The following is a 922,746-nucleotide window of genomic DNA, read 5'->3' on the forward strand; positions in this document are numbered from 1 at the left end:
CAGTTCGGCCGCAACCTCACCGCGGCAGCACGTGAGGGCGAGCTGGACCCGGTCATCGGCCGCCACAAGGAGATGGAACGTGTCATGCAGGTCCTCTCCCGCCGTACCAAGAACAACCCTGTGTTGATTGGTGAGCCCGGCGTCGGTAAGACCGCCGTCGTGGAGGGCCTGGCACAGGCTATCGTGCACGGTGACGTCCCCGAGACCCTCAAGGACAAGCACCTGTACACCCTGGACCTCGGCTCCCTGGTTGCAGGTTCGCGCTACCGCGGTGACTTCGAAGAGCGCCTGAAGAAGGTCCTGAAGGAAATTCGCTCCCGCGGTGACATCATCCTGTTCATCGATGAGATCCACACCCTCGTCGGTGCAGGTGCCGCAGAGGGCGCGATTGACGCTGCCTCCATCCTCAAGCCCATGCTGGCTCGAGGCGAACTGCAGACCATCGGTGCAACCACCCTGGACGAGTACCGTAAACACATTGAGAAGGACGCGGCCCTGGAGCGCCGCTTCCAGCCGATTCAGGTTGAGGAGCCCTCTCAGGAGCTCGCCGTGCAGATTCTCAAGGGTGTGCGTGATAAGTACGAGGCACACCACCGCGTCACCATTACCGACGAGGCAATCGAGACTGCCGTGAATCTTGCGGCACGCTACATCTCTGACCGCTTCCTGCCGGATAAGGCTGTCGATCTGATTGACGAGGCGGGCGCACGTCTGCGCATCAAGCGCATGACCGCACCTCCGGAGATCAAGCTGCTCGACGAGAAGGCTGCCAAGTTGCGCCAGCAGAAGGAAGACGCCATCAACTCCCAGGATTACGAGAAGGCTGCAGGCCTGCGTGATCAGGAGCAGAAGGTCCTGGCTGAGAAGGAAGAAGCCGAGAAGGCATGGCACGAAGGTGGCGACGCATTCGGCACCGTGACCCCCGAGGTTATTTCTGAGGTTCTGGCAGCTTCCACCGGTGTTCCCGTCTACAAGATCACCGAGGAAGAGTCCAGCCGCCTGTTGACCATGGAGCAGGAGCTCCACAAGCGCGTCATCGGCCAGGAGCACGCTATCGCGGCGCTGTCCCGCGCTATCCGCCGTACCCGCGCAGGTCTGAAGGACCCGCGCCGCCCTGGTGGTTCGTTCATTTTCGCCGGCCCGACCGGTGTGGGTAAGACCGAGCTTGCTAAGGCACTTGCTGAGTTCCTGTTCGGCGATGAGGATTCGCTCATCACCCTGGATATGTCCGAGTACCAGGAGAAGCACACCGTCTCCCGTCTGTTCGGTGCGCCTCCCGGCTACGTCGGCTACGATGAGGGCGGCCAGCTGACCGAGAAGGTCCGCCGTAAGCCCTTCTCCGTGGTCCTGTTCGACGAAGTGGAGAAGGCTCACGCCGACCTGTTCAACTCGTTGCTGCAGATTCTGGAAGACGGTCGCCTGACCGACTCGCAGGGTCGCGTGGTGGACTTCAAGAACACCGTCATCATCATGACCACCAATCTGGGATCGCGTGACGTGAACCGCCGCATCCCGGTCGGTTTCCAGGCGATGGACGACGCAACCGCCGACTACGAGCGTATGCAGTCGCGTGTGATGGAGAACCTCAAGGAACACTTCCGCCCCGAGTTCCTCAACCGTGTGGACGACATCATTGTCTTCCCGCAGCTCTCCGAGTCTGAGATTCTGCAGATTGTGGACCTGTTCGTGGGTCGCCTGGCTAAGCGTCTGGCGGAGCAGGATATGTCTATTGAGCTGACCAATGCTGCGAAGGTTCTCATGGCCACTAAGGGTTACGACCCGTCCATGGGTGCTCGCCCGTTGCGCCGCGAGATGCAGCGCAACATTGAGGATGCACTCTCCGAGAAGATCCTCTTCGGTGAGATCAAGCCCGGTGAGAAAATCACCGTGGATGCTGAGGGCGAGGGCGACTCCGCGAAGTTCGTTTTCTCTTCTCAGCCGATGAAGGAGCTGGCTCTGGATTCGGTGCAGGAGCTGAACGAAGCGGACGCTCCTGCAGCTGAAGCACCTGCAACTGATATTCAGGACGAGGACTAGGCTCTGTGTAGCTAAGTTCTAGCGTACTAAACGACTGTGGGGCGGTACCGGAATTATCCGGTACCGCCCCACAGTCGTTTTCTGTCTTCTCAAGGAGAAGCTCCACTCAGGTGATTCCTAGAGCGAGATGAGCACTGTATCGCCCTGGGCGACCTCGCGTGCCAGAGAGTCCGCTAGCAGCCCCGCGTAGCAGCGCTGCAGCTGTTCGGCGGCGGGGGAGAGCGCATACAGCGCCTTGAGTGGGTGGTGCACCGCGGCGGGTGCATCCGAGGGGAACGCCAAGTCAGGCGAAGAAGCTGCAGCGGGTGAAGAGGCCGTGCTGCCAGCCGAGGCTACACCCGCACCCAGGATGAGCTCGCGATTCACCGGCTCATGCGCCGCACGCAACACCGCCATAATCGCCCCGCGCACCTGACGGTCCGTGCCGTGCCAGCTCTGGCCCTTGGGGGTGTAGTCCGCCTCCGGTTTGCCCGCCGCAACCCAGGCGCACAGATCCTCCACGGGGCAGAGCTCGCAGGTTGGGGACTTCGCCGTACAGACCAGCGCACCAAGCTCCATGGTTGCCGCATTCCACAGGCAGGAGGTGGGGGTGTCGGCGGGCATGAGTGCCTCCGCTAGGCGAGTCTCAGCCGCCGTCAACGAACGGGAGGGCAGCGCCTTGCCGGACACGGCGCGCGCATGCACGCGACGGATATTCGTATCAATGACCGTGGCGCGCAGACCAAACGCGAACACGCTAATCGCCGCCGCCGTGTAAGAACCTACGCCCGGCAGAGCCAGTAGCGCCTCATAGTCGGCGGGAACTTCACCGCTGTGCTGCTCCACAATCGCGACAGCGGTACCGTGCAGACGCTGCGCACGGCGCGGGTAACCCAGGCGGCCCCAGGCGCGCACCGCCTCCGATGCGGGCTCGGCGGCAAGGTCGGCGGGGGTGGGCCAGCGGCGCATCCACTCCTCCCACACGGGTAGCACGCGCTTGACGGGGGTCTGCTGCAGCATGAATTCGCTGACCATCACTCCCCAGGGGGTGCACTCGTCACGACGCCACGGCAAATCGCGTGCCTGGTTGAGGAACCACTGGTTGATTCGGTGGTGGAGTGCTTCGGTATTCGTGCCTTCGGGCAGGGTAGGTTCTGTGTGTGTGCGTGTGGTACGTTTGGGCTCTGAGGTCATCCGAAAAGCCTACGCCACAGGGCATATATTCCCAAAACTGCATGAATAGAGTTCACTGTGAATCTCGGGGGTAAACCCGGTATCCTTAAGGATATGTCTGAAAATGGTCCCGTTCTCCCTCCCGAAATCTACCGCCGCCGTCGCATCGTGGCGGTTATTGTTCTGCTCGCTATTATTCTGCTGCTGGTTGCCGGCGTGACCTCCATGGTCGGCATGATTATCGGCAAGAAGGACGCCACTGTAGCCTCCACCGCGACGGCTTCCGGCGCGCCCTTCCAGAGCTTCAGCGCTCGCCCCTCCGAAACTGCTTCGGCTACCCCGTCCGCTAGCGCGACTGCCTCTGCAACCGCGTCTGCGTCGGCTACTGCTTCGGCAACCCCCTCGGTGACCGTTTCTGCGGCACCCAATGCAAGCCTGACCACCGCTGCGGCAACCACCCCCGCGGCGACCCCGACTACCCCCGCACCCTCGGTGACCACTGCGGCTGTTGTTGCGGCGTGCACCGCGAACGACCTGAAGGTGACCGTCACCCCCGCGAAGCGTACCTTCGCGGCCGGCGAGCAGGTGTCCTTCCACGTGACCTACACGAACTCCTCGAAGACCCCCTGCGCTGTCGGTGGCGAGGGTGCGAACACCGGTGTGGACCTGAACATCACCTCCGGTGCGGCTCGGGTGTACACCCGTAGCCTGTGCGCGGCGACCACCCTGCCTAAGGCGGACGTGGCTGCAGGCTCTGAGGGTGCGACCGACCTGGCGTGGGACCGTAAGATCAACGTTCTGGGCTGCTCCTCCGCTTCGAATGCTCAGAAGGGTTCTTACTGGGCGACTGCTACGGTGAATGGTGTGACTTCGACTCAAGTGAACTTCGTGATTCAGTAGTTCACGTCTATAGTTTTCACCCCTGTGTGAGTGTACAAAGCCCCTTCGCTGGATATTTTCCGGCGTGGGGGCTTTAGCTTTTATATGGTTATTACTTGGAGGTGCGAGGTTTGGCGAAGCGGCGCTCGCCCAGGTACCCGAGCAGACTACCGAAAGCGGTCCACTGCAGTGCCGCCAAGAGCAGGGTGGACAGGTCGGTCACCTCAAAGGAGTTGGGGATGACCTTGAACCATAGCAGTGGCAGGTAAATCAGGAACAGGATGGGGGATGCCCACACAAAGAACGGGACGGGACGCTTGGTGCGTGAGTACGACATTGTGACCTCCTTGGGGTGCCAAGGTGCGGAGGGAACTCCGCTGTCACTGCATCATATCGTAAAACTATTTTTGAGGGATGGATAATCTGTTCCCTTAGAGATACTTCTCCAGGCTGCTCTCCGCCATGCGGGACAGCTGCTCGCGCACCGTGCGGGCACGAGCCTCACCCACACCATCCACGGCACGCAGATCCTCAAGGGACGCCGCCATCAGAGCCTGCAGGCTACCGAAGCGCTCCACCAGACGCTCAGAAATAGCGTTCGGGATGCTCGGAATGCCGGCGAGCAGGCGGAAACCGCGAGGCTGCAAAGGGAGCTCAAGGTCGGGGTTCTCGCCAAAGCCGACAGTGCGGGCAATCGTGCGCAGATCCACGATGTCCATATCGTTCAGGTTCTGAAGCGCCTCAACGCCAGCAGTCATCAGCTCGTCGTTCACCTCGGGCAGATAGTCGCGCAGAATTAGGTCGCTAGCGGTCATCTCGGGGGCGCGTAGCTCCTCCAACTGCAGGGCAATCAGGCGGCCGTGCACGCCGAGCTCCAGCACGTAGTGGCTGACCTCGCGGATAATGCGGTTCACCATCTCCATGCGCTGCAGGGTCATCGCCACATCGCCCAGGGAAACGTTCGATTCAATCTCCAGGGCAGACAGGCTGGAGAGCACAGAACGCAGGCGCTTCTTATAGCTTTCAAGGGTCTGAATCGCCTGGTTTGCGCGAGCCATCATGTACTGGCTGTCTTCAACCATGTAGCGGGTGCCGTCAACGTACACCGAAATCACGGACATCGACGCGCTTACTGAAATCACCGGGAAACCGGTCTGAATCGCCGTGCGTTCGGCGGTGCGGTGGCGGGTGCCGGACTCGTTCGTGTCAATGGAGGCGTCCGGCATGAGCTGCACGCCGGCGTGCAACAGGCGGGTGGCGTCGCGGTCGCAGATAATAGCGCCATCCATCTTCGCCAGCTCGCGCAGACGGGTTGCCGAGAACTCGGTGTCGATATTGAAACCGCCCGACGACATGGAAGATACGGTGCGGTCGGATCCGAGGACGATGAGTGCGCCCGTACGGCCACGCATGATGCGTTCCAGACCCTCGCGGAGCTCGGTGCCGGGGGCGATTCGGGCGATAGTTTTAATCAATAGGTCACTATAATTCATCTGCACAAAAAACATTGTACCCGTAAGGGTGGTTATTGAGCCAGGTCAGCGGCGGAACGGCGGGCTAAAGTGCCTTAAAAACGAATGGATATTCTCAATATTTATGTGGGAGTGTACAGGTCTAAACTATCTGCATTTAAGAGTAAAAATGTATTCTGTGGTGCCCTATTTCGCCCTGACCAAATACTGCGCACCATATCGTCCCAGACCCTAAAATAGACCCATGACCGCGCGCACGAAAAACACCAAAAACGCACCCGCCTACCGCTGCACCGAATGCGGCTGGACCACCGCCAAATGGGTAGGCCGCTGCGGCCAATGCCAAACCTGGGGCACCGTCGAAGAGGCCGCCGGGGGCACCCGCGCGCGCACTCGCGCCGCATCCAGCGTGCAGAAACCCGCCCAGCCCATCGCAGAAGTCGACTCGCGCGTAGCCGCCTACATGAGCACCGGAAACCCCGAATTCGATCGTGTGCTCGGCGGCGGACTCGTACCCGGTGCGGTCATCCTCATGGCGGGCGAACCCGGCGTGGGTAAATCCACCCTGCTGCTGGACGTCGCCGCCACCTTCGCGCGCGGCACCACCCGGAATGCGGGGCAGAATAACCCGGCACACAACACCCAGCCGCCGCGCCCGGTCCTGTACATTACCGGCGAGGAATCCGCCGCGCAGGTCAAGCTCCGCGCCGACCGCATCCGCGCCATCGCGGACACCCTCTACCTGACCAGCGAAACCGACCTCGGCACCGCCCTGGCGCATATTGAGCAGGTCACCCCCTCCCTACTGGTCATCGACTCCGTGCAGACCCTCGCCTCCGCTGAAGTTGAGGGTAGCGCCGGTGGCGTGACCCAGGTGCGTGAGGTTGCCGCCTCCGTCATTGCTGCCGCAAAGGAACGCAATATGTGCACTCTGCTCGTGGGTCACGTGACCAAGGAAGGTACCATTGCGGGTCCGCGCCTACTCGAACACCTGGTGGACGTGGTCTGCCAGTTCGAGGGCGATAAGCACTCGAATATCCGTATGCTACGCGCTATCAAGAACCGCTTCGGACCCACCGACGAGGTCGGTTGCTTCGATATGGACGAAGACGGTATCGCGCCGGTGCTGGACCCCTCCGGCATGTTCGTCTCCAGCACTCCGCACCCCGTACCCGGTACCTGCGTGACCGTCACAATGGAGGGCCGCCGACCCCTGCTCGCGGAGGTGCAGGCCCTGCTGGATCAGGCGGTGGCACCCGCCCCTCGCCGTACCGTTTCGGGTCTGGATTCGGCGCGTATTCAAATGCTATTGGCGGTGCTACAGCGCCGCGCCGGGCTGAATGTGGGCAAGCTCGACTGCTACGTTTCTACCGTGGGTGGCGCAAAGATTACCGAACCCGCCGCTGACCTGGCCTGCGTGATGGCGTTGGCTTCAGCGGCGCAGAATAAGCCGCTCCCGCGTAAGCTCGCGGTCTTTGGCGAAGTCGGTCTGGCCGGTGAGGTGCGCGCCGTGCCGGGCATCCGCCAGCGTATTGCGGAAGTGGGCCGACTGGGCTTCACGCACGTGCTGGTGCCAGCCTCCCCGGCAGGCGTAGGGGATGTACCCGAAGGTGTCACCGTACGTGAGGTAACCACCCTGGGTGAGGCGTTGGCTCTGCTCTTCCCGCAGAAATAAAACACTCTAAAAATAGCAAGAAAGGGGGCTCCCGGCTGGCGTCATGCCCTCGGGAGCCCCTCTGTGGGAAATACCGCTAAGAGCGGCTCTCCTCCTCGTTCTCATGCAGCATAATGTTGATCGAACGGGTATTCAGATTATTCGTGTGGTGGGCGTTGACCGCGCTATCGGCTGTGTCGTTAACCACCATCAGGTCGTCCACGTCAGTATCAACAATTGGGATGGCCGAGGTGCGCGGCGCATGCTGTGTGACCGCCTCGCCCAGGGGTACCAGAACATCGACAGCGTCCTTGTGTGACATGCCAGTGGCCTCCATAAAGTCGACCACAATCAGACGAAGCATCAGCACTAGCGACTCACCCTCAAAGGTTTCTACACCCATCGCACGCGGCTCAAGGGTGCCTGCGAGCTTCACCATGCGTTTGCGGGCTTCCATCATGTAGTGTTCGCGTTCGCCTTCGGTCGGGGCAGACATGCCCAAGCCGAGACTCTGCGCCGCGAGCGATAGCTCAGCCAGTGCGTCACTGAGCGAAATCTGCGCGGCGGTGCGCAGTTGCACGTGGCGAATCGTGGACGCCATACGGCGGTTGAGGACGCGATCGTTACGAATTGCCAAATCCACCGCGGCTAGGGTCTTCGACAAGCGCGCCAGCTCGCCTTTGCTTTTACGGCTATTCCAGGACAGCTCGCTCATACCCTGCGCAGTAATTAGATCGCCACGGCAGCTATCGTAGAGCGGCTGCAGAGCGCGCGCGTCGAGTAGGCTCTGGTACGCCTTGTCGTAGTTGTAGTAGCGGATTGCCTCAGAGGAAAGAGCGAAAACCTTTGCGAAAGCATCCATCAGAGTCATAGCGCGGGCACGCGGGTTCTTACGCGGATCACGCGGCATCAGATACATGGCAAGGAACGCGAAGGCACCACCGACAATGCCGTCAAAACTGCGGGTGAACGCGTCATCAGGCACCGGTAGCAGTAATACAAAACACGCCTGGAAGCTGAGCTGAATCGTAAAAATAATGCCCTTATCAATAAATCGGGCAATAATCACGGATAAGAACAGCACGACCGCCGCCTGCCAGGTGCCGTGACCAAGCAGAATCAGCAGAAGGTCACCGATAAGAATACCGAGGGTTACGCCGAAGGAAACCTCAAGGATTCGGCGGGAATGCTTAGCGCCGCTCACATAGCCTAGGGACACGAGGGCAGAAACCGCCGCGAAAATAGGCTCTTGATGGCCCAGGACGCGTTCAGAGAAAAGCCAAGCACCCATAGACGCCGCAACAATCTGCACAGACTGAAAGAAGTCTGCTTGGACTCGATGAATACCCTCACGAATGAACTGACGGGTATTCTGTTCAGTAGTGCGTAGAATCTCTGCGAAGCGTGCCATGAGCACCATCATACCGGCGTGTGTGCGGTGCACAAGGGGCTAGGACAGTGGCGGGCTCAACTATGAGAGAGTCCGCGCACTGTACCCGCTCTGGAGCCGTATTTTTTCGAGGAAACCTAGCCCCGAACCGCTACTTGAGCCTCCCGTTACACAACCTAGCTGCGGAGGCGGCGAGCCACCCTCGCTAGCAGGCCCGGCTGGGCGGGGTGTGGCTGTGCGGGTGCTTCGGAAGATGACTCAGGCTCAACGGTGACGGGGTGTGTTTCTTCGGCGCCGTGTGCACCGTGAATACCCTGCGTGCTGTGCCCGCCACTGATTGCGCGGGCATGTTCGAGCTGTCGGCGGTGCTCAGCGTCCCAGGAGTGCGCTCGGTCAGACATCGCCCACTCAAACCCCGCGGTGAGGGAGGTTTCGGTGAAGAGATCGCGGGCGGCACGGACGGTTGCACCCAGCGGCTCGGGGAGCGCCGGGACCTGCTCCACGGTGGGGAAAGGCGCGGGGGCTTCTACTTCGCCGCGAGTTTCTGCCTTGTCGCGCACTTCTGCACTAGAGGCAAGAATCTGTGCGAGCAGGTAGGCACGATCAGCCTGCAGAACCTCCACAAGTTCAGCGCGGCGCGCATCCGACGCCACCGCCGCGTGCTGCATGGCAGCGGCAACCATCAGCTCGGGAACACCACCGGCCAACATGCCTAACGGCAGTGTGAAATCACCCAGCCCGTACAGGCTCAGGGCTCCGCCCACACGCATCTGCGTGAAGGCATCCGGCACGAGAGTGAGCACGGGAATACCCGCCGCGGCGGAGAACACCGCCGGGTGGTAGCGGCTGGTCAGCGTGAACGCCGCCCCTCGGTGCACGGTAACGCTCTGGTCTGCATGCAGAATCGGCAGTAGGGTCGCCGGGGTGGAGGGGCTGAGCTGCTCAGCGATGCGCTGGTGTGCCTGAATATCGCCGCTTTCGGGGTTCTGTGGGTCGCCAAAATGGCTCAGGAATACGGGGGCGTAGCCGTGCTCTCGCCACATGCTATCGAGCAGATGCGCAATCTGCTGCGCCTGCTGTTCGGTGCACTCGTTGACGGTGACGCACACGTAGAGCTCAGGTAGCTTATCCAGTATCTGACTTGAGGAAATGCCTTTCGCATAGTGCAGGGTACGCGCCGGGGAAGCCACCAGGTAGTCGGTAGCATCGTCCACGCTCAGGCGTGCGTCAATACCCCGCTCACGGCACCAGACGAGGGAAGAATGTTCGCGCATCGTCACCGAACGGGCGGTGCGCAGCATGCGCTCCAGGATGCGGGCATCCTCGGGGCTGAGCACTGGACCCAAGGATTGGCCGGTCACATGCACAGGTACGCCAGCATGCTCGGCGGCACGCACCGCAGCGGCGCGTTCATAGAGGAGCCACCCGTAGCGAGAATTGAGATTCCCTCCGCCGGAAATAACCACCGCGTCCATAGTTGCGATAGAATCCGCAAATTCCACCATCCGCTCAACGATCTGCTCCAACGGATGCAACACCTCGGGTAGTGCCTGCACCTGCGGCAACGCCACCAGATCGGTGATGGAGGGGCGCTCCCGATCGGCGTGCAGCTGTACCAGGACGCACTCGAGCGCCGCGATGGTCAGCTCGCGTTCAGCCGGCGCCCAGGGGAAGAGGAGAAACGGCAGGTACTCGTAGGGGGTACCTACATCCTGCGCAAAGGGTTCACCAATGTAGCGCGCCGAATGCCCCATATCGCGGGTCATGAGGGTGACCGCTGTGCCGCCTTCTGCGAGGGCCTGGGCACTCGCGATGGTCATAGCTTCATCACCGACGTGGTAGGTATGCTGGCCAATATCGCCAATGACGAGCACGCGCGGTGCTGTAGATGAATGATTATTCTCTGTCATGGTTATGCGTCCTTCGCGCTGGTAGAACCAGTCTGGGTGCTACCACCAGCGCGGTGGCCCTGGGAACGAGAAGACAGAGAATAAGAAGCCAGGGAACGCTTCGCCAAGGAACGCAACGCGCGGCCCGGAGCACGCAGGTGCTTGAGAACCTTCAGGCGCTCCTCAATAGAGTGCTGGCGGGTCTCAATAACCTGCTGACGAGCCTCGATACGTCCCAGGCGGTGCTCAATTGAACGCAGAATATCCAGGGATTCGCGGGTCAGATCGTGCCCGTCAATCACGCGGCGCTCCAGGTCAGCCGCTAAATGCGCCTGGTACAGGTACGCACCCGGTCGGGCACCTGCCTGCAGATCCTCGCGGATAGCGCGGGCGCGCACCAGTGAATCGAAGCGGGCGTGATCAGCCTGACGCTTCACGCTATTCGCCTCGGCACCCTCCGCGTCGGGGCGCAGCGACCAGTACGCCAGTGGCTCATCCACCAGCAGAATATCCGCAACAGAGGCGGCACGCATGTTGAACTCCCAGTCGCCGACCACCGGCAGGGACTCGTCGTAGAAACCAACTAGCTCGTGCAGACTACGGCGGTAGAGAATACCAATCGGCACGGTACGATTCGTGCGGAACAGGAACTGTAAACCTACGCTGGGCAGGCTGTCGTGGAAAATACGCTCTTCGTACACCTCGAACTCGCCGTCGGCATTCTCGCGTTCGTACCGCTCCACAATGCGGGTGGTGCACATGAGCGCGCCGCTTTCTTCGAGCGCCGCGACAGTGCGTTCCAGGAACTCGGGCGCCCACAGGTCGTCGTCATCGTGAATCGCCACGTACTTGGAGACGGTCGCCGTCAAACCGGCGTTGGATGCCGCCTCCATGTTGCCGCCGGCGGCGGTCAGCAGCTGTACGTGACCGGAATCCAGCGGGGATTCCTCAATGACGGCGCGGGCTGCCTGCTCGTCGCCTCCATCGTTAATCACGCAGACCGTGTAGTAGGTGAAGGTCTGCTGCGCAATGTTCTCCAATGTGCGGCTCAAGAAGCGGGGACGGTCCTTCGTGCGGACCAGAATAGCTACGGTAGGGGAAGACATAACCACAATCAGTCGAGGGTGAATGGGCCCATGCTAGCCCAGGAACTCAACCCATTATGAAGGTGTGCACTGTTCAGACTCAACCCGCCGCCCGTCCACGCTGCAACAGCATGCATGCAGAGGCATGCGCCGCCCCTAAAAATTAGCTGATGGACTGTAGTGCCACCATTGCCAGCACCCCAAGCACAAAGCATGCCGGAATGGTTACTAGCCACACCAGAAGAATCTGCAGAACAATCCTGGACTTCAACGCGTTAAAACGCTGGTTCACGCCCGCACCGAGCGCCGATGCAGTCGCCAGGTGCGAGGAGGAAAACGGCACCTGCAGCAGGAAGTAGCCGAGCACCTGCACCACCGCGGTCGTGCCCTGAGCGACCGCGCCACGGAACGGGTCCAGGCGCACCATCTTGTAGGCGAAGGTGTAGCCGATGCGGCGACCACCGGTCAGCGTACCCGCACCCAGGCTGAGGGCAATAATGAGGGTGCCCAGCAGCATCCCGCCCCCGGTGAGGGCTTGAATCAGCGCCGGATTAGTGATGCGTTCGCTCAGTAGCGCCCACAGCAGCAGGTACAGGTAGCCAGTCTGCAGGCCGTGCAGCAGCGAAATCGCGGAGGCAGACACCGCCAGTACCTCGCGGGCTCGCTGATTCACGAGGCGCGGGTTGTGGCCGACCACGAGCCGGTAGAACGGCACCACCATCAGCCAGGACAGCAGAAAAATGAGCGGCGGAAGGTAGAAGAGCGGTAGCAGAGTCGCCCCAAAGATATGCGGCAGGAATGCGAGGGAACCGAACCCTTCGGCGGCGCTGTCGATCTTCGTCTGGGTCCACCAGCTCACACCGGCGAGGGCACCGATCAGCGCGTGGGTCGAGGAGGACGGAAAACGCAAAAACCAGGTGAGCACACCCCAAATAGCGCAGACCAGCAGCGCAGCAACGATGCCGTTCAGGCCTGTGATGCCCTCCGGGGCGCTTACCCACGAGGCGGAATACTCGCCGAGTAGCAGGAACGCACCGAGCACGCCGAGCACGTTGAAGAGCGCGGCAAGGTACGTGGCGGAGTGCTCGCCAAGGGCGCGGGTACGCACCGGAACAGCGACGGAGTTGGAGGCATCGTGCACACCGGTAACGTAGACCGCGGCAATGAAAGCGCAGCAGGCTAGAAGACCCAGGAGCATTAGGATTCCTGAACGATAATGCGGCCGATCTCGGCGGACACATCGCGCATAGAGTTGGAGGCGGCGGTCAGCTGCGCCAGGAAGGTGGCGTAGCGGCGGTACCGTTCGGGGGTGTAGCGTTCGGCAATGTACGCATCGTATTCTTCGGCGGTTCGTAGCGCCTGGCGGGAGATGCGCAGCATGTCCATCCAGTAGTTATCGAGGCCGCGAATATCGGCAAGTTTGGGGATGACGGCGGCTGTCAGCACCGCCTGACGCTGAATGATGTCCAGGATTGAGGTGATGTGCGTGGCGAAGCCGTCAATGCTGTGCAGAGACAGCACGTGCGCGGCGCTGGTGAGCTTCTCAACGGCGTTAGTGAGCTTGCGTGCCAGCGTATACAGGTCTTCACGCGGAATCGGCGGGGAGAAGGAGCTACGCACCTCGGTGAGGGTGCGGAATAGCAGGTTCGTGGAGTCTGCCTCGTGGGTGAGCATGCGTTCGAAGAGTTCGGGGTACTCCGCGACGGGGGAGCCGACCATTTCAGAGAGCAATGCCGCAGCCTCACCGACCTGCGCTGAAATTTCAGCGAGGGAGGCGAGGGATTCGTTGGCGTGGGGGAAAAGTCGGTGCAGCATAGTTCCCAGTCTAACCAGTATTGGACGCTGCGGGTGCGCATAGCCCGTGCGTACATCACTAGAGCCCGACCTGCAAATGTTATAGCGCCGAGCTGTTTGCGGTTGCCCGTGAGGATTTTAAGCAAAAAACGGTGGGAATCGATTTCTCGACCCCCACCGGAACGTTGAGGGATGTCGGGTTGGGAGCGCCTCTCGGCGGAAGGCCGCTCGAAGCGGCTAAAGATTTGGAGCCCGGGGCTACCTATTAGCAACCCGACATCTTGTAATTATTATCCACCCGCACCCGGTACAGAGTCAATTAGAAACAGGCTTTTAACGCCTTTGCAACCCAATGTGGAACCTGTGCCAATTTACGGCACGAACCCGCATTTTTAGGCGCCCAAACGCTGAAGAAGACTAGAATATTTTGAGGTTGGTCTGCGATTTTTCCTGCGCAGAATCAGCCTCCGAAGCCCCGTCAGCCTGCTCACCAGCCTCAACGGCGCGCAGCTGGGCGGCGACCGCCTCCAAATCGTGCGCGATCTGCTCCATCTGATGAGCCTGATACGGCAGACGAGCACGACGCTCCACCGCCTCACGCTTCACCTCGTGGCTGCCCAGAACCGCACCATCCTGCCTGGCAGAGCGCGCATAATCGGTGCGAATACCCAACGCCACCACGTGCGCAAAAGCCGCGCAACGTTCCATCGCAATGTCCATATCGCCGGTGTACAGGCCCGCCAGAATCTCATCAATAGTGCGGACCACCTCGTCGGCACTCGGCGGGTCGGGAACACCCGCCACCACGTGTGAACGGTAATCCTCCGCCATGCCCAGCTCAAAAGCACGGCTCACCCCGCGCGGCGAACGATGCACCACATCCCGCAGCCAGTACATACGCCACAGCGCACCAGGCAGGGAGTGGGCGCTCGCGTGCGACCAGAGTTCGGCGAGCATCTCAATACCGTAGTCGTCGGTGAAGCTGACAAGCCGCTCGGTCATCTGTTCGTCGGTGCCGCGTCCACGCATCAGTAGGATGCGTGCGGAGGCGTGCGCCGCCTCTTCGCGTGCGGCGGGGTCCATGCCGCCTTCGTGGCGTTCAAATTTCTTGGCGGAGTAGAGGACAGGGCGGTGGTGGGTGCGGTGTCGGGTGTGCCCGGAGGCGCTGCTTGATGCTGCGGGTGTAGACATAGGATTTTCCAGCGTACCGTTTATTAGCTGGGAGTCGGTAGTGTATAGTATTTCTATCTGCACACTTTCAGTTTTGTGTGGATAGGAGCGCCTTTAGCTCAGTCGGTAGAGCTACGGACTTTTAATCCGCAGGTCGTGGGTTCGAGCCCCACAGGGCGCACTAGCCGATCCGTCGCCTCCCGCTTCGCGGGGGTCGGCGGGTTTTTGCGTCTTCACCCTCATGTTCGGGGTTTTACCCCGTGTTGATTCCGTGTGGATGGGGCGCGTCCTGCCGGATTGGCCTGGCAGTTGTTGATTTGTGTACGTTGACCCGAAAAGATGAGGAAACCCGTGAGCGTCACCATTAAGAACTCCGAAGAAATCACGATTCTTGCCACTGGCGGCACGATCGATAAGTTCTATTCGGTGGCGGGCACCATGGATATTGGAGAGCCTGCCGCTAAGGACCTGCTGGACCGCGTTATCACCGATGTGCGTTTTCACATTCGCCCGCTGATTGGTAAGGACAGCTTGGACATGACCGATGCGGATCGTGCCGAGCTGACCGAGGTGCTGAATGCTGTCACTAACGACCAGGTGCTCATCACTCACGGTACCGACACCATGCCGGAGACCGCACGTTACTTGGTGGAGCACGCCGACCTGGGCGATAAGGTTGTGGTGCTAACCGGTGCGATGCAGCCCGCCGTGATGGCTCGTTCGGATGCCAGCTTCAACCTGGGCGCCGCTATCGCTGCCCTAAACCTGCTGGAGCCTGGCGTGTACATCAGCATGAGCGGCCGTATTTTCCCTGCGGAGAGCGTGCGTAAGGACCGTTCCCGCGGCATTTTCGAGGGCTAAATGGCTGATTCCGCTCGTACGCAGCGGGGCAAACCAGTTTCTGCCGCTGAGCTTGCGCAGGTGGTGGGTTCCTCGGATCTTGTGCCGCAGGAATATATGACTCAGACACAGCTGATGCAGTTGCAGGCCTTGGAGGAGCTGGAACAGCAAGCTGACGAGTTCTGGAATGTCGCCAGTGATTACCCGTTGCCGGCTAAGAACCTGTACCTGGTGCGTGTGCTGCTACTGGTTGTACCCTCGCTGATTATTGTTTATTACTTCATCCGTGTCACGCTTTTCCCGATTGGTGCGGTACCGCTGGTCTACCTGGTGATGCACATGTGGCTTGCCATGATTTACCGGGTGAACCGTTCAGTGAAGCTGGTGCTGCTGGCGAATGTTGCTTCCGCGGTTGCTGCTGCGGTGATGACGGCGTTTTTCATCTATGTGTTGGTGGCTCTGCACGGTCCACAGACGTTGCTGGACCGTGTGGACGTGTTCTATGCGGTGAGCCTGCTGACGGTTATGGCGTCCTTTGCTGTGGAGGTTTTATTTTCGCTGTTATATAGCGTGGTGATTCGTAGGAGTCTGCGCCGGAGCAAGCTGGAGAAGCAAGCAGGCGCTGAACAATAAAAGTTATGGTCTTGAGGAGTGGCGTTCAATCACCCCAGCGGGTGGGGTGCTCCTTTCTGCATTCACGCCTCTGAGAGGGTGATGACGAGGTAGCGAAAGACAGCGGGCAATGCTTTCCGCGACGCTCAGCTACTACTCAGAAACCCCTCAAGAACGCGTGGTGATACGGTAAGACAGAAACACGACTTGCACCTGCCAGGAGACCACTCATGGGCGCTACACACCTGAACACAGATGCTGCTTCATCCGCAGAACACCCGGATGAAGATATCAGTGTACAGACTCGCTATCAGGCGCCTATCCGCCACGCGACTCCTGCCACGCCGGAGGGGTCCGTTCCGCTGAACGTGCCGCCGGTGGTGACCGGTTCGCATCCGGTTATTTCGGCGACTTCTACCGTCATTATTCAGGAAGGTGCGAACCAGCCGATTGTGGTGCGTACGCATCCGACAGGTCCTCTACCGCCGTTCCCGGGGCAGGGGCAGGTGCCCACTTTTCTACGCACCTACACCGCTAATGAGGTGAATGATCGCAAACAGAAGCTCAAGAAGAACCTGCTGGTCCGCGCCGTTATTTTGTGCATTTTGACCCTGGTTGAGGGTCTCATTATCTCCCAGTACACGCAGCCGTTGGCGATTTGCTTTGGCTTTGTTGCGGCGCTTTACCTGGTGGTTCAGATGTGGCCGCTGATGCACCCTCCGCGTGATTCAGCGGACGCCTCCGTGTATAGCGTTTGGGCTATATGCTCCCTGACTGGGTATGTTGCGGTGGGCTTGGTACTTTCACCGATTACGTTCCTGCTGCTGATGCTTGACTGGGCTGGGGTTTCGATGGGGTTGGATCCTTTGCTGGTTCTCGTCCTTTTGGGTATGGTCTGGTTGAGTGAGATCGGTTTATCCTTGCTGACTATTTACCGCTTCAGTAACTTGCGAATTGCGATGGCGAACCGGACAGATTCTCCGTCGTTATCTAAAAGCATTTCTGCGACGGTGGATCCGTCCACTTCTTCCTAATTTTTTTGAGGCGGTGAGCCCATCGAATACCGCGCCGCCACCCACATTCACACCACGTGCTTGCTCATACATCCTCCGCACACTATCAGCCGACATTCGAAAGATTCCGCCATGTCCGCCGTTGAGCCTTCGCCGCCATTCACTCCGAACACCACGTATCTTACGAAGCCTGCTACCCCGACTCTCGTGTCTGTGGCAGGTTGGGTTTTGCTCGCTATTGCTGTGGGCTGGCTGGTGCTGATTGGGTACACGGGTTTTGTGTATGCGACGACGCAACTGTCGCACCTGTCCACCTGGCGTGCCCAGTCACTGGTGGATGCGCAGGCATACTATCCGGTGCTTTTTCTGATGGTGAGTGCGGTCAGCAACGTAGCCCTGCACGGCTTCTGCACGGTGGCGTATCTGCGTGGTTACCGTTGGGCGGCGTTGGTGCTGTCAGTAGCGTTGGCGTTGGGCGTGCTGGCTTCTTTGCTGATTATGCTGGCGGTCGCAGCTCTTTTAGGTACTCTGAATGGTGCTCCGAGCCAGGATGTTGAGCTGCTGCTCAGTAGCGCTTCGCCGCTGTACACGCTGGTATATATTGCTGTGCCGTATATGCTGGTGTGTGTTGTGGCGTTGGCGTTGGTGTGGTCGCGCCAGTCGCGTACCTATATGGAGATGCGCCGTGATTGGCGTGTGCGCCGAAGCGAGGATTACCTGATTTAGCGTTATGCTGCCGATGGTGGTGGCATACGTGAGGAAGGAAGCGCATAACAGAACGTACCCCGAAGCAGTCCTTGAATAAGAATAATCCGGAGTACACGCTTTCCGAATACAGCGTGCTGCAACCCTCCGACCAGGCTGAAAACAGCACGGTAGAGAGTAACGCCGCCTCCATAACGTTGCCCCCAGTAGTACGGTAGACAATAATGCAGCAGTGGACAACGCACCCGGCGACAGCACCCCGAGTAAGCCACGACCACCAAAAGGTTCAGAGCATGAAAGGGCGGGGATACCAGACGGTATCCCCACCTTTTCTCATCCCCGACTCAGCAGCCGAGAAGGACTCACGTATTACTCAGCAGATTCCTGCTTCGCCTTTGAACGGCCACGCAGGTACTCGATAATAACCGGCACCACAGAAACCGCCACAATAATCACAGCAATGTACTCAATGTTGTTGTGTACGAACGGGATACCGCCTAGCAGCACACCCGCCAGACCAATCAAACCAATCCACGCAACCGCGCCAACAACATTCCACAGGTGGAACTTCTTACGGTCGTACGAAGAAATACCAGCCGCAAGAGACACAAAAGTACGAACAATCGGCACGAAACGACCTAGAACCAAAGCCAAACTACCGCGCTTCTGGAAGAACTCCTCAGTAGTGTGCAGGTTCTTGGTGCTCAGAATCTTCGCGTCATCCTTGAAGATCTTACGGCCGTAACGGGCACCAATCTGGTAGCCAACCTCAGCGCCAGCAATAGCAACCAGCACCAGGACCGGGAACGCCACCCACAGGGACAGGCCCATCTGCTCATGCAGCATACCCAGAGCAAAAATCAGGGAGTCACCCGGAAGAATCGGGAAAAGAACACCGGACTCAATAAATACGATAATTGCCGAAACTACCAGAACCCATGGGCCGGTATCGAGCAGGAACTGCTCAAGGTCGAGGCCCAAGAGCGCAACCGGAAGATGCGCCAAAGCGGTGGCAAGAAAAGTCATGAAAAATCCTGAACTGTGAGTGGACCGCACGCACGGCTTGGCGGCGGAGTAACACCAGCATAGAGAGCGTACCTATGGTGAACATTGCGCAAAACTATGCGGAGGTTGTGTATTACTGGCACAATTCTACCGGCATTTACGCCGGATGTATGGGTGAGTGAGGTGTAAAATCTCCGGGCCGGCGGAACCGAAACCACAGGAGGTGATGCGGTGCTCGCACGCCTCCCTAGGTAGTGACCGTCCGCCAGGCTAGGGGATGCGGGGTGTGACATGATGGGAAGAGAGCACGGCGCGTCGCGGCGTAGCGATTGACCCAACCACCCACCGTTGGAGAGAACATGAACCCCCAGCAGCCAGCTTCCAGCCCCACCGATTCCCTACACGCTGAAGCCCGCGAAGTGTTGCGCCGCCTCACCGGTGTCGCCGATGCTGAGTTCCACGAGGGACAGTACGAGGCGATTCGAGCCCTCGTAGCCGATCGGGCCCGCACCCTCGTCGTGCAGCGTACTGGCTGGGGTAAGTCTGCGGTCTACTTCATTTCTTCCCTGCTCTTGCGTGCCCGCAGTATGGGCCCGGCTCTTATTGTCTCCCCGCTGCTTTCCCTCATGCGTGATCAGGTTGGGGCAGCATCCCGTGCGGGGGTGCGCGCCGCTATGGTGAACTCCGCGAACGTCACCGAATGGGATGAGATTCGTACCCGCCTCGAAGCTAACGAGCTCGACGTGCTCCTGGTGGGCCCCGAGCGCCTTAACAATCTGGCGTTCCGTGAGCAGTGGCTACCGTACCTGTTGCCGCGCCTGGGTCTGCTCGTTATTGATGAGGCGCACTGTATTTCTGACTGGGGCCATGACTTCCGCCCCGACTACCGTCGTATTGGTTCGCTTATTAAATCTCTGCCGGCGGGTGTGCCAGCGCTGGCGACTACCGCAACCGCGAATGACCGTGTTAGCCGCGATATTGCCGAACAGCTCAGCACGGATACCACCGTACCCGTGCATGTGCTGCGCGGTCCGCTGTCCCGCGAGTCCCTGCGCCTGGGCGTCCTGACCCTGCCCGATGAGGCGCAACGCATCGGCTGGCTGCTCACGCACCTGAGCAGCCTGCCCGGTTCGGGCATTATTTACACGCTGACTGTCTCTGCGGCAGAAGATATCGCAAACGCCCTGCGTGCCAGTGGCCACGAGGTGCTCGCCTATACCGGTAAGACTGACCCGGATGAGCGGCTGGTTGCAGAGCAGGCACTCAAGGAAAACCGGGTGAAGGCTCTTGTGGCGACAAGTGCCCTCGGTATGGGTTTTGATAAGCCGGATTTGGGTTTTGTCGTGCACCTGGGCGCGCCGTCGTCTGCGGTGAGCTACTACCAGCAGATTGGCCGCGCCGGACGAGGTGCCGTCAATGCGGATGTTCTGCTCCTGCCCGGTCGTGAAGACCGCGCCATATGGGAGTACTTTGCGAGCGCCTCTATGCCTGATGAGGAGCAAGCGCTGGCTGTTTTGGATGCCCTTGCCCAATCCCCGAAGGGGTTAAGCATTACCGCGTTGGAGGTACGTGTACAGTTGCGCCGCTCCACCCTGGAGCTTCTGCTGAAGGTGCTGGACGTTGAGGGTGCCGCCGTGAAGGAAGGCAACTATTGGCGTCGAACCTCTTCGCCGTGGCAGTACGATAGTGCCCGTTATGCGGCGGTGGTGCAGGCGCGTGTGGTGGAGCAGAACGCCATGCTCGAGTATGAACGCACTAGTCAGTGTCGTATGCTTTTCCTGGCGCAGCAACTTGATGATGCTTCCGCGACTGTTTGCGGTCGTTGTGATGTGTGTGCGGCCCCCTGGTACCCGATTGAAGTTCCCGCTGAAGCGCAGCAGGCGGCGCAGAACAGTTTCAATAGGGTGGGTGTGCCCCTGCAACCGCGCCGTATGTGGCCGAGCGGGCTGGATCAGCTGATGGGTGCGGATGCGCCGCGCGGTCGTTTGTCTAAGGACGAGCAGGCTGAATCCGGTTACGCTTTGGCGCGTCTGAGCGACATGGGGTACGGTACTCGTCTGCGTGAGCTTCTGGCGACGAATGAGCTGGGTGAGCCGGTTGATTCTGAGGTCCCTGCCGAGCTGGGTCACGCCTGCGTAAAGGTGCTTGCCGCTTGGGAGTGGTCTGAGGCGGGTCGTCCGGTGGCGGTGTTGACTCTGCCTTCGCCGGTGCGTCCTCGTTTGGCTCAGTCCCTGGGTAGGGGGCTTGCGTCGGTGGGGCGTCTGGTGGATTTGGGCCAGGTATCTTTGGTGGGGGAGCCGCGTTTCTTTGGCGGTAATAGTGCGTTCCGTTGTGCGGATGTGCTGCGCTCGTACCGGGTGCCTGTAGAGGTTCTGGACTATGTGCGTGAGCATCGGTGCCCTGTTCTACTGGTTTCTGATGCGGTGGATTCGCGGTGGGCGTTTACGGCTGTGGCGCGTGAGCTACGGTTGGCGGGTGCTTCTGCGGTGTATCCTTTCTCTTTGGCTGCCACCCACTAGCCGTGCCCATTAACCTTTATTTATTCGCCTGACGAGGTTATATGTTATATTCGGAATATTCAAAATTGACGGTCACAGACGGCTCTTCCGCTGTGCTCAGCGATATTCCCGCTCGCCCCGAACACAGTGAGTGGATGATTCGCGCCCTCGCTGAGGGCGCCGCCGCAGGTGAGCGTGGCGAGATTCCTATTGGTGCTGTAGTGGTGGATGAGCAGGGCGTCATTATCGGTTCGGCGGGCAATACCCGCGAGCGGGATCATGACCCCAGTGCCCATGCGGAGGTCAATGCGATCCGTCAGGCGGCGGTGCATCGTGGTAAGTGGCGCCTGGACGGGTGCACACTCGTGGTGACGGTTGAACCGTGCCTAATGTGTGCCGGCACGATCCTGGCCTCACGTGTTTCAATGGTGGTTTTTGGAGCCTGGGAGGAGAAGACGGGGGCTGCTGGTAGCCGTTACGATGTACTGCGTGATGGTCGGGTTGCTCCGACTCCCGAGGTGTATGCGGGGGTGTGTGCTGATGAGTGTGCGCAGCTGATGGTGGACTTCTTTAAGGAACGCCGCCCCTAACCTCCTCTAAGCCTCACCCCTAAGAATGGTTTATATAACGCGAAAAACTGTGCAGAGACTGCGTAGTTTTTCGCGTTATTTGTACGAAAAACCCCATTTCTTTGAAAAATACTTCAAAAATTTCAAAAATGACCCCTATTTTTCAAGAAAAACCCACCACATCACACATAACCGGGTCTAACATATATAGGCACTGGAGCCTTCGCCCTGTCTGCGACTGAAAATAGATACCTCGCGCACAACCTGCAGAGTGCTCCCTGAAACTGACCCGAATCATCCAACCTCTGAGGGGATTTAACCGTGTTAAGCGTTGACAATATTTGGGCAAAAGGGCGCCACACTCCGCTTTTTGACCGCACCACCTTCTCAGTGGGTGAGGGTGAAGTCATTATTGTTCAGGCGGATAGCCAGCTGGAGCGTACCTCTCTTTCATTGGCGTTGACTGGCCGCCTTCCCCTATCCGGCGGCACGATTAGCTGGAGCAAGGGCGATGATGAGACTTGTCGTATCTCCATGAAGCGTCTGCGTGCTATCAGCAGCGTGGTGGACTCTCCTGATGTGACCGCTCCTGAGCAGCATATGCGCGTGCATGATTACGTGTCGGAGATGCTTTCCTACAATCTGCCGATTTTTGGTCGTTCCCGTGCGAGCCGCTGGCTGGCTACCCACGATCTGGAGGAACTGGACGGGCTGTGGATGGATGAGATCAGCGGTGAGATGAACATCGAGCTGATGACTGCTTTGGCGAAGTATGACCCGTCTGATTTGCTGGTTTTTGATACTCCTTCCCGCCATCTGAACCACACGTACATGTGGCTTCCGTACCTGGAGGAGCTTGCCGCCGATGAGAACCACCCGCGCACGGTGGTGGCGATTGTTCCGCATATTTCTGAGTCCTGGCATGGCCCTCGTGCTGTGGTCGGCCACGGTCCTGAGGAAAATGCGCCGGCTCCCGTTGAGGGCGAGACTGAACCCTCTAATGATTCCCCCGAACATGGCGAAAAGGCTGAGAAGGAGTAAGAATGACTGTTCTGCGTGTTGCACTCGTTGAGCTGAAGCGCCTGACCAGCGGTGTTCTGCCGGTTCTGGTGCTGCTTGCGATGTCCTGTATTCCGCTGCTGTACGGTGCCCTGTACCTGTACGGCAACTGGGATGCTTACGGCAATGTGAATGGCATTGTGGGTGCTCTTGTGGTTGAGGATGAAGGTGCTAAGGATTCTGAAGGCCAGCAGGTGAATACCGGTGCTGATGTACGCCAGTCCCTGCTGGATGCTGGCACGTTTGATTGGCGTCAGGTGCAGACCCGCTCTGAGGCTGTTGAGGGTGTGGAGAACGGCACCTATGACTTTGCGATGGTGATTCCGAAGGACTTCTCCCGTAATTTGCAGAGTGCCGGTTCGTTCAAGCCTGATGCTGACGGCAAGACCGGCACTATTGACGCGCGTTCGGCAGGTATTGAGGTCATTACGAATGATGCCAATAACTATGTACTGACGAATATTGTCACGAAGGCGGGCACTTCGGTGCGCGATTCGGTGGCGGAGAAGGTCGGTAATTCTACGGCAAATTCGCTGTTGGCTAGCTTCACGACTATTCATTCGAAGATGGGTGAGGCTGCTGATGGTGCGTCGAAGGTGAATAACGGCACGGTGAAGCTGGCGGATGCGATTGTTCAGCTGAAGGATGGCACCGCCACGGTGAATGATGGTGCCGTAAAGCTGAAGGATGGTACCTCTTCCCTGGCTGATGGTCAGTCCCAGTTGTTGGAAGGCCAGAAGCAGCTGGCGGAGGGTACTGCGAAGCTTGCCGATGGTGCTTCGACTTTGGATTCGGGTGCTGCGAAGTTGGATTCGGGTGCTGCGAAGCTGGCCGATGGTGCGTCGAGTTTGAAGGGTGGATCGTCGACTTTAGCTTCGGCTGCTGCGTCTGCTTCTGATGGTGCGGCGAAGTTGAAGGACGGCTCGGCGACCCTAGCTGAAGGTACTGCGAGCTTGAAGAGCGGGTCGGCTTCGGTTGCGAAGGGTGCTAATGATTTGGCCTCTGGTATCCATCAGCTGCGTACCGGTATGGATCAGGCGGGTATTCGTGAGTTGCCGGCTGAGTTGAATGCGATGTGTATGCGCCTGCATGAGACGGATACGTCTGCCGGTAGTGGCGATTTTGGTCGTGATCTGTCGAATACTGTGGTGTCTGCGAGTGCGCAGAAGGTGCGTGCTCGGGTGACTCCGCTGGTTGAGGCGGGTACGTTGACTCAAGAACAGGCTGATCAGCTGGTGGCTGCTGTTGATTCTGAGGAGACGAAGAATGAGGTTGCTGAGCTGAATCAGAAGGCTCTGCAGTCTCATCTGGCGGCTCGTGATGATGCCGCTGCTGATGCTCTGTCGAAGGTGAGCGCGTTGAAGTCGAGCCATTGTATTTCTGATGGTTCGTCGTCGACTGCGGTGAAGGTTCAGACTTTGGTTTCTGGCGTGGATTCACTGGAATCTGGTGCTTCGTCACTGGCTGAGGGTGCTTCGTCACTGGCTGAGGGTGCTGCTCGTGTGGATGCTGGCGCGTCATCCTTGGCGTCGGGTTCGGCGAGCCTGGCTGATGGCAATTCTCAGATTGCTTCGGGTGCTTCGAGCCTTGCGAGTGGTTCTGCGACTCTGTCGGGTGGTGCTTCTGAACTGAAGGAAGGTACTGGTTCTTTGAAGAACGGTACCGCTGAGCTGAAGGATGGTAGCGGTACTTTGGCGCAGAAGGAGCAGTCTGCGGTTGAGGGTCAGCAGAAGTTGGCTGATGGTGCGAATGAGCTGAAGGATGGTGCGTCGCAGCTTTCTAACGGTACGGCGAAGCTGTCTGATGGTTCTACTCAGCTGAATGATGGTGCTTCCGAGTTGAAGGATGGTACTTCGTCGCTGGAGAGCGGCCTGGCTTCTGGTGCTAAGCAGGTTCCGAGCCTTGCGCCGACTGATCAGGCGAAGGTTGCGGATACGATGTCGAACCCTGTGACTTTGTCGCAGGAGTCGCTGGCGTCGGGCCGTAACTATGGTGAGGGCATGGGCCCGTTCTTCATGTGCTTGGCGTTGTGGATTGGCGGCTTGATGCTGGTTCAGACGTTGCGTGTGATGAATAACCGTGCGCTGGCTTCGCATGCTCCGTCGATTCGTGTGATGCTCGGTAGCTGGATGCCGTTTGGCTTGGTGGGTATTGCGCAGGCGACTTTGATGTTTGCGGTGATTAAGTTTGGTTTGGGCTTTGAGATGGCTCATCCGTGGCTGGTATGGCTGTTCCTCTGCTATGTGGCTTTGGTCTTTACTGGCTTCATTCATGGTCTGACGGTGATTTTGGGTGCGCCGGGTAAGTTGGTGGCCTTGGTCATTCTGATTCTGCAGTTGATTACTGCGGGCGGAACGATGCCGTATGAGACTCTGCCTGATTCGATTCGTTGGATGCATGATTTCTTCCCGATGGGTTATGCGGTGACGGGTACGCGTCGTCTGGCGTATGGCATTAATGAGTCGAGCCTGTGGGGCATTATGCTGGTTTTGACGCTGTGGGGTTTGGCTGGTCTGGTGTTGGGTTACCTTGGTACCCGCCGTGATCGTACGTGGTCGTTGAAGAAGCTCGCCCCGGAGATTGAGGTATAAGGCGCCTTGTTAGCTCGCGCAGCGGAATACTGTCTAATAAAATAGAGGTATATCTGCAAAAAGGGAGGGAGGACTTCTGATGTTGCAGCGCCCAGTCGCTGAAGCTTCAAGTCGTCGTCCCGGCCGTACTGCTAGAACTCAGTTGAAGTTGTTCAATGCTGCTATGGAGATTATGACCCAGAAGGGGCTTGAGTACGCCACTGTTGAAGAGGTGGCGGCCCGGGCGGGTGTTTCTAAGGGGACCGTGTATTACAATTTCGGTTCTAAGAAGACCATGGTGGATCAGCTTGTTCAGTACGGCACGCAGTTGCTGCTGAGCGATGCGCGTCGTGCGGCGTCGGTTCATTCTGATCCGCGTGAGGCGTTGCGGAGTGCTATTCGTGCCGCTTTCCAGTATCTTGAGGACCGTCCGGGTTTTACTCGGATGTGGCTTGCGGAGGCGTGGAAGGGCGCGGATGGTTGGACTGAGGCAATGAGCGATAACCGTTTGGATCTTCTGAATTATTTGGAGGAGATGACGGAGGCTGTGGCTCGCCGCTATACGGTTGATACCGCTCAGAATCCTCGTGCGATTGCGATCTCTATGTTCGGCGCGATTTATATGCTTGCTATGGATCGTGAAGTGCATCAGGCGGAGCGCAATGCTGAGGATGCAACGCGTGCTGTCATGCTAGTTGTAGATGGGTATATCCGTCATTAGGCAGACCTGTTGGGTCTGCAGATGTAGCCGGGACTTCGGTGTCGGGTGTCGAAAAGGGCACGGTGAAAGGGACCGTGAAGAGGGCGACACCCGGCTGCCGTACGCGGTTTTTCTTGCCCTCCTGTTGGGGGTGTGCTATAGTTTTCCACTGTTGGTGGTGTGTCCGAGCGGCCGAAGGTGCATCACTCGAAATGATGTTTGGTGTAAAAGCCAACGGGGGTTCAAATCCCTCCACCACCGCACCAACGAAAACCCGTCGAGATTTGTCTCGGCGGGTTTTTTGCATGTCTGGCTTGTTCTGGGGTGGCGTTGGTGAGTGTCTATATGGCGGTATTTTGCTCTGGTTTATGGGGTGTGTGCCACTTCGGGGGCTTTACCGATGATTGCTGATTTGGGGGTGGGTAGAATCGTATTATGCGTATTAAGATTCTTGACCACCCGCTGGTCTCTCATAAGATTAGTGTTCTGCGTGATAAGAACACTCCGTCCCCGATTTTCCGTCAGCTGGTTGATGAGCTGGTGACCCTTCTCGCCTATGAGGCGACTCGCGAGATCCGCGTGGAAGAGATTGAGGTTGTGACTCCGGTGGCGACCACTACCGGTGTTCGTATTGCTGATCCTAGGCCGCTGGTTGTTCCGATTCTGCGTGCTGGTTTGGGTATGCTGGAGGGTATGACTCGCATGGTTCCGACCGCTGAGGTGGGTTTCCTGGGTATGGCTCGTAATGAGGAGACCCTAGACATTGTGACGTATGCGGAGCGTCTGCCTGAGGATTTGACTGGCCGTCAGGTGTACCTGTTGGATCCGATGTTGGCTACCGGTGGCACTTTGATTGAGGCTATTAAGTTCCTGCGCAAGCGTGGTGCTGAGTCTGTGACCTGTGTATGCTTGATTGCCGCTCCTGAGGGTATTGCTGCTCTGGAGAAGGGCGTTGCTGGTATGGAGAATGTTGATCTGTTCTTGGCTGCTCGTGATGAGCGTCTGAACGAGAAAGCGTACATTATTCCGGGTCTGGGCGATGCTGGTGATCGCCTGTACGGTCTGGCTGAGTAGTCTTTCAGTATAATTCACGTGATGTGAATAGGGCGCCTCTGCATATGTATGTGTGGAGGCGCTTCGCTATGTCTTATGGGTGTTTGGGTGGTTGAGTGCCGCAGTGTGGCGGTGCGTGTCTAATGCGTCCGGGGCTTGGGCGGCGATGGTACTGCTAGGGGGTCGGCGTGGGGTTTTGAGACACCCCTGCTATTATATGACGAGGAACACAATGGAGCACTAGAGGGGTGTATTAAAACTTCAAGTATATTCACAGCCTCACATGAAAATACAGAGTGATACCAGTAGATAAAAGAAGCTGTGAATATTTATAAGGGAAAAATACTGAAAGCTTCAGGCGGTTCCTGAAACCTCCCAAAATGGGGGAAAGATATTGTACTCTTCTCATCCATAAAGATGAATCCACTATGTTGAATCCGCTTGATTTATCCGTCAAATAGGAGAAATATTAAGTAAGAGGATTGAGACTCGAACAGGTATTGGGGACTGTTTGACTCTGCGTCGCTTCCGGCGCACCCCACACCACGTACGACTGGGATCCCGTACACAGACTTTGAGAGAAGGTTGAACCATGTCAGGTGCTGTACCTGGATATGTCCACATCTCCCAGCGCGGTCGTGCCGCTAAGCGTCAGGTCGTGCAGCCCCAGCGCCCCGCTGTGCAGGCCGCAACGTTGCGTCCGATGACATTTTCAGCCAGTGATTCTGCCCATAGGCAGGCTCAGGAAAATGAGGCACGCGGCTTCGTGCTCTACGTGGGTTTGAACGAAGAACTTGCTGCCGCGAACGGCACCTCCCTGGTGCGTATCGTTCAGGATTTGCGTACTTATGCACACCATCTGGCTCCCGAGTCGGAGTCGTATGCCGCCGTGGCGTTGGCTCCGGTGAACGCTGAGGGTAGCGACCTTGAGGTGGTGCGTAACGCGTTGGGCGATCCGACCGCAATGTATATGCATCCGGAGGCAAATGCCGCCCGCGAGGCAGAGGCTACGAATAGCCACTCCTCGGGTGTATTGATTGATTTGGCGCGCCGCGAGGTGTTCCTGGACGGTGAGCCGCTCATGCTGACCTTCAAGGAATTCGAGTTGCTGGCACACCTGGTGGAGAACTCATCCCGCACCGTGGGTCGTGAGGAGCTGCTGAAGGCCCTATGGAGTTCGGGCGATGAGCATCCGCATGAGCGTACGATTGACGTGCATATCCGTCGTCTGCGTTCGAAGCTGGGTCGCCTGTCGGGTACCGTGCGTACGGTGCGCGGCCAGGGTTACCGTTTCTTTGAGCACCCCGAGGTTGTCGTCTGGGCTGCTCCGGAATACTCGATTTAGTTTTTAGCGTGCACCCCGGTGTGCTGGCGTGATGCCGGCGCGCCGGGGTTTACTTGTGCCCACCTTGTGGGTGTTAGTGCGCGTGCTGTAGCGGCGTACGGGACGTTCCGGTGCCCTCTAGCTAGAATGGGTGTATGGCTGAAAATTCTTCCAACACTGCATCTGGCTCGCACCGCCGCGAGGTTAAGCGTCTGATTATTATGCGCCATGCGGAGGCTGATTGGGGTCTGAATGATTTTGATCGTCCGCTGACGAAGCGCGGTCATGAGCAGGCTGCCGCCGCTGGTGCTTGGTTGGCTTCTCGCGGTTATATTCCGGAGCAGATTGTGTCGTCATCGGCATTGCGTACTCGACAGACGACGACTTGGGTTTCGGATGGTTTGGGGGCGAAGGCGCCTACCGCTCATTTGGATGAGGGGCTGTATGAGGTGTCTGCGTCCCGTATTATTGCGCGCATTAACAGCGTTTCGGAGAATGTCCATTCTCTGATGATGGTGTCGCATCTGCCCGGTGTGCAGGATGCAGCGCAGCGTTTGATGAGCCCGGATTCTGACCTGAATGCGTCCATGGATGTGTACTACGGTTTCCCGCCCTCTTCCATCGCGGTGTTTGAGGTGCTGGGGGAGTGGGCTCTACTTGATGGCGCGGATGCGCGCCTCGTGGACTTCAAGAGCTTCTAGGTTTCGTGCCTGAAAGGGTAAAGTAAAAGCCCCGTACCGGTTGGTACGGGGCTTTTGCGGCGGAGACGGGGGGATTTGAACCCCCGGTCGAGTTTAACCCCGACCCTTCATTAGCAGTGAAGTCCATTCGGCCGCTCTGGCACGTCTCCACGGTGCGCTCGTGAGCGCATCCCTATAAGAATATAGGCTGTTTTGCGCTTGGTCAATTTGACCCATGCTTTGGGGGATATTTCTGAGTGTGTGTTGCTCTATAGGGCGGACTATGGATTGTAGGCTTTGAGGCTTATACGCATCTTCGATAGACTGCTGCTGTCCGACCGATAAATGGAGGACGTCTCTGGCGTGTGATTTTTCCATACAGCGTTGCCAGAGTTGTCTTATGTACTCAACGAAATGAGAAATCATGTCTGAAAACCCCAACAACCCCCAGCCCCAGTTCAACCAGGACCCCCAGTTTAGCCAGCAGGCACCCCAGTTCAATCAGCAGGCTCCTTACGGTGTGCCCGTTCAGAGCCCTGAGCAGCAGGCTCAGGCGAAGAAGGCAAAGACTCTGTCGATTGTTTCTTTGGTGAGCGGTATTGTGAGCTTGTTCCTCTTTGGTTACATCCTTGGTGCTGTGGCTATTGTGACCGGCCGCCTGGCTATGAACAACCCTGAGTTGAAGAATCGCGGTATGGCTATTGCCGGTACTATTCTGGGTGCCGTCGGCATTGTGTTGCTGATTGCTCTGAGGATTCTTGTAAAGTCCTAGGGTTGAAGCTACCCACTGTAACCTCATGATTTGAGGGAGCCTGCGTGTACTCCATGTGTACGTGGGCTTTTGTGTGCCTCGTCAGTTTTCTAGTTTGTGCATTATGGTGCATATATCTCTAGAATGACGAATTTGTTTGTACCTACCTCATCGATAGGTTAGGGTGAATTAGGTTTAATGCATACCATTCACGCGAAAGAAGGACCATATGTCCCAGAATCCGCAGGACTCTAACTTCTACGACTACAACCCGGAATACGGCAACCTGAACCAGCAGAACGCTCAGAACGGCCAGTATGGCCAGCAGCAGTACCAGCAGCCTGGCCAGTACGGCCAGCCCATGATGGTCCCCGTCGGCATTGTTCAGAAGACCCCTGAACAGCTCGCGGGTGAGAAGGCTGCTCAGACCTCCATGGTGCTGGGCATTATCGGCCTGGTCTGCAACTTCATCGTCAGCTGGTGGTCGTTCGGTCTGCCCTCCTTGATCCTGGGTGTTATTGGTATCTTCAAGGCGAACGAGGCAGAGCGCTACGGCGCGGCTGCTTCGGCTGGTCGCATCATGAGCTGGATTAACGCAGTTATTGGTGGTCTGTACTTGCTTTTCCTTGGAGGTTTTGTACTGCTGGGGCTTATCGGTATTGCAGGTGCTGCTTCTTCCTCGTCCAGCCACTTTGTTGAGCTGGCTAGCACCCTGGCATTCTTCTAAAAACTTCCGCCCTCACTGGAAGGTACGTAAAGAGCCCCGTTCCTCAATGTGAGGAGCGGGGCTCTTTATGTCCACACTGGAGCAGAAGCTAAAACGCGGATGGTAAGGGATTTGAACCCTTGAGACGGGGTTACCGCCTACTGGTTTTCAAGACCAGCTCCTTCGGCCGCTCGGACAACCATCCATATGCGCCAGAGACCGGCATTTTATGGCAATACCGTGCCGCAGGGCACTACGAGATTATCTCATGAGATAAGCTTTCTGTAAATCGCGCACCAATGATGGTGCTTCCGGCAATGAGGAGGACCCATGAGAGCAATTATTGAGAACAGTCACGGTGGACCTGAGGTTCTGGCAATCAGCGAAGTCCCCACCCCCGTACCCCGATCCCACGAAGTTCTCATCCGCATTCACGCTGCTGGAATCAACCGCGCCGACGCCCTGCAACGCCGTGGATTCTACCCGCCGCCCGCCGGTGCGAGTGCGATCTACGGCCTCGAAGTGGCAGGTGTGATTGAAGCTGTTGGTGATGGCGTCTCAGTTGAGAATCGCGGAACGTCAGTCATGGCGCTACTCACTGGAGGCGGCTACGCCGACTACGTGACCGTACCAATCGACCACGTGTTGCCCGTACCCGAACAGCTGAGCTTCGCCGAAGCCGCCGGTATTCCCGAAGTCGCGGCAACTGTCTACTCGAACCTGGTGCTCACCTGCGGTATGAGCATGAACCCCGCCGAAAACCTTAAGGAAGACGGCGAACCCGCGGTGGTGCTCATTCACGGCGGCACCGGCGGTATCGGTGTGCACGCTATTCAGCTGGCGCTCGCCGCGGGTACCCGTGTGTTTGCGACCGTAAGTACCGAGGAAAAAGCAGAATATGTGCGCTCACTAGGTGCTGAACCGATCATTTATACCGAATATTCGTTCTGTGAAGTTCTGTTGGCTGAAACCGGCGGACGCGGCGCCGATTATATCCTCGATGTGGTGGGTGGGAAGTACCTGGATGATAACCTGCACACCCTAGCCGACGGTGGGTACCTGTGCATTATCGGTCTCATGGGTGGCGCTAAAGCAGAAGTTAATCTGGGTTACATGCTCACCCGCCGCCTGTCGGTGCACGCCACGAGCCTGCGCACTCGTTCGGATCAGCAGAAGGCTGAGATTCTGCGCGGTGTACGCGAACAAGTGCTGCCGTTGATTGAATCCGGCAGGGTTGGCGTGGGCCTGGATCGTATTTTCGATATGGAGGAGGCAGCTGCCGCCCACGAATACTTCGACTCGGGTCAGCATTGCGGCAAGATTGTACTGCGCATGGTCTAGAAGCCGCTGTGCTCCCCCCGGTGCCGTTTCAGGTCGGTGCCGCGGGGAGTGTCGCGTGAGAGGAGAGATGAAAATCTGGGTTCGAAATAATCAGCTGAATGCTGACAGCTCGTCACTAAAAGAGATTTAGGGTAACCTAAGTATAAGGAGGTTTGCGGATCGCTGCAGGGCCCATCGTCAGCAGCCTCCACCGACCAACAAACACGGCACACACACCACGCAGAGGAGGACATATGGGACTTAAAAGCTACCTGCAATCGCGCCGCGACGACGCCGAACTCGGCAAAGGCATCTGGCGCCGATCCCACGACCGGTTCATTCGCGGCATTGACCGCTTCCACCAGGTCCTCGAACGCCTAGCGGCAACCGATTCGTCCACCTCCATGATTGAACTCATTGTGCCGGACGCAAACGCTCTCGCCGACCTCATCCCGCGCGTGCGTGCCGTCGTTATGGAAGCGCACCGCCTCGCCCCCAGCGACGGCGATATTCCCGCCTCCCCATTCGGCACCTACTCCGACCTAAATCGCGCCCTATCCAAAGCTGGTAATGCCGTGGCCCTCTGCGCCGAAGCGCTCGCCATGGCACGCTGCTTCGGCAATTGTGCGAGTGCATGCGACCGCCAGGTGAGCGTGCACCGCCGCGTAGAAACCGTCATCCAGCACATTGAGGATGCGGAACGCCTGATTCAGCGTGCCCAGAAGGAAGCTGCTGGCGAGCTGACCTTTGATGACGGAATCCCCGTCGGCCGCACCCAACTGGTTGAGGCATAACACAGGGCCTAAATTGCGATCAACAGGTGAGTTAGTTTGATGTGCACCTCAGCAGACGATAGGCTTAAAGAAGAGGTGTAGGACACTTCTTATGCGGTTCCGTCACAATGGAGGTGGCGACACAATGCGATGGTACGCGCGGAAGAACCGCAGACTTTTTCCTGCCCCTCTACGGCACAATCCAATGTATATACAATTCACGGAAGAAGTCACACACCATGTTTGAATTCCATCGCAATGAGCGTGCGCGTCAGCTGCGCCCCAGCCTCTCACGCTCCTGGCTCCTAGTGCGCGCCAACTCAACCGAAGAAGTTTTTGAAGAGGCCTTCAAATCCGAGGCTGACTCCATCATTATCGACCTGGAAGACGGTTGCCCCGCCGAAGAGAAGGACGCAGCCCGAGAACAGGTCGTTCGTATGCTCAACTCCGGTGTGGTCGCATGGGTGCGAATCAACGCCATCACCACCGAACACTGGTGGAAGGACGTCAAGGCTCTCAAGAACGTGAAAGGTCTGCGAGGCGTCATGCTCGCCACCGCAGAGCACGCCACCGACATCGACCGCACTGCTGCCGAACTGCCCGCCGGTACCCCTATTATTGCGCTGATTGAGTCCGCACTCGGCGTGCACCATTCGGTGGATATTGCCCGCGCTATCGGTACCTTCCGCCTCGCATTCGGTGCGGGTGACTACCGCCGCGATACCGGTTCTTCCGCAACCCCCATGGCACTGGCCTACGTGCGTTCGCAGCTGGTGATTGCCTCCACTCTGGGTGGTCTTCCCGGCCCCATTGACGGCCCGACCCTCGGCGCGTACGGTGGCGACCTCTCCAAGGCATGCGGCTACGCGAACGACCACGGTATGACCGGTAAGATCACCTTGGATATCCGCCAGGCGGAGACCATCAACGCGGCGTTCTCCCCCAGCGAGATCGAGATCGAAGAAGCACACCAGATGCTAGACGTGCCCCTCGACGGCCCCCGCGACGGATCCTACCTGCCGCGTTACCTGCGTGCAAAGAAGGTCAAGGAACTCGCCAAGGTGTACGGCCTGTGGGGCAAGACCGACAGCGACTTCCAGCGTGCCTCCAAGTAAGGTGCTGGCGTAAAGTATACGCATAAAAAGCCGCGCATCCGAGCTCTGAAAGGGGAATCGGACGCGCGGCTTTTGTCTGCCTAAAACCTCACGAGGCTACAGTCTGGCGGGCTGCCGGTCAGTAGCCTAGTTGCGGGGTGATTTGCCGCCCGTCAGCGCATGAGCGCACACGTACGAAGTCACCAAAGAAATCACAATCGGTACCATGAAAGTGGTGTCATTCTCATACACGGAGCGATAGAAGAACCACACAGCCAGAGAAACGACCAGCGCCAACACATACACCAGAGTAAAACGTGTAGTCGGGCTCATTGGGCGTGCAGAGCCAGCGGAGGTGCGACCTGCCTGCGGGCGGCCCCTCTGGCGCTTAGTGGATGTGGATCGAGAAGACATGAGAATCTCCTAAAGTTCGACGGTGACATCTTCGAGAAAACAACATCTCTCAGATGCTAAAAACCGCCGCAACATACCGGAAACCGGCATGCGTTACGGCGGATGTGGAGCCTCCAGTGGGATTTGAACCCACGACCTTTTCTTTACGAGGGAAATGCTCTACCCCTGAGCTATAGAGGCGCATATGCTTCCGTTCTCAACTGCCCGAAAGCAACCGGCGAACAGTGCATACCCCGCAATAGTACCAAAAAAGGCGGGGGAGAGGCTAATTACTTTCAGCACCGGGCCCGCAGCTGAGAGCAGGCGGCAGAGCGGCTATGGTGTGCACTGCATTCACTCCGCAAACCCGCCCGAAGACAGGGAAAGTTCAGGGCAGGGGCATACAATAAAGCCTATACCCACGGCGGCCGACAGCACTTCACAGTGCACATCAACCACAGATTGATTACCCATAGGCCAGCCCGCCACCCGTAGAGAGAGGAACCCCCATGACTTCACCCCTCAACCGTCGTACCCTGCTGCTGGGCGTAGTGCCCGCCGCCGCACTGGGACTGAGCGCATGCGGTTCCAGCTCCTCCCAGTCCTCCGCATCGGCGTCTGCGAGTGGTTCGGCGAGCGCATCTGCAAGCACCGCCGCTACCTCGGCAAGCGCATCCGCGAGTGCTTCGGCATCTGCGGACCCCTCGGCTACTGCTTCGACAACCGCCGATGACGGCTACGTCGGCTACCGCCTCAATCGCGAAGTACCCGGTGCAGGCACCGCAACCCTGTACACCGACTACCAGTGCCCCTACTGCGCTAAGGCAGAACCTAAGTTTGAAGAAGCCGCCAAGAAGCTTGACGGTGTGCTGAACGTGACCGTGCGTCACATGCCGCTGAACATGCACGCCAACGCCGTACCCGCAGCGCTCGCCGTGGAGGCCGCCGAAGCGCAGGGTAAGCACGTTGAAATGGCGAACAAGCTCTTCGCCGCCCAGAACGACTGGAAGAACATCAAAGAACACGATAAGCTGCGCACCCTCTTCAATGACTACGCCAAGGAACTGGGCCTGAATACCGAAGAATTCGACAAGGCTCTGCTCGACTCCAACACCGTCAAGCCCGTTCAGCGCGACTACGAGCACGCAGTGAAGATTGGTGTGAAGGGCACCCCCACCTTCGCCGTGAACGATAAGGTCGTTGAAGGACTGGACTCCTCTTCCTCGGTGGATGACCTGGTCAGCACCTTCAAGCGTGAAGCTGGCGTGAAGTAGTGGCACATATTCAGCTCTCTGGTGGTCAGCGCGCCGAAATCCACCCCGACGGGTTCAGCGACCACGGATACGTCCTCGAAATCGGTGGCGCCGAGCAGTCCCACGTGGATGTGCAGAACCCCGACTACGTGTTCTACGAGTACCTGCGCCGCATCGCAAACACTGTGGATGTGCTTGCACCTGCCGGTGAACCCATCACTGCCGCCCACCTGGGCGCCGGTGCGCTCACCCTTGTGCGTTATATTCAGGCGACCCGCCCCGGCTCCCGCCAGATTGCCGTGGATATTGAGCCCGAGCTCATGGGCTTCGTGACGGATCGCCTGCCGCTACCCGCAGGTACCGACTGCCAGCTGGTGGTCGGTGACGCCCGCGAGCAGCTGGCAAACCTGCTCGAACTGCTGGGCGTGCCCGGCTTCGATGCGATTATCCTCGATATCTTCACCGGCATGGACGCGCCCGCCCACCTGACGAACCGCGACTTCTACCGCGAACTCAAGGACGCCCTGAGTGAGCGCGGTATGGTTGCCATCAACGTGGGTGACGATGCGGGTCTGCCCTTCTTCCAGCTGCAGGCAATCGCCATGCTGGAAGTCTTCGATCACGTGTGGTGTCTGTGCGAAAGCTCCATGATCAGCGGGCAGAACGAGGGCAACCTTGTGCTGGTTGGTACCTCCCGTAAGCTGGACGAGGACACCCAAGACCGGCTGTACGCCCTGGGCCCGCATCCGGCGGAGGTGCTCACCACCGATGAGCTGCGCGACCTGCTGGAACAACTGGCTGAGAGCTAAACCGAACATACAAAACCGTTGAGGCGGGTACCTAGCTAGGTACCCGCCTCAACGGTTTTCTCTATGAGTTTTCTATAGGGGTTTTTCTATACGCCGCGCGCCGGTGGAATTTTGGTTTTTACTCAGGTAGCGGCATGGGAACGGGGTCCTTGCCGTCACCCTTCTGTGGAGGAGAACTACCCTTCGTGGTGGTGAGCGTAATGCCTATGCTCGCGGTCATCAGCAGGAAAATCGGCACCCAACGAATCGGGCCGGTCTTCTGATTCAGCAGCGCCCAACCGGCAATCGCCGCAATAGAAGAAGCCATTCATCAGACCGAAAATGATGACGGCACGCCACTGCTCCTTCGACCAGGACAGCGTACCCGGCGGCGTTTCGCCGCCGCGGCGGGTATGTCAATGCGCCGCCAACCACACGGCGCTACCCACCACAATGGAAGCAATCGTCAGGCGGCTGACGGTAATAGCCAGCGCGCCAAACAGCGGAAAGAGCGTCATCGCGAACGTGGCACCGAATTGCAGTGACAAGCAGGATATCAACACAAATATGACGCCCAGAGCGGGGCGTTGAGATGAAGTATGCGGCATGATTCTCCTTCCTGCGTCTTCGAAGGAGGCGGTGTATCTCTTAAGGTGTACAGGTGAGGTATCGATTTGGGCGGGGGCACGAACCTGACCAGCCCAGTTAAGCAGATAAAGAGTGCACCCCCGGGCAGCACGAGATACTATTCCACTCGTTACCCGGGGGTGCTAGAAACCGTTGATACGCTCAAAATCTCAGCAGGTTAGAGGCCCTTTGTCTCACGGTCAGCCTTAATCTGGCTGGCTGATGGGAGTGTAATGGAACTGGTTGCCATCTGTGCAATATCCACTGCGTGTGCATCCACCGCACCGGGCAGGTATCGATCGGAATCCTCGAAAGTACCCTCCTCCTGCGCCTTCTTTTGCGCACGAGCGTGAGAAATTGAAATGCCGATACTCGCAGCCACCAGCAGAGCAATAGCAGCCCAACGAACCAGACCGGTCGCCTCACCAAGCATCACAATACCCACAGCCGCCGCAATTGCAGGCTCCAGGGACAGTACAACACTGTAAATGTGTGCAGGGAGCAGACGCAGGGAAGAAACCTCACCCAGCGCCGGCAGAGCAGAAGCCAGCAGACCCATCACGCAGCCAATAGCTAGCAGGTTCACATCCTGGGTAACCTTCAGCAGGTTATTGCCGCTAATCAAGAATGGGAAGGGCATAACCAGTAGGGTAGAGACAACGTTACCCATGACCATGCCACCCATGCCCGGGATGAGCGCGCCCACCTTCTCCGTCGCCAGAATATAGGCGGCACGAGAAACAGCGGTCAGGACCGAGAAAAACACGCCCATCAGGGCGAAATCTTCAGGCTTAGCCTGGGACTCGGCCGTCAGAATCGCCATGCCCGTAAAGGACAACGCAATCCACACCAGGTCCAGCTTGCGGCGCGACATAACCGTCGCCAGAACCAGCGGGCCCATGAACTCAATTGCCACCGCAATCGCCAGCGGAACCTGCTCAATCGCCACATAGAAGAACGCATTTGCACCGGTCAGGGCGATACCAAGGACAATGACCGTCATCCACTGTTGGCGGGTCCACGAACGAATCTGTGGACGGAAGAACGCCCACAGGAGGACAGAAGAAGTCAGCAGGCGCAGAGCCACCACGCCCCAGGGACCCAAATCGCCCATCAGCTGCTTGGCGAGAGCCGCACCGAACTGCGCGGAAATAATCGCGCCGGTCGCGTACGCAACACCCAGCCCCTGAGTCGCCAGGGGAGAACGCGCAGCATTGGGCGTATGGGTGGAAGAAGTCATAGCAATCCTTATTAGTTCAGAAGAGGTGTCAGTCGCTATCTGTTATCAGGCGCGACCCAAATCTCCGTGAAACAGGTCACGCACTATGCAAACAATGAATAGTGTGTAATCTACGACAATTTTACGCGCTTTAAAATCCGACGCAAATAGAGACCAAAACACCTTAACAAGCGGTCAAAAAAACACACGCCCTCGGTGAAATTTCATCCCTACACCCCACCACAGGCCCCATATTCAGGAAATATTCACCAAGCCATGATTTACTGAGAGCATGCTTGACCCGAAGAAGTCTCTATTTGATAAAGACGGTAACCCCCGTCCCGCGCTAACCACCACCCTCGACAACGTACTGCGTATGCAACGACCGCTCGCGCTGTCCATCGTCAAAAAACTGCGTGAAGCGCACCCCGACGAAACCCCCGAACAAATCCACAAGCGACTCGACCGCACCTACCTGCGTGACATCACCGCCATCGGTGGCGTCACCGGCGCATCCGCATTCGTGCCCGGCGTCGGTACCGTCACCTCCATGAGCCTGTCCGCGCTAGCAGTCGGCGGTTATCTCGAACGCACTGCACTCTACGCCCAGGCCGTCGCAGAACTGCACGGCGTGCACGTACGCGACGCCGAAACCGCCCGCTCCATGGTCATGGCAATCATGCTCGGTGAAGAAGGCTCCCAGCTCATGAATACTGTGCTGCTGCAAACTGGTAAAGCAAGCGGCGTCTCCAACAAATGGGGCATGCTGCTTGGCAACTCCTCCAGCGGCAAGATGTTCAGCGTCGAACGCACCATCCGCAACCTGTTCATCCGCCGATTCCTCGCCCGCCAGACCGGCGCACTGCTCGGCCGTGCCCTACCCTTCGGCGTGGGCGCAGTCGTTGGCGGCGGCGCAAACCTGGCGCTTGGCAAGGACGTTGTACGCAACACCCGCCGTGCTTTCGGCAATGCACCCGCGTACTTCCCCTCAGAGCTCATGATTACCCCACGTGCACCCCGTGTGCAGGATAGCTCCGAAGACACCTCAACCGGCGTGGCTGGCTACCTGCTCAAAGGCGTCAAGGACGCAGGTAAGGTAGCTGGCAAGGTCTTCACCCGCGGCAAGGATCACGATACCGAAACCGGCCGCCGCCGCATGCTCGGCCGCTAAACCCGCTGGCCAGCAGAACAAAGCAAAGACCCAGTACACTGAAGACCCCGGATCCCTAAGGGAACCGGGGTCTTCAGTTTTTAATCCTTCGCTACGGACTAAGCGTTCTTCGCGTGATCCAGCAGCTGAGCCGCAATACCGTTATAAGTGTGCGGAGTCAGAGCCGACAGACGTGCCTCAGCTTCGGGAGAGAGGCCCAACGTAGCCACGAACTCCGTCAGGCGAGCGGCATCCACGCGGTGGCCGCGAGTCAGCTCCTTCAGGCGCTCATACGGGTTCTCCATGCCGGGAACACCCGCGATAGCCTCAGCACGCATCACCATCTGGATCGCCTCAGCCAGGACTTCCCAATTCGCATCCAGATCAGCCGAAATAACCTCGGTTGCAATATCCAGACGCTCAAGACCCTTCACCACATTGGAGATAGCCAGCACCGAGTGACCAAATGCCACACCAATATTGCGCTGTGCTGAGGAGTCCGTCAGGTCACGCTGCCAACGAGAAGTCACCAGGGTCGAACCCAGCGAATCCAGCAGAGCGTTGGAGAGCTCCAGGTTAGCCTCCGCATTCTCAAAGCGAATCGGGTTCACCTTGTGCGGCATGGTCGACGAACCGGTTGCACCAGCCACCGGAATCTGGCGGAAGAAACCAATCGAAATGTAGCTCCACACATCGGTGCAGAGGTTGTGCAGCACGCGGTTGAAATGAGCGATATCCGAGTATAGCTCAGCCTGCCAGTCGTGTGACTCGATCTGGGTGGTCAGCGGGTTCCAGGTCAGGCCCAGGTGCTCCACAAAACCACGAGAAACATCCTGCCAATCAGCGTCAGGAACCGACGCATAGTGAGCAGCGTAGGTGCCGGTCGCACCATTAATCTTGCCCAGGAACTCGGTTGCAGCAACGTGCTTCACCTGGCGCTTCAGACGGTACGCGAGCACGCCCAGCTCCTTACCCAGGGTGGAGGGAGTTGCAGGCTGACCGTGAGTACGGCACAGCATCGGCACGTTGCGGCCTTCCTCAGCCAGCTTAAGCAGCACCTCAATCAGGTTCTCAGCGGCAGGAACCCACACGTTCTCAACAGCATCCTTGATGCCCAGCGCGTAGGCGAGGTTGTTAATGTCCTCGGAGGTGCAACCGAAGTGAACCAGCGGCACCAGGTGCCCCAGACCCAGACCCTCCAGACGGCGACCAATGTAGTACTCGACAGCCTTCACATCGTGAACGGTGACTGCCTCAATCTCTGCCAGCTCAGCGACAGAATCAGCATCAAAATCAGTGACAATCGCGCGCAGACCATTCTTCTGCTTACCGGTGAGCGGGGACAGGCCCGGAAGAATCGAATGCTCGCACAGGTAGATGAACCACTCAACCTCAACGTGAATGCGATCGCGGTTCAGAGCGGCCTCAGAAAGGTAGTTGGTCAGGGGTGCGGTGGCGGATGCGTAGCGTCCATCCAGAGGGCCCAGCGCAAGGTCGCCGGTGCCCAGGTCGATACGGCCAGAAGGCAAAAAGGTGTTATTGATGTGAGACATAACTCTATTTTTGCACGAATCCGCCGAAAAAAAGAGGTGGGCAGAGTACATAGACGTGATGGGCGGTTCGGTTAGTTGCAGAAATATGACAAATCGAGGTGCGGCGGAAGGGGCATTTTTCGGGTTTTGAAGGCGCAAAATGTGCGAATTTTTGAAACATGCCTGAGTTATCCACAGGTTAGCGTACTCAGCCTGCACGGTCACCGCGGCAGATTTAGCCTAAAACAAACCCGCCGCGAAAGGACACACCATGAACGCCATCGTCGACACCGCACCACCTCCCGTACTCCAACTGCCCCGGATCGAACCAACCGATATCCTCCGCGCAGCAGGACACATGGGCATCGGCACCGCAGCCGGCCACACCCTCGCCACTCAGCTCATGGCTGCCGCCGCGCTCGCCCGAGCCAAAGGCGCAGAACTCTCCCACAGGATGCGCACCGAAGCCCAAGAAATCCGCATCGCACACCAACACGCCAACGAACTCAACGGCAACCACTGGGTATCCGAAGCCGGACGCGCCTACCGGCGACAACTCCAAGAACACCGCGAAAAAGTCCGCAACCAAGCTGAACAAGCCGAAGGTGCCGCTGCCATGATTGCCGCCGCTGGTGAAGAACTCGCCAACGACCTCACTGCCAAAGCGCAGGAAATCCAAGCCGCCGCCTCCGTAGTAGATAACCTACTCGGAAAACTCGCTGATAGCGCCGCCGACCTCCTCGAAAAGCTCGACCCCGGCGAAATCATAGCCCGCTCAGGCGTACAAAAAGCCCAGTCAACGCTGAATTTGCTCATGCACGTGAACCTGCCCGACGGGCTGAGCTCGCTTATCTGAACCCACTCACCTCACCCTAGGAGATACCATGATTACCGGACCCACCGTTGCACCCATCGGTGACCTCACCGACTCCGCAGGGCCCACCGCAGGCACCATCAGCGTTGAGCTTGAAGAAATGCCCGCCATTGCCGACGGCCTCGACGCCGTCAGCCGCACCTGCGTCGACCGCACCATGCCCATTCTCGGCATCGCCGCTGAAACTCGTCTCTTTCTCGGCATCAACGGACGTGCCCAGCAGGCTGCCGCTGTATGCTCCGTCCTTGCCACAGACCTCGGTCTGAGCGCCACAAAGTTCGGCGCCACTGCAGCCGCCGTCCGTGCAGCCCACAGTTCTTACCTGCAGGTTGAAAAGACCGTCGCTGGTTGGTTCGATTCGATGGGCATTGCAAAGGGCGGTAAGCTCACCGACGGACGTAGTACCCGAGACCACCTGCGCGGACTCATTGCTGGAGAACCCGGCGAAGCTACCTACCTCTTGAAGCTCACCATTCCCGAGCTCGGGTACTTCTCGGCCTATTGGCTGTTGCCGTATTCGCCTGTCGTAGCGGGTATTATCTTCGGTGTTACTGCCTACTTTGATACCAAGTGGAATCCCGAAATTGCCCGTCAGCGTATTGCTGGCCGACTCTCTGCCGTGACAAAAATACCCCAGGGATTTATTGAAAAAGTCTTAGCAATAGGCGGAGTTGGAATCGTCGGTCCCCTCCGTGATCCGGATTCTGATAAGAAAGCACATAATGTGCGCACCACCTCAGCCGATGAGTATGGGGTTAGTGCGCATTCCGGCGAGAAAGACCGTCTCACAGTGGACGCCAGTGCTGAGCGTCTTCAGGCGGCCGCCAAGGCGCAGGACCAGGAGTTTGAACGCTCCCAACAGGACCCGACTAAGGGTGAACGTGGTGCCGTGCTCGTCACCGTTATGTACAAAGCAGGACACGAAGGGGATCCCGCATATGCCCTGTACGTCGTGAGCATTCCGGGCACTAACTTTTCTTCCTTTGGTGGATCTCCTATGGATATTCCTGGGACTCTTCGTGAAGCACTGGGTAACGATACTCTGGAGAACCCCGCCTATCAGATGGTTTTGCAAGCCCTCCGTGATGCCGGAGCACCTCAGGGTGCCCGAGTGTATATGGAAGGCTTCAGTCAGGGAGGAATGATTGCCTACAATATGGCGAATAGTACTGAAGTCGCTAAAGAGATCAACATTGTGGGTGTCTATACTCAAGCCTCCCCGCTACGAGGTCTACCGGCTAAACGCCGTGATTTTGGAGTGGACTACGTGGAAGGAGATGGAGACCCGGTTCCTGACTCTGCTCTGAGGGCGTTTGGAGGTTGGCGTCCCGATGAACGCGATACCGCAATTACGGTTTCAAATTTCAAACATGACGGAGGGGCATATAGAGAAACCTTGCAACGCGAAGGATACGGAAACCAAACTCTGGGTGCTCTCAGAGCAGAAGATTATGTGCAAGGGGAACAAAGGGTTACCTCGGGCTCCGCTATGCCAGATGGTTACACGTTTGAAGAACGTCTGAATGAGTATGGATTACGTGGGGCTAGGTACACTCAACATGCTCTTGATGCCGGGGTACAACTTAACCCTCAATTTTATTACGAGGCCGCAGACCAATATACAGATGGAGAACTGCACCGAGTAGATAGTGTAGCGCGTGGCAACGTCGAAAATACTTGGCAGAAAATTGAAGATACCGTTGCAGATGTCCAGCTGGGCATGGAGATGGCCAAGCAGAGGGCCGAGGGTCTCCAACGAGAAGCTGGAGAAACCGTACAGGCGGTTACTGGGCACATTCCCGCCGTCATTGAGGGTGTCCAAAAGACCATCCCTCATCCCGAGCCGACTCCGCAGGAAAAGCCTCAGAACCCGAAGCCTACCTGGCCCGAAACCCCTGTACTGCAGATGCCGAATTCAGGTTCCTTGCCCGCACCGAACCTTACACCTGCACAACCCGCGCTATTAGCCGCAAAGCTACTGGCCTCCACTACCGAGGCACCTGCCAACCGCGGATTTATCGTCAACGCACCGCAGGACACTCAGCCCGTCAGCCGCATGCCCATGGCACCGGCAGAGGACATCGACCCCGGATTCATCGTGCGCCCGGAAGCACAACCCGCCCTTGGGAACTTCGCACCCCGCCTCATTCAGGGCCCCCCAGATGTGGTTGAATCGCTACCTCGGATTGGTGACCTAACGGCTATGCCGCATGTGGTCGGTGGCGATAGTCAAGGCGGAGACTACGACGGTGGTGAGTCGCTCATCCCGACGCTGCCAGACCTGAAGCCTGCGCCTATGTTCCCGTCTAAGAGCATTGACCCCGGGTTCCTCGCACCAACTCCGCCCGAGAACATCGACCTCGGGTTCCGCGCCCCGGGCCCTCCTGAGGACCTGACTCCCATCGAGGAGCGTGAACCACTGATGATCTAAAAGTACCAGTCTAAAAACCCAGTCTTAAGAGCCAATCTTGACGGCTCGGTCGAGGGTGGAGGGCGAGTAGAGTAGAGCAGAAAAAGAGAAAGGGAGGCGTCTGCGGGAACGACCCCGGCGGCGCCCCCCATCTTTGCGTACAGCCTTTACATGTAGCCTTTGCGTACAGCGCTAGCGGCCACTATCTGCTACCTGCATAGCTACAGCTTGATCGCGACCTGCTCTCCAGGTGAGAAGCGTTAGCCTCCGAACCGCCCGCAGGCACATACTGGAACCATGAGCCAGTCAGCTGAACACGCCAATATCCCGGTCCGCCCCGTCTTTAGCACCCTGCCTAGCTACGCGGCAGGTAAACCGCCCACACCCGTTGAAGGCCTCACCCAGTACAAGCTCTCCTCGAACGAGAACCCGCTGGGCCCCGTGCCCGAGGTCGCGCGCGTCCTCGCAGAATTTGCGACCGCGCACCGCTACCCCGATCCGCTCTCTACCGCCCTGCGCCAGAAGCTCTCCGCACGGCTCGGTGTGGACGCTGACGACATTGTTACCGGTGCCGGAAGCCTCGGCGCGCTCAACCAAATCCTCAAAACCTTCGCCGGCGTAAATATCGACGGCGTGCAAGACGAAGTCATCTACGCCTGGCGTTCCTTTGAGGCATACCCGATCCTCGTCGGTATTATGGGTGCTCGCAGTGTGCAGGTGCCGAACCTGCCCGACGGTTCACACGACCTGGACGCCATGGTGGCAGCCATCACCGAACGCACCCGCCTGATCCTGGTCTGCACCCCCAACAACCCGACCGGCCCCGCCGTCACTGAAAGCCAGATCCGTGCGTTCCTGGCGAAGGTGCCCGCTCACATTCCCGTGGTGATTGACGAGGCGTACTTCGAGTTCTGCGCCGCCTCCACCGTGCCGGACAGTGAAGAAGCTCCGCTGAACGGCATGGACATTTACCACGACTACGAGAACGTCATCATTCTGCGCACCTTCTCCAAAGCGCAGGGTCTGGCGGGTCTGCGGGTGGGCTACTCGATATCTCACTCGCAGATTACGCAGCACCTGCGCGTGGCGGCAACCCCGTTCGCCGTGACGGCGCTGGCTGAGGCGGCGGCTATCGCCTCCATCAAGCATGAGGATGCGGTGATGGAGCGTGTTAGCCACCTGGTCTCTGAGCGTGAGCGCGTGACCACTCGACTGTGGGAGTTGGGCTATGATTTCCCGAGCACTTACGCGAACTTCGTGTGGCTATCCCTGGGGGAGTGCACGGGTGAGTTTGTGCAGCTGATGGCTGAACATGCGCTGTCGGTGCGTGCGTTCGGTACCGAGGGTGTTCGTGTGAGCATCGGTGAGGTGGAGGCGAATGACCGTTTTCTCTCGCTCTGTGAGGTCTTCATGAAGGAACTCTAGGGCATCTTGTGAAGGGATGGGGGTGCCCATTCGACCCTAATTGAACAATGTACTATTTTCTCTTGTCGGGGATTGTTTAGAGTTCAATATTTGTGCTTCGGAGAGAAAAATCTGGTCTCTAAAGTGGCTTTAAAAGTTAAATTAAACCTCCCATATATTCCATGAAAAGAATGTATGGGAGGTTTAATTTGATGATAATCAAATACTGAACGATAGGGCATAATACGCTGTGTTATCAGCGTAACTGCCGCGAGATAGAGCCGGAAAGAGTAGACTGGTAACTGTATATGCCCAGACCCTCACAGGCTTGCCGGAACACCTCAAATCCTGCACCATTAGGTGAAAGTTGAGACTAAAACCTAAGCCGCTGAGGGCCAAGCCCTCGTCACGTGTGGAGGTTAGATGCACGAGAACGACAAGTATCCCGGAGTGCCCGAACGTATCCAGCTCATGGATGAAAATGGCACCGTACACGAACACCCCACCTACAGCCGGTACATCGAAGACGTCAACGCAGACACTCTGCGCGAAGCATACCGTCTCATGTACACCACCCGCCGATTCGACGATGAGGCAACCGCCCTACAGCGCCAGGGACTGCTCGCCCTCTGGGTACCCAGCCGAGGCCAAGAAGCCGCGCAGATCGGCTCTGCATTTGCCTACGCACCCAACGACTACATCTTCCCGTCCTACCGTGAGCACGCCGTCGCACTGGCGCGTGGCGTGGACTTCCGCGACCTGATTACCATCTTCTGCGGAGCCACCACCCACGGCTGGGACATGAAGGCGCACAACTTCCATACCTACACCAAGGTGCTTGCCGCCCAGACCCTGCACGCCGTCGGCTACGCCATGGGCCTGAACTTTGATGCCGATATCGAGGCTGAAACCGGCACTCGCCGCACCGGCCAGGGTCAGGCAACCGACCCCGCCGAGGATACCCAGAAGCCCGCCGTGGCGGTCTACTTCGGTGACGGTTCCTCCACCGAGGGTGACGCGCACGAAGCCATGGTTTTCGCCGCCTCCTATAACGCGCCGGTGCTCTTCTTCGTGCAGAATAACCGCTGGGCTATCTCCGTGCCCTTCGAGGTGCAGTCCCGCGTGCCGGTGTCGACCCGCGCCGCAGGCTACGGCTTTGAAGGTATCCGCGTGGATGGTAACGACGTTCTCGCGGTGCTCGCCGCAACCCGCTATGCCATGGAGAAGATTCGTGCCGGTGAAGGCCCCGTGCTGATTGAAGCTGAGACCTACCGCCTCGGCCCGCACACCACTGCGGACGATCCCACCAAGTACCGCACCGATGCCGACCTGGAAGGTCCTCTGCGCCGCGACCCCATGTTGCGCCTTGAGAAGCACCTGCGCGATAACGGCTACGCCGATGATGCATTCTTTGCTGAGGTCGCAGAATCCGCACAGCAGGTTGCATCCGGCGTGCGCGAGGCACTGCTGAACATCGAAGTTGCAGACTTTGAGCATTTCTTCGACCGCGTCTACGCGCAGGAACACCAGCAGGTGGAAGATGACCGCGAGTTCTACCGTAACTACGTTGCAGGCTTTGAAGAGGAGTAAGCATGAGCGAGAAAATTGAACGTTTGACCCTCGCCAAGGCGATTACCCGCGGCCTAGAAGACGCCATGGAAGCCGACCGCACCGTCGTCATGCTCGGTGAGGATATCGGTAAGCTCGGCGGCGTGTACCGTGTGACCGAGGGTCTGCAGACACGTTTCGGTAACCGCCGCGTTATGGATGCGCCCCTGGGCGAGTCTGGCATTATCGGTACCTCCATCGGTATGGCGCTGCGTGGCTACCGTCCCGTGCCGGAGATTCAGTTCGACGGCTTCGTGTTCCCCGCCTACAACCAGATCACGAGCCAGCTGGCGAAGATTCATAACCGCACCGACAAGCAGTACACGGTGCCGGTGACTATCCGTATTCCGTATGGTGGTGTGATTGGTTCTGTGGAGCACCACTCCGAGTCCCCGGAGGCGCTGTTCGCCCACACTGCGGGTCTGCGTATTGTGACCCCCTCGACCCCGCACGAGGCGTACTGGATGACCCGTAAGGCGATTGAGTGCCCCGACCCGGTCATTATTTTTGAGCCGAAACGCCGCTACTGGCTCAAGGGCGAAGTGGATTTTAGCGACACTTCCTTTGATCCCTTTAGCGCCCAGGTGGTGCGTGAAGGTACGGATGCGACTATCGTTGCGTACGGTCCGCTGGTGCCGGTTGCTCTGGCTGCCGCTGAGGCTGCCGTGGAGGATGGCCGCTCGATCGAGGTCATTGACCTGCGCTCGATTTCGCCGCTGGATGTGCCGACCGTTGCTGCTTCGGTAGCGAAGACTGGTCGCCTGATTATTGCCCACGAGGCGCCAACCTTCGGCGGTATGGGTGGTGAGCTGGCTGCGGCGATTACGGAGCGTTGCTTCTACAGCCTGCAGGCGCCGGTGATTCGCGTGGGTGGCTACTACATGCCGTACCCGGTTTCCCGTGTTGAGGAAGAGTATGTACCCGATATTGACCGTATTCTTGAGGCGGTCGACCGTGCTTTTGACTACTAGTCACTCCCTCAGTATTAGCGTGTTGCGCTACGGCGGGTTGCAAGCCCGCACATAATATTCCGTATAGGGTATATACCCTAGTGAGAGGTAAAAATGTCCCAGATTTTCCCGCTCCCTGACGTGGGTGAAGGCCTGACCGAAGCAGAAATCCTCAGCTGGAAGGTAGCAGTCGGCGCCGAGGTCGCCATCAACGACGTCCTCGTTGAAATTGAAACCGCTAAGAGCATCGTGGAACTTCCCTCGCCCTTCGCCGGTACCGTCGAGGCGCTGCTTGTTACTGAAGGTGAAACCGTTGAGGTGGGCACCCCGATTATCAGCATCTCCGGCGGCGACAAGGCACCCGCAACCCCGATAGCTCCCACCGCCGCAGAGGCTGAGTCCGGCACCGCGCTGGTCGGCTCCGGTCCCAAGGCGGATGTGGTGAAGCGTCGCGCCCGCAAGCGCAGCGCCTCCGCAACCCAACCCGCACAGGCTACTGTGGCATCGGTTGCACCGGCTGTTCAGACACCCGTGGCGCACGCCCCCGCCGATCCGGTGAATCGCAACCAGGGCCTGTTGGGTGAGCTGGCTGAGCGCGCCTCCCGCTTTGTGGAGAACACTCCGCTGAACTCGGTGGTGCAGCGTCTAGCACCCGAGCCCGTAGCGGCTCCTGCGCCGACTCTGGCTCCCGAGCAGGTTCCGCACCGCCCAACCCTCGCGCCGCCTCCGGTGCGTCTTGCCGCAAAGGAGCTGGGTGTTGACCTGGCGAACGTGACCGCTACCGGTACGCGCGGCCAGGTGACTAAGCAAGACCTCATGAACTATGTGGCGCACCTGAACGATGTGCAGCATAGCGGTGCCCGCCAGCCCTTCTGGCAGTCTGCAACCACCCCCGGTGACCGCATCGAGCGTATCCCGGTGCGTGGCGTGCGTAAGGCTACCGCGAAGGCAATGGTTTCCTCGGCGTTTAGCGCTCCGCACGTGTCCATCTTCGTGGACGTTGATGCCTCGCGCACCATGGAGTTCGTGAAGCGTCTGAAGAAGTCTCGCCACTTTGAGGGCGTGAAGGTCACCCCGCTGCTGGTGCTTGCCGCCGCGGTTATTTGGGCTGCTGAGCGTAACCCACAGGTCAACGCAACATGGACCGATAGCGAAATCCAGATTAAGCACTTTATGAACCTGGGTATTGCTGCGGCAACCCCGCGCGGCCTGATGGTTCCGAACATTAAGGACGCGCAGGAGCTGTCCCTGCGTGAGCTGGCTATTGCACTGAACAACCTAACCTCTCGTGCTCGTGAGGGTAAGACTCAGCCTGCTGAGATGGCGAATGGCACTCTGACCATTACGAACATTGGTTCGCTGGGTATTGATACGGGTACCCCGATTATCAATCCCGGTGAGGTCGCGATTATTGCCTTTGGTACGATCAAGCAGAAGCCGTGGGTTGTTGATGGTGAAGTTATTCCTCGCTGGGTGACGACCCTGGGTGGCTCCTTCGATCACCGTGTGGTGGATGGGGACCTGTCGGCTCGTTTCATGGCTGATGTGGCTGCAATTCTAGAGGAGCCTGCACTGCTGCTGGACCACTAGGCGGTATGTTTTAGATAGCCAGCGTCGTATCGCTGGGTAGCTGAGGTTGTTGAGGATACAGATATTTAGATACAGAAAACCTCCGGTACCTTACGTAAGGTACCGGAGGTTTTCTGTACGGTTTATTCTTATCGCAACTAGGTGCAGGTGCTTAGAAGTCTAGGCGTCCTTGCGTGCCACCTGGTCGCTCGGATACTTGTCCACGCGGCGGTGGTACAGGCGTCCGCATAGACCGCCGAGGATAGCGCCGAGGAAGCTCAACGCCAGAACCAGCAGAACCGCCAGCAGACCGTTCGCAAAATCGCCCGCAATCAGCTTCTGCAGGGACAGGGACGCGACACCGTTCTGGAACAGCTGAGGCGCGAGGAAGGTCGCCAGGGACCCGATGATGAGTGCCATAATCTGCCAGAGCCATACGGCAATGCCCTGCTTCACGCCAGCGAATCGTGCCATGCGTCCGGCTGCGTAACCGCCCACCAGGTAGGCGAAGAAGATGAGCACACCCAACGCCACCGCGACCGGCACAGCGTGCGATGCGCCGCTGAACAGACTGGAGACCACCGAGGCATACTCGACGGACTCGGTCTGACCGGTCAGGGTCAGCCACGATTTGATAGCCCACAAGCCACCGTCCATGAGGGAAATGGTAATCAGCCAGCCGAGCAGACCGGGCAGCAGGTGCATGCGGGAGTAGCGGCTCTTCTGCATGGACAGCGCGGTTGCGGCGGTGAGGATGGGTTCCGAAGCAGCGGCATCACCTGCGGGGGTGGAGATGATGAAGTGGTCATCTGCCGCGGGGGCAGCCTGCGGGGTGCTCGATGCAGCGGGGGCGTTGCTGGGTGTGGGCACCTCGTAGCTTGTAGCGGTAGCGGGGGCGGCAGTTGCGCCGTTGCGTACGTTGTCCGGGCTGGGGAGCGTAGGCTTGTCGAGCCAGCTGAGGTTGTCATCTCCGGGCTCGCCGAAGTTAGCGCCGGACTCTGCACCTTGATAAGTGGCATCGGGGGAGAGGGTCGGCTGGGTTGCGGTAGCCGCCCCGGTGAGGGGACGGGTTGCATCCTGTGAGGACTGCGCCGAAGAGCTCGACTTGCGCGCTTTTTCGTGGGCGTGGCGTGCCGCGTTCAGCTCCTCATCGGTCAGGACCACGGTGGGGTCGTCGGAGGAGAATGCTGCCTCCCACAGGTCACTTTCAGTGGGGGAGGACGCCGCAGCAGCCGGATGCTGCTGCGGGGTGTTGTTCTGTGCGTTCATTAAGTCCTTTATATCTCTAATCCTGGGGTCGTGGTAAGCGGGTTGCCTTAGAGTGCGCGGTTAGCGTAGAAGGCGCGTGCTTCTTCCATAGCTTCTGCGGAGAAGGTGTGCGGGTGTGCGGGGCGCTCGTTCTCATCCAGGGTGCGGATGACGCGGCCGGGGTTGCCCACCACGAGGGAGCTAGCGGGGACGTCCTTGGTGACGACAGTTCCTGCACCGATCACGGAGTTCTTGCCGATGGTCACGCCGCCCAGGATGATAGCTCCGCTACCGATCCATACGTTGTCTTCAACGGTGATGGGCGCGCCTGCTTCCCAGTAGTCGGCGCGGTCGCCGGGGTGGAGCGGATGGGTGGGGGTCATAAACTGTACGTTGCTACCAACCAGTACGGTAGAGCCGATGCGGATCGGGCAGACGTCCAGGAAGACGGTGCCGAAGTTGAAGAAGGAACCGTCACCGATGTAGGTGTTCACGCCGTAGTCAAAGCGTACGCCGGGTCGGATGTGGGCGTGTTTGCCCAGGTGGCCGAGGTGTTTACGGTAGACGTGCATTGCCTGCGCCTGCTCGCCGCGTGCGTAGTGTTCTTCGGCGAGGATGGTGGCGGCATAAATGCGTTTGAACTGTGTGGCGCATTCGGCGTCGGGCATGTAGACGGAACCGTTGGTCATACGGTTGAAGTTTTCACCGGTGGGGCGCTGCGGGGTGTGCATTAGTGGGCTCCTCCCAGAAGGTAGACTAGCGCGATGATAGCCATTCCGAACAGGATAACGACTCCTCCGGCGATAGTGAATCGTTTGGAAATTTCGCGGAGGAGCTTCTTGAACTGTTCGTCAGTGATCTCTTGCTGTCGTTTACTCATGCTTTAAGTATCCCAGAGTTGCTTGGGTTTACCTTAGTGTTTCGGCGTTTATTGCGGTATCTGGGGTGGGTGTACGGCGTGATTTTCAGCGTGGAAAGAGGCGCCACTGAGTTGAAGCGTGAGGGCGTGGGAAGGCACAATCAATGCATGACTGAGGCTCAGAAGAATACGAACCTGCAGGATGCGGTGGCACCTGCATCCCCCGCTGGCGCGCATCCGTTGGCGCATCGCCCCTGGTTGAAGAACTATACTCCGTGGACTGCACGCGATATTGAGCTCCCGGAGACGTCATTGAGTCATCTCATTGATGAGGCGGTTCGTACCGCACCGCATAAGGTGGCGCTGGAGTTTTTTGGTGCGACGACCACCTACGCTGAGTTGGGGGATCAGATTGAGCGTGCGGCGGAGGGTCTGCGTGTGGCGGGTGTGCAGCCGGGTGACCGTGTGGCGCTGATTTTGCCGAACTGTCCTCAGCATATTGCAGCGTTTTACGCGATTCTGCGTCTAGGGGCGATTGTGGTGGAGCATAACCCGCTGTATACGGGCGCGGAGTTGCGTCACATGTTTGAGGATCACGGTGCGAAGATCGCGATTGTGTGGGATAAGATTGCTTCGCATATTACGGGTCTGCCGTCGGATATCCGCCCATCTCATATTTATTCGGTGAACATGATTTCGGCGATGCCCGCGCTGATGCGTACCGCGCTGAAGTTGCCGTTGAAAAATGCACGTGCTTCGCGTGAGAAGCTGACTGGTTCCGCTCCGGGGACTATATCGTGGGCTCATTTGGTGAAGAGTGAGCGTATTGACCCGTCTCATCGCCGTCCGACCGCGTACGATATTGCGCTGTTGCAGTACACCTCGGGTACGACCGGTCGGCCGAAGGGTGTGATGCTCACCCACCGTAACCTGGAGTCTAACGGCCGTATGGGTGAGGCATGGATTAACCCGGGCGATGACGAGGTGATTTACTCGGTTCTGCCGTTGTTCCACGCGTACGGTATGACCCTGGGCGTGACGATTGCGTCGCTGTGCCGTGCCCGCCTGGTGCTGTTCCCGACCGTGGACATGGACCTGATTTTGAAGGCGATGAAGAAGACCCGCCCGACCATTCTTCCTGCGGTTCCTCCGGTGTACCGCCGGCTCATGGACGAGGCGAAGAAGCGCGGCGTGTCCCTGGAGGGTATCCGTTACGCGGTGTCTGGTGCGATGAACCTGCCGCCTGAGCTGGTTGCCGAGTGGGAGGAAGCCTCCGGTGGTTTCATGGTGGAGGGCTACGGCCTGACTGAGTGTGCCCCGCTGGTGTCCTGCAACCCGCTCAATGATACTCGCCGCGCCGGTTTCATTGGTGTTCCGTTCCCCTCCACCGATATTCGTGTGGTAGACCCGGAGACCGGTGAGGATATGCCCGATGGCGAAGAGGGGGAGCTGTGGGTGAAGGGCCCTCAGCGTTTTGCTGGCTATTGGAAGCGTGAGGACGAGACGGCAAAGACCATCACCCCTGATGGTTGGTTGCGTACCGGTGATATTGTGCGCCTGGACGAGGACTACTTCATCCAGATTGTGGACCGCATTAAGGAAGTTATTATTACCGGCGGTTTCAATGTCTCCCCGACGGAGGTTGAGGTCGCCCTCAAGCAGCATGATACGGTTGCTGATGCGGCGGTGGTGGGCATTCCGTTGCCTGCAGGTGGTGAGATGGTCGTTGCTGCTGTGATTGCCGCCCCGGGTCGAGTGGTGCAGGAGCATACTCTACGTGAGCACTGCTACTCGAAGGTGACCCGCTATAAGGTTCCGCGCCGCATCGTGGTCGTGGATGATCTGCCGCGTTCGATGCTGGGTAAGGTTCTGCGCCGTAAGGTGCGTGAGCAATTGATTGCTTCGGGCGAGTTCGATTAGTAGTACTGGTTGATTCCCCCCCCCCGGTCCGTAACAGGTGGGTAGGATGAACGCCGGCTTGGGTTTGTTTTGCCCGGGCCGGCGTTTTTGTGTACGGAGGATTGAGGAGCGGGTTTTAATGACGTTGCAATAATCAATCTGTGAAGAATTATGACAAAATATGACGACCTTGACGTTCTGTGTCTCATGAATAGAGCTCAACTTCCACACCCGCCCTTGTGCGTGCTGTAATTGTCCCATTATCATTCCCATCGGATGTGCTAGTACCAACGTGAGCACCCGGTGGAACGCATCATCATTCAACAGAAAGATTCATAGCCGTGAAGAAGTTTGCTGCTGCACTCGCAGTTGTCCCCATGGTCTTTGGTCTGGCAGCCTGCGGTTCTACCAACTCCTCCACTTCCTCCTCTTCCGAATCTAAGAAGGTCACCATCGGTGTGGTTGGCTCTGAGAAGTTCAACAAGACCCTGAAGGAAGAAGCTAAGAAGCAGGGTATCGACATTGAATTCAAGGAGTTCAGCGCTTACACCGAGCCGAACCCCGCACTGGACGCCGGTGACATCGACATGAACCGCTTCCAGCACATCGCGTACCTGTCCAACTACAACGTGAGCGCTAACAAGGACCTGCAGATTGTCGGCCCGACCGTGATTTACCCGATGGCTCTGTTCTCCAAGAAGCACTCCAGCCTGGCAGACATCCCCCAGGGCGGCGAGATCGTTATCCCGAACGACACCGTGAACGAAGCACGCGCGCTGAAGCTGCTGAAGACCAACGGTCTGGTTACCTTCAAGAACGCTGATGTTGACGCACCCACCATCGACGACGTGGACACCGCTAAATCCAAGGTGAAGGTCACCCCCGTCGACGCAACCCAGACCGTGGTCGGCATGGAATCTGCAGACGGTGCTGTTGTGAACAACGACTTCCTCAAGGATGCAGGCCTGAAGCCCGCAGACGCACTGGCTCAGGACGACCCCAAGACCGACCCCTCGGCAATCAAGTACGTGAACCTCTTCGTTGCTCAGAAGGACAAGGCTGACGACGAGACCTACAAGAAGATTGTCGAAATCTTCCACACGAAGGCCGTCATGGACGTCGTCCAGGAAGAGACCCGCGGCACCGCTGTTGAGGTCAACGTGAGTACCGACGAGCTGCGTCAGTCCCTGGCTAACGAAGAAGCCAAGCTGCGCGCCAAGAAGTAATCTTCTAAATACACGCCTCCTCTAGGTATACGCAAAGGCGGTAAGTCTAAGCACCCGATGCGGGTCACGACAGGCTTACCGTCCTTTGCGTACCGGCGTTAAGGCCCTTTGACGCCCCAACCACGACATATAACGGATACAAACTTATGAGTGAACTGGTACAGAGCTTCGATGATGTCATCGAGCCCATGGTGGTTCTGGACGGAGTCTCCAAGGTCTTCGGCAGCGGCCCCAAGGCAGTAGTTGCTGTCGACAACGTCTCCCTCACCATTAACCGCGGTGAAATCTTTGCAATCATCGGCTACTCCGGTGCCGGTAAGTCCACCCTGGTCCGTCTCATCAACGGCCTGGAAACCACCACCAGCGGCACCCTGACCGTTGGCGGCTTTGAGATTTCCGGTAAGCGCGACTCCGAACTGCGCGAAGTACGCACCAATATCGGTATGATCTTCCAACAGTTCAACCTCATGAACTCCCGCACTGTGCTCGGTAACGTCGAGTTCCCGCTCAAGATTGCTGGCTGGTCTAAGAAGGACCGCCGCGAACGCGCCCTGGAGATGCTTGACTTCGTGGGTCTTGCCGACCGTGCAGGTCATTACCCGAACCAGCTTTCGGGTGGTCAGAAGCAGCGTGTGGGTATTGCTCGTGCGCTCGCGACCAGCCCCGCCCTGCTGCTGGCTGATGAGTCCACCAGCGCGCTGGATCCTGAAACCACCCATGAAGTGCTTGCACTATTGAAGAAGGTCAACCGTGAACTGGGTGTGACCGTTGTGGTCATTACCCACGAGATGGATGTGGTGTCCACTATTGCTGACCGTGTGGCTGTCATGGAGTCCGGCCGCGTGGTGGAGCAGGGCAACGTCTACGACGTCTTCTCCAACCCGCAGACCGATGTGGCAAAGCTGTTTGTTGCGACCACCGTCAAGCTCGCCCCCACCGGCAAGGAAGCGGCTGAGCTGCGCGCAAACCACAAGGGTTACCTCATCAACGTTGAAATCGTGGAGGGTAACCAGGAGCTCGGTAAGGTGCTGTCCTACCTGGGCGCCCGTAACGTCCGCTTCAATATTGTGGGCGGCGGTATTGAGACCCTGCAGGGTAAGGCGTACGGTACCCTCACCCTGGAACTTCTCGGCGAAATCACCAGCATTGATGCCGCCGTTGCCGAACTGAAGACCGTTGCCCGCGTGCAGGAGGTGCGCTAAATGTTTGCTACTACTCTTCCGCTGGCTGCGTCTAAGACGGACTGGTCCGAGTTCCTGCCCGAGAAGCTGCTCCCGGCTATCGGCGATACGTTCTACATGGTGTCTATCACCATGCTGTGCGCCGGTCTGGTCGGCCTGATTGTGGGTGCTCTGCTGTACACCACCCGTGCAGGTAATATCTTCCAGAACCGATTCGTGTACACGATCCTGAACATTCTGGTGAACGTGATTCGCCCGATTCCGTTCATTATTTTGATTGCGGCTCTGGGCCCGCTGACTAGTGCTGTGGTGGGTACCCGCCTGGGCGTGAACGCGGCGGTCTTTGCGATGAGCTTCGGTGCAGCATTCGCTATTGCTCGTATTGTGGAGCAGAATATGGTCTCCATTGATCCGGGTGTGATTGAGGCGGCTCGCGCGATGGGTGCTTCGAAGATGACCATCCTGTTTACCGTGATGATTCCGGAGGCGCTTGGCCCGCTGATCCTGGGTTACACCTTCCTCATTATCGGCGTGGTGGATATGTCCGCTATGGCCGGTTACGTGGGTGCTGGTGGTCTGGGTAAGATCGCGATTGTGGATGGCTACCAGCGCTTTAATGACGAGATTACCTGGGCTGTTGTGGCGATTATTATCGTCCTGGTTCAGCTGGTTCAGTTCATCGGTAACTCCCTGGCGAAGAAGGTTATGCGTCGATAAGCTTGTGCCCCTTGTAGGCCTTGTAGGTACTGTAGGTACGGCTGATACAGCATAGAAGACCCCCGGTCTGCTCCATAAGGAGCGGGCCGGGGGTCTTTCTTCATACCGGGGGAGGGGGTGCTAATTACTTAGCCCTGCGTTGCTTGAGACTGCTGCGTCGCTTCAAGCTTGGTGATTCAGGTGCGCACCAGCGGAAAAGCATACGCACGTAGGAAAGAAGAAGAGAGGTGGGTGAAAGCAACAGGGGAAGTGAAGACTGTTTACCGCTGTATCTGCGATAAGAACCTAGAAATGTGTAAGGCAGAGGAGCATCTGAAGCGCATTAAGACGACTTAGGATGCAAGTTTGCTGAGGAGAGAGAACGGGCTGGGAGCTTTAGCCGCTAAACACTATAGTTTGTAGTGGTGCAAATTATTATTGAATTATTACTAAAATAATCTTGACTCCCATTTTGCTAATTGATATCATAAAAGTATTCCGGCTCACATTAAACTAGAGATATCATCAACAGCTATTGTCGGAGCCTGTGTAGAAGGACGTGAAATCGCGTTCTACGCAGATTGGTGTATACCACCGCTGAAAGCAAAAGTTGAATAAATATCTGAGGTGATTAAGTTGGTCGACACTAGATACATACCGGTACCTGAATTATGTTTCGCAGGTTATTCTTTCTATTATTTTACATCTTCGCATGATTCAATGTTTTATAATGTTGCCGGTATTTTAATTCTTTGTGGATTTGTTGGGTACTCTGCATATCGTGCAAATAAGAACTACGTACAACCTGCGGCATCCTTCATAAAATCCGTATTTTTTATGTTGGCTGTGGTAATTTTACAAGTGTATTGGCTTGACCCTTTGGCTCAGGTTGTAGTTCTACTTATGAGTATCCTGTACGCTTTTGTTTTCTATAAGCAACAGCCGAAATAAGCATCCTTGGAGTTCTAAAACACCTAGCATCACGAGAACCTGCCAATGTTCAGGTTCTCGTGATGTTTTGTATTGGTACCGTTTAGTGACACTTTGGAAAAGTAGCGCTCCGCGAGAGTGCTGATGAAGTCAAAGGGCTACAAGAGCGGGTGCTAGAGAGGCAGCTGATAAGCATAAAAGACCCCCGGTCTGCTCCATAAGGAGCAGACCGGGGGTCTTTCTTTATGCTGCTACGAGGTGGGGCGGGTGCCACTTAGCCCTGCGCCGCCTCAGACTGCTGTGCCGCCTCAAGCTTGGCAATCCAGGTGCGTGCCGCCTCCCAGAGCTGTGGGTCGTTGAACGAATCGAAGCGCCCAAAACCGGCCGGTGCCTTTGCCGGGTCGGTGCCTTCCGGCACGTAAATCATGACCTTCGTACCGGCGTCACGTGCCGCCTGCGCGCCCGCGGGGGAGTCCTCGAACGCCAGCGCCTCGTGACCTTCAAAGCCGAGGCGACGTGCCGCCTCCAGGTACATATCTGGGGCGGGCTTACCGGCCGGAACGTCGTTGCTGCTGACCCAGGTGCGCACCAGCGGGGCGTAACCGTAGCTTTCCATCTTCAGGGTCAGAATGTTCGCGGTGGAGTTCGACGCCACCGCAACCGGCATGTGCTCGCTCAGGAAGCCCAGGAACTTCTGCGCACCCTCAATCAGGTCCACGCCGGAGCTGATGACCTCGTGCTCGGTGGTGAGCAGGTCCTTCATCACGCGTTCATGGTGTTCGGCGTACTCTGCGGAGGCGGTGTCCGGCTTCTGGCCGTTCTGCGCCTCGTAGGAGAGCAGTGCAAGCTCCTCGGCGACATCGGCTGCTGCCAGGCCGGTGAGGCGATGCTCCACCTCTTCGGTGAAGGGAACAGACCAGCGTGCGAAAAGCTCACGCTGCACATCGTTCCAGACGGTCTCGGAGTCGAGGAGGATGCCGTCGCAGTCGAAGATTGCGCAGCGGGGGAACCAATCGGAGGGTACTGTGTGTTCAAACATAATGTCAGTCTCTCACAGGGGTTTAGGCTATGGAAGCGGTGGCCCGGTGCGTGAGAAAACATGCGGGGTTGCGCCTCGCCCGCAGAACGGAAAACCAGATGAAGAAACCCTCCCGCCGCATCCAGAACGGATGCAACGGGAGGGCAGAAGCTAAAACAGTTTAGAGAGCGGACACCGGCTTATGAGTCACCTGACGCATAAACGGAATGGTCGCCAGCAGGCCCGCATAGACCAGCACCAGACCCAGCGCAATAGCGCCGAAGGTCAGACCGAACATCTTCGCCAGAATCTCACCGGGAAGACCCTGAGCCGCAATCAAAGCCGTCAGCGGCAGACCCAGCAGTGCAGAAATCACGCTGATGAGCACCAGCGGACCGAAGACCACGGTCAGGCGCGAAGCCTGCAGCAGCCTCGTGGGGGTACCCATCATATTCAGCGAAGAATACAGCGAAACACGCTCGTAAATGGCGGCGCTCTGGTTCAGCACTGCGGAGAGAGTGACCAGCAGGTACGAGAAGAACAGCATCATCAGCATGCCCTGAAAGATATCCTGCATGATGGTCATGAAAGGGCCGGCAGCAGGACCGGCTTCCTTTGCGTCTTTGCTCATCTCACCTGCCAGAATCAGGATGGGGCCGAAGAAGGTCACCAAGAAGGTCGACAGCGCCACACCCGAAACCTGACGCCACGCCCCGCGCGGGGATTCCAGCACCGCACGGTAACCCAGCAGAACCGACGCCTTCTGGGTCATGCGCACACGAATCTTCGCGTACGCCCACACGAGGAAAGTACCAATCAGGTCGATAGCAATCATCATCAGCACACCCGGCAACGCAATGAAAATCGCCAGGTTCTTCATTGCGCTATCGGCACCGCCGTTCTGGAAGGGCGAGAACATGCTGAAGCCTGTGGAGGTCGATGCCAGAATCATCACGGCAATAACCAAAACAACACCGATACCCAGGGCAATGTAGCCGGCGGATCCAGCCTTCGCACGGGTACGCACACCCAGCGGGCTGATACTAACCTTCGCCAGGCCGAAGAGGGAGCTGAGAGCCGCCAGGACCATACAGCCCAGGAAGCAGTAGAAAATCACGATCACCGGCAGGAGCATATTCTCAGCACCCAGCGGAACGTTCATGAAGTGCAAAGCGCCAAAGGGGAAAATCAGCACCAGGTAAAGCAACAGACCGATGATGAAACCCACAAGAGAGTACACCAGCGCGTCCGCAACAGACAGCCCCACAATCAGGGTCGTGGAGGCACCAATCAGACGCAGGGACGCCAGACGCTCATCACGGCGGCGGGCACTCAAACGAGCAGCCGAAGCGCCCAAGGTAAAGAGCGGAACAATCAGCACCAGAGCGGCAACCCACGCCAAACCCATGTAGAGCTTCTGAATGCCCATCAGGTTGATCATTTCGTGGTCAACGTTGGCGTGCTCAAGCCACGTACTCAGCGCTTGAACACCACCGGCAACCGTCAAAAACAGTGCCGAGGAGGCGGCAAAAGCCAGCACGGGAAGAATCGCCTGCGAACTCCATAGGGTTCGCTTGGCGAGTAGAGCATAGATTTGCATTATGCACCTGCCTGAGACTGAGCGCCGAAGCTCTGAGCGTGGTTCTGGGAAGCGGGAACACCGCCCTGGTTATTGCGCTGATCGCTCACAATCTGACCATCCTGCAGATACACCACCCGGGAGCACGCCGCCGCCACGTTCGGGTCGTGAGTAACCACCAGCAGAGTCTTACCCTGCTGCGGAATCATGGTCAGCAGCAGAGCCATCACCTCACGCGCGGTCTTCGAATCCAGCGCGCCGGTCGGCTCATCCGCGAAAGTCACGGGAGCACCGTTCACCTGGGAGCGAGCAATCGCCACACGCTGAGCCTGACCACCGGACATCTCACCCATACGGCGATCCAGCATCTGCCCCAGACCCAGACGGTTCAACAGATCAGCCGAAATGGAACGCGCCTGCTGGCGGGGAACACCGGCAATCATCGCGGCGAGGGAGACGTTCTCCTCCGCAGTTAGCTCGGGAACCAGCAGACCCTGCTGGAACACGAAACCAAACGAGTTAGCGCGCAGGGAGGTGCGCCCACGCTCGCTGAGGGACTCCACCGCCACCTGACCGGCTGGGCCATTAAACAGCACAGAACCGGCATCGAGCTTGATAATGCCCGAAAGCGCATGCAACAGGGTGGTCTTACCGGAACCGGAAGGACCCATAATCGCCACGGACTCGCCGGGGAAAATATCCAGGCTCACGTTACGCAGCACCGGGTTATTGCCGTACGACTTGTGCAGGTTACGTGCAGAAATAATCGCACCGCGCGCGAAGGGCGCCTGCTGCATCTGCTGAGGTGCCTGAGCCGGGTAGCCCTGCTGCCACTGATAGTAGCCTGCCTGACTCTGCTGGGTAGGCTGACCGGGCTGACCCTGCCGGGGATGACCTTGCTGAGCGGAATACTGACCGGCAGGCTGCGCCGCCTGCGGAGGGGTCATTGAGTACGGGTTCTGAGCCAGGAACTGCGGGTTCTGAGATTGAGGATTCTGGGTCATGACAACCTTTATTGGGTATGAACTAACGGAATTACACTTCTATCATCTCAGCTTCTTGGTGGCTTACCTCTCCGTCTGGAGGCTGAAAAATATGGGAAAACCCTGAAAAAATTCGCCCGACCGGGTGCTCAACCGCCCCGCAACTCATCCCGCAGTATGAGCACGCTTCAGCAAAAGGGATAAGCCGCGCACCCCTTGAACTGCACGGAGGCAGTGCCATACTAGAAGGATGACCGACGCACAGAACACCCCCATCATCACTCCGGTAGCTGACCCCGAGGCAGGAACCCGCATCATCTTCCTGCGCCACGGCCAGACCGACTGGAACATTGAACACCGCTTCCAGGGCGGCACCGACATCCCCCTCAACGACACCGGCAGGGAGCAGGTCCGCACCGCTATCGGTGCCCTGCAGCAGGCGGCAGCTGAGGGCACCACCGTGGACGCTATCGTCTCCTCGCATCTTTCCCGCGCTGTAGAAAGCGCCGAAATTGTAGCCGAAGGCCTGGGCATACCCTACCGCGGTGCCGTTGACGGCTTCCAGGAACGCTCCTTCGGCGACCTAGAGGGCCAAATTGCTACCCGCGAGCTGATTCTCGCCTCCCGTCAGTCCAATAACGCATACAACGTGGAACCGAAGAAGGACTTCCTTGCCCGTTCCTTGGCGGCGTTGAACCGCGTCCGCCGCGAATACGAGAGCCAGACCGTGGTAGTTGCCGCTCACGGCATGCTGATTGCTTTGACCATGACTGCCCTGTTGGAGGACCGTCACCCCGAACTGCTCAACGAGGACGGCATCTACCCGATTCCCGTGAACGCCTCCCTGACCGAGGTGCCCCTGCAGTACCTGGACGATGCAATCGACCGCCTGCTCGTGCAGCACCAGGAACCCGAGCTGAGCCCTGAAGAAGTTCCGGCGGGCGCCGAAAACACGACCCTTACCCTGATTCGCCACGGCCAAACCGACTGGAACAAGGCGAACCTGATGCAGGGCATCACCGATATTCCGCTCAACGACACTGGCCGTGAGCAGGCACGCACCACAGGCCAGAAGCTGGCCGATATGGGTCTGAAATTCACCGTGCTGGTGTCCTCTCCGCTGTCCCGCGCCCACGAGACGGCGCAGCTGGTCGGTGAGCACTTCGACCTGCAGGTGCACAAGACCTACCCCGAGCTGGTGGAACGCGCCTACGGTGCCGGTGAGGGCCTGGACATTCCCATCTCCGAACGCCGCGCCCCGGAACGCTACTACCTGAACGTGGAATCCGAGCGTGACGTGTACATTCGTGCCGTGCGTACCCTGCGCGGCATCGTGCGTGAACTCTCTGAAGCCTCGGGAGACCAGAAGATTATTGCCGTCAGCCACGGCAGCTTTATCCGCCGCGCTCTCTCCGCAGCCGCCGGTGAAGAGTGGACCGTGACCGTGCCGAATGCCGAACCGCTCACCATTGACGTGCCGGGCCTGTTTGCGTGGGACTCGACCAAGCAGTTCGATGAGGCGGGTCGCCTTGTTTGGTAACGGACAACCCGGTAGCGGTTGCTCCGGAGCTCGCGTGTGGCAGCTGATTCTCTGGCCCGTCACGGCGCTGTACTGCGCGGTGGTGGCGAGTATTGTGTTCGCGCCCGTGCACGTGGACGATAACGAGATGGGCGGCCGCATGGTGCAGTTTTTGGATACCGGCCACGCCGAAGGCTGGCTACCCGCGTTCATCACCTATTCGAGCATCGAGCAGCTCTCGAACGTCATAATGTTCATTCCGGGCGGTTTTCTCTTTGCCCTGCTGCTCAAACCGAAGGCACGCCCCCATGTGCTGTACTTGGGGTTCCTGGTCAGCGCCTGCATTGAGACGATTCAGAGTTTCATGCCGGATCGTACAGGTGACGCGGTGGATGTGCTGATGAATGGTTTGGGTGCCCTGCTGGGCGCGGCGGGTGCTTTGGGTGTGCATCGTTGGCGTCGTGTGCGTCGCGAACGTCAAGGTAAGTAAGGTGCTGCACTCGGTGGAGGCGCTGGTTTTGAGGGTTCTTGGGGCCTGCGCCTCCACTTTTTGCCTTGTTAGGGCGCTGTGTAGGGTTTAACACTGTGCGGATGGTGGGGGAGTGAGAAAACCCAACAATTTATTAGGTCAAACAGACATAAACAGGCGGTGACCTCCGATATAGTGTGGTTTCGGTAGGGAACATTCGGGTAATATTCTGGTAAATACAGCGTTTTGTATTGACTCGCCCACAAAAACCCACATAAAATCAAGTATTACCCTCACGTGTTTTGCTGGCTCACTGAAACCATGTCTCTCATGGCCATATAAGCCGAGCAGAATGCAGAAAAGAACGCACAGATTTCCTCCCACTAGCCCAAAGGAACACCAGAGTTATGTTCGCAGAAGAACGCCGTGCCGAAATTGCAAAGCTTGTTGCCTCCGCACGTCGTGTCAACGGCGCTGACCTTGCGCGTCGTTACGATGTGACCATGGAGACCGTGCGTCGTGACCTCGCCGCACTGGAAGAGGCAGGTAAGCTCCGCCGCGTCCACGGTGGTGCGGTCACCATTGAGCAGTCCACCTCCCTGGAGTCCTCCATCTCCTCCCGACAGGGCATGAACACCCCCGAGAAGCGCCGCATCGCCACCAAGGCATACCAGATGTTGCGCGACTCCGAGGCAGGCTCCATCGTCCTGGACGCAGGCTCCACCATCGAAATTCTTGCCGACCACATCGGAGCCGAGAACTTCAGCCTCAAGACTGGCAACGACCGCATCATCATCACCCACGCACTGCACATTGCAGTCAAGCTCGCCGAAGCCGAGGGCGTTACCCTTGAACTGGTTGGCGGCCAGCTGCGCAAGATGACCTGGGCTGCTGTTGGTGCACGCGCCGCAGAGCACTTCGGTACCATGCGCCCCGATATTGCTTTCATCGGTGCCAACGGCATTGAAGCCCACTTCGGCATCTCCACCCCCGGCATGAACGAAGCCATCGTCAAGACCGCAATTTGTAAGGCAGCCCGCCGTGTGGTTTTGCTTTGTGACTCCGCGAAGTTCGGTCAGGAATCCCTGGTCCGCTTCGCTGGATTTGAGGATATTGACACCCTCATTACTGATCGCGAGCCCGAAGGTGCCCTTCGCCAGGCACTCGAGGCCGCAAATGTTGAGATAGTGATTGCCTAATGATTATTACTCTGACCGCCAACCCCAGCCTGGACCGCACCATTGAACTTGGTACACCCCTGGCTCACGGTGCCGTGCAGCGTGCTGTCGGTGCCGTACAGGATCCCGGTGGTAAGGGCGTGAATATTTCCCGCGCTCTGCAGGTTTCCGGTGTGTCGACCCTCGCCATTGTGCCCGGTGAAGCCAGCGACCCGGTGCTGACCGCACTGCAGGCTGTGGACGTCGAGTTCACTAACCTGCCCACCGGTGAGCCGATTCGCTCAAACATCACCGTGGTTGATCCGGATGGTACCACCACCAAACTGAATGCCCCCGGCACTGTTTTTGATGCCGAACTGCGTCAGAAGCTGGACGAGCTGGTAGTTGAGCGTTCCAAGGGTGCCGACTGGGTGGTTCTGGCTGGTTCGTTACCTCCGGGTCTGGAGCCGACCTACTACTCCGAGCTGGTGGCGGCACTGCGCGCCTCCGGCTACGAGGGCAAGATTGCTATTGATACCTCTGAAGCGCCGCTGATTGCGACCGTTGCCGGTGAGCATAAGCCGACCCTGATTAAGCCCAACTCGGAGGAGCTGGCTCAGTTGACCGGTAGCGATAACTGGGAGGAGCTGGAGGCCAGCCCCGAGCTGACCGCCCGCACCGCCCAGAAGCTACTCGGCGACGGCATCGAATATGTGCTTGCCACCCTCGGTGGCGGCGGTGCCGTGCTGGTCACTGAGCAGGGTATCTGGCACGCTGTGCACGAGCCGATTCAGGTTCGTAGCACTGTGGGTGCCGGTGACTCGTCGCTGTCCGGTTTCTTGATTGCTCACACTCGTGGTGAGGATGCCCCCGGTTGCCTGGTTCAGGCGGTAGCTCACGGTTCGGCTGCTGCTGCCCTGCCCGGTACCCGTATGCCTTCGCTAGAGCAGACCGCTCCTGAGAAGGTTAGTGTTCGTCAGTTGCAGCTCTAATTCGGGCTGTTTTCACACCTCCAGCTTTCATTCTCAGAAGGGAATATAAGCTGCGGTGCTGCCTAAACAGCCACACACATACGAACACAACACACTGCACACACTTTGAACCCATATAGGGGAGAAACCCCGCACCACTGAGCGAATCCCCGCACCAACACATACCCGAGGAGGGAATATGTCTGATCTGATTACCGCAGATCTCGTCCTGTTGGACGAGAATCTCGGTGAGACCCGATTCGACGTAATTGCCAAGCTTGCCCAGGCAGTCGTAAACGCTGGACGCGCTACCGACTTCGAGCAGCTCTACGCGGCTGCCGAGGCACGCGAATCCAAGACCGACACCGGCATCCCCGGTGGTATTGCGATTCCGCACTGCCGTAGCGCTGCCGTCACCGAGCCGACCCTGGCGATGGCACGCCCCAACCCGGCAGTTTCCTTCGGCGCAAAGGACGGCCCCGCCGACCTGATTTTCTTCATCGCTGCACCCGACGGCGCTGACCAGGCTCACCTGAAACTGCTCTCCACCCTGGCACGTTCCCTGATGAAGAAGAGCTTCACCGCGTCCTTGCGTGAAGCCTCCTCGGCTGAAGAGATTGTTGAGCTGGTCAACGGTGCGCTCGGCGTAGGCGAGAAGAAGGCAGAAGCTAAGCCCCCCGAGGCTGCCCCCGCCGCTTCCGCTCAGGAACCCCCCGCTGCTTCGGCTCCGGTGAAGAAGATTGTTGCTGTGACTGCATGCCCCACCGGTATCGCCCACACCTACATGGCTGCGGACGCCCTCAAGTACGCTGCTGAAGAGCTCGGCTACGATCTGAAGGTTGAGACCCAGGGCTCCTCGGGTAATGAGAAGCTGACCCAGGCTGATATTGACGCCGCAGACGCCGTGATTTTTGCGGTGTCTGTGAACGTGCGTGAGCGTAACCGCTTCGCGGGTAAGCCCTTTGTCGAGTCTGCCGTCAAGCGCGGTATTGACGAGCCTAAGGAAATGATTGCGGAGGCTCTAGCTGAGGCTGAGAACCCCAACGGTGCACGCGTTGTTGCTGCCACATCCAGCGGTGAGGACAGCCCAGGCGCTACCGAAGGCGCTTGGGGCTCGCGCATCTACAAGGCCGTAATGACCGGTATCTCCTACATGATTCCGTTCGTTGCTGCCGGTGGTATTCTGGTCGCCCTGGGCTTCGTTTTCGAGGCAATTACTATGCCGAATCTCGGCGATGTGAACACCAAGGCAATTCTCGATTCGGCAACCCTGTTCAACCTCGGTGATGTGCACTGGACCCTGTACCTGGGTGCTGTTCTGCAGACCATCGGTGGTTTCGGTCTGAGCCTGATGGTTCCGGCTCTTGCCGCGTACATTGCGTACGGTTTGGCTCAGCGTCCCGGTATCGCTCCGGGTTTCATTGCCGGTTCGGTGGCTCTTGCGGTGAACGCGGGCTTCCTTGGCGGTATTGTTGGCGGTATTCTCGCCGGTCTGATTGCGTACGCTCTGGGCACCCTGAAGCTGCCTCGCTGGCTTGGCTCGATGATGCCCGTGGTCATCACCCCGCTGGTAACTTCTCTGGTTGCCGGCCTGGCGATGTACCTGCTGCTCGGTGCGCCTCTGGCTTGGGTTATGACCACCCTGCAGGATTGGCTGACCTCCATGTCTGGCGGTTCTGCTCTGCTGCTGGGTCTGATTCTGGGCGCCATGATGGCTTCTGACCTGGGCGGCCCCATCAACAAGGCTGCTTACCTATTCGCAACCGCTGGCCTGTCCTCGGGGGCGACTGTGAACCAGGAAATCATGGCTGCTGTCATTATCTCCGGTATGGTTCCGCCGCTGGCTATGGCTCTGGCAACCACTCTGCGCCCCAAGCTGTTCAACGAGAACGAGCGTGAGAACGGTAAGGCTGCGTGGCTGCTGGGTGCATCCTTCATCTCTGAGGGTGCTATTCCCTTCGCTTCGGCTGACCCGGCTCGCGTGATTCCTTCGACCATTGTTGGTGGCGCTATCGCCGGTGCAATCTCCATGGGTGCGCACGTGGCTTCTCCGGCTCCGCACGGTGGTATTTGGATTATTGGTCTGGCGCAGAACCCGCTGATGTTCCTGGTGGCTGTTGCTGCCGGTACCATTGTTTCGGCGTTGCTGTACGTGGTATTGAAGTCCCTGGGTGCCCGCTCTAAGGCATCCGTGTAAAGGCCGTATAACCTCACCTTGCATTTGATCGTCTGTTTGCGGGCGTGAGTGTGAAAAAACACGTTACACTGTAGACAAACCACAGATAGGACATGAACTCTATGACTACCTACAAGGGCGTCGGCGTATATGCCGGCCGCATTATTGGCCCCGTTCTTCAGATGCCTAAGCCCATCGAGGAACCCAAGGATGGTCTGCGTCTGAGCGGTGAGACCGCTGAGGCTGCGGCACAGCGCATCAAGGACGCATCGGTCCGCGTCAAGGAAGACCTGCTGGCTCGCGCAGAGAATGCAGGCCGTGACGGTAAGGCTGTTCTGAAGTCCACCTCTCAGATGGCTACCGACCGTGCACTCATCAAGAGCGCTATCAAGCTAGTTGAGGCTCAGGAGATGGCTCCCGAGCGCGCAATCTGGGAGGCCGCAACCTCCTTCGCAGACCAGATGGCTGCCCTGGGCGGCTACATGGCTGAGCGCGTTACCGACATCCACGACGTGCGTGCCCGCATCGTTGCTGAGCTGACCGGCCAGCAGGCTCCCGGCATCCCCGTTTCTGACGAGCCGTTCATCCTGGCTGCTATTGACCTGGCACCGGCTGATACCGCGACTCTGGACCCCGAGAAGGTTATTGCACTGATTACCTCTGACGGTGGACCGCAGGCACACACCGCTATTCTGGCTCGCGGCTTGGGCCTGCCCGCTATTGTGGCTGCTAAGGGCGTGACCGACATTGCTGACGGCACCATCGTCTACGTGGACTCCAACGAAGGCATCGTTGACACCGAGCCCACCGACGCTGACCGCGAAGCAGCAATCAAGTACGCAAACCGCAAGCCCGTCGCTGACTTCGACGGTCAGGGTGTGCTGGCTGACGGCACCCGCGTTGAGCTCTACGCAAACGTTGGTGACGGCAAGTCCGCTGAGAAGGCTGCAAGCCTGAAGGCTGAGGGAGTTGGCCTGCTCCGCACCGAGTTTGGCTTCCTGGGCCACGACGCTGAGCCTTCCATCGAGACTCAGGCTAAGACCTACAAGTCCGTGTTTGACGCATTCCCCGGCAAGCACATTGTGGTTCGTACCCTGGACGCTGGCGCTGACAAGCCCCTACCGTTCCTGAACGTGAACCCCGAAGAGAACCCCGCACTGGGTGTTCGTGGTTTCCGTACCGACTGGACCGTTCCGGGCGTTCTGACTCGCCAGCTGGAGGCTATTAAGGCTGCTTCGGAGAACTCCGACGCTGATATCTGGGTTATGGCTCCGATGATTTCGACCACTTCGGAGGCGCGAAACTTCGCGAACATGCTCAAGGAGATTGGCCTGCCCGTTCACGGTGTGATGGTTGAGACCCCCGCAGCTGTGATGAACGCTGAGGCTATCCTGGGCGAGGTCGACTTCGTGTCCATCGGTACCAACGACCTGACCCAGTACACCATGGCGGCTGACCGTCTGCTGGGCGACCTGGCGCACCTGAACAACCCCTGGCAGCCTGCAGTGCTGAAGATGATTAAGATGACCGTTGAGGGTGCTCAGCGTGCATCGGTCACCGCGGGTAAGAAGAAGTACGTGAGCGTCTGTGGTGAGGCTGCGGCTGACCCGGCTCTGGCTGTTGTTCTGATTGGTTTGGGTGTTGACACTCTGTCCATGAATGCTGGCGCTATCCCCGCTGTGGCTGCGGTTCTGAAGTCTGTGACCAAGGAGAAGGCACAGCAGATTGCGGCTATCGCTCTGCAGCAGATTTCTTCTGCTGAGGCGAAGGAGAGCGCACGTAAGGCTCTGCCGATTCTGGACGAGCTGGGCCTCTAAGCCTTAAAACGATTCCGTGTTCTGCCTACCGCCCCTCGACGGGGTGTGGAGGTAGTGTCCGGATCCGTAAAAATGCCGGGTGCAGGGTCTTATTTTTGCATCCGGCATTTTTGTACTTGTTAGCGTATGGCTGAACGGTACAATTTATAGAGTAAGGGCGGGTCCTGAAGCGCCCCGTTCATTTAGAATAGGTACTGATATATTTTCAGTTCCTTAATCAAAGGAGAAACATAATGGCAGAGCGCGAAGCCACTATTGCAAGCCGTGTTGGCCTGCACGCACGTCCGGCAGCTATCTTCGCTGAGGCAGCTGGCGACCTCCCCGTTGAGGTGACCATTGCTGCTAAGGGTGAGCCCGCAGATGAGGCTATGGACGCTGCATCGATTCTGTCCCTGATGTCCCTGGGCGCAAAGCACGGCGACGTTGTTGTCCTGCGCGCTGAGGGCGAAGGTGCTGAAGAGGCTCTGGACTCGCTGGTTAAGATCCTCGAGACCGACCACGACGCTGAGTAATTGACTCTCGCCTCTGAGGTGAACCCTAAGCGGTGCACTTCGGAGGCTGTGAAGGCTACAGCCTTAAAGCGTGAATATCCCGTCACTTCGGTGGCGGGATATTTCTTTATTTTATTATGAATAATTCGTGTTTTATTGAGTTATGAGTGAAGGTACATGGAAGATATTTCTTTGTATAAATCTTAATGTACATATAATATTTATTTTTCCTTGAAAATATCTCCCAAAATATTTTCTGTATGCTAGAAACCTATATTTCTCTCCAGTGCAACGAAGCTATCTATTGTAGATATCGTAGAGCGCTTTTTTGCTCATATAACCGCTGGATAGAAAAGCGATATTTCTGTTTGCCAGTGCTACCACAGAATCCTGCCCTTGTTAGACTAAATAGGCACTGTCTATCTGGGAGGGACATTGGCAGAATCGAGGAACACCCCCGCGAACTCCACATCGCGGGAAGCTTCGCATGCAGGCGAAGCAAACACTGCCGCGACGGAAGGAAGCGAGCAGAATACTACCGAAGGCTACATTGCCGGTAAGCGCGGTTTTCCCCTGGTTTCACTAGACCAGGTCACCGACGAGAAATTACGCCGTGTATTGGCTCGGCAGACCCCCTCTGCGAAAACTCAGGAGGGTACCGTCGCAGCAGAAGCTGTCAGCGAAGTACTCCAAGAAGTAGCTGCGGACATGGGCATCCCCGCGCAGGAGGTAGAGCCCGCCAGCGACCCCGAGCCGAGCTCTAACAGTCACGGTGCACGCACCGTTATTGATCCCTCCCTCATACCTGTGGACGACCTGGACGCATACCGTGAGGACCCGCACCCCACCACTTCAAGCAATATGGTGACTGAGGCGGCGCTGACTCGGCCCTCCCAACCGGTACCTATGACTGGCATGATTCCGCAGGTGCCGAACTCTCACGCAGCCCGACGCTACGGTGCGGAACCTACCGCCGTGCCGAAAACTGGACCTGTCTCAATGTCCACCACCTCCGTACCGCTGGTCAACGGTGGCTCTCGCGGCCTGTTTGGGCGCGGTAGTGGTGGCCGTTGGGGTTCGCGTCGCCTCCGCTCCTTCGTGCGCGCTGAGGAGGCTGCACCGGCTGCCCCGCGCGGTGCTCAGCGGATTGCTCAGCGTCAGTTTGTGCCGACTATTCGTACCGAAGACCATGAGCGTCGTGAGGCATTCCGCCGCGAGAAGGAATACGCTCGTGACACGCTGAACTTCACCTTGCGCCTGGCAGAGGCGATGTTCCACTATGGCGCGGATGCTATGGATGTTGACTCGGCGATTATTGCGGTTTCTTCGGCGTATGGTTTGGACTCGGTTGAAGTGGATATTACAAACCAGTCGGTGACCATCAACTATACGTCGGACCCCGATATTTACATGGAGTCCCGCATCGCTAAGCGCAATGTGAACGCTGAGGAGCGCTTCACCCACACTTTGGTGCGTGTGGTGCGTTCCTCTACGGAGAACTATGAGGCACTTTCTGAGGTGTACGGACTGATTTACAAGATCACTCGCGGCGGTATGACCCTGGAAATGGCTGATTTGAAGCTGAACCAGATTACGCACCGCCCTAAGCCGTTCCCGCCTCTGGTGGTGTGGCTAGCGAATCTAGCGTGTGCTGGAACCCTGACAGCGGCGCTGGGGGCGAGTTTTGCGACGGCGTTGAGCGCTGCGATTATCTTTATTCCCGTGTATCTGCTGATTCAGTGGTTGAGTTCGATTGGTATTCCGGTCTTCTTCCGCATGGCTGCTAGTGCAGGTCTGATGACTTTCTTGGCGATTTGGCTGGGCGGTGAAGGGTCCATTCTTTCGGTGCTTCAGCGTCAAGGAGAGGCGATTTCGGCACCTCTGGTGGTGGCTGCGGGCATGATTATGTTCTTGCCGACTCCTCGTCTGGTGGGTGCCGTGCAGGATGCGATCAATGGCTTCCCGGTGACGGCTGCGGGCCGTTTTGTATCGACGGGTATGAGCTTTTTGGGCCTGGTGGTTGGTATTGCCACCGCGGTGAGTGCGATTAATATTTTCAACGGACCGACCCTGGATATTGAGCAGCTGCGTTTTGAGCCGACGACCCCGCTGGTGGCGTCTTTCTTCTTCCTGGTAGCGATTGCAACTTTTGCAATTACCTTGCAGACGAAACTGGTGAAGGTCGGTTGGCTGATGGTCATTACGGGTTGCGGTTTGGCGGCGTATTACGGCTACGAGATGTTTGCCGGTCCGAGTACTGGTCGTGGTCCGACGGCGTGTGCGGCGGTTGTGATTGGTGCGTTGAGCACGTATTTTGCCTACCGTCTGCATGTGCCTCAGGCAATTTTCTCGATTCCGGCGATTACGTTCTTGCTGCCGGGTCTGTCGTTCTTCCGTGGTATGTATTTGTTGACGGTTGAGACGGATGTGATTCTGGGTCTACAGAATATGATTACGGCGGTTTCAATTGTTGTGGCGATGGCTTCGGGTGTTGCCTTGGGCAATTACACGATGCAGTATGCGCTACAGCATTTTATGACTCCGCGGAATGTGGAGCCGGCAAATTCTTAACCTTATTTTCAAGGGTATATAGTCAATATTGCATATATTGGATGTAGCGAAGGGGCGGTAGCATACGAGTTCAACTCACATGCTACCGCCCCTTCGCTACATCCATTGCGTCAGTTCTTACGCTGGATCTTTTACTGTGCCTAGCGAGCCGTCCTAGTGGACTGTCCAATCCACCGGCTCCGCACCCTGCTGCACCAGCAAAGAATTTACGGTTGAAAACGGGCGCGAACCAAAGAAACCACGATGAGCAGACAGCGGCGAAGGATGCGTCGACTCCACGCTCGGGTACGGCTGCAGCATGGGTGCGCACTTGCGCGCATCCGCGCCCCACAGTAGACCCACCAGTGGCTGGTTACGCGCCACCAACGCGCTGATAGCGCACTCGGTGATCTCCTCCCAACCCTTGCCGCGGTGCGAACCCGCATCAGACTCGCGCACCGTCAAAACCCTGTTGAGCAGCATGACACCCTCATTAGCCCAACAGGACAGGTCACCGTGATCAGCCGGGGCGATACCCAAATCATCCTGCAGCTCCTTGTAAATATTATTCAGCGAACGAGGCAGAGGCATACCACGGTGCACAGAGAACGACAGACCCATCGCATTACCCGGAGTGGGGTAGGGGTCCTGACCAATAATAAGGACCTTCACCCCGCTCATCGGGCGGCGGAACGCATTGAAAATATCGGTAGCAGGTGGGAAAGTACGGTACCCCGCCGCGTGCTCCTCACGCAGGAAAGCGCCCATGGCGTGAATCTGCTCTTGGACGGGGGCGAGTGCTGCCGCCCAATCCTCGCTCATAATGCTGCTGAGGGGCTGGTTCATGAATCTCCTGAGGCTGATGCGACCCTGACGGTAACGGGAGGGGTGCGGGATGAATGCTTCTCCTCTAGACTGAGGCTTTCTCTAGACTGAGGCTTTCTCTAGGCTAGGGTTCTCTTCTAGACTGAGGTTCTCTTCTAGACTAGGGGATGACGAATACATACGCTAGAGACGCCCGCCGTGGCAGGTGAGCTACAGACAGGAGGGAATGTGTCAGAACAGGAACGTACTGAAACCGTGCAGAGCCAGGCGGAAGTAGAAAACCAGTCGGAACTGCAGAACCAACCCGGCGGCCTGAGCCCGGTGGAGCGCCGCATCCTTGATGTGGAGCGCCGCCGCTTCAAGCACCAGGGCTCAAAAGAGAAGGCGATTATCGCCGCCGGATTTACCCCGATTGCATACTATCAGCGCCTGAACGTGATGCTCGATGATGAGCGGGTATGCACCGCAGCGCCGCAGATTATCGATGTTCTGCGTGCCCGCCGAGACGCTGACTAGGGGTTTGAATTGGGGGAGCTGTGAGAGCTTTCCACCTCCTGCTTTCAGATACCGTACACCTTAAGTTCAACCAGAGATTAAACACTGTGCGGTGTCTGCCTCTTTCACAGCCGGTTGCGAGGCGTTCACGTTGGTTCTCGCTAGTTGAGCCGGTACTCTAGGTACTAGAACACCAAGACCGTACCTTCTGCAGCTGCGACTGCGCGCGCGGTAGGGCGGTACGGTACCAGCCGGTAAACAGAGACCCGTGAAATGAGGATAAATGAGCTACCCCCGCGACGAATTTGATGAGGTAGACGAAAATACCGCCCGCCGCGGAACCTACCGCGCGGTCAATGCTGACCCGGCAAAGAGCCTCAAGGGCGCTATCCCCCTGGTAGCTGCAGGTGCAGTTGGTCTGCTCATCGGCGGCGCGATGTACGTGTACGCGCCGCGCACCGCCTCCCCGCAGTACTCGGCATCCGCCGCGAAGAGTAGCTCCGCCTCCGCAAGAGCATCGGCGTCCTCCGCGCCGGCTAACGCTTCCGCATCGGCAAGCGCTACGAAGACCGGTCTGGCTGAGTCCATCTCTGTGGCAGTCTACAATGCGGCGGCTCCGGCGGGTAGCGCATCTGGTGCGGCGGCTCTGCTGACCGGTTACACCATCAGCGAGACGGCAAACTACACGGGTGTGGCACCGGCAACCAGCGTGGTCTACTACGCTGAGGGATACCAGTCGCAGGCGCAGAGTATCGCCTCGAAGCTGGGCATTACTCAGGTGCGTCAGGCAACCTCCGATGTCCAGATGGGCAACCACGAGGTCATCGTAATTCTGTCGTCGGACTACACCGGCTCTGCTACTGCATCGGAATAGGTTCAGGCGGTTGCCCGGGTGAGTCTAAGCCCGCGCCCCACTGTTTCTGCTATAACGACTTCTGCTCAACCCCATCCGCGCAATTCCACTGATGCGCCGGGTGGGGTTGATGCTTTTAACGCCCCTCATGTACTCCCGGCGGGCGCACCATTAATGCCCCTGTAGGCGGGCTTGATGAGCGCAGATTAAGCACTGGGCGATTAACCCTTCAACCTTGGGCTTAAACGTTTGCTCCATGCCGGCGCGGGTGCCACAATTGATGTAGCATTCGGGTGCTTTATGCCCTACTTTGCCCGCGCTTCCGTAACGCGGGCGTTGTGGAGGGGAAACCACCCGATTTAGATGTACCGCACCCGCAGGGGTGAAGGAAAAATCCGATCGTCCAGGAGGACACTTATGGCAAAGCTCATTGCTTTTGACGAAGAGGCACGCCGCGGCCTTGAGCGCGGTTTGAACACCCTCGCCGATGCAGTGAAGGTGACCCTTGGCCCCCGCGGCCGCAACGTTGTGCTGGAGAAGGCGTGGGGCGCCCCCACCATCACCAACGACGGTGTCTCGATCGCGAAGGAAATCGAGCTGGAGGATCCGTACGAGAAGATTGGTGCGGAGCTCGTTAAGGAAGTTGCTAAGAAGACTGACGACATCGCAGGTGACGGTACCACCACCGCTACCGTTCTGGCTCAGGCACTGGTTCGCGAGGGCCTGCGCAACGTGGCTGCTGGCGCTGACCCGCTGAGCCTCAAGCGCGGCATTGAGAAGGCTGTTGAGGCTGTGACCGAGGCTCTGCTCTCCTCCGCGAAGGAAGTTGAGACTGAGGAAGAGATCGCTGCAACCGCATCTATTTCCGCTGGCGACGCTGAGATTGGCAAGCTCATTGCTGAGGCAATGGAGAAGGTCGGCAAGGAAGGCGTCATCACCGTTGAGGACTCCAACACTTTCGGTCTGCACCTTGAACTGACTGAGGGTATGCGCTTCGACAAGGGCTTCCTATCCGGTTACTTTGTGACCGACCCGGAGCGTCAGGAAGCAGTCCTGGAGGACCCCTACATCCTGGTTGTGAACCAGAAGATTTCGAATGTTAAGGACCTTGTCCCCGTCCTGGAGAAGGTCATGCAGTCCGGCAAGCCGCTGCTGATCGTTGCTGAGGACGTTGAGGGTGAGGCTCTGGCTCTGCTGGTGCTGAACAAGATGCGGGGCTCCATCAAGTCTGTTGCTGTGAAGGCTCCGGGCTTCGGTGACCGCCGTAAGGCTCAGATGGCTGATATCGCTATCCTGACCGGCGGCCAGGTCATTACCGAAGAGGTTGGTCTGTCCCTGGACGCAGCAACCCTGGATATGCTCGGTTCCGCTCGCAAGGTCGTTGTGACCAAGGACGAGACCACCATCATCGAGGGTGCAGGCGACGCAGCAGCTATCGAGGGTCGCGTTGCTCAGATTCGCGCAGAGATCGCTAACTCCGACTCCGACTACGACCGTGAGAAGCTGCAGGAGCGCCTGGCTAAGCTCGCCGGTGGCGTTGCTGTGCTGAAGGCTGGTGCCGCAACTGAGGTTGAGCTGAAGGAGCGCAAGCACCGCATTGAGGATGCTGTGCGTAACGCTAAGGCTGCTGTTGAGGAGGGTATCGTCCCCGGTGGTGGCGTTGCTCTGATTCAGGCTGGCGTGAAGGTCTTCGACAAGCTGGAGCTGACCGGTGACGAGGCTACCGGCGCAAACATTGTGCGCGTAGCTATTGATGCACCGCTGAAGCAGATCGCTGCTAACGCTGGCCTGGAGCCGGGCGTTGTGGTTGACCGCGTTCGTTCCCTGCCTGCTGGTACCGGCCTGAACGCTGCGACCGGCGAGTACGAGGACCTGATGGCTGCTGGTATTGCTGACCCGGTGAAGGTGACCCGTTCGGCTCTGCAGAACGCTGCGTCGATTGCTGGTCTGTTCCTGACCACTGAGGCTGTTGTTGCGAACAAGCCGGAGCCCGCTGGTGCTGCTGCTCCCGGTGCGGACGCAATGGGCGGCATGATGTAATAACTTTTTGTCCCTGATGGGGCAAAAAGTTATGGAATCCGAAGGGTCCGAAGTGGCCTTCGGCGGTGACCTAACGCTGGTACTTTAGCCGGCACAGGTCCACGCATCCGTACGAGGCGGGGGTGGCTACCCATGAGGGGTGGCCGCCCCCGCTTTTGTGTGCCCATGCGTCCTGTCCCGGCGACGGAGGCGGTAGAATGGCTCCTTATGGAATGCGTCTATTACCGTGAGAGTCTTTGCCGCTCCTGCACCAACATCGAAACCCTGTACCCCGCGCAGGTGCAGGTGAAGCAGGAGCACGCCCGCGCCCTGCTCGCTAACTACCCGCAGTTGCAGTGGCTGGACCCGGTGACCAGCGCGGAGGCGGGCTTCCGCAACAAGGCGAAGCTCGTGGTGGGTGGTTCGGCGAAGAACCCGACCCTGGGCATCGTGGATTACCGTACGGGCACCTCCACTGATCTTGGAGAATGCCCGCTCTATATGGAGCCGATTCAGGCCGCTATTCCGGTGCTGCGTGAGCTGATTCAGCGCGCGGACCTGACCCCCTATGACATTCCGAACCGTCGCGGTGAGCTGAAGAATATTCTGGTGACTGCTTCGGCGGCGGGTGAGCTGATGGTGCGTTTCGTGCTGCGTTCAAAGAAGCTGCTGGTGCCGATTCGCCGCCAGATGGACTGGATGCATGAGCAGCTGCCGAACCTGGCGGTGCTGTCGGTGAACCTGCTGCGTGAACCGGTGGCGCGCGTTGAGGGTGATGAGGAGATTATTCTCTCGGAGCGTCAGACCCTGCCGATGCAGGTGAATGACCTGACTTTGCATTTGCGTCCGCAGAGCTTCTTCCAGACGAACACGAAGGTTGCTGAGGCGATGTATGCGCAGGGCCGCGAGTGGGTGCGTGAGGTGGCTCCGCGCTCGCTGTGGGACCTGTACTGCGGTGTGGGTGGTTTTGCCTTGCATGCCGCTTCGGTGATGGACGGCGGTTCTGTGACAGGCATTGAGATTAGTGCGGAGGCGGTCGCTTCGGCACAGCGCACGGTCGCTGAGTACGGCCTGGAGGGCGTGAGTTTTTCGGCTCAGGATGCGCCGAAGTTCGCGGTGTCTTCGGGCACGGTGCCGCAGATGCTGGTGGTGAACCCGCCGCGTCGCGGTATTGGTGAGAGCTTGTGCGCTTGGGTTAAGGGTTCGGGTATTGACCGTGTGGTGTATTCGAGCTGTAACGCGGTGACTTTGGCGAAGGATCTGGAGTGTATGCCCTCGTATGCGCCGGTGCAGGGCCGTGTGTTGGATATGTTCCCGCATACGGACCACTATGAGGTAATGGTGCTGCTACAGAAGCAGTAGCGGCTTATAGACGTGTAGGCGGTGGCGTCTCGGATGGTTGTGTCCGAGGCACCACCGCCTTTTCGTGCCTGCTGTTGGGGCGAGGTTTAGCTCTCCGCTCTTAATTCTGCGCGGCAAGAATACCCGCCGCGTAGGCTGCCTGGCCTACGTGCTGGGCCGCGTCGTCAATCAGGCTGACCAGGCGCACACCGCGAGTTACCGGCGGAGTCCACGAAAGGTCAATAATCTCGCTCAAATCAGCCTCGCTCAGCCTATGTGCGTAGTCGGCGAGCGCTTCGCCGGTTGCCACAAGGTATTCCACCATCAGCGTAGAATTTTCAACCACGATGGAGCGTGCCTGCTCGGCGGTGTGGCCGTAGCCCATGGTGTCGCCGAGCTCGCCCAGGTTGAAACGCTCCCTGAAACCCTGAGTCTTCCAGACCTGCGGCTGACCATTCAGAGCAGAAAGCTGCATATCCATTTGTCGTCCGGCGTGCCAGAGGAGCCAGGCGATAGAGTTCGGGTGCCCGCCCGGGTGGGCGTTGAGCGCCTCGGGGGATAGCCCCTTGACGGCTACGGCGGCTTCGATACCGGGGCGGCTGGCGGCGTCGCGCAGAATCTCGTGGGTTTTCATGGAATCCTCCTGAAGATGACGGCTTCTCATAAGGAACCGGGTAGTTTCAGTCTACGCCCGCGCGGGCTCTGAGGGGTGGCTGTGGAAGGAGAGAGCCGTCTTTGTGTTTATGGCGCACGTCGTAGATATAAAACTTGACGATGTAAGCTTTTACTGCCATAGTTGTACTTGTATCCGATACGGATACAACTAAGGTATGCGGCACACAACCCAGGAGGGGACATGGACACCAAATTCTCGGTAGCACTACACGTCCTAACGATGATCAGCGAAAGCGAAAAAACGCTCAGCTCTGAAGACCTCGCGCGTAGCGTCGGCACCAACGCCAGTTACATTCGCAAAATCATCACCCTTCTCAAAAAGGCAGACATCCTCAGCTCCCAACGCGGCAAACCCGGCTACCAGCTCACCCGCTCGGCAGAGAACATTAGCCTCCTCGACATCTACCTCGCCGTCCAGGAAAGCAGCAGCATCAACCTCTTCCACACGCACCACAACGCGAACGAAGAATGCCCGGTCGGCGCCCACATCCTCCAGGCGGTCAACCCCATCTTCGAGGAAACCCAAACTAAGCTGGCTCAAGACCTCGCGCAGCGAAGCCTGCGCAACGTCATCACAAACCTCTACACCGCGGCAGGAAAAACCCCTCCCGCATAACCGGCTCAAACACGGCTAAACCCGGCACTAGAACTTACCGAATAACACCACACCCGAAAGGACACCCCATGAAGGCAGCACAGATCGTTTCTTACAACAAGAACAACATCGCCCTCACCGTCACCGATGTACCCGCACCCCGCCCCGGCGCACAGCAGGTACTCGTCAAGATCAGCACCGCAGGCGTCAACCCCCTCGACAACATGATTTCCCGCGGTGAAGTCAAGCTCATCACCCCCTACACACTGCCTCAGATTGCAGGCAACGAAATCGTCGGCCGCGTAGAGGCCCTCGGTGAAGGCGTCACCTCCTTCAAGGTCGGCGAGCGCGTCTTCGCCCGCCTGCCGCTGAACAGCATCGGCGCTTTCGCAGAATACGTAGCCGTGGATGCGGCCGCCCTGGCACGCGTACCCGAATACCTCAGCGACGAAGAAGCGGCAGGCGTTCCCCTGACCGCCCTGACCGTCATGCAGGCATTCGACCTGATGGGTGCCCAGCCCGGCAAGACCATCTTCATCTCCGGCGGTACCGGCGGCGTGGGTGCCATGGCAATTCCCCTGGCAAAGGCAAAGGGCCTGACCGTCATCACTAACGGTAGCGCCTCCGGTAAGGAACGCATGCTGGGTCTTGGCGCTGACCGTTTCATCGACTACAAGACCGAAAACTACGCTGAAACCCTCAGCGGTATCGACTACGTGCTCGACACCCTCGGCGGCGACGAGACTGAAAAGCAGATGAGCATCATGGCGCCCGGCGGTCAGCTCGTCTCCCTGCGCGGCATGCCCAACAAGGCATTCGCACAGCGCATGGGCATGCCCTTCTGGAAGCAGCTGCTCTTCGGTGCGGCAGGTCGCACCATGGACCGCAAGGCGCAGAAGTACGGCGTGACCTACCACTTCATCTTCGTCGAATCTAACGGCGCGCAGCTGCAGCAGGTTGCTGACATCTTCGCTGAGCGTCAGATTAAGCCCTCCATTGACACCGTCTTCCCCTTCGAAGACGTCAATGCGGCCCTGGACAAGGTCGCTAACGGCCGCTCCAACGGCAAGACCGTTATCTCCTTCGCCTCCTAAGCGCCCCACTCAACGAAAAGAAGAATCATGTCTTACCTCGAAACTCCCACCCGCTACACCACCGTTAATAACCAGGAGATTGCCTACCGAGAACTCGGAGAAGGCAACTCAGACATTCCGTTGGTTATGCTCGTGCACCTCGCCGCCACTATGGACGACTGGGACCCCAAACTACTTGACCTGCTCGCTGAGCGCCAGCACGTAATCGTGATGGATCTGCCCGGCGTGGGCTCCAGCGAAGGCTCTGTTGCGACCACTATCCCCGGTATGGCTCATCAGGCAGCAGAAATTATTCAGGCCCTCGGCTACCAGAAGGTCAACCTGCTGGGCCTGTCCATGGGCGGCATGATCGTTCAGGAAGTTGTACGCGCCTACCCCGCCCTCGTCAACCGCCTGGTGCTGGTTGGCACCGGCCCGCGCGGTGGCGCTGGAATTGATGCCGTCACCGGAACTACCTTCGGCTACATGGCGCGTGCAGCCCGCGAGAAGATCAACCCGAAGCGCTACATTTTCTACACCCACGACGCACAGGGCGGTATTGAGGCGCAGCGAGTACTGGACCGTATGGGTGCCCGCACCGAGGCGCACCGCGGTACCCCGATGAAGGTTATCGGATTCCTGCGTCAGCTGGTGGCTATCCGCCGCTGGGGCAAGCAGCAGCAGGACGATATGGCATACATTGCCCAGCCCACCCTCATCGTCAACGGTGAAACCGACATGATGGTGCCCAGCGTCAACTCCTACGATATGCACCGCAAGGTTGCGCAGAGCGAGCTGAAGATGTACCGCCGTTCCGGTCACGGCGCACTCTTCCAGTACGCAGATGAGTTCGCTGAGGACCTGCTGAAGTTCCTGAGCTAGCCACCTCCTGTGAAGCCCCTACCGTCCTGTGCGATGCGTCCTGTGCAGTGCGATGGGGGCTTTATTTATGTCCTAGCGGTGGTTGAGGGGGGAGAAAAATATGGAGCGCGGGAATAATACTCATTTCTTCCCGTTGAACTTTGTGAAGACATCATCATCTAAATTTCACAGGAGAATATTATGACCACCCCCGCTCAGTTGCACTTTGACATGGTCGTCATCGGCTTCGGTAAGGGCGGCAAGACCCTCGCCGGCGCATACGCCAAGACCGGCAAGAACGTTGCCCTCATCGAACAGTCCACCGGCATGTACGGCGGCACCTGCATCAACATCGGTTGCGTGCCCACCAAGGCGCTGGTTCACCGCGCCGACGAGTTCCGCGCCAGCGGTGACCACACCCTTGAAGAAGCAGATGCCGCTTACGAATCCGCCGTGGTCTTCCGCGACAAGCTGACCGGCATGATGCGCGCCAAGAACCGCGAGATCCTGCTCTCCAACGAGACTGCCAAGCTCATTGATGGTCACGCACGTTTCATTTCCGACACCGAGGTTGAGGTTACCGCGGGCGAGGACACCCTGCACGTTACCGCCGATTACTTCATTGTCAACACCGGTGCCGTGTCGGTTATCCCGCCGATTGAGGGTATCCACGAATCCGAGCGTGTGCTCACCTCCACCGAGCTGCAGAAGCTCACCCCGCGCCCCAAACGCCTGGGCATTATCGGTGGCGGCCCCATCGGTGTTGAATTCGCCGGTATTTTCTCCTCTTACGGCACTGAGGTGACCATTCTTGACGGCGTACCCGCCCTCTTCGGCCGCTACGATGAGGACGTTGCCCAGGTTGCCCGCGAGATTATTGCAGATCAGGATATTACCGCTCACACCGGCGTACGTGTGCAGTCCTTCAAAGACGGCGCTGACTCGGTGACCGTGACCTACCTCGACTCCGAGGGTGCTACTCAGGAGCTGGAGGTGGACTACGTGATGGTCGCGACCGGCCGCAAACCCGCCACCGAGGGTCTGGGGCTGGAGAACACCAGCATCGAAACCAACGACCGCGGCGCAATCGTCGTGGATGAACACCTGCGAACCACCGTGCCGAACATTTTCGCGCTCGGTGACGTGAACGGCGGCCCGCAGTTCACCTACATCTCCATGGATGACTACCGCGTGGTGCTTTCCCAGCTGGTTGGTGACGGTTCCCGCTCCACTAAGGACCGTAAGGCAGTGGCTGCAACCATCTACATGAACCCGCCGCTGTCCTCCGTGGGTCTGACTGAGCGTGAGGCAATCGAGGCTGGCCACAAGGTGAAGGTCGCTTCGAAGCCGGTTGCTGCAATTGCTGCGATGCCGCGTGCGAAGACCCAGGAGAACCCGCGCGGCATCATGAAGCTTGTGATTGACGCGCAGAGCGACCAGATTCTGGGTGCCCAGCTGTTGGTCATTGAGTCCATGGAGGTTATTAACCTGGTGGCTCTGGCGATGCGCCACGGCATTACTGCTTCGCAGCTGCGCGATGAGATTTACACTCATCCCTCAATCACTGAGGGCCTGAATGAGGTTCTTGCCGTCGCGGTGCCCGTGAACTAGTTGAACTAGAATCGCGTCTGGATTCGCGGTTCGTATAGTGTTTCTGCTTGTCTGAGTGCTTCCCTGCCCGTTCCACCCGTTGTGCTGTCAACGGGGGTGCGGGTGGGGAAGCATTTTTGTTAAGGCTCAGATATACCTTGTAGCTAAGCATGCCCTAAGATGGTTATGAGATAAGCGCAAGCTCACTGATTTGGGGGATGTGAGAGGGATCGGAGGAGACTCCCACTCGCTACTACGCCCGCCACAGTGCACCGCCTGCGCCGCGCATACAACCGAAAACCATAGGCACGAACCGGGAGAATCATGGCACTGCCCAAAATCAAGCCCTACACCTACGTTGACCGTGAACACAGCAACCGCGTGAGCTGGACTGTAGACCCCAGCCGCGCTGTACTGCTTGTGCACGACATGCAGGTACACTTCGTGCAAGCCTTCGAAGGAGCTGATCTGGGTGAGGGCAACGCTAACCCGGACGCCCAAATCAACGTTGCTATTCGGAATCTGCGCAGTCTCATTGACGCCGCCCACGCTACTGGAATCCCCGTCTACTACACCGCGCAGCCGCCGCGCCAAAACCCCGAAGACCGCCGCCTGCTCATCGACTTCTGGGGCGACGGCCTGCAGAATGACGAGTCCGCCCGCGTGCTCGACGCACTTGCACCTACCGGTCGCGACACCGTGCTGACCAAGTGGCGCTACTCCGCATTCGTGCGCAGCCCCTTCGAGGACCTGCTCAAGGAGTCCGGTCGCGACCAGCTCATTATCGGCGGCGTGTATGCACACATTGGCTGCCTGACCACCGCGCTGGAAGCGTTCATGCGTGATATTCAGCCGTTTATGGTTGCCGATGCGCTCGCTGACTTCTCGGAAGGTGAGCACCGCATGGCGTGTGAGTACGCTTCGGGCCGTTGCGCCCGGGTGCTGAATACCGCCGATGTACTCGCCGACCTACAGACCGCTGAGGAGGCGCACGCATGAGCTGGGTTATTGTGACCGGTGCAAACGGCGGTATTGGTGAGGCAACTGTCCACCAGCTCATTACGAACGGTTATTCGGTATTTGCGGCGGACCTTGCACAGCAACCCATTGCCTCTTTCGCTACCTACGGGGACGCTATCTTCCGCTACCGTGCCGTAGACGTTACCAGCGAAGAGTCCGTTACCACCCTCGCAGAAGCCGTGGCGGCACTCGACGAACCCATCACCGGTGCGGTGCTCGCCGCGGGTATCGCCCACAGCCAGCCGCTGCTGGAAACCAGTTTTGACACCTGGAAGCGCCTGCACGCGGTCAACTCCGACGGCGTGTTCCTGTGCCTGCGCGAATTCGCACGCATCATGATTGACCAGCAGGAGAGCGACCCGGCGAATAGCCGCTCCCTGGTGACGGTCGCCTCCAATGCGGCGCGTGTACCCCGTGCGGAGTTTGGCGCCTACGGTGCGTCCAAGGCGTCGGCGGCACGCGTGAGTTCCAGCTTCGGTCTGCAACTTGCCGCGCACGGTATTCGTGTGAACTCGGTCTGCCCCGGCACCACCCGAACCCCCATGGTGACTGACGCCTGGGAGGGGGAGGACCGTTCTGCTCTACCGGTTGCCGGCAACCCGGAGACCTTCCGCCTGGGCATTCCGCTGCGCCGTATTGCTGATCCAACGGATATTGCCTCGGTGAATGCTTTCCTCATTTCTGAGGCATCACGCCACATCACCATGCAGGAGATTGTCGCCGACGGCGGTGCGACCCTCTAGCGGCACTGATGTGACCGCAATATACCCGCGCCTGCACTGTACTCTATGTGCTTCCGGCGCGAACTCACACACCACTGATAGAAGTACGATGACGAACCTTCCCGACTTTATCTTTGCCACCGGCACCCGCATCTTGCGCGCATCCGGTGCGATGACCCCTGTCACCTTCGATAATGCCCTGGACGAGGCGAAACGCGCCGGTAGTGCCGTCGTGGGCCTGATTCCTTTTGACCCGGATATGCCCGCCTACCTCTTCGTGCCCGAACGCTTGGGGGAGCAGCAGGTACCGGTCCCCGAGCAGACTGTGGCGCTTGCCGAGCCGGTATCTGTCACCGGCCGGCAGAACGACCGGTTCCGTGCCGCCGTGGCGACCGCCGTGGAGCGCATGAAGACGGGTGAGCTGAGCAAGATTGTGCTTTCTCGTATTCTGCGTGCCCGCTACGCACCCGGTGCCCTCAACCTGGAGGCGCTGTATAACAACCTGCGCGCCCAGCAGCGTTCCGCATTCAACTTTGCGGTGCGCCTGCCCGAGGGCGAGCGTGGCATGAGCGGAAGCTACCTGATGGGCGCCTCCCCGGAGTTGGTGTTCCGCACCGAGGGTCGCGCCTTCAAGACCCACCCGCTTGCCGGTAGCGCCCCGCGCATTGCCGAGCCCGGTAGCACCGAGGATGAGGCGATTCGTGACCGCCTGTTTGCCTCGCCGAAGGACCGCGACGAGCATGCCTACGTCATCAACGATATTGCCGAGCGCCTGGCACCCATCGCCGAGGAGCTGAACGTGCCGCAGGTGCCCTCGCTGCTGCAGACCCCTCAGCTTTGGCACCTGGCAACCCCCATTGACGGCGTGCTGAAGGAGGGGTTGACCTGCCTGGACGGTGCCCGCGCGATTCACCCGACTCCCGCGATTTGTGGCGCACCCACTCAGAAGGCTCTGCAGATGATTCGTGAGCTGGAGTCTTTTGATCGCCGCTACTTTGGCGGTCTGGTCGGCTACATGGATGCTGAGGGCAATGGCGAGTGGGCGCTGGTGTTGCGCTGCGCCCAGGTCAGCCCAGATGAGGTGGTGCTGTACGCCGGCGCGGGTATTGTGGCTGAGTCCGATCCGGAGCTGGAACATACGGAGACCGGCACGAAGCTCGGTAGCTTCGGCCGCGCCCTGGGCGTGGATACCCTGGGTGAAGATACCCCGTAGGGTCTGCCTCGAACGCCTTGACGAGGCAGAATACAACGGCTGAAGAAAACAGCAGAATACAACGACTGAACGCGCCCGCTGGCATGGCGGGCGCGTTCAGTCGTTGTATAAATTGTTAGGGGAATGAGCGTGGCTAATCGGTGAGCAGGCGCTTGAGTTCCAGGGGAGTAGCCACCGGCAGAAGCTGAGCCTCAACCTGCGCGGGCTCACCCTCGGTCGGGCTCTCCACCGCCAGGGCGATGAGCATCTTCTGCGTGTGCTCGGGGTTCTCCGCGTCGGGCAGTGCCACGGGAACCCACTGCAGGCTAAAGTTTCGCTCGATAGCTTTGCCGCCCTGATTGCCGCCCTGGGGGGCGCTAAAGGTCGCTTGGGTGGCAAACCTGTCCTGGGTCAGCACACGCAGGGCAGCCGGCTCGGGAACGTCACTGTCCAGAAGATCCCCCGGAACCTCCTCGTTCATGGCAAGCTCGAGCGCATCCAGCAGCTCATCGGTGAGCTGCACTCGAACCAGGGAGGGCACCACGCTCAGGCCGTGACCGGTTGCCTTGAGCACCGCCTCCTTAGCGGTCCACAGCGCCACAGAAAGCAGATGCAGTACGGGTGCTGGGCGTTCCTGCGCCACCCGCTCATAGAACGCACGTTCTTCATTTGAGAGTGCCAGACGCGCAAAACCGGAGAACAGGCGCGCATCCAGGGTCTCAACATCCACGCCAAGTACTGCCGAGGTGTTACGGCTAAACGCACCAACCACCAGCGGATTCACCTGCGACATATTGAAATTCACGCCCGCAATACGCGGCTTACCGTGCTTCTTGCCGCTGGTGCACAGGGCACAGGAACGATCCACCTCGATCTCAGAGGCGGCACTCGAAGGCACATCCAGACGAGCCGCCGCCATAGCGCGCATGAGCGCCTGAGTGCTCAGATAGCTAACTGCCGCCGTGGAGGTCGGCAACTGCGCCGCATGCTGTTGCTCAGCAAGACCCAGGTAGCTCAACCAGCTAAAACGCAGGGAACCGTACATCGTGCGGGTGAGAAGAGCGAAAATCTGCACACGCTCGCTCGGACGGGCGGTAGGGAGCTCCGGGTGCTGTGCGCTGGGTGTTTTGGGGGCAGAATAGCTCATAGGTTTAGTGTACCCGCCCGGCATTACGGCAAATGGCGCTACGAGGTGGCATGAGGTTGTCCACAGCTGTAACTGCGCGCTACGCACCCTCGCCGCCGGTGCGGTAAAGTCATCTCAGACATCATTACGGACAGCCGCCCGCACGATAGAGCGGCGGCGCAGAAAGAAGGTACCGTGAACAGCACGCAAGAGATCATTGCCGCCGCAGACGGCTCGGCGCTGGGCAACCCCGGACCGGCGGGCTGGGCATGGTATATCGACAACGACCACTGGGCGAGCGGCGGCTGGACGCACGGCACCAACAACATGGGTGAGCTCAAGGCTGTTCTGGACCTGTTCGAGGCAACCGCATCCCGCCCGGAGGCGAAGCTGCGCGTGTACTGCGATAGCCAGTATGTCATTAACTCGCTGACCAAGTGGATGCCCGGCTGGAAGAAGAAGGGCTGGAAGAAGTCTGACGGCAAGCCCGTACTCAACCGCGAGCTTCTGGAGGCGCTAGATCAGGCGCTGACCGGCCGCGATTACGAGTTTATTTGGGTGAAGGGCCATGCGGGTCACGAGCTCAACGAGAAGGCGGACTCCCTGGCAAATGGTGCTGCCCGCGCCTACCAGGAGGGCCGCGAGCCCGCGCACGGTCCCGGCTTTGGAGCCTCTGCTGAACCCGCTACTGCGGCTAAGCCTGTAGAGGCTCCGGCTGTTGATGTTCCGGCTGTTGAAGCCCCGATTGTGAATGCTCCGACTGCGGAACCTGCACTTTCTGACATTGCTCTCTCTGATTCGGCACCCTCTGAGTCTTCTGCGAATGCCCACCTGCCTGTACAGGAATTCACCGCAGCCGAGATTGAGAACGCCCAGCGCGGTATGGAGAGCCTGCGCCTGTCCGGTCTGCTGCGCCCTGCATCCGCGATGAATGCCCCCGATCCGGAAGCGGTCCGCGCCCGTAAGGAACAGTTGGCGCTCGTGGCAGAGCGTGCCGCTGAGCGTGATGTAAAGGCACTGGCGCACCAACAGGAGACCGCTCAGCAGGCATCCAATGGCGCGCAGATGGAAGAAGAGGATGACCTGACCGGCCTGGAAGAGTTCGCGGGCTTGGACCCGAATGATGTTGACCCGGCGGAACTTCTAGGTGAGACGGAAGAACACGCAGAAAATCAGGCGGCAGAGCCTGCCATAGAGCCAGCCGCGATACCCGCACAGACCGTAGAGTCCGCTCAGCCTGTTGCGCATACCCATCCATCTGCACCCGCGCCCGCTGATCCTGCTCCCGCCGCGCTTGCGTTGAACCCTGAGGAGGCCGCCACCACAGAACAGCTACTCGAAAGCCGCGGCTCCGTTATGGAGGCGGCGCAGCTGGAGTCTATGCTGCACGAGCGTCTGGTATGGGTGACCGCCACCGGCAAGTCGGTGTCCCGCTCCTCGGTGCTGCAGTACCGCGAACGCGCCTTCACCCAGCAGGGTGCCCCGCTCAAGCAAGGTGTGCAGGTGTTGGATACTTCTAGTGTGCTGGTCATGGCGGCGGTTGCCACCGCACGCGGCCGCGTGAGCCGTTCGAGCATCTGGCATTACGACGCTGAGCGCGGCCTGTGGCGTCTGCGTTTCCGCCAGGAGACCCCCGCCTCCTAAAGCTGAACTCCTAACGCTCGGCTCCTAAGGATTGGGCTCTTGGATCCAAAGATTTTCGTGCAATAAAGCCCCACCGCATCCTCACTTGCGAGGATGCGGTGGGGCTTTTCTCAATGTTCGCCGACTTCTAGTGAGTCTGGCGGGCGGTGTGCCGTGCGGTCGGGACCTTTTAGCCGCCCGATCTACCCGCCTGCCTGCGGGTGGGCTTCTGGGCTTATTGCCCTGACCTCTTAGCCGACGAACATGGAGGCGTTAGCCTGCTCGGTGTCTGCGTAGTTCACACCTGCGCGGGTAAGTGCCTCGTTGATCTGGGTGATGGACGCTTCGACCTGGCGCTGGGTTGCGTGCCACTGGTCCAGAACACCCTGGAAGTTAGCGGATGCAGAGCCGGTCCAGGAGCTCTGCAGGTCGTGTAGGGATGAGGTCATACCGTTGACGTCTGCGGTGATGGATGCGACGTAGGATCGTGCCTGTGCGCTCTTGGCTGCGATGACTTCGGAATCGACATTGAACTGTGCCATGGTTTTTCTCCTTTGAGATATGTGAGATGGGTGGGGCGGTTGCCCCGTGATGGTGCTTGGGCTTTGGATCTCTGGAAGAGTTGAGTTCCTGACCGGAAGCTTGTTATCAATATATCCTTCAAAATGTATCAAATGAGATGAAAAATGATGTTTCGATAAATCTGTGGATAAACCCGCCAGATTCACTCCAGTATCTCGAAAAAATCGAAAACCCTCCTGAAAATGACGCCGCCATGACGTACGCTAGATTGACCTGCTGTTCTTGAGCCTCGTATCTTCTCCTCACTCACACCGCCGAGAGTTATCGCCTCGCCGCGATATAGTCCCACCTGCAGGGCACACCAAAACCCCCGAATCGTAGAACACTCAAGGTCTACAATCCGGGGGTTTATGCGTCAGTGTTACTTCATCAGCTGATCGTCCGAGACAGGCGGCGGATAGAACGGCAAAGAAATCACGAAGGTAGCACCGCCACCATCGGTCTCTTCAATATGAATCCTGCCCTCATGCTGCTCAATAATCGCAGCCACAATGGACAGGCCCAGACCCGTACCACCGGTCTCACGCGAACGTGAAGTATCGGTGCGGTAGAAACGCTCGAAGACGCGCTCACGGTCCTCGCCGTGAATACCGGGGCCGTGGTCGCGCACCTCCAGCACGGACAGTGGGAAACCGGGAACCTCTTCGCGCACGCCCACCGCAATCTCCAGGGGAGAACCGTTGGGGGTGTAGCGCATGGCATTGGTCAGTAGGTTTGCCACCACCTGACGCAGACGTGATTCGTCACCGAGCACGGTTGCGGAGGTCGGCGCAACCTCTTCGTTCAGGCCCACCAGGGACACTACACGATCGGGTGCCGTAGCGTAGGCGTCGTTACTAGCGTCCACCGCAAGATTGAACAGGTCGAAGGGCGCCAGTTTGGATTCGCGGCGCTCATCAATACGTGCCAGGGTCAGTAGGTCTTCTACGAGCTGGCCCATACGCTTGGACTCCGATTCGATGCGGCTCATCGCGGTAGCGACAGCTTCATCGGTCGGTAGCGCGCCCTGACGGTACAGCTCTGAGTAGCCTCGAATACTGACCAGCGGGGTGCGTAGCTCATGCGAAGCGTCACCCACGAACCGGCGCATTTTGGCTTCGCTCTTCTCGCGGGCTTTGAAGAGCATTTCAATCTGGGTGAGCATCGTGTTCAGTGAAACCGCGAGGTTACCAATCTCATTGCTGGGGTTGTAGTCCTCAATACGCTGAGAGAGGTCACCGGCAGCAATCTTGGCGGCGGTCTGCTCCACGCGAGCCAGCGGCTCGAAGGTGCGGGTCACAATTACCCAGGTCATCGCAATTGCGGAGGCGAGAGTTGCCAAACCAAATGCAAAGGTCAGCACACCCACGAGGGCGACCACCTGGTTCGTTTGCTTCAGCGGCATGGCAATGATGAGGGAGGCCTCCTCCGACAGACCTGACGTGTCGTTGGCTACAATGGGCACGGCGAGCACACGCCAATCGGAGGAGCTGCCCATCGAGTTGACGGTGACCGCCTCCTCGTTTTGCTTGCGAACCTTCTCTTCGGTCCAGCCCTGCAGCACCGGCTCGCTGAACTGTTCGCTGTCCTCAGACTTGAGCGAGTACAGTACGTTGCCATCCTTATCGAGCAGGTACAGGCGGTAGGTGCTCAGGGATTGTTCCTGATTGCCGGAGGGGCGTACGGTCGCCAGCTGCACGAGTGAAGGGGCGCTGCTTTTCATCTCTTCGTCCAACTGATGCACCATCTGGGCGCGCAGAGCGGAAATCGCAACCAGGCTCGTCACCGCAATGGAGAGGGCGATGAGCATGGAAGTGATGAGCACCAGCTGGGTGCGAAGGGAGAGAGACTGGGGAATCCGGTCGAGGGGTTTGAGCGCCACGTTAGCCTCGAGAACCGCGAATCATATAGCCCACACCGCGCTTGGTGTGGATGAGCGGCTCGTGGTTTTCACGGTTGTTGTCAATCTTGCGGCGTAGGTAGGAAATATAGGACTCAACGATGGAGGAGTCGCCATTGAAGTCGTACTCCCACACGTGGTCGAGAATCTGCGCCTTGGACAGTACGCGGTTGGCGTTGAGCATCAGGTAGTGTAGCAGGTTGAACTCGGTGGGGGAGAGGTCAATCTCTTCGTCATCGAGGAACACTTCGTGGGTGTCCACGTTCAGGCTGAGGGCATCAACGCGCAGTACGGCATCATCCTCATCCTGGATACTGCGGCTACGGCGTAGAATGGCGTGGATGCGGGCAATCACCTCGTCGAGAGAGAAGGGCTTGGTGACGTAGTCGTCGCCGCCGACACCCAGACCGGTTACCTTGTCTTCGGTGGCGTCCTTCGCCGTCAAGAAGAGTACGGGGGTGGTGGTGCCGTTTTCGCGTAGGCGGCGGGTCACCTCGAAACCGTCCATGCCGGGCATCATGACGTCCAGGACAATGAGGTCGGGGTTTTCGGCGTGTGCCTTTTCGAGGGCTTCGCGGCCGTTACCGGCGGTAACTACTTCAAAACCGGCAAAACGCAGGGAGGTGGCGAGCAATTCAAGAATGTTGAACTCGTCATCGACGACTAGGAGTTTTGCTTCAGCAGACATACTCTATCTTTCTCTCTGAATGGCAGGCTGTACTTGATAAGTGAATGATGCGTGTGAGCTTGAGGCTCGAATCTCTATGCCTTGTTGCGGCGCATGACCGACAAGAACAGTGCAGCCATGAGTGCAATAAAAGCGACGGGTAGGAGGACCAGCGGAATCTGGCTCATGAGGGCGGGCGGCGTTGCCCCAACCCACTTCATCGCGAGCATGGCAACTCCGGTGAGCAGACAAAGCAGGGCGAGAATCGCGCCGCCTGCACCGAGCCAGCGGATGGCTCCGGCATAGGGCAGGGATATAGGGGTCTGCTCTGCAGTGTTGTGCTTGTCCTGTGCGGGTTCATTACTCATGGATTTAACGGTATCAGCTCACACATAGCTGTTCGTGGGCGAATCCCCAGATTTAGCGGTTTGAGACCCAAATTCACCCAAATTCACAGTGTATGTGAAGCTTGGGGGAGCGGCCACACTGTTTGTGCACCCGAGATGCTTTAATAGGGGTATGTCTGAACAGGTTATTGAACTGCTCCCCGAAACTACACCCGCTACTAACGCGCCCGCAGAGTCCGCTGTGCCTTCTGCCGCGTCTGAGAGTGCTGACGAGGGTAGCGCTGTACCTGCTGAGACTCAGCCCTCCGTGAACGCTGAGGAGCCTGAGGTGGCTGGGACGCCTGCGAAAGAATCTACTTCCGAGGAATCCGCTGCCGAAGAAACTGAACAGGCCGAAGATCCCACCCCCGACCCCTTCACCCCGCTGGATGAAGAGGTAGGGGCCCCCTCCCTGGGTGTTCCGCACAAGCTGCGCCGCACCTCTAAGGTGGATGAGATTCTTGCCGCCGCTAAGGATGTAGCACTGCAGGGTGTGCGAGAAATCGCCCCTGCACACGCTATCGGTCTGGTTCACCATGTGCGCGCCGAGGAAGAGCGCTTGAGCACTCACCTGTTTGAGTGCACCCTGCCCGGTTACCGTGGCTGGTTCTGGTTTGCGACCCTCTCGCGTGCGCCTCGCTCCCGCGTGGCAACGATCTGTGAGGTAGGCCTGCTGCCCGGTGATGATGCGCTCATCGCGCCGGACTGGGTTCCGTGGGCTGACCGCGTTCGCCCGGAAGACCTGGAGGAGAACGCCGCGCAGGAGAACGCAGAATCTGATGCAACTACTGAGGAATCTGCTGAGTCCGGTGAGCCCGTAGAGAACAACTCGGCGGAGAAGGAAACCACGCAGAACGCTTCTGCTGCGGAGGAAATTGCCGAGGCTGAGTCCGCAGAGTAGAGCCTACGATCCACTCCTCTTAATAAAGGGTGGGATAACAAAATGTATATATAAGGTGTTGTATTGAGTCGTCCAATGGTTATTGTTGGGCGACTCAATGACTTAAGCCGTGGCAAAAGCCGCTGAAAAAGTACATAATAGATTATTGAATAAGTAACGACTTAGGCAGTGCTATCTAAGCACTGTTGTGGTGATAGCTGGGAGAGATATATGACAGACCTCATCGATACTACAGAGATGTATTTGCGCACCATCCTCGAACTGGAGGAAGAGGGCATTGTCCCCATGCGTGCGCGCATCGCTGAACGACTCGAGCACTCCGGCCCGACCGTTTCCCAGACTGTGGCGCGTATGGAGAAGCACGGCCTGCTCACAGTTGAGCCGGATCGCCACCTCGAACTGACTGAGGAAGGTCGCCACAAGGCTGTTGAGGTGATGCGTAAGCACCGCCTAGCTGAGCGCCTGCTCTCCGATATTATTGGTCTGGAACTTGAGTACGTGCACGAAGAGGCATGCCGCTGGGAGCATGTCATGAGTGACAAGGTGGAGAAGCGCATCCTGGAGATGCTCAAGGACCCCAAGTTCTCCCCGTACGGTAACGCTATCCCCGGCCTGGAGTATTTGGGTCATACTAGCGAGAAGAATGACGAGCGCACCGTACCCATGTCCCTGGCTGCACGTGACTCCGGTCCCGAGGATCGTTTCACCGTTTCTCGCTTCCCCGAGTCCATTCAGACTGACGTTGAGCTGCTGAAACTGCTGGCTGACGCAGGTATTGTCTACGGCGCTTCGGTGTCCGTGGTTGCTGGCCAGAACAATGATGTGATTGTTCACGCCGATGGTGAAGAGGACACCCTCTCCCTGGATATGGACGTGGCAAACGCAATTGTGGTCAAGCGCGGTGGCAGCCTCTAAGCTCCAGTTTTGAGAGTCTACTAACCCGCTTCACGCTTTAAACGGTGGTATCGCCTTCTTACTTGAGGAGGCGGTACCACCGTTTTTTGTGCCGTTGCTTCCCGAGAACTGACTTTGTCTAGATAGTGACGATTTAGCTCAATAATTGGCGCAAAACGCCGTATATACGGGAAGAAATGGGCAAAAGCGGAGGAATGCGGCGTATTCGGGCTACAAAAGGTGAATTAAACGGCGTGTATCAGTGGTGCAGACCACTCTCGCGTGAGCGAGCATATACTCCTCTCATAACTCTTTGGCAGCTGTGCTTGAGTGCATTTTTCGTGGTTTTCGCTTAAATCTGAAGTTGAAACTGAGGGACAAGCCGGTTTCTGGGTGGGTAATGGGGGGGTAAAACCTTAAGAGACGAGGTTCATTTTTATGAGTTTTGAACCACTTCCTTAAGGTGCGGTGGTGCGTTAAAAGCGAATGTGTATCCTTGTGAAATACCTAGTCAAATGCCTTAAATTAATTAATTGCCCGCAAATAAGCGGGGTTCTGACCGCCCAAACTCGCTCCGTTCCACCGGGGGAGAAAGCTCAAAATTTAAGTCCAAATGAGGTGACAACTGGGAGTTTTCTGTGTATTCTCGATTTGTGCCAAAATCCTCATCGTAAGAGGGCACCGTCGAAGCGGTTCCGCTGAGTTCTGCCAACGCTTCGATGTAACGTCTACCCAATATGGCAGAAGCGGGGGACCCAATCCCCAAGCTGGGATACGGCTTCTCAATCGAGAAGCCTCGGGGCTAAGTCACTTCGGTGGCCGAGCGAATCCATGCTCGAGTCCGACAGCTCACCTCGTCAGGCAATGGAGGAATTACCAATGGCTAAGAAGATCGTACGTACCGCAGGTGCAACCATTGCTGCAGGCGCACTCCTGCTCGGCGCAACCGTTCCCGCGAACGCATTCGCACAGATTCCGGCTGCTGCTGATCTGTCCTACGACTACACCAACTACGAGTTTGATTACACCAGCTACAACACCCCCGCAACCACCTATGTTGCACCCCAGGCTGAGAACCAGCAGGCTTACGTTGCACCCGCTGCAGCTCCGGCACCCGCAGCTTCCTCCGCTTCCACCGGTAACGCATCTCGCGATGCAATCGTTGCAACCGCAATGAGCGGACTGGGTGGCGCATACGTTTGGGGCGGCAAGACCTTCGGTGCATGGGACTGCTCCGGCTTCACCTCCTGGGTTTTTGCTCAGCACGGCATCAAGCTGACCGCTTTCACCTACGCAATGAAGAACGAGCTGCGCCCGACCGCTAACCCCCAGCCCGGCGACATCGTCTTCCAGAACGGCTACAGCCACGTTGGTATCTACCTGGGCAACGGCAAGATGATTTCCGCTCTGAACCCCACCAACGGTACCCTGGTACACCCCACCTCCTGGATGTCCGTTGACGGCTACTACACCGCTCTCTAAGCCTTAGCGCATAAGAGCTGGGTCTAGCCCAACATACTTCAAAATGGCGCCCACCCCATATGGGGTGGGCGCCATTTGCATACCCGAGAGATTCCGTGACAATACCGTCGAGAGTGCATCTTAACGTGGGTGCATTCTCAGCTGTATGCGGCTAGGATATCAGAGCTTGCAGAAGCCTCTGCGGCTCCTGCTCCCACTCGCTGAGCTCAGCACGCAGATTAGCCTGCGCGGGCTCCTCCCAGAGCTGTAGAGCCTGTTCGGAGAGGAAGATGCGCTCGCGGCCCAGGATGGAACGCAGGAAGGTCGTACGACCGGTACGGAACGCCTCATCGTCAAAATGGGAGTACTCGCTACGCACTCCGCGCAGGTAACGGCGGTAGCGTGCCGAATCAGCTGCCAGGATAGCCATATCGGCATCGAGGAAGAGCTCAATATCGGCCGGTTCATAGCCCGCCGGTAGATCGGCAGACTTGGGAAGCTTGTGGGTTGCCGTGGCACGCACCAGAAGGCTCACCATCTGCAGCTCGTGCTCGGTGAGTAGACCCGCGGTAACTAGCGGCTTCAGGGAGGCGCTCGCTAGCTGCTCGCTGCGGCGCTCATCCTCACCCGGTGTGCCCTCATAGACCGCGTCGTGGAACCACGCCGCCAGAATCAATGCCAGGGGGGTAGAACCTGCCTGGGCGCGATGTGCGTGGAGGCGGTCCAGATCGGTGAGCATCTGTGAAAGGTGCCCGCTGTGGTGGTAGGCTCGGTGCGGCTGTTCCCACGCATGAAGCATGCTCTCACCCAGTTCCACCACCTGCGCCATGAGTTGAGCTCGCAGCTCGGCAGGAACCTCCATGCGCGTGAGGCGGGGAGTAAATGCTGCCTCCCAGGCGCGAAGCAGACGTGGGCGAATCTTCTCGGGGCGCTCCTTCAGGGGAATCCGCAGACCGCTCGCAATGAGCGTGCGAGTCAGCTGCGCGCCACTGAGTTCCTTCGCACCTGCCCGTACTAGATCCTTGTAGAGGTGTGCTGGAACATCATAGTGGTCGCGGTCGAAGGCGCGCTCACTGATGTCACCAGCTGCGGCGAATTTGTGCAGTTCCGTCAGTGAGACATCGGAGATGAGGTGTGAGAAGACGGTGCCGTGTGCGGGCCAGGTGGGCGGGTCAATGTAGATGCTCATTTGTACATTGTAGGAGTGGTTCTACCGCCGGAAGCGGGTGTCTTCGGGTCGTGAACACGGGTTGGGACAGGGGAATAGCGCGGCGTGACAACCTGTGGATGCTGACGGCTTGGGTAGACTGTGCCAACCTGCGGTTGGAGTGTTTTATACTGGATTGGTACGCCCTCGTAGCTCAGGGGATAGAGCACTTCTCTCCTAAAGAAGGTGTCGGACGTTCGAATCGTCTCGGGGGCACACAGAACCGGCAATCGCGCCGGTACGCGAAACCGCCCGTCGCTTGCGTTAGCAGGCGCGGGCAGTTTTCTTATCATGGATCGAATGATGAGAGGCGAATGAGCAGACGGGTGGGAGCTGCGGAGCAAATGCGGTAGCATGGAATATCGAACGTGTATTCTATGCAGCGAGGTAGATGATGAGAGACAAGTCTGAGCAGCAGAAGCAGCCCTTCACCGAACAGGACGGTCTGTTCGACGCCGAACTCGTCATCCCCGCAGCACCGGTAATGGATGATGAGCCGCCCTTCGACCCCTACTACGATGTACCTCCTGCCGAGGATGACTACCACGCCCCTGCCATGGATGCTCCGATGATGGAGGCACACGCCCAGGACGTACCCGTCGCACCCGCAGCCTTCACCGCCGCAGATCCGCTCGGTGACTTCATGCCGCCCGCCTACCGTGTCGGCGGCTACGGCGAGGACTTCGACCCCGCTGACCCCTATAACGAACGCACCCACAGCCTCAACGCTGTGGACCCCGCCTCCCTCACCGCCGGGCTCAATGAACGGCAGGAAGAAGCCGTGATGCACTCTGGGTCGCCCCTGCTCATCGTCGCGGGCGCCGGCTCCGGCAAGACCCGCGTGCTCACCCACCGCATCGCTTACCTGCTCGCAACCCACCGCGCGACCCCCGGCCAGATCCTCGCTATCACATTCACCAACAAGGCTGCCGCCGAAATGCGTGAACGTATTGAGGCGCTGGTCGGCCCGCGCGCCAAGCACATGTGGATTTCTACTTTCCACAGCTTCTGCGTGCGCGTGCTGCGCCGTGAGGCCGCCGCCCTGGGTCTGAAGTCCACCTTCACCATCTACGATTCGACCGACTCGCAGCGCCTGCTGAGCCTGATCATTAAAGAGCTCAACCTGGACACCAAGAAGTTCACCGCCAAGGCCGTAGGCAACCGCATCTCCGCGCTGAAGAACGAGCTGGTCAGCGCCGAAGTGCATGCCTCCCGCGTGGCTAGCGATAACCCATACGAGAAGACTATCTCGCAGATTTATACCGTCTACACGCAACGTCTGCGTGCCGCCAATTCCCTCGACTTTGACGACCTGATTGGCCGCACCGTCTTTTTGCTCAAGAAGTTCCCCGAAATCGCGAACTACTATCGCCGCAAGTTCCGCCACGTCCTCGTAGATGAGTACCAGGACACCAACCACGCCCAGTACCAGCTGGTGCGTGAACTGGTTGGCGCCCATGCGAAGGCACCGGCTGACCGCGGCCCCTACCCGGACGCCGTGCCCCCTGCCGAGCTGACCGTGGTGGGTGACTCCGACCAGTCCATCTACGCCTTCCGTGGTGCGGATATCCGCAATATCACGGACTTTGAGAAGGACTACCCGAACGCCCACACGATTCTGCTGGAACAGAACTACCGTTCCACGCAGAACATCCTCTCCGCGGCGAACGCGGTCATTGAACGCAACCCCGACCGTCGCCCAAAGAAGCTGTGGACCGCCTCCGGTGCGGGCGCGAAAATCATCGGTTACGTCGCTGAATCCGAGCACGCCGAGGCACGCTACATCACCCGCGAAATTGATCGCCTTGCCGACGAGCACGGCGTGCAGCCAGGTGACGTCGCTATCTTTTACCGCACCAATGCGCAGTCCCGAACCCTTGAGGACATGCTCATGCGCGCCGGCCTGCCCTACCGGGTAGTCGGTGGCACCCGATTCTACGAGCGTAAGGAAATCAAGGACGCCCTGGCGTACCTGCGCGCCCTGAGCAACCCCGACGATGACGTGAACGTGCGCCGCATCCTGAACGAGCCCAAGCGCGGTATCGGTGCCAAGTCTGAGTCCGTGGTGGCGGAGTACGCGAGTGTGAACCGTACCTCCTTCTACGCTGCCGCACGCCAGGCGGCCGACATCCCCGGCCTGGGCGCCGCTGCCGTGAAGAAGTACGCCGAATTCGTGCGTCTCATGGACGATTTGGCGCAGATTGCCCGTACCGAGCCCGCCGCAACCTGCCTGGAAGCGGTTCTGGAGCAGACCGGGTACCTTGCAGCTTTGCGTGCCTCCAAGGACATTCAGGACGAATCGCGCGTGGAGAACCTCTCTGAGCTGCTCGACGCCATGGTCGAGTTCGAGACCGAGAACCCCGGCGCTGACCTGGAGCAGTTCCTTGAACACGTGGCTCTGGTCGCCGATGCCGACTCGATCCCGAACCGCCCCGCCAGTGTGGAGGGTGAGAACGCTTCCGCCGCGCAGATTGCTGCCGAGGCAGCTGAGGCGAAGGCACAGGGTATGGTCACCCTCATGACCCTGCACACCGCCAAGGGTCTGGAGTTCCCGGTGGTGTTCCTGACCGGAATGGAGCACGGCCTGTTCCCGCATCAGCGTGCCCTGACCGACGAGAAGGAAATGAGCGAGGAGCGCCGCCTGGCATACGTGGGTCTGACCCGCGCCATGGAGCGCCTGTACCTGACCCGCTCTGAGACCCGCACCATGTGGGGTAAGAGCCAGTTTAACCCGCCTTCACCCTTCCTGGAGGAAATTCCGGAGGAGCTCATCGAATGGAAGCGTACCGCCGGTTTCTCGGGCTTTGGTGCCTCCGGTATGGGCGCGTATGGCGCTCGCGGTGGCGGTTCCTACGGCGGCAGCTCCTACGGTAGCTCGTATGGTGGCGGCTATTCGGGTGGTTCTCGTTCCGGCTACGGTTCCGGTGGTTACAGCTCCGGTAGTTCGCGTGGCTTCTACGACCCCTACGATTCTCGCCCCGCACGCCGCTCTGAGCCGTCTACCGCGGATATTAACGGCTCGGCAAGCTACGGGCTGGCGGCGGCTGCCTCCTCGAAGGTGACGAACCGTTCCCGCGTGCACCAGAGCAAGGAAATTCCGACTATGGCGGTCGGCGATACCGTGCGACACACCAAGTTCGGTGAGGGTCGCGTGCTCGCCGTTGAGGGTAGCGGCGATAAGACTGTGGCGAAAGTTCGCTTCGGTTCGGAAGAGAAGCGCTTGCTACTGCGTTACGCGCCGCTGGAGAAGGTGAGCTAACGCGTCAGGCGTGCGAACCTAACAATGCCGATGGAGGGGAGGGCACCTGAGGGTGCCCGCCCCTCTTTTGTGTGCTGTGCCGGGCGTGTTGTTCGCCTGCTGAGAAGGTGGCCGGGGCTTTGCAGAGTAGGGCGGTAAACGCCGCATTTTCGCTGGCATTTCGCGGCAGATGGGGGAGCGTTAGTTTGGGTTAGTTACCCGGTACGCAGCCTTTGGGTGAAATGTACCCAAAATATTTGTGAGCTGAGTCGCTAAAATCTCAGATTTGGGGCTCTGTGAGTGCGAGCTCACGCCGAATCCGATAGAGTAGAGACGAGAGAAATTCCCCGCGTCAATGATGTGTGTGCGCCGGGTGCGAGAGACGCCCATCGCACGTACCGGACACACAGGGGAAGGCTCCTCTAATGACCAAGCCGAGTGCACCAGTACTCGGCACCACTTCGAAGAAGAAGGACACCTGTGGACCTTTTCGAATACCAGGCGCGCGAGCTCTTCGCAAAGCACGGTGTACCCGTGCTCAAGGGCATTGTTGCGACCACCCCTGAAGAAGCAAAGGCAGCAGCTGAGGAAATTGGCGGCCTGACCGTTATTAAGGCTCAGGTTAAGACCGGTGGCCGTGGTAAGGCTGGCGGCGTTAAGCTCGCAAAGTCCCCCGAAGAAGCTTACGAGCACGCTAAGGCAATTCTCGGCATGGACATCAAGGGCCACACCGTTCACCGCGTGCTGGTCGCTGACGGCGCAGACATCGCCGAAGAATACTACTTCTCCCTCCTGCTGGACCGTGCAAACCGCTCCTACCTGGCAATGTGCTCGGTAGAAGGTGGTATGGAAATTGAGCAGCTCGCTGCTGAGCGCCCCGAGGCACTGGCAAAGATTGAGGTTGACCCGCTGGTTGGCCTGGACCAGGCTAAGGCTGAGGAAATTGCTAAGGCAGCAGGTTTCTCCGCAGAACTGCAGGAGAAGGTTGTTCCCGTTCTCGTCAAGCTGGGCGAGGTCTACACCAAGGAAGACGCAACCCTGGTTGAGGTTAACCCCCTCGTTCTGACCCCTGAGGGTACCATCCTCGCCCTGGACGGCAAGGTCTCCCTCGACGACAACGCAGAATTCCGCCAGCCCGAGCACGAGGCTCTCGTGGACAAGTCCGCTGAGAACCCGCTGGAAGCTAAGGCAAAGCAGTTCGACCTGAACTACGTGAAGCTGGACGGCGAGGTCGGCATCGTTGGTAACGGTGCAGGTCTGGTTATGTCCACCCTGGACGTCGTTGCCTACGCTGGCGAGAACCACGGCAATGTCAAGCCCGCGAACTTCCTTGATATTGGTGGCGGCGCGTCCGCTGAGGTTATGGCTGCTGGCCTGGAAATCATTCTGGGTGACGAGCAGGTCAAGAGCGTTTTCGTGAACGTCTTCGGCGGCATCACCGCATGTGACGCAGTGGCAGACGGCATTGTGAAGGCTCTGGAGATTCTGGGCGATGCAGCAACCAAGCCTCTGGTTGTACGCCTGGACGGCAACAATGTTGCTGAGGGTCGCCGCATCCTCTCCGAGGCGAACCACCCGCTGGTTGTTCTGGCTGAGACCATGGACTCCGGCGCTGACAAGGCAGCAGAGCTCGCTCACAAGGCGTAATCGCCAGCAAAGGATTTCAAGGAAGTAATATGTCTATCTTTGTGAACAAGGACTCCAAGGTCATCGTTCAGGGCATCACCGGTGGCGAGGGTACCAAGCACACCGCACGCATGCTCGCAGCGGGCACCAACATTGTGGGCGGCGTGAACGCTCGCAAGGCTGGCACCACCGTCACCCATAAGGCGAAGGACGGCTCCGACATTGAGCTGAACGTGTTCGGTTCCGTGGCTGAGGCTATGGAGAAGACCGGTGCGAACGTTTCCATCGTCTTCGTTCCCCCGGCCTTCACCAAGGCAGCAGTTCTCGAGGCTATCGAGGCTAAGATCGGCCTTGTCGTCGTTATCACCGAGGGCGTTCCGGTTCAGGACTCTGCAGAGTTCTGGGCAGCTGCTAAGGCATCCGTGGACGAGAACGGCAAGCAGATTACCCGCATCATCGGCCCCAACTGCCCCGGCATCATCTCCCCCGAGGAGTGCCTGGTCGGTATTATCCCGGCGAACATTACCGGTAAGGGCAAGATTGGTCTGGTCTCCAAGTCCGGTACCCTGACCTACCAGCTGATGTACGAACTGTCCGATATTGGTTTCACCACCGCTATCGGTATTGGTGGCGACCCGATTATCGGCACCACCCACATCGACGCGCTGGAAGCTTTCGAAGCTGACCCCGAGACCGAAGCAATCGTCATGATTGGTGAGATTGGTGGTGACGCTGAGGAGCGTGCTGCAGAGTACATCAAGGCAAACGTGACCAAGCCCGTCGTTGGTTACATCGCAGGCTTCACCGCTCCTGAGGGTAAGACTATGGGCCACGCAGGCGCTATTGTCTCCGGTTCCTCCGGTACCGCTCAGGCGAAGAAGGAAGCTCTGGAAGCAGCAGGCGTGAAGGTCGGTAAGACCCCCTCCGAGGCTGCAAACCTGATGCGCGAAATCTTCGCAGCGAAGTAAACAGCATAAATAATGCGGCAGATGCCGGTAGCCCGTGAGGCTACCGGCATCTGTGCTTTAACAGTGAACTAAACAGGGACAGCGCGCCGAAAAATACTGGAGGTGCAGGGGGTGCGCCGGGGTTTCTTTGCGCTTAGGCTGTGGCATTTGCAGGGGAATGCAACACATGCATGAGCGGCTATATACACTTGTTGAAAGCTTATTGGGGGAGTTGCGACTAGGCAACCGTTGTACCAAATGCCAAACCCAGCAGGTAGGTGACAAACGCCGCGCCGAAACCAATTAGAATCTGACGGATACCGCGCTTGAGCGGGGAAGCACCTGACAGCAGACCCACCACGCCGCCGGTGAAGCCCAGAGCCGCACCCACAAACAGCAGAGACAGCACCATCGCGAACACACCCGAGAAACCGAAAATATAGGGCAGAATCGGGATCAACGCACCCGAAGCGAAGAACGCAAATGACGCAGCGGCGGCACCAATATCGGTGCCCAAAGCCACGTTCTCCTCACGATCCTCATCCTCGCGATGAGACAGTGACGGGTCGCAATCACAATCCAGGTATCCGAAACGCTCCATCGCGCGGTGATGCGCCGCCTCCGGCTCCATACCGCGGGCACGGTAAATAAGCTCCAGCTCGTTCGAATCCAAATCCAAATCGTGTGCAACACGCAGGGTCACCTGGGTTGGCTGGGATGCATCCAGTAGCTCACGCTGAGAACGCACTGACACGAACTCACCCGCCGCCATGGACAGTGCACCCGCCAGCAGGCCCGCGATACCCGAGAGCAGAACCATTGAGCTGGATGCGCCCGAGGCAGTAATACCCATAATCAGCGCCAGATTCGACACCAAACCGTCATTAGCGCCAAAAACCGCCGCACGGAAATTACCCGAAAGCTTCTCGCGACCGTTAGTCGCCAGGGCGCGAATAATCTCCTCGTGAATCGCCTCGTCAGCCGCCATTTCCTCGGTAGCGTCTGGGTCCTCAGCGTAGGGGGATCGGGACTCGGCGCGCTGAGCCATCGCCAGAATAAACACCGAACCAAAGTTCTTTGCCAGGAACTGCAATACCAGAGACTGAATGGACGGGCGCACGTGCACATTTGCGTGCTCACCGAGCATGTCACGCCAATGTTGCTGGTGACGCTTCTCTGCCTTAGCAACCTGCAGAAGGATTTCGCGATCGGTACCCTCTGCACGGCGAGCCAGGTAGCGGTAGATGCGCGCCTCCGACTCCTCATCGGCAAGGTAGCGGCGCCAACGCTTAATCTGCGCGGGGGAGGGGGAGGTGACGGCGCTATGGCGGGTGGTTCGCGAAGCTTCAGTGGTGGCGTTTTCCGGCTGAAGCTTTTCGGTTTCTTCGACGTGCTCGTGCTGGGCGTGCGTGCTCATAGTTCCCTTTCCGCTACTCATGCGGTACGTGTCGGGTTTGCCGGTTAGCAACCCGTTACGCCTTCAAGTCTGTGCGCTCTGTCATGAACAGTGAACCACTCTAGAGCACTCTGAACGGAAAATCTAGGACGGCCTAACCCGATAAACATGTTCGCCTCAACGTACTTTGCTGTACTACGTGGACGAGGAACGATGAGTGAACTCGGTGTATATTTCATGTGAAAAACCGGGCGGGTGCACCCTCCATAAGGAGAGTGCACCCGCCCGGTTTTGTGACTCTAAAAGCTGGCGCCTATATACCTTGCCGCCATAAGTAGGCTGTGGTTTAGACGCTACGACTTAGATGGTTGTAGCTTAGATGCTGCCTTCGCTGTTTTCCAGGAATGCGCGGATGAACCACTGGAACTTCTCCAGCTCAGCGGTCTGGCCAATCAGCAGATCCTCGGTGACGGGGTCGGACTCGCCTGCGAATGCAATCGCCTTGCGGTGAGCTTCAATCACGCGGGTGTAGACGTCGTTCAGGGCGCGCAGGTGAGCGGCGACGGGTGCGCGGCCAACTGCGTAGTCTTCAACGGTACGCTGTGCGACCAGTGCGCCAGCCAGGCCGTTGGGGGTTGCGCCCAGGGTTGCCATACGCTCTGCGATGGCGTCGACAAAATCGCGGACAGTATCGACCTGGGGGTCAATCATTTCGTGAACGGCGATGAAGCCGGGGCCGGTCACGTTCCAGTGAGCGTGCTTCAGCAGCAGGTGCAGGTCGTTCAGGTCGTGCAGACGTGCCTGGAGAACCTCGGAAATGCCCTTGCCTTCTTCAATGGTCAGGCCGGGTGCGGTGTAGTTTGCGAATGCCATGATGGTCTCCTTCATGATGCTGTGATGCTTGTGCTTCGGTGGGGTTTGTACCCCGCCGAATCATTATTATTGAGTAAATCATTTTAAGGAACTACTGTCAAGGTTATTTTGATTAATTCGTAATAAATCGTCATCTGTGTGTTGCGCCGACCTCAAGCCCTCGCTCAAAAGCCCCTGCTCAAATCCCCACGGCTTACCACCCAGGCATGCGCAAAGGGTAGGATGCACAGTATCTCGTATCGCGCATCCCACCCTTTATGGTGAAGCCTATTCAGTTTTCTGCAGAGCTTCCAATCTGCGAACCAAGCGGCTACGCCAGCGCGCGCACCGCCTCTAGGGTCAGTTCCTCATGTTTGAGGTGCACGGTGCCCAGCTCTGCTGGAACCTCCAGTTCACCCGGCACAACAATGACACGCATACCCGCCGCGGCCGCACTGCGCACACCCGAAGGCGAATCCTCAAGAGCCACGCACTGTGTCGGATTAACACCCAGGCGCTCGGCCGCCAAAAGATAAGGTTGCGGGTCCGGCTTGGGGTGTGTGGTTTCATCATTACCAATAACCGCTGAGAACGTACCCTCAGGTGCCGCATTTGCGGTGCGGCGAGCCACGGAGGTGGCTGCATTCGTGACGACTGCCGCCGGAATCTGCGCCTCGCGAACCTCCCAGAGGAAACGCTCAAGACCGGGCAGGAACTCGACCGGCTGGTGTGCCAGGGCATCGTGCACCTTGGTGACGAGTCGCTCGTTGATTTCTTCATCCGGTAGGTTTACACCGCGCTTACGTAGGCGGTCCAGGGTGAACTGCATGGATAGGCCCAGGCAGTCGAGGGTGTCCTGCGCAGTCCAGGCGCCGCCAAATTCTGCAGCGAGAGCAACCTTTGCGGCAGCCCATACGGGTTCGGTATCGACGAGGGTTCCGTCGTGGTCGAAGAGAATGGCGGCGGGAAAGATGTTCGTAGTCGTCATGCCATTAAGCCTACCGGTTTATTTCTGGGGTGAGCGTAGGGCAACGTCCCCAAGTGTCACCAAAAAATCCGTACCTGCGTTCTGGGGGTTCTTGGCGATAGTGAGCAGTGCATCAGCGACGTCCTCACGGGCAATCGTTGGGATGCCTGCAGTTCGCTCGACACTCGCCATGTCATATACCTTCACCCCACCCCTGCCGGGTTTATTGGTCAGCCTGCCCGGATGCGCATGTGAAATATACGGCTGATATTCGGCGACCAGGGCATCCGCCTTAACTCGGTCGGTGAAAATGCCGCGCATGATGACCTTGCATACTAGGCGCATGGGGAGTGATGCGGTCCGTACCGTATCGCCCACGCCGTATGCGCTCATCAGAACACAGTGCTTCACGCCTGCGCCCGCCACCGCCTCCATGATGAGAGGCAGACGATCCTGCATGAACGTGGAGGAGAGAAATTCTCGCACCGTGGCTTTCTGGCCCAAGATGCTAACCATCACGTCCTGCCCGGAGGATGCTACGGCGAGCTGCTCGGCGTCGTCCAGGGCTCCCGGAACGATAGTGAGATTGTGGTGCGCCCCCAAAAGCGCTAGGGCCTTGTTGGGGTTGCGTACGTAGGCGGTGACGGTGTGCCCGTCCTTCAGAGCTTTGCGGGTAAAGAGATAGCCGGTGCGGCCGGTTGCGCCTAGAACCAGTATTTTCATGTGGGTCCCCATTTCTGTCTGTGATTATTGTGGGAACTTGCAAGTACCCAATGTGGTCACTATAACAATAGGGCTTTTGGAAGGAGTTTATGGCTGGAGCCTGTGTTTTCGCCGCTTTATTCGTGCGAAGCGCCCATGGTTATTGCCGAAATTTTAATCTCCAAAACCCCGGTTAACCTATTGCGCAGAATAATTGAGTGTAGTAGACTCAAGTTATGTAATGCAGGGGCACATAGGATAAGCCCCCGAAATACGAAAGGAACATCATGGACAACAAGTTCACCACCAAGAGTCAAGAAGTCATCTCGGCGGCAAATACTAACGCTCAAACCGCCGGCAACCCCACTATTGAAACCGCGCACATCCTCAAGGCCCTCATGGACCAGCGTGAAGGCGTCGCCGTAGCAGTCCTCAAGGCTGCAGGTCTGGATGTGGACGCTATCTCTGAGGCAGCATCCGCTGAAATCAAGAAGCTGCCGAAGGCATCCGGTGCCTCCGCGCAGAACGCTTCCCTCAGCCGTGCCGCGCTCTCTGCTCTGCAGGCGGCACAGACCCGCGCCCAGGGCTTCGGAGATACCTACGTTTCTACCGAAATGATCCTGCTCGGCATTGCCAGCGGAACCGATAGCACTGCAACCGCAATGCACAAGCTCGGGGCTACCGCAGAGCTCATTGCACAGACCATCCCCAACGTTCGAGGAGACCGCACCGTGGACACCCCCGACCCCGAAGGCACCTTCCAGGCGCTCGAAAAATACGGCACCGACCTGACCGCCATCGCCCGCGCAGGCAAGCTAGACCCAGTCATCGGCCGCGACTCTGAGATTCGCCGCGTCGTGCAGGTGCTCTCCCGCCGCACCAAGAACAACCCCGTTTTGATTGGTGAGCCCGGTGTCGGTAAGACCGCCGTCGTGGAAGGCCTGGCGCAGCGCATGGTTTCCGGCGACGTGCCCGAATCTCTGCGCGGCAAGACCCTCATCAGTCTGGACCTGGGCTCCATGGTCGCAGGCGCAAAGTACCGCGGTGAATTCGAGGAACGCCTGAAGGCAGTCCTCGAAGAAATCAAGAAGTCCGAAGGTCAGATCGTGACCTTCATCGACGAGATTCACACCGTCGTCGGTGCTGGCGCATCCGAAGGCTCCATGGATGCAGGCAACATGCTCAAGCCCATGCTTGCCCGTGGTGAGCTGCGCCTGATCGGTGCCACTACCCTGGATGAGTACCGCGAGAACATCGAGAAGGACCCTGCCCTGGAGCGCCGCTTCCAGCAGGTGTACGTGGGCGAGCCCAGCGTAGATGACACCATCGGTATTCTGCGTGGCCTGAAGGAACGCTACGAGGCACACCACAAGGTGCAGATTGCTGACTCTGCACTGGTTGCAGCAGCAACCCTGTCCAACCGTTACATTCCCTCCCGTCAGCTGCCGGACAAGGCAATTGATCTGATCGATGAGGCCGCATCCCGCCTGCGCATGGAAATTGACTCCGCACCGGAGGAAATCGACCAGTTGCGCCGCGCCGTGGACCGCCTCACCATGGAGGAACTCGCGCTTGCCGGCGAAACCGATCCCGCATCCGTGGAGCGTCTGGAAGCGTTGCGCAAGGACATGGCAGACAAGAAAGAACAACTCGACTCCCTCAACGCCCGTTGGGAAGCCGAGAAGGCGAACCTGAACCGCGTGGGTGACCTCAAGACTGAGATTGACGAGCTGCGCTCCCGCGCCGAGGTGGCACAGCGTGAAGGTAACCTTGCTGAGGCATCCCGCCTGCTCTACGGCGAGATTCCCGCAAAGCAAGCCGAACTGGAGGAAGCACAGCGTGCCGAGGACCGCGCTAAGAACGAATCCATGGTCTCCGAAGAGGTCACCGCAGACGATATCGCTGAGGTTATCTCCTCCTGGACCGGTATTCCTGCAGGTCGCATGATGCAGGGCGAATCTGAGAAGTTGCTCGAAATGGAGAAGCGCATCGGTGCCCGCCTGATTGGTCAGGAAGACGCAGTGGTAGCTGTCTCTGACGCTGTCCGCCGCGCCCGTGCTGGCATCTCCGACCCGGATCGCCCGATTGGTTCCTTCCTGTTCCTTGGCCCGACCGGTGTCGGTAAGACTGAGCTGGCTAAGGCACTGGCTGAGTTTCAGTTCGATGACGAGCGTGCCCTGGTACGCATCGACATGAGTGAATACTCTGAGAAGCACACTGTTTCTCGCTTGGTCGGCGCCCCTCCCGGATACGTTGGCCACGAAGAGGGCGGTCAGCTGACCGAGGCTGTACGCCGTCGCCCCTACTCGGTGGTCCTGCTCGACGAGGTTGAAAAGGCACACCCCGAGGTCTTCGACATCCTGCTGCAGGTGCTCGATGACGGCCGCCTGACCGATGGCCAGGGCCGCACCGTGGACTTCCGCAACGTCATCCTGATTCTGACCTCGAACCTCGGTTCTCAGTACCTGGTCAACCAAGACCTGCCCTTCGAAGAGCGCTCCGAGAAGGCGCTGGAGGTTGTGCACCAAGCATTCCGCCCCGAGTTCCTCAACCGACTGGACGACATCATCATGTTCCAGCCGCTGTCGGCTGAGAACCTGGGTCAGATCGTAGGCCTGCAGATCAAGAGCATGGCTAAGCGTCTGGAGGACCGCCGCCTGAGCCTGAACGTCACCCCCGCCGCCCTGGAGTGGCTGGGTAAGACCGGCTACGACCCGGCGTTCGGTGCCCGCCCGCTGCGCCGCCTGGTACAGCGCGAGATTGGCGACCGCCTGGCTCGCGGCATCCTCTCCGGCGCTATTCACGACGGTGACACCGTGACTGTGGATGTGAACCCGGACGTTGCCAGCGACGGCCTGTCGGTGACCTCCGAGCGTGAGCAGAAGGCTGAGAACTAAGCTCAACCGGCTGGGTGGACTTAGCCTGTGGCTGTGTTTTGCACATTCGAAACCATAAAAAATAGGCTGTGGGGTACCCTCAAAGGGGGTGCCCCACAGCCGTTTAACGCACTAGAACCGCGCTGAACCGCACTAATACACAGAGCATTGAGGAGAAGAATGGACCGCTGGACTGACCACCAGAACTTCGCCGCCGCCGGTGAGCAACGCGAAGAAATTGCCTCCGTGCACCGTGCCGCAATCCGCTCGATTCAGCGCGTTGTCTCTGAGAACGCCACCCCGCACGACGAAGAATACGTATCTGCGGGTATTGCCGAGCTACTCAAGGCGGGCAAGGTTCTCGTGCTCACCGGCGCGGGAGTGAGCACCGAATCCGGTATCCCCGACTACCGCGGACCCGGCGGCTCCCTGCATGACCACCGCCCCATGACCTACCAGGAATTCCGCTACGATGACGCCGCCCGCCAACGCTACTGGGCGCGCTCCTACGTGGGCTGGCGCCGTATGCGCCGCGCCGAACCGAACCGCGCCCACTATGCGCTCGCCGAGCTGGAACAGCTGGGTGCCGTGAGCGGTGTGATTACGCAGAACGTGGATGGGCTGCACGCCCGTGCTGGAAGCTCTCGCCTACTGGCATTGCACGGCGACCTCTCCCGTATTGTGTGCCTGGACTGCGGGCAGGACGAGAGTCGCGAAAGCCTGGATACACGTCTGGACGCGGCGAACCCCGGCTACCTAGCGCACCTTGAAGATGAAGAGCTACGCGTGAACCCTGACGGTGATGTGGAGCTGGACGACCTCTATATCCGCGATTTTCAGATGGTGCCCTGCCTCGGCTGCAGTTCGACCCGCCTCAAGCCGGATGTGGTGTACTTTGGTGAGTCTGTGCCCGCCGAACGTAAGGTACGCAAGGATGCCATGCTCGCTGAATGTTCGGCGTTGCTGGTGGTGGGCTCCTCGGTTGCGGTCATGAGCAGCTACAAGATTGTGCTGGAGGCTCTGAGCGCCGGCAAGCCGGTCGCTGTCGTTAACGGCGGCCCCGGTCGTGCAGATGCGAAGGCTACCTACCTGTGGCGTACCGGCGTGGGCGAGGCGCTGGAACTCATGCTCGACGCCGTTGATGTTTAAGGTTGCCGAGGTTTAGGCAGCGCTGTTTCTATAGTGAATGCTGTTTCTCCAGCGAATATTACTGCACGTGCAACGACCCAAGGTTAAGTGCACGAAAATGCTATTTTGTGTTGCAAGTAATTGCACATAGCCTCTAGACAGGCGGCTAAACCCACCACGCGGGGATAAAATGATGGGATGGACATTCGACACACTATCACTCGCTTCGGTGCCACCGCCCTGATCGGTTGCGGTCTGGTAGTCACCGCAATCCCCGCAACTTTCGCTCAGAACGGTGAAGAGTCCGTCACCTACGTCTACGCCGACAAGGCGGCCTCCCATATTTCTGAGGTCTGGTACAAGGGCGAAGCCCTGAAGATTACCGGCGAAGGCTTCCTGACCCAGGACGGTACCTCCGGCTCCACCATCGCTATCAAGCTGAACAAGGGTACCGTCAAGATTGACGGCAAGGACTACCTGGAAGTTCAGGCTGATGAGAAGGGCAACTTCTCCGTCTCCATTCCCTGGCAGGACGACCTGGATGAGCGTATCTCCGTGGACGTCTACCTGCTCTCCGGATCCTTGAAGGATAACGACACCGCTCGCGGCGGCAAGGCAGCCACCGTGAAGATTGAGGCTCGTTCCGTTCAGGAAGCAACCCCCTCCGCTACCGCGTCTGCGAGCGCTTCTGCTTCGGCAACCGCTTCCGTGGTGGCTACCCCCTCCGCTTCTGTGGCGCCTTCCGCATCTGCTACCGCCTCGGCTTCTGGTGCTGATGAGGTCATTGCCTCCGTGGATGCAGAGATCAAGGACCGCGTGGATGGGAAGGCTTCTGCGACTGCTTCAGCGAGCCCCTCGGCTACCGCATCGGCTTCCGCTTCTGTGGTGGCTACCCCCTCCGCTTCGGCATCGGCTTCTGCCTCGGCTACTGAGTCGGCTTCTGCCTCGGCTGCTGCTGATAAGAACGCATCCGTTGCGAACGATGCGAAGGATCAGTCGGGTGATTCCACTTCCGCTACTGAACAGGTGACCGCTTCGGCTGAGAGCACTCGCTTCGCGAACTGCTCTGAGGTGGCGGCTACTGGTCTGGCTCCTATCTCTTCGAGCCACCCGGACTTCCGCAAGCAGTTCGATACTGATAACAACGGTCTGGGCTGCGAGGTTATTAACAGTGAGGTCACTGACGGCGGTTCCTCCTCCAATATTTCTTCGGGTTCTTCTTCCCGCAACTCTGGCGGTCTGGACAACTTGGGTTCTTCCTCCGCTTCGACTAACTACACTTCTAGCCGCGCTCAGCGCTCTTCCCTTGCTAATACCGGTGCTTCCAACGCCTTTACCATTGCTGGTATGGGCCTGGTAGCTCTGGGTCTGGGTGTTGCTGGCGTGTCTGCTGTCCGTAACCGCAAGAACTCCTAAAACTATTGCCGCTGCCCGGTGGTGAGTGAGGGTCCCTTCCCCCCCCGAATGCTTGAGTGTTTGGGTGGAAGGGATTTTCGCGTTTAACGGGGTGGTTTTTGCTATTGGGTTGTGCTGATGGGGTGGGGTATGTACTTGTTATTCTCTTCAATGTTAGGTTGAGACTTTAGGGGTGTACGACGGTGTAAAAGGCTTATATAGTTCAACCATGCCTTTAAGAAACCTTCAAAAAATATGTTTTGTGAGTTAGGTCATGACAAATTGGCTTCTTGGGGGCCGGTATCCTAAGCTTCGCTCGTTAGAATGGGGGCATGAGCATTCGAAACAACATCGCACGCATCGGCGCCACCGCACTCATCGGCTGTGGCCTCGTTGCTACTTCCGTCCCCGCAACCTTCGCTGTTGAAGGCACGCCTCAGGTCGTCCACACCTACGCAGACTCTGCACAGTTCATCGCCCCCAACGTATGGGTTGAGGGCGAAGGCCTGAACATTGGCGGCGAAGGCTTCAAGACCGCTGATGGCACCTCCGGTTCCGTTCTGGCACTAAAGCTGAACAAGGGCGCCGTTAAGATTAACGGCCAGGACTACCTGGAAATCCACGCTGACGAGAACGGTAACTTCTCCGTTACCATTCCCTGGCAGGCAGACCTGCACGGCAGTGTTTCCGTTGACATTTACCTGCTGTCCGGCTCCCTAAAGGACGGCGACGTTCCCCGCGGCGGTAAGGCAGCTACCGTGACCATTAAGGTTGCAGAGCAGCCCGCTCCCGCACCTAGCGAAGAGCCCACCCCGGCTCCTTCCGAGAACCCGACCCCGGCTCCCACTGCTGAGCCGACCACCGAGGCTCCCAAGCCTGCTGAAGAGACCTCCGCACCCGCTGAGGAATCCTCCAAGCCCGCTGACGAGAACGCGGCTCCCCAGCCCGCAGAGAACTTCCGCTTCCAGAACTGCGCCGACGTTGAGGCTGCAGGTGAAGCACCGATCCGCAAGGGTCACCCGGACTTCCGCGAGAAGTTTGATGCTGACAGCGACGGCGTCGGCTGCGAGCAGCCCGCTGACTACGAGGACTCTAACTCTGCAGATAACCAGAACAACGGTGGTCAGAACTCTGGCGGTCAGACCTCTATTAACAACCTCTCCGCTGGCCAGAACTCCTCTGGTAATGCTACCGAGAGCCACCGTTTCCAGAACTGCGCCGACGTTGAGGCGGCAGGCCTGGCACCGATTAGCAAGGACCACCCGGACTTCCGCGAGAAGTTCGATGCTGACCACGACGGCATCGGTTGCGAATGGCCGGTTGACTACGAGAATGCTACTAACGCATCTTCCAAGAGCTCTTCTTCCCTGGCTAAGACCGGTGCATCCGATGCGATGACCGCTGCTGGTCTGGGTCTGATTGCTCTGAGTGCTGGTAGCGCGACCATCGTGGCAACCCGTATGCGCAAGAAGGCATAATAACGCTTAGTCGCTAAGTTTTTAGCTACTTTTATGGGCTCCCTCCATATCGGAGGGAGCCCATTTTTTGTGCTTTTTGAAGCTGTGGGATGCTCCATCAAGGACGCGAGAAAAGAGAAAAATTACGATTGAATAGCGCCACGATAAGGGTATTTATTAGAGACATATAACACTTATCTATAAGTTAAGGTGAGCACAGGGTAAACACAGGCTTGCACGGGAATCTAGATACTACAAAGAACGCACAGCTTGGAGCTGAAGAACAGACAGCAAAAAGCGCCGCAAACATCACGACACGACGTCTGGAGCGTCCAATGACTATTTTGACCATGGCGATTGCCGATGCCATAGCCATCGCAGCCCTCTGCACCCTCTACATGGCGCGGCACCGCAACCGCGAACTAATGATTTCTTACGCGGTCATCAACGCCGGCATCTTCACCGTCTCGGTGGCGCTGGTATCTGCCGGCTCGAATGCATCCGCTATGGGCATGGGTCTCTTCGGTGTCTTGTCGATTATCCGATTGCGTTCCACCGCCCTGAGCCAGCGCGAGGTGGGTTACTACTTCGTAGCCCTCTCGGTCGGCATGATCGCCGGTGTGAACATCAGCCCGGCGTACATCGCCTTCGGTCTCATGGCTACCCTGGTCGCCCTGATTGCGATTCTCGACTCGCGTAGCACCCCGATCTCTACCGACCAGACTCAGACTGTCACCGCCGATCGTGCGATTAGCGACGAGGAAGAGCTCAAAGCATACCTGAGCGCTCGCCTGGGTTACACCGTCACCTCGGTGAAAATCACCGAGCTGGACATGGTGAACAACCTGACCCGCGCCACCGTCACCTACCAGCCTAAGGAAACCACCGAGGGCGGCACCCCTGCGGCAGTGGAGGCGGCACCGGCTAACGCAGTACCGATTGGGGCTCAGCCTGTCGTAGCTCAGGTGGTAGCATCGAAGACTCCCGCGGTTTACCCGGCAGCACCTCAGGTTCCCACCGCCGAGGCACACGCCACGCTGGACACTCGGATGATTCCGCTCCAGCGTACCCCGGTAGGCAAGTAAGACCAGCCGCTATAACAGTCTCTGATTCACTCCGACCGCACAAACATCTCCGATACCCACGACACGCCGCCCCCAGCGCACAACGCATCATGCAGGGATGGCACCCCAGAAGGACGAAGACCCATGACTAACGCAGCCGCAAATATCATCCCCGCAGAGTGGACGAGCATTAGCCTCGAAGCCATGAACGAGCAGGCAGCCATGCAGACCCGTGTGGACCGCAAGTACATTGTCGAGGCAGAAACCGCAGCCAAGGTACTCTCCACGCTTGACGCAGGAGCCTCCGTCATGGAAATCGATGACCAGCGCGACTTCGCCTACGAATCGGTCTACTTCGACACTCCGCAGATGCAGAGCTACCATTCGGCAGCGTACAGCCGCCCGGACACCTTCAAGATTCGTACCCGTAGCTACCTGGACTCGGAACTGACCTTCCTAGAGGTCAAGACAGACGGTGAGCAGGATATGACCGTCAAGAAGCGTATCCCGTATACCTTCGAGAACCGCGATACGCTCACCGCCGAAGGCCACGAGTACATCACCGCAGCGCTCGGCGATATCCTTGCGGGCCCCGTGCACAAGCTGGAGGCGGTTCTGACCACCGGCTACCGCCGTACCACGGTCTTCCTGCCGCAGAGCGAGAAGAACCCCGTCGCCTCCCGTATGACGGTAGATAACGCCCTGACCTGGACACCTCTGTCTGAGAACATCCTCATGGCGGGCGTGAACTACCGCAACTACCACGGTAACCTGGTTGGCACCACCTACGGCCTGCCGAACGCGGTCATCATTGAAACCAAGTCCGGTGTGGAGCCCTCTGTGGCAGACCAGCACCTTTGGGATGCGGGCATCACCCCCATGAAGATTTCCAAGTTTGCAACCGGTATGGCGGTGCTAAACCCGCAGCTGGTAAGCAACAAGTGGGAAGAAACCATCAAGAATTGGATGCACCTGGAACCGGTCAACGGTACCCGCCTCAACGTGGATGACATGACCGAAGAGGATTACCAGAAGCTGCTGACCGAGGGTTTCGCAGCCGCATAAAACGGCAATCTGGCTAAAACGGCAATCTGGGATGCGCGGGTAGGGTAGCGCACCTACCTTACCCGCACCCCCAGCCCCTCATCTATAAACCCATGACCCAAGCACAACACCGGCTGTATTCGCCCCACACAGGTAATAACCGCTCTCGCACATATTCACATTTCATATACGACTTACCCCTGTGGCGCTGGCTCTACGCGAGTAGTCACCCAAACACAAAGGAAAACCCGTGAAAAAGAGCAATATGATTAAGAGCGCAACCTCCTTGACTCTCCTGGCGGCCCTGGCGTTGAGCGGCTGCTCGGCAAACTTGGCATCGACCGCTAGTGCAGCGAGCGCGACCACTACCTCCGCTTCGAGCACTTCGGACACCACCTCGAAGGTGGCGGACTCCTTCTCTACCGACGTGAAGAGCGGTGAGAAGCTCGCCGAGGACACTCACTACTCTGCAAAGGACGTCACCTGGGATTCCTCCAGCGAAGTTACTATCAATCTTTCTAACCCGACTGCGATCGACGGCGTGACCGTAAGCGACGGCGTCATCACCATCACCAAGGCGGGCAACTACAAGCTCATCGGTACCTACGAGGGCCAGATCAAGGTTGAGGCAGCCGACAGCGACATGGTCCGCCTGGTCCTGAAGAATGCGACGATTACCAACTCCACCGGTGCAGCTATCAATGTGGTTGAGGCGGACGAGGTCGTTATCTACACCGCCTCGGGTACCACCAACACCGTCTCTGACGGCTCCTCCTATGCGGATACCGCCAGCGGTAGCCCCGACGCAGCTATCTACTCCAAGAGTGACCTGACCCTGGCGGGCGAAGGCACCCTGAAGGTTGAAGGTAAGTATGAAGAGGGTATCCACACCTCTGACGGCGTGGTCATTGCCTCCGGTACCCTGGAAGTGAACGCGGCAAACACCGGCATCAAGGGTAAGGATTACGTCGATATCCTGGACGGTACCGTCACCGTAACCGCAAGTCAGGACGGCATCAAGGCAACCAATAATACCGATGGCAACCGTGGCTGGGTACGCCTGAGCGGTGGTACCGTGAATATCTCTGCAGATGATGATGGTTTCAAGGCTGAGCGCGTGCTTGAAATCTCTGGTGGGACCCTGAACATTAACCAGGCGAACGAGGGTATTGAGGGGCAGTACATCAACATCCTGGATGGCACCGTGAACGTGACCAGCTCCGATGACGGTATCAATGCCTCGTACAGTACCACCTCGACCAGCACCGAGTCGGCTTCGACCTCCACCATGCAGACCGCCCAGCGTAACCAGGCTGCACAGGGAAATACGGGACAGGGTAATGCGGCACAGGGTGGTCAGCCCCCGGCTGGCGGTGGCGCAGGCGGCGGCATGGGTGGCGGCACCTTCGAGGTGGTTGATGCAACCATCAACATCTCCGGCGGTACGGTCACCGTGAACGCGAAGGGCGACGGCATCGACTCCAACGGTACGGCAAACCTCTCCGGTGGTACCGTGATTGTCGACGGCCCCTTCACCGGTGGTAACACCTCCCTGGATACCAATGGCGACCTGCTGCTCAACGGCGCGACCGTGACCGCGGCTAACTCCGGTGACATGTTCGAGGCGCCCTCGACCAACTCCACCAGCGGCTACCTGAAGATTAGCAATGTATCGAACCTGAGCGCCGGCACCACCGTACAGGTGACCGACTCCTCCGGTAACGTGGTGGCGAACTACAAGGTGACTAACTCCAGCACCGCACTGATCGTGGTCTCCAGCTCCAAGATCACTAAGGGCGAGAGCTACACCGTGTACACCACCACCGATAGCGTGGATGTCTCCAGCACCACCCTGGCTTCTAACGCCACCTTGCTGGGCTCCTTCACCGCAAGCTAAACGGCAGGAGTGCCCCTCAAGCCCCGTGCTGGATGTCATGACCGGCACGGTACCTTCTCTGAACCCGGTTTTGTGAGTGAGCCGGTAGGATAGGCACTCGCCCCGCATTGGTTGTAGCGATACGCCCGGTGCGGGGCTCTGTGGCGTCTGGGGTAAAAAGCCGCGGGTGCAAAATAAAACGGTTGTTCCGGTGCGAAGAAGTGCTCTGATACGCAAAATAGGTGCCGCTGAGCGAGACATTCAGGGCTGAAACAGGGTACTCTATAGTGTAGTAAAGACTGTTGAACGATCCGAGAGCGATGCGCTGCACGTGCTGTTCGCCTCGGACAGGATGAAAGAGGGGGTCACGCCATGGGGCGCGGCCGTCAGAAGGCTAAAGCAACAAGGCAGGCTCGGGAGATGAAGTACTTCAGCCCCGAGACCGACTACAGCGCACTCGAGCGCGAGCTCAGCAGCGCGAAGAAAACGAAGTCCTCCGATTCGTCCCGCCGTCGCTATGACGACGAGGACGACTACTCGGCATACGCAGAAAAGTACGCGTCCTACGAGGATGAGGCATAAAGAATACGCGGAATGATTCGGTGCATATCGACCGAGCGTATTTCATAGTTGATGAACCGGCTTGAGACCCCACACGGGGTGCTCAGCCGGTTTTTTCGTGCCCGCAGTTTGTGCGGATGCACCCGGGTGTGTGCGAAGGCAGGCTGCCGACGGGGGGTCTTAACTATGTGGAGCGCAGAGCCAATAAACATGCTTATACATATATGTGCATAAATCTATTTGGTAATAAGGCATAGTTGGTAATAAAAAAGTTTGAAATGAATAATCATGCATAGCTCCTGCACAGCTTAGTCATGACTGGCACAGAGAATAGGCCGGCATTCTAGAGACATGAACAACGAACAGAACATGACTCAGAACATTGACCAGACCACCCAGACCGCGGCAGAACAAGCTAACGCAGTACAAACCGCTGCAGAGCAGAAGCTAGCCAAGAAGAATCTCACTCGTCGAATCTTTATCGGCGGCGGCCTCGGTGCACTCGCAGTAGTCGGCGGCGGTACGGGGTGGGCATACAACCGCTACCTGGCAGAGCACACCGAAATCGAAGACACCACCGCCTACGAGGCGGCTGCAGCCCAGGCAAACGCAAGCGCCTCCGGCTCCGCCACCGCAGACCCCACCGAACTGACTGGCGTGAAGGTCAACGGTCAGAGCCTCACCGCTAACGAAGGCTCTATCACCATCACCTCCAACACCACCGGTAGCGGCTCGGATGTGGTCGTCTCCTTCGTAGCAGACATAAAGCTCGACAACGCGACTCTGCTGCGAAGCGCCTTCGCCAATAACAAGTTCGGCCAGAACATCATCGACACCCCCTCGAACATGGCGGCTGAACACAACGGCATCTGGGCAATCAACGGTGACTACTATGGCTTCCGTACCACCGGCATCGTGATCCGAAACGGTGTTGTCTACCGTGACTCTGGCGCACGTGAAGGCTTCGCCTTCTACCGCGACGGCTCCGTCAAGCTCTACGACGAAACCGCAACCAATGCCCAGACCCTCGTCAACGAGGGTGTGTGGAACACTCTCTCCTTCGGCCCCGCGCTGGTCAAGGACTCCGCAATCGTCGACGGCATCGACAGCGTCGAGGTGGACACCAACTTTGGTAACCACTCCATCCAGGGCAACCAGCCGCGAACCGGTGTAGGTGTGCTCGGCACCAATCACCTGGTCTTCATTGTGGTCGATGGCCGCTCCACCAACTACTCGCGTGGCGTGACGATGCCCGAGTTCGCCCAGATGTTCAAGGACCTCGGCTGCGTGAGCGCCTACAACCTGGACGGTGGTGGCTCCTCCGCCATGGTCTTCAACAATGAGCTGGTCAATCGCCCGCAGGGTGGCACCAAGGAACGTGGCACCAGCGACATCCTCTACATAGCAGGGAGCGCATCGTGATTATCCTGATACCCGCCTATAAACCGGACCAATCACTAGTCCGCTTTGTCCGTGCCCTGCGTGAACAGGATCCGGATACAGAAATTCTCATCATTGACGATGGCTCCGGCAGCACCTATGCGCCAATCTTTACCGAACTGCGTATCGACGGCGTGACCGTGCAGGCCCACCCGGTCAACAAGGGTAAGGGTGCGGCACTGCGCACCGGCATCGACTGGGTGAAAGCAAACCGTTCCGGCGAGGTCATCGTCACCGCCGATGCAGACGGCCAGCACCTACCCCGGGACATCTTCCGTGTGGGCGTGCGCACCGAAACCGCAGCGGCGGCAGGCCAGATGAGCATCATCCTCGGCGTGCGTACCAAGCCCGACCCAAACGCCGGCGAAGAAGGCACCAAGGTGCCGCTACGCTCCAAGATTGGCAACAGCGCAACCGTAGGCTTCTTCGCCCTGGCGACCGGCGCCCGCGTGGCAGATACCCAGACCGGTCTGCGCGGCTTCACTCCGCAGATTCTGGACTGGCTGCTGCAGATCCCCGGCGATAAGTACGAGTACGAGTTCTCCATGCTTCTGCGAGCAACCCGCGCAGACGTGGAGCTGGTGCAGGTACCTATTGTGAAGGTCTACGAGCCGGGCAACCCGACCAGCCACTTTAGGCCTCTGCAGGACTCGGCGCTCATTTACGCGCCGCTGCTTGCCTTCCTGGTTTCGTCTTTCCTGACCGGCTTCCTCGTGGATGCTATCGCCTTCTTCGTCCTGATGGGCATAGGCGCTCCGCTGCTGGCAGCCGTGATTGGTGCCCGCGTCATCTCGGCGCTAACGAATTTCACCGTCAACCGAATGCTTATGCATGACGGAGGTGCATGCCCCTCCGCATCCTCTTCGCTGGTACGTTACACCGTGCTGGCGGTGGGCATCCTCGCAGTCAACGCGGCTCTGATGGAAGCTTTGACCGGTCTGGGGGCGTCCCTGCTGGTCACCAAGATTCTGACCGAACTGATTCTAATCCCGATCAGCTTCGCGGTTCAGCGCCGCTGGGTCTTTCTACCTACCCAGCGTCAGAAAAATACGCGAGAAAAGACTCAATCAATCGCCACCTCTTCCGGTTTGCGTGCGGTGAGCTACGAGTCGGCTCGCATGGAGGCTGCCGGTATTCGTGCCGGAATGCCCGCCTCCTAGGTAGGTCCCTAGCGGCTAGTTCACTAGAGGCTACCTACAAAACTTCTCCCACCCATCAGTCGTGAGGATAGGTGGGAGATGCAAGCTGCAGCATCAAAAGCGGCAGCGTTCTGTTCACGAAAAGACCCCGATGAGAAAACTCAACGGGGTCTTTGCGTATGTGAGCGCTGGAAGCGGCAAGGGGGTTGGTCATCCACTAACATAAATGCACCTTTTAGAAAATATCTGCATTCTTTGTGTATTGGCTTGTGAGGAGCGAATAGAAAAAAGAAAATGCATATCACTGCATTGATATATATTTTCTCTCAGCCTGTGTGCGGGAGTTCTTTGGAAGTAGTTTATGTGGTGGGATGTCGCTATCCTAGTATCTTTTCCTATGTGTGAAGCGGCTAAAGCTCGATAGTGTGGCGTAAATAATAAGATTTTTATTTCACGTAAATGCAAATAAGGAAATGCCTGGTTGAGCTATTCTCCTGGGCTTGAAGTAAAGATTTAAGTTTTACTTATCTTTACATAAAGTGACCTGCATCATAAAGGTTATTTTATTCATAAAGTAACCCAAAAAGGGTGATAGAGTATCTCACGGTACGTACCCGTGCATGCATATTGTGAGCTACCCTCAACAGCCGCACAAGCTACAATGCAGACACCACGCACCACAGCGCCATGCATCAACCACCCCGCACAACAGCATCTACCCACAGAGACATCTGCCCGGCAGATGCGTGCGATGAAAACACCGCACAGCGCTAACACCCCACTCTTCCGTATTCACTCGTACCGAGTACACACACCTGGCTCTGCGCCCTCAACGCAAGTCGGCAACGCTACACCGCATCGTGCGCACCCGGTACCACTCACCTCAAGGACGTCCATGTTTCGCATTGCTCGCCCCTCCCAGGCACGCTCCTCACAGCGTTCCCTGCTGAGCTTCGTCACCGCGACCTGCCTGCTCTCGGTAAGCGTGATCCCCGCCGTGGCGGCACCCACCGCGCAGGCTCCCCACCCTAAGGCATCTGCGACGGCAGAGGCATCTAATACTGCCCAGATCTCCGATACTGCGCAGTCCGCGCCCGTGGCATACAACCGCTTCATCATCACCTACACCGATGAGGCGAAGAACGCCGCCTCCGCCGACGCCGCTGCAGACCAGATTGACTGGTCCGCAGCTGCGGGTACCCAGCAGGCAACCTGGAGTGACGCACTCTACGCAGGCATCACCTCCGATGTGCAGAGTATCGACGAGCTGCTGAACATTAAGACCAGCTACGTCCGTTCCACCGCACTGGATGCCAGCGTAGTCACCACCTCTTCGGAGCTCACCCCGGCTCAGGCGCAGCAGTATATGAACGCCCTGAGCGCGAACTCCAAGGTCGCCTCCGTAGTACCCGATATGCGCCGCTACGCCACCGTGGATCACACCTCGGAAACCATCAAAATCAATGACCCGAAGATGAACCGCATGTGGTCCCTCACCGGTGAGAACGGAGTCTCCGCGCTGGAGGCGTGGGGCACCACCCGCGGTAAGGGTGTGACCGTGGCGGTGCTGGACTCCGGTATCACCGCTCACCCGGACCTGGACGCTAACGTGCTGCACGGCTATGATTTCATCGCCGAGTCGGCGTTCTCCAACGACGGTAATGGCCGCGACTCCGACCCGACCGACGCCGGCAACTGGACCGTAGACAACCAGTGCTTCACCGGTTCGAAGGCAAGCCCTTCCGACTGGCACGGCACCCACGTGGCGGGCACTATTGCCGCTATTGCGAACAATAACGAGGGCATTGCCGGTGTGGCGCCCGAGGCGAAGATTGTGCCCGTGCGCGTTCTGGGCGCCTGCGGTGGCTTCGACTCAGACATCACTGACGGCATTATTTGGGCTGCTGGTGGTAGCGTGCGTGGCGTTCCCGCAAACCAGAACCCCGCCCAGGTCATTAACATGTCCATCGGTAGCGAGGGCACCTGCACCACCCCGTACCGCCAGGCGATTGCTCAGGCAAATAAGCGCGGCTCCATTGTGGTCGTCGCAGCCGGTAACAACAGCTTTGATGCCTCGAAGTCCAGCCCCGGCAACTGTGAGGACGTCATCAACGTGGGCGCAACCGATAAGAACGGCAAACGTTCCTACTTCTCCAACTACGGCTCCCGCGTGGACGTGAGCGCACCCGGTGGCGACCGCCGCTACTGGGGCGGCGGTATTCTCTCCACCCTCAACGCTGGTAAGACCGCTCCCGGCAAGGCTGACTACGCCGAGTACCAGGGCAGTTCCATGGCGGCACCGCACGTTGCTGGTATTGTGGCGCTCATGAAGGCGGTCGACCCGAAGCTTACTTACGCTCAGGCGAAGAAGGCTCTGCAGTCCACCTCTCAGGGTGTTGAGTGCGACCAGTCCGCGTGCGGTTCCGGCATTGTGAATGCGGCACGCGCGGTTCAGCAGGTTCGTTCCGACCGTGAAGCTGCGGAGGCTGCCGCAGCTGAGGCGGCACGCAAGAAGGCGGCTGAAGAGGCAGCACGCAAGAAGGCTGAAGAGGATGCTAAGCGTCAGCAGGCCCCCGCACCGAAGGTGATCCCGGCTCCTAAGGCTAGCCGTCCGGTGACCCGCCCGTCCCGCCCGGTCACTCGCCCCTCCTACCCGTCGCGTCCGCGTTACGGCCACACTCCGCGTTACCGCTCCTGGTACGGTGCTTCTGTGAACACCTACCCGAACAATGGCTATCTTGGTTTCGCGACCGGTAATCGCCACTAGTCATCTCCGCCAGTTGAGTTAGAGTTTAGATACGAAAAGCCCCCGATGAGTTCTCTCATCGGGGGCCTTGCTATACCGGCGGGGCGAATATTATGAAGAATCACCCCGGCAGCGCGGCTAGTGCTTTTCTTTGGTCTCGCGGGCTTCTGCACCGGGTTGGTGACCAGCGGCTCATCCTGGATGATGGGCTCGGTGTCACCATTCAGGTCGTAGACCTGGGCATCTCGGGGATTTCCAGTGCGGGGGCGCCAGGAATCCGGTCGTAGTCGTCAGCGAGGTTCCACTGCTTGCTGTACTGCGGGGCGTACCCGGGGCTGCCGCGGTGGGGGTGTTAGGGCACGCTACACGCCGAAGTATGGAAGCCTCATCTGGTTCTCCTGATGTAGGTGTGTTGGTGCGGACTGTGTGATGTGTATGGATGCGTTCGGCCTATTTTTTGGTTTGGTTTTACGGGGCGGCAAAGGGCTCTGTTTTTGGGTGTGCTGAAGTGCTGAAAGGGGTGAGGGAATAGCGTTTTTGACCCTTTTTACGTACAGGAAGAACTCTTTTTCGATGGTGTGTAACGTACATTTCTAAGGTATTACTTCAAGGTGAGCTTTAGGGATTTTTAGAGCAGTTTTCGTGGGTTAATGTGTAGAAAATTAACCTATCTAGGCTGAATAGTGCCTAATCATTGAGGGTTTATGTAGGTGAGGCTTGAAGGTTTGGGTGTGTGAGGTGAACTGCATGGTGCCACTGAAGGGTGGGGTGATAAGTAAATGTTTTTAACACTGTGATGTAAGCACTCAAATGCATTAAAAATGCGGTTGATATTAAAAGATAAAAACCAGTCAAAATACGCCTAAAATTAAATAAAAAGCTGACATCAAACACGCCAGACAGCGCGCCCTGCCTGCAGGCACACAAAAGACCGGGGCGGCCACCGCATGGGTGACCGCCCCGGTCTGTAGAATTCATCAGCACCAGCAAGCTGGCGCTCGCTGTCTACTGGAGAAAGCGTCCTTAGGAAGCGTAGGAGCCCAGCAGGCGAACCGCGCCGCCGTCCACGCCCTTAGCGCCCTGAACGTAATCGGGGTTGTTAGCCTCGGGCTCGCCGGCGGCAACAACGTCACCCATAATCCAGGAGGGGATGCCGCGGTCGTTCAGGCGCTTGGTAGCAGCCTCAGCCACGGAGGGGTCAACGATAGCAATCATGCCCACGCCCAGGTTTAGGGTACGCTCCAGATCGGCCAGGGGTACGTTGCCCAGCGAACCAATCAGGGAGAAGATTGCGGGAATCTGCCAGGTGGAGCGGTCCACGCGACCCTCCAGGCCCTGGGGCAGAACGCGAGCCAGGTTAGCTGCCAGGCCGCCGCCGGTCACGTGGGAGAAGCCGCGCACACCGCTACCGGTGGTGCCGTCCTCACCGTTGACGGGGAATGCTGCCGCCAAATCCAGGCAGTCTGCCGCGTACACGCGGGTGGGTTCGAGCAGCTCTTCACCGATGGTGCGGCCCAGTTCGTCCACCTGACGCTCCAGACCCCAGCCGGCAACGTTCAGGACCTTACGGACCAGGGAGTAGCCGTTGGAGTGAATACCGGAGGACGCCATAGCGATCAGTACGTCGCCCTCACGCACGCGCTCGGGGCCGAGCAGTTCGTCTGCCTCGACCAGACCGGTTGCTGCGCCCGCAACGTCGTACTCGTCCTCTGCGAGCAGGCCGGGGTGCTCAGCGGTTTCGCCGCCAACCAGGGCGGTGCCAGCCTGTGCACATGCGCCAGCGATACCGCGCACAATGTTAGCGATACGTTCGGGAACGACCTTGCCGGTAGCAATGTAGTCGGTCATGAACAGCGGCTTCGCACCGCAGACGACGATGTCGTCCACGACCATGCCTACCAGGTCGTAACCGATGGTGTCGTGAATATCGAGTGCCTGCGCGATAGCGACCTTGGTGCCCACACCATCGGTGGAGGTAGCCAGGTAGGGCTTGCGGTACTTGACGAGCTCGGAGACGTCGTACAAGCCCGCAAAGCCGCCCACGCCACCAACTACGGAGGAGTTGTGGGTCGCCTTGATAGCGCCCTTCATCAGTTCAACGGCGCGATCGCCAGCCTCTACGTCAACACCTGCGCTCGCGTAGGTTACGGTGGTGGTGTTTTCGCTCATTAGGATTCCTTCGGGGTAGTGGTAGCGGAGGAGTTTGCGGGGGTGCGGTCCTGCTCCGTGAGCAGTGCCTCGAGGTCGGCGTCGGGGCCGGGGTTGCACATGCCCATACCGGCATCGTCTGCGGCAACCTGTACTGCGGAGGGGTCGAACTTCGTTTCGAGAGTATCGGTGCCTTCGCGGGTATCGATGGAGACTGCCTCAGCATGCTCAGGCTTGGAGGGGACGGGGCGCTCCACGGTCACCTCAGCCGCCTTACCGGCGAGGGGGCCGCCATTGCCCTTCTCCGTGGAGTCGAAGAGGGACTTGCCGCGTCGTTCCTCACTCGGCAACTCAATCGGGTATTCGCCGGTGAAGCATGCGGTGCACATGTTTTCGGCGGGCTGCTCGGTGGCTGCCATCATGCCGTCCTGTGAGATGAAGCCGAGCGAATCGGCACCCAGGGAGGATGCGATTTCGTCCACGGACAGGCCGTTCGCAATCAGCTCCGCGCGGGAGGCGAAGTCAATACCGTAGAAGCAAGGCCACTTCACGGGCGGGGAGGAGATGCGCACGTGCACTTCCTTCGCGCCAGCTTCGCGGAGCATACGCACGAGGGCACGCTGAGTGTTACCGCGAACAATGGAGTCGTCAATAACGACGAGGCGCTTGCCGGCCACCACAGACTTGAGCGGGTTCAGCTTGAGTCGAATACCGAGCTGGCGGATAGTCTGCGAGGGCTGAATGAAGGTTCGGCCCACGTAGGCATTCTTGACCAGGCCGTTACCGTAGGGAATGCCGGACTCTTCGGCGTAACCAATAGCAGCCGGAACACCGGATTCGGGAGTGGGCATGACCAGGTCAGCTTCAATAGCGTGTTCGCGGGCAAGCTGACGACCCATCTCTACGCGGGATTCGTAGACGCTACGGCCGGAGATGGTGGTGTCCGGGCGAGCGAGGTAGACGTACTCGAAGACGCAACCGGCGGGCTTAGCTTCTGCGAAACGCTGGGAACGCAGACCGTTCTCGTCAATGGTGATGAACTCGCCGGGCTCCACTTCACGCACGAAGGACGCGCCGACAATATCAAGTGCCGCGGTTTCGGATGCGACAACCCAGCCACGCTCCAGACGACCGAGCACGAGGGGGCGTACACCCTGCGGGTCACGTGCAGCGTAGAGGGTGTGCTCATCCATGAAGGTGAGGCAGAAAGCACCGCGCAGGGTCGGCAATAGGTCGAGTGCTGCTTCTTCAAGGGAATCGAAGTCATGCTCTGCCAGTAGAGCCGTAACGAGTGCGGTGTCGGTGGTGTTACCCTGAGCAAGCTCACCGTGCTTGGGGGGCTTGCCGCCGTTCTTTTCGAGAATACGGTCGTAAAGGTCAGCGGAATTGGTGAGGTTACCGTTATGCGCCAGGCAGAGCGTGCCGTGCGGGGTGGTACCGAGGGTGGGCTGTGCATTAGCCCAGTGGGATGCGCCGGTGGTGGAATATCGGGCGTGGCCGATAGCGTGGTCGCCGGGCATGGAGCTGAGGGTGGCTTCATCAAAGACCTGGGAGACCAGTCCCATATCTTTGTACACGTGGATGCGTTTGCCGTTACTGGTTGCGATACCTGCTGATTCCTGGCCGCGGTGCTGGAGTGCGTACAGGCCGTAGTAGGTTAGCTTTGCCACGTCCTCGCCGGGAGCCCAGACGCCGAAGACGCCGCAGGCGTCCTTGGGTCCGTGGTCAATCGGATCGAGGTCGTGAGTGAGTTTTCCGTCGGGGCGAATCAATTCACTTCTTTTCGACGTTGGGACTGCGGATGCGTCTGTGCAAGCGCAAGATGAGGGCGTGTTGCCGCACTCACACCTGCCCGTGTGTGCCGTAGCATACACCAGACCTTTAAAAGTGTACCGGGTTTCGGAGCCGATGCGGTGAAGGATACGCTAAATACCTCAGGATGGACCACTAGAACAGGCACCAAATACGCTAAATCACGAAGACTGCGTGGACCTGCTGGCTCGTAGCAAATTCTAGAAGAGCGGCAACAAACCCGAAAGATCACTACGCTCACCCGACGCATCGAGCGTACCGGCACCTACCGCCTGCGCCCACGAACAGGCACCCAGAACCAGTGCCGCCCACACGAGCGGACACGCCTCCACCACGGACGGGGGAGTGCCGCGCGTATGTCGAGGACCCGCCACGCACTGGGTAACACCCAGCGGGGGCACACGCACCTCCACGCTATTGCCAGGGGCGAGGGTTGCCAGCTCCTCCAGGGTGAAGCGCACAAAGGTCGTACGCACTGAACGGGGGAGAGCAGCAAACGCCTGCTCTACCTCGGGGCTGTTCAGCAGGTACTCACCTCGGGCATGCACATCTGCAAGCTCACCGACTGCCGCACACTGCGCCTCAAAGAAGGCACGCACTTCGTGCACCGCCGCCATGCCTGCTTCCTCGCTGGTCTTACGCCGAATCGCCACAACTAGTTCCCTTCCGGGGCGCTGGGAGCCAGATTCTCGCGGGTAAAGAGCTCCTCGTGCACACGAAGCTCGCCCACCTTAACCGGCTTGCCATCCACGTAGCCGCCGGTCACCGAGCGAACCACCAGCGTGAGTAGGCGCTCGTACTCTTCGGCGCTCAGGTAGCCGCCAGCAGCGAGAGCACGCAGAGCCACGGCGTACATGGCGCGGTGCGAACCGTCGCTCATCTTTACCACCACGGACGCGCCCGAACGCAGACCAATGCAGAGCACGCCCTCCGCGCCGCCCTTGACGATTGCGTCCAGCTCTTCGCTGAGCACGGTGTCGGGGGAGCCGGGTGCCTGGATCAGTTCGGGGTAATCCACCATGGCGGTCGCGACCGTGGAGGCGCGCGCATCCGCCCCGAGGTTGCGGATTGCCGAGCCGAGGGTTGAGTAGGCGCGTGCGGCACCGGCCAGGGAGACGGCGTGCACGGGTGCGCCACATCCGTCAACGCCGATGGCGGCTACCGGCTCGCCGGTGAATGCTTCAATTTCTTCGGTGATGACCTGCTGCAGCGGGTGTGCGGGGTCGAGGTAGTTGTGCAGGATCCAGTTCTGCGAGCCCTCTTCGAGGTCGCCACGCTCAAGCTTGGCGGTGCACGCCCACAGGAATGCGGCGTGCTTGCCGGAGCAGGGGTGCGCCAGGGCAGTAGCAGCGAGGTTCGCCTGAGTCATTGCCTGGCGTGCCTGCTTATCGGCAGGGAGCATGGGCTCGAGTGCCAGGTTTTCCGGGGTGAGCGGGTTGGTTTCGGTGCTGCCCTGGGTGAGTACGTCCTGCACGGCACGCATCTGCTCGAAGGTGCCGCGGTGCGATCCGCAGGCGATGGCGACCTGGGAACCGCGCAGGGGTGCGCCCGCCTTCATGGATCCAATGGCCTGCAACGGTTTGGCGGCGGAACGGAGGAAGAATGGTTCGTGAATATCACCGAGGGCAAGCTGCACATCGCCATCGGGGCTGAGGAGGATGAGGCGGCCGCGGTGTCGTGCCTCAATGAGGTTGTTGCGGGTGAGTTGCGCGAGTTCTACGTCGAAGGCGCTGCTCTGGCAGGTGGTGGGAGTGGTTGCCTGTGGAGTGGTGCTGTTGGTCATTCTTCTAGTTTAAGGGGTGTATTGTTCTGCCTTATGTGCGCGGTTTTACGTGTATAAGGCGGCTCAGAATGGTATCCCCGCAAATATTTCCGTGCAGAACGTTGCCTGTAAGGGCGGGGCGGATTCATCCTTATTTTTGTATGGTTACGTGATATTTTTTGGGCTGGCAGTGAGCTATATGCGTGATATCTCTCATGTTGATCGGTGGTATTTAGCATGGGGGAATAGAATATTCGTGGAGTATGCCCGTAGAAGTCTGCGCATGCCTCTCAACATGGGAGCGGCCCCTTCCTAACGCCACGTATCCTGGTGCCACCCAGAACAGATTCTCCCATCATCTACGTCTCCACTGTTTGCGAGAACGACAGCCTCAGATAATACGCACATTAAATCATCAGGAATAGGTAACTTTATGGCAGAGCGGAACTACTCTTCTTCCACCACCCCTAAGAACACCGCAGAAAAAAGCGGCATGAGCGCTGAATCTGAATTTCACGCCAAGTTTTTCCCCATTCTCGCGCGAGCTGCTTCGATTGCTGCCGTGCTCATGTATGTCTTCTACTTCCCGCAGATTATCGGTAACCTGAACGGTCACAAGGGCGACTGGATTCAGCCTCTGGTAGCCGCTATCAACTGCACTCTATGGATGCTGTACGGCCTGTGGCGCCCCAAGAAGGACATTCCAATTGTCATCGCTAATGCCCCCGGTATTGTTTTTGGTGGTCTTGCAGCTGTGACAGCATTGGTCTAACCCGAATCAAAGCCACCTATGTTGTGGTGAATACTCACCTGATGCGGTTCTTCTCTGATAGGCATTCTTTTGAGCGTGCCGTTCGATGAGAAGAGCCGCATTTTTAGTGCTCCCAGCTCACATTTTTAGTGTGATAGCGGGTACCCTGAATAGCATGAAGGTTTTGGTACTGGGCCCCGGCGGCCGCGAACATGCAATTATTCGAGCGCTTCTGCGCGACCCTGAGGTAACTGAGGTGCACAGCGCCCCCGGCAACGCCGGCATTGCCCAGGATGTTCCCGTCTACGCAATTAATGCGAATGACCCCGCCCAGGCAACCGCCCTGGCACGTGAGCTGAACGCCGACCTGGTTGTTATTGGCCCGGAGGCGCCCTTGGTCGCAGGTGTTTCTGACGCACTGCGTGAGGCGGGTTTTGACGTTTTCGGCCCCTCCGCAGCTGCTGCACAGCTGGAAGGTTCCAAGGCTTTTGCAAAGCAGGTCATGGAAGAGGCTTCCGTGCCGACTGCTCGTGCTTACGTGGCAACGAATGCCGCTGAGGCGCAGGCTGCCCTGGACGAGTTCGGTGCGCCCTACGTGGTGAAGGACGACGGCCTGGCTGCGGGTAAGGGCGTTGTGGTGACCGAGGACCGCACCGCGGCACTGGAGCACGCTCAGGCTTGTTTCAACGCTGGCGGCACCGTGGTCATCGAAGAGTTCCTGGACGGCCCCGAGGTGTCCCTCTTCGTCATTTCTGACGGCAAGAATGTTCTGCCGCTGTCCCCGGCTCAGGACTTCAAGCGCATTTTCGACAATGACGAGGGCCCGAACACCGGCGGTATGGGTGCCTACACCCCGCTTCCTTGGCTGCCCGAGGGCTTCGTGCAGGAGGTTGTGGAGAAGGTTGCACGCCCGACCGTGGCTCGTATGGCTGAGCGCGGTACCCCGTTCGTGGGTGTGCTCTTCTGCGGTCTGGCTGTGACCAGCCGCGGCGTGCGCGTTATCGAGTTCAACGCACGCTTTGGCGACCCGGAAACCCAGGCGGTTCTGGCGCGTCTGCGCACCCCGCTGGGTCAGCTGCTGCGCGCGGCTGCTCGGGGTGAAATTTCTGAGGGTACCGAGCTGGACTGGGATCCCCGCACCGCAGTGGACGTGGTTATGGCTGCCGAGAACTACCCGGACACTCCCCGCAAGGGTGACGTCATCTCCGGTCTGGATGAGGCGAACGCCCTGGAGGGCGTGCACGTGATTCACGCGGGCACTGTTGCATCCGAGGAGGGTGTGCTGACTGCTGGCGGTCGTGTGCTGGCTGTTGTTGCTCTCGGCGATGACCTGGCTGCTGCCCGTAACGCCGCCTACGAGGGTGTTCGTGCTATCTCCTGGGCTGGCGCGCAGTACCGTACCGATATCGCGTTGAAGGCTGTGGAGAACCGCATCCACATTCCCGCTCCGCGTAGCTAAAACCTTAATGTGACCGGCTTCCCCGCTTGAGGGTGGGGGAGCCGGTCGCTTCTTTGCCTCAAGATTGTGCCGTATTGATGATTGATTGGCACTATCGGGAGTTGGGCTTGTCGCGGTATTGTAATTACACAGACTTTTTGCATCCACATCACACCACCTCATCAGGAGAAATTCTCATGACTTCTCGTTCTAACCCCCTGGAAATCCCGGGCTGGACTCACATTTATTCCGGTAAGGTCCGCGACCTGTACGTTCCGAATGAGGAACGTTTTGACGCTACCGGCTTGACCGTCAATGATGACGCTGAGCTGCGTGCCGGTTCGGTCATGGTTGTCGCCTCGGACCGTATTAGCGCTTTTGACCGTATTCTGCCTACCGAGATCCCGGATAAGGGCAAGATTCTGACTCAGATGTCCCTGTGGTGGTTTGAGCAGCTCAAGCAGGTCCCGAACCACGTGCTGTCCACTGACGTTCCGGATGTTGTGGCTGGTCGAGCTATGATTTGCCGTTCGCTGAATATGTTCCCGGTGGAGTGCATTGTGCGTGGTTACCTGACTGGTTCGGGTTTGGCTGCGTATAACGAGACCGGTGAGATTGCTGGTGTAAAGCTGCCTGCGGGTCTGGTGGATGGTTCCCGCCTGGACACCCCGATTTTCACTCCGACCGGTAAGGCTGAGGTGGGTGAGCATGATGAGCTGGTGACCCGTGAGGAGCTGTACGCTGAGGTGGGTCAGCCGGTGGGTGAGCGCCTGGAGGAGCTGAGCCTGAGCCTGTACACCACTGCGGAGAAGATCGCTCGCGAGCAGGGCATTATTCTGGCGGATACCAAGATGGAGTTCGGTACCGATTCGTACCGCGGCGAAATCACCCTGGGTGATGAGGTGCTGACCCCGGACTCTTCGCGTTTCTGGGATGCGACCCAGTACGAGCCGGGTCGTGCACAGCCGAGCTTTGATAAGCAGTATGTGCGTGACTGGCTGCGTTCCCCGGAGGCGGGTTGGGACGGTTCGGATAACGTGCCGCACCTGCCTGAGGAGGTTGTGGAGAAGACTCGTGCCCGTTACGTTGAGGCGTATGAGCGTTTGACCGGCACGAAGTTCTAAACTGAATATTTCGGGCCGAATAAGTCTTTGAGATAGCTAAAGGGCGGTGCCCCGGAAGGTCATTCTTCCGGGGCACCGCCCTTTAATTCATAAGCCCTTTTACATGCATTCTTAAAGGTGCGACACATCATAAATATATGTTATGTATCTGTTGTACGGGGGGGTAGCACTCTATTATGTTAGTAATCGGCTCACGACGCTTCTACGCTACAAAACGCAGGTTCACACCATATAGCAGGTCTGTAAGTAGCCTCCACGATACGCCCGTATCACTGCCGATTCTCACCCACCAATGATGCTTGAGAAAGGTGAAGTCCATGGCAAAGAAGCCCTTCGCATCCCTCGCCCTTATCGGTATTGCTTGCTGTCTGGGCGTATCGAGTTGCTCCACCACCGTTGAAGTTAAGCAAGACATTCGCAATGTCCTGGCAAGCTACGAGAATCCCTCCCCGGATATTAACGTGGCCCTCGTCAACGAGGTCAAAAAGTGCATGAGTGAGAAGTCCTTCACCTACTCCGGTAGTCAGAACATTATTTCCGGTGCCTCCGTTCTTGAACTTGCGATGAGTGATGCCTACCTCCCCAGCGAAGAAGCGGCCACCCGAGGGTACTTATTCACCCGGCAGGACAACGCTAGCTCCAGCAATGAACCCGCGATGGAAAACCCGGCATATCGCAAGGCGTTCCAAGGTGACCCCCAAGCCGCAGACAGCAAAACTGTCACCATCACGCTGAGTAACGGTGCCCAGGTCGGCATGGCAACAGATTCATGCCTGGGACGTGCGGCAGAGGCTGTCTTCGGCTCAACAGAAAACTACCTCAAATACACCAACTTCATTAATGAGCTCACCACGGGTGGATCCAAAAATAACGCGGTAGAAGAAATGGGGAAATACTACCGCGATGACACCACCTACGGTGCATGCATGAAAGAAAGCGGATACACCGATATCCAGCACTTCGGAGATGCTCCCAGCTACGCAGAGAAAACCTGGGGTAAGTACAAGGCAGCCAATGTAGCTGCCAATGCGGAAGAGCAGGCCCTAGCTCACGCCGACTACAACTGCCAAAAGTCCACTGGAATCCTGACTAAGGCACAGAATATCTACTACGAAAAGGCCGCGACCTGGCTCAATGAGCATGAACCGCTCATCCTTGAAGTACGCAATATCGAACGTCAGGCACAGGAGCGCGCCGCAGCTCTAGTCAACGGCAACTAGCCAAGGGCAACTAGCCAACGGCAAATAGTAAACGCTGATTCCTCGTTGGACATTTTCTAGCGAGATTTTTCTACCGATCCTCTGCTCTCAAACGCTTTCACCCGCGGATGAGAGCAGAGGATACACCCCTTTATTCAGCCCCCGCCACGTTGTTACCCTCAGCAATTACCCCTAGTCCCGCCCCATATTTCACCGTAGAAAGGTGAACCCATGAACACACAGCAGAGTTCAGAAAACCCCCGCCGCGCCGCCACGACGGCAACCATACGCGCCTACCTGGTTCCGGTGCTCGTCATTCTGCTCGTCATCACCGGCGGGTTCTCCATCTATGCGCTTAATACAGGGCTACGCACCAATGTTGAATCCAATGTGCAGCCATCCCGAGCCGCGCAACTAACAACCCGCATCAGCACGCAAACTGTTACCCGCACATACTCGGGAGAAACCAGCGTGTCACCCGCCCGAAGCTACACCGTGGGAACCCCTCAAGGAGTGGTAACCAGGGACGGCGCCAAAGCGGGCACCCAGCTGAGTAACGGATCAATTATCACCACTATCAACGAGCGTCCCATCATCGCGTTCAAAGGTAGCATCCCCGCCTACCGTGACCTTGTCGTAGGCGCTCGCGGCGATGATGTTAAACAGCTCCAAGAAGCTCTAGAATCGCTCGGCTACAGCATCTGGGATGATGCAGGAAACTACGGCGAAGCAACCGCCAACGCTGTCTACCGTTTCTACCTGGATCGTGGCTACTACCCTCCCGGGGATACTGACCGAACCGAAGAAGGACGCTACAGTACCGCACTGCCGCTCTCTGAATACCTCTTCGCTGAAGGTAACGAGTACACCGTAGACAACAGCTGCGGTGCCAAAGGCCAAACCTCAACTCCGGCGCTGTGTACCCTATCCGCGGGTGGATACCGTCTGGTACTCTCCGCGGATGGTAGCGCTCTCAGCAATGAACTCGCTGAGGGACAGAAAGTCCAGATTCTTACCGATAACGGAAGCCCGCTCGAAGGTACCCTAGGTGCAGCCCTCACACCCGAAGGCTCAACTAACGCTGACGGCGGCGCTAACGCAGGTGTCTCCAACGGTGCGCAGAACAGCGCGCGACCTAACAGCGATACCCCCGCACCAGGAGCTACCGCACGGAAACGCTACCCCATCAAAATTGACTTGCCGGAAAACACGACGGCATCAACACGTTTTCAAGCAACCGTCACCCTCAACCGAGGCGCTGAAAACGCCCTCGCAGTGCTTGAAGCCGCCGTCAAAACCGAAGAAAACGGAACGCACTCCATCACCCTGGATAACGGTCAGAGCGTTCCCGTCACCCTCGGTGTGTGCTCCGCCGGAATCTGCGAGCTCGTCAACCCCGCTGCAGAACTCAAGGCAGGTACCGTCGTGAAGCTGAAGGAGCGCTAAAATGCCTCATCACGAGACAGAACGTGCCCTCCCCACGAGCGCTACCGCCACAAAACCTAATATCGAGTGCCACAATATTGCGCGTTTCTTCCCGCCCTCCACTTGGGCGCTAAAAAACGCAACCCTCAGCATTCATGAAGGCGAATCGGTGGCCATTACCGGCGCCTCCGGAAGCGGAAAATCTACGCTCCTCTCTATCATCGGGCTACTCGATCAGCCCTCTGAAGGTGAGCTGAAAATATTGGGCCAAAACATGGGCACCGCCAGCGACGCCGAGCGAACTGTGGCACGCCGTGAGCATATTGCCTTCGTCTTTCAGGCGTACCACCTCATTGCTCATCTGAACGCCACCGAGAACATTTCTCACACCCTCCGGATGCGCGGCGTACCGGGCCGTCAGGCACATCAGCGTGCGTTGCAGGCACTCGAACAGGTGGGTTTGGGGCACCGTTTGGAGGTTCTTCCCCGCAACATGTCCGGTGGTGAACAGCAACGAGTCGCGGTTGCGCGCGCGTTAGCCTGCGCCCCGCGTATCCTGCTGTGTGATGAGCCTACAGGAAACCTCGACACTGAAAACTCTCACAAGGTGTTGGATCTGCTCCTCGCCGGCCGTGCGGAGAAGCAAAGCCTGGTCATCATCACCCATGAACCCGATATCGCGGCTCGCTGCGACCGGCAGCTACACATGGTCGATGGGATGCTCGTTAGCCCCGAACATGCTAGCCCCGAAGAACCGGCCCACCAAACGCTCAAAGAACCCGTTGTCAGGGGAGGATAGATGCTAAGGAACAACCTTCACTACGCTCTCCTTGCAGTTGTTCGCCGTTGGCGCCGCAACCTGCTCACGGTACTGGCGATGCTTGCAGGAACAACCACCATCATCATGCTGGTGGGCGTCAGCGAGTCATCGGCACTCAATACGAGCTCGCAGCTGGCCAGCTACGATTCCACCCGGCTCGGTGTACGCCTCCAGCCGCAGACCTGGGATATACCGGAGGAGGAACTACTCTGGCGCGTTAACCAAATTCCAGAGGTCAAAGCTGCCGGTACAGTCACCATAGATACGCAGGCAACGCGTCCACAAGTCAACAGGCCGGGGCATGAGGGCCAGCAAACGCTCCTCGCAGTCGTTTCAGAAGCAGGTTTGAAAGCACGAGGTGCGCACATTGTCGAAGGGCACTTTTCGGAGCCTGCCCGCGAGCGTCGCGGTGAGCCTACCGTCTATCTGGGTGTTGCCCTCGCGAAAGAGCTAGGGGTCAGTACTGAGCCCGGGCGGAATATGATTGAGGTCAACGGAATGCGAGCCTATGTGCTCGGCATTATCCGTGACGGCGGCAAAAACGTTGCTCTCAGTAGCGCTCTTATTCTGCCGACCACCTCCACTTTCTTGCCGCAAGCCCACACCCTGCAACGCGGTATGGACGTCATCGTGAATCCAGGAAGCGCAGATACGGTCGCGGAACAGCTCAAGCAGGTACTAGATCCGCAACGCGCCCCCGTTGATACAAACATTGAGATTCCACCTTCACCGGTGACTCTTCGTGCTTCTTTGACGAAAGACAGTCGAACTCTTACAACCATCATCCTGGTGGTTCTTATCGTCTCGACAAGCTTCGGCATTGTGATGACCATGCAGATTTCGGTCTGGGAACGCCGCAGGGAAATCGGTATTAACCGTGCATTAGGGTTGGGACGGCGAGATGTGGCGGTCAGCTTCCTGGCGGAGGCGGCTCTCCTCGGGTCCCTGGGCGCTCTTGGAGGCTTCATCCTCGGTATTCTCGGTTCCTGGGTCGTGTGCCTTCTCAACGGATGGGCACTATCTCTGCCGCCCCTTATCCTAGGGATTCCTATCCTCGGCTTGGTTGTGGGTATCGTGGCGGGTGCATTGCCCGCCTACGCGGCAACGAAGGTTCAGCCGCTTGAGCTCCTGCAATAATTGCCCCGCTGAAATAATTGCTCGGCGCATAAGGGCGGTGCCCGGAAGAATGTTCTTCCGGGGCGCCGCCCTTTAGCTATGTGGGGTTATGGGGTTGAGTGGCACATCCTAGCCGCGGTGCGCGTCTTCATCATGTACGTTCTCGCGGCACAAATCCTCGTGCAGAATATCCTGCGCCGGATGCTGCCGTGCCCGCTCTTCCGCAGCACGGTCAGACAGCGAATAAAACCACGTAATATGCTCACACACACGCTCATAGGCTGCCTGCTCATCGTGAGAGGTAATCGCCTCAATAATGCCGTAATGCTGCTGCTGCAACGTGCGCTTGACCGCCTCCCAGTCCTTCAAGAAAGGAACCGCCTCCTGCACATAACTCATCGTCGCCATGTGCAGAGAGTCAATTACCGTATCAAGAACAATATTGCCGCCGAGCTTCGACAGCTCATAGTGAAAACGCGTATCGCAGAAATGGAAACGCTCATTACTGATCTTCTTATCCATCTCTGCCAGATGCACGCGCGCCCGATCCAGCGCCGCTGCACGCTCCGGAGTGTCCGGCGCCGCTGCCGCCGCACGGGCCGCAGGGCCCTCCAACAGCAGGCGGGTTGAGACAACGTCCTTCACCGGCAGGCTACGGGTCGCAATGTGCATGCGTAGCGCCCAGCTGAGTGCATCCGACGGCTCCGAAATGATAATCGCACCGGACTTCGGGCCTGAACCGGTGCTGGAGCGAATCAGACCCAGCGCGTTCAGAACCCTCAAACCTTCACGGACTGAGGGTCGGGAAATGCCGTGTCGTGCGGCAAGTTCACGTTCGGAGGGGAGCTTATCGCCCACACGGAACTCACCCAGGCGCAGGCGCCGCTCAAAGTTCTCCAGGATGATGCTGTAGCTGCGGTCTGCCAGAATCGGTTGGCGGTCAACCGCAGGGGGCGCTTTAGCAGGCTGGGTATCGTCATGAGAATGAGGCATGGTCTCTCCTGATAACGAGGCGGATAACGAAAAAGACATACTCTGCGCCTGAGATATCTCCGAGATATTTCGGGCTATTCGTTGAGTGGTCAGGGCATAAAAAGCGGGGCGGCGGAACCGAGAAGGTTCGCCGCCCCGCCATGGCCTCCGGAAAATACCGGAGCGAATGTCCTATGGTCCTTGAGGTTTTCACCTCGAGAACTCTCTAAGGGGTGAGCCTCAGATTAGGGAACCAGGAAGGACAGAACGTTGGTCTGCAGGAAGACCAGGACGCAGACGACTACGAGCATACCGAAGGACCAGGGGAGGACAGCCTTGAGGATGTCGGATTCCTTGCCTTCCATGTCCACGGAGGTAGCAGCAATAGCCAGCGACTGCGGGGAGATCATCTTACCGACCACACCACCGGTGGTGTTAGCAGCCAGCATGAGCTCGGGGGTTGCGCCGTGGATACCTGCGTGCTGCAGGTTCTCAGCAGCAGACACCTGCAGCTTGGAGAACAGCGCGTTCGCGCTGGTGTCCGAACCGGTCACAGCTGTACCAATCCAGCCCAGAGCCGGTGCGAGGAACGCGTAGACGGTGCCCAGGCCTGCCAGGAAAGTACCCATAGCGATGGTCTGACCGGAGAAGTTCATGACGTATGCCAGTGCCAGAACCGAAGCAATGGTCAGGATAGACCAGCGCATGCGGTAGACAACCGAACCGAACTCGGTGAAGATTGCCGGGAACTTGAAGGCGTAGCGGCCCTTCTCGTTGAAGAAGAAGTAGACGACAGCAACAACCAGACCGGAGATGACCAGCAGGGTGCCGGGGTTGGACATCCAAGCGAAGTTGTAGACAGCGTCCTTGACGGGCTTGCCGTCAGCGGTGACGAGGCGGGAGCTCAGAGCCTGGATGTCGATCTTGATGACGAAGCTCTTCAGCCATGCCTTCAGGCCTGCGTGCAGGTTAGCAACACCGAAGATTGCAACGACGATGACGTAGGGCAGCAGTGCCATCCAAACGCGAACGGCGGGCAGAGCTTCCTTCTCTTCAGCCTGTGCGGGCAGGCCGTAGCGTTCACGAACGCCTGCGACGCCGCGCGGCTTCCAGAACTGCAGGAAGACAACAGCAACACCCATGGAGACGATGGAAGCAACAACGTCGGTCAGGTTGAATGCGGGGGTAGCAGCGGTGATCCACTGTGCGATTGCGAAGGAAACACCGATGATCAGTGCAGGCAGCCAAGCGTCCTTCAGACCCTTCATGCCGTCAAGGATGACCAGCAGGATGAGCGGAACGAGCATTGCCAGGAACGGAGCCTGGTGACCAACGATGGTTGCGATAACTTGTGCGTCCTTGCCGCCAACGTCAGCTGCGGTGGTAATCGGGACAGCAACTGCGCCGAATGCCACGGGTGCGGTGTTAGCGAGTAGAACGGTGATAGCAGCTTTGAGGGGCTTAACGCCCAGGGCGAGAATCATGGTTGCGGTAATTGCAACGGGAGCGCCGAAGCCAGCCAGTGCCTCGAGCAGACCGCCGAAGCAGAATGCGATGAGGATAGCCTGGATGCGCAGGTCGCCGCCGCCGAGGCGGTCGAAGACGCGACGGAGATCTTCAAAGCGGCCGGAGAGGACGGTGAGCTGGTAGAACCAGATTGCACCGAGAATAACCCAGCAGATGACCAGGCCGTAGATGCCACCGCGAATGGCGCCCAGACCGGCGAGGTCAGCGGGCATATGGAAGCCCAGGACTGCTACGAGGATAGATGCTGCCAATGCCACGAGTGCGGACCAGTGAGCGCGTGCCTTAACGCCCAGTAGCATCACAAAGAAGGTGAGGAGGGGAATGGTTGCCACGAGTGCGCTGAGGCCGAGGCTACCTCCCACTGCATTGGTTACAGCGGTATAAGTTTCCACTGGAACTCCTTTGGTTCAGGGTGTGTCTTGTGTGTGGTTAGACCATAGATAAGCCTGTTAGGGGAACGAGTCATTGTTTCCCATACGGGGATGTGGTCAGACCATTGATCGCATGTTTAGAAGAGTACCGGATAGTGCGGTGTTTCACCAAAAGTGACCTGACTCATTTTCGTATCAAAGGGATGCTTAGCGGGTTTGTATCCCGTGAATTTACCGAAATATTGCGACTCTGATAGTTAATTCCAGCTTCTGAAACTCGGATATTTCTGAAAGCGTAAAGAACTGGGTGCACGAGTGGCTACCTTGTCCAGTGGGGATTCTTCAGATGTCGGCACATTCTTGAAAAGAATGTTGCATTAAAGAGGAGTTGTCCCACAAAACAATCATAAATTCTTCAGAAAGGTGGATTTCTAGTCGGGTTTGTCTAGTGAAGGTGTGTGTTTGATAAACGTTCAATGGATAAAGAGGGGTGGGGGTAAAAAGTAGATGAGGTCATATATATCGAAAGGCGGGAAAGCATACCTTAAGGTCAGGGTAACCTAACCGATTATTTAACAAGGAAAGTATGCGCTATTTCGACTAGAGAAAAGCCGCACAACGGTGTTAAATGGCAAGGAAGATAAAAGACATCACCACGGTTTCTGATCCCACCGCATCCCACCTCCACTTGGGGCGCGCACACCAGCCGGAACCTACCGGCCCAGCTTCCCCGACTCAAAACATCTGAGTCGATTCTTCTGGAAGACCGAACGTGTTCGGACTGTGCCCCGCCTGCCCCAGACGCAGGCGGTGAGACCGAGAAACTCTGAACACAGAGGAAAGGACGGACAAGTCATGCGCATTGCACTCTTCTCCACGTGCATCGTTGACGGCATGTACCCCCGCGTAGCACGCGCCACCGTCGAAATTCTTGAGCGCCTGGGCCACGAGGTTGTCTTCCCCCCGAACCAGACCTGCTGCTCCCAGATGCACGTCAACTCCGGCTACTTCGATGACGGCTACGAAGTCATCAAGAACCACGTTGAAGCTTTCGACTCTTGGGACTGGGACGTTGCTGTTGCACCTTCCGGCTCCTGCGTTGGCTCCCTGCGTCACCAGCAGGCAATGGTTGCACGTAGCCGCGGCGACGAAGCACTGGCTCTGAAAGCAGAGCAGATCGCTTCCCGCACCTTCGAGCTCTCCCAGCTGCTGATCGACATCCTCGGTATCACCAATGCCGCTGAGCAGCTCGGCTCCTACTTCCCTGAGCACGTCACCTACCACAGCTCCTGCCACGGTATGCGTATGCTCGGCCTGGGCACCCGCCAGCAGGACCTGGTCCGCACCGTTGAGGGCATCAAGTACACCCAACTTGAGGGCATGGACCAGTGCTGCGGCTTCGGCGGTACCTTCTCCTTCAAGAACGCTGACGTCTCCGGCGCAATGGTCAACGACAAGGCAGACAACATTGAAGCAACCGGAGCATCCGTATGTACCGGCGGCGACTGCTCCTGCCTGATGAACATTGGCGGTGCGCTGATGCGTCGCGACTCGGACGTGCAGACCATCCACTTCGCAGAGATTCTCGCATCCACCAAGGAAAACCCGCTCAAGATTAGCTCTGAGCGCGTCGAGCTCTCGATCGCCTAAGGAAAGATAAGACCTCATGACTGCTATTCAGCTTGGTATGCCCAAGGTCGTTCACTACGGCGAGGGCAACATTTTCGAAGAAACCCCCTTCCCCAAGTACGCGAAGGAAGAGCTCAAGAACGAGCAGCTGCGCGCCAACCTGCGCTTCGTGACCCACGCGATCCGTAACAAGCGTGCCAACGTCACCAGCGAACTGCCCGACTGGCAGGAACTGCGCAACACCGGTGAGTCCGTCAAGAACTACGTTCTGGCGAACCTGCCCGAGCTGCTCGAACAGTTTGAGCGTAACTTCACCGCCGCAGGCGGTCACGTGCACTGGGCACGTAACGCCACCGAGGCAAACCAGATTGCTCTGGACCTGATCCGCGAGCAGGGCGTGGACGAAATCATCAAGATTAAGTCCATGGCAACCGCAGAGACCGGCCTGAACGAATTCCTCGAAGAAAACGGTATCAACGCTATCGAGACCGACCTCGCGGAAGAAATCGTCCAGCTCGGCCACGACCGTCCCTCGCACATTCTGGTGCCCGCAATTCACCGCAATCGTCGCGAAATCCGTGACATCTTCCTGCGCGAAATTGAGGGTATTAACCCGGACATCACCGATGAGCCGGCAGAACTGGCAGAGGCATCGCGTTACCGTCTGCGCAATAAGTTCCTGAACACCACCGTGGCAGTCTCCGGCACCAACTTTGGTATTGCCGAGACCGGTACCCTGACCATCGTGGAGTCTGAGGGTAACGGCCGTATGTGCCTGACCCTGCCCGACACCCTCATTACCTTCATGGGTATTGAGAAGATTCTGCCCACCTTCCAGGACTACGAGGCATTCCTCCAGCTGCTGCCCCGTTCCTCCACCGGTGAGCGCATGAACCCCTATACCTCCATGTGGACCGGTGTGACCCCCGGTGACGGCCCGCAGAACTTGCACGTCATCCTCATCGACAACGGCCGTACCGCCGTTCTGTCCGACGAGCTCGGTCGCCAGGCACTGCGTTGCATCCGTTGCTCCGCATGCATGAACGTGTGCCCCGTGTACGAGCGCGCAGGTGGTCACGCCTACGGCTCCACCTACCCGGGCCCCATCGGTGCAATCCTGTCTCCGCAGCTCTCCGGTATTGAGGCAGCAGAGAACAACTCCCTACCGTACGCATCCTCCCTCTGCGGCGCTTGCTACGAGGTCTGCCCCGTGAAGATCAACTTCCCCGAGGTCCTCGTGCACCTGCGCGCTAAGGATGTTGAGTCCAAGCACGCTGTCCGCGAGTTCGAGGGCAACAAGAAGGCTCCCTTCTCGCAGATGGACGGCATGATGCTCGGCGCGAAGAAGCTCTTCACCTCCGGTAAGATGATGTCGATTGCAGAGCGTGGTTTGCCCATGTCCCGCCTTATCAGCGGCCGCAAGCACAAGATCACCGCTGTTCCCGGTATCGTCGGCGGCTGGACCGCTTACCGCGACATCCCTGAGCCCCCCAAGGAATCCTTCCGCAACTGGTGGAAGAAGGAAAAGGGTCAGGTTCCGGCACGCGATAACGCTGAGCGCGTTGACATTCAGGCCCTCATCGAGGCAAACAAGGGTAAGGTCGCTGAGGCGGCAGCAAACGCCAAGGCAGCTATGGACGCCCAGGCAGCCCGTGAAGCTAAGGAGAACAACTAATGTCCTCTGCTAAGGAAGATATCCTCGCACGTATCCGCTCGTCTCTGGCTGACGCACCCGTCGCACCCGAGCCCGTACGTAACTACCGCCGCGTCAGTGAGCTGAACGAAGAACAGACCATTGAGATGCTCGTCGACCGCCTCATTGACTACAAGGCAAACGTGTTCCACGCGAACAAGGAGAACATCTCCGAGGTCATCGCAGAGCGCCTGGGTGAAAAGTCCACCTACGTGGTTCCAGAGGGCCTGAACATGGAGTGGCTGCCGGCTGACACCGCTGACCGCAAGCGTGTCACCGACTCCGGTAGCACCCTCAAGCCCGGCTGCCTGAGTCTGAAGGAACTGGACGCAGTCGACGCTGTGGTCACCGGTTCGACCGTCTCCTGCGCAGAGACCGGCACGATCTTCTTGAACACCAACCCTGACGAGGGTCGCCGAGCCATTACCCTGGTGCCCGACCACCACATCTGCGTGGTGCCCCGTTCCACCGTGGTGGAGCTGGTTCCCGAGTCGATTGAGCGTATCACCTACATCCGTCCCGTGACCATGATTTCCGGTCCGTCGGCAACCAGTGATATTGAGCTGATTCGTGTGGAGGGCGTGCACGGTCCCCGTACCCTGGACGTCATCATCTACGACGCCTAAGGTGCAGCGCCAGAAGGCAAATCTCTAAAGAAACCGCCCGAGAGCTAAAGCTCCCGGGCGGTTTCTTTATGCCCTCGCGGCTCTAGTCTTCTGAAGCATATGCATAAGTCATGAGGGTACAAAAACGGTGGCGGGCCCATGTTCCCGCCACCGTTCGGTGCTTTATATGGTTGCTTATCGATGCGTTACCTAGCGGAGTGCTGAAGGCTCTACTGTAGCGATGCCTCCGCGTGGGTGCTTAGGCTCGTGCGTCGAAGTGCTGCAGACCGGAGTCCTCGCGGCTACCGCCCTGGCCATCGCCAACATCGCGGTAATCCTTAATCCACTCAATCTTCTGAACCCACTTAACCATCTTGTAGCCGTGCATAGAGTCCGCACGCAGACGGAGCGGGCCACCGTACACATCCGGCAGAGGCTTATCATTCATGCCCCAAGCCAGGATGGTCTCATCCTCCATAGCCATGGAGATATCCAGGCACTCATAGTACGGTTCGGTCGGTCGGCCGTCGTAGGTGTGGCCCACGTGGCCGAAGGAAGTCACCATGACATAACGAGCGTCATCAGTCTTCTCAACCAGTGCGAGAACGTCGCGCAGACGCACACCCTCCCACTTGGCGATACCGGTCCAACCCTGCATGCAGGTGTGCATGGTGATGTTAACTTCCTTGCCCAACTGCTTGAGATCGTCAAGGCTCAGGGACTTGGATTCCTTCACCAGACCGCCCAGCTCCAGTCGGTAGTCAACGAACTCGTGCTCTTTCAGGCGGTTCCACTCGGTGCTCTCACGCTCTGTCGGCGGGCGAGTGTTAACCCAGTGGAAGGGAGAAATATCGGCATCGGTGAAGGTCTTCTTCTGCACCTGACGTGAGGAAATACGATCCAGCAGGACGTTACGAATCGGCTGGGTCAGACCCCAAATGAAGGTCTGGGTGAATCGCAGGTCGCGCAGGGACCAGTACGAAGCAAAGAGCCACAGAGCGACGGCAAAGACAATACCGCCAATGAGCATGGTGACTGCCTGAGCGAACTGTGCTGCATCCACCTCGTTATAGGGCTTGTTAAGCATCATGTGAGCGATGTTGTACTGGGGGTGAACCACAAACACCAGAGCCACGTGAATAACAGTGAATACGCAGTAGAAGGCCATGCCCAGGAAGTGGGTGGAACGTGCGGTCTGGCGGTTACGGAAGAGGCGCACGTAGCCGGGGAAGCGGCCGCAGAATGCCGGGCTCATAATCGGGCCGGTTGCAATCATCAGCGGTGCCACAATGAACACCACGGTGAAGTACATAATCTGCTGCAGAGCATCGTACGGCTGGAAATGCTCAATGGAGGGAATCTGGAAGCCAGCGTAAATCTGGATGGATTCCCACGCCTGCGGGATGATGTCCCAGCTGGTCGGGACAATGCGGCGCCACTGGCCGGTCAGGAACAGCAAGGAGACGTAGACGAGACCGTTAGCAATCCAGATAAAAGTCACAAGAGCGTGCCATGCACGACCCAGACCAATCTGGCCGTTACCAGGTAGGGAGATAAGCGGCGACAGTCGACGCTGGTCGTCGCGGGCAGTAAACTCACCGGGGACAGTCGAAACCTTGTCCTTGGTGAACTTGAGCCATTCGGAACCCGGGGTGCAGTGGTTGTTCCAGTACAGACGGGGGTGAGAGGCGAGAACTTCCCAACCTGAACGAATCAGGAAGCCCATCATAATGAAGTTGATGAAGTGCGTAATTCGGAGCCATGACGGGAAGTCCAGCTCTACGCCACCAGTGCTCGCGGTGAGGAGTAGTTGGTGCATGATGTTTCCTTCAGAGATGACTGTGTGTGCAGACAATCGATAGGATTCAGTGCGAGGCCTTAAGATGTGAGGTTAGAAATAATTACCTTTCTGGCCCATATGATCCTCCTCCGTGGTTGGGAGCCGCCGGGGTATCGTCGCGGATACTCCCGAAAGGGGCACCTCCCGTGTGTGAGGGGGAGATGCACCAGCTCCCGCTGGGGCGGAAGCGGCTCTGTGCATGTATGTTGGTTTATGTGTGTTTTAGGGAAATACCCTGTGTGCTTTCAATTTTATAGGACAAAGTGTCAGTCGAGAAAGCTAAGACACGTCATCTTCTGGAATATTTGCATAAAAAATCCGAATTTAAGGAAATTTTTTTGTGCCTCCCCTGTTTTATAAGGAGATTCAGGGGCAAAAAACTCGCCATACCCTACGGTGAGGGCATGGCGAGTTTTGAGCCTATTTGTGGGATGCCTTGTGAAATTGAATAGCGTAGCTGCCTGTTATTATGTGGTTTTTGTCGGGGCAATCCCACATAAAGTCGATGTGACTGTATGCGGGGCACCTGCTCAAACTATTTCATTCTATGAAAGACCGAACCACCACATAGCCGCAGCTACTTCTGCGCAGCATCTGTATTCTTTACAGAGCCCCTGTGCTTCTTTGCTGCATCCCGAGACGCAGTACAGGAATCAGCCGAAGCAACCTCAACCTCGGCAGAATCAGATTCAGAATCAGCCTGAGACTTCAAACGAACCACCGGAATCATACCCGTAGTCAGCTTCGTCTGCGCATTACGCTGAGCCTTCAGAGCATTCATCTGCTCCTTACGGCTAGGGGCCTCCTGAACCGGCTCTGCATCACCAAATGCCTGACGAATGCCCAACGCCCACAGCGGGAACAACAACACCGTCAGGGCGCCGCCTGCAACCAGCAGCGAAGCTGTCGACTCCTCCAGAAGACCCGAACTGGTCGCAACCTCCGTCACCGCCACAATAATCGGCAGACCCGCAGCCGAATACAACGCTAACTGCGCCTTCTGTGCGCGAGTGGTCAACCCCGAACGGGTATCGAAGAAATGCTCCGCCAAAAGCACCGGAACACCACGGCACAGCAGAATACCCACCACCACGGCAAACAGACCCAAAGGCTTAGCCACCACAGCAGACACATCAATACCCATCCCGCTGACCACAAAGAACAGCGGAATCATGAACGTAAAACCAACCACCTCAAGGCGGTGAGTCATCATGTGCAAAGCCGCCGGAGGGGTCAGAGTACGCAGAATCAGACCCGCCGCAAAAGCACCGAGCACCGCATCCAAATCAAAAAGGGCGGTGCACATAATCAAGGTCGCCAGCAGGAACATCGCAAGACGCAAAATGGTCTGGCCGGTCGTATTCGCCTCCGCAGCCATAATCTGACGCAGACCCGGCACATGCGCAAACAGACGGTGAGGAATCAGCGCCACAATCACCGCAACCACCATAAACGCCAGCAACACCACAAATGCCATGCCCGGCGAACGCGAAGACAGCAGCAACGAAATAGCGAAAATCGGCAGAAGCTCACCCACAGCACCGTGCACCAGCACTGCATTACCCACCGGCGTACCGGCAGCACCGTGAGACTTCAACATCGGCAGCAGAGTACCCAACGCCGTGGAACTCAACGCCACACCCACCGCAATATACGTATTCATCTCGCGCGAGAACGACGTAATAACCGCCGCACCCGCCATACCCAGGGCAAAGCACACCACCCAGGTGGCAATAGCGCTATAGCCCTGACGGCTACGCAACGAGGACACGTTAATCTCAAAGCCCGCAATCAAAAAGAGCATGCCCAGACCAAGCTCCTTCAGCAGCGGGATACCGCCCTCACTGCTGGCAAGGTTGAGCATATTCGGGCCAATCAGCAGACCAAAAATGAGCAGGAAAACCACATCCGGGATCTTCTTACCCGTCAGCCGCGAAAGAATCGGCGACAGCAACGCAACCAACGTAATCCAGAAAATAGACACAAACTGGCCGCTATCGTGGCTCGACCCTTCCGACAGAGTCGTACCCGAAGCAAGAAGAGCACCAGACGCCCTCAAATCCGTCAAGAAAAGCGGGGAAAAAGTCGAAAACATAAAACCTCAACGTGGTGTGTGCAGGTGGGGCGCGTTTGGGACAGTAAAAGGAGCGAAATTATGCTCCCGCGGGATTGCCCCACCTTTAAGAACGTACCAATGGTACACACCCAACCTCGTGCAATAACACTTGAACAGCACTCACCAATAGGGCAAGAAGCTCCAGCCAGCAGCCGACAGAGAGGCAGCATGAGAGCAAAACCTCGGCGCCACCGCCGGACCAGACACAGCTTCCACCGTTACACTTAACACCTATGCCAGAGCATCCGGCACACACCACCGGATGCGGCAGATACCCTGGCAGCGCACATCCCCTGGCAGGGCACACACCACCGGCAGGGCGCACAGACTCTCAAACACGGCACTACAAGGAGCGAGGACATGGCAGCAGGGCGCACACAACCCATCCCCACCGTCAGTAGCGGGGCACGTGCCGCCTCCCTCGGAGGCACCCGACGCGACCTAGGGCTCGACCTCGCCCGCGCCTTCGCCGTGCTCAGCCTGCTCATCCCCTTCGGATACTGGCTGCAACTGATCCCGGTGTCCTGGAAGTTTTGGATCCCGCAGACCCTCGTACCGGCAGAGCCGCTCTTCGCCGCAATTCTGGGCGCAGCCGCCTGGCATTACGCACGCACCGCGAACTTCCCGCAACTCTTCGCCGGAACCATCGTGCGATTCCTCGCGCTGCTTCTGCTGGGTGTGGCACTCATGCAGGGTGCTACCTACCTGCCGCAAGCCGGCGTGACCGTACCGGCGCAGGGCTTCGCATACTCTCTGCCCTTCGACATGCTCGTGCACCTGGCGCTGCTTACCCTGCTAACCCTATTCGTCGTGCACCTGCCCCTGTGGGCGGTCGCCGTGCTGGCGGTGGTCACCAGCCCCTTCATCACCTGGACCTACACCCTCCTCATGGACGTAGCTGCACACGCCGATCAGTGGACCGCCATGCAGCTGCCGTTCCTCGCAAACCACGGCGTCAACCACGCGCAGAGCGCGCAACTCATCTGGGTCATGTGCCTGGGCATCGTGCTCGTGCGCCTCTACGACAACCTGCAGGCAAAGCTCGCAATCCCCGTAGTACTCGCTGTACTGGCGCTCGCCGTCTACCGCATCTTCAACCCCTACACCGAGCTGGGCTTCCTCGACAGCCCGCAGGTGCTGCTGACCCTAAACCTGGCGGCAACCCTGTACTTCTGGGCTGAATGCGCGCGCCTGCTCTCCGCGCAGGCCGGAATGCTTACCCCCATCGCCCGCCTGGGCCAGATGTCGCTGAGCGCCTCCATTGTGCTGAGCGGAATCATTATTTACGCAGGCCCCACCGTCAAGGCTCTCACCGCGGGCGAGCACTACGTCGCCACCGGAGGCTGGGGCACCGCCGTGTACTGGAGCGCCTTCCTGCTGCTCGGCGCTGTTATCGCCCTGGGCTTCTGCACCCTCTGGTCGCGCATGGCGCGCTCCATTGCCGGACGCGGCCCCTTGGAGGCGATTCTCTCCCTCATCTCCGGGCGCGGCTAAGCGGCTAGAACATAATATGAAAGCGACCCCCTCGCCCGCGTTCCTGCGGGGGTAGGGGGTCGCCTTTATGTGCTCAACATCTGCAACAGAAATACTGCGGGTACGACAAAGCCCCGGTCCAATGGACCGGGGCTAGTTGTCGGGATGACAGGATTTGAACCTGCGACCTCGTCGTCCCGAACGACGCGCGCTACCAAGCTGCGCCACATCCCGATGTTAACCTATCAGCAAATACCGTAGGCAACTCACCTAGGATAACCCAAAAAAAATTAGAACGCAACACAACGGCACGCCACCGGTTGGAGAGGGGCAGATAAAGTTTCTAGGCTTCAGTCTCCTGAACCTGATTCAGCTCATCCCAGGAGGCGTGCATCGCCGCAAAACGACCACCGGAGGCAATCAGATGCTGCGGGGAACCATCCTCCACCACGGAGCCTTCATGGATCACCAACACACGATCAGCGCCCAGAACCGTCGAGAGGCGATGCGCAATCACCAGCGCCGTACGCCCCGCCAATACGGTTCGCAGCGCCGCCTGCACCGCGCGCTCACTCGGAATATCCAGCGAAGCCGTTGCCTCATCCAGAATCAGCACCCGTGGATTCGCCAAGAACACGCGAGCAAAGGACACCAGCTGACGCTGACCCGCCGACAGGGTAATACCGCCGCGACCCAGCTGCGACTCGTAGCCGTTACGCAGACGCTTAATGAACGCATCAGCTCCCACCGCCTTCGCGGCAGCCTTCACCTGCTCATCGCAGGCCTGTGGGTTACCCATGCGGATATTCTCCAGAATCGACGTGGAGAACAGGAACACCTCCTGGGTCAGCATGAGCACCTCATGGCGTAGCTGCACATCTGCCAGCTGACGAACATCCACGCCGTCAATACGCACCTGACCGGCTGAAACATCGTAGAAACGAGCTACCAGCTTAGCGATAGTCGACTTACCGGCACCCGTAGCACCCACCAGCGCCACGGTTGTACCCGGCTCAATGCGCAGGCTGGTCTCCTTCAATGCGTGACGATCCGACGTGTACCCAAAGACAGCTGAATCTAGCTCCACCAGGGCACCGTGAACCGTGCCGCTCACGCCATCAGAAACACCAGGACCAGACTCGGCTGCAGGCTCTACAGCGCGCTCATGCGGATGTTGCGGCTCAGCAACCTCCGGCTCCTCAGCCAAGAACGACGACAGCTTCTCCAGCGCGGACATCGCCGACTGGAACATGTTGTAAAACTCAGAGAGCTGCATGACCGGCTCAAACACGCGGTTCGCGTAAATCACCAGTGCCAACAGGGTACCAATCTGCATGGTGCCGCCCAGCACCGCATAACCACCCAGCACCAGCGCGCCGGCAATAAACACATTGCCCAAAAGCATCAGCACGGGCGAGTAGATGCCGAAAATCTTAATCGAATCCATCACCGCAAGACGGTAACGCTCCGACGCCTGAGCGTACTCAGAACGCTTCTGTGCCTCCGACCCAAAGGCCTTCACCGCGCGGATACCCGTAAACGTCTCCACAAAACGGCTTGTCAAATGCGCAGACTCGGTACGCATCGTGCGGAAAACCGGTACCGCGGTTTTCTGGAACCAACGCGTCAAGAAGTAAATTGGCACGCCCATGACCAGCATAAACAGGCCAATACGCCAATCCAGAAGGAAAATAGCGACCGCAGAAATCACCATGGACAGCAACGTAATCGCCAACTGGCTGATGCCGCTATCCAAGAAACTGCGGACCGTATCGATATCGCTAGTCAGACGCGAAATGACCTTACCCGAGGTGTACCGCTCATGGAACGACACGCTAAGCGACTGTGCGTGACGGAACACCCGCTTACGCAGGTACACCACCACACCCAGCGATACACGTACCGTGTACGCCACGTTGACCCACGAAAAGATCGCGGTCACCGCGGTAGCCGCCACAAAAAAAGCCAGCAGAGTCAGCAGGGGAGAAGCGTCACCCTGTCTGAGCGGTTCAATGGAACTATCTAAAACGCGGGCAATCAGAATCGGCACAACCGCGGCTGACCCGGACACCAAAAGTACCGAAATAATCGACAGAACCAACGCCCCACGGTGTGGGCGCAACATCTGGCGCAGCAGAGCCATCGAGCGTTCACGGGTCTCCGCGCGCTCTTGCGGGCTCATCTGCTCTCGTGGCTCCACCGGACGATAATGGGCCATTAGCCCTCCTCTATCGTCATGAGCTGGCGGTACTGTTCCGAAGAGTCCATCAGTTCAGCATGAGTACCCTCAGCGACCACGGAGCCATCAACCATCAGTAGTACGCGGTCCGCTAACGCGACGGTGGAGGGGCGGTGCGCCGTCAGCAGGGTAGTAGCGCCGCCCAGGCCCTCCAGCCCCTCACGCAGGCCGGTAATAATACGTTCCTCGGTGTTCACGTCCAGCGCCGAGAACGGATCATCCAGCAGCAGCACGGAGGGGCGCTTCGCTAGGGCACGCGCCAAGGACAGACGCTGACGCTGACCACCCGAAAGGCTCAGACCCTCCTCACCAATGACGGTATCCAGACCCTGTGGAAGCTCCGCCACGAAATCGCAGGCAGCCAGCTGCAGCGCGGTCTGGAGGGTCGTCTCCAGCTCTTCTGCGGTGGGGTAGTCTTCATCCTCGGTGCCTCGCTCGTACTGCTCAGCAAGGCCCATCAGCACGTTCTCGCGGACTGTGCCGGAGAAGAGCACCGCCTCCTCAAAGACGAACGCGGTCTGGGCGCGCACCTCCTCAATAGATATTTCGGCGGTATCTCGGGTTCCAAAACGCAGGGAGCCGGAGGTCGGTTCGTAGAAACGCGGAACCAGTGACAGCACGGTCGACTTGCCGCTACCGGTTGCACCAACCAGCGCCAGAATCTCGCCTGGGAAGACCTTGAAGTTTACGTCCTTCAGCACGAAAATCTCCGGTGCCTTCACCTCAGATCCTGCACCGGCAGTCTCTGCAGGAACAGATGCTTCGGCAGCATCGTAGCTGAACTGAACCTGATCGAAAGTGACAGATACTGCGCCACCGCTGGGGTACTGCATAATTTCCTTCCCGGAGCCGCCCTCGGCAGACACTCCAGTTACTGTTGACGAATCAGAAGCACCCTGCGGATGCACGGGCTCAGACACAGCCCCGGAACCACGGACCAGCGGCACGGCCTCAAAGCCCGGCTCGTCCATGACCTCGTTGTGGCGTTCGAGCGCCACCTTATAGCTCAAATAGGCAGACATCAGCGCGGTCGAGCGCGTCACGTGGCTGAGCACGGTCGTCTGCACCGCAAAGTAGGCGGTCATCGCGCCCAGGCTCAGGGTGCCCGCGGCAACCTGCGAAGCGCCCACAGCCAGCGCCACCGCCGTGGAGACACCCACAATCAGGCCCTGGTACAGGGCAACACGAGCCACCAGCATCGACCTGCCGTACTCGCGCGCCTGCAGGGCGTCCACCGACTTGGCATATTCCTGAATCTGCTCGGGGGAGCGACCCAGCGCCTTAATCACGCGGATGCCGCGTACAGACTCCTCAATACGGGTGGAGAGATCACCCGTCATCTGCTGAATCTCATGCGAGGCGCGGTAGTACTTGCGGGTGAAGTTCACCAGCGACAGCACCAGAATAGGCACGGTCACCACGAACACCAGCGCCAGCGACGGTGAAGAACGCAGCATGAAGAAGCCACCGACCAGGAACATCACCGCAATAGTCAGTAGCTGCACAATACCGAAGGACAACCAACGGCGAATCGTGCCCAAATCGCTCATGGAGCGGGTCAGCAACTGACCAGAGGGCCAACGATCCAGCAGAGAAAGCGGGGCGCTGAGCAGGCGGTCAAAGAAGTTCATGCGCATGGACAGCTCAATCGTGGAGGTCGGATCCACAATCAGCCAGCGCCTCCAGTACATGAAGGAGGCGTGCGCAATACCCAGCAGAAGCACCAGGCCACCGGCAATCCAGATGGCGCTCTCGGTGGTGCTCTGCGAGAGATGATCCACAATAATCTGCAGTACCTGCGGGATGGAAATCTCAAGGGCACCGGCACCGAACGCCACGAGCAGACCCACACCCCAGCGCACACGAATCGGACGCGCATACGCGGCGAGGGTGCGCGGGGCACGCTGACCGTGCGCGTAGTCAATCGGGTCGGGGGTCGGTTCGCTCGCCGTCTCCAAGAAGGGGTTGCGGCGGCGCTTAGTCGTGCTTGCTGTAGAAGCCTCAGACATTAGCGGCGGCCACCTTTCGAAGCGTCGGCTTCACCCTTATCGCGAGCCGTGAGGGTCACCAGGATTGCCTCCGGCGGGCAGAACAGACGCACCGGCGCAAAACGAGAGGTGCCCAAGCCGGCAGAAACCTGAACCGGAATACCGGACTGCTCACTGACACCCTTCGCACGCGAAGGCGGCAAATCGCAGTTGCTGACCAGGGCATGACCGCCGGGCAGGCAGACCTGACCGCCGTGCGTATGACCGGCAAAAATAGCCTGCGCACCGTCCTGCACGAAGCGGTGCAGGGTACGCATATAGGGGGCGTGCGCCACGCCGATACGAACGCTCGGCTCGTCCCCCTCATCGAAGGCGCCGGGGGCGAATCCGGGGTGCTCATCGTAACGCAGGTGCGGGTCATCCACACCGGAGAATTCCAGGCGCAGACCATTGAGGTTCAGCGTGTCGTAGCGGTTAATCAGGCCCGTCCAGCCGCGCGACTCGAAGGCGTCGTGCATCCGCTCAATGGGTAGGGCTATGCGTGAGCCTTTCTCAATCATCTGCGGGGTGCGTGGCTGCCACAGGTAGCGTGCCGGGTTCTTAAAAATCGGCGCGAAATAGCAATTGGAGCCGGGCACAAATACGCCGGGGAAGTCCATGAGCGGGTCGAGCGCCTCCAACAGCGGACCCATACCGTCCACATGGGAGAGATTATCGCCCGTGTTCATCACCAGATCCGGTTCCAGAACAGCCAGCGAGTGCATGAAGTCAATCTTCTTCTGCTGGCCTGGAATCATGTGTATATCCGAAATATGCAGAATCCTAAAGTCGGGGCTACCGGCAGACAGCACCGGCAGGGACTCGGTGCGGAGCTGAAAATTATTCAGTTCAATAAAGTGCCCATACGCCGCCGTGGCGGACCCCAGGGCTGCAGTGGCGGCTACCGCCCCCGCTACCTTTTTCAGGAGCGGGGAGGAGCCGCGTGCGCCGGGGACCGCCACGGGGACGCGGGCGTTGATTGCGTTTTCACACATAATCAATCGCCTTTCAGGCTCAGCTGATGAGCTGTGATTCTACTTGTATGCCAGAATCTTATCGCCGGGGATGGTGAAGTCCTTCGAGTTGTACTTCGGTGCCATCGTCTTCATAAATGACTGCCACTGTGCACCTGCGTAGGTTGCACCATCGACGTACTGAAGGACTCGACCGTTAATGCCCACACCGTTCAGGGAGCGGAAGCCGAGGTTGTTGGAACCAACCCAAGACGCGGTGGACAGGCCGCGAGTGTAGCCGACCTGCCAGGTCTGGGAGGAGTTATCGTTCGTACCGGTCTTCGCAGCCGAACCGTTCGGCAGACCAATGCCGCGCTGAGAAGCGGAACCGCCAGGCTGGATAACGCCCTTCAGAACCCAGCTGACACCGTTAGCAACGTCCGGATCCAGAACCTGCTCGCACTGGTTCTGGTATTCCTTGAGGGTATCACCGCTGGTCTTGGTGATCTTCTCAATCGGACGGGGGGTGCAGTACTTACCCTCGGAAGCAAAGATAGCGTACATGGATGCGCTGGTCAGCGGGGAGATACCGTACTTGGTACCACCAATGTTGGTACCCAGGTCGGGGATGCTGTGCAGCGGTTCGCCGGTACCGTCCAGGGCGTGCATCTTGATGGACAGGTCGTGCACATCGCACAGGTCAATCTGGGAGAGCATGCCGTACAGGTACGAGTTAAACGACTGGCGAATACCGTACGCCGCGGTGTTGTAGCCTAGGCCACCGTTGACTGCGTTCTTGTAGGACCAGCCGTTCGGCTGACCGGTGTAGTAGTACTTACCGCCGTCGTAGCACTTGGCGTTCCAGCCGAAGCTGGTGGGCCAGAACAGCTGGGTACCGTTCACGGTAGCGTTAGCGCCGCGACCGCTGATGAGCCACTGTGCCAGAATAATCGGCTTGAACGTCGAACCGGGCTGGAAGCCAGGGGTACCACCGTACGCTACATCAACGTTGTAGTTGTACTCGGTCTTGGAGTGGTCGTTTGCGTCTGCGGGGCTACCGAGCTCGGTGTTCTGTGCCATTGCGATGACGCGACCGGTGCCGGGCTCAACACTGGTCAGAGCGGAGTTCACGTCGTTCCAGTTGGTTGCAGCCGGCTGGGTGGAGTCCACTGCCTGCTTTGCCGCAACCTGAGCCTCGGGGTTCAGGGTGGTGATCACCTTCAGGCCGCCACGCTTAATAGCGGTGTTACGCAGCTCAGCGGTTGCACCGAGGGACTCATCCTGCAACAGGTAGTTGACCACGTAGCGGCAGAAGAACGCCTTGTCGCCTGCCAGGGAGCAACCCTGGGACTTGGGGTGGACGTTGAGCTTAATGTCGCTGGCGATGGCGTCGCTGTATTCCTTGTCGGAAATCTTGCCGTCGCGGAGCATGGTGCCCAGAACGATGTCGCGGCGTTCACGGGCGAGTTCGGGGTTCACGGTCGGGTCGTACACGTTCGGTGCCTGCACCAGACCAGCCAAAAGCGCGGACTGTGCCACGTTCAGGTCCTTAGCGGAAATACCCCAGTAGTACTGTGCGGCAGCCTCAACACCGTAGTTCGAACCACCAAGGTTCACGATGTTCAGGTAGCCTTCAAGGATTTCGTCCTTGGACTTGTTCTGCTCCATAGAAATCGCAAGCTTCATCTCGCGAATCTTTGCAGCGTAAGTCTTGTTACCGTTCAGGGTTGCGGTAGCGTCCTCACCACGAGCCACAGCGGAGTCAACAATGAGGTTGTTGACGTACTGTTGAGTCAGGGTAGATGCACCCTGACGGCGGCCGCTGTTGGAGTTAATGATGTTGTTCAGGAACGCACGACCGATACCGATAGCGGAGACAGCACCGTGATTGTAGAAATCACGGTCCTCAACCGAGACGATAGCGTCCTTCATCTGCTGAGAAATCTGATTCAGCTTGACCTGTTCACGGTTCTCTTCAAAGAAGGTCGCGATTTCGGTCTTACCGTCAGCAGCGTAAATAGTAGAAGGACGGGAAGAGATGCCATCGGCAATGTCATCAGGAAGGTCCTGGAACCATGACATCGACGCGTTCGTGACCATACCCAAACTCACGGCAGGGGGCACGATAATAATTGCCGCGAGGAAACCGGCAATCACGCTGAACGCGAGGAACTGCAAAAAATCTCCCGGACGGTGATGCGAACGGGTTTTCTTAGATGAAGCCATTCATTCAGTTTATCCCATGAAACTGTGAGAAGTAGCCCGTCTCGGCACCCCACAGGGAGCCGGATGCTTCAGCCCTGAGAATAAAGCCCCCAAAAGCGCCGGACATTGACCAAAACCATAGTGAATCCCTTTTACTTATTGGATACCGGGCGATAGTCTAGAGGGTATGAAGAAATGGGAATACGCAACTGTACCGCTGATGATCCACACGACCAAGGCAATCCTCGATAACTGGGGTGAAGACGGCTGGGAGCTCGTAACTGTTCTCCCCGGTGCATCTGCACCTGCTGGTGCAACCCCCGCGTCGAACATGGTCGCTCCGACTCAGGGCAACCCCATCGCCTACTTTAAGCGCGAGAAGGCTGACTAAGAGCAGCGTACCCGGCGGTCACCTCAACCCCACTTTTCCTCTACATATAGGGGAGGATGGGAATAGTCGAGGCAGACCGCCGGTTAGCCGTTTAACAGCTGTTTGAATATCAGTAGCGTTTAGATTGACGGCATTCCCCACATCACCGTTTGGGTGCCAGCACCCGCCATCCTTCTGGAGTAATCATGACTGAATCCCGTATTGAAGCACGTATCCGCGAACTCGGTTACGAACTGCCCGTAGCACCCGCCCCCGTTGCAGCCTACGTTCCGGCTGTTACTTCCGGCTCCTACGTGTACACCTCCGGTCAGCTGCCCTTCGTCGACGGTGCTCTGCCCGAAACCGGTAAGGTTTCCGACTCTGGCGCTGAAGGCTTCGTGACCCCCGAGGACGCTAAGAAGTATGCGGGTATCTGCCTGCTCAATGCTCTGGCAGCAGTCAAGTCCGTTATTGGCGACCTGGACCGCGTGCAGCGCGTGGTGAAGGTTGTTGGCTTCGTAGCCTCCGAGGTGAACTTCACCGCTCAGCCCGCCGTCATTAACGGCGCCTCCGAACTGCTTGGTGAAATTTTCGGGGAGGCAGGCGAGCATGCCCGCTCCGCCGTGGGCGTTCCCGTTCTTCCCCTGGACTCGCCCGTAGAGGTCGAGATTATCGTTGAGTATGTCTAAACTGTACACCGGCGCTCTGCCACTATCTGCTATTCGTGCTGCCCAAGCTCAGCGGGCAGCGCAGGACGCTCCTGAGAAGACTGCACGTACCGAATCCGCACAGGACAACGGTACCGCCCAAAACATCAAGACTCTACCCCTGCCGGCGCAGGAACGCCGCTTCGGCACTCCCACCCCGGCTGAGGGCGTGCAGCGCCCCCGCATGTTTACCGGCCGCCAGTCAGGTCCGCGCACCGCAGCCATTCAGCGTCTCTACACGATTCCTGAGTTCATGCGCACCGCCGCCGAAAGCTGGCGTGCAGGCGGCAGCGAATGCACCGTCGGCTGTACGATGCGTCAGGCTGCCTCCGTAATTTTTGTGCGCGATGGCGACAACGGCATCGAGACGATTCTGACCTACCGCCCCGGCACCTCTCCGCTGGGTGTGGTGGCTTTCCCCGGCGGTACGGCTCTTCCCGGTGATGATGAGTCTGCCTCCTGGGTGGGTCCCGGCGCCGACTACTGGCAGGACCAATTCCACTTCTCCGATATTGCGCAGGCACGCCGCAGCGTCATGGCTGCCGTGCGTGAATGCTTTGAAGAGACTGGTATTTTGCTTGCCGGCGAGGACGAACAGGACGTAGTGGAGCGCTCTAGCACCCCTGAGCTCATGGCGTGGCGTGAAGCAGTTGCCAAGCAGGACAAGAGCTTCTCTGACTTCTTGACCTCCAGCGGTTTGAGCGTACGCGCTGATCTGCTACGCCCGGTCGCGCGTTGGCAGTCCCCGGATTTCTTCCTCAAGCGTTACGATATCGCCTACTTCACCACGGCGTTGCCCGTGGGCCAGGACCCGAAGCTACTGCTCGGTAAGGGTGTGTGGGGTGACTGGCTGAACGTGCGTGAACTGCTTGAAGCCAAGGACACCAGTGAACTGGGCGACCGCATCGGACAGTTCAACACGGTGGGCCGTACCCTCGACCAGCTTATTACCCCCGGGGTGATGTGCATGCTTGAATCGCTGGCGAAGGCACAGACTTCCGTGGCGTGGCTGTCCAAGCGCCGTAATATTGAGGTGAAGAAGCCCGTGCTCGTGACCCACAATGGTGCGTGCATGCTCTCCTTCACCGAGGTGGTTCCGGCAACCACTGGTAGCGTGTATACCGGTGCAGTGGGTGTGTTCTAACGAACTGCCGCAATGCGCGCCCATACGATAAAGCGTGAAAGAAATTAGGAGCCGTTTCCCTCTACATGGGAAACGGCTCCTAATCTATTTAAGTCGCATGTCTTTCAATGAAGGCGCCCTAGAACGCCCTAACGCAAAAAGGCTTTAGCGGGAACGCTGGCGCAGGCGGGGCAGGTCGAGAATGACAACTGCGCGTGCCTCCAGGCGAATCCAGCCGCGGGAAACGAACTCGGCAAGAGCCTTATTCACGGTCTCGCGGGATGCACCAACTAGCTGTGCCAGCTCTTCCTGAGTCAGCTCGTGAGCAACGAGCACGCCGTCGGTCGCGGGGCGGCCGAAGCGATCAGCCAAGTCCAGTAGTGCCTTAGCGAGGCGGCCGGGAACGTCGGAGAAGACCAGGTCAGCCAATGCCTCGTTAGCGTGGCGCAGGCGGCGAGCCAGAGTCTTAATAACCTGATCGGAGATAGTGGGATCGAGCTGCTGTGCACGCTTGAAGGACTCGTGCTTGATGGCAGCCAGGCGAGTCTCAGAGACAGCCACAGCGTTGGTCGAACGGGGTGAAGGATCGAAGAGAGCCATCTCGCCGAAGACGTCACCGGGACCCATGATTGCGACCATGTTCTCGCGGCCGTCAGCGGCGGTGCGACCCAGCTTGACCTTACCGGAGAGCACAGCGAAGAGCTGGTCGTCCTGGTCGCCCTCGTAGAAGAGGACCGCGTTGCGGGAGAGGTCAATCTCCTGAATATCATCGGTCAGCAGAGCGAAAGCTGCGTCGTCGAGGTTAGCAAAGAGAGGGGTACGACGGAGGATCTCGAGATCCATAAAGTTCTCCTAGATATGAGGTGATGAGCCGAAACTCATAAATGTTCAGTGAGTGAGCCCGAACCGGTGTCATGCGTCTCAACATCTAAAATGTGAGAAGGGTCAAGCTGGTGTGACATATTCAACTGATATGAGCGTACCCTAAAAAAGCGCTTCACGCATTCCGATACAGCGAGCTTTGCAACAAAAGTTATTTCTTTCGAGTAAATTCAAAGCTTCCCCACAGGTTCACCACCTAATATCAGGCATTCAGGTGTGTACTTTTATCGGCACTAAGCATGCTGACGCCCTCATGACAAGGAGGCTACTGTCTCCACGCCCCGGGTATACCAGCTCGCCGCACCCACCACCGGGTGTTAACGCGCCACCACACTCACCGGGCACAGCCCACACCAACCACAATGGGCACACCGTGACCACTTCTACCCACCAAGGAGGCAATTAGTCATGACGACTGGCATCAACCTGCTTGATATTGCTATCCCCATCATCCTGCTGCTCTACTTCCTCGCCGGAGTCCGCAGCGGATTTTTCACCACTCTCGGAACCTTCCTCGGCCTGGGTCTGGGCGTCTGCGCTGCAGCCTGGCTCGTACCCCTCGCAGTAGCATCCGTGGGATCCCAGTGGAGCCTCATGACCGCCGTCAGTGTGCTCATCATCTGCCTGACCATCGGACAGTGGCTCGGTCTCCTTGCCGGACGTACCATCCGCCGCGTCACCGACATCACCCCGCTCAAGGGAATTGAACGCTTCTTCGGCGGCGTGCTGAACCTCGCCGCCTGCGCCCTGGTCATGGTCGTATTGACCATCTCCATGCGCACCGTACCCATCCCGCAGCTTAACACTGCGCTCAGCGACTCCAAGACCCTCTCCTGGATGGTCGCCTCCACCCCCGAGATTGTTAAGGACCGCATCAATACGGTACGCAATGATGTGCTCGCCTTCGGGACCATTCCGGAAGTCAGCGAGCTCATCGCTCCCGAAACCAGTGCCCCCACCCAGACCGTAGAATCCGCGGCACTGAATCGGGCGGCTGCCTCCGTGGTTGAGATTCTGGGCGCTGCCGAGCAGTGTGGCTACACCTCCACCGGCTCCGGTTTCGTAGCTGATAACGGCCTGGTCGTCACCAACGCACACGTGGTTGCCGGCGTAACCTCTCCGGTAGTACAGGACTCCCGCGGCCGCACCTGGCCCGGCACCGTCGTCTACATGGACAGCAAACAGGACATCGCCTTCATCAGCGTCCCCAAGCTGCCGCTCGAACCGCTGAGCATCGGCAACAACGCCACCGCAGGTAGCCTCGTAACCTTTATGGGCTACCCCAAGGGCGGCCCGCTCAAAGCACTACCCGCCACCGTGCAGGGCATCGGCAACACCCAGACCATCGACGCCGACACCGGCCGCGCCAACGCCATGCGCCAGGTATACCAGCTGGCAGCCGACGTGCAGCACGGCAACTCCGGCGGCCCCGTCCTCGACGAAAACGGCAACGTGGTCGGCGTGATCTTTGGTAAGGCAACCACCGGTCAGGCCGGCTACGCCGTCACCGCAAGCACCCTCAAGCAGGCACTGGCTGAAGGCGGCGAGAACACCGCCGCAGTCTCCACCGGATCCTGCCGTAAGTAACCAGCCGCTAGATAGCGATAAAGGTTCAGGCTCCCGCCCTCAAGTAAGGAGCGGGAGCCTGAACTATTTAACGAAAGGAGGCGGCGCGCTGGGCTATTCCACCAGATGCTGCACTGTTATTCCGCGAGGTGCTGTGAAAGGAAATCAACCGCCATGACGTATCCGTACGCACCCGCACCGGCAATCACCGCAGTAGCCTGCGGCGACACGAACGAATGATGACGGAACTGCTCACGACGATGCACATTCGACAGGTGCACCTCAACCACCGGAAGCTCAGCGGCCTCCAGCGCATCGTGCAGCGCCACCGAAGTGTGCGTGTACGCCGCCGGGTTAATAATAATCGCCGCGCCACGAGTACGAGCACGCTGAATCTCATCTACCAGTGCCCCCTCATAATTTGACTGCATAAACTCAACGTCAAAACCATGATTCGCCGCGCGCTCACGCACCATACGCTCAATATCGTGCAGAGTGGTGTAGCCGTACACCTCGGGGCGGCGCTGCCCAAGCAGGTTCAAATTCGGTCCATTAAGCACAAAAATCGTATCTGACATAAAACCAGTGTGGCACAGCAGGCGCCCGCTGAGCGATAGTCGGCGCGAACTGCCCAGAAAAATGATGGTGAGCGAGCCAAGTACGGTGAACCTCGCTACCGCCCACGCACCTGAACCCGGTACCCTCGCGCTATGACCGAGAACGCCACCCAGCCCGCAGCAGACGTACAGAATACCGCAGCACGCAACACTGCGGCAGAGAATACCGAATCGCTCCTGCAGATCCGATTCGTTCCCGAATTCAAAGCCGCAGCCGCCGCCCGCCGCCTCAATGCACGCGCACCCGAAAGCCACCTCGCCACCGTGCGCCGTGCCCGCAAAATCAACCGCATCCTCGGCGAAACCTACCCCTACGCCGTCGCAGAACTCGACTTCGACAACCCTTTCGAGCTGCTCATCGCCACCGTGCTCTCGGCACAAACCACCGACGTGCGCGTTAACTCCGTCACTGGTGCACTCTTCGTACGCTATCCGGACGCTGCCGCGCTCGCCTCCGCACGTACCGAAGAGGTCGAACCCTACATTCAGTCCCTCGGCTTCTACCGCGCCAAGGCCCGCTCCATCGTCACCCTATCCCAGCAGCTTGTAGAACGCTATAACGGGCAGGTGCCCTCAACTCTCGAAGAGCTCGTAGAACTCGCCGGAGTCGGCCGCAAAACCGCGAATGTCGTCCTCGGAAATGCTTTTGACGTGCCCGGACTGACTGTAGACACCCACTTCGGCCGCCTCGCCCGCCGCATGGGGTTCACCACCGCAGACGTCCCCGAAGCAGTCGAAAAAGACGTCGCCGAACTCATCGAACGCAAAGACTGGACGCTTTTCTCACACCACATGGTCTACCACGGCCGCCGCATCTGCCACGCCAAAAAGCCTGCCTGCGGCGTATGCCCTGTCGCCGACCTCTGCCCGTCCTATGGAGCCGGGGAGATGAACGAACAAGCAGCACGTAAACTCATGAAATACGAAATGGCACCCGGTCGAGAAGACCTGCACCTGCGATTCCTGCAGGGCGCAACCCGCCGCGAACTTATGGCAGAAGGCTACCCGCTCAGCGCCTAACGGCGACTGAACCAAACCGGAATGCAGCCGCGCAGAAGAGAGGTACACAGATGAGCGCACCCGAGGTACAACCTGAACAGGCGGGGCAGGATGCACAGCATCCCGCCCAGCAGGCACTGGCGGCTCTTGCAGAGGGCGGCGTGGAATTCGACGTCCAAGCCCTGCTGCGCAGTGCACCCGCCAGCCCTTTGAGCAAAGAAGCTGCCGTGCTGATTCTCTTCGGTGTGCTCGATAACTCGCCCTCCACCGGCGAATTTGAAGGCTGCCCCGAGAACGTTAGCGCCGACCTGGATGTACTGCTCCTCGTGCGTGCCGCAACCCTGCGCTCACACGCCGGTCAGCCCGCCTTCCCCGGCGGTAAAATCGATCCCGAAGACTACGTACTCGCAGCAACCACCGGCGAACCCGTCGCCTACATCGCCGCCCTGCGCGAGGCGGTCGAAGAAACCGGGCTCGACCCCGCCGGTGTGCAGATCCTCGGCCAGCTGCACACCCTGCCACTACCCATCAGCAACTTCATGGTCACCCCCGTCATCGGCTGGTGGAACAGCCCCGTGCCCGTCGAAGTCGTCGACCACAACGAGTCCGCGCTCATCGCCCGCGTGCCCGTGCGTGACCTGCTCAACCCCGCCAATCGGCACACCGCCTACGTCAAACGCGGCCGCACCTCACACCGCACCCCCGCCTTCGAGGTACGCATGCCCGGCGGCGAAGAATTCACGGTGTGGGGATTCACCGCGATTCTGCTGGACCGGATCTTCGACTCGCTCGGCTGGACCGTGCCCTGGGATACAAAAAAGATGCGCCCGGCACCCGGCTATGAGGAATAAAAATCGAGTGGAATAAAAACCGACTGGAATAAGTGCCTGACCAGCGGATATTAGGGTGCAGAATAGTGCGCATATAGGGGCGGCAGATAGCTTGGATGAAGCTACCTGCCGCCCCTATTTTCGCCATTGTACGGTGCCGCTTATGGGCGGCTGATTATTTACCGCTGATTATTTACCATCTGCATAGTTGCGCACCCGAGCCACCGACACCGGAAAATCAACTGGAACCCGACCGAAAAGCAGACGTGCCGCCTCCGCCGCGCCCTCACGCACAATACGCTCCACGCGATCGGCCTCCAGCTCAGGACCGCACAGCAAAAGCTCATCGTGCAAAAAATACACAATGCGGGTGCGCATCGGCATACCAAAAATCCGCTCCGACAACAGACGAGAACGCACCGCGCCCATCCAACACAGAGCCCACTCAGCTGCTGTACCCTGCACAATAAAATTGCGGGTCATACGCCCGTGAGCACGCGCAGTCGACACTGCACGCGACTCAGCCGCAGGTGAAGACCGATCAGACACAATCTTACGGAAACGCTCATCCACCGGTGGGGATGTACGACCCAAAAAAGTCGTCACCTGACCGCCCGCCTCACCAATACGAGCCGCGCGCTCTGTAAACTCCATCGCCTGCGGAAAAAGCTCCGCCACATGCGGTAACAGGGCACCAATCTCACCGCTGCGTCCGCCGTACATAATCGCCAGCATGCCCACCTTCGCGTGGGAACGCTCCGACAAACCCACACCCTTCATACGTGCCAACTCGGCAATACCCGCATACAGGTCAGCGCCACGACCCGCTGAAGCGAGCGCCTCATCACGGCTCAACGCCGCCAGAATACGCGGCTCAATCTGCGAGCCATCCGTCACAGTCAGTACCTGACCCTCCGGCGCCTGCACCGCCTGACGAATCTCCGCAGGTAGCTGCAACGCACCACCGCCGGAAGCACCCCAGCGCCCGGTCGCGGCGCCACCCACCTCAAGATGCGGGCGGAACGCACCCTCAGAAACCCAGGTATCAGCCCACGTCCAGCCGTTAGCAGTCCAAATGCGGTACAGCTTTTTATAGCGCAGAATCGGGTCAATCAGCGCCCAACGCTTTTCCCGCTGAGTCGGAATCGCATCTGCCCAACTCTTCAACTCCCACGAACGCGTAGATTTCACCGAAACCCCCGCAGACTGCAGAGCACGTAAAAGATCCTGCGGCGAATCCGGGTTCAACGACGGCATGAACAGCATGCGCTGAATCTGCTCCGCCAACTCCTGCATCTTCTGCGGACGCTCCCCAGGCACCGGGCGCGGACCCAACAACTCGCACAGGTGCTCATGATGTGCCTGCACATTAAACGGGATGCCGTAATAGCCAATCTCAGCCGCCACCAACGCACCGGCAGACTCAGCTGCCGCCAAAAGACGCAGCCGCTCTGGGTGCTTCGAAGCACTGATAGCGCGCACCTGCGCCAGCCACTCACGTATCAGTATGCGCACCACCGGATGCTCCGGAAGCAGAGTCACCGGGCCCGCCGCCAACTGCGGGGCAAAAGGCTCATGAGGCGCCGCCTCAAGGAAATCCGGGGAGGAATCTGCGGGGGACTGGGTAATGTCGGTAGTGGGCGCACTCAAAAGATCAACGCCGAACAGCTCCTCCTGACCCTGAATCTGCCGCGCCGCCGGCAGATACCCCTGAGATTCCACCGCCTCACACACATCAGAAAGATCCAGCACCGGGCTGTACTCCACAAAACTGCTCGGATGCGTAGCTGCAGTCACCAAAATTCGCTGCACCAAACGCAAATCATGGCACAGATGCACCCGCACCCCGCGGCGCAGAAGCAGCGGGTCAACGTGGCGGGTATCAGCCCAAATCCAGCGGGGAAAACGCCCCTGTGCTGAATCTGCCGCCTGCCGCTCTACCTCTCGAACATACGCCGGAAGATTCGCCGCGCTTACTCTGTCAGCGCGCGTAATCCGCGGAATAAAGGTCGGGTCCTGCAACTGCTCAGCGGTCGGCGCCGAAAAATGAAAAGCACCCCACGAGGTCACCGGCTGAGCACCGCGCGAAGACGCACCCGCGGCAATAGCCGAGGTGACCGGGTGCGTGGGAGAGCCGGTCTGGGTGGTAATACCCGCGCCGGTGGCAGGACTGAGCAGAATGTACATTCTTCCATTATCGAGGATGTGTCGGTAGAACGGGTGGTGCGTGTCCAACACCAGAATTTACAGGCGGTTTGTCATAAAAGCGTCGGATGCCTGCGTTTTGTTCGTTTGAGGTGCGTGCATCGTGGATAATTCGGGGTGCATGAGAAGTTATCCACAGAACGCTCATTCTCTTAAAAATTGAGGCGGGCGCAATGCTCTCCTAGAGTCATGAACCCCTCCAACAATCCCGCCGAGCACACAGCTAGCCACACCGCAAACCCTAACGGCTACCCGACCCGCACCGCGCAGAGTCCAACCATGTATGCGCCGGATATCCGCGCGCACTCGCTGCCCGCCCTGCTCATTCCCGAAGACTATCGCGCCCGCGCCGTGGCCCTGCACGCCCGCGAGCTGATCCTGCGATCGCCGCAGATGAGCGCTATCGCTCTGGGTGGTTTGAGCGCCGGGCTCAGTGCTGGTGTTGAGAATGCAGGAGAGCGCCCACCTGTAGAGGGGGGAACTGCCGCAGGCAGCGCAAACACTGCGAGTGCCGCGGACGGTGGATTACTCCAAGAACCCCAACCCCTCAGTGAGATTCTCGAAAACGCCGTGGACGAGGCAATCTGCACCATCGATGGCGGATACCTGGGGAACGCGAGCAAAGAGGGAACGGGGGTAGTGAAGCCCCGAAAGTTCCGCGCCAAAACGGTGCAAGCCGCCCCCGTCTCCTGGAGCTACCCCAGCGTGGAATACGTGCCCGTCAACCGGCAGACCGCGCTGCGCTACCTCGCTACGGAACTCTACGGCCTCGGCGCCCTCGACTTGCTCCTTGAAGAGGGGCAACGCGCCGGAACCATCACCGATATCTACGTGAATTCGCCTTGCGATATCTGGATGGGCATCAACGGAACCACCCGCCCCGTGGCGCTGAGCCTCGGCAATGAGCGGCGCGTGCGTGAGCTCGCTGAGCGGCTCATCCGCAGGTACGGCGGGCAGCTGGATGCCACGCATCCGGCGGCTGACATTAGCGACGAGCACGGCAGGCGCATCCATGCGATTATCCCGCCGCTGAGTGAACGCACCCGGCTCTCCGTGCGCCTACCCGCCCGCGAGCGTCCCACCCTAGCGCAGCTACAGGCCGGTGGGCTGTGCGATGAGGCGACTGCCGCCTACCTGCACCGCATGATGACCGAACGCCGCGGATTCCTCATTAGCGGAGGTACCGGTACCGGCAAAACCACCTTACTCAACGCCCTGCTGGGGCTGTGCAAGCCGCAGGAGCGCCTCATTCTGCTCGAAGACACCGCGGAACTCGCGCCGCAGCATGAACAGGTTATTGCCCTCAAAACCCGTGCCGCCAACTCCGAAGGGGTCGGTGAAATTGGATTGGGTGAGCTGATTGTGCAGGCGCTGCGTATGGGCCCGGATCGGCTCGTGGTCGGCGAGTGCCGCGGTGCGGAGGTGGTGCACCTGCTGACCGCCATGAATACTGGTCACCGCGGTGCTGGAACGACCCTGCACGCCAATAGCGCGCAGGCGGTGCCCTTGCGTTTGTGCGCCCTGGGTGCGCTCGCCGGACTGGACAGTAGAACGGTCGCTCTACATACGGCGACGGCTTTTGAGCGCATTATCCACCTGGAACACCGGGACGGACGCCGCCGTATCGAGGGCGTCTACAGCCTGCACCCCGCAGCTGAGGGGAGCGAAGAGTATCTGCAGGTCAGGCGTATTTCTGTGGGTTCTGAAGTTGGCTACTAACTCCGTAAAGGGGAAACAAAAAATGTGAAAGGAGGAAGCAATGAAGCAGAACGAGAAGAGTAACGGAAGCCTTCGCGAACGCTGGGCTGAGCGCTGGGCTGAGCGCCTAGCTGGGCCAGCCAGCGCCGAGGAAATGGGCATGTGGCCGCTCATGCTACGCACCCTCGCCCTGAACCTACGCGCCGGTATTCCCCTGCAGGAAGCGGTGCACGCCAACCCGGGCTCCGGACAGTTTGCGCAGTTCGGACAGAATGAACCGGTGCCGGATGCAGGGAAAACGCACGCGAAGAAAACAACCGTCCGGAAAAATGCCTGGAAAAGTGCCCAGACTCGACGGGTACGAGGTCTCTCTTTTGAAGACTACGAGCATAAGCGCTGTGCCGAAGATATCCGCCGTTTCACGCAGACGCTTGCCACGGTCACCTCCTGGGGTGCCCCCGCACACCTTGCCTGCGCGCAGCTACTTGAAAGTAACACTCGGATGCGTCCGCACAGCCGCGAACGCCTGCATGACCTGCAACTGAGCCTGCGTATGAGCGAGAGCGCCGGCGCGCCGCTCGCCACGAGCCTGGAACGTGCCGCCGAACACGCCGAAGAACGCATTGATGCGCTCCTGGGGCGACAGAGCGCTCTCGCCGCGCCGCGTGCCACCGGCAGGATCCTCTCCTGGCTACCGTTGCTCGGCCTGGGATTGGGTGTGCTCATGGGAAGTGACCCCGTGGGCGTGCTGACCGGCTCCATTCTCGGGGTGCTCACCGGTTTGCTCGGGCTGGGGCTCGCCTTCGCCGGGCGCCGCTGGACCGCCGCGCTGGTGCATCGGGCGGAGGTGGAGAGTGTGCGGACAGCGAATGCTGAATCTGAGACGGAAAAGCTTGCCTCACCAGCCGGTGCCGTGCCCATTGATACCGCTCTCGTGCTGGAGCTACTTGCCGCGCAGTTGCGAGCTGGGCTTGCGCCGCTTGCCGCCCTGGGCACCCTTGCCGAGGCACTCAATAGTCGACCTCTGCACACGGTCTGTCAGCGCCTACAGATGGGCAGCGGCTGGGGGAGTGCCTGGTCAGGCTCCGCCGCGGGAACCTTCGGCGAGCTGCGGGATGCGCTTGCCCCCGCCTACACGGGTGGTGCACCCAGCACGGCGCTGCTGCTCTCCCTTGCTGATGCGCACCGCCTCAGCGAGCGCCGTGCGGCAGAACGCGCCGCTGGAAAGCTCTCAGTAGCGCTCGTGGTGCCCCTCGGGCTGTGTTCGCTGCCCGCCTTTATTTGCTTGGGCATTGTGCCCATCCTCATTTCGCTACTGCCCACGCTGACCGGCTAAAGAACCATGCGTATAAGCGCTGTTGGCTAGCTGAAATGCCCAAAAGTTTAGACCCTCGCCCATCTGCCGTCAACGCGGATGAGCACCCGCCCCGCCCCGAATATTCAGGGCGTAACGAAAGGAAAACCAATGACGAACACCCTCTGCGAAGCAATCCGCCACGACCTGCACACTGTCGGCGCTCCGGTAAATACTCCGGTCGGCGCTCCGTCTGAAATTCAGCCCGCCGTACCCGATGCAGAAACGCAGACCATTCTGGGTCCCGTACCGCTGTCCATTGCCATCGCAACCACCATGAAGCAGCTGCGCGAAGAATGCCCTGAGCTTTTTAGCGATGCTGAGCTGAACCACACCGGCCCTAAGATTGACCCTCACGAAATGGAGATTGATATGAACACGAACAACCTGAACCCCGAGCAGGCGCTGACTATTGCCCGCGCGCTCGCCGAGGGCTGCACCCTGGACGAATGTGGCGCCACCTGCCGCAGTCTGGGTGAGCACGCGCCCGGCTGCGCCGAACATGTACCCGCTGGGAGCGGCGACAAAGTGCTCAAAGAGTACGCCCCGACGGGGGATCCTGAGGAAGGTGCCTCCACAGCAGAGTACGGCATTGTGATGCTTGCGGCGGTCGGTTTTGCGGGTCTGCTGGTGCTGATTCTCAAGTCAGATGAGGTGCGTTCCATGCTCCTGGATATTGTGCGTAACGCCCTGTCGATTGCGGGCAATACGGGACTGTTCTAGGGGTATCAGAAAACCCTCCGTAGGGTTTTGCTCTAGATGCTAGGTTCTTTGGAAAATCAAGTCAGAAGGGAGGAATAAAGAATGAACGATCATGTGAATTTGGGTGCTTTGTGGCGCACCTGCTCCGCGGGGAAAGCCGGGGCGGAACCGGCACCCTCGACCCCGCGTAAGAGCCCCGCAGAGGAGGGCGTGATTACCGCCGAATTTGCGGTCGCCCTACCCGCCGTGACGGTGGTGCTCGCCCTCTGCCTGGGTGCTGCCTCCACGGGCGTTGCGCAGATCAAGGTAGAGGAGTCCGCGCGAACGGCTGCACGAGCTGCCGCCCGCGGAGATTCCGAGGCGCAGATTCGCTCCGCCGTCAGTCGCGTCGACCCCGCGCAGAGGGTGCAGATTTCCGTTTCTCCTGATGCTGCCGCTTCTGATGGTGTGGTCGCCACGGATGCGGGTCGAGTCCGAGAAGTGCACGTGCGGGTGAGCCGTCCCGCCCCCGGCGTGATCGGGTCAGCAACCGGCTGGGTACTGCGGGCGGACGCCCACGCCCGCGTTGAAGGTGGCGCCAGCAGCGAAGAAAGTACCGGCGATGATGGTGAATAAAAGCTCGGTCCTTGCCCGGTTTGCGGAAGAACACCCTGAAGAGGGTAGCGGCACCGTCCTCGCCCTCACCATTATTGCCGCGCTACTGGTTCTGACCGTGGTGATTGCCGGGCTCATCGGGGTGGTGTCCGCGAACCGCAGGGCGTCCGCAGCCGCTGATTTGAGTGCGCTTGCGGCGGCGGACGCCTACCGCGGGCTCACTGAGAGGGACCCGTGTGCGGTTGCTGCAAATCTTGCCGAACGCTACGGCGCGCAGTTGGAATCCTGCACTTTTCCGGATCGCCCCGAAACGGTGGAGGTGACGGTCGCCGTCCCGGTTGCAGGCCCCATGGGCACGCTGGGTCCGGCGAGGGTGCGTGCCCGCGCCGGGGCTGAGTACATCGAAGAAGGACGCCCCGAAGAAGAACACGCGACGGGGAGCACGGAGGAGCTGAGTTCTGCGGAGGTTGCCGATCTGGAGGAAGAGCTGGAAGCTGAGCAGAACTCAGCCCCCGAACCTCCCGAGTCAGAAAACCCGCCTGCGCCAGAAAGCATAGCCGACTAGGCTATTTACGCTCATCGGTAGTTGTCATCCCAGTACGCCTACGCCTCCTGCAGTAACCTACGCCTCCACAATGCTCTGCAGCATCGCCGTAAGTAGCGCCCGTGCGCCGTGCTTGCTGAGCGGCTCGTTGCGGTTGCCGCATTTGGGCGAGTGCACGCAGGAAGGACAGCCGTTTTCGCATCCGCAGCTTTCAATCGCTTCGAGGGTTGCGCTCAGCCACTGCGCAACCGCGTTGAAGCCGCGCTCGCTAATGCCCGCGCCGCCGGGTGCGGCATCGTAAACGAAAATGGTGGGCCTGCCGGTGTCCACGTGAAGCAGCGTGGAGAGTCCGCCCAAGTCCCAGCGGTCGCTGGTGGCGATAAGCGGCAGCAGTCCGATGGCGGCGTGCTCGGCGGCGTGCAGGGTGCCGGGACCGTCCTCTTCGGTCACGCCCGCGCCGAACAGGTAGCTGGGCTCGAAGGTGAACCAGACCGCCTCGGTCATGAGTACTTCCGGTGGCATGGGTTGCGCCTCTTCACCCAGGTATTCGCCGCCGTAGACGGAGAATCGCCGGTAGCCGGTGACCTGGTCGGTGACCTGAACCTGCCCGCGGTGCATGGTGAGCGGGGCGAGCTGCTGCGTGTCAATCTCGGGGATAGAGATTTTGGGAATATGCTCTCCAGGAGTGGGATCACCGGGAGCAGGTTCGCCGGGAACCGCTTTCCCAACATTTTGCGTACCGTAACTAACCCGCGCACGCTCTGCCAGAATACGCACCTCGGTGCTCTCAATGGCGCGCGTGTAGTAGTCCGGGTAGACGCGGCTGAGCAGAATCACGCGCTCGCCCTCGCTGAGGGACTCGACCACGTATTGCGCGCTTTGGTGAATGTAGATTGCGCCCGGGTGCCCCTGACTCATGGCGTGTGCGGCGTCCATGGTGCCAACCATGGTGCCGTCTTCGGTGTCGATGAGCTGGTAGGGTCCGCCGCCGGTGCCGCGGATATCGACCAGGTCAGCGGCTGATTCGGCGTGCGTCCAGTACCAGCCGTCCGGGCGGCGACGCAGGTACCCCTGCTGTACCAGTCGATCAAGCAGGGCGGCGGTGTGCGGCCCGAAGAGGGACAGCTCTTCGGCGCGGATGGGTGCTTCCTGCGCGGCGGCGCACAGTTGCGGGGAGAGCACGTACGGGTTCGTCGGATCGAAAACGGTTGCCTCAACCTCCTGCCCGAAAATTGCCTCCGGGTGGTGCACCAGGTAGGTGTCGAGCGGGTTGTCGTCGGCAATGAGCACGGCGAGCGCGTCCTGACCGCTTCGACCCGCGCGGCCCACGCGCTGCATGAAGGAGGCGCGGGTGCCCGGCCAGCCCGCCACGAGTACAGCGTCCAGTCCGGAGATGTCAATGCCCAGCTCCAGTGCGGAGGTGCTGGCCAAGCCGAGCAGTTCGCCGTTGCGGAGTTTGCGTTCGAGTTCGCGGCGCTCTTCGGGGGGGTATCCGGCGCGGTATGCAGCGACGCGGTGGGCGAGGCCCGCCTCCACCTCGTCGAGGTAGCGTTGGGTCTTCTGTGAGAGGTTTTCTACACTGCGGCGCGAACCGGCGAAAACCAGGGAACGGGTGCGGGAAAGCACCAGATCGGTGAGCATTTGCGCGCCCTGCTCCACGGGGGAGACACGGCGCGGCGCCTCCTGCTCGGCCTTCGACTGGACCGCCTGCTGCTGGGTGCTGCGGGCATCCTTGGCGAGCTGATCGTGCGCCTTGGGTGGCATGAATTCAGGCTCCCAGAGCGCGACGGTGGTTTTACCGCGTGCGGAGGTGGACTCGGTAATGGCTGTGACCGCCTGCTGTGGCACGCCAATGAGCTTGGAGAAAGACTCGACCGGGTTGGAACTGGTTGCGGAGGCGCCGTAGAACACGGGTACGGTGCGGTAGAGTGCGCAGACGCGGCGCAGGCGGCGCAGTAGGTTGGCGATATGCGCACCAAAAACGCCGCGGTAGCTGTGCGCCTCGTCAAGCACCACGTAACGCAGTCCGCGCAGGAAGGACGCCCACTGCCGGTGATTGCTCAGAATTGAGTAGTTGAGCATGTCCGGGGTGGTGAGAATGAAGTTGGCGTGTTCGCGGATCCAGCGGCGTTCGCCGATGGGGGTGTCCCCGTCGTAGCTTGCCGCGTGGAGTCCGGGTAGGTTGTAGGAAGTGAGGGCGGTGAGCTGGTCGGCGGAGAGTGCCTTCGCCGGCGAAATATAGAGAATATTCGCTCTATTATTAAGGTTTTCCACCCCAGAATACGAGGAAGTTGAGCTCACCGGCTCACCGTACGATGCGCGATAAATAGCGTCCAGAGTGGGCATCAGGTAGCTCAGGGTCTTGCCCGAGGCGGTACCCGTCGCCACAATCACGTGTCCGCCGCTGCCTGCACTTTTTGCGTCTTCGGCGTGCGGAGCCTTCGCCGACCCCTCAATACGCTCAGCTTCGATGCGCCCCGCCTGCCAGCCGTATCGCGCCGCACTCGCCGCCAGCGCCGCATCGAGACCGGCATGGGCAGCGTTCGCTGCCTGCACCTGGTGGGCGTAGGGCTCGGCAATGCCGAGTGATTCAAAAGTCTCCACCACACGCGGATGCAACCACTGCGGCCACGGTGCGTAGCTCGCCTCCCTAGCGGCGATAGTGTGAATATGGGTTACCTGCTCGGGCAGGGTTCCGGTGTGTTCCGCCTCCGGCAGGAGGGGCGCCAGCACCTGCTGTGCACTCGTGGGCAGCTCACGGTAACGGAGCGTTTTTGGGCGCGCCGCATGCCCCTGCTCGGGCTGGTGCGTGGGCTGCTGTTCGGGGTGCTGGTTGGTGTTCTGCGAAGGGGTGCTGTGCGGCATGGGTTCCATTGTAGAGCGGCCGGCTACACCCCGACCTGCCTCTGGTCATGCACTGCCCTGAACGACGGCTCGGAATCTGGCGCTGAATCCGCTCGGCTCCTGCCCCGACCCCGAGCCTAACTCTGAGCCCGAACCCCGCCCCGGTACCGCTTTTGTGTTGCCGACCCCGTAGCCAGCGCGCATGTATCAAAAAATCTGCATGCTTTAGGCGTATATGACGATAAAATAGTTTCGTGGCTCAAAATAAGATTATTCTGTATTACCAGTTCGCCCCCATCGCCGACCCACAGGCGGTCATGCTCTGGCAGCGTGCCCTCTGCGAGAAGCTCGGCCTGCGCGGGCGCATCCTCATTTCCAAGCACGGTATTAACGGCACCCTCGGCGGCGAAATCAACGCGGTCAAGGCGTACACCAAGGAAACCCGTAAGTACCCCGGCTTCAAGAACATGGAGTTCAAATGGTCCGAGGGTGGCGCGGAAGACTTCCCCCGCCTGTCCGTGAAGGCACGTGATGAGATTGTGGCTTTCGGTGCTCCCGACGAGCTGCAGGTGGACGAGAACGGTGTCGTTGGCGGCGGCGTGCACCTGAAGCCTGAAGAGGTTAACAAGCTTGTTGAAGAGCGCGGCGACGACGTGGTCTTCTTCGACGGCCGTAACGCGTTCGAGGCGAAGATCGGCAAGTTCAAGAACGCTATCGTTCCCGACGTGCGCACCACCCACGACTTCATCCGCGAGATCGAGTCCGGCAAGTACGACCACATTAAGGACAAGCCGGTCGTCACCTACTGCACCGGTGGTATTCGCTGCGAGATTCTCTCCGCGCTCATGAAGAACCGCGGCTTCAAGGAGATCTACCAGATTGACGGCGGCATCGTGCGTTACGGCGAGAAGTACGGCGATAAGGAACTCTGGGAAGGCTCGCTCTACGTCTTCGACAAGCGTATGCACATGGAGTTCACCCCGGACACCGTCACCATCGGCAAGTGCGAACAGTGCGGCGCTCCATCTAATAAGTTCGAGAACTGCTCCAATGACTCCTGCCGCGAGCTGGTTCTGCTCTGCCCCGAGTGCGCAGCTGATGACGCGAAGCGCCACTGTGTGCCCGAGTGCTCGGTGGACCGTGAATCAGCTGAGGTGAATGCCTAATGGCATTCGCTAAGGGCGGTGCGATTCAGATTTCTGAACCTCGCATTGAGGAGCACCCGGCGCTGGTTGTTGCCGGGGTTTCGCAGGTGTTCCCCCTGGATGGCGACTTCTCCTCGCTGTGGGATGAGCTGAATCAGAAGGCGTCCCCGGCGATGCTGGATGTTCTGAATGTGACCCAGTACCTGGGTGTGTGCACTCAGCCGAACCCGAAGGGGCAGGTCCGCTACACTGCGGGCTTCCTGGTGTCGGAGCCGGCAAGCGCGGTGAAGCTTGGTCTGGGCGTGTTGGAGTTGCCTGCGAGTACCTATGCGGTGGTTGAGGTGACCGGCCCGATTTCGGAGTCCATTCCGGCTGGTTTTGCCAGCTTTGAGGAGGCGTTCTTCGCGAAGAATCCGCAGTACCGCCCGGTGGGTGGTCTTGAGGTGTACGGTCGCGGCGATATGCAGGCGGCTGATTACCGTATGGAGCTGTGGGTTCCGTTGGCGAAGTGTTCCTAGGGCAGTTTGTTTCTGTCGTTATAGTTGCAGTTTTAGATGTTGATTAGGAAGGGCCCGGTGGTGCGATGTGTTCGTGCTGCTGGGCTTTTCTGTGTCCCTTTTTTGGGTTTGGGGTGGGTGATACGTGCGGTGAAGGGGAGCGGTGCTCTGTGCGTAATACTCCGCAATAAGTACTTGACTTGTAAAGTATTGGGGTTTAAATTTAAACCACCAGCCCGGTACTACGTAAGCCCGAGCGCAACCCACAAAGGAAAAACTATGAACAACCCCGGCACTCCGCAACTCGACCCGCAGCTCGACGAATCCATTCGCATCAGCCACCTCGAACCTAAGCGCGGCGACGAGAAGAAGCTCGGCTTCCTCTCCTTCGGCCACTGGGCTGAGGTCCCCGGCTCCCGTGTACCCTCCGCCGCAGAATCACTGCACCAGGCAATCGACCTCGCCGTAGGTGGCGAAGATATCGGACTGGACGGCGCGTTCTTCCGCGTGCACCACTTCGACCAACAGCAGGCAACTCCCTACCCGCTACTCTCTGCAATCGCGGCCAAGACCGAATGCATTGAGCTCGGCACCGGCGTCATTGATATGCGCTACGAAAACCCGCTCTACATGGCGGAACTTGCCGCTACAGCAGACCTCATTGCGGCGGGCCGATTGCAGCTGGGTGTCTCCCGAGGTTCGCCCGAATCCGTCATCCGCGGTTTTGAGAGCTTCGGCTACTACCCGGCAGAAGGTGAAAACGAGAGCGACATGGCGCGCCGCCACCTTGATATTTTCCTCAAGGCAATTGAGGGTGAGGGCATGGCGCCCAGTGCTCGCGTGGCGGGTAAGTACGCCCCCGTCCAGCCGCAGTCGCCGGGGCTGCGTGACCGCATCTGGTGGGGTGCAGGCACTGATAGCACTGCCGTGTGGACCGCGCAGAAGGGTCTGAACCTCATGTCTTCAACCCTGATGCTGGAGGATAAGGGCATTCCTTTCGATCAGCAGCAGGCGCAGCAGATTCGCCTCTTCCGCTCCGAGTGGGTGAAGGCGGGTAATTCGGGTGTTCCGCGTGTTTCGGTGTCTCGCTCGGTGCTGCCCATTATTGATGAAATCTCGGCACGCTACTTTGGTCGCCGCGCCGCGGAGGACTCGCAGGATTATACCGGTATTATCGACAACAGCTTCTCTCGCTTTGGTCGTAGCTACATTGGTGACCCGGCGGATATTGCCGAAGAACTTGCCCGTGATGAAGCGGTTCAGGCGGCGGACACCGTGCTGCTGACCATCCCGAACCAGCTGGGCGTGGACTTCAACCTGAAAATGCTCGAGGCAATCGTGAAGGAGATTAAGCCCGCGCTGACCACCAAGTAGTATGTCGGATTTATTGAATTGGGCTTATAAATAACTTTAGAAAATGTACTGGTAAGTAAAATTGAGTGTAGAATGATGTGAAAAGGAACAAGCTGCATTCGATATCATTTGTTGTCTGTATGCAGATTTACGATTTTTATCTTGAGTGAATTTTTCTTATTGAAAGCCGCCCTCGGAGCCGGGATTCCGGGGGCGGCTTGCGTGCTATTGGGGCGGTTGAATGGTCGGGTGAGGGTTGAAGATGTATGGGAAATGGGTCAGGACTACAGGGGGGCTTGATCCTGTTATGACATGCCCTTGAATCATTTAAAATAGGGAGTAGGTTATGCTTCATAAAGTCATCTGACTTGGTGATTGAGTGATGTAGGGCAAGCTTGTTGAAGGATGTTTAACTTCAACAGGTGGTAAGTGATGAATATCATAGAGGTAGAAAAAGTTTCCCCCTTTACTTAAAAGTCAATGTTGGTTTTCTGAGGGGATGGGGGGCGGTTTTGTGGGTTTATTTGGGTTTAGGTTCCCGGTGAAGGGCTGTTATGTATTGCATGTCAGATTAAAGCCACGCATCTTCCCTGGTGAAAATAAATCGCTCAAGGCGCGTAATGCAAATTATTTTCACCAACACATCATAATGCACTTTCAATATCGTTGGATTTTGTCTATTGTTAATACGCCACCCAGGATTCTCCAGCGATAATCATGCATTGCGGAGTGGGTAAGCCAGACGCTCACCTAAGGATAAAAATGATCTTGCGGGCGAGCATTTCTTCCTACGGCTGCCCTTCGGAGCATCTTCGGTAGCGCATCGTGAATTATCACTCAACGTACAAGATTAAGGACTACTCCTCATGACCCTTGAAAAATCGTCCACCGAGGCTCAGCAGTCCGGTCTGAGCCGTCGCCAGTTGGCTGCCGGTGCAGCCTGGGCGACCCCCGTTATCGCTGCATCCGCCGTCGTTCCGGCATACGCGGCGAGCACCGGTAACACCGCTGGCAGTGAATACGGTCTCTTCGTGACCACTATCTGTAACGGCGGTTTTGTCGGTTATTCTCAGAGCGATGACGGTCCTTTTAATGGCCCCACCAGCCCTGAGGCATACTGGGCTAACGGTGGTACCTACACCCCGACCATGAACGTCAATTCTAACGGTTGCGCCGCCAATGGCCAGGGGAAGGTTGGTGCGGGTAGCTACACTCCCGTGACCAACAGTGGTAGCGGTGTTAACGGTGGTTATGTTAGCTCGACCGGCTTCTGGTTCTCTGTGCCCACCACTGCGGTAAAGACCGGTACCGGTTACGTGCCCGGTTCTAAGGCGGTTCTGAAGGCAGGCGCACGCTTTAGCACCCAGGTGACCGTAGTGGTCCCGACCACCGGCTACTGGCAGTATACCCTCAAGGACATTGGTCTTGGGCGCTATACCCAGAAGTGGACTAAGGCTCTTACTGGCCGCTCGGCCGATTTGCCGGCACCCACTGCTACCTACCTGGATAACGCGAACGTGGCTGGCACTTGGGCTGCTTCTGCACCCACCGTCAAGGATAACGGCGACGGTACCGCAAGCCTTACCGGCACCATTACCTACACCACCAGCAAGGACTACACCCTGACCCAGCGCGGTACTAAGTACTACGGCCAGGTCCTTATTCTGCCCGGTGTGATTCAGGTTAACGGTGCATACGGTTTCAATAGCTTCACGCTGACCTCGCAGGTGGATTCGGCTACCATCACCTACTCGGGTGCTGAGGTGCCGGCCGTTCAGCTGAATAACGAGCTGCAGACTACCTCGACTATTCGTCACTGCTAATCCAGAGGGTACATCCTCTACATTAGGGCGACTGAAGAGAATACAACAGGGAATATATTGGAGCCGACGTTCGGCGCAGACAGTAATTAACGATCTGTCAGATTACGCGCAAACATAATGGTTTTCAAGCCCTGTACCTTCACACTCAGTCGATAGGGTCCGGGTGCATCGCGTGTCATACGTGACTTGCTCCGGCGCTACCCGGTGTAGTAGACAGCACTCTGTTGCCATCGTAAAAGCCCCGCCCCCATCGTTTGGGAGCGGGGCTTTACCGCGCTTTAAAAGCTTGTGCAAAGGTTTTTAGATGCAGAAGTTCTAAGTCCCCCTGTCTAGAAAGCCTTCGTCTTTTCCCAGGGCTCAATAGCGCCCGGAACCACCTCGAAAAGCGGATGTGCACACGCCGCCAGCTCGCCGCGCGCCGCCGTCGCTTCCGTGATGGGCGGTGGTTGCTGATGAGCGCGAACTCTGCCGCCTCCCGAGGGCAAGGGTGCGGAGCACGTGCGGCAGCCCGCACAAGTGGACAATCGGTCAGTTATCACTGTATAGTCATCGTATGCTGACTATTGCTTCACACCTCGACGTCATGAACCGGCTCGGCCGCGCCATGGCTGACCCGACACGTTCCCGGATTCTGATGACCCTCCTCGGCGGCCCGAGCTATCCAGCCGTGCTCTCGCGCGAGCTGGAGCTGACCCGCTCGAACGTGTCCAACCACCTGACCTGCCTGCGCGATTGCGGAATCGTCGTCGCCGAGCCCGAGGGCCGCCAGACGCGCTACGAGATCGCCAACCCGCACCTCGCCGCGGCACTGACGTCCCTGATCGACGTCACGCTCGCGGTGGACGAGGCCGCGCCGTGCATCGACCCGGCATGCTCGGTGTCGGGCTGCTGTGGAACGGCGGCGGGAGCATGAGCGAGACTCTGACCACCGCACGCCGCGCGATGCTGCACCGGCGCGTCCGCTTCATCGTCGGCTTCACGATCACGTACAACGTAATCGAGGCAATCGTCGCAGTCTGGGCAGGCGTCCTCGCCTCGTCCGCGGCGCTCATTGGCTTCGGGCTCGACTCGGTTGTCGAGGTACTCTCGGCCGCGGCCGTCACCTGGCAGTTCACCCGCAAGGACCCTGAGCGGTGGGAAACGGTCACCGTCAAGGCCATCGGCATCGCGTTCTTCACGCTGGCGGCCTACGTCTCGATCGACGCGGTGCTGGCCCTGGTCGGTCAGGAGGGCCCCGACCACAGCCCGCTGGGTCTCGGTATCACCGCGCTGAGCCTGGTCGTCATGCCTCTGCTGGCGTGGATTGAGGTCCGCACCGGGCGGGAGCTGAGCTCCAAGAGCGTGATGGCCGACGCCAAGCAGCTCATCCTGTGCATCTACCTCTCCGGTGCAGTGTTCATCGGCCTCGTCCTCGACAGCCTGTTCGGCTGGTGGTGGGCTGACTCGGTCGCGGCGCTGGTCGTGGCGGTGCTCGCGGTGCGCGAAGGCCTGGAGGCCTGGCGCGGCGACGTCGAGTCGCCGTTCGAAGTGCTAGAGGACCTCGAAGACGAGGACGACTGACCCGTCACCCGACGATGAAGAGCCAGTGCTGCAACCCAGATATGCGCTACGAAAACCCGCTCTACATGGCTGAACTTGCCGCCATGGCCGATCTCATTGCGGCGGGTCGACTGCAGCTGGGTGTGGACTTCAACCTGAAGATGCTTGACGCAATCGTGAAGGAGAATAAGCCCGCACTAACCACCAAGTAAAGACTCTGAGGTGAAGGTCCTGGGGTAAAGACCCTGAGGTAGACCCCGTGCCAAGCTGTTTCCAGCGCTCTGTAATGCGCTGAGATGCTTGTTTCCATACAGCTTAGCCACACATACAGCGATGCCCCGGCAGGCCCCCGCAAGGGTTCCGCCGGGGCATTACTATGCTCACCTTCTTAGAAATCCTTCTGTCTAAAAGTCCTTCGTCTTTTCCCAGGGCTCAATAGCGCCCGGAACCACCTCGAACAGCGGATGCGCACACGCCGCCAGCTCGCCGCGCGCCGCCAGCTCGCCGCGCGCCGCCAGGCGCTTGTTCAACCGGTGCTCCCACTCGGGGTCGCGCCCCGCCACCTTGTGCAGCAGAAAGGCAAGCTCGTACTCCAACTGACCCAAAGGAACGGGAATCAGTGCGACCGAAGCGTACGGGCTTTCTGTCTTGTCGGCGCTGTTTTTATCAGTGCCTTTGTCAGCACAGTTTTTGCCTGTGCTATTTTCATCTGAGCTATTTTCGCCCGCATCATCTTTACCCGCACCAATCAGTGCGCGGTTGAACGAGTAGCCGCGGGCATCCGCCTCATCCGCCAGTCCGGACAGGTAGGCGGCAACCGCCTCCAGCGGCTGCGGATGGGCACGAAAACGAATCAGCTGCGGATGGTTCGTGTACCCGCGAGTCAGACCCCGCAGAACCTTCTGCGCCAGCAGGGTTTCACGCCAACAAGCGACCAGGGCGCGCCGATCGAGCAGGCAGGGGTGAAGGGACCAAATACGCACGCCTAGCCCTGCGCTTCTGCCGCATGTGCCTCAGCGGCATTTTCACCAGCCGATTCTGCGCCCGCGTGCTCGTCACTAAAGTGCAAGAAGCTCTTGAGCACCAGCTCACGCACCGCGTGCAGCAGAGTGTCGCGCGGATGCTGCTCCTGCGTACCGCGTGCCGCGGCGGCAGCCTCATCGTATTCGGGCCATGACAGTAGCATGGCAAGAGCCGCCACAATCTGACCCACGGCAAGCTCACCATCGCTCGCCGAAGCAAAGCCCGCCGTCTCGGTGGAGAGCAACTGGGTGCGGCACAGACCCGAACCAGCACGCAACAAAATGACGCTGGGATGCTCGGCACCGGGGCGGCCGTGGCGTTCCTCGGTGACGTCCTCGGCGACCTCCAGGTGTGCGGTGAGGATTGCCTCATCGTCCATGGCGGCGAGGCGGTCGTAGCGGCGCACAGACTCAGTGAGGGCGCGGGCGATGGGCTGCTGAATCGGGTAGGTGATCTCCTCAAAACGCTGCAGGGGCTCGGTCACGCCTGCCGCGGTCGCCTCGGTCGGGCGGCGCAGCCAAATCATGCCGAAACCAATAGAATGAACGTTCCGGGAGGCGAAGTCGTTCAGGTACGCCACGTAGGTCTGCTCGTAGTGGCTGCGGTCGCGGTTCTCGCTCGCATCCTTCAACCAGGTCTCTGCGTAAGAACCCGGTGGCAGCGACTCACGCTGAATAAACCACGCCTCTGCACCGCCGTCAGTAACCCAGGCGCGCGGGCGCTCATCCCACGGACGCGGTGCTTCCGGGTCCTCAGAATCACGAATAATCTCCCAATTACCCAGCATCTGCGCGCGACCACCGGGCACCAGCACTGACGGCAGCTGACGCACCAGCGTGCTCACAATTTCGTCACCGGGCAGGCCGCCGTCACGGTAGGTGAACTGCTCCTGTGCGTTCTCACCGGCAACACGCGGGGTAATCACGAACGGCGGGTTCGACACCACCAGATTGAAAAGCTCACCGGCAACCGGCTCCAGCAGGGAACCTTCACGCAGGCTCACGCGCGCCTGCGGGTTCTGCGGATCAATGTTCAGCGTCTGCGCGTTCAGCAGCAGATTAAAACGGGTGAACGCCAGGGCACGCTCCGAAATATCGGTGGCGGTCACATGCTCAGCGTGTGCGAGCAGGTGGAATGTCTGAATACCGCAACCGGTACCCACATCCAGAGCACGCTTGACGGGGGCGCGCTCGGTAATCTGCGCAAGAGTCAGGGAGGCCTGACCAATGCCGAGCACGTGATCCTTACGGAGGATGCCGGGGCGCTGATGCGCAGCCAGGTCAGCGGCAACAAAGATTTCGGTGCCGTCATCGGCGGCGTGCGGGCGCACATCAACGCTTGCAGTCCAGCGGGCAGAATCCGCAGTGTCGCGCTCAATCAGCGCGGCATCCTCGAAATCAACCAGAGCCTTGCCGAAAACCTCGGTTGCCTCAGCCTCAGTGAGCGGGCGAGCCAGCAGGAAAAACGCCAGCAGGCGCGCCAGGTTCTTCTGCTCCACGCTGTAATCGCCGCGCAGAATCTGCTCCACACGCCACAGGCCCGGCACCACCTGGTCACGAGCCAATGCCTCAGCCGCCTCAACGCCCAGTAGCTCCTGCACAGCGTCATAGCTGTAGTTCAACGCCAGCAGGCGTTCACGGATGCGGGTCAGGCGGGCGTAATCATCGCTGCGGGGAGCATCCGCAACAGCGGCGTACTCGGGAGCGAAAGTGGCGGCAGAAATAGTCATGCACACCATTCTACGCACTCGAACAGCGCTCCACTTGCTGACCAAAACTGTAACCTACTCCAAGAGCAGCCACCCCATCGCATACACTGAAACCATGAGTAACCTGTACCCCGATGAAAGTATTAGCGTCGACAAGTGCTGGGAGCGTCTGCACGCGAACACTCTCGGCCGCCTCATCCTCACTGACGGACAGCACGTCGATGTGCTGCCCGTGCTCTACGCCATCGCCCACCAAGACGGCAAACAGGAAATCTACATCCGCACTACCCGCGGCAACAAGTTCTCCTCCGTGGTGGTCAGCCGCCGCGTCGCCTTCGAAATCGACGAAACCCTCGAAGACGGCATCCGCTCCGTCATCGTGGTCGGTATAGCCCACTGGCTGCCGCCGGAAATGACCCCGCAGATCGTGCGCACCTTCGACCTGCCAGACTCCGAAACCCACGAAATGCAGTGGGTGCGTATCGTGCCGCAGACTGTGTACGGCCGCGAATACCCGCTGCTGCCCGCATACCTGGACGGAACCCACCCAGACTCTGACACTCTCACCAGCTAGAAGCGCAGGTAAGCGGGTGCGGTGCGCTCCAGTACCCGTGCACACACCACCGCTCCGGTACCGTATGATGTACCGAGTACCCCGCGCACTCATGCAAGCTCAACACTCCCGGCCCACATAAACCAGAACCGGGTCAGCTAGCCTCGCGCCGGGACACCGCGCGCTCGCCGCATGAAATGCCCCGAACGCACCACATCAACTCAACACAAACTACATCCCCACCCACCACTCACCCACGTACATCACAACCTGCCGACGCTCACAAGCGCCAGCGTAGGTTATGGTTGAATATGTAGCTTTTCAATACACAGATAGAGGAGTGCCGTGCCCGCTCAGGCAAAGACCGGAAAAGCCCTGCTGATTGTGGAGTCTCCCTCCAAGGTCAAAACCATTAGCAGCTACCTCGGCGAGGACTACCTTGTCGACTCGTCCATGGGCCATATCCGTGACCTTCCGCAGCCCTCCGAACTGCCCGAAAACCTCAAAAAGAGCCCCGTGGGCAAGTTCGCTGTCAACGTTGAAGAGAACTTCGAACCCTACTACGTGGTCAACCCCGATAAAAAGAAAAAGGTCGCCGAACTCAAGCGCAAGCTCAAAGAAGTAGATGCGCTCTACCTGGCAACCGATGGTGACCGCGAAGGTGAAGCCATTGCGTGGCATCTGAAGGAAGTCCTCAAGCCCAAGGTACCCGTCTACCGCATGACCTTCCCCGAAATCACCCGGGAAGCCATTCAGCGTGCCTTCGGTGAACTGCGCGACATCGACCTGCACCTGGTTGACGCACAGGAAACCCGCCGTATCCTCGACCGAATCTACGGTTACGAAATCTCCCCCGTGCTCTGGCGCAAGGTCGGCCGCGGCCTCTCCGCAGGTCGCGTGCAGTCCGTCGCAACCCGCCTCGTTGTTGAGCGCGAACGCGAACGCATGGCATTCGTCGCCGCCAACTACTGGAACCTGTCCGGACGCTTCCTGACCGCATCCTCCGAAGGCTTCGACGCCAAGCTGGTCGCTGTAGACGGCAACCGCATCGCCACCGGCAAGGACTTCGCCGACGACGGCACCCTCAACACCTCCAAGGTCACCCACCTGAACGAGGAAGCCGCCCGTGCTCTCGCCACAGCCCTGCAGCCCGCCGCGTTCTCGGTGCGCTCCGTTGAGACCAAGCCGTACAAGCGCCGCCCGGCAGCGCCGTTCACCACCTCCACCCTACAGCAGGAAGCCGCACGTAAGCTGCGTTTCTCCTCCCGCGTGACCATGCAGGTGGCGCAGCGCCTCTACGAAAACGGTTACATCACCTACATGCGTACCGACTCGGTGGCACTGAGCGAGCAGGCAATCTCCGCCGCACGCCGCCAGGCATCCGAGCTGTACGGCGCCGAGTTCGTGCCCTCCGCACCGCGCGTGTACACCTCCAAGAGCAAGAACGCCCAGGAAGCCCACGAAGCAATCCGCCCCGCCGGTGACACGTTCCGCACCCCGGACGCTGTGCGCGGCTCCCTGTCCAACGATGAATTCCGCCTCTACGAACTAATCTGGAAGCGTACCGTCGCCTCCCAGATGGCTGACGCGACCGGTTCCACCGCCTCCGTACGCCTGGGCGCCGTGGCATCTAACGGCCAGGACGCCGAGTTCGCCGCATCCGGTACCGTCATCACCTTCCGCGGCTTCCTTGCCGCCTACGAGGAGGGCGTTGACGCATCCCGCGTGGCTGAGCGTGAGGCGAAGGACGCTGAGAAGCGCCTGCCGAACCTGACCACCGGCGAGGCACTGACCGCCGAGGCGATTGAGCCCGCCGGTCACGAGACCCTGCCGCCCCCGCGCTACACCGAGGCGTCCCTCGTGAAGACCCTGGACGAGCTGGGCATTGGCCGCCCGTCCACCTACGCGGCGGTTATCTCGACCATCATGGACCGCGGATACGTGAACGTTCCTTCTGGTTCGCTGATTCCATCCTGGATCGCGTTCTCCGTGGTGCGCCTGCTCGAATCCAGCTTCGGACCCTACGTGAACTACGAGTTCACCGCGCAGATGGAAGAAGACCTCGACCGCATCGCACGCGGCGAAGAATCTCGCGTCGAATGGCTGGGCGAGTTCTACTTCGGCGGTGGCTCCAAGCGCGGCCTGAAGCCCATCGTCGACAACCTCGGCGAGATTGATGCCCGCAGCATCAACTCCATCCCGATTGCGGACGGCATTGTGCTACGTGTGGGCAAGTTCGGCCCCTACCTGGAAGCCGAAGGCACCCTCGACACCGAGACCGGCGAACTGACCGAACCAATCCGCGCGAACGTACCCGCCGACCTGGCACCGGACGAACTGACCGAAGCGAAGGCACGTGAACTGCTCGAACAGGGCAAGTCCGACGGCCGCGTGCTCGGCGTGGACCCCGTCTCCGGCAACCAGATTGTGGCACGCGACGGCCGCTACGGCCCCTACGTCACCGAAGTTATCGAAGAGATGACTGAGGAGCAGATTCAGGCGTACCTGGACGCGCAGCCGACCGAATACTACAAGAACGGCAAGCCCAAGCCGAAGAAGAAGCCGAAGCCCGTCAAGCCGCGTACCGCGTCCCTGTTCAAGTCCATGGACCTGGCGACCGTGACCCTCGAGCAGGCACTGCAGCTGATGAGCCTGCCGCGCGTACTCGGTACCGACGCTGAGGGCGCGGAAATTACCGTGCAGAACGGCCGCTTTGGCCCGTACCTGAAGAAGGGCACGGATTCCCGCTCGATTGGCAGCGAGGACGAGATCTTCACGATTACGCTGGAGCAGGCGCTGGAGATTTACTCCCAGCCGAAGCAGCGCGGTCGTGCGGCGGCTAAGCCTCCGCTGGCTGAGCTGGGCGTGGACCCGGTCAGCGAGAAGAAGATCGTGGTAAAGGACGGCCGCTTTGGCCCGTACATCACCGACGGTATTACGAACATTACGGTTCCGCGTGCGGAGTCGGTGGAGTCTCTGACCCACGAGCGTGCGGTGCAGCTGCTTGCTGACAAGCGTGCGAAGGGCCCGGTCAAGCGTAAGACCGCCGCGAAGAAGACCACTGCCGCTAAGAAGACGACTACCCGCAAGACTGCGGCGAAGTCCACTACCGCGAAGAAGACGACCACTCGTAAGACCGCGGCGAAGAAGACCGCCGAGTAGCCGAGCGTAGTTCTATCTGAACTGAAGGCGCAGGATGCGCCCCTGATTCCCCGCGTAGGGGTGGGGCACCTCCTGCGTCTTTTGCATGCCCGGGGAACGGATACCCGAGGAATGCGTGCCTGGCGCGTTCGGAGGTCCGGCGCGTTTTGTGCCCGCGCCGTGTTTCTTAGGCTTGCGCTGTGCTGATGCTGGGCATCCGCCCGGATTGTTTGCGGAGTGAGCCGCGCCTCTGACAGACTGGAAGAGGCGCCGCACCTGCGGTACCGCACACAGACAATATCCCGCCGCGCGGCGGGGGGGGAGGGGAGCGCATCGTGCGCCTGGGAGTTCTGGATGTCGGGTCGAATACGGTCCACCTGCTACTGATTGACGGCCGCCCTGGAGCGCGCCCCGAGCCGTACGCGTCGCACAAGATTCCGCTGCAGCTCGTGCAGTACCTCGACGCTGAGGGCAATATCTCGCAGGAAGGTGCGGATGCGTTGACCCACTTCGTAACCAGTGCCCGCGACTTCGCTATCGAGAATGAGGCGGAGGACCTGCTGGCGTTCTCCACGAGCGCTATCCGTGAGGCGGGTAATGGTGCGGCGGTGCTGCATCAGGTGCGTGAGCAGACCGGTGTGAGCCTGAACGGTATTTCGGGCGACCAGGAGGCGGCGATTACGTACTTTGCGGTGCGCCGCTGGCAGGGTTGGGGTGCGGGCCGCATCCTTGATTTTGATATTGGTGGCGGCTCGTTTGAGTTCTCGACGGGCACGAATGCGTTGCCGGATGCGGCGATGAGCGTGCCGTTGGGTGCGGGCCGTTTGACGCGTGAGTTTTTTGATGAGCAGCCGCCGAAGCCGAAGCAGGTGAAGCGTCTGCGTAAGTATGTGCGTGAGCAGATTGCCCCGGTGGCGGAGAATCTGTTGCGTTATGGTGCGCCGGATATGACGGTGGGTACGTCGAAGACGTTCCGTTCGTTGGCGCGTATTTGTGGTGCGGCGCCGTATTCGGCGGGCCCGCATGTGAAGCGTGAGATGCATCTGCAGGATTTGCGTTTGTGGACTCGTCGCATGGAGGCGATGACGGTGTCTGAGCGTGCTGATTTGCCGGGTGTTTCGAAGGCACGTGCGGAGCAGATGTTGGCGGGCGCTATTGCTGCGGAGGCGGCGATGGAGGCGTTCGGCATTGAGACGATGCGTGTGTGCCCGTGGGCGCTGCGTGAGGGCCTGATCCTGAAGCGTATTGAGCATCTGGCGGAGGGTACGGGTACTCCGGTCAACCCGAAGACCCTCCTGGGTGAGTAGCGGGGGTGTAAAGACACTCAAACGCCGAATTATGATATTCAAGAAGAATCCCAGCCTACGCATCCGCAAGGGTAAACACATGTGGCTTCTCGCTATTGGTCTGTAACCCGTGCAGCATTTGTGCCATGGTTTAGCGTCTTCGACCATGGCTTTTAACTACGACCAAAGACGCTAACCTATGGCATAAATCCGTAACCTATGACCGGAATCTCCGGCTGCGTCAGGTAGGTGAGAGCTGGTTATGGGTTATGCCTTGCCTTTTCGTCGATAGGTTAGTGACTTTAATGCGGGTTAAAGACCCACGGAGAAGACACTAACCTATCGAAAACCTCGGTCTAAAAAGCAGGCGGCCCCGGACGCACACACGCATCCGGGGCCGCCCGCCACCTGTCAGAACCTACTTCTTAGCACCAAACGCCCGCGTCCACGCCCAGCGGGTCAGCACCGCCGTACCCACCGCAACCGCCATCGGCAACCACGCACTCGCACCCTGACCCGTAAAACCAATCAACAACGTCAACGCAGACAACGGCGCATTCATCGACACACCCAAAAATGCCGCCGTACCCGTCAACGCCGCCGCATACAACACCATCGACGCACCACCCGGCACCCCGCCCAAACCCGGGAACGCCCACAGCACCAGCGCCGCCACACAAAACGCAACCGCCGCACCCAACGCCAACCCCGGCGTCAACGTACCGCCATACGAACCTGAACGCAGGCTCAACACCACCACGGCAGCCTTCGCAACAGTCAATGCCGCCACATAACCTACCGCCCCAGCACCCAGGCCGCCCGCCAGTGCCTCATTAAAAGTGTGCTGAGTCAGCAGACGACCATTACCCAGAATCTCTGGAATCCACAGCGAAACCACCGCGACCAGCGCAAACGCCACCGGAATACGCCACAAAAGAGAACGGTCTTTCGCCTTAATCTTCTCCGCACGCTGCGACAACGCCCTAAAACCCAACGCCAACGGAGTCAACACCACACCCGTCAACGCCGCTACCGTCAGCGTCGTCGCATCCAGCGGAAGCTGCGGCACCGGGTACGTCGGCTCATTTGCAATCACTAGATTCGCCGTGACCGTCGCCGTCCACACCGTCACCGCACCCACATACAGCGACCACAGGCTCAAACCCGCAGCCATCGCCTCCACAAGGTACACCAGGCCGCCAATCGGAACCTGATACACCGCCGCCAAACCGGACGCCGCACCCGCCGCCACCAGCAGACGACGCTCACGATCACCCAGCAGCGGGGCACCATCCGGGCGAGTACCACCCCCACGCTCCAGAAAACACGCGCACCGACCCGCAGCCAGCGCACCCAGCTCACGAGGCGCGACCTCCTTACCCACCGGGGAACCCGCACCCACCGCAACAATCTGAATCACCGAATGCGAAATCTGCTGCCACAGCGAAGGGGTACGGTCCTCCTCGGTAGCACCGGCAATCTGCGAATTCACGCCGACTACACGCCGACCGCCCGACTGCAGGTAGTACCACACCAACGCCACAAACGGGCCCAATGCCGCCAAAATCAAGGCGCGGCGTGCCGGGTCAGCGCCGTCAGTGACCATCGGGTGATGTCCCTCGGCCTGACCGAAAGTCAGCTCCTGCATAAAGTCCAGAACATAGTGCAGGGCAATTGCACCCAGACCGCTGAACACGCCCGTGACCAGTGCGGCAAGGGTCAGCCCCATCAGGAGGCGAAACGAAAAAGAGTGGGAACCCGCAGGAATATGCGGGCTATTTGAGGAGGAAGCAGTATGGGAAGACATAGAAAAATGAGGGGTGTCGTGTGTTGGTTGGGCGCTTCATACCCGGCACAAAACTGCTGCCGCTGAAGCTGCTTTCATTCTACGCCCGCGCGTTCTACGGCTCGTGGGCGGGCCACAAGCTGAGAAATGGGGCGGTACATGGTGGGGGCACGCAGAGTGAGTCTGCCGCCCAGAAAACGCGGAAGAAACACGAGCCAGGTCACATGCCCGTAGCCGCACCCGCTATGCTGGAAGGGTACGCCTCCACGCGCCCGCCGCGCACCGAACAGTAGCCCCCGGAACACACCGGCGGCACGCCTGCCGGCATCCGGCGCAGGCACCCCATTAGGAAGGATCAATGATGACCGCAACTATTGCTTTTCTCGGCACCGGCTCCATGAACGGCTCCATCGCCGCAGGTCTGCTCGCTGCAGGCCACGACCCCGCCCACATCCGCGCCACCGTGCGTAGCGAAGAATCTCGCGCCGCCCTCGCACAGCGCCTTGGCGACAAGGTCGAAATCATCACTACCGGCGGCGAAGCAGACGGCAACCACAAGGCAACCGCCCACGCAGACGTCGTGCTGCTCGGCGTGAAGCCCTACGGCATCGTCGAGCTTGCCCGCGATATTGCGCCCGCTCTCGCACCGAATACTGTCGTGGTGTCCGTTGCTGCTGGTGTGACCCTCGAAACCCTCGCCGCGTGCCTTCCTGCAGGTCAGCCCATTATTCGCTGCATGCCGAACACCCCCTCCTCCGTGGGCAAGGGCGTGCTCGCGATCTCCACCACCGAATCCGTGAAGGATGAGCAGAAGAAGCTCGTCGAAGAGATCCTGGGCACCGTCGGTCTGGTCGTTGAGGTTCGCGAGGACCAGATGGATGCGGTCACCGCTGTCTCCGGTTCCGGTCCGGCATACGCGTTCCTGCTCGCGGAGGCGATGGCTGCCGCGGGCGCGGAGCTCGGTCTGGATCATGAGACCGCTCTCAAGCTTGCCAGCGCAACTGTCGCCGGAGCGGGTTTCTTGCTCGATACCAACCCGGATGCGCCCGCCCTGCGTCGCGCCGTGACCAGCCCGAACGGCACCACCGAGCGTGCACTGAACACCTTCGTGGACGGTGGCCTCTTCCAGCTGACCAATGATGCGATGCGCGCTTGCACCACCCGTTCGGCGGAAATGAGTCAGCTGTACACCGCTGACGAGGACTAATCAGCGGGAATTAACCAGCGGGGACTAATACTGCCCGGTAGCATCCCTCTGATTGGGTAAAACTATAGAAAAAACAGCCTCCTCCCGGCAGAACGGGAAGAGGCTGTTTTCTGTGTCTATTCGCGGGTTGCTCAAACGCGGGCTCCTCAAGGTAGCGAGGAAAAATATTCTTAGGGGCGTGCCGCGAAACGCTCAATCAAATCCACCTGGCCGGACACAATCAGAATGTCGCGCGAGTGAATGCTGGTGGTCGCGTCCGCGTAGGTGAAGTCCTCACCGGGGGACTTAATGCCGACCACGGACACGCCGTACTTGGAGCGGATATCCGACTCGGCGAGGGTGAAGCCGTGGGTTTCCTTCGGCGGGCGCATCTTCGCAATCGCGAAGTCGTCATCAAACTCAATGTAGTCCAGCAATCGACCCGAGACGAGGTGCGCGGTGCGGCGGCCGGCATCCGCCTCCGGGTAGATCACGTGGTGTGCGCCAATACGTTCCAGAATCTTGCCGTGTGCGGGGGTGATAGCCTTCGCCCAGATACGCTCCACACCAATGTCTACGAGGTTTGCGGTAATCAGCACAGACGCCTCCACGGAGGTGCCCACACCCACGACGGCGGAGCCGAACTCGTCAGCACCCAACTGGTGCAGGGTGTTGATATCGGTCGCGTCTGCGGAGACCACGTGGGTCAGCACGCCGGACCATTTCTGTACCAGTTCGGGGTCCTTCTCGATGGCGAGGACCTCTTTATTCTGCACACGCAGCTGCGCGGCAACAGCAGCACCGAAACGGCCCAAACCGATCACGAGGACGGGGGCGTTATGTGCACTAGCCAATGGTGGGCCTTTCTTCGGGGAACTTGTAGAGGCGGCGGCGTGAACGCATCGCCAAGCCGGTTGCGGCGGTGGTCGTGCCGATACGGCCAATAAGCATGAGCACGCTGAGCACGTACACGCCCGCAGGTGGCAGGCTTGAGGAGAGCCCGCTGGATAGGCCGCAGGTGCCAAAGGCGGAGATGACCTCGAACATGACTTCCTTGAGGTCTGCGCCGCTAATCATAACCAGAGTCGCTGCGCCGATACACACCATGGTAGCGCTCATAACAAGCACCGAGATAGCAATGCGTAGGGATGACTCGGGGATGGTGCGGTTGAACGCGACGACCTTCTGGTCGCCTCGCGCTTCGGCAAGGATGGACAGAGCAATCACGGCAATGGTGGTGACCTTCACGCCGCCCGCGGTTGAGCCAGAGCCGCCACCAATAAACATGAGCATGTCCGTCAGCAGGGTGGAGACGGGCGTGATGGTGTCCATATCAACTAGGTTGAACCCGCCCGAACGCATCATCACGGAGGCAAAGATGGCGTTGAGGATTTTATCGCCGGGGGAGTAGGAGCCGATGGTTGCGGGGTTATTCCATTCGAAAAGACCCCAGAAGAAGGCGCCAAGACCGAAGAAGAAGAGGGTTGTGACCACGGTCAGTTTTGCGGTCAGCTGCCAGCGTGAGGGGTGCAAGGGGCTACGCTGAATCGCAATGAATACGGGGAACCCGAGTGAACCCAGGAATACGGCGGCGCAGATGGGTCCGAGAATGAACAGGTCGTGGCCGTAGGGTACGATACCGTCCGAGTGTGGGGTAAATCCGGCGTTGTTGAAGGCGGAGATGGCGTAGAAAACGCCGTGCCATAGAGCCTCGTGTGGTGCTTCACCGAGCGCGAGGAAGCGCGGGGTGAGGAGCATAGCAATGAACGCTTCGATGGAGAAAGATGCGTACGCTACTGCTTTGACGATGCCGCCGACCTCACCGAGTCGGCTGATGTTGAGGTCTTCCTGCGCGATGAGTTTAGTGCGCAGACCCATTTTGCGGCCGATAGCCAGCGCGAGTAGGGAGGTGATGGTCAGCGTGCCCAGGCCACCCACTTGGCAGGCGAGAAGAATTATTGCCTGACCGAAGGTTGACCACTGATCTGCTGTGGAGACCGTGGTCAGACCGGTCACGGTGACCGCGCTGGTTGAGGTGAAGACTGCGTTGTGTAGCGCGATGCGCTGCCCGTCTGCCGAAGAAATTGGCAGGGACAGCATGATGGTGAAGAAGCTAATGACCAGGATGAAGGCGCTGATTGCGGTGCGCGAGGGGGACGCCAGAACAGAGGAGTCGATGAAGTCGCGGAAGCGTTCGAGGGTTTTCCGGTCGAGCTCTAGCAGGTTGCGTTTGTGCTGAGCATCGGGACTCTCGTGGGTGTGGTCGCTCAGGGCGGGCATGCGGTCGAGCTTAATGCCGGGTACGCTGGTGAGGATACTGAGGTTTTCAGCTTCGAGACGGTCGCGGCGGCTTTGGCGAGTCTGCTGCTTTTGAGGCTCGGAGGTGGTGCCGCTGAGGGTATCCCAGCGGCGGTTGAGCTGGCCCTGGGGGTGGTGGTGTCGGCGCCGGGTGCGGCGGATGATGCGTCCCATGCGCCTCCTTCAGCGGTGTCTGGGTGTTGGTACGTTGGGTGGCGGTTTGAGCCTGTGTTTAACGCCTTCTAGTGTATCGCGCTGGGTGCCTGCTGAGGGGGTTGAGGCTTTGGTGGTTTGGGGCTAAATATGTGAGCTTGGAGAAGGCGTGTGACTGGTTTTGTGGGTGGAACCACGAAAACTATATATTCTGCATTAGCTATATAAGTATTGAGAGGCTGGTTGGTTCGCATATGCCTGGGATGAGATACAGGAAATCAACATTAGATGTGATAGACACTTCATGCTTTTCTCCCTTTCAGAAATTCATGTTGGGCTAGTGCTCAGGGGCTATTCAGAATTTTTGAAGGTAATTTCTGTATCAGCCTCATTCTAAGCTTGAGACGCCACTTTATATGTCATAATCGCTATATGCATTCTGATGTTTTTTCTGTCATCGCGGATTCGACTCGCCGCCGAATTGTGCGTATTCTCGCTGAGCAAACCCACACGGTGGGTGCAGTGGTTGAAAAGCTGGGTATGAGCCAGCCGACCATTTCGAAGCACCTGAAAGTCCTTCGTGATGCAGATGTGGTCTCCGTGACCGTGGAAGGACAGCGTCGCCTCTACTCCCTGAACCCGGATGTATTCGCCACCGTGACCGAGTGGATTAATGAGACCGTTCAGATTGCGCGCCAGTCCAATGAGGCGCACGTACCCGTGGCACTGCCCGGTGGCGTAACTGCGTCTGGCTCCGATAAGGCGACGGCTGAGAACGCAGGCGAGAAGCCGGTCGAGAATACCTCTGAAAAGAATGCTCCGAAGCCCGAAGTTGAAGAACCCACTCAGAATCTTGCGCCCGCCGCAACTGTACCAGCTACAACTGCACCTGCTGCATCCGAGAAGAACGCAACCGCGGAGACCGACTCTGAGACTTTCGCTGTTGAGGCACCCACCCCCGAGGAAATCGAGCAGGCTCGTATTCAGCGCGTCCGCGCACAGCACCTGACCCCCAGTGTGCGTATCTACTCGCGCCCTGCGGAGCAGACTGCTGATAGTGCCGCTTCCGAACCTGTCGTTGAGAAGGCAGGGGCTGCTGAGCCCACCTCGCAGGAAGAGGTAGTGGATAGCACCCCGATGCGCCCCTTCACTCCCGCATCCTACGGGTACGACGCTGGGGTGACCCCCGCGGCGCCTGCTGAGGCTAAGCCCGTGGTAGCGGAGAATCCGGTGGTAATCGCTCAGTCTGCGGCTGCGGTGTCTTATGGTGTCGACCCTTCCACGGTTGTGGGTGGTTCGATTCAGCCTATTGCTGCCACCCCCGAGGCTGCTGCGTCTGAAAAGGTCGCCGACGAAAAGGTTGCTGTTGAGAAGCCTGTTGCACCCGCTGAATCCGTCAGGGAAGAGACAACACGCAAGGAATGTGCAGCTGAGGAATCTGCAATTAAGGATTCTGCAACTGAAAAGTCTGTGATTGAGAAGAACGTAGTGGATGAAGCCGCGGCAGAAGAGCCCATGAATGCTGAACCTGTGAAGGCTGAATCTGCTGAGGAAGTAGCTTGGCCGGTAGAATCTACTGAGAAGGCTGAGCTCGGTAAGGTCGAGCCTGCCAATGATGAGTCTGTCGAGGGTGAGTCTGCTAAGGCTGAAACCTCTGCTGAGGAGCCCGAGTATCAGACCATGCCCTCCTACGATTCTGTGTACCGCCCCAACACTGAGGCGAACAGTGCTGAGGCGAAGGACAACCACCGCGGTGGCCTGTTCGGCTTCCTGCGTGGCCGCCGCCGCTAAGACAGGCGGCTGGGGACTGCCCCGCCAATCGCTTCCGATATTAACTCTCTGTAAAACGCACACACTTTCACTCACTTTTTGACCGAAAGACGCATTCACGTGGCTATTCATCGTAAAATTCTGCGCTGGCTCGAGAACGAACTGTTCGAGGGCAACATTCAGCTGGGCCAGGACCTGCCTAGTGATAGTGAAATTGCGCGCGCTATTGGTGTGAATCGTTCCCGTACCCGCGAGGCTCTACGCACCTTGGAAGATATGGATTTGGTGCAGCTGTACAACGGTCGCGGTAAGGAAATTCTTGTGCATTTGAGTGAGGAGCCGGCTTCCGCGGCGAGTGCTGCTCTACGCCTGCACATGTCCAGCTCGCGTTACCCGACTCGCGATCTGGTGCAGACCCGTATTTTGCTGGAAAGCTGGGCGATTGCGCGTATTGACCCGAAGACCGCCTCCTTCGCGGAGATGGACGAGGTCCTGGCGCAGATGGAAGATTTCGACCTGTCGATTCGTGATTTCCTGGAGCTTCTGCTGACTTTCCACCACCAGGTGATGCGTTGTGCGGGGAATGAACTGCTGGTGGGTATGCTCGCGTCGGTGCGTCAACCGAGCTTTGAGTCGATGCTATCGCTGGTGGGTCGCATGCCGCTGTGGAGTAGTGCTGTGGAACGTCTGCGTGCTGAGAGCCGCGCTATTGCGGAGGCTTTGAAGGCTGGCGATTCGGCGACGGCTCGTGCCATGGTGATTGCTCAGTTGCGCGGCATGTATTCCGATGCCGGTATTGATTTGGAGCAGGAGGCGACCTCTGCGAACGGTCTGCCGGGTGAGCCGGTTGCTTCTGAATTTGCGCCGGTTGATGTGGATGAGTTTACCACCGATGACTTTGATGATTTGATGCAGGACGATGCGTCCTTCGCCGATGTGGGGGCATTGCCTGCCCCGCATGCTCCTGTTGCGGCATCTGCTGAGCCGACTCAGGTTTCTGCTGCGGTGTCTGAGCAGTCTGAACACGAGGTTGCCCATGGCGATGAGGCGGTGTCTGAGGTTCCCTCCGAGCCGACTGATACTACAACTGGTGCGGATATTTATACTTTTGACAAGGTGGAACGCTCCAGTCCCGCTGCGTCTCAGGCCGCACCTGCTGCGGCTTCTGCAGCCCCCGCACAGCCTGCCGCTCATTCGGTGAGCCCGGATGTGCCGCTGAGCTTTGGCACCCCGCGCCGTAGCACCGCCCCCGTTGCTTCTGCAGCTTCGGTATCTGGTGCCCAGACACCCGCCGCCCAGGCTCCTGTCTCGCAGACTCTCAGCTCGCGGACTCTCAACGGTCAGTTGCCGAGCGTCTCTGCCGCGTACGCGCAGGAAGAGGCTGAGGGCCCCGCAAAGGTTCTGCGTGCTTCTACGGCGGCTCCGCGTCGTCGTAGCGGTCAGATCATTTCTCCGGTGCGTGCGACCATCATTAAGCCGGTGGATCGTAGCAAGATGCTGACTGCGCCTGCCCGTACCGCGCGTCCTGCGGCTGTTGTGACTGCCGCGGCTCCTGCGGAGACTGAGCCGGAGAATGTTATGCGTGCTCCGGCGCGCCAGGAGGCGCCCGCCGTTCAGCCTGCTGAACCTACCCGTCTTGAGGCGGCAGCGACCATCCACGACACCTATGAGAAGCTTCCGCATGATGAGCCGGTGCAGGAGTACCGCGGCATCTTCTCCAAGATGAAGCGTTTCTTCGGTGTGGATGTCTACGAGCCTGAGGTTGAGGATAGTACTGAGAAGGCTCAACCCGAGGCTAACACCGAGGCGAAGCCTGAGAAGTCCGCTGTGGGTGTGGGGGCGTTGGCTCGTGCCGAGGCTGAGCGCGTTGAGCGTTTGAAGGCGTTGCACGTGGCGGCTGAGGAAGAAGCCGCAGCGGAAAGCTCTGCTGAGGAGGGTTCTGTAGAAGAGCCGGTTGAAGAACCTGCTGAGGAATATAACCCCGCGCAGGAATCGGCTGAGGAGCCGGTAGAGGTCGACTCCCAGACTGAGGAGAGCATATCTGAGGGCACTGCTGTAGCTTCTTCCGGTTCGGTGCTGTCTCATGGCCGCGCTAAGGGCTCGAAGAAGTCTAAGAAGAAGCGTCGTTAGGGCTGCCGAATCCCCAATTTGACCCGCATATACCCTCGACATACCCGTGGGAAAAGCGGAAATTCAGGGAAAAACTCCTGAAAAGTCGCTCTCGAATGGTGAAAATGGGGGTAAACCTAGTACTCTAGGTAGGTAGCGCTCTAAAACGCAAGGGTATTTCTGTGCCTAAAATGCGTTTTGGATCGGTTATACCGGTATAAATATCCCCGGGTAGCTACCGAGTCGAATGGCTCGGCCGGGTACGAGTAAAGTGAGGAAATCCTATGGGTTCCGTTATCAAGAAGCGCCGCAAGCGTATGTCCAAGAAGAAGCACCGCAAGCTGCTTCGCAAGACCCGCCACCAGCGCCGCAACAAGAAGTAAAAAGACTTCTTTTGCCCCGCCCTCCGTATGGAGAGGCGGGGTTTTTATGTTCCTGCGGTTTTGCGGGCTGGGTTTTATGTCGTGTTTTTGTATTTGTAGAGCGTATGTGCGGGTCACCTGTTTGGGGTGGGGCGCGCTATTTGAGAGACTGGGATTATGACTGAAACTTCCACCATTAAAGTTCACCTCATGCGTCACGGCGAGGTGCACAACCCCGAGCGTATCGTGTACGGCCGTTTGCCCGGCTACCGTCTGTCCGATAAGGGCCAGCAGATGGTGCGTCTGAGCGCTGAGGAGTTTGCGGCTCGTGCTGAGCGCGGCACCCGTTTCGTGCATCTAGTCTGCTCGCCGTTGCAGCGTACCCGTGAGTCTGCTGCCCCGGTTGAAAAGCTGCTGGGCCTGACTGCGCAGCCGGATGAGCGCGTCATTGAGGCGGATAACTACTTTGAGGGTCTGCACGTGAACTCGCAGGAGCTGCTGAGGAACCCGCGTCACTGGACTAAGCTGTACAACCCGGCGCGCCCCTCCTGGGGTGAGTCGTACATGGACCAGATTCGCCGTATGGCTGCGGCTGTTCAGGATGCGGCGCGTACCGCCTATGAGCGCGGCGGTGAGGGTGCGGAGGCGATTATTGTGTCGCACCAGCTGCCGATTTGGATTACTCGCCTGGGTGTTGAGGGTCGCATGCTTCAACATGACCCGCGTGCCCGTGAGTGTAACCTGGCGTCGATTACGACTTTGGCGTTTAGCACCACTGATTTTGAGCATGAGATGCCGCATTTTGTGGAGTATTCGGAGCCTGCTGCGCCGCTGTACGGTGGTGTGATTCAGCTGCCCGGCAGCTAACAAACCTGGTAGCTAGTTCCTGAAGCTGTTTTTGAGCGTAGTAAGAGGCTGTGAGCATATCCGTTACGGATGTGCTCACAGCCTCTTACTGTAAACCTTGAGGGGCACAGGAGCTACAAATCTAGCTGTCTTAACTAGTTCTGCCCGTTACCCTGAGTCGGGGTGCCGTCCCCAGGATCTCTATGCTCAGGATCCTTAAGCTCGGGGTCATTAGGTTCGGAATCCTTATGATCAGAACCCTGCTTGTTGTTCGATTCTGCTTGGCGGCTGCGGCGTTCGCGTTCTGCTTTTGCCTTGAGCCAGCGCAGGTACTCTTCATCGTCGTCGGGGGAAGATACCGGGGGCACCGGGGTGTTGCGTCGCTGACTGAAGCTGGGGCGAGGAGCGCCTGCTGCGGGCTGTGCCTTGGGGCGGCCCAGGATGAGCCACATGATCGGGCCCACCATGGGGAAGAACAGGGTGACGAGAATCCACAGCCACTTGGGCAGGGTTCGCGCCTCGTGTGCGGGGGTGCGGACGGCATCCAAGAAGGTGTATAGGGTCAGCCCCACGATGAGGGCGGCGCCGCCAATAATCAGCATGGCTCGAATCATAAGCACTACTATGACATACCGCCGCGTTATTGCGGAACTATGAACCGGGTGCCCGCTAGCGGCGTAACAGCGCGGTAATCCGGTGCAGATTCGTGCGTCGGCTTAGTATCCGGTGAACACCTGAATTTCGTGGCTAATAATATCCAGCGAACCCAGCCATACGGCGAGGGCAAGAATCACGGAGTACACGAGCGCCACAATACCCGCCTGTTTGAGGACCGGAATCAGCTCGCGGCCGCCGCGTGTCCACACGGTCAAGCAGGAGTGGATGGTCGGGCCGACCAGCAGGAAAATTAGCAGGAACCAGGGGTTCTCATCGAGCAGAAGCACTACCAGACCCAGTGCCAGGGCCATCTCCACAATGTAGGTGATGCGCGACCAGCGTTCGCCCAGGCGGACCGCCAAGGTCAGCTTGCCCGCCTCAATATCGGTGGGAATGTCACGCACATTATTAGCCATCAGCAAGGCACAAGAAATCAGACCAACGCCGATAGCGCCAACCCAGCCGAGCAGGGTCAGGGTGTGCGCCTGCGTGTAGAGAGTGCCCAGGGTGGCGACTAGACCAAAGTAGACGAAGACGAACACGTCGCCCAGGCCCATGTAGCCGTAGGGATGCTTGCCACCAGTGTAGCCCCACGCCGCAAAGACGCTGGAGGCGCCAATCGCCAGGAACCACCACTGGTTCGCCAGTGCCACCAGGGCAAGACCCGCAAGCATCGCTAGACCGAAGCAGGCGAAGGCGGCGAACTTGACGGAGCGGGGGCTTGCCGCGCCGGAACCGACGAGGCGTAGCGGACCCACGCGGTCTTCGTCGGTGCCCTTGATGCCGTCGGAGTAGTCGTTGGCGTAGTTCACGCCGACCTGCAGGAAGAACGCTACGAGGAATGCCAAGAACGCGTAGAGTGGCTTGAACTCGTTGATCTCGTAGGCGGCAGCTGAGCCGGCAATAATGGGGGCGACGGCGAGCGGCAGGGTGCGCAGGCGAGCGCCTTCAATCCATTGGGCGGCAGTTGCCACGGGGGTTCCTTCCGGGTCTAAGTGCGTATGATGCGTGGGTGTTGTGACGGTGACGGTTAGGGCGTGCGGGCGGTTGCGTGTACGGGGTGAAAACCCGCGGATGAGCCTGCTTTAGCCCTGACGATAGTCTCTGTCCAGGATACTGTATATTTTTGCGCGATCCGGCTTGCCGGTGCTGGTAAGAGGGAAATCCGGCAGGATGCTCAGCTGCTTGGGTGCGGCGGGGGCGCCGAGCTTTTCAGTGCAGCGGGCACGTAGCAGGGTGCAGAGTTCTTCGTTTAGGGCGGGGCTATTCTCGGTAGAGGCAGCTACGGTATCGATAGAGGGTACCAGCGTGACCGCGGCGGCAATGGCGGTACCCCAGCGGGCATCGGGTAGGCCGACTACGCAGGCTTCGCGTACGGCAGGATGCTCTTCGAGGACGGTTGCCACGGCGCGGGCGGAGATTTTTATGCCTCCGCTGATGAGCACGTCGTCGCTACGGCCGAGCACCTGCAGGCGCTGCTCGCTACAGTTCTTGTTGCTGTCGGGAGCCAACCGACCGTAGTCGTCGGTGCGGTACCAGCGGGTGCCGTTAGCGGCGGTGAAGAAGTGCTCGGCGGTGCGGGCGGTATCGCCAATGTAGCCGCTGGCGAGGTGCGTGCCGCTGATCCAAATACGACCAACCTGTGCGGGCTTCCCCTCAATATCCGGCACGGCGGGCATACCTTCTTCGGGCACGAGCTCCACCCGCATACCGGGCAGAACAGAGCCGGAATAGACACAACCGCCGGCGGTTTCGGCACTACCGTAGGTGGTCACCGTGGTCAGACCCAGCGTGGTGGAGACGGCGAGCAGGTCAGCGCTGGCGGGGGCGCCTCCGAGCAGGATTCCGGTGAAGGAGCCGAGTGCCTCGTGAATCTCAGAGCCCAGGTGCGGGTCGGCGTCCGCGCTTTCAAGGAGCTTATGGAGCTGGGTGGGCACCAGGGAGATAAACCGGCGTGCTGAGTTCATCTGCTGAACCGCCTGCAGGAAAACTTCGGGGCTAAAGTGCACCGATTCGGTCACGGAGCGGGCAATGACTGGGGCGGTACCGGCAAGTACGGAGCGGGCGAGCACCTGTGCACCGGCAATATAGTGCGCCGGAAGGGCCAGGAGCCATTGCGAGGCAGCATCGGAGTTTGAGCCGAAGAAGTTCTCGGTGGCTGCCGCACTGGCGGCAAGAGCTCGCGCGGTCAGTGCGGTGCGTTTGGGGGTTCCGGTGGATCCGGAGGTGCCCACCACCAGGGCAATAGGGTCCACAGCCTCTACGCCCTCGGAGCCCGGGCTTTCCGCCTCTGCACTCTCCGTACCAGCACCCGCCGCGTACCCACCCAGCAGCTGCTCAAAGGCTCCTAGCATGGCGTGAGGGTCGGCGGGCTGATTGGCACGCACCTGTACCGCCTGCGGGTGCAGGGTAGCCTCCTGCGGGGCGGGGGAAGGCACGAGCCCGGGTACGGGGGTGTTCATCATAAGAGATCCTTGAGTGGTTGTGTGCGCCGGGGGGTTATGCCGGGTTGGGGAGGCATCAAATGCGCCGGAGCCGGATTCTTAGCTGAAGGTATCAGGGGTTGAATCCGGCTCCGAGCCTATGCATCTGAAATTACTTCTGCGGAAAGGGGCTGCCTCTTAGAAGTAGTAGGGGTAGTTGGACCAGTCCGGGTCACGCTTCTGCAAGAACGCGTCGCGACCCTCCACAGCCTCGTCGGTCATGTACGCCATGCGGGTTGCCTCACCGGCGAAGACCTGCTGGCCGAGCATGCCGTCATCAGGCAGGTTGAAGGCGTACTTGAGCATGCGAATTGCCTGCGGGGACTGGCGGGCAATGTGCGCCGCGTATTCCAGGCCCTTATTCTCAAGCTCTGCGTGGGGGACTACGTCGTTGACTGCGCCCATTTCGTACATGCGCTGTGCGTCGTATTCCTTGGCGAGGAAGAAGATTTCGCGGGCGAACTTCTGACCCACCTGGCGTGCAAGCAGCGCCGAACCGTAGCCTGCGTCGAAGGAGCCGACGGTTGCGTCGGTCTGCTTGAACTTGCCGTACTCTTCGGAAGCGATGGTCAGGTCGGCTACCACGTGCAGGGAGTGGCCGCCGCCTGCAGCCCAGCCGGAGACGAGGGCGATAACGACCTTGGGCATGGTGCGGATGAGGCGCTGCACTTCTAGGATGTGCAGTCGGCCTGCGCGTGCCGGGTCGATGCTTTCTGCGGTGTCGCCGCTGGCGTAGTGGTAGCCGTCGCGGCCGCGGATGCGCTGGTCGCCGCCGGAACAGAATGCCCAGCCGCCGTCCTTGGCGGAGGGGCCGTTGCCGGTGAGTAGTACGGTGCCTACGTTGGAGGTCATGCGGGCATGGTCGAGGGCGCGGTATAGTTCGTCCACGGTGTGCGGGCGGAATGCGTTGCGGACCTCGGGGCGGTCGAATGCGATGCGCACGGTGGGCAGATCGCGGAGGATTTCGCCGTTTTCGTCGCGCTCAACCTGGCGGTGGTAGGTGATGTCGGTGAAGTCTTCGAAGCCTTCGACGACGCGCCAGTTGGCGGGGTTGAAGATGTCCGAGACCTTTTCGGGAAGTTGTGCAGTCATAGACCCTATTCTACGTTGCCCGGGCATTGCCTGAGGTTGTGGCATGGGGTGCCCGCATATAAGAAGGCCCGGACCGCGTGTGTGCGGCCCGGGCCTTAGAAGTTGGGTAAGGAACCTTACCCTTATTTGTAGGCTACTCGACCTTTGCGAGCTCTGCTGCGCGGTCGAACTCTTCCTCAATGACCTGGTTCTTCTTGTAGGTGATCAGGGAGACAATGATTGCGACCAGCATCGCCGAAGCAAAGCCGGGAACCATTTCGTAGAGTACGGACTTCATCGGGCTCTGACCCCATGCGAACGCCACAACGGCACCGGTAATCATGGAGGCAAGTGCGCCCTGGGTGGTTAGCTTACGCCAGTAGAGGGAGAGTAGAACGGTCGGTCCGAATGCCGAACCGAAACCAGCCCACGCGAATGCGACCAGCTGCAGAATGGAGCTGTTGGGGTTCCATGCCAGGGCACCGGCGACCAGTGCCACGATTGCCACGCCTGCACGGCCGAGCCACAGGGACTTGGCGGCGCTGAGCTTCTTTGAGGAGAAGATACCGTAGAGGTCCTCCACCAGAGCGGAGGAGCACACGATCAGCTGTGAGGAGAGGGTGGACATAATTGCCGCCAGAACCGCAGCCAAGATGAGACCTGCAATAAAGGGGTGGAAGAGAATCTGCGAGAGGTCCAGGAAGACCGACTCCGCGGTTTCGGGGTTGGTGAGGGATGCCTCGGGGTGGCGTGCAAAGTAGGCGATACCCATGAATGCACCGCTGAGCGCACCGAACACGGTCAGGACCATCCAGCTGATGCCGATGCGGCGGCCGGACTTTGCGTCTTCGGGGGTGCGCATTGCCATGAAGCGCACGATAATGTGAGGCTGGCCGAAGTATCCCAAACCCCATGCGAGGGATGAAACAATGCCGGCGAAAGTGGTGCCTGCGAAGATGCTGAGTGCGTCGGGGCGAACCTGGCTGATGGATTCAACCACCGGGTCCACACCGCCAAGATCGATGATGGTGATAATCGGCACGGCAATGAGTGCTGCAAGCATGAGCAGACCCTGAACCATGTCGGTGTAGGAGGCGCCCATGAAGCCGCCGAAAAGGGTGTAGAACACGGTAATGCCTGCCAGCAGGAGCATGCCGGTGTGGTATTCCTGGCCGAAGGAGGACTTGAAGAACAGACCACCGGACACCATACCGGAGGAGACGTAGAAGGTGAAGAACACCAGAATCACGATGCCGGAGACGATGCGCAGCACGCGCTTGGTGTCATGGAGGCGGTTGCTCAGGAAGACGGGGACGGTCACGGCGTCGCCTGCTACTTCGGTGTAGCTACGCAGTCTCGGTGCCACGAACTTCCAGTTGCACCATGCGCCAATGGTCAGACCGACGGCGAGCCATGCCTGGGAGAGACCGCTGAGGTAGACGGCGCCGGGCAGACCCATGAGGAGCCAACCGGACATATCGGAGGCGCCTGCTGAGAGAGCGGCGACCGTGGGGGAGAGCTGCCGCCCGCCCAGCACGTAGTCGTCGAGGCTGTTGTTTTTGCTATTTGCCCATAGGCCGATTGCGATCATGGCAACAAAATAAATCGCCAGCGCGATGACCTGGTATGTACTCGCGGCCATAATGTTCCTTCTCTCCTGGTGATAATACGTGTCTGTGTGTATTTATGCACTACGCCATAACTTTATGAGTGGCATAGGATACAGTCTAGGCTTTGAAAGGCTGAAAATAAAGTCTATTTGACGGTTAGAGATGAGAAGTTGTGGAATAAATATGTATTTGCTGTGTAAATTTTATGGTCGTACAGGTGGGGGGCTGTGGGAGCATGTGCGAAAAAGTGCCCTAAAAATCCCTGAATTTCAGGGTTTCGGGCACTTGAGTCAAAGATATGTACTTGAAAAGCAACGCAAACGCTCAATGGCATATGCATATAAAACGGATTAAACGAAAAATTTAAAAGCCGTTCAGAGTGTTGAACTGTCGTAAAACAATGTCACAGAAGCTTAGAAATCCTTCACGACCCACGGCTCAGAAGCCATACGAGCCGGGTCAAAACGCTCCAAAATTGCCGCGGCATTGGGCACCGGAGCATCCGCCGAATGGACAGAGCCATCGACGTTATACACCGGAATAGAAGCGGCAATCCACCCCAAAATCGTCGGGATTTCAATGCCCGCCTCACGCAGCTGCGGCAGGGTCACCGCACCATCACGCTTTGCCAGACGCTTACCTTCCTCGTTGAGTGCCAGTGGTACGTGAGCGTAACGCGGCTGTGCCAAACCCAAAAGCTGCGCCAAATACGACTGGCGAGGCGCAGAAGGGAGTAGATCATCACCGCGCACAATCTGCTCAACCCCCACAAAGGCATCATCCACCACGGAAGTCAGGTTATAGGCGTAGGTGCCGTCATTGCGTACCAGCACAAAATCATCCACCAGCCCCGTGTAGGCACCGTAAAAATCATCCTGCACCGTGTAGCTCGTGTGCTCAGCGCGCAGGCGCAGAGCTGGCGGACGCTGAACGCCACGCTCCTTCCGTTGTGCTTCTGTCAGCCCACGGCAGGTACCCGGGTATGCGCCCGGCGCGCCGTGCGGGGCACTTGAGGCCTCCTGAATTTCGCGGCGAGTACAGAAACACTCATAGACGAGTCCCGCCTCGCGTAGCAGTTGAACCGCCTGCGCGTAGGCGGCAATGCGCGTGCTCTGGTACAGTACGCCTGCTTCCTTGCCCTCGGTGCTTTCGCTGCCCTCAATACGCCCTGTCGGGGCGCCGGGGCTCGCATCCCAATCCAAACCCAGAGCCGCCAAATCAGCAATCTGACGCTCCGCAGCACCCGGACGCACGCGATCCAAATCCTCCACACGCAGATAGAAGGGATTGCCACCGCGGCGCGCCATCGCCCACGCCAAAATAGCGGTACGCAAATTACCCAGATGCAAATCCCCCGAAGGGGAAGGAGCGTAGCGTCCGGTGCCGCTGGGGAAAGGCTGAGCTGAGGGGTTAGAAAATGGGGTAGGGGAAGAAGTCATACTCCTATCCTATAGGGGTGTTAGATGCGGGTTTAACCGTACGCACAACTCTAGATTGAGTGGCATCGTGGCATAAATATTGCGTCTATGGATGCACGCCGGACTCTTTGAGGAGCTCCTTTGGCGATGCTGCGCTGTTCAAACAATCCGGAGAGGTTGATAAGGCTCACCACGTTCCTGTTGCTAAAGATAAGTTTGTGCAAAATAATGCACTTTCATTGCCTTGAATCGTTAACGAACAGTAAATTTCTGTTCTCTGAAGCCTGAATAACCCCTCAGACGCTAAAAATTCCAGTAGGGTTGTATTTATGGCTCGTACTATTGAACTCGCAGACGGTGTGTACCGCATTGCGACCGATAACTACCGACTGAACACCGGATTGGTCCTCGGGCTGGAACGTGCACTAGTCGTAGATACCGGCGCTGGTCCCCGTCAGGCAACCGAAATTTATGATGAGGTTCGCCGTCTCACGCGCCTTCCTATTACCGTCGTAAACACTCACGGTCACTATGAGCGTTTCTTCGGCAACGATGTTTTCGCGGCAATGGGTGCCGAAGAATTCTGGGCGCATCCTCGCGCCGCGCGTGCAATCCGTAAATACGGTGAGGCGCAGCGTCCCTATGTCGAGACGCTGGAACCGGAAATGGCACATAACCAGGGTGCCGCCACTAATATTGTTATTCCCAACCGCTTGGTCGCCAATAGGGGCGACGGCATCACTTTCACCCCCATCGACCTGGGTGAGCGTAGCGCGACCCTGATGTACATGGGACCCGGTCACACCGATGGTGACATTATGGTCGGTGTTGAAGACGTGCTGTTCATGGGTGGTCTGATTGAAGAGGGTACCGACCCCTACTTTGAGGATTCTTTCCCCGATCGTTGGATTGATACTCTCGGTGCGGTGCTCGAATTTGATCGCTACCGCGTGTTTGTGCCCGGTAACGGTGAGCCGGTGGACCGCACCTTCGTGGAGCGTGAACGGAACACCATGGTGACCGCTATTGAGTCGATTCGTTCCTCCACTTTAGATCGTGATGACGAGGCGACGACCGCAGCAATGTATAAGCTGCCGTATGCGCCGGGTGCTACTCGCTTCCTGCTGGATCGTTTGGCTCAGCTTGAAGACGCACCGGTAGCGGCGTACCTCGAAGCGAATCACCCGGATACCAGTGGCTTCACCGGTCCGATTACTCTGGGTCAGGCTTTGCCCTAAACCTCTATATGCAATATGCCTAATGGAGCATAAATACAGGTGAGGACTGGTTTCTATGACGGAAACCAGTCCTCACCTTTTATATGCTCATAACCTTAGGGTACGTATTTAGCGCTGAACGTACTGGGTGCGCATTGCCTCGCAATCAGTCGCCAAGGAAGCGGGGATATCGCCCATTGCCTTGCAGAGCTGCATAAAACGGTGACGCCAATCTAGATGCTGCAGAGCCTGACGAATCTGATGTTCACCCTGCGCGGGGGTCCAGCGGCAGGTGGCTTCTGCAACCTGCGTAAGGCCGGCGCGTGCATCCGCGTGATCAATGTCGATGGTCGCGCCGTCCCAAAGGATTTCACGTACGGTGGTGGTGTTCGGGACCTTGCCGACAACGGTCACGCCCGAAGCCAGAGCATCGGTCCAACGGCCGGTGATGTACTCCTTGGTCGGGTGAGTGTAGGATGCCGGGCTGACCGAAGTGGAGAATGCCAGCAGGAACTTCGCACGGTTTAGAGAATCCTGCAGGTGCTGAGCCGATTCGCGGTCGTTTGCACCGAAGGGCGGGCGGCCCTCAAAACTCAGACTCAGCTCCGTGGCGAGGGCGGCAGTTGCCTCGTCATCTTCGTATGCGGCGGGCTGACGACCCACACGCAACAGATCGGTGCTCTTCGACTCCAGCGAAGCCAGACGGTCACTGAACTTGCTCCAAACATCCGCGCCCCAGGGCAGAACGCCGGGAGTCTTCACACCCGCAGCGGTCCAGGGCTGAACGTCATCAACGTCGGCAACGAAAATACGGTCGTAGGTGGAGGACTTAGCCACCGCGGGAATACGGTCATCCCAGAAGCTATCAATCACCCAGCCGTAGATAGCGCCGTAGCGGCGGAAAACGAAGGAACGCTGCGAAATGGCGTACAGCTGACCGGGATCAGAAGCAATCACCACGCATCGATTGGAACCGCCCTTGAGGCGGGGCAGACGTGCCAGAAGCTTCGTTTCCTTGCTGAGGGATGCGCCCACATCCACGGTGTGTACAGTACCGCCGGTGTAGCGAGCGAGAAGCTCCGCCATAGCGTGTACGGGAACCCAACCGGCTCCGGAGGGGACAGCGACAATAATATCGAGTGAGCTCATGAGAATCCTTGGGAGCAACGCCCGCCGCATACACCGGGCTCACCGGGGTAAAACCTCGGGTTGTGTGCGGTGTGCATCAGCGGCGAGAGCGTGAATGTCAATAAAAGATAGATAAGGTGCCTTGCATCAGCAGGCGCGCAGAAAAACGCGAATGTAGCGGCGAGTGAAACCGCTACGACCGGCTAGATTCAGCCACGGAAGGCTACGGCACAGGTAGTTTTCAGTATATCGGTCAACTCTGCGGATGGGGCTTACCTGCAACCTTTAGAAACGGCTTTAGGGTGTGTGAATGCACACCTCAATGCCTGATTCGGTACCAAAACCGGCAGCCATGCGCGCCAGATCAGTATTCGGGGCGGCAGCCACCGTAAAGAAACGATCCACAGCGGCGGTGAACTGCTTCTGACGAGCTATATCGCCGTGTTCAAGGGTCGTGAAAATACCGCCGCCGGCATCGTCAAAGACCTCAACGCGTAGTTCGGGCAGAAGCTCAGTATTTGGCAGGTTCAGCGAGGACACATCGTGCTGGAAGGTTAGGTCACCGCACAGCAGAGTCACCGGCAGCGCGGCGCCGCCAATGACCGGGCGGGAATTCTCATCCATGCCGGCAGGGTAATAGCCCGACAGGGACACGCCAATAGCGGTCGCAATGGTGCCGTCAATACCGGCAAGACCGCGATTAGCAAATACGCGCGTGGGGGCGGGCTCGCCCAGGGCGGGGGCTGCCGCATCCAAATCACGCACCAGGTTTGAGGATCCCAGAACCATGAGGCGGCGCTGAGTCACCGCATCCTGCCAGACACGGCGGGCGTAGGAGCGGCCAGCTGTGCGGTTGCGGTAATTAGTGTAGTCAACCGAACTTTTAGCATCGGGGTGTTCGTAGGCGGCAATGGCGCGCAGGCATTTCTCCTGTAGCTTGCGTGCCGGGGTAACCCACTGCTCCAGCCAGCTCAGCTCGTCAACCTGCTCATTAGCGGCAACAGAGGATGCGCACGCAAACTCAGCAAGCTCGTGCGGGGTCGACAACTCCACGAAGGAGCGAACCCCCGGCTCGTACCAGCTGGCGCGGCGCGGGGCGTAGAACGCGCACTGAATATCTTCGCGTTCCAATAGCGCCGTAATCGGGCGCGAGAGCGTAGGGTGTCCGAAGAGCACCACATGCTCAATCTGCGCGGCGGGGGCGAACGAACCATCAGCGAGTAGCTGCGGGTAGTGAGGAATGGAGGTCACGCCGTGGCGTGCCTCGGAGGAAGGCTCCGCAAATAGCGGCAGGTTCAGCACGCGCGCGAACTCCGCCGCAAACTCGCCGGCACCGTCAGCGGCAACCACCACGGTGCGATGCGTCGGAGTTAACTCCGCCAGGTCCGCCTGCGACTCCAAAGAATCCAGAAGCCAACGCTGCTCAGCGCTGGAGAGCCCGGGACTCTCAGCGCGGGCGGCGCGGGCGCGGCCCTCAGCCTGCGGGTCGTAATCATCCAGTAGGCTCAGCGCCCACTGCGGAAGCATCTGCGCAAAACGACCCGAGGGGGTCAGCGGCGTATCGAAACAAATATTCAGGTGCACAGGGCCAATCGGCTCCGTCGAGTGCTTGCGCCAGTGCTCGGCGCTACGACCGGTCAGCGCATTCAGACAGGCGGCAAAAGCCTGAGTCTGCTCACCCTCCACCTGCTCGGGGTAGGAAGTCAAATCAGCTTCAGCGCGCACAAAAGGATGGAAGAAACTTGCCTGACGGGTCGTCTGATTCACGCCGCTACCGCGCAGATGCTCCGGACGGTCCGCGCTCAGCACCGCCAGGGGCACGCCAGCGTGGTACGCCTCCATGACGGCGGGTACGTACTCGCCCAGTGCCGTACCGGAGGTGCACACCAGGCCGACGGGCTGACCGGATGCCTTGGCAATACCCAGGGCGGTAAAGGCTGCACTTCGCTCGTCCACGCGCACATGCGCAATGAGCGCGCCGGCTTCAGCGGCGGCGGCAATAGCGTAGGCAAGAGGTGCACTACGGGAACCCGGAGACACAACAACATGCCGCATACCGGCACGAATCAGCGAGTCGAGTACGGATACTGCGGTGAGCATGGCGGGGGTTGAGCGGTTCTCAGTCACCGTACCATTCTAAAGCCGTAAGGTCTTTCATTCAGTTATGGTTACCCTTCACAGGTGCGACCTTGACAACTAACAGTCTTCATAGCCCGGCGGCGCGTTCCAGCACCCGGTAGCAGTCGGTGACGCGGTTTACCCACCACTGGCGGGTCTGTTCATCGGTGGCAAGACGCTCCAGACGCTGCGGGCTGGGGGTGATGGCACGCAGGTCCATAAACCCGTCGTGGGCGATAAGCGGCTCATCGGTGACGTCTTCAGCCATGAGGGAGACCGTGCCCAGGCCGCACCCGTACCTCAAAGTCGGTAGGGAAGCTGCCAGGGAGGCACCGGTGGCAATGCCCACCGAAGACTCCAGTGCAGAAGAAACCACTGCCGGAAGCTGCGCCTGCTTCACCAGTGCGAGCGCACGACGTACACCGCCCAGCGGCGCCGCCTTAACAACCATCAGGTCCGCGGCGTTCGCACGGGCCAGCTTCAGTGGGTCTTCCGCCTTACGAATCGACTCGTCTGCGGCAATTCGGACGGGCAGCCCCTCCTTAGCAATGGCAAAGCGGAGTGCAGCCATGTCCTCAATGGATGCCACCGGCTGCTCGGCGTAAATAATGCCGTAGTCGCAGAGCTTGTGCAGTGCCTCAAGGGCGCCACCGAGGGTGTAGCCCATGTTCGCGTCCACCTTCAGACGGGCATTCGGGAGAGCATCTCGTGCTGCCGCCACACGCGCAATATCGTCGGCGAGGCTCTGACCCTTCTCCGCCACCTTGATTTTGAGTTCCTGAATCTCACCCTCGTACTTGGTGAGCACCTGCGGAACACGCTCCGCTGCTACCGCCGGCAGGGTCGCGTTCAGCGGGATGCGCGTACGCACCGGCTCCGGTGCGGGTAACCATGCTGCCTCCAGAGCGCAGGCAAGCCACGCGGCAGACTCCTGCACGCCGTACTCGAGGAAGGGTGCGAACTCGCCCCAACCGTGCGGGCCGCGGATCAGTGCGCTCTGGCGGCTATTGACCCCGCGGAAGGTCACGGTCATCGGAATTTCGACCGTGAACAGGTTCTCCAGGACTTCCCGCAGGGGCGGCAGGGGAATGTTTGTGAGGCGAAAACCGTAGCCGAGAGGTGGCACGCTCATACTGGTGTTCAAGGTATCTGCCCTTCTTGGATGCGCTATGAGCTCACCATAGCATTCTGGGGGCGGGTGGGCGCGCTCGCACCCTATCACGCATTCTCTGGAAACTCTCAGGTTATGGTCGAAAAAACTTTAGTTTTTCATAGCTTAACCTGGAATAGTAGGTAGTAATTCGCCCGAAAGAACCGGCGCTGTGGTACGTGAAATCGGTGGCTTGGGGGCTACCGCCCAAACAGTGGGTACCGGCAGGGTGAATACCGCTAATAGATATGAGGGTCAGAAGGTACGGAGAGGTTATGAAGAAGACATCAAAAGAGCAAGCAACAGGTGCGGGGAATCCCGGTTGGGGTGATTCGGAGAACCTGGATGCTACTCGCGCTCTTCACCCTTCTGATAACGCGCCTACCACGGCTTTTAGCTCTGATGCCGCTGCAGTGCTCTCTGACTATCAGGACCCTACCCAGGTGCTTAGAGCCCACGAAACGGCCACCCCTGCTGCAAGGCACAGTGATGACCGTACGAAAGTTCTGAAGGATTACGGTTTATCGCTGGCTCACGAAGCTGCGTCTGTAGGTCCCACAAATGAGGGTTCCGCGAACGCTGAATCCGCGAATACCGAAGTTATTTCTTTGCACCCCGAACTTTCAGAGGTTATAGGTGCAACCCGTCCTCTGCCGCGTGCCTACCGCGCCCCCATCAAGATTCCTGAGACGATTCCCTCGCTACAGGAACGTGATTCCCAGGGCAACTACAGTGCGGATGAGCCGATGCAGGCTACTCGCCGTCTCAATCCACCGAAGCCTCCGGTGAGCGGTTTTCCGCTAAACAATCAGACGGGCGCCTCCCCAATGGGTGCGCGCCAGATGGGTGTGCCTCAGATGGGCGCGCAGCAGCCTGTTCCTCCGCAGATGCCCCCGCAGGCGCCTCCGCAGCCGGTGGCTTATCCGCCCGAGGCGTATCCTGCAGCTGCCTACCCGAACGGTGCGTATGTTCAGACCGGTCAGGTCCCCGTGGATGCTTCGGGCCGCCCGGTGGATCGTCCCGGCGAAGAGCAAGGGCACCATCTTCCGAGTAGCGGTATTCTGATGCGTCACGTGATGGCGTTGCTGTTCTTGGGGCTGTTGCTCTACGGTGTGTTCGCGTTCTTCATTTACACGACGACCGGCCAGCAGGTTGATGAGCAGGCGTACACCGAGTATGCAAACCAGTTCAAGAGCTACAGCGGTCCGACCCTGACCGCGCTGGATTCTCTCCCCGCGGTTGTCGGCATGATTGCCGTCTTGGGTCTGGTCGCGGTGCTGATTTGGAAGCATCGGTTCCTGCCCTTGCTGATTGGTGTGTTGGTCGGGGTTGCCGCGGTGACGAGTACGTATCTGCTCAAGCACTATCTGATTGTGAAGCCTGATCTGGGCGTTCAGGAGGCACTGATCAACTCGGCACCCAGCGGCCACACGACCTTCGCGGCAGCAGCGGGTGCGGCTCTGTTCTTGGCGGCACCTCGTTTTTTGCGGCCTACGGTAGCGCTGTGTGCGGCGTTGGCGACCTGTCTGACGGGTGCCTCCACCATTATTAACGGGTGGCATCGCCCGGCGGATGTTGTGACCGCTATTCTGGTTACCGCCATCTGGACGGTTGTGGGTATGGGTGTGCTGCGTTATGTGCGTCCAGCAGATTTTGCGGTTCCGGCGCGTGGTGGTTTGGTGCTGGTGCCGTTGATGACGATTGCAACGCTGTTCCTGTCGTTCTGCGCGGTCATCCTGTATCTGATTGCGATTTTTGCGCCGATTCCCGGTGGTGCATTTACCGCGGCAACCTGCATGATTACTGCGGTGAGCTTTGGTACGACGGCGATGTTGGTGAGCCTGTTGCGTCCGCGTAATAGTAATCGCTCCGCCTATTCTAAGGTGTGGAGTTACCAGTAAATATTGTTCCCCTTCCTGCGCGGGTGTTTCAGTTTGATGTGAGCTGAGGCATTGTTTCGTTGCTAGCAGGGGAATACAATAATAAATAATTTAGTATTTTCTATACCAAATATAGGGAGGGGATTGTGTTCCCCCTTTCGCTCACCCCTGAAGAGAAAGGTGCGTACCATGGCAGGTACCCATGAAGGCCGCGTCCTCGTATTTCCCCAGCTCACCGAAGCGCTGACCCCCTTTGACGATAAACCCCAGGCACGCAAGATCGTTGATGCCGACGGCGGTAACCTGACCCTCATGGAACTGGCTGCAGGCCAGTCCTGGCACGAGCACCATAGCGTACACCCCATCTTCGTGCAGGTGCTCAAGGGCGAGGTCCTCTTCCACGTGAAGGACCGCGATATTACCCTGGTGCCCGGCAAGCCCATCCATGTGACTGCCAAGCTGCTGCACTCCCTGCGCGCCGTTCAGGACTCCACCCTGCTGGTGACTATGCTGACCGGCGAATCGCACCCCGAACCCAAGGTCAATATTGACGTCGAAGAGGTCTAAACCCCGGTCTCTAAACCCCTGACCCCAAAACATTAGCTCGCCGCCGCATCTGCACAGGATGCCGCGGCGAGCTTTTTGTATGCCTTCATGCCCTTACGTATGCCGGTGAGAATACCCTCACGCTACACCCCGAGCTCTCTGCATGCTTATACACCGCGTGTAGCGTACCCTGAGAAGTACACTCCCGCTAATACTGCAGAGGACAACCCGAAAGGATACGCAATGCCCAAATCAGTACAACGCCCCGTCGTTCTTCTCACCGGCGCCAGCTCCGGTATTGGATACGACGTGGCGCCGCTACTGGTGCGCTACGGCTACACCGTATACGGTGCCGCCCGCCGCGTTGAGAAGATTGAAGAGCTCGCCTCCGAGGGTGTGAAAGCGCTGAGCCTGGACGTTACCGATGAGGCATCCATGGAAGCCGCCGTACAGCAGATCATTGACGCAGAAGGCCGCATTGACGTGCTCATCAACAACGCGGGCTACGGATTTTACGGCGCTATTGAAGACGTCCCCATCAACGAGGCACGTCGCCAGTTCGAGGTGAATCTCTTCGGCCTGGCGCGCCTCACCCAGCTGGTGTTGCCGCATATGCGCGCACGGGGTCGCGGGCGCATCCTGAACCTCTCCTCGATGGCGGGGCGTATTACCATGCCCCTCGGAGCCTGGTACCACGCCACCAAGTACGCCCTCGAAGCGTTCAGCGATGCATTGCGCATGGAAGTTGAAGAGTTCGGTATTGACGTGGTCATTATCGAGCCCGGCGGTATTAAGACCCCTTGGGGCCTCATCGCGGCAGACCACCTGGAGGAACCTTCCCGAAACGGTGTCTACGCTGAGCAGGCGCAGCGTGTTGCTGCAAATATGCGTAGGCTCTACTCGCCGTCCTCCAACCTCTCAGAGCCCAAAGTGATCTCTAGGACTATTCTGCGAGCCCTGGAGGCGTGCCAACCCAAGACCCGCTACCTGGTGGGTTTCGGTGCTAAGCCCTCCGTGTTCCTGCATACCGTGCTGCCGGACCGTCTCTTTGACAAGGTGGCGCGCCGTATCTTCTAGAACCGAAATAGCCGCGAACTAGAGCATTAAAAAGCGGGCGGTGCTGCGCGAAACAGAATGTTTCGTACAGCACCGCCCGCTATGTTTTTCAAGAGCTAGTACTAGTCTACTACGGTGTGGGTCGGATCGAGCACGCGCGCCAAGAAAGCCTGAGTACGTTCGTGCTGGGGGTTGCCAATCACCTGATCGGCGGGGCCCTCCTCCACGACCACGCCGTCGGCCATGAAGACGACCTTATCGGCGACCTCGCGGGCGAATGCCATCTCGTGAGTCACCACGATCATGGTCATGCCCTCGTTAGCAAGGTTGCGCATAATACTCAGAACCTCGCCGACCATCTCCGGGTCGAGCGCACTGGTCGGCTCGTCAAAGAGCATTAGGTCCGGGTTCATGGACAGCGCGCGTGCAATAGCCACACGCTGCTGCTGACCACCGGACAGCTGAGCCGGGAAACGGTCTTCCTTGCCTTCCAGACCCACCTTGGCGAGCTGCTCGAGGGCAACCGCCTCCGCCTCCGCCGTGGAACGGCCCAGAACCTTAATCTGAGCGATCGTGCAGTTATCAAGAATGTTCAGGTGACCGAACAGGTTGAACTGCTGGAACACCATACCCATGTGGGTACGCACGCGGTTAATGTCTACGTCCGGGTCGGTGACCTCGGTATCGCCCACCATGATGGTGCCGTCGTTCGGCTCCTCCAGCAGGTTCACGCAACGCAGCAGGGTGGACTTACCGGAACCCGAAGGGCCGATAAGGCACACGACCTCGCCCGGCTCGACCTGCATGTCAATGCCCTTAAGAACCTGAACCTTGCCGTAGGACTTGTGCAGGTTGGAGATGCGCACCGAGGAGGCGGCCATGGATGAAGTTGAAGCAGTCATAGTATCTTCCGTAATCCGTATCTGTCGTTGCGCTTACTTGCGGCCCGCAAGCTGGGTGCGGCGCTCAAAATATGCGGAGAGCTGGCCCAGCGGAACAGTGATAATCAGGTAGCACAGACCCGCAACCACCAGGGGAGTCAGACCCGCGTTAGCGGCGGTCAGGCCCTCACGGCCGAACTTTGCCAGCTCGTACTGAGAAACCGTCACGCCCAGCAGGTACACGAGGGAGGAGTCCTTGGTTAGCAGGATAACCTCGTTGGTCAGCGGGGGCAGAACCACGCGGAACGCCTGCGGAATAATGATCGAAATCATTGCACGAGTGTGGGACATACCCAGGGAACGTGCCGCCTCCATCTGGCCCTTCGGAATCGCCTGCAGACCCGCACGCAGAACCTCACTAATGTAAGCTGCCGAAACCATACCCAGGGACAGGGTCACCGGAATCAGGTTATCCACGAAGCGGATCTTGAACGCCAGGGGAATACCGTAACCGAAGGCGAAGAAGACCAGCAGCGCCGGGATACCACGGAAAAGCTCCACGTACAGGGTCGCAATCCAACGGTAGGGGGCGATGGAAGAAATACGCATGAGCGCCAGCAGCAGACCGCCGGAGAGGCCCACGATAAAGCCCAAGGTGGTGTACAGCAGGGTGTTCTTCAATGCCACGGTGATGACGTCGGGGAACTGCTGAGCCGCAACATCAAGGTTGAATACCTGCTGGCTGAGGGTCTTCCAGTCAGCCAGCAGAATGGCCGTCAGGGCGATAACTGACAGAAGGGCGTACTGTGCGTAGCTGAAGAGCTTCTGCTTCTGGCGGGGTGAGAGTTTAGAGGACATGCGCTTTCTTATCCGTGTGCTATTCGGTCAAGAGCGTTTTATACGCTCACAAGGGTAAAGGCCGGAGAATCCCCCAACCCAAAAGTAGTAAGGGTACTCCTGAATTGGGGGAGAAGCTAACCGGCTAGACGCTTAGGAAGTGGAGGAAGAGGCGCTCGTGGAGGTGACACCAACCCACTTGGCCTTCATCTTGTCGAGCTCGCCGTTTTCCTTGAGCTTGGTAATGGTGGCGTTTGCCTTGGTCAGCAGGGCCTTGTTGTTGGAGGAAACTGCTGCGGCAATCTGCTCGGTGTTATCGGAATCCTGGTAGGCGATCTTGAAGGAGTCCGGGTTGTTGGTCAGCGCCTCGGAAACCACGGAGAGGTTCGCTGCGACTGCCTTGATCTGGCCGGTCTTCAGAGCGGAGAACATGAGGGAGGTGTCTTCGTACTGGATGACCTCTGCACCGTTTTCCTTGGCGTAGGATTCGCCGCTGGTTGCCTGCTGTGCACCAACGCTGACACCCTTTAGGTCTGCTGCGGAGGTGATGGAGGAACCCTTGGGGACCAGGATTGCCAGGTTGTCGTCAAAGTAGACGGTGGTGAATTCCATCTTGCTCTTACGTTCATCGGTTACTCCGATACCCGCCAGAGCGATATCGCACTGACCGGTGACAAGGCCGGTACCGGAGTCCAGACCCTCGAAGCTGATGGAGGTCAGCTGAGCCTTCACACCCAGGTCGGAGGCGATAGCGTTGGCGATGTCTGCATCCAGACCGACGATGCTACCGTTTTCTTCGTATTCGAAGGGCTTGTAGGGGGTGTTGGTGCAGACGCTGAGGGTGCCGGACTTTACGAGGCTGACCTCGCCGTTAGGGTCGGTGTTCTCATTGGCGGTGGAGACGCAGCCGGTCAGTGCCAGGGGGAGCACTGCCAGCAGTGCGAGGGGTTTGAGGAATACCTTGTTGAAGATTGCGGTGTTCATTGGGATGCTCCTGTGTGAGGTGTGTTCTATGAACTCTAGGCTCCATTGTGCGCCCCTATGTTAAAAAATGCAAGAATATACATAAATATTCATAAATTTTGCTGAATGCGCATAAATCCCATCGAAAAAACTGAATAAAACCCCGAATTGGCGACTCAAAAATAACTTCAGAACGCACCTTAACACACCGTGCGACACTACTACGGGTTACCCAACTATTGAATCTAGTAACCTCCATGCCACAATTGAGAGCGTGAACGCAGAGAAGAATACCCGCGCAACCCGCGCAACCCTAGACAAGAAAACCAGCGATATCGCCGCCATGTTTGATACCGTCGCTGAACGCTACGACCTCATGAACGGCATCCTCTCGCTTGGTCAGCACATCTACTGGCGCAAACAGGCCGTCGCCGCCGTCGACGCGCGCCCCGGCCAGAAAGTACTGGACGTAGCCGCAGGTACCGGCGTCTCCTCCGAACCCTTCGCCGACGCCGGCGTGGATGTCATCGCAGCAGACCTCTCCGAAGGCATGCTCGACGTGGGCCGCCGCCGTCGTCCCGACATGACCTTCGTGCAGGCAGACGTCACCGCCCTGCCCTTCGAAGATGAAACCTTCGACGCAGTCACGATGTCCTACGGCCTGCGCAATGTCGCTGACTACCCCAAAGCACTGAGCGAAATCTACCGCGTGCTCAAGCCCGGCGGCCGCATCGTTATCCTCGAGTTCTCCACCCCAACCTTCGCCCCCTTCGGCGCGGTCTACAAGAACTACATTATGAAGGCAATCCCGCCGATCGCCCGCGCAATCTCCTCCAACCCCGAATCCTACGAATACCTCGCCGAGTCCATCATCACATGGCCCAACCAGCAGGAACTGGCGCAGAAGTTCAAGGAAGCGGGCTTCACCTCCGTGCAGTACCGCAACCTTACCGGCGGCATCGTCGCCATTCACCGCGGTTTCAAGCCTGGAGCCCATAACGCATAGACACCGCCTTCACACCCTACCGAAGATACCAACACCAAGAAGATAGAAGACACCGTGAGCAACGCAGAGCAACCCATTGCCGCAACCGACCTGCTGGGAGATCTCGACCTGAAGCTTCCTGCAGGCTTCGAACTCATCGCCGCAGACCCCAAGCTGGGTCCGCAAATTCTCTCCTCTCTCGCACGTATTGAGGAGCGCCTGGCAGAAGCCATTGAACAGACTGACCATCTGGCAGACGTCGCATCCCGTCACCTGCTCTCGGCGGGCGGCAAGCGCGTGCGCCCACTGCTGGCACTGCTCTGCGCAGCGGTCGACGGCGAAATCAACGATGACGTCATAGAAGCTGCTGTGGTCGTTGAGCTGACCCACCTGGCAACCCTCTACCACGATGACGTGATGGATGATGCGCCCAAGCGCCGCGGCGTGGACAGCGCCCAGATGATTTGGGGCAACTCCGTCGCGATTCTGACCGGCGATCTGATCTTCTCCCGTGCATCCCTACTGGTGTCCGAGCTGGGCACCCGCCCCATGAAGATTCAGTCCCAGACTTTTGAGCGTCTGGTGCTCGGCCAGCTCTTCGAAACCACCGGTCCGCGCGAGGGTCAGGACCTACTCGACCACTACATTGCTGTCATTGAGGGCAAGACCGGCTCCCTGATTGCCGCAGCCGGTGAGTACGGCTCCCTGCTTTCGGGTGCTTCCGAAGACGTTATCTCTATGGTCAAGGCGTACGGCGAGCTGGTAGGCGTGGCTTTCCAGCTGGCCGACGATGTGATTGACATTGTCAGTGACGGCAAGACCAGCGGTAAGACCCGCGGCACCGACCTGCGCGAGGGTGTGCCCACCCTGCCGACCATCCTGCTGGACCGTGCGGTAGCTGCCAACAAAGAATCCGCTATTGCTGTTCGCGCCCTGCTGGATGCCGATTTGAGCTCCGATGAGGCCTTGGAGACTGCAGTGGAGGCGCTCGCCGCCCACCCGGTCACCCAGGAAGCATGGCAGATTGCCTACGACTGGGCGGACCGCGCGATTGCCGCGATTGCTCCGCTGCCCGAGTCTACAGCAAAGGCTGCACTGGAGTCTTTTGCTCACGCTGTGGTTCACCGCGAAGGCTAAAACCTGCCGTTTAGCGTGTGCCCGAGTCTAACGACTCCGGGCGTCTCACACTTCAAAACCCCCGCTAAATCTGCCTGGATTTGGCGGGGGTTTTCTGTCTTTTGGCTAGTCCGCGCCGATTTATGGGATAGCTAGGGGTATGTGCTTTACCCCAAGAAGTTCCGCATACTGGGGCCTTTTTGACCAGCTCTCCGCCTTTAAGGTAAACCTTATGGAATGTCCGAGGTGCACATCCACCCCTCAGAAGCCTGACGGCTCCCACACCCAACCCGTGTTGGAGAGCCGTTTACTATTTCTGGACGCGAGTAGAACCCAACCACTCCAACGGGTTATTCTCGCACCAACCATCCGCGTCCCCACACATTCGAGGTTTACAACTATGGGAGCATCTACCCCTAAGGCGCCCACGAAGCGCGAAGGCTTCTCTAGCCGTCGCGTCTTTATCTTTGCCGCCATCGGTTCTGCTGTTGGTCTGGGCAATATTTGGCGTTTCCCCTACATCGCATTTGATAATGGCGGCGGCGCCTTCATGATCCCCTACATTGTCGCCCTGCTGACCGCCGGTCTGACTTTCCTTTTCTTTGACTACGCTATCGGTCACCGTGCGCGTGCGTCGTCCCCGCTAGCTTTCCGCCGTCTGAACCGTAAGACCGAGTTCATCGGCTGGTGGCACATGGGTATTAATTTCGTCATCGCTATCTACTACGCCGCTATTGTGGCGTGGTCGCTGCGTTACATGGTTTTCTCCTTCACCAATGAGTGGGGCGACAATCCGAAGGCGTTCTTCCAGGGGGAGTTCCTGAAGGTTGCAGACACTCCCGGTGTCTCCCTGGACTTCAACATGAACGTCCTGATTCCCATGGTTCTTGTGTGGGGCGTCCTGCTTGCTGTGATGGCTCTGGGCGTTCAGAAGGGTGTGGGTGCAGCCAACATCATCTTTATCCCGCTGCTGCTGGTCATGTTTGTTGGTCTGGTGATTTACTCGCTGACCCTGCCCGGTGCTGCTGATGGTCTGAATGCTCTGTTCACTCCCAGCTGGGACTCCCTGGCTAACCCCGATGTGTGGGTTGCAGCTTATGGACAGATTTTCTACTCCCTGTCTATCGGCTTCGGCATTATGATTACCTACTCCTCCTACCTGAAGCCTAAGACTGACCTGACCGGTTCCGGTGCTGTGGTTGGTTTCGCAAACTCCGGTTTTGAGCTTCTTGCGGGTATCGGTGTGTTCGCTGCTCTGGGTTTCATGGCTCAGGCTGCTGGCACCCAGGTGAGCGAGGTTGCAACCAGCGGTATTGGTCTGGCGTTCATCGCGTTCCCGACCATTATTTCTCAGGCGCCCGGCGGCGTGCTGATTGGTATCCTTTTCTTCGGCTCCCTGCTCTTTGCTGGTTTCACCTCCCTCATCTCGATTCTTGAGGTGATTATTGCCGGTATTCAGGACAAGTTCGCGACGTCCCGCCTGGCATCTACCATTCTGGTGGTTGTTCCGATGGCTCTGATTTCGCTACTGCTGATGCCGACCACCACCGGTCTGTACGTGCTTGATATTCTCGATAACTTCGTGAACCTCTTCGGTATTCTGGCAGCTGGCTTGTGCGCCATTATCGTGGTTGCATACGTGGTGCGTGCACTGCCGGCTCTGGCTGAGCACCTGAACCGCTACTCCTCCATCAAGGCTGGCAAGATTTGGATGATTCTGCTGGCTGTCGTGACCCCGCTGATTCTGGGCTACTCCCTGATTCAGAGCGTCATTAAGCTTGTGGCAACCCCCTATGAGGGTTACCCGGCAGATATGCTGGCTATTTTCGGTTGGGGTATGAGTGCACTCCTGCTGGTTGGCGCGATTGTTGTTTCTCTCTTGCCCTGGTCGAAGAAGTCTCGTGCTGCTGAAGAGCCTCCGGCGCCTCCGGTGATTGCCGGTCAGGTGGAGCACGGCCACGTTGATTCGACCATTACCCGTTAGGAGCCCTCATGTCTATCTCCGCAATTGTGATGCTCATTGTGGCAATCCTGATTATCTGGGGTGGCCTGGGTTTGGCTCTGCTGAACCTGCACCGTCAGCCGGATCTGGATGCTCTCGATGATGCTGCTGAAGCTCAGGGTTCTGAGCTTTAGAGTGTGAACGCGATACACAGTGATGCCCCGCAGGCTAACGCCTGCGGGGCATCACGGTGTTTTATGCGGGACTGCGTTTTGCGCGGGGTAGGGAGAGCTACTTACTCTGTACGTCTTCAGCCTGCACGAGCGGGATCATGCCGGTTTCCGGGTCGGACAGCGCGGAGACGCGGTAGGCACGGGAGGCACGCAACGCATCCACAGTGAAAATGACGAGAGCGACCCAGATGAGGCTCAGACCCAGCACCTTATCGGCGCTCATCTGCTCGTGCAGAACGGTCAGTGCCAGAACGAACTGGATGGTCGGGCCCAGGTACTGCACCATGCCGATGACGGAAAGCGGAAGAGCTTTGGTGGCCGCAGCAAAGAGCATGAGCGGCACAACGGTGACCACACCCGTGGAGGCGAGAAGCCAGAAGTGTCCGGGACCCTCACTGAGGAGAGTCATCTGTCCCTGCGCGTTGAGCACCAAGAGGGCGGCAACGCCGAAGGGCGCCAGGATGAAAGTCTCTAGAGACAGCGAAATAATGGGGCTGACATCGTGGGCGATGCGCGCCTTCAGCAGACCGTAGATGCCGAAGGTGAACGCCACGCCCAGACCCGTCCACGGCACCTGGCCATAGATGAGGCTCATGATCAGCACCGCAATACAGGAAATCGCCACAGATACCCACTGTGCCGGGCGTAGGCGCTCATGCAGGAAGATGACGCCCAGCACCACGGAGACCAGTGGGTTAATGAAATATCCCAGGGACACGTCAATGGTGTGGCCGCTGGTTGTCGCCATCACGTAGATAAGCCAGTTCGCACAGATGAGGAATGATGCCGCCGTCAGCACCAGCATGATGCGGCGGTCCCGTAGCGCACGGAGGAAGTCTGCAGTTACCCTCAAAATCGGTAGCAGCAGGGCGCAGAAGATGAGGGAGAAGACCACACGCGCCACGACAATCTCAATAGGGCCTGCCGGCGCCATCATCACAAAATACAGGGGGAGCAGACCCCAAATAATGTAGGTGCCGATGATGGCGATGAACCCGTTGCGGGTGGTGTGCTTCTGTGTTTCTGACATGGTTTCTTCTTCTGAACTAAGTTCTCGGTTACGTTCTTCTAATGCTAGTCCTCGGGATGCGCCAGCGGGGGCTTTGAATAGCACTGGGGGTACTCTACCTGCCGGGCACGCCTCAGGCGCGGTACCACGAGGATACCGCGCCTGAGGAATGTTGCGTATTCGGTTTAGAGGCCGAAGAAGCGGGAGAAGAAGCCCTTCTTCTTGGGCTGCGCTGCCTTGTGGCGTGCAGATTCTTCCTGCTCGCGGCGGGCTGCCTCTTCGTGCTCTGCCTGCAGGTCGGGAGTTGCACCAGAGCTGCGGATGGGCTCCACGTGCTGCTCCTCGTACTCTGCTTCCTTCTGCTCAACCTCGACGGGCTGCTCAGCAACAGGTTCAGCTGCGACCGGCTCCTTAACATTAACGTACTCGCCAGAAGCCTCAACGGTCTTGTGCTCGGGCTGCTCGGTACCGATGGATTCGTCGGTGTAGACGCGAGCCTGCTCGGTCTCTTCTGCTTCGTACTCGCCAGGCAGGGTCTCCACGGTAACCAGGCCGGGCTCTACGTGCTCTGCCGGGTCCTGATCGAAGGGAGCCTCGTCGGTGGGGTAGAGGTTCTCGGTGCTCTCAACGCCGGCAACCTCGGTCTCTGCGACCGGTGCGTGCTCGGCAATTTCTGCGGCACGCTCAGCCTCAGCTTCGGCACGTGCAGCGGCGCGTTCTGCCGCCTCCTGCTCGCGCTGTGCGTTCTGAGCCGCTGCCTCAGCAGCTGCCACGCGCTCAATCTCGGCCCGAAGTGCTGCAAGGGATTCGCGACGCTGTGCGGCAGCGGCTGCGCACTGCTCCAGAACTTCGGGGCCAACCTGAGGTTCAGCCTGCTCGATGCCACTGATTCGGCCCTCGTCGAACCACAGGCGCAGGGCGCCGTCGGTTGCAGTCAGCACTGCGGTTGCTTCGGTATCCCAGGCAATGTGGAAGCCACGCTGCTGAGCGTAGGAGTCCACCGCCAGAACCTGGTTGTGTACCTCTTCGCTCTGCAGGGTCTTAGCAATGACGCGGCCAATACCCTTGTAGGTCGGTGCCTCGAGGGTCAGCTCAGCGCCCTCTAGCAAGGTCCATGCGCGCACACCAGCACCTGCGGGCAGCGGGTAGTGTGCGTACAGGCCGCTAATGGTCTTGGTCGCCAGGGTCAGACGGCGTGCCAGAGACTCGGAGAGGGGCAGCTCGTCGGTGGTCAGCTCAACCAAGCCGTCACGCTCACCTGTTTCACGAGCCTGAATAGCGGCAGAAACAACGGAGTCGGGGAAGTAGCCCAGCTGCTGCCAAGACCAAATCCAAGTACCGCGGTTCTCAGATTCAGTGCCCAGTAGATGCGGCTTGAGCGAGAGCGGGGGAGTGGAGTCAAAATCCAGAGACTGGGAGGTGAAATCCACATTCCACTCGGAGGTACCCACGAGCTCGGCGAGTCGAGCCTGGTACTCGGTAGAGATAAAAATCGATGCGTCGATAAGGTCCTGCAGAGAATTCGTCATGCTTCAAGATTATCAACCTTTTAGCGTTCACCATGCCGTGTATCCCCGGTTTTAATGTGCGCTTTAGGCGTATTGGGCTCTAAGGTGCCTGATTGAGCCGTATCCAAGAGCTCTGAGGGAGAGGTAGAGCATATATCTTCCGGCGTAAACTATCTGCGTGGAGTGCCCGTGTTCGTTAGAATCGAAGGGACGGCTTCTTCCGGCACCCTGTAAGCCGACACTACGACCGGACACGGATGCTTCCAGCCGCGCCGTAATCACACTCAAGGATATATGAACTATGACTGAACCCCGCCTCGCCGAGACGAGTAGCCGTGCCGCGCGCATCCAGGACGCGCTGAACAACATTGGAAGCTGGCTGCTGGATGTCGTTAGTGTTGACCCCGGCTGGAGCGAAATAGTGCTGGACGTCAAACCTCTGGTAGGTCAGATTTTCGTGCGCGTGCGTGAATTCCGCAACGGTGAAGAGTTCATCGGTACCATCGGCCCGCTCAAGGACGGATCACCCATTATTGCTGAGGTCCGCAAGCTGCAGCGCGCTGCCTACGACGGTAACCGCGGCACCTGGTTTACCGCCTCCATCGTGGTTGCGGCTACTGACTGGCCCAACCCGCAGTTCAGCGTGGGTGCCTCCTACAACCGTGACGACGAGCCTGCTAGCTGGAAGAATGAAGGCACCCTGACCGCAACCGACGTGCGTGAGCACTTGGCTGAGTTCCCACGTGATGCTTCGCTTGTCCCCGCATGGGCTCGTGAGCGTATGGAGGGCCGTGCCCGCCACTCTGCCGTAGCTGCGCTGTCTTCGAACGAGCATGAGATTCCGAACCCGTACTTGGTCTCCGCTCTGGAAACCTTCCGTAACGACGTGCAGGAGCGAACCCTCATTAACGTGGTTCGTACAATGCTCGGTGGTGACGTTCTGCTCGACGCGACCGGTTCCCTGCTGATTCCTTCCGAGACGGACGCAATGGGCCCCGAATCGGTGCTGGCCCACCAGGTCATTCGGATGCCAGAGACCAGCATGCAGGCGCTGTGCGTGTTCTCCTCCTCCGAGCACATTGGCAAGAGCTACGTGCGTCAGGAATCCGAGGGGGATGAGCTGATTCTGCGTGAACCGGCGATGAAGGTCTTCATTGACTTCCTCAGCAATGAGGTGCTGGACTTGATCGTGGTTGACCCCGGTACTGACCATGAGTGCTACATTGAGCGCGCTCAGGTGCACTGGATTGTCACTTCTCCCCGCAATGACGGTGCAAAAATGGCGCTTGTGCAGGACAACATGCAGATGCTGCTCGGCTCGCTGGCGTCCCCGGCGTCCGTGCTGCTGATGGGTGTTGACCCGGCCGACCCGTCTGGTACCTCCTTCGTGTTTGACCCGGATGAGAATGGCAACCCGCAGAGCCTACTGGTGTTCACCTCGCCCATTGAGATTGCGGCACTGGACCCGCATGTTGAGGCGCGTTCGGCAAATGCCTTGGATATTCTGCGTTACGCCCTGGATATTGGCGCACCGAGCGTGAAGGTGAACGCAATTAACCCTTCCACTGTGTTGAGCGCGGCGCAGATTCGCGAGCTCCTCGATATTGTGCGTGGACAGGAAGCGGTCTTCGGCGCTTCTCCCCCTGGCGCTAGTGCATCCGCATAGTTCGTAAAACCCGTCACGTAAAATCGCCCGGAAGAAACACCCACACGGTGTTGTCTCTTCCGGGCGATTTTTGTGTTTGGAGAGGGTTGTAATCCTGCAAACGGGTTTAAAATATGGGGCCGGTGACTCAACCTCACTGAAAGTTACCGACCCCATAGTAGTAGCCAGCTGTGCGTCATGTTCTCGAATCTACAGGAGAACAGACGCTACCGTATCTTATGAACCAGATGCGGCGGCTGCCACGGCCTCGCGAACGCGAGAACCGAGCTCAGGGTGAACGCTATCCCAGTATTGGAACGCGCGTTCACGAATCTCGTCGGAACGAACAGCGCCTACGTGACCGGAGATGTTGCTGATCAGGCGTTCGCGTTCTTCGTCGTTCATGGTTACCTCGTAGAGGGTGCGAGCCTGCGAGAAATCATCATCATCCGGGCGCAGGGTGTAGGCGGTGCGTACCAGCTCGCCATCAGACTCCCAGCTACCTTCGCCAGCGCGTTCCGCATCCGCATGCGGTCCACCCAGACTATTCGGCGCGTAGGTCGGAACGGAGGGGTCGTTGAAGTTATAACGCATCGAACCGTCATGCGAATAGTTGTTCACCGGCGCTGCGTGTGGTGCGTTCACGGGCAGCTGTGCGAAGTTGGTGCCGATGCGGTAGCGATGCGCATCCGGGTAGGAGAAGATACGACCGAGCAGCATCTTATCGGGCGAAGCCGCGATACCGGGCACAAAATTCGAGGGGGAGAAGGCTGCCTGCTCGATTTCAGCGAAGAAATTCTGCGGGTTGCGATCCAGCACCATGCGGCCCACCTTGATCAGCGGGTAATCCGAGTGCGGCCACACCTTCGTCAGATCGAAGGGGTTAATACGGTAGGTCTTCGCGCTCTCATAGGGCATAATCTGCACATAGAGCGTCCAGGCGGGGTAGTTGCCACGCTCGATAGCCTCGCGCAGGTCGCGGCGGTGGAAGTCAGCATCCTTACCCGCCATTTCATCGGCCTGAGCCTGGGTGAAGAACTCGTTGCCCTGCTCGGTCTTGAAGTGGTACTTAACCCAGAAGCGCTCGCCCTCGGCGTTAATCCACTGGTAGGTGTGAGAGCCGAAGCCGTCCATGTGGCGCAGGGTGCGGGGCAGGCCGCGGTCGCCCATCAGCCAGGTTACCTGGTGCGCCGATGCCGGATTGAGGCTCCAGAAATCCCACTGCATATCGTGATCGCGCAGACCCGAACCGGGCATACGCTTCTGCGAGTGGATGAAGTCGGGGAACTTAATGGCATCGCGAATGAAGAAGATAGGAGTGTTGTTGCCTACCAGGTCGTAGTTGCCTTCGGTGGTGTAGAATTTCACCGCGAAACCGCGTGGGTCACGCCAGGTATCGGGGGAGCCGGATTCGCCCGCCACGGTTGAGAAACGAATCAGCAGCTCGGTTTTAACGCCGGGCTGAAAGAGCGCCGCACGGGTGTACTGCGAAACGTCTTCGGTGGTTTCAAAGTAGCCGTATGCGCCGGTTCCCTTCGCGTGCACCACACGCTCGGGCACACGCTCACGGTTGAACTGAGCGAGCTTTTCAACAGCGTAAGCATCGTGCAGAACGATGGGACCATCGGCGCCCACGGTGAGCGAATGATCATCTGAAGCCACCGGCGTGCCAGTGCTCGTGGTGGTGTAAGAACCGGGATGAATGGGGTTCTGCGGGGTCTGATACATATTTGCTTCTCCTTGTGTTTTTGGTGATGCTATGTGGTTTTCGACGAGCATTCTTCCTGTTTTAGGGTGCAACTAACGAACACCGAGGGGCTGTTTTCACGCCCGGAGTAAGGTGTGGGAATGTGGTTCGTTAGTGCTGAACGCTCGCTGCGGCTTGCATCTGGCTCTTCGCCAGTTCTGCTTCTGCCTCAGTTTGACAGCCTGCGCAGACGCCTCGATACAGTACATCTGCGCTAAAGAGCGCCATGCCATGAAAATTACTGGGAGTCAGGCAAGGCGCGGAACCGACCGCACAGTCCACGTCTTCGACCTTGCCGCAACGTACGCAGAAGGCGTGGTGGTGGTTGTCGCCCGTTCGGGTTTCGTAGAGGGCGGGGGTTCCCGGCGGCTCAAACTTGCGCAACAGGTCGATATCGGTCAGATCGGCAAGAATCACGTAGACCGACTGAACAGTGATGGCGGGGATGCGCTCGCGGACTGCCTGCACAATGGTGTCGGCGGTGGAGTGCGGGTGATCCTGTACTGCATGGAGTACGGCGAGGCGCTGCTTGGTGACGCGGCGGCCCTTGGCGCGCAGGCCGGTGGTCCATGCTTCTTCGAGCTGTTCGGGGCTCATTGCGGGGAGTAGAGGTAGGCCGGTGGTGTGGGCACAGCCAGTATTGTGGTGTTCTGGATGCTGGGTCTTCTTCGTATCGGAGGTTGTCTTTGCGTCGGTCATAGGTATAAGTCTACACATTATTATGAGAAGTTCATAATTATCTTATGAAAAACTCATAATAAGCCGGTGAAGTGTCCTTTTCATCCACTCTGTGGTGCCCCTCCGCCCCCCTCTGCTTCGGGTGTAAAAAGATGCCGTACAATCAAAGAACCTAGAGTAACCCGCACCGGCGATTACCATCAAGGAGGATAGGGGCATGGTATACGACTTCACAAATCCCATTTACATTCTGCTGATGGTTTTGCTCTTTGGTGTACCCATCGTGACCCCCGTAATTTACGGTCAATACCGCAGTACTACCACCGGTTTTGATCTGGAGGGGCAGCTGATGCTTGGTCTGCTCTTCACCCTTTTCCTGGGTGCTTACGGCACGATTCTGCTGCTCGGTATTTTCCCGACTGCTACGGCTCAGGTAATGGAGCAGGTGCCCCTGGTGAATATCCCGGGTGCCATTCCCTAACACCTTCCGCATAGATCGGTGCGCCGGTGACGCTCTGGGTGAATCTGCGTGCCATAAGGTGCGCTGGCGGGTGCTTACACGTACTCTATAGAGTCAAGTACACGCTGACCTATTTGCTCAGGAGGATACCCATGCACAGTCATAACAATGGATTTAAAACTGCCCTGCTGATGGGCTCCATGGTGGGCATGATGTTGCTCATTGGCGGTCTGCTCTCGGTGAGCTTCCGCTCCTCCATTTTCATCTGGATTATGGGTTTGTTCGGTTTGGCTTCGGTCGCGTACACCTACTGGAATTCCGATAAGCTCGCCCTGCGTTCCATGGATGCATACCCGGTTAGTCGTGAAGAGGTTCCGGTGCTTTACGACATTGTGGAGGAGCTGTCCTCCCGCGCGGGTCAGCCCATGCCTGCCCTCTACGTGGCGCCGACTATGACCCCGAATGCGTTCGCAACCGGTCGTAACCCGCAGAATGCGGCGGTGTGCTGCACCGAGGGTATTCTGCAGCTGCTGGATGAGCGCGAGATGCGCGGCGTGCTCGGCCACGAGCTGATGCACGTGTACAACCGCGATATCCTCACCTCCTCCGTTGCGGCGGGTATCGCCTCTATCATCGGTACTGTGGCTCAGTTCCTCTCGTTTGGGGCGATGTTCGGTGGATCCAACCGCGATGGTGAACGCACCAACCCCCTCGCCATGTTCGTGGTTGCCATGCTCGCTCCCATTGCTACGCAGGTCATTCAGATGGCTATTAGTCGCACCCGTGAATTTGACGCCGACGAGGACGGCGCACGTCTGACCGGCGACCCGCTGGCTCTGGCCTCGGCGCTGCACAAGCTGGAGAGCGGTGTGTCCATGTATCCGATGGATCCGAACAACCGCAATACCGAGGCGGCAAGCGCTATGATGATTGCGAATCCCTTCGGTTCGTTGAAGAATATGCTCTCTACTCACCCGCCGATGGATCAGCGTATTGCGCGTCTGCAGCAGCAGGCTCGTGAGATGGGTCAGTACTAAGTCTTTTCTCGCCCTCGTCTCCGGGCTTGAATGTGACGCTCTATGAATATGGCGTTGCATGAATATGACCCGGGGTGACGATTGTGACCCGCGATGACGGGTCGGCAGACAAAAAATCCTCGGGGTGGCTACTGTGGAAGTAGTTACCCCGAGGTTTTTTATGTATTGGTCTCTAACCGTGCTCCCTCGCGGGGGAGTGCATGAGCTTAGCGGTAGTTGGTGAACTGCAGGTCAACCTCAAGGTCGGCGGACTTGAGCATTGCAATGACTTCCTGCAGGTCATCGCGGGACTTGGAGGAGACGCGCAGCTCATCGCCCTGGATGTTCGCCTTCACGCCCTTGGGGCCCTCTTCGCGAATCATCTTGGAGATTTTCTTTGCCTGATCCTGTGCGATGCCTTCCTTGATGGAGCACTCGATGCGGGTTTCCTTGCCGGATGCGTAGGGTTTGCCGGAGTCCAGGGACTTCAGGGAGATGCCGCGCTTGACCAGTTTGGACTGGAAAACATCCAGCACTGCCAGTGCGCGCTCTTCGGCGTTTGCCTTGATGAGGATTTTGTCGCCGGAGTAATCGATTTCTGCGCCAACGCCGCGGAAGTCGTAACGCTGGGAGATCTCCTTCTGCGCTTGGTGCAGTGCGTTGGAAACTTCCTGCTTGTCCACCTTGGACACAATGTCGAATGACGATTCGCTAGCCATGGGCTTTCCTTTCGTGAATGAGGTGCTTCTGGCACCGGTTAGTACTAGCCTACCGGGTTGGGGCTCTTGTTCACAGCTAACTAACAGAAATACGGGCCTGTTTTACAGGTGTTACCAACCTAAAAAGAGGACAATAGAGATATGACCATTCATAATCTGTCTGTAACGGACGCACACACGAGCGAGGAAGCTCGCGATCTGCAAACCCTGCTCTTCATTGACTTACATACCTCTCTGGGTGCTGAGCCCGAAGATATTCCTGAGGCTGAGCGCCTCAGCGAGTCTGACCACAACGATATTCACCTTGACCAACATTCGCAAGAATCTAAAGATTCTCCCTTTGAAGGCATTGGTATTACTCTGACTGAGCCTTCGCTGGTGGCACGTTTCCGTGGTGTTCGCCGTGATCTGGAACGTGAGATTGCCGGTGACATGTGTACTGTTGAGCAGGCGCGCCGCTACCTGGAGCACCTGGAGATTGTGCTTCTGCTTGAACAGGATGGCGATATTCCTTCCCGTTCCTTCTAAAACTGCTGTAGGTGGTGGCTTTATTCACGGCTTTATTCATAAGGTGAGAGCACGCGCGCTGCGATAGATGTGTGCGATAGATATGGGTGCGCGGTGAGCGTGTGATGATGCTCTTGCGTGATGAAAAGACGATAAATGCAACCAGATATATAACCTTCGTCACAAAACCCTATGTGAAGTGTACAAGTCTCTAAAACTGCTGTAGAGTAGTCTCTGTTCGCTTGAGCGAGCAACTAGCACTTAGCTAGGCGGCAGGTTACCCGAGCGGCCAAAGGGGGCTGACTGTAAATCAGCTGGCACTGCCTACGGGGGTTCGAATCCCTCACCTGCCACAAATAGCCCGGTTACAAAAGTAACCGGGTTTTTGTGTATCTAAAACTAGTTTCAGGGTGGATCCCGTAGCCGCTTTCTAGCCAAGCCGCTTTCCACTGCGAAGATCTTCTACCATAGTGGTCTTCCACGGTTGAGCCCGTATTTTCTTGGTGCCCACATTGGGGGCTTTCCCCAGGACGCTGTAGGGGATAACCAAGGGGCTTCGCCTGCCGAGTCGGGCGCCTCCATTATTCGGCTATGAGGGCATTCGCCAGAGTATTCGCGGCACGCCCGTAAACCGGCTGAAACAGCCGCGAAAAGTACTTACTATGACCGCAATTTGTCATATCTTTCACAATGTTTGAATCCCAGGGCGAACAATTAGCGATTGGGGTCTTGAGGGTGTAGCTTTATCTCATGGCTACTATTGAAATTACTCAGCAGAACCTGACTGCTACCGTCGAGAGCAACGACATCGTCTTCCTGGACTTCTGGGCAGATTGGTGCGGTCCCTGCAAGCAGTTCTCTCCCGTCTACGAGGCGGCTTCGGAGAAGCACAGTGACATTGTTTTCGGCAAGGTCGACACCGAGGACCAGGGCCAGCTTGCTCAGGCAGCAGGCATCACCTCCATTCCCACCATCATGGGCTTCCGTGGCGGTATCCTGGTTTACCAGCAGGCTGGCGCACTGCGCGAAGACCAGCTGGAGACCGTAATCGGTTCGATCCGCGAGCTCGACATGGACAAGGTCCGTGCAGAGATCGCAGCAGCAGAGGGCTCTGCAGAGAAGAAGTAAGGCTCAACACTACAAAAGAGCTTGAACGGGGTGTACCCGCCGGCACAACCGGCAGGGGCGCCCCGCCCCCTTTTTAACCTCGTGAGGGTGCAGGAGCATTAGCGGTCGCGGTGATCCTCAATGGTCATGCGCGCCCCGTAGCGCTGCTTCGAAAAGCCTGAAGCATGCATGAGCCGCACCAGACGCTGCCGATGCGGGCTAAAGGGCGCCAGCAGAGTGAGCATTCCCGCATCATCGGTGCGCTGACCGGTGAACAGCTCACCGACCGCGTGCGCCAGATGGTAGTCGCCCACGCTGATGGCGTCAGGGTGCCCGCACACCCGTTGCAGGGCCTCGGAAATACTCCACGGGCCCACACCGCGCACAGTGTGCAGGCTTCGCGCCAGTAGCGCGATGTCGCCTTCTGCCGCAATGTTTTTTAGAGATTCTGCGGAACGAGCGTAAGCGTACACAGCGTCGTAGCGGCTTTTATCAACGCCGGCCCGATGCCAATCCCAGGTAGGAATCATCGCCAGGGTCCGGGCGCTTGGGTAGACGCGCATTCCTTCCGGCTGATGCCCCAACCCGGTTAAAGGGGCGGGGGAACCGTACTTTCGCAGAACCCAGCCCAGGGCTCTGAACGCTTCGGTCTGGGTGATGCGCTGCTCCACAATGGCGTTGAGCATCTGCCGGTCCAGCTGCCCCGAGGCGCTGAGGCGGAGCCCCGGATTCTGCCGCCAGGCCTGCTGAACACGGGACGGAAGAGACTCAAAAGAAGACAGCGCGCCGAACTGCTCAGCGGGGTCGTGCAACCCCAGCCAGTACGTCATTTCCTGCGCTAACGCCTGAAGGTCGGCTCGCGCCTGCATCTGCTGATTAGCGGCACTATAAGAAACCCAGATGCGAATACGCATCGGGCGCATCAGCAGGCGATGTAGGGAGGGGAGGGCCTCGGGAAGCTTAGCGGGCTGCCCCAATCGTTCGGCGTACAGCACTGCCGGGAACTCATGAAACGGCGTGCGAGCCGTCAACCAAATCCTTTCGGCACCATCCGCGCGGCTCAGCGCACGATACGAAAGATCCTGGGCACCGCGGCGTAGCGACCCCAACGTCTGCACCAACTGCACCGGAACATGCGGCTCAATCACAACCTCGCACACCTCCGGGCTCAGAACGCCCGGAAGAGACGAAACAGCGGGGGAGAGAGTACGAATCTGAATGCGTGGTTCGTAAAGAGCATCCGCAAGCGCCGGTGCATAGGGTACACCAGCTGCCGCCAAAGGATGCCGGGTGTGCCGTGCATCCGCTTCGGAGCGGCCATGCGGAGAAACAGGAGGAATCGTACTCACCCCACCAGTCTATTCCCTCATTGACGATGCCCAACCAATATACGCCCCTCAGCTAAAGTGACAGAAATACCCGGCAGAGCAGTCACACCGCTAATGCGATACCCTAAAAGATAGAGCAGAAATGAACGCAAACACCGCCACCGGCACTATATAGGCTATGCGTTCTGCCCGTTCACAAGGGCGCCTACAGCCCGGACATGCACCCCGAGAGAAGGACGCCTATGGCAGCGGAAGCACAAGAAGCATCCTCGAATACTGACGCACCTGAACAGAAGAACAGTACCGCCACCAGCGCGGGCCGTACTCAGCGCGCCAAGAAACAGTCGCGTCAGTCCCTTACCGAGCGCGTCAAGAGCATCCGCCCCCTAGAACTACTACCCGGTCTGTTGCTATCCGCCGCCGTTATGGCGTTGTACACCTACTATTCGCTGCAACAGATGAAGCACTGGATTACCCCCTCTTGGGATCTAGCGATTTTTACCCAGATGGCACAGGCGTACTCGCACTTCTCTGTACCCATCGTGCCTATTAAGGGGCCCAATTTTAACCTCTGGGGTGATCACTTCCACCCGATTCTGGTACTCCTGGGACCTGTCTATGCGTTGTTCCCCTCACCGACCACGCTACTGGTGGTGCAGAACGCCCTGGTTGCCTTCGCAAGCTTTGCCATTGTGCGCTTCACTCAGCGTGCCTTCGCGCTCGCCCAGAAAACTGAAGATACGCAGAAAACTGAAGATGCGCAGAAGAGCGAACCGACGCAGAACGTTCAATCCGCAAAACTTCAGGGCGTTATCCCGACCATCACCGGTCTGCTACTCGGCGCCGGATTCGCCCTCAGCTTTGGCGTTCAGCAAGCTATCGCCGCCCAATTCCACGAAGTAGCCTTCGCCGTGCCGCTGCTCGCCATGAGCCTCGGTTACCTGGTGCTCGCCTCTCGCGTGAGCGGCACCGAACGCGCACGCTACCTCGCCTATGCTTGCTGGTGGGCTCTACCCATTGCCTTCGTCAAAGAAGATATGGGCATTACTGTCGCAGCCATCGGCCTCATTATCTTTATCCGCACCGGCTGGCTGAGCACCGCCGTAGACATTCTGATGCCGCGCCTCTCTGTGGGCACCCCGGCCCCGATGCGAATCCGCGTGCATCAGCTCTACTCCTCCTGGGCTCGCACCCCCGCCGTCGCCGAATCGACCATGGTCATGATTTGGGGCGTATTCTGGTCGGCCGTTGCCATCTACGTGATTCTGCCCTACTTCAACAGTGGGGGACACTTCGACTATGCAGACAAGGTGAACTTCTCTGCGGCTCTGGGCGACCCCTTCGGTTCGGCACTGCAGATGCTCAGCAACAACACCAAGCTGGCAACCCTCAGCCTGCTACTCATTACCGGGGCAGTCCTCTGGGTGATTTCTCCGCTCGCGGCAATAGTTCTACCGACCCTTGCGTGGCGTCTGCTCTCCACCATGGAGTCCTACTGGGCAAGCACCTGGCACTACTCGCTCGTGCTCATGCCCATCGTCTTCCTCGCCCTGCTTGACGCCGTCATGCGGATACGCTACGGCGTGGTTCCCGCAGTGGTTCCGATACGCTCGGCTACGCGCGCAATCGATAGCGCCTCCGCACAGAAACCTCAGACCAACACCCAGCCCAGCCGCCTCACCGCCACGGTACGCCGCATGCCCGTGTGGGCTCTACCCGCCGTGGCGCTCTTCCTTGCTGCATCCCCGATTTTTATGCCCGGCTCCCAGCAGCCCCTCGCATCCCTGGGTAATGTGCAGTTCACCGCCTCCGCGCTGACTAGGACTGACCAGATGAAGCAGGACGCCGTCCAGAAGGTACCCGAAGGGGTATCGGTCGCATCTGACCTGTCGATTCTGACTCAGCTGATTCCTGGTCGTACCGTCTACTGGATTGGACATGATGGTGAGCCTGCCCCCGACTACGTGGTCATCGACCGCATGAGCAACTCCTGGGGTGGCAACCCGCCGACCAACGCCGCACAGTATGCGGCTGACCGCTACCGCCACTCCTACGCGAAGTACGCGACCGTTGGCACGATTGATATTGTGCGGCGCGTAGATTAATCCGAGGACTACATAGGCATGATGCGTGCCTGAAAAAGCGCCCGCCCTCCGGCTGTGAGGGTGGGTGCTCGCCGTTAAGAGATGAGGTTTTAAGCACCTTTTGAGGTCAGATAGGTGCCGCTACGGTACACTAGGTAGAACACGGGAACCCCCGATGAAGGTCTTGTGCGCACCCAGCACCCAAGGTGGTGCTGGAATTGTAGGTGCGCCGTACTCACCATCACCGATTGATACGCCCCATAAACTTGCGGTTTACACCGTACACGCGGGCTTCTCTTAACGATCTCTGGTCCAGCGTCTTTGCTACGTCTGCTGTAACAGACACACCACCGCCGTAGAGCGAGAAGGCGAACCACCAGGAATACGTGATATTACATGTGAGCATTACCCACCCTGTACACCCCTGTATCACAGGGACTACTGTGCGCCGAGCGTAGAGTATGAGTAGACGTGCGGATAATGTGCAGAGAAATTCAAGACCACCCCCAGCAAAAGCCGCTACCCGTAGCATCCGCAGAATACCTCTGCAGAATGTGCCGGTAACGGAGGCTCCCTGGACGTTCTACTCCCCAGGGGATGATGTGTGGCTGGGCCGTGAAGGGGACACCCGGTAAGCGCCGAAAAGCGTGCGCTTCCACCCCTACCGTATAGAGGAAAAATTGACTGAGAATACTGCTACCCCGGCCGAACTGAATGCCGAGGCAGAGGCCGTTGTGACCACCGAGAATACCCTTGAGAGCACTGCTGTAGAAGCAGAAGAAACCACCGTAGAAACTACTGCAGAAGCACCCGCCGCAGAAGAAACCGCCGAAAAGGCTGAAGAAGAAGGCGTACGCTTCACCGACCTGGGCCTGGATGGCCGCGTCCTGGCTGCCCTGGAAGAGGTTGGCTACGAGAAGCCGTCCCCCATCCAGGAACAGACTATCCCCCTGCTGCTTGAGAGCCACGACGTGGTTGGTCTGGCACAGACTGGTACCGGTAAGACCGCAGCATTCGCGTTGCCGGCACTGTCCCGCATGGCTGAACTCGCCGACATCAACGGCGTCTCCCGCGACACCCAGGTTCTGGTTCTGGCACCCACCCGTGAGCTGGCTCTGCAGGTTGCAGAAGCCTTCTCCTCCTACGCAACCCACATGGCGGACTTCACCGTTCTGCCTATCTACGGTGGCTCCCCCTATGGCCCGCAGCTGGCCGGTCTGCGCCGCGGCGCACAGGTCGTTGTCGGTACCCCTGGCCGCGTGATTGACCACCTGGAAAAGGGCTCCCTGGACCTGTCCAACCTGCAGTACCTGGTGCTGGATGAGGCAGACGAAATGCTGCGCATGGGCTTCGCCGAAGACGTGGAAAAGATCCTCGAAGGCACCCCCGACACCAAGCAGGTTGCACTCTTCTCCGCAACCATGCCCAACTCGATCCGCAAGATCGCTCAGCAGTACCTGAATGATCCCACTGAGATTCGTGTCAAAGCTAAGACCACCACTAGCGCAAATATTACTCAGCGCTACATGCAGGTCATGCACTCCCACAAGCTGGATGCAATGACCCGCGTGCTCGAGGTCGAAAACTACGACGGCATTATCGTCTTCGTGCGCACCAAGAAGGAAACCGAGGAAGTTGCCGACAAGCTGAAGGCACGTGGTTTCGCGGCAGCAGCGATTAACGGTGACATCCCCCAGCAGCTGCGTGAGCGCACCGTTGACGCCCTGCGTGACGGCCGCATCGACATCCTCGTTGCAACCGATGTAGCGGCACGCGGTCTGGATGTTGAACGCATCTCCCTGGTCGTCAACTACGACATCCCCCACGACACCGAGTCCTACGTGCACCGTATCGGTCGTACCGGCCGTGCAGGTCGCGAGGGTGCAGCAATCCTCTTTGTCACCCCGCGTGAGAAGTACATGCTGCGTCAGATCGAGAAGGCAACCCGCCAGAAGGTCGAGCCGATGCATATGCCCACCGCAGAGGCAGTGAATGAGACCCGTAAGCAGCGCTTCGCTCAGCAGATTACCGAGACCATCGAGTCTGAGGACCTGAGCTTCTTCCGCCAGATTATCGAGGACTATGAGAACGAGCACGACACCACCGCTGAGGACATTGCAGCCGCACTGGCTATTATCGCTCAGCAGGGTCGCCCCTTCTTCCTGGATGAGGAGGAAGATATTGCCCGTAACTCTCGCCCCTTCTCTGACGATGATTCGGACCGCGGCGGACGTAAGGCAAAGCGCGCGCACAACGACGAGGGTATGGTCAACTACAAACTGAACGTTGGCCGTTCCTCCCGCGTGACCGCAGGTGCTATTGTGGGTGCGCTGGCTAACGAGGGTGGCATTAAGGGCTCCCAGATTGGCTCCATCGACATTCGCCAGCACTTCACCATTGTTGGCCTGCCCGAGGACCTGCCCCGCGACTTCTTCGATCGCCTGCGCGACACCAAGATTGCTGGCGAGTTCATCAACATCCGCAAGGACAACGGTCCCAGGGGTGGCGGCCGCAGCTTCGGTGGTGGTCGTCGTGAGGGCGGTTTCCGCGACTTTGATCGTCGTGAGGGTGGCCGTCGTGAAGGTGGCTACCGCGGTAACCGTGACGGTGGCCGTGACTTCGGTGGCAAGCGCAATGACCGTGACTTCGGTGATCGCGACTTCGGTGGCCGTGATAACCGCCGCGATGGCGGCTACCGCGGTAACCGTGATGGTGGCCGTAACTTTGGCGGCCGCGGCAAGCGCTACTAAGATTTCGGCTAAGCTTGAACCTGCGGTATGAGGGCTTGCTGAGGCTATCGGTTAGTAGCCTTGTCATCCGCATATGATTCAAGACCGGCAGGGGAGTGATGAGCTCTCCTGCCGGTCTTTATGTATTTGTGTGTTGATGTGTTTCCAGCAGCTGTTGCGGTGGCATCTGGTCAATGCTGGGCTCCTGGTCTTCACTGGGCTCTCATGCGGCAATGCGGAGAACAATCAAGCATAAAATGTGGCGTATGCCATATCTTTTCCGCTTGCGAGCATTCGTGAAGACCTGTATAGTTTTACCTGTTGCCCCGATAGCTCAGTGGTAGAGCGCCATCTTGGTAAGATGGAGGTCCCGGGATCGATTCCCGGTCGGGGCTCTCTCATTAATTCATGCGAGAGCACGTATTAATGATGTGGCGGTGTAGCTCAGCTGGTTAGAGCGCACGACTCATAATCGTGAGGTCGACGGATCGAGCCCGTCCACCGCTACGCCCCGATAGCTCAGTGGTAGAGCGCCATCTTGGTAAGATGGAGGTCCCGGGATCGATTCCCGGTCGGGGCTCAGATAAGCCTGTCTCTTCGGAGGCAGGCTTTTTTGTTTACCTATTTTATTTACCCAAAGCCCAGTCTGCAGGCGCTTAGCGAACGGCTCGATGCCGGGTAAAGCAAAGCCCCCGAGAAAAAATCGGGGGCTTCATCTTTATGCTCTAATCTAAGCGTTAGGAGGTGCGGCGCACAACCGGCAGCTGGGACAGTAGCTCGTAGGAGCGCAGACGGTCCTCGTGCTCCCATGCCTCGGTCATGACGATAAGCTCGTCAGCGCCTGTGCGCGCCACCAGGTCCTCAATACGAGCCTGCGCGGTGGTGGGGGAACCTACGATTGCCTCGGCGGTCATACGTTCAATGTGCATCTTCTCAGAGTCGGTCCAGATGGCGTCCATATCTTTCACGGGAGGTGCAAAAGACAGATTGCCTCGCACCACACCCAGGAAATGCTGCTGCTGGGTCGTGTACAGGTAGCGTGCTTGCTCATCGGTATCGGCGAGCATCGCGGTTGCACCCACCATGACGTAGGGCTGTTCCAGGTGCTCCGAGGGCTTGAAGTTCGCACGGTAGGTGTCCACCGCCTCCTGTAGCATCGCGGGTGCAAAATGCGAAGCGAACGCGTAGGGTAGACCCAGCTGCGCGGCAAGCTGCGCACCGAACAGGGAAGAACCCAGAATGTACAGGGGCACATTCGAGCCCTGACCAGGAATGGCGTGCACACGGTGCATGGGGGAGGGCTCACCCAGGAAACGCTGCAGCTGCTGTACTTCGGAGGGGAAGCTCATGGCGGCAGAATCGTCGCGGCGCAGAGCGGCGGCGGTCATCGGGTCAGTGCCGGGCGCACGGCCCACACCCAGATCAATACGACCGGGGTGGAACGCGTTGAGGGTACCGAACTGTTCAGCCACCACGTAGGGTGCATGGTTGGGAAGCATAATGCCGCCCGAACCCACGCGAATACGCTCGGTTGCGGCGGCAATCTCCGCCATGACCACGACGGTTGCAGAGGACAGCAGGGAGCCGGCATTGTGGTGCTCGGCGACCCAGAAACGCTCGTAGCCGTAGGATTCAGCCGCGCGGGCGGCATCGATGGTATTGAGCATGGTCTGGTGCTGACGCTGATCGGGGCGGTGCGGCATCAGGTCAAGCACCGAAATTTTTATGTTGGAAGACATAATTTTTCCTTCTTGATTGATTGCGGGTACCCGTTCAGCATACGCTTGCTCAGGCTGTAGGGGTAGGGGTGTGCCGGGCGCCTTCGCTAGTAGGTAAAAATGCGACGAAATACTGCACGCCTACATTCTGGCTGCCTGCATACCGGTTATCTGCACAGTGGTCTGTCCACTCTGTGCATTTGAGCTGAACACTGTGCATAAGAACGGTAGACTGAAACCATGAGCATTAACCCTGAGATTGTAGGCAGGGTCTACCCGTCCGAGAACACCTACGTTGTCGGCCGTGAAAAGATCCGCGAATTTGCCCGAGCAGTTCACGCAGAAAACCCCCTCCACCACGACGTTGAGGCAGCCCGCGCGGCAGGGTACGCAGATGTGATTGCCCCGCCGACCTTCGCCATTATCCTGGCGCAGGCAGCTGACGCGGCACTCATCAACGATGATTCCGCCGGTATTGATTTCTCTCGCGTGGTGCACGCCGACCAGCGCTTCACCCACCACCGCCCCATCGTTGCCGGTGATGAGCTGCGCACCGAAGTTCACGTGGACTCCGTACGCGTCATGGGTGCTGGCGCAATGCTGACCACCCGCGAAGAAATCGTTGACGCGCAGGGCGAGCCGGTCACCACCTGCATCTCTTCCCTGCTGGTTCGTGCTGAGGAGGAAAACTAATGGTGCGTTTTGAAGATCTTGAAAAGAGCCAGGACATCGGTTCGCGTACCGTGGAGATCTCCCGCGCTTCGCTGGTGCGTTATGCTGGCGCATCCGGTGACTTCAACCCGATTCACTGGAACGAGCGTTTCGCTCAGTCTGTGGGACTGTCCGGCGTGATTGCTCACGGCATGCTGACCATGGGTACCGCAGTGCAGCTCGTGAGTGACTGGGTGGGTGATCCCGGCGCGATTGTGGACTACCAGACTCGATTCACCAAGCCCGTTCCCGTGGCGGATGCACCTGGCGGTGAAAACCCCGACACCCCCACGAACGCCCTGACCATCAGCGGTAAGGTGGGTGCCCTGAATGAGGAAGAGTGTACCGCCCGCATTGACCTGACAGTCACCGCTCGTGATGAGGAAGGCAAGGAGCAGAAGGTTCTGATGAAGAGCCAGGCTGTGGTTCGTCTCTCGGCATAGAGTTTCTGCGCTTGCAGATAGCCGTGTGAAAGCAACCCTGTAAAAGCAACAGTGTGAAAGCCCCTGCGCTACCCCGATGCGGTAGTGCCGGGGCTTTTGTGCGTTCGGCTGCGCACTCGCCGGCGGGTGGTAGCACTTCTTTTTTGTGGGAGGCGCGCCGGAAAATGAAGATAAAATCATCATAAGGTTTTCGTGACTTTAACGTGTGGTGGGTGCTGACCCCGCACAACGGCCGGTATTCTTAAGTTATGACTGAAAAGCTGTTGAGCGAACTGACCACCGCCCAGGTAGGTGGCCCCGCCAAGACCTACGTCCGCGCCACCTCCGAAGCAGAAATTATCGAAGCAGTCTCCGCTGCAGATGCCGCAGGCGAACCCGTCCTCATCGTGGGTGGCGGCTCCAACCTGCTGGTTTCCGACGAAGGCTTCAACGGAACCGTCGTGCACATCGCCTCAGAAGGCGTAGAGGTGCTGCCCATCCCCGCATGCGGCGGCGCGAACGTGCGCGTGCAGGCGGGCACCATCTGGGACGACTTCGTGAAGCTCAGCATCGATAATGAATGGGTTGGCCCTGCGGCTCTCTCCGGCATCCCCGGCACCGTGGGTGCAACCCCCGTGCAGAACGTCGGTGCATACGGCGTTGAGGTGGGCGAGTTCATTGCCTCCGTACGTACCTGGGACCGCGAAAAGAATACTCAGAAGACCTTCGCGAGCGCAGATTTGCGCTTCGGCTACCGCGACTCGGTACTCAAGCGCGCAACCGTCAATGGCTCGCCCCGCTACGTGGTGCTGACCGTTGATTTCCAGTTCACCCTCGGTAGCCTGTCCTCCCCGATTCGTTACGCTGAGCTGGCGAGGAGCCTGGGCGTTGAGCCTGGTCAGCGTGCCGAATCCGCTCTGGTGCGCCAGAAGGTGCTGGAGCTGCGCGGCTCCAAGGGCATGGTGCTCAACCCCGAGGACCGTGACACCTTCTCCACCGGTTCCTTCTTCACCAACCCGATCGTTCCGCGCTCTACCCTGGAGTCCCTGCCTGAGGGTGCCCCGAACTTCCCGGTGGTCGTGAAGACTTCCCCGTTCACCGCGGGTGTTGAGGACCCCGATCACGTGAAGCTCTCGGCCGCTTGGCTGATTCAGCACGCAGGCTTCGATAAGGGTTTCGGCCTGGAGGGTGAGTCTCGTGAGATTGCTCAGGGTCGCGCAAGCCTGTCGACCAAGCACACCCTTGCGATTACGAACCGCGGCGGCGCATCCGCTGAGGATATCTTCGCTATTGCCCGTGCTGTGCGCGACGGCGTGCGTGAACGTTTTGGTGTGACCCTGGTTCCTGAGCCTGTCGTGGTCAATGGCGAAATCTAAACGCTTAACTTCTCGCCTCTCATGGCGCGAGGACACATAGAATAAACGCTTCGGGCGGTCTCTTTATTGGAGACCGCCCGAAGCGTAGTATTGACCGCTGAGCTAATGGCGAGGGGAAGAGATACGCACCTGCCCCGGCAGGTAGGGCCTGCGCTTGGGCGCTGTGCGCGTTGCCGCCAGGGGTGCGGCAGGAAGGTGCTCCATCAGCACCTGAACCGCGAGGGGAAGCTTCTGTGGTGGGCTGGGGGCGTGGAAAATCGGCTTATGGCGCGTGGGGCGGTACGGGTAGTATTCCGCGTCCTCGCTGTGGGACCAGACAAGGTTGCCGAACTCGCCGGGAACGGGAGAGAGTACGTTGGCGTAGTAGGCGCGCGTCTGCAGGTCGGTACGCTCGGAGGTGCCGGTATATACGCCGCTGGGTACACGGTCCTGCTCAATGACGAGGGCGCGGACTATGCCGCCTACGGTGCTCACCGCGTTGACGTGCAGAGCGAGGAATTCCCCGTCCTTGTGGTTGATGTGTACTTCTCCGTCTGCGAGGATTCGGGTGCCCATCATGATGCTGCTGGCGATTCCTTCGCAGAGGGCGTGGATGAGCGTCATGCGTGCCGGGTAGAGGTCGGCGATATCCCAGCCGATGAGTGCAGGCACAGCGGAATTGCCTGCGTATTCCCCGCAGGATTCATAGGAGGCGACGTCCACGTAACCGCGGGCGATGGGTTCACGCTCATAGGGTCGGCCGTCGCGCTGCTCCCAGAAGCTGAGGGTGGTTACAGTAAAAATTGCTTGGCCATCGCGCACGGCAACGCTGAGTATGAAGTCCTGCGGGTAGCCATTCTTGGTGCGGGGGCGTAGAGGAATTGCTCGGGTGTATTCGTTGAATTCCTCGGGCCAATCCAAGTAGTAGCTCATGGTTGCCCCATCGTTGCGGTACACAGTGAGTTCGCCGGGTAGCAGTATGGCTTCAGGCACGCCTGCGGCACGTTCTGCAGCGTAGTGCTCGCTCACAGGCCAGGGGCTGAACTCTGTGCGGTAGGGGTTTGAGAGGAAGGAATCGAGCATAGAACGTATCCTCTCATAGTTTAAGGTTGTGGTGCACGGTTAGAGGGGCTTAAATGACAAATGAGCTGTCCCCTTCTGATTGCTAGGAAAGAGCGTTCAGGAGGGACAGCTCATCGTGTAGGGGGGCAGCTCGTTAGAGGGATTTGCCGCGGCGTTCAGGGAGGAAGAACACGGTGGTCGCCGCTACCAGGAACGCGGTGGAGAAGAGCGTGAAGAGTAGCGGAGTTCCACCGAACGCGACCAGCGGCGGCACAATGAGCGGTGCCGTGATGGAAGCGATACGGCCAATACCGGCGGCGGCACCGGTGCCGGTTCCGCGCAGGTGGGTCGGGAAGATTTCCGGGCTCAGGGCGTAGAGAGCACCCCATGCACCCAGGTTGAAGAAGGAGAGCATGCATCCGGCGAGGATAATGAATACCTCGGTGTGCGCCATGCCGTAACCAGCCGCCGCCAGTGCGGAGCCAAGCAGGAAGGTCGCCAGAGTTGCGCGTCGACCCCACTTTTCGATGAGATAGGCGGCGACCGCGTAGCCGGGTAGCTGGGCGAGGGTCATGATGAGCGTGAACGCGAAGGACTTCACGAGGCTGAATCCCTGGGCGTTCAGCAGCGCCGGAATCCAGATGAAGGCACCGTAGTAGGAGAGGTTGATACAGAACCAGATGACGCACAGGGCGATGGTCTTGCGGCGCTGACCGGTAGCCCAGATGGAGTGAATCTTCGCAGATTCTGCATTGTCGGCGCTTTCTACCGCGCCGTGTACGGAAGCATCTTCGGTCTGCTTCTTGCCGGTTCGGGAGAAGAGCGCGGGGGACGCCTCGAAACGTTCAACGATTTGGCGTGCCTGGTCGTGCTTGCCGACTGACTCCAGGAAGCGCACTGATTCGGGAGTGCCCATGCGGACTACCAGCGAGTAGATGGCTGGAATCAGACCGATGGCAAGCGCCCAGCGCCAGCCGTTCGCTTGCGGAACGATGAAGGTGCCGATGAGAGCGGCGAGAATCCAACCGAGAGCCCAGAAAGCCTCCAGAGCAACCACGACGCGGCCACGAATAGCGCGCGGCGAGAACTCAGAAATCAGGGTGGATGCCACGGGAAGTTCCGCTCCCAGACCTAGACCGACCAAGAAACGGAAGACGAGCAGCACGCCCAGGGAGGTTGCTAGGGCGGAGGCGCCGGTCGCCAGACCGTACACCAGCAGGGTGAGGGCGAAGATGTAGCGGCGGCCGAGCTTATCGGCGAGTAGACCGCCGAAGGTCGCACCGAGCGCCATGCCGACGAATCCGATGGATCCGAGCCAGGAGGCTTCGGTGGGACTGAGTTGCCACTCCTTGATGAGTGCCGCCATGACGAAGGAGATGAGGCCGACGTCCATGGCATCCAGCGCCCAGCCGAGACCCGAGATACCCAGGAGCTTGCCGTGGGCGCGGGTGAAGGGCAGGTTTTCGAGGCGTTCGTTGAGAGTCGGGGCGACGTTGCGTTCAGTGGCGGGCGCAGAGGTACCAGCGGGTGCAACAGCGTTGGTGCGGGGTGAGTCCGTTGATACGGGACGTGAGGAGGACACGGTATTGGGTCGCTTCCATAGTGTTTAGGCGTAGTGCCGGGTGAATTGTTCCCTTACAGTATATAAAGGTATTTTCGACTTGAACGCCGCTAAATGAAAAAACTTTGAAGATGACGAAAAATCTCATACATGACGAAATCTTTCACAGCCGCTATACAGCAGTGAATGCTATTCTCTAACCACCGCCGCCTGGTGAAAGCCACCTACGGCATGTTTGGAAGGACCACTCCTGAAAACCATTGAAGATGAAGTCAAGGAAAGCGAAACCAGCCGCTTTCACCGCTGGCTTGAAGCCCGCAAGGAGCGCATGCACGCGCATCCGGTCATGCGTCATCTCTACAAGCCACTCGTCATCGGCATAGGCACCTTCTGCTTTATCACCGGGCTGATTATGCTCGTCACCCCCGGCCCCGGCTGGCTGTTCATCTTTATCGGCCTGGGCATTTGGGGTACTGAATTCACCTGGGCACACCGCGCCAATATTTTCATGAAGCACGTGGTGCTCACCGCCTGGTACCGCTACCGCGCCTGGCGACAGCAGCGTAAGGAACGCAAAGCCGTACGTCAGGCAGAACGTAAGGCGGCCGCCACAAACCAGCGCTAACCTACTCACGCTAACCAGGCCCGCACTAACCCGGTCCGCGCAAGCTATACGCAGACACACAAAGCCCTCGCACCCATCCGATAAGAGAATGAGAGCGAGGGCTTTTCTATAGCTTGTCAGCGAGCTTTAGAGCTTGCCAATAGCAATCTGCAGCATACGGCGAATCGGCTCAGCAGCACCCCAGAGCAGCTGGTCACCCACGGTAAATGCGCTAATGTACTCGGGGCCCATAGCGAGCTTACGCACGCGACCAACCGGAATCTCCAGAGCACCCGAAGCTGCCACGGGGGTCAACTGCTCCATAGAAGCCTCACGCTCATTCGGCACGAAGCGGACCCAGGGGTTATCCTCAGCGATAATACGCTCAATCTCCTCCAGCGGTAGGTCCTTCTTGAGTTTGATGGTCAGCGCCTGAGAGTGCGAGCGCATCGCAGCGATCCGGACACACAGGCCGTCCATAGTGATCTTGTTATCGTCGGAACGGCCCAGAATCTTGTTGGTCTCGACCTCAGCCTTCCACTCTTCACGAGACTGGCCGTTACCCAAATCCGAGTCAATCCAAGGAATCAGGGAGCCGGAGAGCGGCACACCGAACTGGGTAGAATCCAGCTCACCGGAGCGCTGTTTCGCAAGAATCTTGCGGTCGATGTCCAGGATTGCGGATGCGGGGTCGTTCAGCTCCTTAGAGACCTCGTTGCCCAGGTCGCGGAACTGCGCGAGCACCTCGCGCATGTGGCGGGCGCCGCCGCCGGAAGCAGCCTGGTAGGTCATGGAGGTAGCCCACTCGACCAGGTCGTTCTTGAAGAGGCCGCCCAGACCCATCAGCAGGCAGGAGACGGTGCAGTTGCCGCCGACGAAGTCCTTCACGCCGGATGCCAGGCCGCGGTCGATGACCTCGCGGTTGATGGGGTCCAGCACGATGATGGAGTCATCGTTCATGCGCAGGGTAGAAGCGGCGTCAATCCACAGGCCGTCCCAGCCAGCCGCACGCAGCTTCGGGTGCACAGCCTCGGTGTAGCCGCCGCCCTGAGCGGTCACAATAATCGAGTGCTTACGCAGCTCATCAATGTCGTATGCGTCCTTCAGCTCGGACGGCTCAATCACACCGTCGAAGGTGGGCGCTGCGCCACCAACATTAGAGGTAGTGAAGAAGACGGGGGTAATGCCCTCGAAGTCGCCTTCCTCAACCATGCGCTTCATGAGGACGGAGCCCACCATGCCGCGCCAGCCAACAAAACCTACAGAGTCACCGGGATTAAAGTTCATGCTTCCCAGTGTACTCGCAGGCTGGTGAGTGGGGACTAACACCGTACAAAAAATCTGATATTCGGAACGGCCCGGTACGTATGCGAGAGCTACAGACGCTCGAGCCGCTGGAACGAGAAGTACATGGGGTTCTTTGTGCCCGCCTCATCGAGCAGGTAGCCCTTCTCGCTGTTCTCCCAGGCACTCTCGGAGGTGACCTGCCAGCACCCGTTCGGGGAGCCGCCTTCGCAGTTACCATGAGAATCTGCAAGCTGTAGTTCGGGCGCTCGCGTATCGCCGGTAATCTCGTTGCCTTCCTGGCAGTAGAAGAGGGTACGCTCCACCGTCTCCACCCGACCGAAGGCGGGCAGATCGGCGCGGGAGAGCGCCTCCGCGTAGACGGAGCCGCCACCAATAATCCAAGCATCAACTGCGGCGGTATCTGCTGAGGTATCTTCGACCGCCGTGCCCGCGGCGTCACGAGCCGCGTATAGCGCCGCATTCAGCGAAGGCACCCACAGCGCACCATCGCGTTCTTTAGCCTCGGTGACCGAACGGCTAATCACAATATTTGTACGGCCCGGCAGGGGACGGAAACGCGGCGGGAACGACTCCCAGGTGCGGCGACCCATGATCACCGGAGCACCCAGTGTCACCTTCTTGAAATGCGCCAAATCCTCCGGCGCGTACCAGGGCATATCCCCGTTACGACCAATGATGCCGGCATCAGTTTGAGCCCAAATAGCGCCCAGACGGTACATCATGCCTCCTTACAATCTGTAGTTAGACCGCAATCGGGGCGGCAATACCGGGGTGGTGCTTGTAATCCACCAGCTCAAAGTCTTCATACTCGTAATCGAAAATAGAAGGTTTCTTGGTCTTAATAACTAGCTTCGGGTAAGGGTACGGCTCACGCGGCGGGTAGGGGTTACCTTCCGGGTCGGTGCCGTAGCCCAGCTGCTTCTTCACCTGCTCAAGGTGGTTTGAATAGATGTGGCAGTCACCGCCGGTCCACACGAACTCGCCGGGCTCCATACCCACCTCCTGCGCAATCAGGTAGGTCAGCAGAGCGTACGAGGCGATGTTGAAGGGCACGCCCAGGAACATGTCCGCGCTGCGCTGGTACAGCTGGCAGGACAGCTCCTTCACACCGTCCTGGCGCTCGTGTACATAGAACTGGAAGAGCGCGTGGCAGGGCGGAAGCGCCATGTTGTCCACCTCAGCGGGGTTCCACGCTGAAACAATATGACGACGCGAGCTCGGGTTATTCTTCAACGAATCGATAACCTTCGCAATCTGGTCAATCGTGCCACCATCGGGGGTTGGCCACGAACGCCACTGCACACCGTAGACCGGGCCCAAATCGCCGTTCTCATCAGCCCACTCATCCCAAATGGTCACGCCGCGCTCCTGCAACCAGCGCACATTCGAGGAACCACGCAAGAACCACAGCAACTCAATGGCAACTGACTTAAAATGCACACGTTTGGTGGTAATCAGCGGGAACGACTCACGCAAATCAAAACGCATCTGACGACCAAACACGCCGAAGGTGCCGGTGCCGGTACGGTCGGAACGCTGCGCGTCCGCCGCGATAGCGTCCTTGTTCTCCTCGAGGATTTCGCGCAGAAGATCTTCGTAAGGGGTGGGGATTGCATGAGTCATAAGAAAAACCTTGAATCCTGTTAGTAAGCGTCAGAAGCGGCACAATCAGCCGCCCCTCTATTGTAAAACCCTCGAATGGGCGCAGGTAGAGCAAACGCGCTGAGCATAAAGCCCAGCGCGCTCGCCGTTAGAAGATAAAAGTATATGGATGCTAGTCCAGAGCCGCGCGTACTCGCTCCACCGAGACAATACGCGGGGCATCGCCCTCAGTCACCTGCAGTACCAGGGTATCGCCGGGTTCCAGGTACGGGTCCTCGGTCGGAAGAACCTCCGCGGAACCCTCAAACAGGTACTCACGCAGCACATCCATCACCTGGGGTAGTACCGGGCGGTGAGTGCACAGTAGCGAGGAAGAATCCTTATCGAATAGCGACGCCACGGTACGGGCAACGCGCGCCGGGTGACGCTGAGCGCCAGCCTCTGACAGGGACTTCTTCTCCTTCACCGAAACACCGTAATCCACCGAGTACGGGGTCACGGTCTGCACGCAGCGCAACCACGGAGAAGAAATAATACGGCTCGGAGACCACGCCGCAAAGAGACGGCTAGAAGCCAGCGCCTGACGCTTGCCGGTCGCCGCGAGCGGACGGTCATCCTCAGCAGCAGCCCAGTTCGAACGCGGCTTGGCCTTCGCATGGCGGGCAATCAGAATCGGGTGGGTACGCAGCGCATCCGCCTCAGCCAGGGCTTCCAGAGACTCCAGAGGTGCCAGATCATCCTGGTTGGTCAGCAGAGCGCGAGCCACGTCGGTGGTTACCCAGCGCAACTCATCCACTTCACCCTCATCAGCCAGGGCACGGGCACCATCGGGCAGTTCAGCAGCCCAATAGAAAACATCCTTCGGACGGCCACCCACCGGATAAGCGGTTACCGCCAGGGGCACGCCCAGAATAACCTGCAGGCCGACCTCTTCGCGAATCTCGCGAATAGCGGTCTCTGCCAGGGACTCGCCCGGATCCTGCTTGCCCTTAGGCCAGGACCAGTCATCGTAGCGGGGACGGTGAATAATTAGAACCTCAAGCGCACCATTGCGCATGCGCCAAATCAGAGCGCCAGAAGCAACAATATCCGCAGTGTTCGCGGGGGTGCGGTCAATGCTGTTGACCGCATCAAAACGTCGTGCGGAGTAGTAGATGGAGGGGGAATTCAGCGGTGCCATATCTCTCTCTGATCCTCTTCGCTAGGCTGCGCACAATGCCAGCGGGCACCATGCTCCACGTCTAATTGTAGGGGAGAGAAGCGTCAAGTTGTAATCTCAACGTAACCTGTTGTTTACTTTTGCGCTAAGTGCACTAGTCCACCCCAAGATTTTGCACGGCACACGGCAAACCCCGCCTGCTCTACGCTATCAAGTGTGAGAATAGACGGGGCTCACCACCAGAAATTACTGGCAGTCCAGCGGCAAATCCTTAGACCTTATCCACCACGTTCTTACGAGAACGCGAGCTCAGGTAGTAGGATTGCACATCCTGCAGCGGGTTGCCCTGGTCATCGGTATCGTGGCGGGTCCAGTTACCCTCAGAATCCAGGTGCCAAGTACGCGAAGAATCACTCATGTAGATGGTGAACATGTCACGTAGGTACTTCACGTGGCGCGGATCCTTCACCGGTACCAGAGCCTCAATACGGCGGTCCAGGTTGCGGTGCATCATATCGGCAGAGCCAATATAGACAATCGGGTCGCCACCGTTTTCAAACGCAAATACGCGTGAGTGCTCCAAGAAGCGGCCCAGCACCGAACGGACGCGAATATTCTCGCTCAGACCCTTAACGCCCGGGCGCAGCGCGCAAATACCGCGAACCACCACATCCACCGGCACATCGGCCTGCGAAGCACGGTACAGCGAATCGATGACGGCCTCATCCACCATGGAGTTGCACTTAATTTGAATCTTCGCTGGACGGCCCGCCTTGTGGTTCTCAATCTCCTGATCGATGCACTCAATCAGGCCGCTACGCAGAGTACGCGGCGCCACCAGTAGCGACTGGTAGTTGGTCTTCGGCGCGTAACCGGACAGCTGGTTGAACAGGCGGGAAACATCCTCACAGATCTGCTCATTGCATGTAATGAGCCCCAAGTCCTCGTAGAAACGAGCGGTCGATGGGTGGTAGTTACCGGTACCAATATGCGCGTAACGACGCAGGTGGTTACCCTCGCGGCGCACCACCAGCGACAGCTTGCAGTGAGTCTTCAAACCCACGATGCCGTACACCACGTGCACGCCAGCGCGTTCCAGCTTACGAGCCCAGGAGATGTTCGCTTCCTCATCAAAGCGAGCTTTAATCTCCACCAGCGCCACAACCTGCTTGCCAGCCTCGGCTGCCTCAATCAGCGCATCCACGATGGGGGAATCGCCACTGGTGCGGTACAGGGTCTGCTTAATCGCCTGAACACGCGGGTCGGCGGCAGCCTGCGCCAAGAACGCCTGCACACTGGTTGCGAAGGAATCGTACGGGTGGTGCAGCAGCACGTCGTGATCGCGGGCGGCAGCGAAAACGTCCGCAGCCTTCGCAGTCTCGGTGGCGTTGAGCCAGCGGGACGTGTGCGCAATGTGCTTGGGATAGTGCAGAGCCGGACGGTTCGCACGAACAATCGCACTCATGCCCCGCAAATCCAACGGAGCCGGCAGACGGTACACCTCGGACTCGTGGATGTTCAGCTCAGAAATCAGCAAATCCAGGATGGTCGGGTTGATGGTGTCCTCAACCTCCAGGCGGACCGGCGGGCCGAAACGACGGCGCAGAAGCTCCTTCTCCAGAGCCTTCAGCAGGTTCTCGGCGTCGTCCTCTTCTACCTCAAGATCCTCATTACGGGTCACGCGGAAGACGTGGTGCTCTACAACCTCCATGCCCGGGAAGAGGGTATCCAGGTGCTCAGCAATGATGTCTTCGAGCGCAATGTAGCGGCTTTCGCGGCCCGCAGTGTTGGCGGCGCGCGAACCATCCACAGAGACCATACGGTCCAGCTGATCGGGCACCTTCACGCGAGCGAACAGCTCCTTGCCGGTCTGGGGGTTACGCACCAGCACCGCAAGGTTCAGCGACAGACCCGAAATGTACGGGAAGGGGTGTGCCGGGTCAACCGCCAGCGGGGTCAGAATCGGGAAGATATCCTGCATAAACTCCTGGCGTAGACGCTGCTTAGCGTCCGTATCCAGATCGTTCCAACCCACGATACGGATGTTCTGCTCCTCCAGAGCAGGTAGAACCTGATTATGGAATACATCAGCGTGACGAGCCTGCAGCTGGTGAGCGCGTTCAGCAATCTCTTCCATCTGCTCCTCGGGGCTCAGCCCGGCTGCCGAAGGCACCGCCAAGCCAGTGGCGATACGGCGCTTCAAACCGGCCACGCGCACCATGAAGAACTCGTCCAGGTTAGACGCCACAATCGACAGGAAGTTCAGACGCTCCAGCAGAAACAGGTTTGGGTCCTCCGCCAACTCCAACACGCGGGTATTGAAATCTAGCCAGCTGCTCTCACGGTCGAAGAAACGCTCCGGGCCAAACTCCTCTTCTAAGCTGAAATAGGAGCGCTTCTCACCCTTCTCAATGCGGTCACCGCGAGATTCGGCGCGCTCAATCTTTGAAATATCGTGGCCAATGTGAATGACACCGGTCATGGGCGCAGGCTCAGACGGCTTGGGCTTAGGCGCCTTATTCAGGCCATTGGGGGCGGGTACCATACTGTACTTGCCTTTCTGATCGGGGATAAGTCGTAAAGAAGCACGCCAAAGACTGCGTACAGAAACTATGCGGCAGGCTCATCCTGCTGCTCGGGAGCGTACATGCGATCAACCGTCGCCACACCAAAGCCCAAGGAAGTGTAGAGGGCATAGGCGGTGTCATTATCGGCGTCCACGTACAGGTCAATCGCGCGCAGCGGCTCGCCATTCTCATCCTCAGCGCACGCCAGGTACGCCAGCGCACGCAGAGTGAGGGTGCGGCCCAAACCGCATCCCTGAGCTTGCGGGTTCACGCCCACCACGTAAATCTCGCCGGAGGGGGACAGCTTGCCCTGCTCCTGACCGGTCGGAATCTTAGTCCAGGTGAATGCCGCAATGGCGGAGTCATCATCCACCTCGGAGGCGATGAAGAAACCCTCGGGACGAAACCAGGAGGAGCCGGTGCGCTCGCGCAAATCAGCAAGGGTGAGCTTGCCCTGCTCGGGGTGGTGCGCAAACGCTGCAGCGTTCACGCGTAGCCAGGGAAACTCGTCCACACTGGTGAAGGTGCGCATGCGTAGGTTTTCGGGCAGGGTTCGCGCGTCGGAGCGTTCCACAAGGTCTTCACGAGTTTGAGCGTCCAGAGGCAGAACCATCTTGTAAAGCACACGCACCGGCTTGAAGCCGTGCAGGGTCGCAAAGGTGTGGGCGGGGCTTTCAATGCCGGTGTCGGTGGCGGTACCGTGCACCCAGAGACGGTGTCGCGTCGCGTCATTGCCCAGCTGGCGGACAGCATGGTCGAAGAATGCACTGCCGGCGCCTCGTCCGCGATATTCGGGGGCGACAGCTGCCTCAATCACGCCGGTATCTTCGTCATTGGTGGGGGTAAGCGCCACAAAGACGGCTGCGAGGGTGCCCTCGTCCTCTGCGATAAAGAAACGCGGAGGGGTCAGGGTGCTTTCGTGGAGTGCCTTACTCAGCTCAATGCGGGTCTGCTCAGAGAACGCCGAGACGCCGTCATGGCGGGCAACCTTCTGCGCGAAGGAATCGAAGCGTTCTAGTAGCTCTTCGGTGAGCTGCGGTTCTGCGTAGACCGGGGTGCTTGCATCGGGCAGGGTGGAGGAATCGGGTGTCTGGTTGTGTACCATCATCGCCTTCTTTCGTAGCCTTCTGGTTCAACTCTACCGGGGATAGTTGCTCTTTGGAGAGTTTGTTCTCCGTCCTGGGCGAATATGACAAGAACCGGAACATTTACGCATTCTGGTACTCGGTGCAGCACCGGGGCAACTGGCAGAGTGGGTACACCAAATGAGTGGTTGGTGCCGCGAAATTTAGCGGGTGATATTGAAGGAATACCCAACATTACGGACGGTCGAGATCATCTGCTCGTACTCGGTTCCTAGCTTGGAACGCAGACGACGTACATGTACATCCACGGTGCGGGTGCCGCCGTAGTAGGAGTCATAACCCCACACTTCGGAGAGTAGCTGGGCACGGGAGAAGACCCGTCCGGGGTGTAGCGCCATGAATTTGAGCAGTTCAAACTCTTTGAAGGTCAGGTTCAGTGCTGTACCAGAAAGATGCGCGGAGTACGCCTGGGTGTCAATCACGAGGTTGCCTGCGCGTACCACTCGTTCCTGCTGGTTTTCTTCTTCGGTGGTTGCTTCCCTTTTAACGGCAAGACGTAGACGCGCATCCATTTCGGAAGGGGAGGCCTGGTCAGAGACAATATCGTCCACCTGCCAGGAGGCGGCAACAGCAGCCATGCCACCTTCATTTAGGAGCGCGATGAGCGGCAGTTGTACACCTGCGACGCGCAGTAGCTGGGCGCAGCGGTGTGCTTTGACGAGGGCGGTGCGGGCATCGACCATGAACAGGTCGAATGTCTCGGTTTCAAGGGCTGTATGGGCGGTGTCGAGGGAGAAAATGTGTACCTTGTGGCTAAGTAGACTCAGCGAGGGGATCATATCCTGTGCGGCGGTATCACTCAGAAGCGCAATACGGTACACACCCTCTCCTTCCCCGGTAAAATATTAGGCTCTTTCTAGTGTACTCGCCCGCCTATGCTGCAGCTGTGGAAGCGGCAAAGAGCAGGAGCAGGTATCGTATGCCGGACTGGTTACTTATTCGTCTGAGTAGGTTGTTGCCGAGAGCTCTGTCCAGTATGTCTTTAGCACTGATTCTGCGCCCTTTTCAGGGGGAGTCTATGGTAGGTTTAAGGCATGGATAACAATCTTATGGCTCTCGAAGCTCTCTTCATGTCGCTGATGGCTATTATCTCCGTGTGCATCGGTATCGGTGCATTCGCAGTACTGCGTGGCCTCTTCAGCGGTCAGAAGTAGTCTTCCTGCACAGAGCAGAAGTATCGCCCACACAGGGCTTAGGTGGTGTCCCCATATGGTTCGTACCGCCTCGCCAATGACGGCGTAAACCCCCACCGGTCCCTTCCGGTTGGGGGTTTTATTTTTGCCGGGTTTGCTTAATAGCGCGGATCATAAAGCCCCGTAACCCGCCCGGTGCCTTGGGCGAACAGGTGGACATAATGGGCGCTTGTCATGATCCAGGCACTAAAATGGTGGGTATGGCTATTGAAATTCCGACGAATCTAACCCCCGAACTTGTTCCCCTTTCCTGGCTGCTGGGTACCTGGGAAGGTACCGGAACCATGTGGTACGAAGGTCAGGAAAACACCCCCTTCGGCCAGATCATTACTTTTGAGCAGGAAGGCCTGCCTTTTATCGAATACCGCGCCGAGTCTTTCCTGCTCGACGATGAGGGCCAGAAGCTGCGCCCCATCACCGTTGAGACTGGCTTCTGGCAGATTGACCGCCCCCTCACCGATGCTGACGGCGGCTTCGGTATCGTCCCCAAGGACATTGTTCCCGCCTTCGCTGACGCGGCAAGCGTAGAGACTCTCCGCAACGCCGACGACGGCTTCTCCCTGCTGGCGACCATTGCGCACCCCGGCGGCATTAGCGAAAACTACGTGGGCATGGTCAAGGGCCCTGTGATTCGTATGCAGACCGGTAACCTGTTGCGCGATGAGATTTCCCATGAGTACGCAGGCTCCGTGCGACTATGGGGCCTGGTCAACGGTAACCTCATGTGGGACTGGGAAATCGCAGATACCGAGGGCAAGCTGCACAAGCACGCCTCCGCCGAGCTGCGTAAGACCTCCTCGATGACCGGTGCTTCCTTGGGTACTTCGATGTTCGGGCCTTTGGGCGGTGGCGAGCCTACCGGCGAGCCCGGTGCTGAGTAGGCGAGCCCGGTGCTGAGTAGTTAACTTCTGTCTGCCCCGCTACGTGGCGGGGTAGACTCTTTGCGTGAAAGGTGCACCATCCGTGACTGAATCTTTGTTTGAAGCGTCTCAGGCTGAGGTATCCCAACCTGAGACTGCCCGCCCGGTGAGCCCCTTGTTGAGCCTGCATGGCGCTTTTGCGGCCTCCGGACTGGATACTGGCGTTGCCGTACACTACGGCAATCCGATGCTGGAGCAGCGCGCCCTCAGCTTTGACCGCTCCGCACAGGATCAGGAGCCGCTAGTGTTGGTGGATCGCTCCTGCCTGGGCGTGGTGCGTGTTGAGGGGCCGGATCGCCAGACCTGGCTGACCTCCATTGCCTCGCAGATTCTGACCGGCATGACCGCCGGGGAGAGTCGTGAGTTCCTGCTGCTTTCCCCTCAGGGCCGCGTGGAGTATGCACCCGCCGCAATTGAAGACGGCGAGGCACTCTGGCTAATTGTGGAGGGCGACCAGGCGCAGCTGCTGACCGATTACCTGAACCGCATGAAGTTCATGATGCGCGTTGAGGTGCAGAACCTCAGTGATGAGTATGCGGTGCTGGAGAGCGCCCGCAACCCGATCCTGCAGGACGGTTCGGTGCATCCGGCGCTTGCTGAGGGTAAGCCGCTGGTGTGGGAAGACCCTTGGCACACTCCGGCACCGGGCAGCTACCGTTACGATGAGGCGGGCGATCATCACCCGGGTGCGGACTATGTGCGTTTCTTGAGCATTGTGCCGCGCGCTGTTCTGCCCGCCCTGGCTGAATCTTCGGATGCCCGCTTTGCCGGTCTGTGGGCTGCGGAGGCTCTGCGTATTGAGGCGTGGCGCCCGCGCTACGGCACTGAAGCTGACGATAAGACCATTCCGCAGGAGCTGGATTATACCCGTACCGCGGTGCATTTCGATAAGGGCTGCTACAAGGGCCAGGAGACGGTGGCTCGCGTGCATAACCTGGGTCGTCCACCGCGCCGTCTGGTGTTCTTGGATATTGACGGTTCGGAGCACACCCTTCCGGCGGTAGGTAGTGAGCTGTTTGTGGAGGGTAAGTCCCGCCCGGTTGGTCGTATTACCTCGGTGGCGTTGCATTATGAGGCGGGCCCGATTGCATTGGCTGTGATCAAGCGCGGTATTGATCCACAGGCGCCTTTGCGTGCGGTTGATGGCGGCGACTTCCTGCCCGATGGTTCGCCGGCGCCGACGACTGAGTATGCGGTAGCTCAGACGACGGTGGTTTCGCCGGAGTCCGGTGAGGTGGCGCGTCGTTCTTTGGCGGGTCAAGATTTCTTGAAGCGCTAGAGTATCTGGCTAGGCAATAGCATCTGACGACCTACATAAAACCGCGGAGGCGGACATTCGTTGTGAGTGCCCGCCTCCGCGGTTTTAGTATGTGCGCCCAGCTAATATGCTGAGGTTGAGGAGTTTAGCGGCCGAAGAGTACGGATGCTTCGTCCCAGCGTTCCTGAGGTACGGACTTCAGACCGTCCAGTGCCTCTTCGAGGGGTACGTACTTGACCTCGGTACCCTGAACGGAGACCATCTTGCCCCACTGCTTCTGAGCAACCATGTCTACTGCGCCCATGCCCAGGCGGGTTGCCAGCACACGGTCATAGCCGGTGGGGGCGCCACCGCGCTGGATGTGACCCAGGATGGTGTTGCGGGTTTCGATGCCGGTCATCTTCTCGATTTCGTGGGTGATGTAGTCACCGATACCACCGAGGCGGGGACGACCGTCCTTCTCAGTACCCTTGTTTGCCATGACCTCGTCAAAGCCTTCGGGGATGAAGCCTTCAGCAACAACAACCAGGGGAGAGCGGCCGCGGTCGTGTACTTCCTTGACCCAGCTTGCAACCTGCTCCATGGAGACCTTGACTTCGGGGATCAGGATTGCGTGTGCGCCTGCAGCCATGCCGGAGTGCAGTGCAATCCAGCCGACGTGGCGGCCCATGACCTCCGCGACCATGCAGCGGTGGTGCGATTCACCGGTGGTGCGGATGCGGTCCATCGCCTCGGTTGCGATGGACACTGCGGTGTCGAAGCCGAAGGTGTAGTCGGTTGCGCGCAGGTCGTTGTCAATGGTCTTGGGGACACCGATGACGGGCAGGCCTGCGTCTGCTAGACGCTTTGCGCCTGCGAGGGTGCCTTCACCGCCGATGGCGACGATGGCGTCGATACCGTGGCGTTCCATCATGATTTCGATATTTTCGGGGCCACCGTTGGGGCCGTCGAAGGGGTTGGTACGGGAGGTGCCGATGATGGTGCCGCCCTGGGACGCCAGACCGCGGACCTTCTGGCGGGGCAGGTCCATGTAGTCGCCTTCAACGACTCCGCGCCAGCCATCACGGAAGCCGACGAACTCGTAGCCGTACTTCTTGACGCCGTTGAGGACAGCGCCGCGGATGACAGCGTTCAGGCCGGGGCAGTCGCCGCCGGAAGTAAGCAGACCGATCTTCATATTGGCTCCTTGTGGATGTTTGCGCCTTGGGGTGTTGTGCGCGCGTATATAACTATGACCTCCGCGAATCTGGTACCGGAATGCGTACTGGTCGGGAGGTCGTTCTCTTAGTCTCTATTTTAGCGGTGTTTGGGTTGTGTGGGTAGTGGTGGAGAGGCGTGGGAACGCCAGGATTTCTGTATAAAAGTTCAGGTATTTTATACCTGTATGTTTGGGTTTGATATACAAATAGCCGCCTCTTCCCACGTATGACACCAAAAAAGCAGCGGAGGCCTCCACACACCTGAAAAGATGTAGGAGGCCTCCGCAGTTTTAAAAATATTTTTAAATCTTTGTGGGGTTCTCGGTTTTTAGGACAAAAAACGGTCAATAGCCCTGTGATTGATCGTTTTGTACCGGTTCATCCCACACCTGAACCGCTGTCCCCACTGAACTGCAGTCCCTACCGAGGTGAGTTGTACGGTTCAGCGGGCGTGGTCAGAGGGGGACGGAACTAGTCGCGTGCCTGACCGAGGAACTTCTGCAGGCGGTCCAGACCCTCCGTCAGGTCCTCGTCGCTCAGCGCGTAGGAGAGGCGCAGGTAGCCGCTGGGGCCGAATGCCTCACCGGGAACCACAGCGACCTCAGCCTTTTCGAGGATGAGCTCAGCCAGTTCTGCGGTGGTCTGCGGGCGTACGCCTTCAATTTCCTTGCCGAGCAGTTCGCGTACATCCGGGTAGGCGTAGAACGCGCCGGTGGGTACGGGGCAGTGCACGCCTTCAATAGCGTTCAGGCCATCTACGATGGTGCGGCGGCGGCGGTCGAAGGCGGCGTGCATAATTTCTACGTCGTCCTGCGGGCCGGTCAGCGCGGCAAGGGCTGCGCGCTGGGCGATGTTGTTGACGTTGGAGGTCATGTGGGACTGCAGGTTGGAGGCTGCAGCGATGACGTCGCGCGGGCCAATCATCCAGCCCACACGCCAACCGGTCATGGCGTAGGTCTTTGCCACGCCGTTGAGAATGACGCACAGGTTAGCGAGCTCGGGTACTGCCTTCAGGATGGAGACTGCCTCAACACCGTCATAGGTAAGATGCTCGTAAATCTCATCGGTCAGCACGAAAATCCCCTTGGACAGTGCCCATTCGCCGATGGCGCGGGTTTCCTCTTCGGTGTAGACGGCGCCGGTCGGGTTGGAGGGGGAGACGAAGATGAGTGCTTTGGTGGCGGGGGTGTAGGCGGCTTCGAGCTGTTCGACGGTGACCTTATAGTGCTGGTCGCTACCGGCGAATACCTCGATGGGGTTACCGCCTGCCAGGCGGATGCATTCGGGGTAGGTGGTCCAGTAGGGCGCGGGTAGTAGGACGTCGTCACCTTCGTCGATGACGGTTGCGAATGCCTGGTAGACGGCCTGCTTGCCGCCGTTGGTGATGACGACCTGGGAGGGGTCAATCTCCACACCGGAGTCGCGCAGGGTCTTTTCGGCAATTGCCTTCTTCAGTTCGGGAAGACCGGATGCGGGGGAGTAGCGGAAGTTCTTAGGGTCGTTGAGCGCTTCGCGTGCGGCATCCACAATGTGCGCGGGGGTGGGGAAGTCCGGTTCGCCTGCACCGAAACCAATGACGGGGCGTCCCTGAGCCTTGAGTGCTTTTGCCTTTGCATCGACGGCAAGGGTGGCGGAGGGTGCGATGGCACCGATGCGGCTTGAAATACGCGCCATAGGGCTCTCTTCTCTTTCTTCGTGTGCGCTGCCGGCGTGAAGTCGACAAGGAAATAGGTGATGGGAATGCGCGTGTAGGACCAATCTGCGCGTGATAGGCGCGGGTGTGGGCGGCGTTCCTTGTAATAGGATAAGGGTCACCAGTGGTGATGCGGAACCCTTCGTGAATGTATCTCAAGAGGTTTTTCGAAAAATATTACACTCTAAAGTTGCATCGGCCCCGAAAGATGGTTTAGAGTTAGTTCTGCACCCGCAAGGGTGTAATTGTTTGCCCCTCTAAAGCCGTGGCCTAGGAGGCAATGGAGGAGCAGCAAGTGAGAAGCAACTCTCACACCTGAAGTTAACGCTTCGAAGGGTGGTGGCTCAATTGGTAGAGCAGCGGTCTCCAAAACCGCAGGTTGCAGGTTCGAGTCCTGTCCGCCCTGCTTTTATTGCCTCAATAACATCTTCGTACGCCCGTTCCCCGGGCGTACTTTTTTAGACTCAGAAAGGGGCAGAAGAAATGGCATCGTCTGCTACCGCCGAGAAGGCTGTTAAGTCCGGCGCATCGTTGAAGAGCGATAAGAAGCTTGGTTTCTTCGGCCGTATTTTTGCATTCCTCCGTGAAGTTATTGCGGAGTTGAAGAAGGTTACTACTCCTACCGGACGCGAACTGGTTGGCTACTTCTTTGCTGTTCTGTTCTTCGTCGTGGTGATGCTCTTGCTCATTTCTGGTCTGGATTATCTTTTCGGCCAGGGAGCATTCTGGATTTTTGGTAACGGAACGATTCAGCGTAACTAGTACCGGTTGCATCCTTATCTGGGGTGCCCCATCAGTGATTTCCCTCAGTCCATTGGCGAGTGGGAGTCCCCTCTAGATGATTAACGATAGAAAGTAGGAGCGACGTGTCCGAGCAGGAACTGGTATCCGAGATTGAAGAGGTCGAGGTAGCCGCTGCTGAGGCTACTGAGGAGTCTGAGACTATTGAGCAGCAGGCTGAGGAAGCTACCGAGGCTGTCGAGGTAGCTGAAGCAGCTACTGAGGCGGCTGAGGAAGTCGACGCTCTGGAAGAATTTATGTCTAAGCTGCGCCGTCAGATGGGCGACTGGTATGTGGTGCACACCTACTCCGGTTACGAGAACAAGGTGAAGACCGGTATCGAGACCCGTATCCAGAACCTGGAGGCTGAAGATGAGATCTTCGAGGTTCAGGTTCCCATGGAGACCGTGGTTGAGTTCAAGAACACCGTGAAGAAGACCATCCGCCGAGTACGCGTTCCCGGTTACGTTCTGGTGCGTATGGAACTGACGGACCACTCCTGGGGCGTTGTCCGCCACACCCCCGGTGTCACTGGCTTCGTGGGTCAGGATGCATACAACCCGGTCCCGCTGCGCATGGACGAAGTTTTCGACATGCTCCTGCCGGTCTTCGAAGAGCAGCAGCAGAGTCAGGGCCTTCCCGTTTCCAAGCCCGTTATCGAGTCTGACTACACTGTGGGCGAGAACGTCCGCGTGAAGTCCGGTGCTTTCGAGGGTATGGACGCTACCGTTTCGGAGATTAAGGGCGAGTCCCAGCAGATTGTCGTGATGATTTCCGTCTTCGGTCGCGACACCCCGGTGACCTTGAGCTTCACCGAGATCGAAAAGATTTAACGCTTCTAGCGTGTGAATATGAGCCTCGCACTGTTGGTGCGGGGCTCATATTTTGTGTCGGCTTCATAGGCGGTATTAGCTGTGCAGACGGGGTTTAGTCTTTCTACCAGCTGGCGCTGGATTAAGTCGTTGATTAACGCTAGAATGTTGGTTTGTGTATGCGCATGTCACGCTTTCATGTGGATGCACGGGTGACCGCGCCACGGTCACCGTCTTGCCGGCGTACGCTCCTGTGCGTCGGTTCCCAGCTAAGAAAAGGACCCTACATTGGCTCCCAAGAAGAAGGTCACTGGCCTCATCAAGCTGCAGATCCAGGCAGGCGCCGCTAACCCGGCTCCCCCCGTCGGCCCCGCACTGGGCTCGCACGGTGTAAACATCATGGAGTTCTGCAAGGCATACAACGCTGCAACTGAGTCACAGCGCGGTAACATCATCCCCGTTGAGATTACCGTCTACGAGGATCGCTCCTTTACCTTCATCACCAAGACTCCTCCGGCTTCCCAGCTGATCAAGAAGGCTGCTGGCGTTGCTAAGGGCTCCGCTGTTCCTCACACCACCAAGGTTGGTTCGCTGACCGAAGCTCAGGTGCGCGAGATCGCTGAGACCAAGATGCCCGACCTGAACGCAAACGACCTGGATGCTGCTTCCAAGATCATCGCAGGTACCGCTCGTTCCATGGGTATCACCGTCGAGTAATTTCGGTTCGCCGAATAGCCGAGTAACCGGCATCGTAGATTTTTCTACACAGAACTTGTAAATGCCCGTCATATGGACGGGATGTGGCAGAGCCGAGCGCGGCTCACGAGACCACAACTGCATAAGGAGAAAAGCAGATGGCAAAGCGCAGCAAGGCGTACCAGGCAGCTGTAGCCAAGATTGAAGAGGGTAAGCTCTACACCCCCGCTGAGGCAGTCGCCCTGGCGAAGGAAACCTCTTCCACCAAGACCGACGCAACCGTTGAGGTTGCAATGCGTCTGTCCGTTGACCCCCGTAAGGCAGATCAGATGGTTCGCGGCACCGTGAACCTGCCCAACGGCACCGGTAAGACCGCTCGTGTGGTCGTTATCGCAGCAGGCCCCAAGGCTGCTGAGGCTGAGGCAGCTGGCGCTGACTTCGTTGGTTCCGACGAGCTGATTGCAAAGATCGCTGGCGGCTGGACCGACTTCGACGCAGCGGTTGCAACCCCGGACATGATGGGTAAGGTCGGCCGCCTGGGTAAGATCCTGGGTCCCCGTAACCTGATGCCGAACCCCAAGACCGGTACCGTGACCATGGATGTTGCAAAGGCTGTTGCAGACATCAAGGGCGGTAAGATTGACTTCCGCGTTGACCGTAACTCCAACCTGCACTTCATTATCGGTAAGGCTTCCTTCACCGCTGAGCAGCTGGAGGAGAACTTCCAGGCAGCTCTGGAAGAGGTTAACCGCCTGAAGCCCTCTTCGGCTAAGGGTCGTTACATCTCCAAGGCAACCGTTGCTACCACCTTCGGCCCCGGCATCCCGGTTGATCCGGCTGCCGTTGCTGCATAAGATATGTACCTGTAGCTTCTAGCATGAGCTAGTAGTCGCCCTCGACGTTTAGGCGTCGGGGGCGATTTTTTATGCCTGCTCTCTGCCGCTCTGCTCGTATGTTCTGGAATATATCTGCGACGAGCCCGTTAAAGCAAACAGTGCACTCACCTCGTTCTTATCAGCCTAGTTCAGCTCGCCTGATGGGCGGGCTAAAACAGACCTCAAGGATTTATTCATGACTCAGCCTTTACCGGCTTCTTCTACTCCCTCGGCGCAGGCTACCGCTCGTCCCTTCCCGATTCCGGTCAACTACTTTGCGATGGCACTGGGTACCGGCGCCCTGGGTGCGGCATGGCGTGCTGCCGCCTCCGCGGGTATGACTCCCGCCTGGGTGGGTGAGGCGATTCTTGCCTTCACCGCTGTGGTGTGGCTGATTCTGATTGCCGCCATGGTTGTTGCGCTGTTGAATTTCCGCCAGTGGTTGCGGGAGCAGTGGGCGCATCCGGTCCGGTGCTGCTTCTTTTCGCTGATTCCGGCGACGACCGCGCAGATGGGCGCAACGGTCTTCCCGTACCTGTCCTACCTGGGTTATGCTCTGGCGATTCTTGGTGCTCTGGGGCAGCTGTACTTTGCCTCCCACCGTATAGCGGGTATGTGGCGCGGTACCCATGTGGCGGAGGCGACCACTCCGGTACTCTACCTGCCGACAGTTGCGACGAACTTTGCGACGGCAACCGCGATGGGCATGATGGGTTGGAAGGACGCGGCGATGTTTTTCTTCGGCGCGGGCCTGATCTCGTGGTTCAGCGTTGAGTCTGCGATCTTGAATCGTCTGCGTAACCTGGCTCCGATGAATGTTAGTGAGCGCGGTCTGATGGGTGTGCAGTTGGCTCCGCCGTTTGTAGGAGGTAACGCGTATCTTGCGGCTAATGGTGGCATGGTGGACTGGTTCTTCCTCATCATGACCGGTTACGGCATTTTGCAGCTGATTTTCCTGATGCGCCTGCTGCCCTGGATTATGGAGGGCGGCTTCTCCATGAGCCTGTGGGGTTTCTCCTTCGGTATGGGTGCAATGGTTTCTACCGGCGTGCATTTAAGCGCCGCGAACGTGGTGAACCCGCTGGGTATTGTGCTGATGGTGATTGGTACCGGTTTCTTGGTCTTCCTGTGGGGCGGTGTGGCGTATGTTACGTCGCAGGGTCGTCTGCTGGTGCGCCCGAGCTAGGGTGCTCGCATGAGACTCCGGTGTGAGGTTCACGCACCTTTTTATGACGGCGCTTATCTTCTGCGCCCGTACCGGGTGCGAGTTTCGGCGATAATGGGGGAATGACTTCTGCATCCTACTCATCTGCCGTGGCGGAGCCCTTTGAGGGCCTGCGCATTCGAGGCGTCGCTAAGACCTTTGGCACCGATACGACGGTTCTGAACGAGATTGACCTGGATGTTCACCCCGGCGAGTTGATTTCCCTGGTGGGTTCTTCGGGTACGGGCAAGTCGACTCTGTTGCGCATCATTGCCGGTCTGGAGGAGCCGAGCGCGGGTCGAGTGACCTATGCCGGCCAGCCGCTGGAACGTGGCTCGGTGGGCGTGGTGTTTCAGCGCCCGATTCTGTACCCGCACCTGAGCGTGAAGGACAATATCCTGTTCCCGACGCGGCTGGGAGCGTTCTCCGGTGGGGTCGATATGGACTACTACCGCGAGCTGCTGGATGCGTTGAAGCTTGAGGGTCTGGAGTCCCGTAAGCCCTCGCAGCTATCGGGTGGTCAGGCTCAGCGCGTGGGCATTGCGCGTGCACTGATTCGCCGTGCTCCGGTGGTGCTTTTTGATGAGCCGCTGGCGAGCGTGGATGAGGAGATGAGCGCGAGTATCCGTGCGGATATTGTGCGTCTGCACGAGCGCTACGGTTTTACGGGCCTGTACGTGACCCACGATCAGAATGAGGCGCTCATGCTGGGGCAGCGGGTCGCGGTGATGGATTCCGGTTACCTGGTGCAGGTTGATACTCCGGAGCGTCTGCTGGCGCATCCGCATACTCTGCAGGTGGCGAAGCTTTTGGCGGCTCCCGCGCTGAACCTATTGGAGCTTGAGGACTCGGAGTTTCTTCCTGCCGGGTGTGAGCTTGCGATTCGTGCGACTGCTTTGCACCCCGTGGCGGCAGATGCTGCTCACCCCCTGCCGGTGCAGGTTCTCGGCTGCCGTCACCTGGTCGGTGGCATGCTGTACCGCGGGCGTCTGCTGGATGCGGTTTCCCTACCGCTGAAATCCCCGCGAGCTTCAGTGGAAACGGAGCTGAGCACCCAAATGTATGCCCGAGTGCGTGCGGGTCAGGAGCTTGAGTTCTTTATCCCGGATGCGCAGGGCACCGCCTCCCTAAACGTGGGGGAGCGGGTGCACCTGGGTGTGGTTGCTGAGCGGTGTTTCTTGTTCTCGGACGGAAAGCGTTTTTACCTCTAAAGCAGAGTGCGCCGGGCCTTTCAGAGGGGAGAAAGCGCGGGTTAATCGACTTAAAGAGGGGCTTTAAGTGATTAACCCCGCTTAATCACGTTTTTAACTTGCGACTCGGGCTTTAACCTGAGATGATAAATGAACCAAAGACCGCCGGTCTAGAACTATGTCCTTTATCGCCACCTCGATGGAGACGAAGAACAGAGTTCTGATAAGAGCAGATTTCACTAGAAATCGCCGCCCGCGTAGGTAACTCGAAGTGAATAGCCGTTGCCCTCATGTAGGGTGCCGTCTATCGTGCCTCGTACGCCTACGCGTCGGGGCATTTTTTATTGCTTGCAATAAGTGCTTCGAGGCTCTACCGGCGACCTTACAAGAATCGGAAGAAGGAACTACCATGGCGACTCAGGAAAAGATCGCTGCAGTATCCGAGCTGAAGGAACTCTTCGAAGCTTCGAACGCAGTCATCCTGACCGAATACCGCGGTCTCACTGTTGCACAGCTCAAGGAGCTGCGCCGCGCACTCGGTGCAGAGACCGAATACGCCGTGGTGAAGAACACGCTGGCTGCTATCGCAGCTAAGGAAGCTGGCATCGACGCATTCGAAGGCCACCTCCAGGGTCCCTCCGCACTGGCATTCATCAAGGGCGACCTGATTGATGCTGCTAAGGGCCTGCGTGACTTTGCCAAGGCTAACCCCCAGCTGATCGTGAAGAACGGTTACTACGAAGGTGCCGCTCTGACCGAGGACGACGTCAAGCGCTACGCTGACCTGGAATCCCGCGAGGTTCTGCTGTCCAAGGTTGCAGGTGGCGCAAAGGCAGCCATCGCACGCATCGCACAGGTTGCAGACGCACTGCGCGTCAAGCTGGAGGAGCAGGAAGGCGCAGCTCCCGCTGCTGCCGAGGAAGCTTCGGAAGAGGCATAAGCCCCTTTCGTGCTACTGCACCAGCGCTGAGATACTCAGCAGCGTGAACGCGAATAGCGTGTAACGCATCCTAAATTTGACCGACCCTTTCGGGGTAGGTACTGAAGTTTTACACCGCGGGCGTCAGCCCGCACCAGATAGTGAAGGAGCCAAACAATGGCTAAGCTGTCCATCGAAGAACTCATTGCAGCATTCAAGGAACTGTCCCTCGTTGAGGTTTCCGAGTTCGTCAAGGCATTCGAGGAAGAGTTCGACGTCACCGCAGCTGCTCCCGTTGCAGTTGTAGCAGGCGGCGCAGCAGGCGAGGCTGCTGAAGAGAAGTCCGAGTTCGACGTTATCCTGGAGTCCGCTGGCGACAAGAAGATCGCAGTGATCAAGGAAGTTCGTGCCCTGACCTCCCTCGGCCTGAAGGAAGCAAAGGACCTGGTTGACAGCGCTCCCAAGGCTCTGCTCGAGGGCGTTTCCAAGGAAGACGCTGAGAAGGCTAAGGAGCAGCTCGAGGCTGCTGGCGCAACCATCACCCTCAAGTAATCGACTTCTTCTCGATTCTTACGCGGGCGGTGCATCCATCGGATGCGCCGCCTCGCGGCATTTAACGGCCCCGCACCTACTCCGGTATGAAGACTGGGGGAGGTTCGGGGCTTCGTCGTGCCCGCTCTTTTCTCCTGTAGCAAACGGGGCATGCGCCACATAATCGGCAGGTGGCGGTATAAGCCGCTGTGGCCGCCCTGTGCCTCGGATGAGAGAGGCTGAGAGCACTGTGGTTCCTCTCTCCTGGAGCCCGGCAATGGGGGAGAGGTGCCGTATGATGGGATGAGACAACCCAGACATTCCTTTGCACGAAAGCGGATAGACATGAGCGAGCAGAAGAAAAAGAAGAAGAGCGCAACCGAGCGACCCGCCCGCGACTTGGCGGCTGAAGCACAGCAGATCCTGGACGCTTTCGGTGCCGGTGTTCGTGAAGACCGCGACTACCCGGCTCTGCACCTGGCACCTCCCGTGGGCCGTCTGAACGACCCGAACGGCCTGGTCTTCGACGGCAAGCGCTACCACGCCTTCTACCAGTACTCGCCCCTGCACCCGGAGCGTATGGTTTACTGGCGCCACGCCGTCAGTGAGGACCTGACCCACTGGACCGATGAGGGTACCGCGCTGGTTCCCGATAGCCGCTACGATTCGCACGGCTGCTACTCCGGCTCCGGCATTAAGGTTCCCGGCGGTTTTGAGTTCTTCTACACCGGTAACGTGAAGGACGAAGAAGGCAACCGCGAAACCTACCAGATTCTTGCTACCGCAGGTGAGGATGCGAAGCCGACCCGTCAGCTGCCCCCGCTGATTTCCGGCCCCGCGAAGGGCTACACCGCGCACTACCGCGACCCGCACGTCTTCGAGCGTAACGGCGAATGGTGGATGGTCATTGGCGCTCAGCGTGAGGACCTGACCGGCGCCGTGGTCGTGTACACCTCCAAGGACCGCCGCGAGTGGACTTTCCGCGGTGAGTTGGGCATCAAGGATAAGACCCTCAAGGGCACCTACATGTACGAGTGCCCCTCCCTGCTGAGCATGCGCGATGAGCTGACCGGCGAAATCCGCGACGTGCTGATTTTCAGCCCGCAGGGCATGCAGCCCCTCGGCGAGAAATACAACAACATTTTCCAGAGCGGCTACATTGTTGGTTCGCTGGATAACGAGACCCTCAAGTTCACCGTGGAGACCCCCTTTACCGAGCTGGATGCAGGTTTCGAGTTCTACGCCCCGCAGACCATCTCCGGTACCGGCCTGACCGCTGACCCGAAGGCACCGCACGATGTATGCGGCGACGCCCCGGTGATGATCGCGTGGCTGGGTAACGCTGATCAGGACGACCTGCCCTCGTGGAGCCACCGCTGGGTGCACATGTTCACCTACCCGCGTGAGCTGCACCTGCGCAACGGCAAGATTTTCCAGCGCCCGGTGCCGCAGCTCAATGACGCGATGGAGATGAACCCGCTGTACCGTGAGGAGGAGAAGGGCAAGCTCGTGGAGCTGAAGAACGCCCTGACCTTCCGTCTGCGTGGCCGCGTGAACGTCTCTGATGAGCGCGTGAAGCTGAAGATTAAGGACACTCACGGCGTGGCACTGAGCATCGTTCTGGATAAGGACTTTGTGCAGATGGACCGTGGCGGTACCCGCTACACCGAGGGTGGTAGCCTGCGCCGTCGAACCCTGAAGCGTTCGAAGATTCGCGAGTTTGACCTGCTTGTGGACGGTTCGGCTACCGAACTGTACGTGGGTGGCAAGCTGGTTGCCTCCATGGGCGCTGAGGTTATGACCGCTCGCACCTTCTTCAAGGGCGATAAGCGCCGCGTCCGCCTGACCGGTGGCGAGGTGCTGTCCCTGGAGTACGGCCGCCTCTAAGACTAAGCAACAAAATAAGATAGGGTGGTACCGATAACATCGGTACCGCCCCATCTTTTTATATGTATATGCTTATTCGTACCTGCTGGGGGCAGTCATATGGCCAGACCCATTGCCGTTGTAGTAAAGAGTACAAGTGTAGTTGCGTGGTGGAAAACCTACAATATCTGCACTACCTACAACATACCGTTGGACAAAAGTAATTTTGTACACTCCGTAGTGAGAGATGTACCCATAACGGTCCATACAGGCGCTGTAACCGCCACTAAGAACCCATCCTCGGCCAGGCCCCAAGTTATAGCCCATGTGGTACTGAGTGGAACGTACGTCGTTCCACGTAGTGGGAGGAATCCATACCGCTTGAGCTGGCGATATGCAGATACCAATAAAAAATCCGAGTGTAGCAAGTACCTTAAAAATATGACGCATCGTTGCACCTCCGTGTAAATTGATGTCTCTATTCTAACAGAGACCTAGGTTGGAGACAGTAAAAATATGGGAGGATAATGATTTGTCTTTAGAAAAATAGCGTGAAGAGATATTGCTGGCTATTGCATAAGCATAAAAGCCTACTCTCCGTGTGGAGGGTGGGCTCTCGCTTTTAAGAACTTTCCCGTGATACCATGTTTTACATTCGATATGTCAAACGTATGACATATGCATGACATGCACACACAGACATATCGCCCCAACTCATTCACAAAGCATCATCCGGTGGTGCTCCAAACAAAGGAGAGCGAGCGTGGACCACAAGTCAGTGGCACAGCGCGTGCTGAAGGACGTCGGTGGCGTCGGCAACATTCTTGCAGCCGCACACTGCGCAACCCGCCTTCGCCTCGTCCTGAAGAACCAGGACAAGGTCGACCAGGCAGCAATCGACAACGACGAGGACCTCAAGGGTAGCTTCCTCAACGCTGGCCAGTTCCAGATCATCGTTGGCCCCGGCGACGTCAACGAGGTGCACAAGCACCTGATTGCCGCTGGCGCACCCGAGGCATCCAAGGATGACCTCAAGAGCATCGCTGCGAAGCAGGGTAACATTGTCTCCCGCTTCATCAAGACCATTGCCGACATCTTCGTGCCGCTGATCCCGGTGCTGGTCGGCGGCGGTATGCTGATGGCGCTCAATAGCCTCCTGACCTCTAAGGGTATTTTCGGTCCTCAGGCTGTTATTGAACTTTTCCCCGAATGGGCTGACTTTGCAGACATTGTCAACCTGCTCTCCGCTGCTCCCTTCGCCTTCCTGCCCGTGCTGGTTGGCTTCTCCGCCACCAAGGTCTTCGGCGGTAACCCCTACCTCGGTCTGACCATGGGTGCCGCAATGGTCTCCCCGGCACTGATGAACGGCTACAACGTCGCAGCATCCCTGGCAGGTGCCGAGGGTACCGACCCCATGAAGTACTGGAACCTCTTCGGTCTGCAGGTTCAGCAGGCGGGCTACCAGGGCACCGTGCTGCCCATCATGCTGGTTGCCTTCATCCTCTCCCACATTGAGAAGTTCTTCCATAAGATCCTCAAGGGCACCATCGACTTCATCTTCACCCCGACCCTCACCATCCTCATCACCGGCTTCCTGACCTTCCTGCTGGTCGGCCCGCCGATGTTCCAGCTGGGTACCTGGCTGGGTGAAGGTATCAACTGGCTCTACACCGTTGCCGGTCCGCTGGGTGGTCTGATTTTCGGTACCTTCTACGCATTCATCGTGATGACCGGTATGCACCAGGCATTCCCGCCCATCGAGATGAGCCTGTGGGCAACCGGCGGTTCCTTCATCTTCGTCGTTGCTTCCATGTCTAACGTGGCTCAGGGTGCTGCCGCAGCCGGTGTCGCACTGACCACCAAGAACAAGAAGATTAAGGGTATTGCTTCGGCAGCCGCACCCTCCGCATTCCTGGGCATTACCGAGCCCGCAATGTTCGGTGTGAACCTGGCTCTGCGCTGGCCCTTCTACATCGCAATCGTTTCCGCGGGTATTGGCTCGATGGTTACCTCTATCCTTGGAATTAAGGCAGGTAAGCTGGGCGCTGCTGGTTACCTTGGCTTCCCCTCGATTGAAGCAACCGTCGGCGCCGGTATCCCGGGCTTCTTGGGCTGCCTCGTCCTGACCACCGTCATCGCCTTCGTTGCCTCCTTCATCTGGGGTAAGAAGGTCGAAGCCGGCAACACTGAGGAAGCTGAGGCACCCGCTGCAGCCGCTCCCGTTGCCACCGTAGCTGCTGCCGCAGCTCCCGCCGCCGCTGTAGCATCTGAGGCTGGCGAGAGCGTCGAAATCGGTTCCCACATGGTCGGTTCCGTGGTTCTGCTGGCTGACGTCAAGGATCCCACCTTCTCCTCCGGCGCACTGGGTGCAGGCACCGCAGTGGAGCCCACCGAAGGTAAGCTCTACGCACCGGCTGACGGCAAGATCACCGTTGCATTCCCCACCGGCCACGCATACGGTCTGCGCACCGAAGACGGCCTGGATCTGCTGATGCACATCGGTATGGACACCGTGGAGCTCGACGGCAAGCACTTCGAGCCCAAGGTTGCTAAGGGTGATACCGTCAAGCGCGGCGACGTCATCGCTGAGTTTGATATCCCCGCCATCAAGGCGGCTGGCTACCCGCTGGCAACCCCCATGGTGATCACCAACGCCAAGAAGGCTGCTGCTTCGGTTGAAGATGTCCAGGCTTCGGGCGCATCTGTCACCAACGCAGATTCGCTCCTGAAGGTTGCACTGAAGGCAAAGGCTAACGCATAGTCTGCACTCTTAGTGAGTAGATAACCTCAATGTGATGTACACCCCGTACCACTCTTCCTAGAGCTGGTGCGGGGTGTTCAATTTTTCCTGCAAAAGCGTGAAAAAAGTGCGTGAATAAATATGCGTAAAAATTATGCATAATGGTGCAATATTAGCTAGCGCACAATGGTGCATGGTCATGAAAAATGTCTTGATAAGGCACAATCTATTAGCCAGGAGTGAATAATCCAGCTAATATTTATGTATAGTTTCAAGCTTTTGTAAAGGGTGAATATGACCTCAGCTTCCTATACCGTCCGCACCGCCGAGCCTCATGAATATGCCGAAGCGCTCGAAGTACTGATTGCCGCATTCGACGGGGATCCCGCCATGATGGCAGTCATCGCAGGCGGTAGCCGCCGACAGGAACTCGCCAGGCTCCGCGCCATCATGACCCTTCAGGTCTACGGCAACTTTTCCGACCGTGGCCGCATCGATATCGGCATCGAAGAATCCACCGGCAAGATCGTAGGCGTCTGCCTCTGGAGCACCCCCGAATCCCACGAAGGTTCCTTCCTGAACGAACTCAAGCAGATTGGCGCCTACTACAAGGCCCTCGGTTGTAAGAGCCTGCTACGGGCAGTCATGATGGAGCTACACCTGCTCAAGTACCGCCCCGCGTACAAGCACTGGTACCTCTTCAACATTGGTGTTCTCGAAGAGTATCGAGGCCGGGGCATTGGCTCCCAGCTACTCGACTACGGTACCGAACGCATCGGCGACTACCCCGCCTACCTCGAGACGTCAGCCTATGACAGTGCACGCCTCTACGAGTGCTACGGATTCCACTCTCTTGGGCCGCTACACGGCATCTTCTCTGACGCATACGCCGTCGACATGGTCCACACCCGGCACCGGCTCGACCGAGATTGTTCAGTGTAACTCCTAAAACTTCCGGGCGCTAACACAAACCAATAAATGTATATAAAAAATCCGCCCCACTGTGAGTACTCGCACGGTGGGGCGGATTTTTATCTTTAAAGGATGGAGGAGCTTCTTATTGGAGCTCATCAGGGGCAGACATATCAGGCTGAATCTGATCCAGATTCGGGATAGAACGCACCGTTGCTCCCAGGTAGAGCTCAACGGGAAGTATATCTTCAGGCTGGCTGATTGGGGGAGTGTCTGCCTCAGTAGATTCTCTCTGCTGTAGCTCAATGAGCTCCAACAGACGCTGTGCGGTACGCTTCGCTATACCCTCAATCGGCTGAACCACGGTCGCAAGCTCCGGCATGAGCAGCTGAATGCTCTGAGTGCCGTCGTAGCCAATCACTTGGAAATCCTCGGGAACGCGGATTCCGCGCGCACGCGCCCAGCCCAGGGTGAGAGCGGCGTAATTATCGTTCGAGGCGAAGACCGCCTCCACTGACTCGGGGCTCTCCGCACGCTCATCCAGGTAGCGGTAGAGCACCTCACGCTTGATGCCCAGTGGGGGGCGGAAGCCCAGCTCCACGAACTCCGGCATTAGATTAGTCTCAAGCATTGCCTCACGGTAGCCGCCCTGACGCTCATTGTGTTCACCCAGGGTCGAAGTCACGTGCACAATACTCTGCGCGCCTGTGGCGATCAGATGCTCCGTGGCGGCGCGAGCACCTCCGTAGTTGTCGGAGCGGATGTTCGGGTAGAAGCCGCTTTCAAGGCGGTCTACGGTCACCAGGGGAGCTTGGGCGTGGGGAATGTTCACCAGCGCATCGGAATGGGCGCCGCTGATAATGCCGTCTACCTGGTTGGAGAAGAGCATCTCCAGGTAGCGCTTCTCTTGTTCGGGGTGGTCATCGCTATTGCAGAGAATGACCCGGTAGCCTGCTTCGGCCAGGTAGCTCTCGAGACGGTACACCATCTCCCCGTAGAAGGGGTTTGCGACCGTCGGGAAGATGAGGCCGACCGTCTGTGAGCGCTGACCCTGCAGGCTGCGGGCGATAGCGTTGGGCCGGTAGCCGAGTTCCCGCATTGCGTTGTGGACTTTGGTGCGGGTGCTTTCGCTGAGGTAGCCGCGATTATTGAGGACGCGGGATACAGTGGTGGGAGAGACCCCTGCGCGGGCTGCAACATCGCTGAGTTTGGGCTTAGCCACAGGGGCTCCCTTCGGTGTGCTAAACGATTGACATATCTCTCTACTATACCCTCTCCACAGAATCTACCTGAGCCCAGAAAACATGAAAAAGCGCTTTTCTACTGTGCCTTCCACCCCACCGGTTGGCAACCCCGGTCTACAGTACCGGAATAATCGGCACTCGAGCCCCCACCTCATGGGCAGAACCGCAGACCGAAGAATCATCTAACACCGCACAATGAGTAGCTGCTGCCAACGACGACAACATATGCGACGCTGACTTCGGTAGAGGATACGCCACACCATCACGCACCAACACCGGTAACAGACGAACCCCCGCTGGCTTACGCAAAGTATCAACCGGCTCACCCAAAACAGCCGAATCCAGCTCCGGTAGGGACATGTCCCTCATACCAGCCAAAAGCGGTGGCAAATACGAATACAAAGCCGTGTATGCTGCCAAAGGATTACCCGGCAGACCCAACACAAAACGCTCACGACCAGAATTTGGGCCCGTCTCCGGAACCTGCAAGCGCGCGGCCAAAGCAGGATGACCCGGACGCACATCCACCGACTCAAACAGGTACGTCGCACCCATATCGTTGAGCACCTTACGCACCAAATCAATACCCGAGGTGCTTGACCCGCCTGTAAACACCAGCACACGAGCCGTAGATGTAGCTAAGAACGTGCGGAACTCAGACTCAACATCCGCCAAACGAGTTGAAGGGCGTGCCTCACAGCCTGCAGAAATAATCGCATGCTCCATAAAGCCGCCAAAAGCATCACGTACCTGACCCGGCGCAGGCACACCAAAGGTAATAACCTCGTTACCCGTAAACGCACAACGCACCGGAATCGGGGCGTACACCGGCAACTCATCAAAACCATTCATGCCCAAAAACGCCGCCATACGCGCAGAAATACGGTCACCATGGCGCGCCAACAACTCGCCACGTTCCAACTCAACACCAGCATGGCGAATATCAGTACCAGGAGCCGGAGGCTCAAAACCCTCCGCCATATCCAGGTAATGAATACTGGACTGAGTCTCCAAATGAGCAGCTACACCAGGGCGAGACGAAGCCTCCGCACCCTCATACAGGCGCGAATGCTCCTCGCGCACAATTGCCTCAGTACCCTCAGGAATCAACCCACCCGTCAGAATCGGGGTGGCTTCCCCCGGCGCAATAGGAACTGTCAGACGGTGAATATTTGCGCGAGAATCCTCCGGATACGCCGGGGTCACCAGACGCCACGGAGGCGTACCCGCCACAGCGTAACCGTCCATCGCCGAAGAGCTGTAGTGGGGCACCGGCATCATCGAATAAACATCATCCGCCAAATAGTGGCCAATCGTCACCAGCAGCGGTAAAGACTCCGTCTTCACATGGTGAGCAATCTCCAGGCCCTGCTCATGCAAAATCTGGCGGGCCTGCTGCCACGAAACAGAAGGAATATGGTGAGACATCGTACCTCGTAAAAGTGTGTGCGGGACGCGCAACAGCGCGCGAGCTCAAAAACGCTACATGTACACGGCATCTAAAGCCAAGACTTATCACCTAGGGTACTCGTAGTCAGACCCTAATATCACACTGCGGTATCTCAGCTGCTAATAGCTTGACCAGAGCGACGTCGTATAACCCAGCGCCTGCGCCTGCTCCCACGTATCAACATCGGCGGTATCAGCGGCAGACATCTGAACCGCAGTAGGGTTCAGACGACGCAAAAAAGAACGAACAGAAGCGTCGGTGGTGCCGGCCGAAAACACCGAGCGAATCGCCCCAAAACGGTAAATACCAACCAGCGGCTGATAGATACCCTCAGAAACCCCCCAGAAACCTGCCGATGTTTCAGAATCAGTGAGGGAGAGAGCTGACTGTTCTGCATAAGCCTGCTCGACACTCTGCGCCGCAGTGATTAGTTGCTGAACCGCCGGGGCAATACGCGGAGTATCCACACCCAAAATCAGACACCAGTCGGGCACAGGAATCTGCGAGCGCTCACAATCGGCCGCAATACACTCCAAACCGGCATGAATCGCCGCGGCAGGCCCGGAAAACGGCGGATCCTCACGAGTACGTAACACCCCCGACGGCAATGGCAAGCTCTCAGGGCCCACCACCACGCGTGGGGATGCGGCGGCCACCGCCTTCAGAGCACAATCCAGCAGAGTGCTCGTACCATCAGACAAGGACGCCTTCGGCACGTGGTTCAGGCGGCGAGAAGCGCCTCCGGCGACAACGACTGCGGCGCATGAAAAATCGCCCTCAGCGGGAAGTACAGAACCGGGCATCTTATCCGCCCGCATTATCCACCCGCAAAGGGAGGCAGAACGTCCACACGATCGGCATCCTGTAGGGGCGCCTGAGTATCCGAACGGGCACCATTGACCAGGAACGAGCACTGCTCCATCACCTGCGCAAGAGTCAGACCCGAAGGGGTCGTACCCTCCAAACTCTGACCCAGATACTCAATCAGCGCACCAAGAGTCGCAGACGACAGCTGCGCCAGGGGCACCGACAGCTGCGCGATACCCGCCGCTGAACGTGCGGCAGCAAAAAAATGAACCTGCATAATGCTCCTCAATCCTAAGTCAGGGAACAGCCGAAAATCACGGGTGCAAGATGCCGGTAAAAAGCCTTATCCGGCACCTTCGGCTGATGAATCAGCGGTTTTTCTAGCCACCAATAGCGCTCATCGAGCGGCTCGCCTTAGCGAACTCCTCAATATCGAAGTCAGCGTCTTCTTTACCGTGGGCGCGCGGCTTAAACCACATGCCCTCACGCCAACGCAGAGCTAGCTGCTTATCGTTGGCACCAGAACGCAGAAGCTGCATCAAATCGGTCTCGGTGTCGGAGAACAAACAGGAGCGAATCTTACCGTCCGCCGTTAGGCGGGTGCGTGTGCACGCATTGCAGAACGACTCCGTCACCGAGGCAATAATACCCACACGCCCCAGCGACTCGGTATCGTCAGCCGGGAAGCCAGCCTCATCCAGGGCAGTACCGAGCGGGTATACCTCCCACAGCTGGGCGGGGGAGTCGCCACGCGCCTCCGCCACCGAACCCAGAACGTACTCAGCCGAGAGTTTCTCGCGAATTTCAGCGGCAGTAATCGTGCCCTCACGGGTCCAACGGTTATCAGCGTCCAACGGCATCTGCTCAATGAAACGCAGCTGATAGCCGCCCGCCAACGCCCAGCGCAGAAGCTCCGGAGCCTGGTCATCATTCAGACCCGGCATCAGCACAGCATTAATCTTGATGGGCCACAGGCCAGCCTCCGCTGCACCGTCAATACCCTTGAGCACGGCGTCGAGCTTATCTCGGCGGGTCAGCTCGGCAAAGGTCTCACGGCAAATCGTATCCAGAGAAACATTGATACGAGTCAGACCAGCCTCCGCCAGCGCGGAGGCACGCTTCTCCAAACCAATACCGTTCGTCGTAATAGCAAGCGGAACATCCGGATGCGCCTGATGGATGCGGGAAATAATATCCACTAAATCGGCGCGCACCAGCGGCTCGCCACCGGTAAAGCGGATCTCCTCAACGCCCAGCTCAGTAATCGCAATGTCGGCAAGGCGCGCAATCTCCTCGGCGGAGAGCAGATTCTCCTTCGGGAGCCACTGTAAACCATCCGCCGGCATGCAATAAATGCAACGAAGATTACATTTATCGGTCAGAGAGATACGAAGATCAGTCGCCACACGACCCCAACGGTCCAAGAGCGGACCGCTATTCGTAATATTCGGGAGCTTACGCTGTACCTTGACGCCACTCTCAGATTTTTTGGGCGTCACAAAAGCAGCCCCATTATCCTCCGCAGAAGATAAGGTGCTTAACATTGGGCCCGCAATGAGCTCAGAAGAGGCCGAATTTGCCGTGTACGCCATGTAAAACCTATGTGGAAAATTTGCATATTTCAGGTGACAATATGATTATTCCATGTTCCGGCGCCCGGTACATAGTGTGTGCAGGGTAAGTTACAACTGCGCCACCGCAGACCATCACGAGGAAAACAACACGTACAAGCTAGGGACGTACGCAAAACCTCGCACAGAGCCCGGACGGGGAAACACCTCACCACCGCAAGAGTACGAACCACTAAGGAAACAAATTTCATGAAGACCCCCCTCGCAGCTCTCAGTGCGCTCGCTGCTGCAACCCTCGCCCTCACCGGATGCGGCGCCACCCAGGGCTCCTCCTCCGCATCTGCAACGACCAGCCAGACTACCTCCGGCAAGATTGAGGTCTTTGCCGCAGCCTCCCTGAACAACGCCGGTGCAGACCTCGAAAAGGCGTACGAAGCCGCCAACCCCGGCGTAGACATCACCTTCGTCTACGAAGGCTCCGCAAAGCTCGTCAACCAGATCGAGCAGGGTGCAACCCCCGACCTGCTCATTACCGCAGACACCAAGAACATGGACAAGGCAAAGAAGCTCGACCAGTTCTCCAATTCCGAAACCAACGTTCTGGTCACCAATAAGCTCGTGCTCGTCACCGCCGAAGGTAACCCCGGCAAAATCAACAGCCTCGAAGACCTCAAGACCACCGAAGGTGTCGTCGCCATCTGCAAAGAAGATGTTCCCTGCGGCACCATCGCCCACCAGGAACTGAAGAAGCACGACATTACCCTCAAGAACGCAACCACCGAAAGTAAGGTCACCGACGTAGCAACCAAGGTCACCACCGGCAACGCCGATGCGGGCTTCATCTACACCACTGACCTCGCCGCAGCCAAGAAGAAGGGCGCCAACCTCGGCTCGGTCGAACTAACCGACGTGGAACGCAACGAATACCCCGCAGCGCTGAGCAAGACCGGCTCCTCCTCCGAGACCGCGAAGAAGTTCAACGAATGGTTGAAGAATTCCGACGAGGCGAAGAAGATTCTCACCGAGTACGGCTTCAGCACCGCAAAGTAATTCAACTCAGTAGGGAACAACCCGAGTCTCATCACCCATGACAGACACCACCGCTACCCATCGCAATGCCGGAACCTCACGCACACCCGGAAGCAGACTCTTCGCCTCCGTGCCTGTGCTCTCCCTGGTTCCGGCGTCGCTGGGTATTTTTCTCATTGCCGGACCGCTCCTCGGGCTCTTCCTTAACATCCCCTGGAGCCAGCTCGGTAGTATCTTCACCCCGCAGGTGCTCGGGGCGGCGAATCTCTCCCTTAACACCGCCGCCGCCTCCACCCTCATCTGCGGGCTTCTCGGTGCGCCTCTGGCGCTTGTGCTCTCCAAAGTGCTCAACCGCTCACGGCTACACCGGTTTGGGTCGGTGCTCTACGCCATCATCTACACCCCGGTCATTCTCTCCCCGGTGGTCTCCGGCCTCGGGCTACTCTTCTTCTGGGGACGCAAAGGCATGATTGGCACCTACCTCTACCAGGCAGGAATCTCCATCCCCTTCACCCCCAACGCGGTAATTATCGCCCAGGTCTTCGTCGCCCTACCCTTCTTCGTTGCCACCGCGGTCACCACCCTGCAGGCTATTCCCCGCGAATACGAAGAAATTGCCCTCGTTGAAGGCGCTAAACCCGCAGAAATCACCTTCAAAGTGCTACTACCCCTCGCCGCTCCCGGTCTCGTTACCGCATTCCTGCTCTCCTTCGCCCGAGCGCTCGGCGAATACGGTGCAACCGTCACCTTCGCTGGTAACGTCCAAGGTAAAACCCAAACTATACCCCTGGCCATCGACCTAGCCATTAACAGCAGCGACATTCCCAGCGCCCTCGGAAGCGCCCTGATTCTCATTAGCCTCTACTTGGGAATCTTCGGGGTCCTCGGCCTAATTCGCGCTCTAAAAAAACTACGCGAAAGCACTCGATAAGCTGCTCCGCCGCTTGCACCGCACGCCACCCGACACACACCGGTCCTTAGGCAAAACTGCATTTACCAGCCCACAAAAACACACCTACACTAGTCATAACCACCGCCGCACGATTGGAATCGCCATGATTTCCCCCGAATTCAACGGAACCCCCAGCACCGAGGAATACCGCGCCTACCTGGCGCTACTGCTGCGTGAAGTCTTCATCGGCACCGCAGAAACGGTTCCCCTCTACCACGCGGCAGGACGCATACTCGCCCAAGACATCACCGCACGCATGGATGTACCCAGCTTCGACAACTCCCAAATGGACGGCTACGCACTCACCGCCGAAGCCGCAGACCGCGAAGACCGCATCTTCACCGTCGGGCGCGAAATTCCCGCCGGACGCCCCCTCCAGCGTTCCCGATCCTCTGACGACCTGACCTACCCCATCATGACCGGCGCACCCATCCCCAAGGGATACGACGCAGTCATCCCTGTTGAACAGTCCGAACGCATCGAATACCCCGATTTACCCGAATCCTTTGGCCGCTCCAGCGAAAAGGTCAAACTTGCTCCCGGTAAACCCGGACAATTCGTGCGCCGCCGCGGCGAAGACGTCGTCACTGGCCAGGTCCTTGCACGCGCCGGTGAACGCATTACTCCCGCTCTGCTTGGTGCGCTAGCCTCCCAGGGATACGCACGCCTGACCGTCGCGGCGGGTCCCCGTGTGCTCGTGTGCACTGGCGGCGATGAGATTCTCTCCGGCGTTGAAGAAGATGGAAACGCCACCACTCAGGAACTCGCTCAAGGCCAGATTTTTGACGCCAATGGCCCCATGCTCACTGCTATGCTCCGCGAAGATGGCGCTCAAGTACGCCGTATTGCTATCGGTGATGACCCTATTGAGCTACTGCACCGCCTCACGGCAGAATACGAAAGCTTCAAACCGGACATCATCATCACCTCGGGTGGTATCAGCCACGGCAAGTATGAGGTGGTCCGCAACGCCATCGCCAAGGTGCACGAAGCGGACATTCTGGTGCCCGTCTCTTGGTTTGGACACGTCAGCCAACAGCCCGGCGGCCCCCAAGGCGTGAACCTGCTCGACTTCAAGGGGCACCGTGTGCCCATGATTTCCTTCCCCGGAAACCCAGTGAGCACGCTCATCTCGTACGCGCTAATTCTGCGCCCTTACTTGCGTGCCGGCGGCCCCTACGGTGTGCCCTACGCGGTTGCCTCCGAACAAGCGACCTTGAATAACGCACCGCGAGGCGTGCTGGTCACCGAAACCCCGCTTACCGCTCCGGCGACCAAGCGCCAGTTCCTGCGCGGCACCCTCGCCATGGTCGAGGTCGAGCCCGGAACCTACCGGGTGGAGCTCTATCCGGACGTCCTCTCAGGCTCGCATCTGCTGCACCGCGCAGCACAAGCAGATGTGCTCATTGAGCTGGCACCCGGAACTACCTACACCGGGGGAGAGGCAGTACCCTACCACCGTATTCGCCTCACCGATCACTAGCGAAATACCCCCCCCATTGTTCCTTGCGTGAACGACAAGGAATAATTGAGACTCATACTAAGTAATGATTCGCGGCAGAAGAATACCGCGCAGAAGCCAGGAGAAACGATGACCTCTACCTCGCAGCCCAACCAGGAACTGACCCACGTGCGCGCCGACGGCTCAGCACACATGGTGGACGTTACGGAGAAGTCGGTCACCACCCGCACTGCCCTGGCTGAGGCAATCGTACGCACCCGCGAAGACGTTATCGCCATGATTTTTGACGCTGACCTTCCCAAGGGTGATGCGCTTCCGGTTGCACGTGTTGCCGGCATCATGGGCGCTAAGCGCACCCCGGAAATCATTCCCCTCTGTCACCCGCTGCCCCTGGGCAAGATTACGGTGGACTTTGAGCGCGGCACCGACTTCGTGCGTATTGAGGCTTCAGTGAAGACCCGTGGCGTCACCGGCGTGGAGATGGAAGCACTGACCGCCGTTTCCTCGGCGGCACTGACTGTTTTCGATATGATCAAGGCAGTCGATAAGTACGCCGTCATCACCGACATTCGTGTTCTGGAGAAGAGCGGCGGCAAGTCCGGCGACTGGTCCGTCTGCAAGGACTCCTAAGCTGCGGCGGCGCACCCCCCCCGTCACCTGACAGATATAGAAAAGGAATTCCAATGAGTAGCGAAGACTACACCATGCAGGAGAACCTCACCGGCCTGGTTATTGTCGCCTCCACCCGCGCAGCCCGCGGCGTATATGAGGATAAGTCCGGCCCTATCGCTGTGGAGTGGTTGCGCTCGCGCGGCTTTGACACCCCGGACGCAGTGGTCATTGAAGACCGCGATATTATCGAGTACTTCAACGCCTTAGTGGCCGAGGGTAAGAAGAACGGTAACCTGCCGACGTTCATTCTGACCAGCGGTGGTACCGGTCTGAACTCTGACGACCAGACCGTGGAGGCGGTTCGCCCCCACCTGGATAAGGAAGTGCCCGGCATTATGCATGCCTTCTGGATGAACGGTCTGAAAAATGTTCCCGCGGCGGTGCTTTCACGCGGCGTGGCGGGCGTGATTGACCGTACCTTCGTGATGACTCTGCCCGGTTCGCGCGGTGGCGTGAAGGACGGCGTGGCAACCCTCGATCCGCTCGTTGAGCACATTTGCCGTCAGATGGAGGACTACCATGACCACTAAGTCGCAGAACGAAGAATCACTGGACCACTCGGGCGCGCACGGTGCCGAGCCGAGCGGCTCGACCGTGGTGTTCACCGATATTACGGAGGCGCCCCTGGAACCGCTGTACGCGGCGGCTAAAGCTGAGGTCATGACTGATGCCATGGGTGCCCTGGTAATTTTTGACGGCATTGTGCGCAACCATGATCACGGTAGCGCGGTGCGTGGGTTGTCCTATAGCGCGCATCCGCAGGCTCGTGAGTATATTGCGGAGGTTGCCGCCGAGGTTGCTACCGAGCTGGACGGTGTACGTCTGTGGGCTGTGCACCGTGTGGGTCCGATTGCTATTGGCGAGTCGGCTCTGACCGTAATGGCGGCAGCGGCTCACCGTGGCCGTGCATTTGATGCCTGCGAGCTGGTGGCTGATCGGGTGAAGGCTCGTGTGCCGATTTGGAAGGAACAGGAACTGCTCGATGGAAGCATCGAGTGGGTTGGTGTGGATACTTCGCCTGCTTAGCCTTCTGAATATTCTGAATATAAGCCTGTCAGGGGGATTTCTCTCGGGCAGGCTTATTCTCCTTGATGCTTGGATCCCTAATAAAGTTCAAGCCACCTCTACTATTTGATGCGAGGAACCCCCCCATGTCTTCTCACACCTCTCGTAGCGCGAGCGAGCTCTCTGCCGCTGAGCGTGCGTTCTACTCTCGTCAGCTGATTCTGCCCGAAATGGGGTATGAGGCTCAGCTGGCACTCAAGGGTGCACGTGTTGTGGTGTTGGGCGCTGGTGGTTTGGGTGCTCCCGCGCTGTTGTACCTGGCGGGTGCTGGTGTCGGTCAGATTGTGGTGGTTGATGATGACGTCGTGGATGATTCGAATCTGCACCGCCAGGTGATTCATACGCACGCCAGGGTGGGTAATTCTAAGGCTGAGTCTGCCGCTGAGTCTTTGCGCTCGCTAAATCCTTTTATTGAGGTTGTACCGGTGCGTGAGCGTTTGACAGAGGCGAATGTTGATGCGCTTTTGTCTGACGCTGATTTGGTGCTGGATGGTAGCGATAATTTTGAATCGCGTTATGTGGTGTCGGCGGCGGCTGCGCGTGCTGGGATTGCGCATGTGTGGGCTGCGATTCTTGGTTTCGATGCGCAGTTGAGTGTGTTTTGGGCGGGGCACGGTCCGGTATATGAGGATTTGTACCCTCATGCTCCTGCTGCCGGTAGTGTGCCTTCGTGTAGTACCGCTGGTGTGGTGGGTGCTATGGCTGGTGTGGTGGGTGCTGCTATGGCTATGGAGGCAGTGAAGCTGCTGACCGGGGTGGGGGAGCCGCTCATGGGTGAGGTTGGCCTATATTCGGCGTTAAGTGGGAGGTGGGAATATATACCTCTTGTGGCTAGTGTGCAAGCTGTACCTAAGAAAAGTGTCGTTTTGTCCCAAGAAACGAGTTATATGCCCAAAAATTCTGTAACAATTCGTAATATTTCTCAGGATTTTGCTAGCTCTTCGACGGATTCGATGCCTCGTCCCATAAGTGCCCAGGACTTTAAAAAGCTGTCATCGGATGAAAATATTGCCCTTTTGGACGTTCGTGAGCAGGTGGAATTCAAAGCTTTTGCTATTGAAGGCGCTATTAATCTTCCTCTGACTGAGTTGCTGGAGGCCAGTCGAAATAGTGGTTTAAAGGCCCTGATTGAGCGTAAAATTCCCACAAACGCCCAGGAAATCGTTATTTACTGCACCGGATACACTCGAACGGTTGAGGCAGCTCGTGAAATAGCGCCCCTGGAGGAGCGTTCTGTGTACATGCTTGAGGGTGGAATTTCCGCCTGGCTTACGGTCTAAAACACCCTTATTTTGCATGAATTAGGCAAGGTTTTTATCTCGTATTTTCCATGCCAAATTTCCGATATATTGGGCAGTATGGAACAAGCATCACAGATTAAGGGCCCGGACGGCCCCCTTACCGATCAGCTGATCAAGTTCGGTAAGTTCTTCTCCCGCTGGGATGAGACTGAAGACGGCCGCGCCGTCTTCCGTGAAGGCGGCCGCGAAGGTGACGCCTTCTACCGCGACCGTTGGAGCCACGATAAGGAAGTTCGCTCTACCCACGGCGTGAACTGCACCGGCTCCTGCTCCTGGAAGGTGTACGTCAAGGACGGCATTATCACCTGGGAAGCACAGGAAACCGACTACCCCTCGGTTGGTCCCGACCGCCCCGAGTACGAGCCCCGTGGTTGCCCCCGCGGTGCATCATTCTCGTGGTACACCTACTCTCCCACTCGCGTTAAATACCCCTACGTTCGCGGTCTCTTGCTGGAGATGTACCGCGAAGCGAAGGCAATCCATAACGATCCCGTGGACGCCTTCCACTCCATCGTGTCCGACCCCGCCAAGCGTGCACGCTACGTGAACGCACGCGGTAAGGGTGGTCTGGTGCGCTCGACCTGGGCTGAGGCTCTCGAGCTGATGGCGGCTGCTCACGTGCACACCATCAAGTACTACGGCCCCGACCGTAACACCGGCTTCACCCCGATTCCGGCAATGTCCATGACCTCCTTCAGTGCGGGTGTTCGCTACATCCAGCTGACCGGTGGCGTGATGACCAGCTTCTACGACTGGTACGCCGACCTTCCCGTGGCTTCCCCGCAGGTCTTCGGCGACCAGACCGATGTGCCCGAGTCTGGCGACTGGTGGGACGCTGCATACCTCATCATGTGGGGTGCAAACGTTCCGCTGACCCGTACCCCGGATGCTCACTGGGTCTCTGAGGTCCGCTACCGCGGTACCAAGGTTGTCACCGTGAGCCCCGACTACGCCGATAACACCAAGTTCGCTGACGAGTGGCTGCCCGCCCAGGCAGGTACCGACGCAGCACTGGCTATGGCGATGGGTCACGTTATCCTCAAGGAGAACTACGTCGACCAGCGTGTCGAGTTCTTCGAGGACTTCTCCCTGACTTACACCGATCTTCCCTTCCTGGTCACCCTGGAAACCCGCGAGGACGGCGTGAAGGTCCCCTCCAAGTTCCTGACCGCAGCAAAGCTCGCTGGTGAGGCTGAGCAGCCGAACGCTGACTTTAAGCCCGTGCTGATGGACCGCGAGACCGGTGAGGTCTTCGTGCCCAACGGCACCATGGGTCACCGTTACGCTCAGGAAGACCAGGGCAAGTGGAACCTGGATCTGCAGGGTCGTAAGCCGATTCTGTCGATTCGCGACCTGCCCCAGGGCCAGACAGCAGCTGCAGAGATTAAGATGCCGACCTTCGATAACCCGAAGGGTCACGGCGACGTCATTACCCGCGGTGTGCCTGTAGCATACGTTGAAGGCCACGAAGTCACCACTGTCTTCGACATCATGCTTGCACAGTACGGTGTGGGCCGCGAGGGCCTGCCCGGTACCTGGGCTAAGGACTACGAGGACTGGAACGTTCAGAACACCCCGGCATGGCAGGAGCAGATTACTTCTGTCCCCGCCGAGGCTGTTATCCGCGTTGCCCGTGAGTTCGCTAAGAGCGCCCTGGATTCCGGTGGCCGCTCCATGATTATCTTCGGTGCAGGTATCTGCCAGTGGTACCACGCTGATACCACCTACCGCGCTATCCTCGCCTTGCTGAACCTGACCGGTTCCCAGGGCCGTAACGGTGGCGGTTGGGCTCACTACGTGGGCCAGGAGAAGGCACGTCCGCTGACTGGTCTGACCAACATTGCTAACGCTCTGGACTGGAGCCGCCCGCCGCGTCACATGATCGGTACCGGCTTCTGGTACATGCACACTGACCAGTTCCGTCAGGATGCATACTCCACCGATTACCTGCAGTCCCCGCTGGCTAAGGGTGAGTTGCGCGATGTTCACACTGCTGACGTTGTGGCACGCTCCGTGCGCATGGGCTGGATGCCGTTCTTCCCGCAGTTCCCCGAGAACTCGCTGGAACTGGCTGATAAGGCAGAGCAGGCAGTGGCACGCGGCGAGGCTTCCTCGAACGCGGACTACATTGCACAGCGCCTGAACTCCGGTGACTTGGAGTTCTCCGTTGAGGACGTCGACAACCCCATCAACTGGCCTCGTACCCTGACCCTGTGGCGTTCGAACCTGTTCGGTTCCTCCGCTAAGGGTGAGAGCTACTTCCTGAAGCACCTGGTCGGTAGCATGGACAACGTCCAGGGTTCCGACTCGGAGAAGCACCCGAACGAAGTGAAGTGGGTCGACGACGCACCTCAGGGCAAGCTGGATCTGCTGGTCACCTCGGACTTCCGTATGACCTCCTCGACCCTGCTGTCTGACATCGTTCTGCCGACTGCTACCTGGTACGAGAAGCACGATATCTCCTCGACCGATATGCACCCGTTCCTGCACGCGTTCTCCCCGGCAATTGATCCGCCGTGGGAGGCAAAGACCGACCACGAGACCTTCAAGGCTCTGGCATACGAGTTCACTCGCCTGGCTAAGAAGCACCTCGGCGTCCGCAAGGACATCGTTTCGGTTCCGCTGCTGCACGACACTCCCGGCCAGATTGCTCAGCCTGGCGGTCACGCACCCGACTGGAAGAACACCCCCGGTATGGTGGGCGTGCCCGGCAAGAACATGCCGAACTTCGTCACCGTCGAGCGTGACTACGGCGCACTGTACGATATGTACACCACCGTTGGCCCGCTGTTCGATAAGCTCGGTGCCACCACCAAGTTCATCACTTACGATCTGAAGGACGAAGTCGCGAAGATGGCTAAGGAATTCGGTGTGATGGACTCCGGTAAGGGCGCAGGCCGTCCGGCACTGGATACCGACGTGAAGATTTCTGAAGCAATCCTCATGATTTCCGGTACCTCTAACGGTGAGGTTGCTGTTAAGGGCTTCAAGGAGCTCGAGAAGCAGACCGGTCTGCACCTGATGGACCTGGCAGAAGGTAACGAGGAACGTCGTATTACCTTCCCCATGACCCAGGCCGCACCGCAGCCCGTGATGACTTCCCCCGAGTGGTCCGGTTCGGAGACCGGTGGTCGCCGATACGCTCCGTTTACCGTCAACATCGAGAAGAAGAAGCCGTTCCACACTCTGACCGGCCGTATGCACTTCTTCCTCGACCATGACTGGATGCACGAAATGGGCGAGGCTCTGCCGATTTACCGTCCGCCGCTGGATATGACTGGCCTGTACAACGAGCCTGAGCTCGGTACTACCGACGGTGTTTCGGTTGCTGTTCGCTACCTGACCCCGCACAATAAGTGGGCAATTCACTCGCAGTACTTCGACAACCACTACATGCTCAGCATGTTCCGTGGCGGTCCGACTGCGTGGATGAGCCCGCAGGATGCTGAGAAGATTGGCGTCAAGGACGGCGAGTGGATTGAGTGTGTGAACACCAACGGTGTCTTCGTGGGCCGTGCGGTTGTTTCGCACCGTATGCCCGAGGGCGTCTGCTTCGTTTACCACGCTCAGGAGCGTATGGTTAGCCCGAAGTCTGAAGTCACCGGTAAGCGCGGTGGTATTCACAACTCGGTGACCCGTATTCTTCTGAAGCCCACCCACATGATTGGTGGCTACGCTCACCAGGCGTTCGCCTTCAACTATCTTGGACCGACCGGTAACCAGCGAGACATCGTCTCGTACATCCGTCGCCGTAAGTCCCAGGAGGTAACTTTCTAATGCGCGTTATGGCACAAGTTGCTATGGTGATGGCGCTCGATAAGTGCATCGGCTGCCACACCTGCTCCGTGACCTGTAAGCAGGCATGGACGAACCGAGCCGGTACCGAATACGTCTGGTTCAACAATGTTGAGACTCGTCCCGGTCAGGGTTACCCCCGCCGTTACGAGGATCAGGAGAAGTGGAAGGGCGGCTGGGTGCTGAACAAGCGCGGTCGTCTGGAGCTCAAGAGCGGTAACCGCTTCCAGAAGCTCTTCACGATTTTCGCTTCCCCGATTCAGCCCGAGCTGAACGACTACTACGAGCCCTGGACCTACGACTACCAGAACCTGACCAGTGCTCCTCTGGGTGATGATTTCCCGGCTGCTAAGCCGGTCTCCCTCATCACCGGTGAGGACACCAAGGTTGAGTGGGGTATGAACTGGGACGACAACCTGGCTGGTGCGACCGAGTACGGTCATCAGGACCCGCTGGTGGAGAAGGTCCGTAAGAAGGCTGAGGACAAGATTAAGTTCGAGTTCGAGCAGACCTTCATGTTCTACCTGCCTCGTATTTGTGAGCACTGCTTGAACCCCTCCTGCATGGCTTCTTGCCCCTCCGGCGCTATCTACAAGCGCGCTGAGGACGGTATCGTGCTGGTTGACCAGGACCGTTGCCGTGGTTGGCGTCAGTGCATCACTGGTTGCCCCTACAAGAAGGTGTACTTCAACCACAAGACGGGTAAGGCTGAGAAGTGTACCTTCTGCTACCCCCGTATTGAGGCTGGTATCCCGACTGTATGTGCTGAGACCTGTGTTGGTCGTATGCGCTACATCGGCATCTTCCTCTACGATGCAGACCGCGTGACTGAAGCTGCTTCGGTTGAGGATGAGAAGGACCTCTACGAGGCTCAGCTGTCGCTGATGCTTGATCCTTCGGATCCTGCTGTGATTGAGCAGGCTCGTAAGAACGACATCCCCGATGCGTGGATTACTGCGGCTCAGAAGTCGCCCGTGTACAAGCTGGCGAAGGAGTGGAAGGTGGCTCTGCCCCTGCACCCCGAGTACCGCACCATGCCCATGGTTTGGTACGTACCCCCGCTGTCTCCGATTGTTGACCTGCTCAAGGAGCAGGGCCACGATGCGGAGAACAGCAACAACCTGTTCGGTGCTATTGAGTCTCTCCGTATTCCGGTTGAGTACCTTGCTGAGCTGTTCACCGCAGGCGACACTGAGGTTATTACTAACGTTCTGCGCCGCCTGGCTGCGATGCGTTCGTACATGCGTGATATCAACCTCGGTGGCGAAGGCAACGAAGAGATTGCTCAGGCTGTTGGTATGACCGGTCAGCAGGTGTACGAGATGTACCGCCTGATGGCTATCGCTAAGTACAACGAGCGTTACGTCATTCCGAAGGCTCACATGGAGGACGCCCACAACCTTGAGGAAATGGGTTGCTCCCTGAGCGTGGATGGCGGACCCGGCATGTACGGCGATGCGTTCAACGACATGGAGGGTCGCCCGACTCCCGTGTCCACCGGTGTCTACGAGGCTAACAACAAGGTTAGCTTGTTCAGCTGGGACGGTTCTTCCCGTCCTGATGGCCTCTTCCCGAACACCACCGGAAAGAAGTAATAAGTGGCTGGATTCTTTTCCAAGCTCATGGGCAAAGCCGGTTCCGAGGCTGCTGTCTCGGAGCCGGCTCAGCCGGAGAACCCGTTCGATATCGATTACGGTCCCGGCGAGGATATGGACTCGGTAATCTACCAGGTGAGCGGTATGCTCCTGGGCTACCCCGATGAGGAAACTCTGAGGGTTCTGCCTGAACTGGTGGGGATTACCGCTTCCACCCAGAATGAGGCTTTCATTGCTGCCGTTGATGCGGTTCAGCAGTGGCTGACTTCTAAAGACCTGGAGGATGTGCAGTCCGAGTACGTGCAGGAATACGACCTTTCGCGTCGTCATTCTCTGCACCTGTCCTACTGGACCGATGGTGATACCCGCCGCCGTGGTGAGACTCTTCTGCGTTTTAAGCAGATGTACCGCGACTCCGGTATGTTGACCGTTTTGAACGGTGAGCTTCCGGACTACCTGCCGCTGGTGCTGGAGTTTTGTGCGTTGGTGGATCGCCGTAAGGGCCGTTCCGCTTTGCAGGCGTACCGTCCGTCCCTTGAGCTTCTTCGTCTGTCCATGAAGGACGGAAATCTGCCCCACTACGGGTTGTTGCAGAGCATCTGCGATACCCTTCCTGGCGTCTCTCCGGAGACTCAGGAGGAGGTTCAGAAGATGGCTGGCTACGGCCCTCCCGTCGAGACCGTTGGCTTGAATGGTTACGCTGATCATCAGCTGCTCCAGCAGGCTTCGGCTCGTTCTAACTAGTTTTATCCCTTGTGAGGAGACAACACGTGTACGTACTTGCTTCTGAGAACGCAGGACATGCTGCACAGGCTGTAACCGATCCGGGTATTGTGGACATCCTGCTGTGGGGCGTTCTGCCCTATGTTGCGCTGGTGGTTCTGATTGGTGGCACCATCTGGCGTTACCGTACTGACCAGTTCGGATGGACTACCCGCTCGTCCCAGGTCTATGAATCGAAGCTGCTGCGCATCGCTTCGCCCCTGTTCCATTACGGTCTTGCGGCCGTTTTCCTTGGTCACGTTGGTGGCCTGGTGGTTCCCAAGTCGTTTACCGACCTGTTCTTGTCGGAAGATGCTTACCACATGACGGCGCTGGTTGCAGGTTCTGCAGCAGCGATTGCGACCATTATTGGTATGTTCATTCTGATTGGTCGCCGTGCTTCGAACTCTCGTGTTCGTTCGGCTACCACTCGTAATGACGTCCTAATGTATGTCGTTTTGGTTCTAGTGATTCTCGCTGGCACTGCGGCTACTCTGCTTTCGGCTGTGAACCCCTCGGGCGGTTTGCCTCCGGTGAATGGTCACGAGGTTCACTTCAACTACCGTGAGACCATCGCTGTTTGGTTCCGTTCGCTGTTCTACTTCCACCCTGAGGTAGCTTTGATGGTGAATATTCCCGTGGCTTTCAAGATTCACATCGTGGTGGCTATGGTTCTGTTCATCATTTGGCCCTTTACCCGCTTGGTGCACGCACTGACTGTGCCCCTGCACTACCTCTTCCGCCCCTACACCGTGTACCGCTCTCGTGGCGGCCAGCGTGTTGGTGCACGTCGAGGTTGGGATCCGGTAGGCACTCTCCCGCGTGAGCGCGCCGACCGCTAATACACATATCCATATTGCAAAAGAGGAAATATGAGCACCCCTGCTGCACCGAGCTACGACCTGAAGAATGGTCAGCTCCGTAACGTTCTGCTTGCAACCTTCGCCTCTACCATTGGTTTCTGGGCGTGGACCGTTGTTGGCCCGCTGGCCAAGATGTATGCAAAGCAGATGCACCTGGACGCTGGTATGACCAGCCTTCTGGTTGCTATGCCGATTTTCATCGGCGCTATCGGCCGTATTCCCGTTGGTGGTCTGACCGACCGCTACGGTGGTCGTATTATGTTCACCGCTGTTCTGGCGATTAGCGCACCCCTGGTCTTCCTGGTTGGTGTTGCTGGTCAGATGAACTCGCTGCCCATGCTGCTTGTTGTGGCGTTCTTCCTGGGTATTGCGGGTACCGTGTTCGCTGTGGGTATTCCCTTCAGCTCCGCATGGTATGACGCTTCCAAGAAGGGTTTTGCGACCGGTGTGTTCGGTGCCGGCATGGTGGGTACTGCAATTTCTGCATTCGCTACCCCCCGCCTGGTGCAGGGTATTGGTTACTTCCAGACTCATGTTCTGATTGCTGTTATCTGTGCTGTAACCGCTGCTATTTCTTTCTTCTTCTTGAAGGATTCTCCGGCAACCATCGGCCGTGAGGTTACTCCGCTGATGCCGAAGATTGTTCAGGCATTCAAGGTGAAGACCACTTGGCAGCTGGGCTTCCTCTACGCTGTTGTGTTCGGTGCGTTCGTGGCATTCTCGAACTACCTGCCCACTTACCTGAGCAACATCTACAGCTTCAACGCTAACGACGCTGGTATGCGTGCGGCTGGCTTCGTGGCTGCTACCGTGATTGCTCGTCCCTTCGGTGGTGTTCTGGCTGATAAGTTCGGTCCGAAGATTATCTCCCTCATCTCCCTGGGCGGTGTGGTGATTCTGGCAGTTATTACCGCGTTCCAGCCTGATGCTGAGCACGTGTATGGTGCTGTCTTCATCCTGATGGGTGCTCTTCTGGGTCTGGGCCACGGCTCGGTCTTCGGCTGGGTGGCTCGTGCGGCTGATCCGAAGAACGTTGGTGCGGTGTCCGGTGTGGTTGCTGCTGCTGGCGCTCTGGGTGGTTTCTTCCCGCCGCTGGTGATGGGTGCAACCTACAACCAGGAGCACAACAACTACTTCATCGGTCTGATGCTGCTGGCTGTGACTGCGGCTCTGGCTTTCCTGTCGGCGTTCCTGGTGCCGCACGGTGGCAAGCCTGACCACGCTAAGCACGCTAAGTAGGTTCTTCTAGTACATCCTTCTGCAGGATGTATGTGAAGTTTGCTTTGACTGAGTCCGGCTCGTTTTCTCCTCGGAGGGAACGAGCCGGACTTTGTGCTTTTCTGCTGTCTTGTCGTCTAACAGGGGTGGGCTTCGGCGCGGCAGAAGAGTTTGATGTTTAGGCATGTCGAATGTTGGTAAAGCTAGCGAAACTTTGTGGAGATGTGGGACACTTAAAGTGTTCGACTCGTCGCAATAGTGCGACGTGCCCCCTCTACGGTTTGCGCCAACCAATAGGAGAGTCCTATGTCCTTTATTGAACGTCATCTCGGCCCCCGTTCCGCAGACGCAGAGCAGATGCTCGAAACCCTCGGATATTCTTCCCTGGATGCGCTGATGGACGCTGTCGTCCCCTCCCAGATTCGCCTTGACGGCGATCTGCAGCTGCCCGCTCCGCTGTCGGAGCATGAGGCGCAGGTAAAGATTGCCGGCTATGCTGCGAAGAATAAGGTTCTCGCCCAGATGATTGGTGCCGGATACTACGATGCAGTAACTCCCGCGGTTCTGCGCCGTAACATTCTGGAAAACCCCGGTTTCTACACTTCTTACACCCCGTACCAGGCTGAGATTTCTCAGGGTCGTCTGGAGGCTCTGCTGAACTTCCAGAACACTGTGATGGAGCTGACCGGTATGGAGATTGCAAACTCCTCCCTGCTGGATGAGGCATCCGCGGTGGCTGAAGCAGCTGTCATGATGCACCGTGCAAACCGAAAGGTGAAGAACGGCTTCTTCGCTATTGACTCCCGCTGCCTGCCTCAGGTTATTTCGGTGACTCGTGGTCGTGCAGAGATGCTCGGCATTCCTTTCGTAATCACTGATTTCTCTGAGGGTCTGCCCGAGGGTGACCTGTACGGTGTCATCCTGGCGTACCCCGGCAATGAAGGCGATATCCGCGATATTGAGCCGCTGATCAAGGCTGCTAAGGAGCGTAACGCTCTGGTTACCGTTGCTGCTGACCTGCTGGCTCTGACCCTGCTGAAGTCCCCGGGTGAGCTGGGCGCTGATATCGCTGTGGGTAACACTCAGCGTTTCGGTCTGCCTTTCTTCTTCGGCGGCCCCCACGCTGCGTACATGGCTGTTCACAAGGGTATGGAGCGCACCATGCCTGGCCGTCTGGTGGGTGTTTCTAAGGATTCTGCTGGTAAGCCTGCGTACCGTCTGGCTCTGCAGACTCGTGAGCAGCACATCCGCCGTGAGAAGGCTACTTCCAATATTTGTACTGCTCAGGCTCTGCTGGCGATTGTTGCTGGCGCTTACGCGATGTACCACGGTCCTGAGGGCCTGCGCGCTATCGCGAACCGCCTGCACACCAACGCCGCTCGTGTTGCTGCCGCGCTGAAGGCTGCGGGCTACGGTATCGCTCACGATACTTTCTTCGACACCGTCGTGGTGGAGGCTACTGGCCGTGCTGACGAGCTGGTTGCGAAGGCTCTGGAAGTTGGCGTGAACATCCGCCGCTTCGACGAGAACCGTGTTGGCATTTCCGTGGGTGAGTCTCACGGTGAGGAACTGCTCAAGAGCCTGGTTGAGGCTCTGGGCGGCACCCTGGGCGAGGCAGATGCACAGTATGATCTGCCCGCTGAGCTGCTGCGTACCGATGACTACATGCAGCACCCGATTTTCCACAAGTACCGTTCTGAGACCGAGATGATGCGCTACCTGCGTCACCTCGCTGATAAGGACCTGGCGCTTGACCGCACCATGATTCCGCTGGGTTCGTGCACCATGAAGCTGAATGCAGCGGCTGAGATGGAGCCTATCTCCTGGCCTGAGTTCGCAAACATTCACCCGCTGGTCCCGGAGGACCAGGCTGTGGGCTGGCACGAGTTGATTAAGGACCTGAGCGAGTGGCTGGTTGCTATTACCGGTTATGATGCTATCTCCTTGCAGCCGAACTCGGGTGCAACCGGTGAGTACGCTGGTCTGCGCGCTATCCGTTCCTTCCACGAGGCTAATGGTGACCACGAGCGTGACACTGTACTGATTCCGCTGTCTGCTCACGGTACCAACGCAGCATCTGCCGCTCTGGCTGGTCTGAAGGTTGCCGGTGTGGCAACTGCGGCTGACGGTTCGATTGATGTTGACGACCTGAAGGTAAAGATTGAGAAGTACGGCCCCAAGGTTGCCGGCATCATGATTACCTACCCCTCTACCCACGGTGTGTTTGAGGAGCAGGTTGCTGAGGTCTGCCAGTTGGTTCACGAGGCAGGTGGCCAGGTATACCTGGATGGTGCGAACCTGAACGCTCAGATGGGCTTCGCTCAGCCCGGTAAGTTTGGTGGCGATGTTTCGCACCTGAACCTGCACAAGACCTTCTCCATTCCTCATGGCGGCGGCGGCCCCGGTGTGGGCCCTCTGGCTGTTCGTGAGCACTTGGCGAAGTTCCTGCCCGGTGACGCATACCATGCTGATGCTGAGGGTAAGCTCCCCAATGACGCTGCACTGCCGATTTCGCAGGCGTTCTTCGGTTCTGCAGGCGTTCTGCCGATTAGCTGGATGTACATTGCGATGACTGGTGCTCAGGGTCTGAAGGACTCTTCGCAGTACGCGGTTCTGAACGCTAACTATATTGCGAAGAAGCTCAATGACAAGTACCCGGTGCTGTACACCGGCCCCGGCGGTCTGGTCGCTCACGAGTGCATCCTGGACTTGCGTCAGCTGACCGATCAGACTCACGTGACTGCTGAGGATGTCTGCAAGCGTCTGATGGACTTCGGCTTCCACGCTCCGACCCTGGCGTTCCCGGTTCCGGGCACCCTGATGGTTGAGCCGACTGAGTCTGAGTCGAAGGAAGAATTGGACCGCTTTATTGAGGCAATGGAGACCATCTACGACGAGATCATCGAGGTGGCTGAGGGTAAGGTCGCTGTGGAGGATTCGGTTCTGCGCAACGCACCGCACACCGTTGATGTGGTGAGTGCCGATGAGTGGGATCGCCCCTACAGCCGTACCCAGGCAGCTTTCCCGGTCCCGAGTCTGCGTGCTAATAAGTACTTCACTTCGGTGGGTCGTATCGACGGCGCTGGCGGTGACCGTAACTTCGTGTGCGAATGCCCCCCGATGGAGGCTTTCGACCTGGAAGCATAAGGAGCCTATAACGCTCCTGGGTAGACTGTAGCGGTCTACCTGCCTCACCCGTTCTCAGATTTCTGGGGCGGGTGGGGGTCGCCTCCGCAGCGTATCTCGTGTCTGTGGGGGTGAATGAAATCTATGACGATTGAACGATAACAGCACAAGGCTGTGCGTGAGGAGAATCTAATGTCCCCTAAGAAGACCTCTCTGTACTCTGTCCACGAGAAGCTTGGTGCTTCTTTCACCGACTTTGGCGGCTGGGATATGCCCCTGAAGTACGCTAATGACGTTGCTGAGCATGAGGCTGTCCGTACTAGTGCCGGTATTTTCGACTTGTCTCATATGGGTGAGTTCCGCGTGACCGGTCCGGATGCGGGCGCGTTCCTGGATTACGCTCTGGTGTCGAATATGTCCATCCTGAAGGTTGGTAAGGCAAAGTACTCGATCCTGGTCAACGACAAGGGCGGCGTGATTGACGACCTGATTACTTACCGTCTGGGCGATGAAGAGTTCCTAGTTGTTCCGAATGCTTCGAATATTGAGACTGACTTTGCGGCGATGAGCGAGCGCCTGGGTGATTTCAATGTTGAGTTTGTGAATGAGTCGGAGCAGACTTCTCTGGTGGCTGTTCAGGGTCCTCGTGCTGAGGAGATTCTGCTGGCTGCTGGCATGTCTGATGATGAGGCTGTCCGTGAGCTGAAGTACTACGCTTCGGTGCCGCTGACTGTTGCCGGTGTTGATGTTCTGCTGGCTCGTACCGGTTACACCGGTGAGGACGGTTTCGAGCTGTTTGTTCCGAATGAGAACGCTGTTGAGCTGTGGGATAAGCTGACTGCTGCTGGCGAGCCTTTCGGCATGATTCCTGCCGGTCTGGCTTCTCGCGACTCCCTGCGTCTTGAGGCTGGTATGCCCCTGTACGGTCACGAGCTGGGTCTGGACATTACTCCCTTTGAGTCCGGTCTGGGTCGTCTGGTTGAGATTGCGTTGGAGAAGAAGGCAGCTGACTTCGTTGGTCGTGAGGCTCTGGCTGAGCTGGCTAAGAGCGAGTCGAAGCGTATCCTGGTTGGTCTGAAGGCTCAGGCGAAACGTCCTGCTCGTGCCGGTTCTAAGCTGGTGGACGCTGAAGGTAATGAGATTGGTGAGGTTACCTCCGGTATTCCTTCCCCGACTTTGGGTTTCCCGATTGCTATGGCACTGGTGAACCGTGAGTTCTCTGAGGTTGGCTCTACCGTGGATGTTGATATCCGCGGTAAGCGTGCTCCGTTTGATGTTGTGACTCTGCCGTTCTACAAGCGTGAGAAGTAAGAGTTTTTCTGCAGATAATCTGTAGGGGAGAGGCGTCGTGCCCTGTGTAGGCACGGCGCCTTTTATTCGATGTGCTGCGGTGCTGAGTGGTGGGGGAGTGTCGAGGTGTTCTAGGCCTTAGTTTGTGATGGTTCTGAAGTGCGTTAGGATTAGAGCGGTCAGTCAAGGGTGATTGTCCGCACGTAGAGACCGCAGATTGATGTGTGCTTCCTCTGTTGAGGTGCACGTATCTTTTGGTGCGGTGCACAGACATTTTTATTTGAAGGACAGAACATGGCTATTAACCAGAGTGCACCCAGCAGTGCCCAGAAGAAGGCAGAGGCTCTGCCGTACGACATCAGTGTTTTTGAGATGTTCAGCATTGGTGTGGGTCCTTCGAGCTCACATACCGTGGGGCCGATGCGCGCTTCGAACCGTTTTGTGGCGGAGCTGATTGATGAGGGCATGCTGGACTGTGTAACGGGCGTACATGTTGACCTGTATGGTTCGTTAGCGGCTACGGGCGCTGGTCACGGCACGATGAGCGCTGTGTTGAAGGGTTTGTGCGGTTTTGTTCCGGAGACGATTAATATCGCTGATTCTGAGGCGATGATTGAGCGTAATAGTGTGGACGGCACGTTGCCTCTGGCAGGTTACCCCTCCTCTGCTTATGGTGTGACTGCGCCTGGTGGCGAGGAGCAGAAGGTGTATGGTCCGGTGGTGAAGTACCGTGAGCTGGATATGACTCTGCGTCCGCTGACGGTTCTTCCGCGCCATACGAACGGCATGAAGATCGCGGCGTTTGCGGGTGAGCAGCTGCTGTTGGAGCGTACCTACTATTCCATTGGTGGCGGCTTCATTGTTGAGGGTGATGAGGAGGCGACCGGTGGTGCGTCGCTGATGAACCCTCCGTATCCGTTCGGTTCGGCTACTGAGCTGCTGGAGATGGCGAATGAGGCTGGGTTGTCGATTGCGCAGTTGAAAATGGCGAATGAGTGTTCTTTGCGTTCTGAGCAAGAGGTCCGCGATGGCATCTTGCATATCTACCGTGTGATGAAGGAGTGCATTGGCTCTTCTCTGGCACGTGTGGGGTATTTACCGGGCCCGCTGAAGGTGCGTTGCCGTGCGGGTGCGTGGCATCGCGATTTGATGGTGGAGGATCCTTCGAAGTCTCCTGAGTTCGCTATTGACTGGGTGAATCTGATTGCTTTGGCGGTCAATGAGGAGAACGCTTTTGGTGGTCGTGTGGTGACCGCTCCGACGAATGGTGCTGCGGGCATTATTCCGGCGGTGTTGCATTATGCGATGAACTACACGCAGGGTATTCGACATTGTGGTCAGGCTGCTCGTGATCAGGCGGTTGTTGATTTCTTCTTGGCTTCTTCTGCTGTGGGTGTGCTGTATAAGAAGCGTGCGTCGATTTCTGGTGCTGAGGTTGGTTGCCAGGGTGAGGTGGGTAGTGCCTCCTCGATGGCTGCTGCCGGTTTGGCACAGGTGATGGGTGGTACTCCTGAGCAGGTTGAGAATGCTGCTGAGATTGCGATGGAACACAACTTGGGTCTGACCTGTGACCCGGTGGGTGGTTTGGTGCAGATCCCTTGTATTGAGCGTAATGCGATGGCGGCGTCGAATGCAGTGACGGCTGCACGTATGGCGTTGCGTGGTGATGGTACGCACCGTGTGTCGTTGGATCAGGTGATTGAGACGATGCGTCAGACCGGTTTGGATATGTCTCACCGTTACAAGGAGACGTCTATGGGCGGTTTGGCGGTGAATGTGGTGGAATGCTAGGTGCATGCCGTGGCAGGTTTGCACTCCTGATGCGGGTGTGGTAGACAGATGGGCTTTCTTCCTGTATTGTTAGTATTTACGCTTTCCCTAACCTTTGTGCCTTCATATAGCGGTGGGCACGGGCTGAAGGTGACGTTTTTCCGTCCGACTCTATAGCTTCTAGCACCGTTTATATCGGGGGCCGAGGTTGTCGTGTCGCCGGTAATGTCGCCGGGAGGCTGATTGCTAACAGACATGTCTGTGGAAGGATCCCCATTTTGGTCGCTTCGAGCACCTCGAATCATGATGCCGCTAACGGTGCGGAGAACGTCTCCCGCCGAATTTCATTCGCGAAGATTAATGAACCACTGAAGGTTCCCAACCTGCTTGCTATCCAGACCGATAGCTTCGACCGCCTCGTGGGTAACGAGCGCTGGGTGGAGCGTCTGGAAAAAGCACAGGCTGCAGGTGACAATTCTGTCCCCGCTCAGTCCGGTCTGGCTGAGATTTTTGAAGAAATCTCCCCGATTCGTGACTTCCAGGAGACTATGCAGCTCTCCTTCTCTGAGCCTGAGTTTGCTGACCCCAAGTACTCTGTTGAGGAGTGCAAGGACCGCGACGCAACCTACTCGGCTCCGCTGTACATTAAGGCTGAATTCATGAACCTCGCTACTGGCGAGGTTAAGCAGCAGACCCTGTTCATGGGCGACTTCCCCCTGATGACCGAGGCTGGTACCTTCGTTATTAACGGTACTGAGCGTGTGGTTGTTTCTCAGCTGGTGCGCTCCCCCGGTGCTTACTTTGAGAAGGCTCCGGACCGTACCTCAGATAAGGACATTTACTCTGCCCGCGTGATTCCTTCCCGCGGTGCATGGTTCGAGCTTGAGATTGATAAGCGCGACCAGGTAGGCGTGCGTCTGGACCGTAAGCGTAAGCAGTCTGTGACTGTTCTGCTGAAGGCTCTGGGCTGGACCGAGTCTAAGATTCTGGCTGAGTTCGGTCAGTACGACTCCATCCGTGCAACCCTGGAGAAGGACTCCGTTAAGGACCGCGACGAGGCTCTGCTGGATATCTACCGCAAGCTGCGTCCGGGTGAACCCCCGACGGTTGAAGCGGCTCAGGGTCTGCTGGACAACATGTACTTCACCCCGCGCCGCTACGACCTGGCGAAGGTTGGTCGTTACAAGCTGAACCGTAAGCTCGGTGTGGACGTTCCCATGGATTCCCCCGAGGCTTCCGTTCTGAGCCAGGACGACATCGCTCAGATGATTCGTTACCTCTGCGCTCTGCACGCAGGTGAGACCACCATCCCCGGAGTCCGTGACGGCGAGGAAATCTCCCTCAAGATCGATATCGACGATATTGACCACTTCGGCAACCGCCGTATCCGCACCGTGGGTGAGCTCATTGAGAACCAGATCCGTACCGGTCTGTCTCGTATGGAGCGCGTGGTTCGTGAGCGCATGACCACCCAGGATGTGGACGCTATCACCCCGCAGTCCCTGGTGAACATCCGCCCCGTCGTGGCAGCTATCAAGGAGTTCTTCGGTACTTCTCAGCTGTCGCAGTTCATGGACCAGAACAACCCGCTGGCAGGTCTGACCCACAAGCGTCGTCTGTCCGCACTGGGCCCGGGCGGTCTGTCCCGTGACCGTGCAGGCATGGAAGTTCGAGACGTCCATCCCTCGCACTACGGTCGTATGTGCCCCATTGAAACTCCTGAAGGCCCGAATATTGGTCTGATTGGTTCGCTGGCAACCTACGGTCGTATCAACTCCTTCGGTTTCATTGAGACCCCCTACCGCGTGGTGACTGACGGCCGCGTGACCGACGAGGTCCGCTACCTAACCGCTGACGACGAGAAGTCCGTCGTTATCGCACAGGCAAACGCACCGCTGAACCCCGACCGCACCTTCGCTGAGAATGAGGTTCTCTGCCGTGCGGGTGACGGTTCTGGTGAAGCTGTTATGGTTGCTCCCGGCGCCGTGCAGTACATGGACGTTTCCCCGCGTCAGATGGTGTCTGTGGCTACCGCCCTGATTCCTTACCTGGAGCATGATGACGCTAACCGAGCACTGATGGGTGCTAACATGCAGCGTCAGGCTGTGCCCCTGCTGGAGTCTGAGGCTCCCGTGGTTGGTACCGGTATGGAGAAGTATGCAGCACTGGATTCCGGTGACTCTGTGCTCGCGAAGAAGCCCGGTGTGGTTTCCTCCGTGGACGCGAAGACCGTTATCGTCCGTAACGACGACGGCTCTGTCTCCACCTACCCGATTATGAAGTTCTCCCGTTCGAACCCGGGTAACTGCTACAACCAGCGCGTTGTGGTGAAGGAAGGCCAGCGCGTCGAATACCGCGACGTTATTGCTGACGGCCCCTCCACCGACGGTGGTGAGCTGGCACTGGGTAAGAACCTGCTCGTGGCATATATGCCGTGGGAAGGCCTGAACTACGAGGATGCGATCATCCTCTCCCAGCGCATGGTGTCTGAGGACGTGCTGACCTCGATCCACATTGAGGAGCACGAGATTGACGCTCGCGACACCAAGCTGGGCCCCGAGGAGATTACCCGCGACATCCCGAACGTGTCCGAGGACGTTCTCTCGGCTCTGGACGAGCGCGGCATCATTCACATCGGTGCTGAAGTTGAGGCTGGCGACATCCTCGTTGGTAAGGTCACTCCTAAGGGCGAGACCGAGCTGACCCCCGAGGAGCGCCTGTTGCGCGCAATCTTCGGTGAGAAGTCTCGCGAGGTTCGTGACACCTCTCTGAAGGTCCCTCACGGCGAGTCCGGTACCGTCATTGGTATCCGCATCTTCGACCGCGAGAGCAATGATGAGGACGATCTGCCCCCGGGTGTGAACCAGCTGGTCCGTGTGTACGTGGCTCAGAAGCGTAAGATTACCGACGGCGACAAGCTTGCAGGCCGCCACGGTAACAAGGGTGTTATTTCCAAGATCCTTCCGATCGAGGATATGCCCTTCCTGGAAGACGGTACCCCCGTGGACGTTATCCTGAACCCGCTGGGTGTGCCCGGTCGTATGAACATTGGTCAGGTTCTGGAAGTCCACACCGGTTGGCTGGCTAAGCAGGGTTGGAAGATTGAAGGCGAGCCCGAGTGGCTCAAGCACATGCCGAACTTCCCGAAGGAATCCGGCCCGACCCGCCTGGCAACCCCGGTGTTTGACGGTGCCCACGAGGACGAGCTGTTTGACCTCATGGATCACTCAAACCCGAACCGCGATGGTGACCGTCTGATTAACCGCTCCGGTAAGGCACGTCTGATTGACGGCCGTTCCGGTGAGCCGTTCCCGGACCCGATTTCGGTTGGTTACCAGTACATCCTGAAGCTGCACCACCTGGTGGATGACAAGATTCACGCTCGTTCCACCGGTCCGTACTCGATGATTACCCAGCAGCCCCTGGGTGGTAAGGCGCAGTTCGGTGGTCAGCGCTTCGGTGAGATGGAAGTGTGGGCGCTGGAGGCATACGGCGCCGCATACACCCTGCAGGAAATCCTGACCGTCAAGTCCGATGACGTGGCGGGCCGTGTGAAGGTTTACGAGGCTATTGTGAAGGGCGAGAACATCCCTGAGCCGGGTATCCCCGAATCCTTCAAGGTTCTTATCAAGGAAATGCAGTCTCTGTGCCTGAACGTCGAGGTGCTCTCCACTGACGGCAAGACTATTGAGATGAGCGACTCGGAGGAAGAAGGCTTCCGGGCAGCAGAAGATATGGGCGTAAGCCTGACCCACGACGAGCCTAGCTCCGTCGACGAGGCATAAGCACCGCCTCCTTCTAGGGTGGGGAACCCCGTATGCGCTCGCGTGCGTTGTGGGGTTCCCACCCGCTAACCTAAGTCTTCAGAAACTTACAGAAAGAGATTAGGACCGATATGTCCAACGAATCTTCGCTTGGTTTGATGCGAATTGGCCTCGCCACCGCCGACGACATCCGTCGTTGGTCTTTTGGTGAGGTTAAGAAGCCCGAGACCATCAACTACCGTACCCTGAAGCCCGAGAAGGACGGTCTCTTCGACGAGCGTATCTTCGGCCCCACCAAGGACTGGGAGTGCTACTGCGGTAAGTATAAGCGCGTACGCTTCAAGGGCATTGTGTGTGAGCGCTGTGGTGTTGAGGTGACCCGCTCTAAGGTACGTCGTGAGCGTATGGGTCACATTGAGCTGGCTGCTCCTGTTACCCACATTTGGTACTTCAAGGGTGTTCCTTCCCGTCTGGGTTACCTGCTGGATCTGGCTCCGAAGGACCTGGAGAAGGTCATTTACTTCGCTGCGTACATGATCACTAAGGTTGATGAGGAAGCTCGTCACGAGGACCTGCCAATGCTGCAGGCTGCTCACGACCGTGAGAAGCAAGAGCTTGAGGCTGCTCTGAACGCTGATGTGAACGCCATTAGCCGTGAGGTTGAGGCGGAGCTGGCTCGTATTGAGGCAGAGGGCGGCAAGGCTGCTGAGAAGCGTAAGCTGCGTGATAACGCTGAGCGTCAGCTCGCGTCGGTGCGTAAGCGTTACGAGCGTGAGGCTGAGCACCTGGATCGTGTATGGGATCGCTTCAAGAACCTGAAGGTCGCTGACCTTGAGGGTGACGAGGCTCTGTACCGTTCCATGATTGATAAGTACGGCCTGTACTTTGAGGGTGCAATGGGCGCAGAGGCTATTAAGAAGCGTCTGGAGTCCTTCGACCTGGAGGCTGAGTCTGAGGCTCTGAAGGAGATCATTCAGACCGGTAAGGGTCAGAAGAAGACCCGCGCTCTGAAGCGTCTCAAGGTTGTTAACGCCTTCCTGACCACTAATAACTCCCCGCTGGGTATGGTCCTGGATGTTGTTCCGGTTATTCCGCCGGAACTGCGCCCGATGGTTCAGCTGGACGGTGGCCGCTTCGCGACTTCCGACCTGAACGACCTGTACCGTCGTGTGATCAACCGTAACAACCGTTTGAAGCGTCTGCTGGAGCTGGGTGCTCCCGAGATTATCGTGAACAACGAGAAGCGTATGCTGCAGGAAGCTGTGGACTCGCTGTTCGATAACGGTCGTCGTGGTCGCCCGGTGACCGGCCCCGGTAACCGCCCCCTGAAGTCTCTGTCTGACATGCTGAAGGGTAAGCAGGGTCGTTTCCGTCAGAACCTGCTCGGTAAGCGTGTTGATTACTCGGGTCGTTCCGTGATTGTGGTTGGTCCTCAGCTGCAGATGCACCAGTGTGGTCTGCCCAAGCAGATGGCACTGGAGCTGTTCAAGCCCTTCGTTATGAAGCGTTTGGTGGAGCTGAGCCACGCTCAGAACATTAAGAGCGCTAAGCGTATGGTTGAGCGTTTCCGCCCGCAGGTTTGGGACGTTCTGGAAGAGGTTATTGCTGAGCACCCGGTTCTGCTGAACCGTGCACCTACCCTGCACCGTCTCGGTATTCAGGCGTTTGAGCCGAAGCTGGTTGAGGGTAAGGCTATTCAGCTGCACCCGCTGGTTTGCTCCGCGTTCAACGCTGACTTCGATGGTGACCAGATGGCAGTTCACCTGCCGCTATCTCCCGAGGCTCAGGCTGAGGCTCGTATCCTCATGCTGTCCTCGAACAACATCCTGAAGCCTTCGGATGGCCGCCCTGTGGCTGTCCCTTCGCAGGATATGATCATTGGTCTGTACCACCTGACTAGCTCCCGCGACGGTCAGAAGAACGAGGGTCACGCATTCTCCTCGGTGGCTGAGGCTCTGATGGCGATGGATCGTCACGAGATTGAGCTGTACACCAAGGTGAAGATTCGCCTTGATGGTGACCAGTTCGTTGCCCCCGAGGATTGGGAAGCACCGGAGGGCTACCAGCCCGGCGATTCTGTGCTGCTGGACTGCACCGTTGGTCAGGTTCTGTTCAACCAGGCTCTGCCGAAGGATTACCCCTGGTTCTCTGGTGTGGCAGATAAGAAGGGCCTGGGTAGCCTGATTAATGATCTGGCTGAGCGTTACCCGATGGATGTTGTGGCTCGTGCGCTAGACAACCTGAAGAACTCCGGTTTCTACTGGGCTTCCCGTTCAGGCGTGACCGTGGCTGTTTCCGATATTGCTACTCCTTCTGAGAAGCCGGCAATTATGGAGCGCTACGAGAAGCAGGCTGCTGCAATTCAGGATGACTTCGAGATCGGTACCATCGATGACGAAGAGCGTCGTCAGGAATTGATCAAGGTTTGGACCGAGGCTACCGACGTGGTTGCAGAGGCTATGCGTGAGAACTTGAGCTCTCACGGTGGTCTGAACACTATTTACCGTATGGTGACCTCCGGTGCACGTGGTAACTGGATGCAGGTCCGTCAGATTGCGGGTATCCGTGGTCTGGTGTCGAACCCGAAGGGTGAGATTATGCCTCGCCCGATTAAGTCCTCGTACCGTGAAGGCCTGTCGGTTCTGGAGTACTTTATCGCAACCCACGGTGCACGTAAGGGTCTGGCTGATACCGCGCTGCGTACCGCTAACTCGGGTTACTTGACCCGTCGTTTGGTGGACGTTTCTCAGGATGTTATCGTTCGTGAGCACGACTGTGGCACCCGCCGTGGTCTGGTTCTGCCTCTGATTGATGAGGACGGCGGTCTGCATCCGGACGTCGAGACTTCGATTCACGGTCGTACCCTTGCGGTGGATGTGAAGGATGAGTCTGGTAACGTTCTGGCTGCCGCGGGTTCCGATGTCTCTGATGAGCTCATTGAGAAGCTCTTCAAGGCAGGCGTGAAGGAAGTTCGCGTCCGTTCGGTTCTGACCTGTGAGTCTGCTATTGGTGTGTGTGCACTGTGCTACGGTCGTTCGATGGCTTCGAACGTTCTGGTGGACATTGGTGAGGCTGTTGGTATTATTGCGGCTCAGTCGATTGGTGAGCCCGGTACCCAGCTGACCATGCGTACCTTCCACACCGGTGGTGTGGCTTCGGCTGACGATATTACTCAGGGTCTGCCCCGTATTCAGGAGCTGTTCGAGGCTCGTACTCCCAAGGGTGTTGCCCCGATTTCTGAGGTCTCCGGTCGCGTGACCATTGAGGATACCGAGAAGTCCTACAAGATTGTGGTGACCCCGGACGATGGTTCTGAGCCTCAGTCCTACACTGTTCTGCGTCGTGCGGCCTCTAAGCTGCAGAATGGCGACCACGTTCAGGTTGGCGATCAGCTGGCTACCGGTTCTGTTGATCCGAAGGAGGTTCTGCGTATTCGTGGTCCTCGTGAGGCTCAGAAGCACCTGGTGAGCGAGGTTCAGGGTGTGTACAAATCGCAGGGTGTGGAAATCCACGACAAGCACGTTGAGGTTATTGTTCGCCAGATGCTGCGTCGCGTGACCGTGATTGAATCCGGTGATACCGATCTGCTGCCTGGTGAGCTGGTTGATAACATTGCTTTCCAGACTGCTAACCGTAAGGCACTGGTTGAGGGTAAGAAGCCCGCAGCTGGTCGTCCGGAAATGATGGGTATTACCAAGGCTTCGCTGGCTACCGAGTCCTGGCTGTCGGCGGCCTCCTTCCAGGAGACCACCCGCGTCCTGACTCAGGCTGCTATGGAAGCGAAGACTGACCCGCTGCTCGGCCTGAAGGAGAACGTGATTATCGGTAAGCTGGTTCCCGCCGGTACCGGTCTGGCACGTTATAACAATATTGAGGTTGAGCCCAGCGCTCAGGCTACTGCTGAGCGTATGCAGACTCTGGACACTTTCGGTGGTTACCAGAGTGCGTTCCAGATGGATAACGAGGTGTACACTTACGGCAACGGCGGCTTCATGGCTGTTTCGCTGGATGAGTACGGTCGTGGTCTGGACTAAGGCTTCTGCCGTGAGGGGCAGGTTGAGGGTTTAGACTCCCGGCCTGGTCTTCATTAGAAACGCGGATACTCGAGTTTGTCTCGGGTATCCGCGTTTTGTTTTATGAGGGGTGGAGGATTCTTTTAAGCGTGGCTATAATACTCTTTATCCTTCAATATGAGGTTGTATATTCTATGCCTAGTGGGTGAATTTATTTATAAAAATATTGAAGTGCATTATTTTTTATAATGGGAAAATTACTTGACTGCGCAAGAAATTAGGTGTCAGTCAAATATTCCCCATCTCCCTAGAAGACACACCAGGACTGCAATATATAGAATGTTGACTCGTTTTTATTTGAAGTTTATGTAGAATAAACATTCTTGATTTGAGCAATGCGAATTCAACTGGAAAGCCTTTTGGTTAGGTTATAGTCTTGAAGGCATGCATATCGCTCCAATCACTTCCGTACGGGTGATTTTCGCGGTACCCGACTGCTTTCCGGAGCATCTCAATCTCAGATGTCTGAACAGGATTCTTCTATGTCTGCAGGGGAGCGAAAGCACTCCTCTGTTTTTCGCGTTTTAAGGCGCCCACCCACTCTCTTGCTTGCATTGGTGTAGCATGCCTTATTGTGGCTTCCGCAGTTCTTCTACCGGTCAGGTTGCGACCGCGGCCCCTGTTTCTCAGAGCGCTAGTGCTACCCCCTACCTGGTAGATGCGGGTGCGGCGGATGTTATCGGTGAGCCCAGTGAAGTCGGCTTCATGGGTTATGACGACTCTTCCCAGAAGGGTAGTGGTGTGCATAATCGTCAGTATGCTCGCGCTTTTAATACGGTGGATCGCGCCTCCGGTAAGCGCAACCTCATTGTTGTCCTGGACTCTCTGACTGGGTGGCAGTCGCTGCGTGATGAACTGGTCAAGAGTATCCGTGCATAGTTTGGCTTCGCATACGATGAGTCGAACATTATGATTACCGTGACTCACACCCACACGCCCCCCCCGGTGGTATTACGCACCAGAGCCTGTACAACATTACGACCCTGGGCTTCCATCAGGAGGTGCTCAATGCTAATGCTGGTGATGTTTCCCCGAATACTTGGTTGAAGCCTGGTCAGGGTCCCACTAATGACCAGTTCAAGAATGTGAAGATTCAGGGTGAGAAGCAGTCTAATGCTGTGCGTTCTTAGCTCAAGAGTGCGGGTACTCCGGTGGGTAAGGGGCTGGATTTGCGTATTTCGTACTTCAATTTCTCGGGTATGAACGTGGATGCCAAGTACACCGGTGGTGGCCATAATGAGCGCACCTGTCAGGGTTTCTTGAGTACTTCGTTTGGTTCTGGTTCCACTGAGGGTGGCGGTGGTGGCTGGGATGCCTATAGGGAAGGCTCTGGTTGCCCCTCTATGCTGGCTACTTTGGTGTTCACTTCGAGTGCAGCGCAGACGCGTTGCCAGCAGCCGAAGGGCATTCTCTTCTCTGCAAAAAATGGAACGGTCATTCAGGAAAAGTATCCAGTGCAGATTATGAGCTTCGGCGTCCCAGGTGACGGTTCACTGGAAGGTGTCGGCTAATACTCATAAGGGGTAGTACCGCATCCGCTACTACGGCAATGCCAATAAAAATTTGAAGACTATTACCCTGTTTGAGGGCCAGACTCGAGTCTTCCAGGTGGCGTAGCCCAGCAGCCGCTGTGGTGGACCTATAACTGAATACTCCCTTGCGGGAGGCGGATGTAGCTACGCGCTCGCCTCCCGCATCTGTTGATGCTGCCGAGAATCATCGAGAGGGTTCTGGGTGGTCTTCTGCTTTAACTTACTCCAAGGAGGCAAAAGAAACAGAGCGAGCCGAAGAGGCAGTGGGGGAGCAGTAAATCCCAATAATGTAATTTAAGTGAGGCAAATCATCAGCTTTTGCTCTTAGGTAGGGGCTTAAAAGCAAAGAATCCCCGCTCTGGCGCTAGATTAAGTGGGATTTAACCTGTATAGTCTTATGCGAAGTACTTGAGCTCGGTGCACAAGGATCCACCCCCGGTGGGTTTACGCGGGATATTTCCCGAGGGTACGGGCATGATGAATCAATGGCAGTATGGATACCGTCCTTTGGTGTTGCTTTTTGCTGACGCCTAAATGCCATTTTTAAGCGTGCCCAAAAACTTTTTCACCTCTGAAGGTGGGGAATTTTAGCCCTGAGAACTCGCCGAGATGTCGAGGAACCTATAGAAACCAACCGGATATGCATCCGAGCGTTTCTGATAACCGAGAGCACCCATCCAACGTGATGGGGGCCAGTAAGTTTATACGGGATTTTCTAACGAGGAACCCGATCAAGCAACGGAGAAAACGTGCCTACTATTCAGCAGCTGGTCCGTAAGGGCCGGACTCCCAAGGTCGTTAAGACCAAGGCGCCCGCACTGAAGGGCAACCCCATGAAGCGTGGCGTGTGCACCCGTGTGTACACCACCACCCCGAAGAAGCCGAACTCGGCACTGCGTAAGGTCGCTCGTGTCAAGCTCAACGGCGGCGTCGAGGTTACCGCATACATTCCCGGTGAGGGTCACAACCTGCAGGAGCACTCGATTGTGCTCGTTCGCGGTGGTCGTGTGAAGGACCTCCCCGGTGTTCGCTACAAGATCGTTCGTGGCGCTCTGGATACCCAGGGTGTTAAGGGTCGCGGCCAGGCTCGCTCCCGCTACGGCGCTAAGAAGGAGAAGAAGTAATGCCTCGTAAGGGTCCCGCTCCCAAGCGTCCCCTCGTAAACGATCCTGTTTACGGTTCTGCTCTGGTCACCCAGCTGATCAACAAGGTTCTGCTGGACGGCAAGAAGTCCGTCGCAGAGCGCATCGTCTACGGTGCCCTCGAGGGCGTCGAGAAGAAGACCGGTTCTGACCCGGTCGCAACTCTGAAGAAGGCTATGGACAACATCAAGCCTTCTCTCGAGGTTCGCTCCCGCCGCGTCGGCGGTGCAACCTACCAGGTTCCGGTTGAGGTTCGCCCCGGCCGTTCCACCGCTCTGGCTCTTCGCTGGCTCGTTGGCTTCTCCAAGCAGCGCCGCGAGAAGACCATGACTGAGCGTCTGATGAACGAGATCCTGGATGCATCCAATGGTCTTGGTGCCGCTGTGAAGCGTCGCGAGGACACTCACAAGATGGCCGAGTCCAACAAGGCCTTCGCACACTACCGCTGGTAATTCTCCGTTTAGAGCCTGCCGAGTCAATTCGAGTCGGCAGGCTTTCGGAGTATCTCATTTAGGGAGAATAACGTGGCACTTGACGTGTTCACCGACCTTAACAAGGTCCGCAACATCGGTATTATGGCGCACATCGACGCCGGTAAGACCACCACCACTGAGCGCATTCTGTTCTACACCGGTATTAACCACAAGATCGGTGAGACCCACGACGGCGCTTCCACTATGGACTGGATGGCTCAGGAGCAGGAGCGAGGTATTACCATTACCTCCGCAGCAACCACCTGCTTCTGGAAGGACAACCAGATCAACATTATCGACACCCCCGGTCACGTCGACTTCACCGTTGAGGTTGAGCGCTCCCTGCGCGTCCTCGACGGCGCAGTTGCTGTGTTCGACGGCAAGGAAGGTGTTGAGCCCCAGTCTGAGACCGTTTGGCGCCAGGCTGACAAGTACGATGTCCCCCGTATCTGCTTCGTCAACAAGATGGACAAGATGGGTGCTGACTTCTACTTCACCGTTCAGACCATCATCGATCGCCTGGGCGCACGCCCGCTGGTTATTCAGCTCCCCATCGGTGCTGAGAGCGACTTCCTTGGTGTTGTCGACCTGCTCGAAATGAAGGCATACGTCTGGCCCGGCGACGCCAAGGGCGACGTGACCATGGGCTCCTCCTACGAGGTTCAGGACATTCCTGCTGACCTGGTTGAGAAGGCTGAGCAGTACCGAGCTGAGCTGGTTGAGGCTGTTGCTGAGTCCAGCGAAGAGCTCATGGAGAAGTACCTCGAAGAGGGCGAGCTGACCATCCCCGAGATTAAGTCGGGTATCCGTCAGCTGGTTATCGCCGGCGAGGCATTCCCCGTTCTCTGCGGTTCTGCATTCAAGAACCGCGGTGTTCAGCCCATGCTGGACGCTGTGATCGAGTACCTGCCCTCCCCGCTGGACGTTCCGGACGTTGTCGGCTCCAACCCCTCCAACGAGGAAGAGAAGCTGACCCGTAAGGCATCTGCTGATGAGCCCTTCGCAGCGCTGGCGTTCAAGGTTGCAGCTCACCCGTTCTACGGTCAGCTAACCTATACCCGCGTTTACTCCGGTGTTGCAGCTCAGGGCCAGCAGGTCCTGAACTCCACCAAGGGTAAGAAGGAGCGCATCGGTAAGCTCTTCCAGATGCACTCCAACAAGGAGAACCCTGTTGAAGAGATCACCGCAGGTCACATTTACGCTGCGATTGGTCTGAAGGACACCACTACTGGTGACACCCTGTGCGACCCCGCACACCCGATTGTTCTTGAGTCGATGACCTTCCCCGATCCTGTGATCTTCGTGGCTATTGAGCCCAAGACCAAGGGTGACCAGGAGAAGATGTCCACCGCTATCCAGAAGCTTTCCGCTGAGGACCCCACCTTCACCGTTTCGCTGAACGAAGAAACCGGTCAGACCGAAATTGGTGGTATGGGTGAGCTGCACCTGGACATCATCGTTGACCGTATGAAGCGTGAGTTCAAGGTTGAGGCTAACGTTGGTAAGCCTCAGGTTGCTTACCGCGAGACCATCAAGAAGGCAGTCGAGAAGGTCGACTACACCCACAAGAAGCAGACTGGCGGTTCCGGTCAGTTCGCAAAGGTGCAGGTCTCCTTCGAGCCCCTGCCCCTGGATGGCGAAGAGCTGTATCTGTTCGAGGACAAGGTCACCGGTGGCCGCGTTCCTCGCGAGTACATCCCTTCGGTCGACGCTGGTATCCAGGACGCTATGAAGTTCGGTGTCCTCGCTGGCTACCCGATGGTAGGCGTGAAGGCAACCCTGATCGATGGTGCGTACCACGACGTCGACTCCTCCGAAATGGCGTTCAAGATCGCTGGTTCGATGGTCTTCAAGGAAGGCGCTAAGCGCGCTAACCCGGTCCTGCTCGAGCCGCTGATGGACGTTGAGGTTCGTACCCCCGAGGAGTACATGGGCGACGTTATCGGCGACCTGAACTCCCGCCGTGGCCAGGTTCGTTCTATGGAGGACGCATCCGGCGTTAAGATCATCAAGGCTATTGTGCCCCTGACCGAAATGTTCGGTTACATTGGCGACCTGCGCGGCAAGACCCAGGGTCGTGCAGTGTTCTCGATGGCATTCGATAGCTATGGCGAGGTTCCCAAGAACGTCGCTGACGAGATCATTCAGAAGAGCCGCGGCGAGTAATTTCCGCGTCTTATCCGTGGGCCACGGGCTAAAAACCTGTGGCCCACACCAAAATTTTCAATTAAATCCATTATTGAGAGCATGAACAGTTTCATCTCTGCGGCGTAATCCGCTATTGTAGACGCTAGACCGTTTTATAACGGGATGCGCCGGAGCGAAGATCCGCGTGCATGTTTTCAATCGTTCTAGGAGGAACACTCTTGGCTAAGGCTAAGTTCGAGCGCTCCAAGCCTCACGTTAACGTCGGTACCATTGGTCACGTTGACCACGGTAAGACCACCCTGACCGCAGCAATCTCCAAGGTTCTGGCTGACAAGTACCCGGACCTGAACGAGAAGCGCGACTTCGGTATGATCGACTCCGCTCCCGAGGAGCGCCAGCGCGGTATTACCATTAACATTGCTCACATCGAGTACCAGACCGAGAAGCGCCACTACGCACACGTTGACGCTCCCGGCCACGCTGACTACGTCAAGAACATGATCACCGGTGCGGCTCAGATGGACGGCGCAATCCTCGTGGTTGCAGCTACCGACGGCCCCATGGCACAGACCCGCGAGCACGTTCTGCTCGCTCGCCAGGTTGGCGTCCCCACCCTGCTGGTTGCACTGAACAAGGCAGACATGGTTGACGACGAAGAGCTCCTCGACCTCGTCGAGATGGAGGTCCGTGACCTCCTCTCCTCGCAGGAGTTCGACGGCGACAACGCTCCCGTTGTTCGCGTTTCCGCACTGAAGGCTCTCGAAGGCGATCCCGAGTGGGTTGCTAAGGTCGAGGAACTCATGGACGCAGTCGACACCTACATTCCGGACCCCGTTCGTGAGAAGGACAAGCCCTTCCTCATGCCCATCGAGGACGTCTTCACCATTACCGGTCGTGGCACCGTTGTTACCGGTCGTGCAGAGCGCGGTACCCTGAAGATCAACTCCGAGGTCGAGATTGTCGGTATCCGCCCGATCCAGAAGACCACCGTTACCGGTATCGAGATGTTCCACAAGCAGCTCGACGAAGCATGGGCAGGCGAGAACTGTGGTCTGCTGCTGCGCGGTCTGAAGCGTGACGATGTTGAGCGTGGTCAGGTTGTCGTGGAGCCGGGCTCCATCACCCCCCACACCGAGTTCGAGGCAAACGTCTACATCCTCTCCAAGGATGAGGGTGGCCGTCACAACCCCTTCTACTCCAACTACCGTCCTCAGTTCTACTTCCGTACCACTGACGTGACCGGCGTTATCACCCTCCCCGAGGGCACCGAGATGGTTATGCCCGGTGACAACACCGAGATGACCGTTACCCTGATCCAGGAAATCGCAATGGAAGAGGGCCTCGGCTTCGCTATCCGTGAGGGTGGCCGCACCGTTGGTTCGGGTCGTGTTACCAAGATCATCAAGTAATTGCCGTAAATTTACGACAATTCGCTAAAGATCTGCCGGAGCGGAAACTCTCCATCAGGTAGCGATACTCAAGGACCCCCGCATCTGCGGGGGTCCTTTTGTTATGCCCTTTTGAAGAACTAAGGAGGCCGAAGCGCTGTCTGATTTTTAGCGGTGGAACCCATACACGACAGCGGTTATGGGCTTATAGCGGCCGCTAAAAGCCACTGGGATCCGCTGAGAAACCTCTGAGAGGAGCTAGAGAATAAAACCGAAAGCCATGGTAGAAAACGCCAAAGCTAAGGGTTGCGAGAGCCATCTATGCTGTACGGCTGATATTTCTTCTTAAGGACTTACCAAAGGCCTCCTACAGCCCTGGCTCCGACGCCGAGGCTGCAGTTACAAGCCGTACCGAATCTTCTTATTTTCCTCCTACTGCGAAGCCTCACAGGGCCCTACGCGCAAAGAATACTATCCCCCTATAAGTGACACTCAGGAACCATACAAGCGCTCTTGCCGAGCACAAACGGAGAGGGTGAAGATAGAGGATCTGAGAAGCGAAGAACAAAAGCTGATTTCTTGGTGCAGAGAAAACTAAAGCTGGTTGCTTGAGAGTAAAGAAAAACGGTTCCCAGCCCGAAGGCTGGGAACCGCAATTCGAATGACTGCCCCCTCGGAAGGGACATAGGTAGTCCTACTACAGAATGCTGCAGTAGCATAACCTATATCTGCAGCAGGCTAGATATTTTCTTCGTCACGAGGCTGGTAGCCCTGCGGAGCAACCTGGCGTTGCTGCACCTGAGCGTTAGCCACCTGGTTCTGAGGGTAGGTACCTTCAGTCTGGGGCTCCTGGGGGTAGCCAACAACCTGAGCGGGACCTTGCTGGGATGCGACAGCATCCTGCTTATTCTGTCGAGCCAGCAGACGCCAGATAACGCCTGCGATGAGCAGAATAGAGATGATGAACAGGGTGAGCGGGTTCAGACCGGTGAGCAAAATCGCTAGGTCGAGGGTGACCAAGGCGGCCGCAATATAGGTCCAGACTCGGTCGAGCAGCAGAGCGCTCAGAAGAGTCAACGCGATACCGAGTACCAGGACCACGATATCCGGACCGTCAGCAGGAACTGCCCATGTTACCAAGGTGAGGAATACCTGCAGACCCAAAGCCCAGTACAAGGGAGCGTCCGATACCTGCGTATCCAACGGCTTCTTTACAATGAGGTTGCTGAGGACCTTCGCAGCGGTGAACGCCAGGAGCGCCAGAAGAATAACCTCAAGAATCACACTCAGCGGGTTGTAGTCTAAGTAATCAAGGACCAGACGGGCAATGAAAAGGCTGAACGCAACAGTGCCAATAGCTGGCAGACTCTTAGGCTTAGAGACCGATACGAAGGATAGAGCAAACAAACCCCAAAGAAGGGCGTTGAGCTCCACCTGCTCGTAATCGAAAATCAAGCCGAAGAACGTCATGAATCCCAACACGCACAGCGCCGGAATCATCAGCAACGTATTGACCGGAGCGTAGATCGCTTGGGCCAGGGAGTGGCGCGGCGTAAAACGCGGATAGGGCGAACCGAGCGGACCGTGCATCGGCAGCTTAACCGTCCTATTACCGGCCGGGACAGAGATGTACGGACGAATAGTAGCCTTTGCACCAGAGACCTCGACCGGGAGCATCACCTTCAGAACGAAAAGGATAATAACGGCAAAGAGCGTGTAGTACCCCAGAAGAGTGACTTCCATGATGCTCTTCTTAGCGTGGAAGAGATTCCACAGGGAGCCAATGCAGAAAATGGTAACGCTGGTGGAAGCGCCAATCTGCATGTAAGGCGCCTTGAAGAAGATTGCCACCGCCCAGAGAACAATCAGGAGAGCCGGAGCAGCTACTGAAAGCAGAAGCTGATCAATATCTGCCATAGTGTGGACTGCGCTCAGTACAGCGCCAAGGGTGAAGAAGCTCGCTGCTGCGTACGCCTCGTAGATTCGCTTGGAACGTGCGTAGAGCAGTACGCTACACAGAGCTTGACCAACCAGCAGAACAATGAACAGGAAGTTGACTACAGAATCCTTCACGTTGCCGCTGATGGCGAGCAGAACAACAGACCAGCAGATGGGGAAACGAGCAATAGTGAGTAGCTCGGAACGGACCGAAGAACCTGCAGCAATGAAAAGGCCAAGTGCCACGTAAATGACCGTCAGAACGGCAGGCAAAGCTACTGCAACATATTCTTTCTGCGGACCGAAGAGCAGATAGTGTCGAGAGCCAATCATAGCGATGGCGAGGGCTGTGTAGAGCGCGATACGCACGGCGCTGACCACGGTGGAGCGGACAGAACCAACAATATCCGGAAGTTGCAGGGCCCGACCCAGCAGAAGAGCGCTCAGAGTGCTGACGAAAAGAACGGCTCCAGCGAACAGGGAGAAAATGATCCAGAAGCGGTCATGTACGGCACCGTCAATAATGCTGATGCTATATCCTGCAAACAACGCGAAGACGCCCAAGATGAGGTATGCCGCCATCTCATTGAGTCGGTAGCTCGCATTCTGCGCTGCCCCATTCTGAGAGAACGCAAAGGTCAGTAGCGCGATAGCTGAGCAGACCATAGCAAACATCAGAGGCGATTCAGAAGTTTGCATCTCGGGAATGAGAGCAAGGAAGAGCTGAATCATGCCGATGGCATAACCAATATTGCTGAGCACAGCTCCAGCAGTTCGCATCTCAGGGGCTTTAGCACTGAGCAGGTAGATAACAATAGCAGCGGCAAAGAAGAGATAGAAGGTGCCCTGACTATTGGGGGAGAGATACATGGCAATCACAGGAATGACTGCCGCAAAAATCATGAGCACCAGAGGCTGAACTGCCTTGCGGTAGAGCAAGAAACTCACAATGCACAGGACGCCAATAACCCAGGGAGCGGGGAAGAGCCCCTGCTGGCCTTCTGCATAGGGAAGGAAAGTGCTCCAGCGTGTTACATGTGCCGAGCTGTGAGTCGCATAAGTTGCGTAGAATGCATCCAGGACCGTCAAGAAGGAGAAGAAAACACCGATGCACGCGTCAACGGCAGGTAGCCATGCCTTCTTGCCAGTACGAGGCTGAAGAGCATCCTGAGCCCAGGGAATAGGGGGCATCTGCTGATTCGGAGCGACATAATACTCGTGAGAGTCAACCATCTCACCAATGTTCTGCTGCAAACGCGGGACAAAAGCGTATACGGAAATTATGTTCACAAGCAGAACTGAAACAAAGAAAATACTCGGTAACCATGGGCCGTGATTCAAATCCAGAACGAAGCACAGGACTGAAGCAATGGGGTAGATACGAGCCTGAGCGTAGTTATCCGCTGTACCGTTCAGCCAGGTGAACAGAATGGCGTGCACAGACATAAGCGCAAAAGCAATACCCGCGTCCGTGTAGCTCAGATCGTTAGTGAAGAAGAAAATAGCGATGGCCGTAGCCGGAACGAAAATACGAGAAGAATCAACGAGACCTTCGCGGATGCCCTTCGGCGCAGCGTTCGGCGCAAAGTGCAAAATCAGTCCCAGTACGGTGGCAACAACGGTCAACGAGACGAAATACCAGACAAAAGGCAGGTAGGCGACTTTTGTTGCTGACAGAGAGTCCGAAACGATAAACGAAATCAGCAGGTACGCCATCACGCGGTTGCGCATGAGAGTACAGGCTCCCACAATGGCGGCTGTGCCAACTAGGGAGGTGAGAAACCAGATGTAACGTCCCTCTGTCCAAATCTCAAGGACATAGACGGCGATACCGGTCAGAGGGATAAACGCCAGACCGGTCGCTGCAAAAGAGTAGGAGGCGATACGTAAACGCTCAACGAAACGGTAGGTGAGCAGACCGGCAGAATAGAAGAGGACGGCTCCGAGACCCAATGCGACGACGCGGACAATAGCAGTCTCATCCTTAGAAGAGGTAACCGAGGTGACGAAAAGACCAGCGGCACCTATAAGCAAGAGCGAGCCAATGTACAGAACAATATTGAGGAAGATGTCTTCATTGACTCGGCGTCGTTGTACAGGAGGCTGAGAATATACGCCCGCTACCGTAGAGGGAGTATGCGTACCAAGAGCCGGTTGCTGAACATGCTGAGGGCTCTGGGTTGATGAGTGAGAGCTAGAGGGCGCCTGATGAGGTTGTGTCGGCTGAGACATAGTTTCTCCTTAGGCTGTAGTGATACTTCTACAATACGAGAGCTTTCAGCACTAAAACCTTTATTGCGGGCATAAAGCGCATGGAACTTACTGAAAATAGATTGAAAGCTCCCTGAGAGCTACATCGGGGGGGGGCACCCCCCCGGCTGATAGAGATAGTTAAGTGTTCTTAAGCACTTAACTCGTGTTTGTATTGCGCAAGCGCTCTATCTCTGAGAGAATTGACGACGTTGTCAAAGCGTCTACCTGCACTAAAGGTAGGCCCACGTATGACCCGGTCCGAAGGATGACGGGATGAGTCTGTCTAGAAAATAGGCGACACGCCCGAGTTCGGGGGTCGGTACTCAGGCGGGGTGAGGAACCCGGCAAAGCCGGATTCAGTCCGTTCTGAGTGGCGCACGTGATGAATATATCGCGTTCCTTAAGCGCTATAACAAAGGGGCAAAAGCTCCGATACAGGGAATACATCAAGAAAGAGAGTCCGACAGATGGCGGGACAGAAAATCCGCATCCGTCTGAAGTCCTATGACCACGAGGTCATCGATTCTTCGGCACGGAAAATCGTCGAAACGGTAAAGGGCGCAGGCGCAACTGTAGTTGGCCCCGTGCCGCTGCCGACCGAGAAGAACGTTTACTGTGTTATCCGTTCTCCCCACAAGTACAAGGACAGCCGCGAGCACTTCGAGATGCGTACGCACAAGCGTCTGATCGACGTTGTTGATCCGACCCCCAAGGCTGTTGATGCCCTCATGCGTCTCGACCTGCCGGCAGACGTAAACATCGAGATCAAGCTGTAGAGGATCGCATCTAATGACTAATAAATTCGAGCGCCAGGTGAAGGGCCTGTTGGGCACCAAGCTCGGCATGACCCAGGTCTGGGACGAGGACGGCAAGTTTGTGCCCGTCACCGTCGTCAAGGCTGATTCTAACGTTGTTACCCAGATCCGTAACCAGGAAACTGACGGCTACGAAGCTGTTCAGATTGGTTTCGGTGCAATCGACTCTCGCAAGGTTACCAAGCCCCTGGCTGGTCACTTCGAGAAGGCCGGTGTTACCCCCCGTCGCCACATCGTCGAGCTGCGTACCGCAGATGCTTCTGAGTATTCCCTCGGTCAGGAACTGACCGTTGAGCTCTTCGAAGCAGGCCAGAAGGTCGACGTCGTTGGTAAGACCAAGGGTAAGGGCTTCGCAGGTGTTATGAAGCGTCACGGCTTCAAGGGTGTTGGCGCGTCTCACGGTCAGCACAAGAACCACCGTAAGCCCGGTTCCATCGGTGGCGCATCCTACCCCGCACGCGTGTTCAAGGGTATGCGCATGGCTGGCCGTATGGGCGCAGCACGTCACACTACCTTGAACCTGACTATCCAGGGTGTGGACGCAGAGAACAATGTCCTGCTGATCAAGGGCGCAATCCCCGGTCCCAAGGGCGGCGTTGTTCTGGTTCGTACCGCTGTGAAGGGAGCCTAATACATCATGGCTGTTAAGACCCTTAAGGTAGACCTGCCCGCAGAGATTTTCGACGCGCAGGCATCCGTGCCCCTGCTGCACCAGGTTGTCGTTGCACAGCTCGCTGCTGCACGCCAGGGCACCCACAAGACCAAGAACCGCGGCGAGGTTTCCGGTGCAGGCCGTAAGCCCTTCAAGCAGAAGGGTACCGGTAACGCACGTCAGGGCTCCATCCGCGCACCGCACATGACCGGCGGTGGCGTTGTTCACGGTCCGACCCCGCGTAACTACGCACAGCGCACCCCCAAGAAGATGATTGCCGCTGCACTGCGCGGTGCTCTCTCCGATCGCGCTCGTCACGACCGCGTCCACGTTGTCGAGAACTTAATCTCCGGTGAAACCCCCTCGACCAAGGCTGCAAAGGCTGCATTCGCAGCTATCACCGAGCGCAAGAACATCCTTCTTGTGATTGCTCGTGCAGAGGACGTTGTGGCTCTGTCCGCACGTAACCTGGAGAACGTCCACGTTCTGTACGCAGATCAGCTCAACACCTACGATGTGCTGGTTTCGGACGACGTGGTCTTCACCAAGGCAGCATTCGACGCATTCGTTGCTGCAGCTCAGAAGAAGGAGGGCGCTAAGTAATGAGCGTTTCCACCAAGTCTGTATACGACGTGATCATCGCTCCCGTCGTTTCCGAGAAGAGCTACGGTCAGCTCGACGAAGGTAAGTACACCTTCGAGGTCGCAACCGATTCCAACAAGCTGGAAATCAAGCAGGCCATCGAGAAGATCTTTGACGTCAAGGTTGCTTCCGTCAACACCATCAACCGTCAGGGCAAGCGCAAGCGCACCCGTTTCGGTTGGGGCGCTCGCAAGAACACCAAGCGTGCGATTGTGACCCTCAAGGAAGGCACCATCGACATCTTCGGCGGTCCGCAGGCATAAGTCCCGCGGAGACCACTTTAACGAAGGAAGAAATATCTAAATGGGTATTCGTAAGTACAAGCCGACGACCCCGGGTCGCCGCGGTTCGAGCGTTGCTGATTTCTCCGAGATCACCCGCTCCACCCCGGAAAAGTCCCTGCTTCGTCCGCTTCACAAGACCGGCGGCCGTAACAACACCGGCCGCATCACCACCCGTCACAAGGGTGGCGGCCACAAGCGCCAGTACCGTCTCATCGACTTCCGTCGTCACGACAAGGACGGCGTTAACGCACGCGTTGCACACATCGAGTACGATCCCAACCGTACCGCTCGCATCGCGCTGCTGCACTACTTCGATGGTTCCAAGCGCTACATCATCGCTCCGAACAAGCTCGCTCAGGGCGACATCGTCGAGTCCGGCCCCGCAGCTGACATCAAGCCCGGTAACAACCTGCCCCTGCGCAACATCCCCGTTGGTACCGTGATTCACTGTGTCGAGCTCCGTCCCGGTGGCGGCGCAAAGCTGGCTCGTTCCGCAGGTGCTTCTGTACAGCTGGTTGCTAAGGAAGGCAAGTACGGTCAGCTCCGTCTGCCCTCCGGCGAAATCCGCAACGTGGATGTTCGTTGCCGCGCAACCGTTGGTGAAGTTGGCAACGCTGAGCAGTCCAACATCAACTGGGGTAAGGCAGGCCGTAACCGCTGGAAGGGCATCCGCCCGACCGTCCGTGGTGTGGTCATGAACCCGGTTGACCACCCGCACGGTGGTGGTGAGGGTAAGACCTCCGGTGGTCGTCACCCCGTTAACCCCAACGGTAAGCCCGAGGGTCGTACCCGCCGTCCCAACAAGGAAAGCGACAAGCTCATCGTTCGTCGCCGTCGTACTGGCAAGAAGCGCTAAGGAGCCTGAAACATGCCTCGTAGTTTGAAGAAGGGCCCTTTCGTTGATCAGCACCTCTACCTGAAGGTTGCAGCTCAGAACGAGAAGGGCACCAAGAACGTAATCAAGACTTGGTCGCGTCGCTCGATGATTATCCCCGACATGCTCGGTCACACCATCGCAGTGTACGACGGTCGCAAGCACGTGCCGGTGTTCATCACCGAGTCGATGGTTGGTCACAAGCTCGGTGAGTTTGCTCCGACCCGCACTTTCCGCAGCCACGTGAAGGACGACCGTAAGGGCAAGCGTCGCTAATCGGTTCACACCGATAAGCTAACGTTTCCCTTTCGGCAATAGACGAAAGAGAGATAGGCAATGGAAGCCAAGGCATCAGCGCGTTTCGTTCGCGTTACGCCTATGAAGGCCCGCCGTGTCGTCAACCTGATCCGTGGTAAGCAGGCGGAAGAGGCTCTGGCGATTCTGAAGTTCGCCCCCCAGGCAGCTTCGGAGCCGGTATACAAGATCGTTGCTTCGGCAGTAGCTAACGCTCGTCAGAAGGCAACCCAGCAGGGTCTGCCCTTCCGCGAGGAAGAGCTGTTCATCAGCGAAGCATTCGTGAACGAGGGCCCGACCATGAAGCGCATTCAGCCCCGCGCTCAGGGTCGCGCATACCGAATCAACAAGCGCACCAGCCACATCACCGTGGTAGTTGCTACCCCGGAGAAGGAGGAGGGCCGCTAAATGGGTCAGAAAATTCACCCGAACGGTTTCCGACTGGGCATCACCACTGACCACGTCTCCAAGTGGTTCGCTGATTCCAATAAGCCCGGCGAGCGTTACGCTGACTTCGTCCGCGAGGACGTAAAGATCCGCGAGCTGCTGGCAAAGAACCTGGATCGCGCAGGCGTTGCAAAGGTCGAGATCGAGCGCACCCGTGACCGCGTGCGTGTGGACATCCACACCGCTCGTCCCGGTATCGTGATTGGCCGACGTGGCGCAGAAGCAGACCGCATCCGCGGCGAGCTCGAGAAGCTCACCAACAAGCAGATTCAGCTGAACATCCTCGAGGTTGCTAACCCCGACCTCTCCGCTCAGCTGGTTGCACAGAGCATCGCAGAGCAGCTCGCATCGCGTGTTGCATTCCGCCGTGCCATGAAGAAGGCAATCCAGTCCGCACAGCGTGCAGGTGCAAAGGGTATCCGTATCCAGTGCTCCGGCCGTCTGGGTGGCGCTGAAATGTCCCGTTCCGAGTTCTACCGCGAAGGCCGTGTGCCCCTGCACACCCTGCGTGCGAACATCGACTACGGCTTCTTCGAGGCTAAGACCACCTTCGGTCGCATCGGCGTGAAGGTCTGGATCTACAAGGGCGACCTGACCGACAAGGAGCTGGCAGCTCAGCAGGCAGCAAACAACCGCCGTGGCAACCGCCGCGATGGTGACCGCCGCCGCCAGGGCAACCGTGGTCCTCGTCGCGAGCGCCGCAACGAGAACGCTTCGGCAAAGGTCGAGGCCAAGACTGCAGAGAACGGTGAGGCATAAATGCTTATTCCCCGTCGAGTAAAGTACCGCAAGCAGCACCACCCCAAGCGTAATGGTCTCGCAAAGGGCGGCACCGAGGTTAGCTTCGGTGAGTGGGGCATTCAGGCCCTGTCGCCCGCATACGTGACCAACCGCCAGATTGAGGCTGCACGTATTGCAATGACCCGTCACATTAAGCGTGGCGGTAAGGTTTGGATCAACATTTATCCCGACCGTCCGCTGACCAAGAAGCCCGCTGAAACCCGTATGGGTTCCGGTAAGGGTTCGCCCGAGTGGTGGGTCGCAAATGTCAAGCCGGGTCGAGTCATGTTTGAACTCTCCGGTGTGTCCGAAGAAGTGGCTCGCGAGGCAATGCGCCTTGCAATCCACAAGCTCCCGATGAAGGCACGTGTTGTGCGTCGCCGCGAAGGTGGTGAATAAGCGAGATGGCAGTAGGATCCAAGGACCTGAGCATCGATAAGCTCGCAGAGCTCTCCAACGAAGAGCTGGCTGCAAAGCTGAGCGAAGCGAAGAAGGAACTCTTCAACATCCGCTTCCAGGAAGTCACCGGTCAGGCTAACGCAGGTCGTCGCCGCACTATCAAGCGCGACATCGCACGTATCTACACCGTGCTGCGTGAGCGCGAGCTCGGTATTCGTCCCGCAACTGAAGGTGAGTCCAAGTGAGTGAAGTAAAGAACGAAGAGCGCGGCTACCGCAAGACCCGCCGCGGCTACGTTGTCTCCGACAAGATGGACAAGACCGTTGTCGTCGAGGTCGAGGATCACGTGAAGCACGCACTGTACGGTAAGGTCGTTCGCCGTAGCTCCAAGATCAAGGCACACGATGAGCAGAACGCTGCTGGCATCGGTGACCTCGTTCTGATTGCAGAGACCCGTCCGCTGTCCGCTTCCAAGCGCTGGCGTATCGTGGAGATCATCGAGAAGGCTAAGTAAGCCCTTTTCATGATTCTCTGTTAGAGCAGTAAAAGAACCCCTCTCCTACCTAGGTAGGAGAGGGGTTCTTTTCGTAACCTTCGTGCGAGAAGAACTGTGGTGGGGCGCGCCCTATGGCATGGGCTAATAACAGACGCTAAGACAATGTTTGTCATAAATGTCTTGATACGTCATACGAGAGAGTAATATTTTTCTCTTGTTTTGATGGTGCAATCCATGCGTAGACGCTGCTAGAGAAGAAAGCGCATGTGGAGACGGAATTGTGATGAAAAAATGAAGAATAATGCGGGAGTAAGGTGTCTAGGAACTATGACACCTGATGAAAAGCACTTGAAATAACCTAACTAGGCACTTAATATCAACTTTATAGTTGCTTAGCATAACCTTGCCCAATAATCAGTGGGGTGGCTTTGCATCTTCTAGAGGTTGCACGACCTTTGGAGAAGTACCACTACATATTATCGAGGATCAGCATGATTTCTTCGCCCAAGCCCTCACGTAAGCTGCTCGCCATTGCAGGCGCACTTTCCGTTGTTGCAGGCTCTTTCGCTACCGTTCCCGCTACCTTTGCGGCAAACGTTTCCGCATCCGTTCCCGGCGGAAACTCCCAGACTTCTACTGAGGAATGCCGTCACATTGCAGTGAGCGCTACCCAGTACCAGGGTCTGCCCGGCCAGTACCAGCTGGCATACTCGGCGGCAACCTCCTCCCTCTACACTTCATTCTCTTCCGGACGCCCGCCGATTCTGACCGGTGGCGTCGGCACCTGGAACGTTGCATCCACCCCGAGCCTTTCTACTGTCTACCAGTTCCCGACCGCGGACTTTATTGGACGTGGTGCTACTGCACCGACCGGTAAGCAGATCGAATCTCCCTACGGTATTGCCTACGACGAAGCAACCGGATACGTATGGGTGACCCAGACCCGTGTCAACAAGGTATCTGTCTTCGATCCCGCGACCAATAAGATTATTTGGAGTAGCGCAGAAGGCGACGTCAATCACCCGCGTGAGGTACGCATCGACCCCTCTAGTGGCAAGGTCTTTGTATCTGGCTCTGGCGGCATTAGCGTCTTCGATACTACCTCGCACACCCTGGTCAAGAAGATTGAGTTCACCGACGCCAAGGGAGAATCGGACATCGCAATGAACATGCACGTGGACTCCGCCGATGGCAAGCTCTACGTGCCCTCCCTGAGCGCCGGCACCGTGAAGGTGATTGACACCAAGAGCTACGAGGTCGAGAAGACCATTCAGCTGCACAAGGAAAATGCTGAAGCTGCTCTGAACGCATCGGACGTCACTGTAGACAAGTCCCTGAAGGAAATTTACGTCAGCTCCCAGGGTGACCGTAAGGGCACTAACTCCGGTATCACCGCCTACGACCTGGAAACCGGTGCCTACAAGAAGACCATTCCTTTCGGTACCCAGGCCCTCGCCCTCGCCTCCGATGAAGCCCGTGACCTGCTGTACGTGACCGATTACGGTACCGGCAATGTCGGTGTTATTGATGCACGAACTGGTACCGTTGTTTCTCAGGTGTCTACCGGCGCAACTAGCGGTGCAAATGATGTTCTGGTCACCGCAGATGGCAGCGCATACGCTGTAGCCCGCAGCATCGAAGGCACTTCCGCTATCGAAACCGACTACACCATCGATAAGACCACCGGCGAATATCGCACCTCTAGCACGGAGCCCAAGGGCAAGGACAACGCAGATTCCCCGATCGTTCCCGGCGTTATGGTGAAGATCAACACCACCGTTGAAACCACCGCGAAGCCTACCGCGCAGACTTCTTCTGAAGAACTGGTGAAGACCTACGCCGACGGCGCTAAGCTCTACGCTGTGAAGGACTGGACCACCGGTGAAACTCTGAAGCTGCGTGGTGAAGGTTTCAAGACTCAGGACGGTTCAAAGGGCTCCGTACTTGCAGTCAAGCTCAACAAGGGCCGCATCTCTGCCAAGGAAGAGCCGAAGTTCAACGGCGTTGACGGCAACAGTGCGGGTGTCTGGGCGTACATCCAGGCAGATGAGAATGGTAACTTTACTGCTGAACTGCCGTACCCGACCACTGAGAACTCCAACCTGACGGAAAACCTGAAGAACGGCGATAAGGTATCGGTCTTCCTGCTCTCCGGCTCCATGGTTGAAGGTGATACCGCACGTGGTGGTGAAGCGCTCTCCGCAACTGTTGCAGAGAAGAAGGCAGACACCACTGAGACCTGCGCACCGGCGGAAACCACCCAGGTCGCCGCTGCTCCTTCTGGCGTGACTACCACTTACCCCGTCGGTACTAAGCTGAGTCTGCCTGATAGCAACGAGCCCACCCCGGCTCCGAGTGAGTCTGCTAAGCCTGAGCCGACTACTCCGGCTCCGAGTGAGTCTGCTAAGCCCGAACCGAGTACCCCGGCACCCTCCGAAAGTGCAGAATCCAACGAGATTGTGCACGAGTACAAGGATGGCGCAAAGGTCTACTTCCCCAAGACCTGGGACGGCCAGAAGCTGACCTTCCGCGGTGAAGGCTTCAAGACTCGGGATGGTAAGGGCTCCATTATCGCTGTCAAGCTGAACAAGGGCGCTATCTCTGCAAAGGAAGAGCCTAAGCTTGAAGGTGTTGAAGGCAATAGCGCAGGCATCTGGGCTTATATCAAGGCGGATGAAAACGGTAACTTCACCGCAACCATCGACCGCCCCACTGTAGCGAACTCTAACCTGTCTGAAGAGCTGAAGACCGGCGATAGCGTTGCTATCTATCTGCTCTCCGGTTCCCTGGCAGAGAACGATAACGCACGTGGCGGCGTTGCTGTAGAGTACACCTTCAGCACCGAAAATAAGGTACCTGCACCTGAGGCATCGGAGCCGAAGGCATCCGAGTCGGCCAACGCACCTGTAACCAACCCCTCTGATGCTCCGTCTGCACCTGCAGATGCCAAGGAACAGGCAAAGGAGCAGCCTGCTAATGATCAGTCCAAGGCTCCCGCGGATTCTTTGAAGTCCGAGGCGCAGAAGAAGGACAGCACCGCCCCGAAGACCTCCGGCTCTTTGTCGCAGAATGTTACCTCTTCCAGCAACGGCTCCACCTCTTCGAACCCCTCGAAATCTTCACTGGCTAACACCGGTGCTTCGGGCGTCGTCGTTGCAGCTGGAGTTGGCGTTCTTGCCCTGATCGTTGGCGCAACTGTGCTTGTAGCACGTCGTCGCAAGGCATAGTCCGTACCCCACGGTAGCTCACGATACTACCGCTCTGTAGTAACTAAAGAGGTAGGGCGGGATCTGCAGGATATTTAAGAACCCGATTTATCCTCTGAAACTGCCGGTAGACATTGAAAGGGGCGGTACCCATCAAAGCGATGGGTACCGCCCCTTTCAGCTTGTCCATATGTCTGTTATAGAGGTGGAAGGCCTAGACCAGAGTCAGAAGTAGCAGCGAGACGGGGGAGAGAGAAGGAATGAGAGAAATAGGGGAGGGCGAGGCGGACCTTCTGCATTCGCCCGTCCATATTTGACCAGTTAACAGCCCGTAAAAGATGAAATGTAGGGTTCTGGTACCTCAGATATAAAGAAAACCCGCACCGAAGTGCGGGTTTGTGTCAAAGCGAGGTTCGGTCCCTAGACAAACGGATTAGCGAGGAAAAAGGGACCCAAGAAATCTGTCCGATAAGGACCGAACCTCTTATTTGACGCATGCGTCTCTTCTATTATGGTACATCTTGCTGATTTTCGCACCTTGAAGCACATTTATTACCAAAAAACTTGATTTTTGAAAAAACGACCCTTAATTTCTAAATTTTTAAGCAGATTTTTTCAGAGCACTGCTTTGGTGGAGTTCAAGGGTGGCGAAATATGGCGCCATTGCTATGAACAAGGCAGAGGACTACCCTGCAGATTAAGGTTCCCCGCGTGCTGGATGTGCGCTTTGATGAATACTGCGAGGCTCTAGAAGAGAATTGGTAGGGAGAAGCCTCTTGTCCATGACGGTACCGCGAAGTATATGTGTCCTGGCTACTGAGTGAAGAGCGGTCGATATACCTAAAAACAGTCCCGGCCTTCCCTCTGATGCTGTGTGTGCGCTTGTGAGGTGGGAGAGTAGGACTGGGGTGATCTCTTGCTAGCTGCGGCAAGTCTGTCGTGGAAGTACAGTAAAGCGTAGTAAAATATAAATATCTATCTTCCTTGTTTTACACATTGTTTGATAGATTTCTCGAGGCCCCTTCAGTTTCTTATGCGTCAGGAACTACACGAAGGGGCCTCCTGCTTTAAGTGTCAAATAATGGACCTTCTCAATCGATGGTGATGTGGGATATGGGGTTTTACTCTCTAAACCCGGCTATCCCCAGAGATAGGGTGGAGGAGACCGAAATCATAGTCGATCAACTCTTGCGCTACATACCTGCTTCCTGTACAGTGTTAAGACTGTGTGGCTGTATCCAAATAGCTGCACAACCACGGGCTTCTCGTGCCAGTGCATAATGCCGCTACTTACGGGTGGGATACGCCCGCTTCACGCGGGTCCAAATGCTTCTGGCATGGGTTTGCCCCAGGCGTTTCCGCTAACCCCTTCCATAGAGATGGGGCCCGGGACGTCAACCAATCCCGTAAAAATGTTCCGCAAGGCTGGCTCGCGCCTAAAGCGAGTCGGAACCGGCGAGACGACAGGAGAAATATGATTCAGCAGGAGTCGCGACTGAAGGTCGCCGACAACACTGGTGCGAAGGAAATCCTGACCATCCGTGTTCTCGGTGGTTCCTCGCGTCGCTACGCAGGCATTGGCGACATCATCGTCGCAACCGTCAAGGATGCAATCCCCGGCGGTACCGTAAAGAAGGGTGACGTTGTCAAGGCAGTCGTCGTCCGCACCAAGAAGGAAACCCGTCGTCCCGACGGTTCCTACATCAAGTTCGACGAGAACTCCGCAGTGATCCTGAAGAACACTGATGGTGATCCCCGTGGTACCCGTATCTTCGGCCCCGTGGGTCGTGAGCTTCGCGATAAGAAGTTCATGAAGATCGTTTCGCTGGCTCCGGAGGTGCTCTAATTCATGGCTAAGATCAAGTCCGGCGACCTGGTTCAGGTTATTTCCGGTGCAGATAAGGGCAAGCAGGGCAAGGTTCTGAAGGTTCTCCCCAAGGAAAACCGCGTGATTGTTGAGGGCGTCAAGGTCGTCACCAAGCACACCAAGGCTAACCCCCTGACCGGCGCAGCAGGCGGCATCCAGAAGGTTGAGGCACCGATCCACGTTTCTAACGTTGCGATTGTTGACCCCGAGACCAAGAAGCCGACCCGTGTTGGTTTCCGCCTCGAGACTGTAGAGCGTGACGGCAAGGAGCGCACCGTTCGCGTGCGCGTTGCTAAGCGTTCGGGTAAGGACATCTAATGACCGAAACCAAGATCACCCCCCGCTTCAAGACCAAGTACGCTGAGGTCGTCGTTCCCGCTCTGCAGGAAGAGTTCAAGTACGAGAACGTCATGCAGACCCCGAAGATCGTTAAGGTCGTCGTAAACATGGGTGTTGGCGAGGCAGCTCGCGACGCAAAGCTCATGGACGGCGCAATCCGCGATCTCACCGCAATCACCGGTCAGAAGCCGATTGTTACCCGCGCTAAGAAGTCCATCGCACAGTTCAAGCTGCGCGAAGGTATGCCCATCGGCGCACACGTCACCCTGCGTGGCGACCGCATGTGGGAATTCCTGGATCGCCTCGTCACCCTGGCGCTGCCCCGAATCCGCGACTTCCGCGGCCTCTCGGACCGCCAGTTCGACGGTAACGGTAACTACACCTTCGGTCTGACCGAGCAGTCCATGTTCCACGAAATCGATCAGGACTCGATCGACCGCGTGCGTGGTATGGACATCACCGTGGTGACCTCCGCGAAGACCGACGAGGAAGGCCGTGCAATCCTGAAGGCACTGGGCTTCCCGTTCAAGACCAACTAACGACTACGTTGTAGGTCCAGACCCCGTTACCGCGGGGTAGGGAAACCACAACGAGGAAGGGCTAAAGCCCACAATGACTATGACTGATCCGGTCGCAGATATGCTGACCCGTTTGCGTAACGCAAACTCCGCATACCACGACACCGTATCCATGCCCTACTCCAAACTGAAGGCTCGCATTGCTGAGATTCTGAAGGCTGAGGGCTACATCGCCGACGTGAAGGTTGAGGATGCAAAGGTCGGCAAGACCCTGACCCTCGTCCTCAAGTACGGTCCGTCCCGCGAGCGTTCTATCGCTGGCGTGCGTCGTATTTCCAAGCCGGGCCTGCGTACCTACGCAAAGTCCACCAACCTGCCCCAGGTTCTGGGTGGCCTCGGCATCGCAATCCTGTCCACCTCTTCGGGTCTGCTCACTGACAAGCAGGCTGCGAAGAAGGGCGTGGGCGGCGAAGTCATCGCTTACATCTGGTAGTCGGTTAGAAGAGAAAGGAAGAGAATAATGTCACGTATTGGACGTCTCCCCATCTCGGTTCCCGCCGGCGTTGAGGTTAAGGTCGATGGCAACCTGGTCACTGTTAAGGGCCCGAAGGGCGAGCTCTCCCACAAGGTAGCTTCCCCCATCACCGTGGCTCTGAACGAAAACGAGATCGTTGTATCTCGTCCGAACGACGAGCGCCTGTCTCGCTCGCTGCACGGTCTGACTCGTACCCTGATTCAGAACCTGATTATCGGCGTTACCTCCGGTTATGAAAAGAAGCTGGAAATTGTTGGTACCGGTTACCGTGTGACCCCGAAGGGTAACGACCTGGAGTTCGCTCTGGGCTACTCCCACCCGATCAACATCACCGCTCCTGAGGGTATTACCTTCGCAGTGGAGGGTGCTAACAAGCTGACTGTGTCGGGTATCGACAAGCAGCTTGTTGGTCAGGTTGCAGCAAACATTCGTGGTCTGCGTAAGCCCGATCCCTATAAGGGTAAGGGTGTTCGCTACGCAGGTGAGCACATCCGCCGCAAGGTCGGAAAGGCTGGTAAGTAAACATGGCTATCAAGTCGAAGGCAGCGCAGCGTGCACGTCGTCACGCTCGCGTCCGCAAGTACGTTTCGGGTACCGCTGCGCGTCCGCGCCTGTGTGTCACCCGTTCGACCCGTCACATGTTCGTTCAGGTTATCGACGATGTTAAGGGCGTAACCCTGGCATCCGCTTCCACCATGGAAGCAGAGCTGCGTGCAGCTGACCTGGACAAGACCGCTAAGGCAAAGCGCGTTGGTGAGCTCGTAGCAGAGCGTGCCAAGGCAGCTGGTGTTGAGGCAGTCGTGTTCGACCGCGGTGGTAACAAGTACCACGGCCGTGTTGCAGCCGTTGCAGACGGTGCACGCGAGGGAGGTCTTGCACTCTAATGAGCGAGCAGAACGTAAAGGAAACTCAGGTGAGCGAAGCAGTAGTAGCTGAAACCGCTGAGACCTCCAACCAGCGCGAGGAGCGCCGCAACAACCGCGGCGAGCGTCGTGGCCGTGGTGAGCGCCGCAACAACCGCGCTCGCGAGGAGGAGAAGGACAAGTACATCGAGCGCGTTGTGACCATCAACCGCGTTTCCAAGGTCGTCAAGGGTGGTCGTCGCTTCAGCTTCACCGCGCTGGTCGTCGTTGGTGACGGTAACGGCCTGGTCGGCGTTGGCTACGGTAAGGCTAAGGAAGTTCCCGCAGCAATCTCCAAGGGTGTCGAGGAAGCAAAGAAGAACTTCTTCCGCGTTCCCCGCATCGAAGGCCGCACCATCCCGCACCGTGTGCAGGGTGAAGCAGCTGCAGGCGTTGTGATGCTCCGTCCGGCAACCGCTGGTACCGGTGTTATCGCAGGTGGCCCCGTGCGTGCAGTACTCGAGTGCGCAGGCATCCACGATGTGCTGTCCAAGTCGCTCGGTTCCTCGAACCAGATCAACATCGTTCACGCAACTGTTGCAGCACTCAAGCAGCTCGAGGAGCCCCTGGCAGTGGCAGCCCGCCGTGGCCTGCCCACCGATGAGGTTATCCCCAGCTACCTGCGCAACACCAAGTCTGAAAAGGCAGGTGCGTAGTAATGGCCAAGCGTATTCAGCCCAGCGACGCAAAGCTGGAAATCACCCAGGTCAAGTCCTATGTTGGTCAGAAGCAGAATATGCGCGACACCCTGCGTTCCCTGGGCCTCAAGCGCCCCGGCAACAAGGTAGTCCGCACTGCTGACCCCATCACCGTTGGCATGGTTAACACCGTTGCTCACCTGGTGAAGGTTGAGGAGGTCAAGTAAAGATGGCAGAAGCTATCAAGATTCACGATCTGCGCCCGGCACCGGGTGCCCACAAGGCAAAGACCCGCGTTGGCCGCGGTGAAGGCTCCAAGGGTAAGACCGCAGGTCGCGGTACCAAGGGTACCAAGGCACGTTACCAGGTTCGTGTAGGCTTCGAAGGCGGCCAGCTGCCGCTGCACATGCGCCTGCCGAAGCTGCGCGGCTTCAAGAACCCCTTCCGCACCGAGTACCAGGTTGTTAACCTGGACCGAATCCAGGAACTGTTCCCCAACGGTGGCGACGTCACCGTGGAGGCACTGGTTGCTAAGGGCGCTGTTCGTAAGAATGAGCTCGTGAAGGTTCTGGGCAACGGCGAAATCTCCGTCAAGGTGAATGTTGTTGTCGACAAGGCATCGGCTTCCGCTATCGAGAAGATCGAGGCCGCTGGCGGTTCTGTAACCGTTAAGTAGTCTTCAAGACGAGAGAGCCCCCGTCTGTACACTGTACGGCGGGGGCTTTTTGCCGCTCGAAAAGACTCACAACAGGGATGTATTCCTGTATTCGTATATTTGAATGCTTGATGTGTACCACATGTATTGTTCAAAAATCGCGTTAAGAGAATATAAAAGCTACATAATCTGCTAGGGAGTTATTGTTACCTGCTCCAAACACGATAGACTGGAAGACGTGTTTACTGCACCCTAAAACTCCTTCAGAGGAAAGGGTGCCCCATAGACTTACAGGAGGACATGTGCTGAGCGCATTCGGGCGAGTCTTTAAGACCGCTGATTTGCGGCGTAAGCTGCTGTTTACCCTGGCAATGATTGTGCTGTACCGCGTGGGCACTTTCATCCCCGCGCCAGGCGTTTCCTACGGAAATGTACAGCAGTGTCTGAACGCCAATGTTACGAGCGGTGGCGTCTACGATATCGTCAACCTTTTCAGCGGTGGCGCACTGCTGCAGCTTTCGATCTTCGCCCTCGGTGTGATGCCGTACATTACCGCGTCCATTATTATCCAGCTGCTGCGCGTGGTCATCCCGCGATTCCAGGAGCTGCATGATGAAGGCGCTCAGGGTCAGGCAAAGCTCACCCAGTACACCCGCTACCTGACCATTGCTCTTGCTCTGCTGAACGCAACCACCATCGTCTCGATGGCGCGCTCCGGCGTTTTGCTGGGTAACTGCCCCGGCATCATCCCCCAGGACGATGTACTGCACATCCTGCTGATTATCGTCACCCTGTGTGCAGGTACCACCGTCATCATGTGGATGGGTGAGCAGATTACCGAGCGTGGCGTCGGCAACGGCATGTCCCTGCTGATCTTCACCTCCATTGCTTCCTCCTTCCCGAGCGCTCTGGGCTCCATCCAGCGCACCCACGGTTGGGGTATTTTCGCAGCTGTCTGCGGCATCGGCCTGCTGGTTATGCTCGCTGTGGTCTATGTGGAGCAGTCCGTTCGCCGTATCCCTGTGCAGTACGCAAAGCGCATGATTGGTCGACGCACCATTGGCGGCACCAACACCTATATTCCACTCAAGGTCAACATGGCCGGCGTGATCCCGCTGATTTTCGCCTCCTCCCTGCTGACCCTGCCCGGTCTGCTTGCCCAGTTCAACACCCCGACCGACGGCTCCACTCCACCGGACTGGGTTAACTGGATCAACGCATACCTGGTGCGCGGCGACCACCCGCTGTACATTGCTCTCTACTTCTTCATGATTATTGGCTTCGCGTACTTCTACGTGGCGGTCACCTTCGACCCGGTAGAAGTAGCGGACAATATGAAGAAGTACGGTGGCTTCATCCCCGGTATTCGCGCCGGTAAGCCCACCGAGCGTTACCTCAGCTACGTACTCAATCGAATTACGTTGCCTGGTGCACTTTACCTGGGTGTAATTTCCATGATTCCCCTGGTAGCGCTTATCCTATTCAACGCAAACCAGAATTTCCCGTTCGGCGGCGCCTCGCTGCTGATCGTGGTGGGTGTTGGTCTTGATACTCTCAAGCAGATCAATGCTCAGCTCCAACAACGAAACTACGAAGGACTGCTCCGATGAACCGTCTGCTCATCGTCGGCCCTCCCGGTGCAGGTAAGGGCACCCAGGCCGTCAAGATTGCTGAAGCGCTGAAGATTCCCGCGATTTCTACCGGTGATATCTTCCGCAAGAACATCAAGGAAGAGACCGAACTGGGCAAGGAAGCAAAGTCGTACATCGACTCCGGCAACCTGGTTCCCGACTCTGTCACCAACAACATGGTGCGCGCACGCCTGGAGGAAAGTGACGTCGTCAACGGCTTCCTGCTCGATGGCTACCCCCGCAACACCTCCCAGGTGCACGAGCTGGACTCCATCCTCGAGGCCAAGGGCGAGAATATCGACCGCGTTCTCCTGCTGGTTGCAGACAACGACGAACTCGTCGAGCGTCTGCTCAACCGCGCAGCAGAGCAGGGTCGTACCGATGACAACGAAGAGGTCATCCGTCACCGCCTGAAGGTCTACGAAGAAGAAACCGCACCGCTGATCGCAATCTACCGCGAACGCGGCATCGTCAAGGAAGTTAATGGCCTCGGCGAGATTGCTGAAGTCACCAAGCGCATCCTCGACGCTCTGAAGTAATCTTCTGCTGTACCCCCGCAATTTGAGGTGCATGATGCATCACAAAGACTTGCGGGGGTACAGTGCTGTCTGTAGAGTTCTAAGCTTGGGCGTACCGCCCCACATACCTAAGGAGCCAGAATGGCACGAGTCGAAATTAAAACCAACGCACAGCTTCAGCAGATGGCTCGTGCAGGCGTTATCACCAGCCGCGCGCTCGATGCGGCAGTGGCTGCAGCCCGCCCCGGTATAACCACCGCAGAGGTCAACGCCGCCTTTGAGCGCACCATGCTGGAACTGGGTGGAACCTCCAACTTCTACGGCTACTACGACTACCCTGCAACTGTATGTACCTCCGTCAACCATGAGGTTGTTCACGGTATCCCCGGCGACTACGTGCTCAAGGACGGTGATATTCTCTCCATCGACGGTGGCGCGTACGTCATTGATCCCGCTACCAACCGTCAGTGGCACGGCGATTCGGCGCGTACTGTACTGGTTGGTAACGTGAGCGAAGCACGCGCCGAGCTTTCCGCCGTCACCCGCGAGGCAATGTGGCATGGTATTGCCGCTCTGGCAACCGCAAAAAAGGTTGGCGAAATCGGCCTTGCCATCGAAGCGTATGTGACCGAAGAATACGGCGATAAGTACGGCATCATTGAAGACTACGTCGGTCACGGTATCGGCTCCCAGATGCACATGGCACCGGACGTACTGAACTACGCTGTGCGTGACATGGGTCCGAAGATTAAGCCCGGCATGGCTTTCGCTATCGAACCGATGCTTGTCACCGGCTCCATCGAGACTAACGTGCTCTCCGACGACTGGACTGTTGTGACCGTTGATGGCTCCGATGCATGCCAGTGGGAGCACTCCGTTGCTGTGCACAGTGAAGGTATCTGGGTCCTGACTGCAGAAGACGGTGGCGCAAGCGAACTTGCTCGCTTTGGCGTAACCCCGGTTCCGATTCCCGCCTAAGTCTCACCGCTAGGGTAGGGGAACCCACCTTTAGCTGCCTCACCTCCACCTGAAGAAACCGGCGAATCCGGTCCGGTGCGTGATAACGTATCCGAAAGCATCCACATCACAAGGAAGAAGCTCCATGAGCGAAACTCTCAACAGCGGCGAGACAACCGCACCCGCTGCGACCAAGGTGCCGGTTGAAATCTCGAATATTCGCCCCGCACCCGGCCAGATCGCCCTGAAAGCACCGCGCCGTACGAAGCCGCCCAAGCATATCGCTGACTTCGACATGGTTGGCCGCCGCGAATTTCTGAAGGAACTTGGCCATCAGTCGTTCCGTGCATCCCAGCTGTCCAAGCACTATTTTGAGCGTTTAGTCACTGACCCTGCCGAGATGACTGACCTGCCGGCTAAGGACCGCGAGCAGATAGTTGCACAGGCGATGCCTCAGCTTCTGACCCCGGTCCGTACCCTCGAGGCTGACGGTGGCGACACTCTGAAGGTTGTGCACCGCCTCTTCGATGGTGCGCTCATTGAGTCCGTTATCATGCGCTATGACAACCGCGTGACCATGTGCATCTCTTCGCAGGCTGGTTGCGGTATGAACTGCCCCTTCTGTGCGACCGGTCAGCAGGGTTTGACCCGTAACCTCTCCACTGCAGAAATTGTGGAGCAGGTCGTTGCCGGTGCTCGCTATCTGAAGCAGATGAAGGGCCTGGAAGAAGCAGAAGGTGGTTCTGAGGATACTCGTCCGCTGCGTGTTTCCAATATTGTCTTCATGGGTATGGGCGAGGCGCTCGCTAACTACAAGGCAACCATGGGTGCTGTGCATCGCCTGATTGACCCTTCGCCGGAGGGCCTCGGTATTTCTGCTCGTGGTCTGACCATGTCGACCGTGGGCCTGGTGCCGGGTATTCGTAAGTTCGAGCTGGAGAAGCTGCCCATTACTTTGGCGCTGTCTCTGCATGCTCCGGATGATGAGCTGCGTGATGAGCTGATTCCGATTAACCAGCGTTGGAAGGTCGACGAGACTCTGGACGCTGCGTACGACTACTACCGTACGACCGGTCGCCGCGTCTCCATTGAGTATGCGCTGATTCGCGATATTAACGATCAGGGCTGGCGTGCGGATCTGCTCGGTAAGAAGCTGGCTCAGCGAGGCCGAGGCTGGGTGCACGTGAATCCGATTCCGCTGAACCCGACCCCGGGTTCGAAATGGACGGCATCCCGTAAGGGCGTTGAGCAGAACTTTGTGGAGCGTCTGCGTGCCCACGGTATTCCGACGACTATTCGTGATACTCGTGGTTCCGATATTGATGGCGCATGCGGTCAGCTTGCCGCTAAGGAAGACTAGGCAACTGAGCTTTGCTCGATAAGGTGTGCCCCTTTCCGCCGGTTGGCAGTCCTTAAGGCTTTCTGGAGCGTGGGGGGAGGGGCTTAAACCTTTTAAACCTTAAGTGCCTGATGTCATAAAAATCACGGTTGTTTTTCCGCGCTCTTTGCCGTAGAGTTAAGAGTTGGTTGTTTGTGCCAGTGTTAAGTGCACCTTAAAACGCCCTAGCACCTCACCGCGGTGAGCTCACAGACAGAAGATACATTTGCCCGCCGCACCTGCGACGGGCACCGACGTTAGCGGAGGATATGGCTAAGAAAGACGGCGTCATCGAGATTGAAGGCTCTGTGGTTGAAGCTCTGCCCAACGCGATGTTCCGTGTTGAGCTGGATAACGGCCACAAGGTTCTCGCACACATCTCGGGCAAGATGCGTCAGCACTACATTCGCATCCTGCCTGAGGACCGAGTAGTAGTGGAACTGAGCCCCTACGACCTTTCCCGAGGTCGTATCGTCTACCGTTACAAGTAAACCCGAGATAAACGTCGCCTTTGGCGGCGTTTAAATCGTGTTCAAAGGGATAACGCAGTTCCCCAACGTAAGTGAGGGAACCTCTTATCTCGCCAGTAATCAAGTTGCAATCAAAAGGAATGCGATGAAGGTCAAGCCGAGCGTTAAGCCGATCTGCGATAAGTGCAAAGTGATCCGCCGTCACGGTGTGGTCATGGTGATCTGCGAAAACCCGCGCCACAAGCAGCGCCAGGGCTAATCCCTAGTAGCTGACTTTGTAACCGCCCCAACAGAGGGCGGAATTGTCATAGGCACCGCTCCGAAGCAACACCTAAAAGGGCGCCTTCGGATACCTCCGGACTCAGAGGCCGGGGACCGAGCCAGAATAACTCGGGCAGTGATGCTATAGACCTCTGGAAAACAACAAGGAGAAGCCAGTATGGCACGTCTCGCTGGAGTTGATATTCCCCGCGAAAAGCGCGTGGAAGTTGCTCTCACTTACATCTACGGCGTGGGCAAGACCCGTGCACATGAAACCCTCGCTGCTACCGGCGTCAACCCTGACACCCGCGTCAAGGACCTGACCGACCAGGAGCTCGTGGCACTTCGTGACTTCATCGAAGGCAACTACAAGGTTGAAGGTGATCTTCGCCGCGAGGTTGCAGCTGACATCCGCCGTAAGGTTGAAATCGGTTCCTACCAGGGCCTGCGCCACCGCCGCGGCCTGCCGGTTCACGGTCAGCGCACCAAGACTAACGCACGTACCCGCAAGGGCCCGAAGCGTACCGTCGCAGGTAAGAAGAAGTAAGCAACGTTGCTCTGTTGGATATCCCTATCCGACCAACGTATTAGAAAACCTTTGTAGGAGAATCAAAAATGCCTCCCAAGACTCGCGCTGCGGCAGCTCGTAAGACCAACCGCCGCAAGGTTAGCAAGAACATCGTTGCTGGTCAGGCTCACATCAAGTCGACCTTCAACAATACCATCGTCTCCATCACCGATCCCACCGGTGCAGTGATCTCCTGGTCCTCCGCTGGCGACATGGGCTTCAAGGGCTCCCGTAAGTCCACCCCCTACGCCGCACAGCTGGCTGCTGAGGCTGCTGCAAACCGCGCCAAGGAGCACGGCGTCCGCAAGGTTGACGTGTTCGTCAAGGGTCCCGGTTCCGGTCGCGAAACCGCAATCCGCTCCCTGCAGGCTGCAGGCCTCGAGGTCGGTTCCATCCAGGACGTTACCCCCGTTGCACACAACGGTTGCCGTCCCCCGAAGCGCCGCCGCGTCTAATTAGGTCTCGACCTAATCCCTCGACGGGCACACTCCGCACGGAGCCGTACCCGGAGAGTACAGACACCCGTCTGCTTCCTAAGATATGTTTTCCCCAACCTGTGGGCTCATATAGCGGAGCTCACCGAAAGGAAACAAAGTGCTTATTGCACAGCGCCCCACTCTGACTGAAGAGGTCGTAGCGCCCAACCGCTCGCGCTTCACCATCGAGCCTCTGGAGCCCGGTTTCGGCTACACCATGGGTAACTCCCTTCGCCGTACTCTGCTGTCCTCCATCCCCGGCGCCGCTGTTACCAGCGTCCGCATTGATGGTGTACTGCACGAGTTCAGCACCGTTCCCGGCGTGACCGAGGACGTCACTGAGATTATCTTGAACATCAAGAAGCTCTCCATCTCTTCTGAGAACGACGAGCCCGTAGTGGCCTACCTGCGCAAGCAGGGCGAAGGTGAACTGACCGCAGGCAACATCGAGGTTCCCGCTGGCGTGGAGATCCACAACCCGGAACTGCACCTGGCAACCCTGAACGCCTCGGCAAACTTCAACGCTGAGCTGGTTATTGAGCGCGGTCGCGGCTATGTGACTGCAGCTCAGAACAAGGCCGGCGATGGCGAGATTGGCCGTATCCCGGTTGACTCCATCTACTCCCCGGTTCTGAAGGTTACCTTCAGTGTGAACGCGACCCGTGTTGAGCAGCGCACCGACTTCGACAGCCTGACTCTGGATGTCGAAACCAAGGAAGCCATCGCACCGCGTGACGCTGTTGCTTCTGCAGGCAGCACCCTGGTCGAGCTCTTCGGCCTGGCACGTGAGCTGAACATTGCCGCTGAGGGTATCGAAGTTGGCCCGTCGCCCGCCGACGAGTCCATTGCAGCTGATCTGGCACTGGCGATTGAGGAACTGAATATGTCCGTTCGTTCCTACAACTGCCTCAAGCGCGAGGGTATCCACACTGTGGGTGAGCTCGTGACCCGCAGTGAAGCTGACCTGATGGATATCCGTAACTTCGGTGCTAAGTCCATTGACGAGGTCAAGGCAAAGCTCATCGAACTCGGCCTGTCCCTGAAGGACTCCCCTCCCGGTTTCGAGCCTGCTGCACGCCCGCTTGATGACGAAGACGGTTCCGGCGAATAATTTCGACCGAATAGTTCACCCGGTTCCACCGGGATCAGTCAAACTTGATTCCCTAAGAGGCTCCGCTGCTGGGGCGTTAGGGAACGCAACTATGGAGATTTAACTATGCCTACTCCCACTAAGGGTCCCCGCCTCGGCGGTTCCCCGACCCACGAGCGCCACATGCTTAACAACCTGTCGGCGCAGCTGTTCCAGCACAAGCGCATCACCACCACCCTGACCAAGGCAAAGCGCCTGCGTCCGGTGGCAGAGCGCTTCATCACCTTCGGTAAGAAGGGCGACCTGGCTGCTCGCCGTCGCGTGCTGCGTTCCATCACCGACAAGTCCGTCGTGCACGAGCTCTTCACCGTTATTGCTCCGGCAATGGCAGAACGCCCCGGTGGTTACACCCGCATCATCAAGATCGGTAACCGCAAGGGTGACAACGCTCCCATGGCAGTCATCGAGCTCGTAATGGAGCCCGTTGCAACCCAGGGTGCAGTTGCTGAGGCAACCAAGGTTGCTGAGAAGGCAGCTGAGGGTACCAAGGCTGAAGCTGCTGAGGGTCTGCCCGCAGGTTCTCACGCACCCCTGGAGTCCGGCGAGGCTCCCGAGGGCTTCGAGGTTAAGGGTAACGCCGATTCCATGAAGTACCACGTGCCCGGTTCCCGCTGGTACACCAGCACCAAGGCTGAAATCTGGTTCGACTCCGCTGAGTCGGCAGAGGCTGCAGGTTATGCCCCCGCAGGTGGCGCAGCAGCACAGAAGGTTTCCGAGTAATACGGATTCCAGATGATTTAGGCTAAGCCTAAAATATGCCAATCCGCCGTCCACTATTGTGGGCGGCGGATTGGCATATCTGCATACTTTAAGATGAATCTATTCCTGAGGGTACCCAATCTTCAAGAACTTTGCCAATATTTTCGTACACTATTACTGCTGAAAGGCACACCAATGCAGAATGCTACTGCTTTAGAGAATTACGAAGAGCAGCTTTTCATTGCTACGCACCGCGTACGAATTGATTGCGCCTACGACGGTTCCCTTTTCAGCGGATGGGCTGCCCAACCGAACCTTGTCACGGTGCAGGGAGTTATTGAGAACGCTCTTGAGCTGATTTTGCGTGCATCTCACCGCGTGGTGGTCGCGGGCCGAACTGATGCCGGTGTGCATGCGGAAGCTCAGACCCTGCATTGCGATCTGAGCGATGAGGATTGGACTCGCCTGCAAGGTCGAACGGGGGAGGATGACCCGACGGCTGCCCTAGGTCGCCGCCTCACCGGTGCTTTGCAACGTTGCCTCTACGATGCGGAAGAGCAGTTGAACTTGCCGAAGAACGTCCGCGGTATTATGCGGGGTGCTATTCAGATTCACCGGGTCGCTGAGGTTCCCTTCGATTTTGATGCACGCTTCTCTGCTACCGGCCGCCGCTACGTTTATCGCATTGTAGATGGTGCGGCGGACGGTCTTAACCCTCTGCAGCGCACCTACACCTGGGCAGTGCCTGAGTATCTGGATTGCGCTAATCTTAATGAATCGGCACAGCAGCTACTCGGTCTGCGTGATTTTCTCTCTTTCTGCAAACCGCGTGAAGGTGCGACCACGATTCGTGAGCTGCGAGAGCTTAGCTTCACTCGCACAGAGAGTGGTCTTATTGAGGTGCGCGTGGTGGCTGATGCCTTCTGCCATCACATGGTGCGTTCGCTCGTGGGTGCTCTGGTGCTCTACGGTACAGGTAAACGTGACGCCGCCTGGTTGCGTGAGCGGATTGAGAACCCTGGACGCGAGGCTTCGCTGACTTTGGCACCTCCGCACGCGCTTGCTCTGGCTGAGATTTACTACCCTGCGCCGGAGTTGTACGGAGAACAAGCTGAGCGTGCTCGAGCAATGCGTGAAGACCACGAGGCACAGAGCGTTTAACGCCCTGTGTATATTGAGCACCGTCATGTGCTGGAAGTGATAAGGGGCTCAACGTAGGAGCACAACCGTCGAGGGTGAATTACACGAATGGAATTTAAAAATGTGTTTAAGACAAAAAAGCCCTATTTTTAAGGCTTTGGCGGTGGATTAAGCACTCGACGTCCTGTATAGTCTTGATATGTTGTGCGTGTTCTACCCGGGCGCACTCTAAATCGCTGTCTAGTTGCAGGACGTTAAGGCGGTGTAGAGTACGGGCAGAACGGGCGGCAGCTCGGTCCTCACCCGGGTGTTCGTCATGCACGTAAGTAAAAGGCGCGATACCCAACTAAGCGCCGTATGTACATTTCGAGACAAAGGCCAATATTTTGCGCACTTATACTCCCAAGCCCGGCGAAGTCGAGCGCCAGTGGCACGTCATTGACGCCACCGACGTTGTTCTCGGCCGCCTCGCAAGCCAGACCGCTATCCTGCTGCGCGGTAAGCACAAGCCGACTTTTGCTCCCCACGTTGACACCGGTGACTTCGTTATCATCGTGAACGCTGAGAAGGTTGCCCTGACCGGTGCAAAGCTCGAGCAGAAGCGTGCATACCGCCACTCGGGTTACCCCGGCGGTCTGAAGTCCGTGAACTACGCAGAGCTGCTTGAGACCAACCCCGTTCGCGCGGTTGAGAAGGCTGTTAAGGGCATGCTTCCCAAGAACAAGCTTGCTGCACAGCAGCTCAAGAAGCTGAAGGTCTACGCTGGCCCCGAGCACCCGCACGCGGCACAGCAGCCCAAGACCTACGAATTCAACCAGGTCGCCCAGTAATTCGGGCCTACGAAGAAACAATAGGAGAAATCGTGGCTCAGAACGAAGAGCAGATCGTAGTCGAGGAAGAGCTGACCAGCTACACCTCGGAGTCCGCTGCCCCCGCAGCGGCTAAGGCAGCACGTCCGGCACTGACCGTTGCAGGCGCAGCAGTTGGTCGCCGCAAGGAAGCAGTGGCACGCGTTCGCGTTGTGCCCGGTTCCGGCAACTGGACCATCAACGGTCGTAGCCTGGAAGAGTACTTCCCCAACAAGCTTCACCAGCAGGACGTCAACCAGCCCTTCAAGCTCCTGGAGCTCGAGGGCGCATACGACGTAATCGCACGCATCAACGGTGGTGGCCCTTCCGGTCAGGCAGGCGCTCTGCGCCTGGGTATCGCTCGTGCACTGAACGAGATTGACCGCGAGAATAACCGCCCCGCACTGAAGAAGGCTGGCTACCTGACCCGTGACGCACGCGTCATCGAGCGTAAGAAGGCTGGTCTTAAGAAGGCACGTAAGGCTTCGCAGTTCTCCAAGCGTTAATCGCTGGTTTTACGAAGCACTACGCCCCGTCTATCCCATTGGGAGAGACGGGGCGTTCTGCGTATCTACCGGCCTTAAACGTTAAGGGTGTTTGTAACTGTTACGTTTGTTCATAGAAGAGCACACCGGTAGAGTTAAAGAGTCAAAGCAGACAGGAAGAAAAGAGTACTCATGGCAGAGCAGAATCCCTCCACCAAGCCCGAAGAGCAGGCAGTGGAGGCTCCTCAGACTGAAGCCGAGCAGCACACCGCTGAAGGCGCACACGCATACACCGATTCTGAGAAGAAACAAGCCATCAAGGAAGCTCTGAAGCCCCAGGCACGCCGCACCTCCGTCGTTGAAGACTACTCGGCAGAGCTGGACGAAATGGCTTCCCTCACCCGCGCCCTCGGCAAGGACAAGAAGGACGACAAAACCTCTCAGGCATGGAAGAAGGGCTACCCCTACGACACCAAGCTCAGTCGCAAGGCATACGAGAAGGAAAAGCGCGCCCTGCAGATCGAGCTGCTGAAGCTGCAGCTCTGGGCTAAGTCCACCGGTCAGAAGATCCTCATCATTTTCGAAGGCCGTGACGCAGCAGGTAAGGGTGGCTCCATTAAACGCTTCACCGAGCACCTGAACCCCCGTGGTGCTCGCGTTGTCGCACTGGAGAAGCCGACCGATATCGAACAGACCCAGTGGTACTTCCAGCGTTACATCAAGCACCTGCCCTCCGGCGGCGAAATCGTTCTGATGGACCGCTCCTGGTACAACCGTGCCGGCGTTGAGCGCGTTATGGGTTACTGCACCCAGGCACAGTACTTCGAGTTCATGCGCGAAGTTCCGGACCTGGAGCGCATGCTGGTGAACTCCGGTATCCACATCATCAAGTTCTGGTTCTCCGTCACCCGCGAAGAGCAGCTCGCACGCTTCACCTCCCGCCGTACCGACCCGGTTCGTCAGTGGAAGCTTTCCCCCACCGACCTAGCATCCTTGGACAAGTGGGACGACTACACCGCGGCGAAGGAAGCAATGTTCTTCTACACCCACACCGGTGACGCCCCCTGGACCGTTATCAAGTCCAACGACAAGAAGCGAGCACGTCTGGAAGCAATGCGTTATGTGCTCTCCCAGTTCGACTACCCCTCCAAGGATGAGGGTGTCGTGGGTGAACTCGATTCGCTGATTGTCCGCTCCGCATCACACGTCTTCGAGGACGAGTCCGGTGACTCCCCCGACGGATTCCCCGTCGTCAAGTAAGCGTTGATAGATAGGGGAGAGCAACAACTCAACCCTACGGCGATAGAACAGCTAAACAGCTTGCATTATGAAGGTGCCTGTCTCTCTTTTCCCAACCGCGGGAACGGAGAGCAGGCACCTTTGTGCGTCTGCAGAAACATTAGCTATGAAGCAGATATGTAGCCGCTGAAAATCACTTTCTGATTATGAAGAATTTACGGTGTATGCACCTAAGCAGAGTTATGCGCATCGTAAAATAAAAGGGTGACTGAACGACTTTTTGGAACCGACGGCGTACGCGGTCTGGCAAACGATGTAATTACTCCCGCCCTGGCTATGGAGCTCGCGCAGGCGGCTTCTATTGTTCTGGGCTTTGACACGGTAGAAGAGGGTGTACGCCCCCGTGCCGTGATCGCAAATGACTCCCGATCCTCTGCAGACTTTATTGTCTCTGCGATGAAGGCTGGCTTCGCTAGCGCAGGTGTTGACGTGCTGGATGCCGGTATTGTCCCCACCCCCGCAGCAGCTTACCTGGTGGCACACACCGGTGCTGACTTCGGCGTGATGATTTCTGCATCGCACAACCCCGCAGCGGACAACGGTATTAAGTTCCTGGCCCGCGGCGGCCAGAAGCTGGAAGACTCGGTTGAAGACGCTATTGAGCGTGTTTACCGCGATAAGTCCTTCCGCTACCCGACCGGTGGTGCTGTGGGTACCGTCAAGCCCCTGGAGAACGGTACCGAGGCTTACGTGGAGCACCTGGTCTCCACCCTGCCCGAAGGCACGCCCCTCGCAGGTATGAAGATTGTTCTGGACTGCGCAAACGGTGCAGCCTACACGGCATCCCCGAAAACCTTCGAAGCACTGGGTGCAGAGGTTATCGCACTGGCTGTAGAGCCTAATGGCACCAACATCAACGATGGCGTGGGTTCCACTCACCCCGAGAAGTTGCAGGCAGCTGTCGTTGAGCACAGTGCGGACCTCGGTATTGCCCACGACGGTGACTCTGACCGTTGCCAGGCAGTTGACGAAAAGGGCAACCTGGTAGACGGCGACCAGATTATGGCTATTCTGGCTGTTGCAGCTAAGCGCGAAGGTAAGCTCGTAAAGGACACCCTCGTCGCAACTGTGATGAGCAGCCTTGGTCTGGAACTGTACCTGCGCGAGCACGGCATTACCCTCGGCCGTACCGCTGTGGGCGATCGCTACGTCCTCGAGTCTATGCGCGAGCACGGCTACAACCTCGGCGGCGAGCAGTCCGGCCACGTCATTATGAGCGACTACGCAACCACCGGTGACGGCGTTCTGACCGGCATCCAGCTGGCTGCAGAGGTTGCCCGAAGCGGCCAGACCCTCTCCGAGCTGGCAACCCGCATGCAGCCCACCCCGCAGCGTCTGATCAATGTTAAGGGCGTTGACCGTCTGGCGGTCAAGACCAACGAGGCACTTGCTACCGCTGTGAGCAAGGCTGAAGGCATACTGGGTGACAGCGGCCGCGTGCTGCTGCGTGCATCCGGCACTGAGCCTCTCGTTCGCGTCATGGTTGAAGCTGCAACCCAGGAGCAGGCTGATGAGGTTGCTCAGCAACTGGCAGACGTGGTGGCTAAGGAACTGGCACTCTAAACGTATTCTTCCCTAGCGGAGGATTGAGAAAGGGTTGGGAAGGTAACACTTTCCCAGCCCTTCTGCATTATCTTGAGTGGGTGCAGGGGGAAGAGGGTACGGAAAACCCCCGCATCCACAGGGGATACGGGGGTTTGAAACTTAGTGGTAGAGAGCAGAGCAAATTACTTCTTTGCCAGAGCGTCGCGGATCTCCTTCAGAAGGTCGAGCTCGGTCTCTTCCTTTTCAACAGCCTCGTCTTCAGCTTTCTGCTTAGCCAGTGCGATTTCAGTCAGCTTCTGAACCGGGATAACAACTGCGAAGTATACAGCAGCTGCAATCAGAACGAAGTTGACAACAGCGGTCAGGAACACACCAATCTTGACCTGGCCGAAGACCAGGAAGTCGTCGAAGTTGGGGGAGCCAATCAGCATGGAGATAGCCGGCATCAGGACTGCCTGGACAAGCGAGGTCACCACAGCGGTGAAGGCCGTACCCATAATCAGACCAACTGCGAGGTCGATGACGTTACCGCGGATCAGAAAATCTTTAAAACCCTTAAGCATGAGATATAGAATAGCGCCTTTTAGATGTTCAAAATGCCATATTCTGAGAAAATTTTCGCTGTAAAATATGTGTTTTTCTTCACAGGACTTCTAATGTGCCCAGTACTTAAGGTTTAGGTCGCATGAAGCTGAGTGAAAATCTCTAAAACCTGCGAAAAACCGCGGATTTGCAGGACTTATACGCGAAAAAATATACATCTACTGTGCCTATTTAATTCCGACACGGAAGCTAGAAATATGACACGCATCACCACCCAGCGCACCGGGTAAAGCCGAAAGATTAGCTCAGAGCCTAGTTCGCACTTGCATAATCGGGTGTCGCACCCGTACCGATAAACTCCTCAAAAGTCTTCGCGCCCGAAGACACATACTCCTGAGCAATCTGCACACCCACATAGCGATAATGCCACGGCTCAAAATGATAACCGGTTACCGACTGCCGACCATTAGGGAAGCGCAAAATATATCCGTAACGCGGAGCGTTCTTCGCCAACCACTGACCAGCCAGCGTATCGCGGTAACACTCCTCCAAGCGGCAACCCTCAGGAGAGGCAAAATCAATCGCCAAGCCCGTCTGATGCTCCGAATAGCCGGGACGAGCCGACAACTGGTCCGCCACTTGCTGACCGTTCACCGAAACCCAATACTGATAGGTCTGCTGCTGCACCGCATACGAACGATACGCGCTAGAAACAAGCAGAGTCACGCCATCAGTAACAGCCGCATCAATCATCGTATCTGCCGCCTTAGCCGCCTCAGCGCGCAATTGATGACCATAGAACTCCACCAGGTCACTCGGCTCCCAATCCTGCTGCGCAAAGGGGCGCATTTTATTCACGAGGCAACGCAATGAGTGCGGCTGAGACTCAACACTCGGCTGTGCAAGCGCCAATGGGGAAGAAGATGCGCTCGCAGAAGCCGAAGCACTGGTAGCAGAAACAACAGGAGAGGGTGCGGCAGAAGAGGCCGCCGAAGCCGTCGCAGACTCAGCGGCAGAAGCGCTCGCTGCAGAAGATGAAGAAGACGCTCCCTGACCCTGCGAACCACAAGCCGCCAATAAGGCGGTACCGCCAACACCCAAAGCGGCACCCAAGAGAGTACGGCGGTTCACCGCAGAACTATCAAAAGACTCCTGGGCGGTAGACGTACGGTGCAGGGACTTCACAATAACTCCTCATCATGGCGTAGATGCATACAAAAGCGCCGGAAGCCTAAACCCGCCCCGGGAGGGAGTGGAGCCTCCGGTGCCTTCTACTAGAATGCACCACAAACGCGCTACACGGGCAATTAAAGCCGCACACGAACAATAAAAACCTAAAGAACCTCTAGTTCTTACGCAGAAGAACCTGCTCCACGGTATGCTCGGCGCCCTTCTGTAGAATCAAATGCGCACGAGCACGAGTAGGCAAAATATTCTGCAACAGATTCGGCTCATTCACGCTCTTCCAAATGCCGGTCGCAACCTCAACTGCCTGCTCATCGCTCAACTCCGCATAACGCTTGAAATACGACTGAGGATTCGTAAAAGCCGAAGAACGCAGAGTCAAGAAACGACTCACATACCAGCGCTCAATATCCTCAGTGTGGGCATCCACATAAATAGAGAAATCAAAGAAATCGCTCAGCGTCAGATCAGAAGTCTCCGGCCCCTCAGCATGAGAAGGCGCCAAAACATTCAAACCCTCAAGAATCAGCACATCCGGTGCCGTGACCTCAATATGCTCATCCGGCATGATGTCGTAATACAGGTGCGAATACTTTGGCGCCACCACGCGCTCAGCACCGGACTTCACCTGCGACACAAAATTCAACAGAGCACGGCGATCATAAGATTCCGGGAAACCCTTACGGTGCATAATGCCGCGACGCTGAAGCTCCGCGTTCGGGTACAAGAAACCATCCGTCGTCACCAGCTGAACATTAGGAGTAGACGGCCAACGACTCAAAAGAGCCTGCAAAATACGCGCCGTGGTCGACTTACCCACCGCAACAGAACCCGCCACACCAATAATGAACGGGACACGCCGCTGAGACACATGCAGAAAATCATTTGTCATATGGTTTAGGGAAGAAGCAGCAGTCACATACAGATTCAAAAGACGAGAAACCGGCAGATAAATACGCTGCACCTCTTCAAGGTCGACAGTTTCACCCAGACCTCGAAGAGACTCAATTTCCTCAGCGCTGAGGGGAACAGAAATCTCATCGGCTAGGTGCGACCAACGGGAACGGTCAAGATGCATGAAGCGGTCATCGCCAGAAATATACGGTGCGGTGCTCATTTATCTAAGTGTACGAACTTTCAGCCCGCGGGGAAAATACCCGCCCTCACCGTTTGTTTCACGAAATAAATTTATGAGAAGAAAAGGACACAACCGAAAAAGGTAGGAAAAGCCATAGTAAACGTGACGCATAACGGTTTTTCACCGTGCGCATATTCGGATACTTGTGGGATAAACTTATAGCATGTGTGGAATTGTAGGATATGTAGGTCTGGACACTGCTCCGGACGGTAACAAGTTTGACCACAACGCGTACGATGTGGTCCTCGAAGGTCTGCGCCGTCAGGAATACCGCGGCTATGACTCTGCCGGTGTGGCACTCGTATGCCCCGACGGCATCGTATTCCGTAAGAAGGCAGGCAAGCTCCTGAACCTCGAAAATGAGGTCAAGGAAAACCCCCTGCCGGAATCCCAGATTGGTATCGGTCACACCCGTTGGGCAACCCATGGTGGACCCACCGACAACAACGCTCACCCCCACGTCGTCGACAACGGCCGCCTCGCCGTCGTACACAACGGCATTATCGAAAACTTCGCAGAGCTGCGTACCGAACTGCTCGCCGAAGGCGTAGAGTTCGCATCTCAGACCGACACCGAGGTAGCTGCAGCAACCATCGCAAGCATCTACAATAAGCTCGGCACCGGTGACCTCACCGAGGCAGTGCGCGTCGCATCCAACCGCCTCGAAGGTGCATTCACCATCCTGGCAGTGCACGCAGACCACCCGGACCGCGTTGTGGCAACCCGTCGTAACTCCCCGCTGGTCATTGGCCTGGGCGAGAACGAGAACTTCCTCGGTTCGGACGTCTCCGCGTTCATTGACTACACCAAGGAAGCCGTCGAGATGGGTCAGGACCAGATTGTGACCATCACCGGCACCGACTACTCCATCATCGACTTCGAAGGCACCCCCGCAGAAGGCAAGCCCTTCCATATCGAATGGGACGCAGCAGCAGCTGAAAAGGGCGGCTTCAATTCATTCATGGAGAAGGAAATCCACGAGCAGCCCACCGCAGTTGAGCAAACCCTCATGGGCCGCCTCGACGAAAACGGCAACCTCACCCTCGACGAACTGAACATTGACGACTCGGTGCTGCGCACCATCGACAAGATTATCGTAGTCGCATGTGGTACCGCAGCATACGCAGGCCAGGTGGCACGCTATGCCATCGAGCACTGGTGCCGCATCCCCACCGAGGTTGAGCTGGCACACGAGTTCCGGTACCGTGATCCCATCGTGAACGAGAAAACCCTCATCGTGGCACTCTCGCAGTCTGGTGAAACCATGGACACCCTGATGGCAGTGCGCCACGCACGCGAACAGGGCGCAAAGGTTATCTCCATCTGCAACACCCACGGTTCGACCCTGCCCCGCGAATCAGACGCCGCGTTGTACACCCACGCAGGCCCCGAAATCGCAGTGGCATCCACCAAGGCATTCCTGGCACAGATTACCGCAGCATACCTGCTCGGCCTGTACCTAGCACAGCTGCGCGGCAACAAGTACAAGGACGAAATTGCTTCGATCCTCGCCGAGTTGCAGAACATGCCCGCAAAGATCCAGAAGGTCATCGACAACGACACCCAGGTCAAGGAACTGGGCGTCGAAATGAAGGATGCCTCCTCCGTGATCTTCCTCGGCCGCCACGTGGGCTTCCCCGTCGCAATGGAAGGCGCACTCAAGCTCAAGGAAATCACCTATATCCACGCTGAAGGCTTCGCAGCAGGCGAGCTCAAGCACGGCCCCATCGCACTGATCGATGAAGGCCAGCCGGTCATCGTAGTGGTTCCTTCCGCAAACGGTCGCGATTCTCTGCACGGCAAGGTCGTCTCCAACATCCAGGAAGTGCGCGCTCGCGGCGCCTTCACCATCGTCATCGCCGAGGAAGGCGACGAGGCCGTCAAGCCCTACGCGGACCGCCTCATCACCGTCCCAGCATGTCCCTCGCTGTTGCAGCCCCTGCTGGCAACGGTGCCCCTGCAGATTTTCGCATGCGCACTGGCAGAAGCTAAGGGCCTGGACGTTGACCAGCCGCGTAACCTCGCAAAGTCCGTGACCGTGGAGTAATCTTCGGAAATCGCCTCAGCGATAACGAAAGGGCGGTGGTTGAGTTCTTAAAAAACTCAACCACCGCCCTTGTCGTTTAATCTGGTGGTTATTCGTGGATGACCCAACAAAAATAGACGCTGTGAAACAGGTATCAATCATGCGTCATATTTGACGCCATCCCACCTAAAAGAAACGAATCTCGCTAGACTTAAAACAAGAGAAACCGCAAACAGGACGCGGTCACCACCCCTAACGTAAAAGGTGCAGCTCATGATTATGGGAATCGGCGTAGATACCGTCAACATTGAACGATTCGAACGAATTGTCACCGAAACACCCGCCTTCGTCCGCCGCATCTTCACCCCCAACGAACGCACCCGAAATGTACGCTCCCAAGCCGTACGATTTGCCGCCAAAGAAGCCGTCGCAAAAGTACTCGGAGCACCCGCCGGACTCAACTGGCAAGATTGCGAAGTCGCCACCGCCGAAAGCGGCCAGCCCTACCTTATAGTTCAGGGCACCATCGCCCGCCGTGTCAAAGAACTCGGCATCAACCGCATCCACCTCTCGCTGACCCACGACGAACCTGTTGCCATCGCAATCGCAACCGCCGAATACCTCAGTGACGCAGAACTGGCGCACCTGCAAAAGTTCAACCCCGAAAGCTACCGACTCAGCGTCATCGCCGGTGACGATACTACCGACGAAAACTAACGCAGAGTCACATCAACACAACACCCGGTGACCCCCCCTAAGGCCCGTACGATGCAACCCAAGGAGACAGCAATGAAGCTCATCTATACTGCTTCCCAGGTACGCGAAGCAGAAAAGCCCTACATTGAAGCCGCCGACTATGACGGCTACCTCATGCAACGCGCCGCAGACGCCGTCGCAGCCGAAGCGCAGGAGCTGCTCCACGGTAAAGACAAAGCAAAAATCCTGCTACTCATCGGTCCGGGCAACAACGGTGCAGACACCATCTACGCCGGCGCCCGCCTCAGCGCCAAGGGGCACCGCGTTGATGCAGTCATTTTCGACTCCAGCGAAAAGAACCTCGAACTCATCGCCCGCGAAGGCGGCGAAGGCACCCGCGTGCTCGACCCCGAACACGCCCTTGAACAGCTTGTAGGCTACGACCTGACCATCGATGGCATCCTAGGTACCGGCTCCAGCGGTGCCGTACGCGGTAACGCCGGCGAATACCTGGGAGTCCTCCGCGCCGCGCAGCTCGACGGTAAGCTCAGCGCAGTCCTCGCCGTTGATACCCCCTCCGGGGTCGATAACAACCGCGGAACCGTGCACGAACCATCCTTACGCGCCGACCGCACCGTCACCTTCATCGGTCACAAGCTACCGGCAGGCACCAGCCATAGCGTCCACTCCGGAGATATTAAACTCTACGACCTGGGTGTGCCCGAAGCCCTCGACGCCCACAAGCCCGCCCTGCGCGTTCTCGACCGCGAAGACTACCGCGAACTCATTGAAATCCCCGACGAGCACTCCCACAAGTACACCCGTGGCGTACTCGGCATGCTCACCGGAAGCCTCGAATACCCCGGTGCAGCCCTCATGAGTGTGCGTGCTGCCCTCAACACCGGCGTTGGTATGGTTCGCTTCGGCGCCAACTCCCACGAGCTCCGCCAGCTCATGATCGCTCACAACCCCGAAACCGTCTACTTCAGCGGCGCACCTGCCCTGCAGAGAGTTACCGTGTGGGCCGGCGGCTCTGGCTCCAGCTACGACTCGCTGGACAAGAACCGCTACCTGCTCCACTCACCCGAACCCGCAATCCTCGATGCTGGTGCCTGCGACCTGGCGGCAGAATACATGGCAACCGGTAAGCACCTCGGATCCCACAAGATCCTCACCCCGCACGCGGCAGAGCTCGAACGATTCCTGCGCATCGTGCACGAGCTCGCGCCCGAAACCTGGAAGAAGCACCTGGGTGACGCCATCGTACCTAGCCGCAAGGACATTGACGCAGAGCCCTTCCGCTGGGTGCGTGCCGCCTCCGAACTCTCCGGCGCCACCGTCATGCTCAAGGGCGGTTACACGCTCATTGCGGCACCCAACGGCGCCACCTACAGCGTTGCCGGAGGAAGCCCCTGGCTCGCCACCGCAGGCAGCGGAGACACCCTCACCGGCATCTACGGCGCGCTGCTTGCCCAGACCGTAGCCGCCTTCGAAGCCCGAGGAGAAATCTTGGAAGACTGCACCTACGGCTCCATCGGTGCGCTCGCAGTCTACCTGCACGGTGAAGCCGCACGTGCCAGTGCCACCGGAAGTGTCAAGGACGAGCTGTTGGGCCCCGCCCCGGCAACCCGCGTTGCGAAGATGCTCCCCGAAGTTATTGCGCGACTCATTGCCGAATAGGGCAGAGGTACCCAGCGTGCCTTCACCCTAATGCCTTCAAGAGGCCCTGGAGCGTCTATAAGAGAACTAAACAGAATGCCACACAGAAGGGGCGTGAATCCACCGGAAATGGATTCACGCCCCTTCTGTGGGTTTATATCAATGGATGATGCCAAGCTGCCTGTGCCGGAACAGTGTCTTCAAAAACAGCATACATTCCAGTGGGAGACCCCCCAACTCTTCTTAGTACGCGCCTTCCTTAGCGAAAACCGCACGGACAGTACGCAGAAGAATAATGAGGTCACCGGTAAGCGACCAGTTCTCAACATAGTAGAGATCCAGACGAACCGACTCTTCCCAAGAAAGGTCACTACGGCCAGAAACCTGCCACAGACCGGTAATACCGGGCTTCACCAGTAGGCGGCGGTACGCAATGTCCTCGTACTGATCAACTTCCTCAACCAGTGGAGGACGCGGACCCACCAGTGACATATCGCCAACGAACACGTTCCACAGCTGAGGTAACTCATCAATCGAGTACTTACGGATGAACTTGCCAATGGGGGTAATACGCGGGTCGTCCTTCATCTTGAAGAGTACACCATTACCCTCGTTCTGCTCCATGAGGCGCTTCTTAACCTCTTCGGCATCAGTACGCATCGAACGGAACTTCACCATCTTGAACATTTCACCGTTCAGACCCACACGGTTCTGCATGAAGAAGACCGGACCGCCATCACGCTTGACCAGCAACGCCACCACCAGGAACAGCGGAGACAGCAGAATCAAACCCAGACTCGAAGACACAACATCCACAGTGCGCTTGAAGAACGCCGACAGACCGGTAATACGCGGCGTCGACACGTGCACCAGCGGCAGACCATTCAGCGGCTGCATGTGCATACGCGGACCAGCAATATCGGTCGTCGCAGGAGCCATAATCAGCGAAATATGAGCGTCAGCAAGCTTCCAACCCAGCAGGCGAACCTGATCCGGGCTCAAATGGTGACCATTCGTAACAGCGACCATATGGATGTCGTTCTCGCGGATGGCCTCCATAATGTCAGCCGGAGAAGTGCTGTAACCAAGCACCGGAATCGGTGCGCCAGCAACAGTGGTACCCAGGGTGAAACCGGGCAGATAGAACGCAGCGGGGGACAGACCGGAAGCAACCACACCCTCCAGGTTCTTGTACAGGTGCTGACCGGTCGTCACATCAGAAATAATCATGACGCGAGTCAACGCACGACCGCGAGTACGCGAACGCACCAGAGCCTGACGAACTAGCCAACGTTCAACGAGCAGAAGGAACAGACCCAGCGGGTAAGCAATCAGTAGGTACATGCGGGTGACGTCAACCTTGAGGAAGAACGCCACAATAATCAGCAGGCAGAAGAAATAGGTGGAACCGCGAGTAATGAGGCGGTACTCCTCGTTGCCAAAACCCATGATGCGCAGGCTGCGGGAGCTGTTCACCTGGAGAATAAACCACCAGCCAATAACCATACCAACGCCCAGGAAGATGTAATCAATAGCGGGAATACGGCCATCCAGAGTGTTAATAGGCCAAACGTTCACATAGGGCAGGTCAGCATTCTCCCACCCGAAACGAATCAGATGCGTAGCGATAACCGCAATAGCGATGGCGAGAAAATCGCCAAGGTAAAGGGCTCGCTGAACCTTGGGATGCCAGCTTCGCTTGACGACGAAGTCTGAACCCCACATTCTTTTAAGACGATCTTGTACTTTCAACGGTGTAATCTTCCCCGGAAATTTGTCCTGTGTCGTGGGCTGAGAGCGGCGAATAGGCACATTTACCCCTAATTATCGGTGAATAGGGAATAGTGTCCTAGTCATTGTTCTGAATGAATGAGTGAACCAATAATCTTGCTGAGTGAATAGTGACAGAGACTACAGTAAAGGCGCTGGTAAGGCCCTAGCGGAACGCTATATAAAGCTAATGAGTCCATAAACGTGTTCCGTAAACTATTCTACGGGGTCGGGGGGTCATGCTGCGTGAAGAATGAAGACTCAAAGACTCTTGGGCGTAATGAAATCAATCACAGAAAAAGAAGAAAAATGGTCTTTGGAAGAATGCCTAGTGGAGCTAAAACCCACAAAACCGTCAGAATGTTTCATGCACTTGCAGGAAAAAATAACCGACAGTTAAAAGGCAAATCCCGAAGATCCCCAAACCCTAAGTGCAGGGTGCACAAGGGACATTAAGGACGTTCAAGCCCCGCACGATCCAAAATGAAATCAATCATCGGTTCATAACGACGCGGCGGAACATTATCGTCCATCGGCACACACACCGGCAGATCCCCCTGCTCAGCCGCCACAAACAAACCCGGATCATTACAATCCGCAATACCAATCGTCAACAACTTACAGGTCGAAGAAGCATAACCAGCCATGCCGTGATCCGAAACCACCAGATCCGGAGTCACACCGCGAGCCTTCAACTGATCCAGCGCGATGCGCATCGGGCCAGGGAAATGCGTATGCTGCAGATTGCCGTACTGCTCAAACATTACGACATCCATAATCTGGCGGACATCGCCATCCAGGAAGCGCTCGCCCTCCTCAATCTGAAGAACCTCAGCGCCGGCAGCCTTTGCCGCCGCTGCCATCACCGCATACATGGGGAACAGACCCGCCGGGTGACCGGTCGCAAACAGAATACGAGAACCCGCACGCACCGCATCGCCAAAGATGCGGGCGTACTCCTCCAGCGCGCTGATGCACTGCTCGGCACCAATAGTGTCCTGACCGTGAGTATGCGAACGATCCGGGTTCAGGCCCGCGCGGCGGACCATCACCTCAAACACCGAATCATAATCCCATTTGCGGTTCCACTGCACACCAAACTCAAGGTGCTCATTACCATCCAGGAAACCCTGAATATGGTCCAGGTTATTCTCTCGGGCGGTCGCCACCTCACCGGTAATACGCACCGAATCCAGGTACGCGGCGAACTCATCGCGGTTCATGGAGAAAGACATTAAAACTCCTCACAACGTGAAAAATACATTACTGCGAGATACCCTGACGTACCTCGGCATAAGCTTTAAGGGTTCGGCGCGCCGTCTGATCCCAACCCATCGTACGGGCACGCGCCGCGGCGTTCGCACCCAACGAATGACGCAGATACGGGGCACGCACCAGACGCTCAATAGCCGCAGCCCAACGCTGCGGAGTACGAGGTGCCACCAGCAGACCCGTACGGTGGTTCTCCACCGCATAGCGCAGACCGTCAGCATCCGTAGCGAGCACCGCCGCGCCGCATGCCTGCGCCTCCAGTGCCACCAAACCGAACGTCTCAGATGACGACGGGGACGCCACAATATCGGCGGCACGGAAAATATTCGCCAACTCAGACGCCGGAACTGGGTCCTTCAAATGCACCCGATCTACGACACCCAGCTCAGCTGCACGTTGCAACAGGCGGCGCTCATAATCCGAACCGGAACGACCAATAATATCCACGTCTACCTCCAAATCATCGGGGAGCAACGCGAGCGCCTCCACCAGCAGATGCGGGCCCTTCAACGCCTGAGGCCTACCGGCAAAAATAATGCGGGAACGAGTCTCAGAGGTGTCATTGAGCGGATGCACGCCAGGAATCGTATGGAAAATCGAGGTATCAACACCCGGTGGGATAATGGCCAGCTTCTGCGCCTCCGTACCGTAGTACTCGCCCATCTGCTGTGCCTCCAGGGGAGTATTCACAATCACCCGGCTGGCGGAGCTACTCATCAGGCGCTCGGCGGTATAACGTTCCTCAGGCTCGGGTGCTTCACCTTCGCCGCGGCGCGTATCCTTAGCGGCAGCCGTCGTATGCGGAGTAAAAAGAACAGGAATCGGGAATCCAACGCCCTGAGCCGACCACAGCTGGGATGCACGAGCCGCAGCCTGACCCGACAGCCAATAGTGGGCGTGAATAATATCCGGGGTGTACAGTGCCTGCTCCACACATGCCTGCGCAAAATCATCGGTGACCGCAACCAACTCGTTCTTCGAAAGACCACGGGCGGATGGAAGATCAAGGCTGTGGTGCACAATGCGTTCGCTGGGCTGAGGAGGCTGATGGAACAGCGAATCAGCCAGAAGCGCCTCACCGCGGTCCAGCGTGAAAACCTCAATCCGCAACTCGGGATTCAGCTCCAGCATGGCATGTACCGACCGGGCAATATAGACGTTCATGCCGCCTGCATCTCCGCTACCGGGCTGCGCAAAAGGGTCGGTGTGCATGGAATACACGTGAACCGTCCGAACCGGCGGCAGAGTGCTCATCGATGCTTTCCTCTCTCAAAGGTGTACCTGACCTAGTGTAGCGCGATAGGACTTTCGCACACCGGGAGGTCTAGAATTTAGTACAAGAGAGGCTGCCCAAGTACAGCCTGTAGTACCCGCCCGTCAGAAGGACCGTGAAGGACCGTGACTCACCCTCAGCAGCCTGCCGAACCGATCTACTGCCCGCCCTGCACCCCGGTAGAGGTAGAGCGAAGCGCCACGATTGACCTTGATGCGCTAGAACATAATGTGCGCCGTCTCAAGGAACTTATTGGCGACCGCGTGCTCATTGCAGTGATTAAAGCGGATGCGTACGGTCACGGCGCGTACCCGGTGGCACGTTCGGCTATTGTCGCCGGTGCTGACCTGCTGGGTGTGGTGCACGTGAACGAGGCGCTGGAACTGCGTGCTGACGGTATTGATGCGCCGCTCATGGCGTGGCTACACACCCCCTCCACCGATTTTGAGGCTGCACTGCAGGAGAAAATCCGCCTGGGTGTTTCTGGTTGGGACCTGGAGGCGGTAGCCGCCGCCGCTGAACGCGCCGGCGAGCGCGCTATCGTGCATCTGAAGGCTGATACCGGTCTGGGCCGTAACGGTGCCACCGCTTCGGATTGGCCGGCGTTGGTGGCTCGCGCCGCATCCTTGGAGGAGTCTGGGCTGATTGCGGTTGAGGGTATTTTCAGTCACCTGGCGGTTGCGGATGAGCCGACCCGCGCCGAGACTGCACAGCAGCTCGATACCCTGGATGCTTTTGTGGCTCAGGCTCGTGAAGCCGGCCTGGACCCGAAGATTGTGCATCTGGCGAACTCTCCGGCGACCCTGACCGCCTCGCTGGATGGTTGGGATACGGAGGAGCGTATGCTCGGTGACGGCGTGCGTTGCGGCCTTGCACTGTATGGTCTTTCCCCGCTGCCGGAGGTCACCGCTGAGGAACTAGGCCTAAAGCCCGTCATGACGGTGGGTAGCTATATTGCCGCTGTGAAGGAAGTTCCTGCAGGTCAGGGTGTTTCCTACGGTCTGCGCTACCACACCGGAAAGCCGACCACCCTGGCGCTGGTGCCGCTCGGCTACGCTGACGGCGTGCCGCGTATTGCGGAGAACGCGCCGGTGCGTATCTATCCGGGCGCGCAGAACGTGGAGAACGGCTGCGTGCCTAATAACGCGGAGGGTAAGACCTACCGCGTGGTTGGTCGCATCGCCATGGACCAGATGGTCGTTGACCTGGGCGAACCCGGCCTGAGCGACCCCGAGCTGGGTTACCTTGGTGCTCCCGCAGTCCTCTTCGGTGCCGGTGAGAACCCGCCCGTGGAAGAGTGGGCGGATGCCGCGCAGACTATTAACTATGAAATCGTAACCCGTATTTCACCCCGCGTGGAGCGCCTCTACATCGGTGGCTCCTGGGTTGAAGCTGAACTGAACGAGCTGTGGGGCACCGGTCAGGAGCAGGAGGGCTAATGAGCACTGAGTACATTTCTACCGTCTTCGACCTGGATGTGACCGGCCCCGACCATACCCGCCGCCTGGCGCTCACTCTGGCGCAGCACCTGAATGCCGGGGACGTACTGTTGCTCTCGGGTGAACTTGGCGCGGGTAAGACCACGTTCACCCGCTCCCTGGGTGAAGGGCTGGGCGTGCGCGAAGGCGTTATCTCACCGACCTTCGTGCTCTCGCGCGTGCACCCGAACCTGACGGATGGCCCCCGCCCCGGTGGCCCCGACCTGGTGCATGTGGACGCCTATCGCCTCTCCAGCGCTGAAGAGCTCGACGACCTCGACCTGGAGTTCTCCCTGCCGTGCTCTGTGACCGTCATCGAGTGGGGCCGCGATAAGGCTGAGCACCTGAGCGATTCTCGCCTGGAGCTGGACTTCACCCGACTGACCGGTGCGGATGCACGCTTCGCCTACTCGGGTGCCGAAGAGTTCAGTTGGGACGACGAAGACAAGGACGAAAGTGACGAGGACGCGGATACCCCCGAACCTCGCCTGTTGCGGGTGCGCGCCTTCGGCCCCCGCTGGGAGCATGCTTTCGACGCTCTGAAAGAGGACCTGCAGAGCGCCTAGAGCCCGCGCGTTAGAATGATAGGGTGCTAGTACTTGCCCTTGATTCATCCGCCACCGCATCTGTGGCGCTCGCCCGTGTGCACGGCTCCGAAGCCGGTGCATCCTTCGAAATCCTCGCCCGCTATGAGAGTGAAGATACCCGCTCCCATGCCGAGGTGATGGGGCCCTACGCGCAGGCTGCCCTGCAGGACGCTGGCGTGCGCGGAGAAGAATTGGATGTGATTCTGACCGGTACCGGCCCGGGGCCTTTTACAGGTTTGCGTACCGGTATCGTTACTGCGCGTACTCTGGGTTTTGCCTGGTCGGTGCCGGTGTACGGCTTGATGAGCTTGACCGCCCTGGCTGAGCGTGCTGTATCTGGCGCAGCTACCGGGGAAGCTAGCGCAGTCGCCGGGGAAGAAAACACAGAACGAGCGTTCGCTTCTGCTGATCTTGTCGAAGGTGCTGAACTGCTCGTACTCTCCGACGCGCGCCGCCGCGAAGTCTACTCCGCCCGCTACCGTGTGAACGCCGAAGGTTACAACCTAGTGGGCGGCCCAAACGTATGCCCCGCCTCCGAAATTCTGCCCGGTGGGGATCCCGCCTACGCATACGGTTACGGTGCTGGCCTGTACCCCGAAACTCTCGAAGGGCACGGCTGGGCCATCATCGATTCTGCCCGTCAGGTTCACCCCCACGCCGAGTACCTGGTTGCCGCCGCGGCACGCCTGGGCGTAAAGAACCTGAGTGATGACACCTCCGCCCAGTACCTGCGCGACTCGGACGCGAAGATCCCCGCCGCAATGCTTGCCCGCCAGCAGAAGCAGGGCGCACAAATTGCTGCACAGACTGCCGCGCAGGAGGAGAGCTAAATGAGTGCTACCGAAAATATCGCGCGAGATGACCTGGCACTGAATAACCTGGCTCTGGGTGCCCGTCTGCGCATTGCCGAACTTGCCGACGTGCAGGCCATGCACCGCATGGAAACCATCCTGTTCCCCGTCGACGCCTGGCACATCGACATGTTCCTCGAAGAGCTGACCCACCCGACTCGCACCTACTACATACTTGAATTGCCAACTGAAGGTTCGGAAGATAACGAGGGCAGCTGGCGCGCTGTCGGCTACTGCGGAACCATGGTCGTAGCTGACACCGCCGATGTTCAAACCATCGGTGTGGTTCCCGAGTATGAGGGCCACGGCTACGGTCGCACCATGCTTGAGCAGATGCACGAGCGCGCCCGCGAGCAGGGTGCCGAGCGCATCCTGCTGGAGGTGCGTGCCGACAACCCGCGCGCCCAGCGCCTCTACGAACGCAACGGCTACCGCGCGATTCACGTACGACGCGGCTACTACGATGACGGAACAGACGCCATCATTATGGAATGCACGTTCTAAATAGTCCGTTGGGTTAAACGGCAATCCCCGCAGTAGGGGCATGCTTCCGCCGCCCTCTATATCTCAGCATCTCTGCATCACAGCATCCCTACACCACTGCAACTAGAAGCACTACGCGCAGACAGCGCAACAGAAAGACGAACTATGAGCACTCGCGAACCCCTCGTTCTGGGCATCGAATCCTCCTGTGATGAGACCGGTATCGGCATTGTGCGCGGTGCACAGCTGCTCAGCAACACCATCTCCTCCTCTATGGAGGAGCACGTGCGCTTTGGTGGAGTAATCCCCGAAATCGCCTCCCGCGCTCACCTGGATGCCATGATTCCCGCGCTCAAAGCGGCACTTGCCGAAGCGGACATCACCCTCGATCAGGTGGACGCTATCGCCGTCACCGCGGGCCCCGGACTGGCGGGCGCACTCATGGTGGGTGTCTCCGCGGCCAAGGCGCTCGCTATTGCCACCGGTAAGCCCCTCTACGGCATTAACCACCTGGTCGCCCACGTTGGTGTTGGCCTGCTGGAAGATAACGGTACCGAGGACGGCTCCGACCTGTTGGCGAACGCCGGTTCCGGTGGCCTGGGCGCACTGCTGGTCTCTGGCGGTCACACCGAAATCCTGCAGGTGCGCGACATTACCTCCGATGTGCGTCTGCTCGGCGCGACCCTCGATGATGCCGCAGGCGAGGCCTATGACAAGGTCGCCCGACTGCTCGGCCTGGACTACCCGGGCGGCCCCGCGATTGATCGCGCCGCCGCTGACGGCAACCGCAACGCCTTCGTGTTCCCTCGCGGCCTGTCGAACCGCAAGTTCATGGGCACCGCCGAGGAGCCCGGCGCGCACCGCTACGATTTCTCCTTCTCCGGTCTGAAGACCGCTGTGGCGCGCGTGATAGAAAGTTTTGAAGCAGCCGGTGAAGAGGTTCCGGTTGCCGATATTGCCGCGTCCTTCCAGGAGGCGGTCGTGGACGTCATCACCAAGAAGGCGATGCTTGCCTGCCGCGAGCAGGGCATGAAGACTCTGCTGCTTGGCGGCGGCGTGGCGGCTAACTCGCGCCTGCGTGAGCTGCTTGCCGCTCGATGCGCCTCCGAGGAGGTGCGCCTGATTATTCCGAAGTTCACCCTGTGCACCGATAACGGTGCGATGGTTGCGGCGCTGGGCGCTCGCCTGGTCGCCGCCGGTCGTGAGCCCTCGGGAGTGGAATTCACGACGGATTCCTCGCTGCCGGTGACCACCGTTTGTTTCTAAGCGGTCTGCTTCTAAACGGCAATGCGAGCACGTTGAAGCGGCTCGCCTCAAAAATGCTCATAGAAATGCCTCGGCACAGTCTCCCAAAGGACTGCGCCGAGGCATTTTCTGTATTCAAGCTTTAGTTACGGGGGAGGGTCTAACGCAGTGCTCGCGCGCGGGACTGCGTGGCGACATCTAGCGCCACCTCACGCAGAGAGCCGGTCTTCTCAAAGACTGCACGCTGACGATCCGCGCCCGTACCCTCGGCGAGGATGCGGCGTACCTGAGTTAGCTCTACCTCGCAGTCAAGGTCGCGTGACACCGGCTCCAACTTGGGTAGAAGCAGCTCAAAATCTTCATGCAGAGTACGCTGTGTCGGCTCGTTAGAGACCACGATCTTAGCCTCCAGGCCGTAGCGGGCAACGCGCCACTTATTCTCCTGCGCGTGCCAGGGGGCGAGCACCTCAATGCTTTTACCCGCCTCAATACGGCGGGAGAAGTATTCCACCAGGCACTGCGTGAACGCCACGATCGCCGCAACATCCGGTAGGGAAGCGAGGCCATCGCAATAGCGCATCTCAATGGTGCCGTAACGCGGAACCGGGCGAACATCCCAACGGTCTTCGCTCGAATCGGTAATCACGTCAGTTGCCACGAGCGAATCCAGGTAGTCGCTGTACTGCTCCCAAGTATCAAAGTGGAAGGGCAAACCGTTCGTCGGAAGCTGCTGGTAAAGCTGGGTGCGGTGCGAAGCGTAACCGGTATCGACTCCGTCCCAATAGGGGGAAGAACACGAAAGCGCCAGCAGGTGCGGACCGTAGTTGGTCAGCGCGTCAACGAGCGGCAGAACCTTATCGCGAGAGTCAATGCCCACGTGCACGTGCACACCGTAAATGACCATGTGACGGCCCCAATACTGGGCTCGTTCGACCACACGCTGGTAGCGTTCCTTCGCCACGACCGGCTGGTCAGTCCAATGGGAGAAGGGGTGAGTGCCGGCGGGGTAGAACTCAATGCCGAGCTCATCGGTAATTTCACGCAGGGTATCCGTCAAATCCTGCAGCTGACGGCATGCCTCAGCGACGGTGCGGCAGATGCCGGTCACCACCTCGAGGGTGTTCTCCAGGAATTCGCCGGTTACGTGCGCCCGGTCGGAGGCGGGCTCGAGCAGTTCGGGGTGGCGCTCGCGCAGAATGGAAAGCACCTCGCTGGCGCGCTGTGTCAGTTCGCCGCTTTCACGGTCGATGAGCGCAATCTCCCATTCCACGCCGAGAGTGGACTGCGGGGAGGTAGCAAAGTCGATCATATTGCCTTTCCTGCGTCTGGAAATAGGGTCGTGCATGGTGCCGACTGCGGAAGTTATTATCGGTGGGCTCTACCCGGTCGTGCGCTAACTGATGAGAGATCGCTTTCGCGGGGGAGTACCTCTACTAGGCACCGTATCTAGTGTACGGTCTTGCGGTGCCCAGCGCCCTGTCGAGCGCAGAATCCGGAACGGGAAACGTCACGAATCGTTAAGAACGGTAACCCGTCCTCGGGGCTGGGCAGTCAGGGCTGAGCAGCCAGAGTTGAGTAGTCAAGGCTGGGCAGTTAGGTTTGGTGAGGTTAGAGCGGGCGCACATGCCAGCCGACGCGTCGTGAATCCCTACCCAAACCGATGCGGGTAAAGACCAGCGTTGCCGGACGGTACGAGGACTCCTGCGCACCCGCCTGTGTATCTGAAGAAGAAATATTGTTCTTTTTCTTTTTCCTCTTGAAAGGCTTAGAACCCGTAGAACCCAGCAGACGCGCACGCAACTGCTCCGGAACAATATCCACGCCACGCTTCTTAATCGTCAGCGCAGTAAAGCCCTGCTCGCGCACCCAACGCTTCAGCTGCTTCTCCTGCAGAGGAATCTCCTCCAGCACCTCGTAGCAAGCAACCAGCGGATGCTCCACCAGCTCGGCAGAACACAGATACGCAAGATGCTCATCCAGCAGATGTGCGCCAATGCTCTGCGCAAACTCAGCGACCAGATGTGAACGCACAACCGCCGGGGCAGGCTCCAATAGGTAATCACCAGGCTGAGGTAGAGACGCCGGAACATCAACGCTCTGCTTCGCCTCTTCCGCCGTCAATGGGCTACGGAAGCTCACCGCCTCATACGCCGGCAACAGGGCACCGGTTTCGGCGGTGCCTTCATGAGGGATAGTCTCTTCCATAGGCAGCTCATGCACTGAGGTGGCCGAGCGAGCCACCCCCTCCTGAGCTAGCGCGTTAAACCAGAGCACCAACTCGGCAAGCGAACCCTCCGACTGAATCCACTCCGCCTCAACGCGCGGGTTGGGGTTTGCCTCCGACGCAATATCTTCGGGTGAGGGGATGCCCTCATGCGGAAAACCGGGACCCAACTTCACGCCCATCGGCACGCCCGTACGAGCCAGATTCAGCACGAACGAGAACGGGGGAGAGAACGCCTCCGGATCAAAAAGACGCTCCGTATGAGCCTTCTTCGCACCCCGCAACTCGCGGCGTGCCGGGTCCATCCACACCATGCCCACCGGCTCACCGGCAGCGTCCAGAAGCTCACCGTGCACATAGCCGGTCACATCCCCCGAATACACGCGCGCCTGCGGGCAAAACTCAAGGTTCTTCGCCGCAAAAGAAGCCGTCAGCGGGTCCAACTCCACCGCAACCACGGCACCGCGATCCGCCGCATACACGGCAGAATCTGACGCAATACCGCAACCCAAATCAGCCACCGTGCCGGCAACCGGGCGCAGACGCTGGGCGCGATAATGCGCAATCACCGGGCGGGTCGCCTGCTCCGCCGCCTCCTGAGTCAGCATGAGGGTGCGGGCGCGCTCGCCGAATTTGGCGCGTGCACGGGTACGAGCCTGCGCCAGCGAAATAATCTGTGCAGACTCCTCGGGGCTGAAACCTTGCGAACGCAAAGAAGTAACGGTGCTGAGCGTATCCGAGCCCAGCGGATAGAGCTCATCGGCTGCCGCGAGCGCTTCGGCGCTGAACGGAAGCGTGGCGGCGGGAGTAAAAGGGGATGCGGGAATAGGCATGCTCCTCATTTTACGGGGTGCCGGTTTCGGCAGGTGGGGAGCCTGATTCGCCCAGCTTTTTGCTCAGCGTTCGCCTTGCGGTGAAACACCCCGACAGAGGGGCGCTTTTCTTGACCGAAAGCACAGGTGAAACTAGAGTTGAGGTAGCACTCGAGACAGTTATCGGGCGCGCCACTGCGCCGCTATCTCGCATCAAACGTAAATCCACAACCCGGAGGAACCGATTATGGCTATCAAGCCCCTGGAAGACCGCGTCGTTATCAAGATTGAGCAGGCTGAGCAGACTACCGCATCAGGTCTGGTCATCCCCGAAACTGCGAAGGAAAAGCCGCAGGAAGCACGCGTTGTCGCCGTTGGCCCGGGCCGCGTGGATGAGAAGGGCAACCGCATTCCCGTAGACATCAAGGAAGGCGATGTTGTCGTGTTCTCCCGCTACGGTGGCACCGAGGTCAAGTACCAGGGCGAAGAATACCTGATTCTTTCCGCACGCGACGTTCTGGCAATCGTCGACTAATACTTTCAGATGCTCATGCGCCGTACCGCTCATCCGGTACGGCGCATGAGCTATCATCTGCCCCTCAAAATTTCCTTTTCTGTGACGCACTAGGAGTAGCGAACACATGGCTAAGCAGCTTGAATTCAACGATGCCGCCCGCAAGTCCCTGCAGGCTGGCGTCGATAAGCTGGCAAACGCGGTCAAGGTAACCCTCGGCCCGCGCGGGCGCAACGTTGTGCTCGACAAGCAGTGGGGTGCACCCGTCATCACCAACGACGGCGTGTCCATTGCTCGTGAAATTGAACTGGATGACCCGTACGAGAACCTGGGTGCCCAGCTGGCGAAAGAAGTCGCCACCAAGACCAACGACGTAGCCGGTGACGGCACCACCACCGCAACCGTGCTCGCACAGGCACTGGTCAACGAGGGCCTGCGCAACGTCACCAGCGGCGCGGCACCCGCCGACGTCAAGCGCGGCATTGAGGCTGCCGTGGAGGCGGTCTCCGCACGCCTGCTCGAGAACGCACGCCCTGTGCAGGGCTCGGAGGTGGCTCACGTTGCCGCTATCTCCGCCCAGTCTGAGCAGATTGGTGAGCTGCTGGCTCGCGCCTTCGAGAAGGTCGGCCAGGACGGCGTCATCACCATTGAAGACGGCTCCTCCACCAAAATCGAACTGGACATCACCGAAGGTATGCAGTTCGACAAGGGCTACCTCTCGCCCTCCTTCGTCACCGACGCTGAGCGCGGCGAAGCAGTGCTGGAGAACAGCCTCGTGCTGCTCTACCAGGGCAAGATTTCCACCATCGCAGAAATCATGCCCGTGCTCGAGAAGATTGTTCAGGCCAAGAAGCCGCTGACCATCATCGCAGAAGATGTTGACGGTGAGGCGCTCTCCGCACTGGTCGTGAACAAGCTGCGTGGCACCATCAACGTGGTTGCTCTGAAGGCTCCCGGTTTCGGTGACCGCCGCAAGGCAATCATGCAGGATTTGGCAATTCTGACCGGCGGTACCGTCGTGACCGGTGAGCTGGGCATCGACCTGCCGCAGGTCACCTTGGAGCACCTGGGCTCGGCACGCCGCGTGACCGTCACCAAGTCCCACACCACCATCGTGGATGGCGGCGGCGCCCCTGAGGCAATCGAGGATCGAGTGCAGCAACTACGCCGCGAAATTGAGCGCGTGGATTCCGAATGGGACCGCGAGAAGCTCAAGGAGCGCCTGGCTAAGCTCGCCGGCGGTGTGGGGGTCATCAAGGTTGGTGCCGCAACCGAGGTTGAGGCGAAGGAACGCAAGCACCGTATCGAGGATGCTGTGTCCTCCACCCGTGCCGCTCTGGAAGAGGGCATCGTCTCCGGTGGCGGTTCCGCACTGGTTCACGCGTTGAAGGCACTGGACGGCATGGACCTGGGTAATCACGACGCAAACGTGGGTGTACAGATCGTTCGCCGTGCCCTGGCTCAGCCGCTGCGCTGGATTGCTGAGAACGCTGGCGAAGACGGCTACGTCATCGTCTCCAAGGTCTCCGAGTTGCCCGTGGGTCACGGTTTCAATGCCAAGACCGGCGAGTACGTGGACCTCATCGAAGCTGGCGTGATTGACCCGGTGAAGGTGACCCGTTCGGCTCTGCAGAACGCCTCCTCCATCGCGGCTCTGGTGCTGACCACCGAGACCCTGGTGGTTGAGAAGCCTGAAGAAACTGAAGAAGACTAAATAGTGTGTGTGCCCGGTACCGCCCCCTCCACCATGGAGGCGGTACCGGGCACTCGCTGTCGGTAGGCTCGGGCGCGCTCGCGTTCGAAGGGCGCTAGAACCTGCCGACAGCCTCCCGCTGAAGGACGCTTACTATGAGTGCTTCTCAGCAAAGAAATCTTTAGCGGTTTACTATAGAAGGTAAGCTGTTCCCGTTTGCGCTCAAACCACCTTGTGGGGTGCGAGCAGACGGTTCGTACCGCATCTTGACATATGCAACGTATAGGCTGAGCTTCTCACCGATGAAGCCAGCATCCGAAAGGTAGACAATGACCATTCCCACCGCTCTGTCCGAGGATCCCTTCGGCTTCACCGGCCTGACCTACGATGACGTGCTGCTGCTGCCCGGTAACACCGACGTCATCCCCTCCGATGCGGACACCTCTACCCGCCTGTCCAAGCGCATCACCCTGAACACCCCCATTATCTCCGCCGCAATGGACACCGTGACCGACTCCGCTATGGCTATCTCTATGGCACGTCTGGGCGGTATGGGCGTTATCCACCGCAACCTTTCCATCGAGGACCAGGCTGCACATGTGGACCGCGTCAAGCGCTCCGAGTCCGGCATGATCATTAACCCCGTTACCATCCGTGCTGACGCAACCATTGCCGAATACGACGAGGTCTGCGGCTACTACAAGGTCTCCGGTCTGCCCGTCGTTAGCGAAGAGGGCGTGCTGGAAGGTATCATCACCAACCGCGATATCCGCTACATCTCCCGCTCCGACTACGAGGGCATTCGCGTCCGCGATATCATGACCCCCATGCCGCTGGTCACCGCGCACCCCAGCGTCACCAAGGACGAAGCATTTGCGTTGCTGTCCCACAACAAGATTGAGCGTCTGCCTCTGGTCGACAACGCAGGCAAGCTCGCCGGTCTAATTACCCTCAAGGACTTCGTCAAGACTGAGCAGTACCCCAATGCCACCAAGGACGAGGACGGCCGCCTGCGTGCCGGCGCCGCTATCGGATTCTTCGGCGACGGCTACGAGCGCGCAATGACCCTGGTTGAGGCAGGCGTTGACGCACTGTTCGTGGACACCGCAAACGGTCACTCCCAGGGCGTGCTCGACATGATTGCCCGCCTGAAGAAGGACCCCGCCGCAGCACACGTGGACGTCATCGGTGGCCAGGCTGCAACCCGCCTGGGCGCGCAGGCAATCATCGACGCTGGCGCTGACGGTGTGAAGGTTGGCGTTGGCCCCGGCTCCATCTGCACCACCCGCATTATTGCCGGTGTTGGCGTTCCCCAGGTGACCGCTATTAACGAGTCCGCTAAGGCAGCAATCCCGGCGGGTGTGCCGCTGATTGCTGACGGCGGTATGCAGCACTCCGGCGAGATTGGCAAAGCACTGGTTGCCGGCGCTGACTCCGTGATGCTCGGCTCCCTGCTGGCTGGTACCACCGAGTCTCCCGGTGAGCTGATCTTCATGAACGGTAAGCAGTACAAGGCATACCGCGGCATGGGTTCGCTTGGCGCGATGCAGACCCGCGGTCGCCACAAGTCCTTCTCCAAGGACCGCTACTTCCAGGCTGACGTCTCCAGCGAAGAGAAGCTAATTCCCGAGGGTATTGAGGGTCAGGTTCCCTTCCGCGGCCCGCTCTCCGCAGTGATTCACCAGCTCGAAGGTGGCCTGCGTCAGACCATGTTCTACGTTGGTTCCCGCACTATCGAGGAGCTCAAGTACAAGGGTCAGTTCGTGCGCATCACCCCCGCAGGTCTGAAGGAATCGCACCCGCACGACATCATGATGACCGTTGAGGCACCGAACTACCGCCGCTAAAACGCCTCACCAACGATGATTCGCCGCACGGTGTGCACACCATGCGCCGTTGAGCCCGCCCCATACCCGTTCAGGGATCGGGCGGGCATCGGAGCGAATAACGCCCAGCGGCACCCCTCAAACCGAATTCGAAAGGATTCACCCCATGTCTGAAATTCAGATTGGCCTCTCTAAGAACGCCCGCCCCACCTATTCCCTGGATGATGTAGCGCTGGTGCCTACCCGCCGTACTCGCGACCGCCGTGACGTTGACACCTCCTGGCAGATTGATGCCTTCAAGTTCGACACCCCGATTATTGGTGCGCCCATGGACTCGGTCATGTCCCCGGCGACCGCCATCGCACTGGGTAAGCTGGGTGGCCTGGGCGTTCTAAACCTCGAGGGCCTGTGGACCCGCTATGAGGACCCGCAGCCGCTGCTGGACGAGATTGTTGAGCTGCCCGAGGCGGACCCCGCCTCAGCGACCACCCGCATGCAGCAGATTTACTCCGAGCCGATTAAACCGGAACTGATCACTGCACGCCTGGAAGAGATTCGTGACTCCGGCGTGGTTGTTGCCGGCTCCCTGAGCCCGCAGAACACCCAGGAGCACTACGAAACCGTGGTGAAGGCTGGCGTTGAGCTGTTCGTCATCCGCGGTGCATCTGTCTCTGCTGAGCACATTTCGACCTCGCACGAGCCGCTGAACCTAAAGAAGTTCATCTACGAGCTGGACGTTCCGGTCATCGTTGGTGGCGTGGCTGGCTACTCGCAGGCTAAGCACCTGATGCGTACCGGCGCAGCCGGCGTGCTGGTGGGCTTCGGCGGCGGTTCTGCACAGACCACCCGTCAGGGCCTGGGCATTTCTGCACCGATGGCAACCGCTATCGCTGATGTGGCTGCAGCACGTTCGGACTACCTGGATGAGTCCGGCGGCCGCTACGTGCACGTGATCGCTGACGGCTCCCTGGGTCGCTCCGGCGACATGGTGAAGGCGCTTGCACTGGGCGCTGACGCTGTCATGCTGGGCGCTCCGCTGGCTCGCGCATCCGAGGCTCCCGGCCAGGGCTGGTACTGGGGCAACGAGGCGCACTCGCTGGACTTCCCGCGCGGCGTGCGCACCCCGCTGGGTGTTGTCGGCTCCCTGGAGGAGGTCCTGTACGGTCCTTCGCACCACGTGAACGGCACCAGCAACATTGTCGGTGCGCTCAAGCGCGCAATGGCTAACTGCGGCTACCTGGACCTGAAGAAGTTCCAGAAGGCTGAACTGACTGTGGTTCCCTCCTACCGCGGCTAATGTAGCTTCAAGAATCACCGCCCGGTGGTTGGTGGGTTTATCCCTCCGACTACCGGGCGGTGTTGTTTTGACCTGCTCTTTTAGGTAGGGGTTGAGTCACTGCCTTTGGGAGAATGGAATTTATGCCACGTTGTGAAACTTTCTCATTTTATGGTGACTGAGATTATATTTTCACTGTAGTATACCTAGTAAGGATATGGCTAAAGTCTATATTCCTTGAAAGAACTTCTGCAAAACTGCAAGTTCAATACCATATGGATATACCTATCGAAGGATATTAGAAATGGGTATCTTCGCTCCCCCCCCCCTGTTAAGAAGGTGCTTGCCGCTATCGCCTTGAGCGCGACGGCACTGACTGCCGTTCCTGCCGCAACTGTCCCGGCTGTGGCGACTGTTGTTGATGTGCATGGTGGTACTTGGGACTATGGCTCATCTGTCTGGGGTGTGTGGTCTCGTTATTACCACAAAGAAGAACGGCATAGCGCAACCGTTTGGGGAAGTGACTGGGTTTACTCCGGATGTCAGAAGCCCTTTACCACTGCTAGGGCTTGGTCTGGTCGTTCTTGGAACCACACTAACGAGGCTTACTATAACAACCATTGTTAGAGATGAGCGCGTTGGATGTTCTATAACGTATTAGCAATATGGTCCTGCAAATGATGCAGGCGGCTAATATACAAAATATTTGGCGGGCCGTCTGAGTGAATCTATCAGACGGTCCGCCCATGTGACAGAAATGAATCCCCATGCTTAAGTGTCGATTCCGATTTGGCCGGTATGTATCGGTCCTCACCTCAGTTTATCTATGGGCGACCCTCGCCTCCATTGTGTTCCCTTTCTTCATGCTTCTGAGTATCAACTCGGAGATATCTCTTGGGCATACCCGTAACCTCCAGATTCCTTCAATCAGTGAAGGCGTAGATACTCGCAAATTTCTAGAGGATATGTGTCAGGAAGCGGAGAAGAACAGTATCGCTATAGCTCGTCGCACCCTTGATGTGTCAGATACTCGGCACGGTATCGTACTCGAATTCTGTGGTGCCGAAAATACTGTACGTGGGTGGGAACAAACAGGATACCCTTCCTATACTCCTGAAGACCGCGTTGAGGTCAAAAGGTTTAATCCGGGCAAGGTTGCAGAAGCGCGAGGTCTCTACAACCTTTATGGCGGTAGTGAGCAACAACGCGCCCAGCTACTCGCTACCCTGCGTGAAAATGGTGCGCATACAACGGAATACGATGTTCTCAATCTCCGAAGTATTGCAGGGTACTACATGGGAACCCCAGGCGGGTATGCCTTTATTGCAACATGCCTAGCCCTTAGTACGGCTCTGATTGGTGCCATATTCCGGCAGACGAAAAAAGCGCGCGCCTGCGTCTGCATGGAGCATCCTTAAACCGTGTCTACGGTGCACAGCTGCTAGAGTCGGGGCCTGCTATTCTTTGTGGAATTCTGGGCCTCTATGCCCTTTTCTATATATTCCTCGCCCTGTACAATTCGTGGGCTTTTGCGGCTTTGACACTGAAAGTTCAGCTTATTCTGCTGTGCTGGATGTTGGGCCTTATGCTTCTGTTGCATTATGTGGCTTGTGCACTTACTGTAGCTATACCTATTGGACAAGCCCTTAAAGGAAAGGTACCCACGCGTATTACCTATGCGGCTAGCTGGGCGTGCCGCTCTTTGGCGCTTATTCTTGTTGTTGCTACTCTGACCACTTTGGCTTATACGACTCAACAAGTCCATGCACTCAATCAAGCCCGCCCCGCGGTGCTTCAGGGTAACGGATATAGTGTGTCCTTTAATGGTTTCCGATATAAGACTAGTGACATCCAGAACCTTCAAGGCTGGAGTAAAGAACAGATAGAATCTGATAACGTCATCCTCGCTAGTGCAGAGAACCTTGTCTATACATCCTATGAATCGATTGAAGCTTATAGAGCCGGAAAGAATGAATCAGGCTCTCTGAAATCTGATCAGAGCTTGGGCCGTACCTTCCTGTACGTGAATCGTGAATATCTGGACAGTAATCCTGAATCCCTGCCAGCAGGCTTACCTCCTCTTGATGACCTGGAAGGTCGTAGCGGTCTTAGCGTCTACTATCCCCAGGAATTGGAAAAGCACACTGATGATATAAGGCACCTTGCTTCTAGTACTTTTGACTCGGCTGATAGCTCTTCTTCCTCGAATAATTTAGAAGCTTCACGTGCTGAGCTTTCGGAGTTGAGGGCATATGAGTCTGTAACGAGATCCTATACATATGGTGACGGTACTAAAGCGAACTACTTTGTGCAGAACCCCATCATTGTGTATGTCCCGAAAACTGTGCTGACTGACAGAACGGAGATGCTCGTTGCCGCCTTCAGTCAGAACGGGGCATTTATTAAGGACCGGCAGAAAGCTCTTGATTCTCTGAAGGGTAGTGCAGCTCGAAGCTACGTAGGTGAAATTCTGCCGGTGAGCGAAAAATATTTTAGTCTCACAAGCAGGATGCAGAGCGAACAACGCATTAGCTTGTATGCGCTCATCATCCTTTCCGTTTTGTGTCTTGTGACCCTTCTGGAGTACGCACGTGTGTACTGCGCAGAACATCAGCAGCGTATCGCTCGTTCCTTTACCTACGGTATGCATCCGACCCGGACTTTCCGTGGGGTTCTCATTGGGGAGGCGGTTTTGACGATTCTTGTCATTAGCTATGGAGTCCTCCAACTAACGAGTTTGGCCCACGAGCAGTATCTCAATGCTGGGGCTGAGACTGCATCTGTTATTGCAGTACTGGCAACGGTACTCTTCACATCCACTGTTATTGTGTCGATTGGTACGAGTTTATGGTCCTTTGGTAGAGGCTACCGAGTTACTGTTGCCAATCATGCGCGAAAGGAAATGTACTGATGACGTCCATCTTAAAAACAGAGAATCTGCTGGCCGTAAGCGGGGGGTCTGTGCGTATTGCAGGACATCCTATTTTGCTGATGTCCATATTGCTGTAGCTCCGGGGGAAATGATAGCCCTTACCGGTGCTTCGGGAAGCGGTAAGACCACCCTACTCAATTGCCTGGGAACCCTCGCAGATTTCAGTGAGGGCGAGTATTCATTCCGTGGTGCACGGTTAAGCGGAGCTTCAGCGCGAACCCGCCGTCATTTCCGCCGTGATAGTCTAGGGTATCTCTTCCAGAACTATGCCTTAGTAGAAGGGGAGAGCGTTGAAAAGAATATCCTCGGACCGCTCGCGGTTATGCCGCGTTCGCAGCGTCCGAGCCGCAAAAAGCTAGAGTCCGTCCTCGCCCGGGTCGGTTTGTCTGGGCGAGAGAAGTCTCTTATCTACCAACTCTCGGGTGGTGAGCAGCAGCGCGTGGCGCTTGCTGGGCTTATGTTGAAGCAGCCTTCCCTGATTCTGGCAGATGAGCCGACCGGCGCGCTGGACGCCGAGAACGAGGCGCAGGTGCTTGATATTCTGCGAGAGCTGGTGAACGCCGGGGCCTGTGCCATTATTGCTACGCACAGCGATGCGGTGGCGGACTTCTGCGACCGGCGTATTGATATGTCTCAGTTCAAGGGATAAACGAAGAGGATTGTTTTTTTGCAATGTGCCGCCTGGCTATGGAGTCGTTAACTCCGTCGCCGGGCGGTACTTTCTTATACAGGGTTTATTTTTACTTGCTGAAAAGAACGGTCATTCGCTGAAGGGTTCCCGCGCCGCGGGCGTTCAACCCCACAACGCGATAGCGTAAAATAGATATATCCCCGCGCAAGTGCGCGGATTAGTACCAACACGTTGAGGTAATTTTCGTGACCAACTCTGTGAACCTGGACCAGCTCGAAGAGCGTCCCGTCCTGGTGGTAGATTACGGTGCACAGTACGCACAGCTCATTGCTCGTCGCGTGCGTGAAGCCGGTATCTACTCCGAAATCGTCCCCCACTCCATGAGCACCGAGAAGATGCTCGCCAAGAATCCGGCAGCCATCGTGCTCTCCGGTGGCCCCTCCTCGGTCTACGCCGATGGTGCACCCAAGGGTGACAAGACCCTGTTTGAAGCCGGCGTGCCGATTTTCGGTATCTGCTACGGCTTCCAGGTCATGGCCCAGACCCTCGGCGGCACCGTCGCCCAGACCGGTCTGCGCGAATACGGCGCAACCGACGCTGTGGTCTGCGCTGAGAACTCTTCCTTCCTCACCGGCACCCCCACTACCCAGAACGTGTGGATGTCTCACGGTGACTCCGTGACCGAAGCCCCCGAAGGCTTCGAGGTGCTGGCAAAAACCCCCGGTGCATCCGTGGCAGCCTTCGTGGACGAGTCCCGCAAACTCGGCGGCGTGCAGTGGCACCCCGAGGTGAAGCACTCTGACTATGGCCAGGTTGCCCTGGAGAACTTCCTCTACAACGTGGCAGGCCTGAAGCCCACCTGGTCCACCAGCAACATCATCGAAGAGCAGGTCTCAAAGATTCGCGAGCAGGTCGGTAGCGACCGCGTCATCTGCGCGCTCTCCGGCGGCGTTGACTCCTCCGTGGCAGCAGCACTGGTGCACAAGGCTGTTGGCGACCAGCTCACCTGCTTCTTCATCGACCACGGTCTGCTCCGTGAGGGCGAGCGTGAACAGGTCGAACAGGACTACGCAGCCTCCATGGGTATCAAGGTCATCACCATCGACGAGTCGGAGCGTTTCCTCTCCGCCCTCGAGGGTGTCACCGAGCCCGAAGCGAAGCGTAAGGCTATCGGCCGCGAGTTCATCCGCTCCTTCGAAGAGGCACAGCGCAAGCTGATTGCTGAAGCAGGCGAAGAGGGCGCAGACATCAAGTTCCTGGTCCAGGGCACCCTGTACCCGGACGTTGTCGAGTCCGGCGGCGGCGACGGCACCGCAAACATTAAGAGCCACCACAACGTGGGCGGCCTCCCTGACGACCTGACCTTCGAACTGGTTGAGCCGCTGCGCACCCTGTTCAAGGACGAGGTGCGCGCTATCGGTCGTGAGCTCGGCGTTCCCGAGAAGATTGTGGCACGTCAGCCGTTCCCCGGCCCCGGCCTGGGCATCCGCATTGTCGGCGAGGTTAACCGCGAGAACCTGGAGACCCTGCGTGCAGCTGACGCTATCGTGCGTGAAGAGCTGACCGCAGCAGGTCAGGACGAGCACATCTGGCAGTGCCCCGTGGTTCTGCTGGCTGGCGTTCGTTCCGTGGGCGTTCAGGGTGACGGCCGTACTTACGGTCACCCGATTGTGCTGCGCCCGGTCTCTTCGGAAGACGCAATGACCGCTGACTGGTCGCGCCTGCCGTACGACCTGCTGGCTAAGATCTCGAACCGTATTACGAACGAGGTCAAGGACGTTAACCGAGTGGTGCTGGACGTTACCTCCAAGCCCCCGGGAACCATTGAGTGGGAGTAATCCTTCCACCGGTAGGCTCGTAGCTGCTTGAGGTAGTGAGAGTCTATAAAGAAAGCCGCCCGGTGCATCCTGTTAGTGGATGCGCTGGGCGGCTTTCTTCATGTGAGCGTTTCTAAAAAAACTCCGTAGCTTAGATTTTTCGCATAAATTTTAAAGAAAAACGCCGAAATATTTAAAACGAGAGTTCAAATAAAAGAACTAAAAAATCTCCACAAAACCACACGGGGAAATGAAAACCCTTTAATGCGGGTGATGCGGGTGACGAATCGAATCACGCCAATGAGCGCTCGAACCCAATCCAAAATGCAACGCAAAGAATATTCCAAAGCAACAGAACCCAAACGCGCACGCCATGTAGACGCCATAGGTCAGCATCATGAACTCAGAATCATGGTTCACATCCGATGCCACAATTAGGGCCAAAGAGACACCCAAGATCACAAGCCACATAGCGCTCGCAGCCGCAATCAGCCACGAGATAATGCTCAATACCGGGTGAGGCACCCTAAAGGTCTGCTCAGGGCCCTCGGGGGCGGGCACGGCGGCTACAGAAGCTGTAGCAGGGGTAGTAGACATAGCGGGAGAACGCCACGGAATATGCGCATCAGCATGCTGGCTAGAAGCCTTCGCCGGACGCTGCGGGACACCACCAGATTCGGGAGGGGATGAAAGATACGGCTGTTGCATTGCGGGCTCCTGCATATTTAGCCTCACGGGAGAAGAAACAGCTTAGTTCCTAATCTCGTAAGGAATGAGTGTCAGTGATAGAACAAAAGAATATGGTGGAAAATATATTCCCTCTATATTTCAAGATTAGAAGCGAACCGTCTAAAAAATGAGAGTATCAGCGAATAAGATGCAATATGACGCAAAAATTTCGAAAAATACAAGGAAAAATTAATAAACCTCAATCTGAAGGTTCAGGGTAGGGTTATTAGACAGGGACCTTAACCGTAAAACAACGGCACAGACACAGCAACAGCGAAAGGAACGAGCATGGGAATGATCCTCCCACTCCTCTACTTAGGGGTAGGCTTCGGGCTCGCAACGTTGCTACCCGAGCACTGGGGCAACCACCTGAAAGAAAGCGCCTCCGCCCTGCTGACCTGCTGGATTATCCCCACCGTCATCGTTTATATCGTCGCCACCAGCCGTCCCGAACTCTTCTTCATGGCAGCCTCCACCATGGTGCTCATGGCGCTTCTCGTACGCTGCTCCGGCTTTTTCACTAACGACCCGGTGCAACGGCTCGCCCTCGTCTACCTCAACGCCGGAATCTTCGGAATCCCCGTAGTCGCCAGCTTCTGGGGTGAGGAAGCCGTACGCCTATACGTCGGCGCGTATATCGGCAACTCCGTCATGGGTAATATTCTCGGCACCTCACTCATGCGCAGAGAAACCAATACAGATGGACTCACGACTAGCCGCACCAAGCCCACACAAAAAGCTGCCGTTAGTGCGGTACTACGGTCCCTGCTCACTAACCGCCCCATTGTCGCCGTAGCAATCGGGCTGATATGCATGCCCACCGGACCGTTTCTCAACACCCACGCCGCCGGTATCTACCGGCTCATCACCTGGGTCTTCAGCTTCGTCGGGCTCATGGTGCTAGGCATGTGGCTGAGCACCGCCCGACTGCACCGAACCGACCTAAAACAAGCCCTCGGGTGGGCAGTACTTCGTGTTGTGCTCGTGAGCGTCTACAGTGTCGGCATACTAACCGCTGCATACTGGATGCACACGCATACCGGAGTGCACCTCGATCAGCTACTGGCACACCCGCAGGTACTTTTTATCCTCGGAGTGCTACCGCCAGCCGCTAATATCGTCATTCTGGAAACCCACTACCGGCACGAGGGGACTGCAGCTCCGGTTATTGCTGCCGGGGCAGTCGTCAGCCTGGGAATGATAGCGCTCGCCGTGCCGATTCTGCAGCTGATGTTCTCCGGCTAAGCGGCACTAAGAATGCACGCCGGAATAATAAAGGACAACACAAAAGGAGGGCGGGACATAAGCCTCACCCTCCTTCTGCTGTCTAATACCTTATCGGCACGCGGTAGCACTCAACGAGCTACAGCGCTTATCGAACGATGTAGTACACCTTCGCCTCGTAGGGGCGCAGGGTCGAATCCACGTCGTCCTTGTAGTTCGAGCTCACCAGCTCAACACGAGCACCAGCCTCACGAGCCTCAGCAAGCACATCGAAGTCGCGCTCCTGCTCCTCGGCAGTGAAGTTCGAAACCACCAGCAAAGACTCGTTCGCAGGGCTGCCGTCCGCACCACCGGTACGGGTGTACGCGTACACAGCCTCGTCTTCGTTGTGCGGAACCTGAACCGAGTCCACCGGAGTGAAGGCCGCGTAAACCATCAGGTCCTTCAGCTTGCCGCGGCGCAGAGCCACCAGCTGCTGGTAGTGGTAGAAGATCGAATCCTCATCAGCCAGAACAGCCTCAGCGTTAATCGCCGGGTAGTTCGGGTTCACGGCAATCCACGGGGTCACACCCTCGGGGCTGAAACCACCGTTAGCGGATGCATCCCACTGAACCGGGGTGCGAGCATTGTCTCGGCCCTTAACGTAGATTGCCTGCATCGCCTCTTCGTGGCTCAGACGCTTGTGGTCAATGTGCATATCCTCGTAGAAGCGGATCGAGTCACCATCGCGGTAATCCTCAATCGAATCGAACTTCACGTTGGTCATGCCCAGCTCTTCACCCTGGTAAATGTACGGGGTGCCCTGCATGAAGTGCAGGGTGGTCGCCAACTGCTTAGCGGACAGGGTACGGAACTCATCCGAATCGTTACCGAAACGAGAGACAACGCGCGGCTGGTCGTGGTTGTTCCAGTACAGCGAACCCCAGGCGTTACCCGCCAAGGTGGTCTGCCAGTCGTTCAGGATGCGCTTGAGCTCGGTCAGCTTGTACGGCGCGTAGGACCACTTGCCGCCCAGATTGCCGTTCGGGTCGTTATCCACGCCCATGTGATCGAAGTGGAAGATCATGTTCAGCTCACCGGTGTGGTAGCCAGCCCACAGCTTAGCGTCCTCGGGGCTGGTTGCGCTGGTCTCGCCCACGGTCATCACATCGTAGCGGCTGAAGGTCTCACGGGTGAGCTCCTTCATCCACGGGTGCACCATGGTGCCGTTCGCAATGACGAACGGAATCGAGGAAGTGTGCTTCTCAAAGTCAGTGGAGGGGTCATCCGGGTAGCCCTCGGGCTTGGAGATGATGTTGATAGCGTCCAGGCGGAAGCCGTCAACGCCCTTGTCTAGCCACCAGCGGACCATGGAATACAGGTCCTCACGAACCTTCTCGTTCTCCCAGTTCAGATCGGGCTGTTCCTTGAAGAAGATGTGCAGGTAGAACTGGCCGGTCGCCTCGTCCCACTCCCACGCCGGGCCGCCGAACTCGGATGCCCAGTTGTTCGGAGGAATTGGGTTGCCGTCCTCGTCGAAGCCCTTCGGGTCCTTCCAAATGTAGTAGTCGCGGTAGGGGTTGTCCTTCGAGGAACGGGACTCCTTGAACCAGGGGTGCTCATCGGAGGTGTGGTTTGCGACCAGGTCCATCAGGATCTTGATACCGTGCTCGTGAGCGGTTTCGAGCATCTCGTCGAAGTCTTCCATGGTGCCAAAGTCACTCATGATCGCGAAGTAGTCAGAGATGTCGTAGCCGTTGTCCACATTCGGCGAATCGAACACGGGGGAGAGCCAGATGACGTTGATGCCCAGCTTAGCCAGGTAGGGCAGCTTCTCGGTGATGCCCTTAAGATCACCGATACCGTCGCCGTTTGCGTCGTTGAAGGAGCGGGGGTACACCTGGTACACCACGGCTTCCTTCCACCACTGGCGGCCTTCGTAGGAGGGAACCTCGTATGCCTCGGAGTTGCTCATAATTGCCTTTCTATACCGGCTAACCAGCCAAAAAGAGAACAAGTTGTCTGTGAAAAATAAAAGACGGTGAAAAATAAAAGATAGAAACCCACGCCGGTGCGGGAAACCCCAAACTATGGGGGTTTCCCGCACCCAAATGCAAGAGCCTTACTTACGCATTACCGAAAAGGTAAACCTTCACCTCGTAGGGACGCAACAGGGTACCCTCGTCGGTGAACTCGCGGTTCTCGTCGCGGTAGTTCGAGCTGATCAGCTTCGGGCTGTTCTCAGTTGCTTTCAGCTCAGCAGGGGAGAGAGCCTGCGAGTTGGTCAGCACCACTGAGTCCAGGTTGCCGCCCGCATAGTTCAGCTGAACGGTGTCATCGGTAAAGTTAGCGACAACCAGCAGGGTGCGCTCGCCGGTTGCTTCGGCGTCCTCGTCGGAGTTCACGCGCAGGTAGGCGTAGACCTGCTCGTCTTCTTCATCCAACAGGCGGTACTCACCGGTCAGGACAATCGGGTGCTCGCGGCGCAAGCTAATCAGGTCGCGGTAGTGGTAGAACACGGAATCCGGGTTAGCGAGCTCTGCCTCTGCGTTGATTTCGGTGTAGCGCGGGTTCAGCTTCAGCCACGGGGTGCCGGAGGTGAATCCTGCGTTCTCGCCGGCGGTCCACTGCATGGGGGTGCGTGCGTTATCGCGACCGGAGGCGCTGATGTAGCGCAACATATCCTCCGCGGAGACGCGGCCCGACTCTTCAACGTACTTGCGCCAGGAGTCGTGAATCTCCAGGTCGTTGTAGTCCTTCACATCGTCAAAGAAGACGTTGGTCATACCCAGTTCTTCACCCTGGTAGATGTAGGGGGTGCCCTGCATCAGATGCAGTACGGTGCCCAGCATCTTGGCGCTGACGGTGCGGTACTCAGGGGAGTCGTTACCGAAGCGGGAGACGGTGCGCGGCTGGTCGTGGTTGTTCCAGTACAGGGAGTTCCAGCCGCGGCCGTGCAGACCCTCCTGCCAGTGGGTGAGGACCTTCTTGAGGTCAACCAGGTTGAAGCGGCGGTCGGACCACTTGCCGGTCACGCCACCTTCGGAGGCGTCTACGTCCATGTGCTCGAATTGGAACACCATCTGCAGCTCATTGCGGTCGAAACCGGTGTAGAGCGCGGCGTCGTCCACGGTCACGCAGGGGGTTTCCCCCACGGTCATGACCGGGTACTTGCTCAAGACCTCGCGGTTCATCTCCTGCAGGAATTCGTGCACGCGCGGGCCGTTAGCTGCGACAGCCAGGGAGTTGTCGAGGCCGCCAGCGAGGACCGCAGGGTCCTCGGGGAAGGAGAGGTCCTTAGAAATCAGGTTGATGACGTCCATGCGGAAGCCGTCCACACCCTTGTCCAGCCAGAAGCGCATGATGTCGTAGACCTCTTCGCGGACCTTCGGGTTCTCCCAGTTCAGGTCGGGCTGCTTGATGGAGAAGTAGTGCAGGTAGAACTGGCCGGTCGCCTCGTCCCATTCCCACACGGAGGGGCTGAAGCAGGAAATCCAGTTGTTCGGCGGAATCGGGTTGCCGTCCTCATCGAAGCCCTTGGGATCGCGCCAGATGTAGTAGTCGCGGTAGGGGTTGTCCTTGGAGGAGCGTGCCTGCTTGAACCATTCGTGTTCGTCGGAGGTGTGGTTGACAACCAGGTCCATCATGAGCCTAATGTCGTGCTTGTGCGCGGTTTCGAGTAGCTCATCGAAGTCTTCCATGGTGCCGAACTCAGTCATGATGGCGCGGTAGTCGGAGATGTCGTAGCCGTTGTCATCATTCGGCGAGGCGTAGATGGGGGAGAGCCACAGCACCTGAATACCCAGCTTGGCGAGGTACGGAATCTTCTCGGTAATGCCGGGCAGATCGCCGATGCCGTCGCCATTGGAATCGTTGAAGGAGCGGGGGTAGATCTGGTAGACCACCGGTTCCTGCCACCACTGGGTTTGGGTCGTCATGATTGTTCCTTCCCTTGGTATGGTTGCGTGGGGCCGCTCTGTGGGCGGCTAAAGTCTGATTAGCGCTGGTTGGTGAGAGGCGTAAGGAGGCTCTGCGGTGCCCAGCTGGAGGGGTCAATGTCCAGGAGCAGACCGCTGTGATCGGAGATCGCTTCGGGGGAGTTGTCGCGGAAGACTACCGCGTGAGAGTTGACCGTGAGCAGTCGGTCGGCGAAAACGAAGTCGATGCGCTTGGCGTCAGTGTTACCTTCCCAACCGGCGATTTCGCGGTGGACGGTATTCTCACCGTCCGTGTGCTCAGCCAGCATGCGGGTGTCAATCATGCCGCTGGAAGTCACATATGCGTAGCCTTCATCGCTCAGATGCGCGGCAGAGTTAAAGTCGCCGCCGAGTAGCACGGGTGCGGTGAGGGCGCATTCTGCGAGTGCCTGCGAGAGACGGGTGTATTCCTGCGCGAAGAGGGGTTCGCCGTCGAAGTCCCACCAGGACATGTGGGTGGTGGCACACCAGAAGGTGCCCGTCTCAGTTTCGATGAGCGCAGCTTGGGCTGCACGGCGCTGTACCTGGTGGTAGCCGTAGTGGGGGGACATCTCGATGGGCTTGATGCCGCGAATCGGCAGGCGCGAGAGGATTGCGACGCATTCGTCGTAGAGGTTCCAACCGATGTGGGTTTCGGTGAGGGTCCACTCATAGCTTGCACCCATTTCGTTGAGTGCCTGTACGAGTAGCAGGGCGTAGTTATCTTCGCGGACCGGCACGCCTGCGCCGCCGCGGTAGTTCAGGGGCTCCTTCACAACGGGGGTGGAGGTGAGCTGGTTGACTTCCTGCAGCGCAATGACATCCACCTGCTGTTCAATGATGAACTTTGCAAGGATGCGGATTTTCAAAATCTGGTGGATTTCGCACCAGCTATGGGTGTTGAGGGTGAGGAAGCGCATATAACTAAGTCCGGGGTAGTGTATGAGAAAGAAGTTTGAGGGACGCACCCCGTTGTTGAAGGTTGGGAGCACAGCGGGGGCTCTGGACCTATGGGTGCACTGTTTATGCTATCGATTCTGTGCGCTGGGTAATAGGGAAAAAGTCTCATCTGCAGCAAGTATTTTTAACCAGTGCCGGGAGATGTTTCAGGTTCTGAAAAACTCTTTCAAAACTTCATAAATTGGTATCTCTGACTACGTAAAAGCTGGCATTATTGTTTCTGTCTAAAAACACATTCGGCATTTAGCGCACGCAGGTCATGTGGCGCCGATTTCATACACTTCCAATTAATTAGAGGTATAAAGATACGGCGCTCGAATGCATGAACAGCAGGTTGGCAATGAACGCCAACCCCTGCGTCCGCGCACTCGACAACCCGAAAGGGCGTATAGCCTCATGATGGAAAAAGTACAGAGGTTCGGCTCTGCCATGCTGGCACCCGTTCTTCTCTTCGCATTCGCTGGCCTCGCGGTCGGTATTGCGATCATTGCACAGAACGGCGACCTAATCCCCCTCGCCGCTGACAAGAACAGCCCCTGGAACCACTTCTGGTCTGTTTGGGAGTCTGGCGCATGGACCGTCTTCAACCAGATGGAACTGCTCTTCGTGATCGGTCTGCCCATTGCACTGGCAAAGACCGCTAACGCACGTGCAGTGATGGAAGCTGCCATGGTCTACCTGACCTTCAACTACTTCGTTGGCACCATGCTCAAGGTATGGGGTAAGGGCGAAGGCGGCACCGGTTTCTTCGACCTGGACTACACCACCGACATTTCTGAGAGCGCGGCAGGTACCGGTCTGAAGATGATTGCCGGTATCAAGACCATGGACACCGGTATCTTCGGTGCCATCATCATCTCCGCAATCGTGGTGTGGGTACACAACCGCTGGTTCGACAAGAAGTTGCCGGACTTCCTCGGTATCTTCCAGGGCTCGCAGTACGTTTACGGCGTCTGCTTCTTCCTGATGATGCCCGTGGCATTCCTGTTCTCCTGGCTGTGGCCCTACGCTCAGCACGGCATCTCCTCCCTGCAGGGCTTCTTCATCGCATCCGGCGCAATCGGTGTGTGGGTTTACACCTTCCTGGAGCGCTTCCTGATTCCTACCGGTCTGCACCACTTCATCTACTCCCCGTTCGTCTTCGGTAACGTTGTTACCCCGAACGGTATCGCTAAGGACTGGCCGAGCCACCTGAGCGAGTTCGCTAAGAGCGACAAGCCCCTGAAGGAACTGTTCCCCGGCGGCGGCTTTGCACTGCACGGTAACTCCAAGGTCTTCGCACCCATCGGTATCGCCGCAGCGTTCTACACCACTGCTCGCCCGGAGAAGCGCAAGGAAGTTCTTGCTCTGCTGATCCCCGTCAGCCTCACTGCAATCCTGATCGGTATTACCGAGCCCCTCGAGTTCACCTTCCTGTTCCTGGCACCCCCGCTGTTCCTGGTCCACGCAATCCTGGCAGCAACCATGGCAGCAATCATGTACCAGCTGGGTCTGGTTGGTTACATGGGTGGCGGTCTGCTGGACTTCCTATTCCAGAACTGGATCCCGCTGTGGGCAAACCACTCCGGCACCTACCTCATGCAGATCGGTGTGGGCCTGTGCTTCACCGTCCTGTACTTCGTGATTTTCCGCTTCATGATTCTGAAGTTCGACTTCAAGACCCCCGGTCGTGAAGAAGACGGCGGCGAGACCAAGCTCTACAGCAAGGCAGAGTACAAGGCTGCTAAGGCTGCTGAGAAGGACGGCGGCGCAGCAGCTCCCGCAGCTGACGGTGACCTCTACGCACCTCGCGCAGCAGGCTTCCTCGAACTGCTCGGTGGCGCAGAGAACATCACCACCGTGAACAACTGCGCAACCCGCCTGCGCGTCTCCGTTGCTGATGAGTCTCTCGTCAGCACTTCGGACGCAGACTTCAAGAATGCAGGCGCTCTGGGTCTGGTCCGCAAGGGTAAGGCATTCCAGGTTATCGTCGGCATGGACGTTCCCCAGGTTCGCGAGCGTTTCGAGACCATGGTGAACGAAGCTAAGACCCTCTCCTAAGAGGATTCAGCTTTCAGCCGCCTGACGGCATGACGCCTCATAAGGTATAGACTTCGCCGGCGGTATCGGATAACACCGATACCGCCGGCGAAGCTGTACCCGGATACATACCCGACGTATACCCAGCTCAAATCTGTAGACACACTCACCCTAAGTGAGAGATGACTATCCTCACCCACCCTGGCCGATAACCCTAGAGCGTGTACTATTTATATATTGCTCACCATCGGATTCAGGAGCTTTGAGTGGATTTACAAGACGTCGTGAATGCGAACCAGCACCGATTCAGTGAAACTGAGCGGGAAATTTTGGCATTCATGCTGGAAAATGAAGAGTTCGTTGCAGAGTCAACGATCAACTCCCTGGCGCATAAAACTTATACTTCGACCAGCTCAATTATCCGTTTGACGAAGAAACTGAACTTCTCCGGATTTGCTGAGCTGAAGTACTTCATTAAGTCATCTCTGAACCGCAGCGAACCCTTCAATCCACGGTTCATTGAGAGCGGCCGCGAAGACATTCAGCGGACCTACGACTACCTCGAGCATATGGAGCTGAGCGGACTGCTTAAGCGCATTCATGAGGCTCGCACAGTGTACTGCTTCGGTACCGGCTACGCTCAGCGTAACGCCGTGCAGGAATTTGCCAAGTCCATGCAGGTTTGCGGTAAGTTCTGCCACGTCATTCCGGCACGTAATGAGTTCGAAAGTGCCATGAACAATATGACCCAGGACGACGTGGTCATCATTGTGTCCTTCTCCGGCCAGACCGAGAACATGCGTGAACACATTAAGATGCTGGCGCTACGCCGCATCCCAATGATTGCGGTGACCGCCATTGGCGTGAACTACATGTCCTCGCACGCCGAGTACTCTCTGCACTACCAGACCACTCCCACCCATATCAGCACCCACCGCAAGCCCTACTATTCGTTCGTGGCGCTGTCGGTGCTGCTGGACTACATCGTGCGCCGCTACATTGAATTCGTTGAACACGAGCGCCGTGAAACCCTGCAGGACCAGGTGGACGACGCTCTCAACAGCGGGGGCGAAATCGACGCCTGACAAGGCGTGACTGTGCCCGTCTGCTCCTTTACTCACTCCTCCTGAATCCGACCGAATCCGCCTGAGACCATCTGAAAGAGACACCCTGTGACCGCAATTTTCGCGCTCATCGATAACACCGAGAAGATGCGTAAGTACCTGTTCTGGTACCTCATGATCATCCCCGCACTGCTGTTGCTGTGGATTGTGCTGGGCGCAGCGAACTCCCAGATGGACTTCCAAGCAGCCCTGAAGATTCCCTTCTTCACCGTGGCATTTCTGAATGCCTGCCTCAGCCTGCTGCTGGGTGGCACCCTCAAGCTCGCAGGTGCAGAGAACGAACGTACCGAACGGGCCTACGCCCTGTACCTGACCGTACTGCTGGTCATTATCGGTAACCTGCCCGGCGCAATCCTGAGCTTCTTCCTCTTCCGCTCCCTGCGCTTCGGCAACCTGGAAAGCGAACTGGCGCCCAAGTACCGTTGGGTGCTTCTGCCTGCCCTGGTCTTCTACGTATTGGTGACCGTAGTGCTGTTCGCCGTCAATATCGCAATGTGGTCGAAGTAAGCGCACAGGCACAGTAAGCACAAAAGTGCAGTAACCATACAGGCACACACTGACACTCGCCCTTTTGAGGCACACCGGGCAGAGGACCCCGGAAGAACTACAATCTTCGGTGTGTACGCGTAAACGTACACCGTACTGATCCACAAGGACACTCGCACCGTGAACCAGATTCCAGAGCCTACCGACGCGCACCACGCACCCGGCACTCCGGCTGATACTGCTCAGCCCGCCGTAGCCGCCGCGACCTCAGCAGAGGAAACCCACGAAGTATCCGACGAAATCAACATCGCCGAGCTGCCCGCACACCTGAACCCCGCCCACGAGGACTTTGACCCCTCGGCGGGGCTTGAGCGCTGGACAGAACAGATGGACATTTACACCGGTCCCGACGCGATGCTCGACTTCAACCAGGTCGACTACGTGCACATCGACCTGTCCGAGGCGAACCCCTCCGGTTTGGCTCAGCTACTCGCTGGACGTAAGACTCGCCTCTCCACGATTCTGCGCGAAAAGTCGCAGCTGGAGGCAGGCATGCGCTCCGCACGCACCCTGCGCACCAAAATCTACGAGCTTGCCACCGACCACGGCCTGGACTCCGGCTACTTCGTGGCGGGTACCGCCTCGTGGCTTTCGCACGACACCCGCGAGAATACCGCCGCCTACGAGAAGCGCTTCATCGCACCGATTCTTATGGCACCGCTGAGCATCACTCCGCACCCGAAGGACGATGACTTTGAGCTGCGCCTCGCCGGTTCCGCACGCCTGAACCCCGCGATGGTCCGACAGATCAAGCAGGAATACGGTATCGATCTGGGCACCATGGATGTGGCGCAGCTGGCGAACTCCATGTCCCGTCTGGACCCTGAGCCGGTCATCGAACGTATGCGCGCCTCTGCAGGCCGTATTCCGGGCATGACCATCGAGTCGAAGTACTTTATCTCAACCTTTGCTGACCTGAAGGAAAGCCTGGGCGAGCTGCCGCATACCGCCATCACCCCGCTGGTTCGTGACCTGGCGGCGCTGAAGGTGCCCGGCGTGAAGCCCCGCGAGCTCAACGCCCACAACCTGCAACCACCCCTGGATCAGCGTGACCCTGCAGAGGAAATGCTCCTGCTGGATGCGGACGCAAACGCTCAGGAAATTGTCGACACAGCGGTCAGTGGATTCTCCTTCACTATCACTGCGGCGCCCGGCACCGAGCCGCTACGTACTGCTGTGAATATTGCTTCTGCCCTGATGGGGCGCGGCAAGTCAGTGCTGGTGGTGGGCGAGAAGCGCTCCACTCTTGCCGATTTTTCGGCGCTGCTCAAGCGCACCGGCATTGAGAACCTGCGCTACGATCTGCTTGCCGAGCATAATGCTGAGGCTCAGCGCGCCGAGTTCATCCGCGCAATCGTGCGTAATGAGGGCGCCGAAGAACCGAACTCCGAGGACCTGAACGAAGAGCTCATGGCAACCCGTGCCGCGCTGCTTGACCATACTCGTGCCCTGCTGAACAAGGACTCGAACTGGCAGATTTCTGTCTACTCGGCGCTGCAGCGTCTGGCTGAGCTGACCGCCTCCGAGGACGGCCCGGCAACCCGCGTGCGTTTTGACCGCCCTATGCTTGATTCGCTCATGGAGCGTGAGCAGGTGCGTGCCGAGCTGGTGCGTCTGGGCGAGATTGATGGTTTTGCGGCAGCTTCGCGTACCTCCCCGTGGTACCGTGCCCGCCTGGTCAATGACGAGGAAGCTGCCGAGGCATACGCCCTGGTCATTACCCTCAAGTCGTCCTTGCTCAACCTGCGTGAGACGATGAACCACACCAGCGCCATGCTGGGTTTGCGCCTGGGTCGTACCATCGCTGAGTGGGAGTCGCAGCTGGCGATTCTGATGCGCATCCGTGAGACGCTCAAGCGTTTCCGTGCGGATGTCTACGACCGCCCGGTGACCGACCTAATCGCGGCGACTGCCTCCGGTTCGTGGCGCCGTGAGAACGGCATCGAGATGAGCAGTATGCAACGTTCCCGCCTGCGCCGCGCGGCGAAGGAGTACATCCTGCCCGGAGTGAATATCGGTGAGCTGCACGAGCAGCTGAAGGTGGTTCAGTCGGAGCGTGCCGAGTGGATTCGCCACATTGAGGCGCCCCGCACCCCGCAGATTCCGGAGAACCTGGATCAGCTGGCTGACGCCCTGAACTCCCTGGTTTCTGAGCTGGCGGGCCTGGGCATTGTCCTGGCTGACACCATTGAAGGCACCGACTTTGTGCGCACCAACCTTGACACACTGGATGCGCGTCTGGACGCCCTCATGGCGGACCGCGTGCTGCTGATGACCCTGCCGGAGCGTGACGCCCTGACCCAGAAGCTGCGTGAGCGCGGTCTGTCGGAACTGCTCGATGACCTGTACGCGCGTCAGGTTCCGACCGAGGTTGTTTCCGCTGAGCTGGAGCTTGCCTGGTGGCAGTCTGCCTTGGAATTCTTGCTACAGCATCACGAAGGTAAGCTGCTGGACGGTGACCGTCTGCGCGATGCAGAGTCACGTTTCCGCCGTGCCGATTACGCCCACATGACTAGCGCTCCGGCCCGTTTGCTGGCGAAGGTTGCTCGCGTGTGGACTGAGCGTATTGAGTCTGAGCATGACCAGGCGGCGTACCTGAAGAGTCAGCTGCGTGGCTACGAGTTCATGCTCGAAGAGTTGCTGACTCACGCCCCGGTCATGGTGCGTACCCTGTTTCCGCTGTGGACTGCGAGCCCTTTCGCCCTGGCGCGTAAGGTTCCCTCCTCCATGCGTTTTGATACGGTGCTGCTGCTGGACTCCGAGTCAACCCCGCTGGCGGCGAACCTGCCGGCGATTACCCGCGCCGACCAGGTGATCGCCCTGGGCGACCCGCATTCGGGTTTCCCCTCGCCGTTCATCGTGTCTGCGCCGACTTTCGGTGCACCTGAGCCGACCGATGAGCAGCTGGACAGCACCTTCGACGTGCTCGCTACCGTGCTGCCCAACCGTACCCTGGCGATGCTGCACCGCAGCATGGACTCGGTGATTCTCGACTACCTGAACCGTGAGTTCTACGGTTCGCAGCTGCATGCGGCTCCGGTGAGCCGCGCCTCCGCCCAGCCTGCCGGTTCGCTGACCGTTGAGTGCATTGATACTCGCGGTAAGGTCAGCGATAATGCGAACCTGGATTCGCCCGGTGTTGAGGTGGAGCGCGTCACGAACCTGGTGCTGGAGCACGCGTACCGCGCCCCGGACCGTTCGCTGGCGGTTGTGACCGCTAGCCCGAAGCACGCTCAGCGTGTGGCTGAGTCGGTGCGTCACGCCCTGAGCCTGTACCCGCAGCTGGCACCGTTCTTTGCCGCCGGCGAGGAGTCTTTCCGTGTGGTCGACCTGACCCGCGCTGAGACCCTTGAACGCGATACTGTGATTTTCTCCCTGGGTGTAGGCCGTGCCCGCCTGGGCCAGGCGTCGTACGATTTGGGTCAACTGTCTGCCGAGCACGGTCGCCAGGGCTTTGTGGTTGCGTTGACTCGCGCACGCCGTGCCCTGCGCATCGTTTCGTGCATTGACCCGTCGGAGCTGGACCCGCAGAAGCTACATCATGGTGCGGTGGACTTCTACCATCTGCTGCGTGAGCATGCGGAACGTCAGGAGCGTGAAGAAGTGGAGGCGAAGGCACAGCGCGTACCGGAGAGCCTGCCGCGTAACGCATTCTTGGCAGCTGACGATGTGGACACCCCGGATTTGGGCGACTGGCTGCTGAACGATTTGGTAGCGCGTCTGCAGGATTGCGGTGTGCGTGTGAGCCGCGGTGAGGGCGATATCGCTCTGATTGCGCACGCCCCGGAGAAGCTGGCGGCTGAGCCGGTGCCTGCGTTGGGCGTGGCTCCCGTGGTCTCGTCGAACCCGAGCGTCCCGGCAGCTATGCCGCTGGTGGCGTGCTCTGATGGCGAGCAGAATTATGCGCGGGCTTCGGTGCGTGAGCGGACCCGTCTGCTGCCGGAGCGTCTGAGCCGCACGGGCTGGAACTACATTACGCTGGGCACCCTGGAGGTGTTCGCTGACCCGGATGCTGTGGTGGCGCGTGTGCTGCACTACCTGGATATGGATGAGGGCGCTGAGGTCCGTGGCTAGTTATTCGTCGACGCCGAAGCCTCGCCGCGGCCACCGCCGTGTGAGCGGCGGCGGCTCGGTGAGTGGGGCTGAGCCTCTGCTGGTGGGTGTAACGACGCCTCCGGCGGTGGCTTCGGGTACCTCGTCTGTTGCGGGGACTTCCGCGAAGAAAGCTGATGCTCAGAAGCGGACCTCTCAGAAGGCGGGTTCACAGAAAGCGGCTACCTCCGCGCAGCCACTGCCACCGGAGGAGCGTGAGCGTCTGGAGTGGATGCGTCAGCAGTGTCCTCCGCACTGGGGTAACAATATCGTGTAGCGCATCCGAGCCGGGAGTGCTTCTTGAACGCCGAGGGGCGGGGCAACTTGTGTTGCCCCGCCCCTCTTATGACTGGTGTGGAACTTTCGCTTAGGAGTTGCCCTTATCGGTGCTGTAGAAGCCGGAACCCTTGAAAGTCACGCCAACGGTGTTATAGCGCTTGCGCAGGGTTTCTTCGCCGCACTGCGGGCAGACGCGCAGTGCGGCGTCGCTAAAGGACTGGCGCTGTTCAAAGACGTGATTGCAATTCTTGCACTGGTAAACGTAGACCGGCATATTGTCCTTCTGTATCGATTTTTTAGCTGAGCGGGTTTAATAACAGTGGTTTGAGTGTACCGCTTTTGAAATGCTCTGGGCTATTTGCGGTTTCTTCTCAAAAGCTATTGCTGGTTTCTTTTTGCCTTTTTCTTGAGCGACTTTGTTGGAGTGTTCCTGCATATCTTTGAGCTTTTGCATGAAGATTTGGGGTGTCAAGCAGGAGGTGGGCGGTGCTGGTCAACCGGCTACACTGATGACTGCTGAGAGGCATGGAAAATGCCTTCTTCGGTGAGGATGACTGGCAGAATAGCGTCCCACTGGTCGTAGGGAATAGCTTTATAAATTTCATCGGCAAAGACCACACCGATGGTCTGCTCATTCAGCTGCTGTGCGCTGAGCAGGGGGATAATGCGGTCGTAGTAGCCGCCTCCCTGACCGAGGCGGTGCCCGCCAGCATCAAAGGCGAGAGCGGGGATGAGGCGCACATCGGCGTTCACGAAGGCTTGCTCGTCCTGTTCTTCGCCCTCGGGTTCGGGGATTCCCATGGGACTGAGCGGATGCTCAACGGCGGGGTCCCAGTGCACCCAGGCGAGCTTGCGGCCGGGACGCACGACGGGTACGAGGATGCGGTGTCCCTGCTGATGGAGAGCGTTTAGTGACTGAACGATGGGCGGTTCAGATTTGGTGGGCAGGTATGCCGCGATGGTGCCGGGGGAGTGGAGGCGCTGCGCGACCGCCTCAAGAATGTGGCGGGTGAAAAGGTCAGCCATCTGCTGCTGGTCATGTTCGCCGCGGCGGCTGCGTGCGGTGAGGCGGTGCGGGCGAATCTGGGAACGGAGAATGTCTTTATCCAGGGAGATATCTTCTGCGCTGGCACCGGTGTCGGAGTTGCTGATTGCGGCTGCGGTATTGAGAGGCATGGTGTGTCCCATCGTCTTGCGGGTGAGGTCTTAATATAGGGGCGGGGGAGAGTGGCTCTATGGGTTAGGTTGGCTGGTTTGAATCGTGGTGCCTCTGCTCTGAGGGGCGTTTAAGGTGGGGCGAAAACATCTATGCGGGCGGCAAAAAGTAACCTACTCTGCTGGGCTGTAGAATCTACTTTTTAGTATAGGGATTACAGAAAATAGCATTGGGTTCTGAAGAACGTATTTTCTCTACATCCCGAAGAACGTAGCTTCACTGATATGTAGTTAGTCACGTTGAAGATTTTTTCATGTCATAGTGTCGATAAATCAGCTTAAGTACTTTATAACTTAGGGTATTCTTGTGGCATGGCTACTGAAATTAAGTCTGTTACTAAGGCAGTTATTCCTGCTGCTGGTCTGGGCACCCGATTCCTGCCCGCCACGAAGGCAACCCCGAAGGAAATGCTCCCCGTCGTCGATCGCCCCGCGATTCAGTACGTGGTGGAGGAAGCAATCCGTGCCGGTCTGAACGACGTTCTGATGATTACCGGCCGTAACAAGCGCGCTCTTGAGGATCACTTTGACCGTGTTCCCGTTCTGGAGCAGCAGCTTGCTGAGCAGGGTAAGGACGCCCTGCTCGCATCCGTGGTAGCTACCAATGAGATGGGCGGCGACCTGCACTACGTGCGTCAGGGTGACCCCAAGGGTCTGGGCCACGCTGTTCTGCGCGCAAAGCGCCACGTCGGCGATGAGGCATTCGCTGTTCTGCTCGGCGATGACCTGATTGACGAGAAGGAAGACCTGCTCGCTCGCATGGTGGAGGTCCAGGAGCGTACCGGCGGTTCCGTCGTTGCTCTGATGGAGGTTCCCCGTGAGGCTATTTCTGCTTACGGTGCAGCTGCTATTGAGGCTGTTGAGGGTGAGGACGATTTTGTAAAGATTACCGGTCTGGTTGAGAAGCCTGCTGCTGATGAGGCTCCCTCGAACTACGCTGTGATTGGTCGTTACGTTCTGAGCTCGAAGGTCTTCGAGGTTCTGGAGAACACTGCTCCGGGTCGCGGCGGCGAGATTCAGCTGACCGACGCTCTGCAGACCCTGGCTCAGGGGGAGGGCGAAGGCGAAGGCGTCTACGGCGTGGTCTTCTCCGGCCGCCGTTTCGACACCGGTGACAAGCTGTCCTACCTGAAGGCAAACGTTATTCTTGCTGCTGAGCGCCCCGAGTTCGGTGAGGACCTGCGCGCATGGCTGAAGGACTTTGTCGCAGAGAACTGCTAAGCACTCTGCATCCGCTCTCTAGCGAGGGCAACCGATAAATACCAACCACGCTGAGGAAGGTGTTCTCTCTTGTGGGCGTTAGCCCAAGAAGGGGGCGCCTTCCTTTGTGTCGTACGTGGGATATTGTTGAGTGAGGGGTCAATGAGAGTACTGCTGCGAACATGTATTGCATCTTCGGATGCATATTCCTTCTAGGGTATATGCGCATATTTAGACCGATTCTTGCCCCTTATGGAAAGCATCGAGAATATAAGGGTATGATTAAAGTCTAGGGATAAAGGGACTATAGAGGGCGACCTGATATGACGCTGTTGAACACTTCTGGTGTGTTGGTAATTCTGACCGTGATTTTGCTGCTGTGGTTTGTACCCAGGAGTCTCCATCGAGCGCCCGCAGGTTCCGTCATGGAGCCTGAGCGTCCCTTGATTAGCGCCGAGCGTACCGCTGAGGACATTCTTGCCTCTGCAGGTGTGCTGCTGAATGAGTCGGATGCGTACCAGTCTTCCGATTATGCGGTGGCGCCGGGTACCTCTCTGCCCTCTTCTGCTCTTTCGCAGGCTTCTTCCTCTCACGCTGTCGATGACTCCGCTCAGCCTGCTCTGGATACGGCTTCTATTTCGCAGATTCGCGAATCTTCTCCCACTGCGCCCTATACCGATGGAATCCCTGTAGTGGAGGAGGTAAAGCCCTCCGCCCTGTCTTACTTTGACACCTCAAGCCCGAGTGGTATTGGCCTGCTGGTTGCTGTTGCATTGGCTGGTTTGGGCCTTCTGAGTGGCGTTCTTGCTCTCTTTGGTGTTGCGGCGTGGGGTTGGGCTGTTCTCTTCCTGATTCTTGCCGGTGGCGTGTGGGCTGTGAGCCGCTTCGGTCTGCTGGAGTCTGCGAGTGATCAGATTAAGGCTCGTCGTGCTGCTCGTCTTGCTGCGGCATCTGAGGAGGAGCCCGGTGAAGAGGATGCCGAAGATTCTGATGAGGACGAAGTGCCTGCCGGTAGTGCCGACGAGTCTGCGGAGGCGCGGGTTCAGGACCCGATCGAAGAAGAGAAAACCCCCGCTCGCTCCGCTACCCGCAAGTCCGTACACGGCATGAACCGCGAGGCAGCACGCCCGAGCCGCGCACATGCTGCAGTGGAGGCATCTGAGGGTGCACCCGAGGTGGCTGCTCGCGAGGAGGCGCCCGCGCCTTCTCAGGCTGTTCGTCCTGTTCGCCCGGCACCCGCTCGTTTTGCCGCAACTAGCTCTGCCGAGTCGCCTGCGGCTCATCGCCCTGAGCATCGCCAGCAGCGTCCGAGCCGCTTCCAGCCGATTCGCCGGGGTAGCGTGCTCTTCGATCAGGAGAGTGGCTCGGATACTTCCTCCGCGGCTGCGCCTCGTACCGCGGGGCAACCTCAGGTTGTACAGGCGTATGTTGGGCAGGCTCAGGCGGTACAGACTCCTATTTCACAGCATCAGCCCGTTCAGAAGGCTCCGGCACCTGTCGCCCAGCCGGTAGCGCCTCAGCCTGCTCAGGTTCAGCAGGATTCCGCTCAGGCACCTGCACAGTCGATGGCAGCTGCCGTACAGCAGCCGGCAATTCATCCTGATCAGCCGGTGGCTCGCCAGGCTCTGCGCGACGGTTCACCCGTCCGCCAGGTAGCTGCGGCTCCTGCCGCTCAGCCGATTCCTGAAGAGATTCCTCTGCCGGATGTCCTGGATGATTCCGAGTTCGATACGCTGGATATCGCCTCGCTGAACGACCCGGCTCTCTCGACCGGTGCTACCTCGACCGTTGGTGTTCGTTCGACGAGCCGTCACCCTGGTGCTGGCTCCTCCTTTGAGGCTGTGAGCAACACCTGGAACCCGGTTCAGTTGCCCAAGCCGCTGAGCGCCCTGCACCGCCAGGATCAGGATAAGAAGTAAGCTCTGCGGTCACTACATGTAAAACCCCCGACATGTCGTACTGTCGGGGGTTTCGCGTCCCTGGGTAATAGGGACGGTTAAAAAGAAAAAGGAACCCCGTCTATGGGGTTCCTTTTCTAGCATCACACACAGGAAGAAAGCCTTCTAGACCGACTAGGAAGGCCTTCCCACAAGACCTGCCCTATTCGGTAATAAAAATATATCCTAATTCCTGCACCTGGTACAAGCTGAAAATAGTGACACCCTGTCAATAAACTAAGGTTTACCTAAGTAAAATCCTTGTTATTGCAGGCGACAAGGGGCAATAACCCCTGGCTGAAAAAAATTTAAAAAAATTTTAGCCCCCTCCGTACGTTGAATAAGAAGCCTCAAAGAACCTTGCAATCAGGCTAATATTGCCCACTCATGAGAAAATAGCCAGATGAAAGATTGGTTTGACGCACTCCCGATTGAGGTAGCCCTAGCAATCATGTGGGGTGTCGGCATTGTTCGCACCAGCATTGTCTACGGCCTCGGAGTGTTGACCGCAGAAGGGGGATCCCGCTTTGATCGCATCCGCAAAGCCATGGATAGCCCGCTCTACCGCAAAGCGCGCGCCTTCATCAACCGATGGGGCGTTATTGCCGTGCCCCTCTGCTTTCTTACCGTGGGTCTGCAAACCGCGGTCATCATCACGACCGGCTTTACGAAAATGCCGCTGCGTCGCTGGGTTCCCGCGATGCTGGTCGGAACCTTCATATGGGCGTGTATCTACACCACCATCGGTTTCGCAATTCTTGCCGCGCTCGGCCTGGAACCGTGGATGTTCCCGGTCGCCCTCGCCATTGTTATTACGGTGCTGGTCATTGCGGCTCAGCTGCGCGAACGCCGCATTAACCGCGAAACCGTTGAGAACGCTACGGCAAACATTACCGAGAACTAGTCCTGCCTCCAACAGGGGATAGGTGCACTATCTCCCCGGGTTGAGGCCGCTTACCTGACCCCAATACCCCCGCCCAAGATGTGCTAGCGTGGAGGGATGACTTCATCCGCACCCTCCACCGTAGGTACCCCCGAAGAGCAGCCCGCCAACGACCCCGCTCTCACCGCAATCGACCCCGAGCTGAGCGCGCCTGAAAACGCTACCGACGAGGTAGAAACCGAAGCGCTCACCGAGGCCCCCACCCGCGTGTACCTGCATCCCGAGCAGCTGGCAATGATTCAGACTCCGGAGGCTTTGCCCATCCCCGTGATACAGCGCTCTGTGCTGCGTGTTAGCTACGTTCCGGCGATTATGCCCGGCAAGTGGTTCAACCGCTGGCATGAGCGTTACGGCGACCGCGTGCAGCTGGCGGAGGTACCCGTGCGTGAGGCGCGCGGCCTGGACTCCCTACATCAGGATTTGTGCCTGATTGATCCCGCCGCTAACCTCCCTGCTGGATCTTCAGAAGAGGGAACCTCCGAGGTGCCTGCCGAAGTTGCCGAGCACTCTCCCATTGAGTGTAAGGACGTACCCGAGAATCCCTTCGCACACATGAGCATTGTGCGCCCCGACCGCGAACCGGTAAGCACCGACGGCGAGAAGTACCACAGCATCCGCCTCTACGAGGAACTGCCCGTGGTCATTCTGCCGGTGGATCATGTGCTCACCGTACTTGATGAGGTGCCCGTGGAGGAGCTTGCCGAAGAGTTCCTGTTGCAACCGGCCTCCGATATTCCCGCCTATGAGGAAGTATCCCGCGCCTGGCGTGAGAACGCAGGTCGCATTGTGCCCGAAGGTCTGACCGATAAGGAAACCATCGAGCTGGTTGCCGCCGGTGTGGGCCTGTACATTGTGCCCATGTCCATTGCGCGTTTCTACCACCGCAAGGACCTCACCTACCGCCCCGTTGCGGGCTTGGACGTCTACCCGGTGCACCTGGTGTGGCCGCGTGCCCCCAAGGGCGAGCCGCGCAGCGAAGAGCTTGAAGCGCTCCTGCAGGACTTCATCGGTATTGTGCGTGGCCGCACCGCAACCAGTGACCGCGGCAGCGAAACCCGGCAGGCACGCGCTGAACGCGTCGCCGCCGAAAAAGCAAAGGCAAAAGCGAAGGCACGAGCCGCCAACGCCCGCCGTGAAGCACGCGATAAAAAACGCGCCAACGCCAAGAAAAACGGTAACGCACGCCAGCACTCCCGACAGACCGCCAAAGCCGCCAGTGCACGCCGCGGCAAGAAACGCTAAAGAACGATAGACGGTAAAATCAAACCATGGCATTAGCAATGGAAACCCGCCCCGCAGCCTACGCAGTCATCATTGAGCAGGGCAAGCTGCTCATGACCCGCTGGGTGCCCGAAGACCGCGCACTCAGCCCTCTCTGGTCCCTGCCCGGAGGCGGCATGGAACCCGGCGAACAGGCCGATGAAACCGCGCTGAGGGAAACCCTTGAAGAGACTGGCTATAGCGTCGCTATTGAAGACATTCTGGGCGTGCACGCCGGGCACTTCCCCGTGCGCTCCACCCAGAAAGACCCGCAAGCGCTGCCTTTCTGCGCCCTGCGGGTGGTTTTCCGTGCCCATATTGTCACCGGCGAACTGCGCCATGAAATTAACGGTTCCTCCGACACCGCACGCTGGGTACCCATCGCTGAGCTAGATACCATCCGCTACGGTACTCTCATAGACGAGGTAGCCTCCATGATGGGCTACTCCAATGCCGCCAGCTGGGCACGCGAATACCGCGAATTTCTTGCCGACGAAAATGCACGGAAGCTTCCCTAATGAACCGACTAACCATCACCCGCCGTGCGGTGTTCACCTCCCTGGTGCTCATGCCGCTGCTCGCCGCCTGCGGGAATAATGACGCAACCCCCCAGATGGATCTTTCCGCATCCAGCTACGGTACTCTGCGCATCGGCTACGGTGCCCTGCGTGAAATGCGTGCTGTGGCGCACCTGTACGCGCGCGCCCTGCGACAGGTTGGCTACTCCGTTGAACTAGTTGACACCGACAACAGCCGCGCTACCGCCCTGCGCGGGCTCATGGTTCCTTCGGCTAACTCCGCCACCCCTACCGCAACTTTGCCCGACGATGAGGAAACCGGTAGCACCGCAGCCGCGCTTGAATCGTTGGACCTGGTTATCGACTACAGCGGCGACCTGCTGCTTTACCTGACCGACGACGGAAAAATCAGCCCCGCCGCAGCGCAGAACGAACGCATCGCGGCCTCCATGAGCGCCTCCGCTCAAGCCGCAGGCGTGACCCTGCCCCCGGCAGCTACCCCCAACCCGGAGGAGAGCACCGCCTCCGCGCATGCTACGGACGCAACCGCGAGCCCCACGGCAAGCTCTACCCGCTCCGCAGACCCCATCAACCTGCGTGCCATGAGCACCACCGACATGACCAACGCCATCTCGCGTATCCTGCCCGAAGAGCTCATGCTCCTCAACGGTGCCCATGCCACCAACAAGGATGTACTGGTCACCACCCGCGCCGTGAGTGCCCGCCACAAGCTCAACTCCCTCGCGAACCTGCGTGAGGTACACTCTTCTCTGGCGTTCTCCATTCCGACCGGGTACTCCAGCGGCACCTACGGCGTGGATTCTTTGCATAGCCTCTACCGCTACCGTGTGCACAACCCGAAGATTCAGGACAACCCTGCCGAGCGCGTTAAAGCCCTGACCTCCGACAGCGTGCAGGTGACCCTGCTGCACAGCAGCGACTCCGCGATTGAAGAGAACCGCCTGGTTATCCTGGAAGACCCGTCAACGGCACTTTTGCAGCAGCAGTTGGTGCCCATTATTCGTCGTGCCCTGCCAGATAGCGCCCGTACGGCAATTAACCGCGTATCATCTACATTAGACACGGGTAACCTCTCGTTCCTATTGCGTCTGACCAGCGGATCCAACCCCATCGCAGATGATGACGCAGCGCAATTCATTTTGGATCACCCTAGAAAGTAAATCATCATGACGAAGTACCGTCAGTCCTCAAAGTTGAGCAACGTCCTGTACGACATCCGCGGCCCCATTCTGGACGAGGCCAATCGCATGGAGGCGATGGGTCACCGCATCCTCAAACTGAACATTGGTAACCCCGCCCCCTTCGGCTTTGAAGCGCCCGACGCCATCATGATGGACATCATTCGTCACCTGCCCGAAACCCAGGGCTACTCCGACTCCCGCGGCCTCTACTCGGCACGTACCGCCATTGTGCAGCACTACCAGAACCGCGGCATTATGAATCTTGACACCGACGCCGTCTACCTCGGCAACGGCGTGTCTGAGCTAATCCCGATGACCCTGCAGGCACTGTGCGAGACCGGCGACGAAATCCTGGTTCCCATGCCTGACTATCCGCTGTGGACCGCATCCACTGCGCTGGTTGCCGGCAAGCCCGTGCACTACCTCTGCGATGAGGAAAACAACTGGTACCCGGATATTGAAGACATTAAGTCGAAGATTACCGAGCGCACCAAGGGCATCGTGGTTATTAACCCGAACAACCCCACCGGCGCCGTGTACCCACGCGCAGTCCTGCAACAGATTGTGGACGTGGCACTCGAGCACAATCTGGTGGTCTTCGCTGATGAAATCTACGAAAAGATTACCTATGACGATGTTGAGGTTGTCAACATGGCAACCCTCACCGGCGACGACGTGCTCTGCCTGACCTTCTCCGGTCTGTCCAAGGCATACCGCGTCTGCGGTTACCGTGCAGGCTGGGTCGCTATCACCGGCCCGAAGAAGGACGCCGCAAGCTACCTTGAGGGTATTCACCTGCTCGCCTCCATGCGCCTGTGCTCCAACGTTCCGGCACAGCACGCAATCCAGACCGCGCTCGGCGGCTACCAGTCCATTAACGAGCTGATTATTCCCGGCGGCCGCCTGTACGAGCAGCGCACCCTGGCGCACAAGATGCTCAACGAGATTGACGGCATCAGCTGCACCAACGCCGAAGGCGCACTGTACCTGTTTCCGAAGATTGATGTTGAGCGCTTCGACATTACTGACGATGAGCAGTTCGTCCTGGACCTGCTTAAGAGCCAGAAGATCCTCTTCAGCCACGGCCGCGCCTTCAACTGGAAGGATCCGGACCACTTCCGCCTGGTGTTCCTGCCCGATACGCAGACCCTCACCAGCGCCCTGGAGCGTCTGGGTAACTTCATGGCTGACTACAAGCAGAAGCACTAGCCCTCCCGCCTCTGCTACATATAGACAGAAGTAGCCTGCCCCGCAGTTCTGATGAGCTACGGGGCAGGCTATTTTTAGTGGCTTAGCGGATGCGTGATGCGCCAGAGAGCCGAGGAACGCGCCGGGGGGGCGTGCTAGTTCGCCGCAGGCTCCCCGCCCTGCGCACCAGCCTGCACACCGCGTGCCGCGTTCAGGCGCTCCTGTGCGCCCTGCAGCCACGCCTCGCAGCGGGCGGCTAGTGCCTCGCCACGCTCCCACAGGGCGATGGAGGTTTCTAGGTCACTGGCGCCGGACTCCAGCTGGCGCACGACCTGCTCCAGCTCGGCACGCGCCTGCTCATAGCCGAGGGTTTCGATGGGTGCGCCCAGTTCGGCGCTGTTGAAGCTAATGTTCTCGCTCATTGAGGAACCTTTCAGAGGTAAAAACTAGGGGTAAAACTTAGGGGTATCGAGGTTTAGGAGATGTTTGAGGGATCCCTGGAGTTTACGGTCGCCTGCGCCGAACCGACCGCCGCGCGCACCGTAATCTGCTCGCCCTCGCTCAGTGCCGAAGCGTCACGCACAATAGCGCCCGCGGCATCCTGAACGATGGAGTAGCCGCGGTTGAGCGTCTGCGCAGGTGAGAGCGACCGCACCCGTGCCAACGTATGCGATAGGGTTGCTGACTCGCGCTCCAGACGGTGATGCACCGAACGGTGCGCACGCTCGCGCAGCTGGCTCAGCTCCTCCACACGCATGAGCAGGGAGGACTCCGGATGGGTGAGCACCGGGCGGCTACGCAGCTGGGCAATGTAGTTCATCTGCATGCCCACGTAGCCGAGCACCGCTCGGTCCAGGCGGGCGCGCGCCTCGATGATACGGGCGGTTTCCTCCGAAATATCGGGCACAATGCGCTTACCCGCATCGGTGGGGGTGGAGGCGCGCAGGTCGGCGACCGCATCGAGGATGGGGGAGTCCGCCTCGTGACCGATTGCCGAGACCACCGGGGTGGTGGCTGCTGCGACAGCGCGGATGAGGGCTTCCTCGGAGAAGGGCAACAAGTCCTCGAAGGATCCGCCGCCTCGGGCGATGACGATGACGTCCACTTCCGGGTGGGCATCCAGCTCGGTAAGAGCCGCAATGACCTCAGCCGCCGCGCCTTCACCTTGAACGCGGGTATTGCGCACTTCGAAGACCACGCCGGGCCAGCGCAGGGAGGCGTTGCGGATAACGTCCTTCTCCGCATCAGAATCGCGACCGGTGATTAGACCGACCCTGTTCGGTAGCATGGGTAGCGGCTTCTTTCGCGCGTCAGAGAACAGCCCCTCGGCGGCGAGAGCTTCACGTAGACGCTGCAGCTGCTCATGCAGGTTGCCGGTGCCGACCGCGTACACTTCCTTGCCGATGAGGGAGAGTTTGCCGTTCTTCCACAGGCTCGGCTTGGCGCGGGTGACGATGCGAGCGCCTACGGTCACATCAGCTGCCAGGCCGCTACCGGCACGCCCGAAGAGTGCGAGGGTGAAGGAGAAGTCTTCGTTGAGGTCCTTGAGCTCCATGAAGACGTTGCCGCCGCGGCCGTTGAGGGAGGCGACCTGCGCCTCCACCCAGAGCTCGGGAACCTTGTCTACATAGTTTTTGAGGTTCTGCGCGAGCAGGGCGAGGGGCCAGGGGTTGGTGGCGGTGGTTTCCTGAGACTTCCCGGGAAGCTGCCGCTCGTGCACGGGCGGCACCACCAGCGCGGGTGCCGGCTGCGCTGCGGAGGGGTTGTAGAAGTTCATACTCTCTATTGTCCCTGATTGGTCGGTTATGCGCCTGCGCACAGGTCAGCCTGGCGACTCGGGTAGCTTGCACGCAGTGCAGGCAGAACTTAGCTTCTGGCGCATTCTGCGGGTCTGAATCGGCTTTGAACACTGTGAGCGGGTACCCTAGGCTCATGCGCTCACCCGATCAGTCAGCACATCAGAACAACGCCCTCAACACCGCCGCGGCTTCGTCAGCGGCGGGTACTGGCGCGCAAAACTATCCGGCGGACGCGACCCGAGTCGTCGACACCCGGATTACCCGCACGGACGGCTACTATACGGCGGATGAAGACACCACCCTGCTACAGCCTACCCGCACGCTCGGCCACGCCGCAGCCCCCACCAAGGCTGAACTGCAGGCCGCCCCGGAGCCTCCCTTCGCGGCAGGTTTGCGGAGGTTCCTGACCGTTGTGCTGTGCGCCCTTGCCCTGGTGACCGGCCTGGGCGCAACCACGGGTGCCTGGGTGAACTCAAAGCTCATGTCAGAGCGTGGTTTCTCGCAGATTTCCTCCAACCTGGCGGAGGACTCGCAGCTTGCCTCGCGCATTGCGGACGGTGCGGTAGAAGACCTCATGAACTCCGAGGCTATGACAACCTTCCTCGACGGCACCAAAGCAAGCGGCTTATACTCCATTCTTGTAAAGCCGACACAAGACGGCATACGTTCCCTGCTCAACCGTTCCGCGGCTGAGCTGTCAAAAACTGAAGAATATCGAAGCCTCTGGAAGGAAATCGCCGAGGAAACTCGCCGCTACAACCTTGAACACCAGGACGGCCCCGCCGTCATTGTGCTCACCCCCTTCTACCGTGCGCTGGATGCGAAGGTCGGCTCTATCGGCTCCTTCGACCCGGACCTGACGAAGCTCGGCCCTGAAACCCTCAACATTGACCGGGTGAAGGACGGCAACAGCCAGCAGGACCAGCAGGAGTGGTACCTGCACGCCGGCATTAACCGTGCCGCCGCGCTGGGCAAGTCCACCGTGCCGCTGACCATCATCTCGGTGCTGAGCCTGCTGCTGGCTATGTTGCTGGCACCCCGGCACCGCATCCTGGTGCCCGTGGTTACGGCTCTGCTCTACGCCCTGCTGGGATGGGGCGCCGCAGCCTGGTTAGGCGGCCAGAGCCCCGAATCCCTAGGAATTACCAGCCACAGCACCGCCGGAACGGCGCTGATTACCGGGATATGGAACCAGCTCGCACCGTCACTGACCGGGCATCTGGAGGCGGCGGCAAGCTACGGGCTGGTCCTGGCAATTCTCGCCCTGCTGCTCGGTATCCTGATTCGCCTCACCGCCCTGGGCCGTAGCCCTGCGAGCGGTGCCACAGTCATCACACACTAAAAGTCCGAACAACGTAGGATAGTAACCATGTCCACTGAAACTATTGCCCTGGGCCTGCCGCCCGTACCCCGCGAGCGCCGCAGCCGTGCCGAGGTTGAAGCCGCCGCACCCGTCACCGGTGAGAAGAAAGTCCTGCTCGCCACTCCGCGCGGTTACTGCGCAGGCGTTGACCGTGCCGTGATTGCTGTTGAGAAGGCGCTGGAGCACTACGGTGCGCCCGTCTACGTGCGTAAGCAGATTGTTCACAATCGCCACGTGGTGGAGACCCTGGAAAAGCAGGGCGCTATCTTCGTTGATGAAGTGGATGAAGTTCCCGAAGGTTCCGTGACCGTGTTCTCGGCGCACGGCGTGTCCCCGGCAGTGGTTTCCGCAGCCGGCGAGCGCGCCCTGAACACCATTGACGCGACCTGCCCGCTGGTGAACAAGGTGCACCGCGAGGCTGTGCGCTTCGCTAAGCAGGACTACGACATCCTGCTCATCGGTCACACCGGCCACGAAGAGGTCGAGGGTACCGCCGGTGAGGCGCCCGAGCACATCCAGATCGTGAACTCGCCCGACGAAGTGGACCAGGTGACCGTTCGCAACCCGGAGAAGGTCGTCTGGATTTCTCAGACCACCCTGTCCGTGGATGAGACCCTGGAAACCGTGGCGCGTCTGCGTGAGCGTTTCCCCTCCCTGCAGGATCCGCCCTCGGACGACATCTGCTACGCAACCTCCAACCGCCAGGGCGCCATCAAGGAGATCGCTCCGCGCGCAGACCTGGTGATTGTGGTGGGTTCGGCGAACTCCTCGAACTCCGTGCGCCTGAAGGAAGTAGCACTTGAATACGGCGCTAAGCGTGCCGAGCGTGTGGACTTCGCACACCAGGTGGACGAGTCCTGGTTCGAGGGCGTGGCGACCGTGGGCCTGACCTCCGGCGCGTCCGTGCCCGAGGTCCTGGTTCAGGAGGTTCTGGCTCTGCTCGCCGAGTACGGCTACAGCACCATCGAAGAGGTGGAGACCGCGAAGGAAGACATTCTCTTCTCCCTGCCGAAGGAACTGCGTTCCGCCCTGAAGAACGATGAGAACGTGGGCCGCCAGCTCGGTGGCCGCGGCGCTAAGCCCACTCGCTAATACTTTTTAGCTTATGACCCCGTGTCCTCTTCCCCCGTGTGGGGAGAAGACACGGGGTTTTTCGTGTCTGAGGATGAGCGGGCAAGGACGCTTGCGCAGCTTCACGTTCACGCTACGCGGGAGAGTGCACCCTCTGCGGAGCTGGGGAGCCTTGAGGACGGAGTGCCCGCTTCGCGTAACTGACCGACACGTTCGCATATCCTCAACTCATGACATTTGTCATGGGCAGGTCATGACACTCTGTACCGCACCGGTGTGAAAACCGGCGGTGTAATAGAAACATGAACACCGCAGTACTTCAGAACAGCACGCAAAATATCGCAGAAACCGTTATTTCCGCCCGCTCCCTCCGCCAGGTTTTCTCCACCCGTGCGGCAGACACCGTGGTCGCTGTCGACTCGATTGACCTGACCATCAAGCGCGGCGAAATCATCGCATTGCTCGGCCCCAACGGCGCAGGCAAGACCACCCTCATTGACATGATTCTTGGTTTGACCCAGCCCAGCGGCGGTGAGTTGAGCGTCTTCGGCCGCAACGCCTCCGAGGTGGCACGCGCCGGTCTACTCGGTGCGGTTCAGCAGACCGGTGGCCTGCTCAAGGACTTGACGATTCGCGCCACGGTCGAGATGATTGCCGCCCTGTACCCCAAGCCCATTGATGTGGATGAGGTACTCGCCGGCGCCGACCTGACCGAGATTGCTAAGCGCAAGGTCGGCAAGTGCTCGGGCGGTCAGCAGCAGCGTCTGCGTTACGCCTTGGCGACTATGCACTCGCCGGAACTGCTAATCCTGGACGAGCCGACCTCCGGCATGGACGTGAATGCGCGCCGTACCTTCTGGGAGCGTATGGAAGCCATCGCCGAGCGTGGAACGACCATTCTTTTTGCGACGCACTACCTGGAAGAAGCGCAGAATTTCGCCCAGCGCATTGTGCTTATGGAATCCGGCTCTATCATCGCTGACGGCTCCTCCGACGAGATCCGTGCACTGACCGGCCACCGCCACCTCAGCTTCCTCGCAGCCGCACCCATCACCGACCTGGACGTGCCGGTTGAGGTTACCGAAGAGTCCGGCGGGTACCGCCACCGCATCTCCGTGCTGGAAATTGAACAGGTACTGCGCACTCTGCTGAACAACTACAGCATCACCGACCTGGAGGTCACCAAGCCCTCCCTGGACGATTCCTTCACCCTGCTGACTGAGCAGGCCGCCGCCTCCAAGGCATCCGAAGCCTAAACACCACACCGCCTCAACATCACACCGCCGTTACATACTTTCAAGGAAAATATCATGCTCCGCTACGCACTCTACGACATCCGCGCTTCTCTCTTCTCTATGGACCGTTTCTTCTTCGGCGTGGCACTGCCTATCGTCTTCTTCCTGCTCTTTGGCGCGATGCAGGAGTATGCCTCCCAGCCGATGGGCGAGGGCAACGTAGCTGCATACGTCATGATTGGCATGGCGCTATACGGTGCCGTGCAGAACACCGTAGCAATTAGCGGCAGCACCGTCACCGAGCTGTCGAGCGGCTGGAACCGCCAGCTGGCATTGACCCCGCTGACCACCGGCAAGTACCTGGGTGCGAAGACATTGACCGCGCTGGTGATTTCTGCGGTGCCGGTGATTGCGGTGAATATTGTGGGCATGTTTACCGGTGTGGAGATGCCGCTGAACCAGCAGCTTGCGGCTGGTGCCCTGACGGTGATGTGTGGTCTGGTATTCGCTTTCTACGGCATCATGATGGGTCTGCTGATTCGTAACGAGAACGCCGTGTCTATTGCGAACGGTCTGCTGGTGGTTATGAGCTTTTTCGGTACCGTGTTCTCCCCACTAAGCACCGACCTGCTGAACTACGCCCGCTTCACTCCGCTGTACGGTGCCGCTGAGATTGCCCGCTACCCCTTCGCCGCAGGTCAGACCATTATTCTGGGTGGTGAGGACTGGTTCGTCACCGAGCCTCTCTGGTACGCCGTGGTGAGCCTGGTCGTGTGGGCGGCGATCTTCCTGGGTGTTTCTGCCCTGCTGATGCGCCGCGCAACCCGCCGCTAAATGCTTCTTTCCGCTGCAGTCTCAAGAGTTCCGTAGTATCAGGGGCTCCCGAGGCTGCGGCGGAAGCCATACCCACTCACACCACATCTACTAACACAGCCGCGCCGGTGGTATCTGCACCCGAGGCACCCGCACGTTAGGCTAGACCCATGACCGAAACCCACACCCACCCGAACGAATACCCTCATGCAGAGAACGAGGCGGCCCCCTCCGCCGCGCAGCACCCCCTGGGCAAGAACCGCTTCCGTTTCCTCCACCGCGAACGCCGCGGCAGCGTGAACTGGCTGGCGCTGGGCTTCAGCGCCCCGTGGCTGGTGTTTCTGCTCATGCCGCTAGATAGCTTCCTCACCGCCCCGGAGCTGGCGCATATACGCTGGATCGGTGTGGCGCTGGTGGCGCTGTTCGCGGTGGTGAACTGCTCAGCGTACGCGGTGCCGTGGCTGGTTCCGGTCGCCTCCACAATGCGCCGAAACGTCATCTGGACGATGCTGATGGCACTGCCCGTGGCTGGTCTGACGGTACTGCGGGTGGAATCGGCATATATGGTGTTCCTGGCGTTCAGTATGTACTTTGTGGCGTTCTGGATTTTTGGCACAATCGCCCCGTACCGCCTGCGCTTGGGCGTAGCGGCGACGATTGCCGTGGCCTGCTGGTTAATTTTTGTGGCGGGTACCGGTTTTGATGTCACCGCGCATGGCGGTAGTTCCCTCTTTATTGGTGCGCCGATGGCGGGGTTGCTGGGCTTCTCCTACTTGATTGAGCTCGGTGAACGTGCGGACGTAGCGCGTGCCTCCCTGGCGCTCTCTGAGGAACGTGAAGAGATTGCCCGTGACGTGCACGACGTGCTGGGCCACTCCCTGACCGTCATCACCCTCAAAGCGGAGCTGGCACAGCGCCTGCTGGAGATTGACCCCGCCCGCGCCGGTGCGGAGATGGAGGCTATCGTGCAGCTGTCCCGCGCATCCCTGGCGGAGGTTCGTTCAACCGTGACGCGTCTGCGTGTGCCTGATTTCTCGGGCGAGATTGAGGGTGCGGGTCGTGCCCTACAGACTGCCGGTATTCGCGCCGAACTGCCGGAGGCTCAGAGTGCGCTCGCGGTGGCTGGTGTGAACGCGAAGCTGTTCTCCTGGGTTCTGCGTGAGGCGGTGACGAACATGGTGCGCCACTCGGGCGCGAACGCGGCTCGGGTGCGTCTGAGCGCAACCGGTCTGGACATCATCGATAACGGCGTGGGTGTGGGTGATGCCCGTGGTAACGGTCTGACGGGTATGGGTCAGCGTGTGGCGGCCTCCGGCGGTAGCGTGGTGATTGAGACGGCACCCGAGCAGTGGCTGGAGGAGAACCCTGCTGGTGGGGTGGGCACCCGCATCCGTGTGAGCATGGATGGCGATACCTCACTGCTGTAGGTAGATGCTGCAGATTGTGGAACTTAGTGCCGCGCCCTAGACGGGTAAGCTACCCACCCCTGTATGGTGGTGGTAGACAACCTATCACGGTTGTTCCGCCCGGTATGTTCTGCCCGTCTTCAGCCCTGGGAGGCTTCCATGATTCGTGTTCTGCTCGCTGACGATCAGCAGCTCATCCGTGAGGCTCTTGCCGCCCTACTGGGTCTGGAGGTTGATCTGCAGATTGTGGGTCAGGTCGGTAGTGGCGACGAGGTGCTGGGTGCTGTCGCACTGTTGCAGCCGGACGTGGTGCTGTTGGACGTGCAGATGCCCGGCACTTTGCTGACTGATGGTATTGAGGCGGCTGCGGCGCTGCGTAATGCGGGTGCTTTGAGCGAGTCGGGTGAGCCGGTGCGCACTCTGATTGTGACGACTTTTGGCCGCCCTGGCTATGTGCGCCGCGCGCTGGAGGCTGGTGCGAGTGGTTTTGTAGTGAAGGATACGGGTGCTCGCCAGTTGGCGGAGGCGATTCGTCGTGTGCATGCGGGGTTGCGTGTGGTGGATCCGTCGTTGGCGGCGGATTCTTTGGTGACGGGTGCTTCTCCGTTGACGGAGCGTGAGGCGCAGGTGCTGCGTGAGGCGGCATCGGGCGGTACGGCTCAGCAGATTGCAGCGGCGTTGTTTTTGTCGGCTGGTACGGTGCGTAATTATTTGTCGGCGGCAATGGCGAAGACGGGTGCGTCGACGCGTCAGGATGCGGTGCGTATAGCCACGGAGAACGGCTGGCTCTAGCCCCCTGATCTCATCAACCAGGGCGGCTCCTGCGTGAACACGGTAGAATGGTAGTGTTTATGTCCGCAGGCGCCCCGCACCCGTTTCTTCCTGAGACTTGCGGTGCCGCGCTTGGAAGCGGGCACCATTTTCGCCCTGTGCCCTCCCACACCCGCCGCATCACTTACGCGGCGCATCCTGAGTGTATGGCGGGGTACATGATTCGAAGGAAAACTTGTGGCTCTAACTATCGGCATCGTTGGCCTGCCTAATGTGGGCAAGTCCACCCTGTTCAACGCTCTGACCGGCAACACTGTGCTGGCGGCTAACTACCCGTTCGCGACCATTGACCCGAACGTGGGCGTGGTGAACCTGCCGGATGTGCGTCTGAACCGCCTGGCTGAGATTTTTGGTTCGGAGCGTATTCTGCCTGCGACTGTTTCGTTTGTTGATATTGCGGGTATTGTGAAGGGCGCTTCTGAGGGTGAGGGCCTGGGTAACAAGTTCCTCGCGAATATTCGTGAGGCGCACGCTATCGCCCAGGTGGTGCGTGCGTTTGATGACCCGGACGTCATTCACGTGGACGGCAAGGTTGATCCCGCCTCCGATATGGAGACCATTAACACTGAGCTGATTCTGGCTGACCTGCAGACTCTGGAGAACGCTATTCCGCGTCTGGAGAAGGCTGTGAAGATTAAGAAGGGTGACGCCGCTCAGCTGGAGACCTACAAAGCCGCGCAGAAGATCCTGGAGGATGGTGACACCATCATTTCTCGTGTGAAGGACGCGAAGCTGGAGCTGGCTCACTTGAAGGAGCTGAACCTGCTGACTGCTAAGCCGTTCATTTACGTTTTCAACGCTGATGAGGGCATTCTGGCCTCTGAGGAGAAGCAGCAGGAGCTGCGTGACATGGTGGCACCGGCTGAGGCTGTGTTCTTGGATGCGAAGCTGGAGGCTGATCTGGTGGAGCTGTCTGAGGAGGAGGCTCGCGAGATGCTGGAGATGAACGGTCAGGATGAGTCCGGCCTGGACCAGCTGGCTCGTGTGGGCTTCTCGACCCTGGGTCTGCAAACTTATCTGACTGCTGGCCCGAAGGAGGCCCGCGCCTGGACTATTTATAAGGGTGATACTGCGCCGCAGGCTGCTGGCGTGATTCACTCTGACTTTGAGCGTGGCTTCATTAAGGCTGAGGTTGTGTCTTTCACTGACCTGGATGAGGCTGGCTCCATGGTGGAGGCGAAGGCTCGCGGTAAGGTCCGTATGGAGGGCAAGGACTACGTCATGCAGGACGGCGACGTGGTCGAGTTCCGTTTCAACGTCTAAGCCGTAAAAACATAAAAGCGGAGCCCAGCACTGTGCACAGTGCTGGGCTCCGCTTTTATGTTTGTTGGCTTCTTCTGAAGAATCTGGTTGGGATATCTTCTTGTTTGACTCTATAGGATGACAAGATAGAAAGCTGTCTTCCGAAATATTTGTGACAGATTATTGCACGCAAAATATGACCTTTTTTGAGCTGTGTGATTCATTGCATAAAATAAAGTTATGACGAAACCACATCTGGTAGCGTCTAACTATTAGCACGGCAAATATGACGGGCAGCAAAACCAGTCAGATCAGTCAACAGAGAAAGCTGATTGTGGATGCCACCGAGGGCACCTTGACTATATTGCTTACTGCATCGTGCATAACCGTTATTAACCATCTCGGATTTTTACGAAAGAGGCTCCAAATGAGCAACAACGCTATCCCCCAGACTGCAAAGCAGCGCGAGCACGACGAGAACAAGGCTGAAGAGACCAAGGAACCCCGCGGTCCTCTCCAGACCGAGCACGGTATTACCACCATTGATGAGAGCGTCGTCGCAAAGATTGCTGGCATGGCAGCTCGTGAAATCCCCGGCGTCTACGACATGGGCAATGCTGTTCGCCGTGCGTTTAGCGCTGTGACCGACCGTATCCCCAACGCTCAGACCAACGTCGCTGGCGGCATTAGCGTCCAGAAGGGTGAGACCCAGGCAGCTATCGAGGTTACCGTAGTCGTCGAGTATGGTGTCTCCATCGTTGAGGTTTCCGACGCAATTCGTCGCAACGTTATCGAGCAGCTTGAGGGCACCACCGGTCTTGAGATTGTTGAGGTCAACATCAACGTTACCGACGTTCACCTGCCCGAGGATGACTCTGACAAGTCTGAGGACACCGACCTCAAGTAACCCGCATCCAACGCCTTAATCTAAGGAGTTCTTATGAAGACAACGCACCTGGCCCTCCTAGTGGGCCTGTTCCTTGGAGCCGTTCTTGCCTTCGGTTCTTTCGGAACGTTTGTTCTGGTAGCCCTGTGTGGCTTTGCCGGATGGGCCGTAGGCCTCTGCATGGAGGGCCGGGTCGATGTCCGAAGCCTCCTGGACGGGCGAAAGAAGTGACGATGGTGACCGCGAACCAGCGTATAAACACGCAGCTAAGTGCTTCCCAGGAAGAACGTTCTTCCTGGGAGCACCGCGGCACCACCACCATCCCCGCGCGACTCGTTGCAAAGATTGCAGCTGAGGCTGCAAACGAAAGCGCCAATGTTGGCTCAAATGCTGGAGGTGTACTGGGAATTGGTACCCGCCACAACTTCGACTCGCGCCCTGAAGCCCAATGTGAACTCTACGGCCAGGTAGCAGTCCTGCACCTGGACATCGGACTGGTCTTCCCCGCACCTTTGTCCCCCATCATCGAACATCTACGCACACACGTGCGTAATCGCGTTGAGTACCTCACGGGGCTTAGTGTGGGCAAGATTAACATTGAGATATCCTGGCTCAATCCGAGTAGCCACGTTAGGAAGAGCCTTAAATGAGTACACCTGTTCCGAAACTAATTCGTCGTCCCTCGCGAAGCATCCCTAACATCCTGTTGGCTCTGGTATTGCTCGCCTTGGGAGGACTGGTGGTTTGGCTTGCGGTTCACCGAATGGTGAACGGTGCCTGGCCTGAGTCTATGGTGGGTACCCTCACCGCTATTGGTTCTACCACTCTTGGCTCCATCACGGCTATTATCTTCGCCATCATCTTGGCGGGGTGCGGTCTGGCTATGATCATTGGCGCTGTGTGGCCTGGACTTCCGGATCGCCTGGAAATTTTCCCCGACGATATTCCCGGTCAGACTGTCGCAAAACGCCGAGACTTGGCTAACCTCATTCAGACCCAGATTGAGCAGCTTGACGGCGTCCACTCCGCTATCGTTACTGCTAACGGCTCCCGCGTAGACGTTATTGTCTATAGCGTCTTGGACGACCTCGGCCCCGTGCGTGAAGCTGCGCGGAAGAAGACCAACGAAGTGCTAAAGATGCTTGCACCCGTGGGTATTGTACGTACTCGCGTGCGGATTAAGCATATTAGCTAAAGGAGATAGGAATATGCGTTCAGTTTCTGGTGTTTTGAATAGAACTGTCCTGGCCATCTTTGGGCTTCTCCTTGTAGTAGCGTCCTTTTGGCTTTTAGCTTCGGGTTTCAATGCTCGTCAGACTTGGCCTGAAATTGCACCTTACCTGGCCTCTGCACAGGACCCGATAGCTAGCTTTATCGGACCCATGGTGCACACACCCTGGTTCCTGCCTGTAGTAGCACTGGTATCAGTACTTATTATCATTGCTGGCTTGTTCATGCTGGTTGCACAGGTTCCCCGTAAAGCTACTACTTCTCCTTTGAAGTTTAGCGGTTCTGAGGGTGTGCTGATGGCTACTTTGGCACCTGAGGTTCTGGCGCAGGCTCTGTCTGAGCGTGCTCGAGAAGTCCCTGGTGTGGAAAAGTGCGCTGTCTGGGTTACTGGTTCCCCGAAGAGCCTGTGGGTTCAGGCAGAGGCTACTGTCTCTCAGGAGTGTGAGGTTGAGTGGGCTATTGCTGAACTGAAGAACCGACTTAACAATGATGTGGCAGTATCTTTCGGCGCGACCCCCAAGCAGATTGACGTTCTAGTACGGCTGGAGCGTTCTTCGAAGCAGCGTAATGTCTCCGAGTCTGTAACTGGCCATCATGCACCCGAAATCACGGGAGAGAGCATTGGCGCGTAACCCTCAGAGCGAGGTGACGCTGGAACCTCAGCCCCATCAGTACCCCACTGCGCAGCTGAGTGCTTTGTCTGATTCAACGCAGGACGAGGATCGATACCTCGTTCTGCGTGCTCAGGACGGAGATATTGACGCCTTTGAGAAGCTTGTTAAGCGTTATCAAGGGCGTCTCTTTCGCTCTGCATATATGATTGTTCGGAACCGTCAGGACAGTGAGGATATTGTTCAAGACACCCTTGTCCAAGCTTGGGGTAGCCTTCATCTAGTTCGGGAACCGGCAGCTTTTCGTGGCTGGATTATGCAGATTTGCACTAATAAAGCTACTAGTATGGTGCGTAAGCGTCAGCGTCGAGCCACTGATCCTTATGACGCAGAAGGGCTCGAAGGCGTGAGCGGTGCGGCTGAGATGACGTCGAGCAGTACCGCTGACCCGGCTGATTCCAGTGAAGTTAATGCGCAGATTCAGGCCCTTGCCAATCTTTTGGCGTCCGTGGAGCCTGAACTGCGTGTAGTGTGGATTCTTCGAGAAATCGATGAAATGTCATATGAAGAGATTGCCAAGACACTAAACCTGACAGTTTCGACCGTCCGTGGGAGGCTGGCACGAGCCCGTTCTCTCATCATACGCCTGATGAAGGAGTGGGCTTGAGTAAATCCAACAACCTCTCAAATAAGGTCCGACACTCAGCAGCGTCGGCAAAATCACTCTCACGCTCGCATGAGCAGGACAATCTGGACACCCATGAATATCTGAGTCTCATCGCCTCCCTCCACAAGGAATGGGACCGGCTAGAGGCTATGGGAAGTACCTCGGTTATGCCGCGGCCCCGTTCCATAATGGACGCTATTATCGCTGAGACTCGACACGGTACTCAGGTGGAAATGCCCGATACAGATTTGGGTCCCTACAGCATGTCTGAGTTTTCGTTGAGGGCCCTTATTCGCCGCATTGTAGACTCAGTACCCGGTGCACGTTCCTTGCGTTCTTCTTTCGAGCACGCACCTTCAAGCGAAGAACATCGCGGTCTGGGGGTTCCGGAGGGTGTATCTTGCCGAATCTCGGCGTATGCTCCCATTAAAAGCTTACCGCAGCTGGCCCAGCAAGTGCGTGATGCCGTCCGCGAAGCCTGCTATGAGAACCTGGGAATCTCCCCGACGGTCAACGTACATATCGAGGATATTCATCATGACGACTAACTTCTCTGCTGCCGAGCTACTCCGGCTTGTCACTGCCATTCCCGGAGTACGAGGAATCGAACCTGGATTGGGTAGCACCCTGAAAGTAATCGGTAGCCGCATGCCGCAGGCCCGATTTGGCGTAATCATTGAATCAGGCTCGCGTCAAGCTACTATTGAGGTCAGTATTGATGGATCCAGGCCGGTCAAAGATATCGTACGAGATATCCAAGAGACTGTCATTCATTCGCTGTCTCAATCGCAACAATACGACGAAGAACATACAAACTCTAAAACCTTAGACTCAACCGGTAGCGATAACGACAATACCCCGCAGGTTAGGGTGAGGGTCCAGTCCCTCCTGTAGGGGGGGGGTCAACCTCAGAAAACAACGGAGCCCCGCACTACAGCTCGTAGTGCGGGGCTCCGCCCTATTAACCCTCGCGCGCCACAAAAAGCAGCTACCGGGTGTAAGTCTTATTGACCGGGATTAGTGGTCAGCACCAACCATCACGTTGGACGCCTTAATCACTGCGTAAGCGGTCTCGCCAACCTTCAGGCCCAGCTCCTTGATGGACTCGTTGGTGATGGACGCAGAGATAACAACCTCGGGAGCGATCTCGATCTTAACGATGCCGTTAGTTGCACCCTCAGTAATCTCAACAACCTTGCCAGCGAACTGGTTACCTGTAGAAAGCTTTATGAAGCCGCGTCTTTCACTCAATAAACGTACAAAATAATCTAAGCACTCTACACGCCGTAGCCATTGAGAATTATCTTCCAACCAAAATATTACGCACCAACTATGCAAGTCTTATTTTCGGATTTACCCATGCCCCGAATCCGCCCCTAAAGACCAACAAAAACCAGCCCCGCACATGCGGTTCACACCCGCCAAATGGTATAGTCAGCACGAACGCGAGAATCCTCGTACCCCCCACCGTCGCACCCCTTGCCTGGCTGACGCGCGCCCACACGCCGAAGCACCACCGCAAGTAGCACCGCGGTAACAGGAGAGCGGCACATCCGCACAGATCGAAGAAGGAACCATGAGCGAAAACCTCAACGAAATCGAAGCACCCGCCTGCCCCGAATGCAACGAAAACTACACCTACGAAATGGGCGCACTCTGGGCATGCCCCATGTGCGGCCACGAATGGGAACGCACTGCAGCCGGCGAAACTGAAGAAGCAGCAGACTCCAAGATTATGGACTCCGTCGGTAACGAGCTCGTCGACGGCGACTCCGTCACCATCGTCAAGGGCCTGAAGGTTAAGGGCGGCGCAGACATCAAGGCGGGCACCAAGGTGCGTGGCATCCGCCTGCTCGAATCCCCCGTGAACGGCCACGACATTGAGGCGAAGGTCCCTGGCGCAGGCCAGATGTACCTGAAGTCCTCCGTGGTGAAGAAGGCATAAAGCGCTTCGCATTAGATGCAGAAAAGGCGGCACCTACCGCACTAGCTCGCGCTAGGGGAGGTGCCGCCTTTTGCTTTATAAAAATTGCTTAGGTTTTAAAAGAAATTGACAAATATCTCTTTACTTTTTACCGGTCAAGCCCATGTACAGGGAAATAGTTAGCATTGCAGCAATAATTGAGATAATCCAGCGGATCCAGTCAATGCCGCTAGTGTCTGCAACACCCAGCTGGGTTGCTGCCCAGGTACCGATAGCCGCGCCGACAGCACCGCAGATAATGGTCCAAAGAATTGAAATATTCTGACGGCCTCGCATAAAGAAGCGTGCAAGTGCACCAATGATTGCGCCGGTAATAATAGTGCCAATAAAAGTACCCATTGTCATCTCCTTGGGTCAATATATCTGCCACTGTGGCAGATAGTATGTTGATTTCAATTATCAATTATACGTAAATATGATGCAAGAAGAACTTATGAGAGCTTTTATTAAGCTAAAAGCACCTTAATGTTTTATCTCTAAAACACTAAGGTGCTTTTCTCTTCAATGAGATGAGTGTCGAATGTATCGAATGGTGAATGTATTGGCTACTTCGACTTACGCCAAATCTTCAGTGCGCTACAAATCATCGGCAGCTGCAGGGGTAGGCGACCGTACGCAATAGCCTTACGCTGAGTGGACTGGTTACGCGCATCCAGCGCCATCTGAATGTTTGCGGGGAATACTGCAACAAACAGCAGAGCCGCAAGCAGGCCACCGGCACGGCGGGTCTTGTCATTAGCCAGCAGGGCAGCGGTGCCCAGCTCAGCTACACCCGAGCCGTGAGTGTATGCGTGGGGAGGACCCGGCAGGTACTTCGGCACAATCGAGTCGAAGGGATCCGGGATGATGAAGTGCAGAGCACCCATCACAGCGAGGGCGCGAGCCATGCGAGTAGCCGAGCGCTCAGCGCTATACTCTTTCTTCTTAAAAATACTCATGCTCCCATTATGCGCCTGTCAGAGGCGTATTCCTTGGTTCAAGGGCATGTTGAACCACTGCGTGTTTGATTGTCTAGAATGCGGACTCAGCACGTCACACAGAAAAACATTGTTCAAAGGCAGGTAAGATAGGAAGCGATGGCATCACGTGCGGATGACGCCCCGCCTGCCCTCACCTTTGGGTGAGTCGCCAGGGGAGCAAAACACCGGGTGCCTACCGGAACAATCAAAGGAGTTATACCGTGAAGAAGATTCTGTGCATCGCTATCCTGGCAGGCGCCGCATACTTCGGTTACAAGAAGTTCGTTGCCTAAACAGCTAGCCCTCGGGCGCTCTACATATCCTTAAGCAACGAAAAACCCGCCGTCTCACATATGCACCATATGCGAGACGGCGGGTTTCTTGTATGCCCAACTTCCTGAGTTTTAAACGCGTAGATTCTGGGTTGCGAGACTATGAGACGGATTGTCCAGTAGCTCGGCCTAGTAGCTCGGCGGAACCTCACCGGTCATCACAACCTTGTTCTGCGATGAGCTCCAGCTGAACTCAGCGGTCGTGCGGCCGCTTGCGCTGGCGGAGCTCTCATCGCCCTTCACATAGCGGTAGGTCACGCTAATCGAGCTGTCCGAGGTGCGGGTAATCACCGGGGAGAACGAGTACGGCTCATAGGTTGCGGTACCAATGAACTTGCCGCGGTGGAACAGCAGAATGTGGTGCGCCATCGAAGAGATACAGCAATCAGACGGGGAAGAACCCGGAATCGCGTCAATCCACGACAGCTCAGCACAGGGGTCATAGCCCTCATAAGTGCTGGAAACGTTCGTCCACTGATCCCACCTGCTCTTATTCTTCAAATTGCGCAGCGCCTTAGACACCACGGTCGATGCAGAATCAGAGGCACAGGTGGAGTCCTTCTTCAGGTCAGACTCCGGATCAGCGTTCTTCGACTCGGAGGCGGTCGGCTCAGCATGAACTGTAATCGTCACCACCGACGGCGCCGGAGCAGGTGACGAAGCACTCACGGATGCACTCGGGCTCGCCGACGGGGTGGGGAACAACTCCTGCGTAGAAGTAGCGCTCGCTGAAGCAGAAGCGCTACCAGAAGAAGACACCACGGTACCAGAAACAGCAGAATCAGTGCTTGCCGAGCAAGAAGTGACAACAAGAGCTAGAGCGGCGCCCAGCGCAGGTAGAGCTAAAGAGGTACGACCGGTAAAGCGGCGGCGTGTAGAAGACATGAATACTCCTCAGATGCGCATCAGCGCACATCAGTACTGGTCATGAAGCGAATAGTGAACTCGTCCAGTATAGGGAAAAAGAGGCGGGCGCGCGGTGCGTGCGGTCAGTGCCGTTCGTTACCGTAGAGTCACAGACCGGGATTACCGTTAGACAGCCGCTACAGCAGGGCCAGAAGAAGTGAAGTAACGTAGCAGGAAATCAGCTATGCGGAAACTCCGCCCACTAGTACCTGTGTCCCCTTGCACACCCGCCGCATCCAAGGGACAATGAAGGTATGGCTGAAGTAACTCTACATAATGAACTCGTAATCCACACCAACGGTGACCTTCCCGCAGTCGGCGCAAAGCTGCCCGAATTCTCGGTTCTCGCGGCTGATCTCTCCGAGATTTCCTCCGCAGACTTCGCAGGTAAGAACCTGGTGCTGAACATCTTCCCCTCCGTCGACACCGGTGTGTGCGCAACCAGTGTCCGCACATTCAACAAGCAGGCTGCAGGCCTGGAGAACACCGTCGTGCTGTGCGTCTCCAACGACTTGCCCTTCGCAATCGGCCGCTTCTGCGCAGCCGAGGGCATTGAGAATGTCGTCACCTCCTCTGCTTTCCGCTCCTCCTTCGGTGAGGACTTCGGCGTGAAGCTCGTGGACGGCCCCCTGGCTGGCCTGCTGGCACGCTCCGTGGTTGTTGTGAACCCCGACGGTGAGGTTGTCTACACCGAGTTGGTTCCCGAGACCACTAACGAACCCAACTACGAAGCAGCCCTGGCAGCTATCAAGTAATCGTAGATTTGGTCGCTATCGAACCAATATCCGGCGGGAGCCAAAGCAATAAGCGTTGACTCCCGCACAGTACTTCCGCCCGAGGAACCAGCTCGGCGGTAACAGCACAGCAGATACTGAACGTCTACAGCGCATCACGATGGGGTTCATCCACACATGCGGCTGGCGACAGCGTAGCGCCCCGCCCACCCGAAGTACCGGGTCGGCGGGGCGCTTTACTATATCCAGACTTAGTGCGCGACCCAGACTTAGTGTGTGGGGGCGCCGGGATGACCGGGAACGCCGGCTTCGGCAGGTTCCTCATCGGCGACCAGCATATGCTCCGGCAGGGTGCTGCGGTGCTTAGCCACAACAAAACGCGACACCAGCAACAGAATGTACACCACCATCGAAATCAGTAGCATCGACTGTGGTGCCACCAGCAAACCAACCGCCGCAGACGCAGCAGCCATCACACCAATCAAATGATCCTTTGACGCCTGGTAAGCATCGATGGCGAGCACCGCAAAGAGCGCCGTCATCACAAAATCCACGCCCTTGAGCTCACTCAAGAAGCTTGCACCCAGCATATAGCCGAGCGTTGCGCTCGCCAGAACACTCAGATGTAGGCCCGCATGAATCCATAGGATACGGGAACCACGCAGCTTATGGCGGTCCGGGCCGGTGTTCAGCGCGTACGCCTCATCGATGAGCGTGTACACGGTGTAGAACTTCGCCAACCCACCACGCACCCGCTCAATCGGATACGAGAGACCATACATGAGGTGACGTGAATTAATGAGCAGAGTCATCACGGCGATAGAGAACAGTGAGGCATGATTCGACACCATATCAATCAGCACGAACTCTACCGAGCCAGCAAAAACAACGGTAGGTAGCAGAGGCGCCACCCAGAACGGTAGATGGTAGCTGTGGACAAGCACACCCAAACCAATACCGACAAAGAACAAACCCAGCATAATCACACCGGCGATGCGCACCGCCTCTGTGAAGCCACTCTCTCGCGGCTGCTGAGAGCCTTGCGCATCGGGGGAGGTAGGCGCCTCCACCACGGGAAGCATACCGGTTAGCGGAAGAGCGGAGGCAATAACCTGCTCAACCTGTTGCTGGGTTGCCTGCTGAGGTGAGGGCTGAGAAGAAGCAGAATTCTTAGAGATGTTCATCATGACCCCCTAGAAAACCCAGTTAGCCAACACAACGCAGGTGACGGTACCCGCCACCATGCTCAGCACCATATTCTTACGCCACAGGTGCACCCCCACGGTCACCACCAGGCCCGCAAGGTACGGCGCTGCCGTAGCGAACGAGGAGTAATTAATCTTCGCCACCGCATAGATGGCAAGTAGTGCGACCGCGCCGAGCGGAATCCAGTGGCTGAGCGCATCCAGTAGTTCGGAGCCAGCCAGAGCCTTTTTCAGACCGAAGGGGAGCAGGCGCAACAGAAAAGTAATTCCAGCAGCAATGAACACCGCAGCAAGAATATATCCGGTGGTTACTTCACTGTTCATAAGGTTTATCTCTTTCTGCACTACCTCCCCCAAAGACCCATGAAAGAGTGAAAGAACCCTGAACGAAGCGTGTGGGTGAAGCCGTGAAAAAAGGGCAGGGAGAGCCTACTCATAGAGAAGGCGCTCAGTAGTGCGGTAGGTACGTGAGTTGATGAAAGCCGCGAATAGTGAGGTGGAGGGGTATTCCTTCCGGGCAGAGACTACATCTCTGTATGACCTCGGGTGGTGCCGCTCCCGGTGCGGTGTTACTCCGGGGCGGCACAGCGTTCTGCGTCGCTAGTTTCCTTAGCGGTGTCTTTCATCTGAGTCATGGGTACCTCAACTTCTGGGGGCCTCCGTGCAGGTTCGCATGTGAAGGCGTCTTTTGAATCCTAGAAATAGAAAGAGGGGAGAGCGGTGCTCTTCATCTATCCTAGCGGGTTTTGAACACATATGTAATGTTCTTACTGTTGTGTGGAAGCGGGCGCATCAGCGGTAGTGGTGGTGTCGCTACTCTCAGTTGTTTCTGCATAAACAGTACGATGCGGCAGGGTGCCGCGGCGCTTCGCTACCGGGAAGCGCACCAACAGTAGCACCACATACGAACCCAACGCCATCACCAGGAAAGAGGACGGCGCAAAAACTAGGGCTACCGTGGCAGAAATTGCCATAAATAATGCTGCCACACGATCCGGGTTAGCACGGTAACCGTCCATGGCAAGCACCGTGAAGAGTGCTACCATCACAAAATCAACGCCCTTTAAAACGCTCAAGAAGCTTGCACCGAGCACATACCCGAGGATTACGCTCAGAATCCATGAGACGTAAATCAGAGTGTTTACCCACAGGATGCGTGCACCGGAACGGTCATTGCGGTCAGGGCCGGAGTTGAGAGCAAACGCCTCATCACAGAGAGTGTGAATGGCGAAAAGCTTAGCCCAGAAACCCTTGATCCTGTGTAGAGGATAGGAAAGACCGTACACTAGATGGCGGGCATTCACGAGGAATACTGTCAACGCAATCGACGTGATAGAGGCACCACCAGAAATCATGCCCACCATCAAAAACTCCACCGAGCCGGCAAACACCAGTGAAGAAATCAGTGGTGCCGCCCAAAAAGGCATATGGTGCGCACTCAAAATAACACCCAAACCCAAACCCAGCACCGCGATACCGAGCATCACCACGGAAGAATCCGCCATAGCCAGACGGATATTATTATGTGTACTCGTACGCTCAGTGCCGGGGGTCTGTGCCATCAAAGAGTTCCTTGTGTGCGTTGTGCTTTTCAAAAAATTTGCTGTGTGCGCGAGCGGCTTCGAAGCCCCACCGCGGTTTTCCAGTGTATAGGAGCGCTTAGATGGCCGTCGAGAAAAAGAGACCGGGAATAAAATACGAGAAACACGCTTATAGTGAATGACACTAAACAGCGCGGCGCTGAATAACCTGGCGACCGCACAAGCAACCCGAAAGGAATCTCAATGGCTGAGCAGAACAACACCGGGCAGACTGCAGAAGAACAGAAGAAAGTCTATGAACGCCAGCAGGAACGCCGAAAACTCGACAACTACCGCCAGACCAAGATTGAGCGCATCGACCGCCTGCGCTACCGTGCCTACGGTGCCAACGGCGCAACACTCGACTTCGGTGTGGGTGAGGGCCTGCTAACCCCCGTCGAGCTACTACTCGCCGCTATTGCCGGATGCTCCTCCGTGGATGTGGACGCGGGCACCTCCCGCCGCTCCACCCTCGAGGTGTTCGAAGTGCTCGCCTCAGCACTGAAGCAGACCGAAGATGGCGCGGTGCGCCTCGACGACGTTGAGGTGGACTTTGACGTGCGCTTCCCTGAGGATGAGCAGGGTGCTAAGGCGCAGAAGATGGTGAACCGTCTGATTCAGCTCAGCGAGCAGAAGGACTGCACCGTTTCTCGTACCGTGGAACACCCCACGAACGTTTCGTTCCACAACCTGGCTGACTAAAGCCTGGCGAAGTAGATAAGCCAGGGGAACCTAGTAAACAGGTTTTGAACCCTCCTGTACCGCTTGTGATGAGATGGTGCGGGAGGGTTTTTCTGTGTTTTTGTGGTTTTGGGGTGGAAAAGAACCTGAAAAGCGAGTAGGATTGACCCTCAGATTAGAAAAACTTATGATACGTAAGAAACCCTAATGATTGAAGAATTTCTTGACAGCAGACTAAACCTTCGGCGACACCACCCGCAGCAAGACTAGACTGGACACCAGACTAGACCGCTAGCAAACGCACGAAGCAAGAGCCTCAGAAAGAAGACCTGACATGGCACAGCCTACAGAGACTTCCGGCGTTGCATCGGAAGCCACCTCCGCAGAGGGTGAACTGAAGCGAGGCCTCTCCGCCCGCCACATGCAGATGATCGCAATCGGCGGCGCAATCGGCACCGGCCTCTTCGTTGCCTCCGGTAAGACCATCTCTACCGCAGGCCCCGGCGGCGCAATCCTCGCCTACGCCCTCATCGGCATCATGGTGCTCTTCCTCATGCAGTCCCTCGGCGAGATGGCTGCTCACCTGCCCGTCCCCGGCGCATTCCAGACTTACGCGGCACGCTACGTGTCTCCGTCCTTCGGCTTCGCCATGGGCTGGAACTACTGGTTCAACTGGGCGATTACCGTCGCTGCCGAACTCGTAGCCGTCGGCGAGGTGATGAGGTACTGGTTCCCGAACGTCCCATCCTGGGTATGGGCGGCAGGATTCCTCGTGCTGCTGACCGGCATCAACGCCCTCTCGGCACGCTCCTACGGTGAGAGTGAATTCTGGCTCGCCACCATCAAGGTCGTCACCGTGGTCGTCTTCCTCATCGCAGGTATCGCCATGATCTTCGGCATCCTGGGCGGTAGCTCCCCGGGCGTCTCCAACTGGACTGTTGGTGAGGCACCCTTCGTCGGCGGCGCACCCGCCGTACTCGCCATCTTCATGGTGGCTGGTTTCTCCTTCCAAGGCACCGAAATGATTGGTGTGGCAGCCGGCGAATCTGAGAACCCCCGCCGCGACGTGCCCCGCGCACTGACCAGCGTGTTCTGGCGCATCATGCTCTTCTATATCGGTGCGATGGTCGTCATTGGCTTCCTAATTCCTTACACCGACCCGAACCTGCTCACTGCAGCGGACGGCAACATCAACATCTCCCCGTTCACCCTCATTTTCGAACGTGCGGGTATTGCTTTTGCGGCAGCCATCATGAATGCCGTGATCCTCTCCGCAGTGCTCTCTGCAGGTAACTCGGGCCTATACGTTTCGGCACGTATGCTCTTCGCGCTCGCCCAGGAGGGTAAGGCACCGAAGATGTTCACCCACATCAACTCCGGTGGCGTGCCCATGAATGCGCTACTGGCCACCGCCGCAATCGGTGCGGTCGGCTTTATCGCCGCACTTCTCTCGCCGGATGGTGCGTACCTGTGGCTGGTGAACGTGTCCGGTCTGGCTGGCTTCATTACCTGGGTGGGTATCGCCGTGGCTCACTACCGTTTCCGCCGCGCATACCTGAAGCAGGGCAACAGTTTGAAGGATCTGCCCTATGTGGCGCCGTTCTTCCCCGTGGGCCCGATTATAGCCTTCCTCATGTGCCTGGTCGTTATTGGTGGCCAGAACTATGAGGCGTTCTTGAGCGGTGACTGGGCTGGCGTGCTCAGCTCCTACATTGGTCTGCCCGTGATTATTGCGGTCTGGCTGGTGCACCGCGTGGTCACTCGTGACCGCATCATTCCGCTGGAGCAGATTGACGTGAGCGGCATTGATGTTAAGGTTTCGAAGTAATGCGAACATGCAGAACTATTGGCTGCAATAGCTGATACGTGAAGAGCCGCCGGTTCCCCCCATAAGAGGGGAGCCGGCGGCTCTGCTGATGCAGAGAGTTCCCCATCGAGGAGATGAACGTCTTTATCCGTGGGCTGAGTCAAGAATTTGAAGCGTCCAGATGCTAGGGTGGAAAGCATGCAGAACAACCCCTATACCCCTGCCGGCGCGTCACACACCGGGCAGCCCGCCGCTACACATGGCGCTATCGATAATGCACATCGTATTGTGAACGTGTGCGCTGTAGCCATCCGCACTAAGGACGGGCTTGTTCTGACCGTGCGCAAGCAGGGTAGTGACGGGTTTATGATGCCCGGCGGCAAACCTGAACCGGGGGAGACCCCGCTACAGACCGCCTGCCGTGAAGTAAGCGAAGAAATCGGACTCACCCCCGACCCCATCCGGATGCACTACCTGGGCATTCTGAAGGCGGCGGCATTGAATGAGGTCGGCTTTACGGTACGCGCCGAAACCTACGAATACTCACCCACCGACGAGCAGCACGAACAGCTGGCTACGCTGGTGCCGCAGGCTGAAATCGCCGAGCTGCGCTGGGTCAACCCTGCCATGAGCAGCCCCTCCGATTCTGATGCGCAGGCACCGCTGAATACCGAGCAGATTTTCCCGCTACTGGCGCGTACCCCGCTACCTTAACCGTTGAGCCCAACGTGCCTCTGAACTGGCGGGTGGCACACATGAGGTACACAGGTGCATCCGGTACTCTCAACACGGCAACATCTATCGCGGGTAGAACGCATAGAGGCGCTCCACCCCGGAAACCCTTATACACCTCAAGGAGAACCATGAAGAAGACTGACTACAACCTTGCCGTCTACTGCGGTGCACGCTCCGGCAACGACCCGCTCTTCACCACCCGCGCCCAGGAGCTCGGCACTCTCTGCGCCCAGAACAATATTGGCGTGGTGTACGGTGGCGGCCGCACAGGCCTCATGGGCACCATTGCGGGCGCAACCCTGGATGCCGGCGGCGTGGTCTACGGCGTGGTCACCCACAAACTGGTCGGATTGGAGGGCGTGTACCCCGGCCAGACCACCCTCGAAATTGTGGACACCATGCACCAGCGCAAAATCGCCATGATTGAGAAAGCCGACGCATTCGTTGCCATGCCCGGCGGCCCCGGCACCCTCGAAGAGTTCTTTGAAGTTTTTAGCTGGCAGTTCCTTGACATTCACTCCAAGCCGGTGGCCCTGCTGAACGTCAACGGCTACTGGAATAAGCTCATCGACGCCATGCACTACATGGCGTCCACCGGCCTGCTCAACGAACGCTACCTGGATGAGCTCATCATCGCCACCACCCCCGAAGAGCTACTGGAGGCGCTCGCCAAGGACCTGGAGCGCCGCGCCACCAACAAGAACGCCGCTGAATAAAACCAACACTGCATAAAACCAACGCAGAAAACGAGATTGACTATGGTAACCACCCCCAGCCAGGCACGTACCCTGCTGCTGACTTTCTTCGGCCCGTTCCCCGGTGTGCCCGTGAACCCCACCGTAGTGCTCGCCGAAGGCGCTCAGCGTCTGCTGACTCAGATGCGCCCGGATTTGAACGTCATCATCCGCGAGCTGCCCGTCAGCTACGACGGCTCCAGCACCGCCCTGCGTACCGCCCTGCAGGAGGTACAGCCCGATGCGCTCATCAGCCTGGGCGTGGCGGTTGGCCGCGACGTGCTCAGCCTCGAACAGGTCGCTATCAACCTGGATTCTGCCGGTATTGAAGATAACGACGGCGACCAACGTTGCGATGAGCCAATCGCCCCGGGAGGTCAGGAGGCGTACTTCTCCTCCCTGCCGGTGCGCGCCAGTTTTGAGCGCCTGCGTGCGGCGGGAGAGCCGGTCGAGATTTCGTACACAGCCGGAACATACGTGTGTAACCACGTGTTCTACGAGGGGCAGCGCATTAGCCGTGAACTGGGTTTGAGCATTCCCGCCGGATTCGTGCACGTGCCCGCAACGTGCGCCGACGGCGAAGAGAGTACCGAAGGCATCGGTATGACCGCTCACCGTGACGCCGGTGGCGTAGTCCGTGACGAGCAGGGCATCCCGCAGCTACCCGAATCCACCGTAGTGCGCATTATTGCCGAGGTCGCCTCCGACACCCTGCCCGCAGTGGACTAACAGCACGGTATTGAGCTAGAACCCGTACAACAAAACTGCCGGATAGCCTCCCTCACTGGGATCCTATCCGGCGGTTTGTGCATTTGTGCTGAGCTAATTTGCGCTGGGCCAACACAGCCGGGCTATAACACCGGCACATGCAGGCTCACACTACTACTTGGTGCGGTTCTTCAGGTAGTAGTCAATCAGAGAAGCGGTCGAAGAATCCTGACGAGCCAGAACCTCACGGTCACCTTCAACAGCGGGAACCAAATCCAGCGCCAGCTTCTTACCCAGCTCAACACCCCACTGGTCGAAGGAATCAATGCCCCAAACAACACCCTGAACGAAGGTGATGTGCTCGTACAGGGCAATCAGGGAACCCAGAACGCGCGGGGTCAGGCGCGGCGCCATAATGGAAGTGGAGGGGCGGTTACCGCTGAAGATACGTGCGTTGACCACGTGCTCTGCGGTGCCCTCTGCACGAACCTCTTCCTCGGTCTTACCGAATGCGAGAGCCTGAGACTGTGCGAAGAAGTTAGCCAGGAACAGTTCGTGAACGTCCTGCTCGCCGTCCTTGGTCGGGTGGACCGGGTTAGCGAAGGCAAGGAAGTCTGCGGGAATCAGGCGGGTACCCTGGTGGATCAGCTGGTAGAAAGCGTGCTGGCCGTTGGTGCCGGGCTCGCCCCAGAACACTTCACCGGTTGCGTAGTTGACAAAGGAGCCGTCCGCTCGAACGGACTTACCGTTGGACTCCATGGTCAGCTGCTGCAGGTAGGCGGGGAAGCGGTGCAGGTACTGGTCGTAGGGCAGAACCGCGTGGGTCTCTGCGCCGAGGAAGTTCACATTCCAGATGTTCAGTAGACCCATCAGAACGGGCACGTTCTGAGCCAGGGGAGCGGTGCGGAAGTGCTCATCTATTGCGTGGAAGCCCGCGAGGAAGTCAGCGAAAACCTTCGGGCCGAAAACGATAGCCAGGGAGGTGCCGATAGCGGAGTCTACGGAGTAGCGGCCGCCAACCCAGTCCCAGAAGCCGAAAGCGTTCTCGGGGTCAATGCCGAATGCTGCAACCTTATCCAGTGCGGTGGAGACAGCCACGAAGTGCTTAGCCACAGCCTCGGAAGCTTCCTTACCTTCCAGCGCGTCAGCCTCAGCCAGTGCGGACAGCAGCCATTCGCGTGCCACGCGCGCGTTGGTTAGGGTTTCGAGGGTGCCGAAGGTCTTAGATGCGACGATGAACAGGGTGGTCTCGGGATCTAGGTCGGAGACCTTCTCAGCCACATCGGTCGGGTCAATATTGGAGATGAAGCGTGCGGTGATGCCTGCATCAGCGTAGGGCTTGAGAGCCTCGTACACCATGACCGGGCCCAGGTCGGAGCCACCGATACCGATGTTCACAACGGTCTCGATACGCTTGCCGGTGATGCCGGTCCACTGGCCGTTGCGCACGCGCTCAGCGAATGCGTAAATCTTCTTCAGTACGGCGTGTACGTCTGCGTCTACGTCCTGGCCGTCAACGGTCAGTGCCGGGGTGTAACCCTCGGGGCGGCGCAGAGCGGTGTGCAGTACTGCGCGGTCCTCGGTGACGTTAATGTGCTTGCCGGAGAACATTGCCTCGCGAGTCTGCTCCAGCTTGACCTCTTCAGCGAGCTTGACCAGCAGTTCAAGGGTTTCGGAGGTAATCAGGTTCTTGGAAAGGTCGACGTGCAGTTCGTCGGCGGTGAAGCTGAGCTTCTGCGCGCGTTCCGGGTCAGCGGCAAACCATTCGCGCAGGTTCGGAGTGAGGGACTTGTGATGAGCGGACAGGGCAGACCACGCGGAGGTGGTCGTAGGGTCAATAGAAGTAGTCATGGTTCCATTCTCTTATTTTCGGGTGCCTATGTCACCTCTTTCGAGGGTGAGAGAGGACGATACTGCGAAAAAATCGAAACCTGGCACGCCATTGTGTGCCTTACAGTATCAAGATGTAGAGTAAACCCCATGACTTCTTCACCTGAACACACGCATGAGACTATTTCTGAGAGCGCATTGCGCTACCTGCTCATTTCTCGCGAAGGGGAAACCCTCCTCAACGATGAGGGAACCGTGCACTATCTGACCGGTAGTGATTCTGCCGAACTGCTGCCTGAGGAAGCTATCCTGGCGCACAGCATAATCCGTCCCGCCGCTTACAGCGATGACGTGAAGAAGAATGGCACGGCAGAGGTGCACGTGATTTACTGCGAGGACAAAACCCTCGCGCAGGTTGCCACCGAGCTGAACAACCCTCGGGTGCGCGCCTCCATCAGCGGTTTCCGCTACTACCCGGTCCACGAGGACCCGGAAGGTCGTGCCCACTACGCCACCGCCCTGGCACGCCGCGACTACCTCATCGACATGCGCTACTCCGCCTACAGCGGTGAGGAGGCGCCCCTCGGTTCCAAGGGAATCCGCCGCACCGCCTCGGGCGAAATGGTGTTCCCCCGCATTGAACCCGCCGTGATGGCGCTGGTGACCAGCCGTGACGGCGAGCGCGTGCTATTGGCGAATAACCGCCAGTGGCACCCCAACCGCTTCGCTCTCATCGCCGGTTTCGTTGACCCTGGCGAAAACCTCGAGGAGGCAATCGCCCGCGAAGTCTACGAAGAAACCGGCTTGCACGCCCTCAGCACCGAGTACCGCATGAGCGATGTGTGGCCTTTCCCGCGTTCGCTCATGATTTGCTACCGGGTGCACGTGGATGAGAACGAAACCATCATCCACCACGATGGCGAGATTCGTGCCGCACGCTGGTTCACCGCCGCTGAGCTGCGTGAGGCAATTGCTCTTTCGGAGGAGCGCGGCAACAGCGACGAGGACGACCCCGCCAAACTGGAGTTGCCCGGCACGAACGCTGTCGCTCGCCGCATGATTGATGAGTGGCTCACGGAAAAGCCCTAGTGATACACTGGTAGCTAAGCCCAACGGAGGGGGTCCGTTTTGGCGTGCCCGGAAACGTTCTCATCGCAGAGCGGGTCCATCGGCAAATACCCAAACCGGCAAACGACCACCAGATACCTATCTGTAGGCACTGCCCTGTGACCTCCTGTGCTGTCTAGAACGCACCCGTTGGCAAGACTATCCCCTAGATTTAAGCGAGAAACTTAACGCATGTCTGAAAACACCGCTTCGCGCCCCGACCTTCGCAATGTGGCTATCGTGGCACACGTTGACCACGGTAAGACCACCATCGTCGACGCGATGCTGCAGCAGACCCACGCCTTCTCTGCCCACGCAGATGTTGAAGACCGAGTCATGGACTCCGGCGACCTCGAAAAGGAAAAGGGCATCACCATTCTGGCGAAGAACACCACCGTGTTCTACAACGGCCCTTCCGCCAACGGTGAGACCATCACCATTAACGTGATTGACACCCCCGGCCACGCCGACTTCGGTGGCGAGGTGGAGCGTGGCCTGTCCATGGTTGACGGCGTTGTGCTGCTCGTGGACGCATCCGAAGGCCCGCTGCCCCAGACCCGCTTCGTGCTGCGTAAGGCACTGGCTGCTAAGCTGCCCGTGATCCTCGTGGTGAACAAGGTTGACCGCCCCGACTCCCGTATTGACGAGGTCGTTGGCGAGTCCATGGACCTGCTGCTCGGCCTGGCATCTGACCTGGCGGACGAAGTTCCCGACCTGGACCTGGACGCTGTGCTGAACGTTCCGGTGGTGTACGCATCCGGTAAGGCTGGCGCTGCATCCCTGAACCAGCCCGCAGACGGCCAGCTGCCCGACAATGATGACCTGGAGCCGCTGTTCAAGACCATCATCGAGCACGTACCCGCCCCCACCTACAACCCGGATGAGGTTCTGCAGGCACACGTGACCAACCTGGACTCCTCCCCGTTCCTGGGCCGTCTGGCACTAGTCCGTATCTTCAATGGCACCCTGAAGAAGGGCCAGACCGTTGCGTGGGCACGTCACGACGGTGAAATCAAGAACGTCCGCATCTCCGAACTGCTGGCAACCAAGGCTCTCGAGCGCGTTCCCGCAGAGTCCGCTGGCCCCGGCGAGATTGTCGCAGTGGCTGGTATCGAGGACATCACCATTGGTGAAACCCTCACCGACGCTGAAAACCCCAAGCCCCTGCCGCTAATCAAGGTGGACGATCCCGCGATCTCCATGACCATCGGTATTAACACCTCCCCGCTGGCTGGCCGCGTCAAGGGCGCAAAGGTCACCGCACGTCAGGTGAAGGACCGCCTGGACCGCGAGCTAATCGGTAACGTGTCCATCAAGGTTCTGCCCACCCAGCGTCCGGACGCGTGGGAAGTTCAGGGTCGTGGCGAGCTCGCCCTGGCTATCCTCGTGGAGCAGATGCGCCGCGAAGGATTCGAGCTGACTGTGGGTAAGCCCCAGGTGGTGACCAAGACCATCGACGGCAAGGTCTACGAGCCCATGGAGCACATGATTATTGACGTGCCCGAGGAGTACCTGGGCGCTGTCACCCAGCTGATGGCTGCACGTAAGGGCCGCATGGAGAACATGGCGAACCACGGTACCGGCTGGGTTCGTATGGAGTTCGCTGTTCCCGCACGTGGTCTGATTGGTTTCCGCACCCAGTTCCTGACTGAGACCCGCGGTGCCGGCATCTCTTCCTCCTACTCGATTGAGCACGAGCCTTGGGCTGGCGACATTGAGTACCGTACCAACGGTTCGCTGATTGCTGACCGTGCCGGCGTGGTCACCCCCTATGCGATGATTAACCTGCAGGAGCGCGGCACCTTCTTCGTAGAGCCCACCTCTGAGGTGTACGAGGGTATGATCGTTGGTATGAACTCCCGTGCAGACGACATGGAAGTTAACATCACCAAGGAAAAGAAGCTGACCAACATGCGTTCTTCGACCGCGGATAACTTCGAAAACCTGACCCCGCCGAAGAAGCTGACCCTGGAAGAGAGCCTGGAATTCGCTCGCGAAGACGAGTGCGTTGAGGTGACTCCCGAGGCAATTCGTATCCGTAAGGTCATCCTGGATTCCAACGAGCGTGTCCGCGAGTTCCGCCGCCGCGCCCGTGCGAACGACTAATACAGCGCCAGCGATTAATACAGCGCGACTATGAGAGTTAGTAGTGCGTTAGCGACTCACCTGCTGTAGCGGGTGTCGTTGCTCAATCGTGTCGTTACCCAAGAGCCGCCGCTACCTTCCGAAGAGGAGGTAACGGCGGTTCTGTTTAATCACCACGATCTGTTTGGGAAATAACGGCGGGGGAGAATGGAGAGGAGAGACGGTGCTTTTGCTTTCTGCCGAAAAACCGCCTTCCGAGAAGCCCGAACACCTCGCGCTGTACATGCGAGTGTGTAAGATAAAAATAATGCGCCTGCAAGGTGGCGGTACCCGTCCGCCGCTCAACATCTGCCGCCAACGATGTAAATTGCCGGCGCCCTATTGACCGTCCAAGAAACCCAACCCTGCGTATGAGAGGGAAAGCCTGTGTCTGAAACCGAGAACACTCAGCCTGATTCTGCGACCCCCAGCTACCCCACGCAGGGTGAGCGCATCGCCCCCGGCTCGCGCCGTGACCTGCTGCCGAATAACTACGATGCGAAGAAGGCACGCATCCTGTTCGTGCATGCGCACCCGGACGATGAAACCTCCTCGACCGGCGCGACCATGGCGTACTACGCACAGAAGGGTGCGGAGGTGTACCTGCTGACCGCTACCCGCGGTGAGCTGGGCGAGGTCATCCCCGAGGAGCTGCACCACCTGGAGGTCGGTAAGCCCGGCTGCCGTGATAACGGTGAGGCGCTGGGCGAGTACCGTACCGGTGAGCTTGCCGGCGCTGTTAAGGCTCTGGGCGTGAGGAAGCAGTTCTTCCTGGGCCAGGAGCCTGCTGTCGCTGAGGGTGCGCTGCCCCTGTACCGTGACTCCGGCATGGCGTGGGGCCCGGAGGGTAAACCCGTCGCTAACCCGGTAGCGGCGGAGGAGTCGTTGACCGCCCAGCCGCTGGAACCGCAGGCTCAGGCTTTGGTTGCCGCTATCCGTGCTCTCACCCCGGATGTTCTGGTTACTTACGATTCGGACGGTGGCTACGGCCACCCCGACCACGTGCGCGTGTACGAGATTGTGCGCCGTGCCCTGCAGATCCTTGAAGACGACGAGGACCGCCCAATTCTTACGTGGGGTATTGAGGGTGAGTTTGACGCGGATGATCAGCGCCTGCAGGCCGCTATTTACGGTGACGGCACCACCAAGCGCAAGGCAATGGAGGCGCACCGCACCCAGATTACGGTCGTGGACGAGAAGACTTTTGAGTACTCAAATAAGGTGCCGCAGAAGATTTCTGCCGTGGAGACTTTCCGCGTGCTCGACGGTAATCCGACCGCGACCGTGCACCCGAAGCCGCAGGAGGCTGGTCTGGTGGCGGGCGTTCTGACCGGCTCGATTCTGGGTATTTTTGCTGGTATTGCCGGGTCGATCTACCACGCCTGGGTTGTATACGTGGGGGAAACCGCCCTGCCCCTCGGCTTGCTGGTCGCGTACCTGACGGTCTTCTTCACTGCCCTGTGGTGTGCCCTGTCGTTGCGTCGCGGCTACGCTGCGGCTGTCGTGGCTGTTGCGGTGTTCGTGACCGTGTACGTGCTCGGTTACAGTCGTCCCGATTCGCCGTTTGTTCTGGTGAATCCGGGCCATTCGGCGATTGGCCTGTACGGTGCCCTGTGGTGGTTCGGCGCCCCTGTCGCGGCGATGCTTGGCATGCTCGTGTACACGCGCGCTCGCGTGAAGGACGCGCAGTATTTCTCGCCGCGTGCGGCGCATCAGCGTGCTCGCGCCAAGAAGTAGGCTGAAGCCTATCACTACGTCATAATCTAAGGGGAGGGGTGTTCCGGTTAGCCGGGACACCCGTCTGACGTTTTTGGGGTGCTACACCGCTGCTGTCTTCTAAACCCGTCGGATAGAGGGCAATAGGAAAGAAAATATATGCGTTATTCGGTGAATTGTGCGGGGTGGAAATAGCGATGACTTCATCAAAAAATTCATGTGATGAAGATTTCATTTTTGGCTTAATCTATTTTTAAAAGCCTGCGGACTAGCAATAACGCAAAGAAATACCAGGTCAGCCTAGCCTAAAAAATACCCCCACAAACCCATGAGACCACTGTCTGATACGCCACGAAAATACGGTTAAACAGCCGGTGCGCGATAGACTATACACAGACTTCCCCGCCGGGTACCAACTACTCGGCGGTTTACTCTGTAGATTCTGCCCTGCAGCAGACGACCCGCAGAACGGCGGGCACGGGGCGAACAGCTTGTAGAAAGGCACACCAATGACCTACGTAATCGCGCTTCCCTGCGTGGATGTCAAAGACCGCGCATGCGTTGAAGAATGCCCCGTCGACTGTATCTACGAAGGCGAACGCACCCTGTACATCCACCCGGATGAGTGCGTGGACTGTGGCGCCTGCGAACCCGTCTGCCCCGTAGAAGCAATCTACTACGAAGACGACGTCCCCGAAGAGTGGACCGAATACATCAGCGCCAACGCAGACTTCTTCGATGACCTGGGCTCCCCCGGTGGCGCAGCAAAGCTCGGCCCTACCGGTAAGGACGTGCCCTTCATCGCGGCGCTGCCTCCTCGTGGCGAATAATAACCTGCGTTGAATAATAGCTATAACCGCATAGACTGATCGCACCCGCTATAGGGTGCCAAGAGCCTCCATCTAGCACCCGGTGCCCACACACCGTCTACGCGCTGGAATGGAGGTTCTTGCTATAGGCACGCCAGCGCCCGGACGCTAGACTAAAATGACGAAAACTATTCCCAACCAACCAGGTGACACTATGACTTACGGCCTTAACCTGCCCGAATACCCCTGGGAGGCGCTCGCCCCCTACCGCGCAACCGCAGCCGCCCACCCGGATGGTCCGGTGGACCTGTCCATCGGCACCCCGGTCGACCCGACCCCGCAGACCATTCGTGAGGCGCTGGCGGCAGCCTCCGACGCACCCGGCTACCCGACCACCCACGGCACCCCCGCCCTGCGTGAGGCTATCGCCGAATGGTTTGCGCGCCGTCGCGGCGTGACCGGTCTGAACCCGGAAGCTATTATGCCCACGGTTGGTTCGAAGGAGCTCGTTGCGTGGCTGCCGTTCCTGCTGGGTCTGGGCCCGGGCGATGTGATTGTGTATCCCCGCGTTGCGTACCCCACCTACGATATGGGCGCCCGTTTTGCTCGCGCCGAGTCTGTTCCCGCAGACAGCCTGGACGAGCTGGATGCTGACACCCGTAGCCGTGTGAAGCTGATTTGGGTGAACTCACCAGCGAACCCGAACGGTGTGGTGCGTACCGTGGAGCAGCTGCGTGAGGTTGTGGCGCAGGCGCGTGAAATTGGTGCCGTGGTGGCATCTGATGAATGCTACGCGGAGCTCGGTTGGGGTGCTTGGGATGAGGCGTGCGGCGGTCAGCCGGTGCCGTCCATCCTGGATCCTCGCGTGTGCGATGGTGACTTCACTGGCCTGTTCGCCGTGTATTCACTTTCGAAGCAGTCGAACCTCGCCGGTTACCGTGCCGCGTTCATTGCCGGCGCCCCCGAGCTGATGCCGAACCTGATTAATAGCCGCAAGCACGCCGGCATGATTGTGCCCGCCCCGGTGCAGGCTGCCATGATGGTGGCGCTGGCTGATGAGGCGCATGTGGCGGTGCAGAAGGACCTGTACCGTGCCCGCCGTGAGGTGCTGGAGGAGGCGATTACTGTCGCCGGTGGTCGCATCGAGAATTCTGAGGCGGGCCTGTACCTGTGGACCACCTTCGGTGAGTCCACCTGGGATTCAATTGGCCGTCTGGCGGAGCTGGGTATTATTGCTGGTCCCGGTGTGTTCTATGGCGAGGACGGCGAAGGCTACGTACGTATCGCCCTGACCGCCTCCGATGAGGCTGTAGCGAAGGCTGCCGAGCGTCTGAAGGCATCTGTATCTCAGTAGCTTTGCTGCTCTGTAATCCGGGCAGCGGTACGGCTCCAGTAGCTGTGTAGCCCCGGCAGCTAACTAGCCCGAGAGACAGAGAAAACCCCGCACCCTCCTGAAAGGGGAGTGCGGGGGCTTTGCGGTATCTGCATATCGTCGTTGGCTGGGGAGCCGGGACGATAGGGAGGGGAGGAAGCTACTTGCGGCCGCCGGGCAGAACGAACATCTGGACGGTTGGCGGGTTCGGGTTGTCCAAGGCATCCGGGATCAGGTTACGGGTCACTTTAGCTGAGGTTCGTGAAGCCAAACGATCCGTAATGCCGGTTGCTACCGCGGTCAGCACGAAGTTCACCGTCACGAAGATCGCCGCCGCCAGAATCAGGGTCTGCAGTACGTTGCCGTCACCGGAACCGATGCGTCGGGCTGAAGCCAGCAGCTCCGGGTAGGAGATGATGTAACCGAGCGCGGTGTCCTTCAGAATCACCACGAACTGGCTGAGCATCGACGGCATCATTGCAGTGAAAGCCTGAGGAAGGAGAATCCGAATCAGCGTCTGGGTCGGGGTTAGACCAATCGCAAGACCCGCCTCACCCTGGCCGCGTGGAAGCTGCTTCACGCCCGAACGGAGTAGCTCAGCGATCACCGAACCGTTGTACAGGGTCAGACCAACAACCACGGCGATGAAAGGTAGCTGAGCAGGCGGAAGACCGCTGTACTTGCCCAAAAAGAGCCAGAAGAAGATCATCATGATCAGCACCGGCACGGCGCGGAAGAATTCCACGACCACGGTGCCGAACCAGCGGGTAATGCGGTACTGGGATAGTCGAGCAATACCGAAGACCACACCGAACGCAACCGAGGTAACCACCGAAACCGCTGCCGCCGACAGGGTTGAGGCAAGGCCCGGCAGGTAGTAGGAACTCCAGGCGCGGGCGGTGAACAAATCAGTCCATTTTTCTGCCTCCAGCTGCCCCTTCTGACCCATAACGGTCAGCACATAGACCGCAAATAGTGCAAAAAGGACTACCGCAGCAATGTTGAAGATACGGATACGACGCTGAGCAATAGGACCTGGCTCGTCGAAAAGCACCGAAGAAGTGGCGCGGGTTTCATCACTGATAAAGGGGTTTTTCATCTCTTCACCGCCAGCTTACGGGATGACCAGGTGGTCAATGCACCAATGGGAACAACAATGATGACGAAGCCTATCGCAAACATAATAAAGATAGCGAGCACCATGTTCGCATCGAACTCAATCATGGTTTTCATTAGCCCGGAGGCTTCAGCCACCGACGCGACCGAGGCGACAGTGCTGTTCTTCGTCAACGCAATTAGGGTATTACCAAGCGGGGTAATGGCACCGCGTAGAGCCTGAGGGAAAATCACCAGGCGGGCGGTATCGAAGAAACCCAGGCCGATAGCGCGGGCTGCTTCTGCTTGACCCTTCGGCACGGTGTTTACACCCGAACGGATTGCCTCGCAGATAAATGCTGAATGGTAGATTGACAGGGCAATGACCGCGTACACGAAGAAGTTCGTGTCGAAATCGTGTGAGAAGGAGAGCTGGAACTGCGTCCATACACCCAGAATGGCGAAAGTCATCATGATGGTGAGCGGAGTATTACGGACAGTGTGTACGTAGGCGGTGCCCGCCCAGCGCAGGGACGGGACGGGGCTGATGCGCATGAGCGCCAGCACGGTACCGAGGACGAACGATCCAATAGCCGCCCAGAAAGTCAGCTGAATATTGGTCATGAAGGCGCCAACCACATCGTACTTGGACAGGAGAGCGCCGAGTTGGTCAAAGAATGACATTCGTGAACCTCTCTAGAGGCCTAGGCGCAGGAGGTGCCCAGGTGCGGTGGGTTGGTTTCCGTGTTGTAGTGGTAGCCGGTGTCTTCGGTGTACTTGGTGATGAGTTTCTCCCAGGTACCGTCAGCTACCATTTCGTTGATGGCATTATTCACAGCTTCACATTTGTCGGTCCCCTTGGGCAGACCCACACCGTAGCGTTCAGCGGTAAAGGGGGAGCCGACCACTTTTAGCTTGCCCTTGTTTGCCTTGGTTGCTGCTAGACCGGCGAGGGTAATGTCGTCGGTGGTGACGGCATCTACCACGCCACCATTGAGGGCAACCACACAGTCGGAGTAGCTATTCTGCTTGACCAGGTTCACATTCTTGGCGAATTTGTCCTGGACTTTTTTGGCGCTCGTAGAACCGGTTACAGAACAGAGGTTCTTTCCGTTCAAATCATCCGGTCCGTGGATGTCATTGTTATCGACACGAACCAGCAAATCCTGACCGGCAGTGTAGTAGGGACCTGCGAAGTCTACGGTCTTCTTGCGGCTCTCAGAGATAGAGTAGGTCGCAAAAATCATGTCTACCTGGCCGGTATTGAGCATATTTTCGCGGTTAGACGCTGGAGACTCGACGAATTCAATCTGGCTTTCGGAGTATCCAAGCTTACCGGCGACGTAGCGCGCTACCTCCACGTCGAAGCCGGTGTAGGTGTTGCCGTCCTGATAACCGAGGCCGGGCTGGTCTACTTTAATGCCGATGCGGATCTTATTGCCGCTGTCTGCGCTGGAACATCCGGTGAGGACGCCGGTTAGAGCGAGGGATGATGCCGCGGCGAGTGCTGCGAGCTTGCGTGAATATTTTTGCATGTCGGGCCCTCCGCTTTAGTGGTTGATGATCTTGGAGAGGAAGTCCTTGGCGCGCTCGCTCTTCGGGTTAGTGAAGAACTCGTCCGGGTGTGCTTCTTCGATTATCTCCCCGTCGGCAAGGAAGACGATGCGGTCTGCCGCCTTACGGGCAAAGCCCATTTCGTGGGTTACAACAATCATGGTCATGCCTTCCTTTGCGAGGGAGACCATGGTGTCGAGCACTTCGTTGACCATTTCGGGGTCAAGTGCACTGGTGGGTTCGTCAAAGAGCATGACCTTGGGCTTCATAGCGAGGGCGCGGGCGATAGCGACGCGCTGTTGCTGACCACCGGAAAGCTCTGCGGGCATTTTATGTGCCTGGGAATCCACACCAACCTTTGCGAGTAGCTTCATAGCTTCTGCTTCTGCGTCTGACTTGGACATTTTGCGGATTCGGCGAGGTCCAAGGGTTACGTTATCAAGAATGGTCTTGTGAGCGAAAAGGTTGTAGGACTGGAAAACCATACCTACTTCGGCGCGGAGCCTCGCGAGGGCTCGGCCTTCTGCGGGGAGCTCTTCGCCATCAATCGTGATGGATCCGCTGGTGATAGTTTCGAGGCGGTTAATGGTTCGGCAGAGAGTTGACTTGCCGGAACCAGAGGGGCCGAGAAGGATGACAACTTCGCCCTTGCCTACGGAAAGGTTGATGTTTTTCAGAACATGATTGGTGCCGTAGTATTTGTTGACATCAGCAATTTCGATGAGGTTTTTTTGCTCTACGGGAGTTGTCTGTGCGGACATCATGAACCCTTTCATGTGAGGTGCATCTATGATGTGGGTTGTGTATATGCTGAGATTTTAGATTACGCCTCATCAGGTAACGTGTGTGTAAAATATTCGCTTTACTGTGTAAGTTATGTGAATTTTTAAGCCCTAATGCATAGTTATAGTATTTTTGACGTAAAAATATGGGTGAAAAACACCTCATCTATGTAAAGGGCTCTGACTAGGGGGAATGCTTCACCTTTCCGTTTTCTCCCACGACTTGTCAACTGTTTCCAGGGTATGCGTCACAAGCTGGCAAAAATTTCGAAAAAAGCGCACAAAAGTGCCCGACAGGTGAGATAACACCTATCGGGCACTCTTCAACACCCCTCACAAGGGGCTAAAACAGCTTAGGCCTCGTAACCGTTGGGGTTGTTCTTCTGCCAGTTCCAGTGGTCGCGAACCATGGTCTTAATGTCGCGGCTAGCGCTCCAACCCAGATCCGCCAGAGCAGAGGAAGGATCAGCGTAAGAGACCGCAACGTCACCGGGGCGACGATCCACAATCTTGTACGGCAGCTCCTTACCGCACGCCTCCTCGAACGCGTGCAGAACCTGCAGAACCGAGTAGCCGTTACCGGTACCCAGGTTCCAGGTGTGCAGGCCGCAGTGCTCAGTAATGTAGTTCAGCGCCTTCAAGTGGCCGTCAGCCAGGTCAACCACGTGAATGTAATCACGCACGCCGGTACCGTCAACGGTCGGGTAGTCGTTACCGAAGACGTTCAGGTGCTCGCGGCGACCCACAGCAACCTGCGCGATGAAGGGCACCAGGTTGTTCGGGATACCAGCCGGGTCCTCCCCAATACGGCCGGACTCGTGCGCACCAACGGGGTTGAAATAACGTAGCAGAGCAATGTTCCACTTGGGGTCAGAAGCAGCCAGGTCGACCAACATATCCTCGATGTGCTCCTTGGTGCGGCCGTAGCAGGACTGCGCATCCATGTTCATCTTCTCAATCAGAGGCATGGACTCCGGCTCGCCGTACACGGTAGCGGAGGAGGAGAACACGATGGAGTGGCAGTCAGCCTCATCCATTGCGTACAGCAGGTTCAGGGTGCCAGCCACATTGGTCTGGTAGTACCACAGCGGCTTCTCTGCGGACTCACCCACAGCCTTCAGACCCGCAAAGTGAATCACAGCGTCGGGGCGAACCTGCTTGAAGAGAGCCTTCATGCCTTCAAAGTCTAGCAGGTCAACCTTATGGAACTCGGGGGCGCGGCCAGCGAGTTCAGCGACACGCTTGAGGGACTCCTCGGAAGAGTTTGCGAGGTTATCCATGACGACGACGTCGTGACCTGCCTTGAGCAGTTCAAGTACAGTGTGGGAGCCGATGTAGCCGGCGCCGCCGGTAACGAGTACCTTCATGATGTCCTTTCGGGCTTTATATATCCGGAACAATTGCTCCGGATGGGGGACAAAAGCTGTTGAGCTGTATCTAATAGTACAGCCGCACACGATGTGTAAGTACTGCGGGACACTGTGCGCTTGTGCACGCTGGTGTGAGCATGTAGGAGGCGTTATTTAGATGTGTCGACGCTCGCCTTCACACAGCGTCTGAACCCGACTCTCAGCTGATTTCTGAGCCGACCTCTAATCCCACCAGAAATACCACTGGCGGCTCTGGTGAATAAACTCCGTCAGCGGCTCAAAATCTTCAAACACCTGGAACGGAAGATCCGAACAGAACGCGATTTGCTCGACCGCCACCTTCTTCGCCTCCAGCGGGTCTGCCACGGGGCGTTCCACCAGAAATTCCAGACAATTAGCACCGTCAAGAGCCGCCGGGATTGCACCATACTTTTCACGCCAATAGTGGGTGAACGCCAGCTGCGTTTCAGCGTCCGGGCAGTCATTCCAGCCGCCAAAGGGCAAGTACGCGGGAATGTCGGCGGGGTCATCGGTCGGAATCTGCAACAGGAGCATCTCGCCTTGCTCCTCCTCATCCAGGAGCTCGTAGCAGAGCAGAGCAGAAAGAGTCGGGGCCTCATCTTCAGGCTCCTCATCGGGCAGAAAATCGGAGCTCATAAACTCGTCAACAAACTCATTGAGGTTGAACTCGTCCGAGTTGTCCTCGTTAGTATCTTCGCCGTCATCGACAACCCTGCGCAGCTGTTGGGCAATGGCGGCGCTGCCATACTCTTCGGCGGAGGCGCCACCCCGGGCGGTACGGTAACGCTGCAGAACAGCACGAGTGTAGGCACTCACCTGCTCCGGGGTCAGCGTCTCAACATCGTCAATGATGTCGTGTTCAAGGGACACCGCAATGACCATGCTTTCAAGCACCGTATCATTCAGGTTCAGGAAGAAGGGGGGCGAACCCCTCCGCACGTCCCAGCTTAGCCAGCTCATCGTAACGGGCCATGGCATCAGTAGCCGCAGCGCCCACCGCAATACGCTCGTGCAGGTAGGGGAAGAGGCGCGTAAAGTGCCGGTAGGTGTCGCTCATCGCAGGCGCGGATGCTGCTGATTCGGATGCTACTGATTCGGACGCTGCTGACTCGGACATGGGGGCTCCTCTCTGAACGGTACCTATCGCCTGCAATGGCGGGTGGGCTGTACCCGATACTACCAGCCTAGCGAAAGCCCGCGCATCCCGCCCCGAAAATGGTCATCGTAACCGCAATGGATCTGCTCCCAGCCTGTGAGAGCGGCGAAAAAGGGGAGCACCGGGCAGAGAAAAAGGGGCCGGGATGATTCACACATCCCGACCCCAAAGTTCACGGGCGGACCCGTACTATTCCAGGTACAGACTAGTCCAGGTACAGACTAGTCCAGGTGCAGACTAGTTCAGGTGCAGTGCCTCGTTCAGCTCCACGGTGTTCTTAGCACGCGGCAGAACCTCGATCGCGCCGCTGACCGAATTGCGGCGGAACAGCAGGTTCGACACACCGGACAGCTCCGCAGCCTTCACCACGCGCGCCTCCTGACCGGGCAGCAGAACGCTCACGCGCGAACCAGCGGTCACGTACAGGCCAGCCTCAACCACACAGTCATCGCCCAGGGCAATACCGATACCGGACTCCGCACCCAACAGGGAACGCTCACCAATAGACACGCGCTGAGTACCTCCACCGGAGAGTGTGCCCATCGTCGAGGCGCCGCCACCCACATCCGAGCCGTCACCCACCACAACCCCCTGAGAAATACGGCCCTCAACCATGGAGGTGCCCAGGGTACCGGCGTTGAAGTTCACGAAGCCCTCGTGCATCACGGTCGTGCCGGACGCCAGGTGCGCACCCAGGCGTAGGCGGTCACCGTCACCAATACGTACACCGGCGGGAACCACGTAATCCACCAGGCGAGGGAACTTATCAATGTGGCTCACACTCAGGTGGCCCAGCTTGCGCAGACCAATCGCAAGCTTCTGGAACTCGGCGGCAAGCACCGGGCCGTGGTTGGTCCAGGCAACATTCGCCAGGGTACCGAACAAGCCGTCCAGGTTCAGCTCGTTGGGGCGAACCAGGGTGTGCGAGAGCAGGTGCAGACGCAGGTATGCGTCAACTGCGTCTTCGGGTGCCTCATCCAGGTTAATGGAGGCAGTGCGTACCTCGGTGCGAGCATTGCGTGCCGGGTGCTCAGCGGCCAGCTCCTCTAGCTCGTCCGCGATGGACAGGTCAGGAGTCTGGGTGAGGGAGGGGGCGGGGAACCAAGCATCCAGGACGGTGCCGGCGTGCTCGCCAGAGATAACAACATTAACCAGTGCAACGCCGGAGGCATAACGGGGAGTGTTTTCAGACATACCGTCCATTATAGTTTTGGGGATTGGTGTCCCTTCAAGAGCGTCCCATATCTTCGATATGGGCGCTGTGTGCGCGGGGGAACCTGTAAGGTGGAAGGATGAGCGTTTCCCCGAATATTTCTGAGCATCACTCGGTTCCGGCTCCGCCCCTGAACTTGGACGTATCCATGCCCGAGCTGACCCGTGCCCTGCTGGATTACGAGTCGGTTTCCGGCAACGAGCAGCTAATTGCTGACGCCGTGCACACGGCGCTGTCGTTCTGCCCGCACCTGCACCTGACTCGTGACGGGGACGCCATTATTGCCCGCACTGAATTCCCGCCGCCGCCCGGTGCTAAGGTCGAGCGTACCCGCATTATCCTTGCCGGTCACCTGGACACCGTGCCCCTGCCCACCGTTGAGGGATCCCTGGGTACCGTGCCGTCCACGGTGCGTGAAGAAGAGGACGGGTACGTGCTCTACGGCCGCGGTGCCACCGATATGAAGGGCGGTGTGGCGGTGCAACTGAAGCTTGCCGCCGAACTGACCGTGCAGGACACCGACTACAACCTGACCTACATCTTCTACGACAATGAAGAGGTTGCCAGCGAACTCTCCGGCCTGGCACGTCTGATCCGCAACCACGGCGAACTCATCACTGACGCAGACTTCGGTGTGCTGCTTGAACCGACCAACGGCACCATTGAGGGCGGCTGTAACGGCACCATGCGTTTCTTCGTGCGCACCCGCGGCCTTGCCGCCCACTCGGGACGCGCTTGGCGCGGCGAGAACGCGATTCACGCCCTGGCACCGGCATTGGCGGCGCTCGCCTCCTATAATCCGAAAACTATTGCCGTGGAGGGCCTGGATTATCGTGAGGGCCTGAACGCGGTGCAGATTTCTGGCGGTGTTGCCGGTAATGTGATTCCTGATGCAGCGGCAATGCACGTGAACTACAGGTTCGCACCCGATAAGAACCTGGACGAGGCGGTCGCCCATGTGCGTGAGGTCTTCGCCGGTTACGAGCTGGATTTTGTGGATCTTTCCCCGGCAGCTCGCCCCGGCCTGGACACCCCGCTGGCAGCTTCCCTGATTGAGGCGGTGGGGCAGGAGCCGCAGCCGAAGTATGGTTGGACGGACGTGGCGCGCCTGAGTGAGATCGGTATTCCCGCCGTAAACTTCGGCCCCGGTGATGCTCTGCTGGCTCATACCGATAATGAGCATGTGAGCTTTAGTCAGCTGACCCGGTGCCACGCGGATTTGCGTGCCTGGCTACTCAGCGACCGTGACGAGGATTAGACATAACAGGACTAGTCGCGGCGCTGATTCTGCCGGTGCTGACGCTACTATTTGAATTTAGGTGACCGTCAGGGGTTGATGGTCCTGCATGATATGAGATTGAGATGAACATTCTGCTGATTCTGCTTGCCCTGCTGATTGCGGGCATCGCGGCGCTCTCCGTTGTGGCGCTCACCGGTGAGCGTGCCGTGCCCGGTGCCGCATTCTTTAGTGGTGTGGGCCGTGACGGTTTGGGTACTTTCGACCGTGTGGAGGATTTGACTACTGCGGTTCGTTTCTTCGGCGATCCCGAGGACGAAAAGGCGTCTGCGAGTGAGTCGGCATCCGGTGATGCTTCTGCTGAAGCAACTGCAGAATCCGCTGAGGGTGCTGCTGAGACTGCTGGTGAGCAGAAACCCGTGTGTCGCGTCGCGGTTCCGCGGGCTGATGATGCGGAGAGCACCTTGAGCGCGCATAACCTTGTGGAGAAGCGAAAGAACGTCCGGGCGGCTTCCTCCGGTCGGGTGGCTACTCCGGCTGAGGGGAATTAGCGTCTGTGAGTGTTCCTTCTCAGCACCCTAGCCCTGTTCCGCTTGCCCGCGCTAACTCTGCCGCTGACTCGGCACCCCGCACCTCCTCGGAGCAGGGTGAGTCCTTTGACCAGCTACTGACCTGGGCGTACGCCGCTGCCGGTGAGCGCCTGCACCGTGTGTGGGAGCGTCTGTGTGCCCTGCCCGCGTGGCTGTCGGTGCTACTGATTTATGGTCTGTCCCGCGTGTGGGGCTTCATTGTGTTTGCCGTGGTCGGTCAGCAGCAGCTACGAGGTCCGTGGGGTGAGCACCTGGATTATTTGTCGTTCATTAGTATCTGGGATGCCGGCTGGTATGAGCAGATTGCGGTACAGGGCTACCCGAGTGAGTTGCCGGTGAATGCAGCGGGTGTGGTTCAGCAGAATCAGTGGGCTTTTTATCCGATTTTCCCGCAGCTTTCCGGTGCTATTAGCCATGCGACAGGCATCGGGTACTACCCGGTGGCGGCGACTGTTGCTCTGCTTGCCGGTTTCGCAGCCGCGTGGGTGATTTACCTGCTCTTTGAGGCGTCGTTGAAGGCGACCGGTTTCAAGAGTGAGGAGTTGCCTTCTGTGCTGTCTAAGTGGGCTGTTGCGTTGGTGTCATTCTTGCCGGTTGCGCCGGTGCTTCAGGTGCCCTATGCGGAGTCGCTGAATCTGGTGTTCCTTGCCGGCGCCCTGCTGTGCCTGGTTCAGGGACGCTACGGTCTGCTGGTTCCTGTGGCGGCGTTGGCGTGCCTGTCCCGCCCGGTGGGTGTGCCCCTAGGCGCGACTGCCGGTCTGTGGTGGTTTACGTGCTGGGTTCGTTCAAGCCGCCAGTCGAGTATGGGCACGGCGTTTGTACGTCATCTGGGGCAGCTGGTGAGCGCCCTGGTGGTGTGTGCGTGTGCGCTGGTGTGGCCTGCGATTGCATGGTGGGTTACGGGCCGTGTGGATGCATACACCGCCACGGAGACGGCGTGGCGCGGCACCCATCTGGCGCTGATTCAGCCGTGGCTTTCGCAGGGTTACCTGTACTTTGGGTATGCAGCTCCGGTACTGCTGACTCTGCTGATTCTGGGCTTTATCGCTCTGTGCTTGAGCCCGTTGGCACGTAGGGTTTTGGCGGCTCCGTTGAACCTGTGGTGTCTGAGCTATTTTGCGTATTTGATTCTGTTTTTGAATCCGCAGTCTTCGACGTTCCGTCTGTTGTTGCCGTTATTCCCGCTGGTGATTGTGGTGGCGGCGGTGAGCCGTTTGCGGGCGTATCGTTGGGCGTTGCTGGTGGCAGGTGCGTGCGCGCAGTGGGGCTGGGTTGGCTGGCTGTGGCATTGGAAACAGCTCCCCGGCGGTGGAGACTACCCGCCGTAAACCGAATATTGTGTCAGGAGACCGCCGGTGTGTAGCCGGCAGTCTCCTGTGTTCTTAGCCGTGGGCGCAATGCCCCTTTGCGGTGCTGTAGCATACGCCTTTTGCCTGTCCAGATTTTAAAGACACGTCCAGAAAGCGCCGCGGGTTCGGCGGTGCTGGCTCGGAACTGATAATCTATATTCCGTGTTTGGTATTAGTGGCACCGAGTTTATTATTTTGGCCGTTATCACGTTCTTTGTGATCGGTCCCGAACGCATGCCTGAATACGCCCGACAGATCCGTGAATTCGTCAAGATGGTGCGCCGTATGGCGTTCGACGCGAAGGACGACTTCAAGGAAGCCCTGGGCGAGACAGGTTTGGAAGATATTAACTGGCGCCAGTACGACCCCCGCCAGTACGACCCGCGCGTGATTGTGAAGCAGGCGTTCGCTGAGGATGACGCCGAGCGTGAGCGTGAGACGAAGGAACGTGAAGAGGCGCTGCTGAAGGAGAAGGAAAAGTCGGAGAGCCGTGCTCTTCCGCGAGGCGCATACGCCCCCTTCGATGTGGACGCAACCTAAGATTTTGACATGAAAGAACCCCGCACTGTGATGGTGCGGGGTTCTTTGTATATCTGCTGTTTGGCCGCAGCTTCTAGAAGCTTGGTCCTAGACTGCTGCAGCTTTAGACGAAGAGCGGCAGGCTCTGACCCGCCCTCGACTCGCCCGAGTGCAGTAGCTGCGAGGCAATGGACTGAATCTCTTCGGCGGCGGACGAATCCGGGTGGCTCCAGACCACGGGGGTGCCCTCGTCGCCGCCGGTACGCAGGTTTACGTCCAGCGGGACCGAACCGAGCAGTGGTACCGGGCAGGAGAGCGCCTCCGAAAGACGCTCAGCGAGCACCTGACCGCCGCCAGAACCGAACATGTCGAGTACGGTACCGTCCGGTAGGGTCATGGCAGCCATGTTCTCGACCACGCCCACGACCTTCTGACCGGTCTGCAGGCTCAGGGTGCCGGCACGCTCCGCCACATCCACCGCGGCGTGCTGCGGGGTGGAAATAAGCACCAGCTCCGCATTGGGCAGTAGCTGAGCCATGGAGATGGCAATATCGCCGGTACCGGGCGGTAAATCAAGCAGCAGCACATCCAGGGCACCGAAGTGCACGTCCATGATGAACTGCTCCAGGGCGCGGTGTAGCATGGGGCCGCGCCACGCTACCGGCTCGTTGCCCTTGAGGAACATGCCGATAGAAATCACACGAATAAAGCCGCCGCTGACCTTCTGCTCACCCCAACGCTGGGCGGGGGCGGGAACATCCACGGTCGGCGGAAGAATCAGATCATCCAGGCGGGTCGGGGCGTCAGTAATACCCAGCAGACCCGGGATGGAGAAGCCGTGCACATCCGCGTCAATAATGCCCACCGCAAGCCCGCGTGAAGCGAACGCGGCGGCAAGATTTGCGGTCATAGAGGACTTACCCACGCCACCCTTACCGGACACCACACCGAACACGAGGGTTAGCGAACCGGGTGCGGTAAACGGGTTGGAACGCTCCGGCTTGAGCATCGAACGCAAGGCGGAACGCTGCTGCGGGTTCATCGCACCCACCACCAACTGCACACGCTCAACACCCTCAACGGTGGCGGCGGCGTCACGAACTTGCTGTTCGATGGTGTTCTTCAGCGGGCAACCCTCAATGGTGAGTAGCACCGTGACCTCAGCCCAGTGGCGACCGGGAATCGGCGCACCCAGCTCATCCAGCTCAGGATGCACGAGCGCAGTGTCAACCATACCCAGCTCCGTAATGGGGCGGCGCAGTTCGGGATCCTCGACACGGGCGAGCGCCGCGTAGAGGGCATCCTGCAGGGGTGAATTAGCGGTCATGGGCGCCTCCTTCACGGGTGCGCTCTGCCTGCTGCTGTGCCTGCTGAGCTTCGCGGCTCTGAGGCTGGCTCAGATCGCCGCGGTGGGGATGATCCTGTGCGGAGTCCTTCGCAGAGCGTTCAGACTTGTCAGAGGGCTGCTCGGTGCCGTTCTCGGTGCCCTCAGCGTCCTTTTCCTCGCCCTCGGAGATATCGATATCGTCGATAGCCTCCTCCAAGTCCTCAATGTCTTCACTGATGTCCTGCAGCTGCTCGGCGTGACGCTCCTGCTCCTGCGCAATGTTCTGCAGTTCCTCAAGAATGTCACGCAGCTCGCTACGGACGAAGTCACGGGTCGCAACCTCACGCAGAGCAATACGCAGCGAAGCAATCTCGCGGGTCAGGTACAGGGTCTCCTCCAGGTTCTGCTGGTCGCGCTTACGGTCCTCAGATGCCACCACACGGTCGCGGTCATCCTGACGGTTCTGCGCCAACAGCAACAGGGGAGCAGCGTAAGAAGCCTGCAGGGACAGCATCAGGGTCAGCAGGGTGAAGTTCAGACTACGCGGGTCGAACTGCATCTCCTCCGGTGCCAGGGAGTTCCAGGCAAGCCACACGCCACAGAAAACGGTCATCCACATCAGGAACTGCGGGGTACCCATGTAGCGTGCAAAGCCCTCGGTCATGCGGCCGAAAGCATCCGGGTTGGGGCTCGAGAACAGCTTCGGCTTACGGGTACCGGGGGTGCTCAGCTGCGAGTCGTTACGCTGCGGGCGGGAGTCGCCGCGCTCGCGGTTGCGTTCAGCGTACTTCTTCTCCAAGCGGTCTTTGAGAATGCGAGCCTTATCGATGCGGGGGTTCTCTTCGGTACGGTTTGCGTCGCGGCGGTTCGAATCAGGCAAAGCGTCGTCCTACCTTTCGTACGGGAGTTCCATCATCGTAAGTGCGCCAGTCTTCGGGCAGAAGCGCATCGAGCACGTCGTCGATGGTCACTGCGCCTACCAGGCGGTGCGATTCGTTCACAATGGGAACGATGGTCAGGTCGTAGGTTGCCAGCACGCGTGCCAGCTCTTCCAAGCTGGCCTGGTCAGAGACGGGCTCAGTGCCGGTATCAAGGATGTGACCAATCGGCTCGCTCGGCGGCACACGCAGCAGCTTCTGCATGTGCACCAGGCCCAGGTATTTGCCGGTCGGCGTTTCCAGAGGCGGGCGGGTCACCATCACAGCAGCCGCCATCGCCGGAGGGATTTCCTCGGCGCGGATGTGCGCGAGCGCCTCTGCGACGGTCGCCTCGGGGGAGAGGATAATCGGTACCGGGTTCATGAGCGAACCGGCGGTACCTTCGTCGTATTCGAGCAGTCGACGCACATCGTCTGCTTCGTCGGGTTCCATGAGTTCGAGCAGCTTTTCACGCTGGGCGTCGTCCAGCTCGATGAGCAGGTCGGCGGCGTCGTCCGGTTCCATTTCTTCGAGGACCTGCGCGGCACGCTCGTCGTCCAGGTGCGAGAGGATCTGCACCTGGTCCTCGGCGGGCAACTCCTGCAGAACGTCCGCGAGGCGCTCATCCTGCAGTTCGGCGGCGATTTCGACCATGCGCTTATCGCTCATCTCGTGGATAGCGTCCGCAAGGTCGGCGGGCTTGGAGTTCTCATGGTTCGCCACGAACGCGGTTGCTGCCTGCGGTTCCACATCGGTGGAGAGCACCGCTTCGTCCCAGTCGACGATGAGGGTCTCCTTAGAGCGGCGGCGCCACGTGTTGGAGGAGGAACTGACGCGGGAAACGAACAGCTCGGTCACGCCCCAGTCGCCGTTGCGGCGCTGCTCAATGGCGACGTCCTCAATGACGGCGTCGCCGCTGCCGTCGAGCAGGCGCACACGGCGGTCAAAAAGCTCACCAACGATGAGAGTCTCAGAGTTGCGTTGTTCAAAGCGGCGCAGGTTCACCAGGCCGGTCGAAATAATCTGTGAAGCGTCGATACTTCGCACACGGGTCATGGGCATGAACACGCGTTTCTTGCCGAGCACCTCAATAATGATGCCGACAACAATGGGTTCGCTGCCCTTGGCGGGGCGGGCGCCCGCAATGGATGCGCCCAGGCCGCGTTTGAGCACGACAACATCTCGGAGACGTCCGAGGCGGTCACCGAAGGGGTCAAAAACGTCGAGGCCCAGAAGGCGGGCAATGTAAATCTTGCTGGGGGTGCTGAACTTCGAATTGCTCACCTCTCTAGGGTACGCTCTGCCGTGGGGATTCGCACTTTGAGAAGCCTAATTGAAGAGGTGTTTGCTACGCCTGTAGAGGAGCTGACTGCCCACCGGGCCCAGGGTTGGGGTGGGCGGTAGAATAGGAGTCATGACTTCTCACCTGCCGAATATTCCCTCGACCCCGCCTTCTTCATATCTGGCGTCGCGCCTGTCGCAGGCTCAGGGCAAGCCTCTGCCCGCCGGTGAGGCGATTGCCTCCTTCGTTCGTCACGATGATGCGCTCGCCGCTTTTGATGTGCTCAGCGAGCAGGATTATCCGGTCACGGCGCTGTACCTGGTCAATGACGGTATCCGCCAGGTGGAGTACCCGGTACAGCCCGGTTATGGTCGTGCCCTGATTTCTTCAGCGATTCAGGGTGTGGTGATTGGCCTGTTGTATTCGGCATTTGTGTCTTTGAACGGCACCTCTTTTATCTCTGCGGCAATGTCTACGGTGCCTATCTCTGTGGCCATTTTTGTCCTGTGGCGTATGTTTGATTTGCGCCGCGGCCGCGGGGCTCGTTACCCGATGCGTACTGAGGCGATTCCCTCGCGCACCGTGATGTACGCTCTGCCGGAGTACGCTCAGGATGCGCGCCGCGTGCTGGGTGCGCATCCTCGCTTCTCGGCGGCGGTTGCGGCTGCGCGTGCGGCTGCAGCTCCGGATGCTTCGCAGGCTCGTGCGGCACAGAGCACCGTTTCGATGAATGGTGCACCGGTTCCGACCGGCGCCCCGAAGGCGCCCTCGTACCGTGCGCAGGCGGGTAGTCAGCCGGCACCGAACCAGAACCTGCCCGTGCGTGATGCGACCGCGCAGAACGCGGTGGCTCAGAGCGCGGCGCAGAATATGCCCGCACCGGTTGCCCCCGTACAGTCCACACAGTCCGCCGAACAGGAACAGGCAAGTACTGACCAGACGACCGGTCAGAAGTCAGATACGCAGAAGCGTCCGGCTCAGCGGTACGGTCTGCGAGTGGACGACCCGGAAGAGTACGCGAAGCTGATTCAGCCCAAGCCGCAGCGTCCGACCCCGCGCCCGCAGGGCCTGCACGATAAGTCCTCGCACAATAATTCTTCGAAGGACTACGAATAACCGAACCCGCAACGGCAGTAGCCGCCCATCACGGTGGGAAACAACCATAGAAGACACGCGAAAGCCCCTCACCGAACGAGTTGGTAAGGGGCTTTCCCTATGAGCCGTTACTAACGCATCTGGGGGTAGGCGTTACTTCGCCAGCTTCGCCATCCACTCCTCAATGCCCTCAACGGTGCGCGGCAGTGCAGCGGAGAGATTCACGTTGCCGTCCTTGGTGCAGAGCACGTCGTCCTCAAGGCGGATACCGATACCGCGGTATTCTTCGGGAACGGACAGATCCTCGTCCTTGAAGTACAGTGCAGGCTCAATGGTGAAGACCATGCCCGGCTCCAGCTCAGCCCACATGTACAGTTCAGCCTTTGCCTGCGCACAGTCGTGCACGTCCAGGCCCAGATGGTGGCTGGTGCCGTGCGGCATCCAGCGGCGGTGCTGACCGCCCTCAACGGTGAGCGAAACATCAGCGGAAACAGGCAACAGGCCCCATTCTTCCAGACGGTGTGCAAGAACGTTCATGGCAGCCTCGTGGATTTCGTAGAACTTGACACCCGGCTTAGCGACAGCGAATGCGGCGTCAGCAGCCTCCAGCACAGCGTTGTAGACCTTCGCCTGAACCTCGGTGAACTTACCGTTCACGGGGAAGGTGCGGGTCACGTCTGCGGTGTACAGGGTGTCGTCCTCAACGCCTGCGTCCAGCAACAGTAGCTTGCCGTCGTCGACGGTGCCGTTGTTGCGGATCCAGTGCAGGATAGTTGCGTTGTTACCGCACGCTGCGATGGTGTCGTAGCCCAAGTCGTTACCGTCGGTACGTGCCACGGAGAAGAACGCGGTCTCAACGACGCGTTCGCCACGGTGATGTTCCTTAGCCTTCGGCAGGGAGCGAATGACCTCTTCGAAGCCCTTGACGGTCAGATCAACGGAACGCTGCAGGTTCTCAATCTCGATAGCGTCCTTGATCAGGCGAGCCTCGGAGAGAGCCACGGCCAGTTCGGAGTCCAGCTTGTCAGCCTGCTCCAGCTCCACGCCGGTGTTGTAGCGGGAGGTGTCAACCAGTGCGTCAACAGCCGGGTCAACATTGCGGACCAGGCGGATGTTCACACCACCCAGGCCCTGGTTACCGGCGTTCTTAGTGATAGCTACCTCAAGCTCGGATAGGTCTCGGGTGCGGATGCCGAAGCGTTCGGAGAACTCCTTCAGGGTGGGGCGGGGACCAACCCAGAACTCGCCATAGCGGGCGTCTGCGTAGAACTCGGTGGTGTCGCGGCCAGCCAGCGGACGGAAGTACAGGGTGACTTCGTGGTTGGAGCCGTTGTCACCGGTACCCTCTTCGACGGGCTCGAAGATCAGCACAGCGTCGGGTTCGTGGTCGATGCCCAGACCGGTCTGGTGCGCAAACGCCGAGTGGGGACGGAAGCGGTAGTCGCAGTCGTTGGAGCGGACCTTCAGCGGGCCTGCGGGCAGGACGAGGCGCTCGCCGGGGAATGCCTTGGAGATCTTGGCACGGCGCTCAGCCGCGTAGTCTGCTACGGGCTCGCGAGTGTAGCCGTCATCTTCGGCAGGTGCCCAGTTTGCGGCAATGAATTCGGTGAACGCAGATGCCTTAGGGGTGCTGCGGTGGTCGTTCTTCTGAGCTTCGGTGCTCTTCTCATTGTTCTCAGTCATGGGTTAATCATATCGCCTTCACCACAAGTGGGCAGATGTTTTAGCGCTTTTGACTATAAGAGAGGACCGGTGGGGCAGAATATATCTTTGACCTGCGACCGGGTACCCGATATTGCGCCGCCGATATTGGTAGGGTTGAATCAGAAGAGTAGATGACATGCCTTAAAACCCCGCTGAGGTGGCGAGGAACTAGCAAAGGCGGGGAAGGAGAGAAAATGACGCAGACAGAACATCGAAATAGTGCACCGCAAAATAATGCGCAGCAGGCACCGCAGCCCGCTGAATCGGGCGCGCCTGAAAACCGGAACCTTACCGGGAGCTATGATCTGCATATTCACTCCGCTATTTCTGACGGTACGCAGAACCTGGCCGAGCTGGTGCCGCTGATTGCTCGCGCTGGGTTGGCGGGTTTTGCGCTGACTGATCACGATACGACGGCTGGATGGGCGCAGGCGGCTCAGCTGGCGGATGAGTACGGTCTGGATTTTCTGCCGGGTGCCGAGTTCTCTTGCCGCTACCGGTACACCGACGGTGAGGGCCGCGCACGCACGAAGACTATTCACCTGCTCGCTTATGGTTTTGACCCGGTGGGTTCGGAGTTGGCGTGCCGTGTGGAGGCGATTCGCGCCAGCCGTGCGGGCCGTGCACAGGCTATTGTGGACCGTCTTGCCGCTGACTACCGGCTGACATGGGATGACGTGTTGGCGCAGGTGGGGGCGGGGAACACAGCGGTGGGCCGCCCTCATATTGCTGATGCGCTGGTGGCTGCTGGTGTGGTTGCTGATCGTTCTGAGGCTTTTGCGAAGCTACTGTACACGGGTAGCCCCTACTATGTGCCGCAGGGCGCGCTGGATCCTTTAGAGGCGGTGCGTCTGGTGCGTGAGGCTGGGGGTGCGCCGGTGATTGCGCACCCGATGAGTACGATGCGTGGGCCCGCGTTGAGCCTGGAGTATCTGGGTTTGATGGTGGAGGCTGGCCTGGCGGGTGTGGAGGTGTATCACCGTGAGAATTCGGTTCAGGACCGTGCGCGTCTGCTGGAGTTCATTGAGGGTCAGCGCGCGGCGGGCCGTGAGGTACTGGTGACAGGTTCGAGTGATTATCACGGTGCGGGCAAGCCGAACCTGCTGGGTGAGAATACGACGGATGCGGCGACGGTGGCGCATATCCGCGAGTTGCTGGCAACCCGGTAGTAAGACCAGTAGCTAGGGGAAAGAGTGTGGGGCGGGTTCCTAACCAAGGAACCCGCCCCACACTCTTAACACGTGCTCTCACGAATACGCAGAAAAGACAGCCTAGACGCTCTCACGTGAGGCATGATGTTGCAACACCGCACCCGCAGCAACCGCATCCCGCTGAGCCCGCGCCGCACGAGCCTTAGCCCGCGCCTGATGCTGACGCTGACGACGTAACTCATCACGACCATCAATACGCATCTTCTTATCCACCGCATCCATCGACCGGTGACGCACAAATCGGCACGACGCACCCTCAACCGGCTGCGTAGTCTCGGTGAGCGTATCCAACACAGCTTTTAGCGCATGACGGCTCGCCGCCGTCAACGCATCACGACTCGTACCGCCACGAACACCCACCGTACGCTTCGGTGTGAACAACACACTCGCCCCACGCGGCACACCGCGATACTCAGCGAACGACACCGGATCGACACCCAGGCGCTTAGCCATCACCTCAATAGCCGGCGGATTCTGATCCACACACACGAACTTACGGCCCAACTGAGCCGCCGCCGCACCTGTAGAACCAGAACCAGCGAAGAAATCCAACACCCAATCACCCGGACGGGAACTCGCCGCAATCATACGACGTAACAAACCTGTAGGCTTTTGCGTGGGATACCCCGTCTTCTCCTTACCCGTCGGCGACACAATAGTATGCCACCACACATCCGTAGGGAGCTTACCGCGAGAAGCCTTCTCCTCAGTCACCAAACCGGGAGCCATATACGGTTCACGATCAACCTCCGCAGTATTGAAGTAATAGCTGCGGTAATCCTTCGCGTACACCAAAATATTGTCGTGCTTCGTCGGCCAGCGGCGCGTAGACTTCGCACCGTAGTCATAAGCCCAAATCAGCTCATTAATGAAGTTCTCCCGACCAAAAATCATGTCGCACATAATCTTCACATAATGAACCTCACGCCAATCCAGGTGCAGGTACAAGGTGCCGTCCTGCGCAAGCAGACGATGCGCCTGCTCAATACGCGGTGCTAGGAATGCCCAATAATCCTCGAACGAGTCGTTATAGCTCGCCAGAGTCTGCAGGGTGCTCGAATAGCTCTTGCCCTTAAAGCCGGTGCGGTCACCCTTCTCAGAAGCCTCCGCGCTCAAAGTGCGGCGCGTTTGCTTCTTACCCGTATTGAACGGCGGGTCAATGTAAATCACGGTGAACGCACCATTGGGCAGGTCACGCAGATACCCTAGGTTATCTGCCTGCACTAGCAGCGACGGACCCTGCGGATCGAAAACAGCCGAATCCGCGGGGTGCGTCTTAGCGGTAGAGGAGGGCGCGGCAGGTGCCGGGGATGCTGAAATACCCAACCCCGGCCCTAGCCTTCAGAACCAGCACGGTCAGCGCCACGGCCCTTACTGCGAGAACTCTCAGGACCGGAGTCCCCAGCACGAGAACCTTTAGCACGCGAGCCTTCAGAGCGGTGGCGGGTGCGGCGACCCTCACCCTCCAGCGGCTGACCCTCAACACGGCGGGTACGGCGACGCTTACGAGGCGCACGCTCAGAACGCTCAGAAGAATGCTCGGTACGCTCAGTGCGCTTGCGGCCTTCGGAACGGCTACGGCGCTTGCCACGGCCCTCACCGTCACGACCGCCAGAACGGCCACCATCACGACCTCCGCGAGAACGAGCCGGGCGGCCATCACGAGAATCACGGGCGCTCTCAAAGAACTCCTCACCCATCCCCTCAGCCACACGCTCCTCGCGCGGCAGACGGCCCTTGGTGCCAGCCGGAATGTTCAGGTCGTAGAACAGGTGCTCAGAGGAAGAGTAAGTTTCTACAGGCTCAGGAACGCCCAGCTCCAGGGCGTCGTTAATGACCTTCCAGCGCGGCAGGTCATCCCAGTCCACCAGGGTCACGGCGGTACCCTCATTGCCCGCACGGCCGGTACGGCCGGTACGGTGCAGGTAAGTCTTCTCATCCTCGGGCACGCGGTGGTTAATCACGTGGGTCACATCTTCAACGTCAATACCGCGAGCCGCCACGTCGGTCGCGACCAGAATATCGACCTTGCCGGAACGGAACGCCTTCAGCGCCTGCTCACGCGCAACCTGATTCAGGTCACCGTGCAGAGGCGCGGCAGCGAAGCCACGGTGCACCAGCTCCTCCGCCACGCGGGCAGCATCACGCTTGGTCTTGGTGAAGATGACGGTGCGGCCGCGACCGGTAGCGCGCAGAATGCGGCCAATCATCTCGTCCTTATCCAGGTGATGTGCACGGTAGACGACCTGGCGGATCGATGCCTTAGTCTTCGATGCGTCCTCGGGGCTAGCGGCACTAATACGCATGGGCTTGGTCATGTACTGGCGTGCCATCGCAATGACCGGGCCGGGCATGGTTGCGGAGAACAGCATACTCTGGCGGTCCTCGGGCAGGTAGCTGAGAATCTTCTCAACCGACGGCTGGAAACCCAAATCCAGCATTTCGTCAGCCTCATCGAGGACCACAATCTTGACCTGCTTCAGGTTCAGGAAGCCCTGCTGGTACAGGTCGATAATGCGACCGGGGGTGCCTACTGCAACCTCCAGGCCGCGGCGCAGCAACTCAGCCTGAGGCTCAATCGGCACACCACCGTACAGGGTAGCGATGCGGGCGTTGCGCAGCTTCGCAGCAATCGCCAGATCCTCACCCACCTGAATAGCAAGCTCACGGGTCGGAACCAGAATCAGCGCCTGAGGTGCGCCGGGGTACTCCAAATCATCCCAACCCTCATCGTCGCGGCCGACCACACGCTGAATGGTTGGCAGACCAAAGCCGAGGGTCTTACCGGTACCGGTCTTCGCCTGACCAATGATGTCCTGGCCAGACAGAGCCACGGGAAGAGTCAGCTCCTGGATGGGGAAGGGGGAGGTAATGCCAACCGCCGTGAGGGCGTCGCTAATATCCTGGCGAACGCCGAAGTCAGCGAAGGACTTTGCAGTCTGAGTGGTTTCCTGCGTGTTCGTTTCAGTCACTGGACCGTATCTTTCTACCCCTGTTCGGGGTGTGTTTCTCCCCGAATTGGGGTGTACCAGCCAGCGCCCCAACGGTGGAGGCGGTGACGGGCGGGCGTCGAAAGCCGGCCGCGGGAAATTCTTACACGGGAAATTCTTGCCGAGACGCCGCCTGCACGCATGGTTCATTCATGATGAGAAGGCGGTGCAGCCTCGGGGTCTTGAAAGGGGTACGACCGGTCATTCACTTAACCCCTCAATATTAACCCGGATTTGCTTCTGGTGCACCCCCAAGCGGTTGTGGCGTGCGCCCGTGATGGGCGATATACCGCCCCAAAACCGGGTGTCGCGAGGTTTTTGTGTGGGCGGCTTAAAACACAAATCCCCGCATCCGGCACGGCGTAACCTTACGGCGCATAAAGCGCACGCACACAGCGCATAAAGCGCGGTTACGCATCATGACGGATGCGGGGGGAGAGCTAAAGCTAAAGGGGAAATTGCTACCGAAGTAATTAGGCGCTGATACCGAAACCAACGTGACGCTTCGCGTCGGAACCCAGCTCAACGTAGCCAATTTGAGCGCCAGAAATCAGGGTGGTGTTGCCCTTATCGTCAGTAATCTGCAACAGGGATCCGTCCTCAATTGCCTTTGCGACCTTCTCGGTGATAACGTCCTTGGATTCGGTGGTCTCAACAACGATTTCGCGGGCGATGTGGCGAACGCCAATCTTGATTTCCATGAGTCTCCTCGCAGAATAGTCCGGCGCCGCCAAACGCGCGCCGGGTATGGGAACTGTCTTATCTAGCATCTACTCTAGCGTGAATGCGCCCATCGGCACCGTGAACGGGCGGTACTTCGCCGGGGGCTAATAAAATACTCGCCACCGGACGCGTGAAAAAGCGCGCGAAAACCCACACAAAACCCGTGCGAAAACGGGTTTAGGTATGCGAAGAATGCCAGAAAGAGCAGGGGAGAGGCTCTTAAGAGTCCTCCACCTGAATACCGTAGAGAGTCTCCAGTGCCTGTACGTAATCCTCCGTGCGGCCCTCCGCCGCAAGTTTCTTGGCGCGCACTGTCGGGGTGTGCAACAGGGATTTCACCATGCGACGCATCGCCAGCTCAAGCTGCTCCGTCGCCGCACCGCAACCAAACTGGCTACGCACCTTCTCCAGCTCGGAATCCAACACATCCATAGTGTGCGAGCGCAGCGCAACAATCGCGGAATCAATCGTGCGGGAACGCTGACGAGACAGGAACGCCGCCAGCTCAGACTCCACGATGCGCGTAGCCGTCGCCACGGATTCCTCGGTTTCCTCGGGCGCGGCAAGGCGCACCGATTCGAGGGTAATCAGCTCAACGTTCGGCAGGTCAGCAACCGAGGGATCAAAGTCACGCGAAAGTGCCAGGTCGAGGATCGTGTGGTGACCGCCCGGAATCTGTTCGGGAAGCAACGGATCAGAGCCGCCGGAGCAACCAATAATGACGTCGGCAGAAGCCATGGCCTGCTCCATGCCGTCCACCGGCACCGCAGAAACCTCGCGTTTTGCTGCGAACTCGGCGGCACGGCCCGAACGGGAATTGACCCAAATATCGGTGCAACCACGGTCGCGCAGAGCCGCAATGGTCGCGCCGGCGTAAGCACCCGTACCAAAAATCAGGGCGCGGCGGGTCGACCAATCCTTCTCGGCAACCTCATCCGCAAGATCGAGGGCGACAGATACAATGGAGCGGCCCTGAGCACCAAGAGCCGTATGCTGACCCACCTGACGAGCGGTATGCGCCGCGTGTTCAAATAGCTGAACCAGCTCACCGGGAAGGGGCACGCCGTCCTCTTGCGCTTTCGCCTGAGCAACAGCCAGGGCGCGGCGCACCTGACCGGTGATTTCACGCTCGCCAACCACAGCAGATTCTAAGCCGGAGGCGACCGTCAGCAGGTGGCGTGTAGCCTCATCATCGGCGTACACGTCGAAGCTGGAATTAACCAGTTCTTTGTCTAGCCCGGAGGTGTGCGCAATAGAGTCGACAATCCGCTCACGAACCATGGGGACATGGGCGGACACATGTAGTTGAACATACATTTCAAGACGGTTACAGGTGGCAAGAACGACTGCACCCTTCACACCCAGCTGGCGCGTCATCTCGCCCGCCAGAACATCGGGTACGCCGGAAGCACCGGCGCTCAACGCAGCGACGGTGGTCAAATCAACGGTGTGGTGCGATGCCACAAATGCATAAGTACTCACTAGAGACTAATCATAACCACGCCGGCTAAGCCCCTGTAAAGCTTACAGAACCTAAGTTCCACCATCGTAGGGGTCAAGAGTATCTGCACGGTCGGGGAACTGAGTACGATGAATAGACACAAACTAAGGTTTTCCTCACCACTAAGAAAGCTACCATTAGGTAAGAGTCGCCATGACATAGTGTCGCAAAAACACCCGCATAAACCTGTCACACTAGACACTATGAGCGAAAACCAGCACACAACTCCTGCATCGGAAAAGGGCCCCGCATCGGCTGCTGCACAGGCACCCGTTCTGCCCGCACACCCCACCGACGCCCAGCGACCCCTGCTCACCGACGAACAGCTCGCACACCTACCCGCCAACCACCCCCTGCGCGCAGGCACCACCGCCGACTCGCCCATGCTCCGCGCCCTCACCGGCCGCCCCTCCAGTCACCGACCCGTCTGGTTCATGCGCCAGGCAGGCCGGTCCCTGCCCGAATACCGTGAAGTACGCGAAGGCATCCCCATGTTGGACGCATGCCTCACCCCCGACCTCGCCGCAGAAATCACCGTGCAGCCCGTCCGCCGCCACAAGGTCGACGCCGGCATCTTCTTCTCCGACATCGTCATCCCCATGAAGCTTGCGGGTGTCAACGTCGATATCGTGCCCGGCAGGGGCCCCGTACTCGACCAGCCCGTACGCACCCTCGACGAGGTGCGCGCCCTGCCCGAACTCAAAGACAGCGACCTCGACCCCATCCGCGAAGCCGTAGCCGCCACCGTAGAAATGCTCGGCGACACCCCGCTCATTGGCTTCGCCGGAGCCCCCTTCACCGTTGCCGCCTACATGGTCGAAGGCGGCCCCTCCCGCGACCACCTGCACCCGCGCACCATGATGCACGCCGACCCCGCTGCCTGGCATGAACTCGCCGCCTGGGCATCGCGTACCGCAGGCCAGTTCCTGCGCGCCCAGATCGAGGCGGGTGCCTCCGCCGTGCAGCTCTTCGACTCCTGGGCAGGCTCCCTCGGTGAAAATGACTACCGCCGCTACGTGCAGGCACACTCCGCAACCGCCCTCGACATGGTGCGTGAATACGGTGTGCCGCGCATCCACTTCGGCACCGGCACCACCGCACTGCTGCCCGCCATGCACGAAGCCGGTGCAGACGTCATCGGTGTAGACTACCGCCTGCCGCTATCGGCAGCGAACACCCTGCTCAACGGCGCCGTACCTCTGCAGGGCAACATCGATCCGGCACTGCTTGCCGCAGGTAGCGAAAACCTCTACGCACACGTAGACGAAGTGCTTGCCGAAGGCAACGCCGCCCCCTCGCACGTGGTCAACCTTGGCCACGGCGTACCCCCGACTACCGACCCGCAGGTGCTCACCGACCTCGTGGCGTACATCCACGAGAAAACGGCAAGCTAAAGCAGCGGACCCGCGGGGCTAACACATATCAGCGCTGCGAGACACCGCCCCAGCCACCGCACCCGCTGATAACGCCAACGCCACAGGGCAGACCCGCTGACAGACCGAAGGAGAACCACCATGGGCCAGCACACCAACCAGGCACCAAACCGGACCGCACAGGCCAGCTCCTCCACTGCGCCCCAGACCGCACGAACTTTCACCCGTAACGAGAAGGTGCCCACCGCCATCGTTATCGGTGGCGGCCCCTCCGGCCTCATCTCAGCACGCCGCCTCGCCGCAGCCGGCATGCGCGTCACCCTGCTCGAACAACGGCACCACCTCGGCGGCGCTGTCGGAGCCCACGAAGTTGGCGGCCTGCTCCTAGACTCCGGCGCCGAATCCTTCGCAACCCGCAGCCCCATCGTCAGCGACCTCGTTAAAGAACTCGGCCTGGGTGACCAGATTGTCACCCCCAACTCCTACGGTTCCTGGCTATACCTGCCGCAAGGCGCCCGCCGCACCCCCAGCACCGGCATCATGGGTATCCCCGGCAACGTCAACGACAAATCACTGATTCCCGTCATCGGCAAGAAAGGCCTGCGCCGCGCCCAGGTAGACAAATTCCTACCCATCTCCGCCGGTGAAAACGCAAAGACTCTCGGTGAGCTCGTACGTATCCGCATGGGTCAGAAGGTCCTGGACAACCTGGTCGCCCCCGTCGTCTCCGGCGTGTACTCCACCCACCCCGACAAGCTCGACGTGGACGCCACTATCCCCGGGCTGCGCGCGGCACTGCGCAAGCACCGCTCCCTTGCCGCAGCAGCGGCAGCCTTCCGCTCCGCAGCACCTGCAGGCTCTCAGGTAGCAGGCATTATCGGCGGTATGAACCAGCTCTCTGAACGTCTCGTCGAGGAACTCTACGAAGCCGGTGTACGCATCGTCACCGGATTCGACGTCATCGCCGTAGACCGCGACGAATCCACCGGCCAATGGTTCATCATTCAGCGCCACACCACCGACGGCGAAAACACCCCCCTCTACGCCGACTACCTGGTAGTCGCAACTGATGGCCCGACCGTAGCCCGACTTATCGGCCCGCATGTCTCCACGGCGCTACCCGCCCTGGAGCCCGGCCCCGAAGTCGCCCTCGTCACCCTTGTCGCCGATGCCCCCGACCTGAACAAGCACCCGCGCGGTACCGGCCTGCTCGTCTCCGAAGAAGCAACCGCCGTCCGGGCCAAAGCCCTCACCCACGCCACCGCCAAATGGCAGTGGGTCGCCGACGCAGCAGAACCCGGCCGCCACGTTGTGCGCCTCTCCTACGGCCGCGGTGGCGAAGACTCCCGCTTCTCTGAAGTGGCACTCGCCGACGAGCAGCTCATCACCCTCGCCCTGCGTGATGCAAGCCGCATGATGGATGTATCCCTCACCCACAGCAACCTCGTCGACGCGGACGTTGTACGGTGGCGCGGCGTACTGCCCGCCTCCACTCCCGGCCACCGCGAACGAGTCAAAGAATTCCGCGAACGCGCCAGCGAACTCGGAACCCTCAGCACCGTTGGCTCCTGGGCCGCAGGTTCCGGCCTAGTCCTCACCGTCAAAGACACCTACGAGCAGATGGACCGCCTCATCTATCACGCCGCACAAGACTGGGAAGGCGTCACCGCCCCCAACGCTGCCGACACTCAATAACCGGTAATACGCAGCGCACCATAAACCATAATTTGAGAAAACGCGCGGCTACGGAAGCTGCGCCTCTAAGACAGCGAACCCTCGCTGAAGAAAGGAACACACAATGTCTCACGACCACGCAGCACATGGCCACAGCGGTGCACACGGTGCACACGGCAGCTACAGCCACTCCGGCCACGGCTACGGCGGCGCACCCAAGGGCTACGCAGTCCAGCATTCCGCAGCTGACGAGAACCGCCGCGGCCGCGAAGAAGGCGAAACCCTGCACTACGCCCTCTACACCGTCTTCGCACGCTCCGGCGCACGCCCCGCAGAAGCTAACACCGACGAAGCCCGCGCAGAATTCGAGCAGCTCACCGAACAGCTCGCAGCCGAGGGCGTGACCCTGCGCGGCATCTACGACGTCTCCGCAATGCGCGACAACGCAGACATCATGATCTGGACCCACGGCCAGAACCCCGAAAAACTGCAGGCAGCAGTCCGCAAGATTCGCCGCACTGCACTCTTCACCGGTACCACCATCGTCTGGTCCACCATGGGCGTACACCGCGAAGCAGAATTCACCCGCAACCACGCCCCCGCATACGCGCGCGGCAAGGCACCCGAAGCATGGGTCTGCGTCTACCCCTTCGTACGCTCCTACGACTGGTACTACATGAACCCCGAACGCCGTGCAGAAATGCTCAAGAACCACGGCATGAAGGCAATCGACTTCCCGCAGATACTGGCAAACACCGTCGCAACCTTCGGCATGAACGACTACGAATGGGTCCTCGCCCTTGAAGCACCCGAACTGGTCGACCTGGTCGACATGATGCGCCACTTCCGCAATACCGAAGCACGCCTGCATGTGCGCGAGGAAACCCCCTTCTACACCGGCCGCCGCATCGGCGCAGACGAAGTAGCTGAGGTCCTGGCGTGAGCCATCAGCCAAACGGCGGCGTAACCCTCAACGGCACGCTCTTGCCGGACGACGTGGTACCCAACCACACCGACCCGGCGAACACCGCCTCCAACGGCCCCGCTGCACTCAATGAGCAGACCCTCGGTGATTACCGAAGCGAACGCAGTATCACCCGTGAACGTGCTGAAGAGGCACGCCCCTACGACCTGGTGATTCTCTCCTCCTTCGGCGGACCCGAGGGGCAGGAGGACGTCATCCCGTTCCTACGCAACGTAACCGCTGGCCGCGGCATCCCAGATGAGCGCCTCGAAGAGGTCGCCACCCACTACCGCGCCAACGGCGGCGTCTCGCCCATTAACGAGCAGAACCGTGCCCTGCTCGCCGCACTGCAGCAGGCACTCGCCGAGCGCGGCCCGCACATCCCGATCACCTGGGCGAACCGCAACTGGAAGCCCTACGTGAAGGACGTGCTCGCCGAAGCCTACGAGAACGGTCACCGTAACGTGCTCGTGCTGGCGACCAGCGCCTACCCCGGCTACTCGAGCTGCCGCCAGTACCGTGAAGACTACGGTGTGGCGATTGAGCAGCTCGGTCTGGAAGGGCACGTGCACGTGGGTAAGATCCGTCAGTTCTTTGACGTGCCCGGATTCTCCCGCGCTTTTGCTGACGGGCTGAAGGACGGGCTCGCCACGGTGCGTGAGCAGCTTGCCGCACGCGATAGCGGTTCGCTGAACCCGCGCCTGCGCATCATGTTCTGCACTCACTCAGTGCCGACCTCCGCGGCGAATGAGGCAGGCCCGCGCGGTGTGAACTATGAGGGCGGCTCCGCCTACGTAGAGAAGCACCTGCAGGTCGCTCGTGCCGTGCTATCGCTCGTGCGTGATGAGGCTCCCCAGCTTCTGCAGAACGTCGAGTGGGAGCTGGTGTACCAGTCTCGTTCCGGCCCGCCGTCCATGCCGTGGCTCGAGCCGGACGTCAACGACGCCCTGGAGGCGCTGCCCACCCCCGCCAACCCGGCGGAGGATGGCGAAGCCCCCGTGGAAGGCGTCGTGCTGGTGCCCCTCGGATTCGTCTCCGACCACATGGAAGTCAAGTGGGATTTGGACACCGAGGCGCTGGACACCTGCCAGCGCCTGGGCGTGGTCGCCGTGCGCACCCCCACCCCCGGCACGCACCCGGCGTACGTGGAGTCGCTGCGCCGCCTGATTGAGGAGCGCGTGGAGAACGGCGTTTCAGCCGACCTACGCCCCGAACGTGAGAGCGTCTGTGCCCCGAGCGCGAGCGGTCAGTACGGCTGGTTCGACGAGTGCGAACCTGATTGCTGTAAGCCCGGTCGCGGTGAGCCGAAGCCAGTCATTGCTGAGTATGCAGCCGGTGCTGATAACAGCGCTACTGCACCCAGCACTTCTGAGAACGCACCGGCCAGCCGCTCCGGTGGCTGCGGCTCCGGCGGATGCTGCTCCCACTAACACCACCCCTGTAGCTCCGGCTCGCCCCAACGCCCCTGAAGAGGGTGCGCGGGCGGGTCGGAGCGCATGTGCCTACGGGCTATCACACACATCACCGATAAGGAGAGATATGAGCCACCACGAGTACATCTTGGGCACCCGCGGGTCTGCTCTCGCCCTAACCCAAAGCCGTATTGCTGCTGAAACCGTTACCTCCCTCTACACCGAACACCAGGCACACCACAGCGCCGCAGATGCCGAGGTCGTGGACTTCACCCTGCGCACCGTCAAGACTGAAGGTGACGTACTCACCGGACCCCTGGCAACCCTCGGCGGCACCGGCGTATTCGCGGCGGCACTGCGCCAGCGTCTGCTCGACGGCGAGAACGCCTCCGAAGAAAACCGCGTGGACATGGCAGTACACTCCCTCAAGGACCTGCCCTCCGCACCCTGCCCCGGCCTGGTCATCGCCGCAACCCTCAAACGAGAAGACCCCCGCGACGCCCTCGTAGCACGCGATGGTCTGACCCTCGACACCCTGCCCACCGGCTCCCGCGTGGGCACCGGCTCACCCCGCCGTGCCGCCCAGCTACGTGTGCTGCGACACGACCTTGAAATCGTGGACATTCGCGGTAACGTGGGCACCCGCATCGGCCGCGTGAAGGGCCTTGAAGAGCACGCCGGCAAGCAGGTCGTACTCCGCCAGAATGCTGAAACCTCCGAACGAGCCGACCACGGGGTAGGCACCGAACGCAGCGGCGACTGCGACGCCGTGGTGCTTGCCGTCTCCGGCCTGAAGCGCCTGGGCAAGGAAGACCTCATCACCGAGTACCTGGACCCCACCCGCATGCTGCCCGCCCCCGGTCAGGGTGCGCTTGCCCTGGAAGTGCGCGAAAGCGAGTTCGAAAACCCGGACCCTGCCGCGCTGGCCGACGCCGAGGTGGCGCGCCCGGTGCGTGCCCTGGGCCATGCCCTGCTTGCCGCAAACCACTACGAAACCCGCCTCGCCGTCAGCGCCGAGCGTGCCCTGCTGCGCCGCCTCGAAGCCGGCTGCGCCGCCCCCATCGGTGCCTACGCGCAGGTGGTTGAGGGCGACCTGGTGCTCAACGTTGTGGTGGCCTCCCCGGACGGTACCGACATGCTGCGTCACACCTCGGCAACTGCTGAGCTGGATGTGCCCGGCGCCGAACGTCTGGGCGTGCGCGTGGCAGAAGACCTGCTGCAGATGGGTGCCGCTGCCCTGGCCGGGCTGGAGGCGAAGTAGACGCCATGTCTGCTTCGCGTTCTGAATCCTGGCAAGGCGACACCCCGCCTGCTGAAGCCCCGTGCACGGTTCTGTTGACCCGCTCCGCCGCGCAGGGCGCCGCCTTCGCACGCGCCCTCGCCGAGGAGCGCGCACAGAACGGGTTGGGGGAGCCCCGGGTACTCTTTGCCCCGCTGCAGCAGGCACGCACCGTCGAGCCGGGCGAAGAACACGCAGCCGTGTTGGAGGCGCTCGCCTCCGGCCAGTACGCGTGGGTGAGCTTCACGAGTGCCAACACGGTCCGCGCCTGCACCGAGCTGTGGGGCGATAAGTTCGCCCGCGCCTGCGCGAGTGGGGGAGTGCGCATCGCCTGCGTGGGCGCGGCAACCGCCCGCGCTGTGCACACCCAGCTGGGGCTGGGCACAGATTTTCAGCCGCAGGTGCAGAGCGCCGCCGGTATGCTCGCGGAGTTTGAACAGCCTGCAGCTTATGCCGCCGTGCTGGTTCTGGAAGGCTTCAACGCCCGCCCGACCCTGCGCGAGGGCCTCAAGAACCTGGGCTGGGACAGCCGCCGCTGCGTGCTCTACGACATGGTGCCCGCCGAGCAGGTGGCACCCGGAGAGCTGAGCCTTTCCGCCGCCCGCGTGCTCATACAGGGGAATGCCGTAGACACACCAGACCCGGATACCCCCGCGCCGGATGTGCTGGTGGTGACCGCCCCCTCCCGCCTGCACGCCCTGCTGGACGGCCCATCCGGACTAGCGCCCGAATCCGTGCCGCCGGTGGTGGCGATTGGGGCGAGTACCGCCTCCGCATGCCGCGCTCTGAACTTGCGCCATGTGCAGGCCGATTCGCCCTTACCGCAGGATTTGGCGCGCGCCGCCGTAGCCCTGATTTAGGCGCATCCTTCAGCTAAGACTTCACATTATTTCGAAAGAACTTTTCAGGAGAGATCATGAACCTCACCCGCCGCCCGCGCCGCCTGCGCACTACCGCAGCCATGCGCTCCCTCGTCGCTGAGACCACCCTGCGCCCCGCGCAGCTGATTCAGGTGTTCTTCGTTCGCGACGGCATCGACGAGCCGCAGCCGATTCGTTCCATGCCCGGTCAGTACCAGCACACCCTGGAGAGCATCATCCCCGCCGTGCGTGAGGCGTATGAGGCAGGCATCCGCTGCATTGACCTGTTCGGCATTCCCCGCGATGAGGATAAGGACGAGGTCGGTTCGACCGCCTGGGATCCGCAGGGCATCCTGAACCGTGCGATTGCGGTGTGCCGGGAGGAGTTCGGCGATGACCTGGTGGTTATGGCTGATACCTGCCTGGATGAGTTCACGAGCCACGGCCACTGCGGCGTGCTGGTTGATAACGGCCACGGCACGCCCGTGGTGGATAACGATCAGACAGTGGAGCTGTACTGCAAGATGGCGGTTTCGCAGGCTCGTGCGGGTACGCATACGGTGTCCCCGTCAGGCATGATGGACGGCCAGATTGCGGCGATGCGCACCGCCCTGGACGAGGCTGGCTTTGAGGATGTGTCGATTCTGGCGTATTCGGCGAAGTACGCTTCGGCGTTCTTTGGTCCGTTCCGTGATGCGGTGGAGTCCAGCTTCACGGGTGACCGTAAGACCTATCAGCAGGATCCGGCGAACCGCCGCGAGTCGCTGCTGGAGGTGCGCGCTGACCTGGAGGAGGGCGCGGATATGGTGATGGTGAAGCCTGCCGGTAGCTACCTGGATATTGTGCGTGAGGTGGCGGAGTTTTCGCCGGTGCCGGTGGCGGCGTATCAGGTGTCGGGTGAGTACGCGATGATTGAGGCAGCCGCTGCGAACGGCTGGATTGACCGTAAGGCTGTGGTGCTGGAGTCGCTGCGTTCGATTCACCGTGCCGGTGCGGATGTCATCTTGACCTACTACGGTACGGAGGCAGCACGCTGGCTCCGCGATCTGGACGCCTAAACCCCTCCCTCATTTAATGCCGAGAAGCCACATGCTGTACAAACAGTATGTGGCTTCTGAACGGTATAAGAGCGGTGAAGAGTAGCCCGCTTACTTGTACTGCGCCTTCTGGAAGGATGCGCGGCGTGCCGCCTCCTCCGCATGCTTACCGGCAGGCTTGTAACCCATGGTCGTACAGATAACGCGGCCGTCCACGAAGTACTTCGCCAACATTTCACGGTCCGCCGGCGAATCCACATCCGCCCAGCGTTCCTGCTCAATATTGAACGCAATCTGCGCCACCAAACAATCAATTTGGTGATCATTGAGCGCATAGTCGTGCTTGCGGCCGCTGGGAAGCAGAATCTCCAGCCTCCACTGGCTCGCGTCCTTCGGATTCAGCTTGATAGCGTCCGGGTTCCTCGGGTACACACGGAACGCGCGAACCTCAGAGTAGGGGCGGGACTTCGCCGGAAGGAACAGCCGCCCAGCCTGGAACGAATCCGGGTTGTACACCATGTAATCGCGGTTGTACATCAGCAGCATGAGAATCAGCGGAATGTACGCCGCCGCCAAGAACCAGGAGGCGTGACCGATATAGATCGCTTCCAAATCCTCGTCGATGCTCCAGCCCGCCAAGGACATCAAGAAGACAGAGGCGAGCAGGAACGCAATACCGTTGAGCACCCAGTAGGCGGTGCGATCGTTACGAATCGGCTCCACACCCGGCACGGTGCCGTGCACACGGAACGGTGCGCTCAGCTTACCCAGCGTCGCCGAGTAGATGCGCGGCATGCCCAGCACACGGTCGTCCTTACTGTAACCGCGTGCTTCGCGCCAGCCGCGGCGACCCCAGCGCGCCCCCACGTACACCATGAGGAACGGCAGAATCAGCGCCGGCAACAGAATGCCGTCGTACACGATATCCCAGTACAGGGTGAAGATAGAGACCGCCACAATCCAGCCCCACAGGTACATGACCACGTGGAACCAGCCGCTAAACACGCCAGCGCCCTCAATAGAATCCAGCTTCTTCTTCGCCTTCTTCGTGGCGTTACCCTTACGGGAAGAGCTCAACGGCGCACCCATCGCGGTACGTTCCGCAGTGGAGCGGAGCGCCTCATCAACGGGCGAACCGGATACCTCAAGGTACAGGTCGGCTGCCTTCTCCTTCTTGATGGGCACCGGGTAGGCGATATCTACCAGCAGGCACAAGCCCAAGTACACCATGAAGGCGATCAGCCACACATCGCGTAGCTGCTCCATGGGCAGTCCCAAGGCGCTCAGATCCATGAGCGGCTCACCTCCTTACTTCTCGCAAACCCTTACGCGGATGCGGCGGCGGCGGCAACCGGAAGAGCCGAGATGATACGTTCCATCGCCTCATCATTGTGGGCGGCAGAAACGAACCATGCCTCGAATGCGCTCGGCGGCAGGTACACTCCGGATTCGAGCATGGAGTGGAAGAACGCGTTGTAGCGGCTGGTTGCCGAGGCCTTGATGTCGGCGTAGTTGTGCACGCCCGCCTCGGAGGTACCAAACGCTACCGAGAAGAGGTTACCGGCGCTCTGGATGGAGTGGTCCACACCGGCGGCGTTGAACGCCTCGGTCAGAGCCTGCTGCAGCTGGGCGCTACGCGAATCCAGGTGCGCGTAAACGGCGGCATCAGCCAGGGTCAGGGTCGTAATACCCGCCGCAACCGACAGCGGGTTACCGGAGAGGGTACCAGCCTGGTAGACGGGGCCGACCGGCGCCAGGTGCTCCATGACCTCACGCTTACCGGCCAGCGCCGCGATGGGCATACCGCCACCAATGACCTTGCCGAACGTGAAAATATCGGGAACCCAGCCGCCATCCTCGGGAGCCGCGTAACCCCAGTAACCAGCCGAAGACACACGGAAACCGGTCAGCACCTCATCAAAAATGACGAGCGCACCATTCGCGTGAGCAATCTCGTGCAGGCCACGGTTGAAACCGGGCTCGGGGGTCACAACACCCATGTTGCAGGGTGCCGCCTCAGTAATAATTGCGGCAATTTGACCCTCATGGTTCGCGAACGCCTCACGCACAGCATCCAGGTTGTTGTAGGGCAGAACGATGGTCTCCGCGGCGGTTGCGGCAGTTACGCCAGCAGAACCCGGCAGCGCCAGGGTAGCCACACCCGAACCAGCCTCGGAAAGCAGCGCATCCACGTGACCGTGGTAGCAGCCCGCGAACTTAATAACCTTGTCGCGACCGGTCACACCACGCGCCAGACGAATCGCAGTCATGGTTGCCTCAGTACCGGTGGACACCATACGCACCTGATCAATCGCACCGGGAATTGCCGCGTTAATACGGTTGACCACCAGCTCAGCCAGCTCAGCCTCCGGCGCGCTCGCCGCACCAAACGACAGGCCGCGCTCAGCCGCCTGCTGAACCGCCTCAACCACCTGCGGATGCGCGTGCCCCAGAATCGACGGACCCCACGAGCAGACCAGGTCAACGTACTCGTTGCCGTCCGCATCGTACAGGTAGGCGCCCTTAGCCTTTGCCGCAAACGCAGGGGTGCCGCCCACAGAATTGAAAGCACGCACCGGGGAATTTACACCGCCAGGAATTACCGCGCGAGAACGCTCAAACAGCTTCTCGCTGGCTTCGTGGTGTAGCGGGTGGGTAGAGGAAGAAGTCATCGTATCGGTGCCTTTCAACAGGGACGGCGAACTAAAGAATTACAGGGGACGATACACACCGGGCGACAGAGCCTGTACGCTACTAACGTCCCGTACCTAACCATCATAGGCGCTACAGATGAACCGCAGGTGACAAGCACCTGAACGTACCGAAAGGTGACGATAAAACACAACCGACAGATTAGGTAACAGATAGGTGAAGAAACTCAGAAACTAACGCATATGCCGGTCAGTATCCAGACGGTGCAGCACCTGAGTGTCCTGATCAAACAACCAGTTCTTATCAAAGAGCAGACGCACAAACGCCAAGCCCATACCCAACGCCATGAAAATCAGCATGGACTGCACAAAACCGGTCGTCGCCGAATACATGTCACCGCTGGCAAAATGCGACATGGAACGATAGAACGGAACACCCGGAACCATCGTCACGACCGCCGGAACCGACAGCGAAATACGTGTGTACTTACGATGATGCAGCGGCGCCACAATCTCTGCCAAAATACCCACCCCAAACACGGCAATCGTCGCCGCCATATGCGCGGGCATACCCGCCTCCACCATGTAAATACGGGCGGGGTTCGCCACCGCAGCAATCACGCCACCCCACAGGCACGCCACCGGAGAGGCAGCAAAAAGCATCGCAAAGCCAGCCGCCGCAACACCCGAGGAAAGCACCTGCAGAAGCAAATACAGGGTCGGGTCAAGGTTAAGAGGCGCAGGAGCCGCCAACGGCAGGTGGAAGAGCGAACCCAAAACCCACACCGCAAACGACGCACTCAGCAACAACAAGCCCACATACGTCAGACGTGAAATACCCGCCAAAAAGTCCATACGAGAAATGTCGAGCATACCCGTCACCATGGGGAAACCCGGCACCAAGAACAGTACCGACGAAATAAAACCAATCATATGGTTCGGGCTAATCCAACCCGCCGCAACCAGCACATTAACAATCGCAATGTACAGACTCGCCGCCAGGAAGCCGCACGCCATCCACGTGGCCATATGGCTCACCCCGCGCTTGAGCAGAGTCGAACGCAAATACTGGCCAGCACCCGCCGCGAAGAACACAACCGAGCACTCCACCAGGCCGCCACGGTTCAGGAACGCGAACCCGGCACAGGCCACAGCCGACGCCAACGCCAGCATCCAGCGGGTGTACAGCGGCTTAGCCGAATCGATACGGTCCAGCTCAGCGTTCGCCTCCGCAGGGGTGATCTTTTCAGGAAGCTCAGAAATGAACTTACCCAACTGATCCAGCTTATGAGCGTTAATGCCCATCGTGCGTTGCTCAGCGACCTCGGTACGGAAATTACCGTCCGTGTACGAAGAGGTCGAAATTTCGGTGAAGGTCACCTGCGCGTGATGCTCCTTTAACCCCACAGCCTTCGCCAAACGCGCCATCGACGCCTTAATACGGTACGCACTCGCACCCGACTTCATCAGGATGCGGCCCAGGCGGAGCACCACCTGAGACTGCGCCACCAAATGCTCATGCGCTAGGCGGGTAGAGCCCAGATAGATACTGCGCGTGTTTGTATCCGGGTAGGGTTCGTGTGAAGGGTTGCGGTGATGGTCCATTGAGGGCGCTCCCGGGCTAATTTCTGTCAATGCGTTGTGCATACTCTTTTTAGCATAGGGGAGATGGCCAGCCGACGATAGCGTCAGCCTGTCAGCAAAGGCGAGATAGTTGGGTAGCCGAGGTGAGTTTAGCGACGCACCGGCCAGCGGCCGTCAATGACCTCAGATTCCTTACCCGGTTGCGTACGCAACCACGCCTGGAAGCTTGCCGCCTGCTCCGCCGCCCACTGAACCTGCTGCTCATGAAGCTGGCGTGCATCCACGTTGAGAACTTGCGGGAACTGCTCGGTGAGCTTCACCAGCAGACGCTCCGCTGCCAGGGCGTCATCAGCGGACGTGTGCGAGTTCTCCAGGGAGACACCGTACTCGGCGGCGAGAACCTCCAGGGTGCGCTTGCCGCGCTTACGCGGAATCACGTGCTTATGCAGAACGTACGGGTCGAGCACCATACCCGGCGGCAGCTCACCGTTGGCAATATTGTGGCGCAGCATCTCGTGGTGCAGCACCGAAAAATCGTAGGCGGCATTGAACGCAATAATCGGCACGCCGTCAAGGTTTAGCGCACCAATCGCGCCGGCAAGCTCCCACACGACCTCGCGGGCGGGACGACCGTGCTCACGTGCGTACTCGGTCGTAATACCGTGCACGGCGGCGGCACCGGCAGGAATCTCAACGCCGGGGTCAGCCAGCCACTCGCCACGGCGCACCACATTACCCTGAGGATCCAGCAGAATCAGGGAAGCAGTCACGATGCGGGCGGTGGTGACGTCCACACCGGTGGTTTCAAGGTCAAAAGTGGCGCGCAGGCCGTTCATCCAGGTCATGCTATAAGACTAACCCAGCGGAGAAGGAGGCGCGCGCCCGGTCGTCATTGGCTCCCCGACTAGTGAGCTGGAAGCTAGATATAGATATGGGACATCCAACAAGGGCATGTAAGTTGGGCGCTCATCGGAACGAAAGGGGGAGGCTATACATGTGGTTGCTTGTGCATTCGAATACTGAGAGGATGGTGATAATATGGTTTTTGCTTCAATTAAATATATTTTTAGATATTTTAATGTTTTCAATATTCGAAAATATGTGCAGCTAATGGTTATATTTTCGAATATATTAGTGTATAGTTGTGGGCATGGAATTTAAGCTAGGTGAACTTTTTTGTGGCCCCGGCGGCCTTGCCATTGGCGCAACTCGCGCTTCTATCTCTGACCCCGACTGGAAGATTGTTCACCAGTGGGCGACTGACTACGACGAAGATACTTGCAATACTTACCGCCAAAATATCTGCCCAGACCGCCCTGAGTCTGTAGTACATGCAGACATTCGAGAGCTTGACTACTCCGTGTTGAAAGAGCTTGGCGATATTGATGGTCTAGCCTTCGGCTTCCCCTGCAATGACTTCTCTACTGTGGGTGAGCAGAAGGGATTGGACGGCACTTACGGTCCGCTTTATACCTATGGTGCTAAGGCCTTGGAGATGTTCCAGCCTCTGTGGTTCCTTGCTGAGAATGTCGGCGGCCTTCGTAGCGCTAATGAGGGTAAAGCTTTTAACCAGATTCTTGAGACCTTTGAGAAGGCTGGTTACAAGCTCGTGACCAATCTCTATAAGTTTGAGGAATACGGAGTTCCCCAGGCTCGCCACCGCATTATTATCGTGGGCATTCGTAATGACCAGGATGTAGAATTCAAGGTTCCTTCTACTGAGCCTTATCGAAATCATGATGTGTCGGCTCGTACCGCATTGGAGCAGCCACCTATCACAGCTGAGATGACTGGTACCGAACTGACTAAGCAGTCGCAGGTCGTTCAGGAGCGTTTGTCATATATTAAGCCGGGACAGAATGCCTTTACTGCGGATATTCCAGAGCATCTTCAGCTGAAGGTTAAGGGCGCGAAAATCTCTCAGATTTATAAGCGTCTTCACCCCGAGAAGCCCGCTTATACCGTAACTGGCTCTGGCGGCGGCGGTACTCATATGTACCACTGGGCAGAGAACCGAGCGCTCACTAACCGTGAGCGTGCGCGTTTGCAGACATTCCCTGACGACTACAACTTTGCGGGTAGTAAAGAGTCTGTTCGTAAGCAGATTGGCATGGCAGTTCCTGCTGAGGGAGCCCGTGTTATATTTGAAGCGATTTTGAAGACTTTTAAGGGTGAAGAATATCCTTATCAGGAAGCTTCTTTCTAAACCTAAAGAAACTGCGAAGGAGTAGTTTTTATGGCTCGTAATACGTGGTGGGCTACTAGACCAAAGCGTGCTCTGCCCCCTGTTCCTCGTTGCCTGATGGCAATTGCCTATGAAGCTCAAGGTAAAGTCTGGAAATCATCCGGTAAAACAATGGAACTCACCATTGAGGAGAACCTTGAATTGGCTGGTCTCAAGACAAAGGGCAAACGTCGAGATCAGACGGGTGGCGGAGCCCGCACGTATCGAGCCTGGTTGAAAAGCCTCGGCCTTATCTTCATGGATAAGGACGGGAAACTTTGGTTGACCGATGCAGGGGAGGCGCTTGTCCAGAAGGAGGCGTCTCCTCTTGCTGTCCTTAAAAAGCAGGTTTTGGAGTACCAATTCCCTAACGCTTTTGCGTATAAGGGGGCGTCATCTGTTGATACTCGTTTTAAAGTTCGTCCCTCCATCTTTCTTCTGCAACTCCTGCTAGATGAACGTCTAGAAGGCTACCTTCATGAGAAGAACGAAATTGGAAAGATTGTCATTGCACACGGTATATCGAATAAAGCATCATGTGTCGGTGATGTTGTAACTCGTATCCTGAAATATCGTCGTATCGGGGACGCCTCGCTGGAAGATAACTACGTTGATTTGTACGCGACAAAACGTACGGTACGTGATATTGAGAAAATTTTCTCGAATCACGGGAGTATTGCAAATACCTTCGGCAATTGGCTGGGCTATACGCAGCTCATTGAAAGGTATAACAATATTTGGTCTATCGCTCCTGGAGCTGAGGACGAAGCACGAGAAATTGTTGAGAAATACGCTTCTAAGCCTTTGATTGCTAAGCCGGAAGACGAGGAATACTTCCAGCGCAGGTATGGTCTGCGACCTGGCAAGTTGAAAGATACCCGTCGTCTTGAAAGTCCGAGCAACGTCTCTTCGAAGATGATTGAGGAGAAGAATGTTCTTCTTGCTGCTGAGAAGTATGCTACTCAGCGTTTTATCAACGGCGTAGATGAGCAACTTATCTCTGATATTTCTTTCGAAACGGGTGTATCGCTTAAGGATACTGAACGTATCCTTTCTGCTAAGTATCCGAATGGTCTTGTCGATTCCTTCCTCTCTGAGTATGTTCAGATGGCCTTTGATTCACGTGATAGGGCTACTAAATTTGAGAAAACGACGACCTCAATTTTTGCCGATATCTTTGGGCTCTATGCTGAACACATCGGTCAGAAGGGTATCGTCCCAGACGTAGTTGTTGCCTCTCGTGAAGAGGGCTGGTCAGGCATCTTAGACAGTAAAGCATATGCCAAGGGATACAGCATCGGACATGACCACCGTAACCGTATGGTTGAGTACATTGAGCGATACCCGGAGTACGGGCCTGATTTTGCGGCTCTTGCCTTCTTCTCGTACGTGGTGTCTGACTACAAGAACTCGGTAACTCCTCAGATTCGTCTTATCTCAGAGAAATCTGGAGTTCCTGGATCTGTGATTACTGCACGCGATATTGTGCGTATGGTGGAACGCCACAAGAAAAAGCCATATACCCATGCGGAGATTCGCGAAATCTTCTCGTTGAACCGTGCAATTACGTTTGAAGATATTGGATAGGAACTAAAATGTCTTTTAAAGAAAATCTCAAAGAGCTATTTAAGGGTCAGAGCACTCCTTATCTTTTTGTTGGCTCAGGTTTTTCCAGAAGATATTTTGGGACACCTGGCTGGGAAGAACTTTTACGCGAAATAGCTAAAGCTTCTGGGATTCAGTATGGGAAATACGTTGATGATCCCAATGACCTTCCAGCAGTTGCTTCTGCGATGGCTGTCGATATTAAAAATTCTTGGTACGATGGAAAATTTTTAAAATATGATTGGTGCAATCCTGATAGCCTAGAAGATGCTGTAGGTTTAGGTGTAGATATGGCACTGAAATACATAGCTTGCCAGTTAACGGAAACCCGAGTAAAAGATGGTATTCCTATGTATTTCAAGCCTAATAACCCAACAGGGAAAAATGAATTTTATGAGGATGATGTATTGAGGGAAGAGTTGGATATTTTTTCCAGAATGAATCCCCCTGCAATAATTACCACTAATTATGATTCGGCTCTTGAGACTATACATAAAGGGTATCAAGTTTATGGAAGTCAGTCAGAGATGATTTCCTCATCTTTGCAGAATATTGGTGAGATATATAAAATTCATGGAACGGTTTCTAATCATGGGTCTATAGTGCTCACTCGTGAAGATTATGATCGTTTTGAGCAAAGGAATAAATACTTAATTGCTAAACTGTTGACGATATTTACTGAAAATCCAATTGTTTTTATTGGTTATAGCTTGTCGGATGAAAATATCAAAAACATTTTTAATGGTATTCAAGAGTGTCTTGAAGGTAGTGTGAATATTAGGGAGGCATACGAGCGGAAATTTATTTTCCTTAATCGACCTTCGAATGATGATGAAGAGCGGGTCTATACCACTGAGAAGTCCCTCTCAAATCACATTTCGATGAAAGTTACTGTGATTCAGGCACGAGATTTTCGGGAAGTGTTTAAAGCTATTTCTGAAACAAAAATTCAAGTTCCTGCAAAACTAGTTCGAATGTTTAAAGAGCAAGCATTTAGAATTGCTTCTGCAAAGGGTGCCTTGGAGACTATATATGCAATGCCAATTTCAGACCTTGAGCAGAAAATCGATAAGGAAAATGCAGAAATTCTTGTATCTGGAATTGGTATAGTGAAGCCCTCATTTAAACTGACGAAACTAGAGGATTTGCGCAGGATATTCCTCCATAAAGAGGACTACCCGGCATATGCATGTATTGAGGGAATTATTTCTCGAAAGGGTTCCTGGACCTGGACTCCAATTTTTTACTATATAAATAAACTGACGGCGGATGAATTGGGGCAACTTTCAGAGGATGATATTGAATTCCTTCAGGAAAGAATGAAGTTCTTGTCTTCGAATTATGATGCGCTTGGTGTGTCTAATCCGAGGGATTGCAGTGCCGAAGAAGTGGATCCCAAAAAATACAATGCCCCAATTCATATAAGGGATATGGTTTTTGGTGATGTGTTTAGTAGTAAGAATCAAAAGGATTATATTGAACCTACCCATAAGCTCCAGTGGGTATTGGATAAGCGTCCAGATGAAGTGGATGCGCAAAATCTTAGACAGTATCTTATTAATAATATGAGTTATGTTAAAAATCGGGGAGAGTTTGCGAAGGTTGTATGCTATCTCGATTGGATGGAAAACTGTGAAGGGGAAAATGTGAAATATATTCTGAATTATGAGAAGGATAAGAAATAGAATATGTACCTTTTGTGTAACTATTGAATCTCTGCTTTATGTTTATGAAGGTGTAGAATCTTACCAATAAACTATTTTCTATATTGTGTCGTAGTCGGTGTTTTTCTACACGTCAGTTGACGGGCGGCGGGGCGTACCCGCCGCCCACCCGATAGACTGAAACCATGACAACCCAACTTCTTACCGGCATCCCCGGAACCGGTAAAACCCACCACCTCACCGAACGCGCCCTGCGCTACCTTGCCGACGGGAACGACCCCGCTCGGCTGCTCATCCTCGCACCCACCCGCACCGCCGCGACCCGTATGCGAGACGTCATCGCCGCATCCAGCGACCGCAGTCTCTCCGTAGCACCCACCCGCGCCTGGGCAGCATACGCCTTCGATCTGCTCAAACGAGCCCAAACCCGGGGTCTACTCAGCGGCGTAGAAGGCAACCTCAAACTCCTCTCCGGCCCCGAACAAGACGTCATCATCGGCGAACTACTCGCCAACCACGCCGAAGGCATCGCACCCGGACCCGCCTGGCCCGACGTACTCCGCGACGCCCTCGCAACCCGCGGATTCCGCCACGAAATCCGCGACTTCTTCGACCGCATGGCAGAATACGACCTCACCGCCGAGGACGTACACCGCCTCGCCACCGAACACAACCAGCCCGCCTGGCACGCCCTCGCCCAACTGCACACCGAATACCGTGCCGTGCGAGCCCTCCGCGCCAAAAACGCCTACGACCCGGCAGTACTCATCAACGATGCCTGCCGACTGCTGCTGCGCGCCCCCGAATTCCTCGCCGAAGAACGCCGCCGCTACGACCTAATCCTCATCGACGACGTGCAGGAACTCGGCCCCTCCATCTACCGGCTGCTGCGCCTCATCGCCGCAGAAGTCGCCCCCGCAGACGCCGCGCACCTGACCGAAACCCACCCCGACCTCTTCGCTGAAGGTCCCCAGGTTGTCATGACCTACAGCGACGAAGCCGTCGTCCAGGGCTTCCGTGGCGCCCGCCCCGACCTCGTTACCACCCTGCAGGCAAGCTTCCCGAGCATGTGCACCCGCACGCTCACCACCTCGTACCGCCTGCCCGCACTTATGATGCCGCTCGTGGCGGATATTCGCCGCCGCCTGCCGCGCTACACCCGATTCGTGCCGCTCACCCCCGAGCAAGAGGGGGTAAAGAATAGCGCGCAGGAGGGGTCAAAGAACGGCGCGCCCGCAACCTTCGGACGCATCAACACCACCCCCGCCGACGAAAACCTCACCTGGGGCACCGCCGACGAACCCCTGCTGCACCTGGGCGCCGACGGTAAAATCCTCGACCCCGCACACTACCGCACCGCACCCGCCGGCGTGTATAAATATGCGCTCGCCAGCTCGCAGGACGAGGCGAACCTCATCGCTCAAATGCTGCTTGAAGAACGCATCTACGGCAACCACCCCTACCGCGAGTCCGCCATCATCGTGCGCAGTAGCGCGGATGTGGCGCGTATCCGCCGTGTGCTCTCCTCGAACGGTATTCCCTCGCGTACCTCCGCTGCGCTCGTGCCGGTGCGCGACGAGCCCGCCGTACGTCCCTTCCTCGATGCGCTTAATCTGCTCGTCTACGCCCGTAAGCGCGGCGAGAAGGCACTGAACCCCGCCGTGCACATGCCCGCGGCAGAAGCTACAGAGGCGGGGGAGCGCGGCGGCTACGAAGCCCTCAGCGCAACCGAAGCTGAAGAACTCATGCGCCGAAGCCTCGATGACGTCATCGCCGAAGAAAGCCGCGCCAACCCCCTCGGCGGCGCGCAGAGCGCTATCACCCTGCTCACCTCCCGACTCGGTGGCGCATCCAGCATGGACGTGCGACGACTCCGCCAGCAGCTACGTTCCATCGAACTGCAAAGCGGCGGCCACCGCCCCAGCGACGACCTGCTCCTCGGCGCACTGCTACACCCCGAAACCCTCCCCGAAGAGGGCGTAGGACGCGCCGTGCACCGCATCGCAGCCGTGCTCTCCGCCGGACGTAAAGCACTCGCGCGCCCCGAATCCACCAGCACCGAAGTGCTCTGGGCGCTCTGGGAAGCCAGCGGCCTCGAAAAGACCTGGGTTACCCAGTCGCGCGGCGCAGGCCCCGACGCCGACGCAGCCCACCGCAACCTCGATGCCATGATTGGCCTCTTCGAAGCCGCCGACCGCTTCGACGAGCAGATGCGCGGCGCCGGTGCCGAGCAGTTCCTCGACTTCATCGACGCGCAGGACCTACCCATGGACACCCTCGCCGCCCGCGGCGTACGCCAAGACGCAGTCGAGATTCTTACCCCCGCGCTCGCAGCAGGTCAGTCCTGGCGCACCGTATATGTATGCGGTCTGCAGGAAGGCACCTGGCCCAACACCACCGTGCGCGGCTCCCTGCTGAGCACCGGCGACCTTGTGGACCTATGCGATGCGCGCCTCCGCCAGCGTGCCCAGCAGACAGAACAGCAGGCGGGGGAGGAGGAGCCTACGCCGCCTGCCCGCATCCGCAGCTACCCCGAACGCGTGCGCGACACCCGCCACGACGAGCTGCGCATGTTCGCCGTCGCTGCCACCCGAGCCAGCACCCGCCTCGTACTCACCGCCGTACGCAACGACGATGAAGCACCCGGCGAGTTCTTCGACTTCGTCCTACCCGCCGACGCGGTCGGCGACTCCACGGACGTGCCCATTACCCGCGTACGCCGCCCCGCCACCCTGCGTTCCCTGGTGGCGGAGCTTCGCCGCACCCTCGTTGAGGAGTCGCTGAACGCGATGCGTGCCGAAGACGCTCAGGACGGCACACAGGCCGGAAACGCACCGGCTGAAGACGCACTCACCCCGGAGGCTTCCGCGTACCGACTTGATGCCGCCTCCCGCATTCTGGCGCGCCTGGCGAATGCGCAGGCCCCCGGCGCCTCACCCGACGAGTGGTGGGGTCTGCTGCCGCTTTCTAGCACGGAACTACTCTTTGCGCATAACCCGGCAGACCACGCTGAGCTGGCCGAAAACCATGCCGAAGAGCCTGCCGAAAACCCCGGCCGCCGCACCATTATGCTCTCGCCCTCGCGCCTGGAAACCATTCACAGCTCCCCGCTGGATTGGCTGGTTTCTGCCGCCCGCGCGGAAGCCCAGACCGACCTGTCCCGTTCCCTCGGCACGCTTATTCACGCCATCGCCGAGGAGTACCCGACCGGCACCCTCGAAGAGCTCCAAACCGCCCTCGACGAGCGCATTAGCTCCCTCGGCGTTCCCGCCCGAAAGGACGATGAAACCGACGAAGAGTACCGCGAGCGCGTGCCCTGGGAATCCTACGCCCTCTACGAGCGCGCCAAGCGCATGATTCTGCGCCTGAGCTACTACTACCGTCAGCACATGGGCGACGCCGGCTGGCAGAACCTCGGCGTTGAAGGCTCCTTCGCGGTGCGTGTGCCCGTGCCCTTCGACCCCGCCGGTGAAGTCGGCGAGCTGGACGCGCTGCTCACCGGTCGTGTGGACCGCCTCGAGGGTACCGCCCCGGCGGAGGACGACACCCGCCGCTACGCCATTGTCGACCTGAAAACCGGCAAGTCTAAGCCGAGTGGGTCGGAGATGGAGACGCATCCGCAGCTTGCCGCCTACCAGATTGCGGTGGAGGCTGGTGCGGGTGAACAGCTGGAGGAGCGTTACCGTGCCGAAGCTGCCGCCTTGGAGGCGGGCGAACCGCTACCGGATGCCCGCCCCCAGGAGCTGGAGTACACCGGCTATACGGGTCGTTCCGGAGGCGCGGCGCTCGTGCAGCTGGGCGCCTCGGGCGTGAACGATGAGAGCAAGACTCGCCTGCAGGTTCAGCCCGCCCTGACGGAGCACGATTCGTGGGCGGCTGAGCTGGTGCAGCACGCCGCGGAGCTGATTGCTGGCTCGCAGGTACAGGCTCGTCACCGTGAGGGTGGCTACGGGTGCCGTCTGCCGGAGATTTGCCCGATTTGTACGCGCGGCCGTCAGGTGACGCAACCCTAGTAGCCGCGTACCCCCGTTTACTTTCGATATCACTCACCCCGAACCTCCCATGAGAATGATCCATGAGGAAGAGGAATCATGACTGACTCTGGCGCATACGGCGCTGATATGCACAGTGCTACTAACCTCGGCGCTCAACCCGGTTCTGGCACCGACATGCTCACCCCCGCCCAGTGGTGCGAGCACAATAGCTGGCAGCTGCCCAACGGCGTGCTCTTCTCGGCAGAAGCCGTCACGAATGACCCCGCGCTGAAGCCTACCGACTACCGCAGTGCCCTTGACATTGCCGAGATGCTCAACGGCGCTGACGGTAAGAAACCGACCCCCGAGCAGGTACGCATGATTGAGGCGGGCCCTGCCCCGACCCTCGTCATTGCCGGTGCCGGTTCGGGTAAGACTGCGACCATGGTTGACCGCGTGATTTGGCTGGTCGATAACGGTTTTGTACGCCCTGAAGAGGTTCTCGGCGTGACCTTCACCCGCAAGGCGGCAACCGAGCTGCGCAGCCGTATGCGTGCCGGCCTGAATACGCTGCGCCGTAGCCGTCGCGTCGCCCCGACCGATGAGGAGCTGCGCGAGGGCGTCGCTGACCCGACCGTGCTCACTTACCACTCCTACGCGAATAACCTGGTCAAGGAGTACGGTCTGCGCCTGGGCGTGGAGCAGGACGCACAGATGCTTGGCGATGCGCAGAAGTGGCAGCTTGCCGCGCAGATTGTGCAGTACTGGGAGGGGGAGCTTCCCCTCGATAAGGACGGCGTGCCGGTCTCTGCGGCGACCATGATTAACCAGATGCTGCAGCTTTCTGACGAGTGCGCGGAGCACCTGGTGGAGCCGCAACAGGTCATTGACTTCTGCACCGAGCAACTGGCGGCGTACGCGGCGGTGCCCGAGCCTCGCCGTGAGACGAAGACTGAGAAGGACATCCTGAAGGTTCAGCGTCTGCTGCGGAACCGCCGAGTGTACGCGCGTATGGCGGTCAGCTACGCCCGCGTGAAGTCGCGCATGCAGGTGCTGGATTTCGGTGACCTGATGCGTTTTGCCGCCCGCATTGCGGAGGCTGACCCTGCGATTCGCGAGGGTGAGCGTGCCCGTTTCAAGGTGGTTCTGCTGGATGAGTTCCAGGACACTTCGCACGCGCAGATGAGCTTGTTCTCCTCGATTTACGGTGCCGATGAGGCGGCGGGTATTCCGGCGCATCCGGTGATGGCTGTGGGCGACCCAAAGCAGTCGATTTACGGTTTCCGTGGTGCTTCGGACGGTCAGATGTTCAGCTTCTACCGTCATTTCCCGACTGAGCATGTGCAACCGCTGTTCCTATCCATTGCGTGGCGTAACGACATTTCGGTGCTGAACGCAGCAAACCACGTGGCGGAGAAGCTGAAGGAGGTTCCCGAGTGGGTGCGTGCCGCTGACGGCGATATTACCGCCGCTCAGGTTCCTGACCTGCGCCCGCGCTGCGCCCTGATGGGGGAGCCTGGTTCGCCCGCTTTTGAGCAGGCTGCCGCGGGCATGGTGGGGCGTGTTGATTTGACGTACCATGACTCTGACCGCGAGGAGGCTGTGGCTATCGCCGAGCGTATTGCGGCGATGCGTGCGCAGGCGGTGCGCGAGTATGAGCGTGCCTACGCGGCGCATCGTTCCGGTGATGGTTCAGTGCGTCCGTGTCTGAAGATGCCCGAGATTGCGGTGTTGGCGCGTGTGCACGGTCAGCTGGAACCGATTCGTGTGGAGTGTGAGCGCCTGGGTATTCCGGTGCAGCAGGTGGGTTTGGGCGGCTTGCTCTCCCAGCCGGAGGTCGTGGATTTGGTGTCGGCGTTGCGTGTGCTGGCTGATCCGAACCGTTCGGATGCCCTGGCGCGCCTGCTGACGGGTGCGCGTTGGCGTTTGGGTGCGGCGGATATGTTGGCGCTGGGCGATTGGGCGCAGTCTCTGGTGCGTGAGCGTGAGCGTGCCCTGCGTGAGCAGATGGCGTTGCGTATGCTCGCCGAGGCTGAAGACGCCGACGACGCAGCTGCTATCAACCTGCAGGCGGAGCACCTGCGTGCCGCCCAGGAACGTCTGGACGAAACCCTCAAGGGCGCGGTGGAGGATTCCTCCGGTTACGCCTCCCTCATCGAGGCGGTGGAGAACCTGCCGCAGGACAGTGTGGACGGTGAACCCCTCTACGGTGAGCAGTACCGTGGCCGCCGTTTCTCCCCGGCGGCGCTGGAACGTCTGCGTGCTTTTGCTGAGCAGATGCGCGTGTTGCGTGCCGGTTTGAGTGAGGATTTGGGCACGCTGCTGTACGAGATTGAGCGGACTATGCTTCTCGATATTGAGTTGGCGGTTCGCCCGGGTACCGACCCGCTGGGTTCGCGCGCGAACTTGGACGCTTTCCACGAGGTTGCTGCCGCCTACGGTATGTCGGCACCGCGTATTAACGCGATGATTTACGCCGGTTCTGACGGTGTGAGCGCGGAGGAGGACGATCCGGGTGCGCGCCGCTTCCTGCTGTCTTCGGGCGGTGTGAGCTACGTGATGGGCTTCCTCGCCTGGCTTGAGCGTGCCGATGATGAGGAGAAGGGCTTGGCGTTGGGCACGGTGGAACCTGACCCGAACGCGGTGCAGCTGATGACCATGCACGCCGCGAAGGGCCTGGAATGGGATCATGTGCTTCTGCCTGGTCTGTGCGGTACTGCGACCGGCGGGCAGACCCCGAACCTGTGGCAGATGTCGGCTAATGCGGCTCTGCCCTGGCCGCTGCGTGGCGACCGCGAGTACCTCCCGTCAATCCTTGAGAGTGCGGAGGAGATTACCGCCTTCGAGAAGGCGAAGAACCTAGAAGACTACCTGGACGAGCATAAGGAAGATGCCGCCGAGCACGCCGGCATGGAGGACCGCCGCCTCATGTACGTGGCGATGACCCGTGCCCGTAACCTGCTGGCGATGAGCGCCTACCGCTGGAAGAGCTCCGCTACGCAACCTCAGCCGGTGCAGCCCTTCTGGGAGGAGCTGATGGAGATGCTTTTCAAGTCGCTCTTCAGCATGGGCACGCCCACGGTAGATGCGCCCTCTGTGCGCTTCGAGGAGACGATGGATACCCCCTGGGCGGCGCCCCAACTGGTGGGTATGGGCCTGTCGTATACGATTCCGAACCCCGCTGATAAGCGCAAAAAGGTGCACCTGAACCATGTGCGCCGCTGGGTTGATCAGCTGGCTGAGTCGAAGTACCGCCTGACCGAGCCGGTGACCCTGGTGCACGGTACGGTCGTGGACCCCTCGAATCTGCCGCCCACCCCTGATGAGGCGGCCTTGCTGGAGGGTCTGGACCTCTACCCCGTAGACGCTGATGAGCTCACCCCCGAGCAGGTGGAGGCACGCGCGAACGCTCGGGCAACCTACGCCGAGCAGGTGCAATGCTACGCATGGGCGCTGGTTGAGGTCATGGCTCCCGCCCTCGCGCAGGATTGGCAGCTGGCGGCTCCTTCCGTACGAGCACGCACGGTAGCGGAGAACTGCACCCGACTGAACCTGCCGGTGCCCGAATGGATCATCGAAGCCACCGAGCGGGAGAAATGGAGTGAGGCGCAACCGCCTCAGCCCGGTTTTTCGCCCACGGTGGTGGCGGCGCTGCCGATTGAGGTGCGCGGCCAATTCGCCCAGAAGAACTACGAAGACAGGAACCCGAACCTGGGTGCGGTGCTGACCGCCATGTGGCCTTTTGACCCGCTGGAGCGCCCCGTGATTTGGCGTTGGGCTTCTGATGACGCTCTCACGCAGGGCACGAAGGAGGTGCTTCGCCGCGGTCAGCATGAGCACCTGGAGCGTGAGATTGCAATTAACTCCTCGAGCCGTCGCGAGGCGGTGGAGCGTGCCGCCCTGGCGGTGGAGCTCGCCGTCGGCGCGGGTGACGAGGGTACTCCGTATGAGGGTACCGAGTTTGGGGCGGCAGGGGAGAGCGCAAGCAGCCCTGTACCCGCCGCATCCACAGCGCATGGTGAGTCCGCCATTCCAGAATCCCTACGCCAGCAGGTGGTGGACTGGGAACGCGAAGCCGACCTGCTTCTGCTCATGAAGGGTCAGAGAGACCCGGTGCTCAGCGATCAGCTGCCGGGGCACCTGTCCGCCTCCACGTTCATCCGCCTGAGCGAGGACCCGCAGGGCACGGTGCATCAGCTGATGCGCCCGGTGCCTCAGCGTCCCTCGCGTGCGGCAACGATTGGTACGGCGGTACACGCGCTGATTGAGGAGCACTTCGGGGTAGTGCCGAGCGCTGACCCGCTGGAAGCACCCGATGCGGAGGACACGGTGGGCGTTGACCTGCCTGGTTCCGCTGCCGCCTCCACCGCGCCCGCTGAGCCTGCAGACTCCTCTGATTTTGCAGACCTGCAGGAACAGGACGAGTTCACCTTCGAAGATGCCTACGAGGAGTCCGAGAGCGAATTGGAGGCCTCCGTTCAGCGCCTCTGGGAGCGCTTCGCCGATAGCGAGTGGGGCAGCGACGAGTGGAAGGACCGCATCTGGGCGGTCGAGTACCCGGTCGAAACCCATATTGAGGGCGTAAGCCTGCGCGGCCGTATTGACGCGGTGTTCCGTACCGAGGACGAGGACGGTGAACGCTGGGTCCTGGTGGACTGGAAGAGCGGTTCCCGCCCAAAGATGGCGACCATGCAGTCTCGACGCTTCCAGCTGGGTCTGTACCGTATCGCGTTCTCCCGCATTATGGGCGTGGACCCGGAGCGTATCAGCACCGTGTTCGTGTACCTGGGCGGCAAGGGCGTTGCGGAGGTGTGGGATCACCAGATCCATGGCGGCCTACCCACGGAGGCACAGCTGGCGAAGGTGATTCGTGAGGCGCGCAAGGGCTAGGTAGCAGGTCTAAACAGCGTCAGGTAGGCGGCGCTCGCGTACTAGCGTGCCCCGCTAGTATGCGCCGTGCCAGTCTGCGCAGTGCGAGCACAAGCTGTCACCGAATATAGAAAAAGCAGCTCCTGTAGGCTTTGCGCCTCGTGAGCTGCTTTTCTGTGCGGACTTTTACGGGGTAATGCCAGAGGACGCCTCTTCACCCCACTGCATTAGGGTGAGGAGGCGTCCTCAGCCGCTGAAGAACTATAGAGCTCCTTCGTGCCCTTGTCCGGGAAAGAATCGCGCCGAACGACTGCCGCTCTCGCGACCTCACTCGCGCCGCCGACGCCCCGTGGGGTTTGCGTGCGTCTATACTCTCAAACACAACCTTGAAAGTAGCTCTATAGTTTTCTGCCATCGGTGATTGGTTGCGCGGTGCATGAATCCGGCTCGGGTCTGACATGACTGGTCAGGGCCCCGTCCAATCTGTCTCCCCTTTTTATCGCTGCCACGATATCAGCACTGGTCAGTGCGCTATGGGGAATGTGTCCGCAGGTTTTCTTGCGGCACAGCAAAAGTATTCCAGGAGTTTTTGAAAAAATCTATAGGGAAAGTTTTTGCCCCAAAATGCACTATTTTGAGCGTAGCTCAAGGTCAAATTGAGGCTCTGTGGACTCTTGAAATCAAAAGTTGGTTTATGTGGATTTATAGTGCATTTGCGCTCAGGAAATATTGTGAATAGCATCTTTACCGCACCTTTAAGTCTCAGCCTTAATCTGAGCCATTCCTGTACAAAAATGCAAAACTGGCAGTCAAAAGGTGATGGGAAACACATAAAAAATATTGATAAAAAGCCCGCTAAAGCCCCTCCGCTAGCCCTTATAGACATGATTCTGCCGGTTTGACAGATACCCAGGACAACTGATTTCACTAGGCACAGGTCAGAGGATATAAACCCGATAGATACACTTCAGCCCCGCAGTGCAGTACTGCGGGGCTGAAACGAAAACCTATGCGGTAGGTGGCACCCTGGCGGGCAATAACCTAGCGGGCAGCAATCTAACAGCTACTCGGTGGGACCGACCAGCGGGCCGACCTCCTCCTGACCGAGCAGTTCGCCGGAAGCTCGCAGGTCGTCCTGAATGTCCAGGAGCATGGACACTGCGTGGGTTGCGCCGTCGCGGTCGCCGATCTCTACGGTATGGGTGAGCCACTGGGCGATTGCAAACTCCGCGTAGAAGTTCGCGCGCTGCGCCAGGTAGGCGTCGGGTAGCTGAGGCATCTGCTGGCGGTACACCTCGATTAACTCGTCGGTGAAGTCGATGTCCTGGCAGGAGTACAGCCAGGCGAAGTCCTGCGCGGGGTCGCCCACGTGCACATCGGACCAGCCGGTGACTTCTACGATGCGTGCCGTCGAGGGCGTGACGTGCAGTACGAGGTTCTCGGCGCCCATGTCACCGTGGACCACGCGCGGGCGGAACTGCCACAGGGGTCCGGGGGAGAGCACGGTACGCCAGTGTGCGAGCAGATCGGCGGGAACCTTGCCGGTTGCGGCCGCACGCTCGAGCTCGGCGTTCTTACGCCGACGGATCTGCTCCGAAGAGTAGGAGGGCAGGTCGGCTTCGTAAATAATGTCTTCGGGCATCACGTGCAGGGTCGCGATGTCTTTGGCGATGATGGATGCCAGGGAAGGGCGGTTCGCTGCAACTTCGCGCCGGCTCAGCTCGGCGAGCTGGTCCACGTCGTAGATGGTGCCGGGGATGTGCGTGTACACGAATACGTTGCCACTCGCGTAGGGTACGGTGCTGGCGACGGTGGGTACGGCGAAGGGCAGTCGGGCGCGAAGGCCGGGGCTGAACGACTGCAGGATGAGGTGTTCAGCTTCAAGACGCATGCTGGCGTCGGGGCGGCGTGGAGCGCGCACTCGCCAGCGGCGACCGGTGGAGTCGGCGATGATTGCCGAGTCGAAGTCGTCGCTGTCTTCGCGGACTGGTTCGGCGCCGACAGGGTAAATCCCGGGCACTCCGGCGGAGACAATGGCTGCTAGCTGAAGGGGAGATAAAGTCACGGGTTAAGGTTACCAAACCAATATGTACCGTTTAGTAGTTTTTGGGATATTTATGTCAAGCGGTGAAGATACTTGTGGACAAGCCTAAACGTGCTTATCTGCGTATTCCTGCGCATTTCGTTGAGCTTCTAACCGTGCGGGTCCAAGGCGGGTTCCTCACACCCTGATTCCTCACGCCCTGAACGAAAGCAACAGTTAAGAAGCCGCGGTGGGTCTGGAGAACACAGGCTGGGAGAATACAATGGAAGACCGGCTATCACCGCCTCGCGCACCCGTATGCCCCGCGAGAGCGTATACCGCCTGTCCGTACCGCCCGCCTTACTGATGGAGCATTATGACCGCCACACCTCAGCAGCCTCAGCATATGATCTCCGCAGACGACATTCTTGCCGGGCTCGACCCGGATCAGCGTGCGGTCGCCACCGAGCTGGACGGCCCCATGCGCGTGCTCGCCGGTGCCGGTACCGGTAAGACCCGCGCGATTACGCACCGCATAGCCTACGGTATTGCGATTGGTCGCTACCAGGGCCCGCGCGTACTCGCCCTGACCTTTACCCTGCGTGCTGCGGAGGAGATGCGTACCCGCCTGCACCAGCTGGGTGCGCACGGAGTGCAGGCACGTACTTTCCACTCGGCGGCACTGCGTCAGCTGGTGTACTTCTGGCCGCAGGTGGTGGGCGGTACCTTCCCATCTATCGTGCAGAATAAGGCAACGCTCATTACGGAGGCGGCGAACCGTCTGCGCATCAGCACTGACCGTTCCCTGCTGCGTGATTTGGCATCGCTGATTGAGTGGGCGAAGGTTCAGCTGCTGACCCCGGACACCATCATGCAGCGTCTGAGTGAGAAGCAGCTGCCCTCGGCGATTACCCCGCAGAATATGCAGCGTATTTTCCAGGCGTATGAGGATTTGAAGGATGAGCGTAACCTCATCGACTTTGAGGACGTACTGTTGCTGACCATCGCCATGCTGGAGGAGGACGAGAAGCTTGCTGCGACCGTCCGTAACCAGTACCGCCATTTTGTGGTGGACGAGTACCAGGACGTGTCCCCGCTGCAGCAACGTCTGCTGGATGTGTGGCTGGGCGGCCGCGAGGATATTTGCGTGGTGGGTGATGCCTCCCAGACGATTTACTCTTTTACCGGCGCGACCAGCCGTTACCTGTTGAATTTTGCGCGCCGGTACCGCGGCGCGCATACGGTGAAGCTGACCCGCGACTACCGTTCCCATTCGCAGGTGGTGGAGTTGGCGAACCGTCTGTTGGCGGCGCGTCGACCGCATCCGGATTCGAGCCCGCATTCGTGGGCGCCGCCGCTGGAGCTGATGTCTCAGCGCGGCCCCGGCGTGGACGTGGAATGGTTCGGCTACGCGGACGATGAGCAGGAGGCCGCCGGCATCGCCGAGGATATCCGCGACCTGATTGAGAAGGACGGTGTGCCGCCTTCAGAGATTGCGGTGCTGTTCCGCACGAACGCGCAGTCGGCGGCGATTGAATCTGCGCTGGCTACCGCCCACATTCCGTACCAGCTGCGCGGCGCGGAGCGTTTCTTTGAGCGCCCCGAGGTCAAGCAGGCGATGCTTGCCCTGCGTGGTTCGGCCAAGTCCACCGACGGTACCGAGGACGTCACCCGTTACACCCGCGATGTGCTCGGCGGCATCGGCTATAAGGAGGAAGCCCACCTTTCGGGAGGCGCCACCCGCCAGAAGTGGGAATCCCTCGCCGCACTCGTGCACATGGTGGACATGATGGCGCAGAACCGCCAAGAGCAGCTTCAAGAGCATCGCGCAAACCCGCGCCCGGGTGTGCCCGAGCCGCTACCTTTGACCATGCACGAGGTTGTGGCGACTCTGAACCATCGCAGCGAATTCAATGATGCACCGCAGGTCAATGGCGTAACCCTCGCCTCTCTGCACGCGGCTAAGGGCCTGGAATGGGATGCCGTGTTCCTATGTGGCCTGAACGAGGGCCTCATGCCGATCACTTTTGCAACCACCCCGGATGAGGTGGATGAGGAGCGCCGCCTGCTGTATGTGGGCATTACGCGTGCTCGCAAGTATCTGTGGCTGACCTGGACGATGACTCGCACCGTGGGTGGTCGCGGTCAGCGGAAGCGTTCGCGTTTCCTGGACGATATTGATCCGGCGAAGCGCCGCCGCAGGGCTGAAAGCGCCGGCTCGTCGTATAGCCAGGTTCGCTCGGCACCGGCTCGCCGTTCGTCGAAGGGAAGAGGAGAATATGGCTCAGCGTTTTAAGCGTGAAATTCTGCCCGCCACCGAGGACCGCCCGCAGATTGAGCTGGTCCGCTCGGCGCGCCGCACCCGCACCATCAGTATGCAGCGCGACGGCGTGGATGAGCACGGCAACCCCGCCTACCGTCTGCTCATTCCCGCCGCCAGCACGAGCGAAGAGATTGACGAGCATATCGCCCGCCTGCTGCCGCGCATTCAGCGTCGTGCCGCCCGCCGTGAGCGTGCCACACAGTTGACGGTCACAGACGAGTACCTGCGCTCCCGTGCCCTGCATCTGGCGCAGAAGCATCTGCCGGAGCTGGTTGCCTCGGGCAGGCTGGAGAGACTGTCGATTCGCTGGGTAAGCAATCAGCGTCAGCGCTGGGGTTCGGCAACCTACGCGAACACGCAGATCCGCATCTCCTCGGAGCTGCAGGGCGTACCCGAGTATGCGCTGGATTCGGTGATTCACCACGAGCTCTGCCACCTGCTGCAGCCGAATCATTCGGAGGCGTTCCGTACTCTGGAGGCGCGCTACCCGCAGCTGCTGCGGGCACAAGCCTACCTGGAGGGCTACGCGCTGGGGCGCTCGCGTGCTGAGGGCGAACACGTTGGGGATGGGCAGGGTGAAAACACCGCCGACTAAAGCGCTTCCCGAAAATCAACGAAGCAAAAACCAACCGAACACTTGAGCGGGGGTGGCTTGTACATTCACAAGCCACCCCCGCTCAAGGTGTCAGCTAATTACTTTTCGCCGCGCTACTTGTGCCGCTCTACTTTTTGCGGCTCAAAATCCCGATGTTTCCCGCGATGTTACTGCGCTCAGCGTTACTTTTCTTCGGGCGCGTCGCCGAAGCCACCGTCCAGTAGCTTCTGTAGCTCCGAGTCGAAGTCTACGTCGTCCAGGCTGATTTCGTTCATGCGCGCATCGTATGCGGTGAAGTCTTCCAGCTCGGCGGGGGTGGGCAGGGTCTCCGGGGTGTCCCAGAGGCCGTCGCGCGCCTCAATGCCGTGGGCGTTTTCGTACCAGCGCCAGAACTGCTGTGCCTCACGCACTAGGCGGGGGCGCAGTTCCAGGCCGACCAGGTTCTCGAAGACCTGCTCGCTGGGGCCGCCGTCGATGCGGCGGCGCGCCATAATTTCGGTCAGTTGCGGTGCCTTGGGCAGGTTGCGGGTCGCGTCCTCGGTTACGACGGATACCCAACCTTCGATGAGCGCGAGCAGACTCTCCAGACGTTGCACCGCTAGTTCCTGATCTTCGGTGCGCTGGGGGCTGAACAGGCCGCCTTCGAATGCTTCCTGTACGGCGTCGGGGTTGCTCATATCCACCTGGGATGCGGCGTCCTGCATGCGGTTCATGTCCACGCGAATGCCGCGGGCGTAGCGCGCCACGAGCTGAACCAGGTCTTCACGCAGCCAGGGGTTTGCCTTGTGCAGGCGAATCAGCGCAGATTCACGCACTGCGAGGTAGAGTAGGACCTCCTGTGGGGGAACCTCGATGCTGTCGGCGAGCTGCTGGTAGCCGTTGGGTAGTAGCGCGGAGGAACCGGGCGCGAGGGGGAAGCCCACGTCGGTGGAGGAGTAGACTTCACCGGCGAGCTGTGCGAGTGCCTGCGCCATCTGCGCACCAAAAATCACGGAACCAATGTTGTTCAAGAAGCCGCTGTTAAGGATCTGAGAGATTTCTTCGGGTACGTCTTCGGACGCGCCGGGCATGACCATGGACTGGGTGACTTCGGCTGCGACCGGCTCGACCATTTCGCGCCAGGAGTCGAAGGAATGCTCAACCCATTCCGCCTTGGACCATGCCTGCACCGGGTGGTTGTGGCGCTCAATGGTGGTCACCGCATCCAGCCAGAGGTCGGCGAGGTTCGCCGCGTCTTCTACTGCGCGCTTGAGATTTTCGGGTACGGAGGGGTCTTTACCCATGGAGACGAGCATCTGACGTGTCTGGTTCTTCACGTTGTCCCAGTTCACGCCGCTGGAGCTGTCGGATGCGCCCGCGCCGGAGAACATCGCCTGCACCTGCGCAAACATGCTCTGCATCATTGCGGGGTCGAAACCCATGCCCATGTTCTTCAGGTCTTCAGGGTCGATGCTGATGCCGAAGGGGTTCTGACCGCCTTCGCCGAAGAGTGCGCTGAAGGGGTTCTGCGCGTTGGAGGAGGTGCCCTTGCCGCCCTGGCCGGTTGCCCCCGCGGAGGGGTCGAAGCCCTGCTCCTGCATCTTCTTAATGAATTCTTCGAGGGGGTCGCGCTCGTTGGAGGCGCCGCCGGTGGGGTTCTCAGACATGTAGAAGCCTTTCGTAATCCGGGGGTGGGCGTAGCTGGCCCGCTCGCTGTCCAGCCTACCGATTTTTGCTGAGAATTTCCCGTGTCATTGCTGTGGAGGCGGGTTAATCAGCTAAGGGCTCACAATCTTGTCTTTGGGGTCAGGGTTTGGGAGTTTTTTCGTGCCGTTGTCACGGTCAGGTGCTGACAAAGCGTGGTGCGGGTCAGAGCGTGACCGCCTCCTGGTTACTCTATTTTTAGCGGGGTAACGGTGACCGCCCGCGTGTTGAAAAGCAGGTTTATCCGGTACTGTAGAAACCATGACTAAGTCCACCCCTGATGCTGAGCAACAATCGAACGCCGTCTCCGCGAGTGTGAAGAGTGATGAGAAGGCGGCTAAGCGTTTTTCGCGTTTTGCCCCGCGCCGTGTGAACCTGCGTTCGGTCAGCGCTGTGGCAACGTGCGCCCTGCTGGCTGGTGCTTTTATTCTGCCCAGTTCCTATGTGAAGGAGGGCCCCGGCCCGCTCTTTGACGTGCTCGGAACGTACCAGGAGAAGGATGTCATTGAGGTTTCTGGCGCTCCCAGCTATAAGACGTTTGGCAAGATGAACATGACCACGGTGTCGGTTTCGGGTGGCCCGTACACAGAGCTGTCCGGCGCGGAGGCTTTCTACAGCTGGTTGGCGTTTGACGGTAACCGTAGTCTCGTGGTGCCGACCGATGCCCTGTACCCGCACGTGAGCCATGAACAGGCAACGGCGGCGACCGGCGCGCAGATGGCTGATTCGCAGACTCAGGCGAAGGTCGCGGCGATGCGCGAGCTGAAGATGGCAGTGAATGAGAAGGTTCAGGTGCTTTCCACGGTCGAGGGTTCCCCGGCCGCGAGCGCGCTGAAGGCTGATGACCGCATCGTGAAGGTGGGGGAGAATCAAATTGAGACCCTCACCGATGTTCCGAAGGCGGTAAACGCCTCGAACGGTTCGCCGATTGACGTGACCGTGGAACGTGACGGCACGCAGCAGACGTTTAAGCTGACCCCGGTTCGTTCCAGTGACAATAGCCGCTGGATTCTGGGTGCTGGCTTGAAGCAGAGCTATGACCTGCCGGCGCACGTGCAGTACAACCTGGACGGTGTGGGCGGTCCGAGCGCGGGTCTGATGCTCGCGCTGGGTACGGTCGATAAACTGAGTGAGGGTACTCTGCTCGCCGATGAGGACGCCGGAGGCGACCCATACCGTAGCTACATTTCGGGTACTGGCACGATTGATGCTGACGGTAAGGTTGGCGCAATTGGCGGCATTAAGTATAAGATCCTGGCGACGGGCCGTTACGGTGCGCGTTATTTCTTGGCGCCGAAGGAGAACTGCGATTCGATTGTGAAGATGCAGGCGCAGGACCCCGACCTGTTCAACTACTATCACGCCGGTCAGGTGAGCGGCACGATGACTGTGATTCCGGTGTCGACCCTGGATGAGGCGGTGAAGACGGTGGAGGCGATTAAGTCCGGTACACCGGATGATTCCCTGCCCCGTTGCGGCTCCTAACGTAACGTTTCTCTCCGAGAGGTTCTAACCCGTATAACGTAGAAGTCAGCCCCGGTACTTTACGGTACCGGGGCTGTTCTGCGTCCTTTTCTCTGTCCTCACCTCATTATTTCGCGCCTCAAAATCTCTTAACCCGGTCATATTTCGCCCCGAGCTTCTACGAGTTTCTGCCCTTCTGCTGTACCTCTGAGATACTTAAAGGCAGTTATTTTCTCTGAACATATGATGAGCGAGGAATTGTGTCTGAATCGACCAATAACACCGCGCATCCCAAGCCGACGAATCCTGCCCCCAAGCGCCGTAGCCCCCTGAAGGCAACGATTGCTGTGGTGGCGGTGCTCATTGCTGCGTTTGTGGGTGCGTCCCAGGTGTACACGGACTGGCTGTGGTTTGACCAGCTGGGTTATAGCACCGTGTTCACTACCCAGATTTTGTTGAAGGCAGCTGTATTTGTTGTGGCTGCCCTGGTGGTTTCTGTGCCGCTGTGGACTTCGATGTCCTACGCGGTCCGTCATGCTGATGTGGCGCCGGACTCCGAGAAGAAGCCGCAGGCGACGCCGAACCCGAATCAGAGCGTACCGACCAGCGGCACGGATGCTGCCGAGCAGATGCTGCGTGACGTATTTGGTCAGCAGCGTGCTGAAGAGAGCATGCGCCGCTATCACGAGAGCGTGGATAAGGCGCGTAAGGTTCTGCTGATTGCGGTTCCGCTACTGCTGGGTCTGTTCATTGCTTCGGCGACGATGACTCAGTGGAGCACCGTCGCGCTGTTCTTCAACCAGCAGTCCTTCGGTAAGACTGACCCCGAGTTCGGCCTGGATTACGGGTTCTTCCTGTTTGCGTTGCCGTTCTTCCGCATGGTGGTGACTCTGGTGACCTCCGCTGTGGTGCTATCGGCGCTCGCGGGCCTGTTCATGCACTACTTCTACGGTGGTATTAAGGTGCAGCCGGGCGGTATGAGCACTACCGTGGCGTTCCGTCGTCACGCTGCGATTGTGGTGGCTGCGTTCTTGCTGACTCGTGCGGTGAGCTTCTGGCTGGATCGTTATTCGTCGACTCAGCAGCAGGTGGGCCGCTGGGCTGGTGCAATGTACACGGACGTGAACTCGTCAATCCCGGTGAACGCTATTTTGGCGATTTCTGCTCTGCTGGTGGCACTCATGTTTGTGGTGGCGGCTTCGATGAATCGTTGGCGTTTGCCACTGATTAGCACCGCGATGCTGGTAATTGTTGCTGTGGTTGCTGGCGGCCTATACCCGTGGATCGTTCAGCGGTTCCAGGTGGTTCCGAATGAGCAGGGTGCTCAGGCGAAGTTCATTCAGCGCAATATTGATGCGACCCGTTACGCGTACGGTCTGGATAAGATTGAGGCCACCCCGTATGACGCGACGATTGATACCCGTGCCGGTGCGTTGAGCTCTTCGAGCGCGACCATTGCGAATATTCGTCTGTTGGATCCGAATGTTGTGTCCTCGGCGTTTGCTCAGATGCAGCAGTTCCGTCCGTACTACCGTTTTGATTCGCAGCTGGCGGTGGACCGCTATTCGGTGGGTAACACCACGCAGGATACGGTGCTGGCGGCTCGTGAGCTGAACCCGGCGCAGACGAGTGGCGATTCTTGGTATAACCGCCACGTGGTGTACACCCACGGTTACGGTGTGATCGCCGCGTACGGTAACCAGGTGGATTCTGCGGGTAACCCGAAGTTTTTGCAGTCCGGCATTAAGGCGACCGGTGCTCTGAGCGAGGACTACGAGCCTCGTATTTACTTTGGCATGAGTTCACCAGAGTATTCGATTGTGGGCGGTAAGGGCGATACCCTGGAGCTGGACCGTCCGCTCTCTGCTGAGGAAACTAACGCCTCCGATGCGAAGTACACTTTCGCCGGTTATGGTGGTCCGCGCGTTGATTCGCTGCTGGCTCGCCTGTCCTACGCGATTAAGTTCCAGTCCTCTGACATTCTGCTTTCGGATGCGGTGCGTGAGGGTTCGCAGATTCTGTACGAACGCAATCCGCTCGATCGTGTGCGTAAGGTGGCGCCGTACCTGAGCGTGGATTCTAAGCCGTATCCGGCGATTGTGAATAACCGCGTGCAGTGGATCGTAGATGCTTACACCACGAGCGATCAGTTCCCCTACGCGCAGGGTAGTTCCCAAGATGCAGCAACTGCTGCGGGTACTCAGCGTTCTAACTCGGTGAACTACATCCGTAACTCTGTGAAGGCTACCGTGGACGCGTATGACGGTTCGGTGACCCTGTATGCGTGGGATGAGCAGGACCCGGTGCTGAAGGCGTGGCAGGGTGTTTTCCCTGGCACGGTGAAGAGCTACCGTGAGATGAACGCTTCGCTGATGAGCCACGTGCGTTACCCGACTGACATGTTCAATATTCAGCGCACCATGCTGAACAAGTACCACGTGACGAACGCCAATAGCTTCTACGCCGGTGACGATGTCTGGTCGATTCCGAACGACCCGACCAATGATCGTAACCAGCCGATTTCGCCCTACTACCTGTCCCTGCAGATGCCTGGGGATTCTCGTGCGCACTTCTCGTTGACGACTACGTTCATTCCTCAGCAGAGCGATTCGAACTCTCGTAACGTGATGTACGGCTTCCTTGCCGCTAATGGTGATGCTGGTACCGGTAAGGACGGCGAGCGTAGCCCCGATTACGGCAAGCTGCGTCTGCTGGAGCTGCCACGTTCTTCGGTGGTTCCCGGTCCGGGTCAGGCTCAGAACATTTTTAACTCTGATGCTGAGGTATCGAACCAGTTGAACCTTCTGCGCCGCGGTTCGTCTGAGGTTATTAACGGCAATATGCTGACTCTGCCGGTGGGCGGTGGCATGCTGTACGTTCAGCCGGTGTACGTGCAGTCGAGCGGTGACGCTAAGTACCCGCGTTTGCAGCGTGTATTGGTAAGCTTCGGCGACAAGGTCGGTTTCGCACCGACTCTGGAGGAGGCGCTGAACCAGGTGTTTGATGGCTCTTCGGGTGCGAAGCTGGACGGTTCGTCGTCGGCTAGCCCCTCGGCTTCTGGTTCTTCGGGCGCTTCGACCGGGGCTTCGTCTGTTTCGCAGTCTTCGGAGCTGAAGCAGGCTCTGACGGATGCCTCGAAGGCGATGACCGATGCTGATGCGGCAATGAAGAAGGGGGACTGGGCAGCCTATGGTGAGGCTCAGAAGCGTCTGGAAGCAGCCGTGAAGAAGGCTCTGGAGGCTGAGGAGGCGCAGAGTACAGCTTCCGCTAAGGCTTCTGCATCGGCAGCTCCCAGTACCTCTACGACTCCGAGCGCTGCGGCTTCTGCAAGCGCCCCCGCAAGCGCGAAGCCCAGCGCCAGCGCTTTGGCTTCTCGTTAAGGTGCTGTGAAGTACAAGGTGCTGGGGTAGTGGGGGAGCACACCCACTAGGTGCTTGGGTTTCTGGGTCTAGCGTCCTCGACCTAGAACCGGAGCCTGCACTGGGTATGGCTCCTACTGGCTACCTCTAGCGGTCTCTGGTGGAACGGGGTGGAAGCAATCGCTTCCACCCCGTTTTTGTGTGCTTGGTTACAAATAATGATTTTGGCTTGCGTGACCGGTTCTGGGTCTGTATAGTTATATGAGTCGCCGCGGGGTGGAGCAGTTCGGTAGCTCGCCGGGCTCATAACCCGGAGGTCGCAGGTTCAAATCCTGTCCCCGCAACGGATAACTCCCGATAGCTTTTAGCTATCGGGAGTTTTTTATAACTACGTATTCGTGTGGCTTTCATTAAACCTGGGAATGCAATAATTGAGCTCAACAAGTTTGGTGTCTCACATGCTAAAATATGTAGATAACGTCTAGTTGATAGGGGAATCTATGACTATGAAATCTTGGAGACTTAGATTTAAGGTTTCACGAGAAATGGAAAGTAACTTTCGAGAATATGCTAATCAGGAAGTTGAAGTTCTAAATAAAGCTTCTCTCTGGGTAAGGGAAGGTGGCGTATTTAGATTCAAGGTGGGCGCCGACCCGTTTGATAAAAATAAACTTGAATATTATTTTTCTCAATATATGTGGGGGTATCGCTCAGGTCTTGACCAGATGGTTAATAGCTACGCTATATATAATCAGCAGAATTACAAATCATCTGGATTTCCAATTCGGGATAGTCATGCTAATTTAGAGAATCGCATCAATGGCTGGCGAGGGTGGGACCAAATCCATAAGCAAGAAATTCTTGATTTTATCGAGAAGCATTCCCCTTTTTATGATAGTGATACATATTCCTGTCTTTCTGATTTGTCTAAGTTGAGGAATATTAGCGAGCATCAAATTTCTATTGAGCCAATTCCTCATGTGAAAGCTGATATTGGCTTGGCTATTCCGATGGTTAATGGTGGAAAATTTACTGTTCACCCACCCATTGGGCATGAAGGTTCAATTTCATATAACATGAATTCTGGGGAAGAATTTAATGCAAAATTTGGTGAGTATTATGGAAATGGGTACTCTAGTCCTGATATTCCAGATGGTGAATCTGTTATAGCTCAGCATCTTATTTCTGTTCGGTTTGAGGCACTTGATCCAAATGATTCTAATTTTGATCCAGTCGATGTTTTATTATTTATGACAAAATTATCTAAGGCTATGAATAAAATTGAAGATGATTTCATGAGTAAGTTTAGCTATATTTAGGCTTTAAGTCATAGATGTTGAATTTATAAATTAAAACGCAGATATGTATTCATATCTGTTTTATGTAACTCCCGATAGCCTGTAGCTGTCGGGAGTTTTTATTCCCCAGAACCTATTTTGCCACCTATTCTGCTGCCTATTTATTGTTGCTGTCTATCACTTTTCCGCTGCATACTCATCTTCTTCTGCTACCCCTCCTGCCCCCCTGCCGCCTGTTGGATGGCTTTCTTTTATATCCCACCTATCTCTTTGCATCCCTGCTGGCTTCTAGGCGGTATCTGTTAGTGTTGCTCATTTTGGACAGGCTCATCCTTGCAGAAGGTGTGATGGAGAGGAAGAAACAGGGAGGGGAAGACTGACAGGGATGTATCCACTCTGTAGCTCACTCCCCCAGGTGTATCTTGTGAAGTCTCTCGAAGGTATCCTTGCAGGGTTTGTAGAGTCCATCTGTAGCCTCTCATTAGGTGCCACGGGGAAGGGGAGGGCGTATGAAAGCTGATAGGAGCTCACCTGAAACTCTTTCGGGTGCGTATCGAAGATGGTTTTCTGTATCTCGTCGGGTGGGTCTGCAGCCCCTTGTGAGGGTGTTTTGGGGAGGTTGATGGGGACTTGCCTGCTGACCCTTCAGAGGTGCTTAACGTGGATCTTCGAGCCTCTCGAAATTTCCTTAGAGAACTGCTTTGAAAGCACCTTGGGCTGGTCCTCTGAATGTCTCCCGATGTGTCATTCGAGGTGTTCCTCAGTGTCTCTATCGAGGCTTAGGCGGGTGTGCTCATGGGTGGGGCAGAGCTGCTTTTGGGTGGTTATTGGCGAGCCATTATACCTTCTTGAGCTGCTGCTTTTTGTGCCCCTCGAAAGGGGCTTTGAAGGAGGGCTGGGATGGGTCTTAGGAGCATAATGAGGGGTCCGAAAGGTTACCTGAGTCGGGGAATGGTGAGGGGATATTTTTGCCTCAAAGTGCATTCTCAAAGTGGAATATGCGAAAGTTGCCTATATTCCTGGCTTGGAAATCACCCGTTTTATCCCGGAATTCCGCGGTTTTTGGTAGAAAACGGACTTCGAGTGCAACAATTCACCATGAAAGTGATTGTAGTCACAGGTAAAACATTCGAGTTAATTGTAGGGTTTTTGAAAATTGTTCAAGAAACATTCAAAAACCCCGGAAAATCAAGGAAAAACAGCCCATTCAACCTCTACTTGAGGGTGGCTTAAGTTCGGCTAGAAGTTGAAGAAAAACTCTAGTTAAGATTTAATTTTGTTCGATACCCAAAAATAGCCCCAAAAAACCGCTGGAAAAGGCTTTTTGACCTGGTAGCTTTGAGTACATGGTCACCGCGGTCCACCGCGCAGTTCTCCGGATTGGCCCCGCGCCCTCCATCACATCAGACACCCCGCAACACGTACCGGCTGGTTGATGGAAGCGTTCCGGGTAGCGTCACATCCGCAGGCCGACCGCCCATAGGACGTCTCACCTATAGACCATCTATCACTCAACCACTTACGGGCCTTTGCGCCCCAGAAACATTAACAATGAGGACAACCCCATGGCACTTCGCCCCCGTACCGTTAAGGCTGGCTCCCTGGCAGCTATCGCCGTACCCTCCGTACTCGGTAGCACCCTGGTAGCACCCGCTTCCGCATTCGCACCCGTTGTTCAGGACATCCCCGGCGCAGCTACCGCAACCACCGCTCCCAAGCCCCTGTTCACCTCCACTGTGCAGCCCACCCTCTCGCAGGTTTCTGTGCAGATCCGCCAGCAGGCAGAACAGGCAAAGCAGACTCAACAGATTCCCGCAACGACCGCGGTTCAGCCCATCCAGCAAACCTACACTGCTCAGGCAACGCAGGCAGCACAGCAGGCGACCCCCTCGGCTACCTTCCAGTCCGCACAGGCTGTTCAGGCTACCCAGGCGGCTCAGCCTTCCGCTCAGCCCACCCTGGCACAGATTGCCCAGACCCCCGCAGCTACCCAGAATGCTGCAACCCCCACCGCTCAGCCCACCCTGGCACAGATTGCCCAGACCCCCGCAGCTACCCAGAATGCTGCAACCCCCACCGCTCAGCCCGCGCAGAGCGCACAGGCTACCCAGGCAGCATCCGGTGTGGCGGCAACCCGCACCAACCAGACTTTCCTGTCCTACACCTCCCCGGCTGGTACCACCTCGCAGTACCACGTCTACGCTGAGGGCGTGGACTTCTCCAAGCCCGTTGGCGTGGTCTTCTACTTCGACGGCGACTACTGGCGCAACGATCAGTCCAAGGTCTACGACCCCTCCGGCGAGCTGGCTCAGATGGCTGCATCCGCAGCGGCACAGAACATGCTGTTCGTGCCCGTCATCTCCCCGGACACCAACCGTTACGATGCTGGCGTGACCTGGTGGGAAGACATGGATCGTAACGGTGAGTTCTTCCGTGCCTTCGCATCCTCCTTCATCGCGGCTAACGGTGTGGACTCCTCCAACGTGTGGACCATGGGCTACTCTGGCGGCGCTGAGTTCATCACCTACGAACTGAACACCAAACCCCAGACCTGGCGTAACGGCGGCGGCTCCATCATGGTCGCCGGCGGTGGCCTGGACGAGGGCACCCCCTCGGATGCGCTGAAGTCCCAGCCCATGTACTGGTACGCCAATGCGAATGACGGTACCGGCGAGACCTACCCGCAGACTTGGAGCGCACGAGGCGCGGTTAAGGGCGGCTACAACGCCTACCGCAACGCCGGCTACACCAACGTTTCCGCGACCGTTTTGAACGGCTCGGGTCACTTCGACTACAACTTCTCGCAGATTCTGAGCAATTCGCTCACCAAGGGTACGGAAACCGCCGCCCCCAAGGTCGAGCAGAAGACCGAACAGAAGCAACAGAGCACTCAGCGTGCCCGCACCATGCGCTCCGCAACCTACCAGAGCTACACCTCCCCGGCAGGTACTACTTCCCAGTACCACGTGTACGCGAACAACCTAGACTACTCCAAGCCTGTTGGCGTGGTCTTCTACTTCGACGGTGACTACTGGCAGCGTAACGAGTCCAAGGTCTACACCCCCGACGAGGGCATGCTCGCGGCAATGGGCAAGATCGCTAACACCCGCAACATGGTCTTCGTGCCGGTCATCTCCCCGGACACCAATGCATCCGGCGACGGCATCACCTGGTGGGAAGACATGAACACCAACGGTGAGTTCTTCCGATCCTTCGCGAAGTCCTTCATCAGCCAGAACAACCTGGACGCTTCCCAGGTGTGGACCATGGGCTATTCTGGTGGCGCTGAGTTCATCACCTATGAGCTGACCGACCACAACACCGCATGGCGTAACGGTGGCGGCTCCATCATGGTCGCAGGTGGAGACTCGGACGGCTCCATCGACGCTGACGCAACCACCAAGGGTCTGCCCATGTACTGGTGGGTTGGCGCGAACGACACCTCCGGTAACACCAACCCCGTCACCTGGAGCGCACGAGGCGCAGTCGAGTCCGGCTACAACGCATACCTTGGCGCAGGCTTCTCCGACGCCCGTGTGAAGCTGATTGACGGCTTCAGCCACCACGACTACGATCTGCCGCACATCCTAGCGTCCTCCCTGGACTTCGCGGGTAAGACCCCCGCACTGGGCTACAGCGACCTGTCCGATTCGAACCCGAACTACAACGAGATTAGCTGGCACTCTGATCACCGCATCATGATCGGCTTCGCGGACGGTACCTTCCGCCCGAACGCATCGGTCAACCGTGCACAGCTGGCAACCTACCTGTACCGCGTGGCTGGTCGCCCCGCAGTGAACGTACCGGCTGTTTCGCCGTTCAGCGACGTCCCGGTCAACCACCCCGCATACAAGGAGATTTTCTGGCTGAGCCAGCAGGGCATCAGCGGTAGCGACTTCCGCCCCCTGGAGGCCGTCACCGAGTCCACCATGGCTGAGTTCATGTACCGTGCAGCTGGTTCCCCGGCACAGGACCAGGGCGGCTATGCCTCCCAGGCTCTGGCGTGGGCTGCCTCCAACGGTATCGGTACCGGTTCCACCTCTAATGCTGCGGTCACCCGTGACGCTATGGCAGGCTACCTGTACATCTACGCGAACTAAAGCTCGCACCCCTTAACGCATAAAGATCCGCCCCGTTCCTGATGAGTTCAGGAGCGGGGCGGATCTTTATAGGTTTAGCCTAAGAAGCTATGCGCTAGACCAGGCTTAGAGAGTCTGGGTGGGGGATTCCACAGCCAGGGGAGCCGGAGCTGCTGGAGCGTTCTTAGCCTTCAGAGCGGCCAGGCGAGCGTCCAGCTCGGTCTCGCGCTCCATCCGGTCCAGGGTGTTGAACTGTGCGTCCAGGGAGGAAGCTGCCAGTTCCTGCTGACCGATGACGCGTGCCTCTTCGCGGCGAACCTTCTCTTCGAAGCGGCTCATCTCGCTGGTCGGGTCCAGGACATCGAATGCCTTAAGAGCGTCGTTCACCTGAGCCTGAGCTGCTGCAGTCTTCTGACGTGCAGTAAGCTCATCACGCTTGTACTTGACCTCTTCAAGCTTGGAGCGCATCTTCTCCAGGCCGTCCTTGAGCTGGTTGACGACCTGAGTCTGGGAAGCCAGCTGGGGCTCAACAGCCTGTGCAGCCTTCTCAGCGAGCAACTGCTTGTTCAGAGCGATCTTAGCGAGGTTGTCGAACTTGTCAGCATTGGCAACGTCGCCAGCTGCGCGGAATTCATCAGCCTTGTTAGAAGCTGCCAGAGCCTTGGTGCCCCATTCCTGAGCGGCCTTGACGTCCTCTGCGTGATCCTTCTCGAGCAGACGCAGGTTGCCGATGGTCTGTGCTACTGCAGCCTCCGCCTCGCGGATGTTGTTGGTGTAGTCACGAACCATCTGGTCCAGCATCTTCTCCGGGTCCTCAGCTGCATCAATCAGAGAGTTGATGTTTGCCTTAGCGAGCTGTGCAATACGGCCGAAGATGGTCTGCTTAGCCATAATCTCCTACTTTCTGTTCACGGGCTGCGGGGGGAGCACTACGCTCCTCGTGAGCCGTGCCCGTATAGCTAATTATGTGGCAGATTTCTGGGTGCATGCTGTGAACATGATGCACGCCTGATTTCTGTTACCTAAACTTCTAGTAAATTACCTTAGGTGTTTTCCGGCTGGGGAAGAAACCGGTGAGGTAAGCTACGTACCCTCGCCAGTCAGGGTATAGAAAAATCTGCAGAAACCGACCGGCAGGATCGTTAGCATGGAGGCGGTTAGAAGCTACCGCCGTCACCGCCGCCGCTGCCCCAATCGCCGCCTCCACTGAAGCCACCGCCCCAGCTTCCGCTGCTACTACCGTCACTGCTGTGGCCACCGTTGCTACCCCAGCTACTGGTGCCGGAGTTCATCGCGGTCATCAGAGCGCCCAGCAGCAGACCCTTCGCAAGGTCACCGCCGAAGCCACCGCCGCGGTCATGGTTGTTGTAGTAGTTGCCGACCTCGCTCTGAGCGCGGTTCTGTGCATCGGTTGCCTTCTGGATGGCCATATTGGCTTCCTTCATAGCGTTCAGCGGATCCGAAGAAGCCAAGCGCTGAGCCTGATCCAGGTGACGCTCCGCCTCAGAAACAGCAGTCAGAGTCATCGGGCCCACCGCAGCACGGCGGTTATTGATGTAGCTACGCGCACCGTTCACAGCAGCGTAGGCAGAACGCATTGTACGATCCAGGTTCTGCGATGCCGCACGAGAACGCTCGCGGGTAGCACGCATATTCGTCATTGCCTTATCCAGCTCAGCGGAGAGCTGATGTAACTGGTTCACCAGAGTTAGTGGGTCATTCGGGCGAGTCGAAGCGCTCTGGGTGACCTGGTTGAGTACCGCCTCCATACCGGCGGCGACCGCACCCAAATCATCGCGACGTCGAGAAGCCGCGAGGCTCTTCGCCTCAGCCACGTCACGCTGAATGCTCAGCAGGTCGGTGCTCAGACCCAGCTGAGCCTGCTCTAGCTCATGCGAACGGGTATTCACGGCCGCACCCAGCGCCTGAATCTGCGAGGCTGCTTCCTCGGCGGTGCGCAGATGAGCAACCGCCTCCGAACGAGCCGTAGCAACGGTTGCCTTAGCCTTCTCAACCTCCGCAGCGCACAGCACCATATTCGACTCCAACAGGGTAGGAGTCTTGGAAATGGGCTCCAGGGCGCTGGGCAGGTAACGTTCCTTCAGTGCGCGGTACTGAGCGGCAATCTCTTCCACCGAGGCACGCAGCTGCGGTAGGCGCTGAGCCAGAGCCTCAATAGCCGCAGGTGCCTCCTGCTCCAGGTTGCGCAACTGAGCCAGCTTAGCGTCCTGCTCCTGAGCAATGCGGGTGACTTCCTGAGAGTTATCAATAATCTCAGTCAACCAAGCACGCTGCTCAGCGTCAGTATCCGGGATGTTATCGGTTAGAAGCTGCTGACGCTGGAAGGACCTACTCATCAGATCCTCAGCACGCGCAATCTCCTGAGCGAACTCGGTGACCTGCTGATCGTTGTACTGGGCGCGCGCGAACTCAAGCTCCTGCTTCGCGTGGCTCATCGTCGTATCAGCCTGGAGCAGGGCGCTACCGGCACGAGTGTGCAGCTCCTCCAATGGAACCTCCGGAATGGGGGAGTAGTTGCGAGGCGTGCCGTAGGAACGCTGAGGCTGCTGCTGCGCGTTATTCTTCTTGCGGCGGCGGTACATCGCGTAACCACCGGCACCCACGGTTGCCGCCGCGCCCACACCGAGCACGCCGGTCACCAGGCCAGAAGAGCTACCTCCCTTCTGAGCCTCGATACCCTCAACCGCAGCCAGTGCCGCACCCATATAGTCGCTATTCTGCAGCTTCGGCTTGATGTAGTTCTGATACACCTTCGTCTGCTGGTCGCTCGAAAGAGTCTTGGCGCTACCCGCCAAGAAATACGCCTGGCGAGACTCGGTAGCAATCACCAACACCACATCGGCAGAACCCCAATTGTTCTTCGTAGCAAGCGCCTTCGTCCAGCTTGAAGAAGTAGACGGGTTCTCAAACTTATCGATAACCACCACGTGCAAATCCACGTTGTGCTTCTTCGACAGAGCCGAAATCTTAGACTTTAGGGTAGCGGTATCACCCAAAGAGTTCGTGGAATCGTATACGGTGGTGCCCGTAATCTGCATCGGGGCAACAGCCAACGCCGACGTGCTCAAAAATGCAGAACCAGCCGGCAGAACCACCGGGGCACAAGAAAGACCAGCCGCCAGCACGGTGGCACCCAAGATAGTGCGCAGGCGAGGGCGTGCGGGACGAATCTGACGCGCAAAGGCGTGCTCGGTCATGGTCTTTCCTCCGTTATCGTGAAGTACGAACGGACCTGCACTTCACGGCGTGCTTGTTCATCGCACACCTTAGTGCCGGTCACATTATTAGTGTAGCGGTGGCCTAGTCACACAGACGCACAGATACGAGAATATTGCGCAGCTATTTGCCACCCGTTTACCGACTTCCCAGGATTTATACAGGAAAGCCGGGGGCTAGCCTCACGCTAGATCCCGGCTCACCGGCTATTCAGTTAATTAGCGCCGCCGCGCAATCTCCAGATTACTTATCAGATGCTCCACTACCTCCGCGGCACTAACATCGTGGATACTCTGTACCACACCGTTCACCACCTGAACCCGCGAAGACAAGGTGTACATCCAGCCTAAGAACTGCACATAATTCAGCAACCTAGAACTGGAATCTGCCTGTTCCCGCATCTGCGACCACAAAAAGGGTGTAGTCGGCACGCTACGGCCCTTATACATCTGGGAGTTAGAACGGGCGTCCAGAAGCTCAGCGAGCGCCTCAATATTTTCAGTCAGCTCCTTCAAATCCTCATCAGCGGCAGAGGGACCAACGAAATGACGATCAACCAGGGGCCAAGACATGTAGCCACTACAGCTACTCACCCACGCCAGCTTTAAACGCAGATTCTGTAGGCGAAGCACCTGCTGCAGAAGCCGCGAATGGGTGCGCAATACAGACAGCGGCATGGAGGATAACTTCATCTCTTCCGAAAGCAGCCCCTCGGGGGAACCCTCCCCGGAAAACGCCTGATACGAATCTGAGACCCCCAGTAGAAGCACCGTTCCCTCATAATGAACGAACGCCAGAACCTCGGGGACACTTGAGAGAGAACGGATGCGCTCGCCAATGGTTGGCAGATCCTCCCGATCGGGGGCGTACTGTTCGCGCCTGAACATCAACGTATGGATAGGCTGCTTGGCAAGGTGGGGCGAGTAATGAGCAAGTGCCCGCAAATCGGTTACAACCTCCGCCAGAACGCCTTCCTGCTCAACCTGCAGAAGCTCCTGGATAAGCTCAATGATAGAGCGCGCCTGCAGACTCAAAACTGCGGCGCAGAACTCCGCATCCTGAAGCTCAAGACGCACCTTCTCCAGGTGCTCTTCCAGCGTGGACTGTACGCCCTTGAGCTCAAACTCACTCAGCTGTTCTGGGTGGAGCATGCGGTGCGTACCGTCCTCGCTGGAACGGTAGAAAAGCTCGCTAAACTCCAACGTAGACTGAACGCCCTTCAACGCCCGCTCTCGCAAGTGGGGTAGAACGTCAAAGGCAACTTCCGTCATCTCATTCCAGACCTTGACCTCATCGAGATTCGAGTCCTTACGAACAGTCTTCTTCCAGGTCTCGGCAAGTTGCATGGCGCGGTCAAAATCGCTCAGCTCCACAGAAGCCGCCAGCTTCTGCGCGCTCTCACGCAGATAACGCACCGCGTAGAGGCGGTCGTTCAAAGAGTCCGGGAGGGTATCCTCCAACAGACGCCAACTGAAGGTACGCTCAAAGCACTGTTCCGTCAGGCTAATGACGGCGGCGCTCAGGGAGAGCGCATGATCACGAGCAAAAGCGTAAGAACTCGGGGCATCCGCCAGACGAGGTAGGGACGTATAGAACTCTAACGCCCCGCTCAGCTTCAGCTGAGACATCCGGATGGTTTCTTCCAGCTCGGCGGCAAGCCCCGTACGGTCAGCCTGGGCAGTCTCTTTGAAACTGTGTAGCGGAGAAAACTGCGTACGCTCCAGCGTCTGCAGGTTCATGACCGCACGCATGAGGTAGTTCTCTAGAATATCGACCTGCTGCCAGCGCGGACGCTGATTCAGCGGAACATGATTCTCTTGCGCACCCACCAGCAGATGCTCCGGTACACCGCTAATCGACGGCAGTGCAAAGACTTCATCCTCTGATGTACTGACAGAAAGCACCATGGGGTAGCGGCTGCGCTGCGCATCCTCTAGCGGGGGAATGAGCTTGTGATTGGTACTCAAAGAGAAACGATCGGAGGGCTTGCTCTCAGGCGCCTGCTGGGGAACCTCCTGCTGCGGGCGCTCTTCAGGCTGCGCCAGGGTGCTCAGGGGCGTGCTCTGTTGCACCTGGCTTTCTGCTGAATGGCTCTGCGCTGAAGAACCGGAGGCGCCACCTACCTGCATCGGCTCCAGAGGCGATGGCACCGCCACCGGCTGCTGAGCACTATGACCCGGCTGAGCCTGCTTCGGCTGGTAGCGCATCGGGTAGCTCACCGTGCCCTGAATCTGCTGAGACTGTGCCTGCTGCGGCGCAGGCTGTGAAGGCCCCTGCTGATCGGGTGCCTGCGGGTGCGGTACCTGCTGATTCATCGACTGGTTCTGTTGCTGTTGCAACACTTGCTGTCTAATCTCACACGCGCGACGGCGCGAGGGGCTCAACGACGCGAACAACGCTACCGCTACGTAGATCAGAACAAAGATAAGCAACGCGTACAGACGTGTTGTACCGTCCGCAGAAGACGCCACCGCCGCAGATGTGACCGGCAGCGCGCCAACAAGAGCGAAAACAGCAGAAATAATCCTCATAACTTCACCATAACCCAGCTAAATCCTGGGTGCCCGCAACGCCGTCGCCTTACCGCATACTAAAAGGGAAGTAGCCCGGGTACCGGGTGCTTTCGCCCAGTGCCTCCTGCGCTCGCACCACGGTTAAAAGACGATGCGGCGTAAGCCCTCATGCAAGGGTTCACGCCGCATCGATCATCACTCAACTCACTATCGTACCCGGGCAGGTCCTCACACCGCCCCTTCGGGACATACTGGGGATTCTCGCCCCTTCCGGTGCAGGGCTCTTATCTCCCGCCCCGGAAACTATCAAATTCTATGCGCTACCTACCGGTGGTCAACACCTGTGTAGCCAGTGGCTGCGTCAACTCGGCAGTTTTTTCCGCACGATGACGGCGGTGCACCGTTCCCGAGCAACAGGCCACAATACCCGCACCGATACCGATGGAGCTTGCCAAGATCGCACAAAAAATCAGGGTTCCGATCATCATGGGTTTCCTCCTTTGTCCTCGTCTCTATGCACCTGAAACATTACGGAGCAACCCTGTGACCAAGCTGTGTACCAAGAAGCATCAGGCTGTGTAAACCGTGAAGAAAAATTGGGCGCTTTAAAAGACAAACCTGAGAGTGAGTAGCGGACAAAACCCCAAAATAAACTAGCCGCCGAATGAATCGCCGGGTAGCTTAGACCAGCTAATCTGCCCCAAATGAAAGGGGCGAGAAAAATTCCCAGCGAACTCCCCGATTACTAACAGCAAAAAGATACAGAATGCTATAAAACACCCTCTACAGTAGAAACATAGCGTGCGCTCAGGGTGAGGTACACGCTCAACTCTAGGAGAACTCATGACTCAAAACAACGGATGGTTTTACGGGGGCAATGACGGCGTCACGGATGCAACCCGTCCCATGCAGAACGTGAACGGACAGGCAAGCTACCAGCAAGGCCAGAACGCATACCCGCAGGCATACGCCTCTCCCGGATACACCTACCCCCAAGCCGCCGCTCAGGTTAGCGCGGCACAGGCTGCACCCCAGAATACCCATAACAACAAGCGTTACGGTGCCGGCGTTGTGCTCACTGCAGCCCTACTCGCAGCCCTCGTCGGTGGTGGTGTCGGTGCGGGCGTCGGAGGCGGTATCGCTGCCTCGAACAACAGCTCCTCCAGCACCTCCTCCCGCGGCTCCGTTAGCTCCAATATCAGTAACTCCTCCACCGTGGCAGGCGTAGCAGAAACCGCGAAGAAGGTCCTGCCCTCCACCGTGACCATCATGGCGTCAAATGGCTCCGCCTCCGGCGGAGGTAGTGGTGTTGTCCTCGATAAGGCCGGCCACATCCTCACCAACCATCACGTGGTCACCCTCGAATCTTCCAGAGAAGCATACATCATTGAGGTTCGCCTAAGCGATGGCACCGTGCGCACCGCAACAGTGGTGGGCCTGGACTCTGCAGCTGACCTGGCGGTTTTGAAGATTAACCCTTCCGGCCTGGATCTGCAGCCCATCACCTGGGGCGACTCCTCCAAGCTGGTCTCCGGCGAGGCTGTGGTTGCCCTCGGTGCACCGTATCGTCGTAGCGAATCGGTGACTGCCGGCGTAGTCTCAAATGCAAACCGCGTGCAGCCTGCTGACTCGAAGGGCCAGAACTACATCCCCATGATTCAGGTTGATGTGCCCATCAACCACGGTAACTCCGGCGGCCCGCTGGTGAACCTCAAGGGCGAACTGATCGGTATTAACGCGCAGGGCCAGGCAAGTCAGGACGGTGGCACCGCTGATGGTATGGCGTTCTCCATTACCTCCAACTACGCCAAGCGCATCTCCTCCGAGATTATTGCCAAGGGTAAAGCAACTCACGGCTACCTGGGCGCAAGCGTAAAGAACACCCCCGCGGACACCGGTTCGGGCTCGTCCAAGCTCATCCCCGGTGGTGTTGAAATTGTCTCGGTAGAATCCAACAGTCCCGCCGCCAAGGCAGGTCTGCGATCCGGCGACGTCGTGATTGAAGCCGACGGCCATGCTGTCACCAAGAGCGAAGAGCTCAACGGTACCGTACGTGCCGCAGCGGCAGGCTCCGACCTGAAGCTGAAGATCAAGCGCGGCTCCTCCACCCAGGACATCACCGTGACTCTGGGCAACGCCGACAGTCAGAAGTAACCCCTCGCGTCTGAACTAACAGTACGGCGTAGCTGAGAAACACCCGCTCAGCTGGGACTGCTTAGTTAGCCTAAACAACGTGCATAATAAAGATGCTCCCACCCCATATATGGGGTGGGAGCATCTTTATTAGTAAGGCAGAACTATAGTGATACTGCAGAGCGGGCGGGCTAAGCGTCCTTGAGGACCTCTCCCACACGCCTCCTCAAAGCTGGGATAACCTCCTGCTCGAACCATGGGTTCTTTGCCTGCCACCTAAAATTCAGCGGCGAAGGATGCACCAGAGGCAGGAACTTCGGAAGATAAGACTCCCACGCACGAACCGTCTCTGTCAGGTTCTTCTGTGCCTTCGGGGCGTGCACACCATCCAGGTAATACTTCTGGGAATATGCGCCCACTAGTAGAATCAGCTGAATATTCGGCATGAGCTCCAGTAAGTGCGGATGCCACTTGGAGGCGAAATCCTTACGCGGCGGGTTATCACCGTGTGTGCCCTTGCCGGGGTAGTAAAAATCCATCGGTAGTAGCGAAATCAGCTCAGGATTATAGAACTGCTCGTCCGTTACGCCCATCCACTCGCGCAGCTTCACGCCGCTCTGGTCATTCCATGGAATACGGCTCTCCTGCGCGGCACGTCCAGGTGCCTGGCCAATCACCACAATACGAGCATGAGGGGAGGCTGAAAAGACCGGCGCCCAGCCCCGTCCCGTAAACTCCCTATTCTGCCGATCCAAACGAATCTGCTCAGCCAGGGGAGGGTCCGTCTCCAGAATCTGCTGAACCAGATGCTCCGGCAGATTATGGTGTGTTGCAGTCATGCTAGATGGCGCCTCCCTCAAAACCGTTCTGACGCCACGCCTCAAACACAGCAATGGACGCAGAATTAGCCAGGTTCAGCGAACGACGGCCCGGCTTCATCGGAATCTTCACACGCTCGCTCACATGCGGGTCCTGCTGAACCTCAGCAGGGAGCCCCACCGACTCCGGACCAAACATGAACACATCATCGGGACGGTACTCAATATCCGCATATGAAGTCGAAGCAGTGGTCGTGAACGCAAAAACACGCTCCGGAGCCAGAGCCTCCCACGCATCCTCAAGGGTCTCATGCACCGTCACCACCGCCAGGTCGTGATAGTCCAGACCCGCGCGGCGCAGATGCGCATCATCAAAGTTAAAGCCCAGCGGCTTCACCAGGTGTAGCTCAGCGCCAGTAATCGCCGCCAAACGGATAGCGTTGCCGGTATTGCCGGGAATCTCAGGGGTATAGAAAAGAATCTTGAACACGTTCCTAAGTGTACCGCGCAGCCCACGACCATCATTGAGCGTCCCGGGAGAGTAGCGCTCGCCGACCCTGCCGAGATGAACATGTCTAGAAGAGTGCGGATAGAGCGCGATAAAATAAGCAAGGCGAAAAACCGCCGACAACCCAGCAGGAGGAAGCATGAGCGCAGAAACCAACCCTCAGAACGGCCGGGTCTACCTCGACCATGCCGCCACCACCGACGTACTGCCCGCCGCCATCGACGCCATGGTCGAACAGATGCGCAACGGCGGCAACCCCTCCTCCCTACACGCCGTAGGACGCGACGCCCGCGCCACCGTCGAATACGCCCGCGAACGCATCGCCCGCGCCATCGGAGCCGACCCCGCCGAGGTTATTTTCACCTCAGGCGGCACCGAAGCGGACAACCTAGCCGTCAAGGGCATCTACTGGAAGCGCCGCGAAGAAGACCCGCAGCGCACCCGAATTCTCGTCTCCTCCATCGAGCACCACGCCGTGGAAGAAACCTGCGAATGGCTCGAAAAGGCAGAAGGCGCGCAGCTTGAATGGATCCCCGTAGACGAGCACGGTAGCGTCAACCCGCAGACCGTCCGCGAGCTCATCGAAAAGAACCCCGAAGACGTCGCACTCGTGACCGTCATGTGGGCGAACAATGAGGTCGGTACCGTAGAGCCCATCCCCGAGATCGCCGCTATCGCTGCCGAATACGGTATCCCCGTGCACTCGGACGCGGTACAGGCATTCGGCGCAATCCCCATTGACTTCCACGCCAGCAAGGTGGCGACCCTCGCAATCTCAGGCCATAAAATCGGTGGCCCCATGGGCATCGGCGCGCTCGTTGCAACCCGCGCCGTACAGATGACCCCCGTCCTACACGGAGGCGGCCAGGAACGCTCCGTGCGCTCCGGCACCATCGACGCACCCGCGATAACAGGTTTTGCAGAGGCCGCCGTACACTCGGTTCAGTACCTTGACAAAGAATCTGCCCGTATCGCCGCGCTACGCAACGAACTCATTGCGGCAATTAGCGCGCTCATCCCGCAGGCGCACCTGAGCGGAGAAAATCCGCTCACTGAAGAGTACCCCGGCCAGAAGCGACTGCCCGGTAACGCCCACTTCACCTTCGAAAACGCAGAAGGTGACACCCTGCTCTTCCTGCTGGACATGCAGGGCATCAGCAGCTCCACCGGCTCCGCCTGCAACGCCGGGGTGACCCGCCCCTCCCATGTGCTCATGGCAATGGGAATGGGCGAAGACACCGCCCGCAGCGCCCAGCGCTTCACCCTCGGTCATTCCACCACCGGAGCCGATATTGCGCGCCTCATCGCGGCACTACCCGCCGCCTACGAACAGGCGGCAAAGGCCGGGCTTTCCTCGCAGCTGCCGGACGCCTCCCGCTGGCACTAGAAAACCAGGAGAGAAGAGACCCAACTGCCCTCAGCCTGGAATCTCAGCGTTCGCTGAGGGCTGGCTGAGGGTGCACTGCCCAATATTCCGCCGAGCCCCTGCGTACAATGGGTAGCTACAGTACCGGAAAGTCCGCCCACACAAATACGGCGTACCTTTCTAAAGGCTCAACACAACAGAAGGATAGGCAGTGAAAATTCTTGCAGCTATGAGTGGCGGCGTTGACTCCGCAGTCGCCGCAGCTCGCGCCGTAGAAGCAGGACACGAAGTAGTCGGCGTTCACCTAGCCCTATCCCGCATGCCCGGCACCCTGCGCACCGGCTCCCGCGGCTGCTGCACTCTCGAAGACTCCATGGACGCCCGCCGCGTCTGCTCCCAGCTGGGCATCCCCTTCTTCGTCTGGGACTTCTCCGAACGCTTCAAGGAAGATGTCGTCGACGACTTCATCTCCGAATACGAAGCCGGACGAACCCCCAACCCCTGCATGCGTTGCAACGAAAAGATTAAGTTTGCCGCGCTACTCGAACGGGCCCTCGCACTCGGCTTCGACGCCGTGGTGACCGGACACTACGCCCGCGTCATCACCACCGAAGACGGCAACCGCGAACTTCACCGCGCCGCCGACTGGGCAAAAGACCAGTCCTACGTACTTGGTGTGCTCACCCACGAACAGCTTAAGCACGCCTGGTTCCCCCTTGCAGACACCCCCTCCAAGACACAGGTACGTGCGGAGGCGGCAGAGCGCGGCTTCTCCGTGGCGAAGAAGCCGGACTCCTACGACATCTGCTTTATCCCCGAAGGTGATACTCGCGCCTGGCTGGGCGACCACATCAAGATGCGCCCCGGCCTCATTAAGGACACCCACGGCGAGGTGCTCGGCGAGCACCCCGGCGCGCAGGCATACACCGTAGGTCAGCGCAAGGGCCTGGCACTGGGCCGCCCCGCCGCCGACGGCAAGCCCCGCTTCGTTCTGGAGGTGCGCCCCAAGGAAAACGAAGTTATCGTCGGCTCCCGTGAGTTGCTTGCCGTGCACGAAATCCGTGGTATCCGCGCCACCTGGGCGGGCGTACCCGTAGAGCAGGCGGCACGCTTCCTGGAACAGCCCCCGCAGGCTGGTACTCGCAGCGAAGAGTTCGAAGTGACCGCACAGGTGCGCGCGCACGCCGACCCGGTCCGCGCCAAGGCATACATGACCTGGGCATCCGACCCCGAAGCTGAAGAAGAAGATGTGTTGCGCCTGGAAACCGTAGTGCGCCTACTGGATCCGCTCTCCGGTGTGGCACCGGGACAGACCATGGTTCTCTACCAGGGCACCCGCGTACTGGGTCAGTCCACCATCGCCCGCGCTTACTCGCTGGACCGCGAAGACATTCAGGAAACCCTGTCTAGTGGCGCCTCTACCAGCGCCAACTAGCCGCACAGAATAGCTGCACACCCCGCTATCCCCAGCTGTTGCCGCAATAACCTGCTTGAACACAACGCACAGAAGACCACAACCGAACTGAGGAGAGACCGATGACTGCCGAACACACTTCCTGCGAATTTGACCCCCACGCCACCTCCATGGGCGATGAAGTCGCGCCGGAGGTTTACGAGGAGCTCTTCGCCATGCGCCGCTCCATCGACAACTTCGATGCAGCGTTGGTGCACATCCTTGCGGAGCGTTTTCAGGCAACCAAGCGCGTGGGCGTCCTGAAGGCTGAGCACAACCTGCCCGCCGGTGACCCCGGCCGTGAAGAGGCACAGATTGCTCGCCTGCGTGCCATGGCGAAGGAATCCAGCCTGGACCCGGAATTCGCGGAGAAGTTCCTGAACTTCATCATCTCTGAGGTGATTCGCCACCACGTGCGCATCGCGAACGAGCATGCTGACCATGACAAAGAGACTGAAAAGTCTCAAAGCTAAGAGCCTGGAAGGCTATGACTTTCTGAAAGCTCAGCCTCTTCGAAAAGCCCTGCTCTCATCCGTGCTGAGCATCCAGCGGCAGAGCTTTGACCTGCCCGCACTTTTCCCTAACCGGTCTTAACCTCACCTGTTTATGCCCCCTCAATCTTCCTCCCGCCAGAATGCCCGTACCGAGCCGGTGCCAGAGCGCCTGCTACTGCCCGGTGAGTACCGTGCCCCCGAAGGAGACGAACTGACCGAGCAAGATCTTGCCGCACTCGCTACTGAGCGTCCGCTGGTGCGTGCTAGCGGTCGGGGCGATTTTCCCGGCAATGATTTGGCTGAGGCGATGTCCCGTGTAGAAGGCGAGCTGGGTTCCCCGCACTTGCCGTTCCTGCCGCATCTGCCGGCGCTGGGCTGGCGGACTACCCCGCTGGCACGCACCCTGGCGGTGTGCGAGGGACTTGCCTTTGACGGTGCCTCGTTTGGCTGGCGCATGGTGCATAGCGGCGGCAGGGGAGCGCGCGAGTCTGCCCTAGCGCAGGACCGTCTGCTCTCCGATATCAACCTTCTAGCTGACCGTGTGGGTGTGCAGAAGAAGAGGTTCACCTCCGGTGTTGAGGATTCCGCTGCGGTGTATAAGATTCAGCTGGTTGGTCCGCTGACCCTTGCAGCCAGCATCTACCTACCCGGCGGCGAGCGTGCCATCAGTGATGCAGGGGCGAGCCGTGACCTACTGGAATCGTTCCTGGAAGGACTGAAACGCTGGTCGGACTCTCTACGTGAGGCTCTGCAGGCTCCCCAAGCGCTGATTGCCGTGCAACTGGAGGAATCGGAGTTTCAGCGTCTGATGGAGGGCTCCATTCCTACCGTCAGTGGTTTCCGCTCCCTGCCGGTGTTGCAGCCTCATTACTATCAGCAGGTGTACCGTCGGGTGGCGGATCGTTTTGCTGAACTCAATCTGCAGCTCATCCTGGACGTGGATGGCACTGTGCTCAAACCGGTGCAGGAGCTGAAGCTTCTCACCCGGCCCCGTCCCGCCCTTGACACTTTGGCGCTGTTGAAAGCTATGCAGGTTGAGGGTGCTGCTCCTGGTGCTTTGCTGTTGCATCCTGACCGTGCCCGTTTGAAGGGGCCGGGCATGCTGCAGGTTCCGCCGCTAAGTGACCCTCGTTCCTGGGAACCTGTGGCGCAGCTTTTGGAGGCTCAGGCTCAGCTATGGCTGCCGGTGGTGACTTCTGTACGGGTTCCTGATCAGGTGCGCCGTCTGTACAGCCTGTGGCGTGAGGTTGGCCTTGAGCCGAAGCAGTTGAGTGCAGTGGGTTTAATGGCTGATGAGCGTCCGCAAACGGGTTCGGTGCCTTCTGCCTCCACTCCGGGTACGGTGAGTGTGCTGGACGCCACGGCTTCGCTGGCTCGGGTGGCAGAGTGTGCCCGTGCATTGTCTGAGTGCACGGTATGATTGGAGAATCAGATTTTTTATGTAAGCATTTACGATATTTCTTTAGAGAGGTACTGTGAGCGCAAGCGACACACACACCATTTTGGTGGTTGATGATGATGATGCTCTGGCGGAAATGATTGGCCTCGTGCTCGCACAAGAGGGCTTTAACGCTGTTTTCTGCGAAAATGGCGGCCGCGCTTTTGAAACTTTTATGCGCTCCACTCCTGATTTGGTGCTTTTGGATTTGATGCTTCCTGGCATGAATGGTATCGAAGTTTGTCAGCAAATTCGCCGCTCTTCTAATGTGCCGATTATTATGTTGACTGCTAAAAGCGACACAGAAGATGTTGTGAAAGGTCTTGAGGCTGGCGCTGATGATTACATTGCTAAGCCTTTTAAGCATGCTGAGCTTTTGGCGCGTATTCGTACTCGTCTGCGTCCGCGTGAGAGCCGCCAGCTGGTCGTGTCCATTGGCGATATTGCCATGGATATGGACGGTCGCACCGTCAAGTACCACAGCGCCGAGGTTCCCATGACTCCTCTGGAGTTTGACCTGTTGGCTGCGCTGGTGCGTCACCCCGGCCAGGCGTTGAGCCGCCAGGAGCTGTTGGAAATGGTTTGGGGCTACACTGATGTGAGCGATTCTCTGGTAAACGTGCATGTCCAGCGTCTGCGCGCTAAGTTCGATGAGTTGGGTGCGGCGCGTTTTATTCAGACTGTTCGCGGTGTTGGGTACAAGATTCCGGCCGAGCTAGTAGGATCTTCCGGCAGCTAAGCGGAAGCTATTCATAGGCGAAGAGATAACCTGATTGTCTGTTGCGAAGTCGAGCCATGAGCACCTCGCTTTGACGGCGGAGGCGGTCGCCTCCGCCTCTTCGCGTACCCGCTCATCTAAGCCGCGTAAGGTGCAGAAGCAGGGCAAGAGGCTACCTCAGCGCGTTCAGCGTCTGTGGAAAGAATCCCTGCAGTTCCGTGCTCTTGGCACTGCGGGCATCATGATGTTCCTGAGCTTCTTGATGGTGGGTTGGTCCTTGTCGAACCAGATTGCGACGAGTCTTTTTGAGAATCAGAAGACTCAGGCGCTGGAAGAATCGACAAGCGGTTTCCGCAACGTTCAGAGTGTGCTGGACTCCTCTGAAGCTCGTAGTGATAGCGAAATTCGCCGTAACGTGAGCCGTACCCTGACCATTCTTGACGCGGGCGGTTCGGGTAAGCGCAATTGGATTCTTGTGCCTTTGGAAGGTCAAGGTAAACAGGGTTTTATTCCTGAGCAGAGTAGTAATAATTCTTTGAATTCTTCGAGCATTCCGAATGATTTTAAAGAAACTGTTCGTGATAAGAACGGTGTTTTTTGGCAGACGTCTACGGTGACTACTATTGAAAATAACCGTGAGCGTACCTATCCAGTGCTTATTGTTGGTGCCCATATTTCTATTGCCCAGAACCCTAATTACGGTTTGTTCCTTGTGTACGACATGACAGATTCTTCCGCCACGATTGCGCATATTAACTTTGTTCTTTTTGGTGGTTTCTGTGCACTGCTTGCTGTGGTGCTTTCTGTAGTGTGGATTGTGACTCGTTTGGTGGTCCACCCGATTACTCAGACCGCTATTACCGCTGAAAAGCTGGCTGCCGGTAACCTGGATCAGCGTGTATCTGTGCATGGTGAGCATCAGGCGGCGCGTCTGGGTTATTCCTTCAACCTGATGGCTGACTCGCTGCAGCAGAAGATTGTTCAGCTGGAGCGCCTGTCGACTCTGCAGCAGCGATTCGTTTCTGACGTTTCGCACGAACTGTGTACCCCGCTGGCAACGGTGCGTTTGGGCACCGAGCTTTTGTACGACTCGCGTGAGGATATGGAGCGGCCGCTGAGCCGCACTGTGGAGCTTCTGCGCGATCAGGTGGATCGTTTCCAGTCGATGCTTACTGACCTGCTGGAAATTTCTCGCTTCGATGCCGGTAGCGCAATGCTGACCATCGATACTGAAGACTTCATATGGGTGCTGTCAAATATTCTGCAGGAGGCTCTGCCGCACCTGGAGCGTACAAATACGAAGCTGAACGTGCATACGAGCTATGAGAGCATCATGGTGGATATGGACCGTGTGCGTATTGAGCGTGTGCTCCGTAACCTGCTGTATAACGCGATTGAGCACGGCGAATCCCGACCGATTGATGTGTATGTGGGCGCGAACGCCACGAACCTGGGCGTTGCGGTGCGTGACCACGGTATCGGTCTGTCTGAGGATGAAGCCGTTCAGGTGTTCAACCGTTTCTGGCGTGCTGATACTTCGCGTAAGCGCACCCTGGGCGGTACAGGTCTGGGCTTGTCGATTGCTGCCGAGGATGTGCGTCTGCACGGCGGCACGATTGAGGCGTGGGGGGAGAAGGGCCGCGGCGCCTGCTTCACGATGAACCTGCCGTTGGTGCACGGTGCACCTTTGGGCGAGTCGCCGGTTCTTGTAACTGGTGAGCCTGAAGCAAGCGCACATCGTGCGGCGACTGCGAAGGATACGCTGCCGGCTATTTCTCCTCGTGTGAATGTGGAGGATGACGCTTAGCGACTCACACCGACAGGCATTATGGACAGTATTAGCGGCAGAGTTTGAAACTGGTGGGAAGCTCCACGAACGAGTGTGGGTTTTCCTGCCGGGTATAAGGGTTTTCGACTCTGTCCAGGTTAGGGTGCTGATGCTAACTAATGAGCATTTGCGCTTATCCTTGCGTATTTGCACCGGCAAACCAGTACAATCAAGGCAGATATATTTTCACTCCGTTGCGATGGCCTACAACGTTAGATGGAGTGGATTCTTATCAAGGGTCGTAGAGGAAGGTTAAGACCTCCATGTCTCACAGGGCTATTGTTTCTCGACGCGCCGCGCTGTCTTTGGGGGTGGTGTCCTTGGCGACGCTCGTGAGCTCTTGCGCGGGTCTTCCGTCAAACAATCGAGTGACTCAGTATAGCAGCGGCCTGGATGTGAAGAGCGTTAACACTTCTCCGGCTCGTGCTCCCAGTCCGCTGGCTGGTGCGACTCCAGAGGCGATTATTGAGGGTTTTGTGCGTGCCGGTGTGGATAGCATCGAGAACTATGCAGTGGCGCGCCAGTATTTGAGCTCTTCTTTTGCGGGCCGTTGGAACCCGATTGGTGCCACCCGCGTGTACCGTAATACGGTGCAGGCGCGTAGTGACGATAGCGGCAATGCTGAGGGTACGTATCATATGCGTTTCCAGCAGACTGCTACGGTGAGCAGTCAGGGTATTACGAGCACCTTCCCCGAGGCTCAGATTGAGACCCATGATTTCAAGATGGTCATGGAGGACAAGCAGTGGCGTATTAGCTCCTGCCCGGACGGTCTGTGGCTGGACGGTACCGAGTTTGGCGCGTGTTTAGCCCGTGCCGCCTGTACTTCTATGACCGTGCGTTCCGTTATGCTGTGCCGGATATCCGTTGGTTCCCGCATACGGACCGCTATTTTGAGTTACTGGTGCGTACCCTGATGGCTGGCCCTGCGTCTTATTTAAAGGATGTTGCGTTCTCCGCGTTGAACGAGTCTATGCGCCTTGAAGCTGTGAGCATGAGCGATAACCAGGATATGCTGGTTCGCCTCTCCGGTGAACACTTAGACGATAACCGTTTGGCGCGTGTGCGTGAGCAGATTGTGCACGGTCTGACGAACTTTTCAGGTCTGGGTAAGACCGACGTGTTCTATAACGGCGCCCAGATTTCTGACTCTGATCCGAGCGGATTCTCTGCGGTGAAGCTGAATCCGGGTGTTCCCGCCCGCACTGTCGCTATTAATTCGAACGGCCAGATGGTGGCGCGCGATGACTATATGAGCAATACGGGCGAACAGTTGCTTCTGAGTGGTGTGAGCCAGTTGAGTTCCCCAGCGATGGGCTACTCTGCGGATGTTTACGCCTGCTTGGCGAACGATGCCGCGAGCCTGTACACGGTGTATCAGGGCAGTGTCCGCAGTGTGTGGCAGAGTACCGCTCTGACTGCTCCCAGTTTTGATGCGTATGGCTGGGTGTGGGTTGCCGATGGTGAGGGTGTTGTTCGTGCCTTCAAACCGGGTTCTGAGGATGCAACCGAGCGTGAGCGCGGTGTCGATATTGGTCTGTCCTGGCAGCGTAATTTGATCTTTACGAGCGTGAACGTTTCGCATGATGGTGCCCGCATGGCGATTGTGGCCTCTACTGAGGGTGCGTCAGCTGTGATTATTTCCGGTATTGTGCGTGATGATGCCGGTAAGCCTCTGCGCCTGACGGAGATAGTGCGTCTGAGTTCTTCTGTGACTCCGCGTAATGCCCGTTGGGCTGGCGACCAGAGCGTAGTGGTGGTGAACGTGAAGAATGGTGAGTCTGAGGTGATTTCCCTCAGTGGTGAAGAGACGAAGCTGGACCGTTTGGATGGTGTAATGACCATTTCGACAGCGGATAATACGTCGAATATTATTGCTCACCGTTCTGACGGTTCATGCTACCTGATGGAGGAGCGCGGCTGGATCCGTCTGGACACGACTCTGCATGAGATTAGTTACGCCGGTTAGCCGTGGGCAGGCGCGAGCGAGGAAAGGGTGCTCTCGGTGACTTCAGAACAGCGTGGTTTGAACGATTCCTCCAGCGTGCCCTCAAACAATGCGCGCTCTAGCAACGTGCCCTTGAACGAGCCTTTGACCCGCCTTGCCGGGGCTTTCAAGAATGCCAGCGGGGCTTTGGGCGAGGTATTGATGCCGCGTACCTGCCCGTGCTGTGCGGTGCCGGTCCTCTACGGTGTCGGCTCGCCGCTGTGTGAACAATGCTTGCCGCAGCTACGTTCGGCGTTGGCGCATGTGGAACGTGTGCAGGTTCTGCAACCTCTTGAAGGCGCGGTTGCTCCTGAGGTGCGTGCGGCGTCCCGTTACGTGGGCATTATGCCGCGTGCCCTGTTGGCGTTGAAGAACGCTGGTCGCACTGATTTGTTGCCACTGTTAGGCGAGGGGCTGGCGCGTAGCGTGTATGAGCTTCTTCGGGCGCATCGGGTTGAGCTTCAGAGCGCACCGGCGTCTTCTATCTCTCCTGTAGATGCTTCTGCAGCACCGGTTGAGGTGCTGCTGATTCCGGCACCGTCTTCGGCGCAGAGTGTGCGCCACCGCGGGTATGCGCCGGCGAATCTTTTGGTGCAGGAGGCGGCGCGTCAGCTCAATCAGCGTCTGCCCGACTCGGTGCGGGTGCGGGTTGTGGACGTCATTGGTTACGCGCCTCGTAATCGGCAGGGGAGCGGCGCCTCCTTATCTTCACGTGTGGGGTCTTCTCACATAGTGTCTTCTCTTCTGAGTGCTTCTGAGGCAAAGAACGAGCAGAAGACCCTGGGCGCTGTGGGCCGTGCCGAGCGGATGCACGGTGCTTTACGCGTCATGGAGCCTGCCCTGTGTTCGGGGCAGCTCAGTGTTATTTGTGATGACGTGGTAACCACCGGAGCGACCGCCTCTGAGATGGTGCGCGTGCTACAGGAATCAGGTTCGCGGGTGCTGGGTGTGTGTGCGGTTGCTGCGGTACCGAAAAGAATGCTGACATAGCGTTTCTTGTAATTAGTTGCAAGAGATACACGATTTTTAGCTCTTAAAGTTCGCAGACGGACGAGTAACTATTATTTGGGCTAAATATTTGTCACATACAGTGATATACGGCATGTTTCGTACTAAAATGTGTGTAAGGGAACGGCACCGGAGTCGAATCCCCCGTACCGGGTCCAACCGGACGCGGTATAAGCCCCCAACCTGGAGGGAATGATCGTGGAAGTCAACATCTACGGCCGCAATATCAAGGTCACCGAACGCCTGGAAGAATACGTGAGCGACAAGGTTCAGAAGTTCGCTCAGCTCGGCGATAACGTGAAGGACATTGACGTCAAGTTCAGCAAGGACGGTCATCTGGGTGGCGAGTCCATCCGCGTTGAGATTACCGTCGTTGGTACCGGTCCTGTCCTCCGTTCCGAAGCCCAGGGTAACGATAAGTTCGCGGTCTTCGATGAAACCTACGGCAAGCTCCTGGAGCGTCTGCGCCGTGCACGTGACCGCCGCAAGCTGCACAAGCGCGGTGGCAAGCACCCCGTATCCGTGGCGGACGCTACCGGCTCGATTCCCGTGGTTACCGAAGCAATTACCGAGATTCTGTTGCCGGATATTCCGGTGGAAGAAGCAGCATTCGATAATAGTGAGGTGACCCTCGCCGATGAGGCAGCATCTCCCATTGAGATTCGCCACAAGAGCTTCAAGGGCGAGCGTCTGACTCCCGCAGAAGCTGTTGACCGTATGGAATTGGTCGGCCATGACTTCTACCTGTACATTGACAGCGAGACCGGGGCACCGGCTGCGGCATACCGTCGTAAGGGCTGGAGCTACGGCATCATTACTCTGGACGACGAGTAAAATCCAAGGTACCTGCTAACTGCTGAGGCGGCATGCCCAGTGAGCAGGCTAAAGACCCGGGCGGTCTGGAAACACGCACTGTGAATCTTCAGGCTCCCGGGTTTTTCTCTGCCTTCTACAGCTGAGGTTCTCAGCTCGGATTCTCAGTACGGGGTTGCGCCCGACCCCGGAACCCGGTGCTCCCTCCACCTCAGCAGAGGATGAATGACGCGCAACGTCACAAAATGTTACCTCTGGGCGTACAGCGTAAAAAATAGCTCGGACGGGTGAATTAGGCGGCTCTGCCATACAATATGTAGGAAGGCCTCACCGCGCGCACTTTTGCGCGCCCTTGGTGAGGGTACCGAAACAAGCAAGGAGTAGAAGCTCAGTGGCATCTTTCTTGGAGAAAATCCTCCGAACCGGCGATAAGAGGGTTCTGCGACAGCTCGAAGCGTACACTAAGGCGGTGAACTCGCTCGAGGACAGCTTCGCATCTATGACCGATGAGGAACTGCGAGCGGAAACTGACAAGTTCCGCGAGCGCGTCAACGACGGCGAATCCCTCGACATTATGCTGCCGGAGGCCTTTGCGGTAGTCCGTGAAGCATCCAAGCGCACCCTGGGCAAGCGCCACTACGACGTTCAGCTCATGGGTGGTGCAGCGCTGCACCTGGGTAACATTGCCGAAATGAAGACCGGTGAGGGTAAGACCCTCGTCGCGACCCTGCCCGCGTACCTGAATGCGCTGAGCGGCAAGGGCGTTCACATTGTGACTGTTAACGACTACCTGGCTGAGTACCAGGCGAACCTCATGGGTCGTGTGTTCCGCTTCCTCGGCATGGAGTGTGGCGTTATTCTCTCCTCCATGGAACCTGATGAGCGTCGTAAGCAGTACGCCGCAGACATTACCTACGGTACGAATAACGAGTTTGGCTTCGACTACCTGCGTGACAACATGGCATGGACCGTGGAGGAGCAGGTTCAGCGCGGTCACAACTTCGCCATTATCGATGAGGTGGACTCCATCCTGATCGATGAGGCGCGTACCCCTCTGATCATTTCCGGCCCCGCAGCCGGTGAGGCGAACCGCTGGTACGCAGAGTTCGCGCGTATTGCCGCAACCCTGCTCAAGCGCGGTGAAGACTACGAAGTAGATGAGAAGAAGCGCACCGTCGGTATCCTTGAACCCGGTATTGACAAGGTGGAAGACCACCTGGGTGTGAAGAATCTCTACGAATCCAAGAACACCCCGCTTATTGGCTTCCTGAACAACTCCATCAAGGCGAAGGAGCTGTTCACCAACAACAAGGACTACGTGGTCATTGACGGTGAAGTCCTGATTGTTGACGAGCACACCGGTCGTATTCTGCCGGGCCGCCGCTACAACGACGGCATCCACCAGGCGATTGAGGCGAAGGAAGGCGTCGAAATCAAGCCTGAGAACCAGACCATGGCGACTGTGACCCTGCAGAACTACTTCCGCATGTACGACAAGCTGTCCGGTATGACCGGTACCGCGGAAACCGAAGCGGCAGAGTTCATGAACACCTACGAGCTCGGCGTGGTGCCCATCCCCACCAACAAGGGTGTGCAGCGCATCGACAACCCCGATAAGGTGTACCGCGACGAAATCGCCAAGTTCAAGGCGGTCGTCAAGGACATTAAGGAACGCCACGAAAAGGGCCAGCCGATTCTGGTCGGTACCGCAAGCGTGGAGAACTCCGAATACCTGTCCCGCCAGCTGGCGAAGGCAGGCGTGCGCCACGAGGTGCTAAATGCAAAGAACAACGAGCGTGAGGCAGCTATTGTTGCGCAGGCGGGCCGTAAGGGCGCCGTCACCGTGGCAACCAACATGGCTGGTCGTGGTACCGACATTATGCTCGGCGGTAACCCCGAATTTGAGGCCGTCGAGAAGATGCGTGAGCTCGGCCTGGACCCGAACACCAACTCCGAGGCGTACGAGGCACGCTGGCCCGAGGTTCTGAAGGCCTGCGAAGACGCCGCAGCAGAAGAGCATAAGGAAGTCACCGAGCTCGGTGGCCTGTACGTGCTCGGTACTGAGCGTCACGAGTCCCGCCGTATCGACAACCAGCTGCGCGGTCGTTCCGGCCGTCAGGGTGACCCGGGGGAGTCCCGCTTCTACCTGTCGTTGACCGACGAACTGATGCGCCTGTTCAACACCGGCATGGCAACCCGCCTCATGTCGGCAGCCCCCGAGGACTCCGCACTGGACTCCAAGATCGTTAGCCGCGCTATCGCTACCGCGCAGGCAAACGTTGAGGGCCGTAACGCTGAGCAGCGTAAGAACGTGCTCAAGTATGACGATGTGCTCAACCGCCAGCGCGAAGCAATCTACAAGGACCGCGGCCGCATCCTGCACGGTGACGACCTGAAGGGCCAGATCTCCGGTTTCATGGACGAAGTGCTGACCACCATCATTGACGCCCGTGTCTCTGAAGGTCACGCCGAGGATTGGGACTTCGACGAACTCTGGGATGCACTCAAGCAGGTGTACCCCATCTCCATCACCGTGGACGACTTAGCAGAGGACGCTGGAGACCGCACCAAGATTACTCGCGACCAGATCGTGAAGGAAGTTTTGGCGGACGCACACCTCATCTACGATGAGCGTGAAAAGAGCATCGGCGAAGAGAGCATGCGTGAAATTGAACGCCGCGTCATGCTGTCCGTCATTGGTGAGCGCTGGCCCGAGCACCTGTACGAGATGGAATACCTCAAGGAAGGTATCGGCCTGCGTGCAATGGCTCAGCGTGACCCGCTGGTCGAGTACCAGCGTGAAGGCTACGACATGTACCAGTTGATGCTCGGCGCGGTCCGTGAAGAGACCGTAACCTACCTGTTTAACCTGGACCTGTCCAAGCAGCGTACTCAGGCTTCTGCCGTACGTCTGGCTGAACCTTCGCGCCCGAAGTTCCTGCAGTACTCCGCCCCCGATGAGGACGGCCACGAGCAGGTTCACGTTGAGCGCACCAAGGAGAGCTAGCCTCGGCGTAAACTCGAAAACGCTATAGACGCAACAGAGAGGGTGCGAATCCAATACCGGATTTGCACCCTCTCTGCGTGTCTCTGCATGTCTGTGCGTGTTGTGTACGGGATACCTTAGTCTTCGTCCGTTCGGCTCTGAGGCTGCTCAATCGCGGTAATCAGCCACATACCGTGAATCAGGCGCATCTGCATGGTCACCACGCGAACCTTATCCGCACAACGCAGTAGCGTCACCACTTCGTAGAGCTCCTCGTGCACCTTCTGCGCTCGTACCCGCAACAGAACCGGCGGAAGAGTCAACAGCATCTCCTTGCGCACCTGGCGCGGATTTTTGGGGAAAAATGGTAGCAGACGGTGGAAACAATCCGCTGACACCCACTGCGCCAGCTGCTGACGTGAACGACGAGCCGACATGATCTCCAGATAAGCAATTGCCACACCCGCGCAACGACCCTCCAGCTGGCGAGTCAACGTATCCGCAGGGCGCAATGGACGGCCCCTCAACGCAGTCGGCGGGTGCTGCGCCGAATGCTGCTCATAACGCGGCAGCGGCAATAGTGAATAGACCGACGAGTTGTTCCTACTCTGCACCAGTGCCATCGTGCCCTGCCCTTGCTCCGGTAGCGGAGCGACCTGCGAGGCAGGCACAGGCTGAGCCACCGGGTGGGAGGTACGTGCCGCCTGACGCTTTGAATACGGGCGGACGGGCTGATTGTTACGGGAGGCAGGCAATGCAGACTGAGCATGCGGCGGCGTCCACGGGGCGCGGGGGAGAAGGTTGGCGAAGCTCATGACGGCTCCTTTCAAGGCAGGGAATGTGAGGTGGGTTGAGCGAATGAGATTGAGTGTTTGAAAAGCTATCGGGTGAGAAAAGGCTAATGAACGGGTTGTTCGGGAATCTGCAGAACCTGCCCTGCGTAGAGCAGTTCGGCGTTCTGGCCCAGAGCGTCCTTATTCACCTCGTAAATATCGAGAGTGTAGTTGTAAATGGTGGAGGCGTCGGTGCCTTCCCCCAGTTGCTCAGCGGCAATAGACCAGAGGGTATCGCCTGTCTGGACCGTGTAGGAGTAGGTGCCCGCCTCAGCGCGGAGAGGAGAGAAGAACGGGCTGCGATCCTGCAGTGAGCCTGCCACTTCCGTGGGGTGAGGAGCCAACGGAATATCGGGAATCTTAGCAGAGAGGGCCAGGGGAGCGGAGGGCGCTTCCGGGGTGGTGCTGTCCATGGTGGTACTGGCGGGATCCGCATCTGAGACGGTGGCTGGGCTGGTCTCTGCCGCCGCGGTGCTCGTTGATGCTACGGCACCCATTGAATCTGTGGTCATGACTGCCGAAATAGTTGTCTGAGACAGTCCATCCGTGCCGTTTGCCCCGGCGTTGCTGGGCGTAACTACCGTAGCCTGAGCGGGAGCCAAGACCGCCCCCACTCCAAGAGCCGTGCCACCGAGCGTCAGAACGATGCGGCGCATAAAGCGCGGACGGAAAAACGCCGGAACCTTCAGAACTGCGCGGTCAGCGTTGTGGCTCGAAACGCGCAAAGACCAAGCGTAGAAGAGCGCGTAGATAAAACTGATGAACCACCAGGCGGTAATGAGGATTGCCGCCGCGCCAGCGCAGAGCAACGAAGCGTCAGCAAGAGGGTGCGCCGAAGGGATGCGGTGCAGGTTCACGCTCAACGCGCCCAAGACCGCTGCCGAAAGCAGGGGAGGGATGATGAAGAGTAGCGCGTCCTGGTAGTTTGCCTTAGCACTGGACTCGGTTGCAGAGTCTGCTGCGGCGGCTACCTCTGCACTGACAGTACGAGGCGCGGCTGCAGAGCGTGAAGCGACGGTGACAGGGCGTAAAGCGAAGGCTGCGGGGGCTGAGCCTGGAGTGGGAAGATGGTCCACAGTGACCTCCAAATGATGTATTTGATAGCTTTTGATGTTGCTTCATTTATACAGGAGGGTGCGCAAAAAAATAAAGCAAAACGCATTAAAATGTATGAAAAATATATAATTTGATGGAATTTGCTTCAAAAATCAGGCTTGAGAGTCATCATCTGACCAGAAAATGCTCCGGTTCGTATCTGCACCCCTCCTCGGGTAGGGTCATAGTATGAGCATGGAAAAGTTCCTACGAGACATTGAGGCGCGCCTCGCCTCCGAACGCGCCTGGGATATGGAACAGGACGCCCGCCAAGTCGCCCGTGTCCACTATTCAACTATCACCCTCGACGACCGCCTCCTCGCACAGGTTGGTGGCCCCATCCGCATCTGCGCCACCGACATGCAAACCTATGAAGGTAAGCTCGAAATGGTCGGCGAAGAATGGGTCAGCATCGATGCGCGCGGCGAAAACATTATCATCCCCCTGCGTGGAATGCTCTGGTGGGAAGGTGGCATCGCTCCTGGACGTGCTGATGTTCGCCCCGAACGCTACCGCATGAAAATCCAGCTCGCCCTCCGCTCCCTCGCAATGGCGCGTGAGCCCGTCCGCCTCTCCCTTGAAGGTGGCACCGTCAGCTACGATGGTGTGATTGAGCGAGTCGGCGCCGACTTCCTGGAATTGCGCCTACTCAACGGTGGCCAGTACCCGCGCATCTATGAACGCGACCAGTACTCGCGTGCAGCCTATGGCGTGCAGGGTGGTTACGGTCAGGGTGCCTCGGGGTACTCCCGTGCACCTCGCGGTGCTGGCGTGCGCACCATTCCGCTGGCTCGTATTAGCGCAGTCATTGCCCGTATCTCACGCTAAAAGCATAGGGTAAATACTGGACAGTGCAATTCGTGGGAACTCCCGTAAAAACGCCTCGAGAAGTATAAATGCCCTTATAGAAGCAACAGTACACACAAAAAGGTCCGCCCCTCTCCATTGAAATCTCAACGAAAGGAGCGGACCTTTCTAAAACACTCAAGCATTACGCCCGCGAGGTGCATATCGAAATGCTAATCAACCTTAGCCTTAGCAGTGAGCTTGCCGGAAGCAATCGCCTCCAGAGTCTGCTCGTGGCGCTCGGTAATGTACTCTTCAAAGCGAGAGCGTTCAATACGCCACTGGTTACGTCCACCAATCTGAATGGCGGGAAGTTCGCCGCTGCGCACTAGAGCACGCACCTGCGAAAGCGAAACCTGCAGTTCCTCGGCAACGTCGCTCAGAGTGAGGAAACGAGGTGCAGTCATCAAATTATTCCTTTCCGTGAGTGAAATCCTGGGTCCCTTAGCCAACGTTAGTGGCCTTTTCTATAGAGTCCGTACTGAACATCTATTGAGTACTTTCAGTATATGTCATCACCGTGAAATTTGCTCGCAAAAAGCCTTATATGAGCTGAAAAGTTATCTAATTACCCATTCAAAAGGGGCAAGACTCAAAAATATTTCATAAACGCGACTCTTGAGAGAGAGTACTAAATGAAATATACTGTTAGGGTTAGTGTCAGAACCAGACAAAGCGCTATCGAAAGCACACCAATCGCTCATCGATCAGTTGAACAACACCGGAATCACCGCCGGCTTCCGCACCGAAAGGCACAACCACATCATGCGCATACGACAGAACGCGACGAAGCGTTCCACCCTCACCGAAACCCATACCAAGCGCCTCAAAAAGCCCACCGTCAAAGACTGGCGGTTCATCCTCGGTGTACTTCTTGTGCTCGTCTCCATCACCGGTGTGCAGCTCTATGTGCAAGCCAACAACAGCAAAACTGAGTACTACACGGCTAAAAGCGAAATCCGCCTCGGCGAGAAGATCACCGAAGATAAACTCGCCCGAGTCGAAGCGGGCATCGACTCCGCCAAGGACAAGTACTTCACCAGCGCCGAAGCCGCACAGATAAACGGTAAAATCGCCACCCAGCGCATCCCCGCTGGCAACTTTATCAGCAAAGAATCTGTAGGTACCGAAACCTCCCCGGGACGCCGCCTTGCCACCGTCAGCGTTGACCGCACCGCCGCCTCCGCATTGAAGGCAGGTGAGCGTGTGGATGTGTGGACCTCCGGCCCGCGTAACCCCGACACTAAGAGCGATAACCGCAACGAAAATGGTGCCCGCGCCATCGTCACCAACGCCGAAATCGTTGCTGTAACGGTTGATGAAGGCGTGCTCGGGGCCAACGGCAAGGCAACCGTGCAGCTGTGGGTCAAGGAAGAAGCCCTCGCCGCCCTCGTCAAGGAAAGCAATAGCGATTCCAAGATCAGCCTCATCCCCGGCACCTACGGGGAGGGTCAGTGAACATCCCCGTTATCCTCTACGGCGATGACGGCTCGCTCCTGAACCGCATCGAATCCCAGCGCGGCCGCGTCTCCGTGGCGCGCACCGTGCAGGACTTCAGTGAAGCCGTCGGCATGGCGCACACAGGCATCGCCCGTGTACTGCTTTGCGCCCACGTGCCTGCCGAAATGAGCGCCTCCACCGTAGACGCTCTCGCCGCTTCTGAAGTGCTCCTGGCGGTTATTGCCCCGGATAACTTGCCGCTGTCTACGCAGGCACACCGCATCCGCCCCGAAGCAGCCCTTGAAGAGATCCTGGGCTCGCTCGAACAGGCTGTGGATGCGGCGCTCGCCCGGCCCACCGCAGGATACGGCGTGCCTGCGCAGATTCCGGCTCAGCTGCCCAATCAGCCTATTGCCCGCCGTCCCGAGGCCACCTACGGTCAGGATGCCGGTTACGGCTACGATGTAGGGTACGGCTACGGTCAGGATTATAGCGCTGCTGGCTATGGATCGGGCGGCTACGGCTACGACTCCGCCGCAGGCACTTCCTCAAATACCGTCGTGCCCTACGGAAGTTACGGAATCGACCCCGCAGTATCCGCTGGAAACGCACCCGGCGTGCACGACCCGGTAGAAGCCTCCTCTGTTGTGCCCAGCAACGAAGAATCCGTGCTCAGCCAGGCCGCCGCCATCGTCGACTCTTTCGCGCCCGGTAATGACTACGCCCTGCACGTGCAGAACGACAATAACGACGGCACCCTGCCTCAGCTCCCGGACATCAACCAGGACCTCTCCGCGCCCTCCCCCTACCAGCCCGGCCACCGCCTCGGCACAATTGTGACCGTCTGGGGTACCCACGGTGCGCCCGGTCGAAGCACCATTGCCTTCAACCTCGCCGCCCTCGCCGCGCAGCAGGGCCAGCAGGTCTGCCTCATCGACGCAGACACCTACGCGCCCAGCCTGGATGCGCTCATGGCACTCGAGGATACCGGCTCCGGCCTGGCAATTCTCTGCTCGGACGCCGACCGCGCCCAGCTCGACGAGAAAAAAGCCGGCGCCATTATGGAGCGTGTGCCCCTCAAAAACGGCACCTTCGACTTCTTGAGCGGCATTACTTCCTCCTCGCGTTGGCCCGAGGTGCGCTCCCGCGCCTTCGCCGAGGTACTCGAATGGCTCAAACACCGATATGATCTGGTCATCTGCGATGTTGCCGCCCCCATCGAGGTCGACGAGGAACTGACCTTTGATGGTCCGGCACCGCGCCGTAACGCCGCAACCCTCACCGCGCTCGGTTGCGCCGACCGCGTGATTGCGCTTGGAGAAGCGGACGTTATCGGCCTGCCACGCCTGATTAACCTCGCCCGCGAGGTGCAGTCGCGCCCGGATCTTTTCGCCCCCGAAACGGATGTGCAGTACTGGCTCAACCGCAGCCGCCGCGAAGCCGCCGGATTCAACCCCGAGGCGAAGATGCGTGATAACTGGGCACGCTACCTGTCGGTTCCGCTTACCGGTGTGATTCCGTATGAGCGTAAGGTCATGGACCGTTTGCGCCGTAACGGTGAAGCGCTGCTGGAGGTGTCGCCCCGCCACGCGGTTGTGCAGTCCTTGGAAGTGATGCTTGAAGGCATGTACGCTGTACGCGTCGGCGCATGCGTCAAGCCCGGCGCGTAGCGTGAGCCTAAAGCGCTAAAATTATTGTCTGTTAGAAGCGAGCACAAGAAGACCCGACCTACCGGTATAAGATTCCGAAATTGGGAGCGCCACCAGGTCGGGTTTTCTGCGCCTCACGCATATTGAGGGTAGGGGAGTAGCGCGAATATTTCACCTTAAAATTGAGGGGGTATCTCATTGCGCTGCGTAATATATGCGATTAAAAGTGCGCTCCAAGAAATGCTCTGTAAACTATTCCACGTATTGCCGTTTGAATGGGAATTGCGGCGAACAAGCCGTAAAATGGTTGAATCCACCCGAACTCATGGGAAGCACACAAACATATGTCTTTTACAGAAGCGACTCTGAGCGCCTACGACTTCGGTCCTGGCGATACTGAACGCATTCACCTCATCAAGGGTGAATGGCAGGTCATCTCTGATATTGCCCAGAGTGACCTGGTTTTATGGTTCCCCACCAACTACATTGTTGCCGACGGTAGCTCTCCGGATGCCGTATCCGGCCCCAGCGCAACCAGTAATTTCTGTGCCATTGCTCACGTGCGCCCCTCCAATGTCCGAACCCTCTTCCACCACGACATCATTGAGCACGAGATGGATGAGGCAATCCGCGACGAGGCATACCGCGTCTGGATTGACCAGAACATCAGCACTTACACCGACGAAGGAAGCGGTGAAGGCCTTGGCGCCCGCCCGCGCGTACACGTGACCTTCGTTCCCATCGTGCGCAATAACCGCACCATCGCATTGCTGACCAGCCACCGAGTCGCCGCCCCGAGCGGCTACCCGAGCATCAGCGGCGAAGTCTACGAGTATGTTGCCGATACCATGCTTTCCATGGTGCACTCCGGTCTGTGGCCCGATCCCCTCGCGGAGGGAAACAACACTCAGGGCAATCCCCGCGTAATTGATGGCATTATTGTGCTCGACCCTTCCGGTCGTGTGGTCGTCGCTTCCCCGAACGCAAACTCCATGTACAACCGTATGGGCATGACCGGCTACCTCGAAAAGCGAAACCTTGCCGATGTCACCCGCGCGATGCTCCCCGCCGGTGAACAGGCGGATGAAACCCTGCAACTGGTCCTTGCCGGTCGTAGTGACTTGCGCACCGAACTGGTCATTGCCCGTGCCCGCGTGACCATGCGATCCATCCCACTGCTGGCGCAGAAGCGTACCCGTATCGAACGTGAAGGCGCCGTGATTCTATGCCGCGATGTGACCGAGCTGCGCCGCCGCGAGCTGGAACTCATGACTAAGGATGCGACCATTCGCGAAATTCACCACCGCGTGAAGAATAACTTACAGACTGTGTCTGCTCTGCTGCGCCTGCAGTCGCGCCGTATGGCCACGGACGAGGCGCGTCAGGGCCTGGAGCAGGCGATGCGCCGCGTGGCAACGATTGCTACCGTGCACGAGGCGCTCTCGCAGGGTCTGACCCAAAACGTCGACTTTGACGAGCTGATTGAGCGTCAGTTCCACCTTGCCGCTGAGCTTGCTTCACCCGGTCAGCACGTGTCCACCAAGCTGATTGGATCCTTTGGAGCTTTGCCGAGCCAGTTCGCCACCCCTCTGGCACTGGTTATCAACGAGGTTGTCGCGAACGCCGTGGAGCACGGCCTGGACGGTGAGACCGGCACTGTGACCCTTGAGGGCATTCGCGGTATCAATGATGAGGGTGAGAACATCCTCACCGTTGTGATTACCGATGACGGTAAGGGCATGGGTGATAAGAAGATTGAAGAATCCGGCCCCGACGCGTACCGCCCGGTGACCGGCAAGGAAGGTCTTGGTATGCAGATTGTGCGCACCCTGGTAGCGAGTGAGCTGAACGGCTCGATCCGCTGGGAGGCTAACGAACCGACCGGTACCCGCGTGGTCATTACCGCGGTGCTCATCTAAGCCTCTTCTTACATGACATATGGAACTGCCGCCGCCCCGAGTACGGGGTGGCGGCAGTTTGCTGTCTCGAAGGGTTCTGTATATGGCAAAAGCGTGGTGCAGTAACTCTAAATCACTGCACCACGCTTTTGATGCCCTATTGAATACTCCGGAAGTTAGGATGCACGGCGGGCACGAGCTGCGCGACGCTTCATCGCACGACGCTCGTCTTCACTGGTGCCACCCCATACACCGGAGTCCTGGCCGGTCTCGATGGCCCACTTCAGGCAGACGTCTACAACCTCGCAAGAGCGGCAGACGGTCTTTGCCTCTTCAATCTGCAACAGGGCAGGTCCGGTGTTTCCTACGGGGAAGAACAGCTCCGGATCCTTATCCAAACAAGCTGCACGACTACGCCAATCCACGGTGGACCTCCTTCATGATTTACGGTCTCACGCGGTGGCAAGACACATCTATTTTCCTGTGCGCGTGTCAAATACATCCGCTGATGGGATGCTCACCCAGCGTTAGGGTGAAAATTGACTTATCAACTTTCGCATGTTGGAGCGGATGTGACAAGTACTTTTCTCTAAAAACTTCAGTATTACACTGAGTCATCTATCACTTAGGTAAACCTTTGTCTAATTGAGGGGATGGGGAATCGCATGCTGACACGCATATCCTGCGCCGCGTCTCATAGATGAGATGCGGGCGGCTGGGGGAGCGGCGCCTCATGCATAATATAAAGCGGTACCTACCCCTGAAATACCGCACCGATGACGAGGCGGTGAACCTGAGACGGGGGAGCACCCCCGCTAACGCACTAGCGCATCGGACAAATGCCAGCCCATCGGACCGAATACACCCCGGTCTGCCCCAACACTACCATGAGGAGCCCACCGTGACGTCACGCCCGTTCAACGTCATCTATGCATTCGTTCTGACCGAAGTCTTCGCGGCATACATTCTGATTCGCGGTATCCTCTACCCCTTTATCGTCAGTGGTATATCTACAGCCCAGGCGATTGTGGGCGGCGTACTCCAGGTGCTTATCGCTGCGGGCATGACCTACTTCGGCCTGCGTTTTTACCGCGGCCGCTTCGGTTCGCGCCTGCCCATGATCCTAATTACCCTCTGTGCCCTGTGGGTCACCGCAAGCACCCTCGTCATGAACGTGAGCGCTTACGGCCTGAATATCGGCCAGATCATCACGATTGCGGGTGTTATTGGCGCAGCGGCTGCCTTCATCTTCGTGCTTATGCCCAGTAGCCGCCGCTATATTGAAGCGGTCACCGAGGCGTCGGGCGAAGAAGCAGAGAAGTACAGCCGCCGATACCGCTAAATCCCTAGAGCGTAAAACCCTAGCGCCGCTAAACCCTAGATAGCTGGCTCTAGAGTGCTCAGCTCTAGACTGCTACCGGCACCTTCTGCGTAGCTGTTACAGCCTGTGTAGCCGTGGCCAGCGCCAGGGGAACCTGTGCCGCGCACACGGAGGCACCATCCATTACCACAAGACGACCAGCGGGCTGCTCGCCCTGTGTGAATCGATCCAGAGGCAGTGCGGTCACTGTGCACATGTCAGCATCCGCCAAGGATGCGGGAGCGAGCAGAAGCGCACGCGAGCATCCCATGAGCGCAGCCAGCAGGGGTGAGGAGGCGCGCCTCGGCCACGGCGTGTAGGCGACCAGCATGGCGCGGAACTCACCGCGACGCTCCAGAAGTAGCTGCTGAACGGCGGGGGAGAGATACTGCAGGTCATCGATGAATACGAGCGTGCGCGCGGGGTTCTTTACCGAGTCCAGGAGCGCACGGGTATGTTCCACACTCGGTGGCTCATCCATGGTGCCGCCCGAACCCTCAAGGACGAGGGTGCTCAGCTGCGGGTTGAGCTGAGCAATGCTTTCCAGCAGGGTGCTTTTACCCGCCGACCGGGAACCCTGCACCGGAACTACCGCGCCAGCCGGGGCGCTCAACCAGACCGGCATCTGCCCGCGGTCAAAGGCGACCAACAGTTTAGCGCCCCGTGGATTGCAGGTGGCGTGGGCGGCGGTCACGTACTCGGTCGAGGGCATGCGATAGTACTCGGGGAACTGCCGCAGAAGAGTGCCAGGGCGAGTGTCTGACCCTTTAGAAGCGCTCGTGGCGTTACCCTGCAGAACCTGAACCAACTCCTGGAAACCCGCAACGCAGGGCGAAAGAATTGAAGCGCTCAGCGGCTGATCCCCAATCAACTCCTCATTAATGGCACCCTCCACGCAGTAGTGGCTCTGTGCCGGAGTCGGGTAGTCCTTGTTTGTTGAACGCATCAGGTCAGCATCCAGGAAGCGGCGGCTCAACAGCGTGGAATGCGCCGCAGCGGCGAAACGACCGCGCGGGTTCAACGCGGAGGTGAACGCCACCGAATAGCCGCGGCGGCACCCCTGTGAGAGCAGATCATAGAGCAGGTTCTCCGTATCGGGTTGGCGAACTAGCGACTCCAGCCAAGTGTCTAGACCATCCACGACAATGAGCGGGCGGGTGGAAGCCTCGGCACCCCACAGGTTCGGGGTGCGCAGCTCCTCCAGGCAGAACCGCAGATGTGAAAGTTCCTGCGCACCCACGAGCGCCTCAAAGGCACCGGCGTAAGGTTCCAGGTCGCGGCAGAGCGCACCGTCAGAGGTCAGCAGAACAACCGGCGTGCGGGCGGCGAACGCCTGAGCTAAAAGCCCGTAGAGCATCGGGGCTCGTTCGGCGCTCTGCGCCAGCAATGCCAGCGCCTGCTGACCCGACCAGCTGATCGGGCGGCGCACGCCGTAGCGGGCAATCTCCAGCTCACCCAATAGATACCCTTCGGAGGCAGCACCAGAGTTTGCAGGTTCCTGCGGGGTGGCGGCCCGGTCAATGCCGTACGCTACCGGTTCGCTAACCGGCGCCTCCAACACAGGCAGCAGGGTGTTCTCGGGAAGCTCCGGCGGAATCGGGCAATACTCACCCTGAACCACCGCATTCTTCTGAAGACTCCTCGGCGCGTACTCGCGTTCATAGAGCGTACGAATCTGCTGCGCCGAACGAATCAGCAGCTCATCCTCATTTCTGCTGCCCTTCTGAATGGCAGAAGCGGCAGTCAGCTCACGCCAGCCGCCCTCCTCTAGACTCAACACCTGCACCGGGCGGGCATCGCTGCTCGAGGGGACCGCATCCACCAGCGGGGCGCGGAACGGTAGGGAACGGCCATCCGGCAGGCGCACATACCCGGCACCCGGATGCGCGGCCGAAATATACGCCGCAGACTCATGCTCCAGCAGGTTGTATGAATCCTGCGCGCTCGCCACGCGCAAGCAAATACTCGTGGCAATATTGGCGCGAATATCCTGCGAAATAGCACCCTGCGGACGTTGAGTCGCCAACACCAGATGCAGACCCAGCGAGCGACCAATCGTGGCGATGCGCATTAGCTCAGCCATAGCATCCGGCATGGAATCGATGAGCATTCGGAACTCATCCACCACAATCAGCAGCTCGGGGTAGTGCGGAGTCGTGCCCGCCGCCTGACAGGAGGCCAGGTAATCGCGGTAGGAGTTTACGCCGAGCGCCTGCAGATCCACCTCGCGGCGGTGAATATCGGCGCGCAAAAATTCGAGCGCACGCTCCACCGCGGATACATCAAAATTACTCAACACGCTGAGCGCATGCGGCAGCTGAGCCAGAGGGCCCAAACCAGCCGAGCCCTTGAAATCCACCAGAATCAGGCCGAGGCGCTCGGGCGGGTAACGTAGCGCAGCGCTGAGCACCAGCGAACGCAACAGCTGCGACTTGCCTGCGCCGGTCGTGCCACCGAGTAACCAGTGCGGACCGTGCTCAGACAAACCAATATTCAGCGAGCCACCCGAAGAAACACCTAGGTAGCAGCGAATATCGGAGGCGTAACACTGAGCCGACCAGCGCTGCAGAACAGACTCCACCGCCATGTCATCGGCGCGGTTCCTTTGCCGTGCACTCTGCGACTGGAGAGAAGAGAAAAGATGTGCCGACTGGTGCACCTGCGCCTCACTGAGCGCGCCCTGCTCCTGCTCGCACCCGGCGCGGTACAGGTTCTCAAGAGCGGCACAGAACGCCTTAACGCTGAGCCCATCGGCGTGCTGACACAGACCCTCACACGCCAGAGGATGCACCTGGTAGACACCCTCGATGGGCTGCACTGGAGGCGCCGCATAGCCCTGCGCGCGGTAGCGGATGCTCTGATGATGGCTACCTTCACTCGCGCACTCAACCCAGGCGGCACCAAAAAGCGCACCGGGTGCATGGGCGGAACTATCTCCCTCAGCACTATCCAGCACGCAGAGCGCTGGGGCATTCACCTTTTGTTCACGCGGGGAAGTGAACGCACGGGACTGTGAAGACTCCGCGACCGCCTCAGAGGTCAGCGAGGTCAGCAGGGGAGCGTAGATAGCGCTCGCCTGCTGGGGCATGAGAATCAGCGGCGGACAAGATGCGGAAAGCTCCGACTGCAAGCTGCTCTGTAGGGCCTGCAGATACTTCTCCTGCTGTACACCCGGCAGACAATGCACACTCACCCCCGGCACCACAGCCAGAGTCTGCATCAGACGATTAGTTCGCTGCTGGCCAGCGCTATCAGCGCTACCCAGCAGAATGTGCATCGAACCGGGATAGCCTGCCACTAGCTGCACCAGGTAGGCGCGCAGATGCGCTTCCTCCAGCTTCAGGTAGTGACCGAGAGCCGGGGTTGGGAGCGGTAGATAGTGGGGTGCATCCTGCTTCTCCAGAGCGCCCAGCGGGAGGTTGCGGCCGCGCAGGTAGGGGTGGCGAGGACCGCACCCGAGCACAATAGCGAGGTAGGCGGCATCATGCAGGGCAGAGGGACCCGAAATCGCCAGGTCTCCCGCGGTCGGCAGGGCGAGAGCACGTTCCTTTTCTTGCAACGCCGCCTGATGAGTCTGCTGCGATGCGGCACGGTTCTCCGCCTGACCACCAAAGAAATGCAGAAGCATCAGCAGTGAAGATGCCGCAGACATCAGCAGAAGGAACCACATGCCTGTCGCCAGCGCAATAATCAGACCCACCACAATTGGCAGGCATACGCTCAACAGAATCTGCTTGAGCTTACGCGGTGCGGGAGGGTTCACCCCCACCGGCTCAAAGGGATTGCTGGTATTGCCCAGGGGAGCGAGTGTTTGCACGGGCTCGCCGGAGGAAGAATCGGAGGAAGAGCCGGGGGTAGCGGCGGTGACACTTGCCTTCTGTGCGGTGTGTTCGCCGTCGGTGCTGGGGGAGGTAAGTACGCAGAGTGAAGAGCCGAGGCGGAAGGGCTCGTTCCAGTGCAGGATGTGCGGCTCGGCGTTCTGCCCCCTCATTCTGCCCTGTACCTTCTTACTTCCCTGCATTTTCTCGCTACCCTCGCTCGTGGCGGGATGCTTCTCGATCCAACGGATGCCGGAACTATCGGCGTAGAAGCTGCCGTGCACCGGCTTGAGGAAGGGGTCCTGCAGATGGATATGGTGTGGTTGTTCTCCTCCGCGGGCAGTTAGCGCTGCCCTGCCGAGGCTGGTGCGGCCGCGGCTGATGGGGAAGGTTGTGCCCGCGTTGGGGCCCCGCAGAATGTTCAGGAGGCTGACGGCGGGCGCGTTCAGTGGCTGAGAATTCAGGGACTGAGATTCGTTCGGAATGTGGATATTTAGCGTTGTCGAGGCGTTGAGGGGGTCCTTATTGTGCTCGGGGTGTAGCTGGAATGTCGTCTCCTGTGCTTTAGCGCGCGCGCCGGGTGCAGAGCGTTGCAGAGCGTGGTTGAGTGCCTGCTCTAGAGCCTGCTGGTTTGCGTTACCTGCGCTACCGGGGTGCAGCTGTATTCCGTTGGATGCCACCTCGCCGTTGAGTCGGAGTACGCGAGGGTAGGGGAGCGCGTCGGTGGTGTTGTGGTGGTCGAGAAAGAAGAGAGTCATACTCTCAGAAAATATTAAAAACTATCAAAGCTCAATAAATTATCTGTAAATAAACTAATATGTTCGTATTTTTTGAATTTTTCACCCCAATTTTCAAAAAGCTGTGGATAAACCGCCCCAATCACCTCTCGTATGCACCGGCGCGCGTCCCCAAATATGCCGGCAGGGGTGCTTTCTTGTAGCGGGTGAGAGCGTTGAAGTGCTCGCTCTGATCTGTTGCTTGTGTTTGCGGCCCTATGTGGCGGCTAATTACCGTAGTAAATAGAGTGGGGTGAATATTTACCCATAAATAAAATTCTTTTATTGTGAGCAGGCCGTAAAAATGCGCAGAAGAAAGAACTTTCTTAGACCCGCTTGACCTCGGGGCTTGTGAAGAATATTCACCCAGAGAAAGAGGGCGCGAACAATAGTCCAAAAGTCCCTAAAAGCACGTCATAAGTATGTGTAGTGCTTGATAAACAGGTATCTTAGATTATGACTATATCCATCACGGGAGGGGTTTTTGTACCCGCCCGTGCGGATTGCGGCGCGACTGAGAACCCTCGGATGTGTCCAATCTGGTAGGTGAATACCGCCCTCGCAGAAGCGGCGGTGCGCCGTGATAATACAGGAGAAAACATTGACCGCTGACCTCGTAGTAGTCGGTTCGGGCCTCTTTGGTCTGACCATCGCAGAACAGGCTGCCACTGAGCTGGGCCTGAAAGTTGCCCTGCTGGACCGCCGTTCCCACATCGGTGGTAACGCATACAGCGAGAAGGAGAAGCAGACCGGTATTGAGGTGCACCGCTACGGTGCGCACCTGTTCCACACCTCCAACGAGCGTGTCTGGGAGTATGTGAACCGTTTCACCAAGTTCACCAACTACGTACACCGCGTGTACACCCGCCACAACGGCATCGTATACCCCATGCCCATTAACCTGGGTACCATCAACCAGTTCTTCAACGCAGCTTACTCTCCCGCAGAAGCAAAGGCGCTCATCGCTGAGCAGGCTGGTGAGCTGGCTGGCACCGACCCGCAGAACCTGAACGATAAGGGTATCTCCTTGATTGGTCGCCCCCTGTACGAGGCGTTCATCAAGCACTACACCGCTAAGCAGTGGCAGACCCCGCCGGAAGAGCTGCCCGCATCCATCATTTCCCGTCTGCCGGTTCGCTACAACTACGACAACCGCTACTTCAACGACAAGTACGAGGGTCTGCCCGTTGACGGCTACGCAGCATGGCTGGAGCGTATGGCGGCGCACCCGAACATTGAGGTGCACCTGAACACTGACTTCTTCGAGCCCGGCCACCAGTACTCTCGCGAGAACGTCCTGGGTCAGATTCCCGTGGTCTACACCGGTCCGGTTGACCGCTACTTCGACTATGCTGAGGGCGACCTGTCCTGGCGTACCATCGACCTGGAAGAAGAGGTCCTGCCGATTGAGGACTTCCAAGGCTGCTCCGTGATGAACTACCCCGATGCTGATGTTCCGTTCACCCGCATCCACGAGTTCCGTCACTTCCACCCCGAGCGTGACTACACTAAGGACGCAACCGTCATCATGCGCGAGTACTCTCGCTTCGCTAACAAGGGGGATGAGCCGTACTACCCGGTCAACACCTCCGTGGACCGTGAGAAGCTGCTGGCGTACCGCGACCTGGCTAAGGGCGAGAACAACGTGCTGTTCGGTGGTCGCCTGGGTACCTACAAGTACCTCGATATGCACATGGCTATCGGTGCTGCATTGTCCATGTTCGACAACAAGATCCGCCCGCACTTCGCTAACGGTGCGAAGATCGAGTCCGGTGGTGTCGACGCATAACCATGGCTGATAAGACTTTGAAGAACCTGCAGCGGGTTATTTTCCCGAGCGCAGTTGAGACCGACGTCGTCCCCCTGTATGTGGATGCGGGTGTTGCAACCGGCGTTCAGATGCCCACCCGTATTGACGGTGACGCTTCCACCTCCATTACGGAGGCTATGAACATCTCCGGTCAGTCTGTGTCGAGCGCTAGAGCGAACCGTGATGCCGCGAACAGTCTGAATAGCCGCCGCTCCATCACCGTGAATGCAGGCCAAAGCTTGTCTTTCGGTACGTACTTCAACGCGTTCCCCGCTTCGTACTGGCGCCGCTGGACCGACCTGCAGAAGGTCGTGCTGAGCGTTCAGACTCGCGGCGAGGGCATGGTCATTGTGTACAAGTCCAATGGCCGTGGCGTGATTCAGCGCGTAGATGCGAAGTTGCTCTCCGGCGAGGAGACCAGCACCTTCACCCTGCCCCTGGCACCATTCGGTGACGGCGGCTGGTACTGGTTCGACCTGGCTGGTACCGGTGACCTTGAGCTGATTGAAGCGAACTGGTTGGGCAATATTGAGCCCCGCGCGGACGTGAAGGCTGGTCAGGCGACCGTCCAGATTACTACCATGAACAAGGTGGAGTACTGCATCAACAACATTCGTGCTCTGGGTGAGAGCCCCGAGATTTTCGATGCTGTGCACGAGTTCCTGATTGTGGATCAGGGCACCCAGAAGGTGCAGGACCACGAGGACTTCGAAGAGGTTGTCAAGCCCCTCTCCGGTAAGTTCCGCATTATCAACCAGGGCAACCTGGGTGGTTCCGGCGGCTTCTCGCGTGGCATGTTCGAGGCTGTCAACAATGGATCCGATTACGTGCTACTGCTCGATGACGACGTCATCGTTGAGCCCGAGTCGATTCTGCGTATGGTGACTTTTGCGAACTACTGCAAGGAACCTACTATCGTGGGTGCGCACATGTTCGACATGTATGACCGTTCGGTCCTGCACGCATTTGGTGAGGTTGTTGACCCGTGGCGCAACTTTTACGCTAAGCCGCACCAAGACATGGGCATGGGTCACAACCTGGGCTACCATAACCTGCGTAGCACCCCGTGGTTGCACCGCCGCGTGGACGTGGACTACAACGGTTGGTGGATGTGCCTCATCCCGACCACTGTCATTAAGGAAATCGGTCTGTCTCTACCGCTGTTCCTGAAGTGGGATGACGCTGAGTACGGTCTGCGCGCTAAGGCTGCGGGCTTCGCTACCGTGTCCTTTCCCGGTGCGGGCGTGTGGCACGTGTCCTGGACCGATAAGGATGACTCCGTCGGCTGGCAGGCGTACTACCACGAGCGCAACCGCCTCATTACGGCGCTGCTACACTCGCCCTTCGATAAGGGCGGCCGCGTGCTGCTGGACTCCCTGTTCTTGGACGTCAAGCATACCCTGTCCATGCAGTACTACACCGAGGCTGGCCGCCTGATGGCGCTGAAGGATCTGCTCTCCGGCCCCGATCACCTGCACCCCTCGCTCTCGCAGCGTCTGCCGGTGATTCGTGCGATGGCTAAGGAGTACCCGGAATCTCAGGTGAAGCCGAACGTGGATGACTTCCCGGCTATTCAGACAAAGAAGCCTCCGTTCCGTGGTCGCCGTTCCTTCTCGTCTCCGGGCTACACGAAGCTTGCTTCGTGGACCGCGAAGACTGTTGCTCGTCAGCTGCTCAAGCCGGTGAGTGAAGAGGCGAAGACTCACCCGCAGATTCAGCTGAACTACGGCGAGACTAACTGGTGGACCCTGTCGAAGTTCGACTCGGCTCTGGCTACTAACGCTGAGGGTACCGGTCTGTTCTGGTACCGCCGCGACCCCGAGCAGCTCAAGTCGAAGCTGGCTCAGGCCGCTAAGCTGCACGTTCAGCTAGTGACCGGTTGGGATAAGTTGCGTGAGCAGTACCGTTCGAAGGCTGCTGAGGTTGCCTCTTACGATGCGTGGGCTAAGACCTTCGCTGAGCACACGGATTCTGAGCTGACCCGATGAACGATCTGAAGTCTGTTCCCCTGAAGGCGCCCGGCCGTGGGCGCGGCATCCTGGATGCGGTGAAGAACCGCTACCTGCTTCGACTGCTGGTTGATAAGGAAATCCAGGTTCGCTACCGCGGCTCGGTGCTGGGCATCTTGTGGTCGTACATTAAGCCGGGTGTGCAGTTCCTGGTGTTCTACATTGCCATGGGTATGTTCCTTGGCTTGGAACGCGGTATGCACAACTATGCGGTGTACCTGTTCTCGGGCATGATTGCCATTAACTTCTTCTCGGAGGGTTTTGGTAATGGTGCTCGCGCAATGGTGGTTAACAGCGCGCTGATTCGTAAGATTTACCTGCCGCGTGAGTTGTTCTCGCTGTCGACGGTGTGGGTGGCTCTGGTGCATTTTGTGCCTCAGATTGCTGTGATGCTACTGGCCTGCTTCTTGGTGGGGTGGTCCCCGACCTTCCTTGCATTTGGGTCGATTCTGGTGGGCATGCTTATCGTGATGATGCTGTCCTATGGTCTGGGTCTGATTTTTGGCGTGGCGAACGTGTTCTTCCGCGATTCGGAGAACATTGTGGACATGCTGCTGATGGTGGCTACCTGGTTCTCGCCGGTGCTGTACTCCTGGACCATGGTGCGTGAAACTCTCTACCCATGGGTGTTCAACGTGTTCATGATGAACCCGTTGACGGTTGCGGTGGAGCTGTTCCACTATGGCTTCTGGCATCCGACGCTCCGTCCTGAGGATTTGGCGCTTCCTGCTTCGCAGGTGGTTCCGCATCTCTTCAGCTTGTGGACTCCGATTGCCCTTGGTATTTCTCTGCTGACCGTTTTAATTGGTGATTTGCTCTTCCGTAAGTTTGAAGGCAACTTCGCCCAGGAGCTCTGATTCTGTGGATATTAAGAAGCTTGAGTTCCCGCCGGTGAGCCCGGACGCTCCCGTGGTGATTCACGTGGAGAATTTGGTGAAGCGCTTCGTTCTGCGCCACACCCGTTCGATGAAGGAAGCTTTTGTGTGGCTGATTAAGGGCCGCAAGGGCGATCTTTCGGAGAGGTTCAATGCGCTCAACGGCGTGAGCCTGGACATTCGTCAGGGTGAGCGTGTGGCTCTTCTCGGTCTGAACGGTTCGGGTAAGTCTACGCTGCTGAAGATGATTTCTGGCGTGATGCGCGCCGACGAGGGCGAGGTTCTCACTCGCGGCAATATTGCGGGTCTGATTGAGGTGGGCGCTGGTTTCCACCCGGATCTGACCGGTCGCGATAACGTGTACCTCAACGGTGCGATTTTGGGTATGTCCAAGGAAGAGATTGAGGCTTCCTTCGATTCGATCGTGGATTTTGCTGAGATTCACGACTTTATTGATACCGAGGTGAAGTTCTACTCTTCAGGTATGTACCTACGTCTGGCGTTTTCGGTTGCGGTGCATACGAACCCGGATATCTTCCTGGTGGATGAGATTCTTGCGGTGGGTGATGAGCCTTTCCAGAAGAAGTGCATTGCGAAGATTCAGGAGCTGTGCTCTGCCGGTAGAACTCTTGCCGTGGTGAGCCATGACTTGGATTTGGTCTCTAAGATTTGTGACCGTGGCGTGGTGCTGGAGCACGGTAACCTGCGTTTTGACGGCCCAATTAAGGAAGCTGTGAAGGTGATTCGCGGTGGCGACTAGCTGCTAAATGATTGCTGGTGATGGGGCGTGTATTCCCGATGGGGGAGCGCACGCCCCTTTGCTATGCCCGGAAGTTGTGCCTGAGAATCTATTGTTGCTCGATAGGGTTCTGGCGTTTCAACAGAGGCGGCTGCGGGGATTTAAGACGAAATGTTACGTGTGCACCGTGCGCAATATGGCGGTGGCCAACGGTAATTGGTTCGAGGGATGCACATGCATTTGTTTTGCAAGTCACAACCGACTAGGTGTTTTGGGTTTTAGCACACGTTAGGTAACGATATGTGCATTTCTATGCGTCAAAAATACTCAAATATTATACTCGTAAATATTAAGGGGTGTTTTATTACATTTTGATAAATTTGATGCGCTGAGGGTAGGATGATGGTGGCGTTGAGATATTACTACTTCGCCGTATTCCAGATAACCACACACAGCATCGGATCACTTCAATGGAGAATACCGTACTGGATACCCGGGCGGAGCATCTAAATCTGCTCGAAGAAAATATTCGTGAGGCAATGCGCCACCGCAGCCTGGACCCGCACGAGGACCAGCACGCCGTTCGCGGGCTTATTGACGAGCACCTAAACGATTACGAACAGCGACGTACCCGCATTTCTCTGCCCGATTTGGGTGACCGTGAATCCGTGATTCAGCGCCTGCATAATGAAATCTGCGGCTTTGGCGTGATTCAGCCGTTCCTCGATGATGAGAGCGTTGAAGAAATTTGGATCAACTCTCCCGACGAAATCTTTATTGCCCGCAACGGCGAAAGTGAATTGACCGGTCTGCATCTGAGTGCCGAGGCGATTAATAGCCTGCTGGAGCGCATGCTCAAGCCTTCGGGTCGTCGTGTGGACCTTTCCTCCCCGTTTGTTGATGCATCCCTGCCGGATGGTTCCCGCCTGCACGCGGTGATTCCGGATATTACCCGCAGGCACACGAGCATCAATATCCGTAAGTTCGTGGTGCGTGCCCGCCGCCTGCCCGACCTGGTGCGCATGAACTCGCTGAGTGCCGGCGCGGCGTCCCTGCTGCACGCGGCGGTGGAGAGCGGCATGAACATCCTCGTTTCGGGCGCAACCCAAGCGGGTAAGACCACGATGCTGAACTGCCTATCGGCATCTATTCCGCCGCGTGAGCGTGTGATTACGTGCGAAGAAATTTTTGAGCTCGCAGTTCCGCTACGCGATGTGGTGGGTCTGCAGTGCCGCCAACCGAACCTTGAGGGCACCGGAGCGATTGAGCTGCGCCGCCTGGTCAAGGAAGCTCTGCGTATGCGCCCCGATCGCATCCTCATTGGTGAGGTGCGTGAGGCGGAATCCCTGGATATGCTCATTGCGCTCAATGCAGGTCTGCCGGGTATGTGCACGATTCACGCGAACTCGGCGCGTGACGCGGTGACCAAGATTTGCACTCTGCCGTTGCTGGCGGGCGAGAATATTTCCTCGACATTCGTGGTGCCGACCGTGGCGTCCTGCTTTGACATTGTGGTGCATTGCGGGCGCGATTCGCACGGTCAGCGTCAGGTCGAAGAGATTAGCATGCTGGGCGGCCGCGTTGAGGACGGCGTGATTGAGATGTCTCCGTTGTTTGTGCGTCGTGAAGGGCAGATGGTGTGCGTGGCATTGGAGCTGCCGAACCCGGACCGTTGGGTTCGTGTCGGTCACCATCCCGAGCAGGTGCTGGCGGCGGCGAAGGCGGGTCAGTAATGCCTCTGTTTCTGAGCCTGATTTTGGCGTTGGGCGTCTGCCTGATTTACCTTTCCTGCTTTCCTGATAATGGTAAGCCGCCGAAGCCGAGTAACGACCCGGCGCTGGTTGTGGCACTGCGTAAGGCGGGTATGCATTCGCTGACTCCACGAACGTTTATGTGGGTGAGTGTTGCCAGCGGTGTGAGCGCGTCGGTTCTGTTGCTGATTCTTACTCAGCTTTTGCCGCTGGGTCTGCTGGGCCTGATTGGTGGTTTTGTGGCGCCTCGCGTAGTCGTGAATCATCGTGCCCGCGCAGCGGATGCCCGTATTTGGCAGTTGTGGCCGGATGCGGTGGACCACCTGCGTTCGGCGATTCGTGCGGGTTTGTCCCTGCCCGAGGCGCTGATTCAGCTCTCTTACCGCGGCCCGGAAGAGTTGCGTGATGCCTTCACCCATTTCTCGCGTGACTACCGCGCGTCCGGTGAGTTTGTGACCTCACTGAACCGTTTGAAGGAGTACCTCTCTGACCCGGTGGCAGACACCATTATCGAGGCCTTGAAGATTGCCCGCGAGGTGGGTGGGTCGGACCTGGGTAAGTTGCTGGGCACGCTGAGTGATTTTCTACGTGAGAATGCGCGTACCCGTTCGGAGCTTCTGGCGCGTCAGTCGTGGACTGTGAATGCGGCTCGCCTCTCCTGCGTGGCGCCCTGGTTTGTGCTGTGTCTGATGGCAACTCAGCCTGCCGCGCGCATGGTTTATAACTCGTTTGCAGGTGCGACACTGATGATTGTCGGCGCCGCTATTTCTTTGGCAGCGTACCGTCTGATGCTACGTATTGGTGAGTTGCCGCGTGAACGGAGGGTTTTCGGATGAACCTACCTCTGATTTTTGGTCTGCTGTTAGCGACCGGCGTGGGTCTGATTCTCTCATCGGTGCTGAATACTCGCAGTATTTCGTTCTCTGATCGTGTGGCGTCGCAGCTGCGCGGTGAGACTCTGCGTGAGTCGCTCTTGAAGGAGCAGGAGCGCCGCGAGCCGAGCCTGCTGGAGGCGATTTCGGCGTTCTGTGCGCCGCTTCTGCGTTCGCTGTCCTCGTCGTTGAGCGGCTCGTCGCTGAGTGATAGTTCGGTGCAGGAGCGTTTGCGTCGGGCTGGCTCTTCGCAGAGTGTGAGCGCGTTTCGTGCTGAGCAGCTGCTGTGGGCTCTTGCCGGTGTGACCGTCATGAGTGCCCTGACTGTCATCGGCGTGGTGCAGGAGCGTTTTTCCATTCTGGTGGCTCTTGTGCTGGTGCTGGTGAGTGGTTTGAGCGGCTTTCTGGCGCGTGACTGGTGGCTGGGCGAGGCGGTGACTAAGCGCGAGAAGCAGCTGGTCGCTGAGTTCCCGGCGCTGGCGGAGATGATGGCGCTGTCGGTGACGGCGGGCGAGTCGGCCCTGGCGGCTTTGGAGCGTATCTGCCTGACTTCTCGCGGCGAGTTGGCTCGTGAGTTTTCTGATATTTTGGCTCAGACCCGCACCGGTGTTTCGCTCTTGAGCGCGTTGCAGGAGTTCGCGGAGCGTACTCGCGTTCCGGTGTTGAGCCGCTTTGTTGAGGGTATTGCTGTTGCGATTGAGCGCGGTACCCCTCTGGCTGATGTGTTGCGTGCGCAGGCTCAGGATGTACGCGATAACGCTAAGCGTGAGCTGATGGAAACAGCCGGTAAGAAGGAGATTGCGATGCTCGCCCCGGTGGTGTTTTTCATCCTGCCGCTGACCGTAATTTTTGCGGTCTTCCCGGGCCTGTCGCTCATGCGTTTGAACTTTTAGATTTTGCGGCGGGTACACACCGTACCGGCCGCGCCGCGATGGGCTGGGCTGATTGCCCGGTGCACCGCACCAACCACACACTACACCCTTTGATGAAGGAGAAAATCATGTTCCGTCGTTTCCGCACCACCCTCACCGTGCTGATTGCCCTGGCTATCGCATCCGTGCTGGCTCTGCGCCTGAAGAACAAGCAGGGTGACCCCGAGCGCGGCGACGTTCCCGGCTGGGTCATGATCACCATGATGAGTGCCGTGCTGGTTGCCGCTATCCTGGCGATCGCTCAGCCGGCTCTGACCAAGATGTTCAACGACGCGATTGCTCTGGTTCACCAGTAATGTGTAAGCCCCGCATCGCTTCTGAGCTGACTGCCGCTGAGCTATCCTCCGCGGAATATTCTGTGGAGGATAGCGAGCGCGGTGACGCCAGCACGGAATTCGTCATGGTCGGTGCGCTGTTGGTGTTGCTAACCATGGCGATTCTGCAGGTTTCTTTCGCTCTGTATGCACGAACCATGTTGGTGGATGCTGCGGCGGCTGGGGCACGTTACGGTACGATGCGTGACCGCACTCCGCAGGAGGGCATGGAGCGTACCCGTCAGATGATTGAGGGGGTTCTTCCGTCTTCCTATGCTGAGAATATTTCGTACCATCAGAGTAGTGATTCTACGGGGGTGCGCACCTTGGAGGTGACGGTGAAGTCGCCTTTGCCGGTGCTGGGCCCGTGGGGTTTTCCGGATTCCATTGAGGTGAAGGGGCATGCGATTTATGCGGAGCATCGTTCCGGTGATTAGTGGCTTTTCGCTTCGGCGGTGTGTGAAGGAACACCTGAAGAACCGCTCCGATTTGTACAATCCTGAAGAGGGTAGCGCCATTGTGGAGTTCCTGGGGTTGGGCATTACTCTGCTCATCCCGGTGCTCTACGGCATTCTGACGATCTTTAGCTTGCAGTCTTCAGTGATGGCGGCTCATGCTGCGAGCGCCCAGGTGGTGCTGTATGTGCAGGAGCAACCGCAGGATTCGTCGGTTGGCCCGGATTTGGCTCAGCGTCTGGCGGTGCATGCTGCCGCTGATTACGGGGTTGAGCCCTCCGATGTGAGCGTGTCGTTGAGCTGTTCGTCGGGGGAGTGCGTCTCGGGTACGAAGGCGTACGCCACGGTGACGGTTCAGGCGCGTTTGCCGCTGTTGCCTTCGTTTATGGGCGGCGGTGTGATTCCGGTGAGTTCTCATGCGACGAGTTGGGGGTCTGGTCATGCTGATTCCTAATGGTTTACCGGCTCATGCCGGTGTGCAGAGCCGGGCGCTCGCCTCAGACCCGGAAGAGGGCAGTATTGCCCCGCTGATTGTGGGCATGCTGGCGTTGCTTCTGCTCATCGGCTCGGTGACGGTGGCGATTACCGGTGCCTATCTGCAGACTCAGCATCTGCAGGATGTGGCGGACGCTCAGGCGAACTCGATTACCCGCACGATCCGCACTCCGGAGGAGACGAATGGTTCGGCGGCGTGGGAGTATGCGAGCGCGTACCTGGCTGAGGTTCAGCCGGGACAGGATTTTCATAGGTTGCGTCTGGAGAACGTGTCCGTGGATTCTGATCACAGCGTGCACGTGTACCTGTCGGCTCGTATTCGTCCGCCGCTGCTGTCGATTCTGGTGCCTGATGGCATTGAGGTGACCGCTCATGGTTCGTCGCGTTTGAAGATGAGCCAGGGCCCCTCCACCGATTAGTGCGTCTATCAACGGCGCAAGGGCTTATCAGCTCACTCTCTTATTGGTGTGTTGTGAGCCCCCATAGCTTGCGAGGGTGCATCCGTAAGGTAGTGTAACGGCTAGCGGATGCACCCTCGTTTTTTGCCTTCTTTTACATCTTCGTTCCGCGGCCTTTGCCCTCTACCCACCTGTCCTTCTGCGCTGTGGGCTGTTGCGGGCTGTAACGGCGGGACTTTCTGGCAGTTTCGCGATAGTGTTAAAAGCTATGGCATCCTTCGACTTTTCTGCTGAGATTAAAGAGCTTCGCACGATTTTCACCTCTATTGCTGCTGTGAGCGATATTGAGGGGATTGAGCGCGCCATTGAGGACCTGTCTGCGCAGGCTGCTGCACCCGATTTGTGGGATGACGTGGAGAATGCGCAGAAGGTGACGAGCGCACTGTCGTATAAGCAATCGGAACTGAATCGTCTGCGTTCGCTGTCTTCTCGCATTGATGATGTTGAGGTGATGGTGGAGCTTGCAGAAGCTGAGGATGAGGAGACTGCCGCCGAGCTGCTCGCCGATGCTGAGCGTGAGTGCGGTGAAATCCGCGCAAAACTGGAAGAGCTTGAGGTGCTGGTGCTACTGTCGGGTGAGTACGATCAGCGTGAGGCTGTGGTGACGATCCGTTCGGGCGCCGGTGGCGTGGATGCTGCTGATTTCGCGGAGATGCTGCTGCGCATGTACGTGCGTTGGGCGGAGAAGAACGGCTACCCGACGAAGGTTCTGGATACCTCCTACGCTGAGGAGGCGGGCCTGAAGTCGGTGACCTTTGAGGTTAATGCGCCGTACGCTTTTGGTCGCCTGTCGGTGGAGGCGGGTACTCACCGCCTGGTGCGTATTTCTCCGTTCGATAATCAGGGCCGCCGTCAGACGTCGTTTGCTGCGGTTGAGGTAATTCCTCTGATTGAGCAGACAGATGCTATTGAGATCCCCGAGTCCGAGATTAAGGTGGATGTGTTCCGCTCGTCGGGCCCGGGCGGCCAGTCGGTGAACACGACGGATTCGGCGGTGCGTATGACTCACTTGCCGACCGGTATTGTGGTGTCGATGCAGAATGAGAAGTCTCAGTTGCAGAACCGTGCGGCGGCTTTGCGTGTGCTACAGTCTCGCCTGTTGCTGTTGCGTAAGGAGCAGGAGGATGCGAAGAGGAAGGAGCTTGCCGGTGATATTAAGGCAAGCTGGGGTGATCAGATGCGCTCCTATGTTCTGCATCCATACCAGATGGTGAAGGATCTGCGTACCGGCTATGAGGAGGGTAATACCTCTAATGTTTTGGATGGCGGTTTGAACGCCTTTATTGATGCTGGTATTCGCTGGCGTGCTTCGGGGCGCGCGGTTGAAGAGAGCTAAGACGTATAAGGATTGAGTGATGGCTCAGAAAAAGAAGAAAGACGCAAAGAAGGACCCGAATAACGCGATTATTGCCCAGAATAAGAAGGCTCGCCACAACTACAACATTGTGGATACCTATGAGGCGGGCATTGTTCTGCTGGGTACTGAGGTGAAGTCTCTGCGTGATGGAGGGGCGTCCATTGTGGACGGTTTCTGCCAGGTGACCGATAACGAGATGTGGCTCGAGGGTATTCATATCGCGGAGTATGGTTACGGTACGTGGACGAACCATGCAGCTCGTCGTCGCCGGAAGCTGCTGCTGCATCGTTCTGAGATTAATAAGTTGGCGCAGAAGCTGAAGGAGACCGGTTACACGGTGGTTCCGTTGAAGCTGTACTTCTCGAATGGTCGTGCGAAGGTTGAGATTGCTTTGGCGACCGGTAAGCGTGAGTACGATAAGCGTCAGGCTTTGCGTGAGCGTCAGGATGACCTGGAGGCGCGCCGCGCGATGCGTTACCGCAACCTCGGCTAGAGCTGAGGCGGCGGCGGGAACCTATCTAGTCGGTGACTTCTGGTAGATGCGGGCACGGTTCCTCGCGTATAATTGTTGGAAAATCGTGGCGTACCGCGAGCACCATATTTTATGAGGAGACATATGTCTGAGAACCCGAATTACCAGCAGAACCCGGGCGAGTTCATCCCCGCACCGCAGCAGGCCCCCGCATACAATATGCAGGGTGGCTACCCCGGCTACCAGCCGACTCCGAGCTCGGCTCTGGCGATTGCTTCGCTGATTCTGGGTATTATTGGTCTGCTGTCTGGCTGGCTGATTTTCGGTGGCGTGCTGGGTCTGGTTGGCGTGATTCTGGGTATTGTTGCCCTGGTGAAGGTGAAGAATGGTACCGCCTCCGGTAAGGGTATGGCGATTGGTGGTATTGTCACCGGTGCGCTGGGCATGATTGTTGCTGTTGGCGTGCTGATTCTGGGCTTGATTGGCATTGGTATGCTCAGCGACTGCGCTGAGAATGCGGTGCAGGATTCGAGCGGTAACTATGTGTGCACCGTTCATGGTGAAACCATGACGATGAGCCCTAAGGAATATGAATCTGTCCGCCGTTAAGTCACGTTGAGTCTTTGAAACGTTGAGGGACCGAATAGTGGTGAACTATTCGGTCCCTTGCTCTTTTTCGGCGCTGAATCTGCCCGATTGGTGGATTCTGGGGGATGATTCTGGAATCTTAGACTTCATAGATGCCCCAGGTGATGGCTTATTCATATAATGGAACTGAACTCAGCGCGCAATGGTGCATTGGGTGAGTATAAATTGTTCGCTGTAACTGTGATGGAAAGAACGACGGATGTCTGAGAATAACTACGGAAACAACCAGGGAAACGCACAGAACCCCTACGCTGCTCAGCAGCCTAATTCTTCAGCCCAGAGCTCTTACGGTCAGAATTACGGCCAGGCTCCTGCAACGCAGAATACTTACGGCCAGGATTACGGTCAGAGCGCATCCGCCCAGAATAGCTACGGCCAGACTCAACAGAACACTACTGCGCAGAACGCGCCCCAGCAGAACCAGTACGGTCAGTTCGGCGCGAAGTCTTCTTCGCAGAATGCTTACGGCCTGAACGCTGCTGAGGGTACCTCCGCCCAGGGCGCTTCGGCTCAGGGCGCTGCAGCGCAGAACTCCTACGGCCAGACTCAGCCCGTCCAGCAGCAGTATGGCTACGGTCAGGACGCCTCCTACCAGGCGCAGCCCGCTGACTACAACTACCAGCAGAACTCTTACCAGCAGCACCCCCAGCAGGATGCTTACGGTTACGGCCAGCCCGCGCGTTACCCGTATGCGGCTCCGGTGACGAAGAAGGCTCCCGGCATGGCACTGGCGGCGATGATTCTCGGTATCGCGGCTGTACTGACAGGTTTCCTTGTGTTTGGTGCCCTGTTGGGTATCGCCGCGATTATTCTGGGCGTGCTGTCCCTCAAGAAGACGAAGGAAGTTGGCGCAGGTAAGGCATTCGCCCTGACCGGTATTATCACTGGTGCGGTGTCTATCCTGATTTCGATTTGCATGCTTTTCGTAGCCATTTCTTTAGTTCAGGCTACTCAGAAGTGCCTTGAGGTTGGTACCGAGGATGGTCACGGTAACGTGGTCTGCCAGATTGGTGACAACCCGAACAACCGCATGACTGTTTCGGCTCACCGCTAAGGTTTGACAGCCGAGTGCGGTACGCGAACGGGGTGAGGCTCCCAGAAGATTTGGGGCGCCTCACCCCGTTTGCTGTGCCCGTGATCTTCTGTGTCGATTTTCTACACCGATTTTCTGCGCCCGCCGTTGAACCGGGTGTGTGCTGGAGGCGCGTGCACCGGGTTCTTTGGAGGTGTTCTCTGTCAGTGAGCGCACCCTGCATGATGGGGTAGGGGACTTGCACGCCGTTAAACATCTTAGATATACTGAATCTCTACCGTGTTTGAATGGCACCGCGGCATCAAGGTATGTCGAGGAAAACTTTCAGAAGACGGTGGGCTTTTTGATAAAAGCATAGGGGGATGATCGGTTTCGACGATGTGAGTTGAGATGGGTGAAGCGTGCCGAGGATGCAGGGTTATCTCGTTAACGCCCTCTGCAAAAAATTAAGTGCAGAATCTAAGCGCACTGACTTCGCACTCGCTGCCTAAGCGCGAGTTGCCGTCTGTCGGCCTGAGCATGCCTTTGGCTCAGTTACCGGCATCGACTTAAAAGGCCACTGCTGCTAGCCCTTGTTGCGGGGGCTGGCGGGACTTTTACGTGACTAGGTTCGTCGGTATATGTGTTTATGCAAGTACCGGAGCCGAAAAGTAGCGTTCGCATAAACTGCGCACGGAGAAGCCCCGTTGACGCCACATCGGACCGGGGTTCGATTCCCCGCATCTCCACGATCTCCCAACCGTCCGCTATTCCGTATGGGGTGCGGTGGTGATTATCGGTTCCAATCCAGAGGAAGAACTGCGGTAGGTTTCTACCACCCGGCAGGACGCCCCACGGCGTCACCTGCCGGGTATTTTTTATGCCCAATTGTCGGTCTGTTCCGGGGGTGTACCGGCATGCTCGTGGGTTGGGCGTCAAAAGGTTTAGGCTAACGTCAAAAGGAACTGATGAACCTGGTCATGGAGGGAAAGCTCGCTCATGAGGGTCACCCGGTTTTGCAGTGGATGATGGATAATATGTTCGTCCGCACCGACTCTGCCGGGAACATCAAACCCGACAAAGAAAAATTCACCGAGAAGATCGATGGTGTGGTGGCCACTATCATGGGCCTCGACCGTGCGATTAGATGCGGTAGTGGACCCGCCACTGAGAGCGTGTATGATAGCAAATGCATATTTTTCATGTAATGTCAATTTACGTGTTGCATCTGATGAGACTCTCTGGTAAACTATTAATTAGTGATGTGAGATGCATCACTATATGGTGTGGGAATGCATTCATCATACTGTTGCAGCAGTGTCCTGTGCTCTCACTCTTTAACCTGGGAGAGGTCCAATGCGTACGAAGAATATATTTACACTAGGATTTTTTCTCACTATTGTTCCGGTGTTCTGGGTGATTATCTCATTTGCCAGAGACGGGGAGTTCTTTAATCCAGTATCAATTCTAAGTGCAATTTTAGGAGGTCTTTTGGTCACTTTTGCAGCCAGAAGGACGCTTGAGAGTGATTCAAAGTTCCCTAAGGGACCCCCTAAAGGACCTAGTGTGTAAAACATCGCTTAGAAGTTTCTAAGTGGTCAACGAGATGTGGTAGCAGTTTTAAAACTGCTGCCACATCTTGCTGTATATAAAGGTAATATATGAGTCTTTTATCTTGGTTTGGTCTTAAAACACCTGCTCCATCAGCACCACAGAACACCTGGTCTTTGACGAACACCGCGTTCCCCGCATCTCCACGATCTCCCAGCCGTCCGCTATCCCGTATGGGGTGCGGCGGTGATTATCGGTTCCAATCCAGAGGAAGAACCGTGGTAGGTTTCTACCACCCGGCAGAACGCCCACCGCGTCACCTGCCGGGTATTTTTATACCCAATTGGTCGGTCCTGTATTGCCGGTCCGTTCTGGGGTGTACCGGCGTGCCCGAGGGCGCTCAGGTGACCGCATTGTAATGAGAACGCCATCAGAGAAGACGAAAACGCGTCCTATGCCGTAGTATCGAAGGGTAGATACCGTTGTTCGGTATTGATTGTTTATTCAATCTCACCGGCAACGTTAGAGAGCAACCACAGAGCCACCAAACGAGCCACAAAGTAGCCGGTCATATAGCATAGCCGCTCATAGTGACGCCAACGCTACGATACGGTAGCCACACAGCCGCTATGACGACCACTCAAGGACACACCATGGAGAACCAGATTCCCGCCCCCTCCTTCCCGGAGCAGAACAACGCAAACTCCCCGCAGCCGGTACCTGCAGGCGTAGCACCCGCACCCGCCCTGGGCGTGGCACCCGCTAACGTGCGCGACCGCGACGACAGCTACCAGCGCATCCCGGACATGTACCGAGTGCCGGCTGAGCACCGCCGCCCCTACGGCGAGACCACCGGCGACTTCCGCGGCCCCGGCTACTTCTACTCCATCGGCGCGTTCGGTGCCTCCCTGGGAGCCCTGGCGCTGACTCTCTACGCGTGGATTCAGGTAGCGGCACTCCACACCGAATCGATGGGCAGCTCCGGCGGTTACAGCTCTGCGTATAGCTCCGGCCTGAGCCTGAGCCCCAACATCATGGTGATTGCGCTACTGCTCGTGGGTCTGATCCCGGTGGGCGTCTCGATTTGGCTTGCCATCTACTCGGCGAAGGTGAACGTCGGTCACACCACCAAGTACACCTCGAAGATGACGATCTTCAACATTCTGGCGTACATCATCTCGGGTCTGAGTCTGCTGGGTCTGCTCGGCACCCTCACGATGCTGTCCTAAAACAGGCAACACTTGCTCTCAGAGCGATAACAGCGAGGCGGCGGCTTTCCACTATCGGAAAGCCGCCGCCTGGCTGTATTTTTACTATCTCCTGCTCAGAGGGAGGAACCGACTAGGGCCGGGGTGCGAGCGCTTCCAGTACCTGCTGCTGGACCGCCGCCGTATTACTTGCCACCAGGGACACCGGGTGCACACCGGAGACTGAAAGGCCCGCTTGCTCCGGCAAATCGCCCTCTAGGGTGGAGGCGACGCCGCCAGCCTCACGAATCAGCGGCAGTAGCGCCGCCACCTCGTAGAAAGACAGGGATGCGTCCACGACGGTGTCCACGGCACCCTCAGCGAGCATACACGCCGCCCAGAACGAACCGTACGCACGGGAACGACCCACTGAACCCAGAAGCTGTACAAGCTCCCCAGAGCGGTCCACAGCGCCTTCAGCAGCTGCCTTCCAGGAAGAGAGGTCGGTGTACGCGGCAGACAGCTGATCCAGCTGAGTCAGCGAAGACACCTCAAGACGAGTCGCCTGCGCCAAAGACTTACCCGTGTACGCGTCCGAGCCGCGAGCAGCCCACCAGCGGCGACCCAGCGCGGGTGCAGACACCACACCCACCACCGGCTCACCCTGATCCAGCAGAGCAATCAGAGTCGCCCACACCGGCACGCCGCGGCGAAAATTATCCAGCTCAGCAATCGGTGCAATCACCCACTGGCGCGACGCCTGACCGTTATAGCCGGCATGCGTACCGGCAATACCGTCACGAGTACGCACACGCGACAGTTGCGCGTGCAGAAGCTCCTCAACCTCCTGGGCCACACCCGAGGCGTAATCTGCAGGCTCCTGCACTGGTGCCTGCGGCTCCGCGGGCTGCTGAGTAGCCTGCTGCCACGGTGCCAACGGTGCCGCAGCCGGTGCCGCTTCGGCGGGCTCTACCACCTCGGATGCGGGGGAGAAGGCCGGGCGGTCACGAAAACGCATGGCGCTCACACGATCGACGCTATCGGCAAGAATATGCGCAAGACGCAAATCGTCGGTGTACTGCTGGGAACGGCTCATAGTAATGATCTTCTTCAGTGTTCGGTGATGTAGTCAGCAAAAATGTGTGTGTAGTGCAGGGGAGAGAACCTAGACGAGAGCGCCTAGTTTCTTCTCCGAATCGCCCTCTTCAGGAGTCAACAGCAGCAGCTTACGCAAAGACTCCAGACGGGCGGGACCGCTCTCACCGGCATGACCGGCAGCAACGTAGGCCTCCAGACCGCACTCGGGAGCCTGCGCTGCGTGAGTACACGCCTTCGGACAATCCGCCGCACCGGGTGCCAAATCAGCGAATGCCTCCACGACGGTCTCCTGCGGCACATGCGCCAAACCGAAAGAACGAATACCGGGAGTATCAATAATCCAGGTACCTGGCTCCATCGGATCACCATTCGCATTTACCGGACGCAACGCCAACGCCGACGAGGATGTGTGGCGGCCACGACCCGTCACCGCGTTCACATGACCAGTCGCACGCTCAGAGCCGGTCAGCGCATTCACCAGGGTCGACTTACCCACACCCGAATGGCCCAGAAGTACCGACACCTGACCCAGCAGCTCCTGCAGAAGCTCCTGAACCGGTGCAGACTCCAAACCGGCAGCGCCCTCCTGACTTGGCGCCAAACCATCTGAGGAAGAGGACAGCACAATCTTCAAACCGCTTGCCGCATAGTAATCCAGTAGATTCTGCGGGTACCGCACATCGGTCTTCGTAATGCACAGAATCGGCTCAATACCGGCATCAAACGCCGCCACCACGGCACGATCGATGAAGCCGGTGCGCGGCTCCGGGTTCGCCGCAGCAACCACAATCACCAGCTGCTGAGCATTCGCCACGACCACGCGCTCCGACGGGTCAGTGTCGTCGGCGCTACGGCGCAGAATCGAGGTGCGCTCGCTCAGACGCACAATGCGCGCTAGGGTATCCTTCGCGCCGGAGGTGTCACCCACCAAATCCACAAAGTCACCGGTCACAATCGCGGTGCGGCGTAGCTCCTTAGCGCGCGCCGCAATGAGGATACGCTCCTTCTCGGTATCCTCATCAACAACGACCGACCAGCGGCCGCGGTCCACCGTAATGACCCTGCCACGAATCGCTTCTTTGAAGGTCGGGCGATCCTTCGTGCGGGGGCGGGAGCCCTTCTTGTTCGGGCGCACGCGCACATCCGACTCATCCCATTCAGAGAAATCGCGCACGTTCATGCGGGAAGAACCCATTTAGAAGACCTCCTGGTCGGCGGTAACGGTGGAAGCGCCGGTCTGCCATTGCACCAGCATATCCTCCCACATTACGGTAAATTCGGGCATGGTCTTAGCCACGGTGGCCACATTCTGCACCACCACGTTGGGGCGGCGCAGACCAATAATCGCTGCGAAGGTCGCCATACGGTGATCGTCGTAGGTGCGAGCCAGAACCTGTGCAGCCTCAACGGTAGCGGGGATGGGCGCCTCAATCACCAGCGAATCGGCGGTGTCGTGGGCGCTGCCTCCCAGACGGTTAATCTCAGTGGCGAGCGCGGCAAGGCGGTCCGTCTCATGACCGCGCAGATGCGCAATACCGGTCAGCTCCACGCGACCCTTCACGAAAGCACAGGCAGCCGCCATAGTCGGCGCCAACTCACCACCGGCAGACAGGTCAAAGGAGAAATCACCCTTGGGAAGCTGCACCGGACCGGTTACGGTCAGACGGCCCTCAGAGTAGCGAACCTGCGCACCCAGTGCGGGCAGAAGCTCACGCCACATATCGCCCACCTGGGTCGTGCCCGCCGAAGAATCAGCCGCGGGTTCCGGCCAGTGGGGAATAGTTACCGACTCGCCGGTAACCACGGCAGCGGCAAGGAACGGACCGGCATTCGACAGGTCCGGCTCAATGGTCATCTCAAAGCCGGGGAAAGAACCGGGGTGAACCGTCCAACGGTACTCGCCACCTTCTGCTTCGTTGCCTTGGCTCGGGTAGTGCTCCTGAACCTCGATGCCCATCTGACGCAGTGCCTCCACGGTCATCTGAATGTGCGGGATGGACGGCACCGAAGAGCCCTCGTGCACCAGCACCATGCCCTGCGGCAGGCGAGGGGCCATCAACAGCAGAGCCGAAACGAACTGAGACGAGGTCGAAGCATCAATACGAACCACAGGCGCCTCAGAGACACCCTCCGCGCTCGCCAGACCGGGGGAGCGTAGCACGAAGGGCAGAGCGTTCTCGCCCTGCTCATAATCCACCTGCACACCCAGCTGACGCAGACCCTCTAGGGCAGGACCCATCGGACGCTGACGGGCATGCGGGTCACCGTCAAAAGCAAACTCACCCGGCAGCAGTGCCGCCAGAGCGGGTACAAAACGCATCACGGTACCGGCAAGACCGCACTCAATCGACACCGCCTGCGGCTGTATGGAATCTGCCTGCGCAAAGTTGAGGGGAGTGACCTTGATATCCGGACCAAACGGCGAATCGGTCGGCACCAGCTCAATACCCGCACCCAGCTGACGCAGCGCCTCAATCATCAGCGCCGAATCGCGCGAATGTAGAGGCGCACGCAAATACGAAGGGGAATCGGCCAAAGCAGCAAGCAGCAGATAACGGTTCGTGAGCGACTTAGAACCCGGAATATGCACCAGCGCATTCTTGCCAGCGGTTTCGCTGGAGGCGGGCACCAGGGGAGCGGGCCAATCGCCGGGGGAAAGTTGCACTGCTGCGTCGCTCATACATCCTCTTCTGGTTCAAATCATGGGGGGCGCAGACTCAGAGACGCTGCGCCCGTTGACGTCTACCACTATTCTACCGGTTGAGGGTTTGCGAGCCGCTGAGGGCTCCAACGCTGAGATATGCGGCCCGAACGAACCAGGTAACACGAGCTAGACAGCGTGAACCAACCAATACGCGTAAAGGCGGCGCACCGTCATTGGTGCACCACCTTTACTCATCATTCGATTTCTCTACCTCAGCGGGACAACAACTTGGGGCAGTTTAGAGGTTTGCTTTGGCGCAGAAATTCTGCACATCCTGCAACAGTCTCACCTTCAACTGCTCGGGCGCCTGCTGAGCGCACGAAGAACGCATCTTCTCACGCACCATCAGCTCAAAGTCCTTTACATCCGCGCACTCGGGGCAGGCATTCAGATGCGCCTGAATTGTGTGTAGCTGCTCGGGGCTCAGCTCCCTATCGAGGAATTCGTAGAGGCGCTTGAGGGTCGATGAGCAGGGCAGGCCTCCGCAATCCTCTAGCGGCTCAGAAGCTACGGAAGCTGCAGGGGTTTGGGGGACGGAAAAATTCTTGTCTGTGCTTGACATCGGGGGTTCCTTTCACACGGAAGGTATAAAGCGTTAGGGGAAGTCTAGCCTTAACCTCATGGGGCTATCTCACCGGTAGAAGAACGGAGTTAAGAATCCGCAGGCGCCTCGGAACGAGAGCTCGCCGGCGGAGACTTTACGCCCTTGGCTGTGGTAGCCTTAGCCGGCTGCGCCTTAGCATGTGTCTTCGCTGCTACCTTTGCGATAGTCGAAGGGCGCAGACCATTCTCTCGCGCATAATCGAGTAGCTTTTCACGCAAAATCCGGCGGCCACGATGCAGACGAGACATCACCGTGCCCATGGGGATATCCAGAATCTCCGCAATATCCTTGTACGCGAAACCCTCCACATCGGAGTAGTACACCACCATGCGGAAATCCTCAGACAGCTCGTTCAGAGCCTCACGAACCTCGGTATTCGGCAGGGCGCTCAGCGCCTCCGCCTCAGCAGAACGCAGACCTACCGCATCATGCTCGCCGGCCTGAGCTAGCTGCCAATCCTCCACCGTCTCACCTTGAGACTGCTGTGGCTCACGTTTACGCTTACGGTACAGATTGATGTACGTATTCGTCAGGATGCGGTACAGCCACGCCTTCAGGTTCGTACCCTCGGTGAACTGGTGGTACGAGGCAAAAGCCTTCATATAGGTTTCCTGCACCAAGTCTTCAGCATCGGCAGAGTTGCGGCTCATCCGCAGGGCGGCAGCGTAGAGCTGATCCACATACTGCATAGCATCCGCGGTAAAGCGTTCGCGCAGCTCGCGGGTATCCGCCGCGGTGTTGGTTTCAGCCATGTTTCTCCTCTACAGGAACGCGCCAGGCGTTCACATCCATAACGTAGAATTCTTCTCTTTATTCCGCAGAACGCCCACAAACATCTACGGGTAAAGCAAAACCCCGGGTCCGAATAATATCCGAAACGCCGGGGTTTTAAAGTGTATACAAGATACCTTATGCGTTGGGGCGCTTACCGTGGTTTGCGCCGCCCTTACGACGGTCCTTGCGCTTACGACCGCGCTTGCTCATCAGAGCCTCCTTATAGTGTTCATGGATGCACGCCCCACCTTCGCGGTGCGCGCTCCCTATTACCTGCCCTAGCAGAGGCGGCCACCGAAAACCGGTGGCCCACGCTATAAGGGCAACGCCGTCTATTTTTTCATAGAAACGGCATGATTGCATCTTGGAACCGGGATATGAGCTAAAAAACACGAACTTTCTTCGCATCAACTCGCAGTCCCAGCCGGGGGAGCAGGCTCTTAGCCGTGCTCAGGAATGTTCAGCCAGTTGTACCAACCGCGGTGCAGAACCAGCCACGCCATCAGACCGTAACCGGACTGACCCGGGCGACCATCATTTGCAGCAAGATCGTTGCGCCACTGCTCATGGTGAAGCAGCGGGTTGAACGTATCCACGTACACGTGGTTACGGCGGGTCACCACATCCGCGTATGCCGCCGACAGGTCAGCGATACGGCGGTTACGCTCAGCGTCCAGGGTCGGCGGCGGACCAACAACCAGAACCTTAATGTTGTTCTGCGACGCCATGTCCACAATGTTTGCCAGGTTCAAACGCGAACGAGCGCTGGTCAGACCCAAATCAATGTCAAAGGTCGACGGAGCAATAATGAGGCGGTTATCAGCACCGGGAACGAAGCGGCGGCGCGCCTCCTCAAACCAGCGTGCATTCAGCTGCTCGCTACCTTCATTGGGCGCGGCAAGGTTATATGCCGCAATGGATGCAGTGGTCTGCGGGGTGCGCGCCATAACACGGCCAAACCAGCCGAGGGTACGGGGGTCGCCAACACCGGCGAGCAGGTCATCGCCGACTGCCACAATTCGAATATTGCGTTGCTCCACGGAATTCTTTCTTCAGCAGGATGCGCCCGCCGTAGAGGCGGCAAGGCACGTGAGTAATAGTCTTCATATCTAGGATAAGCGCTATTGAGCCTCTTTTCGAACTTAATATCCTCTCCGGTAAGTATCTGAGACTAAAAAACCCGTCTTCGCACCAGAAACATCTGATGGGAAGACGGGTTTTGAAGAGCTAAAACCTTAGCTGCTTAGCCGCAGAAGACCTTAGCCTTCGAAGACCTGGTTGAACAGGGCCTCAGCCTCAGCAGTGTGCAGCTTACCGGTACCAGCAGCCGGGGAAGCCGCAGCAGCACGGGAAGCAAGACGCACGCGGCGGTCCAGCAACGGCAACAGGTTCACTGCCATGAACGGCCACTGACCCTGGTTAGCGGGCTCGTCCTGAGCCCACACAATGTCGGTAGCGTTCGAGTACAGAGCCAGCTGCTCCTTGATCTCCTGCTCAGGCAGCGGGTACAGCTGCTCCACCGAGACAATAGCGGTCTTGGTGTCGCCGCGGCGCTCGCGCTCTGCCTCCAGATCGTAGTAGAGACGACCGGAAACAAAGACCAGACGCTCAACCTGAGCCGGGTTGATGCCCGAACGGTCACCAATCACCGGCTGGAACGAACCCTCAGTGAAGTCCTCAATCGAGGATGCAGCAGCCTTCAGACGCAACAGCTGCTTGGGGCTGATCACCACCAGCGGCTTGTACGGACGGTGCTGAGCATGACGACGCAGCAGGTGGAAGTGCGAAGCCGGGGTCGACGGGCAAGCCACAGTCATGTTGTTTTCAGCGCACAGCTGCAGGTAACGCTCAACACGAGCCGAGGAGTGGTCAGGACCCTGACCCTCGTAGCCGTGAGGAAGCAGCATAACCAGCGAGGAACGCTGACCCCACTTCTGCTCGGAGGAGGACACGAACTCGTCAATGATGGTCTGAGCACCGTTTGCGAAGTCACCGAACTGAGCCTCCCACACCACGAGCGAGTCGGGGCGCTCTACCGAGTAGCCGTACTCGAAGCCGAGAACGCCGTACTCAGAGAGGAAAGAGTTGTAGATACGGAACTTGCCCTGATCCTCAGAGAGGTGCTCCAGCGGCGACCATTCCTCATCAGTGATGTGGTCGTGCAGAACAGCGTGACGCTGAACGAAGGTACCGCGCTGAACATCCTGACCGCTCATACGAACGTCGGTGCCCTCCATCAGCAGCGAACCGAAGGCGAGCAGTTCGCCCATACCCCAGTTCACGTTGCCGCTACGGCCCATCTCAACGCGCTGGTCCATGAGCTTCTTTAGCTTCTTGTGGATGGTGAAGCCCTCGGGAGCCTTACCGAACGCGTCAGCGATGTGCTGCAGAGTGTCGCGGGAGATTGCAGTCTTACCGGAGTGAACGACCTCGGTATTCTGCTGGGATGCGGGCAGTTCCAGACCGGAAACATGTGCGCCAGCAGGAGCCGGTGCCGAAGACTGAGTCTCGACGAAGATAGCGTCCAGCTTCGAGTGGTAGGAGTTCAGAACTTCGTCTGCCTCTTCCTGAGAGACATCGCCACGACCGACCAAATCCTGTGCGTACAGGGTGCGGGTCGAGGGCAGGACGTCAATATCCTGGTACATCTTCGGCTGGGTCATCGACGGATCGTCAGCCTCGTTGTGACCGCGGCGGCGGTAGCAAATCAGGTCAATGACAACGTCGCAACCGAAGCGCTCACGGTACTCGAATGCCAGGCGTGCGGCGCGAACTACAGCATCTGGATCATCAGCGTTGACGTGGAAGACCGGAGCCTTGGTCATACGCGCAATGTCGGAGGCGTGGGTTGCGGTGCGGCCATCGTTCGGCAGGGTAGTGAAGCCAATCTGGTTGTTCACCACAACGTGCAGGGTGCCGCCTGTGGTGTAGGCCTTCAGACCAGCCATCTGCAGGGTCTCCATGACGATGCCCTGGCCCGCGAACGCTGCGTCACCGTGAATCAGGATCGGCAGGACCGGGTGGCCTTCAATGCCCTGCTCGCGGTAGACGTCCTGCTTAGCGCGGACGATGCCTTCGAGTACGGTATTTGCAGCCTCAAGGTGCGAGGGGTTAGCAGCCACGTACACCTGGGTCTGCTTACCGGAATCGGAGGTGAAGACACCCTCGGTACCGAGGTGGTACTTCACGTCACCGGAGCCGCCCTCGTAAGGTGCTGCGGTGCCGGAGAACTCACGGAAAATCTGAGCGTAGGACTTACCGGCAATGTTGGTCAGCACGTTCAGGCGACCGCGGTGTGCCATACCAATCGCAACGCCCTTTAGGTCGTTGTTAGCGGCCTTGTCCAGAACAGCGTCCAGCAGCGGAATCAGGGACTCGCCGCCCTCCAGGGAGAAACGCTTCTGGCCCAGGTACTTGGTCTGCAGGAAGTTTTCAAACGCCTCAGCCTCAACCAGCTTGGAAAGAACACGCAACTGCTCCTCACGGGTGGGCTTAGCGGCACCGCGCTCCAGACGTTCCTGGAACCATGCACGAACCTCGGGGTCCTCAGAGTACATGTACTCAACGGACAGAGAACCGGAGTATGCCTCGTGCAGGCGCTCCAGGATGGTGCGCAGCGGCAGACGCTCAGAACCGCCAAAGCCACCGGTCGGGTAGACGCGGTCCAGATCCCACAGGGTCAGACCGTAGTTCTCCAGCTTCAGGTCCGGGTGCGAACGCATCTTGTAACCAACGGGGTTGGTTGCTGCGGTCAGGTGGCCGTGCACACGGTAAGCGTGAATCAGCTGCTGAATACGTGCAACCTTGGAAATTTCCTGAGCGTCATCGACGTGGTTGTCGCGGGCCCAACGAACCGGCTCGAAAGGAACCTTCAGGTCGCGGAAGATTGCATCGTAGAAGTCGTCGCCGCCGAGTAGGTAGTGCTCAACCAGCTTCAGGAACTCACCGGAACCTGCACCCTGAATGACGCGGTGGTCGTAGGTGCTGGTCAGGGTGATGATCTTGGATAGGCCCTGCTGAGTGATGAGCTTCTCGGACAGGCCGCGGAACTCAGCCGGGTACTCCAAAGCACCCACACCAATGATGGCCGCCTGGCCCTTGGAGAGGCGGGGCACCGAGTGGACGGTACCAATACCACCGGGGTTGGTCAGCGAAACAGTGGTGCCGCGGAAGTCCTCAATGGTCAGCGCGCCATTACGGCCACGCTTAACGATGTCGTTGTACGCATCCCAGAACTCGCGGAAGCTCAGCTGTTCAGCACCCTTCAGGTTCGGAACAACCAGGTTGCGGGAACCATCGGGGCGGGGCAGGTCAATAGCCAGACCAAAGTTCACGTGTGCGTTGTGGATTGCAACGGGCTTGCCCTTCTCATCCACACCGTAGGTCACGTTCATCGAAGGCATCGCTGCTACCGCGCGAATTACTGCGTAACCGATGATGTGAGTGAAGGAGACCTTGCCGCCACGGGTACTTGCCAGGTACTTGTTGATGGCAGTGCGGTTCTCAATGAGCAACTTTGCGGGGACCGCACGAACGGTGGTTGCGGTGGGGACAGTCAGCGACTCTTCCATGGTCGTGACGACTGCCTTAGCAGGGCCGCGGAGGGGGACAATCTTGTCTTCAACAGGTTCCACAGGTTCAGCCTTCTTGGTAGCAGCGGGAGGGGTGGGGGTAGCAGGCGCAGCCGCAGGCTTCGGTGCCGCGGGAGCTGGAGGTGTTACAGGTGCAGCAGGTACAGCGGGTGCCGCAGCAGGAGCTGCACTAGTGGTACCGGCGCCTCCCAGCGCCTTATCGATGGTCTCAAAAATGGGCCACCATGAATGGTCCACGAGGTTCTTGTCCTTCTGGTAACGCTCGTACTGTTCTTCAACGAACCATTCGTTACCGGCAAATTCCTCAGGAACCAGATGTTCTGGCAGATTTGGCACGTTATAACGCCTCTTCCAATTAGTGTGAATTTATCCGTCGCGTCCGGGGCTCGCCCGGCATAGACGACCCGCGTCTTCGAGGGGCGAATCATCACGCTGAGCATGTGCGCATCGCCTTTGGTGGCTGTTGTGTGTGCGGGTGTGCACCGTACCAACCTGCCTAGCGTGCCGTGAACGTCGGGGTTCATCCGCTTGCATGGCGGCACACTCATGCTCCTATGTATAAGTGTAAAGAGAAGCACGGTGAACTTTCCAGCTCATCGCGCTATATCCGCAATACAATTTTTTACTCTTGCTGATTTGCTATGAGCCGCATGCATAACAATCTCAGTCTTGCACTTGTGAGCAGGCGCTCTAAGGCGTCTGGAAGAGACGAAACCTTCGCTAAAATATGGGGTATGGATGACCCTTTGAGTAAGACTCTGACTACTAGTCAATGCAGAATACTGCCAGCACACGCTGTGCCCTATGGCATCAGCGCACCCGAAAATAGCCCCTCCTCGGGCGCTCAGCATCTGGACAAGATGCCTGTTGAATCTCTACGCCAGAACCAGCACAGCGCAAATCACCCCGCGGAGGCGGTGACTGCGTGGATCTGATACTCCTACTCATCGGTCTACTCCTCATCCTGGGTACCGGCTTCTTTGTAGCCGTAGAGTTCTCCCTCGTGGCACTCGAAACTGCGACCGTGCAGCAGGCAAAAGACTCCGGCGATAAAGCCGCAGACGCTGTCCTGCGTTGCCTCAAAACCCTCTCCACTCAGCTGTCCAGCTGCCAGATTGGCATCACCATCACCACGCTGCTGACCGGCTACACTCTCGATTCCGCCATCAAGGCGCTCACCACCGGTGTAATCAACAGCATGGGGTTGCCCAGCAGCGTGACCGATATGCTCACCCTGCTGCTGGCAATGCTCGTCGCAACCCTGCTGTCCATGATTATTGGCGAGCTGTTGCCCAAAGGCCTCGCCATTGCTGCCCCCTACACCGTGGCACGCCGAGTTGCCCCCGCACAGCTGGCATTCACCCGGGTCATGTCCCCACTCGTGCGCCTCATGAACGGCTCCGCCAACTGGATCCTCGGACGCTTCGGCATGGAAGCCAAAGAAGAACTCTCCGCGGCACGCACCCCAGAAGAGCTCTCCTCCATGGTGCGCCGCTCCGCGGAAGAAGGCACCCTTGACTCCGACACGGCACGTTTTGTGGACCGCACCCTGCGCTTCTCCGAGCTGACCGCCTCCGAAGTGATGACCTCGCGCGGGCAGGTCGCCATGCTCGAAGACACCGCCCCCGTTACCGAAGTCATCAAGCTGGCACGCTCCACCGGCCACTCCCGATTCCCCCTTTACAAGGGCGACCACGACAACATTGTGGGCGTCGTGCACGTGAAGAAGGCAGTCGGTGTGCCCCCGGAGGTCCGCGAAACCCTTGAAGCCGGCGCCCTCGCAGAAGACGTGCTGCAGGTGCCCGAAACCCTGCACCTGGACGCGCTGCTCACCCGGCTGCGCCAGGGCGCCCTGCAGCTTGCCGTGGTCCTCGACGAATACGGCGGAACCGCGGGCATCGCAACCCTTGAAGACCTCGTCGAAGAAATCGTCGGCGAAGTCTCCGACGAACACGACCGCGGCCGCACCGAACGCCCCCTACGCTACGGCAACGGCGACTGGGTGTTCTCCGGTCTGCGCCGCCCCGACGAAATCAACACCCTTATCCCCGGGCTCGAGGTTGAGGAAAGCCCCGAATATGAAACCGTCGGCGGCTTTATGATGGAACGGCTCGGTCGCATCCCCGAAGTAGGCGACAGCGTCCCCGTGCCCGGCGGCACCCTGCGCGTGGACACCCTCGAAGGCCGCCGCGTGGACCGCATCCGATTCACCCCCGCACCTAGTGCGCAGGAACAGACCGAAAAGGGAGGCAACGCATGAACGACTGGGTAGCCATAGTACTGCTCATCATCCTGCTCGCCGGAAACGCCTTCTTCGTCGCCGGTGAATTCGCCATTATGTCCACCCGACGAGCACAAATCGAACCGCTCGCCGAAGAAGGCAATAAACGAGCGCAGACCGTCATCTACGCGCTAGAAAATGTCTCGCTCATGCTCGCCACCTGCCAGCTGGGCATCACCATCTGCTCCCTGCTGATCCTGAACGTTTCAGAACCGGCGCTGCACCACATGCTGGAGGTGCCCCTACACCTGGTCGGCTTGCCCCACACAATCGTGGATGTGCTCGCCTTCGGTATCACCCTGATCCTGGTCACTTACCTGCACGTGATTTTCGGCGAGATGGTTCCCAAGAATGCCGCCGTGACCCTCGCCGCCCGCGGTGTGGCTCTCTGGATCGTGCCGACTCTGGTGACCGTCTCCAAAATTTTCGCCCCCGTGGTTGCCCTGCTGAACAATCTGTCCAATAAGCTGTTGGCGCTCATGAAGGTCGAAGTGAAGGACGAAGTCGCCTCCACCTTCACCCTGGGTGAGCTGCAGACCATCGTGGCAACCTCAACCGCGGAAGGCACAGTGGAAGACGACGCAGGCGTGATTGAAAGCGCTCTCGAATTCACCGAGAAGGACGTCTACGAAATCATGGTGCCCGGCGATAAACTCGTCACCCTGCCCTTCGGCAGTACCCCAGCCGAGCTGGAACGTGCCGTGGCACGCAGCGGCTACTCCCGCTTCGTCATTGTCGACAGCGACGGAACCTATATGGGCTACCTGCACGTGAAGGACGCCCTCGCCATCGCCTCCGAACGGTTCGACGAGCCCTTCCCCTGGTACAAGCTGCGTTCCCTGGACACGCTCACCCCGACCACCGATATTGATGACGCGCTCGCCTCCATGCAGCGTAGCCGAACCCATATCGCGCAGGTTATGGATGAGCATGGCGTAACCCTCGGCGTGGTCTTCCTCGAAGATGTGCTGGAGGAGCTCGTCGGCGAAATCAACGACACCACCCAGGACGCGGTGCGTGAACGTGTGCGCCGACAGCAGTCGCGTAAAGCCCAATAACCGCATCGTGAGATACCCCTGAGTAAAACAGGGGAATCTTGAACACACAGCCCGCCCGGCACTCTCGTGAAGAAGAGCGCGGGGCGGGCTGTTTTACTGCCAAAAACGGTTGATGGTGGCACGTAAGAGGTAGTCTCAGGGGGGGCGGTATGAAGCGGCATTGGGGAGCGGAATGGGCCTGGCTATATATCCCTGCTCCATAAGCTCCTGACAGAGAAATGAGCCGCCCAACATCACCCCAATGAGACCAATAATGAGACCAATAAAGAGTTGTTTATACGGGTGTGCTCATGATGTAGTTAAGAAACCTACAGAACAGAACGAAGCGAAAGAGAGCCCATATGTCGTACCCGAAGATTACCCGTAAGCACTTCCTCACCGCAATGGGCTCACTCGCCGCATCCTCCCTGCTGCTGGCAGGCTGCGCAACCGAGAACAACACCTCCTCCAGTTCATCCTCCTCGGCTGGTTCCAAAGGCAAGGTCAAGGTTGTCGCCTCCACCGACGTCTACGCAGATATCGCTAAGCAGATTGGCGGCGAATACATTGAGGTGACCGCGCTGATTGCCTCCACCAGCACCGACCCCCACTCCTATGAAGCCACCAGCACCGACCGCCTTAAGGCAAAGGATGCATCCCTAATCGTCATCAACGGCGCAGGCTACGACCTGTTCCTTGAAGACCTCGCGGGCAAGGATAACACCTCCCAGAAGATTGTGAACGCGGTCAAGATCAGCGGTAAGCTCACCGACGCCGAATACACCCACCTGGTCGAGGACCACCGCGGCGGTGAACATCATGAAGACGGCGACGACCACGCCCACGCACACGAATTCAACGAGCACCTCTGGTACGACTTCGAAACCATGAAGAAGATCGCCCAGCAGATCGCTGAAGAGCTTGCAGGCCTCGACTCCGCACATGCTGAGGTGTTCCGCACCAACGCATCCACTTTCGCCAAGGAACTGGACGCACTGGATGCAGCAGCTAAGGCAATCGCCGGCGAGGGTAAGAAGTACCTGTCCACCGAGCCCGTACCGGACTATCTGATTTCCTCCACCGGCGCAGAGAACGCAACCCCCAGCGAATTCGTTGAGGCGGCCGAAGCCGGCAACGACGTTCCCGCCCTCGTCCTGAAGGAAACCAAGGACATGGTCACCGAGAAGAAGGTCCATCTACTCGCATACAACGAGCAGACCTCTACCTCCCAGACCAATGAGGTGCTACAGGCAGCTAAGGACGCCTCGGTGAACTACGTATCCTTCACCGAAACCCTGCCGGAGAACACCAACTACCTGGCATGGATGAAGACCAACGTCAGCAACCTCGAAAAGGCGCTCTCCTAAGTGACTGGCAATAATAACGGTGCCACCCCCGCGATTTCTATTCGCGGGGGTAGCCTCGCTTTCGGGGCCCGCACCCTCTGGAAAGATCTAACCCTCGACATCGGTGCAGGCGAATACTTCGCCGTGCTCGGACCCAACGGCTCCGGTAAGTCCACCTTCCTCAAAGTCGTTCTCGGTCTGACCGGACTCAACGCCGGCGAAATCTCTGTGCTCGGCAAGCCCGCACGCCTGGGCAACGCCGGAGTCGGCTACGTACCGCAACAGAAGTCCATCCCTACCTCCACCCCGATGCGCGCCCGCGACCTGGTGGGACTTGGCGTGGACGGGCCCCGCTGGGGCATCCGCCTGCACGGCCGAAAATACCGCGCCAAGGTGGACGAGCTCCTCGAAGCCGTCGGCGCGACCGAATACGCGAACGTGCCGGTGGGCCTTCTCTCCGGCGGTGAGCAGCAGCGCCTGCGTATTGCTCAGGCGCTCGCGAACGACCCGAAAATTCTGCTGGCTGACGAGGCACTCCTCTCCCTGGACCTCAACCACCAGTACGCGGTGGCTGAGCTGATTCACCGTTTCAATCGTGAACGCGGCGTGGCGGTAGTGTTCGTGACCCACGAGATTAACCCCATCATTGAACATGTGGATCGTGTCCTCTACTTGGCGAATGGCCGTTTCACGGTCGGCTCGGTGGAAGAGGTTATGACCAGCGAGACCCTCACTTCCCTGTACGGAACTCCGGTGAGCGTGCTCAAATCCAACGGCCGCTATGTGGTGGTGGGTGAGACTCACGCCAGCGACCACTGCCATCTTGTGGGCACCGACCAGAACATTCATGGCTCTCACCTGAAGTCTGGTCTTTCTGAACCGCAGCGCACCCTACACCTTCCGGGAGGAACCACTCGATGACCATTCTTGCTTTCCTCCCTGCTCTGGCTCCGGTTGCCGTCGCGCAGAATGATTTGCTCTCCCGTATCTTCGTCTTTGACCGCTACGGTGAGCTGCTGCAGATGCTGCAGAACTCTATTTTTGCTGGCGCTGTTCTGGGCCTTATCGGCGGTTTCGTCGGTATTTTCGTGATGATGCGCGACCACGCCTTTGCGGTGCACGGCATCTCTGAAATGTCTTTCGCTGGTGCCGCCCTTGCCCTGTTGCTCGGCTATGACGTGGTGACCGGCTCCATGGTTGGTTCGATTGCCTCGGCTCTGCTGATTGCCTTTTTGGGCTCTAAGGCGAGTAACTCGAACTCGGTGATTGGTGCACTCATGCCGTTCGGCTTGGGCTTGGGTATTCTCTTCCTCTCCCTGTACCAGGGTCGTAGCGCCAATAAGTTTGGTCTGCTGACCGGTCAGATTGTGTCTGTGGATGCTGACCAGCTGCACACCATGATTATTGGTGCGGTGGTTATTATTTCCCTGCTGGTGATGGTGTGGCGTCCGCTGAGCTTCGCCTCCCTGGACCCGGAGGTCGCGCGCGCTAAGGGCGTGCCGATGCGCTTTTTGTCCCTGGTGTTCATGGTGATTCTGGGTATTGCTGTGGCGCTGTCGGTGCAGGTAGTCGGTTCGCTGCTGGTGCTGGCGCTACTGATTACTCCGGCGGCTGCGGCGATGCAGGTGACTGCCTCTCCGGTACGCACCCTGATCCTGTCGGTGCTGTTTGCGGAGGCGTCCATTGTGGGTGGTATTCTGCTGGCTCTTGCCGGTTCCCTGCCCATTAGCCCCTACGTGACCAGTATTTCCTTCCTAATTTATGTGGTGTGCCGTGTGATTGGTGGCGTGAAGCGTCGCCATAGCGCGTCGGGCCGTCAGCTGACTGAGAAGGCATAGAACCTATAAGAAAGAGCCCCCCTCAGGAATGAGGTGGGGCTCTTTCATTGTCGTGCATGGGTGCCGCTGTGAAAAGGGGGGGGGGTCCCGGTGCGGCGGGGGCTTAGTATGTGTGGTGTTGTCTTGTACAGATGCCCTGTGTGTCGTGCTGTCGCGGCGTCAAAGATCTTTGAAGGTGCCGTTTCCTTCGTTGATAAGGTTTTCCCTGGATGGGGATAGCTCCTCAGAATGAGGGGCTTAGAGGTTGCGGCTTAGCCTGCAACATTAGCGTGTAGCGCCGCCCTGCGATTCTTCCTGGCGACGTGCTAAAGTGCAGTCCGGGCAGTAGCCGGTCACTTCTACCACATGCTCTAGCTCCGAGAAGCCGTATTGTTTGCCCATCGCCAGCGCCCAGTCCTCGAGAGCGGGTGCTTCCAGCTCAATGGCGGTGCCGCATCGGCGGCAGAGCAGGTGGTGATGGTGATCTTTCACCTGGCAGTGGCGGTACAGGGTCTCACCTTCAATGCCCTTGACCGAGTCGATCTCGCCGGCGTTAGCTAGCGACTGCAGTACACGGTAGGTGGTTGCGAGAGAGACCTGTTCCTTGCGGTTCGCGAGGATCAGGTGCAGATCCTGTGCTGAGATGAAATCACCGAGCTCTTCCATGGTCGCTTTGATGATGCGACGCTGGCGGGTATTTCGGGCTTCGGCGGGCTTCGTAATTCTCCGTACGGGAATATGAGTGTCCATTGCTGAACCTTTCGGGGCGGACCTCCGCCCCATTGTGTGGTCGATCTTGTCTTACGACTTTACACTAGAGGCGTTCAAAAGGTGAGTGATTTGCGCTTTATTCCAAAAGGTGAAGTCACCAACAGGCATGAATGAGGGTTAACGGTAGACTAAAACTATGAAAATGACGAAGTACACCCACTCATGTATCCGCCTTGAGAATGAGGGGCACACCCTCGTTCTTGACCCCGGTAACTTTGCTGCTGAAGGCGAACATGTCACCGTGCTGGAAGGCGCGGATTACCTGTTCGTGACACACGCGCATCCGGACCATTTTGATGAACCGTCGGTGCTGCCGCTGATTGCTCAGCGCGCCGAGTCGCAGAACCCGTTGAAGATTTGGGCTCCCGAGGCTGTCGCCCAGGTTATTAAGGAGGCTGTGCCTGCTGCCGAGGTTACCGTTGTTTCCTCTGATTCTGAGTTCAGCATCCCCGGTTTTGAGGTGAAGACCTACGGCGGTCAGCACGCCCTGATTCACCCGCTGATTCAGATGATCGCCAATGTTGGTTACCTGATTAACGGTGCCGTGTACCACCCGGGTGATTCACTGGTGGTTCCTCACCGGGTGCGTGCAAATACCGTCCTGGTGCCGATTCATGCCCCCTGGTCGAAGGTTCAGGAAGTCATCGATTTTGTGATTGCGACCGGCGCGCAGCGTGTGGTTCCGATTCACAACGGCATGATTAACCAGAACGGTACCGGCATTATTGAGGGCCTGGTGACGAATTTCGGTGCGAAGTACGGTACTGAGCTGAAGCATCTAAACCCCGATGAGAGTATTGAGGTTCAGGCATAGAGTCTGAATTTTGAGATTCAAACGCGCTGATGACGGCGCATGAAGGAGAGTATCGTGAGCACGATTTTTACTAAGATTATTGATGGCGAAATCCCGGGTCGTTTCGTCTGGAAGGATGACCAGTGCGTGGCGTTCATGGATATCATGCCTCTGTCGGAAGGTCACCTACTGCTCGTTCCCCGCGCTGAGATTGACTGTTGGCCCGATCTGCCGGCTGAACTGGCAGCGCACCTGTTTGCTGTAGCGCACAAGATTTCTGGTGCCCTGGATCAGGCGTTTGATAAGGACCGTGTGGCTCTGATGATTGCGGGCTTCGACGTGCCGCATACCCACATCCACCTGTTCCCGGCTGACGGCATGGCTGATTACGATCCGGCTAATGCAAAGAAGGACGCAACCACTGAAGAGCTGGATGCGGCCGCCGAGAAGGTGCGTGCCGCCCTGCGCGAGCGCGGTTACGGTGAGTTCGTGCCCGAGGCGTAAGCGCCGTTTACAGTGCGTATAAACACGAAGGGGCTGCCCTCTACAGATCTGTAGAGGGCAGCCCCTTCGTTGCTATATCCCGGGGGGGGGCTTAGTGCTTTTCAGCCTTAGAAATCTGCTCTGCCAAATCCTCAGGGGAGAGATTAGCGGAGGAGAACTCAGAGGTCAGCGGCAGGTGCAGCTGCAGACCGGTACCGGGGCAAATCTCGACCTTTGCGGAGCGCAGCTTGAAGTCGACCACGTGGCCGCCGCGGGTGCGCTCGTCGTCGATGAAGTGAGCGTGGCAGCCCGGCACCGAAATACCCTGCTCGTAGATGGGTGTACGGAAACCAACAATCGTACCGGTCACGTTGTCAAACTGGACGATGTCTTCATTTTCGGTTGCGTCTACCATCTTCGGGTAGGGCTTTTCCTGCTTCTTCACGGTGCGGGTGCGGACCCATTCGAACTCGCCGTAAATCTTGATGGCGTACATGTAGTTCTTGGAGACGGTGAAGTCATCCAGAATCTGCGAGGCAGACTTACGGAGCAGGTTCTGCGGTAGCTCACGCTTAATCATGGGCACAAAATTAGTGACCACGGCGTAGGGGGTCTGCTGAGTCAGATCCGGCATAGATACGGAACCATCGTGACGCACCTGGTAGCAGACTCCGTCGAGGACGACCATTTCGCCGTCGAGACCGTTGAAGGTACCTACACCGAAGCTGCCGTGGCTCAGGAGTTCACCGATGGTCATCTCACCGTCGTAAATACCGTCCAGCAGCTGGGACATAAGACCGGTCTGAAAAACTTCGTTACGGAAGACAGTTTCACCGTTTAGGATGGTCGGCTGGTAAGCCATGAGAATTCTCCTTGTTGACATTGGAAGTAGCGTCAGACGGGTCGGTCGGTCATCGGCGATACTAGCTTCGGTGTATGAAAAACCCGGATACCTAGTCGAGAGAACACGGCCATGTGATGTCGCTTCTCGCGGAATTCGGAGGTGCCACCGGCCGGACGCTTGCACTTTCATTGTACGCCTGTCTGCGAAAAATTCCGGGACCTGCAAAGATAGTATCTTATAGTATGCTCTCATGCTCTTTGCGTCCGCTATGAGATTTTAGAGCTTCAACAGCATCTCCACATGCTCGATACCGACCTCTGTCCTGCCCACCTCTGCCAATATTTATTAGGTGGGAGCTGACGGCATAAAAAGACTGATGTTTCCTCCGGTTGCAGAACAAAAAAGGGAGGGACCGCCAGCATCAACAGCTTAGCCCTTAGAGCGACTCCAAGCGCAACTAAGACACACGAAGCTCATCGAGGAAGATAAATATTAGACACGAACCGTCACCAAAATGGTTCGGTGAGCCTGCACTCCACAGAATCCCTGCAGATACCCATCAGAACACACAACAATGGCCTATATGCTCCCCCAAGGGAACATATAGGCCATTGCATACTATTCGGAACGTAGCCCTATGCGGGGCCGGGCTCAGAGCTCAAATCTAGAAGCCTGGAATTAGACGCCGTAGTACAGCTGGTACTCAAGCGGGTGCGGAATCAGCGAGAGCGGCTCCAGCTCGTTCTTACGCTTGTAGTCAATCCACGCCTGAATCAGGTCCTCGGTGAAGACACCGCCCTCGAGCAGGAAGTCGTGGTCAGCCTCCAGAGCAGCCAGTGCCTCCTCCAGGTTAGCCGGAGCCTTCTTGATGTCCTTAGCCTCTTCAGCGGGCAGCTCGTACAGGTCCTTATCGATCGGTGCCGGCGGCTCAATGCGGTTACGGATACCGTCCAGACCAGCCATCAGCTGAGCAGCGAACGCGAAGTAGGGGTTAGCGGAGGGGTCCGGTGCACGGAACTCCAGACGCTTAGCCTTCGGGTTGGTACCGGTAATCGGGATGCGGATCCCGGCAGAACGGTTACCCTGCGAGTACACCATGTTGATGGGAGCCTCGTAGCCGGGAACCAGACGCTTGTACGAGTTCACGGTCGGGTTAGTGAATGCCAGCACAGCGGAGGAGTGCTCAATCAGACCGCCAATGTACCAGCGTGCAGTGTCAGAGAGGTTAGCGTAGCCGCGCTCATCGTAGAAGAGAGGCTCACCGTCCTGCCACAGCGACTGATGGCAGTGCATACCGGAGCCATTGTCGCCGAAGACGGGCTTAGGCATGAAGGTTACGGACTTGCCCCATGCGTCTGCGGTGCCCTTGATGACGTACTTGAACTTCAGCAAATCGTCAGCTGCCTTGGTGAGGGTATCGAACTTGTAGTTGATTTCTGCCTGGCCGGCTGCGCCCACCTCGTGGTGGCTACGCTCAACCTCAAGACCAACTTCGTCCATTGCTACGCACATTGCGTCACGCAGGTCAGCCTGCTTGTCGACAGGGGAGACGGGGAAGTAGCCGCCCTTGACGGGGGTCTTGTTGCCCAGGTTGCCGCCCTCTTCCTTGCGGCCGGTGTTCCAGGGAGCCTCGTCGGAATCAATCTTGTAGAACACAGAATTCGGCTCAACCTGGTAGCGGACATCCTCGAAGACAAAGAATTCAGCCTCGGATGCGAAGAACGCGGTATCTGCAATGCCGGTGGACTGCAGGTAAGCCTCAGCGCGCTCAGCAACGCCGCGGGGGTCACGGTGGTAGGGCTCGCCGGTGCGGGGGTTCACGATGGAGCAGATGATGACCAGGGTCTTCTCAATGCGGAAGGGGTCAACGTACGCAGACTGAACATCGGGGATCAGCTGCATGTCAGACTCTGCAATGCCCTGGAAGCCGCGGATAGAGGAGCCATCAAAAAGCTGGCCGTTGATGAAGAAATCGTCATCAATTGCCTTAGCGGGCAAGTTGAAATGCTGCTGCACGCCGGGCATGTCGGTGAATCGGATATCAACGAAGACTACTTCTTCGTTCTTGATAAAGTCGAGAACTTCCTGGGGGCTGGTAAACATGAGGACTGCTCCTTGTGCGATTGAACGTAGGGGAGGGTATCTCCCGAGTAACGCGTCAATCTTTGATGTTAGTGTTGGTCGCGGGCAAAACCCTGTGACATATCCAGGATAGTGGTTATTTTTTGCGTATGCGTGACTATCGTGTTTCGGTAATGTTACAAATCTTGGAAAGCTGTTGCGTCAAAGGCAAACCCACAGTGCAAGGCACCAGATAGACACCCTGATTGCGAGAACAGTCACTGGACATGGTAAAAGGCTCCGGAGTTTCCCCGAAAGGAAAAACCAGAGCCTTCACACTTACATAAAATCCTCAATTAGCGGCCGCGCATTGCACGACGGTCAGGACGAGCACGCATCGGGTCAACGCCCTTAGGCAGTCCATTCATCGGGTTACGCATCGTGTTCAGAGTGCTCAGACGACCCGAAATAACCTGCATCTCCTGCTGAGTCAGCGCCTTCGGAAGCTTGTTCATAGTCTTCACAACGTCCTTGAGCTCAACCTGACCTTCTTCGTGACCAGTCTCAATCACGTGAACCGGAACGCCGGGAGCTACACGGTTCAGGTGCTTTTTCTCGGTGTTAACCAGGGAACTCACACGGCTGTGAGGACCCTCGGTCACCAGCACAATACCGGGACGGCCCAGCGCACGGAACACTAGATCCTGGTTGCGGTTCGCAGCAACGGGCTGCTCCTCAACAATCCAGCCGCGACGCACCGAGTTCATCGCCGCACCACTACGACCGGGCTGGTTCTCAATCTGAGCAAAAGCTGCAGTCTGCGCGCGCCGACCCAGCAGAAGCATCGCCACGATAGCGGCAACGCCCAGACCCAGAATCAGGAAAGTAATCCAGTTATTCAGGGCAATACCGATGAGGAGGAAAACCAAAAGGGTACCCAAAGCCGACAGAGTTAGAATCCAACCGATATTCGGGTCGGATTTCTTGGTCATCTGGTAGACCTGCTTCATCTGGGCGAAAGTGCCCGGAGTGCGTTCCTTCTTCTTTTTCTTCTCTTCGCGCTTATCTGCCACGATTCTTCCTCGGCTGGTTCTTCCGCGGCTCCGAGAAGCGCCTCAAACGCTCACGGAACCATAGTGACGTAACGATGCAGTGTAGCCTGCAATTTTTCTAGTTTACCGTACCCACACAAGGTACGGGGTATAAAGGGAGGCTCCTTGAACACCGAACGAACATCGGGTTCGAGGAGCCTCAACGCTCTCAGAAAGATTCTGAAAAGGCTTAGTAGCCTGCAGCCACCAGGGAGGAGGCTTCCTGCAGGGCTGTGCCCTCACTCTCAATGTGGGCAAGGTTCTCGGGGATCGGGTAGCCGTTCTTACGCATTGCACGAGCCCACAGGCGACCTGCACGGTACGAAGAACGAACCATCGGGCCCGCCATAACGCCAGCAAAACCAATCTCCTCAGCCATGTTCGCGAAGTCCACGAACTGCTGTGGCTTCACCCAACGCTCAATCGGGTGGAAGAGCGGGCCGGGGCGCAGGTACTGGGTGAGGGTAATGATGTCACAGCCAGCATCGTGCAGATCGCACAGCGCCTCGTAAATCTCGTCGTCGGTCTCGCCCATACCCAGAATTAGGTTGGACTTGGTGACCATGCCGCCTTCCTTTGCCTGAGTAATAACATCCAGGGAACGCTCGTAACGGAACGCTGGGCGAATCTGACGGAAGATGCGGGGGACGGTCTCCAGGTTGTGCGCGAATACCTCAGGCTTAGCGTCAATCACCTTCTGAACATGCTCGGGAACACCCTTGAAGTCAGGGACGAGCATCTCAACGCCGGTGTTCGGGCACATCTTGTGAATCTGGCGGGTGGTCTCTGCGTACAGCCACGCGCCGCCGTCTTCCAGGTCGTCACGAGCAACACCGGTCACGGTTGCGTAACGCAGACCCATGACCTTCACGTTCTTAGCAACCTTGAACGGCTCAGCGTAGTCAACAGCGACGGGCTTGCCGGTCGCAATATTGCAGAAGTCGCAACGACGGGTGCACTCGGAGCCACCAATCAGGTAGGTTGCCTCACGGTCTTCCCAGCATTCGTAAATATTGGGGCAACCAGCCTCTTCACACACGGTGTGCAGACCCTGACCGCGAGCCAGCTCGCGCATCTCGTTGTATTCGGGGCCAACAATAGCCTTGGTCTTAATCCAGTGAGGCTTCTTCTCAATGGGAACCTCAGCGTTGCGGGCTTCCACACGCAGTAGCTTGCGTCCTTCAGGTGCGGTGCTCAAAAGTCTTCTCCTTGGTCTCGGTGTGCCCTCTGTGCAGGTGGGCCACCTTTTATTTTACGCCCGCTTGGGCATAGGTGAAACTGATTGTCGTATATGACGAACAAAGCCGGACGCGTTACGTGTATGGCCCGTTCGATGCTTATTGGCTGCGTCTAACTCTGTGTTTAGTCCTGCGCCGCCACGGGTTCGAAGGACTCCGCCAAGCGGTTCTGATACTTCAGAAGCTCCGCCTCCAGCGGCACCAAAATATCGGCGGGGGTGACAGTGCGGCCCAGCTGCTCCGAAATGGTGGTAACACCAGCATCGCTAATACCGCAGGGAATGAACTGCTGGAAAGGTGCAGTGTCATTGCAGCAGTTAATTGCGAAGCCGTGCATGGTGGTGTTACGCGAAACGCGCATGCCCAGTGCCGCAATCTTCTTGTCCTGGGTGATGCCGTCGCCCAGAATCCACACGCCGCTACGGCCCTCAACGCGCTCACCCTTAATGCCCAGACCAGCCAGGACGTTAATGATGATTTCCTCGATGATACGCACATACGCCACCACGTCAATGGGCTCGGGCAGACGCAGAATCGGGTAGCCGGTCAGCTGGCCGGGGCCGTGCCAGGTCAGCTTGCCGCCGCGGTCAATCTTGACGACGGGGGTGGACTTGTCTGCGGGATACTCGTGGTCTTCCGTGCGTTTACCGGCGGTAATCACTGCCTCGTGCTCAAGTAGAAGAATCGTATTCTGGCGGGTGCGGTTAGCCACCTCATTGTGGATGCGGTACTGCTCGTCAAGGCACTCAACATAGTTCACATAGTTCGGGGCGAAGCCCACGCGTTCAATCGTCACAGACATACTTTCTACCTTAGTACTGCTAGTGGAGGGAAGAAAATTAGGGCGCCCTGAATCACGTGATGAGCGAACACCTCGGAATGTTACATGAGGGTGTGCTTAGGGGCAGGAGGGTTGAAGAGGTAGATAAATACCTGAATCCACCCATAAGATTCTTTGGAGTGCTTGAAGTATTTTAGTGTGATTAAAGATATTATTTGATATGTTTTGATAACATAATGGTATGATAAGCAAAGAAGCACACGTTCTGGAAAGCATCGCCAACCCGGCTCTACCCACTCTGCAGATTGTCGAGTACCGGGGTGAAGCTACCGAGAGTGCGCCCTCCGTAATCTCTGCGCACTCCGGACGCTACACCCTGCGCACCATTCCTCAGCCAGCCCTGTCCGCTCCCGCTCTACGGCCGGCACTCAACGGGTATGGATTCGAGGAAAACACGGATGCATCTGCTCAAGGGCACGCCCAGACCCCACAGGTAGCCGCCGCCCTACGTAATGCGCCCGGACTCGCCAAGCTCCACGCCGTTACTGATGACCGCGCCGATAGCACCGATCGACTGTTCCTCTGGTACGAACCCCTCGACGCGGGCACCCTCGACAAGCTCCTGCGCGCTCGCACCCTGACACCCGCCGAGATCATGACCCTGGCGCGAACCCTGCACCGGGCGCTCGGCACCCTCAAAAAGGTAGGGGAGGGGCGCGCCGAACTCAGCGCCGAATATATTGCTCTGAGCGCCTCCGGAGTGCCCAAACTTCTGCTTCCTGATACGGCCTATCGTGCAGCGGCTCCTCAAGATATGGAACAGCTCACCGCCGCTCGGGGCAACTACGCCCGCACCGCAGCAGCCCTGCTCTGGCAAGCAGCATGCGGACACACACCGGAACCCTCCGCTGCCCGCATACCCCTCTCACTGCGCATGGTGTCACTGCGGATGGGAGCCACCGGCACCGCACCCGAAGGAGCACCCAGCAGCGAGTGGATTGAGCGCCTCGGTAGAGCCCTCGAATACCTGCTTGACGCACCCGACCAGGAGGCGGCGCTCGCAGGGCTCAGCTCCGTGGTCGCCCTCGCGGAGGAGGTGCCGCCTCGTCCACTCAACGTGTACCTGAGCTGTTCAGAAAGAGCCCGCGCCCTAATTCCCGCAGCTGTGGAGCCTGCGCCGGTGCAAAAGCTCTCAAAGGCTCAGAAGGCGCAACGCTACCTGTCGGAACCTTTGCTTGGCGTGAAGAAGCTGGGGCTCGCAGCTGTCGCAGGTTCTAAACCATTGAGCTCTGCAACGAGCTCCGGGGCTAGCCTTACAAAGAACCCTGTAAAGACTACACCCGCCCCAAAGAAAGCAAATGCGACGGATGCATCCCGCCCGATGATGCTACGTGGTGCGTTCACCCGCCCCACCGAGCGATTGGGACTGGCTGCGTGGCTGGGCATCGCTGTGCTCGCGCTGGGGGCTATTATGCTGCCTCTTGGGTTCACCCTCTACGGTCAGAACGCCCCGGCAACGGCACAGTCCGTATCCTCTCAAACCATGAACGCAGCGGGGGAGCAAGCACCCGGCGGCATGGCAACACAGAATCAGAGTGCACAGGACAAGACAACGAAGGGCGAACAAATCCTACGAGCCCTCATCGATCAGCGGAACCACGAACGGCGCATGCGAGGCGGCGCAGAACTCACCCTAGATACAGCCGAAGAACTCAGCCGCGATAGTGAGAATATCCGCGTGATAGCGGTGGTCTCCGCATCCGGCTACCGCGCCAATAAAACTGAGCAAGAAGCCCGTAAGCTCAGCGAAGAAAACGGCGTCACTCGCCAGAAAGTCATCTTCGACCTGCACCGCGGGGAGAAAGGTTGGGAGATAGCCCGTGCCGAACCCATCCAAGCATAGCTGACACCGCGTAACTGACACTGCGAGAAACGCGGACACAACAAAAGCGGCGGCCCCACCCACCGAAATGGATGGAGCCGCCGCCTTTTGCTCGCTGTCCGGCAAATCCCGGAAAGTTACGCTTGGCTACCCATCAGGGTACCCCCACAAGGAAACTTCCTTGAGTCTTTGCAGGTCTTAGAGACCGAGCTCAGACTCGAAGTTTGCCTCCTCCAGGCGGGTCTTGAGGGTGTGGAGGAAGCGACCTGCGTCTGCACCGTCGACCACACGGTGGTCGTAGGTGAGGGACAGGTAGCACATGGAGCGGATAGCGATAACGTCGTTACCGTCAACATCCTTAACAACCATGGGGCGCTTCACGATGGAACCGGTACCGAGGATTGCAACGTTCGGCTGGTTGATGATCGGGGTGTCGAACAGTGCACCGAAGGAACCAATGTTGGTGATGGTGAAGGTCGAACCCGACAGCTCCTCGGGGGAGATGTCACCGGTACGTGCGCGGCCACCCAGGTCGCCAATAGCCTTTGCCAGGCCAGCAATGCCCAGGTCAGAAGCATTCTTGATGACCGGAACCAGCAGACCCTTGGGGGTGTCCACAGCAATAGCGATGTTCTCGGAGCCGTGGTAAGTGATCTGCTTGTAGTCCTCAGTCATGGAAGCGTTCAGAGCGGGGTGCTGCTGCAGAGCCTCAGCAGTTGCCTGGACGAAGAAGGGCAGGAAGGTCAGCTTAGCGCCCTCACGAGCAGCGAAGCCGTCCTTAGCCTTTGCACGCAGCTGAACAACGCGGGTCACGTCAACCTCGGTGACCTGGGTCAGCTGAGTGGAGACGTCCAGGGACTCACGCATACGCTTTGCAATAACCTGGCGGATACGTGCGGTCTTCTCGACGGTGCCACGTTTGGGGGAAACCTCGAAGGTGTGCGGTGCCTTTGCGGAACCAGCAGCCGGAGCAGCAGCTGCAGCGGGTGCAGCAGCGGCGGGAGCAGCGGAACCCTTAGCAGCGATAGCAGCCTGAACATCCTGCTTGCGGATGCGGCCACCAACACCGGTGCCCTTGACGGTGGACAGATCGATGCCGTTGTCCTTAGCGAGCTTACGGACCAGCGGGGTCACGTATGCTTCGCCCTCAGCAGCTGCCGGAGCAGCAGGTGCAGCGGGAGCAGCAGGAGCGGCCGGAGCAGCAGCGGGTGCTGCGGGAGCCTCAGCAACCGGAGCGGGTGCAGCGGGAGCAGCCGGTGCAGCAGCAGCGGAAGCGTCGCCGATGATAGCCAGAACCTGGCCAACCTCTGCGTCCTCATCCTCGGGGATGCGAATCTCGAGCAGGGTACCTGCTACGGGGGAGGGAACCTCGGTGTCAACCTTGTCGGTGGAAACCTCAACCAGGGGCTCGTCAACCTCAACCTGCTCGCCAACTTCCTTCAGCCAGCGGGTAACGGTGCCCTCGGTGACGGACTCGCCCAGTGCGGGCAGCAGAACCTCGGTGCCTGCAGCAGCAGCTGCGGGAGCAGCCGGTGCAGCAGCGGGTGCTGCGGGAGCCTCAGCAGCCGGAGCGGGAGCAGCAGCTGCGGGAGCAGCCGGTGCAGCAGCGCCGGAACCGTCGCCAATGATAGCCAGAGCAGCGCCAACCTCGACGTCCTCATCCTCGGGGACGAGAATCTGTTCAACAACGCCTGCTACGGGGGAGGGAACCTCGGTATCAACCTTGTCAGTGGAAACCTCAACCAGGGGTGCGTCAACCTCAATGGTGTCGCCGACCTCTACGAGCCAGCGGGTAACGGTACCCTCGGTCACGGACTCGCCCAGTGCGGGCAGTACTACGGTGTGGGACATAATCTTTCCCGTTCTCCTTGTGAATGCTTGAACTAGAAAAATGTGAGCGGCGACCCGGATGCGCGCCGTATGCATCGAAGCACGTCGACGCGCATCCGGATAGGGGGCGTTGTTCAGCGGATACGCCCGCAACCGCTAACGACCAACGGTCGTCAATACTAAGCTGACGCGCTAACGCCAGTCAGCAAAATTTATGCGCTGTGCAGCGGGGTGCCGTTCAGGACCATTGCTGCCTCACCCAGGGACTCGTTCTGAGTCGGGTGTGCGTGGATGAACTTAGCGACGTCCTCGGGGAATGCTTCCCAAGCAACCCACATCTGAGCCTCACCAATCTGCTCACCCATGCGCTTACCAATAGCGTGAACACCAACGATGGGGCCGTCCTTCTGGCGGACAACCTTCACGATGCCGGTAGCACCGAGGATAGCGGACTTACCGTTACCAGCCAGGTTGTACTCAGCGGTCTCAACGTTCTCAGCGCCGAACTTCTCCTTAGCCTTGGGCTCGGAGTAACCAACGGAAGCGATCTCCGGGTCACAGAAGGTGACCTTGGGGATGTTGACATCTTCAACGATGGTGGGGTTCAGGCCAGCGATCTCTTCTGCAACGAAGATACCCTGCTGGTAACCGCGGTGAGCCAGCTGAACGCCGGGGACGATGTCGCCAACAGCGTAGATGTTGCCAACACCGGTGTGCAGGCGCTCGTTAGCCAAGACGAAGCCGCGATCCATGGGGATGCCCTGCTCCTCGTAGCCCATGTTTGCAGTGTTCGGGCCACGACCAACAGCGACCAGAACAATCTCTGCCTCGAAGACCTTGCCGTCAGCCAGGGTGACCTTAGCACCGTTAGCGTCCTGCTCAACCTTCTCGAAGAGGGTGCCGGTGTTGAACTTGATGCCGCGCTTCTTGAACGCACGCTCCAGAACCTTGATGATGGCCGGATCCTCGTTGGGAACCAGGTTCGGCAGGCCCTCGATGATGGTGACGTCAACACCCATAGCGTTCCACATGGATGCGAACTCGCAACCAATCACGCCGCCACCGAGCACGATAGCGCTCTTGGGCAGGTAGTCCATCTCCAGCGCCTCAGTGGAGGTCAGAACGCGACCCTCAATGGGCAGACCAAAGGTCTTGGAGACCGAGCCGGATGCCAGGATAATGTTCTTACCCTTGTACTCAACACCACCGACGGTGATGGTGTCCTGAGCGGTCAGCTTACCCTCGCCGGGGATAACCTCTACGCCCTTCATCTTCAGCAGGCCCGCAAGACCCTTGAACTTACCGGAGACGATGCCGTCCTTGTAATCGCGAACCTTGCCCATCTCGATGGACTGCAGTACAGCGTTAACGCCAACCTTGGACGCCTCGCGTGCCTCTTCAGCCAGTTCAGCAGCGTGCAGGTACGCCTTGGTGGGGATACAGCCGGTGTGCAGGCAGGTGCCGCCGACCTTTTCCTTCTCGATCAGACCGACGGTGAAGCCTAGCTGGCGTGCGCGAATAGCTGCCGAGTAGCCAGCGGAACCGCCGCCGAGGATGAGGATGTCGAATTCTTGAGCCACGATATTGCTCCCTTGCATAGTTGTTGGGGCTGAAACCCCTGCAATGAGTTCTTTACCAATTTACTGGTAGGTTCCTCAGCATGCGCGAAAGGCCCGCGAGCTCGAAAAACTTGCGCGCCTCTCCGCGCACGCAGAAAAACACTTAATACAACAATACCCCCGTTGAGGGTCGTTTAAGTTCACTCAGGGCGGTTTTAGCCGATTAATCGCCTAAACACCGCAAATTTTTCACCACGCAAGAAAAGGGCGGGTCATAAAACAGTCAGATGACAGCACCACCACAGTCGGAACATATAACGCAGTCAAGAACAAGACAAAACAAAGAGGAGGGCTCCCCGATAGAAATACAGGAAAGCCCTCCTCAGATCTGCTCTATGCTGTGCGGCCGTGCACCAGATAAGGAGCACCAGTTAGGATGCGCCAGCTAGGAGCCACGCCTAGCCAAGCAGACTACTTAGCGTACGACTCGATGAAGTTCACCAGGGTAGCGGTACCGAAACCGGTGCCTTCCTTCGGAGTGAAGCCGTACGGGGACTCCTCATTGAACGCGGGGCCTGCAATATCCAGATGAGCCCAGGGGATGCCCTCGCCCACAAACTCCTTCAGGAACAGGCCCGCAGTCAGCGCGCCACCGTAGCGGGAACCAATGTTCTTCAGGTCGGCAACAGGGGACTCCAGGCTCTTTCGCAGATAGGACTCTAGCGGCATCGGCCAGTAAGACTCACCCGCAGCAGCGCCGGCTGCAATCACGCGGCCACGAATCTCCTCGTCACCGAGCAGAGCAGCAGTGCGCAGACCCAGAGCAGCCATAGCGGCACCGGTCAGGGTAGCGATGTCCAGGATGACGTCCGGGTTCGACTCAGAAGCCAGAGCGATACCATCAGCCATGACCAGGCGACCCTCAGCGTCAGTGTTCAGCACCTCAACGGTGCGACCATCACGCATGGTGATAATGTCCTCCGGGCGCAGTGCATGACCGCCGGGCATATTCTCAGCCAAGCACAGGTAACCGGTCACAGCAACCGGAATATCCAGCTCCGCGGAAGCAACCACAGCGCTCAGAACCGATGCGGCACCAGCCATATCGCACTTCATGGTCATCATCGAAGCGGCAGGCTTCAGCGAGTTACCACCGGTATCGAAGGTGATGCCCTTACCAACCAGAGCAACGTGAGCCTTCGGGTTCTCCGGGGTGTACTTTACAACGGCAAGAACCGGCTTGCGCGGTGAACCCTGACCAACACCGGAAATGCCGCCAAAGCCCTCCTCGGCCAGGCGGTCGTGGTGGAAAAGCTCAATCTCAATGTTCGAGTAATCCTCAGCAACCTCAGCAGCGAACTCAGCGAAAGTCTCCGGGTACAGGTGCGACGGAGGCAGGTTCACCAGTCGGCGAGCGTCCTTAGCGGTCTCGCCCAGAACTAGGCCGTGCACCAGAGCCTCTTCAGCCTCATCCTGATCAATCGACGAAACAATCAGAATGGAATCGAGCTCTTCCTTGACCGAATCCTTAGTCTTGCCGCGCAGACCCTCCTCAACGAAGTTACCCAGCACAGCGCCGTGAGCAATAGCCTCAATTTCCTCTACCGAAGAAACACCGAAATCAAAAGCAATCTCCTCAGCAGAACCAACCAGCTGACGAGCCGCAGAACCGGCAGCATAACGCAGAGCATCCAGGCGCTCCTGACCCTCAGCAGCATCAGAGCCCAGACCCGCCAGCGCCACAATGCCGGCCCCGGTGTCCTCAAGGCCGGGCAGACGCAGCAGCTGATCGGGGGCACCCGAAGCGCCCAGCGCCTCCAACAGCTCGTTAATACCCTCAAAAGAGTCCTCAGACAGGGAGCTCGGCGCCAGGTACGGGCCGTCCGAACCCTTCAGAACGCCCAGAACCAGAACGTCTGCTTCAAGCGCCTCAAGGTCAGTGCTGTGAATAGACAGAGACAGAGACATCGTTACTCCTTTGCGTATGTCTTCTCAAAATAATGGGGGGCACATCCTCGCGCCCGAATCCTCGCGCCCGAAAAACTCAACTGTAGGCCCGCGACGAGTGAGGATGAATACCGCCGCGCAAAGCCGCGCGGACTACTGCTTCTACTCTACACGGATATGTAGGAGGATGTGAGGTTCAGCTCTCACCCTGAACAGCTGGCAGAACAGAAAAATGCACAAGAAGCGGAGCTGCGGCGCTTTAAGAACGTCGACGAGACACCAAACAAGTTCACCTACTGCGAGAAAAGTCCGCACACTGTCGAGACAGGGCGGTAGTGGCATAAAATGAAAGACTACGGAAAGCGTCAGATAACAGAAGACGCCCCTTCGCCCCAATACCTCGGGTGCCGGCAGAAACACTAACCCCACCCCGAACACGGTGCGAACTAGACAGAAGTGAGGAGGCGTAATGCTCAACCCCGAAGATCTCTACTTAGCCAACACCAAAATATTGGACGACCCCAGGATGCACGGGCTAACCCTCATCATCGCCCTTTCCAGCCCGCAAGACGCAGGCTCCACGGCAGGCCAGCTCGGACAGGTGCTGCTCAGCGAACTCAAAAATATTGAAATCGTCGAGTTCGACAGCGATCAGTTGCACAACTACCGTGCCCGCCGCCCCTACATCCGCTACGAAAAAGACCACTTCGAAAAGCCGCAATACCCGCAGCTGAAGCTCTACGCCGCAGAAGATAGCCTCGACAAGCCGTTCCTGTTGCTCACCGGCGCCGAACCGGATCTGCAGTGGCAGCGCTTCGAAAAGGCGGTGCTGACCATCGCCCAGCGGGTCAAGCCCTCCCTGGTCGTGCTGGTCTCCGCATTCCCCATGCCGGTGCCGCACACCCGCCCCTTCCCGATTACCGCGCACGGCTCCCGCAAGGACCTGATTCGCGGCATCTCCCCGTGGAAGCCCAGCGCGGACGTACACGCAACCGTCACCAACCTGCTGGAAGTGCTCTTCACTGAAAACGGAATCGACACCGTCGGCTTCGGAGTGAACATTCCCCAGTACATTTCGGAGGCGGACCTGCCGCAGGGCACCCTAACTGCCCTCGAACACGTGGGTATGGCAGCGCACCTCTCCCTACCCACCGAGAACCTGCGCGAAGCCGCACGCCACGTACATAGTCAGATCAACGATCAGGTCAAGCAGAACCCCGAAATCGGTCGGATGATTACGACCATGGAAGAGAACTACGACGAGAACTTCCGCACCTCCGACATTGCGGTTCCCCTCTCGCGACGCGATGCACACAACGTGCCCAGCCGCGATGAGATTGGTGCGCTCTTCGAACGGTTCCTCGACGAACAATAGGTGCGTCCAGTAGGGGAGACTGCGGGGGGCGCGAGTCATAGGGGAGTGGAGGGGTACCCGCCACGAACCTGGCTCAGGGCTACCATCTGGCCCTTCGAATACCGCCCGTCAGATAGTGTGTGACAGATTATGACGCGGCACCCCGCACCGCTGTGGACAAACCTCGGTGCACAAACGAACAATACGAATAAATCTGTGGAATCTTCGGACACATGAACCGAAGTATCCACAGAATTATTTGTATGATCTGCGCACCCACGTAAACCATGCCACCGTGAAAGCATGAACGCAAACAACATCTCCAGCGGCAATACCCCTAACAACAACCACCTCCACGGCAGCTACGACACGCCCCCGCCCATCCGCAACGAATACGACGTGCTCAGCTGCGCCCTCCACCAGCACGGCTACTGGCCCGACCGCTCACTCATCATCCTCACCGCAACCGACAACACCCTCGGCCCCAGCCTGCGCGTCAACCTACCCGACGAACCCTGCCCCCACAGTGAACGCGCCGACTTCCTGCACGAAACCTTCACCAAACTCCCCACCTGTCACAACGGCGAAACCCTCACTCGCTTCTACGCCATCATTATCGACGGCGACAACACTGTACGCCAACGGCAACTGCACTCCAAGACCGCACAACTGGCCGCCATTGAAGAAATCCAACAGGACGTCGACACACAAACCCCCATCAATGCATGGCTCCACCTGCTCCACGACCCTCGCATCGTCAGCGAACTACGCTGCGAAGACGTCATCTACGCAGGCGGCGCCAGTATCTGGGCGCTTAACCCCGAACAGCAAGCGCTCACCCTCCTCGCACCCATCGAAGAAATCCGCCACAGCAACTACTACACCTGGCTCACCCGCCACGGCGACACCATCGCAGACACCGCCCAACACAACTACGCCCACAGCCCTTGGGATACCGACCCCACAACCAACCCTGAAACCCGCCACGACTGGGAAAACGCCGTAGAACTCTGGGACCAGACCCACACCACCCGCCATGACGAAGCCCGCCAGAGCATCCGCACCATCTACCGCCAAGCCCAAATCGACCTGTGCTACTGGGACGCCGCCATCAACGCCGCCGCGCATCTGCTCGCCACCCACCCGGTCGATAACACCGGTAACCCCACCACCAGTGACGTGCCCACCATCGGTGATACACTCCGTGAACTCATCCCCGCCGAAGTCGCCGGGCACCTACGCGCCTCCATCGCACCGGTAACTCTCAACCCCATCACCGCCGAAATGCTCACCTACCTCGCCAGCTACAGGCTGAACCACGCCCAAAAAGCGCTCGCCTACCTGCACTACTCCGCCCAATACACCTACCACGCCTTCGGCGGCGAATACCCCAGCACTAGCCCCAACCCCGCGCCGCTCGAACCACCCCACTACGGCACCCGCATCACCCGCAAAACCTATATACCCGCCAGCTTCACCCATGCACTCAGCACCGCCCCCGGCATCGAACAGGCATACGTACGCGCCGTGCCCGAAAAATGCGTGCAATGGCAAGACTGGATCCGCCGCACCCACCGTACTATCCAACAGAGCCGCACCATTCAGCAGAACCGCAGCATCAAACACACCAACCTCAACGACTGGGCACTCGAAAACCTCACCCCCGCCGACCACGCCAGCGCCGCCAAACTCAACGCCATCAGCCGCGACGTGCTCCCGCGCCTCGACGAACACCCCAACGACCACAACAAACTCGAAAACCTCCAACAACGAATCGACGAAAGCTGCACCACCAGCGAATACCTCACCAAACACCACGCCGCCTACACCCACTACCTCAATGCCCTCAAAGGAAAACTAGACAGCCCCTACTGGGCACGCCTCAACGCACTCGAACTACTAACCAGCCTGCTCACACCCCACAGCACCGACGGAGAATACGCCGCACTACGCAACACTCAAGCCTGGACCAACTGGTACAAGGGCTACAGCACCTACGCCCGCCTACTCCGCCATGAAGCTTGCCGCCACACATTCGGAAAGGACCTCAATATCCTCGATGTACACCTTCACGCAGGAAACCTACCAGACTGGATCAAACACACCATCTGCGGCGAACCCGGAACACGACGCGAACCTATCAGTGCCCTCAAACCCCGAAAACCCTAAAACCGGTACCTAAAAGCGAGGTGCAAACAGGGGAGGGGCGCGCCACCGGGCACGCCCCTCCTATTGATTCCTCCCTCCCACAACCGCACCCACCCAAAACCAGGTCCACAAGCCACCCAAACAGCGCGTCAAGTTGAAAGCCACCAAAAATCTGCAATACTTATATATTGACCCCGTACAGTCAATGCGCTACAACGCGCCCTCAAACCGCCCAACGCACGCGGAATAAAACCCGCCCCCACAGCGTTAAACCGGACAAACGCAGCAAACACCCTGACCGAGGACGCCAGCGCAGACTTGACAGGGTCTTAGGTGTTTTGCAGACAAAGCACCCCACCACAAGCCAGAAAGGGTTCTAGTGGCACCTGCAACCAGCAAGAAGACCGCGACCGGCGACGCAACCGAAGAAACTGTCGCAAAAACCACCACCAAGACCACCCGCACCAAGAAGGCAACCACCAAAGCCGCAGCGGCAACCGAAGACACCACCGGTGCAACCGCCGAAACCGAGGCAGACAAGCCCAAGCGCACCCGCAAAACTACCACCAAAACCGCAACCAAGCGAAAGACCGGTGGCCGCCGCAAAAAGAGCGACGATGACGAATTCGACCTCGGACTCGACGAAGAACTCGAAACCACCGACGGCGAAGACGAAATCGACGAAGAAGACGAAGAAACCGCAGCCAAAATAGAAGAAAAGAAGGCCGCAGAAGCAGTAGCAGCCAAGGGCTCGGGCTTCGTCCTCACCGCAAACGACGAAGACGACGCACCCGCACAGCGCGTCGTCACCCCCGGCGCAACCGCCGACCCCGTCAAGGACTACCTCAAGCAAATCGGCAAAGTCTCCCTGCTCAACGCACAGCAGGAAGTCGACCTCGCCATGCGCATCGAAGCAGGCCTCTACGCCGAACACAAGCTCGCCGAAAACCCCGACATGGACAAAGACCTCCAAAAAGCCCTGCGCTGGGTCATCCACGACGGTAAGCGAGCCAAAAACCACCTGCTAGAAGCCAACCTGCGACTCGTTGTCTCCCTCGCCAAGCGCTACACCGGCCGCGGCATGCTCTTCCTCGACCTCATCCAGGAAGGCAACCTCGGCCTCATCCGCGCTGTCGAAAAGTTCGACTACTCCAAGGGCTTCAAGTTCTCCACCTACGCAACCTGGTGGATCCGTCAGGCCATCACCCGCGCAATGGCAGACCAGGCTCGCACCATCCGCATCCCCGTGCACATGGTAGAGGTCATCAACAAGCTCGCCCGCGTGCAGCGCCAGATGCTCCAGGACCTCGGCCGCGAACCCACCCCCGAAGAACTCGGCAAGGAACTCGACATGACCCCCGAAAAGGTCATCGAAGTCCAGAAGTACGGCCGCGAACCCATCTCCCTGCATACCCCCCTCGGTGAAGACGGCGACTCCGAATTCGGCGACCTCATCGAAGACTCCGAAGCAGTCGTACCCGCAGACGCAGTGTCCTTCACTCTGTTGCAGGAACAGCTCCACTCCGTGCTCGACACCCTCTCTGAGCGTGAAGCCGGCGTGGTTGCAATGCGCTTCGGCATGACCGACGGCCAGCCCAAGACCCTCGACGAAATCGGCAAGGTCTACGGCGTGACTCGCGAACGAATCCGTCAGATTGAGTCCAAGACCATGTCTAAGCTCCGTCACCCGTCGCGTTCGCAGGTACTGCGCGACTACCTGGACTAGTACTCCGATAACGGTGCACAGGTTCCCGCTCGCGGTACAGCTCCGCATGACCGGCACGCGGACGATGCTCGTCTTCAGCGACTGGAGGCGCTTCGAGGACGGAGCCCCCGCTATGCATGCCCGCTATGCCGTCTAGGTTCAGGTTCGCTAGTTCTAACACATACAGAAAGGGCTCTCCGATATACCGGAGAGCCCTTTCTATGTCTACATTAGGTCGCGAAGGATATTCGTGCGGGTAGGGTTCGTAAGACAGCTTGCGGACAATGCTCGCGGAGGAGTGCCCCCTCTGCGGCGCTGAGCGCCTTGAGGACGGAGCCCCCGCGCTGCGCATGTCCGCTACGCCGTTGAGGTTTAGCGCCGCTACAGTCCCAGCTGGTGCAGATAGCGTTCTGCCACCGCCTCCACCTGATCCAAACCACGCACACGACCCAGCGCCTCCGACCAAGCATCAGCCTCATCGCCCCCCACCGGGAAACCAGCCGCCGCCCACAACGCCGCCGTCATCGCACCCACCGAATCAGAATCGGAATCCACCGACACCGCACGGCACAACCCGTCAAACAGGGCACCACGCACCGTCGCATCGTCAGCATCAGCTGGTAGACTCTTCGCGGCATCCGCCGAGCACCAGAACGCCACCCCCAACAGCTCAGGCGCTGTCCACCCCGTACCAAAATACTCCGCCACAGCCTCCGGAACCGGTACCGTACCGCCCTCCAGCAGCTCGATGGCACGACTCAACGCCGCCGCCGTACGCGAAGCATCACCCGGAATCGAATCATCCGCCGCCACTGAACCACACCACGAAACCACACGGCGCGCCGCCTCCAATAACGCACCAAATGTGCCAGACGGAGACGCCAACAGGTCACGAACCAGCAACGCATACGCCGCCGCCGAAGCCAACGCCTCCGGATGCCCATGTGTCAATGCTGCCGCACGCACCGCCAACAAAACCACCGTACGCTCCTGCGCTACCGGCAACACACCCAACGCCGCCGAACGTACCAATGCGCCACTACCCAAAGCATCAGGATTCAACGACTTTGATACCAACTGCATCTCACCCGAACCCAACGCCCGCAACGTCGCCGCACCCGGACCACGATGAGCCGTCAGCTCCGACGAACCATCGATTTCACGATCCAACGAAAACGGTGCAGACTCCGGCAGAGCCCCACCAATACCGCGGAACCACCGCAAATATGCCAACCACAGACACGCTAACTCATCCGCCGCCGCACCCTCATTATTCCACTCCAAAACCTCTGTCAAAGCGTCCAGAGTGAAACAGGTCAGCTGTGTATCATCACTGACCAGTAACTCACCAAACGCCGAATCCCACGGCTTAGGGTCGTGCTCCGCAACCTGCTCCGCCGACAACAACTCCAACGGGTACCCCAACGCATCACCCAACGCAGACGCATACAACAAACCACGCACTCTGCCCCCAAATTTAGCCGAAACCTCAGGTGCATGTGTGAACTCAACAGAAGAAAAACTCATAGGGTGATTATCCCACGGGTAGCTAGGATGCACTGGGGGATGTATCGGGCGGTTTCGTGCTTACGCTCGCGGGGGAGTGTCCCCTCTGCGGCGCGGGATGTCTTGCGGACGGAGCCCCCGCTCCGCATGAGCACCTACGCCGTGGATTGAGTACCAGCGCCGTTGTGGGGCTCTGACCCCTGAATGACGAACTGTGAGGCGCAAAACATGATGCAGTGCGATACTGAAACCATGAAGATTCTGCACACCTCCGACTGGCACCTCGGCCGCACCTTCCACCGCAGCCCCCTTACCCGCGAACACCAGCAGTTCATCGACGAACTGCTCAACTACGTGCACGCCGCAGGCGTTGATACTCTCCTCATCAGCGGCGATGTCTATGACAGCACTATCCCCACCGCCGAAAGCACCACTCTGCTCGACCAAGCACTCACCCGCCTCATGCGCGCCGGCGTGCAAGGCATCCTCAGCTCCGGCAACCACGACTCCTTCCGCCGGCTTAGCTACGGCGCCGCCTTCTTTGAAGCCTCCGGCGTGCACCTGCGCACCACCCTCGAAGACGCCACCCGCCCCGTCGAACTCACTGACGGCACCTTGCGCGTACACGTCTACGCCATCCCCTACCTCGCGCCGCGCCTCCATGCCACCGCCCTCGGCGTAGACCCCACCCATCACGCCGTCCTCGGTGCCGTCACCGACGCCATCCGCACCGACGCCGCAGAACGTCACGCCCGCGGTGAAGGCGCCGACCGCATCATCGTCATGAGCCACGCAACCGTCAGCGACACCACCGGCAGCGCAGACACCACACCCCGCAGTGACTCCGAACGTGACATCAGCGTCGGTGGCATCGACTGGGTACCCGCCTCCCTCTTCGACGGCTTCGACTACGTAGCCCTCGGCCACATCCATAAGCGCTACCCCGTCACCCATACCATCCGCTACAGCGGCTCCCCGCTCGGCTTCTCATTCAGCGAAGAACACAACCGCAACGGCGCCTACCTCATCGAACTCAACCCCGGTGAAGAACCCACAATCAGCAGTCACGAATGGGCAACCCGCGTACACATGAAAACCCTGCGCGGCACCATGGAACAGCTACTCAATAGCCCAGAACACACCGACTACGAGCAGGGCTACTACTGCCGCATCGAACTCACCGACGACACCCTACCCGTCGGTGCCGTCGACCGCCTACGCAGCCGCTACGAAACTATCTCCCACTTCAGCTACCGCAGCACACAACCCGCCGCCGACAAACCCGCCGCCGCACCACCCACCCGCGACGACAACCCCGTGGACGTCTTCGACCAATTCCACCAATACGTACGCAACCGCTCCCTCACCAACGAAGAACGCGACGTCATCACCACCCTCAACGACCACATCACAAGCCACAAGGACAACGCATGATCCTGCACAGCCTCGAATTCGAAGCCTTCATGGCATACCCCAATCGCCAAGAAATCAACTTCGACACCCTCAACAACGCCGGTGTATTCCTACTCAATGGCCCCACCGGTGCCGGTAAAACCACCATCCTCGACGCCATCTGCTACGCCCTCTACGGCGAAACCAGCAGCGACCGTGAATCCGCCAAGCTGCACTCCACCTACGCGGCACACAGCGGCGCCAAACCGCGCGTGCTACTCGACGTCACCCTCCACGGCAAGCGCCTGCGCATCGACCGCACCCCCGCCTACAACAAGCCCATCACCCGAGGCGCCCGCAAAGGCCAGATGCGTGAAGAAAGCGCCAAAGCAACCCTTGCCGAACTCGCACCCGGCGCCGACCCCGCTGACGAAAAAGCCTGGACCCCCATCTCTAGCAGCGTCGCCGAAGTCAACCGCACCATCGCCGAACGCACCCACCTGACCAAAGAACAATTTCTCAAAGTTGTGCTCCTCCCGCAGGGTCAGTTCGCGCAATTCCTCAAGTCCAAGCCCAAAGAACGCAAAGAACTGCTCAAAAAGATGTTCCCCGTCGAACACTACGAGCAGCTCTTCGCCGAGCTCACGGAAGAAGCGAAAACCGCCCAGCAGGAAGTCGCCCAGGACGAAAATACCCAGCGCGGCTACCTTGAACGTGCGCGTGTAGAAATGCTTGCCCTGCAGGCGCTACTGGATGCTGCGGATCCGGACGCTGAAGATGCTGCAGAGGAGGGTGCCGCTACCGAAGGCTCAGCGGAGGTGGAGACTACCGAACAGCTCACCGCTGAGAACATCACCGCCGAAACCCTCGACGCATGGGTCGCCGGCGGGGTAGAACGCGCCCGAGAAACCTCCGCGCGCGAAAAGCAGGAACAGCAGCGCCTCACCGACGAAGCCGACCGGAACACCCGCCTGCTCGTCGAACGCGCCCAGCTACGGGCCGACTGGCGTGAATACGAGCAGCTCTGCGAGCGCCGCATCCGCCTGACCGAACGCGCTGACGAGTACAAGGCGCAGCGTGAAGAGCTGGCGCAGGCACGTGCCGCCGCACCCCTGTACACACAGTACGCGCAGGTCCATGCCGAATCTCAGGCGCTCGCCGCCCGCCAGCAGGAGCAGACAACCTGTGCTGCCGTGCTGGAGGAGAACGGCAACGCCCTGCTTGCGGCACTGCGCGACCATGACATTTCGCCGGAGATAAACTTCCCCGAGGAGACGATCTTCGCTGCACTCCCTTCCCTTGAGCCCGCCGAACAGGAACCCAAGCTCGAGGCGCTCCTCGACACCCTGCGCGCCCTGCAGCAGAAGGACGCGCAGCTTACCGAGGAGGAAGCCGCCGCAGCCGCCCTGCTGAAGCAAGCTAACTCCCTCGAACAGGACAAGTCGCGTGCCGAAAAGACACTGAGTGACCTCACCGCCCAAGCCGGGCAGCTCGCCGAAGAACTCGCGGGATACAGCACCGCCGACCAGGAACACACCCTCGCTGCGCACCTGGTCACCGAGACGCAGCAAAAGCATGACGCCGCTCAGCAGATGCAGCAAAAGCTGGATGCCGCCTCTGCCGCGGTCGCCGCGGCCCAGAAACAGATCAACCGCACCGCCGCCGCTGAGCAGAAGGCACTGGAAAAGTGGCAGGCTTCGGCTCAGCAGGCGCTCGCCGTGACGGAGGAGTTCAAGAACCTGCAGGTGCTGCGCCTTGCCCAGGCATCCTCGCTGCTAGCGCGCGAGCTCAAGGACGGTGAACCCTGCGCGGTCTGCGGCTCGGTGGAGCACCCTGCCCCAGCGCAGATTGCCGAGGGCGAGCAGCTGGTTGAGCGCGCCGACCTGGATGCCGCCAAGGAACGTGAAGACAAGGCCCACAAGCAGGCGCGCACCCACGAACTGGCTAAGAACCGGGCGAGCAGGACACACCAGGAAGCCTCCGAGGCGCTTGCCGCCGCCCGCACCCAGTACGAGACCCTGGTTGCTCAGGGCGAGTGCGATATTGAGCAGACTGCCACCCAGCTGCAGCAGGCACAGACCCGCCTCGCGCAGGCTCAGTCACGTGTGACCGCGCGTGACGGCGTGCTGGTGAGGGTAGAGCGGGTGCGGGCCGAGCAGCAGAAGGCTCAGGAGGCGCTACGCACCATCGAGGGTGCGGCGGTTGAGGCTCAGACTCGTCACCGTGACGCTGTGGCGCGCTGTGAGGCAGCTGCGGTTGAGTTGCTGCCTGCTCGTGCGGCGGTGGGTTTTGCGCAGCGTGTTGAGGCTGTGGAAAGCTACCGTGCGGTGCATCAGCGTCTTGCTCGTGCGGTGTTGCTGTTGGGCCAGGACCGTGAGCGTCATGCTTTGACTGCGGCGCAGGCTGAGCGTCTGCTGGCTGAGTCTTCGTTTGAGAGCGCTGAGCTGGTGCAGGCAGCGGTGCGTACTCCCGAGCGTGTTGATGCGCTGGAGCAGGCTGTTGCCACGTATGAGTTGGAGCATGCCCGCCTCCTTGAGGGCTTTGGTCGAGAGGCGATTGTTGCGGTGGTGGCGCGTGTTGCCGCTGGTGAGCAGGCTCCGGATGATCTGCAGGGTGTGCGTGAGCAGGTTCAGCAGTTGCGTGCGGCGGCGCACCGTTTGACTCTTCGTGAGGGTGAACGGGAGAGCGTGATGCGTTCTTTGCAGGTGCTTCGTGGCGAGTATGCGGCGTTCCGTGCGCAAACGGCGCAGCGTTATGACCGTGCGCAGATGCTGGCTAATCTGGCGGCGGCTGCCCGCGGTGACACTCTGGGTGGTTATGAGCATCAGGTTGACCTGGTCAGCTATGTGCTGGGTGCTGAGTTTGAGCGTATTCTGCAGTCGGCGTCGCTGCATCTGGATCGTATGAGTGAGGGCCGCTACGGTATGGCGTTTAGTGATCACCGTGCGAAGGGTAGCCGTTCCGGTGGCGGCCTGAACCTTGAGATTACTGACACTTGGACGGGTGAGCCGCGTGAGGCGTCCTCGCTGTCCGGTGGTGAGTCGTTCTTGGCGTCGCTGTCGTTGGCATTGGGGTTGGCTGAGGTTGTTCAAGCAAATAATGGCGGTATCGAGTTGGATACCCTCTTCATTGATGAGGGTTTTGGAACGCTGGATGCTGAAACCTTGGACCTGGTGATGGGCACGATCGAGTCCCTGCGTGATAGTGGACGCACTATTGGCCTGATTTCGCATGTGGAGGAGATGAAGAACCGTATTCCCGCCCAGATTGTGGTTGAAAAGGGTCAGAGCGGCTCGTCGGTGAGGGTAAACTCCTATTAGGCATAAATTCGCTTCCGGGTTGCTGTTGTAGCATGTCCGGCGGTTCATTCGTGAAAGAGATGATGACCTCGACATCTCAGGGTAGGGACCCGAGCTCAACGTATCGTGTGGAACCTTCGGCTGATGCGCGCGCTAAGGCATCTGCGCCGGAGGTTCCTCCGCGCACCATGAAGGTGACACCCGCCTCCGATTTGCCGGATAAGTTGCGTGCTTCGGGTACGGGTATTCCTACGGTTCCGGGTACGTCCCTGACGGATGTGGTGCGCAGTAACGACCACGTATTGCAGGAGTTGCCGCCGCGACCGGTGGCGGCTACGGATGAGGTTAATACGAACGCCTCGTTGCCGGATATTTTGCGTCAGCATTGGGCGTTGTTCCTGCGTGACGGTAAGGAGCAGCGTTACCATCTGCGCGGTGTGCTCCGTGATGAGGGTTTTCCCCGTAATGTGTTGACGATTCTGTTGCACATTCCGGCGGCTTCTTCGGCGTTTGCGCTGTATATTCTGTTGGCGAGCCACCTGGGTAGTGTGCATGATGGAGGCTATGCTGTGGCGGCGTTTGCTAGTGCGTATTCGGTCCAGGTTATGCTCGGCCCGATGCTGGTGCGTGCCCTGGGTTTGAGGGCGTTGCTGGCGATTACGTCGGTGCTGAATATTGCTGCGGTGCTGAATATGTTGGTCATTGGTTGGCGTTTGACGGTTGACCCGAATAACGTGAGTACGATGTACACTGCGCTCTCTTGCGTGGCGATGGGTTTTACGACTCCGCCGTGGACGCCGTTTGCGTTGGAGTCGCTGTACCGCCGCAACTATAAGTACACTGATGTTCGCTTGTCGACAGCTGCTTCTTGGGGTACGACGGCGACCCTGTCGATGCACCCGCTGGCTGCTCTGTTGGTGTGGCTGGGCGATGCATATATCACCCCGAATCATGAGTATGCGGGCTTCTGGATCACTATGATTCTGGATGCGCTGCTGTTCACTGTGGTTCTGGCTGCGCCGAGGTGGATGCCGGATATTTCGCGTATTCGCATGTCTTCGCCAAAGAACCTGGTCCGCCCGAATAAGCAGACGGTGGTGCTGATCCTGGGTCTGGTGCTGCTGGGCGCGAATATGGGTGCGGTCGGTTCGGGTCTGCTGGGCTTCTCACTGATTCATGGTTCGATGAACCTGTTTATGGCGATGGTTGCGACCGGTACCGGCGCGATGGCGCTCGTGTCTTTGCCCGTGGCTTTGGGCGCCCGTTCGATGAACCCGTGGCATGGTTGGTTGGTGAGCGGCGTTCTGCTGATTATGGGTGCCCTGTATCTGCCGGCGAGTGATGATACGTCCACGATTTTCTATGCTTTGGTGTTCTGCGGTGTGGCGCTGGGTGTGGCTTTTGCCGGTCAGGAGCTGTCGTTGAACCGTTCGATCAAGCATATTTCGGATGCTCAGGCGAGCTTCTTTACCCGTTCGATGCTGGGCATTGGTATGGCGTTGGGTAGCATGTGGGGCGGCTATATGGGTGATGCTCCGTATTACCGTAATGCGTTTATGGTTCCGGTGATTATTGCGACTCTGTATTTTGCCTTGGGCCATTTGTTTGGCTATTTGTGGCGTAAGGAGCGTGAGGAGCAGCTGGCTCCTTGGGATCAGTTGGAACGCAATTAGAGCATGTTGTAAAGGCGGATGCCCCGCCACCTTCTGCAGGTGGTGGGGCATCCGCCTTGTGCGTACTGTACTCGGTTTGTGGTGAGGAGCCTCAGCATGAGAGTCTCCGCGCGAGAACCTCAGCGTGAGGCTACCGGTTTAGTGACCGCGCTTGATCCATGCCGGAAGCTCGGGTGCCTCCAGCCCGATGCCGGTGCTGTCGCCGTGGCCGGTGAGGACCGCAGTGGACTCGGGCAGGGTCAGCAGACGGGTCGAAATCGACTCGATGATGGTGTCGAAGTCGCTGTAGGAGCGTCCGGTTGCGCCGGGGCCGCCGTTGAAGAGGGTGTCGCCGGAGAAGACGACGCCTTCGCTGTTCTCCCAGCCGAGGGTGGGGGCGTAGAAGCACACGGAGCCGGGGGAGTGGCCGGGGGTGGTGAGGACCTTCAGCTCGGTATCGCCGATGCGTACTACATCGCCGTCGGCCAGTTCGTGGTCGAAGTCCCAGGAGGGATACACCATTTCCCAGAGCACACGGTCCGCGGGGTTTAGGTAGACGGGTGCGCCGAAGCGTTCTGCCGCTTCCTTTGCGCTGCGGATGTGGTCGTCGTGGGCGTGGGTCAGCAGAATCTTCTCTACGGTGCGGCCTGCGACGGTACGGGAAATCTTGTCGACGTCGTGGGCGGGGTCAATGATGATCACCGAGGAGTCATTGCCGATAATCCAGACGTTGTTGTCGACGTCCCAGCAGCCGCCGTCTAGCGAGAAGGTACCGGAGGTGACGACTCGTTCAATACGTTCGCTCACACTACGCTCCTAGAGTTCCACGACCGAGCGCAGCACGCGGCCGGTCTTCATGGTTTCGAATGCTTCGTTGACGTCTTCGAGGCGGATACGCTCGGAGACGAAGCCGTCCAGGTCGAGGCGGCCGAGCAGGTACTGGTCCACGAATTCGGGGAAGTCGCGGGAGGGCAGAGTGTCGCCGTACCATGCGCTCTTGATGGAGCCGCCGCGGCCGAAGATCTCATCCAGAGGGATGTCCCAGGTGGTGCCGGGGGCGGGCACACCGACGAGGACGACGCGGCCAGCGAGGTCGCGTGCTTCGAATGCCTGCTTAAAGGTGGGGGCGATGCCGACAGCGTCAATGACGAGGTCTGCACCGAAGCCGCCGGTGAGTTCCTTGACAGCCTCGACGGGATCGACCTTGGAGGAGTTCACGGTGTGGGTTGCGCCGTGCTTGCGTGCGCGTGCCAGCTTATCTTCGTCGATGTCGACGGCGATGATGGTGGTTGCGCCGCCGAGCTGTGCGCCTGCGATTGCTGCGGTGCCGACGCCGCCGCAGCCGATGACTGCGACGGACTCGCCGCGCTTGAGTTCACCGGTGTTCAGCACAGCGCCCAGACCTGCGGTGACGCCGCAGCCGAGCAGACCGATTGCTGCGTACTGTTCAGGGCTGATGTCAGCGGTGATCTTGGTGCACTGACCTGCTGCGACGAGGGTCTTTTCCGCGAAGGAGCCGATACCCAGTGCGGGGGTGAGCTCGGTACCGTCCTCGAGGGTCATCTTCTGGGTTGCGTTGTGGGTTGCGAAGCAGTACTGCGGCTGACCCTTGCGGCATGCGCGGCATTCACCGCAGACTGCACGCCAGTTGAGGATGACCAGGTCGCCGGGGGCGATGTCGGTGACGTCATCGCCGACAGCCTCGACGATACCTGCAGATTCGTGGCCGAGCAGGTAGGGGAAGTCCTGGCCGACGCCGCCGGTGACGTAGTGGTGATCGGTCTGGCAGACACCACAGGTGAGGACCTTGACGAGTGCTTCGCCCTTGCCCGGGTCAGGTACGTTGATAGTGGTGACGGTGACGGGTGCGTCCTGGGAGAGGGCTACAACAGCCTTAACCTTGTGCATGGTGCTCCTTTGCTGAGGTGCGGTTGAAGCCCAACCGCAGATAAAGGTTTTTTGATACGTTCCCATTCTACGAGCATTGGCGTACCTGGTGCACGATAAAGCTGATAGTGAAGCCCCCATGCGAATTTGACGTTTTATGACGTTGTTGGATACTCCGCCCGGAGCCCGGACACCGTAGCCTGCGGCTGCTTACTCTGCCGTTTCTACCTCTGCCGCCTCCACCTCAGCAGCAAAGGCGAGCGCACCGCGTCGGAACGCACCCGAGGTCAGTGCGTTCACGTGGTCCCGGCCGGGTAGGGGAATAAAACGGTTGAGCGGGTCATCCTCGCGCACCATATCGTAGAGTTCCGCACCGTCGGCGGCGATGGTATCCGCGTCACCGAGTACGACCGCAACGGGTACACGCGGATGTGCGCCGGGGTGGCCCGCCGGCAAGTCCGGGGATCCAGCACGCAGGGCGGGCACGTCGAAGAATGGGCCGAAGGGAATCCGAACGAACTTCAGCAGCGCGTCGGGCTGAATGGGGGACCCGTCAATAATCGAGGTGAAGGAGGCGATCGCCTCATCAGTGGAGTCTGCCGCCGGGGTTTCACTATCCGCCGTGACGCTGGTACCCTCGTGCGCTTCGAGCATGGCGCGCAGGGTGATGAGGTGGTCGTGCAGAGGCAGACCGCCCAGAGTGAGTGATGCGACCGCTTCCGGGTGGGTGAGGGCGAGTTCCCAGCCGACGCGGGCACCGAAGGAGAAACCGATAACGTGTGCGCGGGGCTCCAGTTCAACGCCGAGGTCGTTCTCGGTGGCGACTGTTTGCAGCAACTGGGCGAGCAGGTTGGTGAACAGGTGCATGGGGGGCAGCGGCTGACCTGCAGCATCGACAGAAAGCACCGAATTGAACGGAATTGTGTGGCTGCGCACGCCCGTGTGGTTGGGGAGCTTGCAGTCGATGGCCTGCATGGACTCGGGGTCTTTGAGGTATTCGTCTGAGTGGTAGGGCAGGCCAACGATCAGTACGGGGTATCCGGCGCGCAGATATTGGCGGATCCAGCTGGTGCCGCCGTAGAGCTGTTCGCCGCGGGTGGCGAAGCCGTGAATCATGAGGGTGGGGATACGGCTTTTAAGCTGCTGCGGCTGGTAGAGGGTGTACTCGAGGTCGGGGAGAACAATGGCGGGCGCGGCGGCATTGGGTGCATCAACATTGGAGGCAGAGGCGTTGGGTACAGCAAAGGGCGCGGGAGAGAAATCTGCACTGGTCATATGTCTATCTTAGTGACCAGCGCAGGGTTTCTGTCCCACGCCCTTGAAAGATTGAGGTGATATGCGCTTAGCTGAGCTGCCGCTTAGTTCTTCTGTGCCGCACCGGTGGACTTATCGGTGCCCGAGGTCGAAGAGCGCCTGCTACTGAGAGTCAGTCTTCGCCTTATATTCGGTAGCTTCCGCCGTGGTGTCTGCCTCCGCATGCTTGGGCTGCTTCTTACCGCCGGCAAAGAACGTGCGAATCTTGGTGGTGCTGGTGCCCACTGCCTTCTTCACGCGAGCCACAATGGAGGGGCCCTTCGGCTTGGGGAGCATGCCCTGGCCTGCCGCCTGCTGTTGCAGTTCGTGTCCGGCGTACATGAGGCGTTCGCGCTGTTCTTCCAGCGTACGGGACGCGGAGGTGCTGCGCGGCTGAACCTTCAGGCGCCCCTGATCGTCTTCACCGGCGAGGACCTGACGCATGAGCATGATTTCTGCGTCCAAGTGCGCTCCAAAGAGGAGCATATTGTTCATAATCCAGATGAACAGTAGCATCACAATCACACCACCGATGAGGCCGTAGGTGGCGTTGTACTTGCTGAAGTTATTGGTGTAGAGGGTGAAGCCGAAACCGCCCAGGCTCATACCGAAGAGCGCCAGCGCCGCACCGGGGGAGAGCTTCCACTGGTTGAAGTGGCGTACGTTCGGGGTGGCGGCGTAGAGCAGAGTGATCAGGGCGATTGCCATGAACAGGATGAGCACCCAGCGGCCGTTGAGCCAGATGAGCTTGATGAGCTCCATATTGACGGTTTCGGGTAGGTACTGACCAATCAAATCGAGGACGGTTACGCCCAGCAGTATCATGAGGATCATGAGTACCACGAGGATGATAAGCACGGTGGTGACGAAGACATTCAGCGGCTTGAGAATCCAGCCGGGGCGGCCTTCACGTACGTTGTAGACCGTGTTGAGAGCTCGGCCGAATGAGCCGGTGTACCCGGAGGCTGACCAGAGCGCACTGAGGATACCGGTCAACAGCACCAGGCCTGCGCCTTGGTCGCCGGTAAGCTGTTTGATGGGGTCTTCCATAATGGCGTACATCTGGGCGGGCGCGTTGTCCTTGAGGAATGCGAGGATGACTGCGGCGCTTTCCTCACCGTGACCGAATACGCCCAGGAGGGAGACAATCGCCAGCAGGGCAGGGAAGATGGACAGCACGGTGAAGTAAGTGAGCGCTGCCGCCATGTCGCTTGCGCCGTTTGCACCGAATGTGAAGATAGCACGGCGCAGGATGTAGAGGACGCTGCCCTTAGGGAAGTCACGCAGTTTCACGCTTGCGTACTTGGGGGCTGCGGGCTTCTTCTTACGGGAGAAGAGTCCGCGTCGAGCTCCGGCGGATACCTTGGTTGAGGAGGTATCAGTGGAAGAGCCAGTGTGTGCAGACAATAGGGCTCCTTGAATGAGTGGGGTGTACACAGTGGTGCGCCTAGTAGCTTCAGCGTGTGGGGCGCACAGAAGGGACGAGGAGAACAATGAGCTGTCCTTCCCGCCCCTACGGTGACATTATAGGTTTTTCTGACCCTCCCGTATATTTCGGGGAATGCAGATAGTTGGCCTGTGAGTCAGATAGAGAGGGTTATCGCCCCGAAAAAACTCCAAAAAGACTCGTCAGGTGCTGTTTGCGACTAGCTGAAAACTAGTTGTGAATACCCAGAACTTTAGCGGTGTGAGCCATCAGCTCATCAGCCAGGTCAGGGTTATCGTTGAGCTTCACACCGTAACCGGGGATGAGCTCCTTCAGGTGGGGCTCCCAACCAGCAATCTTGGAGGGGAAGCACTTCGCCAGCAGGTTCAGCATAATCGAAGCCACAGTAGAAGCACCGGGGGAAGCGCCCAGCAAAGCCGCAATGGAGCCGTCCGCTGCAGAAACAACCTCGGTACCGAACTGCAGGATGCCGCCCTTCTTCGGGTCCTTCTTCATAATCTGGACGCGCTGACCCGCCTCGATGAGCTCCCACTCGTCGCCGATAGCCTCGGGGTAGTACTGGTGCAGGGTCTCCAGGCGAGCGTTCTTGTTCTGCAACAGCTCGGTGAGCAGGTACTTGACCAAGGAGACGTTATCCAGACCTGCACGGGTCATGGGGTACAGGTTGTGCAGGCGTAGGGACTTCGGCAGATCCAGTACGGAACCCTGCTTCAAGAAGTTCGTCTTGAAACCGGCGTAGGGTCCGAAGAGCAGGGCACGCTTGCCGTCCACGTAGCGGGTGTCCAGGTGAGGCACAGACATGGGAGGTGCACCCACCGAAGCCTGACCGTACACCTTAGCGTTGTGCTGGTTTGCGGTCGCCTCGTGGGTGTTGCGCAGGAATAGGCCGGAAACGGGGAAGCCGCCGTAGCCCTTACCCTCTTCAATGCCGGACTTCTGCAACAGGTTCAGGGCGCCACCACCGGCTCCGAGGAAGACAAACTTTGCGTTGATGCTCAGGGGCTCATTCTTGTTGATGCGGTTAATCGCTTCAACCTGCCAGGAGCCGTTCGATTCACGGTTCAGGTTGGTGACCTGATATCCATAGCGAACCTCAACACCCTTGGTCTGCAGGTAAGCGACCAGCTGCTCGGTGAGGAAACCGAAGTTCACGTCAGTACCCTCGGGGGACCAGGTTGCTGCCATCGGCTCGTTCTCCTTACGACCCTTGACAGTCAGCGGAGCCCACTCAGCAATCTTCTCGCGGTCGGTGGAGAACTGCATACGCTCAAAGAGTTTCTCCTTGCGGAAAGAGTCGTAGCGTGCTGCGAGGTACTTGGAGTGGTCCTCACCGAAGACCAGGGACATATGGGGGACCGGGTTGATGAAGCTGGTGTCTGTCAGGATATTCTTCTCCACCAGGGATGCCCAGAACTGACGAGAAATCTGGAACTGTTCGTTAATGTTTAGCGCCTTGGCAGCGGAGACAGTACCGTCAGGACCAGCGGGAGCGTAGTTGAGCTCGCACAGTGCCGAGTGGCCGGTACCTGCGTTATTCCAGGGGTTGGAGGATTCCTGAGCAACCTTGTCGAGGCGTTCGAGCAGGATAATATTCCAGGTCGGTTCGAGTTCCTTGAGGAACACACCGAGGGTGGCGCTCATGATGCCGCCGCCGACCAGGACGACGTCGGTTCGTTCAGTACGTGCTACCACTGAATTCTCCCTTAGGGTGAGGGTGCCCGTCCTTGGGCACAATGACTGTGGGGTACATCATCTAGCCTACTCCTTTTAGCGGGGGAGGCATAGCTAGAATCAGCAAATAACAGGAGGGTGTTACAGTTCACACACTAGTTTCTTTGGGGGCATAGACCCTTCAAGGCATGCCAAACACGCGCACAATGCAACACTCAAACCTGAACTGTCTACAACTTACGCAGTTTTCCAAACAGCTCAATCGCATTCTGCTCCGTCTGATAACCCTGAACCTCACGGCTCACAGCCACTTTAGACGTCACATTCAACAACGGAACAGCCGGCATAAACTGACCCAACTGAGACACAACCTTCGCATACAACTCACGCTGCGAATCCACCGAAACAGCAGAATCCGCAGTACGAATCGCCTCCATTACCTCAGTAAAACGAGGCGACGGCGCCACCGCTGCAGCAGTAGGCGACGGTGAAGGAGTCGCCGAAAGGCTCGGTGAAGCAGAAACCTCCTCCGGAGACAACGGATCCGGCGAATAACTCGGCTGCGGGCTCGGAGTCGCAGAAATCTGCACATTCGAATCCGCACCATGTGACGACGGAAAATCAGAATTCTTCTTTGTCAAACCTGTCGTCATATCCGTCGGCGCATTCGTAATCAACGAACGCACCTGATGCTCCGCAATCAACTGCGCCAACACCGGACCAAAGAACGCATACGGGTCACGGTACATGCCGTAGAAACCAGCCAACGTAATACCGCGCTCAGAAGAAACATCACGGCTCTTCTCCAAATACTCAGCCCACGGCAACGGCACCGGTTTAATATTCAGACCCACCTCAATCAGCGAACCCACCATCTCCGAATACACCTTCTGCGGAGTATCCATCCACGGCAGAGAAACATCGGCAGGGTAGTAGCACTCAATCATCTGATTCTCATAACCAGCAGCCGCTAACAGTGAGCGCGCCATATTCTGATTGCGGTCCGTGTAATCCTTCGCATCATTAGCCTTAATACGGAATGACGGCGAAATCAGCGTCTGCGCATCCGAGGTGCCCTGCGGATAATACTGATGTAACGCACCACGATCCACCGCATGCGAAATAGCGCGCCGCACCGAAATATTCTTCAACACCGGATGCGCTGTATTCAACCCCAAATACACCAGCGAGAACGGGTCACGACCAGGAGTCTGATAACCATCACGCGCCAACTGACCCAGATCAGAAGAATTCACTTGATCACACGCATCAATATGACCCTCCATCAGCGCAAAATAACGCTTATCCGACGAAGTGAGGCTCGAAATCTGAATCTCATCCAGCTCAGGTACCGGACCGTCAAAATGGGTGTTCTTCAGCAGGCGCACCATGCCAGCCTCGAATGACTCCACACGGAACGCACCCGTACCCACCGGGTTGCCCGTCAGCTTCTGATCAGCACCAAAAAGCGAAGGATCAATAATGCCGAATGCCTGCTGCGTCAAAATACGCGGGAACGCCAACGAAGGACGCGACAGGGTTACCACCACAGAGTTGCCCTTCGCTACCACCGACGAAACCAACGGCAAAAACGACTGCACCGCAGGCGACTGAGCGGCATTCGCCTTCTGTGCGCTCTTCTTATCATCCGGCAGTGCAGGCTCAGGAACCGATGGAGTAGCGTGCGGAGAATCAGCCGCGGAAGCACTTGGAGAAACAGACGCGCTAGCAGAAGCAGACGGAGTAGTCGCACCCGACGGAGACGCCTGAACAGGCGCAGGCTCCACTGCCGAAGAATCAATAGAACCTGGCTTTGGCACACCAAAACCCCATGCAAATAAAGGCTGAGCAGGCACCGCATGAGCAGAAGTATCCTGCCCCGTAGCTAACGCCTGCCATCTCTGGAAATTCTGCACTACAGCATCCGCAGTCAATGCAACGCCACTACTAAAATGCGCCTCACGCAGCACAAACGTATGCACCAAACGGTCATCAGAAACCGTCCACTCAGCACACAAAGAATCCTGAACCTCAGGATCGCCCGTGTAATGATTCGCCACCAATAACGTCTGCAAAACCTGCGCCGTCACCTGATACGTACTCGCCACAGGAAACAATGCCGGATCCAAACCCAATGGCGCCGCACCCTGTGCAAAACGGAACATACGACGAACATCAGCAGGCGACGCACTCGCCAATGAACTAGCAGACGAACCAGTAGAAGACTGACCAGAACACGCAGAAAGTGCTAAACCAGCACTAAAAAGTGCGCCAAAACGCAAAACGGCGCGTCGACTCAAGCCGCTCGAGCCGACAGTGGCTCGAAGCAGTGCGCCAGAATTGCCAACAGCTGATGATGCATAAGGCTGATGCTGCACGGGAGCGTCCTCTCTTCCGTCGCGGATGCTTACCTCTCAGGATAACGGTTCAACACCCAACCGGGCGAGACACACTCACCCCGGCAAGGCACATACAAGAAAACCCGCCGCCACGAAAACCGTGACGGCGGACCCAACGTAAAATGTGTTTGTGCGCGAGGGGGGACTTGAACCCCCACGCCATAAGGCACAGGAACCTAAATCCTGCGTGTCTGCCAATTTCACCACTCGCGCGTAGCGTCACCCCACATCCGAAGATGTATGCGTCTGAGGCAACAAAAAATTAGTGTACACCAGGAACCAAGGTTCTCCAAGCCGTAAAAGAAGCCCCCATAGGGAAAAGCCCGAAAATATGCCGAATAGCAGCCCCCTTAAGAAGCATCAGAATGGCGATATGCAAGCTCTAGGAAACATGCCCCTACTTCGGGTCAATACCCAAATCACGACGCAGCTTCGCCACATGACCTGTCGCACGCACATTGTACTGAGCCACAGAAACAATACCCCGCTCATCAATCACAAACGTCGAACGAATCAGACCCTCGTACACCCTGCCGTAATTCTTCTTCTCACCCCACGCGCCATACGCCTCGGCAACCGCATGATCAGCATCAGATAGCAGTGGGAACGTCAACGATTCCTTTTCCACAAAACGTGCAATAGCCGCCGGCGAATCCGGAGAAACACCCAACACTACGTAACCCAACGACTTCAACGATGCCAAATTATCGCGGAAATCGCACGCCTCCTTAGTACAACCCGGAGTCGACGCCTTCGGATAAAAATACAAAATCACCTTACTGCCCGCATAGTCACCTAGACTATGAGTAATACCAGCCGAATCAACCAACGAAAAAGCAGGCGCCGGAGCACCCGGCTCAAGACGATCACTCATAATAACTCCTCAAAACAACAGGGGAGGGGTGCGGACGCGCCCCACACAGTGTACACACTAGTGTCTCACACACCTCACTCAAACAATGTGTCCAGCCTCACTGTAAATCAACTTGCGTGAACCATGAAAACTCGCGTATAGTATTTTTCTGTTGCAAGGGAGACCTTGAAAAATAAATAAGCGCCTCTAGCTCAATTGGCAGAGCAATTGACTCTTAATCAATGGGTTCTGGGTTCGAGTCCCAGGGGGCGCACATCAAAGAAAATCCCGCTGATTCTTCGGAATCAGCGGGATTTTTGCGTTTCCCTTGAAATACAGTCTTCATGGCTTGAGGTGCATATTATCCTCTTTGCCCCTGCAGGGGACCTGTCCTCGCAGAGCTCGGACACCCTGATGTCGCGACAGAGGATATATGCACCTCCGCGTGTATCGGTATTTGAGGTACGCTCGGTCCCGCCGGGGTTGCGGCAGGTACGCGGTGGTTCACCATGTGCGCCCCGTGCCTAGCAAACTTGGGAGGGGGAGGGCTGTCGCGGTTTGGCGTGTTGCGTGGCGGTTGGGAGTTTTGCATGCGGGGCGGGGGAAGGCTGTCGTGGTTTAGCGTGCTGCCTGGCGGCTTGGCGTTTGGGTATAGGAAAGCCCGCCGCAAACCCAGAGGGGTGCGGTGGGCTTTCCATACGAAAAGTCTTGACTACAGGACCGGCCAAATCCGCGTCACAAACTCACGGAAATCCTCAACATCGCGACCCTGCTCCAAAAGTCCAGTGCCAAAGCGAGTCGAAAGCTCTGCATTATCCTCAAAAGACAAGAAGAATGAGCTACCATTCACCGACTCGATTGTCACCGCATCGTCACCCACACGATACGCATGCAGCGCATTCGTATTATCAATCGTCGTAGCAGTACCCGCAGGCGTCAACGCCGGCAAATTCACCGGAGCAATAATCACCTCATCAGGCGCATCCTGATACCCCACAATAAAATGCTCCTGATCAGGATGCTGATGCAACGCCAAATCAGGATTACGGTACACCGCGCGGCCAGATGCATACACCAAATTGTATGCACCGTAGTTAATAATCTGCTCGTCAAAAACCGGGTGCAGAACCCGAATGAGTTCCTCGCCCGTCAAAAACTCGCTACTCTCAATAGAGTTACGGGGGTCGATAACCTCTGCGTACTTACTTGCTTCGGTCAGCTCATCAGCGACCGTGATAATCGGTTCGGTCATAGAAATCAGTCTACCGGGGCAAAGGAAGAAGGTCACGAGTATTCGCACATATTACGCGCCATGACATCCAAAAAAGCGAGTTTTTCTCACCTGTTCAAAAACCTGCGCTAAAATCCACGTACACACGCAAAGTGTCCACATCATGAAAGAAGAAGGTTGACTTGGGGGTTTCCGTGCAGAAACCGCCACGATACCCCATAGAGATTTGACTCACCCCCGCCCAGGGCTTCATCATGGAAGGGTGAAGACAGCAATGCACCAGCGAATTATCAACCTTGTATTCGTCTCCTAGGGCGAGTGGCAGGGTCTATTCACTGCGACTGAGCGCCCCTACCGCTACCACCAACAGCGAGGGGCATTTTTTATAGCTTGGTACCCCCGGGCATAGGATGCGTGAGGACCACACAATCCTCCTGCAGAACATTGAATATAACGAAGAACCATTAAGACACGAGGCATTTCCATGACCATGGGATTTTCCACTTCTGATGACGCGGTAAACGCTCCCGCAGAACGCATGACCGGTTCTCAGGCAATCGTCCGCACCCTCGAAGATTTGGGTGTGACTGACGTATTCGGCCTGCCTGGTGGAGCTATTCTGCCGACCTATGACCCACTGTATGACTCTAAGAAGGTTCGCCACATCCTGGTCCGCCATGAGCAGGGTGCAGGCCACGCAGCTCAGGGCTACGCGGTGTCCAGCGGCAAGACCGGCGTGTGCATCGCAACCTCCGGCCCCGGTGCAACCAACCTGCTGACCGCAATCGCCGACGCAAACATGGACTCCATCCCGCTGGTCGCAATCACCGGCCAGGTGTCCACCGCGTTGCTTGGCTCCGACGCATTCCAGGAAGCTGACATTGTCGGCATGGCAATGCCCATCTCCAAGCATTCCTTCATGATTACCGACCCGCAAGACATCCCCCGTGCGCTCGCAGCAGCATTCCATATCGCATCTACCGGCCGCCCCGGCCCCGTGCTCGTGGACGTCACCAAGGATGCACAGGTTGGCATGATGGAATACCGCGGTATTCCTGAGGACCTCGAATTGCGCGGCTACACCCCCGTCACTCGCGGCCACTCCAAGCAGATCCACGAAGCCGCAAAGTACATTACCGAGTCCAAGCACCCCGTCTTCTACGTTGGCGGTGGCCTGGTCCGTGCAGGTGCTTCCGAAGAGTTCCACAAGCTGGCTAAGCTCATCGGTGCACCCGTCGTCACTACCCTGAACGCTATTGGCGTGTTCCCCGACTCGGACCCCCAGAATCTCGGTATGCCCGGTATGCACGGTACCGTCCCCGCCGTCGCAGCAATGCAGAAGTCTGACCTGCTGATTACCCTCGGTGCACGCTTCGATGACCGCGTTACCGGTAAGCTTGACTCCTTCGCTCCCGAGGCTAAGGTCATCCACATTGACGTTGACCCGGCAGAAATTTCGAAGATTCGCTTCGCGGATGTTCCGATTGTCGGCGACCTCAAGTATGTCCTGCCTGAGCTGACCGACCTGCTCTCCACCGAATTCGCAGACCAGCTGCCGAATCTCACCGAGTGGTGGAACGAGCTGAATGTTATCCGCAAGGATTACCCGCTCGGCTACGAGAAGCCCACCGACGGTCTCGGCTCGCCCGAATACGTCCTCGAGCGTATTAGCGCTCTGACCGGTCCTGACGCATACTACGTCACCGGCGTTGGTCAGCACCAGATGTGGGGTGCACACTACATTCAGCAGGAGAACCCCCGCCACTTCATTAGCTCCGCTGGTCTGGGCACCATGGGCTACGGCGTTCCTGCAGGTATGGGTGCTAAGGTTGCGCACCCCGAATCCACCGTGTGGATTATTGACGGTGACGGTTGCTTCCAGATGACCAACCAGGAACTGGTCACTTGCGCACATAACAACATTCCCGTGAAGGTTGCCATCATCAACAACTCCTCCCTCGGTATGGTGCGTCAGTGGCAGACTCTGTTCTACAACGAGCGCTATTCCAACACAGACCTGAAGGACGGTCACGGCACCGTACGTATCCCCGACTTCGTCAAGCTTGGTGAAGCATATGGCTGTGCAACCTTCCGTTGCGAGCGCGACGAGGATGTGGATGCCACCATTAAGGCTGCCCTGGAAATCAACGACCGCCCTGTCGTCATTGACTTCACTGTCAGCCCCCACGCCCTTGTCTGGCCCATGGTCCCGGCAGGCGTATCTAATGACAAGATTTGGATTGCGAAGAACACTTCGCCCGAGTTCGATCGTGAGGGAGAGAACTAATGGCTCTGCACACTCTGTCCGTTCTGGTAGAAGATAAGCCGGGCGTTCTCACCCGCGTCTCCGGTCTGTTCTCCCGCCGTCTGTTCAACATCCTCTCCCTGGCTGTGGGCCCCACCGAAAACCCCGGTGTTTCCCGTATCACCGTCGTGACCGAGGGTGACGCCCATACCATCGAGCAGATTACCAAGCAGCTGAACAAGCTCGTTCACGTGCTGAAGGTTGTCGAGCTTCCTGCCGAATCCTCCACCCAGCGCGGCCACATCCTGATTAAGGTTAAGGCGGATGCAGTGGCACGTCTGCAGATCGTCCAGGCGGCAGACCTGTTCCGTGCATCTGTGATTGACGTTTCCCCCGAGTCTGTTGTGATCGAGGCAACCGGTTCTGCGGAGAAGCTCAACGCACTGCTGGACGTTCTGGAACCCTATGGTGTTCGCGAAATTGTTCGCGCAGGCACCATCGCCCTGGCACGCGGCCCGCGCGCCATGAGCGAACGTATCTAGCACGAGTGCATCTAGTGCTCCCCACGCTACCCTTGTAGCAGTCCCGCCCGCACCACCGAAACACACCAGTTCACAGTGCGGGCGGGGGAGTGCCAGGTACTGAAAAGCTCGGTACAGAAAATCCGGCACCGAAAACCCCGGCCCCCCCCCGATAAAGCAGGGTACAAATACTTTCAGCCAAAATCTGAGAAGCACTCTCGTAAGCCTGCATCCCAAAAGCTATCAAGTAGAATAGTCAATGTTGAGCCCAGCCTGGGCCGCATACCAAACTTACTGAGGAGAAGAAATGGCAGCAACCATTTTCTACAACGACGACGCAGACCTCTCCCTGATTCAGGGTCGCACTGTAGCAGTTATCGGCTACGGCTCCCAGGGCCACGCACACGCACTGAACCTGCGTGACTCCGGCGTGAAGGTCATCGTCGGTCTGTCCGAGGGCTCCAAGTCCCGTGCCAAGGCTGAGGCAGAAGGCCTGCGAGTCGCAACCGTTGCAGAAGCAGCAGCAGAAGCAGACGTCATTATGATTCTGACCCCGGACCAGGTCCAGGCAAAGGTCTACGCAGAAAGCATCGAACCTCACCTGAAGCCCGGCAACGCACTGTTCTTCGCACACGGCTTCAATATCCGCTTCGGCTACATCACCGCACCTGAGGGTGTCGACGTGGCAATGGTTGCTCCCAAGGGTCCCGGCCACACCGTCCGCCGAGAATTTGAAGCAGGCCGCGGCGTTCCCGCCCTGGTCGCAGTTGAGAAGGATGCATCCGGCGAAGCACTCGCACTGGCGCTGTCTTACGCAAAGGGCCTCGGCGCAACCCGCGCAGGCGTCATCAAGACCACCTTCACCGAAGAGACCGAGTCCGACCTGTTCGGCGAGCAGGCAGTCCTCTGCGGCTCCACCTCTCAGCTTGTCCAGTACGGCTTCGAGGTCCTCACCGAAGCTGGCTACCAGCCCGAAATCGCATACTTCGAGGTTCTGCACGAGCTCAAGCTCATCGTTGACCTGATGATTGAGGGTGGCATCGCTAAGCAGCGTTGGTCCATCTCCGACACCGCAGAGTACGGCGACTACGTCTCCGGCCCCCGCGTGATTTCCCCCGAGGTCAAGGAAAACATGAAGGCTGTCCTGGCAGACATCCAGAATGGCAACTTTGCAAAGCGCTTCATGGAAGACCAGGCTGCAGGCGCACCCGAGTTCAAGGAACTGCGCGCAAAGGGCGAGGCACACCCCATCGAGGCAACCGGCCGCAAGCTGCGCGAGCTGTTCTCCTGGAACTCCGTTGACGACGACTACACCGAAGGTTCCGTCGCTCGCTAAACGGTAGCTCAGCAATAGCTTTCTAAGAATCCGGCGTTTCACCTCTCGCCCCACATAGAGGAGGGGTGGAGCGCCGGATTCTTTGCTATTTCAAGCTGAAAAGCACCACCTGGCAAATGTGTGATGCAGTTCATTATTAATTGAGTTGCAGGCATTCATAAAATGCCGTATAGTATTTAATCGTTGCAAGGGAGACCTTGAAAAATAAATAAGCGCCTCTAGCTCAATTGGCAGAGCAATTGACTCTTAATCAATGGGTTCTGGGTTCGAGTCCCAGGGGGCGCACATCAAAGAAAATCCCGCTGATTCTTCGGAATTGGCGGGATTTTTGCGTTCTCCTTGTTCCTACAGGGGGACCTGTCCTCGCAGAGCTCGGACACCCTGATGTCACTACGGACGACACCGATTCCTCAGGTGGTTTCTGCAGGTTGGGCAGGGGCGCGTTATCCCGCCGGTTTGTTGGGGTGCACGGTAGTTTCGTGTGCACCCCGTGCCTAGCGAACCGGGTGGGGAGGGTTGTCACGGTTTGGTCTGTTGCTTGGCGGCTTGGTGTTTGGGCCGTCGCATTTCAGACTATACATAACCAGGGTGAGAGCCTAGCCTAAGACTGCGGTAAACTGAAAGTTATGACTGCAACTCCGTTCTACATCACCACCGCCATCTCCTACCCTAATGGCAACCCGCACATCGGCCACGCCTACGAAACCATCGCAGCCGACGTGCTAGCCCGCTTCAAGCGCCTCGACGGCTTCGACGTGCGCTTCATGACCGGCACCGACGAGCACGGCCAGAAGATGCAGACCACCGCAGAGAAGCTCGGTAAGACCGCTAAGGAACTTGCCGACGAGAACTCCGCACGCTTCAAAGCAATGAACGATGCGTTGAACATTAGCTATGACCGCTTCATCCGCACCACCGACCCCGACCACTACACCGCATCCCAGGCCATCTGGAAGCGCATGGAAGAAAACGGCGACATCTACCTTGACAAGTACGCCGGCTGGTACTCCGTACGCGACGAAGCCTACTACGCAGAAGATGAAACTGAAGTGCGCGACGGCCAGCGCTACGCCATCGCCACCGGCACCGAAGTCGAATGGACCGAAGAAGAGTCCTACTTCTTCCGCCTCTCCAAGTACGGTGACAAGCTCCTTGAACTCTACGCTAACGAAGGCTACGTCTACCCCGAATCGCGCCGTAACGAGCTGATCTCCTTCGTCAAGGGCGGCCTCAACGACCTGTCCATCTCCCGCACCACCTTCGACTGGGGCGTACCCGTACCCGGCAACGACAAGCACGTCATGTACGTGTGGGTTGACGCCCTCACCAACTACCTCACCGGCCTCGGCTACCCCGATACCGACAACGAACTGTTCACCAAGTACTGGCCGGCCGACCTGCACCTCATCGGTAAGGACATCACCCGATTCCACTCCATCTACTGGCCTGCATTCCTGTGGTCTGCCGGCCTGGAGCTACCCAAACGCGTCTTCGGCCACGGCTTCCTGCTCGTGAACGGCGAAAAGATGTCCAAGTCCGTCGGCAACGTCGTCGACCCCGCAAACCTCGTCGACGCATTCGGCCTGGACGCCGTACGCTTCTTCCTCATGCGCGAGGTATCCTTCGGCCAGGACGGCTCCTACTCCGAAGAGTCCATCATCAACCGCATCAACTCCGACCTGGCAAACAACCTCGGCAACCTCGCCCAGCGTTCCCTGTCCATGGTCGCCAAGAACTGCGGCGGCGCGGTGCCCACCCACGGCGAATTCACCGAAGCCGACCGCAAGATCCTCGACGAGGCGGCAGCCCTCTACAAGCCGGTCCGTGCAGACTTCGACGAGCAGGCATTCCACCGCGCTTTGGAACGCATCTGGACTGTGCTCGCAGACACCAACGCCTACTTCGCAGAGCAGGAACCCTGGACCTTGCGCAAGAACGGCGAACTCGACCGCATGAACACCGTACTGTACGTAACCCTCGAAGTCGTACGCAAGGTCGCCCTGCTGCTGCAGCCCGTCATGCCCGACGCAACCGCCAAGCTGCTGACCCTGCTCGGCGTACCCGAAGGCGACGCACGCCAGTTCGCAGCCATCGGTACCGCGCTCGTGCCCGGCACGGAACTGCCCGCACCCACACCGGTGTTCCCCCGCTACGAAGCGCCCAAGGCATAACAACTGCCTGAACACTAGTGGACAGCGCCTGAGATAGCGCTGCAATGATAGCGCTATAACGGATAGTCTATGAAAGCCTCCGGCTTCCCCACCCCAGACGGGGGAGGAGCCGGGGGTTTTCGCATATATAGGTACGGGTACGAGGCAGAGAAGCAGGGGTAAGGGAAGCGGGGTAAGGATGCACTGTGAGAACGCCGATTGAGCCGCCACTCATCCTTAAGGATGAGGCCTGCATCCAGCCCAGCCCGGCACAGGCTCAGCTCAGCCCGCGGAGTTAGTGGGGCACTCTGAATCCATAGATAAAGACCCGGTGCCCACCCACCAAAATCAACCTGGAGGATGAGAAAAAACCACTAGTCAGCGCCACGCTGTGTGAAATAATTTAAGCATGACTACGACAACTCATCACGCACAGACGGCACAGCCTGCCGTCTCCGCACGAAACCTTTCCAAAACTTACGGCATCGGTGAAGCCACTGTCCATGCCCTCAACAACGTCTCCGTTGACTTTGAGCAGGGTAAGTTCACCGCAATTATGGGTCCTTCCGGTTCCGGTAAGTCCACGCTGATGCAGACCATCGCAACCCTGGACACCCCCGACCCGAACCCGGCGACCTCCATCCGTATTGGCGGTACCGAGCTCTTCGGCCTGAAGGACAACGCCCTCACCGAGTTCCGCCGCGAACACATCGGTTTCATCTTCCAGGCGTTCAACCTGGTGCCCACCCTCACCGCGGGCCAGAACATTGACCTGCCTCTGGGCCTTGCCGGTAAGAAGCCCGACCCGCAGTGGCGCGACTACCTGGTCAAGACCCTCGGCCTGGAAACCCGACTCGACCACCGCCCCGAACAGCTCTCCGGCGGTCAGCAGCAGCGTGTCGCCATCGTGCGTGCCCTGCTTGCACGCCCCGAAGTGGTCTTCGCCGACGAACCGACCGGTAACCTCGACTCCAACTCCGGTGCCGAGGTGCTACGCCTGTTGCGTGCCGCCGCAACCGACCACGCACAGACCATCCTCATGGTTACCCACGACGCAAACGCCGCCTCCTACGCAGACCGCGTGGTCTTCATCAAGGACGGCATGGTCGCCGGTGAAATGATCGAACCCACCTACGACGCCGTCCTTGGCGCAATGGCACAGCTGGAAGGTCGATAAGCCGTGGCAACCACATTGAACACGGTGGCGCGCTCCAATCTGCGCGCTTCCAAAGGAAAATACATCCTCACGGGCATAGGCATCGCGATCTCATCCTTCTTCATCGCCGCCATTATGATGCTCACCAACTCGCTGCAGGCGACCGTTAACTCCTCCGTGGGTGACGTGCTCTCCCGCGCCGAGGCGGTCGTCGCCTCCGCCGCCACAACCAGCGACGGTAAAGACAGCACCTCTATCTACCTGACTCGTGACCAGATTCAGAAAGTAGAAAAGAGCGATCTGCTCTCCGGCTACTGGGTACAGTACGCTGTCACGGGTTCGATCGGTACCGGCGACCAGAAAACTCCCGTGCAGTACAACCAGCTGCCCGCCGACTCGAGCCTCTTTCCGTACAAGGTACAGGGCAAAATCCCCAGTAGCGACCACGAAATCATGGTCTCTACCTACTTCGCGAAGAAGCACAACCTCTCGCTGAACGGCAAGGTCACCAGCACCGACGTTGTAGAATCCGTCAGCGCCCCCGGTACTGACAAGACCGCCGAATACACCGTCGTCGGTCTGTTCGACCCCGGTTTTGAAGGCTCCACCACCAACCAGGCTGTCTTCATTGGCGGCACCAGCCTCGGCGAAGCCACCCTGAAAGCAGCCGAGACAGAAAACAAGAGCTCCGCGGCAGGCTACCGGAACATGGCTGGAGCGAACCTCATCTACCTCAAGTTCAAGGACGGCGTAACCGACGCCAAACTCAAGAGCCTGCAGGATACCCTCAGCAGCGGCGACACCAAGAACGACCCGCGCGTCATGACCGGTCAGAAGCTGCTGGAAGACTACCAGAAGAGTATCTCCACGGTCTTCACCTCCATTAGCGTGGTCCTGGGTGCCTTCGCGGCACTGGCTCTGTTGGTTTCCTCCTTCGTCATCTCCAACACCTTCGCGGTGCTGGTTGGCCAGCGCATTCGTGAACTGGCTCTGCTGCGTACCCTCGGTGCCCGCGGCGGCTCTCTCGTACGGATGCTACTCGTCGAATCCATTACCGTGGGCGTGGTGTTCTCCCTCATCGGTGCGCTGCTGACCTACCCGGTTGGCGCGCTTGTTGGTGCAAACCTCACCACCATCATGATCTCCTACTCGATCACCCCGATTCTGGTGAGTGTGCTCCTCTGCACCATCGTGACGGTTCTGGCGTCACTCTCCCCGGCACGAAGCGCCCTGCGCATCTCGCCCATTAGCGCAATGAGCGAACACACTAACCGCGAAGTCAGCAAGCCCGGCAAGATCGGCCCCATCATCGGTGCCCTCTTCGCCATCGGTGGCGTGGTCGCTGTTGTGGCTGCACTCGATAAGGCAACCAGCACCGAACGTGACGGTAACTCCGCGATCTTCCTCGGCATGCTCGCCGCACTGCTGCTCGGTATTGCGGTCTTCCTCATCACCCCGCTGGTACTACCTCCGCTGGTACGGGCCCTCGGCACGGTTACCCGCACCCAGACCGGTAAGCTTGCGCTCGCCAACGCTCTGCGTTCGCCCAAGCGCACCGTCTCCACCGGCCGTGCTGTGCTTGTCGGCACCCTGGTCGTGTCGATTGTGCTGACCGGCTACACGGTTCTGAGCGCATCGTTCGTCAAGGCACTGGATCAGCAGTACCCGATTTCTGCGCAGGCGAACTACAGCTCGTACGACCAGTCTGAGGCTGCCTCCACGGTGACCAAGGCGGAGGATATCGCCTCCAAGGTCAAGGGCATTAAGAACGTTCAGGCATCCGCTGTTGGTTACGCAGCCGGTGTGGTTGACTACACCGTCGAGTACGAGGGCCAGACCGCCAACCAGAATTCCGATCTGGTGGCGCTAAGCTCCTCCGATCTGAATGCAATCCTGCCCGACGAAAACTCGAACCTTGCTGACGACACCGTGCTCGTGCCGCAGGGGCTCTGGAAGTCCGCTGGATTGAATGAGTCCAGCCGTCTGAAGGCGCGCGGCCCGCTAGGCGAAGTGGAACTCAAGCCCGTCAAGTCCGCAACCAAACAGAACCTGCTGATTGTCAACCCTGCCACCGCCGCTAAACTACAGGATGCCAAGAACCCGCAGGTAGTTGCTAACCCCGCCGCTGAGGAAGCTCAGAAGCGCCTGGAAGAAGCAATCGCGAGCGGTGACCAGGAAGCTCAGACAAAGGCAGCACACCTGACTGTCACCAGCCAGGCACGCGGTAACGACACCGTCATTCTGGTGCGTGCGGTATCCCCGCTGACCAGTAGCGAGAACGTGACCCTGCAGACTGAACTGAACCGTGCCAGCCCTGACAGCTCCTTCACCGGTGGCTTGCAGGAACGCCAGACGTTTGACCAGCTGCTGACCGTCATGCTGACCTTCACCCTGGTGATGCTCATGCTCGCAGTGGTTATCTCCATCATTGGTGTGGCGAACACGATGACCCTGTCGGTCAACGAACGCCGCCGTGAGAATGCGATGCTCCGCTCGCTGGGTCTGTCCCGCAAGCAGCTGCGCCGCATGATCTCCATTGAGGCGATTCTGATTACGCTCGCCGCAGTGGTGCTCGGCATGATTGCCGGTACGGTCATCGGTGCGGTCTCCGCGAAGATTGTGATGGCTGCCGTAAGCTCCAGCGCCCCGCTCGTGCTTGACCTGCCGTACATCTGGTACGTGGTCATCCTCATTGTGGGTGTACTCGCCGCGATGCTCGCTTCGGCGCTGCCTGCGGCTCGTTCGGCTCGCATGTCCCCGGTTGAGGGTATGCGCGGCTAACCCGGCATAGTCACAGTACCCGGCAAACCCGGATACTCAGCGTGAGATAGTAAAGCCCCGGAGGGTACCTCGATTAGGAGGCGCCCGCCGGGGCTTTACTGTGCTCTCAGGCTCTTGGAGCAGACCTGTAGCCTGGCTTTGCGCGTATGATGGGTGTATGAGCACTAGCCACCCCAATCTGCGTCGCGGGTACACGCTACCCCATGAAGCGGAGGTTCTTCAGATCCTCCGTGATGCCGGTGTGCGCCGTGCCCGACTCTTCGGCAGCGCTGCCCGCGGTGAGCTGACCGAAACCAGCGACCTGGATTTTCTGGTGCAGATGCCGGGTGTAGCCCCTTTTGATGAGTTCATGCAGATGGTGGATGCTCAGCACCGCATTGAACAACTGACCGGCCGTAGCGTTGATATGGCTACCCAATTGCGCCCCCGCATCTATGCGGAAGCAGAACCGGACATGGTGGAGCTGCCGCTATGAAAAGCTCGCTTGATGACTTCTCTCTGATTCTTGAGTCAGCTCAGCGTATCTACGCTTTTACGCCCGAGCGATATGAAGACCTGATAGACGGCTCAAACGGGGTGGTCCAGGACGCGCTCTGCATGCGCTTTCAGGTCATTGGCGAAACCCTCAATAGAATTCGTTCAAAATACCCAGAAGATTATGAACGGTATGAACGGGCTGAGTGGCAGTACCTCATTGCTATTCGTAACATCATTTCTCACAGCTATGTGAGTGTTGATTTTGCTGTCCTATGGGACGTCGCCCGGAATAAGTTGCCTGAGCTGATGAGCGACTTTGAACGAATCATCGACGCGATACAAGAAATCACCTAACTAATAGAGCCCCGGAGGGTGCCTCGATTAGGAGGCGCCCGCCGGGGCTTTGCTGTGTCCTCTAGCTTGCCGTGCTCTCTAGCCTGCCGTATTCCTATATATTAGGGAACGGCTACTGGGCAATACCCGCCTCATACGCCATAATGACCGCCTGCACACGATCACGCGCACCCAGCTTCGCCAACACATGCGACACATGCGTCTTCACCGTCGCCTCCGAAAGTACCAACTCCCGCGTAATCTCCGCATTCGACAAGCCGCGCGCAATCAGACCCAGCACCTCAAACTCACGCGGTGACAACTGCTCAATCAACTCGCGATGCGGATAATCCGCAACAGGCTCAAAGCTCGCAGAATCAGCCGGAATAAACGTCGCCTTAGGAATCTCAGGACCAGCAGCCGGGGGAGTAGCCTGCACAGACTCGGCGGCAGGAACAACAGACTCGGTAACAGGAGCGGCAGGATCGGGAAAATCCAGCACCGGAATCATCTGCTCCAATAGACGGCGAGTCGCAGACGGCGCAATCACCGCATCGCCGCGGTGCACCGTACGAATCGCCTCCAGCAGCTGCTCCGGCGGAGTGTCCTTCAACAAAAAACCGCTCGCCCCGGCACGCACCGCCGAATACACGTACTCATCAATATCGAAAGTCGTGAGCATAATAATGCGCACCCGCTCATCTTCGGAAATTTCACGCTGGGTGTCACGCTCCAGAATGTGGCGCGCCGCCTCTAGCCCGTCGCAGTGCGGCATGCGCACATCCATGAGGATGACCTGCGGTGCCTGCCCCTCAGAGACCATGCGGTCAAAAACGTCAATAGCCGCCAGGCCGTCATCAGCTTCCATGACGACCTGCAGGTCCGGCTGGGAGTTGACGAGCATGCTCAGACCGCCGCGCACCAGGCGCTGGTCGTCAACGAGCATCACGCGGATCGGCTGGGCGTTCTGCGGTACGGAAGAGTACATAGTTTCAATCCTAGTCACAGTGGTGGGGTAGAGGAATAAGAGGAGCGAACAGGGTATAGATGTATTAGAGGTTGCGGTAGGGGAGCGTTGCCTCAACGAGCCAGCCGCCATCGGGTTGCAGACCGTAGGTGAGGGTGCCGTGGTAGAGGGCGATGCGCTCGCTCATGCCGCGCAGACCGTTACCGCTACCGGGTACCGGGCTGCTGGTGTGCTGATTCGAGGCTGAGGTCGAGACAGAGGAAACAGCAGAAACCGGGTCGTTCTGCACCCGCATGTGCAGACCGTCCTCACCCCAGTGAATAGTGACGGCGGTTGCCGCGCCGGGGGAGTGCTTGAGCGCGTTGGTGAGCGCCTCCTGCACGGTTCGGTACGCCGCCAGCTCGGCACCCTGCGGCAGGGTGCGCGCCATGGTGCCGGTGATTCCGGTGAAAGTGACGGGTAGCCCGGCGCGGCGGCTCTGCTCCACGAGGGCGGGTACATTGCTGAGGGTGGGCACGGGCACGTAGGAGGTTGCCTCGTCTGTGCGCAGTAGCCCGAGTAGGGAACGCATCTGGGTGAGGGAGTCGCGTGCCGTATCTGCGATGAGTTCGAGGGTCTGCTCCGCAATGTCCGGTGCGCTCTGCAGCTGAGCTTGACCGGGCTGCTCAACCTGCTCTTCCAGTTGCGTTTGCTGTGCGCGTGCGGTGCGGGCGCTTGCGGCGGCGTAGCGTGCCCCATCCGCCTGAGAAATAATGCTGGACAGTGAGTGCGCCACAATATCGTGCATTTCGCGGGCAATGCGGGTGCGTTCGTCCTGTGCGGCGAGGCGGCGTTCCTGTTTCTGCTCGTATTCGAGGCGGCGGGCGCGTTCTTCGAATTCTTCGCTGCGCAGTTCGCGCATGCGGCGGGAGTCGCCGAGGAACCAGAAGACGGTGAAGATAGATCCGCAGAGTACGCCGAGCATCAGGGAGATGAAGATGCGGGCGGGTATGTCGTCCCAGTGGTAGAGGAGTGAGAGTAAGGTCTGTACGGTGACGGCGAGTGCGCCGACCCAGCCGAGAATGAGGGAGCGGAAGCGGGCGCGGCGGGCCCAGTGCCTGCCGGTGTGGTATGCGGCGAGGCTGACCGGCGGGTAGCAGGTGATGGCGAGTGAGTCGGGGAAGGGAGACAGGAGGGTGATGCAGAGCGCCGCGATGACCACGTAGATGCTTCCGTAGGGGAAGCGGTAGCGGAAGTAGAGTGCGGTGGTGCTGCAGACCGCGGAGATGACCGGGATCCAGCCGTAGCTGTTGATGAAGGCAGTGGAGAGCACGCAGCAGAAGAACTGCATGTGTGCGACGACGATGACGTTCATCCAGCCACGTTTGTCTCTGAGGTAGCTTTGCACGCGGCTGGAGGCAGTGATTGCGTCAGCGGGCAGGTCGCTGTTTTCTGAGCTGCCGCGGGTATTCGTTACGGCGTAGCCGGGTTCGGCTGTTGCTGTGCTGTGTTGTGGGTTCTGCTGGGATTCGGTGTACTTGAGGGGCATATTTCCAGTGTATCGAGGTGGTGTAGCTTACCTGGCGTCCGAGCCCTGCATTGATAGCACAGCGATTTGGCAGACTCGCCCCGCAACCGGCGGTATGGACTACGGCAACGGCGGCGTCGGTGGCGAGCAGCCCCTGCTGTACAGCAAGGGCTAACATCTACGGTGTTCTGAGCTTTACCAGCAGAACAAGCAGGAGCCCTTCAGCTCCTCCACCGCTGGCGATAAGGGTGGCTCCGGCTTCGCACAGTTCGGTGGTGCTGGTGGCTCCTACGTGGCTCCCGGTGTTTTCCGGCGGTACTATCGAGTCCGCAGGCAACGCTCCGACCGCTCGTGGCGCACGTGGTAACGGCTACGTCAAGGTCTCCCTCTGCAAGCGCACCGCGTAATTGCATAGACCCTTAGGGCTCTCACACTGAGTGAGAAATCATAACGATATTCCCCGGCTGATTATTCAGTCGAGGAATATCGTTTTAACCGGTGGGATCTGAACGCCACAAAATCCAGAACCCCCAGAATTCAGGAGGTGTTGCCGGGCAGGGATAGGGATTAGCCCAGAGTCTGAGACCCCGCCCGTACACTCTACCGCCCACCTGCGGCGCGTATTACGGTAGAGGCATGACTGAAGCACGTAGCATCGACCTCGCCGTTATCCCCGGTGACGGCATCGGCCCCGAAATCATTACCGAAGCCCAGCGCATCCTCGCCCGCGCCTGCGAGCTCGAAAATATCACCGTGACCCCCACCCACTACAAGCTCGGTGCTGAGCACTGGCTGGAAACTGGTGAAACTCTGCCCGACTCCACCATGGACGCCCTCAAGCAGCACGACGCGATCCTCTTTGGTGCCATCGGTGCAGACCCGCGCAGCGGCAAGATTCCCTCCGGTCTCATCGAACGCGAAATGCTCCTGAAGCTGCGCTTCGCCTTTGACCACTACATCAACCTGCGCCCCTCCCGCCTGTACCCCGGTGCAGTTTCTCCGCTTGACAACCCCGGAAACATCGACTTCGTCGTCGTGCGTGAAGGCACTGAAGGGCCCTACATCGGCAACGGCGGCGTTATCCGCGGCGGCACCCCCCACGAAATCGCCACCGAAGTCTCCCTTAACACCGCACACGGTGTGGAGCGCCTAGTGCGCTACGCCTTCGAGCTGGCTTCCACCCGCCGCAAGAAGGTCACCCTCGTGCACAAGACCAACGTGCTCACCCACGCAGGCCGCCTCTACAACCGCTACTTCACCGAAATCGCGGCTGAATTCCCCGAGGTTGAGACCGACTACCTGCATATTGACGCCACCACCATCTTCATGGTCACCGACCCTGCCCGATTCGACGTGATTGTCACCGATAACCTCTTCGGCGACATCATAACTGACCTCGCCGGTGCAGTGACCGGTGGTATCGGCTACGCGGCAAGCGGCAATATTAACGCCGTCGGCGAGTTTCCCTCCATGTTCGAGCCCGTACACGGCTCCGCACCGGATATCGCCCGCCAGAACAAAGCAAACCCCACCGCCGCAATCCTCGCCGGCGCGATGCTGCTGCGTCACCTTGGTCACGATGCTGCCGCAGCCCGCATTGAGGACGCTGTCGAAGCAGATATGCGCGAAAACGGCGCGAGCATGCGCGGAACCGATCAGGTCGGTGCAGACGTGCTCGCACGCCTCGGTTAAAATCCACGCGGCTAAAACTTATCAGCCGTAGCAGCTGAATGCGAAACACCCGTGAAGCCCGGAAGGAACATACCTTCCGGGCTTCACCTGTTCATATCCTGAATGGGAGAAAAGGCGCACATGCGGCAAACGCATCTTTCCGGTACTCTAAAACAGGTCAGGCACACCCGCCCGGCACCTCGGCGGTGGACACCATCCACCACTAGCTTTGATGCATCCGACTAGCACAGACCGCTAGATGCACCATCTGCCCCGTACGACAACGCGCCCGGCGGCACACACTGGTCCCTCGCCCCGCCGCGAGAACCGCCACTCAAAGAACGCCCACAGAGGCAACTAGACGAAGAGGAACGCAGAACGATGGCCATCGAATTCAGCCACGAAGCAAACCAGTCACCAGCCACCGCCGAACGCCGCACTGAAATCCTTGCAAACCCCGGCTTCGGCGACTACTTCAGCGACCACATGGTCACCATCGACTGGGAAGGCGACTACAAGACCGGCGGTACCTGGTACGACGCACGAGTTCATCCCTACGGCCCGCTCGTCCTTGACCCCGCAGCATCCATCTTCCACTACGGTCAGGAAATCTTCGAAGGCATTAAGGGCTACCGCCACGCTGACGGCTCCGTATGGACCTTCCGTCCCGAGAAGAATGCGGCACGTTTCGCGAACTCCGCACGCCGCCTCTCCCTGCCCGAACTGCCCGAAGAACTGTTCATCAAATCCCTGCGTGAACTCGTGAAGGTCGACGAAAACTGGGTACCCACCGGCGACGGTGAAGCCTTCTACTTCCGACCCTTCATGATCGCAACCGAAGCGTACCTCGGCGTGCGCCCTGCAAAGCACGTGCAGTACCACGTCATCGGCTCGCCCGCAGGTAACTACTTTGGCACCCCCGAACCCGTAGACATCTGGCTCTCCACCACTTACGCCCGCGCAGGCGAAGGCGGCACCGGTGCGGCAAAATGCGGCGGTAACTACGCAGCATCCATGATTGCCCAGACCGAAGGCGAAAAACACGGCTGCAAGCAGGTCATCTTCAAGGACCCACACCGCGGCGACGCCATCGAAGAGCTCGGCGGCATGAACGTCTTCTTCGTCTTCGGCAAGGAAAACAAGATCGTCACCCCCGAACTGACCGGCACCATCCTCGAAGGCGTGACCCGCTCCTCGCTGATTCAGCTCGCCAAGGACCGCGGCATGACCGTCGAAGAGCGCGCCATCACCCTCACCGAATGGCGTGAAGGCGTGGCAAACGGCGACATCACCGAAATCTTCGCCTGCGGCACAGCGGCAGTGGTCGCCCCCATCGGCAAGCTCAAGGCTGAAGACTTCGAAATCCCGGCACCCACCGAGCACTTCGGCGAAATCTCTAAGAGCCTGCGCGAAGAGCTCGTCGGTATTCAGCTGGGCACCGTTGAGGACCGCCACGGCTGGATGACCTGCCTCATCTAAACGTTCAACAAACGTAACCCGCGAAATCCCCGCAGGATGCCCCGCCCGACCCCGCACGTCGCGCGGCGAGTAGCCCGCGGGGATTCGCTGTACCCGGTAAATGCTGTGCCCGGTCAATAGTGCGTGCGGCGTTGCTACCCCGAAGATAGGGGAGGGGAGGCGAACCCCACCCGCCGCCCCGCCCTCGAAGGCTGGTACCCTAGAAGGTATGCGTATTGCACGATTTACCGTAAATAATGAGCTCCACTTCGGGCTGGTAGAAGGCGATGCAGGCGAAGAAACCCTGCGCGTGCTCGCCGGAGACCCCTTCTACTCGGGTATCGAACAGACCGGCACCACCTACCGCATCGACCAGGTGCGCCTGCTCGCCCCGATCATCCCCCGATCCAAGGTGATTGGAGCGATCGCAAACTGGGCAGGAACCGAAGCACCTGCCTCCCCGCAGTTCTTTCTCAAGCCCAACACCACCGTCATTGGTCCCGGTGACCCCGTGACCCTGCCCGAGTATTCCGAAGCTGTCAGCGCAGAAGGTGAACTCGCCGTCATTATCGGTCGTATCGCCAAGTCTGTGCCTCTTGAGCGCGTGCACGAAGTCATCTTCGGCTACACCGTAGCCAACGACCTCACCGCCCGAGACCTGCTCGAAGACCGCCAGTGGACCCGCGCCAAGGGCTTCGACGGCTCCACCCCGCTCGGCCCCTGGATCGAAACCGACCTGGACACCGACTCGCTGAATATTACCACCTGGGTTGACGGCGACGTCGTGCAGGAAGGCAACACCTCCGAAATGCACTACTCTGTAGCCGAACAGGTTGCCGCGGCCTCCGAAATTTTCACCCTGCTGCCCGGCGACGTACTGCTCACCGGCACCCCCGCCGGCATCAGCGTACTGCGCGACGGCAACGAAATAGAGGTCGAAGTCGAAGGCATCGGCTCTCTCGTCACCCGCGTGCGCGACTAAGCTGACCGCGCCCAACAACGTAACGTACATCCTGAAACACACCGTTAAGGAGACATCATGACCGAATACCACGGTCCCGTACTCAACAGCCCCGCAGACACCCGCGTCCGCTTCTGCCCCTCGCCCACCGGCACCCCGCACGTGGGCATGGTCCGTACCGCCCTCTTCAACTGGGCGTACGCGCGCCACACCGGCGGCAAGCTGATTTTCCGCATCGAAGACACCGACGCGGCACGTGACTCCGAAGAGTCGTTCAACCAGGTGCTCGAATCCCTGCACTGGCTCGGCATCAACTGGGATGAAGGCGTTGGCGTCGGCGGCCCCCACGAGCCCTACCGCCAGTCCGAGCGTAAGACCGCAGGCATCTACAACGAGATCTTCGCAAAGCTCGTTGAAGGCGGCTACGTGTACGAAGACTTCTCCACCCCCGACGAGGTGAAGGAACGCCGCAAGGCAGCCGGTCAGGACCCGCAGCTCGGCTACGACAACTACGACCGCAACCTCACCGAAGAGCAGAAGGAAGGCTACCGCGCAGAAGGCCGCAAGCCCGTGTGGCGTCTGCGCATGCCCGATGAGGACATCACCTTCAAGGACCTCGTTCGCGGCGAAATCACCTTCAAGGCAGGCACCGTACCCGACTACGTGGTCGTCCGCTCCAACGGCGACCCGCTGTACACCTTCGTGAACCCCGTCGACGACGCACTCATGGGCATCACCCACGTGCTGCGTGGCGAAGACCTGCTCTCCTCTACCCCGCGCCAGATCGCGCTATACCGCGCGCTCATCGACACCGGCGTGACCAGCTTCATCCCCGAATTCGGCCACCTGCCCTACGTCATGGGCCAGGGTAACAAGAAGCTCTCCAAGCGTGACCCCGAGTCGAACCTCTTCCTGCTGCGTGACTCCGGCTTCATCAAGGAAGGCCTGCTGAACTACCTGTCGCTGCTGGGCTGGTCCCTCTCCGCAGACCAGGACGTCTTCAGCATCGACGAGCTCGTCGAGCACTTCGACGTGCACGACGTTGTTGCCAACCCCGCACGCTTCGATGTGAAGAAGGCAGAGTCTATCAACGGCGATCACATCCGTGCGCTCGATCCCAAGGACTTCCGCGACCGACTCATCCCGTATCTGCAGGCCGCAGGCGTACTCGGCGAAACCCTCACTGAGCGTGAAGAGCAGGTCCTCACCGAAGCTGCCCCCCTCGTTCAGGAGCGTATGCAGCTGCTTGGCGAAGCACCCGGCCTGCTCGTATTCCTCTTTAAAGCTGACGAAGAAATCAGCACCGCAGACGATGCACGCAAGCAGCTCAAGGAATCCGCACCGCAGGTTCTTGCCGCCGCTATCGAGGCTCTGGAGCCCCTCGAGGACTTCACCGCAGCCAACATTGAGGGAGCCCTGCGCGCCGCAATCGTCGACGGCCTGGCAATCAAGCCACGCCTCGCATTCGGCCCCGTGCGTATCGCAGTGTCCGGTGAGCGCATCTCCCCGCCTTTGTTCGAATCCATGGAAATCCTGGGCAAGGAATCCTCCCTCGCACGCCTGCGCAAGCTTGCCGCTGAACTGAGCTAACCATGAAACAGCCGATCATGGGGAAGGCGCTGCTGAAGGGCTCCATCATGGCGCTCACCAACGCCTGCATTATCTGGCTGTTCGCCTATATTGCTGGCTTTGACCGCTCCGTGTGGATGGTCGTCATCATTATTGCCGCTGCGGCGCTCGCCTACGTGACCGCATTCCTGGAGGCACGCGCCATGCAGAACGCGGTTCACGGCGGCGACGTAAGCACCTCCTCGTCTGTTGTTGATTCTTCGGACCCTTCGGACGAAGAAGAGGAAGAGAGCGACGACTTCGTGGACCCGGGCCCCGACCCGGAGGCGGGCGACTTCGACGCTGGAAGCTCCAGTAGCTCCGACTACTCTGGCGGAGGCGACTCCGGTGGAGGCAGCGACTAAGCTCTAGCTACTCTTGATGCAGCTACTCTCTGCGTAGCTACATGGCGTAGTTACTCATGGCGCGCGCTCGCAGGCACCTCAGGTGTGTGTGGCGCGTACTGTGAGAGCCCGGCGAGAACCCACGTTTCAAGAGAATCCCCTTATCCAGCGGGAATCAGAGGACCGAAAAGTCTGAAGAAACCCGGTGGATAAGGGGATTTTTTATAAATTTGAGAATATTTTTTGTGATGGGTATTTCCTGCAAGACTGCTAGTCAGTATATTTTATGGGGGTTAATCTGGTTCTATCTGGGGGAGTGCGGCAAGAATTTAGTTTGCGTACCCCAGTAAAGACTCGTATAGTAGTACCTGTTGTTGCGACGAACTGAAAAGTTCAAAGCGAAAACATGCGGTTGTAGCTCAGTTGGTAGAGCACCACCTTGCCAAGGTGGATGTCGCGAGTTCAAGTCTCGTCAACCGCTCCACTGAAGCCCCGAGGTTCGCCTCGGGGCTTTTTCGTTGTCTCTGGGTTTTGTTGTCTGCAGAAGTTTTAGCTTTTGAAGGCGTGGGTTGGGAGTGAGATAGAGGTCTTGTGATCTTCTCGAGGTGACTGCTTGGGTGAGCTGACTGTCTGGCTATCTGATTTTCTGCCTGACTGACTGTCCGAATACCCGGCTGTCGGGAGGTGGTGCAGAAAGAAAAAATCTTCAAAAAAATTTGAGATGCAAAATGTGCGGGGGAGAGACTAAAGCTGCTCTCTGAGCTCCCTTGAAGCTGCTTTGAGGGGTGAAAAGTGGCCCCAAAACCTTCTTTTTGAAGAAATTTAAAAAACTTTTTAGCCCTAAAAACCCCGGAAATACGCGGAATTGGCGGGTGTAAAGCCGTGAATGTGAGACGTCTCTCCAGGTTTCGGCTTGCACGCCTCCTGAAAGACCCGTATAGTTATTACTCGTTCCGGTGAAAAGCCGAAAGGCAAGAAGCGGAACGGTAACTCAGTAGAGTAATGGGATATGGTGTAATTGGCAACACGAAGGTTTCTGGTTCCTTTGTTCTAGGTTCGAGTCCTGGTATCCCAGCTAACCTCCTAACAGAGGTTGCGGCCCCATCGTATAGCGGCCTAGTACTCCGCCCTCTCACGGCGGCAACACCGGTTCAAATCCGGTTGGGGTCACCACTAGGAAATAAGCCCTCAGTCTTCTGACTGGGGGCTTATTTATTTATTCGGCGAAACTGGTTTTAGATTCTACGGTGCCGCCGTGTACTCATCGAAACTCAAGTGGCTTCTCGGCGGGGAGCAACACAGGAATAAAAAGGGGGTGGCGCGCAAAATTTGACCTTCATGCCAAGCCCCGGTATAGTCTTATCCGTAAGCGTGATTGGCGCAGTGGTAGCGCGCTTCGTTCACACCGAAGAGGTCACTGGTTCGAACCCAGTATCACGCACCAATAACCCCCGTTTCAAGGAACGGGGGTTTTATTATGCCCACCGGTATTTGTGCCCACAAACAGTACAAACTCAGCCGCGGACACAACCACCCGAGAATGAGGTACCCCGTGACAACACCCGAACTCGCCGCAGCCACCGACTACGGACGCATGTACGCACGCGTCCGCGGAGGAGAACCCCTCGTCCCCTCCATCACCACTGTCATCGGGCAGCACACCAGCGATCTCAGTGGCTGGCACGGGTATATGGCAGCCAAAGCCGCCCTCGAAGACCAGCGCGCATACCGCGCCACCGGATCCCACGGCCTCAAATTCGCCATCATCCGCGACGCAGCCAGCGCCTCCGAACGATACCGCGACGCAGCTGCTGCCCGAGGGGACCGCGTCCACAACTACGCCGAAGCAGTCGCCCTACGCACCATGGGACGCGAACACAACTTCGATGAAAGCCGTGAACAGCTCATCATCAACGGGGAACAAGCCTACGCTGACCGCTTCGACGAATGGTGGGAAGCCTTCAAGCCCCGACCCCTCGCTGCCGAAGTTACCATCTGGAACGAAACCGTCGGCTACGCGGGCACCCTCGACCTCGTCGCAGAGATCGCAGGTCGAACCTGCATTATCGACTACAAAACCAAGGGCACCGACAAACGCGGTCGCGTCAAAGCACTTGACGAAAAAGTCGTTATGCAACTCGTCGCCGGACTCAAAGCCGAAGAATCCCTCCTCGACCCCGACGAAGGCACCTGGGAACCCTGGAAATACGGCGACGCACCCGTCCTCATGGGCGTGGCACTCGGCGAAACGCAGGTGTTGCCGCAGCAGGCAAACCCCGCCGTACTCGAACGCAACTGGTACAAGTTCTGCGCCCTGCGCCGGGTCTGGGAATTCGATCGCCAGGTTCAAGAATTTGAAGACCCCGCGCTCATGCCCGTAGTACCTCCGCCCGCGGCATAGATCAGTACCTCCGCCCGCGGCATAGATCAGTACCCCCGCCTGCGGTATAGGGGAGAGGCTGTAACCCCCGGGAGGTGAGGCTCAGTCCTCACTCCAATGCCTCGATTCGTTCTAGATTCGCGCTACTGAATCGGCGACAATAGAACAATAGGCAGAACGGCACGCTCCCACTGGGAAAAACCTGCTGGGAAAACCGTCAGCGCAGTTCTGCCACCATTTTGAAATCCGTAAGCACATTCCCGGCACCCGCCGGCAAAGGAGAATCATGACCATCCTGAGCATCCGCACCGTAGGCGACCCTGTGCTACGCAGCGTCTGTGACCCCATCACCGTCTTCGACGACGACCTGGCACGACTCATCGACGACATGCTAGAAACCATGTACGACGTGGGTGGCGTGGGCCTTGCTGGCCCGCAGGTTGGCATCTCCAAGCAGATTTTCACCTTCGGAGGCATTGACGACCGCGAGGGCTACATCATCAACCCCGTGCTTGAGGTCGGCGAAGAAAATCAGGAAGGTGGCGAAGGTTGTCTGTCCGTGCCCGGTCAGAAATCCGCGACCCCACGCAAGAACTGGGCGCGCGTGACCGGCGTGGACCGACACGGTGAACCCCTCGTGCTGGAGGGGGAGGGCCTGTTCGCGCGCATGCTGCAGCACGAGACTGACCACCTGCATGGCAAGCTCTTCATCGACCGTCTCGTGGGTGAAGACCGGCAGCGCGTGATGCGTGCCCTGCGCGCCGCAGACTACAACACGGTCGCAGCTAAGACCGTGACCGAGCGTGCAACCCGCGTGGGCGGTGCCTTCGGTGGTGGTGGCGCCTTCGATGCCGGTTCCTCCCTCGGTAGCTTCGGAAAGTAGGCTCACATGCTCAACATTATTTACGCAGGCACTCCAGATGTTGCCGTGCCCCCGCTCGACTACCTGGCGAACTCCGATAAGGTGCGCGTGGTCGGCGTGCTCACCCGCGAAGACGCCCCCGTGGGCCGCAAGCGCGTGCTCACCCCCTCCCCGGTGGCACAGCGTGCCGAAGAGCTCGGTCTGCCCATCGTGAAAGCAAATCGTTGGAACGACGAAGCCGCCGCGGCCATTGCCGAACTGAACGCTGACGCAGCCGCCGTGGTTGCCTACGGTGCCCTGCTGCCGCTGCCCGCGCTCGAATCCCTGCGATACGGTTGGGTCAACCTGCACTTCTCCAAGCTACCCGCATGGCGCGGTGCCGCCCCCGTACAGCGCGCTCTCATCGCCGGTGAGCGGGAAATTTTCTCCACCACCTTCCTGCTCGAAGAAGGCCTGGACACCGGCCCCACCTTCGAACAGGAATCCACCCCCGTAGCCGCCGACGACACCGCAGGCACCGTGCTGATACGCCTCGCCACCAGCGGTGGCGCACTGCTTGAACGCACCTTCGAACGCCTCGAAGCGGGCGAGAGCGGCACCGTGCAGGTCGAGGACGAGTCGGTCAGCTACGCCTCCAAGATGAGCATTGCCGACGGCCGCCTCACCTGGACCGAACCCGCCGAGCAGATCCTGGCACGCTTCCGCGGCGTGACCCCCGAGCCCGGCGCATGGTGCGAACTGGGAGAAAACCGCTTCAAGATCGGTGGTCTGGCGGTTGCCGACGAGCGCCTGGTACAGTCCCTGACCGAGGCGAACAGCGGCCCCCTCGCACCCGGTGCGGTGCGTCTGCACGCGAAGAAGGTACTGGTCGGCACCGGTACCGAACCGCTGATGCTGCTGCAGGTTCAGCCTGCCGGTAAGAAAATGATGGATGCGCCCGCGTGGGCTCGCGGCGCTGGCAAGGACATGGCGGAAGGCCTGGTGGTACTCGCATGAGCAACGAAAAGCGCCCCTACAAGGGTGGACACGGCAAGTCCGGTCACTCCGGTAACGGCAAGTTCAACCAGGGCAAGCCCAATCAGGGTGGCGGCCAGGGTTACGGCCAGGGTGAGGGCGGTGCGAAGCGTAAGCGTCGCCGCCGCTCCGGCTCGGGTGCTGATGTGAGTGAGCAGAACCGCCAGCAGTCTCAGAACTCCGAGCGCACTCAGAATCAGCGTTCGCAGAATCAGCGCTCTCAGAGCCGCCCGCAGAAGTGGGATGACAACTCCCGCCCCGAATCGCGCACCGGTCGCCGCTTTGACGGCCTGACCAGCGTCGAACGCGCCGCACGCCGCGCCAAGACCGAGCACGACGACACCAAACGTGGTGGTGGTGGCACCTCCCAGCGCAATAAGAGCGGCCACGAACGCAACCGCCGCTCCATGTCTGCCCGCGAATTCTCCGCTGCGGCACCCTCTGCACGCGCGCGTACCGCAGACATCGCACGCGCAACCGTCTTCGACGTACTGCGCTCCGTGGCGGAATCTGACGCCTACGCGAACCTCGTGCTACCCAAGACGATTCGTAGCTACCGTCTAGACCACCGAGACGCAGGCTTCGCAACCGAACTAACCTACGGCACGCTACGCCACCAAGGCACCTACGACGCAATCCTCAGCCGCTGTGTAGATCGCTCCATCGAGAAGGTCGGCACCACCACCCTTATCGTGCTGCGCATGGGCGTGCACCAGTTGCTGAACATGCGCGTTCCCGCCCACGCGGCACTGAACCAGAGTGTGTCCCTGGCACGCGAAAAGATTGGTGCGGGCCCGGCAAGCTTCATCAACGCGGTGCTGCGCCGAGTCTCTGAACGCACCCCTGAAGAGTGGTACGAACTCATCATTGAGGACGCGAAAGACGACACCGAGCGCATGGCACTGCTCGCCTCGCACCCCGGCTGGATTGTGCGTTCCATGCGCCAGGCACTCGTCGCGCATGGCCGCCCCGCCTCCGAAATTGAGCAGCTGCTCGAAGCGGACAACCTCGCCCCCGTGGTCAACCTGGTTGCACTGCCCGGTCTGGGTACCCTCGACGAGGCACGCGACCAGGGCGCCGTCGACGGCGAACTGGTTGACGGGTCGGCACTGTACGCCTCCGGCGACTTAGCGCGCCTGGAATCCGTACGTGAAGGCACCGTCCGCGCCCAGGATGCCGGTTCCCAGCTGGTAGCACGCGCGCTCGCCGCAGCACCCCTGGACGGCGCCGACACCGCCTGGCTCGACCTGTGCGCAGGCCCCGGCGGTAAAGCGGCGCTGCTCGGCGCGCTCGGTATTCAGCGCGGCGCATCCCTGGTCGCCAACGAGGCGGCACCGCACCGCGCTCAGCTTGTGGAATCCTCTATGCGCCCCCTTCCCGAGGACAGCTACACGGTACTTACCGGCGACGGCCGCCAGATCCGTGAGACCCTGCGCAGGAACACCTCCGACCTGCCCGGCTCCATTGAACCCGGTCAGCTGTTCGACCGCGTCATGGTGGATGTGCCCTGCTCCGGCCTGGGTGCCCTGCGCCGCCGCCCCGAAGCACGTTGGCGCAAGTCCCCGCGCGATATTGCAGAGCTGCTGCCCCTGCAGCGTCAGCTCTTGGATGCAGCGATTGAGGCGACCCGCCCCGGCGGCGTCATCGCGTACGTGACCTGTTCCCCGCACGCGGCAGAAACTCAGAACATTGTGGCTGAGGTGCTCGAAAGCGGCGCGGTCAGCCTGCTCGACTCCGCCGCCGCCCTGCGTGAAGTTGCCCAGCACACTGAAGGCGCGAAAGGCGAACCCGTGAGCGTACTAGTGGGGGAGAAGGACCCCGGCCACACCCCCGAGATCAAGGTCAAGAAGGGTGCCCCGGACGTGAAGGCTTCTCAGAACCCGACCACGGCACAGCTGTGGCCGCATGTGCATGGAACCGACGCAATGTTCCTCGCCCTGCTGCGCAAGAACTAGCCGCTTCACCGCCTAGCATCATTCGCCATACGGCACGGATTTGAAAGGAACCCCATGGGTATTGCCATTAACCCGTCGATTCTCTCGGCGGATTTCGCGAACCTGCAACGCGAGCTGGAGCGCATTTCCACCGCAGACGCCGCGCATATTGACGTGATGGACAACCACTTCGTCCCCAACCTCACCTGGGGCCCACCGGTGGTCAAGCGTCTGCGCGAAATCTCCCCGGTGCCGTTCGATGTGCACCTGATGATTGACGAGGCCGACCGCTGGGCACCCGAATACGCCAGCATGGGCTGCGAATCGGTGACCTTCCACGCGGAGGCGGCTATCGCACCCATCAAGCTGGCGCGAACCCTGCGTGCTGAGGGTGCGAAGGCAGGTATGGCGCTACGCCCGGCAACCGCCGTGGAACCCTACTTGGACATGCTCAGCGAACTGGACATGCTGCTGATTATGACCGTGGAACCGGGCTTCGGCGGCCAGGCGTTCCTGGACGTAACCCTGCCGAAGATTGCCCGTGCTGCCAAGGCGATTGAGGGCGCGAACCTGCCGGTGACCGTACAGGTGGACGGCGGCATCACCGAAGAGACCATTCTGCGTGCTGCGGAGGCGGGCGCAACCTGCTTCGTTGCCGGCAGCTCGGTCTACGGTGTGGACGAGGCGCTCGGCGGCCCGGAGGCGGCCATCGCCTCCCTGCGTGCGGCGGCCGCATCGGTCAAGCGCTCCGGCACCGATTGTGGCTGCTAGCGGTACTCGCCGATAACGGTGTAGGCCAGTAATGGCGCCCGGCATCTATAAAACCCCGCACCTATAAAACCTCAACGCCCCGTTGCGAAGACTGCACCCCGTCGCGGTTCTTTGCAACGGGGCGTTTTGCATGTCTTGCTTTTTGCCCACCGTGGTTTTATAACGAGATAACGGTGAGGGAGAGACACTCATTTAAGCGACATAGTGTCAGCAAGACAGTGACAAAGAGTGAAATATGTTAACCCGCCGAATTCCGCGGCAAACCTGGGCATCCTGACGGTCGGAGAATGCAAACTGAATACGTCTTGATGTAACACTCAGATATCTGTAAGGTTAGGTATAGTTTAGTTATATCTAGGGGGAACTATGCCTTTCAACCAAACCGATCTGACCGACACCGAAAACCACGGCGCATCGGGCGTTAACCGCCGCGCCTTCTTCGGCTTGGCGCTTGCCTCCTCGGCTGCTCTCGCCCTCGCGGCATGCAGCAGCGAGACCACCACGACCACCACTTCCGGCGGTTCCACCTCGGGCGGCAACGGCGGCACCCGAACCATCAAGGATATCGACGACGAGAACGTAGAAGTTCCCGCCAGCCCGAAGAAGGTTATCGTCCTCTCCGAACCCACCCTCGACGGCCTGCTCGCCCTCGGCGTGACCCCCGCCGGTTCGGTCTCTGGCCGCGGCCAGTCCGGCGTACCCAACTACCTCGCCGACCGCGCCAAGGACGTGCAGATCATCGGCACCGTCGCCCAGGTCAACTACGAGCAGATCGGCAACCTCGAACCCGACCTGATTCTCGTCGACTCCACTGGCGTGGACAAGCGCTCCGATGCCTACGAAACCCTCAAGAAGATTGCCCCCGTGGTCTACTGCGGCTACGCGGGTGGCGACTGGCGAATCAACTTCCGCAACGTCGCCAACGCCATGAACATGGTCGACAAGGGCGAAGAAGTCATCAAGGCATACGAGGCAAATGCCGCGGCGCTGAAGGGTCAGCTCGCCCCCAAGTACGGCGACAAGACCTTCTCTATCGTCCGTTGGGCAGGCAACGGCCCCGCCCTGATTCTCAAGGAACTGCCCGCCGGCCAGGTGCTCAACGACCTGGGTCTTAAGCGCCCCGAGGCGCAGGACCGTAACGGCCAGGGTCACTCCGAGCCCGTCTCCCTGGAGAACCTGGCAACCATCGACGCGGACTACATGTTCCTGGGCACCCTCGGCGGCGCAAGCCAGCAGAACCCGAACGCGCAGGGCTCCGCAGGTCTGCAGGGCGCCGAAGAAGCACTGAATAAGGCGAAGGAAACCTCCGGCTTCACCAACCTGAAGGCCGTCAAGGACGACCACGTGATTCTCGTGGACGGCTCCAAGTGGACCTCCACCGGCGGTCCGCTGCTGCTCGAGGGCATTATCGAAGACGTCAAGAAGGCGCTTCCGCTCTAAACATCCCGTTCTGAACACTCGGTGAAGCAATCACACGCTGAAGCTTCCGCCACACCCCTTCCCACCGCGACCTGAAAACCGCGGCGGGAAGGGGATGCACGACCCACCACACCATCCTCAAGGAGCACAATGACCGAAACTCGACCCGTGCGCACCGCAGCCCGCTACGGTGCCGTCGTGGCTCTCGCCGGCGCGCTCATCACCCCTGGAGCAGCGCTGACCGGCACCACTCTCGCATTCGCGGATTCCAACCTGCCGATTGGTATCGCCTCGGACCCGGCGGCGACCCCGTCAGCCTCGGCTACCCCTAATGCTGCTCCCTCTGATGAGCCGAGCAAGACCGCTGAGCCTACCCCGTCCGCGTCATCGAGTATTCAGCCGACTAAGTCTGCCAGCTCCAAGACAGCGAACCCTGTGAAGGCACGTGTGACCATCTCCACCGAAAAGTGGCGCGAAGGCAAGATTGTGGTGCGCGGTGAAGGCTTCGTGAGTAATGCCCCCGACCGCGGCGCCATATTTGCGGTCAAGTTCCTGGATGCCCTCCCCGATAAAGCACACCAGGCCATTAATCCCCTGACTAAGGAGGGTGGCAACTCGCCTGCAAACTTCATGGCAATTGCCAATGAAGACGGTACCTTTGAGGTTGAGGTTCCTCTGCCCACCACCGAAAACACCGGTTTGAGTGCCGAAAAACTGGTGGAGGCAGGCTGGGCTACCGAAAATTCCGAGCACAACGTGCAGATCCTCTCCGGTTCCTTGGGTGGAGCAGATGAGCAGGGTAAAAACTACGACCGCGGCGTGTCTATTCGACAGAAGATTAAGCTCAGCGACAAGGCTCCGGAGTACGCCCCCGGTGACGCACCCGAGCCGGTCAACGCCTCCGAACTGACCGCTGGTAATGGCGTGCAGGTGAGCCGTGACGGCTCCACCGTGACCGTGACCGTGCCGAACGCTGAACCGGGCACCTGGGTGTACGCCGCGACCTATCTCGGTAACTCCCCGCAGACCCTCTACGGCTCCGGCTGGAAGCGCCTGGATAACAACCGCAGTTTCAGCTACGAGACTAGCGGAACTATGTCTCCCACCACCTACCGAGTGGTTGTGCACAACGGTAATCAGGATGCTGAGAATGCCGTGCTTGGTTTTGCTGACATAACTATCGAGCGTGTCGTGGCACCCCGCGAGGATGTATCCAATGATGACCAGGGCTCCTACGATGTGGAGCCGTCACTCGCCACAGTTGTTACTCCCGCCGAACCTATTGTGAAGCGAGTGCAGGCTAAGGCGAAGGAAGCAGCTCCCCAAAGCGCTGCCTCGACGCCCCAGGCTAATGCGAGTGTTAAAGCCATCAGCTCACCTTCTGCTTCTGCCTCGCCGCGTTCGAATGCAAGTGCTACCTCCAGCCCTACGGCCCTGACTGCGCAGGGGCCAACCATTGAAGGTACTGAGCTAACCGGTATGACCAAGTGGCTAGTCAATAACGCCAACAACCTGCTGCTTTCGGCAGCTGGCTTGGTGATTCTGACTACGGCTCTGGTGTTGCGTACCTCCAAGAAGTAAATTTTCTGACTGCACACTCACACCGGCACCGGCTCACCCCCCCCTGGAGAAGGGGTGCGTAAACCGGGTGCCCCTCCGACTACTTGGGTTCAGATATACAGCGTCGCTCCGTTGTTTCTGCTACGGACCGGAATATCCAGAGATGAACCTGGCAAAGATTTGAAAGGACAACCATGCGTGCACCTTTTTCGGGAACCCCGAAGGCATCCCTGACCTCTAAGGCACTGACCGCCTGCGCCGCCGCAACCCTGGCACTGGGCCTGGGTGTTGGCACTGCATCCGCTCTGCCTCCGGGTGGTGCGAAGGCATCTACCGATAACACCTCCTCAACCGTTTCCCCCTCTGTGAGCGAGCACGGCGTGATTTCCTTTAGCGTGAGCGGCTTCCCCGCGAACGCTGTGGTGTCCGTGAAGGTGGACGACGGCAACCTGTGCCCCTCCAATGCGGCTCAGGGCGCTTGCGTGGTGCATCAGCAGAAGACCGATGGCAACGGTAACGTCTCCGGTTCCTTCGTGCTGCCGGATGTAGGCCCTGGCACCCACACTCTGCGTTTCCTCGCTTCCCGTGAGAAGCGTGACAAGGACGGCAAGTACCTGGGTACCGAGGCGTACAGCAACCGCAGCCCCGAGTTCACCGTGGTGGGCGAGAACGGTTCTGAATCTTCTAACTCTTCCTCTCGTCGTTCGGGTTCTGATGATTCCGCAAACTCTCAGAGTGATGAGTCGAATGCTGAGGCTGAGACTGTGTACACCGACGCTGACGGCAACACCATCACCAAGGAGGAGTACGACCGCCTGAACGTGGAAGCTGACTCTTCCGCTGCGCCGGCTGCTTCGGCTTCTGCAAATGCCCAGAAGAAGGCTACCGCTTCGGCGAGCGCATCTTCTTCGGCTGTTGCGCGCGGTAATGCGTCGAACCCGAGCGCTTCAGCTTCGGGCGCGGCTAACACCGCATCCACCGTTCAGACCGTGACTTACGGTGCTGCGTTCCCGTGGATTGGCGTGGTGGTTCTGGGCGTAAGCGTTGTGGGTGCCGCTGCGTTGCTGCTGACCCGTAAGCGCTAAGACTTAACGTCGGATGCGGGTGGGGGAGTAACCCACCCGCTCCGGCGTTTCTCTCATTATCTACCGGTGTGCCGGGTGCCCCTCGTGTGGTGTGGGTGCGCCGGGTATGCCTCCTTAGTTTTCTTGTATCGAGCATAAGGAGCATAGTGGCCCTCACGAGCTCATTGTCCCGAGATGTTCAGCAGGAGAGTACGTCCCGTCAGGGTTCTGTGATTCAGGGGCAGAAGTTGGGTAAGCGCCTGGCTTTTCTGTTCCTGTTTGCGGTGCTTTTGGTGGGTGCTGTGGCTGCTTCTTTGCTGTTCGGGTCGAGTAATCTTCCGCCGGATCAGGTTCTGGCTGTTTTCAATGGCACTGCTTCTGAGCAGGCACAGACGATTGTGACGGAGCAGCGTATTCCGCGTACCCTGGTGGGTCTTGCAGCGGGTGCTGCGTTGGCGGTTGCCGGTTCGTTGATGCAGTCGTTGACCCGTAACCCGCTGGCTGAGCCCGGTCTGATGGGTGTGAATGCCGGTGCTGCTGTGGCTGTGATTGCTTCCGTGGTGGTTTTTGGTGTGATGGGCATTTGGCAGTACATGGTTGCTGCGACGGTTGGTGGTGCGTTGGCTGCGGTGCTGGTGTACACGCTGGGTCGTGGCCGTGACGGGTCGATTGTGAAGCTTGCGTTGGCGGGTGTGGCGATTTCTGCGGCGTTGTCGGCGATTGCGCAGGGCCTGATTTTGGCTGATCAGGATGCGTATAACGAGTTCCGTGTGTGGGTTGCCGGTTCGCTGGAGGGCCGCAGTATGGATATTGCGTCGACGGTGGGTCCGGTGATTGTGCTGGGTGTGTTGGTGGCGTTCTTTGTGGCTCCTGCGATTAATGCTCTGAGTATGGGCGAGGAGGCGGCGACCAGCCTCGGCGTGAGTGTGCGTACGACCCAGAATTTGACGTTGCTGGCGGTGACGGTGCTTGCCGGTGCGGCGACTGCTGCGGTGGGTCCGATTGGTTTTGTGGGTTTGGCGGTGCCGTTTGTGGTGCGTGCTTTGCTCGGTAATGATGTGCGCTGGGTGAATTATGGTTCGGCGCTGTTGGGTCCGGTGTGGCTGCTGTGTGCTGACGTGTTGGCGCGTGTGCTGGTGGCTCCGCAGGAGACTCAGGTGGGTATTGTGGCGACTCTTGCCGGTGCCCCGGTGTTCTTGTTCTTGATGACTCGTCGTAAGGTGGAGGCTCTCTAATGTCGAATTCTTCCGCTCTTTTGACGGCGACTGCCACCAGCTCCGCTAATCGTTCTGCGCGTCGTCGTGGCCGCGATTTGGGTGGCCGCCCGGTGTTGACTGTGCGCGGTCCGCTGAGTGCTCAGATGCCGTGGCGTGTGCTGATTTTGAATGTTGCGTTGGTGGTGCTGATTGCGGCACTGGCGTTTTGGGGCATGTTGCAGGGTGATTATAAGCTCGCCCCGGAGAAGGTCATCCCGGCGCTGCTAGGTGAGGGTAAGCAGATTACGGTGACTTTCGCTCAGCAGCGTGCGGCGCGTATTGTGGCGGCGCTTCTGGTGGGCGCGGCGCTTGGTCTGTCGGGTGCGATTTTCCAGGTGATTTCGGGTAACGCCCTGGGATCACCGGATATTATCGGCTTCACGAATGGGGCCGCGACCGGTGCGCTATTGCAGATTATTGTGTTCAATTCTGGCCCCGTTGAGGTTGCCCTGGGCGCTGTGGTTGGTGGCTTAGCGACCTCGGTGCTGGTGTGGTTGTTGACGCGGCACACGGGCCTGTACGGTTTCCGTCTGGTGCTGGTCGGTATTGGTGTGGGTTCGACTCTGGCGGCGTTCAACGCGCTGCTGGTGGTGCGTGCTTCGCTGACTCAGGCGCAGACCGCGGCGTCCTGGCTTGCCGGTTCGCTCAATGACATCACCTGGGAGCGCACCTACGCGCTGCTGGGTCTGCTGCTTGTGGTGACTCCGCTGCTGCTGATGCTGGTCCGCCCGCTGGGCGCGATTCGTTTTGGTGACCAGGTGGCATCCGGTTTGGGTGTGAGCGTGAATGCGTACCGTGTGGCGGCTCTGTTCATCGGTGTGCTTCTGGTTTCGCTGGCGACCGCGACGACCGGTCCGATTGCCTTCGTCGCCCTGGCTGCGCCGCACATTGCGAAGACTCTCTCCCGTAGTGGTGGGGTGGGCTTCACCTCCGCGGCACTCATGGGTGCGTTCATGGTGCTCGGCTCCGACCTGATTGGCCGATTCGCTGTTTCCGGACGCATCATTCAGGTGGGTGTGGTGACCGGCGCGATTGGTGGCCTGTACCTGATTTACCTGATTTACCTCGAAAGGAAGAAGAGCTAGTGAACACTAGTGTGACGACCCGCCTTGAAGGCGAGAACATGGTGGTTGCCTACGGTGAGCATACGGTGCTCAACGGGGTAGATTTTCAGGTGCCGGAGGGGGAGCTGACCGTTATCCTGGGCCCCAACGCCTGTGGTAAGTCGACCACATTGAAGGCTCTTGCCCGCGTGAACCCGCTCAAAGAGGGCGAGGTTCGCCTAGACGGCACCCCGCTGCCGCAGATGAAGTCCCGCGCCATTGCTAAGATCCTGGCGATGTTGCCGCAGACCCCGGAGGCGCCGAGTGGCGTGACCGTGGCGGATGTGGTGGCGCGCGGCCGCTACCCGCACCAGTCGCTACTGCGTTCCTGGTCTGATGAGGACGAGCGAGCCTGCGTGGAGGCGATGCAGGCAGCGAACGTGCTGGAGCTTGCGGAGCGTCCCATTGAGGCGCTCTCGGGCGGTCAGCGTCAACGCGTGTGGATTGCCATGACCCTGGCGCAGCAGACCCCGCTGATTCTTCTCGATGAGCCGACCACCTACCTGGACATCACACACCAGATTGAGGTGCTGAACCTGACGAAGAAATTGCATTCCGAAGGCCGGACTGTAGCCGTGGTGTTGCATGACCTGAACCTTGCTTTCAGGTATGCTACTCATGTTGTTTTAATGAAGCAGGGTCGGATTATCGCTCAGGGTGATCCGCGTGCGATAATTACACCGGAACTTATTCAGGAAGTTTTTGACCTGCAATCGGTTATTATTCCTGATCCGTGCACTGGTACTCCTTTGGTTATTCCGAAGGAGAACCAATCAATTCATATTGCCGCTGATGCTATTTCGGCGGCCCGCGAAAGCGAATAGTTTTCGCCCCTAAGCCGCGTGGGAGTTGGCGCCAATCGTCTCAGTACGGGTGGAAAAGCTCGGCATTGCGCCGAGTAGCGAACGTTAGGATCTGAGGGACCCAGGATCCCCTGCGCGTAGGGCGCCTACCCGGTGCTCGCCCGTCTTTGACGCATGAACGGATCCGAGCACTGGGTAGGTTCCATTTTGGGAACCCGTAGATGAGGCACCGAGACTGCCGTATGAGGCTTTGAAAGTTACGACTTGAGAGGTTTGATGCACGGTCTCGGTGCCTCATCTCTTTTAACTTTTGGGGTGGACAGGCTGGTTTTAGGTGGGGCTGGGCTGGGCAGGGTTGTGGTGGCTTCGTGCTTGGGTTTTAGTAGTGTGTGCTGGCTGTCATGATTGTCATCTTTTGGTTCTTTCGTTTTTCCCTTTGGCTGGAGTTTGGGTAAGGGATACCATAGAGTGAGGTAGTAGAGGCTAACTAACGATAATGTGCCTCCTCACCGATTCTCATCAATTGAGTGTTTCCACAGACCAAGGAGGAACCGTTGGGCGAGCACGAACCCACCGAGACCGTTCCCGCACAGAGCATTTCTGTACAGGGCATTTCTGTACAGGGCACTTCTGAACAGCCTGCTTCTGTACAGGCTACCTCTGCGCAGCCGTGTACCGTTGCGCCGGCTGTGCGCCCGAGTCCTCCCAAAACCCCGCGCCCCGTACCGGCACCGCGCGTGGACAGCCCCCTCATCAGCGCCCTCATCGCCGAGGCAGTCAGCTCCAAAGAGCTGAACGCCCGCATCGTTGAGGTCGTCTCCGAAGGTACCCCCATCATCGAGCCGGTGCACCGTAAAGACGGCAGCATCAGTGAGAACGAGCGCATCGTTACCTTCCTGTACCACAACGAGCAGGCGAAGCAGGTGCTCATGTTCATCAACCGCCTGACCGATGAGAAGAATCTTGACCGTTCCCTCATGACCCGCATCGAGGGCACCGGATGGTGGCAGCTGAGCATGCAGATGGAAACTACCTGGCGTGCCTCCTACAACTTCTTGCCGGTGCTGCCCGGCGAGCGCCCCGCCTGGCTGGGTGATGACGACCAGGTGCGCCTGCGCGCCGCGCTGGACTCCGGTGAGGGCGACCCGCTGAACCCCGAGACCGTGTGCAACCGCATCGGTCGTTGCATGGGTGTGGTGCAGCTTGAGCACGCGCCGGTGCAGGAGTTCATCCTGACTCAGGAAGAGATTGACGCACTGCCCGCCCCCGAGTGGATGCATACCCCTGACGGCCACCAGTACGTGCTCGGTCGCGTGGGCGATCCCGCCCCGGATGCGCCGTTGTTCATCCAGTTCGACGGCGAAATGTGGTTTAGCCAGGGCATGGAGCGTATCCTCAATCGCGCCCATGAGGTGGGCCGTATTCCGGCGATGCACGTGTTCTTCCTTCACTCTGGCGGTCGTGAGAACCGCTGGAAGGAACTGAACGGTGACAACCCGATTGCCGACTACCTGGTGGAGATTGCCTTCCCGCACCTGGAAGCGGTGCACGGTATTAAGACCGCGCCGCAGAACATTGTGATTAACGGTCAGTCGCTGGGTGGCCTGTCCTCCCTGTTGGCGGTGCTGAGCCGCCCGGAGGCCTTTGGCGGTGCGATCGCGCAGTCATCGTCGCTGTGGCAGCCACAGGTCATGGACCGCCTGGACGAGCTGGAGGCGGCGGGAGAGATTGATCGTCTGCGCCACCTGTACCTTGAGATTGAGGTGGGGGAGCAGGAGTGGGTTTTGGTGCCTCCTCACCGTGAGCTGAAGGTGCGCCTGGAAAAGCTTGGTCTGGAGAGAGCGCGCTGCACGACCTTTAACGGCGGTCACGATTATGCGTGCTGGCGCGGTGCGATTGTGCCGACCCTGGAACGCATCATTGATGCTCACCAGCGGAATATTGAGCGTGGCGAGCAGAACTACGAGAAAGATGCACGAAAAGTAGCGTAGAGCTTGTACCGCTGCCGATGATTGGGCGCCCCGGACCCCTCGCCTGCTGAGGTTTGCCCCGCACGCTGGGGGCGCATGGTGGGCATGCGGGGTTCCCGTTAGGGTAAACACCGCCGCGCCCGTATCCTAGAGAAGGACAGCTTAAGAGATGCGTAGTCTCTTGGTAGATGTAGCACTACCGTGCCACGAGGGGTACCGAAGGGTACCCGGTGTAGGCTGCGCACCCGCCCTCATTGACGAGATGGCATCACGCTGCGAACGCACGCAGCACGTGAGCGCTATAGAAACCGCAAACGACACAGAAATCGAGAGAAGATGACCGTAGAACGTAGCCCCCTGGCCCCCACACCGCTCATCCCCGAGTCTTTTGCCGCGAAGTACCGCGAAGCCGGCTACTGGATTGACCAGACCATCCCCGAGTTCCTGTTGGATGCCTGCCGAGCGAAGCCGCACTTTCCTGCGCTGGTGGCGATCTCGCACGCGCAGCTTAATGAGGAGGGCAAGCCCCAGCAGATTCGCCTCTCCTACGGTGAGCTGGAAGCGGCAGGTCGTGCCGCTGCGGTGCGCCTCATTCAGGCTGGCGTGCAGCCCGGTGACCGCGTGCTGCTGCAGCTGGGTAACACCGCCGAGTACCTGGTGTACCTGCTCGGTATTTTCTGGGCGGCTGCTCTGCCGGTGTTCTGCCTGCCGCAGCACCGCACCACTGAGCTCGTGCACTTTGCGACCCGCACCGACGCGGCGGCGCATGTGTTCTCTTCGCTAACCCCGGGTGCAGATTTCTCCGCCCTGCACGAGGATGTTGCCGCCGAGTTGCGCAAGAACTTTCAAGAGCCGCCGGTTGCTATTGACGTTGCGGAGCCGCTGACCCCGCTGACCGAAGAGGAGCTCGCTGAAGAGTTCGTGCCCGGCGTCATTCAGAACACCGAGAACCTGCGTGCGAGCGAGCAGGTGGCGTTCCTGCAGCTTTCCGGCGGTACGACCGGCATTTCGAAGCTGATTCCTCGCACCCACGCTGCCTACCTGTACTCGGTACGCGGTTCGGTCGATATCTGCAAGCTGAACAACAACACGACCATGCTCGTGGTGCTGCCCGCTGCTCATAACTTCACGATGAGCTCGCCCGGTATTCTGGGCGTCATGTGCGCCTCCGGCAAGCTGGTGTTTGCGGCGGATCCGTCCCCGCAGACTGCGTTCCACCTCATTGAGATGGAAGGTGTGACCACCTCCGCGCTGGTGCCGCCGCTGGCTCAGGCGTGGGTCGCCTCCGCGGAGAAGCGCGAAGTGTCCCTGCCCTCCCTGCAGACCCTGCAGGTGGGCGGCTCGAAGCTGGCTCCGGCGGTTGCGGGCAAGATCGAGTCGGTGCTCGGCTGCACCGTTCAGCAGGTGTTCGGCATGGCTGAGGGCCTGGTGAACTACACCCGTTCGACCGACCCGATTGAGATGCGCCTGAGGACTCAGGGCTACCCGATTAGCCCCGACGATGAAATTCTGATTGTTGATGATCAGGACCAGCCGGTTAAGCGCGGCGAGAGCGGCCACCTACTCACCCGCGGCCCGTACACGATTCGCGGCTACTACCTGGAGGAGAACGCGAACCGCTACGGCTTCACCGAGGAAGGCTTCTACCGCACCGGTGATATTGTGCGCCTGGTTGCCGCTAAGTACCTTGAGGTGACCGGCCGCGCGAAGGACCAGATTAACCGCAACGGCGAGAAGATTGCCGTGGATGAAATTGAAGAGCTGGCGCTAACCCACCCCGACGTTTTTGACGCCGTGGTTCTGGGCATCCCGGATGAGACCGTGGGCGAGCGTGTGGGCCTGGTTATTGTGCCGCAGGAAGGCGCCGACCTGGGTGAAAACCCGCGCCGCACGATGCATGAGTTCTTCACTTCGAAGAAGCTCGCTGACTTCAAGATTCCCGAGCGCGTGCAGGTTCTGCAGAAGCTGCCCACCACGAACGTGGGTAAGATTTCTCGCCGCGAACTGCGCGCCAAGCTTGCCGAAATTTTTGGCTAAATCTTAAGCCCGTATTCCTACCCCTATTGAGGAGAAAAATGTCCGCACTTGAGACCCTGCGCCCCATCATGGAGAAGTACATCGTCGAGCCCGACTCTCTGCAGACCGCGTTTGACGAACCGACCACCGACCTGTTTTCTCTGGGCCTGGACTCGATGGGCTCCTTCGCCCTGCTCGACGACCTTGCCGCTGAGGGCGCCGTGATTGAGTTTACCGAGCTGGTGGAGAACCCGACTGTGGAGTTCATCGCTTCCCGCCTGGGCTAAGTTTCATCGTACCCCGAGCGCCTACCTGCCGCGAATGCAGACGGGTGCTCGGGGTGTTTGCTACTCGCCTCGTTTACCCTTGTCAGATTACTTCTGCCAGCGTGAATTGGCGGAGCAGTAGCCTACCTTTTACACACCGCATATCATCCTTGACTCAGACCCCTGATCCAGACCTTGAGAGGCCACCATGGGCGTAGCTGATACTACCGCAGCCGCTAGCTTCGGGACTGCTTCCTACCTTTGCACCGCCGCGAACCCCTCCGCACAGCATAGTGCTGACAGTCCCTGGCTGCCGCTGACCACTAACGCGCGCGGCATCTATTTTGCCGCCGCGATTGACCCGACGAATCCCTGCTACAACACCGCGGAGGTTCTGCAATGCCCCGCAGACACCGACCTCGCTCTGCTGCGTGAGGCTTTTGAGCAGCTCTACCGCGAGAACGAGGGCTTCCGCGTGCGCACCCGCATTGCCGATGGTGCCGCCTCCCAGCAGATTCTGTCGCTTGAGGCATTCCTCGCGGGCATTGACCTGCTCGTGGATGAGGGGGATTTGAACGACACCGCGGAGGCGGGGGAGGAGAACATCTCTGACCTGCCTAACTCTGACTTGCCTGCGCCGGTGCGCACCTGGGCACAGCGTCTGCTCGCCCAGCCCCTTACCACCGATGAGGGCGTGACCGTACGCAGCGCTGCAGTGCGTTACTACGGGTTCCTCTGGGTGTACCATTCTTTCTCCCATGTGGTTGCTGATGGGTTCGCGGCGTTCAACGGTCTCTCCCGCGTGGCGGCGATATACCGTGCCCTGTCCGCAGGCCAGCCGGTTCCTGCAACCCGCCGCATGAGCCTGCAACAGCTACTCGATGCCGACGATGCTGCCTCAACCTCCCGTGACGAAGACGTCGCCTTCTGGGAGGCGAGCGGCGCCCTGGAGCAGGAAGATACCTCCCTGGCGGGTCGTACCGCCTCCCCGTCGGCGCGGTCTGTGCGCCTGGCGTTCAGCATTGACGTGCCCACCCAGCAGGCTCTGCTGGATGCGGCAAAGCAGCACGCCGTCTCCTGGCCGGTGTTGGCGACCGCTGCCGTGGGCTCGTACCTGGCGCGTGTGGGCGGCTACTCGCAGGCTTCGTTCGGTGTGCCGCAGATGAACCGCATGTTCGCCCGCACCCTGCCGGAGGCGACCCGCGCCCTGGGTGCGGCGAGCGCGCAGACCGGCTGTACCGCGGTGAACGTTCTGCCGGTGCAGGTTGCGGCGACCGGTCCCATCGCGGAGTCCCTGCACTCGGTGAAGGAGCAGTACGCCCGCAATGCTGAGCATCCGCTGACTCGTCAGGAAGATTTGGAACGTACCGCGCGTAATGCCCAGTCCAGGCTGTTTGGTGCGCAGATTAACGTGGTGCCCTTTGATGCAGTGTTGCCGCTGGCGGTACCCTCCAAGGATGAGTCCGGAGCCCCGGTACCGACCGCGCACATTCACAATATTGCTGCCGGTCCCGTTGCTGATGCGACCTTCACCCTGCGCGGTATGCCCGGCCGCGGCAACAGTATCTCCTGCGAGATTGACATGAACCCGGCGCTCTACACCGCCAAGGAGCTGGAACGCCACGCCGCCCGCTTGAGTGAGTGGCTGCCCGCCTACGCCGCGGAGGCGCAGCGAGAGGGTGCTTCCCTGAACAACCTGGGTTTGGCGACCGAGGCGGAGCTTGCGACCCTGCGCGAGCTGACCGCCCCGACGCTGACCGAGCACCCGATGGAGTACAAGACCCTGCTGGGTCGCTTCTGTGACGCGGTGGCGGCGCATCCGCAGGCGCTCGTGGTGCTGGATTCTGCCCCCGCGCCCGGTGAGGTGCTCACCCCCGAGGCGGAGCGCGCCTACGCTTTTGACCGCGCCCTCACATACGCGGAACTGGACGAGCGCGCCCGTGCGCTTGCCTCGCAGCTGCTGGACTGGGGTGTTCGCCCTTCCGATGCGGTGGGTCTGCGTGTGCACCGCGGTGTGGAGCAGTACGTGGCGCTGTACGCCCTGCTGTACGCTGGTGCCACCTATGTTCCGGTGCTTCCGGATCTACCTGCCGAGCGTGTGGGCGTGATGATGGAGGACGCCGAATGTTCCCTGCTGTTGCACGGCCCCGGTCTGCATCCGCTGAGCGCGCAGGAGCTGAACCCGCAGGAACCGCAGCGTCACGCGAACCTGCCCCAGCACGTGCTGTCTGAACAAACCCTGCCGTTGCTGAGCACTAACGATCCCGCCCTGGCCCCCTCCTCAGCACCCGCCGCTGAGGAGCTTCCGGGCATGAAAACCGGCCTGGACGAGGATGCTTACGTGCTCTTCACTTCCGGCTCCACGGGTAGGCCTAAGGGCGTTGCCATCAGCCACCGCGCGATTGATAACCGCCTGCGCTGGCAGCAGCACCAGATTCCGGTAGGGGAGGGTGACCGCATTCTGCACAAGACCCCCATCTCCTTTGACGTGCACGTGTGGGAGCTGTACTGGCCGCTTGCCGAGGGCGCCGCCGTGGTCATTGCCGCCCCGGATGGGCACCGCGACCCCGCCTACCTGGCGCGCGTGATTGCCGAGCAGTCCGTCACGGCGGTGCACTTTGTGCCGACTATGCTTTCGGCGCTGATTTCTTCGCCGGCGGCGCGCCGCATCCTGGCTGATGCCGGCTTCGGTCAGAATTCCACCCAGCCCCTGCGCTACGTGGTCTGCTCGGGCGAGGCACTGCAGAAGGACCAGGTGCAGGCTGCGGGCGAGGTTCTGGGCGTGTACCCCCTGAACCTGTACGGCCCCACCGAAGCGGCAGTGGACGTGACCTTCTGGGAGACCTCCACCGACCCGCAGCGTGAGAGCGTGCCCATTGGCGAGCCGGTCTGGAACACCGGCACCCTGATTCTTGACCCGACCGGCCACCCCGTGCCGGTGGGTGTGACGGGTGAACTGCACCTGTCGGGCGTGCAACTGGCGCGCGGCTACAAGAACAACCCGCAGGCGACCGCGGCGGCTTTCGTGGAGCAGGCTCCTGCCGGTGCGCTCGCGCTGCTGAACGGTGAGAGCCAGCGCCTGTACCGTACGGGCGATTTGGCGTGCTGGGAGATTCTTCCTGATGGTCGTGCCGTCATCGGCTACCGCGGCCGCACGGACTACCAGATTAAGGTGCGCGGTCAGCGCCTGGAGCTGGGCGATATTGAGATGGCTCTTTCCGCGGTTGAGGGCGTGAGCGCTTCGGTGGCTCTGCTGTACCGCGGCCTGCGTGAGCCTGCCCTGGCGGCGGTGCTGGAGGTCGGCGACGTGTCCGCTGAGCGTGCCGAGCAGCTGGTGGAGGCGGCGCGCGAGCATTGTGCGCAGGTTCTGCCGGACTACATGGTTCCGACCCTGTGGCATACCCTGCCTGCTCTGCCGGTGAGCCCCTCCGGTAAGGCGGATCGCAAGCTGTTGGCGTCCCTGGACCTGACCCCGCAGACTTCTGATGCTGAGGGCCCGCACGGCCTGCTGGAGCAGCAGCTGTGCTCGATTATTGCCGGTGTGCTGGGTCGTGAGCGTTTCGGCGTGGATGAGGATTTCTTCGCCTCGGGTGGTCATTCGCTGGCGGCTCTTGAGGTGATTGCCGCGGTTGAGGAGCAACTGGGTCTGAGCGTGAGCATTGGTGCGCTGTTTGCGCATCCGACCGTGCAGGCTTTGGCGGCGTCCATTGCGGGCGAGCGTGGCGAGGGTGCGGAGTTCGCGCCGATTCTGCCCCTACGTGAGCATATTTTGACTCAGCGCGAGCACATTGTGACTCAGCGTGAGCATCCTGCCGCGCATGATGCTACTGAGCCAGCTCATCAGCCGCTGTTTATCCTGCCGCCTGCGGGTGGTTTGGGCTGGTGCTATGCGGGGTACCTCTCGCATCTTCCGGTTCAGCAGGGTGTGTATGCTTTGCAGGCTGAGGCGTTCTCTGACCCGAATGCCGGCTTTGCGTCGAGCCTGCAGGAGCTGGCTGAGGGCTACCTGAAGCTGATTGAGAAGACCCTGGCGGAGCGTTCGTTGCCGCGTCGTTTTGCGTTGATGGGCTGGTCTGTGGGCGGTACTGCCGCGGTGCAGGTGGCGGCTCTGGCGCAGGCTGCGGGTGCGCAGGTTGAGCGTGTGGTTCTGTTGGATGCGTATCCTTCGGAGCAGTGGCAGGGTGTGCCTGCGCCGGATGAGCAGGAGAGCTTCCGTGCGCTGCTGCGTATGGGCGGTTTGCCGGAGCCAGCCGCTGATGAGCGGCTTGATTTGCCGGGTACGTTGGAGCGTCTGCAGAGGGCGGGTTCGGCGATGGGTTATTTGCCGGAGGAGAAGTTGGGCGTGTGCCTGGGGAGTATGCGTGCTTCGGCGGCGTTGATGCGTGGTGCTGAGCAGGCGTTCTTTGACGGTGATGTGTTGCTGGTGGGTGTGCCGCATGAGGATCAGCCGTATTTGGATGCGGCGGGTTGGGCGGCGCATGCGTCGTCGTTCCGTTCGGTGCTGCTGGAGGGTACGCACCCTGATCTGGTGAATCCGGCGCGTCTGGCGGAGGTGACCGGCCACTTCGCCGGCTAAACTCGCCAACGCCCACAAGTAACTGAATTAGCCCGGAGGTAATAGTCGTTACCTCCGGGCTACATCGGTTAAAACATGCGGTTGAGTTAAAACACGAATGCCCCGGCTGATGATTCATCAACCGGGGCATCGCTTTAGTATCGTAAAGAGTATCTTTTAGGTGATTTTAGTCATATAAAATATTCGTGCAAAAAATTATTAGTATGCAAATGGTATAAAATACCAAATTTTATAGCCTTTATTGCACGCATACTCTAAATTTTGTGACACATACCTCACTCATTGCTTGAAAAGACTCCTTGATGAGTGCTAGATTGTAGCCACCTCTTAAATATGATTCCGATTACATGGATTGGGATTGTATCTAAGAGAACGACTCGGTATACACCAGGTCTTGACGACTCGGCATACACCAGGTCTTGAAACATATCTCACTCATGCAGAAGGATATCCTTCTCAAAACACTAGGAGTTTACGATGAAGCTCTACAAGGCTCTTGCAACCGCGATGGTTGCAACGGCAGCTACCATGGCAGCGATGCCCGCCGGTAACGCCGCAGTCTTTTACGACTGGCGTAACTATAACGAGGCAGGCGGTATTCACGATACCCACGGTGAACGGTACGTGCCTCACCTGCGTGACATGAATGACCGCGTATCTTCCATCCGAAGCCATAGCGAACGTTACGTCGCTTTTCAGGATGAGGACTATCAGGGATTCTCATTCGATATCAATTATCGCGACTTCAACAGCCTCGAAGGTTTCTATGAAGGTCGAAATTGGTGGAACGGAGACTGGAACGATAAGATTACTTCCCTTCGCCGAAATGACTAATTTCCCCACATAAATGGTTGGGCGGCATAATATGACATAAGTATTATGCCGCCCAATCGCAAAAAATAATCCCCTTGTTGTTCTTGAAAGGAAAAATCATGAACCTCAAGAAATTCTTTCAGCCCGCAATGGCCATAACATTTGCATTCACGCTAGCCTGCACATCCTGTTCTACAGGCCCGCAACTAGAACGTGATGAAACGGCCCAAGCAACTCTAGACTATAAAAACAACCGAATCATTACTCCGCTCGAAGAATACAATGACCTTTTCGATGAAAATTCCCAGTATTACGGTCGAGCCTTGGAAATTCTTAGGCAGCGCTGTTTCGCAAAGCACGGCCAGTCCTATGAAATATATATCCCGGATGTAGAAGATAGGGAATTCGTTTCGTCCGGTCGCGAGTTTGGTCGCTGGAACCCCGAATACGCCGCCAAATATGGAAGCTACAAGCGATCCGGGAATGCACCATCATCGGGGGGCTATGACACAAAAATTATGGAACAGTGCATGCCTGAAATCTTAGCTACGTTGAAAGAGATTGCGGGCATCAGCCTCGAAGAGCAAAGTGGCCTCACAGAAGCCTATCGTCGAATCCGCGGTGAATCCTATGCGGCAGCCATGAATCATCCTGAATGGAAAAAATACCGTGAAGCATGGTGGAAATGCCTATCGGATAAAGGTCTAACGCCACGAAAGGGCGACCAAGAATGGGGTACAAAAGAACTATCAAATGTAACCCGCAGTGACGGTGCTAGTAATTCCCCAGCATCAGAAGAAGAAATTCGACTCAGTGTCATTGAAACACAATGCAGTAAAGATACAGGAATGGCTCAAGGTCTTGCTAATCTTGTAGCTTCGTATCAAAAACCGCTTATTCGAGATAATGAAACAAAACTAGAAGAACAGCGACGGCAGCTATCAGAAGTTTATCTCCGATATAAAGAGTGGGTTCTCAAAAACCAATAAATAGAATGCCCCCGGTTGATGATTCATCAACCGGGGGCATCGTTTAGCGTCTAACGCAGAACCGGGGTTCTGTCGCTAAATGCTTAGTGCTGCTCCAGCTCGGAGTTAGCGTTCACGTTGAGCAGGTCGTACTTAGCGAATGCCTTCGCGGGAACGTCTGCTGCAACCTCGCCGCGCTTTGCCAGCATCTGCAGGGTGCGGACAACGACCGACTCTGCATCGATGTGGAAGAAGCGACGTGCACCCGGGCGAGTGTCTGCGAAGCCGAAGCCGTCAGCACCCAGGGTTGCGAAGTCGTTCGGAACGAACTGGCGGATCTGGTCGGGAACATCCGAGGAGAAGTCGGTGGTCGCGACGATCGGGCCAGCAGCGCCTGCCAGCTTCTGGGTCACGTAAGGAACGCGAGCGGGCTGGTTCGGGTTCAGTAGAGCCTCTTCCTCAGCGGCAAGGCCGTCGCGGCGCAGCTCGGTCCACGAGGTGACGGACCAGACGTCTGCGGAGACGCCCCAGTCCTCAGCCAGCAGCTTCTGAGCCTTCTCGATCCACGGAACAGCAACGCCGGATGCCAGCAACTGTGCCTTGGGGCCGGAGGTCAGCGGGGACTCGCTGATCTTGTGGATACCCTTGATGATGCCCTCAACGTCAACGTTTGCCGGCTCAGCAGGCTGGTGAATCGGCTCGTTGTACACGGTCAGGTAGTACATGACGTTGTGGTCTTCGTCCTTGGTGCCGTACATCTGCTCGATACCGCGCTCCATGATGTGCGCAATCTCGTAGCCGTATGCCGGGTCGTAGATCTTGAACGCCGGGTTGGTGGACGCCAGGACCGGGGAGTGACCGTCAGCGTGCTGCAGGCCCTCACCGGACAGGGTGGTACGACCTGCGGTTGCACCGATGACGAAGCCGCGGCAGAGCTGGTCGCCTGCTGCCCAGAAGGAGTCGCCGGTGCGCTGGAAACCGAACATCGAGTAGAAGATGTAGATCGGAATCATCGGCTCGCCGTGGGTGTCGTAGGAGGTACCGATAGCGGTGAACGCTGCGGATGCGCCTGCCTCGTTAATACCCACGTGAACGATCTGGCCCTCGGGGGACTCGGTGTAGGTCAGCATGAGCTGGTGGTCAACGGGCACGTAGTTCTGGCCGTTGGGGTTGTACAGCTTAGCGGACGGGAAGAAGGAGTCCATACCGAAGGTACGTGCCTCATCGGGGGTGATGGGAACGATACGGTGACCGAAGCCCTTCACACGCATGAGGTCCTTCATCAGGCGGACGAACGCCATGGTGGTAGCAGCGGTCTGCTTGCCGGAGCCCTTCTTGGTCTGTGCGTAGACCTTGGACTCGGGCAGAGTAATCTCGGGCTGTGCGTTTGCACGGCCGGGGATGTAACCGCCGAGCTCCTTACGGCGTGCCTGCATGTACTGCAGTGCCGGGTGGCTTGCCTCGGGCAGGTAGTACGGCGGGTTGTACAGATCCTTCTCCAGCTCCTCGTCGGAGATGGGGATGTTCAGGTGGTCACGGAAGCCCTTCAGTGCTTCCATGGTGAACTTCTTAATCTGGTGGGTGGAGTTACGTGCCTCGAAGAACGGGCCGAGCTCCGCACCCTTAATGGACTGTGCCAGGATGACGGTGGGCTTGCCCTTGGTCTCCATAGCTTCCTTGTAGGCTGCGTAGATCTTCTTGTCGTCGTGGCCACCCAGGCGCAGGTTGAAGATCTGCTCGTCGGTCAGGTCTGCAACCAGTTCCTTGGTCTCGGGGTACTTGCCGAAGAAGTGCTCGCGGATGTAGCCGCCGTCTTCGCCGCGGAAGGTCTGGTAGTCACCGTCGAGGGTTTCGTTCATCAGCTGGATGAGCTTGCCGCTCTTGTCCTTCTTGAGCAGCTCGTCGTAGTCAGAGCCCCACAGGACCTTGATAACGTGCCAGCCTGCGCCGCGGAAGAATGCCTCAAGCTCCTGAACGATCTTGCCGTTACCGCGAACGGGGCCGTCCAGACGCTGCAGGTTGCAGTTGACGACGAAGGTCAGGTTGTCCAGGTGCTCGTTTGCAGCCAGCTGCAGTGCACCACGCGACTCGGGCTCGTCCATTTCGCCATCGCCCAGGAATGCCCAGACGTGCTGCTCGGAGGTGTCCTTGATCTTGTGGTTGTGCAGGTACTTGTTGAAGGATGCCTGGTGGATTGCGTTCAGCGGGCCCAGACCCATAGACACAGTCGGGAACTGCCAGAACTCGGGCATGCAACGGGGGTGCGGGTACGAAGGAATACCGTTTGCGCCCTTGGTCTTCTCCTGGCGGAAGCCGTCCATCTGCTCTTCGCTCAGGACGCCTTCAACGAATGCGCGGGAGTAGACACCGGGGGAGGAGTGACCCTGGAAGAAGACCTGGTCACCGCCACCGGGGTGGTTACGGCCGCGGAAGAAGTGGTTCTGGCCCATTTCGTAGAGGTCAGCAACACCTGCGAAGGTGGAGATGTGGCCACCAACGCCGATGCCCTTCTTCTGGGCACGCTGAACCATAATTGCTGCGTTCCAACGAATCCATGCGCGGTACTGGCGCTCGAGTTCCTCATCACCGGGGTACTCGGGCTGCTGGTCTGCGGGGATGGTGTTGATGTAGTCGGTCTTGACCAGAGTCGGAACCTTTACGCCCTTCTCACCAGCTTCCTTGAGCAGTGCGCGAAGGATGTACTCTGCACGCTCGGTGCCGTGAGTCTTGATAAGGTCCTCGAGGGACTCGGCCCATTCCTGGGTCTCTTCTACGTCGATGTCCTTGAGGCCATCAAGAAGGGTGCTCAGGGAGTGCTCGTTCGGTACGTTAGCCAAACTAATCCAACCTCTCTTCTGTGCGGTTGTGAGATTGCCCGCCCCGCCTTGTTGCGATGTCGAACAATCTTTATGTTTAAGCGATGTAGATCAAAGAGACCTGCTTCGCTTCTTATCTCTACTATCTTAGACCTAAAGGTGCTCCTCTTGGTCTCAAATGAAGGTTTTTGTGATGTGGGTTTCGCATTGTGACAATCTGGGTGGAAAATACGCGCATCAAAAGTACTGGTTAAGGTATTTTTGCACCTAAATAGCGCGGAATGATGGGCTTGGCGGAATGGCGCGGAATGAAGGGGTATGGCCTGCCTAAAAGGTAGTGGCCCAACATGGCTTGCCATGGCTTACTGTGGCTTAGTGTTGGGTGTTGTGGGAAAATGAAAAAAATACTGAGATATAGAACACGTATTCAGGATTTGCATGTTGCTCCAGAAGTCCGTATAGTCTTTTCTTGTGTTCGCCACTGGAACGGAAACGAAACAGTGAGAACTATGGGTCTTTAGCTCAGCTGGTAGAGCGCCACGTTTACACCGTGGATGTCATCGGTTCGATCCCGGTAGGACCCACCGCTAACCCCGGTACCGCAAGGTACCGGGGTTTTTGTTTACCCTCGTACAGGCCCCCAGAATGTTTCGCTCAGAGGTTAAAAACACTTCACTCAAGGGTTCAGAAGAAAATCCGGTCGGAAGCGCCAGCCCCCCGGGGTATAAAACTGCACTTCACCTATATATAGTCTGCCCTAAGCGCGTATCCTTATATACATGACTGAAAACAAGAAGGCACAGATTGGTGTCACCGGCCTTGCTGTCATGGGCGCAAACCTCGCCCGCAACCTGGCACGTAACGGCTACACCGTGGCATTGCACAACCGTTCCGTAGAGAAGACCGACGCACTGCTGGCTGAGCACGGCGCAGACGGCGACTTCATCCGTACCGAGTCCCTGCAGGAACTTGTTGACTCCCTCGAGTCTCCCCGCCGCATCCTGATTATGGTCAAGGCGGGCGCACCCGTCGATGCAGTGATCGAACAGCTCACCCCCATGCTCGATGAAGGCGACATTATTATCGACGGCGGTAACTCCCACTTCCCCGACACCATCCGTCGCGAGCGCGCCCTGGCTGAAAAGGGTCTGCACTTCGTAGGCGTTGGCGTCTCCGGTGGCGAAGAGGGCGCTCTCTGGGGCCCCTCCATGATGCCCGGCGGCTCCGCAGAGTCCTACAAGCACCTGGGCCCGCTGCTCGAAAAGATCGCAGCGAAGGCACCTCAGGACGGCGCACCCTGCTGCGCATGGATCTCCACCGACGGTGCGGGCCACTTCGTGAAGATGGTCCACAACGGCATCGAGTACGCTGACATGCAGGTCATCGGCGAAGCTTACGACATTCTGCGCTCCATCGCAGGCATTGAGCCGGCACAGCAGGCAGAAATCTTCAAGACCTGGAACGAAGGCGACCTGAGCTCCTACCTGATTGAAATCACCGCAGAGGTGCTCGCACAGGTAGACGCAAAGACTGGCAAGCCCCTGGTCGACGTTATTGTTGACGCAGCGGGCCAGAAGGGTACCGGTCTGTGGACCGCTAAGGCTGGCCTGGACCTCGGTTCCCCCGTCTCAGCTATCGCAGAGTCCGTGTTCGCACGCGCCCTCTCCTCCTCCGAGCGTGAGCAGCGCGAGCAGGCACAGCGCGAACTGCCTGCGGGCCTGATCGCAACCACCGGCATCGGTGCAGGCGACCCCGAGTTCGTTGAGGATGTGCGCCGCGCACTCTTCGCCTCCAAGCTCGTCGCGTACGCACAGGGCATGGACCTGCTCACCCGTGCAGGTAAGGAATACGGCTGGGACCTGAAGCTGGACACCATTGCATCGCTGTGGCGTGCAGGCTGCATCATTCGCGCCGAGCTGCTGGGCGACATCATGGCTGCTTACGCTGATGAGGCTCCCGCGAACATGCTGCTCGCACCGGCGTTCAAGAACCTCATGGAGGAGCTCGTTCCTTCCTGGCGTCGCGTGGTGGCTAAGGCAACCGCACTGGGCATCCCCGTGCCGGTGTTCGCATCCGCACTGTCTTACTACGACGGCCTGCGCCGCGACCGCCTGCCCGCATCCCTGATTCAGGGTCAGCGTGACTTCTTCGGTGCGCACACCTACGGTCGTATTGATGAAGAGGGCGCCTTCCACACTATGTGGAGCGGTGACCGCTCCGAGGTGAACGCAGCGGACATTCACGTTCACTAAGCTCCCGTAGCTGAATACGTCAAAGCCCGCCTTCGGCTGGATGAGAATCCAACCAAAGGCGGGCTTTTATGTCTTGATATAGGACGCCACCGAGATGGGTCAGGGCGAGATGGGTCAGGGTATCTTTAGGGTATAGCGGGGGAAGACCTGTAAGAACCTAGCTAGGAGCCTCTAGGTGCGCCTCTATCGCCTCAAAACGCTAACAAGCGCTAAATCCACATGGCGGGGTCAATATACTCCACAGCATCCACCAGGGGCTTCTTCTTCTCCGGGGTACGCGGGCGGTGCTTCGCCGGAATACCGGTAATAATCGAATCGGTGGGGTGATCGTTGACCACCACGGCGTTCGCACCAATAGCGCTATCGGCACCAATAACCACCGGACCCAGCACCTTAGCGCCGGCACCAATGGTCACGCGGTCACCAATGGTGGGGTGACGCTTCACCTTCTCCAGGGAACGACCGCCCAGAGTCACGCCGTGGTACAGCATCACGTCGTCACCGACCTCAGCGGTTTCACCAATGACAATGCCCATGCCGTGATCGATGAAGAAACGGCGGCCAATGGTCGCGCCGGGGTGAATCTCCACACCGGTCAAAAAACGAGCAAACTGCGAGAGAGTACGAGCCAGAGCCTTCGTCTCATCCTTCTGCCAGAGTTTGTGGGTCAGACGGTGAACCCAAATGGCGTGCATGCCCGAATAGTTCAGCGCAATCTCGACAGCGCCGCGCGCAGCAGGGTCGTGCTGGCGGACGTTCTCAATATCTTCACGCAGACGCGCAATAAAACTCATGGGTTCCCTTTCCCTCATCGGTCGTGCTCTGTGTATGCGACCTTTCCAAAGGTACCAACAACGGGACCCTTTCGGCTATTTCCGCCGCAACCCTCAACGGGGATACGGCAAAGAATACGGGGCGACGGTTCACTGCGGGAGTAAAACCCTCTCAGGTAAGCGGTCACAAGAAACACCGCAAGGATGCACAAACGCCCCGCCCGCCGGGTGTAACCGGTAGACGGGGCGTAGTGCTATAAGCCCCTCCCGGGGCTCAGAAGCTCAATTAGCCGCGGATATCCTCGTACAGCGCGGTAGAGATGTAACGCTCACCGAAGTCGGGAACGATAGCCACAATTAGCTTGTCCTTGTTCTCAGACTTCTTAGCCTCCTCCAGAGCAGCCCAGACAGCCGCGCCGGAAGAAATACCGCCCAGAATACCTTCCTGGGTAGCCAGCAGACGGGAGGTGCGCATAGCGTCCTCAGCGCTGACCGGAGTCACTGAATCGTAGATGCCGCGGTCCAGGGTGTCGGGAACGAAGTTAGCGCCCAGGCCCTGAATCTTGTGGGGACCAACTCGACCCTCGGAGAGTAGCGGGGAGTCCTTCGGCTCAACCGCAACAACCTTCACGGCCGGGTTCTGCTCCTTCAGGTACTTGCCTGCACCGGAGATGGTGCCGCCGGTGCCAATACCCGCCACGAAAATGTCGACCTTACCGTCGGTTGCTTCCCAAATCTCCGGGCCGGTGGTGTTGTAGTGAATAGTGGGGTTTGCCTCGTTAGAGAACTGGGAGGCCAGGATAGCGTTCTCGGTGGTCGCAACGATTTCCTTAGCCTTCTCCACAGCACCGCGCATACCCTCGGTACCGGGGGTCAGCACAATCTGAGCACCGTAAGCACGCAGCAGCACGCGACGCTCAGCAGACATGGTCTCCGGCATGGTCAGGATGACGCGGTAACCGCGAGCAGCACCAACCATAGCCAATGCAATACCGGTATTACCGGAAGTACCCTCAACAATGGCGCCGCCGGGCTTCAGCGCGCCCGACTTCTCAGCGGCGTCAATGATGGCGCGACCGATACGGTCCTTGACCGAGCCTGCGGGGTTGTAGAACTCAAGCTTGACCGCTACGTTACCGGGAAGACCCTCGTCCAGTCGGTTCAGTTTAACCAGGGGGGTCTGGCCGGTTGCTTCAACAATGCTGTTGAGAATCTTTGCCATGGGGTGCTCTCCTTTGTGAGCTTGGGGGAGGCCGGCCGCGTCGGGGGTCTCCACAATGAATAATCGGTTACGTGGCAACTCTACTACTCGCCAGCAACAGGTTTAAACCTGCAGTCACAGTTCGTAATAATGCCAAAGAAAAACCTCAAGGAACGAGGTTCAGGGAAGAGGGTACAGAAAAGCGCCGCACAACCCCTTTCTCAACAAAGGATGATGCATGTGCGGCGCTCTAGAAACATTATGTACCCCAAAAGACAACCTCAATGTATAAGAGGAGTGATGAACTCTGTTCACCGCAATCTGGAGCCATAAATTTTGCCATCAATGGAAAAACAGTGAAAAACCGCATCCTGAGATGGAAAAGATGCAAAAGCGGAGGAGAAAACCAGTCCAGAGGACTAGTTGATGTCCATGTGCAAATCCCACTTGTTGTTCAAGTAACGGCCAACAGACTCACCGAACATCTTCACGTGACGCTTATCAGCCGCCACGGTCTGCTCCTTACCATCCTTGAACAGCTTCTCACCCAGATCCACGTTCAGAGTCACGGTCCAGTTGTACGCGCCCTGCGCCAGAACCGGCTGCTTGGTACCAATGGTCAAAGTAGCGGTCGGGTTCACGTACCAAGTCTTCTTCTCGTCAATACCTGCCTTGGTGGAGTCCGCGTACTTCTTCATCGCAGTCAGGGTCTCCTGGTCGGTGCTGACCTCGTTCATATAGCGCATATCGCCGGTACGCAGCAGGTACTCAAATGCCGCACCGAAGTACGCCAGAGCCGCCGCGAAGCCAGCCACCGAGTTCTGGTGCATGGTCTCCGGAATGATCGGGGAGGGAACATTCTGTGGTGGGTGCTCAGCGTTACCCGGCTGGTACTCGCCGTGCTCCTCCATATTCTCCAGCTTCGCTACGCCTCTGTAATCCTTATTGTCGTTAGGCAGCGGAGAATTCGCTGCGGTAGCCGACGCAGACGCAGACGCAGAGGCAGAGGGCGAGGTGGCGGCAGACTCAGAAGCCGATGCAGAAGCACTCTCAGAGCCAGAAGCGGAAGCAGACGCCTCAGAAGTAGTCTTAGAGCCACAAGCCGCCAGCAAAGCCATGGAGCTGACACCCAGCACACCCAGCGCCGCGCGGCGGGTCAGGTTCTCGGACATAGTGATACCTTTCAGTCAGTCGGTGATTGTAACCAGTTTAGCCGCAAACCCAACAGGATACAGAGTTGAGTCAAGCGAAGCCTGAGAAGCGCCTCGCAGATAAAAGTGTTATGACGAACTATGACGCCGCGGAGGTGGCGGAAGCCTCAACAGAAGCTTCAGCAGAACCCGAAACAGACTCGGAAGCAGATGCTGCGCCGGATACCGCCGCGCTCGCGGTGCCCTGAGTAGCGCCTCCCTGGAGTGTCGTACCGTACGCTACGCTCAGCTCCCACATCTTAGAATCAGCATGGTAGCGGCCGCGGAAATCGCACTCCTGAACCGTCACCTGAGAAACCGGATCCGCCGCCGTCGCAGAAGCAGTGGGGGACGGCGCATCAGCCACCAGCGCATCCTCAGAAGACTCAGTAGGCTCAGCAGAAGTACTTGCGGAGGTGACCACCGGCTGAATCTTGCCCTCAGCCACCGCATCCGTACCGAAGTCCAGAGTGTACTTGGCTTTAAACAGCAGATTGCCATCACTCATAATGGACGGCTGCGCACTCGAAAGCGCATAGGAAGCCGACGGATTCACATACCAGGACCCCTTCTCCACACCCGCAAGAATAGAAGCCGACAGGGCATCCACCTCCGAGCGAGTCTTTGACGACAGCAGAATGCCGGTCGAGAACGCATCCGTGCTACCGGTCTTCACCAGATAATCCATGGCCGCCGCAAAATAAGCAATCGCTTCATGGAAACCCGTCACCGTATTTACCGACAGAGCATCAGTCACCTTCGGCTTCGGAGCATTACGCGGCGGATGCTCCACCGCGCCCTGCTCATAACTCAGCGTGCCCTCATAGTGGGTGTACTCCACCAGACCCGAATAGTTCTGACCATCATCACTGTACCCATTCGGGTTAGTGCTCGACTTAGAACCGTTCAGGTTACCGCCCTGAGAACCAGACTGGCGGCTAGATCCACCCGAACCGCAAGCGCTCAACAGTGCTGCAGAACCAGCAACAGCAGAAACGCCCAGACCCAGGCGCAGCAGGGAGCGGCGAGAGAGAGAAGACTGAGAAAAAGAAGACATAAGAGAAAAACCTTCAATCCAGGAAAGCTCGTTACTACCAGAGTAAAACAGATCATGCCCTAACCCGAGTGCGAGTTAGGGCATGATGCCTCATCCATCTGAGAGCTTAAAGGTTGTCACCATTAGAATTTCCGCCATTACCGGAGGTACCGGAATTGCCAGCATTACCGAAGTTAGCGCCACCATTCTTAGGCTGAGCTGAAGCCTGAGCCTCATACTCGTCCTGAATAGTCAAAGTCCAATCATTATCGTCGCGTACACCTGTAACCACCAGGCCACGCTCAGTGCGGCGAACCTTCTCAGACATCTCCGCAGGAGCGCCCTCAACCACAACGGTCGGACCCAAATCAATCACCAGATCGAAAGTCCACTGCACGCTCTTCTTCACCAAGGTCGGAACAGCAGTGAATGCAGACATCGTCACCTTCGGCGACACAAACCAATTACGCACCTGTGAGCTTTCATCCGACTCATCCATGAACGATGAGAACGACGCAACGAACTTCTCATCAGCCTTCGACTCACGTAGCGGAGCTGCATCACCGGTCAACACCAGGTAGTTAATCGCCGCATACACAAACGCAATCGAATCGTACAGACCCTGCACCGAGTTCTCCGAAGCGCTCGGCGGGCGCTTCGGGACCGGCACGTTCTGTGCGGGAGTAGACTCGGTCGCCGGAACGAAAATGCCCTTATTCTCATAGTTATCGAAGGTTACCTCGCCGCTAAAGTCAGTGCGCGAAGAAGCAGAGGAGGAAATCTGAGGGGTATTCACGTCAGTGTCCTCGGTGGTGGGGGAAGAGCCACCGCAGGCAACCAGCAGAGCGCTCAATGACACGCCTGCAACGCCCGCACCGGCGTAACGCAGAGCAGAACGGCGGCTGATGCCGGTAGCGGAACTACCAGAAAGCCCAGAGGTCAAAGGGAAAAGCGCCACGGAGTACCTTTCAGGTGAGAATCTCAGGTGAGAGACGAGTGAGAGTGTGCCTCGTCGAACGGATATCACACGCGGATATCCCTCTAGAGACAGTCCTAAGTATAACGCGCCCTCGCCTTCACACCCGTGTGTACCACCGCTCGATTGAGCGTGATATGCCGCCCATCAGCGAACTTACCGCAACCAGTGGCAGCAGGGCAGCGAAGGGGCACAGGACATAGTGCATAGTGAAGGAGAGGACGCGTTCATTGTCTATAGCGGAGGGGCTACTGGGCGCCCCCGGCGGGAGCAGTATCTGTACCAGCGGCACCGGGCTGAGCAACACCGGGTTCAGGAGCGCCGGGAGCTACACTCGGCTGAGCCGTCGCAACGGCAGGCTGAGGATCCTGTGCTCCACCGTTCTGCGCGCCACTATTCTGCGCCGCACCATTCTGGGAGCCGGTGTCCAGTCGTGCGCCGCCGTTCTGTCCACCATTGTTTTGGATGGCAGGCGCCTGCGCAGCACCATTATTTGTGGTACCCTGCGCGGCACCGTTACCCGAGGTGTTCGCACCGGCGTTCGCGCCACCATTAGCCGCCACGGTGCTGTCATCAGTCACCGTCGGGGTATAGGTCGAAGAAGGCTGAGCACGCGGAGTCTGAGTAGGCTTCGGAGTCAACGCAGGATCATACTGCTGAGGCGCAATCACCAACCAGCGCTTCGCCTCCTCATCGTACTCAGCGTACAGAGCAGTGGTCTCCGCAGCCTCAGTATTTTCCAGGGGCTTGGTAGCGTTCGTCGACTTCTCAACCTGCAAGCCGTGCGCCTGAGTAACAGAACACGCCCACGAATACTTAGTACCGCGAATAGTCGGCTGCTTCTCGGTCAGACGGAAAGTCCACTCGCCATCAACCAACCAGTTCGTGCCGGGCGCATAGAACGCACGCAGCTTCTCTAAAGAAGCACGCTGAACAGAATTATGCTCATGCACCACCTGCAGAGCCGGACCGGGTTCACCGGTCATACGGGCATAGTTCACCGCCGCCGCAAAATACGCGAAAGTGGCACGCAGACCGCGGGCGTTCTTGTCGTACATGCTCTCATCCTCAATGGGGATGGGCACAGCACTTGCCTTAGAATCTGTGCTAGCAGGACCGGCAGTAGGCTCAATCGTGTACACCTGACCGGTTTCCGGATCGGTACTGCTCATCGGAGCTGCACCATGACCGGGAATGTACTTGGTCCACTTCAACTCGCCCGACAGGTTGTCGTAGGCACCCGCAATCGAAGCGGAAGCAGTGGGGGAGGCGGTCGCCTCCGCAGTCTTCTTGGAACCGCAAGCGGCAAGCATAGTACCCATGGCAACGGTGCCCGTGAGCGCGATAAAGTGGCGGCGGCTGTGAATCATAGTGATCCCCTTGAACGTGCTGTGATGCGGAAATATCGGTGATAAGTGAAGGGCTCACATCCTAATCCTCAGCCTAACATCACGCCCCTACAGGAGGGTGCGAAGCAGTCACCCGCGGGGCGGGTAGACACGGATTGAGACGAAAATGGGCCGACCTCATCTAGCCCTAGCCTATAGATTTCGCGCGTGGCACACAAATAAAAGCCCTCATCCGTGCCTCATATCACCCAATATGGAGGGTTCTTCAAGGCACGGATGGAAAGAAGCTTTAGGCTGAGTCTCGAATGTAACGAGTCGCCTTCGAGAGGCTACTCATGTGAGGTGTTGGCTGTGCACTCGGAGTATTCGTGGATGGTTCAGAGTTAGCCACAGGGGTGGTTATTCGTAGAAACCAGCCATCCAAAGCCGATACCGACAGGGGCTCTACCTGGCGAATGCTAGGGACTCTACGCTAGGAGTTTGACCGTACCTCCTGAGAACCTTGCGGTGCTGAGATGGGGGGGGAGGCTCTACTACTGAATGAGAATGAGAATCTGCAGTGTTGCTGCACGCGCTTGCGGGCGCACTCAAAGCTGTACCAGATGTGAGAGTAAGAAGATGGCGGCGCGCCAACACCCAAACATGGCATGAAGCAGGTGCGCCCTATGGGACAATAGCGCTGTGACTACCACTGACTATGCGCAGCTCAAAGCAGCTCGCGAACTGCTCACTCGAATCCCCCTCCCACTCGACGTAGAAGCCAGCGAAACCCCTGGCGCGCCCTACACCGTCACCCACGACGGCACCGGCGAGCACGGCACCGCCACCGCGCGCACCCTGCTCGCCGCCATGGCACGCCAACTTGATGACTACATCCTGCCGCGTAGCGCCAGCGTCGACAACCCCCTCACCATCGTGGTCGGAGGCTCCACCGGTGCCGGCAAATCCACCCTCGTCAATACCCTGCTCGGCGAGCCGCTCACCCAGTCCGGTGCGATTCGACCCACCACCCGCCACCCCGTACTCCTGCACCGCGCAGAAGATGAGGAGGCTCTGTCACCCGAACGCTTCCTACCCACCCTGCCGCGCACCCGCACCTCCGGCATGAACGCAGGAGTGCAGGCACTACCCGGCCTCGACCCGAAGATTGCGCGCGCCCTCATTCCTATTACCACCTCGGCACTACCACAGGGCATCGCGCTTATTGACGCACCCGATATCGACTCCGTCTCCGAGGAAAACCGGACCCTCGCCAAGGAGCTACTCTCCGCCGCTGACCTGTGGCTCTTCGTCACCACCGCCAACCGCTACGCCGACGCCGTGCCCTGGGAACTACTCCACCAAGCAGCCGCACGCTCCATCGCTATTGTCGTGGTGCTCAACCGCGTGCCCGAAGGTGATGAAGAAGCCATCGAAAAAGACCTGCGACGCATGCTCGACGAGGCCGGAATCCACGCCGTACTGATTCACACCGTCACCGAACAGCCGCGCGATGAAAGCGGCATGCTCGCACCCGTCAGCCTTGCCCCGCTGACCCTGTGGATCCGCGAACTCGGCGCCGACGCGCCCGCCCGCGCCGCCATCGCCCGGCAGACCCTCGCCGGTGCCGTCGAAACCCTCGCCGGTAACCTGCAGGTGCTCGCCGCCGAACAGGCACGTCAGCAGGTGGCACACCAGTCGCTTGCCGCCATCGCAGCCGAAGAATACGAAGATGCGCTGACGACCATCGACGGTGCCCTCTCCGATGGCTCCTTGCTACGCGGCGAAGTACTCTCACGCTGGCACGACTTCGTGGGAACCGGCGACTTCTTCCGATCCCTCGACAGTACCATCGGTCGCCTGCGCGATCGCGTCGGCTCCGCCCTGCGCGGTCAGCCCGCCGCTGCCCAGAAGGTAGAAGACGCCCTCGAAAGTGGCATCCACGCCGTCGTGCTGGATGCAGCCGCCCGCGCCTCCGAAAACACCCGCACCCGCTGGCGTGCCAGCCGCGCCGGGCGCTCGCTAGTTGCGCGCCTGGATGTGCCACAGACTGTCTCTGCCGCGTCCAAACAGAATGCAGAAGCTAAGGGTGAGGTGCAGTCCGCCGACGACATCTTCTCCGCAGCCGTTGCCGAGCAGATTCGCCTTTGGCAGGGCTCCGTCCTCGAAATGATCCGCAAAGAAGGCGCCGACAAGCGCAAACGCGCCCGCTTCCTCTCCCTGGGTGTGAACGCCACCGCCGTGATACTCATGGTCGCCGCGTTCAGCCTCACAGGCGGCATTACCGGTATTGAAGCGGGTATTGCGGGCAGTAGCGGCGTGGTCGGCACCAAGCTGCTCGAGTCCATCTTTGGTGAAGACGCGGTGCGCCGCATGGCAACCCGCGCCCGCACCGACCTGCTCGAACGCATGGTGGATCTGCTCACCGAGCATGCTCAGCCCTTCACTGCTGTACTCGAAGAAACCGACCCGCAGGCTGAGGCTGAGGACATTCATCGTGCGGCCGAGCAGGTGCAGAAAATCGCCGCAGAAATGAGCGCGCAGAGCCAAGCTGCCCAGGCAAAGGATGTGCAGACCCCCTGGTCGGCTACAGCATAGTCGGGGTAGCGCGGTCAACCGCCTGTCACCAGATCATCTCCACCGCGCACCACCTCACCGCGCACCACAGACGAAGAAAAATACACTATGACTACCCCCGAGAAGAAACTCGAGAACAAAGCCGCTGAGCGCAACGCGGAGCGAGGCGCCACCTCTGTCGTGGCGTCCTCGCCCTTCGCGCGCTCCGTTGCATCCCTGAAGGATGCCATTAGCTACGGTGAAGGACGAGTCCCCGAAACCGTCCTGTTCGACGCCGCAGAAACCCTCGAACGCCTCAGCCAGCGCCGCGAACTCTCCACCGAACACACCGTCATCGGCTTCTTCGGTGCAACCGGTAGCGGCAAATCCACGCTATTTAACGCTATCGCCGGGCAGAATATCGCCCTCTCTGCCCCCACGCGCCCGACCACCTGCACCGTGCAGGCGGCAATCTGGGAGGCAGAAGGCAGCGAAGAACTGCTCGATTGGCTAGGCATTGACAAGCGCGTCTACCCGCAAACTCAGGCGCTCGCGGCCGAAGGAGACGTATCCGAGGGGAATGAAGCAGGCGGAAACAATAAAGCAGCCGGGGGAGCGGCGGCACCCAACGCCGTCACCGAACCGGCACCCGGACTCTTCAACCGCATACGCCGCGCAGCAGGCGGACGCGGCGAAATGCGTACCCGCACCGGCGGCCTCATTCTGCTGGACATGCCCGACTTTGACTCAGTCACCACCACGAACCGCGACCTCGCCGCCCGCATGATGCGCTATGTGGACGTACTCGTCTGGGTAGTCGACCCCCAAAAATACGCCGACGCCGTTATCCACCGCGACTTCATGGTGCCGCTTGCCGCCTCCGGCGCGCAAGCACTCTGCGTGCTCAACCAGGCAGACAAGCTTGCACCTGCCGAGGTGCCCGCCGTGCTCGCATCCTTCACCCGCCTGCTTCAGGCTGAGGGCACCGAAGCGCACCTGCTCGCCGCACCCATCGCCGTTTCCGCACGAACCGGTGAGGGCGTCGACGTGCTACGCGACCTGCTCGCGCAGGTAGCTGCCGCCAAGAGCCTATCCCTCCAACGAACCGACGCACAGCTGCACGCCACTGCATCCCAGCTGCGCACCTATGCCGGGGGAGAGGGAGCCGTGCTCGCCGGAGCCTACGCCCTCGAAGCGGAACAGAAGCTCGCGAAGGCGTGCTACACTTCCAGCCAGGCAGAGCAGGTTTTGCAGGCGGCAACCGCCTCCTACCGTCGCGCCGCAGGTCAGCACACCGGCTGGATCCTCACCCGCTGGATGAGCCGTCTGAAAGCTGACCCCCTGCGCCGCCTGCACTTGGGGCAGCAGGACGAAACGAAGAGCGCGTCTAAGGCGGAGAAATCCTCGGGTATGCTTGGCTCCGATAGTGAGAATGCACCCGAGCTGGTGGCATCCTCGCTACCCCCGCTGAGCGCCGCCCAGAAGGCAGGCATGGCGAACGCCGTGCGCCAATACAGCAATCAGATGGCGGACCGCGTCGAAGACCCGTGGAAGCGCAGTATGAAGGAAGCCGCTCTCTCCCGCGAGGTGGAGCTACCCGAACTGCTCGAACGGGACATGATGCGCATCGACTACGGTCTGGGCCGTACCCGCGCCCCCTGGGTCCTCTTCAACGCGCTGCAGTGGATCGCGCTACTGAGTGCCCTGGTAGGCGTCGGATGGCTGACCCTCATCTCCAGCATGGCGTACCTGCAGATTCAGCTACCGCCCGCCCCGACCCCCGAAGGCTCCCCGGTACCCCTGCCGACCCTGCTTCTGCTGCTGGGCATACTCCTTGGCATCGCTTCGGCGGGGGTGGGCAGATTGCTCACCGCCATGGGCTCACGCTACTACAGACGTAAGCTGCGAGGTCGCCTGCAGACCGGTGTTGAGAAGGCGGTGCAGTCCTGCGTGGTTGCCCCGGTGCAGCTGGAAGCTAAGCGCCTCAACTCCTACCGCAAGGCGCTGGATATTTAGCGGCGTATTATCTGAAAAACAGTATCAGGCTAAGAGCGCATAAAAGGATCCCTCCCCACCTCAAATCGAGGTGGAGAGGGATCCTTTTCATGAAAACTATCCAGAACAGAGCCTTAGCTTTCCTCAACATTCGATGCCGAGTGAGAAGCAGAAAGCTCACGCAAACCGTCAGTAATCGCCTGAGCAGCCTTGACGACCAGCTCGGGGTAGTTGCGGTTCGGCTGGCGGGTCATACGATCCACCGGACCTGAGATAGAGACTGCCGCAATCACCTTGCCACCGGGAGCACACACCGGAGCAGACACCGAGGCGGTACCGCGCTCACGCTCGCCCACGGACTGTGCCCAGCCGATGCGGCGTACAGCGGCGAGCATGGCGGCGCTGAAGTGTGCATCGCGCAGGCCTTCAACAATGCGGTTCTGGTCTTCCCAAGCCAGCAGTACCTGGGCGGCGGAGCCAGCCTGCATGGACAGCTGGGTGCCGACCGGAATAGATTCATGCATGCCGGAGGGGCGTGCCGCGGTCGCCGTGCAGACGCGCCAGTCACCCTGGCGGCGGTACAGCTGGGTGGATTCGTCAGCTGCGAGGCTGAGCTTCTGCAGAATCGGGTCTGCCACGGTGATGAGCTCGTCAGCAATGGTTGCGGATGCGAGTTCGGCCAGACGGGGTCCGAGCATGAAGCGTCCCTGCACGTCGCGGGCTACGAGGCGGTGGTGTGCCAACGCCACGGCGAGGCGGTGTGCGGTGGGGCGTGCCAGACCGGTTGCCTTGACGAGGTCGCCCAGAGATACGGGTCCTGCCTCGAGGCAATCAAGAATGAGGGTCGCTTTGTCGAGTACGCCAACGCCGGAGGAGCCGTGGGAGTTTACCTCTACCATCTGCTCGTCGGCGGCCATGTGTTCGGGCGGCTTGACGGGGTCGACAATCGGTGCGTTGTGGTGTGTGGATGCGTTGGGGTGACGCATTCCGTATGCGTTAAAACGTGAGGCGGAAAGAGTCATTCTTATATTCTATCTCAGAATATGAAAGATGCCCTGGACTTTGTGGACTCTTCCGGGCGCACAGCTGAAGATGGAATCACCCCCTACGGGATAAATTATGAATTTGTCATAATAAGTGTTTATGTGGGTTTATGGGTGAAAATGTGTGAAAGAGTCGCAGAAAAGTGCGTGCAACCCCGCAAAATCACTACGGAGCCATAGTGTAAACCCACAATAAATCACCCGCTATCTCGGGGTGATTCCGGTCTGTCTCACAGGCTAAGAATCCGTGAAAAAATACGCGACACGCCGCAGGGAAATACCGGTTTGAGGGTCCCATCGGGTACATAATCCGCCTCTCAATCCCCAAAACCGGCGGCACGCACCACCCCGAACGCATCCACCGTAGGAACGCATCAAGCAGGAGAAAGCATGACTAGCGAACAGAACGCAACCACCGCGGGCACCCGTCCGCGCACCCTGGCAGAAAAAGTCTGGGACGCACACGTCGTCGTCCCCGGTGAAAACGGCAAGCCCGACCTGCTCTACATCGACCTGCAGCTACTGCACGAAGTGACCTCGCCCCAGGCATTTGAAGGTCTGCGCATCGAGAACCGCCCCCTGCGCCGCCTCGACCTGACGATCGCCACCGAGGACCACAACACCCCCACCGACAACATCTTCGGCACCATTGCCGACCTGACCAGCCGCACCCAGATTGAGACCCTCCGCCGTAACGCTGCAGAGTTCGGCGTGCGCATCCACTCCCTCGGCGACGAGGAGCAGGGCATCGTGCATGTAGTCGGCCCCCAGCTGGGTCTGACTATGCCCGGCATGACCGTGGTCTGCGGCGACTCCCACACCTCCACCCACGGTGCGTTCGGCGCTCTCGCGTTCGGTATCGGCACCTCCGAGGTGGAGCACGTCATGGCAACCCAGACCCTGCCCCTGGCACGCTTCAAGACCATGGCAATCAATGTTGAAGGCACCCTCAAGCCCGGTGTGACCGCGAAGGACATCATCCTTGCTGTTATCGCCCAGATCGGCACCGGCGGTGGTCAGGGCTACGTGCTCGAATACCGTGGCTCCGCGATTCGCTCCCTCTCCATGGAGGGCCGTATGACCATGTGCAATATGTCCATTGAGGCGGGCGCCCGCGCCGGCATGGTCGCCCCCGATGAGACCACCTTCGAGTACGTCAAGGGCCGCCAGCACGCACCCAAGGGCGAAGAGTGGGACAAAGCAGTCGAGTACTGGAAGAGCCTGCCCACCGACGAAGGCGCCATCTTCGACAAGGAAATCTTCATTAACGCTGACGAGCTCGAACCCTTCGTCACCTGGGGCACCAACCCCGGTCAGGGTATTCCGCTGAGCCACGCCATTCCCTCCCCGGATGACTTCGAGGACGAGAACGATAAGGTCGCAGCAGAACGCGCCCTCGAATATATGGGCCTGGAGGCGGGCACCCCCATGAAGGAAATCCCTGTGGATGTCGTCTTCCTGGGCTCCTGCACCAACTCCCGCATCGAGGACCTGCGCGCCGCGGCGGACATCGTGCGTGGCCGCACCATCGCCGAGAACGTGCGCATGATGGTCGTGCCCGGCTCGCAGAAGGTCCGTGCACAGGCTGAAGCAGAAGGCCTGGACAAGATTTTCAAGGACTTCGGTGCCGACTGGCGCTTCGCTGGCTGCTCCATGTGCCTGGGTATGAACCCCGACCAGCTGGCACCCGGTGAGCGTTGCGCCTCCACCTCGAACCGTAACTTTGAGGGCCGCCAGGGCAAGGGTGGCCGCACCCACCTGGTCTCCCCGGTGGTTGCCGCCGCAACCGCTGTACGCGGTACCCTGTCCGCCCCGTCCGACGTCGTGGCCTAGCACGCCGCTATAGCTAAGGAGCCATTATGGAACCCATTATTAAGCACACCGGCATTGGCGTGCCGCTGCGTTCTTCGAATGTTGACACCGACCAGATCATTCCCGCCGTCTACCTCAAGCGAGTGACCAAGACTGGCTTCGACGATGCCCTTTTCGCTAACTGGCGTAAGGACCCCGAGTTCATCCTGAACCAGGAGCCCTACAAGCACGGTAGCGTGTTGGTGGCGGGCCCAGATTTCGGTACCGGTTCTTCCCGTGAGCACGCGGTGTGGGCGCTGAAAGACTACGGTTTCAAGGTCGTTATTTCCGCTCGTTTTGCCGATATTTTCCGTGGCAACTCCGGTAAGCAGGGCCTGGTTACCGCACAGGTTGCACAGGATGATATTGAGCTGATCTGGAAGGCACTGGAGTACGAGCCCGGCACCGAAATCACCGTTGACCTGGAGTCCAAGACCGTAACCGCGGGTGCGCTGGTTGTTCCCTTCGAGATTGACGACTACGTGCGTTGGCGCCTCATGGAGGGCCTGGACGATATTGGTCTGACCCTGCAGAACCTGGACGCTATTGAGGCGTACGAGGCGAAGCGCCCCTCCTGGATGCCCCGCACTCAGGAGCTCTAAGTAGAGAACTCTATATAGGGAATATCTACGCCGAGCGTTCTAAAACCTAGGGATATAAAGCTCGAAGGCGGCGACTGAATCAGTCGCCGCCTTCGAGCTTTTCTGTACCTAAAACCCTTGGCACGCAGATAAAAGTGCCTCCCCCGGAGCATCAGCTCCCGGAGAGGGGTATTTATTCAATGCCTAGAGATTAGGGACCCTCAGTGATGGGGGTTTCCAAGGTTGTATTCTCGGCGCACTTGTACAGTGCCGCCGAACCGGGGGAGCGCACACCTGCAGTCGGGTTCGCGTTCTGTGCGGTGGTAAGAGCGAAGTCAGAGACCACCTCGTAGTTAATGTAGCTGCCGCCCGCGCCGCCGCCACTGCTCAGGGAGCTGATTGAGTAGATGTTGCCTTCGCCCTCGAACTGTACCTGACGGCCGAAAACGCTCTCGTAGTATGCGCCGATAGTCCAGATGTTCAGACCTGCGCCGCCGCCACCATAGCCGGCGCCACCGCCGGATGCTACGGAAGTGAGGGAGAGCCTGCCGTGGGTGTGGGAGAGTAGAGCGCCTGAGCCACCCTTACCGCGGTAGGAGCCGGTAGCGTCCGCGCCACCGGTGCCCTTCTCGCCCTCATGTACGGAGTCACCCTCGTAGAAGTAGTAGCGCGGGAAGCTGTACGAATCGAACCAGGGGTCGGACATCGACTGAAGCTTTAGCTCATTGTTCTCGTTGAGGATGCCGGTCAGTGCCTCACCGAGGGTGCCGGGTGTGCCGGAGCGACCAGCGGTACCGCCGGTGACCACGAAACGCATATCGAAGGGTTTGTCCCCCTCTTCCAGAGGCTTAAATTCCTGGTAGGGGCTTGCCATGAGTATGCCGCCCTGACCGGTGTTATCGGTGCCCAAGTCACTGCCTGCGCTACCGCCTGCGGTAGTGGATGCGTCGCGGCGGTCCAATGCCACGCGCAGTGCCGGGTTCAGCTGATCCTTGGGCTGTACGTTGAAGACGTGCTGGTGGGTGGTGAGGGTGCCCAGCTGGGCACCGCCGCCCCCTGCACCCGCAACAGCCACGACGGTGACCACACCGTCACGGACCAGCTCGACAGCGGAGGATCCGCCGCCGGAAGCACCGTAGACGTAACCGCTACTGGTGCCCACTACCTGTGCGCTGCCGGTTGCGGTGTTGGAGCCGGTGGAGTCACCACCGGCTGCGTAGCCTTCGCCACCGTATGCGGGCTGCGCGCCGGCCGCGGAGCCGACACCGCAGTTACCCGCCCAGACGCGAAGGATATCGCCGGACTTGACCATCAGAACGCCGCTGAGCTGTGCGCCAGCACCGCCGCCAGCCAGGGACGCGTTCGTGACATTGGTCAGGTAGCTGGGGGTGAAGGAGGATGCGGCACCGCCGGCACCTCCCACGAGGTTGAATCGTACTCGTCCAACGCCTTCAGGAACGAGCCATTCGGTGTACGCACCAGCCTTGTCGTCGAAGCCGGTTGCAGTTGGCTTGAGGGTGAGGACGGGGGAGCATGTGGGCTCGCTACTTGCCGCCCATGCAGGGACGGCTGCACTGGCGAGGATAACGGGGGCACTCCATGCCGCACCCTGTACGAGGCGACGGCGTGAAATGGCAGACGCAGTGTTGTGATGTATCATATTGGGTCCTCCAGCAGTTCGCGGATGCAGGCGCGAAGTGACCTGTGGTTGGTTGTGATGTGCCCATGGTTTTTAGTTGACTTTCGAATATTTAACGGTGAGGTTGAGATGAATTTTTGAAGTTGAAGTGAATCAGGAAGCCGAACCATTTTGGGTGGGCACTATCGCAAAGGTGTATGCGGTGAATGCACGCCCCGCGCTCTCCCGTGGGACTCTATACTGCGCGGTTGCAAAGGCGGTGCCGGCGCCGATGCCGCAGTGTAGAGCTGATTGGCTCCTCCTAGAGAGCGGAGGTGCCGTTCAGCGGGCACAAGTGTGCACGCTATTGTAGGGGTGAGGTTGCTCTCAAATTTAAATTCGGACGTTAAAAAGACGAAACTAACGTCAAATTTCCGCGAAGAACCCAAAAATGTTTGTATTATTGTGATTTTTTGTGTATTTTTTTGTTTTTCGGCACTGAATCTGAAGGTTCAGACCGGTTCTTCACATACATAGCAGAGCAAAATCCTCGTCGGCCCTGCCAAAGATTATTCATCGTTTGGAGCACCTATATACAGGGCTTAGAATAATGATGAATATGTGCGCCCGTTTCACCCTGCTACCGGCAGGGGCACGTATGAGAACGCGGCGCATTGGCACACTGTTAAAGTTCGGCCTAAACCAGCCGACTCCATAAAGGATTTTTAATGACTGAGAACATCAGCAAGCTTCGCATTGAAGGTGGCACTCCGCTCGTTGGTGAGGTCCACGTTCGAGGCGCCAAGAACCTGGTGCCCAAGGCGATGGTCGCAGCACTGCACGGTTCGACCCTCTCGACCCTGCGTAACGTCCCTGACCTGAGCGATGTCGAAATCGTTACCACCCTCGTGGAGCTGCACGGCGCAAAGGTTGATTACGACCGCGAAGCTGGTGTTCTGACCCTCAACCCCGCACAGGATGCAACCACCGCTGCAAAGAACGCGGAGGAGATTCAGCTCTTCGGCGGTAACTCCCGCATCCCGATTCTGATGGTGGGCCCGCTGCTGCACACCCTTGGTACCGCACGCATCCCCAACCTGGGTGGCTGCAAGATTGGCGACCGCCCCATCGACTACCATATGGCGGCTCTGCGCAAGTTCGGCGCAGTTGTTGAAAAGGATGATGAAACCGGTACCACTCTGATCGTTCCTGAAGAGGGCCTAAAGGGTGCAGAGATTGTACTCAACTATCCCTCCGTGGGTGCTACCGAGCAGGTTCTGCTCACCGGTGTGCGAGCTAAGGGTAAAACCGTCCTGCGCAACGCAGCGATTGAGCCTGAAATTATTGACCTGATCGCTGTTCTGCAGAAGATGGGTGCCATTATCTTCATCAATGAGGACCGCACCATCGTCATTGAGGGTGTGGACGAGCTGACCGGCTACGATCACACGTCCCTGCCCGACCGTAACGAGTCCGCTTCCTGGGCTTCTGCTGCACTGGCTACCGGCGGCGATATTTTTGTGCGCGGCGCAGATCAGAAGGATATGACCGCGTTCCTCAACCAGTTCCGCAAGATGGGCGGCCTGTATGAGGTGACCGCCGAGGGTATTCGCTTCACCCACCCGGCTCAGCGCACCCCCGGTGCTCAGCTGAAGCCCATTGTCTTTGAGACCAATGTCCACCCCGGCTTCATGACCGACTGGCAGCAGCCCCTTGTTGTGGCGCTGACCCAGGCTAAGGGTGCATCTATCGTGCACGAGACTGTGTACGAGGAACGTTTCGGCTTCACCAACGCCCTGAAGCAGATGGGCGCAGATATTGTCGTCATGCGTGACTGCGTGGGCGGCACGCCCTGCCGTTTCGAGGGTAAGGGGTACGGCCACTCCGCTATTATTTCTGGTCCCACCCCGCTGACCGGTGCCGACATAGAGGTTCCGGATCTGCGCGGCGGCTTCTCCCACATCATTGCTGCTCTGGCTGCTAAGGGTACCTCTCACGTGAGCGGTGTTGAGCTGATTGCTCGTGGCTACGAGAACTTTGAGGAGAAGCTCAAGGGCCTGGGCGCCAACTTTGAGGTGCTGACACGCAAGGTGTCGAAGGCTCCCAAGCCCGATGCTGCAATAGTCGTTGTTGAGCCCGAGGAAGTTGAGGTTCAGGACTAGTGAGCGGACAGCAGGGAAAGCAGGCTCTGTCTGAGATTGAGCCCACCGCCTATGGTGACGCTCTGTACAAGGTGCTCGGTAACGCTACGCGTGGGCTGTACAAGCTCATCGCGCATGTTGAGATTACCGGTCGTGAGAACCTGCCTAAGAGTGGCGGGTACATTATCGTGGCTAACCACACCACCGAGCTTGACCCGGTGACTGTGGCTTTCCCTGTTTTCGTTGAAGGTGCCCTGCCGCGCTTCTTGGCGAAGGATTCACTCTTCCGCGCTCCCGTGCTCGGCTACATTATGCGTAAGCTTGCGCATATTCCCGTGGTTCGCGGTTCGGTGGATGCGCGTAAGTCCCTGATTACTGCCCGCAAGATTGTTGAGGCTGGCGGTGCCGTTGTGATTTTCCCGGAGGGCACCACCACCCACGATCCGCAGCTGTGGCCCATGCAGGCGCGTACCGGTGCGGCTCGTCTGGCTCTTGCGACCGGCGCGCCCGTCTACCCGGTGGCGCATTGGGGCGACGAGCAGATTCTTGGTTACGTGGATGAGGACGGCGAGGATGGCCGCATCAAGGAGAAGCGTAAGATTTCGCTGTTCCCGCGCAAGACCGTCCAAGTGAAGGTTGGCAAGGCACTGGATATTGCCTCACTCGTTGAGGACATCAGCCCCGATGCTAAGCACACCCGCACCGAACTGGGCGTGGTCACGGACGCCATGCTGGATGCTATTACCGCCGAGCTGGAGAAGATCCGCGGTGAGAAGGCTCCTGAGGGTCGTTGGAATCCGCGCGCTAAGCGTCGTGAAGCCTCCGGCACCCCCTCCGGTCCGGTCGGTGGCCCACTCGGCGAACCGGACGAAAAGTAGTATTCCCACTGGGAAACATATGAGAGTCACCGATAGGTGCCCGACCGGGTGCCTTCGGTGGCTCACCTAAGGACCTCACAAGGAAGAGAAGCTGGTGTTTTCGTGACCTTCTTTGGACGCACCCCCGCAGCAAGCCCTGAATTTACCCCTCCGGCAACCGTGCAGTCTATTGCGGTGTTGGGCGCCGGTAGCTGGGGCACCGCTTTCGCTAAGATTGCAGCGGATGCTGCCCGCGAGCGCGGCGATGACACTCGCGTGACTCTCATCGGTCGTGATGAGCAGGTGATGGCTGAGTGCGAGCGCACCCGCGAGAACGCTCGCTATTTTCCGGGAATGAAGCTGCCAGATAACATGCACTTCACTGCGGATGCCCCCGCCGCGCTGACCGGTGCCGATATGGTGGTTCTTGCTTTGCCTGCGCAGGTTCTGCGTTCGCAGTTGCAGAGCTTCGCCCGCTATATTGAGCCGAACGCCATGTTGGTGTCTTTGGCGAAGGGCCTGGAAACCGGTACGGGTCTGCGCATGTCGCAGGTCATTACTGAGGAGCTGGAAGAATCTATGGCTCTGCGTGGTGCTGATGTGCGCGCGATTGGTCATATTCCGCACCGCGTATGCGTGCTCTCGGGCCCGAACCTGGCGAAGGAAATCATGGGGGAGGAGCCTACCGCCTCCGTGGTTGCGGCTCGTACCCTGCCGGTAGCTGAGTCTGTTGCTCACGCAATTGCGTGCGCGTATTTCCGCCCGTACACCAACACGGATGTGGTGGGTACCGAAATTGGCGGCCTGGTGAAGAACGTGATTGCCCTTTGCGTGGGTATTTGCGAGGGCCGCAATTACGGTGATAACTCGAAGGCGTCCATTATGACTCGCGGTCTGGCGGAGATTACCCGCCTGGCGGTGGCCTTGGGTGGCGAGGCTGCGACGATGAGCGGTCTTGCCGGTATGGGCGACTTGATTGCGACCTGCTCTTCGCCGCTGTCTCGTAACCACACGGCGGGGCGCCTGCTGGCCCAGGGTATTACCCCTGACCGCCTGCATGAGCATATGATCCAGACCGCTGAGTCGATTAAGTCGGCGCCGGTGGTGGCTGAGTTGGCTCGTCGTCACAGTGTGGAGATGCCCATTGTTGAGGCTGTGGTGGCTGTGCTTTCGGGTCGTATTGGCATTGAGGAGTTGGCGCCTCAGCTGTTGGGTCGCCGCCTCAAGCATGAGAGCCACTAGGTTTTGAAGCTATCTGGTGTGCTGGTAACCCCTAATTAGTGATGTGTGCCAGGACATACTAGAAGAAGATTGAACGTAGACATCCGAGGACGGATACCGTTGCGGAAGACCTGTGCGTGAGAAACGCATCAGTGACCGCGACGGTATTCGTGCGTTAGGATTATTGACGCATTGCCGTTCCACCTTCCGGCTCTGAGGGTAGGGGAACATTGACTAGGAGAAATATATGACCGAGAAGAAGACCGTCGCCCTGCTGTGCGGTGGCCGCTCCTCCGAGCATCCCATTTCGCTCATTACCGCCGCTGGTGTGCTGAGCGCCATTGACCGCACTGCCTATGAGGTCATCACTATCGGCATTACCCGTGACGGCCGCTGGTATCTGACCGACGAGCAACAGCTCGCCGAGCTGACCGCTGGCACACGCGGTACCGCAGAGTTTCCCGAGGGTACCCAGCAGGTGTTCCTGCCGATGGGTGCCGGTGATTCCCGTTTGACCCTGGTGGATGCTGAGGGTAACGTTACCCGCACCGCACCGGTGGACGTTGTCTTCCCGCTACTGCACGGCCCATTTGGTGAGGACGGTACCGTGCAGGGTCTGCTGGAAATGGCTGACCTGCACTATGTGGGTTGCGGTGTGACCGCATCCGCTGTGGGTATGGATAAGCATTTCATGAAGGTTGCTTTCGAATCTGCTGGCCTGGAGGTCGGACCCTACGAGGTTGTCACTAACCGCCAGTGGGAGCACGAGGACCGCGAGCAGATTCTGGAGCGCGTGCTGAAGCTGGGCTTCCCCATGTTTGTGAAGCCGACTCGTGCTGGTTCTTCTTTCGGTATTACCAAGGTGGATTCGGTGGAGGAGCTTGTGCCGGCGATTGAAGAGGCTCGCTGCCACGATCCGAAGATTATTATTGAGGCCGGTATTGCGGGCCGTGAAATTGAGTGCGCTGTGCTTGATGGTCACCACGGCGAGATGCCTCGCGCATCCTACCCCGGTGAGATTGAGGTTGTGGACGAGGACCACGGCTTCTACGACTTTGAGGCGAAGTATGTTTCTGAGTCTTCTGCTGTGACCGTGTGCCCGGCGAACCTGCCGCAGGATGTGCAAGATCGTCTGCGTGAGCTGGCTGTGAAGGCGTTTTTGGCGCTGGATGGCGAGGGCCTGTCGCGTGCGGACTTCTTCTACACCGAGGATGGCCGCCTGATCATTAACGAGGTGAACACCATGCCCGGCTTCACCCCGATTTCGATGTACAAGACCATGTGGGAGAACACTGGTATTTCCTACACTAATTTGATTAGCGAGCTGCTGACCCTGGCGATGGAACGCCCCTTGGGTCTGCGCTAGTTTTAGAGAGTGCTTAAGCTTTGAGTGGGCTAAGTTCTTGAGCTGACGCTCAGCGTATGAATATTTAACGGTGGAGGAGTGTCCCTGCTGGAAGGCGCCTCGGTGCGGATTCTTGAGACTCTGCATCGGGGCGTTTCTTGCGCGGCTGATAAGTTAGTTGCCGGGGAAAACGGTGAATTGGTATGTATTTCCCGCATATATGCTGATGAGAATCGCTTGTTTTTCATTCATGAGCAAATCACTAATGTCTATCTTGGGGTACTCCAATGGGGGAGTGTAAGTTCTAAAGCGGCATTGATAGGGTGAAATGTAATTCTGTTCATAAGTGCATGAAATAATGCTTCTAGATGGCGAAAAGATTCGCTAGGTAGTCCTAGCACTTGGCAAAGCTCAAAGCTTGCCAGGAAAGCACTAAAATGAGTAATGAAGAAAAAACTGATTCGGTAGAATAGACGAAGGCAACTCCGGTTTACCTAATGACCGGATATCTATTCACTCACAACGTATTAGAAAGTCAAGGACAACCTTTGGGAAAACGAAGCCGTAAGGTGGTCTCTGCGAGTCTGGCGACAGCACTGGTTGCTTCCGGAAGTCCATGCGTAGCCTCGTTTGCTCAAGATATGCAGGAGGCAGCATCACAGCTTCCGCCGAACCCTGTTGGCACCGCAGAACAAACCCTGGATTCCGCCGCGACCGCGGCATCCTCCTCCCAGACAGCATTATCCACGCTTACTACCATAAGAGCATGGCCCACCGAGCAGGGGGACAATAAGACTGACAACGCGCAGTCAGAGCCCACCGCTCAGCCTAGCACTTCTTCCAACCCTCAGCCCATTGCTAGTGCTAAACCTTCTGCGATCGCTACGCCCACTCTGGACGCGACACCTACCCCGGACGTGACCGTACAGCCGACTGCCGAGCCCACCGTAGCTCCTGTTGCAGAGCCTACCGATGAGCTCGCTAAGGACGTAACCCCGGAACCTACGGCAGAGCCTACCGCTGAGTTCACTAAGGACGTAACTCCCGAGCTGACCCCGGAACCCACCTCTGATCCGAAGGTAGAGCCTACTCCGGAACCGCAGCCGACTCCGGAACCGGAGCATACTCCCGAACCGAATCCGGAGCCGACCAAGGATGTAACTCCCGAACCGACTCAGGAACCGAGCGAGGCACCCTCCGAGGAGCCGACTCAGGCTCCGGTAGTGCCCGCGCCAACTCAGGAACCCTCTAAGGAAGCAGAAATCCCCGTGGTTCCGGTAGCTCCCGTAGCTCCGGTAAAGGACACAGGTAACGACTCGGACTCCAAATCGGTTGCTCCGGTCGAGACTGAGCCTGTTGCTCCGATTCCTCCGGCGAACAACCAGGTGACCACTCCCGGCAACCGTCAGGAAATCTCTGGGGAAGATGTCATTATTTCGATTGAGCTTCCGCGACCGGGCGGTTCCTCTGAATCCTCCATCTCCTCTTCGGGATCTTCAAGCTCTTCATCGAGTACCAAGGCACCGAATGACGGGCTTGATGACGACGAGGATGATCCGTTGCGTTCTGGCGGCACCACCCTCGGACGAATCGCAGCCAATAATGGCTCGAATGACTCCATCCCGGGGGCGGCAGACTGGGTTGCTGGATACCTCTCGCGCAATACGACCGACGAAGACCACTCCCAGGAGGCAAGCCCCTCGAACTTCTCAAGCTCGGCATCAGCTTCGAAGTCGTCCAGCTCCTCCACCTCGGCTATCGTCAGCCACTCCGCAAAGAGCGTGGCAAAGGCTGACGGCGCGAACGCCGCCCAGGAGCAGGCCGTGAAGAATGCGGACGCTGACGATTCCGGACTTTCCGGCATTGCACCGCTGATTCTCTTCTCACTCATCGGTCTGGTGCTGATTGCTCTGGCAATCCGCTACTTCACCCGCGGAGCATAAGGCGAACATAACGCGTAAGAATACGCGATAATAGAGGATGTGAATCCTCAGACTTTTAGCGATACGCGGGACAACCCCATGCGAGAGACACCTCTCTCAAAGCTGGGGGAGTCCCGCGTTCTGCGCGCTTTCATGCCGATTATCAACGCCCACAACGAGCAGGTCGCCGCTACGGCACGCCAGGCTGGGCACATTGAACCCCTCGATGTGGGTCCCGGCGACGACTGTGCCGTCCTCGCCGCGCCCGCACCCGGTCAGCGTACAGTGGTCACCACCGACACTCTCGTTGAGGACCAGGACTTCATGAACCTTTGGCCCGGCGGTATCGCGCGGACGGGTGAGGGTGGCGAGTTCATTCTGGAACCCGCCCGCAGCAGCGGTTACGATGTGGGGTGCAAAGCCGCGACCCAGAACCTTGCCGACGTTGCCGCCATGGGTGCACGCCCGGCAAGCCTCTTCATCTCCTTGAGTCTGCCCGGTAGCACTCCTTACGGCTGGATTGACGGCTTCGCCCACGGCATTGTGGATGGAATCAATGCCTGTGGGGCCACCGAATGCGTGATTGGCGGCGGTGATATTGGCGACTCTACCGAAATGTCGGTGACTGTTACCGCCCTCGGCTACACGGATCATGCCGTGCTGCGCTCCGGTGCGCGACCCGGTGACACTATCGCCCTGGCGGGACGTACCGCCTGGTCCGACGCCGGTCTGCGCCTGCTGCTCAACCCGCTCTCCCTACCCGCTACGGCACTGCTATGTGCCATTGCTGCAGGTCAGGATGCTGAGGTGGCACTGAGTGCGGTGGCTCAAGCGTGGGCTCAAAAGCACACTGAGAAGCAGGCTGAAGGTTCGGCTGCACTTGCTGCTCTTCCCGAAGGACTCATCGAGCTTGCCCGCACTCTCACCCCCGAAGACGCCGCGCAGATGCTCGCGGTCTGCGAGCGCGCCGTCGACTCGCAGCACCACCCCGTCAGCCCCATCCCCGCAGGAGAGGTGGCACGCCAGCATAAGGCAAGCTCCATGCTGGACCTCTCCGATGGCCTCGTCAAGGACGCTGGACGAGTTGCCGCCGCCTCCGGGGTGCAGATGCGCCTTGACCGCGCCGCCGTGGATGCGTTCGCCGAGCCGCTACTACCGTTGGCACGCCTGCTACTGGCGATTGGTGAGCGCAATGAGGCGGGGGAGAGCCCTGCATCCTTGGCGCGCGCCTTCGTGCTGGTCGGTGGAGAAGACCACGGTCTGCTGGCGACCTTCCCCAGTGAAGTACCCGAAGAGTTCGTGCCCCTGGGAACCTGCGTTGCGGACGTGCCGGAGCGCGGTCTGAGTGCTGAGCTCTACGGTGCCGAGCGCCGCCACGATACGGTAACCGGCGCGGCGGTCGTGATGGACGGCCGCTCCCTGGACGGCATGGGTTGGGAGCACTACGGAGCTTCCGCGTAGGAGCTTGATTGAGGGCCGTGAGGTGCGTGCGGTTTGTGCGTTCCCTCTGTGCTTTCAGTCCGCGGGATAAGTGGCGGACAATACCGTACATTTAACCGAAAATTTACTAGAATAGAAGTACGAAATAGGCTGGATACCGCCCGTGCCGCGGACGCTGAGAAATCAGTCAGGAACTAGCCGAGAACTAGTTGAGAAATCAGCCGAGAACCAGGTGAAACTGATAGGGAGGGTAGCGTGAACGCAGAACAGAACCAGCGCACCGAAGAGCGCGAGATCTACCGCCGCGCCTGCGTGCGCGCCTACCGCTTCGGTATAGCGTGGTCCACCGCCGCCCGCACCACCATCGAACGCTACCGTGAGGCGCTCAATGAACTCAATGGGTTCCCCGTGCCCGATAAGGACACCGGCTCCAATATCGCCCACACCCTGCTGACCCTGACTGAAGAGTTTGAGCGGGGTATGGAGCAGGTTCTGCCCAGTGAAATTCTTCCTAGTGAGGTTCTGTCCGGTGAGGTTCTGCCAGCTAACGAAATTCCTGGCGGGGAGGGTGCGTGCGTGCCCGAGTCGGCGGGTGCCTCCGAAGCCGAAACCCTCGCCGACCTGTGGATTCAGCTGGGCGGTATCTACGAGCACGCGATTATGCGCGCATCCCGCGTGGCGCGCGGCAACTCGGGTACTCTGCTCTGTGCCTGGGCGCTGGAGGCAGTGCGCAGCTACTGGTTCCTGCCTGGAAACCTTGCTCGGGAGCTCGGTGACGCAGCCGATGAGTTGCCGCTCGTGCGAGCCCTGGAGGTAGACTACGAGCGCGTTATTGCTAGCGGCTGCTTGCCGAAGCACCGTGAGGTGAAGTTGGAGTACGCCCACGCGGAAGCACGCGCGATGGCGTTCGCGGCGGAGCGGATTCGCGCCAGCGTGGGGGAGCAGATGGTGCCCTCCACAATGCTGTCGGTTATGGTGGAGCTCGCCCGCCTGGACGCACACTACGATGCATTACAGGACGCAGAAGCCGCTGACGAGGCGCTGAAAGAGCGTCGACGTGCGCTGATGTGTGCCACCCTGGAACGTACCGCGCAGTTTCCGCCCTCGCCAGAGCTTGCCGGTTTCGTGGATGCCGGTGCGCTCGGGTTCTACCTTGCCGTGGTGCACTCCAACCCGCGCTGGGAGGGAGCAACTCTGAACGAGGCGCAGGTGGAGTCCATGCTCCGTGCGCCTTCTGCAGTAGATGCAGTGCGAACGGGCTCTGAATCTGCTGAGCACACAGAACATGTGGGGCAGAGCGGCTGGGAGCTCATGGGTACACTGAGCTGCGAACCTCTGGCCCTGGCGCAGCTGCGCCCTGAACTTAAAGCCATGGGTGACAGCCTGCTTATTACCCCCCTGGACATGGCGGCTGGGCTCTGGACACTGCACGTGCATGTGCCCGACATCGACCCCGCCCGCGAGCTGATTATGGGCTACGGTCAGTGGTCGGATGAGCGTATTTCTTCCCTCGCGGATGGTCACCACACCGACCACGCGTGCGGTGCGGAGGGCGGCGTATGAGCCCCGCCCGACGTTCCGTGAACCCGCAGCAGGAAGCCCTGGACTTGGGGCTTCCTGAGCCTGCGCCCGAAAAAACTAAGCCGATAAATACTAAACCTGCGAAGGTTGAAGTAGCGCAGGGTGAGCCCGTAGATTCAGCGGGTGTCGAGTATACCCGTGCCGGTTCTGCGACCCGAGCTCATCATGGGAAAAAAGACGCGCCGCTACTGAGCGATGAGCAGCTCCGCACCACCGCCGAGCTGACCGTGCGTGATCTTGCCGCCTACGCCCGAGGCGAGGTGAGCCGCGCTGAGCTGAGCAAACGCGCCGCGCAGCGCGCCAGTGCCCCCTACCGTAAGGCGCTCAAGACGCTCAAGCATTCGCTGGGCCCCGCAGCGCACACCATGACCGACGACGCTATCTACGAGCTGGTTGATATTGCGTTGGCGGCGCGGCAGGCAACTCAGCCGGATGAACAGCAACCGAAGGAACCTGCCCGGAAAGCGCCCGCCCGGAAGAACCCAGCTCAGAAGAAAGCAGTTCAGAAGGAACTTGCACAGAAGGAACTAGCTCAGAACGACCCCAACCCGCAGCAGAGCGAAACTGCCGCCCGGGCTACTTCGGCGCGCCCGCAGAAGATAACGAAAGCGAGCGAAGAGGCCGAGCAGAAGCCTGCGCCGAAGAAGAGCGCGCCCGAGGTAGAAGTTGAAAAGTCCGCGACCAAAAAGCCTGCACCTAAAAAGGCTGTAGCGAAGAAGACTGCGCCCGCGGAGAAAGCTCCCGCTTCTAAAGCCTCGGCATCGAAAATCCCGGCAAAGCCGAAAACCGCAGCGCCGAAAACCGCATCCAAGAAGGTAACGCCTGCACAGAAAACCCCCGCCCAGAAAGCTTCGACGAAGAAGGCAACTACTGAGAAGGTTGTGGCTGAGAAGCCCGCATCAGCTACCGTGGAGGCTAAGAGCCGTGCCCTGGCGCGCTACGCCTCCGAAGATCGCATCGAAAATGCGCCGCTCAAAAAGTACCTACCCGCGCCCAGCGCCAAGACAATCTCCACGCACCTGGACCTGCACACCGTCGGGGAGATGCTCGATTACTTCCCGCGCAAGTACCTGCCGCGCGGTGAGCTCAGCTCCTTCGCAAAACTCGTTGAGGGCCAAGACGTCACCATCATCGCCCGCGTGGTGCACGTGAGTACCCGAACCATGGCGGCACGCCGCGGCAAAATCACGGAAGTGACCATCACCGACCGGCTCTCTGACACCACCGGGCAGGAGGCACCCGCCGGTTTTGGTGCCGCTGGCCTCAATGCAGGTGGTCCTGTATCCGTGGTGCCCGGCCGTGCTAACCGCCCCGGCGTATCCAGAGTATCCGGTGTGCCCGCGCAGAACTGGCAAGCAACCGGGATGCACAACCCGCGTATCAACGCGCTCGCTAACTCCACGCAGAACCCAGCCGCCCAGATTCCCAGTGCCCAGAACCCGATACAGGGCACGGGAGTGCAACCCGCCTCCTACAGCGGTTATGCAGACAGCTACGGTCAGGATAGTTTTGCACAGGATAGTTTTGCACAGGGAGGCCTCTTTGGCGTGCCCGCACCTAGCATGACGAACCCCGGCGCGCTCATCGGCTCGCAGATCAAGCTCTCCTTCTTCAACGCCTGGACTGCCGCCCGTGAAATCCGTGAGGGTGAAACCATGATGTTCTCCGGCAGAGTCGGCATCTACCGCGGCGAATACACCCTCACCAACCCGCACTACGCCCTGCTATCGAAGGACGCCTCCGGCGCGGACGTCACCGACGCCGCCACCGCCCCCGTGCCCGTCTACCGCGCCCCAGTGAAGCTACCCACCGACCGCATCAGCGGCTACATGGCGCAGCTGCTCGAAAAGGTGCCGCTCAAAGAACTCGAAGACCCGGTACCCTACACGATTCGTCGCGCCCGCAAGGTGCACTCGCTGGAGTGGACGTATCGCGCCCTGCATACCCCCGACTCGGAGGACACCTGGCGTGCCGCGCAGGCGCAGATGCGTTACCGCGAGGCATTCGTGCTGCAGAGTGCGCTTGCCCGCCTGCATTCGGTGCGTGCCGCGCACCTGACTCAGCCGCGCCCCACCGTGGAGGGTGGACTCGCCGATCAGCTGCTTCAGGTTCTGCCCTACGAGCTGACTGAGGGGCAGCAGAAGGTAGGCGCTGAGATTGCCGCCGATCTGTCGAGCGAATCGCCCATGAACCGCCTGCTACAGGGTGATGTGGGTTCCGGTAAGACCGTGGTGGCTCTGCGTGCCATGCTGCAGGTTGCTGATGCGGGCGGCCAGTCCGCGATGCTGGCCCCGACCGAGGTGCTCGCTGAGCAGCATTTGCGTTCGGTACTAGACATCCTGGGGGATATGGCGGCGTCCGAAGACTCTGATACTGACGATTCAGCCGCCGGTTCTGCCGATGAAACTCCCTGGAGGAGCGGGGAGAAACCCCGCCGTGTGCGTGTGCGCCTGCTGACCGCCTCCATGGGTACCCGCGCTAAGTGCAAGGTACTGCAGGAGCTCGCCGCCGGCGCCGCCCAGATTGTGATTGGCACCCACGCCCTGCTTTCCGATGAGGTGCGCTTCCACGATTTGGGTCTGGTCGTCGTGGACGAGCAGCACCGCTTTGGTGTGGAGCAACGCGACGGTCTGCGCGGCACTGACGGCGCTCTGCCGCACCGCCTAGTCATGACCGCAACGCCCATTCCGCGTACCGTCGCCATGACCGTGTTCGGTGATCTGGATGTGTCCGTGCTCGACACCCTGCCCGCCGGTCGCCAGAAAATCTCAACCCATGTGGTGCCCCTCGCCGAGAAGCCTGCCTGGGCATCCCGGCTGTGGAGGCGTGCCCGCGAAGAAATCGACGCGGGCCACCAGGTGTATGTTGTCGTACCCAAAATTGGGGAGGACGGCGACAGCCTGGAGGAAGGTGCCGCGTTCTTTGGCACATCCAGCCTGAATGGTGCGGGAACAGGCACGGGCAACTCAGCCCAGGGCTATTTCGGTCAGGGTGGTAATGCCAGCAGCGACGGCAAGGTTCAGCTGACCTCGGTCGCCTCAATGTACTCGTACCTGAGCGCTGAGGACGCCCTCATCGGTGTGCGTATCGGCACCCTGCATGGACGCATGGACCCGGCGGAGAAGACGGCCGTCATGACCGCTTTCGAACGCGGTGAAATTGACCTGCTCATCAGCACCACCGTCATTGAGGTGGGCGTGAACGTTCCGAACGCTACGCTCATGATTATCATGGACGCCGACCGCTTTGGCATCTCGGGCCTACACCAGTTGCGCGGTCGTGTGGGCCGCGGCGGCTACGCGGGCACCTGCCTGCTGGTTACCCGCCAGGAGGCAGGTGGCGTGTCCCGCGAGCGCCTGGATGCGGTTGCCTCCACCACGGACGGCTTTGAGCTCTCTCGTATCGACCTGGCGCAGCGCCGCGAGGGTGATATTCTGGGTGCTGCACAATCGGGCTCAAAGAGCACTCTGCGCTTCTTGCGGGCACTTGCCGATGCTGACATTATTGAGCGTGCCCGCGAGGATGCCCGCTCGGTGGTGGAGAAGGATCCGACGCTGGCTAAGCATCCGTCTTTGGCGCGTACGATTGACCGTGCCCTGGACGCTGACCGTGAGGCGTTCCTCGGCAGGGGATAAGCGCTCAACGGGGCAGAATGCTCTGCCAGCCCCGCCCACCAACTTGCTTTGACCATAATCCACCGAAACCGTGACGTTAACACACCGCACTAGTTAAGAGGAGAATCCCTATGAGCCGTATTATTTCCGGTGCCGCCGGAGGTGTTCGCCTTACCTCGGTTCCGGGGGATAATACTCGCCCCACCACCGATCGGGTGAAGGAATCCCTCTTCTCCAAGCTAGAGAGCTACGACATTATTCGTGGCGCCCGTGTGCTGGACGCCTTTGGCGGTTCGGGTGCGCTTGGCTGCGAGGCACTCTCGCGCGGTGCAGCCTCCGTGACTCTGCTGGATACGTACCCGAAGGCTGTTGCGGTTATTCGCAAGAACATTGCCGCGGTGGAGAAGGCAATGGGGTGCACCGGCTCTGGTCCTTCTGACGCTACCGGTTCTGTGGCACACGTGCAGCAGTCTCAGGCGCTGACCTACGTGAAGTCCGCCTCCGGTCCGTGGGATCTGGTGTTTGTTGACCCGCCCTACGCCGTGCCAAATGAGCAGGTCAGCGAGCTGCTGGAGGAACTCACCTCTAAGCTTGCCGAGGGTGCCGTGATCGTGGTGGAGCGTTCTTCGCGCGATCCGGAGCCGGTGTGGGGCGAGGGCCTGTACTGTTTTTCGACCCGTCAGCACGGCGAGACAGTTCTCTACTATGTGGAGCCTGACGAGGTGGAGGAGCAAGCGGGCGACGAGTTCGGCAACGAATCTGGTGAGGACGCTGAAGAGATCGCTGCCTAAGATTTCTGTCTCATCTCACCGATCAATCTTTCCGCCTCAGCCTGCGCTCGCCCGCATGACGCTATCCCGCATCCTAAATTCGCCCGCATCTAGTCATTCCAACGTCTGATATTTATTCGTGAAGGAACCGCCATGATTGCCCTCTGCCCCGGATCTTTTGACCCCGTGCACCACGGCCACCTGGAAATCATTGCCCGCGCCGCTCAGCTCTTTGACGAGGTGATCGTGGGCGTGGCGCACAATAGCTCCAAGAAGTACCGTTTCTCCCTGGAGAAGCGCGTGCAGCTGGTGCGTGAGTCTTTGCGGGAGCTCGGCATTGAGGGTGTGGGCGTGGAGCCGATTCCGCCGGGCGTGCTGCTTGCCGAATACGCGGCGGAGCGTGGTGCGAAGGTGCTGGTGAAGGGTTTGCGTTCGGCGACGGATTACAGCTATGAGGCTCCGATGGCGAGTATGAACCGCCACTTGGCGCAGGTTGAGACGGTGTTCTTGGCCGGTGAGGACCGCTACGGTGCGGTGTCGTCCACGATTATTCGTGAGGTGGCGTCGTTGGGTGGTGATGTGACTGCCTTCGTGCCGGAGGCGGTCGCCCGCGCGTTGAAAAACGCCTAATCAACCCGGATGCGCACCCGTCCGATACGCCAGATACGCACACGGCACAGCAAACTGTACCGCCGACCGGGCGCTTAATTACCTCTGGAATGCCCCGACCGGCTGGTTAAGTGCCGCGCGGCGCCTCCTTAAGGGGATATTTAAGAGGTGAGCGCCACTTAACGAGATTTAAAAGGTGCTTAATCTTGATTAACGGTGCGAATGACCCCTAAAATGGGACTTTGGTTTATACATTTCGTAAGGAGAAACGCCATTTCACGTGCAGACGCATCGCCGCTGGTTGTATCAGTCACTAACCTGATTCACCGCCCCGGCGCCATGGAAACTCTCGCTGAGGTTCTGCCCGCACCGGCAGACCTGGGTAACACGCTCATCGGCGTGGAAGAGGGTTCGGATATTGACCTCGATATTCGTATGGAGTCTGTTGTTGATGGTATCCTAGTAACCGGCTCCGTTGTTGTGGATGTACACGGCGAGTGTAGCCTTTGCTTGGATCCGATTGATTATGAGATGTCGGCCAATATTCAAGAGCTTTTCGTCTTTGAGAAGGCCCCGGCTGGCGGCCCCGAAGACGAAGTAGATGAGCAGTACGCCGTTGAGGATGATTCCATCGACCTTGAACCGGCTCTGCGGGACGCAGTAATCCTTCAACTGCCGTTCCAGCCTGTTTGTAGGGATACCTGCCAGGGTCTGTGCGCTGATTGCGGTGCGCGCCTGGAGGATGACCCCGGGCATCATCACGAGGTGTTGGATCCGCGCTGGTCGGCTCTACAGGGCCTGCTCGGCGCAGATACCGAAAACTAAATTGTTGTTACTAGAGATTGTGAGATAGCTGTGGCTGTTCCCAAGCGCAAGATGTCCCGCGCTAACACCCGCGCACGCCGTTCCCAGTGGAAGGCATCCGTGCCCCAGCTGGTTAAGACCGTTGAAAATGGTCGCGTGACCTACAGCCTGCCCCACCAGGCAAAGGTTGTAACCGACGCTGCAGGCAACGCCCTGTTCCTGGAGTACAAGGGCCGTAAGGTTGCAGACGCCTAAGAAGCGGTGAATCCTTATGACTGAATTTCCTAGTGTTGATACTAGGGAGTTGCGTAAACGTCTCGGGGTCGATATCGACGCCGAGACGTTTTTGCTATCCCTAACCCACCGCTCCTACGCCTTCGAGAACCCCGGAGTGGAGCATAATGAACGCCTGGAGTTCCTGGGCGATTCGGTGCTTTCCCTGGCAATTGCTGAAGAAGTGTACCGACGCTACCCCGACCTGCCCGAGGGAGAGCTCGTGAAGCTGCACCACGTGGTGGTGTCTACTGTGGCATTGGCGAAGGTGGCACGCGACCTGGATCTGGGCCGGTACATCCTGCTCGGTAAGGGCGAGATTCACACCGGCGGCGCCGACAAGGACTCGATCCTTGCCGACACCATGGAAGCGATTTTCGGCCTGACCTACCTGGAGTGCGGTCGCGAGGCGGCTCGTGACCTGGTGCTACGCCTGATCGCCCCGCTGCTCGATGATGAGAAGGTCCTGAACTCTGGACGAGACTGGAAGACCGAGCTGCTGAACCTCGCCACCGCCCGCGGTTGGGGAGACGTGCGCTATGAGGTCACCGGTGAGGGCCCCGACCACGCGCGCGTGTACACTGCGGTCGCTATTGTGGCGAACCAGCAGACCGGTACCGGTGTGGGTCCGAGCAAGAAGGAAGCGGAGCGCCTTGCCGCTGAGCAGGCGTACCGCGTTCTGGTTTAGGCTCGTTCAATCATCCTGCAGGTCTGCTAACTCTGCGGGGCTCTTGATCCTGCAATCCTGTTGAGGGGAGTAAATCATGCCCGAACTACCCGAGGTAGAAACCGTTCGCGCGGGCATCGCCAATCATTCCTTGGGTCGCCCCGTGCGGGCGGTGCGCGTGGTCGATGCCCGTTCGCTGCGCAGACACCTGACCGGTCCCGCCCACTTTGAGGCGGCACTGACCGGCAGGGTGCTGCGCGGTGCCTACCGCCGCGGCAAGTACCTGTGGCTGACCCTGAGCGAGGCGGACGGCACACTTGCCGACGAGGCACTCGTGGTGCATCTGGGCATGAGCGGTCAGCTGCTTGTGCGCGATGAACCGGGCAGAGATTTGGGCAGTGACTCGGGTAATGATTTGCAGGCGCGTGCGGCCTTTGATGAGCAGCCGCGGCACCTGCGCGTGGCGCTAGAGCTAGGACCGGCGGAAGCCACCGGCGATGCGGTGAGCACCAACCGGGCATGTACCGGGCAGCGCTTGCTTTTCGTGGATCAGCGCATCTTCGGTGGTATGTTCCTCAGCCCGATGGTACCGGACGTACCCGCGGTGGTAGCAGTGAATGAAGCTGCGGCGGGTGAAGTATCTGAGCGTTTTCTGGTGCCGGAAGCAGTCAAGCACATTGCCCGCGACCCGCTGGACGAATTCTTCGACTCCGCGGCGGTGCGTCGCAAGTTCCTGCGTACCTCCAGCGGGATTAAGAAGGTGCTGCTGGACCAGTCGGTCATCTCTGGCGTAGGCAATATCTACGCCGATGAGGCGCTGTGGCGTGCGCGGTTGCACTATGCGAAGCCCGCACGCACCCTCAGCGCCGCTCAAACCCGCGAACTGCTGGAGGCTGTCACCCAGGTGCTGCGCGAGTCCTTGGCGGCTGGCGGCACAAGCTTCGACGCCCTGTACGTGAATGTGCTGGGGGAGTCTGGCTACTTTGCGCGCTCGCTGAACGCCTACGGCCGTGCCGGGGAGCCTTGCCACCGTTGCGCGGAGGCGGGCCGCACATCCCTGATAGTGCGCGAACCGTTCCAGAACCGTTCGTCCTACCGTTGCCCGCACTGCCAGCGGGCACCGCGCTCTCGACAAGTTGAGGGCTCTCGATAAGGCTTACGGTAGGCACAAACTCACGCTAGTTATGCATATGACGGCGTAGCTACGTTTCTCCCATATGGGGGATGTAGCTACGCCGTCATTCGCTTAAACCTCATTCATTTAAACCGAGAGTGGGGGAGCCAACCCGAAAGCCACCCCGAAAAGAAGCACTTAGCGGCTGTACTTGTTGCCGTAGAATAAGCCCAGACGCTCATAGCCTTCCTCAATCGACACGGCGGGCTCCCAATGCAGAAGCTCGCGGGTGCGGCGCTGATCAAACCAGTGCGCGGTCGACAGCTGCTCCGCAAGGAACTCCGTCATCGGCGGCTCATCACCGGCGGTCACGTTCTTCGGCAGACGCTCCCACACACGCTCAATAACCTTACCCGCCAGAGCCGCAACCTTCGCTGGAACCGAGAAACGCGGAGCGGGAACGCCGACCGCCTCACAGAAACCACCCAGTAGCTCAGCGATAGTGCGCGGCTGACCGTTCGTCACCACCAGCGCCCGACCCGCAAAAGCGTCGATGCGCTGATAGCCATGCACCAGCGCATCCGCGGCGTTATCAATGTAGAGCGTATCAATCAGCCCCGTACCGCCAGAGAGCAACGGCAGGCGGCCCGCGGCGGAACGCTCCAGAATACGCTCCACCAGCTGGGTGTCGCCCGGACCCCACATCAGGTGAGGACGCAACGCACCCACGCGCAACACCCCGCCGTCGGGCAGGGCAGTGCCGTTCGCCTCCAACGCCAGCAGCTCAGCGGCAGCCTTTGAACGCGCATAGTTACCGCGCGCATGCTCCGGGGACGCTACGCCGGCACCATCACCCACGATTGCCGCACCGGCATGAGCCACCGACGGCGAGGAAATATACAGGAACGAACCCACCGAATGGTTCAGTGCCGCCTGCAACAGGGTGCGGGTTCCCTCAATGTTGATGCGCTCATAATCAGACCACTCGCCGCTGACCGAAACCTTCGCCGCAGCATGCACCACGCCGTTCATACCGGTCATCGCCAGATCCACAGCCTGCGCGTTCGTAATATCGCCGCGCACCTGCTCAAAACGCGGGCGCACCGAATCGGGCAACAGAGCCGCAATACCCGAATCACCACGCTGAAAAACGCGCACATCATAGCCGGCACGCAACAACGCCAACACACTCTCACGACCTAGCAGGCCGCTCGCACCGGTAAAGAGGATGCGCTCGCCAATACGCGGCGCAAAATCAGGCTCCTCAATTGGGCGTAGCGAACGCGGGGCGGGATCAGTGTAGCGTGCCGCCAGCGGCTGCGCCGGCTTACGGAACCGAGCCGTCGGGGAAGTCACCGCATGCGAGGTCGACAGGCGCGGTTCAGATAAGCGGGGTACAGACTCATGGGAAGAGGACTCACGCGAAGAATGAGGGGACATCATACTCCTTAGACTTAGGGGGATCCGGCAGGCGCTTACGCCCCCGCAAGAACCTTCGACGCCCACTCACCCAGGGCGGGGCGGTCAATCTTCGAATTATGGCGAATATCGGTCGGATGCTCGTGCACCACCAGCACCGCGGCAAGCTCCACACCGGTATCCTCGGCAACCTTCTGACGCACCAGCTGCGACAGCTCGAAGGGAGCCACACCCTCTGCAATGGGGAAGCGGTTGGTGCCAGGCACGCGATTGAGCAGGGCACGCTTGAGACCCGATGCCGACTGGCGTGCCTCCAAAACGGCAGTATTCGCCGAAGCCTCAATGACCAGCACCGGGGCGGCAGTACCGGCAGGGCCCACTGCAACCAGGGCGGCGCGGCGCACCTCCGGCAGGGACTCGGCGGACTGCTCAGCCGCAACCGGGGTCAGTACACCCTGCGAAGTCAGCAGTACGTGCGCGAGACGGCCTTCAACCCACAGGCGACCCGAAGCGTCCAGGTGTCCAACGTCACCGGTATGATGCCAACCCGGAGTGCTAATGGACTGCTCCTCAGTCACCCACAGGGTGTCGTAGCGGTCCTTCACATGCGGTGCCGACACCAGAATCTCACCGGTCACACCCGGCTCATGGGTCAGCTCATCCGCCACCGAACCGTCCTGCAGCAGCGGCGCAATAGCGACCGCCGCACCGTACACCGCAAACCCAACGCATACGCCGTCACCGGCGAACGGGTCAAGCACCTCACCGGCAGCATTCGGGGTGCCCTCAGCAATCGCCTGGCGAATCATCTCGAAAGACACATCGGTCACCGGCAGGCCCTCGGTCATGCCGTACGGGGTGTGCAGGGAAGCGTTCGGCACCAGGGCGAAGAGCGCCTCCAGCAGCGGCACGGGAATTGGTGCGCCAGCACTCAGCACGGTCTGAACCTTAGCCAATGCCGCACGCTGCTCCCCGTTCAGCTCATCGGCGGTTGCCACAACATTCACCAGAGCGGCAGGGGAAGCGAACACGACCGTCGCATCAATAGCCGCCGCAGCCGACGCCAGTGCAGAAGCCGTCAGAGTCTTCGGGCGGGTCACATCCATCGTAGGAGTCACGCTGGTAGCACCCAGCGCCGGGCCCAACAGAGCAAAAGGCGCGAAGCCAGCCACCAGACCGCTACCGGGCGCAAAACCGTACGTATTCGCAATGGCATCACGCATACCCGCCAGCTGACGCTGCGTGTACACCACGCCCTTAGCCGGGCCGGTCGAACCGGAGGTGTACAGCACCGCTGCATCAGCATCCGGCACGGGGGAGGGGAACTCCACCACGGTCGGGGTGGGCACTGGCGCACCCGGAGTACCGTCAGCGGCGGGCGCGGTAAATACCGAACCGGCAACGCCTAGTAGCTTCTCTTGCACCGGACCCAGCGGATCCACAGAAATACGCACACCCGGCCATAGCAGCGTACGTGCAGCACTGAGCGCAGCGGGAATACCCACCAGGAAGCTCGGGTTAGCACCCTTCAACGCGCGAGTCAGACCCGGCAGACCCAGACCGGTATCAGCCACCACAATGACAGCGCCCAGCTTCATGCAAGCGTAAATCAGAGTGGTCAGGCGGGCACCCGGAGGCACCATCAGGTTCACGCGGTCGCCCGGACGCACACCTAGGGCGTGCAGGCGGGTAGCGGTGGCGTTGACCTGCTGGTTCAGTTCAGCCCAGGTCAGGGTCACAGACACGGAGGTGCCGTCACCCTTGGGGTCCATATCCACCACGGCGATGGAGGCATCGTCGGCGCGTTCGGTGAGAGCGGCGAGCATGGGGCGGAACGCCGCGGGAACAGTACCCCCAGATTCCTCAGCGGCAGCGCCCTCGCCGGTCGTAAGGCCGTGGCGGCGTGCGCGTGCGGCACGATGCTCCGCCTCCGCATTACGCGCCGGAACCAATACGCCATCCTCCAGCGTGCCAAAGGTTTGCGCAAGCCACGAAATCATGGGGGTGGCAATATCGTAATCCTCAATGACCAGGTGCGACGCCTTCTCGTAACGGTGCACCTTCGCCTGCGGCATGCGCTCCATCAGATCGAACAGGTAGCGGCGCTGGAACACCGGGTCCTTCGTCCCCCACTGGAAGAACGCGGGCACATCCAGCTCACGGATCTGCTCGGCAATATGCTGCATCGGAGCATAGGAGGGGATATCAGTACCGGTCGGAATATCACCCACAAAATTACGCACACCCTCACGCCACGCCGAATGAGCGTACGGCGCACGGTATGTACGGTATATCGCCTCGTTCAGAGGGCTCGGGTACAGGCGCTTAGGCTGCTTACCTACCGGCTGCGGTAGAGCACCATCAAGCGCCCCGGCACCGGCAGAACCCGGCACAGGCAGGCGGCCCTCATTCTGAGCCAAGCCCAAAGTCACATCAATAAACGCGGTCGAATCGTGAGTACCCCACTCGTGCACACCCAACGCCAGACGTAGGGCGGCAGGGATATTCTCAATGCCGTCATGGTAGACCGCGGTGTTCGTCAGCATCACGCCCGAAAGAATCTCACGATGCTCCAGCGCCCAACCAAAGGACACCAGCCCACCCCAATCATGGGCGAGAATCACGACCGGCTTGTTGGTCTCATCCAGACCCAGCGCCTTCGTAAAGTCACCCAGATCAGTGATACGGTCGGTCAGGGTACGGCGCTCACCCTCCAAATCCAGGTGGGTTCGCTCCGAATAACCCATATCAATCTGATCAACCGCAACCACACGCCACGGAGCGCGCTCATTCACACCCGCATCCAGCACGGTACGCCACAGGTACGACCAGGTCGGGTTCCCGTGCACACAGAGGATTGTGCCAATCGGCTCCAAACCCTGCTCGACCAGCACCGGAAGGTTATCTAGGTAGTGCCAGCGGCGCGCACCAGCCTGCTGCGCCCGCTGCTCAATGGGAGCGGTGGTGGGCACCTCCAGAAGGTGGGAGTAGCGCGGGTTCACGCCCGCCCATTCCTCCGGGTTGTAGGGAGGCTGAGCCTTAGGGAAGTTCAAATGGCGCATGCTGGGGGAATCCTTCCGGATCGAATCGGTAAATGTCTACCGCACAAAGGTTAAGGGGCTGCCGGCTAAAGGTTGCCGACTAACGGGCTACCACTGAATTTCAAGTAGGGCAGTGTTCAGACCAGAACCCACACCCATGCACAAAATACGGTCGCCCCCCTTGTAGGTCGGGGCGCACTCCGCAAGAGTCATCGGCAGAGCTGCCGCAGCCACATTGCCCCACTTCGGGAAGGTCATGGGGATGCGCTCACGCTCAATACCGACCGCCTCAATAATCGCGTTCGTGTGGGCGTTAGAAATCTGGTGGGTCACGTAGGAGGTCATGTCGTTCCACTCCCAGCCGTCCTGATGCGCTTGCTCCCAGGCCTGCGCCACCAGCTCCAGACCGTGCTTGAGCAGGCCCTCAGCATCAGTGTTCATGCCCTGATCCGCTTCGCCACCGATGCACAGGTTACGGTGCTCAGTGCCCGCACGGGATACCGAACCGACAATGCGGTGACCCTCCGGGTGGCGGTCAGCGCGACCGATCACAGCCGCCGCCGCGCCCGAACCGAGGGTCAGGGTCGCGAACTGTGCCAGCACATCCTCGCGGGTCGAATCAGGGTTGTTCAGAATGCGCACCGCGGTACGGTGCCACGGGGAGGGATCCTCGCCAGCGACAATCAGGGCGTAGTCGATAGCACCCGCATCAATCATGGTGGAGGCAACAGTCATCGCGTTCACAAAGCCCAGGCAGGCGTTCGTAATATCGAAGTTCAGGGCGTGACGCGGCAGCTCCAAGCGGTCATGCACACCCACCGAAACGGCGGGCTCAAAGTTATCGCGAGTCACCGAAGCGTTAATCAGCAGGCCAATCTGGGAACGGTCAATACCCGCCTCCGCAATAGCCTTCTCGGCTGCGGCAACCACGCCGTCCTCGAAGGTCTGGCCCTCGGTCCAGCCGCGGCGAGTGCTAATACCTGCAAGACGCTCCAGCAGGCCCTTCGGCATGCGCAGACGCTGATAGGTTTGGGCCAGCTGCTCATCGAAGTAGTCGCTTGTGACGACCTCCGGAGGCAGCTCATGAGTAATGGACAGCAGAGCTGCATTAGCGTGACGAATGTCAGAGTTCGTGCCGACCTTCTCGGCGGGTGCATTCAACAATGGTGTGGCCCTTGAAAATAGATGTCAGTGGTATACAAAGACGGCGGGGATACGCACTGCGTTCCCGCAGAATTCGCGATGCTCATTCCAACATACCGCACCGGTCGAGCGGACCCGTATCCGTAGACCCAATATGGACGCCCCCGTTCACCCCGCGCGTAAGATGATGCACAATGACGAACTTTGACTCCCCATCACCCGGTGCACGCTAACGCCGCCAGCCCGCCGCACCGCGTACACTAGAGGGATGCCGCCAGGCACCACAAAACGTGCCTGGCACACACCAGTTCTTTTGCAGAAAGGCCCCTTGTGCACCTGATGTCGCTGACCCTGCGCGGGTTCAAGTCTTTCGCCTCCGCCACCACTTTTGAGTTTACCTCCGGCATTAACGCGGTGGTCGGACCCAACGGCTCCGGTAAGTCCAATGTGTTGGACGCGCTCGCCTGGGTGATGGGAGAGCAGGGCGCTAAGAGCCTACGTGGTGGCAGCATGAAGGACGTCATTTTCGCGGGCTCCGGCGAGGCTGGTTCGGGCGACGGGGCCCAGCGTGCGCCCCTGGGTCGGGCCAAAGTCACCCTGACTTTCGATAATTCCGACGGCACCCTCAGCATTCCCGCTGACCGGGTGCAGATTTCGCGCACCATGTTCCGCTCAGGTGGCAGCGAGTACGAGATTAACGGTTCCCCGGCGCGTCTTGCCGATATTCAGGACCTGCTCTCGGAGGCGGGTCTGGGTCAGCAGATGCACGTGCTCGTCGGGCAGGGGCAGCTGGATGCGGTTCTGCACGCTACCGCCCAGCAGCGCCGCGACATGATTGAGCAGGCGGCAGGCGTGGTCAAGTACCGCCGCCGCCAGGAGAAGACCAGCCGCAAGCTGGAGTCTGTGGCATCGAACGTTACCCGCCTGAGCGACCTGGTGGCCGAGCTGGATTCGCAGCTGCAGCCGCTGAGCGAGCAGGCGGAATCCGCCGCGACCGCGCGTCAGCTGCAGGCGCGCATCCGCCAGCTGGAGGTGGTACTTTTGGCTCGTCAGTTGGGTGTTCTGCAGGCTGAGCAAGCGCAGGCTCTCGCCTCCGAGTCTGAAGGTACCCGTCGCGCCGAAACCCTGAAAGAACAGCTGGAGGCGGCGCGTGCCGCATCCGCGAAGCATCAGCAGGAGCAGAACCGTCTGAACGCCGAGGTCACCGCCTGCCAGAAGGCCGTGTCGACCCTGCGCGAGTCCGCCGCGCGCGTGCGCACCGTGCAGTCCATCGCCGCCGAACGTGTGCGCACCTACCGCGTGGAGCTGACCAAGGCAACCGCCGCCGCCCGCGCCGGATACGAACGTACCCTGGAACTGCTGGAGGAGCGCCGCGAAGAGGCAGAGCGCGCGGTGGAAAGCTACGCCAGCTTTGAAGAACGCTACGATGCGGCGCTGAAGAACGTTGAGAAGGCGGCATCTGAGGTGGCGCAGACTGAGCGTGCCTCGGGTGAGGCGGCGCAGTCTCGGTCCCGCGCGCAGGCTCAGCTCGATACCGCCCGCGCCGCTGCGCTGGAGGCGACCCGCGCCTACGCGGCGGCGGCTGAGCGTGCAGCAACTCTGCGTGAGGCGCTGGGTCAGAGCCTGGGGGAAGTACCCGCCGAGCTGGGCACTGAATCTGCCGAGGCGTTGTTCGACCCTGAGACTGGTGAGCTCATGGATTCTGCGAGCGAGGGCGCGAGCCTGCTGCGTGTGCTGGATGCCGTGCAGATTAACCCCGAGTATGCGCGCGCGGCATCTGCGGCACTGACCTCGCTGGCAACCGCGGCGTTGAGCGTGCCGGTTGAGGGCGCCGAGGTATCGCAGCTGCGCGGTAATAAGGGTGAAGAAAGCGGCGAATCTGCCGCGAAGGAACTTTCAACAGAACTGCCCGAATCCTGCGCCGCTGAGCTGCGTGAGCTGGGTATCCGCCCCGCAACCGAGATGATTAAGCCGCTCAGTGAAGACGCCGCCGCGCTCGCAGGCATCGACAAGCATACCCTCACTCGCATCACCGCGGCGCTGGGCGAGCGCCTGGTGGGCGTGCTGTTTGCGCCGGATGCCGCCTCCGCAGAGTACGCCCTGCATCTGCTCGCAGAGAGCGCAGGTCAGCGCACTATCTGGCGTATTTTTGACCCCGCAGGCACCGAGCACACCCGCTACAGCCTGCTCTACCCAGCTGAGGGCGCCAGCCCCCTGGAACTTGCCGCCGCATACCGCGCTGCATCCCAGGTCGTGACCCACACCCGCGCCGAACTGGATGAAACCGAGCAGACCGTTCAGAAGGCTCAGGCCGCGGCAGAGGCAGCGGTTGAAGTAGAACGCGAGGCTGCGAAGGCAGCGGGCGTGGCGAGTGCTGAGCATGCGCGTGCCCGCGCCCAGGCAGAGTCCCTGGAAGCATCCGCGCAGAACATTCAGAACGAGCGCGCCCGCCTGAACGAGCGCCTTACCGCCGCAGAGGAATCCGTGGCGCAGGCGCGTACCGCCTACGAGTCGGTGCGCACCCGCGAGGATTCCTACCTGGCGGGCACGGGGGAGCAGGCTCCCGCGGCGACAATTGAGTGCCGCGCCCAGCGTCTGAGTGAGGTGCTTGCCGAGCAGGTGAGCGAGCGTGAGCAGCAGCTGCACGAGTTGAGCACCGACTTGAAGAACGCCCAGGAGGGCTTGACCAGCACCAATGACGAGGTGCAGGATTTGCAAGGGGCACACGCGGCGGCGCTGACCCTGCTGGCGCGCACCCAGACGGAGGCGGCGCGCGTGCAGGAGCGTGTGCAGGCTCTGGCTGAGCGTGCCCGCCTGGTGACCGGTTTGACCCTGGAGCAGCTGGAGGAGGAGTACTCCGAGCAGCTGCCGGTTGACGCGCCCGTTCAGGAGATGTCCAAAAACGCGGATTCCGAAAACACTGCTACCGGAACGGCATCAGAGACTACCGAAGCCTCCACCGAGAGCGTCCGCGCTCGCCTCAAGGCAACCCGCGCTGAATTGGAGGCGCTGGGTGCCATTAACCCGCTGGCGCTGGAGGAGTATGAGGCGTTGTCTGAACGCCACGCCTACCTGAACCAGCAGATTGAGGATTTGAAGGCTACCCGCCGTGACCTGAACACGGTCATGGATGAGGTCAGCAGCCACATTGCGGATGTGTTCACCGCCGCGATGGAGGACATTAATACCCACTACCGCCGTATCTTTGAGACCCTATTCCCGGGAGGCGAGGGCCACCTGGAGCTGGACGATCCGTCCGATCCGTTGAATTCGGGTGTGGAGATTCACGCGCGCCCGGCGGGTAAAAAGGTTAAGCGCCTGTCGCTGCTGTCTGGCGGTGAGCGTTCGCTCGCTTCGCTGGCGCTGTTAATTGCGATTTATATGTCTCGCCCTTCGCCGTTCTACGCCCTCGATGAGGTTGAGGCGGCGCTGGATGACCGCAACCTGTCGCGCCTGCTGCAGGTGGTTGGGGAGTTGGGGGAGCGTTCGCAGCTGATTGTGATTACGCATCAGAAGCGCACGATGCAGATTGCGGAGACCCTGTACGGGGTATCGATGCGCGGTGGCGTATCGACGGTGCTTTCTCAGCAGATGGAGGAGCTGCGCGAGCTGCTGTAGCTCGACGCGCCCCTCAAACTATGCACCCCTTAACCTGTGCGCTCTTGCCGCACACCCCTGCCTACCCTCGCTTGCGTAGCGTTGAAATCTTCCCAGGTGAGCCTCACATACCCTTGAGCGCACCCACCCCGGCGAATGTCACATGTCCTAGGGGTGGTCATGTGCACCCCAGGGTACTGTTCACCGCCTGCGCCCGGGTACTATAGGGGGATATATGCGAACGTCGCCCCGCCCTACCCGCGGCTGCGTGGTGTTTCGCTGTGATTAGGCCTGATGCCCCGCCCTACCGGCGGCGCGCATCCGGCGGTAACCATCCAGGGAAGGAATAGTGATGAGCGAAAACCTGGCAGATGCTTTCCTCAACGGTAAGTCGTTGAAGAATGCCCCCGGCCCCTATTTTGGTGAGTACGGCGGGCGGTGGATGCCCGAGTCGCTGATTGCCGCCATGGATGAGCTGGAGGCGACCTTTAACGAGGCGAAGAACGACCCCGAGTTTATTGCTGAGTTCCAGCGTCTTTCTGCTGAGTATTCGAACCGTCCGTCGCTGCTGACGGAGGTTCCGAAGTTCTCTGAGCATGCTGGTGCGCGTGTGTTCCTCAAGCGTGAGGACCTGAACCACACCGGTAGCCATAAGATTAATAACGTGCTGGGTCAGGCTCTGCTGGCTAAGCGTATGGGTAAGACCCGTCTGATTGCGGAGACTGGCGCGGGTCAGCACGGTGTTGCGACTGCTACTGCGGCTGCGCTCTTCGGCATGGAGTGCGTGGTCTACATGGGTGAGGAAGATACTGAGCGTCAGTCGCTGAATGTGGCCCGTATGCAGCTACTGGGTGCGAAGGTGATTGCGGTTCAGAACGGTTCCCGCACTCTCAAGGATGCCATTAATGAGGCGCTGCGCGATTGGGTTTCGAACGTTGAGAACACCCACTATCTGCTGGGTACTGCTGCTGGTGCGCATCCGTTCCCGGCGATGGTGCGTTTCTTCCACGACGCTATCGGTGAGGAGGCGCGCGAGCAGATTCTGGTTGAGACCGGCCGCCTGCCCGATGGTATTGCTGCCTGCGTGGGTGGCGGTTCGAACGCGATTGGCCTGTTCCACGCGTTCTTGGACGATTCGTCGGTTGAGATTTACGGTTTTGAGGCTGGTGGCGACGGCGTGGAGACGGGCCGTCACGCGGCGACTATTACTCTGGGACGCCCGGGCATGCTGCACGGCGCGATGACCTACCTGATGCAGGATGAAGACGGTCAGACTATTGAGTCCCACTCGATTTCGGCTGGTTTGGATTACCCTGGTGTGGGTCCGGAACACTCTTACCTGTCTGATATTGGTCGCGTGACCTACGAGCCGGTGACTGACACCGAGGCGATGGATGCCCTGAGCCTGCTGTGCCGTACTGAGGGTATTATCCCGGCGATTGAATCCTCGCACGCTCTGGCGGGCGCGCTGCGCGTGTGCCAGCGTTGGGCTGCGGAGGACCCGGAAGCCGCACGCGAGAAGACGATGATTGTCTGCCTGTCCGGTCGTGGCGATAAGGACATGGAGACCGCCCTGAAGTGGTTCGGCCTGGGTAAGGCGATTCCCTCTTCAACCCTGATGACCGGTAATAAGGAAGCTGCCGCATCCACTGCACAGAACGCACAGGCTGAAAGTGAGGCTAAGTAATGAGCTACCAGGACGCTATTTCGCATGCTGCCCCCTTTGAGGTGTTGGACGGTACGTTCCCGACTTCTAACCCCGATTCGCCGCTGGCAGCTCGTCTGACTGAGTGTGAGAAGCAGGGCCGCGCGGCGCTGATTGGCTACCTGCCGGTGGGCTTCCCGACCCTGGATGAGTCGATTGACGCGGCGATTGCTTTGGGCAATAACGGCGCGGACATTATTGAGCTGGGCGTGCCTTATTCTGATCCGGTCATGGATGGCCCGGTGATTCAGAAGGCGACTGGCGTGGCGCTGGAGAACGGTTTCAAGCTTCCTCATCTGTTTGAGGCGGTCCGCCGTATTACCGAGGCGACCGACGCGGTGGTTGTAGTGATGACTTACTGGAACCCGGTTCTGGCGTACGGTGTGAAGAATTTTGCGCGTGATTTGGTAGCTGCCGGTGGCGCGGGTATGATCACCCCGGATTTGGTGCCTGATGAGGCGTCGGCGTGGTTTGAGGCTTCTGACGAGTACGGTCTGGATCGTATATTCTTGGCGGCTCTTTCTTCTTCGCCGGAGCGTCTGGCGACTATTGCGAAGGCGTCGAGCGGCTTCGTATACGCCGTGTCGGTGATGGGTGTGACTGGTGCCCGCACCTCCGTGTCGGAGGCGGCTCGTACCCTGGTTGCAGACATTAAGGCTGCCGGTGCGCCTCGTGCGTGCGTGGGCCTGGGTGTTTCGACTCGCGCTCACGTCGAGGAGATTGGTGCGTATGCGGACGGCGTGATTGTCGGTACCGCACTGGTGAAGGCTTTGGCTTCTGGCGGTGTTGATGCGGTGGCTAAGCTGACCCGTGAGCTGGCGGGGTGTGAAGGCTAATGTCTGATGTACTCTCTCTGGCGAGCGTGCCGGTAGCTAACGTGCTGGCTTCGATTCCCTCCCCGAGCGTTTCGTACCTGCAGCTGGGCCCGTTCCGTGTGCATTTCTATGCCCTGTGTATTCTTGCGGGTATGGCGGTGTGCTTGTGGCTGGGCGCTCGCCGTTGGAAGGCGGCGGGTGGCACCCCTGAACGCGTTTTTGACGTGGCGATGTGGGCTATTCCGGCGGGCATTATTGGTGCTCGCGCCTACCACGTGCTGATTACTGACCCGGGTAGCTATTTCGGTCCGAATGTTGCTGATCCGTGGGCTTTCCTGAAGATTTGGGAGGGCGGCATCGGCATCATGGGTGCCGTGTCGGTTGGCGCATTGGGTGCTTGGTATGGTTGCCGCCGCTACGGGATTAATTTCCCGGCTTTTGCGGATGCGGTAGCGCCGGGTATTCTGCTGGCTCAGGCGTTTGGCCGCTGGGGTAACTGGTTCAACCAGGAACTGTTCGGCAAGCCGACGACTCTGCCGTGGGGCTTGGAGATTAGCGCGTCGAGCAGTAATTTCCCGCCCCAGTATCCGGCGGGTACGCTGTTCCATCCGACATTTCTGTATGAGTCGTTGTGGAACCTGCTGGGTGTGGCTTTGTTGCTGTGGCTGGGCCGTAAGGGCGTGCTGAAGCTGGGGCAGACCCTGTGGCTGTACGTGCTCTACTACGGTATAGGGCGCCTCTTCATTGAGATGTTCCTGCGTATTGATACCTCGGAGATGCTCTGGGGTGTTCGTATTCACGTGTGGACTGCTCTGCTGCTGGTTCTGCTGGGTGCTACTGGTTTTGTGGTGGCTGGTCGTCGTGCGGCGGCGAAGGCTGCTGCGGGTATTGAGCCAGCTCCTGCGGAGTTCGTTCCGAAGCCTGCCGCAGATGAGTCTGCAGAGGATGCTGAGAAGAAGGCATCCGAGAGGGTAGAGTCCGCCGAGGATTCTGACTCTTCTGAGTCTTCGAGGAAGGGCTCCTAGCTTTCGTCTTCTAGCTTTCGTCTAAATTTCATCTTGATTGAACCCGCCGTGTGGAGGTGCACTCCGCACGGCGGGTTTGCTGTACCTGCCGATGCTTCATCTGCCCTGTCGCGCCGCCGACTGCTGATGGTTCGGTGATTGATTTTTCGAGCACTTGCACCCAGAAGCTAGTGAGTACTGCGACTGCCGGTGCAGCTGGCTGACGGTGGCGCTGGCAGCGGTGGTACGTTCATGGATTCTACGGTGCGTATCATGGATCTGGGCTAGGCGTTGAACGCTCCGAATGGTCCGGGTGAGCGCGGCGGTGTAGGCTATATTGAGGTTGCTTTCTGCTTCTAGACGGCGGCTATGAGCGGCTATGGGCTGCTATGAGCCTGTAGGGATTGTATAGGTGCAGATTGAACCCTTTCTTTAGGGTGGTATGCGCCTCAAACTTAATATTTAAATTTTTTTCTAAATGCTTCCCAGGCCTCTGGTTTAGGAAGCATTCTCATCTTCTGTGTCACTTCGTCATAGCGTCATATAAACCTTTGGCGGTTTAGTGCATTGGTAGGAATAGACCTTATCGAAAGCTTATCCTCGCTCGCGTGCCGACCACTAAGTAACCCCTCTGTCATATTCGGGGGTAAACCTTTAGATTGGCGGCTCATCATTTTACGGTGGAAATGTAAAGAATACGCGCGCCCACCCCGTTAGGTTGTACAGCGCAAATTGCGGCTTGAGCGCGGCCACCAATGACTAAGGAGTTTAGGTCATGTGCAAGGAAACCATGAAGGCTGTTGTCGTCCCTGAGAAGGTTGACGGTTCGGTTGTTGTCCGTGAGGTTCCCGTTCCGGCTGTCGGTCACGGCCAGGCGCTTGTGAAGATTGAGTACTCGGGTGTGTGCCACACTGACCTGCATGTGGCTTCCGGCGATTTCGGTGAGGTTCCGGGTCGTATTCTGGGCCACGAGGGTATCGGTCGTGTTGTCAAGGTTGGCGAGGGTGTTGAGTCCCTGAAGGAAGGCGACCGCGTGTCGGTGGCTTGGTTCTTCGAGGGCTGCGGTCACTGTGGGTACTGCACCTCGGGCCGTGAGACCCTGTGTCGTTCGGTGAAGAATGCAGGCTACTCGGTTGATGGCGGCATGAGCGAGTACACCCTGGTGACCGCTGATTACGCTGTGAAGGTTCCCGAGGGTCTTGACCCGGCGCAGGCAAGCTCGATTACCTGCGCCGGTGTGACCACCTACAAGGCGATTAAGGAGTCGCTGGTTCGCCCCGGCGAGTGGCTGGTTGCTTACGGTGCTGGTGGTCTGGGTAACCTGGCTGTTCAGTACGCTAAGAAGGTTTTCGGCGCTAAGGTTATCGCTGTTGACATCAACGATGACAAGTTGGCTCTGGCTCGTGAGACCGGCGCTGACCACGTCATCAACGGCCGTAAGGTTGAGGATGTTCCGGCTCGTATTCGTGAGCTGACCGGCGGTGGCGCTCACGCTGCTGTGGTGACCGCAGTGTCGAAGGTCGCGTTCAACCAGGCTGTCGAGTCGGTTCGTGCGGGCGGTTCTGTGGTTGCTGTTGGCCTGCCCTCGGAGATGATGGAGCTGTCTATTGTGAAGATTATTCTGGATGGCATCCGCGTGGTGGGCTCCCTGGTGGGCACCCGTCAGGATCTGGCGGAGGCGTTCCAGTTCGGTGCTGACGGCATCGTGGTTCCGGTGGTTCAGCTGCGTGAGGTTGACGAAGCACCGGCTGTCTTCGAGGAAATGGCGGCAGGTAAGATTACCGGCCGTATGGTTCTGGACTTCACCAGCCTCTAAGCTGGCGGATGATTCCAGGTCCTCGGTAGGGCTTCAAGGTCTCACTCGGCTGGGGTCCTGCCGGTAGTTTCGATGGTTTTAACGTCTAGGGCGCATCCCGCGTGGCGGGGGAGTAGGGGTACTCTTTCTGCCGTGCATACGACGCGGGGTGCGTCCTAGTGTTTTTAGCTAGATGTTTTAGTGCCGGGTTTTTGAGAGCCGTTATCGTAAGGGGCTGAAAATCTCTGTGAGTACTATGTTCATAAACGTAATATGTACGGGAATTTATTTTGAAAATATCGGAGAATATCTCAAAATTCCCACCATATTAGTTCATTAGAGTACCTTATTTGACATCTATTGACCTTAAAATACATACTTACATTGTAAACATTTAATCACTGGTTGAAGTGTAATATTTGCCGAAAAGATAGGTTTCGAACGCCCCTGCGCATACCCTTGATGTATCGGGATGTAACGTGTGAAGGTTTCGGCCTCCTAGATATAGATTCCTTCTCCCAGAACGTTATACCCGGGTGAATTTCAGCATCTTCGTACCGTGCCGTTATTCACCATTGAGTCCTTACTTCCGGCCAGGCACCCCTCTAAGATACCTGCGGAAGAGGTCTCAGAAAGATTAGTGTGGGCCCCACGGACATAGTCAATGGGGACTATGTCCGCCACACTAATCCGAAATTCTTGGACGATACCGCACCAACGCTTTGCGGCGGCGCACTGCCTCGACATAAATTTATCTGCAGGCACGGGTAATATAACCGAGTTCTCTACTCACTCGGTAACCCACCCGCTACAGAGCACATCTTGATTTTGTGTTGTTCAAAAGATGCGTCCCGTAGCGAAAGAACGAGGGGCACCTCTGCCAGGTGCCTCTCGTTCTTATATGTGCGTTTTATCGTTGAGTAGATTCCACGCTGTTTAGTAACTGACGCGCTCTTTGGTAGATTCCACGCTGCGCGGTCCTGGCCGTTCACCCAGTTGCGGTGCACCGCGTTGGGGTTCTTCGCCAGAGCCTTCAGATTATTCACGGTGCCGAGGAAAAAGTTCGAGTCACCCACTAACGGACCGGAGTTGGTGAACTGCCACATGCTGTAGCTGCTCCCACCCGCCGGAATTGCATCGACCACGGTCGAGTAGCTTGCCAGGTGCAGCGGCAGAGTGCCGAACTGCGACGAGCTGTTGTACTGCTGAGCAAAGTAGGGGTTGGTGTAGTAGGTGCTCTCGGTCGCTTTCGCGTAGGCAAAAGCGGGAATCTACGGCGTAGGCACTCACCCAGTTCACGTTCTGCTGGTGTGAGGAGACGTCCATGCCGAGGGTTCCGCCGGAAGGAATCTAGAAGGAGCGGCCTTGCGCCAGCGCTTGACCGGATGCCAGGCCCTGGCCAGCCGCCAGACCCTGTGCGGAGCTTCGGGTTGTGGAAATACCGCTCAGAGTTGTGGTAAAAGCGGGGGAGGTGGCACCGGTTCGTGTGTTCATTACTGTGCGGACCGCACTATCGGGCGACTGTCTGTCGAGGTGTCTGTCGGAGGTGTCTAGCGCGGTGTGATCGGCCTGAGGGAATACCTCTTGGAGCATGAAGGAAGGGGGGTGGGCCGCACACACAAAGACCCACCCCCTCAGCGTCCGGCTACTGTTGGGGTGCGGCCTCGCATCCAGCATCCGGAGTTACATGGCCGATGCAGGAGAGATGAAGAGTCATCGACCACGCTATGGTGCCTGTTGGCACGTTTATCTCGGTGAGCCCCGCCCGACCTCTCGGCTTCTTACCGTGCCTATCCGAGAGGGGCGGGTGGGGGTCAACGAAAGCTAGTGAATCCTGAAGGATTTAGAGGAACTTCGCGATGTCCTCAATCAGCGGCTTGAGAGTCTCGCGGTCGATGTACTCAGCCTTGCCGGTCTTGTAGCATTCGAGCATCTGCTGAATACCTTCGTTGGGGTGCGGGTTCGCCATGAGCCATGCGCGTACCGGGCCCTTCAGTGCGGTCTTATGAGCCAGTGAAATCTTGTCGAAGTCGATACCGCCACGCAGGTGGTAGACGGGGCGACCTTCGGTGAGTTCAGGCGTGTAGCTCTTGGCGACGGCCTTGTCCAGCAGCTTCTTGGAGTATTCACCGGTGAAAGAGACGGTGAAGAATGCGGTGCGGTTCTTCTTGGGTGCAATAATCGGCAGAATCTTCTTGCGAAGTGCCGGTGCCCCGTTGAGGAATCCACCGTAGTCGCTGCCGGCAATTACGAAAGCGTCGAATGCCTCTGCCTGCTCGGGGGTGACCTTGGAGGCGGGGACAGTCTCAACTTCGGGAGCCTGCGGGAGTGCACGCAAATCTTCTGCCAACCAGGTGGCGTACTGTTCGGTGTAGCCGTAGGTGGAGCCGAAGATAATCAGCACGCGAGTAGTCATCTGTGAACCTTCCAGATATATTTCGCATTTCAAATACTAATTATGGGTTCCAATATAGGCTAGGCGCGCGAAAATGTGAAATCGCCTAGCTCTTGGATGCCCTATCTATTTTCTCATAGCCCAGTCTGAGTGTCTCTATGTTTTTGAAATATGCTCGAACGTTCTCGAATGTAACTAAATATTGTGCAGTAGGGGCTATGCATGAGTAAAAAGTACCCTAATCTACTTTCCGGGGAATGAGGGTGAATGGGGTGACGGTTGGCTCCCTCTGATGTGTCCAGTGGGGAGGGGTAAATAAAATGCGATGTGAAACACTATTCTTCAAGTGGAAAGAGTTGGGTGAGGCATACCCAACTAGAGCCAAAACGCCTATAATTAAGAAGGAACCCCACGCATCTGGCACGTGGTGACCTGTTAGAGCACGTGGGAATAGTTGGGAATTTTGACGTTAGTCTTCCCTGGAAAATCAGCGTGAACCCTAGAGGTCACGCAAAACAATACACAAAGGTTAGGTACATGAGGCGCGCAAAAATCGTTGCAACCATCGGTCCGGCAATCGAATCCCCCGAGAAGATTTCCGAGGCAATCAAGGCTGGCCTGAACGTCGCCCGTCTGAACATGAGCCACGGTGACCACGCCGAGCACCAGGGGCGTTACAACACTATCCGTGAAGAATCCGCAAAGCTCGGTAAGGATGTTGCAATCCTCGCCGACCTGCAGGGCCCCAAGATTCGCCTCGAGCGTTTCGCCAACGGTAAGGAATACCTTGAGCCCGGTGCAGATTTTACCATCACCTCCGAAGACGTTGAAGGTACCGCAGAAATCTGCGGCACCACTTACAAGGGCCTGCCCGGCGACGTAAAGCTCGGTGACAAGCTCCTGCTCGATGACGGCAAGATTCGCCTCGAAGCAATTGAGGTCACCCCCACCACCGTTCGCACCCGCGTGATTGTCGGCGGCCCCATCTCTAACAACAAGGGTATTAACCTGCCCGGCGCAGCAGTCTCCCTGCCCGCGCTGACCGAGAAGGACGCAGACGACCTGCGCTTCGCACTGAAGATGGGTGCAGACATTATTGCACTCTCTTTCGTTCGTACCGGTGCAGACGTTGACCCCGTCCACAAGATCATGGACGAAGAGGGCATCCGCGTGCCCGTTATCGCAAAGATTGAAAAGCCCCAGGCAGTTGAGAACCTGCAGGACATCATTGACAAGTTCGACGGCATTATGGTCGCTCGTGGTGACCTCGGTGTTGAGCTACCCTTCTCTGAGGTTCCCCTCGTCCAGAAGAAGGCTATTGACATGGCACGCCGCTGGGCAAAGCCCGTCATCGTGGCAACCCAGGTGCTCGAGTCCATGACCGACAACCCCGTTCCCACCCGTGCAGAGGTTTCTGACTGCGCTAACGCAATCCTCGACGGTGCAGACGCCGTTATGCTCTCCGGTGAGACCTCGGTCGGTAAGTACCCGATTCTGACCCTGCAGGCAATGGCTGCAATCGTCAAGGACACCGAAAAGGACGGTCTGTACCGCGTACCTGAGTTGGACCGCAAGCCCCGAACCCGCGGTGGTGCAATCACCCGTGCAGCAGTGAACATCGCAGACCAGCTGGATGCAAAGCTCATCGTAACCTTCACCCAGTCCGGTGACTCGGCACGTCGTCTGGCACGTCTGCGCCCCGAGACTCCGATTGTTGCGTTCACCACCAGCTCGAAGGTTCGCTCCTTCCTGTCCATGCTGTGGGGTGTTGACGCTGAGCAGGTTGAGATGATTACCAACCAGGAAGATATGTTCCACTACGTGGATGAGTACCTGCTTGAGAATGGTCTGGCAGAAGCTGGCGACCTGGTCGTCGTTGCTGCTGGTGCTCCTGCAGGCCACGCAGGTACCACCAACATGGTGCAGGTACACCGCGTCTCCGGTGCTGAGGGGGAGCGTGAGGACCTGCGTCCTTACGAGGAGAACGAGGTCAAGCGCTAAGCCGCTAACTCTTTCTGAGTGAATTTTTGAGGGGTAGCTCGGATTAGTTCCCGGAACATACTGCCCGATGTATAGAAATCTCCGCCCGGTCGTGAACTATCATGGCTGGGCGGAGGTTTCTTATGCTTACGGGTGTTTACCTTCGGCTGGCTATGCGAAGGTATGGGCATGCACAGGTATAGAAAAAGCGGCGGGAAAGTTTTAAACTTTCCCGCCGCTTCAGTATGAGTGCCCGAGGTGGGACTCGAACCCACACTCCGAAGAACCTGATTTTGAGTCAGGCGCGTCTGCCAATTCCGCCACTCGGGCGTATCACGCACTAGTGCGTAACACCTTTAGAATTCTAACCCAGGCTGCCTAGAAAATCTAATTCATCTGACATGTTGAGGGTACTACGGGGTGCGGAGCGTCTGTTGAAGGTATTTGCCGTGCTTCTGATATGCCTTGGCTAGAGGCGCCCCTCGGTCTAAATCCTGAGCTGAGGGTGAACCGGTGGAGCTTATCCACAGGTGGAGGCGGGGGAGAAAGCGCTCATCCTGTATCCTTAAAGACTGACTAACCATCCCCGTTCGCCTTCGCGGCTGGGGGCCACCTCAACGTTAAGAAAGTGATCACGGCTCGTGTTCAATTCTCTCTCAGACCGCTTGACGGCAACTTTTAAGAACCTGCGCGGCAAGGGCCGCCTCTCCGAGGCAGACATTGATGCAACCGTCCGCGAAATCCGCCGCGCCCTGCTCGACGCTGACGTCGCTGTCCCCGTGGTCCGCGAATTCACCGCCCACGTGAAGGAACGCGCTCTCGGTGCGGAAGTTTCCGAGGCGCTGAACCCCTCCCAGCAGATCGTCAAGATTGTGAACGAGGAGCTGGTGAATATTCTCGGCGGCTCTACCCGCCGCATCAACATGGCGAAGAGCGGCCCGACCATCATTATGCTGGCGGGTCTGCAGGGTGCTGGTAAGACCACCTTGGCTGGCAAACTGGCTCACTGGCTGAAGGGCCAGGGCCACACCCCGATGCTGATTGCATCCGACCTGCAGCGCCCCAACGCGGTGACTCAGCTGAAGGTCGTCGGCGAGCGCGCGGGCGTGCCCGTGTACGCGCCGCACCCCGGTGTGACCAGCGAGTTTGACGTACCCACCGGCGACCCCGTGCAGGTGGCGCGTGACGGCGTAGCTGAGGCTCGCGCTAAGCTGCACGATGTGGTCATCGTCGATACCGCGGGTCGTCTGGGTGTTGACGCTGAGCTCATGCAGCAGGCACGTAATATCCGTGACGCTATTGAGCCGCACGAAGTTCTGTTCGTCATCGATGCGATGATTGGTCAGGACGCCGTGAACACTGCTAACGCCTTCAACGAGGGGGTGGACTTCACCGGCGTGGTCCTCTCTAAGCTTGATGGTGATGCCCGCGGTGGTGCGGCACTGTCGGTGGCTTCGGTTACCGGCAAGCCGATTATGTTCGCGTCCACCGGTGAGAACGTCACTGACTTCGAGCAGTTCCACCCGGACCGTATGGCAAGCCGCATCCTGGATATGGGTGACATCCTGACTCTGATTGAGCAGGCTGAAGCTCAGTGGGATAAGGCTGAAGCCGACCGCATGGCGAAGAAGTTCATCGATCAGGAGGACTTCACGTTTGAGGACTTCCTGGCTCAGATGCAGCAGATTCGTAAGCTCGGTTCCATGAAGAAACTGCTTATGATGATGCCCGGTGCGGCTCAGATGCGTCAGCAGCTTGAGGCTTTTGACGAGCGCGAAATTGACCGCGTGGAGGCGATTGTTCGCTCCATGACCCCGCACGAGCGTGTGGCTCCGCGCATCATTAACGGGTCTCGCCGTGCCCGTATTGCTAAGGGTGCGGGTGTAACCGTGTCTGAGGTGAACCAGCTGATGGAGCGTTTCGCTCAGGCTCAGAAGATGATGAAGAAGCTTGCTTCGGGCAAGATGCCCGGCATGCCCGGTGGTATGCAGATGCCCGGTATGGCGGCTGCAGCCGGTGGCGCTCGTAAGAACGCGAAGAACAACAAGAAGAAGAAGGCTCGCTCCGGCAACCCGCAGAAGCGTGCGGCTCAGGAGGCGGCAGCAGCTAAGGCACAGCAGGCCCGCGCCGGTGCTGCATTCGGTCAGCAGGCTCAGAGCCAGGAGATGGATCTGTCCAGCATGAACTTGCCGAAGGGCTTCGAGAAGTTCCTGCAGTAAGAGCAAATATGAGCCCCGGTAAGGGGTGGTACGGGTGCGCACGTGGTGACGGGGCGCACCCGTACCGGTATGGTGCCCGGGTTGGGTATATGAACGGGTGTGTGAAGGGAAGGTATCAATGGCTCAGAACGAGCAGAATTGGAATCGAGAGAACGCGGATGATCAGCTGGATGAGCAGGTCATGCCGTGGTCTCAGCGCGCCTTCGCTGATGACGCTGTAGAGGACCCCGCCGGCGAATCTGCAGTTGAGTCTGCAGCTGAGCCTGTAGCTGAGGAGGGCTCGCTGGGCTTCTCCGATGCTCCCGCAGAGGGCAGTGAAGACGACCTTTCAGGTGACTTTTCAAAGGACTTTGCGGATGGCTTCGACGATGGTTCGAACATCCTTCCCGGGTACACCCCCGTCTGGGCGCGTATCGCCCTCGAGTACGGGGAGCACTCCGCCGAACTGACGGGCGACCTCATCTACTCCAGCGAGAGCGAAGACCCCGCCGTTGACGACGTTGCCGCAACCATCATGAACCTCATTCGTGAAGCCCGCAGCATACACGATGAGGTGAAGGCGGAAGACCACGATAAGCAGCGCACCTGGAACGACCGCACGAAGGTTGACCGCCTAGCCGCCGCCCTGGAGAGCGAAGAGTGGACCGTCGATAAGCTCACCGGCATGTGGGACGACGCCCCCGCACCCGCCGGAACCGGCGAATCGGATAACCCAGAGTACCTGCGCGCCCAGAATGAGGAGCGAACCGCTAAGAAGCAGCGCAATGAGCGCATCGAGCAGACCATGGAGCTGGAGGAGAACATTCAGCGCCGCCGCATCATGGCTCGCTCCACCACCGATGAGGAGCTGATTGTCGCCCTCATTGAAGCGACCGCCGCCTCCCCGGAACTGATTGCCTACGAGGTGGGCGAGCATCAGGTACAGCTCTACGTGCTGTGCGCCGTGGATGATGAAGGTTACATGAATGTGCTGGAGGTCGCTGACGGCCACCTGCACGTGGGTACTCCGGTTGAGGATTACGTGGCGCAGCTGGTGGATCAGCTGCCGGTTACCGGTGCCGCCCTTGAGGGTGAGGCGACCGTGTGGGAGGAACTGCCCAATGGACAGGGTGAGTTGGAGTTCCTGGTGGACGGCGACGCCGCCATGCTCATTGACCTGCCCATTGACATGATTACGGGGCTTCTTTTGGCGTACCTTCCTGCTGGTACCCGGCAGGTTGTTGCCGCGCCGGCGGGGGAGTGGACCCTCATTTCTGCCGATCCGGTGGATCTGATGGGCCTGCTGGGCCTGCTGAACTGTAACGCCCTGATTGCTGAGGGCAACGCGAACCAGCAGCACCTGGTGGTCTATGAGGAGCCTGCCCGTGAACCCTACTCGGATGAGGAGTGGTACCTGGAGGCGTTCGGCGAACCCTACGAGAATATCGTGGAGGAGTTCACCTGGCAGCGTGTCCCTAAGCGCCTGAACCGTGCTCTCAGTCGTGAGGAAATCGCACGTTTTGGCGGTGTGTTGGAGGACCTGCTTTCGGAGCTTCCCGGTAGCGCCCCGGAGCTGTCGGGTTCGAAGATTTTCGGTTCCGAGGAGGAGGAAATCGAGCAGGGTATCGCTAATGTCATGGCGATGTTTGGTGTGGAGGTTGACTCCATTACCAGTCGCCGCCTGAATGCGTACCTGCGCGATACGAGCAATACCTTAGCGTTGGAGTCGGTGCTGCAGCTGCTGGGTGTTCCCACGGAGCTGGCGCTGGTGCCGACCACCGGTTTTGATGTGGCGTCGATTAGTACGGCGCGCGTCTTCGGCAATGAGGATGAGGGCTTCACGCAGCCTGCAGATGCGGCTGAAACTGCCGATGTGTCTAAAGGTACGTTCTCTGAGGAGGATGAGGAGGTCGCACCTTACCCGGGCGGCTACACCTCGCCGCTGGATCGTAGCTACCGCCTCGTGGCGACTGGCCGCCGCGTGACTCTTGCCGAGTGGACGGACGCTATCAATAACGCTCATATTCCTTACGAGTACACCCACCTGGGTTCCCCGGAAGGTTCTGAGTCGGACTCTTTTGTGGAGACTGAAGAAGGCTACCTGACTCTTGACAGCGCCCTGCATGAGGCTGACTCCGCGGTGGATGAGGGGTATGGCATCGTATCGCAGGAGGTGATGGTGAGTCAGCAGGATTTCGAGGGTTCTGCTGGGCTCGTGCCTCAGAAGAACGCTGTGGTGAGTGAAAGAAATGAGCCGAATGCCCCGCAGATGAGTGCATCTCAGAGCTCCGCACCGCAGGGTTCCTTCGTGCAGAGCCTTGTACCACGTTCGCGCTGCAAGCGTCTGACTCCGGAGCAGATTCGTGCCAAGACCCGCCGCGTGGGCATTGCCCTCAGTATTGATGTGACGGCTCAGAGCGCTATCGCCTTGATCCTGGCGAATGTGGCACGCCGCCGTCGCGCTCAGGGTAAGGCGAGCCGTAAGTGCTCGGTGGCCGCAGCGCTCTTTGCTCTGAATGCCACCGTGGAATCTGCGCTGATTCCCACTGTGCTGCGTTCTTTTGAACGTACTCAGACGAAGAAGCATGCCCACACGGTGGCGGACGCTGAGCTGGTGCATCCGGGTGTTAGCGGGAGCGGTGAGCGCTCGACCAAGAAGCGCACTCTGATTGATGATTTGCGTGAGGGGCACTACCGCACGGTGGAGGATGCTACCCCGTCCACGGAGCAGGCACCCTCTGGACTGCGCGAGCGTGCCCTGGGTATAGTGCGTAGCATCAGGCAGCGTACTGCGAAGAAAACCGAACGCTAAAGGAAAGAAGCCATGAAGGATTCCTATCTGAGCAATGAAGAGCTGAAGGCTTTTATCGCCACCTTGCCCACGCGCCGTTTGGCGGCGGGCGCGCTGATTCGTAATGAGCGTGGCGAGATGCTGCTGGTGAAGCCGAACTATAAGGACGGCTGGATTCTTCCCGGCGGTACCGTGGAGGCAGGCGAGGCGCCCAAGCCCGGTTGTGAGCGTGAGATTACGGAGGAGCTGGGCCTGGGTGTGAAGCTGGGTCGTGTGTTGCTGATTTTCCACGGCCTGGCGTTGGGCGTGTGGGGCGATTCGACCTACTACATGTATGACGGCGGCGTGATAGCAGCGGATACGAAGATTACCCTGCAGGATGCTGAGCTGGTGACCTACGAGTGGGTTGCTCCGGAGAACCTAGATGGCTACGTGCGTCCGTCGATGGTGGAGCGTCTGCGTGAGTGCTACCGCGCTCTAGAGACGGGGGAGACCCTGGAGATGAGCAACCTTGACTAGTGGCGGCTATGCTGCGGCTCGCCGGGCATAGCTATCTGAGCCGAGTAACAGCCTAATGACCGGGCGCATCACGGGCGCAGAACACTGTTACAGAACGCTGTTTAAAAGTGATGTTCGGTGCCTTGAGCAATTATTTTTCCATGGCGCTAGCTTAAAATCTTGGGCTCTGATACCCTAGCTGAGTACCCGGCGACGCGCGACCCCTCTCTTCGCGCGCTGTTGTGTCCATAGAGGTGCCGTGAACGGCCCGCCCCACGGGTGCTGAACCGTGTGCCTCGCACCAATATTATGAAACAGGAGTAACCACTAAAGTGGCTGTTAAGATTCGTCTCAAGCGTATGGGTAAGATCCGCGATCCTCGTTACCGCGTCGTGATCGCTGATTCGCGCGTCAAGCGCGATGGTAAGACCATCGAAGAGATCGGTATTTACCACCCGACCGAGCACCCCTCGCGTATCGAGATCAACTCTGAGCGTGCTCAGTACTGGCTCTCCGTCGGCGCACAGCCGACCGAGCAGGTTCTGGCTCTGCTGAAGCTCTCGGGCGACTGGGCCGCATTCAAGGGCGAGAAGGCAGAGTCCAAGGTTCTGCCCGTTGAAGCTAAGGCTGAGTTCGTTGTTCCCGAAAAGGGTTCCGTGATCCTGCCCGAGGCTATCACCCCCAAGGCTGAGAAGGCTGAAGAGGCTGCTGAGGAAGCAGCACCCGAAGCTGAGGCTGAGGAAGCAGCTGAGTAATTATGTTGGCTGACGCACTCGAACACCTGGTTCGAGGGATTGTCGATCGTCCGGAGGATGTGAAGGTGCGCCTGCGCACTCAGCGTCACCGTGAAACGCTTGAGGTTCGCGTGCATCCGGATGACCTGGGCCGAGTTATCGGCAGGTCTGGTCGTACCGCCAAGAGCATCCGTCTGGTGATGGACGCTATTTCTGATGGCGAGCCGACGCGTATCGACATTATCGACACCGACAAAAAGCGACGCTAGCTCGTAAACGCTTGAAGCCCCCGCTCCCGGAATTATTCCGGAAGGCGGGGGCTTTTGCGTACCCGTTTTCTCTGCGCGAGTTATTGCTGTGAGTTATCTGTACGAGCGCTCGCCCCGGTCACCGTGGAGGCGAGGGAGAGGCGGCAGAATGCGCCCGTCCTAAGTGCCCGGTAGAATAGTGGGAGCCGTGTACGCGCACGGCGTAGGTTTTAACTTGTATCCAGCGGAGGAAAATTATGCAGGTTGTGGTGGCTCGTATCGGTAAGCCTCACGGTATTCGTGGTGAGGTGACGGTTCAGCTCTTTACTGATGCCCCGCAGGAGCGTTTTGCCCGCGGTGAGGTGCTCGGTATCGAGAATTTCAAGCCCGGCTCTGCTGCCGCTTCGGTGGCGCCTACCGGTGAGCTGACGGTTGCCGGTGCCCGCTGGAACAAGAAGATTCTGGTGGTCCGTTTTGATGAGGTGACTACCCGCAACCAGGCTGAGGAGCTGCGCGGTAGCCGCCTGGTCTACGAGGTTCCCGAGGATGAGGGCGATGAAGAGGGCTTCTACGAGCAGGAGCTGGTGAACCTGCCCGTGTACCTGCTGGCGGACGTTCCCGAGGGTGAGAGCCCCGTGGATAACCCGGCTGTGGGCAAGCCGCTGGGTAAGGTGACCGGTCTGCAGACCATGCCGGTTCAGGATTTGCTGCTGATTAAGCTGGCTCGTTCGCCGCGTCTTGCATCCGGTGCGGGTGAAGAGATCATGATTCCTTTTGTTGAGGAGATTGTGCCCGAGGTGGTTCCCTCGACCGAGAATGAGCCCGGCTTTGTACTGCTGACTCCTCCGGCGGGTTTGATTGACCTGGTTGAGGATTCTGCCCAGGTGACTGAGCATTCGACCGAGCAGGCGGGGGAGTAGTCCGTGCGCTACGATGTGGTCACGATTTTCCCCGAGTACCTGGAGCCGCTGAAGCTGTCCCTGCTGGGTAAGGCGCGCGAGAAGGGCCTGGTGGACCTGCACCTGCACGATTTGCGTGAGCACACCTTTGACCGTCACCGCACGGTGGATGACACCCCGTATGGCGGTGGTGCGGGCATGGTGATGAAGGCGGAGCCGTGGGGCTTGGCGCTGGATGAGGTGCTTGCCGCCTCCCCGCTGAACGTTACCGAAGATGCTCCTGAGGGTGCTAAGTCTGAGGGTGCTGGGCCCGAGGCTGATACCCGCCCGCTACTGATTGTCCCGTCCCCGGCGGGTGCCGTTTTTGATCAGGCAATGGCGTACAAGCTGGCGGAGGAGAAGCATATCGTCTTCGCCCCGGCGCGCTACGAGGGCATTGACGAGCGCGTGCTGGACTGGGCGCAGGAGAGCTTCCGCGTGATGCCCGTTTCCCTGGGCGACTACGTGCTCTACGGTGGTGAGGTTGCAGTCATGGCAATGATTGAGGCTATCACCCGCCTGATTCCGGGTGCGATGGGTAACCCCGCCTCCCTGGAGGAGGAGTCGCATACGGGTGGTCTGCTGGAGTATCCGGTGTACACGAAGCCCGCCGTGTGGCGTAACCGTGAGGTGCCGGAGGTGCTGCTATCGGGTAATCACGGTGCGATTGCGCGTTGGCGTCGTGACCGTCAGATTGAGCGCACCCTGGAGCGCCGCCCCGACCTGTTGGAGGCGTACCCGGTGGAGCAGTGGGATAAGAAGGACCGCCGCTTCTTGGCTGAGCGTGGGGTGCATTTTGCGAACCAGGCGAAGGCTGCTCAGAAGAAGGCGAAGAAGAACCCCGCACCTCAGGCTGATGGTGTGGCTCAGACTGATATCGTGGCTCAGACAGCACAGACTGATACCGTGCAGACTCAGCCGGAATCCTAAGCTGAACGGGTGCTCGTGAGTGCCTTGTGATTCTCTGAACGGGGGTTAGCGTCATATAACTGTTAGTTGGTGCTAACCCCTATTTTTTGTGTCCATGAACCGTTATGCTGAGGTTAACCTCGCTAAGAGCATAGTCTACCTATAGCTGGCGCGAGGTTGTAACCCGCTTTCATTGTTGAAAGTACGTACTCAACAGAAGGAGGACATATGTCCGTTGTTAAGGTTCACCGTTTGACTGTCGTTGGCGACAACCGCGCTGAGCTGGAGAAGCGCTTTGCTGCTGCCCGCCACATTGCTGACTCTTTCCCCGGCTTTGAGGGGTTTGAGCTCTGGCGCCCCCTGGATGAGGGTGGCGACTACTTTGTGGTGACCCGCTGGGTTGATGAGGCAAGCCATGATGCGTACGCGGCGGCTCGTCGTGAGCGTGACCCCAATACTGTTGTCTCTCACGCTGATGGCACCATGAGCTTCGAGAAGGTGGAGTTCGGCGAGTAACCGGTTACTCGGGAGAACTACGGATAAACTCCACCGGTTATCGCCCTGAGTAGGGTTCTATCTCATTTTTATCTCAAACAGTGAGGGGCTGCACTAACTTTTCTGCATATTGCTTTAGGTGGGTATTAGCCCAGATGGAGTGATATAGGGAAGGTTTAGGGTGGCCCCTCCTTGATTTTTCAGGGGTTATAGTCCGCGGGTGTTTTGTCCTGGCTGGATATATGGGGTCGGCACTATAAAGCACCTGAAATGTGCTCAACGGGAACCGGTGGAATACCTCAACCTGAAAGTGACACCTTGATGCAAAAAGGTTATTATGGTTCCCGAGAGCACACATTCGTCCGTGCCGGTAGTTCGGGCGAAGACAGCGATCCCCTCTCAGCTATGTCGTATGATGTGGTTGAGTCACTCAAGGGAAATATTCAGCGCACCCATGTGAGCGCTTCCTCTCCATAGGAAGCTCTGGCAAGGGAGCCAACTCAACTATCACGTATTCACACAAGTGGTGCATGGTACAAAACCCCGCAATATATGGGATGGGAGCTTGGTGGTTCGAGCGTTCATTGTGGTTGATGACCCTCCTAACCGTGGATAGGAATGTGCTTTGCAAAGCGGGTGAGTAAGCCGGTGGTCCGGACCGGTGCTCACCCGCTCCGCCGTTAAGGACCGCTTTTCACACACTAGGCTCAGTGCTTCCTGCTTTAAGTCTTCTTGTGATAGCTTCGAGTATAGTGCCTGCGTGGTACTCCGCATAGCATGTAATCCAAAACTCTCGTACCCTCAATCGAATTCACGCTAAAATAGGTAACTATGGCTGAATTTATTTATCAGATGATCAAGGCCCGCAAGACTGTGGGTGACAAGGTCATCCTTAACGACGTGACGATGTCGTTCTTCCCCGGCGCCAAGATCGGTATGGTTGGTCCGAACGGCGCGGGTAAGTCGACCATCCTGAAAATCATGGCTGGCCTCGACCAGCCCTCCAACGGTGAGGCGCGCCTGACCGCAGGCTACAGCGTGGGCATCCTCATGCAGGAGCCGCCGCTGAACGAAGAGAAGACCGTTCTGGGCAACGTTGAAGAAGGCGTGGGCGAAATCAAGTCCAAGCTGGACCGCTTCAACGAAATCTCCGCCCTCATGGCTGAGCCCGACGCTGACTTCGACGCCCTCATGGAAGAAATGGGTCAGCTGCAGGAAGCTATCGACGCTGCTAACGCTTGGGACCTCGACTCCCAGCTGGAGCAGGCAATGGAAGCGCTGCGCTGCCCGCCCGCTGACATGCCCGTCACCCACCTCTCCGGTGGTGAGCGCCGCCGCGTGGCGCTGTGCAAGCTGCTACTGCAGAAGCCTGACCTGCTGCTGCTCGACGAGCCCACCAACCACCTGGACGCAGAGTCCGTGCTCTGGCTGGAGCAGCACCTGCAGTCCTACGAGGGTGCGGTCATCGCGATTACCCACGACCGTTACTTCCTCGACCACGTGGCCGAGTGGATTGCTGAGGTTGACCGCGGTAACCTGTACCCCTACGAGGGTAACTACTCCACCTACCTGGAGAAGAAGCGCTCCCGCCTCGAAGTTCAAGGCAAGAAGGACGCTAAGCTCGCTAAGCGCCTGAGCGAGGAACTGGACTGGGTCCGTTCCAACGCTAAGGGCCGCCAGGCTAAGTCAAAGGCTCGTCTGGCACGCTACGAGGAGATGGCTGCGGAGGCTGAGAAGACCCGCAAGCTTGACTTCGAAGAGATTCAGATTCCTCCGGGACCCCGCCTGGGTAACGTCGTTATTGAGGCTGAGAACCTGCAGAAGGGCTTCGACGGCCGTTCCCTGATTAACGGTCTGTCCTTCTCCCTGCCCCGTAACGGCATTGTGGGTGTGATTGGTCCGAACGGTGTGGGTAAGTCCACCCTGTTCAAGACCATCGTTGGCCTGGAGCCCCTCGACGGCGGCGAGCTGAAGGTCGGCGAGACCGTGAAGATCTCGTACGTTGACCAGAACCGCGCGAACATCGACCCGGAGAAGAGCCTCTGGGAGGTCGTCTCTGACGGTCTGGACTACATCCAGGTCGGCAACGTTGAAATGCCTTCGCGTGCGTACGTTTCCGCGTTCGGCTTCAAGGGCCCGGACCAGCAGAAGAAGGCGGGTGTGCTCTCCGGTGGTGAGCGCAACCGCCTGAACCTGGCGCTGACCCTCAAGCAGGGTGGTAACCTGCTGCTGCTCGATGAGCCCACTAACGACCTGGACGTTGAGACCCTCGCATCCCTGGAAAATGCGCTGCTGGAATTCCCCGGCTGCGCCGTGGTCGTCTCTCACGACCGTTGGTTCCTGGACCGCGTGGCAACCCACATCCTGGCGTGGGAGGGCACCGACGAGAACCCGGATCAGTGGTACTGGTTCGAGGGTAACTTCGAGTCCTACGAGAAGAACAAGATTGAGCGCCTCGGCCCCGAGGCCGCCAAGCCGCACCGCGTGGTGCACCGCAAGCTGACCCGATAGGGTTTAGTTCGGTAGCGAGCCCCGCCTCCTGCGCTGTTGAAGCGTGGGGAGGCGGGGCTTTGCTGTGCCCGCTAGATGCCATATGCGCTGGATGCCGTACGCGCTGTGTGTACTGGATGCTGCGCGCGTTGGCTGCTGTATGTGCTGGCGAGGGGAGGGTCGCGTGTTCGCCGGTAGAAATAGTTCGCTCAGTGGCGACCGATATATCGTGGCGGACTTCGTATTTACGGTTTATAATGGGTATGTGCGTAAGTACAACTGACACATGTGATTACGAAGAGAAGAGCATTATGCTTTCAAAATATAACTGGATGTCCTTGGTTACCGGTCTGTTGCTGATTGCAGCGGCAATCTACATGTTCGCCAATCCCGCTATTCCGCTGGTAGTTCTGGGTTATGTGTTCTCCATTTCGGTGTGGCTTGGTGGCGTGTTTGAACTGGTACGTTACTTCGGCACGCCAAAGCAGGCACGTACCGGCTGGGACCTGGTTGACGGCATCTTGACCGTGGTGGCTGGCCTGATTCTGCTGACTGCCTCGGTGGGTGCACAGGCAACCTTCATCCCGACCATTGTGGGTACGTGGATGATTATGTGGGCGCTGATTCGTCTGATGACTGCCCAGGGCGTGAAATACCTGAGCTACGCCGCCGGACGCCACCTGCAGCTCTCTGCTATTGGTACCCTTATTCTGGGCTTGCTCGTGGTGCTGTTCCCGATAATCTACGGCGTGGCGGCAGTATGGATGGCAGCACTGGGTCTTCTGGTGACCGGTCTGGTATTCGTGGGTGACTTCTTTGTTTCCCGCCGCACCAAGAGCACCGTGCACATTTCCCCGGACGGTGTGATTGACGGCGAAGCTAAATAAGAGCTTCCAAACGGCTTCTAGACCGTACACTAGAACATAAGAAAGACCGTGTGAGACAACCACCTCACACGGTCTTTCTGTATGCTCTGCCAGGTTCGCCTGACGCCTTCCGGTAGTCCTAGCGGTGCTCTGCTTTATCGATATTCCGGCAGGCGGAACATCATTTCCTGCGCCACGGTCGCCACCAGCTCACCGGAACGATTGAAAATCGAACCCTGCGCGAGCATCCTGCCGCCCTGCGCGCTCGGGGAATCCAGCACGTACAGTAGCCACTTATCGGCACGTGCCGAACGGTGGAACCACATTGCGTGATCTAGCGAGGCGCTCTTGAGGCCCGGCTCCAGCCAGAACTTGCCGTGACGGCGCAGAGCCGGCTCCAGCGGCAGGTAATCCGAAGCGTAGGCGATAGCGGCGCGGTGCTCCGCCTCCGACGCCTCAGAACCATCAGCATGCACCAGGCGGTCAAAGGTCTTGAACCACACGCAGGCACGCGGCTGTGTCGAGGAGGCATCCGGCTGAGTGTACAGGGGCGCATCCACGTGGCGCATATCAATCGGACGTTCCCACGCTACCGCCTGTGCAATGGGGTGGGGGAGCTGGCCCAGATAATCGCTGACCTTCGGAAGGGACTCGGGGTCCGGAACCTCCGGCATGGTGACCGCGGTGTGCTCCGGGCCGCGGCTATCCGCCTGGAAAGACATAATTGCAGAGAACATGGGCGCCTCATCCTGGAACACCTGCACGCGGCGGGTCGAGAAGGAACGGCTATCGTTCAGGCGCTGAGTGGCGAAGAACAGTTCACGCTCAATATCGCCGGGACGCAGAAAATAGGCGTGAATCGAGTGGATGTCCTTGCCCTCCACCGTGCGGTCGGCGGCAATAATCGACTGGGCAAGAACCTGACCACCGAAAGTACGCGGCTGCTCGCGGGTGAGTGTCACGCCGGTAGACACTTCATCACTACCGAAGGAGGCGGGCGCCGCCTCCACGGGGGAGAGGTCCAGCATCCGCATGAGGTTTTGGGTCACAGTGGGCTTGGTCATGGTTTTATTCTCGCACGTTTTCAATGAGCCGGTTTCTGGCGTAGAGTGGGAGAGCATACTCTGAGACAACCACGACAGGTTGATTCGGAACATTGACTAGGAACAACGGCCCGGATTATCGATCTGGATGAACAATCCGGAACGTTCCCCTAACACACCATCGCATATATCACCCACCAACTTGCCACCGAGCAGGCCAACGCCGAAAAGGAGCAGAAATGACTACGCCGTCTGAAACCACCCCTGACAATACCCCCGTGCAGGAGAACGCTCCCGAACAGAACAGCGCACCGAACGCGGCAGCACCTATTGAGCTCAAGTACAACCCCCACGAAGGCGTGGAGGAACCCTACCTGATTCTGCCCGGCGGAGCCCAGGGGGCCGCAGTGGTTAAGGACCTTGCCACCTACATTTCTCGCGCCCTGGCGGTGAACCCGGACGCCGTTATCCGACTGACCGCGCGCGGCCGCGTGGTGGCGGTATTCGCCTGCTCCCTGGAGCCGGAGGACGCATCCTCGGATACCCCGGTCATCATGGGTCTGCGTGCCCTGCATCTGCTGGCTGACTCCACCCTGGACATGACTGTTCAGGCGCAGGCGCTGCTGGACCGTCTGGCGCATCTGCAGAAGCAGGCAGAAGAACAGCGCAACGAAGAGAACCCGCAGCTGGTGCTGTTCATGCCGCCGGTGACCGTCAACGCTAGCTGGGCAGGTAAGTCAGCCCCGCTCAGCGGCTGGTACGAGGTCGGCACCGTCCCGGTTGAAGAGTTCCACCGGGCCACCGCAGAAGGCCTGGAGGCGGTAGAACGCGCCCTGCCCGAGAACCCCGGCGCCGCGGTGCTTTCCACGGTGCGCTCTCGTATTTGGTCCTCCGATATGGTGCTGGAGTACCTACCAGAATTTGATATCGTGCTTGTACCGACCGGTGCAGCATTTGCCCTGCGCGTGTTCGGTTTCATCCCGGAAGGCTTCACGGGTGATCTGCCGCTGTTCGCGGCGCATGTAGGTTCGGAAGAGTGGCTACGCATTGTGGCGCCCGCCGGTATGGTGCTGGTGCGCCGCGGTTCCGGTTCGCTGCTCTAAACCGCTCCTTGAGACACTTGTTGACTTTTTACGCTGGTGGCGTGGGCTTTTCGCCTGTGCCACCAGCGGTTTTTCTAGACGCATTGAAATAAAGATGACGAGCTTAATATGATGCTCGATGAGGCATTACTTTACAAAAATAGGGTTTTCTAGAAAAAACACGCCCTTTCACCGGGGCATCTTTGACACGCCGATTACCAGCTACACCGCACGGGAACTCTTCCGCAGCACCCTAACCAGGCGTATCCTTCCAGTACAGATCGAACGTGAGACCTTTATGGATCTGATGGCAGTCAACATCGACGGTACTCTTGCCAGTAACCGAGATTAGATGGACAAATACCTGACCGGTTTCTTCGCCAGCTACTGCCGATTCTTCAAGGCGATTCGCCACACAACTGTTAACGTTGAAGTTGCTGACCGTATTCGCGCCATGGCGGTATAAACGGGAACAGGTCAAACAAATGAGGCGCCGGAAGGCTTGAATCCTTCCGGCGCCTCATTTTTGATGCTATATGCGTTGATTGAAGCTGATGTACGCAGCTGATTAGGCGGTGCCGAGCAATTCACGCAGGCGAGTTGCAAAGGGTGCCGCCAGCTTGTACTGTGCCTCATCCTTCAGGTGCACGCTATCAGCCATGTCACCCTCAGCCAGATAAATGGTCTGCCAGCCCGCGGTGTCCATGAATAGTACACCAGTCTCGCGGGCACCCTGCTGTGCGACCTCGTTCGCCACGTGACGCTTATGGGCCAGCTGCTTATCCGGTGCAGACGCCTCATCCATAGACACCACGCCACCGAGCACAATCTTCGAAGACGGGTACATGCGTCGCAACTGCTCAATGACCTGAGTCTGGTGCGCGTTCACGTGCTCACGAGCCTTCGTCTCATCCTCGTGAATATAAATGTCGTTACCGGAGGCATCCAGATAAATCACGCCGGGGTTACCGCTCGGTAGAGCCCAACGGCCACCCATCACACCCTGATAGTAGGAGGGGCATGCACCGTCGCGGGCGGTCACAAAACCCACGCCGCCGCAACGGAACAGATAAGGAATGAAACCTGCCTGCTTCAGACCCAAACCAACCCATGAGGTTGAGGTCACCTGCGAGTCACCAATCACCAGGGCATCCTGAGCGCCCAGGATGTTCGCGTTACGCGGCAGACCATTCCCCTTATCCCAGTAGAGTTCAGCCTTCTCAAACTTAGTGTACAGAACGCCGTTCTCGGATCGCCAGCTCACCGGCAGACCCTCCCAAGAGGCAAAGTCGCTGTACCCGCGCTGCTTCCACCAATGCTCGTAGACACCGGATTCCACCGCAACCGGACCGTACTTGGGGGTGTACATGACCACGCCACCCTTGAACTGCTGAACCTGCATGTCGGCGGTATCAGCGGAGGTAGAGAACGGCACCTGAGCCTCGCTGGTTGCCTGCGCCCCCTCCTTGCCGAAGGCGTTCTGTGCGGTGCGTTCCATCTTCTGCGCTGGGGTGGTCGGTTCCGGAGTCGGCTCGGGGGAGGGGGACTCACTCGGGCTTTCCTGCGCTGACTGAGTAGGCTCAGCACTCGCCGCAGCGGTTGCGGTGGTGCTACCAGGTGAGTTGAAGCCTCCTACGGAGTAGTACACGCCAACAGAACCGGTGGCAATCACAGCAAGGATTGCGCCGGTCAGAGAAACTTTCGCGATAGGAGACTGGATAGAAGGCATGCACAACAGTATACGATAGCCGCAACCCCAAGTAGAGAGCCTTTGAAGGATAATCAAATGAAAATAACAAAAAATATGCACCGCAGTGACAAGATTTTAAACCCTTGATGCAAAACGTCCCCTCCCACCCCAGAACGGGGCAGAAGGGGACGAACAAAACCTATGAGAGCAGACGGTCAACCCACCTCCGCTCACAAGAATTGTTAGATGTCAGCAGCCTGAACCTTCAGGGCACGAGCCACGCCATCGCGTGCCTCCGCAATCTGACGGTACAGAGCCGCAGCATCATCAGGTAAAGAAGCCAAGTACGACTCAGTGCGCTCCAACAGCTCAGCAGTCGGCTCGCTCGGGTACATGCCGCTAATAATCTGCATGGAAATCTCATGCGAACGCGAACGCCAGATACCCTCAATCTGCTCGAAATACGGCTCGTGGTACTGCTTGATCAGCTCGGGCTTGCCGGACTGGAAACCAGAAATAGCGTAACGCTGAATCATGTTCGACAGCTCGCCGGTAACCATAATCTTATTCCAGTACTCTGCCTTTGCCTCAGCAGAGGGCATGGAAGCGTACGCCTGAGCAGCATACTGCTGGCCGTTAGCGGTGTTGTCGTTCTCCAGCTCTTCAGCGACCTGCTCCGCGGTGAAGCGGCCACCGGTTGCCAGACGGCACACCAGGTTCCAACGCAGGTCAGCATCAATGTCCAGGCCCTCAAGGGCCAGCTCGCCCTCGAAGAGGCGCTGCACGTTGTCGTACTGCACCTCGGTGCGGGTCTGGTTGATAAACGCCTGCACCAGCTGCAACTGAGCATCCGAATCGGGCTCTGCGGCGTTAGCCAGCTCCCACAGACGGTCAGCAGCACGGCGGCGAGTCTCCTCACGAGCCTCGGGAGCCACGAAGGAGTGCAGGGTAGCAGACAGGTTGTTAATCTGGGTGCGTAGAGCGGTGGAGTTGGTCTCCTGACCGATGTTGTTCAGCACCAAGTCAACGTACTTGCGTGCTGGCATCTGAGCGTCACGCACGGTATCCCAGAGCGAACCCCAGACTACGCCGCGAGCCACGGAAGAATCAATGTCACCTAGGTGCTTGATCGCGGTCTCGATGGAACGCTCATCCAGGCGAATCTTTGCGTATGCCAGGTCCTCATCGTTGAGCAGTAGCAGGTCAGGACGCTTCTTGCCGAGAGCCTCCTCAACCACGGTCAGCTCGCCGTCAATGTCCAGCTCAATGCGGTCGGTACGGGTCAGCTTGCCGTCTACCAGGTTGTAGAAACCAATGACGGCACGGTGCGGGCGCAGAGTCTCGAAGCCCTCAGCGTAGGACTGGCGAATACCCAGAGACGAGATGTTACCTGCCTCGTCGTTCTCAACCTCAACAGCCAGAGTGTTTACTCCAGCAGTCTCAAGCCACTTAGCGCTCCACGCGCGTACGTCACGGCCGGAGGTGCGCTCCAGCTCAACCAGCAGGTCATCCAGAACGGTGTTACCCCAGCTGTGCTTATCGAAGTACACCTTCAGCGCAGCCATGAAGTTCTCCTGGCCGACCCACGCCACCATCTGACGCAGCACCGAAGCGCCCTTCGCGTACGTAATACCGTCGAAATTCACCTGGACATCGGCAAGGTCACGAATCTCAGCCACAATCGGGTGAGTCGAAGACAGCTGATCCTGACGGTAAGCCCAGGTCTTCTCCGAAGCAGCGAAGGTAGCCCACGCCTCCTTGGCGTAGCGAGTGTTCTCCGCAGCAGCCAGAGTCGACATGAACTCAGCGAAAGACTCGTTCAGCCACAGGTCGTTCCACCACTTCATGGTGACCAGGTCGCCGAACCACATGTGAGCCAGCTCGTGCAGAACGGTGATAGCGCGGCGCTCACGCAGAGCCTCCGCAACCTTGGAGCGGAAGACGTAAGTCTCCAGGTAGGTCACGCAGCCAGCGTTCTCCATTGCACCTGCGTTGAACTCGGGCACGAACAGCTGATCATACTTCTCGAACGGGTACGGGGTCTTGAACTGCTCCTCGTAGAACTCGAAGCCCTGACGGGTCAGCTCAAACATGTCCTCAGCATCCACGAAAGGCATGAGAGACTTACGAGCGTACACGCCCAGCGGAATCACGCGACCCTCAGAGTTAGTCAGTTCGCTGGTGACCTTCTCGTAGGGGCCAGCCACAATCGCGGTAATGTACGAAGACATGCGCGGGGTTGGCTTGAAGAACCAGGTCTTCGCACGGCCGCAACCGCATTCCTTATCCTCAACCTTCACCTCGGGCTGGTTCGACACAACCACCCAGTGCGAAGGAACACGCACAATAAACTCGAACTCAGCCTTCAGATCGGGCTGCTCGAAGACCGGGAACACTCGGCGGGAATCCGGCACCTCAAACTGGGAGTACAGGTACACTTCGCCGTCGGCGGGATCCACGAAACGGTGCAGGCCCTCACCGGTGTTGGTGTAGAACATCTCTGCATCAATGACCAGGGTGTTCTCAGCAGCCAGGTTCGGCAGCTGGATGCGCTCGCCGTCAGCCAGCTCGGTGCTCAGCTCTTCACCGTTGAGGTTAATGGACTTAACTGAGGAGGTAATCGCGTCAATGAAGGTGGAGGTACCTTCCTGAGCATCGAAACGGATTTCAACCTTCGAGGAGAAGACGTCTTTGTCCTTCGGCAGGTCGAGTTCAATACGGTACGAGTGCACACGCTTAATAATGGATGCGCGTTCGATTGCCTCATTGCGGGTTAGGTTCAGGCCGGGCATACAGCTCCCTCTCCTTAGATGTGAATAGCGTGCCGTGCTGGCACGCTCTGTCATGGTGTCCTGGTCCCCGAGGTGCGGCTCCTGCGACGCTGCATACGTAGTGCTGGAGGTTTTGAAGCTCAGGCGCGGCGAATCGGGACACTCAAAGTGCCATATCCCACAGTCTACCGCATAGGCGGGGGTCTAGAAGGCATCCCATTACCCGAACCAACGCGAATTCGATACAGTTAAGACAGAAAAACCTAAACGGGGAAGCGCATCCCACCTGATGGATGCGCGGCGCACTCTAGCAACGGTGCTCAGAACTGAGAACCGGCGTCTCCCACGAACACACATTCGCACGTCACACCAAGATAAAATCACCAGGAGAGTACCCATGCGCGTACACATCGCAACCGACCACGCTGGCCTCGAACTGAGCCACTATCTGATCGAGTCCCTCACCGCTGCGGGCTACGAAATGATTGATCATGGCCCCGCCGACTACGACCCGCTGGATGACTACCCCTCGTTCTGTATTAACGCAGCCCTTGGCGTGAAGCGCGACCGCGAGAGCGGCCTGGACTCCCTGGGTATCGTGCTCGGCGGTAGCGGCAACGGCGAACAGATGGCTGCGAACAAGGTTGAGGGTATCCGTGCGGCTCTGGCATGGAACCATGACACCGCGGCACTGGCTCGCGAGCACAACAACGCACAGGTCGTTGCTGTGGGCGGCCGCCAGCACACCAAGGAAGAAGCACTGGAAATCATCAAGGTCTTCCTGGCTACCCCCTGGACCAACGAAGAGCGTCACGCACGCCGTATCGGTCAGCTGGCTGAGTACGAGCAGACCGGCGACATTGCCGGCAAGCAGATTGACGCTGCCTAAGCTCTAAAATCTGAGGCGTATAGTGCAGGCTATACGCCTCAGTTATTTCTGCACCCCATATAATCCACACTATTTCTAACCAGCAAGTTTTCGAGGAGAACCCGTGCCCGAAGGCCACTCCATCCACCGTATCGCCCGCCAGATTAGCGACGTCTTCACCGGCGAGCACGTGCAGGTTTCCTCCCCGCAGGGCCGCTACGCTGAGGGTGCTGCCCTGCTGGACGGGCACACCATCACCGGTGCATACGCGCACGGTAAGCACCTGTTCGTGACTTTCGACAATGACCTGACCCTGAATGTGCACCTGGGCATTTACGGTAACTGGAGCTTCGGCGGAGACGAAACGTTCACGGGTGCTTCGAGCATCGGTGCGCCCCGCAAGATTGGCGAAAAAGAATACGCCGCGGGGGAGGGAGAGCCCTACGCCGGTCCTCCCGAGCCGAAGAGTACGGTGCGTTGCCGTATTGTTTCCGAACACGGCTGGGCGGATCTGGTGGGCCCGACTATCTGCCGCACCCTTACGCCGGATGAGGTGCGCACCGTCCGCTCTAAGCTTGGCCCCGACCCGCTCAACCCGGATGCCGATCCCGAACATTTCTACCGCGCCGCACGTAAGAGCTCCCGCCCGATCGGTGTGATTCTGATGGATCAGGCAGCAATCTCCGGCGTGGGCAATATCTTCCGCGCCGAATCGCTCTACCGCCAGGAAATTGACCCGCTACGCCCCGGCAAGAGCCTTAGCGACGAGGAGCTGAAGCGACTCTGGGAAGACAATAAGCATCTGCTGGTCATCGGCGTGCGCGTGGGCCGCATCATCACCACCGAACCAAAAGACCGCCCCGGCATACCCGAAACCGAAGCCTGGCCCGAGCACGCCAACTACGTGTACATGCACCACGGCGAACCTTGCCGTCGCTGCGGAACCACCATCCGTATGGAAGAAATCGCCGGCCGCAAACTCTACTGGTGCCCCGGCTGCCAGGTCTAAAAACTACTCATACATTTGCTCATATATTTGACAGCCCAGATGGAACCTCGCTACTATAGTCAAGTTCCATTCCGGGGATGTAGCTTAATGGTAAAGCCTCAGTCTTCCAAACTGATTACGCGGGTTCGATTCCCGTCATCCCCTCCACTTCAAAGGCTCCGGCGTAAGCGCCGGGGCCTTTTTCGTTGCGGGATGACGGGAATCCCTTCCGCATGCGGATTTGTTTCCTCGCGCGCTCGGAATCCGCATGCTCCAGCTCGTCATCCCCTCACCGCGCATCCACACAAAACACCCTACAAAACCAAGGAAGACAGAAGAGTACGCGCTGAGTGGAAATAATTTGCGCACGAGCCGCTGTGTTGGGCATTTAGCAGGAAAACAGGTAAACTAGAGCACTGATTGTGTTATGCATGTATATGTTTAGCATGGTCAGTTTCACGGGGCGTGGCGTAGCTTGGCTAACGCGCCTGCTTTGGGAGCAGGAGATCGCAGGTTCGAATCCTGTCGCCCCGACGTGAAACGAGCGCCGCGACATCGTATCGTGTCGCGGCGCTCTTTCCAGTAAGCAACCGCGGCACACACGATTCGTGCCGCACCGAAACGATATGAGGAGATCACGGACGTGAAGACCGCCGTCGAGAAGCTCAACCCGACCCTCGCAAAGATTGAGGTCGAGGTTCCCTTCGCAGAATTCAAGCCCTACCTGGACCGCACCTACAAGAACCTCGCAGGCCAGATCAGCGTTCCCGGCTTCCGCAAGGGTAAGCTGCCCAAGCAGCTCATCGAGCAGCGTGCGGGCTTCGACTACATCGTCGAGGCATCCCTGAACGACGCTCTGAACGACTACTACGCACAGGCACTGGGCGAGAACGAACTCTCCCCCCTGGCACAGCCCGAGCTGGACGTTCAGTCCCAGCCCTCCACCGAGAACCGTGAGGCAGACGTCAAGCTGACCATTACCGTCACCGTCCGCCCCGAAATCGAGCTGCCCAACTACGAGGGCCTCGAGATTGAGGTTGACGAGGTAGAGGTCACCGCTGAGGACGAGGTTCAGGCACTGGACGCTCTGCGTGAGCGCTTCGGCACGCTGAAGACCGTTGAGCGCCCCGCAGCTGACAAGGATTTCGTGACCATCGACATCACCGCAGAAATCGACGGCGAGCAGGTAGACGCAGCAAACGACCTGTCCTACCAGATCGGTTCCGGTACCATGCTTGACGGCATCGACGAGGCTCTGACCGGCCTGTCTGCTGGCGAGGACGCAACCTTCGAGACCAAGCTCTCCGGTGGCGAGCACGCAGGCGAGCAGGCAGTCATTAAGGTCAAGCTCTCGGCAGTTAAGGAGCGCGAGCTGCCCGCAGCTGACGACGAGTTCGCACAGCTGGCTTCCGAGTTCGACACCATCGACGAGCTGAAGGAAGACATCAAAAAGCAGGTTGCAGAAGCTAAGGTTGCCGAGCAGGGCACCCAGGCACGCGACAAGGTCCTCGCAAAGCTCGTTGAGCTCGTTGAGATCCCCGTCCCCGAGAAGGTTATCGAAGACCAGCTCGAGCAGCACTTCAACAGCCCCAACGCTGAAGCAGCTCACGATACCGAGGAGCACCGCGCCGAGGTTCGCGAGAACACCGAGACCGCATTCAAGAACGAGATGGTTCTCGACGCTGTTGCGGACAAGGAAGAAGTGACCGTTGACCAGGCTGAGATGATCAACTACATCATCACCATGAGCTCCCAGTACGGCATGGACCCCAACCAGTTCGCACAGATGCTGGATGGCTCCGGCCAGGCTGGCGCACTGGTCGGCGAGGTTCGCCGCTCCAAGGCTCTGGCAACTGTGCTGAAGACCGCAGTGGTCAAGGACACCAAGGGCAACGTTGTTGACCTGTCCAAGTACCTGGGTGAGGGCGAAGAGGCAGCTGCCTAAATCCCGCCATGGTCTGCAAGAAGCCACCCCGCTAGAGGGCGTGAGCTGATTGGTTGAAACGTGTAGCCTCAGCGGGCATCCACCGAGTTACCGGTTGGGTGCCCGCTGAGGCTCTTTTCACTCCCCAATCTATTCCACCCCAAGTTTTTGCCTATGCTTCACCCCCTGGCGAACGAACAACGTGCAGAGAAGCGGGGGAGAGCAACTATCGGTAAGGTAGTAGCAACGAAACTTTTCGCGTGCGCTCCGGCGCGTAAATCGCGCAAAGACGCAGCGAAGACCCATTAGAGAAGAAGAGGAAGAATGCCCAGCTACATGCCTCTGCCCATCGGCGCCTCCCAGGCAGCCGGCGTGGCGCCCGCGCCGTCTATGGCAACCCCCATCGTTGGTGCCCAGGAAGATTACGTCTACAACAGCCTCCTGAAGGAGCGTATTATCTGGCTCGGCTCCGAGGTGCGCGACTCCAACGCTAACCTCATCTGCTCCCAGATGCTGCTGCTCTCGGCTGAAGACCCCGAGGCAGACATCTACCTGTACATCAACTCTCCCGGCGGTTCTGTAACCGCCGGCATGGCTATCTACGACACCATGCAGCTCATCCCGAACGACGTGGTGACCGTGGTGACCGGTATGGCAGCATCCATGGGTCAGTTCCTGCTCACTGCAGGCACCATCGGTAAGCGCTACGCAACCCCGAACGCCCGCATCCTCATGCACCAGCCCCTCGGTGGCATTGGCGGTACCGCATCGGATATCCGCACCCAGGCTGAGCTGATTCTGGACATGAAGAAGCGCCTGGCAGAGATCACCGCTGGGCGCACCGGCAAGAGCCTGGAAACCATCCTGAAGGATAACGACCGCGACAACTGGTTTAACGCCGAAGAAGGCCTGGAATACGGCTTCTTCGACCACATTGCCACCACCGCCGGTAAGCTGCCCGAATCGAAGAACGCATAAGGGAGATGCACATGAAATACCTGCCGAACGATATCACCACCTCGGCGCCGGCTATGCCGAGCAACCGCTATGTGCTCCCCAGCTTCGAGGAGCGCACCCCCTACGGTTACAAGCGTCAGGACCCGTACGCAAAGCTGTTCGAGGACCGCATCATTTTCCTGGGCACCCAGGTGGATGACGCATCCGCTGACGACATCATGGCTCAGCTGCTGGTGCTGGAGGCACAGGACCCCGAGCGTGACATCACCCTGTACATCAACTCGCCCGGCGGCTCCTTCACCGCAATGACCGCCATCTACGACACCATGCAGTTCATCCGCCCCGAAATCCAGACCGTATGCCTGGGCCAGGCGGCATCCGCTGCGGCGGTTCTGCTGGCTGCCGGTACCCCCGGCAAGCGTCTGGCACTGCCGAACGCTCGCGTGCTGATTCACCAGCCCGCGCTGAGCGGCCAGCAGGGCGGTCAGGCATCTGACATTGAGATTCACGCAAACGAGGTTATGCGTATGCGTGAGTGGACTGCACAGACCCTGGCACTGCACTCGGGCAAGACCTACGAGGAAGTTGACCGATCCATTGAGCGTGACAACATTCTGACTGCGGCTGCTGCCCTGGAGTACGGCCTGGTCGATAAGGTGCTGGAGTCTCGTAAGCTACGTAAGCCTGCGACCAACACTGCTATTTCCCACACCTAAACTTTAGTTTTGAGGAATATCCCCGAGCATTTTTTAGGGGAGGGGCGGCATCGTGCCGTGTGCGAGCCTTCGGGCTGGTGCGCGGTGTGGTGCCGCCCTTTTTGTGTCCGCTGATTTGTGCCCGCCGGGTGGGGTGCGGCGAGACCAGCTGACAGGTGGCGTTGGCCTGCGCTTTCTTGTAAGGTTTTGCGATCTGCCAGGCTTTAGCCTCTGCCGGGTTGTCGCGTCACATGCCGGAGTATCAGCCCCCGCCGCCGTCATAAAAGACGCGCTTTGTCATATGCCCGGTAAGTCCGTGCATTTGCGGTGCGTAATTCTTGGTTCCGGGGTGAACTCCGGTAGCCTTAGAGAAGGAGAAAATTCGAGTATTTCATATCGTTTTCTCACTCAAACTAAGGCACCCACTACCCGCCGGTGCACCTCCTGAGAAATCACCGCAGATATCAGGTCACCGACCCTTCTGTACCGATTTCACCACGCCGATTGAAAGGGAATTTTCGTGGCCACAGACATCATTGTGCCTCCCGAACAGCCCAACGCCAGCATGCGATGCTCATTCTGCAAGAAGACTCGCGCGCAGGTTTTCAAGATTGTGCTCGGCCCGAACGTTTCCATCTGCGACGAATGCGTGGAGCTGTGCGAAGAGATTCTCGCTGAAGAGCGTCTGAAAGTCAAAGCCCCCGCAGCTGCCCCCGCGGCTCAGCTGGCTACTCCGCGCGAAATTTACAGCTACCTCAACGACTACGTCATCGGTCAGGACGCGGCGAAACGCACCCTGGCGGTGGCGGTGTACAACCACTACAAGCGCATCCACGATATTGATAACCCAGTACTGACTTCCCGCATTCTTTCGGCGACCGCGGGGGAGCAGGTGGAGCTGGGCAAGTCGAATATTCTGATGCTCGGCCCGACCGGTTGCGGTAAAACCTACCTGGCGGCAACCCTGGCGAAGAAGCTGGATGTGCCCTTCGCCCTGGTCGACGCAACCACTCTCACCGAGGCGGGCTACGTGGGTGACGACGTGGAGAACATTCTGCTGCGCCTTATTAACGCTGCTGACGGTGATATTGCCAAGGCTCAGCGCGGCATTATTTATATTGACGAGATAGACAAGATTGCCCGCAAGGGTGGCGAGAACCTCTCCATCACCCGTGACGTGTCCGGTGAAGGCGTGCAGCAGGCGCTGCTGAAGATTATTGAGGGCACCGTGGCGACCGTACCGCCGGAGGGCGGACGCAAGCACCCCGCGCACGCAAACATTGAGATTGATACCTCAAACATTCTCTTCATCGTGGCTGGTGCCTTCGACAATATTGACGACCGCATCGCAGCCCGCGTGGGTGCCGGCGGTATCGGTTTCGGTGCTGAACTGGGCGGTTCCGTGAAGAACCCGCTGGACCAGATCATGCCCGAGGACCTGGCGCACTACGGCATCATCCCCGAGCTGATTGGCCGTCTGCCGGTTATCTCGACCCTGAGCGAGCTCAATGAAGAAGAGCTGGCTCGCGTGCTGACCGAACCGAAGAACGCACTGCTCAAGCAGTACCGTCACCTCTTCGCCCTGGACGGAGTAGAACTCATTATTGATGACGCAGCAGTCGAGGCTATTGCGCGCCTCGCTGCCGAGCGCGGTACTGGTGCCCGCGGCCTGCGCTCCATGATGGAGCAGATTCTGCAACCGATTATGTTTGACATCCCGGACCGTACCGATGTGGTATCTATCGTCATTGGTGAGGACACCGTGCTCAATGGCACGGAACCCCACTACGTGCTACAGGCGCCCGACCCTGAAGCCGAGGCCACCCGCACCGTGAAGGGGGGAGCGAAGACCGCCTCCCTGAAAGATGCGGACCGTCAGGCAGCATAACCGAATACTTCCAGCCGATAAGGCTAGGGAATAAAGAAGCCGTCGCCCTGGTTGTATGGGGTGACGGCTCACTAGCAGGTACCGCTCTCATTGACATGTCCTGAAGAGCATATGTTGAAGAGCATGTACCCAAGAATAAGCGCCGGCTCATAGAAGCGGCTGGCGTAATCATATGAGAGAGGAACACTCATGGCTGAGAACGCACCCGCACAGGTTGATTTTTGGTTTGACCCGATTTGCCCCTGGTGCTGGATTACCTCCCGTTGGATTGGTGAGGTGCAGAAGGTCCGCGACGTTGAGGTGACCTGGCGCCCCTTCTCCCTGTCCATGCACAACCAGGGTCGCGAGCTGCCCGCTGACTACCAGACAATGATGGACCAGTCCTGGGCGCCGACCCGCCTTATCACCGCTGTGCGGGAGCTGCACGGCAACAAGGTCATCAAGCCCCTCTACGACGCTCTGGGTGAGCAGATTCACCACAATAGCAACAAGGCTGATTCCTACCGCGACGCAATCGTCAAGGCACTGGAGGAGGTCAACCTGCCCGTAGAGCTGGCAGATGTCGCCTTCACCGATCAGTACGATGAGCAGATGCGCGCTTCCTTGAACCTGGCGCTGGAGACCGTGGGCGGCACCGATGTTGGTGTTCCGCTGATCTCTATCAACGGCACCGCTTTCTTCGGCCCGGTCATCTCCCCGAGCCCTGCCGGTGAAGAGGCAGGTAAGCTCTTCGACGGCGCCCTGGCGCTGGCTTCCTACCCCGGCTTCTTTGAGCTCAAGCGCCCCCGTAACGTGGGCCCGATTTTCCACGGCGAAATCGGCGAAGCCTAAGAATCCTGCACTGCGCTGAGGCTCGTTAGAGTCTGCGGCTGCAGAGCATAAAAGTACCGCCCGGTTACTGACCGGGCGGTATTTTTCTATTCACTATGTTGCCCTGAAGCGTGCACTCTACGCGCGGTGAGTGCGGCTTGCAGAGGTACCCCTGCGAGCCTTCTGCGCTTTCTGTGCCTTGTGCTGAGCCCTGTGCTCGAGCACCTTCGGGTGCGTTGCGCGCTGCACGATCTTCGTATCACGCATATGGAAGGTGCGGGTTGCCGTGTACTGGACTGCCGCATCCGAGGTGAAAGCTAGCATCGCGAACACGGCAACGCCCAACTGGAAGAAAATCGTGGACAGCATTAGGGACTGGCGCCCCAACAGCACGCCGCCGGTAATCGCCGTGAAGTTCAGAGCCGTTAATAGTAGAGCCAGTCGGCGAGCCTTCGACGAGCCTCGCAAGGTGCTCCACAGTAGGAACAGGTGCACCGCCGAATAAATCGCTACGAAACCAACCAGCACCGTACTGGTAATGGTCAGCAGTACGTCGCTATCCATCTGATCGAAAAGGCTTAACAACTCAACATCGTTGCCGGAGCCTTCCTCCAGCAACTTGGCGCGCATTGCCGGGCGGCTGAGCGCCAGAATGATGCTATTGATAATGTCTGCGAGCGTCACGGCGATGAGCATACCCGAACCGACCAGCAGACTCAGCGGCATGCGGTACGCCAGGTCGTGCGCGCTGGAGAGGTGAATTTCTTCCTGCTCCTGCGGCTCCAGGCCCTCGTTGTTCAGCACGATGACCGGGAGCGCGCCGTCCGTGCGGATTGCGTCACCGCCACCGTTACGGGCGTGGTACCCGGAGGAAAAATCGTGCAGAATCTCAACGTGAGTTTCCGGGTGAGCGTACTGAATGGACTCCACAATGTAGTCGCGTTCAAAGTCGGTTTCAGCGTCAATGCGGTGCGTGACCTGCAGGGTGAAGAAGCTGAAACCCACGCCGGAGTCGTACGTGCCCGCTGCCAACCAATCCACCTGGTGACCGCCCGGCAGCAACCAGCCGTCCGGGGTTTTCCAGAAGCGCACATGGTGGCGTTTCTCGGGGTTGCCGTCCACTTCCTTCTGATAGGCGAAAGCCTGTGTCTTGCCAAAAATTTTCAGCGGGGATACGGGCGCCTCCGCGTAGGAGCGGCGGGTGATGGTGGAAAGAATAATCTTCCAGGAAGAGACGAGGGTAACGTCGTCAGCGCGAGTCCAGCCGGCGTCCTGCATGACCTGGTGAATCTGCTCCTCGGTACCAATCAGACCGATATTGACCGGGTCACCAAGCAGGCCGTCCGGGGTGCGGGTACGGCCAATAAAGTAGTCGGGTACGTAGATGCGGGTCATGATGGCGTGAAAACGCGGTAGCGTCAGGTATGCGGTGACCGCCCAGAAAATGAAGGCGATGGGGAAACCCCAAAAAGAGTGGCCGACCGTATTCGCCAGAATCATGAAGGTCAGCACGAGAGCCGCGATGCCTGCGAAGATGAAGAACAGAATATCCCAAAAATTGACCCACAAGCTGCGCGGGACGAGGTCTTGAGCTGAGCCGCGTGTGTCAATATCGCCACGGTAGACCGGTGGAGAGGTAACTGGGGGAGCAACGTCACTACGTATAGGCCGCAGGACGCGTTTTTGGTGGGGCATTCCCGCCCTTTCTGCAAAACATAGTTAGGGTCTTTGAATATCCATAACTATAGCAAGGGACGGGTTGTGTGAAGTATGCATTCCGGGCAGGGCTTAATTGCTTGGCTTGATTGCCCCGCCCCAGAAAAACGCGGTACCAACGCGAAAGTGCTAGTGTTGCCGCACGAAAGAGAATATGGGGTGGTCCTACTTGGGGGGGGGCTTAGTCTCAACCGCGGCACGTGCGGCGGTGATGGAGCTTTCGTGGTGTAGCATATCGCAGTTTTCGCGCATGAAGTGCACCCACTTGCGGGTCAGGCCTCAAGCTGCTGAGTGCTTAAAGAACCGGAGGCGATGCTCGCCTCATCGGTGGCGGCGCTGGTGGAGATGTGTTGATGCCAGAGATCATACACTTCGTTGGTGCAGCTGGCGTGTAGAGCCTGGGCAGACTTATGCGCCTGCCGAAGTTGAATATTCCATGGTCTAACGGACCTAAACCCAACCCCAGAAAATAGAAAACTAACATACAGAGGCACAGAAGACGGGGCAGTACCGTCAATCGGTACCGCCCCGTCTTCAACGCTCAAACAGCGTCATAAATTTAAACGAAGAACGCTTAAAATTTGGCAAAATTACTCAGCTGCTTCTTCCACAACGAGCACAACATCGCGAACCTCCAGCTCACCCTCAGCTGCCACCAGGGACAGCTCACGAGCGTTACCGGCAGCCTTCAAGTCAGCCATGCCAGCGGCAATGCGATCCAGCTGAGCCTGCGGAGCCGCAATAGTTGCGGACTCCACCTCGGTGCGCTGCTTAACCTTCGCGTCGCTCTTAGCCTTACGCAGGCCACCCAGAGCCTCAGCAACATCCGGCAGAATCTGCTTCAGCGACTCAATCTGAGCCGGGTCAGCATCCGCCAGGACCCACTGGGCAGAAATGCCGGCAGTCGGGTTCTGTGCAGAGTACTCAGCCAGCAGGGTACCTTCCAGAATGGGCAGTGCCTGCGGCCACTCGGCGCGGTGCACGCTATCTGCACGCCACCAGGACCAAATCTCTTCGGTCACGAACGGCAGGAAGGGCGCGAACAAGCGCAGCAGAGCATCCAGGGTGGTTGCCAGCGCAGCCAGAACAGAAGCCTGCTCCTCCTCGCCGCGAGCACCGTACGCACGGTCCTTAATCAGCTCAACGAAGTCGTCGGTGAAGGACCAGAAGAAGCTCTCGCAAATCTGCAGGGCACGAGCGTACTCGTACTTCTCGAATGCGGCGGTTGCTTCCTCAATCAGGTACGCCAAGCGAGCCAGCAGGGAACGGTCCAGAGCGTTGATCAGCACACGACCCTGAGCCTGAGAAGTAATCACGGACTTCTCGGTAGCGCCCAGGTTCAGCACGAACTTGGATGCGTTCAGCAGCTTGATAGCAAGACGGCGGCCAATCTTCATCTGGCCTTCGTCGTAGGCGGTGTCAGCACCCAGGCGAGCGGAAGCAGCCCAGTAGCGTACAGCGTCCGAACCGTACTTCTCCAGAACCTCGTTCGGGACCACAACGTTGCCCTTAGACTTGGACATCTTCTTGCGGTCCGGGTCAAGGATCCATCCGGAAAGCGCGGTGTTGTACCAGGGCACGGAGGAAGCCAGGGTCTCCGCGCGAACAGCGGTGGAGAACAGCCAGGTACGGATAATGTCGTGACCCTGCGGGCGCAGATCCATGGGGAAGGTCTTCGCATGCAGGTCCGGGTTCACGCCCCAGCCGGTCGCAATCTGCGGGGTCAGGGAGGAAGTAGCCCAGGTGTCCAGAACGTCCGGGTCAGCGATGAAGCCACCCGCTACGCCGCGCTGGTCCTCGGTGTAACCGGGAGCAGCCTGAGATGCGGGGTCAACCGGCAGCATCTCTTCGGTCGGCAGAATCGGGTTCTCGTAGTCCGGCTCGCCCTCAGCGTCCAGCGGGTACCAGACGGGGAAGGGAACGCCGAAGAAACGCTGGCGAGAAATCAGCCAGTCGCCGTTCAGACCCTCAACCCAGTTCTCGTAGCGGCTACGCATGAAGGAGGGGAACCAGTTCATCTCACGGCCGCGCTCGATGAGATTCTCGCGGCGTGCCGCGTCACGGCCACCGTTGCGGATGTACCACTGACGGGAAGCAACGATTTCGAGGGGCTTGTCACCCTTCTCGTAGAACTTCACGGGGTGGGTAATCGGCTTGGGGTCGCCGTCCATTTCGCCAGCCTCAGCCAGCATCTCCACGACGGTCTTCTGCGCGGTGAAGACAGTGGTGCCTGCCATGCGTTCGTAGCGCTCGCGACCCTCGGCGGAGGTAATCCACTCGGGGGTTTCACGGGAGAAACGGCCATCGCGACCGATGAGGGCGCGGGTGTCCAGCTGCAGTTCACGCCACCAGGTGACGTCGGTGGTGTCACCGAAGGTACAGATCATGGCGATACCGGCACCCTTATCCGGCTGTGCCAGCGGGTGCGCCTTAATCTCGACCTCAACGCCAAACAGCGGGGAGGTGACGGTGGTGCCGAACAGCGGCTTGTAACGCTCATCGTCCGGGTGTGCCACGAGAGCCACACAGGAGGGCAGCAGCTCGGGGCGGGTGGTCTCAATCCAGACCTTCTCACCGTTGGGGCGGTGGAAGCTGATGCGATGGTACGCGCCGGGGCGTTCCTTGTCTTCCAGCTCAGCCTGTGCCACTGCGGTGCGGAAGGTGACGTCCCACATGGTCGGTGCTTCTGCCATGTAGGCGTTGCCTGCTTCCAGATCCTTCAGGAAGGCGAGCTGGGAGACCTTGCGGGAGTGCGCGTCGATGGTGCGGTAGGTGCGCGACCAGTCAACGGACAGACCCAGGGTGGTGAAGAGGTTTTCGAAGACCTTCTCGTCTTCAACCGCGAGCTCTTCACAGAGTTCAATGAAGTTGTTGCGGGAGATACGCGGCCACTTTGCCTGGCTGCGGTCAGGCTTGGGGGTACCGTCTGCCTTCCAAGTGATCAGGTCACGGAAGGAGTCGTTGTCTGCCACCGAGGGGTCGCAGAGAACGCCGTAGTAGTTCTGAACACGGCGTTCGGTGGGCAGGCCGTTGTCATCCCAGCCGAGCGGGTAGAACACGTTCTTGCCGGTCATGCGCTGGTATCGTGCAATGACGTCGGTCTGGGTGTAGGAGAACATGTGACCCACGTGCAGGGAGCCAGATGCGGTCGGCGGCGGGGTGTCAATGGAGTAGACCTGTTCGCGAGTGGTGTTCTCGTCGAATGCGTAGGTTTTCTCGTCGGTCCAGCGCTGCGAGAGCTTCTCTTCGAGGCCTTCCAGGGCGGGGCGGTCGGGAACGTTAATCTGTACGGGCGAGTCTGAGCCCAAAATGTTTTCAGCCATAACGGCTATTTTCTCATATTCACGGCATTCTCTCAGCCCCAGGGGAATTCCGCGCTGCGCTGTGCTGTTCGTACCGCTCGAGGGCGGCTTCTAGACGCGCCAGGAGGTGCCGGTACCGGCGCGCAAATTGTGCCCTGCGTGCTGCGGCACGTATCCCGCTGGAGGCGGTGAGTTCTTGCCAACTGGCGGGGTCGAGGTAGCTCTGCCCGAGTAGCAGGTGAACCTCAGAACTGTAGGGGGTTCCGGTGGCGGCACGGATGCTGTGTGCTCTCTGCTGTAGGGTGCGGCGTTGCTCGTGTAGCGCGGTGATGCGCTCGTGCGGTATTGCTGTCATGGAAGTTCCCTATATGAGGAGTATGCGGTATGAGGAGTAACCGGGGGATTCAACGGTAAACTCAGCGGAAAATGGCGAGGGGGAGAGAACCCCCCTATTATCTACCCTCGATTACCAGCAGTGTAGGCGCGAAAATCTTGAGTATCAACAGCAGGTGAATCCTTCTCAGTAGCGCGGAGGCGGCGTAGACTGAAAGTACATGACCTTCGAGGAGTTGCCAATGAGTTCTCTGAGTATTTTTGGTTTGGGTACGCCTGAAACTGTTTTGCTGATACTGCACCTGGTGCTGGTTGCGTTGTGCGTCTGGCATTTGGCTGTGTGTAGCGGTTACGGTGAGGCGCGTATGCGTTTCGTACTGCCTCTGATTGTGTTCATGCCCGGTGCCGCGATTCTTTATCTGATGTCGGCGCGTGAAGGTACAGTCCCTCCGGACACCATCAGGACCGGTAGTAGCTCGCCCGTCTATTTTGAGCACCGCCTTGGGTTCCGTGACGGCGGCAGGAGCCGTTGGGGGTTGCCTCGCCGCCGCAAGTAGTAGGTGTGACAGTGCCTGTACCGTTCGTCCTGAATAGTGGCATTGTCGGCATCTATCTCGCTATCGAACATTTCAAAATATATGCCCGCGGGTCTGCTCGAACAGAGCACCCGCGGGCATCGCTCTACTAGGATTAAAGTATGACTGAGAACACCCACATTCCTGTATCTCCTTTCCTGCCCAATACCGGTGTTGGCAAAGTTGCCGTGGTGACCGGCGCCTCCAGTGGTATTGGGCGAGCTACGGTGCATCAGCTGGTGGCTAGCGGATGGACTGTTTATGCAGTGGCGCGGCGTACTGACCGCCTCTACACGCTTTACACCGAGACTGGTGCACATCCGGTTACGTGTGATGTGACCGACGAGCATTCCGTACGCTTCGTTGCCGAGCAGATTTTGGAAGAGCAGGGCACTATTGATGCCCTGCTCAATATTGCTGGTGGTGCTATTGGTGTGGACAAGGTCGCAGAGGGTAAGCCTGATGATTATCTGAAGATGTACCAGATGAATGTGCTCGGTATTCTGCATATGGTGCGTGCTTTCGCGGAGGCACTGCGGCAGAATGGCTACGGCACGATTCTGAATCTGACCTCCACTGCTGCTGAGCACGGCTACGAGGGTGGCGCCGGATATAACGCGGCGAAGTTCGGCGCTCGCAGCCTGACGGAGGCGCTGCGCTTGGAAGAGGCAGAGCATAATGTGCGCGTGATTGAGATCTGCCCGGGCATGGTGCGTACCGAGGAATTCTCCCTGAATCGTCTGGGTTCTAAGGAGGCGGCTGAGCGTGTTTATGCCGGAGTCGAGAAACCTTTGACTGCCGAGGATGTGGCGCAGACTGTGACCTTTGCGTTAAACGTTCCGCACCACGTGAACCTCGACCGTATTACTATTCGCCCGGTGGCGCAGCCCAGCCAGTTCAAGGTGATTCGCAAAGAGAGCTAAGTTTTGTGATCTTGCGTCCGCTGATGCGGGGGTTTTATATTTGCCTCGCCTGCATTCCTGATTCTTAGGATGCGGGCGAGGCTTTTTGTTCGTGTGCGCGGGAGGTCTGCGGCTTGTATGGAGCTTTGGTTGGGGTGCTACGCGGGGTGGGAAAGAGTGGGGGAGAGATGTCCAAGAGTACTTAATAGAACCATAAAGTGGTACATGAGACTTATGGTTCACTATGGTGAAATAGTTGGGGTGAAATTATTCATGGAAAGTATCCTAATTTCCTAAAATGCAATCAAAGTGTAAGGTCGTCGGCGCTCATATGTCAGTATATGACCGGAAAACACCACAATTGGTCTGTAATAACCCTCAACTTAAGAGATGGTTTTATAACGATTTCATTACAGTTACTTAAAGTGGATATTAAAAGAGTAGAAGACTCAGAGTCGGGTGTTAGCCTTTTAGCAATCACACCCATATGTGAATCTGTGCGTCCCTCAATGACGGAGGCGCGCCGCTTAGGTTCACCATCGATAATTCAGAGATCGAGGAAAAATGTCGAAGACTACCCGTCGCGTTTACAAGATTGCAGCTGCGGCAGCTTTTACCGCTGGATCTGTAGCAGCAATCCCGGCAACCTTTGCGGCAGAAGCACCCGCCGATCAGCAGCAGGTTGTTGATCAGAAGGCATCTTCTCAGACTTCTTCCCTGCCCGGCGGCAACGCAACCGAGACTCCCAAGGCAGAGGCTCCTAAGACCGAGGCAACTGAGGCTCCCAAGGCTGAGACTCATGCCCCCACCACTCCGGCAACCCCCGAGCCGACCAGTCCCGACACCCCGGCTCCCGAGGTGAAGCAGGCTGACCCCTCCATCGTTATTGAGGATGCTCGCTTCCCCGCTGATGCACAGCTGAACACTGTGAACATTGTTGGCGCAGGCTTCTACGGCGAGAAGGTTGGCCCCGGTGTGCAGGTCAGCATCTACGCACTGGATGCAGACAACCAGATCACCGGCGAGGCTCTTGCTACCGTTGTGGTACCCGCAGACCAGATTCAGGATGGCACCTTCAAAGGTTCCATCACCGTTGAAACAAGCAAGCTGCCCGCCGGCGCATCCTACGCACTGTCTGCTGTAAGCAACCCGCAGAGTCAGCCCGATCAGAGGCTCGTAGCTATCTCCTCCTTCAAGGTTACTGAGAGCGTTACCCACGCACCGGAGACCCCCAAGGAAGAAACTCCTGCACCCGTGACCCCGGCACCCGAGGCACCCAAGGAAGAGACCCCCGTTCCTGTAACTCCCACACCGGAAGCTCCCAAGGAAGAGGCCCCGGCACCCGAGGCACCCAAGGATGAGACTCCCGCACCCGAGGCACCCAAGGAAGAGACCCCCGCGCCCGAGGCACCCGCGGTACCCGAGAACGCAACCCTCACCACTGAGGATGCTTCCCTAGATCCAAACGACCAGTACAACGTTCTGACCTTCAACGGCTCCGGCTTCACCCACGAGTCCGTCGCTAACGGTGTCCAGATCGCGATCTTCCGCTTGGATGCAAGCGGCAACATCACCGGTGAGGCTCTGGCAACCCACGATGTGCCTGCTTCTGAAATCGTGAACGGCACCTTCCGTGTCAAGGTTGGCGTTCTTGCTGAACTGCTGCAGCCCGGTTACGCATACGCAATGGTGGCAACCAGCGACCCCAATGGTCTGGTTCACCAGGTTGCAGTCACCACCGCTACTGTGAGCGATGCGAACAACCCAGCACCGACCCTGCCGGCAGCAACCGAGGATGACAATACCACTGTTCGTGATAACGGCGACGGTACCACCAGCGTCTTCACCGCTGAAATGCGCGAAGACGGTTCGGTTGTCGTAACCGAGACCCGCATGCCCACTTCTCAGGCACCCAAGGCTAAGGTTGGCAACGCTTCTGCTGCTACCTCCTCTAGCTCCAAGGGTCACACCGTAGGCTTCTCCGGCACTAAGGGTTCGACTTCGACCTCTTCTTCGGCTTCCTCGAAGCCGCAGCTGGCTAACACCGGTGCTGAAGGTGTTGCAGGTATCGCAGGCGTTGGCGCTGCAACTCTGATTGCTGGTGCCGCACTGATGCTCCTGCGCCGCCGCAGCCTCTAATAGCTTAGGCTTTAATAGCCCAGGCTCTAAACATCTGATGCTCACCGCGAGGTGTGTGAAGTAAGTGCCGCTAATACTTTAGACAGAGTGTTAGTGGCACTTTTGCGTATCTGTGTTTTTTCTTTCCCGTGCTTTCTGTGCCTGGATGCTTGGGGGAGGGGGCGTGTCGGTTGAGGGGTTGGCTTGTTGCGCTCAATGGTGAGGGGGATTCTATCAGGAGTATCGGTCTGTACTCTTTGTGAAACAATGTAGGAAAAGTGGCATGACCTGCTATTTTTTCACTTAAAATAAATAAATTAAATGCATTAAAGCACAGAATATTTTTATTGCAAATCCATTAATCTACATATATATGCAATAAAACTTTGACTCTCAAGGTGGAGCTGAAAAGCTTTATCTAGTCTATGTATTTTGAGTGCTCTTGATGGAGTTCTGAAAGATAAAAAATATGCTATGTGGTTTATTGCACAGTAAAATACTTGGGAGGTAAAGCATATTTACCACAATAAATAAAAAAGTATTGTTAGTGTGGAATTACCGATAAATAGAGCAATTCCCTTCATGATCGTACCCGCAGCTCATCTGATTGTCTCAAAAGAATGATGAAGGCAACTTGGAGCTGAGCATACACCAGTGCCTCAATGTTGAGCAGCCGTACATGGCGGAAATTGAGAATCTGAGCAACAGTGAGACTGTCTCGATTGAGTTTACGCCCAAGCCTGGTGTAACAGTCGACGAGATTATGGCTAGCTGCCAGAACATTTTTCCCGGACACCACCGGAGTTCCCCGCGCCGTAAAGGTGGAGGCGCGGCTTGAGGCTCAGCGTTCTGCTCGTGCGGATTACTGCGCAGTCTCGAAGCTCTGTGGCGGATACTTCTGTGCAGGCTCCTGAGACGATGATTATGTCTGGTCATGCACGCTATTGCCCGGCTGTACTGTGGTGAACCTGCTGGGTTATCAGTCTTCGGAGTCTGAAACGGTGAATGTTGCTTCTCCTCAGGAGAGTGTGGGTGCTGTTGATCTGGGTAGTTTTTATGATCGTAGTTCGAAGTTGCGTGGTGATTCTTCCGGTTCGAAGCTGAAGGCGAGCGCTCATGATAACGGCACGCTGCTGGAGAGTACGTTGCTGTTGAATATTGCCCTGCTGGGTTGGTGGCTTTTGTGGGTAGTGCTGTGGCGGTGAATGTGCATCGTCGTCGACTTGAAGGTGCTGAAGAGCTGGGTGCGGAGTAGTTTAGCGTATCTGTTTCTTGGTGCTGTGAGGCGTGGCTCTCTCTAGGGGAGTTGTTGAGGGGGAGAGGCTCTGCCGGGTGCCTGCGTGTTCGGTAGGGTACCTTCTGTGAGCCCTACTGCGATTTCTAGCGGCGATTCTACCGTAAATAGTGCTGCGGGCGGCAACAAGGTCCGCGGTATCCGTTCCGATACTGCTATGGCGCCGGGAACTCGGGACGCCATGATTTCTGTTCCTCGCTCCTCGCGCTCTTCGAGCCCTGAATCTTCTTCGGCTCTGGGGTACCGTACTGGGCAGGCCTATGTTGTGCAGGCAACCCCTGAGTCTGATTTGCCGTCCGGTAATGATTCGGCGGCACAGTCTCGTCGCGCCGCGATTTTGAATGGCTCCTCGTCGAAGGTGCGCACTGAGTCGGGGTCACCGAATGGTCTGAAGGCGACGGAGGCGCAAATTACTCGCGGAGTTGAGAAGTCCTCGCCCCTGTTGCCGATTTTGGTGATTTTGGGTGGCGGTCTGATTCTTGGCACCCTGGGTGTGTCACGTTTTAACTCTTTGAAGCGAGACTAGGTGAAACGAGGCTAGGGGAGTAGAAGCCGTCTTAGCGCTCTACCTGGCGGAGTGTAGCCGTCGGCGTGCGAGGGTATTTAGGTGATGCGGTATATTTCGCGCGCTGCCACAAAACGGTTTCTTGGAATCTGATGTTGAGAAATGCTCACACTATCGATATATTAAGCCTGTCCTAACAATGTCGATAGCATGGATACACACCAATGAAGATTTTCACATCTGGCACCCGCCTCTCCAAGGGAGCCTGCGCCCTCGCCGTCGCCGGCGCTGTTACCCTGCCTCTGGCACCGGTTCTCGCTGAGAACATTAATGTCGCTGCCCAGAACGTTGCCGCACAGAACGTCGCTGCAGGCGACCAGGCAACTGCTGGCGCGTCCTTCGGATGGGGCGTACGCGCCTCCTTCCTGTCCTACAATGGTATGCCCCGCGAAATGACCGACGGTGCAGCCTGGGACGCAACCGCAAAGCAGTTCACCTTCACCCCGACCTCCACCACCGTCTCTGAAGACGGCAAGCAGGTCACTCTGAATGCTGCAGGCCGCCTCTGGTTCACCGGCCACTGCGCTGAAGGTCAGGACCCCGAAACCGGCTGTGCCCTGAACCTTACCTTCTCCAACCCCCGTGTGGAACTGAACCTCGCTGACGGCACCGGCTCTCTCTACATGACCGTGCGCACCAAGAACTACGCCAGCGGCAAGTTCGAGGGCCCTCAGGAAGTCAAGATGGCTACCCTGAGCACCGGCACCGCCAAGCAGAGCGAGAAGGACGGCGTGGTCAGCATCAGCGGCATCTCCGCGAACCTGACCGCCGACGGTAACCATGCCTTCTCCGACTTCTACAACGAAGGCGCTAGCCTCGACCCGCTGAGCATCTCCTACACCGGTAGCGCAGCCAACACCCCCAAGAGCGCCTACAGCGTCGCCGAGTCTTACAACACCGGCGCGGGCGTGAGCCAGCCCCAGAACACCGCACGTCTGGGTCAGAACCACATCGTGCACGTGGCACCCCCGAGCTTCGGCGGCGACACCACCTACACCGTGCTGACCAGCTCCAACTTGAAGATGACCGACACCGGCGTCCTGAAGGCAAATAAGGGCGTTTTCGCTGTGGATACTGACGGCAACCGCATGCTCGTCATCGGCAGCGAGACCAACAAGCCCGAGCTGTACACCGTGACCGCGGAGGGTAAGCTCGTCTCCTCCGGTATCTATTCCAACGCAGAGCTCGGCGCCAACACCGTCAAGGCAATCGGCTACAACCCCGCCAATAACACCTGGGGTATCGTTAGCATTGACGGTCAGGGCGGCGGCAAGCTGACCATTATCGACGCATCCGGCAAGGCAACCTCGCAGGCTCTGCCGAAGCCCGACTCTATCGACCCGCAGGTTGTGAAAGCCTACTCGCTCGACGAGTACTACGGTGATTCGTTCTCCACCAACACCGTGACCCTCGCACCGCTGCCCGACGGCAGCTTCGTTTACGCGCCGTCGACCTCCATCTACGACGCGGCTGGCGAAAAGGTGGTTCAGAAGGGCCACCTGCTGCACCTGAGCAGCAACGGCGTGTCCCTGGTGCCGAACTCCTCGCCCGAGGGCTACACCACCACCCTGTCCTCGACCCTGGTCAGCCCCAAGGGTTATATTTACCGTTGGAACAACTGGTACGGCGGTAAGGTGCAGATCCTCAAGTACGAGAACGGCACTTTCAGCGTGGTCCGCGAGTCCGCAACCCTTGAGGGCTTCGAGAAGACTGAGGTCGCCACCATGTTCCTGACCCGCGCGGGTAACGTGGTTGTGGTGGACGCCTCCGGCTCCCGCCTGGTGTTCATGGATGACACCCTGAACAAGGTGAACGAGGTGGTGCTCTCCTCGATGCGCAAGACCGACAAGAGCGGCGGCTACAACGCTCTCGAACTGCCCAACGGCGATATTATCTACCCGTCCAGCTTCGAGAACCCGAATACCTACGAGGATCAGTTGTGGCTGAACCGTCTGGCAGCAAACTCGGCACCGGAACCGGCCCCAGCACCCGAGCCGACCAAGGCACCGGAACCGACCAAGTCTGCTGAGCCTACCGTTGAACCCACTGTGGAGCCTTCTGCAACCGCTAAGCCGACCGTGGAGCCTTCTGCAACCGCTAAGCCGACCGTGGAGCCTTCTGCAACCGCTAAGCCTAGCGTGACCGCAGAACCCACCGCAGTGCCTTCGGAGGAGCCCACCTCGCCGTCTCTGCCGACCGAGTCCGTGGTGCCTTCTGTTGCGCCGAGCGCTTCTGTAACCCCGAGCGCTTCTGTAACCCCGAGCGCATCGGTGAGCGCATCCCCGACCTCGGTTCCGAGCGTTCCCGCCGTGACCCCCTCAGCGAGCGAGTCCGCATCGGCGTCCGCTAGTGCGTCCGCTTCTTCGAGTGTTTCCGCGAGCGCATCGAGTTCCGCAAGCAGCTCCAGCAGTGCATCGGCGACCGCTTCGGCGAGCGAGTCGGCATCTTCGAGTGCTTCCACTTCTGCGAGCGCTTCCGCTTCTGAGAGCAGCACCGCCGACCAGAACGCTGCCGGCTACAAGGGTGGCTCCGACGGTGGTTCTGATGCGGGTTCCGGAGCATCCGACAACTTGGGTGTGAGCGGCTCCAATGGCGGTTCCTCTAACGGCGGTTCCTCCCTCGGTGGTGGTTCTTCCGCAGGTGGCTCCTCGACCTCCGGTAGCTCCTCCTCGAAGCTAGCGCAGACCGGCGCATCCGGCGCTATGTTTGCCGCAGCAGCTGGTGCTATCACCCTGGCGGTAGGTACCGCACTGGTTGTGGCACGCCGCCGCAAGAGCTAATATTTAGCTTTCGTGCAACACCCCGCTTCGTCACTCGTGTTCATGAGTGGGGAAGCGGGGTGTTCCTTTCATACAATGGAAGTATGACTATTCTGAATGTAATCGCCACCTCGCACGGCACCGACTCGGCCGCCGGTCGCGAGGCTATTACGCTGATTCGTGAGCAGATCAAGTTCCTGCTCGCGCAGCGTAATGACGGCGTGGAATACCGTATCCATGCCGCATATGTGGATGTGGAATCTCCCAGCGTTGATGATGCCGCAGCCTCTCTACCCAATGATGAGCCCTGCGTGATTGTGCCGATTCTGCTGTCGACCGGCTTTCACACTCAGGTGGATTTGCGCCGTGCCGCGCGTAATAGCGGCATTGAGCGTATCGGCATTGGTGAGTCGCTGGGTCCGGATCCTCGCCTTGCCGCTTTGACTCGCACCCGCCTGGAGGAGGTCGGCTGGGCTCCCGGTGATGGCCCTGTGGTGCAGGGCGCGGCTGGTTCTTCCCGCGCTGATGGTCGCGCGGATATGAGCCGTGCCGCTGAGCTGCTGGCTGAGGAACTGAATACTCCGGTGCATCACGGCTTCGTTGCCTCTATCGATCCGAAGTTCCACGAGGTGGTTGCTGAGCATCAGCCTAAGTTTGCTGCAACCTACCTTCTGGCGGAGGGGTTCTTCTCCGGTAAGATGCGCCGTGATGCTGAGTCGACCGGTGTGCCGGTGAAGGTTGCCGCGCCGCTGGTGAACGCGCAGGGTGGTGCTTCTGCTGCCGTGGTGGCGGAGTGCTTTATTGACCGCATGGATGCGGCTATTGCGCAGCTGGACGCTGCCTAGATGACTTAAAATCAGGTTAGTGCGCTCGCTGTTCACTCACCTGATGAGGCGGCTTCTAAAAATCCGTACAAAAAACCTCGGGACGTTATGTTCCCGAGGTTTTTTGTGTTGCTGTTTTTGAGAGCCGTAGGCGGCTGAGTGCTTAGGCGGTCTTGAGGTAGACGTCGCCGTCACGGACCTCTACGGGGTAGACCTTGATGGAGTAGGAGGGATCAGAGAGGCACTCACCGGTGGTCAGATCGTAGACTTCCTTGTAGAGGGGGGAGGTAATGGTGGGGTTTCCGTTCTTCTCGCCGACGATACCGCGTGCGAGGACCAGTGCCTGGCTGTGCGGGTCGAGGTGGTCACTGGAGAAGATGCCGTGCTTGGTCTTGTAGATGGCGTACTGGTAGCCGTCGACCAGGGCGACTTCACCCCAGTTTTCTTCGAGTTCAGATTCGGCGCAGATGCGTACCCAATTCTCAGCCATGGGGGTTCCTTTCGAAGCGGTGGTCTGCGCCGCGCGGGGTGCAGGACACAATAGCGGTTCGTGTGTTCTTTGTTTGGAGTTTACCTTATGAAACCCACATTTGGAAATGGGGCACGCGGAGGGTGCTAAAGGTTATTTTTACCCTAAAACTCAAGCCCTATTTTTTGTAGATTAGCCTTACCTAAATTAACTGCCGTTAAGATAGGAGTGCCCCATTCTAGCCCGGTATTCCGCGGAATTTTTGGAAAATTTTCCCAAAGAATGCCAAATTTCAGTGTCTGAGGCACCTGAGAACGTGTACGATAAAAGTCGTAGTTAAAAACGCCTTTTGACTGTCTGAAGAAAGCAACACAATCCCACATAAAAGTGTTTCGTAATTTTTCAGATGCATTCTAAAGAAGCGGGCGCCTCAACTACCCGGTACGCACCGGTACAAGCCCCAAAACCGGGAAACTAGGAGTTCCCGCCGAAGGCACGCCACCACCGCGTATCGAGAGTAGGAACGCGCCATGAACTACCTGCATTACAACTAGGAAGGAAAATCCATGTCGCACACTCCCCGCAACATTCTCGTTGTCGGCGCAGGCCCCGCAGCGTGGCGATTCGTACGCGCATACCACGAAGGCGCTGAAGCTGCAGGTCGCACGGCGGACACCATCACCGTCCTCAACGATGAGCCCTACATCCCCTACGACCGTGTTGCTATCGAGCAGATTTTCAAGGACACCGAGAAGGACCTGACCCTCGGGGACCCCGAACTGTGGAATGCAGAGAACATCAACCTGGTCAACAACTGCCGCGCAGAGAAGCTCGACCGCACCCGCCGCGTCGTCACTGACACCGAGGGCAATGAGTACCCCTACGACGTGCTGGTCTTCGCAACTGGTTCCCGCGCGGTTCGCATCCCGATTCTTAACTCGGACGCCGCACACGTCTTCCGCACCATCGACGACGTGAAGAACATGGTCTCCGAGGTCAAGCGCCTGCAGGACACCCTCGGCCGCGCACCCCGCGGTATCGTCGTCGGTGGCGGCCTGCTCGGTCTTGAAGCAGCTGAGGGTCTGAAGGACCTGGGCGCAGAGCCCACCATCCTAGATGTGGCTCCCTGGCTGCTTTCCGTTGAGGTTGACCAGGGCGGCGGTTACGCCGTGAACGCCCAGATCAAGGCAACCGGCATTGAGATTGAGACCGGCGTGTACATCTCCGGCATCAACAAGGATGCTGACGGCAACGTTGTCTCCGTATCCATCGCAGATTCTCCCTCCGAGGACGCAGAAATCCGCACCCTGCCCGCCGATATGGTGGTCTTCGGCGCAGGTATTCGCCCCAACGATGAGCTGGCACGTGACGCTGACCTGGCGCTGGGTGAGCGTGGCGGTATTCTCGTCAACGACGCATGCCACTCCTCCGACGAGCACATTTGGGCGATCGGTGAGGTCGCCTGCGTACTGGGCCGCACCTGGGGTCTGGTTGCGCCGGCTAACGCTATGGCTGACGCTGTGGCAGCTAACCTGCTCAACGACAACGAAGAAGCTCAGGTTGAAGAGTTCGACATCGCAACCAAGCTGAAGTTCTCCGGCGTTCAGGTGGCTGGCTTCGGTGACCGCCGCGGCACCACCGAGGGTTGCCTCGAGGTTCTGTTCGCAGACCCCGCACGCGGCATGTACCAGAAGATCGTGACCAGCGGCGACGCAAAGACCCTACTCGGTGGCGTGTTCGTCGGTGACACCGCTCCCTTCGACTCCCTCAAGCCACTGCTCGGCCGCGAACTGCCCGCTGAGCCGAACGTCTACCTGACCGCAGCTGGCGGCGGCGACGGCATCCCCGACACCGAACTGCCCGACGACGCAATCCTGTGTTCCTGCAACAACATCAGCTTCGGTGCTGTCCGCGAGGCAATCGTAGACGGCAACCACGATGTTGCCTCCCTGAAGTCCTGCACCACCGCGGGTACCCAGTGTGGTTCCTGTGTTCCGATGCTGCAGAAGACTCTGGAACAGCAGATGAAGAAGATGGGTCTGACCGTCTCCAAGGCACTGTGTGAGCACTTCGACTTCTCCCGTGCAGAGCTGGCTGAGGCTGTGCGCCTGACCAGCCTGGATGACTTCGACTCCGTGCTGGCACGCTTCGGTCATGGCGGCGACGGCTGTGCAATCTGTAAGCCGACCGTTGCATCGATTCTCTCCTCCTTCCGCAACTCCTACGTTCTGGACGCTGGTCGCGGTGGCCTGCAGGAGACCAACGACCGTGCACTGGCGAACATGCAGAAGAACGGTACCTACTCCGTCGTTCCGCGTATTCCCGCAGGTGAGATTCCCGCTAAGAAGCTGGGCGTCATCGCAGAGGTCGCTGAAGAGTTCGGCCTGTACGTGAAGATCACCGGTGCTCAGCGTATCGGTATGTTCGGTGCTCGCCTGGAGCAGCTGCCCTACATTTGGGAGCGCCTGGTGGATGCTGGCTTCGAGTCCGGTCAGGCATACGGTAAGTCCCTGCGTAACGTGAAGTCCTGCATGGGTTCGACCTGGTGCCGCTTCGGCGTTCAGGACTCGACCGGCATGGCAGTCCAGCTCGAGAACCGTTACCGTGGTCTGCGCTCCCCGCACAAGTTCAAGTTCGGTGTTTCCGGTTGTAACCGTGAATGTGCCGAGGCACAGGGTAAGGACGTTGGTCTGATTGCAACCACCAACGGCTGGAACCTGTACCTGGGTGGTAACGGTGGTGCAAATCCCGCTCACGGTCGCCTCTTCGTCAAGGACGCCTCCAGCGAGGACATCATCCGCTACATTGACCGCTACCTGATGTACTACATCCGCACCGCAGATAAGCTACAGCGTACCGCTCGCTGGCTTGAGGATCTGGATGAGGAGCACGGCGACGGTCTGGCACACCTGCAGTCCGTCCTCATTGAGGACTCCCTGGGTGTGTGCGAGGACCTGGAGCGCGATATGCAGCGTCACGTTGACTCTTACGAGGACGAGTGGGCTGCAACCCTGCGCGACGAGCGCCGCCTGCGCCGCTTCCGTGCCTTCATCAACGAACCCAACGGCAGCGACGAGGGTTCGCACCTGTACGTGCTGGAGCGCGAGCAGATTCGCCCCGCAACCCCGGAGGAGATTGCGGCAGCAGAATCTGGCGAGTCCAATACCGTCCTGCTGACCGGTGCCAAGATTCCCGTGGGTAAGCCCAGTGACCTCAACCCGGTCCCGGCAGCATAGTATGTGCCCGAAGATTCCTCCGTTCCCGCCCCGTGAATTCGCCACTATTGATGAAATACTCGCCGGCGGGGCGCCCGGGCACACCCTGGACGATAGCGTAACGGAACGCGGTATTGCCCTGCCCGGCGAGCCCGCCGAGAACCCCGGTAAGGTCTACATTGTCGGTGGTGGCCCCGGCGCCGCCGACCTACTGACCCTGCGTGCAGCACGTGCCCTGAGCGAGGCGGACGTGGTCCTTCTAGATCACCTCGCCCCGCAGGAGTACGGCGAGTATGCACCGAACGCTCTCATCGTTGATGTGGGCAAGGTTCCCGGTAAGCACGCTGTTCCGCAGTCCCGTATTCAGCAGCTCATGATTGATTACGCGCTCTCAGGTAAGACCGTGGTGCGTTTGAAGGGCGGCGACCCGTACGTGTACGGTCGTGGCGCTGAAGAGCTGGATGCATGCATCGCAGCCGGCCTGGAGGCTGAGGTTATTCCCGGGATTACCAGTGCCATTGCGGTTCCTGCGCGTGCGGCGATTCCGGTGACCCTGCGTAAGGTGTCCTCGATTTTCACCGTCATTTCTGGTCACTCCGGCCTGTCGGAGACCGAAGTGTCGGCTGTTGAGGCGACCCTGCGTGCCCAGGGCACCGTGGTGTTGCTGATGGGCGTTCGTACTCTGCCCGATACGGTGGCGTCTCTGCTCTCTCGTGGGATTGAGGCTGACACGCCGCTGGCAACCATTGAAAACGGTTTCTCTGAGAAGGAGCGCGTGACTGTCACGACCCTTCAGAACGCTCAGGGAGATTGCGCATCGGTCAAACCGCCGGCTATTACCGTCATCGGCGAGGTCGTACATTATGCTCGCGATCATCACAACCGCTTTGTGAGCGAGGTTCACGAGCGTCTGCGTGAGCGTTCCACCTCCTAGAGGCGGTGCGCTAGATAGTATTGCGCAGCCCCGCATCCTTAGTTTTCCTAGTTGCCAAGGAGCGGGGCTGTTGCTGTGCCTGCTGTTATTGTTGCGTGTGCAGATGCTAGATGTTGGGTAACTGAGGCGCTCGCAGGTGCAGTAGCGCCGGGAACGCCGCGGCACAAAAACATACGAAAGCGGGGCGGGTATCAGCTGATACTCGCCCCGCTTTCGTCGGGGGCGTTGCTCTCAGAGCCTATATCTTGAATTCGTTGCTGCTACCGGAGCCACTGGAATTGCTTGCCGAAGCCGAGGCAGACTCAGAAGGCGAAGCCGAAGCTGAGAGGGAAGCGGAGGCGCTCGGGGAGCCGGAGAAAGTATCACCAGTACCGGTGGGGTGGAATATCCTTATTGAAAGCGCATCCTGCTAGAGCCAAAGCACAGGCGGTCAGACCACCAAAAAGAACAGTGCAGCGGGTCAATCCGTTTCGGTCGTTAGCAGAGAAGCTGGCGTGTGCGCTCGACCGGAAGCACATGGTATTTCCTGAAAATGGTTGATTGAGGTAGCGCACTTCACAACGCTGTGATGCGTACGAAAGAATCCGTCTCATCGTTCTGTATGGTGTGCAGTACAAAGGAGGTACCGGGATACGGGTGTGTCGGAGCGCAAATTGCGGCGGTATGAAGTATCCATTTTTTACTATAGAAGATTGGTTTAAAGCTTCATTAGACCTTAGTGGAGCCGCGACCCGAGGACGAAGAACCACTCGAACCGGTAGAGCTGGATTCTCCGGAGCCAGAAGAGCCCTTGCCTCCGATAAAACGCTCACTCAGGTAGTCGTTGCTAATGCGCCACCACTTACCTTCGGTGTAGAGCATCACGTGCGAAACGAATACCTGAGTAATCGCCGGAACCTTGCGCTCGGTGCCATCCGGCTGATGAATGGCAGCGGCAGAATACTCGGCGTCCATCACGATTTCTACGTAGCCGTCACCGTTTTTCAAGGCACTGCCCGGTTCGGTGTTCTGCATGACAATGCTGCACGTGAATTTCATGTACCAGCCATTCTTCTCGTGCAGTTCCTTGATTGCTTTGACCTCATCACTGGCACGCTTATCAGCCGGTAGGTCAAATCATTCGTCTGGTCTATGTAGCGTCCGTCCTTGAGCGTGGCAATCTGAGCGCTGTAGTAGGCATGCAACGTCTCGTAGACACCCTGAAAGGTCGGTTCCTCACGGTGAGGTCCGGAAGTGACCTCGGGTGTACCTCATGTCGTGGGCGAGGGGTACTGGTGAACTCATCTTTGAGACTGCTGTGGTCATGCCCCCGCTGAGAGGGTAGATACTACCGAATCGCCATTGATGTGTTGCATGATTCATTTTAGATTATTTTGAGCTCAAAATGCACGAAAAAGAATCTTAGTAATCTCTGGGAGCCTATGGGACACTCAAGATGTCAGTTACTGTAAAGTATTACGGCTACTCCCTGTTGGTGAGGGGCTATTTGATAGAGGCGACTACTCAGCGAGGGGGTTGCATGCATGTCGAACTAAGTGATTTCAGTCATATTTATGACTTGAAAAATAAAAGAACTGCGCTTCAGCATTTCCAAAAGATGGGGGAGCGGAGGGTGGTTGGTTCAGCCTTCTTACCCTAAGGAAGTCTTCAATAGTCCAGAAGAAATACCCGATTCAATAAGGGGAAAACCTGCTCAATAATCCCCAAATATGCACTCTATTCACCCGCTATGCATTGCTGAATAATCCAGGAAAACGGGTTCCCACACGGGATATCGAGGGGGTGAAAACTTATAGGGGTGAATATCTAGTGGAATTACATCGGTGTTCACCCTATATCTTGTGGTTGTACCGGCACTAATCCTGCAGGTTCCCTTAAAAAAATCAAAACCCACTTAAAGCAACACTTGAGGAATGTAAAAACATACATCCTTAAACACGCCCGAGTGTGGGGTGAGTCGAGCCCCCTTAAGCCCCCTACTCGCTCTAGATATCGCCGAACGAAGAACCATTCTGTTTTACACCTCCAGTATCGGTACATTAGAAAAGTGCTGTTCAAACCCACACCCCGTGGGGTTGCATACAGACACAAAAGCCACATAAACTATTAGTGTTTGCAACGACCCGGCCATCACCGGCGAGCAATTCGGAAGAACGGACCGCACCTGCGGGCACCCGCCAATCGCTGCGGCGAGGGTGTCTTAGCGGAAGAGATGTAGTCCCAGTAGAACCGGACGGTTAAGCCCGATATAGCTGTAATAAGCGACTGATACCCGCCCAACGCGCCGCTCTTCCGGTGGCTAGGTATCGCGGACATGAGCCGTGGCACCCCGTAGCCCCGGGAGGGTTCGGTGCGTTGAGCTGTTAAATCAGTAAGCAAGGTGGTACCGCGCCGCATCCTGCCCCGGCACAGCCCGGATTAGTCAGCGATGCCCAGGCGTCCTTGCACCCGTCATGTCAATCCTCACTCGCTGAAACGGAGGGACGACGAGTGCCAACGTACCCTGTCGCCCCAACCTCTCAGCGTTGAGAACAACAGATAAGGGCGCACAAACACATGTCCCATGTATACCCCAAGGCGAGCGCCTTCGAAGCCGCAGGAAGCGGCGTCACCGCATCGCCCAAGTTCCCCGCACTTGAAGAGGCAGTCCTCGACTACTGGAAGAAGGACAACACCTTCTCCGCATCCGTCGAGAACCGACCCGCAGGCGAAAACGGCGAAAACGAATTTGTCTTCTACGACGGCCCTCCCTTCGCTAACGGCCTGCCCCACTACGGCCACCTGCTCACTGGCTACGCTAAGGACCTCGTCGCACGCTACCAGACTCAGCGCGGCCACAAGGTAGAACGCCGCTTCGGCTGGGATACCCACGGCCTGCCCGCAGAACTCGAGGCAATGAAGCAACTCGGCATGACCGATAAGCGCGAAATCCTTGAAATGGGCATCGACAACTTCAACGATGCTGCCCGCGCATCCGTGCTCAAGTACACCAACGAGTGGGAAAAGTACGTCACCCGCCAGGCACGCTGGGTCGACTTCGAAAACGACTACAAGACCCTGAACGTCGAGTACATGGAGTCCGTCATCTGGGCGTTCAAGCGCCTCTATGACAAGGGCCTGACCTACCAGGGCTTCCGCGTGCTGCCCTACTGCTGGAAGGACGAAACCCCTCTCTCCAACCACGAGCTGCGCATGGACGACGACGTGTACAAGGACCGCCAGGACCAGACCGTCACCGTCTCATTCCGCCTCACCGCAGACACCGCCCTCGGTGCTGACGAGAAGGTCGCCGCAGAACTCGACGGCGTCGAAGCACTCGCATGGACCACCACCCCCTGGACCCTGCCCACCAACCAGGCGCTCGCTGTCGGACCCGAGATTGAATACTCCGTCGTGCCCGGTGCAGGCAAGTTCGAGGGCCGCTCCTTCCTGATCGCCTCCGAGCTGCTTGGCTCCTACGCTAAGGACCTCGGCTACGAAGGCGACCAGCCCGAAAAGGACGCAACCGCAGCCGTCACCGCACGCTATACCGGCTCCCAGCTCGAGCATGTGCGCTACACCCCGCTGTGGGACTACTTCGCAGATACCGAAAAGTGGGGTACCGAAACCTCCTGGCAGATCCTCGTCGCCGACTACGTCACCACCGGTGACGGTACCGGCATCGTCCACCAGGCACCCGCCTACGGTGAAGACGACCAGAAAGTCTGTGAAGGCTACGGCATCCCCGTGATTCTCTCCCTCGACGAAGGCGCAAAGTTCCTGAACCTCTTCGCCGAGCCCACCGCCTCCGGTGCCACCGCCCTGGCTGAGATTGCAGGCGTGCAGGCATTCGACGCGAACCGCACCATCTTCAACGCCCTCAAGGCAGATGACGTGCTAATCCGCGAGAAGTCCTACGTGCACTCCTACCCGCACTGCTGGCGCTGCCGCACCCCGCTCATTTACCGTGCAATCACCTCCTGGTACGTGAAGGTCACCGACTTCAAGGACCGCATGTACGAGCTGAACAAGCAGATCAACTGGATTCCGGAAAACGTGAAGTACGGCCAGTTCGGCAAGTGGGTTGAGAACGCGCGCGACTGGTCCATCTCCCGTAACCGCTTCTGGGGCTCCCCGATTCCCGTGTGGGTTTCGGACGACCCGAACTACCCGCGCATGGACGTGTACGGCTCCCTCGAAGAGCTCAAGGCAGACTTCGGTCGCCTGCCCCTGAACAAGGACGGCGAACCCGACCTGCACCGCCCGTACATCGACGAGCTGACCCGCCCGAACCCGGATGACCCGACCGGCAAGTCCACCATGCGCCGCGTGGAAGATGTGCTTGACGTCTGGTTCGACTCCGGCTCCATGCCCTACGCACAGGTGCACTACCCCTTCGAGAACCAGGAATGGTTTGAGAACCACTACCCGGCAGACTTCATCGTCGAGTACATCGGCCAGACCCGCGGTTGGTTCTACGTGTTGCACGTCCTGGCGACCGCGCTCTTCGACCGCCCCGCGTTCAAGAACGTCATCAGCCACGGTATTGTGCTTGGCTCGGACGGTCAGAAGATGTCCAAGTCCCTGCGCAACTACCCGGATGTCTCCGAGGTCCTCGACCGCGACGGCTCCGACGCGATGCGCTGGTTCCTGATGTCCTCTCCGATCCTGCGCGGCGGCAACCTGATCGTGACCGAGCAGGGTATCCGTGAAGGTGTTCGCCAGGTCATGTTGCCGCTGTGGAACGTCTACCACTTCTTCGCCCTGTACGCTAACGCCGCCAACAACGGCGAAGGCTACAGCGCGAAGCTCAAGTATGACTCACAGCACGTGATGGACCGCTTCATCCTCGGCAAGACCCGCGAACTCATCGAGCAGGTCACCGCAGCGATGGACTCCTACGACATCTGGAACGCCTGTGAATCCCTGCGCCAGTACGCCGACGCACTGACCAACTGGTACGTGCGCCGCTCCCGCGAGCGCTTCTTCAACGAAGACACCGACGCATTCGACACCCTCTACACCGCACTGGTGACCGTGTCGAAGGTTGCTGCGTCCCTGCTGCCGCTCAGCAGTGAGGAAATCTACCGCGGCCTCACCGGTGAACGCTCCGTGCACCTGGCTGACTGGCCCGAGGCATCTGCTTTCGCTGATGAGTCCAACCTGCTGGCTCTCATGCAGACCGTGCGTGAGGTCTGCTCCGCCGGTTCGGCACTGCGTAAGGAAAAGAAGATCCGTGTGCGTCAGCCGCTGCAGAAGATGACCGTGGCAATCGCACCCGAGCAGTTCGCTGCCCTGGGTACCGCATTCGGCGAGAAGGGCGCGGAGTACTTTGCGAACATCGTTGAGGACGAGCTGAACCTGCGCCAGGTGGAGCTGGTCAGCGCCGACACCGTCGACCCCGCCGATTACGGCATCTCCCAGCAGCTGAAGGTCAACGCACGTGCGGCAGGTCCGCGCCTGGGCAAGCAGGTGCAGGTTGCTATTAAGGCGTCCAAGTCCGGTGACTGGGCCGTGACCGAGGACGGCACTGTCCTAGTCGGCGTGGCAGCTCTGGACGGCGGCCTGGCTCTGGAAGAGGGCGAATACGAGCTGGCAACCGTGGTTGCCGCTGATGCTGAGGGTGCTGAGCATACTGCGGCTGCGGTTCTGCCCGGCGGCTTCCTGGTCCTCAACATTGAGCTGACCGACGAGCTGGTTGCCGAGGGCATCGCCCGCGACACCATCCGCGCTATTCAGCAGGCACGTAAGGACGCCGACCTGAACGTTTCGGACCGCATCAACCTGAACATCGCGGCGCCGGAGGAAACTCTGGCAGCTCTGCGCGCCAACGAAGCACTGGTGACCGGCGAAACCCTCGCCGTGTCCCTGCAGCTGAGCGAAGCAGCCGAGCTGAGCATTAGCGTAGCCAAGGCATAAAACGCCTGAACCGTACGGCCGTCTCGCCCCTTTATTGGGCGGGGCGGCCCGTCGTCTATCCCGCCACACGGCGGGCCACCTGCCGGCACCGACCGGCTATCCCAGTGAGGAGAACAATGAGCGAGAAGAATTACCCCGCAATTCCCGACCCCGAGGGCGTGGAGCGGGTCTACGGTGAACTGCTGGCGCGAGCACCCGAAAACAAGATGGCGCCGCGCCTGGACGCCGTGGCGCGCGCCGTCGAAATCCTCGGCGACGTGCACCGTGCCGCGCCGGTCATCCACATCACCGGCACGAACGGCAAGACCAGCACCGCCCGCATGATTGAGGCCCTGTTGCTCGGCCACGACCTGCGCGTGGGCCGCTTTACCAGTCCGCACCTCGAAAGCGTCACCGAACGTATCTGCATTAACGGCGCGCCCGTACCGGATGCCACCTTCGTGCGCATTTGGGATGAAATCGCCCCCTACCTGCAGATTGTGGACGCGGAGATGACCTCCCGCGGCGAGCCCGCCCTGACTTTCTTCGAGTCCATTACCGTGCTTGCCTTCGCGATTTTCGCGGACGAGCCGGTGGACGTGGTGGTGCTTGAAGTCGGTATCGGCGGTACCTGGGACTCCACAAACGTTGCCGACGGCGTGGTTTCTGTGGTCACCCCGATCGGCCTGGACCACACCGATATGCTCGGTGAAACCCTCGCCGAGATCGCAACTGAAAAGTCTGGCATTATCAAGCCCGGTGGCTTCCTAGTTTCTGCCGCCCAGGACCCGGAAGCGGCGGATGTGCTGCTCGCCTCTGCCCGGGAGAAGGAAGCATCCTTCGCCTTCGAGGGGGTGGAGTTCGGCATTGTCTCCCGTGAGCTTGCGGTCGGCGGTCAGCTGCTGACCCTGCGCGGCCTGGCTGGCGAGTACCCGGATGTGCCGCTATCCCTGCACGGTGCGCATCAGGCGCAGAACGCCGTGGTGGCTCTCGCCGCTGTGGAGGCGTTCTTCGGCGGTCGGCGTCAGCTGCCCGAGGACGTGGTCCGTACCGCGTTGGAGACGGTGCGTTCGCCGGGCCGTCTGGAGGTTGTGCGCACCGAGCCGCTGACCATCCTGGATGCGGGCCACAACCCGCACGGTGTGCGTGCTTCCGCGGCTGCGCTGACTGAGGCGTTCAAGCTGTCGCATCTGCATTCCGTGGTCGGAATTTTGGGCGAGAAGGACGCTCTGGGTATGTTCGAGACCATGCGCGAAGAGTACGTGGATGCTTCTGATGGCACTTTCCGCCTGTACTTGGCGGCGTCGGATTCGCCGCGTGCGAGTGCACCGGAGCGTCTGCACGAGCTGGCATTGGATGCGGGACTGGATGAAGACTCGATCGAGGTGTTTGAACACTTGGATGAGGCGATTGCCACCGCCATGGAGAACGCCCTCTTTGAGCAGGAGTCGGCGGGTGTGCTGATTACCGGTTCGATTACGGTGATTGGTGAGGCACGTACCCTGCTGGCGGCGCATGAGGAGGCGAAGACCCCCGGCGCTGAGGCTGAGGAGCTGCCGGATGAGCTGGGTGCCGAGGGCGCTTATGCGGGTTCTGCGGGCGCGGCGTCGGCTTCGACTCTGGCTGCCGCGGCGGCTGCGGCAGCCTCTGCTGAGCCGGATGAGCTGCTGGACGGCATCATGGCTGAGCTGGGCGGCGAGTCTGCGGCGGGTTCTTCGCTGGAGGATTCGCTGGGCCTGCCGCTGGGTGACTCGTACACCGATGATTTCTTCGGTGGTGATGATTCCGAGGACGATGCGGATCACTAAATTGACCTGTTGAGGTCATCGACATGAGGCGGGGTGCCGTTCTCTGGCTGGTTTTACTGGCTGAGCTGGTTCTTTTGGCTGCTGAGCTAGTATTGACCGGCTAGAGGAATTGCGCCCTGCCTTTTTTGTGTGCTGTTTTTGCGGCCCGTTTTGTATTTGGGAGAAAAAGAGTAGCTTCATGCCTGAAACCTAAGAGCCCTCATCCACCCCAAAAACGAAAAGAACGAAAATTTTCGGGTGCCGGGGGTACAAAACCGGGCACACCGTGGTATCCCGGTGCTATATTCACTGAGGCACCGGCCCCATTGTCTGAGGCTGCACCAACTAAACCCGCATATATGCGTATACCAGCGACGGTATGCATTATCTCGAAAGGCAACTCTTATGTCCGCGCCCTTTGCTGATGCGAATGGAACTGATTCGTTCACTGAAACGTTGCGCCAGGAAAACATTGATACCTGGCTTTCCGCCACGAATCACCGCTTTGTGACTGAACTTTTTGAGGGCACGATTGCCCCGCAGGTTATGGCGGGGTACCTGGTGCAGGACTACCGCTTCCTCGATACCTTCCTCGCCCTGATTGGTGGCGCAATCGCCAATGCTGACACTCTCTCTGGGCGCTTGCGGTTGGCGCAGTTTGCTGGTGAAATTGCCGGTGATGAGAACACCTACTTCCTGCGTTGTTTTGAGACTCTGGGCGTGACCGAGCATCAGCGTGAATCCATACCCGATACAGAGGCGACCACCGGCTTTAAGCGTCTCTTCCTGGACGCTGCGGCAAGCGGCAGCTACGCGGCGATTCTATCGGTGCTGGTGGTTTGCGAGGGCCTGTACCTGGATTGGGCGTCAAAGGCTCCCACCAAGCGCCCCGATTCTTTTGTGCACCACGAGTGGATTACCCTGCACGACTACCCGGAGTTCCGTGAGCTGGTTGATTTCCTGCGCAGCGAACTGGACCGTGTGGGCCCCTCGGATGCGCAGCGTGCCCGTGAGTTCTTTAGCCGCGCGGTGGAGCTGGAGCAGCTGTTCTTTGATGAGTCGTACACCCACCCGCTGCCCTAACGCACTGCCCTAACGTGCTGTCTGTGCGCTCCACGGTAGTTGCCGTGGGAGCCGCCGCGCGTTGATGAGGCGAATGCCCTAGAAAACATGCGCACCATGCCCCGAAAGGTTCCGCCCGCCGCTACGTTGCGGGCTCCTTCCGGGGTTTTCTGGGTTTAAGGTACGTCACAAAAACGCGCCTATTTGCATGATGTGAGGCGTCATATGGGAAATGTAAAAGCTAATGGCGTGCTATTTAGCAATGTGAGAGGCTAGGATAAATGGAGTACTGCTTCCGGGGTGCTGGCTATGCCGCGTCGGTGAATACCTCCTGACAAGCGGGGGGGGCGCGACTTTCAGGAACCTCCTAGAGGAACCTAGCGAACCCTCCCTGTGCCTCTCGGCTTGAAGATTGCCAGGCGCCCGAACACCCCAATTTTTCTGGCAGAGCTAAGACGGTACTGCCGTGAACGTACCACCGTAAAACACTATCTAAAGGAGTCGTATGAGTACTGCCGCATCGAGTACTACCGAGCCCACCCACGCTGAAAAAGAAGCGCAACACGGGCACGCGGGAACCCCGGGCAGCTACTCAGACCGACAGCTCGGATTCTGGCTGGTTGGTGCCGGCCTGATTGCACTCATTTCTTCAGCGATTCTGGTGTATGAGCGCCTGCAGATTTACATTGATGCCGGCCACTCAACGGTCTGCGATATCAACGCCCTGCTCAGCTGCGGCACGGTGATGCGCTCGCCGCAGGCGGAAGCTTTCGGCTTCCCGAACCCGTTCATTGGCATGGTGGGCTTCTCGATTGTAGTGACTATCGGCGCCGCGATGATGGCGGGTGCACAGTTCAAGAAGTGGTTCTGGGTGTGCATGAACATTGGTTTGGCTGCAGCGACCGCGTTCACTATGTGGCTGTGGTACCAGACGACCTTCCAGATTAACGCTCTGTGCCTGTTCTGTATGATCGTGTGGATTATGACCATCATGCTTTTTGTGAAGACCACGGTCCGCAATATTTCGGCGGGTGTTATTCCGGCGTCGCAGTCGATGTGTGAGAGCGCTCGCGGCTGGTCCTGGTTTGCGGTTAGCCTGTGGCTGATCCTGATTTTCGGCATTATTGTGATCCGCTTCTTTGAGGTCATTATGAATATGATGCGCTAAGCGTTCATCTCTGAACTTGGTTTGAGGGCCGATACCCCGAACATGCAACGCCCCGGTACTTGTTGGTGCCGGGGCGTTACTGTGTCTGCGGGCGGGTGAGGCTGTGCAGGGTTGGGGGCCCGGTCTGGTTACGCCGGGTAGTGGGGAGGGGAGGGGCCAGTGGCGACCAGCGGGGAGGCGGAGTGGGTGCGTATAATGGTCAGGTATATTCTTGAACGGCATCGGACGGAGCCGTCCGCGGGGTTCACCTGCGACGTTGACTGCCTGCCGTTCTGCTGGAGACTAGATTCTTGATACCCCTTCGAGGAGAACCGTGAAGACTGCCGGAATTGCCGCAATGGGCGCTGCTGCCGTTATTTTTCTGACTGCCCTGCTGTTGCTGACCGCCGGTCACTTCTCGCTGCTGTGGGTAATTCTGCTGGTGGTTTCTCCGTTTGTTTTTATTCTGGGTGTTCCGTTTGCGACCGGTTCCGGTCCGGAGTATCTGCCGACCGACCCGAAGCTTGCTCAGCAGGTTCGTGAGGCGCGTGATGCGGAGCTGGGTCTGGACTAGCCCCTCCTCTCAAAGTTTTTTGAAGCCGGGTGGTGCGTAGTGGCACGCCCGGCTTTGCTGTGCCCGCTAGATGACCGCCATAATCTGTCCCACGCATCCTGCCCGGAAGTGGAGCCCGGATACGAAGGGTAGGGTGGCTTAGAAGCACACTCTACCGGGTATAATGGAACGCGGTGTCTTGTGCGCCCCGCACGCGCATAAAGATCCCCACCAACGCATCGAGGGAGAGTACCCGAAGAGCGCCGGCTATAAGCCGCGGAGCATAACTGTCGCACCGCGCGACGCCCGCCACGGCGAAGAAACCCGAAGACCGGCAGAACACCCAGGAAGGGTGTGAGCGTGCCGTGCTCGAGAGCGAGGTGGCTGTGACCGTCGCGGCGCGCTCTGCGTTCCGCCCGCTCGCCCCTTACGGCAGAAGCGCTGAACGAGATAGTGCCCGGTAGCGCCAATGAATGTGCACTGTAAGGTGAGGCTTGAGCCGCGGTGACAGCAACTAGGCTTTGCGCTGTATGCGCGCTGTTAAAAATCCTTGCGGTGCGGAGCAGGGTGTAACGAAAGAAGATTAATGTCTGACGAGAAGAACGTCGAACTTGGGGTTTTTGAGGCGCTGAACGCCCTCGCGGAGGAGAAGAACGCCTCTGCAGAGACCCGTGAAACTCTGCGTAAAAATATTCGTGAGAGCTCTGAGGCTCAGCAGGGTACTGAGCGCCGCCGCCCGGGTCGCCCGAAGAAGGAGAAGGCTTCTGAGGTTCCCCTGGATGAGGCGATTGCTACTGGCCTGACTAACCTGCGTAACGCTAAGGCTAAGCACGCGCCAGCACCGAAGGTTGCCGCTCCCGCTGTGTCTGAGGCCGAGGTTGCTTCTACTCTAGATAGCCTGTTTGAGGTTGCTGAAAAGAAGGCGGCTGAGTCTGCTGTCGTGGAGAACACCGCGAAGGTCGAGACTGTCGAGAAGACCGCGAAGGTTGAGGAAGTTGTTACGCCCGCCGCGGAGCAGCCCGCTGAGACTGCTGTAGTTGCGGAGGAATCTGCAACCGAAGAAGCTACTTCTGAGGCACCCGCCGCAGAAGAATCTGCTGAAAAGCCCGCAGCTGAGGAACCCGTAGCTGAGGAGTCTGAAGTAGCTCCCGAGCCGGTAAAGACCATTAGCGACCTGCAGCGCGAAAAGCTGCAGGAGCTACGCTCGCGTACCCCCATGGGTGCGATGCCGCTGTTCATGGCTCCCGAGCCGGAGGAGCTGAGTGATCTCGCTATCGCCGCCAAGCTGGAGCGTGAGGCACGCCGCGCCGCTGCCGAGGAGCAGAAGCGTAAGGAGCGCATGGAGCGCCGCCGCGAGGAGGCTGCCGCTGAGGCTGAGGTGACGAGCCACCGTCGCCGTCGCCGTCGCCGCGGTACCGAAGATATTGAGATTGAGGGCGGAGTTGATGATGAGGTTGAGACCGTCACCAAGGTGCGTGCACCGCGCCTGGCTGACTCTCACGCATCCAACACTGTGACCGGTGTGCGTGGTTCTACCCGCCTGGAGGCGAAGCGCGTGCGCCGCCGCGAGTCCCGTTCCCTGGGTCGCCGCCGGCACATCGTGACCGAAGCCGAGTTCCTGGCCCGCCGCGAGTCCGTGGACCGTCAGATGCTGGTTCGCCAGAAGGACGGTCGCATCCAGATTGGCGTGCTCGAGGATGGCGTGCTGGCTGAGCACTTCGTGTCCAAGACCCAGCAGGATTCCCTAATTGGTAACGTGTACCTGGGTAAGGTACAGAACGTTCTACCGTCCATGGAAGCTGCATTCGTTGACATTGGACGCGGCCGTAACGCTGTGCTGTACGCGGGCGAGGTCAACTGGGATGTCACCGGCCTGGACGGTGCACCCCGCAAGATTGAGAACGCCCTGAAGCCCGGCGATTCGGTTCTGGTGCAGGTCACCAAGGACCCGATTGGCCACAAGGGTGCCCGCCTGACCAGCCAGGTTTCCCTGCCCGGTCGCTTCCTGGTGTACGTGCCGGGTGGTTCGATGACCGGTATTTCCCGCAAGTTGCCCGACACTGAGCGTGCTCGTCTGAAGAAGATTCTGAAGGACAAGCTGCCCGAGGGTGCTGGCGTGATTGTTCGTACCGCGGCGGAGGGTGCTTCTGAAGAGGAGCTGACTCATGATATTAACCGTCTGCGTGCGCAGTGGGAAGAGATTCAGGAGAAGGCTAACTCCCGCAAGGTGCTGGCTCCTGAGATGCTCTACCAGGAGCCCGACCTGATGATTAAGACCGTGCGTGACGTCTTCAACGAGGACTTCACCGCGATGATTGTTCAGGGTAAGAACGCGTGGGATTCCATCGAGGCGTACGTAACCTACGTGGCCCCGGACCTGGTGTCCCGCCTGCAGCAGTGGGATGGTGATGACGACCTCTTCGATCATTACCGCATTAACGAGCAGCTGGCGAAGGCTCTGGACCGTAAGGTGTACTTGCCTTCGGGTGGTTCGCTGGTAATTGACCGTACCGAAGCCATGACCGTGGTGGACGTGAACACCGGTAAGTTCACCGGTAGCGGCGGCAACCTGGAAGAGACCGTCACCAAGAACAACCTGGAAGCTGCTGAGGAGATTGTCCGTCAGCTGCGTCTGCGCGATATTGGTGGCATTATCGTCATTGACTTCATTGACATGGTGCTTGAGTCGAATCGTGACCTGGTTCTGCGTCGTCTGATTGAGTGCCTGGGCCGTGACCGTACCAAGCATCAGGTGGCTGAGGTGACTTCGCTGGGTCTGGTTCAGATGACCCGTAAGCGCCTGGGTACCGGTCTGCTTGAGGTCTTCTCGGAGCCCTGTGAGCAGTGCGCCGGTCGTGGCCTGGTGGTTCATGATCAGCCGCTGAGCGGTCGTAACGGTGGCGCGTCGGATTATATCCACCGCCATGAGCGTAATGACCGTAAGCGTAGCCGTGCCGCTGCCCGCGAGGATTCTCGTGACCAGCAGAAGCAGGACGCTCTGGAGTCGAAGAAGGCTGAGCGCCGTAATGCTATGGCTGCGGTGGCTGCCGCATCCGCTCCGAGTGAGGACGTTTCGGAGGAAACTGCTTCGACCCGTAAGAAGCGTAAGCGCCGCAAGCGTTCACGCCGCGCGGAGACCGCTGAGCTTTCGCTTGAGCAGGAGATTCAGGGTATTGCCGAGGCTGCCGGCGAGCAGACTCACGCGGAGGTCGCTCAGCGTGAAGACAAGGTCGCGGAGGTCACCGAGGGCAACTGGATCGGTGAGCAGGGCGGTTTCTCCCTGGAGCAGCTGGCAAACGCGTTCGACCGCGTGGAAGAGGAGTCCGCTGAGGATTCCTCGAAGGACTCTGCTGAGGACCGTTGGGATGAGCGTCGTTCGTCCAAGCATGGCGGTAAGAAGTCTTCTCGTAACCATAAGCGTCGCGAGCTGACTGATGCAGATATTGCCGCTGTAGAGGATTCCGGTGCGGGTGCTCTGGAGGATGAGCACCACGTTGACCCGGAGCTCGACCCGCGCTTTACTCGTTCGTCGGATCGTTTTGAGGCGATTCGCGCCGGCGAGGCGAAGGCCCGTGCTTCTCAGAAGGCCGGCCGTATTGCCCGCGCTGAGGGTGAGTTGTTCCGTTCGGGCCGTGAGGACCGTGCGGCGAAGCACTCGGAGCACAAGCGTTCGGAGCATAAGGGCGCGGAGGCAACCTCCGGCGAGCAGAAGGCTCAGGAATCCAAGCGTGTTGAGCGTGAGGACCTGCGCATCGAGGATGTTCGCGAGACTCCGCGTGCGTCCCGCCGCCGTGCTCGTTGTGCCGCTGATGAGAAGCGCGCCGAGCAGGCACCCGCGAAGGCTGATAAGGTTCAGAAGTCTGAGTCTCGTACGGTTGTGACCGGCGTGATTGGTGCTCCGGCTGTGACCGGCGTGGTGGGCGCAGCTCCTGCAGCGGTTGAGGCTCCGGTTGAGGACCTCCAGAAGCCTGTAGCTCAGGTGCCCGGTTTGACCCCGCGTAAGCGTCGCACTCGCCGTGCGGCTTCGAGCGCCGGTGCCGGTGCTCAGGTCGTGACCGTGGACGCTTCCGAGCGTGCTGAGGGTTCCGTGGTTGCTTCCGCTTCTGTTGCGGATGTGGCTCCGGTGTCTAATGACGCTTCGGCCCCTGTCTTGTTCGGCATTGGCGTGGCCGCTGCCGACATTAAGCGTGAAGGTAAGGACGATTAGTCTTTAGCTTCCAATCATCGGAATTACGATGGTGTGTGTATGTCGAGCCCTGGTGGGGTGGAGTAATCCACCTTGCCGGGGCTTGCTCATGGGCCGCTGTCTCAGCGTTGTTGATACGGACGGGTTGCGTGTGGTTTATGTACGGTGCGTGTGCAGGTTGAGTAGTATCACGTGCCGACTTCGAGCGTTCCGCAAAATTATCTATTGCGTGGCACGTAGATCATGCCGTATCCTTAAGGACTGGTGTTTATCTCAGTGAAGCCCTATCGACGCAGGGCCAGCGGGAGACACCGCTCCCACCCGCATCGTCTTCGGCGCGATCGAGTAAGCGGCTGAGTTTTGAACGTGCGGGAGAGAGACACCACCGGTGAGCCTCGCGTGTTGGCTTCAGCGGGCAATCCCGCCGGAACGCACGGGCCGTTCCTCCTTGTTCGCGGTCATTCGACTGGCGGGGGAGGGCGCACAGCAATGAAAGCGCAGGCTGCTCATTCGTGTGAGATTCAAGAAGCAAAGTTGTCGAGAAAAGTGAGTCCCATAGTGGCATACGCGATTGTACGCGCTGGCGGCCGCCAGGAGAAGGTTTCCGTAGGCGACCTCGTTACCCTTGACCGTGTTGCAGGCGAGCCCGGTAGCACCATCGAGCTGCCCGTGCTGCTGCTCGTCGACGGTGACAAGGTCACCGCTGACGCAAAGTCCCTGGCTTCCGCCAAGGTTGTTGCTGAGAAGGTTGAGGACCTGCGCGGTCCGAAGATCGTTATTCAGAAGTACAAGAACAAGACCGGTTACAAGAAGCGTCAGGGCTTCCGCGCCGAGCTGACCACCGTCAAGATTACCGCTATCAACGCGTAATCGAAACGACCGGAATTCAACCCTAAGGTAGGAATACAGAATGGCACATAAGAAGGGCGCAAGCTCCACCCGTAACGGCCGTGACTCGAACCCCCAGTACCTCGGTGTTAAGCGCTACGGCGGCCAGTCCGTCAACGCAGGCGAGATTCTCGTTCGTCAGCGCGGCACCCACTTCCACCCCGGCCTGAACGTTGGCCGTGGTGGCGACGACACCCTGTTTGCTCTGGCAGCAGGCACCGTCGAATTCGGTACCCGCAAGGGCCGCAAGGTCGTTAACATCCTGGCAGCAGCTGAGTAATACTCACCGCTAGGGCAGAGGGGGTAGGCGTTAGTCTACCCCCTCTCGCTATGACCTCGAATGCCGTGGATGCCCGCCTGTGCTGGGCTCCACGATGAGGCGCACCCCAACCCGGTCGCGCCTGCCGCCGCATCCGCAGCATGATTGGTGTGTGCCGTGCGGTGGCGAAGTGAAGATTTTCCAAGATAAGGAGAACCCGTGGCAGAATTCGTGGACCGCGTGGTCTTGCATGTATCTGGCGGTCGCGGAGGTAACGGCTGCGTCTCCGTGCGACGTGAAAAGTTTAAGCCTCTGGGCGGCCCTAACGGCGGTAACGGTGGTAATGGTGGCGCGGTGATTCTGCGCGTGGATAACCAGACCACGACCCTGCTGGAGTACCACCACAGCCCGCACCAGCACGCCCCGAATGGCGATATTGGTCGTGGCGATATGCACCACGGCTTTAACGGTGAGGACCTGATTCTGACCGTGCCGCAGGGTACTGTGGTGAAGGACCGCGAGGGTAATGTTTTAGCTGACCTGCTGCGTGTGGGCGATGAGTACGTTGCTGCCCCTGGCGGTATGGGCGGTCTGGGTAACGCTGCGTTGGCTTCGGCTAAGCGTAAGGCTCCCGGTTTTGCTCTGTTGGGCACCCCCGGTGAAGAGGCTGATATTGTTCTGGAGCTCAAGTCCATTGCGGATGTGGCTCTGGTGGGTTACCCCTCGGCGGGTAAGTCTTCGTTGATTGCTGCGATTTCTGCGGCGCGTCCGAAGATTGCTGACTACCCATTCACCACTTTGATCCCGAACCTGGGTGTGGTGCAGGCGGGCGATGTTCGCTACACTGTCGCGGATGTTCCCGGTCTGATTGAGGGCGCTTCGGAGGGCCGCGGTCTGGGTCACCGCTTCCTGCGCCATGTGGAGCGTTCTTCGGCTCTGGTGCATGTGATTGACTGCGCTACTTTGGAGCCGGGCCGCGACCCGATCAGTGACTTTGAGGTGATTCGCGGCGAGCTGGAAAACTACGAGGTTGACCCGACTGCAGGTGTGACCGTGCCGTTGCATGAGCGTCCGCAGATTGTGGTTCTCAATAAGATTGACGTTCCTGAGGCTCGTGAGCTGGCTGAGTTTGTTCGCCCTGAGTTTGAGGAGATGGGCTTCGAGGTCTTTGAGATTTCGACTGCTTCCCATGAGGGTCTGAAGTCTCTGATTTTTGCGATGGCAAAGCTCGTGGAGGAGGACCGCGTGGCTCGTGCCGCTGCCGAGAAGGAAGCGGAGCGTGTAGTCGTTGAGGCTCCTGTGGTTCGCCCGAAGGGGTTCCGCGGTAAGAAAAAGCAGGAGTTCATTATTCGCCGCGAGGAGCGTAACCTTGAGCCGCTGTTCCGCGTGATTGGTGAGAAGCCTGAGCGTTGGATTCAGCAAACTGACTTCAATAATGATGAGGCTGTCGGCTACCTGGCGGACCGCCTGGCGCGCCTGGGTGTTGAGGACGAGCTGTTCAAGGCTGGTGCTCGTGCCGGTGACGCCGTGGTGATTGGCGAGAACGATAACTCGGTGATTTTCGATTGGGAGCCGACCATGGTTGGTGGCGCTGAGCTGCTGTCCTCCCCGCGTGGTACGGACGCTCGTCTGGAAGAGCTCATTCGCCCGACTCGTGCGCAGAAGCGTGTGGAGTACAAGGAGCGTATGGACGCGAAGGCGGAGGCTCGTGCCGAGCTAGAGTCCGAGCGCGTTGCAGGCGTGTGGACTGAGTCCGTTGAGTACCGCAAGAAGTTGAAGGAAGGTAAGGTCGACGAGAATATCGACATGCCGAACGTCGACGACTAATAGCTGAAGCGTTAGCTATTGCATAGACAGTGAATGGTGCCGTGCATCGGGGTTTGCTCCGGTGCGCGGCACTTTCTTGTGTTCGCGATGCTTTCTTGTGTTCTCTGCGGTTGCCTCTCGCGCTGGATGTGTGTGTCGGAACATGCGGGTGAGCCTGTGGCGAACCTGCGATCGGACATGCTGGTTGGGTATTCCACCGGCGGCTTAGCTCACCCCCGTCATTTCGGTTTTTTTAACCGGAAGCAGGTAGCATAGAGGAGAATGTACGCGGGCACCGTTTTCGGTGTTGCGTACCTTCTGTATACCTGCCCGCATCCGCACCTGTGGTGGCTCTTTAAGTTGCCCTGGCGCGGTCTCTGTCCCCAGCAAGGACGGCATTTGTGACTGACCAGCCTGTTCACCTTGATTTTGGTGCTTTGAGCACCGAGTCGATTCCCCCGCGCACTCCCGGCCGGGTGCGTCTGGGCGTGATGGGTGGAACCTTTGACCCGATTCACCACGGACACCTGGTGGCAGCTAGTGAAGTTGCCGCCGTGTTCGACCTGGATGAGGTTGTTTTCGTTCCGACCTGTCAGCCCTGGCAGAAGGTGGGGGAGCGGCATGTGAGTGACGCTGAGCATCGCTACCTGATGACGGTGATTGCGACCGCGTCGAATCCGCGTTTTACAGTGAGCCGTATTGATATTGACCGTGGCGGCGCCACCTACACCTTTGATACGCTTAACGAGCTGCGCGCCCTGCGCCCGGATGCTGACCTGTTCTTCATTACCGGTGCGGACGCGATTAGCCAGATTATGACCTGGCGCAATGCCCATAAGCTGTGGGATTTGGCGACTTTTGTGGGCGTGACCCGCCCCGATCATGAGCTGGATCCGCCGCTGGCAGAGGGTCGTCATATTACGACCCTAAAGATTCCTGCGATGGCGATTTCTTCGACCGATATTCGTCGCCGCGCAGCTGAAGATGCCCCCATCTGGTACCTGGTGCCGGATGGCGTGGTGCAGTACATTACTAAGTACGGCCTGTACAAGAAGGACGCCTTGACGGCGTACCGTGACGGCTTGCCCCGCGTGAAGGATGAGTCTGGGCAGGCACCCCCAATGGACGAATAATGAGGGAACACATGAGTGAAGCTACGGGTTCGAAGCCCTATAGCGAGGACGAAGCGTACCTCTACGAGACGTACGTGACCGAGGACGGTATTGAGGTGCCGCCGCCTACTAAGGTGATGGGTCCGCGCCGTCTTGCCCGTTACCGTGAAGAAGTTGCCGAGTACCTGCGTGCGAGCCGCCGCGGTGAGCCCGCGAAGCCTGTTGCGAACATGGGCTCAGTGGTTCATACGGACGCTATCGACCCGCGGGTTCTGGCTGTTCAGCGTCGTTTTGCAGCGCTGGCTGCTCAGGGCAAGATTGACACTGAGGCGAATGATGAGGAGAAGCTGCACGAGCCTGCTCCTCTGACCACTAGCCTGCGTGTTCTGCGCCCCGAAGACATCGCGCAGAACCGTGTGGATGCGACCAGCCCCTCCGCGGTGGATAACCCGATGAATTCTTCGATCCCGATCATTGCCGTGGTCAAGAAGGAGAAGCCGGAACCCGAGCCTGAGCTGCACCAGTACCTGGTGCGCGATGAGCCGAAGGTTGAGAAGATGGACAGTTCTGACACTGAGGCTGAGCACACCGAGGCTGCTTCCGCTGAGGAAGAGACCGTTGAGGTTGCTGAGGTTGAAGAATCTGCTGACGAGCTGCCCACCCGCGTGAGCGCGGTGGACGCGCAGGGTCTTGATCTGAGCGTGCTGGATAGTGCCTCCGCTGGTGACACCGTGGATTCGGTGGACGGCGACCCGACTGTTGCTCTGAGCCCGGATGAGGTTGAGGAGCTGCTGCAGCGCATGGTGGATCGTCAGAATCCCGAAGAGGCACTGGTCGAGGAGACTGCTGAAGAGTCCGAAGAGGACTCTGAGGATGAAGAGTCTGAACCGGCTGAGCCGAAGTCTGCTTCGACTGTTTCTGCTGAGGCTTCGGAGGCAGCTGAGGAAGAGTCTGCTTCTGAGAGCGCTGTTGAGAAGGGTGAAGAGGTTCTGCAGCCTGCGCGGAAGACCTCCCTGGCGTGGCTGTGGATTGTGCTGCTGCTCGCCCTGTTCGTTGTTGGTTTGATTATGATTTTTGGCCCTAAGTAGGCCGTGAACAATGCACCCCTGTTGCGGGTGCTGCCGGTGGGTGTTCTGCTGGCAAGGAAGGAAAATATGACTGCTGCACAGTCCTCGATTGAGGCTCTGCGCATTGCCGCCCGCGCTGCGGAGGAGAAGCAGGGAACTAACCTGTTCGCTGTGGATGCATCCGACGCGATGGGTCTGATTGATGGCTTCCTGGTGGTTTCTGCCCACAATGAGCGCCTCGTGAACGCTGTTGCGGATGAGGTTGAGGATGCTCTGCGTGAGCAGGCAGGCCTGAAGCCGGTTCGCCGTGAGGGGCGTTCCTCGGGTCGTTGGATTCTGCTGGACTTCGGCGACATTGTTGTGCACGTTCAGCATGAGGAGGACCGCGAGTTCTACGCTCTGGATCGTCTGTGGGCTGAGGCTCCGCGTATTGAGCTGGGCGTTGAGAACGAGGCTCCCTTCGACATCGAGGGTGAGACTGAGGAGGATGCTGCACGCATTATTCCCGCTCAGGATGAGGCGTAAGCTTCCGCTTATTTTTAGCTGATGAGGGGTGGACTCTGCTGGCGCTGTATGGTGCCCGCGGGGTCCGCCCCTTTCTGCGTGTTTGTGGGTGTTTCTGTATGCCCGGTTGCTCCGGAACTTTTTTGTATTTTTGGGTGTGCTGGTTTGCAACGTTCTCCGTGGTGTGTGTAATATATTCATGTTGCCTTATTGAGGTCACTAACAGAATATGGGGATATGGCGCAGCTGGTAGCGCACCTGCATGGCATGCAGGGGGTCAGGGGTTCGAGTCCCCTTATCTCCACGTTTTCCTCGGTTGAGGAGCTTTTCGCCCGGTTCTTGTGAATCGGGCGGTTTTGCTATCTGCCGGTAGGTTTTGGTAGCCGACAATTCTTTAGAGCTGACGGTGTAGTGAGTAGTTGAGGAGCCACTCATGGGAGCACACAAACATCACCATGGGCACGACCATTCGCATGCCCCGAGCCCGGAGGACGCCGCTTCGATGCGTCCGCGTCTGCTGATTGCGTTCAGCTTGGCGGTCGTTATTGTGTTGGCTCAGGCGATTGGGTCGTTGGTCACGGGAAGTCTTGCGCTGCTGACTGATACGGCGCACGCCCTGGCGGATGCCTCAGGCCTGCTGGTAGCACTTACAGCGGCTTCACTGATGACCCGGCCCGCGACGTCCCGCCATACATGGGGTTTCCGGCGCATTGAGGTGCTTTCCGCCCTCGGACAGTCGGTGCTGCTGCTGGCGGTGGGTATCTACACGGCGGTGGAGGGCGTGCATCGCCTGTTCGCCCCGCCGGCGGTACCCGGCACCGAACTGCTGATCTTTGGTGTGGTTGGCCTGGTCGCGAACGCTATTGGTATTGCGGTGCTGGCTACGGCGAGGAACACGAACTTCAATATGCGTGCCGCGTTCCTGGAGGTGCTCAATGACGCCCTGGGTTCGTTGGGTGTGATTCTGGCAGCTATCGTGATTTGGCTGACCGGCTTCTATCAGGCGGATGCCCTTGCCGGTCTGCTTATTGCGGCGCTGATTGTGCCGCGTGCGATGCGTCTGATGAAGCAGACGACTGCGGTGCTCATGGAGTTCACCCCGGACGGCCTGGACCTGGATGCGATGCGTGAGCACATGCTACGCGTTGACGGCGTTGTAGAAGTGCACGATGTGCACGCCTCGATGGTGGCGACCGGCCTGCCGGTGGTGACCGCGCACGTGGTGGTTGCCGATTCGTGTTTCCGTGACGGGTCTGCGGTGGCGATTTTGGACCGTATCCGTTCATGTGTGGCGAGCCATTTTGAGGTGTCGGTGGAGCATTCAACGTTCCAGTTGGAGACTGCCGAGTTGGGTGGTCGTGAGCCGGCTTCGATTCGCCACCCCTAAGCCACCTGAAAACCCTGCGTGTATGATTTCTGCGGGCCGAAATGGCAGGGGAGTGCCTACCGTATATTTGGTAGCTCAACTACGCAAAAGATACACTCATTAGGGAGCAAAAGGTGCTCCTCACCCGCATACATTGACAGGCTTCGCAGCTTGTGGGGGATTGCCGCACTAGCCGGCCTGTAATGGCACAGCCGGCAGTCGCATCCTCGAATTGTTGACGAGAAAAACCACGATTAGCAGCAGATACGGAATACTATGCATTCACCTATTGCCACTTACCTGACCGAGACCCTCGAGTCGGTCGCTTCTGATACCTCCGGTGAGCTGGCAAACTACATTCCGGAACTTGCCGCCGTGGACCCGGACAAGCTTGCCGCGTCCATCGCCATGGTTGATGGTGAGCAGTACGCCGCCGGTGACTCTGATGTGGAGTTCACGATCCAGTCGATTTCTAAGCCGTTCGTGTACGCCCTAGCGCTCGCGGACCGCGGCTATGATGACGTGCTTGCGAAGGTGGGCGTGGAGCCTTCCGGCGAGCCGTTCAATGAGCTGTCCCTGGAAGATGACTCCGGTAAGCCGCTGAACCCGATGATTAACGCCGGCGCAATTACCACCCATTCGCTGGTGGGTCCTCCCGGTGCGACTCAGGGCGAGCGCATGGAACGCGTCATTTCTGGTCTGTCTGCGTTTGCAGGCCGCCGCCTGTCGGTGAATGAGCGCGTGTATGAGTCTGAGCTGGAGCACGCGCACCGCAACTACGCGATTGCGCACATGCTGCGCGGTCACGGCATCCTGACCGGTGACCCGACCGTGGCGGTGCAGGGTTACACCCGCCAGTGCTCGCTAATGGTGACGGTCAAGGATTTGGCGTTGATGGCGGCGACTTTGGCGAACTATGGTGTGCATCCGGTGACGGGTGAGCAAGTGGTCCCTAAGGACGTGGTGCGTCAGGTGCTGAGCGTCATGTTCACGTGCGGTATGTATAACGCTGCGGGCGACTGGGCGACCCAGGTGGGTGTTCCGGCTAAGAGCGGCGTGGGCGGCGGCATTATTGGTGCGGTGCCCGGTCAGCTGGGTGTGGCGACGTTCTCGCCGCGCCTGGATGGTCACGGTAACAGTGTGCGTGGTGTGGAGCTGTTTGAGCAGTTCTCTGATGACATGGGCATGCATGTGATGAACGTTCCGACGGTGGCTCGTTCGGCGTTGCGCGCGAACTACCAGGTCGGTTCGGGTGATGAGTCTATGCGCCTGATTCAGCTGCAGGGCCGTATCCGTTTTGCGGGTGCGGAGCGTGTGATTCGTGAGATTGTGGAATCTCCGTTAGAGGGTTCGAAGGTCGCCCTGGATGTTACTCGCGTGTACGCGGTGGATGAGGTCGCTCAGAGCATGCTCCTGGAGCTGATGCGTCGCCTGCGGAATGACGGGTACAAGGTGTATCTGATTGATAATGATGAGACGATTACTGATACGGATGCTCTACGTAGTATGGGCGTGAAGGTTCTGACGAACCCGGCGGCGGTGACTTCTGCCGAGTCGGATAGTGAGCGTGTGGCTGAGGCTGATGCTGAAGAGGCTGCGGAGGCGGCGGCCATAGAGGCGCTGAATGCGCTGGAGCCTGCTGAGGCGCAGCAGTCGGTAGCTTCAGAATCTGAGTAGGTGTGTTTTTTGAGCTGGGTCGTATCTGTGCGGCTGACTGCCGGATGCGTGTTTGAAGTCCCCTTTCCGGGGTGCGTTCTGAAGTGAACGCATTGCGGGAAGGGGCTTTATTGTTCATAATGTAATATTTTGAATTTTTCGATAGCTCAGGGCATGCCCCGCTATACACTCATAATATGAACACTGTTCCACACCCAGAAACACCTATCACTCCTCGTCAATCTGCTATCGCCAACCCCGCGACTGATCACATGATATCGGGCGCCTCTGCCCGCGCCTCCATCGGTCGACGGGAACTTTTACAGCATATTGGTACCTATAGTCTGGGTACTGCGGGTTTTGGTCTGCTGGGTCTTGGACTGAGCGGCTGCACCCCGCCCGCGGCGAAAGATGCCCACGGGGCGTCGGCTGGTGGTTCTGCCTCGGGTAGCGCGTCGGGTAATGCTTCTGCGACTCCTTTGCCAACCGCCGCGGTGTCTAAGACCGCTTCTGCGACTGCTGCCTCGTCAAACCCGGTTCCCGTAGCGCGCACCTGGACTGGCCCGCAGACCGGCCTTCCCGGTGAGGGTAAGTATATTGCGTGGACGGTTGATGACGGTGCCGACCCGGAGGTGGTGCGCGCCTACGCGGAGTTTGCCCGCCGTACCGGTACACGTCTGACGTTTTTTGTGAACTGTCAGTATCCGGCATTCAAGCAGCATCGTGACCTGTTGTTGCCGCTGGTGAAGAGTGGGCAGTTGCAGATTGCAAACCATACGTATAGTCATCCGGCGTTGACGAGTTTGACGGATGAGCAGATTGTGCGTGAGCTGACCCGTAATGATGAGGAGATTATGCGGCTTTTTGGGGTGTCTTCGAAGCCGTATTTCCGCCCGCCGTACGGGTATTATGATGCGCGCGTGTTGGCGGCTGCGGCCTCGTGTGGTTTTACGCGCCCGGTTCTGTGGTACGGGTCGTTGGCGGATTCGTCTAATATTTCTTCGGCTGAGGTGTATGCCTACGCGGAGAAGTACGCTTTGGCTCAGCATATTGTGATTGGGCATTTGAATTATCGGGGTGTGGTGTCTGAGTTGGACCGTATTCGGGCGTTGTTAGATCGGCGCGGTTTGACGACGGTGACGATTCGTGACTATTACGGGTGACTCCAGCGAGTAGGTTTGAAGGCCGGCGGGTATACTGGGAGGCATGATGAAGCTTCCTCAGAATCCTATCGTTCGACAGGTGCACCGTTTCCGTGAGCCGCTGCTGCTTCTGCTGTATTATTCGCTGTCTTTTCTGGGTGTGCGGTGGATGCGCACGGGGCATCCGCGTGTGGCGGCGGTGTGGTCTGTTGGTTTGTGGCTGAATTTGGTGGTGCGCGGCATGGGCCAGCTGGTGCGTATGCTGGTGCCGATTCTGCAGGATGCGGAGGCGCGCCGTGCTCGCGCTGAGCGTGCTCGCGCCTACCAGCCGCGCTAACCTCCCTGCTACCCGCAGGTTCTTACCCTGTGCGGATTCTATGCTGATACGCTGAAGCCCCCTCGTACTAGAAATAGTACGAGGGGGTTTCGCTATATCTGAGGGGGCCAACTGGGGGACGCTAGGGGAGTAGCGGCCTCTCCAGGACGGCTCTAGCCAGAGCCGCCGCTAGGAGCAGTTGCCGTTCACATCGCAGGACGCGCCAGCCTCAGGAGCCTGAGCGTTCTCGGTAGCCAGCGGGTTCAGGAACTCAACGCGGTGAGTTTGCTCCCACACCTGATGCAGCGCCTGCAACAGTGCCTCCGCAGGTTGCGCACCATTCACCGCCCATTTCGACTCAAACAAGAAGAACGGCACACCGTTAATACCCAGCTGGTGCGCCAACTGCTCATCAGCACGCACATCCGCCGCATAACGATCGCTCTTCAACACCGCCTCAACTTCGGCGGTATCCAAACCAACTTCAGAGGCGATATCCAGAATCGACTCGTGATCCTGCACCGAACGGCCCTCCGTGAAGTACGCCATCTTAAACGCCTCCTGCGCCGCCGCCGCCAAACCCTGCTCGGACGCATAATGAATCACACGGTGCGCATCAAAGGTGTTACCGTAACGTGCCTGCCGCCAATTGAAATCCAAACCGACTTCGCGGGCACGCTCCGCCAACGACTCCTGGCTCACAATCGCCTGCTCCAACGGCATCTGATACTTGCTTGCAATCAGCTCAGGCAGCGAACCTGCCGGATGCTCCGTAGCCGACGGGTCCAGCTCAAAACTATGCCACACCACATCGACCTCGTCACGGTGCTCAAACTCGGCGAGCGCCAGCTCCAAGTTACGCTTGCCCACGTAGCAGAAGGGACACACAATATCGGACCAAATATCAATACGCATAGTATCTATTCCTCTCACACTAGGACACGGCAACTGCCGTAACTGTACGACCACCTAACACCCCGGCTGCCACGTTTATTCCTGCCGGGCATGGCAAAGCCCCCTCGTGCCGCTCCGCATGGGAACCGGAGCCAAGGGGGCTTAGCACACACGATATACGCGAGCCTATCGACGGGAAGCCGCCGGAGCGGTAGTGGCAGTAGCCACAGGTGCAGTCGTAGCCTGCTGGTTTGCCGCTACCTCATCCTCATAGCGGGTGGTTGGTGCCTGAGTCGGAGCCTCAACGGTAGACTTCTGGGTAGGGGTTTCCGGTGCCTCAGCGGTCTGCTCGGGTGCCGGGGTGTTCTCCTCCGGGGTAGGAGTCGGTTCGGGCGCTGCCGCCTTAATCTCTTCCTCGGATGCGTCACCGTAGTAGTCGTGAATCGTCACCGCAGTCAGACCGCGGTCATCGAGTAGGCCCTTCACCTTATCGAGAATCGGGATGATCGTCTCGTAGTTCAAGTGACCCAGCACAATCTGCTGCGGCAGCATGTAGCGGATGCAGCGCGTGTAAATCACGCGGGCGCTCGTCTTCGCCTCATCGCCGGTAGTGCCGTTCCACATGACCGGGCGGGTAAAGCCAATCTCGCCTGCAGCCTTCAGCACCGCATCGTTGTAGCGGCCGTAGGGCGGGCGGAAGTACGGCTTTGACGAGACACCGAACATGCTCATAATTTCGTCTTCGTTACGCTGCAGCTCTTCTTTCACACCCTCAGCGTCCAGGGTGGTCAGGTCGGCGTGGCTGTAGGTGTGGTTCGCAACCTGAATCTGGCCGCTCTGAACCAGTGGACGCAGCAATGACACATGCTCCTTAAAACCGGTGTACGAAGCGTTAATGAAGAATGTCAGGCGCGTATTCGTACGCTTCGAAAACTCAGCGTAGCCGCGAATCGCCTCCGGGCTCGCGCCGTCATCAACAGTCCACGCAATATACTTGCCGTCACCAATGAGGGAATTGCCAATGCCGGGCCATTCGCGCGGCTTATCAACCGGGTTGCCAACAGCAGCAACGGTCGGTGAATTCGTGGCTGCGGGGCGAGTAGCAGCAGTGGTCTCGCCGCCAGCCTGATACGGAGTGAAATAGCCGCTGGTGCCGTCGTAGTCATTTGACTTCTTCGAGCAGGCAGCAAGCAGCGGAAGCATAGCAGTGCCGAGCACAAAAAGTCGGCGGTTAGGCTGTGAGTGGGTCATACTCTCCAGGATAACGCCCCCACCTGCAAGGAACGAAGCTGAACAGCGAATACATCCCTAAATAATGTGCACATCACACCGCACGCTCAGCACCACAGTATTAAGTATAAGAACACAAAATTAAGAAGCCTCAAGCCGGTAACGCTCCGCTACACTAGTGGGATGGAGAATTTGGGCACTCACGAATTGCGCAACCTTGTGAATGATGCTGCCGACGAGGCAGTCAACATCGGCTACCGTGTTGCTGACCGGCTGCACAGGTGGCGCGAAAAGCACGCTATCGCCGCTGGCCGTGAGCCTATCCTCGTGCCCACCGAAGGCTACGGTCGCACCGCCTCCGACGGCAACCCCGGCTGGGTCCGCGTCATCGCCCGCGCAGTTTACAAGACGGTCAACCTCGAACGCCTCCTGCAGGTTGTAGAAGGAACCCAAGACACCGCCAACCCCATGCGCGGCTGGCGCTCCTTCACTGCAACCGCAATGTCCGATGCACCCGTCACCATCGTCATTGACGGCACCAAGTATGAGGCGTACACCGACCACGGCGGCGTGCTTGACGTCAAACTTAGCATCGACCTCGAACCCGGCATACACGAAGTCATCATGTACGTGCCCGGCTCTCGTGCTGTAGCAACCAGCGTCTACATCGTTCCCGAAAGCCAGAAGCTCGGCGTCATCATGGACGTCGATGACACCGTCATGGTCACCATGCTGCCGCGCCCCATGGTTGCCGCCTGGAACTCCTTCATCCTCGACGAGCACGCACGCATCCCCACCCCCGGCATGGCGGTCATGACCGACCGTATCCGCCGCAGCCACCCGGATGCGCCGTTCATGTACCTGTCTACCGGCGCCTGGAACATCACCCCGACCCTGCGCCGCTTCCTCGGCCGCAACGGCTACCCGCGCGGCACGTTCCTGCTCACCGACTGGGGCCCCACCCCCGACCGTTGGTTCCGCTCCGGCACCAATCACAAGGTTGAGTCCCTACGCCGCCTCGCCGAGGAATTCCCGCAGATGAAGTGGATCCTCGTCGGTGACGACGGGCAGCGTGACCCGTACATCTACAACGGCTTCGCGGTACGCTACCCGGACAACGTGGCGGCAATCGTCATCCGCAATCTGACGGTGGGGGAGAGCATGCTCGCCTCCGGTCGCGTGTGGAGTGACTATCGTGCCGAACAGATGATGCGCTCGCCGCTGTGGATTGAAGCCACTGACGGCATAACGCTGAGTAAGAAGCTGCGTGAGCTGGGTCTGATCGATTTCTAGCCGGCCACTGCTCACCGGTTGCTAAAATCTGTGCCTATGGCTTGTAAACCCACTGTGAGTACCGTGAAATAGCGGTATCTGCGGTGGGTTTTACTGTTTCAGCGGAATTAAACAACTTAAACCCACGACACACCGGTTACTAGAAAAGAGTTAAAAATCTTTTCTACAGCTTTAATCACATAGCTTAAACCCGCTCGAAGGGGGTCAACCCTCGTCTTTAAGAAAGTCCGTTCTGCTTTAAAACCCCGCTGTTCCGCGCAAGAACGCGTGAGAGTTAAGATCTCTTTAAAATCAAGCCCGGATCTGTCGGGTTTTATGCCCCCGAAAGCATACATGAGGTTAACTGAACCTCAACTTGGCGGGCGAATGAACCCTTAAAAATCCTGACCAACTTAAACCCCACCTGTGGATAACCCGGCGTACTCCGCGAAAATCCAGCGAACCAGTCCTATGGGAAGGTGTGGATAAGCTGTAGGCACCCCCTCTTAAGTGGGTTCAGCTGTGGGTTTATCGAACGAAACACGACCCTTGCACCACATCATCTTGTGGCGAAGAAAAATCTCGACACTAGATGTAGTATTAATACTCGGTTCCACCACTACGGTACTTTTATGGGCCCTGCCCTAGCGCAGGAAACCGCCACACCTCACTAGAAGGGGGCAGCGGACGGCACCGCACCTGCCGTAAACAACACATGGTGAGCCATAAACGAAACACACCCGATTCATTCACGAGATAAGCCCGCCTGAGCGGGAGAAAGTAAGAGGCATTCCCATGGTAGTGACCGTGTACACCAAGCCCCAGTGCGTCCAGTGCAACATGACCTACCGCGCCCTCGACGCGAAGGGTATCAGCTACACCAAGGTTGATATCACCGAAGACGCTCAGGCCCTCGAAATGGTCAAGTCCCTCGGCTACATGCAGGCACCCGTTGTCATTGCAGGTGACGAGCACTGGTCCGGCTTCCAGCCCGACAAGATTAACGCTCTGGCAGCGTAACAGCCCTGCCGAAACCCGTACAAACGGAAAATCGGCACGGAACCACACCGGCACACGAGAATAAGGAGTACAGATTGAGTACCGCCCTCACGCCCAACCCCGTCGACGAGCACGCAGAAATCCGCAAGATCCTTCTGGATGCACGCAACGCCTCCGAGGGTCGAGCGACCGAGGCCGAACTGGACGGCACAGCGCCGCTCATCGTGTACTTCTCCTCCATCTCCGGTAACACCCACAAGTTCGTGGAGAAGATCCGTGCCCGCCGCCTCCGCCTGCCGCTGCGCACCGGCGAAGACACCCTCATTCTTGATGAGCCGTTCGTGCTCATCGTCCCCACCTACGGCAAGCCTGAAGGCGCCGGTAACGTTCCCCCGCAGGTGGTTAAATTCCTGAACGTGGAGCAGAATCGCCACCACATGCTCGGTGTGATTGGCTCCGGCAACACCAACTTTGGTCCGCTCTTCGGTATCGCGGCAGACATTGTCGCCAAGAAGTGCGATGTGCCCGTGCTCTTCAAATTTGAGCTCATGGGCACCGATTCAGATGTAGAAAAAGTCAACGAAGGATTGGAAGCATTTTGGACGCAAAACTGCCCTCAGCACTAGAAACTCTCGGTGCAGGCCACAACGGCAAGAGCGTGCCCGAGAAGTTCAAGGGTATGAGCTACCACGAGCTGAACGCACTGCTGAACCTCTACGATGAGAACGGCCAGATCCAGTTCGATGCAGACCGCCAGGCGGCACGTCAGTACTTCCTGCAGCACGTCAACAACAACACCGTCTTCTTCCACGACCTGGAAGAGAAGATCGAGTACCTGATCGAGAACCAGTACTACGAGCCGGAACTCTTCGACAAGTACAACTTCCAGTTCATTAAGAACCTGTTCAAGCGCGCCTACGCCGTGAAGTTCCGCTTCCCGACCTTCCTGGGTGCCTTCAAGTTCTACACCTCCTACGCGCTCAAGACCTTCGACGGTCAGCGCTACCTGGAGCGTTTTGAAGATCGCGTCTGCATGGTCGCACTGCTGTTGGCAGAAGGCAACGAGAAGCTCGCCGAAGACATTGTCGACGAGATTATCTCCGGCCGTTTCCAGCCGGCAACTCCGACCTTCCTCAACGCAGGTAAGAAGCAGCGCGGCGAGCTCGTCTCCTGCTTCCTGCTGCGCATGGAAGACAACATGGAGTCCATCGGCCGCTCCATTAACTCTGCACTGCAGCTCTCCAAGCGCGGCGGCGGTGTGGCATTCGCTCTGACCAACCTGCGCGAGTCTGGTGCGCCCATTAAGAAGATTGAGAACCAGTCCTCGGGCGTTATCCCCGTCATGAAGCTGCTGGAAGACGCCTTCTCCTACGCAAACCAGCTCGGCGCACGTCAGGGTGCCGGTGCCGTGTACCTGCACGCACACCACCCCGACATCTACGCCTTCCTGGACACCAAGCGTGAGAACGCTGACGAGAAGATCCGCATCAAGACCCTCTCCCTGGGCGTTGTCATCCCCGATATCACCTTCGAGCTGGCGAAGAAGAACGAGGACATGTACCTCTTCTCCCCGTACGATGTGGAACGCATCTACGGTGTGCCCTTCTCCGACATCAACGTTTCCGAGAAGTACTACGAGATGGTCGATGATGCACGCATCACCAAGACCAAGATCAACGCACGCGAGTTCTTCCAGACCATCGCAGAGATTCAGTTCGAGTCCGGCTACCCCTACGTGATGTTCGAAGACACCGTTAACCGCGCGAACCCCATCGCCGGTAAGGTCATCATGTCCAACCTGTGCTCCGAGATCCTGCAGGTTTCTGAGCCGTCCACCTACCATGCTGACCTTGGCTACGAGACCGTCGGTAAGGACATCTCCTGCAACCTCGGTTCGCTGAACATTGCACTGACCATGGACGGAGAAGATTTCGGCAAGACCGTGGAAACCGCAATTCGTTCGCTGACCTCCGTCTCCGACCAGTCAGACATCCGCTCCGTACCCTCCATCGAGCGCGGCAACAACATGAGCCACGCCGTGGGTCTGGGCCAGATGAACCTGCACGGCTACCTGGCACGCGAGCACGTCTACTACGGTTCCGAAGAAGCACTAGACTTCACCAACATGTACTTCTACACCGTCGCCTACCACGCAATCCACGCCTCCATGCAGATTGCTAAGGAACGCGGTCAGCGTTTCGAGGGCTTCGAGAACTCGAAGTATGCATCCGGTGAGTTCTTCGCCAAGTACATTGAGAAGGAATGGGCACCGCAGACCGAGCGTACCCGCGAACTGTTCGCTAAGCACCACATCCCCACCCGTGAAGAGTGGATTCAGCTGGCTGCTGACGTGGCACAGTACGGCATGTACAACCAGAACCTGCAGGCTGTTCCGCCGACTGGCTCCATCTCCTACATCAACGGCTCGACCTCTTCGATTCACCCGATCGCTTCGAAGATTGAGATCCGTAAGGAAGGCAAGCTCGGCCGAGTCTACTACCCGGCGCCGTACATGACCAACGAGAACCTGGAATACTACCAGGACTCCTACGAAATTGGTTACGAGAAAATCATCGACACCTACGCTGTGGCAACCCAGCACGTGGACCAGGGCCTGTCGCTGACTCTCTTCTTCCGCGATACCGCAACCACCCGCGATATTAACCGCGCCCAGATTTACGCGTGGCGTAAGGGCATCAAGACCATCTACTACATCCGTCTGCGTCAGATGGCTCTTGAGGGTACTGAGGTTGAAGGCTGCGTATCCTGCATGCTTTAGCCTGAATGCTGTGACGCATTCAGCCTGAGCTGGCACACTATAACTAAAGACTGGAAGGGGCGGTTACGGTGAACACGCAAACCGCTTGCGCGACTGGCTGAGCGCGCGTGGGACCGTAATCGCCCCTTAAGAATCGGAGAATTACTAATGAGCGAAAAGGTGAAGCTCGTCGACCACGTGGTTGAGGCTATCAACTGGAACCGTATTGAGGACGAGAAGGACCTTGAGGTTTGGGATCGTCTGACCGGTAACTTCTGGCTGCCGGAAAAGGTGCCGCTGAGCAACGACGTACCCTCCTGGAAGACTCTGACTGAGGAAGAGAAGCAGCTGACCATGCGCGTCTTCACCGGTCTGACCCTGCTGGACACCATCCAGGGTACTGTCGGTGCAGTGTCCCTGCTGCCGGACGCTGTGACCGCGCACGAAGAGGCCGTGTACACCAACATCGCGTTCATGGAGTCCGTGCACGCAAAGTCGTACTCCTCGATCTTCTCGACCCTCGCTTCCACTAAGGAGATTGACGAGGCGTTCCGCTGGGCTTCTGAGAATGAGCACCTGCAGAAGAAGGCGAAGATTGTTCTGTCCTACTACACCGGTGACGACCCGCTGAAGAAGAAGGTTGCCTCCACTCTGCTGGAGTCCTTCCTGTTCTACTCGGGCTTCTACCTGCCGATGTACTGGTCTTCGCACGCGAAGCTGACCAACACCGCTGACCTGATTCGTCTGATTATTCGTGACGAGGCAGTGCACGGCTACTACATTGGCTACAAGTTCCAGCGCGGCCTGGCGAAGGAGTCTGCGGAGCGTCAGGCAGAGCTGAAGGAGTACACCTTCAACCTGCTGTACGAACTGTACGAGAATGAGGTGGCGTACACCCACTCCCTGTATGACGGTGTGGGTTGGAGCGAGGACGTTAAGAAGTTCCTGCACTATAACGCTAACAAGGCTCTGATGAACCTGGGCTACGAGCCGATGTTCCCGGCATCCGTGACGAACGTGTCCCCGGCGATCCTGTCGGCGCTGTCCCCGAATGCTGATGAGAACCACGACTTCTTCTCCGGTTCCGGCTCTTCCTACGTGATTGGTAAGGCTGTGAACACCGAGGACGAGGACTGGGACTTCTAACGGATTACACTCAGGGCCATTCTAGGCCGCAGAACTTAACTATGGTCGAGAACTAGCCTTGTCACTCGTACCAGATATACAAAAAGAAGCGCCCCACATATCTCCTACACAAAGGAGACAGGTGGGGCGCTTTTCGCTATCTTATCGCTGTGTGTAGGCTGGGTCGCAGTACTCAAACCAGTACCAGAGGTTATCTACATCTAAATAATGTCTAAGCCCCGGCAACCAATGGTGGTTGTCGGGGCTTCTGCTTGTTTTACGCTTCGTTACTGTCTTGTGGGTCTTGCTTACCCTTTGGTGCTGTAGGGAATAACGACCGTGCTAGGACGCCAAGCAAGAGGAAGGATTGGACTGCGATAGCTGCATTAAAAGAAACCAGTACGGATGCTTCAAGATGCGTACCCCCGATGGCTGCACCAGCGTTAACTGCAATGATGGACACAACCGAAATAAGGACAATTCCAATGATGAAGTAAAACAGTATCTTCTGATGCCACAGATTTTGTTCTATTCCATCATTAGTCAGTTTTAGCTTTCGTTGGGCCTGCTCATCTGGTAATACATCGGCTGTGCTACCTTGCGAAATGGGCTGTCTCGCTACGCTATCGTGATATTGTGAGAATCCTGATTTAGCGGCTACCATATGCTTATCTTCCTTGCTCTGGGTCTACGCTGAGTCGGTGGAGTCTCATGTCCATAGCAGCAGGGGAGACACCAAAGAAGCGTGCCATCTCAACGGTGCTTTTTCCTTGTTCTTTTAGCTCTTTCACTTTAAACGCTGGCATTAATAGGGCACCAGCGAATTCATCGGCGTAGAATTCGTGAACAGTGTAGTTCCGAACGCCGCTAGTGGAACGCCAGTCAACGAAGGAATACTCAAAGTCTCTTGCCACGGTTGTGCGCTCGGCTAGGTGACCGAGCTCGTGTGCCCAAGTGAAACGGCGCCGTGTTGGGTGGTCGTAGGAGTTTATGAGAATTTCTGCGGGCATGCCAGGATTCTTGACAATCATGCCTGACATGTCATCCATTTGGTTATCAAGACGCATGCGTGCATACATGAGATTAGAGACAACGCCGAGATCAACGGGGAATGTGAGAGCATCCCCGAAGCTTGCTAGTATTTTGTCTGCTTCTTGTCGCGCGGCCTGATAGACAAGAGGTTCTTCCTGTCTCGGGGCGGGGTGCGCAACTGGTTCAGGTGCTGTACCAGTCATTGATTTCACTCCTTTCTTGTACGTGGCGTGCATGTTTTGTCCCTGTTGCACACCGCAACAGAGGAGTTTTGAGTGCACAAAGTGCACCAGGTCTCATGATTACTTTTTTCTAGATTACCTTAAAGGTAATGGGTTAGGTTAGTTTTTATGTCAGAGGTTATTCTGGCTATCCTTAATCCCTAATCGCTAGCTTTGCAAACCAGTGGGCGAAGGCAAGAGGTCGCCTAATACGTGTATCATATCAGGAATCTGTTAGCGGGACCGACCATAAAAGGATACTTAGTCACAGACCAGCTATCCGACGCCGAAGTATATGAAAGCGCCCTGAACTTTCTGCAAGGAAGAAACAATGGCCTAAATACTGTAATAGGAAAAGGATTTCCTATGCCAAAACTTCGGGTTTCTTTAGAAGATGGGAAAATCAAAGCTCCCGCGTACACAATCTCTAGCTGATTCCAAACGAAGCTTGGCTCGCCCGCATTACCACCACACCAGCCTGAACCTGTAGCGGGCCCAACCTACTGCACCCCTCCTTGAAAGAATCATCTGTCATTATCATTAGACCCTGTCGCAACGGGGGGGGCGAACAGGATACTGTTGGCCACCCCAGCAGTGGAAAAGTACACGCCCAACATTGCCCCAAAAGACACGGGGCATGCGCACAGAACCACCCAAAAACAAAGCCAGCATACGCATCATCCTACTGCCTCACCATTCCTGGCAATGCTACGAGAACACTGCAAATAGCAAAGACAGTTGCGTCTAGTGACAGGATCTAAAAGGGTTGAGGCTTTGATGCCTATGGCAGAAATGGGGGTAGCCTTTACCGTCGACCGCGATGACTTCGTTATGCTCAATGAGACTTGCAATGTTGGAACAAATTCACCGTCTCGCAAAGTTATAGAAGAGGTGCAGGGGCATGGTTCTAGGCCTACCGCGGCAACTGTGTTTCTTGCTATGGGCGTTAGTCTGTAGATGACGGTAGATATTATGTGATAGTCTTCCACATCCATTCTGGTGCGGTATCAGCATGCGCTCGATGAGATGGAACAAGACGCCGTCGAAAAGGTTGCCGGTGCTTTGTTTGGGTAACTATGGTCAAAATATTTTAAAATCAGGTGAAAGCCTTTACTGGGCAGAGTTTTAGAGGTGGTGTTTGAGGACTGGGAATTCTGAGCCCCCTTTCTTGCCTTTAGCTATCAGACTGAATAAACCGAGCGGAACCCCCGCGTATCCACCGTGGATGCGCGGGGGTTCCGCCGTTTAACCGGGCTATTTAGCGTGCCGGGATGCCCAGGATTCCCCGGTTTAACCTGGCACGGAAGCGGCGGAGAAGCAGGGGAGTGAGATCGGTTTTGCCGGTTCCGGTTGCCGGAATTTTTACCTTCACCCCGTAGCATAAAAAATTATTGATATATCGGGGTGCGGGGCGTACTCTGATACGACTAACTATCAACGCAGATTTGAAAGGAACATCATGCGTTCAGTTGTTATGGAAGCCCCCGGCAAGGTTGTCGTCAACGAAGTTGAGAAGCCGACCCTGCTCGAACCCACCGACGCCATCATCAAACTCGCAGCATCCTGTATCTGCGGCTCCGACCTGTGGCCCTACCGCGGCGCACAGCCCGTTGACCACAGCGCAATGGGTCACGAATACATCGGCGAGGTCGTAGAAATCGGCTCCGAAGTCAACACCGTAGCCCCCGGCGACTTCGTCGTAGGCTCCTTCTGCATCTCCTGCGGTGAGTGCGAAACCTGCACCGCAGGCTATCCCTCCCGCTGCCTCAAGGCAATCGCAGCAGGCGATGCCTTCATTGGCGCACGCTCCAACGGCACCCAGGCAGAATACGCCCGCGTACCCTTCGCAGACGGCACCCTCGTCAAGACCCCCGCCGCACCCACCGCAGAGCAGATCCCGCACCTGATGGCGGCATCCGACGTGCTCGGCACCGGCTGGTACGCAGCAGACGCAGCGCAGGCAGGCCCCGGCAAGACCATCGTCGTTGTTGGCGACGGTGCAGTCGGCCTGAGCGCAGTCATCGGCGCTAAGCAGCTCGGCGCAGAGAAGATCATCATCATGTCCCGCAACCCGGAACGTCAGGCGCTCGCTAAGGCATTCGGCGCAACCCACATCGTGGAAGAGCGCGGCGAAGAGGGTATCGCCAAGGTTCTGGAGCTCACCGACGGCGTGGGCGCGCACGGCGTCGCGGAAGCTGTTGGCTCCCAGCAGTCTTTCGACCAGGCACTCGGCTGTGTACGCCACGGCGGTTACATCGGCTTCGTAGGTGTGCCGCACGACAGCTCCATCGGCACCGATAAGCTCTTCGGCAAGCAGGTTCACCTGGAGGGCGGCCCCGCCCCCGTGCGCAAGTACCTGCCGACCCTCATCGACCTGATTTACAAGGGTGAAATTGAGCCCGGTAAGGTATTTGACCTGGTTCTGCCTATTGACGAGGCAGCTAAGGGTTACGAGGCAATGGACCAGCGTACCGCCACCAAGGTTCTGCTGACTATGCCGTAATAGCCGATCGTATTGCCGGTTCTTGTGCTTTCTTGCACCGGCAACCGGCATGTAAGAGCTACTGATCCCCGCACTGACCCTGCTCGTTCCACGTGAGAGTAGGGCCCCGGTTGCGGGGATTAGTGCATTAAAAATTGAGTTTATTCGCCACCTTCCGGCGAGGTGAGGGACAAATGAGTGAGCCAAGGCATAGAATAAAAGAGCATGATTCGTACAACTCGAAGGATGACAATGACGAAGAAGCCTTTCCCTTCCGACCTCGAAATCGCACTTGCCGCCGATCTTTGGCCTATCAATAAGATCGCAGCGGACAACGGCATCAGCGAAGATCGCCTTGACCCCTACGGCAAGTACGTTGCTAAGGTCCTCCTCGACGAAACCACCAACGCAGAGACCGCCCGCAAGCGCGGCTCCAAGTACATCGTGGTTACCGCAGTAACCCCCACCCCCCTCGGTGAAGGTAAGACCGCAACCTCCGTCTCCCTCGCACAGGGCTTCGCCCAGACGGGCCGCAAGGCAGTCCTGGCTCTGCGTCAGCCCGCAATGGGCCCGACCTTCGGCATCAAGGGCGGCGCAGCAGGTGGCGGCTACTCCCAGATCGTTCCCATGGAGAAGCTGAACCTACACCTGACCGGCGACTTCCACGCCGTCACCGCAGCACACAACCTGCTTGCCGCCATGATTGACAACCACCTGCACCACGGCAACGAGCTGCGCATCGACCCGCGTGCAATCGAGTGGCGCCGCGTTATCGACATGAACGACCGCTCCCTGCGCAACATCGTCGTGGGCCTGGGCGAACGCATGGACGGCGTGGTCCGCGAGACCGGTTTCGACATCACCAGCGCCTCCGAAATCATGGTGATTCTCTCGCTGGCAACCTCCTTCAAGGACCTGCGCGAGCGCTTGGCAAAGATCGTTATCGGCCTGAACTACGACGGCGAGCCCGTCACCGCAGCCGATCTGAAGGCTGACGGCGCAATGTCCGTCATCCTGGCAGACGCTATCAACCCGAACCTGCTGCAGACCCTGGAGCACACCCCCGCTCTGATTCACGCCGGTCCCTTCGGCAACATTGCAACCGGTAACTCCTCCGTGGTCGCAGACTATGTTGGTCTGGAGTACTCCGACTACGTGATTACCGAGGCTGGCTTCGGCGCAGACATGGGTGCGGAGCGTTTCTTCAACGTCAAGTGCCGCGTCTCCGGCCTGAAGCCGGACGCAGCAGTGCTCGTTGTCACCGTGCGCTCCCTGAAGTCCCACTCCGGCCTGTACAAGATTGTTCCGGGCAAGCCTCTGCCCGAAGGTATGTTGCAGGAAAGCCCCTCCGACGTGGAGAAGGGTGCAGAGAACCTGAAGAAGCACATCGAGATTGTGCGCAACTTCGGTGTTCAGCCGGTTGTGGCAATCAACGCCTTCCCGACCGACTTTGAGTCCGAGCACGAGACCATCCGCCGTATCGCTGAGGAAGCTGGCGCTCGCGTCGCTATCCACCGTGGTGTGGCTGAGGGCGGTAAGGGCACCACCGACCTGGCCAACGTGGTTGCTGAGGCATGTGACGACGTTTCGGACCTGAAGTACACCTACGATCTTGAGGACTCCATCGAGACCAAGATTGAGAAGGTTGCCACCAAGGTCTACGGTGCGGACGGCATCTCTATTGCTCCCGCTGCCGCTAAGCAGCTGAAGCGTTTCGCTGAGCTGGGCTACTCGCACCTGCCGGTGGTTATTGCTAAGACTCACCTGTCCATCTCGTCGGATGCAACTCTGAAGGGTGCGCCGACCGGCTGGACCCTCCCCGTGCGTGAGGTTCGCCTGGCTGCTGGTGCTGGCTACGTCTACGCTATCTGCGGCACCATGCGCACTATGCCGGGCCTGAGCAAGAGCCCCGCAGCTGAGCGCATCGGCTTCGATGAGAACGGCGTGATGGTCGGCCTGTCTTAAGGCGACTGTGTTAGCTAATCTATAGCTAGTGGAGGCGGCGCTCCTTCCCCGCAGCGGGGGAGAGGCGCCGCTTTGCTGTGCCCGGCAGTTTACCGTGCCCGGTACCAGCAAATGGGGTGAACACCCAGGGTGGTTGCCGGTGAAAGGGGGAGCGTATTGGCGTTTTCGGTGCTGAACGGTGTGGTACTGAAGGAGTCTAAAACCCCTAGTGGAAGGGGATTGTAACCTTTCATGGAGACTCGAATGAGGCCTCTGCGGAGACTGTAAATGGTACGTATGGGTTAATAATTGGGCTCTATGCTTGCTTGAGTGTCAAGTTTTATCAACAATCTATAGAGGTTGATTTTTAGTGACACACTATCTTGTATTTTGTGAAAATATAGTTTTGACTAGGTGTTTTGCTCTTTGAATGGAGTTTCAGTGGGTGTGCCCAGTGAACCTGAAGGTAGGGCTGCTGTTATCGTTTTGTTATAAAAGCTCTACTTCCGCGGAATACCGGGCTAAAACCGGGGATTGAGCCTTCAAAATTACTAAGTGTGAAGCTTGGGTCAAAGGTGTGCAGAAGCGCCAAATGGGGGAAATATTAAACCTATTTTAGGTGAAATAAGTCACGCCAAAACCCGTAAAATGAAAATGGTACGTATGGATAGCCAAAAAATACCTATTTTTATTACAGAACGATTATATTGAGACTCAAGTCGCCAAAACCGGCTCCCCGCGCCAAATCGAGTGGCAAAACAATCCCAAAAAGTTTGCTACCATTAAGTCATCAAGTAATCGTGAGATTTCCAAAGTCCTCGGGTTGCTTGTGTTTGAGTGAGTGATAGATACCCCTGGGTGTCATGAGAAGCGACTGTGTATCGATGCGCAGTCGCTTCTCTGTTTAACTTTGGAATTTCACTGGAGTCTCAGATAGACGGGACCTGGCTAGAGCTTGTTCCGAGCGTGCTCCAGTATCTGTTCCCTGTGCATCCCGCACAGTCAATGCCGAATGCGCTCACAGGGAAGTGCTCTATATAGACTCCTCCTGCAATGTGGGAACCCCTACACTGGAACTATGACTACTTACCCCGAACCCACCCTCATCTTTGAAAACCCCGAACTGACTGTCCGAGCGTTCAGCGTCTCCGAGATGGACAACAGCGTCTACCTCATCACCATGCGCGCCACCGGTGAGCAGGTGCTCATTGACCCCGCAGACGAGGCAGAAGAACTCTATGCCTACACCCTCGATGCGCTTCTGAACGATTGCCCGCAGCTGGAACTGACCGACTCGGAAGACCGTCGCGTGCGCGTTATGGAGAAGGAAGAGGACTTCAACTCCCTTAGGCCCCGGGCAGTGGGTCTGACCGGCATCCTTGTCACCCACGGCCACTGGGACCATATTCGCGCTATTAAGGAGCTCGACCACCTCACCGGTGCCGTCACCTCCGCAGGTGCAGCTGACGCAGCCGCTATTAAGGAGCAGGAAGACTACACCGTCGAAGAGGAGCTGGCCGGCGGCGAAAGCTTCGACTTCTACCGCTCCGACACCGTCATCCGCTCGCTGCACGTGCCTGGCCACACCCCCGGATCCATCGTCTACACCCTCGAAACCAGCTGGGAAGACGGCACCCCCGCAACCCTGCTATTCACCGGTGATACTCTCTTCCCCGGCGGCGTGGGCAAGACCGACTCCCCGCAGCAGTTTGGTGAACTCTTCTCCAATGTGCTCGAAAAGCTCTTCGGCGGCTTTGAAGATGACGCAATCGTGCTGCCCGGCCACGGCCGCTCCACCACTCTCGGTGACGAGCGCCCACACCTGGAAGACTGGGCAACCCGCGGCTGGTAAACCGTGCCTGTCAGTCCGCCTCATATAAGTACTGCACCCTCAGGCCTTCACCGGTCGCATAATCCCGCCGGTGAAAGACATGAGGGTGTAGAATTTAAGTTCGAAGATAAGACGAAAGGATTTTCGATGACACCCCGCCCTGCACACGGTAGCACCGCACTCAAAGCGAACGATCTGACCAGCATCCGGGTTCAGGGTGCCCGCGAAAACAACCTCAAGAACGTAGACCTCACCATTCCGCGTGACGCGATGGTCGTCTTCACCGGCCTCTCCGGCTCCGGTAAGTCCTCCCTCGCCTTCGACACCATCTTTGCGGAAGGTCAGCGCCGCTACGTTGAGTCGCTGTCCTCCTACGCGCGTATGTTCCTCGGACAGGTCGACAAGCCCGACGTAGACTTCATCGAGGGCCTCTCCCCGGCGGTGTCTATCGACCAGAAGTCCACCTCCAAAAACCCGCGCTCAACCGTCGGTACCATCACCGAAATCTACGACTACATGCGTCTGCTCTGGGCGCGCATCGGCCACCCCCACTGCCCCGAATGTGGCGAAGAAATCACCCAGCAGACCCCGCAGCAAATCGTGGACATTCTGCAGGAATACCCCGAACGCACCCGCCTGCAGATTCTCGCGCCCGTCGTCAGCGCACGTAAGGGCGAATTCGTGGACCTCTTCAAGGACCTGCTGACCCAGGGCTACTCGCGTGCCCGCGTGGACGGCGAAACCGTGCAGCTCTCCGACCCGCCCAAGCTCGCCAAGCAGTACAAGCACACCATCGAGGTGGTCGTCGACCGCATCGTCATCAAGGACGGTATTCACCAGCGCCTGACCGACTCTATCGAAACCGCGCTCAAGCTTGCTGATGGCCGCGTGCTCATCGACTTCGTCGATCGTGAGCAGGACGACCCCGAACGCACCCGCTCCTTCAGCGAAAACCTCGCCTGCCCCAACAACCACCCGCTACAGATCGACACGATTGAGCCGCGAGCCTTCTCCTTCAACTCGCCGTTCGGTGCGTGTAGCGCCTGCGACGGCATCGGCTCGCGCCTGGAAGTGGACACTGACCTGCTCGTACCCAACCCCGACCTGACCCTCGGCGAGGGCGCTATCGCTCCCTGGTCGCAGGGCAAAGCAACCACCGAATACTGGCTGCGCCTGCTCGCGGGTCTGGGGGAGGAGCTCGGCTTCGACCTGAACACTCCCTTCAAAGACCTGCCCGCCAAGACCCGCGCTGCCATTCTGGACGGTAAGGACTATAAGGTTGAGGTGTCCTACCGCAACCGATTCGGCCGCGAACGCCGCTACACTTCCGGATTCGAGGGCGTGAAGGCGTACATCAAGCGCAAGCACGAAGAAACCGAATCGGACTTCGCCCGCGACCGCTACGAACAGTACATGCGTCAGGTCGCCTGCCCCTCCTGCGGCGGCGCGCGCCTGAACCCGACCATCCTCGGCGTGAAGGTTGGCGGCAAGTCCATCGCAGATATTACCGACCTGTCCCTAGCTGACGCACTTAGCTTTGTGCGTGGCCTGCAGCTCAGCGCCCGTGAAGCCAAGATTGGTGAGCAGGTCCTCAAGGAAATTGACGCGCGCCTGCAGTTCCTGCTGGACGTGGGCCTGGACTACCTGACCCTCTCACGCTCCGCCGGTACGCTCTCCGGCGGTGAGGCGCAGCGCATCCGCCTCGCAACCCAGATCGGTTCGGGTCTGGTTGGCGTGCTCTACGTGCTCGACGAGCCCTCTATTGGTCTGCACCAGCGCGATAACCGCCGCCTCATCGAAACCCTCACCAAGCTGCGCGATATGGGTAACACGCTTATTGTGGTCGAGCATGACGAAGACACCATGCGTGAAGCCGACTGGATCGTGGATGTAGGACCCGGCGCCGGCGAGCACGGCGGTGAAATCGTGCACTCCGGCAGCTTTGAGGAGTTGCTGAAGAACACCAAGTCCATTACCGGCGACTACATGGCTGGCCGCCGCACTATTGAGGTGCCCGCATCCCGCCGCCCCGTGGACAAGAAGCGTCAGCTGACCGTGCGCGGCGCCCGCGAAAACAACCTCAAGAACGTGACCGTGTCCTTCCCGCTGGGCGTATTTACCGCGGTGACCGGTGTGTCTGGCTCGGGTAAGTCCACCCTCGTCAATGACATTCTGTACACCTCCCTGGCGAACAAACTCAATGGCGCCAAGCAGGTACCCGGCCGCCACAAGAGCATCGACGGCCTGGAACACCTGGACAAGGTCATTCACGTGGACCAGTCGCCCATCGGCCGCACCCCGCGCTCGAACCCCGCCACCTACACTGGCGTGTTCGACCATATCCGCAAGCTGTTCGCAGAGACCAGCGAAGCGAAAATGCGCGGCTACACCCCCGGCCGATTCTCCTTCAACGTCAAGGGTGGCCGCTGTGAGGACTGTTCCGGCGACGGCACCCTGAAGATTGAAATGAACTTCCTGCCGGACGTGTACGTACCCTGCGAAACCTGCCACGGCAAGCGCTACAACCGCGAAACCCTCGAAGTGTACTACAAGGGCAAGACCATTGCCGACGTACTCGAAATGCCCGTGGAAGAAGCCGCAGAGTTCTTTGCCGCATTCACCCCGATTGCGCGCCACCTGAACACCCTTGTGGATGTGGGCCTGGGCTACATTCGCCTGGGCCAGCCTGCAACCACCCTCTCCGGCGGTGAAGCGCAGCGCGTGAAGCTTGCAACCGAATTGCAGAAGCGCTCCAACGGCCGCTCCATCTACGTGCTGGATGAGCCGACCACCGGCCTGCACTTTGAAGATATCCGCAAGCTGCTCACCGTGCTGCAATCGCTGGTTGACAAGGGCAATAGCGTCATCACCATCGAGCACAACCTGGACGTGGTCAAGTGTGCCGACTGGATTATCGACATGGGGCCCGAAGGTGGTAGTGGCGGCGGCACCGTGATTGCTGAAGGTACCCCGGAACAGGTGGCTCAGGTGAAGGGCTCGCACACCGGAGTGTTCCTTGCCGAGATCCTGAACTAGTCGAGAACTTGACCTAGAGGAAACCTACGTGACTGATACTCAAGGAACCGAACCCACTCGGGGAGCTCAGGCAACCCGCGGCGCTGTGAACCGGGGAGCTATGAACCGAGGCGCTGTGACCACCGCGGACCGTGCCCGGCACATCCTGCACACCCAGCTGGAGGCGGATTTCTGCCAGGCACCCGGCTCGATTAGCCGCGCCCTCGAAGAGCTACGCGACTACCCGGAAGCCGAAAGCCTGCCGCTACTCGCCACCGTGCAGCCGCCCTCCGAGAAGATGGGCGCCGCACGCCGCCGCAACGACGACATATGGGAGTTGCGCGTCGCCAACTACGCGAGCGTCGGTATTCTCTGCGCCAAGCATCCGCGCGTGCTCGACAGGGCCATCGACTACATGCTTGGAGACCAGTCGAACTGGCTGGGCGACTACGCGCCGCTGCGCCAGCTCAACGAACTGGTTACCCCTTACACGCTGCAGGTCAGCGGCACGAGCGTCTACTACACGCCCGGCCGCGCCCTGCTGAACTCGGTCGTACCCGAGGGCGTGCAGGCGCAGGAAGTCAAGTGCGCCGTGCCAGGTGTGGGCATGATGCGCCGCGTTGACCCTGCCGAACTGAAGGCGGCGCTGCTTGCCGAAATCACCGGCGAGCGCACCATCCGCAGGGAGGCAAACGCCTCCGCGGGTGCGCTTGAGGTTGACCCGGAGGACACGGAGGCGCGCGTAACTCGCCTGTGCGTGGAGCTGCTGGACGCTGAGCAGTTTGAGCGTTTCCGTGGGGATAAGCGCTACTCGAATGCGCTGGGCTTTAGCGTGACCCGCCCGGATGTGTTGGTGCTCGCCGCATACCCAGTGGAAGAGAATGCATCTGAGGCATCCGAAGTAACTATGGCAGGGGAGAGCGACCCTGCGCTCACAGACCCTATCGCCCTCGTGGGTGTGAGCGATGATTCGCCGATAATGCGCCAAATCGGTATTGACGTGCTGCCCTCCTGGCGCGGTGCTGGCATCGCCAGCGTGCTGGTGCGTGATGCCGCACGTCTGACCCTGGCGGAAGGGTACCTGCCGTTCTACGGTACAAGCCCGTCGCATATCCTCTCGCAGAGGGTTGCGATGAATGCCGGGTTGGTGCCGACCTGGTGGGAGTACGTCTCGACCAGTCTGAATGACCTGCCCATGGACTAAGTGTTATATATGAAAAAGCCCCCGAGATTCAGAGTCCCGGGGGCTTTTTATGTGCTCATTTCGCGGGGTTCAGAGTCTAGAGTCGCCGCATAAGGAACAACTTCTAGAGCCTGACCGGTTACAGCTCCGCGCCGTTGCTGGCAATCACCTCTCGGTACCAGTGGAAGGACTTCTTGCGGTAGCGCGCCAGGGTGCCAGTGCCGTCGTCGTTGCGGTCCACGTAGATGAACCCGTAGCGCTTGGACATCTGCGCGGTGGAGGCGCTAATCATGTCGATGCAACCCCAGGTGGTGTAGCCGAGCACGTTCACGCCGTCCTCAATCGCCTCGCGTACCGCGTGCAGGTGCTGGCGCAGGTAGTCGATGCGGTAGTCGTCTTCCACGGTGAACTCACCGTTCACTTTGACCAGCTCGTCACGGGCACCCAGGCCGTTCTCCACGATGAACAGCGGCTTTTGCCAGCGGTCCCAATACTGGTTGAGGACCACACGCAGACCGGTCGGGTCGATCTGCCAGCCCCATTCGCTGGCGGGCAGGGTCGGGTTCACTACGCCGCCGAGGATGTTGCCTTCGCCGCGCTCGCCTCGTGCCGGATCACCGGTCGCACAGGTAGACATGTAGTAGCTGAACGACACGAAATCTACGGTGTTCTTCAGGTCCTCGCGGTCCTGCTCGGTGATGTTCAGCTCCACGCCCTTCTCACGCAGGGCACGCAGGAAGTAGCCTGGGTATGTGCCGCGCACGTGCACGTCACCGAACGCGAAGTTCGCCTGCTCCGCCTGCAGTGCGGCGAGTACGTCGGCGGGGTCGGGGGTGAGCGGGTAGGTGGGCATGGCTAGAATCATGCAGCCGATCTGTGCCCCCGGTGCCAGTTTGCGTGCCGCAGCGGTGGCACACGCGGATGCGACCAGCTTGTGGTGCATCGCCTGGTACAGGTCGGTGTCGCTGAGCTGATCTGCCGGGGTGTTGATGCCGCCGGACATGAAAGGCAGGTGCAGCATCGAGTTGATTTCGTTGAAGGTCAGCCAGTACTTCACGCGCTTGCCGTAGCGGGCGAACACGGTGCGGGCGTAGCGTTCGTAGAAACCAATGAGTTCGCGGCTGGTCCAGCCGTTGTACTGCTCGACCAGGTGCAGCGGGGTTTCATAGTGGCTGAGGGTGATGAGCGGTTCCATGCCGTGCTTGTCGAGCTCGTCGAGCACGCGGTCGTAGAAGGCGAGGCCCGCCTCGTTCGGGGTTTCTTCGTCGCCACGAGGGAAGATACGCGACCAGGCGATGGAGAAACGGAAGACCTTGAAGCCCATCTCCGCGAGCAGGGTGATGTCTTCGCGGTAGCGGTGGTAGAAGTCGATGCCCTCCAGCTTGAGGTTGTCCTCGGTGGGCTCGGCGGTACGCGGGTACAGGCCGCCGGCGGGCAGCACATCCTGCAGACTGGGGCCCTTGCCGTCTTCGTTCCAGGCGCGCTCGAACTGGTTGGCGGCGGTGGCACCTCCGAAGAGAAAACCGTCAGGGAACGTGCCGAGCGGCTGCGGCTCAGTCACCGCCGGGCTAGTGCGCTGTTCAGTGCTGACGCGCGGGAGCGCGGTGGTTTGGGCGGTGATGTGCTGGTACTGATGCGCGGCATCCTCCAAGGTATTTTGGGCTTTTCTTCTACCCTAGCGGAGGGGGAGGGGGATTACTAGGTTTTAGCTACCCAGGTGGGCGTTTCCGTAATGTGGGGAGCCGTAGGACCTGTGGCGGGCGTAACCGTAAAATAGGAACGTGCAGATTATTCGAGAGACCGGCCCCGAATCCGGCGATATCCTCATTCACCACGATCAGACGGTGCAGATGCTCCGCGAGGTGGCAAGCGGGCAGCGTGAAGCAACCCTACGCATATATCAGCCGAACCCGACGGTTGCGTTCGGCCGCCGTGACGAACTGAACCCCGGCTTCGCGGCTGCCTCCGCGGCGTGCGCCGAGCACGGTTTTGAGGTGCTGGTGCGCAAGGTCGGCGGGCATGCCGCCGCCTACCATCAGGGGTGCCTGGTCGTGGACCATTTTCAGCCCGCCTCTGACGCCCGCAGCGGCAACACCCTACGCTACGAACTGTTCGGTTCCATGTATGCACAGGCGCTACGCGAAGTTGGCGTGGATGCACGCATGGGCGAAATCCCGGGGGAGTACTGCCCCGGCGAGTATTCGGTGCACGCGCAGCTTCCCGCCTCCGCAGATGGTGGCCGGATTAAGCTGGTCGGTACCGCCCAGCGTGTGGTGACCGGCGGCTGGTGGTTCAGCACCGGCATTGTGGTCTCTGATTCTGCACCACTGCGGGCGGTCACCGCGGATGTGTACCGTGCCCTCGGCATGGAGCTGGACCCTGCCACGGTCGGTGCGGCGCAGGATGCGAACCCCGCCCTGCTTATGGAAGACCTGGAAGACGCCATTGTTGAGGTGTACGCCCAAAACGGTTTTCGCTGAAGCGGCTTACTGAGCGATTCGCTGGAGTGATTCACAGGGCTGATTTCACTCATTTTTACCTCTGACTTTTACCCCTAACCCACCTCAAACTACCCCTACCTGAAGCGAAGGAGCATCTATGCGTTGGGCACAGATTAAAGACTCGAAGGGCAGCCGCGCGGTCTGCTTTTTCGAAGAGACCGTGTACGAGCTTCCGGCGAAGCTCAGCCCGCTACTAAATTTCTACAGCCGGTTCCGCCTGAACTTTGGCGATCCGAAGAACGCCGTGGCAATCCTGAAGGAGAACGGCGCGACTGTTATGGGTCACGGCGAGGAACTGTGGAACTCCCTGCCCTTTATTCGCCCGCTGGATAAGCCCGGCAAGATTGTGTGCGCCGGCCTGAACTACCGCGACCACGCCGCGGAAATGAACCTTGAAGTGCCCGAGCACCCAGCGCTGTTCGCAAAGTTCCCGAATGCACTGATTGGTCCCGGTGAGCAAATCCGCATGCCCGCCGATGACGGCACCGGCAGCACGAAAATCGATTGGGAGGTTGAGCTCTGCCTGGTCGTTGGCGCTCGCCTGCGTAACGCCACGGAAGAGCAGGCACTCGAGGCCCTGATGGGGTACACGATCATGAACGATGTGTCGGTGCGTGACTGGCAGGGCCGTTCCTCGGAATGGTTCCAGGGCAAGAATTGGGATGCGATGACCCCCTTCGGCCCGGTGATTGTGAGCCCCGATGAGGTTGATCCGGTTGCTGGCCTGGAGCTGGTCTGCGAGGTGGATGGCGTGGTGCGTCAGCGCGGCACGACGGCGAATATGGTGTTCACCCCGGCGCAGCTATTGTCCTACATTTCGCGGTTCATGACTCTGGAGCCGGGTGATTTGGTGGCGACGGGTACCCCCGCCGGGGTTGGCCTGTCGTTACATCCGCGTCAGTGGTTGAAACCGGGTCAGACGGTGCGCACCCGCATTGAAGGTATTGGTGAACTGGTGAATGTCTGTTCGGAGGCGGGCGCATTGTAACTTTGCAGCTGGGTAGCTCTGCAAGTGGCACTTTCTTGACGTGCCCCCTTTTCTGTACTTAAGGTGAAAATACTATGACTCAGAGCCATCACACAGACCACCATCACACAAAACAGACCGAAACTAACACCCACCACCCCGCAGAACATGTGGCGGCGCATGTAGCTGAGCATGCCCATGAGGTGCCCGCTAACGCTCCCCTCCTCGAAGGCAGTGGCCCCAAAGACTGGGAGGAACAGTTCGGCCCGTCCGTGGCGATTTTCTCTGCGCTTGCGAACCCGCTACGCCTGGCGATTGCGCACCACCTGATGCACCGCCCGCATAGCGTGAGCGAACTGTACACATGCCTGGGCATTTCGCAGCCGCTCGCATCGCATCACCTGCGTATCCTGCGTGAGGCGCACGTGATTGACCGTGAGCAGCGGGGACGTGCCACGATTTACCGCCTGAAAGACCACCATATTAGCCACATTGTGCTTGATGTTTATGAGCATACGCGTGAGCATCATGCGGACTAGTCTGCCCTCAAGCTGAGCGTTGGCTGGGAGCCGTTGTAAGATGGTGTGTGTCCGTGCACCTGTACAGTGCGGAATAGTATGCGCACCCGCGGCGCCCCGAGTGGCACGCTTGCGCCTGAGTTAAGGAGACTTATGTCTGCCGCTGATTCTTCAGCAATTGTTATTAGCGTTTCTGGTGAGGAGCGCGAGGTCACCGCGAAGACTGCCGCTGAGCTGTTCGCTGACGACCCGAAGATCGTTGTGGCACGCGTGAACGGCGTGCTGGTTGATCTCTCCCACGAGCTGTCTGCTGGCGACTCCGTTGAGCCGGTTTTCATTCACGAACCGGACGGCCTGAACGTTCTGCGCCACTCCGCTGCGCACGTGATGGCGCAGGCGGTGCAGGAGTACCGCAAGGACGCCAAGCTGGGCATCGGCCCGTACATTACTGACGGCTTCTACTTTGACTTTGATGTGGCTGAGCCCTTCACCCCGGAAGATCTGAAGAAGATCGAGAAGTCGATGATTAAGATCATCAAGTCCGGTCAGCTGTTCCGCCGCCGCGTGGTCACCCACGACGAGGCTGTTGCTGAGATGGCGAACGAGCCGTACAAGCTGGAGCTGCTCTCCCTGACCCAGGGCCCCGGTTCTGGTGCGGATGCTGCCGAGGGCGCATCCGTGGAGGTCGGCGAGGGTGAAATCACCATCTACGACAACGTGCACCCGAAGACCGGCGAGACCGTCTGGAAGGACCTCTGCCGCGGCCCTCACCTGCCGAACACCAAGCTGATCGCTAACGGTTACGCTCTGATGCGTGCCGGTGGCGCGTACTGGCGTGGTTCTGAGAAGAACCCCATGCTGCAGCGTATTTACGGTACCGCTTGGCCGACTAAGGACGAGCTGGTGGCGTACAAGGAGCGTATCGCTGAGGCGGAGCGCCGTGACCACCGCCGTCTGGGTCGTGAGCTGGACCTGTTCTCTTTCCCGAAGAACATTGGCCCCGGCCTGCCGGTGATTCATCCTAAGGGTGGCGTGATTAAGCGCGAGATGGAAGACTACGTGCGTACCCGCCACATTCAGGAGGGTTTCCAGTACGTCAGCACCCCGCACATTTCGAAGGAAGACCTGTTCTACACTTCCGGTCACCTTCCGTACTATGCGGACGGCATGTTCCCGGCTATGGAGCTGGATAACGGTCATTACCGTCTGAAGGCTATGAACTGCCCGATGCACAACGAGATTTACCGTTCTCGTGGCCGTTCGTACCGTGAGTTGCCGCTGCGTTTCTTCGAATTCGGCACCGTGTACCGTGACGAGAAGTCCGGCGTGCTGCAGGGCCTGACCCGCGTGCGCATGATTAGCCAGGATGACTCCCACTCGTATGTGACGAAGGAGCAGGCACCGGATGAGGTGCGTCACCTGCTGAAGTTTATGCTGAGCCTGCTTGAGGACTTCGGCATGACTGACTTCTACCTTGAGCTGTCCACCCGCGACACTGAGGGCGATAAGAAGGATAAGTTCATCGGTACCGATGAGCAGTGGGAGGAGGCTACTGCGGTTCTTGAGCAGGTTGCGAAGGAGACCGGTCTGGAGCTCGTCCCGGATCCGGGTGGTGCTGCGTTCTACGGCCCGAAGATTTCGGTTCAGGCGAAGGACGCTATCGGCCGTACCTGGCAGATGTCGACTGTTCAGTACGACTTCAACCAGCCGAGCCGTTTCGGTCTGGAGTACCAGGCTGCGGACGGTACCGTGCAGGAGCCGGTCATGATTCACTCGGCGAAGTTCGGCTCGATTGAGCGCTTCCTGGGTGTGCTGACCGAGCACTATGCGGGTGCGTTCCCGGCATGGCTGTCGCCGGTTCAGGTCATTGGTGTGCCGGTGGCTGAGGCGTTCAACGACTACATGACCGAGATCGCGGACAAGCTGCGTGCGCACGGCGTGCGTGTTGAGGTGGACTACGGTTCGGATCGCTTCACGAAGAAGATTCGTACTGCGTCTACTGAGAAGGTTCCGTTCATTCTGATTGCTGGCGGTGAGGATGCGGAGCACGGCGCTGTTTCGTTCCGTTTCCGCGGCAACAAGCAGGAGAACGGTGTGCCTGTGGATGAGGCTGTGGCACGTATTGTGGAGCATATCCGCAACCGCGTGAACGAAGACCCCAAGCCCAGCACTGAAGCTGCTGAGTAGTAGCGGTTTAGGCTTCTAACCTAGCTATATAGAAAACCACCCCCTTTGCGGCGACAAGCTGCGAAGGGGGTGGTTTTTGTATGTTCTATGGCGGTTGGGCGGGGGAGCCCGGTTGGGTGCAAAAGCTGTGTCGCGGGCTAGTTTTTAGCTCCAGAGTGCTAGCGTGGTAGTAAGGCGAACGTCCATAGTCATTCAGAAAATGGGCAGCTGGATGGTCCTGAAAATGATGTATCGCAGTTGGTTATTGAGGGAGCACGAGCGTATGAAGTCGAATAAGTATGTTCCTGTTGGGATGCTGTTCCTAATCCTGGCAATTATCTTGAACGTAGTGTCAAATGTCAGTGACCTAGTGCTTGGAATTTTCTACGGCATCTCAATAGCAGTATTGATTATTGGACTATCTAATAGTCGAAAATAGGTGCTGCAACTGAGAAAAGGGGGGGGTGGGGGTCTTCCCGGTTTGGCCGCTCAGCTGCGAGTAGCTGCATGGAGCTGCCGAGGTGAATTATAAGCAACCAAGGAGGTATATTATGAAAAGTATTAGTTTTCAGAGCATTGGTGTTTTTATCCTCGTATTTTCTCTTTCCTGTCTGTTCTTGACAGTGATTCAGGGAATGGGAAATCTTTGTTCACCAAACGTTCTTATGATTTCCTTAGGTATGGGTTTGGTATCGGCTACCATGTACTTCTTTGCATTCAGGAATCATGACTAGTCAACCGTGCTATCTTAAAACATCTTAGAGGTAGGGCTATTGTCAGCCCTACCTCTCTTTTGTGTGTCTGTGCCATATGGTGTGTCTACGGTAGCGCACTAGGGTTCGTTTGAAATCCTGTACTCGCACCTAGTTGTTCCCAATCTTTTTGCGCGACGGCGGCGGTCAAGCACGGTGCTTGCGCGGGTATACCTGTGCCTTCGCTATTACATAGTCGAAGAGAATCGACCCCTGAATAGTATTATGGAAAGCAACGCCGCTTACGAAGAAGCAACAGTCTTTATCGTAGAAGGTGTATTTGAAAGGATTGAAGAATGGCAAGCGTTGAAGTGATGAAAGAACGGGCTCGTATTGTGGGGCGCTTCAACCTGTCTGCTCGCCGAAACCCGGAACACAAGGCACTTGTTGCGCTCGCCGCGCAGAAGGCGGGAGGGCAGTGCCATGTTATCCCCGTTGCTCCCGGCGAAGAAGAGGCTGATGTGCTCCGCCGCGCACGCAAGGTTGCGGGCGGTAAGCCGGTCATCATTGTGACCGAGGCTGACGGGGAGCTTCATGCTCGTCTCTTCCACAGTGAGAGCAATTAGGCGGGGTAATCCTAAAACTATTAGAAGACCCGGCGGGTACTACAGAAGTAGTATCCGCCGGGTCTTTTCATACACAGCAAACAGGGGATTAGCTCTGAGAACCCTCAAGGTTCTGCAGGAACACACCCAGCGAAATGTTCGGATCAGTTTCCAAAACCCAATCTGCATTACCGCTCGAAGCGCCACCCAGAACAAAACGAGAAGCAGCAGACTGACTAGTAAACTCAATCGGCTTTACGATCTTCAACCCCTCGAGGTGGCCGGCGGCAACCTGCTCGGCGCGGGTAGCCTCCAATGCCTCCAAATCCTTCAGGTAACGGGTCTCTGCCTTCTTTGGCGCACGCACAGGCAGAATCTCACCCTCAAATACCTCAACGCCCACACGAGTACCAGAGATATTGACAATCCGCGCGCGAGCCGGATGCTTCAACTCCTTGCGCTTAATACGGAATACCGCATCAGTCAAAATGGCAGGGAGCTGAGCTTCTTCCGATTGAGAAATAGTAGAAGAACCAACAGCCGGCGCATTCGCCGTTACCTCTGTACCCGTCGACTTAGCTCTCTTAGAGGTGGTGGGCTCAAACATGCGGTGACCACTCGCGCGTAGCATCAGTAGAACTTCAAGCACAAGAGAACGCAGAATTGCTTTCTTCACTTTTCCGATATTTCCGGCGAAGGGGATAATGCCATTCTCCAGGCTATAGCTACCAACCTTCTGAGCCTCACGGCAGAACGCGCTTTCCAGATAGTTGAGCTCTGTCGCTTCCCAAGAATTGTCGGTGGAAGTAATCAGAAATGCGGTATCCCAGAAATCCTTGTAACGGTCATGCTCACGAATACGGCCGATGAGACCGTTTCCGTTCAGGCGTTTTGCCGCCTGACCAATGTATAGACGGGGGCCGTTTGTTGAGGAATTCGTGAGGAAGTAGATACCGGAGAAGTGCAGTTCCTCTTCGTCTTTGTATTTCTCAAGCAGAGTGCGGGGGAGCTTATCAATCGTGATATTTCGGTTATAGAGCTGGTAAGTAACACGCTCTACAACATCGCCCTCCCAAAGAGTTGTATATAGCTGAACAGTAGTCGGGGTGATAGACACGGTGCTCCTTCGCTGCCGTCGTGAGTGAATAATCCAGATGAGACCCTCATAGGGTTCCTGACTAGCAATAATACAGGGTTATCGATTTCTACGAGATACTTTAAGTCACCAAAAAGAGACCCGGCGGACTATCCATCAGATAGCCCGCCGGGTCCCTTCTTTATACCGCTATGCGCTCAGCCTTTTAGCGGGTGGTGCGTTCCAGCAGCTGCAGCACGTTCTGGTAGCTGTGGCCGGTGCGGGCTGACTGCAGTTGACTGTGGCCAGCTAAGCTAGCGAACTGGCACCGAGCCTATATATAGACCCTCTGCGGCGACAGGCTGCGGAGGGGGTGGTTTCTTTGTGCGCTTTGAGGAGGCGAGAGTGGGGAAGTGTGGGTGGGCGCAGAAAGTTGTGTTGTGAGGGGAGTTTTCCCTAGTCCGGGTGAGTATCGTCATGCTAATGTAAGTGATGGCGCTAACGTTCGTTGCCGTTCGGAGGTGCCGGTAATTGTACGATTCGGATAAGGACGTCTGGGTGCATCATAAGGGCTGTTCAGGCATTTATGTTGCCGAGCGTATTATCCACAGATTTGGAAGGGATCTTTATCGAAAAGTAGTAGATATCTTATTATTATTCAAATTTTTGACTGAGAGGATTCTGCAGTGGCAAAAAATAAACCAGTGGTTTGCGTAGAGTATTTGGAGAACTATACCTCCAAATCTTTTGTTAATTTTACAAATAAAAGTACTCCTTTTTGGGGGGTTAATTATATATATGGAAATAATGGTGCCGGTAAGAGTAGCTTGGCGCGAGGGATCAGCGAGAAAGGAAATAGTCTAGGCAAGGGGGTGGCCCTATTTAATGCAGATTATACGCGAGAAAATCTCCTTTTTGAATCTAATCCAAATCTAATTTCCGGTGTCGAGGCAACATTTGGTTCAGAGAATATCGATACTAAAAATAAAATTGCAAAGATTGAGAGTGAGATAGAAGAGATTAAAGGTAAAATTGAAATCAATAACAAAGATATAGTTTCCAATTCTGAAGTAATTAAAAATAAAATTAAATCCATCTTTGATGAAAATAAGAAAGACTCTAAAATTAGGAATAAATCCATTAAACTTGAGGCTTATGAAAATGGTTCCGAATGGATTAATAAGTTAAAAGAAATATATAGTCGAGATCTTAATAATAGTGTTAGCACGGACACTCTCGAAGATGTAGATAATATTCTGTCGTGCGGGATTGACGAGGCGAATAAGAGGATTACTTTGCTGGAGAGGTTGACCTCAAATCTTCCTGGCTTATTTGGAGATTCTTTTGATTTTGATAAAGTTATTTCTATTTTGGAAAAAGAATATGAAATCAGTGCATCCATGCCTAGGGATATTCTTGATTGGATAGCCGATGGTTTAAGAATCCATAATGAAGGTGATGAATGTAAATTCTGTAGTAGTAATGAAATTAATATTGCAGAAATAGAGGAAAAATATAATTCCTATAGAAATCAGGAATGGTCGAGAGACCAGTCTGCCTTGAATCGTTTGGAAAAAGAGTTTAAGGATAACATAAAAAGTTATGAATCTGCTTATACTCGCCTCTTGGAGCTGGCTCAAAAAAGCGGCATTGAACTAAATGTATCAATTAATCTAGATACTGATGATATGTGCGGTGTGTTGGGTGAATTATTGGGTAGGAAATTAAATTCTCCTGAGGCGTCAATCAACTGTCAAAAGCTGGCAAAAATCTCTAAAAAATATAGCGATGGATATCGGGATATGCGTTCTGCTCTAGATGCAATGCGTACAACCATGGCAGACGAGAAGAAAAAATATCATAAATATGTTAATAATATCGAAGAGTATGAAAAGAAGAGTATTGCCCAAGGAGTTCTAAACGAATTAAATGAGGGTAGTTTGAAACTTAATGTTGAGAAAATAGAGAATTGTGTGGAAAACAATAAAGAATATGAAATCTTGATATCCGAGAAGATCGAGGAGAGGGACGCTATAAAAAGGAAGGTGTCGCGGTATAGGAAATTTATGGAATACCTCAATAGTGAACTTAAAAACATTGGAATGCCATTTCGCTTGCATGAGGAAGACATTAATAGTGGAAAATATTTAATTAAAAATAATCAAGGTGAAAATATTTCGATTCACGATGTTAGTGAGGGGGAGAAGCATGTATTGTCTCTCATGTATTTTTACTATACCTTGTTTGATGATGAACATCTTGAAGTTATAAAGGATGGTATTGAAGTCATTGTTATCGATGACCCTGTATCTAGTTTGGATGAGGGGAATAAGTTGTATATTTTAAATATGGTCATTGGTTTAGCTAATATGGTTGGGAGAGAATATAAAGAAGGATGTAAAGAAAAATTGGGGTTGAAAAAACAAATTTTTATTCTAAGTCATTCTTGGGAGGATTATACTGTGCTGAGTTACCATAGGAATCAAGATATCTCGGAGCAGTTTGAAGTTTACAAGCAGATGAACGATTTGGGTCAGCTCTGTACAACTATTCGAATCATGGGTGAGAAAGAAACAACAGGTTCGTATGCAAGATTATTTAAGGAAATCTATGAAATTAGCAAGTTAAAAGATTTGTCGGATATCACTGAGTGTCAAGAAAACCACTCATTAAATAGCATGCGAAGGGTATTTGAAGAATATCTATCATTTAAGAGTAGGAGTGTTCTCCTTCCTCAGTATAATAACATTGATAGAATTGTGGATATTTATGAATTGTCAATAGCTGAGGGTGATGCTAAAAAGGGTTTAATTAGTAACAATTATCGTTCTAAATTGAGTACTTTTTGAGTGATATCAATGTTGGGTCACATCGCATAGCAAGTGTTGATGGAAAATCAAAGATTATACAATATGCAAAAACGCTGATGAAGTATATACAAGATACAGATAAGGTTCATTATAATGCGATGAAACAATAAATATAAAGAGGGACCCGGCAGGCTATCACATAAGATAGCCCGCCGGGTCCCTTCTTTATGCCGCTATGCGCTTAGCTCTGTTAGCGGGTGGTGCGTTCCAGCAGCTGCAGCACGTTCTGGTAGCTGTGGCCGGTTGCCTCGGTCATACCCTGCTCACAGGTACGGTTAGCCGAAATGTATGCGGCGAACTGCTTCTGGCCGCTCAGCTCCGCAGCCTCCGCCTCCGTAGCGCTCGCCGTCAGCTCGGGGTGCAGCATACCGCGGTCACCCGCGTAGCCACAGCAACCCCAGTTCTTCGGCACGTACACGTCGTCACTCATCGCGTTCGCAATCTTCTCAAACGCAGGCTGAGTACCCAGGTGAGTCATGGAGCAGGTCGGGTGCAGCGCAACCGACGGCAGGGGAGCAGACACGGCCAGCTTATCCAGCATGTTATCGGCGGCGAACTGAACCGCATCGTACATGCGCAGACGCGAGAAGTCCGGCTCACCCGGCTTCAAGCCGTTCACAATCTTGTGCTCAAGCGCCTTAATCACCTTCTGGCGCATCACCTCAAGACCCTCAGTGCAGGACGAAGCGTCACACACAACCGGCAGGCGGCCACCGTCAGTAGCCTCCCACAGAGACTTCAACACACGGTCACTCATAATCGAGTAGCCGTCAGTGAAACCCTTCGACTTCCACGGGGTGGAGCAGCACATCTCACCAATATTGTCCGGGATGCGGTACTTCACGCCCGCACGCTCACACAGGCGAATAAACGCCTGGGTTGCGTTGACCGGGTCGTGCTTGCCGTCGCCGTCCACACCGCCGAACATGGCGTTCACGCAGGCGGGGAAGAACACAATCTCAGCGGTTGCGTCCTTATGCGGCTTACGCGCCGGGCCACCGACCGGCAAGTCCTTCTTGTAGGAGGGGACCGTGTCGTCGCCCATGACCTTGCGGGCAATGTTGGTGGTGCCGTGAACCACGGGGAACGGCAGCTTCTTCGCCACGGTCAGGGCCTTGCCGGCGACCTTATCCATGACGCCCCACTGCTGTGCGGCAACCTTCCAGCCGGCGGCAGCCAGCTTGTCCTGGTTCTCAGAACGCAGGCGGCGAATCAGGTCACCGGTGTTGATGTTCACGGGGCAGCGGGTCTGACACATGCCGTCCACGGCGCAGGTGTCAATGCCGTTGTACTCGTACTCCTTGCGCAGACGCTCGGCGAGCTCGTGGTCGCCGTTCACCTCGGCGGCGGCAATTTCACGGCGCATCACGATGCGCTGGCGCGGGGTCAAAGTCAGGTTACGGGAGGGGCAGACCGGCTCACAGTAGCCGCACTCCACGCAGCGGTCGACTTCTTCCTCGACGGTCTCAGCGACCTTCAGGTCGGTTACATAGTCGGTGTCCGGCTCGGTAATCAGCACGCCGGGGTTCATGAAGCCCTTCGGGTCGATGAGGCGCTTGATTTGGCGCATTACGTCGAAGAGTTCCTCACCGAACTGGCGGCTCACGAACGGAGCCATGATGCGACCGGTGCCGTGCTCAGCCTTCAGCGAGCCGTCGTTACCGAGGATCAGCTGAACCATTTCTTCGGTGAACTCGCGGTAGCGGTCCAGCTGCTTCGGGTCGCGGAACTGCTCGTTCAGCATGAAGTGGATGTTGCCATCCTTCGCGTGACCGAATATCACGGAATCCTTATAGCCGTGTGCGTCGAACAGCTTGGTCAGGTCGCTACAGGTGTTACCCAGAACCTCGACGGGCACAACCACGTCTTCAAGCAGTGCGTTCGTGCCGGAGGGGCGGTTGCCCGCAACGGTGGTGTACAGGCCGCGGCGTGCCGCCCACAGGGCGTTACGCTCAGATAGCTTGCTGGTCATCGACACCGGCGAAGCCACCGGCAGGCTCTTAAACATGGGTGCTGCTACGGCGGCAAGGTCGCTCAGTTCCTGCTCGGAGTTGCCCTGGAACTCAACCAGCAGGGCGGCGTGGTCCTTCACGTCGATGGCGGCGAGCGCCTCCGCAGCCTGACCGGTACGCTGAGCCACACGAATACTGGTGGCGTCCATCAGCTCGACGGTCGCGAGCTTGTTGGCGACCAGTTCGGGCACGGAGCGTGCCGCATCAATCAGGTTGTCGAACACGAGCAGGCCGGTCGAGGTGTTCTTCAGAATCGGCAGAGTGCGGTAGGTTGCCGAAGCGACGAAGCCGAGGGTGCCCTCCGAACCGATTAGCAGGTGCTGCAGAATGTCGACCGGGGTCTCAAAGTCGACCAGGGAGTTCAGACCGTAACCCATGGTGTTCTTCATGGAGTACTGCTGGCGGATCTTCGCCATGGACTCGGGGTTTTCAAGCACGCGCTTGCGCAGGCGCAGCAGGCCCTCGTGGATTTCGGGTTCGAGGGAGCGCAGTTTCTGGTCGGCGTCCGGCTCGGCGGTGTCAATGATGGTGCCGCTGGGCAGTACGAACACTATGGAATCCAGGGTGTTGTACGTGTTGTACTTGGTGCCCGAAGACATGCCGGAGGAGTTGTTCGCAACCACGCCACCGATGGTGCATGCGGACCAGGATGCCGGGTCGGGGCCGAGCTTGTAGCCGTAAGGTGCCAGGTAGTTGTTGACCATCATAATGGTCGCGCCGGGCTGCACACGCACCTTCTTGCCGTCTTCAAGGACCTCAATCTTCTTGAAGTGGCGGCGGGTGTCGACCATCAGGCCGTCACCGCTTGCCTGACCGGAGAGGGAGGTACCGCCGGAACGGAAGGTGAGGGGCAGGCCGAGGTCGCCGGCTGCGCGGAAGATGTTGGCGACATCTTCGGCGGAATCGGGGCGGATCAGGCCGGCGGGCACGAGCAGGTAGTGGGATGCGTCGTGTGCAATAGCGAGGCGTTCGAGTTCGGAGACGCTGGATTCGACGGCTTCTGCGCGTGCATCGGAAAGTAGACGGTTGAGGGTGTCCGCGTAGGGGGACTTGAGGGCTTCAGATGTATTTGACACGACGGTCATGATCTTGCTTCCTTACTGGTGACAGGTGTGTGAATGCTGTCTTTATTCCAGTATCTTCCTTTGAACGCCGTCTTTTCCGCTTAGCTATGGCTAAGCTTGGCGACTACTTGTCACCATAAGGGGAGTGGGTTATACACCGTGCTGATGCGTAGCTTTGCCGCGTGTTTGCTGGTTTTCCGGGGGAGTAAGCGCGGGCTTGCGGAGGCGCACCCACCACACTCTGAACGCTGCGGCTGCTGTTAGGCGCGACCGCCGAGCGCCGTAACATTCCAGCTAGCAGCACTATCAGAAGTCACCACACCACAAAACAGGGGAGAACCCGCCGAAGCACGCACCCCCAAATCCTCCACAAACACGCGACCACCCGCAGGCACACTACGCTCCTTACGATCCACACCCGCACAATACACCGTCATCTTCGCACCCGAACGGTTCTCCACAGCCACCGAACCGCCGCTCGCACCCGTATCGTGCACAAAACCGCGGCTGCCCTGCATCTGAATCTCACCAACCTCCGCGCCCTGACTCGTCAATGGCACACCATCAGGCGCAGTGAACTTGCCCGAAGCATCCACGCCCGCCGCACGAACCGATACCATCCACTGCGCGTCATCAGTCAGCTGCGAGGTCGAAGCCGTCACACGCGCCGAACTATACGGCACACTCACCGCACCGGCAGACTTAGCGGAACCAGAAGGACCGGTACTAGAAGGACTCGGCGCCGTCGCGCTCGCCGTATTACGAACCCACACGCCCGCACCCTCACCCGAACCGCCAGCAATCACCTCAACCGTGGTACCCGAACCGTCCGCGACCGAAACCTTCATAGTGCCCTCAGGCTCACCGCGACGCTCAAACTCCACATACGAATAAGTAGCGGGAGCCGCGGGGCCCTCAAAGACCGCCTCCTCAACCGCGCCGCGGCCCGTAAACAGGCGGAAACCCTCAGAATCCTGAATCACCGGCGCCGTTGCGTGGCTCGCCGCCGTCGGCTCAGACGAAGCCTCCGCAGAAGCAGAAGGGGAGGAATTCAAGGTGGCGCACCCACCCAGGGCGACGGCGAGCGCACCTGACAGGCAGAGGCTCGCGCCCAGCTGGCGGAAACCTGACTGGCGGAAGAACAGGGTCTGGAAAGCGGCGGTGTGTGAAGGCATGAAGCACTCCGATGTGCGGGTCGGCAACGCAACGGGACCGCAACGCAACGGGGCAGCAACACTGCGAGGCAGTAACATTGCGGGGCGGCGCAACCGACGTGATGGATACACCACATATTGTGTCAGGTTAAATGCTCACCGTGCAAAGACCACAGCACGGCGTAAAGACCGCCAGACGAAGACCACAGTGCAACGAAATAGAAACGCAAACGCAACGGCGTGGAGTATCATTCACACTATGGATAAGGCAGAACAGAACCAGACAGACAACACGGTAAAGAACGGCACAGCACCCAATACCTCGGGGAATACCTCGGGCAATATTCCGGGGAACAGCCCGGTGGGTGCGTCTGCGCGCCCTGAAACTGTTGCATCTGAAACTACCGCATCTGAAGCCGCCGCTGAGAATACCACGAAGGCTGGTTATACCCAGTCGGCACCGGCAGAATCCAGTGCCGCCAAAACTAGTGCTGCAGCAAGTAGCCCCGCAGAGGCTACCGCCCCCGGCATGGAGGCAGTACAGGTTGATGCCGTGCAGATTGATAGCGCCCGCCTGGACAGCACCCACTCCGTCTACTCCACCGACCTGGACCCCGACGACGACTACGAAGAGGTCGTCGAAGAATACGCCACCACCGACGCGCCGGACGGTACGCACCGCGAGGAGCGTCGCATCACCCGCACCACGCATCACCCGCACGGCAAGGGCGACCAGAAAGCGGGCACCCAGGGTAACCCCGATGGTGACGCCGAGATTATTGATGTAGGCGAACCTGAAACGCACACCACGACCATTCGCACGGTCACCCGCACCGTCACGGACCCGCCGCGTCGCACTCCGCGAACCCGCCTCTTCCGCACGCTCAGCAAGTACCGCGGCGAGAAGAACCTGGCCGCGTGGGAAGACCGCTCCTCCACGCCCATGTTCGTGGCGTCCGTGCTGTACCTGCTCGCGTTCGCCGCGCCCATCATGAGCACACGCATTCAGGAGCCGTACGACGGGTACCTCAACATCATTCAGATGATTCTGTGGGGCCTCTTCGCCGCCGACTACTGCGTGCGCCTGTACCTGGCGCCGCGGCGACTCTACTTCATCACGCACAACCTGATGAACCTGGCCATCGTGCTGCTGCCCGCGTGGCGTATTGTCAGCTTCCTCGCCATGATGCACCTGACCACCAACCGCCAATATAAGAGGCTCTCCGAACTGGGGATGAAGCTCTTCGGCTACACCGCGATCTTCATCATCATGTTTGCCCTGTCGATCTATTCGGTGGAGTCCTCCGAGCCGGGCGCGATGATTCGTGACCTGCCCACCGCCTACTGGTGGATGTTCACGACCCTCGCCACGGTCGGCTACGGAGACGTTTACCCGGTCACCGGTATCGGCAGGGTCATCGCCGTGATCGTCATGCTGTACGGCGGGGGCTTGGTCGCGGTTGCTACCGGTGCGCTCGCGAGCTGGATTATCGAAAAGTTTGGTGGCAGGGAGGAGCAGGAGTACCCCGCAACCAAGGCTGACGTGGACGATCTTCGCCAGGAGATTTCTGAGTTGCGTGCCCTGCTGGCTCGTGAGTATGCGCGCCGTGAAGCCCACGACTACACGTTGCGTGAGGTTGTGGATGAGGACGGCGTGCACCCGATCCCTCCGGAGGCGGCACGCCGCGCCGGTTTTAGTGCCGCCGATTTTACCGCCGTGGGTGCTGCTCCAGATGATGCTGAACCCGCCAATCCCTCGACCTCTCATGAGGTTGCGGTGTGTGAGCAGGAGCCGGTCGCCCTGCTGGAGGAGACTCGCCAGACGCTCACGATTATTCGTGAGAAGTTCGCGTTGCGCTCTCACAAATAGTTGTTGAGTTCTGCTGTTATCTGTAGCGAAATCGTGGGTTTTGCCTGTGGTGTGGTGGAAATCCGCGGTAGAAATTCGGAAAGCCTTCGCCAGATGTCATGTTGTGGCTTGTCGGAGCAAAATGAGCCCGCGCAGAGGGCACATTGGGGTTCTTGTGTGAATAAACCACTTAACTTAAGGTCTAATGTAACCAAACGATCTTTTAAAAAATAACCGTCACTAATGAAACTCCTAGCCAGAGCATATAAACTAGCTATGTGCCGATGACCGAGCACCCTGTAGCCCAAATACGCTACGGGGTGTTGTCGTATCCCCACCTCACTCACGGGCAGGAGGCACCACTCAACTCACAAACTCACTCAAACACATACTCTGTTAGGACACTTTTCTGGCACCTAAGTCCACTCTGAGTGCGCTCGTAATACTCGGCGCGCTCACCCTCACCGCGTGCGCATCCGCACGAATAACGCCTCCGACCAGGAAGCCAAGGAATTCATCCTAGAAGACGGCGTGCTGTTTTTCCCCATGACCTTTGAGGGTGCCACCCGTATCATTCGCCTGGAAAAGCTTCACGGCTAGGCGCGCTGCCGGGGGAGTTATCTCATATCTGGCACGCATGACGGACCGGGCATTCCCGTTGCTGCGTGCGGGCTATAGAATGGGACTATGAGCGAGAACACGACCCCCGAGCACAGCACCGCAGCCTCGGTGCAGGATTCCTTCGAGCTACCCGGCGCACCGGACCAGTTCCAGCGCCTGTGGACCCCTCACCGCACCGCCTACGTGAGTGGCGGCCAGAAGGACTACACCGAGAAGACCTGCCCCTTCTGCACTGCGCCCAGCCGCAGTGACGAGGAGTCGCTGATTGTGCACCGTGGCGAGCACGCTTTTGTGATTCTCAATCTCTACCCGTACAACCCCGGGCACCTGCTCATCTGCCCGTACCGCCACATCCCGTTCTACGATGATGCGACCGAGGCGGAAACTATTGAGATTGCGCAGCTGACCCAGCTCGCCATGAAGGTTCTACGTGAGGTGTCGCATAATGACGGCTTCAATATCGGCATGAATCAGGGTAAGGTGGGCGGCGCGGGCATTGCTGATCACCTGCATCAGCATATTCTGCCGCGCTGGAGTGGGGACACGAATTTCCTGCCGATTATCGCTCACACCAAGACCATGTCACGCACGCTGGATGATATGCGTGTGGCTATTGCGGAGGGGTTTGCTCGCCTCAGCTAAGGGGTGCAGGGCCGATAGAAACTTCGGTCCGCTAGAGTGGAATGCTATGGACTACCCCAATCTGCTTGAGACTGCTTTCGATGAGTTTAGTGCTGTGCCCGCCGCCGGTAATGAAGCCGGTGCTACTGGTAATTCTGCAGGTGCGCCGCAGCTACTGATTTGGAGGCAGATTCGCTGGTCCAATCGCCGCCCGCTCATTGAGGTAGAACCGGTCGTGCCCGCGCAGCGTGGCGTTCCGAGTGGGGTTCGCATCCAGATTCCGCTGACCCCCGGAGCCTACCTGGGGTTGCGCATTCCACGCGATAGTGAGGGGGAGCCCTACCGCTACTGCGCCGGCTACACCATCGGCGTAAGCGATGACGCAGCTCCCGAAACCCGGGGAGTCTCCGCCGGAATCCGCCGTGTACCCTGCCCCGAAAGTACCCGCATCCAGCGCGGTCAGCAGTGTCCGTGCTGCACCGCCCGCGACGAATTTACCGCTCTGCATAGCGCGCACCTGTACCCCGGAACACTCACCGAATCCATGCGCGCCTATGCCATGCTGGAGCATCGCCTCTACATCGCGACCTTCCCCGACGGCACGCACAAGGTCGGCACGAGCTCCCTGCATTCGACCCCGCGCCGCCTGGATGAGCAGGCGGTCGCCACCGCCACCTACATTGCGCTCGCACCCGATGGGCTTGCCATTCGCCGCGCCGAAGACGCCGTGACCGCCCTCGCGAAGATTCCGCAGGTCAAGCAGGTGGCGAGCAAGTACCGCGCCTGGACGAACCCGCTGCCCGGCGCGCAGCTTCGCACTGCCCATCAGGAGGCGGTCGCCCGCGCCCGCGAAGCGCTCGCCGAACTGGCGCACACCGACCCGGAGGTGCCGCTCACCGCCCTGGATGAGCCGTGGATTCCATCGCTCGCCATGAACCGCCCGTACGCGGCTCTGCGGGCGCAATCGCCCGAACCGCTGGCGCCCTGTGATTCCGGTTTGGGTGATCCTGGCCTGGGTGGTTCCGGAACTGAGAGCGGGTCGGCTGGTTTCTTCTGCACGGGCGCGGCGGGTCAGTTTTTGAGCGCCCACACCGGCGATGCTGACGCGGCGTTCCTGGTGAATACTGCCGCGTGGCGGAATGTGCTGGTGGAGCCGGCACAGGAGTTCACGCGGGTGAGGGTGCAGGGTTCTCTGTTCTAAAAGGGCTCGCTCTTCTAATACCCCCGGTGCGCCGCCCTAGCCGGAGCCCCGCACCAAACCCCCTGAACCAAAACCCCGCACCCCCGCACCAAAATCCCCGCACCCCGCCCCGTCCGGCATGAGCGAACGAGCCCGGCGGACCATTCAGCCGCTGGCGTGCGTGTACTAAAATGGTAAGCATGTCCAAACCCCTCATTCGTCTTCTCGGCCAGGGCGTACGCGCCGCGACTAAGCTTCGCGGCGGCGGCTCCGCCTTCCCCGGCCTTGTCATGGAAAAATTGCACCCCGACTTCGTCGCTGAAGAGCTCGCGAAGCTGCCCTACGGCGTCGTTGTTGTCTCCGGCACGAACGGTAAGACCACCACCACGAAGATGGCTGTGCAGCTGCTTGAAGCTCAGGGTCTGAAGGTTTTCACTAACCGTACCGGTTCGAACTTTGTGCGCGGTGTCGCTGCGGCACTGCTGGGCGAGATGACCCTCGGCGGCAAGCTTGACGCTGATATCGCTGTGCTTGAGCTGGATGAGGCGCACGCCGTGCACTTCGTGAAGGCCGTCAAGCCCGACTACGCCCTGCTGCTGAACGTTCTGCGTGACCAGCTGGACCGCTTCGGTGAGATTGACACGACCCGCCGCATGCTGGCGACCGTCGCCTCCGCAACGACCGGTACCGTGGTGCTCAACCGTGAGGACCCGCGTATCCGCTCCCTCGCTGAGAACGTGCAGCCGGGCGTGACCGTCAAGTATTACGGCCTGGATGAGTCCCTGCGCTCGTACTTCCCCTCGGACGATGAGATGCGCGGCGGCACCGTCGCGAAGGCAACCCTGCCCGAGGCAGACGTCACCCTGACCGCGTTCTCCGGCACCTCCGCAACCTTCGACCTGGCGGGTGTGGAGCGAGTCGGCGAGATCAACCTCTACGGCATTTACAACATCTTCAACGCGGCTGGCGCTATGGCTCTGACCCGCGCCGTCATGGGTGAGAAGCTCAACGAAGATAAGCTCATTGCGGAGCTGACGAAGATTACCCCCGCCTTCGGTCGCGGTGAGACCCTGAACGTGAACGGCCGCCCGCTGCAGCTGCTGCTGGTGAAGAACCCGAGCGGTTTCCGCCTGTCCCTGGCGAGCGCGAACGCTGACGACTACGCCACCATGATCACGATTAACGATCAGTACGCTGACGGTCGTGACGTGTCCTGGCTGTGGGATGTTGACTTCGACAGCTTGAAGAAGACCGGCGTGCAGATGGTTTCGGGTGTGCGTGCCTGGGATATGGCGCTGCGCTTGGAGCATGACGGCGTGAAGGTTGACGAGGTCAACGAGAACCTCGCCGATGCGCTCAAGGGCTTCATTGCCTCCAGCGGTAACGCGCCCATGCGTATTTTCTGCACCTACACCGCAATGCTGGCTCTGCGTGAAGAGCTCGCAAAGATCACTGACGTTGAGAGGGTTTCCTAATGACGGCAACTCACACTTTTGAGGGCACCCCCGCCTCCGGCCCCAATAACGGTAAGACTCTGCGTATTCTGCAGCTGTACCCGCTCGACATGAACATTTACGGCGACTGGGGTAACACTCTGGCGTTGGCTCGTCGCGCGCAGGCGCACGGCTTTGACGTGCAGATTCTGGACCACAACCCCGGTCAGCCTTTCCCGGAAGATGTTGACATCATTCTGGGCGGCGGCGGCCAGGACTCGGGTCAGTCCGTGATTCAGGATGACCTGCACGCGAACGGTGACACGCTGCGCTCGCTGGCTGAGGCTGGCGTGCCGATGCTCGTCATTTGTGGCCTGTACCAGCTGTTCGGCAAGGAATTCCGCACCCGTGAGGGTGAGGCGCTGAAGGGTATCGGCATTTTTGATGCGCACACGGTCGGCGGCGATGACCGCCTGATCGGCAACATTGTTGAGGAGTCTGAGGAGTTCGGCACCGTGATTGGTTTTGAAAACCACTCGGGCCTGACTTACCTGGGTTCCGGCTGCACCCCGCTGGCGACCGTCACCAAGGGCGAGGGCAACAACGTGACCGATGCGTATGAGGGTGCGCGCGTGCACAACGTGATTGGCACCTACCTGCACGGTTCGCTGCTGCCGAAGAACCCGAAGATTTCGGACTACCTGATTGAGCAGGCGGCTCAGCGTAAGTTTGGCGAGTTCACGCCGAACACGATTGACGACTCGCTGGTGGAGAAGGCACGCGCTTCGGCTGCGTCTCGCCCCCGCTAACCTATTCCTGGTGGTGGCGTGCACTTTCTGAGGTGGTGTGCGCCTCCGCTACGGTATAGTTATGTGAGTACAGTACGGTGCGTGGGACGTTTCGCCGTGCCCGCACGGAGGTTTTGACTAAGGGAGATACGAATGTCCGGTCACTCTAAATGGGCGACTACTAAGCACAAGAAGGCCGCTATTGACGCTAAGCGTGCGAAGGCCTTCGCGAAGTTCATTAAGGCAATTGAAGTTGCAGCACGTATGGGCGGTGCTGATATTGCTGGTAACCCCGCTCTTGACCTGGCTGTGTCGAAGGCGAAGAAGAACTCCGTTCCTAACGACAACATTGACCGCGCAATCAAGCGTGGCGCTGGCCTGACCGGTGAGACCATTGACTACACCGAAATCATGTACGAAGCACGCGGCCCGCAGGGTACCGCTCTGTACATTGAGTGTCTGACTGATAACCGTAACCGTGCAGCGTCTGAGGTTCGCCTGGCTGTGACCCGTAACGGCGGTACCATGGCTGACCAGGGTTCGGTTGCGTTCCTCTTCGAGCGTAAGGGCGTTGCTGAGGTCACCAAGACTGACGGCCTGACCGAGGATGACGTTCTGATGGCTGTTCTGGATGCAGGCGCTGAAGAGGTTCTGGACGAGGGCGACGTGTTCACCGTTGTTTCCGCAGCAACCGACCTGCCCGAGATCCGTAAGGCGCTGGACGAGGCTGAGCTCGAGTATAACAATGACGACCCGGTCTTCCGCCCGACTATGCAGGTTGACCTGGACGCTGAGGGTGCTAAGAAGTTCATGAAGCTGGCAGACGCTATTGAAGAGCTTGACGACGTTCAGAACGTCTACTCTAACGCTAATGTTTCTGCTGAGGTTATGGCAGAGCTGGAAGCTGAGTAATCCCTCGGATTCTGATATCTGACGTTTGAAGAAGCCGCTCCTTTAATCGAGCCGCCGTAGGGTGGCTGGTTGGGGGAGTGGCTTCTTAGCGTCTTGGGGATGGCACGAGTAGTGGCCGTACTCGTGGTGACCGTTCTCATGGCGTGCCCTGGTGCCGGGTGCTAGGATTCTGAAGGGCTAGAATCTAGAGATTCTAGAGGAAGTTTGTCGAAAGGGGAGATGATGTCTGCCGCTCAACCTGCCGCACGCGATAGCATGCGTGAGAATCATACCGCCACCGCTGTGGAGCGTGTTTCGGGTGCGACCCGCATTATGGGCGTTGATCCTGGTCTGACTCGCTGTGGCTTCTCCATGCTTGATATGACTGCTAATCGTAAGGCGCACTTCGTGAACGTGGGTGTTGCTGGCACGATCCCGGCGGAGTCCCTGGACCAGCGTATTTTCTGGATTTTCAACGCCGCCTCCCACTGGCTCGACACCTACAAGCCGGACGCCCTCGCCATTGAGCGTGTCTTCGCCCAGGAACAGGTGAACACGGTGATCGGTACGGCGCATGCTTCGGGTGCGGTGATTTCTGCGGCTGCAATGCGCGGCGTGCCGGTGTTCTTCCATACCCCTTCGGAGGTGAAGGCGGCCGTGACCGGTAGCGGCCGTGCCGATAAGGCATCGGTGGGTCGTATGGTGACCCGTATTTTGGGTTTGGATTCCATGCCAAAACCCGCCGACGCTGCCGATGCTCTGGCGATTGCGATTTGTCACGGTTGGCGTGGCGGCGGCATCGGTTCGGGTATTAACATGTCTGCTCAGACGCAGACTCACCAGGGTTCACGCCCTGTTCAGGCTCGTCGTGGCGGGTCGTTGACTCCGGCGCAGCGTGCCTGGATGGAGGCGGAGGCGCGCGCTCGCCGCTAGAGGTGCCTTTGTGGGCTTTTGTACCCCTCGCACTGGCTCGCGTATATTCGCTAAGAAGTTCGAATATATGCTTGATTTCAGAAGAAATATTCTAATATACTTGTAGTGTCTCCCCGTTGAATTGGGGGAGTGCGTTCTGTGGGTGCCGGAGTTCCCGGTGCCCTCACACTGCCGTGAGCCTCTATCTGTGGGCGCGGTGTTGAAAGGTGGAGAGAAAATGATTGCATCCCTGACCGGTCGTGTGGCTCAGGTGGGCCTTGATCATGCGGTGATTAACGTGAACGGTTTCGGCATGCTCGTGTACGCGACTGCGCGTACTCTCTCCAAGCTGCGCACCGGTGAGGAAGCTACCGTGCTGACCACCATGATTGTGCGTGAAGAGTCGATGACTCTCTATGGTTTTTCGGAGCCTGCCGAGCGTGAAGTGTTCGATATGATGCTTTCGGTGTCCGGTATTGGTCCTCGTATTGCCCTGGCGGTGTTGAGCGTTCACACTGCCGCAGAGGTGGAGCGCGCCGTGGCGACCGGTGACGATAAGGCGTTCACGAAGGTTCCCGGTATTGGTCCGAAGGGTGCCCGCCGTATTGTGCTGGAGCTTGCTGGCAAGCTGATTCTCAGTGATGGCCAGACCGATGAGCTGCCGCTGAGTCAGGGCATCGTCTGGAAGCCGCAGGTGCTTGACGCTCTCACCTCCCTGGGCTGGAGTGAGAAGGACGCTTCCGCCGCTATTGACGCTTACGTGCAGCACAACCCTGCCGCAGAGACTGAGCCGGTGGGTGTGGCTCTGCGCGGTGTGCTCGCCTCTTTGGGTACTCAGAACACGGTGGGTCGCCACTAAGCGGCGCGCCCTGTTCGACGTATCCCACTCAAACTTTTGTGAAAGAAGAATTCTATGAGCCAGAATCCCTATGAGCCGCAGCCCGCGGCGTCCCTGGTTTCCGGCGGGTATTTTCCCGGTCAGGTGCCCGGCACTCAGGCATCTTCAGCCCCCGCCCAGCGCCTGGTGGCGATGGAAGAAGAGCCTGAAGAGAAGATGATTGAGGCAGCACTGCGCCCTAAGTCCCTGGACGACTTTGTGGGTCAGCGTCGTGTGCGTCAGCAGCTGTCTCTGGTGCTGGAGGCTTCAAAGATGCGTGGCCGTAGCGCCGATCATGTGTTGCTGTCGGGCCCTCCCGGTCTGGGTAAGACCACTCTCGCGATGATTATTGCGGCAGAGATGGAGGCGCCGCTGCGCATCACCTCCGGCCCGGCGATTCAGTATTCGGGTGATTTGGCGGCGATTCTGTCTTCGCTGACTCCCGGTGAGGTGCTGTTCCTGGATGAGATTCACCGTATGAGCCGCCCGGCTGAGGAAATGCTGTACATGGCGATGGAAGATTTCCGCGTGGACATTGTGGTCGGTAAGGGTGCGGGTGCGACTTCCATTCCGCTGGAGCTGCCGCAGTTCACTCTCGTGGGTGCGACGACCCGTGCAGGTTTGCTGCCCGGCCCTTTGCGTGACCGTTTTGGTTTTACCGGTCACCTGGAGTTCTACTCGGTGGAGGAGCTTGAGCTGGTACTTCGCCGTAGCGCGGGTCTGATGGACATGCAGATCACCTCCGAGGGCTTCACCGAGATTGCTGGTCGTTCCCGCGGCACGCCGCGTATTGCGAACCGTCTGCTGCGCCGTGTGCGTGACTGGGCGCTGGTGAACGGCGTGGATCGTATTAACGCGCATGATGCCGCAACCGCGCTGGACATGTACGAGGTGGATTCACGCGGCCTGGACCGCCTGGACCGTGTCGTGCTGGAGGCGCTGATTCACAAGTTCGGCGGCGGCCCGGTAGGTCTGTCTACCCTCGCTATTGCGGTGGGTGAGGAGACTGAGACCGTGGAGACGGTTGCCGAGCCGTACCTGGTGCGTGAGGGCCTGATTGGTCGCACCCCGCGCGGTCGTGTGGCTCTGCCCGCGGCGTGGGAGCACCTCGGCTTGGAAGCACCCGAAATTCAGCTCTAGTCCCGCATCAACTGATAAAACAGCAGTAGCCCGTGGGAGGTATCAGCCTCCTGCGGGTTTTCTGTGTGCGCTCCTTGTATTTTTCGGCAACGTATCTTTCTGCAACTCTTCTGCAGGCGCTTTTGGGTTCCATCGGGCTCTGCCGGGCTTCTTCTGGGGACAGAAATTACGCCGAGAGAGTCCAAAACTCAGGTTAACCTCACAAAAATGCTGGTTCGGGGCGCTAAAGCTCATGCTCTCGCGTAGGATGGATACGTACTGTATCTACGATTCCACACCTTCTGGTAGGCTCAACCCTCGCGGTGAGCGGCACGGGTGCGGATGTGAAAGTGAGACCATGGATTTTAACCTCCTGATTATGATTGCCATGATGGCGCTGCTGGCATGGATGATGTTCTCCGCCCAGAAGCGTCAGCGTAAGCAGGTGGAGGAACTGCGCGCAATGCAGCAGTCTCTCGTCCTCGGCACCCAGGTGATGACTGGTTCCGGCATCTACGGCACCGTTGTCAGCACTGATTTTGAGAACAATAAGTTGCAGCTTCAGATTGCGGACGGTGTTGTTATTACTCTGGCACTGAACGCGATTATGGCCGTCGTTGAGGAGGAGGCCCCCGCAGCACCCCTGACTGAGGACGTGTACGAGGCTACCGCATCCGAAGCTCCCGCTTCCGATACCTCTTCTGATACTGCTAAGTAGTTCAGAGCGTATGAGCCCGGCGCCCCCATCAGCGGCGTCGGGTTTTCGCGTTACGGAATCTGTAGAACACCAAATCTACACACGAAAATATTCATAGAAGGAACATTATGGCTAAGCGTTCACCGCTTGCAGCCGCGCGAGGGGCGCTCCTCTCGATGGTCCTGCTCATGGTTGTTATGGCTGCCGGTATTTTCGGCACCACCTACTCGGGAGGTTCTTGGGCACCGAAGCTCGCCCTGGACCTTTCGGGTGGTACTCAGATGATTCTTTCTCCGAAGGTCAATGGCTCTTCGGATGAGAACGTCTCCCAGGAGCAGTTGAATCAGGCGGTTGAGATTATTCGTCAGCGCGTTGATGGTGCTGGCGTTTCGGAGGCGGAGGTTACGACCTCCTTCGGCTCGGGTAATAACGTGGTTGTTTCGGTTCCCGGAACGATTAGCGCTGAGACTCGTCAGCTGATTCAGGCGTCTGCAAATATGACGTTCCGCCCGGTGCTGCTGTCTGGTGCCGGTACTGCGGTAGCTGAGAATGCCCGCACTGCGGACGATAAGCTGCCCAAGCCCTCCGCGGAGCCGACTAATGGTTCGGACCGTAACTGGATTACTGCGGACCTGTACAAGCAGTATGAGGCGAAGGACTGCACCGCGGCACGCAATGAGGATGCCGATAGCGCGGACCCGACTAAGCCGATGGTGGCGTGTTCCACTGACGGTCAGGAGAAGTACATTCTTGGTCCTGTGGAGCTGAGCGGTAGCGATATTTCTACCGCAAGCCACTCGCAGGAGACGAGCGGTCAGGGCGTGACTACGGGCCGTTGGGCTGTGAACATTCAGTTCAACGATGAGGCTCGTGAGAAGTTCCAGAACATTACTTCTCGCCTGAACGCGATTCGTGCGCAGAACGCACATGATCCGCGTGCCCGCTTCGCAATTCTGCTGGACGGCAAGGTACTGTCTTCCCCGGTGTCGCAGGCAGTGATTTCTGATGGTAAGCCGCAGATTACCGGTAACTTCACCGAGCAGGAGGCGAAGGCTCTCGCTGATCAACTCAAGTACGGTGCCCTGCCGATTAGCTTCACGATCCAGTCGGAGCAGCAGATTTCTGCGACCCTGGGTTCGGAGCAGCTGCGTGTGGGTCTGCTGACCGGCCTGATTGGTCTGCTGCTGGTGTTCGTGTACTCGCTGTTCCAGTACCGTCTGCTGGGCTTTGTGACGATTGCGTCGCTGATTGTTGCGGGCATCATTTCGTACGAGGCGATTGCGCTGCTGGGCTGGGCGTTGAACTACCGCCTGTCCCTGGCTGGTGTGGCGGGTCTGATTGTGGCGATTGGTGCTACAGCTGACTCGTTTATCGTCTACTTTGAGCGTATCCGTGATGAGGTCCGTGCGGGCCGCACGATCCCGTCGGCGGTGAACCACGGTTGGCAGCGTGCATCCCGCACTATTCTGGCGTCGAAGGCTGTGAACCTGCTGGCTGCTGTGGTGCTGTACGTGGTGTCCGTCGGTTCGGTGAAGGGCTTCGCGTTCACCCTTGGTTTGACTGCGATTGCTGACCTTGTGGTCGTGTACCTGTTCACCCACCCGATGCTGACTCTGCTGGCGAATACCCGTTACTTCGGTGAGGGTCACCGCCATTCGGGTTTGTCGCCTGAGTCGCTGGGCGCTACGCCGCTGTACCGTGGTGCCGGTCGTCTCCGCAGCCCGGGGGAGAAGCAGCTGAGCATTGCTGAGCGTCGCCGTGCAGAGCGTGCCGCCGCTGAGTCTGAGGAGTCTGCTTCTGATGAGAGGAAGGAGAGCTAAGCATGGCTACCGATGTGAAACCTAATGCTTTTGCCCGCTTCGGTAATGACCTGCATTCGGGTGCCCGCTCGTACCCCTTCGTGGGTAAGCGCCGCCTGTGGCTGCTGCTGGCTACTGTGCTGATGGCCGTTTCGGTTCTGATTCCGGCTGTTGGTGGTGGCTTCAACCTGGGTATTGATTTCCGCGGCGGTTCGGAGTTCGTGGTCTCGAAGACCGCGCACGTTGATACTGCTACGGGTGAGCGCATTATTCACGAGAAGGCGAAGGATGCTTCGGACGTTCGCGTAACCAATATTGCGCCGGGTACGATTCGTGCCCAGATGAGCAAGCTCAGCGATGATGAGACTCTGCAGGTGAAGGCCGCTTTGCAGGAGGGTTACGGCGTCTCTGAGAATGACGTGACCTCCTCGTTTGTGGGTCCGACCTGGGGCGCGGATGTGACCCGTCAGGCGTTCTGGGGTCTGGTCGCGTTTGTGGTGCTTGCGCTGATTGGTATGGCGTTCTACTTCCGTACCTGGAAGATGTCGCTGGCGTCTATTGCGGGCCTGTTCTTCACTGTGGTGGTGACGGTTGGCCTGTACGCCGCGTTCGGTTTCGAGATCACCCCGAGTGCAATTATTGGTTTCTTGACGATTCTGAGCTACTCGCTGTACGACTCGGTGGTGGTGTTCGATAAGATCCGTGAGAACACCGAGGATGTGCTGGAACGTCGTGACACGACCTTTGCCGAGCAGATTAACCTGGCGGTGAACCAGACCCTGGTCCGTTCGATTAATACCGCTATTGTGGGTGTTCTGCCGGTGGGCGCGATCTTGTTCATTGGGGCCTTCATCCTGGGTGCGGGTACTTTGCAGGACCTGTCCCTGTCGCTGTTTGTGGGTATTCTGGTGGGCATGTTCGGCACGCTGTTCGTGTCTGCTCCGCTGTATGCTTCGCTGCGTTTGGGGGAGGCTCAGATTCGTGAGCACACCGCGAAGGTGGAGAGCGTCAACCTCAAGGACGCTGACGAGGCTGAGGGTGACTCTTCGGAGGAGCCCGCCGAAGCTGAGAAGTCCAGCAAGTCTAAGGCGCCTGAGGAATCCGCAGAGGAGGAGAAGGCAACCGAGAAGCCCGCTAAGAAGCCGGCACGCGCAACTATTGAGATTCACCGCGTGAACCTGAACGGTTAGCCAGCGTTCCGCCAGCACCACTGGCATCGCTAACGATAGGGGAGTCGATACCGAGAGGTGTCGGCTCCCCTTTAGCGTGCCCGCGGTTTTATATCCGCTGGTTTGTTCCCCATGGCTTGTTCTAGCAGTGGCGTGGGGTAGCAGAGCCGGGGGAGTGGCGCCTCCTTGTTCCCCGCTGAACCTCATGTTCGCCGGGCTAATGTGTCACCGGCCTAATATTTCGCAGCGCGGCATAGTTTACGCACATATTTTGGCTCATATCCGTGCGCTGGGTAGGATAAAGGTAGAAGATACTGCACGCCCGCATCCACGCCTTTCAACGACGAGCAGATTCGGGAGTTCAGGTCATCGCTGTTACGTCCAAAGGAGCCTGGAATGAGTGCAGAACCTGCCGTGAACACCAACGCTGAGAACTCTGCAGGGACCGCCGAGAAGCCCGTGGTTCGGCCCGCTGGCCCGATTCCTCTGCCTGAAACTGATTCGTCTGACGCAAAGAAGAAACGCGGCTCGCACCGCGTCATGGCTGCTGGCGGACGTGTGCCGAACCGCCTGGTCTTCGGTAGCCGCAGCGGCAAGATAGAGGCGCCCGATTCGCACGGCGGCACTATCCGTTTCTCCCCGATGATTGCGCCGGTCGTGCGTGCCGTGCGCCGCTACCACCCGGACGAAGACATCCAGGTGCTGCAGCGCGCCTACGAGGTGGCGAACCGCTGCCACGAGGGTCAGAAGCGTAAGAGTGGCGACCCGTACATCACCCATCCGGTTGCTGTGACCGCGATTCTTGCTGAGATGGGCGCGACCGGCCCCGTGCTCGCCGCTGGCCTGCTGCATGACACGGTGGAAGACACCGATTACACGATGGAGCAGCTTACTGACGAGTTCGGTGAGGAGGTCGCCTACCTGGTCGACGGCGTGACCAAGCTGGACAAGATGACCTATGGCGAGAACGCCTCCATTGAGACGATTCGTAAGCTCGTGCTGTCTATGAGCAAGGACATCCGTGTGCTGCTCATCAAGCTTGCCGACCGCTTGCACAACGCCCGCACCTGGCGTTTTGTGCCGCAGGCTTCTGCCGCGAAGAAGGCAGAAGAGACCCTAAAGATTTACGCGCCGCTCGCGCACCGCCTGGGCCTGAACACGATCAAGTGGGAGCTGGAGGACCTGTCCTTCGCCGCTATGAGCCCGGAAATTTACGCCGAAATGGTGCGCATGGTCGGCGAACGCACCCCCGCCCTCGAAAAGTTCCTGAACGAGGCGCGCACCAAGATTAAGGAGCGCCTGGCGCAGGTCGGTATTGAGGCGACCGTAACGGGCCGCCCCAAGCACTACTACTCGATTCATCAGAAGATGAAGACGAAGGGCCGCAGCTTCGACGAGATTAATGACATTCTCGCCGTGCGTATCATGGTTGAGGAAGAGGCAGAGTGCTACACCGTGCTCGGTCACGTGCTGTCCTTGTGGCCGTCGATGACGGGTCGTTTCAAGGACTACATTAAGAACCCGAAGAACAATAACTACCAGTCGTTGCATTTGACTGTGTACGGTCCGGGTAACCTGCCGCTTGAAATTCAGATCCGCACCTACAAGATGCACGAAGAGGCCGAGTATGGTGTGGCGGCGCACTGGCGCTACAAGGCGGCGTCGCGCGGTGAGAAGGTCGCAGCTCGTGGCGGCGCGCCCGCGAAGGACCCGAAGGAGCCGGGCACCCAGACCTCGGCGATGATGAACGTCGGCATCCTGCAGTCCATCGCCGAAATTTCGAACTCCAACCCCGAGTCGGAGAAGTTCTACGAGTCGCTGGCAGACACCCTCGACACCGACGAAATCGTCGTACTCACCCCCAACGGCGAAGCAATCGCCCTGCCCAACGGCTCCACCCCCGTGGACTTTGCCTACGCCATCCACAGCGAGGTCGGCGACCGCACCGTCGGCGCGAAGGTCAACGGCCGCCTCGTACCGCTGCACACGGTCCTGCCCACCGGCGCCACCGTCGAAATCATGACAACGAAGAACGAGGATGCTGGCCCCAGCGAGGACTGGCTGAAGTTCGTTCGCTCCTCACGCGCTCGCACGAAGATCCGTCAGTATTTTGCGAAGGAACGCCGCCTGGAGGCGCTGCTCGCCGGCCGCGAGATGCTGACGAAGAGCATGCGTAACAGTGAGTTGCCGTTGCAGAAGATGATGAGCCCGGAGATTATGACTCAGGTGGCTCAGCTGCTGCACAAGAATGATGTGGCGTCGCTGTACCGTGCGATTGGTGAGCATGAGATTGCGCCGAAGCAGGTCATCGAAACTCTGGTTGAGGTGCATCGCGGCGATGAGCCGGCGCCTGAGGTTGAGGTCAGTGACTTTGACGAGACGCTGCTGAAGTCCACCCGCAAGGCGATTGGCGATAACGGCGTGATTGTGCCGGGTGCTGAGGGCGTGTTGACGAAGATTGCGCGCTGCTGCACCCCGGTTCCTCCGGATGACATTATCGGCATTGTGACCCGCTACAACGGTATTTCGGTGCACCGCCGAGATTGCCCGAACATGCGTAACGCTGATGAGGAGCCGCGCGTGACCACGGTCAAGTGGGCGTCTTCGCCGACTGCTACGTACCGTGTGCAGATTCAGGTGGAGGCGCTGGACCGTAAGGGCCTGCTGAGCGACCTGATCCGTGCAATCTCTGAGTCGGGCGTGAACATCCTGGATGCGCGCGTGCATACCTCGGAGGATCGTACCGTGGTGGACCGCTTCGCCCTGGAGCTGGGTGACCGCTTCATGCTGGAGCACGTGCTGAACGTGGTCCGTAACGTGACGGGCGTGTACAAGGCGTACCGCCTGACCGGCGCGAAACCCTCGGAGGCGTAAATACTTTTCTACGCCCAGAAGCCACATGTGTTTCGAAAAGCCACTTCTTTGGTGGCTTCTCGAAACACATGTGGCTTTTCGCCGTTCATAGGGGAGGGTCGGGGACTTCTTCGATAGGTTAGTGTCTTCACTACGGGTTAAAGACCCACTGTGAAGACACTAACCTATCGAAACAACCAGTGGCTCGGCGACGACGAACCGGCGAGTGCGGGGTCTGAGGAACCCGTATACTGAAAGAGTTCGCGCCGCCGGGTACGAAACGGCTTGTGGAAGCTATGAACGCTCCCACCGAGCAGGGCTTCTGAACCCGGGCTGGCGCATGTGTACGACCGGGACCGCACAGGTCCCAAACTTTTGATGTTTCTGCGACGAGAAACGATAACTATTGAGAGGTTGACCGCCCCTATGACGACGCAGTCTACGGATTCTTCCGCTACTACTGACGAGCACCGTAACCGTAACGCTGAGCGTGCGCAGCTGCACTCTACGATTTGGCGTATTGCGAATGACCTGCGCGGTTCGGTAGACGGCTGGGACTTTAAGCAGTACGTGCTGGGTATGCTGTTCTACCGTTACCTCTCTGAGAGCCAGGTGCGCTTTGTGGAGAAGAAGTACGGTCTGGATCAGGCTTTTGAACAGATTCCTGATGAAGCTTTTGATGAGGATACTCGCCGCATGCTGGTGGAGGAGCGTGGCTTCCTGCTGCTGCCCTCTCAGCTGTTCTCTGTGGTGCATGCGAAGGCGCGTCAGGATCAGAACCTGAATGAGACCCTGGCGAACGTGTTCAAGGCATTCGAGGAGTCGGCGCGCGGTACTGAGTCTGAGAACAACGTGAAGGGCCTCTTCGACGACTTCGTACTGGACTCAAACAAGCTGGGTGTGAGCCCTGCGGCTCGTCACGAGAACCTGCTCAAGCTCATGGATGCTGTGGCGGATATGAACCTGGGTAAGGACTACGAGGATAGCGAGAATGATGCATTCGGTGACGCCTACGAGTACCTGATGGGCATGTACGCGGCGAATGCGGGTAAGAGTGGCGGCGAGTACTACACTCCGCAGGAGGTTTCGGAGCTGCTGGCGAAGATTGCCATGGATGGCCGTGAGGCTGAGCAGATTCGTACCGTGTATGACCCGGCGTGTGGTTCGGGTTCGCTGCTGTTGAAGTTTAAGCGTGAGCTGGGTAAGAACTCGGACGGCCTGCGTTTTGTGGGTCAGGAGATTAACCTGACGACCTATAACCTGTGCCGTATGAACATGATGCTGCACGGTGTGCCGGTGGATGATTTCAGTATTGCGCACGGTGATACTCTGATTGATCCGAAGCATCGTGGTGGTGCGGGCGGTGATTTTGAGGAGCCGTTTGGGGCGATTGTGTCTAACCCTCCGTATTCGACGAAGTGGAAGGGTGATGATGACCCGACCCTGATTCATGATGACCGTTATGCCCCGGCGGCTGTGTTGGCGCCTAAGTCGAAGGCTGATTTGGCGTTTACGATGCATATGTTGGCGTCTCTGGATGAGGCGGGTACGGCTGCTATCGTTGAGTTCCCGGGTGTGCTATACCGTGGCGGTGCGGAGCGTAAGATTCGTGAGTATCTGTTGAAGCAGAACGTGGTGGATGCTGTGATTCAGCTGCCTGCCAACCTGTTCTATGGTACGAGCATTGCGACCTGCATTTTGGTGTTGAAGAAGGGTCGTCGAAAGGACCATTCGGTGCTGTTCGTAGATGCTTCGCAACTCTTTGATAAGGGCACGAACCAGAATATTCTGGGTAAGTCGCACCGCGAGAAGATTCTTGAGGTGCTGGCGGCTCGTGAGGAGCGTGAGCATTTCTCGGCGCGGGTTCCGGTGGAGAAGCTGCTGGAGCAGGAGGCGAACCTGGCGGTGTCGAGCTGGGTTGAGCCGGAGGATACCCGTGAGCGTGTGGACATTGTCGAGCTGAATTCTCGGATTGAGGGTATTGTGGCTCGTCAGGCGCAGTTGCGTGTGGAGATTGACGCTATTGTGGCGCGCCTGGAAGGCGGCAAGTAGTCGTGGTCGAGGTGACGAATTATATTGACCGCCTGGTGGCTGAGCTCTGCCCGGACGGGGTAGAGTACCGCCCTATTGAGGAACTGTTCACTACCCGTAATGGCTATACCCCGTCTAAGTCCAATAGCAGCTATTGGGCGAACGGAACTGTTCCTTGGTTCCGCATGGAAGATATTCGTGAAAATGGCGGAATTCTTTCAAAATCTTTGCAATCCGTTCATGAAAGCGCTTTGAAAAAGGGCGGGATGTTCCCCTCAGGTTCAATCATTGTGGCAACTTCTGCGACGATTGGTGAGCACGCGCTGATTAATGTAGATTTTTTGTGCAATCAAAGGTTTACTGTTCTGATTCTTAAAGACGAATTTAAGAACCTTTTGTCTCCCAAATTCCTCTACTACTATTCGTTTGTCCTGGACCGTTGGTGCCTTGCAAATACTACGCAGTCTAGTTTTGCCAGCGTGGATATGAAACGTTTCAAGAAGTTTGAGTTTCCTGTTCCTCCCTTGGAGATTCAGGAAGCGATTGTTGAAATTCTTGACAAATTCACGAACCTGGAAGCGGAGCTGGAAGCGGAGCTGGAAGCGCGTACTCTGCAATACGAGTACTACCGTGATTCACTCTTCGAAACCCTCAACTGCCCCCGTAATCCGCTAGGCTCTTTTGCTCAATACTCGAAAGACCGAAAAAAGGACGACTCTACGGTAACGGCATATGTTGGGGTAGAGAATCTAAAAAGCGATTTCCAAGGTTGTACTCCAACTGAAAGCACAAATCCTGGGGTTATTTTCCGAAAGGATGACATTCTTCTTGGAAATATTCGACCGTACCTCAGGAAAATGTGGCGTGCTGATTCTGATGGCGTTGCAAGCCCCGATGTTCTCGTTGTAAGAATCCGTGACGAATTCTCGGAAAATATCTCATCTCGATATCTCTATCATCTGCTGGCTTCAAATGAATTTGTTGGATACAACGTTGCGCATTCCAGAGGAGGTAAGATGCCTCGTGGAAATAAAACAAAAATCCTTGAATTTGAAGCACCAATTCCGCCTCTGGAGGAGCAGCAGCGCATTGTCGATATTCTCGACCGCTTCGACGCACTAACCAGCAGCCTCTCCGAGGGTCTCCCCGCAGAGCTTGCAGCGCGTCGCAGCCAATACGAATACTACCGCGACCGGCTACTCACCTTCCCCCGCAAGGGCGAAAACCAGTAGCCACCCGCGCATCAACTGCGCATCATGCGTGAACCCCGTGCAGGGGCGGCACCCCCACCCCTGCACGGGCCGCTAGACCTCAACCATATACCTCAACACACTCAACAAACCGGGCTCACCAATCCTGAGCCCAACCATCCACACACTCAATCCCTGCGCAAAGGAGCACCCCGTGGAAACCGTACCCAACCACCCCCGCCCCGCCAAAGGACGCACCGAAAGCATCCTCAGCTCGGACGACTTCACCGTCATCGTTAAGCTCAAGGGATCAGACCTCCACGAGGAATGGAAGGCCCAGCAACAGCAGAAGCGCGAGCACCAGAGCGAAGCGCAGCTCGAAGCCGAACTCATCGAAACCCTCAAAACCCAGGGCTACGACTACCAGCCGGACCTCACCGACGAAGCCGCGCTCATCCGTAACCTACGCAAACAGCTCGAACGCCTCAACACCCGCGCCGAAGAAGGCGCCTACGGCCCCAACAGCGGCTTCCACTTCACCGACGAAGAATTCAACCGCCTACTCACCGAACACATCGCCCGCTCCAACGACGGCATCCTGGAGAAGGCCAAGCTCATCCAGGAAGAACGCTTCATCGACTTCCGCCTCGACAACGGCACCCTGCGCAACATCATGCTCATCGACGCCGCCTACCCCGCACGCAACCGCATGCAGGTCATCAACCAGTACCGCGTGCCCACTGCCAACGGAAAGGTACTCAACCGCTACGACGTGACCATCCTCGTCAACGGCCTGCCCCTCGTACACATCGAACTCAAGAAGCGCAACGTGAGCATCCGCGAAGCCTTCAATCAGATCGAGCGATACCAGAACGAAGGCTTCCAGCAGGACAAGCACCGCCTCTTCGAATACGCCCAGATCTTCGTCATCAGCAACGGCTTCGAAACCAAATACTACTCCAATACCGTGCGCCACAAGCACGTCGAAGACCAGCAGAAAACCGGCCGTAAGACTGCCTCCGGCGGCTCCGCAGGCAAGAGCTTCGACTTCACCAGCTACTGGTCAGACGAACAGAACAACCGAATCAACGACCTGATCCTCTTCGCGCGCACCTTCCTCACCCGCCACACCCTCGCAAACATCCTGACCCGCTACTGCATCTTCACCGTAGGCCAGGACCTGCTCGTCATGCGCCCCTACCAGATCGCGGCAACCGAGAAAATCATTAAGCGCGTCGAAATCGCCAACAACGACCCCAAGCTGCTCGGCACCAAAGAAGCCGGCGGCTACATCTGGCACACCACCGGCAGCGGCAAAACCCTCACCAGCTTCAAAACCGCACGCCGCCTGGCAGAAACCGGACTCGTCGACAAGGTACTCTTCGTCGTGGACCGCAAGGACCTCGACTACCAGACCATGCTCGAATATAACAACTTCCAGGCAGACTCCGTCAGCTCCACCGGCAGCACCCGCGAACTCAGCAACCGCCTCGCCGACCGTGGAACCAACATCGTAGTCACCACCATCCACAAACTGTCTAACCTCATCACCGCCGAACCCGAACACCCCGTCTACGGCCAGCGCGTAGCCATCATCTTCGACGAATGCCACCGCTCCCAGTTCGGCCGCATGAACACCGCCATCAAGAAAAGCTTCAAGAAGTACAGCATGTTCGGGTTCACCGGAACCCCCATCTTCGACAAGAACTCCGCAGGCGGCCCCGGCACCACCACCGTCGAAGTCTTCGGCGACTGCCTGCACACCTACACCGTCGTTGACGCCATCAACGACAAGAACGTGCTGAAATTCCACCTGGAATACACCAACACCAGCCCCCACTTCGCCGAACTCGAAGAAACCTCCTACGCAGAAGAAATCGCCGCCGAACACGCTGAAACCCCCGACGCAAAGGAACTCGCCAAGTTCGCAAAGAGCAAGGAAGTACTCGAAAGCCCCGAACGTATCGAAGCCGTAGCCACCTACATTCTGGACAACTACGACCGCAAAACCAACCAGAGCGCAGCCACCAGCTACGACATCAAAAAGACCCGCACCATCAACGGCGTCACCGAACACTACGTACAGCGTGTGCGCGGCTTTAACTCGATCCTGGCAACCTCGTCTATTGATGCCGCCTGCACCTACTACGACGCCATCAACACCCTGCAAGAAGAACGCATCGCAGACGGCACACTGCGCCCCGAACAGAAGCTCAAGGTCGCCATCATCTACTCGCAGGGCAACGGTGGGCAGCTCTTCGACACCTTTGGTGAAGAAGAAAACTTCACCTTCGCTACCGAAGACACCGGCAGCCGCATGGACGGCTTCCTCGAAGACTACAACACCATGTTCGGCACCAACTTCAGCACCGACGGTGACTCCTTTGACAACTACTACAAGAACGTCTCCCGCCGCATGAAGGTACGCGAACTGGACCTGCTCATTGTCGTGAACATGTTCCTGACCGGCTTCGACTCTAAGACTGTCAACACCCTCTGGGTAGACAAGAACCTGAAGATGCACGGACTGGTGCAGGCATACAGCCGCACCAACCGAATCCTCAACTCGCTCAAGCCCTCCGGCAACATCGTGTGCTTCCGCGACCTCGAACAGGCAACCAAGGACGCCTTCACCCTCTTCGGCGACACCGAAAACAGCAGCGGCCAGTCCGCCCTCGACATCGCCTTCACCCGACCCTACAAGGAAGCCTACGCCGCATACGACAAGGCCGTATCTGAACTGCGCGAAGAATTCCCCATAGACGAGGGCGGCTCCATCACCGTGGACACCACCGAAGACAAGGCCCGCTACATCGAGCTGATGAACCAGGTGCTTAAACTGCAGCAGGAACTGCGCGTGCACGATGAGTTCATCCGCGACGGTGGCAACGAACTAATCAGCGACTACGACATGCAGGGCTACACCGGTGTCTACAACGACATCTACGAAGAGATTCGTGAACAGCGCAAGGCACAGGAAGAAGGAACCGATGAGGGCGAGGAGAGGACTGATGAGGTCGACCCGTTCGCTGGTGTCCACTTCCTCACTGAGCTGGTGAAGCAGCAGGAAGTCGGTGTGCTCTACATCCTTGAGCTCGTCAAGGCAGCCCGCGCCGTACGCCATGGCAAGGCCGACGCGGCAGGTGAGAACAGCACCGCCGAAACCGCCCAGGACAGCGTGGAGTACTTCCGTGACCGCGTGCGCCTCGCAATTCGTAACGACGCTGACCTGCGCGAAAGCGGCGACATCATCGAGGACTACTTCGATACCTACCTGAACGAGTCCGAAGACCACGACGTGCAGGAACACTTCCACCACTACGTGACCGACCGCCGCACCCGCGAAGAAGACACTATCGTGAAGGATGAAGAGCTGGACTCCGTAGAGACCCAGCGCGTCGTCAACCGTGCGCTCAAGGAAAACCGCCGCACCATTCCCGGCAAGATCAGCCGCCTGGTCAAGGGTAAGATTTCGCTCTTTGGCGGCAAGCTCGGCGGCGCGAAGACTGAGGACGCAGCAACCAAGGCGAAGCGTGTGAAGCAGAAGCTGGAGAAGCATATCGTTCGCTTCATGCCGTTCCTCGGTGGCAACTAACCCTGCGGTTATTTGCCCAGAGGTAATCCGCCCAGAAGCCACATATGTTTCGAAAAGCCACGATAATGGTAGCTTCTCAAAACACATGTGGCTTCTCGGTGTTAATGAGACAAGTAACCCGGGGCGCCAGCCTCTAGCAGCCAGCACCCCGGGCACTTACCTGTCGGCTAGAACTCCGGCTAGACCCTAGTTGCCGAAGCCCTGTAGGGTTGCTGCCCAGGCGCGGCGCGCCTCCAGAGCTTCCTTAGCCTTGGCGATCTTCTTGGAGTCGCCGCCCTTCTCAGCTGCGGCGAGCTCTGCCTCCAGTTCGGCGAGGGAGTCCTCAATCTGTGCGAGCAGGGAGTTCGCGCGGGCTGCCTTGGCGGGGTCGTTGCGCTTCCACTTTGCTTCTTCGGCGCCGTTGATTTCGTCCTGAATACGGCGCAGTTCGCCGTCGACGCGGCGCAGGTCGTTGCGGGGCACGCGGCCTGCCGCATCCCAGCGGTCCAGGATCTTGTCGAAGGCTGCCTTTGCAGCCTCAATGTCTTCGACGGGCAGGAGTGCGCGTGCTTCTTCGAGCAGTGCTTCCTTGACCTTGAGGTTTTCGGCGTAGACTGCGTCCTGCGCTGCTTCGGCTTCGTTACGGGCGTTGAAGAACACGTCCTGTGCCGCGCGGAAGCGTGCCCACAGCTTGTCGTCCTCACGACGGTGGCCGCGGGGTACCTGCTTCCAGGCACGCATCAGGTCGCCGTATGCGCGGGAAGCCTCAGACCAGTCAGTGGAGGTGGACAGCTCTTCCGCACGAGCAATCAGCTCTTCCTTGGCACGCTTGATGCGTGCGTTGCGGTCGTCCAGCTGCGAGAAGTGCGCGCGGCGGTTGCGGTCGAAGGTGGTGCGAGCTGCACGGAAACGCTTCCACAGCTCGTCCTCTACGCTCTTTGCCAGGTGAATTTCGCGCTGTGCCTTCTTCCACGCTTCGAACAGTTCGTTCATGCGGGAGTGGGAGTTCTTCCAGTGAATCTGGTCAGGGTCCTGGCCGGCAATCTGTTCGGCTTCGGCGACGATTTCTTCACGGACGGCGAGGGCGCGTTCACGGTTTTCGCTGCGTGCCTGCTGCTGCTTTTCGCCGAGTTCAGTGATCTGCTCTGCGAGGGAGATGAGGCGCTTCTGCAGGCCGGTGTAGTCGCCGACCATGTTGCGCACACCGATTTGTGCGCCGATGGAGGTGATGCCCTTCTGCAGGTCTGCGGCAGGGGCGTTGTTGGCGAGGCGGGATTCGAGCAGGGAAACCTGCGCCTCGACATTTTCAAATTTGCGGGCGAAGTAGCTGAGTGCTTCTTCTTCGGAGGCGCCGGGCAGCTGGCCTACTGCGTATTCTTCGCCGTCGACAATGACGAAGACGTGGCCGTCCTCGGAGACGCGGCCGTACTGGCGTGCCTTTTCGAGGTTTACAGTGTCGTCGGGTTTGGTAGTCACCGCTATAACTCTTTCACTCGGGGGTGCTGGGGGTGGGGCGCCTATGCGCTGTTCCCAGTGGTGGGCACCCGTTTGGGTGTGCGTGTGCACCTCCTAAGCATAGCCTCTGTGGGGTGTGTGTGAGTAGTGTCTGGTCGTGTTGTGTTGTGGGCGAACCTGCTAGCCGCGGGTTTGTGCGGGTTGTGCTGGGGGAGTGGGTGCTGTGCTGGGGTGGGTGTTGGTATGATGGGTAGATATGCCCGGAGGTGTTCCGGGGGTTTTGTTGTCGAGTTCTTTGTCAAGGAGTATCGCGTATGGCTCGCAAGGCTTCGCTGTCTGGTTTTCCCGAGTACCTTCCGGCTGAGCGGTTGGTTGAGAATCATGTTCTGGACACTTTGCGTGAGACTTTTGAGTTGCACGGTTTCTCCCCGATTGAGACTCGTTCGGTAGAGACTATTGAGCAGCTGCTGCGCAAGGGTGAGATTGACAAGGAAGTTTACGCAATTTCTCGCCTGCAGGAGGATGAGGCTGCTAAGGCTAAGGAAAAGCTGGCTCTGCACTTTGATCTGACTGTGCCGTTTGCCCGTTACGTGGTGGAGAACGCCGGTTACCTGAATTTCCCGTTCTCGCGTTACCAGATTCAGAAGGTGTGGCGTGGTGAGCGTCCGCAGGAGGGTCGTGCCCGCGAGTTCACTCAGGCTGATATTGACGTGGTTGGTGACGGCGAGCTGCCGTTCCGTTACGACGTGACCCTGGCGCTGGTTGTTGTTGATGCGCTGTCGAAGCTGCCGATTCCTGAGTTCAAGCTGCGTGTGAATAACCGCAAGCTGGCTGAGGGTTTCTACCTGGGTCTGGGTTTGACTGATACTGCGGCTGTTCTGCGTTCTATTGACAAGCTGGAGAAGATCGGTGTTGAGCGCGTGGCTGAGGAGCTGCAGGCTGAGGCTGGTGCGAGCGCGGATGCTGCCGCTGCCGCTCTGGAGCTGGCGCAGATCCGCACTGAGGATGCTTCTTTTGTGGAGCAGGTGCGTGCGCTTGCCGCTAAGTATTCGGTGGAGCATGAGCTGCTGGATCAGGGTCTTGCTGAGCTGGCTGAGGTCATTGAGGAGGCGTCTCGCCGTGCGCCGGGTAAGGTGCTGGCTGACCTGTCGATTGCTCGTGGCCTGGACTACTACACTGGCACCGTGTATGAGACTGTGCTGGTTGGTCACGAGTCGCTGGGTTCGATCTGCTCGGGTGGCCGTTATGAGTCGCTGGCGTCGAATGGTAAGAAGACATACCCGGGTGTTGGCCTGTCGATTGGGGTGACCCGTGTGGTGGCTCGTATTCTGTCGCAGGGTTTTGCGCAGGCGAGCCGTAAGGTGCCTTCGGCTGTGTTTGTTGCCTTGACGAATGATGAGGGCTGGTCTGCTGCGAATGATGTTGCGGATGCACTGCGTGCCCGCGGTATCGCCTGCGAGGTGTCTGCGAATGCGGCGAAGTTCGGTAAGCAGATTAAGTACGCTGAGAAGCGCGGCATTCCGTTCGTGTGGTTCATTTCCTCGGATGAGTCGGGTGCCCCGGTTCACGAGGTGAAGGACATCCGTTCGGGTGAGCAGGTTGCTGCTGATCCGGCTTCGTGGATGCCGCCGGCTGAGGACCTGCACGTTCAGATTGTGCGTGCTGAGGGCCTGTAAATAGTAGGTAAATAGTAGGGGCCCGTCATACCCTGTGGGGTTTGGCCACTGTAGTATCTGACTACTCTAAGCCTGGATATGTACCCGCCTGGTGGGGAGGATTGACCTCCTTGCCGGGCGGGTTTTTGTTGCGCTGTGTGGATTTGTACTGGGCAGATTTGTGCCATGGGTTAGTGTCTTCTGCCATGGTTTTTACCTACGACAGAAGACACTAACCCATGGCACAAAAATTCTGAGATACAACCTAAACCTGTGGATAGTGGATATTTCCCTAAAAACAGCGAAGTTATCCACAGATTTCACGAACAGATTCCACGACTTCGCAGAGACTGTCAGGATAAAGCCATGAATACCGTAAATATCCTGAATCCCCAAACCCCAGCCGTGCAAGGCCCAATCACACGTGCAGCCGAGCTATACCCTCTCGTGCTCACCCCTCGCATCCTTAACTCACGAGGCATTGGAGCCCGGCATATCCGTGCGATGATAGCGGCAGGAACATTGCAACGTATTCAGCGAGGAGCCTATATTTACACCCGCGATGCTCAGGTGCTCACTCCTGATGAGCGGCTCGCGGTACGGTGCATTGCCGCCTACCTCATGGGTCTTCAGGGGGTTTTCTCACACACATCAGCAGCTGCACTCTGGGGGCTAGATGTACTCAACGTGCCTTCAATCGTGCATGTGTACAGTACCGCCACTAGCCCATCCGATAGGGGGCGCATCTGCAGGCATAGGCGAGGTTTTGACCCTAATGCAGTGACCGCAATACCCGGTACACACGTCATGGCGACAACGGTGGCTCGTACACTGCAGGATTGCGCTCGCACTATGCCCTTTCGGGAGGCGGTAGTCCTCGCCGACTCCATCATGCGGCGGGGACTAATGGAACCCCACGAAGTTATCGAGACTCTGCTGAATCTCACCGGCTATGGCGGTTCCGCAGGGCCCCTCCTGGCACAGGCGGTGGATGCATCCAGCGAGTCGGCTGGTGAAAGCCTCACCCGGTGCCTACTCATGGAACATGAGTTACCTACCCCCATGACGCAGTACCCGATTTCGTGCGAGGGGCGTAACTATCGGGTGGACTTCGCCTGGCCCGAGGCGCGGGTGATTCTCGAGTTCGACGGCGAACAGAAATACGTGGACCACCCCGGCAGGGACCGCTACGAGGCTGCCCGTGACCGCGCTCTAACCCGCGCCGGCTGGAGAATCGTGCATCTAACCTGGGCTGATATTTTTCAGAAAGAGCGGGAATTTATTGCCCATCTTCGGGGACTGCTCATACGGTAAGGCTAACGCTACAAATTTCGACCATAGGTTAGTGTCTTCTGCCATGATTTTTAACTACGACAAAAGATACTAACCTATGGTACAAACCCGCGTCCTGCCTCCACACCCTATTTTCTGCCCTCGACATGCCTAGAGGGGATACAATATATGAGGCGCACGCAGTGTGCGCATATCATCAACCGCGTGTACCCGGCTACTGTCTATAGTCGTGAGGTGCGCGCTATGAAAGGAATGTCTGTGCTTCGCACTCACACCAACGGCGAGCTGACCGCCGCAAATATTGGAGAGACTGTTACCCTGACCGGTTGGGTGGCTCGCCGCCGCGACCACGGTGGTGTCGCCTTCGTTGACCTGCGTGACCGCGAGGGCGTCACCCAGTGCGTTTTCCACAATGAGGCTGACTTTGAGCACCTGCGTAATGAGTACGTTCTGCGCGTGACCGGCCAGGTTTCTAAGCGCCCGGAGGGTAACGAGAACCCGAACCTGGCGACTGGCGAGATTGAGGTTGAGGTGTCCGCCGTTGAGGTGCTGAACACTGCCGCTCCGCTACCTTTCCAGATTGACGAGCACGTTGAGGTGGGTGAGGAGGCGCGCCTGCGCTACCGCTACCTGGATCTTCGCCGCCCGGAGCCGGCCCGCATTATGCGCCTGCGTTCGGACGCGAACCGTGCGGCACGCAACCTGCTGGCCGAGGACGGCTACATTGAGGTTGAGACCCCGACCCTGACCCGTTCCACCCCTGAGGGTGCGCGTGACTTCCTGGTGCCGGCTCGTCTGGCTCCGGGTTCTTGGTACGCGTTGCCGCAGTCCCCGCAGCTGTTCAAGCAGCTGCTGCAGGTGGGCGGTATTGAGAAGTACTACCAGATTGCTCGCTGCTACCGTGACGAGGATTTCCGTGCGGACCGTCAGCCTGAGTTCACTCAGCTGGACATTGAGGCTTCGTTCGTTGATCAGGAAGACATCATTGACCTGGGCGAACGCATCGTTGAGGCTGTGTGGAACCTGATTGATGTGAAGGTTCCCCGCCCGATTCAGCGCATGACCTACAAGGATGCGATGGAGAAGTACGGTTCGGATAAGCCTGACCTGCGTTTTGGTCTGGAGCTGACTGAGCTGACCGAGTACTTCAAGGACACCACATTCCGCGTGTTCAAGGCTCCTTACGTGGGTGCTGTGGTCATGCCCGGTGGTGCTTCTCAGCCTCGCCGTACTTTGGACGCTTGGCAGGAATGGGCTAAGCAGCGTGGTGCTAAGGGCCTGGCTTATGTCCTCATTCAGGAGGATGGCGAGCTGACCGGTCCGGTTGCTAAGAACATTACTGATGCTGAGCGTGCTGGCCTGGCTGAGGCTACCGGCGCGAAGCCCGGCGACTGCATCTTCTTCGCTGCTGGGGAGGCTAAGGCTTCCCGCGCACTGCTGGGTGCTGCGCGTGTTGAGATTGGTCACCGTACCGGCCTGATTAAGGACGGCGAGTGGTCCTTCGTGTGGGTTGTTGACGCTCCCATGTTCGAGTCTTCTGCTGACGCTACTGAGTCCGGTGACGTGGCTCTGGGCCACTCCGCGTGGACTGCTGTGCACCACGCGTTCACCTCCCCGAAGCCCGAGTTCATGGATACTTTCGACACCGACCCGGGTTCGGCTCTGGCGTACGCTTACGACATTGTCTGCAACGGTAACGAGATTGGTGGCGGTTCGATCCGTATTCACCGCCGTGACGTGCAGGAACGCGTGTTCGCTGTGATGGGCATTGGTGAGGAAGAGGCTCAGGAGAAGTTCGGCTTCCTGCTGGATGCGTTCAAGTACGGCGCACCGCCCATGGGTGGTATTGCGTTCGGTTGGGACCGTATTGTGTCTCTGCTGGCTGGCGTTGATTCGATCCGCGAGGTTATTGCGTTCCCGAAGACCGGTAATGGTTACGATCCGCTGACTGCGGCTCCTGCACCGATTACTCCGGAGCAGCGTAAGGAAGCTGGCGTTGATTTCAAGCCGAAGAAGAAGGACGAAGAGTAGTTAGTCTTCTCTAGTCTTTGGTCATGCGCCCCGTAGGGGTGTGGGCCTGTGCGGCGTGGACCCGGCGGGCGTTGAGTTGTGCCGGGGTCGCCGTTGAGGGTGGGCTGTGTATTCTGCCTGTGCAGGGTCACAGCCCGCCCTTTGTCTCAACTGGCGTGCGTGCCGATCTGTGTACTAAGTAAAGGGGGAGGGGAGCATGCGTATTCTGGTTGCCGGCCCGAGCGGTAGCGGTAAGACGACGTTCGCGGCGCGGTTAGGGCGCCTCCTGGACATTCCGCATACGGAGATGGACTCGTTGCATTGGGGTCCGAACTGGACTCCGCGCCCTAGTTTTGAGGCGGATGTTCAGGCGCTCATTGATCGGCCTGCGTGGATTACGGAGTGGCAGTATCCGCAGGTGCGTGGCCGCCTGCTGGAGCGTGCGGATGTGGTGATTTACTTGCGCTATAGCCGTGCGGTGGTCATGTGGCGTGTGGTTCGCCGGACGGTGCGCCGTGCGGTGACGGGTCAGAGGCTGTGGGCTGATAATGTGGAGCCGCCATTGAAGAATATTCTGCGTGACCCGGACAACATGATTCGGTACACGTGGAGGAGCTACCCGCACGTCGGGGAATTGCTGGCGGAGGCTCGCGGGCAGCATCTGCAGAAGCGTTTTATCGAGTTTCGTACCCCGCGGGCGGCAAACCAGTTTTTGCGTGCCGTGCAGCTGCGCGGCGTGCTCTGAGGCGGCTGCCCTAAACCAGCCGCCGAGAGCGGTGTTGAGTGAGATGTATGAGCCCGGTGAAGGCCGGCTCCAAGTTGAAAGATGAACCCAGTTGAAAGGTGAACGATGCGAGCTGTTATTCAGCGTGTGACCCGCGCGGTGGTGCGCGTGAACGGTGAGACCGTTGGGGCGATTGAGCAGCCCGGCTACCTGATTCTGGTCGGCATCACGCACGGTGACGGTGCGGCGCAGATTGCGAAGCTTGCCGATAAGACCGCGAACCTGCGCCTGCTGGAGGGGGAGAAGTCCCTCCTCGATGAGGGTGCACCCGTGCTGGCGGTCAGCCAGTTCACCCTGTACGGGGATGCGAAGAAGGGCCGCCGCCCCTCCTGGTCTGCTGCTGCGCCCGGCGCGGTGAGTGAGCCGCTGTTCAACGATTATGTTCAGGCGTTGCGTGAGCATGGCCTGCACGTGGAGACCGGTGTGTTCGGTGCGGACATGCAGGTGGAGCTTGTCAATGACGGCCCGGTGACCCTGATTCTCGATAGTGAGACCCTCTAAGAGTGGCTCACAATTTAGACGCTAGGTTCTGATTTCTGGTCATGAGTTAGTGACTTCGGCGGGGGTCTTTAACCCGTACCAGAGTCACGAAGTCATGACCGAATTTCCTGTGAAACGATAGAGTAAGACTATGGCTGATTCCCTCTTTGATCTTGAATTGCCCGATGACGGGGACCGCGTGAGCCTGATTGGCGCGCCCGCTGAGGAGCCCTCCTCCTCGCGCGCCTCTGCGTCGCGTGCGCACTCTTCCCGTTCGGCGTCTCGTGCACCGTTGGCGGTGCGTATGCGTCCGCGCACTATTGATGAGGTTCTCGGCCAGGATCATCTGCTGACTCCGGGTGCGCCTTTGCGCGTATTGGCGGGGGAGAACGCCGGACCGGCTGGCCCGTCTTCGGTGATTCTATACGGCCCTCCGGGTACGGGCAAGACCACCCTGGCGCATGTGATTGCGCGCGCACCGGGTCGCAAGTTCGTGGAGCTTTCGGCGATTACCGCGGGCGTGAAGGATGTTCGCGCGGTCATGGATCAGGCGCTGCTCGACCGCGATATGTACGGCACGACCACCGTGCTGTTCCTCGATGAGATTCACCGTTTCACGAAGGCTCAGCAGGATGCGCTCCTACCCGGCGTGGAGAACCGCTGGGTGATTCTGGTGGCGGCTACGACGGAGAACCCGTCGTTCAGCATTATTTCGCCGCTGCTTTCGCGCTCGCTGCTGTTGCGGGTTCATTCGCTGGAGCAGTCCGATATTGAGCACCTGATTGACCGTGCGTTGGCTGACCCGCGCGGTTTTGGCGGCGCGGCGGTCATTGATGCGGATGCGCGCGCCCACCTCGCGGCAGTTTCTGGAGGCGATGCTCGCCGCTCCCTAACCTCGCTGGAGGCGGCGGTTGCGATTGCGTTTAGTGAGGCTGAGGACGCCGGGGTTGAGTATTCGGTCAAGCAGCCCCTGCCGGTGACGGCAGAGCACGCGAGCTTGGCGGTCAATCGGTCGGTGGTGCACTATGATAAGCAGGGCGATCAGCACTACGACGTCACCAGTGCCTTTATTAAGTCGATTCGTGGCTCAGACGTGGATGCTGCCCTACACTATCTAGCGCGCATGATTGAGGCGGGGGAGGACCCCCGGTTTATTGCCCGCCGCCTGATTGTTCATGCCAGTGAGGATATCGGTATGGCTGACCCCACGGCCCTGACTGCTGCGGTGAATGCTGCTCAGGCTGTTCAGCTGGTGGGGCTGCCGGAGGCTCGGTTGAATTTGGCGCAGGCGACGATTCATCTGGCGTCTGCCCCTAAGTCGAATGCCGTGTACCGGGCTATCGATGGGGCGTTGGCGGACGTCCGTGCAGGCTTGGCAGGGCCGGTTCCGGTTCATCTGCGCGATGGTCACTACCCGGGGGCTACTGCACTGGGGCATGGTAAGGGCTATGTCTACCCTCACGATCAGAAGAACGGGGTGGCCCGCCAACAATATGCCCCTGAGGCTCTGGTGGGGAAGGTCTACTATACTCCCACAGTTTTTGGGGCTGAGGGACAGATAGGGGAGCGTCTGAAAAAAATAGCCTGCCTACGCGAGCCCGCCTAGTGAAAATCTGCAAAGAAAAGAGAGGAAGCCAGACGCTCTGTGGTTAACAGAATACGAAAGAAACTTGGGCGATTACGTCTGCTTTTCTAGCTTACGGGTCTATAATTAAGGAGTTGTAAGTACATCTGTGAGAGCATTGTGTTTTCATAGAGCTTTGTGGTATTTACACGTCTTATTTCTCCCTAAATACTTTAAGGAAAAGTTACACATGACTCACGGTTTTTCCCGACGTACCCTAGCAAAGGGTGTTGCCTGGGCAGCTCCTGTGGTTGTTGCGTCTGCGTCGGTTCCCGTTTACGCGGCTTCTTCTCCCTGCCCCGCTGACATCGACGCACAGGTAGAGGCTGTCTTCCAGAGGCGTCTGGCCGCTCTGCCCAACCTGCAGAACACCACCATTCGTTTCTGGTACAACAATAACGCTAGCTCCAACGGTGCCCTAGGAACCTCCAACCTGCGTGTGCAGGTAACCAACGGTGGTGTTCTGGACGTTCCTCAGCTGCCCTTCGGCTTCGAGTTCGCTCAGCGTAACGTTGCCACCTCTCCCGCTATCAACAAGCTCTTCGGCGGCGGCAAGATCCGTTCCGCCCAGATGCCTGCTGAATGGCCTGCCAACAACAAATGGAACACCAGCACCGGTGTAGCTGACGATTCTCCCGCAGCTGTCAACGTGGATGATCCCAATGCTCCTAACCAGCGCGACGTCTCCCATGCCTCTTCCTACATCGACGTCTACTCTGCTGACGGCCGCTACAACAACCTGGGTGCTGGCGAGTTCGGTGAAGAGACCGGTGTTGCCGAGGGTAACCATCTCAAGTGGCTCTTCGCCATCAAGCCCAACACTGCAGCCACCAAGGGCGACGCTGTTGACTTCGTTAACTCCCACTGGCGTGATGGTACCGTTATTGGCTCTGGCGCAATCTACACTGCCATTGGTGTTCGCCCCGTTGGCTTCCTGCCCCCCAGCTTCGATGAGGTCCGTTCTTCCGTTGGCTCCTCTGTTGACGAGGCCTGCCTGCTGAACGCCTACACCAAGAGTGTAGACAACTGGAACAACAGCAAAAAGCGTTTCGCCGGTGCCACCATCCAGTTCTCTGGTTGGGCTCACGACACCAGCGGTGACACCAAGGCTGTTACCTACACCGGTAGCGGCTACGTCTACTCCAACGAGATTGGTGCCTTCCAGAAGACCACCTCTGCAGGCGCTGCCGGTACCGGCTTCAATGGTTCCACCTCCAATGCTGTGACCTTCTTCAACGCCCAGCTGGTTGGACTCACTCGTGGCCAGGACACCCAGCTTGGCTACCAGCTCATGTATGCCGATGGTATCTGGTAAGATCAAAGGTAAATCCAACTCTTGTGTCTATAGTTAGACTCATAGGGAAAGGGTTAAGCGGGGGAGGGGTTACATATCCCTCCCCCGCTCTGTGATATCCTCTAAAAGCCCCGCATGGGGGCTGTTAAGGCGCAAATGGAGTGTTTTTGCCCCATAAAAGGGAGTAAAAACCGAATACATAGTTAGCCTTTAGCTTGCTAAAATCTTAGGTGTGCCACTGATCGGTTGAGACCTAGTAGTCGGCCCCTCCTCGACATATTGCTCACGCTTTCGCATCTTTAGAGATTGGATGATGTACTTATGATGAAAAAGACCCTGACTGCAACCCTTGTAGGCGCTCTAGCCCTGGGCGGTGCAGCCCTGACTCCTGCAGAGGCAGCTACCGCACCTACCTCTGTTAATGCCTACACCAACGTAAGTTCTTTCGCTCCGGTTCCCGGCCTAGCCACCATCGGCCAGCTCTATCTTGGGAATGCAGGCTCCGCCTCAGGCAACCTGCCCAGCGGAACTCGTTTCTACGTAACCGTCGAGGATATGAGCGGTGCCCCCGTCCGGAACACCTCTTTAACCCTCACTACCCCCATGTCAACCAAGATTAAGATTGCTCGTGTCAACTCCCACACCTTTATGGTAACCCTCCGCGGTGAGCTGGGTCCCGGCGAGCAGATTCGTCTTGATTGGGCTCATGGCCACTACTTGAACCACTCCAAGCGTAACAAGATTGTGGTTACCACCGACTACATCCCTAACACTGCTGTAGACACCAACACTGCTAACAACACCAGCGTTTACGATAACTACGGCCACGGCATCTAAGAAATTTAAGGTTCCACCTATATGAGAGTAAGTCGGCTCTAGGAGATTTTTTTCCCTTAGAGCCGACTTCTTATATTTGTAAACCAGAAAAAGCTTGTTGAGCATACAGTAGACGCTATGTTTAATATCATAGTCAGTTCCTCCTCCCTGACCTACCTTGAGTGGCTACACTAGAAAGGTGGCTGGCAGACTACCCAAAACGCAGCGTCCGCCCCGGTAACGGGGTAGAAACTGATCATCGGGTAGCTCATAGTACCGAGAGTGCGGCTGCTCTCTACTCTCCACCGCCCAAACCGTGGGCGGCCTACCGGAGGCCAGACCACCAGAACAATGGCACACCCACACCCATGGGAAACGCTCAGCACATCACCGTATATGCGTCATGAGCCGTGCCACCGCTAAAGAAAAGGAATACGAACTGTGGCAAACCACAACCGCCCCCGCCGTACCGTGCGTCAGTCCCGTGCCCTGGGCATTGCACTGACCCCGAAGGCAGAAAAGTACCTCGAGCGCCGTCCTTACGGCCCCGGCCAGCACGGCCGTGCCCGCAAGAAGGCTGACTCCAACTACGCTACCCAGCTGAAGGAAAAGCAGCGTCTGCGCGCTCAGTACAACATTCGCGAGGCACAGATGCGCCGCGCATACCTCGAGGCAAAGCGTACCGAGGGCCAGACCGGTAAGAACATGGTCGAGCTGCTCGAGACCCGCCTCGACGCTCTGGTTCTGCGTGCAGGCTTCGCCCGCACCATTGCACAGGCACGTCAGATGGTTGTTCACCGTCACATCATGGTTGACGGCGTTCGCGTGGACCGCCCCTCGTTCCAGGTTAAGCCCGGCCAGTTGATCCACGTTCACCCCAAGGCTGAGAAGACCACCCCCTTCCAGGCTGCGGCTGCAGGTGAGAACCAGGCAGTTCTGCCCGAGGTTCCCGCGTACCTGAACGTTGAGATTGAGAAGCTGCACGCAAAGCTTGAGCGTAAGCCCAAGCGCGAAGAGATCCCCGTAATCTGCGACGAGCAGCTGGTCGTTGAGTACTACTCGCGTCTGGCATAATCTCGATTTTTCGAGAAGCAACCCGTCCTGCACCGTTCGGTGGGGGCGGGTTGTTCCCGTTTAACACGCGGGTTTTTTGGGTATATACACCAGAGAGCAGTGGTGCCACTGAACCTGTGAATCTTCCGTCGCTGGGAGTTTCATGAGAGTTTAGGGGGCGCTTGAAGGATTTTTCGACTAAAATAAGGGATTGAACTGTGTGTACAGTCCTGAACTGTACGCACAATCCGGCTGCATGCCACGGTGGCATGCGGTCCTGTACGACTATTTGATAAGCATCATGCATTGAGCGGAATGGGGTTATAGATGACCGGCGGAGATATTGCGGGCCTGATTGCAGCAGGAGTTTTTGCGATTCTGGTGGCTCTTCTTGCGCTACCCATTATTCGCCTGACTAAAGTATTTGATGAGCTTATCGTGACGATTCGTTCGCTGAACCAGAGCACCGGCCCCCTCATTGAAGAGGTGACCCGCACTGTGGTAACCACCAATGAGCAGCTGGAGAAGGTTGACGACATCACCTCGAACGTTTCAGATGCGTCTGCGAATGTTTCTGCGCTGTCCTCGCTGGTGACCTCGACTGTGGGTCAGCCGCTGATTAAGGTTGCGTCCTTCTCCTACGGTGTGCGTCAGGCGTTCCGCGGAGGTAAGCCCGGCGACGCACACGGCACCGGCAACAACAACGCTGGCGGTCAGTATGGTTCGGCACAGTCCTCTTACTCTGCAGGTGGTGAGAACTAATGGGTCTGCTTCGTTCAGCTCTTCTGCTTGGCGCCGGCGCGGCGGTTGGTTACTTTGCTTCCAAGCGTGCCACCGCCTCCGAACCTGCTCAGCGTACCCCCGGCAGCGCCCTGCTCATGCGTGAGCACGGTGAACTGGCCCTCAACCCGGAGTCTCAGATGGGAAAGTTCTTCGATTCGCCGATTGGCAAGCCCCTGCAGCCGTATGCGTTGCGTGCTGTTGAGTTCGCCGCCCGCGTGCGTGAGGGCATGCAGGAAAAGGAGATGGAGCTCAACGCTAAGGTGGAGCGCCAGAAGCAGGATCTGCGTCCTGGCTCCCTGGATACCTGGGAGCGCAAGATGAGCTCGACTGAGATTGAGTCCACGAACCGCCGCCTGGCTGAGCGTGAACTTATTGAGGTGGAGGCTGAGATTGCCTCCTTGGAAGAGGCGCAGAAGCGAGCGCGTGAGCAGCGCATTGCGCGTGACCGTCAGCTCGGTGATGGCTTCTTCAACTAGGTTTTAAAACGTGGTGTCTTCGCCCGTAAACCACGGTACGAGACTGGCTCAATTAGCCATTTTGCTCTCGGGCAGGCACCATAGGTCAGTAGACTAATTTAGAATTTCGCACAGATTACTCTAAGGAATGAGATGCTCTCACAGGAGATTTCCAAGCGCTGGATCGATTTCTTCGCTTCCCGCGGCCATACTGTGGTGCCTTCGGCATCGCTGATTTCGAACGAGCCCGGCGCTATGTTCACCATTGCCGGTATGGTGCCGTTCATTCCCTACTTCTTGGGCCGTGAGACCCCTCCGTTCTCCCGCGCGACCAGCGTGCAGAAGTGCATCCGCACCCTGGACATTGAAGAGGTGGGTAAGACTGCGCGTCACGGTACCTTCTTCCAGATGGCTGGTAACTTCTCCTTCGGTGATTACTTCAAGGAGAAGGCGATTCCTTTCGCTTACGAGTTGCTGACTACCTCTCAGGATCAGGGTGGTTTTGGCCTGGACCCCGAGCGTTTGTGGGTCACCATCTACGAGGGTGACGAAGAAGCATTCGAGATTTGGACTAAGACCGTTGGGTTCCCCGCTGAGCGTATTCAGCGTATGGGCATGAAGGAAAACTACTGGTCCACTGGTCAGCCCGGCCCTGCAGGTCCCGACTCGGAGATTTTCTATGACCGTGGCCCCGCCTATGGTAAGGAAGGCGGCCCGGCGGCTGACGACGACCGTTACATTGAGATTTGGAACCTCGTGTTTATGCAGTACCAGCGTGGCGAGGGCCTCGGCAAGGATGACTTCGAGATTCTGGGTGAGCTGCCGAAGAAGAACATTGATACCGGCCTGGGTGTTGAGCGCCTGGCAATGCTGTTGCAGGGTGTTGAGAACTTCTACGAGACCGACCAGGTTCGCCCGGTTTTGGATGCAGCATCCAAACTGTCCGGTAAGAAGTACCACGGCTCTGAGTCCCCTGAGGACGAAGGCTACGAGGACGACGTGCGTATGCGCGTGGTGGCTGACCACATCCGCTCCTCCCTTATGCTGATTGCTGACGGTGTCACCCCCTCCAATGAGGGTCGCGGCTACATTCTGCGCCGTCTGATGCGCCGCGCTATCCGTGCGATGCGTCTGCTGGGCGTGACTGAGCCTTGCCTGCCCGTGCTGTTCCCGGCGTCTTGCGAGGCTATGAAGGGTGCTTTCCCGTACGTGGGTGATGACTTCGAGCGTATTTCCCGCATTGCCTACGCTGAGGAGAAGGCGTTCCTGCATACCATTGAGACCGGTACTGAGCGTCTGGAAGAGGCAGTTGCTGCCGCTAAGAAGGACGGCTCCAACGCTGTTTCCGGTGCTGAGGCGTTTGCTCTGCACGACACCTACGGCTTCCCGATTGACCTGACCCTGGAGATGGCTGCTGAGGCTGGCGTGAAGGTTGACGAGAAGGCTTTCCGTGAGCTGATGGCTGAGCAGCGTCACCGTGCACAGGCTGACGCTAAGGCGAAGAAGGGCGCGTTCGCTGACCTGTCCGAGCTGCGTAAGCTCGTGGATGAGCGTGGCTCCATCTTCACCGGTTACACCGAGCTGCGTACTGAGACTCACCTGCGTGCAATCCTGGTGGACGGCGTATCTGTTCCCGCAGCTAAGGCCGGCGACAAGATTGAGGTTGTCCTGGATGAGACTCCGTTCTACGCTGAGGCTGGTGGCCAGGCAGCTGATACCGGTGTTATTACCGGCAACGGCTTCATCATTGACGTTCAGGACGTTCAGCAGCCCGTGAAGGGCCTGAGTGTTCACCGCGCCGTTGTACGTGAGGGCGAGGTTCACACCGGTGCTGAGGTTGTGGCACAGGTTGACGTTCAGCGTCGCCGCGACGGTGAGAAGGCACACTCCGGTACCCACATTATTCACGCAGCTCTGCACCAGGTGTTGGGTAATGAAGCAACTCAGCGCGGCTCCTTCAACAAGGAAGGCTACCTGCGCTTCGACTTCGCATGGGGCGAGGGCCTGTCCGAGTCTGCTAAGCGTGAGGTTGAAGAGGTAGCAAACCTCGCTATTCGCGATAACCACCAGGTGATTACCCGTGAGATGCCACTGGCTGAGGCTAAGGCTCTTGGCGCTATGAGCCTCTTCGGCGAGAAGTACGGCGACGTGGTGCGTGTTGTTGAAATCGGTGGCGAGTTCTCCCGCGAGCTGTGCGGTGGTACCCACGTTGGTTCGTCCGCTGAGGTTGGTTCCCTGACCCTGCTGACTGAGGGTTCTGTTGGCTCCGGTAACCGCCGTGTTGAGGCTCTGGTGGGTCTGGACTCCTTCAACCACCTGACTGCTGAGCGTACCCTGGTGAACCAGCTGACCGGTCTGATGAAGGTTCAGTCCTCCGCTGATCTGCCGGAGAAGATTAACCAGACTCTGGCTAAGCTGAAGGCTGCTGAGAAGGAACTGGCTCAGCTGCGCCGCGAGAAGCTGCAGGCTGAGGCTGGCAAGCTGCTGGAGAATGCACAGACCATCGGTTCTGTTCGCGTTCTGGCGCATGACGCTGGCGAACTGGACGCTAACGGCGTTCGTGAGCTGGCTCTGGATCTGCGTTCGCGCTTCGGCTCCGAGGCTACGGTTGTTGCTGTGGTGGGTGTGGCTAATGGTCGCCCCGTTATCCTGGTAGCAACCAACGAGGGCGCTCGTGAGGCTGGCGTGAAGGCTGGCGCTCTGGTCCGCGTCGCTGCCGGTGTTCTCGGCGGCGGTGGCGGCGGTAAGGACGACGTCGCTCAGGGTGGTGGCCAGGATGCATCCAAGATTGGTGCTGCACTGGACGCTGTCCGCGACGCTATCGCACAGGCTCAGGCCTAAATATGGCAGAATTCCAGCGGGGAGTGCGGATGGGCGTCGATGTGGGTAATGCTCGCGTCGGCACCGCCCTCAGCGACCCCGACGGCATCCTTGCCACCCCGCTCAAGACATTACGCCGCGACGCGAAGAAGAACTCTGACCGCCGTGTTTTGCGCAAGCTGATTGAGGTGAACGAGGTGGTGGAGGTTTTCGTCGGGCTTCCGAAGACCATGCGTGGTGGGGATTCTCCCTCCACGGAAATGGCTAGGGAGTACGCGCAGGCTCTGCGCTCCGAGCTGGATGCCGAAGAGAAAACACATATTAATATTTGGCTGGTGGATGAGCGACTCACCACCGTGAGCGCTCACCGTGCACTGCACGAGGCTGGGGTTTCCAGCCGAGATTTCAAGACTATGGTTGACCAGGTGGCGGCTGTGAACATTTTGCAGTACAGCCTGGATGCCCTCAAGGCGGGGCAGTCCGTAGCCGGGTACAAGGTGAGCGATCCGGCCCACGAAGAAAACCGACCGTCCGAGTCAGAAGGGACCGCGGTTGGTGCCGTCAACGAAACGGAGAACCTTCAGTGACCGAACAGAATAAACAGCCCGAAGAGAGCGGGCTCGACCTCTTTAGGCCTACGGCTGAGGACGAACGTAAGGGTATTACCGGCATTACGATGGAACAGGAAATCGTGTCGGTGGCTACGTTGCGTGCGCGTAAGCGCCGCCGCCGCGCCGTTTTGCTGAGCGCAATTTCCCTGTTTGTCGTGGCTCTGGTCATCATTTCTGGTGCCCTGATTACTCGCTACGACCCGTTCAAGAATCGTGACTACTCGGGTGGCGGTAACGGCATGACCGTAACTTTCACGATTCGTTCCGGCCAGTCCACCGCGCAGGTGGCTGCTGAGCTAGAAAATGCTGGCGTCATTGCTGATGCTGATAAGTTCCTTGAGGTGTACGCCAAGGAGAGCAAGGGTAAGTACTTGCAGCCTGGCACCTATGAATTGCAGCAGCACATGAGCAGCTCGAACGCTATCAACACGATTATTCAGGCGAACAGCAACGTACTGTACCTGGCTATTCCTCAGGGTAAGCGCGTGAGCGAGACCATCGATCTGATTGTTTCTGGCTCCGATGGCGCGTTCACCCGCAAGCAGGTTGAGGACGCGATCAGCAACTACACCCAGTACGGCGTGCCGAGCAACTTCCCGTCGATTGAGGGCTGGTTGCACCCGGGTGAGTACCGCTTCCCGAAGGATACCGACATCAAGAAGGTTATTCAGACCATGGTTGATAAGACCAAGGCTGACCTGAAGGAAGCCGGTGTGAGCGGCGATCAGAAGATCTTTGAGGTTCTGACTATTGCCTCTATCGTGGAACTTGAGGCTCAGCCGAAGGACTACGTGGCGGTTGCAGGCATCATTGAGAACCGTCTGAACAACCCTGATGGTGAGACCTCGGGTCTGATTCAGTCGGATGCGACCGTGACCTACGGTCTGGGTGTCCGCTCGTACCACCTGACTGAAGAGCAGAAGGCCGATAAGAGCAATAAGTACAATACTTATGCGAATAAGGGTCTTCCTAAGGGTCCGATTGGTTCCCCGCAGCTGGCTTCGATTAAGGCTGCTGCAGCTCCCGAGAAGAACCCGTACTTCTACTGGGTGACTGTGGACCTGGATTCCGGTGAGACCAAGTATTCCCGCACTTATGCTGAGCACCAGCGTTATGTTGAAGAGTACAACCAGTGGTGTTCTAAGCACCCGAACCGTTGTAGCTAAGCTGTAGCTGATTGGTTCAGCAGGTAGCTACGATTCGGTAGCTTTGGACTGAAGGTTCCTTGCTGAGGCGGGTACCGCCTCCACGAGAGTGGGGGAGGTGCCCGCCTTTGCTGTACCCGAATAGTGGTTTGTCCCTTAAAATGGGTAGAGTGCGCCTATGAACGTGGGTTCGTGGCGTGCGTGTCCGCAAGTCCCCAGCGTTGAGAGCGAGAGAGTACCGATGAAGACTGAGCCGTACCGTGAAGCCCCGTATCTTCGCCGTGCCTACGTGCTGGGGCACCCGATTTCCCATTCCCTGTCACCCGCGTTGCATCGTGCGGCGTATGACTTTTTGGGTGAGCAGAATTTGGGGTATGAGCGCCGCGATACTTTGCCTGATGATTTGCCGGCGATGATGTACGGTGTGCGACACCCGGACGGTACGGAGGATGCTCCGTATATTGCAGGTCTGTCGGTGACGATGCCGTTGAAGACCGCGGTCATCCAGTATTGCGATGAGATTAGCGAGATGGCGCAGGTGACCGGTGCGGTGAATACGGTGTATCCGCGTGGTGAGAAGATTCTGGGGCATAATACGGACGTCATTGGCATTGTGAACGCGCTGCGCCACGCCGGTTTGGAACCGGAACCGCTCAAGGATTCTGCCGCGATTGTGGGTGGGGGAGCGACCGCTATTTCTGCTTTGGCGGCGCTGCACGCGCTGGGGTACCGCCGCGTGAGCGTGTACGCCCGTTCGTTGCATAAGCTCGGTAGTGTGCAGGAGGCGGCGGGCCGCCTGGGCGTTCAGCTGGAACAGATTACGTTGGCTGATTTGCCGCAGAATCTTGCTGAGCGCGGTCATCACCCGGTGGTGTCTACTCTTCCGGCTCATGCGGCGGACGAGTGGGCGAGCCAGCTGAGCGGGCTGAAGGGCGCCTCCGTGACGCACCGGCCGGTACTGCTCGATGTTGCGTATAACCCGTGGCCTTCGGTGCTGGCGAGCGCTTGGGAGGCGAACGGCGGTACGGTGGTTTCTGGCCTGGAGATGCTGCTGTATCAGGCGGTGGAGCAGGTTCTGATTTTTACTGACCGCACCCTGTCTGAGGGTGAGCTGCTGGGCTTGGTGAATGCGATGTGTGCGGCGGTTGATCTTGCGCCTCGTGCTTCCGTTTCGTGAAAAAAGCGTGCTTTCACTCGCTCAGTAAACAGGCATTTTATACACTATTTATACACGTGAAGAATTATTATTCCTTCCTCCTGCGCTGCGGTGCGGGTGCGATGAAAAGAGGTTAACCTATGGCCCTGCGTTGGCTCACTGCCGGAGAATCCCACGGCGAGGCGCTCGTCGGCATTATTGAGGGCGTACCCGCCGGTGTGGAACTCACCAGCGACATGGTGCGTGACGCCCTGGCTCGCCGCCGCCTCGGCTACGGCCGCGGTGCCCGCATGAAGTTCGAGGAGGACCGCGTGCGCATCCTGGGCGGTGTGCGTCACGGCCTGACTCAGGGCGGCCCGGTCGCGATTGAGATTGCGAACACCGAGTGGCCCAAGTGGACTGACGTGATGAGCTCCGACCCGGTGGATCCGAAGCTGATTGAGGGTCGTGCGCGTAACGCTGCGCTGACTCGTCCGCGCCCCGGTCATGCCGATTTTGCGGGTATGCAGAAGTACAACTTCTCTGAAGCTCGCCCGGTGCTGGAGCGCGCCTCCGCGCGTGAGACTGCGACCCGCGTAGCTCTTGGCGTGGTTGCCGCACAGATTTTGAAGGCTCTGGGTGTTGAGCTGGTTTCTCACACCGTAGCTGTGGGTGGCGTGCACGCTCCTGAGGGTGCCCCGGTACCTTCGCCCCGCAACGTTGAGGAGCTGGACGCTGACCCGCTGCGCTGCTTCGACAAGGCAACCTCCGACGCGATGGTTCAGCGCGTGGATGAGGCGCACAAGGACGGTGAGACTCTCGGCGGTGTGGTTGAAGTGCTCGCGTACGGTATGCCTCCCGGACTGGGTTCGTACGTGCACTGGGACCGCCGCTTGGACGCGCGCCTTGCCGCGGCTCTGATGGGTATTCAGGCCATTAAGGGCGTTGAGGTTGGCGACGGTTTCGCGACCGCTGACCGCCCCGGCACTGCAGCTCACGACGAGATTTCCATTGGCGAAAATGGCGTCACCCGCGATACCAACCGTGCAGGTGGTATTGAGGGTGGTATGAGCATCGGTGACCTGCTGCGTGTGCGCGCGGCAATGAAGCCCATTGCGACCGTGCCGAAGGCCCTGAAGACCATTGACACGTCCACCGGTGAAGAGGCCCGCGCCCACCACCAGCGTTCGGACGTGTGTGCTGTTCCCGCCGCTGGCGTGGTGGCGGAGGCTATGGTCGCCCTAGTGCTCGCTGAGGCGGCACTGGAGAAGTTTGGTGGCGACTCCATGGGTGAGACTCGCCGCAACATGGATTCCTACCTGGACGCTATTCCGGCGTCTCTGGCTTGGGAGTCTAACGTGGCTGGTTGGGACGCGTAGTGCCCCTTCCTGCGGAGTCTGAGGGCAGCGGCGTGAACGGTTGTGGTTCCGGGGCGGTTTCTGTGGAACAGGGTGTCCGCCCGGTCGCTTCGAGCCCCCTTGCGCGTATTGCTGCGGCAACGCAGCGTGCGCGAGGGGGCGCTTCGCCGCGCCCGGAATCTGGTGTATCGGAATCCGTATCTGCCACGGCTGAGCAGGCTGTTGAGTGTGAGGATTCCTCCCGTCCGGCCTTTCGCGTGCCCACCCCGGCTGACCTGATGCATTCTGGTACCCGCCCCGTGCCTGCCGCTACTATGGCGAGCACGCAGGGTGTGCGCCTGTACGCTTCCTCGGTGTCTGAGGATGCTGACCCGGCGCTCGGTCTGGGCGAGGACCTGCGCCTGAAGCTGCTCAGCGCCCTGCAGGGCATGGGCACCGACGAAGAGGAGCCCCGCAAGGAGCCCGCGAAGGCGGAATCACCTAAGCCGCCTGTGTCCAAGCCTGCAGCTCCGAAGCCGGCTGCACCGAAACCTGCCGCGCCCAAGCCGGCACCTGTAAAGCAGGTACAGCCTGCAGAGGCGGCGGGGGAGAGGGCTACCGCTCCCGTGCAGAAGACTGAACCGCAGTCTGCCCCCGTAGCCCCCATAGCCGCATCCGCAACTCCCGTAGCTGTGCCCGCGGCTGACCCCGCCAAGCCGGTTCGTCCGACCCCGGCACTGTTCGGCAAGGTTCAGGTTGTCGCACCCGCAGTACCCGCCGCGGAAGCAGAGAGCCAACCAGAGGAGAATCCCCTCGAAGCTTCCGAACTGCCCGCAACTTCCGCTGAATCTGCGGCACCTGCAGATATTGCAGCGTCGGAAGAACTGGGCGCGCCGGAAGAAACTCACGCAGAAGTGCTCGCAGAAGACGAGTCTGCCGGCGGCGCTCGCATACACCCGCAGCAGGTGCGTGAAATGCACGAGAACTTCGCGGAACGCGCCCGCCCCATCGTGCTCATCGGTCCCATGGCGGCAGGTAAGACCTATATTGGTACGCACCTGGCGCGTTTTTACGGCTACGAGTTCCTCGACGCCGACCAGCTCATCGTGGAACGCTACGGCGAAGTCTCCGAAATCTTCGAGATTTTCGGTGAGACGCACTTCCGCGAGCTCGAACGCAAAACCATCGAAGAGGTCCTCACCTCGCCGGTGTACCGCAATACGGTGTTCTCCCTGGGCGGTGGCGCACCCATGACCGATTCGGTTGCGGAGCTGCTCAAGGACGAATGCGTGGTGTACATCCTCGTTGATGCTGACACCGTCACCCCGCGCATTACCGGCAGCAAGACCCGCCCGCTGCTGCAGCCGAACCCGGTGGAGCGGTGGACCGAAATTTTTGAGCGTCGCCGCAGCCGATACGAAGAGCTGGCGCACTTCACCCTGGACGCACGAGGCGGCCGCCCCATCACCGAGATGACTGCAGAAATCCAGGCGTACGTGACCGCAATCCGTACTTCCCGAGCGCAGCACCCCCAAGCATAACCCCTCACCTGTGAAAGGACACATGATGAGCACTCAGCCCGCCCCCACTTTCGGTGCCTCCGGCGCGGAAGATATTACCCGCATCCCGGTGACCGGCAGCTCCCCGCGTGAGAACTATGAGGTTCTCATTGGCCACAACCTGCTCGGTAAGATTCCCGAAATTCTGGGCAACCGCACCAAGAAGGTGCTCGTGATTCACCCGCGTGCCCTGCGTTCCACCGGTGAGCTGGTCATGGAAGACCTACGTGCCATGGGATACGAATCTTTCAGCGCCGAAATCCCGGATGCTGAGGAGGCGAAGCACTACCAGGTGGCGGCATTCTGCTGGCAGGTGCTCGGCCAGAACGACTTCACCCGCACCGACGCAATCATCTCCGTGGGTGGCGGCGCTATTACCGACGTTGCCGGCTTCGTGGCGGCAACCTGGCTGCGCGGCGTGCGCGTTATTCACATTCCGACCACCCTGCTCGGCATGGTGGACGCTGCCGTGGGCGGTAAGACCGGCATCAACACTGCCGAGGGTAAGAACCTGGTCGGCGCGTTCTGGCCGCCCGCCGCGGTACTCTGCGAGATCGGCACCCTGCGCACCCTGCCCGAGAACGAGCTGCTGACCGGCATGGGTGAGATCGTCAAGTGCGGCTTCATCGCAGACCCCGAAATCCTCGACCTGATTGAGGCGAATCCGAACGCCGTGCGTGACTCGCAGTCCGCCATCATGCGTGAACTCATTGAGCGTAGCGTGCGTGTGAAGGCTGAGGTCGTCTCCGAGGACCTGCGCGAATCCGGCCGCCGCGAAATCCTGAACTACGGCCACACCCTCGCCCACGCCATTGAACGTAACGAACGCTACCAGTGGCGTCACGGCGCGGCAGTGTCCGTCGGCATGGTCTACGCCGCCGAACTGGCGCTGGCAACCGGCCACGCCGACGAAGAACTCGTGGCACGCACCCGCCGCATCCTCGAATCCCTGGGCCTGCCCACCTCCTACAAGGCAGACGCCTGGCCCCAGCTGCTCGAAGCAATGCGCCGCGACAAGAAGGCACGCGGCAACCTGCTGCGCTTCATCATTCTTGACGGTTTGGCTCACCCGCGCGTCTACGAGGTGCCGGACGACTCAATCCTGTACATGACCTACCAGGAGATTATCTCCGAGTAGGCCTGAGTCCCGTACAGTCACCGCCACGCACCCGCCACACGACTGCCAACATATGACAGTCAGCATGCGGCAACAGGGCGGGGGGCCATAGCATCTGTGGTGCCCCTGCTAGGCAAATTCGTGCGCATCCTGTAGAATGTACTGGACATATTTTTGCTTATTGAAAACTTAGCGCCGCGCCGGGTACCACTACGGCGTGAGCGTCGATGACACGAAGGAGAGCCCCATGGCATCCACTACCGATATTAAGAACGGCGCCGTCCTGAAGATTGACGGCAACCTCTGGTCCGTCGTAGAGTTCCAGCACGTTAAGCCCGGTAAGGGTGGCGCATTCGTCCGCACCAAGCTGCGCAACGTTACCTCCGGCAAGGTCGTCGATCGTACCTTCAACGCTGGCGCTAAGATTGAAACCGCAACCGTTGACCGCTCCGACTACCAGTACCTGTACCAGGACGGCGACGACTACGTCTTCATGGACATGAAGACCTACGACCAGATCAATGTTCCCGCAACCGTTGTTGGCGACGCAGCAAACTACATGCTCGAGTCCCAGACCGCAACCATCGCGCTGAACGAGGGCACCCCCCTGTACATTGAGCTGCCCGCATCCGTGGTCCTCGAAATCACCTACACCGAGCCCGGCCTGCAGGGTGACCGCTCCACCGGCGGCACCAAGCCCGCAACCGTTGAGACCGGCTACGAGATCCAGGTTCCCCTGTTCCTGGAGACCGGCACCAAGGTCAAGGTTGACACCCGCACCGGTGAGTACCTCGGTCGCGTGAACGACTAATGAATTCACGTACTAAAGCCCGATTGCGCGCCCTCGAAGTGCTCTTCGAAGCGGATCAGCGCAACGAAGATTATATTGAGGTACTCCGCCGCCGCCGACTGTACACGGTAGCGCAGATTTCTGCTTACTCTGAGGAAATCATTCGTGGCGTCCGCGACCACGATGAAGAAATCCGTGAGTTTGTTGAGACTTACGCCCGTGACTGGTCCTTCGAGCGTATGCCCGCCGTGGACCGTGCCGTGCTACGTATTGGCACTTGGGAGCTTCTGTACAATGACGAAGTTCCGGATGCTGTCGCAATTTCTGAGGCTGTCGGTCTGGCGCGTGTGCTGTCCACGAATGAATCTCCGAAGTTCGTGAACGGTCTGCTGGATAAGCTCCGTCAGGTGAAGCCGACCCTGCTCGCGTAAGACATCCTGCCGCTGGCTCTTATGGCTGGTTGGCTTGCCGCCGTTGATGATGCACCCGCAGGGGAGCGTACGTGAAACCCCCGCCGTCCTGTAGTTCGCTACAGGACGGCGGGGGTTTTCTGTGTCTATGCTTCTTCGGTTGGTGCGGTTCTGCGTGGCTGAGCGCCTTGAGGACGGATCCCCCGCCCCGCTCCATACCAGCTCCGTCCCCGCCGTGAGCGGTCTCTCGCCGAACCTGAACGTAGCCTGTGAACTGTGGTACCCTACTAGAAGCACAAAACCTTTAAATCCGTCCCGTGAGGCGGGGAAGGAGACGGCTATGCCTGGGTCAACTGTACCCACATCCGGCGTGAACCAGGGGCGAAATCTAACCGCAGCCCCACATTCGGCAACCCCTCAAAGCACCTCCGTGGACGCGACCACCGTCGGCCGCACCATCCTCAGCGAGGACGAAATCCGCCGCGCCCTCACCCGCATCGCCTACGAAATTATTGAAACCAATAAAGGCGTAGAAAACCTCGTACTCATCGGCATCCGCTCCCGCGGCGTACCCCTCGCCGTACGACTCGCCGCCCGCATCCAAGCCATCGAGCCGAACTTCAACGCAGAAACACGACTCGGCGCCCTGGACATCACCGCCTACCGCGACGACCAGCCTGCCTCGCCCAACGGCACCACCTCCCCAGAGAACACAGGGGAGAGCATCATGCCCAGCATCGGCATTGAAGGTAAAACCGTAGTCCTCGTTGACGACGTCCTCTACTCCGGCCGCACCGTACGCGCCGCCCTTGACGCACTCAACGCCCACGGACGACCCGCCCTCGTACGCCTGGCAGTCCTCGTAGACCGCGGACACCGGCAACTACCCATCCGCGCCGACCACGTGGGCAAAAACCTGCCCACCAGCGCCAGCGAAACGGTGCGCGTCGTACTGACCGAAACTGACAACGCAACAGACCGAGTCGATATTATCCAGCTGGGAGGGCTCTCATGAAGCATCTGCTCGACACCCGCGAACTAACCCGCGAAGAAGCCATCGAAATCCTTGACGTCGCCGACTACATGGCGCAGGTCAAAGCCGAAAACCGCACCCTGAACGTACTCAACGGAAAGACCATCGTCAACCTCTTCTTTGAGGACTCCACCCGTACCCGCCTCTCCTTCGAAGCCGCGGAGAAGCGCCTGGGTGCAACCGTCACGAACTTCTCTGCTTCTGGATCCTCCCTGTCTAAGGGCGAGTCGCTCAAGGACACCGCGCAGACTCTCAAGGCGATTGCCGCGGATGCGTTCGTGATCCGCCACTCGGCATCCGGCGCACCGCAGCGCCTCGCCGAGGCAGGCTGGACTGATATCCCCGTGCTCAACGCGGGCGACGGCACCCATGCGCACCCCACCCAGGCACTGCTCGACGCCGTATCCCTGCGCCAGTACAAGGCAGAACGCGACGGCCTCGATAGCCCCCGCGGCACCGACCTGTCCGGTATGCGCGTGCTCATCGTCGGCGACATCCTGCACTCGCGCGTGGCACGCTCCAACCTCTGGCTGCTGACCACCCTCGGCGCGCAGGTCGTCTTCGTCGCACCGCCGACCCTACTGCCGCTGAACACTGCCTCCTGGGTTGAAGAAGCTGGCGTAGAAATCTTCCACGACTTCGACGAAGCCATTGCCACCAACCCCGATGCCGTCATGCTGCTGCGCATCCAGAAGGAACGCATGAACGCCGCGTACTTCCCCTCCGCAGAGGAGTACACCGACCTGTGGGGCCTGACCGCCGAACGCTTCGCAACCCTGCAGGCACAGCCGCAGCCGGTCGCAATCCTGCACCCGGGCCCCATGAACCGCGGCCTGGAGATCTGCTCCGAAGCCGCCGACGCCACCAACTCCTGGGTCCTGCGCCAGGTCAGCAACGGCGTGGCGCTGCGCATGGCGGTGCTCTACCTGCTTCTAACCGACGGCTCCAGCGCCAAACTCTACGCCGGCGACGAATCCTAAACGACCTTCCTAACGAGAGGAACCAACACCATGAGCAAGTACCTGATTAAGGGCGCAAGCCTCTACGGCGAAAAGGTCGCCGACATCCTCATCGAGGACGGCGTGATTAGCCGCATCGCAGAGAACATTGATGCCGCAGACGCACAGGTTGTCGAGGCGGCAGGCCAGGTGGCACTGCCCGGCCTGGTCGACATCCACACCCACCTGCGTCAGCCCGGCTACGAGGCATCCGAAACCGTTGAGACCGGTACCCGCGCAGCAGCCCTGGGCGGTTACACCGCAGTGTTTGCCATGGCAAACTCCATGCCCGTGGCAGACACCGCCGCAGTGGTTGAACAGGTTGACCGCCTCGGCAAGGAATCCGCATGGTGCCGCGTGCAGCCCATCGGCGCAGTGACCGTGGGCCTGAAGGGTGAGCGTCTCTCCGATATTGGCGGTATGGCGAACTCCATCGCGAACGTGCGTGTGTTCTCCGACGACGGCATGTGCGTGTACGACCCCGCCGTGATGCGCCGAGCCCTCGAATATGTCAAGACCTTCGACGGCGTCATTGCGCAGCATGCGCAGGAGCCACGCCTGACTGAAGGCGCCCAGATGAATGAAGGTAAGGTGTCCGCTGACCTGGGTCTAGCCGGCTGGCCCGCCGTCGCTGAAGAGGCAATCATTGCCCGCGACGTGCTGCTGGCTGAGCACCTGGACTCCAAGCTGCACATCTGTCACCTGTCCACCAAGGGCTCCATTGAGGTTGTGCGCTGGGCTAAGTCCCGCGGCGTGAAGGTGACCGCGGAGGCAACCCCGCACCACCTGCTGCTCACCGACGAGACCGCACGCACCTACGACCCGGTCTTCAAGGTGAACCCGCCGTTGCGCACCGAAGAAGACGTCATGGCGCTGCGTCAGGCAGTTGCTGACGGCATCATCGACGTGATTGGTACCGACCACGCACCGCACCCGGCAGAGACCAAGGAATGCGAGTGGGCGTGTGCCGCGAACGGTATGACCGGTCTGGAGCAGGCACTGTCCATCATCCAGATGACTCTGGTTGACACCGGCATGATTACCTGGCGCGATGTGGCACGCATTCTCTCCGAGGAGCCCGCGAAGATTGGTCGCCTGGACCATGAGCAGGGCCGCCCGCTGGCCGAAGGTGAACCGGCAAATATTGTGCTGGTTGACCCGAAGGCAACTCGCGTGATCAAGCCGGAGGAGCAGGCAACCAAGGGTAAGAACAACCCCTACCGCGGTATGGAGGTGCCCGGCTCGATCCGTGCAACCTTCTACGCCGGCCACCCGACCGTGCTGAATGGCGAGCTGGCAACCCCGCGCCGCTAACCCGCGAGGCGAACCACGAAGTAACCGTGCCTGGCGGTGGTAGGTTCACGCCTGCCACCGCCTCGCGAGGAATACAGCCTCGTGGGAGCTAGTAGCGGGGGAGAAACCTCCCCGAAACACGACCGGAACCACCAGCGCAAAAACACCCCTCCCTATCAACCCAGGCCGAGACAATCGACCGAGACCCAACCGAAAGAGAGAACCTTCGTGGGAAAGTTCCTGACCGCTATCATCTGCATCGCCCTGGTTGCGCTATGCATCTACGGCATGTGGCATGGATGGCGCTCGCGCCTGGCACGCCAGGCGAACATGTTCGGCTCCCTCAAGGAAGTTCCCGAACGCTACGAGGGCATGACCGCTGACGCTGCTTTCGAGGGCGAGTACGTCAGCACCACGATATTCGGTAACTGGCTGGACCGTGTGGGTTTCGATTCGCTCGGCTTCAAGAGCAAGTCCACCCTGCTGATTTATCCGGACAGCATCATCTTCACCCGTAACGGCGCGAAGGACCTGTGGATTCCAGCGAAGAAGCTCGCAGTCATCACCACCGACCGCGGTATGGCAGGCAAGGTTGTGGAGAAGAACGGCCTGGTTGTGATTGGTTGGACCCTGGACGGTCACCGCGTGCAGACTGGCTTCCGCACCCGCTACGCCGAGGATAAGCAGGCGGTACTGCAGGAGCTACGCCGCATCGCCCCGAACGCGGTAGATGCGCCCGAGAAGTGGGCGGCAGAACCGGAAGCCTAACCCCCGGACAAACCGCGAAACGTATAGATTTGGCCTAGCGGCAGGGGAACAACCCGCCGAAGGCACCATAGACTACCCCGGAACCTGCACGGTAGAGGCCGCACAGGAAGCGGGGGAGAACACCAGAGAAAAGGAAGAAGAGCATGACTGACATGACACGATCCGGCGCCCTGCGTACGGACCGCGCGCTGCTCGTCCTGGAGGACGGCACCGTCTACCGCGGCTATGGCTACGGCGCAACCGGCGCGTCCCTGGGCGAGGCGGTTTTCTCGACCGGCATGACCGGCTACCAGGAAACCCTGACCGACCCCTCCTACGCGGGTCAGATTGTGGTTCAGACCGCTCCGCATATTGGCAACACCGGCGTGAACACCACCGACGCCGAATCCCGCAAGATTTGGGTTGCTGGCTACGTGGTTCGCGATGCCGCACGTGTGGCATCCAACTGGCGTTCTGAGCGCACCCTCGACGAAGAGCTCATCGAGCAGGGCATCATCGGTATTCAGGGCATTGACACTCGCGCTCTGACCCGCCGTCTGCGTTCGAGCGGTTCGATGCGTGCTGGCGTGTTCTCCGGTGAGTACGCAGAACGCTCTGAAGCTGAACTGCTGGAGGAGGTGCGCGCCTCCGAACCGATGGCCGGCCGTAAGCTTGCTGACTCCGTTTCGGTTGATACCGCCTACACCGTTGAGCCGCACCAGTTCAACTGGTTCGCGCCCCCGGTTGCAACCGTCGTAGCCCTGGACCTGGGCATTAAGTCGATGACCCCGCAGCGTTTTGCTGAGCGTGGCGTGCGCGTGCACGTGCTGCCCGCAAGCGCAACCCTCGAGGACATCTACTCCCACAACCCCGACGGAGTGTTCTTCTCCAACGGCCCCGGTGACCCGGCAACCGCTGACGAGCAGGTTGAGCTGCTGCAGGGCGTGCTGCGTAAGGGCACCCCGTTCTTCGGTATCTGCTTCGGTAACCAGCTGCTGGGCCGTGCGCTGGGCTTCGGCACCTACAAGCTGCCCTTCGGTCACCGCGGCATCAACCAGCCGGTCATGGATAAAACCACCGGCAAGGTTGAAATCACCGCGCAGAACCACGGCTTCGCTGTGGACGCGCCGATTGGCGACTACGTGACCGCACCGAACGCCGAGTTCGGTCAGGTCATGGTCTCCCACGTGGGTCTGAACGACAACGTGGTTGAGGGCCTGACCTGTAAGGATATCCCCGCCTTCTCCGTGCAGTACCACCCCGAGGCTGCTGCGGGCCCGCACGATTCCGCCTACCTCTTTGACCGTTTCATCGACCTGATGGTCGCAACCAAGACTGCAAAGGAAGCATAAATGCCTCGTCGTACTGACCTTAATAGCGTCCTCGTCATCGGTTCCGGCCCCATCGTCATCGGTCAGGCAGCGGAATTCGACTACTCCGGCACTCAGGCACTGCGCGTGCTGAAGGAGGAGGGCGTACGCGTCATCCTCGTTAACTCGAACCCGGCAACCATCATGACCGATCCCGAGTTCGCGGACGCCACCTACATTGAACCCATCACCCCCGAGGTGATTGAGAAGATCATCGCTAAGGAAAAGCCGGACGCAATCCTGCCGACCCTGGGTGGTCAGACCGCACTGAACGCGGCAATCTCCCTGGATGAGCGCGGCGTGCTCGCCAAGTACAATGTTGAGCTCATCGGCGCGAACATTGAGGCGATTAACCTCGGTGAGGACCGTGAAGCATTCAAGGGCGTGGTGGAACGCGCCGGCGGCGAGTCTGCACGCTCGGTGATCGTTCACTCCATGCCGGAGGCGTTGGAAGCCGCTAAGGAACTGGGCTACCCGATGGTGGTCCGCCCCTCCTTCACCATGGGTGGTCTCGGCTCGGGTATGGCGTACAACGAGGAAGACCTCTACCGTATTGCCGGTGCCGGTATTCAGTACTCGCCCACCAGCGAGGTTCTGCTGGAGGAGTCCATCCTCGGCTGGAAGGAATACGAGCTGGAGATGATGCGTGACACTAACGACAACGTCGTGGTCGTCTGCTCCATCGAAAACTTCGACCCCGTGGGCGTGCACACCGGTGACTCCATCACCGTGGCACCCGCACTGACCCTGACCGACCGTGAGTTCCAGAAGCTGCGCGATATCGCAATCAACGTGATTCGTGAGGTTGGCGTGGACACCGGTGGTTGTAACATCCAGTTCGCGATTGACCCGAAGACCGGCCGCATCATCGTCATTGAGATGAACCCGCGAGTGTCTCGTTCCTCGGCGCTCGCGTCGAAGGCTACCGGCTTCCCGATTGCGAAGATTGCGACCAAGCTGTCCCTGGGCTACACCCTGGATGAGATTCCGAACGATATCACTCAGAAGACCCCGGCATCCTTCGAGCCGACCCTCGACTACGTGGTCGTGAAGGTTCCGCGCTTCGCGTTTGAGAAGTTCCCGGCTGCTGACCCGACCCTGACCACCACCATGAAGAGTGTTGGCGAAGCTATGGCCCTGGGCCGTAACTTCACTGAGGCTCTGCAGAAGGCGATGCGTTCGCTGGAGCAGAAGGGCGCGTCCTTCTCATTCAAGCCGCTGACCCTGTCTGAGGCTGAGCTGGCTGAGCTGATTGAGAAGACGAAGATTCCTACCACTCAGCGTATCTACCAGGTTCAGCAGGCTCTGCTGGCTGGTGCTACCGTGGAGCAGCTGCACGAGGCTACTAAGATTGACCCGTGGTTCCTGGATCAGCTGGTGCTGCTGAATGAGGTTGCCGGTGTGGTTCACGCTAAGCGTGACCACCTTGATCCGGAGACCTTGAAGCTGGCTAAGCGCCACGGTTTCTCGGATGCTCAGATTGCTGAGATTATCGGCTCTTCTGAGGATGTTGTGCGCGGTGTGCGCCACGCTCTGGGTATCCGCCCGGTCTTCAAGACTGTTGACACCTGTGCTGCAGAGTTTGAGGCATTCACTCCGTACCACTACTCCTCCTACGACCTGGAGGATGAGGTTACGCACCACGAGAAGCCCTCGATTATGATTCTGGGTTCGGGCCCGAACCGTATCGGTCAGGGTATTGAGTTCGATTACTCCTGTGTGCACGCTTCGCTGGTGTTGCGTTCGCTCGGCTACGAGACCGTCATGGTCAACTGCAACCCTGAGACTGTTTCAACTGACTACGATATTTCGACTCGCCTGTACTTTGAGCCGCTGACCCTTGAGGATGTACTTGAGATTGTTGAGTCGGAGCGTCGTACCGGCGGTCTGATGGGCGTGTTCGTTCAGCTGGGCGGTCAGACTCCGCTGAAGCTGGCTCGTGCACTGAAGGATGCGGGTGTGCCAATTCTGGGCACCACCCCCGAGGCTATTGACCTGGCTGAGGACCGCGGTGAGTTCTCCCGCGTGCTGGAGGAGGGCGGCCTGATTTCGCCCAAGAACGGTACCGCGTTCACTTTCGAGGGTGCTAAGCGCATCGCTGACGAGATTGGTTACCCGGTTCTGGTTCGTCCTTCGTACGTGCTAGGCGGCCGTGGCATGGAGATCGTCTATGATGAGGCGAACCTGGCACGCTACCTGGAGCACGCTACCGAGGTTTCGCCTTCGCAGCCTGCTCTGATTGATAAGTTCCTTGAGGACGCTATCGAGATTGACGTTGACGCCCTGTTCGACGGCGAGGAGCTGTACCTGGGCGGCGTCATGGAGCACATTGAGGAAGCTGGTATTCACTCGGGTGACTCCTCCTGTACTCTGCCTCCGATTACTCTCGGCCCGGACATCATCGCGAAGGTGAAGGACGCTACCGAGAAGATTGCTCGCGGTACCGGTGTGCGCGGCCTGATTAACATTCAGTTCGCGTACGTGTCTGAGAACCTGTACGTGATTGAGGCGAACCCGCGTGCGTCTCGTACTGTTCCGTTCGTGTCGAAGGCTACCGGCGTGCAGATGGCTAAGGCTGCTGTGCTGATTGGTCTGGGCAAGAGCATTGCGGAACTGAAGGCTGAGGGCTACCTGCCGTCGAACATGGATGGTGCGTCCCTGCCTGAGGAAACCGCGATTGCTGTGAAGGCTGCGGTTCTGCCATTCGCTCGTTTCCGCACCCCCGAGGGTGTTGTGGTGGATTCGCTGCTGAGCCCGGAGATGCGTTCGACCGGTGAAGTCATGGGTCTGGATAAGCACTATGACACCGCATTCGCGAAGGCTCAGGCTGGTGCTGGTTCGCCGCTGCCGACCTCCGGTAAGGTGTTCATTTCGGTGGCTAACCACGATAAGCGTAATGTCATTATTTACGCGAAGATGCTGGAGTCGCTGGGCTTTGAGATTGTTTCGACCGGTGGTACTGCTGAGATTCTGCGTCGTAACGGCCTGAACTCGATTCTGGTGGCTTCGAAGTTCGCTGAGGCGAATGGCGACCACTCAATTGTGGACATGGTCCGCAATGGTGATATTGACCTGATTCTAAACACCCCTGCCGGTGGTGCTGCTCGTAGCGATGGTTACGAGATTCGTGCCGCTGCGGTTTCGGTGGGCTGCCCGGTCATGACCACCATTTCTGAGTTCGCTGCGGCTGTTCAGGCGATTACTGCTCTGCGTGAACACAACTGGGACATCATGAGCCTGCAGGGGCACGGCGTTCAGCTGGCTGCTGCTGTGGATGCTCGTTCCGAGGGTGGTGAGGAGTAATGTCCGCTGCTTTTGGTGATCGTCTGGCGAAGGCGATGGCGGAGCGCGGCTCGCTGTGTGTGGGTATTGACCCGCATCCGAACCTGCTGGAGCAGTGGGGTCTTGAGGATTCCGCTGCCGGCCTGGCTGCTTTTACTGAGGCAGTCTATGAGGGTTGCGCCCCGTTTGCGGCGACGTTGAAGCCTCAGGTGGCGCTGTTTGAGCGTCACGGTTCGGCTGGCCTTGCTGTGCTGGAGGCACTATTTGCCCGCGCTGCAGCTGATGGTGTGCTGATTGTTGCTGACGCTAAGCGTGGCGATATCGGTTCGACCATGAAGGCGTACGCGGATGCGTGGCTCGGCTCCTCGTCGCCGCTGGGTACCGATTCGGTGACTTTGAGCCCGTATCTGGGTTTTGAGTCGCTGCGTCCGGCACTGGATTTGGCTGATGAGAATGATCGCGGCACTTTTGTGCTGGCGCTGACCTCGAACCCTGAGGGTAAGAGCGTTCAGCACGTGGGCGCATCGGAGTCTGAGGGCGCTGTGGCTAAGCGTATTATCGCTGCGGCTACCGCTGAGAATGCTTCCCGCCAATGGGAGCAGATGGGCCCGTGCGGTCTGGTCATTGGTGCGACTGTTGGTCAGGCGCTGGTTGATTTGGGTATTGACCTGAGCGTGTTCAACGGCCCGATTCTGTCGCCTGGTTATGGTGCGCAGGGTGCTTCGGCAGCTGATCTGTACCGCGTGTTTGCTGGCGTTGAGTCGCAGGTGCTGGTAAATTCCAGCCGTGGCGTGCTGGCTGCTGGCCCGTCAGTTGAGGGCTTGGCGCAGGCTGCGCAGGCGGCTCGTAATGACCTGTTGGCGGCTCGCGGCGCATAGTTTGCGTGTTGTGTGAGAGGGGCGTGTGCTCCGGGTGGATTCTGTTGAGGGTCTGTTCGGGGTGTGCGCCCCTTTTGTGTGCCCATTTTTCTTGCCGGTGGTTTGGGCCGATAGCACTACAATTGTGGCTGTTCTATCGCATTTTTTGTACATCCTGATGCATATTTTGCCGCTACATACTCGCGCCAATGCGAGTTTGCTCACCTCTGTAGTGGGGGAGTACGCCTGCTCTATGAGGTGTGTGCGTGACTCCGCTTTTGATAGAGCGAATACTCCGCTATGCTATAGGGGTACTCCCCGATATTTACGTGCTGACGTGCGTAGACGCATTGTTGGTGCGAGTGTGAGTGCCGCGGATGGAATGAGGGTTCTCACGTTATCCGTGTTATATTAGTTGATAGGTAAAATTCTATAACTCGCAGAAATGGGGGGGACCCAACCATGCCGCTGACTCCGCTAACTGAGGATGCGCGCGCCTCCGCCCGCGAGAAGGCAGTACTTGCCCGAGCACACCGCCAGGAAATTAAGCGTGCACTGAGTGAACGTGAACTTTCTGTGCGTCAGGTACTCGATATGGTCGATTCCGACCCTGCGCTGGCTAAAATGCCGGTGGGGCAAATGTTACGCGCACTTCCGGGCATTGGTGCCGTTCGAGCTGAACGTATCATTGAAGAACTTCATATTGCACCGACTCGCCGCCTTGGCGGCCTGGGTGTACACCAGCGTCGCAAGATGGTGGAGTACTTCAACCGTAATTCGCGGTATTTGAACCGCGCACGTCGTAAGACTGCTGGTAAGTCTTCCGAGTCTTCTCAGTCCTAATACCTCGTGCCTTCAGTCGATGAGGGTGCAGTAAGGAAGCTATGTTTCAGCCGACTCTCACCGTACTGGCTGGCCCCACTGCTGTTGGCAAGGGTACGGTGTGCCAGTACATTCGTGAGAACTATCCGAACGTGTGGTTCTCTGTTTCCGCTACTACTCGTGATCCTCGACCCGGTGAGGTTGACGGTACTCACTACTATTTCGTTTCGATGGAAGAGTTTGACCAGATGATTGCTGACGGTCAGATGCTTGAGTACGCTGTGGTGCACGGTAAGAACAAGTACGGTACTCCGCGCGCTAAGGTCCAGGAGGCCCTGGACGCTGGCCACCCGGTGATTCTTGAGATTGACCTGCAGGGTGCTCGCCAGATCCGCGAGGCCATGCCTGACGCCCGCCTGATTTTCTTGGCTCCTCCGAGCTGGGATGAGCTGGTATCACGTCTGGTAGGTCGAGGTACCGAGAGTGAGCAGGAGCAGGCTCGTCGCCTTGAAACTGCGAAGGTTGAGCTGGCTGCCGAGAAGGAATTTGATATCACGGTTGTCAACGACACTGTCGAGCGTGCAGCGAAGGAGATTGCTGAGTTGATTGGCGCTGCCTAATCTGCATGTTTTGCGTTTGCGATGAGGCTAGAATTTCTTCCGACCTGTAGTTCCGCCGTGAGATGTTGTGAAGGGTGGGGGTTTCGAAGAGTTTTCTTCGGGCCCCCACCTTTTTGTATGGGCTGGTACGTGCGTTTTAGCCGTTGAGAGGGTAGAATAGTTCTTTAGTTTTGACCGTGCCCTCAGTATGCCCGGTTTGCGCCATGGCGCGAACGGTATGTGGGGACGTTCGGTACGTACATTCCATCAAGCTATTTGGAGTTTTTAGTGGCAAACGAAATCAAGGAACACGAGGACTACAACTTCGTTGACGGTGTCGCTCCCGAGGGCATCGTGAGCCCCAGCGCTGACGCGCTGATTGAGAAGGCGGAGTCCAAGTACGGCCTGGTGATTTTCGGTGCCCGCCGTGCACGCCAGATTAACGCGTACTACGCTAACCTGCAGGACAATACTGCTGCGCACGTTGGCCCGCTGGTTGACGCTGAGTCGAACGAGAAGTCCCTGTCGGTGGCAATGCGTGAAATCATTGCTGACCGTGTTGTGTCGGAGCACCACCCGGACGCAAAGTTTGACGAGGACGGCTACCCCGTTCCCGAGGATCTGTCCGCTGTGATTGATTTCAGCGCGGCTGAGTTCTCCGGCGCTATCGAGGAGGAGTACATACCCGCAGGTAGCGAAGAGGTTATTGCCATCGAAGAGGTTATCCTCGACGAGTCCGCTGAGTAATCTGCTTTTTATAAGGATTCTATAACGTACCATGCGCATTATCGTTGGTATTGGAGGGGGCATTGCTGCGTATAAGGCGGCGATGCTCCTTCGTCTTTTTGTGAAGAATGGCGACGAAGTTATCGCCATGCCCACCCCGAACGCGACGAAGTTCGTGGGTGTTCCGACTCTGGAGGCGCTGAGCGGCAACCCCGTCTCAACGGACGTGTTTGACCGTGTGCCGGAGGTGAACCACGTGCGTCAGGCTGAACAGGCTGACGCTGTGGTGATTGCCCCGGCGACCGCTGATTTGCTGGCTCGTTTGGCGGCTGGTCGTGCGGATGATTTGCTGTCCTCTACGGTGTTGACCACGCACGCCCCGGTGATTTTGGCACCCGCGATGCATACCCAGATGTGGGAGCATCCGGCGACTCAGGCAAATGTACAGACTCTGCGTGCGTGGGGTTATCACGTGATTGAGCCTGCGATTGGGCGTTTGACGGGCCCGGATTCTGGTCCCGGTCGTATGCCTGAGCCGGAGGATATTTTCGCAGTCGCGCTGGATGTGATTGCTCGCTTCCCGAAGGGTCGGGTGCACCCGGTGTACATGCCCGGTTACGCGCCGACTGAGCCCCTGTACACGGGTACGGAGCAGGAGCGTATGGCGGCGGCACGTGCGGCGACCCTGACTTCGGTGCTGCTGGGTCAGTTTGAACCTGGTCAGGCTGATTCGGGTCAGGCAACTGGCGCATCTGAATCGCTGCATGGTCCTCTGGCAGGTCGCCTCGTGGTCATTACCGCCGGCGGCACCCGTGAGGCGCTGGACCCGGTACGCTTCCTCGGCAACCGTTCGACTGGTAAGCAGGGCGTAGCCCTGGCGGAGGCGGCACGCGACCTGGGCGCGACCGTGCACCTGATTGGCGCGAACCTTGAGGTTCCCGCACCCGAAGGTGTACAGGTGACCCGCGTGGTGAGTGCCCTGGAGCTGCGTGAGGCGACCCTTGAGGCGAGCGCGGCGGCGGATGTGCTGATCATGTCTGCGGCGGTGGCTGATTTTAGGCCCGCCGAATTTGCTGAGTTCAAAATTAAGAAGAGCGCCGATTCTGAGGATGCGCCGGTGATTCAGTTGGTGCGTAACCCGGATATTTTGCGTGAGGTCGTGGTTCGCCGCCAGCAGGCTCGTGAGGCGGGGGAGAGCACCCCCGGTCCGAAGCTCATTGTTGGTTTTGCAGCGGAGACCGGTTCGGCGGAGAAGACTCCGTTGGAGCTGGGTCGTGAGAAGCTACAGCGTAAGGGTACGGACTTCTTGGCGGTTAATACAGTGGGCGTGAATCGTGGTTTCGGCACGGACGATAATGCGATTACGCTGCTGTCGACTCTGAATGATGAGGTGCCGGTGTTCTCCGGTTCGAAGAAGGAACTGTCGGTGCGTCTAGTGGAGCATGTGGCAGCTTTCCTACCTGAGCTTTCTGCCTGAGGCGACCTGCGCATCCGCGTAAAGTTTCGCAGCGTCTATAGTGTAGAGCCCGTGCGGTGCCCCCTGTGGGAGGTATAGTGCGGGCTTTGCTGTACCCTCCGTGGCTCCGCTGTACCCTTTGACTCTGCTACCCGTCTCTTTCTGCAGACCCCCTTGTAGAGCATTATGCGCAAGCACTTGTGATGCGGGTTTCTTTCTTCTGGGGTTCTGTCGGGAGAGCGCCTCATATTTCTGTCATACTGGTGAAATTTCTGACCGTACCCCCGAACCGTCAGATAAAGGTCTAGTATCATAGCATAGAGACAATTTCGCGTTGAAGGGGACGAAGAACCATGTCCGAAAATCAGAGCAAGCCCACTACGGTACAGCCCGTCCAGAGCGAGGAACGTCCTCAGATTCTGGTCATTACTGGTATTTCTGGTGCAGGCCGTAGCACTGTCGCAAATGTACTGGAGGATGAGGGCTGGTACGTCATTGATAACATCCCCCCGCAGATGCTCGGTTCCCTGGCTGAACTGGTGACCCGCGACGGTGCACGAGTGCCAAAGGTGGCGCTCGGTATTGACGTTCGCGCCCGCGCCTTGTTCTCTGATTTGCCCGCTGCAATTGAGACTTTGCGCAAGTCAGATATTGATTTCTCCATGCTCTTCCTTGATGCCAAGGACGAGACCATTATTGCCCGTTATGAGGCTCAGCGCCGCCCGCACCCGTTGCAGGGTGAGGGTCGCGTCCTCGACGGCATCCGTGCTGAGCGCACGCTCTTTGAGGGTCTGCGTCTTGCATCTGACCGTACCATTGACACCACCGGCATGAACGTTCACGAGCTGGCTCGTACTGTGCGTGAAATGTTTGCTGAGGGTGCAGATAAGAAGCTGAACCTGACCGTGATGAGCTTCGGCTTCAAGTACGGTGCGCCTTCGGATGCTAACTACATGGCTGATATGCGTTTCATCCCGAACCCGCACTGGGTTCCGGAGCTGCGCCCCCTGACTGGTCAGGACGCCCCGGTGCGCGACTACGTGCTGGAGCACGCCGGTACCGAGGAGTTCATCAGCAACTATCTTGCGGCTCTTCGCCCCGTACTTGAGGGCTACCGCCGTGAGGGTAAGTACTACGCCACCATCGCAATTGGTTGCACCGGTGGTAAGCATCGTTCCGTGGCTGTGACGGAAGAACTGGCTCGTCGTCTCTCTGCTTTCGGTGAGCTGAACGTGAATGTTCAGCACCGTGACAAGGGCCGCGAGTAAGTTCCGCCCGGCGCGTCCCAACCACCGCGTCGTGATTCATTAGCCGCCGTCCTGCCCCGCACCCGTGGGGCCGGCATACCATTCCTTCCGGGTATATGAGGTATTACTATGTCCACCCATTCGACCAGTTATGACACTCAGGGTATTCCGCGCCTGCCGACTCTGCCGACTCAGGCTCTGCGCCTGTTGAAGACCACGCACCGTTCGCCTAAGGTCACTGCGATGGGCGGAGGCCACGGACTGTACGGTTCCCTTTCTGCGCTTCGCCACGTCACACCTGATTTAACGGCCGTTGTGACGGTTGCTGACGACGGCGGCTCGTCGGGTCGTTTGCGTGAGGAGATGGGTATTCTCCCTCCCGGGGACTTGCGTATGGCGCTTTCTGCGCTATGTGATGACACCGATTGGGGTCGCACGTGGCGTGATGTGATGCAGCATCGTTTTAGCGCGCCGGAGGGTTATGAGGATGAGTTCCCGCTGGATTACCATGCTCTCGGTAACCTGCTGATTGCTACTCTCTGGCAACTGTTGGATGACCCGGTCGCCGGTCTGGACTGGGCGGGTGCTCTACTGAATGCGCGCGGCCGCGTGCTGCCGATGGCGCTGGATCCGATGATCATTTACGGGACCGTGTTGCGTGAGTATAACGGTGGCGGTATCGAGCGTGTGAAGGTGGTCGGCCAGGTGAACCTCTCGAAGGAGGAACGCGTTCACGATATTGGTCTGACCCCGGAGAATGCTCGCCCCTGCCCAGAGGCACTCTCCGCTATTGAAGAATCCGACTGGATTGTTTTGGGTCCGGGTTCGTGGCGTACGTCGGTTCTGCCGCATCTGCTGCTGGACGCTCAGCGTGAGGCGATTATCCGCACGGAGGCACGCCGTTGCGTGGTTATGAACCTCTCCGACGATAGGGAGACGGTCGGCTTTACCCCGGCAACGCATCTGGAATTGTTGCGCCAGTACGCCCCGAAGCTTCACCTGGACGCGGTGATTGCTGACGCTGACATGCAGGCTAATCACCAGTCCGAGCTGGAGCGTGAGGCTTCTGCGATGGGTGCGAAGGTTGTGTGGGCGCATCTGCGTTCGAGCTCCCAGCCGAACGTGCACGACCCGCTCAAGCTTGCGGCTGCGTATAACGAAGCGTTTGAGCTGAGCTCTTAGATTGACTGGCTTGGATGTGCAGCTCAGGTGTACTGCTTGAGCTGGCTATTTTGGTGCGCCCTTCTCCTGATTTTTTAGACTTAGACACTACGCCCAGAAGGATCTGTTCATGGCATTAACCACGCTCGTCAAGGACGAACTCGCCAACTACGAGGCAACGAAAGTCTCTGCTCGTAAGGCAGAAATCTCTACGATTCTGCGTTTTACCGGAGGCCTGCACATTGTCTCAGGGCGAATCGTGGTGGAGTCTGAGGTCGACCACGAGGCAACAGCCCACCGCATGCGCCGCACCATTGCGGAGATTTACGGCCATGACTCTGAGCTGACCGGCGTCAGCGGTGGTGGTCTGCGTCGAGGCGGCCGCTACATTGTGCGTGTGGATCACGGCGGAGAGGCGCTAGCTCGCCAGACCGGTCTGCTGGATTTGCGTGGCCGCCCGGTACGTGGCCTGCCGCCGGCTGTGGTGAACGGCTCGTTGCAGGATGCTGAGGCGGTTATGCGCGGTGCGTTCTTGGCGCATGGTTCGCTGACTGAGCCGGGTCGTTCTTCCTCCCTTGAGATTACCTGCCCCGGCCCGGAGGCGGCGCTTGCGCTGGTGGGTGCGGCTCGTCGCCTGGATATTATTGCGAAGGCACGCGAGGTACGCGGCACCGACCGTGTGGTGGTGCGTGACGGCGAGACCATTTCGCAGCTGCTGGAGCGTATGGGCGCGACCGGTACTCTGACCACGTGGCGTGAGGCGCGCACCCGCAAGGAGGTTCGTGCGACCGCTAACCGTTTGGCGAATTTTGATGATGCGAACCTGCGCCGTAGCGCTCAGGCGGCTGTTGCAGCGAGCGCCCGCGTGGAGCGTGCCCTGCTGATTCTGGGTCATGAGGTGCCGGATCATCTGCGCTATGCCGGTGAGCTGCGTGTGCTGCATAAGCACGCCTCATTGGATGAGCTGGGTCGTCTGGCTGATCCGCCGATGACGAAGGACGCGATTGCGGGCCGTATTCGTCGCCTGCTGGTGATGGCTGATAAGCGTGCTTCGGAGCTGGGTGTTCCGGGTACTGAGCTTCCGCGCGAGGACTAAGCAAGGGCTAGATCCTGGTCTTAAACGGTGCGGGAAGCTCGTGTGGCTGAGGTGTATGTGACGGTTTTTGTGACAAACCATAACCCACTGCTTTTGAACAAAAACCGCATATTTTTCAAAAATGAGCCTGTGGATGGCTCCTTTCGCGTTGTGCGAGGGGAGTTATCCACAGGTTCTTTGCATGCCCTCGTGCGTTCGTGCGCGTGAGCCTAGGGTAGGGGTATGACGAGCATGACCCCCAACCCCGACCAGAATGCGGCACAGAACACTGTGCAGGATAGTGCAGCCCAGCAGGGCGGCACAACTCAGCAGGGCGGCACACAGCGTAGCGCCCGATTCCTGATGAACAGTCTCTACCGCAGCCCGCGCGCCCGCAAGAACGGTGCGCCGGATGCCGAGGACACCGTGCCGCTGGCTATTGCCGCTGAGGTAACACCGGCGGAGGTACCTGCCGAAGAAACACCTGCCGAGCCCGCGGCATCCGGCCCAGAGTCGAATGGCTGGGCTGACTGGAATCAGCAGCCCGATTGGAACGAGGTGGACGACTGGGCGGAGTGGGAGCAGGCTGATCAGCCCGGCACCACCCGCAGTACCCGTTGGGGCTTGTCGCCACGCGTACTGCTTCTAGTGGCAGTGTTGGCGTTGGTTGCCGTGGTGTGGGCTGTGACCCAGTTTTCAGCGGCGCCGCGTGCCGAGCAGCTTGCCTCCCCGAGTGCTACCGCCGAGTCGGCGCATGCGGTGGGTGCCCAGCAGAGCCCCGGAACTCAACCCGGTGCCCAGTCCACCGCCCAGCCGGGCGCTAACCCGAGTGAATCCGCTCAGGGCGGCGCCTCCGGTGAGGCTACCGTGCGGGTGCACGTCGCGGGTGCCGTGAACAACCCCGGCGTATACACACTGCCCGCTCAGGGTCGTTCCGTGGATGCGATTGCCGCCGCCTCCGGTGCCGCCGCGGATGCTGATCTGGATCGCGTGAACCTTGCCGGTGCGTTGAGTGATGGGGTGCAGATTTATGTGCCGCATCGTGGTGAGACGGCTGCTCCAGCGCAGATTCAGCCCAATGGCGGCACAGCGAATGCAGGTCAGGGTAACGCGGCGAATGGTGCATCTCAGGGTGGTACTCAGCCCCAGCCTGCACGCACGCTGACCGCTTCGGGGAGCGCACAGAAAGGCTCGACCCCGGTGAACATTAACACCGCCACCGCTGAGGAGCTGCAGACCCTGCCGCGTATTGGTCCGGCGATGGCTCAGCGCATTATTGCCTGGCGTGAGGCACACGGTGGTTTCCGTAGCGTGGATGAGCTGGACGCGGTGCCCGGCATTGGTCCGTCGATGCTGGAGAATCTGCGCCCGCTGGTGACGGTCTAATGTACCGCCAGCAGAAGCGTTGCCAGAACCGCCAGCAGGCAGGGGAGCGGGTACTATTTCCCGAATCCTTGCGCCTCACCCGGTCCGCAGCTACTACGTATGACCGTGCCCGCTACCGCTGGAGCATCGGCGCTGAACGGTGGCGTACCCGCCGCGACGAACAGGAGCTACGCGCCCAGGGAAGCCTCATTCACCTGGACTTTCGCCTGAGTTTTACGGTGCTGGCACTGTGGGCTTTTACCGCGCTGGCGCTGACCGTAGGCACGTGGCGGGTGGTGCATCCGCTAGCGTGTGTGCTCATTGCCCTGCTGGGTTGCCTGGCGATTCTGCTTTTCTTTCCGCCTCGTGCGGTGATGCCCTACAGCTTGCTCTTTCGCACGACCGGTCAGCTGGTTTTTCTGGCGTGTATTGTGACTGTTCAAGCAGTGCTTTTGTGCGCTACGGGGGTAGATGCATCCCGCGCCACGTTGCAGCAGGCGCAGGGGGCATCGCTTCGTCTGAATGGCACGGTGGAGCAGGTTCGCCGCGTGGATCCACGCACTACTCTGGTGGTTATTAAGCTGGAGGACATTCAGGGGCGGAGCGTGCGTGCGCTGGTGAATGAGCGGGTGCGTGTGTATCGGCGTGATGGTTCGACAAAGAACACCGCGCAGCGTCTGGAGGCAAGTTCGGCGACGAGCGCGGAGGTGAGCTCTGCGGCTAGGTACCGGGGGAGCGGTACCGCGCGCTCGCAGGCGATTTATCCGGGCATGAGGGTGACCGCCCTCGGCACGGTGGAGTTTAACGGCCCCACGGCGAAGCTGAGCGGCGCGACTATTTTTCCCGCGCCCGCCTACGGTGCCGGGTCGAACACTGTCGCCCGGACTGTGGAGGAGCCGTACCTGTCCACGCTCAAGGAGCAGCTGCGCATCCGCGCCTTAGATACCCTTGGCACGGAATCGGCGGCGCTGGTTTTGGGCACCGCCTACGGGGACGATTCTCTGATGAGTTCCACCACGCGGGAGGAGTATAAGCTCAGCGGGCTCAGCCATATTACGGCGGTGTCCGGGGCGAATATTGCCATCGTGTTTCTGGGCGCGTACCGGCTGGTGTTGGCGATTCACCCGTACCGCTTCGCCAGCGCATACCTGCTGCTTCGGTCCTGGATACAGCGGTTACGGGGGAGAGGCACGGGTCATTCTCGCCGCTCCGCGTACCCCCGGCACCCTGGATACCCTCAACAACCGGCGCACCCTCAACGACCCGCCCAGCTTCAACAAGCTACCCCGCCAAACGCCCACGCCCTGCCGCCGCTCGTACATCGGCTGAGTACCCTCACCATTCCGCACCGCGTCATGGTGCTGTGCGGAGTTGCGGCGGTACTCGCCTACGCCATGCTGCTGGATTCTGAGGGGTCCGTGATTCGTTCCCTCGCCATGGGTCTGCTCGGTGCTTACGCGATGCTGCGCGGTTCGGGTCGCCAGTCCTTGGCGGCGCTTCAAACAACGGTGCTGATATGTCTGCTTGCTGCCCCGCACCTCGCCGTGGATATGGGGTTCGCCCTGTCGGTGACGGCAACCTCCGCGCTGATTCTGCTGGGCCCCCCGCTGATTCGCCTGCTCATGCGCCTCATGCCGGTGTTCTGCGCGGAAATGCTCGCCGCGCCGATTGTGGCGTCCCTGTGGTGCACTCCGCTGATTTTGGCAATGAGCGGTAAGGTGCCGCTCTACTCGGTTCCGGCGAACCTGATTGCCGCTCCTTTGGCGCCGCTGAGTATGCTCGCCGGGTTGGTGGCGCTCGGATTCATGCTTCTGGGTCTGCCCGCCCTGTCGGATCTGTGTCTTCGTGCCGGTGGCCTTGCGGCGCGGGGCATCGAATGGGCGGCACACACTGCCGCGCACGCGCCGGGTAACCCGTGGGAGCCCGGTTCGAGCGTTCCCGCGGTGGTGTGTAGCGCCCTTTGCGTGCTGGCGTTGAGCATTGCCCTCTGGTGGATGGATGCACGCCGCTACCGCGCGGTCACGCACCGGCAGTATTTGCGGGTGGTACCGCACACCGCGCCCTCCTATCAGCGCACCCATTAGCCCGCCCGTTCCTAATCAACTAACCCTGCCCAATTCGCCCTGACCGGCTAACCCTAACCAACGCTAGGAGGCAACTGAGAAGAAAACGCTATGATGGATACTCGAGACTCTACCCGCGCAGCGCCCCCGTGTGCAGCGGGGTCGAGTTCAGCCCGTACCCTGCAGATAAAGGCGAGTGATAAGCGTGTCCGAGCGTAAGCGTTCAACCCAGCGTGGTGGTTCCCGAGGCTACGCCCGCCGAGGCACCCCCGCCCTCGACACCGCGTGGCGTACCGTCACCCCGGCACCCGCCGTCATGCTCTACGGCCCGGAGGAGTACTTCGCATCCCGTGCCGCGGCACGCCTGCGTGAACTGTTCCGCAGTATCCACCCGGAGGTGGATCGCGTTCAGATTAACGCTGCCACCTACACGGCGGGGGAGCTGATTCTGCACGCTTCGCCTTCCCTATTCGGTTCGGCAAAGATCATTGAGGTTGAGAACGTCGCCTCCATGAGCAACGATTTTTTGACCGATACGCTCGCCTACCTGAACGCCCCCGAGCCGGACATCATGCTCGTTCTGAACCACTCGGGCGGTAACCGTGGCAAGAAGCTTATCGACCTGGTGCGCTCCCAGTTCGTGCTCATTAACTGCAAGGCGCTCAAGACTGATCGTGAGAAGAGCGAGTTCTTGGCGGGGGAGTTCGCCACCGCCCAGCGCCCGATTACTGGCGGCGCTCTGGCGCTACTGACGGCTGCCGCCTCCTCCGACACTGCGGAGCTCGCCGCCGCCTGCCAGCAGCTACTCTCAGATGTGCCCGGCGAAATCACCGAAGAGGCGGTGAACCGCTACTACGGCGGCCGCACCGAAGTCACCGCGTTCCGCGTCAGTGATGCCGCGATTTCCGGTAACGCCCCGGAGGCTCTGCGTCTGCTCCGCCACTCCCTTGCCACCGGCACGGAGCCGATTCCGATGCTGGGTGCGCTCGCCATGCGTATCCGCAATATTGCGCGCGTACACCACGTGCGTTTGAGCGCTAATGAGCTGGCGCGTGAGGTGGGTATGGCACCGTGGCAGGTTGAGCAGGCTCAGCGTGACGGCCGCCGTTTTACCGGCGCCCAGTTGGCGCATATTGTGCAGCTTCTGGCTGATGCGGACGCTCAACTGAAGGGCGAGTCCCAGGATGCGGTGTATGCGGTGGAGCGGGCTGTTTTGGCGATTGCTCGACCTCCGCGTCTGTAGTGCATAATAGAGCCCATGCTCAAAATTCTGAAGAAAATTTTCTTTGCCCTGCTGCCCTTCCTGCAGAAGGCGGCAGAGGATGCCCTCAACGACGCTACTGCGCCTAAGGGCGGCTCCGAATCCTCCCAAAAGAGTGAGTCCCACAAGGGCAAATCTCGTCAGGATGAGGTTCGTACCTCCGGCTCTTCGGCACCCAAGCCAAGCGCCTTGAAGTCTTCCTCGGCAAAGTCCTCGGCACCTAAGCCTTCCACACCGGCTTCGACCGGCGCATCCGACGGTTCGGATTACCCGGGCGATTACCGCGACATGATCAACTTTGAGTACTCGCCCTCCCTGGACGGCGACGCTGACCCGGGTGAAATCGTGTGGACGTGGGTTCCCTTCGAGGAGGACCACTCGCAGGGTAAGGACCGCCCGGTGCTTCTGGTGGGTCGTGACGGTGAGTACCTGCTGGCGCTGATGATGACCAGCAAGGATCACAATAACCGTGAGCACGCTGATTCGAACTACCTTGATATTGGTTCAGGTCCGTGGGATTCGCAGGGCCGCGCCTCTGAGGTGAAGCTGAACCGCGTGATTCGTGTTCGCCCGGATGCGATGCGCCGTGAGGGTGCGGTGATGCCGCAAGATACGTTCCGCCTGATTGAGCATGCGTGGACTCGCCATAACGGCTAACACCCTGTGCTTTATGCCGGGATACTTTATGCTTGGAGCCTGAGGGTGACCGGTGTTAGATGTGAAGGCTGCGTGTAGCGGTCTTCACAGTATTTTTCTCTCCGCGATGCTCTGTCGTGGAGGCTGTTCGTCTGGTATTATGTGTGGTTGAGTGTCCGATGGTCATCGGGCACTGCTGGCCGGTTGCCATAGGCATCCCCACGCCGCTCAGTCGATGATCGGCCAGCGTCGCCCTCACCGACCAATAAGACAAAAAAGAAAGTTTAATTGTGGCTAACATTAAGTCTCAGAAGAAGCGTATCCTCACCAACGAGAAGGCTCGCCTGCGCAACAACATTGTAAAGTCCGAGCTGAAGACCGCGACCCGCAAGGTCAAGGCTGCTGTTGAGGCACAGAACAAGGAAGCAGCTGTTGAGGCTCTGCGTTTTGTGAACCGTAAGCTGGACAAGGCTGTTTCCAAGGGTGTTCTGCACAAGAAGACCGCTGCAAACAAGAAGTCCGGTCTTGCTGCGCTGGTAAACAAGGCTTTCTAAAACTAGCGGGGTACCTAAGTACCTCTCTGGTTTAGGGCTGAGACCCCCTGTGTTCCCCCTCCTCTAAGGGGAATGCAGGGGGTCTCTTTTTCGTGTATACTTGGACTCAAGGAGTTAGACGACCCCTCTGAAACCCTGAGTCTCACCTATTGGTGTGGCAATAACGCTTGGGCGGCCGCGGCTTTATGCATCGGTCTAGAAGACCTCGGGGGCACCACCGGTTAACTCCTCATAACTTTTGTAAAAGGCATCCTGCCGAGTGTGGGGTGCCTTTTGCTATGCCCAGAAGGAACCCTAAAGATGCGGTGCTGTGTACCATGCCAACAGAACTCAGTAAGAAACTAGGCTAGAATACTCGCATGGAACCTGAAAAAATCCCTCCGACGCTGAGCGATCCTATCACCTTCTGCGTAACTAAGATTACGCCACCGGTACCAGCTAATAAGGCTGAAGCCATGAAACGCCAATGGGTTCTTGAGGAGCGCTTTAAGCGAGGGTCTCATATCCAAATGCGTACTATCGCACGCGAGTATGATGAGCGCACCGCAGCTGGTGAGGCTCTTATCCCAGAGAGAATTCCACTGCTTCCTCAATAAACGGAGCTGGATCAGGATAACCACATATTCTGATGTATTATGAAACTGCCAGCATCATGTGTTCGTATCAGGAAGATGTGAAATTACTTGGGTAAACCTCTTTGCAGGCTACGTTAGGCACCAGCGTAATCAGTTCAGAAGCTAATGTCTGTGCGGAGCTTTTATCCGATTGAGAATAAAGAAGCTGAAGACTATGTTGGATTGGGAAAAAGCTAAGATTCTATCCGCTGTTATGAGAACCCGTGCCCTGGAGGAGCGGACGCGACCTTTTGTCGAAGAATTTGACAATGTGGGTGAGTGGGAGTTGGCTCTTGCTAGCGTTATTGGTGATTTTGTGAAGCAAAAGATTACTTTTCCGTATGATGTTGGGGTGCTGGCGGATCATGAATTTATGCCTGATGATTTGGTAGAGAGTATGTGGACTTACGCTACTGAAGAGTTCGACTATGAAGCTCATCTAGACCTCCTAGAGCGTTAGATTTATATAATTTAGAAGCCCTGTGCACGGTTCTCGTGTGCGGGGTTTCTTTGTACCCAGATTCTTGGAGGCGCCCGCCCGGTGACGAAACCGCTTGCGGGTTACGGAAGAGCCCGTATAGTGGGAACTATCGGCGGTACCGTACACCGCCCGCGCCTATCTTTAGCGCCCCACGCGGCGTTGCACATAACACCAATGTAGACACACATTTTTGCACATTATCAGGAGGTTCCCAATGAGTAGCGCGAACGCAGAAGAAGCTTACGATTATCGTGAAGACCCTGATTATTGGCGTGCCCCGTTCGATTTTACGAAGCCCACGTTTGATGTAAATACTCCGGAGGGGTGGAAGCGAGCTGAGTTGAAAGGGCGTTTTTTTAATGCTCCGGCTGCGCGCCCCGGCGCCGAATATGAGTGGGGTTTAGCAGAGATTGAGCGTAGGTATGAAGCTAAGGAATTCCCCTTCAAATATAGCGAAGTAACCAGCTTGTATCGTGAGAAGGTAGCTAATGGTGAGTTGCCGGATGTTTATGCTGGCACTCCATACGATTTGGCGCTTCTGCCTTTCTAACATAGTTTCCCCTTTCCGTCCGGGGTTTTGGGCGGCATAACCGAATATAGAACATATTTTTTACAACACCACACACCACACAACCACCGACCAAGAGCTAAGGACAATGATGAGCCAGCCGAACTTCCCTCCCGCCCGACTCTTTGATGCTTTCGCCAAGCCCGCCTCCACAGAACAGCCCGCAAAGAAGGGACTGCTCGGCAATCTGCGCCTGGGCGAATCCTCCGAAGAGGACAACTACACGACCGTTATGCTGGTCGGTTTCAACTCCGTAAAGGAACCCCCGGGCAATAGTGAGGATGCCCTCGACATTATTCACCGCGCGTTCGACCCGTGCGATGAGAGCCCCGGCTTCGACATGGACGACTTCTACGACTACGGTTCCGTCGCCCCGCAGCTGCAGAACAGCGACGACTCCGAATCCACGGTTCTGGTGTGGCCCAAGGTTTTCTACAACATGGTCACCATCCCGGAGCGTCGCCTGCGCCTGCTCATGGTGACCGGCCCCGCCCCCAGCCTGTGCCTGCAGCGGTTCATGACCCGCTTCTTCAAGTACGTAAAGAAACTCCACGTGGACCACGCAATCTTCGTTGAAACCTTCGAGGATCAGGTGGCGCACACCCGCCCGTACCCGTACACGCTGACCACTCACGACGAGAAGCTGGCGGCAATCCCCGGTATTCTGCACGAGGACTACACCGGTTCTACCTCAGTGACGATGGCAATGTCTGCGCTCGCCGCCGAGCACGGCCTGTCCTCCTCGGTCATGCTGCGTATGAGCGTCCCGGGGTATCTGAGCTTTGACCAGCAGAACCCGCGCGCGGTCGTGAGCCTGATTGAGGCGCTGGAGGTCATCCTCGGCATTAAGGTCGAGTCTGAGGAGTACGACCGCCTGCGTGCCCACGCTGATGAGTGGGAGGCGGAGCTCGCCGAAGAAATGGCGAAGGACTACGAGAAGGTTGAGCTGGTGCGTGAGATTGAGAAGAAGATGGATTCGACTCTGCGCACTGTCTCCGGCGAGGTGATTGCCGAGGATATTGAGGGCTACCTGGATTCCCTCAGCGCTGCCTCCGAGGGCGTAAATCCTGCCGATGATGGTGCGGAATCCGCGGAGGATTCTTCGGAACGTTAGGTCCGTTCGCACATATGGCGCGGGTATGGGAAAATGATAGGTAACTATGCCCATACCCGCAGCCAGCATCTCGAAAGGATGATGTGATTGGCACCCATGTCGAAGAACCCGCCCGTTCCGGCGGCGACCGACCCCGCGATTATTCGCAACTTCTGCATTATCGCCCACATTGACCACGGTAAGTCCACCCTCGCAGACCGTATGCTGCAGGCCACCGGCGTGGTTGCCCCGCGCGATATGAAGGCGCAGTACCTGGACCGCATGGACATTGAACGTGAACGCGGTATCACCATTAAGTCTCAGGCTGTGCGCATGCCCTGGGATGTTGACGGCACCTCCTACGCGCTGAACATGATTGACACCCCCGGCCACGTGGACTTCACCTATGAGGTGTCCCGCTCCCTGGCTGCGTGTGAGGGTGCGCTTCTGCTCGTGGATGCCGCCCAGGGTATTGAGGCTCAGACCCTGGCGAACCTGTACCTGGCGATGGAGAACGACCTGACCATCATCCCGGTGCTGAACAAGATTGACCTTCCCGCGGCTCAGCCCGATAAGTACGCTGAGGAGCTGGCGAACCTGATTGGTTGCGAGCCGGAGGAGGTTCTGCGCGTATCGGGTAAGACCGGTGAGGGTGTTGAGGCTCTGCTGGACCGTATTGTGGAGGCGATTCCCGCCCCGCAGGGTGACGCATCCACCCCGGCTCGCGCCATGATTTTTGACTCGGTGTACGACTCGTACCGCGGCGTGGTCACCTATGTGCGTGTTGTGGACGGTAGCCTGCAGCCGCGTCAGAAGATTAAGATGATGTCCACCGGCGCTGAGCATGACCTGCTTGAAATCGGCGTGATTTCCCCTGAGCCTGTCCCGTCGAAGGGCCTGGGCGTGGGCGAGGTGGGTTACCTTATTACCGGTGTGAAAGACGTCCGTCAGTCCCGTGTGGGTGATACTGTCACCTCCGCCGCGAAGCCTGCGCAGGAGTCCCTGGGCGGTTATGAGGATCCCAAGCCAATGGTGTTCTCGGGCCTGTTCCCGATTGATGGTTCGGATTACCCGGCGCTGCGTGACGCGCTGGATAAGCTGAAGCTCAACGACGCCGCGTTGATTTACGAGCCGGAAACTTCTGCCGCGCTGGGCTTCGGTTTCCGCTGTGGCTTCCTGGGTCTGCTGCACCTGGAGATTGTGCGTGAGCGCCTGGAACGCGAGTTCAACCTGGACCTGATTTCGACCGCACCGAACGTTATTTACGACGTGGTGGACGAGGCTGGCAACGCTAAGCGAGTGACCAACCCGAGCGAATTCCCTGAGGGTAAGGTCGCCACCATCCGAGAGCCCATGGTGGCGTGTACGATTATTGCCCCGAGCGAGTACATTGGCGCGATTATGGAGCTGTGCCAGGCTCGCCGCGGCCAGATCGGCGGCATGGATTACCTCTCCGAGGATCGTGTGGAGATGCGTTACCGCCTGCCCCTGGCAGAGATTGTGTTCGACTTCTTCGATCAGTTGAAGTCTCGTACCCGCGGCTACGCGTCGCTGGACTGGAAGTTCGACGGTGAGGAAGAGGCCGACCTGGTGAAGGTCGACATCCTGCTGCAGGGTGAGAAGGTGGATGCGTTCAGCGCCATTACTCACCGCGATAAGGCCTACTCGTACGGCCTGATGATGACTTCTAAGCTGCGTGAGCTGATTCCTCGCCAGCAGTTTGAGGTGCCGATTCAGGCGGCTATCGGTTCGCGTATTATTGCCCGCGAGAATATCCGCGCGATGCGTAAGGACGTTCTTTCTAAGTGTTATGGTGGCGATATTTCGCGTAAGCGTAAGCTGCTGGAGAAGCAGAAGGAAGGCAAGAAGCGCATGAAGATGGTCGGTCGTGTGGAGGTTCCTCAGGAAGCCTTCATTGCGGCACTGTCTTCGGGCGAGGAGAAGGAAAAGAAGAAGTAGCCTTCCGCTGCTGTAGCTTTTCCGGCTGTGTGCTGACCTGTTTGAGTGGAGAACCCGGCTGGTGCCTCGTGTACCGCCGGGTTCTCTGCACGCTGTCGTTGATATACCGTCTGTTGATGTCACCCGCGTAGCCACATGCGCGGTGCCCATATTTGATTCCCCCAACCGCCACATCTAGTCCCAGGAGGCAGAATGCCCGCCCAGCCCACCGGCGCCCCCGCACCCCGCGACGGGCGCATCCCCGCCACCAGTGCGGCAGGATGCGAAACCCGCGACTTCAGCCTCTACGTACACATCCCCTTCTGCTCCGTACGCTGCGGCTACTGCGACTTCAACACCTACGCCACCGAAGACTTCGGCGACGGCATCGGCTTGGGCACCTACGCTGACGACGCCATCGCAGAAATTCTCTTCGCCGCCCGCACCCTCGAAACCTCCGGCATCGCAAAACGCCCCATGCACACCGTCTTCTTCGGAGGCGGCACCCCCACCAAACTGCCCGCCCGCGACCTCGTGCGCATCCTGCAGGCAGCCATCGACGTATTCGGTCTGGTTGAAGGCGCAGAAGTCACCACCGAAGCGAACCCCGACTCCGTCACCCGCGAAGACCTGCAGACCCTCAAGGACGGCGGCTTCACCCGCGTCTCCTTCGGCATGCAGTCCGTCGTACCCGAGGTGCTGCAGGTGCTCGACCGCACCCACACGCCGTCGAACGTGCCGAAGGTCGTTGCCTGGGCTAAGGAGGTAGGCCTGCAGGTGTCCCTGGATCTGATTTATGGTTCGCCGGGGGAGAGCCTGCAGCAGTGGGAGCGCAGCGTTCGTGCCGCCATCTCTTACGAACCGGACCATATTTCCGCCTACTCACTGATCGTGGAGGACGGCACGAAGCTTGCCGCGCAGATTCGCCGCGGTGAATACACCATGCCCGATGAGGACCTTATGGCGGACATGTACCTGCTCGCCGAGGAGCTACTCACAGAAGCCGGCTACAACTGGTACGAGGTCTCCAACTACTCACGCAGCGAGGACACCCGCAGCGACCACAACCTCGCCTACTGGCGTAACCAGGACTGGTGGGGTATCGGCCCGGGCGCCCACTCGCACGTGAACGGTACCCGCTGGTGGAACGTGAAGCACCCGGTACCGTACGCGCAGAAGGTGCGTGCGGGGGAGTCCCCGGCGGCGGCACGTGAGGTGCTGGACACCGCTACTCGTGCTTTTGAAACGATTATGCTCATGATTCGTGTGCGTGAGGGCTTGGCGATGCGCGAGCTGATTGCCGTGCACGATGAGGCGCAGCTGGGCGCCTCCCTGCGCTGGCTGGTCTCTCAAGCTCTGATTGAGCCTGATGCTTTAACTTCTCAGGCTGAACCTGACCCTGAAGCCCACGTGCGCCTGACCCTCAAGGGCCGCCTGCTGGGGGATGCGGTTACCCGTGAGCTGCTTCCGGAAGTTAGTGAGGAGCACGAGGGATCCTAGAGGGCCTCAACGCCTCCCTGAGTTTCGGGTGGGTTCGTGATGCGCTGACATGCCGGCATCTTGCCCCGCTCCAGTTGCCCTTCCTAGGGTGGGTTTCTCAGGTTGAGCACTCCGGGCCGCCGTAATATTTCGGCAGTTTCGGGGTGTTTCTGCGGGGGTTGAAAGACTTTTAAAATTTTTTCGGTGCTTTTGGAGGAGCATCAGAGGAGTTCAGAAGGAAAACCCCCGCAGAAGAACCTTGCAAGCCCTCCACGCGCAGAACCAGCGGATACAGAACACCCGACAGCCGTATAACCTGCAGGTAGAGAATCAACGAACACTGAAGCAATAGGTAGATCCCACCGGGTAGCGCCTCCGCCAGTAGCCTTTAGAACAGTTGTACTTAAACACGAAACGCCCCGCACACAACGTGCGGGGCGTTCGTCGTAAAAGCTATTAGCGCGGTTTAGGACTCAGTAGATTCTGCGTTCTCGGTGGGGTAGAAGCGGTCCAGCAAGCGGGGGTTCACACGATAGCTGTACGGCTCACCGCGGTTCACCTCAATACCGGCGCGGACAGAAGCAACCGCCATGAACAGCCACACCAGGGTGCCCAAAACCATGGCAATGTTGCCTATGCCGGGTAGGAAGGACAGCACCCACAGCACCATCAGAGCAATGGAGGGTACGAAGGTGAAGTTCATCGCCTCGCGAGCTTCCTGCTCAGCGAAGGGTGCGTTATTGCGGCTGACGTAGAAAACCGCAGCGGAAGGGATGATGCCGAGAATACCGCCGAAATGCGCGAGAGTCGCACGGTTGCGATCCTGAATCACGCTAATCTTACGGGTTTTCTGAGGCCCGGTTGCCGGGCGAACATCGTTAGTCACGAAAATCCTGGTTCGATAGAAGTTTCTTGTGGTGATCACCTAAGCTGGTGGAAATACCCTCCGAAGAGGTAAGTCGTTTGAGCGATGGTGACCCAGAGTGTAGTGACGTTGCGGCAAACCCCGCAGGGGCAATGCCACACGCTCAACCATTGTACCGCTTTAGCGGGCAAAACCCACAGGATAATGCCCTCGAGGGAAAGGTTCTGAGCAAATTCACATCTGCGCCCGCAGACGAGGGCGCAATAACGGGTTTTCGGTGCGGTTAGGCACCCGGTTCGGTCAGAAAATCGATGAGCGATTCGACCGGGCCAAGCAGCGTCGAATCCAGGTCAGCGTAGGAGTCAACGCGGGAGAGGATGTACTTCCACGCTTGCGCCACATCCGCCTGCGTTTCGTGCGGCTGACCCAGACGACGCAGCGTGCCCTTCTTGAAGTCCTCACCGCGCGGCACCTGCGGCCACGTCTTCAAACCCAGCGCTGAGGGCTTGACTGCCTGCCAAATATCGATGAACGGGTGGCCCACGATTTTCACGTGCCTGGCGGCACCCGGCACAGCCAATGCCTCCGCGACAATACGCTGCTCCTTCGTGCCCTCAATCAGGTGGTCGACCAGAATACCCAGGCGGCGGCCTGGGCCCGGCCCAAACTCGCGTATAGCACCGGCAAGATCATCCACGCCGTGTAGCGGCTCCACGACAACGCCCTCAACGCGCAGATCGTGGCCCCAGACCTTCTCCACAAGCTCGGCGTCGTGCAGACCCTCAACCCAGATGCGGGAGGCACGCGCCACCCGAGCCGGGGCATTCTTCACCGCAATAGAACCGGAGCGAGAAATCGTGCGCTTCGGCTCCTTCGCAGCTACCGGGGCGACAATCTCAACGGGCTCACCATCGATCAGGTAGCCAGGACCCAGCGGGAAGTTCTTCACACGGCCCTTCGCGTCCTCGAGTCCGAAGAAGAGAGCACCGCCGATGCGTTCAGCCTTCACGACCTCACCCACCCAGCCGTTAATATCCTCAATGAGTAGGCCGCGCTGCAGCGGTACTTTACGCGGGGCCGGCGCCTGGCGGCTCATGCGGGCAGTATTTAGATCCTGGGCACCCCAGCCGTAGGGGGAGTGGTGGGTACTCAACGTATTCTCCTTTGGGGCGGTAGGGGTAACAGGGGCTGCAGAGCCAGTAGGGCGGTGACAGCGCCGGAACAACGTGATAGAACTATGAGACGGAACCTGCAGGGGAACTCAAACGGGGTTCTGGGTGCACCGCAGATTAAGCGGATAGCGGGAGCGACCCCCATTCAGCCTAGCCATTGTATCGGGTCGGGGGTAGTATCCCCTAGAATTGATACGACCATTGTTGGCGGTGCACTCATCGAGCACCGCCATCGTCTCGCGAGGAAGGAAACGCATGAGCCACTACGATACTCTTGGCGTATCGAACGACGCCAGCGCTGAAGAGATTAAGAAGGCGTACCGAAAGAAGGCACGCCAGCTGCACCCCGACGTGAATCCCTCCGAGGACGCCGCCGAAGAGTTCAAGCGCGTCACCCTCGCCTACGAGGTGCTCTCCGACCCCGAAAAGCGCCGCAACTATGACACCACCGGCGATGAACAGGGCCGCGCAGGCTACCCCGGAGGCGGCTACCCGGGCGGCGGATTCAGCGGCTTCGGCGGTTTCGAGGACCTGCTGAACATGTTCACCGGTGGCGCGGCAGGTACCCGCGGCCCTGCATCCCGTATGCGTCAGGGCCAGGACGACCTGATTACCGTCTCCATCAGTCTGCAGGACGCCGTGTTCGGTGTTGAGAAGACCATTGAGCGTCGCTCCGCCGTGACCTGTAAATCCTGTAACGGTGAAGGAACCGCTGAAGGTACCCAGCCCGAAACCTGCACCACCTGCTCCGGTCACGGTTTCATGCAGCGCCGCGTGCAGTCCATCCTCGGTACCGTCATGCAGCAGGTCGAATGCCCTGACTGCCACGGCTACGGCACCGTCATCAAGACTCCCTGCGCCGAATGTCACGGTCAGGGACGCGTGCGTGAAGACGTACCGCTGACCTTCAACGTTCCCGCCGGCGTGCACGATCAGGCGCGTATCCGCCTGCGAGGCAAGGGCGAAGCAGGCCTGTACGGTGGCCCCAACGGCGACCTGTACGTTGACCTGAACGTCAAGCGTGACAAGTACTTTAGCCGCGAGGGCGACAACCTGGTCACCACCGTGAACATCCCCATGGTTGCGGCGGCACTGGGCACTACCATCCCGCTGAAGACCTTTGATGGCGACCAGGAAGTTGCTATCCCCGCAGGCACTCAGAGCGGTGACGTGATTACCCTCAACGGCCTGGGCGCGACCGTGCTCGGCACCGAGCGTCGCGGTGACCTGCTGGTACGTATCCAGGTGGTCACTCCCACCGACATAACCGAAGAACAGCGTGAACTGCTGCGCCAGTTCGCCGCCCTGCGCGGTGAATCCCTCACCGAAGGTTCGCAGGTCAAGCACCGCGGTGGTCTCTTCTCCCGACTGAAGGACCAGTTCAAGTAGGATTCCTACACCATGTAGTTGAGGATGCGGCGGGTGCAGTTGAGCCTGCACCCGCCGCATCCGCATTGCTACACAGCCCAATATTTCACGCTACCGGCACCGGCAAGCCGCACCTCAAGGAGAACCATGAGCGCCCCCATCTTCTACATCAGCACGGAAGAATACGACGCACTCACCCCCGGCGCCACCTACGCGCTTGGTGGCTCCGAAGGCAAGCACGCCCTCGTCAAGCGCCTTGAGCTCGGCGAACGCATTGACCTGGGTGACGGCACCGGCCGCCGCGCACTCGGTACGGTCGCCTCCATTAACGCGGACGGCGTGAGCGTGCAGGTGCAGGAGCTTTGCGAGGAACACAGCGTGCCCTCCATCTACCTGGTGCAGGCGCTCGCGAAGGACGGCCGCGACCTACTCGCCATCGAAACTGCGACCGAACTGAGCGTGTACGGTGTGCTTCCGTGGAGTGCGGACCGCTCCATCGTACGTTGGAAGGGGGAGCGCACCTCCAAGGCACACACCAAGTGGCAGAATACCGTCACCGCCGCCGCGAAGCAGTCGCGCCGCGCGCTCATTCCCGTAGTGTACGAGCTGTACAGCACTACCGACCTGGTGAAGCTCATTGAAGAAGTAGCCGGCTCTGAGCAGTCCGCCGCCGTGTTCATCCTGCATGAGCAGGCGACCGAACGCCTCAGCGCCCTGGCACGCAAGCTTGTCGAGGCAGAGAAGTTACCCGAAGAAATCTACCTGCTCGTCGGACCTGAAGGCGGTATTAGCGACCGCGAAGTGCAGCTCTTCACCGACGCCGGCGCGCAGCTGGCACTGCTCGGTGATGAGGTGCTGCGTTCCTCCACCGCCGGTTCTGCTGCTATGTGCACCCTGAACGTGGTGCTGGGTCGCTGGTAGAGCGCCGTCGATGGCGACTCCGGTAAAGTAGCCGGTAGCACCCCTCTGCTAAAACCCAGCCGGTAGGAATCCACCAGGGCGTGGCACATCACGCACATCTATACTTGTAAATACATCACTAGCCAAGGAGCCCATATGACTACCTCCCGACCTCTATCGACCGCGCGCACCGTATCTTTCAAAAGCGCTGCAGAAATGATTGCAGTTCTCGGCCCGCAGGACGCGCACCTGGCAATTATTGAGGACTACTTCGAGCAGATTAGCCTGCACCCCAAGGACCTGGACGTACTCATCACCGGCCCCTCCGAGTCCGTGAACACCGCCGCTAAGCTGCTGAACGAACTGCGCGTGCTCTCCAGCCACGACACGCAGATTACCGTGCAGGTCATTCACCGCCTCATGGGTATGCTCGGTGACGAACTGAACAACCCGGCACATTCACTATCTACCAGCATCCTCTCTACCCGCGGCACCACGATTCGTCCCAAGACCATTAACCAGAAGAAGTACGTGGACGCTATCGATGCGAACACAGTCATCTTCGGTATCGGCCCGGCGGGTACCGGTAAGACCTACCTCGCCATGGCGAAGGCTGTGCAGGCGCTACAGACCCACGAAGTGAACCGCATTATTCTCACCCGCCCCGCCGTGGAGGCTGGCGAGCGTCTGGGATTCCTGCCCGGTACCCTCAACGAAAAGATTGACCCGTACCTGCGCCCGCTCTACGACGCACTGCACGACATGCTCGAACCCGAAACCATCCCCAAGCTCATGGAAGCGGGCACCATTGAGGTCGCGCCGCTGGCGTACATGCGCGGTCGAACCCTCAACGACGCATTCATCATCCTCGATGAGGCGCAGAACACCACCGCCGAGCAGATGAAGATGTTCCTGACCCGCCTGGGCTTCGGCTCGAAGATGGTCATTACCGGTGACATCACCCAGATTGACCTGCCCGGTGGCGCCGCCTCCGGCCTGAAGCAGGTACGAAACATCCTTGACGGCGTGGAGGATATTCACTTCAGCATCCTGGAATCCTCTGACGTGGTCCGCCACACCCTGGTGTCGAACATTGTGTCCGCCTACGATCAGTGGGGCGAAGATCAGAAGGCCATGGAACGCAAGCGCAACCGTAAGGTCAAGCGCGCCACCATCGAGGCCGCGGCCGAGAAGCTGCTGGACCGCGCCGGCATCAACGGCGGCTCCGAAAAGAACGCAGAGAATAACACTGACAACGCCCACCCGGAAGGACGCTAAACGGTGGCAGAGATCGAATTCGACTGTGAAGACCCCGCAACCGGTGCCGACCCGGCAACCAACGCCTTCATTCGTGAATCTTTCGAAGCGGTAGATACTGAGGTGCTCACCCGCCTCGTCGAGCACGCCTTCAAGCGTATGCACCTTGCCGATGACACCTACCTGTCCATCGCCATCGTGAACGAAGACGAAATGGAACGCGTGCACATCGAATGGATGGACCTGCCCGGTGCAACCGACGTGATGAGCTTCCCCATGGATGAGATGGAACCGGGAACCCCCGAGAATCCCTCCAGCGGAATGCTCGGCGACATCATCCTCTGCCCACCCGTCGCCGCACGTCAGGGCACAGATGCTGGCCACAGCACCCTCGACGAGCTATGCCTACTCACCACCCACGGCATTCTGCACTGCCTCGGCTACGACCACGGCACCGCCGAAGAGGAAGCTGAAATGTTCGGCATTCAGCGCTCCATCCTCGAAGAGTTCCTGGGGCGCCCCGCCCCGGTCGAAACCCGACACTAGGGGAGCGGCGTGGATATTCTACTCACAGCCCTCCTTGCCGTTCTCGCGCTCTGTCTGACCGTGGTCGCCGCAATTGCCGAAACCGCGTTCACCTACCTGCCGCATAACGAAGTTGCAGAAGCAGTAGAGGCACACCCGGATACCCTCGGTGCCCGCGTCCTACAGCGCACCCTCGACGGTGGCTCCGAGGCGTACACACACCCGCTACGCCTGACCCGCCTCATTGCCGCTGCCGCCGCGGTGCTTGCCACCATGACCTGCCTACTATACTTGGTCGAGGTGCACGCACTCGCCGCCGTGCTAACCCTCGTGATCGTTGCGCTGGTGGGCTACCCGATTCTGCACGTGCTGGCACGTGCTCTAGGTCGTAACCGCCCGGTCGCGTCAATTCGTATGCTGGCGCGCCCGGTGCACTACCTGTCGGTTCTGCTGAGCCCGGCGACCGGTCTGCTCGATAAGCTCAGTGCGCGCCTGGCACCGGAACGTTCGGCGGAAGCCCCGGTGGGCGTGTTCGATGAGGAGGAGCTACGCGAGTTTCTGGACCGTGCCTCCGAGGCTGAAACCATTGAGGATAACGAAGCACAGATGGTGCAGTCCGTCTTTGAAATGGACGATACCCGCATCCGTTCGCTCATGGTTCCGCGTACCGATATGCTCACCGCCAGCCGTGACACCCCTCTGCGTGAGACGCTGAGCCTGTTCCTGCGTTCGGGTTATTCGCGTATGCCGGTGATTGGTGATTCGAGCGATGAGATTCTGGGCGTACTCTACCTGAAGGACGCGATGCGCGCCTTCATCCTGTATTCAGAGTCTCCGGAGGGTACCGCTTTGCCGACCGTGGTTGAGCTGATGCGCCCGGCTCGTTTTGAGCCCGAGTCGAAGCGTGCCATGGACCTGCTGCGTGAGATGCAGCGCGAGTCCACGCACGTGGCGATCATTGTTGACGAGTACGGCGGCACCGCCGGTCTGATTACCCTTGAGGATCTGATTGAGGAGCTGGTCGGTGACATTTCTGATGAGTATGACCATGAGAGCCCCGATTACACGCTGAATGATGACGGCACGTTCCGTCTCTCTGCTCGTCTGGGTATTGATGAGCTGGGTGAGATTTTTGGTCGTGAGCTCGACGATGAAGATGTTGATACGGTGGGCGGTCTGCTCGCTAAGCATCTGGGCATGGTGCCGATTATCGGTTCTGAAGTTGAGATTGATGGCATTCATATTCGTGCGATTGGTTCGTCGGGTCGCCGCCACCAGGTGGATATGCTGCAGGCGTGGTATGAGCCGCCTCGTGATGAGCGTCAGAACGCTGAAGGTTCCCTGACCTCTAATTCACCAGAGTCTTATTCCCTGAAGTCTGAGGTTGCTGACATCCTCACCGTGGATACCGATCCGCCCGCTGTGGCTGAGCCTCACGCGCATCCGGATCTTCCGGGAGATACTGCAGAGGCTGAACCTGCCACCGACAAGCACGGTAAGCGCTAGATATCGAATATAGACGCCGCATTTTCTACCGCACTTTGAGTCGGCTGCCCCACCCCTGAAGGCACAGGCAGATGAGATTGGCACCCCATACACCCCGCACGAGGTTTGATAAGGAGAAACACAATGGACCAGGAGTACACCCCGCTCGATTTGAGCATGCTGGACTTAAGCACCCCGCTGCCAACCTACCCGGAGAATTTCCGTTCGGGTTTTGCGTCGCTGGTGGGTCGCCCAAATGCGGGTAAATCTACTCTGACGAACGCTATGGTTGGTCAGAAGGTGGCTATCACCTCGAACCGTCCGCAGACGACCCGCCACACGATCCGCGGTATTGTACACAAGGACGAGTACCAGCTGATTCTGGTGGACACCCCGGGTATTCACCGCCCCCGCACTCTGCTGGGTGAGCGTCTGAACGACCTGGTAGCAAGCACCCTTTCACAGGTGGATGTACTGGGCTTCTGCATTCCGGCGAATGAGAAGATTGGTCCGGGTGACCGTTATATTGCCTCGCAGCTGGTGGCGTCGAGCAATAAGCCGGTGGTTGCCATTGTGACAAAGGCTGACACTGTGAGCTCTGAGGAGCTGCGTGAGCAGTTGCTGGCTGTTGAGGCGCTCGGCGAGGAAGTCATGAGCGCTGAGCGTGCGGCTCGTGCTAAGCGTGCCGCGCATCGTGCGAAGCAGAAGGCTAAGGGCCCCAAGGGTAAGGGCGGCAAGAATGATGCTGTGCCTTTCGCGAAGGGTTCGGGTCCTGCGGCTAAGCGCCGTGCCGGTGAGGTTGCTGAGCCGATGCCGGTTGACGGTAAGGGTGGCTGGGCTGCGATTATCCCGGTGTCTGCTGTAAAGCATTTCCAGGTGGATGCGGTTGCTGACCTGCTGGCGCAGTACACTCCGCTGTCGCCGCCGCTGTACCCGGAGGGTGAGCTGACCGATGAGCCGGAGGCAACCCTCATCGCGGAGCTGGTACGTGAGGCCGCCCTGGAGGGTGCGCGTGAGGAGCTGCCCCACTCAATTGCTGTAACGGTTGAGGAGATGGAGTTCCGTGAGGGCCGCCCGGAGGATAACCCGCTGCTGGATGTGCACGTAAACCTGTTTGTGGAGCGTGAGTCGCAGAAGTACATCATTATCGGTAAGGGCGGCTCGAATCTGCGCAAGATTGGTACGAAGGCTCGTGAGCAGATTGAGGCAATGCTCGGTACCCGCATTTATTTGAATATTCATGTGAAGGTTGCGAAGGAATGGCAGTCTGACGCGCGTGCGTTGAACCGCCTGGGATTCTAGTAGCTTTCCTGAGCGCATCGCCCAGAGAATTTGCTCTGCGCGGTCACCCCGAGAGGTGGCCTTCGGGGGCGGTCGCTCATCCTTAGTTTTCACCCGGTGGCTTGCATAAATATGTGCATACCTCCGGGTGAAACTTTTCGTTTTTATTCGGCGCTCATAGGGAAGAGTGTTACTCTGAGAAAGCACTTGCTCACCGGCAGAAAGAGAAAAGGTATGCCCCAGGCACCTCGTTTACGAAGCACCGGTCGTCATATGCGCACGACGGTGCTGACATCAAACCGCAATAAGTGGATTGCTCTGCTTACTACTTGCATGCTCGTCATTGTTGTTGGCTTTGGTGGCGTGGTGGCTCTACGTATGCGTAATAATCTGCATACTCAAGAGCTGAACATCAGCAATTACAAGAACGGCCTGGAGAACGGTGCCTTGGACATTCTCGTGATTGGCTCCGATACCCGTAAGGGTAATAACGGTGCGTACGGTGATGAGGATGACCGCAATTCTGAGGCTCGTGCGGACGTGATGATGCTGCTACAAATCAGCAAGGACCGTAAGAACGTGAGCGTGCTGTCGTTCCCGCGTGACCTGATGGTTGACGTGCCGCAGTGTACTGATCCTGAGAGCGGCACTGTGTATCCGGCTGAGAAGAGCGTTCAGATTAACGAGTCTCTGTCTCGCGGTGGTCCCGGTTGTACTGTGGCGACCATTAGCAAGCTGACCGGTGTGAATATTGACCACTTTATGTTGGTCGACTTTAACGCTGTGAAGGAGCTGTCGAAGGTTGTTGGCGGCGTTCAGGTGTGCGTGGACGCTCCGATTGATGATGAGTACAGTGGCCTGAAGCTTCCTGCCGGTACTTCTTCGGTTGAGGGTGAGCAGGCTCTTGCGTTCTTGCGTAGCCGCCACGGCTTCTCGGATGGTTCCGATATTGGTCGTATTCAGGCTCAGCAGGGTTTCTTGTCTTCACTGCTGCGTAAGGTGAAGCGCGAGGGTACTCTGTCGAATCCAGGTCGTCTGATTAACATTGCTGAGGCGATTACTCAGAATGTGACGGTGGATAATAACCTGAGCAATATCAGCACTCTGGTGGGTGTTGGTGCGTCTCTTGGTGGCGTGGACCTGTCAAACGTTGTGTTTGCGACTGTGCCGACTGAGCCGTGGAGCCAGGATGCGAACCGCCTGCAGGTTTCTGCGGATGCTGCGAATGTGTTCCAGCGTCTGCGTGATGATAAGTCACTGAAGGAAGAGCAGGCTCCGGAGGCTCCAGCTATTTCTGCCGCTCCGGTTCAGCTCGATCATACGGTTCCGGTGAGCGTATACAACGCGACCGGTCTGGAGGGCCGCTCGGCTACAATCGCTTCGGTGGTTAAGGGCCTGGGCTACACGAACGTTACTCCGGGTACCTCTGCTAGCCCGACGAACTTCACCACGGTCTTCTACTCGACCGGTTACGAAGCGGAGGCGAAGGAAATCGCCGCGAAGCTGAACGTGACCCGTGTGGTGGCAACCGAAGAGGTTCTGGGCGTGTCGGTGACGATTGGCGCTGACTTCCCGTCCGGTGAGGCGATAGAGAAGCAAGAGGCTGCGATTGCGGGTAACGCGACCGGTCAAACTGCTGATCAGCACAAGTGCCAGACTGCTTTCGCCTACTAGGTTGTAGCTGGTAGAACATAGCGCAGATGCGTGAATATTGAGTGAAGGGGCGTAGGGCCAGAAATGGTGGCTACGCCCCTTTGTCGTTGATTCTTTCCAGATGATGGACGGCTTCCCGGGTGCCCTGCCACCGCCTCCGATCCCTGTGATAGCGTGGAAGCATGATTATTGACGGTGAGAGCACGCGCGGGGTTACCCGCCAGGCAGTGAACCTGCTGCTTATTCGCCGGAACGGGGCACGCTAGAAATCTGCCGCAACCGTTCCGGCTTTTTCACGCGGCATCTCACCTCCGCATCCTTTCTGATGCACCGCCTTGACCACTGCTGCCGGGAACCGATACCCGGCACGGTACGAGCCCCACAAGTGGGGTAGAGCGAGACGGACCAACCAACAGGAAATTCATCATGAAAAACCACCAGAAGCCCAGCCCCATGCCGGTACATAAGTACCGCCCTTTCCACGAGCAGATTGTTGTTGACCTGCCGGACCGCACCTGGCCGGATAAGGTCATTGAGAAGGCTCCGCGCTGGTGCGCAGTGGATCTGCGTGACGGCAACCAGGCACTGATTGACCCCATGGACACCGACCGTAAGCTTGCGATGTTCAAGCTGCTGGTGAAGATGGGTTACAAGGAAATTGAGGTTGGTTTCCCCTCGGCGTCGCAGACTGACTTTGATTTTGTGCGCACTCTCATTGAGGACGGCCACATCCCCGCAGATGTAACCATTCAGGTTCTGGTGCAGGCTCGTGAGCACCTGATTGCCCGCACTTTTGAGGCAATTGAGGGCGCACCGCAGGCGATTGTGCACTTCTACAACTCAACCTCCGTGCTGCAGCGTCGCGTGGTGTTCAACCAGGATCAGGAGGGCGTGCTGGATATCGCCCTGCAGGGTGCGCGCCTGTGCCGCAAGTACGAAGAGCAGATGGTCTCCGATACTAAGGTCATCTACGAGTACTCGCCCGAGTCCTTCACCGGTACCGAGCTTGAGTACGCGGCTCGCGTGGTGAACGCTGTGGCTGAAGAGCTGGAGATTGGTCAGAACGGTAGCGAGCTGATTGTAAACCTGCCCGCTACCGTTGAGATGGCTACCCCGAACGTGTACGCCGACTCGGTCGAGTGGATGCACCGCAACCTGAACCACCGTGAGCACATTGTGCTGTCATTGCACCCGCATAATGACCGCGGTACCGGCGTGGCTGCTGCTGAGCTGGGTTACCTGGCGGGCGCTGACCGTATTGAGGGTTGCCTCTTCGGTAATGGCGAGCGCACCGGTAACGTTGACCTGGTGACTTTGGGTCTGAACATGTACACCCAGGGTGTGGATCCGCAGATTGATTTCTCTGATATTGACGGTATCCGTAAGACTGTTGAGTACTGCAACCAGTTGAAGGTGCACGAGCGTTCGCCGTATGGTGGCGACCTGGTGTTCACTGCGTTCTCTGGTTCGCATCAGGACGCTATTAAGAAGGGCTTTGAGGCTCTGGAGCGTACTGCTGCTGAGGCGGGTAAGACCGTGGATGAGGTTTATTGGGAGGTTCCGTACCTGCCGATTGATCCTCGCGATCTGGGTCGTACCTATGAGGCGATTATTCGTGTGAACTCGCAGTCCGGTAAGGGCGGTATGGCGTACCTGCTGAAGCAGGATCACGGTCTGGATTTGCCGCGTCGTGCGCAGGTTGAGTTCTCGAAGATTGTTCAGGCTCGCACTGATGCTGAGGGTGGCGAGATGACCAGCCAGAAGCTGTGGAACATCTTCACCGATGAGTACCTGCCGGCTCCGGATCCGCAGAACCGTTGGGGTAAGTACCGTATTGAGTCGATTAATATTGATTCGGCTGATACTGGTGCGACTACTCTGCGTGTTGGCCTGAACATTGATGGTCACACGTACACTCGTACTGCTTCGGGTACAGGTCCGGTGGATGCTCTGCAGAACATCCTTTCAGGTGAGGGCATGGATATTCGCGTGATGGATTATTCGGAGCACACCATGTCGGCTTCGTCGACTGCTAACGCTGCTTGCTATGTTGAGGCTGCTGTTGGTTCTCGCGTGCTGTGGGGTATTGGCGTGGATAACTCAACGACTCGTGCGGCGTTGAAGGCGATGATTTCGGCTGTGAACCGTGCGCTGCGTGATGAGCGCCAGGCGTAGGCGATGACCGTTTATGCTTTGTACGGGGTTTACGCGTGACCGTTAACCGTGCATGATGTAAGGGGCGGGTGCATACTCCGAGTATGCATCCGCCCCTTAGTCGTTTAGTGTGCGCAGGCAATATGTGTATCGGCGGTTTACGCGGCTTCCTTGAGCCGTGGATGCACCGCGGTGTACTGCTTGAACCGGCACCCTGAGCGTTTCACAGTGTGGACGGGGCGGTTTGCGGAAGTCCCACATCACCTTCCGTGAACCGCTCCGGGCGGGCGCGCCTCCTGTATCCTTGAATGCGTGGAATGGATTCAAGCAATTATTTTGGGCTTCGTTCAGGGCCTTACCGAATTTCTGCCGATTTCGTCATCGGCGCATCTGAACATTGTTGGCCAGATCCTGCCGGAGAGGGCTGACCCGGGTGCCGCGTTTACCGCAATCACCCAGCTGGGTACTGAGACTGCGGTTCTGATTTTCTTCTGGCGCGATATTGTTCGCATCCTGAAGTCCTGGTTCGGATCCTTGACCGGCCGCGTACCGCGTAACGACCCGGATGCCCGCATGGGTTGGCTGATTATTCTCGGCTCCCTACCCATCGGCGTTCTGGGTCTGCTCCTGGAAGACTACATTGACACCCAGTTCCGCAGCCTGTGGGTTGTGGCGACCATGCTGATTGTCTTCGCGGTGTTCCTGGGTCTTGCGGACCGTTTTGGTCGTGAGCAGCGTGAGCTAAAGGACCTGACTTTCCGTCACGGTATTCTGTACGGTTGCGCGCAGGCGCTGGCACTGATCCCGGGTGTTTCACGTTCGGGCGGTACAATTACCGCGGGTCTGTTCATGGGTTATACCCGTGAGGCTGCGGCTCGTTACTCGTTCCTTCTGGCTCTGCCGGCAGTGTTCATGTCTGGTCTGTACAAGACGTTCAAGGTGTTCACTGGTGCTGAGGCTACCGGCTACTACGGTATCCCGTCGACTATCCTTGCGACTCTGGTCGCGTTCGTGGTGGGTTACCTGATGATTGGCTGGTTCCTGAAGTACGTGTCTTCGAAGTCCTACGGCATTTTCATTTGGTACCGCATTGCGCTCGGTATCCTGATTTTCGTTGGTCTGGGCACTGGCGTTCTGAACGCTACTTCTTCGGCGTTCTAAGGCTTTAGCCCTCAGCGTGATATGACATACCCGTCCGTGATTTTCTCACGGGCGGGTATTCTTATTGGAGTAGATTTTTTGGCACCCGAATGCCCTGAGGATGGGCGGCGGGTGTGGCGCGTCCACCGGTTGTGGGCGTTTTTACGGAAAGGAAACCGATGCGAGCTTGGGATGCCCCCGCCTCTGTGACTCTGCCCGGTCAGGCTGCGCTGCCGCGTATTTTTGATACTTCTGCCGGTGAGATTATTCAGGTTCAGGAGGACAAGGCGGCGAGCCTGTACGTTTGCGGTATCACCCCGTACGACGCGACGCATATGGGTCACGCCTCCACCTATGTTGCTTTTGACCTGCTGCACCGCGCCTGGCTGGATGCAGGCGTGCCGGTGACGTACGTGCAGAACGTGACTGATGTGGACGACCCGCTGCTTGAGCGTGCGACTGCCACGAACGTTGATTGGCGTGAACTGGCTGAGGATCAGACGGAGCTGTTCCGCACCGATATGAAGGCGCTGAACGTGATTCCGCCGGCGCACTATGTGGGTGTGGTGGAGTCCATTGAGTGGCTGTTCCCGCTGATTGAGGATTTGCTACGCCGCGGCCTGGCGTACCGCGTGCCCGGTTTCACGGATGAGCAGGGTGTGGTGCATCCTGACGGTGACGTGTACCTGGACTTGAAGGCTGTGCGTGAGCTGCCCGCGAACGCTGAGGGCTACTCGTGGGCACCGGGGGAGGTTAGCCACCTGAGCCGTGATGAGATGCTGGAGATTTTTGCTGAGCGCGGCGGCGACCCGAACCGTGCCGGTAAGCGTGACGCACTGGATCCGCTGCTGTGGCGTGTTAAGCGTGAGGGCGAGCCGAGCTGGGATGCCGGCGAGCTGCGCGCGGGCCGCCCCGGCTGGCACATCGAGTGCACGATGATTGCCCGCCGTTTTGTGGATGGTTCGCTGACTGTTCAGGCTGGCGGTAACGACCTGACGTTCCCACACCACGATTTGGGTGCGGGCCATTCGTGGGCTGTGTCTGCGCGCCCGCACGCTAAGCATTACGCGCACACCGGCATGGTCGGTTTGGACGGCCAAAAGATGAGCAAGTCCCGCGGCAACCTGGTGCTGGTTTCGCGTCTGCGCGCAGCAGGTGAGGATGCGAACGCGGTGCGCCTGGCGATTATGGGTCAGCATTACCGTTCGGATTGGTTCTGGACTGATGAGCTGCTGGAGCACGCGAAGGCTCGCCTGGACACCTACCGTCATGCGGTGTCGGTGGCTGAGGGCCGCGAGGGCGCGAGCGATGAGGCGGCGGTTGAGCTGCTGGCCGCTGTGCGTGAGGCGCTCGGTGAGGACCTGAACGCTCCGGCGGCGTTGGCTGCTGTGGATGCGTGGGCTGTGAAGGCTCTGGCGGACACCACCGTCGCCGGTGGCGCGCTGGTGCGTGACATCCTGGCGGCACGCCTGGGTGTGGTCCTCTAAGATGACTTCGTCGGTCATGGAGGAGCTGTACGCTCTTCGCCCGTACAACCGTGAGACGGTCGATGCGCTCGCCGCAGAGATGTTAGCTGAGGTGCGCGCGTACGAGGCGCAGGAGGAAGCGTAGGGCTTCTGAGAGCAATACAAGGGGGTGGGTGATCCTGGACTATTCCAGGATCACCCACCCCCTTGCGTTTAACCGCCTGATACCGGCAGTTCTTGAGCGGCTAGTCTTCGGTGTCTACAAATTCCTCACGGAAAATCTGTTCACCGGCGAGAACCTCATCCAGGAGCTTCTCCTGAGCGGGTTCTAGATGCACCAGGTGCGTAAGAGTGTAGAGCAGACGCTCGTACTCTTCGCTCCAGGCGTCCGGCCATTCGCGCTGAACAATATCGTTGAGTGAGGAACTACGGCGCACTACCGGCTTCTTGAGGCGGTATTTAGCCCACAGTCCCAGCACCTGGTTGCCACCGACGGTGTAGTCGAAGACGCGTTTCTCCACGTTCTCACAGCGTGCCCGACCGAAGGAGACGGTGCCCATGACGGGGTTATTCTCTTCCTTGGAGAGGCTATCGACCGGGTCGGGGGAGAAGCTGGGCTTCTTCTCCGGCATGGTTTTGCCCATGTCTACCGTCGGATTCGGCAGGGTGTAGTCTGCGTCCTTAGGCAACTGGTGCAGATACTTTATACCCGGTAGCGGCTCACCACGCTCACCGTAGGTGTGCAGCCACACGACCTGCTTACCAAGCTGAACAGCGCGTTCCCAGAGTGCAGGGTCGGCGGTGAGGGGCACGCGGATACCCGCCTGTTGGAGGGGCTCGTCAAAGGTGCGCACGTAGCCGGGGTGTCCGGTGAGTGCCGCCAGGTAGTAGACGAGGTCGCCGGGGGCGTTATCTCCGAAACGCTCACGTAGCATCTGCGTGGCAGGTTCGGTGAGGTTGGGGGCACCGCCAGCAGTTAGTGCCGGATGCGCACGGCCACCACGATTATTGAAGGCGTGCATATCCGGGATAAGGGTACTAAAGTACAGTCCCGGGCCCGCCTTGGGGTAGTGTGCGTGCTGCTCCACAATAAAAATCTGCTCGGGAACGCGATGCTCCCATAGATCAGGAGAAGCACGATGGAGTAAGCGTGAATCGGCCAAGATATACTGCCGGTCAAAGGAGCGATACCCCACCTGCACAATATTCGGCGTATCAGGAATGAGCTCACGTGCAATCTGGTTGTTCAGGCTTTCGAGACTTCCCTGGAATGTATCGTTCCCAGGAAGCGGCTTTTTACCAACTGCTATACCCGTACTACTAGTTTCCTTAAAACGTTCAGCACGTACTTCCAAATCATTGCCTTCGATGAGCTCAGCCCAGCGTTCCTGTAGTACGCTCTCCGAGGGAGCATAAACCCAGGTCTTATTGGGCTTCACACCGGGGAAGCAGCTGGCATAGAAATCAGGCAATGCCGGGTAACTATCCCAATCACCACCCGCTTCGGGAGCGAACTTATCACCCCAGCCAGAGCGCACCGGCTCAAACTCGGCACCGTCCAGGTTGAGGGTAGCAAGAGCCTGCATTTTCTCCGCAAAGGTACCGTGTAGAGCCACGTAGCGAATATCCGCGGGGGTTTCCTCATCGGTATTTTCTTCACGCAAGAACAGGGCAATAGACACCGGAGTCTCAATAGCAAAGACAGCATTCTTTGCCGGCGGACGCTTACCCTCAGGGGTCACATTAATAACCCATCCGCGGCTAGAAGAGCGGCGAATATACTCACGCATTCCCGCGAAGCCAGGTCCATTCAGATAGCCGTCTGCGGTAATAAAGCAGACCACACCCGCATTCTGAGCACTATCGAGCTGGTCCTCCAGAGCACGGAAAGAATCCTCAAAAACCTTCCAGAAAGCCCAGCGCCAGAAATAGACGTACAGGTTCTTCAGCACATACTCGTACCTACCCATACCCGGTGCACGGAAGTCATCCAGAATCGGGGAGGCAACATCGGCAGAGCGGAAACCCGACTCCACCCAGCCACCCATACCCTCGGCCTTATCCTTATACGGCGGATTACCAATGCACACCTGAATAGGCACCTCACGCTTCACCCTAGTTGCCTTATTCGACAACTGAGAAAGCAGACGCAGAGTATTACCGTTCACCGGCTTCTGCTTAGCGTAGGGGTCGCTCAGAGTATCCGCCACATAGAGGTTCAGACCGTCCTCGGGAATATCAGCCCCCAGCTCCTTAAGGGTCTGGTTCAGGCGAAGCTCAGCCACGGAGAAAGGACCGGACTGCAGCTCAAAGCCGTACAGGTTCTTCGCCAGACGATTCAGAGCACGAGTACGCGCAGCGGGAGCGAGGCTCTCCGTCTTCGCCACCTTGTGCATAACCGACAGAGGATAGGTGCCGGTACCCATCGCCGGGTCAATCACAGACACACCCTCGCTCGCCAGACCGTGCTCCTTGCCCAGGTAGGTGCGTAGAGCATCGTCTACCAGGCGCACCATCTGATCCACCACCTCAACGGGGGTGTAGTAGCTACCGGTCTTCTTGCGCTGCTCGGGGTTATAGACCTTCAGGAAGTGCTCGTAGAGGTGAAGATACACATCCGACTTGCCGCCAGAAATGTATTTCCAGGAGGCTGCACCCATGACACGCACAATCACAGCCAGAGCGTTATACAGGGAGCTTTTCTCATCCAGATGCTCGGTCAGCAGACCCAGCGCATTACCCAGCAGACCGTGCTGAGAACGCAAACGACCCGCCATGGTCGAGAACGTCTCAAGGCTCAGGTCGTGACCCTCTGAGAGAGCAACCACCAGTGAGAAAACCACCGTCTGCGCAAAACTATCGGCAAACTCTTCATTACTGGTACTCGGGGCGAGAGTATCACGCCAATCCTTACGCAGACCCACCAGCGGGGGAGGAATCACAAAATCTTCCTCACCCTTCTTCTTAGCCTTTGTCTGATCCGCTTTATATGTCTTTTCCTGTACGGCAAGACCTATAAGCATCTCTTCACGCAGCAAAGCCGCAAGGGGAGCGAGAGTTTCTACCAGCTGATCGGCACTCGTAATCGGGGAGGGAGCCCAACGCAGAAAGTTAAGGAAGAACGCCGCGAGAGCATCCGGTGCGCTCAGCGTGCCATGGCCGCTAAAAGAACCATGCATATGCACTGCATCGTACCCGGTGCTCGTCAGCACCGGTTCGCCATAACGGTATAGGCGCCACTCGGTGCCATTGGTGTACAAAAGGTTCGGAAGGTTCCGCAGCCGCTGCCACTGCTTATACTCGTGGCTCTTCTTAGTGAAAGAAGCGGGGTCAATGTTCTTACCCGGAGCCTTCAGCTCCACGTAACCGGTTAAAACACCATCGACCATGATGGCGTAATCAGGGCGCACCAGACCCTCAGAAACTAGACCCCCCCCCCCGCTGTTTTCAGCGAGGTTTCACGGACGGTCACAACCTTCATCGAATGCAAAGCGCCAAAGTCCTGCAACAGGGTAGCGACCGGGTTCGTCAGCTGAGCCTCCGGTTCACCATCCCCAACGCGCAGATTCTCCCGCACCTGCCTGCCGAACTCGGCAATCAGTGAGTTGAAATCAGTCACAATACTCTTTCCTCTGCCCCATAATTCGTGGGCACTAAGGTGTTTCGGCCCGCAGAGGAGTTCCGCGGACTCCACTCCAGTCTAACCAAAAATGAGTAGCCCCAATCGCTCAGTGGTCATTGCTCCATCCGGGCCCCGCATTATCACGCCCGCGGGGTAATGCACCACAGCCGATATGCAGACTCCGCTAAAATAGAAAAGGACTTTTTCCGTACCCTAGTTCGCCGCAAAGCGCGAACAGCACAGACTGACCCAAACCCGAGGAGAACCACCCCGTGAGCAGCGGCACCCACACCCCCACCGGCGCAATCAACCGCCGCGGCCCCTTCCGCCCCGGCGAGCGCGTCCAGATCACTGATGAACGCGGCCGCATCACCACCATCACCCTCGCCGAAGGCGGCGAATACCACTCCCACAAGGGCTTCCTCAAGCATGACGACCTTATCGGCGCACCCGAAGGCACCGTCATCGCCAACACTCACGGCATCCTCTACCAGGCGCTGCGCCCCCTCTACAAGGACTTCGTGCTCTCCATGCCGCGCGGCGCAGCCGTCGTCTACCCCAAGGACGCCGCGCAGATCATCGTCAAGGCAGACATCTTCCCCGGCGCACGCGTCGTCGAGGCAGGCGTCGGCTCCGGCGCACTGTCTATCGCCCTGCTGCGTGCAGTCGGCGACTACGGTTGCGTGCACTCCTTCGAACGTCGTGAAGAGTTCGCGGACGTCGCCCGCGGCAACATTGAGACCATGTTCGGTGGACCGCACCCGGCGTGGAAGCTGAGCATCGGCGACCTGCAGGACACCCTGCCGCAGGTTGAAGAGCCCGGCAGCGTCGACCGCGTCGTACTCGACATGCTCGCACCCTGGGAGTGCCTGGACGCTGTGGCGGAGGCGCTCGCACCCGGCGGTGTGCTCATCTGCTACGTTGCGACCGTAACCCAGATGTCCCGCCTGGTTGAGGGCATGCGCCTGGACGGCCGCTTCACCGAACCCGAATGTGACGAAACCATTGTTCGCGGCTGGCACGTGGAGGGCCTGGCAGTCCGCCCCGACCACCGCATGGTTGCACACACCGCATTCCTGGTTGTGGCTCGTCGCCTCGCTGACGGTGCGGTGCGCCTGGCGCCGAAGCGTCGCGCGTCCAAGACTGACTTCTCTGAAGAGGATATGAACGCGTGGATTCCCATGAACGTGGGTGAGCGTGAGGTGACCGATAAGAAGATTCGCCGCGCAGCCCGCGATGCGAAGAACCTTGCCGCTCACGCCGCACGCGCGAACGAGATTGCGCTGGAACAGAACGGCATCGAGACTGAGCAGAACGAAGCATCTGAGTCTGCCGAATAATTGATGAATCATTAACCTGCGGGGGCACGGGCGTTACCTGGAGCCCCCGCAGTGCACTCACCGGGCTACTCGCTGCGCACAACCACCCGCGCCGAGTAGCCACCGATTAGGACGAACAGCTAAAGGAGCTACCGTGTCCACCCACGAATCTGCAGATCAGGCAGGAACCCCCCAACACGGCACCGCCCACAGTGCAGCCAGCGCGGCACCGCACTACTCGGCTGCTTTCGGGTCGACCTCTCTGCCCGGCAGTCAGCCCGTCAGCGCGCAGGAGTATGACGCCGTGCTGCGTCGACTCTCCGCGGCGGAGGCAACCCGCGACAATATGAGCCGACAGATTCGTGGTGCGGGGGAGAAGAACCGCAAGCTCGTTGAGGCAATCACCAGCATGCGCTACCAGGTGGAGCGTCTGCGCGCCTCCCTATCGCAGAACGTTATGCCGCCGCTGAATTCGGCGATTGTGCTGGCGGTGCATGAGGGTCAGACCATGACCTACGAGCAGGTCGCTGACGATAAAACTCCCGCCGAGATTGACACCTACCTTGATGTTCAGGTGAGCGGCCGTATGATGCGTATTCCCGTATCCCCGCTCATTGACCTGTCCATGCTGACCCCCGGCATGACCGTGCTGCTCAACGACAAGACGGAAGCGGTGCTCGCCCTGGACACCGAACCCTTCGGTGACGTGGTGACCGTGCGTGAGGTGCTGGATGAGCAGCGCGTGCTGGTTGATACGTCCTCGGGTGCTCAGCAGGTGGCGCGTGTGGCTGGTTCCCTCGACATTGAGCAGCTGCGTACCGGTGACGCGGTCACCCTCGACACGCGCACCCGCATGCTGACCTCGCAGGTTCCCGCCTCCCGCTCGCAGGAGCTGGTGCTGGAAGAGATTCCTGACGTCACCTACGAGCAGATTGGTGGCCTGGGCGCGCAGATTGAGCAGATTCGCGACGCGGTGGAGCTGCCGTACCTGCACCCCGAGATTTTTGAGCGCTACCACCTGGCACCGCCCAAGGGCATTCTGCTGTACGGTCCTCCCGGTAACGGTAAGACCATGATTGCTAAGGCTGTGGCGAACTCCCTGGCGGCTCGTGCGGCTGCGCTGAACCCGGGTTCGGCTACTCGCGGCTACTTCTTGAACATTAAGGGCCCCGAGCTGCTCGATAAGTTCGTCGGTGAGACCGAGCGTCAGATCCGCGATATTTTCGTTGCCGCCCGTGAGAAGGCGGAGGCAGGCCACCCGGTCGTCGTGTTCTTTGACGAGATGGAGTCGCTGTTCCGTATGCGCGGTTCGGGTCGTTCCTCCGATATTGAGACGACCATCGTACCGCAGCTGCTTGCCGAAATTGACGGCGTGGAGTCGCTGCAGAACGTCATCGTCATTGGTGCGACCAACCGTGAAGATTTGATTGATGCCGCGGTGATGCGCCCGGGTCGACTCGACCTGAAGATCCGCATTAACCGCCCGGATGCCGCCGGTGCGGCAGAGATTTTCGGCCTGTACCTGACCGAAGACCTGCCCCTGGACGCTGCGGAGGTGGCAGCCGCCGGCTCGACCTGCGCCGCCCTGACCGCGATGATTGCGGCGGCGGCAGGTCAGCTGTACGCACGCACCCCCTCCACGGCGTACGCTGTGGCGACCGTGGATTCTTCCATGGTCGTTGGTTCTGGTGCGAGCGCGAACCTGTCCACTCACACGCTGTACCGCGGCGATTTCACCTCGGGTGCGGTGATTCGCAATATTGTGGACCGCGCGAAGAAGGCGGCGATTAAGGAGCAGTTGCAGGCGCTGACTGCCGGCGCTAACGCAGCGGGTGTGGGTATTGGCACCCGCCACCTGCTGGAGGCGGTACGCGCCGAGTTTGAGGATCAGGTGGACTTGCCGCCACTGCCCGATATTGAGGATGCGCTCACCGTTGCCGGTGTGCGTGGACGCCTGGTGTCGGTGGAGCCGCCGCGCTAAACCGCGTCTCCGGCACCATGAGCCGGGAGGCGCTCAACGTGCTTATCCCGCATCAACCTCAATGACCGCAGGTCCAGCCCTTTAGATGGTATAGAACTTTTCAGGAGAACCCCATGAACTCCACCCCCAGCTACGGCGTGCACCGCATTATGGGTGCAGAAACCGAGTACGGCGTCATCGCCCCCTCCGCGCCGGGCACCAACCCGACCGTGCTGTCCGCACTGGTGGTCAACACTTACGCTAAGTTGGCGTTCCGCCGCGGCGCCGCTTTCCGTGAGGAGCTGCAGCGCCGCGCCCTGGCGGATGAGCTGACCGCCGAGCAGGCCCGCCAGGCAGAGAACTACTCGACCGCCACCCCCGAGGGTCAGTGGCTGGGTGAGTCGGAGTCGCCGCTGCGTGATGCTTTCGGTCAGGTTCAGGACGCCTCCACCGCCCACTCAAGCCAGATGACGCACACCCGCACCGAGCTGACCAGCGAAGATATCGCCCTGGAGATTATGCGTGAGGCGGGCGTTCAGGCACCGGGTGAGCCCGCCGAGCCGCGTAGCGCCCTGGATGCGCTCGCCGGCGTGCACGGCCGCGGTGGTTTCCCGGAGCGTCTGGACTGGGACCGCGTGACCATGAACGCGATTCTACCCAATGGTGCGCGCCTGTATGTGGATCATGCGCATCCGGAGTATTCCTCGCCGGAGGTTCTAACCCCCGCCGATGCGGTGCTCTATGACGCTGCCGGTGACGCGCTGGCGTATGAGTCGTTGGTGGAGCTGGGTAACCACGCGCAGGATTTGCCGCAGGTGAAGCTGTACAAGAACAACACCGACTCGAAGGGCCAGTCGTACGGCGCCCATGAAAACTACCTGATTAGCCGTGATGTTCCGTTCGAGCAGGTTGCGGATGCGCTCCTGCCTTTCTTTGCGACCCGCGCGATTTTTACGGGTGCGGGCCGTGTGGGTATTGGTACGCACGGTGAGGTTCCGGGTTTTCAGATGAGTTCGCGTGCTGATTTCTTTGAGCGCACGATTGGTCTGGAAACCACGATTCGCCGCCCGATTGTGAATACGCGCGATGAACCGCATGCGGATGAGTCGAAGTACCGCCGCCTGCACGTGATTCCGGCGGATGCGAACATGTCACACTATTCGAACCTGTTGAAGTTTGGTACGACGGCGCTGGTGATGAACCTGATTGAGTCGCACGGTGAGCAGACTCCGGTGCTGCCGGGTGTGCGCCTGTCTGATCCGGTGGCGGCGATGCACGCGGTCAGCCACGACCTGTCACTATCGGTTCAGCTGCCGTTGGCGCCGTCTTCGGCGGCCCTGCCAAATCCGGTGTCCACGAGCGGTTCTGCGAGTGCCCTGCAGATTCAGCGCGCCTACTATGAGGCCTCCCGTGCGCACGAGGAGTCGAACCCGGCGGGTGTGGATGCTGCGACCGCGCAGATTCTCAATCTGTGGGGCGAAGTGCTGGACGCCCTGGAAACCAACCCGCTCTCGCTGGCGGATCGTCTGGATTGGGTGGCGAAGTATGCGCTGGTGCGCGGTTATGTCGCCCAGGGCGTAGATTATGCGAATCCGAAGTTAAAGGCTTTGGATTTGCAGTACGCTGATATTGACCCGTCAAAGAGTCTGTATCACCGTCTGGTGGCCCGTGGCCGTATACGTACGCTGTTCTCTGCGGAGCAGATCGAGCGTGCGACCACTGAGCCGCCGCGTGAGACGCGGGCGTTTTTGCGTGGTACTTTGATGGCGCGTTGGCCGGAGGAGATTCTGGGTATTAACTGGGATACGGTGTCTTGCCGTGGCAGGTATTCGAAGGATCTTACTCGTTTTACGATGATGGAACCGACCCGGTACGGTGCCGCCGCGGTGGAACCGCTGCTGGATGAGGTAAACCATTCGGATGAGCTGCTGAACCGGCTGCGCTAGTAGCATCCCCTAAACCCACATGAACTCATATTCTTCCCCGGGGCGAATACCCCCATTTGGAAGAGTGAAAACCACATAACCCACAGGTAGGGTGCATGAAGGTTCGGGTACTAAAAAAACCCTTACACCCCGCACCCGACACCACTAAAAACTTATTTGTCCACAACCGAAAACCCCTTGAGGAGAGAACCATGAGCCGCGAACGCATCAGCGCACAGCAGACCGAAACCACCGCAGCCGAGCAGGAGCAGGAACTGACCCTCGCCGCCTCCCACGTTGTCTCTGACGTGAGCGAGGTCGACGACCTGCTCGACGAAATTGACGGCCTGCTCGCTGAGAATGCTGAAGACTTCGTCACCGGCTTCGTCCAGAAGGGTGGCGAGTAACCGGCGCACCTGCACGCCGGGTCAGCATCATGGAACACCGTATTTTCGGCATTGAAAGCGAATTCGGGCTCAGCTACGTCCCGCATGGGCTCGGTCGGCTGAGCATCGAAGAATCCGCCGCTGCCCTTTTCAAGCCCGTCCTGGATCAGTGGCGCTCAACGAACGTTTTCCTACCCAACGGCGGTAGGCTCTACCTTGACGTGGGTTCGCACCCCGAGTACGCCTCCGCCGAATGCGGTAGCATTGACGAGCTACTCGCGCAGGAACGCGCCGGTGAGCTGCTTTTCGCTGATCTGGCGCGTACCGCCCGCAAGCGACTGCTCGCAGGCTCGGAGGGCCGTCCCCTTGACGGTGAACTGTACCTGTTCAAGAACAACGTGGATTCGGCGGGCAACTCCTACGGCAGCCATGAGAACTACCTGATTAGCCGCAAACTGCAGTTCAACGACCTGATTAAGCAGCTCGTGCCCTTCCTGGTGACCCGCCAGATTCTGGTCGGTGCCGGTAAGACCCACCCGAACGGCGGCCCGGTGCCCGGTTCGACCGACCCGGCGTCCAGCACGGGTGTGCCCTCGTACTCGTTCTCGCAGCGTGCCGACCATATTTGGGAGGCGGCATCCACCTCCACCTCGCGCGCTCGCCCGCTCATTAACACGCGTGACGAGCCGCACGCGGACGCTTCGAAGTTCCGCCGCATGCACGTCATTAATGGTGACTCGAATATGGCGGAGCCGACGACCCTGCTGAAGATTGCCAGCACCGACCTGGTGCTGCGCATGCTGGAGGATCGCTTCCCGGTCACGAGCCTGGATATTGTGTCTGTTCCGGCGGCTCTGCGAGCTATCAGCCACGATCTGACCGGCACCGCGACCTTCGAAACCACCGACGGTAAGTACTACACGGCGTTGAGCGTTCAGCGTCACTACTTGGACGCCGCCCGTCAGTATGTGGAACAGTACGGCGTGCACCACCACCATACGGAATACGCCCTGGACCTGTGGCAGCGCACCCTGGATGCTATCGAGTCCGGCGACTACAGCAGCATTGATACTGAGATTGACTGGGCGATTAAGAAGAAGCTTCTGGATGCGTACATTGCCCGTGCCCGCGCGGCCGGTCAGCCTGCCGATTATGCGAGTGCCCGCATCCGTCAGCTGGACTTGGCGTACCACGACATTGACCCGGAGCGTAGTGTCTTCCATGCGATGGTTCGTCGCGGTGCGGTCAAGCGCATCCTGCCCGAGGGCGTTGCGGAGGCGGCTAAGACTCAGCCGCCGAACACTCGCGCGACCCAGCGTTCGCGTTTCATTAACGCGGCGGTTGCGGCGGGGGAGCAGTTCACCGTGGATTGGGTGCATCTGAAGCTCAACGCCTACCCGCAGCACACGCTGGTGTGTAAGGACCCGTTCGCTACCGGCAGCGAGGAACTGGAGGAGGTGCTGAGCCTGCTGGCGTCTAAGGAGCGTCAGCATCAGGAGGCGGCATTCCCGCCGCCCTGCTAAATAGCCCTGCTAAACAGCGCCGCTAAAGCCCCGGGCTCGCCACACCACGGCACGGTGTGTTCCCGCCCAAAGTTCCCAGCGCACCCCGCGCCGCGACACAGCCTGAACACAGCTACGTGCCGTAGCATAAAACAGCTAAACCTATACCTGTAAACTGTTCTGTGGCACACGGGCACTCATACGCCCCACTCTCACAGAAAACCCCAGAGGATAACACTATGACCAAACGCTCTAAGCTCACTATTTTCGGTGCCAGCACGGCAGCTCTCGCGCTCGCACTGTCTGCATGTGGCGCACAGTCTAATAATGGCGACCTGTCCAAGGTGCAGTACACCCTGAAGAATGCGACCGCTGAGCCTGAAGCGTCCTTCGCGACTCCCTTCGCCGCTTCTAGCCCCTCCGCGTACGTGATTGAGGAAGGTAACGGCGACTCCATCAACGATGGTGACTACGTGCTTGTTGAGGCTGCCGTATTCAACGGCACCGACGGCAAACTCAACGGTTCCACTTACTCCAGCGAGCCGATTCTGCTACCGGTTAACGATCAGCTGAAGAAGGCTGCACCGCAGGTGTACGAAACCTTGAAGAAGATTAAGGTTGGCGGTTCCTTCTCGTACACCACCAACGTTCTGCAGCAGCGTAGCACCGCGGGCGTGACCACTACGACCGCTTCGCCCGGTACCGCAACTAACGTTGAGGTGTACACCGTGAAGACGAAGCTGCCCAAGTACGCAACCGGTAAGGCTGTTGAGGCTGACCCGTCGCTGCCGTCCTTCACGCTGGACGAGTCCACCGGCAAGGCTGACATCAAGCTGCCTGACACCAAGCAGGAATACACTGAGCTCGTCTCGAAGAACCTCATTGAGGGCGAGGGCGCTGAAGTCAAGGAAACCGATACCGTCTACGTGCGCTACATTGGCGTGAAGTACTCTGACGGTAAGGTCTTTGACAGCAACTACGACGCTGCCACCCCGACGGGCATCTCCCTGCAGGGTGTTATCAAGGGCTGGACCCAGGGCCTGAAGGGCAAGAAGGTCGGTTCCCGCGTTGAGCTGATTATCCCGGCGGATCTGGCGTACGGTAACGACGCCGGCGGCTCCAAGCCTTCGGGCACCCTCGTGTTCGTGGTTGATATTCTGGGCGCGGAGGAGAACCCGCAGA

The 922,746-nt window shown here is 58.6% G+C and carries 727 protein-coding genes, 25 tRNA genes, 1 other RNA gene, 2 pseudogenes and 1 riboswitch (2 of these 756 only partly in view); of the genes and pseudogenes, 542 read left to right on the plus strand and 213 right to left on the minus strand.

Going from position 1 to position 922,746, the window contains the following annotated elements:
• Positions 1-2,037 carry the 3' portion of an ATP-dependent Clp protease ATP-binding subunit gene (locus ACUXHH_RS00755; RefSeq protein WP_279754512.1) on the plus strand. The gene continues 525 nt to the left of window position 1, outside the view, so the window shows 2,037 of its 2,562 coding nt (coding positions 526-2,562); the start codon falls outside the window, past its left edge; it ends in the stop codon at positions 2,035-2,037.
• 117 nt (positions 2,038-2,154) lie between these two features.
• Here ACUXHH_RS00755 and ACUXHH_RS00760 read toward each other — a convergent pair whose 3' ends face one another.
• Entirely contained in the window at positions 2,155-3,210 is a 1,056-nt protein-coding gene (locus ACUXHH_RS00760; RefSeq protein ID WP_458390610.1) for an A/G-specific adenine glycosylase, read from the minus strand.
• 93 nt (positions 3,211-3,303) lie between these two features.
• Between ACUXHH_RS00760 and ACUXHH_RS00765 the strand changes: the two genes are divergently transcribed.
• The gene (locus ACUXHH_RS00765) at positions 3,304-4,089 is read left to right on the plus strand and encodes a hypothetical protein (RefSeq protein WP_458390611.1); all 786 of its coding nucleotides are present in this window, start codon (positions 3,304-3,306) and stop codon (positions 4,087-4,089) included.
• Between the two features lie 91 nt (positions 4,090-4,180).
• On the opposite strand, the gene ACUXHH_RS00770 is transcribed toward ACUXHH_RS00765, so the two are convergent.
• Both ACUXHH_RS00770 and disA read right to left on the minus strand, forming a co-directional pair.
• A complete protein-coding gene (locus ACUXHH_RS00770; protein ID WP_279741057.1) occupies positions 4,181-4,405 on the minus strand; it encodes a phosphoglycerol transferase in 225 nt (74 codons plus the stop codon).
• A gap of 94 nt (positions 4,406-4,499) precedes the next feature.
• The gene (gene disA / locus ACUXHH_RS00775) at positions 4,500-5,576 is read right to left on the minus strand and encodes a DNA integrity scanning diadenylate cyclase DisA (RefSeq protein WP_279741055.1); all 1,077 of its coding nucleotides are present in this window, start codon (positions 5,574-5,576) and stop codon (positions 4,500-4,502) included.
• A gap of 208 nt (positions 5,577-5,784) precedes the next feature.
• Between disA and radA the strand changes: the two genes are divergently transcribed.
• Positions 5,785-7,215 (plus strand): DNA repair protein RadA, encoded by a 1,431-nt coding sequence (gene radA / locus ACUXHH_RS00780; protein WP_279741053.1) that lies wholly within the window; start codon positions 5,785-5,787, stop codon positions 7,213-7,215.
• Positions 7,216-7,291: 76 nt separating this feature from the next.
• Here radA and ACUXHH_RS00785 read toward each other — a convergent pair whose 3' ends face one another.
• From ACUXHH_RS00785 to ACUXHH_RS00810, 6 genes are all read right to left on the minus strand, one after another.
• Positions 7,292-8,617 (minus strand): FUSC family protein, encoded by a 1,326-nt coding sequence (locus ACUXHH_RS00785; RefSeq protein WP_348539263.1) that lies wholly within the window; start codon positions 8,615-8,617, stop codon positions 7,292-7,294.
• Positions 8,618-8,760: 143 nt separating this feature from the next.
• Positions 8,761-10,494 carry a polysaccharide pyruvyl transferase family protein gene (locus tag ACUXHH_RS00790; protein WP_458390612.1) on the minus strand — a complete coding sequence of 578 codons (1,734 nt, stop codon included), beginning with the start codon at positions 10,492-10,494 and terminating at the stop codon, positions 8,761-8,763.
• Between the two features lie 2 nt (positions 10,495-10,496).
• A complete protein-coding gene (locus tag ACUXHH_RS00795) occupies positions 10,497-11,579 on the minus strand; it encodes a glycosyltransferase family 2 protein (protein ID WP_458390613.1) in 1,083 nt (360 codons plus the stop codon).
• A 142-nt stretch (positions 11,580-11,721) separates the two neighbouring features.
• Positions 11,722-12,756: an inorganic phosphate transporter gene (locus ACUXHH_RS00800; protein WP_279741046.1), complete on the minus strand. Its 1,035-nt coding sequence runs from the start codon at positions 12,754-12,756 to the stop codon at positions 11,722-11,724.
• Positions 12,756-13,373, minus strand: coding sequence for a hypothetical protein (locus tag ACUXHH_RS00805; protein ID WP_012902791.1), 618 nt, complete (start codon positions 13,371-13,373; stop codon positions 12,756-12,758). The genes ACUXHH_RS00800 and ACUXHH_RS00805 overlap by 1 nt, the downstream gene beginning before the upstream one ends.
• A gap of 396 nt (positions 13,374-13,769) precedes the next feature.
• Entirely contained in the window at positions 13,770-14,543 is a 774-nt protein-coding gene (locus ACUXHH_RS00810; protein ID WP_279741043.1) for a histone acetyltransferase, read from the minus strand.
• 87 nt (positions 14,544-14,630) lie between these two features.
• Between ACUXHH_RS00810 and ACUXHH_RS00815 the strand changes: the two genes are divergently transcribed.
• The 5 genes from ACUXHH_RS00815 to ACUXHH_RS00835 all read left to right on the plus strand — a co-directional run bounded on the left by ACUXHH_RS00815 (position 14,631) and on the right by ACUXHH_RS00835 (position 17,713).
• Positions 14,631-14,703, plus strand: a tRNA-Lys gene (locus ACUXHH_RS00815).
• A 170-nt stretch (positions 14,704-14,873) separates the two neighbouring features.
• Positions 14,874-15,383 (plus strand): asparaginase domain-containing protein, encoded by a 510-nt coding sequence (locus ACUXHH_RS00820; protein WP_279741042.1) that lies wholly within the window; start codon positions 14,874-14,876, stop codon positions 15,381-15,383.
• A complete protein-coding gene (locus ACUXHH_RS00825) occupies positions 15,384-15,995 on the plus strand; it encodes an amino acid transporter (RefSeq protein WP_279741040.1) in 612 nt (203 codons plus the stop codon).
• A gap of 209 nt (positions 15,996-16,204) precedes the next feature.
• A complete protein-coding gene (locus tag ACUXHH_RS00830) occupies positions 16,205-17,008 on the plus strand; it encodes an organic solvent tolerance protein OstA (protein ID WP_279741039.1) in 804 nt (267 codons plus the stop codon).
• 111 nt (positions 17,009-17,119) lie between these two features.
• On the plus strand, positions 17,120-17,713 hold the full coding sequence (locus ACUXHH_RS00835) for a flagellar type III secretion system protein FlhB (protein WP_279741038.1): 594 nt from the start codon (positions 17,120-17,122) through the stop codon (positions 17,711-17,713).
• Between the two features lie 348 nt (positions 17,714-18,061).
• On the opposite strand, the gene ACUXHH_RS00840 is transcribed toward ACUXHH_RS00835, so the two are convergent.
• Positions 18,062-18,718, minus strand: a complete 657-nt coding sequence (locus tag ACUXHH_RS00840) for a DedA family protein (RefSeq protein WP_254756501.1) — start codon at positions 18,716-18,718, stop codon at positions 18,062-18,064.
• 338 nt (positions 18,719-19,056) lie between these two features.
• On the opposite strand from ACUXHH_RS00840, the gene ACUXHH_RS00845 reads away from it, so the two are divergent.
• The 9 genes from ACUXHH_RS00845 to ACUXHH_RS00885 all read left to right on the plus strand — a co-directional run bounded on the left by ACUXHH_RS00845 (position 19,057) and on the right by ACUXHH_RS00885 (position 29,171).
• The gene (locus ACUXHH_RS00845; protein WP_458390614.1) at positions 19,057-21,216 is read left to right on the plus strand and encodes a RecQ family ATP-dependent DNA helicase; all 2,160 of its coding nucleotides are present in this window, start codon (positions 19,057-19,059) and stop codon (positions 21,214-21,216) included.
• Positions 21,217-21,257: 41 nt separating this feature from the next.
• Entirely contained in the window at positions 21,258-21,785 is a 528-nt protein-coding gene (locus ACUXHH_RS00850) for a nucleoside deaminase (protein ID WP_458390615.1), read from the plus strand.
• 300 nt (positions 21,786-22,085) lie between these two features.
• Entirely contained in the window at positions 22,086-22,805 is a 720-nt protein-coding gene (locus ACUXHH_RS00855; RefSeq protein WP_458390616.1) for a multidrug ABC transporter ATPase, read from the plus strand.
• A gap of 2 nt (positions 22,806-22,807) precedes the next feature.
• A complete protein-coding gene (locus tag ACUXHH_RS00860) occupies positions 22,808-25,414 on the plus strand; it encodes a YhgE/Pip family protein (RefSeq protein WP_458390617.1) in 2,607 nt (868 codons plus the stop codon).
• Between the two features lie 79 nt (positions 25,415-25,493).
• Entirely contained in the window at positions 25,494-26,114 is a 621-nt protein-coding gene (locus ACUXHH_RS00865) for a TetR/AcrR family transcriptional regulator (protein ID WP_458390618.1), read from the plus strand.
• A gap of 153 nt (positions 26,115-26,267) precedes the next feature.
• Positions 26,268-26,354: transfer RNA gene (locus ACUXHH_RS00870), tRNA-Ser, on the plus strand.
• A gap of 174 nt (positions 26,355-26,528) precedes the next feature.
• Entirely contained in the window at positions 26,529-27,167 is a 639-nt protein-coding gene (gene upp, locus ACUXHH_RS00875; protein WP_279741028.1) for a uracil phosphoribosyltransferase, read from the plus strand.
• A gap of 571 nt (positions 27,168-27,738) precedes the next feature.
• Positions 27,739-28,491, plus strand: a complete 753-nt coding sequence (locus tag ACUXHH_RS00880; RefSeq protein ID WP_279741026.1) for a winged helix-turn-helix domain-containing protein — start codon at positions 27,739-27,741, stop codon at positions 28,489-28,491.
• A 134-nt stretch (positions 28,492-28,625) separates the two neighbouring features.
• Positions 28,626-29,171 carry a SixA phosphatase family protein gene (locus tag ACUXHH_RS00885; protein WP_279741025.1) on the plus strand — a complete coding sequence of 182 codons (546 nt, stop codon included), beginning with the start codon at positions 28,626-28,628 and terminating at the stop codon, positions 29,169-29,171.
• A 60-nt stretch (positions 29,172-29,231) separates the two neighbouring features.
• On the opposite strand, the gene ACUXHH_RS00890 is transcribed toward ACUXHH_RS00885, so the two are convergent.
• Positions 29,232-29,320: transfer RNA gene (locus ACUXHH_RS00890), tRNA-Ser, on the minus strand.
• 254 nt (positions 29,321-29,574) lie between these two features.
• Here ACUXHH_RS00890 and ACUXHH_RS00895 point away from each other — a divergent pair.
• Entirely contained in the window at positions 29,575-29,922 is a 348-nt protein-coding gene (locus tag ACUXHH_RS00895) for a DUF4190 domain-containing protein (RefSeq protein WP_279754538.1), read from the plus strand.
• A gap of 208 nt (positions 29,923-30,130) precedes the next feature.
• Positions 30,131-30,628, plus strand: coding sequence for a DUF4190 domain-containing protein (locus tag ACUXHH_RS00900; protein ID WP_279788354.1), 498 nt, complete (start codon positions 30,131-30,133; stop codon positions 30,626-30,628).
• 96 nt (positions 30,629-30,724) lie between these two features.
• Here ACUXHH_RS00900 and ACUXHH_RS00905 read toward each other — a convergent pair.
• A tRNA-Ser gene (locus ACUXHH_RS00905) sits at positions 30,725-30,812 on the minus strand.
• A gap of 125 nt (positions 30,813-30,937) precedes the next feature.
• On the opposite strand from ACUXHH_RS00905, the gene ACUXHH_RS00910 reads away from it, so the two are divergent.
• The 3 genes from ACUXHH_RS00910 to ACUXHH_RS00920 all read left to right on the plus strand — a co-directional run bounded on the left by ACUXHH_RS00910 (position 30,938) and on the right by ACUXHH_RS00920 (position 33,815).
• The gene (locus ACUXHH_RS00910; RefSeq protein ID WP_279754545.1) at positions 30,938-31,948 is read left to right on the plus strand and encodes an NAD(P)H-quinone oxidoreductase; all 1,011 of its coding nucleotides are present in this window, start codon (positions 30,938-30,940) and stop codon (positions 31,946-31,948) included.
• A gap of 233 nt (positions 31,949-32,181) precedes the next feature.
• The gene (locus ACUXHH_RS00915; protein WP_279741018.1) at positions 32,182-32,721 is read left to right on the plus strand and encodes a dehydrogenase; all 540 of its coding nucleotides are present in this window, start codon (positions 32,182-32,184) and stop codon (positions 32,719-32,721) included.
• Between the two features lie 218 nt (positions 32,722-32,939).
• Positions 32,940-33,815 (plus strand): HpcH/HpaI aldolase/citrate lyase family protein, encoded by an 876-nt coding sequence (locus ACUXHH_RS00920; RefSeq protein WP_279741016.1) that lies wholly within the window; start codon positions 32,940-32,942, stop codon positions 33,813-33,815.
• A gap of 126 nt (positions 33,816-33,941) precedes the next feature.
• Here the strand turns inward: ACUXHH_RS00920 and ACUXHH_RS00925 are convergent, their stop codons facing one another.
• Complete coding sequence (locus tag ACUXHH_RS00925) at positions 33,942-34,208, minus strand: hypothetical protein (protein WP_279741015.1); 267 nt, start codon at positions 34,206-34,208, stop codon at positions 33,942-33,944.
• 105 nt (positions 34,209-34,313) lie between these two features.
• A tRNA-Thr gene (locus ACUXHH_RS00930) sits at positions 34,314-34,388 on the minus strand.
• 308 nt (positions 34,389-34,696) lie between these two features.
• Here ACUXHH_RS00930 and ACUXHH_RS00935 point away from each other — a divergent pair.
• Positions 34,697-35,461, plus strand: coding sequence for a DsbA family protein (locus ACUXHH_RS00935; RefSeq protein ID WP_458390619.1), 765 nt, complete (start codon positions 34,697-34,699; stop codon positions 35,459-35,461).
• Positions 35,461-36,249, plus strand: a complete 789-nt coding sequence (locus ACUXHH_RS00940; RefSeq protein ID WP_279754548.1) for a spermidine synthase — start codon at positions 35,461-35,463, stop codon at positions 36,247-36,249. The genes ACUXHH_RS00935 and ACUXHH_RS00940 overlap by 1 nt, the downstream gene beginning before the upstream one ends.
• A gap of 118 nt (positions 36,250-36,367) precedes the next feature.
• Here ACUXHH_RS00940 and ACUXHH_RS00945 read toward each other — a convergent pair whose 3' ends face one another.
• Together ACUXHH_RS00945 and ACUXHH_RS00950 are read right to left on the minus strand one after the other, a co-directional pair.
• Positions 36,368-36,556 (minus strand): hypothetical protein, encoded by a 189-nt coding sequence (locus tag ACUXHH_RS00945; RefSeq protein ID WP_279741010.1) that lies wholly within the window; start codon positions 36,554-36,556, stop codon positions 36,368-36,370.
• A gap of 477 nt (positions 36,557-37,033) precedes the next feature.
• On the minus strand, positions 37,034-38,095 hold the full coding sequence (locus ACUXHH_RS00950; protein ID WP_279741008.1) for an EamA family transporter: 1,062 nt from the start codon (positions 38,093-38,095) through the stop codon (positions 37,034-37,036).
• A 271-nt stretch (positions 38,096-38,366) separates the two neighbouring features.
• Between ACUXHH_RS00950 and ACUXHH_RS00955 the strand changes: the two genes are divergently transcribed.
• Positions 38,367-39,245, plus strand: a complete 879-nt coding sequence (locus ACUXHH_RS00955; protein WP_279754551.1) for a di- and tripeptidase — start codon at positions 38,367-38,369, stop codon at positions 39,243-39,245.
• 98 nt (positions 39,246-39,343) lie between these two features.
• Here ACUXHH_RS00955 and purB read toward each other — a convergent pair whose 3' ends face one another.
• Entirely contained in the window at positions 39,344-40,777 is a 1,434-nt protein-coding gene (purB, locus tag ACUXHH_RS00960) for an adenylosuccinate lyase (RefSeq protein WP_279741004.1), read from the minus strand.
• 250 nt (positions 40,778-41,027) lie between these two features.
• Here purB and ACUXHH_RS00965 point away from each other — a divergent pair, with 250 nt between their 5' ends.
• The 6 genes from ACUXHH_RS00965 to ACUXHH_RS00990 all read left to right on the plus strand — a co-directional run bounded on the left by ACUXHH_RS00965 (position 41,028) and on the right by ACUXHH_RS00990 (position 49,592).
• Positions 41,028-41,612 (plus strand): ABC transporter substrate-binding protein, encoded by a 585-nt coding sequence (locus ACUXHH_RS00965; protein WP_279741002.1) that lies wholly within the window; start codon positions 41,028-41,030, stop codon positions 41,610-41,612.
• Between the two features lie 28 nt (positions 41,613-41,640).
• Positions 41,641-44,061: an extensin gene (locus ACUXHH_RS00970; RefSeq protein WP_279754552.1), complete on the plus strand. Its 2,421-nt coding sequence runs from the start codon at positions 41,641-41,643 to the stop codon at positions 44,059-44,061.
• 276 nt (positions 44,062-44,337) lie between these two features.
• Positions 44,338-45,465 carry a histidinol-phosphate transaminase gene (locus ACUXHH_RS00975; protein WP_279741000.1) on the plus strand — a complete coding sequence of 376 codons (1,128 nt, stop codon included), beginning with the start codon at positions 44,338-44,340 and terminating at the stop codon, positions 45,463-45,465.
• A 402-nt stretch (positions 45,466-45,867) separates the two neighbouring features.
• Positions 45,868-47,034, plus strand: coding sequence for a thiamine pyrophosphate-dependent enzyme (locus ACUXHH_RS00980; RefSeq protein ID WP_279740997.1), 1,167 nt, complete (start codon positions 45,868-45,870; stop codon positions 47,032-47,034).
• Positions 47,035-47,036: 2 nt separating this feature from the next.
• Positions 47,037-48,023, plus strand: coding sequence for an alpha-ketoacid dehydrogenase subunit beta (locus tag ACUXHH_RS00985; protein WP_279740995.1), 987 nt, complete (start codon positions 47,037-47,039; stop codon positions 48,021-48,023).
• Positions 48,024-48,116: 93 nt separating this feature from the next.
• A complete protein-coding gene (locus ACUXHH_RS00990; protein ID WP_279740994.1) occupies positions 48,117-49,592 on the plus strand; it encodes a dihydrolipoamide acetyltransferase family protein in 1,476 nt (491 codons plus the stop codon).
• A gap of 159 nt (positions 49,593-49,751) precedes the next feature.
• Here ACUXHH_RS00990 and ACUXHH_RS00995 read toward each other — a convergent pair whose 3' ends face one another.
• Positions 49,752-50,840 carry a hypothetical protein gene (locus ACUXHH_RS00995; protein ID WP_458390620.1) on the minus strand — a complete coding sequence of 363 codons (1,089 nt, stop codon included), beginning with the start codon at positions 50,838-50,840 and terminating at the stop codon, positions 49,752-49,754.
• Positions 50,841-50,887: 47 nt separating this feature from the next.
• Complete coding sequence (locus ACUXHH_RS01000) at positions 50,888-51,550, minus strand: sugar O-acetyltransferase (protein ID WP_279740991.1); 663 nt, start codon at positions 51,548-51,550, stop codon at positions 50,888-50,890.
• A 296-nt stretch (positions 51,551-51,846) separates the two neighbouring features.
• Between ACUXHH_RS01000 and ACUXHH_RS01005 the strand changes: the two genes are divergently transcribed.
• From ACUXHH_RS01005 to ACUXHH_RS01020, 4 genes are all read left to right on the plus strand, one after another.
• On the plus strand, positions 51,847-53,598 hold the full coding sequence (locus ACUXHH_RS01005; protein ID WP_279740989.1) for a long-chain-fatty-acid--CoA ligase: 1,752 nt from the start codon (positions 51,847-51,849) through the stop codon (positions 53,596-53,598).
• A 320-nt stretch (positions 53,599-53,918) separates the two neighbouring features.
• A complete protein-coding gene (locus ACUXHH_RS01010; RefSeq protein WP_458390621.1) occupies positions 53,919-54,803 on the plus strand; it encodes a MetQ/NlpA family ABC transporter substrate-binding protein in 885 nt (294 codons plus the stop codon).
• 146 nt (positions 54,804-54,949) lie between these two features.
• A complete protein-coding gene (locus ACUXHH_RS01015; RefSeq protein ID WP_458390622.1) occupies positions 54,950-56,005 on the plus strand; it encodes a methionine ABC transporter ATP-binding protein in 1,056 nt (351 codons plus the stop codon).
• Positions 56,006-56,701 (plus strand): methionine ABC transporter permease, encoded by a 696-nt coding sequence (locus ACUXHH_RS01020; RefSeq protein ID WP_371568821.1) that lies wholly within the window; start codon positions 56,006-56,008, stop codon positions 56,699-56,701. It abuts the gene before it with no gap.
• 1,183 nt (positions 56,702-57,884) lie between these two features.
• Here ACUXHH_RS01020 and ACUXHH_RS01025 read toward each other — a convergent pair.
• From ACUXHH_RS01025 to ACUXHH_RS01035, 3 genes are all read right to left on the minus strand, one after another.
• Positions 57,885-58,649 (minus strand): HAD family hydrolase, encoded by a 765-nt coding sequence (locus ACUXHH_RS01025; protein ID WP_458390623.1) that lies wholly within the window; start codon positions 58,647-58,649, stop codon positions 57,885-57,887.
• Positions 58,650-58,809: 160 nt separating this feature from the next.
• The gene (locus ACUXHH_RS01030) at positions 58,810-60,228 is read right to left on the minus strand and encodes an ABC transporter permease (protein WP_279740981.1); all 1,419 of its coding nucleotides are present in this window, start codon (positions 60,226-60,228) and stop codon (positions 58,810-58,812) included.
• The gene (locus ACUXHH_RS01035; RefSeq protein WP_458390624.1) at positions 60,228-61,211 is read right to left on the minus strand and encodes an ABC transporter ATP-binding protein; all 984 of its coding nucleotides are present in this window, start codon (positions 61,209-61,211) and stop codon (positions 60,228-60,230) included. The genes ACUXHH_RS01030 and ACUXHH_RS01035 overlap by 1 nt, the downstream gene beginning before the upstream one ends.
• Positions 61,212-61,440: 229 nt before the next feature.
• On the opposite strand from ACUXHH_RS01035, the gene ACUXHH_RS01040 reads away from it, so the two are divergent.
• The 8 genes from ACUXHH_RS01040 (at position 61,441) to ACUXHH_RS01075 (ending at position 72,361) form a co-directional block, all read left to right on the plus strand.
• A complete protein-coding gene (locus ACUXHH_RS01040) occupies positions 61,441-62,730 on the plus strand; it encodes a histidine phosphatase family protein (RefSeq protein ID WP_458390625.1) in 1,290 nt (429 codons plus the stop codon).
• 34 nt (positions 62,731-62,764) lie between these two features.
• Positions 62,765-63,199 (plus strand): VanZ family protein, encoded by a 435-nt coding sequence (locus ACUXHH_RS01045; RefSeq protein WP_314079455.1) that lies wholly within the window; start codon positions 62,765-62,767, stop codon positions 63,197-63,199.
• Positions 63,200-63,585: 386 nt separating this feature from the next.
• Positions 63,586-64,377, plus strand: coding sequence for a DeoR/GlpR family DNA-binding transcription regulator (locus ACUXHH_RS01050; protein WP_049357323.1), 792 nt, complete (start codon positions 63,586-63,588; stop codon positions 64,375-64,377).
• Positions 64,377-65,327 (plus strand): 1-phosphofructokinase family hexose kinase, encoded by a 951-nt coding sequence (locus ACUXHH_RS01055; protein ID WP_279740974.1) that lies wholly within the window; start codon positions 64,377-64,379, stop codon positions 65,325-65,327. The genes ACUXHH_RS01050 and ACUXHH_RS01055 overlap by 1 nt, the downstream gene beginning before the upstream one ends.
• Positions 65,328-65,505: 178 nt before the next feature.
• Positions 65,506-67,503, plus strand: a complete 1,998-nt coding sequence (locus ACUXHH_RS01060) for a PTS fructose transporter subunit IIABC (RefSeq protein WP_458390626.1) — start codon at positions 65,506-65,508, stop codon at positions 67,501-67,503.
• 101 nt (positions 67,504-67,604) lie between these two features.
• Entirely contained in the window at positions 67,605-69,299 is a 1,695-nt protein-coding gene (gene ptsP, locus ACUXHH_RS01065; protein WP_458390627.1) for a phosphoenolpyruvate--protein phosphotransferase, read from the plus strand.
• Between the two features lie 233 nt (positions 69,300-69,532).
• Positions 69,533-69,811, plus strand: a complete 279-nt coding sequence (locus ACUXHH_RS01070; RefSeq protein ID WP_005504506.1) for an HPr family phosphocarrier protein — start codon at positions 69,533-69,535, stop codon at positions 69,809-69,811.
• Between the two features lie 414 nt (positions 69,812-70,225).
• Positions 70,226-72,361 (plus strand): threonine/serine ThrE exporter family protein, encoded by a 2,136-nt coding sequence (locus ACUXHH_RS01075; protein WP_458390628.1) that lies wholly within the window; start codon positions 70,226-70,228, stop codon positions 72,359-72,361.
• Between the two features lie 153 nt (positions 72,362-72,514).
• Here ACUXHH_RS01075 and ACUXHH_RS01080 read toward each other — a convergent pair whose 3' ends face one another.
• Positions 72,515-73,186 (minus strand): uracil-DNA glycosylase, encoded by a 672-nt coding sequence (locus tag ACUXHH_RS01080; RefSeq protein ID WP_458390629.1) that lies wholly within the window; start codon positions 73,184-73,186, stop codon positions 72,515-72,517.
• Between the two features lie 207 nt (positions 73,187-73,393).
• Here ACUXHH_RS01080 and ACUXHH_RS01085 point away from each other — a divergent pair, with 207 nt between their 5' ends.
• The 4 genes from ACUXHH_RS01085 (at position 73,394) to rlmC (ending at position 77,894) form a co-directional block, all read left to right on the plus strand.
• Positions 73,394-73,681 carry a DUF3263 domain-containing protein gene (locus ACUXHH_RS01085; RefSeq protein WP_279788378.1) on the plus strand — a complete coding sequence of 96 codons (288 nt, stop codon included), beginning with the start codon at positions 73,394-73,396 and terminating at the stop codon, positions 73,679-73,681.
• Positions 73,682-73,943: 262 nt separating this feature from the next.
• Complete coding sequence (locus tag ACUXHH_RS01090) at positions 73,944-74,534, plus strand: LytR C-terminal domain-containing protein (RefSeq protein WP_279740966.1); 591 nt, start codon at positions 73,944-73,946, stop codon at positions 74,532-74,534.
• A gap of 396 nt (positions 74,535-74,930) precedes the next feature.
• Positions 74,931-76,553 carry a chaperonin GroEL gene (gene groL, locus ACUXHH_RS01095; RefSeq protein ID WP_049346117.1) on the plus strand — a complete coding sequence of 541 codons (1,623 nt, stop codon included), beginning with the start codon at positions 74,931-74,933 and terminating at the stop codon, positions 76,551-76,553.
• A gap of 207 nt (positions 76,554-76,760) precedes the next feature.
• Positions 76,761-77,894, plus strand: coding sequence for a 23S rRNA (uracil(747)-C(5))-methyltransferase RlmC (gene rlmC, locus ACUXHH_RS01100; protein ID WP_458390630.1), 1,134 nt, complete (start codon positions 76,761-76,763; stop codon positions 77,892-77,894).
• A gap of 100 nt (positions 77,895-77,994) precedes the next feature.
• On the opposite strand, the gene ACUXHH_RS01105 is transcribed toward rlmC, so the two are convergent.
• Positions 77,995-78,507: a mycothiol transferase gene (locus ACUXHH_RS01105; RefSeq protein WP_279740963.1), complete on the minus strand. Its 513-nt coding sequence runs from the start codon at positions 78,505-78,507 to the stop codon at positions 77,995-77,997.
• Between the two features lie 222 nt (positions 78,508-78,729).
• Here ACUXHH_RS01105 and ACUXHH_RS01110 point away from each other — a divergent pair, with 222 nt between their 5' ends.
• The 7 genes from ACUXHH_RS01110 (at position 78,730) to ACUXHH_RS01140 (ending at position 85,622) form a co-directional block, all read left to right on the plus strand.
• On the plus strand, positions 78,730-79,164 hold the full coding sequence (locus ACUXHH_RS01110) for an Rrf2 family transcriptional regulator (protein ID WP_279740961.1): 435 nt from the start codon (positions 78,730-78,732) through the stop codon (positions 79,162-79,164).
• A 68-nt stretch (positions 79,165-79,232) separates the two neighbouring features.
• Positions 79,233-80,237, plus strand: coding sequence for an NADP-dependent oxidoreductase (locus ACUXHH_RS01115; protein ID WP_458390631.1), 1,005 nt, complete (start codon positions 79,233-79,235; stop codon positions 80,235-80,237).
• 27 nt (positions 80,238-80,264) lie between these two features.
• On the plus strand, positions 80,265-81,098 hold the full coding sequence (locus ACUXHH_RS01120) for an alpha/beta fold hydrolase (RefSeq protein ID WP_458390632.1): 834 nt from the start codon (positions 80,265-80,267) through the stop codon (positions 81,096-81,098).
• Between the two features lie 180 nt (positions 81,099-81,278).
• A complete protein-coding gene (locus tag ACUXHH_RS01125) occupies positions 81,279-82,688 on the plus strand; it encodes an FAD-dependent oxidoreductase (RefSeq protein WP_314078554.1) in 1,410 nt (469 codons plus the stop codon).
• Between the two features lie 303 nt (positions 82,689-82,991).
• Positions 82,992-83,666 (plus strand): isochorismatase family protein, encoded by a 675-nt coding sequence (locus ACUXHH_RS01130; RefSeq protein ID WP_279788393.1) that lies wholly within the window; start codon positions 82,992-82,994, stop codon positions 83,664-83,666.
• Complete coding sequence (locus ACUXHH_RS01135; protein WP_279791101.1) at positions 83,663-84,430, plus strand: SDR family oxidoreductase; 768 nt, start codon at positions 83,663-83,665, stop codon at positions 84,428-84,430. The genes ACUXHH_RS01130 and ACUXHH_RS01135 overlap by 4 nt, the downstream gene beginning before the upstream one ends.
• Before the next feature lie 88 nt (positions 84,431-84,518).
• Positions 84,519-85,622, plus strand: coding sequence for an isochorismate synthase (locus ACUXHH_RS01140; RefSeq protein ID WP_458390633.1), 1,104 nt, complete (start codon positions 84,519-84,521; stop codon positions 85,620-85,622).
• Between the two features lie 133 nt (positions 85,623-85,755).
• Here ACUXHH_RS01140 and ACUXHH_RS01145 read toward each other — a convergent pair whose 3' ends face one another.
• Positions 85,756-86,748: a 4'-phosphopantetheinyl transferase family protein gene (locus ACUXHH_RS01145; RefSeq protein WP_279788398.1), complete on the minus strand. Its 993-nt coding sequence runs from the start codon at positions 86,746-86,748 to the stop codon at positions 85,756-85,758.
• 174 nt (positions 86,749-86,922) lie between these two features.
• On the opposite strand from ACUXHH_RS01145, the gene ACUXHH_RS01150 reads away from it, so the two are divergent.
• Positions 86,923-88,371: an RNase H family protein gene (locus ACUXHH_RS01150; RefSeq protein WP_458390634.1), complete on the plus strand. Its 1,449-nt coding sequence runs from the start codon at positions 86,923-86,925 to the stop codon at positions 88,369-88,371.
• 230 nt (positions 88,372-88,601) lie between these two features.
• Here ACUXHH_RS01150 and ACUXHH_RS01155 read toward each other — a convergent pair whose 3' ends face one another.
• The 4 genes from ACUXHH_RS01155 to ACUXHH_RS01170 all read right to left on the minus strand — a co-directional run bounded on the left by ACUXHH_RS01155 (position 88,602) and on the right by ACUXHH_RS01170 (position 91,846).
• Positions 88,602-88,892: a WXG100 family type VII secretion target gene (locus tag ACUXHH_RS01155; RefSeq protein ID WP_279740947.1), complete on the minus strand. Its 291-nt coding sequence runs from the start codon at positions 88,890-88,892 to the stop codon at positions 88,602-88,604.
• A 401-nt stretch (positions 88,893-89,293) separates the two neighbouring features.
• Complete coding sequence (locus ACUXHH_RS01160; protein WP_458390635.1) at positions 89,294-90,793, minus strand: ATP-binding protein; 1,500 nt, start codon at positions 90,791-90,793, stop codon at positions 89,294-89,296.
• 1 nt (position 90,794) lies between these two features.
• Entirely contained in the window at positions 90,795-91,499 is a 705-nt protein-coding gene (locus tag ACUXHH_RS01165) for a response regulator transcription factor (protein WP_279740944.1), read from the minus strand.
• Positions 91,500-91,573: 74 nt separating this feature from the next.
• Positions 91,574-91,846, minus strand: a complete 273-nt coding sequence (locus ACUXHH_RS01170) for a hypothetical protein (RefSeq protein ID WP_279740943.1) — start codon at positions 91,844-91,846, stop codon at positions 91,574-91,576.
• Between the two features lie 151 nt (positions 91,847-91,997).
• On the opposite strand from ACUXHH_RS01170, the gene ACUXHH_RS01175 reads away from it, so the two are divergent.
• The 3 genes from ACUXHH_RS01175 to ACUXHH_RS01185 all read left to right on the plus strand — a co-directional run bounded on the left by ACUXHH_RS01175 (position 91,998) and on the right by ACUXHH_RS01185 (position 95,141).
• A complete protein-coding gene (locus ACUXHH_RS01175; protein WP_458390636.1) occupies positions 91,998-92,765 on the plus strand; it encodes a DUF3027 domain-containing protein in 768 nt (255 codons plus the stop codon).
• Between the two features lie 210 nt (positions 92,766-92,975).
• The gene (locus ACUXHH_RS01180) at positions 92,976-93,680 is read left to right on the plus strand and encodes a metal-dependent transcriptional regulator (RefSeq protein ID WP_279740940.1); all 705 of its coding nucleotides are present in this window, start codon (positions 92,976-92,978) and stop codon (positions 93,678-93,680) included.
• A 698-nt stretch (positions 93,681-94,378) separates the two neighbouring features.
• Positions 94,379-94,538, plus strand: a riboswitch (cyclic di-AMP (ydaO/yuaA leader).
• Complete coding sequence (locus tag ACUXHH_RS01185; protein ID WP_279740939.1) at positions 94,539-95,141, plus strand: C40 family peptidase; 603 nt, start codon at positions 94,539-94,541, stop codon at positions 95,139-95,141.
• A 151-nt stretch (positions 95,142-95,292) separates the two neighbouring features.
• On the opposite strand, the gene ACUXHH_RS01190 is transcribed toward ACUXHH_RS01185, so the two are convergent.
• A complete protein-coding gene (locus ACUXHH_RS01190; protein ID WP_314078532.1) occupies positions 95,293-96,309 on the minus strand; it encodes a DUF4031 domain-containing protein in 1,017 nt (338 codons plus the stop codon).
• A gap of 161 nt (positions 96,310-96,470) precedes the next feature.
• Between ACUXHH_RS01190 and ACUXHH_RS01195 the strand changes: the two genes are divergently transcribed.
• The 4 genes from ACUXHH_RS01195 (at position 96,471) to sucD (ending at position 102,159) form a co-directional block, all read left to right on the plus strand.
• Positions 96,471-96,543 (plus strand) — tRNA-Arg (locus ACUXHH_RS01195).
• Positions 96,544-96,718: 175 nt separating this feature from the next.
• On the plus strand, positions 96,719-99,586 hold the full coding sequence (locus ACUXHH_RS01200) for a UvrD-helicase domain-containing protein (RefSeq protein WP_458390637.1): 2,868 nt from the start codon (positions 96,719-96,721) through the stop codon (positions 99,584-99,586).
• A gap of 459 nt (positions 99,587-100,045) precedes the next feature.
• The gene (gene sucC, locus ACUXHH_RS01205) at positions 100,046-101,212 is read left to right on the plus strand and encodes an ADP-forming succinate--CoA ligase subunit beta (RefSeq protein WP_005504561.1); all 1,167 of its coding nucleotides are present in this window, start codon (positions 100,046-100,048) and stop codon (positions 101,210-101,212) included.
• 29 nt (positions 101,213-101,241) lie between these two features.
• Complete coding sequence (gene sucD / locus ACUXHH_RS01210; protein ID WP_005504562.1) at positions 101,242-102,159, plus strand: succinate--CoA ligase subunit alpha; 918 nt, start codon at positions 101,242-101,244, stop codon at positions 102,157-102,159.
• 217 nt (positions 102,160-102,376) lie between these two features.
• On the opposite strand, the gene ACUXHH_RS01215 is transcribed toward sucD, so the two are convergent.
• The 4 genes from ACUXHH_RS01215 to ACUXHH_RS01230 form a co-directional block, all read right to left on the minus strand.
• Positions 102,377-103,555, minus strand: coding sequence for a VIT1/CCC1 transporter family protein (locus ACUXHH_RS01215; RefSeq protein ID WP_279740930.1), 1,179 nt, complete (start codon positions 103,553-103,555; stop codon positions 102,377-102,379).
• Between the two features lie 354 nt (positions 103,556-103,909).
• Positions 103,910-104,407 carry a Dps family protein gene (locus ACUXHH_RS01220; RefSeq protein ID WP_279740927.1) on the minus strand — a complete coding sequence of 166 codons (498 nt, stop codon included), beginning with the start codon at positions 104,405-104,407 and terminating at the stop codon, positions 103,910-103,912.
• 310 nt (positions 104,408-104,717) lie between these two features.
• The gene (locus tag ACUXHH_RS01225; RefSeq protein WP_279740924.1) at positions 104,718-105,374 is read right to left on the minus strand and encodes an HAD family hydrolase; all 657 of its coding nucleotides are present in this window, start codon (positions 105,372-105,374) and stop codon (positions 104,718-104,720) included.
• Positions 105,375-105,392: 18 nt separating this feature from the next.
• The gene (locus ACUXHH_RS01230) at positions 105,393-106,076 is read right to left on the minus strand and encodes an NAD(P)-dependent oxidoreductase (protein ID WP_279740922.1); all 684 of its coding nucleotides are present in this window, start codon (positions 106,074-106,076) and stop codon (positions 105,393-105,395) included.
• Between the two features lie 266 nt (positions 106,077-106,342).
• On the opposite strand from ACUXHH_RS01230, the gene clpB reads away from it, so the two are divergent.
• From clpB to ACUXHH_RS01285, 11 genes are all read left to right on the plus strand, one after another.
• Positions 106,343-108,952: an ATP-dependent chaperone ClpB gene (gene clpB, locus ACUXHH_RS01235; protein ID WP_458390638.1), complete on the plus strand. Its 2,610-nt coding sequence runs from the start codon at positions 106,343-106,345 to the stop codon at positions 108,950-108,952.
• 159 nt (positions 108,953-109,111) lie between these two features.
• On the plus strand, positions 109,112-110,080 hold the full coding sequence (locus ACUXHH_RS01240; RefSeq protein ID WP_279754748.1) for a Sir2 family NAD-dependent protein deacetylase: 969 nt from the start codon (positions 109,112-109,114) through the stop codon (positions 110,078-110,080).
• Between the two features lie 177 nt (positions 110,081-110,257).
• Complete coding sequence (locus ACUXHH_RS01245; protein WP_458390639.1) at positions 110,258-111,475, plus strand: excalibur calcium-binding domain-containing protein; 1,218 nt, start codon at positions 110,258-110,260, stop codon at positions 111,473-111,475.
• 311 nt (positions 111,476-111,786) lie between these two features.
• Positions 111,787-112,932: an excalibur calcium-binding domain-containing protein gene (locus ACUXHH_RS01250; RefSeq protein ID WP_458390640.1), complete on the plus strand. Its 1,146-nt coding sequence runs from the start codon at positions 111,787-111,789 to the stop codon at positions 112,930-112,932.
• A gap of 314 nt (positions 112,933-113,246) precedes the next feature.
• Positions 113,247-113,996, plus strand: coding sequence for a DUF4956 domain-containing protein (locus tag ACUXHH_RS01255; RefSeq protein ID WP_458390641.1), 750 nt, complete (start codon positions 113,247-113,249; stop codon positions 113,994-113,996).
• Between the two features lie 123 nt (positions 113,997-114,119).
• Entirely contained in the window at positions 114,120-115,040 is a 921-nt protein-coding gene (locus ACUXHH_RS01260) for a polyphosphate polymerase domain-containing protein (protein WP_458390642.1), read from the plus strand.
• A gap of 229 nt (positions 115,041-115,269) precedes the next feature.
• Complete coding sequence (locus tag ACUXHH_RS01265) at positions 115,270-116,916, plus strand: carbohydrate-binding domain-containing protein (RefSeq protein ID WP_458390643.1); 1,647 nt, start codon at positions 115,270-115,272, stop codon at positions 116,914-116,916.
• 351 nt (positions 116,917-117,267) lie between these two features.
• On the plus strand, positions 117,268-117,477 hold the full coding sequence (locus ACUXHH_RS01270) for a DUF3073 domain-containing protein (RefSeq protein ID WP_005504588.1): 210 nt from the start codon (positions 117,268-117,270) through the stop codon (positions 117,475-117,477).
• A gap of 330 nt (positions 117,478-117,807) precedes the next feature.
• Complete coding sequence (locus ACUXHH_RS01275; RefSeq protein WP_279740906.1) at positions 117,808-118,878, plus strand: phosphodiester glycosidase family protein; 1,071 nt, start codon at positions 117,808-117,810, stop codon at positions 118,876-118,878.
• The gene (locus ACUXHH_RS01280) at positions 118,875-120,056 is read left to right on the plus strand and encodes a bifunctional glycosyltransferase family 2/GtrA family protein (RefSeq protein ID WP_279740905.1); all 1,182 of its coding nucleotides are present in this window, start codon (positions 118,875-118,877) and stop codon (positions 120,054-120,056) included. Before ACUXHH_RS01275 ends, ACUXHH_RS01280 begins: the two co-directional genes overlap by 4 nt.
• Positions 120,057-120,930: 874 nt before the next feature.
• On the plus strand, positions 120,931-122,802 hold the full coding sequence (locus ACUXHH_RS01285) for a S8 family peptidase (protein ID WP_458390644.1): 1,872 nt from the start codon (positions 120,931-120,933) through the stop codon (positions 122,800-122,802).
• 1,002 nt (positions 122,803-123,804) lie between these two features.
• On the opposite strand, the gene purM is transcribed toward ACUXHH_RS01285, so the two are convergent.
• From purM to ACUXHH_RS01305, 4 genes are all read right to left on the minus strand, one after another.
• Positions 123,805-124,950 carry a phosphoribosylformylglycinamidine cyclo-ligase gene (purM, locus tag ACUXHH_RS01290; protein WP_279740901.1) on the minus strand — a complete coding sequence of 382 codons (1,146 nt, stop codon included), beginning with the start codon at positions 124,948-124,950 and terminating at the stop codon, positions 123,805-123,807.
• Complete coding sequence (purF, locus tag ACUXHH_RS01295; RefSeq protein ID WP_314078518.1) at positions 124,950-126,701, minus strand: amidophosphoribosyltransferase; 1,752 nt, start codon at positions 126,699-126,701, stop codon at positions 124,950-124,952. Before purF ends, purM begins: the two co-directional genes overlap by 1 nt.
• Positions 126,702-126,941: 240 nt before the next feature.
• Complete coding sequence (locus ACUXHH_RS01300; protein WP_458390645.1) at positions 126,942-127,394, minus strand: sterol carrier family protein; 453 nt, start codon at positions 127,392-127,394, stop codon at positions 126,942-126,944.
• Between the two features lie 2 nt (positions 127,395-127,396).
• Positions 127,397-128,524 carry an asparaginase gene (locus ACUXHH_RS01305; RefSeq protein WP_458390646.1) on the minus strand — a complete coding sequence of 376 codons (1,128 nt, stop codon included), beginning with the start codon at positions 128,522-128,524 and terminating at the stop codon, positions 127,397-127,399.
• Between the two features lie 412 nt (positions 128,525-128,936).
• Here ACUXHH_RS01305 and ACUXHH_RS01310 point away from each other — a divergent pair, with 412 nt between their 5' ends.
• The 7 genes from ACUXHH_RS01310 to ACUXHH_RS01340 all read left to right on the plus strand — a co-directional run bounded on the left by ACUXHH_RS01310 (position 128,937) and on the right by ACUXHH_RS01340 (position 136,397).
• The gene (locus tag ACUXHH_RS01310) at positions 128,937-129,275 is read left to right on the plus strand and encodes a hypothetical protein (protein WP_279791365.1); all 339 of its coding nucleotides are present in this window, start codon (positions 128,937-128,939) and stop codon (positions 129,273-129,275) included.
• Between the two features lie 154 nt (positions 129,276-129,429).
• On the plus strand, positions 129,430-130,713 hold the full coding sequence (gene purD, locus ACUXHH_RS01315) for a phosphoribosylamine--glycine ligase (RefSeq protein ID WP_458390647.1): 1,284 nt from the start codon (positions 129,430-129,432) through the stop codon (positions 130,711-130,713).
• Positions 130,714-130,889: 176 nt separating this feature from the next.
• Positions 130,890-131,816: a phosphoribosylaminoimidazolesuccinocarboxamide synthase gene (locus ACUXHH_RS01320; protein ID WP_049327456.1), complete on the plus strand. Its 927-nt coding sequence runs from the start codon at positions 130,890-130,892 to the stop codon at positions 131,814-131,816.
• A gap of 317 nt (positions 131,817-132,133) precedes the next feature.
• A complete protein-coding gene (locus tag ACUXHH_RS01325) occupies positions 132,134-133,036 on the plus strand; it encodes an adenylate cyclase (protein WP_458390648.1) in 903 nt (300 codons plus the stop codon).
• A gap of 210 nt (positions 133,037-133,246) precedes the next feature.
• Positions 133,247-134,461 (plus strand): peptidoglycan-binding domain-containing protein, encoded by a 1,215-nt coding sequence (locus tag ACUXHH_RS01330; protein WP_458390649.1) that lies wholly within the window; start codon positions 133,247-133,249, stop codon positions 134,459-134,461.
• A gap of 1 nt (position 134,462) precedes the next feature.
• Positions 134,463-135,239 carry an ABC transporter ATP-binding protein gene (locus ACUXHH_RS01335; protein WP_458390650.1) on the plus strand — a complete coding sequence of 259 codons (777 nt, stop codon included), beginning with the start codon at positions 134,463-134,465 and terminating at the stop codon, positions 135,237-135,239.
• On the plus strand, positions 135,240-136,397 hold the full coding sequence (locus ACUXHH_RS01340; protein ID WP_458390651.1) for an ABC transporter permease: 1,158 nt from the start codon (positions 135,240-135,242) through the stop codon (positions 136,395-136,397).
• A 108-nt stretch (positions 136,398-136,505) separates the two neighbouring features.
• Here ACUXHH_RS01340 and ACUXHH_RS01345 read toward each other — a convergent pair whose 3' ends face one another.
• On the minus strand, positions 136,506-137,369 hold the full coding sequence (locus tag ACUXHH_RS01345; protein ID WP_458390652.1) for a FadR/GntR family transcriptional regulator: 864 nt from the start codon (positions 137,367-137,369) through the stop codon (positions 136,506-136,508).
• Between the two features lie 224 nt (positions 137,370-137,593).
• The gene (locus ACUXHH_RS01350; RefSeq protein ID WP_458390653.1) at positions 137,594-139,267 is read right to left on the minus strand and encodes an L-lactate permease; all 1,674 of its coding nucleotides are present in this window, start codon (positions 139,265-139,267) and stop codon (positions 137,594-137,596) included.
• Between the two features lie 834 nt (positions 139,268-140,101).
• Between ACUXHH_RS01350 and ACUXHH_RS01355 the strand changes: the two genes are divergently transcribed.
• From ACUXHH_RS01355 to ACUXHH_RS01365, 3 genes are read left to right on the plus strand one after another with little or no spacing between them, the layout of a single operon-like run.
• The gene (locus tag ACUXHH_RS01355; RefSeq protein ID WP_279791078.1) at positions 140,102-140,896 is read left to right on the plus strand and encodes a (Fe-S)-binding protein; all 795 of its coding nucleotides are present in this window, start codon (positions 140,102-140,104) and stop codon (positions 140,894-140,896) included.
• Positions 140,897-140,912: 16 nt separating this feature from the next.
• Complete coding sequence (locus tag ACUXHH_RS01360) at positions 140,913-142,550, plus strand: lactate utilization protein B (protein WP_279754769.1); 1,638 nt, start codon at positions 140,913-140,915, stop codon at positions 142,548-142,550.
• Positions 142,550-143,194: a LutC/YkgG family protein gene (locus tag ACUXHH_RS01365; protein ID WP_279754770.1), complete on the plus strand. Its 645-nt coding sequence runs from the start codon at positions 142,550-142,552 to the stop codon at positions 143,192-143,194. The genes ACUXHH_RS01360 and ACUXHH_RS01365 overlap by 1 nt, the downstream gene beginning before the upstream one ends.
• Before the next feature lie 238 nt (positions 143,195-143,432).
• Here ACUXHH_RS01365 and ACUXHH_RS01370 read toward each other — a convergent pair whose 3' ends face one another.
• Positions 143,433-144,992, minus strand: coding sequence for a molybdopterin-dependent oxidoreductase (locus tag ACUXHH_RS01370; RefSeq protein WP_458390654.1), 1,560 nt, complete (start codon positions 144,990-144,992; stop codon positions 143,433-143,435).
• A 598-nt stretch (positions 144,993-145,590) separates the two neighbouring features.
• Entirely contained in the window at positions 145,591-147,108 is a 1,518-nt protein-coding gene (locus ACUXHH_RS01375; protein WP_279754772.1) for a cation:proton antiporter, read from the minus strand.
• A 381-nt stretch (positions 147,109-147,489) separates the two neighbouring features.
• On the opposite strand from ACUXHH_RS01375, the gene ACUXHH_RS01380 reads away from it, so the two are divergent.
• On the plus strand, positions 147,490-148,623 hold the full coding sequence (locus ACUXHH_RS01380) for a hypothetical protein (protein ID WP_458390655.1): 1,134 nt from the start codon (positions 147,490-147,492) through the stop codon (positions 148,621-148,623).
• 139 nt (positions 148,624-148,762) lie between these two features.
• Here ACUXHH_RS01380 and ACUXHH_RS01385 read toward each other — a convergent pair.
• The 5 genes from ACUXHH_RS01385 to ACUXHH_RS01405 form a co-directional block, all read right to left on the minus strand.
• Positions 148,763-148,836: transfer RNA gene (locus ACUXHH_RS01385), tRNA-Pro, on the minus strand.
• Between the two features lie 109 nt (positions 148,837-148,945).
• A complete protein-coding gene (locus ACUXHH_RS01390) occupies positions 148,946-150,820 on the minus strand; it encodes an ABC transporter ATP-binding protein (RefSeq protein ID WP_458390656.1) in 1,875 nt (624 codons plus the stop codon).
• Positions 150,820-152,850: an ABC transporter ATP-binding protein gene (locus tag ACUXHH_RS01395; RefSeq protein ID WP_458390657.1), complete on the minus strand. Its 2,031-nt coding sequence runs from the start codon at positions 152,848-152,850 to the stop codon at positions 150,820-150,822. The genes ACUXHH_RS01390 and ACUXHH_RS01395 overlap by 1 nt, the downstream gene beginning before the upstream one ends.
• Positions 152,850-153,863 carry a metallophosphoesterase gene (locus ACUXHH_RS01400; RefSeq protein ID WP_458390658.1) on the minus strand — a complete coding sequence of 338 codons (1,014 nt, stop codon included), beginning with the start codon at positions 153,861-153,863 and terminating at the stop codon, positions 152,850-152,852. Before ACUXHH_RS01400 ends, ACUXHH_RS01395 begins: the two co-directional genes overlap by 1 nt.
• A 39-nt stretch (positions 153,864-153,902) precedes the next feature.
• Complete coding sequence (locus ACUXHH_RS01405) at positions 153,903-156,047, minus strand: transglycosylase domain-containing protein (RefSeq protein ID WP_458390659.1); 2,145 nt, start codon at positions 156,045-156,047, stop codon at positions 153,903-153,905.
• Positions 156,048-156,213: 166 nt separating this feature from the next.
• Here ACUXHH_RS01405 and ACUXHH_RS01410 point away from each other — a divergent pair, with 166 nt between their 5' ends.
• From ACUXHH_RS01410 to ACUXHH_RS01420, 3 genes are all read left to right on the plus strand, one after another.
• Positions 156,214-156,417 (plus strand): DUF4177 domain-containing protein, encoded by a 204-nt coding sequence (locus ACUXHH_RS01410; RefSeq protein ID WP_005504647.1) that lies wholly within the window; start codon positions 156,214-156,216, stop codon positions 156,415-156,417.
• Between the two features lie 185 nt (positions 156,418-156,602).
• The gene (locus ACUXHH_RS01415; protein WP_458390660.1) at positions 156,603-157,085 is read left to right on the plus strand and encodes a RidA family protein; all 483 of its coding nucleotides are present in this window, start codon (positions 156,603-156,605) and stop codon (positions 157,083-157,085) included.
• The gene (locus tag ACUXHH_RS01420; protein ID WP_458390661.1) at positions 157,078-158,247 is read left to right on the plus strand and encodes an NUDIX hydrolase; all 1,170 of its coding nucleotides are present in this window, start codon (positions 157,078-157,080) and stop codon (positions 158,245-158,247) included. The genes ACUXHH_RS01415 and ACUXHH_RS01420 overlap by 8 nt, the downstream gene beginning before the upstream one ends.
• A 144-nt stretch (positions 158,248-158,391) precedes the next feature.
• On the opposite strand, the gene ACUXHH_RS01425 is transcribed toward ACUXHH_RS01420, so the two are convergent.
• Positions 158,392-159,069, minus strand: a complete 678-nt coding sequence (locus tag ACUXHH_RS01425) for a Crp/Fnr family transcriptional regulator (protein ID WP_012902921.1) — start codon at positions 159,067-159,069, stop codon at positions 158,392-158,394.
• 447 nt (positions 159,070-159,516) lie between these two features.
• Here ACUXHH_RS01425 and ACUXHH_RS01430 point away from each other — a divergent pair, with 447 nt between their 5' ends.
• Positions 159,517-160,695, plus strand: a complete 1,179-nt coding sequence (locus ACUXHH_RS01430) for a MarP family serine protease (protein ID WP_458390662.1) — start codon at positions 159,517-159,519, stop codon at positions 160,693-160,695.
• A 116-nt stretch (positions 160,696-160,811) separates the two neighbouring features.
• Here the strand turns inward: ACUXHH_RS01430 and aroQ are convergent, their stop codons facing one another.
• Positions 160,812-161,252 (minus strand): type II 3-dehydroquinate dehydratase, encoded by a 441-nt coding sequence (aroQ, locus tag ACUXHH_RS01435; protein WP_279740854.1) that lies wholly within the window; start codon positions 161,250-161,252, stop codon positions 160,812-160,814.
• Positions 161,253-161,384: 132 nt separating this feature from the next.
• Here aroQ and nth point away from each other — a divergent pair, with 132 nt between their 5' ends.
• The gene (gene nth, locus ACUXHH_RS01440; RefSeq protein ID WP_458390663.1) at positions 161,385-162,311 is read left to right on the plus strand and encodes an endonuclease III; all 927 of its coding nucleotides are present in this window, start codon (positions 161,385-161,387) and stop codon (positions 162,309-162,311) included.
• Between the two features lie 50 nt (positions 162,312-162,361).
• Complete coding sequence (locus tag ACUXHH_RS01445) at positions 162,362-163,141, plus strand: NUDIX hydrolase (RefSeq protein ID WP_458390664.1); 780 nt, start codon at positions 162,362-162,364, stop codon at positions 163,139-163,141.
• Positions 163,142-163,309: 168 nt separating this feature from the next.
• On the opposite strand, the gene ACUXHH_RS01450 is transcribed toward ACUXHH_RS01445, so the two are convergent.
• Positions 163,310-165,307 carry a bifunctional 3'-5' exonuclease/DNA polymerase gene (locus tag ACUXHH_RS01450; protein WP_458390665.1) on the minus strand — a complete coding sequence of 666 codons (1,998 nt, stop codon included), beginning with the start codon at positions 165,305-165,307 and terminating at the stop codon, positions 163,310-163,312.
• 207 nt (positions 165,308-165,514) lie between these two features.
• Between ACUXHH_RS01450 and ACUXHH_RS01455 the strand changes: the two genes are divergently transcribed.
• From ACUXHH_RS01455 to ACUXHH_RS01475, 5 genes are all read left to right on the plus strand, one after another.
• The gene (locus ACUXHH_RS01455) at positions 165,515-167,044 is read left to right on the plus strand and encodes a CpaF family protein (protein WP_458390666.1); all 1,530 of its coding nucleotides are present in this window, start codon (positions 165,515-165,517) and stop codon (positions 167,042-167,044) included.
• Between the two features lie 40 nt (positions 167,045-167,084).
• Positions 167,085-168,359, plus strand: coding sequence for a type II secretion system F family protein (locus tag ACUXHH_RS01460; RefSeq protein WP_458390667.1), 1,275 nt, complete (start codon positions 167,085-167,087; stop codon positions 168,357-168,359).
• A gap of 129 nt (positions 168,360-168,488) precedes the next feature.
• Entirely contained in the window at positions 168,489-169,100 is a 612-nt protein-coding gene (locus ACUXHH_RS01465) for a DUF4244 domain-containing protein (protein ID WP_314079041.1), read from the plus strand.
• Between the two features lie 81 nt (positions 169,101-169,181).
• Positions 169,182-169,694, plus strand: a complete 513-nt coding sequence (locus tag ACUXHH_RS01470; RefSeq protein ID WP_458390668.1) for a TadE family type IV pilus minor pilin — start codon at positions 169,182-169,184, stop codon at positions 169,692-169,694.
• On the plus strand, positions 169,681-170,238 hold the full coding sequence (locus tag ACUXHH_RS01475; protein WP_458390669.1) for an Rv3654c family TadE-like protein: 558 nt from the start codon (positions 169,681-169,683) through the stop codon (positions 170,236-170,238). Before ACUXHH_RS01470 ends, ACUXHH_RS01475 begins: the two co-directional genes overlap by 14 nt.
• 57 nt (positions 170,239-170,295) lie before the next feature.
• Here the strand turns inward: ACUXHH_RS01475 and ACUXHH_RS01480 are convergent, their stop codons facing one another.
• A complete protein-coding gene (locus ACUXHH_RS01480; protein WP_458390670.1) occupies positions 170,296-173,091 on the minus strand; it encodes a DEAD/DEAH box helicase in 2,796 nt (931 codons plus the stop codon).
• A gap of 224 nt (positions 173,092-173,315) precedes the next feature.
• Between ACUXHH_RS01480 and trhO the strand changes: the two genes are divergently transcribed.
• From trhO to ACUXHH_RS01515, 7 genes and pseudogenes are all read left to right on the plus strand, one after another.
• Positions 173,316-174,227 carry an oxygen-dependent tRNA uridine(34) hydroxylase TrhO gene (gene trhO, locus ACUXHH_RS01485; RefSeq protein ID WP_279740835.1) on the plus strand — a complete coding sequence of 304 codons (912 nt, stop codon included), beginning with the start codon at positions 173,316-173,318 and terminating at the stop codon, positions 174,225-174,227.
• Positions 174,227-174,724: a GyrI-like domain-containing protein gene (locus tag ACUXHH_RS01490; RefSeq protein ID WP_279754796.1), complete on the plus strand. Its 498-nt coding sequence runs from the start codon at positions 174,227-174,229 to the stop codon at positions 174,722-174,724. The genes trhO and ACUXHH_RS01490 overlap by 1 nt, the downstream gene beginning before the upstream one ends.
• A gap of 258 nt (positions 174,725-174,982) precedes the next feature.
• Positions 174,983-176,077 carry an LLM class flavin-dependent oxidoreductase gene (locus ACUXHH_RS01495; RefSeq protein ID WP_458390671.1) on the plus strand — a complete coding sequence of 365 codons (1,095 nt, stop codon included), beginning with the start codon at positions 174,983-174,985 and terminating at the stop codon, positions 176,075-176,077.
• An 845-nt stretch (positions 176,078-176,922) separates the two neighbouring features.
• Positions 176,923-177,879 (plus strand): amino acid oxidase, encoded by a 957-nt coding sequence (locus ACUXHH_RS01500; protein ID WP_279754798.1) that lies wholly within the window; start codon positions 176,923-176,925, stop codon positions 177,877-177,879.
• Between the two features lie 553 nt (positions 177,880-178,432).
• Positions 178,433-178,792 carry a Cd(II)/Pb(II)-sensing metalloregulatory transcriptional regulator CmtR gene (cmtR, locus tag ACUXHH_RS01505; RefSeq protein ID WP_049327487.1) on the plus strand — a complete coding sequence of 120 codons (360 nt, stop codon included), beginning with the start codon at positions 178,433-178,435 and terminating at the stop codon, positions 178,790-178,792.
• Positions 178,789-179,439 carry a cation diffusion facilitator family transporter gene (locus tag ACUXHH_RS01510; RefSeq protein WP_458390672.1) on the plus strand — a complete coding sequence of 217 codons (651 nt, stop codon included), beginning with the start codon at positions 178,789-178,791 and terminating at the stop codon, positions 179,437-179,439. Before cmtR ends, ACUXHH_RS01510 begins: the two co-directional genes overlap by 4 nt.
• Positions 179,440-179,477: 38 nt before the next feature.
• A pseudogene (locus ACUXHH_RS01515) lies at positions 179,478-179,564 on the plus strand (luciferase); the annotation flags it as partial.
• Between the two features lie 258 nt (positions 179,565-179,822).
• Here the strand turns inward: ACUXHH_RS01515 and ACUXHH_RS01520 are convergent.
• Together ACUXHH_RS01520 and ACUXHH_RS01525 are read right to left on the minus strand one after the other, a co-directional pair.
• A complete protein-coding gene (locus ACUXHH_RS01520) occupies positions 179,823-180,401 on the minus strand; it encodes a pyrimidine dimer DNA glycosylase/endonuclease V (protein WP_458390673.1) in 579 nt (192 codons plus the stop codon).
• Positions 180,402-180,403: 2 nt separating this feature from the next.
• Positions 180,404-182,170, minus strand: coding sequence for a DUF7059 domain-containing protein (locus ACUXHH_RS01525; RefSeq protein WP_458390674.1), 1,767 nt, complete (start codon positions 182,168-182,170; stop codon positions 180,404-180,406).
• A 94-nt stretch (positions 182,171-182,264) separates the two neighbouring features.
• Between ACUXHH_RS01525 and ACUXHH_RS01530 the strand changes: the two genes are divergently transcribed.
• The 3 genes from ACUXHH_RS01530 (at position 182,265) to ACUXHH_RS01540 (ending at position 187,150) form a co-directional block, all read left to right on the plus strand.
• On the plus strand, positions 182,265-182,723 hold the full coding sequence (locus ACUXHH_RS01530; protein ID WP_458390675.1) for a pyridoxamine 5'-phosphate oxidase family protein: 459 nt from the start codon (positions 182,265-182,267) through the stop codon (positions 182,721-182,723).
• A 324-nt stretch (positions 182,724-183,047) separates the two neighbouring features.
• On the plus strand, positions 183,048-185,864 hold the full coding sequence (gene topA / locus ACUXHH_RS01535) for a type I DNA topoisomerase (RefSeq protein ID WP_458390676.1): 2,817 nt from the start codon (positions 183,048-183,050) through the stop codon (positions 185,862-185,864).
• Between the two features lie 314 nt (positions 185,865-186,178).
• Positions 186,179-187,150: a Ppx/GppA phosphatase family protein gene (locus ACUXHH_RS01540; protein WP_458390677.1), complete on the plus strand. Its 972-nt coding sequence runs from the start codon at positions 186,179-186,181 to the stop codon at positions 187,148-187,150.
• A 397-nt stretch (positions 187,151-187,547) separates the two neighbouring features.
• On the opposite strand, the gene ACUXHH_RS01545 is transcribed toward ACUXHH_RS01540, so the two are convergent.
• Complete coding sequence (locus ACUXHH_RS01545) at positions 187,548-188,936, minus strand: chloride channel protein (RefSeq protein WP_458390678.1); 1,389 nt, start codon at positions 188,934-188,936, stop codon at positions 187,548-187,550.
• 340 nt (positions 188,937-189,276) lie between these two features.
• Between ACUXHH_RS01545 and proC the strand changes: the two genes are divergently transcribed.
• Positions 189,277-190,122, plus strand: a complete 846-nt coding sequence (gene proC, locus ACUXHH_RS01550) for a pyrroline-5-carboxylate reductase (RefSeq protein WP_279740811.1) — start codon at positions 189,277-189,279, stop codon at positions 190,120-190,122.
• A gap of 170 nt (positions 190,123-190,292) precedes the next feature.
• On the opposite strand, the gene ACUXHH_RS01555 is transcribed toward proC, so the two are convergent.
• Together ACUXHH_RS01555 and ACUXHH_RS01560 are read right to left on the minus strand one after the other, a co-directional pair.
• The gene (locus tag ACUXHH_RS01555) at positions 190,293-190,955 is read right to left on the minus strand and encodes a potassium channel family protein (protein WP_458390679.1); all 663 of its coding nucleotides are present in this window, start codon (positions 190,953-190,955) and stop codon (positions 190,293-190,295) included.
• On the minus strand, positions 190,948-192,573 hold the full coding sequence (locus tag ACUXHH_RS01560) for a TrkH family potassium uptake protein (protein WP_458390680.1): 1,626 nt from the start codon (positions 192,571-192,573) through the stop codon (positions 190,948-190,950). Before ACUXHH_RS01560 ends, ACUXHH_RS01555 begins: the two co-directional genes overlap by 8 nt.
• Before the next feature lie 411 nt (positions 192,574-192,984).
• Here ACUXHH_RS01560 and ACUXHH_RS01565 point away from each other — a divergent pair, with 411 nt between their 5' ends.
• From ACUXHH_RS01565 to ACUXHH_RS01580, 4 genes are all read left to right on the plus strand, one after another.
• On the plus strand, positions 192,985-194,343 hold the full coding sequence (locus tag ACUXHH_RS01565) for a metalloregulator ArsR/SmtB family transcription factor (RefSeq protein ID WP_458390681.1): 1,359 nt from the start codon (positions 192,985-192,987) through the stop codon (positions 194,341-194,343).
• 99 nt (positions 194,344-194,442) lie between these two features.
• Positions 194,443-196,452, plus strand: a complete 2,010-nt coding sequence (locus tag ACUXHH_RS01570; RefSeq protein WP_279740800.1) for a FadR/GntR family transcriptional regulator — start codon at positions 194,443-194,445, stop codon at positions 196,450-196,452.
• 263 nt (positions 196,453-196,715) lie between these two features.
• The gene (locus tag ACUXHH_RS01575; RefSeq protein ID WP_005504750.1) at positions 196,716-196,814 is read left to right on the plus strand and encodes a 30S ribosomal protein bS22; all 99 of its coding nucleotides are present in this window, start codon (positions 196,716-196,718) and stop codon (positions 196,812-196,814) included.
• A 156-nt stretch (positions 196,815-196,970) separates the two neighbouring features.
• Entirely contained in the window at positions 196,971-197,660 is a 690-nt protein-coding gene (locus tag ACUXHH_RS01580; RefSeq protein ID WP_279754815.1) for a histidine phosphatase family protein, read from the plus strand.
• 134 nt (positions 197,661-197,794) lie between these two features.
• On the opposite strand, the gene ACUXHH_RS01585 is transcribed toward ACUXHH_RS01580, so the two are convergent.
• The 6 genes from ACUXHH_RS01585 to gluQRS form a co-directional block, all read right to left on the minus strand.
• Entirely contained in the window at positions 197,795-198,253 is a 459-nt protein-coding gene (locus ACUXHH_RS01585; RefSeq protein ID WP_458390682.1) for a PLD nuclease N-terminal domain-containing protein, read from the minus strand.
• 102 nt (positions 198,254-198,355) lie between these two features.
• The gene (locus ACUXHH_RS01590) at positions 198,356-199,270 is read right to left on the minus strand and encodes a 1,4-dihydroxy-2-naphthoate polyprenyltransferase (protein WP_279740794.1); all 915 of its coding nucleotides are present in this window, start codon (positions 199,268-199,270) and stop codon (positions 198,356-198,358) included.
• A 111-nt stretch (positions 199,271-199,381) separates the two neighbouring features.
• A complete protein-coding gene (locus ACUXHH_RS01595; protein ID WP_458390683.1) occupies positions 199,382-200,761 on the minus strand; it encodes an AMP-binding protein in 1,380 nt (459 codons plus the stop codon).
• A gap of 156 nt (positions 200,762-200,917) precedes the next feature.
• On the minus strand, positions 200,918-201,871 hold the full coding sequence (locus tag ACUXHH_RS01600) for a 1,4-dihydroxy-2-naphthoyl-CoA synthase (protein WP_458390684.1): 954 nt from the start codon (positions 201,869-201,871) through the stop codon (positions 200,918-200,920).
• Between the two features lie 133 nt (positions 201,872-202,004).
• Positions 202,005-203,492, minus strand: coding sequence for a sodium/proline symporter PutP (gene putP, locus ACUXHH_RS01605; protein WP_458390685.1), 1,488 nt, complete (start codon positions 203,490-203,492; stop codon positions 202,005-202,007).
• A 381-nt stretch (positions 203,493-203,873) separates the two neighbouring features.
• Complete coding sequence (gluQRS, locus tag ACUXHH_RS01610) at positions 203,874-204,899, minus strand: tRNA glutamyl-Q(34) synthetase GluQRS (protein WP_458390686.1); 1,026 nt, start codon at positions 204,897-204,899, stop codon at positions 203,874-203,876.
• A 308-nt stretch (positions 204,900-205,207) separates the two neighbouring features.
• On the opposite strand from gluQRS, the gene ACUXHH_RS01615 reads away from it, so the two are divergent.
• Positions 205,208-206,116, plus strand: coding sequence for an MBL fold metallo-hydrolase (locus ACUXHH_RS01615; RefSeq protein ID WP_458390687.1), 909 nt, complete (start codon positions 205,208-205,210; stop codon positions 206,114-206,116).
• A gap of 108 nt (positions 206,117-206,224) precedes the next feature.
• On the opposite strand, the gene ACUXHH_RS01620 is transcribed toward ACUXHH_RS01615, so the two are convergent.
• The 3 genes from ACUXHH_RS01620 to ACUXHH_RS01630 all read right to left on the minus strand — a co-directional run bounded on the left by ACUXHH_RS01620 (position 206,225) and on the right by ACUXHH_RS01630 (position 210,473).
• On the minus strand, positions 206,225-207,244 hold the full coding sequence (locus ACUXHH_RS01620) for a glycosyltransferase (protein ID WP_458390688.1): 1,020 nt from the start codon (positions 207,242-207,244) through the stop codon (positions 206,225-206,227).
• Between the two features lie 276 nt (positions 207,245-207,520).
• Positions 207,521-209,350: a 2-succinyl-5-enolpyruvyl-6-hydroxy-3-cyclohexene-1-carboxylic-acid synthase gene (gene menD / locus ACUXHH_RS01625; RefSeq protein WP_458390689.1), complete on the minus strand. Its 1,830-nt coding sequence runs from the start codon at positions 209,348-209,350 to the stop codon at positions 207,521-207,523.
• 79 nt (positions 209,351-209,429) lie between these two features.
• A complete protein-coding gene (locus tag ACUXHH_RS01630; RefSeq protein ID WP_458390690.1) occupies positions 209,430-210,473 on the minus strand; it encodes an o-succinylbenzoate synthase in 1,044 nt (347 codons plus the stop codon).
• A gap of 293 nt (positions 210,474-210,766) precedes the next feature.
• Here ACUXHH_RS01630 and ACUXHH_RS01635 point away from each other — a divergent pair, with 293 nt between their 5' ends.
• The 3 genes from ACUXHH_RS01635 to ACUXHH_RS01645 all read left to right on the plus strand — a co-directional run bounded on the left by ACUXHH_RS01635 (position 210,767) and on the right by ACUXHH_RS01645 (position 213,994).
• Positions 210,767-212,392: a phosphatase PAP2 family protein gene (locus ACUXHH_RS01635; RefSeq protein ID WP_279740783.1), complete on the plus strand. Its 1,626-nt coding sequence runs from the start codon at positions 210,767-210,769 to the stop codon at positions 212,390-212,392.
• A gap of 168 nt (positions 212,393-212,560) precedes the next feature.
• On the plus strand, positions 212,561-212,938 hold the full coding sequence (locus ACUXHH_RS01640; RefSeq protein WP_279754827.1) for a cupin domain-containing protein: 378 nt from the start codon (positions 212,561-212,563) through the stop codon (positions 212,936-212,938).
• 222 nt (positions 212,939-213,160) lie between these two features.
• Positions 213,161-213,994, plus strand: coding sequence for an oxidoreductase (locus ACUXHH_RS01645; protein WP_458390691.1), 834 nt, complete (start codon positions 213,161-213,163; stop codon positions 213,992-213,994).
• Between the two features lie 101 nt (positions 213,995-214,095).
• On the opposite strand, the gene ACUXHH_RS01650 is transcribed toward ACUXHH_RS01645, so the two are convergent.
• The 3 genes from ACUXHH_RS01650 to ACUXHH_RS01660 all read right to left on the minus strand — a co-directional run bounded on the left by ACUXHH_RS01650 (position 214,096) and on the right by ACUXHH_RS01660 (position 216,675).
• Positions 214,096-214,875 (minus strand): amino acid ABC transporter ATP-binding protein, encoded by a 780-nt coding sequence (locus ACUXHH_RS01650; RefSeq protein ID WP_279788530.1) that lies wholly within the window; start codon positions 214,873-214,875, stop codon positions 214,096-214,098.
• A 33-nt stretch (positions 214,876-214,908) separates the two neighbouring features.
• Positions 214,909-215,712, minus strand: coding sequence for an amino acid ABC transporter permease (locus tag ACUXHH_RS01655; protein WP_279740777.1), 804 nt, complete (start codon positions 215,710-215,712; stop codon positions 214,909-214,911).
• Between the two features lie 132 nt (positions 215,713-215,844).
• Entirely contained in the window at positions 215,845-216,675 is an 831-nt protein-coding gene (locus ACUXHH_RS01660) for an ABC transporter substrate-binding protein (RefSeq protein WP_458390692.1), read from the minus strand.
• A gap of 253 nt (positions 216,676-216,928) precedes the next feature.
• Between ACUXHH_RS01660 and ACUXHH_RS01665 the strand changes: the two genes are divergently transcribed.
• The 4 genes from ACUXHH_RS01665 to ACUXHH_RS01680 all read left to right on the plus strand — a co-directional run bounded on the left by ACUXHH_RS01665 (position 216,929) and on the right by ACUXHH_RS01680 (position 220,891).
• On the plus strand, positions 216,929-217,660 hold the full coding sequence (locus tag ACUXHH_RS01665; protein ID WP_279788536.1) for a demethylmenaquinone methyltransferase: 732 nt from the start codon (positions 216,929-216,931) through the stop codon (positions 217,658-217,660).
• A gap of 54 nt (positions 217,661-217,714) precedes the next feature.
• Positions 217,715-218,776 (plus strand): polyprenyl synthetase family protein, encoded by a 1,062-nt coding sequence (locus ACUXHH_RS01670; protein WP_279740772.1) that lies wholly within the window; start codon positions 217,715-217,717, stop codon positions 218,774-218,776.
• A 379-nt stretch (positions 218,777-219,155) separates the two neighbouring features.
• Positions 219,156-220,739, plus strand: coding sequence for a sodium-dependent transporter (locus tag ACUXHH_RS01675; protein WP_279740771.1), 1,584 nt, complete (start codon positions 219,156-219,158; stop codon positions 220,737-220,739).
• 8 nt (positions 220,740-220,747) lie between these two features.
• Positions 220,748-220,891: a methionine/alanine import family NSS transporter small subunit gene (locus ACUXHH_RS01680; protein ID WP_083311170.1), complete on the plus strand. Its 144-nt coding sequence runs from the start codon at positions 220,748-220,750 to the stop codon at positions 220,889-220,891.
• 97 nt (positions 220,892-220,988) lie between these two features.
• Here ACUXHH_RS01680 and rarD read toward each other — a convergent pair whose 3' ends face one another.
• Together rarD and ACUXHH_RS01690 are read right to left on the minus strand one after the other, a co-directional pair.
• The gene (gene rarD / locus ACUXHH_RS01685) at positions 220,989-221,960 is read right to left on the minus strand and encodes an EamA family transporter RarD (protein ID WP_458390693.1); all 972 of its coding nucleotides are present in this window, start codon (positions 221,958-221,960) and stop codon (positions 220,989-220,991) included.
• Between the two features lie 164 nt (positions 221,961-222,124).
• Complete coding sequence (locus ACUXHH_RS01690; RefSeq protein ID WP_458390694.1) at positions 222,125-223,468, minus strand: DUF6882 domain-containing protein; 1,344 nt, start codon at positions 223,466-223,468, stop codon at positions 222,125-222,127.
• Between the two features lie 280 nt (positions 223,469-223,748).
• On the opposite strand from ACUXHH_RS01690, the gene ACUXHH_RS01695 reads away from it, so the two are divergent.
• On the plus strand, positions 223,749-225,113 hold the full coding sequence (locus ACUXHH_RS01695) for an SseB family protein (RefSeq protein WP_458390695.1): 1,365 nt from the start codon (positions 223,749-223,751) through the stop codon (positions 225,111-225,113).
• Between the two features lie 216 nt (positions 225,114-225,329).
• Here ACUXHH_RS01695 and ACUXHH_RS01700 read toward each other — a convergent pair whose 3' ends face one another.
• The gene (locus tag ACUXHH_RS01700; RefSeq protein ID WP_279754833.1) at positions 225,330-226,820 is read right to left on the minus strand and encodes a catalase; all 1,491 of its coding nucleotides are present in this window, start codon (positions 226,818-226,820) and stop codon (positions 225,330-225,332) included.
• A 130-nt stretch (positions 226,821-226,950) separates the two neighbouring features.
• Positions 226,951-227,538, minus strand: a complete 588-nt coding sequence (locus ACUXHH_RS01705) for a Fur family transcriptional regulator (protein ID WP_070685758.1) — start codon at positions 227,536-227,538, stop codon at positions 226,951-226,953.
• A 196-nt stretch (positions 227,539-227,734) separates the two neighbouring features.
• Here ACUXHH_RS01705 and ACUXHH_RS01710 point away from each other — a divergent pair, with 196 nt between their 5' ends.
• Both ACUXHH_RS01710 and htpX read left to right on the plus strand, forming a co-directional pair.
• A complete protein-coding gene (locus ACUXHH_RS01710; RefSeq protein ID WP_070685756.1) occupies positions 227,735-227,998 on the plus strand; it encodes a hypothetical protein in 264 nt (87 codons plus the stop codon).
• A gap of 131 nt (positions 227,999-228,129) precedes the next feature.
• Positions 228,130-229,014 carry a zinc metalloprotease HtpX gene (htpX, locus tag ACUXHH_RS01715; RefSeq protein WP_070685754.1) on the plus strand — a complete coding sequence of 295 codons (885 nt, stop codon included), beginning with the start codon at positions 228,130-228,132 and terminating at the stop codon, positions 229,012-229,014.
• A gap of 206 nt (positions 229,015-229,220) precedes the next feature.
• Here the strand turns inward: htpX and ACUXHH_RS01720 are convergent, their stop codons facing one another.
• On the minus strand, positions 229,221-229,712 hold the full coding sequence (locus ACUXHH_RS01720; RefSeq protein WP_070685752.1) for a YajQ family cyclic di-GMP-binding protein: 492 nt from the start codon (positions 229,710-229,712) through the stop codon (positions 229,221-229,223).
• A gap of 141 nt (positions 229,713-229,853) precedes the next feature.
• Here ACUXHH_RS01720 and ACUXHH_RS01725 point away from each other — a divergent pair, with 141 nt between their 5' ends.
• From ACUXHH_RS01725 to ACUXHH_RS01735, 3 genes are all read left to right on the plus strand, one after another.
• Entirely contained in the window at positions 229,854-230,240 is a 387-nt protein-coding gene (locus tag ACUXHH_RS01725; protein ID WP_279788545.1) for a hypothetical protein, read from the plus strand.
• 250 nt (positions 230,241-230,490) lie between these two features.
• A tRNA-Tyr gene (locus ACUXHH_RS01730) sits at positions 230,491-230,572 on the plus strand.
• 397 nt (positions 230,573-230,969) lie between these two features.
• The gene (locus ACUXHH_RS01735) at positions 230,970-231,347 is read left to right on the plus strand and encodes a thioredoxin family protein (protein WP_005504813.1); all 378 of its coding nucleotides are present in this window, start codon (positions 230,970-230,972) and stop codon (positions 231,345-231,347) included.
• 98 nt (positions 231,348-231,445) lie between these two features.
• On the opposite strand, the gene ACUXHH_RS01740 is transcribed toward ACUXHH_RS01735, so the two are convergent.
• Positions 231,446-232,675: a DNA-3-methyladenine glycosylase family protein gene (locus tag ACUXHH_RS01740; protein ID WP_458390696.1), complete on the minus strand. Its 1,230-nt coding sequence runs from the start codon at positions 232,673-232,675 to the stop codon at positions 231,446-231,448.
• Positions 232,676-232,896: 221 nt separating this feature from the next.
• Here ACUXHH_RS01740 and ACUXHH_RS01745 point away from each other — a divergent pair, with 221 nt between their 5' ends.
• The 5 genes from ACUXHH_RS01745 (at position 232,897) to ACUXHH_RS01765 (ending at position 238,047) form a co-directional block, all read left to right on the plus strand.
• On the plus strand, positions 232,897-234,759 hold the full coding sequence (locus tag ACUXHH_RS01745) for a DUF2079 domain-containing protein (protein ID WP_458390697.1): 1,863 nt from the start codon (positions 232,897-232,899) through the stop codon (positions 234,757-234,759).
• Between the two features lie 659 nt (positions 234,760-235,418).
• The gene (locus ACUXHH_RS01750; RefSeq protein ID WP_458390698.1) at positions 235,419-237,488 is read left to right on the plus strand and encodes a DEAD/DEAH box helicase; all 2,070 of its coding nucleotides are present in this window, start codon (positions 235,419-235,421) and stop codon (positions 237,486-237,488) included.
• 302 nt (positions 237,489-237,790) lie between these two features.
• Positions 237,791-237,862, plus strand: a tRNA-Thr gene (locus ACUXHH_RS01755).
• Positions 237,863-237,900: 38 nt separating this feature from the next.
• Positions 237,901-237,974: transfer RNA gene (locus ACUXHH_RS01760), tRNA-Met, on the plus strand.
• 1 nt (position 237,975) lies between these two features.
• Positions 237,976-238,047, plus strand: a tRNA-Thr gene (locus tag ACUXHH_RS01765).
• Positions 238,048-238,204: 157 nt separating this feature from the next.
• Here the strand turns inward: ACUXHH_RS01765 and ACUXHH_RS01770 are convergent.
• Positions 238,205-239,206 (minus strand): LLM class flavin-dependent oxidoreductase, encoded by a 1,002-nt coding sequence (locus tag ACUXHH_RS01770; protein WP_279741380.1) that lies wholly within the window; start codon positions 239,204-239,206, stop codon positions 238,205-238,207.
• A 219-nt stretch (positions 239,207-239,425) separates the two neighbouring features.
• Here ACUXHH_RS01770 and ACUXHH_RS01775 point away from each other — a divergent pair, with 219 nt between their 5' ends.
• The 3 genes from ACUXHH_RS01775 (at position 239,426) to ACUXHH_RS01785 (ending at position 241,694) form a co-directional block, all read left to right on the plus strand.
• Positions 239,426-239,878: a MaoC family dehydratase N-terminal domain-containing protein gene (locus tag ACUXHH_RS01775; protein ID WP_005504824.1), complete on the plus strand. Its 453-nt coding sequence runs from the start codon at positions 239,426-239,428 to the stop codon at positions 239,876-239,878.
• On the plus strand, positions 239,878-240,339 hold the full coding sequence (locus ACUXHH_RS01780) for a MaoC family dehydratase (protein WP_279741377.1): 462 nt from the start codon (positions 239,878-239,880) through the stop codon (positions 240,337-240,339). Before ACUXHH_RS01775 ends, ACUXHH_RS01780 begins: the two co-directional genes overlap by 1 nt.
• 248 nt (positions 240,340-240,587) lie before the next feature.
• Positions 240,588-241,694 carry a UDP-N-acetylmuramate dehydrogenase gene (locus tag ACUXHH_RS01785; RefSeq protein ID WP_279741375.1) on the plus strand — a complete coding sequence of 369 codons (1,107 nt, stop codon included), beginning with the start codon at positions 240,588-240,590 and terminating at the stop codon, positions 241,692-241,694.
• Between the two features lie 102 nt (positions 241,695-241,796).
• Here the strand turns inward: ACUXHH_RS01785 and ACUXHH_RS01790 are convergent, their stop codons facing one another.
• Positions 241,797-242,756 (minus strand): histidine kinase, encoded by a 960-nt coding sequence (locus tag ACUXHH_RS01790; RefSeq protein WP_279741373.1) that lies wholly within the window; start codon positions 242,754-242,756, stop codon positions 241,797-241,799.
• Between the two features lie 133 nt (positions 242,757-242,889).
• Complete coding sequence (locus ACUXHH_RS01795) at positions 242,890-244,317, minus strand: MFS transporter (protein WP_458390699.1); 1,428 nt, start codon at positions 244,315-244,317, stop codon at positions 242,890-242,892.
• A 214-nt stretch (positions 244,318-244,531) separates the two neighbouring features.
• On the opposite strand from ACUXHH_RS01795, the gene ACUXHH_RS01800 reads away from it, so the two are divergent.
• The gene (locus ACUXHH_RS01800) at positions 244,532-244,921 is read left to right on the plus strand and encodes a PGPGW domain-containing protein (RefSeq protein ID WP_279789257.1); all 390 of its coding nucleotides are present in this window, start codon (positions 244,532-244,534) and stop codon (positions 244,919-244,921) included.
• A gap of 126 nt (positions 244,922-245,047) precedes the next feature.
• Here ACUXHH_RS01800 and asd read toward each other — a convergent pair whose 3' ends face one another.
• The 7 genes from asd to ACUXHH_RS01835 all read right to left on the minus strand — a co-directional run bounded on the left by asd (position 245,048) and on the right by ACUXHH_RS01835 (position 253,502).
• On the minus strand, positions 245,048-246,187 hold the full coding sequence (asd, locus tag ACUXHH_RS01805) for an aspartate-semialdehyde dehydrogenase (protein WP_279741366.1): 1,140 nt from the start codon (positions 246,185-246,187) through the stop codon (positions 245,048-245,050).
• An 89-nt stretch (positions 246,188-246,276) separates the two neighbouring features.
• Positions 246,277-246,927 (minus strand): dihydrofolate reductase, encoded by a 651-nt coding sequence (locus ACUXHH_RS01810; RefSeq protein WP_279791189.1) that lies wholly within the window; start codon positions 246,925-246,927, stop codon positions 246,277-246,279.
• Positions 246,928-246,949: 22 nt separating this feature from the next.
• Positions 246,950-247,831: a thymidylate synthase gene (locus ACUXHH_RS01815; protein ID WP_049353805.1), complete on the minus strand. Its 882-nt coding sequence runs from the start codon at positions 247,829-247,831 to the stop codon at positions 246,950-246,952.
• Between the two features lie 151 nt (positions 247,832-247,982).
• The gene (locus tag ACUXHH_RS01820) at positions 247,983-248,990 is read right to left on the minus strand and encodes an NUDIX hydrolase (protein ID WP_458390700.1); all 1,008 of its coding nucleotides are present in this window, start codon (positions 248,988-248,990) and stop codon (positions 247,983-247,985) included.
• A 250-nt stretch (positions 248,991-249,240) separates the two neighbouring features.
• Entirely contained in the window at positions 249,241-251,514 is a 2,274-nt protein-coding gene (locus ACUXHH_RS01825) for an RNA degradosome polyphosphate kinase (protein WP_279741363.1), read from the minus strand.
• Positions 251,515-251,579: 65 nt separating this feature from the next.
• Positions 251,580-252,644 (minus strand): mycothiol synthase, encoded by a 1,065-nt coding sequence (gene mshD, locus ACUXHH_RS01830; protein ID WP_279741362.1) that lies wholly within the window; start codon positions 252,642-252,644, stop codon positions 251,580-251,582.
• 180 nt (positions 252,645-252,824) lie between these two features.
• A complete protein-coding gene (locus tag ACUXHH_RS01835) occupies positions 252,825-253,502 on the minus strand; it encodes a winged helix-turn-helix transcriptional regulator (protein ID WP_458390701.1) in 678 nt (225 codons plus the stop codon).
• Positions 253,503-254,074: 572 nt separating this feature from the next.
• Here ACUXHH_RS01835 and ACUXHH_RS01840 point away from each other — a divergent pair.
• On the plus strand, positions 254,075-254,755 hold the full coding sequence (locus ACUXHH_RS01840; RefSeq protein WP_279741358.1) for a nitrobindin family protein: 681 nt from the start codon (positions 254,075-254,077) through the stop codon (positions 254,753-254,755).
• 82 nt (positions 254,756-254,837) lie between these two features.
• Positions 254,838-256,073 carry a CAF17-like 4Fe-4S cluster assembly/insertion protein YgfZ gene (ygfZ, locus tag ACUXHH_RS01845; protein WP_458390702.1) on the plus strand — a complete coding sequence of 412 codons (1,236 nt, stop codon included), beginning with the start codon at positions 254,838-254,840 and terminating at the stop codon, positions 256,071-256,073.
• A gap of 124 nt (positions 256,074-256,197) precedes the next feature.
• On the opposite strand, the gene ACUXHH_RS01850 is transcribed toward ygfZ, so the two are convergent.
• Together ACUXHH_RS01850 and ACUXHH_RS01855 are read right to left on the minus strand one after the other, a co-directional pair.
• Entirely contained in the window at positions 256,198-257,229 is a 1,032-nt protein-coding gene (locus ACUXHH_RS01850) for a 6-phosphofructokinase (protein WP_279754858.1), read from the minus strand.
• A 493-nt stretch (positions 257,230-257,722) separates the two neighbouring features.
• Positions 257,723-258,925: a pyridoxal phosphate-dependent aminotransferase gene (locus tag ACUXHH_RS01855; protein ID WP_279754860.1), complete on the minus strand. Its 1,203-nt coding sequence runs from the start codon at positions 258,923-258,925 to the stop codon at positions 257,723-257,725.
• 352 nt (positions 258,926-259,277) lie between these two features.
• On the opposite strand from ACUXHH_RS01855, the gene ACUXHH_RS01860 reads away from it, so the two are divergent.
• From ACUXHH_RS01860 to ACUXHH_RS01915, 12 genes are all read left to right on the plus strand, one after another.
• Positions 259,278-259,350, plus strand: a tRNA-Trp gene (locus tag ACUXHH_RS01860).
• A gap of 77 nt (positions 259,351-259,427) precedes the next feature.
• Positions 259,428-259,706, plus strand: a complete 279-nt coding sequence (gene secE, locus ACUXHH_RS01865; RefSeq protein WP_279741351.1) for a preprotein translocase subunit SecE — start codon at positions 259,428-259,430, stop codon at positions 259,704-259,706.
• A gap of 104 nt (positions 259,707-259,810) precedes the next feature.
• A complete protein-coding gene (nusG, locus tag ACUXHH_RS01870) occupies positions 259,811-260,557 on the plus strand; it encodes a transcription termination/antitermination protein NusG (RefSeq protein ID WP_458390703.1) in 747 nt (248 codons plus the stop codon).
• Positions 260,558-260,824: 267 nt separating this feature from the next.
• A complete protein-coding gene (rplK, locus tag ACUXHH_RS01875; RefSeq protein WP_005504870.1) occupies positions 260,825-261,253 on the plus strand; it encodes a 50S ribosomal protein L11 in 429 nt (142 codons plus the stop codon).
• A 137-nt stretch (positions 261,254-261,390) separates the two neighbouring features.
• Entirely contained in the window at positions 261,391-262,086 is a 696-nt protein-coding gene (rplA, locus tag ACUXHH_RS01880) for a 50S ribosomal protein L1 (protein WP_279741346.1), read from the plus strand.
• A gap of 217 nt (positions 262,087-262,303) precedes the next feature.
• Complete coding sequence (locus ACUXHH_RS01885) at positions 262,304-263,293, plus strand: TDT family transporter (RefSeq protein ID WP_458390704.1); 990 nt, start codon at positions 262,304-262,306, stop codon at positions 263,291-263,293.
• 101 nt (positions 263,294-263,394) lie between these two features.
• A complete protein-coding gene (locus tag ACUXHH_RS01890) occupies positions 263,395-264,522 on the plus strand; it encodes an ABC transporter ATP-binding protein (RefSeq protein WP_458390705.1) in 1,128 nt (375 codons plus the stop codon).
• A gap of 388 nt (positions 264,523-264,910) precedes the next feature.
• Positions 264,911-265,441 carry a 50S ribosomal protein L10 gene (gene rplJ / locus ACUXHH_RS01895; protein WP_049338065.1) on the plus strand — a complete coding sequence of 177 codons (531 nt, stop codon included), beginning with the start codon at positions 264,911-264,913 and terminating at the stop codon, positions 265,439-265,441.
• 156 nt (positions 265,442-265,597) lie between these two features.
• The gene (gene rplL, locus ACUXHH_RS01900; RefSeq protein WP_005504884.1) at positions 265,598-265,972 is read left to right on the plus strand and encodes a 50S ribosomal protein L7/L12; all 375 of its coding nucleotides are present in this window, start codon (positions 265,598-265,600) and stop codon (positions 265,970-265,972) included.
• A 324-nt stretch (positions 265,973-266,296) separates the two neighbouring features.
• Entirely contained in the window at positions 266,297-267,838 is a 1,542-nt protein-coding gene (locus ACUXHH_RS01905) for a glycoside hydrolase family 32 protein (RefSeq protein WP_279754863.1), read from the plus strand.
• Between the two features lie 742 nt (positions 267,839-268,580).
• On the plus strand, positions 268,581-270,578 hold the full coding sequence (locus tag ACUXHH_RS01910) for a glucose PTS transporter subunit IIA (protein WP_279754865.1): 1,998 nt from the start codon (positions 268,581-268,583) through the stop codon (positions 270,576-270,578).
• 273 nt (positions 270,579-270,851) lie between these two features.
• Positions 270,852-271,499: a GNAT family N-acetyltransferase gene (locus ACUXHH_RS01915; RefSeq protein ID WP_458390706.1), complete on the plus strand. Its 648-nt coding sequence runs from the start codon at positions 270,852-270,854 to the stop codon at positions 271,497-271,499.
• Between the two features lie 115 nt (positions 271,500-271,614).
• Here ACUXHH_RS01915 and ACUXHH_RS01920 read toward each other — a convergent pair whose 3' ends face one another.
• The 5 genes from ACUXHH_RS01920 to moaA form a co-directional block, all read right to left on the minus strand.
• Positions 271,615-272,691: a LacI family DNA-binding transcriptional regulator gene (locus ACUXHH_RS01920; RefSeq protein ID WP_458390707.1), complete on the minus strand. Its 1,077-nt coding sequence runs from the start codon at positions 272,689-272,691 to the stop codon at positions 271,615-271,617.
• 136 nt (positions 272,692-272,827) lie between these two features.
• Positions 272,828-274,141, minus strand: coding sequence for a molybdopterin molybdotransferase MoeA (locus ACUXHH_RS01925; RefSeq protein ID WP_458390708.1), 1,314 nt, complete (start codon positions 274,139-274,141; stop codon positions 272,828-272,830).
• A 141-nt stretch (positions 274,142-274,282) separates the two neighbouring features.
• Complete coding sequence (gene mobA, locus ACUXHH_RS01930) at positions 274,283-274,981, minus strand: molybdenum cofactor guanylyltransferase (protein ID WP_279741327.1); 699 nt, start codon at positions 274,979-274,981, stop codon at positions 274,283-274,285.
• Entirely contained in the window at positions 274,981-275,247 is a 267-nt protein-coding gene (locus ACUXHH_RS01935; protein WP_279741326.1) for a MoaD/ThiS family protein, read from the minus strand. Before ACUXHH_RS01935 ends, mobA begins: the two co-directional genes overlap by 1 nt.
• Before the next feature lie 103 nt (positions 275,248-275,350).
• Positions 275,351-276,562, minus strand: a complete 1,212-nt coding sequence (gene moaA / locus ACUXHH_RS01940) for a GTP 3',8-cyclase MoaA (RefSeq protein ID WP_279741324.1) — start codon at positions 276,560-276,562, stop codon at positions 275,351-275,353.
• 228 nt (positions 276,563-276,790) lie between these two features.
• On the opposite strand from moaA, the gene modA reads away from it, so the two are divergent.
• The 24 genes from modA to tuf all read left to right on the plus strand — a co-directional run bounded on the left by modA (position 276,791) and on the right by tuf (position 311,982).
• Complete coding sequence (modA, locus tag ACUXHH_RS01945) at positions 276,791-277,591, plus strand: molybdate ABC transporter substrate-binding protein (protein ID WP_279741322.1); 801 nt, start codon at positions 276,791-276,793, stop codon at positions 277,589-277,591.
• 37 nt (positions 277,592-277,628) lie between these two features.
• The gene (locus ACUXHH_RS01950) at positions 277,629-278,501 is read left to right on the plus strand and encodes an ABC transporter permease (RefSeq protein WP_279741320.1); all 873 of its coding nucleotides are present in this window, start codon (positions 277,629-277,631) and stop codon (positions 278,499-278,501) included.
• Between the two features lie 124 nt (positions 278,502-278,625).
• Positions 278,626-280,005 carry a molybdopterin molybdotransferase MoeA gene (locus tag ACUXHH_RS01955; RefSeq protein WP_458390709.1) on the plus strand — a complete coding sequence of 460 codons (1,380 nt, stop codon included), beginning with the start codon at positions 278,626-278,628 and terminating at the stop codon, positions 280,003-280,005.
• Positions 280,006-280,113: 108 nt separating this feature from the next.
• Positions 280,114-280,614, plus strand: coding sequence for a cyclic pyranopterin monophosphate synthase MoaC (gene moaC / locus ACUXHH_RS01960; protein WP_279741317.1), 501 nt, complete (start codon positions 280,114-280,116; stop codon positions 280,612-280,614).
• Positions 280,615-280,667: 53 nt separating this feature from the next.
• Positions 280,668-281,186 carry a MogA/MoaB family molybdenum cofactor biosynthesis protein gene (locus ACUXHH_RS01965; protein WP_279741316.1) on the plus strand — a complete coding sequence of 173 codons (519 nt, stop codon included), beginning with the start codon at positions 280,668-280,670 and terminating at the stop codon, positions 281,184-281,186.
• Positions 281,176-281,682, plus strand: a complete 507-nt coding sequence (locus ACUXHH_RS01970) for a molybdenum cofactor biosynthesis protein MoaE (RefSeq protein WP_279741314.1) — start codon at positions 281,176-281,178, stop codon at positions 281,680-281,682. The genes ACUXHH_RS01965 and ACUXHH_RS01970 overlap by 11 nt, the downstream gene beginning before the upstream one ends.
• A 125-nt stretch (positions 281,683-281,807) precedes the next feature.
• Positions 281,808-283,001 (plus strand): ThiF family adenylyltransferase, encoded by a 1,194-nt coding sequence (locus ACUXHH_RS01975; protein ID WP_458390710.1) that lies wholly within the window; start codon positions 281,808-281,810, stop codon positions 282,999-283,001.
• A 78-nt stretch (positions 283,002-283,079) separates the two neighbouring features.
• Positions 283,080-286,799: a nitrate reductase subunit alpha gene (locus ACUXHH_RS01980; RefSeq protein ID WP_458390711.1), complete on the plus strand. Its 3,720-nt coding sequence runs from the start codon at positions 283,080-283,082 to the stop codon at positions 286,797-286,799.
• On the plus strand, positions 286,799-288,412 hold the full coding sequence (narH, locus tag ACUXHH_RS01985; protein WP_458390712.1) for a nitrate reductase subunit beta: 1,614 nt from the start codon (positions 286,799-286,801) through the stop codon (positions 288,410-288,412). The genes ACUXHH_RS01980 and narH overlap by 1 nt, the downstream gene beginning before the upstream one ends.
• 3 nt (positions 288,413-288,415) lie before the next feature.
• A complete protein-coding gene (narJ, locus tag ACUXHH_RS01990) occupies positions 288,416-289,156 on the plus strand; it encodes a nitrate reductase molybdenum cofactor assembly chaperone (RefSeq protein ID WP_458390713.1) in 741 nt (246 codons plus the stop codon).
• 26 nt (positions 289,157-289,182) lie between these two features.
• A complete protein-coding gene (gene narI / locus ACUXHH_RS01995) occupies positions 289,183-290,016 on the plus strand; it encodes a respiratory nitrate reductase subunit gamma (protein WP_279741306.1) in 834 nt (277 codons plus the stop codon).
• Positions 290,017-290,046: 30 nt separating this feature from the next.
• Positions 290,047-291,276, plus strand: coding sequence for an MFS transporter (locus ACUXHH_RS02000; protein ID WP_458390714.1), 1,230 nt, complete (start codon positions 290,047-290,049; stop codon positions 291,274-291,276).
• Between the two features lie 285 nt (positions 291,277-291,561).
• Positions 291,562-294,402 carry an aminomethyl-transferring glycine dehydrogenase gene (gene gcvP / locus ACUXHH_RS02005; RefSeq protein ID WP_458390715.1) on the plus strand — a complete coding sequence of 947 codons (2,841 nt, stop codon included), beginning with the start codon at positions 291,562-291,564 and terminating at the stop codon, positions 294,400-294,402.
• Positions 294,403-294,573: 171 nt separating this feature from the next.
• Positions 294,574-295,692 carry a glycine cleavage system aminomethyltransferase GcvT gene (gene gcvT, locus ACUXHH_RS02010; RefSeq protein ID WP_279741300.1) on the plus strand — a complete coding sequence of 373 codons (1,119 nt, stop codon included), beginning with the start codon at positions 294,574-294,576 and terminating at the stop codon, positions 295,690-295,692.
• Between the two features lie 273 nt (positions 295,693-295,965).
• Positions 295,966-297,462 carry an L-serine ammonia-lyase gene (locus ACUXHH_RS02015; RefSeq protein ID WP_279741299.1) on the plus strand — a complete coding sequence of 499 codons (1,497 nt, stop codon included), beginning with the start codon at positions 295,966-295,968 and terminating at the stop codon, positions 297,460-297,462.
• 257 nt (positions 297,463-297,719) lie between these two features.
• The gene (gene rpoB / locus ACUXHH_RS02020) at positions 297,720-301,226 is read left to right on the plus strand and encodes a DNA-directed RNA polymerase subunit beta (protein ID WP_279741297.1); all 3,507 of its coding nucleotides are present in this window, start codon (positions 297,720-297,722) and stop codon (positions 301,224-301,226) included.
• A gap of 110 nt (positions 301,227-301,336) precedes the next feature.
• Positions 301,337-305,239, plus strand: coding sequence for a DNA-directed RNA polymerase subunit beta' (locus ACUXHH_RS02025; RefSeq protein ID WP_279754879.1), 3,903 nt, complete (start codon positions 301,337-301,339; stop codon positions 305,237-305,239).
• Between the two features lie 603 nt (positions 305,240-305,842).
• Positions 305,843-306,157 carry a neutral/alkaline non-lysosomal ceramidase N-terminal domain-containing protein gene (locus tag ACUXHH_RS02030; protein WP_458390716.1) on the plus strand — a complete coding sequence of 105 codons (315 nt, stop codon included), beginning with the start codon at positions 305,843-305,845 and terminating at the stop codon, positions 306,155-306,157.
• Positions 306,158-306,279: 122 nt separating this feature from the next.
• Complete coding sequence (locus ACUXHH_RS02035; RefSeq protein WP_458390717.1) at positions 306,280-306,408, plus strand: hypothetical protein; 129 nt, start codon at positions 306,280-306,282, stop codon at positions 306,406-306,408.
• 39 nt (positions 306,409-306,447) lie between these two features.
• Positions 306,448-306,789, plus strand: coding sequence for a neutral/alkaline non-lysosomal ceramidase N-terminal domain-containing protein (locus ACUXHH_RS02040; protein WP_458390718.1), 342 nt, complete (start codon positions 306,448-306,450; stop codon positions 306,787-306,789).
• Positions 306,790-307,559: 770 nt separating this feature from the next.
• Positions 307,560-307,934, plus strand: a complete 375-nt coding sequence (gene rpsL, locus ACUXHH_RS02045; RefSeq protein WP_005504939.1) for a 30S ribosomal protein S12 — start codon at positions 307,560-307,562, stop codon at positions 307,932-307,934.
• Positions 307,934-308,404 carry a 30S ribosomal protein S7 gene (gene rpsG / locus ACUXHH_RS02050; RefSeq protein ID WP_005504941.1) on the plus strand — a complete coding sequence of 157 codons (471 nt, stop codon included), beginning with the start codon at positions 307,934-307,936 and terminating at the stop codon, positions 308,402-308,404. The genes rpsL and rpsG overlap by 1 nt, the downstream gene beginning before the upstream one ends.
• Before the next feature lie 72 nt (positions 308,405-308,476).
• Positions 308,477-310,591, plus strand: coding sequence for an elongation factor G (gene fusA, locus ACUXHH_RS02055; RefSeq protein ID WP_279741289.1), 2,115 nt, complete (start codon positions 308,477-308,479; stop codon positions 310,589-310,591).
• 200 nt (positions 310,592-310,791) lie between these two features.
• A complete protein-coding gene (gene tuf / locus ACUXHH_RS02060) occupies positions 310,792-311,982 on the plus strand; it encodes an elongation factor Tu (RefSeq protein WP_005504946.1) in 1,191 nt (396 codons plus the stop codon).
• Between the two features lie 717 nt (positions 311,983-312,699).
• On the opposite strand, the gene ACUXHH_RS02065 is transcribed toward tuf, so the two are convergent.
• Positions 312,700-316,131 (minus strand): Fe2+/Zn2+ uptake regulation protein, encoded by a 3,432-nt coding sequence (locus ACUXHH_RS02065; RefSeq protein ID WP_458390719.1) that lies wholly within the window; start codon positions 316,129-316,131, stop codon positions 312,700-312,702.
• Between the two features lie 488 nt (positions 316,132-316,619).
• Between ACUXHH_RS02065 and rpsJ the strand changes: the two genes are divergently transcribed.
• The 36 genes from rpsJ to glmM all read left to right on the plus strand — a co-directional run bounded on the left by rpsJ (position 316,620) and on the right by glmM (position 343,938).
• On the plus strand, positions 316,620-316,928 hold the full coding sequence (gene rpsJ / locus ACUXHH_RS02070; protein ID WP_004005287.1) for a 30S ribosomal protein S10: 309 nt from the start codon (positions 316,620-316,622) through the stop codon (positions 316,926-316,928).
• Positions 316,929-316,941: 13 nt separating this feature from the next.
• Positions 316,942-317,598: a 50S ribosomal protein L3 gene (gene rplC, locus ACUXHH_RS02075; RefSeq protein ID WP_005504955.1), complete on the plus strand. Its 657-nt coding sequence runs from the start codon at positions 316,942-316,944 to the stop codon at positions 317,596-317,598.
• A gap of 6 nt (positions 317,599-317,604) precedes the next feature.
• Positions 317,605-318,222 (plus strand): 50S ribosomal protein L4, encoded by a 618-nt coding sequence (rplD, locus tag ACUXHH_RS02080; RefSeq protein WP_458390720.1) that lies wholly within the window; start codon positions 317,605-317,607, stop codon positions 318,220-318,222.
• Positions 318,222-318,524: a 50S ribosomal protein L23 gene (gene rplW / locus ACUXHH_RS02085; protein ID WP_005504959.1), complete on the plus strand. Its 303-nt coding sequence runs from the start codon at positions 318,222-318,224 to the stop codon at positions 318,522-318,524. The genes rplD and rplW overlap by 1 nt, the downstream gene beginning before the upstream one ends.
• 40 nt (positions 318,525-318,564) lie before the next feature.
• A complete protein-coding gene (rplB, locus tag ACUXHH_RS02090) occupies positions 318,565-319,401 on the plus strand; it encodes a 50S ribosomal protein L2 (protein WP_005504961.1) in 837 nt (278 codons plus the stop codon).
• Positions 319,402-319,413: 12 nt separating this feature from the next.
• Positions 319,414-319,695 (plus strand): 30S ribosomal protein S19, encoded by a 282-nt coding sequence (gene rpsS, locus ACUXHH_RS02095; protein ID WP_004005282.1) that lies wholly within the window; start codon positions 319,414-319,416, stop codon positions 319,693-319,695.
• A 60-nt stretch (positions 319,696-319,755) separates the two neighbouring features.
• Positions 319,756-320,121 carry a 50S ribosomal protein L22 gene (rplV, locus tag ACUXHH_RS02100; RefSeq protein ID WP_279741282.1) on the plus strand — a complete coding sequence of 122 codons (366 nt, stop codon included), beginning with the start codon at positions 319,756-319,758 and terminating at the stop codon, positions 320,119-320,121.
• The gene (gene rpsC / locus ACUXHH_RS02105; protein ID WP_005504966.1) at positions 320,122-320,919 is read left to right on the plus strand and encodes a 30S ribosomal protein S3; all 798 of its coding nucleotides are present in this window, start codon (positions 320,122-320,124) and stop codon (positions 320,917-320,919) included.
• Positions 320,920-321,339, plus strand: coding sequence for a 50S ribosomal protein L16 (gene rplP / locus ACUXHH_RS02110; RefSeq protein ID WP_044150210.1), 420 nt, complete (start codon positions 320,920-320,922; stop codon positions 321,337-321,339).
• A gap of 5 nt (positions 321,340-321,344) precedes the next feature.
• Positions 321,345-321,584 (plus strand): 50S ribosomal protein L29, encoded by a 240-nt coding sequence (gene rpmC / locus ACUXHH_RS02115; RefSeq protein WP_005504969.1) that lies wholly within the window; start codon positions 321,345-321,347, stop codon positions 321,582-321,584.
• Positions 321,581-321,853: a 30S ribosomal protein S17 gene (gene rpsQ / locus ACUXHH_RS02120; RefSeq protein WP_005508401.1), complete on the plus strand. Its 273-nt coding sequence runs from the start codon at positions 321,581-321,583 to the stop codon at positions 321,851-321,853. Before rpmC ends, rpsQ begins: the two co-directional genes overlap by 4 nt.
• Positions 321,854-322,326: 473 nt before the next feature.
• Complete coding sequence (locus tag ACUXHH_RS02125; RefSeq protein WP_279741277.1) at positions 322,327-325,062, plus strand: LPXTG cell wall anchor domain-containing protein; 2,736 nt, start codon at positions 322,327-322,329, stop codon at positions 325,060-325,062.
• A gap of 1,453 nt (positions 325,063-326,515) precedes the next feature.
• Positions 326,516-326,887, plus strand: a complete 372-nt coding sequence (rplN, locus tag ACUXHH_RS02130; protein WP_005504986.1) for a 50S ribosomal protein L14 — start codon at positions 326,516-326,518, stop codon at positions 326,885-326,887.
• A 3-nt stretch (positions 326,888-326,890) separates the two neighbouring features.
• Positions 326,891-327,226 (plus strand): 50S ribosomal protein L24, encoded by a 336-nt coding sequence (gene rplX, locus ACUXHH_RS02135; RefSeq protein ID WP_005504988.1) that lies wholly within the window; start codon positions 326,891-326,893, stop codon positions 327,224-327,226.
• Entirely contained in the window at positions 327,226-327,786 is a 561-nt protein-coding gene (gene rplE / locus ACUXHH_RS02140) for a 50S ribosomal protein L5 (RefSeq protein ID WP_005505001.1), read from the plus strand. The genes rplX and rplE overlap by 1 nt, the downstream gene beginning before the upstream one ends.
• Before the next feature lie 73 nt (positions 327,787-327,859).
• Positions 327,860-328,258, plus strand: coding sequence for a 30S ribosomal protein S8 (gene rpsH / locus ACUXHH_RS02145; protein ID WP_005505003.1), 399 nt, complete (start codon positions 327,860-327,862; stop codon positions 328,256-328,258).
• Positions 328,259-328,285: 27 nt separating this feature from the next.
• Complete coding sequence (rplF, locus tag ACUXHH_RS02150) at positions 328,286-328,822, plus strand: 50S ribosomal protein L6 (protein ID WP_005505004.1); 537 nt, start codon at positions 328,286-328,288, stop codon at positions 328,820-328,822.
• Positions 328,823-328,824: 2 nt separating this feature from the next.
• The gene (rplR, locus tag ACUXHH_RS02155; RefSeq protein WP_279789299.1) at positions 328,825-329,184 is read left to right on the plus strand and encodes a 50S ribosomal protein L18; all 360 of its coding nucleotides are present in this window, start codon (positions 328,825-328,827) and stop codon (positions 329,182-329,184) included.
• A 29-nt stretch (positions 329,185-329,213) separates the two neighbouring features.
• Positions 329,214-329,858, plus strand: a complete 645-nt coding sequence (gene rpsE, locus ACUXHH_RS02160; RefSeq protein WP_204860947.1) for a 30S ribosomal protein S5 — start codon at positions 329,214-329,216, stop codon at positions 329,856-329,858.
• Between the two features lie 2 nt (positions 329,859-329,860).
• Complete coding sequence (rpmD, locus tag ACUXHH_RS02165; protein WP_279741271.1) at positions 329,861-330,067, plus strand: 50S ribosomal protein L30; 207 nt, start codon at positions 329,861-329,863, stop codon at positions 330,065-330,067.
• 2 nt (positions 330,068-330,069) lie between these two features.
• Positions 330,070-330,516: a 50S ribosomal protein L15 gene (gene rplO / locus ACUXHH_RS02170; RefSeq protein ID WP_279741269.1), complete on the plus strand. Its 447-nt coding sequence runs from the start codon at positions 330,070-330,072 to the stop codon at positions 330,514-330,516.
• 281 nt (positions 330,517-330,797) lie between these two features.
• Positions 330,798-332,105 carry a preprotein translocase subunit SecY gene (gene secY / locus ACUXHH_RS02175; RefSeq protein WP_279791145.1) on the plus strand — a complete coding sequence of 436 codons (1,308 nt, stop codon included), beginning with the start codon at positions 330,798-330,800 and terminating at the stop codon, positions 332,103-332,105.
• Positions 332,102-332,665, plus strand: coding sequence for an adenylate kinase (locus ACUXHH_RS02180; RefSeq protein WP_458390721.1), 564 nt, complete (start codon positions 332,102-332,104; stop codon positions 332,663-332,665). The genes secY and ACUXHH_RS02180 overlap by 4 nt, the downstream gene beginning before the upstream one ends.
• A gap of 120 nt (positions 332,666-332,785) precedes the next feature.
• Positions 332,786-333,622, plus strand: a complete 837-nt coding sequence (gene map, locus ACUXHH_RS02185; protein WP_458390722.1) for a type I methionyl aminopeptidase — start codon at positions 332,786-332,788, stop codon at positions 333,620-333,622.
• A 124-nt stretch (positions 333,623-333,746) separates the two neighbouring features.
• Positions 333,747-334,961, plus strand: coding sequence for a 23S rRNA (adenine(2503)-C(2))-methyltransferase RlmN (gene rlmN / locus ACUXHH_RS02190; protein ID WP_458390723.1), 1,215 nt, complete (start codon positions 333,747-333,749; stop codon positions 334,959-334,961).
• A gap of 287 nt (positions 334,962-335,248) precedes the next feature.
• Entirely contained in the window at positions 335,249-335,470 is a 222-nt protein-coding gene (gene infA / locus ACUXHH_RS02195) for a translation initiation factor IF-1 (RefSeq protein WP_005505018.1), read from the plus strand.
• A gap of 124 nt (positions 335,471-335,594) precedes the next feature.
• Entirely contained in the window at positions 335,595-335,708 is a 114-nt protein-coding gene (rpmJ, locus tag ACUXHH_RS02200) for a 50S ribosomal protein L36 (RefSeq protein ID WP_004005257.1), read from the plus strand.
• Positions 335,709-335,888: 180 nt separating this feature from the next.
• Positions 335,889-336,257 carry a 30S ribosomal protein S13 gene (rpsM, locus tag ACUXHH_RS02205; RefSeq protein ID WP_005505026.1) on the plus strand — a complete coding sequence of 123 codons (369 nt, stop codon included), beginning with the start codon at positions 335,889-335,891 and terminating at the stop codon, positions 336,255-336,257.
• 68 nt (positions 336,258-336,325) lie between these two features.
• Complete coding sequence (rpsK, locus tag ACUXHH_RS02210; RefSeq protein ID WP_005505028.1) at positions 336,326-336,733, plus strand: 30S ribosomal protein S11; 408 nt, start codon at positions 336,326-336,328, stop codon at positions 336,731-336,733.
• Between the two features lie 139 nt (positions 336,734-336,872).
• Positions 336,873-337,865 (plus strand): DNA-directed RNA polymerase subunit alpha, encoded by a 993-nt coding sequence (locus tag ACUXHH_RS02215; protein WP_458390724.1) that lies wholly within the window; start codon positions 336,873-336,875, stop codon positions 337,863-337,865.
• A 105-nt stretch (positions 337,866-337,970) separates the two neighbouring features.
• A complete protein-coding gene (rplQ, locus tag ACUXHH_RS02220; RefSeq protein ID WP_279741258.1) occupies positions 337,971-338,624 on the plus strand; it encodes a 50S ribosomal protein L17 in 654 nt (217 codons plus the stop codon).
• A 174-nt stretch (positions 338,625-338,798) separates the two neighbouring features.
• The gene (gene truA / locus ACUXHH_RS02225; protein ID WP_279741256.1) at positions 338,799-339,764 is read left to right on the plus strand and encodes a tRNA pseudouridine(38-40) synthase TruA; all 966 of its coding nucleotides are present in this window, start codon (positions 338,799-338,801) and stop codon (positions 339,762-339,764) included.
• A 365-nt stretch (positions 339,765-340,129) separates the two neighbouring features.
• Complete coding sequence (gene rplM / locus ACUXHH_RS02230) at positions 340,130-340,573, plus strand: 50S ribosomal protein L13 (protein WP_005505035.1); 444 nt, start codon at positions 340,130-340,132, stop codon at positions 340,571-340,573.
• A 32-nt stretch (positions 340,574-340,605) separates the two neighbouring features.
• The gene (gene rpsI / locus ACUXHH_RS02235) at positions 340,606-341,097 is read left to right on the plus strand and encodes a 30S ribosomal protein S9 (RefSeq protein WP_279754883.1); all 492 of its coding nucleotides are present in this window, start codon (positions 340,606-340,608) and stop codon (positions 341,095-341,097) included.
• Between the two features lie 171 nt (positions 341,098-341,268).
• Entirely contained in the window at positions 341,269-342,336 is a 1,068-nt protein-coding gene (ppk2, locus tag ACUXHH_RS02240) for a polyphosphate kinase 2 (RefSeq protein ID WP_279741251.1), read from the plus strand.
• A gap of 243 nt (positions 342,337-342,579) precedes the next feature.
• A complete protein-coding gene (gene glmM / locus ACUXHH_RS02245) occupies positions 342,580-343,938 on the plus strand; it encodes a phosphoglucosamine mutase (protein WP_279741249.1) in 1,359 nt (452 codons plus the stop codon).
• A 164-nt stretch (positions 343,939-344,102) separates the two neighbouring features.
• On the opposite strand, the gene mscL is transcribed toward glmM, so the two are convergent.
• From mscL to coaA, 3 genes are all read right to left on the minus strand, one after another.
• Positions 344,103-344,483 carry a large conductance mechanosensitive channel protein MscL gene (gene mscL, locus ACUXHH_RS02250; protein ID WP_279741247.1) on the minus strand — a complete coding sequence of 127 codons (381 nt, stop codon included), beginning with the start codon at positions 344,481-344,483 and terminating at the stop codon, positions 344,103-344,105.
• Between the two features lie 292 nt (positions 344,484-344,775).
• Positions 344,776-345,648 carry a M15 family metallopeptidase gene (locus ACUXHH_RS02255; protein ID WP_458390725.1) on the minus strand — a complete coding sequence of 291 codons (873 nt, stop codon included), beginning with the start codon at positions 345,646-345,648 and terminating at the stop codon, positions 344,776-344,778.
• Positions 345,649-345,808: 160 nt separating this feature from the next.
• Positions 345,809-346,765, minus strand: coding sequence for a type I pantothenate kinase (coaA, locus tag ACUXHH_RS02260; RefSeq protein WP_279741243.1), 957 nt, complete (start codon positions 346,763-346,765; stop codon positions 345,809-345,811).
• 184 nt (positions 346,766-346,949) lie between these two features.
• On the opposite strand from coaA, the gene glmS reads away from it, so the two are divergent.
• The 3 genes from glmS to ACUXHH_RS02275 all read left to right on the plus strand — a co-directional run bounded on the left by glmS (position 346,950) and on the right by ACUXHH_RS02275 (position 351,188).
• Positions 346,950-348,833 (plus strand): glutamine--fructose-6-phosphate transaminase (isomerizing), encoded by a 1,884-nt coding sequence (glmS, locus tag ACUXHH_RS02265; RefSeq protein WP_279741241.1) that lies wholly within the window; start codon positions 346,950-346,952, stop codon positions 348,831-348,833.
• Positions 348,834-349,085: 252 nt separating this feature from the next.
• Complete coding sequence (locus ACUXHH_RS02270; protein ID WP_279754887.1) at positions 349,086-349,529, plus strand: holo-ACP synthase; 444 nt, start codon at positions 349,086-349,088, stop codon at positions 349,527-349,529.
• A 72-nt stretch (positions 349,530-349,601) separates the two neighbouring features.
• On the plus strand, positions 349,602-351,188 hold the full coding sequence (locus ACUXHH_RS02275) for a bifunctional ADP-dependent NAD(P)H-hydrate dehydratase/NAD(P)H-hydrate epimerase (protein ID WP_458390726.1): 1,587 nt from the start codon (positions 349,602-349,604) through the stop codon (positions 351,186-351,188).
• Between the two features lie 222 nt (positions 351,189-351,410).
• Here ACUXHH_RS02275 and ACUXHH_RS02280 read toward each other — a convergent pair whose 3' ends face one another.
• From ACUXHH_RS02280 to ACUXHH_RS02290, 3 genes are all read right to left on the minus strand, one after another.
• Positions 351,411-352,892, minus strand: a complete 1,482-nt coding sequence (locus tag ACUXHH_RS02280; protein ID WP_458390727.1) for a sugar transferase — start codon at positions 352,890-352,892, stop codon at positions 351,411-351,413.
• Between the two features lie 497 nt (positions 352,893-353,389).
• On the minus strand, positions 353,390-354,172 hold the full coding sequence (locus ACUXHH_RS02285) for a phosphatase (RefSeq protein ID WP_279791308.1): 783 nt from the start codon (positions 354,170-354,172) through the stop codon (positions 353,390-353,392).
• Positions 354,173-354,200: 28 nt separating this feature from the next.
• Positions 354,201-355,463 carry a glycosyltransferase gene (locus tag ACUXHH_RS02290; RefSeq protein ID WP_279741234.1) on the minus strand — a complete coding sequence of 421 codons (1,263 nt, stop codon included), beginning with the start codon at positions 355,461-355,463 and terminating at the stop codon, positions 354,201-354,203.
• Positions 355,464-355,607: 144 nt separating this feature from the next.
• On the opposite strand from ACUXHH_RS02290, the gene alr reads away from it, so the two are divergent.
• The 5 genes from alr to tsaD all read left to right on the plus strand — a co-directional run bounded on the left by alr (position 355,608) and on the right by tsaD (position 360,147).
• Positions 355,608-356,921: an alanine racemase gene (gene alr, locus ACUXHH_RS02295; protein WP_279741233.1), complete on the plus strand. Its 1,314-nt coding sequence runs from the start codon at positions 355,608-355,610 to the stop codon at positions 356,919-356,921.
• Positions 356,921-357,526 carry a tRNA (adenosine(37)-N6)-threonylcarbamoyltransferase complex ATPase subunit type 1 TsaE gene (gene tsaE, locus ACUXHH_RS02300; RefSeq protein ID WP_458390728.1) on the plus strand — a complete coding sequence of 202 codons (606 nt, stop codon included), beginning with the start codon at positions 356,921-356,923 and terminating at the stop codon, positions 357,524-357,526. The genes alr and tsaE overlap by 1 nt, the downstream gene beginning before the upstream one ends.
• Positions 357,527-357,549: 23 nt before the next feature.
• On the plus strand, positions 357,550-358,377 hold the full coding sequence (gene tsaB / locus ACUXHH_RS02305) for a tRNA (adenosine(37)-N6)-threonylcarbamoyltransferase complex dimerization subunit type 1 TsaB (protein WP_458390729.1): 828 nt from the start codon (positions 357,550-357,552) through the stop codon (positions 358,375-358,377).
• On the plus strand, positions 358,378-358,902 hold the full coding sequence (gene rimI / locus ACUXHH_RS02310) for a ribosomal protein S18-alanine N-acetyltransferase (RefSeq protein ID WP_279741229.1): 525 nt from the start codon (positions 358,378-358,380) through the stop codon (positions 358,900-358,902). It abuts the gene before it with no gap.
• A 144-nt stretch (positions 358,903-359,046) separates the two neighbouring features.
• On the plus strand, positions 359,047-360,147 hold the full coding sequence (tsaD, locus tag ACUXHH_RS02315) for a tRNA (adenosine(37)-N6)-threonylcarbamoyltransferase complex transferase subunit TsaD (protein ID WP_458390730.1): 1,101 nt from the start codon (positions 359,047-359,049) through the stop codon (positions 360,145-360,147).
• Between the two features lie 139 nt (positions 360,148-360,286).
• Here the strand turns inward: tsaD and ACUXHH_RS02320 are convergent, their stop codons facing one another.
• A complete protein-coding gene (locus tag ACUXHH_RS02320; RefSeq protein ID WP_458390731.1) occupies positions 360,287-361,435 on the minus strand; it encodes a glutamate--cysteine ligase in 1,149 nt (382 codons plus the stop codon).
• Positions 361,436-361,734: 299 nt separating this feature from the next.
• Positions 361,735-363,183: a class I SAM-dependent methyltransferase gene (locus tag ACUXHH_RS02325; protein WP_458390732.1), complete on the minus strand. Its 1,449-nt coding sequence runs from the start codon at positions 363,181-363,183 to the stop codon at positions 361,735-361,737.
• A 226-nt stretch (positions 363,184-363,409) separates the two neighbouring features.
• On the opposite strand from ACUXHH_RS02325, the gene groES reads away from it, so the two are divergent.
• The 9 genes from groES (at position 363,410) to guaA (ending at position 373,872) form a co-directional block, all read left to right on the plus strand.
• Positions 363,410-363,697: a co-chaperone GroES gene (gene groES / locus ACUXHH_RS02330; protein WP_005505066.1), complete on the plus strand. Its 288-nt coding sequence runs from the start codon at positions 363,410-363,412 to the stop codon at positions 363,695-363,697.
• A 106-nt stretch (positions 363,698-363,803) separates the two neighbouring features.
• Positions 363,804-365,390 carry a chaperonin GroEL gene (gene groL, locus ACUXHH_RS02335; RefSeq protein ID WP_458390733.1) on the plus strand — a complete coding sequence of 529 codons (1,587 nt, stop codon included), beginning with the start codon at positions 363,804-363,806 and terminating at the stop codon, positions 365,388-365,390.
• A 308-nt stretch (positions 365,391-365,698) separates the two neighbouring features.
• On the plus strand, positions 365,699-367,216 hold the full coding sequence (gene guaB, locus ACUXHH_RS02340) for an IMP dehydrogenase (protein WP_458390734.1): 1,518 nt from the start codon (positions 365,699-365,701) through the stop codon (positions 367,214-367,216).
• A 145-nt stretch (positions 367,217-367,361) separates the two neighbouring features.
• The gene (locus tag ACUXHH_RS02345; RefSeq protein ID WP_070690995.1) at positions 367,362-368,492 is read left to right on the plus strand and encodes a GuaB3 family IMP dehydrogenase-related protein; all 1,131 of its coding nucleotides are present in this window, start codon (positions 367,362-367,364) and stop codon (positions 368,490-368,492) included.
• Positions 368,493-368,894: 402 nt separating this feature from the next.
• Positions 368,895-369,098 carry a lactococcin 972 family bacteriocin gene (locus ACUXHH_RS02350; protein WP_371568963.1) on the plus strand — a complete coding sequence of 68 codons (204 nt, stop codon included), beginning with the start codon at positions 368,895-368,897 and terminating at the stop codon, positions 369,096-369,098.
• Positions 369,099-369,238: 140 nt separating this feature from the next.
• On the plus strand, positions 369,239-369,889 hold the full coding sequence (locus ACUXHH_RS02355) for a hypothetical protein (protein ID WP_458390735.1): 651 nt from the start codon (positions 369,239-369,241) through the stop codon (positions 369,887-369,889).
• Positions 369,890-370,056: 167 nt separating this feature from the next.
• On the plus strand, positions 370,057-371,382 hold the full coding sequence (locus tag ACUXHH_RS02360) for a hypothetical protein (protein WP_458390736.1): 1,326 nt from the start codon (positions 370,057-370,059) through the stop codon (positions 371,380-371,382).
• Entirely contained in the window at positions 371,360-372,052 is a 693-nt protein-coding gene (locus tag ACUXHH_RS02365) for an ABC transporter ATP-binding protein (protein WP_458390737.1), read from the plus strand. Before ACUXHH_RS02360 ends, ACUXHH_RS02365 begins: the two co-directional genes overlap by 23 nt.
• 227 nt (positions 372,053-372,279) lie before the next feature.
• The gene (gene guaA / locus ACUXHH_RS02370; protein ID WP_279791300.1) at positions 372,280-373,872 is read left to right on the plus strand and encodes a glutamine-hydrolyzing GMP synthase; all 1,593 of its coding nucleotides are present in this window, start codon (positions 372,280-372,282) and stop codon (positions 373,870-373,872) included.
• Between the two features lie 240 nt (positions 373,873-374,112).
• On the opposite strand, the gene ACUXHH_RS02375 is transcribed toward guaA, so the two are convergent.
• Entirely contained in the window at positions 374,113-374,559 is a 447-nt protein-coding gene (locus ACUXHH_RS02375) for a hypothetical protein (RefSeq protein ID WP_314079786.1), read from the minus strand.
• A 309-nt stretch (positions 374,560-374,868) separates the two neighbouring features.
• Between ACUXHH_RS02375 and ACUXHH_RS02380 the strand changes: the two genes are divergently transcribed.
• Positions 374,869-375,825, plus strand: a complete 957-nt coding sequence (locus ACUXHH_RS02380) for an AEC family transporter (protein ID WP_279741210.1) — start codon at positions 374,869-374,871, stop codon at positions 375,823-375,825.
• A 127-nt stretch (positions 375,826-375,952) separates the two neighbouring features.
• Here the strand turns inward: ACUXHH_RS02380 and ACUXHH_RS02385 are convergent, their stop codons facing one another.
• The 3 genes from ACUXHH_RS02385 to ACUXHH_RS02395 form a co-directional block, all read right to left on the minus strand.
• A complete protein-coding gene (locus ACUXHH_RS02385) occupies positions 375,953-377,758 on the minus strand; it encodes a glycoside hydrolase family 13 protein (protein ID WP_458390738.1) in 1,806 nt (601 codons plus the stop codon).
• Positions 377,759-377,909: 151 nt separating this feature from the next.
• A complete protein-coding gene (locus tag ACUXHH_RS02390; protein ID WP_279754893.1) occupies positions 377,910-379,721 on the minus strand; it encodes a glycoside hydrolase family 13 protein in 1,812 nt (603 codons plus the stop codon).
• A gap of 59 nt (positions 379,722-379,780) precedes the next feature.
• Entirely contained in the window at positions 379,781-380,659 is an 879-nt protein-coding gene (locus ACUXHH_RS02395; protein ID WP_458390739.1) for an endonuclease/exonuclease/phosphatase family protein, read from the minus strand.
• 436 nt (positions 380,660-381,095) lie between these two features.
• On the opposite strand from ACUXHH_RS02395, the gene ACUXHH_RS02400 reads away from it, so the two are divergent.
• From ACUXHH_RS02400 to ACUXHH_RS02420, 5 genes are all read left to right on the plus strand, one after another.
• Positions 381,096-382,739 (plus strand): alpha-glucoside-specific PTS transporter subunit IIBC, encoded by a 1,644-nt coding sequence (locus ACUXHH_RS02400; protein WP_279741205.1) that lies wholly within the window; start codon positions 381,096-381,098, stop codon positions 382,737-382,739.
• Positions 382,740-382,984: 245 nt separating this feature from the next.
• On the plus strand, positions 382,985-383,803 hold the full coding sequence (locus ACUXHH_RS02405; protein WP_279741203.1) for a MurR/RpiR family transcriptional regulator: 819 nt from the start codon (positions 382,985-382,987) through the stop codon (positions 383,801-383,803).
• A gap of 87 nt (positions 383,804-383,890) precedes the next feature.
• Positions 383,891-384,349, plus strand: a complete 459-nt coding sequence (locus tag ACUXHH_RS02410; RefSeq protein WP_458390740.1) for a cell shape determination protein CcmA — start codon at positions 383,891-383,893, stop codon at positions 384,347-384,349.
• Between the two features lie 159 nt (positions 384,350-384,508).
• Positions 384,509-388,462 (plus strand): DEAD/DEAH box helicase, encoded by a 3,954-nt coding sequence (locus ACUXHH_RS02415; protein WP_458390741.1) that lies wholly within the window; start codon positions 384,509-384,511, stop codon positions 388,460-388,462.
• A complete protein-coding gene (locus ACUXHH_RS02420; protein WP_458390742.1) occupies positions 388,455-388,757 on the plus strand; it encodes a hypothetical protein in 303 nt (100 codons plus the stop codon). Before ACUXHH_RS02415 ends, ACUXHH_RS02420 begins: the two co-directional genes overlap by 8 nt.
• A 90-nt stretch (positions 388,758-388,847) precedes the next feature.
• On the opposite strand, the gene ACUXHH_RS02425 is transcribed toward ACUXHH_RS02420, so the two are convergent.
• Positions 388,848-389,033: an FmdB family zinc ribbon protein gene (locus tag ACUXHH_RS02425; protein WP_279755104.1), complete on the minus strand. Its 186-nt coding sequence runs from the start codon at positions 389,031-389,033 to the stop codon at positions 388,848-388,850.
• A gap of 227 nt (positions 389,034-389,260) precedes the next feature.
• Entirely contained in the window at positions 389,261-389,935 is a 675-nt protein-coding gene (locus ACUXHH_RS02430; protein WP_279755105.1) for a 5-formyltetrahydrofolate cyclo-ligase, read from the minus strand.
• Positions 389,936-390,286: 351 nt separating this feature from the next.
• Between ACUXHH_RS02430 and galU the strand changes: the two genes are divergently transcribed.
• From galU to ACUXHH_RS02465, 7 genes are all read left to right on the plus strand, one after another.
• Positions 390,287-391,195, plus strand: coding sequence for a UTP--glucose-1-phosphate uridylyltransferase GalU (galU, locus tag ACUXHH_RS02435; protein WP_279741195.1), 909 nt, complete (start codon positions 390,287-390,289; stop codon positions 391,193-391,195).
• Positions 391,196-391,497: 302 nt separating this feature from the next.
• On the plus strand, positions 391,498-393,093 hold the full coding sequence (locus ACUXHH_RS02440) for a hypothetical protein (protein ID WP_458390743.1): 1,596 nt from the start codon (positions 391,498-391,500) through the stop codon (positions 393,091-393,093).
• A gap of 421 nt (positions 393,094-393,514) precedes the next feature.
• Positions 393,515-394,015: a DedA family protein gene (locus ACUXHH_RS02445; RefSeq protein WP_279741192.1), complete on the plus strand. Its 501-nt coding sequence runs from the start codon at positions 393,515-393,517 to the stop codon at positions 394,013-394,015.
• Positions 394,016-394,111: 96 nt separating this feature from the next.
• Positions 394,112-395,296 (plus strand): LysR substrate-binding domain-containing protein, encoded by a 1,185-nt coding sequence (locus tag ACUXHH_RS02450; RefSeq protein ID WP_458390744.1) that lies wholly within the window; start codon positions 394,112-394,114, stop codon positions 395,294-395,296.
• A 26-nt stretch (positions 395,297-395,322) separates the two neighbouring features.
• Positions 395,323-395,832 (plus strand): NUDIX domain-containing protein, encoded by a 510-nt coding sequence (locus ACUXHH_RS02455; protein WP_005508451.1) that lies wholly within the window; start codon positions 395,323-395,325, stop codon positions 395,830-395,832.
• Positions 395,832-397,013, plus strand: coding sequence for a glycine betaine ABC transporter substrate-binding protein (locus ACUXHH_RS02460; RefSeq protein WP_279755108.1), 1,182 nt, complete (start codon positions 395,832-395,834; stop codon positions 397,011-397,013). Before ACUXHH_RS02455 ends, ACUXHH_RS02460 begins: the two co-directional genes overlap by 1 nt.
• 6 nt (positions 397,014-397,019) lie before the next feature.
• Positions 397,020-398,243 (plus strand): pyridoxal phosphate-dependent aminotransferase, encoded by a 1,224-nt coding sequence (locus ACUXHH_RS02465; RefSeq protein WP_458390745.1) that lies wholly within the window; start codon positions 397,020-397,022, stop codon positions 398,241-398,243.
• Positions 398,244-398,377: 134 nt separating this feature from the next.
• On the opposite strand, the gene ACUXHH_RS02470 is transcribed toward ACUXHH_RS02465, so the two are convergent.
• A complete protein-coding gene (locus ACUXHH_RS02470) occupies positions 398,378-398,644 on the minus strand; it encodes an exodeoxyribonuclease VII small subunit (RefSeq protein ID WP_279755110.1) in 267 nt (88 codons plus the stop codon).
• A gap of 53 nt (positions 398,645-398,697) precedes the next feature.
• Positions 398,698-399,999: an exodeoxyribonuclease VII large subunit gene (gene xseA / locus ACUXHH_RS02475; RefSeq protein WP_458390746.1), complete on the minus strand. Its 1,302-nt coding sequence runs from the start codon at positions 399,997-399,999 to the stop codon at positions 398,698-398,700.
• Between the two features lie 155 nt (positions 400,000-400,154).
• Between xseA and ACUXHH_RS02480 the strand changes: the two genes are divergently transcribed.
• From ACUXHH_RS02480 to ACUXHH_RS02545, 14 genes are all read left to right on the plus strand, one after another.
• Entirely contained in the window at positions 400,155-401,363 is a 1,209-nt protein-coding gene (locus ACUXHH_RS02480) for a dehydrogenase (protein WP_458390747.1), read from the plus strand.
• 27 nt (positions 401,364-401,390) lie between these two features.
• Positions 401,391-402,476 (plus strand): 4-hydroxy-3-methylbut-2-enyl diphosphate reductase, encoded by a 1,086-nt coding sequence (locus ACUXHH_RS02485; RefSeq protein ID WP_314909402.1) that lies wholly within the window; start codon positions 401,391-401,393, stop codon positions 402,474-402,476.
• A 281-nt stretch (positions 402,477-402,757) separates the two neighbouring features.
• A complete protein-coding gene (locus ACUXHH_RS02490) occupies positions 402,758-403,711 on the plus strand; it encodes an ATP-binding cassette domain-containing protein (protein WP_458390748.1) in 954 nt (317 codons plus the stop codon).
• 54 nt (positions 403,712-403,765) lie between these two features.
• Positions 403,766-404,524: an ABC transporter permease gene (locus ACUXHH_RS02495; protein WP_458390749.1), complete on the plus strand. Its 759-nt coding sequence runs from the start codon at positions 403,766-403,768 to the stop codon at positions 404,522-404,524.
• 149 nt (positions 404,525-404,673) lie between these two features.
• On the plus strand, positions 404,674-405,930 hold the full coding sequence (locus ACUXHH_RS02500) for a sensor histidine kinase (RefSeq protein ID WP_458390750.1): 1,257 nt from the start codon (positions 404,674-404,676) through the stop codon (positions 405,928-405,930).
• A 138-nt stretch (positions 405,931-406,068) separates the two neighbouring features.
• Positions 406,069-406,701: a response regulator transcription factor gene (locus ACUXHH_RS02505; RefSeq protein ID WP_279755117.1), complete on the plus strand. Its 633-nt coding sequence runs from the start codon at positions 406,069-406,071 to the stop codon at positions 406,699-406,701.
• A 216-nt stretch (positions 406,702-406,917) separates the two neighbouring features.
• Positions 406,918-408,003 carry a redox-regulated ATPase YchF gene (gene ychF, locus ACUXHH_RS02510; RefSeq protein WP_279741172.1) on the plus strand — a complete coding sequence of 362 codons (1,086 nt, stop codon included), beginning with the start codon at positions 406,918-406,920 and terminating at the stop codon, positions 408,001-408,003.
• 406 nt (positions 408,004-408,409) lie between these two features.
• Positions 408,410-408,889 (plus strand): Asp23/Gls24 family envelope stress response protein, encoded by a 480-nt coding sequence (locus ACUXHH_RS02515; protein ID WP_279741171.1) that lies wholly within the window; start codon positions 408,410-408,412, stop codon positions 408,887-408,889.
• A 212-nt stretch (positions 408,890-409,101) separates the two neighbouring features.
• Positions 409,102-409,518, plus strand: a complete 417-nt coding sequence (locus tag ACUXHH_RS02520; RefSeq protein ID WP_279741170.1) for an Asp23/Gls24 family envelope stress response protein — start codon at positions 409,102-409,104, stop codon at positions 409,516-409,518.
• Entirely contained in the window at positions 409,515-410,063 is a 549-nt protein-coding gene (locus ACUXHH_RS02525) for a DUF6286 domain-containing protein (RefSeq protein WP_279789685.1), read from the plus strand. Before ACUXHH_RS02520 ends, ACUXHH_RS02525 begins: the two co-directional genes overlap by 4 nt.
• A gap of 187 nt (positions 410,064-410,250) precedes the next feature.
• Positions 410,251-410,730 (plus strand): hypothetical protein, encoded by a 480-nt coding sequence (locus ACUXHH_RS02530; RefSeq protein ID WP_458390751.1) that lies wholly within the window; start codon positions 410,251-410,253, stop codon positions 410,728-410,730.
• A complete protein-coding gene (locus ACUXHH_RS02535; protein WP_458390752.1) occupies positions 410,693-411,376 on the plus strand; it encodes an RNA polymerase sigma factor in 684 nt (227 codons plus the stop codon). The genes ACUXHH_RS02530 and ACUXHH_RS02535 overlap by 38 nt, the downstream gene beginning before the upstream one ends.
• 149 nt (positions 411,377-411,525) lie before the next feature.
• Positions 411,526-411,924: an Asp23/Gls24 family envelope stress response protein gene (locus ACUXHH_RS02540; RefSeq protein ID WP_458390753.1), complete on the plus strand. Its 399-nt coding sequence runs from the start codon at positions 411,526-411,528 to the stop codon at positions 411,922-411,924.
• On the plus strand, positions 411,914-412,270 hold the full coding sequence (locus tag ACUXHH_RS02545) for a transcriptional regulator (protein WP_458390754.1): 357 nt from the start codon (positions 411,914-411,916) through the stop codon (positions 412,268-412,270). Before ACUXHH_RS02540 ends, ACUXHH_RS02545 begins: the two co-directional genes overlap by 11 nt.
• Positions 412,271-412,393: 123 nt before the next feature.
• Here the strand turns inward: ACUXHH_RS02545 and ACUXHH_RS02550 are convergent, their stop codons facing one another.
• Positions 412,394-412,627 (minus strand): TOBE domain-containing protein, encoded by a 234-nt coding sequence (locus tag ACUXHH_RS02550; protein WP_458390755.1) that lies wholly within the window; start codon positions 412,625-412,627, stop codon positions 412,394-412,396.
• Between the two features lie 325 nt (positions 412,628-412,952).
• Between ACUXHH_RS02550 and ACUXHH_RS02555 the strand changes: the two genes are divergently transcribed.
• Positions 412,953-413,321 carry a zinc ribbon domain-containing protein YjdM gene (locus ACUXHH_RS02555; RefSeq protein WP_458390756.1) on the plus strand — a complete coding sequence of 123 codons (369 nt, stop codon included), beginning with the start codon at positions 412,953-412,955 and terminating at the stop codon, positions 413,319-413,321.
• Positions 413,322-413,441: 120 nt separating this feature from the next.
• On the opposite strand, the gene ACUXHH_RS02560 is transcribed toward ACUXHH_RS02555, so the two are convergent.
• The 3 genes from ACUXHH_RS02560 to ACUXHH_RS02570 form a co-directional block, all read right to left on the minus strand.
• Positions 413,442-413,699, minus strand: coding sequence for a GlsB/YeaQ/YmgE family stress response membrane protein (locus ACUXHH_RS02560; protein WP_044150247.1), 258 nt, complete (start codon positions 413,697-413,699; stop codon positions 413,442-413,444).
• 206 nt (positions 413,700-413,905) lie between these two features.
• On the minus strand, positions 413,906-414,298 hold the full coding sequence (locus ACUXHH_RS02565) for a DoxX family protein (RefSeq protein WP_012903126.1): 393 nt from the start codon (positions 414,296-414,298) through the stop codon (positions 413,906-413,908).
• A 482-nt stretch (positions 414,299-414,780) separates the two neighbouring features.
• Positions 414,781-415,536 (minus strand): LppP/LprE family lipoprotein, encoded by a 756-nt coding sequence (locus ACUXHH_RS02570; RefSeq protein ID WP_458390757.1) that lies wholly within the window; start codon positions 415,534-415,536, stop codon positions 414,781-414,783.
• Between the two features lie 275 nt (positions 415,537-415,811).
• Here ACUXHH_RS02570 and tpx point away from each other — a divergent pair, with 275 nt between their 5' ends.
• Positions 415,812-416,312 (plus strand): thiol peroxidase, encoded by a 501-nt coding sequence (gene tpx, locus ACUXHH_RS02575; RefSeq protein ID WP_070593671.1) that lies wholly within the window; start codon positions 415,812-415,814, stop codon positions 416,310-416,312.
• Positions 416,313-416,560: 248 nt separating this feature from the next.
• On the opposite strand, the gene ACUXHH_RS02580 is transcribed toward tpx, so the two are convergent.
• The 3 genes from ACUXHH_RS02580 to ACUXHH_RS02590 form a co-directional block, all read right to left on the minus strand.
• Positions 416,561-417,478, minus strand: a complete 918-nt coding sequence (locus ACUXHH_RS02580; protein WP_279741148.1) for an AzlC family ABC transporter permease — start codon at positions 417,476-417,478, stop codon at positions 416,561-416,563.
• A gap of 6 nt (positions 417,479-417,484) precedes the next feature.
• Positions 417,485-417,820, minus strand: a complete 336-nt coding sequence (locus ACUXHH_RS02585) for a branched-chain amino acid transporter permease (RefSeq protein ID WP_279741147.1) — start codon at positions 417,818-417,820, stop codon at positions 417,485-417,487.
• A gap of 443 nt (positions 417,821-418,263) precedes the next feature.
• Positions 418,264-419,058 (minus strand): AzlC family ABC transporter permease, encoded by a 795-nt coding sequence (locus ACUXHH_RS02590; RefSeq protein WP_279741145.1) that lies wholly within the window; start codon positions 419,056-419,058, stop codon positions 418,264-418,266.
• Positions 419,059-419,280: 222 nt separating this feature from the next.
• Between ACUXHH_RS02590 and ACUXHH_RS02595 the strand changes: the two genes are divergently transcribed.
• The 5 genes from ACUXHH_RS02595 to ACUXHH_RS02615 all read left to right on the plus strand — a co-directional run bounded on the left by ACUXHH_RS02595 (position 419,281) and on the right by ACUXHH_RS02615 (position 423,762).
• The gene (locus tag ACUXHH_RS02595; RefSeq protein ID WP_279741143.1) at positions 419,281-419,778 is read left to right on the plus strand and encodes an OsmC family protein; all 498 of its coding nucleotides are present in this window, start codon (positions 419,281-419,283) and stop codon (positions 419,776-419,778) included.
• Positions 419,779-420,091: 313 nt separating this feature from the next.
• Positions 420,092-421,585 carry an amino acid permease gene (locus ACUXHH_RS02600; RefSeq protein WP_279741141.1) on the plus strand — a complete coding sequence of 498 codons (1,494 nt, stop codon included), beginning with the start codon at positions 420,092-420,094 and terminating at the stop codon, positions 421,583-421,585.
• Positions 421,586-421,762: 177 nt separating this feature from the next.
• Positions 421,763-422,278, plus strand: a complete 516-nt coding sequence (locus tag ACUXHH_RS02605) for an NUDIX hydrolase (protein WP_279755123.1) — start codon at positions 421,763-421,765, stop codon at positions 422,276-422,278.
• A gap of 149 nt (positions 422,279-422,427) precedes the next feature.
• On the plus strand, positions 422,428-423,015 hold the full coding sequence (locus ACUXHH_RS02610; RefSeq protein ID WP_314078940.1) for an LOG family protein: 588 nt from the start codon (positions 422,428-422,430) through the stop codon (positions 423,013-423,015).
• A gap of 42 nt (positions 423,016-423,057) precedes the next feature.
• On the plus strand, positions 423,058-423,762 hold the full coding sequence (locus tag ACUXHH_RS02615) for a pyroglutamyl-peptidase I (RefSeq protein WP_279755138.1): 705 nt from the start codon (positions 423,058-423,060) through the stop codon (positions 423,760-423,762).
• A 153-nt stretch (positions 423,763-423,915) separates the two neighbouring features.
• Here the strand turns inward: ACUXHH_RS02615 and pgi are convergent, their stop codons facing one another.
• The gene (pgi, locus tag ACUXHH_RS02620; RefSeq protein ID WP_458390758.1) at positions 423,916-425,592 is read right to left on the minus strand and encodes a glucose-6-phosphate isomerase; all 1,677 of its coding nucleotides are present in this window, start codon (positions 425,590-425,592) and stop codon (positions 423,916-423,918) included.
• Between the two features lie 129 nt (positions 425,593-425,721).
• Here pgi and ACUXHH_RS02625 point away from each other — a divergent pair, with 129 nt between their 5' ends.
• From ACUXHH_RS02625 to dapC, 5 genes are all read left to right on the plus strand, one after another.
• Positions 425,722-426,660, plus strand: a complete 939-nt coding sequence (locus ACUXHH_RS02625; RefSeq protein ID WP_314078942.1) for an NAD(+) diphosphatase — start codon at positions 425,722-425,724, stop codon at positions 426,658-426,660.
• A 210-nt stretch (positions 426,661-426,870) separates the two neighbouring features.
• Positions 426,871-428,784: a translational GTPase TypA gene (typA, locus tag ACUXHH_RS02630; RefSeq protein ID WP_279741127.1), complete on the plus strand. Its 1,914-nt coding sequence runs from the start codon at positions 426,871-426,873 to the stop codon at positions 428,782-428,784.
• Positions 428,785-429,189: 405 nt separating this feature from the next.
• Positions 429,190-430,539, plus strand: a complete 1,350-nt coding sequence (locus ACUXHH_RS02635) for a PIG-L family deacetylase (protein WP_458390759.1) — start codon at positions 429,190-429,192, stop codon at positions 430,537-430,539.
• Positions 430,540-431,027: 488 nt separating this feature from the next.
• Positions 431,028-431,348 carry a ferredoxin gene (fdxA, locus tag ACUXHH_RS02640; protein ID WP_279741121.1) on the plus strand — a complete coding sequence of 107 codons (321 nt, stop codon included), beginning with the start codon at positions 431,028-431,030 and terminating at the stop codon, positions 431,346-431,348.
• Between the two features lie 193 nt (positions 431,349-431,541).
• Positions 431,542-432,681 carry a succinyldiaminopimelate transaminase gene (gene dapC / locus ACUXHH_RS02645; protein ID WP_458390760.1) on the plus strand — a complete coding sequence of 380 codons (1,140 nt, stop codon included), beginning with the start codon at positions 431,542-431,544 and terminating at the stop codon, positions 432,679-432,681.
• Positions 432,682-432,859: 178 nt separating this feature from the next.
• Here the strand turns inward: dapC and ACUXHH_RS02650 are convergent, their stop codons facing one another.
• From ACUXHH_RS02650 to dapD, 8 genes are all read right to left on the minus strand, one after another.
• Positions 432,860-433,798, minus strand: coding sequence for an amino acid ABC transporter permease (locus ACUXHH_RS02650; RefSeq protein WP_279741117.1), 939 nt, complete (start codon positions 433,796-433,798; stop codon positions 432,860-432,862).
• On the minus strand, positions 433,795-434,478 hold the full coding sequence (locus ACUXHH_RS02655) for an amino acid ABC transporter permease (RefSeq protein WP_279741114.1): 684 nt from the start codon (positions 434,476-434,478) through the stop codon (positions 433,795-433,797). Before ACUXHH_RS02655 ends, ACUXHH_RS02650 begins: the two co-directional genes overlap by 4 nt.
• A 20-nt stretch (positions 434,479-434,498) precedes the next feature.
• On the minus strand, positions 434,499-435,329 hold the full coding sequence (locus tag ACUXHH_RS02660; protein WP_279741111.1) for a glutamate ABC transporter substrate-binding protein: 831 nt from the start codon (positions 435,327-435,329) through the stop codon (positions 434,499-434,501).
• 15 nt (positions 435,330-435,344) lie between these two features.
• Positions 435,345-436,109 (minus strand): amino acid ABC transporter ATP-binding protein, encoded by a 765-nt coding sequence (locus ACUXHH_RS02665; RefSeq protein ID WP_279741109.1) that lies wholly within the window; start codon positions 436,107-436,109, stop codon positions 435,345-435,347.
• Positions 436,110-436,483: 374 nt separating this feature from the next.
• On the minus strand, positions 436,484-437,497 hold the full coding sequence (gene galE, locus ACUXHH_RS02670; protein ID WP_279741107.1) for a UDP-glucose 4-epimerase GalE: 1,014 nt from the start codon (positions 437,495-437,497) through the stop codon (positions 436,484-436,486).
• 225 nt (positions 437,498-437,722) lie between these two features.
• A complete protein-coding gene (locus tag ACUXHH_RS02675; RefSeq protein ID WP_279741106.1) occupies positions 437,723-438,415 on the minus strand; it encodes a DUF4253 domain-containing protein in 693 nt (230 codons plus the stop codon).
• Between the two features lie 4 nt (positions 438,416-438,419).
• Positions 438,420-438,638, minus strand: coding sequence for a hypothetical protein (locus tag ACUXHH_RS02680; RefSeq protein ID WP_279741104.1), 219 nt, complete (start codon positions 438,636-438,638; stop codon positions 438,420-438,422).
• 276 nt (positions 438,639-438,914) lie between these two features.
• Positions 438,915-439,880, minus strand: coding sequence for a 2,3,4,5-tetrahydropyridine-2,6-dicarboxylate N-succinyltransferase (dapD, locus tag ACUXHH_RS02685; protein WP_279741102.1), 966 nt, complete (start codon positions 439,878-439,880; stop codon positions 438,915-438,917).
• An 89-nt stretch (positions 439,881-439,969) separates the two neighbouring features.
• On the opposite strand from dapD, the gene dapE reads away from it, so the two are divergent.
• The 4 genes from dapE (at position 439,970) to ACUXHH_RS02705 (ending at position 443,606) form a co-directional block, all read left to right on the plus strand.
• Entirely contained in the window at positions 439,970-441,148 is a 1,179-nt protein-coding gene (dapE, locus tag ACUXHH_RS02690; protein ID WP_458390761.1) for a succinyl-diaminopimelate desuccinylase, read from the plus strand.
• 104 nt (positions 441,149-441,252) lie between these two features.
• Complete coding sequence (locus ACUXHH_RS02695) at positions 441,253-441,678, plus strand: taurine ABC transporter substrate-binding protein (RefSeq protein ID WP_279741097.1); 426 nt, start codon at positions 441,253-441,255, stop codon at positions 441,676-441,678.
• Positions 441,679-441,683: 5 nt separating this feature from the next.
• On the plus strand, positions 441,684-443,045 hold the full coding sequence (locus tag ACUXHH_RS02700; protein WP_458390762.1) for a hypothetical protein: 1,362 nt from the start codon (positions 441,684-441,686) through the stop codon (positions 443,043-443,045).
• Between the two features lie 255 nt (positions 443,046-443,300).
• Complete coding sequence (locus ACUXHH_RS02705) at positions 443,301-443,606, plus strand: Sec-independent protein translocase TatB (RefSeq protein ID WP_458390763.1); 306 nt, start codon at positions 443,301-443,303, stop codon at positions 443,604-443,606.
• 103 nt (positions 443,607-443,709) lie between these two features.
• Here ACUXHH_RS02705 and ACUXHH_RS02710 read toward each other — a convergent pair whose 3' ends face one another.
• The 3 genes from ACUXHH_RS02710 to ACUXHH_RS02720 are packed head-to-tail and all read right to left on the minus strand — an operon-like array spanning position 443,710 to position 447,113.
• Complete coding sequence (locus ACUXHH_RS02710; RefSeq protein WP_458390764.1) at positions 443,710-444,912, minus strand: P-loop NTPase; 1,203 nt, start codon at positions 444,910-444,912, stop codon at positions 443,710-443,712.
• A complete protein-coding gene (locus ACUXHH_RS02715; protein ID WP_458390765.1) occupies positions 444,902-445,792 on the minus strand; it encodes a DUF1003 domain-containing protein in 891 nt (296 codons plus the stop codon). The genes ACUXHH_RS02710 and ACUXHH_RS02715 overlap by 11 nt, the downstream gene beginning before the upstream one ends.
• Positions 445,785-447,113 carry a magnesium transporter MgtE N-terminal domain-containing protein gene (locus ACUXHH_RS02720; protein WP_279741084.1) on the minus strand — a complete coding sequence of 443 codons (1,329 nt, stop codon included), beginning with the start codon at positions 447,111-447,113 and terminating at the stop codon, positions 445,785-445,787. Before ACUXHH_RS02720 ends, ACUXHH_RS02715 begins: the two co-directional genes overlap by 8 nt.
• Before the next feature lie 130 nt (positions 447,114-447,243).
• On the opposite strand from ACUXHH_RS02720, the gene ACUXHH_RS02725 reads away from it, so the two are divergent.
• On the plus strand, positions 447,244-448,227 hold the full coding sequence (locus ACUXHH_RS02725) for a hypothetical protein (RefSeq protein WP_279741081.1): 984 nt from the start codon (positions 447,244-447,246) through the stop codon (positions 448,225-448,227).
• A gap of 132 nt (positions 448,228-448,359) precedes the next feature.
• Here ACUXHH_RS02725 and ACUXHH_RS02730 read toward each other — a convergent pair whose 3' ends face one another.
• Entirely contained in the window at positions 448,360-449,889 is a 1,530-nt protein-coding gene (locus ACUXHH_RS02730) for an aminopeptidase P family protein (protein ID WP_279741079.1), read from the minus strand.
• A 215-nt stretch (positions 449,890-450,104) separates the two neighbouring features.
• On the opposite strand from ACUXHH_RS02730, the gene ACUXHH_RS02735 reads away from it, so the two are divergent.
• Positions 450,105-451,079 (plus strand): PHP domain-containing protein, encoded by a 975-nt coding sequence (locus ACUXHH_RS02735; protein WP_279741076.1) that lies wholly within the window; start codon positions 450,105-450,107, stop codon positions 451,077-451,079.
• A 102-nt stretch (positions 451,080-451,181) separates the two neighbouring features.
• Here ACUXHH_RS02735 and ACUXHH_RS02740 read toward each other — a convergent pair whose 3' ends face one another.
• The 4 genes from ACUXHH_RS02740 to ACUXHH_RS02755 form a co-directional block, all read right to left on the minus strand.
• Complete coding sequence (locus tag ACUXHH_RS02740; RefSeq protein WP_458390766.1) at positions 451,182-452,447, minus strand: DNA-methyltransferase; 1,266 nt, start codon at positions 452,445-452,447, stop codon at positions 451,182-451,184.
• Between the two features lie 8 nt (positions 452,448-452,455).
• Positions 452,456-454,093, minus strand: coding sequence for a DEAD/DEAH box helicase (locus ACUXHH_RS02745; RefSeq protein ID WP_458390767.1), 1,638 nt, complete (start codon positions 454,091-454,093; stop codon positions 452,456-452,458).
• Between the two features lie 491 nt (positions 454,094-454,584).
• Positions 454,585-454,812 carry a DUF3107 domain-containing protein gene (locus ACUXHH_RS02750; protein ID WP_279755062.1) on the minus strand — a complete coding sequence of 76 codons (228 nt, stop codon included), beginning with the start codon at positions 454,810-454,812 and terminating at the stop codon, positions 454,585-454,587.
• A gap of 241 nt (positions 454,813-455,053) precedes the next feature.
• Positions 455,054-456,316 (minus strand): glutamyl-tRNA reductase, encoded by a 1,263-nt coding sequence (locus ACUXHH_RS02755; RefSeq protein ID WP_279755063.1) that lies wholly within the window; start codon positions 456,314-456,316, stop codon positions 455,054-455,056.
• 222 nt (positions 456,317-456,538) lie between these two features.
• On the opposite strand from ACUXHH_RS02755, the gene hemE reads away from it, so the two are divergent.
• From hemE to hemB, 7 genes are all read left to right on the plus strand, one after another.
• Positions 456,539-457,729 (plus strand): uroporphyrinogen decarboxylase, encoded by a 1,191-nt coding sequence (hemE, locus tag ACUXHH_RS02760; RefSeq protein ID WP_458390768.1) that lies wholly within the window; start codon positions 456,539-456,541, stop codon positions 457,727-457,729.
• 120 nt (positions 457,730-457,849) lie between these two features.
• Positions 457,850-459,403 carry a protoporphyrinogen oxidase gene (hemG, locus tag ACUXHH_RS02765; protein WP_279742143.1) on the plus strand — a complete coding sequence of 518 codons (1,554 nt, stop codon included), beginning with the start codon at positions 457,850-457,852 and terminating at the stop codon, positions 459,401-459,403.
• Positions 459,404-459,506: 103 nt separating this feature from the next.
• Positions 459,507-460,325, plus strand: coding sequence for a hydrogen peroxide-dependent heme synthase (hemQ, locus tag ACUXHH_RS02770; protein WP_279742142.1), 819 nt, complete (start codon positions 459,507-459,509; stop codon positions 460,323-460,325).
• Positions 460,322-461,776, plus strand: coding sequence for a ferrochelatase (locus ACUXHH_RS02775; protein ID WP_279755066.1), 1,455 nt, complete (start codon positions 460,322-460,324; stop codon positions 461,774-461,776). Before hemQ ends, ACUXHH_RS02775 begins: the two co-directional genes overlap by 4 nt.
• A 109-nt stretch (positions 461,777-461,885) precedes the next feature.
• The gene (locus tag ACUXHH_RS02780; RefSeq protein ID WP_279742140.1) at positions 461,886-463,019 is read left to right on the plus strand and encodes a hydroxymethylbilane synthase; all 1,134 of its coding nucleotides are present in this window, start codon (positions 461,886-461,888) and stop codon (positions 463,017-463,019) included.
• Positions 463,020-463,024: 5 nt separating this feature from the next.
• Complete coding sequence (locus tag ACUXHH_RS02785) at positions 463,025-463,897, plus strand: uroporphyrinogen-III synthase (RefSeq protein ID WP_279742139.1); 873 nt, start codon at positions 463,025-463,027, stop codon at positions 463,895-463,897.
• A gap of 56 nt (positions 463,898-463,953) precedes the next feature.
• Positions 463,954-464,955 (plus strand): porphobilinogen synthase, encoded by a 1,002-nt coding sequence (gene hemB / locus ACUXHH_RS02790; protein ID WP_458390769.1) that lies wholly within the window; start codon positions 463,954-463,956, stop codon positions 464,953-464,955.
• 90 nt (positions 464,956-465,045) lie between these two features.
• Here the strand turns inward: hemB and ACUXHH_RS02795 are convergent, their stop codons facing one another.
• The 4 genes from ACUXHH_RS02795 to ACUXHH_RS02810 all read right to left on the minus strand — a co-directional run bounded on the left by ACUXHH_RS02795 (position 465,046) and on the right by ACUXHH_RS02810 (position 470,014).
• Positions 465,046-466,227, minus strand: a complete 1,182-nt coding sequence (locus tag ACUXHH_RS02795) for a sugar dehydrogenase (RefSeq protein ID WP_458390770.1) — start codon at positions 466,225-466,227, stop codon at positions 465,046-465,048.
• Positions 466,228-466,259: 32 nt separating this feature from the next.
• Positions 466,260-467,606, minus strand: coding sequence for a glutamate-1-semialdehyde 2,1-aminomutase (gene hemL, locus ACUXHH_RS02800; protein ID WP_458390771.1), 1,347 nt, complete (start codon positions 467,604-467,606; stop codon positions 466,260-466,262).
• Between the two features lie 213 nt (positions 467,607-467,819).
• Positions 467,820-469,190: a threonine/serine ThrE exporter family protein gene (locus tag ACUXHH_RS02805; protein ID WP_458390772.1), complete on the minus strand. Its 1,371-nt coding sequence runs from the start codon at positions 469,188-469,190 to the stop codon at positions 467,820-467,822.
• 128 nt (positions 469,191-469,318) lie between these two features.
• Positions 469,319-470,014: an exonuclease domain-containing protein gene (locus tag ACUXHH_RS02810; protein WP_458390773.1), complete on the minus strand. Its 696-nt coding sequence runs from the start codon at positions 470,012-470,014 to the stop codon at positions 469,319-469,321.
• A 305-nt stretch (positions 470,015-470,319) separates the two neighbouring features.
• Between ACUXHH_RS02810 and ACUXHH_RS02815 the strand changes: the two genes are divergently transcribed.
• The 5 genes from ACUXHH_RS02815 to ACUXHH_RS02835 all read left to right on the plus strand — a co-directional run bounded on the left by ACUXHH_RS02815 (position 470,320) and on the right by ACUXHH_RS02835 (position 483,526).
• Positions 470,320-471,375 (plus strand): DNA cytosine methyltransferase, encoded by a 1,056-nt coding sequence (locus tag ACUXHH_RS02815; RefSeq protein WP_458390774.1) that lies wholly within the window; start codon positions 470,320-470,322, stop codon positions 471,373-471,375.
• Between the two features lie 30 nt (positions 471,376-471,405).
• Positions 471,406-472,980, plus strand: a complete 1,575-nt coding sequence (locus tag ACUXHH_RS02820) for a restriction endonuclease FokI C-terminal domain-containing protein (RefSeq protein ID WP_458390775.1) — start codon at positions 471,406-471,408, stop codon at positions 472,978-472,980.
• A gap of 8 nt (positions 472,981-472,988) precedes the next feature.
• The gene (locus ACUXHH_RS02825; protein ID WP_458390776.1) at positions 472,989-474,683 is read left to right on the plus strand and encodes an SIR2 family NAD-dependent protein deacylase; all 1,695 of its coding nucleotides are present in this window, start codon (positions 472,989-472,991) and stop codon (positions 474,681-474,683) included.
• 164 nt (positions 474,684-474,847) lie between these two features.
• Positions 474,848-478,675 (plus strand): PD-(D/E)XK nuclease family protein, encoded by a 3,828-nt coding sequence (locus tag ACUXHH_RS02830; protein WP_458390777.1) that lies wholly within the window; start codon positions 474,848-474,850, stop codon positions 478,673-478,675.
• Positions 478,676-478,753: 78 nt separating this feature from the next.
• Positions 478,754-483,526: a UvrD-helicase domain-containing protein gene (locus ACUXHH_RS02835; protein ID WP_458390778.1), complete on the plus strand. Its 4,773-nt coding sequence runs from the start codon at positions 478,754-478,756 to the stop codon at positions 483,524-483,526.
• A gap of 1,042 nt (positions 483,527-484,568) precedes the next feature.
• On the opposite strand, the gene ACUXHH_RS02840 is transcribed toward ACUXHH_RS02835, so the two are convergent.
• Positions 484,569-485,570, minus strand: a complete 1,002-nt coding sequence (locus ACUXHH_RS02840) for a phosphotransferase (RefSeq protein WP_279742131.1) — start codon at positions 485,568-485,570, stop codon at positions 484,569-484,571.
• A 334-nt stretch (positions 485,571-485,904) separates the two neighbouring features.
• On the opposite strand from ACUXHH_RS02840, the gene ACUXHH_RS02845 reads away from it, so the two are divergent.
• Positions 485,905-487,824 (plus strand): ATP-dependent helicase, encoded by a 1,920-nt coding sequence (locus ACUXHH_RS02845; protein WP_458390779.1) that lies wholly within the window; start codon positions 485,905-485,907, stop codon positions 487,822-487,824.
• A complete protein-coding gene (locus ACUXHH_RS02850) occupies positions 487,808-488,446 on the plus strand; it encodes a M48 metallopeptidase family protein (protein WP_279742129.1) in 639 nt (212 codons plus the stop codon). The genes ACUXHH_RS02845 and ACUXHH_RS02850 overlap by 17 nt, the downstream gene beginning before the upstream one ends.
• A gap of 182 nt (positions 488,447-488,628) precedes the next feature.
• Here ACUXHH_RS02850 and ACUXHH_RS02855 read toward each other — a convergent pair whose 3' ends face one another.
• Positions 488,629-490,092: a zinc-dependent metalloprotease gene (locus tag ACUXHH_RS02855; RefSeq protein WP_279742128.1), complete on the minus strand. Its 1,464-nt coding sequence runs from the start codon at positions 490,090-490,092 to the stop codon at positions 488,629-488,631.
• A 298-nt stretch (positions 490,093-490,390) separates the two neighbouring features.
• Here ACUXHH_RS02855 and ACUXHH_RS02860 point away from each other — a divergent pair, with 298 nt between their 5' ends.
• The 5 genes from ACUXHH_RS02860 (at position 490,391) to ACUXHH_RS02880 (ending at position 500,350) form a co-directional block, all read left to right on the plus strand.
• Positions 490,391-491,614 carry a YlbL family protein gene (locus tag ACUXHH_RS02860; protein WP_279742127.1) on the plus strand — a complete coding sequence of 408 codons (1,224 nt, stop codon included), beginning with the start codon at positions 490,391-490,393 and terminating at the stop codon, positions 491,612-491,614.
• A 239-nt stretch (positions 491,615-491,853) separates the two neighbouring features.
• Positions 491,854-494,973 (plus strand): UPF0182 family membrane protein, encoded by a 3,120-nt coding sequence (locus ACUXHH_RS02865; protein WP_458390780.1) that lies wholly within the window; start codon positions 491,854-491,856, stop codon positions 494,971-494,973.
• 249 nt (positions 494,974-495,222) lie between these two features.
• Positions 495,223-495,296, plus strand: a tRNA-Met gene (locus ACUXHH_RS02870).
• Positions 495,297-495,452: 156 nt separating this feature from the next.
• Complete coding sequence (locus ACUXHH_RS02875) at positions 495,453-496,271, plus strand: hypothetical protein (protein WP_458390781.1); 819 nt, start codon at positions 495,453-495,455, stop codon at positions 496,269-496,271.
• Between the two features lie 1,544 nt (positions 496,272-497,815).
• Positions 497,816-500,350: an S-layer homology domain-containing protein gene (locus tag ACUXHH_RS02880; RefSeq protein WP_458390782.1), complete on the plus strand. Its 2,535-nt coding sequence runs from the start codon at positions 497,816-497,818 to the stop codon at positions 500,348-500,350.
• 105 nt (positions 500,351-500,455) lie between these two features.
• Here the strand turns inward: ACUXHH_RS02880 and ACUXHH_RS02885 are convergent, their stop codons facing one another.
• The 4 genes from ACUXHH_RS02885 to ACUXHH_RS02900 all read right to left on the minus strand — a co-directional run bounded on the left by ACUXHH_RS02885 (position 500,456) and on the right by ACUXHH_RS02900 (position 506,567).
• The gene (locus tag ACUXHH_RS02885) at positions 500,456-501,220 is read right to left on the minus strand and encodes a PspA/IM30 family protein (RefSeq protein ID WP_458390783.1); all 765 of its coding nucleotides are present in this window, start codon (positions 501,218-501,220) and stop codon (positions 500,456-500,458) included.
• A 266-nt stretch (positions 501,221-501,486) separates the two neighbouring features.
• The gene (locus tag ACUXHH_RS02890; protein ID WP_458390784.1) at positions 501,487-503,547 is read right to left on the minus strand and encodes a TPM domain-containing protein; all 2,061 of its coding nucleotides are present in this window, start codon (positions 503,545-503,547) and stop codon (positions 501,487-501,489) included.
• A 237-nt stretch (positions 503,548-503,784) separates the two neighbouring features.
• Positions 503,785-506,097, minus strand: a complete 2,313-nt coding sequence (locus ACUXHH_RS02895) for a non-ribosomal peptide synthetase subunit (protein WP_458390785.1) — start codon at positions 506,095-506,097, stop codon at positions 503,785-503,787.
• A 302-nt stretch (positions 506,098-506,399) separates the two neighbouring features.
• The gene (locus ACUXHH_RS02900; protein ID WP_279742120.1) at positions 506,400-506,567 is read right to left on the minus strand and encodes a hypothetical protein; all 168 of its coding nucleotides are present in this window, start codon (positions 506,565-506,567) and stop codon (positions 506,400-506,402) included.
• 355 nt (positions 506,568-506,922) lie between these two features.
• Here ACUXHH_RS02900 and ACUXHH_RS02905 point away from each other — a divergent pair, with 355 nt between their 5' ends.
• Positions 506,923-508,233 (plus strand): S1C family serine protease, encoded by a 1,311-nt coding sequence (locus ACUXHH_RS02905; RefSeq protein WP_279790033.1) that lies wholly within the window; start codon positions 506,923-506,925, stop codon positions 508,231-508,233.
• Positions 508,234-508,403: 170 nt separating this feature from the next.
• Here ACUXHH_RS02905 and ACUXHH_RS02910 read toward each other — a convergent pair whose 3' ends face one another.
• Positions 508,404-509,051 (minus strand): uracil-DNA glycosylase family protein, encoded by a 648-nt coding sequence (locus ACUXHH_RS02910; protein WP_279742118.1) that lies wholly within the window; start codon positions 509,049-509,051, stop codon positions 508,404-508,406.
• 1 nt (position 509,052) lies between these two features.
• Positions 509,053-509,520, minus strand: a complete 468-nt coding sequence (locus ACUXHH_RS02915; protein ID WP_279742117.1) for a tRNA (cytidine(34)-2'-O)-methyltransferase — start codon at positions 509,518-509,520, stop codon at positions 509,053-509,055.
• A gap of 157 nt (positions 509,521-509,677) precedes the next feature.
• Here ACUXHH_RS02915 and ACUXHH_RS02920 point away from each other — a divergent pair, with 157 nt between their 5' ends.
• From ACUXHH_RS02920 to secA, 11 genes are all read left to right on the plus strand, one after another.
• Positions 509,678-510,925, plus strand: a complete 1,248-nt coding sequence (locus ACUXHH_RS02920) for a cysteine desulfurase family protein (RefSeq protein ID WP_371569326.1) — start codon at positions 509,678-509,680, stop codon at positions 510,923-510,925.
• Positions 510,926-511,115: 190 nt separating this feature from the next.
• Complete coding sequence (gene mnmA / locus ACUXHH_RS02925; RefSeq protein WP_458390786.1) at positions 511,116-512,339, plus strand: tRNA 2-thiouridine(34) synthase MnmA; 1,224 nt, start codon at positions 511,116-511,118, stop codon at positions 512,337-512,339.
• Positions 512,340-512,440: 101 nt separating this feature from the next.
• A complete protein-coding gene (locus ACUXHH_RS02930) occupies positions 512,441-512,830 on the plus strand; it encodes a chorismate mutase (protein ID WP_279742114.1) in 390 nt (129 codons plus the stop codon).
• 133 nt (positions 512,831-512,963) lie between these two features.
• Positions 512,964-514,271, plus strand: coding sequence for a uroporphyrinogen decarboxylase/cobalamine-independent methonine synthase family protein (locus ACUXHH_RS02935; protein ID WP_279742113.1), 1,308 nt, complete (start codon positions 512,964-512,966; stop codon positions 514,269-514,271).
• Between the two features lie 55 nt (positions 514,272-514,326).
• Entirely contained in the window at positions 514,327-515,028 is a 702-nt protein-coding gene (gene mtrA / locus ACUXHH_RS02940; protein WP_279755087.1) for an MtrAB system response regulator MtrA, read from the plus strand.
• A gap of 34 nt (positions 515,029-515,062) precedes the next feature.
• Positions 515,063-516,814, plus strand: coding sequence for an MtrAB system histidine kinase MtrB (gene mtrB / locus ACUXHH_RS02945; protein ID WP_458390787.1), 1,752 nt, complete (start codon positions 515,063-515,065; stop codon positions 516,812-516,814).
• Positions 516,815-517,098: 284 nt separating this feature from the next.
• Complete coding sequence (locus tag ACUXHH_RS02950; protein WP_458390788.1) at positions 517,099-517,752, plus strand: hypothetical protein; 654 nt, start codon at positions 517,099-517,101, stop codon at positions 517,750-517,752.
• Positions 517,638-518,804, plus strand: coding sequence for an LpqB family beta-propeller domain-containing protein (locus tag ACUXHH_RS02955; protein ID WP_458390789.1), 1,167 nt, complete (start codon positions 517,638-517,640; stop codon positions 518,802-518,804). Before ACUXHH_RS02950 ends, ACUXHH_RS02955 begins: the two co-directional genes overlap by 115 nt.
• A 36-nt stretch (positions 518,805-518,840) precedes the next feature.
• Positions 518,841-519,812 carry a ComF family protein gene (locus tag ACUXHH_RS02960; protein WP_279742109.1) on the plus strand — a complete coding sequence of 324 codons (972 nt, stop codon included), beginning with the start codon at positions 518,841-518,843 and terminating at the stop codon, positions 519,810-519,812.
• 216 nt (positions 519,813-520,028) lie between these two features.
• Complete coding sequence (gene hpf / locus ACUXHH_RS02965) at positions 520,029-520,664, plus strand: ribosome hibernation-promoting factor, HPF/YfiA family (RefSeq protein ID WP_314078916.1); 636 nt, start codon at positions 520,029-520,031, stop codon at positions 520,662-520,664.
• A gap of 370 nt (positions 520,665-521,034) precedes the next feature.
• On the plus strand, positions 521,035-523,650 hold the full coding sequence (gene secA, locus ACUXHH_RS02970) for a preprotein translocase subunit SecA (protein ID WP_458390790.1): 2,616 nt from the start codon (positions 521,035-521,037) through the stop codon (positions 523,648-523,650).
• A 116-nt stretch (positions 523,651-523,766) separates the two neighbouring features.
• Here the strand turns inward: secA and ACUXHH_RS02975 are convergent, their stop codons facing one another.
• Both ACUXHH_RS02975 and ACUXHH_RS02980 read right to left on the minus strand, forming a co-directional pair.
• Positions 523,767-524,444 carry an Rv3235 family protein gene (locus tag ACUXHH_RS02975; protein WP_458390791.1) on the minus strand — a complete coding sequence of 226 codons (678 nt, stop codon included), beginning with the start codon at positions 524,442-524,444 and terminating at the stop codon, positions 523,767-523,769.
• A gap of 83 nt (positions 524,445-524,527) precedes the next feature.
• Positions 524,528-525,538 (minus strand): LysM peptidoglycan-binding domain-containing protein, encoded by a 1,011-nt coding sequence (locus ACUXHH_RS02980; RefSeq protein ID WP_279742105.1) that lies wholly within the window; start codon positions 525,536-525,538, stop codon positions 524,528-524,530.
• A gap of 208 nt (positions 525,539-525,746) precedes the next feature.
• On the opposite strand from ACUXHH_RS02980, the gene ACUXHH_RS02985 reads away from it, so the two are divergent.
• Entirely contained in the window at positions 525,747-526,385 is a 639-nt protein-coding gene (locus ACUXHH_RS02985; RefSeq protein ID WP_279789508.1) for a histidine kinase, read from the plus strand.
• Positions 526,386-526,576: 191 nt separating this feature from the next.
• On the opposite strand, the gene ACUXHH_RS02990 is transcribed toward ACUXHH_RS02985, so the two are convergent.
• The gene (locus ACUXHH_RS02990) at positions 526,577-526,810 is read right to left on the minus strand and encodes a helix-turn-helix domain-containing protein (RefSeq protein ID WP_005505378.1); all 234 of its coding nucleotides are present in this window, start codon (positions 526,808-526,810) and stop codon (positions 526,577-526,579) included.
• 358 nt (positions 526,811-527,168) lie between these two features.
• Here ACUXHH_RS02990 and ACUXHH_RS02995 point away from each other — a divergent pair, with 358 nt between their 5' ends.
• From ACUXHH_RS02995 to ACUXHH_RS03005, 3 genes are all read left to right on the plus strand, one after another.
• Positions 527,169-527,861, plus strand: coding sequence for an SAF domain-containing protein (locus tag ACUXHH_RS02995; RefSeq protein WP_458390792.1), 693 nt, complete (start codon positions 527,169-527,171; stop codon positions 527,859-527,861).
• Complete coding sequence (locus ACUXHH_RS03000) at positions 527,858-529,513, plus strand: AAA family ATPase (RefSeq protein ID WP_458390793.1); 1,656 nt, start codon at positions 527,858-527,860, stop codon at positions 529,511-529,513. The genes ACUXHH_RS02995 and ACUXHH_RS03000 overlap by 4 nt, the downstream gene beginning before the upstream one ends.
• Positions 529,514-529,836: 323 nt before the next feature.
• On the plus strand, positions 529,837-531,411 hold the full coding sequence (locus ACUXHH_RS03005; protein ID WP_279742100.1) for a sensor histidine kinase: 1,575 nt from the start codon (positions 529,837-529,839) through the stop codon (positions 531,409-531,411).
• A 155-nt stretch (positions 531,412-531,566) separates the two neighbouring features.
• Here the strand turns inward: ACUXHH_RS03005 and ACUXHH_RS03010 are convergent, their stop codons facing one another.
• The gene (locus ACUXHH_RS03010) at positions 531,567-531,815 is read right to left on the minus strand and encodes a WhiB family transcriptional regulator (protein WP_005505386.1); all 249 of its coding nucleotides are present in this window, start codon (positions 531,813-531,815) and stop codon (positions 531,567-531,569) included.
• A gap of 476 nt (positions 531,816-532,291) precedes the next feature.
• On the opposite strand from ACUXHH_RS03010, the gene ACUXHH_RS03015 reads away from it, so the two are divergent.
• Complete coding sequence (locus tag ACUXHH_RS03015) at positions 532,292-532,732, plus strand: alpha-N-acetylglucosamine transferase (RefSeq protein ID WP_279742099.1); 441 nt, start codon at positions 532,292-532,294, stop codon at positions 532,730-532,732.
• 64 nt (positions 532,733-532,796) lie between these two features.
• Here the strand turns inward: ACUXHH_RS03015 and ACUXHH_RS03020 are convergent, their stop codons facing one another.
• Complete coding sequence (locus ACUXHH_RS03020) at positions 532,797-537,326, minus strand: FtsK/SpoIIIE domain-containing protein (protein WP_458390794.1); 4,530 nt, start codon at positions 537,324-537,326, stop codon at positions 532,797-532,799.
• A gap of 619 nt (positions 537,327-537,945) precedes the next feature.
• On the opposite strand from ACUXHH_RS03020, the gene glf reads away from it, so the two are divergent.
• The 18 genes from glf to ACUXHH_RS03110 all read left to right on the plus strand — a co-directional run bounded on the left by glf (position 537,946) and on the right by ACUXHH_RS03110 (position 554,323).
• On the plus strand, positions 537,946-539,133 hold the full coding sequence (glf, locus tag ACUXHH_RS03025; RefSeq protein WP_279742096.1) for a UDP-galactopyranose mutase: 1,188 nt from the start codon (positions 537,946-537,948) through the stop codon (positions 539,131-539,133).
• A gap of 2 nt (positions 539,134-539,135) precedes the next feature.
• Positions 539,136-541,142, plus strand: coding sequence for a glycosyltransferase (locus tag ACUXHH_RS03030; RefSeq protein WP_279790057.1), 2,007 nt, complete (start codon positions 539,136-539,138; stop codon positions 541,140-541,142).
• Positions 541,139-542,020, plus strand: a complete 882-nt coding sequence (locus ACUXHH_RS03035; RefSeq protein ID WP_279742094.1) for an ABC transporter permease — start codon at positions 541,139-541,141, stop codon at positions 542,018-542,020. Before ACUXHH_RS03030 ends, ACUXHH_RS03035 begins: the two co-directional genes overlap by 4 nt.
• 4 nt (positions 542,021-542,024) lie before the next feature.
• On the plus strand, positions 542,025-542,798 hold the full coding sequence (locus ACUXHH_RS03040) for an ABC transporter ATP-binding protein (protein ID WP_458390795.1): 774 nt from the start codon (positions 542,025-542,027) through the stop codon (positions 542,796-542,798).
• Positions 542,799-543,247: 449 nt separating this feature from the next.
• Positions 543,248-544,510, plus strand: coding sequence for a CpaF family protein (locus tag ACUXHH_RS03045; protein WP_279742090.1), 1,263 nt, complete (start codon positions 543,248-543,250; stop codon positions 544,508-544,510).
• Complete coding sequence (locus ACUXHH_RS03050) at positions 544,510-545,364, plus strand: type II secretion system F family protein (RefSeq protein ID WP_458390796.1); 855 nt, start codon at positions 544,510-544,512, stop codon at positions 545,362-545,364. Before ACUXHH_RS03045 ends, ACUXHH_RS03050 begins: the two co-directional genes overlap by 1 nt.
• A complete protein-coding gene (locus tag ACUXHH_RS03055) occupies positions 545,361-546,293 on the plus strand; it encodes a type II secretion system F family protein (RefSeq protein ID WP_279755098.1) in 933 nt (310 codons plus the stop codon). Before ACUXHH_RS03050 ends, ACUXHH_RS03055 begins: the two co-directional genes overlap by 4 nt.
• Positions 546,294-546,400: 107 nt before the next feature.
• The gene (locus ACUXHH_RS03060) at positions 546,401-546,628 is read left to right on the plus strand and encodes a hypothetical protein (RefSeq protein ID WP_279742084.1); all 228 of its coding nucleotides are present in this window, start codon (positions 546,401-546,403) and stop codon (positions 546,626-546,628) included.
• The gene (locus ACUXHH_RS03065) at positions 546,628-547,083 is read left to right on the plus strand and encodes a TadE family protein (protein ID WP_279742083.1); all 456 of its coding nucleotides are present in this window, start codon (positions 546,628-546,630) and stop codon (positions 547,081-547,083) included. Before ACUXHH_RS03060 ends, ACUXHH_RS03065 begins: the two co-directional genes overlap by 1 nt.
• A gap of 22 nt (positions 547,084-547,105) precedes the next feature.
• A complete protein-coding gene (locus ACUXHH_RS03070; RefSeq protein WP_279755099.1) occupies positions 547,106-547,555 on the plus strand; it encodes a pilus assembly protein TadE in 450 nt (149 codons plus the stop codon).
• The gene (locus ACUXHH_RS03075; RefSeq protein WP_279789523.1) at positions 547,518-548,015 is read left to right on the plus strand and encodes a Tad domain-containing protein; all 498 of its coding nucleotides are present in this window, start codon (positions 547,518-547,520) and stop codon (positions 548,013-548,015) included. The genes ACUXHH_RS03070 and ACUXHH_RS03075 overlap by 38 nt, the downstream gene beginning before the upstream one ends.
• Positions 548,016-548,262: 247 nt before the next feature.
• On the plus strand, positions 548,263-549,390 hold the full coding sequence (prfB, locus tag ACUXHH_RS03080; RefSeq protein WP_458390797.1) for a peptide chain release factor 2: 1,128 nt from the start codon (positions 548,263-548,265) through the stop codon (positions 549,388-549,390).
• 19 nt (positions 549,391-549,409) lie between these two features.
• The gene (smpB, locus tag ACUXHH_RS03085; RefSeq protein WP_005505423.1) at positions 549,410-549,904 is read left to right on the plus strand and encodes an SsrA-binding protein SmpB; all 495 of its coding nucleotides are present in this window, start codon (positions 549,410-549,412) and stop codon (positions 549,902-549,904) included.
• Between the two features lie 123 nt (positions 549,905-550,027).
• The gene (locus ACUXHH_RS03090) at positions 550,028-550,492 is read left to right on the plus strand and encodes a DUF4190 domain-containing protein (RefSeq protein WP_279742075.1); all 465 of its coding nucleotides are present in this window, start codon (positions 550,028-550,030) and stop codon (positions 550,490-550,492) included.
• A 238-nt stretch (positions 550,493-550,730) separates the two neighbouring features.
• Positions 550,731-551,585: a DUF4190 domain-containing protein gene (locus tag ACUXHH_RS03095; RefSeq protein ID WP_458390798.1), complete on the plus strand. Its 855-nt coding sequence runs from the start codon at positions 550,731-550,733 to the stop codon at positions 551,583-551,585.
• Positions 551,586-551,922: 337 nt separating this feature from the next.
• Positions 551,923-552,295: a transfer-messenger RNA gene (gene ssrA / locus ACUXHH_RS03100) on the plus strand.
• 228 nt (positions 552,296-552,523) lie between these two features.
• On the plus strand, positions 552,524-552,751 hold the full coding sequence (locus ACUXHH_RS03105) for a terminase TerL endonuclease subunit (protein ID WP_458390799.1): 228 nt from the start codon (positions 552,524-552,526) through the stop codon (positions 552,749-552,751).
• Between the two features lie 996 nt (positions 552,752-553,747).
• On the plus strand, positions 553,748-554,323 hold the full coding sequence (locus ACUXHH_RS03110; protein WP_458390800.1) for a hypothetical protein: 576 nt from the start codon (positions 553,748-553,750) through the stop codon (positions 554,321-554,323).
• Positions 554,324-554,435: 112 nt separating this feature from the next.
• Here the strand turns inward: ACUXHH_RS03110 and ACUXHH_RS03115 are convergent, their stop codons facing one another.
• The 8 genes from ACUXHH_RS03115 to ACUXHH_RS03150 all read right to left on the minus strand — a co-directional run bounded on the left by ACUXHH_RS03115 (position 554,436) and on the right by ACUXHH_RS03150 (position 564,389).
• On the minus strand, positions 554,436-555,377 hold the full coding sequence (locus ACUXHH_RS03115) for an inositol monophosphatase family protein (protein WP_458390801.1): 942 nt from the start codon (positions 555,375-555,377) through the stop codon (positions 554,436-554,438).
• Between the two features lie 69 nt (positions 555,378-555,446).
• Positions 555,447-556,574: a ribosome small subunit-dependent GTPase A gene (gene rsgA, locus ACUXHH_RS03120; protein WP_458390802.1), complete on the minus strand. Its 1,128-nt coding sequence runs from the start codon at positions 556,572-556,574 to the stop codon at positions 555,447-555,449.
• Positions 556,575-558,059 (minus strand): 3-phosphoshikimate 1-carboxyvinyltransferase, encoded by a 1,485-nt coding sequence (aroA, locus tag ACUXHH_RS03125; protein ID WP_458390803.1) that lies wholly within the window; start codon positions 558,057-558,059, stop codon positions 556,575-556,577.
• A 262-nt stretch (positions 558,060-558,321) separates the two neighbouring features.
• Entirely contained in the window at positions 558,322-558,645 is a 324-nt protein-coding gene (rsrA, locus tag ACUXHH_RS03130) for a mycothiol system anti-sigma-R factor (protein ID WP_279754224.1), read from the minus strand.
• 89 nt (positions 558,646-558,734) lie between these two features.
• Complete coding sequence (locus tag ACUXHH_RS03135; RefSeq protein WP_279754223.1) at positions 558,735-559,439, minus strand: sigma-70 family RNA polymerase sigma factor; 705 nt, start codon at positions 559,437-559,439, stop codon at positions 558,735-558,737.
• Between the two features lie 157 nt (positions 559,440-559,596).
• Positions 559,597-559,671: a 50S ribosomal protein bL37 gene (locus tag ACUXHH_RS03140; protein ID WP_095343185.1), complete on the minus strand. Its 75-nt coding sequence runs from the start codon at positions 559,669-559,671 to the stop codon at positions 559,597-559,599.
• Positions 559,672-559,901: 230 nt separating this feature from the next.
• A complete protein-coding gene (locus ACUXHH_RS03145; RefSeq protein WP_005505446.1) occupies positions 559,902-560,501 on the minus strand; it encodes a GDSL-type esterase/lipase family protein in 600 nt (199 codons plus the stop codon).
• A gap of 219 nt (positions 560,502-560,720) precedes the next feature.
• On the minus strand, positions 560,721-564,389 hold the full coding sequence (locus ACUXHH_RS03150) for a multifunctional oxoglutarate decarboxylase/oxoglutarate dehydrogenase thiamine pyrophosphate-binding subunit/dihydrolipoyllysine-residue succinyltransferase subunit (protein WP_279740346.1): 3,669 nt from the start codon (positions 564,387-564,389) through the stop codon (positions 560,721-560,723).
• A 589-nt stretch (positions 564,390-564,978) separates the two neighbouring features.
• Here ACUXHH_RS03150 and ACUXHH_RS03155 point away from each other — a divergent pair.
• The 5 genes from ACUXHH_RS03155 to ACUXHH_RS03175 all read left to right on the plus strand — a co-directional run bounded on the left by ACUXHH_RS03155 (position 564,979) and on the right by ACUXHH_RS03175 (position 570,555).
• Complete coding sequence (locus ACUXHH_RS03155; RefSeq protein WP_279740344.1) at positions 564,979-566,313, plus strand: hemolysin family protein; 1,335 nt, start codon at positions 564,979-564,981, stop codon at positions 566,311-566,313.
• Positions 566,310-567,392 (plus strand): hemolysin family protein, encoded by a 1,083-nt coding sequence (locus tag ACUXHH_RS03160; protein ID WP_458390804.1) that lies wholly within the window; start codon positions 566,310-566,312, stop codon positions 567,390-567,392. Before ACUXHH_RS03155 ends, ACUXHH_RS03160 begins: the two co-directional genes overlap by 4 nt.
• 341 nt (positions 567,393-567,733) lie before the next feature.
• Positions 567,734-568,738, plus strand: a complete 1,005-nt coding sequence (locus tag ACUXHH_RS03165; protein ID WP_458390805.1) for a metal ABC transporter solute-binding protein, Zn/Mn family — start codon at positions 567,734-567,736, stop codon at positions 568,736-568,738.
• Positions 568,739-569,638 carry a metal ABC transporter ATP-binding protein gene (locus ACUXHH_RS03170; RefSeq protein WP_458390806.1) on the plus strand — a complete coding sequence of 300 codons (900 nt, stop codon included), beginning with the start codon at positions 568,739-568,741 and terminating at the stop codon, positions 569,636-569,638. It abuts the gene before it with no gap.
• Entirely contained in the window at positions 569,635-570,555 is a 921-nt protein-coding gene (locus ACUXHH_RS03175) for a metal ABC transporter permease (RefSeq protein WP_279740337.1), read from the plus strand. Before ACUXHH_RS03170 ends, ACUXHH_RS03175 begins: the two co-directional genes overlap by 4 nt.
• A 264-nt stretch (positions 570,556-570,819) precedes the next feature.
• On the opposite strand, the gene ACUXHH_RS03180 is transcribed toward ACUXHH_RS03175, so the two are convergent.
• Positions 570,820-571,284, minus strand: a complete 465-nt coding sequence (locus tag ACUXHH_RS03180) for a Fur family transcriptional regulator (RefSeq protein WP_458390807.1) — start codon at positions 571,282-571,284, stop codon at positions 570,820-570,822.
• A 157-nt stretch (positions 571,285-571,441) separates the two neighbouring features.
• Here ACUXHH_RS03180 and ACUXHH_RS03185 point away from each other — a divergent pair, with 157 nt between their 5' ends.
• Both ACUXHH_RS03185 and ACUXHH_RS03190 read left to right on the plus strand, forming a co-directional pair.
• Positions 571,442-572,119: an MBL fold metallo-hydrolase gene (locus ACUXHH_RS03185; protein WP_458390808.1), complete on the plus strand. Its 678-nt coding sequence runs from the start codon at positions 571,442-571,444 to the stop codon at positions 572,117-572,119.
• 54 nt (positions 572,120-572,173) lie between these two features.
• Positions 572,174-572,602, plus strand: a complete 429-nt coding sequence (locus tag ACUXHH_RS03190; RefSeq protein WP_458390809.1) for an HIT family protein — start codon at positions 572,174-572,176, stop codon at positions 572,600-572,602.
• A 91-nt stretch (positions 572,603-572,693) separates the two neighbouring features.
• Here ACUXHH_RS03190 and budA read toward each other — a convergent pair whose 3' ends face one another.
• The 5 genes and pseudogenes from budA to lipB all read right to left on the minus strand — a co-directional run.
• A complete protein-coding gene (budA, locus tag ACUXHH_RS03195) occupies positions 572,694-573,443 on the minus strand; it encodes an acetolactate decarboxylase (RefSeq protein ID WP_279754213.1) in 750 nt (249 codons plus the stop codon).
• A 660-nt stretch (positions 573,444-574,103) separates the two neighbouring features.
• The gene (gene glnA / locus ACUXHH_RS03200; protein ID WP_279740329.1) at positions 574,104-575,528 is read right to left on the minus strand and encodes a type I glutamate--ammonia ligase; all 1,425 of its coding nucleotides are present in this window, start codon (positions 575,526-575,528) and stop codon (positions 574,104-574,106) included.
• A 314-nt stretch (positions 575,529-575,842) separates the two neighbouring features.
• Positions 575,843-576,559 carry a DUF4191 domain-containing protein gene (locus ACUXHH_RS03205; protein WP_279740327.1) on the minus strand — a complete coding sequence of 239 codons (717 nt, stop codon included), beginning with the start codon at positions 576,557-576,559 and terminating at the stop codon, positions 575,843-575,845.
• A gap of 208 nt (positions 576,560-576,767) precedes the next feature.
• The gene (lipA, locus tag ACUXHH_RS03210) at positions 576,768-577,775 is read right to left on the minus strand and encodes a lipoyl synthase (protein ID WP_458390810.1); all 1,008 of its coding nucleotides are present in this window, start codon (positions 577,773-577,775) and stop codon (positions 576,768-576,770) included.
• Between the two features lie 164 nt (positions 577,776-577,939).
• Positions 577,940-578,629: pseudogene (gene lipB / locus ACUXHH_RS03215) on the minus strand (lipoyl(octanoyl) transferase LipB); the annotation flags it as partial.
• 208 nt (positions 578,630-578,837) lie between these two features.
• On the opposite strand from lipB, the gene ACUXHH_RS03220 reads away from it, so the two are divergent.
• Positions 578,838-580,499 carry a peptidase gene (locus tag ACUXHH_RS03220; RefSeq protein ID WP_458390811.1) on the plus strand — a complete coding sequence of 554 codons (1,662 nt, stop codon included), beginning with the start codon at positions 578,838-578,840 and terminating at the stop codon, positions 580,497-580,499.
• A gap of 177 nt (positions 580,500-580,676) precedes the next feature.
• On the opposite strand, the gene sucB is transcribed toward ACUXHH_RS03220, so the two are convergent.
• The 3 genes from sucB to ACUXHH_RS03235 all read right to left on the minus strand — a co-directional run bounded on the left by sucB (position 580,677) and on the right by ACUXHH_RS03235 (position 585,835).
• Positions 580,677-582,329: a 2-oxoglutarate dehydrogenase, E2 component, dihydrolipoamide succinyltransferase gene (gene sucB / locus ACUXHH_RS03225; RefSeq protein ID WP_458390812.1), complete on the minus strand. Its 1,653-nt coding sequence runs from the start codon at positions 582,327-582,329 to the stop codon at positions 580,677-580,679.
• A 191-nt stretch (positions 582,330-582,520) separates the two neighbouring features.
• On the minus strand, positions 582,521-583,906 hold the full coding sequence (gene lpdA, locus ACUXHH_RS03230) for a dihydrolipoyl dehydrogenase (RefSeq protein ID WP_279740318.1): 1,386 nt from the start codon (positions 583,904-583,906) through the stop codon (positions 582,521-582,523).
• A gap of 432 nt (positions 583,907-584,338) precedes the next feature.
• A complete protein-coding gene (locus tag ACUXHH_RS03235; RefSeq protein WP_279790084.1) occupies positions 584,339-585,835 on the minus strand; it encodes a leucyl aminopeptidase in 1,497 nt (498 codons plus the stop codon).
• A 448-nt stretch (positions 585,836-586,283) separates the two neighbouring features.
• Here ACUXHH_RS03235 and ACUXHH_RS03240 point away from each other — a divergent pair, with 448 nt between their 5' ends.
• The 3 genes from ACUXHH_RS03240 to ACUXHH_RS03250 all read left to right on the plus strand — a co-directional run bounded on the left by ACUXHH_RS03240 (position 586,284) and on the right by ACUXHH_RS03250 (position 591,042).
• Positions 586,284-587,189, plus strand: coding sequence for a PAC2 family protein (locus tag ACUXHH_RS03240; protein ID WP_279740316.1), 906 nt, complete (start codon positions 586,284-586,286; stop codon positions 587,187-587,189).
• Positions 587,190-587,471: 282 nt separating this feature from the next.
• Positions 587,472-589,337, plus strand: coding sequence for a metal-dependent hydrolase (locus ACUXHH_RS03245; protein ID WP_458390813.1), 1,866 nt, complete (start codon positions 587,472-587,474; stop codon positions 589,335-589,337).
• Positions 589,338-589,695: 358 nt separating this feature from the next.
• The gene (locus ACUXHH_RS03250) at positions 589,696-591,042 is read left to right on the plus strand and encodes an RNA polymerase sigma factor (protein ID WP_279740312.1); all 1,347 of its coding nucleotides are present in this window, start codon (positions 589,696-589,698) and stop codon (positions 591,040-591,042) included.
• Positions 591,043-591,402: 360 nt separating this feature from the next.
• Here ACUXHH_RS03250 and ACUXHH_RS03255 read toward each other — a convergent pair whose 3' ends face one another.
• Positions 591,403-592,548, minus strand: a complete 1,146-nt coding sequence (locus ACUXHH_RS03255; RefSeq protein WP_279740310.1) for an ADP-ribosylglycohydrolase family protein — start codon at positions 592,546-592,548, stop codon at positions 591,403-591,405.
• A gap of 207 nt (positions 592,549-592,755) precedes the next feature.
• Here ACUXHH_RS03255 and ACUXHH_RS03260 point away from each other — a divergent pair, with 207 nt between their 5' ends.
• The 3 genes from ACUXHH_RS03260 to ACUXHH_RS03270 all read left to right on the plus strand — a co-directional run bounded on the left by ACUXHH_RS03260 (position 592,756) and on the right by ACUXHH_RS03270 (position 598,891).
• Positions 592,756-593,961, plus strand: coding sequence for an exonuclease SbcCD subunit D (locus tag ACUXHH_RS03260; protein ID WP_458390814.1), 1,206 nt, complete (start codon positions 592,756-592,758; stop codon positions 593,959-593,961).
• A complete protein-coding gene (locus ACUXHH_RS03265; RefSeq protein WP_458390815.1) occupies positions 593,958-597,239 on the plus strand; it encodes an AAA family ATPase in 3,282 nt (1,093 codons plus the stop codon). The genes ACUXHH_RS03260 and ACUXHH_RS03265 overlap by 4 nt, the downstream gene beginning before the upstream one ends.
• Positions 597,240-597,301: 62 nt before the next feature.
• Positions 597,302-598,891, plus strand: a complete 1,590-nt coding sequence (locus ACUXHH_RS03270) for an MFS transporter (protein WP_458390816.1) — start codon at positions 597,302-597,304, stop codon at positions 598,889-598,891.
• Between the two features lie 138 nt (positions 598,892-599,029).
• On the opposite strand, the gene ACUXHH_RS03275 is transcribed toward ACUXHH_RS03270, so the two are convergent.
• The 8 genes from ACUXHH_RS03275 to bcp all read right to left on the minus strand — a co-directional run bounded on the left by ACUXHH_RS03275 (position 599,030) and on the right by bcp (position 608,441).
• A complete protein-coding gene (locus ACUXHH_RS03275) occupies positions 599,030-599,677 on the minus strand; it encodes an MBL fold metallo-hydrolase (RefSeq protein ID WP_279754204.1) in 648 nt (215 codons plus the stop codon).
• Positions 599,678-599,686: 9 nt separating this feature from the next.
• Positions 599,687-600,778 carry an S-(hydroxymethyl)mycothiol dehydrogenase gene (locus ACUXHH_RS03280; protein ID WP_279740301.1) on the minus strand — a complete coding sequence of 364 codons (1,092 nt, stop codon included), beginning with the start codon at positions 600,776-600,778 and terminating at the stop codon, positions 599,687-599,689.
• 189 nt (positions 600,779-600,967) lie between these two features.
• Positions 600,968-602,032: an alpha/beta hydrolase gene (locus ACUXHH_RS03285; RefSeq protein WP_279740299.1), complete on the minus strand. Its 1,065-nt coding sequence runs from the start codon at positions 602,030-602,032 to the stop codon at positions 600,968-600,970.
• Between the two features lie 141 nt (positions 602,033-602,173).
• Positions 602,174-603,457 carry a YihY/virulence factor BrkB family protein gene (locus tag ACUXHH_RS03290; RefSeq protein ID WP_279740298.1) on the minus strand — a complete coding sequence of 428 codons (1,284 nt, stop codon included), beginning with the start codon at positions 603,455-603,457 and terminating at the stop codon, positions 602,174-602,176.
• Positions 603,458-603,707: 250 nt separating this feature from the next.
• Complete coding sequence (locus ACUXHH_RS03295) at positions 603,708-605,189, minus strand: malate:quinone oxidoreductase (protein WP_279754202.1); 1,482 nt, start codon at positions 605,187-605,189, stop codon at positions 603,708-603,710.
• A gap of 209 nt (positions 605,190-605,398) precedes the next feature.
• Positions 605,399-607,546: an ABC transporter substrate-binding protein gene (locus ACUXHH_RS03300; RefSeq protein ID WP_458390817.1), complete on the minus strand. Its 2,148-nt coding sequence runs from the start codon at positions 607,544-607,546 to the stop codon at positions 605,399-605,401.
• A 152-nt stretch (positions 607,547-607,698) separates the two neighbouring features.
• Positions 607,699-607,780: transfer RNA gene (locus ACUXHH_RS03305), tRNA-Leu, on the minus strand.
• 184 nt (positions 607,781-607,964) lie between these two features.
• The gene (bcp, locus tag ACUXHH_RS03310; protein ID WP_314077695.1) at positions 607,965-608,441 is read right to left on the minus strand and encodes a thioredoxin-dependent thiol peroxidase; all 477 of its coding nucleotides are present in this window, start codon (positions 608,439-608,441) and stop codon (positions 607,965-607,967) included.
• Between the two features lie 180 nt (positions 608,442-608,621).
• On the opposite strand from bcp, the gene ACUXHH_RS03315 reads away from it, so the two are divergent.
• Positions 608,622-608,694, plus strand: a tRNA-Lys gene (locus ACUXHH_RS03315).
• Positions 608,695-609,132: 438 nt separating this feature from the next.
• Here the strand turns inward: ACUXHH_RS03315 and ACUXHH_RS03320 are convergent.
• The gene (locus tag ACUXHH_RS03320; protein WP_279740292.1) at positions 609,133-609,672 is read right to left on the minus strand and encodes a hypothetical protein; all 540 of its coding nucleotides are present in this window, start codon (positions 609,670-609,672) and stop codon (positions 609,133-609,135) included.
• 463 nt (positions 609,673-610,135) lie between these two features.
• On the opposite strand from ACUXHH_RS03320, the gene ACUXHH_RS03325 reads away from it, so the two are divergent.
• From ACUXHH_RS03325 to ACUXHH_RS03365, 9 genes are all read left to right on the plus strand, one after another.
• A complete protein-coding gene (locus ACUXHH_RS03325; RefSeq protein WP_279790103.1) occupies positions 610,136-611,938 on the plus strand; it encodes an acetolactate synthase large subunit in 1,803 nt (600 codons plus the stop codon).
• Positions 611,938-612,438, plus strand: coding sequence for an acetolactate synthase small subunit (gene ilvN, locus ACUXHH_RS03330; RefSeq protein WP_279740290.1), 501 nt, complete (start codon positions 611,938-611,940; stop codon positions 612,436-612,438). The genes ACUXHH_RS03325 and ilvN overlap by 1 nt, the downstream gene beginning before the upstream one ends.
• Before the next feature lie 286 nt (positions 612,439-612,724).
• A complete protein-coding gene (gene ilvC, locus ACUXHH_RS03335; protein WP_005508646.1) occupies positions 612,725-613,753 on the plus strand; it encodes a ketol-acid reductoisomerase in 1,029 nt (342 codons plus the stop codon).
• Between the two features lie 212 nt (positions 613,754-613,965).
• Positions 613,966-614,038: transfer RNA gene (locus ACUXHH_RS03340), tRNA-Lys, on the plus strand.
• 341 nt (positions 614,039-614,379) lie between these two features.
• The gene (gene metG, locus ACUXHH_RS03345) at positions 614,380-615,924 is read left to right on the plus strand and encodes a methionine--tRNA ligase (protein ID WP_458390818.1); all 1,545 of its coding nucleotides are present in this window, start codon (positions 614,380-614,382) and stop codon (positions 615,922-615,924) included.
• Positions 615,925-616,312: 388 nt separating this feature from the next.
• Positions 616,313-617,080 carry an ABC transporter ATP-binding protein gene (locus ACUXHH_RS03350; RefSeq protein ID WP_279740285.1) on the plus strand — a complete coding sequence of 256 codons (768 nt, stop codon included), beginning with the start codon at positions 616,313-616,315 and terminating at the stop codon, positions 617,078-617,080.
• A gap of 3 nt (positions 617,081-617,083) precedes the next feature.
• The gene (locus tag ACUXHH_RS03355) at positions 617,084-619,840 is read left to right on the plus strand and encodes an FtsX-like permease family protein (protein WP_458390819.1); all 2,757 of its coding nucleotides are present in this window, start codon (positions 617,084-617,086) and stop codon (positions 619,838-619,840) included.
• Positions 619,841-619,997: 157 nt separating this feature from the next.
• Entirely contained in the window at positions 619,998-620,315 is a 318-nt protein-coding gene (locus ACUXHH_RS03360) for a nucleotidyltransferase family protein (protein WP_279754195.1), read from the plus strand.
• Positions 620,312-620,671 (plus strand): HepT-like ribonuclease domain-containing protein, encoded by a 360-nt coding sequence (locus ACUXHH_RS03365; RefSeq protein WP_279754194.1) that lies wholly within the window; start codon positions 620,312-620,314, stop codon positions 620,669-620,671. The genes ACUXHH_RS03360 and ACUXHH_RS03365 overlap by 4 nt, the downstream gene beginning before the upstream one ends.
• A gap of 112 nt (positions 620,672-620,783) precedes the next feature.
• On the opposite strand, the gene ACUXHH_RS03370 is transcribed toward ACUXHH_RS03365, so the two are convergent.
• Both ACUXHH_RS03370 and ACUXHH_RS03375 read right to left on the minus strand, forming a co-directional pair.
• The gene (locus ACUXHH_RS03370) at positions 620,784-621,638 is read right to left on the minus strand and encodes a response regulator (protein ID WP_458390820.1); all 855 of its coding nucleotides are present in this window, start codon (positions 621,636-621,638) and stop codon (positions 620,784-620,786) included.
• A 64-nt stretch (positions 621,639-621,702) separates the two neighbouring features.
• Positions 621,703-623,145, minus strand: coding sequence for a histidine kinase (locus ACUXHH_RS03375; protein WP_458390821.1), 1,443 nt, complete (start codon positions 623,143-623,145; stop codon positions 621,703-621,705).
• Positions 623,146-623,152: 7 nt separating this feature from the next.
• Between ACUXHH_RS03375 and ACUXHH_RS03380 the strand changes: the two genes are divergently transcribed.
• From ACUXHH_RS03380 to ACUXHH_RS03515, 28 genes are all read left to right on the plus strand, one after another.
• Entirely contained in the window at positions 623,153-623,299 is a 147-nt protein-coding gene (locus ACUXHH_RS03380) for a hypothetical protein (RefSeq protein ID WP_279740275.1), read from the plus strand.
• Positions 623,300-623,372: 73 nt separating this feature from the next.
• Positions 623,373-623,531 (plus strand): hypothetical protein, encoded by a 159-nt coding sequence (locus ACUXHH_RS03385; RefSeq protein WP_279754190.1) that lies wholly within the window; start codon positions 623,373-623,375, stop codon positions 623,529-623,531.
• Between the two features lie 229 nt (positions 623,532-623,760).
• The gene (locus ACUXHH_RS03390; protein ID WP_279788868.1) at positions 623,761-624,816 is read left to right on the plus strand and encodes a 3-isopropylmalate dehydrogenase; all 1,056 of its coding nucleotides are present in this window, start codon (positions 623,761-623,763) and stop codon (positions 624,814-624,816) included.
• 360 nt (positions 624,817-625,176) lie between these two features.
• The gene (locus ACUXHH_RS03395; protein ID WP_458390822.1) at positions 625,177-626,274 is read left to right on the plus strand and encodes a branched-chain amino acid aminotransferase; all 1,098 of its coding nucleotides are present in this window, start codon (positions 625,177-625,179) and stop codon (positions 626,272-626,274) included.
• 208 nt (positions 626,275-626,482) lie between these two features.
• Complete coding sequence (locus tag ACUXHH_RS03400; protein WP_279754188.1) at positions 626,483-627,235, plus strand: fumarylacetoacetate hydrolase family protein; 753 nt, start codon at positions 626,483-626,485, stop codon at positions 627,233-627,235.
• 57 nt (positions 627,236-627,292) lie between these two features.
• The gene (gene gltX / locus ACUXHH_RS03405) at positions 627,293-628,804 is read left to right on the plus strand and encodes a glutamate--tRNA ligase (RefSeq protein ID WP_279754187.1); all 1,512 of its coding nucleotides are present in this window, start codon (positions 627,293-627,295) and stop codon (positions 628,802-628,804) included.
• A gap of 2 nt (positions 628,805-628,806) precedes the next feature.
• Positions 628,807-629,187 (plus strand): hypothetical protein, encoded by a 381-nt coding sequence (locus ACUXHH_RS03410; protein ID WP_458390823.1) that lies wholly within the window; start codon positions 628,807-628,809, stop codon positions 629,185-629,187.
• Positions 629,188-629,574: 387 nt separating this feature from the next.
• Positions 629,575-629,650: transfer RNA gene (locus tag ACUXHH_RS03415), tRNA-Gly, on the plus strand.
• Between the two features lie 519 nt (positions 629,651-630,169).
• A tRNA-Gln gene (locus ACUXHH_RS03420) sits at positions 630,170-630,241 on the plus strand.
• Positions 630,242-630,263: 22 nt separating this feature from the next.
• Positions 630,264-630,339 (plus strand) — tRNA-Glu (locus ACUXHH_RS03425).
• A 196-nt stretch (positions 630,340-630,535) separates the two neighbouring features.
• A tRNA-Val gene (locus tag ACUXHH_RS03430) sits at positions 630,536-630,610 on the plus strand.
• A 108-nt stretch (positions 630,611-630,718) separates the two neighbouring features.
• Positions 630,719-631,567 (plus strand): PD-(D/E)XK nuclease family protein, encoded by an 849-nt coding sequence (locus tag ACUXHH_RS03435; RefSeq protein ID WP_279754185.1) that lies wholly within the window; start codon positions 630,719-630,721, stop codon positions 631,565-631,567.
• 265 nt (positions 631,568-631,832) lie between these two features.
• Positions 631,833-632,429 carry a peptide deformylase gene (gene def, locus ACUXHH_RS03440; RefSeq protein ID WP_279788876.1) on the plus strand — a complete coding sequence of 199 codons (597 nt, stop codon included), beginning with the start codon at positions 631,833-631,835 and terminating at the stop codon, positions 632,427-632,429.
• 6 nt (positions 632,430-632,435) lie between these two features.
• On the plus strand, positions 632,436-633,404 hold the full coding sequence (gene fmt / locus ACUXHH_RS03445; protein WP_458390824.1) for a methionyl-tRNA formyltransferase: 969 nt from the start codon (positions 632,436-632,438) through the stop codon (positions 633,402-633,404).
• Positions 633,401-635,377 carry an RsmB/NOP family class I SAM-dependent RNA methyltransferase gene (locus tag ACUXHH_RS03450; RefSeq protein WP_458390825.1) on the plus strand — a complete coding sequence of 659 codons (1,977 nt, stop codon included), beginning with the start codon at positions 633,401-633,403 and terminating at the stop codon, positions 635,375-635,377. Before fmt ends, ACUXHH_RS03450 begins: the two co-directional genes overlap by 4 nt.
• A 54-nt stretch (positions 635,378-635,431) precedes the next feature.
• Positions 635,432-636,127 carry a ribulose-phosphate 3-epimerase gene (gene rpe / locus ACUXHH_RS03455; protein WP_279788881.1) on the plus strand — a complete coding sequence of 232 codons (696 nt, stop codon included), beginning with the start codon at positions 635,432-635,434 and terminating at the stop codon, positions 636,125-636,127.
• 366 nt (positions 636,128-636,493) lie between these two features.
• A complete protein-coding gene (locus tag ACUXHH_RS03460) occupies positions 636,494-637,567 on the plus strand; it encodes an iron-siderophore ABC transporter substrate-binding protein (RefSeq protein WP_279740254.1) in 1,074 nt (357 codons plus the stop codon).
• A gap of 129 nt (positions 637,568-637,696) precedes the next feature.
• Entirely contained in the window at positions 637,697-639,127 is a 1,431-nt protein-coding gene (locus ACUXHH_RS03465) for a hypothetical protein (protein ID WP_279740252.1), read from the plus strand.
• A gap of 173 nt (positions 639,128-639,300) precedes the next feature.
• The gene (locus ACUXHH_RS03470) at positions 639,301-640,191 is read left to right on the plus strand and encodes a plasmid partitioning protein (RefSeq protein WP_279740251.1); all 891 of its coding nucleotides are present in this window, start codon (positions 639,301-639,303) and stop codon (positions 640,189-640,191) included.
• A 164-nt stretch (positions 640,192-640,355) separates the two neighbouring features.
• A complete protein-coding gene (locus ACUXHH_RS03475) occupies positions 640,356-641,405 on the plus strand; it encodes a FecCD family ABC transporter permease (protein ID WP_458390826.1) in 1,050 nt (349 codons plus the stop codon).
• Positions 641,405-642,511, plus strand: a complete 1,107-nt coding sequence (locus tag ACUXHH_RS03480) for a FecCD family ABC transporter permease (RefSeq protein WP_458390827.1) — start codon at positions 641,405-641,407, stop codon at positions 642,509-642,511. The genes ACUXHH_RS03475 and ACUXHH_RS03480 overlap by 1 nt, the downstream gene beginning before the upstream one ends.
• Positions 642,511-643,353 carry an ABC transporter ATP-binding protein gene (locus ACUXHH_RS03485; RefSeq protein WP_279754182.1) on the plus strand — a complete coding sequence of 281 codons (843 nt, stop codon included), beginning with the start codon at positions 642,511-642,513 and terminating at the stop codon, positions 643,351-643,353. Before ACUXHH_RS03480 ends, ACUXHH_RS03485 begins: the two co-directional genes overlap by 1 nt.
• Before the next feature lie 533 nt (positions 643,354-643,886).
• The gene (locus tag ACUXHH_RS03490) at positions 643,887-645,323 is read left to right on the plus strand and encodes an enterochelin esterase domain-containing protein (protein WP_458390828.1); all 1,437 of its coding nucleotides are present in this window, start codon (positions 643,887-643,889) and stop codon (positions 645,321-645,323) included.
• Positions 645,324-645,638: 315 nt separating this feature from the next.
• Complete coding sequence (locus ACUXHH_RS03495; RefSeq protein WP_458390829.1) at positions 645,639-647,339, plus strand: (2,3-dihydroxybenzoyl)adenylate synthase; 1,701 nt, start codon at positions 645,639-645,641, stop codon at positions 647,337-647,339.
• Positions 647,340-647,377: 38 nt separating this feature from the next.
• Complete coding sequence (locus ACUXHH_RS03500) at positions 647,378-647,605, plus strand: phosphopantetheine-binding protein (protein WP_219101141.1); 228 nt, start codon at positions 647,378-647,380, stop codon at positions 647,603-647,605.
• 187 nt (positions 647,606-647,792) lie between these two features.
• A complete protein-coding gene (locus ACUXHH_RS03505; RefSeq protein ID WP_458390830.1) occupies positions 647,793-652,160 on the plus strand; it encodes an amino acid adenylation domain-containing protein in 4,368 nt (1,455 codons plus the stop codon).
• Positions 652,161-652,637: 477 nt separating this feature from the next.
• Positions 652,638-652,994 (plus strand): hypothetical protein, encoded by a 357-nt coding sequence (locus tag ACUXHH_RS03510; RefSeq protein WP_458390831.1) that lies wholly within the window; start codon positions 652,638-652,640, stop codon positions 652,992-652,994.
• Between the two features lie 98 nt (positions 652,995-653,092).
• Positions 653,093-653,962: a hypothetical protein gene (locus ACUXHH_RS03515; RefSeq protein ID WP_458390832.1), complete on the plus strand. Its 870-nt coding sequence runs from the start codon at positions 653,093-653,095 to the stop codon at positions 653,960-653,962.
• Between the two features lie 83 nt (positions 653,963-654,045).
• Here the strand turns inward: ACUXHH_RS03515 and aceE are convergent, their stop codons facing one another.
• On the minus strand, positions 654,046-656,778 hold the full coding sequence (aceE, locus tag ACUXHH_RS03520) for a pyruvate dehydrogenase (acetyl-transferring), homodimeric type (RefSeq protein WP_458390833.1): 2,733 nt from the start codon (positions 656,776-656,778) through the stop codon (positions 654,046-654,048).
• A 490-nt stretch (positions 656,779-657,268) separates the two neighbouring features.
• Here aceE and ACUXHH_RS03525 point away from each other — a divergent pair.
• Both ACUXHH_RS03525 and gndA read left to right on the plus strand, forming a co-directional pair.
• Positions 657,269-657,341 (plus strand) — tRNA-Val (locus ACUXHH_RS03525).
• 195 nt (positions 657,342-657,536) lie between these two features.
• Positions 657,537-659,009, plus strand: a complete 1,473-nt coding sequence (gndA, locus tag ACUXHH_RS03530) for an NADP-dependent phosphogluconate dehydrogenase (protein ID WP_458390834.1) — start codon at positions 657,537-657,539, stop codon at positions 659,007-659,009.
• A 209-nt stretch (positions 659,010-659,218) separates the two neighbouring features.
• Here gndA and epsC read toward each other — a convergent pair whose 3' ends face one another.
• The 6 genes from epsC to ACUXHH_RS03560 form a co-directional block, all read right to left on the minus strand.
• Entirely contained in the window at positions 659,219-659,803 is a 585-nt protein-coding gene (epsC, locus tag ACUXHH_RS03535; RefSeq protein ID WP_458390835.1) for a serine O-acetyltransferase EpsC, read from the minus strand.
• A 265-nt stretch (positions 659,804-660,068) separates the two neighbouring features.
• A complete protein-coding gene (gene cysK, locus ACUXHH_RS03540) occupies positions 660,069-661,004 on the minus strand; it encodes a cysteine synthase A (RefSeq protein ID WP_458390836.1) in 936 nt (311 codons plus the stop codon).
• 398 nt (positions 661,005-661,402) lie between these two features.
• Positions 661,403-662,155: a DUF6318 family protein gene (locus tag ACUXHH_RS03545; RefSeq protein WP_458390837.1), complete on the minus strand. Its 753-nt coding sequence runs from the start codon at positions 662,153-662,155 to the stop codon at positions 661,403-661,405.
• Between the two features lie 118 nt (positions 662,156-662,273).
• Complete coding sequence (locus ACUXHH_RS03550; RefSeq protein ID WP_458390838.1) at positions 662,274-663,230, minus strand: DUF6318 family protein; 957 nt, start codon at positions 663,228-663,230, stop codon at positions 662,274-662,276.
• A gap of 106 nt (positions 663,231-663,336) precedes the next feature.
• A complete protein-coding gene (locus tag ACUXHH_RS03555) occupies positions 663,337-664,167 on the minus strand; it encodes a DUF6318 family protein (RefSeq protein ID WP_279740224.1) in 831 nt (276 codons plus the stop codon).
• A gap of 266 nt (positions 664,168-664,433) precedes the next feature.
• Complete coding sequence (locus ACUXHH_RS03560) at positions 664,434-665,555, minus strand: DUF6318 family protein (protein WP_458390839.1); 1,122 nt, start codon at positions 665,553-665,555, stop codon at positions 664,434-664,436.
• 660 nt (positions 665,556-666,215) lie between these two features.
• Between ACUXHH_RS03560 and ACUXHH_RS03565 the strand changes: the two genes are divergently transcribed.
• Together ACUXHH_RS03565 and ACUXHH_RS03570 are read left to right on the plus strand one after the other, a co-directional pair.
• Positions 666,216-668,111, plus strand: coding sequence for a dynamin family protein (locus tag ACUXHH_RS03565; protein ID WP_279740221.1), 1,896 nt, complete (start codon positions 666,216-666,218; stop codon positions 668,109-668,111).
• An 87-nt stretch (positions 668,112-668,198) separates the two neighbouring features.
• The gene (locus tag ACUXHH_RS03570; protein WP_279740219.1) at positions 668,199-670,085 is read left to right on the plus strand and encodes a GTPase; all 1,887 of its coding nucleotides are present in this window, start codon (positions 668,199-668,201) and stop codon (positions 670,083-670,085) included.
• Positions 670,086-670,198: 113 nt separating this feature from the next.
• Here ACUXHH_RS03570 and ACUXHH_RS03575 read toward each other — a convergent pair whose 3' ends face one another.
• Positions 670,199-671,086, minus strand: coding sequence for an IclR family transcriptional regulator (locus ACUXHH_RS03575; protein ID WP_371568400.1), 888 nt, complete (start codon positions 671,084-671,086; stop codon positions 670,199-670,201).
• 411 nt (positions 671,087-671,497) lie between these two features.
• Here ACUXHH_RS03575 and leuC point away from each other — a divergent pair, with 411 nt between their 5' ends.
• Positions 671,498-672,940, plus strand: a complete 1,443-nt coding sequence (leuC, locus tag ACUXHH_RS03580; RefSeq protein ID WP_279740215.1) for a 3-isopropylmalate dehydratase large subunit — start codon at positions 671,498-671,500, stop codon at positions 672,938-672,940.
• Between the two features lie 26 nt (positions 672,941-672,966).
• Positions 672,967-673,560: a 3-isopropylmalate dehydratase small subunit gene (gene leuD / locus ACUXHH_RS03585; RefSeq protein ID WP_279740213.1), complete on the plus strand. Its 594-nt coding sequence runs from the start codon at positions 672,967-672,969 to the stop codon at positions 673,558-673,560.
• 190 nt (positions 673,561-673,750) lie between these two features.
• Here the strand turns inward: leuD and ACUXHH_RS03590 are convergent, their stop codons facing one another.
• Positions 673,751-675,199 (minus strand): transcriptional initiation protein Tat, encoded by a 1,449-nt coding sequence (locus tag ACUXHH_RS03590; protein ID WP_458390840.1) that lies wholly within the window; start codon positions 675,197-675,199, stop codon positions 673,751-673,753.
• A gap of 686 nt (positions 675,200-675,885) precedes the next feature.
• Here ACUXHH_RS03590 and murA point away from each other — a divergent pair.
• From murA to mutM, 14 genes are all read left to right on the plus strand, one after another.
• Entirely contained in the window at positions 675,886-677,319 is a 1,434-nt protein-coding gene (gene murA, locus ACUXHH_RS03595) for a UDP-N-acetylglucosamine 1-carboxyvinyltransferase (protein WP_279740210.1), read from the plus strand.
• Positions 677,319-678,176 (plus strand): lysophospholipid acyltransferase family protein, encoded by an 858-nt coding sequence (locus ACUXHH_RS03600; RefSeq protein ID WP_279740209.1) that lies wholly within the window; start codon positions 677,319-677,321, stop codon positions 678,174-678,176. Before murA ends, ACUXHH_RS03600 begins: the two co-directional genes overlap by 1 nt.
• A 102-nt stretch (positions 678,177-678,278) precedes the next feature.
• Positions 678,279-679,397 carry an NAD(P)H-dependent glycerol-3-phosphate dehydrogenase gene (locus ACUXHH_RS03605; protein WP_279740208.1) on the plus strand — a complete coding sequence of 373 codons (1,119 nt, stop codon included), beginning with the start codon at positions 678,279-678,281 and terminating at the stop codon, positions 679,395-679,397.
• A gap of 226 nt (positions 679,398-679,623) precedes the next feature.
• Positions 679,624-680,742 (plus strand): D-alanine--D-alanine ligase family protein, encoded by a 1,119-nt coding sequence (locus tag ACUXHH_RS03610; protein WP_279740207.1) that lies wholly within the window; start codon positions 679,624-679,626, stop codon positions 680,740-680,742.
• Positions 680,743-681,362: 620 nt separating this feature from the next.
• Positions 681,363-682,664: a hypothetical protein gene (locus tag ACUXHH_RS03615; protein WP_458390841.1), complete on the plus strand. Its 1,302-nt coding sequence runs from the start codon at positions 681,363-681,365 to the stop codon at positions 682,662-682,664.
• Positions 682,665-682,742: 78 nt separating this feature from the next.
• Positions 682,743-684,104 (plus strand): thiamine-phosphate kinase, encoded by a 1,362-nt coding sequence (locus tag ACUXHH_RS03620; protein WP_371568388.1) that lies wholly within the window; start codon positions 682,743-682,745, stop codon positions 684,102-684,104.
• Between the two features lie 234 nt (positions 684,105-684,338).
• On the plus strand, positions 684,339-685,646 hold the full coding sequence (locus ACUXHH_RS03625; RefSeq protein WP_458390842.1) for a Dak phosphatase: 1,308 nt from the start codon (positions 684,339-684,341) through the stop codon (positions 685,644-685,646).
• A complete protein-coding gene (locus tag ACUXHH_RS03630; protein WP_458390843.1) occupies positions 685,643-689,299 on the plus strand; it encodes a helicase-related protein in 3,657 nt (1,218 codons plus the stop codon). Before ACUXHH_RS03625 ends, ACUXHH_RS03630 begins: the two co-directional genes overlap by 4 nt.
• 110 nt (positions 689,300-689,409) lie before the next feature.
• The gene (gene rsmD / locus ACUXHH_RS03635; protein WP_279788925.1) at positions 689,410-690,069 is read left to right on the plus strand and encodes a 16S rRNA (guanine(966)-N(2))-methyltransferase RsmD; all 660 of its coding nucleotides are present in this window, start codon (positions 689,410-689,412) and stop codon (positions 690,067-690,069) included.
• A gap of 132 nt (positions 690,070-690,201) precedes the next feature.
• Positions 690,202-690,678, plus strand: coding sequence for a pantetheine-phosphate adenylyltransferase (gene coaD / locus ACUXHH_RS03640; RefSeq protein ID WP_371568377.1), 477 nt, complete (start codon positions 690,202-690,204; stop codon positions 690,676-690,678).
• A 195-nt stretch (positions 690,679-690,873) separates the two neighbouring features.
• Positions 690,874-691,482, plus strand: coding sequence for a YceD family protein (locus tag ACUXHH_RS03645; RefSeq protein WP_348539273.1), 609 nt, complete (start codon positions 690,874-690,876; stop codon positions 691,480-691,482).
• Between the two features lie 30 nt (positions 691,483-691,512).
• Positions 691,513-691,716: a 50S ribosomal protein L32 gene (gene rpmF / locus ACUXHH_RS03650; RefSeq protein WP_005505656.1), complete on the plus strand. Its 204-nt coding sequence runs from the start codon at positions 691,513-691,515 to the stop codon at positions 691,714-691,716.
• Positions 691,717-691,732: 16 nt separating this feature from the next.
• Entirely contained in the window at positions 691,733-692,422 is a 690-nt protein-coding gene (gene rnc, locus ACUXHH_RS03655) for a ribonuclease III (protein ID WP_005508108.1), read from the plus strand.
• Positions 692,423-692,498: 76 nt separating this feature from the next.
• A complete protein-coding gene (gene mutM, locus ACUXHH_RS03660; protein ID WP_458390844.1) occupies positions 692,499-693,554 on the plus strand; it encodes a bifunctional DNA-formamidopyrimidine glycosylase/DNA-(apurinic or apyrimidinic site) lyase in 1,056 nt (351 codons plus the stop codon).
• A 159-nt stretch (positions 693,555-693,713) separates the two neighbouring features.
• Here the strand turns inward: mutM and ACUXHH_RS03665 are convergent, their stop codons facing one another.
• The 3 genes from ACUXHH_RS03665 to ACUXHH_RS03675 form a co-directional block, all read right to left on the minus strand.
• The gene (locus ACUXHH_RS03665) at positions 693,714-694,955 is read right to left on the minus strand and encodes an NAD-dependent epimerase/dehydratase family protein (protein WP_279740365.1); all 1,242 of its coding nucleotides are present in this window, start codon (positions 694,953-694,955) and stop codon (positions 693,714-693,716) included.
• Between the two features lie 35 nt (positions 694,956-694,990).
• Positions 694,991-697,996: an alpha/beta fold hydrolase gene (locus tag ACUXHH_RS03670; RefSeq protein WP_458390845.1), complete on the minus strand. Its 3,006-nt coding sequence runs from the start codon at positions 697,994-697,996 to the stop codon at positions 694,991-694,993.
• An 87-nt stretch (positions 697,997-698,083) separates the two neighbouring features.
• Positions 698,084-699,139 (minus strand): 3-oxoacyl-ACP synthase III, encoded by a 1,056-nt coding sequence (locus ACUXHH_RS03675; protein ID WP_371568369.1) that lies wholly within the window; start codon positions 699,137-699,139, stop codon positions 698,084-698,086.
• Between the two features lie 318 nt (positions 699,140-699,457).
• Between ACUXHH_RS03675 and ACUXHH_RS03680 the strand changes: the two genes are divergently transcribed.
• The 5 genes from ACUXHH_RS03680 (at position 699,458) to adhP (ending at position 708,055) form a co-directional block, all read left to right on the plus strand.
• Positions 699,458-702,736, plus strand: a complete 3,279-nt coding sequence (locus ACUXHH_RS03680; RefSeq protein WP_458391028.1) for a chromosome segregation SMC family protein — start codon at positions 699,458-699,460, stop codon at positions 702,734-702,736.
• Between the two features lie 331 nt (positions 702,737-703,067).
• The gene (trpB, locus tag ACUXHH_RS03685; RefSeq protein ID WP_279790173.1) at positions 703,068-704,402 is read left to right on the plus strand and encodes a tryptophan synthase subunit beta; all 1,335 of its coding nucleotides are present in this window, start codon (positions 703,068-703,070) and stop codon (positions 704,400-704,402) included.
• On the plus strand, positions 704,402-705,256 hold the full coding sequence (gene trpA, locus ACUXHH_RS03690; protein WP_279740185.1) for a tryptophan synthase subunit alpha: 855 nt from the start codon (positions 704,402-704,404) through the stop codon (positions 705,254-705,256). The genes trpB and trpA overlap by 1 nt, the downstream gene beginning before the upstream one ends.
• Positions 705,256-706,260, plus strand: a complete 1,005-nt coding sequence (gene lgt, locus ACUXHH_RS03695; RefSeq protein ID WP_458390846.1) for a prolipoprotein diacylglyceryl transferase — start codon at positions 705,256-705,258, stop codon at positions 706,258-706,260. The genes trpA and lgt overlap by 1 nt, the downstream gene beginning before the upstream one ends.
• 754 nt (positions 706,261-707,014) lie before the next feature.
• Entirely contained in the window at positions 707,015-708,055 is a 1,041-nt protein-coding gene (adhP, locus tag ACUXHH_RS03700; RefSeq protein ID WP_458390847.1) for an alcohol dehydrogenase AdhP, read from the plus strand.
• Between the two features lie 1,329 nt (positions 708,056-709,384).
• Here adhP and ACUXHH_RS03705 read toward each other — a convergent pair.
• Both ACUXHH_RS03705 and ACUXHH_RS03710 read right to left on the minus strand, forming a co-directional pair.
• Entirely contained in the window at positions 709,385-709,528 is a 144-nt protein-coding gene (locus ACUXHH_RS03705) for a hypothetical protein (RefSeq protein ID WP_279754150.1), read from the minus strand.
• A gap of 349 nt (positions 709,529-709,877) precedes the next feature.
• Positions 709,878-710,450, minus strand: coding sequence for a flavodoxin domain-containing protein (locus tag ACUXHH_RS03710; protein ID WP_049354549.1), 573 nt, complete (start codon positions 710,448-710,450; stop codon positions 709,878-709,880).
• Positions 710,451-710,966: 516 nt separating this feature from the next.
• Between ACUXHH_RS03710 and pyk the strand changes: the two genes are divergently transcribed.
• Positions 710,967-712,430, plus strand: a complete 1,464-nt coding sequence (gene pyk / locus ACUXHH_RS03715; protein ID WP_279740175.1) for a pyruvate kinase — start codon at positions 710,967-710,969, stop codon at positions 712,428-712,430.
• A gap of 229 nt (positions 712,431-712,659) precedes the next feature.
• Here pyk and ACUXHH_RS03720 read toward each other — a convergent pair.
• Positions 712,660-712,739: transfer RNA gene (locus ACUXHH_RS03720), tRNA-Leu, on the minus strand.
• 311 nt (positions 712,740-713,050) lie between these two features.
• Between ACUXHH_RS03720 and ffh the strand changes: the two genes are divergently transcribed.
• The 10 genes from ffh (at position 713,051) to ACUXHH_RS03770 (ending at position 724,597) form a co-directional block, all read left to right on the plus strand.
• Positions 713,051-714,628: a signal recognition particle protein gene (ffh, locus tag ACUXHH_RS03725; protein ID WP_279740173.1), complete on the plus strand. Its 1,578-nt coding sequence runs from the start codon at positions 713,051-713,053 to the stop codon at positions 714,626-714,628.
• A gap of 118 nt (positions 714,629-714,746) precedes the next feature.
• Positions 714,747-717,419 (plus strand): hypothetical protein, encoded by a 2,673-nt coding sequence (locus ACUXHH_RS03730; RefSeq protein ID WP_458390848.1) that lies wholly within the window; start codon positions 714,747-714,749, stop codon positions 717,417-717,419.
• Between the two features lie 12 nt (positions 717,420-717,431).
• On the plus strand, positions 717,432-717,917 hold the full coding sequence (locus ACUXHH_RS03735; protein ID WP_279740169.1) for an NUDIX hydrolase: 486 nt from the start codon (positions 717,432-717,434) through the stop codon (positions 717,915-717,917).
• Positions 717,918-718,228: 311 nt separating this feature from the next.
• Positions 718,229-718,651, plus strand: coding sequence for a 30S ribosomal protein S16 (gene rpsP / locus ACUXHH_RS03740; protein ID WP_005505689.1), 423 nt, complete (start codon positions 718,229-718,231; stop codon positions 718,649-718,651).
• 2 nt (positions 718,652-718,653) lie between these two features.
• On the plus strand, positions 718,654-718,899 hold the full coding sequence (locus ACUXHH_RS03745; protein ID WP_254755723.1) for an RNA-binding protein: 246 nt from the start codon (positions 718,654-718,656) through the stop codon (positions 718,897-718,899).
• 236 nt (positions 718,900-719,135) lie between these two features.
• A complete protein-coding gene (gene rimM / locus ACUXHH_RS03750; protein WP_279740166.1) occupies positions 719,136-719,798 on the plus strand; it encodes a ribosome maturation factor RimM in 663 nt (220 codons plus the stop codon).
• Between the two features lie 3 nt (positions 719,799-719,801).
• Positions 719,802-720,746: a tRNA (guanosine(37)-N1)-methyltransferase TrmD gene (gene trmD / locus ACUXHH_RS03755; protein ID WP_279740164.1), complete on the plus strand. Its 945-nt coding sequence runs from the start codon at positions 719,802-719,804 to the stop codon at positions 720,744-720,746.
• A 207-nt stretch (positions 720,747-720,953) separates the two neighbouring features.
• Complete coding sequence (locus tag ACUXHH_RS03760; protein ID WP_279740163.1) at positions 720,954-721,241, plus strand: antibiotic biosynthesis monooxygenase family protein; 288 nt, start codon at positions 720,954-720,956, stop codon at positions 721,239-721,241.
• A gap of 810 nt (positions 721,242-722,051) precedes the next feature.
• Positions 722,052-723,731 carry an energy-dependent translational throttle protein EttA gene (gene ettA / locus ACUXHH_RS03765; protein ID WP_070831151.1) on the plus strand — a complete coding sequence of 560 codons (1,680 nt, stop codon included), beginning with the start codon at positions 722,052-722,054 and terminating at the stop codon, positions 723,729-723,731.
• 290 nt (positions 723,732-724,021) lie between these two features.
• The gene (locus ACUXHH_RS03770) at positions 724,022-724,597 is read left to right on the plus strand and encodes an HdeD family acid-resistance protein (RefSeq protein WP_135007788.1); all 576 of its coding nucleotides are present in this window, start codon (positions 724,022-724,024) and stop codon (positions 724,595-724,597) included.
• Between the two features lie 134 nt (positions 724,598-724,731).
• On the opposite strand, the gene ACUXHH_RS03775 is transcribed toward ACUXHH_RS03770, so the two are convergent.
• Positions 724,732-725,640 (minus strand): acyl-CoA thioesterase, encoded by a 909-nt coding sequence (locus tag ACUXHH_RS03775; RefSeq protein ID WP_279740160.1) that lies wholly within the window; start codon positions 725,638-725,640, stop codon positions 724,732-724,734.
• 218 nt (positions 725,641-725,858) lie between these two features.
• Between ACUXHH_RS03775 and ACUXHH_RS03780 the strand changes: the two genes are divergently transcribed.
• Positions 725,859-726,722, plus strand: a complete 864-nt coding sequence (locus tag ACUXHH_RS03780) for a transcriptional regulator (protein ID WP_458390849.1) — start codon at positions 725,859-725,861, stop codon at positions 726,720-726,722.
• A 547-nt stretch (positions 726,723-727,269) separates the two neighbouring features.
• Here ACUXHH_RS03780 and ACUXHH_RS03785 read toward each other — a convergent pair.
• Together ACUXHH_RS03785 and pepN are read right to left on the minus strand one after the other, a co-directional pair.
• Positions 727,270-728,430: a GDSL-type esterase/lipase family protein gene (locus ACUXHH_RS03785; protein WP_458390850.1), complete on the minus strand. Its 1,161-nt coding sequence runs from the start codon at positions 728,428-728,430 to the stop codon at positions 727,270-727,272.
• Positions 728,431-728,633: 203 nt separating this feature from the next.
• On the minus strand, positions 728,634-731,183 hold the full coding sequence (gene pepN / locus ACUXHH_RS03790) for an aminopeptidase N (protein ID WP_279740155.1): 2,550 nt from the start codon (positions 731,181-731,183) through the stop codon (positions 728,634-728,636).
• 376 nt (positions 731,184-731,559) lie between these two features.
• Here pepN and ACUXHH_RS03795 point away from each other — a divergent pair, with 376 nt between their 5' ends.
• The 9 genes from ACUXHH_RS03795 (at position 731,560) to ACUXHH_RS03835 (ending at position 739,313) form a co-directional block, all read left to right on the plus strand.
• A complete protein-coding gene (locus tag ACUXHH_RS03795; protein ID WP_314079192.1) occupies positions 731,560-732,051 on the plus strand; it encodes a ribose-5-phosphate isomerase in 492 nt (163 codons plus the stop codon).
• A gap of 103 nt (positions 732,052-732,154) precedes the next feature.
• Positions 732,155-733,039 (plus strand): Fpg/Nei family DNA glycosylase, encoded by an 885-nt coding sequence (locus ACUXHH_RS03800; protein WP_371568337.1) that lies wholly within the window; start codon positions 732,155-732,157, stop codon positions 733,037-733,039.
• 73 nt (positions 733,040-733,112) lie between these two features.
• Positions 733,113-733,186 (plus strand) — tRNA-Gly (locus ACUXHH_RS03805).
• A 291-nt stretch (positions 733,187-733,477) separates the two neighbouring features.
• Positions 733,478-733,552 (plus strand) — tRNA-Pro (locus ACUXHH_RS03810).
• 109 nt (positions 733,553-733,661) lie between these two features.
• Positions 733,662-734,963, plus strand: a complete 1,302-nt coding sequence (gene tig / locus ACUXHH_RS03815; RefSeq protein ID WP_279740149.1) for a trigger factor — start codon at positions 733,662-733,664, stop codon at positions 734,961-734,963.
• A 303-nt stretch (positions 734,964-735,266) separates the two neighbouring features.
• On the plus strand, positions 735,267-735,920 hold the full coding sequence (locus ACUXHH_RS03820; RefSeq protein ID WP_458390851.1) for an ATP-dependent Clp protease proteolytic subunit: 654 nt from the start codon (positions 735,267-735,269) through the stop codon (positions 735,918-735,920).
• A gap of 5 nt (positions 735,921-735,925) precedes the next feature.
• Complete coding sequence (locus ACUXHH_RS03825; RefSeq protein WP_458390852.1) at positions 735,926-736,615, plus strand: ATP-dependent Clp protease proteolytic subunit; 690 nt, start codon at positions 735,926-735,928, stop codon at positions 736,613-736,615.
• A gap of 499 nt (positions 736,616-737,114) precedes the next feature.
• The gene (gene clpX / locus ACUXHH_RS03830; protein ID WP_458390853.1) at positions 737,115-738,482 is read left to right on the plus strand and encodes an ATP-dependent Clp protease ATP-binding subunit ClpX; all 1,368 of its coding nucleotides are present in this window, start codon (positions 737,115-737,117) and stop codon (positions 738,480-738,482) included.
• 189 nt (positions 738,483-738,671) lie between these two features.
• A complete protein-coding gene (locus ACUXHH_RS03835) occupies positions 738,672-739,313 on the plus strand; it encodes a DsbA family oxidoreductase (protein ID WP_458390854.1) in 642 nt (213 codons plus the stop codon).
• Between the two features lie 117 nt (positions 739,314-739,430).
• Here the strand turns inward: ACUXHH_RS03835 and ACUXHH_RS03840 are convergent, their stop codons facing one another.
• Both ACUXHH_RS03840 and valS read right to left on the minus strand, forming a co-directional pair.
• Positions 739,431-740,987: an LssY C-terminal domain-containing protein gene (locus ACUXHH_RS03840; protein WP_458390855.1), complete on the minus strand. Its 1,557-nt coding sequence runs from the start codon at positions 740,985-740,987 to the stop codon at positions 739,431-739,433.
• A gap of 611 nt (positions 740,988-741,598) precedes the next feature.
• Positions 741,599-744,331 carry a valine--tRNA ligase gene (gene valS / locus ACUXHH_RS03845; RefSeq protein ID WP_458390856.1) on the minus strand — a complete coding sequence of 911 codons (2,733 nt, stop codon included), beginning with the start codon at positions 744,329-744,331 and terminating at the stop codon, positions 741,599-741,601.
• A gap of 554 nt (positions 744,332-744,885) precedes the next feature.
• On the opposite strand from valS, the gene ACUXHH_RS03850 reads away from it, so the two are divergent.
• The 7 genes from ACUXHH_RS03850 (at position 744,886) to ACUXHH_RS03880 (ending at position 753,701) form a co-directional block, all read left to right on the plus strand.
• The gene (locus ACUXHH_RS03850; RefSeq protein ID WP_371568680.1) at positions 744,886-745,200 is read left to right on the plus strand and encodes a penicillin-binding protein; all 315 of its coding nucleotides are present in this window, start codon (positions 744,886-744,888) and stop codon (positions 745,198-745,200) included.
• 140 nt (positions 745,201-745,340) lie between these two features.
• The gene (locus ACUXHH_RS03855; RefSeq protein WP_458390857.1) at positions 745,341-746,141 is read left to right on the plus strand and encodes an SDR family oxidoreductase; all 801 of its coding nucleotides are present in this window, start codon (positions 745,341-745,343) and stop codon (positions 746,139-746,141) included.
• 543 nt (positions 746,142-746,684) lie between these two features.
• The gene (locus ACUXHH_RS03860; protein WP_458390858.1) at positions 746,685-748,259 is read left to right on the plus strand and encodes an LPXTG cell wall anchor domain-containing protein; all 1,575 of its coding nucleotides are present in this window, start codon (positions 746,685-746,687) and stop codon (positions 748,257-748,259) included.
• 923 nt (positions 748,260-749,182) lie between these two features.
• Positions 749,183-749,443 (plus strand): hypothetical protein, encoded by a 261-nt coding sequence (locus tag ACUXHH_RS03865; RefSeq protein WP_458390859.1) that lies wholly within the window; start codon positions 749,183-749,185, stop codon positions 749,441-749,443.
• Positions 749,444-749,599: 156 nt separating this feature from the next.
• Positions 749,600-750,058, plus strand: a complete 459-nt coding sequence (locus ACUXHH_RS03870) for a hypothetical protein (RefSeq protein WP_458390860.1) — start codon at positions 749,600-749,602, stop codon at positions 750,056-750,058.
• Positions 750,059-750,261: 203 nt separating this feature from the next.
• Positions 750,262-752,877 carry an HtaA domain-containing protein gene (locus tag ACUXHH_RS03875; protein ID WP_458390861.1) on the plus strand — a complete coding sequence of 872 codons (2,616 nt, stop codon included), beginning with the start codon at positions 750,262-750,264 and terminating at the stop codon, positions 752,875-752,877.
• Between the two features lie 83 nt (positions 752,878-752,960).
• Positions 752,961-753,701, plus strand: a complete 741-nt coding sequence (locus tag ACUXHH_RS03880) for a sirohydrochlorin chelatase (protein ID WP_279740125.1) — start codon at positions 752,961-752,963, stop codon at positions 753,699-753,701.
• A 142-nt stretch (positions 753,702-753,843) separates the two neighbouring features.
• Here ACUXHH_RS03880 and nirD read toward each other — a convergent pair whose 3' ends face one another.
• Positions 753,844-754,170, minus strand: coding sequence for a nitrite reductase small subunit NirD (gene nirD, locus ACUXHH_RS03885; RefSeq protein WP_279788961.1), 327 nt, complete (start codon positions 754,168-754,170; stop codon positions 753,844-753,846).
• A gap of 545 nt (positions 754,171-754,715) precedes the next feature.
• Between nirD and nirB the strand changes: the two genes are divergently transcribed.
• Both nirB and cobA read left to right on the plus strand, forming a co-directional pair.
• Positions 754,716-757,385 carry a nitrite reductase large subunit NirB gene (gene nirB / locus ACUXHH_RS03890; protein WP_371568691.1) on the plus strand — a complete coding sequence of 890 codons (2,670 nt, stop codon included), beginning with the start codon at positions 754,716-754,718 and terminating at the stop codon, positions 757,383-757,385.
• Position 757,386: 1 nt separating this feature from the next.
• A complete protein-coding gene (gene cobA / locus ACUXHH_RS03895) occupies positions 757,387-758,298 on the plus strand; it encodes a uroporphyrinogen-III C-methyltransferase (protein ID WP_280927026.1) in 912 nt (303 codons plus the stop codon).
• A gap of 708 nt (positions 758,299-759,006) precedes the next feature.
• On the opposite strand, the gene ACUXHH_RS03900 is transcribed toward cobA, so the two are convergent.
• Complete coding sequence (locus ACUXHH_RS03900; RefSeq protein ID WP_458390862.1) at positions 759,007-759,336, minus strand: hypothetical protein; 330 nt, start codon at positions 759,334-759,336, stop codon at positions 759,007-759,009.
• Between the two features lie 1,518 nt (positions 759,337-760,854).
• Here ACUXHH_RS03900 and ileS point away from each other — a divergent pair.
• From ileS to ACUXHH_RS03985, 17 genes are all read left to right on the plus strand, one after another.
• Complete coding sequence (ileS, locus tag ACUXHH_RS03905; RefSeq protein WP_458390863.1) at positions 760,855-764,196, plus strand: isoleucine--tRNA ligase; 3,342 nt, start codon at positions 760,855-760,857, stop codon at positions 764,194-764,196.
• Between the two features lie 116 nt (positions 764,197-764,312).
• On the plus strand, positions 764,313-765,983 hold the full coding sequence (locus ACUXHH_RS03910; protein ID WP_458390864.1) for a bifunctional folylpolyglutamate synthase/dihydrofolate synthase: 1,671 nt from the start codon (positions 764,313-764,315) through the stop codon (positions 765,981-765,983).
• A gap of 384 nt (positions 765,984-766,367) precedes the next feature.
• On the plus strand, positions 766,368-767,045 hold the full coding sequence (locus ACUXHH_RS03915; protein WP_279740112.1) for a TenA family protein: 678 nt from the start codon (positions 766,368-766,370) through the stop codon (positions 767,043-767,045).
• Positions 767,046-767,529: 484 nt separating this feature from the next.
• On the plus strand, positions 767,530-768,192 hold the full coding sequence (locus ACUXHH_RS03920) for a vitamin K epoxide reductase family protein (RefSeq protein ID WP_458390865.1): 663 nt from the start codon (positions 767,530-767,532) through the stop codon (positions 768,190-768,192).
• A gap of 313 nt (positions 768,193-768,505) precedes the next feature.
• Positions 768,506-768,745, plus strand: a complete 240-nt coding sequence (locus tag ACUXHH_RS03925; RefSeq protein WP_279790219.1) for a nucleoside-diphosphate sugar epimerase — start codon at positions 768,506-768,508, stop codon at positions 768,743-768,745.
• A 565-nt stretch (positions 768,746-769,310) separates the two neighbouring features.
• Positions 769,311-772,931 carry an Rne/Rng family ribonuclease gene (locus ACUXHH_RS03930; RefSeq protein WP_458390866.1) on the plus strand — a complete coding sequence of 1,207 codons (3,621 nt, stop codon included), beginning with the start codon at positions 769,311-769,313 and terminating at the stop codon, positions 772,929-772,931.
• 537 nt (positions 772,932-773,468) lie between these two features.
• On the plus strand, positions 773,469-773,780 hold the full coding sequence (rplU, locus tag ACUXHH_RS03935) for a 50S ribosomal protein L21 (protein ID WP_005505764.1): 312 nt from the start codon (positions 773,469-773,471) through the stop codon (positions 773,778-773,780).
• Positions 773,781-773,820: 40 nt separating this feature from the next.
• Positions 773,821-774,078: a 50S ribosomal protein L27 gene (gene rpmA, locus ACUXHH_RS03940; RefSeq protein ID WP_005505766.1), complete on the plus strand. Its 258-nt coding sequence runs from the start codon at positions 773,821-773,823 to the stop codon at positions 774,076-774,078.
• Between the two features lie 198 nt (positions 774,079-774,276).
• Positions 774,277-775,884, plus strand: coding sequence for a GTPase ObgE (gene obgE / locus ACUXHH_RS03945; RefSeq protein ID WP_279740101.1), 1,608 nt, complete (start codon positions 774,277-774,279; stop codon positions 775,882-775,884).
• A 470-nt stretch (positions 775,885-776,354) separates the two neighbouring features.
• Positions 776,355-776,996 carry a nicotinate-nucleotide adenylyltransferase gene (gene nadD / locus ACUXHH_RS03950; protein ID WP_279740363.1) on the plus strand — a complete coding sequence of 214 codons (642 nt, stop codon included), beginning with the start codon at positions 776,355-776,357 and terminating at the stop codon, positions 776,994-776,996.
• A gap of 11 nt (positions 776,997-777,007) precedes the next feature.
• Positions 777,008-778,063 (plus strand): sulfite reductase subunit alpha, encoded by a 1,056-nt coding sequence (locus tag ACUXHH_RS03955; protein WP_279790224.1) that lies wholly within the window; start codon positions 777,008-777,010, stop codon positions 778,061-778,063.
• Positions 778,064-778,129: 66 nt separating this feature from the next.
• Entirely contained in the window at positions 778,130-778,567 is a 438-nt protein-coding gene (gene rsfS / locus ACUXHH_RS03960; RefSeq protein WP_279740098.1) for a ribosome silencing factor, read from the plus strand.
• Between the two features lie 210 nt (positions 778,568-778,777).
• A tRNA-Ala gene (locus ACUXHH_RS03965) sits at positions 778,778-778,850 on the plus strand.
• Between the two features lie 129 nt (positions 778,851-778,979).
• Positions 778,980-779,933, plus strand: coding sequence for a cation diffusion facilitator family transporter (locus ACUXHH_RS03970; protein ID WP_458390867.1), 954 nt, complete (start codon positions 778,980-778,982; stop codon positions 779,931-779,933).
• Between the two features lie 255 nt (positions 779,934-780,188).
• On the plus strand, positions 780,189-781,589 hold the full coding sequence (locus ACUXHH_RS03975; RefSeq protein ID WP_279740094.1) for a glutaminase: 1,401 nt from the start codon (positions 780,189-780,191) through the stop codon (positions 781,587-781,589).
• A gap of 176 nt (positions 781,590-781,765) precedes the next feature.
• The gene (locus ACUXHH_RS03980; protein ID WP_458390868.1) at positions 781,766-782,731 is read left to right on the plus strand and encodes a polysaccharide deacetylase family protein; all 966 of its coding nucleotides are present in this window, start codon (positions 781,766-781,768) and stop codon (positions 782,729-782,731) included.
• Positions 782,732-782,774: 43 nt separating this feature from the next.
• Positions 782,775-783,047 carry a hypothetical protein gene (locus ACUXHH_RS03985; protein WP_279740090.1) on the plus strand — a complete coding sequence of 91 codons (273 nt, stop codon included), beginning with the start codon at positions 782,775-782,777 and terminating at the stop codon, positions 783,045-783,047.
• A gap of 168 nt (positions 783,048-783,215) precedes the next feature.
• Here ACUXHH_RS03985 and ACUXHH_RS03990 read toward each other — a convergent pair whose 3' ends face one another.
• Together ACUXHH_RS03990 and ACUXHH_RS03995 are read right to left on the minus strand one after the other, a co-directional pair.
• Positions 783,216-783,941: a DsbA family oxidoreductase gene (locus ACUXHH_RS03990; protein ID WP_458390869.1), complete on the minus strand. Its 726-nt coding sequence runs from the start codon at positions 783,939-783,941 to the stop codon at positions 783,216-783,218.
• Positions 783,942-784,106: 165 nt separating this feature from the next.
• The gene (locus ACUXHH_RS03995) at positions 784,107-785,171 is read right to left on the minus strand and encodes a polysaccharide deacetylase family protein (protein WP_458390870.1); all 1,065 of its coding nucleotides are present in this window, start codon (positions 785,169-785,171) and stop codon (positions 784,107-784,109) included.
• Between the two features lie 162 nt (positions 785,172-785,333).
• Here ACUXHH_RS03995 and ACUXHH_RS04000 point away from each other — a divergent pair, with 162 nt between their 5' ends.
• The 5 genes from ACUXHH_RS04000 to nrdF all read left to right on the plus strand — a co-directional run bounded on the left by ACUXHH_RS04000 (position 785,334) and on the right by nrdF (position 791,325).
• Positions 785,334-786,443, plus strand: a complete 1,110-nt coding sequence (locus ACUXHH_RS04000) for an App1 family protein (protein WP_279740085.1) — start codon at positions 785,334-785,336, stop codon at positions 786,441-786,443.
• 774 nt (positions 786,444-787,217) lie between these two features.
• Positions 787,218-787,442, plus strand: coding sequence for a glutaredoxin-like protein NrdH (gene nrdH, locus ACUXHH_RS04005; RefSeq protein ID WP_005505794.1), 225 nt, complete (start codon positions 787,218-787,220; stop codon positions 787,440-787,442).
• Between the two features lie 74 nt (positions 787,443-787,516).
• On the plus strand, positions 787,517-788,047 hold the full coding sequence (gene nrdI / locus ACUXHH_RS04010; RefSeq protein WP_279740078.1) for a class Ib ribonucleoside-diphosphate reductase assembly flavoprotein NrdI: 531 nt from the start codon (positions 787,517-787,519) through the stop codon (positions 788,045-788,047).
• Positions 788,020-790,200, plus strand: coding sequence for a class 1b ribonucleoside-diphosphate reductase subunit alpha (nrdE, locus tag ACUXHH_RS04015; protein WP_458390871.1), 2,181 nt, complete (start codon positions 788,020-788,022; stop codon positions 790,198-790,200). The genes nrdI and nrdE overlap by 28 nt, the downstream gene beginning before the upstream one ends.
• 147 nt (positions 790,201-790,347) lie before the next feature.
• Positions 790,348-791,325, plus strand: a complete 978-nt coding sequence (gene nrdF / locus ACUXHH_RS04020; RefSeq protein WP_049352870.1) for a class 1b ribonucleoside-diphosphate reductase subunit beta — start codon at positions 790,348-790,350, stop codon at positions 791,323-791,325.
• A gap of 256 nt (positions 791,326-791,581) precedes the next feature.
• Here the strand turns inward: nrdF and ACUXHH_RS04025 are convergent, their stop codons facing one another.
• Together ACUXHH_RS04025 and ACUXHH_RS04030 are read right to left on the minus strand one after the other, a co-directional pair.
• The gene (locus ACUXHH_RS04025; protein WP_458390872.1) at positions 791,582-791,968 is read right to left on the minus strand and encodes a hypothetical protein; all 387 of its coding nucleotides are present in this window, start codon (positions 791,966-791,968) and stop codon (positions 791,582-791,584) included.
• Between the two features lie 4 nt (positions 791,969-791,972).
• On the minus strand, positions 791,973-792,539 hold the full coding sequence (locus tag ACUXHH_RS04030; RefSeq protein WP_458390873.1) for an ImmA/IrrE family metallo-endopeptidase: 567 nt from the start codon (positions 792,537-792,539) through the stop codon (positions 791,973-791,975).
• 1,477 nt (positions 792,540-794,016) lie between these two features.
• Between ACUXHH_RS04030 and ACUXHH_RS04035 the strand changes: the two genes are divergently transcribed.
• From ACUXHH_RS04035 to ACUXHH_RS04055, 5 genes are all read left to right on the plus strand, one after another.
• A complete protein-coding gene (locus ACUXHH_RS04035; RefSeq protein ID WP_279740073.1) occupies positions 794,017-795,060 on the plus strand; it encodes a zinc-dependent alcohol dehydrogenase family protein in 1,044 nt (347 codons plus the stop codon).
• A 231-nt stretch (positions 795,061-795,291) separates the two neighbouring features.
• A complete protein-coding gene (locus tag ACUXHH_RS04040; protein WP_458390874.1) occupies positions 795,292-797,004 on the plus strand; it encodes a formate--tetrahydrofolate ligase in 1,713 nt (570 codons plus the stop codon).
• Positions 797,005-798,061: 1,057 nt separating this feature from the next.
• Complete coding sequence (locus tag ACUXHH_RS04045; protein WP_279788989.1) at positions 798,062-798,835, plus strand: MBL fold metallo-hydrolase; 774 nt, start codon at positions 798,062-798,064, stop codon at positions 798,833-798,835.
• Positions 798,836-798,961: 126 nt separating this feature from the next.
• Positions 798,962-801,850 (plus strand): excinuclease ABC subunit UvrA, encoded by a 2,889-nt coding sequence (gene uvrA, locus ACUXHH_RS04050; RefSeq protein ID WP_279790229.1) that lies wholly within the window; start codon positions 798,962-798,964, stop codon positions 801,848-801,850.
• Positions 801,851-801,878: 28 nt separating this feature from the next.
• Entirely contained in the window at positions 801,879-803,033 is a 1,155-nt protein-coding gene (locus ACUXHH_RS04055) for a GNAT family N-acetyltransferase (protein ID WP_458390875.1), read from the plus strand.
• Between the two features lie 118 nt (positions 803,034-803,151).
• Here the strand turns inward: ACUXHH_RS04055 and ACUXHH_RS04060 are convergent, their stop codons facing one another.
• Positions 803,152-804,663: a glycoside hydrolase family 1 protein gene (locus ACUXHH_RS04060; protein WP_458390876.1), complete on the minus strand. Its 1,512-nt coding sequence runs from the start codon at positions 804,661-804,663 to the stop codon at positions 803,152-803,154.
• A 130-nt stretch (positions 804,664-804,793) separates the two neighbouring features.
• Between ACUXHH_RS04060 and ACUXHH_RS04065 the strand changes: the two genes are divergently transcribed.
• The 5 genes from ACUXHH_RS04065 to ACUXHH_RS04085 all read left to right on the plus strand — a co-directional run bounded on the left by ACUXHH_RS04065 (position 804,794) and on the right by ACUXHH_RS04085 (position 810,482).
• Entirely contained in the window at positions 804,794-805,492 is a 699-nt protein-coding gene (locus ACUXHH_RS04065; protein WP_279754122.1) for a lipoate--protein ligase family protein, read from the plus strand.
• 118 nt (positions 805,493-805,610) lie between these two features.
• Positions 805,611-806,501 (plus strand): fumarylacetoacetate hydrolase family protein, encoded by an 891-nt coding sequence (locus ACUXHH_RS04070; RefSeq protein ID WP_279754121.1) that lies wholly within the window; start codon positions 805,611-805,613, stop codon positions 806,499-806,501.
• Between the two features lie 74 nt (positions 806,502-806,575).
• Positions 806,576-807,019 carry an ArsR/SmtB family transcription factor gene (locus ACUXHH_RS04075; RefSeq protein ID WP_279754120.1) on the plus strand — a complete coding sequence of 148 codons (444 nt, stop codon included), beginning with the start codon at positions 806,576-806,578 and terminating at the stop codon, positions 807,017-807,019.
• Between the two features lie 132 nt (positions 807,020-807,151).
• Positions 807,152-809,185, plus strand: coding sequence for a threonine--tRNA ligase (gene thrS / locus ACUXHH_RS04080; protein WP_458390877.1), 2,034 nt, complete (start codon positions 807,152-807,154; stop codon positions 809,183-809,185).
• Positions 809,186-810,212: 1,027 nt separating this feature from the next.
• Positions 810,213-810,482, plus strand: coding sequence for an aminotransferase (locus tag ACUXHH_RS04085; RefSeq protein ID WP_458390878.1), 270 nt, complete (start codon positions 810,213-810,215; stop codon positions 810,480-810,482).
• Between the two features lie 88 nt (positions 810,483-810,570).
• Here the strand turns inward: ACUXHH_RS04085 and ACUXHH_RS04090 are convergent, their stop codons facing one another.
• Complete coding sequence (locus ACUXHH_RS04090) at positions 810,571-811,578, minus strand: GIY-YIG nuclease family protein (RefSeq protein WP_458390879.1); 1,008 nt, start codon at positions 811,576-811,578, stop codon at positions 810,571-810,573.
• 644 nt (positions 811,579-812,222) lie between these two features.
• Here ACUXHH_RS04090 and ACUXHH_RS04095 point away from each other — a divergent pair.
• Positions 812,223-814,385 carry an AAA family ATPase gene (locus ACUXHH_RS04095; protein WP_458390880.1) on the plus strand — a complete coding sequence of 721 codons (2,163 nt, stop codon included), beginning with the start codon at positions 812,223-812,225 and terminating at the stop codon, positions 814,383-814,385.
• A gap of 211 nt (positions 814,386-814,596) precedes the next feature.
• Here ACUXHH_RS04095 and ACUXHH_RS04100 read toward each other — a convergent pair whose 3' ends face one another.
• Positions 814,597-817,503 (minus strand): FAD-binding and (Fe-S)-binding domain-containing protein, encoded by a 2,907-nt coding sequence (locus tag ACUXHH_RS04100; protein WP_458390881.1) that lies wholly within the window; start codon positions 817,501-817,503, stop codon positions 814,597-814,599.
• A 239-nt stretch (positions 817,504-817,742) separates the two neighbouring features.
• On the minus strand, positions 817,743-818,657 hold the full coding sequence (locus tag ACUXHH_RS04105) for a hypothetical protein (RefSeq protein WP_279740053.1): 915 nt from the start codon (positions 818,655-818,657) through the stop codon (positions 817,743-817,745).
• Between the two features lie 238 nt (positions 818,658-818,895).
• On the opposite strand from ACUXHH_RS04105, the gene ACUXHH_RS04110 reads away from it, so the two are divergent.
• The 17 genes from ACUXHH_RS04110 to ACUXHH_RS04190 all read left to right on the plus strand — a co-directional run bounded on the left by ACUXHH_RS04110 (position 818,896) and on the right by ACUXHH_RS04190 (position 842,261).
• Positions 818,896-820,506, plus strand: coding sequence for an ion channel (locus tag ACUXHH_RS04110; protein ID WP_279754114.1), 1,611 nt, complete (start codon positions 818,896-818,898; stop codon positions 820,504-820,506).
• A 447-nt stretch (positions 820,507-820,953) separates the two neighbouring features.
• Complete coding sequence (locus tag ACUXHH_RS04115) at positions 820,954-821,085, plus strand: hypothetical protein (protein ID WP_279754113.1); 132 nt, start codon at positions 820,954-820,956, stop codon at positions 821,083-821,085.
• Between the two features lie 87 nt (positions 821,086-821,172).
• The gene (locus tag ACUXHH_RS04120; protein WP_279790251.1) at positions 821,173-821,748 is read left to right on the plus strand and encodes an HIT family protein; all 576 of its coding nucleotides are present in this window, start codon (positions 821,173-821,175) and stop codon (positions 821,746-821,748) included.
• Between the two features lie 46 nt (positions 821,749-821,794).
• Positions 821,795-822,928 carry a hypothetical protein gene (locus ACUXHH_RS04125; protein WP_458390882.1) on the plus strand — a complete coding sequence of 378 codons (1,134 nt, stop codon included), beginning with the start codon at positions 821,795-821,797 and terminating at the stop codon, positions 822,926-822,928.
• A gap of 170 nt (positions 822,929-823,098) precedes the next feature.
• Positions 823,099-824,382, plus strand: coding sequence for a Mur ligase family protein (locus tag ACUXHH_RS04130; protein WP_279754110.1), 1,284 nt, complete (start codon positions 823,099-823,101; stop codon positions 824,380-824,382).
• Positions 824,382-825,149 (plus strand): type 1 glutamine amidotransferase, encoded by a 768-nt coding sequence (locus ACUXHH_RS04135; RefSeq protein ID WP_294632585.1) that lies wholly within the window; start codon positions 824,382-824,384, stop codon positions 825,147-825,149. Before ACUXHH_RS04130 ends, ACUXHH_RS04135 begins: the two co-directional genes overlap by 1 nt.
• A 132-nt stretch (positions 825,150-825,281) precedes the next feature.
• On the plus strand, positions 825,282-826,040 hold the full coding sequence (locus tag ACUXHH_RS04140) for a YebC/PmpR family DNA-binding transcriptional regulator (RefSeq protein ID WP_279754108.1): 759 nt from the start codon (positions 825,282-825,284) through the stop codon (positions 826,038-826,040).
• A 222-nt stretch (positions 826,041-826,262) separates the two neighbouring features.
• Positions 826,263-826,952: a crossover junction endodeoxyribonuclease RuvC gene (gene ruvC, locus ACUXHH_RS04145; RefSeq protein WP_399536696.1), complete on the plus strand. Its 690-nt coding sequence runs from the start codon at positions 826,263-826,265 to the stop codon at positions 826,950-826,952.
• Positions 826,953-827,169: 217 nt separating this feature from the next.
• The gene (ruvA, locus tag ACUXHH_RS04150) at positions 827,170-827,790 is read left to right on the plus strand and encodes a Holliday junction branch migration protein RuvA (RefSeq protein WP_005505871.1); all 621 of its coding nucleotides are present in this window, start codon (positions 827,170-827,172) and stop codon (positions 827,788-827,790) included.
• Between the two features lie 171 nt (positions 827,791-827,961).
• A complete protein-coding gene (gene ruvB, locus ACUXHH_RS04155; RefSeq protein WP_458391029.1) occupies positions 827,962-828,948 on the plus strand; it encodes a Holliday junction branch migration DNA helicase RuvB in 987 nt (328 codons plus the stop codon).
• Between the two features lie 337 nt (positions 828,949-829,285).
• On the plus strand, positions 829,286-829,645 hold the full coding sequence (yajC, locus tag ACUXHH_RS04160) for a preprotein translocase subunit YajC (protein ID WP_458390883.1): 360 nt from the start codon (positions 829,286-829,288) through the stop codon (positions 829,643-829,645).
• 107 nt (positions 829,646-829,752) lie between these two features.
• Positions 829,753-831,444, plus strand: a complete 1,692-nt coding sequence (gene secD, locus ACUXHH_RS04165; RefSeq protein ID WP_458390884.1) for a protein translocase subunit SecD — start codon at positions 829,753-829,755, stop codon at positions 831,442-831,444.
• A 2-nt stretch (positions 831,445-831,446) separates the two neighbouring features.
• On the plus strand, positions 831,447-832,613 hold the full coding sequence (gene secF / locus ACUXHH_RS04170; RefSeq protein WP_458390885.1) for a protein translocase subunit SecF: 1,167 nt from the start codon (positions 831,447-831,449) through the stop codon (positions 832,611-832,613).
• Between the two features lie 375 nt (positions 832,614-832,988).
• Positions 832,989-835,466 carry a RelA/SpoT family protein gene (locus ACUXHH_RS04175; RefSeq protein ID WP_458390886.1) on the plus strand — a complete coding sequence of 826 codons (2,478 nt, stop codon included), beginning with the start codon at positions 832,989-832,991 and terminating at the stop codon, positions 835,464-835,466.
• A gap of 405 nt (positions 835,467-835,871) precedes the next feature.
• A complete protein-coding gene (locus ACUXHH_RS04180; RefSeq protein WP_458390887.1) occupies positions 835,872-837,497 on the plus strand; it encodes a type I restriction-modification system subunit M in 1,626 nt (541 codons plus the stop codon).
• A gap of 11 nt (positions 837,498-837,508) precedes the next feature.
• Positions 837,509-838,708: a restriction endonuclease subunit S gene (locus ACUXHH_RS04185; RefSeq protein WP_458390888.1), complete on the plus strand. Its 1,200-nt coding sequence runs from the start codon at positions 837,509-837,511 to the stop codon at positions 838,706-838,708.
• A 172-nt stretch (positions 838,709-838,880) separates the two neighbouring features.
• The gene (locus ACUXHH_RS04190; protein WP_458390889.1) at positions 838,881-842,261 is read left to right on the plus strand and encodes a type I restriction endonuclease subunit R; all 3,381 of its coding nucleotides are present in this window, start codon (positions 838,881-838,883) and stop codon (positions 842,259-842,261) included.
• 186 nt (positions 842,262-842,447) lie between these two features.
• Here the strand turns inward: ACUXHH_RS04190 and ACUXHH_RS04195 are convergent, their stop codons facing one another.
• Positions 842,448-843,716 (minus strand): DUF349 domain-containing protein, encoded by a 1,269-nt coding sequence (locus ACUXHH_RS04195; protein WP_458390890.1) that lies wholly within the window; start codon positions 843,714-843,716, stop codon positions 842,448-842,450.
• A 293-nt stretch (positions 843,717-844,009) separates the two neighbouring features.
• Between ACUXHH_RS04195 and hisS the strand changes: the two genes are divergently transcribed.
• The 45 genes from hisS (at position 844,010) to hemW (ending at position 895,605) form a co-directional block, all read left to right on the plus strand.
• Positions 844,010-845,371, plus strand: a complete 1,362-nt coding sequence (gene hisS, locus ACUXHH_RS04200) for a histidine--tRNA ligase (RefSeq protein WP_279740030.1) — start codon at positions 844,010-844,012, stop codon at positions 845,369-845,371.
• Positions 845,372-846,256: 885 nt separating this feature from the next.
• Complete coding sequence (locus ACUXHH_RS04205) at positions 846,257-846,664, plus strand: endonuclease domain-containing protein (protein ID WP_279789039.1); 408 nt, start codon at positions 846,257-846,259, stop codon at positions 846,662-846,664.
• Between the two features lie 237 nt (positions 846,665-846,901).
• Positions 846,902-848,674 (plus strand): aspartate--tRNA ligase, encoded by a 1,773-nt coding sequence (gene aspS, locus ACUXHH_RS04210; RefSeq protein ID WP_279740026.1) that lies wholly within the window; start codon positions 846,902-846,904, stop codon positions 848,672-848,674.
• Between the two features lie 196 nt (positions 848,675-848,870).
• Entirely contained in the window at positions 848,871-849,398 is a 528-nt protein-coding gene (locus ACUXHH_RS04215; RefSeq protein WP_279754097.1) for a P-loop NTPase family protein, read from the plus strand.
• Positions 849,399-849,503: 105 nt separating this feature from the next.
• On the plus strand, positions 849,504-849,938 hold the full coding sequence (dtd, locus tag ACUXHH_RS04220) for a D-aminoacyl-tRNA deacylase (RefSeq protein WP_279740022.1): 435 nt from the start codon (positions 849,504-849,506) through the stop codon (positions 849,936-849,938).
• 130 nt (positions 849,939-850,068) lie between these two features.
• On the plus strand, positions 850,069-851,523 hold the full coding sequence (locus ACUXHH_RS04225) for a replication-associated recombination protein A (RefSeq protein ID WP_458390891.1): 1,455 nt from the start codon (positions 850,069-850,071) through the stop codon (positions 851,521-851,523).
• A gap of 208 nt (positions 851,524-851,731) precedes the next feature.
• Positions 851,732-852,856, plus strand: coding sequence for a hypothetical protein (locus ACUXHH_RS04230; RefSeq protein WP_279754096.1), 1,125 nt, complete (start codon positions 851,732-851,734; stop codon positions 852,854-852,856).
• Positions 852,857-853,156: 300 nt separating this feature from the next.
• The gene (locus tag ACUXHH_RS04235; RefSeq protein WP_314078331.1) at positions 853,157-853,672 is read left to right on the plus strand and encodes a hypothetical protein; all 516 of its coding nucleotides are present in this window, start codon (positions 853,157-853,159) and stop codon (positions 853,670-853,672) included.
• A 420-nt stretch (positions 853,673-854,092) separates the two neighbouring features.
• Positions 854,093-854,725, plus strand: coding sequence for a 30S ribosomal protein S4 (gene rpsD / locus ACUXHH_RS04240; protein WP_279790278.1), 633 nt, complete (start codon positions 854,093-854,095; stop codon positions 854,723-854,725).
• 306 nt (positions 854,726-855,031) lie between these two features.
• Positions 855,032-855,466: a DUF948 domain-containing protein gene (locus ACUXHH_RS04245; protein WP_279740013.1), complete on the plus strand. Its 435-nt coding sequence runs from the start codon at positions 855,032-855,034 to the stop codon at positions 855,464-855,466.
• Positions 855,466-855,963 (plus strand): peptide chain release factor 4, encoded by a 498-nt coding sequence (locus ACUXHH_RS04250; RefSeq protein WP_279740012.1) that lies wholly within the window; start codon positions 855,466-855,468, stop codon positions 855,961-855,963. The genes ACUXHH_RS04245 and ACUXHH_RS04250 overlap by 1 nt, the downstream gene beginning before the upstream one ends.
• 132 nt (positions 855,964-856,095) lie before the next feature.
• Positions 856,096-858,783 carry an alanine--tRNA ligase gene (gene alaS / locus ACUXHH_RS04255; protein WP_458390892.1) on the plus strand — a complete coding sequence of 896 codons (2,688 nt, stop codon included), beginning with the start codon at positions 856,096-856,098 and terminating at the stop codon, positions 858,781-858,783.
• Positions 858,784-858,785: 2 nt separating this feature from the next.
• Complete coding sequence (gene ruvX / locus ACUXHH_RS04260; protein ID WP_005505922.1) at positions 858,786-859,349, plus strand: Holliday junction resolvase RuvX; 564 nt, start codon at positions 858,786-858,788, stop codon at positions 859,347-859,349.
• On the plus strand, positions 859,346-860,539 hold the full coding sequence (gene mltG / locus ACUXHH_RS04265; RefSeq protein ID WP_458390893.1) for an endolytic transglycosylase MltG: 1,194 nt from the start codon (positions 859,346-859,348) through the stop codon (positions 860,537-860,539). Before ruvX ends, mltG begins: the two co-directional genes overlap by 4 nt.
• A 220-nt stretch (positions 860,540-860,759) precedes the next feature.
• Positions 860,760-861,695: a shikimate dehydrogenase gene (locus ACUXHH_RS04270; protein ID WP_279790282.1), complete on the plus strand. Its 936-nt coding sequence runs from the start codon at positions 860,760-860,762 to the stop codon at positions 861,693-861,695.
• Positions 861,696-861,814: 119 nt separating this feature from the next.
• Positions 861,815-863,032: a chorismate synthase gene (gene aroC / locus ACUXHH_RS04275; protein WP_279790283.1), complete on the plus strand. Its 1,218-nt coding sequence runs from the start codon at positions 861,815-861,817 to the stop codon at positions 863,030-863,032.
• On the plus strand, positions 863,032-864,531 hold the full coding sequence (locus ACUXHH_RS04280) for a shikimate kinase (RefSeq protein WP_279790285.1): 1,500 nt from the start codon (positions 863,032-863,034) through the stop codon (positions 864,529-864,531). The genes aroC and ACUXHH_RS04280 overlap by 1 nt, the downstream gene beginning before the upstream one ends.
• Before the next feature lie 25 nt (positions 864,532-864,556).
• Entirely contained in the window at positions 864,557-865,687 is a 1,131-nt protein-coding gene (aroB, locus tag ACUXHH_RS04285; RefSeq protein ID WP_279790287.1) for a 3-dehydroquinate synthase, read from the plus strand.
• 226 nt (positions 865,688-865,913) lie between these two features.
• Positions 865,914-866,477, plus strand: a complete 564-nt coding sequence (gene efp / locus ACUXHH_RS04290; protein WP_279740000.1) for an elongation factor P — start codon at positions 865,914-865,916, stop codon at positions 866,475-866,477.
• Entirely contained in the window at positions 866,477-866,887 is a 411-nt protein-coding gene (gene nusB, locus ACUXHH_RS04295; RefSeq protein ID WP_005505934.1) for a transcription antitermination factor NusB, read from the plus strand. The genes efp and nusB overlap by 1 nt, the downstream gene beginning before the upstream one ends.
• Positions 866,888-867,206: 319 nt before the next feature.
• On the plus strand, positions 867,207-867,881 hold the full coding sequence (gene pyrR, locus ACUXHH_RS04300) for a bifunctional pyr operon transcriptional regulator/uracil phosphoribosyltransferase PyrR (protein WP_279790288.1): 675 nt from the start codon (positions 867,207-867,209) through the stop codon (positions 867,879-867,881).
• The gene (locus tag ACUXHH_RS04305; RefSeq protein ID WP_279754087.1) at positions 867,878-868,879 is read left to right on the plus strand and encodes an aspartate carbamoyltransferase catalytic subunit; all 1,002 of its coding nucleotides are present in this window, start codon (positions 867,878-867,880) and stop codon (positions 868,877-868,879) included. Before pyrR ends, ACUXHH_RS04305 begins: the two co-directional genes overlap by 4 nt.
• 30 nt (positions 868,880-868,909) lie before the next feature.
• Positions 868,910-870,211 (plus strand): dihydroorotase, encoded by a 1,302-nt coding sequence (locus ACUXHH_RS04310; protein ID WP_279790292.1) that lies wholly within the window; start codon positions 868,910-868,912, stop codon positions 870,209-870,211.
• A 207-nt stretch (positions 870,212-870,418) separates the two neighbouring features.
• Positions 870,419-870,958 (plus strand): PH-like domain-containing protein, encoded by a 540-nt coding sequence (locus ACUXHH_RS04315; RefSeq protein ID WP_279739991.1) that lies wholly within the window; start codon positions 870,419-870,421, stop codon positions 870,956-870,958.
• A 143-nt stretch (positions 870,959-871,101) separates the two neighbouring features.
• The gene (gene carA, locus ACUXHH_RS04320) at positions 871,102-872,289 is read left to right on the plus strand and encodes a glutamine-hydrolyzing carbamoyl-phosphate synthase small subunit (RefSeq protein WP_279754085.1); all 1,188 of its coding nucleotides are present in this window, start codon (positions 871,102-871,104) and stop codon (positions 872,287-872,289) included.
• Positions 872,290-875,610, plus strand: a complete 3,321-nt coding sequence (gene carB / locus ACUXHH_RS04325; RefSeq protein WP_458390894.1) for a carbamoyl-phosphate synthase large subunit — start codon at positions 872,290-872,292, stop codon at positions 875,608-875,610.
• The gene (pyrF, locus tag ACUXHH_RS04330) at positions 875,610-876,467 is read left to right on the plus strand and encodes an orotidine-5'-phosphate decarboxylase (protein ID WP_458390895.1); all 858 of its coding nucleotides are present in this window, start codon (positions 875,610-875,612) and stop codon (positions 876,465-876,467) included. Before carB ends, pyrF begins: the two co-directional genes overlap by 1 nt.
• A 441-nt stretch (positions 876,468-876,908) precedes the next feature.
• Positions 876,909-877,289, plus strand: a complete 381-nt coding sequence (gene mihF / locus ACUXHH_RS04335; RefSeq protein WP_279789061.1) for an integration host factor, actinobacterial type — start codon at positions 876,909-876,911, stop codon at positions 877,287-877,289.
• Between the two features lie 41 nt (positions 877,290-877,330).
• Positions 877,331-877,888, plus strand: a complete 558-nt coding sequence (gene gmk / locus ACUXHH_RS04340) for a guanylate kinase (protein ID WP_279739981.1) — start codon at positions 877,331-877,333, stop codon at positions 877,886-877,888.
• Positions 877,889-878,155: 267 nt separating this feature from the next.
• Positions 878,156-878,614 (plus strand): DNA-directed RNA polymerase subunit omega, encoded by a 459-nt coding sequence (gene rpoZ / locus ACUXHH_RS04345; protein ID WP_279739979.1) that lies wholly within the window; start codon positions 878,156-878,158, stop codon positions 878,612-878,614.
• Positions 878,615-878,645: 31 nt separating this feature from the next.
• Positions 878,646-880,070: a bifunctional phosphopantothenoylcysteine decarboxylase/phosphopantothenate synthase gene (locus ACUXHH_RS04350; RefSeq protein WP_458390896.1), complete on the plus strand. Its 1,425-nt coding sequence runs from the start codon at positions 878,646-878,648 to the stop codon at positions 880,068-880,070.
• Between the two features lie 332 nt (positions 880,071-880,402).
• Positions 880,403-881,317, plus strand: a complete 915-nt coding sequence (gene rapZ, locus ACUXHH_RS04355; RefSeq protein ID WP_279739975.1) for an RNase adapter RapZ — start codon at positions 880,403-880,405, stop codon at positions 881,315-881,317.
• A gap of 108 nt (positions 881,318-881,425) precedes the next feature.
• Positions 881,426-882,478, plus strand: a complete 1,053-nt coding sequence (locus ACUXHH_RS04360; RefSeq protein WP_279739973.1) for a gluconeogenesis factor YvcK family protein — start codon at positions 881,426-881,428, stop codon at positions 882,476-882,478.
• A gap of 109 nt (positions 882,479-882,587) precedes the next feature.
• Positions 882,588-883,553, plus strand: a complete 966-nt coding sequence (gene whiA, locus ACUXHH_RS04365) for a DNA-binding protein WhiA (RefSeq protein WP_279739972.1) — start codon at positions 882,588-882,590, stop codon at positions 883,551-883,553.
• Between the two features lie 222 nt (positions 883,554-883,775).
• The gene (locus ACUXHH_RS04370) at positions 883,776-884,918 is read left to right on the plus strand and encodes a ComEA family DNA-binding protein (protein ID WP_279790302.1); all 1,143 of its coding nucleotides are present in this window, start codon (positions 883,776-883,778) and stop codon (positions 884,916-884,918) included.
• On the plus strand, positions 884,918-886,981 hold the full coding sequence (locus ACUXHH_RS04375) for a ComEC/Rec2 family competence protein (protein ID WP_458390897.1): 2,064 nt from the start codon (positions 884,918-884,920) through the stop codon (positions 886,979-886,981). The genes ACUXHH_RS04370 and ACUXHH_RS04375 overlap by 1 nt, the downstream gene beginning before the upstream one ends.
• Before the next feature lie 184 nt (positions 886,982-887,165).
• On the plus strand, positions 887,166-888,203 hold the full coding sequence (gene holA / locus ACUXHH_RS04380) for a DNA polymerase III subunit delta (RefSeq protein WP_458390898.1): 1,038 nt from the start codon (positions 887,166-887,168) through the stop codon (positions 888,201-888,203).
• Positions 888,204-888,218: 15 nt separating this feature from the next.
• Positions 888,219-888,878 (plus strand): type II toxin-antitoxin system PemK/MazF family toxin, encoded by a 660-nt coding sequence (locus ACUXHH_RS04385; RefSeq protein ID WP_458390899.1) that lies wholly within the window; start codon positions 888,219-888,221, stop codon positions 888,876-888,878.
• Positions 888,879-889,147: 269 nt separating this feature from the next.
• Positions 889,148-889,411: a 30S ribosomal protein S20 gene (gene rpsT / locus ACUXHH_RS04390; RefSeq protein ID WP_049349792.1), complete on the plus strand. Its 264-nt coding sequence runs from the start codon at positions 889,148-889,150 to the stop codon at positions 889,409-889,411.
• Between the two features lie 359 nt (positions 889,412-889,770).
• On the plus strand, positions 889,771-890,007 hold the full coding sequence (locus ACUXHH_RS04395) for a hypothetical protein (RefSeq protein WP_371567695.1): 237 nt from the start codon (positions 889,771-889,773) through the stop codon (positions 890,005-890,007).
• Between the two features lie 193 nt (positions 890,008-890,200).
• The gene (locus ACUXHH_RS04400; RefSeq protein WP_371567698.1) at positions 890,201-890,485 is read left to right on the plus strand and encodes a hypothetical protein; all 285 of its coding nucleotides are present in this window, start codon (positions 890,201-890,203) and stop codon (positions 890,483-890,485) included.
• A 235-nt stretch (positions 890,486-890,720) separates the two neighbouring features.
• A complete protein-coding gene (locus ACUXHH_RS04405; RefSeq protein ID WP_458390900.1) occupies positions 890,721-891,056 on the plus strand; it encodes a hypothetical protein in 336 nt (111 codons plus the stop codon).
• 109 nt (positions 891,057-891,165) lie between these two features.
• Positions 891,166-892,188: a PAC2 family protein gene (locus ACUXHH_RS04410; RefSeq protein WP_314077857.1), complete on the plus strand. Its 1,023-nt coding sequence runs from the start codon at positions 891,166-891,168 to the stop codon at positions 892,186-892,188.
• Between the two features lie 96 nt (positions 892,189-892,284).
• A complete protein-coding gene (lepA, locus tag ACUXHH_RS04415; protein ID WP_399536605.1) occupies positions 892,285-894,126 on the plus strand; it encodes a translation elongation factor 4 in 1,842 nt (613 codons plus the stop codon).
• 192 nt (positions 894,127-894,318) lie between these two features.
• The gene (hemW, locus tag ACUXHH_RS04420; RefSeq protein ID WP_371567713.1) at positions 894,319-895,605 is read left to right on the plus strand and encodes a radical SAM family heme chaperone HemW; all 1,287 of its coding nucleotides are present in this window, start codon (positions 894,319-894,321) and stop codon (positions 895,603-895,605) included.
• A 445-nt stretch (positions 895,606-896,050) separates the two neighbouring features.
• Here hemW and ACUXHH_RS04425 read toward each other — a convergent pair whose 3' ends face one another.
• A complete protein-coding gene (locus ACUXHH_RS04425; protein ID WP_279754939.1) occupies positions 896,051-896,470 on the minus strand; it encodes a DUF4870 domain-containing protein in 420 nt (139 codons plus the stop codon).
• Positions 896,471-896,732: 262 nt separating this feature from the next.
• The gene (locus ACUXHH_RS04430; RefSeq protein ID WP_279754938.1) at positions 896,733-897,602 is read right to left on the minus strand and encodes a DUF3097 domain-containing protein; all 870 of its coding nucleotides are present in this window, start codon (positions 897,600-897,602) and stop codon (positions 896,733-896,735) included.
• Between the two features lie 274 nt (positions 897,603-897,876).
• On the opposite strand from ACUXHH_RS04430, the gene dnaJ reads away from it, so the two are divergent.
• From dnaJ to ACUXHH_RS04485, 11 genes are all read left to right on the plus strand, one after another.
• Positions 897,877-899,010 carry a molecular chaperone DnaJ gene (dnaJ, locus tag ACUXHH_RS04435; protein ID WP_279754937.1) on the plus strand — a complete coding sequence of 378 codons (1,134 nt, stop codon included), beginning with the start codon at positions 897,877-897,879 and terminating at the stop codon, positions 899,008-899,010.
• A 126-nt stretch (positions 899,011-899,136) separates the two neighbouring features.
• The gene (locus ACUXHH_RS04440; RefSeq protein WP_279754936.1) at positions 899,137-899,910 is read left to right on the plus strand and encodes a 16S rRNA (uracil(1498)-N(3))-methyltransferase; all 774 of its coding nucleotides are present in this window, start codon (positions 899,137-899,139) and stop codon (positions 899,908-899,910) included.
• 135 nt (positions 899,911-900,045) lie between these two features.
• Positions 900,046-901,167: a PhoH family protein gene (locus tag ACUXHH_RS04445; protein ID WP_458390901.1), complete on the plus strand. Its 1,122-nt coding sequence runs from the start codon at positions 900,046-900,048 to the stop codon at positions 901,165-901,167.
• Between the two features lie 69 nt (positions 901,168-901,236).
• Positions 901,237-901,692, plus strand: coding sequence for an rRNA maturation RNase YbeY (gene ybeY, locus ACUXHH_RS04450; protein ID WP_371567837.1), 456 nt, complete (start codon positions 901,237-901,239; stop codon positions 901,690-901,692).
• A 9-nt stretch (positions 901,693-901,701) separates the two neighbouring features.
• A complete protein-coding gene (locus ACUXHH_RS04455) occupies positions 901,702-903,177 on the plus strand; it encodes a hemolysin family protein (RefSeq protein ID WP_371567719.1) in 1,476 nt (491 codons plus the stop codon).
• A gap of 123 nt (positions 903,178-903,300) precedes the next feature.
• On the plus strand, positions 903,301-904,458 hold the full coding sequence (locus tag ACUXHH_RS04460) for a GTPase Era (protein WP_279739941.1): 1,158 nt from the start codon (positions 903,301-903,303) through the stop codon (positions 904,456-904,458).
• A gap of 213 nt (positions 904,459-904,671) precedes the next feature.
• Positions 904,672-906,111, plus strand: coding sequence for an LCP family protein (locus tag ACUXHH_RS04465; RefSeq protein ID WP_279739940.1), 1,440 nt, complete (start codon positions 904,672-904,674; stop codon positions 906,109-906,111).
• Between the two features lie 405 nt (positions 906,112-906,516).
• Positions 906,517-908,265, plus strand: a complete 1,749-nt coding sequence (gene leuA / locus ACUXHH_RS04470; protein WP_279739938.1) for a 2-isopropylmalate synthase — start codon at positions 906,517-906,519, stop codon at positions 908,263-908,265.
• Between the two features lie 291 nt (positions 908,266-908,556).
• Positions 908,557-909,405 carry an undecaprenyl-diphosphate phosphatase gene (locus ACUXHH_RS04475; protein WP_279739936.1) on the plus strand — a complete coding sequence of 283 codons (849 nt, stop codon included), beginning with the start codon at positions 908,557-908,559 and terminating at the stop codon, positions 909,403-909,405.
• Positions 909,406-909,563: 158 nt separating this feature from the next.
• Complete coding sequence (gene mshC, locus ACUXHH_RS04480; protein WP_458390902.1) at positions 909,564-910,871, plus strand: cysteine--1-D-myo-inosityl 2-amino-2-deoxy-alpha-D-glucopyranoside ligase; 1,308 nt, start codon at positions 909,564-909,566, stop codon at positions 910,869-910,871.
• Position 910,872: 1 nt separating this feature from the next.
• Positions 910,873-910,995, plus strand: a complete 123-nt coding sequence (locus ACUXHH_RS04485; protein WP_279754931.1) for a hypothetical protein — start codon at positions 910,873-910,875, stop codon at positions 910,993-910,995.
• Between the two features lie 100 nt (positions 910,996-911,095).
• Here ACUXHH_RS04485 and ACUXHH_RS04490 read toward each other — a convergent pair whose 3' ends face one another.
• Positions 911,096-914,260: a type ISP restriction/modification enzyme gene (locus ACUXHH_RS04490; protein ID WP_279739931.1), complete on the minus strand. Its 3,165-nt coding sequence runs from the start codon at positions 914,258-914,260 to the stop codon at positions 911,096-911,098.
• A 14-nt stretch (positions 914,261-914,274) separates the two neighbouring features.
• On the minus strand, positions 914,275-914,469 hold the full coding sequence (locus ACUXHH_RS04495) for a hypothetical protein (RefSeq protein ID WP_314364110.1): 195 nt from the start codon (positions 914,467-914,469) through the stop codon (positions 914,275-914,277).
• A gap of 275 nt (positions 914,470-914,744) precedes the next feature.
• On the opposite strand from ACUXHH_RS04495, the gene ACUXHH_RS04500 reads away from it, so the two are divergent.
• The 6 genes from ACUXHH_RS04500 to ACUXHH_RS04525 form a co-directional block, all read left to right on the plus strand.
• Positions 914,745-915,812 (plus strand): tRNA (adenine-N1)-methyltransferase, encoded by a 1,068-nt coding sequence (locus ACUXHH_RS04500; RefSeq protein ID WP_458390903.1) that lies wholly within the window; start codon positions 914,745-914,747, stop codon positions 915,810-915,812.
• Positions 915,813-915,945: 133 nt separating this feature from the next.
• Entirely contained in the window at positions 915,946-917,772 is a 1,827-nt protein-coding gene (arc, locus tag ACUXHH_RS04505) for a proteasome ATPase (protein WP_458390904.1), read from the plus strand.
• A 113-nt stretch (positions 917,773-917,885) separates the two neighbouring features.
• Positions 917,886-919,697: a depupylase/deamidase Dop gene (dop, locus tag ACUXHH_RS04510; RefSeq protein ID WP_371567740.1), complete on the plus strand. Its 1,812-nt coding sequence runs from the start codon at positions 917,886-917,888 to the stop codon at positions 919,695-919,697.
• Between the two features lie 191 nt (positions 919,698-919,888).
• Positions 919,889-920,083, plus strand: a complete 195-nt coding sequence (locus ACUXHH_RS04515; protein WP_005506016.1) for a ubiquitin-like protein Pup — start codon at positions 919,889-919,891, stop codon at positions 920,081-920,083.
• A gap of 29 nt (positions 920,084-920,112) precedes the next feature.
• The gene (gene pafA, locus ACUXHH_RS04520; protein WP_458390905.1) at positions 920,113-921,585 is read left to right on the plus strand and encodes a Pup--protein ligase; all 1,473 of its coding nucleotides are present in this window, start codon (positions 920,113-920,115) and stop codon (positions 921,583-921,585) included.
• 218 nt (positions 921,586-921,803) lie between these two features.
• Positions 921,804-922,746: the 5' portion of an FKBP-type peptidyl-prolyl cis-trans isomerase gene (locus ACUXHH_RS04525; protein WP_279754925.1), read on the plus strand. Its footprint extends 113 nt past the window's final position; 943 of the gene's 1,056 nt are visible here — the first part of the coding sequence; the start codon lies at positions 921,804-921,806; its stop codon lies beyond the right edge, outside the window.

This window comes from Rothia sp. 110740021-2, from assembly GCF_054263775.1.

Bases quoted from the DNA above. Each gene is read 5' to 3' on its own strand.
- dtd (WP_279740022.1), top strand. From the start codon at position 849,504: ATGCGAGCTGTTATTCAGCGTGTGACCCGCGCGGTGGTGCGCGTGAAC.
- ACUXHH_RS02805 (WP_458390772.1), bottom strand. From the start codon at position 469,190: ATGGACCATCACCGCAACCCTTCACACGAACCCTACCCGGATACAAAC.
- ACUXHH_RS04460 (WP_279739941.1), top strand. From the start codon at position 903,301: ATGGACCAGGAGTACACCCCGCTCGATTTGAGCATGCTGGACTTAAGC.
- ACUXHH_RS04120 (WP_279790251.1), top strand. From the start codon at position 821,173: ATGAGCGAGAACACGACCCCCGAGCACAGCACCGCAGCCTCGGTGCAG.
- ruvC (WP_399536696.1), top strand. From the start codon at position 826,263: ATGTCTGCCGCTCAACCTGCCGCACGCGATAGCATGCGTGAGAATCAT.
- ACUXHH_RS01040 (WP_458390625.1), top strand. From the start codon at position 61,441: ATGACCGACGCACAGAACACCCCCATCATCACTCCGGTAGCTGACCCC.
- ACUXHH_RS01885 (WP_458390704.1), top strand. From the start codon at position 262,304: ATGACTCAGCCTTTACCGGCTTCTTCTACTCCCTCGGCGCAGGCTACC.
- ACUXHH_RS03500 (WP_219101141.1), top strand. From the start codon at position 647,378: ATGTCCGCACTTGAGACCCTGCGCCCCATCATGGAGAAGTACATCGTC.
- ACUXHH_RS03090 (WP_279742075.1), top strand. From the start codon at position 550,028: ATGTCTGAGAACCCGAATTACCAGCAGAACCCGGGCGAGTTCATCCCC.
- ACUXHH_RS02905 (WP_279790033.1), top strand. From the start codon at position 506,923: ATGACTCAAAACAACGGATGGTTTTACGGGGGCAATGACGGCGTCACG.
- ACUXHH_RS03930 (WP_458390866.1), top strand. From the start codon at position 769,311: ATGTCTGACGAGAAGAACGTCGAACTTGGGGTTTTTGAGGCGCTGAAC.
- ACUXHH_RS03515 (WP_458390832.1), top strand. From the start codon at position 653,093: ATGAACCTCAAGAAATTCTTTCAGCCCGCAATGGCCATAACATTTGCA.
- ACUXHH_RS00880 (WP_279741026.1), top strand. From the start codon at position 27,739: ATGTCAGGTGCTGTACCTGGATATGTCCACATCTCCCAGCGCGGTCGT.
- ACUXHH_RS02395 (WP_458390739.1), bottom strand. From the start codon at position 380,659: ATGCGCTTCCTCACCCTCAACACCCATAGCTGGTGCGAAATCCACCAG.
- rsgA (WP_458390802.1), bottom strand. From the start codon at position 556,574: ATGGGTTCTTCCCGCATGAACGTGCGCGATTTCTCTGAATGGGATGAG.
- xseA (WP_458390746.1), bottom strand. From the start codon at position 399,999: ATGAACTTCTACAACCCCTCCGCAGCGCAGCCGGCACCCGCGCTGGTG.
- ACUXHH_RS01695 (WP_458390695.1), top strand. From the start codon at position 223,749: ATGACTGAACCCCGCCTCGCCGAGACGAGTAGCCGTGCCGCGCGCATC.
- groL (WP_458390733.1), top strand. From the start codon at position 363,804: ATGGCTAAGCAGCTTGAATTCAACGATGCCGCCCGCAAGTCCCTGCAG.
- ACUXHH_RS04515 (WP_005506016.1), top strand. From the start codon at position 919,889: ATGAGCCGCGAACGCATCAGCGCACAGCAGACCGAAACCACCGCAGCC.
- ACUXHH_RS00860 (WP_458390617.1), top strand. From the start codon at position 22,808: ATGACTGTTCTGCGTGTTGCACTCGTTGAGCTGAAGCGCCTGACCAGC.
- ACUXHH_RS01890 (WP_458390705.1), top strand. From the start codon at position 263,395: ATGACTTCTGCATCCTACTCATCTGCCGTGGCGGAGCCCTTTGAGGGC.
- ACUXHH_RS01450 (WP_458390665.1), bottom strand. From the start codon at position 165,307: ATGTACATTCTGCTCAGTCCTGCCACCGGCGCGGGTATTACCACCCAG.
- ACUXHH_RS01240 (WP_279754748.1), top strand. From the start codon at position 109,112: ATGGACCGCTGGACTGACCACCAGAACTTCGCCGCCGCCGGTGAGCAA.
- ACUXHH_RS03970 (WP_458390867.1), top strand. From the start codon at position 778,980: ATGGGAGCACACAAACATCACCATGGGCACGACCATTCGCATGCCCCG.
- ACUXHH_RS01250 (WP_458390640.1), top strand. From the start codon at position 111,787: ATGAGCATTCGAAACAACATCGCACGCATCGGCGCCACCGCACTCATC.
- trpB (WP_279790173.1), top strand. From the start codon at position 703,068: ATGAGCGAAAACCTGGCAGATGCTTTCCTCAACGGTAAGTCGTTGAAG.
- ACUXHH_RS03265 (WP_458390815.1), top strand. From the start codon at position 593,958: ATGATCCTGCACAGCCTCGAATTCGAAGCCTTCATGGCATACCCCAAT.
- rplL (WP_005504884.1), top strand. From the start codon at position 265,598: ATGGCTAAGCTGTCCATCGAAGAACTCATTGCAGCATTCAAGGAACTG.
- ACUXHH_RS02725 (WP_279741081.1), top strand. From the start codon at position 447,244: ATGACTTCTCACCTGCCGAATATTCCCTCGACCCCGCCTTCTTCATAT.
- ACUXHH_RS00975 (WP_279741000.1), top strand. From the start codon at position 44,338: ATGAGCCAGTCAGCTGAACACGCCAATATCCCGGTCCGCCCCGTCTTT.
- ACUXHH_RS02525 (WP_279789685.1), top strand. From the start codon at position 409,515: ATGAGTACACCTGTTCCGAAACTAATTCGTCGTCCCTCGCGAAGCATC.
- ACUXHH_RS02900 (WP_279742120.1), bottom strand. From the start codon at position 506,567: ATGATGATCGGAACCCTGATTTTTTGTGCGATCTTGGCAAGCTCCATC.
- cobA (WP_280927026.1), top strand. From the start codon at position 757,387: ATGTGCCCGAAGATTCCTCCGTTCCCGCCCCGTGAATTCGCCACTATT.
- ACUXHH_RS02695 (WP_279741097.1), top strand. From the start codon at position 441,253: ATGAACATTCTGCTGATTCTGCTTGCCCTGCTGATTGCGGGCATCGCG.
- ACUXHH_RS01145 (WP_279788398.1), bottom strand. From the start codon at position 86,748: ATGAGCTATTCTGCCCCCAAAACACCCAGCGCACAGCACCCGGAGCTC.
- ACUXHH_RS01925 (WP_458390708.1), bottom strand. From the start codon at position 274,141: ATGTCTCACCATATTCCTTCTGTTTCGTGGCAGCAGGCCCGCCAGATT.
- ACUXHH_RS03005 (WP_279742100.1), top strand. From the start codon at position 529,837: ATGTCTTTTACAGAAGCGACTCTGAGCGCCTACGACTTCGGTCCTGGC.
- ACUXHH_RS01380 (WP_458390655.1), top strand. From the start codon at position 147,490: ATGGCAGCAGGGCGCACACAACCCATCCCCACCGTCAGTAGCGGGGCA.
- rpsJ (WP_004005287.1), top strand. From the start codon at position 316,620: ATGGCGGGACAGAAAATCCGCATCCGTCTGAAGTCCTATGACCACGAG.
- ACUXHH_RS02935 (WP_279742113.1), top strand. From the start codon at position 512,964: ATGCCCCCTCAATCTTCCTCCCGCCAGAATGCCCGTACCGAGCCGGTG.
- ACUXHH_RS02995 (WP_458390792.1), top strand. From the start codon at position 527,169: ATGCGCATACGACAGAACGCGACGAAGCGTTCCACCCTCACCGAAACC.
- htpX (WP_070685754.1), top strand. From the start codon at position 228,130: ATGCACAGTCATAACAATGGATTTAAAACTGCCCTGCTGATGGGCTCC.
- ACUXHH_RS00845 (WP_458390614.1), top strand. From the start codon at position 19,057: ATGAACCCCCAGCAGCCAGCTTCCAGCCCCACCGATTCCCTACACGCT.
- ACUXHH_RS04250 (WP_279740012.1), top strand. From the start codon at position 855,466: ATGGGTCTGCTTCGTTCAGCTCTTCTGCTTGGCGCCGGCGCGGCGGTT.
- ACUXHH_RS01185 (WP_279740939.1), top strand. From the start codon at position 94,539: ATGGCTAAGAAGATCGTACGTACCGCAGGTGCAACCATTGCTGCAGGC.
- ACUXHH_RS03470 (WP_279740251.1), top strand. From the start codon at position 639,301: ATGCGTGCACCTTTTTCGGGAACCCCGAAGGCATCCCTGACCTCTAAG.
- ACUXHH_RS03795 (WP_314079192.1), top strand. From the start codon at position 731,560: ATGCGCGTACACATCGCAACCGACCACGCTGGCCTCGAACTGAGCCAC.
- ACUXHH_RS04350 (WP_458390896.1), top strand. From the start codon at position 878,646: ATGCGCATTATCGTTGGTATTGGAGGGGGCATTGCTGCGTATAAGGCG.
- ACUXHH_RS02710 (WP_458390764.1), bottom strand. From the start codon at position 444,912: ATGACCGCTAATTCACCCCTGCAGGATGCCCTCTACGCGGCGCTCGCC.
- cysK (WP_458390836.1), bottom strand. From the start codon at position 661,004: ATGGCAAAGATTCTCAACAGCATTGTTGAAGCAACCGGCCAGACCCCC.
- ACUXHH_RS02390 (WP_279754893.1), bottom strand. From the start codon at position 379,721: ATGACGACCCAAACCCAGTGGTGGCAGGAACCGGTGGTCTACCAGATC.
- ACUXHH_RS02355 (WP_458390735.1), top strand. From the start codon at position 369,239: ATGCTTAAGTGTCGATTCCGATTTGGCCGGTATGTATCGGTCCTCACC.
- ACUXHH_RS02425 (WP_279755104.1), bottom strand. From the start codon at position 389,033: ATGCCGGTCTACGTTTACCAGTGCAAGAATTGCAATCACGTCTTTGAA.
- ACUXHH_RS02495 (WP_458390749.1), top strand. From the start codon at position 403,766: ATGCTCCGCTACGCACTCTACGACATCCGCGCTTCTCTCTTCTCTATG.
- ACUXHH_RS03505 (WP_458390830.1), top strand. From the start codon at position 647,793: ATGGGCGTAGCTGATACTACCGCAGCCGCTAGCTTCGGGACTGCTTCC.
- leuD (WP_279740213.1), top strand. From the start codon at position 672,967: ATGGAACCCATTATTAAGCACACCGGCATTGGCGTGCCGCTGCGTTCT.
- ACUXHH_RS01480 (WP_458390670.1), bottom strand. From the start codon at position 173,091: ATGGAACCCATGCCGCACAGCACCCCTTCGCAGAACACCAACCAGCAC.
- rplA (WP_279741346.1), top strand. From the start codon at position 261,391: ATGGCAAAGCGCAGCAAGGCGTACCAGGCAGCTGTAGCCAAGATTGAA.
- ACUXHH_RS00800 (WP_279741046.1), bottom strand. From the start codon at position 12,756: ATGCTCCTGGGTCTTCTAGCCTGCTGCGCTTTCATTGCCGCGGTCTAC.
- ACUXHH_RS01840 (WP_279741358.1), top strand. From the start codon at position 254,075: ATGGCTATTGAAATTCCGACGAATCTAACCCCCGAACTTGTTCCCCTT.
- ACUXHH_RS03985 (WP_279740090.1), top strand. From the start codon at position 782,775: ATGATGAAGCTTCCTCAGAATCCTATCGTTCGACAGGTGCACCGTTTC.
- ACUXHH_RS01635 (WP_279740783.1), top strand. From the start codon at position 210,767: ATGAAGAAGACATCAAAAGAGCAAGCAACAGGTGCGGGGAATCCCGGT.
- ACUXHH_RS03390 (WP_279788868.1), top strand. From the start codon at position 623,761: ATGACTGAAGCACGTAGCATCGACCTCGCCGTTATCCCCGGTGACGGC.
- ACUXHH_RS02180 (WP_458390721.1), top strand. From the start codon at position 332,102: ATGAACCGTCTGCTCATCGTCGGCCCTCCCGGTGCAGGTAAGGGCACC.
- lepA (WP_399536605.1), top strand. From the start codon at position 892,285: ATGTCGAAGAACCCGCCCGTTCCGGCGGCGACCGACCCCGCGATTATT.
- ACUXHH_RS03825 (WP_458390852.1), top strand. From the start codon at position 735,926: ATGCACATGAAATACCTGCCGAACGATATCACCACCTCGGCGCCGGCT.
- prfB (WP_458390797.1), top strand. From the start codon at position 548,263: ATGGCATCCTTCGACTTTTCTGCTGAGATTAAAGAGCTTCGCACGATT.
- ACUXHH_RS00990 (WP_279740994.1), top strand. From the start codon at position 48,117: ATGTCCCAGATTTTCCCGCTCCCTGACGTGGGTGAAGGCCTGACCGAA.
- ACUXHH_RS03055 (WP_279755098.1), top strand. From the start codon at position 545,361: ATGAACCTACCTCTGATTTTTGGTCTGCTGTTAGCGACCGGCGTGGGT.
- ACUXHH_RS01710 (WP_070685756.1), top strand. From the start codon at position 227,735: ATGGTATACGACTTCACAAATCCCATTTACATTCTGCTGATGGTTTTG.
- ACUXHH_RS01530 (WP_458390675.1), top strand. From the start codon at position 182,265: ATGAGTAACCTGTACCCCGATGAAAGTATTAGCGTCGACAAGTGCTGG.
- ACUXHH_RS01580 (WP_279754815.1), top strand. From the start codon at position 196,971: ATGACTGAAACTTCCACCATTAAAGTTCACCTCATGCGTCACGGCGAG.
- ACUXHH_RS01950 (WP_279741320.1), top strand. From the start codon at position 277,629: ATGACAGACACCACCGCTACCCATCGCAATGCCGGAACCTCACGCACA.
- dapD (WP_279741102.1), bottom strand. From the start codon at position 439,880: ATGGACGGTATGTCTGAAAACACTCCCCGTTATGCCTCCGGCGTTGCA.
- ACUXHH_RS02610 (WP_314078940.1), top strand. From the start codon at position 422,428: ATGAAGAAGACTGACTACAACCTTGCCGTCTACTGCGGTGCACGCTCC.
- ACUXHH_RS03850 (WP_371568680.1), top strand. From the start codon at position 744,886: ATGAGTTCTCTGAGTATTTTTGGTTTGGGTACGCCTGAAACTGTTTTG.
- ACUXHH_RS03350 (WP_279740285.1), top strand. From the start codon at position 616,313: ATGACTACGACAACTCATCACGCACAGACGGCACAGCCTGCCGTCTCC.
- ACUXHH_RS01575 (WP_005504750.1), top strand. From the start codon at position 196,716: ATGGGTTCCGTTATCAAGAAGCGCCGCAAGCGTATGTCCAAGAAGAAG.
- ACUXHH_RS00770 (WP_279741057.1), bottom strand. From the start codon at position 4,405: ATGTCGTACTCACGCACCAAGCGTCCCGTCCCGTTCTTTGTGTGGGCA.
- ACUXHH_RS02345 (WP_070690995.1), top strand. From the start codon at position 367,362: ATGTCTGAAATTCAGATTGGCCTCTCTAAGAACGCCCGCCCCACCTAT.
- ACUXHH_RS00850 (WP_458390615.1), top strand. From the start codon at position 21,258: ATGTTATATTCGGAATATTCAAAATTGACGGTCACAGACGGCTCTTCC.
- pyk (WP_279740175.1), top strand. From the start codon at position 710,967: ATGAGGCGCGCAAAAATCGTTGCAACCATCGGTCCGGCAATCGAATCC.
- ACUXHH_RS02440 (WP_458390743.1), top strand. From the start codon at position 391,498: ATGACGCTGTTGAACACTTCTGGTGTGTTGGTAATTCTGACCGTGATT.
- ACUXHH_RS02485 (WP_314909402.1), top strand. From the start codon at position 401,391: ATGTCCACTGAAACTATTGCCCTGGGCCTGCCGCCCGTACCCCGCGAG.
- ACUXHH_RS02835 (WP_458390778.1), top strand. From the start codon at position 478,754: ATGACTGACTCTGGCGCATACGGCGCTGATATGCACAGTGCTACTAAC.
- ACUXHH_RS02290 (WP_279741234.1), bottom strand. From the start codon at position 355,463: ATGAGCACTCTGCCGCCGGTTCGGACGGTTCACGTGTATTCCATGCAC.
- ACUXHH_RS02430 (WP_279755105.1), bottom strand. From the start codon at position 389,935: ATGCCTCTCAATACCGCAGCCGCAATCAGCAACTCCGACACCGGTGCC.
- ACUXHH_RS02560 (WP_044150247.1), bottom strand. From the start codon at position 413,699: ATGGGTACTTTTATTGGCACTATTATTACCGGCGCAATCATTGGTGCA.
- leuA (WP_279739938.1), top strand. From the start codon at position 906,517: ATGAAAAACCACCAGAAGCCCAGCCCCATGCCGGTACATAAGTACCGC.
- nusB (WP_005505934.1), top strand. From the start codon at position 866,477: ATGAATTCACGTACTAAAGCCCGATTGCGCGCCCTCGAAGTGCTCTTC.
- ACUXHH_RS03185 (WP_458390808.1), top strand. From the start codon at position 571,442: ATGAAAATGACGAAGTACACCCACTCATGTATCCGCCTTGAGAATGAG.
- rpsH (WP_005505003.1), top strand. From the start codon at position 327,860: ATGACTATGACTGATCCGGTCGCAGATATGCTGACCCGTTTGCGTAAC.
- leuC (WP_279740215.1), top strand. From the start codon at position 671,498: ATGACTAGCGAACAGAACGCAACCACCGCGGGCACCCGTCCGCGCACC.
- ACUXHH_RS02820 (WP_458390775.1), top strand. From the start codon at position 471,406: ATGGCTCGTAATACGTGGTGGGCTACTAGACCAAAGCGTGCTCTGCCC.
- rpsK (WP_005505028.1), top strand. From the start codon at position 336,326: ATGCCTCCCAAGACTCGCGCTGCGGCAGCTCGTAAGACCAACCGCCGC.
- ACUXHH_RS01245 (WP_458390639.1), top strand. From the start codon at position 110,258: ATGGACATTCGACACACTATCACTCGCTTCGGTGCCACCGCCCTGATC.
- ACUXHH_RS01175 (WP_458390636.1), top strand. From the start codon at position 91,998: ATGTCTGAACAGGTTATTGAACTGCTCCCCGAAACTACACCCGCTACT.
- ACUXHH_RS03220 (WP_458390811.1), top strand. From the start codon at position 578,838: ATGATAAGCAAAGAAGCACACGTTCTGGAAAGCATCGCCAACCCGGCT.
- ACUXHH_RS04385 (WP_458390899.1), top strand. From the start codon at position 888,219: ATGCTCAAAATTCTGAAGAAAATTTTCTTTGCCCTGCTGCCCTTCCTG.
- moaC (WP_279741317.1), top strand. From the start codon at position 280,114: ATGACCTCTACCTCGCAGCCCAACCAGGAACTGACCCACGTGCGCGCC.
- ACUXHH_RS03320 (WP_279740292.1), bottom strand. From the start codon at position 609,672: ATGACCGAACCGATTATCACGGTCGCTGATGAGCTGACCGAAGCAAGT.
- ACUXHH_RS01390 (WP_458390656.1), bottom strand. From the start codon at position 150,820: ATGGCCCATTATCGTCCGGTGGAGCCACGAGAGCAGATGAGCCCGCAA.
- ACUXHH_RS01260 (WP_458390642.1), top strand. From the start codon at position 114,120: ATGACTAACGCAGCCGCAAATATCATCCCCGCAGAGTGGACGAGCATT.
- trpA (WP_279740185.1), top strand. From the start codon at position 704,402: ATGAGCTACCAGGACGCTATTTCGCATGCTGCCCCCTTTGAGGTGTTG.
- ACUXHH_RS01115 (WP_458390631.1), top strand. From the start codon at position 79,233: ATGAAGGCAGCACAGATCGTTTCTTACAACAAGAACAACATCGCCCTC.
- rpsM (WP_005505026.1), top strand. From the start codon at position 335,889: ATGGCACGTCTCGCTGGAGTTGATATTCCCCGCGAAAAGCGCGTGGAA.
- rimI (WP_279741229.1), top strand. From the start codon at position 358,378: ATGAGTGCTACCGAAAATATCGCGCGAGATGACCTGGCACTGAATAAC.
- ACUXHH_RS03680 (WP_458391028.1), top strand. From the start codon at position 699,458: ATGTCGCTGACCCTGCGCGGGTTCAAGTCTTTCGCCTCCGCCACCACT.
- def (WP_279788876.1), top strand. From the start codon at position 631,833: ATGACCATCCTGAGCATCCGCACCGTAGGCGACCCTGTGCTACGCAGC.
- ACUXHH_RS00945 (WP_279741010.1), bottom strand. From the start codon at position 36,556: ATGGCTTCTTCTATTGCGGCGATTGCCGGTTGGGCGCTGCTGAATCAG.
- ACUXHH_RS00970 (WP_279754552.1), top strand. From the start codon at position 41,641: ATGATTACCGGACCCACCGTTGCACCCATCGGTGACCTCACCGACTCC.
- ACUXHH_RS00835 (WP_279741038.1), top strand. From the start codon at position 17,120: ATGTCCGCCGTTGAGCCTTCGCCGCCATTCACTCCGAACACCACGTAT.
- ACUXHH_RS01955 (WP_458390709.1), top strand. From the start codon at position 278,626: ATGATTTCCCCCGAATTCAACGGAACCCCCAGCACCGAGGAATACCGC.
- rsfS (WP_279740098.1), top strand. From the start codon at position 778,130: ATGACTGCTGCACAGTCCTCGATTGAGGCTCTGCGCATTGCCGCCCGC.
- hemL (WP_458390771.1), bottom strand. From the start codon at position 467,606: ATGACTTCTTCCTCTACCCACCCGCTACACCACGAAGCCAGCGAGAAG.
- mscL (WP_279741247.1), bottom strand. From the start codon at position 344,483: ATGCTTAAGGGTTTTAAAGATTTTCTGATCCGCGGTAACGTCATCGAC.
- ACUXHH_RS02590 (WP_279741145.1), bottom strand. From the start codon at position 419,058: ATGGCACAGACCCCCGGCACTGAGCGTACGAGTACACATAATAATATC.
- rplP (WP_044150210.1), top strand. From the start codon at position 320,920: ATGCTTATTCCCCGTCGAGTAAAGTACCGCAAGCAGCACCACCCCAAG.
- ACUXHH_RS02125 (WP_279741277.1), top strand. From the start codon at position 322,327: ATGATTTCTTCGCCCAAGCCCTCACGTAAGCTGCTCGCCATTGCAGGC.
- dnaJ (WP_279754937.1), top strand. From the start codon at position 897,877: ATGAGCCACTACGATACTCTTGGCGTATCGAACGACGCCAGCGCTGAA.
- ACUXHH_RS04375 (WP_458390897.1), top strand. From the start codon at position 884,918: ATGTACCGCCAGCAGAAGCGTTGCCAGAACCGCCAGCAGGCAGGGGAG.
- ACUXHH_RS02950 (WP_458390788.1), top strand. From the start codon at position 517,099: ATGTCTCACAGGGCTATTGTTTCTCGACGCGCCGCGCTGTCTTTGGGG.
- ACUXHH_RS01170 (WP_279740943.1), bottom strand. From the start codon at position 91,846: ATGAGTAATGAACCCGCACAGGACAAGCACAACACTGCAGAGCAGACC.
- ACUXHH_RS02920 (WP_371569326.1), top strand. From the start codon at position 509,678: ATGAGCGCAGAAACCAACCCTCAGAACGGCCGGGTCTACCTCGACCAT.
- ACUXHH_RS01225 (WP_279740924.1), bottom strand. From the start codon at position 105,374: ATGACGACTACGAACATCTTTCCCGCCGCCATTCTCTTCGACCACGAC.
- mobA (WP_279741327.1), bottom strand. From the start codon at position 274,981: ATGCGGGCGGATAAGATGCCCGGTTCTGTACTTCCCGCTGAGGGCGAT.
- ACUXHH_RS02025 (WP_279754879.1), top strand. From the start codon at position 301,337: ATGTCCAACGAATCTTCGCTTGGTTTGATGCGAATTGGCCTCGCCACC.
- ACUXHH_RS03670 (WP_458390845.1), bottom strand. From the start codon at position 697,996: ATGCGCCATTTGAACTTCCCTAAGGCTCAGCCTCCCTACAACCCGGAG.
- hisS (WP_279740030.1), top strand. From the start codon at position 844,010: ATGGCTCGCAAGGCTTCGCTGTCTGGTTTTCCCGAGTACCTTCCGGCT.
- ACUXHH_RS01345 (WP_458390652.1), bottom strand. From the start codon at position 137,369: ATGCCTCATTCTCATGACGATACCCAGCCTGCTAAAGCGCCCCCTGCG.
- ACUXHH_RS01020 (WP_371568821.1), top strand. From the start codon at position 56,006: ATGTTTGCTACTACTCTTCCGCTGGCTGCGTCTAAGACGGACTGGTCC.
- nirD (WP_279788961.1), bottom strand. From the start codon at position 754,170: ATGGCTGAGAATTGGGTACGCATCTGCGCCGAATCTGAACTCGAAGAA.
- ACUXHH_RS01510 (WP_458390672.1), top strand. From the start codon at position 178,789: ATGAGCGAGACTCTGACCACCGCACGCCGCGCGATGCTGCACCGGCGC.
- carB (WP_458390894.1), top strand. From the start codon at position 872,290: ATGCCTCGTCGTACTGACCTTAATAGCGTCCTCGTCATCGGTTCCGGC.
- hemQ (WP_279742142.1), top strand. From the start codon at position 459,507: ATGTCTCACGACCACGCAGCACATGGCCACAGCGGTGCACACGGTGCA.
- ACUXHH_RS04310 (WP_279790292.1), top strand. From the start codon at position 868,910: ATGAGCAAGTACCTGATTAAGGGCGCAAGCCTCTACGGCGAAAAGGTC.
- gcvP (WP_458390715.1), top strand. From the start codon at position 291,562: ATGTCCTTTATTGAACGTCATCTCGGCCCCCGTTCCGCAGACGCAGAG.
- ACUXHH_RS03545 (WP_458390837.1), bottom strand. From the start codon at position 662,155: ATGTCCGAGAACCTGACCCGCCGCGCGGCGCTGGGTGTGCTGGGTGTC.
- ACUXHH_RS02605 (WP_279755123.1), top strand. From the start codon at position 421,763: ATGCAGAACAACCCCTATACCCCTGCCGGCGCGTCACACACCGGGCAG.
- ACUXHH_RS03980 (WP_458390868.1), top strand. From the start codon at position 781,766: ATGAACACTGTTCCACACCCAGAAACACCTATCACTCCTCGTCAATCT.
- ACUXHH_RS04100 (WP_458390881.1), bottom strand. From the start codon at position 817,503: ATGACCGTCGTGTCAAATACATCTGAAGCCCTCAAGTCCCCCTACGCG.
- ACUXHH_RS02400 (WP_279741205.1), top strand. From the start codon at position 381,096: ATGATGGAAAAAGTACAGAGGTTCGGCTCTGCCATGCTGGCACCCGTT.
- ACUXHH_RS01720 (WP_070685752.1), bottom strand. From the start codon at position 229,712: ATGGCTAGCGAATCGTCATTCGACATTGTGTCCAAGGTGGACAAGCAG.
- rlmC (WP_458390630.1), top strand. From the start codon at position 76,761: ATGGAATGCGTCTATTACCGTGAGAGTCTTTGCCGCTCCTGCACCAAC.
- ACUXHH_RS01645 (WP_458390691.1), top strand. From the start codon at position 213,161: ATGCCCAAATCAGTACAACGCCCCGTCGTTCTTCTCACCGGCGCCAGC.
- ACUXHH_RS01325 (WP_458390648.1), top strand. From the start codon at position 132,134: ATGGCAAAGAAGCCCTTCGCATCCCTCGCCCTTATCGGTATTGCTTGC.
- ACUXHH_RS03325 (WP_279790103.1), top strand. From the start codon at position 610,136: ATGACCATGGGATTTTCCACTTCTGATGACGCGGTAAACGCTCCCGCA.
- ACUXHH_RS02985 (WP_279789508.1), top strand. From the start codon at position 525,747: ATGAGCATGGAAAAGTTCCTACGAGACATTGAGGCGCGCCTCGCCTCC.
- ACUXHH_RS01915 (WP_458390706.1), top strand. From the start codon at position 270,852: ATGACCTCAGCTTCCTATACCGTCCGCACCGCCGAGCCTCATGAATAT.
- ACUXHH_RS02885 (WP_458390783.1), bottom strand. From the start codon at position 501,220: ATGGCTAAGCAGACCATCTTCGGCCGTATTGCACAGCTCGCTAAGGCA.
- nth (WP_458390663.1), top strand. From the start codon at position 161,385: ATGACCGAGAACGCCACCCAGCCCGCAGCAGACGTACAGAATACCGCA.
- ACUXHH_RS01545 (WP_458390678.1), bottom strand. From the start codon at position 188,936: ATGTCTTCCCATACTGCTTCCTCCTCAAATAGCCCGCATATTCCTGCG.
- ACUXHH_RS02705 (WP_458390763.1), top strand. From the start codon at position 443,301: ATGCCTGAATACGCCCGACAGATCCGTGAATTCGTCAAGATGGTGCGC.
- ACUXHH_RS04215 (WP_279754097.1), top strand. From the start codon at position 848,871: ATGCGTATTCTGGTTGCCGGCCCGAGCGGTAGCGGTAAGACGACGTTC.
- gluQRS (WP_458390686.1), bottom strand. From the start codon at position 204,899: ATGACTTCTTCCCCTACCCCATTTTCTAACCCCTCAGCTCAGCCTTTC.
- ACUXHH_RS00915 (WP_279741018.1), top strand. From the start codon at position 32,182: ATGGGACTTAAAAGCTACCTGCAATCGCGCCGCGACGACGCCGAACTC.
- rplQ (WP_279741258.1), top strand. From the start codon at position 337,971: ATGCCTACTCCCACTAAGGGTCCCCGCCTCGGCGGTTCCCCGACCCAC.
- ACUXHH_RS03175 (WP_279740337.1), top strand. From the start codon at position 569,635: ATGACCATTCTTGCTTTCCTCCCTGCTCTGGCTCCGGTTGCCGTCGCG.
- lgt (WP_458390846.1), top strand. From the start codon at position 705,256: ATGTCTGATGTACTCTCTCTGGCGAGCGTGCCGGTAGCTAACGTGCTG.
- ACUXHH_RS04130 (WP_279754110.1), top strand. From the start codon at position 823,099: ATGGTAAGCATGTCCAAACCCCTCATTCGTCTTCTCGGCCAGGGCGTA.
- ACUXHH_RS02360 (WP_458390736.1), top strand. From the start codon at position 370,057: ATGCTTCTGTTGCATTATGTGGCTTGTGCACTTACTGTAGCTATACCT.
- ACUXHH_RS03165 (WP_458390805.1), top strand. From the start codon at position 567,734: ATGTCGTACCCGAAGATTACCCGTAAGCACTTCCTCACCGCAATGGGC.
- ACUXHH_RS01190 (WP_314078532.1), bottom strand. From the start codon at position 96,309: ATGAGCATCTACATTGACCCGCCCACCTGGCCCGCACACGGCACCGTC.
- ACUXHH_RS01015 (WP_458390622.1), top strand. From the start codon at position 54,950: ATGAGTGAACTGGTACAGAGCTTCGATGATGTCATCGAGCCCATGGTG.
- aroB (WP_279790287.1), top strand. From the start codon at position 864,557: ATGAGCACTCAGCCCGCCCCCACTTTCGGTGCCTCCGGCGCGGAAGAT.
- rplW (WP_005504959.1), top strand. From the start codon at position 318,222: ATGAGCGTTTCCACCAAGTCTGTATACGACGTGATCATCGCTCCCGTC.
- ACUXHH_RS01335 (WP_458390650.1), top strand. From the start codon at position 134,463: ATGCCTCATCACGAGACAGAACGTGCCCTCCCCACGAGCGCTACCGCC.
- ACUXHH_RS01690 (WP_458390694.1), bottom strand. From the start codon at position 223,468: ATGACGAATTCTCTGCAGGACCTTATCGACGCATCGATTTTTATCTCT.
- ACUXHH_RS01490 (WP_279754796.1), top strand. From the start codon at position 174,227: ATGGCATTCGCTAAGGGCGGTGCGATTCAGATTTCTGAACCTCGCATT.
- ACUXHH_RS02830 (WP_458390777.1), top strand. From the start codon at position 474,848: ATGACAACCCAACTTCTTACCGGCATCCCCGGAACCGGTAAAACCCAC.
- ACUXHH_RS04070 (WP_279754121.1), top strand. From the start codon at position 805,611: ATGCGTTGGGCACAGATTAAAGACTCGAAGGGCAGCCGCGCGGTCTGC.
- ACUXHH_RS04025 (WP_458390872.1), bottom strand. From the start codon at position 791,968: ATGGTAGCCGCTAAATCAGGATTCTCACAATATCACGATAGCGTAGCG.
- ptsP (WP_458390627.1), top strand. From the start codon at position 67,605: ATGACTACCTACAAGGGCGTCGGCGTATATGCCGGCCGCATTATTGGC.
- ACUXHH_RS04075 (WP_279754120.1), top strand. From the start codon at position 806,576: ATGACTCAGAGCCATCACACAGACCACCATCACACAAAACAGACCGAA.
- ACUXHH_RS01370 (WP_458390654.1), bottom strand. From the start codon at position 144,992: ATGCACCAACTACTCCTCACCGCGAGCACTGGTGGCGTAGAGCTGGAC.
- ACUXHH_RS02000 (WP_458390714.1), top strand. From the start codon at position 290,047: ATGAGCACCCCTGCTGCACCGAGCTACGACCTGAAGAATGGTCAGCTC.
- ACUXHH_RS03030 (WP_279790057.1), top strand. From the start codon at position 539,136: ATGGCTGATAAGACTTTGAAGAACCTGCAGCGGGTTATTTTCCCGAGC.
- ACUXHH_RS04245 (WP_279740013.1), top strand. From the start codon at position 855,032: ATGACCGGCGGAGATATTGCGGGCCTGATTGCAGCAGGAGTTTTTGCG.
- ACUXHH_RS02470 (WP_279755110.1), bottom strand. From the start codon at position 398,644: ATGAGCGAGAACATTAGCTTCAACAGCGCCGAACTGGGCGCACCCATC.
- ACUXHH_RS01680 (WP_083311170.1), top strand. From the start codon at position 220,748: ATGTCTATCTCCGCAATTGTGATGCTCATTGTGGCAATCCTGATTATC.
- ACUXHH_RS01810 (WP_279791189.1), bottom strand. From the start codon at position 246,927: ATGTACCGTCTGGGCGCTATTTGGGCTCAAACTGATGCCGGCATCATT.
- rplE (WP_005505001.1), top strand. From the start codon at position 327,226: ATGACCGAAACCAAGATCACCCCCCGCTTCAAGACCAAGTACGCTGAG.
- proC (WP_279740811.1), top strand. From the start codon at position 189,277: ATGACCGCAACTATTGCTTTTCTCGGCACCGGCTCCATGAACGGCTCC.
- ACUXHH_RS02555 (WP_458390756.1), top strand. From the start codon at position 412,953: ATGAGCGAAAACCTCAACGAAATCGAAGCACCCGCCTGCCCCGAATGC.
- tsaD (WP_458390730.1), top strand. From the start codon at position 359,047: ATGAGCACTCGCGAACCCCTCGTTCTGGGCATCGAATCCTCCTGTGAT.
- rpmA (WP_005505766.1), top strand. From the start codon at position 773,821: ATGGCACATAAGAAGGGCGCAAGCTCCACCCGTAACGGCCGTGACTCG.
- ACUXHH_RS01035 (WP_458390624.1), bottom strand. From the start codon at position 61,211: ATGACCCAGAATCCTCAATCTCAGAACCCGCAGTTCCTGGCTCAGAAC.
- ACUXHH_RS00995 (WP_458390620.1), bottom strand. From the start codon at position 50,840: ATGAACGCACAGAACAACACCCCGCAGCAGCATCCGGCTGCTGCGGCG.
- ACUXHH_RS01935 (WP_279741326.1), bottom strand. From the start codon at position 275,247: ATGCAGGTTCATTTTTTTGCTGCCGCACGTTCAGCGGCGGGTATCGCG.
- ACUXHH_RS01135 (WP_279791101.1), top strand. From the start codon at position 83,663: ATGAGCTGGGTTATTGTGACCGGTGCAAACGGCGGTATTGGTGAGGCA.
- dapC (WP_458390760.1), top strand. From the start codon at position 431,542: ATGACTTACGGCCTTAACCTGCCCGAATACCCCTGGGAGGCGCTCGCC.
- ACUXHH_RS01415 (WP_458390660.1), top strand. From the start codon at position 156,603: ATGACTGAATCCCGTATTGAAGCACGTATCCGCGAACTCGGTTACGAA.
- rpmC (WP_005504969.1), top strand. From the start codon at position 321,345: ATGGCAGTAGGATCCAAGGACCTGAGCATCGATAAGCTCGCAGAGCTC.
- ACUXHH_RS04270 (WP_279790282.1), top strand. From the start codon at position 860,760: ATGAAGACTGAGCCGTACCGTGAAGCCCCGTATCTTCGCCGTGCCTAC.
- ACUXHH_RS04110 (WP_279754114.1), top strand. From the start codon at position 818,896: ATGGATAAGGCAGAACAGAACCAGACAGACAACACGGTAAAGAACGGC.
- ACUXHH_RS01285 (WP_458390644.1), top strand. From the start codon at position 120,931: ATGTTTCGCATTGCTCGCCCCTCCCAGGCACGCTCCTCACAGCGTTCC.
- secE (WP_279741351.1), top strand. From the start codon at position 259,428: ATGGCATCGTCTGCTACCGCCGAGAAGGCTGTTAAGTCCGGCGCATCG.
- ACUXHH_RS02455 (WP_005508451.1), top strand. From the start codon at position 395,323: ATGGCATTAGCAATGGAAACCCGCCCCGCAGCCTACGCAGTCATCATT.
- ACUXHH_RS01275 (WP_279740906.1), top strand. From the start codon at position 117,808: ATGAACAACGAACAGAACATGACTCAGAACATTGACCAGACCACCCAG.
- ACUXHH_RS01705 (WP_070685758.1), bottom strand. From the start codon at position 227,538: ATGACCGACGCAAAGACAACCTCCGATACGAAGAAGACCCAGCATCCA.
- ACUXHH_RS04445 (WP_458390901.1), top strand. From the start codon at position 900,046: ATGACTACCTCCCGACCTCTATCGACCGCGCGCACCGTATCTTTCAAA.
- thrS (WP_458390877.1), top strand. From the start codon at position 807,152: ATGTCTGCCGCTGATTCTTCAGCAATTGTTATTAGCGTTTCTGGTGAG.
- ACUXHH_RS04040 (WP_458390874.1), top strand. From the start codon at position 795,292: ATGACGAAGAAGCCTTTCCCTTCCGACCTCGAAATCGCACTTGCCGCC.
- ACUXHH_RS01905 (WP_279754863.1), top strand. From the start codon at position 266,297: ATGAGCGAGCAGAAGAAAAAGAAGAAGAGCGCAACCGAGCGACCCGCC.
- ACUXHH_RS04135 (WP_294632585.1), top strand. From the start codon at position 824,382: ATGACGGCAACTCACACTTTTGAGGGCACCCCCGCCTCCGGCCCCAAT.
- ACUXHH_RS03665 (WP_279740365.1), bottom strand. From the start codon at position 694,955: ATGTCCCCTCATTCTTCGCGTGAGTCCTCTTCCCATGAGTCTGTACCC.
- ACUXHH_RS04305 (WP_279754087.1), top strand. From the start codon at position 867,878: ATGAAGCATCTGCTCGACACCCGCGAACTAACCCGCGAAGAAGCCATC.
- ACUXHH_RS01455 (WP_458390666.1), top strand. From the start codon at position 165,515: ATGAACCCCTCCAACAATCCCGCCGAGCACACAGCTAGCCACACCGCA.
- ACUXHH_RS01395 (WP_458390657.1), bottom strand. From the start codon at position 152,850: ATGTCTGAGGCTTCTACAGCAAGCACGACTAAGCGCCGCCGCAACCCC.
- ACUXHH_RS03095 (WP_458390798.1), top strand. From the start codon at position 550,731: ATGTCTGAGAATAACTACGGAAACAACCAGGGAAACGCACAGAACCCC.
- ACUXHH_RS04035 (WP_279740073.1), top strand. From the start codon at position 794,017: ATGCGTTCAGTTGTTATGGAAGCCCCCGGCAAGGTTGTCGTCAACGAA.
- ACUXHH_RS02030 (WP_458390716.1), top strand. From the start codon at position 305,843: ATGCCTTATTGTGGCTTCCGCAGTTCTTCTACCGGTCAGGTTGCGACC.
- ACUXHH_RS01055 (WP_279740974.1), top strand. From the start codon at position 64,377: ATGATTATTACTCTGACCGCCAACCCCAGCCTGGACCGCACCATTGAA.
- ACUXHH_RS03880 (WP_279740125.1), top strand. From the start codon at position 752,961: ATGACTATTCTGAATGTAATCGCCACCTCGCACGGCACCGACTCGGCC.
- ACUXHH_RS03610 (WP_279740207.1), top strand. From the start codon at position 679,624: ATGACCGAGAAGAAGACCGTCGCCCTGCTGTGCGGTGGCCGCTCCTCC.
- ACUXHH_RS01410 (WP_005504647.1), top strand. From the start codon at position 156,214: ATGAAGAAATGGGAATACGCAACTGTACCGCTGATGATCCACACGACC.
- narH (WP_458390712.1), top strand. From the start codon at position 286,799: ATGCGCGTTATGGCACAAGTTGCTATGGTGATGGCGCTCGATAAGTGC.
- purB (WP_279741004.1), bottom strand. From the start codon at position 40,777: ATGTCTCACATCAATAACACCTTTTTGCCTTCTGGCCGTATCGACCTG.
- ACUXHH_RS03255 (WP_279740310.1), bottom strand. From the start codon at position 592,548: ATGAGTTTTTCTTCTGTTGAGTTCACACATGCACCTGAGGTTTCGGCT.
- ACUXHH_RS03235 (WP_279790084.1), bottom strand. From the start codon at position 585,835: ATGTCTCTGTCTCTGTCTATTCACAGCACTGACCTTGAGGCGCTTGAA.
- rimM (WP_279740166.1), top strand. From the start codon at position 719,136: ATGCAGGTTGTGGTGGCTCGTATCGGTAAGCCTCACGGTATTCGTGGT.
- fmt (WP_458390824.1), top strand. From the start codon at position 632,436: ATGCTCAACATTATTTACGCAGGCACTCCAGATGTTGCCGTGCCCCCG.
- ACUXHH_RS00925 (WP_279741015.1), bottom strand. From the start codon at position 34,208: ATGTCTTCTCGATCCACATCCACTAAGCGCCAGAGGGGCCGCCCGCAG.
- ACUXHH_RS03365 (WP_279754194.1), top strand. From the start codon at position 620,312: ATGAAAAGCTCGCTTGATGACTTCTCTCTGATTCTTGAGTCAGCTCAG.
- ACUXHH_RS02975 (WP_458390791.1), bottom strand. From the start codon at position 524,444: ATGAGCTTCGCCAACCTTCTCCCCCGCGCCCCGTGGACGCCGCCGCAT.
- ACUXHH_RS01130 (WP_279788393.1), top strand. From the start codon at position 82,992: ATGGCACTGCCCAAAATCAAGCCCTACACCTACGTTGACCGTGAACAC.
- ACUXHH_RS02750 (WP_279755062.1), bottom strand. From the start codon at position 454,812: ATGGAAATCAAGATTGGCGTTCGCCACATCGCCCGCGAAATCGTTGTT.
- ACUXHH_RS01630 (WP_458390690.1), bottom strand. From the start codon at position 210,473: ATGAGCGTGCCACCTCTCGGCTACGGTTTTCGCCTCACAAACATTCCC.
- ACUXHH_RS03105 (WP_458390799.1), top strand. From the start codon at position 552,524: ATGGAGGGAAAGCTCGCTCATGAGGGTCACCCGGTTTTGCAGTGGATG.
- ACUXHH_RS02565 (WP_012903126.1), bottom strand. From the start codon at position 414,298: ATGAGTATTTTTAAGAAGAAAGAGTATAGCGCTGAGCGCTCGGCTACT.
- rpsG (WP_005504941.1), top strand. From the start codon at position 307,934: ATGCCTCGTAAGGGTCCCGCTCCCAAGCGTCCCCTCGTAAACGATCCT.
- ACUXHH_RS01500 (WP_279754798.1), top strand. From the start codon at position 176,923: ATGACCCTTGAAAAATCGTCCACCGAGGCTCAGCAGTCCGGTCTGAGC.
- ACUXHH_RS01640 (WP_279754827.1), top strand. From the start codon at position 212,561: ATGGCAGGTACCCATGAAGGCCGCGTCCTCGTATTTCCCCAGCTCACC.
- ACUXHH_RS00935 (WP_458390619.1), top strand. From the start codon at position 34,697: ATGACTTCACCCCTCAACCGTCGTACCCTGCTGCTGGGCGTAGTGCCC.
- upp (WP_279741028.1), top strand. From the start codon at position 26,529: ATGCGTATTAAGATTCTTGACCACCCGCTGGTCTCTCATAAGATTAGT.
- ACUXHH_RS03550 (WP_458390838.1), bottom strand. From the start codon at position 663,230: ATGTCTTCTTTTTCTCAGTCTTCTCTCTCTCGCCGCTCCCTGCTGCGC.
- ACUXHH_RS04030 (WP_458390873.1), bottom strand. From the start codon at position 792,539: ATGACTGGTACAGCACCTGAACCAGTTGCGCACCCCGCCCCGAGACAG.
- rpe (WP_279788881.1), top strand. From the start codon at position 635,432: ATGGGTATTGCCATTAACCCGTCGATTCTCTCGGCGGATTTCGCGAAC.
- ACUXHH_RS02530 (WP_458390751.1), top strand. From the start codon at position 410,251: ATGGTGCACACACCCTGGTTCCTGCCTGTAGTAGCACTGGTATCAGTA.
- ACUXHH_RS01495 (WP_458390671.1), top strand. From the start codon at position 174,983: ATGAACAACCCCGGCACTCCGCAACTCGACCCGCAGCTCGACGAATCC.
- ACUXHH_RS03840 (WP_458390855.1), bottom strand. From the start codon at position 740,987: ATGCCCCACCAAAAACGCGTCCTGCGGCCTATACGTAGTGACGTTGCT.
- rplF (WP_005505004.1), top strand. From the start codon at position 328,286: ATGTCACGTATTGGACGTCTCCCCATCTCGGTTCCCGCCGGCGTTGAG.
- ACUXHH_RS01815 (WP_049353805.1), bottom strand. From the start codon at position 247,831: ATGACTCATGCAATCCCCACCCCTTACGAAGATCTTCTGCGCGAAATC.
- ACUXHH_RS04400 (WP_371567698.1), top strand. From the start codon at position 890,201: ATGTTGGATTGGGAAAAAGCTAAGATTCTATCCGCTGTTATGAGAACC.
- ACUXHH_RS00885 (WP_279741025.1), top strand. From the start codon at position 28,626: ATGGCTGAAAATTCTTCCAACACTGCATCTGGCTCGCACCGCCGCGAG.
- ACUXHH_RS02655 (WP_279741114.1), bottom strand. From the start codon at position 434,478: ATGTCATTCTTTGACCAACTCGGCGCTCTCCTGTCCAAGTACGATGTG.
- ilvC (WP_005508646.1), top strand. From the start codon at position 612,725: ATGGCAGCAACCATTTTCTACAACGACGACGCAGACCTCTCCCTGATT.
- guaB (WP_458390734.1), top strand. From the start codon at position 365,699: ATGACCATTCCCACCGCTCTGTCCGAGGATCCCTTCGGCTTCACCGGC.
- ACUXHH_RS02015 (WP_279741299.1), top strand. From the start codon at position 295,966: ATGGCTATTAACCAGAGTGCACCCAGCAGTGCCCAGAAGAAGGCAGAG.
- ACUXHH_RS02585 (WP_279741147.1), bottom strand. From the start codon at position 417,820: ATGAACAGTGAAGTAACCACCGGATATATTCTTGCTGCGGTGTTCATT.
- ACUXHH_RS01855 (WP_279754860.1), bottom strand. From the start codon at position 258,925: ATGGCGCGTATTTCAAGCCGCATCGGTGCCATCGCACCCTCCGCCACC.
- dapE (WP_458390761.1), top strand. From the start codon at position 439,970: ATGAGCGTTTCCCCGAATATTTCTGAGCATCACTCGGTTCCGGCTCCG.
- ACUXHH_RS01700 (WP_279754833.1), bottom strand. From the start codon at position 226,820: ATGTATCAGACCCCGCAGAACCCCATTCATCCCGGTTCTTACACCACC.
- rsrA (WP_279754224.1), bottom strand. From the start codon at position 558,645: ATGTCAAGCACAGACAAGAATTTTTCCGTCCCCCAAACCCCTGCAGCT.
- rpsS (WP_004005282.1), top strand. From the start codon at position 319,414: ATGCCTCGTAGTTTGAAGAAGGGCCCTTTCGTTGATCAGCACCTCTAC.
- ACUXHH_RS02270 (WP_279754887.1), top strand. From the start codon at position 349,086: ATGATTATGGGAATCGGCGTAGATACCGTCAACATTGAACGATTCGAA.
- moaA (WP_279741324.1), bottom strand. From the start codon at position 276,562: ATGGCGTACACGGCAAATTCGGCCTCTTCTGAGCTCATTGCGGGCCCA.
- ACUXHH_RS02855 (WP_279742128.1), bottom strand. From the start codon at position 490,092: ATGTCTGAGAACCCCACCGGCGGCGCCTCCAACGAGCGCGACCCCCTC.
- ACUXHH_RS01615 (WP_458390687.1), top strand. From the start codon at position 205,208: ATGGCTCGTACTATTGAACTCGCAGACGGTGTGTACCGCATTGCGACC.
- ACUXHH_RS01400 (WP_458390658.1), bottom strand. From the start codon at position 153,863: ATGTGTGAAAACGCAATCAACGCCCGCGTCCCCGTGGCGGTCCCCGGC.
- secD (WP_458390884.1), top strand. From the start codon at position 829,753: ATGGCTAAGCGTTCACCGCTTGCAGCCGCGCGAGGGGCGCTCCTCTCG.
- ACUXHH_RS03995 (WP_458390870.1), bottom strand. From the start codon at position 785,171: ATGACCCACTCACAGCCTAACCGCCGACTTTTTGTGCTCGGCACTGCT.
- ACUXHH_RS03180 (WP_458390807.1), bottom strand. From the start codon at position 571,284: ATGGACACTCATATTCCCGTACGGAGAATTACGAAGCCCGCCGAAGCC.
- ACUXHH_RS02505 (WP_279755117.1), top strand. From the start codon at position 406,069: ATGATTCGTGTTCTGCTCGCTGACGATCAGCAGCTCATCCGTGAGGCT.
- ileS (WP_458390863.1), top strand. From the start codon at position 760,855: ATGTCCCATGTATACCCCAAGGCGAGCGCCTTCGAAGCCGCAGGAAGC.
- ruvX (WP_005505922.1), top strand. From the start codon at position 858,786: ATGGCAGAATTCCAGCGGGGAGTGCGGATGGGCGTCGATGTGGGTAAT.
- ACUXHH_RS03990 (WP_458390869.1), bottom strand. From the start codon at position 783,941: ATGCGTATTGATATTTGGTCCGATATTGTGTGTCCCTTCTGCTACGTG.
- ACUXHH_RS02615 (WP_279755138.1), top strand. From the start codon at position 423,058: ATGGTAACCACCCCCAGCCAGGCACGTACCCTGCTGCTGACTTTCTTC.
- modA (WP_279741322.1), top strand. From the start codon at position 276,791: ATGAAGACCCCCCTCGCAGCTCTCAGTGCGCTCGCTGCTGCAACCCTC.
- ACUXHH_RS01030 (WP_279740981.1), bottom strand. From the start codon at position 60,228: ATGCAAATCTATGCTCTACTCGCCAAGCGAACCCTATGGAGTTCGCAG.
- map (WP_458390722.1), top strand. From the start codon at position 332,786: ATGGCACGAGTCGAAATTAAAACCAACGCACAGCTTCAGCAGATGGCT.
- ACUXHH_RS01155 (WP_279740947.1), bottom strand. From the start codon at position 88,892: ATGGCACAGTTCAATGTCGATTCCGAAGTCATCGCAGCCAAGAGCGCA.
- ACUXHH_RS01460 (WP_458390667.1), top strand. From the start codon at position 167,085: ATGAAGCAGAACGAGAAGAGTAACGGAAGCCTTCGCGAACGCTGGGCT.
- ACUXHH_RS01165 (WP_279740944.1), bottom strand. From the start codon at position 91,499: ATGTCTGCTGAAGCAAAACTCCTAGTCGTCGATGACGAGTTCAACATT.
- ruvA (WP_005505871.1), top strand. From the start codon at position 827,170: ATGATTGCATCCCTGACCGGTCGTGTGGCTCAGGTGGGCCTTGATCAT.
- ACUXHH_RS01675 (WP_279740771.1), top strand. From the start codon at position 219,156: ATGGGAGCATCTACCCCTAAGGCGCCCACGAAGCGCGAAGGCTTCTCT.
- ACUXHH_RS03915 (WP_279740112.1), top strand. From the start codon at position 766,368: ATGTCCGCGCCCTTTGCTGATGCGAATGGAACTGATTCGTTCACTGAA.
- ACUXHH_RS00785 (WP_348539263.1), bottom strand. From the start codon at position 8,617: ATGATGGTGCTCATGGCACGCTTCGCAGAGATTCTACGCACTACTGAA.
- ACUXHH_RS04140 (WP_279754108.1), top strand. From the start codon at position 825,282: ATGTCCGGTCACTCTAAATGGGCGACTACTAAGCACAAGAAGGCCGCT.
- ACUXHH_RS02480 (WP_458390747.1), top strand. From the start codon at position 400,155: ATGCGCTCACCCGATCAGTCAGCACATCAGAACAACGCCCTCAACACC.
- ACUXHH_RS03360 (WP_279754195.1), top strand. From the start codon at position 619,998: ATGAGCACTAGCCACCCCAATCTGCGTCGCGGGTACACGCTACCCCAT.
- ACUXHH_RS02680 (WP_279741104.1), bottom strand. From the start codon at position 438,638: ATGTCCGAGTCAGCAGCGTCCGAATCAGTAGCATCCGAATCAGCAGCA.
- ACUXHH_RS03860 (WP_458390858.1), top strand. From the start codon at position 746,685: ATGTCGAAGACTACCCGTCGCGTTTACAAGATTGCAGCTGCGGCAGCT.
- ACUXHH_RS02490 (WP_458390748.1), top strand. From the start codon at position 402,758: ATGAACACCGCAGTACTTCAGAACAGCACGCAAAATATCGCAGAAACC.
- ACUXHH_RS02600 (WP_279741141.1), top strand. From the start codon at position 420,092: ATGGCACAGCCTACAGAGACTTCCGGCGTTGCATCGGAAGCCACCTCC.
- ACUXHH_RS03410 (WP_458390823.1), top strand. From the start codon at position 628,807: ATGAAACAGCCGATCATGGGGAAGGCGCTGCTGAAGGGCTCCATCATG.
- ACUXHH_RS01595 (WP_458390683.1), bottom strand. From the start codon at position 200,761: ATGATGAACACCCCCGTACCCGGGCTCGTGCCTTCCCCCGCCCCGCAG.
- pyrF (WP_458390895.1), top strand. From the start codon at position 875,610: ATGTCCGCTGCTTTTGGTGATCGTCTGGCGAAGGCGATGGCGGAGCGC.
- rplO (WP_279741269.1), top strand. From the start codon at position 330,070: ATGGCAGAAGCTATCAAGATTCACGATCTGCGCCCGGCACCGGGTGCC.
- typA (WP_279741127.1), top strand. From the start codon at position 426,871: ATGTCTGAAAACACCGCTTCGCGCCCCGACCTTCGCAATGTGGCTATC.
- ACUXHH_RS01655 (WP_279740777.1), bottom strand. From the start codon at position 215,712: ATGTCCTCTAAACTCTCACCCCGCCAGAAGCAGAAGCTCTTCAGCTAC.
- ACUXHH_RS00900 (WP_279788354.1), top strand. From the start codon at position 30,131: ATGTCCCAGAATCCGCAGGACTCTAACTTCTACGACTACAACCCGGAA.
- ACUXHH_RS02910 (WP_279742118.1), bottom strand. From the start codon at position 509,051: ATGACTGCAACACACCATAATCTGCCGGAGCATCTGGTTCAGCAGATT.
- cmtR (WP_049327487.1), top strand. From the start codon at position 178,433: ATGCTGACTATTGCTTCACACCTCGACGTCATGAACCGGCTCGGCCGC.
- ACUXHH_RS04205 (WP_279789039.1), top strand. From the start codon at position 846,257: ATGGAACCCCACGAAGTTATCGAGACTCTGCTGAATCTCACCGGCTAT.
- ACUXHH_RS03060 (WP_279742084.1), top strand. From the start codon at position 546,401: ATGTTCCGTCGTTTCCGCACCACCCTCACCGTGCTGATTGCCCTGGCT.
- nadD (WP_279740363.1), top strand. From the start codon at position 776,355: ATGGGTGGAACCTTTGACCCGATTCACCACGGACACCTGGTGGCAGCT.
- ACUXHH_RS04125 (WP_458390882.1), top strand. From the start codon at position 821,795: ATGGACTACCCCAATCTGCTTGAGACTGCTTTCGATGAGTTTAGTGCT.
- pyrR (WP_279790288.1), top strand. From the start codon at position 867,207: ATGCCTGGGTCAACTGTACCCACATCCGGCGTGAACCAGGGGCGAAAT.
- clpB (WP_458390638.1), top strand. From the start codon at position 106,343: ATGGACAACAAGTTCACCACCAAGAGTCAAGAAGTCATCTCGGCGGCA.
- ACUXHH_RS00795 (WP_458390613.1), bottom strand. From the start codon at position 11,579: ATGTCTTCCCCTACCGTAGCTATTCTGGTCCGCACGAAGGACCGTCCC.
- ACUXHH_RS02515 (WP_279741171.1), top strand. From the start codon at position 408,410: ATGAGCAACAACGCTATCCCCCAGACTGCAAAGCAGCGCGAGCACGAC.
- ACUXHH_RS03035 (WP_279742094.1), top strand. From the start codon at position 541,139: ATGAACGATCTGAAGTCTGTTCCCCTGAAGGCGCCCGGCCGTGGGCGC.
- ACUXHH_RS03955 (WP_279790224.1), top strand. From the start codon at position 777,008: ATGAGTGAAGCTACGGGTTCGAAGCCCTATAGCGAGGACGAAGCGTAC.
- ACUXHH_RS04225 (WP_458390891.1), top strand. From the start codon at position 850,069: ATGGCTGATTCCCTCTTTGATCTTGAATTGCCCGATGACGGGGACCGC.
- valS (WP_458390856.1), bottom strand. From the start codon at position 744,331: ATGGCTGAAAACATTTTGGGCTCAGACTCGCCCGTACAGATTAACGTT.
- ACUXHH_RS00980 (WP_279740997.1), top strand. From the start codon at position 45,868: ATGCACGAGAACGACAAGTATCCCGGAGTGCCCGAACGTATCCAGCTC.
- ACUXHH_RS02275 (WP_458390726.1), top strand. From the start codon at position 349,602: ATGAAGCTCATCTATACTGCTTCCCAGGTACGCGAAGCAGAAAAGCCC.
- ACUXHH_RS03110 (WP_458390800.1), top strand. From the start codon at position 553,748: ATGGAGAACCAGATTCCCGCCCCCTCCTTCCCGGAGCAGAACAACGCA.
- epsC (WP_458390835.1), bottom strand. From the start codon at position 659,803: ATGAGTTTTATTGCGCGTCTGCGTGAAGATATTGAGAACGTCCGCCAG.
- ACUXHH_RS01005 (WP_279740989.1), top strand. From the start codon at position 51,847: ATGACTGAGGCTCAGAAGAATACGAACCTGCAGGATGCGGTGGCACCT.
- ACUXHH_RS01565 (WP_458390681.1), top strand. From the start codon at position 192,985: ATGCATTCTGATGTTTTTTCTGTCATCGCGGATTCGACTCGCCGCCGA.
- ACUXHH_RS00765 (WP_458390611.1), top strand. From the start codon at position 3,304: ATGTCTGAAAATGGTCCCGTTCTCCCTCCCGAAATCTACCGCCGCCGT.
- ACUXHH_RS01025 (WP_458390623.1), bottom strand. From the start codon at position 58,649: ATGTTTGAACACACAGTACCCTCCGATTGGTTCCCCCGCTGCGCAATC.
- ACUXHH_RS04230 (WP_279754096.1), top strand. From the start codon at position 851,732: ATGACTCACGGTTTTTCCCGACGTACCCTAGCAAAGGGTGTTGCCTGG.
- truA (WP_279741256.1), top strand. From the start codon at position 338,799: ATGCAGAATGCTACTGCTTTAGAGAATTACGAAGAGCAGCTTTTCATT.
- ACUXHH_RS03465 (WP_279740252.1), top strand. From the start codon at position 637,697: ATGACCGAAACTCGACCCGTGCGCACCGCAGCCCGCTACGGTGCCGTC.
- nrdH (WP_005505794.1), top strand. From the start codon at position 787,218: ATGGTAGTGACCGTGTACACCAAGCCCCAGTGCGTCCAGTGCAACATG.
- pgi (WP_458390758.1), bottom strand. From the start codon at position 425,592: ATGACTACTTCTATTGACCCTACGACCACCTCCGCGTGGTCTGCCCTG.
- ACUXHH_RS03480 (WP_458390827.1), top strand. From the start codon at position 641,405: ATGTCGAATTCTTCCGCTCTTTTGACGGCGACTGCCACCAGCTCCGCT.
- ACUXHH_RS02825 (WP_458390776.1), top strand. From the start codon at position 472,989: ATGTCTTTTAAAGAAAATCTCAAAGAGCTATTTAAGGGTCAGAGCACT.
- rsmD (WP_279788925.1), top strand. From the start codon at position 689,410: ATGAGCCGTATTATTTCCGGTGCCGCCGGAGGTGTTCGCCTTACCTCG.
- ppk2 (WP_279741251.1), top strand. From the start codon at position 341,269: ATGGCAGAGCAGAATCCCTCCACCAAGCCCGAAGAGCAGGCAGTGGAG.
- ACUXHH_RS02860 (WP_279742127.1), top strand. From the start codon at position 490,391: ATGACTAAGTCCACCCCTGATGCTGAGCAACAATCGAACGCCGTCTCC.
- ACUXHH_RS01735 (WP_005504813.1), top strand. From the start codon at position 230,970: ATGGCTACTATTGAAATTACTCAGCAGAACCTGACTGCTACCGTCGAG.
- ACUXHH_RS03780 (WP_458390849.1), top strand. From the start codon at position 725,859: ATGACTACGCCGTCTGAAACCACCCCTGACAATACCCCCGTGCAGGAG.
- mshC (WP_458390902.1), top strand. From the start codon at position 909,564: ATGCGAGCTTGGGATGCCCCCGCCTCTGTGACTCTGCCCGGTCAGGCT.
- ACUXHH_RS02810 (WP_458390773.1), bottom strand. From the start codon at position 470,014: ATGACCTGGATGAACGGCCTGCGCGCCACTTTTGACCTTGAAACCACC.
- ACUXHH_RS03575 (WP_371568400.1), bottom strand. From the start codon at position 671,086: ATGACTCTTTCCGCCTCACGTTTTAACGCATACGGAATGCGTCACCCC.
- nrdF (WP_049352870.1), top strand. From the start codon at position 790,348: ATGAGCGAAAAGGTGAAGCTCGTCGACCACGTGGTTGAGGCTATCAAC.
- coaD (WP_371568377.1), top strand. From the start codon at position 690,202: ATGATTGCCCTCTGCCCCGGATCTTTTGACCCCGTGCACCACGGCCAC.
- rlmN (WP_458390723.1), top strand. From the start codon at position 333,747: ATGAGCGAAACTCTCAACAGCGGCGAGACAACCGCACCCGCTGCGACC.
- ACUXHH_RS03835 (WP_458390854.1), top strand. From the start codon at position 738,672: ATGGCTGAGAACGCACCCGCACAGGTTGATTTTTGGTTTGACCCGATT.
- putP (WP_458390685.1), bottom strand. From the start codon at position 203,492: ATGGCCGCGAGTACATACCAGGTCATCGCGCTGGCGATTTATTTTGTT.
- ACUXHH_RS01785 (WP_279741375.1), top strand. From the start codon at position 240,588: ATGACTGAAAAGCTGTTGAGCGAACTGACCACCGCCCAGGTAGGTGGC.
- ACUXHH_RS04000 (WP_279740085.1), top strand. From the start codon at position 785,334: ATGGAGAATTTGGGCACTCACGAATTGCGCAACCTTGTGAATGATGCT.
- ACUXHH_RS03785 (WP_458390850.1), bottom strand. From the start codon at position 728,430: ATGCCTTCTATCCAGTCTCCTATCGCGAAAGTTTCTCTGACCGGCGCA.
- aroQ (WP_279740854.1), bottom strand. From the start codon at position 161,252: ATGTCAGATACGATTTTTGTGCTTAATGGACCGAATTTGAACCTGCTT.
- glnA (WP_279740329.1), bottom strand. From the start codon at position 575,528: ATGTTTACCAGCCCCCAGGAAGTTCTCGACTTTATCAAGAACGAAGAA.
- ACUXHH_RS03735 (WP_279740169.1), top strand. From the start codon at position 717,432: ATGAAGGATTCCTATCTGAGCAATGAAGAGCTGAAGGCTTTTATCGCC.
- rplB (WP_005504961.1), top strand. From the start codon at position 318,565: ATGGGTATTCGTAAGTACAAGCCGACGACCCCGGGTCGCCGCGGTTCG.
- ACUXHH_RS03510 (WP_458390831.1), top strand. From the start codon at position 652,638: ATGAAGCTCTACAAGGCTCTTGCAACCGCGATGGTTGCAACGGCAGCT.
- ACUXHH_RS03730 (WP_458390848.1), top strand. From the start codon at position 714,747: ATGGCTCAGAACGAGCAGAATTGGAATCGAGAGAACGCGGATGATCAG.
- ACUXHH_RS04175 (WP_458390886.1), top strand. From the start codon at position 832,989: ATGAGTGCAGAACCTGCCGTGAACACCAACGCTGAGAACTCTGCAGGG.
- bcp (WP_314077695.1), bottom strand. From the start codon at position 608,441: ATGAGTGATCGTCTTGAGCCGGGTGCTCCGGCGCCTGCTTTTTCGTTG.
- hemE (WP_458390768.1), top strand. From the start codon at position 456,539: ATGAGCGAAAACCAGCACACAACTCCTGCATCGGAAAAGGGCCCCGCA.
- ACUXHH_RS01320 (WP_049327456.1), top strand. From the start codon at position 130,890: ATGACTTCTCGTTCTAACCCCCTGGAAATCCCGGGCTGGACTCACATT.
- ACUXHH_RS01600 (WP_458390684.1), bottom strand. From the start codon at position 201,871: ATGACTGCACAACTTCCCGAAAAGGTCTCGGACATCTTCAACCCCGCC.
- purM (WP_279740901.1), bottom strand. From the start codon at position 124,950: ATGAGCGAAAACACCACCACCGTAACCTACGCGAGCGCAGGTGTTGAC.
- ACUXHH_RS04485 (WP_279754931.1), top strand. From the start codon at position 910,873: ATGACTTCGTCGGTCATGGAGGAGCTGTACGCTCTTCGCCCGTACAAC.
- purD (WP_458390647.1), top strand. From the start codon at position 129,430: ATGAAGGTTTTGGTACTGGGCCCCGGCGGCCGCGAACATGCAATTATT.
- ACUXHH_RS02520 (WP_279741170.1), top strand. From the start codon at position 409,102: ATGGTGACCGCGAACCAGCGTATAAACACGCAGCTAAGTGCTTCCCAG.
- sucD (WP_005504562.1), top strand. From the start codon at position 101,242: ATGTCTATCTTTGTGAACAAGGACTCCAAGGTCATCGTTCAGGGCATC.
- rplN (WP_005504986.1), top strand. From the start codon at position 326,516: ATGATTCAGCAGGAGTCGCGACTGAAGGTCGCCGACAACACTGGTGCG.
- hemG (WP_279742143.1), top strand. From the start codon at position 457,850: ATGGGCCAGCACACCAACCAGGCACCAAACCGGACCGCACAGGCCAGC.
- tsaE (WP_458390728.1), top strand. From the start codon at position 356,921: ATGAGCACTGAGTACATTTCTACCGTCTTCGACCTGGATGTGACCGGC.
- ACUXHH_RS01305 (WP_458390646.1), bottom strand. From the start codon at position 128,524: ATGACCAACAGCACCACTCCACAGGCAACCACTCCCACCACCTGCCAG.
- rplJ (WP_049338065.1), top strand. From the start codon at position 264,911: ATGGCGACTCAGGAAAAGATCGCTGCAGTATCCGAGCTGAAGGAACTC.
- ACUXHH_RS04395 (WP_371567695.1), top strand. From the start codon at position 889,771: ATGGAACCTGAAAAAATCCCTCCGACGCTGAGCGATCCTATCACCTTC.
- ACUXHH_RS01825 (WP_279741363.1), bottom strand. From the start codon at position 251,514: ATGGTACCCGCCCCCAATGGCCTGAATAAGGCGCCTAAGCCCAAGCCG.
- ACUXHH_RS00985 (WP_279740995.1), top strand. From the start codon at position 47,037: ATGAGCGAGAAAATTGAACGTTTGACCCTCGCCAAGGCGATTACCCGC.
- ACUXHH_RS03370 (WP_458390820.1), bottom strand. From the start codon at position 621,638: ATGTACTCTTCCGTACCGCAGAACGCCCAGCCGATCCGCGTGATGCTC.
- ACUXHH_RS01255 (WP_458390641.1), top strand. From the start codon at position 113,247: ATGACTATTTTGACCATGGCGATTGCCGATGCCATAGCCATCGCAGCC.
- ACUXHH_RS04180 (WP_458390887.1), top strand. From the start codon at position 835,872: ATGACGACGCAGTCTACGGATTCTTCCGCTACTACTGACGAGCACCGT.
- ACUXHH_RS02325 (WP_458390732.1), bottom strand. From the start codon at position 363,183: ATGCCTATTCCCGCATCCCCTTTTACTCCCGCCGCCACGCTTCCGTTC.
- ACUXHH_RS01980 (WP_458390711.1), top strand. From the start codon at position 283,080: ATGGAACAAGCATCACAGATTAAGGGCCCGGACGGCCCCCTTACCGAT.
- ACUXHH_RS03855 (WP_458390857.1), top strand. From the start codon at position 745,341: ATGACTGAGAACACCCACATTCCTGTATCTCCTTTCCTGCCCAATACC.
- ACUXHH_RS00760 (WP_458390610.1), bottom strand. From the start codon at position 3,210: ATGACCTCAGAGCCCAAACGTACCACACGCACACACACAGAACCTACC.
- ACUXHH_RS03620 (WP_371568388.1), top strand. From the start codon at position 682,743: ATGCGAGAGACACCTCTCTCAAAGCTGGGGGAGTCCCGCGTTCTGCGC.
- rarD (WP_458390693.1), bottom strand. From the start codon at position 221,960: ATGTCAGAAACACAGAAGCACACCACCCGCAACGGGTTCATCGCCATC.
- ACUXHH_RS04405 (WP_458390900.1), top strand. From the start codon at position 890,721: ATGAGTAGCGCGAACGCAGAAGAAGCTTACGATTATCGTGAAGACCCT.
- ACUXHH_RS03590 (WP_458390840.1), bottom strand. From the start codon at position 675,199: ATGATACATCACAACACTGCGTCTGCCATTTCACGCCGTCGCCTCGTA.
- ACUXHH_RS02570 (WP_458390757.1), bottom strand. From the start codon at position 415,536: ATGTCTTCTACACGCCGCCGCTTTACCGGTCGTACCTCTTTAGCTCTA.
- rpmD (WP_279741271.1), top strand. From the start codon at position 329,861: ATGGCCAAGCGTATTCAGCCCAGCGACGCAAAGCTGGAAATCACCCAG.
- ACUXHH_RS04105 (WP_279740053.1), bottom strand. From the start codon at position 818,657: ATGCCTTCACACACCGCCGCTTTCCAGACCCTGTTCTTCCGCCAGTCA.
- ACUXHH_RS02730 (WP_279741079.1), bottom strand. From the start codon at position 449,889: ATGACTGAGAACAATGAGAAGAGCACCGAAGCTCAGAAGAACGACCAC.
- ACUXHH_RS00965 (WP_279741002.1), top strand. From the start codon at position 41,028: ATGAACGCCATCGTCGACACCGCACCACCTCCCGTACTCCAACTGCCC.
- ACUXHH_RS03630 (WP_458390843.1), top strand. From the start codon at position 685,643: ATGAGCCCCGCCCGACGTTCCGTGAACCCGCAGCAGGAAGCCCTGGAC.
- ACUXHH_RS03920 (WP_458390865.1), top strand. From the start codon at position 767,530: ATGAGTACTGCCGCATCGAGTACTACCGAGCCCACCCACGCTGAAAAA.
- ACUXHH_RS04370 (WP_279790302.1), top strand. From the start codon at position 883,776: ATGACGAGCATGACCCCCAACCCCGACCAGAATGCGGCACAGAACACT.
- murA (WP_279740210.1), top strand. From the start codon at position 675,886: ATGACTGAGAACATCAGCAAGCTTCGCATTGAAGGTGGCACTCCGCTC.
- smpB (WP_005505423.1), top strand. From the start codon at position 549,410: ATGGCTCAGAAAAAGAAGAAAGACGCAAAGAAGGACCCGAATAACGCG.
- disA (WP_279741055.1), bottom strand. From the start codon at position 5,576: ATGTTTTTTGTGCAGATGAATTATAGTGACCTATTGATTAAAACTATC.
- ACUXHH_RS00895 (WP_279754538.1), top strand. From the start codon at position 29,575: ATGTCTGAAAACCCCAACAACCCCCAGCCCCAGTTCAACCAGGACCCC.
- ACUXHH_RS03760 (WP_279740163.1), top strand. From the start codon at position 720,954: ATGTCCGTTGTTAAGGTTCACCGTTTGACTGTCGTTGGCGACAACCGC.
- ACUXHH_RS02375 (WP_314079786.1), bottom strand. From the start codon at position 374,559: ATGCAACAGCCGTATCTTTCATCCCCTCCCGAATCTGGTGGTGTCCCG.
- ACUXHH_RS01965 (WP_279741316.1), top strand. From the start codon at position 280,668: ATGAGTAGCGAAGACTACACCATGCAGGAGAACCTCACCGGCCTGGTT.
- uvrA (WP_279790229.1), top strand. From the start codon at position 798,962: ATGACACCCCGCCCTGCACACGGTAGCACCGCACTCAAAGCGAACGAT.
- ACUXHH_RS01430 (WP_458390662.1), top strand. From the start codon at position 159,517: ATGACGACTGGCATCAACCTGCTTGATATTGCTATCCCCATCATCCTG.
- ettA (WP_070831151.1), top strand. From the start codon at position 722,052: ATGGCTGAATTTATTTATCAGATGATCAAGGCCCGCAAGACTGTGGGT.
- ACUXHH_RS01425 (WP_012902921.1), bottom strand. From the start codon at position 159,069: ATGGATCTCGAGATCCTCCGTCGTACCCCTCTCTTTGCTAACCTCGAC.
- ACUXHH_RS03395 (WP_458390822.1), top strand. From the start codon at position 625,177: ATGGCCATCGAATTCAGCCACGAAGCAAACCAGTCACCAGCCACCGCC.
- ACUXHH_RS02580 (WP_279741148.1), bottom strand. From the start codon at position 417,478: ATGATGAACATCTCTAAGAATTCTGCTTCTTCTCAGCCCTCACCTCAG.
- rplX (WP_005504988.1), top strand. From the start codon at position 326,891: ATGGCTAAGATCAAGTCCGGCGACCTGGTTCAGGTTATTTCCGGTGCA.
- ACUXHH_RS02280 (WP_458390727.1), bottom strand. From the start codon at position 352,892: ATGTGGGGTTCAGACTTCGTCGTCAAGCGAAGCTGGCATCCCAAGGTT.
- aroC (WP_279790283.1), top strand. From the start codon at position 861,815: ATGGCCCTGCGTTGGCTCACTGCCGGAGAATCCCACGGCGAGGCGCTC.
- ACUXHH_RS02500 (WP_458390750.1), top strand. From the start codon at position 404,674: ATGACCGAAACCCACACCCACCCGAACGAATACCCTCATGCAGAGAAC.
- ACUXHH_RS02930 (WP_279742114.1), top strand. From the start codon at position 512,441: ATGACTGCCGAACACACTTCCTGCGAATTTGACCCCCACGCCACCTCC.
- budA (WP_279754213.1), bottom strand. From the start codon at position 573,443: ATGGCTTACCAGCCGACCATCCTAAACGGTGAAACTGTCTTCCGTAAC.
- ACUXHH_RS04045 (WP_279788989.1), top strand. From the start codon at position 798,062: ATGACTACTTACCCCGAACCCACCCTCATCTTTGAAAACCCCGAACTG.
- ACUXHH_RS01080 (WP_458390629.1), bottom strand. From the start codon at position 73,186: ATGAACCAGCCCCTCAGCAGCATTATGAGCGAGGATTGGGCGGCAGCA.
- ACUXHH_RS01360 (WP_279754769.1), top strand. From the start codon at position 140,913: ATGACTGCTATTCAGCTTGGTATGCCCAAGGTCGTTCACTACGGCGAG.
- mshD (WP_279741362.1), bottom strand. From the start codon at position 252,644: ATGATGGTACACAACCAGACACCCGATTCCTCCACCCTGCCCGATGCA.
- ACUXHH_RS01465 (WP_314079041.1), top strand. From the start codon at position 168,489: ATGACGAACACCCTCTGCGAAGCAATCCGCCACGACCTGCACACTGTC.
- ACUXHH_RS02880 (WP_458390782.1), top strand. From the start codon at position 497,816: ATGGCACTTCGCCCCCGTACCGTTAAGGCTGGCTCCCTGGCAGCTATC.
- ACUXHH_RS00950 (WP_279741008.1), bottom strand. From the start codon at position 38,095: ATGACTTCTTCCACCCATACGCCCAATGCTGCGCGTTCTCCCCTGGCG.
- ACUXHH_RS01105 (WP_279740963.1), bottom strand. From the start codon at position 78,507: ATGAAAACCCACGAGATTCTGCGCGACGCCGCCAGCCGCCCCGGTATC.
- hemW (WP_371567713.1), top strand. From the start codon at position 894,319: ATGCCCGCCCAGCCCACCGGCGCCCCCGCACCCCGCGACGGGCGCATC.
- ACUXHH_RS00825 (WP_279741040.1), top strand. From the start codon at position 15,384: ATGGCTGATTCCGCTCGTACGCAGCGGGGCAAACCAGTTTCTGCCGCT.
- ACUXHH_RS03570 (WP_279740219.1), top strand. From the start codon at position 668,199: ATGACTACCCCCGAGAAGAAACTCGAGAACAAAGCCGCTGAGCGCAAC.
- ACUXHH_RS03375 (WP_458390821.1), bottom strand. From the start codon at position 623,145: ATGCCCCTCAAGTACACCGAATCCCAGCAGAACCCACAACACAGCACA.
- ACUXHH_RS02650 (WP_279741117.1), bottom strand. From the start codon at position 433,798: ATGAAAAACCCCTTTATCAGTGATGAAACCCGCGCCACTTCTTCGGTG.
- ACUXHH_RS02285 (WP_279791308.1), bottom strand. From the start codon at position 354,172: ATGTCTTTCTCCATGAACCGCGATGAGTTCGCCGCGTACCTGGATTCG.
- asd (WP_279741366.1), bottom strand. From the start codon at position 246,187: ATGAACTTTAATCCCGGTGACTCTGTAGGTTTTGTTGGCTGGCGCGGC.
- ACUXHH_RS01120 (WP_458390632.1), top strand. From the start codon at position 80,265: ATGTCTTACCTCGAAACTCCCACCCGCTACACCACCGTTAATAACCAG.
- ACUXHH_RS03770 (WP_135007788.1), top strand. From the start codon at position 724,022: ATGCTTTCAAAATATAACTGGATGTCCTTGGTTACCGGTCTGTTGCTG.
- ACUXHH_RS03820 (WP_458390851.1), top strand. From the start codon at position 735,267: ATGCCCAGCTACATGCCTCTGCCCATCGGCGCCTCCCAGGCAGCCGGC.
- ACUXHH_RS00910 (WP_279754545.1), top strand. From the start codon at position 30,938: ATGAGAGCAATTATTGAGAACAGTCACGGTGGACCTGAGGTTCTGGCA.
- coaA (WP_279741243.1), bottom strand. From the start codon at position 346,765: ATGAGCACCGCACCGTATATTTCTGGCGATGACCGCTTCATGCATCTT.
- ACUXHH_RS03160 (WP_458390804.1), top strand. From the start codon at position 566,310: ATGAACGACTGGGTAGCCATAGTACTGCTCATCATCCTGCTCGCCGGA.
- ACUXHH_RS03240 (WP_279740316.1), top strand. From the start codon at position 586,284: ATGCTCAACCCCGAAGATCTCTACTTAGCCAACACCAAAATATTGGAC.
- whiA (WP_279739972.1), top strand. From the start codon at position 882,588: ATGGCATTAACCACGCTCGTCAAGGACGAACTCGCCAACTACGAGGCA.
- alaS (WP_458390892.1), top strand. From the start codon at position 856,096: ATGCTCTCACAGGAGATTTCCAAGCGCTGGATCGATTTCTTCGCTTCC.
- groL (WP_049346117.1), top strand. From the start codon at position 74,931: ATGGCAAAGCTCATTGCTTTTGACGAAGAGGCACGCCGCGGCCTTGAG.
- ACUXHH_RS03020 (WP_458390794.1), bottom strand. From the start codon at position 537,326: ATGACTCTCTTCTTTCTCGACCACCACAACACCACCGACGCGCTCCCC.
- ACUXHH_RS04410 (WP_314077857.1), top strand. From the start codon at position 891,166: ATGAGCCAGCCGAACTTCCCTCCCGCCCGACTCTTTGATGCTTTCGCC.
- mihF (WP_279789061.1), top strand. From the start codon at position 876,909: ATGCCGCTGACTCCGCTAACTGAGGATGCGCGCGCCTCCGCCCGCGAG.
- ACUXHH_RS01375 (WP_279754772.1), bottom strand. From the start codon at position 147,108: ATGTTTTCGACTTTTTCCCCGCTTTTCTTGACGGATTTGAGGGCGTCT.
- ACUXHH_RS01525 (WP_458390674.1), bottom strand. From the start codon at position 182,170: ATGACTATTTCTGCCGCCACTTTCGCTCCCGAGTACGCCGCTGTTGCG.
- mutM (WP_458390844.1), top strand. From the start codon at position 692,499: ATGCCCGAACTACCCGAGGTAGAAACCGTTCGCGCGGGCATCGCCAAT.
- ACUXHH_RS01420 (WP_458390661.1), top strand. From the start codon at position 157,078: ATGTCTAAACTGTACACCGGCGCTCTGCCACTATCTGCTATTCGTGCT.
- ACUXHH_RS03615 (WP_458390841.1), top strand. From the start codon at position 681,363: ATGCAGGAGGCAGCATCACAGCTTCCGCCGAACCCTGTTGGCACCGCA.
- ACUXHH_RS02460 (WP_279755108.1), top strand. From the start codon at position 395,832: ATGAACCGACTAACCATCACCCGCCGTGCGGTGTTCACCTCCCTGGTG.
- nirB (WP_371568691.1), top strand. From the start codon at position 754,716: ATGTCGCACACTCCCCGCAACATTCTCGTTGTCGGCGCAGGCCCCGCA.
- infA (WP_005505018.1), top strand. From the start codon at position 335,249: ATGGCTAAGAAAGACGGCGTCATCGAGATTGAAGGCTCTGTGGTTGAA.
- ACUXHH_RS00865 (WP_458390618.1), top strand. From the start codon at position 25,494: ATGTTGCAGCGCCCAGTCGCTGAAGCTTCAAGTCGTCGTCCCGGCCGT.
- fdxA (WP_279741121.1), top strand. From the start codon at position 431,028: ATGACCTACGTAATCGCGCTTCCCTGCGTGGATGTCAAAGACCGCGCA.
- rplR (WP_279789299.1), top strand. From the start codon at position 328,825: ATGGCTATCAAGTCGAAGGCAGCGCAGCGTGCACGTCGTCACGCTCGC.
- ACUXHH_RS03270 (WP_458390816.1), top strand. From the start codon at position 597,302: ATGACCTCGACATCTCAGGGTAGGGACCCGAGCTCAACGTATCGTGTG.
- ACUXHH_RS03280 (WP_279740301.1), bottom strand. From the start codon at position 600,778: ATGCACAAGGTTAAGGCTGTTGTAGCCCTCTCCCAGGACGCACCCGTC.
- ACUXHH_RS03875 (WP_458390861.1), top strand. From the start codon at position 750,262: ATGAAGATTTTCACATCTGGCACCCGCCTCTCCAAGGGAGCCTGCGCC.
- ACUXHH_RS01270 (WP_005504588.1), top strand. From the start codon at position 117,268: ATGGGGCGCGGCCGTCAGAAGGCTAAAGCAACAAGGCAGGCTCGGGAG.
- ACUXHH_RS01790 (WP_279741373.1), bottom strand. From the start codon at position 242,756: ATGCTCGATTCCTTCCTCTCAAACCCCTACCGCACAGAGTTCAGCCCC.
- ACUXHH_RS03975 (WP_279740094.1), top strand. From the start codon at position 780,189: ATGCATTCACCTATTGCCACTTACCTGACCGAGACCCTCGAGTCGGTC.
- lpdA (WP_279740318.1), bottom strand. From the start codon at position 583,906: ATGCAAGGGAGCAATATCGTGGCTCAAGAATTCGACATCCTCATCCTC.
- ACUXHH_RS01560 (WP_458390680.1), bottom strand. From the start codon at position 192,573: ATGGGACGCATCATCCGCCGCACCCGGCGCCGACACCACCACCCCCAG.
- ACUXHH_RS02875 (WP_458390781.1), top strand. From the start codon at position 495,453: ATGACTATGAAATCTTGGAGACTTAGATTTAAGGTTTCACGAGAAATG.
- metG (WP_458390818.1), top strand. From the start codon at position 614,380: ATGACTGCAACTCCGTTCTACATCACCACCGCCATCTCCTACCCTAAT.
- ACUXHH_RS03065 (WP_279742083.1), top strand. From the start codon at position 546,628: ATGTGTAAGCCCCGCATCGCTTCTGAGCTGACTGCCGCTGAGCTATCC.
- ACUXHH_RS03075 (WP_279789523.1), top strand. From the start codon at position 547,518: ATGCGACGAGTTGGGGGTCTGGTCATGCTGATTCCTAATGGTTTACCG.
- ACUXHH_RS02445 (WP_279741192.1), top strand. From the start codon at position 393,515: ATGAAAGATTGGTTTGACGCACTCCCGATTGAGGTAGCCCTAGCAATC.
- ACUXHH_RS03900 (WP_458390862.1), bottom strand. From the start codon at position 759,336: ATGAAATTCACGTGCAGCATTGTCATGCAGAACACCGAACCGGGCAGT.
- ACUXHH_RS02785 (WP_279742139.1), top strand. From the start codon at position 463,025: ATGTCTGCTTCGCGTTCTGAATCCTGGCAAGGCGACACCCCGCCTGCT.
- ACUXHH_RS03245 (WP_458390813.1), top strand. From the start codon at position 587,472: ATGAACGCAAACAACATCTCCAGCGGCAATACCCCTAACAACAACCAC.
- ACUXHH_RS02990 (WP_005505378.1), bottom strand. From the start codon at position 526,810: ATGACTGCACCTCGTTTCCTCACTCTGAGCGACGTTGCCGAGGAACTG.
- galE (WP_279741107.1), bottom strand. From the start codon at position 437,497: ATGAAGGTACTCGTTACCGGCGGCGCCGGCTACATCGGCTCCCACACT.
- ACUXHH_RS01745 (WP_458390697.1), top strand. From the start codon at position 232,897: ATGGCAGCGGAAGCACAAGAAGCATCCTCGAATACTGACGCACCTGAA.
- ACUXHH_RS02815 (WP_458390774.1), top strand. From the start codon at position 470,320: ATGGAATTTAAGCTAGGTGAACTTTTTTGTGGCCCCGGCGGCCTTGCC.
- ACUXHH_RS03135 (WP_279754223.1), bottom strand. From the start codon at position 559,439: ATGGCTGAAACCAACACCGCGGCGGATACCCGCGAGCTGCGCGAACGC.
- ACUXHH_RS03495 (WP_458390829.1), top strand. From the start codon at position 645,639: ATGACCGTAGAACGTAGCCCCCTGGCCCCCACACCGCTCATCCCCGAG.
- ACUXHH_RS01850 (WP_279754858.1), bottom strand. From the start codon at position 257,229: ATGAAGATCGGTCTGCTTACTTCCGGCGGCGACTGCCCCGGCCTGAAC.
- rplV (WP_279741282.1), top strand. From the start codon at position 319,756: ATGGAAGCCAAGGCATCAGCGCGTTTCGTTCGCGTTACGCCTATGAAG.
- dop (WP_371567740.1), top strand. From the start codon at position 917,886: ATGAACTCCACCCCCAGCTACGGCGTGCACCGCATTATGGGTGCAGAA.
- ACUXHH_RS03460 (WP_279740254.1), top strand. From the start codon at position 636,494: ATGCCTTTCAACCAAACCGATCTGACCGACACCGAAAACCACGGCGCA.
- ACUXHH_RS01355 (WP_279791078.1), top strand. From the start codon at position 140,102: ATGCGCATTGCACTCTTCTCCACGTGCATCGTTGACGGCATGTACCCC.
- ACUXHH_RS01970 (WP_279741314.1), top strand. From the start codon at position 281,176: ATGACCACTAAGTCGCAGAACGAAGAATCACTGGACCACTCGGGCGCG.
- ACUXHH_RS02545 (WP_458390754.1), top strand. From the start codon at position 411,914: ATGACGACTAACTTCTCTGCTGCCGAGCTACTCCGGCTTGTCACTGCC.
- ACUXHH_RS01650 (WP_279788530.1), bottom strand. From the start codon at position 214,875: ATGACTGCTTCAACTTCATCCATGGCCGCCTCCTCGGTGCGCATCTCC.
- ACUXHH_RS02535 (WP_458390752.1), top strand. From the start codon at position 410,693: ATGCACCCGAAATCACGGGAGAGAGCATTGGCGCGTAACCCTCAGAGC.
- ACUXHH_RS01230 (WP_279740922.1), bottom strand. From the start codon at position 106,076: ATGAAAATACTGGTTCTAGGCGCAACCGGCCGCACCGGCTATCTCTTT.
- ACUXHH_RS01975 (WP_458390710.1), top strand. From the start codon at position 281,808: ATGTCTTCTCACACCTCTCGTAGCGCGAGCGAGCTCTCTGCCGCTGAG.
- ACUXHH_RS02465 (WP_458390745.1), top strand. From the start codon at position 397,020: ATGACGAAGTACCGTCAGTCCTCAAAGTTGAGCAACGTCCTGTACGAC.
- ACUXHH_RS01820 (WP_458390700.1), bottom strand. From the start codon at position 248,990: ATGGCACCGCTGAATTCCCCCTCCATCTACTACTCCGCACGACGTTTT.
- pepN (WP_279740155.1), bottom strand. From the start codon at position 731,183: ATGCCCGGCCTGAACCTAACCCGCAATGAGGCAATCGAACGCGCATCC.
- ACUXHH_RS03560 (WP_458390839.1), bottom strand. From the start codon at position 665,555: ATGATTCACAGCCGCCGCCACTTTATCGCGCTCACGGGCACCGTTGCC.
- ACUXHH_RS00790 (WP_458390612.1), bottom strand. From the start codon at position 10,494: ATGACAGAGAATAATCATTCATCTACAGCACCGCGCGTGCTCGTCATT.
- ACUXHH_RS01445 (WP_458390664.1), top strand. From the start codon at position 162,362: ATGAGCGCACCCGAGGTACAACCTGAACAGGCGGGGCAGGATGCACAG.
- gltX (WP_279754187.1), top strand. From the start codon at position 627,293: ATGACCGAATACCACGGTCCCGTACTCAACAGCCCCGCAGACACCCGC.
- ACUXHH_RS02780 (WP_279742140.1), top strand. From the start codon at position 461,886: ATGAGCCACCACGAGTACATCTTGGGCACCCGCGGGTCTGCTCTCGCC.
- ACUXHH_RS03775 (WP_279740160.1), bottom strand. From the start codon at position 725,640: ATGACCAAGCCCACTGTGACCCAAAACCTCATGCGGATGCTGGACCTC.
- ACUXHH_RS03745 (WP_254755723.1), top strand. From the start codon at position 718,654: ATGTTGGCTGACGCACTCGAACACCTGGTTCGAGGGATTGTCGATCGT.
- ACUXHH_RS01475 (WP_458390669.1), top strand. From the start codon at position 169,681: ATGATGGTGAATAAAAGCTCGGTCCTTGCCCGGTTTGCGGAAGAACAC.
- ACUXHH_RS01310 (WP_279791365.1), top strand. From the start codon at position 128,937: ATGGCAGAGCGGAACTACTCTTCTTCCACCACCCCTAAGAACACCGCA.
- ACUXHH_RS01770 (WP_279741380.1), bottom strand. From the start codon at position 239,206: ATGTCTTCCAACATAAAAATTTCGGTGCTTGACCTGATGCCGCACCGC.
- ACUXHH_RS00955 (WP_279754551.1), top strand. From the start codon at position 38,367: ATGCTTGACCCGAAGAAGTCTCTATTTGATAAAGACGGTAACCCCCGT.
- ACUXHH_RS01330 (WP_458390649.1), top strand. From the start codon at position 133,247: ATGAACACACAGCAGAGTTCAGAAAACCCCCGCCGCGCCGCCACGACG.
- ACUXHH_RS00840 (WP_254756501.1), bottom strand. From the start codon at position 18,718: ATGACTTTTCTTGCCACCGCTTTGGCGCATCTTCCGGTTGCGCTCTTG.
- ACUXHH_RS01405 (WP_458390659.1), bottom strand. From the start codon at position 156,047: ATGGCTTCATCTAAGAAAACCCGTTCGCATCACCGTCCGGGAGATTTT.
- ACUXHH_RS02065 (WP_458390719.1), bottom strand. From the start codon at position 316,131: ATGTCTCAGCCGACACAACCTCATCAGGCGCCCTCTAGCTCTCACTCA.
- ACUXHH_RS03400 (WP_279754188.1), top strand. From the start codon at position 626,483: ATGCGTATTGCACGATTTACCGTAAATAATGAGCTCCACTTCGGGCTG.
- ACUXHH_RS02660 (WP_279741111.1), bottom strand. From the start codon at position 435,329: ATGCAAAAATATTCACGCAAGCTCGCAGCACTCGCCGCGGCATCATCC.
- ACUXHH_RS02735 (WP_279741076.1), top strand. From the start codon at position 450,105: ATGACGCAGACAGAACATCGAAATAGTGCACCGCAAAATAATGCGCAG.
- ACUXHH_RS01180 (WP_279740940.1), top strand. From the start codon at position 92,976: ATGACAGACCTCATCGATACTACAGAGATGTATTTGCGCACCATCCTC.
- carA (WP_279754085.1), top strand. From the start codon at position 871,102: ATGACTGACATGACACGATCCGGCGCCCTGCGTACGGACCGCGCGCTG.
- ACUXHH_RS01775 (WP_005504824.1), top strand. From the start codon at position 239,426: ATGAGCATTAACCCTGAGATTGTAGGCAGGGTCTACCCGTCCGAGAAC.
- gcvT (WP_279741300.1), top strand. From the start codon at position 294,574: ATGTCCCCTAAGAAGACCTCTCTGTACTCTGTCCACGAGAAGCTTGGT.
- aroA (WP_458390803.1), bottom strand. From the start codon at position 558,059: ATGAGCGACGCAGCAGTGCAACTTTCCCCCGGCGATTGGCCCGCTCCC.
- ACUXHH_RS01660 (WP_458390692.1), bottom strand. From the start codon at position 216,675: ATGAACACCGCAATCTTCAACAAGGTATTCCTCAAACCCCTCGCACTG.
- ACUXHH_RS01585 (WP_458390682.1), bottom strand. From the start codon at position 198,253: ATGATTCGAGCCATGCTGATTATTGGCGGCGCCGCCCTCATCGTGGGG.
- ACUXHH_RS01780 (WP_279741377.1), top strand. From the start codon at position 239,878: ATGGTGCGTTTTGAAGATCTTGAAAAGAGCCAGGACATCGGTTCGCGT.
- ACUXHH_RS00920 (WP_279741016.1), top strand. From the start codon at position 32,940: ATGTTTGAATTCCATCGCAATGAGCGTGCGCGTCAGCTGCGCCCCAGC.
- ACUXHH_RS03050 (WP_458390796.1), top strand. From the start codon at position 544,510: ATGCCTCTGTTTCTGAGCCTGATTTTGGCGTTGGGCGTCTGCCTGATT.
- galU (WP_279741195.1), top strand. From the start codon at position 390,287: ATGGCTACTGAAATTAAGTCTGTTACTAAGGCAGTTATTCCTGCTGCT.
- ACUXHH_RS01725 (WP_279788545.1), top strand. From the start codon at position 229,854: ATGACCATTCATAATCTGTCTGTAACGGACGCACACACGAGCGAGGAA.
- ACUXHH_RS03710 (WP_049354549.1), bottom strand. From the start codon at position 710,450: ATGACTACTCGCGTGCTGATTATCTTCGGCTCCACCTACGGCTACACC.
- tpx (WP_070593671.1), top strand. From the start codon at position 415,812: ATGGCTGAAGTAACTCTACATAATGAACTCGTAATCCACACCAACGGT.
- ACUXHH_RS02625 (WP_314078942.1), top strand. From the start codon at position 425,722: ATGACTTCTTCACCTGAACACACGCATGAGACTATTTCTGAGAGCGCA.
- gndA (WP_458390834.1), top strand. From the start codon at position 657,537: ATGACTGAAAACAAGAAGGCACAGATTGGTGTCACCGGCCTTGCTGTC.
- secF (WP_458390885.1), top strand. From the start codon at position 831,447: ATGGCTACCGATGTGAAACCTAATGCTTTTGCCCGCTTCGGTAATGAC.
- ACUXHH_RS03045 (WP_279742090.1), top strand. From the start codon at position 543,248: ATGGAGAATACCGTACTGGATACCCGGGCGGAGCATCTAAATCTGCTC.
- ACUXHH_RS00805 (WP_012902791.1), bottom strand. From the start codon at position 13,373: ATGCTGCACCGACTTTTCCCCCACGCCAACGAATCCCTCGCCTCCCTC.
- ilvN (WP_279740290.1), top strand. From the start codon at position 611,938: ATGGCTCTGCACACTCTGTCCGTTCTGGTAGAAGATAAGCCGGGCGTT.
- ACUXHH_RS03285 (WP_279740299.1), bottom strand. From the start codon at position 602,032: ATGACCAGTGCAGATTTCTCTCCCGCGCCCTTTGCTGTACCCAACGCC.
- ACUXHH_RS02380 (WP_279741210.1), top strand. From the start codon at position 374,869: ATGGGAATGATCCTCCCACTCCTCTACTTAGGGGTAGGCTTCGGGCTC.
- ACUXHH_RS00810 (WP_279741043.1), bottom strand. From the start codon at position 14,543: ATGTCTACACCCGCAGCATCAAGCAGCGCCTCCGGGCACACCCGACAC.
- ACUXHH_RS02845 (WP_458390779.1), top strand. From the start codon at position 485,905: ATGACCGCCACACCTCAGCAGCCTCAGCATATGATCTCCGCAGACGAC.
- ACUXHH_RS02365 (WP_458390737.1), top strand. From the start codon at position 371,360: ATGCGCGAAAGGAAATGTACTGATGACGTCCATCTTAAAAACAGAGAA.
- ruvB (WP_458391029.1), top strand. From the start codon at position 827,962: ATGGAAGAAGAGCCTGAAGAGAAGATGATTGAGGCAGCACTGCGCCCT.
- ACUXHH_RS02665 (WP_279741109.1), bottom strand. From the start codon at position 436,109: ATGTCCGCACAGACAACTCCCGTAGAGCAAAAAAACCTCATCGAAATT.
- ACUXHH_RS02795 (WP_458390770.1), bottom strand. From the start codon at position 466,227: ATGGATCTGAGCGCCTTGGGACTGCCCATGGAGCAGCTACGCGATGTG.
- rapZ (WP_279739975.1), top strand. From the start codon at position 880,403: ATGTCCGAAAATCAGAGCAAGCCCACTACGGTACAGCCCGTCCAGAGC.
- ACUXHH_RS01000 (WP_279740991.1), bottom strand. From the start codon at position 51,550: ATGCACACCCCGCAGCGCCCCACCGGTGAAAACTTCAACCGTATGACC.
- ACUXHH_RS02595 (WP_279741143.1), top strand. From the start codon at position 419,281: ATGGCTGAGCAGAACAACACCGGGCAGACTGCAGAAGAACAGAAGAAA.
- ACUXHH_RS04235 (WP_314078331.1), top strand. From the start codon at position 853,157: ATGATGAAAAAGACCCTGACTGCAACCCTTGTAGGCGCTCTAGCCCTG.
- rpsC (WP_005504966.1), top strand. From the start codon at position 320,122: ATGGGTCAGAAAATTCACCCGAACGGTTTCCGACTGGGCATCACCACT.
- ACUXHH_RS01140 (WP_458390633.1), top strand. From the start codon at position 84,519: ATGACGAACCTTCCCGACTTTATCTTTGCCACCGGCACCCGCATCTTG.
- rnc (WP_005508108.1), top strand. From the start codon at position 691,733: ATGACTGAATTTCCTAGTGTTGATACTAGGGAGTTGCGTAAACGTCTC.
- ACUXHH_RS00830 (WP_279741039.1), top strand. From the start codon at position 16,205: ATGGGCGCTACACACCTGAACACAGATGCTGCTTCATCCGCAGAACAC.
- ACUXHH_RS01090 (WP_279740966.1), top strand. From the start codon at position 73,944: ATGAGCTACCCCCGCGACGAATTTGATGAGGTAGACGAAAATACCGCC.
- ACUXHH_RS03260 (WP_458390814.1), top strand. From the start codon at position 592,756: ATGATGCAGTGCGATACTGAAACCATGAAGATTCTGCACACCTCCGAC.
- ACUXHH_RS02320 (WP_458390731.1), bottom strand. From the start codon at position 361,435: ATGATCGACTTTGCTACCTCCCCGCAGTCCACTCTCGGCGTGGAATGG.
- ACUXHH_RS01215 (WP_279740930.1), bottom strand. From the start codon at position 103,555: ATGAGCACGCACGCCCAGCACGAGCACGTCGAAGAAACCGAAAAGCTT.
- ACUXHH_RS01110 (WP_279740961.1), top strand. From the start codon at position 78,730: ATGGACACCAAATTCTCGGTAGCACTACACGTCCTAACGATGATCAGC.
- pafA (WP_458390905.1), top strand. From the start codon at position 920,113: ATGGAACACCGTATTTTCGGCATTGAAAGCGAATTCGGGCTCAGCTAC.
- hemB (WP_458390769.1), top strand. From the start codon at position 463,954: ATGAACCTCACCCGCCGCCCGCGCCGCCTGCGCACTACCGCAGCCATG.
- gmk (WP_279739981.1), top strand. From the start codon at position 877,331: ATGTTTCAGCCGACTCTCACCGTACTGGCTGGCCCCACTGCTGTTGGC.
- ACUXHH_RS01070 (WP_005504506.1), top strand. From the start codon at position 69,533: ATGGCAGAGCGCGAAGCCACTATTGCAAGCCGTGTTGGCCTGCACGCA.
- ACUXHH_RS02895 (WP_458390785.1), bottom strand. From the start codon at position 506,097: ATGAGGATTATTTCTGCTGTTTTCGCTCTTGTTGGCGCGCTGCCGGTC.
- ACUXHH_RS01620 (WP_458390688.1), bottom strand. From the start codon at position 207,244: ATGAGCTCACTCGATATTATTGTCGCTGTCCCCTCCGGAGCCGGTTGG.
- ACUXHH_RS04465 (WP_279739940.1), top strand. From the start codon at position 904,672: ATGCCCCAGGCACCTCGTTTACGAAGCACCGGTCGTCATATGCGCACG.
- ACUXHH_RS01200 (WP_458390637.1), top strand. From the start codon at position 96,719: ATGATGAGAGACAAGTCTGAGCAGCAGAAGCAGCCCTTCACCGAACAG.
- adhP (WP_458390847.1), top strand. From the start codon at position 707,015: ATGTGCAAGGAAACCATGAAGGCTGTTGTCGTCCCTGAGAAGGTTGAC.
- ACUXHH_RS04440 (WP_279754936.1), top strand. From the start codon at position 899,137: ATGAGCGCCCCCATCTTCTACATCAGCACGGAAGAATACGACGCACTC.
- yajC (WP_458390883.1), top strand. From the start codon at position 829,286: ATGGATTTTAACCTCCTGATTATGATTGCCATGATGGCGCTGCTGGCA.
- ACUXHH_RS03115 (WP_458390801.1), bottom strand. From the start codon at position 555,377: ATGAGCCGTTCCCAGCAGTACACCGACGATTTGCGTCTTGCGCATATT.
- ACUXHH_RS01220 (WP_279740927.1), bottom strand. From the start codon at position 104,407: ATGGCATTCGCAAACTACACCGCACCCGGCCTGACCATTGAAGAAGGC.
- ACUXHH_RS01470 (WP_458390668.1), top strand. From the start codon at position 169,182: ATGAACGATCATGTGAATTTGGGTGCTTTGTGGCGCACCTGCTCCGCG.
- ACUXHH_RS02850 (WP_279742129.1), top strand. From the start codon at position 487,808: ATGGCTCAGCGTTTTAAGCGTGAAATTCTGCCCGCCACCGAGGACCGC.
- radA (WP_279741053.1), top strand. From the start codon at position 5,785: ATGACCGCGCGCACGAAAAACACCAAAAACGCACCCGCCTACCGCTGC.
- ACUXHH_RS01340 (WP_458390651.1), top strand. From the start codon at position 135,240: ATGCTAAGGAACAACCTTCACTACGCTCTCCTTGCAGTTGTTCGCCGT.
- ACUXHH_RS03705 (WP_279754150.1), bottom strand. From the start codon at position 709,528: ATGAACACACGAACCGGTGCCACCTCCCCCGCTTTTACCACAACTCTG.
- ACUXHH_RS02385 (WP_458390738.1), bottom strand. From the start codon at position 377,758: ATGAGCAACTCCGAGGCATACGAGGTTCCCTCCTACGAAGGCCGCCAG.
- rplD (WP_458390720.1), top strand. From the start codon at position 317,605: ATGGCTGTTAAGACCCTTAAGGTAGACCTGCCCGCAGAGATTTTCGAC.
- ACUXHH_RS03450 (WP_458390825.1), top strand. From the start codon at position 633,401: ATGAGCAACGAAAAGCGCCCCTACAAGGGTGGACACGGCAAGTCCGGT.
- ACUXHH_RS01125 (WP_314078554.1), top strand. From the start codon at position 81,279: ATGACCACCCCCGCTCAGTTGCACTTTGACATGGTCGTCATCGGCTTC.
- ACUXHH_RS01365 (WP_279754770.1), top strand. From the start codon at position 142,550: ATGTCCTCTGCTAAGGAAGATATCCTCGCACGTATCCGCTCGTCTCTG.
- rpmJ (WP_004005257.1), top strand. From the start codon at position 335,595: ATGAAGGTCAAGCCGAGCGTTAAGCCGATCTGCGATAAGTGCAAAGTG.
- ACUXHH_RS02540 (WP_458390753.1), top strand. From the start codon at position 411,526: ATGGGAAGTACCTCGGTTATGCCGCGGCCCCGTTCCATAATGGACGCT.
- groES (WP_005505066.1), top strand. From the start codon at position 363,410: ATGGCTATCAAGCCCCTGGAAGACCGCGTCGTTATCAAGATTGAGCAG.
- sucB (WP_458390812.1), bottom strand. From the start codon at position 582,329: ATGTCCCACACCGTAGTACTGCCCGCACTGGGCGAGTCCGTGACCGAG.
- ACUXHH_RS01060 (WP_458390626.1), top strand. From the start codon at position 65,506: ATGTCTGATCTGATTACCGCAGATCTCGTCCTGTTGGACGAGAATCTC.
- rplC (WP_005504955.1), top strand. From the start codon at position 316,942: ATGACTAATAAATTCGAGCGCCAGGTGAAGGGCCTGTTGGGCACCAAG.
- ACUXHH_RS04360 (WP_279739973.1), top strand. From the start codon at position 881,426: ATGTCCACCCATTCGACCAGTTATGACACTCAGGGTATTCCGCGCCTG.
- ACUXHH_RS03910 (WP_458390864.1), top strand. From the start codon at position 764,313: ATGAGCGAGAAGAATTACCCCGCAATTCCCGACCCCGAGGGCGTGGAG.
- ACUXHH_RS02890 (WP_458390784.1), bottom strand. From the start codon at position 503,547: ATGACCGAGCACGCCTTTGCGCGTCAGATTCGTCCCGCACGCCCTCGC.
- ACUXHH_RS01050 (WP_049357323.1), top strand. From the start codon at position 63,586: ATGTTCGCAGAAGAACGCCGTGCCGAAATTGCAAAGCTTGTTGCCTCC.
- glmS (WP_279741241.1), top strand. From the start codon at position 346,950: ATGTGTGGAATTGTAGGATATGTAGGTCTGGACACTGCTCCGGACGGT.
- ACUXHH_RS04085 (WP_458390878.1), top strand. From the start codon at position 810,213: ATGGCAAGCGTTGAAGTGATGAAAGAACGGGCTCGTATTGTGGGGCGC.
- ACUXHH_RS02450 (WP_458390744.1), top strand. From the start codon at position 394,112: ATGACTTCATCCGCACCCTCCACCGTAGGTACCCCCGAAGAGCAGCCC.
- efp (WP_279740000.1), top strand. From the start codon at position 865,914: ATGGCATCCACTACCGATATTAAGAACGGCGCCGTCCTGAAGATTGAC.